The organism is Streptomyces sp. NPDC103540, assembly GCF_055584445.1.
The window spans coordinates 393938-1053327 of the sequence record NZ_JBVJMA010000001.1; the positions used below are offsets into that span (position 1 = coordinate 393938).

Annotated in this window: 564 protein-coding genes, 15 tRNA genes, 1 rRNA gene, 2 other RNA genes, 4 pseudogenes and 1 riboswitch; of the genes and pseudogenes, 264 read left to right on the plus strand and 322 right to left on the minus strand. The window is 73.2% G+C overall.

What is annotated here, in order from left to right; translation table 11 throughout:
• Window positions 1-226: 226 nt before the first annotated feature.
• Complete coding sequence (locus ACZ6ZI_RS01755; protein WP_469514438.1) at window positions 227-928, plus strand: HNH endonuclease family protein; 702 nt, start codon at window positions 227-229, stop codon at window positions 926-928.
• 81 nt (window positions 929-1009) lie between these two features.
• Here the strand turns inward: ACZ6ZI_RS01755 and ACZ6ZI_RS01760 are convergent, their stop codons facing one another.
• From ACZ6ZI_RS01760 to ACZ6ZI_RS01785, 6 genes are all read right to left on the minus strand, one after another.
• Entirely contained in the window at window positions 1010-1324 is a 315-nt protein-coding gene (locus ACZ6ZI_RS01760; protein WP_469514442.1) for a 4a-hydroxytetrahydrobiopterin dehydratase, read from the minus strand.
• A 652-nt stretch (window positions 1325-1976) separates the two neighbouring features.
• Window positions 1977-2993, minus strand: coding sequence for a LacI family DNA-binding transcriptional regulator (locus tag ACZ6ZI_RS01765; protein WP_469514445.1), 1017 nt, complete (start codon window positions 2991-2993; stop codon window positions 1977-1979).
• Window positions 2981-4645, minus strand: coding sequence for a glycoside hydrolase family 13 protein (locus ACZ6ZI_RS01770; protein ID WP_469514447.1), 1665 nt, complete (start codon window positions 4643-4645; stop codon window positions 2981-2983). Before ACZ6ZI_RS01770 ends, ACZ6ZI_RS01765 begins: the two co-directional genes overlap by 13 nt.
• A 51-nt stretch (window positions 4646-4696) precedes the next feature.
• A complete protein-coding gene (locus ACZ6ZI_RS01775; RefSeq protein ID WP_469514452.1) occupies window positions 4697-5566 on the minus strand; it encodes a sugar ABC transporter permease in 870 nt (289 codons plus the stop codon).
• Window positions 5563-6588: a carbohydrate ABC transporter permease gene (locus tag ACZ6ZI_RS01780; protein WP_469514455.1), complete on the minus strand. Its 1026-nt coding sequence runs from the start codon at window positions 6586-6588 to the stop codon at window positions 5563-5565. Before ACZ6ZI_RS01780 ends, ACZ6ZI_RS01775 begins: the two co-directional genes overlap by 4 nt.
• Window positions 6589-6594: 6 nt before the next feature.
• The gene (locus ACZ6ZI_RS01785; RefSeq protein WP_469514458.1) at window positions 6595-7869 is read right to left on the minus strand and encodes an extracellular solute-binding protein; all 1275 of its coding nucleotides are present in this window, start codon (window positions 7867-7869) and stop codon (window positions 6595-6597) included.
• Window positions 7870-8091: 222 nt separating this feature from the next.
• Between ACZ6ZI_RS01785 and ACZ6ZI_RS01790 the strand changes: the two genes are divergently transcribed.
• The 3 genes from ACZ6ZI_RS01790 (at window position 8092) to ACZ6ZI_RS01800 (ending at window position 11769) form a co-directional block, all read left to right on the plus strand.
• Window positions 8092-9714 carry a glycoside hydrolase family 13 protein gene (locus ACZ6ZI_RS01790; RefSeq protein ID WP_469514462.1) on the plus strand — a complete coding sequence of 541 codons (1623 nt, stop codon included), beginning with the start codon at window positions 8092-8094 and terminating at the stop codon, window positions 9712-9714.
• A gap of 26 nt (window positions 9715-9740) precedes the next feature.
• Window positions 9741-10772, plus strand: coding sequence for a LacI family DNA-binding transcriptional regulator (locus ACZ6ZI_RS01795; RefSeq protein ID WP_469514465.1), 1032 nt, complete (start codon window positions 9741-9743; stop codon window positions 10770-10772).
• Window positions 10773-10878: 106 nt separating this feature from the next.
• The gene (locus tag ACZ6ZI_RS01800) at window positions 10879-11769 is read left to right on the plus strand and encodes a phosphatase PAP2 family protein (RefSeq protein WP_363064214.1); all 891 of its coding nucleotides are present in this window, start codon (window positions 10879-10881) and stop codon (window positions 11767-11769) included.
• A 54-nt stretch (window positions 11770-11823) separates the two neighbouring features.
• Here ACZ6ZI_RS01800 and ACZ6ZI_RS01805 read toward each other — a convergent pair whose 3' ends face one another.
• Window positions 11824-13404: an amidohydrolase gene (locus tag ACZ6ZI_RS01805; RefSeq protein ID WP_469514468.1), complete on the minus strand. Its 1581-nt coding sequence runs from the start codon at window positions 13402-13404 to the stop codon at window positions 11824-11826.
• 135 nt (window positions 13405-13539) lie between these two features.
• Here ACZ6ZI_RS01805 and ACZ6ZI_RS01810 point away from each other — a divergent pair, with 135 nt between their 5' ends.
• Window positions 13540-14187: a TetR/AcrR family transcriptional regulator gene (locus tag ACZ6ZI_RS01810; protein ID WP_469514471.1), complete on the plus strand. Its 648-nt coding sequence runs from the start codon at window positions 13540-13542 to the stop codon at window positions 14185-14187.
• Here the strand turns inward: ACZ6ZI_RS01810 and ACZ6ZI_RS01815 are convergent.
• Window positions 14184-17183 (minus strand): bifunctional [glutamine synthetase] adenylyltransferase/[glutamine synthetase]-adenylyl-L-tyrosine phosphorylase, encoded by a 3000-nt coding sequence (locus ACZ6ZI_RS01815; protein WP_469514473.1) that lies wholly within the window; start codon window positions 17181-17183, stop codon window positions 14184-14186. The two genes, ACZ6ZI_RS01810 and ACZ6ZI_RS01815, sit on opposite strands and share 4 nt — an antisense overlap.
• Window positions 17184-17720: 537 nt before the next feature.
• On the opposite strand from ACZ6ZI_RS01815, the gene ACZ6ZI_RS01820 reads away from it, so the two are divergent.
• The 3 genes from ACZ6ZI_RS01820 (at window position 17721) to ACZ6ZI_RS01830 (ending at window position 23252) form a co-directional block, all read left to right on the plus strand.
• Window positions 17721-20171, plus strand: coding sequence for a PIG-L family deacetylase (locus tag ACZ6ZI_RS01820; protein ID WP_469514476.1), 2451 nt, complete (start codon window positions 17721-17723; stop codon window positions 20169-20171).
• Between the two features lie 260 nt (window positions 20172-20431).
• Window positions 20432-22495, plus strand: a complete 2064-nt coding sequence (locus tag ACZ6ZI_RS01825; RefSeq protein ID WP_469514479.1) for a PIG-L family deacetylase — start codon at window positions 20432-20434, stop codon at window positions 22493-22495.
• 55 nt (window positions 22496-22550) lie between these two features.
• Complete coding sequence (locus ACZ6ZI_RS01830) at window positions 22551-23252, plus strand: hypothetical protein (RefSeq protein WP_469514482.1); 702 nt, start codon at window positions 22551-22553, stop codon at window positions 23250-23252.
• A 60-nt stretch (window positions 23253-23312) separates the two neighbouring features.
• Here ACZ6ZI_RS01830 and ACZ6ZI_RS01835 read toward each other — a convergent pair whose 3' ends face one another.
• Window positions 23313-24674 (minus strand): glutamine synthetase family protein, encoded by a 1362-nt coding sequence (locus ACZ6ZI_RS01835; protein WP_363061740.1) that lies wholly within the window; start codon window positions 24672-24674, stop codon window positions 23313-23315.
• Window positions 24675-24848: 174 nt separating this feature from the next.
• On the opposite strand from ACZ6ZI_RS01835, the gene ACZ6ZI_RS01840 reads away from it, so the two are divergent.
• The 3 genes from ACZ6ZI_RS01840 to ACZ6ZI_RS01850 all read left to right on the plus strand — a co-directional run bounded on the left by ACZ6ZI_RS01840 (window position 24849) and on the right by ACZ6ZI_RS01850 (window position 26754).
• Window positions 24849-25250, plus strand: coding sequence for a hypothetical protein (locus ACZ6ZI_RS01840; RefSeq protein WP_469514485.1), 402 nt, complete (start codon window positions 24849-24851; stop codon window positions 25248-25250).
• Between the two features lie 80 nt (window positions 25251-25330).
• The gene (locus ACZ6ZI_RS01845) at window positions 25331-25993 is read left to right on the plus strand and encodes a DUF3105 domain-containing protein (protein WP_469514488.1); all 663 of its coding nucleotides are present in this window, start codon (window positions 25331-25333) and stop codon (window positions 25991-25993) included.
• Window positions 25994-26031: 38 nt separating this feature from the next.
• Window positions 26032-26754, plus strand: a complete 723-nt coding sequence (locus ACZ6ZI_RS01850) for a DUF305 domain-containing protein (protein ID WP_469514491.1) — start codon at window positions 26032-26034, stop codon at window positions 26752-26754.
• A 79-nt stretch (window positions 26755-26833) separates the two neighbouring features.
• On the opposite strand, the gene ACZ6ZI_RS01855 is transcribed toward ACZ6ZI_RS01850, so the two are convergent.
• Both ACZ6ZI_RS01855 and ACZ6ZI_RS01860 read right to left on the minus strand, forming a co-directional pair.
• Window positions 26834-27772 (minus strand): alpha/beta fold hydrolase, encoded by a 939-nt coding sequence (locus ACZ6ZI_RS01855; protein WP_469514494.1) that lies wholly within the window; start codon window positions 27770-27772, stop codon window positions 26834-26836.
• Entirely contained in the window at window positions 27769-28458 is a 690-nt protein-coding gene (locus tag ACZ6ZI_RS01860) for a DUF998 domain-containing protein (protein ID WP_469514497.1), read from the minus strand. The genes ACZ6ZI_RS01855 and ACZ6ZI_RS01860 overlap by 4 nt, the downstream gene beginning before the upstream one ends.
• A gap of 242 nt (window positions 28459-28700) precedes the next feature.
• On the opposite strand from ACZ6ZI_RS01860, the gene ACZ6ZI_RS01865 reads away from it, so the two are divergent.
• Together ACZ6ZI_RS01865 and ACZ6ZI_RS01870 are read left to right on the plus strand one after the other, a co-directional pair.
• On the plus strand, window positions 28701-30029 hold the full coding sequence (locus tag ACZ6ZI_RS01865; RefSeq protein ID WP_469514499.1) for a DUF4190 domain-containing protein: 1329 nt from the start codon (window positions 28701-28703) through the stop codon (window positions 30027-30029).
• A gap of 63 nt (window positions 30030-30092) precedes the next feature.
• Window positions 30093-31847 carry an NAD+ synthase gene (locus ACZ6ZI_RS01870; protein WP_363061726.1) on the plus strand — a complete coding sequence of 585 codons (1755 nt, stop codon included), beginning with the start codon at window positions 30093-30095 and terminating at the stop codon, window positions 31845-31847.
• A 91-nt stretch (window positions 31848-31938) separates the two neighbouring features.
• On the opposite strand, the gene ACZ6ZI_RS01875 is transcribed toward ACZ6ZI_RS01870, so the two are convergent.
• Window positions 31939-32967: an endonuclease/exonuclease/phosphatase family protein gene (locus ACZ6ZI_RS01875; protein ID WP_363061724.1), complete on the minus strand. Its 1029-nt coding sequence runs from the start codon at window positions 32965-32967 to the stop codon at window positions 31939-31941.
• Between the two features lie 306 nt (window positions 32968-33273).
• On the opposite strand from ACZ6ZI_RS01875, the gene panB reads away from it, so the two are divergent.
• The 3 genes from panB to ACZ6ZI_RS01890 all read left to right on the plus strand — a co-directional run bounded on the left by panB (window position 33274) and on the right by ACZ6ZI_RS01890 (window position 36146).
• Window positions 33274-34134, plus strand: coding sequence for a 3-methyl-2-oxobutanoate hydroxymethyltransferase (gene panB, locus ACZ6ZI_RS01880; RefSeq protein WP_469514502.1), 861 nt, complete (start codon window positions 33274-33276; stop codon window positions 34132-34134).
• Between the two features lie 159 nt (window positions 34135-34293).
• Window positions 34294-35289 (plus strand): ATP-binding cassette domain-containing protein, encoded by a 996-nt coding sequence (locus ACZ6ZI_RS01885; RefSeq protein ID WP_363061720.1) that lies wholly within the window; start codon window positions 34294-34296, stop codon window positions 35287-35289.
• Entirely contained in the window at window positions 35286-36146 is an 861-nt protein-coding gene (locus tag ACZ6ZI_RS01890) for an ABC transporter permease (protein WP_363061718.1), read from the plus strand. Before ACZ6ZI_RS01885 ends, ACZ6ZI_RS01890 begins: the two co-directional genes overlap by 4 nt.
• Window positions 36147-36169: 23 nt before the next feature.
• Here the strand turns inward: ACZ6ZI_RS01890 and ACZ6ZI_RS01895 are convergent, their stop codons facing one another.
• A complete protein-coding gene (locus tag ACZ6ZI_RS01895) occupies window positions 36170-39727 on the minus strand; it encodes an AfsR/SARP family transcriptional regulator (protein ID WP_469514508.1) in 3558 nt (1185 codons plus the stop codon).
• A gap of 73 nt (window positions 39728-39800) precedes the next feature.
• On the opposite strand from ACZ6ZI_RS01895, the gene ACZ6ZI_RS01900 reads away from it, so the two are divergent.
• On the plus strand, window positions 39801-40601 hold the full coding sequence (locus tag ACZ6ZI_RS01900) for a site-2 protease family protein (protein WP_469514511.1): 801 nt from the start codon (window positions 39801-39803) through the stop codon (window positions 40599-40601).
• A gap of 74 nt (window positions 40602-40675) precedes the next feature.
• Here ACZ6ZI_RS01900 and ACZ6ZI_RS01905 read toward each other — a convergent pair whose 3' ends face one another.
• Window positions 40676-40858: a hypothetical protein gene (locus tag ACZ6ZI_RS01905; RefSeq protein ID WP_363061712.1), complete on the minus strand. Its 183-nt coding sequence runs from the start codon at window positions 40856-40858 to the stop codon at window positions 40676-40678.
• Between the two features lie 115 nt (window positions 40859-40973).
• Window positions 40974-41678, minus strand: coding sequence for an NADPH-dependent F420 reductase (gene npdG, locus ACZ6ZI_RS01910; protein ID WP_363061710.1), 705 nt, complete (start codon window positions 41676-41678; stop codon window positions 40974-40976).
• A gap of 103 nt (window positions 41679-41781) precedes the next feature.
• On the opposite strand from npdG, the gene ACZ6ZI_RS01915 reads away from it, so the two are divergent.
• Window positions 41782-42387 carry a hypothetical protein gene (locus ACZ6ZI_RS01915; RefSeq protein WP_469514516.1) on the plus strand — a complete coding sequence of 202 codons (606 nt, stop codon included), beginning with the start codon at window positions 41782-41784 and terminating at the stop codon, window positions 42385-42387.
• Between the two features lie 38 nt (window positions 42388-42425).
• Here the strand turns inward: ACZ6ZI_RS01915 and ACZ6ZI_RS01920 are convergent, their stop codons facing one another.
• The gene (locus tag ACZ6ZI_RS01920; protein ID WP_363061762.1) at window positions 42426-42662 is read right to left on the minus strand and encodes a hypothetical protein; all 237 of its coding nucleotides are present in this window, start codon (window positions 42660-42662) and stop codon (window positions 42426-42428) included.
• 72 nt (window positions 42663-42734) lie between these two features.
• On the opposite strand from ACZ6ZI_RS01920, the gene map reads away from it, so the two are divergent.
• Together map and ACZ6ZI_RS01930 are read left to right on the plus strand one after the other, a co-directional pair.
• Window positions 42735-43592, plus strand: coding sequence for a type I methionyl aminopeptidase (gene map, locus ACZ6ZI_RS01925; RefSeq protein WP_469514519.1), 858 nt, complete (start codon window positions 42735-42737; stop codon window positions 43590-43592).
• Window positions 43593-43732: 140 nt separating this feature from the next.
• Window positions 43733-44380: a biliverdin-producing heme oxygenase gene (locus ACZ6ZI_RS01930; protein WP_469514522.1), complete on the plus strand. Its 648-nt coding sequence runs from the start codon at window positions 43733-43735 to the stop codon at window positions 44378-44380.
• Window positions 44381-44485: 105 nt separating this feature from the next.
• On the opposite strand, the gene ACZ6ZI_RS01935 is transcribed toward ACZ6ZI_RS01930, so the two are convergent.
• The 3 genes from ACZ6ZI_RS01935 to ACZ6ZI_RS01945 form a co-directional block, all read right to left on the minus strand.
• On the minus strand, window positions 44486-45136 hold the full coding sequence (locus tag ACZ6ZI_RS01935) for a PhzF family phenazine biosynthesis protein (RefSeq protein WP_469514526.1): 651 nt from the start codon (window positions 45134-45136) through the stop codon (window positions 44486-44488).
• 73 nt (window positions 45137-45209) lie between these two features.
• Complete coding sequence (locus ACZ6ZI_RS01940; protein WP_469514529.1) at window positions 45210-46736, minus strand: HtaA domain-containing protein; 1527 nt, start codon at window positions 46734-46736, stop codon at window positions 45210-45212.
• A 68-nt stretch (window positions 46737-46804) separates the two neighbouring features.
• A complete protein-coding gene (locus ACZ6ZI_RS01945; protein ID WP_469514532.1) occupies window positions 46805-48265 on the minus strand; it encodes an HtaA domain-containing protein in 1461 nt (486 codons plus the stop codon).
• Between the two features lie 138 nt (window positions 48266-48403).
• Between ACZ6ZI_RS01945 and ACZ6ZI_RS01950 the strand changes: the two genes are divergently transcribed.
• From ACZ6ZI_RS01950 to efeU, 6 genes are all read left to right on the plus strand, one after another.
• Window positions 48404-49423, plus strand: a complete 1020-nt coding sequence (locus tag ACZ6ZI_RS01950) for a heme/hemin ABC transporter substrate-binding protein (RefSeq protein WP_469514534.1) — start codon at window positions 48404-48406, stop codon at window positions 49421-49423.
• A gap of 1 nt (window position 49424) precedes the next feature.
• Complete coding sequence (locus ACZ6ZI_RS01955; protein WP_469514536.1) at window positions 49425-50678, plus strand: FecCD family ABC transporter permease; 1254 nt, start codon at window positions 49425-49427, stop codon at window positions 50676-50678.
• Window positions 50679-50791: 113 nt separating this feature from the next.
• Window positions 50792-51655, plus strand: a complete 864-nt coding sequence (locus ACZ6ZI_RS01960) for a heme ABC transporter ATP-binding protein (RefSeq protein ID WP_469515782.1) — start codon at window positions 50792-50794, stop codon at window positions 51653-51655.
• A gap of 175 nt (window positions 51656-51830) precedes the next feature.
• Entirely contained in the window at window positions 51831-52982 is a 1152-nt protein-coding gene (gene efeO / locus ACZ6ZI_RS01965; protein WP_363061692.1) for an iron uptake system protein EfeO, read from the plus strand.
• A 32-nt stretch (window positions 52983-53014) separates the two neighbouring features.
• On the plus strand, window positions 53015-54280 hold the full coding sequence (efeB, locus tag ACZ6ZI_RS01970; protein WP_469514539.1) for an iron uptake transporter deferrochelatase/peroxidase subunit: 1266 nt from the start codon (window positions 53015-53017) through the stop codon (window positions 54278-54280).
• A gap of 23 nt (window positions 54281-54303) precedes the next feature.
• Window positions 54304-55167 (plus strand): iron uptake transporter permease EfeU, encoded by an 864-nt coding sequence (gene efeU / locus ACZ6ZI_RS01975; protein WP_469514542.1) that lies wholly within the window; start codon window positions 54304-54306, stop codon window positions 55165-55167.
• 13 nt (window positions 55168-55180) lie between these two features.
• On the opposite strand, the gene ACZ6ZI_RS01980 is transcribed toward efeU, so the two are convergent.
• Complete coding sequence (locus ACZ6ZI_RS01980) at window positions 55181-55954, minus strand: SDR family oxidoreductase (RefSeq protein WP_469515784.1); 774 nt, start codon at window positions 55952-55954, stop codon at window positions 55181-55183.
• A 96-nt stretch (window positions 55955-56050) separates the two neighbouring features.
• On the opposite strand from ACZ6ZI_RS01980, the gene ACZ6ZI_RS01985 reads away from it, so the two are divergent.
• Window positions 56051-57397 carry a multidrug effflux MFS transporter gene (locus tag ACZ6ZI_RS01985; protein ID WP_469514545.1) on the plus strand — a complete coding sequence of 449 codons (1347 nt, stop codon included), beginning with the start codon at window positions 56051-56053 and terminating at the stop codon, window positions 57395-57397.
• A 9-nt stretch (window positions 57398-57406) separates the two neighbouring features.
• Window positions 57407-58426: a small ribosomal subunit Rsm22 family protein gene (locus ACZ6ZI_RS01990; RefSeq protein WP_469514548.1), complete on the plus strand. Its 1020-nt coding sequence runs from the start codon at window positions 57407-57409 to the stop codon at window positions 58424-58426.
• Between the two features lie 10 nt (window positions 58427-58436).
• Here the strand turns inward: ACZ6ZI_RS01990 and ddaH are convergent, their stop codons facing one another.
• Entirely contained in the window at window positions 58437-59384 is a 948-nt protein-coding gene (gene ddaH, locus ACZ6ZI_RS01995; RefSeq protein ID WP_469515787.1) for a dimethylargininase, read from the minus strand.
• A gap of 38 nt (window positions 59385-59422) precedes the next feature.
• Between ddaH and ACZ6ZI_RS02000 the strand changes: the two genes are divergently transcribed.
• Window positions 59423-60046, plus strand: coding sequence for a TetR/AcrR family transcriptional regulator (locus ACZ6ZI_RS02000; RefSeq protein ID WP_469514552.1), 624 nt, complete (start codon window positions 59423-59425; stop codon window positions 60044-60046).
• Window positions 60047-60219: 173 nt separating this feature from the next.
• Window positions 60220-60969, plus strand: coding sequence for a bifunctional DNA primase/polymerase (locus ACZ6ZI_RS02005; RefSeq protein WP_469514555.1), 750 nt, complete (start codon window positions 60220-60222; stop codon window positions 60967-60969).
• Window positions 60970-61062: 93 nt separating this feature from the next.
• Here ACZ6ZI_RS02005 and yaaA read toward each other — a convergent pair whose 3' ends face one another.
• Entirely contained in the window at window positions 61063-61866 is an 804-nt protein-coding gene (gene yaaA / locus ACZ6ZI_RS02010) for a peroxide stress protein YaaA (RefSeq protein ID WP_469514558.1), read from the minus strand.
• Window positions 61867-62033: 167 nt separating this feature from the next.
• Here yaaA and ACZ6ZI_RS02015 point away from each other — a divergent pair, with 167 nt between their 5' ends.
• Window positions 62034-63476, plus strand: coding sequence for an RNB domain-containing ribonuclease (locus tag ACZ6ZI_RS02015; protein WP_469514561.1), 1443 nt, complete (start codon window positions 62034-62036; stop codon window positions 63474-63476).
• 16 nt (window positions 63477-63492) lie between these two features.
• Here the strand turns inward: ACZ6ZI_RS02015 and ACZ6ZI_RS02020 are convergent, their stop codons facing one another.
• Together ACZ6ZI_RS02020 and ACZ6ZI_RS02025 are read right to left on the minus strand one after the other, a co-directional pair.
• Entirely contained in the window at window positions 63493-64329 is an 837-nt protein-coding gene (locus ACZ6ZI_RS02020; RefSeq protein ID WP_469514564.1) for a hypothetical protein, read from the minus strand.
• The gene (locus ACZ6ZI_RS02025) at window positions 64326-65069 is read right to left on the minus strand and encodes a MerR family transcriptional regulator (protein WP_469514567.1); all 744 of its coding nucleotides are present in this window, start codon (window positions 65067-65069) and stop codon (window positions 64326-64328) included. The genes ACZ6ZI_RS02020 and ACZ6ZI_RS02025 overlap by 4 nt, the downstream gene beginning before the upstream one ends.
• Window positions 65070-65146: 77 nt before the next feature.
• Here ACZ6ZI_RS02025 and rnpB point away from each other — a divergent pair.
• Window positions 65147-65548: RNase P RNA component class A (gene rnpB / locus ACZ6ZI_RS02030), an RNA gene on the plus strand.
• A gap of 71 nt (window positions 65549-65619) precedes the next feature.
• Window positions 65620-65814 carry a hypothetical protein gene (locus ACZ6ZI_RS02035; RefSeq protein ID WP_469514570.1) on the plus strand — a complete coding sequence of 65 codons (195 nt, stop codon included), beginning with the start codon at window positions 65620-65622 and terminating at the stop codon, window positions 65812-65814.
• A gap of 50 nt (window positions 65815-65864) precedes the next feature.
• Here ACZ6ZI_RS02035 and ACZ6ZI_RS02040 read toward each other — a convergent pair whose 3' ends face one another.
• From ACZ6ZI_RS02040 to ACZ6ZI_RS02050, 3 genes are read right to left on the minus strand one after another with little or no spacing between them, the layout of a single operon-like run.
• Window positions 65865-67193, minus strand: a complete 1329-nt coding sequence (locus ACZ6ZI_RS02040) for a bifunctional RNase H/acid phosphatase (protein ID WP_469514573.1) — start codon at window positions 67191-67193, stop codon at window positions 65865-65867.
• Window positions 67193-67936, minus strand: a complete 744-nt coding sequence (locus tag ACZ6ZI_RS02045; protein ID WP_469515790.1) for a zinc ribbon domain-containing protein — start codon at window positions 67934-67936, stop codon at window positions 67193-67195. Before ACZ6ZI_RS02045 ends, ACZ6ZI_RS02040 begins: the two co-directional genes overlap by 1 nt.
• A complete protein-coding gene (locus ACZ6ZI_RS02050) occupies window positions 67933-68790 on the minus strand; it encodes a Nif3-like dinuclear metal center hexameric protein (protein WP_469514576.1) in 858 nt (285 codons plus the stop codon). The genes ACZ6ZI_RS02045 and ACZ6ZI_RS02050 overlap by 4 nt, the downstream gene beginning before the upstream one ends.
• A gap of 304 nt (window positions 68791-69094) precedes the next feature.
• Between ACZ6ZI_RS02050 and ACZ6ZI_RS02055 the strand changes: the two genes are divergently transcribed.
• A complete protein-coding gene (locus ACZ6ZI_RS02055; RefSeq protein WP_469514579.1) occupies window positions 69095-70189 on the plus strand; it encodes a hypothetical protein in 1095 nt (364 codons plus the stop codon).
• A 56-nt stretch (window positions 70190-70245) separates the two neighbouring features.
• Here the strand turns inward: ACZ6ZI_RS02055 and ACZ6ZI_RS02060 are convergent, their stop codons facing one another.
• From ACZ6ZI_RS02060 to ACZ6ZI_RS02070, 3 genes are read right to left on the minus strand one after another with little or no spacing between them, the layout of a single operon-like run.
• Window positions 70246-71190, minus strand: coding sequence for a 3-oxoacyl-ACP reductase (locus tag ACZ6ZI_RS02060; protein WP_363061661.1), 945 nt, complete (start codon window positions 71188-71190; stop codon window positions 70246-70248).
• A gap of 23 nt (window positions 71191-71213) precedes the next feature.
• The gene (locus ACZ6ZI_RS02065) at window positions 71214-72290 is read right to left on the minus strand and encodes a Zn-dependent alcohol dehydrogenase (RefSeq protein WP_469514582.1); all 1077 of its coding nucleotides are present in this window, start codon (window positions 72288-72290) and stop codon (window positions 71214-71216) included.
• A 34-nt stretch (window positions 72291-72324) separates the two neighbouring features.
• On the minus strand, window positions 72325-73179 hold the full coding sequence (locus ACZ6ZI_RS02070) for a MaoC/PaaZ C-terminal domain-containing protein (protein WP_469514585.1): 855 nt from the start codon (window positions 73177-73179) through the stop codon (window positions 72325-72327).
• Between the two features lie 299 nt (window positions 73180-73478).
• Here ACZ6ZI_RS02070 and ACZ6ZI_RS02075 point away from each other — a divergent pair, with 299 nt between their 5' ends.
• The gene (locus tag ACZ6ZI_RS02075) at window positions 73479-73898 is read left to right on the plus strand and encodes a response regulator (RefSeq protein WP_469514586.1); all 420 of its coding nucleotides are present in this window, start codon (window positions 73479-73481) and stop codon (window positions 73896-73898) included.
• A gap of 30 nt (window positions 73899-73928) precedes the next feature.
• On the opposite strand, the gene ACZ6ZI_RS02080 is transcribed toward ACZ6ZI_RS02075, so the two are convergent.
• Window positions 73929-75170 (minus strand): cytochrome P450 family protein, encoded by a 1242-nt coding sequence (locus ACZ6ZI_RS02080; protein WP_469515793.1) that lies wholly within the window; start codon window positions 75168-75170, stop codon window positions 73929-73931.
• 267 nt (window positions 75171-75437) lie between these two features.
• Here ACZ6ZI_RS02080 and ACZ6ZI_RS02085 point away from each other — a divergent pair, with 267 nt between their 5' ends.
• The gene (locus ACZ6ZI_RS02085; RefSeq protein WP_469514591.1) at window positions 75438-76799 is read left to right on the plus strand and encodes an amidohydrolase family protein; all 1362 of its coding nucleotides are present in this window, start codon (window positions 75438-75440) and stop codon (window positions 76797-76799) included.
• 98 nt (window positions 76800-76897) lie between these two features.
• On the opposite strand, the gene ACZ6ZI_RS02090 is transcribed toward ACZ6ZI_RS02085, so the two are convergent.
• Both ACZ6ZI_RS02090 and ACZ6ZI_RS02095 read right to left on the minus strand, forming a co-directional pair.
• Window positions 76898-78085 (minus strand): lipid-transfer protein, encoded by a 1188-nt coding sequence (locus ACZ6ZI_RS02090; protein ID WP_469514594.1) that lies wholly within the window; start codon window positions 78083-78085, stop codon window positions 76898-76900.
• A gap of 12 nt (window positions 78086-78097) precedes the next feature.
• Window positions 78098-80230 (minus strand): acyl-CoA dehydrogenase, encoded by a 2133-nt coding sequence (locus tag ACZ6ZI_RS02095; RefSeq protein ID WP_469514597.1) that lies wholly within the window; start codon window positions 80228-80230, stop codon window positions 78098-78100.
• Between the two features lie 154 nt (window positions 80231-80384).
• Between ACZ6ZI_RS02095 and ACZ6ZI_RS02100 the strand changes: the two genes are divergently transcribed.
• The 5 genes from ACZ6ZI_RS02100 (at window position 80385) to ACZ6ZI_RS02120 (ending at window position 84814) form a co-directional block, all read left to right on the plus strand.
• Window positions 80385-80789, plus strand: a complete 405-nt coding sequence (locus ACZ6ZI_RS02100) for a hypothetical protein (protein ID WP_469514599.1) — start codon at window positions 80385-80387, stop codon at window positions 80787-80789.
• Between the two features lie 89 nt (window positions 80790-80878).
• Window positions 80879-81529: a class I SAM-dependent methyltransferase gene (locus ACZ6ZI_RS02105; protein ID WP_469515798.1), complete on the plus strand. Its 651-nt coding sequence runs from the start codon at window positions 80879-80881 to the stop codon at window positions 81527-81529.
• A gap of 141 nt (window positions 81530-81670) precedes the next feature.
• The gene (locus ACZ6ZI_RS02110; protein WP_469514601.1) at window positions 81671-82687 is read left to right on the plus strand and encodes an N-acetylmuramoyl-L-alanine amidase; all 1017 of its coding nucleotides are present in this window, start codon (window positions 81671-81673) and stop codon (window positions 82685-82687) included.
• 149 nt (window positions 82688-82836) lie between these two features.
• Window positions 82837-83637: a DUF5336 domain-containing protein gene (locus ACZ6ZI_RS02115; RefSeq protein ID WP_469514604.1), complete on the plus strand. Its 801-nt coding sequence runs from the start codon at window positions 82837-82839 to the stop codon at window positions 83635-83637.
• Between the two features lie 166 nt (window positions 83638-83803).
• Window positions 83804-84814, plus strand: coding sequence for an LLM class F420-dependent oxidoreductase (locus ACZ6ZI_RS02120; RefSeq protein WP_469514607.1), 1011 nt, complete (start codon window positions 83804-83806; stop codon window positions 84812-84814).
• Here the strand turns inward: ACZ6ZI_RS02120 and ACZ6ZI_RS02125 are convergent.
• The 5 genes from ACZ6ZI_RS02125 to ACZ6ZI_RS02145 form a co-directional block, all read right to left on the minus strand.
• Window positions 84811-85248 (minus strand): hypothetical protein, encoded by a 438-nt coding sequence (locus ACZ6ZI_RS02125; RefSeq protein WP_469514609.1) that lies wholly within the window; start codon window positions 85246-85248, stop codon window positions 84811-84813. The two genes, ACZ6ZI_RS02120 and ACZ6ZI_RS02125, sit on opposite strands and share 4 nt — an antisense overlap.
• A 26-nt stretch (window positions 85249-85274) precedes the next feature.
• Window positions 85275-85937 carry a hypothetical protein gene (locus tag ACZ6ZI_RS02130; protein ID WP_363061638.1) on the minus strand — a complete coding sequence of 221 codons (663 nt, stop codon included), beginning with the start codon at window positions 85935-85937 and terminating at the stop codon, window positions 85275-85277.
• A 217-nt stretch (window positions 85938-86154) separates the two neighbouring features.
• Window positions 86155-87246: a prenyltransferase/squalene oxidase repeat-containing protein gene (locus ACZ6ZI_RS02135; RefSeq protein WP_469514611.1), complete on the minus strand. Its 1092-nt coding sequence runs from the start codon at window positions 87244-87246 to the stop codon at window positions 86155-86157.
• Entirely contained in the window at window positions 87243-87977 is a 735-nt protein-coding gene (locus ACZ6ZI_RS02140) for a class I SAM-dependent methyltransferase (protein WP_363061634.1), read from the minus strand. Before ACZ6ZI_RS02140 ends, ACZ6ZI_RS02135 begins: the two co-directional genes overlap by 4 nt.
• Before the next feature lie 133 nt (window positions 87978-88110).
• Window positions 88111-89442 (minus strand): glycosyltransferase family 4 protein, encoded by a 1332-nt coding sequence (locus ACZ6ZI_RS02145; protein WP_469514615.1) that lies wholly within the window; start codon window positions 89440-89442, stop codon window positions 88111-88113.
• Between the two features lie 227 nt (window positions 89443-89669).
• Here ACZ6ZI_RS02145 and ACZ6ZI_RS02150 point away from each other — a divergent pair, with 227 nt between their 5' ends.
• Window positions 89670-90305: a TetR family transcriptional regulator gene (locus ACZ6ZI_RS02150; protein WP_363061630.1), complete on the plus strand. Its 636-nt coding sequence runs from the start codon at window positions 89670-89672 to the stop codon at window positions 90303-90305.
• A 135-nt stretch (window positions 90306-90440) separates the two neighbouring features.
• Here the strand turns inward: ACZ6ZI_RS02150 and ACZ6ZI_RS02155 are convergent, their stop codons facing one another.
• Window positions 90441-90656 (minus strand): hypothetical protein, encoded by a 216-nt coding sequence (locus tag ACZ6ZI_RS02155; RefSeq protein WP_469514619.1) that lies wholly within the window; start codon window positions 90654-90656, stop codon window positions 90441-90443.
• The gene (locus ACZ6ZI_RS02160; RefSeq protein ID WP_469514621.1) at window positions 90653-90841 is read right to left on the minus strand and encodes a hypothetical protein; all 189 of its coding nucleotides are present in this window, start codon (window positions 90839-90841) and stop codon (window positions 90653-90655) included. The genes ACZ6ZI_RS02155 and ACZ6ZI_RS02160 overlap by 4 nt, the downstream gene beginning before the upstream one ends.
• Window positions 90842-91033: 192 nt before the next feature.
• On the opposite strand from ACZ6ZI_RS02160, the gene ACZ6ZI_RS02165 reads away from it, so the two are divergent.
• Both ACZ6ZI_RS02165 and ACZ6ZI_RS02170 read left to right on the plus strand, forming a co-directional pair.
• Window positions 91034-91792, plus strand: coding sequence for a GntR family transcriptional regulator (locus ACZ6ZI_RS02165; RefSeq protein WP_469514624.1), 759 nt, complete (start codon window positions 91034-91036; stop codon window positions 91790-91792).
• Window positions 91793-91825: 33 nt separating this feature from the next.
• On the plus strand, window positions 91826-92407 hold the full coding sequence (locus ACZ6ZI_RS02170; protein WP_469514626.1) for an SMI1/KNR4 family protein: 582 nt from the start codon (window positions 91826-91828) through the stop codon (window positions 92405-92407).
• 18 nt (window positions 92408-92425) lie between these two features.
• Here ACZ6ZI_RS02170 and ACZ6ZI_RS02175 read toward each other — a convergent pair whose 3' ends face one another.
• From ACZ6ZI_RS02175 to ACZ6ZI_RS02190, 4 genes are all read right to left on the minus strand, one after another.
• A complete protein-coding gene (locus ACZ6ZI_RS02175) occupies window positions 92426-92959 on the minus strand; it encodes a hypothetical protein (protein ID WP_469514629.1) in 534 nt (177 codons plus the stop codon).
• 80 nt (window positions 92960-93039) lie between these two features.
• Complete coding sequence (locus ACZ6ZI_RS02180) at window positions 93040-93588, minus strand: SMI1/KNR4 family protein (RefSeq protein ID WP_469514632.1); 549 nt, start codon at window positions 93586-93588, stop codon at window positions 93040-93042.
• Between the two features lie 132 nt (window positions 93589-93720).
• Complete coding sequence (locus tag ACZ6ZI_RS02185; protein WP_363061624.1) at window positions 93721-93954, minus strand: ferredoxin; 234 nt, start codon at window positions 93952-93954, stop codon at window positions 93721-93723.
• Complete coding sequence (locus ACZ6ZI_RS02190) at window positions 93954-95405, minus strand: aldehyde dehydrogenase (RefSeq protein WP_469514637.1); 1452 nt, start codon at window positions 95403-95405, stop codon at window positions 93954-93956. The genes ACZ6ZI_RS02185 and ACZ6ZI_RS02190 overlap by 1 nt, the downstream gene beginning before the upstream one ends.
• A gap of 186 nt (window positions 95406-95591) precedes the next feature.
• Between ACZ6ZI_RS02190 and ACZ6ZI_RS02195 the strand changes: the two genes are divergently transcribed.
• The 7 genes from ACZ6ZI_RS02195 to ACZ6ZI_RS02225 all read left to right on the plus strand — a co-directional run bounded on the left by ACZ6ZI_RS02195 (window position 95592) and on the right by ACZ6ZI_RS02225 (window position 104269).
• Entirely contained in the window at window positions 95592-96737 is a 1146-nt protein-coding gene (locus tag ACZ6ZI_RS02195) for an MBL fold metallo-hydrolase (protein WP_469514640.1), read from the plus strand.
• A 521-nt stretch (window positions 96738-97258) separates the two neighbouring features.
• Complete coding sequence (locus tag ACZ6ZI_RS02200) at window positions 97259-98506, plus strand: prenyltransferase/squalene oxidase repeat-containing protein (protein WP_469514643.1); 1248 nt, start codon at window positions 97259-97261, stop codon at window positions 98504-98506.
• Complete coding sequence (locus tag ACZ6ZI_RS02205; protein WP_469514645.1) at window positions 98503-99270, plus strand: SCO2322 family protein; 768 nt, start codon at window positions 98503-98505, stop codon at window positions 99268-99270. The genes ACZ6ZI_RS02200 and ACZ6ZI_RS02205 overlap by 4 nt, the downstream gene beginning before the upstream one ends.
• Before the next feature lie 164 nt (window positions 99271-99434).
• Window positions 99435-100553 carry an energy-coupling factor transporter transmembrane component T gene (locus tag ACZ6ZI_RS02210; RefSeq protein ID WP_469514648.1) on the plus strand — a complete coding sequence of 373 codons (1119 nt, stop codon included), beginning with the start codon at window positions 99435-99437 and terminating at the stop codon, window positions 100551-100553.
• Window positions 100550-102625 carry an ABC transporter ATP-binding protein gene (locus ACZ6ZI_RS02215; protein ID WP_469514651.1) on the plus strand — a complete coding sequence of 692 codons (2076 nt, stop codon included), beginning with the start codon at window positions 100550-100552 and terminating at the stop codon, window positions 102623-102625. Before ACZ6ZI_RS02210 ends, ACZ6ZI_RS02215 begins: the two co-directional genes overlap by 4 nt.
• Window positions 102622-103527 carry an ECF transporter S component gene (locus tag ACZ6ZI_RS02220; protein ID WP_469514654.1) on the plus strand — a complete coding sequence of 302 codons (906 nt, stop codon included), beginning with the start codon at window positions 102622-102624 and terminating at the stop codon, window positions 103525-103527. Before ACZ6ZI_RS02215 ends, ACZ6ZI_RS02220 begins: the two co-directional genes overlap by 4 nt.
• Window positions 103528-103864: 337 nt before the next feature.
• Entirely contained in the window at window positions 103865-104269 is a 405-nt protein-coding gene (locus ACZ6ZI_RS02225) for an aggregation-promoting factor C-terminal-like domain-containing protein (RefSeq protein ID WP_469514657.1), read from the plus strand.
• Window positions 104270-104398: 129 nt separating this feature from the next.
• On the opposite strand, the gene ACZ6ZI_RS02230 is transcribed toward ACZ6ZI_RS02225, so the two are convergent.
• Window positions 104399-105568: a steroid 3-ketoacyl-CoA thiolase gene (locus ACZ6ZI_RS02230; RefSeq protein WP_363060789.1), complete on the minus strand. Its 1170-nt coding sequence runs from the start codon at window positions 105566-105568 to the stop codon at window positions 104399-104401.
• Between the two features lie 257 nt (window positions 105569-105825).
• Here ACZ6ZI_RS02230 and ACZ6ZI_RS02235 point away from each other — a divergent pair, with 257 nt between their 5' ends.
• Window positions 105826-107079: a cytochrome P450 gene (locus ACZ6ZI_RS02235; protein WP_469514661.1), complete on the plus strand. Its 1254-nt coding sequence runs from the start codon at window positions 105826-105828 to the stop codon at window positions 107077-107079.
• 217 nt (window positions 107080-107296) lie between these two features.
• Here the strand turns inward: ACZ6ZI_RS02235 and ACZ6ZI_RS02240 are convergent, their stop codons facing one another.
• Complete coding sequence (locus ACZ6ZI_RS02240; protein WP_469514664.1) at window positions 107297-107812, minus strand: PaaI family thioesterase; 516 nt, start codon at window positions 107810-107812, stop codon at window positions 107297-107299.
• A 107-nt stretch (window positions 107813-107919) separates the two neighbouring features.
• Between ACZ6ZI_RS02240 and ACZ6ZI_RS02245 the strand changes: the two genes are divergently transcribed.
• On the plus strand, window positions 107920-108855 hold the full coding sequence (locus ACZ6ZI_RS02245; RefSeq protein ID WP_469514667.1) for a GlxA family transcriptional regulator: 936 nt from the start codon (window positions 107920-107922) through the stop codon (window positions 108853-108855).
• A gap of 107 nt (window positions 108856-108962) precedes the next feature.
• Here ACZ6ZI_RS02245 and ACZ6ZI_RS02250 read toward each other — a convergent pair whose 3' ends face one another.
• Window positions 108963-111095 carry a bifunctional glycosyltransferase 87/phosphatase PAP2 family protein gene (locus ACZ6ZI_RS02250; RefSeq protein ID WP_469514670.1) on the minus strand — a complete coding sequence of 711 codons (2133 nt, stop codon included), beginning with the start codon at window positions 111093-111095 and terminating at the stop codon, window positions 108963-108965.
• Window positions 111096-111230: 135 nt separating this feature from the next.
• Between ACZ6ZI_RS02250 and ACZ6ZI_RS02255 the strand changes: the two genes are divergently transcribed.
• Complete coding sequence (locus tag ACZ6ZI_RS02255) at window positions 111231-111566, plus strand: antibiotic biosynthesis monooxygenase family protein (RefSeq protein ID WP_363060799.1); 336 nt, start codon at window positions 111231-111233, stop codon at window positions 111564-111566.
• A gap of 163 nt (window positions 111567-111729) precedes the next feature.
• On the opposite strand, the gene ACZ6ZI_RS02260 is transcribed toward ACZ6ZI_RS02255, so the two are convergent.
• Entirely contained in the window at window positions 111730-112125 is a 396-nt protein-coding gene (locus ACZ6ZI_RS02260; protein ID WP_469514674.1) for a nuclear transport factor 2 family protein, read from the minus strand.
• Between the two features lie 106 nt (window positions 112126-112231).
• Here ACZ6ZI_RS02260 and ACZ6ZI_RS02265 point away from each other — a divergent pair, with 106 nt between their 5' ends.
• Window positions 112232-112846 carry a GNAT family N-acetyltransferase gene (locus ACZ6ZI_RS02265; protein WP_469514677.1) on the plus strand — a complete coding sequence of 205 codons (615 nt, stop codon included), beginning with the start codon at window positions 112232-112234 and terminating at the stop codon, window positions 112844-112846.
• Between the two features lie 20 nt (window positions 112847-112866).
• Here the strand turns inward: ACZ6ZI_RS02265 and ACZ6ZI_RS02270 are convergent, their stop codons facing one another.
• Window positions 112867-114918 (minus strand): DHA2 family efflux MFS transporter permease subunit, encoded by a 2052-nt coding sequence (locus ACZ6ZI_RS02270; RefSeq protein WP_469514679.1) that lies wholly within the window; start codon window positions 114916-114918, stop codon window positions 112867-112869.
• 199 nt (window positions 114919-115117) lie between these two features.
• Here ACZ6ZI_RS02270 and ACZ6ZI_RS02275 point away from each other — a divergent pair, with 199 nt between their 5' ends.
• Entirely contained in the window at window positions 115118-116707 is a 1590-nt protein-coding gene (locus ACZ6ZI_RS02275) for a peptidoglycan-binding domain-containing protein (RefSeq protein WP_469514683.1), read from the plus strand.
• Between the two features lie 191 nt (window positions 116708-116898).
• Window positions 116899-117588 carry an HAD-IA family hydrolase gene (locus ACZ6ZI_RS02280; protein ID WP_469514686.1) on the plus strand — a complete coding sequence of 230 codons (690 nt, stop codon included), beginning with the start codon at window positions 116899-116901 and terminating at the stop codon, window positions 117586-117588.
• Between the two features lie 214 nt (window positions 117589-117802).
• On the opposite strand, the gene ACZ6ZI_RS02285 is transcribed toward ACZ6ZI_RS02280, so the two are convergent.
• Window positions 117803-118333, minus strand: a complete 531-nt coding sequence (locus tag ACZ6ZI_RS02285) for a DinB family protein (protein ID WP_469515801.1) — start codon at window positions 118331-118333, stop codon at window positions 117803-117805.
• 147 nt (window positions 118334-118480) lie between these two features.
• Complete coding sequence (locus tag ACZ6ZI_RS02290; RefSeq protein WP_469514688.1) at window positions 118481-119062, minus strand: TMEM165/GDT1 family protein; 582 nt, start codon at window positions 119060-119062, stop codon at window positions 118481-118483.
• 509 nt (window positions 119063-119571) lie between these two features.
• Here ACZ6ZI_RS02290 and ACZ6ZI_RS02295 point away from each other — a divergent pair.
• The 4 genes from ACZ6ZI_RS02295 (at window position 119572) to ACZ6ZI_RS02310 (ending at window position 123658) form a co-directional block, all read left to right on the plus strand.
• Window positions 119572-120246 carry an HNH endonuclease family protein gene (locus ACZ6ZI_RS02295; RefSeq protein WP_469514692.1) on the plus strand — a complete coding sequence of 225 codons (675 nt, stop codon included), beginning with the start codon at window positions 119572-119574 and terminating at the stop codon, window positions 120244-120246.
• Between the two features lie 106 nt (window positions 120247-120352).
• The gene (locus ACZ6ZI_RS02300) at window positions 120353-122011 is read left to right on the plus strand and encodes an alkaline phosphatase D family protein (protein ID WP_469514695.1); all 1659 of its coding nucleotides are present in this window, start codon (window positions 120353-120355) and stop codon (window positions 122009-122011) included.
• A gap of 231 nt (window positions 122012-122242) precedes the next feature.
• Window positions 122243-122860 carry a DedA family protein gene (locus ACZ6ZI_RS02305; RefSeq protein ID WP_469514698.1) on the plus strand — a complete coding sequence of 206 codons (618 nt, stop codon included), beginning with the start codon at window positions 122243-122245 and terminating at the stop codon, window positions 122858-122860.
• A 303-nt stretch (window positions 122861-123163) separates the two neighbouring features.
• Entirely contained in the window at window positions 123164-123658 is a 495-nt protein-coding gene (locus ACZ6ZI_RS02310) for a hypothetical protein (RefSeq protein ID WP_469514701.1), read from the plus strand.
• 59 nt (window positions 123659-123717) lie between these two features.
• Here the strand turns inward: ACZ6ZI_RS02310 and ACZ6ZI_RS02315 are convergent, their stop codons facing one another.
• Both ACZ6ZI_RS02315 and ACZ6ZI_RS02320 read right to left on the minus strand, forming a co-directional pair.
• Window positions 123718-123948: a DUF2277 domain-containing protein gene (locus tag ACZ6ZI_RS02315; RefSeq protein ID WP_363060819.1), complete on the minus strand. Its 231-nt coding sequence runs from the start codon at window positions 123946-123948 to the stop codon at window positions 123718-123720.
• Between the two features lie 7 nt (window positions 123949-123955).
• Window positions 123956-124633, minus strand: a complete 678-nt coding sequence (locus ACZ6ZI_RS02320) for a TRADD-N-associated membrane domain-containing protein (protein WP_469514704.1) — start codon at window positions 124631-124633, stop codon at window positions 123956-123958.
• Between the two features lie 101 nt (window positions 124634-124734).
• Between ACZ6ZI_RS02320 and ACZ6ZI_RS02325 the strand changes: the two genes are divergently transcribed.
• Window positions 124735-124809: a 50S ribosomal protein bL37 gene (locus tag ACZ6ZI_RS02325; protein ID WP_100661309.1), complete on the plus strand. Its 75-nt coding sequence runs from the start codon at window positions 124735-124737 to the stop codon at window positions 124807-124809.
• Between the two features lie 92 nt (window positions 124810-124901).
• Here ACZ6ZI_RS02325 and ACZ6ZI_RS02330 read toward each other — a convergent pair.
• Window positions 124902-124976, minus strand: a tRNA-Val gene (locus ACZ6ZI_RS02330).
• A 105-nt stretch (window positions 124977-125081) separates the two neighbouring features.
• Between ACZ6ZI_RS02330 and ACZ6ZI_RS02335 the strand changes: the two genes are divergently transcribed.
• The 3 genes from ACZ6ZI_RS02335 to ACZ6ZI_RS02345 all read left to right on the plus strand — a co-directional run bounded on the left by ACZ6ZI_RS02335 (window position 125082) and on the right by ACZ6ZI_RS02345 (window position 127462).
• On the plus strand, window positions 125082-126326 hold the full coding sequence (locus ACZ6ZI_RS02335) for a hypothetical protein (RefSeq protein WP_469514707.1): 1245 nt from the start codon (window positions 125082-125084) through the stop codon (window positions 126324-126326).
• A gap of 199 nt (window positions 126327-126525) precedes the next feature.
• Complete coding sequence (locus ACZ6ZI_RS02340; protein ID WP_469514711.1) at window positions 126526-127227, plus strand: DUF4383 domain-containing protein; 702 nt, start codon at window positions 126526-126528, stop codon at window positions 127225-127227.
• A 10-nt stretch (window positions 127228-127237) separates the two neighbouring features.
• Window positions 127238-127462 carry an FmdB family zinc ribbon protein gene (locus ACZ6ZI_RS02345; protein ID WP_469514714.1) on the plus strand — a complete coding sequence of 75 codons (225 nt, stop codon included), beginning with the start codon at window positions 127238-127240 and terminating at the stop codon, window positions 127460-127462.
• Between the two features lie 105 nt (window positions 127463-127567).
• On the opposite strand, the gene ACZ6ZI_RS02350 is transcribed toward ACZ6ZI_RS02345, so the two are convergent.
• The 4 genes from ACZ6ZI_RS02350 to ACZ6ZI_RS02365 are packed head-to-tail and all read right to left on the minus strand — an operon-like array spanning window position 127568 to window position 132895.
• Window positions 127568-128227, minus strand: coding sequence for an O-methyltransferase (locus ACZ6ZI_RS02350; RefSeq protein WP_469514716.1), 660 nt, complete (start codon window positions 128225-128227; stop codon window positions 127568-127570).
• Window positions 128224-129045 carry an HAD family hydrolase gene (locus ACZ6ZI_RS02355; RefSeq protein WP_469514720.1) on the minus strand — a complete coding sequence of 274 codons (822 nt, stop codon included), beginning with the start codon at window positions 129043-129045 and terminating at the stop codon, window positions 128224-128226. The genes ACZ6ZI_RS02350 and ACZ6ZI_RS02355 overlap by 4 nt, the downstream gene beginning before the upstream one ends.
• A complete protein-coding gene (locus ACZ6ZI_RS02360; protein WP_469514724.1) occupies window positions 129042-131660 on the minus strand; it encodes a phosphoribosyltransferase in 2619 nt (872 codons plus the stop codon). The genes ACZ6ZI_RS02355 and ACZ6ZI_RS02360 overlap by 4 nt, the downstream gene beginning before the upstream one ends.
• A 59-nt stretch (window positions 131661-131719) precedes the next feature.
• Window positions 131720-132895 (minus strand): HpcH/HpaI aldolase/citrate lyase family protein, encoded by a 1176-nt coding sequence (locus tag ACZ6ZI_RS02365; RefSeq protein ID WP_469514726.1) that lies wholly within the window; start codon window positions 132893-132895, stop codon window positions 131720-131722.
• Between the two features lie 194 nt (window positions 132896-133089).
• On the opposite strand from ACZ6ZI_RS02365, the gene ACZ6ZI_RS02370 reads away from it, so the two are divergent.
• Window positions 133090-133896, plus strand: coding sequence for a TerD family protein (locus ACZ6ZI_RS02370; protein WP_469514729.1), 807 nt, complete (start codon window positions 133090-133092; stop codon window positions 133894-133896).
• Window positions 133897-134014: 118 nt separating this feature from the next.
• On the opposite strand, the gene ACZ6ZI_RS02375 is transcribed toward ACZ6ZI_RS02370, so the two are convergent.
• The 6 genes from ACZ6ZI_RS02375 to ACZ6ZI_RS02400 all read right to left on the minus strand — a co-directional run bounded on the left by ACZ6ZI_RS02375 (window position 134015) and on the right by ACZ6ZI_RS02400 (window position 138497).
• The gene (locus tag ACZ6ZI_RS02375; RefSeq protein WP_469514733.1) at window positions 134015-134755 is read right to left on the minus strand and encodes a TerD family protein; all 741 of its coding nucleotides are present in this window, start codon (window positions 134753-134755) and stop codon (window positions 134015-134017) included.
• A gap of 129 nt (window positions 134756-134884) precedes the next feature.
• On the minus strand, window positions 134885-136000 hold the full coding sequence (locus ACZ6ZI_RS02380; RefSeq protein WP_469514735.1) for a DUF475 domain-containing protein: 1116 nt from the start codon (window positions 135998-136000) through the stop codon (window positions 134885-134887).
• Window positions 136001-136025: 25 nt separating this feature from the next.
• Window positions 136026-136601 (minus strand): TerD family protein, encoded by a 576-nt coding sequence (locus ACZ6ZI_RS02385; RefSeq protein WP_363060845.1) that lies wholly within the window; start codon window positions 136599-136601, stop codon window positions 136026-136028.
• A gap of 121 nt (window positions 136602-136722) precedes the next feature.
• The gene (locus ACZ6ZI_RS02390; RefSeq protein ID WP_266788238.1) at window positions 136723-137298 is read right to left on the minus strand and encodes a TerD family protein; all 576 of its coding nucleotides are present in this window, start codon (window positions 137296-137298) and stop codon (window positions 136723-136725) included.
• 151 nt (window positions 137299-137449) lie between these two features.
• Complete coding sequence (locus tag ACZ6ZI_RS02395) at window positions 137450-137908, minus strand: peroxiredoxin (RefSeq protein ID WP_363060847.1); 459 nt, start codon at window positions 137906-137908, stop codon at window positions 137450-137452.
• A gap of 166 nt (window positions 137909-138074) precedes the next feature.
• Complete coding sequence (locus ACZ6ZI_RS02400; RefSeq protein ID WP_363060849.1) at window positions 138075-138497, minus strand: DUF3052 domain-containing protein; 423 nt, start codon at window positions 138495-138497, stop codon at window positions 138075-138077.
• Between the two features lie 437 nt (window positions 138498-138934).
• Between ACZ6ZI_RS02400 and aceE the strand changes: the two genes are divergently transcribed.
• The gene (gene aceE, locus ACZ6ZI_RS02405) at window positions 138935-141667 is read left to right on the plus strand and encodes a pyruvate dehydrogenase (acetyl-transferring), homodimeric type (RefSeq protein WP_363060851.1); all 2733 of its coding nucleotides are present in this window, start codon (window positions 138935-138937) and stop codon (window positions 141665-141667) included.
• Between the two features lie 117 nt (window positions 141668-141784).
• Window positions 141785-142627, plus strand: coding sequence for a potassium channel family protein (locus ACZ6ZI_RS02410; protein ID WP_469514741.1), 843 nt, complete (start codon window positions 141785-141787; stop codon window positions 142625-142627).
• On the opposite strand, the gene ACZ6ZI_RS02415 is transcribed toward ACZ6ZI_RS02410, so the two are convergent.
• Both ACZ6ZI_RS02415 and ACZ6ZI_RS02420 read right to left on the minus strand, forming a co-directional pair.
• Window positions 142608-143000 carry a peptidase inhibitor family I36 protein gene (locus tag ACZ6ZI_RS02415; RefSeq protein WP_363060855.1) on the minus strand — a complete coding sequence of 131 codons (393 nt, stop codon included), beginning with the start codon at window positions 142998-143000 and terminating at the stop codon, window positions 142608-142610. The two genes, ACZ6ZI_RS02410 and ACZ6ZI_RS02415, sit on opposite strands and share 20 nt — an antisense overlap.
• A gap of 202 nt (window positions 143001-143202) precedes the next feature.
• A complete protein-coding gene (locus tag ACZ6ZI_RS02420) occupies window positions 143203-144795 on the minus strand; it encodes an MFS transporter (RefSeq protein WP_469514745.1) in 1593 nt (530 codons plus the stop codon).
• 117 nt (window positions 144796-144912) lie between these two features.
• Between ACZ6ZI_RS02420 and ACZ6ZI_RS02425 the strand changes: the two genes are divergently transcribed.
• The 3 genes from ACZ6ZI_RS02425 to ACZ6ZI_RS02435 all read left to right on the plus strand — a co-directional run bounded on the left by ACZ6ZI_RS02425 (window position 144913) and on the right by ACZ6ZI_RS02435 (window position 147764).
• Window positions 144913-145584 (plus strand): TetR/AcrR family transcriptional regulator, encoded by a 672-nt coding sequence (locus tag ACZ6ZI_RS02425; RefSeq protein ID WP_469514748.1) that lies wholly within the window; start codon window positions 144913-144915, stop codon window positions 145582-145584.
• A gap of 211 nt (window positions 145585-145795) precedes the next feature.
• Entirely contained in the window at window positions 145796-146938 is a 1143-nt protein-coding gene (locus ACZ6ZI_RS02430; RefSeq protein WP_469515805.1) for an alpha/beta hydrolase, read from the plus strand.
• 97 nt (window positions 146939-147035) lie between these two features.
• Window positions 147036-147764: a DUF4429 domain-containing protein gene (locus tag ACZ6ZI_RS02435; protein WP_469514751.1), complete on the plus strand. Its 729-nt coding sequence runs from the start codon at window positions 147036-147038 to the stop codon at window positions 147762-147764.
• Window positions 147765-147919: 155 nt separating this feature from the next.
• On the opposite strand, the gene ACZ6ZI_RS02440 is transcribed toward ACZ6ZI_RS02435, so the two are convergent.
• Together ACZ6ZI_RS02440 and ACZ6ZI_RS02445 are read right to left on the minus strand one after the other, a co-directional pair.
• A complete protein-coding gene (locus ACZ6ZI_RS02440; protein ID WP_469514753.1) occupies window positions 147920-149005 on the minus strand; it encodes an aldo/keto reductase in 1086 nt (361 codons plus the stop codon).
• Window positions 149005-149403 carry a MerR family transcriptional regulator gene (locus ACZ6ZI_RS02445; protein WP_363060865.1) on the minus strand — a complete coding sequence of 133 codons (399 nt, stop codon included), beginning with the start codon at window positions 149401-149403 and terminating at the stop codon, window positions 149005-149007. Before ACZ6ZI_RS02445 ends, ACZ6ZI_RS02440 begins: the two co-directional genes overlap by 1 nt.
• Before the next feature lie 79 nt (window positions 149404-149482).
• On the opposite strand from ACZ6ZI_RS02445, the gene ACZ6ZI_RS02450 reads away from it, so the two are divergent.
• Complete coding sequence (locus tag ACZ6ZI_RS02450; RefSeq protein WP_469515808.1) at window positions 149483-150304, plus strand: serine hydrolase domain-containing protein; 822 nt, start codon at window positions 149483-149485, stop codon at window positions 150302-150304.
• A 55-nt stretch (window positions 150305-150359) separates the two neighbouring features.
• On the opposite strand, the gene ACZ6ZI_RS02455 is transcribed toward ACZ6ZI_RS02450, so the two are convergent.
• The gene (locus tag ACZ6ZI_RS02455) at window positions 150360-151022 is read right to left on the minus strand and encodes a pirin family protein (protein WP_469514757.1); all 663 of its coding nucleotides are present in this window, start codon (window positions 151020-151022) and stop codon (window positions 150360-150362) included.
• A gap of 81 nt (window positions 151023-151103) precedes the next feature.
• Between ACZ6ZI_RS02455 and ACZ6ZI_RS02460 the strand changes: the two genes are divergently transcribed.
• The 5 genes from ACZ6ZI_RS02460 (at window position 151104) to fabF (ending at window position 156001) form a co-directional block, all read left to right on the plus strand.
• Window positions 151104-152321 (plus strand): PucR family transcriptional regulator, encoded by a 1218-nt coding sequence (locus ACZ6ZI_RS02460; protein WP_363060869.1) that lies wholly within the window; start codon window positions 151104-151106, stop codon window positions 152319-152321.
• 89 nt (window positions 152322-152410) lie between these two features.
• On the plus strand, window positions 152411-153328 hold the full coding sequence (locus tag ACZ6ZI_RS02465) for an ACP S-malonyltransferase (protein ID WP_469514760.1): 918 nt from the start codon (window positions 152411-152413) through the stop codon (window positions 153326-153328).
• Window positions 153329-153347: 19 nt separating this feature from the next.
• On the plus strand, window positions 153348-154352 hold the full coding sequence (locus ACZ6ZI_RS02470; RefSeq protein ID WP_363060872.1) for a ketoacyl-ACP synthase III: 1005 nt from the start codon (window positions 153348-153350) through the stop codon (window positions 154350-154352).
• Window positions 154353-154407: 55 nt separating this feature from the next.
• The gene (locus tag ACZ6ZI_RS02475) at window positions 154408-154656 is read left to right on the plus strand and encodes an acyl carrier protein (RefSeq protein ID WP_030227178.1); all 249 of its coding nucleotides are present in this window, start codon (window positions 154408-154410) and stop codon (window positions 154654-154656) included.
• A gap of 79 nt (window positions 154657-154735) precedes the next feature.
• Window positions 154736-156001, plus strand: coding sequence for a beta-ketoacyl-ACP synthase II (gene fabF / locus ACZ6ZI_RS02480; protein WP_469514765.1), 1266 nt, complete (start codon window positions 154736-154738; stop codon window positions 155999-156001).
• An 84-nt stretch (window positions 156002-156085) separates the two neighbouring features.
• Here fabF and ACZ6ZI_RS02485 read toward each other — a convergent pair whose 3' ends face one another.
• On the minus strand, window positions 156086-156580 hold the full coding sequence (locus ACZ6ZI_RS02485) for a DUF3145 domain-containing protein (protein WP_030160508.1): 495 nt from the start codon (window positions 156578-156580) through the stop codon (window positions 156086-156088).
• 250 nt (window positions 156581-156830) lie between these two features.
• On the opposite strand from ACZ6ZI_RS02485, the gene ACZ6ZI_RS02490 reads away from it, so the two are divergent.
• Complete coding sequence (locus tag ACZ6ZI_RS02490; RefSeq protein ID WP_363060876.1) at window positions 156831-157727, plus strand: SGNH/GDSL hydrolase family protein; 897 nt, start codon at window positions 156831-156833, stop codon at window positions 157725-157727.
• A gap of 166 nt (window positions 157728-157893) precedes the next feature.
• Here the strand turns inward: ACZ6ZI_RS02490 and ACZ6ZI_RS02495 are convergent, their stop codons facing one another.
• The gene (locus tag ACZ6ZI_RS02495) at window positions 157894-160383 is read right to left on the minus strand and encodes a beta-glucosidase (RefSeq protein ID WP_469514770.1); all 2490 of its coding nucleotides are present in this window, start codon (window positions 160381-160383) and stop codon (window positions 157894-157896) included.
• A 213-nt stretch (window positions 160384-160596) separates the two neighbouring features.
• On the opposite strand from ACZ6ZI_RS02495, the gene ACZ6ZI_RS02500 reads away from it, so the two are divergent.
• Both ACZ6ZI_RS02500 and ACZ6ZI_RS02505 read left to right on the plus strand, forming a co-directional pair.
• A complete protein-coding gene (locus tag ACZ6ZI_RS02500; protein WP_469514773.1) occupies window positions 160597-161172 on the plus strand; it encodes a TetR/AcrR family transcriptional regulator in 576 nt (191 codons plus the stop codon).
• A 68-nt stretch (window positions 161173-161240) separates the two neighbouring features.
• Entirely contained in the window at window positions 161241-161984 is a 744-nt protein-coding gene (locus ACZ6ZI_RS02505) for a carbon-nitrogen hydrolase family protein (protein WP_469514776.1), read from the plus strand.
• Between the two features lie 4 nt (window positions 161985-161988).
• Here the strand turns inward: ACZ6ZI_RS02505 and ACZ6ZI_RS02510 are convergent, their stop codons facing one another.
• On the minus strand, window positions 161989-162324 hold the full coding sequence (locus ACZ6ZI_RS02510) for a winged helix-turn-helix transcriptional regulator (protein ID WP_469514779.1): 336 nt from the start codon (window positions 162322-162324) through the stop codon (window positions 161989-161991).
• A gap of 97 nt (window positions 162325-162421) precedes the next feature.
• On the opposite strand from ACZ6ZI_RS02510, the gene ACZ6ZI_RS02515 reads away from it, so the two are divergent.
• A complete protein-coding gene (locus ACZ6ZI_RS02515) occupies window positions 162422-163318 on the plus strand; it encodes an NAD(P)-dependent oxidoreductase (protein WP_469514782.1) in 897 nt (298 codons plus the stop codon).
• A gap of 101 nt (window positions 163319-163419) precedes the next feature.
• Here the strand turns inward: ACZ6ZI_RS02515 and ACZ6ZI_RS02520 are convergent, their stop codons facing one another.
• The 3 genes from ACZ6ZI_RS02520 to ACZ6ZI_RS02530 form a co-directional block, all read right to left on the minus strand.
• Window positions 163420-164283 (minus strand): EI24 domain-containing protein, encoded by an 864-nt coding sequence (locus tag ACZ6ZI_RS02520; protein WP_469514785.1) that lies wholly within the window; start codon window positions 164281-164283, stop codon window positions 163420-163422.
• Window positions 164284-164349: 66 nt separating this feature from the next.
• Window positions 164350-164772, minus strand: a complete 423-nt coding sequence (locus tag ACZ6ZI_RS02525; protein WP_363060890.1) for an organic hydroperoxide resistance protein — start codon at window positions 164770-164772, stop codon at window positions 164350-164352.
• A 64-nt stretch (window positions 164773-164836) separates the two neighbouring features.
• A complete protein-coding gene (locus ACZ6ZI_RS02530; protein WP_469514790.1) occupies window positions 164837-165859 on the minus strand; it encodes an NADP-dependent oxidoreductase in 1023 nt (340 codons plus the stop codon).
• 94 nt (window positions 165860-165953) lie between these two features.
• Here ACZ6ZI_RS02530 and ACZ6ZI_RS02535 point away from each other — a divergent pair, with 94 nt between their 5' ends.
• Window positions 165954-166376, plus strand: coding sequence for a MarR family winged helix-turn-helix transcriptional regulator (locus tag ACZ6ZI_RS02535; protein WP_469514793.1), 423 nt, complete (start codon window positions 165954-165956; stop codon window positions 166374-166376).
• A 171-nt stretch (window positions 166377-166547) separates the two neighbouring features.
• Here ACZ6ZI_RS02535 and ACZ6ZI_RS02540 read toward each other — a convergent pair whose 3' ends face one another.
• Window positions 166548-167297 (minus strand): SCO2400 family protein, encoded by a 750-nt coding sequence (locus ACZ6ZI_RS02540; protein WP_469514796.1) that lies wholly within the window; start codon window positions 167295-167297, stop codon window positions 166548-166550.
• 78 nt (window positions 167298-167375) lie between these two features.
• On the opposite strand from ACZ6ZI_RS02540, the gene ACZ6ZI_RS02545 reads away from it, so the two are divergent.
• The gene (locus ACZ6ZI_RS02545) at window positions 167376-167981 is read left to right on the plus strand and encodes a hypothetical protein (RefSeq protein WP_469514799.1); all 606 of its coding nucleotides are present in this window, start codon (window positions 167376-167378) and stop codon (window positions 167979-167981) included.
• A 16-nt stretch (window positions 167982-167997) separates the two neighbouring features.
• On the opposite strand, the gene ACZ6ZI_RS02550 is transcribed toward ACZ6ZI_RS02545, so the two are convergent.
• Window positions 167998-168711 carry an esterase/lipase family protein gene (locus ACZ6ZI_RS02550; RefSeq protein WP_469514802.1) on the minus strand — a complete coding sequence of 238 codons (714 nt, stop codon included), beginning with the start codon at window positions 168709-168711 and terminating at the stop codon, window positions 167998-168000.
• Between the two features lie 220 nt (window positions 168712-168931).
• Here ACZ6ZI_RS02550 and ACZ6ZI_RS02555 point away from each other — a divergent pair, with 220 nt between their 5' ends.
• The 3 genes from ACZ6ZI_RS02555 to ACZ6ZI_RS02565 all read left to right on the plus strand — a co-directional run bounded on the left by ACZ6ZI_RS02555 (window position 168932) and on the right by ACZ6ZI_RS02565 (window position 173285).
• Window positions 168932-169969 carry a rod shape-determining protein gene (locus ACZ6ZI_RS02555; RefSeq protein WP_363060902.1) on the plus strand — a complete coding sequence of 346 codons (1038 nt, stop codon included), beginning with the start codon at window positions 168932-168934 and terminating at the stop codon, window positions 169967-169969.
• Window positions 169966-171612 carry a GAF domain-containing sensor histidine kinase gene (locus tag ACZ6ZI_RS02560; protein ID WP_469514805.1) on the plus strand — a complete coding sequence of 549 codons (1647 nt, stop codon included), beginning with the start codon at window positions 169966-169968 and terminating at the stop codon, window positions 171610-171612. Before ACZ6ZI_RS02555 ends, ACZ6ZI_RS02560 begins: the two co-directional genes overlap by 4 nt.
• A 305-nt stretch (window positions 171613-171917) precedes the next feature.
• Complete coding sequence (locus ACZ6ZI_RS02565; RefSeq protein WP_469514808.1) at window positions 171918-173285, plus strand: carboxyl transferase domain-containing protein; 1368 nt, start codon at window positions 171918-171920, stop codon at window positions 173283-173285.
• Here the strand turns inward: ACZ6ZI_RS02565 and ACZ6ZI_RS02570 are convergent.
• Together ACZ6ZI_RS02570 and ACZ6ZI_RS02575 are read right to left on the minus strand one after the other, a co-directional pair.
• The gene (locus ACZ6ZI_RS02570) at window positions 173282-174346 is read right to left on the minus strand and encodes an esterase-like activity of phytase family protein (RefSeq protein WP_469514812.1); all 1065 of its coding nucleotides are present in this window, start codon (window positions 174344-174346) and stop codon (window positions 173282-173284) included. The genes ACZ6ZI_RS02565 and ACZ6ZI_RS02570 overlap by 4 nt on opposite strands.
• 204 nt (window positions 174347-174550) lie before the next feature.
• The gene (locus ACZ6ZI_RS02575) at window positions 174551-175810 is read right to left on the minus strand and encodes an MFS transporter (RefSeq protein ID WP_469514815.1); all 1260 of its coding nucleotides are present in this window, start codon (window positions 175808-175810) and stop codon (window positions 174551-174553) included.
• 216 nt (window positions 175811-176026) lie between these two features.
• On the opposite strand from ACZ6ZI_RS02575, the gene ACZ6ZI_RS02580 reads away from it, so the two are divergent.
• Complete coding sequence (locus tag ACZ6ZI_RS02580) at window positions 176027-177214, plus strand: carboxylate-amine ligase (protein ID WP_469514818.1); 1188 nt, start codon at window positions 176027-176029, stop codon at window positions 177212-177214.
• Between the two features lie 148 nt (window positions 177215-177362).
• On the opposite strand, the gene ACZ6ZI_RS02585 is transcribed toward ACZ6ZI_RS02580, so the two are convergent.
• The 3 genes from ACZ6ZI_RS02585 to ACZ6ZI_RS02595 all read right to left on the minus strand — a co-directional run bounded on the left by ACZ6ZI_RS02585 (window position 177363) and on the right by ACZ6ZI_RS02595 (window position 177770).
• A tRNA-Ile gene (locus tag ACZ6ZI_RS02585) sits at window positions 177363-177436 on the minus strand.
• A 183-nt stretch (window positions 177437-177619) separates the two neighbouring features.
• Window positions 177620-177692, minus strand: a tRNA-Asn gene (locus tag ACZ6ZI_RS02590).
• A 5-nt stretch (window positions 177693-177697) separates the two neighbouring features.
• A tRNA-Asn gene (locus ACZ6ZI_RS02595) sits at window positions 177698-177770 on the minus strand.
• A 145-nt stretch (window positions 177771-177915) separates the two neighbouring features.
• On the opposite strand from ACZ6ZI_RS02595, the gene ACZ6ZI_RS02600 reads away from it, so the two are divergent.
• The 4 genes from ACZ6ZI_RS02600 to ACZ6ZI_RS02615 all read left to right on the plus strand — a co-directional run bounded on the left by ACZ6ZI_RS02600 (window position 177916) and on the right by ACZ6ZI_RS02615 (window position 183589).
• The gene (locus ACZ6ZI_RS02600) at window positions 177916-178224 is read left to right on the plus strand and encodes a YtxH domain-containing protein (protein WP_469514820.1); all 309 of its coding nucleotides are present in this window, start codon (window positions 177916-177918) and stop codon (window positions 178222-178224) included.
• Between the two features lie 53 nt (window positions 178225-178277).
• Window positions 178278-179741, plus strand: coding sequence for an FGGY family carbohydrate kinase (locus ACZ6ZI_RS02605; RefSeq protein WP_469514824.1), 1464 nt, complete (start codon window positions 178278-178280; stop codon window positions 179739-179741).
• Between the two features lie 195 nt (window positions 179742-179936).
• Window positions 179937-181670, plus strand: a complete 1734-nt coding sequence (locus tag ACZ6ZI_RS02610) for an ABC transporter ATP-binding protein (protein ID WP_469514827.1) — start codon at window positions 179937-179939, stop codon at window positions 181668-181670.
• Window positions 181667-183589 (plus strand): ABC transporter ATP-binding protein, encoded by a 1923-nt coding sequence (locus ACZ6ZI_RS02615; RefSeq protein WP_469514830.1) that lies wholly within the window; start codon window positions 181667-181669, stop codon window positions 183587-183589. The genes ACZ6ZI_RS02610 and ACZ6ZI_RS02615 overlap by 4 nt, the downstream gene beginning before the upstream one ends.
• A 196-nt stretch (window positions 183590-183785) precedes the next feature.
• Here ACZ6ZI_RS02615 and ACZ6ZI_RS02620 read toward each other — a convergent pair whose 3' ends face one another.
• Window positions 183786-184964 carry an RNA polymerase sigma factor gene (locus tag ACZ6ZI_RS02620; protein ID WP_469514832.1) on the minus strand — a complete coding sequence of 393 codons (1179 nt, stop codon included), beginning with the start codon at window positions 184962-184964 and terminating at the stop codon, window positions 183786-183788.
• A 174-nt stretch (window positions 184965-185138) separates the two neighbouring features.
• On the opposite strand from ACZ6ZI_RS02620, the gene ACZ6ZI_RS02625 reads away from it, so the two are divergent.
• The gene (locus ACZ6ZI_RS02625; RefSeq protein ID WP_469514835.1) at window positions 185139-185762 is read left to right on the plus strand and encodes a hypothetical protein; all 624 of its coding nucleotides are present in this window, start codon (window positions 185139-185141) and stop codon (window positions 185760-185762) included.
• Between the two features lie 115 nt (window positions 185763-185877).
• Here ACZ6ZI_RS02625 and ACZ6ZI_RS02630 read toward each other — a convergent pair whose 3' ends face one another.
• The 3 genes from ACZ6ZI_RS02630 to ACZ6ZI_RS02640 form a co-directional block, all read right to left on the minus strand.
• On the minus strand, window positions 185878-187971 hold the full coding sequence (locus tag ACZ6ZI_RS02630) for a molybdopterin oxidoreductase family protein (protein WP_469514838.1): 2094 nt from the start codon (window positions 187969-187971) through the stop codon (window positions 185878-185880).
• Between the two features lie 347 nt (window positions 187972-188318).
• Window positions 188319-189083 (minus strand): glucose 1-dehydrogenase, encoded by a 765-nt coding sequence (locus ACZ6ZI_RS02635; RefSeq protein WP_469515811.1) that lies wholly within the window; start codon window positions 189081-189083, stop codon window positions 188319-188321.
• A gap of 71 nt (window positions 189084-189154) precedes the next feature.
• A complete protein-coding gene (locus ACZ6ZI_RS02640; RefSeq protein WP_469514840.1) occupies window positions 189155-189862 on the minus strand; it encodes a SanA/YdcF family protein in 708 nt (235 codons plus the stop codon).
• A gap of 378 nt (window positions 189863-190240) precedes the next feature.
• On the opposite strand from ACZ6ZI_RS02640, the gene ACZ6ZI_RS02645 reads away from it, so the two are divergent.
• The 4 genes from ACZ6ZI_RS02645 (at window position 190241) to dnaG (ending at window position 195686) form a co-directional block, all read left to right on the plus strand.
• Window positions 190241-191005 carry a sirohydrochlorin chelatase gene (locus ACZ6ZI_RS02645; protein ID WP_469514842.1) on the plus strand — a complete coding sequence of 255 codons (765 nt, stop codon included), beginning with the start codon at window positions 190241-190243 and terminating at the stop codon, window positions 191003-191005.
• 57 nt (window positions 191006-191062) lie between these two features.
• The gene (locus tag ACZ6ZI_RS02650) at window positions 191063-192379 is read left to right on the plus strand and encodes a deoxyguanosinetriphosphate triphosphohydrolase (RefSeq protein WP_469514844.1); all 1317 of its coding nucleotides are present in this window, start codon (window positions 191063-191065) and stop codon (window positions 192377-192379) included.
• A gap of 93 nt (window positions 192380-192472) precedes the next feature.
• On the plus strand, window positions 192473-193747 hold the full coding sequence (locus ACZ6ZI_RS02655; protein ID WP_469514847.1) for an NAD(P)/FAD-dependent oxidoreductase: 1275 nt from the start codon (window positions 192473-192475) through the stop codon (window positions 193745-193747).
• A gap of 34 nt (window positions 193748-193781) precedes the next feature.
• Complete coding sequence (dnaG, locus tag ACZ6ZI_RS02660) at window positions 193782-195686, plus strand: DNA primase (RefSeq protein WP_469514850.1); 1905 nt, start codon at window positions 193782-193784, stop codon at window positions 195684-195686.
• A gap of 59 nt (window positions 195687-195745) precedes the next feature.
• On the opposite strand, the gene ACZ6ZI_RS02665 is transcribed toward dnaG, so the two are convergent.
• Complete coding sequence (locus tag ACZ6ZI_RS02665; protein ID WP_469514854.1) at window positions 195746-196213, minus strand: gamma-glutamylcyclotransferase family protein; 468 nt, start codon at window positions 196211-196213, stop codon at window positions 195746-195748.
• A 113-nt stretch (window positions 196214-196326) separates the two neighbouring features.
• Between ACZ6ZI_RS02665 and ACZ6ZI_RS02670 the strand changes: the two genes are divergently transcribed.
• The 4 genes from ACZ6ZI_RS02670 (at window position 196327) to ACZ6ZI_RS02685 (ending at window position 200220) form a co-directional block, all read left to right on the plus strand.
• A complete protein-coding gene (locus ACZ6ZI_RS02670) occupies window positions 196327-197037 on the plus strand; it encodes a hypothetical protein (protein WP_469514857.1) in 711 nt (236 codons plus the stop codon).
• On the plus strand, window positions 197034-198785 hold the full coding sequence (locus ACZ6ZI_RS02675; RefSeq protein ID WP_469514860.1) for an ATP-binding protein: 1752 nt from the start codon (window positions 197034-197036) through the stop codon (window positions 198783-198785). Before ACZ6ZI_RS02670 ends, ACZ6ZI_RS02675 begins: the two co-directional genes overlap by 4 nt.
• Window positions 198786-198903: 118 nt before the next feature.
• Complete coding sequence (locus tag ACZ6ZI_RS02680) at window positions 198904-199449, plus strand: hypothetical protein (RefSeq protein WP_363060942.1); 546 nt, start codon at window positions 198904-198906, stop codon at window positions 199447-199449.
• Window positions 199450-199605: 156 nt separating this feature from the next.
• Window positions 199606-200220, plus strand: a complete 615-nt coding sequence (locus tag ACZ6ZI_RS02685; protein WP_469514863.1) for a class F sortase — start codon at window positions 199606-199608, stop codon at window positions 200218-200220.
• A 28-nt stretch (window positions 200221-200248) separates the two neighbouring features.
• Here the strand turns inward: ACZ6ZI_RS02685 and ACZ6ZI_RS02690 are convergent, their stop codons facing one another.
• Window positions 200249-201025: a sulfite exporter TauE/SafE family protein gene (locus ACZ6ZI_RS02690; protein WP_469514866.1), complete on the minus strand. Its 777-nt coding sequence runs from the start codon at window positions 201023-201025 to the stop codon at window positions 200249-200251.
• Between the two features lie 430 nt (window positions 201026-201455).
• On the minus strand, window positions 201456-202751 hold the full coding sequence (locus ACZ6ZI_RS02695; RefSeq protein ID WP_469514869.1) for a ferredoxin reductase family protein: 1296 nt from the start codon (window positions 202749-202751) through the stop codon (window positions 201456-201458).
• 157 nt (window positions 202752-202908) lie between these two features.
• Here ACZ6ZI_RS02695 and ACZ6ZI_RS02700 point away from each other — a divergent pair, with 157 nt between their 5' ends.
• The 3 genes from ACZ6ZI_RS02700 to nirD are packed head-to-tail and all read left to right on the plus strand — an operon-like array spanning window position 202909 to window position 207219.
• Entirely contained in the window at window positions 202909-204354 is a 1446-nt protein-coding gene (locus ACZ6ZI_RS02700) for an NAD(P)/FAD-dependent oxidoreductase (protein WP_469514873.1), read from the plus strand.
• A gap of 1 nt (window position 204355) precedes the next feature.
• Window positions 204356-206890 carry a nitrite reductase large subunit NirB gene (nirB, locus tag ACZ6ZI_RS02705; RefSeq protein WP_469514876.1) on the plus strand — a complete coding sequence of 845 codons (2535 nt, stop codon included), beginning with the start codon at window positions 204356-204358 and terminating at the stop codon, window positions 206888-206890.
• Window positions 206887-207219, plus strand: a complete 333-nt coding sequence (nirD, locus tag ACZ6ZI_RS02710) for a nitrite reductase small subunit NirD (protein WP_363060954.1) — start codon at window positions 206887-206889, stop codon at window positions 207217-207219. Before nirB ends, nirD begins: the two co-directional genes overlap by 4 nt.
• Before the next feature lie 13 nt (window positions 207220-207232).
• Here nirD and ACZ6ZI_RS02715 read toward each other — a convergent pair whose 3' ends face one another.
• Window positions 207233-207640 (minus strand): VOC family protein, encoded by a 408-nt coding sequence (locus tag ACZ6ZI_RS02715; protein WP_469514879.1) that lies wholly within the window; start codon window positions 207638-207640, stop codon window positions 207233-207235.
• 386 nt (window positions 207641-208026) lie between these two features.
• On the opposite strand from ACZ6ZI_RS02715, the gene ACZ6ZI_RS02720 reads away from it, so the two are divergent.
• A complete protein-coding gene (locus ACZ6ZI_RS02720; protein WP_469514882.1) occupies window positions 208027-209187 on the plus strand; it encodes an alkaline phosphatase PhoX in 1161 nt (386 codons plus the stop codon).
• 104 nt (window positions 209188-209291) lie between these two features.
• Here ACZ6ZI_RS02720 and ACZ6ZI_RS02725 read toward each other — a convergent pair whose 3' ends face one another.
• From ACZ6ZI_RS02725 to dusB, 3 genes are all read right to left on the minus strand, one after another.
• Window positions 209292-210320 (minus strand): ArsR/SmtB family transcription factor, encoded by a 1029-nt coding sequence (locus tag ACZ6ZI_RS02725; protein ID WP_363061405.1) that lies wholly within the window; start codon window positions 210318-210320, stop codon window positions 209292-209294.
• A 424-nt stretch (window positions 210321-210744) separates the two neighbouring features.
• Window positions 210745-213453, minus strand: a complete 2709-nt coding sequence (gene ppdK / locus ACZ6ZI_RS02730) for a pyruvate, phosphate dikinase (RefSeq protein ID WP_363061403.1) — start codon at window positions 213451-213453, stop codon at window positions 210745-210747.
• 366 nt (window positions 213454-213819) lie between these two features.
• Window positions 213820-214962 (minus strand): tRNA dihydrouridine synthase DusB, encoded by a 1143-nt coding sequence (dusB, locus tag ACZ6ZI_RS02735; protein WP_363061402.1) that lies wholly within the window; start codon window positions 214960-214962, stop codon window positions 213820-213822.
• 52 nt (window positions 214963-215014) lie between these two features.
• Between dusB and ACZ6ZI_RS02740 the strand changes: the two genes are divergently transcribed.
• From ACZ6ZI_RS02740 to ACZ6ZI_RS02755, 4 genes are all read left to right on the plus strand, one after another.
• A complete protein-coding gene (locus ACZ6ZI_RS02740) occupies window positions 215015-216466 on the plus strand; it encodes an MFS transporter (RefSeq protein ID WP_469514887.1) in 1452 nt (483 codons plus the stop codon).
• Window positions 216467-216582: 116 nt separating this feature from the next.
• On the plus strand, window positions 216583-217671 hold the full coding sequence (locus tag ACZ6ZI_RS02745; RefSeq protein WP_469514890.1) for an aldo/keto reductase: 1089 nt from the start codon (window positions 216583-216585) through the stop codon (window positions 217669-217671).
• Between the two features lie 21 nt (window positions 217672-217692).
• Window positions 217693-218286: a TetR/AcrR family transcriptional regulator gene (locus ACZ6ZI_RS02750; protein ID WP_363061397.1), complete on the plus strand. Its 594-nt coding sequence runs from the start codon at window positions 217693-217695 to the stop codon at window positions 218284-218286.
• A gap of 134 nt (window positions 218287-218420) precedes the next feature.
• Window positions 218421-219191, plus strand: coding sequence for a VC0807 family protein (locus ACZ6ZI_RS02755; protein WP_469514894.1), 771 nt, complete (start codon window positions 218421-218423; stop codon window positions 219189-219191).
• 88 nt (window positions 219192-219279) lie between these two features.
• On the opposite strand, the gene ACZ6ZI_RS02760 is transcribed toward ACZ6ZI_RS02755, so the two are convergent.
• Window positions 219280-220659: a glycine--tRNA ligase gene (locus ACZ6ZI_RS02760; protein WP_363061393.1), complete on the minus strand. Its 1380-nt coding sequence runs from the start codon at window positions 220657-220659 to the stop codon at window positions 219280-219282.
• A 155-nt stretch (window positions 220660-220814) separates the two neighbouring features.
• Between ACZ6ZI_RS02760 and ACZ6ZI_RS02765 the strand changes: the two genes are divergently transcribed.
• From ACZ6ZI_RS02765 to ACZ6ZI_RS02780, 4 genes are read left to right on the plus strand one after another with little or no spacing between them, the layout of a single operon-like run.
• Window positions 220815-221825, plus strand: a complete 1011-nt coding sequence (locus ACZ6ZI_RS02765) for a metal ABC transporter substrate-binding protein (protein WP_363061391.1) — start codon at window positions 220815-220817, stop codon at window positions 221823-221825.
• Between the two features lie 26 nt (window positions 221826-221851).
• Window positions 221852-222652 carry a metal ABC transporter ATP-binding protein gene (locus tag ACZ6ZI_RS02770; protein ID WP_469514898.1) on the plus strand — a complete coding sequence of 267 codons (801 nt, stop codon included), beginning with the start codon at window positions 221852-221854 and terminating at the stop codon, window positions 222650-222652.
• Entirely contained in the window at window positions 222652-223518 is an 867-nt protein-coding gene (locus tag ACZ6ZI_RS02775) for a metal ABC transporter permease (protein WP_363061387.1), read from the plus strand. The genes ACZ6ZI_RS02770 and ACZ6ZI_RS02775 overlap by 1 nt, the downstream gene beginning before the upstream one ends.
• Window positions 223519-223571: 53 nt before the next feature.
• The gene (locus ACZ6ZI_RS02780; RefSeq protein ID WP_150519707.1) at window positions 223572-224000 is read left to right on the plus strand and encodes a Fur family transcriptional regulator; all 429 of its coding nucleotides are present in this window, start codon (window positions 223572-223574) and stop codon (window positions 223998-224000) included.
• A 158-nt stretch (window positions 224001-224158) separates the two neighbouring features.
• Here ACZ6ZI_RS02780 and ACZ6ZI_RS02785 read toward each other — a convergent pair whose 3' ends face one another.
• From ACZ6ZI_RS02785 to ACZ6ZI_RS02805, 5 genes are all read right to left on the minus strand, one after another.
• Window positions 224159-224683, minus strand: coding sequence for a YcxB family protein (locus tag ACZ6ZI_RS02785; RefSeq protein ID WP_469514903.1), 525 nt, complete (start codon window positions 224681-224683; stop codon window positions 224159-224161).
• Between the two features lie 23 nt (window positions 224684-224706).
• Window positions 224707-225528, minus strand: a complete 822-nt coding sequence (locus ACZ6ZI_RS02790) for an isoprenyl transferase (protein WP_363061383.1) — start codon at window positions 225526-225528, stop codon at window positions 224707-224709.
• An 11-nt stretch (window positions 225529-225539) separates the two neighbouring features.
• A complete protein-coding gene (gene recO, locus ACZ6ZI_RS02795) occupies window positions 225540-226286 on the minus strand; it encodes a DNA repair protein RecO (protein ID WP_363061381.1) in 747 nt (248 codons plus the stop codon).
• A 106-nt stretch (window positions 226287-226392) separates the two neighbouring features.
• On the minus strand, window positions 226393-227946 hold the full coding sequence (locus ACZ6ZI_RS02800; RefSeq protein ID WP_469514908.1) for a nucleobase:cation symporter-2 family protein: 1554 nt from the start codon (window positions 227944-227946) through the stop codon (window positions 226393-226395).
• A gap of 567 nt (window positions 227947-228513) precedes the next feature.
• The gene (locus tag ACZ6ZI_RS02805; protein WP_363061377.1) at window positions 228514-229209 is read right to left on the minus strand and encodes a TerB family tellurite resistance protein; all 696 of its coding nucleotides are present in this window, start codon (window positions 229207-229209) and stop codon (window positions 228514-228516) included.
• A gap of 153 nt (window positions 229210-229362) precedes the next feature.
• Between ACZ6ZI_RS02805 and ACZ6ZI_RS02810 the strand changes: the two genes are divergently transcribed.
• Window positions 229363-230121: an SDR family NAD(P)-dependent oxidoreductase gene (locus ACZ6ZI_RS02810; protein ID WP_469514911.1), complete on the plus strand. Its 759-nt coding sequence runs from the start codon at window positions 229363-229365 to the stop codon at window positions 230119-230121.
• A 104-nt stretch (window positions 230122-230225) separates the two neighbouring features.
• On the opposite strand, the gene leuA is transcribed toward ACZ6ZI_RS02810, so the two are convergent.
• Complete coding sequence (gene leuA / locus ACZ6ZI_RS02815; RefSeq protein WP_469514914.1) at window positions 230226-231989, minus strand: 2-isopropylmalate synthase; 1764 nt, start codon at window positions 231987-231989, stop codon at window positions 230226-230228.
• Window positions 231990-232354: 365 nt separating this feature from the next.
• Here leuA and ACZ6ZI_RS02820 point away from each other — a divergent pair, with 365 nt between their 5' ends.
• From ACZ6ZI_RS02820 to ACZ6ZI_RS02835, 4 genes are all read left to right on the plus strand, one after another.
• Window positions 232355-233431, plus strand: coding sequence for a M4 family metallopeptidase (locus ACZ6ZI_RS02820; RefSeq protein WP_469514917.1), 1077 nt, complete (start codon window positions 232355-232357; stop codon window positions 233429-233431).
• Between the two features lie 27 nt (window positions 233432-233458).
• Window positions 233459-233731 carry a protealysin inhibitor emfourin gene (locus ACZ6ZI_RS02825; RefSeq protein WP_363061369.1) on the plus strand — a complete coding sequence of 91 codons (273 nt, stop codon included), beginning with the start codon at window positions 233459-233461 and terminating at the stop codon, window positions 233729-233731.
• 47 nt (window positions 233732-233778) lie between these two features.
• Window positions 233779-234582 (plus strand): GNAT family N-acetyltransferase, encoded by an 804-nt coding sequence (locus ACZ6ZI_RS02830; RefSeq protein ID WP_469514922.1) that lies wholly within the window; start codon window positions 233779-233781, stop codon window positions 234580-234582.
• Between the two features lie 156 nt (window positions 234583-234738).
• The gene (locus tag ACZ6ZI_RS02835) at window positions 234739-235416 is read left to right on the plus strand and encodes an SAM-dependent methyltransferase (protein WP_469514925.1); all 678 of its coding nucleotides are present in this window, start codon (window positions 234739-234741) and stop codon (window positions 235414-235416) included.
• 57 nt (window positions 235417-235473) lie between these two features.
• Here the strand turns inward: ACZ6ZI_RS02835 and era are convergent, their stop codons facing one another.
• The 3 genes from era to ACZ6ZI_RS02850 form a co-directional block, all read right to left on the minus strand.
• The gene (gene era / locus ACZ6ZI_RS02840; protein WP_363061424.1) at window positions 235474-236424 is read right to left on the minus strand and encodes a GTPase Era; all 951 of its coding nucleotides are present in this window, start codon (window positions 236422-236424) and stop codon (window positions 235474-235476) included.
• 962 nt (window positions 236425-237386) lie between these two features.
• Complete coding sequence (locus ACZ6ZI_RS02845) at window positions 237387-238748, minus strand: WxL domain-containing protein (RefSeq protein WP_469515815.1); 1362 nt, start codon at window positions 238746-238748, stop codon at window positions 237387-237389.
• Window positions 238749-239003: 255 nt separating this feature from the next.
• Complete coding sequence (locus tag ACZ6ZI_RS02850; RefSeq protein ID WP_469514927.1) at window positions 239004-240011, minus strand: GlxA family transcriptional regulator; 1008 nt, start codon at window positions 240009-240011, stop codon at window positions 239004-239006.
• Between the two features lie 71 nt (window positions 240012-240082).
• On the opposite strand from ACZ6ZI_RS02850, the gene ACZ6ZI_RS02855 reads away from it, so the two are divergent.
• Entirely contained in the window at window positions 240083-241435 is a 1353-nt protein-coding gene (locus ACZ6ZI_RS02855) for an MFS transporter (protein WP_469514930.1), read from the plus strand.
• A gap of 193 nt (window positions 241436-241628) precedes the next feature.
• Here the strand turns inward: ACZ6ZI_RS02855 and ACZ6ZI_RS02860 are convergent, their stop codons facing one another.
• The 12 genes from ACZ6ZI_RS02860 to hrcA all read right to left on the minus strand — a co-directional run bounded on the left by ACZ6ZI_RS02860 (window position 241629) and on the right by hrcA (window position 252453).
• The gene (locus ACZ6ZI_RS02860) at window positions 241629-241991 is read right to left on the minus strand and encodes a cytidine deaminase (RefSeq protein ID WP_363061359.1); all 363 of its coding nucleotides are present in this window, start codon (window positions 241989-241991) and stop codon (window positions 241629-241631) included.
• Between the two features lie 173 nt (window positions 241992-242164).
• Window positions 242165-242518 carry an MmcQ/YjbR family DNA-binding protein gene (locus ACZ6ZI_RS02865; protein ID WP_363061357.1) on the minus strand — a complete coding sequence of 118 codons (354 nt, stop codon included), beginning with the start codon at window positions 242516-242518 and terminating at the stop codon, window positions 242165-242167.
• On the minus strand, window positions 242515-243825 hold the full coding sequence (locus tag ACZ6ZI_RS02870) for a hemolysin family protein (protein ID WP_469514934.1): 1311 nt from the start codon (window positions 243823-243825) through the stop codon (window positions 242515-242517). The genes ACZ6ZI_RS02865 and ACZ6ZI_RS02870 overlap by 4 nt, the downstream gene beginning before the upstream one ends.
• A complete protein-coding gene (gene ybeY, locus ACZ6ZI_RS02875; protein WP_363061353.1) occupies window positions 243822-244319 on the minus strand; it encodes an rRNA maturation RNase YbeY in 498 nt (165 codons plus the stop codon). The genes ACZ6ZI_RS02870 and ybeY overlap by 4 nt, the downstream gene beginning before the upstream one ends.
• A 13-nt stretch (window positions 244320-244332) precedes the next feature.
• Entirely contained in the window at window positions 244333-245370 is a 1038-nt protein-coding gene (locus tag ACZ6ZI_RS02880; protein ID WP_469514938.1) for a PhoH family protein, read from the minus strand.
• Window positions 245371-245497: 127 nt separating this feature from the next.
• Entirely contained in the window at window positions 245498-246595 is a 1098-nt protein-coding gene (locus tag ACZ6ZI_RS02885; RefSeq protein ID WP_363061350.1) for a PfkB family carbohydrate kinase, read from the minus strand.
• A gap of 199 nt (window positions 246596-246794) precedes the next feature.
• On the minus strand, window positions 246795-247697 hold the full coding sequence (locus tag ACZ6ZI_RS02890) for a ribonuclease Z (RefSeq protein WP_469514942.1): 903 nt from the start codon (window positions 247695-247697) through the stop codon (window positions 246795-246797).
• Between the two features lie 3 nt (window positions 247698-247700).
• Window positions 247701-248060 (minus strand): histidine triad nucleotide-binding protein, encoded by a 360-nt coding sequence (locus ACZ6ZI_RS02895; protein WP_363061346.1) that lies wholly within the window; start codon window positions 248058-248060, stop codon window positions 247701-247703.
• A gap of 108 nt (window positions 248061-248168) precedes the next feature.
• On the minus strand, window positions 248169-248912 hold the full coding sequence (locus tag ACZ6ZI_RS02900; RefSeq protein WP_469514945.1) for a 16S rRNA (uracil(1498)-N(3))-methyltransferase: 744 nt from the start codon (window positions 248910-248912) through the stop codon (window positions 248169-248171).
• On the minus strand, window positions 248909-250000 hold the full coding sequence (locus tag ACZ6ZI_RS02905; protein WP_363061343.1) for a nitronate monooxygenase: 1092 nt from the start codon (window positions 249998-250000) through the stop codon (window positions 248909-248911). Before ACZ6ZI_RS02905 ends, ACZ6ZI_RS02900 begins: the two co-directional genes overlap by 4 nt.
• 296 nt (window positions 250001-250296) lie before the next feature.
• Window positions 250297-251436, minus strand: coding sequence for a molecular chaperone DnaJ (dnaJ, locus tag ACZ6ZI_RS02910; RefSeq protein ID WP_363061341.1), 1140 nt, complete (start codon window positions 251434-251436; stop codon window positions 250297-250299).
• Window positions 251437-252453, minus strand: coding sequence for a heat-inducible transcriptional repressor HrcA (gene hrcA, locus ACZ6ZI_RS02915; protein WP_469514949.1), 1017 nt, complete (start codon window positions 252451-252453; stop codon window positions 251437-251439).
• 175 nt (window positions 252454-252628) lie between these two features.
• Between hrcA and ACZ6ZI_RS02920 the strand changes: the two genes are divergently transcribed.
• Window positions 252629-253360: an MBL fold metallo-hydrolase gene (locus ACZ6ZI_RS02920; RefSeq protein ID WP_469514952.1), complete on the plus strand. Its 732-nt coding sequence runs from the start codon at window positions 252629-252631 to the stop codon at window positions 253358-253360.
• Between the two features lie 28 nt (window positions 253361-253388).
• On the plus strand, window positions 253389-254186 hold the full coding sequence (locus tag ACZ6ZI_RS02925) for a DUF3097 domain-containing protein (protein ID WP_363061336.1): 798 nt from the start codon (window positions 253389-253391) through the stop codon (window positions 254184-254186).
• A 145-nt stretch (window positions 254187-254331) separates the two neighbouring features.
• On the opposite strand, the gene hemW is transcribed toward ACZ6ZI_RS02925, so the two are convergent.
• The 3 genes from hemW to lepA form a co-directional block, all read right to left on the minus strand.
• Window positions 254332-255564 carry a radical SAM family heme chaperone HemW gene (hemW, locus tag ACZ6ZI_RS02930; RefSeq protein ID WP_363061334.1) on the minus strand — a complete coding sequence of 411 codons (1233 nt, stop codon included), beginning with the start codon at window positions 255562-255564 and terminating at the stop codon, window positions 254332-254334.
• A 32-nt stretch (window positions 255565-255596) separates the two neighbouring features.
• Window positions 255597-257486 carry an AMP-dependent synthetase/ligase gene (locus tag ACZ6ZI_RS02935; protein ID WP_469514957.1) on the minus strand — a complete coding sequence of 630 codons (1890 nt, stop codon included), beginning with the start codon at window positions 257484-257486 and terminating at the stop codon, window positions 255597-255599.
• 248 nt (window positions 257487-257734) lie between these two features.
• Complete coding sequence (gene lepA, locus ACZ6ZI_RS02940; protein WP_363061331.1) at window positions 257735-259600, minus strand: translation elongation factor 4; 1866 nt, start codon at window positions 259598-259600, stop codon at window positions 257735-257737.
• A 233-nt stretch (window positions 259601-259833) separates the two neighbouring features.
• Here lepA and rpsT point away from each other — a divergent pair, with 233 nt between their 5' ends.
• A complete protein-coding gene (gene rpsT, locus ACZ6ZI_RS02945) occupies window positions 259834-260100 on the plus strand; it encodes a 30S ribosomal protein S20 (RefSeq protein ID WP_266788134.1) in 267 nt (88 codons plus the stop codon).
• Between the two features lie 386 nt (window positions 260101-260486).
• Here the strand turns inward: rpsT and holA are convergent, their stop codons facing one another.
• Window positions 260487-261479 (minus strand): DNA polymerase III subunit delta, encoded by a 993-nt coding sequence (gene holA / locus ACZ6ZI_RS02950; protein WP_363061420.1) that lies wholly within the window; start codon window positions 261477-261479, stop codon window positions 260487-260489.
• A 61-nt stretch (window positions 261480-261540) separates the two neighbouring features.
• Here holA and ACZ6ZI_RS02955 point away from each other — a divergent pair, with 61 nt between their 5' ends.
• Window positions 261541-261783, plus strand: coding sequence for a hypothetical protein (locus ACZ6ZI_RS02955; protein ID WP_363061329.1), 243 nt, complete (start codon window positions 261541-261543; stop codon window positions 261781-261783).
• Between the two features lie 49 nt (window positions 261784-261832).
• Here ACZ6ZI_RS02955 and ACZ6ZI_RS02960 read toward each other — a convergent pair whose 3' ends face one another.
• The 14 genes and pseudogenes from ACZ6ZI_RS02960 to ACZ6ZI_RS03025 all read right to left on the minus strand — a co-directional run bounded on the left by ACZ6ZI_RS02960 (window position 261833) and on the right by ACZ6ZI_RS03025 (window position 276441).
• The gene (locus ACZ6ZI_RS02960) at window positions 261833-262714 is read right to left on the minus strand and encodes a YceI family protein (protein ID WP_469514963.1); all 882 of its coding nucleotides are present in this window, start codon (window positions 262712-262714) and stop codon (window positions 261833-261835) included.
• A gap of 118 nt (window positions 262715-262832) precedes the next feature.
• Window positions 262833-265229 (minus strand): annotated as a pseudogene (locus ACZ6ZI_RS02965) (ComEC/Rec2 family competence protein); the annotation flags it as partial.
• A 308-nt stretch (window positions 265230-265537) separates the two neighbouring features.
• On the minus strand, window positions 265538-266656 hold the full coding sequence (locus ACZ6ZI_RS02970) for a ComEA family DNA-binding protein (RefSeq protein ID WP_469514967.1): 1119 nt from the start codon (window positions 266654-266656) through the stop codon (window positions 265538-265540).
• Window positions 266657-266787: 131 nt separating this feature from the next.
• Entirely contained in the window at window positions 266788-267633 is an 846-nt protein-coding gene (locus tag ACZ6ZI_RS02975) for a DegV family protein (protein WP_469514970.1), read from the minus strand.
• A gap of 87 nt (window positions 267634-267720) precedes the next feature.
• Complete coding sequence (locus tag ACZ6ZI_RS02980) at window positions 267721-268500, minus strand: hypothetical protein (protein ID WP_469515820.1); 780 nt, start codon at window positions 268498-268500, stop codon at window positions 267721-267723.
• 186 nt (window positions 268501-268686) lie between these two features.
• Window positions 268687-271560 (minus strand): leucine--tRNA ligase, encoded by a 2874-nt coding sequence (gene leuS, locus ACZ6ZI_RS02985; RefSeq protein ID WP_469514973.1) that lies wholly within the window; start codon window positions 271558-271560, stop codon window positions 268687-268689.
• A gap of 247 nt (window positions 271561-271807) precedes the next feature.
• Window positions 271808-271880 (minus strand) — tRNA-Ala (locus ACZ6ZI_RS02990).
• Between the two features lie 170 nt (window positions 271881-272050).
• Complete coding sequence (locus ACZ6ZI_RS02995; protein ID WP_363061323.1) at window positions 272051-272284, minus strand: hypothetical protein; 234 nt, start codon at window positions 272282-272284, stop codon at window positions 272051-272053.
• 142 nt (window positions 272285-272426) lie between these two features.
• A tRNA-Ala gene (locus ACZ6ZI_RS03000) sits at window positions 272427-272499 on the minus strand.
• A 124-nt stretch (window positions 272500-272623) separates the two neighbouring features.
• The gene (locus ACZ6ZI_RS03005; protein WP_363061412.1) at window positions 272624-273244 is read right to left on the minus strand and encodes a histidine phosphatase family protein; all 621 of its coding nucleotides are present in this window, start codon (window positions 273242-273244) and stop codon (window positions 272624-272626) included.
• 95 nt (window positions 273245-273339) lie between these two features.
• Entirely contained in the window at window positions 273340-273786 is a 447-nt protein-coding gene (gene rsfS, locus ACZ6ZI_RS03010) for a ribosome silencing factor (RefSeq protein WP_030008628.1), read from the minus strand.
• Between the two features lie 120 nt (window positions 273787-273906).
• Window positions 273907-275565: an LCP family protein gene (locus tag ACZ6ZI_RS03015; RefSeq protein ID WP_469514978.1), complete on the minus strand. Its 1659-nt coding sequence runs from the start codon at window positions 275563-275565 to the stop codon at window positions 273907-273909.
• A 31-nt stretch (window positions 275566-275596) separates the two neighbouring features.
• Complete coding sequence (gene nadD / locus ACZ6ZI_RS03020) at window positions 275597-276214, minus strand: nicotinate-nucleotide adenylyltransferase (RefSeq protein WP_469514981.1); 618 nt, start codon at window positions 276212-276214, stop codon at window positions 275597-275599.
• A 59-nt stretch (window positions 276215-276273) separates the two neighbouring features.
• A complete protein-coding gene (locus tag ACZ6ZI_RS03025) occupies window positions 276274-276441 on the minus strand; it encodes a hypothetical protein (RefSeq protein ID WP_363061318.1) in 168 nt (55 codons plus the stop codon).
• Between the two features lie 141 nt (window positions 276442-276582).
• On the opposite strand from ACZ6ZI_RS03025, the gene ACZ6ZI_RS03030 reads away from it, so the two are divergent.
• Window positions 276583-277677: a M48 family metallopeptidase gene (locus tag ACZ6ZI_RS03030; RefSeq protein ID WP_469514986.1), complete on the plus strand. Its 1095-nt coding sequence runs from the start codon at window positions 276583-276585 to the stop codon at window positions 277675-277677.
• On the opposite strand, the gene ACZ6ZI_RS03035 is transcribed toward ACZ6ZI_RS03030, so the two are convergent.
• The 7 genes from ACZ6ZI_RS03035 to ACZ6ZI_RS03065 all read right to left on the minus strand — a co-directional run bounded on the left by ACZ6ZI_RS03035 (window position 277661) and on the right by ACZ6ZI_RS03065 (window position 284455).
• Window positions 277661-278869 carry an SCO2583 family membrane protein gene (locus ACZ6ZI_RS03035; RefSeq protein ID WP_469514988.1) on the minus strand — a complete coding sequence of 403 codons (1209 nt, stop codon included), beginning with the start codon at window positions 278867-278869 and terminating at the stop codon, window positions 277661-277663. The genes ACZ6ZI_RS03030 and ACZ6ZI_RS03035 overlap by 17 nt on opposite strands.
• A 67-nt stretch (window positions 278870-278936) precedes the next feature.
• Window positions 278937-279476, minus strand: coding sequence for an SCO2584 family spore wall biosynthesis protein (locus tag ACZ6ZI_RS03040; RefSeq protein ID WP_363061314.1), 540 nt, complete (start codon window positions 279474-279476; stop codon window positions 278937-278939).
• A gap of 76 nt (window positions 279477-279552) precedes the next feature.
• Window positions 279553-280836: a glutamate-5-semialdehyde dehydrogenase gene (locus tag ACZ6ZI_RS03045; RefSeq protein WP_469514992.1), complete on the minus strand. Its 1284-nt coding sequence runs from the start codon at window positions 280834-280836 to the stop codon at window positions 279553-279555.
• A 405-nt stretch (window positions 280837-281241) separates the two neighbouring features.
• A complete protein-coding gene (locus tag ACZ6ZI_RS03050) occupies window positions 281242-281655 on the minus strand; it encodes a hypothetical protein (protein ID WP_469515824.1) in 414 nt (137 codons plus the stop codon).
• Window positions 281656-281736: 81 nt separating this feature from the next.
• On the minus strand, window positions 281737-282864 hold the full coding sequence (gene proB / locus ACZ6ZI_RS03055) for a glutamate 5-kinase (RefSeq protein WP_469514994.1): 1128 nt from the start codon (window positions 282862-282864) through the stop codon (window positions 281737-281739).
• 83 nt (window positions 282865-282947) lie between these two features.
• Window positions 282948-283385 carry a GtrA family protein gene (locus ACZ6ZI_RS03060; protein ID WP_469514997.1) on the minus strand — a complete coding sequence of 146 codons (438 nt, stop codon included), beginning with the start codon at window positions 283383-283385 and terminating at the stop codon, window positions 282948-282950.
• Window positions 283382-284455, minus strand: a complete 1074-nt coding sequence (locus ACZ6ZI_RS03065; RefSeq protein WP_469515001.1) for a glycosyltransferase family 2 protein — start codon at window positions 284453-284455, stop codon at window positions 283382-283384. Before ACZ6ZI_RS03065 ends, ACZ6ZI_RS03060 begins: the two co-directional genes overlap by 4 nt.
• A 158-nt stretch (window positions 284456-284613) precedes the next feature.
• On the opposite strand from ACZ6ZI_RS03065, the gene ACZ6ZI_RS03070 reads away from it, so the two are divergent.
• Together ACZ6ZI_RS03070 and ACZ6ZI_RS03075 are read left to right on the plus strand one after the other, a co-directional pair.
• Window positions 284614-287484, plus strand: coding sequence for a bifunctional glycosyltransferase/CDP-glycerol:glycerophosphate glycerophosphotransferase (locus ACZ6ZI_RS03070; protein WP_469515004.1), 2871 nt, complete (start codon window positions 284614-284616; stop codon window positions 287482-287484).
• A complete protein-coding gene (locus tag ACZ6ZI_RS03075) occupies window positions 287481-288653 on the plus strand; it encodes a glycosyltransferase (protein ID WP_469515007.1) in 1173 nt (390 codons plus the stop codon). The genes ACZ6ZI_RS03070 and ACZ6ZI_RS03075 overlap by 4 nt, the downstream gene beginning before the upstream one ends.
• Before the next feature lie 69 nt (window positions 288654-288722).
• Here ACZ6ZI_RS03075 and galE read toward each other — a convergent pair whose 3' ends face one another.
• The 18 genes from galE to folC form a co-directional block, all read right to left on the minus strand.
• Window positions 288723-289703: a UDP-glucose 4-epimerase GalE gene (gene galE / locus ACZ6ZI_RS03080; RefSeq protein ID WP_469515010.1), complete on the minus strand. Its 981-nt coding sequence runs from the start codon at window positions 289701-289703 to the stop codon at window positions 288723-288725.
• Between the two features lie 16 nt (window positions 289704-289719).
• Window positions 289720-291348, minus strand: a complete 1629-nt coding sequence (locus ACZ6ZI_RS03085; RefSeq protein WP_469515013.1) for a glycosyltransferase family 2 protein — start codon at window positions 291346-291348, stop codon at window positions 289720-289722.
• 142 nt (window positions 291349-291490) lie between these two features.
• On the minus strand, window positions 291491-292936 hold the full coding sequence (gene obgE / locus ACZ6ZI_RS03090) for a GTPase ObgE (RefSeq protein ID WP_363061298.1): 1446 nt from the start codon (window positions 292934-292936) through the stop codon (window positions 291491-291493).
• 176 nt (window positions 292937-293112) lie between these two features.
• Window positions 293113-293367: a 50S ribosomal protein L27 gene (gene rpmA / locus ACZ6ZI_RS03095; RefSeq protein ID WP_030027134.1), complete on the minus strand. Its 255-nt coding sequence runs from the start codon at window positions 293365-293367 to the stop codon at window positions 293113-293115.
• Window positions 293368-293380: 13 nt separating this feature from the next.
• Window positions 293381-293701: a 50S ribosomal protein L21 gene (gene rplU, locus ACZ6ZI_RS03100; RefSeq protein ID WP_030159347.1), complete on the minus strand. Its 321-nt coding sequence runs from the start codon at window positions 293699-293701 to the stop codon at window positions 293381-293383.
• Between the two features lie 281 nt (window positions 293702-293982).
• A complete protein-coding gene (locus ACZ6ZI_RS03105) occupies window positions 293983-298104 on the minus strand; it encodes an Rne/Rng family ribonuclease (protein WP_469515018.1) in 4122 nt (1373 codons plus the stop codon).
• A gap of 234 nt (window positions 298105-298338) precedes the next feature.
• Window positions 298339-299118 (minus strand): TIGR03936 family radical SAM-associated protein, encoded by a 780-nt coding sequence (locus ACZ6ZI_RS03110; RefSeq protein WP_469515828.1) that lies wholly within the window; start codon window positions 299116-299118, stop codon window positions 298339-298341.
• Between the two features lie 124 nt (window positions 299119-299242).
• A complete protein-coding gene (locus tag ACZ6ZI_RS03115) occupies window positions 299243-300274 on the minus strand; it encodes a hypothetical protein (protein WP_469515021.1) in 1032 nt (343 codons plus the stop codon).
• Between the two features lie 117 nt (window positions 300275-300391).
• Window positions 300392-302317, minus strand: a complete 1926-nt coding sequence (locus ACZ6ZI_RS03120; protein WP_469515024.1) for a TIGR03960 family B12-binding radical SAM protein — start codon at window positions 302315-302317, stop codon at window positions 300392-300394.
• 72 nt (window positions 302318-302389) lie between these two features.
• Window positions 302390-303910, minus strand: coding sequence for a CYTH and CHAD domain-containing protein (locus ACZ6ZI_RS03125; RefSeq protein WP_469515027.1), 1521 nt, complete (start codon window positions 303908-303910; stop codon window positions 302390-302392).
• Between the two features lie 160 nt (window positions 303911-304070).
• Entirely contained in the window at window positions 304071-305270 is a 1200-nt protein-coding gene (rodA, locus tag ACZ6ZI_RS03130; RefSeq protein WP_363063916.1) for a rod shape-determining protein RodA, read from the minus strand.
• A 9-nt stretch (window positions 305271-305279) separates the two neighbouring features.
• Entirely contained in the window at window positions 305280-307445 is a 2166-nt protein-coding gene (gene mrdA / locus ACZ6ZI_RS03135; protein ID WP_469515030.1) for a penicillin-binding protein 2, read from the minus strand.
• A 16-nt stretch (window positions 307446-307461) separates the two neighbouring features.
• Window positions 307462-308157: a rod shape-determining protein MreD gene (gene mreD, locus ACZ6ZI_RS03140; protein ID WP_363063898.1), complete on the minus strand. Its 696-nt coding sequence runs from the start codon at window positions 308155-308157 to the stop codon at window positions 307462-307464.
• Between the two features lie 12 nt (window positions 308158-308169).
• Window positions 308170-309117, minus strand: coding sequence for a rod shape-determining protein MreC (gene mreC / locus ACZ6ZI_RS03145; RefSeq protein WP_363063900.1), 948 nt, complete (start codon window positions 309115-309117; stop codon window positions 308170-308172).
• A gap of 167 nt (window positions 309118-309284) precedes the next feature.
• Window positions 309285-310304, minus strand: coding sequence for a rod shape-determining protein (locus ACZ6ZI_RS03150; RefSeq protein WP_030008578.1), 1020 nt, complete (start codon window positions 310302-310304; stop codon window positions 309285-309287).
• Between the two features lie 316 nt (window positions 310305-310620).
• Window positions 310621-311031, minus strand: coding sequence for a nucleoside-diphosphate kinase (gene ndk / locus ACZ6ZI_RS03155; RefSeq protein WP_469515035.1), 411 nt, complete (start codon window positions 311029-311031; stop codon window positions 310621-310623).
• A 206-nt stretch (window positions 311032-311237) separates the two neighbouring features.
• Entirely contained in the window at window positions 311238-311585 is a 348-nt protein-coding gene (locus ACZ6ZI_RS03160; protein WP_469515039.1) for a DUF4233 domain-containing protein, read from the minus strand.
• Window positions 311586-311592: 7 nt separating this feature from the next.
• Complete coding sequence (gene folC / locus ACZ6ZI_RS03165; RefSeq protein WP_469515042.1) at window positions 311593-313131, minus strand: bifunctional tetrahydrofolate synthase/dihydrofolate synthase; 1539 nt, start codon at window positions 313129-313131, stop codon at window positions 311593-311595.
• Between the two features lie 116 nt (window positions 313132-313247).
• Here folC and ACZ6ZI_RS03170 point away from each other — a divergent pair, with 116 nt between their 5' ends.
• A complete protein-coding gene (locus ACZ6ZI_RS03170) occupies window positions 313248-314297 on the plus strand; it encodes a rod shape-determining protein (protein WP_469515045.1) in 1050 nt (349 codons plus the stop codon).
• A 9-nt stretch (window positions 314298-314306) separates the two neighbouring features.
• Here the strand turns inward: ACZ6ZI_RS03170 and ACZ6ZI_RS03175 are convergent, their stop codons facing one another.
• Complete coding sequence (locus tag ACZ6ZI_RS03175; RefSeq protein WP_469515049.1) at window positions 314307-315455, minus strand: sensor histidine kinase; 1149 nt, start codon at window positions 315453-315455, stop codon at window positions 314307-314309.
• A gap of 173 nt (window positions 315456-315628) precedes the next feature.
• Here ACZ6ZI_RS03175 and ACZ6ZI_RS03180 point away from each other — a divergent pair, with 173 nt between their 5' ends.
• Window positions 315629-316210, plus strand: a complete 582-nt coding sequence (locus ACZ6ZI_RS03180) for a vitamin K epoxide reductase family protein (protein WP_469515052.1) — start codon at window positions 315629-315631, stop codon at window positions 316208-316210.
• Between the two features lie 85 nt (window positions 316211-316295).
• On the opposite strand, the gene ACZ6ZI_RS03185 is transcribed toward ACZ6ZI_RS03180, so the two are convergent.
• Window positions 316296-318917 (minus strand): valine--tRNA ligase, encoded by a 2622-nt coding sequence (locus ACZ6ZI_RS03185; protein WP_469515055.1) that lies wholly within the window; start codon window positions 318915-318917, stop codon window positions 316296-316298.
• Window positions 318918-319043: 126 nt separating this feature from the next.
• Between ACZ6ZI_RS03185 and ACZ6ZI_RS03190 the strand changes: the two genes are divergently transcribed.
• On the plus strand, window positions 319044-320021 hold the full coding sequence (locus tag ACZ6ZI_RS03190) for a hypothetical protein (protein WP_469515059.1): 978 nt from the start codon (window positions 319044-319046) through the stop codon (window positions 320019-320021).
• Window positions 320022-320089: 68 nt separating this feature from the next.
• On the opposite strand, the gene clpX is transcribed toward ACZ6ZI_RS03190, so the two are convergent.
• The 5 genes from clpX to ACZ6ZI_RS03215 all read right to left on the minus strand — a co-directional run bounded on the left by clpX (window position 320090) and on the right by ACZ6ZI_RS03215 (window position 324798).
• A complete protein-coding gene (gene clpX / locus ACZ6ZI_RS03195) occupies window positions 320090-321376 on the minus strand; it encodes an ATP-dependent Clp protease ATP-binding subunit ClpX (RefSeq protein ID WP_030229634.1) in 1287 nt (428 codons plus the stop codon).
• A 154-nt stretch (window positions 321377-321530) separates the two neighbouring features.
• Complete coding sequence (locus ACZ6ZI_RS03200; RefSeq protein WP_363054304.1) at window positions 321531-322199, minus strand: ATP-dependent Clp protease proteolytic subunit; 669 nt, start codon at window positions 322197-322199, stop codon at window positions 321531-321533.
• A 55-nt stretch (window positions 322200-322254) separates the two neighbouring features.
• Entirely contained in the window at window positions 322255-322872 is a 618-nt protein-coding gene (locus tag ACZ6ZI_RS03205; protein ID WP_030649990.1) for an ATP-dependent Clp protease proteolytic subunit, read from the minus strand.
• Between the two features lie 275 nt (window positions 322873-323147).
• A complete protein-coding gene (gene tig / locus ACZ6ZI_RS03210) occupies window positions 323148-324542 on the minus strand; it encodes a trigger factor (protein ID WP_469515064.1) in 1395 nt (464 codons plus the stop codon).
• A 179-nt stretch (window positions 324543-324721) separates the two neighbouring features.
• Window positions 324722-324798: transfer RNA gene (locus tag ACZ6ZI_RS03215), tRNA-Pro, on the minus strand.
• Between the two features lie 178 nt (window positions 324799-324976).
• On the opposite strand from ACZ6ZI_RS03215, the gene ACZ6ZI_RS03220 reads away from it, so the two are divergent.
• Window positions 324977-325047, plus strand: a tRNA-Gly gene (locus ACZ6ZI_RS03220).
• A gap of 123 nt (window positions 325048-325170) precedes the next feature.
• Here the strand turns inward: ACZ6ZI_RS03220 and ACZ6ZI_RS03225 are convergent.
• The 3 genes from ACZ6ZI_RS03225 to ACZ6ZI_RS03235 all read right to left on the minus strand — a co-directional run bounded on the left by ACZ6ZI_RS03225 (window position 325171) and on the right by ACZ6ZI_RS03235 (window position 327394).
• Window positions 325171-325365 carry a hypothetical protein gene (locus ACZ6ZI_RS03225; RefSeq protein WP_469515068.1) on the minus strand — a complete coding sequence of 65 codons (195 nt, stop codon included), beginning with the start codon at window positions 325363-325365 and terminating at the stop codon, window positions 325171-325173.
• A 188-nt stretch (window positions 325366-325553) separates the two neighbouring features.
• The gene (locus ACZ6ZI_RS03230; protein ID WP_469515071.1) at window positions 325554-326009 is read right to left on the minus strand and encodes an HD domain-containing protein; all 456 of its coding nucleotides are present in this window, start codon (window positions 326007-326009) and stop codon (window positions 325554-325556) included.
• Window positions 326006-327394 (minus strand): pyridoxal phosphate-dependent decarboxylase family protein, encoded by a 1389-nt coding sequence (locus ACZ6ZI_RS03235; RefSeq protein WP_469515073.1) that lies wholly within the window; start codon window positions 327392-327394, stop codon window positions 326006-326008. The genes ACZ6ZI_RS03230 and ACZ6ZI_RS03235 overlap by 4 nt, the downstream gene beginning before the upstream one ends.
• A gap of 262 nt (window positions 327395-327656) precedes the next feature.
• Here ACZ6ZI_RS03235 and ACZ6ZI_RS03240 point away from each other — a divergent pair, with 262 nt between their 5' ends.
• Window positions 327657-328043 carry a DUF4232 domain-containing protein gene (locus ACZ6ZI_RS03240; protein WP_469515077.1) on the plus strand — a complete coding sequence of 129 codons (387 nt, stop codon included), beginning with the start codon at window positions 327657-327659 and terminating at the stop codon, window positions 328041-328043.
• A 24-nt stretch (window positions 328044-328067) separates the two neighbouring features.
• On the opposite strand, the gene ACZ6ZI_RS03245 is transcribed toward ACZ6ZI_RS03240, so the two are convergent.
• Window positions 328068-328853: an ABC transporter ATP-binding protein gene (locus tag ACZ6ZI_RS03245; protein ID WP_469515079.1), complete on the minus strand. Its 786-nt coding sequence runs from the start codon at window positions 328851-328853 to the stop codon at window positions 328068-328070.
• Window positions 328854-328972: 119 nt separating this feature from the next.
• Entirely contained in the window at window positions 328973-330115 is a 1143-nt protein-coding gene (locus ACZ6ZI_RS03250) for a SpoIIE family protein phosphatase (RefSeq protein WP_469515082.1), read from the minus strand.
• A 117-nt stretch (window positions 330116-330232) separates the two neighbouring features.
• Between ACZ6ZI_RS03250 and ACZ6ZI_RS03255 the strand changes: the two genes are divergently transcribed.
• Window positions 330233-331468, plus strand: coding sequence for a GNAT family N-acetyltransferase (locus tag ACZ6ZI_RS03255; protein ID WP_469515087.1), 1236 nt, complete (start codon window positions 330233-330235; stop codon window positions 331466-331468).
• A gap of 90 nt (window positions 331469-331558) precedes the next feature.
• On the opposite strand, the gene ACZ6ZI_RS03260 is transcribed toward ACZ6ZI_RS03255, so the two are convergent.
• Both ACZ6ZI_RS03260 and ACZ6ZI_RS03265 read right to left on the minus strand, forming a co-directional pair.
• Window positions 331559-332365, minus strand: coding sequence for an Fpg/Nei family DNA glycosylase (locus ACZ6ZI_RS03260; RefSeq protein WP_363054314.1), 807 nt, complete (start codon window positions 332363-332365; stop codon window positions 331559-331561).
• Window positions 332366-332445: 80 nt separating this feature from the next.
• Complete coding sequence (locus ACZ6ZI_RS03265; RefSeq protein ID WP_363054315.1) at window positions 332446-332931, minus strand: ribose-5-phosphate isomerase; 486 nt, start codon at window positions 332929-332931, stop codon at window positions 332446-332448.
• 227 nt (window positions 332932-333158) lie between these two features.
• Here ACZ6ZI_RS03265 and ACZ6ZI_RS03270 point away from each other — a divergent pair, with 227 nt between their 5' ends.
• Window positions 333159-334601 carry an amino acid permease gene (locus tag ACZ6ZI_RS03270; protein WP_363054316.1) on the plus strand — a complete coding sequence of 481 codons (1443 nt, stop codon included), beginning with the start codon at window positions 333159-333161 and terminating at the stop codon, window positions 334599-334601.
• Window positions 334602-334697: 96 nt separating this feature from the next.
• On the opposite strand, the gene ACZ6ZI_RS03275 is transcribed toward ACZ6ZI_RS03270, so the two are convergent.
• The gene (locus ACZ6ZI_RS03275) at window positions 334698-335282 is read right to left on the minus strand and encodes a biotin transporter BioY (protein WP_469515094.1); all 585 of its coding nucleotides are present in this window, start codon (window positions 335280-335282) and stop codon (window positions 334698-334700) included.
• Between the two features lie 311 nt (window positions 335283-335593).
• Between ACZ6ZI_RS03275 and ACZ6ZI_RS03280 the strand changes: the two genes are divergently transcribed.
• Complete coding sequence (locus tag ACZ6ZI_RS03280; RefSeq protein ID WP_469515097.1) at window positions 335594-337000, plus strand: amino acid permease; 1407 nt, start codon at window positions 335594-335596, stop codon at window positions 336998-337000.
• Between the two features lie 151 nt (window positions 337001-337151).
• Here ACZ6ZI_RS03280 and ACZ6ZI_RS03285 read toward each other — a convergent pair whose 3' ends face one another.
• A complete protein-coding gene (locus ACZ6ZI_RS03285) occupies window positions 337152-337934 on the minus strand; it encodes an SDR family NAD(P)-dependent oxidoreductase (RefSeq protein ID WP_469515101.1) in 783 nt (260 codons plus the stop codon).
• Between the two features lie 191 nt (window positions 337935-338125).
• Between ACZ6ZI_RS03285 and ACZ6ZI_RS03290 the strand changes: the two genes are divergently transcribed.
• Entirely contained in the window at window positions 338126-339565 is a 1440-nt protein-coding gene (locus ACZ6ZI_RS03290; RefSeq protein WP_469515105.1) for an amino acid permease, read from the plus strand.
• Window positions 339566-339783: 218 nt separating this feature from the next.
• Window positions 339784-340440: a superoxide dismutase gene (locus tag ACZ6ZI_RS03295; RefSeq protein ID WP_363054321.1), complete on the plus strand. Its 657-nt coding sequence runs from the start codon at window positions 339784-339786 to the stop codon at window positions 340438-340440.
• 128 nt (window positions 340441-340568) lie between these two features.
• On the opposite strand, the gene ACZ6ZI_RS03300 is transcribed toward ACZ6ZI_RS03295, so the two are convergent.
• Entirely contained in the window at window positions 340569-341216 is a 648-nt protein-coding gene (locus tag ACZ6ZI_RS03300; RefSeq protein ID WP_469515109.1) for a mycothiol-dependent nitroreductase Rv2466c family protein, read from the minus strand.
• Between the two features lie 124 nt (window positions 341217-341340).
• Here ACZ6ZI_RS03300 and pepN (ACZ6ZI_RS03305) point away from each other — a divergent pair, with 124 nt between their 5' ends.
• On the plus strand, window positions 341341-343887 hold the full coding sequence (gene pepN, locus ACZ6ZI_RS03305; RefSeq protein WP_469515113.1) for an aminopeptidase N: 2547 nt from the start codon (window positions 341341-341343) through the stop codon (window positions 343885-343887).
• A gap of 265 nt (window positions 343888-344152) precedes the next feature.
• Window positions 344153-345115 carry a hypothetical protein gene (locus tag ACZ6ZI_RS03310; RefSeq protein WP_469515116.1) on the plus strand — a complete coding sequence of 321 codons (963 nt, stop codon included), beginning with the start codon at window positions 344153-344155 and terminating at the stop codon, window positions 345113-345115.
• On the opposite strand, the gene ACZ6ZI_RS03315 is transcribed toward ACZ6ZI_RS03310, so the two are convergent.
• Window positions 345091-345996 (minus strand): pyridoxamine 5'-phosphate oxidase family protein, encoded by a 906-nt coding sequence (locus ACZ6ZI_RS03315; RefSeq protein ID WP_469515119.1) that lies wholly within the window; start codon window positions 345994-345996, stop codon window positions 345091-345093. The two genes, ACZ6ZI_RS03310 and ACZ6ZI_RS03315, sit on opposite strands and share 25 nt — an antisense overlap.
• Window positions 345997-346052: 56 nt before the next feature.
• The gene (locus ACZ6ZI_RS03320; protein ID WP_469515123.1) at window positions 346053-346511 is read right to left on the minus strand and encodes a VOC family protein; all 459 of its coding nucleotides are present in this window, start codon (window positions 346509-346511) and stop codon (window positions 346053-346055) included.
• 138 nt (window positions 346512-346649) lie between these two features.
• Here ACZ6ZI_RS03320 and ACZ6ZI_RS03325 point away from each other — a divergent pair, with 138 nt between their 5' ends.
• Both ACZ6ZI_RS03325 and ACZ6ZI_RS03330 read left to right on the plus strand, forming a co-directional pair.
• Entirely contained in the window at window positions 346650-347219 is a 570-nt protein-coding gene (locus ACZ6ZI_RS03325; protein WP_469515125.1) for a CGNR zinc finger domain-containing protein, read from the plus strand.
• A 274-nt stretch (window positions 347220-347493) separates the two neighbouring features.
• On the plus strand, window positions 347494-350823 hold the full coding sequence (locus ACZ6ZI_RS03330; RefSeq protein WP_469515127.1) for a S8 family serine peptidase: 3330 nt from the start codon (window positions 347494-347496) through the stop codon (window positions 350821-350823).
• A gap of 144 nt (window positions 350824-350967) precedes the next feature.
• On the opposite strand, the gene ACZ6ZI_RS03335 is transcribed toward ACZ6ZI_RS03330, so the two are convergent.
• Window positions 350968-352464 carry a M28 family metallopeptidase gene (locus tag ACZ6ZI_RS03335; protein WP_469515131.1) on the minus strand — a complete coding sequence of 499 codons (1497 nt, stop codon included), beginning with the start codon at window positions 352462-352464 and terminating at the stop codon, window positions 350968-350970.
• Window positions 352465-352725: 261 nt separating this feature from the next.
• Here ACZ6ZI_RS03335 and ACZ6ZI_RS03340 point away from each other — a divergent pair, with 261 nt between their 5' ends.
• Complete coding sequence (locus ACZ6ZI_RS03340; RefSeq protein ID WP_469515134.1) at window positions 352726-353754, plus strand: aspartate-semialdehyde dehydrogenase; 1029 nt, start codon at window positions 352726-352728, stop codon at window positions 353752-353754.
• Window positions 353755-353824: 70 nt separating this feature from the next.
• On the opposite strand, the gene ACZ6ZI_RS03345 is transcribed toward ACZ6ZI_RS03340, so the two are convergent.
• Complete coding sequence (locus ACZ6ZI_RS03345) at window positions 353825-354322, minus strand: DUF1203 domain-containing protein (protein ID WP_469515139.1); 498 nt, start codon at window positions 354320-354322, stop codon at window positions 353825-353827.
• A gap of 139 nt (window positions 354323-354461) precedes the next feature.
• Here ACZ6ZI_RS03345 and pepN (ACZ6ZI_RS03350) point away from each other — a divergent pair, with 139 nt between their 5' ends.
• Window positions 354462-357041 carry an aminopeptidase N gene (pepN, locus tag ACZ6ZI_RS03350; protein WP_469515142.1) on the plus strand — a complete coding sequence of 860 codons (2580 nt, stop codon included), beginning with the start codon at window positions 354462-354464 and terminating at the stop codon, window positions 357039-357041.
• Between the two features lie 50 nt (window positions 357042-357091).
• Here the strand turns inward: pepN (ACZ6ZI_RS03350) and ACZ6ZI_RS03355 are convergent, their stop codons facing one another.
• The 4 genes from ACZ6ZI_RS03355 to ACZ6ZI_RS03370 form a co-directional block, all read right to left on the minus strand.
• Window positions 357092-358003, minus strand: coding sequence for a LysR family transcriptional regulator (locus ACZ6ZI_RS03355; protein WP_469515145.1), 912 nt, complete (start codon window positions 358001-358003; stop codon window positions 357092-357094).
• Between the two features lie 10 nt (window positions 358004-358013).
• Window positions 358014-359012, minus strand: a complete 999-nt coding sequence (locus ACZ6ZI_RS03360; protein ID WP_469515149.1) for a DMT family transporter — start codon at window positions 359010-359012, stop codon at window positions 358014-358016.
• Window positions 359013-359054: 42 nt separating this feature from the next.
• Entirely contained in the window at window positions 359055-359996 is a 942-nt protein-coding gene (locus tag ACZ6ZI_RS03365; protein ID WP_469515152.1) for an EamA family transporter, read from the minus strand.
• 141 nt (window positions 359997-360137) lie between these two features.
• Window positions 360138-361421 (minus strand): MFS transporter, encoded by a 1284-nt coding sequence (locus ACZ6ZI_RS03370; protein WP_469515155.1) that lies wholly within the window; start codon window positions 361419-361421, stop codon window positions 360138-360140.
• A gap of 152 nt (window positions 361422-361573) precedes the next feature.
• On the opposite strand from ACZ6ZI_RS03370, the gene ACZ6ZI_RS03375 reads away from it, so the two are divergent.
• Complete coding sequence (locus tag ACZ6ZI_RS03375) at window positions 361574-362074, plus strand: MarR family winged helix-turn-helix transcriptional regulator (RefSeq protein WP_469515159.1); 501 nt, start codon at window positions 361574-361576, stop codon at window positions 362072-362074.
• A 217-nt stretch (window positions 362075-362291) separates the two neighbouring features.
• Here ACZ6ZI_RS03375 and ACZ6ZI_RS03380 read toward each other — a convergent pair whose 3' ends face one another.
• Genes ACZ6ZI_RS03380 through ACZ6ZI_RS03390 form a run of 3 tightly spaced genes read right to left on the minus strand, consistent with a single transcriptional unit; the run spans window position 362292 to window position 364798 of the window.
• Window positions 362292-362531 carry a hypothetical protein gene (locus tag ACZ6ZI_RS03380; protein WP_363054338.1) on the minus strand — a complete coding sequence of 80 codons (240 nt, stop codon included), beginning with the start codon at window positions 362529-362531 and terminating at the stop codon, window positions 362292-362294.
• A 20-nt stretch (window positions 362532-362551) separates the two neighbouring features.
• Window positions 362552-364546 (minus strand): 4-alpha-glucanotransferase, encoded by a 1995-nt coding sequence (locus ACZ6ZI_RS03385; protein WP_469515162.1) that lies wholly within the window; start codon window positions 364544-364546, stop codon window positions 362552-362554.
• A 12-nt stretch (window positions 364547-364558) separates the two neighbouring features.
• Window positions 364559-364798: a hypothetical protein gene (locus ACZ6ZI_RS03390; RefSeq protein ID WP_469515165.1), complete on the minus strand. Its 240-nt coding sequence runs from the start codon at window positions 364796-364798 to the stop codon at window positions 364559-364561.
• A gap of 210 nt (window positions 364799-365008) precedes the next feature.
• On the opposite strand from ACZ6ZI_RS03390, the gene ACZ6ZI_RS03395 reads away from it, so the two are divergent.
• Window positions 365009-368074 carry a beta-N-acetylglucosaminidase domain-containing protein gene (locus ACZ6ZI_RS03395; protein ID WP_469515170.1) on the plus strand — a complete coding sequence of 1022 codons (3066 nt, stop codon included), beginning with the start codon at window positions 365009-365011 and terminating at the stop codon, window positions 368072-368074.
• 111 nt (window positions 368075-368185) lie between these two features.
• Here ACZ6ZI_RS03395 and ACZ6ZI_RS03400 read toward each other — a convergent pair whose 3' ends face one another.
• The gene (locus ACZ6ZI_RS03400) at window positions 368186-368722 is read right to left on the minus strand and encodes an HNH endonuclease (RefSeq protein WP_363054342.1); all 537 of its coding nucleotides are present in this window, start codon (window positions 368720-368722) and stop codon (window positions 368186-368188) included.
• 262 nt (window positions 368723-368984) lie between these two features.
• On the opposite strand from ACZ6ZI_RS03400, the gene ACZ6ZI_RS03405 reads away from it, so the two are divergent.
• The 14 genes from ACZ6ZI_RS03405 to ACZ6ZI_RS03470 all read left to right on the plus strand — a co-directional run bounded on the left by ACZ6ZI_RS03405 (window position 368985) and on the right by ACZ6ZI_RS03470 (window position 388243).
• Window positions 368985-370049: a mechanosensitive ion channel family protein gene (locus ACZ6ZI_RS03405; protein WP_469515174.1), complete on the plus strand. Its 1065-nt coding sequence runs from the start codon at window positions 368985-368987 to the stop codon at window positions 370047-370049.
• Between the two features lie 130 nt (window positions 370050-370179).
• Window positions 370180-371406 carry an ROK family transcriptional regulator gene (locus ACZ6ZI_RS03410; RefSeq protein WP_469515177.1) on the plus strand — a complete coding sequence of 409 codons (1227 nt, stop codon included), beginning with the start codon at window positions 370180-370182 and terminating at the stop codon, window positions 371404-371406.
• Between the two features lie 120 nt (window positions 371407-371526).
• Complete coding sequence (locus tag ACZ6ZI_RS03415; protein WP_469515180.1) at window positions 371527-372861, plus strand: ABC transporter substrate-binding protein; 1335 nt, start codon at window positions 371527-371529, stop codon at window positions 372859-372861.
• A 5-nt stretch (window positions 372862-372866) separates the two neighbouring features.
• Complete coding sequence (locus tag ACZ6ZI_RS03420; RefSeq protein WP_363054346.1) at window positions 372867-373811, plus strand: carbohydrate ABC transporter permease; 945 nt, start codon at window positions 372867-372869, stop codon at window positions 373809-373811.
• A gap of 1 nt (window position 373812) precedes the next feature.
• On the plus strand, window positions 373813-374715 hold the full coding sequence (locus tag ACZ6ZI_RS03425; RefSeq protein ID WP_469515184.1) for a carbohydrate ABC transporter permease: 903 nt from the start codon (window positions 373813-373815) through the stop codon (window positions 374713-374715).
• A 5-nt stretch (window positions 374716-374720) separates the two neighbouring features.
• Window positions 374721-375986 (plus strand): 6-phospho-beta-glucosidase, encoded by a 1266-nt coding sequence (locus ACZ6ZI_RS03430; protein WP_469515188.1) that lies wholly within the window; start codon window positions 374721-374723, stop codon window positions 375984-375986.
• Window positions 375977-377020 (plus strand): N-acetylglucosamine kinase, encoded by a 1044-nt coding sequence (locus tag ACZ6ZI_RS03435; protein WP_469515190.1) that lies wholly within the window; start codon window positions 375977-375979, stop codon window positions 377018-377020. Before ACZ6ZI_RS03430 ends, ACZ6ZI_RS03435 begins: the two co-directional genes overlap by 10 nt.
• A 263-nt stretch (window positions 377021-377283) precedes the next feature.
• The gene (locus tag ACZ6ZI_RS03440; RefSeq protein ID WP_469515832.1) at window positions 377284-378633 is read left to right on the plus strand and encodes a hypothetical protein; all 1350 of its coding nucleotides are present in this window, start codon (window positions 377284-377286) and stop codon (window positions 378631-378633) included.
• 212 nt (window positions 378634-378845) lie between these two features.
• A complete protein-coding gene (locus ACZ6ZI_RS03445; protein WP_469515835.1) occupies window positions 378846-379790 on the plus strand; it encodes a glutamate ABC transporter substrate-binding protein in 945 nt (314 codons plus the stop codon).
• A gap of 56 nt (window positions 379791-379846) precedes the next feature.
• Window positions 379847-381184 (plus strand): coiled-coil domain-containing protein, encoded by a 1338-nt coding sequence (locus ACZ6ZI_RS03450; protein ID WP_469515838.1) that lies wholly within the window; start codon window positions 379847-379849, stop codon window positions 381182-381184.
• A 5-nt stretch (window positions 381185-381189) separates the two neighbouring features.
• Window positions 381190-384000 (plus strand): serine/threonine-protein kinase, encoded by a 2811-nt coding sequence (locus ACZ6ZI_RS03455; RefSeq protein WP_469515841.1) that lies wholly within the window; start codon window positions 381190-381192, stop codon window positions 383998-384000.
• Between the two features lie 3 nt (window positions 384001-384003).
• Window positions 384004-385638, plus strand: coding sequence for a PP2C family serine/threonine-protein phosphatase (locus ACZ6ZI_RS03460; protein ID WP_469515193.1), 1635 nt, complete (start codon window positions 384004-384006; stop codon window positions 385636-385638).
• A 179-nt stretch (window positions 385639-385817) separates the two neighbouring features.
• Window positions 385818-387134 carry a VWA domain-containing protein gene (locus ACZ6ZI_RS03465; RefSeq protein ID WP_469515197.1) on the plus strand — a complete coding sequence of 439 codons (1317 nt, stop codon included), beginning with the start codon at window positions 385818-385820 and terminating at the stop codon, window positions 387132-387134.
• Between the two features lie 14 nt (window positions 387135-387148).
• Complete coding sequence (locus tag ACZ6ZI_RS03470) at window positions 387149-388243, plus strand: FHA domain-containing protein (RefSeq protein ID WP_469515200.1); 1095 nt, start codon at window positions 387149-387151, stop codon at window positions 388241-388243.
• Window positions 388244-388261: 18 nt separating this feature from the next.
• Here the strand turns inward: ACZ6ZI_RS03470 and ACZ6ZI_RS03475 are convergent, their stop codons facing one another.
• Window positions 388262-389251: a methyltransferase domain-containing protein gene (locus tag ACZ6ZI_RS03475; protein WP_469515203.1), complete on the minus strand. Its 990-nt coding sequence runs from the start codon at window positions 389249-389251 to the stop codon at window positions 388262-388264.
• Between the two features lie 101 nt (window positions 389252-389352).
• On the opposite strand from ACZ6ZI_RS03475, the gene ACZ6ZI_RS03480 reads away from it, so the two are divergent.
• Entirely contained in the window at window positions 389353-389754 is a 402-nt protein-coding gene (locus tag ACZ6ZI_RS03480) for a globin (protein ID WP_363054357.1), read from the plus strand.
• A gap of 24 nt (window positions 389755-389778) precedes the next feature.
• Here ACZ6ZI_RS03480 and ACZ6ZI_RS03485 read toward each other — a convergent pair whose 3' ends face one another.
• Genes ACZ6ZI_RS03485 through ettA form a run of 3 tightly spaced genes read right to left on the minus strand, consistent with a single transcriptional unit; the run spans window position 389779 to window position 392658 of the window.
• A complete protein-coding gene (locus tag ACZ6ZI_RS03485; RefSeq protein WP_469515207.1) occupies window positions 389779-390510 on the minus strand; it encodes a DUF8010 domain-containing protein in 732 nt (243 codons plus the stop codon).
• Window positions 390507-390983: an acyl-CoA thioesterase gene (locus tag ACZ6ZI_RS03490; protein WP_363054359.1), complete on the minus strand. Its 477-nt coding sequence runs from the start codon at window positions 390981-390983 to the stop codon at window positions 390507-390509. Before ACZ6ZI_RS03490 ends, ACZ6ZI_RS03485 begins: the two co-directional genes overlap by 4 nt.
• 10 nt (window positions 390984-390993) lie before the next feature.
• The gene (ettA, locus tag ACZ6ZI_RS03495) at window positions 390994-392658 is read right to left on the minus strand and encodes an energy-dependent translational throttle protein EttA (RefSeq protein ID WP_469515210.1); all 1665 of its coding nucleotides are present in this window, start codon (window positions 392656-392658) and stop codon (window positions 390994-390996) included.
• A 283-nt stretch (window positions 392659-392941) separates the two neighbouring features.
• On the opposite strand from ettA, the pseudogene ACZ6ZI_RS03500 reads away from it, so the two are divergent.
• Window positions 392942-393148, plus strand: a pseudogene (locus ACZ6ZI_RS03500) (hypothetical protein); the annotation flags it as partial.
• 109 nt (window positions 393149-393257) lie between these two features.
• The gene (locus ACZ6ZI_RS03505; protein WP_469515880.1) at window positions 393258-393833 is read left to right on the plus strand and encodes a hypothetical protein; all 576 of its coding nucleotides are present in this window, start codon (window positions 393258-393260) and stop codon (window positions 393831-393833) included.
• Window positions 393834-394047: 214 nt separating this feature from the next.
• Here ACZ6ZI_RS03505 and ACZ6ZI_RS03510 read toward each other — a convergent pair whose 3' ends face one another.
• The 5 genes from ACZ6ZI_RS03510 to ACZ6ZI_RS03530 form a co-directional block, all read right to left on the minus strand.
• Window positions 394048-395565, minus strand: a complete 1518-nt coding sequence (locus ACZ6ZI_RS03510) for a phosphatase PAP2 family protein (RefSeq protein ID WP_469515215.1) — start codon at window positions 395563-395565, stop codon at window positions 394048-394050.
• Window positions 395566-395669: 104 nt separating this feature from the next.
• Window positions 395670-396962, minus strand: coding sequence for a TQXA domain-containing protein (locus tag ACZ6ZI_RS03515; protein WP_469515217.1), 1293 nt, complete (start codon window positions 396960-396962; stop codon window positions 395670-395672).
• A 233-nt stretch (window positions 396963-397195) separates the two neighbouring features.
• A complete protein-coding gene (locus ACZ6ZI_RS03520) occupies window positions 397196-397618 on the minus strand; it encodes a single-stranded DNA-binding protein (protein ID WP_363054363.1) in 423 nt (140 codons plus the stop codon).
• A 97-nt stretch (window positions 397619-397715) separates the two neighbouring features.
• Window positions 397716-399740: a GTPase gene (locus tag ACZ6ZI_RS03525; protein ID WP_469515221.1), complete on the minus strand. Its 2025-nt coding sequence runs from the start codon at window positions 399738-399740 to the stop codon at window positions 397716-397718.
• 4 nt (window positions 399741-399744) lie between these two features.
• Window positions 399745-401358, minus strand: a complete 1614-nt coding sequence (locus ACZ6ZI_RS03530) for a dynamin family protein (protein WP_469515224.1) — start codon at window positions 401356-401358, stop codon at window positions 399745-399747.
• Between the two features lie 332 nt (window positions 401359-401690).
• On the opposite strand from ACZ6ZI_RS03530, the gene ACZ6ZI_RS03535 reads away from it, so the two are divergent.
• Window positions 401691-401763: transfer RNA gene (locus ACZ6ZI_RS03535), tRNA-Arg, on the plus strand.
• 323 nt (window positions 401764-402086) lie between these two features.
• On the opposite strand, the gene ACZ6ZI_RS03540 is transcribed toward ACZ6ZI_RS03535, so the two are convergent.
• Window positions 402087-402560, minus strand: coding sequence for a phospholipase (locus ACZ6ZI_RS03540; RefSeq protein ID WP_363054366.1), 474 nt, complete (start codon window positions 402558-402560; stop codon window positions 402087-402089).
• A 408-nt stretch (window positions 402561-402968) separates the two neighbouring features.
• Between ACZ6ZI_RS03540 and ACZ6ZI_RS03545 the strand changes: the two genes are divergently transcribed.
• On the plus strand, window positions 402969-403478 hold the full coding sequence (locus ACZ6ZI_RS03545; RefSeq protein ID WP_469515228.1) for a hypothetical protein: 510 nt from the start codon (window positions 402969-402971) through the stop codon (window positions 403476-403478).
• Here the strand turns inward: ACZ6ZI_RS03545 and ACZ6ZI_RS03550 are convergent.
• Window positions 403406-404245, minus strand: coding sequence for an alpha/beta fold hydrolase (locus ACZ6ZI_RS03550; RefSeq protein WP_469515231.1), 840 nt, complete (start codon window positions 404243-404245; stop codon window positions 403406-403408). The genes ACZ6ZI_RS03545 and ACZ6ZI_RS03550 overlap by 73 nt on opposite strands.
• A gap of 99 nt (window positions 404246-404344) precedes the next feature.
• Here ACZ6ZI_RS03550 and ACZ6ZI_RS03555 point away from each other — a divergent pair, with 99 nt between their 5' ends.
• The 5 genes from ACZ6ZI_RS03555 to ACZ6ZI_RS03575 all read left to right on the plus strand — a co-directional run bounded on the left by ACZ6ZI_RS03555 (window position 404345) and on the right by ACZ6ZI_RS03575 (window position 409741).
• Window positions 404345-405046, plus strand: a complete 702-nt coding sequence (locus tag ACZ6ZI_RS03555; protein WP_469515234.1) for a 4'-phosphopantetheinyl transferase family protein — start codon at window positions 404345-404347, stop codon at window positions 405044-405046.
• A 46-nt stretch (window positions 405047-405092) separates the two neighbouring features.
• Window positions 405093-405506 (plus strand): GNAT family N-acetyltransferase, encoded by a 414-nt coding sequence (locus ACZ6ZI_RS03560; RefSeq protein WP_469515237.1) that lies wholly within the window; start codon window positions 405093-405095, stop codon window positions 405504-405506.
• A 100-nt stretch (window positions 405507-405606) separates the two neighbouring features.
• On the plus strand, window positions 405607-406995 hold the full coding sequence (locus tag ACZ6ZI_RS03565) for a S8 family peptidase (RefSeq protein ID WP_469515240.1): 1389 nt from the start codon (window positions 405607-405609) through the stop codon (window positions 406993-406995).
• A 208-nt stretch (window positions 406996-407203) separates the two neighbouring features.
• Window positions 407204-408496 carry a hypothetical protein gene (locus ACZ6ZI_RS03570; RefSeq protein ID WP_469515243.1) on the plus strand — a complete coding sequence of 431 codons (1293 nt, stop codon included), beginning with the start codon at window positions 407204-407206 and terminating at the stop codon, window positions 408494-408496.
• 156 nt (window positions 408497-408652) lie between these two features.
• Window positions 408653-409741: a WxL protein peptidoglycan domain-containing protein gene (locus tag ACZ6ZI_RS03575; RefSeq protein WP_469515246.1), complete on the plus strand. Its 1089-nt coding sequence runs from the start codon at window positions 408653-408655 to the stop codon at window positions 409739-409741.
• A 129-nt stretch (window positions 409742-409870) separates the two neighbouring features.
• Here the strand turns inward: ACZ6ZI_RS03575 and ACZ6ZI_RS03580 are convergent, their stop codons facing one another.
• The 4 genes from ACZ6ZI_RS03580 to iolC are packed head-to-tail and all read right to left on the minus strand — an operon-like array spanning window position 409871 to window position 415165.
• A complete protein-coding gene (locus tag ACZ6ZI_RS03580) occupies window positions 409871-411370 on the minus strand; it encodes a CoA-acylating methylmalonate-semialdehyde dehydrogenase (protein WP_469515249.1) in 1500 nt (499 codons plus the stop codon).
• Between the two features lie 12 nt (window positions 411371-411382).
• Window positions 411383-413257 (minus strand): 3D-(3,5/4)-trihydroxycyclohexane-1,2-dione acylhydrolase (decyclizing), encoded by a 1875-nt coding sequence (gene iolD, locus ACZ6ZI_RS03585; RefSeq protein WP_469515252.1) that lies wholly within the window; start codon window positions 413255-413257, stop codon window positions 411383-411385.
• Window positions 413254-414219, minus strand: coding sequence for a 5-deoxy-glucuronate isomerase (gene iolB / locus ACZ6ZI_RS03590; protein WP_469515844.1), 966 nt, complete (start codon window positions 414217-414219; stop codon window positions 413254-413256). The genes iolD and iolB overlap by 4 nt, the downstream gene beginning before the upstream one ends.
• 7 nt (window positions 414220-414226) lie before the next feature.
• Window positions 414227-415165 carry a 5-dehydro-2-deoxygluconokinase gene (iolC, locus tag ACZ6ZI_RS03595; RefSeq protein WP_469515848.1) on the minus strand — a complete coding sequence of 313 codons (939 nt, stop codon included), beginning with the start codon at window positions 415163-415165 and terminating at the stop codon, window positions 414227-414229.
• A 119-nt stretch (window positions 415166-415284) separates the two neighbouring features.
• Between iolC and ACZ6ZI_RS03600 the strand changes: the two genes are divergently transcribed.
• From ACZ6ZI_RS03600 to ACZ6ZI_RS03610, 3 genes are all read left to right on the plus strand, one after another.
• Entirely contained in the window at window positions 415285-416199 is a 915-nt protein-coding gene (locus tag ACZ6ZI_RS03600) for a sugar phosphate isomerase/epimerase family protein (protein WP_363054377.1), read from the plus strand.
• 64 nt (window positions 416200-416263) lie between these two features.
• The gene (locus ACZ6ZI_RS03605; RefSeq protein ID WP_469515256.1) at window positions 416264-417280 is read left to right on the plus strand and encodes a Gfo/Idh/MocA family protein; all 1017 of its coding nucleotides are present in this window, start codon (window positions 416264-416266) and stop codon (window positions 417278-417280) included.
• Window positions 417281-417593: 313 nt separating this feature from the next.
• Window positions 417594-417794 (plus strand): helix-turn-helix transcriptional regulator, encoded by a 201-nt coding sequence (locus tag ACZ6ZI_RS03610; RefSeq protein ID WP_344156417.1) that lies wholly within the window; start codon window positions 417594-417596, stop codon window positions 417792-417794.
• 130 nt (window positions 417795-417924) lie between these two features.
• Here the strand turns inward: ACZ6ZI_RS03610 and ACZ6ZI_RS03615 are convergent, their stop codons facing one another.
• The gene (locus ACZ6ZI_RS03615; RefSeq protein WP_469515851.1) at window positions 417925-419133 is read right to left on the minus strand and encodes a cation:proton antiporter; all 1209 of its coding nucleotides are present in this window, start codon (window positions 419131-419133) and stop codon (window positions 417925-417927) included.
• A 138-nt stretch (window positions 419134-419271) separates the two neighbouring features.
• Here ACZ6ZI_RS03615 and ACZ6ZI_RS03620 point away from each other — a divergent pair, with 138 nt between their 5' ends.
• The gene (locus ACZ6ZI_RS03620) at window positions 419272-419505 is read left to right on the plus strand and encodes a heavy-metal-associated domain-containing protein (protein WP_469515855.1); all 234 of its coding nucleotides are present in this window, start codon (window positions 419272-419274) and stop codon (window positions 419503-419505) included.
• A 92-nt stretch (window positions 419506-419597) separates the two neighbouring features.
• Window positions 419598-421877, plus strand: a complete 2280-nt coding sequence (locus tag ACZ6ZI_RS03625) for a heavy metal translocating P-type ATPase (protein ID WP_469515259.1) — start codon at window positions 419598-419600, stop codon at window positions 421875-421877.
• Between the two features lie 358 nt (window positions 421878-422235).
• Here ACZ6ZI_RS03625 and ACZ6ZI_RS03630 read toward each other — a convergent pair whose 3' ends face one another.
• Both ACZ6ZI_RS03630 and recD2 read right to left on the minus strand, forming a co-directional pair.
• The gene (locus ACZ6ZI_RS03630; RefSeq protein ID WP_048479416.1) at window positions 422236-423525 is read right to left on the minus strand and encodes a citrate synthase; all 1290 of its coding nucleotides are present in this window, start codon (window positions 423523-423525) and stop codon (window positions 422236-422238) included.
• 182 nt (window positions 423526-423707) lie between these two features.
• Window positions 423708-425954, minus strand: coding sequence for an SF1B family DNA helicase RecD2 (gene recD2 / locus ACZ6ZI_RS03635; protein WP_469515265.1), 2247 nt, complete (start codon window positions 425952-425954; stop codon window positions 423708-423710).
• A 338-nt stretch (window positions 425955-426292) separates the two neighbouring features.
• On the opposite strand from recD2, the gene ACZ6ZI_RS03640 reads away from it, so the two are divergent.
• Window positions 426293-426853 (plus strand): DUF937 domain-containing protein, encoded by a 561-nt coding sequence (locus tag ACZ6ZI_RS03640; RefSeq protein ID WP_469515268.1) that lies wholly within the window; start codon window positions 426293-426295, stop codon window positions 426851-426853.
• A gap of 42 nt (window positions 426854-426895) precedes the next feature.
• Window positions 426896-427408, plus strand: a pseudogene (locus ACZ6ZI_RS03645) (GNAT family N-acetyltransferase); the annotation flags it as partial.
• On the opposite strand, the gene ACZ6ZI_RS03650 reads toward ACZ6ZI_RS03645, so the two are convergent.
• Window positions 427314-428342: an EamA family transporter gene (locus tag ACZ6ZI_RS03650; protein ID WP_469515271.1), complete on the minus strand. Its 1029-nt coding sequence runs from the start codon at window positions 428340-428342 to the stop codon at window positions 427314-427316. The pseudogene ACZ6ZI_RS03645 and the gene ACZ6ZI_RS03650 overlap by 95 nt on opposite strands.
• 108 nt (window positions 428343-428450) lie before the next feature.
• Between ACZ6ZI_RS03650 and ACZ6ZI_RS03655 the strand changes: the two genes are divergently transcribed.
• On the plus strand, window positions 428451-429416 hold the full coding sequence (locus tag ACZ6ZI_RS03655) for a LysR substrate-binding domain-containing protein (protein WP_469515276.1): 966 nt from the start codon (window positions 428451-428453) through the stop codon (window positions 429414-429416).
• Between the two features lie 10 nt (window positions 429417-429426).
• Window positions 429427-431259, plus strand: a complete 1833-nt coding sequence (locus ACZ6ZI_RS03660; RefSeq protein WP_469515278.1) for a glycoside hydrolase family 3 protein — start codon at window positions 429427-429429, stop codon at window positions 431257-431259.
• 67 nt (window positions 431260-431326) lie between these two features.
• On the opposite strand, the gene ACZ6ZI_RS03665 is transcribed toward ACZ6ZI_RS03660, so the two are convergent.
• Window positions 431327-432793 carry an aminopeptidase gene (locus ACZ6ZI_RS03665; RefSeq protein WP_469515283.1) on the minus strand — a complete coding sequence of 489 codons (1467 nt, stop codon included), beginning with the start codon at window positions 432791-432793 and terminating at the stop codon, window positions 431327-431329.
• A gap of 85 nt (window positions 432794-432878) precedes the next feature.
• Window positions 432879-433244, minus strand: coding sequence for a hypothetical protein (locus ACZ6ZI_RS03670; RefSeq protein WP_469515286.1), 366 nt, complete (start codon window positions 433242-433244; stop codon window positions 432879-432881).
• Window positions 433245-433546: 302 nt separating this feature from the next.
• Between ACZ6ZI_RS03670 and ACZ6ZI_RS03675 the strand changes: the two genes are divergently transcribed.
• Window positions 433547-434101, plus strand: coding sequence for an EF-hand domain-containing protein (locus ACZ6ZI_RS03675; protein WP_363054387.1), 555 nt, complete (start codon window positions 433547-433549; stop codon window positions 434099-434101).
• 40 nt (window positions 434102-434141) lie between these two features.
• Here the strand turns inward: ACZ6ZI_RS03675 and ACZ6ZI_RS03680 are convergent, their stop codons facing one another.
• A complete protein-coding gene (locus ACZ6ZI_RS03680; RefSeq protein WP_469515290.1) occupies window positions 434142-437927 on the minus strand; it encodes an ABC transporter ATP-binding protein in 3786 nt (1261 codons plus the stop codon).
• A gap of 325 nt (window positions 437928-438252) precedes the next feature.
• On the opposite strand from ACZ6ZI_RS03680, the gene ACZ6ZI_RS03685 reads away from it, so the two are divergent.
• On the plus strand, window positions 438253-438597 hold the full coding sequence (locus ACZ6ZI_RS03685) for a helix-turn-helix domain-containing protein (protein WP_469515293.1): 345 nt from the start codon (window positions 438253-438255) through the stop codon (window positions 438595-438597).
• 10 nt (window positions 438598-438607) lie between these two features.
• Here ACZ6ZI_RS03685 and ACZ6ZI_RS03690 read toward each other — a convergent pair whose 3' ends face one another.
• Both ACZ6ZI_RS03690 and speB read right to left on the minus strand, forming a co-directional pair.
• On the minus strand, window positions 438608-440296 hold the full coding sequence (locus ACZ6ZI_RS03690; protein ID WP_363054389.1) for a thiamine pyrophosphate-binding protein: 1689 nt from the start codon (window positions 440294-440296) through the stop codon (window positions 438608-438610).
• A 49-nt stretch (window positions 440297-440345) separates the two neighbouring features.
• Window positions 440346-441308 (minus strand): agmatinase, encoded by a 963-nt coding sequence (gene speB / locus ACZ6ZI_RS03695; protein ID WP_363054390.1) that lies wholly within the window; start codon window positions 441306-441308, stop codon window positions 440346-440348.
• 113 nt (window positions 441309-441421) lie between these two features.
• Between speB and ACZ6ZI_RS03700 the strand changes: the two genes are divergently transcribed.
• The 6 genes from ACZ6ZI_RS03700 to ACZ6ZI_RS03725 all read left to right on the plus strand — a co-directional run bounded on the left by ACZ6ZI_RS03700 (window position 441422) and on the right by ACZ6ZI_RS03725 (window position 449172).
• Window positions 441422-443131: a PucR family transcriptional regulator ligand-binding domain-containing protein gene (locus ACZ6ZI_RS03700; RefSeq protein ID WP_469515297.1), complete on the plus strand. Its 1710-nt coding sequence runs from the start codon at window positions 441422-441424 to the stop codon at window positions 443129-443131.
• Window positions 443132-443171: 40 nt separating this feature from the next.
• Entirely contained in the window at window positions 443172-444290 is a 1119-nt protein-coding gene (locus tag ACZ6ZI_RS03705; RefSeq protein ID WP_469515301.1) for an FUSC family protein, read from the plus strand.
• 129 nt (window positions 444291-444419) lie between these two features.
• Window positions 444420-445577 carry an acyl-CoA dehydrogenase family protein gene (locus ACZ6ZI_RS03710; RefSeq protein ID WP_469515304.1) on the plus strand — a complete coding sequence of 386 codons (1158 nt, stop codon included), beginning with the start codon at window positions 444420-444422 and terminating at the stop codon, window positions 445575-445577.
• A 28-nt stretch (window positions 445578-445605) separates the two neighbouring features.
• Entirely contained in the window at window positions 445606-446484 is an 879-nt protein-coding gene (gene tesB, locus ACZ6ZI_RS03715) for an acyl-CoA thioesterase II (protein ID WP_469515307.1), read from the plus strand.
• A 52-nt stretch (window positions 446485-446536) separates the two neighbouring features.
• The gene (locus ACZ6ZI_RS03720) at window positions 446537-447583 is read left to right on the plus strand and encodes a cation diffusion facilitator family transporter (protein ID WP_469515310.1); all 1047 of its coding nucleotides are present in this window, start codon (window positions 446537-446539) and stop codon (window positions 447581-447583) included.
• A 149-nt stretch (window positions 447584-447732) separates the two neighbouring features.
• Window positions 447733-449172 (plus strand): serine hydrolase domain-containing protein, encoded by a 1440-nt coding sequence (locus ACZ6ZI_RS03725; protein WP_469515313.1) that lies wholly within the window; start codon window positions 447733-447735, stop codon window positions 449170-449172.
• A gap of 16 nt (window positions 449173-449188) precedes the next feature.
• Here the strand turns inward: ACZ6ZI_RS03725 and ACZ6ZI_RS03730 are convergent, their stop codons facing one another.
• Window positions 449189-450034, minus strand: a complete 846-nt coding sequence (locus ACZ6ZI_RS03730; protein ID WP_469515316.1) for a DUF4253 domain-containing protein — start codon at window positions 450032-450034, stop codon at window positions 449189-449191.
• A gap of 78 nt (window positions 450035-450112) precedes the next feature.
• Window positions 450113-450574: a MarR family winged helix-turn-helix transcriptional regulator gene (locus ACZ6ZI_RS03735; RefSeq protein WP_469515320.1), complete on the minus strand. Its 462-nt coding sequence runs from the start codon at window positions 450572-450574 to the stop codon at window positions 450113-450115.
• A gap of 115 nt (window positions 450575-450689) precedes the next feature.
• On the opposite strand from ACZ6ZI_RS03735, the gene ACZ6ZI_RS03740 reads away from it, so the two are divergent.
• Window positions 450690-451538, plus strand: coding sequence for an SDR family NAD(P)-dependent oxidoreductase (locus tag ACZ6ZI_RS03740; RefSeq protein WP_469515323.1), 849 nt, complete (start codon window positions 450690-450692; stop codon window positions 451536-451538).
• Window positions 451539-451597: 59 nt separating this feature from the next.
• Here ACZ6ZI_RS03740 and ACZ6ZI_RS03745 read toward each other — a convergent pair whose 3' ends face one another.
• Together ACZ6ZI_RS03745 and ACZ6ZI_RS03750 are read right to left on the minus strand one after the other, a co-directional pair.
• Entirely contained in the window at window positions 451598-452395 is a 798-nt protein-coding gene (locus ACZ6ZI_RS03745) for a phosphatase (protein ID WP_469515325.1), read from the minus strand.
• Window positions 452396-452837: 442 nt separating this feature from the next.
• The gene (locus ACZ6ZI_RS03750) at window positions 452838-453416 is read right to left on the minus strand and encodes an SACE_7040 family transcriptional regulator (protein ID WP_363054401.1); all 579 of its coding nucleotides are present in this window, start codon (window positions 453414-453416) and stop codon (window positions 452838-452840) included.
• 101 nt (window positions 453417-453517) lie between these two features.
• On the opposite strand from ACZ6ZI_RS03750, the gene ACZ6ZI_RS03755 reads away from it, so the two are divergent.
• The 10 genes from ACZ6ZI_RS03755 to ACZ6ZI_RS03800 all read left to right on the plus strand — a co-directional run bounded on the left by ACZ6ZI_RS03755 (window position 453518) and on the right by ACZ6ZI_RS03800 (window position 466750).
• On the plus strand, window positions 453518-455134 hold the full coding sequence (locus ACZ6ZI_RS03755; protein WP_469515330.1) for a carboxyl transferase domain-containing protein: 1617 nt from the start codon (window positions 453518-453520) through the stop codon (window positions 455132-455134).
• Between the two features lie 23 nt (window positions 455135-455157).
• Entirely contained in the window at window positions 455158-457194 is a 2037-nt protein-coding gene (locus ACZ6ZI_RS03760; RefSeq protein WP_469515332.1) for an acetyl/propionyl/methylcrotonyl-CoA carboxylase subunit alpha, read from the plus strand.
• 11 nt (window positions 457195-457205) lie between these two features.
• On the plus strand, window positions 457206-458123 hold the full coding sequence (locus tag ACZ6ZI_RS03765; RefSeq protein WP_363054537.1) for a hydroxymethylglutaryl-CoA lyase: 918 nt from the start codon (window positions 457206-457208) through the stop codon (window positions 458121-458123).
• An 8-nt stretch (window positions 458124-458131) separates the two neighbouring features.
• Window positions 458132-459292, plus strand: coding sequence for an acyl-CoA dehydrogenase family protein (locus ACZ6ZI_RS03770; protein WP_469515335.1), 1161 nt, complete (start codon window positions 458132-458134; stop codon window positions 459290-459292).
• Between the two features lie 148 nt (window positions 459293-459440).
• The gene (locus tag ACZ6ZI_RS03775; RefSeq protein ID WP_363054405.1) at window positions 459441-460487 is read left to right on the plus strand and encodes an ABC transporter substrate-binding protein; all 1047 of its coding nucleotides are present in this window, start codon (window positions 459441-459443) and stop codon (window positions 460485-460487) included.
• Between the two features lie 61 nt (window positions 460488-460548).
• Entirely contained in the window at window positions 460549-461451 is a 903-nt protein-coding gene (locus ACZ6ZI_RS03780; protein ID WP_469515340.1) for a siderophore-interacting protein, read from the plus strand.
• A gap of 170 nt (window positions 461452-461621) precedes the next feature.
• The gene (locus tag ACZ6ZI_RS03785; protein WP_469515344.1) at window positions 461622-463112 is read left to right on the plus strand and encodes a pyridoxal phosphate-dependent decarboxylase family protein; all 1491 of its coding nucleotides are present in this window, start codon (window positions 461622-461624) and stop codon (window positions 463110-463112) included.
• Window positions 463096-464397: a lysine N(6)-hydroxylase/L-ornithine N(5)-oxygenase family protein gene (locus tag ACZ6ZI_RS03790; RefSeq protein ID WP_469515349.1), complete on the plus strand. Its 1302-nt coding sequence runs from the start codon at window positions 463096-463098 to the stop codon at window positions 464395-464397. Before ACZ6ZI_RS03785 ends, ACZ6ZI_RS03790 begins: the two co-directional genes overlap by 17 nt.
• Entirely contained in the window at window positions 464394-464972 is a 579-nt protein-coding gene (locus ACZ6ZI_RS03795; protein ID WP_363054409.1) for a GNAT family N-acetyltransferase, read from the plus strand. The genes ACZ6ZI_RS03790 and ACZ6ZI_RS03795 overlap by 4 nt, the downstream gene beginning before the upstream one ends.
• Entirely contained in the window at window positions 464969-466750 is a 1782-nt protein-coding gene (locus ACZ6ZI_RS03800) for an IucA/IucC family protein (protein ID WP_469515352.1), read from the plus strand. Before ACZ6ZI_RS03795 ends, ACZ6ZI_RS03800 begins: the two co-directional genes overlap by 4 nt.
• A gap of 147 nt (window positions 466751-466897) precedes the next feature.
• Here ACZ6ZI_RS03800 and ACZ6ZI_RS03805 read toward each other — a convergent pair whose 3' ends face one another.
• Window positions 466898-468487 carry a beta-N-acetylhexosaminidase gene (locus ACZ6ZI_RS03805; RefSeq protein WP_469515355.1) on the minus strand — a complete coding sequence of 530 codons (1590 nt, stop codon included), beginning with the start codon at window positions 468485-468487 and terminating at the stop codon, window positions 466898-466900.
• Between the two features lie 64 nt (window positions 468488-468551).
• Here ACZ6ZI_RS03805 and ACZ6ZI_RS03810 point away from each other — a divergent pair, with 64 nt between their 5' ends.
• The 3 genes from ACZ6ZI_RS03810 to glmS all read left to right on the plus strand — a co-directional run bounded on the left by ACZ6ZI_RS03810 (window position 468552) and on the right by glmS (window position 471717).
• Window positions 468552-469451, plus strand: coding sequence for a DUF4429 domain-containing protein (locus ACZ6ZI_RS03810; protein WP_469515358.1), 900 nt, complete (start codon window positions 468552-468554; stop codon window positions 469449-469451).
• A 107-nt stretch (window positions 469452-469558) separates the two neighbouring features.
• On the plus strand, window positions 469559-469834 hold the full coding sequence (locus tag ACZ6ZI_RS03815; RefSeq protein ID WP_030008735.1) for a hypothetical protein: 276 nt from the start codon (window positions 469559-469561) through the stop codon (window positions 469832-469834).
• 65 nt (window positions 469835-469899) lie between these two features.
• Complete coding sequence (glmS, locus tag ACZ6ZI_RS03820) at window positions 469900-471717, plus strand: glutamine--fructose-6-phosphate transaminase (isomerizing) (RefSeq protein WP_469515361.1); 1818 nt, start codon at window positions 469900-469902, stop codon at window positions 471715-471717.
• A gap of 123 nt (window positions 471718-471840) precedes the next feature.
• Here glmS and ACZ6ZI_RS03825 read toward each other — a convergent pair whose 3' ends face one another.
• Together ACZ6ZI_RS03825 and ACZ6ZI_RS03830 are read right to left on the minus strand one after the other, a co-directional pair.
• Window positions 471841-472410, minus strand: a complete 570-nt coding sequence (locus tag ACZ6ZI_RS03825) for an acetate uptake transporter (RefSeq protein WP_363054415.1) — start codon at window positions 472408-472410, stop codon at window positions 471841-471843.
• Window positions 472411-472507: 97 nt separating this feature from the next.
• Window positions 472508-473038 carry a universal stress protein gene (locus tag ACZ6ZI_RS03830; RefSeq protein WP_363054416.1) on the minus strand — a complete coding sequence of 177 codons (531 nt, stop codon included), beginning with the start codon at window positions 473036-473038 and terminating at the stop codon, window positions 472508-472510.
• Window positions 473039-473410: 372 nt separating this feature from the next.
• Between ACZ6ZI_RS03830 and ACZ6ZI_RS03835 the strand changes: the two genes are divergently transcribed.
• From ACZ6ZI_RS03835 to ACZ6ZI_RS03850, 4 genes are all read left to right on the plus strand, one after another.
• On the plus strand, window positions 473411-473872 hold the full coding sequence (locus ACZ6ZI_RS03835; protein WP_469515368.1) for a hypothetical protein: 462 nt from the start codon (window positions 473411-473413) through the stop codon (window positions 473870-473872).
• A gap of 376 nt (window positions 473873-474248) precedes the next feature.
• Complete coding sequence (locus ACZ6ZI_RS03840; protein ID WP_363054418.1) at window positions 474249-475421, plus strand: helix-turn-helix domain-containing protein; 1173 nt, start codon at window positions 474249-474251, stop codon at window positions 475419-475421.
• An 84-nt stretch (window positions 475422-475505) separates the two neighbouring features.
• The gene (orn, locus tag ACZ6ZI_RS03845; protein WP_363054419.1) at window positions 475506-476108 is read left to right on the plus strand and encodes an oligoribonuclease; all 603 of its coding nucleotides are present in this window, start codon (window positions 475506-475508) and stop codon (window positions 476106-476108) included.
• A gap of 95 nt (window positions 476109-476203) precedes the next feature.
• A tRNA-His gene (locus ACZ6ZI_RS03850) sits at window positions 476204-476276 on the plus strand.
• 110 nt (window positions 476277-476386) lie between these two features.
• Here the strand turns inward: ACZ6ZI_RS03850 and ACZ6ZI_RS03855 are convergent.
• Window positions 476387-477454, minus strand: a complete 1068-nt coding sequence (locus ACZ6ZI_RS03855) for a LacI family DNA-binding transcriptional regulator (RefSeq protein ID WP_469515373.1) — start codon at window positions 477452-477454, stop codon at window positions 476387-476389.
• A gap of 137 nt (window positions 477455-477591) precedes the next feature.
• Between ACZ6ZI_RS03855 and ACZ6ZI_RS03860 the strand changes: the two genes are divergently transcribed.
• Together ACZ6ZI_RS03860 and ACZ6ZI_RS03865 are read left to right on the plus strand one after the other, a co-directional pair.
• Entirely contained in the window at window positions 477592-478089 is a 498-nt protein-coding gene (locus ACZ6ZI_RS03860) for a MarR family winged helix-turn-helix transcriptional regulator (protein ID WP_469515377.1), read from the plus strand.
• 100 nt (window positions 478090-478189) lie between these two features.
• Window positions 478190-479443, plus strand: a complete 1254-nt coding sequence (locus tag ACZ6ZI_RS03865; protein ID WP_469515380.1) for an MFS transporter — start codon at window positions 478190-478192, stop codon at window positions 479441-479443.
• A gap of 22 nt (window positions 479444-479465) precedes the next feature.
• Here the strand turns inward: ACZ6ZI_RS03865 and ACZ6ZI_RS03870 are convergent, their stop codons facing one another.
• The 4 genes from ACZ6ZI_RS03870 to ACZ6ZI_RS03885 form a co-directional block, all read right to left on the minus strand.
• A complete protein-coding gene (locus ACZ6ZI_RS03870) occupies window positions 479466-480146 on the minus strand; it encodes a disulfide bond formation protein B (RefSeq protein ID WP_469515383.1) in 681 nt (226 codons plus the stop codon).
• A gap of 11 nt (window positions 480147-480157) precedes the next feature.
• Window positions 480158-480322, minus strand: coding sequence for a DUF5993 family protein (locus tag ACZ6ZI_RS03875; protein ID WP_469515386.1), 165 nt, complete (start codon window positions 480320-480322; stop codon window positions 480158-480160).
• Window positions 480323-480499: 177 nt separating this feature from the next.
• Window positions 480500-481900 (minus strand): sensor histidine kinase, encoded by a 1401-nt coding sequence (locus tag ACZ6ZI_RS03880; protein ID WP_469515389.1) that lies wholly within the window; start codon window positions 481898-481900, stop codon window positions 480500-480502.
• A 37-nt stretch (window positions 481901-481937) separates the two neighbouring features.
• On the minus strand, window positions 481938-482624 hold the full coding sequence (locus ACZ6ZI_RS03885) for a response regulator transcription factor (protein WP_469515392.1): 687 nt from the start codon (window positions 482622-482624) through the stop codon (window positions 481938-481940).
• A 78-nt stretch (window positions 482625-482702) separates the two neighbouring features.
• Here ACZ6ZI_RS03885 and ACZ6ZI_RS03890 point away from each other — a divergent pair, with 78 nt between their 5' ends.
• The gene (locus ACZ6ZI_RS03890) at window positions 482703-483266 is read left to right on the plus strand and encodes a hypothetical protein (RefSeq protein ID WP_469515395.1); all 564 of its coding nucleotides are present in this window, start codon (window positions 482703-482705) and stop codon (window positions 483264-483266) included.
• 45 nt (window positions 483267-483311) lie between these two features.
• On the opposite strand, the gene ACZ6ZI_RS03895 is transcribed toward ACZ6ZI_RS03890, so the two are convergent.
• Window positions 483312-484211 (minus strand): spermidine synthase, encoded by a 900-nt coding sequence (locus tag ACZ6ZI_RS03895; RefSeq protein WP_469515397.1) that lies wholly within the window; start codon window positions 484209-484211, stop codon window positions 483312-483314.
• Window positions 484212-484235: 24 nt separating this feature from the next.
• Window positions 484236-484652: a hypothetical protein gene (locus ACZ6ZI_RS03900; protein ID WP_363054428.1), complete on the minus strand. Its 417-nt coding sequence runs from the start codon at window positions 484650-484652 to the stop codon at window positions 484236-484238.
• A gap of 271 nt (window positions 484653-484923) precedes the next feature.
• On the opposite strand from ACZ6ZI_RS03900, the gene ACZ6ZI_RS03905 reads away from it, so the two are divergent.
• On the plus strand, window positions 484924-486273 hold the full coding sequence (locus tag ACZ6ZI_RS03905; RefSeq protein ID WP_469515400.1) for a tetratricopeptide repeat protein: 1350 nt from the start codon (window positions 484924-484926) through the stop codon (window positions 486271-486273).
• A 61-nt stretch (window positions 486274-486334) separates the two neighbouring features.
• On the opposite strand, the gene ACZ6ZI_RS03910 is transcribed toward ACZ6ZI_RS03905, so the two are convergent.
• Entirely contained in the window at window positions 486335-486931 is a 597-nt protein-coding gene (locus tag ACZ6ZI_RS03910) for a histidine phosphatase family protein (RefSeq protein ID WP_363054430.1), read from the minus strand.
• Between the two features lie 445 nt (window positions 486932-487376).
• Between ACZ6ZI_RS03910 and ACZ6ZI_RS03915 the strand changes: the two genes are divergently transcribed.
• From ACZ6ZI_RS03915 to ACZ6ZI_RS03930, 4 genes are all read left to right on the plus strand, one after another.
• Window positions 487377-488585 carry a hypothetical protein gene (locus tag ACZ6ZI_RS03915; RefSeq protein ID WP_469515404.1) on the plus strand — a complete coding sequence of 403 codons (1209 nt, stop codon included), beginning with the start codon at window positions 487377-487379 and terminating at the stop codon, window positions 488583-488585.
• Window positions 488576-490159, plus strand: coding sequence for a hypothetical protein (locus ACZ6ZI_RS03920; RefSeq protein ID WP_469515407.1), 1584 nt, complete (start codon window positions 488576-488578; stop codon window positions 490157-490159). The genes ACZ6ZI_RS03915 and ACZ6ZI_RS03920 overlap by 10 nt, the downstream gene beginning before the upstream one ends.
• On the plus strand, window positions 490156-491535 hold the full coding sequence (locus ACZ6ZI_RS03925; protein WP_469515409.1) for an AAA domain-containing protein: 1380 nt from the start codon (window positions 490156-490158) through the stop codon (window positions 491533-491535). The genes ACZ6ZI_RS03920 and ACZ6ZI_RS03925 overlap by 4 nt, the downstream gene beginning before the upstream one ends.
• 121 nt (window positions 491536-491656) lie before the next feature.
• Entirely contained in the window at window positions 491657-492205 is a 549-nt protein-coding gene (locus tag ACZ6ZI_RS03930; RefSeq protein WP_363054435.1) for a DoxX family protein, read from the plus strand.
• Window positions 492206-492290: 85 nt separating this feature from the next.
• On the opposite strand, the gene ACZ6ZI_RS03935 is transcribed toward ACZ6ZI_RS03930, so the two are convergent.
• Window positions 492291-492779 carry a MarR family winged helix-turn-helix transcriptional regulator gene (locus ACZ6ZI_RS03935; RefSeq protein ID WP_469515413.1) on the minus strand — a complete coding sequence of 163 codons (489 nt, stop codon included), beginning with the start codon at window positions 492777-492779 and terminating at the stop codon, window positions 492291-492293.
• Window positions 492780-492915: 136 nt separating this feature from the next.
• Between ACZ6ZI_RS03935 and ACZ6ZI_RS03940 the strand changes: the two genes are divergently transcribed.
• The 4 genes and pseudogenes from ACZ6ZI_RS03940 to ACZ6ZI_RS03955 all read left to right on the plus strand — a co-directional run bounded on the left by ACZ6ZI_RS03940 (window position 492916) and on the right by ACZ6ZI_RS03955 (window position 494727).
• On the plus strand, window positions 492916-493473 hold the full coding sequence (locus ACZ6ZI_RS03940; protein WP_469515414.1) for an NADPH-dependent FMN reductase: 558 nt from the start codon (window positions 492916-492918) through the stop codon (window positions 493471-493473).
• 77 nt (window positions 493474-493550) lie between these two features.
• Entirely contained in the window at window positions 493551-493898 is a 348-nt protein-coding gene (locus tag ACZ6ZI_RS03945) for a hypothetical protein (RefSeq protein WP_469515417.1), read from the plus strand.
• 175 nt (window positions 493899-494073) lie between these two features.
• Window positions 494074-494663 (plus strand): annotated as a pseudogene (locus tag ACZ6ZI_RS03950) (bifunctional DNA primase/polymerase).
• Window positions 494654-494727: transfer RNA gene (locus ACZ6ZI_RS03955), tRNA-Lys, on the plus strand. Before ACZ6ZI_RS03950 ends, ACZ6ZI_RS03955 begins: the two are co-directional and overlap by 10 nt.
• Window positions 494728-494828: 101 nt before the next feature.
• Here ACZ6ZI_RS03955 and ACZ6ZI_RS03960 read toward each other — a convergent pair.
• Window positions 494829-496064: a M6 family metalloprotease domain-containing protein gene (locus ACZ6ZI_RS03960; RefSeq protein ID WP_469515420.1), complete on the minus strand. Its 1236-nt coding sequence runs from the start codon at window positions 496062-496064 to the stop codon at window positions 494829-494831.
• 379 nt (window positions 496065-496443) lie between these two features.
• Here ACZ6ZI_RS03960 and ACZ6ZI_RS03965 point away from each other — a divergent pair, with 379 nt between their 5' ends.
• Window positions 496444-498297 carry a putative bifunctional diguanylate cyclase/phosphodiesterase gene (locus ACZ6ZI_RS03965; RefSeq protein ID WP_469515423.1) on the plus strand — a complete coding sequence of 618 codons (1854 nt, stop codon included), beginning with the start codon at window positions 496444-496446 and terminating at the stop codon, window positions 498295-498297.
• 32 nt (window positions 498298-498329) lie between these two features.
• On the opposite strand, the gene ACZ6ZI_RS03970 is transcribed toward ACZ6ZI_RS03965, so the two are convergent.
• Both ACZ6ZI_RS03970 and ACZ6ZI_RS03975 read right to left on the minus strand, forming a co-directional pair.
• On the minus strand, window positions 498330-500024 hold the full coding sequence (locus ACZ6ZI_RS03970; protein WP_363054441.1) for a glycosyl hydrolase family 18 protein: 1695 nt from the start codon (window positions 500022-500024) through the stop codon (window positions 498330-498332).
• Between the two features lie 254 nt (window positions 500025-500278).
• Window positions 500279-501415 carry an LLM class flavin-dependent oxidoreductase gene (locus ACZ6ZI_RS03975; protein ID WP_469515428.1) on the minus strand — a complete coding sequence of 379 codons (1137 nt, stop codon included), beginning with the start codon at window positions 501413-501415 and terminating at the stop codon, window positions 500279-500281.
• Window positions 501416-501654: 239 nt separating this feature from the next.
• Here ACZ6ZI_RS03975 and ACZ6ZI_RS03980 point away from each other — a divergent pair, with 239 nt between their 5' ends.
• Complete coding sequence (locus ACZ6ZI_RS03980) at window positions 501655-502413, plus strand: IclR family transcriptional regulator (RefSeq protein WP_469515430.1); 759 nt, start codon at window positions 501655-501657, stop codon at window positions 502411-502413.
• A 103-nt stretch (window positions 502414-502516) separates the two neighbouring features.
• Here the strand turns inward: ACZ6ZI_RS03980 and ACZ6ZI_RS03985 are convergent.
• The 5 genes from ACZ6ZI_RS03985 to ACZ6ZI_RS04005 form a co-directional block, all read right to left on the minus strand.
• Window positions 502517-502590, minus strand: a tRNA-Lys gene (locus tag ACZ6ZI_RS03985).
• Between the two features lie 65 nt (window positions 502591-502655).
• The gene (locus ACZ6ZI_RS03990) at window positions 502656-504410 is read right to left on the minus strand and encodes an AMP-binding protein (RefSeq protein WP_469515433.1); all 1755 of its coding nucleotides are present in this window, start codon (window positions 504408-504410) and stop codon (window positions 502656-502658) included.
• Between the two features lie 26 nt (window positions 504411-504436).
• Complete coding sequence (locus ACZ6ZI_RS03995) at window positions 504437-505069, minus strand: lytic polysaccharide monooxygenase auxiliary activity family 9 protein (protein WP_469515436.1); 633 nt, start codon at window positions 505067-505069, stop codon at window positions 504437-504439.
• A gap of 224 nt (window positions 505070-505293) precedes the next feature.
• Window positions 505294-507684, minus strand: a complete 2391-nt coding sequence (locus tag ACZ6ZI_RS04000) for an SPFH domain-containing protein (RefSeq protein ID WP_469515439.1) — start codon at window positions 507682-507684, stop codon at window positions 505294-505296.
• The gene (locus ACZ6ZI_RS04005) at window positions 507681-509081 is read right to left on the minus strand and encodes a peptidoglycan-binding protein (RefSeq protein WP_469515859.1); all 1401 of its coding nucleotides are present in this window, start codon (window positions 509079-509081) and stop codon (window positions 507681-507683) included. The genes ACZ6ZI_RS04000 and ACZ6ZI_RS04005 overlap by 4 nt, the downstream gene beginning before the upstream one ends.
• 220 nt (window positions 509082-509301) lie before the next feature.
• On the opposite strand from ACZ6ZI_RS04005, the gene ACZ6ZI_RS04010 reads away from it, so the two are divergent.
• Window positions 509302-509375, plus strand: a tRNA-Lys gene (locus ACZ6ZI_RS04010).
• A gap of 61 nt (window positions 509376-509436) precedes the next feature.
• Here ACZ6ZI_RS04010 and ACZ6ZI_RS04015 read toward each other — a convergent pair.
• The 13 genes from ACZ6ZI_RS04015 to ACZ6ZI_RS04075 all read right to left on the minus strand — a co-directional run bounded on the left by ACZ6ZI_RS04015 (window position 509437) and on the right by ACZ6ZI_RS04075 (window position 522399).
• Complete coding sequence (locus ACZ6ZI_RS04015; RefSeq protein ID WP_469515442.1) at window positions 509437-510105, minus strand: class F sortase; 669 nt, start codon at window positions 510103-510105, stop codon at window positions 509437-509439.
• Window positions 510106-510118: 13 nt separating this feature from the next.
• On the minus strand, window positions 510119-510718 hold the full coding sequence (locus ACZ6ZI_RS04020) for a hypothetical protein (RefSeq protein WP_469515446.1): 600 nt from the start codon (window positions 510716-510718) through the stop codon (window positions 510119-510121).
• 147 nt (window positions 510719-510865) lie between these two features.
• Complete coding sequence (locus tag ACZ6ZI_RS04025) at window positions 510866-511645, minus strand: HAD-IIA family hydrolase (RefSeq protein WP_363054452.1); 780 nt, start codon at window positions 511643-511645, stop codon at window positions 510866-510868.
• 121 nt (window positions 511646-511766) lie between these two features.
• Window positions 511767-513320, minus strand: coding sequence for an alkaline phosphatase family protein (locus tag ACZ6ZI_RS04030; protein ID WP_469515449.1), 1554 nt, complete (start codon window positions 513318-513320; stop codon window positions 511767-511769).
• Between the two features lie 134 nt (window positions 513321-513454).
• Entirely contained in the window at window positions 513455-514534 is a 1080-nt protein-coding gene (locus ACZ6ZI_RS04035) for a 2-aminoethylphosphonate ABC transporter substrate-binding protein (protein ID WP_469515451.1), read from the minus strand.
• 24 nt (window positions 514535-514558) lie between these two features.
• Window positions 514559-515356, minus strand: a complete 798-nt coding sequence (locus ACZ6ZI_RS04040) for an ABC transporter permease (protein ID WP_363054455.1) — start codon at window positions 515354-515356, stop codon at window positions 514559-514561.
• The gene (locus tag ACZ6ZI_RS04045) at window positions 515343-516314 is read right to left on the minus strand and encodes a 2-aminoethylphosphonate ABC transporter permease subunit (RefSeq protein WP_469515455.1); all 972 of its coding nucleotides are present in this window, start codon (window positions 516312-516314) and stop codon (window positions 515343-515345) included. The genes ACZ6ZI_RS04040 and ACZ6ZI_RS04045 overlap by 14 nt, the downstream gene beginning before the upstream one ends.
• Complete coding sequence (locus ACZ6ZI_RS04050; protein WP_469515458.1) at window positions 516307-517356, minus strand: ABC transporter ATP-binding protein; 1050 nt, start codon at window positions 517354-517356, stop codon at window positions 516307-516309. Before ACZ6ZI_RS04050 ends, ACZ6ZI_RS04045 begins: the two co-directional genes overlap by 8 nt.
• Window positions 517353-518129 carry a phosphonatase-like hydrolase gene (locus tag ACZ6ZI_RS04055; RefSeq protein WP_469515460.1) on the minus strand — a complete coding sequence of 259 codons (777 nt, stop codon included), beginning with the start codon at window positions 518127-518129 and terminating at the stop codon, window positions 517353-517355. Before ACZ6ZI_RS04055 ends, ACZ6ZI_RS04050 begins: the two co-directional genes overlap by 4 nt.
• A 5-nt stretch (window positions 518130-518134) precedes the next feature.
• The gene (locus tag ACZ6ZI_RS04060) at window positions 518135-519256 is read right to left on the minus strand and encodes a TIGR03364 family FAD-dependent oxidoreductase (protein WP_469515464.1); all 1122 of its coding nucleotides are present in this window, start codon (window positions 519254-519256) and stop codon (window positions 518135-518137) included.
• 148 nt (window positions 519257-519404) lie between these two features.
• Window positions 519405-520169: a GntR family transcriptional regulator gene (locus tag ACZ6ZI_RS04065; protein ID WP_469515467.1), complete on the minus strand. Its 765-nt coding sequence runs from the start codon at window positions 520167-520169 to the stop codon at window positions 519405-519407.
• A 102-nt stretch (window positions 520170-520271) separates the two neighbouring features.
• Window positions 520272-521006 (minus strand): hypothetical protein, encoded by a 735-nt coding sequence (locus ACZ6ZI_RS04070; RefSeq protein ID WP_469515469.1) that lies wholly within the window; start codon window positions 521004-521006, stop codon window positions 520272-520274.
• 274 nt (window positions 521007-521280) lie between these two features.
• Window positions 521281-522399 carry an ROK family transcriptional regulator gene (locus ACZ6ZI_RS04075; protein WP_469515471.1) on the minus strand — a complete coding sequence of 373 codons (1119 nt, stop codon included), beginning with the start codon at window positions 522397-522399 and terminating at the stop codon, window positions 521281-521283.
• Window positions 522400-522455: 56 nt separating this feature from the next.
• Here ACZ6ZI_RS04075 and ACZ6ZI_RS04080 point away from each other — a divergent pair, with 56 nt between their 5' ends.
• A complete protein-coding gene (locus ACZ6ZI_RS04080; RefSeq protein ID WP_469515473.1) occupies window positions 522456-523571 on the plus strand; it encodes a Gfo/Idh/MocA family oxidoreductase in 1116 nt (371 codons plus the stop codon).
• Between the two features lie 147 nt (window positions 523572-523718).
• Here ACZ6ZI_RS04080 and ACZ6ZI_RS04085 read toward each other — a convergent pair whose 3' ends face one another.
• The 4 genes from ACZ6ZI_RS04085 to ACZ6ZI_RS04100 form a co-directional block, all read right to left on the minus strand.
• The gene (locus ACZ6ZI_RS04085; protein ID WP_469515476.1) at window positions 523719-524576 is read right to left on the minus strand and encodes a fumarylacetoacetate hydrolase family protein; all 858 of its coding nucleotides are present in this window, start codon (window positions 524574-524576) and stop codon (window positions 523719-523721) included.
• 122 nt (window positions 524577-524698) lie between these two features.
• Window positions 524699-525415: a YidC/Oxa1 family membrane protein insertase gene (locus ACZ6ZI_RS04090; RefSeq protein ID WP_469515479.1), complete on the minus strand. Its 717-nt coding sequence runs from the start codon at window positions 525413-525415 to the stop codon at window positions 524699-524701.
• 182 nt (window positions 525416-525597) lie between these two features.
• Window positions 525598-525927 (minus strand): DUF6412 domain-containing protein, encoded by a 330-nt coding sequence (locus tag ACZ6ZI_RS04095; RefSeq protein ID WP_469515862.1) that lies wholly within the window; start codon window positions 525925-525927, stop codon window positions 525598-525600.
• A 160-nt stretch (window positions 525928-526087) separates the two neighbouring features.
• Window positions 526088-526978, minus strand: a complete 891-nt coding sequence (locus ACZ6ZI_RS04100; RefSeq protein WP_469515481.1) for a class E sortase — start codon at window positions 526976-526978, stop codon at window positions 526088-526090.
• A 56-nt stretch (window positions 526979-527034) separates the two neighbouring features.
• On the opposite strand from ACZ6ZI_RS04100, the gene ACZ6ZI_RS04105 reads away from it, so the two are divergent.
• From ACZ6ZI_RS04105 to ACZ6ZI_RS04125, 5 genes are all read left to right on the plus strand, one after another.
• A complete protein-coding gene (locus ACZ6ZI_RS04105) occupies window positions 527035-528042 on the plus strand; it encodes a hypothetical protein (RefSeq protein ID WP_469515486.1) in 1008 nt (335 codons plus the stop codon).
• A gap of 184 nt (window positions 528043-528226) precedes the next feature.
• Window positions 528227-529759, plus strand: a complete 1533-nt coding sequence (locus ACZ6ZI_RS04110) for an ATP-binding protein (protein WP_469515489.1) — start codon at window positions 528227-528229, stop codon at window positions 529757-529759.
• Window position 529760: 1 nt separating this feature from the next.
• Window positions 529761-530747: a PD-(D/E)XK motif protein gene (locus ACZ6ZI_RS04115; RefSeq protein ID WP_469515491.1), complete on the plus strand. Its 987-nt coding sequence runs from the start codon at window positions 529761-529763 to the stop codon at window positions 530745-530747.
• A gap of 16 nt (window positions 530748-530763) precedes the next feature.
• Window positions 530764-533721 (plus strand): Z1 domain-containing protein, encoded by a 2958-nt coding sequence (locus ACZ6ZI_RS04120; RefSeq protein WP_469515493.1) that lies wholly within the window; start codon window positions 530764-530766, stop codon window positions 533719-533721.
• A gap of 78 nt (window positions 533722-533799) precedes the next feature.
• A complete protein-coding gene (locus ACZ6ZI_RS04125; RefSeq protein ID WP_469515494.1) occupies window positions 533800-535119 on the plus strand; it encodes a DNA cytosine methyltransferase in 1320 nt (439 codons plus the stop codon).
• A gap of 72 nt (window positions 535120-535191) precedes the next feature.
• On the opposite strand, the gene ACZ6ZI_RS04130 is transcribed toward ACZ6ZI_RS04125, so the two are convergent.
• The 3 genes from ACZ6ZI_RS04130 to ACZ6ZI_RS04140 are packed head-to-tail and all read right to left on the minus strand — an operon-like array spanning window position 535192 to window position 537278.
• The gene (locus ACZ6ZI_RS04130) at window positions 535192-535626 is read right to left on the minus strand and encodes a very short patch repair endonuclease (RefSeq protein ID WP_363054472.1); all 435 of its coding nucleotides are present in this window, start codon (window positions 535624-535626) and stop codon (window positions 535192-535194) included.
• 49 nt (window positions 535627-535675) lie between these two features.
• On the minus strand, window positions 535676-536692 hold the full coding sequence (locus tag ACZ6ZI_RS04135) for a hypothetical protein (RefSeq protein WP_469515496.1): 1017 nt from the start codon (window positions 536690-536692) through the stop codon (window positions 535676-535678).
• A 37-nt stretch (window positions 536693-536729) separates the two neighbouring features.
• The gene (locus tag ACZ6ZI_RS04140) at window positions 536730-537278 is read right to left on the minus strand and encodes a GNAT family N-acetyltransferase (RefSeq protein ID WP_469515498.1); all 549 of its coding nucleotides are present in this window, start codon (window positions 537276-537278) and stop codon (window positions 536730-536732) included.
• Window positions 537279-537438: 160 nt separating this feature from the next.
• Here ACZ6ZI_RS04140 and ACZ6ZI_RS04145 point away from each other — a divergent pair, with 160 nt between their 5' ends.
• On the plus strand, window positions 537439-537615 hold the full coding sequence (locus ACZ6ZI_RS04145; protein ID WP_469515501.1) for a hypothetical protein: 177 nt from the start codon (window positions 537439-537441) through the stop codon (window positions 537613-537615).
• 70 nt (window positions 537616-537685) lie between these two features.
• Window positions 537686-537985 carry a hypothetical protein gene (locus tag ACZ6ZI_RS04150; protein WP_469515503.1) on the plus strand — a complete coding sequence of 100 codons (300 nt, stop codon included), beginning with the start codon at window positions 537686-537688 and terminating at the stop codon, window positions 537983-537985.
• Window positions 537986-538377: 392 nt separating this feature from the next.
• Here ACZ6ZI_RS04150 and ACZ6ZI_RS04155 read toward each other — a convergent pair whose 3' ends face one another.
• The 5 genes from ACZ6ZI_RS04155 to ACZ6ZI_RS04175 form a co-directional block, all read right to left on the minus strand.
• Window positions 538378-539592 carry a DUF445 domain-containing protein gene (locus ACZ6ZI_RS04155; protein WP_469515864.1) on the minus strand — a complete coding sequence of 405 codons (1215 nt, stop codon included), beginning with the start codon at window positions 539590-539592 and terminating at the stop codon, window positions 538378-538380.
• A gap of 268 nt (window positions 539593-539860) precedes the next feature.
• Window positions 539861-540628, minus strand: coding sequence for a DUF1707 SHOCT-like domain-containing protein (locus ACZ6ZI_RS04160; RefSeq protein WP_469515505.1), 768 nt, complete (start codon window positions 540626-540628; stop codon window positions 539861-539863).
• A gap of 92 nt (window positions 540629-540720) precedes the next feature.
• Window positions 540721-541680, minus strand: a complete 960-nt coding sequence (locus tag ACZ6ZI_RS04165; protein ID WP_469515508.1) for an ABC transporter ATP-binding protein — start codon at window positions 541678-541680, stop codon at window positions 540721-540723.
• 2 nt (window positions 541681-541682) lie between these two features.
• Window positions 541683-542564, minus strand: a complete 882-nt coding sequence (locus tag ACZ6ZI_RS04170) for an ABC transporter permease (RefSeq protein ID WP_363054480.1) — start codon at window positions 542562-542564, stop codon at window positions 541683-541685.
• Entirely contained in the window at window positions 542557-543372 is an 816-nt protein-coding gene (locus ACZ6ZI_RS04175; RefSeq protein ID WP_469515514.1) for an ABC transporter permease, read from the minus strand. The genes ACZ6ZI_RS04170 and ACZ6ZI_RS04175 overlap by 8 nt, the downstream gene beginning before the upstream one ends.
• 174 nt (window positions 543373-543546) lie before the next feature.
• Here ACZ6ZI_RS04175 and ACZ6ZI_RS04180 point away from each other — a divergent pair, with 174 nt between their 5' ends.
• Window positions 543547-545988 carry a transglycosylase domain-containing protein gene (locus tag ACZ6ZI_RS04180; RefSeq protein ID WP_469515516.1) on the plus strand — a complete coding sequence of 814 codons (2442 nt, stop codon included), beginning with the start codon at window positions 543547-543549 and terminating at the stop codon, window positions 545986-545988.
• 21 nt (window positions 545989-546009) lie between these two features.
• Here the strand turns inward: ACZ6ZI_RS04180 and ACZ6ZI_RS04185 are convergent, their stop codons facing one another.
• From ACZ6ZI_RS04185 to ACZ6ZI_RS04195, 3 genes are all read right to left on the minus strand, one after another.
• Window positions 546010-546330, minus strand: coding sequence for a DMT family transporter (locus ACZ6ZI_RS04185; RefSeq protein WP_030158619.1), 321 nt, complete (start codon window positions 546328-546330; stop codon window positions 546010-546012).
• Between the two features lie 31 nt (window positions 546331-546361).
• Window positions 546362-546422: riboswitch (guanidine-III (ykkC-III) riboswitch) on the minus strand.
• Window positions 546423-546482: 60 nt separating this feature from the next.
• Window positions 546483-546824 carry a GroES family chaperonin gene (locus tag ACZ6ZI_RS04190; protein WP_030239046.1) on the minus strand — a complete coding sequence of 114 codons (342 nt, stop codon included), beginning with the start codon at window positions 546822-546824 and terminating at the stop codon, window positions 546483-546485.
• A gap of 46 nt (window positions 546825-546870) precedes the next feature.
• Complete coding sequence (locus tag ACZ6ZI_RS04195; protein WP_363054483.1) at window positions 546871-547188, minus strand: DUF3618 domain-containing protein; 318 nt, start codon at window positions 547186-547188, stop codon at window positions 546871-546873.
• Between the two features lie 106 nt (window positions 547189-547294).
• Here ACZ6ZI_RS04195 and bcp point away from each other — a divergent pair, with 106 nt between their 5' ends.
• From bcp to ACZ6ZI_RS04210, 3 genes are all read left to right on the plus strand, one after another.
• Window positions 547295-547762: a thioredoxin-dependent thiol peroxidase gene (bcp, locus tag ACZ6ZI_RS04200; RefSeq protein ID WP_469515519.1), complete on the plus strand. Its 468-nt coding sequence runs from the start codon at window positions 547295-547297 to the stop codon at window positions 547760-547762.
• Between the two features lie 269 nt (window positions 547763-548031).
• Window positions 548032-548922: an HNH endonuclease signature motif containing protein gene (locus tag ACZ6ZI_RS04205; protein ID WP_469515521.1), complete on the plus strand. Its 891-nt coding sequence runs from the start codon at window positions 548032-548034 to the stop codon at window positions 548920-548922.
• A 42-nt stretch (window positions 548923-548964) separates the two neighbouring features.
• Window positions 548965-549048: transfer RNA gene (locus tag ACZ6ZI_RS04210), tRNA-Leu, on the plus strand.
• Window positions 549049-549115: 67 nt separating this feature from the next.
• On the opposite strand, the gene rdgB is transcribed toward ACZ6ZI_RS04210, so the two are convergent.
• From rdgB to ACZ6ZI_RS04230, 4 genes are all read right to left on the minus strand, one after another.
• Complete coding sequence (rdgB, locus tag ACZ6ZI_RS04215) at window positions 549116-549730, minus strand: RdgB/HAM1 family non-canonical purine NTP pyrophosphatase (protein ID WP_469515523.1); 615 nt, start codon at window positions 549728-549730, stop codon at window positions 549116-549118.
• A gap of 31 nt (window positions 549731-549761) precedes the next feature.
• Window positions 549762-550205 carry a hypothetical protein gene (locus tag ACZ6ZI_RS04220; protein WP_469515526.1) on the minus strand — a complete coding sequence of 148 codons (444 nt, stop codon included), beginning with the start codon at window positions 550203-550205 and terminating at the stop codon, window positions 549762-549764.
• 125 nt (window positions 550206-550330) lie between these two features.
• Window positions 550331-551065, minus strand: coding sequence for a ribonuclease PH (gene rph / locus ACZ6ZI_RS04225; RefSeq protein WP_363054490.1), 735 nt, complete (start codon window positions 551063-551065; stop codon window positions 550331-550333).
• Between the two features lie 118 nt (window positions 551066-551183).
• Window positions 551184-551519, minus strand: coding sequence for a PTS sugar transporter subunit IIB (locus ACZ6ZI_RS04230; protein ID WP_363054491.1), 336 nt, complete (start codon window positions 551517-551519; stop codon window positions 551184-551186).
• Window positions 551520-551641: 122 nt separating this feature from the next.
• Here ACZ6ZI_RS04230 and ACZ6ZI_RS04235 point away from each other — a divergent pair, with 122 nt between their 5' ends.
• Together ACZ6ZI_RS04235 and ACZ6ZI_RS04240 are read left to right on the plus strand one after the other, a co-directional pair.
• Window positions 551642-552943: a PTS transporter subunit EIIC gene (locus ACZ6ZI_RS04235; protein ID WP_469515531.1), complete on the plus strand. Its 1302-nt coding sequence runs from the start codon at window positions 551642-551644 to the stop codon at window positions 552941-552943.
• A gap of 320 nt (window positions 552944-553263) precedes the next feature.
• Entirely contained in the window at window positions 553264-554532 is a 1269-nt protein-coding gene (locus tag ACZ6ZI_RS04240) for a PTS transporter subunit EIIC (protein ID WP_469515534.1), read from the plus strand.
• A 167-nt stretch (window positions 554533-554699) separates the two neighbouring features.
• On the opposite strand, the gene ACZ6ZI_RS04245 is transcribed toward ACZ6ZI_RS04240, so the two are convergent.
• The gene (locus tag ACZ6ZI_RS04245) at window positions 554700-555452 is read right to left on the minus strand and encodes an MBL fold metallo-hydrolase (protein ID WP_363054494.1); all 753 of its coding nucleotides are present in this window, start codon (window positions 555450-555452) and stop codon (window positions 554700-554702) included.
• A 195-nt stretch (window positions 555453-555647) separates the two neighbouring features.
• Here ACZ6ZI_RS04245 and ACZ6ZI_RS04250 point away from each other — a divergent pair, with 195 nt between their 5' ends.
• Window positions 555648-556073: a hypothetical protein gene (locus ACZ6ZI_RS04250; RefSeq protein ID WP_469515539.1), complete on the plus strand. Its 426-nt coding sequence runs from the start codon at window positions 555648-555650 to the stop codon at window positions 556071-556073.
• Entirely contained in the window at window positions 556070-556432 is a 363-nt protein-coding gene (locus ACZ6ZI_RS04255; RefSeq protein ID WP_469515541.1) for a DUF488 domain-containing protein, read from the plus strand. The genes ACZ6ZI_RS04250 and ACZ6ZI_RS04255 overlap by 4 nt, the downstream gene beginning before the upstream one ends.
• 104 nt (window positions 556433-556536) lie before the next feature.
• On the opposite strand, the gene ACZ6ZI_RS04260 is transcribed toward ACZ6ZI_RS04255, so the two are convergent.
• The 8 genes from ACZ6ZI_RS04260 to clpS all read right to left on the minus strand — a co-directional run bounded on the left by ACZ6ZI_RS04260 (window position 556537) and on the right by clpS (window position 562070).
• Window positions 556537-556974 carry a DUF7144 family membrane protein gene (locus tag ACZ6ZI_RS04260; RefSeq protein WP_363054497.1) on the minus strand — a complete coding sequence of 146 codons (438 nt, stop codon included), beginning with the start codon at window positions 556972-556974 and terminating at the stop codon, window positions 556537-556539.
• Between the two features lie 205 nt (window positions 556975-557179).
• Window positions 557180-558130 carry a PLP-dependent cysteine synthase family protein gene (locus tag ACZ6ZI_RS04265; RefSeq protein ID WP_363054498.1) on the minus strand — a complete coding sequence of 317 codons (951 nt, stop codon included), beginning with the start codon at window positions 558128-558130 and terminating at the stop codon, window positions 557180-557182.
• Window positions 558130-558408, minus strand: a complete 279-nt coding sequence (locus ACZ6ZI_RS04270) for a MoaD/ThiS family protein (protein ID WP_363054499.1) — start codon at window positions 558406-558408, stop codon at window positions 558130-558132. The genes ACZ6ZI_RS04265 and ACZ6ZI_RS04270 overlap by 1 nt, the downstream gene beginning before the upstream one ends.
• Before the next feature lie 80 nt (window positions 558409-558488).
• On the minus strand, window positions 558489-558596 hold the full coding sequence (locus ACZ6ZI_RS04275; protein WP_311736929.1) for a putative leader peptide: 108 nt from the start codon (window positions 558594-558596) through the stop codon (window positions 558489-558491).
• 77 nt (window positions 558597-558673) lie between these two features.
• Window positions 558674-559096 (minus strand): M67 family metallopeptidase, encoded by a 423-nt coding sequence (locus ACZ6ZI_RS04280; RefSeq protein ID WP_363054500.1) that lies wholly within the window; start codon window positions 559094-559096, stop codon window positions 558674-558676.
• Between the two features lie 175 nt (window positions 559097-559271).
• A complete protein-coding gene (locus ACZ6ZI_RS04285; protein ID WP_469515546.1) occupies window positions 559272-560786 on the minus strand; it encodes an amino acid permease in 1515 nt (504 codons plus the stop codon).
• Between the two features lie 367 nt (window positions 560787-561153).
• Complete coding sequence (locus tag ACZ6ZI_RS04290) at window positions 561154-561756, minus strand: DUF2017 domain-containing protein (protein WP_469515548.1); 603 nt, start codon at window positions 561754-561756, stop codon at window positions 561154-561156.
• Window positions 561756-562070: an ATP-dependent Clp protease adapter ClpS gene (clpS, locus tag ACZ6ZI_RS04295; RefSeq protein WP_363054503.1), complete on the minus strand. Its 315-nt coding sequence runs from the start codon at window positions 562068-562070 to the stop codon at window positions 561756-561758. Before clpS ends, ACZ6ZI_RS04290 begins: the two co-directional genes overlap by 1 nt.
• Before the next feature lie 81 nt (window positions 562071-562151).
• On the opposite strand from clpS, the gene ACZ6ZI_RS04300 reads away from it, so the two are divergent.
• Both ACZ6ZI_RS04300 and ACZ6ZI_RS04305 read left to right on the plus strand, forming a co-directional pair.
• The gene (locus ACZ6ZI_RS04300) at window positions 562152-563480 is read left to right on the plus strand and encodes a nicotinate phosphoribosyltransferase (protein WP_363054504.1); all 1329 of its coding nucleotides are present in this window, start codon (window positions 562152-562154) and stop codon (window positions 563478-563480) included.
• A 175-nt stretch (window positions 563481-563655) separates the two neighbouring features.
• Window positions 563656-564249 (plus strand): nicotinamidase, encoded by a 594-nt coding sequence (locus ACZ6ZI_RS04305; RefSeq protein WP_469515553.1) that lies wholly within the window; start codon window positions 563656-563658, stop codon window positions 564247-564249.
• An 88-nt stretch (window positions 564250-564337) separates the two neighbouring features.
• Here the strand turns inward: ACZ6ZI_RS04305 and ACZ6ZI_RS04310 are convergent, their stop codons facing one another.
• Both ACZ6ZI_RS04310 and ACZ6ZI_RS04315 read right to left on the minus strand, forming a co-directional pair.
• The gene (locus ACZ6ZI_RS04310) at window positions 564338-564640 is read right to left on the minus strand and encodes a hypothetical protein (RefSeq protein ID WP_469515555.1); all 303 of its coding nucleotides are present in this window, start codon (window positions 564638-564640) and stop codon (window positions 564338-564340) included.
• Window positions 564641-564751: 111 nt separating this feature from the next.
• Window positions 564752-567103, minus strand: a complete 2352-nt coding sequence (locus ACZ6ZI_RS04315; protein WP_469515867.1) for an immune inhibitor A domain-containing protein — start codon at window positions 567101-567103, stop codon at window positions 564752-564754.
• Window positions 567104-567563: 460 nt separating this feature from the next.
• Here ACZ6ZI_RS04315 and ACZ6ZI_RS04320 point away from each other — a divergent pair, with 460 nt between their 5' ends.
• Window positions 567564-567881 carry a hypothetical protein gene (locus ACZ6ZI_RS04320; protein WP_469515558.1) on the plus strand — a complete coding sequence of 106 codons (318 nt, stop codon included), beginning with the start codon at window positions 567564-567566 and terminating at the stop codon, window positions 567879-567881.
• A 103-nt stretch (window positions 567882-567984) separates the two neighbouring features.
• Here ACZ6ZI_RS04320 and ACZ6ZI_RS04325 read toward each other — a convergent pair whose 3' ends face one another.
• A complete protein-coding gene (locus tag ACZ6ZI_RS04325) occupies window positions 567985-568695 on the minus strand; it encodes an RDD family protein (RefSeq protein ID WP_469515561.1) in 711 nt (236 codons plus the stop codon).
• Between the two features lie 76 nt (window positions 568696-568771).
• Window positions 568772-570244 carry an RDD family protein gene (locus ACZ6ZI_RS04330; protein ID WP_469515563.1) on the minus strand — a complete coding sequence of 491 codons (1473 nt, stop codon included), beginning with the start codon at window positions 570242-570244 and terminating at the stop codon, window positions 568772-568774.
• Window positions 570245-570544: 300 nt separating this feature from the next.
• Here ACZ6ZI_RS04330 and ACZ6ZI_RS04335 point away from each other — a divergent pair, with 300 nt between their 5' ends.
• The gene (locus ACZ6ZI_RS04335) at window positions 570545-571024 is read left to right on the plus strand and encodes an SsgA family sporulation/cell division regulator (protein ID WP_363054508.1); all 480 of its coding nucleotides are present in this window, start codon (window positions 570545-570547) and stop codon (window positions 571022-571024) included.
• A 179-nt stretch (window positions 571025-571203) separates the two neighbouring features.
• On the opposite strand, the gene ACZ6ZI_RS04340 is transcribed toward ACZ6ZI_RS04335, so the two are convergent.
• A complete protein-coding gene (locus ACZ6ZI_RS04340; RefSeq protein ID WP_469515870.1) occupies window positions 571204-572538 on the minus strand; it encodes an FAD-binding oxidoreductase in 1335 nt (444 codons plus the stop codon).
• A 186-nt stretch (window positions 572539-572724) separates the two neighbouring features.
• Here ACZ6ZI_RS04340 and ACZ6ZI_RS04345 point away from each other — a divergent pair, with 186 nt between their 5' ends.
• Entirely contained in the window at window positions 572725-574344 is a 1620-nt protein-coding gene (locus ACZ6ZI_RS04345) for a tetratricopeptide repeat protein (protein ID WP_469515568.1), read from the plus strand.
• A 138-nt stretch (window positions 574345-574482) separates the two neighbouring features.
• Here the strand turns inward: ACZ6ZI_RS04345 and hppD are convergent, their stop codons facing one another.
• On the minus strand, window positions 574483-575637 hold the full coding sequence (gene hppD, locus ACZ6ZI_RS04350; RefSeq protein ID WP_469515570.1) for a 4-hydroxyphenylpyruvate dioxygenase: 1155 nt from the start codon (window positions 575635-575637) through the stop codon (window positions 574483-574485).
• A 140-nt stretch (window positions 575638-575777) separates the two neighbouring features.
• On the opposite strand from hppD, the gene ACZ6ZI_RS04355 reads away from it, so the two are divergent.
• The 4 genes from ACZ6ZI_RS04355 to ACZ6ZI_RS04370 all read left to right on the plus strand — a co-directional run bounded on the left by ACZ6ZI_RS04355 (window position 575778) and on the right by ACZ6ZI_RS04370 (window position 578621).
• Window positions 575778-576248, plus strand: coding sequence for an Lrp/AsnC family transcriptional regulator (locus tag ACZ6ZI_RS04355; protein ID WP_363054512.1), 471 nt, complete (start codon window positions 575778-575780; stop codon window positions 576246-576248).
• Window positions 576249-576316: 68 nt separating this feature from the next.
• The gene (locus ACZ6ZI_RS04360) at window positions 576317-577003 is read left to right on the plus strand and encodes an ArsR/SmtB family transcription factor (protein WP_469515573.1); all 687 of its coding nucleotides are present in this window, start codon (window positions 576317-576319) and stop codon (window positions 577001-577003) included.
• A gap of 32 nt (window positions 577004-577035) precedes the next feature.
• A complete protein-coding gene (locus ACZ6ZI_RS04365; RefSeq protein WP_469515576.1) occupies window positions 577036-577272 on the plus strand; it encodes a hypothetical protein in 237 nt (78 codons plus the stop codon).
• A complete protein-coding gene (locus ACZ6ZI_RS04370) occupies window positions 577269-578621 on the plus strand; it encodes an MFS transporter (protein ID WP_469515579.1) in 1353 nt (450 codons plus the stop codon). Before ACZ6ZI_RS04365 ends, ACZ6ZI_RS04370 begins: the two co-directional genes overlap by 4 nt.
• On the opposite strand, the gene ACZ6ZI_RS04375 is transcribed toward ACZ6ZI_RS04370, so the two are convergent.
• Together ACZ6ZI_RS04375 and ACZ6ZI_RS04380 are read right to left on the minus strand one after the other, a co-directional pair.
• Complete coding sequence (locus ACZ6ZI_RS04375) at window positions 578551-579348, minus strand: YlbL family protein (protein WP_363054513.1); 798 nt, start codon at window positions 579346-579348, stop codon at window positions 578551-578553. The two genes, ACZ6ZI_RS04370 and ACZ6ZI_RS04375, sit on opposite strands and share 71 nt — an antisense overlap.
• A 36-nt stretch (window positions 579349-579384) precedes the next feature.
• Window positions 579385-580026, minus strand: coding sequence for an IclR family transcriptional regulator (locus ACZ6ZI_RS04380; protein WP_363054514.1), 642 nt, complete (start codon window positions 580024-580026; stop codon window positions 579385-579387).
• A gap of 373 nt (window positions 580027-580399) precedes the next feature.
• Between ACZ6ZI_RS04380 and ACZ6ZI_RS04385 the strand changes: the two genes are divergently transcribed.
• Window positions 580400-581557 (plus strand): hypothetical protein, encoded by a 1158-nt coding sequence (locus ACZ6ZI_RS04385; RefSeq protein ID WP_469515584.1) that lies wholly within the window; start codon window positions 580400-580402, stop codon window positions 581555-581557.
• 85 nt (window positions 581558-581642) lie between these two features.
• Here ACZ6ZI_RS04385 and ACZ6ZI_RS04390 read toward each other — a convergent pair whose 3' ends face one another.
• From ACZ6ZI_RS04390 to ACZ6ZI_RS04405, 4 genes are all read right to left on the minus strand, one after another.
• Entirely contained in the window at window positions 581643-583427 is a 1785-nt protein-coding gene (locus ACZ6ZI_RS04390; RefSeq protein ID WP_363054517.1) for a DEAD/DEAH box helicase, read from the minus strand.
• A gap of 117 nt (window positions 583428-583544) precedes the next feature.
• Window positions 583545-583943, minus strand: a complete 399-nt coding sequence (locus ACZ6ZI_RS04395; RefSeq protein ID WP_469515588.1) for a type II toxin-antitoxin system death-on-curing family toxin — start codon at window positions 583941-583943, stop codon at window positions 583545-583547.
• Window positions 583940-584140: a hypothetical protein gene (locus ACZ6ZI_RS04400; protein ID WP_469515591.1), complete on the minus strand. Its 201-nt coding sequence runs from the start codon at window positions 584138-584140 to the stop codon at window positions 583940-583942. Before ACZ6ZI_RS04400 ends, ACZ6ZI_RS04395 begins: the two co-directional genes overlap by 4 nt.
• Window positions 584141-584180: 40 nt before the next feature.
• Window positions 584181-585707 (minus strand): MFS transporter, encoded by a 1527-nt coding sequence (locus tag ACZ6ZI_RS04405; protein ID WP_469515593.1) that lies wholly within the window; start codon window positions 585705-585707, stop codon window positions 584181-584183.
• Between the two features lie 192 nt (window positions 585708-585899).
• Between ACZ6ZI_RS04405 and ACZ6ZI_RS04410 the strand changes: the two genes are divergently transcribed.
• Window positions 585900-585971, plus strand: a tRNA-Cys gene (locus ACZ6ZI_RS04410).
• A gap of 146 nt (window positions 585972-586117) precedes the next feature.
• Here the strand turns inward: ACZ6ZI_RS04410 and ACZ6ZI_RS04415 are convergent.
• The 6 genes from ACZ6ZI_RS04415 to ACZ6ZI_RS04440 all read right to left on the minus strand — a co-directional run bounded on the left by ACZ6ZI_RS04415 (window position 586118) and on the right by ACZ6ZI_RS04440 (window position 594715).
• Window positions 586118-588460, minus strand: a complete 2343-nt coding sequence (locus tag ACZ6ZI_RS04415; protein WP_469515596.1) for a xanthine dehydrogenase family protein molybdopterin-binding subunit — start codon at window positions 588458-588460, stop codon at window positions 586118-586120.
• The gene (locus ACZ6ZI_RS04420) at window positions 588457-590724 is read right to left on the minus strand and encodes a (2Fe-2S)-binding protein (RefSeq protein ID WP_469515598.1); all 2268 of its coding nucleotides are present in this window, start codon (window positions 590722-590724) and stop codon (window positions 588457-588459) included. Before ACZ6ZI_RS04420 ends, ACZ6ZI_RS04415 begins: the two co-directional genes overlap by 4 nt.
• Window positions 590721-591641 (minus strand): FAD binding domain-containing protein, encoded by a 921-nt coding sequence (locus tag ACZ6ZI_RS04425; RefSeq protein WP_469515601.1) that lies wholly within the window; start codon window positions 591639-591641, stop codon window positions 590721-590723. Before ACZ6ZI_RS04425 ends, ACZ6ZI_RS04420 begins: the two co-directional genes overlap by 4 nt.
• Before the next feature lie 331 nt (window positions 591642-591972).
• Window positions 591973-593613, minus strand: a complete 1641-nt coding sequence (locus tag ACZ6ZI_RS04430; RefSeq protein WP_469515604.1) for a beta-N-acetylhexosaminidase — start codon at window positions 593611-593613, stop codon at window positions 591973-591975.
• 228 nt (window positions 593614-593841) lie between these two features.
• On the minus strand, window positions 593842-594126 hold the full coding sequence (locus ACZ6ZI_RS04435; RefSeq protein ID WP_363054525.1) for a DUF3039 domain-containing protein: 285 nt from the start codon (window positions 594124-594126) through the stop codon (window positions 593842-593844).
• A 28-nt stretch (window positions 594127-594154) separates the two neighbouring features.
• Window positions 594155-594715: a YqgE/AlgH family protein gene (locus ACZ6ZI_RS04440; protein WP_363054527.1), complete on the minus strand. Its 561-nt coding sequence runs from the start codon at window positions 594713-594715 to the stop codon at window positions 594155-594157.
• 276 nt (window positions 594716-594991) lie between these two features.
• Here ACZ6ZI_RS04440 and murA point away from each other — a divergent pair, with 276 nt between their 5' ends.
• Window positions 594992-596329, plus strand: coding sequence for a UDP-N-acetylglucosamine 1-carboxyvinyltransferase (gene murA / locus ACZ6ZI_RS04445; protein WP_363054528.1), 1338 nt, complete (start codon window positions 594992-594994; stop codon window positions 596327-596329).
• A 150-nt stretch (window positions 596330-596479) separates the two neighbouring features.
• On the opposite strand, the gene ACZ6ZI_RS04450 is transcribed toward murA, so the two are convergent.
• The 8 genes from ACZ6ZI_RS04450 to ACZ6ZI_RS04485 all read right to left on the minus strand — a co-directional run bounded on the left by ACZ6ZI_RS04450 (window position 596480) and on the right by ACZ6ZI_RS04485 (window position 607380).
• Window positions 596480-596761, minus strand: a complete 282-nt coding sequence (locus ACZ6ZI_RS04450) for an HU family DNA-binding protein (protein WP_007264399.1) — start codon at window positions 596759-596761, stop codon at window positions 596480-596482.
• A gap of 382 nt (window positions 596762-597143) precedes the next feature.
• A complete protein-coding gene (locus tag ACZ6ZI_RS04455; RefSeq protein ID WP_469515609.1) occupies window positions 597144-598562 on the minus strand; it encodes an NAD-dependent malic enzyme in 1419 nt (472 codons plus the stop codon).
• 472 nt (window positions 598563-599034) lie between these two features.
• Window positions 599035-601341, minus strand: a complete 2307-nt coding sequence (locus ACZ6ZI_RS04460) for a HelD family protein (protein ID WP_469515613.1) — start codon at window positions 601339-601341, stop codon at window positions 599035-599037.
• A gap of 790 nt (window positions 601342-602131) precedes the next feature.
• On the minus strand, window positions 602132-602746 hold the full coding sequence (locus tag ACZ6ZI_RS04465) for a CGNR zinc finger domain-containing protein (RefSeq protein WP_469515616.1): 615 nt from the start codon (window positions 602744-602746) through the stop codon (window positions 602132-602134).
• An 84-nt stretch (window positions 602747-602830) separates the two neighbouring features.
• A complete protein-coding gene (locus ACZ6ZI_RS04470; protein WP_469515618.1) occupies window positions 602831-603382 on the minus strand; it encodes a GNAT family N-acetyltransferase in 552 nt (183 codons plus the stop codon).
• Between the two features lie 59 nt (window positions 603383-603441).
• A complete protein-coding gene (locus ACZ6ZI_RS04475) occupies window positions 603442-604764 on the minus strand; it encodes a uroporphyrinogen-III synthase (protein ID WP_469515620.1) in 1323 nt (440 codons plus the stop codon).
• Window positions 604765-604944: 180 nt separating this feature from the next.
• Window positions 604945-606315, minus strand: coding sequence for a nitrate/nitrite transporter (locus ACZ6ZI_RS04480; protein WP_469515623.1), 1371 nt, complete (start codon window positions 606313-606315; stop codon window positions 604945-604947).
• A gap of 96 nt (window positions 606316-606411) precedes the next feature.
• On the minus strand, window positions 606412-607380 hold the full coding sequence (locus ACZ6ZI_RS04485) for a LysR family transcriptional regulator (RefSeq protein ID WP_469515626.1): 969 nt from the start codon (window positions 607378-607380) through the stop codon (window positions 606412-606414).
• Between the two features lie 102 nt (window positions 607381-607482).
• On the opposite strand from ACZ6ZI_RS04485, the gene ACZ6ZI_RS04490 reads away from it, so the two are divergent.
• Window positions 607483-608859 carry an MFS transporter gene (locus ACZ6ZI_RS04490; RefSeq protein WP_469515629.1) on the plus strand — a complete coding sequence of 459 codons (1377 nt, stop codon included), beginning with the start codon at window positions 607483-607485 and terminating at the stop codon, window positions 608857-608859.
• A 91-nt stretch (window positions 608860-608950) separates the two neighbouring features.
• Window positions 608951-610315 (plus strand): SH3 domain-containing protein, encoded by a 1365-nt coding sequence (locus tag ACZ6ZI_RS04495; protein ID WP_469515632.1) that lies wholly within the window; start codon window positions 608951-608953, stop codon window positions 610313-610315.
• A 107-nt stretch (window positions 610316-610422) separates the two neighbouring features.
• On the opposite strand, the gene ssrA is transcribed toward ACZ6ZI_RS04495, so the two are convergent.
• The 5 genes from ssrA to ftsE form a co-directional block, all read right to left on the minus strand.
• Window positions 610423-610811: a transfer-messenger RNA gene (gene ssrA / locus ACZ6ZI_RS04500) on the minus strand.
• 117 nt (window positions 610812-610928) lie between these two features.
• Entirely contained in the window at window positions 610929-611414 is a 486-nt protein-coding gene (smpB, locus tag ACZ6ZI_RS04505) for an SsrA-binding protein SmpB (protein ID WP_363062200.1), read from the minus strand.
• 18 nt (window positions 611415-611432) lie between these two features.
• On the minus strand, window positions 611433-612635 hold the full coding sequence (locus tag ACZ6ZI_RS04510; RefSeq protein ID WP_469515634.1) for a S41 family peptidase: 1203 nt from the start codon (window positions 612633-612635) through the stop codon (window positions 611433-611435).
• A 67-nt stretch (window positions 612636-612702) separates the two neighbouring features.
• Window positions 612703-613677 (minus strand): permease-like cell division protein FtsX, encoded by a 975-nt coding sequence (ftsX, locus tag ACZ6ZI_RS04515; RefSeq protein WP_469515637.1) that lies wholly within the window; start codon window positions 613675-613677, stop codon window positions 612703-612705.
• A 17-nt stretch (window positions 613678-613694) separates the two neighbouring features.
• Window positions 613695-614384, minus strand: coding sequence for a cell division ATP-binding protein FtsE (ftsE, locus tag ACZ6ZI_RS04520; RefSeq protein ID WP_363062194.1), 690 nt, complete (start codon window positions 614382-614384; stop codon window positions 613695-613697).
• A 270-nt stretch (window positions 614385-614654) separates the two neighbouring features.
• Here ftsE and ACZ6ZI_RS04525 point away from each other — a divergent pair, with 270 nt between their 5' ends.
• Window positions 614655-614843, plus strand: a complete 189-nt coding sequence (locus tag ACZ6ZI_RS04525; RefSeq protein WP_469515642.1) for a hypothetical protein — start codon at window positions 614655-614657, stop codon at window positions 614841-614843.
• A 146-nt stretch (window positions 614844-614989) separates the two neighbouring features.
• On the opposite strand, the gene prfB is transcribed toward ACZ6ZI_RS04525, so the two are convergent.
• Complete coding sequence (prfB, locus tag ACZ6ZI_RS04530; protein ID WP_363062190.1) at window positions 614990-616099, minus strand: peptide chain release factor 2; 1110 nt, start codon at window positions 616097-616099, stop codon at window positions 614990-614992.
• A gap of 317 nt (window positions 616100-616416) precedes the next feature.
• On the opposite strand from prfB, the gene ACZ6ZI_RS04535 reads away from it, so the two are divergent.
• The gene (locus tag ACZ6ZI_RS04535) at window positions 616417-617472 is read left to right on the plus strand and encodes an isopenicillin N synthase family dioxygenase (protein WP_469515646.1); all 1056 of its coding nucleotides are present in this window, start codon (window positions 616417-616419) and stop codon (window positions 617470-617472) included.
• 135 nt (window positions 617473-617607) lie between these two features.
• On the opposite strand, the gene ACZ6ZI_RS04540 is transcribed toward ACZ6ZI_RS04535, so the two are convergent.
• Together ACZ6ZI_RS04540 and ACZ6ZI_RS04545 are read right to left on the minus strand one after the other, a co-directional pair.
• The gene (locus tag ACZ6ZI_RS04540; RefSeq protein ID WP_469515651.1) at window positions 617608-618879 is read right to left on the minus strand and encodes a serine/threonine-protein kinase; all 1272 of its coding nucleotides are present in this window, start codon (window positions 618877-618879) and stop codon (window positions 617608-617610) included.
• A gap of 184 nt (window positions 618880-619063) precedes the next feature.
• Window positions 619064-620851: a serine/threonine-protein kinase gene (locus ACZ6ZI_RS04545; protein ID WP_469515653.1), complete on the minus strand. Its 1788-nt coding sequence runs from the start codon at window positions 620849-620851 to the stop codon at window positions 619064-619066.
• A 476-nt stretch (window positions 620852-621327) separates the two neighbouring features.
• On the opposite strand from ACZ6ZI_RS04545, the gene ACZ6ZI_RS04550 reads away from it, so the two are divergent.
• From ACZ6ZI_RS04550 to ACZ6ZI_RS04570, 5 genes are all read left to right on the plus strand, one after another.
• Window positions 621328-624318 (plus strand): FtsK/SpoIIIE domain-containing protein, encoded by a 2991-nt coding sequence (locus ACZ6ZI_RS04550; RefSeq protein ID WP_469515656.1) that lies wholly within the window; start codon window positions 621328-621330, stop codon window positions 624316-624318.
• Window positions 624319-624426: 108 nt separating this feature from the next.
• On the plus strand, window positions 624427-625800 hold the full coding sequence (locus ACZ6ZI_RS04555) for an ABC transporter substrate-binding protein (protein ID WP_469515660.1): 1374 nt from the start codon (window positions 624427-624429) through the stop codon (window positions 625798-625800).
• Between the two features lie 208 nt (window positions 625801-626008).
• Window positions 626009-627274, plus strand: a complete 1266-nt coding sequence (locus ACZ6ZI_RS04560; RefSeq protein WP_469515874.1) for a carbohydrate ABC transporter permease — start codon at window positions 626009-626011, stop codon at window positions 627272-627274.
• Complete coding sequence (locus ACZ6ZI_RS04565) at window positions 627271-628155, plus strand: carbohydrate ABC transporter permease (protein ID WP_469515663.1); 885 nt, start codon at window positions 627271-627273, stop codon at window positions 628153-628155. The genes ACZ6ZI_RS04560 and ACZ6ZI_RS04565 overlap by 4 nt, the downstream gene beginning before the upstream one ends.
• 156 nt (window positions 628156-628311) lie before the next feature.
• Window positions 628312-630582: a bifunctional glycosyltransferase/CDP-glycerol:glycerophosphate glycerophosphotransferase gene (locus tag ACZ6ZI_RS04570; protein ID WP_469515666.1), complete on the plus strand. Its 2271-nt coding sequence runs from the start codon at window positions 628312-628314 to the stop codon at window positions 630580-630582.
• A 40-nt stretch (window positions 630583-630622) separates the two neighbouring features.
• Here the strand turns inward: ACZ6ZI_RS04570 and ACZ6ZI_RS04575 are convergent, their stop codons facing one another.
• Complete coding sequence (locus tag ACZ6ZI_RS04575; RefSeq protein WP_469515669.1) at window positions 630623-631252, minus strand: TetR/AcrR family transcriptional regulator; 630 nt, start codon at window positions 631250-631252, stop codon at window positions 630623-630625.
• A 146-nt stretch (window positions 631253-631398) separates the two neighbouring features.
• On the opposite strand from ACZ6ZI_RS04575, the gene ACZ6ZI_RS04580 reads away from it, so the two are divergent.
• Together ACZ6ZI_RS04580 and ACZ6ZI_RS04585 are read left to right on the plus strand one after the other, a co-directional pair.
• Window positions 631399-632307: an ABC transporter permease gene (locus tag ACZ6ZI_RS04580; protein ID WP_363062172.1), complete on the plus strand. Its 909-nt coding sequence runs from the start codon at window positions 631399-631401 to the stop codon at window positions 632305-632307.
• A complete protein-coding gene (locus ACZ6ZI_RS04585; protein ID WP_363062170.1) occupies window positions 632300-633106 on the plus strand; it encodes an ABC transporter ATP-binding protein in 807 nt (268 codons plus the stop codon). The genes ACZ6ZI_RS04580 and ACZ6ZI_RS04585 overlap by 8 nt, the downstream gene beginning before the upstream one ends.
• Before the next feature lie 124 nt (window positions 633107-633230).
• On the opposite strand, the gene ACZ6ZI_RS04590 is transcribed toward ACZ6ZI_RS04585, so the two are convergent.
• The 3 genes from ACZ6ZI_RS04590 to ACZ6ZI_RS04600 all read right to left on the minus strand — a co-directional run bounded on the left by ACZ6ZI_RS04590 (window position 633231) and on the right by ACZ6ZI_RS04600 (window position 639730).
• Window positions 633231-638201, minus strand: a complete 4971-nt coding sequence (locus ACZ6ZI_RS04590) for an NAD-glutamate dehydrogenase (RefSeq protein WP_469515673.1) — start codon at window positions 638199-638201, stop codon at window positions 633231-633233.
• A 366-nt stretch (window positions 638202-638567) separates the two neighbouring features.
• Window positions 638568-639233: an HAD family hydrolase gene (locus ACZ6ZI_RS04595; protein ID WP_363062166.1), complete on the minus strand. Its 666-nt coding sequence runs from the start codon at window positions 639231-639233 to the stop codon at window positions 638568-638570.
• The gene (locus ACZ6ZI_RS04600; RefSeq protein WP_469515677.1) at window positions 639230-639730 is read right to left on the minus strand and encodes a DUF6912 family protein; all 501 of its coding nucleotides are present in this window, start codon (window positions 639728-639730) and stop codon (window positions 639230-639232) included. Before ACZ6ZI_RS04600 ends, ACZ6ZI_RS04595 begins: the two co-directional genes overlap by 4 nt.
• A gap of 353 nt (window positions 639731-640083) precedes the next feature.
• On the opposite strand from ACZ6ZI_RS04600, the gene ACZ6ZI_RS04605 reads away from it, so the two are divergent.
• Entirely contained in the window at window positions 640084-640764 is a 681-nt protein-coding gene (locus ACZ6ZI_RS04605) for an Rv3235 family protein (RefSeq protein ID WP_469515681.1), read from the plus strand.
• Between the two features lie 118 nt (window positions 640765-640882).
• On the opposite strand, the gene secA is transcribed toward ACZ6ZI_RS04605, so the two are convergent.
• Window positions 640883-643672 (minus strand): preprotein translocase subunit SecA, encoded by a 2790-nt coding sequence (gene secA / locus ACZ6ZI_RS04610; protein ID WP_469515684.1) that lies wholly within the window; start codon window positions 643670-643672, stop codon window positions 640883-640885.
• A 241-nt stretch (window positions 643673-643913) separates the two neighbouring features.
• On the opposite strand from secA, the gene ACZ6ZI_RS04615 reads away from it, so the two are divergent.
• Both ACZ6ZI_RS04615 and ACZ6ZI_RS04620 read left to right on the plus strand, forming a co-directional pair.
• The gene (locus tag ACZ6ZI_RS04615; RefSeq protein WP_469515687.1) at window positions 643914-644522 is read left to right on the plus strand and encodes a GNAT family N-acetyltransferase; all 609 of its coding nucleotides are present in this window, start codon (window positions 643914-643916) and stop codon (window positions 644520-644522) included.
• A gap of 9 nt (window positions 644523-644531) precedes the next feature.
• The gene (locus tag ACZ6ZI_RS04620) at window positions 644532-645722 is read left to right on the plus strand and encodes a winged helix-turn-helix domain-containing protein (protein ID WP_469515690.1); all 1191 of its coding nucleotides are present in this window, start codon (window positions 644532-644534) and stop codon (window positions 645720-645722) included.
• Window positions 645723-645800: 78 nt separating this feature from the next.
• Here the strand turns inward: ACZ6ZI_RS04620 and ACZ6ZI_RS04625 are convergent, their stop codons facing one another.
• The 6 genes from ACZ6ZI_RS04625 to mtrA all read right to left on the minus strand — a co-directional run bounded on the left by ACZ6ZI_RS04625 (window position 645801) and on the right by mtrA (window position 653354).
• Window positions 645801-646559, minus strand: a complete 759-nt coding sequence (locus ACZ6ZI_RS04625) for a response regulator transcription factor (RefSeq protein ID WP_363062154.1) — start codon at window positions 646557-646559, stop codon at window positions 645801-645803.
• A gap of 227 nt (window positions 646560-646786) precedes the next feature.
• The gene (gene hpf / locus ACZ6ZI_RS04630; protein ID WP_363062152.1) at window positions 646787-647482 is read right to left on the minus strand and encodes a ribosome hibernation-promoting factor, HPF/YfiA family; all 696 of its coding nucleotides are present in this window, start codon (window positions 647480-647482) and stop codon (window positions 646787-646789) included.
• Between the two features lie 352 nt (window positions 647483-647834).
• Window positions 647835-648692, minus strand: coding sequence for a ComF family protein (locus ACZ6ZI_RS04635; RefSeq protein WP_469515695.1), 858 nt, complete (start codon window positions 648690-648692; stop codon window positions 647835-647837).
• Window positions 648693-648777: 85 nt separating this feature from the next.
• Entirely contained in the window at window positions 648778-650697 is a 1920-nt protein-coding gene (locus tag ACZ6ZI_RS04640) for an LpqB family beta-propeller domain-containing protein (protein WP_469515698.1), read from the minus strand.
• Window positions 650684-652576 carry an MtrAB system histidine kinase MtrB gene (gene mtrB / locus ACZ6ZI_RS04645; protein ID WP_469515877.1) on the minus strand — a complete coding sequence of 631 codons (1893 nt, stop codon included), beginning with the start codon at window positions 652574-652576 and terminating at the stop codon, window positions 650684-650686. Before mtrB ends, ACZ6ZI_RS04640 begins: the two co-directional genes overlap by 14 nt.
• A gap of 88 nt (window positions 652577-652664) precedes the next feature.
• The gene (gene mtrA, locus ACZ6ZI_RS04650) at window positions 652665-653354 is read right to left on the minus strand and encodes a two-component system response regulator MtrA (protein ID WP_189747360.1); all 690 of its coding nucleotides are present in this window, start codon (window positions 653352-653354) and stop codon (window positions 652665-652667) included.
• Between the two features lie 235 nt (window positions 653355-653589).
• On the opposite strand from mtrA, the gene ACZ6ZI_RS04655 reads away from it, so the two are divergent.
• From ACZ6ZI_RS04655 to ACZ6ZI_RS04675, 5 genes are read left to right on the plus strand one after another with little or no spacing between them, the layout of a single operon-like run.
• The gene (locus ACZ6ZI_RS04655; RefSeq protein ID WP_469515703.1) at window positions 653590-654819 is read left to right on the plus strand and encodes a hypothetical protein; all 1230 of its coding nucleotides are present in this window, start codon (window positions 653590-653592) and stop codon (window positions 654817-654819) included.
• Between the two features lie 7 nt (window positions 654820-654826).
• Window positions 654827-655507 carry a DUF4129 domain-containing protein gene (locus ACZ6ZI_RS04660; protein ID WP_469515706.1) on the plus strand — a complete coding sequence of 227 codons (681 nt, stop codon included), beginning with the start codon at window positions 654827-654829 and terminating at the stop codon, window positions 655505-655507.
• A complete protein-coding gene (locus ACZ6ZI_RS04665; RefSeq protein ID WP_469515709.1) occupies window positions 655504-656745 on the plus strand; it encodes a DUF4350 domain-containing protein in 1242 nt (413 codons plus the stop codon). Before ACZ6ZI_RS04660 ends, ACZ6ZI_RS04665 begins: the two co-directional genes overlap by 4 nt.
• Complete coding sequence (locus ACZ6ZI_RS04670; RefSeq protein WP_469515712.1) at window positions 656742-657707, plus strand: AAA family ATPase; 966 nt, start codon at window positions 656742-656744, stop codon at window positions 657705-657707. Before ACZ6ZI_RS04665 ends, ACZ6ZI_RS04670 begins: the two co-directional genes overlap by 4 nt.
• Window positions 657707-659017 carry a DUF58 domain-containing protein gene (locus ACZ6ZI_RS04675; protein ID WP_469515715.1) on the plus strand — a complete coding sequence of 437 codons (1311 nt, stop codon included), beginning with the start codon at window positions 657707-657709 and terminating at the stop codon, window positions 659015-659017. Before ACZ6ZI_RS04670 ends, ACZ6ZI_RS04675 begins: the two co-directional genes overlap by 1 nt.
• Window positions 659018-659136: 119 nt before the next feature.
• On the opposite strand, the gene rrf is transcribed toward ACZ6ZI_RS04675, so the two are convergent.
• Window positions 659137-659253 (minus strand): 5S ribosomal RNA (rrf, locus tag ACZ6ZI_RS04680).
• Between the last annotated feature and the right edge of the window lie 137 nt (window positions 659254-659390).

The following is a 659390-nucleotide window of genomic DNA, read 5'->3' on the forward strand; positions in this document are numbered from 1 at the left end:
AAGGGGTGGGGGTTGCTCGCGACCGTAGAGGGCCCCCCGAACTGTTGCAAGAGTTTGCGCAAGAGATTGCAGAATTGTTTCCGCCCCACAGGCGCGCTCCACCCGCACGCCGGCGACGGACGGCCCCGCGCAGTGCCGTTTTTGCAGGTGAACCTGACGGCCGGCCGGCCCATCCGCCGGCCGCGCCCCCACGCGGGCCCGCCCGCGAGCCGCTACACCCCACCGTGTGATCAAGAACCTTCTGGGTCGCGGCCTGCCCGCGCTCGCCCTGACCGCCCTGCCCCTCCTGGCCACCGCCCCGGCCGAAGCCGCTCCCGTCACCCCGGCCGCCCCGGCCGCCGCCGCGGCCCCCGGCTCACCGGCCCTCCGCGGCCGGGTCTTCCCCGAACCCCCGCCCGCCGACGTCGCCCGCGCCGAACTCGACCGGCTCGTGGTCGAACCCCCGCACTCCATGGCCGGCTACAGCCGCGCCATGTTCCCCCACTGGGCCCGGCAGTACGGCGAGTGCGACACCCGCGAGGTCGTCCTGTCCCGCGACGGCCAGGGCGTCACCCAGGACTCCACCTGCCGCGCCATCGAGGGCACCTGGTACAGCGAGTACGACGCCCAGGACATCGACACGGCATCGAGGATCGACATCGACCACATGGTCCCGCTGGCCAACGGCTGGCGCTCCGGCGCCGACACCTGGAGCACGGACAAGCGCAAGCGGTTCGCGAACGACCTGGACAACTCCCAGCTCATCGCGGTGTCCGCCTCGTCCAACCGCTCGAAGGGCGACCAGTCCCCCGACCAGTGGGCCCCGCCGAACCTGGACTACTGGTGCACCTACTCCAGAGCCTGGACCCACATCAAGAGCCTCTACGCACTGAGCATCACCACCCCGGAGAAGGACAGGCTCATCACGATGCTCAACACCTGCGCCTGACCCCCGATCCGGGACCCCCGGGTCCCGGACCCCCACCCCTCACTCCCGCCCCGGCACCTTCCCCCCGACGGCGCTCCTCGATCAGTCCAGGGGAAGGGCTTGGTGCGCGGCGACGATGGCATCGATGCGACGCGCCAAGTCGAAGTCGGCGGCGGTGAGTCGGTAGCCCGCGTCGTGTGTGGTGACGGACGCACGCAGGTGATCGATGCGCAGGTCGAGATCCGCGTGGTGCTGGACGCGCCGCGACCGATCGGCGATCGTCACGATCGCCGCCACCGCCGCGTGGTAACGGATCGCGTAGGTCCGCGTGATCTCGTTCCCCACCCTCTCCCAACCGGGCAGGTCGACCAGGCGATCGGCGATCTCGGCATCGGACAACGGCTCTGGTACGCCCATGTCAGCTCCCCCTACCCACCGGCGCCAGGACCTCGGCCAGGTCCCGGCCCACCGGTGCATCGTGCCACGGCCGTCACCAACGTCGAACCCGCCTACGACCAGCCCCGGACGGCCGACGGACGCCAAGCAAGGAGAAGCGCGTAGCGATCTGACGCGCCCGGGTGCTCCGCAGGACGGTCTCGTCGACTTTTCGTGCGGGTAGGCCGTGGGCTCGGCCCCCAAAGGGGCTGTGAGGGCCCGGATGCCCGGTGGGCCCGTGGGATGGCCGCTCGCTGGTCGCTGATGCGGGGTCGTCCCTGCTCCTGCCCCGTGGCCGTTCTTTCGGGGGTTTCCCGACAGTCTTCGTTCGTCCGGGGCGGGACGGGCGGTCAAGGGTGGCCGAAGGCCATCACGCAGTGACGCGAACGAAGTGAGCGCCCTTGAGGGCCCGGCCCGCACCGGAGAGACGATGAGACTGACGGGAAACCCCCAGCACCTCCCCGACCCCGCCCGGGCGGGGCAGCCACCCGCCCCACCCCACCCGCAGACGAAGCGGCGGACGGGCAACCACCGGCCCGCCCCACCGGGTCGAGGGGGAGATGGCCGGCCCGCACCGCGACGGCGTACCGCCCAAGGCCGATCGCCGGCCCGCACCGCGACGGCGTACCGCCCCCTACCCCCCCACCACCGGTCCCGTGGAGCCGCGTACGACCAGTTCCGGTTGGAAGACGTACTCCGTGCGCTCCACCGGGGTTCCCGCGACCGCTTCGAGCAGGGCGCCGACGGCCGCCGTGGCCATCGCGCGCACGGGTTGGCGGACGGTGGTCAGCGGCGGGTCGGTGAAGGCGATCAGCGGGGAGTCGTCGAAGCCGACGACCGACACGTCCTGCGGTACACGCAGGCCCCGCTCACGGGCGGCACGGATGACTCCCAGGGCCATCATGTCGCTGGCGCACACCACCCCGGTGCAGCCCCGGTCCAGGAGGGCCCCGCCCGCCGCGTGGCCGCCCTCGACGGTGAACAGCGTGCGCTGCACGAGCCCGTCGGCGTCGGCTCCGGGCAGGGCGGCGAGGAAGCCCTGCTCCTTGCGGGCGGAGGGGACGTAGCGCGTCGGGCCGATGGCCAGGCCGATGCGGCGGTGTCCCAGTTCCTCCAGGTGGCGTACGGCCATCTCCGCCGCCGCCCGGTCGTCGGGGGAGACGAACGGGGCGCTGATCGCCGGGTTGAACCCGTTGATCAGCACGAACGGCACCCCGCGCGCGGCGAGGCGCCGGTAGCGCTCGGGGTCGGCGGCGGAGTCGGCGTGCAGCCCCGACAGGAAGACGATGCCCGTGACCCCCCGTTCCTCCAACTGCTCGACGAGTTCGTCCTCGGTGGCTCCGCCCGGTGTCTGCGTGCAGAGCACGGGGGTGTACCCGTGTCCGGCCAGGGCCTGCTCGATGACCTGGGCGAACGCCGGGAAGATGGGGTTGGTCAGCTCGGGTATGAGCAGCCCGACGAGTCCGTTGCTGCGGCGTTTGAGTCGCACGGGCCGCTCGTAGCCGAGCACGTCGAGGGCGGCCAGCACCTTGTGTCGGGTGCCGGACGCCACCCCCGCTTTGCCGTTGAGCACGCGGCTGACGGTGGCCTCGCTGACCTGGGCCTGCGCGGCGATGTCCGTCAGTCGCAGCGGCGTTGTCACCCCCGCCACCACACGGTGGTGTCGGCGTCGAGGAGCACGAACCCTTCCTCGTCCGCGACCGGCGCCTCGCCGACCGGTGCCTCGCCGACCGACGCCTCGCCGACCGACGCCTCCGCGCCGCTCGCCAGCAGGACAGTGCCCGGGGCGGTGATCCGTACGGCCTCTCCGGTCGTGTTGACGGTGCAGACGAAGCCGCCGCGGCGGAAGGCCAGGGTGCCCGCGGGCGCGTCCAGCCACGCGACGGCGTCTCCGGCGCCGAGGTCGGGGTCCTGCCGCCTGATGCGCAGGGCGGCGCGGTAGAGCTCCAGAGTGGAGTGCGGGTCCCCGGTCTGCGCGGCCACGCTCAACCCCGCCCACTCCGCCGGCTGCGGCAACCAACTACCACCCTCACCGAACCCGTACGGAGCCTCCTCACCCGACCACGGAATCGGCACCCGACACCCGTCCCGCAACCCCTCCTGACCCGTCGCACGATGAAACGCCGGATCCTGACGCACCCCGTCCGGCAGATCCGTCACCTCCGGCAGACCCAACTCCTCCCCCTGATACACATACGCCGACCCCGGCAACGCCAACATCAACAACGCCGCCGCCCGCGCCCGCGCCACACCCCGCACCCCACCCCCATACCGCGTCACATGCCGCACCACATCATGATTCGACAACACCCACGTCGTCGGAGCCCCCACGGGGCGCATGGCGTCGAGGGAGTCGTCGATGGTGGCGCGCAGCGCCTCGGCGTCCCATCCGGTGCTCAGGTAGTGGAAGTTGAAGGCCTGGTGCAGTTCGTCGGGGCGCAGGTACAGCGCGGTGCGGTCGGCGCTGGGCGTCCAGGCCTCGGCGACGCCGATGCGGTCGCCGGCGTACTCGTCGAGGACGGTCCTCCAGGAGCGGTAGATCTCGTGGACGCCGTCCTGGTCGAAGAAGGGCAGGACCTGGTTGCCGAGGAGCTTGAGCTGTTCGCTGTGGCCGAGGTCGGGCAGGCCGGGGGCCTTGACGAGGCCGTGGGCGACGTCGATGCGGAAGCCGTCGACGCCCAGGTCCAGCCAGAAGCGCAGGACGGAGCGGAACTCGTCCTGGACGGCGGGGTGCTCCCAGTTGAAGTCGGGCTGTTCGGGGGCGAACAGGTGCAGGTACCACTCGCCGTCGGCGACCCGGGTCCAGGAGGGGCCACCGAAGAGGGACTCCCAGTCGTTGGGCGGCAGTTCGCCGTTCTCGCCCTGTCCGGGGCGGAAGTGGAAGCGTTCGCGCAGCGGGCTGCCGGGGCCTTCGCGCAGCGCCTGCTTGAACCATTCGTGCTGGTCGGAGCAGTGGTTGGGGACGAGGTCGACGATGATGCGCAGGCCCAGGGCGTGGGCCTCGCGGATGACGGCGTCGGCGTCGTGGAGGGTGCCGAACATGGGGTCGATGGCCCGGTAGTCGGCCACGTCGTAGCCGGCGTCGGCCTGCGGGGAGGCGTAGAAGGGGCTCAGCCAGACGGCGTCGACGCCGAGTTCCTTCAGGTAGGGCAGCCGGCCGCGGATGCCTTCGAGGTCCCCCATGCCGTCTCCGTTGGAGTCGGCGAAGCTGCGCGGATAGACCTGGTAGATCACCGCGTCTCTCCACCAGCCGGGCAGGGTGCCGGAGGTGGTGGGAAGTGCGTCGGCGAGGTGCTGGGTCATGGTGTCCTTGAAGAGATCGGGCCGGGGGTGGGAGGGGGCGGGCGCGGGTGGTCAGCCCTTGGTCGCGCCTGCCGTCATCCCGGCGACGAGGTGACGCTGGGCGAAGAGGAAGAAGACCGCCGCCGGGATCGCGATGAGTACGGAAGCCGCGCTCATGGCGCCCCAGTTGGACGTGTACTGGGTGACGAAGGTCTGGAGTCCGCCGGCGAGGGTGAGGTTCTCCTCGCCGACCATGAAGGCGGAGGCGTAGGCGACCTCGCCCCAGGCGGTGATGAAGGCGTAGAAGCCGGTGACCGCGAGGCCGGGCTTGGCGAGGGGCAGGATGAGGCGCCAGAAGGTGCCGAAGGGGTTGAGTCCGTCGACGCGACCGGATTCGTCGATCTCGACGGGGATGGTGTCGAAGAAGCCCTTCATCATCCACGCGCAGAAGGGCACGGCGATGGTGAGGTAGGTGATGATCAGGCCGACGGGCTGGTTGAGCAGTCCGAGGTCGCCCATCAGGTTGTAGAGGGGGACGATCAGGATGGCCATCGGGAACATCTGCGTGATGAGCAGGGTCCACATGAGCGGCTTCATGCCCGGGAACTTGAAGCGGCTGACGGCGTAGCCGGTGGTGGCGGCGATGAAGACGCCGAGGACGGTGGTGACGCCGGCGACGAGGACGGAGTTCGCGAACCAGCTGAGGAAGTGGCTGGACTCCAGCAGGTAGCGGTAGTTGTGGAGCGTCGGTTCCTTGACGAAGTCGGTGCCGATGGCGTGCTGCGGGGGCTTCAGCGAGGTCAGCAGGATCCACAGCACGGGGAAGACCGCGATGACGGACGCGACGACGAGCGTGGCGTGCAGTGCGAAGGAGGCGAGCGGGGAGCGGGTGCCGCGGGGGCGGGCTCCGCCGGCGGGCGTGTCGTTCGTGGTCACGGTCACCACACCTCTCCCTGCTTGCGCAGCGAGCGCCGGTAGACCAGCGCGAAGATCATGAGCAGGGCGAGGATGAGGACGCCCCACGTCGCGGAGCCGGCGAAGTCGCGGGGGCTGGCGATGAAGGCCTCGCGGAAGGCCTGGGTCACGAGGATCTCGGTGGAGTCGCCCGGTCCGCCGCGGGTCAGCAGGAAGATGACCGGGAACATGTTGAAGGTCCAGATGGTGGAGAGCAGGATCACGGTCATGCTCACCGCGCGCAGTCCGGGCAGGGTGATGTGCCGGAAGCGCTGCCAGGGGGTCGCGCCGTCCATCTCGGCGGCCTCGTAGAGCTCGGCGGGGATGGACTGGAGGCCGCCGAGGAGGGCGACCATCATGAAGGGGACGCCGAGCCAGACGTTGACGGCGATGACGGAGACCTTGGCCCAGGTCGGGTCGTCGAGCCACGGGATGGCCGCGATGCCGCCGCCGTCGAGGAGCTTGTTGAGGATGCCGTTGTCGCGGTTGAACAGGAAGCGCCAGGCGAAGACGGACACGAAGCCGGGGACGGCCCACGGCAGGATGAGCGCCATCCGGTAGGCGGCGCGGCCGCGGAGCGGGCGGTTGAGCATGGTGGCCAGGGTGAGGCCGAGGGCGAAGGTGATGGAGACGCAGCCGACGGTCCACAGCACCGTCCACACCAGCCGCTGCCAGAAGACGGGGTCGCCGAGGACGGCCGCGTAGTTGTCGAGGCCGACGAACTCGTACGTGGCCTCGATGTGGCGGACGCCGATGGTGCGGGCGACGTTGCGCTCGTTGGCGTCGGTCAGCGAGAGGTAGATCCCGCGGACGAGGGGCCAGCCGATGATCACGCCGAGTACGAGCACGACCGGGGCGATCATGGCCCAGGCGTACCAGTGCGTGGCGAGGGCCCGCTTGAGACCGCTGTCGCTTCTGGCAGTCGTGCGGCCCGGGCCGCGGGCGGCACCGGTGTCACCGGTGTCCTCGCCCGCGGCCTTGGCCGGCGACTGGCTGGTGTGAGCAGCCATCCGTCGTTACTTCCAGCCCTTGAGGATCTTGCGGAACTCGACGCCGGCCGCCTTGGCCGCGTCCTCCGGGGAGGAGGTTCCGGTGACGGCCTTGGTGTATTCGACCTTCAGCGGCTCGAAGAGGGAGCCGTTCTCCGGGATCCAGGCGCGCTCGACGGCCTTGTCGACGGCCGGCTTGAAGAACTGGACCATCTCGCTGCCCTTGACGTCGGGCTGCTCGTACGCGGCGGTGCGCGTCGGGAGCAGGCTCAGGTCCTTGGCGGACTGGACCTGCACCTCCTGGGAGGTCATGTACTCGACGAAGGCGTGGGCGGCGGCGGTGTTCTTCGAGCCGGCGTACACGGCGAGGTCGTGGCCGCCCTGCGGGGCGCCGGCCTTGGCCGAGCCGGCCGGGACGGCGGAGACCCCGAGGTTGGACTTGTCCTTGAACTGGTCGCCCGCGTAGCTGTCGGCGACGGCCCAGGGGCCGTTGATCATCATGGCGGCCTCGCCGGTCTTGAAGGCCGTCTGCATGTTGGTCCAGCCGTCGGTGGCGTTGGTGGTCGCCGCGCCGGAGGCGACCAGGTCGCGGGCGGCCTTGAAGGCCTTGACCCCGGCGGCGTTGTCGACGGTGACCGTCTTCGTCTTGGCGTCGACGAGGTCGCCGCCCTCGCCGTAGATGAAGGGCAGGAACCAATAGGAGTCGTCGCCGCGCAGGTAGAGGCCGGTCTTGCCGCTCTTGGCCTTGATGGCGGCGGCGGCGGTCTTCAGCTCCTCCAGCGTCTTGGGGGGCTGGACGCCGGCGTCGGCGAGCATCTTCTTGTTGTAGAAGAGGCCGAGGGTGTCGATGACCTGCGGGACGGCGTAGGTCTTGCCCTCGTACTTGCCGCTGGCGGCGGCCTGCGGCAGGAACTCGGCGTCGACCTTCTTGGCGGTCTCGGCGGGGACCTCGTCGAGGTAGCCGAGGGAGGCGAAGTCGGCGACCCAGCCGACGTCGGCGCGGATCACGTCAGGGGCCTCGGAGCCGCTGCTGAAGGCGTTCTTGACCTTGTTCTGGGCGTCGCCGTACGGGACGTTGACGTACTTGACGGTCACCTTGGGGTGCTTCGCGGTGAACGCCTCGGCGATCTTCTGGAAGCTCGCCTTCTCGGCGTCGTTCGACGTGTCCCACCAGGTGACGGTGCCGCTCAGCTCGCCGCCGGCCTTGGTCTCGCCACCGTCACCCTTGGTGTCACCGCCGCAGGCCGTCGTCGCGAGCGCCAGGGTCGCGACCAGCGCGGTGGCCGCTATGCCACGCCGCATATGAACTCCTTCGATGATCCCGGCCGCTCCCTCGCGGTCCCGAGTTGCCAGGAACGTAACAAGCCTGAAAGCGGTCCGAAAGACCTTGCGGCAAATTTCTGCAAGACGAGCTGATCGTTACATCCGTGTGTCCCTACGGTTGCCGCAGCTTGCTGTTGATTCGGCTCCCCTTCCCCTGCAAGAGCCCGCAACCAGGGGGTGTGTACCCGCGTTGACCCCGATATGACCCACGAGTTGACGGACGTCCGGCTTGCAAGCGCTTCCAGCAACATCACGGCGAAGGGCGGCTGGTGGCGCGATGCCGTCATCTATCAGGTGTACGTGCGCTCCTTCGCGGACAGCGACGGCGACGGCGTCGGGGACCTGCGCGGGATCCGCGAGCGCCTCCCCCACCTGGCCCGGCTCGGGGTGGACGCGGTGTGGCTCACCCCCTTCTACGTCTCCCCCCAGGCGGACGGGGGCTACGACGTGGCCGACTACCGGGCCGTCGACCCCCTCTTCGGGGACCTCGCCGACGCCGACGCCCTCGTCCGGGCCGCGCACGCGCTCGGGCTGCGGGTGGTCGTGGACGTGGTGCCGAACCACACCTCCGAGCGCCACCCCTGGTTCCTGGCGGCCCTCGCCGACGAGCCGGGCGCCCGCGCGCGCTACCTGTTCCGCCCCGGGCGCGGGGCCGCCGGGGAGCTGCCGCCCAACGACTGGGAGTCCGTCTTCGGCGGACCGGCCTGGACCCGGGTCCCGGACGGGGACTGGTACCTGCACCTGTTCGCCCCCGAACAGCCCGACCTCGACTGGGACAACCCGGAGGTGGCCGAGGAGTTCGCGTCCGTCCTGCGCTTCTGGCTGGACCTGGGCGTCGACGGCTTCCGGGTGGACGTCGCCCACGGCATGGTCAAGGCCCCCGGCCTGCCCGACATCGGGCACGGGGCGCAGGCCACCCTGATCGGCACCGAGCCGCTCCCCTTCTTCGACCAGGACGGGGTGCACGCGATCCACCGCTCCTGGCGCCGCCTCCTGGACTCCTACGAGGGCGAGCGGATCGGCGTGGCCGAGGCCTGGGCCCCGACCTCGCAGCGGCTCGCGCTGTACGTCCGGCCCGACGAACTGCACCAGGCCTTCAACTTCCGGTTCCTGAACTGCCCCTGGGACGCGACGGCGATGCGCACGGTCGTCGACGAGTCCCTGGCCGCGACCGCGACCGTGGGGGCTCCGACGACGTGGGTGTTGTCGAATCATGATGTGGTGCGGCATGTGACGCGGTATGGGGGTGGGGTGCGGGGTGTGGCGCGGGCGCGGGCGGCGGCGTTGTTGATGTTGGCGTTGCCGGGGTCGGCGTATGTGTATCAGGGGGAGGAGTTGGGTCTGCCGGAGGTGACGGATCTGCCGGACGGGGTGCGTCAGGATCCGGCGTTTCATCGTGCGACGGGTCAGGAGGGGTTGCGGGACGGGTGTCGGGTGCCGATTCCGTGGTCGGGTCGGGAGGCTCCGTACGGGTTCGGTGAGGGTGGTAGTTGGTTGCCGCAGCCGGCGGAGTGGGCGGGGTTGAGCGTGGCCGCGCAGACCGGGGACCCGCATTCCACTCTGGAGCTCTACCGCGCCGCCCTGGAACTGCGCCGGGCCACCGCCGGCCTCGGTGCCCCCGAGGCCGGCCCGCTGACCTGGCAGCCGGCGCCCGAAGGCGTCCTGCTCTTCACCCGGCCCGGCTTCGCCTGCACCCTCAACACCCGACCCGAACCGCTGGAGCTCCCCTCGCCCGGCCGGCCGGTCCTGTCCAGCGCCCCGGTCGAGACGGACGGCCGCACCGTCCGGCTTCCCGCGGATTCGTGCACGTGGTGGGCTTTGTGAGCCGGCTACCGGTACAGTCCAATCCCGTGACCGCACGGCTAGCCGACATCGCAGCCCAGGCGGGGGTCAGCGAAGCCACAGTCAGCCGCGTGCTCAACGGCAAGCCCGGTGTGGCCGCCGGCACCCGCGAATCCGTGCTGGCCGCGCTCGACGTGCTCGGCTACGAGCGGCCCGTGCGGCTGCGCCGGCGCAGCGCCGGCCTGGTCGGACTGATAACCCCCGAGCTGGACAACCCCATCTTCCCGGCGCTCGCCCAGGTCATCGGGCAGGCGCTGACCCGGCAGGGGTACACCCCCGTGCTGGCCACCCAGACGCCCGGCGGGTCCACCGAGGACGAGCTGACGGAGATGCTCGTCGACCGGGGCGTCTCCGGGATCATCTTCGTCTCGGGGCTGCACGCCGACACCACCGCCTACATGGGCCGCTACGACCAGCTGCGCGCGCAGGGCGTCCCGTACGTCCTGATCAACGGCTTCTCCGACCAGGTGCGGGCGCCCTTCGTCTCCCCCGACGACCGGGCGGCGATGCAGCTGGCGGTGACCCACCTGAGCGCGCTCGGGCACACCCGGATCGGCCTGGCGGTCGGCCCGAAGCGGTTCGTGCCCGTGCTGCGCAAGATCGAGGGCTTCCTGCTGGGGATGAGCGAACGCTTCGGGCTCGACGGGGCCGAGGCCGAGGAGCTCGTCCAGCACTCCCTCTACACCCTGGAGGGCGGTCAGGCCGCGGCGACCGCGCTCATCGCCCGGGGCTGCACCGCGATCGTGTGCGCGAGCGACATGATGGCGCTCGGCGCGATCCGCGCCGCCCGGCAGCAGGGCCTACGGGTGCCGCAGGACGTCTCGGTGGTCGGCTTCGACGACTCCCCGCTCATAGCGTTCACCGACCCGCCGCTGACCACGATCCGCCAGCCGGTCCAGGCCATGGGGCAGGCCGCCGTGCGCACGCTCCTGGAGGAGATCGGCGGTACGCCGGCCCCGCACAGCGAGTTCGTGTTCCTCCCGGAACTCGTGGTGCGCGGGTCCACGGCCTCGGGGCCGGGCCGCAGGGGTCCGACCTGAGGACTGTCAAGGTCGGTACGGGTAGTCCGCAGGGCGGACCCCGGGCGCCGAAGACCGTCCCGAGGGATGATCGAAGGCGAGGGCGCATCTGGCAAACTCTCTCCCCATGGGTGAAGCGAGCGTGAAGACACTGGAAACCCGGACGGACATCGCGTCACCCCCCGTGACCGAGAGCGAGGCCCGTCCGAGCACCGAGGGTGCCCTCCTCACGCGACTGCGCGTGCCGCGCCGGCCGCGGATCTGGTTCGAGATCCTGCTGATCGCCGTCAGCTACTGGGTCTACTCGCTCATCCGCAACGCCGTGCCCGAGCAGAAGGCCGTCGCCCTCGCGAACGCCGACTGGATCTGGAGCATCGAGCGCGGCCTGGGCATCGCGGTGGAACGGTCCGTCAACCACTCCGTGAACTCGGTGACGTGGTTGATCGTCGGCATGAACTACTACTACGCCACGCTCCACTTCATCGTCACCATCGGCGTCCTGGTGTGGATCTACCGCTTCCATCCGGGGCGTTACGCCGCCACCCGCCTCGTCCTGTTCGCCACGACGGGCGTCGCCCTCGTCGGCTACTACTTCTACCCGCTCGCGCCGCCCCGCCTGATGAACGGCGGCGGGTTCGTCGACACCGTGCTGGTCCACCACACCTGGGGCTCCATGGCCTCGGGGAACCTCAAGCAGATGTCGAACCAGTACGCAGCCATGCCGTCCATGCACATAGGGTGGTCGCTCTGGTGCGGACTGACGATCTACGCCGTCGCCTCCGCGCCCTGGGCCCGGATCCTGGGCCTGCTCTACCCGACGGCGACCCTCGTGGTCATCGTGGCCACCGCCAACCACTTCTGGCTGGACGCCGTGGGCGGCATGATCTGCCTGGCCTTCGGCTACTTCGTCTCGCGCGCCTGGTACGGCTCCCTGCCGCACCGCCTGCCCCGCCACCCCGTGCACGTGGGCCCGCACCCGGCCACCGTCGCGCTGCGCGGCCGGTTCCGCAGGGCCTGAGGCCCGGCCCCGGGGGCCCGACGGGCACCCCGAGGCGCGCTCTCCCTCCCCCGGCTACCCGGCCCGGTGGGTGATCCGGCCGCCCGACACGGTCAGGCGGATCGGTGCCTCGGCCAACTCGTCCGTCCCCGCCGTCAGCGGATCCACCGCGAAGGCCGTCAGGTCCGCCCGCCGGCCCACCGCGATCCGGCCGGCGACGTCCTCCTCCCCCGCCGCGAGCGCCGCGTGCGAGGTCATGCCCTCCAGGGCCATCAGCCCGGTCAGCGCCGGTCCCGCCGAGGCCGCCCCGAGCGGGCCGCGGGCGGCGGCCAGGACGCGGCGGGCGTCATGGTCGGCGATCGGCCAGTCGGAGCCCAGCGCGAGGACCGCGCCCGCGTCGCGCAGGTCCCGGCAGCGCCAGGCCCGCCCGGCCCGCTCCTCGCCGAGCCGGCGCGACCACTCGTCGGTGTGGTCGGCGCGGGTGTACGCGGCGTGCGGCGGCTGCATCGAGGCGATGACGCCGATCCGCGCGAACCGCTCCAGCTGGTCGTCGGGGACGGTCTCGATGTGCTCGATCCGGTGCCGCATCCGGGCGCCGGGACCCAGCCCGGCCACGGTGTCCAGGACGTGGCGGACGGCCGCGTCGCCGATGGCGTGGGTGGCCGTACGCACCCCGGCCGCGTCCAGGGTGGCGACGGCCCGCGCGTAGGCGCCGGGATCGGGCCAGAAGGCCTCGGTGCCCTGGCCGTGGCAGTCGGCGTGTTCCAGCCAGGCCGTGCCGCCCTCGACGGTGCCGTCCATGAAGAACTTGACGCCGCCGATCCGCCAGTGCCGGCCGGCGAGGCCCTGGAGTTCGATCAGCTCCTCCAGTTCGGCCGCCCCCGCTCCTGGCATGCACCACGGGGCCAGGTTCAGCCGCAGCGGCAGGTGCCCCTCGTACTCGACGGTCGACAGCAGCGCGGGCACGTCGCCGTTGCCGAGGTCCATGACGTGGGCGCCGGTCAGTCCGGTGGCGGCCATCGCGTCGAGGAGCGCGAGGAGGCGTGCGCGGCGCTCCGCGCGGGTGGGCCCCGGTACCAGGGCGCCGACGAGGTCCATCGCGGCGTGCTCGACGAGGTGGCCGGTGGGGCGGCCCGTCGCGTCGCAGACGATCTCGGAGCGCTGGGCGAAGGCGCGGGGGCCGACGATCCCGGCCGCGTCGAGGGCGGGGCCGGAGGCGAGCGCGGAGTGGCCGTCGTAGAGGCGCAGGAAGGCGGGGGCGCCGGCCAGGGCGTCCTCGACGAGGGCCCGGTCGACGGGTCGGCCGCCGAAGGCGTTGTGGTCGAGGCCGTATCCGAGGACCCAGCCCCGGGTGCGGTCGGCCGTACGCAGGGCGGCGCGCAGTCGGTCGAGGTCGCGGACGTGCGAGAGGTCGGTGCCGGAGGCCATCTCGATGCCCCAGACGGGGTGGCTGTGGGCGTCGGTGAGGCCGGGGGTGAGGGTGGCGCCGGCGAGGTCGATCCGTTCGGTGGCGGGACCGATCAGGTCGCGCACGTCGTGCTCCTCCCCGACGGCGAGGATCAGCCCGTCGAGGAGGGCCACGGCCTCGGCCGCGGGGCGGTCGGGGTCGAGGGTGTGGACGCGGGCTCCGGTGAGGACGGTGTCGGCAGCGGGCACGGCTGGTGCGCTCCTTCGGGGTGGGCGGGGGCTTCGAGCGGCGGGCTTCGGGAGCAGAAACCTAAAGGCTTTCGATTTGCGGCAATGTAGCCTCCGGTTCTGGCGTACGGGAAGACCTGACGGTGGGAGAGATCGATGGGACGGCCGCGGACACCCCTCCTGGACCGGGAGCGGATCGCCCTCACCGCCCTGCGACTGGTGTCGGACCAGGGCGAGTTCAGCGTTCCGCAGATCGCCCGGGCGCTCGGGGTGCAGACCGGGTCGGTGTACCACCACGTGGACGGCCGGGCGGGCGTGGTGGAGCTCGTACGGGAGCTCGTGTGCGACCGGATCGCCGGCGAGGCGCTCGCCCTGGAGCCGTGGGACCGGGCGTTGGAGGAGTGGGCGCGTTCCTACCGGGCCGCGTTCGCCGCCCACCCGAGGGCCATCCCGCTGTTGATGACCACGCCGGTGCGGGCCCCGCGGGTGCTCGCGCAGTACGAGCGCGCCGTCGGGGTGCTGCTCGCGGCCGGCTTCACCCGGCGTACGGTGATGCCGCTGCTCACGGCCCTGGAGAACCTGGTCCTCGGCTCCGCCCTGGACCTGGCCGCCCCCGAGGCCATGTGGGAGCCGACGCCCGACACCCCGCTGCTCGCGGACGCGCTGGCGGCCGTCGGCCCGAACCGCGCGGACGCCGCCTTCGACCTCGGCCTGGCGGCGTTCCTGACCGACGCGCGGACCCTGCTCGCCGCCGACCGCCCGGCCGACGGCGGGAGTCCGGCCGACGGCGGGAGTCCGACCTAGGCCCCGTAGAAGAGCTCGTCGACCACCGCGCGGGCGCGGCGCGTCGTGCGGCGGTAGTCGTCCAGCATCTCGCCGACGGTGCCCTCCGCGTAGCCCAGGTAGCGGCCGACGGCGGCCAGTTCGCGGACGTCGGAGGGGAAGCTGTCGCCCGCGCGCCCGCGGACCAGCATGACGGCGTTGCGGACGCGGGTGGCGAGGACCCAGGCCTCGTCGAGGATCTGGGCCTCCTCCGTCGGGATCAGCCCGGCGGCGTGGGCGGCGGCCAGGGCCTCGCGGGTGCGGGTGGTGCGCAGGCCCGGCTCGGCCCAGGCGTGCCGCATCTGCAGGAGCTGGACGGTCCACTCGACGTCGCTGAGCCCGCCCCGGCCGAGTTTGGCGTGCAGGGTCGGGTCGGCGCCGCGCGGCAGGCGTTCGGACTCCATCCGGGCCTTGAGCCGGCGGATCTCGCGCACGGCGTCGTCGCCGAGCCCCTCCATGGGGTAGCGCAGGGGGTCGATCAGCTCGATGAAGCGACGTCCGAGGTCCTCGTCTCCGGCGACCGGTTCGGCCCGCAGGAGCGCCTGGCTCTCCCAGGTCAGGGACCAGCGGCGGTAGTAGGCGGCGTAGGAGGCCAGCGTGCGCACGAGGGGGCCGGAGCGGCCTTCGGGGCGCAGGTCGGCGTCGATGAGCAGCGGCGGGTCCGCGGTGGGGAGTTGGAGGAGCCTGCGCATTTCGGCGATCACGGCCTGGGCGGCCTTGGCGGCCTCCTGTTCGTCGACGCCCTCGCGGGGTTCGTGGACGAACAGGACGTCGGCGTCGGAGCCGTAGCCGAGTTCGTGTCCGCCGAAGCGGCCGACGCCGATGACGGCGAAGCGGGTGGGGAGCGTCTCGCCCCAGTTCCCGCCGACGGCGGCGCGCAGGGCGCCGGCGACGGTGGCGGCGGTGAGGTCGGAGACGGCGCGGCCGACGCGGTCGACGAGGGCCCCGGGGTCGGTCTCGGCCGGGCTGTCCTCGGTTCCGTAGGAGCTGATGATGTCGGCGGCGGCGGTGCGGAACAGCTCGCGGCGCCGGACCCCGCGGGCGGCGGCGACGGCGGCCTCGGCGGTGTCGGCGCGGCCGACGGCGGCGAGGACCTCCTGCGCGAGGGCCTCGTGCGTACGGGGCTGGAGCCCTTCGGGGTCGCCGAGCAGGGCGACGGCCTCGGGGGCGCGCATCAGCAGGTCGGGGGCGAGGCGGCCGGCGGACAGGACGCGGGCGAGGTTCTCGGCGGCGGCCCCCTCGTCGCGCAGCAGGCGCAGGTACCAGGGGGTCTTGCCGAGGGCGTCGGAGACCTTGCGGAAGTTCAGCAGTCCGGCGTCCGGGTCTGCGGAGTCGGCGAACCAGCCGAGGAGGACGGGCAGCAGGGTGCGCTGGATCGCCGCCTTGCGGCTGACGCCGGAGGCGAGGGCCTCCAGGTGGCGCAGGGCGGAGACGGGGTCGGCGTAGCCGAGGGCTTCGAGGCGTTGGCCGGCGGCGCGCGAGGAGAGGCGGGCCTCGCCGGGGCCGAGTTGGGCGACGGCGTCCAGCAGGGGCCGGTAGAAGAGCTTCTCGTGCAGCCGGCGGACGACGGAGGCGTGCCGGCGCCAGGCCTTGCCCAGTTCGGCGACGGGTTCGGTGCGCAGGCCCATGGAGCGGCCCAGGCGGCGCAGGTCGTTCTCGTCCTCGGGGACGAGGTGGGTGCGGCGCAGCCGGTAGAGCTGGATGCGGTGCTCCATGGTGCGCAGGAAGCGGTACGCGTCGTGGAGTTGGGCGGCGTCGGCGCGGCCGACGTAGCCGCCGGCGGCGAGGGCGTGCAGGGCGTCGAGGGTGGTCCCGGAGTGCAGGGTGGCGTCACCGCGGCCGTGGACGAGTTGGAGCAGCTGGACGGCGAACTCGACGTCGCGCAGGCCGCCGGGGCCGAGTTTGAGTTCGCGGTCGACCCGGTCGGCCGGGATGTTGTCGACGACGCGGCGGCGCATCTTCTGGACGTCGGCGACGAAGTTCTCGCGTTCGGCGGCCTGCCACACGAGGGGACTTATGGCCTCGATGTACTGGGCCCCGAGTTCGGCGTCGCCGGCGACGGCCCGGGCCTTCAGGAGGGCCTGGAACTCCCAGGTCTTGGCCCAGCGTTGGTAGTAGGCGAGGTGGGAGGAGAGGGTGCGCACCAGGGGGCCGTTGCGGCCCTCGGGGCGGAGGTTGGCGTCGACGGGCCAGATGGTGCCCTCGACGGTGGTGTCGGAGCAGATCCGCATGAGGTGGGAGGCGAGGCGGGTGGCGGCCTGGAGCGCCCGGGGCTCGTCGACGTCGCCTCCGGGGCCGGCGACGGCCTCGCCGACGAAGATCACGTCGACGTCGGAGACGTAGTTGAGTTCGTTGCCGCCGCACTTGCCCATCGCGATGACGGCGAGCCGGCAGCGGGCGGCGTCCTCGGGGGCGGCGGCGCTCGCGATGCGCAGGGCGGCGCGCAGGGTGGCGGTGGCGAGGTCGGCGAGCTCCGCGGCGCTCTGGGCGATGTCGATCGTGCCGCAGACGTCGCGGGCGGCGATGGACAGCAGGCAGCGCCGGTAGGCGACGCGCAGGTGGACGGGGTCGTGGGCGTCGGCCAGCCCGCGTTCGAACTCGGCGAGGCCGGGGTGCAGGTCGGAGGCCTCGTAGGTGACCAGGGCCTGCCAGTCGAGGGGGTGGCGGGCGAGGTGGTCGGCGAGCGCCTCGGAGGCGCCGAGGACGCCGAGGAGGCGGTCGCGCAGGGGCTTGGCGCTGACCAGGGTGTCGAGGAGACGGGGGCGGTCCTCGTCGCTCTGCGCCTCGGCGAGGCGGACGAGTCCCCGCAGGGCGAGGTCCGGATCGGCGGTGGCGCCGAGGGCGTCGAGGAGCACGGGGTCGGCGCGCACGGAGGCGAGGGCGTCGGCTTCGAGGAGCCGGGCCGCGGCGGAGGGGTCGGTGAACCCGCTGCGCAGCAGCCGGGTGAAGGTACTGCTCCTGCGTCCCGGGACTGTCATCCCGCCGCCTCCCGCGTACGTCGCTGCCGTGGCCGTCTGCTTCACAGGGAGCCTATGGCCTGGGTCCCGGCCGGGCGATCTCCGGGGGTTGCCGCGGCCGGTCGCGGCGGCGGCCGCGCGGGGGCGGGCGGCGCGGGGCGCGGTGCGGCGGCCGCGCGGGGGCGGGCGGCGCGGGGCGTGGGGGCGGCGCGGGGTGTGCCGCACGGGCGCGGCGGCGCGGGGCGCGGATCCCACGCGGCGCGGGGCGCGCGGGCGCGGGGGCGGGGTGTGGTGTCGGGCACGTGCGGCGGGTGAGTCGGGGGTGCGGGGCGGCGCCCCCGGGGTGGGGTGCGGAGGGGCCGCGGGGGTCGACGGGCCGTGTGCGCGGGGTGGTTGCGGGCCGGTCCGCGGGGATCACCGGGTCGGTCGGTCCGGGCGGGTCCGGCGGGATCGGGGTGTCGTGGCGCACATCATGCGGCGCCTTGTCGGATTATCTGATTACTTATAGATCGATGTGTCAGGGGCCCGGTCCCCGCCCGACCGGCCGCGAGGAGCCCCATGTCCGACGGACCCCCCGCCCCCGGCGCCGGCACGCCCGGGACCGCCGCCCCCGAAACCGGATCCGCCGGCGCCCCCACCCGCACCGCCGGACGGTCTGCCGCGACGGACGGAGCCCCGGTGGTCCCCGGCCCCCGACGGGCCGGCGACAAGGCCGCGGGCGCGCCGCGCGTCCCCGCCGCGCGGCGGGCGTCCGACCCGCCGGCAGGTCCCCGTACCGCCGACCCGGACGGCGACGCACCCGCGCCCGCCCCCACGGACCCCGTCGCCTCCGCCCACCGGGGCGCGCACCGCCGGGCCCGTACCGTCAAGGCGGTGGCCCTCGCCGCCGCCGGCGCCGCCGCGTTCATGTTCGTACTGCGCGGCAACGAGGCCCTCGCCGCCCTCGGCACGCCCACCACCGCGGACTCGCGCGCCACCACCGCCGGAGCCGTCGACGCCCCCGACCCCGGCCGGGTGCTCCAGATCGTCGCCCACCCCGACGACGACCTGTACTTCATGAACCCGGACCTGCGCTATTCCCTGGCCACCGGCCACCCCGTCACCTCGGTCTACCTCACCTCCGGCGAGGCCGACGGCATCAACGCGGGCACCGGCCGGGAAGGCGGCGCCCGCCCCGACAAGCCGGCCTACGCCGAGGCCCGCCAGAACGGCATACGCGCGGCCTACGCCAAGATGGCCACCGGCGACCGCGGCAGCCGCTGGACCCGTACGGTCATACCGACCGCGGGCGGCGGCCACGCCGAGCTCGACGTCCTCGTGGCCAAGCCCGAGGTCAACCTCGTCTGGCTGCAGATGCGCGAGGCGGGCCACGTCTACCAGGACGTCCCCGACAGCCTGCACGGCCTGTGGGACGGCCGCGTCCCGCACCTGGAGTCGATGCTCGCGTCCGGCACCCCGGTCGGGCAGCCGTTCACGTACACCAAGGACCAGGTCGTGCGCACCCTCGCCGGGATCCTCGCGCGCTACCGGCCGACGACGATACGGATGCAGGACCCCACCCCCGGCCGCACCGCCGACACCCGCCGCTACACCGACCACCAGGACCACTTCTACGGCGCCCGCTTCGCCCAGGCGGCCGCCGCCGTCTACGCCCGCGAGGTCGAGGACCGCCCGCACTTCGCGACGCAGAACTACGTCGGCTACTTCAACGGCTCCCTTCCCAGCACCCTCGACCCGGGCGAGGCCAAGGAGAAGCTGGACATCCTGGACACCTACGCCTGGCTCGACCGCGAGAACCACTGCGGCAGCGAAGCCGGCTGCGGCGACCTCAAGGTGGCCGAGCGTCCCTCCGGCAACGGCTGGACCAGTACGGTCAACTACGCGCGCGGCACCGGCACCTCCTGGCTCACCTCCGACAAGGACCAGGGCCTGTGGGCGTTCAAGGTCCTCGACGGCCAGGTCGCGCTCTGGCACCGGACCGGCCTCCTCGGCCGCTGGAGCGGCCCCCGTCTGCTCCCCGGCACCGGCATGGACCAGGGCATCTCCACCGTCACCCTGAAGGACGGCCGCACTGCCGCCTTCGGCACCCGCACCACCCTCGGCGAACACCCCGCCGACTACCGGCGCGAGGTGGTCCACTCCGTCCAGCGCGCCCCCGGCTCCGAGGAGTTCGGCCCGTGGGAGTCGCTCGGCACCCCCGAGGCCTCCGACGAGGAGTGGACCTCCGACATCAGCGCCCCCGCCGTCTCCGTCGACGGCACCGGCCGCCCGGCCGTGTACGTGCGCGACGGCGCCAACACCCTGCGCGGACGCGTGCAGCGGGAGGACGGCGGCTGGGGCCCGTGGGAGAGCCTCGGCGGCTCCGACGTGCACGGCACCCCGACCACCGCCACCGACGGCGCCGGGCGGCGCATGGTGTTCGCGGCGACCACGAAGACGGTCCTCGGCTGGGCCCAGCCCGCGCCCGGCGCCCCGCTCGGCCCCGCCACCCCCACCGGCCTGCCGGACACCACCCTCCCGCTGACGGCCGAGGGCCGCGAGGGCGGGGTGCGGCTGTGGTTCCGCAAGCCCGGCTCGGGCAACGTCCGCACGGCCCTGATGACCATCGGGGACCGGGCGGGCCCGGACGGACAGGGCGGCGCGAACGGACAGGGCGGCCCGGACGGACAGGGCGGCGCGAACGGACAGGGCGGACCGGGGCTGACCACCCACGGCCTGACCGACCTCGGCGGCCTCCAGGGCTTCGGCGCGGTCACCGCGAGCGGGAACCTGCTGGCCGGGCGCTCCGCCGGCGGCCGACTCGGGTCGGACCTCGGACCGGGCCGCCCGTGGGAGCGTTCGCCCCTCATGTTCGTCGGGGCCCCGTCCAGCACCATGACCGGCAGGAACATGGTCAGCCTCGCCGTCGTCGGCCTCGACGCCCGGCTCTACGTGACCTCCTCGACCGACGCGCCGAACGCGCACCTGGCGCCGTGGCAGCCGGTGGGCCCGCGCAACGCGCCCCGCTAGGACGCCCCGCCCCGCCCAGCCCCTCCCCACCCCGCAACACCGCTCCCCGGAACGCGTCCTGGCGCGCGGGCCCCTCAACCACGTCCACGTACCGGGCACATGTACGCACCCACCGCCGACAGGGCATGATCACGACCGGTCGTCCTCGGAAAAGCTCGCGTCATCGACGGAAACGGTGAACCAAGTTCCCCGATTCGGCCTCTCCATGACTGCACAGCGGTTCTTCCAGCCCGTCCGGAGCGACCCCGAGGCGTGACCCGATGCCACTCACCCGCCGCCGCTTCCTCCTCGCCGCCGTGGTGCCCATGCTGACCGTGGGCGCCTCGGGTGTACTCGCCGTGGCCTCCGGCCAACAGACCGCGGCCGACGGCACGGCGCGGACGCCCGCCCGCGCGCTGCCCGCCAGCGTCACGGCCGGCACCGTCGTCCAGGTCGTCGCGCACCCCGACGACGACCTGTTCTTCATGAACCCCGACCTCAGCCGCTCCCTGCTGTCCGACACCCGCGTCACCACCGCCTACCTCACCTCCGGCGAGGCCGACGGCCGCAACGAGGCCCGCGGCGGCGAGGCCCGTGACCCCGAACAGCCCGCCGACCGCGCCCACTACGCGGAGGCCCGGCAGAACGGCATACGCGCCGCCTACGCCAAGATGGCCACCGGCGACCGCTCCAGCCCGTGGAGCCGTACGGTCATACCGACCGCCGGCGGCGGCCGGGCCGAACTCGACGTCCTCCTCGCCCGACCGCAGGTCCACCTGGTCTGGCTGCAACTGCGCGAGGCCCGCAGCCCGGCTGGCGACAACCCCGACAGCCTGCGCGGGCTGTGGAACGGCTCCATACCCGCCCTGGGGGCCCAACTGACCTCGGGCACCCCCGTCAAGGAGACCTTCTCGTACACCAGGGACCAGGTGACGGAGTCGATAGCCGGGATCCTGGAGCGCTACCGCCCGACGACGATACGGACGCAGGACCCCACGCCCGGCCGGTACGCCGACAGCGGCAAGTACACCGACCACCAGGACCACATGTACGGCGCCCGCTTCGTCCAGGCCGCCACCGCCCTCTACGCGGAACGCGTCACGGACCGGCCGCACTTCTCGGTCCAGAGCTACCTCGGCTACCACAACGGCGCCCTGCCCCACTCCCTGGACCCGCAGACCGCCGAGACCAAGACCGGCTACCTGCGCACCTACGCCTGGCAGGACCGCGACGACCACTGCGGCAGCCCCTCCGGCTGCGGCGACCGCAAGGTGGCCGGCAGCCCCACCGGCCGCAACTGGGCCCAGTCGCTGCGCTACGCCCGCGCCGACACCACCGCCTGGCTGACGGAGGGCGCCCCCGGCCGGCTCTGGGCGTTCGCCACGCTGGACGGACGGATGGCCGTCTGGAACCGCGCCCCCTCCGGGACCTGGACCGGCCCGGCCCTGCTGCCCGGCACCGGCATCGACCCGGGCGCCTGCGCCGTACGCCTCCCCGACGGCCGCGTCGCCGTCCTCGCCACCCGCACCACGCTCGGCCCCCGCCCCGCCGACTACCGGCGCGAGGTCGTCCACGCCGTCCAGACCGCGCCCGACGGCCCCTTCGGGGCGTGGACCTCGCTCGGCACCCCCGAACCGGGCGACGAGCCGGGCACCTCCGCGATCAGCGCGCCCGCCGCCGCCGTCGACGACCGCGGCCGCCTCACCGTCTACGTCCGGGACACCCGACGCACCCTGCGCGCCCGCGCCGAGCAGCCGTCGGGGGCCTTCACCGACTGGCAGCGCCTGGGCGGCGAGGACCTCCAGAGCGACCCCGTCACCGCGGTGGACGCGGCCGGTCGGCGCCACGTCTACGCCGCCACCACCGGCTCGGTCCTGGCCTGGACGCAGCCCACCCCCGGCGCCCCCCTCACCGGCCCGTTCCCGACGGGGCTGCCCGCCACCACCGTCCCGCTCACCGCCGCCCCGGACGGCGCGGGCGTACGCCTCTACTTCCGGCGCCCCGACTCGGGAGTGGTGCGCAGCGCCCTCGCCACGGCCGGCCCGGGCGCCCCGCGGCTGTCCGCGGTCACCGAGTCGGGGGGCCGGGCCGGGTACGGCGCGGTCGGCGTCGCGGGCCGCCTGCTGACCGGTCGCGCGGACACCGGCACCATCGGCGCCACCGCCCTGGGCGGCCCGCCCGCCTGGACGGAGTCGCGCATGCTCTACGCGGGCGCCCCCGCCGCCGTCCGGGACCACACCGGCGTCACCACGACGGCCGTCCTCGGCCTCGACGCCCGCCTCCACGCCACGGCCCCCGCACCCCACCCCACCTGGCACCCGGCCGTCCTCCCGCCGCCCGCCTGACCCGCCGATATCCTGGGAGGAGCCTCGGGGGCCGCCCATCCCGGAGGGCAGCACGATGAACCGGCACCGCCACCTCCCGCTCCTCGCCGCCACGCTCCTCGTCCCGGCGCTCACCCTGACCCCGGCCTTCGCCGCCCCGACGGCCCCGGCGGCCCCGGCCCTGCCGACCGCCTCGTGCGAGCTGGTGGCGACCGGAGAGGGCGGGGGCGGCCCGTACACCCTCGTCCTGGAGGGCTTCGCCCCGAACCAGTCGGTCACGATCAAGGGACCGCGCACCGACCAGCGCACCCGGGTCGGCGCGGAGGGCACCCTCGACCGGCGGGACGTCCGCCACGGCCAGTACGTCGTCACCGCGAAGGGCGACCGCGTCACCTGCCTCACCCCGCCCCGCGACCAGCAGGGCGGCGGCAAGCAGGGCAAGGTCCGGGTGACGAAGGTCGAGGTCCTCACGCTCACCAAGCCGGGCACCGTGGTCGACTGCTCCAAGCCGAGCAGGGCCGAATTCGACGGCAAGATCAGCGGTACGGGCAAGGGTGAGGTCCGCTACCACTGGACGTACGCCTCCAGCAGCGACCCCATCGACGCGGGAACGGCCACCTTCGCCCCCGGCATCGAAAGCGTCTCCCTCCTGAAGGTCGTCACCTTCCCGCCCTCGGTGAACGGCGTCTCGCCCAGCGTGTTCGTGACCCTGCACGTCCCGTCCGCGAACATGACGGCCCGCAGCGCACAGGTCACCCTCACCTGCGCCACGCCCTGAAACGCCCCCGGGCCGACGGCTGCCCGCCGTCGGCCCGGGGTACCACCTCTGACCCGCCCGCTACAGCACCGGCAGGTTCTTGCGGAGTTCGAAGGCCGTGACCTCCGAGCGGTATTCCTCCCACTCCTGCTTCTTGTTGCGCAGGAAGAAGTCGAAGACGTGCTCGCCGAGGGTCTCCGCGACCAGTTCGCTGCGTTCCATCAGGGCGATGGCCTCGCCGAGGTTCTGCGGGAGGGGTTCGATGCCCATGGCGCGGCGTTCGGCGTCGGACAGCGCCCAGACGTCGTCGTCGGCGCCGGCCGGGAGTTCGTAGCCCTCCTCGATGCCCTTGAGGCCCGCCGCCAGGAGGACCGCGTAGGTGAGGTAGGGGTTGGCGCCCGAGTCGATCGAGCGGACCTCGATGCGCGAGGAGCCCATCTTGCCCGGCTTGTACATCGGGACCCGGATCAGGGCCGAGCGGTTGTTGTGGCCCCAGCAGATGTACGAGGGGGCCTCGCCGCCCGAGCCGGCGGTGCGCGAGGAGCCGCCCCAGATCCGCTTGTAGGAGTTGACCCACTGGTTGGTCACGGCGGCCGTTTCGGCGGCGTGCTTCAGCAGGCCCGCGATGAAGGATCGACCGACCTTCGAGAGCTGGTACTCGGCGCCCGACTCGTAGAAGGCGTTGCGGTCGCCCTCGAAGAGGGAGAGGTGGGTGTGCATGCCGGAGCCCGGGTACTCGGAGAAGGGCTTGGGCATGAAGGTGGCCTGGACGCCCTGTTCGAGGGCGACCTGCTTCATGACCAGGCGGAAGGTCATGATGTTGTCGGCCGTCGAGAGGGCGTCGGCGTAGCGCAGGTCGATCTCCTGCTGGCCCGGGGCGCCCTCGTGGTGGCTGAACTCGACCGAGATGCCCATGGATTCGAGCATGGTGATCGCCTGGCGGCGGAAGTCCATGCCGACGTTCTGCGGAGTGTGGTCGAAGTAGCCGGAGTTGTCGGCGGGCACCGGGCGGGAGCCGTCGAGCGGCTTGTCCTTCAGCAGGAAGAACTCGATCTCCGGGTGGGTGTAGAAGGTGAAGCCCAGGTCGGAGGTCTTGGCCAGGATGCGCTTGAGGACGAAGCGGGGGTCCGCGAAGGACGGGGAGCCGTCCGGCATCAGGATGTCGCAGAACATCCGGGCGGTCCCGGGGGCCTCGGCGCGCCACGGCAGTATCTGGAACGTGCTCGGGTCCGGCTTGGCGATCATGTCGGACTCGTAGACCCGGGCGAAGCCCTCGATCGCGGAGCCGTCGAAGCCGATGCCCTCGTCGAAGGCCTGCTCCAGCTCGGCGGGGGCGACCGCGACGGACTTGAGGAAGCCCAGTACGTCGGTGAACCACAGGCGCACGAAGCGGATGTCGCGCTCCTCGAGCGTCCGGAGGACGAATTCCTGCTGCTTGTCCATGCCTTCATCCTCGCAGTTCAGACGGCCTGTGCACCACCGCCCCGGCGGGTCGGGGGCACAGTCGGGCCGGCCCAGTATCGCCAGTGGTGGTTTCCGCCACATTACGCACCCCCGAAAGGTGCCGGCACCCCCGCACTGACCTCCGACCCGTCATGAGCATTACCATCTGCGCCCATGGGGGGCCGGGAGCACACGCGGGACGGGGGGCGGCGCCCTTCCGCGCGTCCCGCTGCCCTCCTGCTGCTCCTCGCCTTCGCCGCGGTGGCCTGCGCGTCCGTGCTGTGCGCGCGGCCGGCGGGCCCGGTGGGGCCGGAGCGTCCCTCGGGGGCGCACGCGGCCCACGCCGCGCCGGACGGGGCGCACGCGGCCTGTGTGGCCCCGTACGACCACCCGGGCTGCCGCGGCCTCGCGCACGTGACCCCGGCGGTGCTGCCCGCCCCGCCGCCCGCCGTCGCCGTGGCGGAGCGTACGGGGCCGGCCCCCGGCGTACGTCCGGCGGGCGCGGGCCCGGTCCGGCCGCACGGCACCCTGGCGCGCGCCCCCGACCTGCACGCCCTGCAAGTGCTGCGGACCTGATGGTTCCGGCGCCCCGGCACACCGGCAGGCGCTCCACCGGCTCCACCCCACACCCCCCTCAGCAGAAGGAACCAGGGCACATGGCCAGCAGGACCCCCGACCAGCACTCCCGTCAGAGCCGCATAGCCGAGATGCGCCGCGCCGACCAGGCACGCGAACGGCGCAACAAGATCGTGGCGATCAGCGTGTCGACGGCGATCGTCGCCGGCCTCGTCGGCTTCGGCGCGTGGGTGCTGATCGACCAGAAGCAGGACGAGAAGAAGAAGGAACAGGACGCGGTCGCGGCCCGCAAGTCGCCCGTGACCGGGGAGCAGACGTGGGACGCGGCCAAGCTGGGCCGCAACCACGTGCAGACTCCCGTGAAGTACGAGATGAACCCGCCGGTCGGGGGCGACCACCACCCCCGCTGGATGAACTGCAACGGTGACGTCTACCAGAACCCGATCCCGGAGGTGAACGCCGTGCACTCGCTGGAGCACGGCGCCGTGTGGGTGACGTACAGCGACAAGGCCCCCAAGGCGGAGGTCGACAAGCTCGCCGAGAAGGTCGGCAAGACCCCGTACACGCTGATGAGCCCGGTCAAGGAGCAGACCGGGGCGATCATGCTCAGCGCGTGGGGCAAGCAGGTGACCGTCGACAGCGCGGGTGACCCGCGGGTGGCGCAGTTCTTCACCAAGTACGTGCAGGGCCCGCAGACCCCCGAACCGGGCGCGGCCTGCACCAACGGCCTGGCCGACAAGTGACCGCGCCACGGGCGGCGGAGGCGGAGGGCGGGCGGCGCGTGCCGCGTACGTACTGGGTCGCGGGCACGGCCGTGGTGCTGGCGGCGCTGTTCGCGGTGGGGGCCACGGTCGCCGCCGCGAACGGTTCCGGCGGCGCGGACGGGCCGGCCCGCACCCCGGGGACGTACTCCCCCGACGCGGGCTTCGCCCGGGACATGTCGGTCCACCACCAGCAGGCCGTGGAGATGTCCTTCGTGGTCCGCGACCGCACCCGGGACGAGGCCGTCCGCAGCCTGGCCTACGACATCGCCAACACGCAGGCCAACCAGCGCGGCATGATGCTGGGCTGGTTGGACCTGTGGGGGCTGCCGAAGGTGGTGGCGGACGAGCCGCCGATGGCGTGGATGGCCGCGCCGGAGGGGGCCGGGGCGGGCGAGGGCCACGGCGGTCACGGCGGGAGCGGTGGCGACGCGGGCGGTGGCGACGGTGGCGGTCACGGCGGTCACCCCGCCGCCAGGCCCGGCGCCCTCATGCCGGGCATGGCCACCAAGGAGGAGTTGTCACGGCTCGCGGCCGTCGAAGGCCGGGACGCCGAGGTGCTCTACCTCCAGCTGATGACCGACCACCACGAGGGCGGCGTGGCCATGGCCGAGGGGTGTGCCCGGCAGTGCCGCACCCCGGTCGAGCGGGATCTCGCCCGGGGCATGGTCGAGGCGCAGCAGTCGGAGTTGAAGCTGATGGCCGACATGTTGCGCGAGCGCGGGGCCGCCCCGCGCTCGTGATCCCCACCCGTACGGGTGCACCGGCGCGGGGTCGGCCGTCCTCCCGAGGCCTGTCGACGACGGGCCCTGACGACGGGCCCTAAGGGAGTCGGTCGCCCGCGTCGGCCGCCAGGACCGCCCGCGCCACCTGGTGCGGGCGGTCCAGCATGACGAGGTGGCCGGCCGGTTCGGCGACCTCGAAGCGGGCTCCGAGCCGGTCGGCGAGGGCGGCCTGCCGTTCGAGCCAGCGTCGCCCGGCGCGCCCGTGGCGGCCGTCGTGGGCGGCGAGGACGGTGGCGGGGGCGGTCAGCGGGTGCCGGGCGGCCAGCGCGAGCACCTCCTCGGCCGTGTCGGGGTAGCGGGCGTTCTCCAGCAGGGCCCCGCGCCAGACCCGGCCGGTGCGGTAGCAGCGGCGTACGAGGTCCCGCGCGGCCGGATCCGCGGCGCGGCCCGCCCGGCCGGCGCGTACGGTGGCCTCCCGGGCGGCGGGCCCGAGCGCGGCCGGGAGTCCGACGGCGCTCGCGGCGCGACTGAGGGCGCGGGCGACGGCGGTACGGATCCCGGTGGGCAGCGGCGTACGGGGGTTCTCCTCCACGCTGGAGTCGAGCAGCACGAGCGCGGCGGTGCGCGCGGGGTGCAGGCGGGCGAAGGCCTCGGCGTGGAACCCGGCGATGGAGTGCCCGACGACGGTGACGGGGCGGGTCGGGGGCAGGCCGAGGGCGTTCAGCAGGGCGGCGATCCGGTGGGCCTCGGCGGCGGCGCCCGGCGGCCGGACGGCGGGGGCGCTGAGGCCGTGTCCGGGGCGGTCGAAGCGGATCACCGTACGGCCCCGGGCGACGAGTTCGGCCGCGACCGCGTCCCAGTCGAACCAGGCCATGGCCAGCCCGGCGCTGAGCACCACGGGCGGCCCGGGCGGGGTGCGGGGGGCGGCGGCCTGCGGCGAGGGCCCCTCGACGAGGACGTGCAGCGGGATCCCGTCCACCGCGACGAAGCGGGGAGCGGGGGGCGCGGGGACGGCGGGGCGGGGAGGCGGGGTCACGTGCGCCGCTCCTTGTGCACGGACCAGGCGAGCAGCCCCAGCCACAGGGCCACGAGGAGCACCTGGAGCCGCTGGCCCGCGCCGAGGGCCCAGGTGCCGCGCCCGGCGGTGAACATCGCGATGGCCGTCAGGGTCCAGACGGTGGCGAGGAGTTCCAGGACGACGAGGGCGGGGCCGTAGCGGGCGAGCGGCGCGAACCAGCCGTAGCGGCGGGCGGCGACGGTCAGGGCCACTATGCCGGTGAGGGCGCCGGTCATGGCGAGGCTGCTGCTGACGGCGTGGGCCTGATGGGTGGCGGGGACGAGGCCGGCGGTCTCGCGGGCGGCGCATTCGGGGTCCACGGTGGGCGCGCAGCTGAGCGGGAGCCAGGCGTCGGCGGCGGTGGCCGCGCCGAAGAGGGCGACGCCGGCCCAGCCGATGACGGCCCAGGGCCTGCGGGATTCGGGGTGGCGGGTCAGGCGTGCCAGGGCGAGGAGCGCGCCGAGGAAGGCGAGCATGCCGGCGGTGAAGTCGGTGGCGCGGAAGAGGCCGCCCATCGGCTGGTCCTGGGCGGCCAGTTCGCTGACGTACGTCTCGATGGGGTTGAGACCGGTCGAGAGGACGACTTCGAGGACCCACGCGGTATAGGCGGCCGCACCGAGGCCGATCAGGGTGGCGACGGGCCACGCGTTCCCTTTTGTACGCATAGTGCGACTTATCCTAAAAGCTCGGGGGCGGGCCCACGCTCTGCCGCGGGCCCTACTCTCCAGTAGACGTACGAGGACCCGCAGACGTTGCCCGGGCGGTACGGGACCGGCACATACCACCCCATTCCTCCCTCGCGGCGGGGCCGACCGGGCCACGGGGTTGGACGGCCCCGGGCGCCGTGGCAGGCTGGCGCACGCCCGGACCCTCCGTACGCCGCACCACCTCAAGGACGCCGCCAGGTATGAGCACGCCCACCGACCCGCCCGGCGACCCGGCCGGCCCGCCGACCGAACCCGCCGGAACGCCGATACCCGAGGCCGGGTCGCCGACGGGACCGTCGGAGCCGACGCGACCGTCCGGGCCCTCCCTGGAGAAGGCCCCACAGGCCCCGCAGGCCCCGGCGCCGACGCCGGACCGGGCGCCGACCCAGGCCCCGACGCCGACCCCGACCTCCCTGGAGAAGACCCCGCCGCCCGCGCCCCCGGCGCCGGTCGCGCCCGCCCCGCCGGCCCCCGCCGAGGCCAACCCCTTCGCGCCGCCGGCCCCCGCGCCCTCGGGGTTCGCCCCGATCGGCTCCGCCGCCCCGACCGCCCCGGGCCCCGCCGCTCCCCCGGCCGCCGGCGCGTTCGCCGCGCCGGCCCCGTACGGGGCGCCGGCGGCGCCCGCCGCCCCTCCCGGCCCGCCCCACCCCGGTCACCCGGGACACGCCGGACACCCGGGCCATCCCGGCTACCCCGGCTACCCCGGCTACCCCGGCTATCCCGGATACCCCGGATACGCCACCGCCCCCGAGCCCGGGAACGGCCTGGCCGTCGCCGGCCTGGTCCTCGGCATCATCGGCGTGCTGCTGAGCATCGTCCCGTTCGTCTTCTGGCTCGGCACCCTCACGGGCCTCACCGGCCTCGGCATCGCCATCGCCGGCCTGGTCCGGGCCGTCCGCGGCGCCCCGCGCAAGGCGATGGCCGTCACGGGCGTGGTCCTCGGCGTACTGAGCCTCGCCGTCTCGGTCGGCGGATTCTTCCTCACCGTCAGGATCGTCGACGAGATCGAGCGGTACGACGACCCCATCAGCGGCGAGTACGACTGGCCCGAGCCCGACGCCCACGACGACGAGTACGGGGACGAGTGGGACTCCGGCCTCGACACCCCCGCCCCGAGCGCGACGGGCCCCGGGACCACCACCCCGCTCGCGTTCGGCACGGAGTACGCCTACCCGACCGGCTTCAAGGTCAGCGTCGCGCAGCCGCGCCCGTACAAGACGACCAGCGAGTACATCGAGGTGAAGAACGCCGTCCAGCTGACCTTCACCGTCACCAACAACCGGGAACGGGCCCACGCCTTCTCCTACGCGATGCCCGCCGTCACCGACGAGCAGGGCCGCCCCTGCCGGCTGGTGATCGACGGGAAGATGCCGAAGCGGATCTCCGGCAACGTCGAGCCGGGCGGCTCCGCGACCGGCACGGCCGCCTACGAGCTCCCGCCCGGCACCCGACAGATCCGCGTCGAGCTCTCCCCGAACGTCCTGCTGCACCCGGTGAAGTACGCCGGTCCCGTCGACGGGCCCCGCTGAACCGCGGGGCCCGCGACCCCGCGCCCAGGACATCGCGTCAGAAAGACGATTACACTGGGGGGCGTGCCTCAACTACGTCTGGCTCTGAATCAGATCGACTCGCACGTCGGCGACATCGCCGCCAACTCCGACTCGATCGTCCACTGGACCCGGCACTCCGCCGAGCAGGGCGCCCACCTGGTCGCCTTCCCGGAGATGGTGCTGACCGGATACCCCGTCGAGGACCTCGCCCTGCGGTCGTCCTTCGTCGAGGCCTCCCGCACGGCCCTGCGCGCCCTCGCGGCGCGCCTCGCGGCGGAGGGCCTCGGCGAGCTGCCGGTCGTCGTCGGCTACCTGGACCGCACCGAGCGGGCCACGCCCCGTCTCGGGCGTCCGGCCGGGTCCCCGGAGAACGCCGCGGCCGTCCTGCACCGCGGCGAGGTCGTCCTGCGCTTCGCCAAGCACCACCTGCCCAACTACGGGGTGTTCGACGAGTTCCGGTACTTCGTGCCGGGCGACACCCAGCCGGTGATCCGGGTGCGGGGCGTCGACGTCGCGCTCGCCGTCTGCGAGGACCTCTGGCAGGAGGGCGGGCGCGTGCCCGCCACCCGTTCGGCCGGGGCGGGCCTGCTGCTGTCGATCAACGCCTCGCCCTACGAGCGCAACAAGGACGACCTCCGCCTGGAGCTGGTCCGCAAGCGCGCCCAGGAGGCCGGCTGCACCCTCGCCTACCTGGCGATGATGGGCGGCCAGGACGAGCTCGTCTTCGACGGGGACTCGATCGTGGTGGACGCCTCCGGCGAGGTGGTCGCCCGCGCGCCGCAGTTCTCCGAGGGCTGCGTGCTGCTGGACCTCGATCTGCCCGCCGCCCGCCCGGACGCCCCCGAGGGCGTCGTGGACGACGGCCTGCGCATCGACCGCGTCGTCCTCACCGAGGAGCCGGTGGAGCCGTACGAGCCGGTCGTCACGGGCGGCTACGCCGACCGCCTCGACGACGACGAGGAGGTCTACGACGCGCTGGTCGTGGGCCTGCGCGCGTACGTCCGCAAGAACGGCTTCCGTTCCGTCCTGATCGGGCTGTCGGGCGGCATCGACTCGGCGCTCGTCGCGGCCATCGCCTGCGACGCGATCGGCGCGCAGAACGTGTACGGCGTCTCGATGCCCTCGAAGTACTCCTCGGAGCACTCCAGGGGCGACGCGGCCGACCTCGCGCGGCGCACCGGGCTCAACTTCCGGACCGTCTCCATCGAGCCGATGTTCGACGCCTACATGGGCGCCCTGGGCCTCACCGGTCTGGCGGAGGAGAACCTCCAGTCCCGCCTGCGCGGCACGATGCTGATGGCCCTGTCGAACCAGGAGGGCCACATCGTGCTGGCCCCGGGCAACAAGTCCGAGCTGGCCGTCGGCTACTCCACGCTCTACGGCGACTCGGTCGGCGCCTACGGTCCGATCAAGGACGTCTACAAGACGGACGTGTTCCGGCTCGCGCGCCACCGCAACCGGGCCGCCGTCGAACGCGGCGAGACCCCGCCGATCCCCGAGAACTCGATCGTGAAGCCCCCCAGCGCCGAGCTGCGCCCCGACCAGGTCGACACGGACTCGCTGCCGGACTACCCGGTGCTCGACGCGATCCTGGAGCTGTACGTGGACCGCGATCAAGGGTTGGAGGCGATCGTCGCGGCCGGCTACGACCGCGCCCTGGTGGCGAGGACCGTGCGGATGGTGGACACGGCGGAGTACAAGCGCCGCCAGTACCCGCCGGGCACCAAGATCTCCGCGAAGGGCTTCGGCAAGGACCGCCGCCTGCCCATCACCAACGGCTGGCGCGAGCAGGCGTAGGCCCCGCCGCGACCCGCGGGCCTACGGGCTACGGGCTACGGGCTACGGGCTACGGGCTACGGGCTACGGGCTACGGGCTACGGGCTACGGGCTACGGGCGGATCGTGACGCGGGCGGCGACCGGAAGGTGGTCGCTGCCCGTGCGCGGCAGGGTCCAGGAGGCCTCGGGCTTCACCCCGCGCACCAGGATCTGGTCGATGCGGGCCATCGGGAACTGGGCCGGCCAGCTGAAGCCGAAGCCGTCGCCCGCGGCGCCCTGCGTGGAGCGCATCTGCGAGGTGACCTCCGACAGGGCGCGGTCGTTCATGGTGCCGTTGAGGTCGCCCATCAGGACGACGTTCTTCAGCGGTTCGGAGGCCAGCGCCGCGCCCAGCGCGTCGGCGCTGTTGTCACGCTGGTTGGCGGTGAAGCCGGCGTTGAGCTTGACGCGGACCGAGGGCAGGTGGGCGACGTAGACACCGAGGTCACCGAAGGGGCCGGCCACGGTGGTGCGCATCGCGCGGGTCCAGCCCAGGCGGATGTCCACGGAGCGGCTGGAGGTCAGCGGGTACTTGCTCCACACCCCGACGGTGCCCTCGACGGCGTGGTACTTGTACGTCTCCTCCAGCGCCTTCTCGTAGATCGGGACGGCGCCGGCCTTCAGCTCGGTCAGGGCCAGCACGTCCGCCCCGGACTTGGCGACGGACTCGGCGGTCCCGCGCGGGTCGGGGTTGTCGGCGTCGACGTTGTGGGTGGCGATCATCAGGTTGCCGCCGCGGCCGGACTTGTCGGTGACCAGCCCGCCGAAGAGGTTCGCCCAGACGACGGCGGTCAGCAGTATCGCGATCAGCGCGGTCGCGGACTTGCGGACCACCGCGATGGCCAGCAGCACCGGGACGGCCAGCCCCAGCCAGGGCAGGAAGGTCTCGATGAGGCTGCCGAGGTTGCCGACGTCGTTGGGCAGTTCCGCGTGGAAGATCATGACGAGCGAGATCAGCGCCGCGATCGCGGCGGTCACGATCCCGCGCCGCCAGATGCCCGGGTCACGGCGCAGCTCGGCCAGTCGGTGCCGCAGACCGGACCCGGAGGGCTCCGGCTCGGAGCCGCCGTTCCCCGTCTCCGTCACATACGCCTGTGCCATGCCATGTCCTCGCTGCCGTGCTCGCGCTCCGTCCCCGCCCCTTGACCCTAGGCGATGTACGGAGCCTTCCGCGCCGTCCTGTGCGGCCGTACCTTCCCGAGGACGAACGGCCGTGCGGCCAAGGTTCCGCTTGTCACGAAACGCGCACATTGGGTCGCGCGCCCCCGGTGGGGGCCGGGAGTGTGACGTACGGGTCATCGTGCCGGGCCCGCGCCACTACCGTCCACGGCCGGACGGGTGCCACCATGGGGAGTGAGTCCGGGGACGCCGTGAGGGCGCCTCGAGATGACACAAGGAGCAGTTGCAATGACGCATGCCGTTTCGCCTGCCCGCGAAGCCGCCGCCCCCACCCTGTACGGAGGGGCCGGCACCCGGCGGGTCACCGTCCGCGACCTCACCCTCGCCAAGGAGCGCGGCGAGAAGTGGCCCATGCTCACGGCCTACGACGCGATGACCGCGTCGGTCTTCGACGAGGCCGGCATCCCGGTCATCCTCGTCGGCGACTCGATGGGCAACTGTCACCTCGGCTACGAGACCACCGTCCCCGTGACGATGGACGAGATGACGCTGCTGTCGGCGGCCGTCGTACGGGGCACCGGTCGGGCCCTGGTCGTCGGCGACCTGCCGTTCGGCTCGTACCAGGAAGGCCCCGTACAGGCGCTGCGCAGCGCGACGCGCCTGGTCAAGGAGGCCGGGGTGGGCGCGGTCAAGCTGGAGGGCGGGGAGCGCTCGCTCGCCCAGACCGAGCTGATCGTCCAGTCCGGCATCCCGGTCATGTCCCACCTGGGCCTGACCCCGCAGTCCGTGAACGCCATGGGCTACCGGGTGCAGGGCCGCGGCGACGAGGCCGCGCACCGGCTGCTGCGGGACGCGAAGGCCGCGCAGGACGCGGGCGCGTTCGCGGTCGTGCTGGAGCTGGTGCCGGCCGAGCTGGCCGCCGAGGTCACCCGGTCCCTGCACATCCCGACGGTCGGCATCGGCGCCGGCTCGGAGTGTGACGCCCAGGTCCTGGTGTGGACCGACATGATGGGCCTGACCGGCGGGAAGCTGCCGCGGTTCGTGAAGCAGTACGCGAACCTCCGCGCGACCATGACGGACGCCGCGAAGGCGTTCGCCGAGGACGTGGTCGGCGGAACGTTCCCGCAGGAAGAGCACGCCTTCCACTGATCCGGGAGGGGCCCGGCCGGGACCTCCCGGCCGGGCTCACCGGGCCCCTCCCGGCGCCCTCACCGGCCCTTCTCCGCGGTCCGGCGGCACGTGCGTGTCGGCGGGCCGTCGGTCGCCTGTCGGTCCGCTGTCGGTGGTTTGTCAGTGGCGGCTGGTCCCATGGTGGACATGACGCGAATCGACAAGAACCCCCACGCCGTGGAAGTACGGGGGCTGGTCAAGCACTACGGCGAGACCAAGGCCCTGGACGGGGTCGACCTGGATGTCCGTGAGGGAACGGTGCTCGGGGTCCTCGGCCCCAACGGCGCCGGCAAGACCACGCTGGTGCGCTGCCTCTCCACCCTGATCGTTCCCGACGCCGGCACGGCCACGGTCGCCGGCTTCGACGTGGTCCGCCAGCCCCGGCAGCTGCGCCGCACCATCGGCCTGACCGGCCAGTACGCCTCGGTCGACGAGAAGCTCTCCGGCTGGGAGAACCTCTACATGATCGGCCGCCTGCTGGACCTGTCCCGCAAGGAGGCCCGCTCGCGCGCCGACGAGCTGCTGGAGCGGTTCTCGCTCACCGAGGCGGCGAAGAAGGCCGCGATGCACTACTCGGGCGGCATGCGGCGCCGGCTCGACCTGGCCGCCTCGATGATCGGCCGTCCCGCCGTGCTGTACCTGGACGAGCCGACCACCGGCCTGGACCCCCGCACCCGCAACGAGGTGTGGGACGAGGTGCAGCGGATGGTCGCCGAGGGCGCCACCGTCCTGCTCACCACCCAGTACATGGAGGAGGCCGAGCAGCTCGCGAGCGAGCTGACGGTCATCGACCGGGGCAAGGTCATCGCCAAGGGCAAGGTCGACGAGCTGAAGGCCCGCGTCGGCGGCCGGACGCTGCGGATCCGTCCCGTGGAGTCGGCCGACCTGCCGGGCATGGCCCGCGCGCTGGCCGAGGCCGGTCTGGACGGCGTGTCCGGCTCCCAGGCCGTCCCGGACGAGGGCGTGCTCCTCGTACCGATCCTCAGCGACGAGCAGCTGACCGCGGTGGTCGGCCTGCTGGCCGCCCGCGGTCACGCCATCGCCGACCTCGGCACCTACCTGCCCAGCCTGGACGAGGTGTTCCTGTCGATCACCGGCCAGAAGCCCGCCATCACCGAGGAGGTCGCGGCATGAGCTCCGCAACCACGACGAGCCGCGACGACACCACGACCGCCGCGGCCGGTTCCGCCGTCCGCACCCCGGTCGCGGACGAGGGCCGGATCGGGCTGCGGGGCAACCTGCGCCACATCGGCGCCCTGGCCCGGCGCAACCTGCTCCAGATCAAGCAGGACCCGGAGTCGATGTTCGACGTCCTGTTCATGCCGATCATCTTCACGCTGCTGTTCGTGTTCGTCTTCGGCGGCGCGATCTCCGGCAAGGGCAACCAGGGCGAGTACGTCAACTACGTCGTCCCGGGCCTGATGGCGATGATGGGCATGAACATCGCGATGGGCGTCGGCACCGGCGTCAACGACGACTTCAAGAAGGGCGTGATGGACCGCTTCCGGTCCATGCCGATCGCCCGCTCCTCGGTCCTCATCGCGAAGATCGTGGTCGAGCTCGGCCGGATGATGGTCGCCATCACGATCCTCCTGGGCGTGGGCTTCATCCTGGGCCTGTCCATCAAGTCCTCGGTCCTGGACCTGTTCCTCGCCATCGGCCTGTCGGCCGTCTTCGGCGCCTCGCTGATGTGGATCTTCATCCTGCTGGGTCTGACCATGAAGACCGCGCAGGCCGTCCAGGGCATGGCGATGCTCGTGCTGATGCCGTTGCAGTTCGGCAGCTCGATCTTCGCGCCGCCGTCGACCATGCCGGGTTGGCTCCAGGCCTTCACCGACTACAACCCGCTGTCCAACCTGGCCGACGCGGCCCGCGGACTGATCAACGACGCCCCGCTCGGCAACTCCGTCTGGCTCACGCTCGGCTGGTCGCTGGCGATCACGCTGGTCACCATGCCGCTGGCGGTCCGCAAGTTCCGTCAGAAGACCTGACGCGGCCCGGCCCGAGCGCCGGATCACACGAGGGCGGCGGCCTCCCCCGGGGAGAGGCCGCCGCCCTCGGCGTAAGCGCGCGCGTAGGCGTCGGCGCCGAGGGCCGCCCGCGCGTGTTCCTCGACGAAGGCGGCGTCCTCGCGTTCGGTGCTGATCGGAGCGTGCCCGGAGGGCAGGTGGGCGCGGTAGGCGCCGAGGAGCCGCGCGGCGTCCTCCTCGCGGCGGGGGCCGTCGGGGGCGGCGAGGGCGACGGCGGCCGTCAGCAGGAACACGGCGGGCAACTGCGGCGCGACCATCAGGGCCAGGGGGTCCATGGAGGTGCCCACGGCCCCGCGGACGAGCGTCAGCGCGTCCTCGTGGCGGGCCTGCCGGTTGTCGAGCCGGCCGATGGTGGCGAGCAGGAACACGTCGAAGATCGCGTACGCCCCGAAGGAGAACTCCTCGCGCAGCGCCTTGATCTGGGCGCGGGCCTCGTCGAAGCGGCCGTCCCGGCCGAGGATGTCGGCGAGGAACATGCGGCAGGCGGGCATGGCCTCGTTGCCGTAGTGCTCGGAGTCGGCGAGGACCTCGGTGAGGATCTCCTCCGCGAGGGCCGCCCGACCGGTCTCCATCAGGGTGCCGGCCATCCGCACCCGCATCACGGCCACCTGGGCCTTGGCACCGAGGCGTTCGGCGTGTTCGATCGCGTCGAGGTAGTCCTGCGCGGCGAGGGCGTGGTCGCCGCGCCGCTCCCGGGACTCGGCGCGGGCGGCGAGGGCCTCGGCGCAGCCCCAGTCGTCGCCCATTTCGCGGAAGAGGGCCAGGCTCTCGTCGGCGTCGCGGACGGCGTCCCCCGACCAGTCGGCGCGGTTGGCGAAGACGTTGGCGCGCAGTTGCAGGGCGGAGGCCAGCTCCCACCGCAGGCCCAGCTCGCGGGCGACGGCGACGTTCCCGTCCACCGCCGTGCGGAGCAGTTCCGGATCGCCGGCGATCATGACGGCGTAGATCCACAGACCGGACGGGGCCCGGCAGGTCTGCGGCAGGCCGGGCCGGTAGGCGGCCACCATGCCCTCGACCTCGGCGCGGACGTCCGGGGAGTTCCAGCCGGAGCTGTTCTGGTCCCGGGCGGCGAGCCGGATCATCCGGATGCCGCGCCAGCCCTCGGTGAGGAGTTCGCCGTCGTAGGGCGGGGGCGCGTCGACGATCCGGGTGTGGACGGGTTCGGCGGGCACCACCGGGGGTGCGAAGGGGTCGGGGCCGAGCTCGGCGGCGGCGTTGGACCAGTGCCGGGACTCGGAGCGCAGGTCGTGCATGTGCCAGTACCAGACCAGGGAGTGGACGAGGCACAGCACCTCCTGGGCCTCGCCGGCGGCGACCGCCCGGCGCAGGGCGGTGCGCAGGTTCTCGTACTCGGTGGAGAGCCGCTCGGCGGTCTCCCGCTGGGCGCGGGAGCGCAGCAGGGGCTCGCCGGTACGGGCGAGTTCGCGGTAGTGGACGAGGTGGCGGCGTTCGGTGGCGGCGCGGTCGCCGTCGACCTCGGCGAGGCGCTCGGCGGCGTACTCGGCGACGGTCTCCAGGAGGCGGTAGCGCATGCCGTCGGGGCCCGGTTCGGCGACGACGAGGGACTTGTCGACGAGGGAGCCGAGGATGTCGGCGACCTCGTAGGCGGGGTCGGCGCAGACGTCCTCGGCGGCGGTCAGGTCGCAGCCGCCGGCGAAGACGGACAGGCGGCGCAGGACGGTGCGTTCGGGGGCGTCGAGGAGGTCCCAGGACCAGTCGACGACGGCGCGCAGGGTCTGCTGGCGCGGCAGCAGGGTGCGGGCCCCGCCGGTGAGCAGGCGGAAGCGGTCGTCGAGGCGGTCGGCGATCTGGCGCGGGGTGAGCAGCCGCAGCCGGGCGGCGGCCAGCTCGATCGCCAGCGGCAGCCCGTCCAGGCGGCGGCAGATCTCGGCGACGGCGGCCGGGTCCCGGGCGGGGTCGTAGCCGGGGCGGGCGGCGGCGGCCCGATCGGCGAAGAGGCGGTGCGCGGGGGCGGGCGGCAGGGGCTCGACGGGGCGCAGGAACTCCCCCGGCACGCCCAGGGGTTCCCGGCTGGTGGCCAGGACCTGGACGCCGGGGCACTGGGTGAGGAGGCGTTCGGCGAGCTCTGCGGCGGCGCCGATGACGTGCTCGCAGTTGTCCAGGAGCAGCAGGAGCTCACGGCGGGCGCAGTGCTCGGCGAGCCGGTCGAGCGGGTCGTCGCCGGTGCGGTCGGTGAGGGCGCGCAGTTCCTCGGCGCCGGCGCCGCGCAGTGTGGTGCGGCGGGCGCCGAGCGCGGCGAGCGCGGCCTCGGCCACGTCCTCGGGGTCGTCCACGGGCGCCAGTTCGACGAACCACACCCCGTCGGGCCAGGCGTGGCCGGCGTGGGCCTCGGCGGCCTCCTGGGACAGCCGGGTCTTGCCGGCGCCGCCGGGCCCGAGGAGGGTGACGAGGCGGGCGCGGGCGAGGTCGTCACCGATGGCCCGGATGTCGCCCTCGCGCCCGACGAAGGTCGTCAGCCGCGCCCGCAGGTTGCCTCCGGCGGGCCGCCCGGTCCCGCCGGCCTCCGCGCCGGAAACCCCACCGGGGCCCGCGGGCCCGACCGGGCCGGGAACCTCGGAGCCGGTCGGGTACGGGGCCGGGGGCGTGCCGGACCCGGAGGCGTCCGGCGTGACCGGGGCCGGGTAGGGGGCCGGGTGCGGGGCCGGGGCGGGATGCCCGCCTTCGCTCGGGCCCGCGGGCCCGACCGGGCCGGGGCGCCCGGCTCCGCCCGGGGCTCCGGGGCCGGCCGGGTACGGGACCGCGCCGGGCACGGACGGGGCCGGGGCGGCTCCGCCCCGGGTCCCGGGCGGTGCCGGGTACGGGGCGGGTTCGTCGGGGGTGAGGAGTTCGGTGTGCAGGGCGCGCAGGGCGGGGCCCGGGTCGGTGCCGAGGCGGGCCGCCAGGTCGCGGCGGACCTCCTCGTAGCCGGCCAGCGCCTCCGCCGGGCGGCCCACCGCACGCAGGGCCCGCAGGCGCAGCACCTGCAAGGACTCGTCGAGGGGGTGCCGGGCGCACAGTTCGGTCAGCTCGGGCAGGGCCGTCTCCGCCCGGCCCAGGGCCAGGGCCGCGCCGAGGCGGCCCCGGCGCGCGTCCCCGCGTACGGCCTCCCAGCGGGTGGACTCGGGCGTCGGGTCGGGGAGGGAGGCCAGCGCGGGCCCCTGCCACAGAGCCAGGGCCTCGTCGTACAGGGCCGCCGCCCCGGCCGGGTCCGGGGCGTCGGCGGCGGCCCGGACGAGGGCTTCGAAGCGGTACAGGTCGACGTCCTCGGGCCGGGCGTCCAGCAGGTAGCCGCCCTGCGCGGAACGCACCGCCGCGTGCCCCAGCGCCCGGCGCAGCCGCGCGACCAGGGCCTGGAGGGCGGCGTGGGCGTCGGCCGGCGGGTCGGCGTCCCAGACCTCGGCGACCAGCCGCGCGGCGGGGACGGGGCGGCCGGGGCGCAGCGCGAGCGCGGTCAGCAGCGCCCGCAGGCGCGCGCCGCCGACGGCGACGGCTCCGCCGTCGTCGCGGAAGGCCCGGGTGGTGCCGAGGATCGCGTAACGCACCGCCCCATTGTCCCCGGCTCCGGGCCCCGCCCCGGCCCCCCGGCGTCGGGGCGCCCGGGATAGGTTTCGCCGCATGGGTCACCAGGGGAGCCGCGGCGAGCGGCAGATCAGTTCCGTCTTCCTCGGCGTCGTCGCCGTCATGGCGGTCACCGGCTGGGCGGTGTGGACCGGCTACGCGGCGAGTCCGGGCCTGGCCGTGTTCCTGTTCGTCACGGCGGCGTGGATCGTCTCGTTGTGCCTGCACGAGTACGCGCACGCGCGGACGGCGCTGCACGGCGGTGACATCACGGTCGGGGCGAAGGGCTACCTGACGCTGAACCCGCTGAAGTACACGCACCCGCTGATGAGCATCGTGCTGCCGGTGGTCTTCGTGATCCTGGGCGGGCTGGGCCTGCCGGGCGGCGCGGTGTACATCGAGCGCGACCGGATCGACCGTCGTTGGAAGCACAGCCTGATCTCGGCGGCGGGTCCGCTGACGAACGTGGCGTTCGCGATCGTGTGCACGGCGCCGTTCTGGCTGGACGCCCTGGACGGGGTGCCGGTGCCGTTCATCTTCGCGTTGGCCTTCCTGGCGTTGCTCCAGGTCTCGGCTGCGATCTTGAACTTCCTGCCGGTGCCGGGCCTGGACGGGTACGGGGTCATCGAGCCGTGGCTGTCGCACCGGGTGCGCCGCGAGCTGGCGCCGCTGGCCCCGTTCGCGCTGATCGGGGTGTTCGCGCTGCTGTGGATCCCCGAGGTCAACGCGTTCTTCTTCGAGGCGGTGCGGGGCGTGCTGCGCGGGCTGGGCGTGTCGGACCTGGAAACGTACTGCGGACGCGACCTGTACCGCTTCTGGCAGGACTCGTACGGCTTCTGCGCCGCCCCGGCGGACTGAGCCGCCCCGGCGGACGGCCCCGGCGGACGGCCCCGTCGGGCGCGCCCGTCGGCAGGCCCCGGCGGGCGGCCCCGTCAGGCGGCGGTGCGTCGCTTGCGGGCCTTCTCCTTGCGGATGTAGTACCAGGCCATGTTGGACGTCAGTCCCGCCAGCAGCACCCACACGATCCCGAGGAAGCTCCCCTCCACGAAGGCGACCACGGCCGCGGCCACGGCGAGGGCGCAGACGACAACGGCGAACACGGCAAGGCGGGGCATCCCGAACAGCTCCTCGGCAACACAAGACGGGGTCGAGCCCCTCCAGTGTCCCCCATGCCCCGCGGCGTCCGGGCCCCGCCCGGCCCGCGGGGCTCCGAGGCCGTCTCAGGCCCGCTCAGACGTCCGTGAGGCGCAGGCCCGCGTGGGCCTTGTAGCGGCGGTTGGTGGAGATCAGGTTGGCGACCATCGCCTCGACCTGGTGGGCGTTGCGCAGCCGGCCCGAGAAGACGCCGCGCATGCCGGGGATGCGGGCGGCGAGGGCCTGGACCAGGTCGGTGTCGGCGCGGGACTCGCCGAGGACCATGACGTCGGTGTCGATCTCCTCGACGGACTCGTCCTGGAGGAGGACGGCCGAGAGGTGGTGGAAGGCGGCGGTGACGCGGGAGTCCGGGAGCAGGGCCGCGGCCTGCTGGGCGGCGCTGCCCTCCTCGACCCGCAGGGCGTAGGCGCCCTGCTTGTCGAAGCCGAGCGGGTTGACGCAGTCGACGACGAGCTTGCCGGCGAGGTCCTCGCGCAGGGCTTCGAGGGTCTTGGCGTGGCCCTCCCACGGCACGGCGATGATCACGATGTCGCTGCGCCGCGCGCACTCGGCGTTGTCGGCGCCCTCCACGCCGAGGCCGAGCTCGCCGGCGGCGGCCCGGGCCCGGTCGGCGGCGCGGGAGCCGATGATCACCTTCTGGCCGGCGCGGGCGAGTCGGTAGGCGAGGCCGCGGCCCTGGTCGCCGGTGCCGCCGAGGACGCCCACGACCAGGCCGGATACGTCGGGGAGGTCCCAGGGGTCCTTGGCCGGGGGCTTCTGCGTGCTGTCCGATGAAGTCATGGGGGCGAGGGTACTGCCGGGTAGCCCAAGGTCGAAGGGGGTTGCGGGGCCGGTGGTCCGCGCGGCGGCCTTCCCCGCGCCCGGGATGCGGCAGGATGCCGTCATGGACGCCGTGAGGGTCGCGTTGTTGCGGGAGGTGCTCGCCGGTACCGGGTGGCCGCAGGAGGCCCGGCGGTTCGCCGGGGCGCTGCGCGGTTCGGTGGTGCCGGCGGGCGGGAACCTGCTGTTGGTGGGCACCGAACGGTACGAGCCCTGGCACCTGGCGGCGCACCTGGTGGACGAGGCCGCCTGGTCGGGGCTGCCGGAGCTGGCTCCGACGCTGGTGCGCCACCGGGTGCGGCCGGGCGAGCCTCCGCACCTGTCGGTGGGGCTGGGTCGGCTGGGGGCGGCCCGGCGCGGGCACACGCTGCTGGTGGTGGCGCCCGAGCGGCCCGGGGAGGGCCTCCTGGAGCGGGTGCACGACGCCCGGCGCGCGGGGGCGACCGTCCTGTCCCTGGACGGCGGGGACCCGGATCTGGGGTCGTTGGCGCACGAGGTGCTGTCGGCGCCCGCGGACACCGCGGAGCTGGACCTGGACACGGTGCAGCACCTGGTCAGCGCGGCGGCCGGGGAGAACACCCCGCCGGCGCGGCGGGGGCGGGGAAGGTTCCGGGACCGACTGGCGCGGCTGGCGGACCGGTTGGCCGCCCCGCCGCCCAGTCCCTGGTAGGTCGCCCCGGCCCCCGCCCGCCGGGCCGGCGGGACCGGCTACGCGGTGCCGCCCCCGTCCTCCTCGCGGGACTTGTCGTTCCACTTCGGGTCGGTCTGCCATTCGAGGTTGCGCTCCTGCGCGGTCTCCATGGCGTGGGCCGCCTCCTCCGGGGTGGAGTACGGGCCGAAACGGTCCTTCGCCGGGCACTCGGGCCCTTCCTCGACCTTCTGGTGGACCAGGCAGTAGTACCACTCGCCTGCTTTGCCCACCTGGCGCTTCTTGAACAGGGCCATCGTCGTCGGGCTCCTCTCGATACCGCTCTGTGCCGCCATGCTGCCCCATCCCCGGTCGATACACTCGCTTGCATGTCCGGCCAGTCGCTGCTCGTACCAGGCGAGCTCTCTCCCGTCCGTTCCGTTCCCGGAAACATCCGCCGTCCCGAGTACGTGGGCAAGCCCGCGCCCACCCCGTACACCGGACCGGAGGTGCAGTCGGCCGAGACGATCGAGGCGATGCGCATCGCCGGCCGGATCGCCGCCCAGGCGATGGAGGAGGCCGCAAAGCACATCGCTCCGGGGGTGACCACGGACGAGTTGGACCGGGTCGCGCACGAGTACATGTGCGATCACGGCGCCTACCCCTCGACGTTGGGCTACCGGGGCTTCCCCAAGTCCCTGTGTTCCTCGCTCAACGAGGTCATCTGCCACGGCATCCCCGACTCGACCGTCCTGAAGGACGGCGACATCGTGAACCTCGACGTGACCGCGTACATCGGCGGGGTGCACGGCGACAACAACGCCACGTACCTGTGCGGTGACGTGGACGAGGAGTCGCGGCTGCTCGTCGAGCGCACCCGCGAGGCCCTGAACCGGGCCATCAAGGCGGTCAAGCCGGGCCGCCAGATCAACGTGATCGGTCGGGTCATCGAGTCGTACGCGAAGCGCTTCGGCTACGGCGTGGTCCGGGACTTCACCGGGCACGGGATCAACTCGTCCTTCCACTCCGGCCTGATCATCCCGCACTACGACAGCCCGCACGCGACCACGGTGATCGAGCCCGGGATGACGTTCACCATCGAGCCGATGCTGACCCTGGGCACCCACGAGTACGACATGTGGGAGGACGGCTGGACGGTGGTCACGAAGGACCGCAAGCGGACGGCCCAGTTCGAGCACACGCTCGTGGTGACCGACAGCGGCGCGGAGGTCCTCACCCTGCCGTGAGGCGCGGTCGCCGATCGGGCGGCACACTTTTTTTACCGACAGGACGTCGGGAACACATTGACTTAGGTATGCCTAAGTAGGAAGATCGGGCGTGGCGGCGGTGTCGCCACGCCCGATTCCCCTTCCTTCGGAGGTCCGTCTTGGACGCCTTCTCCACGGTCATCCGTGTCGCCTCGCACGAGCAGCACACCGAAGCCGAGACCTCTACCTTCATGAGCGACCTGCTCGGCGGCAGGCTCGGCGTCGAGGCCTACGCCCGCTACACCGAGCAGCTGTGGTTCGTGTACCGGGCGCTGGAGGACGGGGCCGAGGCCCTGCGCGAGGACCCGGTGGCGGGTCCCTTCATCCAGCCCGAGCTGATGCGCGTCGCCGAGATCGAGCGGGACCTGGAGCACCTGCGCGGGCCCGACTGGCGCGCGTCCGTCACCGCCCTGCCCGCGACGCGGGCGTACGCGGATCGGGTCGCCGAGTGCGCCGCGTCCTGGCCGGGCGGGTACGTCGCCCACCACTACACCCGCTACCTGGGCGACCTCTCCGGCGGGCAGATCATCCGCGACAAGGCCGAGCGGACCTGGGGCTTCAGCCGCAAGGGCGACGGCGTGCGCTTCTACGTCTTCGAGGACATCTCCAACCCGGCCGCCTTCAAGCGGACCTACCGCGAGCTGCTCGACGCCATCGCCGCGGACGACCTGGAGAAGCAGCGCATCATCGACGAGTGCAAGCGCGCCTTCGACTTCAACGGCGCGGTCTTCCGCGAGCTGGGCGAGGAGTTCCCGCTCAGCGCCTGAGGCGCCGGGGCGCGGGACCGCGCCGACGCGCGGACGCGGGAGGGACGACCGAGGGCCGGTCGGGTGCGCGTGGCACCCGACCGGCCCTCGGTCGCGTTCGCGGTCCTACGAGGCGAAGCGGACGCGGCCGCCGATCTCGACGGTGCCGTCCGGCCCCGGGGCGGTGAGGATCTGGGAGCCCGCGCCCTGGGTGATGTTGAGGGCCCGGTTCAGCTGCGCCGTCAGCAGGATCGCCGCGGAGCCGGTGGCCTCGTCCTCGGTGATGACCCCGTCGGGGCGGCGCGGGAAACCCCGGGCGCGGACGCGGCCGGCGGCCTCGTCCTCCCAGGCCCAGGCGTACAGCCAGCCCTCGCCGGGCGGCGGGGCGGGCAGCGCTTCGACCTCGGCGACGGACGCGTACCGGTGGGTGCGCTTCTCCGTGACCCACTCCGGCCGGGCCGTGATCCAGGTGAACTCCCCGTCGTCGCGGGCCCATACGGATCCGGCCGGGGGCCGGAGCTCCTCGATGTCGAGCAGCCAGGCGACCCCGACGAGCGGGTGCCCCGCGAAGGACATGCGCGTGCCGGGCGTACGGATGTCGACGACCCCGCGCTCGGGGTCGTCGACGAACACCGTCTCGCTGTAGCCGAGTTCGGCGGCCAGCGCCTGTCGGGACGCGTCGTCGGGGCAGGTCCGGCCGTCGCGGACGACTCCGAGCAGGTTGCCGTACCGGCCGTCACCCGCGCAGAAGACCTTGATCACATCGAGATCGTTCACCGGGGCATTCAAGCACGGCCCGGGTCCCGCTCCCGAAGTCCCTTGCGGGGAGCGGGCGTCCGGCCGGGTCGGGTCAGTCCTGGGCCGGGCGGCGCCGGCGGGCCGCGTACACCGCGCCCGCGCCGGCCGCCACGATCACGGCGGAGGCGCCGAGGAGGGCGCCGGCCGGGACCTCGGCACCGGTCGCGGCGAGGTTGCCGCCCGCCGAGCCGCCCGCCGAGCCACCCGCCGAACCGCCGCCGGCCGTACCGGCGCCTCCGGCGGAGCCGCCCGTACCGCCGGTGGTGCCGCTGCCGCCCGTGGTGCCGCTGCCGCCGGTCCCGGTGCCCGTGGTGGGCAGGACGACGTCCTTGTCCACGGCCACGGACAGGTCGAGCGGGTCCATCGGCTTGCCCGGCCGGTACTTGTCGAGGACCGCGTTGTCGTTGGCGAAGACGGCCGAGCCCTGCTCGGTGAAGTACGCGGGGACCGCGTTCAGCGCCAACAGGCCGTCCTTGGTCCGGTAGTCCGTCTTCGACAGGTCGAGCGTGGCGAAGGGGATGTCCTTGGTGGTGCCCTTGTCCGTCTTCACGTCGAGGGTCAGCGTGCCCGCCTTGCCGGCGCCGGCGACCCGGACGTTCTCGAAGGTCATGTCCAGGCCGTGGAGCTTGAACTCGAAGCGCAGGGAGCCCTGGAAGGAGGCCTTGAGCTTCTGGTTCTTGACGTCCAGTTCGCCCGCGCCGAACGCGAACGCGTACGTGTCGCCGCTCTTGACGGCGCCGCCGCTCGCCGTGGTGCCCTTCTCGCCGACGTACTCGCGGAAGGACTTCATGACGCCCCAGGTGAGCTTGCCGTTCAGCACCTTCTGGGGGCCGTCGGCGGGGGCCCCGGTCCCGGTGCCGGTCGGCTTGGGGGACGCGGAGGTCGACGTGGACGAGGAGGGGCGCGCCGACGGCGATCCCGAGGTGGTGGAGGGGGAGGGCGAGGCGGAGGTGGACGTCGAGGTGGAGGGGGACGGGGAGGTCCTCTCCTCCAGGGTGACGGCCGCCGTCAGCTTGTCCCCGGGCCTCCCGGCATAGGTGTCGCGGCCGAAGACCGCGGCGAACTCGGGGGTGAGGGTGGTGGCGAGGTCCCTCATCTGGGGCCCGGTGAAGGCCACGTCCGCCAGCGGCACCTTCTCCTTGAGGGTGCCGTTCTTGGTGACGTCGGCCGTCAGCTTCTTCGTGCCGGTGTCGATGCGGAAGTTCTCCATCTTGACGACGAAGCCGTGCGCGGTGCCGTCGAAGACGACCGAGCCCCGGAACGCCGCCTTCAGGACGTTGCCGCCGGCCTCGTCGTACTCGCCCGTGGCCGAGCCGAAGCGGAAGCCGCCGGGGACCTCCGTGGCGCCGTCGTGCACGGTGATCGAGCCGATGCTCTTGACGTAGGCGCGCAGGCTCTCCAGCACGCCCCAGTCGAGGGTGCCGCCGAGGACCCTGACGGGGGCCGTCGTCTGCTCCCCGGTGGCGGCCGGCGCGGAGCCGACCGCCGTGGCGGGCAGGACGAGGGCGGCACTGCCGAGGGCGGCGGCGGTGAGCACGGCGGCCGCGAGGACGGCCGGACGGCGGACGGACGAGGACATCGGGGAACTCCTGGAGGGACGGGGGAAGAGGAAGGGGGTGGGGGCGAGCCGGCGGGCGGGCCGCGGGCCTACGACGCCCCGGGGGTCGCGGTGTCGGAACCCGCCCCGGAACCGGGGGCGGCGGAACCGGCCGCGGCGGTGCGGCGCCTGCGCAGCGCCAGGAGGACGGCCCCGCCGGCGAGCAGCAGGACGGCCGCGCCCAGGGCGACGTACAGCGCGGTGTTCGAGGACTCCCCGCGCGCGGCGGCGGGCGCCGGGACGGGGGCGGTGGTCGGCGACGCGGCGGGGGCGTCGGGCGTCGGGGAGGCGGTGGAGCCGAGGTCCGGCAGGGCGGGGAGCCGCGCCGCGCCGTCCAGGGCGACGGCGAGCGAGACGGGGTCCATCTCGGTGCCGGCCTTGTACATGGAGTTGAAGGCCCGGGAACCGCCTTCGGTGAGGGTGGCCGGCGCTTCGGTGAGGGTGGCGAGCGCGCCCTCGGTCTTGATCCCCTTGGCGTCGAACTCGACGAGCGCGACCGCGCCCTTGGTCTCGGATCCGGTGGTCACGTCGGCGCTGAGCAGGCCCTTGCCGTTCTCGACCTTGACGGTGACCTTGCCGAGGGTCAGGTCCAGGTGGGCGCCGGTGAAGCGGACGGAGCCGGCGAAGGCGGCGTCGAGCGTCCCCTTCGTCGCGTCCCAGGTGCCCTTGCCCTGCGGGAAGCGGAACAGCGCGCCGCCGTCCTGGGCGCCTTCGGTCAGCGTCCACTTGCCCTGGCCGACGGAGCCGGTGACGTACTCGCGGAAGGTGCGGCGCACGCCCCAGTCGACGGCGGCGTCGGTGAAGGCGCCCTGAGCCTGCGGGGTCGCTCCCGCGGTCGGGGTGGGGGACGCGGTGGGGCCGGCGGACGCGGCCGGCGGTGCGGGCGCCGCCTCCTTGATGTCGGCGGACAGCGAGACCGGGTCGAGCTGCGCTCCGGCGGCGTAGTAGCCGGCGAAGGCCTTCGCGCCCTGTTCGGTGAGGGTCGCCGGGACGTTGGTGAGGACCAGCGGGCTGCCGGCGCCCCTCATGTCGATCCCGCCGAGCCCGAGCGTGGCGAAGGGGACCTGGGACTCGTTGCTGACCGCGCCGGTGTCCTTGGCCTTGCTGGACACGTCGAGGTAGAGGGTGCCGCGGCCGCCGGCGATCTTGACGGTCGGTCGACTGACGGTCATGTCCAGCTCGTCGACCCCGTTGGGCTTGCGGTGGCCCTGGAAGCTGACGCCACCGCTGAAGGAGGCGCTGAACTCGCCGGTGGCGGGGTCGTAGGAACCGTTCGCGGAGTGGAAGCGGAACAGGCTGCCGCCGACGGTGGCCGCGCCGTTCCTCAGCTGGAAAGAGCCTTTCGCGATCGGACCCGTGACGTAATTCTGGAAGGAGGATTTCATGCCCCAGTCCAACCGCCCGCCCTGAACGGTGCGGCCCGCCGCGTGCGCGGTGGCGGCCGGCAACAGGGCCCCGAGCAGGGCCGCCAAGAGGGCGACGGCGAGCGCGCGGGCGGGTCTTGCGGACATGAAGGTCCCCTCCAAGGTCTGGCGAGCAAGGTTAGGCTAACCTAAGCTATTCGCGGTCTGACGGGGAACCCCCGTGCCCGCAGAACCTCGCCCAGCCACCCGCCGGCTCCCGGCCGGGACGATCAGGACGGTGCCTTCGTGTCTACGCCCGCCGCGTCATATCGCCTACCGCGCTTCGCCGTTGCCCTCGCGGCACTGGCTCTCGCCGTGACCGGCTGCGGGGGCCCGACCGAGGCCGCGGGCTCCCCCGGGCACTCCCCGGCCGCCGCCGTCCCGGACCGGATCGAGCCCCTCCCGACCACACCCCGACCGGCGCTGCCCGTGACGGTGGACTCGGCCGACGGCAGCCGGGTCACCGTCGCCTCGGCGGAGCGGATCGTGCCGCTGACGGGCAGCCTGAACGAGATCGTCCAGACCCTCGGACTCGGCGGGCAGGTCGTCGCCCGCGACATCACCGCCACCTTCGAACAGGCCGCCTCCCTGCCGGTGGTGACCCGCGGACACGACGTCTCCGCCGAGAGCGTCCTGTCGCTGCGGCCGACGCTGGTGCTCGCCGAGACCACCACGGGTCCCGCCGAAGCCGTGCGGCAGATCCGCGACGCCGGCGTCCCGGTGCTGGTCGTCGCCCCCGCGAAGGCGCTGGACGACGTCCCGAGGCGGATCGACGCGGTGGCGGCCGCGCTGGGCGTCCAGGACGCCGGCGCACAGCTCAGGCAGCGCACCGCCGACCGGATCGCCGCCGCGCGCGCGAACGTTCCCGCGGCCTCGGCCGAGAAGCCCCGCGTGGCCTTCCTCTACCTGCGCGGCACGGCCTCGGTCTACCTGCTGGGCGGCTCCGACTCGGGCGCGGCCTCGCTGCTGGAGGCGGCGGGCGCGATCGACACCGGCAAGGAGTCCGGCCTCGGCAAGGACTTCACCCCGATCACGAGCGAGGCCCTGGCCGCCGCCGCCCCGGACGCGATCCTCGTCATGACCAAGGGCCTCGAATCGGTGGGCGGCGTCGACGGGTTGGTCAAGATCCCCGGTGTCGCCCAGACCCCGGCCGGCATGGACCGTCGGGTGGTCACCGTGGACGACGGGGTCCTGCTCAACTACGGGCCCCGCACCGACCAGGTGCTCTCCTCCCTCGTCGGCCAGCTCCACGGCAAGGGCGCCTGAGATGGCCCTCCCCCACGACCTCCCGGCCGCCGGAGCCGGGACACGCGGCGAAACCGGCACGACCGGCGGGGCGACCGGTGGGGCGACCGGTGGGACCGGGACCGACGCGCCCCCACCGGACCCGACCCCGCCACGGGCACCCGACCCCCTGGCGGCAGCGGCCCCGGCGGTCGTCCCCGCGCCGGCACCGCGCGGCGGCCCGGCGGACGGGCCCCGCGCGCCGGGCCGCCGCCGCACGGCGGTCCTGCTGACGGGGGGCCTGGTCGCCGCCCTGCTCCTGCTCGCCCTGCTCTCCGCCGGCATCGGCGCCTACCGGATCCCGACCGCGGACGTCCTCGCGTCCGCCCTGCACCGGGCGGGCCTCGGCGGCGCCCCCCTCGACCGGGTCGGGGAGAGCGTGCTGTGGAACGTACGCCTCCCCCGCGTCGTCCTCGCCCTGCTGGTCGGCGCCTCCCTCGGCTGCGCGGGAGCCCTGATGCAGGGGGTCTTCGGCAACCCGCTCGCCGAGCCCGGCGTGATCGGCATCTCGGCGGGCGCGGCCGTCGGCGCGGTCGCCGCCATCGGGCTGGGCCTGACCTTCCTCGGGAACTGGACGATCACCGCCTGCGCGTTCGTCGCGGGGCTGGTCACCGTCTGCTCCGTCTACCTGCTCTCGCGCAACGGCGGGAGGACCGAGGTGGTCACCCTCATCCTCACCGGCATCGCCGTCAACGCCTTCGCGGGCGCCCTGATCGGCATGTTCGTCTTCTTCGCCGACAGCGGGCAGGTCAACCAGATCACCTTCTGGCAGCTCGGCTCCCTCGCCCAGGCCACCTGGCCGAAGGTCCTCGCGGTCCTGCCGTGCGCCCTCGCCGGCCTCCTCGTCGCCCCCTTCTACGCACGCCGGCTGGACCTCCTCGCGCTCGGCGAACGCCCCGCCCGCCACCTCGGGATCGACGTGGAACGGCTGCGGCTGGCACTGATCCTGGTCGTGGCGCTGCTGACGGCGGCCGCCGTGGCCGTGGCCGGGGTCATCACCTTCGTCGGCCTGTTGGTGCCGCACCTGTTGCGGATGGCGAACGGGCCTGGGCACCGCTTCCTGGTGCCGGGCAGCGCCCTCGCCGGGGCCGTGGTCCTGATGGCGGGCGACCTCGCCGCCCGGACGCTGGCCCAGCCCGCCGAGTTGCCCCTCGGTGTGCTGACCGCCCTGATCGGCAGCCCGTTCTTCTTCTGGCTGCTGCGCCGCACCCGTCGCAGGCAAGGAGGGTGGGCGTGACCCCCCGTACGACCGGCACCGCCGACGGCGCCGACACCATCACCGCCACCGGAGCCGACACCTCCGACGTCGCCCGTACCGGGTTCCCCCCGCTGTCGGGCCTCCTGTCGGCCCTGCGGCGCCGCCGTCCGCGCCGCGCGCCCGACCGCCCCGCGCGGGGGGCCGCCCTCGCCGAGGTCGAGGGGTTGCGCGTGCGGCTCGGGGAGCGCGAGGTGCTCGCCGGCATCGACCTGGTCGCCCGCGCGGGCGAGGTGCTGGCCCTGGTCGGGCCGAACGGCGCCGGGAAGTCCACCCTGCTCGCCGCGCTCGCCGCCGACCTGCCGGCCGCCGCGGGCACCGTACGCATCGACGGGCGCCCGGTGGGCGACTGGACGGCCCCCGAACTGGCGCTGCGCCGTGCGGTCCTGCCCCAGTCGGCCGCCCTGTCGTTCCCCTTCCCCGTGGCCGACGTGGTCCGCATGGGCCGCGCGCCCTGGGCCGGCACCCCGTCGGCGGAGCGGGACGAGGAGGCGGTGGCCCGGGCGATGGCCGCCACCGAGGTCACCCGGTTCGCCGAGCGGCCCTTCTCCGCCCTCTCCGGCGGCGAGCGCGCCCGGGTGGCCCTGGCCCGGGTCCTGGCCCAGGGGGCGCCGCTGCTGTTGCTCGACGAGCCGACGGCGGCTCTGGACCTGCGCCACCAGGAGTTGGTGCTGCGGATCTGCCGGGAGCGGGCGGCGGCCGGCGACGCGGTGGTGGTGGTCCTGCACGACCTCGGGCTGGCGGCGGCGTACGCGGACCGGGCGGCCGTGCTGCACGACGGTCGGATCGCGGTGGCCGGGCCCCCGTCGGAGGTCTTCGAGGACGCCCTCCTCAGCCGGGTCTACCGCCAGCCCGTGGAGGTGTTCCCGCACCCGCGGACCGGGGCCCCGCTGGTCGTTCCGCTCCGCGTACCGACGGACGGGAAGACTTCCGCCATACGAAATCCTGACGCGGTTTGACCCGCGCTTGACCTCCGTTTGAAGGGGTCGTGGAAGGCCCGTGACGGGCTCGTGTCCGGGGCCGAGACATGAGAGTCGAATCACTGGACGACGCGGCTCCGGTGAGGTAAGCCTCGGTTAAGTTAGGTCCGCCTCACCAGCCCCCCACTCGTCTTGACCCCCGCCAGGAGCCCCCATGCGACCCGCCCGCCTCACCGTCCTCACCGCGGTCGCCGCGGTGGCCGCACTCACCGCCGTCACCGGCTGCGCGGAGAAGGGCGCCAAGGACGGTTCGGGCGCGATCCGCGTGACCGCGACGGACACCGCGTGCGAGGTCTCCCCGACCGAGTTCCCGGCCGGCAAGGTCGAGATCGACGTCGAGAACAAGGGCTCCAAGGTCACCGAGCTGTACGTCCTCTTCCCGGACGACCGCATCGTCGCCGAGCGCGAGAACATCGGCCCCGGCACCCGGGTCACCATCACCGCCGAGATCAAGGCGGGCGACTACGCCCTCGCCTGCAAGCCCGGCATGAAGGGCGACGGCATCCGCACCAAGGTGAAGGCCACCGGCGCGGGGGGCACCGAGAAGCGCTCCCCCGAGCTGGACGCGGCCGTCGCCGCCTACCGCAAGTACGTGCAGGAGCAGGCCGACGAGACGCTGCCGAAGGCCCAGGTCTTCGCCGACGCCGTCAAGGCCGGCGACCTGGAGGCCGCGCGGAAGGCGTACGCCCCCTCCCGCATCGGCTGGGAGCGCACCGAGCCCGTCGCCGAGTCCTTCGGCGACATCGACCCGAAGGTCGACGTCCGCGAGGACGGCCTGGAGGCCGGCCAGGACCCGGCGAAGGACTGGACCGGCTGGCACCGCCTGGAGAAGTCCCTGTTCCAGGACAACAGGATCGACGACAACGACAAGAAGCTCGCCGACACCCTGATGGCCGACCTCACCGACTGGCAAAAGCGGGTCGGCACCGCGGAGATCACCCCGACCTCCATGGCCAACGGCGCCAAGGAGCTGCTCGACGAGGTCGCCACCGGCAAGGTGACGGGCGAGGAGGAGCGCTACTCCCACACCGACCTGGTCGACTTCAAGGCCAACGTCGAGGGCGCCCAGAAGTCGTACGAGCTGCTGAAGCCGACCGCCGAGAAGAACGACCCGGCCCTGACCGCGCAGCTCGACGCCCGGTTCGCCGCCCTGAACGCCCTGCTCGACAAGTACCGCGCCGACAAGAACGGCTACGAGTTCACCTCCTACGACAAGGTCGGCGAGAGCGAGCGCAAGGAGCTGTCGGACGGGGTCAACTCCCTCGCCGAGCCGCTCTCGAAGCTCGCGGCGGCGGTCGCCAAGTAGTCCGGGCGACCGGCACGAGGCAGGAGAACACGATGACCGACCCACGACCCGAAGGACCGGACGGCGGCGCCCCCGCCCCGTCCCGGCGTGCCGTCCTCGGCTGGGGCGGGGCCGGGTTCGCACTCGGCGCCGCCGCGGCCGGCGGGGCCGTCGCCGCCCTCGGCGGCCGTACGCCGATGGAGTCCGCGGCCGGCGCCGGCGCCGCCGTGCCCTTCCACGGGGAGCACCAGGCCGGCATCGCCAGCGCCGTCCAGGACCGGCTGCACTTCGCGGCCTTCGACGTGACGACCAAGGACCGCGCGGAGCTGGTGCTCCTGCTGAAGGAATGGACGCAGGCGGCCCGGCGGATGACGGCCGGACTGCCCGTCGGCGAGGGCGGCTTCGGCGGCCTGCCGCAGGCTCCGCCGGACGACACGGGCGAGGCGCTGGGCCTGAAGGCCTCCCGGCTCACCCTGACCGTCGGCTTCGGCCCGGGGCTGTTCGCCAAGGACCGCTTCGGACTGGAGGGCCGGCGCCCGGAGGCGCTGGTCGACCTGGAGCTGTTCCCCGGCGACAACCTCGACCCGGCCCGCTCGGGCGGCGACCTGTGCGTCCAGGCCTGCGCCGACGACCCCCAGGTCGCGGTGCACGCCATCCGTCAGCTCGCCCGCATCGGCTTCGGCCGGGTCGCGGTGCGCTGGTCGCAGCTCGGCTTCGGCAAGACCTCCTCGACCACCCCCGAGGAGCAGACCCCGCGCAACATGATGGGCTTCAAGGACGGCACCCGGAACATCTCGGGCACCGACCGGGCGGCCCTGGACAAGCACGTGTGGGTGGGCGCGGGCGACGGCCACGACTGGCTGACCGGCGGCTCGTACCTGGTCGCCCGGCGCATCCGGATGCACATCGAGACCTGGGACCGCACCTCGCTGCGGGAGCAGGAGGACATCATCGGCCGCGACAAGGGCGAGGGCGCCCCGGTGGGCCGGTCCAAGGAGCGCGACGAGCCCTTCCTGAAGGCGATGAAGCCCGAGGCGCACGTACGGCTCGCGCACCCGGACACCAACAACGGCGCGCAGATCCTGCGCCGCGGCTACTCCTTCACCGACGGCACGGACGGCCTGGGCCGGCTCGACGCGGGCCTGTTCTTCCTGGCCTACCAGCGGGACGTCCGCACGGGCTTCGTGCCGATCCAGCGGCAGCTGGCCAAGTCCGACGTCCTCAACGAATACATCCAGCACGTGGGTTCGGCCGTCTTCGCCGTCCCGCCGGGCGTCCGCGACAAGGACGACTGGTGGGGCCGGACGCTGTTCGCGTAGTCCCCGCCGGAGAGGAAACCGCCGTGTTCGGCAACTATCTGATCGGCCTGCGCGAGGGCCTGGAAGCCAGTCTGGTCGTCTGCATCCTCGTCGCCTACCTGGTGAAGACGGACAACCGGGCCGCGCTGCGCCCGGTGTGGATCGGCGTCGGGATCGCCTGCGCGCTCTCGCTGGCCTTCGGCGCGATGCTGGAGTTCGGCACGCAGGAGCTGACCTTCCAGGCGCAGGAGCTGCTCGGCGGCACCCTGTCGATCGTCTCCGTCGCCTTGGTGACGTGGATGGTCTTCTGGATGAAGCGCACCGCCCGGAACCTGCGGGCCGAGCTGCACGGCCGGCTCGACGCCGCCCTGGCGATGGGCACCGGCGCGCTCGTGGCCACCGCCTTCCTGGCCGTGGGCCGCGAGGGGCTGGAGACCGCCCTGTTCGTGTGGGCCTCGGTCCGGGCGAGCGGCGAGGGCTCCTCGGCGCCGCTGATCGGGGTGCTGCTGGGCATCGCCACGGCGATCGTGCTGGGCTGGCTGTTCTACCGGGGCGCGCTCAGGATCAACCTGTCGAGGTTCTTCACGTGGACCGGCGCGATGCTGGTGGTCGTGGCGGCGGGCGTCCTCGCGTACGGGGTCCACGACCTCCAGGAGGCGGCGTTCCTCGGGGGCCTGAACGACAGGGCCTTCGACATCAGCGAGGTGATCCCGCCGGACAGCTGGTACGGGGTCCTGCTGAAGGGCGTCTTCAACTTCCAGCCGAACCCGACGGTCCTCCAACTGGTGGTGTGGTCGGCGTACCTGGTCGTGGTCCTGACCCTGTTCCTGCGGCCGACCGGTGCCCGCCCCGCGACGGCCGCCCCGACGGCGGCCGGGGCGGGCTCGGGTCCCGAGGGACGGGGCTGAGGACCTGCCGCGCTCAGCCGCGCCCGATGTAGGGCATCGCGGTCGCCATGACGGTGGCGAACTGGACGTTCGCCTCCAGCGGCAGCTCCGCCATGTGCAGCACGGTCCGGGCAACGTCGGCGGCGTCCATGACGGGCTCGACGGCCAGTTGCCCGTTGGCCTGGAGGATCCCGCTCTGCATGCGCTCGGTCATCTCGGTGGCGGCGTTGCCGATGTCGATCTGCCCGCAGGCGATGCGGTACGGGCGCCCGTCGAGCGACAGCGACTTGGTCAGGCCGGTCATGGCGTGTTTGGTCGCGGTGTAGGCGATGGAGTTCGGGCGCGGCACGTGCGCCGAGATGGAGCCGTTGTTGATGATGCGGCCGCCCTGGGGGTCCTGGGCCTTCATGGTCCGGAAGGCGGCCTGGGCGCAGAGGAAGGCGCCGGTCAGGTTGACGTCGACCACCTGGCGCCAGGCCTCGGGGGTGATGTCCTCCAGGGCGACCCCGGCGGGGCCGAAGGTGCCGGCGTTGTTGAAGAGCAGGTCGAGGCGTCCGTGGCGCTCCCGCACGGTGGCGAAGAGGGCGGCCACGTCGTCGGGATCGCTCACGTCGGCCCGTACGGGCAGGACGTCCGCGCCGGCGGGGGCGGCGGCGGCCGTCTCCTCCAGGGGCTCGGGGCGGCGTCCGGCGACGGCCACGGACCAGCCGGCCCCGGCCAGGGCGAGGGCCACGGAGCGGCCGATGCCGGAGCCCGCGCCGGTCACTACAGCGATCTTCTTCCGAGGTGCGTTCACGGTTCCGCACAGTACGGGACGGCGGCCGTCCGGCCCCGGACGTTCCGACAGCTGAGAACATGGGTCGGTCAGGGGTCGTGTGACCGTATGAGAAGACTGGAGTACCGCATGTCGGAGAGAGGCCCCTCGACGGCCCCCGCGCAGGGTTCGTCGCCCGAACCGCCCCCCTCCCCCACGGCCGGGCCGCGCGCGGGCGCGGACCCCGCCGGCCCCGTGAAGGCGGCACGTCGCACCGGACTGCTCGTCACGTTCGTGCTGGGCGGGCTCACCGCCCTCCCCCCGCTGTCCATGGACATGTACCTGCCGGCGCTGCCGGAGGTGACCACCGCCCTGAACAGCCCGGCCGCCACGATCCAGCTCACCCTGACCGCCTGCCTCGCCGGCATGGCGCTGGGACAGCTCGTCATCGGCCCGATGAGCGACAAGTGGGGCCGGCGCCGTCCGCTGCTGGCGGGCATGGTCGTCTACGTCCTGGCCACCGCGATCTGCGCCCTGGCCCCGACCGCCGAGCTGCTGATCGCCTTCCGCCTGCTCCAGGGCCTTGCGGGCGCCGCCGCGATCGTCATCGCCCGGGCCGTCGTCCGCGACCTGTACGACGGCGTCGAGATGGCCCGGTTCTTCTCCACCCTGATGTTGATATCCGGGGCCGCCCCGATCGTCGCCCCACTGATCGGCGGCCAGGTCCTGCGCTTCGCCGACTGGCGCGGCGTCTTCGTGGTCCTGACCGCCGTCGGCTTCGCCCTGACGCTGCTGGTGTGGCGCAGCCTCGGCGAGACGCTGCCGCCCGAGCGGCGGCACACCGGCGGCGTGGGCGCGGCCCTGCGGACCATGCGCGGCCTGCTCGGCGACCGGGTGTTCGCCGGGTACACCCTGGCGGGCGGCTTCGCCTTCGCCGTGCTCTTCTCCTACATAGCCGCCTCGCCCTTCGTGGTGCAGGAGATCTACGGGGCCTCCCCGCAGGCCTTCAGCCTGCTGTTCGGCGTCAACTCCGTCGGGCTGATCATCGTCGGGCAGATCAACGGCAAGCTGCTGGTCGGCCGCGTCAGTCTGGACAAGGCCCTGGCCACCGGTCTCGCGGTGATCCTCGTCGCCTCGGTGGCGCTGCTGCTGATGTCCACCGGCGTCTTCGGCGAGGTCGGCCTCCTCCCGGTGGCCGCGGCGCTGTTCGTGCTGATGTCCGCGATGGGCCTGGTCCTGCCGAACACCAACGCGCAGGCCCTCATGCGCACCCCGCACGCCGCCGGATCGGCGTCCGCCCTGCTCGGCACCTCCTCCTTCCTGGTCGGGGCCGTCGCCTCGCCGCTGGTCGGGATCGCGGGCGAGGACACGGCGGTGCCCATGGCGCTGGTCCAGCTGACCTGCTCGCTGCTGGCGGTGGGCTGCTTCCTGCTGATGTGCCGCCCGTGGCGGCCCCGCGAGGCCACGACCGACGTCGGGGCCGGCTCGGCGCCGTAAACTTCGCGGGTGAACGCCGCCGCCTCCCCCTCCGTCCCCACCAGCGCCGACACCCTGCGCAGCGCCCTCGCGGGGCTGCTCGAAGGGCTCCCGAAGAAGCAGGCCTCGGCCGCCGTCGAACGGCTCATCGCCAACTACCGCGGTACGACGCCCACCGACGCCCCCGTACTGCGCGACCGCTCCGACGTCGCCGCGTACGCCGCGTACCGGATGCCGGCCACCTTCGAGGCGGTGTGCCGCGCCCTGGACGGCCTGGCCGCCGCCGCGCCGGACTGGACGCCGGGCTCGCACGTGGACGTGGGCGGCGGCACCGGCGCCGCGACCTGGGCCGTGGACGCCACCTGGGACGGGCCCCGCACCACCACGGTGCTGGACTGGGCCGAGCCGGCGCTGGCCCTCGGCAGGGAGCTGGCCGGGCGCTCGTCGTCCGGGGCGCTGCGCGCGGCCGAGTGGCGGCGGGCCGTCATCGGCGCGGGGCTGAGCCTGCCCGACGCCGACCTGGTGACGGTCTCGTACGTGCTCGGCGAGCTGACCCCCGAGGCCCGCCGGGCGGTGGTCGCCGAGGCGGCCCGCGCCGGCGGCGCCGTGGTGCTGATCGAGCCGGGCACGCCCGAGGGCTACCTGCGCGTCCGGGAGGCGCGCGAACAGCTCGTGGAGGCGGGGATGCGGATCGCCGCGCCGTGCCCGCACGACGGGACGTGCCCGATCGAGGTGGGCCAGGACTGGTGCCACTTCTCGGCGCGGGTCAGCCGTTCCTCCCTGCACCGGCAGGTCAAGGGCGGTTCGCTGGCGTACGAGGACGAGAAGTTCGCCTACGTCGCCGCGAGCCGCTTCCCGGTGTCCCCGGCCGCCTCCCGGATCACGCGCAGGCCGCAGATCCGCAAGGGGCTCGTCCTGCTCGACCTGTGCGGTCCCCAGGAGGGGCCGGGCGCGGGGCTGTCCCGGGCCACCGTGACCAAGCGGCACGGCGACCTCTACAAGGCGGCCCGGGACACCGAGTGGGGCCGGGAGTGGCCCCCGGCCCCGTAGCGGGCACCCGCTAGGCCGTCTGCGCCGGGCGCAGTTCCTGGGTGCAGCACTTCACGCTGCCGCCGCCCTTGAGCAGTTCGCCCAGGTCCATGGGCACGGGCTCGAACCCGCGCTCGCGCAGGGGCGCCGCCAGTCCGGTCGCGGCCTGTGGCATCACCACGTGCAGGCCGTCGGAGACGGAGTTGAGCCCGAAGGCGGCGGCGTCGGCCGCGTCCACCAGGAGGGCGTCCGGGAAGAGGCGGCGCAGGACCGCCCGGCTGCCCGGCGAGAAGGCCTCGGGGTGGTACATGATCTCGTCGCCGTCGAGCACGCACAGCGCCGTGTCCAGGTGGTAGTAGCGAGGGTCCACCAGGTCGAGGCCGATGACGGGGCGGCCGAAGAACTCCTGCGCCTCGTCGTGGGAGAGCGGGCTGGAGCGGAAGCCGCGACCGGCCAGGATGTATCCGGCGGTGACGGCGAAGTCCCCCTCGCCCTCGTTGACGTGCGAGGGCTCGTGGATGTCGGTGAAGCCGTGGGCCCGGAACCAGTCGAGGTGGATCTCGGCCTCGGCGGTCCGTTCGGGGTAGGCGAAGCGGGCGCCGAGGACCTTGCCGTCGACGACGAGGGCGCCGTTCGCGGCGAAGACCATGTCGGGGAGTTCGGGGTCGGGCACGAGGGTCTCGACGGTGTGGCCGAGGGCCCGGTAGCGGTCCCGGAGGTCTTCCCACTGGGCGAGTGCGAGGGGCAGGTCCACCGGTTTCGTGGGGTCCATCCACGGGTTGATGGAGTACGTGACCCGGAAGTGTGCCGGTGGGCACATCAGGTAGCGCCGGGGTGTGGCGTCTCTGCGCAAAGAAGGCTCCTCACGACTTTCACGGGTGTCGCGGGCGGCGCGGCCGCGACGCCCGCGAGGGTGTGGAGAGAATCGTCTCTCCTGGGGCCTGACCGCGCAGTGAACTGATCGGGTGGTTTGGGGAATGGCTGGAAGACGATACGTCTCGCACCGATACTGGTCGCATGAACAAGTCTCCCGACGCCACCCGCCGCAGCGACCGGTCCCGCCGCGCGATCCTCGAGGCCGCCCTCGCCCTGGTCGGGGAGGTCGGCTACAACAAGCTGACCATCGAGGCGATCGCCGCCCGCGCGGGCGTGGGCAAGCAGACCATCTACCGGTGGTGGCCCTCGAAGGCGGCCGTGCTGCTCGACGCCTCGCTGGCCCTGGCCGGGGACGCCGAGACGGACGGCGGCTGGACGGGCTTCCCCGACACCGGGGACCTCGCCGCCGACCTGAAGACCGTGATGCGGGCCACCGTGGACGAGTTCGCCGACGAGAAGTACGCCGCCCCCGCGCGCGCCCTGACCGCCGCCGGGGCCACCGACCCGGAGCTCGGGGCGCGGTTCACCGAGCGGCTGCTGGAGCCGCAGCTCGCGCTCTACGAGGCCCGTCTGCGCACGGCGCGGGACGCCGGCCTCCTCACGGCGGACGCGGATCTGCGTCTGGTGGTGGAGATGCTGGTGGGCCCCCTGACGTACCGGTGGCTGCTGCGGACCGGTCCGCTGACCCACGCGTTCGCGGACGCGCTCGTGGACGGCGTCCTGGCCGGCGTGAGCGGGGTGGGAAAAGTCACCGAGTCCCGATGAGACGGCGGGAAGACGGCGGGTGGCCCCTGGGTGGCCGAGAACATATGGCCGAGTTCTTCGGTTATGTGGCGATCCGGAATCGGGTACCCCGATTGGGGGGTGCGGTCACCCGGGGCTCAGGATGGTGGGACCATGGAATGGTCTGCCGGGGCAACGGTGAGGTGAGGGGATAGATGGGGTCTGAGTCCGGCCGCGTCAAACGCGGCGAGCAGAGCAGGATTTCCCAGTGGCTGCGCCGCCGCTCGAAACCCGTCGCCGAAGACCCCGCCGGGCTGCGCGAGGCCCTCCTCCTGGAGGTGGCCGCCGCCGGCCTCCCGATCTCCCCCGCGGCCCATCCCGCCGGCTACCGATGTTCGTGCGACCGCATCGGCTGCCCCACCCCCGCGCGCCACCCCGTCTCCTTCGCCTGGCAGACGCAGTCGACCACCGACCGCGCGCAGATCGAACGCTGGGCGCGCAACCAGCCCCAGGCCAACTTCATCACCGCGACCGGCATGGTCCACGACGTCCTGGACGTCCCGCTGGAAGCCGGCCGCGCCGCGCTGGAACGCCTGCTGGCCGCCGGGATCGAAGTCGGACCCGTCGCCGAGTCCGGCGGTACGGGCGACCAGGCCCGGATGCTCTTCTTCACCGCGACCCGGGGCACCCCCGAGGACGAGGACGAGTGGTGGCCCTGCGAACTGGACTGCCACCCCGAGACGATGGACGAACACCCCGGCCTGCGCTGGCACTGCCGCGGCAGCTACGTCCTGCTCCCCCCGGCGATGCTGCCGGGCGACTTCACGGTGAGCTGGCTGCGCGACATGCGCCACGCCCTCCCGGACCCGCTGACGCTGCTGGAAACCCTCACCGACGCCTGCGCCCGGTACGCGGGCAGCACACCCCAGACCCCGGCGGCGGTCGCCTGGCCCCTGGGCCGCTGACCCGGCTGCCGGGGGCGGGGCCCCCGGCGGCCCACCCGGCCCCCGGGACCGGGAGGTCCGGGGCCGATGGAGCGGGGCCCCGGGCCCCGGGCCTCAGTGGATCTGCGACACCACCACGTCGAGGGACCACGGCTTGACGCCCCTGCCCGCCGGGGCCTCGGCCTCCACCAGGTAGCCCAGGTCCCGCAGGGCCGTGACCAGCTCCTCCGGGGTGCGCGGCGCGGCCCCGGCGAGCAGCAGGTCCCGTACCAGACGGCCCTTCGTGGCCTTGTTGAAGTGGCTCACCACCGAGCGCTTCTCCACCCCGTCCACGATCTGCGCGTGCAGCACCCGCACCGTGGCCGTCCGCCCGGCGACCTCGCCCTTCGGCTTCCACGCCGCCCCGTACGCCGAGGACCGCAGGTCCAGCACCAGCCCGTCGCCCGCCGCCTCGGGCATCACCTCGGCCATCGGACCCCGCCAGTACGCCCCCAGCGCGCCGAGCGCCGGCAGCTTGACCCCCATCGAGAGCCGGTACGAGGGGATCCGGTCCGTCACGCGCACCGCGCCCCACAGCCCGGAGAAGACCATCAGCGAGCGGTCGGCCGCGGCCCGCGCCGGCGCGGGCAGGCCCGCCAGGTCCAGGGCGTCGTACAGCACACCGGTGTAGATCTCCCCGGCGGCGCGGGCGGGAGCGGTCCGCAGCGCCGCGTTCTTCGCGACCTCCGCGCGCAGCCCCTCGCCGATGCCCAGCACCTCGCGCGCCTTCGTCTCGTCGGCCCCGCACAGCTCGACGAGTTCCGCGAGGACGGTCGCGCGCGCGTCCGTCAGACCCGGCAGGGACAGGGAGTCGAGCTCCAGCGGTGCGCCGGAGCCGCCGGCGGCCTTTCCCTCGGAGGGCGGCAGCAGCACGAGCACGGTGGTTCTCCTTCAACGCGGCGGTACACGGAGCGAGGGGTGCGGCCCCGTAGCCAGGGTAGACGGCGTGCCGCGCCCCGCCGGCCGCCCACCGCGCCCGAGCCCTCCCCACCGGGCACCGGGGGACCTTCCCGGCGAATCGCCCGGGAACGGCCTACGCTCGACCCATGCCACGCCGCCACATGCACATGACCGGCGCAGAAGGCGCTGCCCTGCGGTCCGCGCTGCGTGACCTGCGCACGCGCCTGGGCGTACCGCTCGACTTCCCGCCCGAGGTCCTCGCCGAGGCGGAGCGGGCGGCGGCCGCTCCCCGAACGCCCTCCGCGGACGCCACCGACCTGCCCCTGTTCACCATCGACCCGCCGGGCTCCGTCGACCTCGACCAGGCCATGCACCTGGCCGTGCGGCCCGGCGGCGGCTACCGCGTGCACTACGCCATCGCCGACGTCGCCGCGTTCGTCACCCCCGGCGGCCCCCTCGACCGCGAGGCGCACCGGCGGGTCACCACCCTCTACTTCCCCGACGGGAAGGTGCCCCTGCACCCGACCGTGCTCTCGGAGGACGCGGCCAGCCTGCTCCCGGACCGGACCCGTCCCGCGCTCCTGTGGCGCCTCGACCTCGACGCGGACGGCCGCGTCGAGCACACCGACGTCCGCCGGGCGCTGGTGCGCAGCCGGGCCCGGCTGGACTACGAGGGCGTCCAGAAGGCCATCGACACCGGTACCGCCGAGGAACCCCTGGCCCTCCTCAAGGACGTCGGCACCCTGCGCGAGGCCCTGGAGGCCGAACGCGGCGGCGTCTCCCTGGACGTCCCCGAGCAGGAGGTCGTCGAACGGGACGGCCACTACAGCCTGGCCTACCGGGCCCCGCTCCCCGCCGACGGCTGGAACGCGCAGATCTCCCTGATGACCGGGATGGCCGCCGCCGACCTCATGCTCGCCTCGGGCACCGGCGTGCTGCGCACCCTGCCCGCCGCCCCCGACGGCGCGGTGGGCCGGCTGCGGCGGGCGGCGAAGGCCCTGCGGATCGACTGGCCGCACCACGTCCCGTACGCGGCCCTCGTGCGCTCCCTGGACCCCCGGCTGCCGGCGCACGCCGCGTTCCTCCAGGAGTGCACCGCCCTGCTGCGCGGCGCCGGGTACACCGTGTTCACCGACGGCCGGCTCCCGGACCCGGCGCTGCACGCGGCGGTCGCGGCCCCGTACGCGCACTGCACGGCACCGCTGCGGCGGCTCGTCGACCGCCACACCGGCGAACTGTGCCTGGCGGCGGTGGCGGGGACCGCGCCCCCGTCGTGGGTGACGTCGGCGTTGGAGGCGCTGCCGCGCGAGATGGCCGAGGGCGGCCGGCTGGCCAACACGGTGGAGCGGGAGTGCGTGGACCTCGTCGAGGCGGCCCTGTTGCGGGACCACGTCGGCGAGACCTTCGAGGCGACGGTCATCGAGGTCAAGGAGCACGAGCCCCGCGTCGGCACCGTCCACCTGGAGGAGCCGGCGGTGGTCGGCCGCGTCGAGTCCGCCGGGGCCGACCTCCCGCTCGGCGACCGCGTCCGGGTCCGGCTGACCCACGCCGACCCGGGCACCGCGAAGATCCTTTTCGCCACGGTCTGAACGGCGCTGAACGGCGCTACCGCGCCGCGCTCGCGCGCAGCGCGTCGACCAGTGCGCGGGGGTCGTCGGCGTGGAAGCGGATCGTACGGGCCTCGGCGCGGGCGCCGAGCGGCCTGCGGAACTCCAGCGGCCCGGTGAGCTCCAGGGTCACCGTCGTCTGGCTTCCCACGATCAGGTCGAGCACCCCGTCCTCGGACAGGCTGACCAGGCGCCCCTCCGGGTAGCGGCGGTCCACCCGGACCGAGGCCACCGCGTCCGGCGGGACGGTCAGGTCGAACAGGGCGCCGTAGCGCACGCGCAGCGTCCCGTCGGGCCGCAGCACGTGCGGGCGGGTCACGCAGGCGGCGTGCAGGGCGAGGAGCAGCACCACCCCGTACACGTCGAGGACGAGCACCACGCGGTGGACGGCGGGCCAGGGGATCAGCACGGCCAGGGCGACCGTCTCGATCAGCGACACGAACACGAACCCGTACATCATGGCGGTCTGCGGTCCGGTGTAGGCGGCGGCGAGGTCCCCGGGCCGCACCCCGTGCGGGTGGCGGCGCAGCACCCAGCGGCCGAGGGAGGCCCCGGCCCGCAGCTCGTGCGCCAGCAGGCGGCGTGCCGCCACCGGCACCACGGCCCGTACCGCCTCGGCGCGGGCCTCGCGCGAAGGGGCGCCCCGGGCGCGGGCGGCGGCGTACAGGGAGCGCAGGGTCCAGGCCTCCAGCAGCAGCACGCCGAGCACCAGCGCCTCGGCGACGAGGACCACCCGGCCGGGCGGCTCGACCCCGGCCGCCAGGCACAGGACGAGGACCAGTTCGCCCGGGATCACGGCGGCGGCCGCCCAGCGGGCCGCGCGGAGGGCGCTCACTCCGGGCCCCCGGTCGTGAACGCCTCCATCACCAGGGCGACGACCCGCGCCTGGGCGGGGGCGTAGTCGGCGAGCAACGCCTCCTTGAACCCCTCGGCGACCATGGGCGGGCCGGTGTCGGTGCGGAGCGCGGCGATGAGTTCGGCGGGGACGGCGGCCACCAGTTCGGCCGCCAGCGGGCCGATGCGGGGGTCGTCGACGGGGGCGTCGGCCAGCGCGTCGAGCCGTTCGTAGAGCGCGAGGACGGCGGGGTCGGCGGCGAGCGGTCCAAGGAGGGCGTAGAGCTCCTCACCGGCGGCGCCGGTGGCGTCGAGGAGCGTCAGGTGCTCGCGGTCCTTCGCGGCGGACGGCGAGTCGGTGGGCGGGGCCTGGGCGAACAGGGCGGCGAGCGCGGGCGGGACGAACTCGCCGTCCCCGGGCCCGGCGGCGAGCAGCACGGCGAGCCGGCGTCGGCGTTCGGCCAGCTCGGCCTGCTGCCGGGCGAGGTCGGCGTCGAGCTCCTCCAGTACGTCGGCCAGGTCGCGCCCCGCGTCCTCGGCGAGCACGTCGCGCACCTCGTCGAGGCTCAGGCCCAGCTCGGTCAGCCGGCGCACCCGAGCCAACAGGACGGCGTCGCGCACGCCGTAGGCCCGGTATCCGTTGGGGCGCCGCTCCGGTTCCGGGAGCAGCCCGACATGGTGGTAGTGCCGGATGGCCCGGGTGGTGAGCCCGACCAGCGCGGCGATCTCTCCGATCCGCATGCGCCCAGTAGAAACCCTGCCGCTGCGTCAAGGTCAAGCCGCCTCGGAGGGCCGGGTAGCATGGTCGGCACGACAGACGAGTCGGCCGGGCGGCCGCGTCGGGGTCCCCGGATCCCGCCGAGGAACGTCCGGGCTCCACAGGGCAGGGTGGTGGGTAACGCCCACCCGGGGTGACCCGCGGGACAGTGCCACAGAAAACAGACCGCCGGGGACCTCGGTCCTCGGTAAGGGTGAAACGGTGGTGTAAGAGACCACCAGCGCCTGAGGTGACTCAGGCGGCTAGGTAAACCCCACCCGGAGCAAGGTCAAGAGGATCCGTCCCCGGACGGGTCTGCGCGGACGATCGAGGGCTGCCCGCCCGAGTTCGCGGGTAGACCGCACGAGGCCGGTGGCAACGCCGGTCCTAGATGGATGGCCGTCTCCCCGGCGACCGCGAGGTCACCGGGCGACAGAACCCGGCGTACAGGCCGGCTCGTCTGCCGTACCGCCCCGGATCGACTCGCTCGGTCCGGGGCACTCGTGCATCACGGGCCCGATACCGAGGTGGGACATGAGCGTTCTGTTGGGGTTCCTGTTGGCGCTCGCGGTCGGCGGCGCGGCGTGCGTGGTGTGGGCGGAGCGCGGGGGACCGCGCTGGGTCCGCGTCGTCGCGCGGATCACCCTGGCCGTGGGCTCCCTGGCGCGCGGCGCGGCGAAGTCGCGCCGCCGGGGCCTGGGTGGGGGCGACAGCGGCGGCGACGAGTGAGGCGTGCCCGCCGGCCCGGGGCCCGGGGCCCGGGGCCCCGGGCCGGGCGGTCAGCGCAGGTGGGACGTGTCGTTGAGGAGGCGCAGCGAGGCGTTGCCGTCGGCGTAGTAGGCCACCGCCGACAGGGAGGCGGCCGAGAGCTCCATCTTGAACAGGGACTCCGGCGGGGCGCCGAGGGCGAGGCGGACCAGGGTCTTGACCGGGGTCACGTGCGTGACCAACAGGACCGTGCGGCCCGCGTGCGCGGCGACCAGGCGGTCGCGGGTGGCGCCGACCCGGCGGGTGACGGCGGCGAAGCTCTCGCCGCCGCCCGTGGGGGCCGCCTTCGGGGAGTCCAGCCACGCCTGAAGGTCGTCGGGGAAGCGTTCCCGTACCTCGGCGAAGGTCAGTCCCTCCCAGGCGCCGAAGTCCGTCTCGCGCAGGCCCTCTTCGACGGTGACCGGCAGTCCGAGCCGGTCCGCGACGGCCTGGGCGGTCTCCCGGCAGCGGCGCAGCGGGGAGGTGACGACGGCCTGCACGGTGCCCCGCGCGGCCAGGGCCTCGGCGACGGCGGCGGCCTGGCGGCGGCCGGCCGGTGACAGCTCCGGGTCGGTGCCCCCGCTGCCGGAGAAGCGCTTCTGCGGGGTGAGGGCGGTCTCGCCGTGCCGCAGCAGCACGAACGTGGCGGGCGCCCCCGTGTCGGGGCCCCAGCCGGTGCCGCCGGCCGGGGCGGGCGCGCCGGAGGCCGCCTCGGAGACGGGCGCCGCGGCGGGCGCGGCGGTCTCCGTGAGGACGGCCGCGCCGGCGAACAGGGTGTCCGCGGCGGCCGGTTCGGCGGCGACGCCGCGGGCGGCCCGCGCGTCGGCCCCGCGACCCGCGAGGGCGGCGCGGACGGCGGCGGCCCCGGCCGCGGCGTCCCCGGGCGGTCCGGCGGGGACCGGCGGTCCGGCGGCGAGCGCGGCCGAGGAGGCCGACGGCTCCCACTGCCGGCCCTGGCGGCCCGCGTCCATCGCCTCGTTGGCGAGCCGGTCTGCGTGCTTGTTGCGCTCGCGCGGGATCCACTCGTAGGTGACCTGCGCGCGCGGGAGGATCTTCGCCGCCTCGGCCGCGAGCGGCTTCATGTCCGGGTGCTTGATCTTCCAGCGGCCCGACATCTGCTCCACGACCAGCTTGGAGTCCATGCGGACCTGGACGACGGCGTCCGGCGCCAGTTCGCGGGCGGCCTTGAGGCCGGCGATCAGGCCCTTGTACTCGGCGACGTTGTTCGTCGCGACGCCGATGAACTCGGCGCGCTCCGCGAGCGTCTCGCCCGTGGCCGGGTCGAGGACGACCGCGCCGTAGCCGGCGGGCCCCGGGTTGCCCCGGGAGCCGCCGTCCGCCTCTACGACGAAGCGGGGCATCAGATGCCCGAGTCCGCCGCGCGGACCAGGATGCGGCCGCAGTTCTCGTGGCGGACGACCTGGTTGACGGCGGCGCCCTTGATCTCGTTGACCTCGGCCATGTCGAGCTCCAGGCGGCAGCCCTCGCAGCGGCGCTGGTACAGGCGCGCGGCGCCGACGCCGCCCTGCTTGGCGCGGATCTTCTCGTACAGGCCCATCAGGTCGGCGGGCATGGACGCGACGATGACCTCGCGGTCCTTGGCGATCTTCGCGGCCTCGGCGTCGAGTTCGCCGGTCGCGGCGTCGCGGCGGGAGCCGGCGTCGGCGAGCTTGGCCTCCAGCGCGGAGACGCGCCCGGTCAGCTCGGTGACCCGCTCCTGGGCGGACTCCAGGCGCTCCATGACCTCCAGGACCACGTCCTCCAGGTCGCCCTGCCGCTTGGCGAGGGAGACGACCTCGCTCTGGAGGTTCGCCAGGTCCCGGGCCGAGATGCCCACGCCGGTGTCCAGGCGCTGCTGGTCGCGGGCCGCGCGCTGACGCACCTGGTCGACGTCCTGCTCCGCCTTGGTCTGCTCGCGGGCCGCGTCGCTGGCCTGGGTCTGGGCGGCGACGAGGAGGTCGCGCTGCTGGGAGAGGTCCTTGGTCAGGGAGTCGACCTCGGCGTGCTCCGGCAGCGACTTGCGCTTGTGGGCGAGCTGAGACAGCCGGACGTCCAGGGCCTGGACGTCGAGGAGTCGGATCTGGTCGGCGGGCTCGGCGTTCAGTTGGGGGCTCCTGAGTGAGAAGGGGGAGTGACGGACGGCGCGTGCGCCGTCCAGGGGTCGGTGACCGTGCGCGAGACGTGGGTCCGCAGACCCCAGCCGTGGCGCTCGGAGATCGCGTCGAGCTGGGCGGCGGCCTGCTCGCACCAGGGCCATTCCGTGGCCCAGTGGGCGGCGTCGACGAGGGCGAGCGGGCTCTGCTCGCGGGCCTCGGACACCGGGTGGTGGCGCAGGTCCGCGGTGAGGAACGCGTCCACGCCGGCGGCACGGACCCGCTCGAAGAGGCTGTCGCCGGAGCCGCCGCTCACCGCGACCGTACGGATCGGGGCGTCGGGGTCGCCGGCCGCGCGGATGCCCTGCGCGGTGCGCGGCAGCCGGGCGGCGGCGCGGGCGGCGAACTCGCGCAGGGTCTCGGGGTGGTCCAGCTCGCAGATCCGGCCGAGGCCCCGGCGGCCCGCCGGGTCGGTGGGGTCGGGCACGAGGGGGCCGACCACGCGCAGGTCGAGGGCGCCGGCGAGGGCGTCGGAGACACCCGGGTCGGCCGTGTCGGCGTTGGTGTGGGCGACGTGCAGCGCGATGTCGTTCTTGATCAGCGTGTGCACGACGCGGCCCTTGAAGGTGCCCGCCTCCACGGTGGTGGTGCCGCGCAGGTAGAGGGGGTGGTGGGTGACGACCAGGTCGGCGCCCAGCTTCACGGCCTCGTCGACGACGTCCTGGACCGGGTCCACGGCGAACAGCACGCGGGAGACCTCGGCGTCGGGGTCGCCGCAGACGGTGCCGACGGCGTCCCACTGCTCGGCCCGCGAGGGGGGCCAGAGGGCGTCCAGCGCTGCGATCACTTCATTGAGACGGGGCACAGGCCAAGGCTACCGTCCGTGGCGACCGCCCGGCCTGCCCCCCGGCCGGCCCCCGGTCGGCCCCGGCCGGCCACCGCGCCCCGGTCCCGCGGGCCGGATCCGGGAGCGGACGGGCGAACGACCGTGCGAGCGGGGCGGCCCCGGCCGGGACCACATCCCAAACGCCCCGATATGCAACAGCACAATCGCGCGCTCCCCCACAGCCGAACCGCCGCGTGGCCACCCTTACGTGTGAAGCCTGTGAGGTCGTGTTGTTCGGCGGGAAGGGCGAAAACTAGCTTCCTCCCCGGAGGTGACGGCCCGGATGACTGTCTGTGCCACCGAGATCGAGACGACGACCACCGCCCCGTTCACGATCGCCGCCGACGGGGCCTACGCCGCGCGGCTGGCCGGGGTCGGCGACGCGCGCTACCCCGAGCGCTGGACGCTCGGCGGGCCGGAGCCGTACGCGGTGCCGCTGCCCTCGGCGCAGCCGGAGGAGGCGGACAGCGAGGTGCTGCCGCTCGCGGACGGTCGGGTGCTGATCCACCGCCGGGTGGCCGACCGGCACGCCTTCGCCCTGCTGTACCCCTCGGGCGGCGCGGCCGGCGGCCCGCGCACCGGGGAACGCCCGCTCGGCGGGATCGGGGCGCGCGAGGGACTGCGGGTCCGCCTGCTGCCGCCGTCACCCGACGGGAGCGGGGCCCACGCCCTGACGGTGGAAGACGGGGGGAGCACCGTCTGGCGGGTCGCCGGGGGCCCCTCCGGCTCCGGCCCCGAACCGGTCGCCACCCTGCCCGGCCGCTGCTCCGGCGGGGTCTGGCTGGATCGGACGGGTCGTCTGCTGGCGCTGGACCACGAGCACGAGGGCCGCACGAAGGCCGTGGCCGTGGACCTGGACCGGGGCGGCGAGGTCACCCCGCTGCTCCAGATCGCCGAGGACAGCGACGACCGCCTGCTGCTGGCCGACCCCGACAGCGGACTGCTGATGATCCGCTCGAACGCCCCGGGTGAGGACCGGCTCGGCTGGGGCGTCCTCGGCAGCGCCCGCCCGGTGCGCTTCCCCGAGTGCCTGCGCATCGAGGACGCGCACCCCTTCGCCGTCCAGCCGGGCCAGGTGCTGATGCCGGAGACCTGCGGGGTCGCCCTGCGCGTGGGGGCGTCCGGGCTCGCCCTGTGGAGCCCCGCCGACCGGTACGTCTTCCGGCTCGGCGCGCCGGTCGGCTGGCTCGGCACCGGGCTGTGGAGCGCGGAGGGCCGCCTGCACCTGCCGTACGCCACCCCGGACGTGCCCTGCGGGCTCGTGGGCCTGAGCCGGCCCGCGGCCCCGCCCGCGGCGCCGCCCGCGGCGGTCCGTCCGGAACCCCCGGCCCCCGACCCGGTCCGCCCGGTCCCGTTGCAGCAGGCACCGCTGGGCTGAGGGTCGCGGACCGGAACGGGCCGGCCGGCGGGCCGGAGGGGCGGGCGGGGCGGGGTTCAGCCGCCGTGCCTGAGGCCCAGGACCTCGGCCGCCGCGAAGGTCTCGTTCGGGGGGCGGCCGTCGTAGTGGGCGCTGAGCACCTCGTCCAGCTCCTGGTACGAGAACGCCTCCTTCGTGGTGTCGAACTTGGCCGCCACCCTGGGACGCTCCATCACCACCACGATCCCGCCGTGGACCACGAACAGCTGCCCGTTGGCCTTGGCCGAGGCCGGCGAGGCCAGGTAGCCGACCAGCGGGGCCACGTGCTCGGGGGCGAGGGCGTCGAGCCGGCCCTCCTCGGGGACCTGGAAGCCCGCGAAGACGTCCTCGGTCATCCGGGTGCGGGCGCGCGGGCAGATCGCGTTGGCCGTGACCCCGTACTTGGCCAGGGCCAGGGCGGTCGAGGTGGTCAGGCCGACGATGCCGCCCTTGGCCGCCGCGTAGTTGGGCTGGCCCGCGGAACCGCCGAGGAAGGCCTCCGAGGAGGTGTTCACGATCCGGCCGTAGACCGGGCCGCCCGCCGCCTTGGACCGTTCCCGCCAGTGCGCGGAGGCGAAGTGCGTGGTGTTGAAGTGACCCTTGAGGTGGACCCGGATCACCGAGTCCCACTCGTCCTCCGACATCGAGAAGACCATCCGGTCGCGCAGGATCCCCGCGTTGTTCACGAGGACGTCCAGCTTCCCGAAGCGGTCCACGGCCAGGGCGACCAGTTCCCGCGCCTGCTCGAAGTCGGCCACGTCGCCCAGGTGGGCCACCGCCTGCCCGCCCGCAGCGCGGATCTCCTCGGCGACGGCCTCGGCCGGGGCGGCCGAGGCCTCCCCCGAGCCGTCACGGCCGCTCTGACCGAAGTCGTTGACGACCACGCTCGCACCCAGCCGGGCGAGTTCGATCGCCTCCGCCCGGCCGAGACCGCGGCCGGCTCCGGTCACGATGGCGCTGAGCCCCTCAAGTGGCAGTGACATGCTCGGCGTTCCTCTCGAAGCGGTCAGAGTTCGATGCAGGTGCGCAGGGCCGTGCCCGTACGCATCTGGTCGAGGGCGTCGTTGATCTCGGCGAGCGAGACCCGGTGGGTGATCAGGCCGGCGAGGTCCACCCGGCCGGCCCGCCACAGGGCGATGGTGCGCTCGTAGGAGCGGAGCACGTCCCCGCCGCCGTACATCGACGGCAGGATCTTCTTCTCGTCGAAGAACAGCGAGAACATGTTGATCGAGTAGTTGTCGTCGAGTGCGCCCGCGCCCACCACGACGACGGACCCGCCGCGTCGGGTCATCTCGTACGCGGTCTGCGTGGTCGCGGACTTCCCGACGACCTCGAAGACGTAGTCGAAGCCCTCGCCGCCGGTGATCCGGTTCTTGGCGTCGCCGAACGCGTCCGGCGCGACCGCCTCGGTGGCCCCGAAGCGCAGCGCCGCCTCGCGCCGGGAGGAGACGGGGTCGACGGCGACGATCTGGGCCGCGCCCTGCACCTTGGCGCCCTGGATGACGGAGATCCCGACGCCGCCGCAGCCGATGACCGCGACCGAGGAGCCGGCCTCCACCTTCGCGGTGTTGATGGCGGCGCCCAGTCCGGTGGTGACCCCGCAGCCGATCAGGGCGGCGATGTCGTACGGGAGGTCGTCGGGGATCGGGATGGCGCAGGACGCCGGGACGACCATCTCCTCGGCGAAGGTGCCCGTGCCCGCGAAGCCGAAGATGTCGCTCGACGCGCGACGGAAGTTGGGGGTGGCGACGTTCCCGAAGGCCTCCAGGCACAGGTGGCCCTGGCCTCGCCGGCAGGCGGGACAGTGGCCGCAGGGCGGCAGCCAGCAGACGAGGACCCGGTCGCCGATGGCGTGGCCGGTGACCCCGTCGCCCACGTCCACGATCTCCCCGGAGCCCTCGTGGCCCGGGATGAAGGGGGCGGGCTGCGGCAGTACGCCGCTCATCGCGGAGAGGTCGGAGTGGCACAGGCCGGTGGCCCTGACGCGGATCCTGACCTTGCCGGGGCCGAAGCCCACGGCCTCCATGTCCTCGACGACCTCCAGCTTGTCCTGACCTATCTCGCTCTGCAGTGCTGCGCGCACGGTGCGGCTCCTTGGGGTGGTCGGGCGGCGGGCGTTACGCGTGTTCGACGACGGTGTCGGCGAGGACCGGCGCGTCGTCGCGTTCGACGGCGGTGACCGAGACCAGGACGCGGCCGGACTCCCGCCACATCCGCATCCGGAGCGTCTCGCCGGGGAAGACGATCCCGGCGAAGCGCGTGCGGTAGGAGCGGACCCGGGAGACGTCCCCGTCCAGGACGGTGTCGACGACGGCCTTGAGGGTCATCCCGTACGAGCACAGGCCGTGCAGGATGGGCCGGTCGAAGCCGGCGAGCTTGGCGAACTCGGGATCGGCGTGCAGGGGGTTCCAGTCGCCGGAGAGCCGGTAGAGGAGGGCCTGCTCGTCGCGGATGCGCCGCTCCTCGATCCGGTCCGGGGCGCGTTCGGGCAGGTCCTCGCGGGCGGACGGTCCGCGCTCGCCGCCGAAGCCGCCCTCCCCCCGGACGAAGATCTGCGCGTCGGAGGTCCACAGCGGCCCGTCGGCGTCCGCGACCTCGGAGCGCAGCACGATCACGGCCGCCTTGCCCTTGTCGTACACGGCGGCGACCTTGGAGGTGGTGGTGGCCCGCCCCCGGACGGGGATCGGCCGGTGCAGCGCGATGGTGTGCCCGCCGTGCAGGACGGCGGCGAGGTTGACGTCGATGCCGGGGGCGGCGAGCCCGCCCATCATGGCCATGCCGGCGCCGGCGACGGTCGCGAAGCTGGGGAGCACGTGGAGCTTGGACTCCAGGGTGTAGCGCAGCTCGTCGGGGTCGGTCGCGGGCAGGCCCGCGCCGAGGCCGAGGTGGTAGAGCTGGATGTCCTTGTGGTCCCAGCCGATCTCTCCCTGGCGGGGTTCGGCGGCGAGGGCCTTGGCGGCATCGATCGGCATGAGGACGCTACTCCCTGTCTGGAACTCGGTGGAACCCGGGTCGGTGGAACCGGACCGCGTACGGAGCGGGCCCGCGGGTCGCGGGCACGGTCCTGGGGAAGACCCCGGCGCGGTCGTCCGCACCGTCGGCCGCGCCGAGGTCGTCCACGGAGTCGGTTCTAGAACGCGTTCTAGGGCCGACCGAAGGCCATGTATAACGCACCCCCCAACAGTTGGGAAGACTCCTGACTACACGTCAGATCACTGGCGACCGTGGCGCGTTGCGGGACGGACGGGCCTCTGCCGGCTAGCCTGCCGGGATGGACGAAATGCCCGTGACGCACCGGACCTCCCGATCCCTGCGCGTGCTGCTGGTGCCGCCGAACCCGGCGCTGGCGCTGCGCCTCGGGCTCCAGCCGGACATCGAGGTGATCGCGTCGACCCTGGCCAGGCCGGAGGTGGCCCTGGTGGAGGAACCGGAGGCGGTGGCGGGGCTGCTGGCCGAGGAGCCGGAGTGCCGGGTGCTGGTCATGGCCGGCTGGGCGCGGCCGGGTCTGTGGGAGGAGGCCTCGGCGGCGGGCGCCTCGGGGCTGGTGCTGCGGGACGGCCCGGTGGAGGAGCTGGCCGACTGCCTGCGGCGGGCCTCCATGGGCGAGACGGTGGTGGACCCCGCGTTGACCGGGCCCGCGCACCGTACGCACGGGAGCCCTCCGCCGGAGATCGGCGGAGGGCTCCCGTAGGACTCGGACCGGCGCGGCGACCGGGCCCGGTCAGAGCGTCCAGTCGTCCACGGTCCGCGACGGGTCCAGCACCACCGGGAGCTTCTCCAGCCCCCGGAAGGCGGGGAAGGGGCCCTTGAGCCAGTCCCCCTCCTCCGACGACGGCAGGGCCAGGACCATGTCCGGGAAGCGGTCGAGCAGGGCCGTCAGGCAGATCTCCAGCTCCAGGCGGGCCAGTGGGGCGCCCAGGCAGTAGTGGGAGCCGTAGCCGAATCCGAGGTGGGTGCTCTGGAGGTGCTCGCGCGTCACGTCCAGGGTGTCCGGGGCGGGGAACTTCTCCGGGTCCCGGTTCGCGGCGGCGATCGCGATCTGCACGAGCGCCCCCTTCGGGATGGTGGTCCCGCCGATCTCCAGGTCCTCCAGCGCGTACCGGAAGGTGGAGGTCTCCACGGAGCCCTCGAACCGCAGGAGTTCCTCGATGGCCTGCGGGAGGAGTTCCCGGTCCTCCTGGATCGCCCGGAGCTGTTCCGGGTGGGTGAGCAGGTTGTAGACGCAGTTCCCGATCTGAAGGGTGGTCGTCTTGTGGCCCGCGAAGAGCAGCACCCACATCATCGAGACGAGTTCCTCGTCGGTGAGCGGGCCGTCCTCGTGTTCCGATTCCACGAGCAGGCTCAGGAAATCGTCCGTGGGCCGCTCACGGGTGAGCTCGATGTGGCGCTTGAAGTAATCCCACAGCCAGTGCTCGGCCTCGGCGAGATCGGCCTTCAGTTCCCGGCTGAAACGGGACCGCGTCACGACGGAGAACCATTGCAGGACCTCGACGCGTTCCTGACCGACGATGCCCAGCAGCTCGCAGATGACCATGACGGGCAGCGGCAGGGCGAAGGAGCTCATCAGGTCGACGGGCTCGTCGGTCGGGCAGCGGTCCAGGAACTCCTGGGCGAGTTCCTGGATGTGCGGGCGCAGCTCCTTGACGTGGCGCGGGGTGAAGGCGTTCTTGGCGATCTGGCGCAGCCGGGTGTGCCGGGGCGGGTCCGCGAAGAGGAGGTTGTCGTCGAGGGCCTCGCACGCGTCGCCGAACAGGGCGTGGTAGAGGTCGATGGCCTCGTGCATGTCCTTGCCGATCCGCGGATCGGCGAAGGCGGCGTGGGCTTCCTCGTACCCCGTGATGAGGTACGTGTCCACGCCGTGGCCGGGGGTGAGGCGGACCACGGGGGCCTGCTCGCGCAGGGTCCGGTAGACCGGATAGGGGCACGTACGGAATTCGGGTGGGCTCGTCGTCGCCGCCGCCATCGCCTCGCGGAGCGCGGGATCGTCGCTCACCGCCACTGCCCGTTCAGTCGTCACGTGCGCGCCTCCAGGTCATGCGGAATCGAACCGTCGCCACCTTTCCCGGGGCGGGAGAGGGACGAAACCGCATTGACCCGTTCGGAGGCGAAAGCTCCCTCGGGGGAATTCCCGGACGGGTGGTGCGGCGGGCGGCCGTCCTAGGGTGGCGGGGATTCCCTCCTTTCCGCGAAGGAAATCTCCGACGGCGGCCCGACGAAAAGGAATGCGCGCATGCCGGATTACGGTGCGAGCGGTGTCACCACCGGTGGGGCGGCCCGACCGGCCTCCCCCGTCGAAGCGGCCGGGGTCGCCGGGGCGGTCGGGGGTGACGACGGCAGCGGGGCGGTGATCGACGTCCACCACCACTTCTGCGCCCCGGCCTGGCGGACGTGGGCCGAGCGGGAGGGGTTGGTCCACCCGCGGGCGCTGCCCCCGTGGGCGTCCTGGGACGCGTCGAGCGCCCTGGCGGTGATGGACGGGGCGGGGATCGCCACCGCCGTGCTCAAGCCGATGCTGCCGGCGCGGTACGCGGACCCGGCGCAGCTTCGGGAGGCGATCAGGGTCACCCTGGAGGCGGCCGCGGAGGTGGTCGAGGCGCATCCGGGGCGGTTCGCCTTCCACGCGCCGCTGTTCCTGGAGGACCCCGGGGTCTCCTCGTGGGCGCTGCGGTACGGGTTGGACGAGCTGGGCGCGGTCGGGGTGAACGTGACGGCGAACCACGGCGGCGTCTACCTCGGGGACCCCTCGTACGACGGGATCTTCGCCGAACTGGACGAGCGGTCGGCGGTGGTGGACACCCACCCCCACAACCTCCCGGCCCCACCCCCGCCGGGCGGCCCGGCCGGCCGGCCGGGAGGGGCCCCGGGGACCCCGGGCGGCCCGGGGACGCACGCCGGGTCAGGAGGGCCGGGCTCAACCGGCGGGCCCGGCAGGCCGGGCGGACCGGGCGGCCCCGGAGGACCGGGGGGTCGACCGGGAGGGGCCCCGGGCGGACCGGGAGGGCCCGGCGGACCAGGCGGGCACGGCGGCCCGGAAGGGCCGGGAAGGCCGGGTGAAGCCGGCGGGCCCGGGGGGCCGGGAGGGCCCGGAGGACCCGGCGTGCTCGGCGGGGCTCTCGGGGGGCCCGGGGCCACCGTGCCCGGGGTGCCGAACTTCCTCTGCGACTTCCTGCTGGACACGACGCGGGCCGCCGCCAACATGATCCGTACCCGGACCCTGGACCGCTTCCCGAACCTGTCCGTGATCCTCCCCCACGGCGGCGGGTTCCTGCCGCAGATCGCGACCCGGATGGAGGCCTTCGCCCACGCCTTCGACCCCCCGGTCGACCCGGCGGCCGTACGCGACCACCTGCGCCGCTTCTACTACGACACCGCCGGCCCGCTCTCCCCCGCGGGCACGCTGATGGCGGTGGTATCCCCCGACCGGATCCTGTTCGGCAGCGACTGGCCCGCCTGCCCGGCCGGCGTCGTCACGGACCTCGCGGTGCCCGCCCTGGCCGCCGACCCCGCCTTCACGGTGGAGCAGCGGCGCGGCGTCAACCGGGACAACGCCCTGCGCCTGATGCCGGGCCTCGCCCGCGTCCGAACCGCCTGAGCGACCCCGCCGCCCCGCCGCCCGCGCCCCCGCCGCCCCCGCCGCCCCCGCCGCCCCCGCCGGCTCCTCCGGCTCCGGCGGGGGCGCGGGTGGCCCCGTCAGCCGCGGCGCAGCATCGTGACCACGGCCGCGCCGCCCAGCCCGATGTTGTGGGCGAGGCCCACCCCGGCACCCGGCACCTGCCGGGGTCCGGCCTCGCCGCGCAGCTGCCACACCAGTTCCGCCGCCTGGGCCAGGCCGGTCGCGCCGAGCGGGTGGCCCTTGGAGATGAGCCCGCCGGAGGGGTTGACCACCCAGCGGCCGCCGTAGGTGGTGGCCCCGCTCTCGACGAGCGCGCCCGAGGCCCCGTCGGCGCACATGCCGAGGGCCTCGTAGGTCAGCAGTTCGTTGACGGAGAAGCAGTCGTGCAGCTCGATGACGTCGACGTCCTCGATGCCGAGTCCCGAGCGCTCGTAGACCCGGCGGGCCGCCGCGGCCGTCATGGGTTTGCCGACGACGTCGATGCAGGAGCCGCCGAAGCTCTCCCCGGTGTCGGTGGTCATGGCCTGGGCGACGATCTCGACGGCCCTGTCGTACAGCCCGTGCCGTACGAGGAACCGCTCGGAGACGACGAGGGCGGCGGCCGCCCCGTCGGAGGTGGGCGAGCACTGGAGTTTGGTCAGCGGGTCGTGGATGGACTTGGCCGCGAGGACCTCCTCGACCGTGTACACGTCCTGGAACTGCGCGTTCGGGTTGTTCGCCGAGTGCCGGTGGTTCTTGGCCCCGACCGCCGCGAGCTGCGCCGGGGTGGTCCCGTACCGCTCCATGTGCTCGCGGGCGGCGTTGCCGAAGATCTGCGCGGTGGGCGGGGACATCTCGAAGCCGTGGGCCGCGGCCATGATCCCGTAGTGGCGGGCGACGGGGGAGGTCTTGAAGTCGCCGCCGTCCGCGCCGCCCCCGAGCGCCCCGCGCTTCATCTTCTCGAAGCCGAGGGCGAGCACGCAGTCGCTGATCCCGCCCTCGACGAACTGCCGGGCCATCATCAGGGCGGTGGAGCCCGTCGCGCAGTTGTTGTTGACGTTGTAGACGGGAACGCCCGTCAGGCCCAGTTCGTACGCGGCCCGCTGGCCCGCGGTGGAGGCCTGGAAGCAGTGGCCCACGGGCACCTGCTCGACGAGCCCGTAGTCCACGCCCGCGTCGGCGAGGGCGGCCGTGCCCGCCTCCTTGACCATGTCCCAGTACTGCCAGTCCCGGGATTCCGGCTTCTCGAACCTCGTCATGCCGACGCCCACGATGTACGACTTCATGGCTGACCGCTCCTAGTCCCTGGGAAGGCCGAGCATCCGCTCGGCGACGACGTTGAGCTGGACCTGCGTGGTGCCCCCGGCGATGGTCAGGCAGCGGGACATGAGCACGCCGTGCACCGCCCGCTCCCCCGCGCCCTCCCGCACCGCGCCCCGCGGGCCCAGCAGTTCGAGGGCGAGTTCGGCGGTCCGCTGCTGGTGGGGGGTCTGCACGAGCTTGCGTACGGAGGCCCCCGCGCCGGGCTCCAGCCCGGACACCTGCTGGAGCGTGGTGCGCAGCCCGATGCAGGCCAGGGCGTGGGCCTCGGCGGCCAGTGCCCCGATCCGGGCGCGGTGGGAGCCGTCGAGGTCGGCGGAGCGGGCGAGGAGGGCCTCCAGCCCGGTGTCGAAGGTCATCTGGTCGGCCATGTGGACCCGCTCGTTGCCGAGGGTGTTGCGGGCGACCCGCCAGCCGCCGTCGGGGGCGCCGACGAGGGCGTCGGCGGGCAGGAGGACGTCGTCGAGGAACACCTCGTTGAAGAGGGCCTCGCCGGTGATCTCCTTGAGGGGGCGGACGTCGATGCCGGGGGTGTGGCGCATGTCGACCACGAAGTAGCCGAGGCCCTTGTGCTTGGGCGCGCTCGGGTCGGTGCGGGCGAGGAGGATCCCGAAGTCGGCGGTGTGGGCCGAACTCGTCCACACCTTCTGTCCGTTGACCTTCCAGGAGCCGTCCTCGGTCCGTTCCGCGCGGGTGCGCAGGGAGGCCAGGTCGGAGCCGGCGCCCGGCTCGGAGAAGAGCTGGCACCAGGTGGCGTCCCCGCGCAGCGTGGGCAGGACCCAGGCCTCGCGCTGGGCGTCGGTGCCGTAGGCGATGAGCGAGGGAAGGATCCAGGTGGCGATGCCGAGTTCGGAGATCCTGACGCCGGCCGCCTCCATCTCCCTTTGCACGACGAGCTGTTCGAGGGGGCCGGCGCCGCGCCCGTAGGGGGGCGGGAGGTGGGGGGCGGCGTAGCCGGTGGGGGCGAGTGCCTTGCGGGCGGCGGCCGGGTCGAGGCCGCGGGCGGCGTGCGCGGCGGCGCGGGCGCCCTCCCGGTGGACCTCGGCGGCCTCGGGCAGTTCGAGGCGCAGTGCGCGGCGGGCTCCGGCGGCGGCGAGGCGTACGGCGCGCACGCGGTGCTCGTCGCCGGGGCCCAGGAGCTGTCGGGCGACGAGGGCGCGGCGCAGGTGGATGTGGGCGTCGTGCTCCCAGGTGAAGCCGATGCCGCCGAGGATCTGGATGCAGTCCTTGGCGCAGGACCAGGCGGCGTCGAGGGCGGTGCCCGCGGCGAGGGCGGCGACCAGGGAGCGGGTCTCGGGGCTCTCGTGGGCGCTGCCGGCGGCGTCCCAGGCCAGCGCGCGGGCCTGTTCCAGGCGGACCAGCATGTCGGCGCACAGGTGCTTGACGCCCTGGAAGCGCCCGATCGGTCGACCGAACTGTTCACGTGTTTTCGCGTACTCGGCGGCCGTGCGCACCGCCCAGGCGGCGGTGCCGCAGGCGTCGGCGGCGAACAGGACGCAGGCGAGGTCCCGGACGAGGGCCTCGTCCAGCTCCAGCACGCGGTCGCCGCCGACGGTGACCGCGCGCGCCCGCACCTCGGCGGTGGGTCGGGTCGGGTCGGCGCTCTCGTGGGTGCGGACCTCCAGCGCGGCGGCGTCGACCGCGAACCAGCGGGTGCCGCGGGCGGTCCCGGCGGCGAGCAGGAGGAGTTCCGCCTCGCCGGCGCCGAGGACGGGGGGCGCGAGCCCGTCGAGGACGTGTCCGCCGTGCGGGGCGGTGGTGGCGGTGAGGGTTCCGGGATCCAGCGCGACGGCGCCGATCCGCCCGTCGAGGGGCTCGGCCCCCGCCCGGTCCAGGAGTACGGAGGCCAGCGCGCTCGGCAGGAACGGTCCGGGCAGCGCCCCCCGGGCGGCCTCCTCCACCACGACGGCCAGGTCCAGCAGCGTCCCGCCCTCCAGGTGGGGCTCCAGCAGCCCGGCCGCCGCCAACGCGTCCCACCAGGCGGGCCGGACGCCGTCGCGGGGCGGGCCGTCGAGGAGCCCGCGCACCTCCTCGGGCGGCACCGTGCGCGCCACCCAGCCGCGCACGGCCTCGGCCAACTCCCGCTGCTCTTGCGTGATTCCGATGCCCATGCGCGGCAGACTAGAACACGTTCCAATCTGACGGAAGGTCAGTTCGGGGTGTTTCTCCTCCCGGCCGATCCGGCTGGACACTTGCGCCGCGCGCCCGCGTGCGATGGGCTGCGCCGGGGTTCCCGGACCCCGACGGGACGAGGGGGTGACCACCGTGCGGAACACGGAGAACGCGGAAACCGCAGAAAGCGCAGAAAACACCGAGACCACCGAGAACGCGGAGGCCGTGGAGGGGCTCTCCTGCCCAGACTGCGGGCACGGGGTGCGCGAGCGGCCGGTCCACCGCACCCGCAACCGGTGGGGTGGGGCCCCGCCCGCGCCGAGGCCGGAGCGGTGGTGGACGTGCCCCGCCTGCGGCGGGGTGGGCCATCTGCGGCCGGGCGACGGCGCGATGGTGGCGATGCGGCGCCCGGACGCCGCGGGAGGCGGCTGCCCGTTCTGCGGGGAGGAGGAGTGCGAGGTCGTCACCGCGCCCCGCCCGGACACCGACGGCTTCGTGCGGGACTGGTGGGTGTGCCTGGCCTGCGGTACGAGCGCCCCGCGACGCTACCGCCCCTGAGCCGCCCGCGGGCCGCCCCGCCGTGGACGGCTACCGATGGGTAGGGCAGCATGGGGCGCCGCACCGCCCACGACGCACCCGGAGGCACCATGGCCGCCACCGCCACCCCCAAGCCGGAGACCCTCAGCGCCTTCGAGGCGGCCAAGGGGTTCATGCCCGTACGGGAGGGCCTCGCCCTGTACGCCGCCGCCGCCGAGGCCGGCGCGCTCGGCCTGCCCCTGCTGGAGGTCGGCACGTACTGCGGGCGCTCCACGATCCTGCTGGCCGACGCCGCCCGCGAGGCCGGCGTGGCCGCCCTGACCGTCGACCACCACCGGGGCAGCGAGGAGCAGCAGCCGGGTTGGGAGTACCACGACCCGACCGTGGTGGACCCGGAGGTCGGACTGATGGACACCCTGCCGACCTTCCGCCGGACCCTGCACCGGGCCGGCCTGGAGGAGCACGTCGTCGCCCTGGTGGGTCGCTCCCCGCAGGTGGCCGCGGTCTGGGGCGGCCCGCTCGGCTTCGTCTTCATCGACGGGGGCCACACCGACGAGCACGCGAACGGCGACTACGAGGGTTGGGCGCCGCACCTCGCGGTGGGCGGGACCCTGGTGATCCACGACGTGTTCCCCGACCCGGCCGACGGCGGACAGGCCCCGTACCGGATCTACCTGCGCGCCCTGGCCTCCGGCGCGTTCGAGGAGACCTCGGTGACCGATTCGCTGCGCGTCCTGCGGCGTACGGGCTCCGGCATCTGAGCGGCGTCCGCGCGCGGACGCCGCCGGGGCGGGCCGCCGGGCCGCCACCCGGACGGGCGTCATACAAGCCGACAGTCACACCACGCCCTCGAACGGCCCAGGGTCCGGACGGGCGTCGGGGGGCCGTTCTAGCATCGCGAGGTGCGCTACGACGACAGCTCCCCGCAGCCCGAGTCCGCCTCCTCGATCAGCCCGGACCGGCCCTGGTACGCGCGCCGCTCCACCCTCGTGGTGGCCGCGGCGGCCCTCGCCCCCACCTGTCTGGCGGGCTGGATGGTGAGCCAGACGCTCTCCGGGTCGGGCTCCGGCCCGGGACAGCCGCGGACCCTGCCGGTGACGGCCTCGCACGCGAGCTCCCCGGGCGCCGACGCGAAGGCCCGGACGGGCGCCCCGGGCTCCGCCTCGCCCACGACGACCGCGACGACCGCGACGGGTTCCCCCGCCGCACCGTCGGGTCCGGCGGGCGCACCGGCCCCGGCCAAGGGCCCCCTGGCCGGCCGGACCGTGGTCATCGACCCCGGGCACAACACCAACAACTTCCAGCACACCACCGAGATCAACCGCAAGGTCGACATCGGCACCACCCGCAAGGAATGCGACACCACGGGCACCACCACCGCCTCCGGGTACAAGGAGGCGGAGTTCTCCCTGGACGTCTCGCGCCGGATGAAGGCGATCCTGGAGGCGCGGGGCGTCAAGGTGGTCCTCACCCACGAGGGCGAGCGCGCCTTCGGCCCCTGCATCGACGAACGGGCCCGGATCGGCAACGCCGCGGTCGCCGACGCCGTCGTGTCCGTCCACGCCGACGGCACCTCCGCGGGCAACCGCGGCTACCACGTCATCCTGCCCGCCCGGGTCAAGGGCGGCGCCGCGGACACCGCCGCGATCGTGGCCCCCTCCCGGGAGCTCGGCGAGAAGATCGGCGCGAACTTCGCGCGCACGACCGGATCGGGACCGGCCAACTACCTCGGTTCGGGCACGGGTTTGGTCGTCCGTGACGATCTGGGAGGCCTCAATCTGTCGACTCGGCCCAAGGTGTTCGTCGAATGCGGCAACATGCGTGACGCCAAGGACGCGGAACGGCTGACGAGTCCGGAGTGGCGCCAGAAGGCCGCGCAGGGCATCGCCGACGGCATCGTCGGATTCCTGGGCGGGTAGCCCCCCGGGGGCATCGCGCCGGGGCGGCCCGCCGCCCCGGTCCTCTCGGCCGCGGGAAACCTCCGTACCATGGTGGCCCGCCACGCTCCAGCCCTGGTCTGCGACCGCGGCACCACGAGACGACCGAGACCGAGAAGGACACCTGAGACGTGAACATCCGCTCCCTCACTCGAGGCGACGGCGTGGTGATCGGAGCAGCGGTGCTGCTGTTCATCGCCTCGTTCCTCGATTACTACTCAGCCACCGGCCTGGACCTCCCGAGCGTGTGGGACACCGACGTCTACGGCCTGGCCCTGCCCACCATCTTCCTGATCGGGTTCATCGCGGCGGGCCTGCTGCTGGCCGGCCGCTTCCTGCCCGAGGGCCGCAAGCTCGCCGGCCTGCCGCTCGCGGCGTGGGGGACCGTACTGGCCGTCTCGGCGGCCTGGTCCTCCCTGTGGTCGCTGATCACCAGCCCCGCCAAGGCCGACCTGGGCGCCGGTTCGATCATCGCCTTCCTGTCCACGCTGGCCCTCGCCGGCGTGGCGATCGCCGGATCGAAGATCCCGGCGCTCGCCGGCCCGCTCGTCCCCGAGTCGCGGCCCGCCGCCGTCCCGCCCTACGGCGGCCAGCAGCAGCAGCCCGGCAGCGGGTACGGCTACCCCGGCGCCCAGCAGCAGCCGGGCTACGGCTCCACCCCGCAGCCGGTCCCGCCCTACGGCGGCACCCCCGCCCCCGGCCCGCAGGACACCCCGGCGCCCGCTCCGGCGGACTTCGCGCCGTTCTGGTTCGCCGTCCCGGTGGCCCGCCCCCTCTTCGGCGAGGACGGCTCCCCCACCCCGATCGCGGAGCTGGCCCCCGGCACCTGGTACCTGGCCGTCGACCAGCGCGGCCCGTCCACGCTGATCGCGCAGACCCAGGACGGCCGGCGCGGCGTCCTGAACGACACCTCGGGCATCCAGCGCGGCTGAACCCGCGCCCCGGCCCCACCGACGGCCCCCCGCCCTTCCGGGCGGGGGGCCGTTGCCCTACAGTCTCCTGACGCATCACCTGACGATCCGTCAGGTACCGTATCCCGTGTCCCGGGTGTCGGATCCCGCTCGCGCCGGACACCGCTGCTACCGCTGGGGGACTTCCATGAGGCTCGGACTCGCACTCGGCTACTGGGGACGCGGCCCCGCCCGGACCCACCTCGACCTCGCCACCGAGGCCGAACGGCTCGGCTACGACTCGGTGTGGACCGCCGAGGCCTGGGGCTCCGACGCCTTCACCCCGCTCACCTGGATCGCCGCCCACACCTCCCGGATCCGCCTGGGCACCGCCATCGCGCAGATGGCCGCCCGCACCCCCACCGCCACCGCCATGCACGCCCTCACCCTGGACCACCTCTCCGGCGGCCGGATGACGCTGGGCCTGGGCCTGTCGGGACCCCAGGTGGTCGAGGGCTGGTACGGGCGCCCCTTCCCCGCGAGCCCGCTCACCGCCACCCGCGAGTACGTCGACGTCATCCGCCAGGTGCTGCGCCGCGAGGCCCCCGTCGCCCTGGACGGCCGCTTCCACCAGCACCCGTACCGCGGCGCCGACGGAACCGGCATCGGCAAGGCCCTCAAGCCCATCACCCACCCGCTGCGCGCGGACCTGCCCGTCCTCCTCGGCGCGGAGGGCCCGAAGAACATCGCGCAGACCACCCGGATCGCGGACGGCTGGCTGCCGCTGTACTGGTCACCCACCCGCACGGACGTCTACCTGGCCTCGCTGAACGACCTCCCCGAGGGGTTCGTGATCGCCCCGATGGCACGGGCCAGGGTCTGCGACGACGTCGCCGAGGGACTGCTCCCGGTCAAGGCGATGCTCGGCTTCTACATCGGCGGCATGGGGCACGCGGCCCGCAACTTCCACGCCGACCTGATGGGGCGCATGGGCTGGGAGGAGGAGGCCCGGCGGATCCGGGAACTGTTCCTCGCCGGCCGCAAGGAGGAGGCGGTCCTCGCCGTCCCGGACGCCTTCGCCGACGAGATCTCCCTGGTCGGACCGCGCGAACGGATCGCGGAACGGCTGGAGCTGTGGCGCAAGGGCCCCGTCACGGACCTGCTCGTCACGGCCCCGGACCCGCACACCCTGCGGGTGCTGGCCGAACTGAACTCCTAGGCCGTCCCTTCCGGAACCGCCGGAGGCTCCGGGTCGGACCGGGGGACGACCTCCAGGAGCCCGGAGACGTCCAGCGGCATCACGGCGATCTCCATCGTGTCACCGCCTTCGAGGACGCAGGCCACGATCCGCGAGCCCGGGTTGATGCTGACGCCCTCCCGGACGGTGGGCACCCGTACGCCGGTGGCGCGGGCCCCGGCCAGGGGGACGGCGGGGCCGCGCCGGGGCTCCCACCGCGCGAGGGCGCCCCCGTCTCCGGGGGCGCCCTGGTCGCCGTGGAAGGTACCGGCGCGCCAGCGGCCCTCGCCCGCGGGCAGCCGGGCCATGCCGGGGATCCCGGCCGGTGGTCCGGCGGCCACCCTCTGACGCTGCTTGCGGCGCACCAGCAGGCCGGCGGCGGCGGCGAGGGCGGCCAGGCACAGGAACTCGATCACGCCGGTCATTCAAACAGCCCGCCGGGCTACCCGCCCAGCTGGGACAGGCTCGGGACCTTGTCGGTGACGGCGGCGCCGGCGTTCTTGCCCGCCTCCTTCACCCCGTTGATGACGTTGTTGAAGGCGTCGATGTCGGCGTCGCCCGCCTGCCCCTTGCGGAGCTTGGTCGCCAGCCCCTTGAGGGACTCGATGCCCGCCGTCAGCGGCGCCACGGCCTTCGACAGCAGCGGGTCGCCCTTGGCGTTCTCGGTGGCGGCCTTCAGCCGGTTGTAGGCGAAGGCACCCGCGAGACCGGCCTTGATGAGCGCGAACGTGCGCCCGCTCGCGCCCTTCTTGAACTTGCCCTCGCGGTAGGGCTTGACGATCCACTGGTACGTCGCCCCGGCCGCGAGTCCGGCGTTGGCGACGAAGCGCGTCTTGGCGAACTTCTGCCGTTCGGCGCTCGTACTGGGCGAGGGGGTGGCCGCGGCGACGGCGTCCTCCTCGGCGGCGGCGGGCTCGGCCGCCGCGAGCGCGGCCAGCTCCGCGACCGAGGCCGAGGAGATCTCCTCGCCGCGGGCCGCGGCGGTCGTACCGCCGCCGCCGGAGGCCGCGTCGCTGCCGCAGGCGGTGGCGCCGGCGAGCAGCGCCGTGGACACGAGAAGGGCCGTCAGGGCGCGGCGCAGTCGGGAGGTTCTGGGTGTGGACACGGTTTCCTCCGGGGACGGGGGCGTCCCCCGCAGCCTCGCCCCGCCGCACCGGGCCCGCCACCGGGCGCGGCCGTTCGGGCGGCGCGGCGTGCGGGCGGCGCGGCGTGCGGGACGCCCCGTACGCCCCGGCGCCCCGGGCCCCTGACCGGCCCGGGCCGCCGGGGCCGCGCGGGGCGGCCCCGGTCGGGGCGGTCGCGTCAACGCCGCCCGGACCCGTTCAGGGCCGGCAGCAGCCCGGCTCCAGGCCCGTCGGCAGTTCGAGGCCGCCGAAGACCTGGCCCGTGGCCTCGTCCCCGCCGAGGGCCGCCACGGCCAGCAGCAGGGAACCCGCCGTCCAGGTCGTCTGTTCCACGGGCCACACCGCCCGGTCCTCGAAGACGTAGCCCGTCCAGTACATGCCGTTGTCGGCGCGCAGGTGCCCGATCGACCGGAGGATGTCCAGTGCCCGGTCCGACTCCCCCGTCGCCCACAGCGCGAGGGCCAGTTCGCAGGACTCCCCGCCCGTCACCCACGGGTTCGGCAGCACGCACCGCACGCCGAGGTCGGCGACGACGAACTCCTCCCACCGCCCGGCGATGCGCTCCCGCGCCTCGGGTCCGGTCAGCGCGCCGGCCAGCACCGGGTAGTACCAGTCCATGGAGTAGCGGGACTTGTCCAGGAACCGTTCGGGATGCCGGCGGATGGCGTGCGCCAGCGCGCCCGTCGCCAGTTCCCAGTCCGGCTGGGGCTCGCCGCGGTGTTCGGCGATGGCCAGGGCGCAGCGCAGCGCCTGGTGGATGGAGGAGGAGCCGGTCAGCAGGGCGTCCGTGACGGGCGTGCCGTCCGCCTCCCGCTTCCAGCCGATCTCGCCGCCCGGCTGCTGGAGCGCGAGGACGAACTCGACGGCGGCCACGACCGCCGGCCACATCCGGTCCAGGAAGGGGTCGTCGCCGGTGGCCAGGTAGTGGTGCCAGACGCCGACGGCTATGTACGCGACGAAGTTCGACTCGCGGCTCGCGTCCTGCGGGGTGTCGGTGTCGACGCCCTCGGGCCGGTCGGCGTAGGCCGCGTACCAGGAGCCGTCCCGGTTCTGGTGGCGGGCCAGCCAGTCGTAGGCGCGCTCGGCCGCCTCGTGTTCGCCGGCGGCGTCGAGGGCCATGGCGGCCTCGGTGTGGTCCCACGGGTCCAGGTGGTGGCCGCGGAACCAGGGGATGGCCCCGTCGGACCGCTGGACGTCGAGGATCCCGGCGACGGTCAGGGCGGCCTGTTCGGCGGTCAGGACGCCTTCCAGGACGAGGTGTTCGGGTGCGGTGCGCCCCGGCGAGCTCACTGGGCCGCGCCGACGGGGAGGTGCGGCTTGGTCGCGTAGGCCACGAAGCTCTTGCCGATGACGGGGTTGAGGGCCTGCTCGGCGAGGCGGGTGACCAGGGGCTTCTTCATGATGTCCCAGACCAGGAGCTTGTGGTACGCCTTCACGGGCAGGGCCTGGTCGTTGTCGACGCCGAAGGCGCACTTGAGCCACCAGTACGGGGAGTGCAGTCCGTGCGCGTGGTGGGTGCCGTACGGCTTGAGGCCGGCGGCCTCCATCTTGCCGAGCAGTTCGTCGGCCTTGTAGATGCGGATGTGGCCGCCCTCGACCTCGTGGTAGGCGTCGGAGAGGGTCCAGCAGATCTTCTCCGGGCCGTAGCGCGGGACGGTGATCGCGATGCGGCCGCCGGGCTTGAGGACGCGGACCATCTCGGCGAGCACGCCCTTGTCGTCGGGGATGTGCTCCATCACCTCGGAGATGATGACGACGTCGAAGGAGTCGTCGGGGAAGGGCAGCGCGAGGGCGTCGCCCTCCATGGCCGTCGCGGTGGCGCCGGCGGGCGCCTCGCCCGCCTCCTTCATGGCGGCGAACCACTTGGCGACCTCGCGGATCTCCTCGCCGTTGCGGTCCACGGCGACCACCTGGGCGCCGCGCCGGTAGCACTCGAAGGCGTGCCGGCCTGCGCCGCAGCCCAGATCGAGCACGCGGTCGCCTGCGGCGAGCGGGAACCTGGAGAAATCGACGGTCAGCACGGGGGCCTGCCTTCGCTGTCGCGGGGGTGAAGGGTGATGCGGATGGTGCGGGAATGACGGGAGGGGCTGGAGAGGCGGGCGGGACGGAGGGGACGGTCGGGACGCGAGGGCGCCGACGTGGTCACCGCGAAGGTCACCGGGTGGATCGGCGGTCGCGCCCGGCGTCCGAGGCCCGCTGCCGCTCGATGGCGGCGCGGTAGTGCCGGACGGTGCCTTCGGCGGCCTTGGCCCAGGTGAAGCGGGCCAGGACGCGTTCGCGACCGGCCTCCCCGAGGCGGGCGCGCAGGGCGGCGTCCCCGAGCAGTCGGCCCAGGGCCCCGGCCAGGGCCCCCGCGTCGCCGGGCGGCACGGCCAGGCAGGTCTCTCCGTCGGGTCCGGTCACCTCGGGGATGGCCCCGCCGGTGGTGGCGACCAGCGGGGTGCCGGTGGCCATGGCCTCGGCGGCCGGGAGCGAGAAGCCCTCGTAGAGGGAGGGCACGCAGGCGACCTGGGCGCCGCGCACGAGGTCGACCAGTTCGGCGTCGGTGATGCCCTTGACGAAGCGGACCGCGTCCTGGAGGTCGTACTTCTCGATCGCGCGGGCGACCGGTCCGCTCTCGGCGCGTTTGCCGACGACGACGAGGTGGGCGTCGGGGCGTTCGGTGCGCAGCTTCGCGAGGGCCTCGACGAGGTGCACCAGGCCCTTGAGCGGCACGTCGGCGCTGGAGGTCGTCACGATCCGCCCGGGGACCTCGGCGACGGAGGCGTCGGGCGACCACAGGTCGGTGTCGGCGCCGATGTGCACGACGTGGATGCGCCGGTCGGGGACGCCGAGGTGTTCGGCGATCTCCTGCCGGGAGGATCCGGAGACGGTCAGCACGGAGTCCAGGCGTCGGGCGACGCGGCCCTGCATGCGGGTGAAGGCGTACCAACGGCGTACGGAGGCGCGCTTCTTGCGGTCCTTGGCGGCCGCGAGGTCGAGCCTGCGGTCCACGGTGATCGGGTGGTGGACGGTCGTCACCAGGGGGGCGCCGAGGTCGGCCAACAGGCCGTAGCCGAGGGTCTGGTTGTCGTGGATGACGTCGAACTCGCCCGCGCGGGCGCGCAGGTGGCGGCGGGCGCGCAGCGAGAACGTCAGCGGCTCGGGGAAGCCGCCGGTCCACATCGTCGCGACTTCCAGGGCGTCGATCCAGTCCCGGTACTCGTCGCGCTTGGGCGTGCGGAACGGGTCGGGGCTGCGGTACAGGTCCAGGCTCGGCAGTTCGGTGAGCGTGGCGCCGGTGTCGAGGACCGGGTAGGGCTGCGCGCCGATCACCTCGACGGAGTGGCCCAGCTTCACGAGCTCGCGCGAGAGGTGGCGGACGTAGACGCCCTGACCGCCGCAGAACGGGTTCCCCTTATAGGTGAGGAGTGCGATGCGCAACGGGCGGTCGCCGTCGGTGGCGGATCCCTCGAAAGGGCTCGTCACCATGGCCTCAGCGGTCACTCTCGGCCCCCTTCTCCCTGCACTTTCGCCGGAGCGTAACCGCTCGGATAATGTAGAACAAGTTTCAGACTTGATCCGTCGAAGACCATTGAATCTACCGGCCGGAAACCACACCGTAAGAGGCGGAGCAGGTGATTCGCGCCACGGCTCGCACGCCTGACATGCTGACCTCCGAACCATCCCGGAATCAGCCGCCGCAACGACACGGAACGCCAGGAACGGGACACATGACAGCGGAAGCGAAGGCCGTCACGAAACCGGCGACCACACCGGCGTCCCCTCCCCTGACGGAACGCCAGGAGGCACGCCGCCGCCGGATCCTGCACGCCAGCGCGCAGCTGGCCAGCCGGGGCGGCTTCGACGCCGTCCAGATGCGGGAGGTCGCGGAGGCCGCCGGCGTCGCGCTCGGCACGCTGTACCGGTACTTCCCCTCGAAGGTGCACCTGCTGGTGGCCACCATGCAGGACCAGCTCCAGCACATGCACACGACGCTGCGCAAGCGCCCCCCGGCGGCGGAGGACCCGGCGGAGCGGGTCGCGGAGACCCTGATGCGGGCCTTCCGCGCCCTGCAACGGGAACCGCACCTGGCGGACGCCATGGTCCGCGCCCTGACCTTCGCGGACCGCAGCGTGAGCCCCGAGGTGGACACGGTCTCGCGGCTGACCACGGCGATCGTCCTCGACGCGATGGGCCTGGACGCCCCGCCGACGGCGCAGCAGCTCTCGGCGGTCCGCGTCATCGAGCACACCTGGCACTCCGCCCTGATCACCTGGCTCTCGGGCCGCGCCTCGATCGCCCAGGTCAAGATCGACATCGAAACGGTCTGCCGCCTGATCGACCTGACGTCCCCGGAAAAGTCCTGATCCCACCCCCACCCCTCCCACCCGGGCCCCGCGTGGAACACCGGGTTCCGGGGACGCCCCCGACCAGGGCGCGCCGCCCCGCGCGAGAGCACGGGGCGGCGCGCCCGGACGGCATGCACCACAAGCCCTTCACGCTCACCGGTCGACCGCCTCGACGTTGCCGACCGCCGTGGTGAACTCCCGACCCGACGCGCCCCGGATGTAGGCCAGTTCCACCCACCGTTCGAAGGCCGCGGAGTCCGAGACGTTCTCGTTGACCACGGCCATCAGCACGCCTTCGACTCCGGAGGCGATGTCACGCACGCGACTGCGCAGAAGCGGGTGCGGCAGATACCCGAAGCACCCGCTCATCGAGCGCCTCCCTCGAAGCCGTCGAGGAACCGCTCCCAGCCGACCAGAGCCCGATCGAGCAGGTCCACCCCGGGCTCCACCAACCCCTCCAGCCCCGGCGGGCGAACCCCCACCCCCTCGCCGCCACCCGTGTGGCAGGCGCACCGACACGGCTCCGAGGCCGGCTCGACCGTGATCCGACGCATGGAGACCACCCCTTCCCACAAGACCTTGCAGCCTCTCTAGAGATGTGACCACTACAGCGAACCCACCCGCCCTCGTCAAGAGATCTCTAGAGAACTTCACCGAAGAGGTGGAACGGAGACGTCGATCCGATGCGTGCGAGACCCTCCTCGTGGACCTAGGGTGTCTAGAGAGGAGAAGGAGTGATCGGTTCCATGACCAGCGAGGACGGTTCCCGGCAGCCGAAGTACCGGCGGATCGCCGAAGCGTTGAAGGCATCCATCGCGTCGGGGGAGTACGGGCCCGGCGATCGGCTGCCCGGGGAGAACGAGCTCATGGCCCGGTACGAGGTCGCTCGGATGACCGCTCGCCAGGCGCTCGGGGTGCTCCAGAGCGAAGGGCTCGCGGAGGCGCGCAAGGGCGTCGGCGTCTTCGTCCGGGCCTTCAGGCCCCTGCGGCGGCGCGGAATCCAGCGGCTCGCGCGGGAGCGTTGGGGCTCGGGGCGGTCCGTTTGGTCCACCGACACCGAGGAGCGCGAGCTCCTCGTCGACCAGGTCGACGTACGGGAGGAGGACGCCGACGAGCGCGTGGCCGACGCCCTCGACGTCCCCGCCGGCGCCCGGGTCTGGGTACGCGAGCGCCGCTTCGTGCTCGACGGCAAGCCGGTGCTCCTCGCGACCTCGCACCTGCCCTCGGACATCGTCGCCGACTCCGCCGTCACCACGCCCGACACCGGCCCCGGCGGTACGTACGCACGGCTGGCCGAGCTGGGCCACGAGCCCGTCCACTTCCGTGAGGAGATCCGCTCCCGGATGCCCTCGGCGGACGAGGCCGAACGTCTGGCCCTGTCCATGGGCACGCCCGTCATCCGCATCGTCCGTACCGCCTTCACCCGCGACGGCCGGGTCGTGGAGGTCAACGAGATGACCCTGGACTCCGCTTCCTACGTGCTGGAGTACGACTTCGACGCCTAGGCGGTCCGCCGCGGGTCGGGCGGGTCTTGCATCATGGGCCGGGTGAACACCGAAACCTGCGATCCCGTCGAGTTGGCCGCCCTTCGGGCGTTGTTCGCCGCGAGGCCCGGCGCCGCGCCCGCGGCCGGGTGGGAGGCGGTGCGGGCCTTCGAGGCGGAGCACGGCGTCGTGCTGCCGGAGCCCTACCGCACGTTCGTGGCGGAGGTCTGCGACGGGCTGCCCGACGGTCCGCCCCACTACGGGCTGCTGCCCCTCGCGGACACGCCGTCGGACTGGGGCCAGGGCCGGCCCGAGCGCCGGTTGGCCGAGCCCTTCCCGCTCACGGCGGCCTGGCTGTGGGAGGCGGAGGAGGACGGGGCGACGCTGTCGGTGGAGGAGTTCGAGGCCCGGACGGACCCCGTGTTCGACCACGGCTCGCTGCTGCTGGGCACCGACGGCTGCGGCATGTACTGGCACCTGATCGTCACCGGCCCGCAGCGCGGCCACGTCTGGCAGATCGCCGGCGAGGGCGCGATGCCCTTCGGCCCCGAGTCGCCCGACGCCGTGATGCCCGGCACCCCCGGCTTCACGGGCTGGGCGACCCACTGGGCCGAGGGCCGCGACTGGTTCCCGTAGCCGCGCCGACGCCCGCGCTCAGCCGTGGTGGGGGGCGCGGGTGGCGGCGTCGCGACGGAAGGCCTCGTCGCAGGCGGGGTCGTGGCGTCGGGCCAGGAGGGAGAGGGTGTCCATCAGGCCGCCGTTGCCCAGCTCCAGGCTCCAGGGGCCGCTGTCGAGCCGGGTCGCCGGTACGGGGCCCTCGCGGCGGGCCGTGACCCGCCAGCCCCGCTGTTCCAGCGCCGCTTCGAGCGCGGCCGTCCCGGCCTCGTCGGCGGGGCCGACGCCCGTCCAGTACGCCACGCAGTCGGCCGTGGCGCCCTGCGGCGCGGGATCCGGTGCGCCGCCGCCGACCCCGGCGGCGGCCGTGGCGGCGGTCAGCTCCGCGAGGACCACGTCGCGCGCGGCGTCCTTCCCGGTACGGGCGGGGACCTCCACCCCCGACTCCACCGGGACCCAGCCCATCGGGTCCCGCGGCGTCGGGGCGGACACCAGGGTGGTCCCGAACGCCACGACGGCGCCCAGGGCCATGACCACGCCTGCGGCCGCGAGTGCCGACCTGACCACGTTCACGCCGTGCTCCCGTCCTCCGCCGCCGGGCCGCGGCGCGGCCCGCGACGGCGGAGGTCAGGGTATGCGATCACCCGAGCGCCCTAGCGGTTCCGCCAGTTGACGAAGGACACCTCTTCGGTCAGCTCCACGCTGATCTTCCTCTGCCGAAACGTCGCGTCGCTCAGGAGCCCGTACAGGAACGCCCCCATGCCGAGAGGGTGCAACTGCATCTCGGGGCTGGTGTGTCGTCCGCAGATCAGGACCGGCCATCGATCCGGGTCGTCGTCCGTGGTCACCCAGCAGTAGATGTCCGCGCCCGACGTCACGGCCCAGGCCACGACGGACTCGGGGTCCACGTCGAAGTCGGCTTCGTCGCGACACATCTCCCAGGTCTCGCGGGCGTGTTCCGTCTCCTCCCGCAAGCCCGGACCGTCCCTGTACGGGTATCCCTCGGCCCGCAGCGCCGGCAGCAGGACGCTGATTCCGTCGCTGATCACCCCCGACCCGTACACCTCCATGAAGCGGACGTAGTCCGAGGGGAACCGGGTCCCCCAGGCCGCCTCGACCTCGTCCCAGTCGACCCGCTCGTCGACCCCGTCGGTCACCGGCATGAGCCCGGCGAGTGCCGCCACCGCTTCCGTCCCGCGCACGTCCCCACCCTTCGTCCCGCCGCCCGCACCGCGCGGCGCTCGTCTCGAAGGGCCCAACCTACGAGGACCGGCTCCACGGCGGATCTCCAGGGCCCCGCCTCCGGAGCCCTGGAGATCCGTCAAGGAGACGGCCTAGTCCTCGGGCGGGAACACCGGTTCGCCGGTCGCGGCCACGGTGATGAGGATGGCCTCGACCGGGCAGCCCTCGGCCGCCGTCAGGGTGGGTTCGTTGGCGTCGGTCTGGGGGGTGCGCGGGTGGGACTGGCGGGCCGAGTCGAGACTGAAGCCGTCCGGGGCGTGGTTCACGCAGAAGCCGGAGCCGATGCAGACCCCGCGGTCCACCTCGACCTGCCAGCGGTCCCCCATCACGCACCCGCCGGCAGGTGGATCATCTTGTGCTCCAGGTACTCGCTCAGGCCCTCGGGCCCGAACTCCCTTCCCACGCCGCTGTTCTTGTAGCCGCCGAAGGGGCCGAGCATGTCCAGGCTGAAGGTGTTGACGTTGAAGGTGCCGGTGCGCACGCCCCGCGCGAAGTCGACGCCGTGCTCGACGTCGGCCGTCCAGACGCTGCCGCTGAGGCCGAACTCCGAGTCGTTGGCCACCCGCAGGGCCTCCTCCTCGTCCCCGTAGGGGATCAGGCAGACGACGGGGCCGAAGATCTCCTCGCGGGCGATCCGCATCGAGTTGTGGACCTCGCCGAAGAGGGTGGGCTCGACGTACCAGCCGCGTTCCAGGCCCTTGGGGCGGCCGCCGCCGGTGAGGACCTTGGCGCCCTCCTCCTGGCCGATGCGGATGTAGTCGAGGGAGCGCTGTTGCTGGCGCCGCGCGACGAGCGGGCCGAGCTGGGTCGCGGGGTCGAGCGGGTCGCCGACGACGAGGGCCCCGGCCGCCGCCACGAGGGCGTCGGCGATCTCCTCGTAGCGCCCGCGCGGGGCGAGGATCCGGGTCTGCGCCACGCAGGCCTGGCCGTTGTTCATCCAGGCGGCCGGGACGATGCCGGCGACGGCGGCGTCGAGGTCGGCGTCGGGCAGGATCACGGCGGCGGACTTGCCGCCCAGCTCCAGGGTGACCCGGGTCAGGTTGCGGGCGGCGACCTCCATGACGCGCCGACCGGCCGGCACCGAACCGGTGAAGGCGACCTTGTCGACGCCCGGGTGCCCGACCAGGTACTCGCTGACCTCCCGGTCGGCGGGCAGGATCGACAGCACCCCCTCGGGCAGCCCGGCCTCCCGCGCGATGTCGGCCAGGATGTAGGAGTCCAGCGGCGCCTCGGGCGAGGGCTTGAGGATCACCGAACAGCCGGTGAGCAGCGCGGGCGCGAGCTTCGCCGCGGCCACGAACTGCGGGACGTTCCACGGGATGACGGCGGCCACGACCCCGACGGGCTCGCGGCGCACCAGGATCGGGCCGAGCGCGCCCTGGCGGCGTTCCTCGTAGGGGTACGCGGCGGCGACCTTGAGGGCGGAGTCGTAGACCATCATCGCGCCGAGGGCCTGGGCGAGGACGCTCCAGGAGTACGGGGACCCGTTCTGGGAGCTGATGGAGCGGGCGATCTCCTCGTGGCGGACGGCGATGGCGTCCTTGATGCGGGAGACGACCGCGATGCGCTCCTCCAGGGTGGTGCGCGGCCAGGGGCCCTCGTCGAAGGCCTTGCGGGCGGCGGCGACGGCGCGGTCCACGTCGGCCTCGGCGGCGTGCGGGACGGAGCCGATGACCTGCTCGGTGTGGGGGGAGACGATCCGGATGGTGTCGGTGCCCAGCGGATCGGTCCATTCCCCGCCGATGAACAGTTGTCCGTGTTCCACGAGCTCGGTCATCGCCGCTGCCTCCTGGGGCCGGTTCGCGTTTCGAAAACTGATACCAGTTCTAGTTGGAGGAGTCCACGGCCAGGACGGAACAGCCCGGAAGATCTGCCGACTGGTCAGGAAGGCGGGAAGATGGTCGACTTGGGCTACCACTGGAACATGTTCTGATTGCCCGCGCAGAGGGCGGCAGGGGGTCTCATGCCCAAGGACACTTCGAACGGCACCTCGGGAGACGACACCGCGGGAGACGGCACCGCGGGAGACGGCACCGCGACGGACGGCACCGCGACGGCCGGGTCGGGCGAGGCGCCGGCCGACCCGCCCCGGGGCCTCGACCACGGGGTCATCGACCACGGCGGCGGGGTGTGGGGCATCAGGGTCCCAATCCACGTCCTCGACACCGACCTCGGGCCGGTCCTGATCGACACCGGCTGGGACGACCCCGACTCCTGGGACGCCCTCGCCTCCGGGCTCGGCGCCCTCGGCCTCGCCGTGGCCGACGTGCACGGCGTCGTCATCACCCACCACCACCCCGACCACCACGGCCTGTCCGGGCGGGTCCGGGAGGTCTCGGGCGCGTGGATCGCCATGCACGCCGCCGACACCGAGGTCGTCGTACGCACCCGATCCGCCGAGCCCGGCGTGTGGTTCGACTACATGAGCGAGAAGCTGGCCGCCGCCGGGGCCCCCGAGGAACACCTCGCCCCGCTGCGGGCCGCCCGGGCGAGCGGCCGGCTGCGGACCCTGCCCGGCCTGCGCGCGGCCGTCCCCGACCGGGAGATCGTCCCCGCCGAACTGCTGCCGCTCGCCGGCCGCCGGCTGCGCGCGATCTGGACCCCCGGCCACACCCCCGGCCACGTCTGCCTGCACTTGGAGGAGGCCCACCCCGCGAACCTCCCCGGCAACGGCCGCCTGTTCTCCGGAGACCACCTGCTGCCCGGGATCTCCCCCCACATCGGCCTCTACGAGGACCCCTCCGGCGACCGGGTCACCGATCCCCTCGGCGACTACCTCGACTCCCTCGAACGCGTCGGCCGCCTGGAACCCGCCGAGGTGCTCCCGGCGCACCAGCACGCCTTCACCGACGCTCCCGCCCGCGTGCGGGAGCTGCTGGAGCACCACGAGGAACGACTGACCGGGCTGTGGCGGCTGCTGGCCGCCACCCCGCTGACCCCCTGGGCGCTCGCGGAGCGCATGGAGTGGAACCGCCCCTGGGAGCAGATCCCCTACGGCTCCCGCACCATCGCCGTCTCGGAAGCGGAAGCCCATCTGCGGCGGCTGGTGAAGCAGGGTCGGGCCGAGGCGGTACCGGGCGGCGACCCCGTCGCCTACCGGGCGCTGTGACCGCCGCCGGTCCGCCCGCCCGGCGGACCGGCGCCGCGGACCACCACCGCGCCCGGCGACACGACGCGGACCCGGGCCGGCCCCGGGCACGGGCGCGGACCGGGCGCGTGGGCGGACCGGGCGCGTGGGCGGCGTACGACCGGGGCGCCGGCCCGGCACGGGGCGGCTGTACGACCGGGGCGCGGACCGGGCGCGTGGGCGGCGTACGGCCGCCGACCGCGCCGCCCCGGTAAGGGGCGCCGCCGACCGGCGCCACCCGGCCCGTGGGCTACGGGCCGGTAGAGTGAGGCCGTCGTCCATCCTTCCGGGCGGGGGAAAGCCGGCGCGAATCCGGCGCTGACCCGCAACCGTGACCCGGCCCGCCCCGCGCGGGACGGCAGCCGGAACGCCCCGACCGGAGGTGCGCGGCTCGTGCCGCCGGAACCGCCGGCGGCCGGCACCGTCGAGGTAAACGGAGCCGGAGCCCGGTGCCTGCGCGTGCCTGCCTCCCGTTCCCCAGCACGAGAGGCACCCGCCCCACCATGAACGTCCGCCGCAGCGCCGCCACGCTCGCCGCCTCCGCCGTGCTCTGCGTGGGTGCCGCCCCCGCAGCCCTCGCCGACACCCCGCCTCCGTCCCCGTCGGCCCCGCCCGTCGTCCCCTCGGGCCTGTTCGGCAAGGCCGACCCGACGTACGACGGCGTGTGGCGCCAGTCCATCGCGCTGCTGGCCCAGCAGACGCTCGGACTGAAGCCCGCCCCGCAGGCCGTCGACTGGCTGACCGGGCAGCAGTGCGCGAACGGCGGCTTCGCCTCGTTCCGCGCCGACGCCGCCAAGGCCTGCGAGGCGACGACGATGCTCGACACCAACGCCACCGCCATCGCCGTGCAGGCCCTCAAGGCCCTCGGCGGCAAGGACGCCGCCGTCAAGAAGGGCGTGGACTGGCTGAAGTCCGTCCAGAACGAGGACGGCGGCTGGTCCTACGTCCCCGGCTCCCCCAGCGAGGGCAACTCCACCGCGATCGTCACCAGCGCGCTCGCCGTCGCGGGCGAGAAGCCCGCCGAGGTGAAGTCGAAGGCCGGCAAGTCCGCCTACGACGGCCTGCTCTCCTTCCAGCTCGGCTGCGCCGCGGAGCCCGCCTCCGACCGCGGCGCCTTCGGCTACCAGCCGGCCGACGGCAAGCTCGCCGCCAACGCCGACGCCACGGCCGCCGCCGCGCTGGCCGGCCTCGGCAAGGGCGCGGTCGTCGTGCCCGCCGCCACCGACACCCCGGCCGCCGCCCTGACCTGCCCGGCGACCGCCGGCGACGTGGCGGGCGCGGCCCAGGGCGCGGCCGGCTACCTGGCCGAGGCCCTCAAGAAGGACGGACACCTGACGGCCGTCACCCCGGGTGCGGACCAGCCGACCGCCGACACCGGCAACACCGCCGACGCCGTGCTCGCCCTCGCGGCCGCCGGGCACCGCCAGTCCGCGGCGGGCGCGCTGGAGTGGCTCAAGGGCAACTCGGCGCAGTGGGCGCAGGGCAACCCGGCGGCGCTGGGCACCCTCGTCCTCGTCGCGCACGCGACCGGCACCGACCCCAAGGCCTTCGGCTCCACCGACCTGGTCTCCGCGCTGAACGCCACGGGCCCCGCCCCGCAGAAGGCCGACGCCGAGCCCACCGAGGTCGAGAGCGAGAAGAAGCAGGGCTCCGGCAACCAGAACGTCTGGTGGATCGTCGGCGCGGGCGCCGCCGCCGGCATGGGCATCGGCATCCTGCTGAGCGGTCGCCGGAAGAAGAACCAGCTGTGAGCAGCCGCCGCGGTGTGGCCGGGGCGGCCGCCGCCCCGGCCACACCGGCCATACCGGCCGTCCTCGCGCTCCTGTCCGTCCTGGGTCTGCTGCTGACCCTGTTCGCGGCCTCCCCCGCCCTGGCGGCGAGCTACCGCTACTGGTCGTTCTGGGACGCCAAGGACGGCCAGTGGGCGTACGCCACGCAGGGCCCGTCGACCGCCCGACCGGCCGACGGCTCCGTCCTCGGCTTCCGCTTCGCCGTGAGCAAGGACGCGGGGGCCGAGGCGGCCCGGCCGCGCGCCGCCGCCGATTTCGCGGCGGCCTGCGCGGACACCGCGCCGGTCGACGGCCGCAAGCGGGTCGGCGTCGTCATCGACTTCGGGCTGCCCGCGGACGCCCCCGGCGGGGAGAAGCCCCCGCAGGACGCCCCGCGCACCGCCTGCGCCCAGGTCGCCCCGCAGGCCACGGCCGCCGAGGCCCTGGCCGAGGTGGCGAAGCCGCTGCGGTACAACGGCGCGGCGCTGCTGTGCGGGATCACGGGTTACCCGAAGGCGGGCTGCGGCGAGCCGATCGCCGACACCGGTGACGGGGCGGCGGACGCGACCCCGCCGGCGGCCTCCGCCCCCGCGCCCGACGCCGGCTCCGCGTCCCCGTCCACGTCGACCGGGGCCGCCGACGCCGAGGACTCCTCGGGTCCGTCGGCCGGCCTGGTCGTGGGCGTCGCGGCCGTGGCCGCCCTGGCCGCGGCCGGCGTCTGGCAGTCCCGCCGCCGCCGACGGTGACGGCCCCCTCCGGCGGGCCCGCCCGCGCGGACGGCGAGCTCCCGCGCTCCGGCCGCGCGCGAACGGTCCGCACGCACGGCCCCGCACCCGACGGACCGTCCCCGGCCGGGGACGGTGCGGGCGGGGCCGGTCGGGGGGCGCGCGGGGCGACGTACGAAAGGCCCGTGCGGGAAGGGCGCCTGCGGGCCCCGGAGGCCCGGCGCGGCAACGCCCTCCACGCGGGGGCCTGGTGGCTGTGGGCCCTGGGCCTGGCCACCGCCGCCTCCCGGACCACCAATCCGCTGCTGCTCGGGCTGATCGTCGGCGTCGCCGGGTACGTGGTCGCCGCCCGCCGCACGGACGCGCCGTGGGCCCGCTCCTACGGGGCGTTCGTCAAGCTCGGCCTGTTCGTCATCGGGCTGCGGCTGCTGTTCTCCATGGTGCTCGGCTCCCCCATCCCCGGCACGCACACCCTCTTCACCCTGCCGGAGGTCCCGCTGCCCGCCTGGGCGCAGGGCATCCGCTTCGGCGGGCGGGTCACCGCCGAGCAGCTCGTCTTCGCCTTCTACGACGGCGCGAAGCTGGCCACCCTGCTGATCTGCGTGGGCGCCGCCAACGCGCTCGCCAATCCGGCGCGGCTGCTGAAGTCCCTGCCGGCCGCCCTGTACGAGGCGGGCGTGGCGGTGGTCGTCGCCATGACGTTCGCGCCGAACATGGTCGCCGACGTGGTGCGGCTGCGGACCGCGCGCCGGCTGCGCGGACGCCCCACCGGCGGGGTCAGGGCAGTCCTCCAGATCGGCCTTCCGGTGCTGGAGGGGGCCCTGGAGCGGTCGGTGGCCGTCGCGGCGTCGATGGACGCGCGCGGCTACGGGCGCACCGCGCACGTCCCTCCCGCCGTACGGCACACCACCACGGTCCTCACCCTCGGCGGGCTCCTCGGCATGTGCGCCGGCACCTACGGGCTGCTCGCCGCCGAGGGCGCCGGCTACGGGCTGCCCGTGCTCGGCATCGGCCTGGTGCTGGCCCTGGCCGGACTGCGGCTCGGGGGGCGGCGCAGCCTGCGCACCCGCTACCGGCCGGACCGGTGGGGCGTGCGGGCCTGGCTGGTCGCCGGTTCCGGGGCGGCGGTCGCCGCCCTGCTGATCCGGGCCGCGTCGGTGGACCCGGAGGGGCTGCGGCCGGGCGTGGTGCCGCTGGTCGCGCCGACGCTTCCGCTGTGGCCGGCGGCGGCGATCCTGATCGGCCTGTTGCCGGCCTTCGTGGCCCCCGTACCGCCCTCGTCTTCCAAGGAGCTTGACCGGTGATCCGCTTCGAGCAGGTGTCGGTGACCTACGACGGCGCCGCGCGCCCATCGCTGCGCGACGCGGACTTCACCCTCCCCGAGGGGGAGCTGACGTTGCTCGTCGGCCCGTCCGGGGTCGGCAAGTCGACCCTGCTCGGCGCGGTGTCGGGGCTGGTCCCGCACTTCACGGGCGGGCGGCTGAGCGGGCGGGTGACGGTCGCGGGCCGCGACACGCGCACGCACCGGCCGCGCGAGTTGGCCGATGTGGTGGGCACGGTGGGCCAGGACCCGCCGGCGCACTTCGTGACGGACGTGGTGGAGGACGAGCTGGCGTACGGCATGGAGTCCCTGGGGCTGCCGGCCGCGGTGATGCGGCGCCGGGTGGAGGAGACCCTGGACCTGCTGGGCCTGAACGAGCTCCGCGACCGCCCCATCGCCACCCTGTCCGGCGGCCAGCAGCAGCGGGTGGCGATCGGCTCGGTGCTGACCCCGCACCCGAAGGTCCTCGTCCTGGACGAGCCGACGTCCGCCCTGGACCCGGCGGCGGCGGAGGAGGTCCTCGCGGTCCTCCAACGCCTGGTCCACGACCTGGGCACGACCGTGCTGATGGCGGAGCACCGGCTGGAGCGGGTGGTGCAGTACGCCGACCGCGTGCTGCTGCTGCCCTCTCCCGGGGCCGCGCCGGTGCTCGGCACCCCGGCGGAGATCATGGCCGTCTCCCCCGTGCACCCCCCGGTGGTCTCCCTGGGCCGGCTGGCCGGCTGGTCCCCGCTGCCGCTGTCCGTCCGCGACGCCCGCCGCCGGTCCGAGCCCCTGCGCGCCCGTCTGGCGGAAGCCACCGCGGCACCGGGGCCGGTGCCCCCGGCGGGGCCCGCATCGGGTTCCGGGCACCCGGCGGGCTCCGGGCCCGCATCGGGTTCCGCACCCGGTGCGGGGGCCGACCCCGGTGCGGGGGCCGACCCCGTAGCGGGTTCCGCACCCGGTGCGGGGGCCGACCCCGCGCGGGCGTCCGCCGCGCGGGGCGCCTCCCCGGCCCCCGACCCGGCCGCTCCGGGCCCCGGCGCGGGGCCCGGGCCCGTCGCCGCGTCCGGCGCGTCCCCCGCTGTCCTCGACCTCGACCTCCCGGCTCCGGGCGCCGGGGCTCGGTCCGAGCCGCCGCCCGGCGCACCGGGACGGACGCCCCGGTCCGAGCCCGAGACCCCGCCCGGCGGCGCCCGCACCGGTCTGTCGGCCCGGCTGCTCGCCGCTCTGCCGGCCCGGCTGCGGCGCCGGGCGGAGCCCACACCGAGCCACCCCGACGAGGCCGCCGACGCCGACGACCGCTCCGCCGCCGCGGCGAGCGTCACCGCCCTCCACGTCCGGCGCGGCCGCGCCGAGGTGCTCCGGGCCGTCGACCTCGCCGTCGCCCCGGGCGAGACCGTCGCCCTGATGGGCCGCAACGGCGCCGGGAAGTCCACCCTCCTCGCCACCCTGGTCGGCACGGTCGCCCCCGCCTCCGGCCGGGTCACCGTCGGCGGGCTCGTCCCGCACCGCACCGCGCCCGCGGACATGGTGCGCCGCGTCGGCCTGGTCCCGCAGGAGCCCCGCGACCTCCTCTACGCCGACACCGTCGCCGCCGAGTGCGCCGCCGCCGACTCCGACGCGGGCGCCGCCCCCGGCACCTGCCGCGCCCTGGTCGGCGCGCTGCTGCCGGACGTCCCGGACGACACCCACCCCCGGGACCTGTCCGAGGGCCAGCGGTTGACCCTGGCCCTGGCCCTGGTCCTCACCGGTCGGCCCGCCCTGCTGTTGCTCGACGAGCCGACCCGCGGGCTGGACTACGCCGCCAAGGCCCGGCTGGTCGAGCTGCTGCGCGCGCTGGCGGCCGAGGGGCACGCCATCGTGCTGGCCACGCACGACGTGGAGCTGGCGGCCGAGCTGGCCCACCGGGTGGTCATCCTGGCGGGCGGCGAGATCGTCGCGGACGGTCCGACGGCCGAGGTCGTCGTGTCCTCGCCCGCCTTCGCCCCGCAGGTGGCCAAGATCCTCGCTCCCGGACACTGGCTCACCGTCTCCGGGGTGGCAGCGGCCCTCGCCGCGGTGGAGGCGCCGTGACCCCCGTGACCCCCGCGACCCCCGCGACCGGCTCCGGCGCGGGCCGCGCGACCCGCCCGGTACGGATCGGCCCCCGGGCCGCCGCGGCCCTGGTCCTCGTCACCCTGATCGGCGTCGCCGCCTTCGGCTGGCCCCTGCTCGCGGACCGCCAGTCGGGCCTGGCCCACTCGGCGGACGCCCCCTGGCTCTTCGCGGCCCTGCTGCCGCTCCTGGTGGCCGTGGTCGTGGCGACCATCGCCGATCAGGGCATGGACGCCAAGGCCGTGGCCATGCTGGGCGTGCTCGCGGCGGTGGGCGCGGCGCTCAGACCGCTGGGCGCGGGCACCGCCGGGCTGGAGCCCATGTTCTTCCTGATGGTGCTGAGCGGTCGTGTCCTGGGTCCGGGCTTCGGCTTCGTGCTGGGCTCCGTCACGATGTTCGCCTCCGCCCTGCTGACGGGCGGGGTGGGGCCGTGGATGCCCTTCCAGATGCTGGCCCTGGGGTGGTTCTCGCTGGGCGCCGGGCTGCTGCCCGGCCCGGAGCGGATCCGGGGGCGGGCCGAGCGGGCGATGCTCGCGGCGTACGGGTTCGTGGGCTCGTTCGCGTACGGCACGATCATGAACCTCCAGGGGTGGGTGATCCTCCAGGGCATGGGCCAGGGGATCTCCTTCCACCCCGGGGACCCGGTGGCGGAGAACCTGGCCCGCTTCGTCGCGTACTGCCTGGCGACCTCGCTGGGCTGGGACCTGGGGCGGGCCGCGCTGACCGTGGTCCTGACCCTGACGCTCGGCCCCACCCTGCTGAAGGCGCTGCGGCGCGCCACGCGGAAGGCGGCGTTCGACGCGCCCGTCTCCTTCGATTCCGGCGCGGAACCGGCGCCGGACCACCCCCGGGAGGGGGGTACGGGTGGTGACGTTCGGTGAGATTCGGGGGTGTGGCCGGTGACCCGCCCCACAGGACCCACATCACATACGAAGCGGGATCGTAGGCCCTGAAGGTCCCTTGCACCGGCCCGACGACCGGCTCCCACCTGCGGGGACGACCCTGTGGTGGGGGTGGGGTCGGCGGGCCCGGTGTGTGGGGGTGGGGTAGTAGTGGGGGTCGTTGCCGGCGGGTCGGGGGGTCGGTAGAACTGGATGAGTCGCAAGGCGGCGGGGTCGCTTTCCCCGCCTCCGACGTTCCCCTCTCCCTGGCGTGAGTGGTTCACGCATGTCCTCGGCATGCCCGCGACCGTCCTTGTTCCCTTCGGAAGGTCTCTCCGTGTCCAACGCCGTCATCCGCCGCATCGCCGCTTCGAAGAAGACCCTCGTGGGTTCGGTCCTCGCCGTGGGTGTGGCCGGTTCCCTGCTGGCCGCGGTTCCCGCGCAGGCCGCTCCGATGGGTGCGAAGTCGATCGCGCAGCAGATGATCAAGGACCCGGCCCAGTTCGCCGCCTTCGACAAGATCGTCTCGCATGAGAGCGGTTGGAACTACCAGGCGACGAACTCCTCCTCCGGCGCCTACGGCCTGGTCCAGGCCCTGCCGGCGTCGAAGATGTCCTCTGCGGGCTCGGACTGGAAGACCAACCCGGCCACCCAGATCAAGTGGGGCCTGGACTACATGAACGAGCGCTACGGCAGCCCCGTGGGCGCCTGGAACTTCTGGCAGGCCAACCACTGGTACTAGGCCGCCCCGGCACGAGCGCGGTACGCACACGAAGGCCCCGGCGGCCGACCTCCCCAGGTCGGCCCCCGGGGCCTTCCGCATCCCATCCCACGGGGTCCGGTGCGCGCGCGTGGCGTCAGACGTGCGACGTCACAGGCGCTGGATGATCGTGCCGGTCGCCAACGCGCCGCCCGCGCACATGGTGATCAGCGCGAACTCCTTGTCGCGGCGTTCCAGCTCGTGCAGCGCGGTGGTGATCAGTCGGGCGCCGGTGGCGCCGACGGGGTGGCCGAGCGCGATGCCGCCGCCGTTGACGTTGACCTTCTCCAGGTCCTGGTCGAAGACCTTGGCCCAGCTGAGGACCACGGAGGCGAAGGCCTCGTTGATCTCCACGAGGTCGATGTCCTTGAGGGACATGCCCGCCTTGCCGAGGACGGCGCGGGTCGCGTCGATCGGTCCGTCCAGGTGGAAGTGCGGGTCGGAGCCGACCAGCGCCTGGGCGACGATCCGGGCGCGCGGGCGCAGTTTGAGGGCGCGGGCCATCTTGCGGGAGGCCCACATCACCGCGGCGGCCCCGTCGGATATCTGCGAGGAGTTCCCGGCGGTGTGCACGGCGGTCGGCATGACCGGCTTGAGGCGTGCGAGGCCCTCCATGCTGGTGTCGCGCAGGCCCTCGTCGCGGTCGACCAGTCTCCACATGCCCTGCCCGGCGGCCTGCTCGGCCTCGGTGGTCGGGACCTGGACGGCGAAGGTCTCGCGCTTGAAGCGCTCCTCGGCCCAGGCGGTGGCGGCCCGCTCCTGGGAGAGGACGCCGAGCCGGTCGACGTCCTCGCGGGTCAGGCCCCGGTGGCGGGCGATCCGCTCGGCGGCCTCGAACTGGTTGGGGAGGTCGACGTTCCACTCGTCCGGGAAGGGTTTGCCCGGTCCGTGCTTGGAGCCGGAGCCCAGCGGGACGCGGCTCATGGCCTCGACGCCGCAGGCGATGCCGACGTCGATGACCCCGCCGGAGATCATGTTGGCGACCATGTGGTTGGCCTGCTGGGAGCTGCCGCACTGGCAGTCCACGGTGGTCGCGGCGGTCTCGTAGGGCAGTCCCATGGCGAGCCAGGCGTTGCGGGCCGGATTCATGGACTGCTCGCCGGCGTGGGTGACGGTGCCGCCGACGATCTGTTCGACGCAGTCGGGCTGGATGGCGGTGCGGGCGAGGAGTTCGCGGTAGGTCTCGCCGAGCAGGTAGGCGGGATGGAGGTTGGCCAGGGCGCCCCCGCGTTTCCCGATGGGGGTGCGTACGGCTTCGACGATGACGGGTTCCGCGGCCATGAGCTCGTCCTCTCCTGCACATCTCTACCGGCACAGCGCCGTCGGGGCGGGCCGTCCCGGCGCCCCGCCCGAACTAGTACGCGTTCTAGTTCCTCCCCCGCAGTCTTATGACCCGGAGCCTCGGCACGCAAGGGTCTTGCACGCGGCTTACACGGATTCCACACTCGACAGTTGGCGCGGGAGCCCTTGTCACTTGTGGAACTCGTTACTACCTTCAAGCCAACTTCTGATGGGCCGTCAGACTTTGGAGTCGCCCGATGCCCTGTCCCGCGCTGCCCGAAGGCTTCGACGCAACCGACCCCGACCTCCTGCAAGAGCGGGTCCCCTTCCCGGAGTTCGCACAGCTGAGGCAGACGGCCCCCGTGTGGTGGTGCCCCCAGCCGCGGGGCATCACCGGCTTCGACGACGACGGCTACTGGGCCGTCACCCGGCACGCGGACGTCAAGTACGTCTCCACGCACCCCGAGCTGTTCTCCTCCACCACCAACACCGCGATCATCCGCTTCAACGCGCACGTGCAGCGCGAGCAGATAGATGCCCAGCGGCTGATCATGCTGAACATGGACCCGCCGGAGCACACCCGCGTACGCCAGATCGTGCAGCGGGGCTTCACCCCCCGCGCCATCCGAGGCCTGGAACAGGCCCTGCGCGAACGGGCCCGGAAGATCGCCGAAGGGGCGCGCGAGGTCTCGGCGGACGGCGGCTTCGACTTCGTCACCCAGGTGGCGTGTGAACTCCCGCTCCAGGCCATCGCCGAGCTGATCGGCGTACCCCAGGAGGACCGCACCCGGATCTTCGACTGGTCGAACAAGATGATCGCCTACGACGACCCGGAGTACGCGATCACCGAGGAGGTCGGCTCCAACGCGGCCGTGGAGCTCATCGGCTACGCCATGAACCTGGCCGCCGAGCGCAAGCAGTGCCCGGCCAAGGACATCGTCACGCAACTGGTGGCGGCGGAGGGACAGGGCAACCTGGGCTCCGACGAGTTCGGCTTCTTCGTCCTGCTGCTGGCGGTCGCCGGCAACGAGACCACGCGCAACGCCATCAGCCACGGCATGCACGCCTTCCTCACCCACCCCGAACAGTGGGAGCTGTACAAGGCGACGCGGCCCGCCACGGCGGCCGAGGAGATCGTCCGCTGGGCCACCCCCGTCGTGTCCTTCCAGCGCACCGCCACCCGGGACACCGAGCTGGGCGGCCAGAAGATCAAGGCCGGTGACCGGGTGGGGATGTTCTACTCCTCCGCCAACCACGACCCCGAGGTCTTCGAGGACCCCGACGTCTTCGACATCACCCGCGACCCGAACCCGCACCTCGGATTCGGGGGCGGCGGCCCGCACTTCTGCCTCGGCAAGTCCCTGGCCGTCATGGAGATCGACCTGATCTTCAACGCCCTCGCCGACACCCTGCCCGACCTGCGCCTGAGCGGCGAGGCACCGAGGCGGCTGCGGGCGGCCTGGCTCAACGGCATCAAGGAACTGCGGGTCGAGCACCCCCCGACGGCCTGACCCCGGGGCGATCGGACACCTCCGGGACGTCGCCGGGACGTCGCGCCCGGACGTCGCCCGGATGTCGCCCGGATGTCGCCCGGACGTCGCCCGGATGTCGCCCGAGTGGCGGTATCCGGCCGGCGGCCCGATCCTTACAACACGCGGCGATCCACCGCGGGGGCGCCGGGGCGATGCCGCCCCGGCGCCCCCGCGGCACGCGGCGTCACCCCGAACGTCAGGCCGGGCGCAGGACGGCGCAGGTCGTGGTCCCGTGGGCGTAGAGCTTGCCGTCGTGGGTGCCGACCACACGTGCCTCGGCGGTGGCCGTGGTCCGGCCGACGTGCAGGGCGGTGCCCTCGCAGCGCAGGGTGGGGGTGTCCGCCAGGACCGGACGGATCATGTGCACGCCCAACTGCACGGTGGTGTAGGTGGTTCCGGCCGGAAGGCGGGTCATCACGGCCGAGCCGAGCGCCGAATCGAGCAGGGTGGCGAGGAAACCGCCGTGGACCGTGCCCATGGGGTTGAGCAGGTGGTCGCCCGGGTCCCCCTCGAAGACGGCGAACCCCTCCCCCGCCTCGGTCAGCCTGAAGCCCAAGGTGCTCGCCATCGAGGCGCCGGGCAGCTCCCCCTTCAGGCTCGCCCGGAGGATGTCCAGGCCGCTCATGCCGAGGATCTCGGGTCCGACCTCGGGTCGCGGCTGCCAGGTGTGCGTGCGGGTGCGAGCGGGGGAACCGCTCTCGTACGTGGTCATGCCACCGACCCTAGGCGGGCCCCGACGCGGCCGGGAGTGTCGGATCCGGCATCTTCCGAACCGATTCCGACACGCGGCGGGGGTCCGGCGAGGCTTAGGGTGGGAGCGTGAAAGTCGCCGTTCTCGCCCTCGACGGGGTGTTCGACTCCGGGATCTCGGCCGTCCTCGACGTCCTGCACACCGCCAACGTCCTGCGCGGCCGGCTCGACGGCGCCGCCCCGCCCGCCTTCGACATCCGTACGGTCGGCGTGCGCCGACGGGTCCGCAGCGGGCTCGGCCACCGCATCGACACCGAGCCCGTCACCGAGGCCGACGACGCAGCACTGCTGGTCCTGCCCGCGCTCATGGAACGCGGCCCCGCGAAGCTGCTGGAGACGGTGGCCTCCCCCGCGCACCGCACGGCGCGGCGGGTCCTGGCCGAGGCCCGCGAGCGGCGCACGCCCCTCGCCTCCGCCTGCACCGGCACGTTCCTGCTGGCCGAGTCCGGGGTGCTGGACGGGCTGAGCGCGACGACGAGCTGGTGGCTCGCGCCGGTGTTCCGCGAGCGCTACCGCCGGGTGCGCGTCGAGGAGAACCTGATGGTCACCACCTCGGACGGGGTGACCACCGCCGGCGCCGCCTTCGGCCACCTCGACCTGGCGCTCGCCATCGTCGCGGGCCGCAGCCCCGCCCTCGCCGACCTGGTCCGGCACTACCTGGTGGTGGACGACCGCGCCTCTCAGGCCGGTTACGTCATCCCCGGCGCGCTGGCCCGCCACGATCCGCTGGTCGCCGCCTTCGAGCGCTGGGTCCGGGCCCGGATCGCGCAGCCGCTGTCCGTCGCGGACGCGGCCCGTGACCTCGGCGTCAGCGAGCGCACCCTCCAACGCACCCTGGCCCGCACGCTCGGCCGGTCCCCGATCCGCCTGGTGCAGGACCTGCGGGTCGAGCAGGCCGAACACCTGCTGCGCACCACCGACCTGCCGCTGGCCGCCGTCGCGCGCCGGGTCGGCTACGAGAGCCCAGGCCCGCTGCGCGCCCTGCTGCGGCGCGTGCGCGCGTAGGCCCTGCGGGCGGGCAGGGGCCGTACGGAGGCCTGGACCCTATGGGTGCGGCGGCCCTACGGACGCGTGGACCCTAAGGACGAGTGGACCCTAAGGACGCGTGGACCCTACGGACGCGTCGGGCCCGGGCCCGCGCCGCTGGTCTGCGGCAGTCGCGCGGCGGCCTCCTCCCGCGCCGTCGCGGAGCGTTGCGCGGGCAGGTCGGCCCGCGTACGGCGCGGTCCGGACAGGACGTGGACCAGCCCGAAGCCGGCGGCGACGACCGCCGCGCCGCCGACCGCGTCCAGCACCCAGTGGTTGGCGGTGGCCACGATCGCGCACACCGTGACGGTGGGGTGGAGCACCCCGAGGAGCTTCAGCCGGCGCTTCGGCGCGAGCGCGACGATCACGATCCCGCACCACAGGGACCAGCCGAAGTGCAGCGAGGGCATCGCCGCGTACTGGTTGGAGATCGCGGTCATCGCCCCGTAGGACGGGTTCGCGAGGTCCTGCACCCCGTGCACGGTGTCGACGAAGCCGAGGCCGGGCATCAGGCGCGGCGGGGCGAGCGGGTAGAGCCAGAAGCCGGCCAGCGCGAGGACGGTCGCCAGCCCGAGCGAGGCCCGCGCCCAACGGTATTCGGCCGGGCGGCGCCAGTAGAGGACGGCGAGGATCGCGAGCGGGACGACGAAGTGGAAGGAGGTGTAGTAGAAGTCGAAGGACGCCTCCAGCCAGGGCGTGTCGACGACGGCCCGGTTCACGGCGTGCTCGATGTCGATGCCGAGCGCCCGTTCGAGGTCCAGGATCCGGGTGCCGTTGCCCTCCGCGAGGGGGCGGTTGGTGGGGGCGGCGGCGCGGATGTGGGAGTAGAGCGAGTAGCCGACCCGTATCAGCAGCAGTTCCAGCAGCAGGTTCGGTCGGGACGCGACCCGCCGCCAGAACGGCAGCAGGGGCACCCACGCCCACCGGGAGGCGGCCGGGTGCCCGTGGCGGGTGGGTTCGGGCTCGCGCCAGAGCGGGGAGGAGCGCGGCAGGAACGGCACGGCGCAGGCGGCGGCGAGGGCGGCGATGAGCGGCACGTTGTCGCGTACGGGGCCCAACGCGGCCAGGTTCGGCAGGAGTACGTGACTGGGCAGGGTCGCCGCGAGCACCACGGCGACGGGCCACACGGGCCGGTCCGCGGCCCGCCGGCCCACCTTGCCGGCCACCGCGAGCAGCACCCACACCAGGGGGTGGCCCCACCCGGTCGGGGACACGGCGACGGCCGCGCAGCCCGTGACGGCCACGGCGAGCAGCGGTTGGCCGTCGCGGGCGTAGCGGGCCGCGCGACGCAGGCCGACCACGACGACGACGGCGGCGACGGCGAGGTGGAGCGCGATCCCGGGCGGGCCGTCGAGGCCGAGGCGCGACAAGGCGCCCTGGACGGACTGGTCGCCGAGGGCGCCGGACGGGCCTCCGAGGCCGAAGCCCGCGAGGTGTTCGACCCAGTACGTCCACGCGTCGCGCGGCAGCGCGGCCCAGGACAGCGCGGTGGCGCCGGCGAAGGTCACGGCGGCGGCCCCGGCGGTGGGGCGGCGGCCGGTGCGCCACAGCAGCGGGACGAACAGCAGCAGGGCGGGCTGGAGGGCGGCGGCGAGGCCGACGAGGAAGCCGGCCGGGCGTTCGGCGGGTACCCGGAAGAGGGCGAGCAGCACCAACAGGAGGGGGAGGAAGGCGATCCGGCCCGGGAAGGCGGCCTCGCGCACCGGCAGCGAGAGCATCATCAGGGCGACCAGGGCGGGCGCGGCGAGCCGGGCGGTGCGCCGGGCGACGGGCTCGGGCAGGGCGCGGGCGGCGACGAGCCCGGACCCGACGACGAACAGCAGGCTCAGGCAGGTCCAGGCCACCTCCGGGGAGGGGACGGCGAGGCCGAAGAGCGGCTTGAGGACGAGCGCGGCGAAGGGGGGCCCGGTGAACCGTCCGGAGTCGTGGAGGGAACCGGAAGGGAGGTCGGGGAGGAAGCCGGGAACGGAGCCGGGAACGGAGCCGAGGAGGAAGTCGGGGAGGAAGTCGGGGAGGAAGTCGGTGGCGGAGCCCGGGAGGTGGGGGTCGGCCGGTCCGCCGCCCGGTGGCACGCGCAGCACGGCGGCGGCCTGTCGGACGGTCAGAACGGCCGCCACGGCCCACAACAGCAGGCGCGACGCCCCGAGTCGGCCGTCACCACCACCGCCTATGACTCCGACGTGTTCGTTCGTACCGCCGCGCTCCGCCGTCTTGGCCACGCCCCGCCGTCCTCCCGCCCTGTCGGCCCGCCCTGTCGGCCCGCCCTGCCCGCCGCGTCGACCCGCCGCGCCCCGGACCGCGGTCGATCGCCCGGGTCCCGACGATATCCCGGCGGGGGTCCCTAGGATGGCGGCATGAGCATCGTGAAGATCAACGCCCTGACCGTCCCCGCCGAGCAGCGGGAAGTGCTGGAGCAGCGTTTCGCCTCGCGCGCGGGCGCGGTGGAGGGTTCGGACGGGTTCGAGTGGTTCGAGCTGCTGCGGCCGATCGAGGGTACGGACCAGTACCTCGTGTACACGCGGTGGCGTTCCGAGGAGGACTTCCAGGCGTGGATGGAGGGTCCGATGAAGGCGGCCCACCAGGGCGGCGGTGGCGGTGCGGGCGGCGGCGAGCGTCCGAAGCCGGCGGCTTCCGGTTCCTCGGTGTGGTCGTTCGAGGTCGTGCAGCAGGCGGCGCCGAAGAAGGCCTGACGGTCAAATCCCGATGGTCGAAGGCCTGACGGTCGTCCGCACCGCGGCGCACGTGAGGTCACACCTCACCGCGGCCACGTCGCCTCACGGACGTGGCCGCGGCGGGGGCGCTGCGGGGGGGGTGTTGCGGGGAGCGCGTCGCGGGAACCCGTCGCCCGTCCGCTCAGTGCCAGAAGGCGTCGTTCTCCTCGATGTCCTCGGTGCACTCGTCGATGTCGGTGATCTTTCCGCCGACGATGGTGAAGAAGAGGCCCTGGCGGATCTCGATGCCGCGGTCGCCCCGGTCCGCGCGCTGGGTGTGGAAGGACATGGCGTGGCCCCGGCCGTCCGCCATGACGGAGTGCAGTTCGAGCCGGTGGGTGCCGTGCGTCTCCTCGCCGAGCCGGCGGTAGAGGTCGAGGACGGCCTCCCGCCCCTTGTGGTGTCCCGAGAGCGGGTTGTTGCCGGGCACGTGGTGGATGACGTCGGCCGTCATCATGGCGCCCAGTGCCTCCATGTCCCCCTTGCCGAAGGCCTCGTAGCCGCGACGGATCAGGGCACAGTCCGGATGCTGCGACATGACGGTTCACACCCTCCGATTGCCGGATTTTCGCCTTTTCTCATCATCGGCCCGTGCCTGTGGATATTCCACGCGGGGGACGTGGCGGCCGCCCCACAATGACGCCATGGACAGGAACGTGATGATCAGCGAGAACGCGGGCGACATCGACGCGGTGGGCGTCACGGTCGCCGCCTCGGTCGACGGCGTGGCCGGTACGGGAGGCACCTGGAGCGTGTCCGCCGAGGCCTTCGGCACCCCGGAGGGCACCGCGTTGCGGCGCGCGTACTACGCGGAGGTCGCCGGCCGGTACTGGAAGCGGTCCGCCACGGAGGCGGAGATCGACCAGGGGATGATCGACGACCCCGCGGACGACCTGACGCCGCCGACGGGGGCCTTCGTCGTGGGCCGGTATGCCGGCGCGGCGCTGGCCTGCGCCGGCATACGCCTGCTCGACGCGCGCACCGCCGAGCTGACGAGGGTCTACGTCGACCCCCGCGCCCGCGGCACCGGCGGCGGGGCGGCCCTGCTCGCCGCGTTGGAGGAGGCGGGCCGCGCCCTGGGCGCCGAGCGGGTGCGCCTGGACACCCGGAGCGACCTGGTGGAGGCCCGCGCCCTGTACGCGCGCCACGGGTACCGGGAGATACCGGCGTACAACGACGGCCCGTACGCGGAGCACTGGTTCGAGAAGCCGCTCGTGCCGGGTCCCGTGCCCGCGCCCGTATCCGCGCCCGCCAGGTAGGTCTCGCGGCGCCGGGGACGTCAGTGGGCGGAGTGGTCCCGTCGCGGCAGGGTGTCGTAGGGCTCCTCGGCGTCGGATCCGCAGAGCTCCCGGTTGAGTTCCTCGACGAGTTTGACCAGGTCGGTCGGGCGGTCGGGGCCCCACCAGTCGCCGAGCAGTTCGGCCAGGGACTCCTGGCGCGCGGCGGAGAGCCGCTCCGCCGCCTCCCGTCCCCGCTCGGTGAGGACCAGCGGGAGCCCGGTGCGGACGGCGAGGCCGCGTTCCTCGACCTGCCGGGCGGCGTCGGTGATGATCCGGAGCGGGACGGCGGTGCGTTCCGCGAGGAGCGCGGGCTCGGTCGATCCGTACTTCCTGATGCGCAGCAGCAGCCAGCTCGCGGCGGGGAGCAGATCGTAGCCGGCACGGGCGGTGATCTTCTCGTAGACGTGCCTGCGCCCCTCCCTGGTGCCGAGGACGGACAGCGCCCGGGCGACCTCGTCGTGCGACGAGCGTTGGACGGGGTTGGAGGCGAGGGTCTCCGTCACGTCGGGGGCGGTGACGGAGCCGCGCAGCTTGTCCTCCTTGAGGAACCAGGCGATGACGAAGGCGATCAGGACGACGGGCACGGCGTAGAGGAAGACGTCGGTGATGGCGGTGGCGTAGGCGTCGAGGACGCGGGGGCGGACCTCGGGCGGCAGGAGGGCGAGGGACCGGAAGTCCGCCTCCAGCCGTTCGGGGGTGGCTCCGGGCGGCAGGGGCAGGCCGGCGAGGGCGGTGGACAGTTCGTCGTCGAGGCGGTGGGTGAAGAGCGTGCCGAAGATGGCGACGCCGAAGGAGGCTCCGATGGAGCGGAAGAAGGTGGCGCCGGAGGTGGCGACGCCGAGGTCGGCGTAGCCGACGGAGTTCTGGACGGCCAGGACGAGCACCTGCATGACCAGGCCGAGGCCGGCGCCGAAGACGAAGAAGTAGACGCTCGTCTCCAGGTCGGAGCTGGTGCGGTCGAGTTGGTGCAGGAGCAGCAGACCGATGGCGGTGACGGCGGTGCCCAGGATGGGGAAGACCTTCCACCGTCCGGTGCGGCTGACGATCTGCCCGGAGCCGGTGGAGGCGAGCAGCAGGCCGAACACCATCGGCAGCATGTGGACGCCGGACATGGTGGGCGATACGCCCCGCACGACCTGGAGGAAGGTCGGGAGGTAGATCATCGCGCCGAACATGGCGAAGCCGACGACGAAGCTGATCACCGAGCAGAGGGTGAAGGTGCGGACGCGGAACAGGCCCAGTGGCAGGACGGGTTCCGCGGCCCGCCGTTCGACCCGCAGGAAGGCGACGAGGAGGAGCACGGCGAGCACGGCGAGCGTGATGACCTGCGGCGATCCCCAGGCCCAGGTGGTGCCGCCGAGGGAGGCGACGAGGACGAGACAGGTGGCGACGGAGGCGATGAGGAACGTGCCGAGGTAGTCGATGGTGTGGGGCTCGGAGCGGGACGGGATGCGCAGGGCGGCGGCGATGACGGCGAGCGCGATCAGACCGATGGGGAGGTTGATGTAGAAGACCCAGCGCCAGGAGAGGTGGTCGACGAACAGGCCGCCCAGCAGGGGGCCGAGGACGCTCGTCGCACCGAACACGGCGCCGAACAGGCCCTGGTAGCGGCCGCGCTCGCGGGGCGGGACGATGTCGCCGACGATCGCCATCGACAGCACCATCAGTCCGCCGCCGCCCAGGCCCTGGACGGCGCGGAAGGCGATCAGCTGCGGCATGTTCTGGGCCAGGCCGCACAGCACGGAACCGATCAGGAAGATCACGATGGCGGACTGGAAGAGCTTCTTGCGCCCGTACTGGTCGCCGAGCTTGCCCCACAGCGGGGTGGCGGCGGTGGAGGCCAGCATGTAGGCGGTGACCACCCAGGACAGGTGGGACATGCCGCCAAGTTCGCTGACGATCGTGGGCAGGGCGGTGGAGACGATCGTCTGGTCGAGGGAGGAGATGAGCAGGCCCAGCAACAGGGCCCCGATCGAGACGAGCACCTCACGGGAGGCGCGCTCGGCGCGGGGGCCGGGCTCCACGGACGAAGCGGTCACATCCTGAGCCATCGACTCCTCCTCGGGCCTCCGGCGGGATCAACATCTCCATCCTGAGCGGTGTGTCCCGTTATGGCCTCTCGGACGGGGTTGGGTGGGGCGTGAGGGGTCTGCATAATCGCAGGCATTGCCCAGGGAGGGGATTCCAGTGAGCGCTGAGCGCTGTCCAGATTGCGGTGTCGCGGACACCGACTGCGCGTGCACGCCGGGCGTGGGGTTCAACCCGCTGCGCATTCGCCCGTACGTGGCGATGCCCCACCCGGACCAGGGGACGACCCCGGAGCCCTCCCCGCAGCCGGTGCTGGGCGCGGTGGCCCCGCCCCCGGCGCAGCCCCCGGCGGGCTTCCCGGGAGGCACCGCGCCGGGCCCGTTCCCGAGCGGTCCGGCGCCCGGCACCCCGGCCGACATCCCCGCGCAGGCTCCCCCCTCCGCCTCCCTGCCCGGGTCCGTGCCCGGACCGGTGCCCGCGTTCGACTCCGTGCCGGGGCCCGGGGCGGCGCCCGTTCCCGGCTCCGTACCGCAGACCGCGCCGGGCTTCGGGCCCGGCGCCGCGCCGGCCTCCGTACCCGCTCCCGGACCCGTGCCCCCGCCCGGCTCGGCACCGGTGTCCGGGCCGTCCACGCCGGGGGCCGGGGCGGGCTCCGTGCCGGGGTCCGGCTCCGCGTCCGGCTCCGCGTCCGGCTCCCTGCCCGGGTCCGCGCCGGGGTCCGGCTCCGCGCCCGGGTCCGGGTCCGCGCCCGGCTCCCTGTCCGGGTCCGCGTCGGGGTTCGCCGTCGCGGGTGGGACCGGCCGCCCGGCGGACCTCCCCTCCGCGCCCGCCGGGGATGCCGCCGCCGCGTCGGCGGGTTTCCCGGGCGAAGCCCCGGGGGGTACGACGGGCCCGACTCCGGAAGGCTTCCCGCCCGCGCCCGGGGCCTCGCCGTATCCGGTCGACGACCGGGTGGGCGGCGGGCCGGGGGCCCCGGACGGGGCTCCTGAGGAGGCGACGACCGTCCTGCCGGTGGTGCCGGCGGCCGGTCCCGCCCCCGTCGCGGGCCCGCACCCGACGCCCGCCCACGGCGGCCCGGTGGGGCCCGGCGGGCCGGACACGCCCGCGTACGGGATACCCGTACCCGTACCGCCGGCGGCGGACCGGACGGTGCGGCTGCGGGCCGTGCCCCCGCAGGCGTACCCGGCTCCTCCGGTCGGCGCGGGCGGCGCGGGCGCGGCAGCCGGCGCGGGGAAGCGGCGGCGGGTGCCCGCGGTGGCGCTGGGCGCCGCGGCGGCGGTCGTGGTGGCCGCGGCGGCGGCCGCGTTCGGGCTGGGGCTCTTCTCCGGTTCGGGGGCGAGCGACACCGCCATGGTCGACACCAAGGCCTCCGCGCCCGCCGCCGCACCGGCGGGTTCCGAGTCCCCGTCCGAGTCGAGCGAGGCCCCCTCGCCGAGCGCGTCCACGAGCGCGACGGCGTCCGCGTCCGCCTCCGCCTCCCGTTCCGCCTCGCCGTCCGCCTCCGCGAGCGCCTCCCGCTCCTCGGCCGCGCCCTCTCCGAGCCGGTCGGCGAGTCCCAGCCGGTCGGCCTCCCCCAAGCCGCCGCCCCCGGCGCCCGCCCCGGCGCCGACGCTGCGCTACGGGGATTCCGGCGCGGAGGTCCAAAAGCTCCAGCGACTGCTGGCGGACCAGGGCCTGTACCGGGGCCGGCAGGACGGCCGGTTCGGCCGCTCCACCCAGAGCGCCGTGGAGAACTTCCAGCTCGAAAGCGGGACCTACGAGGACCCGTGGGGCGTCTACGGCCCGGCGACCCGGCGCGCCCTGGAGGGCTAGGACCGGAGGAACGGGGACGGGGACGGAGACGGGGACGGATCGGGCGGATGGAGTCACACGTCACTCGCCGCTCGGTGGCGCGAACCGCCCCGGGTTTTGTATCGTGAAGGAACAAAGTGGTTCCGTCCGCACTCCCTGACCGGTGGACGGAACCACTTGTTCTCTTTTCCCGCCCGTCTGGAGCCCCGCCGATGTCTGCCGGCACCACCGCATCCGCCCCCGTCGTCCTCACCGCCAAGGCCCTGCTCCTGGACATGGACGGCACCATCGTCAACTCCGACGCGGTGGTCGAACGCTGCTGGCGCGAGTGGGCCGTCTCCCACGGGCTGGATCCCCGGGAGGCCCTCAAGGTGGTCCACGGCCGCCAGGGCTACGCCACGATGGCGATCCTGTTGCCCGAGCGTCCGATGGAGCTCAACCACGCCGAGAACGCCGTGATGCTCGCCCGCGAGACCGCCGACACCGAGGGCGTGGTCCCCGTCGGGGGCGCACCCGCGTTCATGGCCGCCATCGCCGACCTCCCGCACGCGCTGGTCACCTCCGCCGACGCGGCGCTGGCCGCGGCCCGGATGACGGCCGCCGCGCTCCCCATGCCGGACGTGCGGGTGACCGCCGAGTCCGTCGGGGCCAGCAAGCCGGACCCGGAGGGCTTCCTCAAGGGCGCCGCCGAGCTGGGCTTCGACCCGGCCGACTGCCTGGTCTTCGAGGACTCCGGCGCGGGCATCGCCGCGGGCCTGGCCGCCGGGATGCGCGTGATCGGCATAGGGCCCCGCGCCGCCGAGCACGGCCCGACGGCGCACGTCCTCGACCTGACCTCGGTCCGCGTCGACGCCGAGGCCGACGGCACGATCCGCCTGACGCTCACCGCCCCGGCCGCGTAACCGATCGGGGCCCGCGGGCCGCCGCGCGGCGGCCGCCCCGCGTCCCGCCGTACGCGCACGCCCCGGAGCCCCCGTTCCCCCGACGCCGCCCCGCGCGCCGCGCACCCCGTACCGCCCCGTGCCCCGGTCGGCCCCCGTGCCGCCGGGGCACGGTGGCGCGTGGGGCACGGTGGCGCGTGGGGCACGGGCCGCGCGGGGGGCCCGCCGGCTGCGGCTACTGGCCCACGCGTCCGTCGACGCGCTCGCGCAGGAAGTCCGCGTGACCGTTGTGGCGGGCGTACTCCTCGATCATGTGCACCAGCACCTCCCGCGGCTCCATCGGCTCCATCGGCTCCCCGCCGGCGTTCCCGGTGATCCCGAGTTCGGGCGCCTCCTCCACCAGCCGCTCCGCGAAGGCGATCTCCGCCCGCCAGGTGGCCCAGGCATCCGCGACGACGGCCGGGTCGGGCAGGGCGCCGGTGAACTCCCCTTCCGGGTCCTCTGCCGAGCGGTAGTGGCGGGCGATCTCCTCGCCCGCCATGACCTGCCGGAACCACTTCTGCTCCACTCCCGCGAGGTGACGTACGAGGCCCAGCAGCGAGAGGTTCGACGGTGCCACGGACCGGCGGGCCATCGCTTCGGCGTCCAGGCCCTCGCACTTGAGCTCCAGCGTCAGGCGCTGGTCGCGCAGGTACCCGGCGAGGATGGCGCGCTCGCCCCGGAAGCCGCCGTCGGAGCGGGCGTCGCGCGCCGGGGCGACGAACATGTTGGACCAGCCGAAGCGCCGGTCGGAGCCGGGTTCGAGCCCGGTGTCGGAGGTGTTCACGCCCGCGAGCGTGCCCCGCGGGCCCGGGGTGCCCGCAAGGGGATTCCCGACCCGCGCGGCGGCCCGGCCCCCGTCCCGCGACCGCGGTCAGCCCGCGATGGCCTCGTAGAGCGAGAAGACGGCGAGGGCCGCCATGACGCCGGCGGCGATCTTGGTGATGAGCTTCAGCGGCACGTACTTCATGAGCGTGCGACCGCCCAGGATGCCGATGCCCGCGACCGCCCACAGGGCCAGTACGGCGCCGAGGCCGACGGAGACGGGGTCGTCGTAGCGCGCGGCGAGGTTCGCGGTCATGATCTGGGTCAGGTCGCCGAACTCGGCGACCAGGATCAGCATGAAGCCCGCCCCGGAGACCTTCCAGAAGGACTGGTCGGCGGGCGGCTTGACCTCCTCCTCGTCGTCGCTCTTCTTCAGGAGCAGCATCGCCGCGCCCGCGAGGAAGAGCAGTCCGACGACGGCCTGGACCAGCCGGTGGGGCAGGAGCGTGAGCACGCTGCCGGCGGCGATGGCGAGCGCGACGTGCACGGCGAAGGCGGCGGCGACGCCCGCGAAGACGTACGAGGCGCGGTAGCGGGTGCCGAGCATCAGACCGGCGAGGGCCGTCTTGTCGGGGAGTTCGGCGAGGAAGACGACGCCGAAGGCGATGGCCATGACGGTGAAGCTGAACACGGAGTGAAACCTCGATCGGTCGGGCAGGACGCCGTCGAACCGAGAGACCTGGGGTGTTTCAGGGGTCGCTTCGGCACGGCGGCGCCCTGGGGGTGGAAACGCGCGACGCGATCACGCGCGCCACACGGACAGGACACTGCGGCCGAAGGTCTCGCTGGCGGCCCGCTCACGCGGTTCGCCTCCGGGCGCCGGCTGGTGTGACCCAGCAGTATGTCGACGGTCCGGCGAAGAGCTACTCCCCTTCTGCTCCGTCCAGGGTACGTGACGACTCCCGCACCCCGAACCCGCCCGGTATGCGAGGTTGACCCCGACCCGCCCCCTTCGGGACGCCCAGATGTGTGGGGAATCTCAACTTCCGCTTGATTCCCGGACGTTGGACGCCTTGATGTGACGTGCCCATGTCGGCAACCTTTCACCTGGCGCCCGTCCCCCCGACATCCGGCGCCGCCACCATGGCCGCGACCCGCCAGGGGTCGAACGGCCACCACCCCCCGCACCAGGGAGCCCTCATGGCCCTCACGCCCACCCGCACGCCCCACGTCTACGCGCGTCGAACGGTCCGCGCCGGCGTCCTCGCCTCCGCCGTGGCACTCGCCTCCCTCACCACGCTCGTCAACGCCCCCTCCGCCCTCGCCTCCCCGCCCGCCCCGATCAGCGCGGCGGCCGCCCGCTCCTACCTGGCCACCGTCACGCCGACCACCGAGGGCTCCCTCAGCGGCTACAGCCGCACCCTCTTCCCGCACTGGGGCACCGTCTCCGGCACCTGCAACACCCGCGAGACCGTCCTCAAGCGGGACGGAGTGAACGTCGTCACCGACTCCGCCTGCGCCGCCACCGGCGGCAGCTGGTACTCCGAGTACGACGGCGCCACCTGGACCGCCGCCTCCGACGTCGACATCGACCACGTCGTCCCGCTCGCCGAGGCCTGGCGCTCCGGCGCCTCCTCCTGGACCACCGAACGCCGCCGGCAACTCGCCAACGACCTCACCCGGCCGCAGCTCATAGCCGTCACCGACAACGTCAACCAGGCCAAGGGCGACCTCGACCCCGGCAAGTGGCTGCCCTCGCGCACCGCCTACCGCTGCACGTACGCCCGCATGTGGGTCGAGGTGAAGCAGTACTACGGTCTGACCATGGACTCCGGTGAGAAGACGGCCCTGGTCAACGTCCTGAACGGCTGCTGACCCCGACTTCCCGCATTCACCCCTCCCTCTCCCCCGCCAGGGGGAGGCCAGGGCCCCCTCCCACCCCGTACCGTGATCGAAAGGGCTGCCGAGGAGGGGGAGTTGGATGGCCGGATTGCGGCTTGGGCCACTGCTGCGCTACGTCGACTGGAACACGGGCGACAGCGCCACCGTGTGGGTGGAGGCCGACCGCCCGTGCACGGCGGAAGTGCGCTGCGCCGACGGCGCGGGCGGCAGCGCCCGCACCTTCCAGATCGCCGGACACCACTACGCGCTGATACCGGTCACGGGCCTGACGGCGGGCACGACCACGGCCTACGAGGTGTTCCTCGACGGGCTGCCGGTCTGGCCCGCCGTCGACGGCCGCTTCCCGCCCAGCACGATCACCACCCCGGCGGTGGGCGGCCCCGGCCGGCCGACGCCCGAGCTGCGCATCACCTTCGGCTCCTGCCGGCAGGCCGCGCCCCCCGCCGACCGCCGCGGACCCCACGGCGCCGACGCCCTGGACACCCTCGCCGCACGGCTCGCCTCCGCACCGGACGCCACCCGCCCGGACGTCCTGCTGCTCCTCGGCGACCAGGTCTACGCCGACCAGCTGTCCCGCGAGACCCGGCAGTGGCTCGCGGCCCGCCGGGACCTTCGTGAGGCCCCCGGCGCACAGGTCGGGGACTACGAGGAGTACACCCGGCTCTACTACGAGTCCTGGCTCGACCCCGAGATCCGCTGGCTGCTGTCGACCGTGCCGAGCCTGCACATGTTCGACGACCACGACGTCATAGACGACTGGAACACCAGCGCCGCCTGGCTCGCCGAGATGCGGGCGACGCCGTGGTGGCCGGAGCGGATCCTCAGCGGGCTGATGACGTACTGGGTGTACCAGCACCTGGGCAACCTCTCCCCCGCCGAACTCGACCGGGACGCCCTGTACGCCTCGGTCCGCGCCACCCCGGACGGCACGGACGCGCTGCGGGCCTTCGCCGCCGCGGCGGACGCCGACCCCGGCTGCGTGCGCTGGAGCTACCGGCGCGACTTCGGGCGCTCGCGGCTGCTGATGGTGGACACCCGGGCCGCCCGGGTGCTCGACGAGGACGACCGGGCCATGCTCGACCCGGCCGAGCGGCAGTGGCTCCGGGAGAACGCGCTGGAGGGACACGGCGGATACGACCACCTGCTGATCGGGTCCTCCCTGCCGTGGCTGATGCCCCCGCTGATCCACGACGCGGAAGTGTGGAACGCCGCCCTGTGCCGGGGGGATCGGGGGCCCCGGTGGGCACGGATCGGCGAGGACCTGCGCCGACGCAGCGATCTGGAGCACTGGGCGGCGTTCCCGGCCTCGTTCGCGGCGCTCAGCGACCTGATCGAGGAGGTGGGTACGGGCCCCAGAGCGCCCGCGACGGTCTGCGTCCTGTCGGGGGACGTGCACCACGCGTACGTCGCCGAGCCTCGAATACCGAGCACGGCCCGGGTGTTCCAGCTGACCTGTTCCCCGGTGCACAACTCCATCCACCTGGCGGTCAAGTGGGGCTTCCGGCTGGGGTGGTCGCGGCTGGGCCGCTGGCTGGGGCGCGGCTTCTCACGGCACGGGCGGACGGGCCGGCCGCCCCTGAGCTGGCGGCGCTCGGGCGGCCCGTGGTTCGGCAACCAGCTGATGACGCTGGCGCTGGCGGGCCGCACCGCCCGACTGCACCTGGACCAGGCCCGCCGCCGCGGCTCGACCACCCGGCTGGTCACGGTCCTGGACCGCGACCTGACCGCCCCGGAGTAAACCGGCCCGGGCGGGAACGGCGGAGAGCCGAGCGCCGGAGCGCCGGGCCGAAACCGAATCCAGGCGGAGCGGGGGGAAGGGGAGGGCGGGGCGGGGGGACGGGACGGGGCGGGGGGGGAGGGCGGGGGCGGGGGGCCGGGGTGATGCCGCCGGGCGTACGCTGTATGGCTGTCAAGCCGCCCCTGCCGCTCCCCCGCGACCACGCGGCGCTTCGGACCGGGGAGTCCCGCCTTGCTTGAGACTCTGGGGTCGCTGACCGCGAGCCCCTGGATCTACGCCGTGGTGGCGCTGTCCATCCTGCTCGACGTCTTCCTGCCGGTGCTGCCCAGCGGCGTCCTGGTGATCACCGCCGCTGCGACGGCGGCCGCCGGCGCCGGGACGTCCGCGCCGGTGCCGGACGTCGCGACGCTGCTGCTCGTCGCCGCGACCTCCTCGGTGTTGGGCGACATGGCGGCGTACCGGCTCGCGCGGCGCGGCAGCGTCCGGCTGGACCGGGTCGTGGCCCGTTCGCGCCGTCTGACGCGGGCCCACGACCGCCTCGGTACGGCACTGGCCCGCGGCGGCGGCGCCCTCGTCGTGCTGGCCCGCTTCGCCCCGGCCGGCCGTTCGGTGGTGTCGCTGGGGGCGGGCAGGACGCGTCGGAAGGTGCGGGAGTTCCTGCCCTGGTCGGTCCTGGCCGGGATCACGTGGGCGGGCTACAGCGTGGCCCTGGGCTACTTCGGCACCCAGTGGCTGGGGGCGACCTGGCTGGGCCCGGTCGTCTCGCTGATCGCGCTGTTCGCGGCGGGCTCCCTCGCGGCCTTCGTCATCCGTCGCCCCCCTCCCCCCGCCGCCACCCCTGCGACCTGAGCCACCCCGCCGGTCGGGCCACCCGTACCCCGCGCCCGGGTGGGCGTAAGGGGGAAGCGCGGGCGCACCGGACGGCCGTCGGCGCCGAGCGGTGAGGGGGCCCCGCCCGCCCCGGATCACCGGCCGCCACGCCCGGCGGACGCCGCACGTCGCCCGGGTGGGTCATCGCCGTCACCCGTTCACCCGGCACCGATCGCCGCCCGGCGGCGTGGCTTCTAGCGTCCTAGGCACGGCGCGCAACCGAATCCGCGTCACATCCGTGCCCTGGCCGCGTCGTTTCGAGGAGCCCGAGGAGTTCTCTCCATGTCCCCCACGCGCTACCGGCACCGCCTGACGGGGATCGCCGCCGCGACACTCGTCGTCGCGGCCGTCACCCCCGCCACCCTGGCCTCCGCCGCCCCGTCCGCTTCCGTCTCCCCCGGCACCGTCGCCCCCGGAGGCCGGGTCAGCCTCAACATCGCGGGCTGCGGAACGAAGACCGGCAAGGCCTCCTCCACCCTTTTCGGCGACGTCTGGCTGACCCCGGGCAACCTGGAGGCGACCAACCTCTACGGAACCGCCACCGTCTCCCGCAACGCCACCACCGGCACGCACCCCGTCACCTTCGAGTGCGGCGTCGCCGGCGGGCAGCGGGTCACCGTCTCCCTCCAGGTGTCACCGGGCGCGGCGCGCGGCGGTCTCGGCGGCAGCGTCGACTCGATGAGCCCGGGGCAGATCGCGCTCGGCGGCGTGCTCGCGGCCGGCGCCCTCGGCACCGGCGCGTGGGTCCTGCGCCGCCGCACCGCGGCGACCCGCTGACGGCGCCGGCCCGCGGGGGGCGAGGAGACGCGTGCTCCCCGCCCCCCGCCGGGTCGCGGTCAGGAGGCGGCGGGGGCCCGCTGCCCGCGCACCTGGACCCCGTCGAGCAGGAGCCGGGTGGCCTCGGCGACGGCGTCGACCGCCGCCTCGAACACCTCCTGGTTGTGCGCGGCGGGGGCCCGGAAGCCGGACACCTTGCGTACGTACTGGAGCGCGGCCGCGCGGATCTCCTCCTCGGTGGCCTTCTCCGGGATCGCGGGCGGGCGCAGCGTCTTAATGGAACGGCACATGCCTCCACTATGGCGCGGCGGACGGCAGCTCGGCCCCGGAAAGCTTGAGAATCAGCCCGGCCTGCAAGCGGCCCCTGAGCGCCGGATCGGCGATCTCGTCCAGCAGGCCGATCGCCTGCTGGGTGTTCTCGGCAGCCCGCCGGTCCTCGCGCAGGGCGGCGGTCTGGGCCGCCATGTGCCGCAGGGCGACGTCGGCCCGCCGGTGGAACAGTTGCCCGACGAGGGTGACGACCAGGCCGACGGAGCTGGTCACGACCCCGACGTACACGTCGCCCGCGCTCTCGGCCTTCCACACGGCGAGGGCGACCCCGAAGAGCAGGATGGCCGCGCCGACCCCGGCGAAGCGTTGGCTGGTCGCGAAGCTGCTGCGGGCCTGGGCGAGTCCGTAGGCGTAGTACTCGACGAGGATCGGGGTGAACTCGTCGCGCCGGTCGCCGAGTACGGAGTCCTCGGCGCCGTGCGTGCCGGCGTCCACGAACCGGGGGTCGGCCGGTTGCGGTCCGGCCGGGGTGCCCGGGGCGGTGACGCCCTCCAGCAGCCGCGCCCGCTCCTCGTCGCGGCGCCGCTCGAACCGGTTCCCCCGCAACCACTCGGCGCCCACCAGCGCGGCGGCCGCCACTCCCGCCCCGACTCCGAAGACCCACTCCCCGACCGCGACCACCCGGACCACCCCCAGGAGGGACATCCCCGCCCCGTCACCCGAACAACCGCACTCTGATGCGGGGCCGTGGACCGGAACCTAGACTGACGAAGACCCGAATTATCCGGGATAAGGGAGTACGCACCATGGCCAAGCGAGGAAACAAGCGTCGCGCCCGCAAGAAGAAGAAGGCCAACCACGGCAAGCGCCCCAACGCCTGACCCCACCCCGACCCACCCGGTTCCACGACCCCGTTGCCGTCGGACCCGCACGCGAAAGGCCCCCAACCAAGATCGGTTGGGGGCCTTCGCACTGGTGGGCGCGGACGGTTTCGAACCGCCGACATCTGCTTTGTAAGAGCAGCGCTCTACCCCTGAGCTACGCACCCGTGGACGAGTGGACAGCCTACATGGCGTGCGCACTCCCCACGCAAACGCGTTCCCGTGGGGGAGAATGGATCGGGGCATGGCGGACACGGCACGGGAGTGGGATTGTGACGACGGCATCCCGGCGGTGGTTCGGGGGGCGGGACGAGAGTCGAAGGGCCGACGCGCAGGCGGCGAAGGATGCCGCCGCGGCGGCGTTCTACGCGTTGGACACGGCCCAGCGGGACCTGCGGATCTCCATCGAGACCATCGCCGCCGCGGACGGGTCTCCCGCCGCGCGGGAGGCGACCGAGGGGTTCGCGGCGCTCGGCCGGCGCATCGACGAGGTCAGCCACGTGTACATCGAGGCGGTCGACGCCCACGACCTGGACCGGGTCGATCTGGAGGGTTCGGCGGCCTCGCAGGCCCGGCAGCAGTTGACGCGCGCCAAGGACGAGCTGGTACGGGTCCAGGGGGAGCTGGAGCGGTTCGCGCAGGGGTTGCAGCCGTTGCTGGACAAGGCGGAGACCCAGCTGGCGCGGGTCGCGCCGGCGCGGGAGCGGGCGCGGGCGGCGCTGTTGGCGGCGAGTGACGCGTTGGACGCGGCGCGGGCGCGGGGTTTTCGGGCCGACGATCTGGCGGCGCGGCTGGCGGCGTTGGGGCCGGAGCTGACGAAGCTGAACCAGGGCGCTGCGCGGCACGGGGTGCAGGAGACGGTGCAGCGCGCGGATCGGATCCTGCGGGACGCGGAGGCCGTACGGGCCGAGGCGGCGCGGCTTCCGGAGCGGGCGGCGGAGGTCGACCGGCGGCTGGTGAGCCTGCGGACCCGGGCGCAGGCCCTGCGCAATCGGGCGGACCGGGTGGATCCGGTGCTCAGCGAGTTGCGTCGGCGGTTCAGTGCGGCGTGTTGGCAGGACCTCCAGCAGGTTCCGCAGGAGGCGGTGCGGGACGTGGCGCGGGCCGAGGAGCGGTTGCGGGAGGCGGGTCGGGCGCGTGAGGAGCAGCGCTGGGCCGATGTGGGGGCGCTCGTCGAGGAGGTGCGGGACGCGCTGGAGGCGACCGACGAGGCGGTGTCGGCGGCGCAGGACCGGCTGACGCGTCTGGAGGCGGTGGCGCGGGATCCGAAGGTGGAGGTGGAGCGGACCCGGTTCGCGATCCGGGACGCGCAGCGGCTGGCGATGGCGGGCCGCAGTGTGCCGGAGCAGCGGCACGCGCGTCCGTTGGACGAGGCGGTGGCCCGGGTGGAGCGGGCGGTGGCGGGGTTGGAGGGGCGGCATCCGGACTACTGGGCGTTCCTGCTGGAGATGGCGGACGTGCGGGATGCGGTGCACCGGGTGGTGGACGGCATCCGGGCGGAGCGCGGCCAGGGCTGATCCGGGCCGGCGCCGGTTCGGGCAGCGGCCGATCCGGGCCTGGGCCGATCCGGGCCGACGCCGATCCGGGCAGCGGTCGACCGGCGCCCGTCGGCCAGGGGCCCGTCGGCCAGGGGCCCCGGCCGGGCGCCCGTCGTGGCGTTTCGGGCGGTATGGGCGGATGCTGGAAGGTGCCGGGAACGGAGCAGAGGAGGGCACCATGGCTGCCCATACCGTCCACACGTCCCAGGGGTCCTATGCGCCTCACGCCGCGTACGGCTGCACGGAGCCCCATGAGCATTACGCGCCGTACGTGCCCCACGAGGGCGGCGCGGCGCCCGCGCCCCCGGCCCGCCAGGTCATCGCGCGGCGGGTCAATCGTGCCCTGCACCCCGTCAACGCGCGGCTCGACGAGCACCTGCCGACCGACCACAAGCTCAGCAAGGTGTATCGGGTGGGGGCGGGTCTGACGGGTCTGCTGCTGGTGGTCTTCGGGATCCTGGGGTTGGTGGACCGGATCGGTTTCTTCGACACGGGCGGCGACACGGTGCTGGCGCTGAACACCAACGGCGCGTTGAGCGTCCTGTCGATCTGCATCGGTGGGCTGCTCTTCGCCGGGATGCTGGTGGGAGGGACCTTCGCCTCGACGTTGAACATCGTGCTGGGCGTGCTGTTCATCGCGAGCGGCTTCGTGAACCTGGCGCTGTTGGACACGGGCCTGAACTTCCTGGCGTTCAGGATCCAGAACGTGCTGTTCAGTTTCGTCGTCGGCGTGATGCTGATGTGGTTCGGGATGTACGGGAGGGTCGGCAGCGCCCTGCCGCACGACAATCCGTACTGGCGTGCCCGTCACCCCGAGGAGGCGGCCCGTGAGCAGCGGGCGCGGGGTCGGGTGCTTCCTGCCGACGCCCGTTCCTCTTAGTCTTGGCGGCATGCCTCGTTACGAATTCCGCTGCCGGACCTGCGACGACACCTTCGAGGTCAGTCGTCCGATGGCCGAGTCCTCCGCTCCCGCCGACTGCCCCGCCGGGCACGCCGACACCGTCAAGCTGCTGTCGGCGGTCGCCGTCGGCGGGTCGGGCGCGGGGCCCGCGCCGGCCCGGCCGATGGGCGGGGGCGGCGGGGGCGGTTGCTGCGGCGGAGGTGCCTGCGGCTAGGCCGTCGAACAAGCGCCGGCCGGCCGGCCCGCGGCCGCGGGCCGGTACCGCCGGTCAACGGCCGGTGCCGCCGGTCAACGGCCGGTGCCGCCGGTCAACGGCCGGTCAGCGTTTGCGCGAGAGCGTGAGTCCGTCCGAGATCGCCAGGAGGACCGACTCCGTCCGCGGGTCGGCGTCGACGTGGTCGTTGAAGGCCCGCACGCTCGCGCCCCGGCTGTCGGGGGACTCGTCGAGGACCGTGCCGTGGAAGAGGGTGTTGTCGGTGACGATCAGGGCGCCCGGCCGCATCCGGGGGACCAGTTCCTCCCAGTAGAGGATCTGGCTCTCCTTGTCGGCGTCGATGTAGGCGAGGTCGATGTGGGGCTCGGCGGGCATGGCGCGCAGGGTGTCCAGGGCCCGGCCGATGCGCAGGTCGATGCGGTCGGCGACGCCGGCGGCCTTCCAGGCCTCGCGCCCGTACGCCGTCCACTCCTCCGAGACGTCGCAGGCGATGAGGCGTCCGTCCGCGGGCAGGGCCTGGGCCATGGACAGGGCGGAGAAGCCGGTGAAGGTGCCCACCTCGACGATGTGTCGGGCTCCCGTGAGGCGGACCAGGAAGGCCAGCAGGGGGCCCTGTTCGTGCGCCGACTGCATCATCGCCCGGTCGGGGAACCTCTCCCACGTCGTCTCGACCAACCCCCGCTGGAACTCGTCCAGCGGGGGGTTGTGTGCGAGCACGTAGGCGTAGAGCTCGTCAGTGATCTTGGTGCTGTTGCCCTTGGTCATGCGGCCAGTGTGGCAACCGCTTCCCCGAAAGCGCGGATGATTCGCTCGCCCGCCACGACTCCGGTCTCCTCCAGCGCGGTCACCGACGGCGCCGTCCAGCCGGCGTCCGCGAGTTCCCCGTGGCCCGGGCGCCACGCCCGGTCGGCCGCCAGCAGCAGGTCGGCGTCCAGGAGGGAGTCGCCGGCGGCCAGGGTGGTCGTGGCCCCCGTGCGTCGGGCGACCTCGCGCATGGCGGCGCTCTTGGTCAGCGGGCGGGGTACGGCGTAGATCTTGCGGCCCTGGAGGGAGACGGTCCAGCCCCGCTCCCCGGCCCACCCGTCGAGGCCCTTGAGCCATTCCTCGGGGACCAGGGGCCGCTCGACGACGAGGTACGCGAAGAGGTCCTCCGCCACGCGCGTCTTGCGCAGCCACGCCGGGTCGGACACGGCGAGCAGGTGCCGGTGCACCTCCTCCAGCGGGGCGCACTCGCGGGCGAGCCGCGCGGCGACGGTCCGGCGCCAGTCCCGGTCCGGGACCCCGTCCACGAGGAGCTGGCCGCCGTTGGCGCAGATCGCGTAGGGGGCGGGCCGGCCGGGGAAGCGGATCCGCTGGTACTGCTTGCGGGTGCGCGTCGTGGTCGGGACGAAGACCACCGACGGGTCGGCGCTCAGCTCCGCGAGCAGTCCGGCCGCCGTCTCCGTCATGTACGACAGCGGCTTGCTCTCGTGCACCTCGACGCACAGCAGGCGGGGGGCCTGTGCGTCGGGCATGGTCAGGCCGAGGGCGGCGGCCGAGTAGATGAGCGTGCGGTCGAGGTCGCTGGCTACGAGGACGGTCACTTGGCGGCCACTGCCTTTCCGTCGGCGCCCGTGGCGCCGCGCGTGTAGCGGGGGTGTATGAGTCCTACGCAGGTGTAGGGCAGCCCGTCGACCTCCTCGACCGGCACCCCGCGCTGCTCGGCGAGCAGGCGTACGTGGTCCAGGTCGGGGCCGGCTCCGCGACGGGCCAGGATCTTCCACGGTACGCGGCGCAGCAGCACGCGGGTGGTCTCGCCGACGCCGGGCTTGACGAGGTTCACGTCGTGGATGCCGTACTCCTCGCTGATGCGTTCGACGGCCGCCCATCCCACCCAGGTGGGGGTGCGGTCGGCGGCGAGGAGTTCCTTGACCTCTTCGGCGACGGCCTCGGCGACCTCCTCGAAGCGGGCGGCGACGGCGTCGACGAAGTCGGTGGAGACGTCGGCGCCGGCCAGCTCCCGATAGAACTTCGCGCCGTGGAAGTCGGCGGGCCCGACGAGGTCGGCCCGCAGGACGGTGCGCGAGACGAGGCCGGAGACGGTGGAGTTCAGGCAGGCGGAGGGGATCAGGAAGTCCTCGCGGGTGCCGTACGTCTTCACGCAGGAGCCGGGGTCGGCGAGGACCACGATCTCCGGGTCGAAGCCCTCGAACTCCGCGAGCGCCTCGCGCAGCTCGCGGGTGATGGCGCCCTTGCCGGTCCAGCCGTCGACGAAGACGATGTCGGCCGGGTCGTGGTGGGCGGCCAGCCAGCGCAGGGCGTTGGCGTCGATGCCCCGGCCGCGCACGATCGAGACGGCGTAGTGCGGCAGGTCCAGGCCGTGCCGGTCCCGTGCCCAGCGCCGCATGAGGACGCCGACGGGGGTGCCGGCGCGGGCCAGGGAGACCAGGACGGGGGCCGGGGAGCGTTCGGCGAGGACGGTCTCGGTGACGGTGCCGACGGCGCGGGCGATGCGGGCGGCGGAGGCGTCGAGGGCGCTGCGGTACAGGGCCTGGTAGGCGTCGGAGGGCTGGTACTCGACGGGCAGGGATTCGGCGTAGTGGGCGCCGCCCGCCTGGATGGCCTCCTCGCGTTCCTCGGTCGGCGCCTCCAGTTCCACCCCGGAGAGGTCCTGGAGGAGCCAGCCGACGTCCTCGGGGGCGTACGAGGAGAAGGCCGGGCCGCGCAGGGGTTCGGGGAGCGCGGTGGGCTCGGGCATGATCGGCTCCTGCCGGTCGGGGGCGTGCCCGGGGGTGCGGTCCGGGGTGTACGAGGGGACGACGGCCAGCAGGACGCGTCCCGCGTGCGGGGCGAGCGCGGCCAGGAGGCCGGTGTGCAGGGCGGGGGTGTCGCCGGTGGAGTCGACGACGGCGACGACGGCGTCGAAGCCGGCGCCGCGCACGTTGTACGCGTACCGGTCGCCGGGGCCGTCGGCCGGGTCGTCGTGGGCGGGGAAGACCAGGCGGGTGCGGATGGCGTAGCCGGGGTCGTCGACGGCCAGCACCGGCGAGCGGGTCGTGGTCGAGTACCGCACCTCGGCGGCCGTCCCGGACTCCTCCAGGGCGAGCGCGAGCCGCAGCGGCGCGTACATCAGCTCCTCGTTGCCGAGTACGAGGACCCGGCCGGGCGCCGTGCCGAGCGCGTCCGCGAGCTGTCGGGCCAGGTGCGGGAGGGCCGCCTCCAGGGCGGTGCGGTGCGCGGGGGTGAAGCCGTGCCGGCCCCCGTCGGGCACGCCGGCGGGCCAGTCGAGCGGGATCCGGGTGACGTGGGGGGACCGGCCGCCGGGGCGGTCGGCGCCCGGGCCGCCCGCGCCGGGGGCGGCGTCCCCATCCCCATCCCCATCCGCATCCGCGTCCGCGTCCGTGTCCGCATCCGCGGCGGCCTCGTACCTCTCGTACTCCTCGACCAGGGCCTGGCCCTTGGCCAGGACTCCCTCGGGGAGGGAGACCGTGCCGGAGGCCAGCGCGATCAGGTCCACGCGCGCGCCCAGCCCCTCGGCGAAGGCGGTCAGCCGGTCGCGGTCGGCCGGGCCCCGCATGTCCACGAGGGCGACCACGACGTAGTGACCGCGAGGGTGGCGCGCGTGCAGGTCGGCGATGGTGTTCAGGACGGTGTTGCCGGTGGAGAACTCGTCGTCGACCAGGACCAGCGGGCCGTCGCCCGCCAGCAGGAGCGGGTCCTGCGGCAGCAGCAGGTGCGAGGTGGCGTGCGAGTGGGACTCCTCGAAGCCGCCGGCCGCCTCCACGCCCGCCACCGGGCGGCGCGTGGAGTGCAGGTAGGGGGCGCCGCCCAGGCCGTCGGCGACGCAGTGCCCGAGGCCGGTCGCCGTCTCGGCGTAGCCCAGGACCACCGCCGAGGCGGCCCCCTCGTCCCCGAGCAGCTCCCGTACGCGCTCGCCGAGGCCGTACCCGGCGGCGTGGACGACGGCGGGCGACTGCGGGACATGCTTGCCCAGCACCCGCGAGACCAGCAGGTGGGCCCGCTTGGGGTTGCGCCGCAGGGCGAGCCCGAGGAGGGATTCCAGGCGCGGGGCCTCGGGGCCTCCACGGACATCGGGGGCCTCGGGAACGCCGGGTGCCCGGGGGTCGTCCGCGTCCCGCAGGCCGACGCCCAGCCGGTCCGCGACCCAGGCACCCGACCACACGGGGCCGGTCGTCTCGTCGTTCCGCGCCTTCTCCACTGCCGTTCCCGTCTCCTTCAGCGTTCCGGCGGGGACCCGCGGGGCCCGGTGGTCCGGGCTCACACCTGGAGTCCCGCCGTCAGGAGGTCGACGAAGCCGACCTCCTCCCTCGCCACACCGAAGACCTCGGCGCGCAGCATGGTGCGCTCGGCCCAGGCCCGGTGGGGCTTCACCTCGTTCATCTTGTTCGTGTACGCCGACCGCATCACTCCACCACCGAGCCGCTCGGGCCGCAGGATGTCCTGGGCGTCGCTGAACTCCTCGTGGGAGACCACCGACAGCGCGTGCACGGGCGTGACGTGCGCCGGGTGGATGCAGGTCTTGCCCAGCAGCCCGTTGGCCCGATCGAGTTCGATCTCGCGCAGCAGCCCGTCGAGGTCGTGCTCGATGAGGGCGGTGCGCAGCTCCTCCACGCCCTCCTCCAGGAAGGGGCTGCGGCGCAGCTGGGGCTTGAAGAGTCGCTGCTGGCTGCGGAAGTACTCCCAGACGGGGCCGGTGACGGTGAAGCCGGTGCCGTCGGCGCGGCTGAGGACGTTGACCACGTCGGCGATGACGCCGGCGACGATCTGGACGTCGTAGGCGGTCATGTCGGGGGTGCGGCGCAGGCCGTACACGGAGCAGAAGTCGGTGACGCCGAGGCGCAGGGCGAGGACGCGCTCGCGGTAGCGGTTGACGGTGCGCGAGATGCCCGCGAGGGCCTCGACGCGGGTTTCGAGGTGGAGGAGGTCGGGGGTCTCCAGGACCGGCATCGCGTACAGCCGGGACAGTCCGGCCCGGGCCTCGGCCTCCGCGACGGCGTCGAGGAAGGCCACTCCCCGACTCTCGGTGAACTTCGGAAGTACGAATCCGGCCAGATGTCGCACCGTACCTCCGAGCCGGCGCACCAGGTCGGGGATCTGTTCCGGGGTGCGGACGCGGATGAACAGGAGCGGCGGCTCGGCGCCCCGTTCGCTCTCGGCGTCGAGGATCGCGAACTGCCGGACGAGGTTCTCCTCGCCGTCCACGACGTCGGAGTCGCTGATGGAATCCTCCAGGCAGAGGACCATGGAGACGACTCCGCGGCCGGCCTGCTTGCGGATGTCGGCGGCGAGGGCGGGCCGGGTGGCGGGGCTGTAGAGGGTCGCGCCGAGGGCGGCGGCGAGCGTCCCGGCGGGGGAGGCCGAGGAGAACTCGATGGGCTCCTGGTGGAAGAGGCCCTTGCGGGCCATGGGCGTTATGTGCCCGAAGTGACGCATGTGCTTCCCCCGTACTGCCTCTGCGGCCCGACTGGCGTGGCCGGTAATAGTACGTACGAACACGAGTCAAGAGTTCCTCAAACACATGAAGTTCCGGTAACCCTCTCGCACCATGCCCAGCGGTCGCGTTCCGTACAAGGCCCTACGGGGGGCCGCATTGTCCAGGTCGGGCCCGGGAGGGCAGGATGACGGGCATGACGCACGCGATGCAGAAGGGCTCGAACATCCCGGTGGCCCCCGTGGCGGTCCGGGCGGTGCTGCGCTGGACCACGGGGCCCGAGGTGCCGGACGTGGACGCCTCGGCGCTGCTCGTGGGCGCGGACGGGCGCGTGCGCTCGGACGAGGACTTCGTGTTCTACAACCAGCCCCGTCACCCGTCCGGGGCCGTCTGGCGGCTGGGGAAGAAGCAGGTCGGCGACGCGGTCACCGACGCCGTCCAGGCCGATCTGCGTGCGGTCACCCCCGCCGTGGACCGGATCCTGGTCGTGGCCTCCGCCGAGGACGTGCCCTTCCAGCGGGTGCGCGACCTGCGGATCCTGCTCTACGACGCCACCCCGGGCGGCGGCCCCGAGCCGCTGGCCCACTTCGACGTGCGGCCCGAGACGGGCGCCGAGACGGCCCTGATGTGCGGGGAGCTGTACCGCCGGGGCGAGGGGTGGAAGTTCCGCGCGCTGGGCGAGGGCTACGTCGACGGGCTCGTGGGCCTGGCCACCGACCACGGCATCTCGGTCGACGAGAACGCCGCCGAGGGCGGTGAGGGCGCCGGCGACGCGGCCTCCGCCGCCTCCACCCCGGCGGCGGGCGGCGACGACCGGACGGCCGCGATGCGCCCGCCGGTGCTGGCTCCGCCGGTGCCGGCCGCCCCGCCCACGCAGGCCCCGCCGGCCGCGCAGCCCGCGTACGGGTACCCGCAGCCGGTCTCCCCGGCCCCGGTCCCGGCCCCGGGCGGCGACCCGGCGTTCCGGCTGCCGGTGCAGGGCCCTCAGTTCATCCGCCGCTGAACCCCGCCGCCGAACCCGCAGCCGGCCGCCCGCCGCCGAACCCGCCGGGGCCCCGACCGCGGGCCCCTGACCGGGCCCCGGGCCGGGGCTCCGTCCGGGGCTCCGTCCGGCACTCCGGTCAGGCCTTGGTGCTCTTGTAGCCCCGGCCCCACTGGAGCCCCCACCCGTAGAGGCGGTCCAGCTCGGCCTGGAACCCGTACACGAACTTCACCTCGCGCCGCACGATCAGCTCGCCCTTGACGCTCTCCAGGGAGACCACGGCGCAGGAGCGGGCCTGCGGCTGCCGCTCGTCCAGCGGGATCTCGATCCGCGGGCCGGTGACCGGGTAGAGGGTCACCAGCGCGTGCGTCCGGTCGAAGGCCGGCGTCTGGTCGTAGATGTAGACGAAGACCAGCAGGCGCTTGATCTTGTCGGCGTGGTCGAGGTTGATGTACAGCGTCTCCCCGGAGGCGGAGCCGAAGCGGTCGTCGCCGCTGAGCTTCACGTACGGGGGATCGTTCAGGTCTCCCAGCAGGTTCCCGAGCGGCTGGACGGCGCCCCGCGTGCCGTCGGTCAGCTCGTACAGGCAGCCCATGTCGAGGTCGACGTTGACCATGCCCTGGGTGTGGGCCTGCACCATGTCGGGTTTGAACAGTTTGAACGGATGCCGCAGCAGGCTGCCGCTCGGGCCCGACCTGCCGCCGATGTCGGAGGTGCGCATCCGCCAGGAGAGGTTCACGCGCAGATTGCCGTGCACCGCCTGCTGGCGCGTCAGCGACACCGTGGGCTGCCTCCTGGTCAGCTCGATCGCGTTCGACGAGGCGTGGCCCGAGTCGAACCCCATGGCTCGGGCGCCCCTGATCCCGTCGAAGAACCCCATGTCCCCACTCCCCCCAGATCCCCTCTTCCCCTCCCGCACGTGCGGGCCGCACATGCGAACGGGGCGGCCCGCAGGTCCGTGGACCACTGGGCCGCCCCGCATCCAGAGCGTTCCGCATTACCGGCGAGGTCATGCCTCGGCGGCGGAACCCTCCAGTTCCATGCGCTTGTTGCGTCGCACCGAGGACCAGAAGGACCAGGCGATGAGGATGACGCCGATGCTGCCGGTGATGACCTCGGGGATCTCGTACTGGATGGTGACCAGCAGGAGCACCGCGAGGGCGCCGATCGCGTAGTGGGCGCCGTGCTCCAGGTAGACGTAGTCGTCCAGGGTGCCCTCGCGGACGAGGTAGACCGTCAGCGAACGGACGTACATGGCACCGATGCCGAGGCCCAGGGCCATGAGCACGATGTCGTTGGTGACGGCGAAGGCGCCGATGACCCCGTCGAAGGAGAAGGAGGCGTCGAGGACTTCGAGGTAGAGGAACATGAAGAAGGCGGCCTTGCCGGCCATGGCGACGGCCGTGACGGGCTTGCCGCTCTTCTTGGCCGCTTCCTCCGCCTCGTGCTCGGCTTCCTCCTCTTCCTCCAGCTTGTTCTCGAAGTAGCCGGAGAGGCCGCCGACGATCATGTACGTGATCAGGCCGAGGACGCCGGACATCAGGACGGTCTGCGCCTTGTCGACGTGCATGCCGCCGTGCTGGTGGGCGTTGGCGCCGACGGTCATGGAGGCGACGACCAGGACGATCAGCGCGATGCACGCGGAGAGCATGTCGACCTTGCCGAGCTTGGCGAGCGGGCGCTCCAGCCAGGCGAGCCACTTGATGTCACGGTCCTCGAAGATGAAGTCGAGGAAGATCATCAGCAGGAACATGCCACCGAAGGCGGCGATGGACGGGTGGGCGTCCGTCACGAGCTGCTGGTACATCTCCTTGTCGGTCATCGCGAGATCGACGGCCTCGATGGGCCCGATCTTGGCACTGACGGCCACGATGACGACGGGGAAGACCAGGCGCATGCCGAACACGGCGATGAGCACACCGATCGTGAGGAAGATCTTCTGCCAGAAGGCATTCATCTTCTTCAGGATTCCGGCGTTGACCACCGCGTTGTCGAAGGACAGCGAGATTTCGAGGATCGACAGGATCGCCACGATCCCAAAAGCGGTCCACCCCCCGTAGAACACCGCTGCGACCAGACCGAGCGCAGTGACTGCGAACGACCAGCCGAAGGTTTTGAGAACCACTGGCACCCCATCGTCTTGTACGGCTTTACGAAACGTTGACCCCGAAGTCTAGAGCGATGCCCCTGAGGCCCGACGCGTACCCCTGTCCTACGGCACGGAACTTCCATTCGCCGCCGTAGCGGTAGACCTCGCCGAAGATCATCGCGGTCTCGCTGGAGGCGTCCTCGGTGAGGTCGTAGCGGGCCAGTTCCTGGTCGTCCGCCATGTTGACCACGCGGATGAAGGCGTTGCTCACCTGGCCGAAGCTCTGCCGGCGGGAATCCGCCTCGTGGATCGAGACCGGGAAGACGATCTTGTCCACGCGCTCGGGCACCTTGGTGAGGTCGATGATGATCGACTCGTCGTCGCCGTCACCCTCGCCGGTGAGGTTGTCCCCGGTGTGTTCGACGGAGCCCTCGGGGCTCTTGAGGTTGTTGTAGAAGATGAAGTACGCGTCCCCGAGCACACGGCCGCTGTTGCACAGCAGCGCGCTCGCGTCGAGGTCGAAGTCCGCCCCCGTGGTCGAGCGCGCGTCCCATCCGAGACCGATCAGAACCCGGGTGAGGTTCGGTGCGGCCTTGGACAGGGAGACGTTGCCCCCCTTGGCGAGTGTGACGCCCATGATGTGGTCCTCCCCGGACGACGTGGTGGTGATGGCGAAGCCACCGTGACCGTGGTGGCAAAGCCGGTCCGGCGCCGTACACACAGTGCACGGCGCCGGACGGACGGACTGCTCTTCGGACTCAGACGTTGACGCCGAAGTCCTGCGCGATGCCGCGCAGACCCGAGGCGTACCCCTGGCCGATCGCGCGGAACTTCCACTCCGCGCCGTTGCGGTACAGCTCGCCGAAGACCATGGCGGTCTCGGTCGAGGCGTCCTCGGAGAGGTCGTAGCGGGCCAGCTCGGTGTTGTCGGCCTGGTTCACGACGCGGATGTAGGCGTTGCGGACCTGGCCGAAGCTCTGCTGGCGGCTCTCGGCCTCGTAGATCGAGACGGGGAAGACGATCTTGGCGACATCGCCCGGGACGCCTGCGAGGTTGACCTTGATGGCCTCGTCGTCGCCCTCGCCCTCACCGGTGGTGTTGTCACCGGTGTGCTCGACCGAGCCGTCGGGGCTCTTCAGGTTGTTGAAGAACACGAAGTTCGCGTCGCTGGCGACCTTGCCCTGGTCGTTGGTCAGGATCGCGCTGGCGTCGAGGTCGAAGTCGACACCGGTGGTGGTGCGAGCGTCCCAGCCCAGACCGACGATGACCGCCGTCAGGTTAGGCGCGGCCTTGGTCAGCGAGACGTTGCCGCCCTTGCTGAGGCTGACTCCCACGGGTCCTCCATTGGTATGTGTGTGGGGCGGGGCCCCGTCGTGCGATTGCTACAGGATCAACGGTTCGATCCTAGTGACGGGTTCCCGCCCGCAGGCGGTTTTCGGACGGAGCGGCCCGCGCGAACGCGCCGGGCCGCTCCGTCCGGGATGATCAGAGGCTGTCGAGGGCCTTGATGTACTCGTTCAGGTCACGCGCGTCGGGCAGCCCGTTGACGACGGTCCAGCGCACGACGCCGTCCTTGTCGATGACGAAGGTGCCGCGCACCGCGCAGCCCTTCTCCTCGTCGAAGACGCCGTAGGCGCGGGAGGTCTCGCCGTGCGGCCAGAAGTCGGACAGCAGCGGGTAGTCCAGGCCCTCCTGCTCGGCGAAGACGCGCAGCGTCGGCACGGAGTCGTTGGAGACGGCGAGGAGCTGGACGTCGTCGTTCTGGAAGCGGGGGAGCTGGTCGCGCAGCTCGCACAGCTCGCCGGTGCAGACGCCGGTGAAGGCGAACGGGTAGAAGAGCAGCACGACGGCCTTCTCCCCCCGGAAGTCGGAGAGCCGCACGGTCGCGCCGTGGTTGTCCTTGAGCTCGAAGTCCGGGGCCTTGCTACCGACCTCGATCGCCATCTGTCGCGTCCCTTCGTCCTTGGATCGCCCCGCACTGGGGCCGTTCGAGTGAAGCCCAGCCTAGGGCTTCGATCCCGCTGTCGGCGGGGGTGGAACGAACACACCCCGCCGACCGCGGGGATTCCGGGTCGGCGGGGTGTGTTTCCGCTTGGCTGCGGGGCGCGGCTCAGCGCTTCTTGGCGGTCTTCGGCTTGGTCAGCTTGGTGGAGGTCCACTCCTTGCCGACCGGCAGGCCCTTCGCCAGCGAGAGGCCGGCCGTGGTGGAGGCCTCGCTGATGTCGCTGGCCTCGACGTAGCCGTCACGGCCCGTCTTGGGGGTCAGCAGCAGGATCAGTGCGCCGTCCTCGACCAGCTCGGTCGCGTCGACCAGGGCGTCCGTCAGGTCGCCGTCCTCGTCGCGGAACCACAGCAGCACCGCGTCGGCGACGTCGTCGTAGTCCTCGTCGGCAAGCTCACTGACGAGGCTCTCGACAGTTTCACGGAAATCCTGATCGACGTCCTCGTCGTAGCCGATCTCCTGGACCACCTGTTCGGACTGGAAACCCAGCCGGGCGGCCAGGCTCTCCGCGTGGTCCGCGGTCGCGCTCACGGGGTGCCTCCTGCTCATGTTCGGTGAATGTCTTTCGGCGGCGCGCGTACGCGCAGCATTGGGCGTAGTCCACACGGGCGCGGCGGATCGCGCAAGTACCCGGCCGTCGGGACCGCCGAAACGGTGACGATTACGGCCGTCTCGCCGCAACTTTCAGGCTTCCCCGGCGCACCGCTGGTGATTCATCCCACACGATTCCGACTCATTCGACATCGCATGAGGACTTTCCTACCTGTTTGAGGGACGAACGGCCTTACGAACCCCCTGATCGACTTGAGCGTAAGGTTGCGGTTTGACCAGGCGCGCGACCCGGCCCGCCGGCCGCTCCTTCTCCGCTCCAGGTGTTACCCAGTGGTAGAGGTGAAGATTTCGGCCGGGCGTAAGACCATGGGAGGCGGCGACCCAAGGCACGACTCCCCCGACAGCGAAGGAACAGCGTGGCTTCCGCATCCGATCGCAATCCGATCATCATTGGCGGCCTGCCGAGTCAGGTCCCGGACTTCGATCCGGAGGAGACGCAGGAGTGGCTCGACTCCCTGGACGCCGCCGTCGACGAGCGGGGCCGTGAACGGGCCCGCTACCTGATGCTGCGACTGATCGAGCGGGCCCGCGAGAAGCGCGTGGCCGTGCCGGAGATGCGCAGCACGGACTACGTCAACACGATCGCCACCAAGGACGAGCCGTTCTTCCCCGGCAACGAGGAGATCGAGCGCAAGGTCCTGAACGCCACCCGCTGGAACGCCGCGGTGATGGTCTCGCGGGCCCAGCGTCCGGGCATCGGCGTCGGCGGTCACATCGCGACCTTCGCCTCCTCCGCCTCCCTCTACGACGTGGGCTTCAACCACTTCTTCCGGGGCAAGGACGAGGGCGACGGCGGCGACCAGATCTTCTTCCAGGGTCACGCCTCCCCCGGCATCTACGCCCGCGCCTACCTCCTGGACCGGCTCTCCGAGCAGCAGCTCGACGCGTTCCGGCAGGAGAAGTCGAAGGCCCCGTACGGTCTGTCCAGCTACCCGCACCCGCGGTTGATGCCGGACTTCTGGGAGTTCCCGACGGTCTCGATGGGCCTGGGTCCCCTGGGGGCGATCTACCAGGCGCGGATGAACCGGTACATGGAGGCCCGCGGGATCGCGGACACCTCCAAGTCCCACGTGTGGGCCTACCTCGGCGACGGCGAGATGGACGAGCCGGAGTCGCTGGGGCAGCTGTCGATCGCCGCCCGCGAGGGGCTCGACAACCTCACCTTCGTCGTGAACTGCAACCTCCAGCGCCTCGACGGCCCGGTGCGCGGCAACGGCAAGATCATCCAGGAGCTGGAGTCGCAGTTCCGCGGCGCCGGCTGGAACGTCATCAAGCTGATCTGGGACCGTTCCTGGGACCCGCTGCTCGCGCAGGACCGCGACGGCATCCTGGTCAACCGGATGAACTCGACGCCGGACGGGCAGTTCCAGACGTACGCCACCGAGACGGGCGCGTACATCCGCGAGCACTTCTTCGGCGACGACCAGCGGCTGCGGGCGATGGTCGAGAACATGAGCGACCAGCAGCTGCTGCACCTGGGGCGCGGTGGCCACGACCACAAGAAGATCTACGCGGCCTACGCGGCGGCCAAGGCCCACAAGGGCCAGCCGACGGTGATCCTCGCGCAGACGGTCAAGGGCTGGACGCTCGGCCCGAACTTCGAGGGCCGCAACGCGACGCACCAGATGAAGAAGCTGACGGTCGACGACCTCAAGCGCTTCCGCGACCGCCTGCACATCCCGGTGACGGACGCCCAGCTGGAGAACGGCGCCCCGCCGTACTACCACCCGGGTCCGAACTCGCCCGAGATCCAGTACATGCACGACCGGCGCAGCGCGCTGGGCGGTTACGTGCCGACGCGCGTGGTGCGCGCCAAGCCGCTGCAGCTGCCGGACGACAAGGCCTACGCGTCCGCGAAGAAGGGCTCCGGGCAGCAGTCGATCGCCACGACGATGGCGTTCGTCCGCGTCCTGAAGGACCTGATGCGGGACAAGGAGATCGGCAAGCGGTTCGTGCTGATCGCGCCGGACGAGTACCGCACGTTCGGCATGGACGCGTTCTTCCCGAGCGCCAAGATCTACAACCCGTTGGGGCAGCAGTACGAGGCGGTCGACCGCGACCTCCTGCTCGCGTACAAGGAGTCCCCGACCGGCCAGATGCTGCACGACGGCATCTCGGAGGCCGGTTGCACGGCCTCGCTGATCGCGGCGGGTTCGGCGTACGCGACGCACGGCGAGCCGCTGATCCCGGTCTACGTCTTCTACTCGATGTTCGGTTTCCAGCGCACCGGTGACCAGTTCTGGCAGATGGCCGACCAGCTGGCGCGCGGTTTCGTGCTGGGCGCGACCGCGGGCCGGACCACCCTCACGGGTGAGGGCCTCCAGCACGCCGACGGTCACTCCCAGCTGCTGGCGTCGACGAACCCGGGCTGCGTGGCGTACGACCCGGCCTACGGGTACGAGATCGCGCACATCGTCAAGGACGGTCTGCGGCGGATGTACGGCCCCGACGCGGAGGACGTCTTCTACTACCTGACGGTCTACAACGAGCCGATCCAGCACCCGGCCGAGCCGGCCGACGTGGACGTGGACGGCATCCTCAAGGGCATCCACCGGGTGGCGCGGGGCGAGTCGGGAGCGATCCCGGCGCAGATCCTGGCGTCCGGTGTGGGCGTGCCGTGGGCCCTGGAGGCGCAGCGGATCCTGGCGGCCGAGTGGAACGTCCGGGCGGACGTCTGGTCGGCGACCTCCTGGAACGAGCTGCGGCGCGATGCCATCGAGGTGGAGGAGCACAACCTGCTCCACCCCGAGGAGGAGCAGCGCGTGCCGTACGTGACGCGGAAGCTGTCCGGTGCCGAGGGGCCGTTCGTGGCGGTCTCGGACTGGATGCGCGCGGTGCCGGACCAGATCTCGCGCTGGGTGCCGGGTTCGTACACCTCGCTGGGCGCGGACGGTTTCGGTTTCGCGGACACGCGGGGCGCGGCGCGGCGCTACTTCCACATCGACGCCCAGTCGGTGGTCCTGGCGACGCTGACCGAGCTGGCCCGCGAGGGCAAGGTCGACCGGTCGGTGCTCAAGCAGGCGGTGGACCGCTACCGGCTGCTGGACGTGAGCGCGGCCGACCCGGGCGCCGCCGGCGGCGACGCGTAGCGACGGCGCAGGCCGTGGCGGTGGCGAAGGCCGCCGCGACGGCGGTGGGCACGGTCGTGTGAGGGGTGTCGGGACGCGGGTCCCGGCGCCCCTCGCGCGTTCCCTACGATGCCTGGCATGAAGGAACCCTCACGTCAGGCCCGGTGGGAGCGCCGTACGCAGGTCCCGCTGCTGGTGCTCGCCGGGGCCTTCGCCCTCGCCTACGCGGTGCCCATCGTCGTACCCGACGCGGACGCGGGGGTGCTGCGGGCCTGTACGTACGCGGAGTGGGTGGTGTGGGCCGCCTTCGCCGCCGACTACCTCGTCAGGCTGGGCCTGGCGACGGACCGGCGGGTGTTCGTGCGTACGCACTGGCTGGACCTGGCCGCGGTGGTGCTGCCGCTCGTCCAGCCGCTGCGGCTGCTGCGGCTGGTGGCGACGCTGCTGCTGGTGGGCCGGCGGGCCCGGATGGCGCCGCAGATCCGGCTGACGACGTACGTGGCCGGGGCGGTGGTCGGGCTGCTGATGTTCGGCTCCCTGGCCGTGCTGAGCGTGGAACGGGACGCCCCGGACGGCAACATCAAGAACCTGGGCGACGCGGTGTGGTGGTCCTTCACCACCATGACGACGGTCGGGTACGGGGACCACTCCCCCACCACGGGACTGGGACGGGTCCTCGCGGTCGGGCTGATGCTGTCGGGGATCGCGCTGCTGGGTGTGGTGACCGCCAACATCGCCGCCTGGTTCATCGCCCGTTTCGAGCGGGACGACCAGGCGGAACGGCTCCAGTTGGCGGCCATCCGCGAGCTCCAGGGCGAGGTACGGGCGCTGCGCGCCGAGGTGGCCCGGCTCGGCGCCGGCCCCTGCGCGACGGCGGAGCCGGCGCCCGGCGCCCGGGGCGGCCCCGCCCCGGTGCCGGACCAGGGCGGCGGCGCGGCCGGCGACGGCCGCGCTCAGGCGCTCACCGCTCCCACACCTTGAAGGCCCTGACCTGGTAGGGCGACTGGGGCAGCCAGACGCCGTCGCCGGGGTAGGTCTGGAACTCGCCGGTCTCCTGGCACTCGGCGGACTGGTACGTGGTCACCGGGCGCCCGGTGCGGTTGGTGAGGGACTGCGCGCTGGTCCCGGCGGGCAGGGCGGTGCAGCTGTTGATGTCGAGGGTGCTCAGCTCGTGGGTGTGGCGGGTCCCCTTGAAGTCGGCCTTGGCCCACAGGCACAGCTGTCCGGTGGCGCAGGCCCCCAGGGGCGGCGGCCCCGCGGCGTGCGCGCCGCCGGCGGCGCCCGGGACGAGCGCGGCGGCGGCCAGGAGGACGGCGGCGAGGGTGGTGACGGGTGCGGTGCTCCACGTACGCATGACGGAATCGACTCCTCGTTGACGAACGGCCCCCGGACGGTCTCCGAAGGCTCCGTGGCACCACGCTGACCTGCGTGAACGGTCGGGCGGAAGGGAGTGCGGGCGGGTCCACCCTGATAGGCGACGGCCCCGCCGGAACCGTCCGGCGGGGCTGTCGCGGTGTGCGGGTTGACCGGGGCGTGACCCCTCGGCGGGCCGGTCGTCAGAGGTGGGCGGCGCCCGCTCCGGCGGCGGCGTTCGCGCCGCGTTTGGTGAAGCAGGCGACGACCGCGGCGAGGACGGCGACGCCGCCGGCGACGGTGAAGGCCGTGCTCATGCCGGAGACGAAGGTGTCGTGGGCGACGGTGGCGATGGCGCGGGCGACCGGCTCGGGCGTGCCGGGCGGCACGGGGGCGTAGCCGACCTGGGCCGCCTTCTCGGCGAGGTCGAGTTGTTCGGGGGCGAGCGGGGGCAGCTGCGCGGCCTGCCACTTGTCCCCGAACGTGTCACCGACCCGGGCCGCCATGACCGCTCCGAGGACGGCGGTGCCGAGGCTGCCGCCGACCTGCATGGCGGCCTGCTGGAGTCCGCCGGCGACGCCGGAGAGCTCCAGCGGGGCGTTGCCGACGATGACCTCGGTGGCGCCGACCATGACGGGGGCGAGGCCGAGGCCCATGAGGGCGAACCACAGCGACATGGTGAGGGTGCCGGTGTCGGGGGTGAGCGCGGCCATCCCGAAGCACGCGGCGGCGGTGGCGACCATGCCGGCGACGAGCGGGACGCGCGGGCCGACCTTGCTGATCGCCACGCCGGCCAGCGGCGAGCCGATGATCATCATGCCGGTGAGCGGGAGCAGGTGCAGGCCGCTGTCGACGGGGCTCATGCCGTGGACGTTCTGCAGGTAGAAGGTGACGAAGAACAGGCCGCCCATGAAGGCGAAGGCCATCAGGACCATGAGCACGGTGCCGGCGGACAGCGGCAGCGAGCGGAACATGCCCAGCGGGATGAGCGGTTCGGCGACCTTGGTCTCCCACAGGGCGAAGAGCAGGAAGCACAGGACGGAGGCCCCGAGGAAGAGCAGGGTCTTCGGGTCGCCCCAGCCCCACTCGGCGGCCTTGATGAGCGCCCAGACGACGGAGAACATCGCGGCCGACAGGAGCAGGACGCCCAGCAGGTCGAAGGAGCGCGGGGCGCCGGCGGCGCGGTGGTCGAGCAGGATGAACAGGCCGAAGAGCAGCGCGACGATGCCGACGGGCACGTTGATGAAGAAGACCGACTGCCAGCTGACGTGCTCGACGAGCAGTCCGCCGACGATGGGCCCGGCCGCGGTCGAGGCGCCGATGACCATGCCCCAGATGCCGATGGCCATGTTGAGCTTCTCGGCGGGGAAGGTGGCGCGCAGCAGGCCGAGGGCGGCCGGCATCAGCAGGGCTCCGAAGACGCCCTGGGCGACGCGGAAGCCGATGACCAGGCCGACGCCGGTGGACAGGCCGATCGCGGCGGAGGAGAGCGCGAAGCCGGCGATGCCTATGAGGAAGGTCTGTCGGTGGCCGAAGCGGTCGCCGAGCTTCCCGGCGGTGATCAGGGAGACCGCGAGGGCCAGCAGGTAGCCGTTGGTGATCCATTGCACTTCGGCGAGGCTGGCGCCGAGGTCCTGCTGGATCGCGGGGTTGGCGACGGCGACGATCGTGCCGTCGAGGGTGACCATCATGACCCCGATCGCCACGGCGAAGAGGGTCAGCCAGGGGTGACCGCGCAGTCCGGACCGCGCCGGCGGTGCGCTCGGTTCCTTGGCGAGGGTGATCTGACTCGTCATGCGATCAGGCTAGTGACAGCGACTGACACTTCACAAACGGCTCAGCGTGACAGTCGCTGTCAGGTCCGTCACAGGTACCCTGACCGCTCACTCCGTGTCAGGAAGGACCCTTCGGTGATGACCGAACCGCGGCCGGCGCCAGGCGCCCCGGCGGCCGGGCTCCGCGAACGCAAGAAGCGCCGCACCCGCGACGCCCTCCTGCGCTCCGCCCTCCTCCTCTTCGTCTCCCAGGGCTACGAACAGACCACCGTCGACGAGATCACCGACGCGGTCGAGGTCTCCCAGCGCACCTTCTTCCGCTACTTCGCGAACAAGGAGGAGGTGGCCTTCGCGGTCCAGGACCTGGTCGAGTCGCACTTCCTCGCCGCCCTGCGGGCCCGACCCGCCGCCGAGAGCCCCTTCCAGGCCATGCGCGGCGCCGTGCTCGACGCCTGGGACACCGTCGACCAGGCCATTTCCGACGTGGTGCCGGTGGATCTCTACATGCGGGCCTACCGGCTGATCGAGTCCACCCCGGCCCTCCTCGCCGTCCACCTGCGGCGCTCGGCCCAACTGGAGGAGCAGGTCTCCCGGCTGATCGCCGCCCGCGAGGGACTCGACCTGGATTCCGATCCGCGCCCCCGGGTGGCCGTCGCCGCGTTCTGCGGCGTGATGCGCGTCACGGGCCGGCTCTGGGGTCAGGGCGAGGACACCAGCGTGGCCGCGATCCGCCGGATGACCGAGACCTACCTCGACCGGATCGGCCCGGCACTGGCCGACCACTGGCGCCCCGCCCCCGACCGGAACTGAACACCCGTCACCCGGGCCGCCACGCAGCGTGACGAAAAGGGGTGCGGGTCCCACGGTCGGCCGTGAGCCCTGTCACCCCGCACGCCACGGCCTCCAGTGGTCTCCTAGGCTGGCTCCAGTGAACCTGCCCGGCCACCCCGCCCCCACCCGCCACGAGGCCCCCGCGCGCCCCGCCGCCCTGCGCGCCCTGCTGGCGCTCGCGGTCGTCTTCATGATGCTCGCGACGACCGGCTGGACGGCCGTGCACCGCCCCGAGGCCGGGCCGGCGCCCCGCGCCGCCGCGCTCGCCGCGTGGGCCACGGCGCACGTCGACGGCCGGGCCGTCCCCGCCGCCGACGCGCCCGTACGCACGGTGGCCCGCTTCTTCTCCGAGCTCGACGGCCACCAGCGCGCCCGGCTCGCCGTCACCTACCCGCTCGTCGTCGGCAACCTCGACGGAGTCCCCGCCACCACCCGCTACCGGGCCAACCGCACCTCGCTCCAGAGCGCCCGCCTGGTGGAGCTGGCCCGCGCCAAGGACGTCGCCCTCACCCCCGCCGACCGGGCCACGGCCCTGCGCCGCGCGCACCGCTTCGAGTCCCTCGCCGAGGCCGACCGCCAGATCCTCGTCTTCGACCCCACCGGCGGCGGACTCGTCGCCGAGGTCTTCGGCGACCTCGACACGGCCCGCCGCGTCTCCGTGATCGTCCCCGGCGTGGACACCGACGCCCTCACCTTCGAACGCAGCAGCCGCCGCCTGACGGCCCCCGCCGGCATGGCCGAATCCCTCTACGACGCCGAGCGCGCCGCCGCCCCCGCCGAACGCACCGCCGTCGTCGCCTGGGCCGGCTACACCGCGCCCACCGGCGTCGGCGTCGACGCCGCCACCGGCCGACTCGCCGTCCAGGGCGCCGTCCGCCTGGCCTCCATGGCCGCGGCCCTGCCCGGGGACGCGAGCGTGGCCCTCTTCTGCCACAGCTACGGATCGGTGGTGTGCGGGGTCGCCGCCGACCGCCTCCCGCGACGGGTCACCGACCTGGTCGTCGCGGGCAGCCCCGGCATGCGGGCCGACAACGTCGCCGCCCTGCACACCTCCGCACGGGTCTGGGCGATGCGGGACGAGGGCGACTGGATCGCCGACGTACCGCACCTGGAACTCGGCGGGCTCGGCCACGGCGTCGACCCGGTGTCGCGGGAGTTCGGCGCACGCCTGGCGGCCTCGACCGGGGCCAAGAGCCACACCGGCTATTTCGAGCCGGGCACCGCCTCCCTCGACAACTTCGCCCGGATCGGAACCGGCGCGTTCTCTTCCGTCACCTGCGCCGACGACACCGCGGACTGCCGACGCGAAATCTCCGCCGACGAAGACCGCTGACGGGTGCCCTCCCCGGGTGACACGCGTAGCGTCCGGAAAAATCCTGCTGCGCGAGGAGGGGGGACGCGCGGGGGCGCGTCCCTTTACGATGTGCCGCATGGGTGACGTACTGGCCGGAAACCATGCGGTCTGGGAGCTCGACTCGGACTCGGTGCTCATCCGCTTCGTACGGGGGATACGCGCGCCACGGCTGTGGAACGCGCTGGGGACACGACGCATCCCCCTCGAAGCGCTGTCCGAGGTGACCGTGAGCACGGGCGCGGGCCGCCGGGACGCGGTGGTGCTGCGCGCCGCGCCCCGTCCCGGCGCCGATCCGCTGATGGAGGCTGCCGCCGGACAGCTGAAGGAGGTCTGCGACCCCTATCGGCTGGTCCTGCCCGCGGAGCGCGCGCCTCAGGCCGCGGCCTTCGCCGACGCGCTGCGCACCCGCCTGGGGCCCGCCGCGGGCGAGCCGGCGGACCGTTTCCTCGTGGAGGTCCCCCCGCCGCCGGTGCAGCTGAAGGCCTACGACGCCCGGGTGACCTTCGACGGCACGACGATCACCTTCCACTGGTCCCGTACGGGCGCCACCGGCACCAAGTGGAAGGCCGGCGACCAGCGTTGTCCGCTGTCGGCCCTCTCCGACGTCGAGTGGGTCTCCCCCGACGGCCCCGACGGCGGCCACCTGCGCCTCCTGCTGCGGGACACCGACCCCGACCCCCGGCCCGACCACGACCTCGCCTCGGCCGTCTTCGCCACCGGCGCCGGCGCCGTCCACCAGTCCCTGCCGTTCGCCGCGTCCGTCCTGGCCGCCCTCAAGGGCTCGGTCCGCCTCCACGGGGCCTGACGCCCCACCCGGGCGGACGCCCCACCCGGCCTGACGCCCCACCCGGCCTGACGCCCCACCCGGGCGGGCGGGCAGCCGGGCGGGCGGGCAGCCGGACGGACGGGCAGCCGGACGGACGGGCAGCCGGGCGGGCGGGCAGCCGGGCGGGCGGGCCCCTACCGGGCCGTGTCCTCGCGGGCCGCCGAGGTGAACGTCATGTCCGGGTAGCGGTCCCCCGCCACCCGCGCGGCCACGGGCTCCAGCAGGGCCAGCTCCGCGTCCGTCAGGGTGATCCGCGTCGCGGCCGCGTTCTCCACGACCCGGCCCGGCCTGCGGGTGCCGGGGATCGGGACCACCGTCAGGCCGTGCACGGACGCCCGCTGCTGCACCCAGGCCAGCGCGATCTGCGCGGGCGTCGCCCCGTGCGCCGCCGCGACCTCGCGCACCGGGGCCAGCAGGGCCGCGTTCGCCCGGGCGTTGTCCCCCGTGAAGCGGGGCTGCGCCGCCCGGAAGTCACCGGGCGCCAGCTCCGCGGCCGCGTCCGCGAACGCCCCCGCGAGGAAACCCCGACCCAGCGGCGAGTACGGCACGAAGGCCACGCCCAGCTCCGCCGCCGCGCCCACCGCGCTGCGCTCCACGTCCCGGCTGAACAGCGACCACTCGGACTGGAGCGCCGCGATCGGGTGCACCGCGTGGGCCTCGCGCAGTTCGGCGCCGGTGACCTCGCTCAGCCCGAGGTGGCGCACCTTGCCCTCCCGCACCAGCTCGGCCATCGCCCCCACCGACTCGGCGAGCGGCACCGCCGGGTCGCGCCGGTGCATGTAGTAGAGGTCGATCACCTCCACCCCCAACCGGCGCAGACTGGCCTCGACGGCCCGCCGGACGTAGGCGGGGTCGTTGCGGATCCCCCGGTAGGTCGGGTCGTCCGCGCGCCGCTCCAGGGCGAACTTCGTCGCCAGGGTGATCCCGTCGCGGTGCGCGGCCACGAAGGGGGCGAGGAACTCCTCGTTCGCCCCGCTGCCGTAGGCGTCCGCCGTGTCGAAGAGGGTGACGCCCGCTTCGAGCGCCGCGTCCAGGGTGGCGCGCGCCGCCGCCTCGTCGGTCTCCCCGTAGAACTCGCTCATGCCCATGCAGCCGAGGCCCTGGACGCCCACGACCGGTCCGCCCGCGCCGAGTTCGACCCGCGCGAGGGGCGCCCCGGGGTCGTTCTCCGCGCTCCGCGCATGCTGCGCCCGCTGCGTCTCTCGCGTCTTTCGCGTCATCACTGCGCCTTCCCCGTGGCCGTCCTCCCGGATGCCCCGGAGTACGTGCCGATCTTGAAGTCCAGTACGCCGAGCGCGTCCGTCAGCTCCGCGATCCGCGCCCGCACCTCGCGGCGCGTGCGCTCCAGCAGCTCCCGACGCTCGGCGAAGGTGTGCTCGCCCTCACGGACCAGTTCCGCGTAGCGGACCATGTCCGCCACCGACATTCCGGTCGCGCGCAGCTTCCCGACGAACTCCAGCCAGCGCAGGTCCCTGTCGCTGAAGCGGCGCTGCCCCGAGTGGGAGCGGTCCACGTGCGGCATCAGGCCGATCCGCTCGTACCAGCGCAGGGTGTGCTGGGTCAGACCGGTTCGGGCCTCGACCTCGCTGATCGTGTACCGGGTGTCCGTGAGGCTCATGGGCCCCACGCTAAAACCCTTGAGTGCACTCCAAGCAAGTAGGCTCGGCCGCATGGAGAGCCTGGAACCCGTGAACAGCATGGCAAGCCTGCGGACCGTCGAGACCTGGCCGGTGCCGACCGCCGCCGTGGCCGTCGTCCGCGCGGACGGGAGCCTGGCCGGCGCGCACGGCCCCGTCGACCACCGCTTCGCGCTCGCCTCGGTCACCAAGCCGCTCGCCGCGTACGCGGTCCTCGTCGCGTACGAGGAGGGGGCCGTCGAGCTGGACGAGCCGGCCGGACCGGAGGGGTCGACGGTCCGTCACCTCCTCGCGCACACCAGTGGCCTGGCCTTCGACGAGCACCGCGTGACGGCCCCGCCCGGACAGCGCCGGCTGTACTCCAACGCCGGTTTCGAGGCCCTGGGCGACCACCTCGCCAAGGCCACCGGCATCCCCTTCGCCGAATACCTCCACCAGGCCGTCTTCGAGCCGCTGGGCATGACCTCCTCCACCCTGGACGGCTCCCCCGCCAAGGACGGCGTGTCGACCGTCTCCGACCTGGTGCGCTTCGCCGCCGAGCTCCAGGCGCCCCGCCTGCTCGACGTCCGGACCGTCGCCGAGGCCACCTCCGTGGTCCAGGGCGGCCTCAAGGGCGTCCTGCCCGGCTACGGGCACCAGTCCCCCAACGACTGGGGCCTGGGCCTGGAGATCCGCGACGGGAAGTCCCCGCACTGGACGGGCCTGACCTCCTCGCCGCGCACCTTCGGGCACTTCGGCCAGGCCGGCACCTTCCTGTGGGTCGACCCGGACGTCCGCGCCGCGTGCGTGGCCCTGACCGACCGGCCCTTCGGCCCCTGGGCGGTGGAGGCCTGGACCCCCTTCACCGACGCCGTCCTCGCGGAACTGCGCGCCGCCGCGTAGGCCCCCGGGACCCGCCGGGCCCCGCCCGCCCCGACCCGCAGCCGGCGGCGGCCGGCTACGCGGGGAGTTCCCAGATCAGCAGCTCCCCCGGGGACCCGGCGGTGATCTCCAGGCCGTCGCCCTCGCCGGTGATCCGCACCGCGTCCCCGGGCCCGAGCTCGACCCCGTCCAGCCGCAGGTCCCCGCGCACCACGTGCACGTAGACCCGCTCCGCGCGCGGTACGGGGATCCGCTCGCCCGCGCCCGGACGCCGCACCCGCAGCACCGCGCCGGCCGCCGGGACCTCGTAGGGGGAGCCGTCCGCGAGGTCCCGTACGACCTCGTACGAGGGCTCCCCGCCGGCCGTCAGGGGCGCCAGCCAGGTCTGCACGAACCGCAGGGGCACCCCGCCGTCGTTGCGCTCGACGTGCCGGGCCCCCGATCCCGAGCCGAGCCGCTGGACGTCGCCGGGGCCGACCCGGCCGGTGTGTCCCGTGGTGCTGTCGCGGTGGGTGAGCTCGCCCTCGATCACCCAGGTCACGATCTCGGTGTGGCTGTGCGGGTGCTCGTCGAAGCCGGCGCCGGGGGCGAGCAGCTCCTCGTTGCAGGCCAGCACCGGCCCGAAGCGGATGTTGTCCGGGTCGTAGAACGACCCGAAGGAGAAGGCGTGTCGGGTGGTGATCCCGGCGTCCCGGTCCCCTCCCTCGTAGCGGTCGGCGGCGCGGCGTACGTCAATCATGGTGGTCACGGTAGCCCGCGGCGACGGGGCCGGCGGGAGACCCGCGTCCGCGCCGGGGCGCCGATAAGGCAGTCTTGTCCCGTGCCCCAACCCGAACGCGAGCATTCCCACGAGACCGGCGTCCGTCCCGCGCATCCGGCCCACCCCCACGCCGCGACGCTGCGCCGGCTGGAGAAGTCCTCAGGCCGGCTCGCCGCCAACGCCATCGCGCGCATGGACGAGAACCTGTCGTGGTACCGGGCCATGCCACCGGAGAACCGGTCCTGGATCGGCCTGGTCGCCCAGGCCGGCATCGCCGCGTTCACGGAGTGGTTCCGCCACCCCGACACGCCGCAGGCGATCTCCACGGACGTCTTCGGGACGGCGCCGCGGGAACTGACCCGGGCGATCACCCTGCGCCAGACCGTCGAGATGGTGCGCACCACGATCGAGGTCATGGAGGCCGCGATCGACGAGGTGGCGGCGCCGGGCGACGAGTCGATCCTGCGCGAGGCGCTGCTGGTGTACGCCCGGGAGATCGCCTTCGCGACCGCCCAGGTGTACGCCCAGGCCGCCGAGGCGCGCGGGGCGTGGGACGCCCGTCTGGAGTCCCTCGTCGTCAACGCGGTCCTGTCGGGCGAGGCCGACGAGGGCGCCCTGTCGCGGGCCGCGGCCCTCGGCTGGAACGCGCCGGATCACGTGTGCGTGGTGCTGGGCACCGCCCCGGACGGGGACAGCGAGCTGACGGTGGAGGCGATCCGCCGCGCGGCGCGCCACCACAAGCTCCAGGTCCTGACCGGTGTGCTCGGTGACCGTCTGGTCGTCATCGCGGGCGGCAGCGACAACCCGATGCAGGTCGCGAAGTCCCTGATCGGCCCGTTCGCGGCCGGTCCGGTGGTGGCGGGCCCGGTCGTCCCCGACCTGTTGAACGCGACGAAGTCGGCGCAGGCGGCGGCGGCCGGCCTGAAGGCGTGCACGGCCTGGCAGGACGCGCCCCGGCCGGTGTTGGCGGACGATCTCCTGCCCGAACGCGCGATCGCCTCGGATCCCTCTGCCAGGGAACAGTTGGTGGAGGAGATCTACAGACCGCTGGAGGAAGCGGGCTCGGCGCTCCTGGAGACGCTGAGTGTCTATCTGGAGCAGGCGAGCAGCCTGGAGGGGGCCGCGCGGATGCTGTTCGTGCACCCCAACACGGTGCGCTACCGGCTCCGACGTGTGACCGACGTCACCGGCTGGTCACCCTCCGATGTTCGTTCGGCGTTCACGCTGCGGATCGCCCTGATCCTGGGGCGCCTGGCCGACGGAGATCCGCAGTCCTAGACTTTTGTCGGACATCAACAATTACCCCGACGGTTCTTCGTCCCTGTCGTCACGGGCGGCGGAGACCACCCACAAGAGAGAGTGTGAGGGTGCTCGTACTCGTCGCTCCAGGCCAAGGCGCTCAGACGCCCGGCTTCCTGACTCCCTGGCTCGAACTCCCCGGCGCCGCCGAACGCGTCGCGGGGTGGTCCGACGCCATCGGGCTCGACCTTGCCCACTACGGCACGAAGGCCGACGCGGACGAGATCCGCGACACGGCGGTGGCCCAGCCGCTGCTGGTCGCGGCCGGTCTGCTGTCCGCCGCCGCGCTGGGTCCGCGTACGGCCTTCGGGGCCGTCTCGGGCCACAGCGTCGGTGAGATCACCGCCGCCGCGTACGCCGGCGTGCTGACCGAGGACGAGGCGCTGTCGTTCGTCCGTACCCGCGGTCTGGGCATGGCCGAGGCCGCCGCCGTCACCGAGACGGGCATGGCCGCCGTCCTCGGTGGCGACCAGGACGTGGTGGTCGCGCACCTGGAGAAGCTGGGGCTGACCCCGGCCAACATCAACGGCGCGGGCCAGATCGTGGCCGCCGGCACCGCGGAGCAGATCGCCGCCCTGGAGGCCGACAAGCCCGAGGGCTCCATGAAGGTCGTCGCCCTCAAGGTCGCGGGCGCCTTCCACACGCACCACATGGCACCGGCCGTCGCCACCCTGGAGGAGGCCGCACGCGCCCTCTCCCCGGCCGACCCGGCGCTGAAGTACGTCTCGAACAAGGACGGTCAGGTCGTCACCTCGGGCGCCGGTGTCGTCGCCCGTCTGGTGGGTCAGGTCGCCAACCCGGTCCGTTGGGACCTGTGCATGGAGACCTTCGCCTCGTCGGGCGTCACCGGGCTGATCGAGCTCTCCCCCGGCGGGACGCTGCAGGGTCTGGCACGGCGCGCGCTCAAGGGCGTGCCCAACGTGGCTCTGAAGACCCCGGACGATCTCGACAAGGCCGCGGCGCTCATCGCCGAGCAGTCGGCCTGAGAGAAGGAGCCCACACAGCATGTCCAAGATCAAGCCGGCCAAGGGCTCCCCGTACGCCCGCATCCTCGGTGTCGGCGGTTACCGCCCGACCCGGGTGGTGCCCAACGAGGTCATCCTGGAGACGATCGACTCGTCCGACGAGTGGATCCGTTCCCGTTCCGGCATCGCCACCCGGCACTGGGCCTCGCCCCAGGAAACGGTCGCGGCGATGTCCGTGGAGGCTTCCGGCAAGGCGCTCGCCGACGCCGGGATCTCCCCCGAGCAGATCGGTGCGGTGATCGTCTCGACGGTCTCGCACTTCAAGCAGACCCCGGCCGTCGCGACGGAGATCGCGCACCGGATCGGCGCGCTCAAGCCCGCCGCGTTCGACATCTCCGCGGGCTGCGCCGGTTTCGGCTACGGCCTGACGCTCGCCAAGGGCATGGTCGTCGAGGGGTCGGCGCAGTACGTCCTCGTCATCGGTGTCGAGCGGCTGTCGGACCTGACCGACCTGGAGGACCGCGCGACGGCCTTCCTGTTCGGCGACGGCGCGGGCGCCGTCGTGGTGGGTCCCTCGGACGAGCCGGCCATCGGCCCCACGGTGTGGGGTTCGGAGGGCGACAAGTCGGAGACCATCAAGCAGACCGTGCCGTGGGACGCCTACCTCGGCAAGGACTCCGGCGAGAAGTTCCCGGCCATCACGCAGGAGGGTCAGGCGGTCTTCCGCTGGGCCGTCTTCGAGATGGCCAAGGTGGCCCAGCAGGCGCTCGACGCCGCCGGGATCACCGCGGAGGACCTGGACGTCTTCATCCCGCACCAGGCCAACATGCGGATCATCGACTCGATGGTGAAGACCCTCAAACTGCCGGAGCACGTCACGGTCGCCCGTGACGTGGAGACCACCGGCAACACGTCGGCCGCCTCGATTCCGCTCGCGATGGAGCGGCTTCTGGCGACCGGAGCGGCGAAGAGCGGCGACACCGCGCTCGTCATCGGCTTCGGGGCGGGGCTCGTCTACGCCGCGACGGTCGTTACCCTCCCCTAGGGCCGGGAGCAGTTCCCGCCCCGTTCCACCCAGTCAGCTAGAGAAGGAGCGCCACATGGCCGCCACCCAGGAAGAGATCGTCGAAGGTCTCGCGGAGATCGTCAACGAGATCGCCGGCATCCCGGTCGAGGACGTCGAGATCGGCAAGTCCTTCACCGACGACCTGGACGTCGACTCGCTGTCCATGGTCGAGGTCGTCGTCGCCGCCGAAGAGCGCTTCGACGTCAAGATCCCGGACGAGGACGTCAAGAACCTCAAGACGGTCGGCGACGCCGCGGACTACATCCTGAAGCACCAGGCCTGAGCCTGACGAGCGTTTGTCGCCACCTGGCGGTGGCGCCGTGACAATTCAGCACCCCCTGAGACGTGGAGAAAGAATTCCTGTGAGCCCGACCAATCGCACCGTGGTCGTCACCGGTATCGGCGCAACCACTCCGCTGGGTGGCGACAGCGCTTCGACCTGGGAAGGTCTGCTCGCCGGCCGGTCCGGCGTCTCGCCCCTGGAGGGCGAGCGCTTCGCCGAACTGCCGGTCCGCATCGCCGCCCAGGCCGCCGTGGACCCGAGCGAGGTACTGCCCCGCCCGCTGGCCCGCAAGCTGGACCGCTCCGCCCAGTTCGCCGTCATCGCCGCCCGTGAGGCCTGGGCCGATGCCGGTTACACCGCTCCCGCGGGCGAGGACGAGTCCGTCGTCCCCGAGCGCCTGGGCACCGTGATCGCCTCCGGCATCGGTGGCGTCACCACTCTGCTGGACCAGTACGACGTACTGAAGGAAAAGGGTGTGCGCCGGGTCTCCCCGCACACCGTCCCCATGCTCATGCCGAACGGCCCGTCGGCCAACGTCGGCCTGGAGGTCAACGCCCGCGCCGGTGTGCACACCCCGGTCAGCGCGTGCGCGTCGGGCGCCGAGGCCATCGGCTACGCGGTCGAGATGATCCGTACCGGTCGCGCCGACGTCGTCGTCGCCGGCGGCACCGAGGCGGCGATCCACCCGCTGCCGATCGCGGCGTTCGCCAACATGATGGCGATGTCCAAGAACAACGAGGCCCCCACCGAGGCCTCCCGCCCCTACGACAAGGCCCGCGACGGCTTCGTCCTCGGCGAGGGCGCCGGTGTCGTGGTCCTGGAGTCCGCCGAGCACGCCGCCGCGCGCGGCGCCCGCGTCTACTGCGAGGTGCTGGGCCAGGGCCTGTCCGCGGACAGCCACCACATCGCGCAGCCGGAGCCCACGGGCCGCGGCGTCGCCGCCGCCCTGCGCAACCTGCTGGACAACACGCAGCTCGACCCGTCCGAGCTGGTCCACGTGAACGCGCACGCCACGTCCACCCCGCAGGGTGACACGGCCGAGCTGAAGGCCCTGCGCAAGGTCCTGGGCGACGACCTCGACCACATCGCGATCTCCGCGACCAAGTCGATGACCGGTCACCTGCTGGGCGGCGCGGGCGGTATCGAGACCGTCGCGACCGTGCTGGCGCTGTACCACCGCATCGCCCCGCCGACGATCAACATCGACGACCTGGACGAGGACGTCGACGCGGACATCGTGCGCGGCGAGCCCCGCAAGCTGCCGGTCGAGGGCCCGATCTCGGCGATCAACAACTCGTTCGGCTTCGGCGGCCACAACGTCTCGCTGGCGTTCCGTACGGTCTGACCGGGTCGCCCCCGGGCACGCACGACATGAAGGAGGCCCCCACCGGCACTGCCGGTGGGGGCCTCCTTCATGTCGTGCGCCGTCTCAGACGACCTGGTGGAGCCAGCGGACCGGGGCGCCCTCGCCCGCGTAGCGGAAGGGCTCCAGTTCGTCGTCCCAGGGCTTGCCGAGGAGCTTGGCGATCTCCGCCTCCAGGTCGGTCTCGCCGCGCGCCGAGCGGGCGAGGGCGGCGCGGAGCCGGTCCTCGGGGATGAGGATGTCTCCGTGCATGCCGGTGACGGCGTGGAAGATGCCCAGTTCGGGGGTGGAGCTGTAGCGCTCGCCCTCGGCGGTCGGGCAGGGTTCGGCGGTCACCTCGAAGCGCAGCAGGTGCCAGCCGCGCAGGGCCGAGGCGAGTTTCGAGGCGGTGCCGGCCTCGGCCTGCCAGGAGAACTCGGCTCTCCAGGTGCCGGGGGAGGCGGGCTGCCGGATCCAGTCGAGGTTCACACGCACCCCGAGCACGCCCGCAACGGCCCATTCCACGTGCGGGCAGAGCGCGCGCGGCGCGGAATGCACGTACAGAACTCCACGTGTCGTCACCGGGACCTCCAGTGTGGGACGAGGTCGGGAATAATCTCCAGAAAACGGACAGTATGTGACGTGATGTAATGTAACGGAAATTATTGGACATTGCGCTGCGGCGCTTGCGGCCGAAACGCCACGGGAAAAAGCTACCGTGCGCCAGGGGTCATGGTGTGACGTACGGTCGCTCCGAACCCGGTAAACACAGAGCATTCACTCAGCAGGACGCCCCGGGAAGGACACGGGGCGACGAGGGAGGGACCACCCGATGCGCACCACCGCCCCGCGACGCCGCGTGCGTCGGACCGTCGCGGGCGTGAGCGTGGCGACGGCCCTGCTCCTGTCGACGGTCACGGCGTGTGACGACGACAGGTCGTCACCCGAGGGGGAAAGGGGCGCGCAGGCGAGGCCGCGCTGGAACACCGCGCCCGCCTCGGTCGCCGCCGTCGGGGACTCCATCACCCGCGGCTTCGACGCCTGTTCGGTGCTGGCGGACTGCCCGGAGGTCTCCTGGGCCACCGGTACCGACCCCGCCGTCCGCTCGCTCGCCGCCCGCCTCCTCGGCGACGCCGAGGCGCCCGCCCGCAGCTGGAACCTCGCGGCCACCGGCTCGCGCATGGCAGACCTCCCGGGGCAGCTCGCGCAGGCGGCCGCGCACCGTCCGGGCCTGGTCACGGTGATGGTGGGCTCGAACGACGCCTGCCGGCCGACGGCTTCGTCGATGACCCCGGTGGCCGAGTTCCGGGCGGACTTCGAGCGCTCCCTGCGGGACCTGCGCGCCGCGTCCCCCGCCTCCCAGGTCTACGTGTCCTCCGTCCCGGACCTGCAGCGGCTGTGGGAACAGGGCAAGGACAGCCCGATGATCCGGCAGGTCTGGAAGCTCGGCATCTGCCAGTCGATGCTGGCCGAGCCGCTGTCGTCGACGGCCGGGGCCACCGCCCGGCGGGAACAGGTGCGGGCGCGGGTGGTCGAGTACAACGAGGTACTGCGCGACGTGTGCGCGCGGGACGAGCTGTGCCGCTACGACGGCGGCGCGGTCTTCCAGTACCCCTTCGCGGCGGAACAGTTGAGCCGCTGGGACTGGTTCCACCCGGGCAAGGACGGGCAGGCGCGGCTCGCGGAGCTCGCGCACCGACAGGTGACGACGGCCGAACCGCCGCGTTGACGCCCGGGCGTGGCGCGGACGTGGCCCACCCGACGGAAGGACCGGGGGCGGGTGTCAGGGCCCGCCCCCGGTCCGGTTCCGAAGGCCTTGCGACGGGCGATTTCAGGCCACTTCGACCTCGTCGTCCCTTACGGCGTGTCGTACCGCCGTCGCCGGGCCGGCCGGCTCACAGGTCGAGGGTGACCGTGAGCCGGGTGTCGGCGTGCGAGTGGGCCGCGCGGACCTCGTGCGTGCCGCCGATCCGCCGCCAGGCGCCGGCCTCCTCGTCCCAGACCTCGAAGGCCCGGGCGGGCAGCGGGATCTCGACCTCGACGCTCTCCCCGGGGCCGGCCTCGACGCCCGCGAAGGCCGCCAGCCGGCTCGCCGGGCCGCCGGCGCGGTCGCCGGCGGGGTCGCTGGCGGGGTCGCCGGCGGGGTCGCCGGCGGGCTGAGCCAGGTAGACCTGGACGACCTCCCGGCCGGGTCGGGAGCCGGTGTTGACGAGGCGGACCCGCACGGATTCGGCGGTGGCCTCCAGGGACTCGTAGGCCCAGTCGGTGTAGCCGAGGCCGTGCCCGAAGGGGTAGGCGGGGGTCACGCCCCGTGCCTCGTAGGCCCGGTAGCCGATGAAGAGGCCCTCGCGGTACTCCAGTCGGCCGTCGGTCGGTACGACCTCGGTGACGGGCGCGTCGGCGAGGACGGCGGGCCAGGTGGTGGGCAGGCGCCCGCCCGGCTCCACCGCGCCGAGGAGTACGTCGGCCAGCGCCGCCCCGCCCTCCTGCCCGGGGAACCACGACAGGAGCACGGCGGCGACGTCCTCGCGCCACGGGAGCTCCACCGGGGAGCCCGCGTTGACGACGACCACGGTGTTCGGGTTCACGGCGGCGACGGCGCGCACCAGGTCGTCCTGTCGGCCGGGCAGGCGCAGGTCGACGCGGTCGAAGCCCTCGGACTCCACGCGTTCGGTGGTGGCGACGACCACGACGGCGGTGTCGGCGGCCCGCGCGGCCTCCACCGCCTCCGCGATGAGCTCGTCGGGGTCGCGCCGGGGGCCGAGGTGGAGCAGCGAGAACATGACGGCCTTGAGCGGCAGGGCGCTCATGTCGGGGACCCGGTAGGTCAGCGAGACCTCGACGGCCTCCCCCGCGGTCAGGACGGCCCGGGCGCGCTCGCTGGGGGCGCCGAAGAAGGCCTCGAAGGGGTCGGCCTCGTCGCCCATCTCCTGGACGCCCTCCCAGAGGACCTCCCCGTCGAGGGCGAGGGCGAAGGCGCCGAGGCCGCGGGTGCCGAAGGCGTGCGGGCCGCTCTCGCGCGGCACGAAGCGGCCGGTGACCTCGATGGTGGCCATCGTCTCGTACGCGGCCCCGGCCGGCAGGTCGTCGCCGATCCACTGGACCTGGCCGCTGGGCAGCGAACCCTCCCCGATGACCGCCCCGGAGGCGTCGCGGCAGACGGCGCGCAGTTCGAAGCCCTGGCCGGCGGGGGTGAGTTCCTCGCTGGGGTCGGCGCCGATCGCGTACGTGAGGGTGCCGGGCGGGAGCGCGGCGGTGAGCCCGTCGAGCGGGGAGAGCACCCGCTCGGGGAAGACGGTGGCGCTGCCGCCGCCCAGGATGCGGGCGTCGCGGGCGGCGGCGCCGATCAGGGCGACGGTGCGGCCGGAGCCGGCGTCCAGGGGCAGGACGCCGCCGGCGTTGCGTACGAGGACGCAACCGCGGGCGGCCAGCTCCCGGGCCAGGGCCTGCCCGTCGATCGCCTCCGGGGGCTCGGCCACGACGGGCGGGGCGCCCTCCAGGAGGCCCACGCGGGCGGCGAGGCGCAGCACGTTGCGCACGGCGGCGTCGACGGCGCTCTCGGGGACCTCCCCGGCGCGGACGGCGGCGGCGAGCGCGGGGCCGTAGACGGTGGTGGGGCCGGGCATGGCCACGTCGAGGCCGCCGAGGATGTCGCCGACGGTGGAGCGGGCGGCCATCCAGTCGGAGACGTTGTAGCCGTCGAAGCCCCATTCGTCGCGCAGGACCTCGTTCACCAGGTGCCGGTTCTCGGTCATGCTCGTGCCGTTGACCCGGTTGTAGGAGGTCATGACGCCCCAGGGGCGGGCCTGGGTGACGATGGCCTCGAACGGCGCCAGGTACAGCTCGCGCAGGGCGCGCGGGGCGATGACGCAATCGACGGTGAATCGTTCCGTCTCGGCGTCGTTGCCGACGAAGTGCTTGACGGTGGTCCCGACGCCGCCGTCCTGGACCCCCTTGACGTAGCCGGTGCCGACGGCTCCGGTGAGGTACGGGTCCTCCGAGTAGCACTCGAAGTGCCGGCCGCCCAGCGGGGAGCGGTGCAGGTTCACGGTGGGGGCGAGGACCACGTGGACGCCCTTGCGGCGGGCCTCCTGGGCGAGGAGCCGGCCCGCGCGGCGGGCGAGGGCGGGATCCCAGGCGGCGGCGAGCGCGGTGGGCGAGGGCAGGGCGATCGAGGGGTCGTCGGCCGTCCAGCGCACCCCCCGGACCCCGACGGGCCCGTCGGACATCACCAGGGATCCCAGCCCGATCTCGGGGATCGCGGGCAGGGACCACATGTCCTGGCCGGCCAGGAGCCGGGTCTTGGTGTCGAGGTCGAGCTTGCCCAGTGCCGTCTCCACGGCGTGTTCGCGGGCCTGGTCACGGGTCTGATCGGCGTCGGTCACGGCCGTGCCTCCTCATCGGTGCGGGTGCGGTGCGGGTGGGGTGCGGGTGTGGTTCAGCGCGGTGCTGCGTGGCGCGATCGGTGCGATGGGAGCCATCGTGGACCCGTTCCCTGTAGAGCGGTAGGGTTCGTTATCTTTATGTGATAATCGAATGCCGTACGGTCCTGCTGGCGGTGTGCCGAGTGGCAGTGCGGAAGGAAGGGGTGCCGGGCGATGGCGCGGGCGAAGAGCGAGGAACGGCGCGGCGAGATCGTCCGCGCGGCGGTCGAGGTGATCGCGGAGCGGGGCTACCGGGGCGCCTCCCTGGGCTCCGTCGCCGAGCGCGTGGGCCTGACCCAACAGGGACTGCTGCACTACTTCCCGACCAAGGAGGCGCTGCTCGTCGCCGTCCTGGAGGAGCGCGACCGCTGGGACACGGGCGGCGGCTCCCGCGCCGCCGCCGGCGCCTGGCGGCTGGACCTGCTGGCCTCCCTGGTGGAGTACAACGCCATGCGCCCCGGCATCGTGCAGACCTTCTCGGCGCTGCTCGGCGAGAGCGTCACCGACGGACACCCGGCCCGGGAGTTCTTCACCGAGCGCTACGCGCAGGTGCGCGGCGAGATGGCCGCCGTACTGCGCGCCGAGTTCGGCGAACGCCTGCCGTCCGGGCTGACCCCGGAGCAGGCGGCCCCCCTGCTGACGGCGGTGATGGACGGCCTCCAGTACCAGTGGCTGCTCGCCCCGGAATCGGTGGACATGCCCGGCGCCTTCCGGGCGTTCCTCACTCTGCTGCGCGGCCCCGGGGCCTGACCCCGCGCCCGGCAAGGCCTCCGGGCGGGGGTTCGGACGCCGTGGGCCCGGCCGGCATCCTGGACACCGTGAAGATCGCCGCGGCGCAGCTCACCTGCGCCCCCTCCGACGTCACCGCCAACGCCGGCCTCGCCGAGGCCCTCGCCGTACGGGCCCGCGACCAGGGGGCGGAGCTGGTGGTCTTCCCCGAACTCACCCTCACCGGCTACGCGTTGGAATCGATCGGCGCGGACCCCGGTCTGTGGCTGGGCGGCGCGGACGACCCCCGCCTGGACGGCCTGCGCTCCACCGGGACCGCCGTGGCCGTCAACGCCGCCCTGCGCGCCGAGGGGCCGCTGCCCTCCCTCGCGACGCTGGTCTACGACGCGGACGGCGCGCACGTGACCACGTACGCCAAGCAGCACCTCCACGGGCACGAACAGGACTTCTTCGCGGCGGGCGACACCGACGGGCGTTTCGAACTCGGCGGGATCCGCTTCTCGTTGGGGATCTGCTTCGACAACCACTTCCCGGACCTCGCCGACCGGGCGCGGGCCGACGGCTGCCGCGTCCATCTGGCCGGCTCCCTCTACGGAACCGGGGACGGCCGGGCCGAGCGGGCGAGCGTGTACCCCGGGATCGCGCGGGAGTACGGCCTCTACGTGGCCCTCGCCAACCACGTCGGCCCGGCGGGCCCGTGGTCGGGCTGCGGCGGCGCCGCCGTGTGGGCGCCGGGCGGGGAAGCGCTCGTCGAGGCCGACGACCGGACGCCGGACGTGGTCGTCGCCGACGTCCCGGTACGCACGGCCCCCGCGGACCGGCCCGCCCGGTAGCGGCTCAGGCCGAATCCGGCAGGAGGTGTTTGGCGCCCCACTCCCCCAGGGCCTCCAGGGCGGTGTTCAGGTCCTGTCCGAGCGGGGTCAGGGAGTACTCGACGCGCGGCGGGACCTCGTCGTGGACCTCGCGGTGGACGATGCCGTCGGCCTCCAACTCGCGCAGCTGCGCGGCGAGGACCTTCTCCGAGACCCCCGGGAGCCGTCTGCGCAGTTCCCCGAAACGGCGCGGGCAGCCCTCCAACACCCACAGGAGCGACACCTTCCACTTCCCGTCGATCACGGACATGGCCGCCGCGATCCCGCACTCGTCCGCCCCCGGCCTTCGCGTCAACGCCATCGCGCCACCCCTCCCACCTGCTCGCTCACCTCGGGGTAACCACCCACTCCGAAGTGCGTACTTGAGTACCTCACGGCCTGCCACCAGGCTAAACGTCATGACCGACACACACACCACGAAGCGCCCCCTGGCCCTGCTCGGACTCGGCGACATGGGCACCGTCCTCGCCCGCACCTGGCTCGCCGCCGACCATCCCCTCACCGTCTGGAACCGCACCGCCGCCAAGGCCGAGGCCCTGGCCCCCGAGGGCGCCCGCGTCGCCGCGACCCCCGCCGAGGCGGTGGCCTCCGCCGGGCTGGTCGTGCTGTGCCTGCTGGACGACTCCACCGTCGGCTCGGTGTTGGAGGGGCTCGACCTGACCGGCAAGGACGTGGTCAACCTGACCACCGGCACCCCGGCCGAGGGGCGGGCCCGGGCGGCCTGGGCGGCGGAGCGCGGCGCCCGGTTCGTGGACGCGGGGATCATGGGCACGCCGGCGATGGTCGGTGTCCCCGACGGGGGCGCCTACGTCCTCTACAGCGGCTCCCTCCCGCTGTTCGAGGAGCACCGGGCGACCCTGGAGGTGCCCGCCGCCGCCCGCTTCGTCGGCGAGGACCCGGGCCACGCGGCCCTGTACGACGTGGCTCTGCTGAGCGCGATGTACGGGCTGTTCGGGGGCATCTCGCACGCCTTCGCCCTGATCGAGGGCGAGGACGTCGCCCCGAAGGAGCTGGCGCCGCTGCTGTCGGAGTGGCTCGGGGCGATGGGCTTCTTCGTCGGGAGCACCGCCGAGCGGCTGACCTCGCGGGACTTCACGAGCGGGGTGGTGTCGAACCTGGCGATGCAGGTCGCCGCCTCCGGCACGCTGCTGCGCACCGCCGCCGACCAGGGGGTCAGCCCGGAGCTGATCTCCCCCTACCTGGACCTGATGCGCGAGCGCCTGGAGGCCGACCCGGCGGCCCACGGGGGCGAGGACACGGCGGGGGCGCTCACCCTCCTGCGCCGCGCGGGCTAGGACCCGTCGTCCCGTCGTCGCCCGGAGCGCGGGGCAGGCGGGAGTTCGACGACAGGCCCCGGGGCACGCGGCGGGGAGACCGGGGCGGCTTGGCCCCGGAGCTACTTGAACGAGGGCGGCGGAGGGTCGAACCCGGGCGCGGGATCGCCGGCCGCACGGTCGCCGGCCGCACGGTCGCCGGTCGCCCGGTCGCCGGTCGCCCGGTCCTCGTCCGGCTCCTCGGCGGCGTTCTCGCCCGTCAGCTCGCGGGCCATCAGCGTCGCCCCCGCCACGGCCCCCGGCATGAGGAAGACCGCGACCAGCGGGACGAGGAAGGCCAGCACCAGCGGCACGCCGAAGCCCAGCGCCAGCGCGCGGCGACCGCGCAGCAGCCGCAGCTGCTCGTCGAGGTCCACCCGGCGGCGCTGGAGGGCGACGGAGGTCAGTTCCTGGGCGAGGAAGAAGCCGGAGACGCAGAAGCCGAGCGCGGGGACCACCGTCTGCCCGATGACCGGGATGAACCCGAGGGCGAACAGCAGGATCCCGAAGAGGGCCACCCGCACCAGCAGGCGCAGGCTGTCCCGGGCGGAGATCCACAGGTCCTCCCACAGGGAGCGGCCCGACTCCGGCACCTCGCCGCCCTCGGTGCGGTCCACCTGCTCCGAGAGGGACTCGTAGAAGGGCTGGCCCACCAGCAGGGTCACGGCGGTGAAGGTGATCACCGCGAGGAACAGGCCGAGGGCGTAGACCAGGCCGGTCAGGAAGCCGCGGAAGAGGCCGAGCCAGGGCGAGGACCAGTCCGAGGCGAAGGGCGTCGCCCAGGCGGTGAAGTCGTCCGCGACGTGGAAGAGGCCGAACAGCGCGGCCGCGTAGAGCACCAGGGAGACCAGCCCCGGCAGCAGGCCGAAGCCCAGCCAGCGGCCGTGGCCCAACACCCATCTCTGCCCGGCCAGCAAGTACCGGAAGCCCCCCGCAAGATCACGCATGGGGGCAGTGTACGGCGAAGGCCGCACCCCCCGACGGGGGGTGCGGCCCACGAACGCGGAGCGCGATCAGCCGGCCAGCTCGACCGTGATGTTGCCGCGGGTGGCCTTGGAGTACGGGCAGACCTGGTGGGCCTTCTCGATGAGGTCCTTGGCGGTGGCGGCGTCCACGTTCGGGATGGAGGCCGAGATCTTGACGATCAGACCGAAGCCCTCGTCGTTCTTGCCGATGCCGACCTCGGCGGTGACGGTGGAGCCGGAGATGTCGGCGTTCTCGTTCTTCGCGACGACACCGAGGGCGCCCTGGAAGCAGGCGCTGTAGCCGGCGGCGAACAGCTGCTCGGGGTTGGTGCCCTCGCCGCTGCCGCCGAGCTCCTTCGGCGGGTTCACGACGACGTCGAGCTTGCCGTCGTTGGTGGCGACGCGGCCGTCGCGGCCGTTCTCGGCGGTGGCGACAGCGGTGTACGCGACGTCGGACTGCGTGATGGACATGAAGTGGATCCTCCAGGTGTATCGCCGTGACTCGCGCCCACGATCACGACGGCATGGAGTGAGCCTAGCGGGTGAACGAAACGATCATCTTTCCGGTGTTCTCTCCGCGCAGCATTCCGAGGAAGGCCTCGGTGGCGTTCTCGACGCCCTCGACGACCGTCTCGTCGTAGCGCAGCTCGCCGGAGGCGAGCCAGCCGGCCACGTCCGCGACGAACTGGTCCTGGAGGCCGGCGTGGTCCCCGACCAGCACGCCCTGCAGGCGCAGGCGCTTGCCGATGATGGCCATCATGTTGCGCGGACCGGGGGCGGCGTCCGTGTCGTTGTAGTGGGCGATGGCCCCGCACAGGGTGGCCCGGCCGTGCACCTTGAGGGAGGAGATGGCCGCCTCCAGGTGGTCGCCGCCGACGTTGTCGAAGTAGACGTCGATGCCCTCGGGGGCGGCGTCGCGCAGCTGCTCGGCGACGGGGCCGTTCTTGTAGTTGAAGGCGGCGTCGAAGCCGTACTTCTCCGTGAGGAGCGTCACCTTCTCGTCCGAGCCGGCGGAGCCGATGACCCGGGAGGCGCCCTTGATCCGCGCGAACTGGCCCACGAGGCTGCCGACCGCGCCCGCCGCGCCCGAGACGAAGACGGCGTCGCCCTCCTTGAAGGACGCGACCTCGAAGAGGCCGGCGTAGGCGGTCAGGCCCGGCATGCCGAGGACGCCGAGGTAGGTGGAGAGGGGGGCGAGCGAGGCGTCGACCTTGGTGGCGTACTGCGCGTCGAGGTCGGCGTACTCGCGCCAGCCCAGGTGGTGCAGGACGTGGTCGCCCACCGCGAAGCCCTCGGCGGCGGAGGCCACGACCTCGCCGACCGCGCCGCCCTGCATCGGCTCGTCGAGCCGGAAGGGCGGGACGTAGGACTTCACGTCGTTCATGCGACCGCGCATGTACGGGTCCACGGACATGTGGAGGTTGCGGACCAGGATCCGGCCGGGGGCGGGCTCGGCGGACACGGGGACCTCACGGAGGGCGAAGTCCTCGGCGACGGGCCAGCCCTGCGGGCGACGGACGAGGTGCCACTCGCGGCTGACGGCGGGGATCTGAGACATGCGGGGCTCCTGAACGAGGGGAAATGCTTCAGAACGTGAAACAACCATGCGCCTGGATATTTCATGTTGTCAAGTAAATGGGTACGCTGGTGTCATGCCCAGTCGCCGCACAGACCCAGTGACCGTCGAGGTCGTCGAGCTCATCGGCGACGTCGTGGCCCGCTACCACATGGAGTACGAGGACGCGGCTGCCCGCCACCAGCTCACGGGCGCCCAGGCCAGGGTGCTGACGCTGCTGGCCGTGGAGCCGCTGCCGATGCGCCGCATCGCGCGCAAGCTGCGCTGTGAACCGTCGAACGTCACCGGCATCATCGACCGGCTGGAGAGCCGCGGGCTGGTCGCGCGCCACCCGGACCCGGCGGACCGCCGGGTGAAGCTGGCCGCGCTCACGGAGGAGGGGACGCAGACCGCGGATCGACTGCGCGAGTCCCTGGACTTCGCGAGGGAACCGCTGGCCGGCCTCTCGGCGCAGGAGCGGGAGGCCCTGCGGGACCTACTCAGGCGGATGCTGGCCTGACCGCCGCGCGGGGCCGGGGCCTGCCGGGCGGGGCCGGGCCGCCGGGGCCGGGCCGGGCCGCCGGGGCCGGGCCGGGCCGGGCGGCCATCGCGGGACGTACCAGGCCTGGGCCGTACCGGCGCGCCCGTGCCGGGCGGGGCCGGGCCGCCGGGGCCGGGCCGGGGCACCGGCTCAGAGGCAGTTCCACCAGTCCCAGATGCTGCAGCTCTCCGTCTGCGTCGGCGTCGGGGTGGGCTTCGGCTTCGGCCCCTTGCCCGGCTTGGTCGCCGTCGGCGTCGGGGTCCGCCCGGGCGGCTGCGCCGAGCCGGTCGCGCCCGACGTGGGCGCCCCCGACTTCGTGGGCCGTACGACTCCCTCCGCCCCGGTGGCACCGGGCGTCGGCCCCGTCCCCGCGGAGGCGGAGGCGCTCCCGCTCGCACCCGGCTGCGCGGTGCCGCCGGTGCCGGACGCGGGACCGGGCGTCTTCGCCACCCGCCCGGAGGCCTTCGCCGAGGGCAGGGCGGAGGGCGCCGCGGGCAGACCGTCGGCGTCGGGCGGGGTCTGCGGGTCCCGTGGGCCCGCGTCGTCGGTGAGCACCACCTCGTTGGCCCGGTCCACACCCTGGTCGTCGGTCACGATGCGCCCGACCGCGATGGACCCGCCGGTCGCGAGCACGAGCCCGAGCCCGACCGTGAGCGCGGTACGGCCGCCCCACCGCCGGCCCGCGCCGCGCCGCCGGGCGCCGGCGCGGCCCCCGTCGGCGGGGCCGGACAGGACGACCAGGGAATCGGCGAAGACCTCGGCGAGCGCGGGCTGCGGGACGGGGGCGGCCGTCGGGGCGGGGCCCGGCGCCGCGGTCGTCAGGTACTCGGCCGGGGTTCCGCACCCGGCGCACGCGAGCGCGCCGTTGAGGTGTCTGCGACAGGAGGGGCAGTAGTTCATGGCGCCCGCAGGCTATGCGCTTCCCGGCAACAGCAGTATTCCGGGAACGTAAGGATCCTGTGTGGAATCGTTTCGTCCATGACCGCGACCCCGCCTGCGGGCGCCCGGGGAACCTTCGGGCCGTACGCCTTCCAGCTGGTGCTCCTGCGCAGGATGGCCGACTTCCGGCCGGACCTCGCCGAGGAGGCGCGGCTGCGGCTGGGGGCCTCGCCCGCCGAGCAGCGGGAGGCGAACCGGCGCTGGCAGGCGATGGTCCGCTCGCCCCGCTCGCGCGGGGCCCTGGCCCGCTACCGGTCGGCCCTGGGACCGCCCGAGTCGACCGAATCCCGCCGGATCGGCGACCTGCGGTGCGAGGCCCTGCTGTGGCCGGTGGGGCTCTGGCCGGACCTGCGCTTCGAGGTGCTGGCGGGTCCGGACGGGGCGGTGTGGAACGAGTGGCTGGTGCGGGCCCCGGGCGCGCGGGGCCCCGTACTGGAGTCGGCCGCGGACCTGCGGCCGTGGTCCGCGACCGTCGACGAGGTGGCCCGGGCCTTCGCGCCGGTCCGGCCGATGGAGGGCACCGCGCCGACCCGATGGCGCCTCGCCTTCACGGCCGGCGGCGAGGTGCTGGTGGCGGAGTTCACGTACGGACTGCTCCAGCGGGTGTCGCCCGCGAGCGGGCCGCTACCCGGCGGCTCGGCATGAGCCGGCCGCCGCGGGGCTAGCCGGCCAGGAAGGCGCGGACCCCGGCCGAGGTGGGTTCGTCGCCGAGGAGGTCGTTGTGCTTCAGGCAGCCGACCGGGGTGTTGAGCGCGCCGGCGAGGGGGACGCTGTCGTCCGGGTTGACCACCTCGTCGCAGTTCGACCAGAAGGTGGCGTACTTGACCGCGCCGGGGGTCTCGTCCCCGGAGGCCAGGTTCCTCACCACGTACGAGCCCGGGGTCATGTCCCGGCAGGCCTGGTCCCACAGGGCGCACGCCCACGCGGTGGAGGTGCCGCGGTTGGGGCCGGCCAGCGAGACCCAGTGGTCGACGACCCTCTCGCCGCCGCCGTACTTGACGTACCAACGGCTGACGAGGGATCCGAAGGAGTGGCTCACGATGTCCACCCGCGCGGCGCCGGTGCGCCGGCGCACCTCGTCGACGTGGGCGGCGAGGCGGCCGGAGAGCACCTCGTTGACGGACTGGTGGGTGTCGTAGCCCCAGGAGGAGATCCTGTCGTCGGCGTACCCGTCGGCCCTCAGGTCCTCGCGCAGCGACCCCCAGACCCCCGGGTCCGCGTTGTACCCGTGGACCAGGACCACGGGGTTGCGGGTCGCCCCGGCTCCCGGGGCGACCTGATCGGCCGTCCGTTCCGAGGCCTGCGCCGGCAGGGGGGCGAGGAGGGCGAGTGCGAGGGTCGGGAAGGCCAGGATCTTCTGGCGGGCCGTCAGCATCGTGTCCCCTTTACCTTGTTACGCGCGAGTAGCGCGGACGGTGCGCGCATCGTCGTGCCTGTCGGTACAGAAATCCACCCCCGTGCAGCACTTCCGGCCCGCCCGCCTCACCCCGGCCGGAGCATCTCAACGGGCGACATACCCCATTTACCCGAGAAGATATGAATTGCGACCGGCAACCGCCGGTCGCATCGCGTCAGCGCACTCGGGAGGAACTGCCGTGACCGTCAGTCTTGAGCAGCTGCGCCGCTGCCACGTCGCCGTCGACCTGGGAGCCGCCAGGACCCGTGTCTACGTCAAGGGCGCCGGACTGGTCGTCGACGAGCCCAGCGTCGCCGCGGTGAACACCCGCACCGGCGCGCTCATCGCCGTGGGCACCTTCGCCGAACGGATGACCGGCCGCACACCCGACTACATCCGCGTCGCCCGCCCCGTCTCCGGCGGCACCGTCGTCGACATCGAGATGGCCCAGCGGATGCTGCGTCACCTCCTCGGCGAGAAGCTCCGCCGCGCGCTGCGCCGCAAGCCCCGCCTGCGGGCCGCCGCCTGCACCCCGCACGACGCCGACCCGCTGGCGCAGCGCGCGACGGTGGAGACGTTGGTCGGGCTCGGGGCGCGCCGCGTCGAACTCGTCGACACCCTGATCGCGGCGGCCGTCGGCTGCGGCCTGCCCGTGGAGCAGCCGACCGCGACGATGATCATGGTGTGCGGAGCGGCGACCACCCAGGTGGCCGTCCTCTCCCTCGGATCGATCGTCACCGCGGAACGGATCCCGGTCGGCGGCGAGGCCATCGACCACGCGGTGGTCCAGCACCTGCGGCACGCGCACGAACTGATGCTGCCGAGCCAGGCCGTCCGCCCCCTCCAGCTGGCCCTGCACGGCAACGGCATCACCGCCCAGGGTCCGGCGTCCACCCTGATCCACGGACGCGACGTCGCCACCGGACTGGCCCGCTCCGTACAGGTGGACACGGCCGCCGTCCGCGACGCCATCCACACCCCCCTGACCGCCGTCCTCGACGGCATCGGCAAGGTGCTGCGGGACTGCCCGCCCGACCTGGTCGCGGACCTGACGGACCGGGGGATCATGATGGTGGGCGGCAGCGCCCGGCTGCCGGGCCTGGACCAGATGCTGCGGGACGCGACCGGAATGCCCGTGGCCATCGCGGAACGGCCGGACGTGTGCGCCGTGCAGGGGCTCGGCGCGATGCTCGAAGGGAAGATCGCACCCATGGTCCTCAACCCGCTGTCCGAATGACGCCTGATGCACGTCCGCGGACCGGGCGAACAGCCGGGCAGACGGGTCCCGAACCCGGACCCGGACCCGGACCCGGACCCGGACCCGGCCACGACGGTGACGAACCGTCGCCTTCCACCCTGCCCGTGCTGTTGGAGGCGGTCCTCAGCGTCGGCTCCGACCTGGAGCTGCGCACCACCCTCCAGCACATCGTGGAGTCGGCGACCGACCTGTGCGGCGCACGGTACGGGGCGCTCGGGGTCGTCGACCCCGAGCGCGGCCGGCTCACCCAGCTGTTCACCGCCGGGATCACCGACACCGAACGGGACGCGATCGGCCGACTGCCCGACGGGCACAGCGGCGTGCTCGGCGCGCTCATCACCGACCCGCGCCCGCTGCTGCTGGAGGACCTCACCCTCGACCCGCGCGCGACGGGCTTCCCGCCCGGGCACCCGCCGATGCGCGGGTTCCTCGGCGTCCCGATCCGGGTGCACACCGAGGTCTTCGGCAACCTCTACCTCACCGAGAAGCACGACGGGGCGCCCTTCACCGACGAGGACCTCGCGCTGGCCCGGGTGCTCGCGGCGCAGGCCGGCATAGCGATCGGCAACGCCCGGCTGTACGAGACCGCGCGCCGGCGGGAGCGGTGGATCGAGGGCGCGGCCGCCGTGACCACCACCCTGCTGGCCGGCAGCCCGGCCGCCGACGCGCTCATGTGCGTGGCCGAACGGGCCCGGCTGCTGGCCGACGCGGCGGCCGGGGTGGTGCTCCAGCCGACCCCGGAGGGCGGCATGGAGATCGTGGCCGCGTCCACCCACGGGGACCCGGGGGACCTGGTGGGCACCGCCATCGCGCCGGGCTCGCCGGTGCTGGTCCAGCTCCTGGGCGGCGAACCCGTCTTCATCGAGGACTCGGCGACGGATCCCCGGATGACCACGCACGTGAGGGAACGTTTCGGCCCGAGCATGATGCTGCCGCTCCAGAGCGGCGGGCAGCTCATCGGGACGCTCGCGCTGCCGCGCGCCCGGGGCGGCCTCCCGTACGACGCGGTGGACAGGCTGCTGGCCTCCCAGTTCGCCTCGCAGGCGGCGCTGGCGCTGGTACTGGCCGACGCCCAGCACGACCGCGAGCAGTTGGCGGTGTACGAGGACCGGGACCGCATCGCGCGGGACCTGCACGATCTGGTGGTCCAGCGGCTGTTCGCGACGGAGATGATGCTGGAGAGCACCCGACGCCGGTCCTCCAACGCGCCGGCCGGGGACACGGTGGGCGAGGAGCTGAGCCGGGCCGTGGACGAGCTGGACTCCACGATCCAGGAGGTCCGCACCGCCATCTTCGCCCTCCAACAGCCGCCCACGGACGCCCCCACGACGTTCCGGGGACGGGTGCTGCGCGAGACGGGCGGGGCGGCCGTGCTGCTGGGCTTCCAGCCGTCGGTGCACTTCGCGGGCGCGGTGGACGCACTGCTGCCGGACCCCGTGACCACGGAGCTGCTGTCGGCCCTGCGCGGCGCCCTCGCGGCGGCGCACCGGCGCAGCGGGGTTGGCTCGATCGAGGTCGAGATCGACGCGACGGCCTCCCGGGTCCGCCTCACCGTCTCCGACGACGGCGCGACGGAGTCGAGCACCCGGGGCACGACGGTGACGTGGGAGTCCCCGCTGTAACACCGGCACCGCGACCGCGACGGAATCGGAAGCGCAACCGCGACGGGACCCGGACGGGAAGCGGGAAGCGGGACCCGGACCGCCCCGGCCGGGCCGGGCCCCCGGGGCGGGGCGCCCGCACAGCCCGGCACCACTCCCCCGGGGACCCCGCCCCGCAACCCCGCCCGCCCGGGCCGGGACCGCGCCCGCGGCGCGCGGGTGGGGATCCCGGCGCGGGATCCCCGCCCGGCTCCCGGGCCCGGGGTGTCTTGTGGATCACGCCACGGCCCCGGCCCGAACCGTCCGTCACCACCTAGTGTGTGGGCGTGACGACCCGCCTCTCGGCCCGCGCGGCCATCGCCTCCTTCACCGACCCCGGCAGCTTCGTCGAACTCCCCGCGCCACCGCGGGAGTCGCCGGACGACGGCCCCCTCGGCTGGACGGGCTACGACGCCTCCCGCGCCCGGGCCACCGCGCGCACCGGTGAGACCGAGTCCGTCGTCACCGGTACCGCCCTCATCGGGGGCCGCCCGGCCGCGGTGGTCTCCTTCGAGTTCGGCTTCCTCGGCGGCTCGCTCGGCCAACGCACCGGAGACCGGCTCGAAGCCGCGTACACCCACGCTCGGGAACGCCGCCTGCCGCTCGTGTCCCTCATCGCCACCGGCGGGTCCCGGATGCAGGAGGGGATGCTCGCGCTGTCCCAGCTCCAGCGCGTCGCCCGGCAGGGCGTGCTGACCCGCGCCGCCGGGCTGCCGCAGATCGCCGTGCTGCGCGACCCCACCACCGGCGGCGGTTGGGCCACCCTCGGCGCCGGCGCCGACGTGGTGCTGGCGCTGCCCGGGGCGCAGGTCGGCTTCGCCGGATCCCGGGTGCGGCCCGCCGACGCCGACCCGGCCGCCTACACCGCCGAGGGCCAGTACGCGGCCGGGCACGTCGACGCCGTCGTGCCCGCACCGGAGCTGTCCGGCGTCCTCGCCGACTGGCTGCGGGTGTTGGCCGCGCCCCGCCCGACCGCTCCGGTCGACCCCCCGGCCGCGCCGGCCGACGTGGCGGCCCCCGCGACCGGCTGGGAGGCCGTCCTCCAGGCCCGCCACCCCGACCGGCCGCGCGCCGAGGCCTACCTGGACGCCTGGTTCGAGCTGCGCCTGCCGCTGTCCGGAGACCGCGCCGGCGGCGTCGACCCGGGCATGCTGTGCGGGTTCGGGCTGCACGAGGGGCGGGCCGTGGCGTACGCCGCCCAGTGCGGCACCGCCACCCGCCCGGCCGGCTACCGTACGGCCACCCGCGTCATCCGCCTCGCCGACCGGCTCGGGATCCCGGTGCTCACCCTGGTGGACACCCCCGGCGCGGCCAACGACGCCGCGGCCGAACACGCGGGCGCGGGCGCGGCCATCGCCGACACCTTCGCGGCGGTCGCGGCGGCCGGCGTCCCCGTGACCACCCTGCTCATCGGCGAGGGCGGCTCCGGCGGCGCCCTCGCCCTCGCCGCGCCCGGGAACACCTGGGTGACCCCGGACAGCTACTTCTCGGTCATCGCCCCGGAACTGGCGGCGGCCATCCTCAAGCGCCCCGCCGAGGAGGCCCCCGCCACCGCCGACCAGCTCCGCGTCCGCCCCCAGGACCTGGTGGCCCTGGGGGTGGCCCGCGGCATCGTGACCCCGCCGGCGGCGCGGCGGCAGGAGCGGGAGGTCTAGAAGCGGCGCGGCAGCTTCACGTCCACCGCGTACAGGCGGGTGATCTGCTGCGGGAACTCGTTGTCGTCACTGGCCAGCAGGAGCCGGATCCGCCCGGATCCCCCGTCCCGCGTCACGACCATGGCCTCGACGTTGTCGACGAGGGGGTGGTTCTGCGGCAGCTTCGAGGGGGCGCCCAGCGTCGGGCAGTCGTTCAGGTCGCCGATCGGCGTCTTGCGCGCGACCCGCAGGCGCGGGCCCTCGGTCAGGGTCTCCACCTTCGAGGTGTCGCTCGCGCCCAGCGGGTCGGCGACGTACAGCCGTACCGTGATCGCGAACTCCCGGGTGAAGCCGCGCTCCAGCACGATCAACCGGCCGTCGCGGGTCGGGGCGAGTTCGACCAGGCCGTGGCCCGGGTCCACGGGGTAGGCGTACTGCCGGCCGAGGGTGAACTCCCCGTTCGCGCGCCGCTCCCAGGTCTGGATCCGCTGGAGGGTACGGCCCCGCGCGTCCTTGCCGTCCCCGGCCAGGGGGCCCTCCACCCCGGCGACCAGGGTGCGGCCTCCGGGCAGCAGGGTCAGCGATTCGAAGGTCTGGTTCGGCGTGGCCCGCCCCGGGGCGGTCGTGGCGAACGCGGGCGGGACGGGCAGCGTGGCCAGCACCCGGCCGTCGCGGGCGTGGCGCCGGATCGCGGGGGCCGTCTCGTCGGTGACGAGGTAGGTGCCGTCGCGGTCGACGACCACGCCCTCGGAATCGAGGACCCGTCCGGCTCCGTCGCTCAACGGCAGGCGGGCCCGGGCCGTGGCCGTCGGGGTGTCCCCGCGGGCGACGTCCAGCCGGTACAGGGCCGACTTGTCGGAGACGGCGGCCACGGTGCCGTCCCGGTCGAGGGCGAGCCCGGAGACGCCCCCGACGAGCTTCCCGTCGAGCACGGCCTTGTCGAGCGCGTCGGAGTACCCGCGCACGGACAGGTGGGGCGAGCAGGCCCGGTCGTCCTCGGGGGCCGCGACGGCCGGCGGCGCGAGCGCGCCGGCGAGGGCCGCGGTGGCCACCGCGGTGCTGAGGAGCGTACGAAGACGCATGGAGGTGTTCTCCCGGAGTGTTCGGCGGGGCGCGGACGGGCGCGGACAGTACTGCCGAACTGTCATATGGCTGATCGAAACAAAACGGAAGACGCGGCAACAGGACCGCAAAGAACCCGCCGACTCCCGTTCACATCCGGGCCGCCCGCGGGATCCGCGCCCGCCCACCCGGCCGCCCGACCGGGGCCCGGGCCGCCCCCGCCCTCAGGCCTGCGGGGAGCGGGCGTCGTAACGGGCGAAGTTCCTCCAGCGCGCGGCGAGCAGGACCACCACCAGTACGCACGCCAGACCGCCGCCGGTGACGGCCACGGCCGGGGAGGTGAGGTCGGCGGCGGTCCCGGCGAGGAAGTCGCCGAGCCGGGGACCGCCCGCGACGACCACGATGAACACGCCCTGGAGCCGCCCCCGCATGCCGTCCGGGGTGGCGGTCTGGAGCATCGTCGTACGGAACACCATCGAGACGGTGTCCGCGCACCCGGCGACGGCCAGGAAGAACAGCCCGAGCCAGAGGTCGCGCGTCAGCCCGAAGACGGCGATGGCCAGACCCCAGGCGGCGACGGACAGCAGGATCGCCAGCCCGTGCCGGTGGACGCGGCCCTGCCAACCGGAGAACAGGCCGCCCAGCAGCGCCCCCACGGCGGGCGCGGCCACCAGCAGGCCGACGGTGCGCGCGTCACCGCCGTACCAGAGCACGGCGACGGCCGGGAACAGCGCCCGCGGATGGGCCAGCACCATGGCGGCCAGGTCGGAGAAGAACGTCATCCGGATGTTGGGCCGGGTCCCGAGGAAGCGCAGCCCGTCCAGCACCGAGGCCCGTCCCTGCCGCGCCCCACCCTCGGGCAGCATCGAGGGCAGCCGCCACATGGCGTACAGGGCGGCGGCGAAGGTGACCGCGTCGATCAGGTACGCCGCCTGGTAGCCCCACCAGCCGACGATCAGCCCGCCGAGGACGGGGCCCGCCATCGTCCCGGAGGTCATGGTGACGGAGTTCAACGCGTTGGCCGCGGGCAGCTGCTCGGCGGGCAGCAGGCGCGGGATCATCGCCGAGCGGGCCGGTCCGGCCAGGGCCCCGCACAGGGCCTGGAGGGCGACGACCGTGTAGAGGAGCCAGACCCGGTGGTAGTCGAGGAGGGCGGCCGCCGCCAGGGCCACGGAGAGCGCGGTGAGGCCCAGCGAGCTGTACAGGCCGAGCTTGCGCCGGTCCACGCTGTCGGCGATGGCGCCGCCGTAGAGACCGAAGGCCACGAGCGGGACCAGGGAGAACAGCCCGACGAGGCCGACCGCGAAATTGGATCCGGTGATCTCGTAGACCTGGAGCGAGATGGCGAGCGCCGTCATCGCCTGGCCCGTCCACGAGACCGTGCCGCCGATCCACAACCGCCGGTAGTCCGCGGAGGTGCGCAGGGGCGTCAGGTCGGCGAGTATGCGGCGCCGCGGGCGGGAGGGGGTCGTCGTACCGGTCACAGCGGATGATAACCACCACCCGCTCGAAGGCCCCTGGGGTCGAGGGGGGACGTTCACACACCCGCAACGTCCTCCCCACCCGAATCCACGGCCCCAGAGCCGTTTCCCCCTTGCCGCTAACCCGCCACTATCACCGGACATTTGACCGAATCGACGTACCCTTCCGGCCTCCCGTTCAGCTCATGATGAAAAGACTCGTATGTCCAGGGAGGCGTAGTGATCGAACCTGGCAACAGCACCACGAGCACCAGCGACACCGGCCGCACGGGCCACCTGAACCACGGCCTGCGCACCGCCGCCGGCGTCACCACACCCCTCACCGTCGGGGTGGAGGAGGAGTTCCTCCTCGTCGACGTCGACACCCTGCGGGTGGTCCCCGCCGCGCCCCGCGTCCTCGCCACCGCCGCCGGGCTCCCCCAACAGCTGCACGCCGAGGGCACCCGGTACCAGGTGGAGATCTCGACCCCGGTCGCCGACTCCTCGGCCACCCTCCGCGAGGAGCTGGCCGCCCTGCGGCGCACCCTCGCCGCGGCGGCCCGCGAGCACGGCTGCCGCCTGCTGGCCGCGCCCTCGCCCGTCGTGGCGGTGCAGGGGCCCCTGCACCTGACCGACGACGAACCGCGCCAGCGCGAGCAGCACCGCCGCTTCGGCGCCCTGACCGACACCCTGGTCAGCTGCGGCCGACACATCCACATCGGCACCCTCGACGTGGACACGGCGGTCGCGGTCTCCAACCGGGTCAGACCATGGCTGCCCACGCTGATCGCGCTGGCCGCCAACTCCCCCTTCTGGGGCGGCCGCGACACCGGCCACGCCAGTTGGCGGGCGATGGCCTGGTCGGGCTGGCCCTCCGCGGGCCCGCCCCCGCACTTCACGTCCACGGCGCACTTCCGGCGCTCGGTGCAGACCCTGCTCGGCTCCGGGGCGGCCCTGGACACCAAGATGGTCTACTGGGACCTCCGCCCGTCCGGGAACTGGCCCACGCTCGAGATCCGGGCCCCCGACATGTCCCCGGACATCGACACGGCCGTGCTCCAGGCGGAGCTGGCCCGCGCCCTGGTCGCGACGGCCCTGCGCGAGATCGCGGAGCAGCGCCCCGATCCGCCGGTACGGGACGACGTGCTGCGCCTCGCGCGCTGGCGGGCGGCGCACGACGGTCTGGAGGGGTTCGGGCTGGACCCGTACACGGGCGCCGAACTCCCGGCGGCCGACCTCGCGGAAGCCCTCCTCGACCTGGTCGCCCCGGCCCTGGCCGCCGCGGGCGACCTCGACCACGCGGCCAAGACCCTGGGCGGGCTGCTGCGCGACGGCTCGGGCGCCGCGCGCCAACGCGCGGCCTACGCGCGCCGCGAGGACCTGACGGACGTGCTGCGCCACCTGGTGGAGGAGACGGAGAAGTCCTAGACCGCGCGGGGTCCCCCACCGGGGCGGGCCCCGACGGGACGCCGCCGGCGGGAACCCATCGCCGACAGCCGGGGGTGAGGACCGCCACACCCGGCCCCGCAAACGTCGAAGCCGCAGGTGCAATCGTTTCTGCACCTGCGGCTTGCGGTGGGGCGGGTGGGACTCGAACCCACGGCCGACGGATTATGAGTCCGCTGCTCTAACCGGCTGAGCTACCGCCCCTTTACGGCGTGGCGCGTACATGTGTGCGCGCCGTCTGCCGCAGCATAGCCGCTCATACGATCTCCTGCCTCGGTTGCCTCGTATGATCGGCCGCGCCTGTTCAGTGAGACCGCGCCGAAGGCTGCCCGGTTCCCGGATCAGGGCAAAAAGAAAGAGGACCCTCCCGGGCCCTCTCCTCTTCTGCTCCCCCGACTGGACTCGAACCAGTAACCTGCCGGTTAACAGCCGGCTGCTCTGCCAATTGAGCTACAGGGGACCGAGCTCCCCCGACTGGACTCGAACCAGTAACCTGCCGGTTAACAGCCGGCTGCTCTGCCAATTGAGCTACAGGGGAATGCTGCGGTGCATCGAACAGCCCACCTCCGGCCTTGCCGGGGGGCGAGCGCCCGTTGCGAGTCATAGATTAGCGCAAGCAGGGGGGTGCTCCGCCAATCGGTATCGACAGCCGGCCGGGCACCACACGACGAAGGGTGGCAGGCATGCGCTACAAGGTCGCTTTCGTGGTCGGACTGGCCCTCGGCTACGTGGTCGGGACCCGGGCCGGACGCGAGCGCTACGAGCAGATGAAGAAGTCCGCCCGGCAGATCGCGCAGAACCCCGCCGTGCGCAACGCGGCCGAGACCGCGGGACAGACCGGGCTCCAGTACGCGGGCAAGGCCTTCGCCGCGGTCGGCGAGAAGGTGGGCGACGCGCTGCCCGACTCCCTGTCCGCCCGGGTGCGCGGATCGCGCTCGCGGACCGCCGGCGGCGCGGCCGGCGAGGACGAGTGGGGCACGAGCAACACCTGAGAGCCACTTCCGGACGGGTCGGATCCGGCCCGGCGTGCGGCAGAATTCTCCGCATGGGGATAGTCGCCGGGCTGGACAGCTCTTCCACCTTCACTCGCATCGTGGTCTGTGACACGGACACGGGCGCCGTGCTGCGCCAGGGCTACGCGCCCCATCCGCAGCCCGCCGGTGAGGCCGTCCCCCACGAGACCGATCCGCAGGGCTGGCTGCTCTCGCTCGGCGAGGCCGCCGGCGGCGGACTGCTGGAGGGCGTCCAGGCCATCGGCGTCTCCGCCCAGCAGCAGGGGGTGCTGCCGCTCGACACGCAGGGCGCCCTGGTCCGGCCGGCCCTCGTCGGCAACGACCGGCGCGGCCAGGTCGCCGCCGCCGACCTGATCGAGGCGCTCGGCGGCCGGCAGGCCTGGGTGCAGGCCGTGGGCTCCGTACCGCACGCCGCGCAGCCGATCGCCAAGCTCGCCTGGATGGCCCGCAACGAGCCGGAGGCCGCCCGACGCGTGGCGGTCGTGCTCTCCCCGCACGACTGGCTCGTCTGGCAGCTCCTCGGCCGTCCCGCCCGCCGCACCACCGACCGGGCCGGCGCGTCCGGCACCGGGTACTGGTCGGCGGCCACCGGCTCCTACCGCCCCGACCTGGTGGAGCTCGCGCTCGGGCACCAGGCGCTGCTGCCCGAGGTGCTCGCCCCGTGCGAGGCCGCCGGGATGACCCCCGAGGGGCTGCTGATCTCCGCCGGCACCGGCGAGACCCAGGCCGCCGCGCTCGGTCTGGGCATGGGGCCGGGGGACGCGGTGGTCTCGCTGGGCGCGTCCGGGTCGGTGATGGCCGTGCACCACGAGGCGCTGTCGGAGCCGGGCGGTCTGATCACCTCCCTCGCCGACGCGGGCGGCATGCACCTGCCGGTGGTGAACACCTCCAACGCCGTACGGGCCCTGCGCGGCACCGCCGACATGCTCGGCACCGACCTGGAGGGGCTGAGCGCGCTCGCGCTGAAGTCGACGCCGGGCGCGCACGGCCTCGTCCTGCTGCCGTACCTGGAGGGCGAGCGGACCCCGAACCTGCCGCACACCGCCGGCACCCTGTCGGGGCTGCGCCGGGACTCGATGAAGCCCGAGCACCTCGCGCGGGCCGCGTTCGAGGGCATGCTGTGCGGGCTGGTGGACGCCCTCGACGTGCTGCGGCACCGGGGCGTGCCGATCCGGCGGGTGTTCCTGCTGGGCGCGGCGGCCGAGCTGCCCGCCGTACAGGTGGCGGCTCCCGGTCTGTTCGGCACGCAGATCGTGGTGCCGGCGCCGGCGGACTACGCGGCGCTGGGCGCGGCCCGGCAGGCGGCGTGGGCGCTGGGCGTGCAGCACGGCACGCTGGCCCCGCACACCCCGCCGGTGTGGCCCGCTCCGGCGGCGCAGGTGTTCGAGCCGGGCGAGGACTTCCCGGCGTGGCAGGCCGTGCGGCAGCAGTACGTCACCACGCGCGAGCAGCTGCACCCGGGCGCGTTCGCGGGCGCGTTCTCGCCGACGTACTGAGCCGACGTACCGAGCCGTCGGCGGGGCGTCGGCCCGTCGTCGGCGGGAGCACCGGAGCCGGTAGGGCCCCTGGGACCAAGGTCTCGGGGGCCCTCCTCCTTTTGACCGGCCTTTGCGAAAACCGGTGGGGTCGGACCCCGCGGTTGGCCGAAGATGGACCGAACCCCCTCGAATCATGCCGACCGGAGCCTGCGCGTGCTCATACGACTTCTGCGGACCCACCTCGGTCCGTACCGCAAACCCATCGCTCTGCTGGTGCTGCTGCAACTGCTGCAGACCAGTGCGAGCCTCTACCTGCCGACCCTGAACGCGGACATCATCGACACCGGCGTCGTCAACGGCGACACCGGCTACATCCTGCGCTTCGGCGCCCTGATGCTGGGCGTCTCGCTCCTCCAGCTCGTGTGCAACACCGGGGCCGTGTACTACGGCGCCCGTACCGCCGCCGCCCTCGGCCGGGACGTGCGCGCCTCGGTCTTCGACCGGGTGCAGAGCTTCTCCGCGCGGGAGCTGGGCCAGTTCGGCGCCCCCTCGCTGATCACCCGTACGACGAACGACGTCCAGCAGGTCCAGATGCTGGTGCTGATGACCTTCACCATGATGGTCTCGGCGCCGATCATGTGCGTCGGCGGCATCGCGATGGCTCTGTCGCTCGACGTGAGCCTGTCGAGCGTGCTGCTGGCCGTGGTGCCCGTGCTGGGCATCGCCGTCGGCGCGATCGTGTACCGGACCCGGCCGCTGTTCCGGCAGATGCAGGAGCGGCTCGACGTCGTGAACCGGGTGCTGCGCGAGCAGATCACCGGCAACCGGGTGATCCGCGCGTTCGTCCGCGACACGTACGAGGAGGAGCGCTTCCGCACCGCCAACTCCGAGCTGACGGACGTCTCCCTGGCCTCCGGCAGGCTGCTGGCGCTGATGTTCCCGACGGTGATCGTGGTCGTGAACATCTCCAGCGTGGCCGTCATCTGGTTCGGCGCGATGCGCGTCGACAGCGGTGACATGGAGATCGGCCAGCTGACGGCCTTCCTGGCCTACCTGATGCAGATCGTGATGGCCGTGATGATGGCCACCTTCATGTTCATGATGGTGCCGCGCGCCGAGGTCTGCGCCGAGCGCATCCAGGAGGTCCTGGACACCGAGTCCAGCGTGGTTCCGCCGACCGACCCGGTCCGTGAGCTGGGCCGGCGCGGCCTGCTGGAGCTGCGCGGCGCGGACTTCCGCTACCCGGGCGCCGAGGCGCCGGTGCTGCGCGGGATCGACCTGCTGGCCCGGCCCGGCGAGACCACCGCGGTGATCGGTTCCACGGGCAGCGGAAAGTCCACGCTGCTGGGTCTGGTGCCCCGCCTGTTCGACGCGACCGACGGCGCGGTGCTGGTGGACGGGGAGGACGTGCGCCGGATCGACCCCGAGCTGTTGGCGAAGACGGTCGGTATGGTCCCGCAGAAGCCGTACCTGTTCTCCGGAACCGTCGCCTCCAATCTGCGCTACGGGCGCCCGGACGCCACGGACGAGGAGCTGTGGCAGGCCCTGGAGGTGGCGCAGGCGAAGGAGTTCGTGTCCGCGCTGGACGGCGGGCTGGAGGCGCCGATCACGCAGGGCGGTACGAACGTCTCCGGCGGCCAGCGCCAGCGGCTCGCGATCGCCCGCACGCTCGTGCAGCGGCCGGAGATCTACCTGTTCGACGACTCGTTCTCGGCCCTCGACTACGCGACGGACGCGGCGCTGCGCGCGGCGCTGGCCGAGGAGACCCGGGAGGCGACGGTGGTGATCGTGGCGCAGCGGGTGTCCACGATCCGCGACGCCGACCGGATCGTCGTGCTCGACGAGGGTCAGGTCGTGGGCGAGGGGCGCCACCACGAGCTGATGGCCGGCAATGAGACCTATCGGGAGATCGTGCTCTCCCAGCTGACGGAGGCGGAGGCCGCATGAGCGGGCCCGGAGGACGGATGATGATGGGGCCGGGTCAGCGGTCCCTGGACTTCAAGGGGTCGGGCAAGCGGCTCCTGGGTCAGCTCGCGCAGGACAAGGCGAAGCTGTGGGGCATGGTCGCGGCCGTGTTCGGCAGCGTGGCCTGTTCGGTCGTGGGCCCGAAGATCCTGGGCGAGGCCACCGACCTGGTGTTCGCGGGGATCGTCGGGCGCGAGATGCCGGCGGGGCTGACCAAGCAGCAGGCGCTGGACGGGCTGCGGGCGCGGGGCGAGGACGGCGCCGCGGACATGCTGTCGGGTACGGACTTCAGCCCGGGGCAGGGCATCGACTTCGGCGCCGTCGGTGTCGTCGCGCTGTGGGCGTTGGCGGTGTTCGTGCTGGCGGGGCTGCTGATGCTGGTGGCGACGCGGCTGTCGAACCACGTGATGAACGGCACCGTGTTCCGGATGCGCGAGGAGCTCCAGGCGAAGCTGTCGCGGCTGCCGCTGTCGTACTTCGACCAGCAGAAGCGCGGCGAGGTGCTGAGCCGGGCGACGAACGACATCGACAACATCGGGCAGACGCTCCAGCAGACGCTGGGGCAGCTGATCAACTCGCTGCTGACGATCGTCGGCGTCCTGGCGATGATGTTCTGGATCTCGCCGCTGCTGGCGCTGGTGGCGCTGGTGACCGTGCCGGTGTCGGTGGTCGTCGCGTCGAGGATCGGCAAGAAGTCGCAGCCGCACTTCGTGGCGCAGTGGAAGAGCACGGGCTCGCTGAACGCCCACATCGAGGAGATGTACTCCGGCCACACGCTGGTGAAGGTGTTCGGGCGGCAGAAGGAGTCGGCGGCGCTGTTCGCCGAGCAGAACGAGGCGCTGTACCGGTCTTCCTTCAAGGCGCAGTTGGTCAGCGGGATCATGCAGCCCGTGATGATGTTCATCTCGAACATCAACTACGTGCTGATCGCGGTGGTCGGTGGTCTGCGGGTGGCCTCGGGCACGCTGTCGATCGGTGACGTGCAGGCCTTCATCCAGTACTCGCGGCAGTTCTCGATGCCGCTGACGCAGGTGGCCTCGATGGCGAACCTGGTGCAGTCCGGTGTCGCCTCGGCGGAACGGGTCTACGAGCTGCTGGACGCGGACGAGCAGGAGCCGGACGTCGAGGTCCCGGAGCGGCCGGCCGAGCTGCGCGGGCGGGTCACCCTCGACAAGGTGGCCTTCCGCTACGAGCCCGACAAGCCGCTGATCGAGAACCTGTCGCTGGACGTGGAGCCGGGCCAGACGGTCGCGATCGTCGGCCCGACGGGCGCCGGCAAGACCACGCTGGTCAACCTGCTGATGCGGTTCTACGAGGTCACGGGCGGGGAGATAGCCCTGGACGGCGTGGACATCGCGAAGATGACCCGCGCGCAGCTGCGCGGCGGGATCGGGATGGTCCTCCAGGACACCTGGCTGTTCGGCGGGACCATCGCGGAGAACATCGCGTACGGGGCCGCGCGGGAGGTGACGCGGGCCGAGATCGAGGAGGCCGCGCGGGCGGCGCACGCGGACCGGTTCGTGCGCACCCTGCCCGACGGCTACGACACGGTGCTGGACGACGAGGGCGCCGGGGTCAGCGCGGGCGAGAAGCAGCTGATCACCATCGCGCGGGCGTTCCTGTCGGACCCGGTGATCCTCGTGCTCGACGAGGCGACCAGCTCCGTCGACACCCGCACCGAGGTGCTGATCCAGAAGGCGATGGCCCGGCTCGCGCAGGGGCGCACGTCGTTCGTGATCGCGCACCGGTTGTCGACGATCCGGGACGCCGACGTGATCCTGGTGATGGAGAGCGGATCGATCGTGGAGCAGGGGACGCACGAGGAGCTGCTGTCCTCGGGCGGTGCCTACTCCCGGCTGTACGCGGCGCAGTTCGCGCAGGCGGTGGTCGAGGTCGACTGACCGCCCGGCTCGCGGACCGGTCGGGGATCGTCCGGTCGGCTCGCGGACCGGTCGGCTCGCGGACCGGTCGGCTCGCGGACCGGTCGGGGATCGGTCCGGGAGCGGTCGTGGACGGGTCGTGACGGTCGTGGACCGGGAGAGGGGCGTCCTTCGGGGCGCCCCTCTCCCGTGTCCCGTGCCCGTCCGGTCGCGCGGGTCAGTCGAGGTAGCCGCGCAGTTGGTCGGCGAAGGCGTGGTCGCGCAGTTTGTTGAGGGTCTTGGATTCGATCTGGCGGATCCGTTCGCGGGTGACGCCGAAGATCCGGCCGATCTCCTCCAGGGTGCGCGGGCGGCCGTCGGCGAGCCCGTAGCGGAGCTGGACGACCTTGCGTTCGCGCTCGCCGAGGGTGGAGAGCACGGCCTCCAGGTGCTCGCGGAGCAGGAAGAACGCGGCGGATTCGACGGGCGAGGCGGCGTCGCCGTCCTCGATCAGGTCTCCGAGCGCCACGTCGTCCTCCTCGCCGACCGGGGCGTGCAGGGAGACCGGTTCCTGGGCGAGGCGGAGCACCTCCAGGACGCGCTCGGGGGTCAGTTCGAGGTGGACGGCGACCTCTTCGGCCGTGGGTTCGTAACCGCGTTCCTGGAGCATGCGGCGCTGGACGCGAACGACGCGGTTGATCAGTTCGACGACGTGGACGGGCACGCGGATGGTGCGGGCCTGGTCGGCGAGGGCCCGGGACATCGCCTGCCGGATCCACCAGGTGGCGTAGGTGGAGAACTTGTAGCCGCGGGCGTAGTCGAACTTCTCGACGGCTCGGATGAGTCCGAGGTTCCCCTCCTGGACCAGGTCGAGCATGGTCAGGCCGCGGCCCACGTAGCGCTTGGCGACGGAGACGACGAGGCGCAGGTTCGACTCGATGAGCCGGCGCTTGGCCATCCGACCCAGGACGACGAGCCGGTCGAGGTCGAGGGCGAGCCGGGAGTCCAGGTCGGGGGTGTTGCCGAGCTTCTCCTCGGCGAAGAGTCCCGCCTCCACGCGGCGCGCGAGGTCCACCTCCTCGGCGGCGGTGAGCAACGGGATCCTGCCTATCTCGCGCAGGTACTGGCGGAAGAGGTCGGCGGAGGGGCCCGATCCGCCGGTGTCGTCCCGGGTGCGGGAGCGGGGTCCGGGTCGCTCGGGCTCGATCAGTTCGAGGACCTCGGGTTCGTCCGGCTCGGTCTCGTCCGGTGCCGTCTCGTCCCGGACCGTCTCGTCGGGGACCGCCTCGTCCCGCACCGTCTCGTCCACCGTCTCGTCCACCGGTTCGTCCCTCGCCTCGGACTCGGGGACGCCGACCGCGGCGGGCGCGTCGGCGGCGGGGCGGCTCACGTTCACGGTCAGGGTCTGGGTCTGCACGAGGGCGACCTCCAGGGCTCCGAGGACGGGGGCACCGCACCTCAGTGTGGGGTAAGACACATCGCCGCCACGAGGGGTGTGCGAACACTTTCTGAGTCCGGTGCGTGACCGGATGGTTACCCCCCGGCGGCAACCCCGATGCGGATCGGACGCATGTCCGAGATGATCGACATCATGTCTTCGCACGGAACCTACGAAACGCACGTGACGGTCCGCTGCCCGGACGCGCGGGAGTTGGCCCGGCTCGAATCCTGGGCCGACGCGCGGGAGTTGAGGGTCACCCACCCCCGGCAGAACCGCGGTCGTCCCTCCTGCCAACCGATGCTGACGCTGCCCGACCGCACGGGGCACGAGCGGCTGGTGCCCCAGTTACGGGCGGCCGGCTTCCACCCGATCAGGGTCAAGATCGAGACGGTGCCCTGGACCACGGACCTGCCCGGCCCGGGCGGCGGGTACTACGAGCACCACCTGAGACTGCTGCTGCCGGACGCGTACGACCACGGGGCGCTGGAGGCGCTGGTGGTCCCGCACGGGGCGCACCTGTCCGCGAACTCCCGGCGGGCCCCGTCCGGGACGCCGGACGGCCAGGAACGGTTCGTCACCCAGCGCTGCCGGGGCTCCGCCTCGCGGGCGACGGCCGCCTGCGACACCCTCATCGCGGAGTTGGTGGAGGCGGGGTACGAGATCGGCTCGGAGGAGAGGGAGTTCGTGCTCTACGACAGCGACCTGTCGGTGGAGGAGCTGTGGACCGGGGGGCGGAACGGCGGGCGGGACGACGGACGGGCCCCGACCGTCTGAGCCCGACGACCGACGGGCCCGACGACCGACAGGCCCGACGACCGACAGGCCCGACGACCGACAGGCCCGACGACCGACGGGCCCGACGACCGCGCGCGGGGCGGGGCCCTCGTCCTCAGGCGGGCTCGACCCGGACCGCGCACACCTTGAACTCCGGCATCCGGGACACCGGGTCCAGGGCGTCGTTGGTGAGGCTGTTGGCGCGCCCCTCCCCCGGCCAGTGGAAGGGCATGAAGACCGTGTCGGCGCGGATCGCGTCGGTGATCCGGGCCGGCGCCACCGCGCGCCCCCGGCGGGAGGTGACGGCGAGCGGAGCTCCGTCGTCGACCCCGAGGCGGGCCGCGAGCCGGGGGTGCAGCTCCACGAACGGTCCCGGGGCCGCGGCGTTGAGCTCGTCCACCCGCCGGGTCTGCGCACCGGACTGGTACTGGGCGACGACCCGGCCGGTGGTGAGCAGCAGCGGGTAGTCGGCGTCGGGGGTCTCGGCGGCGTCGCGGTGCGAGACGGGTACGAACCGGGCCCGGCCGTCGTCGGTGGCGAAGCGGTCCAGGAAGAGGCGGGGCGTGCCCTCGGAGCCGGTCGGGCAGGGCCAGAAGACACCCTGTTCGGCCTCCACGCGGGCGTAGGAGATGCCGGAGTAGTCGGCCGGTCCGCCCGCGGAGGCGCGGCGCAGTTCCTCGAAGACCTCCTCGGGATCGGTGGGGAAACCCTTCTCCACGCCCAGGCGGGAGGCGAGCCCGTGCATCACGTCCAGGTCGCTCCGCACGCCGGGGGGCGGGGTCAGGGCGCGGCGGCGCAGCAGGACCCTGCCCTCCAGGTTGGTGGTGGTGCCGGTCTCCTCCGCCCACTGGGTGACGGGCAGGACCACGTCCGCGAGCGCGGCGGTCTCGGAGAGGACCACGTCGGCGACCGCGAGGAAGTCCAGGGAGCGGACGCGTTCCTCGACGTGGGCGGCGCGGGGGGCGGAGACCACCGGGTTGGAGCCCATGAGGAGCAGGGCCCGTACGTCGGTGCCCAGGGCGTCGAGGAGTTCGTAGGCGCTGCGGCCGGGTCCGGGCAGGCTGTCGGGGTCGACGCCCCAGACCCCGGCGACGTGGGCGCGGGCGGCGGGGTCGGTGAGCTTGCGGTAGCCGGGGAGTTGGTCGGCCTTCTGGCCGTGTTCGCGGCCGCCCTGGCCGTTGCCCTGGCCGGTGAGGCAGCCGTAGCCGGAGAGGGGGCGTCCGGCCCGGCCGGTGGCGAGGCACAGGTTGATCCACGCGCCGACGGTGTCGGTGCCCTTGGACTGCTGCTCGGGGCCGCGCGCGGTGAGGACCATCGCGGACTCGGGGGCGCAGAACAGTTCCACGGCGCGGCGCAGCCGGGGCACCGGGACGCCGGTCAGGCGCTCCACCAGCTCGGGCCAGTGCGCCATGGCGGCCGCGCGGGCTTCCTCCCAGCCGGTGGTGCGGGTGGCGATGAACTCCGGGTCGGTGCGGCCCTCGGCGACCACGAGGTGCAGCAGGCCGAGGGCGAGGGCCAGGTCGGTGCCGGGGCGGGGGGCCAGGTGCAGGTCGGCCTGTTCGGCGGTGCGGGTGCGCCGGGGGTCGACGACGATCAGGGTGCCGCCGTTCGCCTTGAGCTCGGTGAGGAAGCGCAGGGCGGGGGGCATCGTTTCGGCCAGGTTGGAGCCGACGAGGATCACGCAGCCGGTGCGCGGGACGTCCTCCAGGGGGAAGGGCAGGCCGCGGTCGAGGCCGAAGGCCCGTTGGTGCGCGGCGGCGGCCGAGGACATGCAGAAGCGGCCGTTGTAGTCGATCTGCGAGGTGCGCAGGGCGACCCGGGCGAACTTGCCGAGGGCGTACGCCTTCTCGTTGGTCAGTCCGCCGCCGCCGAACACGCCGACGGCGTCGGGCCCGTGGACGCGGGCGGTGCGGGCGAGGCCGGCGGCCACGGCGTCGAGGGCCTCCTCCCAGCCGACCGGTACGAGCGGCCCGCCGGCGTGGGCGCGCACGAGCGGCTCGGTCAGGCGCACGCGGGAGGAGAGCACGGCGGGCGCGGTGCGTCCCTTGCCGCACAGCGCGCCCCGGTTGACGGAGAACTCCGTCCGCTCCTCGACCGTGACACCCGTACCGTCCGGCGCGGGGCGCAGGTTCATCCCGCACTGGAGCGCGCAGTACGGGCAGTGCGTGGCGGTGACGCCGGGGGCGGGGGCGGAGTCCGGGGTGGGCATGCGACCAGCGTGCGACGCGGGTGTTACGCGGGCCGCGCCGGCGCGTTACGGCCAGGGATGCGCGACCTCAGCACGCCCACCCCCGCCCGGTGAGGCCCCACCCCGCGCCGGCCCGCCCGTCGGCCCGCCCGTCGGGCGGGGCACCCCCGCCGAGCGGCCGCGTCCGGCCGTCCGCCGGGGGTGGCGCCGGCCCCGGTCGGGGGGCGCGGCGCCCGCTGCCCGGGGCCCGGCGGCGCGGGCGGGCAGCACGGCCTGGCGGCGCGGGCGGGCAGCACGGCCTGGCGGCGCGGCCCGGCGGCGCGGGCGCGTGGCACGGCCCGGCGGCACGGCCCGGTGGCGCCGCCGGGTCACTGCCCCGTGAGGTGCCGTACCGTCAGGCCCGCCGTCCAGCCGCCGTCCACGGCGAGCTCGGCGCCCGTCACGTACCCGGCGGCGTCGGAGAGCAGGAAGGCGACGGCGGCGGCTATCTCCTCGGGCACCGCGACGCGACCCAGCGGGGCGCCGGGGTAGTTGCCCTCGCCGGTCCGGATCCCGACCGGGGCGGTCATCGGGGTCAGCGTCATCCCGGGGTGGACCGAGTTGACCCGGATGCCCGCCTCGGCGAGCTCGACCGCCCCGATCTTCGACAGCCCTCGCACCCCCCACTTGGAGGCGCCGTACCCGGCGGTGAGGGCGAGCCCGGTGAGACCGGCGGCGGAGGAGATGTTGACGATCGAGCCGCCGCCGTTCGCCCGCAACAGCGGGATCGCGGTCTTGATCCCGATGAAGACGCCCACCAGGTTGATCTCGACGACCCGGCGGAAGTGCTCGACGCTCTCGTCCTCCAGCAGCCGACCGGTGGCGATGCCCGCGTTGTTCACGAGGCCGTCGATCCGCCCGAACTCCGCCACGGCGCGGGCGAGGGCGGCGTCCCAGTCGGCCTCGCTCGTCACGTCGTGCCGCAGGAAGCGGGCCGCTTCCCCGAGTTCGGCGGCCGTCTTCTCGCCCTCCGCCTCCAGCACGTCGGTGATCAGCACCCGGCCGCCCCCGTCGACGACGGCCCGTGCGGCCGCCGCGCCCAGCCCGCGGGCCCCTCCGGTGACGACGACGACCTTGCCGCTCAGATCCACCACAGCCACGGTTCCACACCCCTGACGCAGACACTTCGACATATGACTAATCGGCATATGCCGATCGTCGCGCGTCAGTGTGCCAGAGCCGCCAGCACCCGCGACACCCCTTCCTCCTTCGGTCCCAGGAACCGGGGGCTCGGCTCGAAGGTCGCGTCCAACGCCGCCTTGCCCGCCGCGAAGACCTCGCGGACGCCGCCGTAGTACCAGGTCGCGTCGTGCACGTCGGCGACACCGACCCCGAACGACTCCACGCCCGCCGCCTGGCACAGCGCGACGGCCCGGCGTATGTGGAAGCCCTGGCTGATCAGGATCGCCCGGTCCACCCCGAAGATCTCCCGCGCCCGCACGCAGGAGTCCCAGGTGTCGAAGCCCGCGTGGTCACTGACGATCCGCTCCTGCGGCACCCCCCGCTCCCGGAGGTACGTCCGCATCGCGTCGGGCTCGTCGTACTCGACGCGACTGTTGTCCCCGGTGACGAGGACGACCTTCACCCGGCCCGCGCGGTACAGCTCGACGGCCGCGTCCAGCCGGTCGGCCAGGTACGGGGTCGGCCGGCCGTTCCACAGCCCCGCCCCGAAAACCACCGCGACCTCCGCCGCCGGCGCGTCGGCGGTCGTGCGCAGCCGGTCCGCCGCCACCGCGTGCGTCCAGGCCGAGGGCAGCAGGGCCAGCACGCACCCCGCCATCACCAGCCGCACCGCCCGCCGGCGGGCCCGCACGCTCCGCGGCAGCCGGGGTCGCCACCACGCGCCGCCCCGCTTCCCCTCCGACTCCCCCATGACCCGTCCCCCCTCGCTCCCCGCCACGCACACCGCGCGTCACCCGCACGCCCGACACCTCGACATCACACGCGCCCTTCGCACGGATTGACGAACCGGCCCCGACCCGCAGTTCCCCGCCCCCGGCCTTTCACCCGTACGAACGACCGAGTGAGCAGGAGGAAAAGACCCGTCACCCCACCGCAACGCCCCCGCAACCTGGCCCCCTCAGGATCGATCCATGACGGAGCCGGTGCACCCTCCCGAAGCCCCTTCCCCCGCCTTCCCCGCCCTCCCCTTCGGCAGCGCGGCCGAGCTGCTGACCCGGATAACCGACCAGCTCGGCACCCAGCTCAGCGGCCTGCGCCCGCCACGCGCCCGGCACCACGGAGCCCACCCATGCAGCCCACCCTCGTCGCCGTGGCACACGGCAGCCGCGACCCGCGCGCCCTCCCCGCCGTGCTCGCCCTCCTCGAACGCGTCCGCGAGCTGCGCCCGCGCCTCGACGTCCGCCTCGGACACGTCGAGCTGAACGCGCCCCTGCTCGCCGAGACCCTGGACGGTCTGTCCGCGGAGGCGGACGCCCGCACCGACCACCGCCCGGACCGCGCCCCCGACGCGGTGCTCGTCCCCCTCCTCCTCGGGCGCGGCACCCACGTCAAGCGGGACCTCCCCGCCGGCGCCGCCCGGGCAGCCCGCCTGCGCACCCGGGTCGCGGCCCCCCTCGGCCCCCACCCGCTGCTCGTCGAGGCCCTCTTCGAGCGCCTCCTGGAAGCCGGTTGGACCCCGGGCACCGCGGTCGTCCTGGCCGCCGCCGGATCCCGCGACCCCGACTCCGCGGCCGACACCCGGCAGGCCGCCGCCCTGCTGTCCGAACGCCTCGGCGGGGTCGCGGTGATCCCCGGCTACGCCTCCGCGGCGACGCCCGGCGTACCGGAGGCGGTGCGCGCGCTGCGCGCCGCCGGCCACCACCGGGTCGCGGTGGCCTCGTACTTCACGGCGCCCGGCCGGTTCGCCACCGCCTGCGCCGCCGCCTCACCGGGGCCCGCCTCCGCCCCGCTCGGCGCCCACCCGGCCCTGGCCCGCCTCGTCCTGCGCCGCTACGACGAGGCCCTGGCCCGGCTCCGGCACCCGCGCGAGGCGGCCGTCGCCGCCCTCGCGTAGCCGACCGGACAACTCCCGGTCGCCCTGAATGTCGGCGGCTGCGGTTACCGTCGGAGCATGGAAGGCACCCCGCACGCTCCCGCCTACGACTCCTACGATCCGGCCGCCACCGAGCGGTTCGCCGCCGAGCCCGACAAACGGCCCGGCCGCACCGCCTTCCAACGGGACCGCGCCCGCGTGCTGCACTCCGCCGCGCTGCGCCGCCTCGCCGGGAAGACCCAGGTCGTCACCCCGGGCACCCGCTCCTACGACTGGGACGCGAGCCCCCGCACCCGACTGACGCACTCCCTGGAGTGCGCCCAGGTCGGACGGGAGCTCGGCGCGGCCCTCGGCTGCGATCCCGACCTGGTCGAGGCGGCCTGCCTCTCCCACGACATGGGCCACCCGCCCTTCGGGCACAACGGCGAGGAGGCGCTCAACGAGTTCGCCGCCGACTGCGGCGGCTTCGAGGGCAACGCCCAGTCGCTGCGCCTGCTGACCCGGCTGGAGCCCAAGCGGTTCGTCCCGGACCCGGCGACCGGCTCCCTGGTCAGCGTCGGCCTCAACCTCACCCGCGCCAGTCTGGACGCCGCCACCAAGTACCCGTGGGCGCGCGGCGGACACCCCACCGACCCCGGCTCGGTGAAGTTCGGCGCCTACGAGGACGACCTGCCCGTCTTCGAGTGGCTGCGGCGGGGGGCGCCCGCCGACCGCAAGTGCTTCGAGGCCCAGGTCATGGACTGGTCGGACGACGTGGCGTACTCCGTGCACGACTTCGAGGACGGCCTGCACGCCGGGCACATCGACCCCAACCTGCTGTTCGCCGAGCCGGAGCTCAGCGCCATCTGGCAGGTCGCCATCGGCCGCTACGTACCCGCCGACACCGACCCCGAGGAGCTGCGCGAGGCGCTCGACCGGCTGATGGAGGAGGAGTGGTGGCCGCACGGCTACGACGGCTCCGCCGTGGCCCAGGCCCGCCTGAAGGACGCCACCAGCCAGCTGATCGGCCGGTTCTGCCTGGCGGCGGAGAGCGCCACCCGCGAGGCGTTCGGTTTTGGCCCCCTCACCCGGTACACCGCCGAGCTCGTGGTCCCGCGCGCGGCCCGCAACGAGTGCGCCGTCCTGAAGGCCGTCGCCGACCTGTACGTCATGCAGCGCGACGAGCAGGAGCGGTTGCGCGCCGACCAGCGCGTGGTCCTGGCCGAATTGGCCGAGGCGCTCAGCGCCCGCGCGCCCGAGGGGCTGGACCCGCAGTTCCGGGCGATCTTCGACGCCGCGCCGGACGACAGGGCCGCGAAACGCGCGGTCATCGACCAGATCGCCTCCCTCACCGACGCCTCCGCCCGCTCCCTGCACGCCCGCCTCACCCGACGCCCGCGACGCGCCGAAGGGTGAGCCGATCGGGCCACTCCCCCTTCACGCGGCAGGCTGGGTGCGGGACGCTCGCATGTGGTCGCATGTGGCGGAGAGGTTATGAGGAGGCATCAGGTGGTCGACGCACACCAGACGTTCATCATCGTCGGCGCGGGGCTGGCCGGGGCGAAGGCAGCCGAAACCCTGAGGTCCGAGGGGTTCACCGGCCGGGTCATCCTGATCGGCGACGAGCGCGACCATCCGTACGAGCGCCCGCCGCTGTCCAAGGGCTACCTGGTGGGCAAGGAGGACCGGGACAGCGTCTTCGTCCACAAGCCGTCCTGGTACGCGAGCGCCGACGTCGAACTGCACCTCGGGCAGCCGGCCGTCCACCTGGACCGTGACGCCAAGACGGTCCGGCTGGGCGACGGCACCCTGCTGCACTACGACAAGCTGCTGCTGGCCACCGGCGCCGAGCCGCGCCGGCTGGACATCCCCGGCACGGGTCTGGCCGGGGTCCACCACCTGCGCCGGCTCGCCCACGCCGAGCTGCTGCGCAAGGCCCTGACCTCGCTGGGCCGCGACAACGGCCACCTGCTGATCGCGGGGGCCGGCTGGATCGGCCTGGAGGTCGCCGCCGCAGCCCGCGGCTACGGCGCGGAGGTCACCGTCGTCGAGCCGGAGGCCGGGCCGCTGCACACGGTGCTCGGCCCGGAGATCGGCCGGCTCTTCACCGACCTGCACACCGAGCACGGGGTGCGCTTCCACTTCGGCGCCCGGCTGACGGAGATCGTCGGGCAGGACGGCATGGTGCTGGCGGCCCGGACGGACGACGGGGAGGAGCACCCGGCGCACGCGGTGCTCGCCGCGATCGGGGCGGCCCCGCGCACCGCCCTCGCCGAGACCTCCGGGCTGGCCCTGGTCGACCGGGAGCACGGCGGCGGCATCGCGGTGGACGCCTCGCTGCGCACCTCCGACCCGGACGTGTTCGCCGTCGGGGACGTGGCGGCGGCCCACCACCCGACCCTCGGGACCCGGCTGCGGGTCGAACACTGGGCCAACGCCCTGAACGGCGGACCGGCCGCCGCGCGGGCCATGCTGGGGCGGGAGGTCTCGTACGACCGGGTGCCGTATTTCTTCTCCGACCAGTACGACGTGGGCCTGGAGTACTCCGGGCACGCCCCGGCGGGCGGCTACGACCAGGTGCTGATCCGCGGTGACGTGGCCAAGCGCGAGTTCATCGCCTTCTGGCTGTCGGACGGCCGGGTCCTGGCGGGAATGAACGTGAACGTGTGGGACGTCACCGAGCAGATCCAGGCCCTGATCAGGTCGAAGACCCCGGTGGACCGGGAAAAGCTGGCGGATCCCTCCGTTCCGCTTTCGGCGTTGGTGCCGGCCGAGGGGGCCTGACGGGTTTGTCGGCGCCCGGCCGTAGAATTCACGCGTGGCAGGACGGATCAACGACGACGACGTGAAGGCGGTACGGGACGCGGTCCCGATCGACGCCGTGGTCTCGGAGTACCTCCAGCTGCGCAACGCCGGCGGCGGAAACCTCAAGGGCCTGTGCCCCTTCCACGACGAGAAGTCCCCGTCCTTCCAGGTCAGCCCCAGCAAGGGCTTCTACCACTGCTTCGGCTGCCAGGCGGGCGGGGACACCCTCGACTTCATCATGAAGATCGACCACCTCTCCTTCTCGGAGGCGGTCGAGCGCCTGGCCGGTCAGGCCGGCATCACCCTGCGGTACGAGGAGGGCGGTTACACCGCCGGCACCAGCGGCCGCGGCGAGCGGATCCGCCTGGTCGAGGCCCACAAGGCCGCCGCCCTCTTCTACGCCGACCAGCTCGGCGGCGCCGAGGCCGAGATCGCCCGCCGCTTCCTGGCCGAACGCGGCTTCGACCAGGCCGCGGCCACCCACTTCGGGGTCGGCTACAGCCCGGCCGGCTGGGACCACCTCACCCGGTTCCTGCGCGGCAAGGGCTTCTCCGACAAGGAGCTGATCCTCTCCGGCCTGGCCCAGGACAGCCGCAGCGGCAAGCCCATCGACCGCTTCCGCGGGCGGCTCATGTGGCCGATCCGGGACATCAGCGGCGAGGTCGTCGGCTTCGGCGCGCGCAAACTGCGCGACGACGACAACGGCCCGAAGTACCTGAACACGCCCGAGACGGCGATCTACAAGAAGTCCCAGGTCCTGTACGGCATCGACCTGGCGAAGAAGGAGATCGCGAAGACCTCCCGCGCCGTGGTCGTCGAGGGCTACACCGACGTCATGGCCTGTCACCTGGCCGGCGTCACCACCGCCATCGCCACCTGTGGCACCGCCTTCGGCGGCGACCACATCAAGATCCTCCGCCGGCTGCTGATGGACAACGCGACCGCCGAGGTGATCTTCACCTTCGACGGTGACGCCGCCGGACAGAAGGCCGCGCTGCGGGCGTTCGAGGACGACCAGAAGTTCGCGGCGGAGACCTCCATCGCGATCACCCCCGGCGGCATGGACCCGTGCGACCTGCGCCTGGCGCAGGGGGACGCGGCCGTGTCCGGCCTGGTGGAGTCGCGCACCCCGCTGTTCGAGTTCGCGCTGCGGCACATCGTGGCCCGGCACAACCTGGAGAACCCGGCCGGCCGCGCGGCCGCGCTGGATGAGGCGGCGCCGGTCGTCGCGAACATCAAGAACATCGCCATCCAGCACGAGTCGGCCGTCCAGCTCGCGGGGATGCTCGGCATCCGCGACGAACAGTTCGTCGTCAAGCGCGTCGCGCAGCTGGCCCGCTGGGCCCGCGAGCGGGGCCGGCAGCCCGAGCAGCAGGGCCGGGGGGCCTCCCGCACCAGCGAGGCGGCCGCCGCCCCGCAGGCCGCGCCCGCCGGAGGCCCCGCGCTGAACCTGCGCAGCCCCGCCCACCGCACCGAGCGCGAACTGCTCAAGCTGGCGCTCCAGCGACCGGCCCTGGTCTCCCCCGCCTTCGACGCGTACGGGATCGACGAGTTCACCGCCCCGCCCTACGCGGCGGTCCGCCAGGCCATCCAGGACGCGGGCGGCGCGGCCCAGGACACCGACGACTACCTGGTCCGCGTCCGCGAGGCCGCCCCGAACGACACCGTCCGCGCCCTGGTCACGGAGCTGGCGGTGGAGGCCATCCACGCCAAGACGGTGGACGAGGTGTACGCGGGGGTCCAGCTCGTCCAGGTCCGCCTGCGCGCCGTCGACCGCCGCGTCCACGAGATCCAGGGCACCATGTCCCGCCTCGGCCCCCAGGCCCCGCCCGAGCAGCACGCGGCGGTCCAGGAGGAGCTGTGGGTCCTCCAGCAGTACGGCCGCCGGCTGCGCAACCGCGGCGCCGAAGGGCTCTAGGGTCTGTCGTCACACTCCCGTCTGCCCTCCGGGCGACGGCAGGAGTGTGACGACAGACCCTAGGACCCGGCCTTCGGGCCCGGCCGGTGGCGCCAGTCGCCGCCCGGGATCTCGGTGCCCGTGCGGGCGAGGCGGTGGGCCACGGGGGCGGCCGCCACGTAGACCCAGGCCCGCACCCGACTGCCGTCGGGGCGGACGGCCTCGCGCGCGACCCGGTCGTAGACGTTGTCCGACCGTGCCGGGCCCGCGTACTCCTCCAGCAGGTCGAGGGCGACCAGCAGGTCCGCGTAGGCGCCCGGAGCGGCCGTGATCAGCTCCCCGGCTATCGCGGAGCCGGGCCGCTCGACGGCGTACGGGTAACCGGGGCCCTCGTAGAGCACCGCGTCCGGCAGCAGCGCGGGTTCCTCGACTGCCGTACGGCCCCGCAGGAACAGGTCGTGGTTGACCTCGCCGGGCCGCAGGGTGCCGTAGACGAAGAACGGCAACACCTCGAACGCGCCGGATCCTGGCCGATCGGCCGATGTCACGGGGCCCTCCCTCGACGAAGACTGGACAGTCGCAGCTCGGGCCGCGCGGCCCGTCCTGCCTGCGCACCACCACGGTACGCACCGCCGTCTCCGACCCCACGGTTGCCCGCCCCATGACGCGTCCGCCCCGCTTCCCGACCGCCGCAGCGCCGCTCTGCGCCATCGCCCTGGCCATCGGCGCCGGTGTCGCCGGCTGCGCCTCACCCGGGGGGCTCGCCGTCGGCGAACCCGCCCCACCGGTGTCCGCGCAGCCGCGACCCGAGGCCCTGTGGCCCGCCTGGGCCCAGGAGTCCCCCCACGCGCCCGGCGCCGAGACCGCGACCCGGCAACCACCCCCGACGGCCCTGAAGGACGCCCCCCGCGTGGGGCCCGGGGGCCTCGCGGCGGTGGACCCGCTGGCGGTCGTCCGAGCGGACCGGCGGATGCGGCCCTTCCTCGGCAAGGGCACCATCGACGCGCCGGGCCGGGTCGGCGTACGCCCGGCGGTCCTCCTCGACCTGACCGGCGACGGACACGAGGAGCTGGTCGTCGCCGCCGACACCGAGACCGGCCGGACGGCCCTGAGCGTGTACCGGGCCGACGGCGAGCGCGTGGTGCCGATCCTGTTCACCCTCGGCCGCCGGATGGCCGCCGACTCCATCGGCCGGGACCTGCTGGTGCGCACCGCCGCCGACGACGGCTCCGAGCAGGCCGTCCGCTTCCACTGGGACGGGCGACGGATGACGGTCGTCAGCGACGAACGGCGCTGGAACAAGGACCTGTCCCCCGCCCCGGGCGCGAGTTCGGGCGCGCGGGCGGGTGCGGCCTCGGAGAGCGAACGGTGAGACTGCCCCCGGCGCTCCGGCGCCGCCCGTTCCGGGGCTTCGGCCTGCGCGGGAAGATCGCCGTACTGCTGGCCGTCGGCTGCTCGTTGGTCGCGGTCACCATCGGCGTGCTGATCCACGAGGCCCGGGTGGGCCAGGTCGCGGACGCGGCCCGCAAGGGCGCGATCGAACAACTGGTGCGCGTACGGCAGGTCTACGAGCTGACCGGCCGACTCGACCCCGACAAGGTCGGGGAGGCCGACGCCCGCATCGACTGCCCCGGCACGCCCGAGCCCCTGCGCGAGGCGGCCCTGGCGGGTCGTCGCACCACGTACCTGGACCTGGAGGGGCCGCACCCGACGGTGTGGGCGGCGCGGCCGGTGGGCGGCGAACACGTGCTGTCGGTGCGGCAGTCGCTGGCCGCCGAGCAGGCCGAACTGGCGGAACTGGACGGCCGGCTCGTGGTGTTCGGGACCGGGGTGGTGGCCCTGGCGGCGGTCGGCGGGGCGTTGATGGCCGGCCGGCTGAGCAAGGACCTGCGGACGGCCGCCGAGACGGCCCGGCGGATCAGCGCGGGCGACCTGGACGCGCGGATCGGGCCCTCCGGGGTGCCGGGCACCCGCGACGAGGTGGCGGCGCTGTCCTCGGCGGTCGACACGATGGCGGCCAGTCTCCAGGGGCGGTTGGAGGCCGAGCAACGGTTCACGGCGGACGTGGCGCACGAGTTGCGGACCCCGCTGACGGGGCTGCACACGGCGGCGGAACTGCTGCCGGCGGGGCGGCCGACCGAGCTGGTCCGGGACCGGGTGGCCGCGCTGCGGACGCTGACGGAGGACCTGTTGGAGGTCGCCCGGCTCGACGCGAACCGGGAGGAGGCCCGGCTGGAGGCGCACCGGCTGGGGTCGCTGGTGCGGTCGGTGGTGCGGCGTTCGGGGGTGGTGGCGGAGGTGTCCGGCGGGGACGGGGCGTGGGTGCGTACGGATGTCCGGCGGCTGGAGCGGATCCTGACGAACCTGCTGGTCAACGCGCGGCGCCATGGCGGCGGCCGGGTGTCGGTGGAGGTCGGGGGAGCCTCGGTGACGGTACGGGACCACGGCCCGGGTTTCCCGGAGAGCCTGCTGCGCGACGGGCCCCGGCGGTTCGTGACGGGTGCGGCGGAGCGGGGCCAGGGCACGGGGCTGGGGCTGACCATCGCCTTCGGCCAGGCCCAGGTGATCGGCGCCGAGGTACGGCTGTCGAACGCGCCGGCGGAGTCGGCCCCGGCCCCGGGTGCGACCCCGTGGCCGCCCCCGGGCGGGGCGGATCCGGGCACCGCCGGGGCGGGTGCGGCCGGGGCCGGCGCGGGCCGGGCGGCGTACGGCGGTGCGGTGGCGACGGTGACGCTCCCCGAGGCGACGGAACCCCCGCGCGCGATTCCGTCGCTCGGGGAGGCCTCGGCGCAGACCCCCTCGCTCGGGACGGGGCCGGCGCAGACCCCGTCGCCCGGAACGGCTTCGGCCGGGGCCCCGTCGGCGGGTGCCCCGGCGGCCGGGACGGCTTCGGCGGAGGCTTTGTCGGCCCCGGCGGCGGAGACCCCGGCGGCCCCGGTCGAGGGTCGCCCCTGCGGAACGGCTCCGGGCCCGGAGTCGGGCCCGGAGTCGGAGTCGGGCCCGGAGTCGGACGGGGCGATGTCGCCCGGAGCGCCCGCGGTCGAGCCCGCGCGGGCCGCGCGGGGCGGCGGCTTCACCCGGACGGGGTGGGTGGACACGGATGCCGAATCGGGCCTCTGACGTGCGCTGACGTCGTCCCGGCGGGTGGCTCGGGGCCCGTTCCCGCGGTCGGTCGGCATGCGGAGTCGCGGCCCGCCGGTTTACCTCGGAACACGACCCCGTGTCCCCAGGAGTTCTGATGCGCCGCAGTACCGCCCACGTGCTCACCGCCACCGCGTTGACCGTCGCCGCGTTCGCCGGCCCGGTCGCCGGAGCGGTGGCCGCCGCGGACCTCGGCATGGCCGCGGGCTTCTCCCCCGGGGACTTCGCCAAGCTGGAGGTCTGGCCGAAAAACGCCGCCGGCGGGGTCACCGTCACCGTGAGCACCACCGCCTGCGGGTCGGGCTCCCTCGCGGAGGGTGACGCCACCACGGTGGGCGGCGGCCGGTTCAAGCTGACGCCCGGCGCCCACAAGGAACAGGTGACGGGGCGGTTCCAGGTCTCGCACCACGTCCGGCCCGGCACCTACGGCATCGGCGCGACCTGCGCGAACGGCAAGTTCGCCACCGGCGACCTGGTCGTCACCGAACGCGGCCCACAGGGCCCCGTTCGCACCGGGGTGGGTGGTGGGACGACCACCACCACCGACCCCGCCATGATCGCGGCGGGGGTGGCCCTGCTGGCCACCGCCGCCGCGGGCGGTACCTGGCTCATGCGTCGCCGGGCGAGCGGCACGCCGAGCTGACGGGCGCCCACCGCGGCCCGAGCCGCGGTCCGACCGGTACCGTCCCCCGTCGCCCGCCCCGCGAGGTCCCCCCCGTTCGCGGGGCCGGGCGACGGCCACGTCCCACACGAAGTACCACGCACCGAGTCCCACGCACGCGACGACGAGGGGGCACCCATGGCAACCTCCGGCCGCGCGGGGCTGGTCGCCCTCGCCGCCTGCGTCGGCGTCTGGCTCGTCAACAGCGGCTCCGGCGAGACCGTCCGGCCCCCGCTGCCCTCGCCGGCCGAGGCGCTGAGCGGGCAGGCCTCGTACGCCGCGAGCATCGATCCGCTGCCCGGCTCGCCGCCCGTCCGGATCAGGATCCCGTCCCTGCGCGTCGACGCGCCGCTGGCCGGGCTGGGGCTGGAGCGCGACGGCAGCCTCGAAGTGCCGCCGCCCGCCCGGGCCGACCTCGCGGGCTGGTACCGCGACGGCACCACGCCGGGCGCGTCGGGCACCGCCGTGGTCGCGGGCCACGTCGACGACGCCGGCGGCCCGGCCGTGTTCTACCACCTGGGGGCGCTGCGGCGCGGGGCCTCGATCGAGGTGGCGCGCGAGGACGGGCGGACGGCCGTGTTCACCGTGCACGCGGTCGAGGTCCACGACGCGCGCGCCTTCCCGGACGAGCGGGTCTACGGGCCTTCGCCGCGCGCGGAGCTGCGGGTGATCACCTGCGGCGGCGGGTTCTCCCCGCGCACCGGCTACCGGGGCAACGTGGTGGTCTTCGCGCACCTCACGGGCACGTACTGACGAACCCGCAGCCGGCGCCCGCCACCGGCTACCCCCACTGTTCGAAGCCGAGCTTCACGACGAGGGCGCCGACCACCGTGAGCAGCACGCCCCGGACGAAGCCGCTGCCCTTCTTGAGCGCCATCCGGGCGCCGATCATGCCGCCCGCCAGGTTGAAGGCCGCCATCAGGGCGGCCAACTGCCACAGCACCATGCCCTGGTAGGCGAACATCGCGAGGGCTCCGGCGTTGGTGCACACGTTGACGATCTTGGCGGTCGCGGAGGCGGTGACGAGGTCGAGGTGGAGCAGGGCGGTGAGGGCGAGGACCAGGAAGGTACCGGTGCCGGGGCCGATGAGGCCGTCGTAGAAGCCGATGCCGAGCCCCGCGAGGGCGATGGCGAGCACGACGCGCCGTCGGGAGACGGGCGAGGTGGAGGGGGCGGTACCGAATCCGGGCTTGAAGATCACCACCGCGCCGACCACCACGAGGACGGCCATGATCAGCGGGCGCAGGGCGTCCTTGCTGATCCCGCCGGCGAGCGCGGCCCCGCCCATCGAGCCGGCGAGCGCGGCCAGGCCGATCCGGACGGCGAGCTTCACGTCCACCGGGGCCTTGCGGACGTAGGTGACGGCCGCTCCGGTGGTTCCGACGATCGCCACCGCCTTGTTGGTCCCCAGTACGGCGGCGGGATGGGCGTTCGGCAGGCCGAGCAGCAGGGCGGGCAGGAGCAGCAGGCCGCCGCCGCCCACCACCGCGTCGATCCAGCCGGCCGCCGCGGCGGCCACGCACAGGACGATGATCATGGTCGTTGATATGTCAGGCACGGGCCGACCCTATGGACAAGATCCATGCAGGACCCATCAATCTCCGGAAACTTGCGCAAAGGTTGAGCTTTGCCGGGCGGGCATCCGGTCCGGGGCCGGCGGGGCGGCCGGTTCCACCAGGGCGGTCAGCGCGCTCGCCGCCACCACACTGGCCAGCCCGAGCCCCGCCGCGAGCCGCCGCGCGGGCGGTACGCGCGACAGCGCGGCGGCCCCGACCCGCCAGGCGGGCTCCCGACGGGGCTTGCGGTGCCGGGACCCGGCCGGCCCCGTCGGGGTCACGGGCACGGGGACGTGGAGCGGGTGGCGCATGGACGCGGGGCCTCTCGTGAGGGCGTGGCGGGGAGGGTGCGGCTCCGGCCCGGGGGGATCGCGGAGCGCGGGGTGCGCAAGGGCGCGGGGGCGCCCGGGGGCGGGTGGGGTGCGGCTCCGGTCAGGCGGTGAAGCACTCGGAGTGGACGTGCGCGGCCGGCACCCCGGCCCGCAGCAGCGCCGTTCGGGTCGCCTCCGCCATCCCCGGCGGCCCGCACAGGTACACGTCGTGCTCCGCCAGGTCCGGCACCAGCGCCGTCAAGGCCCGTGGTGCCAGCGGGTCCCAGGCGGCGTCGGAGGGCCCGAGGAGGTAGTGGAGGCCGGCTTGTCGCCCGGCGGCGATGGCCTCCAGCTCGGCGCGCAGGACGAGGTGCTCCTCGGCCCCGGCGCGGTAGAGCAGGGTGAGGTCCCCGGGCCCGCCGGGCAGCGTCTCGAACAGGGCCCGCAGCGGGGTGATCCCGACCCCGCCCGCGATCAGCAGCACCTTGCCGCGGGTGCGCCGGGCGGCCGTCAGCGCCCCGAACGGGCCGGTGGCCAGGACCCGCGTGCCGAGGCGCAGCCGCCGGATCCGCCGGGAGTGGCCGCCGAGCGCCTTGACGGTGATCCGCAGGCCTTCCTCGCCCACCGGGGCCGACAGCGAGAAGGGCAGGGCGGTGTACCACAGCCGCCGCTGGAGGAAGCGCCAGCGCAGGAACTGTCCGGGCTCGGCGCGCAGCTCCGCGAGGTGCCTGCCGCGGATGACGACGGAGACCACCCCGGGCCCCTCGCCGCGGACCTCGGCGACCCGCAGCCCGTGCCGCAGGGCCTGGCGTACGGGGACCACGGCGCGGTACCAGATCAGGAGCACCGTCACGACGGCGTGGGCGAGGGACCAGAACCAGGCGACGACCGCCAGGTCGGGGCCCGCGAGCTGGTGCCAGAAGCCAAGGGCGGCGGCGACGTGAACGAGGAGGTGGACCCCGCGCCAGGTCTCGTGCGGGAGCCGGCGGCGCACGGCGCGGGCGGAGGTCGCGCCGACCGCGACCAGCAGGGCCGTCGCGGCCGCGGCGGCGGCGAGCGCCGGGTAGCCGAGCAGGTCCCGGGCGGCCGAGAGCACGTCGACGCCCGCGTGGACGGCGTAACCGAGCAGGGCGAGGAGGCCGTGGGCGAAGCAGAGCGCGAGGACGTGCCGGCCGATCCGCGCGTGCAGGCGGGCGAGCCGGTCGGCGCCCACCCCGTGTTCGACGGCGGGGATCCTGGCCATGAGGAACAGCAGGACGAGGATCCCGTAGCCGGCGAGGAGGCCGGTGAGGTGGGCGGCCGTGGCGAAGAGCGCGTCGAGCCGGGCCGACGGGCGCACCTGGGCCGCCCAGAGCAGGACCACCAGCCCCGCCCCGCACACCGTCGCGCCCTCGACCCGCCCCGCCACATCTCGCATGGGGCCCACGCTAAGCGGCCCCGGACGGCTCCCGGCGGCCCTTAAGGCGGCCTTGAGGAAGGCCTCACGGACGCTTAACCACGGCGCTGAGGTCGGCGTTCCGTCCGGGTAACAGAAGCGATCCCGAGGAGAAACAGCCGGGCCGCACGCTCGTGCCATGACCTCGAACCAGCGTGTGGTGGTGATCGGCGGCGGCCTGGCCGGCCTTCGGCTCGCCGCGCGGCTGACCGGCGCCGACACGGGCGCGGGCCACGCCGCCGGCGCCCCGGCCCCGGACGTGACCGTCCTCGGCGAGGAGACGCGCGCCCCGTACAACCGGGTGCTGCTCGCCGAGGTCCTCGCGGGCCGCTACGCGCCCGAGGTGATCGCGCTCCCCCACCCCGGCCCGACGTTGCGCCGGGGTGTGCGGGCGGTGCGCGTCGACCGCGCGGAGCGGCTGGTCCACTGCGACGACGGCTCCGTGGAGCGGTACGACACCCTGGTGCTGGCCACCGGGTCGAACCCGGTGCTCCCGCCGCTGCGCGGCCTGTTCACCCCGCGGGGCCGGGAACTGCCCGAAGGGGTGCACGCGTTCCGCACCATGGACGACTGTCTGGCGTTGGCGGCGGCCGTACGTCCGGGCGTGCGCGCCGTGGTGATCGGCGGCGGGCTCCTGGGGGTGTCCGCGGCCCGCGCGCTGAGCGCCCGGGGCGCTCAGGTCGTCCTCGCGCAGCAGGCGGAGCGGCTGATGGAACGCCAGCTGGACGAGGACGCCTCGACGCTGCTGCACGCCCACCTGAGCGGCCTCGGCGTGGAGATCCACACCCGGTGCCGGGTCCGCGGCCTGATCACCACCGCCGACGCCCCCCGCACCACCACCGGCACCGCCGCCCGCACCGGCCGCGCCACCGCCGCCCCCCTCCGCACCGCCGCCCGCACCACCGCCCCGACCCGCGCCGACCCGACCCGCGCCGCCGAGGCCCCGGGCCGCCGCGAGGTCACCGGCGTGGAACTGGCCGACGGCTACCGGCTCGACGCCGACCTGGTCGTCCTCGCCTGCGGGGTGCGCCCCCGCGTCGGCCTCGCCCGGGCCGCCGGGATCGAGGTCCGCAAGGGCGTCGTGGTCGACGACCGGCTGCGCACCAGCGACCCCCGCGTCCACGCCATCGGCGACTGCGCCGAGCACGCGGGCCGGGTGTACGGACTGGCCGGCCCCGCCCTGGAACAGGCCGAGGCCCTCGCCGCCCTGCTGACCGCGGCCCCCGGCCCCGCCGACCCCACCGACCCCGCCGGCGGACCGGGCCGGTCGGGCCCGGACCGGCCCGCGTACGGCGGCACCCGCGCCCTCACCCGCCTCACCCTCACCACCCTCACCCCCGACGGCCCGGGCCACTTCGACCTCGCCGCCTTCGGCGAACCGACGCCGCTCCCCGGCGACGACGTGGTCCGCCTCGCCGACGCCACCCGCCGCACCTACCGCAAGGTCGTCGTCCGCGGCGACCGACTGGTCGGCGGGGTCCTGCTGGGCGAGCTCTCCACGGTGGGCGCGCTCGCCCGCACCTGGGAGGGCGACGAGACACCGCACGACCTGTTCCACCTGCTCACCGACGACGGAGGCCACTGAGATGACCGAGCCCCTGCCCGCGATCGTGTTGATCGGCCACGGCATGGTCGGCCAGCGCTACCTGGAGGCGCTCGCCGAGCGCGGGGCCACCGCCACGCACCGCGTCACCGTGCTCTGCGAGGAATCCCGCCCGGCCTACGACCGCGTCCACCTGACCTCGTACTTCTCGGGCAGCAGCCCCGAGGAGCTCTCCCTGACCCCGGACGGGTTCATGGAGCGCAACGGCATCGACCTGCGCCTCGGCGACCCCGCCGAGAGCATCGACCGCGACGCCCGCACCGTGACCTCCCGCTCCGGGCACGTGTTCCCGTACGACGTCCTGGTCCTGGCGACCGGCAGCCACCCCTTCGTGCCGCCCGTCCCCGGCAAGGACGCACCCGGCTGCTTCGTCTACCGCACCATCGAGGACCTCCTGGCCATCGAGGAGTACGCGAAGGGCCGCACCGGCGGCGCGGTCGTCGGCGGCGGGCTGCTCGGACTGGAGGCGGCGGGCGCGCTCCAGGGCCTCGGGCTGGCCACCCGGGTCGTGGAGTTCGCCCCGCGCCTGATGCCCGTACAGGTCGACGAGGGCGGTGGCGCAGCCCTGCTGCGCACGATCGAGTCGATGGGCCTGACCGTGCACACAGGCGTCGGCACGCAGGAGGTCCTCACCGGCGAGGACGGCCGCGTCAGCGGCATGCGGCTCTCGGACGGCTCCACCGTGGAGGCCGACCTCGTCGTCTTCTCCGCCGGGGTCCGCCCCCGCGACCAGCTGGCCCGCGACTGCGGGCTTCAGGTCGGCGAACGCGGCGGGATCGGCGTCGACTCCCGCTGCCGGACCTCCGACCCGCGCGTCTACGCCATCGGCGAGTGCGCGCTGGCCTGCGACGGCCGGGTCTACGGCCTGGTCGCGCCCGGCTACGAGATGGCCGAGACCGCAGCCGAGGACCTGCTCGGCCGCGAGAAGGAGTTCACCGGAGCCGACCTGTCCACCAAGCTGAAACTGCTCGGCGTGGACGTGGCCTCCTTCGGCGACGCGCACGGAGCCTCCCCCGACAGCCTGGACGTCGTCTGGTCCGACTCCCGCTCGGGGGTCTACAAGAAGCTCGTCGTCTCCCCCGACGGGGTCCTGCTCGGCGGCGTGCTCGTCGGCGACGCCGACTCCTACGGGCTGCTGCGCCCCCTGACGGGGAGCGTCCCGCCCGTCGCCCCCGAACAACTGGTGCTGCCGGCCGGACTCGGGCCCGCCGCGCAACTCGGCCCGTCGGCCCTGCCCGACAGCGCGGTGATCTGCTCCTGCCACAACGTCACGAAGAAGGCCGTCACCGCCTGCTCGACGCTGCCCGAGGTCAAGAAGTGCACCAAGGCCGGCACCGGCTGCGGCAGCTGCCTCAAGGTGATCGGCCAACTCCTGCCGGCCGCCGTGGACAAGGGGCTGTGCGGCTGCTTCCCGTACACCCGTGCCGAGCTCTACGAGATCGTCCGCACCCGGCGACTGACCTCCTACCGGGAGATCCTCGACGGCCACGGTCGCGAGGCGGCGCGCGGCGGCGACGGCTGCGAGGTGTGCAAGCCGACCGTCGGGTCCGTCATCGCCTCGCTCGCCCCCTCCCTGGGCGCCAGCGGCTACGTGCTCGACGGCGAGCAGGCCGCCCTCCAGGACACCAACGACCACTTCCTCGCCAACCTCCAGCGCAACGGCTCCTACTCGGTCGTCCCGCGGATCCCGGGCGGCGAGATCACCCCCGACAAGCTCATCGTGATCGGCGAGGTGGCCCGCGACTTCGGCCTCTACACGAAGATCACCGGCGGGCAGCGCATCGACCTCTTCGGCGCGAGCGTCGACCAGCTCCCCCGGATCTGGGCCCGCCTGGTCGACGCCGGGTTCGAGTCCGGGCACGCCTACGGCAAGGCCCTGCGGACGGTGAAGTCCTGCGTGGGGCAGACCTGGTGCCGCTACGGGGTCCAGGACAGCGTCCGCATGGCCATCGACCTGGAGCTGCGCTACCGGGGTCTGCGCGCCCCGCACAAGCTGAAGTCGGCGGTCTCCGGCTGCGCCCGCGAATGCGCCGAGGCGCAGAGCAAGGACTTCGGGGTCATCGCGACGGCGAGCGGCTGGAACCTCTACGTCGGCGGCAACGGCGGGGCCACCCCGCGCCACGCGGACCTCCTCGCCCAGGACCTGTCCGACGCCGAACTGATCCGGCTCATCGACCGGTTCCTGATGTTCTACATCCGCACCGCCGACCGGCTGGAGCGCACCTCGACCTGGCTGGACCGGATGGAGGGCGGCCTCGACCACCTGCGGGACGTCGTCGTGCACGACTCGCTGGGGCTGTGCTCCGAGCTGGAGGCGCTGATGGCCGACCACGTCGCCCACTACCGCGACGAGTGGGCCGAGACCCTCCGGGATCCGGAGCGGCTGAGCCGGTTCGTGTCCTTCGTCAACGCGCCGGGCGCGCCGGACCCGACGGTGCGGTTCGTGCCCGAACGCGACCAGGTCAAGCCCGACCTGGCCGTCCTGACCGTCCTGCCCGTGGGAGGTACCGTCCGATGACCGTCGAACTGAAGCTGTCCGAGGGCTGGCTGACCGTGTGCGCGCTGTCCTCCCTCACGCCCGGGCGCGGGGTCGCGGCCCTGCTGCCGGACGGGAGCCAGGCCGCGGTGTTCGTCGACCGCGCGGGGCGCCCGTACGCCATCGCCAACCAGGACCCCTTCACCGGGGCGCACGTGCTCTCCCGCGGGCTGGTGGGCTGCGCCGAGGGCCGGCCCTTCGTGGCCTCGCCGCTGCTCAAGCAGCGCTTCGACCTGGAGTCGGGGCGCTGCCTGGACGACGAGGAGGTGGCGGTCCGGACGTATCCGGTGCGGACCGCCGCCGGCTCGTAGGGGCCGGGGCCGGTCAGCCCTGGACCACGGAAGGGTCCATCCACATGATCTCCCAGGTGTGCCCGTCGAGGTCGTCGAAGGCGCGCCCGTACATGACGCCGTGGTCCTGCGCGGGACGGGGCTCCGTGGCCCCGGCGGCCAGGGCGCCGTCGACCAGGCCGTCCACGGCGGCGCGGCTCTCGGCGCTGAGACACAGGAGCACCTGGGAGGTGGTCCGGGCGTCGGCGATGGCCTTGTGGGTGAAGTCCTTGTAGCGGGCCTCGGTGAGGAACATGGCGACGATGGTGTCGCTGATCGGCATGGAGGCGCAGTTCTCGTCGCTGAACTGGGCGTTGAAGGTGTAGCCGAGCTTGCCCCAGAAGGCCTTGGTCGCCTCCAGATCCTTGACGGGCAGGTTGACGAAGATCATGGTGGCGGACATTGCGGTCCCTCTTCCCTCGGTGTGCCGTGCGCCCGTGTGTCGGGCGCTTTCGAGAGGTAGACCGGCGGCCGCGGAAGAACTCATCGGCGTTGGCGAGATTTCTTCGAAGTTTTTTCCGAGGGTCGGATCACCGCAGGTCACAGGGGTGGCCGGAGGGTCCCGGGAGCTCCGTGGGGCCGCCGGGGCCGTCGGGGGCGGGTGGGGCCTCGGCAGGCCGCGGAGGGACGCCCGTCCTGCCGAAGTCGTCGCGGGGGGATTGACCCCGTGCCGGTCGCTCCCGCGTCATGAGGAGTTGATGTGACGTCAACTCGACGCCTCTAGGTTCCTCGACGCGTGCGACCCCGCGCCCGACCGGGCGCGGGGCTCCCCCTCCCTCAGGAGTGACCGTGGAACGTCGTACCTTCCTGCGCGGTGCCGTGATCGGCTCCTCGGCGGCCGCCTTCGGCGGCACCCTCATGCACGGGGCCGCCTACGCGGCGCCCGCCCAGCCCGGAGCGGGCCCGTACGGGGCGCTGGGCGCGGCGGACGCGAACGGCGTCATGCTGCCGGCGGGCTTCACCAGCCGGGTGGTCGCGCGCTCCGGCCAGACCGTCCCGGGCACCTCCTACTCCTGGCACAGCGCCCCCGACGGCGGCGCGTGCTTCGCCGACGGCTCGGGCTGGATCTACGTGTCGAACTCGGAGATCAACCCGAGCGGCGGCGCGAGCGCGATCCGCTTCGACTCCTCCGCGAACGTCACCGGCGCCTACCGGATCCTGTCGAACACGCGGCAGAACTGCGCGGGCGGCAAGACCCCGTGGAACACCTGGCTGTCCTGCGAGGAGGTCAGTCGCGGCTTCGTCTACGAGACGGACCCGTACGGGGTGAACGCCTCCGTCCAGCGCCCGGCGATGGGCCAGTTCAAACACGAGGCGGCCGCCGCCGACCCGGTCCGCAAGGTGATCTACCTGACGGAGGACGAGAGCGACGGCTGCTTCTACCGCTTCGTGCCGACCACCTGGGGGAACCTGTCCTCGGGCACGCTCCAGGTGCTCAAGGCCTCCACCGCCACCTCGGGCTCCTTCACCTGGGCCAACGTCCCGGACCGCGACGGCTCGCCCACCGCCACCCGCAGCCAGGTGTCGGGCGCGAAGAAGTTCAACGGCGGCGAGGGCTGCCACTACGCGAACGACACCGTCTGGTTCACCACCAAGGGCGACAACCGCGTGTGGCGGCTGAACCTGGCGAACAGCACCTACGAGCTGACCTACGACGACTCCCTCGTACCCGGCGGCGCGGCCCCGCTGACCGGCGTGGACAACGTGACCGGGTCCTCGTACGGCGACCTGTACATCGCCGAGGACGGCGGCAACATGGAGATCTGCCTGATCACCCCGGACGACGTGGTGGCGCCGTTCCTGCGGATCACGGGCCAGTCCTCCTCGGAGATCTGCGGTCCGGCCTTCTCCCCCGCGGGCAACCGGCTGTACTTCAGCAGCCAGCGCGGTACGAGCGGCAGCTCCACCGGGGGGATCACCTACGAGGTCACCGGCCCGTTCCGGGTCTGAGGCCGGGCGGGGGCCGCGGGCGCGGCGGCGAGGTGCGGCCCTCGGGCGGGCCGCCACCGCCGCCCCGGACCGCCCTCGGGCGCCGCGCGGACGCCCCGCGGGTGTCAGGACACCACGGCGCCGCCCTTGAGGAGGGCGGCGCCGAGCGGCGTGACGGTGTGCAGGACCGCGTTGCCGTGGCGCAGCGTGGTCACGAGCCCGGCCTCGCGCATCACGCAGGCGTGCTGGCTCGCGGAGGCCAGGGAGACCCCGGCGCGGCGGGCCAGTTCGCTGGTGGTGGCACCGTCGCCGATGGCCCGCAGCACCACGGAGCGGGTGTGCCCGACGAGCTTGCCCAGGGTCCGCTGGCGCAGCTCCTCCGCCGGGCGGGCTGCCTCGCCGGCCGCGGCCGCCGAGACCAGCTGGGCGGCGGCCGGGTAGACCAGCACGGGCGGCAGCTCGGGGTCGTGCAGGGTCACGGCGGTGCGCCGGCAGAAGAAGGACGGCTGGAGCAGCAGCCCGCGTCCGCGCAGCCGTACGTCCCGGTCCACGGGGTACTCGCACTCCAGGACCGGCGCCCGCCAGCGCAGCATGGGCGGCAGCGAGGCCAGCAGCTCGTCGGCGCCGCCGTCGAGCAGGGCCCGGCCCCGGGCGGCGCGCTCCGCCTCTATCTGGGCCTGGATGTGCGTCCAGTAGGGCTCCACGGCGGCCCGGTGGTAGCCGCGGAGTTCGCCGAGGAGCCTGGGGAGGTGTTTGGTGCCCCCGTCCAGGAATTCCCTCAGGCGGGTGGGCGGCGGCGTCCCGAAGGCCGCTCCGAAGCCGCTGCCGGCGCCCGCGCCGACGAGGGACAGCTCGCGCCGCAGCCGCTCGGGACGCAGTCCCCGCAGGGCGTCGAGGCCCATGTCCCACCCGTACTGACCCTCGGTGGGCGTCAGAAAATCCGGGAAATAGCCGCGCGCCGGTATCAAGGCGCCGAGCAGCCTTGTTTCACTATTCAACCGGCTGCGCGTTTCCGTACGCCATTCGCCGAACAGCCGGGCGTCACGCCGGTCTCTTAAGCGATGAAAACTAAGAATCGTTTCCCACAACGCATCGGGACGCCCTGCCATCCGTACGCGTGCCAGGTCCACTCCAGTGAAATGGATACGAAGCACCGAACCCCCACCTGTGCAACCGCAATCCCCCCGCCCCATGAGTATGCATGCCGTCACACGTGGTCACCACGCCCTTTCGGCCACAGTTGAAACCCCTTTCGGCAGGGGCGTGACAAGCGAAATCCTGTACTCCGCCGGGCACACTCCGGTGCGACCGAAACGCTCCGCGAAGGCCGTGGGGGGCTTTGCGGGGCCTGGCGGTCGGTCGCATCGGGAAGCGCCGACGTGTCCGGCGGATAGGCGTCAGGCGGTGGACGGGTGGGGATCCGTCCACCGCCTGGTGCCGTAAAGACTTTGTTGAATACCCGCCCCATGTTGCTTCGAATAGAAGGATGCGCCCGCCCCCGGAGGTCAGGGACCGGGGGCGGGCGCTACCGCCGCGGGCTTCGTGGGACCGCGGCGGTGATCGGGGGCCGGGCGGGGCTCAGCGGCTGTCGGAGCCCTTGGCCTCGGCGGCGGCGCGGCCGGCCTCCAGGCGCGCCACCGGGATGCGGAACGGCGAGCAGGAGACGTAGTCGAGGCCGACCTCGTGGAAGAAGTGCACCGACTCCGGGTCGCCGCCGTGCTCGCCGCAGACGCCGAGCTTGAGGTCGGGACGGGTGGCGCGACCCTGCTCGACCGCGTGGCGCACGAGCGAGCCGACGCCGTCCTTGTCGATGGTCTCGAACGGCGAGACCCCGAAGATGCCCTTCTCCAGGTACGCGGTGAAGAAGCTGGCCTCGACGTCGTCGCGGGAGAAGCCCCACACCGTCTGGGTCAGGTCGTTCGTGCCGAAGGAGAAGAACTGCGCGGCCTCGGCGATCTGCGCGGCCGTCAGGGCGGCGCGCGGCAGCTCGATCATCGTGCCGATGGAGAGCTTGAGGGTGGTGCCGGTGGCGGCCTCGATCTCGGCGATGACCGCGTCGGCCTCCTCGCGGACGATCTCCAGCTCCTGGACGGTACCGACGAGCGGGATCATGATCTCGACGCGCGGGTCGCCCTTGGCGTTCTTGCGCTCGGCCGCGGCCTCGGCGATCGCCCGGACCTGCATGGCGAACAGCCCGGGGATGACCAGGCCGAGGCGGACGCCGCGCAGACCCAGCATCGGGTTCTGCTCGTGCAGCTTGTGCACGGCCTGGAGCAGGCGCAGGTCGTTCTCGTTGGCGTCCTTGCGGGACTCGGCGAGGGCGACGCGCACCGACAGCTCGGTGATGTCGGGCAGGAACTCGTGCAGCGGCGGGTCGAGGAGGCGGACGGTGACGGGCAGGCCGTCCATCGCCTCGAACAGCTCGACGAAGTCCTTCTTCTGGAGCGGCAGCAGGGCCGAGAGGGCGCCCTCGCGCTCCTCCTCGGTGTCCGCGAGGATCAGGCGCTCGACCATCTCGCGGCGCTCGCCGAGGAACATGTGCTCGGTGCGGCACAGGCCGATGCCCTGGGCGCCGAAGCGACGGGCGCGCAGCGCGTCCTCGGCGTTGTCGGCGTTGGCGCGCACCCGCAGGCGGCGGACGCGGTCCGCGTACGCCATGATCCGGTGCACGGCGGCGACGAGCTCGTCGGCGTCGTCGGCGCCGGCGTGCATGCGGCCCTCGAAGTACTCGACGACCGGGGACGGTACGACGGGTACCTCGCCGAGGTACACCTTGCCGGTGGAGCCGTCGATGGAGACGACGTCGCCCTCTTCGATGACGATGTCGCCGACGGTCATGCGGCGGCGCTTGGTGTCGACGTCGAGTTCCTCGGCGCCGCAGACGCAGGTCTTGCCCATGCCGCGGGCGACGACGGCGGCGTGCGAGGTCTTGCCGCCGCGCGAGGTCAGGATGCCCTCGGAGGCGATCATGCCGTCGAGGTCGTCGGGGTTGGTCTCGCGGCGGATCAGGATGACCTTCTCGCCGGAACGGGACCACTTGACGGCCGTGTACGAGTCGAAGACGGCCTTGCCGACCGCCGCGCCCGGGGAGGCGGCGATGCCGCGGCCCAGCAGCTCGGTCTTCGCGTCCTCGTCGAAGCGCGGGAACATCAGCTGCGCCAGCTGGTGGCCCGTGACGCGCTGGAGGGCCTCGGCCTCGGTGATCAGGCCCTGGTCCACGAGCTGCGTGGCGATGCGGAAGGCGGCGCCCGCGGTGCGCTTGCCGACGCGGGTCTGGAGCATCCACAGCTGGCCGCGCTCGATGGTGAACTCGATGTCGCAGAGATCCTTGTAGTGGGTCTCCAGCGTCTCCATGATCGTCATGAGCTGGTCGTACGAGGCCTTGTCGATGGCCTCCAGGTCACCCAGCGGGACGGTGTTGCGGATGCCCGCGACGACGTCCTCGCCCTGGGCGTTCTGCAGGTAGTCGCCGTACACGCCGGCGTGGCCGCTGGCCGGGTCACGGGTGAAGGCGACGCCGGTGCCCGAGTCGGGGCCGAGGTTGCCGAAGACCATGGAGCAGATGTTGACCGCAGTGCCCAGGTCGCTCGGGATGCGCTCCTGGCGGCGGTAGAGCTTCGCGCGGTCGGTGTTCCACGAGTTGAAGACGGCCTCGACGGCGAGGTCGAGCTGCTCGCGGGCGTCCTGCGGGAACTCGCGGCCGGCCTCCTTCGCGACGATCTTCTTGAAGACCTTGACCAGCTTCTTGAGGTCGGCGGCGTCGAGGTCGGTGTCGACGGTGACCTTCTTGGCGGCCTTGGCGTCGTCGAGGGCGTCCTCGAAGAGCTCGCCCTCGACGCCGAGGACGGTCTTGCCGAACATCTGGATCAGGCGGCGGTACGAGTCCCACGCGAAGCGCTCGTTGCCGGCCTGGGTGGCGAGTCCGGTGACGGACTCGTCGGAGAGGCCGATGTTGAGGACCGTGTCCATCATGCCGGGCATGGAGAACTTCGCGCCGGAGCGCACGGAGACCAGCAGCGGGTCGTCCGACTGGCCGAGCTTCTTGCCCATCTTCGCCTCGAGGGCGGCGAGGTGCGCGCTGACCTCGTCGCGCAGCTCGGCCGGCGCCGAACCGCTCTCCAGGTAGACCTTGCAGGCCTCGGTGGTGATGGTGAAGCCGGGAGGGACGGGGAGACCCAGGTTGGTCATCTCGGCGAGGTTGGCTCCCTTGCCGCCGAGAAGGTCCTTGAGGTCCCGGTTGCCCTCGGTGAAGTCGTAGACGAACTTCTGATCTTTGTTTTCCGACACGGGTCTCGACTCCTCGAGGACTCGGGTGGCTGCCCTGACGGCCAGGAACATACCCAGATCGAAGGCTTCTGGGTATGTCCACTTGGCTGTCATACGGCCGTAACCACCCGTGCGCCACCGGATCGAAAGTAACCCACGGGTAATCAGAACGTACGAACAGCCTTCACATCCCGAAGGGTGAGGTGCCCACAGGGGCCTGATTGCGCTCGGATGAGCGATCATCGATACATTTGCGTTCAAGTCTTGAACGCACAAAGGGTGGCACCCAGTGCCACCCTTTGAAAGTCTTACCCGTGACCTTTGCGCTCATCTGAGCGAAACATCAATCATGCGTGGCGTATATCACGCCCCGCCGAGGGCGATTTGTCAGCCTCCGGAGGTGTCCAGCTCGGCGTCCTCGCTCACGCCGGCGCAGTCGTAGGGATCCTTCAACCAGCCGTCGGGCAGGACAACCCGGTTGTTTCCGGACGTCCGTCCCCGCGGGCCGTCGGCACCGTCAGGCCAGGCTTGATCCAGATCGAGCTCGCTCAGATGAGCGTCCAGCTCGGCCAGGGAGGAGGTGACCGCCAGCTTGCCCCGCATCTCGGAACCGACGGCGAAGCCCTTGAGGTACCAGGCCACGTGCTTACGGAAGTCGATCACCCCGCGCGCCTCGTCGCCGATCCACTCCCCCAGCAGCTGCGCGTGGCGCAGCATGGTCGCCGCGACCTCGCGCAGGGTCGGCTTGTGGAAGTCCTCGGGACGCCCCTCGAAGGCCGCGACCAGGTCGTTGAACAGCCACGGCCGCCCCAGGCAGCCCCGCCCGACGACCACGCCGTCACAGCCGGTCTCGCGGACCATGCGCAGCGCGTCCTCGGCGCACCAGATGTCGCCGTTGCCGAGTACGGGAATCTCCGGGACGTGCTCCTTCAGGCGCGCGATGGCGTCCCAGTCGGCGGTGCCGCCGTAGTGCTGGGCGGTGGTCCGTCCGTGCAGGGCGATGGCGGTCACGCCCTCCTCGACGGCGATGCGGCCCGCGTCGAGGTAGGTGAGGTGCTCGTCGTTGATGCCCTTGCGCATCTTCATCGTCACCGGCAGGTCGCCGGCGCCCGCGACGGCCTCGCGCAGGATCGCGCGCAGCAGGTTGCGCTTGTAGGGCAGGGCCGAGCCGCCGCCCTTGCGGGTCACCTTGGGGACCGGGCAGCCGAAGTTCAGGTCGATGTGGTCGGCGCGGTCCTCTTCGACGATCATGCGGACGGCCTTGCCGACCGTCGCCGGGTCCACCCCGTACAGCTGAATCGAGCGGGGCTTTTCCGTCTCGTCGAAGTGGATCAGCTGCATGGTCTTGTCGTTGCGCTCGACCAGGGCGCGGGTCGTGATCATCTCGCTGACGAACAGCCCCTTGCCGCCCGAGAACTCGCGGCAGAGGGTACGGAACGGGGCATTGGTGATGCCCGCCATCGGTGCGAGCACCACCGGGGGCTGCACGGTGTGCGGGCCGATCGAGAGGGGCGGGGGGAGCGTGGTCATCCCCCCATTCTCCCGCACGCGGGGTTCGTTAGTTATCCGTACTATCGGCGGCATGCATCACATGAGTCGTGGACGGCGCCTGCTCGTCCTGGCGATCTGCTGCACGAGCCTGCTGATCGTCAGCCTCGACAACACCGTCCTGAACGTGGCCCTCCCGGCGATCCGGCGCGATCTGGACGCCTCCGTCTCCGGCATGCAGTGGACGATCGACGCGTACACCCTGGTCCTCGCCTCGCTGCTGATGCTGGCCGGTTCCACCGGTGACCGGATCGGGCGGCGCAGGGTCTTCGCCTGGGGCCTGGTCCTCTTCACGGCCGGCTCCCTGCTGTGCTCCCTGGCGCCGAGCCTGGAATGGCTGATCGTCTTCCGGATGATCCAGGCGGTCGGCGGCTCGATGCTCAATCCCGTCGCCATGTCGATCATCACCAACACCTTCACGGACCCCAGGGAACGTGCCCGCGCGATCGGCGTCTGGGGCGCGGTGGTCGGCATCTCCATGGCCGCCGGACCGCTGATCGGCGGCCTGCTGGTGGACACCGTGGGCTGGCGGTCCATCTTCTGGATCAACCTCCCCGTGGGTTTGCTCGCCCTCGTGCTGACCTTGCGCTACATCCCCGAGTCCCGCTCCGAGCACCCGCGCCGGCCGGACCCGGTGGGGCAGCTGCTGATCGTGGCGCTGCTCGGCTCGGTGACGTACGCGATCATCGAGGCCCCGACCCTGGGCTGGTCCTCACCCGCGATCATCGGGTGCTCGCTGGCCGCCGTGGCCGCGCTGACGGCCCTGCTGGTCTACGAGCCCCGGCGGGAGGAGCCGCTGATCGACCCGCGGTTCTTCCGCAGCGCCCCCTTCAGCGGGGCGACGGTGATCGCGGTCTGCGCCTTCGCGGCGCTGTCCGGGTTCCTCTTCCTGAACACCCTGTACCTCCAGGAGGTGCGGGAGCTGGACGCCCTGGACGCGGGGCTGTGGATGCTGCCCATGGCCACCTTCGCCTTCCTGTGCGCGCCGGTGTCGGGGCGGCTGGTCGGCACCAAGGGGCCGCGGCTGCCGCTGCTGATCGCGGGCGTGACGATGGCGGCGAGCGGGCTGCTGTTCGCCGCGTTCTCGGCGGAGGGCGACACGACGCTGATGTTCGCCGGGTACGTGTTGTTCGGCATCGGCTTCGGGCTGGTCAACGCGCCGATCACCAATACGGCGGTGTCCGGGATGCCGCGTTCCCAGGCGGGGGTCGCGGCCGCGGTGGCCTCGACGAGCCGGCAGACCGGCGGGGCGCTGGGCGTCGCGGTGATCGGCGCGGTGCTGGCGGGCGGGACGGCGGGCGGCGCGGACTTCGTGACGGCGGCCCGGCCCGCCTGGTGGATCATCACCGCGCTCGGGCTGGTGACCCTGGTCGTGGGCGCCGCGACCACCGGGCCCTGGGCGCGGGCGACGGCCGCGCGCACGGCCCGCGAGCTGGATCCGGGGCCGCCCGCCCCGGATCCGGTGGGCGCTCCCCCGCGCGTCTGACAGCGACGCTTCCCGCTCCTCCCCTTCCCCGCCCCGTGCGGGGCCGATCCGCGGCACCCTCATCCTGACGGGTGACAGATATTGAAATCTGTCACCCGTCATGCCATTCTCTTCTCATGACGACTGACGCGAACACCGCATCCGCATCCGTATCCGCTTCTGCTTCCGCCTCCGGCGCGGCTTCCGCCGCCGCCACCCGCCGGCTCGGCGCCGGCGGCCCCGAGGTCTTCCCCCTGGGTCTGGGCTGCATGGGCATGTCCGCGCTCTACGGGGACGCCGACCGCGCCGAATCCCTCGCGACGCTGCACGCCTACCTCGAAGCCGTGCCCGCGGGCGTGAGCCCCCTGCTCGACACCGGCGACTTCTACGGAATGGGACACAACGAGCTGCTCATCGCGGAGGCCCTGCGCACCGCGCCGGCGGCCTCCCGCGAGCGGGCGCTGACCAGCGTCAAGTTCGGCGCCCTGCGGACCGTCGAGGGCGGCTTCACCGGGTACGACGGCCGCCCCGAGGCCGTCAGGAACTTCCTGGCGTACTCCCTCCAGCGGCTCGGCCGCGACCACATCGACGTCTACCGGATCGCCCGGGTGGACCCGGACGTGCCGATTGAGGAGACGGTGGGGGCCATCGCCGACGCCGTCCGCGCCGGGCACGTGCGTCACATCGGCCTCTCCGAGGTCGGCGCGGACACCCTGCGCCGCGCTGCCGCCGTGGCCCCGATCTCCGACCTCCAGATCGAGTACTCCCTGATCTCCCGGGGCATCGAGGAGGAGATCCTGCCGACCGCCCGCGAGTTGGGCATAGGCGTCACGGCGTACGGGGTGCTCTCCCGAGGCCTGATCAGCGGGCACTTCGGCCGCGACCGCGCACTGGCCCCCAACGACTTCCGCGGCATGAGCCCCCGGTTCCAGGGCGACAACCTGCACCGCAACCTCGACCTGGTCGAGGCCCTGCGCAAGGTCGCCGAGGAGAAGGGGGTGACGGTGGCGCAGATCGCGATCGCCTGGGTGCTCTCCCGGGGCGAGGACATCGTGCCGCTCGTCGGCGCCCGTCGCCGGGACCGGCTGGCCGAGGCACTGGGTGCCATGCAGGTGGAGCTGACCCCGGCGGACCTCGTCGCCATCGAGGAAGCGGTCCCGCAGGGCTCCGCCGCCGGCGAGCGCTACCCGGCCGCCCAGATGGCCCACCTCGACAGCGAACACTGATCCGGCTGTACGGTCGTACCCATGCCACCCGCTGCCGCCGAGCCCCTGACCCCCGAGCGCATCCTCGAGACCACCGAGGAGGTGCTGCGCCGCTACGGCCCCACCAAGGCGACCGTGGTGGACGTGGCGCGGGCGCTGGGCGTCAGCCACGGCAGCGTCTACCGGCACTTCCCGTCGAAGGCGGCGCTGCGCGAGGCCGTCACGGACCGGTGGCTCGCCAAGAGCGTCGTGATGCTGGAGGCCATCGCCTCCACGCCCGACGCCTCGGCCCCGTCCCGGTTGGAGTCGTGGCTGGAGGCCCTCTTCGAGGCCAAGCGCCACAAGGCGGGGGACGACCCCGAGCTGTTCGCGACGTACACGGTCCTGCTCGCCGAGAACAGCGGCGTGGTCGACGCCCACCTGGGCGAGTTGATCGACCAGCTGGCGCGGATCATCGCGGAGGGCGTGGAGGCCGGCACGCTGGCCGCGCCGGACGCCCCGGCCGCCGCCCGCGCCGTCTTCGACGCCACGAGCCGCTTCCACGATCCGCAGTACGCGCCGGAGTGGGTATCACCGACGATCATCGCCGAGTTCGAGGCGGTCACGGCCCTGCTGATCCGGGGCCTGCGCGTCTGAGGCCGGGCGCCCGCGTCCGGAGCCCGCCCTCCGGACGGCTTGGCGATCATTTTGACGATTTCCGGCTTGTACATGTCATCGGGCTGTCCCTACGGTCCCCGTACCGCACCCATCAGGTACGCAACGGGGGAAGCATGTCCAGCACTTCAGCGGCACCCGATCGACCGGCACCACCCACTCGTTCCGGGGCCGCCACCGCCGCCGGTTGGATCCTGACGATCTGCCTCAACGTGGTCGCGCCGATCGTCACCTACAACGTGCTCAAGGGCCAGGGGTGGAGCGACTTCGCCGCGCTGCTGGCCGGCGGCGCCTGGCCGGTGATCGACAGCGTCATCCACGTGGCCTGGCGTCGCAAGCTCGACGAGTTCGCCGTCGTGGCCCTGGTGTTCCTGGTGATCACGGCCGTCGTCTCGCTCGTCGGCGCCCACTCGGCCCACGCCCTGCTCCTCAAGGACTCCGGCGTGACCGCCCTGTTCGGGCTGCTCTGCCTGGCGACGCTCCTCGCGCCGCGCCCGCTGATGTTCTACTTCGGCCGCAAGTTCGCCACCGACGGCACGCCCGAGAGCACCGCCTGGTGGAACGGCCTGTGGCAGTACGAGAACTTCCGCACCACCATGCGCACGATGACCCTGGTCTGGGGCGTGGCCTACGTGGCCGAGGCCCTGGTCCGGGTCGCGCTGTCCTTCGTCCTCGACATCTCCACCATGGTCACGATCAGCCCGTTCATGATCTACGCGACGCTGGGCGGCCTGGCCGTGTGGACGGCCCGCTACGGCAAGCGCTCCCAGGCCGAGGGCGAGCGCCGCTCCGCCGAGGCGGCCGCCCGGGAGACGGCGGAGCGGGAGGCGGCGGCCCGCGAGGACGTCTCCGCCGCGACTCCCCCGCACGGGGGCCCCGCGGCCTGACCCGCCGCGCGACGGCGGGCGGAACGCGAAAGACCGGTGGCCCGGTGCGCGACGCGCACCGGGCCACCGGTCTTCGTACGGCGGGTTCCTAGCAGCCGAGCAGGCGGCTGGCCAGGTAGCTCTGGATCTGGTCCAGGGAGACGCGCTCCTGCTTCATGGTGTCGCGCTCGCGCACGGTCACCGCGTTGTCGTCCAGGGTGTCGAAGTCGACGGTGACGCAGAACGGCGTACCGATCTCGTCCTGGCGACGGTAACGACGGCCGATGGCGCCCGCGTCGTCGAACTCGATGTTCCAGTTCTTGCGCAGGTCGGCCGCGAGGCCCTTGGCCTTGGGCGACAGCTGGGCGTTGCGCGACAGCGGCAGGACGGCGACCTTGACGGGCGCCAGGCGCGGGTCGAGGCGCATGACGGTGCGCTTCTCCATGACGCCCTTGGCGTTCGGGGCCTCGTCCTCGTTGTACGCGTCGAGCATGAAGGCGAGCATGGCGCGGTTGACACCGGCCGCCGGCTCGATGACGTACGGCGTGTAGCGCTCGTTCGCCTCCTGGTCGAAGTAGGTGAGGTCCTGGCCGGAGGCGGCGGAGTGGGCCTTCAGGTCGTAGTCCGTGCGGTTGGCCACGCCCTCCAGCTCGGAGAACTCGGTGCCACCGAAGTTGAAGCGGTACTCGATGTCGGCGGTGCGCTTCGAGTAGTGCGACAGCTTCTCCGCCGGGTGCTCGTACCAGCGGATGTTCTCCTCGCGGATGCCGAGGTCGCGGTACCAGTTCCACCGCTCCTGCATCCAGTACTCCTGCCACTGCTCGTCCTCGCCCGGCTTGACGAAGAACTCCATCTCCATCTGCTCGAACTCGCGCGTGCGGAAGATGAAGTTGCCCGGCGTGATCTCGTTGCGGAAGGACTTGCCCATCTGCGCGATGCCGAACGGGGGCTTCTTGCGCGAAGTGGTCTGGACCTGGGCGAAGTTGGTGAAGATGCCCTGGGCGGTCTCGGGGCGCAGGTACGCCTTCGAGCCGGTGTCCTGGGTCGGGCCGAGGTGGGTCTCCAGCATGCCGGAGAACTGCTTGGGCTCGGTGAACTGGCCCTTGACGCCACAGTTCGGGCAGTTGACGTCGGCGAGGCCGTTCGCGGGGACGCGGCCGTGCTTGGCCTCGTACGCCTCTTCCAGGTGGTCGGCACGCTGACGCTTGTGACACGAGGTGCACTCGGTGAGCGGGTCGGAGAAGGTCGCGACGTGACCGGAGGCCACCCACACCTCGGGGGCCAGGATCACGGAGGAGTCGAGGCCGACGATGTCCTCACGCCCGGTGACCATCGCCTTCCACCACTGGCGCTTGATGTTCTCCTTGAGCTCGACACCGAGCGGGCCGTAGTCCCAGGCAGCCCTGGTGCCGCCGTAGATCTCACTGCAAGGGAAAACGAAGCCACGGCGCTTGCTCAGGCTGACGATGGTTTCGATCTTGTCGGCCACGGTGCTCTCTTCATTACGAGGACGAACGGCGAATGCCTTAGGTTACCGGCGCCCAGGGCCCCGCCATCAAATCGGGCCCCCCTTCCATTGAACTCCCACGGGCCCCCGACCTGGGTTTTTGACAACCGTTTCCATCTTTGATGAAAATGGATGTCATGAACGTACGACGCCTCATACCCACCGCCGCCCTGACCGGCGCCGTCGCCCTCGCCGCGACGGCCCTCACCGCCTGCTCGGGCGGTGCCGCCGGGGCGGCCGGAGCCGCTGGCGCCAAGGACGGCAAGCTCGGCGTGACGGCGTCGTTCTACCCCCTCCAGTTCCTCGCCGAGCAGATCGGCCGGGACCACGTGAAGGTCTCCACCCTCACCAAGCCGGGCGTCGAACCGCACGACCTGGAGATCACCCCGAAGCAGACCGGGCAGCTCTCCGAGTCCGACGTGGTCCTCTACCTCAAGTCCCTGCAACCCGCCGTCGACAAGGCCGTCGCCCAGTCCGGCGTGAAGAACGTCGTCGACGCCGCCACCCTGACCCCCCTGGTCGAGCACGGCACCTCCGGCCACGCCCACGGCGAGGAGGGCCACCAGCACACCGACGGCGACGAGCACGCCCACGCCGAGGGCGACGGACACGACCACGGCGAGGCCGGCGCCGACCCGCACGTGTGGCTCGACCCCACCAAGTTCGCCGACATCGCCAAGGGCGTCGGCGCCGCGCTGGAGAAGGCCGACCCCGAGCACGCCCCGGACTACCGCAAGAACACCGACGAGCTCGTGACCAAACTGGGCGCGCTCGACACGGAGTTCAAGGAAGGCCTGAAGAACACGGCCTCGAAGACCTTCATCACCACCCACTCCGCCTTCGGCTACCTCGCCGAGCGCTACGGCCTCGACCAGGAGGGCATCTCCGGGGTCGACCCCGAGGCCGAGCCCAGCCCGGCCCGCATGAAGGAGCTCCAGAGCGTCGCGAAGAAGGACAACGTGACCACCGTGTTCTTCGAGACCCTCGCCAGCGACAAGACCGCCAACGCCCTCGCCCACGACACGGGCCTGCGCACCGACGTCCTCGACCCCCTCGAGGGAATCAGCGACAAGTCCCAGGGTGCTGACTACTTCGAGGTCATGCGGTCCAACCTGAAGAACCTGCAAAAGGCACTCGGAGCCAAGTGATGACAGCAGCAACGGAGGCACGAGCCATGCGGTCCACGACAGCCGGCGCCGCCACGGCGGCGGACCAGCCCGTCATATCCCTGCGCGGGGCCACGGCCTCGCTCGGCTCGCGCCCCGTGCTGCGCGGGATCGACCTCACCGTGCGCGCCGGTGAGGTCGTCGCCCTGCTCGGCGCCAACGGCTCCGGCAAGTCCACCGCCGTCCGCGCCCTGGTCGGTCAGGTGCCGCTCAGCGGCGGCTCCCTGTCCCTGTTCGGCACCGAGTTCAAGCGGTTCCGCCAGTGGTCGCGCATCGGCTACGTCCCCCAGCGCACGACGGCCGCCGGCGGCGTCCCCGCCACCGTCCGCGAGGTCGTCTCCTCCGGCCGGCTGGCCCGTACCCGTTTCGGGATCCTGCGCAAGGCGGACAAGGCCGCCGTGGAGCGGGCCCTGGCCCTGGTCGACATGGAGGCGTACGCGGACGCCTCGGTCAACGCCCTCTCCGGCGGGCAGCACCAGCGCGTGCTGATCGCCCGCGCCCTGGCCGTCGAACCCGAACTGCTGATCATGGACGAGCCGATGGCCGGCGTGGACCTCGGCAACCAGGAGGTCCTGGCCTCGGCCGTGCGCCGCCAGGTCGCCGAGGGCACCACCGTGCTGCTCGTCCTGCACGAGCTCGGCCCGCTGGAGCCCCTGATCGACCGCGCCGTGGTCCTGCGCGACGGCTGCGTCACGCACGACGGGCCGCCGCCGGAGGCCGTGGGCCAGCACGCCCTGCCCGGCCACGACCACGTACACCCCCACGCGGCGCACGACGCCGAACCCCTGCGGACGGGACTGCTGAGCTGATGGAGATCCTCGACTACGCCTTCATGCAGCGGGCCCTGCTCGCGGCCGTCCTGGTGGGTCTGACGGCTCCCGCGATCGGCACCTACCTGGTCCAGCGCCGGCAGGCCGTCATGGGCGACGGCATCGGGCACGTGGCCATGACGGGCGTCGCCCTCGGTTTCCTGCTCAACACCAGCCCGGTATGGATGGCCACCCTCGTCGCGGTGCTCGGCGCGGTCGGCATGGAGCTGATCCGCTCGCGCGGCAAGACCAGCGGCGACATCGCCCTCGCCATGCTCTTCTACGGCGGCCTCGCCGGCGGCGTGATGATCATCAACCTGGCGCCGGGCGGCTCCACCGCCAACCTCAGCAGCTACCTCTTCGGCTCCATCACCACCGTCTCGGCCGAGGACATCACGGCCGTGGTCGTCCTCGCCGTGTTCGTCCTCGCCGTCACGATCGGCCTGCGCCGCCAGCTGTTCGCCGTCAGCCAGGACGAGGAGTTCGCCCGGGTCACCGGCCTGCCCGTGCGCGCCCTGAACCTGCTCATGGCCGTCACGGCCGCCGTGACCGTGACCGTCGCCATGCGCATCGTCGGCCTGCTGCTGGTCAGCGCCATGATGGTGATCCCCGTGGCGGCCGCCCAGCGGGTCACCCGCGGCTTCACCGCCACCCTGACCGTGGCGATGGTCATCGGCGTCCTGGCCTCGCTGACCGGCACGACGGCGACGTACTACCTCGACGCGCCCTCGGGTGCCACGATCGTGCTGCTCGCCATCGCCGTCTTCACGGTGATGACGGCCCTGTCCACGCCGCTGGCCAGGCGGCGGGCGAAGGCCGCCCGCGCGGCCGAGGAGGTCTGCACGCACGACGACGTGAAGGTCTGAGGGAGACGGCCGCCTGGCACAATGTGGGGCGAGGCCGAAACGAGGAGGAACCGGTGGCGACTGCGCCTGGCGAGACGAATACCGCGCCAGTACGAGGGCGATCCACCCGGCAGCGGGCCGCCGTGGCGGCGGCGCTGGACGAGGTGGACGAGTTCCGCAGCGCCCAGGAGCTGCACGACATGCTCAAGCACCGCGGCGACTCCGTGGGCCTGACCACCGTCTACCGCACCCTCCAGTCCCTGGCCGACGCCGGCGAGGTGGACGTGCTGCGCACCAGCGACGGCGAGTCCGTCTACCGGCGCTGCTCCACCGGGGACCACCACCACCACCTGGTCTGCCGCAAGTGCGGCAAGGCCGTCGAGGTGGAGGGCCCGGCCGTGGAGAAGTGGGCCGAGTCCATCGCGGCCGAGCACGGCTACGTGAACGTGGCCCACACCGTCGAGATCTTCGGCACCTGCGCCGACTGCGCGGCCGCCGGCTGACCCGCCCGGGCCGCCGGGCCGCCCCTCCCGGTCGGGTTCCGGTCGAATCCCGAGCGGATCCGGCCGTTGTCGGCCCGGCCCCGGAGGACGGCCCCAGGGCGGTCGGGCGACGTCCGGGAGGCACCCGGAAGACACCGGGGAGACGTGCGGGGAAGCGTCTAGACGCGCGGCAGGTTCGCCCCGAGCAGCTCCCGCACCCGATCGAGGTCCTCGGGGGTCGCGGCGGAGCGTTTGGGCAGCCAGCCCAGTTCCCCGTTGGCGAAGACGAGGACGAACAGGCCCCGGGTCTCGGCCCAGCCCCGGTACTTCGACCACGGGTAGGCGACCGCCGTCCCGTCGGGCCGGTGGTTCTGCGTACCCCGCTCGGTGATCACGCACCGGTACTCGGGGTGTTCCGCGGCCCAGCGGTACATCCGGCGCGCCCGGCGCCACAGCTCCAGCACCGCGCAGAGCGCTCCCAGGCACACCCCCACGCCCGCCGCGAGGGCGAGGCCCGCCGGGTCGGTCCCCCGGCCGCGCTGGAGGACGATCACCGCGCACGGCACCAGGGGGAGGACCACCAGCCACAGCAGCAGTTCCCCGCGCCCGCCGGGCGTGCGCAGGGCCCGTCGGCACAGCACTTCCCACGCGTCGCGGCGCCGTGCGGCGTACCGCAGCTCCACCGCCCGTTCAGTCGTGTCCATGGCGGCGGAGCCTAGCGGACGGTTCAGGCGCCGGAGCCCTCGGGCTGGTTGGGGACGGCGCCGCCGAAGCGGCGGTCGCGCTGGGCGTACTCCAGGCACGCGCGCCACAGGTCACGGCGGTCGAAGTCGGGCCACAGCACGTCCTGGTAGACCATCTCGGCGTACGCGCTCTGCCAGATCAGGTAGTTCGAGGTGCGCTGCTCGCCGCTGGGGCGCAGGAACAGGTCCACGTCGGGCATGTCCGGGTAGTACATGTACTTCGCGAAGGTCTTCTCGTTGACCTTCGACGGGTCCAGCCGGCCGGCCGCCACGTCGCGGGCGATGGCCTGGGCGGCGTCCGCGATCTCGGCGCGACCGCCGTAGTTGACGCAGAAGTACAGGGTCATGGCGTCGTTGTCGACGGTCTGCTCCTGGGCCACCTGGAGCTCCTGGACGACCGACTTCCACATCTTCGGCATGCGGCCGGCCCAGCGGATCCGGATGCCCAGCTCGTTCATCTCGTCGCGGCGGCGGCGGATGACGTCGCGGTTGAAGTTCATGAGGAAGCGGACCTCGTCGGGCGAGCGCTTCCAGTTCTCCGTCGAGAAGGCGTACAGGGAGAGGTTCTTGACGCCCATCTCCAGGCAGCCCTTGAGCACGTCGAGGACCACGCCCTCGCCGACCTTGTGGCCCTCGGTGCGGGGCAGGCCGCGCTCCTTGGCCCAGCGGCCGTTGCCGTCCATGACGACGGCGACGTGGTTGGGGACCAGTTCGCCGGGGATCTTCGGCGGGCGCGCACCGGACGGGTGCGGCTCGGGAACCTTGTACTCCCGGCGAGAGCGTCCCAGAATCCCGCGTCGTACCATGTGCCCAGCTCCTATTTCTCGACGTATCGCAGGGAGCGTAGCCCGCGCTCCAGATGCCAGTGCAAATAGGCGGAGACCAGCCCGCTGCCCTCGCGCACGTGGCGTGCCTCGCACGCGTCGGCGTACCCCCAGTCGCCCGTCAGCAGCGCGCTGAGCAGAGCGATGGCCTCCGACGAGGGTACGACGCTGCCCGGCACCCGGCAGTCGCCGCATATGACGCCGCCGGCGGCGACGGAGAAGTGCCGGTTGGGGCCGTGGATGCCGCACTTGGCGCAGTCCTCGAAGCTGGGCGCGTAGCCGTTGACGGCGAGGGAGCGCAGCAGGAAGGCGTCCAGGATCAGGTGGGGCTCGTGTTCGCCGCGCGAGAGGGTGCGCAGGGCGCCGACGAGCAGCAGGTACTGCTGGACGGAGGGTTCGCCCTCGTTCTCCGTGAAGCGTTCGGCGGTCTCCAGCATCGCGGTGCCGGCGGTGTAGCGGGCGTAGTCGGTGACGATGCCGTTGCCGTACGGGGCGATGATCTCGGTCTGGGTGCACAGCGGAAGGCTGCGGCCGATCAGCTCGTTGCCGCGGGCGAAGAACTGCACGTCGGCGTGGGAGAAAGGTTCCAGCCGGGCGCCGAACTTGGACTTGGTGCGCCGGACCCCGCGCGCCACGGCCCGGACGCGTCCGTGGCCCCGCGTGAGGAGCGTGATGATGCGGTCCGCCTCGCCGAGCTTCTGGGTGCGCAGCACGATGCCGTCGTCGCGGAACAGACTCATGCGCCCATTGTCGCCTGTCCCGGGTGCCGTACGGGGACACCGGTCCGGGCAGCGCTCACCCCCGCCCGGACCGGTGTCCGGGCGGGGGCGGCACCCCTTGGGAGGATCAGGAGGCGGGCGTACCCGCGTCGTCGGCCTTGCTCGTCCCGCCGGTCGCGCTCGTCGCGCCGGCCGTGTCGGCCCCGCCGGTTCCGGGCGCGGGCTCCCGCTCGGCTCCGGCGGCCGGCGTCGCGGGCTCGGCGGACCGGCCGGGCTCCGTGGGCTGGGTGGGCAGGGCGACCTCGACGGCGGGTCGGGTCTCGTCCTTGCCCAGACCGTTGAAGACCAGGTTCAGGACGATGGCGGCCGTGGCGCCGAGGGTCACCCCGCTGTTGAGGAGCGAGGACAGGTCGGGGCTCATGTGCTTCTCGAAGTAGAGCGGGACCGTGGCCGGGAAGAGGGCGAGGGCGATCGAGACGCCGACGATCAGGGCGTTCTTCTCCTCCTTGAGGTCCACCTTGGCCAGGGTCTGGATGCCGGCCAGGGCGACCATGCCGAACATCACCGTGGCGGCGCCGCCGAGGACCCCGTGCGGGACGGAGGCGACGATCGCGCCGGCCTTGGGGATCAGACCGAGGACGATCATGAAGACACCGGCGGCCACGACCACGAAGCGGCTCTTGACCTTGGTCATCCGTACGAGGCCGACGTTCTCGGCGAAGGCGACGTACGGGAAGGAGTTCAGCACGCCGCCGAGGGCGGTGGCGGCGCCGTCGGCGCGCAGGGCGCGGGCGACGGTCTCGCTGCCGACCTCCTTGTCGACGATGTCGCCGACCGCGTAGGTGTCGCCGGTGGTCTCGACCATGGTGATCAGCATGACGATCAGCATGAGGAAGATCGGGAACCATTCGAACTTCGGGGCGCCGAAGTGGAAGGGCGTGGTGACGCCGATCCAGTCGGACTGGCCGACGTTGCCGAACTTGGCGTCGCCGAGGAGGAAGGCCGCCAAAGTGCCGCCGACGAGGCCGATCAGGATGCTGATGCTGCGCAGGAACGGGCCGCCGAACTTCATCAGCAGGAGGATGAAGAGCATGGTGCCGCCGGCGTAGGCCAGCTGCGTGGGGACGCCGCCGTCGCCGAGGGTGGGGACGCCGCCGGCCGCGTCCTTGAGGCCGACCGGGATCAGGACGATGCCGAGGACGGTGATGACGGTGCCGGTGACCACCGGCGGGAAGAGCCGCATGACCGCCCGGAAGGCCTTGGCGGGCAGCCAGGCGAAGGCGAAGGTGGCGATGCCCGCCGTGATGACGGCGCCGTAGATGACGAGCAGGGCGGCGGTCCCGCCGCCGGCGCCGAGGCCGATGGCGATCATCGGGGACACGGCCGTGAAGGTCACGCCCTGGATCAGCGGGAGCCGGGCGCCGACCCGGCCGATGCCCCAGGCCTGGATGATCGACGCGATGCCGCAGGTGAAGAGGTCCGCGTTGATCAGGTAGACCAGCTGTTCAGGGCTCAGCTTGAGGGCGCTGCCCACGATGATCGGGACGATCACCGCGCCGGCGTAGAAGGCGAGTACGTGCTGGAAGCCGTACAGCGCGAGCTTGGGGAGGGGGAGCACCTCGTCGACCGGGTGCGTGCTCTGCTCTCCGGTGGCGGAAAGCCGGGCGGCGACACGTGCCATCTCTGCCTTGCCCTTCGAAAGGTAGGTGACTGAGAGGAATCTGGTTGTCCCTGGTCGAAGTGGGTCGCTATCCCGTTGGTTCGCCAGGGTTGTCAGTGAGAACACGCAGATCGAAGCCCAGCGGTGTTTCCGGCGGCGTCTCGTCGTGTGACCGGAATTGAACGCCTGTGGGAGGCGTCACAGATATCGTCGACTTCCACAAACTGTTGACGTGCCAGGGCATACGATCTGGAGGTTCCTCCAGTGGCCAGGGCGCCGGATCGGGCGTATGGCCAGAGCTGCCGAAATCGCCCGTTCCGGACTGCGCGACTGTGAAGCGGGCCCGGCGAGGTGCCTCTGACCTGCCCGGAAGTCGCCAGTCGAAATTCGGCCACGCAAACAGGAACGCAAGGTTTCGGCCGTCCACATACTGGATGGCCGAAACGGGAGGGGTCGCCTCCGCCCTCCCGGAAGAGCCCCGCGACGCCGGATCGTTACGTCCCCGCGGCGCCCGGAACGCGAAAACCGGGCCCCGCGGGGTCTCCCCCGCCGGACCCGGTCACGACCTACGGCCCGGTACGGGCCTGCTCAGGGCGCCCGTACCGCCGACAACAGGCCGGCCACCTCGTCCGCCCCCATCCGAAGCGCCGCGCCGACGGTGGCCAGGACCTCGCGCTCGGCCGGGGTGTACGGACCGTCCGCGAGGGCGACCCGCGCCCCCTGGCGCAGGATCGACTCGCGCCCCGGACCGGCGAGGTGCGGGGCGAGCGGCTCCAGCGCCTCGTGGAGCTCTATCGACAGCGCCGCGCCGCAGCACTCGGGTCCGTCGTACAGCCCGAGCCGCCCCTCGTCGGTGGCGAGCGCCTCCACGAGGGACTCCAGCTGCTCCTCGGTGCAGTCCTGGAAGCCGGCCGCCCGTACGGTCGCCACGGCGGCCTCCAGCGCGCTCCGCGAGGAGGTCCCGCCGGCGGCGAGCACGGCGAGCGTCACCGTGTGCACGGCGTCGCGCAGCAGCGCCGAGAAACGGTGGGTCGTGAGGTGGTCCAGCACCTCGGTGCCGAAGCGCTCCCGGCAGGCCTGGCACTCGACGACCGGCCCGGCCTGGCCGCGCGGCAGCAGCGGCACCCCGAGCACGGTGAAGCGCCGACGCCCGGTGCGCCGGCGGTAGTTGCGGTCACCGCCGCAGTCGGGGCAGAAGAACTCCCCGTCGCCCACGGTGCTCCAGGTGGTACGGATGCCCCAGACCGTCAGCTTCCGGCCGTCCCCACCCCGAACTGGCAGCACGTCGCACCTCCGTCACCTTCCGGCAACATCGCCGGGTTGGCGTGATGTTAGCCACATCGGTGAGGATGCGTCAGTCGTGTGACAAGACAACATGGGGAGGCGTGCGGACTTGGCCGAAGTGCGCCCCCGGGTCCATCCCCTACCCTCGGCGCCGTGAACGACACGTCCTGTCTGGTCACGGGCGCGGCGAGCGGCATCGGCAGGGCCACGGCCCTGCTGTTGGCCCGCTCCGGAGCCCGGGTGACCGCGTCCGATGTCAACGCCCCCGGTCTGGGGGCCCTGCACGCGCTGCTGACCAAGGAAGGGCACGCGATCACCGTCGTCACCGGTGACGTGTCCGATCCGGCGGACAACCGCGCCATGGTCGCCGCCGCGGTGGCCGCGTACGGGCGCCTCGACGTCGCCGTGGCGAACGCCGGGGTGCTCCCCCTTTCGGATGTACGGGAGACCACCCCCGAGGACTGGGACCACGTCATGGCCGTTGACGGTCGGGGCATGTTCCTGACGTGCAAGTACGCCATCGAGGCGATGCTCGCGCAGCCGCGGCCGGGCGGGTCGGTGGTGTGCGTGTCCTCCATCTCGGGGGTGGCCGGGCAGGCGCGGCAGGCCGCGTACGGGCCGGCGAAGTTCGTGGCCTCGGGCCTGACGAAGCACCTGGCGGTCGAGTGGGCGGCGCACGGGATCCGGGTCAACGCGGTGGCCCCGGGGACGATCCGCACCGAGCGGGTGGTGGCCCTGGACGAGGAGCCGGGCGGGCCGGAGTACCTGGCGGAGGTCACCGCGGCGCACCCGATGGGCCGGCTCGGCGAACCGGAGGAGGTGGCCCGGGTCATCGCCTTCCTGGCCTCCGACGCGGCCTCGTTCGTGACCGGGGTGGTGCTGCCCGTGGACGGCGGCTACCTGGCCCGCTGAGGCCTCCCGCGACCGGCGGGGGTCGCGGGAGGGGCCGCGGGGGCGCGCACGACGGGACCCCGCCCCTCCGTCAGGAGGAGCGGGGTCCGCGGTCGGTCGGTGGATCAGCGGCCCGCGCGGTTGACGGCGGAGATGACCGCCTTCAGGGAGGCGCGGGTGGTGTTCGCGTCGATGCCGATGCCCCACAGGACGCGGCCGTCGATCGCGCACTCGATGTACGAGGCGGCGACGGCGGAGGCGCCCTCGCTCATCGTGTGCTCGGTGTAGTCCAGCAGGCGGGCGTCGACGCCGATGCCGGCCAGCGCGTCGAAGAAGGCCGAGATCGGGCCGTTGCCGGTGCCGTTCAGGACCGTCTCCACGCCGTCCACGACCGCCTCGACGGTCAGCGTGTCGGTGCCGTCCTTGTCGGTGGCGGTCGAGCCGGAGCGCAGCTGGATGCGGCCCCACGGGTTCTCCGGGTTGGGCAGGTACTCGTCGGAGAAGACGTCCCAGATCGCCTTCGGCGTGACCTCGCCGCCCTCGGCGTCGGTCTTGGCCTGGATGATCCGCGAGAACTCGATCTGCATGCGGCGCGGCAGGTCCAGCTTGTGGTCGTTCTTCAGGACGTACGCGATGCCGCCCTTGCCGGACTGCGAGTTGACGCGGATGACGGCCTCGTAGGAGCGACCGACGTCCTTCGGGTCGATCGGCAGGTAGGGCACGGCCCACTCGATGTCGTCGACAGTCTTGCCCCGGGCGGCCGCGTCGGCCTCCATGGCGTCGAAGCCCTTCTTGATGGCGTCCTGGTGGGAGCCGGAGAAGGCGGTGTAGACCAGGTCGCCCGCGTAGGGGTGGCGCGGGTGGACCTCCATCTGGTTGCAGTACTCGCTGGTGCGACGGATCTCGTCGATCTGCGAGAAGTCGATCTGCGGGTCGATGCCCTGGGAGAACAGGTTCATGCCCAGGGTGATCAGGTCGACGTTGCCGGTGCGCTCGCCCTGGCCGAACAGGCAGCCCTCGATGCGGTCGGCGCCGGCCATCAGGGCCAGCTCGGCGGCGGCGACGGCGGTGCCGCGGTCGTTGTGCGGGTGGACGGAGATGCAGACGTGCTCGCGACGGGTCAGGTTGCGGGCCATCCACTCGAAGCGGTCCGCGTGCGTGGAGGGCGTCGAGCGCTCGACGGTCGCGGGCAGGTTCAGGATGATCTCGCGGCCCTCGGCCGGCTGCCAGACGTCACAGACGGCCTCGCAGACCTCCAGGGCGAAGTCCAGCTCGGTGTCGGTGAAGATCTCCGGGCTGTACTGGTAGCCGAAGGTGGTCTCGGGGCCCAGCAGCTTGTCGGCGTACTCCATGACCAGGCGGGTGCCGTCGACGGCGATCTGCTTGATCTGCTCCTTCGAGCCGCGGAAGACGACCCGGCGGAAGGTCGGGGCGGTCGCGTTGTACAGGTGCACGGTGGCGCGCCGGGCGCCGACCAGCGATTCGACGGTCCGCTCGATCAGGTCCTCGCGGGCCTGGGTCAGGACCGAGATGGTGACGTCGTCCGGGATCGCGCCCTCTTCGATGATGGAGCGTACGAAGGCGAAGTCCGTCTCGCCGGAGGACGGGAAGCCGACCTCGATCTCCTTGTAGCCCATGCGCACCAGCAGGTCGAACATCTCGCGCTTGCGGGCGGGGGTCATCGGGTCGATCAGCGACTGGTTGCCGTCGCGCAGGTCGGTGGAGAGCCAGCGGGGGGCCTTGGTGACGCGGGCGTCCGGCCAGGTGCGGTCCGGGATGTCCACCTGCTCGTACCGGCCGTACTTGTGGATCGGCATCCCGGAGGGCTTCTGGGTGTGGGTCGCGTTCGTGATGGGCGTGGGGCGACCGACAAAAGGCTGCTGGCTCATGGCGTTGGGCTCCTCGCGTGTCCGCGTGTAGTTCGCTGAACGGCCGACGGCGGTAGTGAAAACCGCAACACCAAACTCCGCGGGGAGGGGGTCGGCCTACGACTACAGACCCTCGCCGCGGCAGCTAAGGAGAAGCAGCCCGAAACGCATGATGGGCCGAGCCTAGCCGAGCCGCGCCGTATCGCGAGGACCTGTTCCAGTATGCAAGACCGGCAGGTCCGATTTACAACCTTTGTGAGCTATAGCGCTCTTTGCCGTCACAGGTCCGGGTGATCCGTCAACACCGCGCGACCGCTTTGAGACAACCGAATGAATCATGGTCGCTTCTCGTGACAGCGGCGTGACCCGCTGCCACATTGCCGGGCATGACTGCCACCCCTTCCTCCCCCCGCCCCCACCACCCCGTCTTCTGCACCGTGGTCCCCCCGCACCTGCTCGACAAGGCCGCCCGCTCCGGCGACGCCGCCCGCGCCGACCTCGCGCAGCGCACCCTGGAACAGGACGCCTTCCTGCGCACCCGGCGCCGGATCAGCACCGTGCGCGGCATCGTCCCGACCGCCCTCGACGCCCCCGCCCCCGAGACCCCCCGGCGGACCATCCACGACGCCCAGCACCGCACCCGCCTGCCCGGGAAGAAGGTCCGCGGCGAGGGCCAGGAGGCGGTCAAGGACGCCACCGTCAACCGCGCCTACGCCGGCCTCGGGGCCACGTTCGAACTCTTCCTCCAGGGCTTCGGCCGGCGCTCGATCGACGACTCCGGGCTGCCCCTGAACGCGAGCGTCCACTACGGCGAGGACTACAACAACGCCTTCTGGGACGGCGAGCAGATGGTCTTCGGCGACGGCGACGGCGACCTCTTCCTCGACTTCACCGTGTCCGTCGACGTCATCGGGCACGAGCTGACCCACGGCGTCACCCAGTACACGGCCAACCTCGACTACCACGGGCAGTCCGGGGCGCTCAACGAGTCCATGTCCGACGTGTTCGGCTCCCTGATCAAGCAGTACTCGCTCGGTCAGAGCGCCGACCAGGCCGACTGGCTGATCGGCGCCGGCCTGCTCGGCCCGAACGTGACCGGGACCGCGCTGCGCTCCATGAAGGCCCCCGGCACCGCCTACGACGACGACGAGCTGGGCAAGGACCCGCAGCCCGCGACCATGGACGACTACGTCGTCACCTCGCGCGACAACGGCGGCGTGCACATCAACTCGGGCATCCCCAACCACGCCTTCTACATCGCGGCGACCGAACTCGGCGGCAACGCCTGGGAGCGGGCGGGGCGGATCTGGTACGACACGCTGACCGGCGGCGAGCTGGAGCCGCGGGCGGACTTCGCGGACTTCGCCCGGCTGTCGCTGGCGGCGGCCGTCGCCCGGTTCGGGGACGGCGGCGTCGAGCACCGCGCGGTCCAGAAGGCCTGGTCGACCGTCGGGCTGGGGTAGTCCGCCCCCGTGGGGTAGGAAGGCGTCATGGTGATCGAAGTGGTGCGGACGGGCGGTTTCGCGGGGATCGAGCGCCGGGCCGAGGTGGACACCTCGGGCCGGCCCGACGAGGAGGAGTGGCGGGAGCTCGCCCGGCTCGCCCTGCGGCCCGACCCGGACGGCGAGCGGGACGCGCGCGGGGTCCGGGACGGCTTCTCCTACCTCATCACGGTGGACGGACGGAGCGTGTCCTGCCGGGACCCCCATCTGACGGAGGCCCAGCGCAGCCTGATCTCGCGGGTGCTGAAGGAAGGCGCGTAGGGCGTTATCCGGGTGCCCCGGCGGGGCGGTTTTGCTTGGATGGCCGGATGACGAAGACGATCTTGGCGGACCTGGAGCAGTACTACGACGCCGTCCCCCGCCGGGGCGGTGCGCGGGGCGAGGACTTCGGGCCGCTGACCCTGTTCGTGCAGGAGGGACGGGGTTGGGGGTACTACGCGCGGCCCGCGCTCGGCGGCGCCGACGCGACGCCGGCCGACGTGGAGCGCGTACGGGCCCGCCAGCGGGAGCTGGGCGTGCCCGAGGCCTTCGAATGGGTGGCCGAAACCAGCCCTTCCCTGCGGGCGGCGGTGGAGGCCGCCGGCCTCCACGTCCACGCGCACCCGCTGATGGTCCTCGACGACGCGGCGGCGGCGCCCGCACCCCACCCCGAGGTCCGCGCGCTCGACGCGCACGACCCCCTGCTCGCGGCGGCGGTCACGGTACCGGCACTGGCCTTCGCCGCCCCGGGGACGGCCCGCGGCGAAGCGGGGCCCGACGCGCTGGCGGCGGCGCTCGCCGACCCGACGGCGGCCGAACGCCGGGACCGGGTCGCGGAGATGCTCGCGGACGGCCGCACCGCCATGGCCGCGGCCGTGCGCGACGGGGTCGTGCTGTGCTCGGGCCAGTACAACCCGGTCGGGGACGTCGCCGAGATCGTCGGGGTCGGCACGCTGCCGGCCGCCCGGCGCCAGGGCCTGGCCCTCGGGGTGACGGCGGCCCTGGTCGCCGCGGCCCGCGCGGGCGGGGCGCGGACGGTGTTCCTGTCGGCCGGCGACGAGGACGTGGCCCGGATCTACGGCCGCGCCGGCTTCCGGCGGGTCGGGACGGCCCTGATCGCGGAACCCGCGTAGCCGCACCCGGGTGGCCACACCCCGGTGGCACACGGCGCGGAACCCGGGTCGCCGGTTGCCGGATCGGCAACGATGTTTGCCCCTGCGGCGGGCCCGGCGGAGCATCGGCGGTGTCCGTGCGACCGTACGGGCGCCCCAGCCGAGGAGGCCGCCGCGATGTCCCACACCCACCAGGAGCAGGGCCCCGACCGTACCGGGCACGGCGCGCACGCCGAGCCCCCCGCGGGCGGGCGGGAGTGGTGGAACGACCGCTACCGCGAGCGCGGGCGGATCTGGAGCGGCGAGGCCAACGCCGCCCTGGTGCGCGAGGTCTCCGCGCTGCCGCCCGGCCGCGCCCTCGACCTGGGGTGCGGCGAGGGCGGCGACTCCGTCTGGCTGGCGACGCGCGGCTGGCACGTCACCGCGACCGACATCTCCGAGGTCGCCCTGCGGCGGACGGCCGAACACGCCGCGCGGGCGGGGGTGGCCGACCGGGTCGACCCGCACGCGCACGACCTGGCGCACACCTTCCCCGACGGGGAGTTCGACCTGGTCTCGGCGTGCTTCCTGCACTCCTACGGGGACTTCCCGCGCGACCGGATCCTGCGCACCGCGGCCGGCGCCGTGGCCCCGGGCGGGGTCCTGCTGGTCGTCGGGCACGGGGGGTGGGCGTCCTGGCAGGAGGACCGGCCGGAGGTGGACTTCCCGACCCCGGACGAGCTCCTCGCCCGGCTGGAACTGGACGAGGGGGCCTGGGAGGTCCTGGTCGCCGAGGAGCACGAGCGGGTCCAGAACGCCCCCGACGGCCGGCCGGGCACCCGCACGGACAACACCCTGAAGATCCGCCGGCGCTGAACACCGGCGGATCGGTGGACCGGCGGATCGACGGACCGGCCGAGCGGCCGGTCCGGATCAGAAGCCGAGCTTGCGCAGCTGCTTGGGGTCGCGCTGCCAGTCCTTGGCGACCTTCACGTGCAGGTCGAGGAAGACCGGCGTGCCGAGGAGCGCCTCGATGTGCTTGCGCGACTTCATGCCGACCTCCTTCAGGCGGGAGCCCTTGGGGCCGATGATGATGCCCTTCTGGCTCGGCCGCTCGATGTAGACGTTGGCGTGGATGTCGAGCAGCGGCCGGTCGGCGGGCCGGTTCTCGCGCGGGATCATCTCCTCGACGACCACGGCGATGGAGTGCGGGAGCTCGTCGCGCACGCCCTCCAGCGCGGCCTCGCGGATCAGCTCGGCGACCATCACCATCTCGGGCTCGTCCGTCAGGTCGCCCTCGGGGTACAGCGGCGGGCTCTCCGGCAGCAGCGGTGCGATCAGGTCGGCCAGCAGCTGGACCTGGTTGTCACCGACCGCGGAGACGGGGACGATCTCGGCCCACTCGAAGCCCAGCTCCTCGGCGAGCCGGTGGACGGCGATGAGCTGCTCGCCCACCGCCTTCGACTCGACGAGGTCGGTCTTGGTGATGATGGCGATCTTGGGGGTCTTCTTGATCCCCGCGAGCTCCTTGGCGATGAACTTGTCGCCGGGGCCGAGCTTCTGGTCCGCCGGCAGGCAGAAGCCGATGACGTCGACCTCGGCCCAGGTGGTCCGTACGACGTCGTTGAGCCGCTCGCCGAGCAGCGTGCGCGGCTTGTGCAGGCCGGGGGTGTCCACCAGGACGAGCTGCGCGTCCGGGCGGTGCACGATGCCGCGGACGGTGTGGCGGGTGGTCTGCGGCCGGTTGGAGGTGATCGCGACCTTGGTGCCCACGAGCGCGTTGGTCAGGGTCGACTTGCCCGCGTTGGGACGGCCGACGAAGCAGGCGAAGCCCGCGCGGTGCGGGGCGGTGGGCTCGGGGGAACGATCGCTCATACGGGCCATTCTCCCCGATGCGGCCCCCGGCGCCGACCAGGCCACCGCCACCAGGGCCGAGGCGAGCCCCAGGGCGGTCGCGAGGCGGGGGTGCGGGGAGTGGCCGACGTCGGCGCGCGCGCCGACCCCGGAGGCGTGCGCCTCCACCGCGACCCGGGCCCATTCCGGCGTGGCCGGCCCCTCCCAGCGGGCTTCGAGGCGGACCTCCCGGCCGGGGAGCAGCTCGGCGGGCAGCCCGTCGAGGGCGCGGGAGTGCAGGACGCGGCCCAGCGCCCCGGTGGCGGTGAGGCGGGCGCGGGGGCGCAGGGTGACGTTGCCGAGGTTGTGGAGCCTGTACGAGACCACGCGCACGCCCGCCGCCCCGTCCCGGACCCGGAGGTCCTCGACGGCCAGCGCCGGGGCCGTGGGTCCGGTCACCCGGAGGTGGACGCGGGCGGCCACGGCCTGGCGCACGGCGATGCCGGGAGCGGTCGTCGCGGTGGCCTCCGGCGCGTCCTCCACCGCGACGACCGCTCCGGGGTGGTCGCCCGGTTCCGCCCGCTCGGGCACGGTGACGGTGAGGGGGACGGTCGTCGAGGCCTTCGCCGGGACGGTGACCCGCTCCCGCGCGAGCCTCGTCCAGGCACCGGTGGCGGTCCGCGGCTCGTCGGGGCCGCGGACGGCGAAGCCGCCGTCGCGGGCGGTGGTGTAGGCGTCGGCGGCGTAGAGGCGGAAGGTGCGGGGGGTGTCGGTGTGGTTGGCGAGGGTGACGGCGTCGGTGACGGTGGTGCCGGGGGCGGCGGAGAGGTGGAAATGGGGCCGCTGTCCGATGGCGTTCGCGACCGGCAGCACCGACCACCGGCCGTTGTCCGCGGCTCCGGCCCGCCCGGCCCCGCCGAACGCGGACAGCGCCACCACGAGCCCGAGCAGCAGCAGCGCCGCCGCGACCGGCCGGCCGGCGCGGGGGGCCCGGGCACGCGGGCTCGGGCCCGTCACGAGAGCGTCAGGGTCAACACCGCCGTGTAGGCGCCGGGCGGGGTGTAGGCGGGCACGTCCAGCGTCAGGCCGGCGTCCACGGTGAAGGTGCCCCCGACCCGCGGCGCGTCCGCGGTGGAGGCCAGCACCGCGCCGTCCGGGCCGACCACGCCCGCGCTGCCCGGCACGCAGGGGCTCGGACCGCCCCGCGCCGCCGCGCAGGTCGGCGTCCAGGACAGCGCCGCACCGGGGATGCGGACCCCGCCCGGGCCCGTGAAGTCGCTCACCCTGCCGACCAGCGTCCAGCCCGTGGACCCGCCCCGGGCGTCGGTCACCGTGACCGTGCCGATCCGACCGGGGGCCGCGCCGCCGTCCCCGTACGGGACCGCGCCGAGGGTCATCGCCTCGCCCGCCTGGGTCATGGCCAGCCCGCCCGGCTCCACGGTGACCGTGACCCGTTGCGCGGCCGGCGCCTGCGGCGCGGGCCCTGCGGGCGCGGCGGGCGCGTGGGAGTCGGCGGGCGCGTCGGGCTCGACGGGCGCCGCCGGCTGCGCCGCGGGGGGCACGGGCTCGACGACCGCGTACGCCGCCGGCCCGGTCCCCCTCCGCGCCGACCAGGACCCGCCCTCGTAGGCCACCACCCCGGTCGTGGCCCGATCGGTGACCGTCAGCCACGCCGTGACCCGCCCGAGCCGGTCGGCGGTGGCCGCCACCCGGTCGGCGGTCTCGGCGGCCCCCGCCCGCCCGGCGACGGTCACGGCCTCGCCCGGCGCGAAGCCGAAGCCGGTCACCTCGACCCGGTCCCCCGGCCGGCCGTGGGCGGAGCCCAGGAGCACCGCGCGCGGGTTCGCCGTGGGCAGCGGGGTGGCGGTGAGCCGCGCCGAGACGGGGGCCGCCGGGGCCGCGCACACGGTGTCGAGGTCGAGGAGGTGCGCGGTGTGCAGGGTGTAGCCGGCCGGGGCGAGGGTGATCGCGCCGGGCGCGGTGACCGTGAAGGTTCCGGTCATGGTGACGGCGGGCAGCTCCGCGCCGGCCTCCACCGGCTCGTTGCGCTTCGGCCCGACGACGGTGACCTCACCGCCCTGCGCGCCCCCGAGCCGGACCTTCCCGGTGGGGGTCAGCACGTCAGCGGGCAGGGGGCCGCCGACGGGGTTGACCGCCGGGGTGCGGTCGATCCGGTAGGTGACGGTGACGGTGTCGCCGACGCGCGGGTTCGGGTCGTCCACGGTGAGCCGGCCGGTGGTGGCCCCGTCCGCGGGCGGCAGACCGGCTTCCTGCGGCGCGAGGCACCGGGTGGGGAACTCCACCTGCCCCGGGGGCGTTTCCCCCTCGGCGGCGGCCGGGGCGGCGAGCGCGCTCCCGGCCGCGACCACGGCCATGCCGACGGCCGCCGACCATCTCCTGCCGCGCGCGCCTGTTCGCACTGCCCGCACCCCCACGTCCGCCCTGACGTCCGCCCCGGTCCGCGGCCCTGTGTCCCGCCGTTCCGGGAGGGCCATTCACGAGCGGGCGTCGGGAGAAGTCAAGGCGCGCGGACCCCATCGACTGATGGCCCATCAGATGCCGGCGGTATGACGGTCCACCCGCCGATCACCGGCCGATCCCGCACCGCTCAGGCGCCGATCCGCCACCGCTCAGGCGCCGGCCACCGCCTCGCGGAAGGTCCGCCGGTAGGCCGTCGGGCTGACCCCCAACGCCGCCTGCACGTGTTTGCGCAGCGACTGCGCGGTACCGAAGCCCGTCTCCCGGGCCACCACCTCCATCGCCAGGTCGGTCCGCTCCAGCAACTGCCGGGCCCGCTCGACCCGCTGGGCGATGATCCACTCCCCCGGGCTGACCCCGGACTCCTCGCGGAACCGGCGCGTGAACGTCCGCACCGAGACGCACTCCTGGCGCGCCAGATCGCTCAACCGCAGCGGCTCGTGGAGCCGGTCCAGCGCCCAGGCCCGCGCCGCCGTGGTGCTCGCCAGCTGCGGCTGCGGCACCGGACGGTCGATGAACTGGGCCTGCCCGCCCTCCCGGTGGGGCGGTACGACGGTCCGCCGGGCCACGTCGTTGGCGACGGCGGCGCCGTGGTCGCGGCGCACGATGTGCAGGCACAGGTCGACACCGGCGGCCACCCCGGCGGAGGTGAGCACGTTCCCGTCGTCCGTGTAGAGCACTCCCGGGTCGACCCGTACGGCCGGGAAGAGGGCCTGGAAGTGCTCGGCCGAGGCCCAGTGGGTGGTGGCCCGACGGCCGTCCAGGTACCCGGCGGCGGCCAGGACGTAGCCGCCCGTGCAGATGGAGACGAGCCGCGTGGCGGGCCCGATGTGGGCGAGGGCGGCGGCGAGCTCGGGGGTGAGCCTGCCCTCGCTGTGCACCGGTCCCAGCTCGTACGAGGCGGGCACCACGACCGTGTCGGCGGTGGCCAGCAGCTCGGGACCGTGCGCCACGTCGACGGCGAAGTCGGCGTCCGTGGGCACCGGGCCCGGGGCGAGTCCGCAGGTGAGGATCTCGTAGAGCGGGCGGCCGGCGCCGTCCTTGGCCCGGCCGAAGATCCGGTGCGGGATGCCGAGCTCGAAGGGCAACAGGCCCGCGAGGGCGAGCACCACCACCCGGTGCGGTGCGGGCCGGCCCGCCCGCCGTGACTGCGCGTCCATGGCCCGATCGTAGCGAAGCATGACGGTCAGGCCACTGTCGTACGGGGGCCTGCCGGCCGGAAGCTGTCGGGGTGACGCAGACAGCCCCCGCCTCCCCGGACCCCGCAGTCCCGACCGCCCCGACCACCCCGGCGACGCCCGAGGCCCCTCAGGCCTCCTCGACCTCCCCGGCACCCCGCGCCCCCCGCGAGCCGGGACGCGTCCACCGCGCCTGGTTCGCCGCCGCCGTGGCCTTCGTGACGATCATCGGCGCCGCCGCCTCCGCCTCCCTCCCCGGACTGCTCATCGAGCCGCTCCACGAGGAGTTCTCCTGGTCGCGCGGCACGATCGGCTTCGCCGTCTCCGTCAACCTCGCCCTCTACGGGCTCACCGCGCCCTTCGCCGCCGCCCTGATGGATCGTTTCGGCATCCGTAGGGTCGTCGCCCTCGCCCTCACCGTCATCGCCGGCGGATCCATCGCCACCGTCTGGATGACCGCGGCCTGGCAACTGGTGCTCTTCTGGGGCGTCCTCGTCGGACTCGGCAGCGGTTCCATGGCCCTCGCCTTCGCCGCCACCGTCACCAACCGCTGGTTCACCGCCCGCCGCGGCCTCGTCACCGGCGTCCTCACCGCCGCCGGCGCCTCCGGCCAGCTGATCTTCCTCCCCCTGCTGTCCTGGCTCGTCGAACACCACGGCTGGCGCCCCGCGTCCGTCACGGTCTCCCTCGCCGCCCTGACCGTCGTGCCGTTCGTCTGGCTGCTCCTGCGCGACCACCCCGCCGACCTGGGCCTCGCCCCCTACGGAGGCACCTGGGAACCGAAACCCGCACCCGTACCGGGCGCCGCCCGCCGAGCCGTCACCGTCCTGTTCAAAGCCGCCCGCACCGGACCGTTCTGGCTCCTCGCCGGCACCTTCGCGATCTGCGGGGCCTCCACGAACGGCCTCGTACGGACCCACTTCGCCCCCGCCGCCCACGACCACGGCATGCCCATCACCACCGCGGCCGGGCTGCTCGCCGTCATCGGCGTGTTCGACGTCGTCGGCACCATCGCCTCCGGCTGGTTCACCGACCGCTTCGACGCGCGCCGCCTGCTCGCCGTCTACTACGCCCTGCGCGGGATCTCCCTGCTCTTCCTGCCCATGCTCCTGGCCCCCGCCGTCCACCCGCCGATGCTGTTCTTCATCGTCTTCTACGGGCTCGACTGGGTCGCCACCGTCCCCCCGACCATCGCACTGTGCCGGGAACAGTACGGCGAGGACAGCGCCATCGTCTTCGGCTGGGTCCTCGCCTCGCACCAGATCGGCGCGGCCCTCGTCGCCTTCCTCGGCGGAGTCGCCCGCGACGCCCTCGGCTCCTACGACCTCGTCTGGTACGCCTCGGGAGCGCTGTGCGCACTGGCGGCACTGATGGCGATGGTCATCCGCCGAGCCCGCGCGTCTTAGGGGCTCGGTTCGCCTCCGGGAGCGCCCGAGTCGGCTCCAGGAGGGCGTACGTCCTCGAAGGCGCTCGTTCCTCGCGTTTCCTCCGGGCGTTCGCCCTCCTTCACCGACTCGCCCCCTTCGCCGACGCGCCCCCTTCGGCTCACTCGCCCGTGCGGGCCGCGAAAGGGGCGCTTCCCGGGGTTCGGCGGTGTGGTCAGCCGGCCGGGGTGGTGGACTTCAGGGTGCCGTCGGGGGCGGCCAGGAGGACCGGGGTGGCGGGGCCGCCCAGGTCACGGACCGCCGCGCGGTCGGCCTCGGCGGGGGCGTCGGCCGCGCTCACCACGGCGGCCGCCTCCAGGGAACGGGCGCCGCTCGCCACGGCCATCGCGACCGCCGTCTGGAGGGCGCTCAGCTTCAGGGAGTCCAGCTCCACCGTCCCGGCGACGTACGTCCGACCGGTCTCGTCACGCACCGCCGCACCCTCCGGGACCCCGTTGCGGGCCCGGGCGCTGCGCGCCAGCGTGATGATCTTGCTGTCCTCGGGGTCGATCCCGGTGCCCACGGTGCTCTCGGTCATGGGCGACAGCATAGGGAGCGCCTCGGCCGGGCGGTGCAACGACCCCGCCGAGGCGCCCTCCCCTCCGTCCCACGAGCCCCCCGGGACGGGATAAACCTAAGCGAAAACCGAAGGACCCCTAGGATCCAAAGGTCCCGTAAGCGAATGACCTTCGTCCCTACGGTGCTGCGGTGTCAGGGGCGGTCGAGTCGCAGTCGTTCGGCCCTCGGCAGCCCCGCCACGACGAGGTCGTACGAGTCCTCCACCAGCTCCCGCACCAGCGCGTCCGGCAGTTCGCCGACCGTGACCGTGTTCCAGTGCCGCTTGTTCATGTGCCAACCGGGCACGATCGCCGCGTGCTCGGCGCGCAGCCGCACCGCGGCCTCCGGATCGCACTTGAGGTTGACCTTCAACGGCTCGCCGTCCAGCGCCGACAGCGCGAACACCTTCCCCAGCACCTTGAACACCGAGGTCTCGGGGGTGAAGGGGAACTCCTCCACCGCCGCGTTGAAGCCCAGGCAGAAGGCGCGCAGCTCGGCCGGGGTCATTCGCCCTCCTCGCCCTCGCCGGGGGACGGTTCGACCACCGGCTCGACGAGCACCGTCACGATCTTGTTCCGGCGTCCCGCCGGGGACTCGGCCGTCAGCCGCAGCGGACGCCCGTCCGGCAGGTCCACCATCGCGGAGGCACCCGCGATCGGCACCCTGCCCAGGGCCTTGGCCAGCAGTCCGCCGACCGTCTCGACGTCCTCGTCGTCGAAGGCCTCCACCCCGAACAGCTCTCCGAGGTCGGTGATGTCGAGCCGGGCCGTGACCCGGTAGCGGTCCTCGCCCAGCTCCTCGACCGGCGCGATCTCCCGGTCGTACTCGTCGGTGATCTCGCCGACGATCTCCTCCAGGATGTCCTCGATCGTGACGATGCCCGCCGTGCCGCCGTACTCGTCGATGACGACGGCCACGTGGTTGCGCACCGACTGCATCTCCCGCAGCAGGTCGCCGGCGTTCTTCGTGTCGGGCACGAACACCGCCGGCCGCATCACCGTCGAGACCAGGTCCGCTTCCGCCTCACGGTTGATGTGGGTGCGGCGCACGAGGTCCTTGAGGTAGACCATCCCGACGATGTCGTCCTCGTTCTCGCCCGTGACCGGGATCCGCGAGAATCCGGACCGCAGGGCGAGCGTGGTCGCCTGACGGATCGTCTTGTAGCGCTCGATGCACACCAGGTCGGTGCGCGGCACCATCACCTCGCGCACGAGGGTGTCGCCGAGCTCGAAGACCTGGTGCACCATGCGGCGCTCGTCGTCCTCGATCAGCGATTCCTTCTCCGCGAGGTCCACCATCGCCCGCAGTTCCGCCTCGGAGGCGAAGGGGCCCTTGCGGAAGCCCTTCCCCGGGGTCAGCGCGTTGCCGACGAGGATCAGCAACTGCGGGATGGGGCCCATCACCCGGGCGAGCGGTACGAGGGCGTACGCGGCCGCCGTCGCGGTGTTCAACGGGTGCTGGCGGCCGATGGTGCGCGGGGACACGCCCACCGCGACGAACGACACCAGCACCATCACGGCGATGGCGACGAGCAGCGCGGTCCAGTTCTCCCCGAACGCGTCGAGGCAGACGTAGGTGACGAGGACGCCCGCCGCCATCTCGCAGGTCACCCGCACCAGCAGCGCCACGTTGACGTAGCGGGTCGGGTCGCCCGCGACCTGGGCGAGCTTCGCGCTGCCGCGCCGGCCCTCCCGTACGGCCTGTTCGGCGCGGAAGCTGGAGACGCGGGCGATCCCGGACTCCGCGCAGGCCGCGAACCAGGCCACGACGACGAGCAGGACCGCCCCGGTGATCAGCTGAGGCGCGCCGGTCACGAGACGGTCGGGGCCGGGGAGGGACCGGTCAGCCCGCGCTCGGCGCGCCAGCCGTCGACGATGGCCGCCTGGAGGCCGAACATCTCGGCCTTCTCGTCGGGCTCCTCGTGGTCGTAGCCGAGCAGGTGCAGCACGCCGTGGACGGTGAGGAGCTGGAGCTCCTCGTCCATGGAGTGCCCCGTCGGCGCCTCCTCGCCCTGCTTCTTGGCCACCTCGGGGCAGAGCACGATGTCGCCGAGGAGCCCCTGCGGGGGCTCCTCGTCGTCCTTCGTCGGCGGACGCAGCTCGTCCATCGGGAAGGACATGACGTCGGTGGGTCCGGGCAGGTCCATCCACTGGATGTGGAGCTGCTCCATGGCGTCCTCGTCGATGACGATGACGGAGAGCTCGGAGAGCGGGTGGATCCGCATCCGGGTGAGCGCGTAGCGGGCGATGTCGAGGATCGCCTGCTCGTCGACCTCGGTTCCGGACTCGTTGTTGACGTCGATCGACATGGTGCGCCGGTATCTACTTCCGCTGGTGGCCGTTCGGGGCCGGATGGGCCTCGTCGTACTTCTCGTACGCGTCGACGATACGGCCGACCAGCTTGTGCCGGACGACATCCTCGGACGTGAGCCGCGAGAAGTGGATGTCCGGCACCCCTTCGAGGATCTCCTGGACCTGCCGCAGACCGCTCCGGGCCCCTCCCGGCAGGTCGACCTGGGTGATGTCACCGGTGATGACGATCTTCGAGTCGAAGCCGAGGCGGGTGAGGAACATCTTCATCTGCTCGGTGGTCGTGTTCTGCGCCTCGTCGAGCACCACGAAGGCGTCGTTGAGGGTGCGACCGCGCATGTACGCCAGGGGCGCGACCTCGATGGTTCCGGCGGCCATCAGCCGGGGGATGGAGTCCGGGTCCAGCATGTCGTGCAGGGCGTCGTAGAGCGGCCGCAGGTACGGGTCGATCTTGTCGAACAGCGTGCCCGGCAGGAAGCCGAGCCGCTCGCCCGCCTCGACGGCGGGACGGGTCAGGATGATCCGGCTGACCTGCTTGGACTGCAGGGCCTGGACCGCCTTCGCCATCGCGAGGTAGGTCTTGCCGGTACCGGCGGGGCCGATGCCGAAGACGATCGTGTTCTTGTCGATCGCGTCGACGTACCGCTTCTGGTTGAGGGTCTTGGGGCGGATGGTGCGACCGCGGCTGGAGAGGATGTTCTGGGTGAGCACCTCGGCCGGGGTCTCCGTCGGGCCCGAACCGCTGCCGTTCGCCTTGAGCATGGCGATCGAGCGTTCCACTGCGTCCTCCGTCATCGGCTGCCCGGTGCGGAGCACGAGCATCATTTCGTCGAACAGGCGCTGGACGAGGGCGACTTCCGACGCTTCGCCGACCGCGCTGACCTGGTTGCCCCGAACGTGGATGTCGGCCTTCGGGAAAGCCTTCTCGATGACGCGCAACAGGGCGTCGCCCGAGCCGAGAACCGTCACCATCGGGTGCGTCGCCGGGACGGTGAAGTGGGCTCGCGCCTGGCCCGGCGCGGGGATGTGGGCTGTGGGTGTGTGAGTCATGGGCCGGCACTGTGGCCTGCGCATACCTCCCGCTGAGGGGCCGCGCCGTTCGTCGACCTCCGGAGTACCAAGGGTACGTCCACCCCGGGGCATCCCCGAGGGGTTTTACGGCCCGGCCCCCGCCCGGCTACGCGGGGTGGCGGAAGCCGATGGTCGGTACGGCCCGCCGGCGCGGGGAGCAGGTGGCGCCGGGCGGTACGAGGTCGTCCAGGAAGGCGTAGCGGTCGCGCAGGGCGTCGGGGGCCGAGCGCCACCAGGCGGCCACCTCGGGCCAGCCGGGCGCGGAGAGGGAGCCTCCGAACTCCTGGACCGACAGGGCGGCCGTGAGCCCGGCGAAGGCCAGCCGGTCGGCCAGCGGCCAGCCGGCGAGGCTGCCGGTGACGAACCCGGCGACGTACACGTCCCCCGCCCCGGTGGGGTCCAGGGCGTCGACCGGGATCCCGGGGACCTCGGCGGTCTCGCCCGTCCGGCTGTCGACCGCGTACGAGCCCTCCGGGCCCAGCGTCACCACCGCGACGGGCACCCGCTCGGCCAGGGCCCGCGCGGCGGCCCGGGGACAGTCGGTGCGGGTGTAGCGCATCGCCTCGCCCGCGTTCGGCAGGAAGGCCTCGCAGTGCTCCAGGTCGGCCAGGGCGCCCAGGTCCCAGCGGCCGGTGTCGTCCCAGCCCACGTCCGCGAAGATCCGCGAACCGCGCCGGGCCGCCTCCGCGATCCACCCCTCGCCCTGCCCGGCGCCCAGGGAGGCCACCGCGGCGCGGGCCTTGGGAGGGCAGCGGGGGAAGGGGCCCGGGCCCGCCGGGGGCGGGGCCTCGTGTCCGTGGGAGACCATCGTGCGCTCGCCCTCGTAGGCCATGGAGACGGTGACGGGGCTGTGCCAGCCGGCGATGGTCCGCGACATGGAGAGGTCGATGCCCTCGCCCTGTTCGAGCGCGTCCCAGCAGTACTCGCCGTAGTGGTCGTCGCCGAACGCGGCGGCCAGGGAGGTGCGCAGGCCCAGCCGGGCCAGGGCGGTGGCCATGTTGGCGACGCCGCCGGGGCTGGAGCCCATGCCGCGCGCCCAGGACTCGGTGCCGCGCACGGGGGCGGATTCGAGGCCGGTGAAGATGATGTCGAGGAAGACCGTTCCGGTCAGGAAGACGTCACAGCCCGGTTCGTGCGGGTCGCGTACGGGACCCAGCGGGTCCAGTTGTCCCGGGCGGTTGATCCGGCTGTCCCGACTGCTCACGGCGTCTCCCCGTCGAAGTGTCGTTTCTGCTCGCACGGCGGCCACCGGAGCGGAACCGGTGGAAAGCTGCGAACCCTGCCCTCACGGCCAGGGCCGAAACCCAGTGTGACCCACCTCACTCAAGGAATGGTCCGATCTCCGCCTCGAACCGCTCGACGCGGACGCCCCCGCCGCAGGTCGGGGCGGGGGCACGGCAGGCTCAGCGTTTCGGCAGGGCCACCCGCGCGAGGTCCGACGCGATGGTCAGCTCGCCCTCGAACCCCGCCCGCCGGGCCTGGCGTTCGAACTCCGACGGATCCCCGTAGCGCTGCGAGAAGTGCGTCAGCACGAGGGCGCGCACGCCCGCGTCCCGCGCCACCCGTGCCGCCTGGCCGGCCGTGAGGTGCCCGTGGTCCACCGCGAGGCGCTCGTCCTCGTCCAGGAACGTCGACTCGATGACGAGCATGTCGCAGCCCCGCGCGAGGGCGTCGACCCCCTCGCACAGCCGCGTGTCCATGACGAAGGCGAACCGCTGCCCCGCCCGGTGCTCGCTGACGTCCTCCAGGGTGACGGTCCCGAGGCGTCCCTCGCGCTGGATCCGACCGACGTCGGGGCCCTTGATCCCGTGCCGCGCGAGCAGCTCCGGCACCATCCGCCGCCCGTCCGGCTCCGTCACCCGGTAGCCGAAGGACTCCACCGGGTGCGACAGCTTCCGCGCCTCCAGCGTGTACGTCGGCCCGACCGCGAGCACCCCGTCGCGCTCCACCGGCTCCTCGGCCAGGGCCACCGTCTCCCGGTAGGCGGTCGCGTACCGCAGCCGGTCGAAGAACTTCTGCCCCGAGGCCGGGTAGTGCGCGGTGACCGGGTGCGGGACCTGGTCGAGGTTGATCCGCTGGATCACCCCGGCCAGTCCCAGGCTGTGGTCGCCGTGGAAGTGCGTGACGCAGATCCGGTTGATGTCGTGCGCCGCGACGCCGGCGCGCAGCATCTGGCGCTGCGTGCCCTCGCCGGGGTCGAAGAGGATGCCCTCGCCGTCCCAGCGCAGCAGGTAGCCGTTGTGGTTGCGGTGTCGGGTGGGGACCTGGCTGGCGGTGCCGAGGACCACGAACTCGCGTACGGACACGGTCTATCCGGGGGGCCACTGGAGGCCGCGGCCCCCGAGGACGTGGGCGTGGGCGTGCCAGACGGTCTGGCCGGCTCCGGAGCCGGTGTTGAAGACGATCCGGTAGCCGTGGTCGTCGATCTTCTCGTCGGCGGCGACCGCCCCGGCCTCGCGCAGTATGTCGGCGGCGACGGCCGGCTCGGCGGCGGCCAGGGAGGCGGCGTCCTTGTAGTGCGCCTTGGGGATGACCAGGACGTGCGTCGGCGCCTGCGGGTTGATGTCCCGGAAGGCGACCGTCGTCTCGGTCTCCCGGACCACCGTCGCGGGGATGGTCCCCGCGACGATCTTGCAGAACAGGCAATCCGCCTGAGGTTCCCCGGCCATGGCCGCGCCTCCCGTGATCGTGATCGGTCCGGGCATCGTATCGGCCCGGCCCGGGGTCGCGGACGGCCCGGGAGCGGACGGCGGCGGTCCGGGAGCGGGGCTCCGGGCCTACGCCCAGCGCCCCGTGCGCGCCAGCAGCACCGCCGCGGCCGCCGTACCGGCCGTCGACGTACGCAGCACCGAGCGGCCCAGCCGGTACGGCCGGGCCCCGGCCTCCGCGAAGACGGCCAGTTCCTCGGGCGACACCCCGCCCTCCGGGCCGACCACCAGCACCACCGAGCCCTTCTCGGGAAGTTCGGCCGTCGCCAGCGCCTGCGAGGGGGTGTCCCGGTCCTCGTGCAGGACCATCGCCAGATCGGCCCCCGCGAGGAGCGCCGCCACCTGCTTCGTGGACAGCGCCTCGGCCACCTCCGGGAACCGCACCCGGCGGGACTGCTTGCCCGACTCCCTTGCCGTGGCACGCCATTTGGCCAGGGACTTCGCCCCGCGTTCGCCGCGCCACTGGGTGATGCACCGGGAGGCCTGCCAGGGCACGATCGCGTCGACGCCGGTCTCCGTCATGGTCTCGACGGCCACCTCGCCCCGGTCGCCCTTGGGCAGCGCCTGCACCACCGTGATCCGTACGGCGGGCTCCTCCTCGCGCGACACCGCGGAGACGTCGACGACCAGCCGGTCCTTGCCCTCCGCCGCCGCGACGACGGCCTCCGCCCAGGCGCCCCGCCCGTCGGTGAGCACCACCGCCTCGCCGGGCGCGAGCCGCTTCACCGACACGGCGTGCCGGCCCTCGGGGCCCTCCAACACGAACCGCGGCCCCGCGGGGACCTCTTCGACCACGAACACGGGGGCCGTCATGACTCGCTCCTCATCTGCGTGGCCTGCACCACGCGCCGCGCCTCGGCCAGTTCGGCCGCGAGCACCTCCACCAACTGTCCGGCGGGCAGCGTGCGCGCCAGCCGGTGCCCCTGCCCCGCCCACAGGGCCATGCCCTGCGCGTCCCCGGCCGCCGCGGCCGCCTTGCGCAGCCCGGAGGTCATGTGGTGGAGCTGCGGGTAGGCCGCGGGCGCGTAGGGTCCGTGCTCGCGCACGAAGCGGTTGACGAGGCCGCGCGCGGGGCGCCCCGAGAAGGCCCGGGTGAGTTCCGTGTGCGGGAACATCGGGTCGGTCAGGGCCTTCTTGTGCAGGGGGTGCGCGCCGGACTCGGGGCAGGGCAGGAAGGCCGTGCCGAGCTGCGCCGCCTCCGCGCCGGCGGCGAGGACCGCGGCGAGCTGGGCGCCGCGCATCAGTCCGCCCGCCGCGATCAGCGGGAGGGCCACGGCCTCGCGCACCTGCGGCAGCAGGGCGAGCAGGCCGACGCCGGCGGTGCCGTCCGTCTCGGGGTCGTCGCGGTGGGTGCCCTGGTGGCCGCCCGCCTCCACGCCCTGGACGCACAGGCCGTCGGCGCCCGCGGCCTGTGCGGCGCGGGCCTCGTCGACGGAGGTCACGGTGACGATGGTGCGCGTACCGGCTCTGCGCAGGCGTTCCAGTACGGCGGGGGCGGGGCAGCCGAAGGTGAAGGAGACGACGGGGACCGGGTCCTCGACGAGGATGGCGAGCTTGGCCTCGTAGCCGTCGTCGCAGGTGCCGATGATGTCCTCTTCGGCGAGGGAGACCTCGTACCAGCCGGCCTCGCCGGCGAGCTGTCCGCGGTACGCCTCGACGGCCGCCTGGTCGACGTGGCCGGTCTGCGGCATGAAGAGGTTCACGCCGAAGGGGCGGCGGGTCAGGCCCCGGGTCTGTTTGATCTCCTGGTACATGCCGTCGGCGGTCTTGTACCCGCCGGCGAGGAAGCCCAGCCCTCCGGCCTCGGACACGGCCGCCGCGAGCGGGGGGCAGGAGGCGCCGCCCGCCATGGGGGCCTGCACGATCGGGTACGGGTGGAGACCGTTCGCTGCCAAGGACATGGACTGCATCGTGCCATGTCCCGCTCACGGGGCCGAATCACGGCATTCGCCTGGCATAGTCCGCCCCGTCCGGCGTTTCCGACGCCCCTCCCCCGACGGCCCGCGACCGGCTCCCGACCGCGTTCCGACCGCTCCGCGACCCGCTCGCGACCGTCCGGGGGACCACCGGGAAGCACCCTGGGGAGCCCCCGCGCACCCGCCCGGCGCCCGCCCTCCCGGAGCCGTCCCGAACGCGCGCGAGCCCGGTCCGGGAGGTCCGGACCGGGCTCGTACGACGCAGGGCGCGGGAGTACGGCTCAGCGGCCGTTGAAGGCGTCCTTCAGGCGGCTGAACAGCCCCTGCTGGCCGGGCGCGAACTGGCCCATCGGCCGCTCCTCGCCCCGCAGCTTGGCGAGCTGGCGCAGCAGTTCCTCCTGCTGGGAGTCCAGCTTGCCGGGGGTGGTGACCTCGACGTGGACGATCAGGTCGCCGCGCCCGCCGCCGCGCAGGTGCGTGACGCCGCGGCCGTGCAGCGGGATCGCCTGGCCGGACTGGGTGCCCGGGCGGATGTCGATCTCCTCCATGCCGTCCAGCGTCTCCAGCGGGCACTTGGTGCCCAGGGCCGCCGCCGTCATCGGGATGGTGACCGTGCAGTGCAGGTCGTCCCCGCGCCGCTGGAAGGTCGGGTGCGGCAGCTCGTGGATCTCGACGTACAGGTCGCCGGCGGGACCGCCGCCGGGGCCGACCTCGCCCTCGCCCGCGAGCTGGATCCGGGTGCCGTTCTCGACGCCGGCGGGGATCTTGACCGTCAGGTTGCGGCGGGAGCGGACCCGGCCGTCGCCCGCGCACTCGGGGCACGGGGTCGGGACCACGGTGCCGAAGCCCTGGCACTGCGGGCAGGGGCGCGAGGTCATGACCTGGCCCAGGAAGGACCGGGTGACCTGCGAGACCTCACCGCGACCGCGGCACATGTCGCACGTCTGCGCCGAGGTGCCGGGAGCGGCGCCCTCACCGGAGCAGGTGGTGCAGACGACGGCCGTGTCGACCTGGATGTCCTTGGTCGTGCCGAAGGCGGCCTCGTCCAGCTCCAGGTCGAGGCGGATCATGGCGTCCTGGCCGCGGCGGGTGCGCGAGCGCGGGCCGCGCTGCGAGGCCTGGCCGAAGAAGGCGTCCATGATGTCGGAGAAGTTGCCGAAGCCGCCCTGGCCGAAGCCGCCGGCGCCACCGCCGCCGCCCGAGGAGGACAGCGGGTCGCCGCCGAGGTCGTAGACCTGCTTCTTCTGCGGGTCCGAGAGGACCTCGTAGGCCGCGTTGATCTCCTTGAAGCGCTCTTGCGTCTTGGGATCGGGGTTCACGTCCGGGTGCAGCTCGCGCGCGAGCCGCCGGAAGGCCTTCTTGATCTCGTCCTGGGATGCGTCGCGGCGCACGCCGAGAACGGCGTAGTAGTCCGTGGCCACTTACGACTCCGCCAGGATCTGTCCGACGTAACGTGCCACTGCGCGTACCGCTCCCATCGTTCCGGGGTAGTCCATGCGGGTCGGTCCGACCACGCCGAGTTTGGCGACTGCCTCGCCGCCCGAACCGTAGCCGACGGAGACGACCGACGTGGAGTTGAGCCCCTCGTAGGCGTTCTCGTGACCGATCCGTACGGCCATCCCCGACTCACCGGCCTCGCCCAGCAGCTTCAGGAGCACCACGTGCTCCTCCAGCGCTTCGAGCACGGGCCTGATGGTCAAGGGAAAATCATGTCCGAAGCGAGTGAGGTTGGCGGTGCCGCCGATCATCAGCCGCTCCTCCGCCTCCTCGGCCAGCGTTTCGAGGAGGGTCGCCAGGACGGCCTTGACGGTCGCCCGGTCGTCGATCTCGAACGACTCCGGAAGGTCCTGCACGAGCTGCGGCACATCGGTGAACCGGCGGCCGACGACCCGGGAGTTCAGCCGCGCCCGCAGGTCGGCGAGCGAGGTGTCGGCGAACGGCGTCTGGGTGTCGACGAGCCGCTGCTCGACCCGCCCGGTGTCCGTGATCAGCACGAGCATCAGCCGGGCCGGGGACAGCGACAGCAGCTCGACGTGACGGACGGTGGAGCGGGTCAGGGACGGGTACTGGACGACGGCGACCTGGCGGGTGAGCTGCGCGAGCAGGCGCACCGTGCGGCCGACCACGTCGTCGAGGTCGACGGCGCCGTCGAGGAAGTTCTGGATGGCCCGACGCTCGGGCGTCGACAGCGGCTTGACGCCCGCCAGCCTGTCGACGAAGAGGCGGTAGCCCTTGTCCGTGGGGATGCGACCGGCGCTCGTGTGGGGCTGGGCGATGTAGCCCTCCTCCTCCAGCACGGCCATGTCGTTGCGCACGGTGGCGGGCGAGACGCCGAGGCGGTGGCGCTCGGTGAGGGCCTTGGAGCCGACGGGCTCCTCCGTCCCGACGTAGTCCTGGACGATGGCGCGCAGCACTTCGAGCCTGCGTTCACTGAGCATCGCGCACACCTCCGGATGCGGGTCGGTCGTCGGTCGGGCGGCCGTGGCGAGGCGCCGCTGGGTTCTCCGGTCTTCGTTGGCACTCTGCGCGTGCGAGTGCCAGAGATCCCCCGGTCAGTGTACGGCCGGGTGGTACGCCGCGGGCAAGGGTGGCCCGCCAGGGTAGCGTCACGCCATGGACGTGCGATGGGAAGAGGCCGGCTGGGAACGGTTGACCGGACGGGTCGGCCGCAGGCGTCTGCCGGTGTGGGACTGCACCGTGGGACTGGTGGTGGGGGACGGGGCGACGCTCCTGATCGACCCCGGATCGTGTGTACGCGAGGGGGCCGGGCTACGGGCCGAGGCGGAGCGGCTGACCGGCGGGCGCGTGACCCATGTCGCATTCACCCACGGACATTTCGACCACGTGCTGGGCGCGCCCGCGTTCGCCGGCGCGGAGTCCTACGGCGCGGTCGGGCTGGACCGGCTGCTGGGGACCCCCACGGGCCGCGAGGAGCTGCGCGCGAGCGCGGTGCGCCATGGCCTGGACCCGGCGGAGGCGGCGGAGTCCGTGGAGCTCGTACGGGCGCCCCGGCACCTCGTGTCGGGCGAGTGGACGCTGGACCTGGGCGGGGTGCAGGTGCTGCTGGCCAACGTGGGTCCGGCGCACTCGTGGCACGACCTGGCCGTCTTCGTGCCGGGCGAGCGCGAGACGGTGTTCTGCGGGGACCTGGTCGAGGAGTCGGGCGAGCCCCAGGCCGGTCGGGACGCGGTCCCGGGGCAGTGGCCGGCCGCGATGGACCGGCTGTTGTCGCTCGGCGGACCGGACGCGCGGTACGTACCGGGTCACGGCGCGGTGGTCGGGGCGGACTTCGTACGTGAGCAACGCGACACTCTGGCGGCCCTGTTCGGCGTGTCGGGCCCCTGAGCGCGGCGGCTCTCCTAGGGTCGGCCGGATGCGCGAGTACTCCCCCGATCTGACCCCGCAGTGGAAGCGGCCCAAGGCCGTTCCCGAGGTTCCCGCCGACCCCGACCTGGTGGTGGAGGTGGCCGGTACGGACTTCTGCGGCGCGGTGGTGGCCTGCGAGGCGGGCACGGTGACCCTGGAGGACCGCTTCGGCAAGCGGCGGGTGTTCCCGCTGGAGCCGCGCGGCTTCCTGCTGGAGGGCGCGGTGGTGACGCTGACCCGCCCCGGGCGGGCGCCGGCCGCTCCCGCGCGCACGGCGTCGGGTTCGCTGGCGGTGCCGGGCGCCCGGGCCCGGGTGGCCCGGGCCGGGCGGATCTACGTGGAGGGCCGGCACGACGCCGAGCTGGTCGAGCGGGTCTGGGGCGACGACCTGCGGATCGAGGGCGTGGTCGTGGAGTACCTGGAGGGCGTCGACGACCTCCCGGCGGTGGTGGCGGAGTTCGGCCCGGCCCCGGACGCCCGGCTGGGGGTCCTGGTGGACCACCTGGTGCCGGGCTCGAAGGAGTCCCGCATCGCGGCGGCGGTGACCTCCCCGGACGTGCTGATCGTCGGTCACCCGTACGTGGACGTGTGGCAGGCGGTGAAGCCGTCCGCGCTCGGCATCCCGGCGTGGCCGACCGTGCCGCGCGGCCGGGACTGGAAGACGGGCGTCTGCGCGGCGCTCGGCTGGCCGGAGAACACCGGGGCCGCCTGGCAGCACATCCTGTCCCGCGTGACCTCGTACAAGGACCTGGAGCCCACCCTGCTCGGCGCGGTGGAGCACCTCATCGACCACGTCACGTCCTGAGGCCCCGCACGGGGCCCGCGCGGCCCGTCAGCGCGCCGGCCGCGCCGGGCTCGGCCGCGAGGGCGCCGAGGCCCGCACGGGGCCGCTGCCGCCCGTTGCCGGCGCCGCCCGCGCCGCGGGGCGGGCGGGCGGGCGGGCGGCCGGGTCAGTCGACCAGGTCCCGCACCACGGCGTCGGCCAGCAGTCGCCCGCGCAGGGTCAGCACCGCCCGCCCCGCGTCGTAGGGGGTGGGTTCCAGCAGCCCGTCGGCCAGGGCCTTCGCGGCGGCGCGGAGCCCGGCGGGGGCGAGCAGCGACAGCGGGACGCCGTCGACCAGCCGCAGCTCCAGCAGGATCCGCTCGACGCGCCGGTCCTCGGCGGAGAGCAGTTCGCGCCCCGCGCCCGGGGAGCGGCCCTCGGCCAGCGCGGCCGCGTAGGCGCCGGGGTGCTTGACGTTCCACCACCGCACGCCGCCGACGTGGGAGTGCGCGCCGGGCCCGGCGCCCCACCAGTCGGCGCCGCGCCAGTACAGCTCGTTGTGCAGGCACCGGCCGGCCTCGGAGGTCGCCCAGTTCGACACCTCGTACCAGTGGTAGCCGGCCTCCGCCATGACGGAGTCGGCGATCAGGTACCGGTCGGCGTGGACGTCGTCGTCGGTCATCGGGACCTCGCCGCGGCGGATCCGCCGGGCCAGCTGGGTGCCCTCCTCGACGATCAGGGCGTACGCGCTGACGTGGTCGGGCCCGGCGCCCAGCGCGGCGTCCAGGGAGGCCCGCCAGTCGTCGTCGGACTCGCCGGGGGTGCCGTAGATCAGGTCCAGGTTGACGTGCTCGAAGCCGGCGGCGCGGGCCTCGGCCACGCAGGCCTCGGGGCGGCCCGGGGTGTGGGTGCGGTCGAGGACCTTCAGCACGTGCCGTTTGGCGCTCTGCATGCCGAAGGAGACCCGGTTGAACCCGCCGGCGCGCAGTTCGGCGAGGTAGCGCGGGTCCACCGACTCCGGGTTGGCCTCGGTGGTGATCTCGGCGTCCTCGGCGAGGCCGAACTCCTCGCGGATGGCCGCGAGCATGCGGACGAGGTCGGCGGCGGGCAGCAGGGTGGGCGTGCCGCCGCCGACGAAGACCGTGCGCACGGACCTCGGGTCGTCGCCGAGCACCTTGCGGGCCAGGCGGACCTCGTCGATCAGGGTGTCGGCGTAGTTCTCGCGGGAGGCGAGGACGCCGCCGGTGCCGCGCAGCTCGGTGGCGGTGTAGGTGTTGAAGTCGCAGTACCCGCAGCGGGTGGCGCAGTACGGGACGTGCAGGTAGAACCCGAGCGGCCGGTCCGGGGCGCCGGTGAGGGCGTGCGCGGGCAGCGAGCCGTCTTCGGGCATGGGGTCACCGTCGGGCAGTGCGGAAGGCATGTGGCCATTGTCCCGCACTGCCCCATGGTCGTTTACGCCTCGCGGGAGCCCTCGTACATCTCCTCGATGAGGTGCTTGAACTCGCGCTCGACGACGGGCCGCTTCAGCTTGAGGCTGGGCGTGAGGTCGCCGTGCTCCACATCCAGGTCGCGCGGCAGGATGCGGAACTTCTTGACCGTCTGCCAACGCTGGAGGCCCTCGTTGAGGGTCTGGACGTAGGTCTCGACGAGACGGTTGGTCTCGGGGGCGGCCAGGACCTGCGCGTACGTCCTGCCCTCCAGCCCGTTCTCGGCGGCCCAGCCCAGGATCGCGGGCTCGTCGAGGGCGATGAGGGCCGAGCAGAAGTTCCGGTCGGCGCCGTGGACGACGATCGTCGACACGAACGGGCAGATCGCCTTGAACTGGCCCTCGATCTCGGCCGGGGCGACGTACTTGCCGCCCGAGGTCTTGATCAGGTCCTTCTTGCGGTCGGTGATGCGCAGGTAGCCGTCGGGCGACAGCTCCCCGATGTCGCCGGTGTGCAGCCAGCCGTCGCTCTCCAGGACCTCGGAGGTCTTGTCGGGCTGACGGTGGTAGCCCTGCATGATGCCGGGGCCGCGGAGCAGGACCTCGCCGTCGTCGGCGATGCGCACCTCGGTGCCGGGGAGCGGCTTGCCGACGGTGCCGGTGCGGTAGGCCTCGCCGGGGTTGACGAAGGAGGCGGCGCTCGACTCGGTGAGTCCGTAGCCCTCCAGGATGTGGATGCCCGCGCCGGAGAAGAAGAAGCCGATCTCGGGGGCGAGGGCGGAGGCGCCGGAGACGGCGGCGCGCAGGTTGCCGCCGAAGGCGTCGCGGAGCTTGGAGTAGACGAGCGCGTCGGCGACCTTGTGCTTGGTGCTGAGGCCGAGGGGCGCGGTGGCGCGGCCGGTGCGGCGGTAGTTGTCCTGGGTGACCTTGGCGTACTCGCGGGCGACGCCCACCGACCACTTGAAGATCTTGTACTTGGCGCCGCCGCCGGCGCGGGCCTTGGCGGCCACGCCGTTGTAGACCTTCTCGAAGATGCGCGGGACGGCCGCCATGTAGGTGGGCTGGACGACCGGCAGGTTCTCGATGATCTTGTCGATGCGGCCGTCGACGGCGGTGACGTGACCGACCTCGATCTGGCCGGAGGTGAGCACCTTGCCGAAGACGTGGGCCAGCGGCAGCCACAGGTACTGGATGTCGTCCTTGGTGATCAGGCCGGTGGCCACGGTGGCCTTGGCCATGTACGACCAGTTGTCGTGCGGCAGGCGTACGCCCTTGGGGCGGCCGGTGGTGCCGGAGGTGTAGATGAGGGTGGCGAGCTGGTCGGCGGTGATGGCCGCGATCCGCTCCCTGACGGCCTCGGGGTGCTTGGCGAGGTGCTCCTTGCCGCGCGCCTCCAGCTCGGCCAGGGTCAGCACCCAGCCCTCGGGGTCGCCGGCCTCGGGCTCGACGCCGGCCCCGTCGATGACCACGACGTGGATCAGGTTCGGCAGGTCGGCGCGCCGCTCCCGGGCCTTGGCCAGCTGGGCGGCGTCCTCGGCGATCAGCACCCGGCTCTCGGAGTCGGCGAGGATGAACGCCGACTCGTCGGCGTTGGTGCTCGGGTAGATCGTGGTGACGGCACCGCCCGCGCACATCACGCCCAGGTCGCAGAGGATCCACTCGACGCGGGTGTTGGAGGCGAGCGCGACGCGCTCCTCCGAACCCAGGCCCAGCGAGACCAGTCCGGCGGCGATCGCGAACACGCGGTCGGCGGCCTGGCCCCAGCTGAGCGACTTCCACTCCTCGGGGCCGCCCTCCGGTCCGGCCGGCACCGGGAAGCGGTAGGCCTCGCCGTTGGGGGTGGCGGCGACGCGGTCAAGGAAGAGGGCCGCCACGGTGGGCGGACGGTTCTCGATCATGGTCTGTGTGTCGCTCACGACATCCTCCGGACCGGTCCACGCGACGGGGCGTGGGCGTGGGGCGCTTGGGCAGGCAGGGTTTTCAGACGGGCGGATTTCTTAACTGGCGAGTAACCATCGAGCAGTGATCAGACTAGAGGCCGCGTGCCCGACGCGTAAGACTCCCCGAGCGGCCGGTTCATAACGAAAAGGGCCCTCGCGCGTACGCACGGGGGCCCTTCCGCGTGACACCGGACGGGGGCTGGGCCCCCTCCCCGGTGTCGGCGCTACTTCTTCTTGCCGGTCGACTCGTCGCTGGACAGGACGGCGATGAAGGCCTCCTGCGGGACCTCCACGGAGCCGACCATCTTCATCCGCTTCTTGCCCTCCTTCTGCTTCTCCAGCAGCTTCCGCTTGCGGGAGATGTCACCGCCGTAGCACTTGGCGAGGACGTCCTTGCGGATGGCGCGGATGGTCTCGCGGGCGATGACGCGGGAGCCGATCGCGGCCTGGACCGGCACCTCGAAGGCCTGCCGCGGGATGAGCTCGCGCAGCTTGGCGACCAGGCGCACGCCGTAGGCGTAGGCGGCGTCCTTGTGGCAGACGGCGGAGAAGGCGTCGACCTTGTCGCCGTGCAGCAGGATGTCGACCTTGACCAGGCTGGAGGACTGCTCGCCGGTGGGCTCGTAGTCCAGCGAGGCGTAGCCGCGCGTCTTGGACTTCAGCTGGTCGAAGAAGTCGAAGACGATCTCCGCGAGAGGCAGGGTGTAGCGGATCTCGACGCGGTCCTCGGAGAGGTAGTCCATGCCGAGCAGGGTGCCGCGACGCTGCTGGCAGAGCTCCATGATGGCGCCGATGAACTCGGTCGGGGCGAGCACGGTGGCGCGGACGACCGGCTCGAACACGTCCGAGATCTTGCCCTCGGGGAACTCGCTCGGGTTGGTGACGGTGACCTCCTTGCCGTCCTCCAGCACCACCCGGTAGACCACGTTGGGCGCGGTCGCGATGAGGTCGAGGCCGAACTCGCGCTCCAGGCGCTCGCGGACCACGTCCAGGTGCAGCAGGCCGAGGAAGCCGACGCGGAAGCCGAAGCCGAGGGCCGCGGAGGTCTCCGGCTCGTAGACGAGCGCGGCGTCGTTGAGCTGGAGCTTGTCCAGGGCCTCGCGCAGGTCCGGGTAGTCCGATCCGTCCAGCGGGTACAGGCCCGAGAAGACCATGGGCTTCGGGTCCTTGTAGCCGCCGAGGGCCTCGGTCGCGCCGTTGTGCAGGCTGGTGATCGTGTCACCGACCTTGGACTGACGGACGTCCTTCACGCCGGTGATGATGTAGCCCACCTCGCCGACGCCGATGCCGTCGGCCGGGGTCATCTCCGGGGAGGAGACGCCGATCTCCAGCAGCTCGTGCGTGGCGCCGGTGGACATCATGCGGATGCGCTCGCGCTTGTTGAGCTGGCCGTCGACCACACGGACGTAGGTGACCACGCCGCGGTAGGAGTCGTAGACCGAGTCGAAGATCATCGCGCGGGCGGGGGCGTCCTTGACGCCGACCGGGGCCGGAACGGTCGCGACGACCTTGTCGAGCAGGGCGTCGACGCCCATGCCCGTCTTGGCGGAGACGCGCAGCACGTCCTCGGGCTGGCAGCCGACCAGGTTCGCCAGCTCCTCGGCGAACTTCTCCGGCTGGGCGGCCGGCAGGTCGATCTTGTTGAGGACGGGGACGATCGCGAGGTCGTTCTCCATCGCCAGGTACAGGTTGGCGAGGGTCTGGGCCTCGATGCCCTGGGCGGCGTCGACGAGGAGGATCGTGCCCTCGCACGCCGCGAGGGAGCGCGAGACCTCGTAGGTGAAGTCGACGTGACCCGGGGTGTCGATCATGTTCAGGATGTGCGTGTTGCCCTGGCCCTCGCCCGTCGTGGGCGCCCAGGGCAGACGGACAGCCTGCGACTTGATCGTGATGCCGCGCTCACGCTCGATGTCCATGCGGTCGAGGTACTGGGCACGCATCTGCCGCTGGTCGACGACACCGGTGAGCTGGAGCATCCGGTCGGCGAGGGTCGACTTGCCGTGGTCGATGTGCGCGATGATGCAGAAGTTGCGGATCAGAGCCGGGTCGGTACGGCTCGGCTCGGGCACGTGGCTGGGGATCGCGGGCACGCAGTGTCCTGATTCTCGGTCGCAGTCGGAAGCGTCGGTCGGTCGCGTCGGTCGGTCCTGATCGGATCCTTCGGATCGATACGCAGACTCCCATGGTCCCATGGACGGGGCAGTGCGCTCGGTTTGGGCCGGTCGGAGCGCGCCTGGTAGCCTGGGCAGCTGTGTCTCGTATGCCCTCTCAGCTGTCGGGACACAATCCGAAGATCAAACTCTGAACCTGAAAAGGCTCTTTCGTGGCGAACATCAAGTCCCAGATCAAGCGGAACAAGACGAACGAGAAGGCGCGCCTGCGCAACAAGGCCGTCAAGTCCTCGCTCAAGACCGCGATCCGCAAGGCCCGCGAGGCCGTCCTCGCCGGTGACGTCGAGAAGGCCACCGTGGCTTCCCGCGCCGCCGCGCGTGCGCTCGACAAGGCTGTCTCGAAGGGTGTCATCCACAAGAACGCCGCCGCCAACAAGAAGTCGGCGCTGGCCTCCAAGGTTGCCACCCTCCAGGGCTGAGCTCCTGATGTGAATCGCCGGTAAGGACCCAGCGGGCCCTCTCTCCCGCTCCGGACCGGCCCCCGCGCCGCACGCGGCCTGCGTTCGCCACGCGGGTGCGGCGCACACCAGCAGTGGTCGAAGGCCCCGGCCCCTCCCTTCCCCAGGGAGGAGCCGGGGCCTTCGTCATGCCCGCGCCGCCCGACCGGCACCCGCGCACGGCACGGCACGGGACCGCACGGGGACGGCACGGAGCCGGGAGCGGTACGGAAGACCCGGCCACGAGGCGAGGGGCGGGGGCGGGACCGCGCCGGGCGGCGGGTCCGGGACGGGACCCTGCCGGGGGACGGGTCCGGGACGGGACCCGTGACGGGCGTACGGGCGCTACGGGGCGCTGCGGGGCCGCCTCAGCGGCGTTGGGGGCGGGCCGCGCGGGCCACCGCCACGACGGCCTTCTCCAGGGCGTACTCGGGGTCGTCGCCCCCGCCCTTGACCCCCGCGTCCGCCAGCGCCACCGCGCGCAGGGCGTCCGAGACGGCGTCCGCGGACCAGCCCCGCATCTGCTGCCGGACCCGGTCGATCTTCCACGGCGGCATGCCGAGGTCCCGGGCGAGATCACCGGGACGGGCCCCGCGCGGCGCGGAGGCGAGCTTGCCGATCGCCCGCACCGCCTGGGCCAGGGCGCTGGTGATCAGGACCGGTGCCACGCCCGTCGACAGGGACCAGCGCAACGCTTCGAGGGCCTCGGCCGCGCGCCCCTCGACGGCCCGGTCGGCGACCGTGAAGCTGGAGGCCTCGGCCCGCCCGGTGTAGTAGCGGCCCACGACGGCCTCGTCGATGGTGCCCTCGACATCCGCGCACAGCTGCGCCACCGCGCTCGCCAGCTCCCGCAGGTCGCTGCCGATGGCGTCGACCAGGTTCTGGCAGGCGTCGGGGGTCGCGGAACGACCCAGCGTCCGGAACTCGCCCCGCACGAACGACAGTCGGTCCGCGGCCTTCGTCATCTTCGGGCAGGCCACCTCGCGGGCACCCGCCTTGCGCGCGGCGTCCAGGACCGCCTTGCCCTTGACCCCACCGGCGTGCAGGAGGACCAGCGCGATCTCCTCGTACGGATCGGCGAGGTAGGCCTTGAGCTCCTTGACCGTCTCCGCGCCCAGGTCCTGCGCGCCGCGCACGATCAGGACCTTGCGCTCGGAGAACAGCGAGGGGCTCGTCAGCTCGGCCAGCGTGCCGGGCTGGAGCTGATCGGAGGTGAGGTCGCGCACATCGGTGTCGGCGTCGGCCGCGCGCGCGGCCGTCACCACCTCGCGCACCGCACGGTCGAGGAGCAGGTCCTCCTGCCCCACCGCGAGGGTGATCGGGGCGAGGAGATCGTCGGTGGAGTTCTTCCTGGTGGCCATCGCCCCCAGCATCCCACGACGCACCGACAGTCCCCCGCGCCCGGTGCCCGAGAATGGTCGGGTGAACGTGCGACATGTACTGGTCCTGCCCGACCGCGACGCCGCCGAAGAGGTGGCCCAGGAGGCCGTCGACCGCTTCGGCCTGCCCGAGGAACCCCAGCTGGTCCGCGACGCCCTCGCCGGCGAGGACGACGCCGAGGACGCCCAGTGGCTGGTCGTCGTGGAGGACCCGAGGGAACGGCTCGACACCGGCGCCCTGGACGACCTCGCCGCCGAGTACGAGGGCTGGCTGGAAGCCCCGTAGACCACCGCCCGGCCCCGACCGGGCCGGGCCCTCGCCCGCGGCCCGCGTCCTACGCCTTGTGGACGATCTGCACGTCGAGCGTCACGTCGACGCTGGAGCCGATCGCCGCGACGCCGTGGGCCAGGATCGACTGCCAGTTCAGCGTGAAGTCCTCGCGGTGCAGTTCCGCCGTGGCCCGGCAGGCCGCCCTCGGTTCGCCCTCCAGGCCCGTGCCGTGCCCCAGGTACTGGGTGTCCAGGGTGACGGAACGGCTGACGCCGTGCAGGGTGAGGGCCCCCGCGACCGCCCACCGGCTGCCGCTGCGGTGGATGAACCGCTCACTGTAGAACTCCACCGTGGGGTGGCGGGCCGCGTCCAGGAAGTCGGCGGAGCGCAGGTGGTCGTCCCGCATCCGCAGACCGGTGTCGATGCTCGCCGCGTCGATGATCACGTGCATGGAGGAGTCCTCCATCCGCTCCGCGATGCGGACCGCGCCGGCGAAGGTCGTGAACCGGCCGTGGATCCGGGCGAACCCGATGTGCCGGGCGGAGAAGGCGATCGACGAGTGCGTCGGGTCCAGCTCCCAGTGGCCGGGCGCCGGCAGCCTCGGCGGCTCCACCGCGTCCAGGATGATCTCGGCGGTCCCGGGCTGCGCCGGGTCCCCGACGAGCGTCGCCCCGTGGAACGGCGCGTAGCCCTCGGCGGTGACGGACAGCCGGTACTCCCCCTCCGGCACGGCGGCGGTGAACCCGCCGTACGGGTCCGTCTCCCCGCTGACGACCCGTCTGCCGATCGGGTCCGTCACCTCGAACTTCGCCTGTCGGACCGGCTGGTGGACCGTGTCGAGGACCCGACAGCTCAACAGCTTCGCCGTGGGCGGCAACGTCAGAGTGGCGGATGTCTGTGAACCGGCACTTCCGACCGTCTCCATCCCCCGTCGGCGACCGAACATGGCTGATGCACCCCCGTGCTGTGTGGACTTGGACCGCTCTGGCGAAGACGCATTCGATCATGCTGTCGGGTTGGGGGCAAACAGAATGGTCGCGCCCGGTATGCCCGGGCCGCCGGCGACGCCGGCCGGCCGGGAACGCACGCATCCCCGCGCCGCTCCCGGCGACCGCCACGGAACCGTCCCGGTCGGTGCGCAGCACCGTCGTCCCCCGCTCCCGCAACCGGCCGACGGTGCTCGGCGCGGGATGCCCGTAGCGGTTGCCGGCGCCGACGGGAACGATCGCGATCCGGGGTCGGATCCGGTCCTGGAGACCGGGGTCCTGGTGGGCCGATCCGTGGTGGGCGACCTTCAGGACGTCCACCGGCCCCAGCTCGGGATGGCTTTGCAGAAGGGCCTGTTGGGAAGGCGGTTCGAGGTCGCCGAGGAGCAGCAGCGTCACCCCCGACGTGCGGACCAGCAGGGCCACGCTCGCGTCGTTGGGCCCGCGCGGCGCCGGCCCGGACCCCCTCGGCCACAGCACCTCCCACCCGAGCCTGCCGACCTGCCGGCGCTCGCCCGCGAGCGCGGGTACGACGGGCACCCCGGCGGCGGCCGCCGCCCGCCGGACGGCCCGCGCGCGCTCCGGCGGCTCCTCCACCGTGGTGGTTTGAATCACACCCACCGACCGGCCCCTCAACACGCCCGCGAGTCCTCCGACGTGGTCGGCGTGGAAGTGCGTCAGCAGGAGCAGCGGCACCCGGTGGACCCCGAGGGACCGCAGGCAGGCGTCCACCGGTCGCGGGTCCGGTCCGGCGTCGACCACGACGGCCGTCCCGGGGGCGACGGCCAGCACGGCGGCGTCCCCCTGGCCGACCGCGCACTGCACGTAGCTCCAGTCCGGCGGCGGCCAGCCGGTGAGCGCCCGCGTGAGCTGCGGCGGTCGCAGTACGGCGACCAGCAGCAGGATCGCCACGGCCGCGCACACGGCACGCCGCCGGCCGAACCGCGCCGCGAGCCCCACGAGGACCACCGTGACCGCCCCGAGCAGCAGCGCGCCCCGCGGCCCGCCGGGCCAGGGCACCTCCGCCCCCGGCAGTCCGGCCCCGCCCCGCGCCACGGCGGCGATCCACCGGGCCGGCACCCCCGCGCACCAGGCGAGCACCCGCGCCGCCGGCATCCACAGCGGGGCGACGGCGAGGGTCGCGAATCCGAGCACCGTCGCCGGTCCCGCCGCGAGTTCCGCCAGCAGGTTGCACGGCACCGCGACGAGGCTGACCCGGGCGGACAGCAGCACCACCACGGGCGCGCACACCGCCTGCGCGGCGGCGGCCGCCCCCAGCGCGTCGGCCGTGCGCGCGCCCACGCCCCGCCGCCGCAGGGCCGCGCTCCACCGGGGCCCGAGGGTGAGCAGGGCCCCGGTGGCCAGGACCGACAGCAGGAATCCGTAACCGCGGGCCAGCCACGGGTCGTAGAGCACGAGCAGCAGCACCGCCCCGGCCAGTGCCGGCACGAGCGACCTCCGCCGGCCGGTACCGAGGGCCAGCAGGGTGATCGCCCCGCACGCCGCGGCCCGCAACACGCTCGGCTCGGGCCGGCACACCACGACGAAGCCCAGCGTGAGGGCTGCCCCGCACAGGGCCGTGGCCCTCAGCGACAGCCCCAGGCGGGGCGCGAGCCCCCGCCGCTCGACGAGCCGCGCGCGGGCCGGGGGCCCGATCAGCAGGCACAGCACCACGGTGAGGTTGGAGCCGGAGACGGCCAGCAGGTGCAGCAGGTCGGTGGCCCTGAACGCCTCGCGCAGGTCGTCGGGGACCCCGGAGGTGTCCCCGACCACCAGCCCGGGCAGCAGCGCCCGCGCGTCGGGCGCGAGCTCCCGAACGGCCTCTCGCAGCCCCGCGCGCAGGCTCCCGGCGAACCGCTGGGCGGCGTCGGGCCCGCCGGTCACCTCGGGCGGCGCGTCCCCGGCCGGGCGGACCAGCGCCACGGCCCGCTCCCCGCCCCGGGTCGGAGCCAGGGCGGCGACCACCTCGACCCGGGTCGACGGCAGCAGCCCGGCCCAGTCGGGATGCGCGGCCGACACCCGTACCGGGGTCACGGTCCGCGTCCGCGTCCCGTCGGGGCCCCGCACCGCCGTCACCACCGCGTCCAGCATCACCCCCGGCGGGCCGTTCCCGCCCCGGGTGGCGCGGGGGTCGGAGCCGACGGTGAGTTCCAACAGGACCCGGGCGTGCTCCCGGGCCAGCCCCGCCACGGGCCCCGCCCGCGCCTCGGCCCGCTCCAGCCCGGCCACCCCCGCGCCCGCGGCCGCGCACAGCAGGGCGGCGGCCGCGGCCGTACCGACCCGCCACAGGGGCTGCGGACGGCGCCGGCCGGCGAGCAGCAGCGCCCCCGCCGCGACCACCGCGAGCACCACCCCGACGGCGGTCCAGTGCCCCGGGGCCCCGAGGGCCAGGGCGGTGGCGGCCCAGGCGGCCCCGGCCGGCACCGCGAGCCGCAGATCGACCGGACGCCCCTCCTCCGCCCCGGCCCCTTCCAGCCCGACGGCGGTCGCCCCGCCCCCGGCGGACCCGACCGCACCGGACCCGACCGCACCGGGCCCGACCGCACCGGGCCCGACCCCGGCGGTCCCGACCCCGGCGATCCCGACCGCACCCGCCCGTCCCGCACCGAACCCGCCCCCGCGCGCACCACCCCCCTCGGACGGCACCCGCCCCGCCCCGACCCCACCCGACCCCGCACCCTCAGGCGGCACCCGCCCCGACCCGACCCCACCCGACCCCGCACCTTCAGGCCGGCGCCCGCCCGCGCGGCCCGGATCCCGCGCGCCTGCCCCCCGCGGCCCGCTCACGGCCGCACCAGCCCGCGCAGTTCGGCGAAGCGCCGCTCGCCGATCCCCTGGACCTGTCGGAGTTCCTCCACGGAGCGGAACCCGCCCCGGGCCGTACGGAACTCCACGATGTGCCGGGCGAGCACGGGGCCGACCCCGGGCAGCCCGTCCAACTGCTCGACCGTGGCCGTGGCCAGGCTCAGCGGCCCCGCCCCGGGCCCCGCACCACCGCCGGGGACCGCGCCGGTGCCTCCGGGAGGCGGCGGCTGCGCCGTGACCCCCACCAGCACCTGTTCGCCGTCCACCAGCACCCGGGCCCGGTTGAGCCCGGTGGTGTCCGTGCCGGGCCTCACTCCCCCGGCGGCGGCCAGCGCGTCCTCCACCCGCGAGCCGCCGGGCAGTCGCCGGACCCCGGGCTCCCTGACCTTGCCGCCGACGTCCACCACGACACGGGCGCCGGACGCCGGGGCGGCGCTCGCCGAGGGCGCCGACGCGACGGCGGCGGGGGCGACGACGGCCGGCGCGGTCACCGGGCCCGGCCGGGCGGCCCAGAACTGCCGGCCGGCGAACCCGACCGCGACGACCAGCACCACCGCGACGGCCGCGACCGTGCGCGGCTCGACCCCGCACCGGGCCTGCACCCACAGCGGCAACCGTTCCCGCAGGGCGGACCTCCACGCTCCCGCCCGAACCGGCGCCGAACCACCCGGGCGCCCGCCCTCCGGCCCCGGCCCCTCCGACCCCTCCGACCCCTCCGGCCCCTCCGCCCCCTCCGGCGGCCGCTCCGGCCGCTCCGGCCGTGACGCTCCCGCCCCCGCGGCCGGCGCCGCGGGCTCCGTCCCCGTCGACCCTCCGGACGCCGAAGGCTCCCCGGCCACCTCCTCCGCGGGCGGCGGAACACCCCCGGCCAACAGCGCCTCGGCCCGCCTGCGCACCGCCTCGGGGTCGGGCCTGGCCCGGGACCGCGAACGCAGCCGCCGCCGGTACCGCTCCCGGCCGTCGGAGCGCACCATCGGCCCCGCGCCACCGGGCGCGAGGGCACCGCCGGCCACCGGTCCGGCCACCGGTCCGGCCATGGCGTCGTATCGGGTCCGTGCCTCCGAGAGGCCTTGCGCGTCCTGTGTGGAAAGAGTCATGCCCCGACGCTAGGGGCCTTCCCGGATCGCCGCTCGGAACCCTCAATTCCGGTGGATGAAGGCCCCGTTGTGGATATCCCCGCCACCCGTTCCGGTGAAGCCGGCCCCGCCCGCCCCTCCAGGGTCCCCGCTCAGCGCGGCGACACCACCGCCGCCAGCAACCCCGGACCGGTGTGGGCTCCGATCACCGCACCCACCTCGCTGACGTGCATCTCGACCAGGCCCGGGATCCGTTCGCGCAGCCGCTGCGCGAGCTTCTCCGCCCGCTCGGGAGCCGCCAGGTGGTGGACGGCGACGTCCACGCTCCCCGCGCCCGCCCGCTCGACGGCCAGCTCCTCCAGGCGCGCGATGGCCTTGGAGGCCGTCCGTACCTTCTCCAGCATCTCGATGCGGCCGCCGTCCAGCGTCAGCAGCGGCTTGACGGCCAACGCCGAGCCGAGGAGGGCCTGCGCGGCGCCGATCCGCCCGCCGCGGCGGAGGTAGTCGAGGGTGTCGACGTAGAAGTACGCCGACATGTCCGCGGCCCGCTTCTCCGCGGCCGCCACGGCGTCGTCGATCGAACCGCCCGCCTCGGCGGCCTCGGCGGCGGCCAGGGCACAGAACCCGAGGGCCATCGCGACCATCCCGGTGTCGACGACCCGGACCGGGACGTCGGCCGTCTTGGCCGCGACCACGGCCGCGTCGTACGTGCCGGAGAACTCGGCGGAGAGGTGCAGGCTGACGATGCCGGTGGCCCCGGCGTCCACGGCGGCCCGGTAGGCCCGTACGAACTCCTCGGGACCCGGCCGGGAGGTGGTGACCGGGCGGCGCTTCTGGAGGGCGACGGCGAGGCTGCGCGCCGAGATCTCGGTGCCTTCCTCCAAGGCTTCGTCGCCCAGGACCACGGTCAGGGGGACGGCGGTGATCCCATGCCGCGCCATCGCCGGCTGGGGCAGATAGGCCGTGGAATCCGTGACGATCGCGACATGGCGGGACATGAGCCGGAGGTTACCGGCAGCGGGGGCGATCCGGCAGCCCGGGCCCGCCCACCGCGTCGAACACCCGGCCCCCGGCCCGGCCGTGCCTCAGGTGGTGGTCTCGGGCCGCGGTGCCTTCTGCCACGGGTACGGCGCCGCCTGCGGCGCCGGATCGAGCGCGGCGGGCCGCGTCACCCCGGTCCCCCGAGCCGGTCCGCTCCCGGCCCCATCGGGCGTCCCCTCCGGCCCGGCGGCCCCGGCCGCACCTGCGGCGGCCTCGGCCGCCTGACGCGCGTCCCACGCCTCGGCGGCGGCCGCCAGGTGGTCCACCGGCTCCCGCGACCAGTCCCGCAGCGCGCCGGATTCGAGCTTGATCTCCGCGGAGAGGGTGTCCAGGTCCTGGGCGGCGAACTGGCGGGCCCGGTCGCGGGCCGCCCACCGCAGCGAGTCAGCGGCTTCCGTGATCTTGGAGGTGCGTTCCCGCAGGTCGGGCAGGCTCGCCGCGATCCGCTGCCGGTCGGGCTCCTGCTCCAGCCGCTTCAGCTCGTCGTCCAGCTCGTGCCCGTGCGCGCTGAGCCGCTCGAACAGGACGATCGACTCCTTCAGCGAGCTGTCCGTCTGCGCTCCCTGGTAGAGGGCCTGCTGCGTGGTCCGCATCGAGGTCCGCAGGTCCAGGCGCAGCTGTGCGAGCGCGCCCGTGACACCGACCTGGCCCAGGCTCTTCGCCTTCAGCGTGGTGTCCTCGACGGTCCTGCGGGCCTGGGTGATCGTACGATCCACGCCTCGCTTGGCCGCGCCGACCACCTTCACCGTGGCCCAGGCGCCCAGCCCCAGGAAGGCGAACAGCACCAACAGGCCAAAGATGATCAAAGCGACGCCCGCCTCCATGAGGTTCCCCTTCTTCGCCTGTTGCTTCCCTCCCACCGTAAACGCCACGGGCAGGCCAGGGGTTCCAATCGAACCCCCAACCTGCCCGTACGGGATGACCCTCATACCGAGGACCCGGAGAACCCGGAGGACCTATCGGCGCCCGGCCCGCTCCGTGCACCCGCCGCCGGCGCCGGCGCCCCCGATTCAGATGACGATGTTGACCAGCTTCGGCGCGCGCACGATCACCTTGCGGATCTCGGCGCCGTCCAGCGCGGCGACGACGGCCGGGTCGGTGACCGCCAGCTGCTCCAGGTCGGCGTCGGAGATGGCGGGAGCGACCTCCAGGCGGGCCTTGACCTTGCCCTTGACCTGCACGACGCACGTCACGGTCTCGTCGACCACGTACGCCGGGTCGGCCACGGGGAAGTCCCGGTGGACCACCGAGTCGGTGTGGCCCAGCCGGTGCCACAGCTCCTCCGCGATGTGCGGGGCCAGCGGGGCGACCAGCAGCACCAGTCGCTCGGCGACGGAGCGCTCCAGCGGGCGGCCCGCCTTCGTCAGGGTGTTGTTCAGCTCGGTGATCTTGGCGATGGCGGTGTTGAACCGCAGCCCCGCCATGTCCGAGCCGGCCCCGTCGATGGCCTTGTGCAGGGCGCGCAGGGTGGCCTCGTCGGGCTCCCCGTCGACGACGGTGACGGCGCCCGTCTCCTCGTCCACGATGTTGCGCCACAGGCGCTGGAGCAGCCGGTACTGGCCGACGACGGCGCGGGTGTCCCACGGACGGGAGACGTCCAGCGGGCCCATCGCCATCTCGTACAGGCGCAGGGTGTCGGCGCCGTACTCCTCGCAGATCTCGTCGGGCGTGACGGCGTTCTTCAGGGACTTGCCCATCTTGCCGTGCTCGCGCTTGACCGGCTCGCCCTGGAAGAACCAGCCGCCGTCGCGCTCCTCGACCTCGGCCGCCGGGACGTACACGCCGCGCGCGTCGGTGTAGGCGTACGCCTGGATCATGCCCTGGTTGAACAGCTTGTGGAACGGCTCGGCCGACGAGACGTGACCCAGGTCGAACAGCACCTTCGACCAGAAGCGGGCGTACAGCAGGTGCAGCACCGCGTGCTCGGCGCCGCCGACGTACAGGTCGACACCGCCGTGCGGGGCGCCCTCGCGCGGGCCCATCCAGTACTGCTCGATCTGCGGGTCCACCAGGGCCGAGTCGTTGTTCGGGTCCAGGTAGCGCAGCTCGTACCAGCAGGAACCGGCCCAGTTCGGCATGGTGTTGGTCTCGCGGCGGTACGAGCGCACCCCGCGTCCGTCACCCAGGTCCAGCTCGACGTTGACCCAGGCCTCGTTGCGCGACAGCGGGGTCTCCGGCTTCGAGGCGGCGTCGTCCGGCTCGAAGGTGCGCGGCGAGTAGTCCTCGACCTCGGGCAGCTCCAGCGGCAGCATCGACTCGGGCAGCGGGTGCGCGGCGCCGTCCTCGTCGTAGACGATCGGGAAGGGCTCGCCCCAGTACCGCTGGCGGCTGAACAGCCAGTCGCGCAGGCGGAAGTTGACGGTGCCCTCGCCGATGCCGCGCTCGGTCAGCCAGGCGGTGATGGCGGCCTTCGCCTCGACGACGCCCAGGCCGTCCAGCGAGATGCCCTCGCCCGTGGAGTTCACGATGGTGCCGTCGTACGAGGTGAACGCGTCGGCCCACTCGGCCGGGTCCGCGTCGCGGTCGTCCGAGGGCTCCACGACGCAGCGCACCGGCAGTTCGAAGGCGCGCGCGAACTCGAAGTCGCGGCTGTCGTGCGCCGGGACGGCCATGATCGCGCCGGTGCCGTAGCCCATCAGCACGTAGTCGGCGATGAAGACGGGGACCAGGTCGCCGCTGACCGGGTTGGTCGCGTAGGCGCCGGTGAAGACGCCGGTCTTGTCCTTGGCCTCGGCCTGGCGCTCGACGTCCGACTTCGCGGCGGCCTGCTTGCGGTACGCGTCCACGGCCTCGCCGGGAGTCGCGGCGCCGCCGGTCCACACCTGGTGGGTGCCCTCGGGCCACTCGGCCGGGACGATCTTCTCGACCAGCTCGTGCTCGGGCGCCAGCACCATGTAGGTGGCGCCGAACAGGGTGTCGGGGCGGGTGGTGAAGACGGTGATCGCGCCGGCTTCGCCGACGGCGAAGTCCACGCGCGCGCCCTCGCTGCGGCCGATCCAGTTGCGCTGCTGGAGCTTGATGGCCTCGGGCCAGTCCAGGGCGTCCAGGTCGTCGATCAGGCGGTCCGCGTAGGCGGTGATCCGCATGTTCCACTGGCTCAGCTTGGCCTTGAAGACGGGGAAGTTGCCGCGCTCGGAGCGGCCGTCCGCGGTGACCTCCTCGTTGGCCAGTACGGTGCCCAGGCCGGGGCACCAGTTGACGGGCGCGTCGGAGGCGTAGGCCAGCCGGAAGCCGTTCAGCACGTCGGTGCGCTCGGCCCCGGTCAGTTCGGCCCAGGCGCGACCGCCGGGCACCTCGCGGGAGCCGTTCTCGAAGGCGGCGACCAGCTCGGTGATCGGGCGGGCCTTCTTCGCGTCCGCGTCGTAGTAGGAGTTGTAGATCTGCAGGAAGATCCACTGGGTCCACTTGTAGTACGCGGGGTCGATCGTCGCGAACGACCGGCGCTTGTCGTGGCCCAGGCCCAGCCGGCGCAGCTGGACCTTCATGTTCTCGATGTTCGCCTCGGTCGACACGCGCGGGTGGGTGCCGGTCTGCACGGCGTACTGCTCGGCCGGCAGGCCGAAGGCGTCGAAGCCCAGGGTGTGCAGGACGTTGTGGCCGGACATCCGCTGGTGGCGGGCGTAGACGTCGGTGGCGATGTACCCGAGCGGGTGGCCGACGTGCAGGCCCGCACCGGAGGGGTACGGGAACATGTCCATGATGAACTTCTTGGGCCGGGCGACGACCGCCTGGTCGCCCGCCAGGTCACCGGTGGGGTTCGGGGCCTCGTACGTGCCCTCCGCGTCCCATACGTCCTGCCAGCGTGCCTCGATGTCGGCGGCCATGGCAGCCGTGTAACGGTGCCCCTCGGCCGCCTCGGGGGCCGGGGTGTTCGTCTCGCTCATGATTCCTGAAGCTCCATCGATCGACTCTGCCGTCTCTGCCTGCCCAAACGAAAAAGCCCCTCGCACAGGAGGGGACGCCGCGCCGATGCCGACCTCACGAGGGGTCGGTGCTGATCAGCGCGGCTCGGTAAGCAGAAGGCGTACGGCACGCATGGCGCCAGGGTACCGCAGCGGCCCCGGCGGACGCCCGTTCGTTCCGCGGAACGAGAAGAGGGCCACCCGGATCGGGTGGCCCTCTTCTTCACTGTGGAGCTAAGGAGAATTGAACTCCTGACCTCCTGCATGCCATGCAGGCGCTCTACCAACTGAGCTATAGCCCCTTGTTACTTCGTTTACCGCTTGTCGCTTCGGTTTCCCTTGCCGGTTCCCCCTGGCGACATCCCAAACATTACACGGTCATGGCCCGAGACCAAAAATCGGTTTCCGCGGAGCCCGAGCCATGTCCGTTTTGATCGCCTTTGGCCAACTTCACCCGGCCGACCTCACCCGATCACGCTCTCGCGAACTGGTAGAACCGCTTGAGCGTGCAGTGCTCGTCGAGCAGCCGGCCGTAGATCGGCTCGCCCTCCAGCTCCCGGTACGTCTCGATCGGGTCGCCTTTTATGATCAGCGCCCGCGCGCATTCCTCGCACCAGTACTGGTAGTCGGGATTGACCGGGTCCATGTCCCGAACGATCGGCGTGCCGTTCTCGCACCAGTCGCACCGCCGCCGGTGTGCACCCATCCGTCAGCGACTCCCTCCCGCGTCGGGCCGTCGTGTCCCCCTCCGGCGCTGTCGATTCTGCCATGCCGGTACCGGCCGGGTCAGCAGGCCAAAGGGACAAACGGAAGGATCCCGCCCCCTGTTGGGGACGGGATCCTGATTGTGGAGCTAAGGAGAATTGAACTCCTGACCTCCTGCATGCCATGCAGGCGCTCTACCAACTGAGCTATAGCCCCGCTCTCCGCCGCGTTCCCCCCGTTTCCGGTGTTCTTCGCTGCGAACAAGAAGAACTCTAGCCTGTGACCAGCCGGAAAGTGAAATCCGGGGGTGGGGCGGTCCGCGGCGGCCTGTGGCGACCCCTCAGTCGTCGTCGCCGAGCACCGGTTCCGGCAGCGTGCCGGCGTTGTGCTCCATGAGCCGCCAACCCCGCACGCCCTCGCCGAGGACGGACCAGCAGCAGTTGGAGAGCCCGCCGAGGCCCTCCCAGTGGTACGCGTCCAGGCCCAACAGACGGCCGATCGTCGTACGGATGGTGCCGCCGTGGCTGACCACCACGAGGGTGCCGCCGTCGGGCAGCCGGTCGGCGTGCTTCAGGACGACGGGCGCGGCGCGGTCGGCGACCTCGGTCTCCAGCTCACCGCCCCCACGACGCACCGGCTCCCCGCGCTTCCACGCCGTGTACTGCTCTCCGTGCTTGGCGAGGATCTCGTCGTGCGTGAGGCCCTGCCACTCCCCGGCGTAGGTCTCGCGCAGCGCCTCGTCGTGCTCGACGGACAGGCCCGTGACCGCCGCGAGCTCGGCCGCCGTGGCGGCGGCCCGCCGCAGGTCGGAGGCGACGATGGCGTCGGGCTTCAGGGAGGCCAGCAACCGGGCGGCGCGACGCGCCTGCGCCACGCCCGTCTCGGTCAGCTCGATGTCCGTGGAGCCCTGGAAGCGCCGTTCGAGGTTCCACGACGTCTGGCCGTGCCGCCACAGGACGATCTTCCTGCCGGTCTTGCCCGCGGAGGTCGAGGCGGTCGCGGCGGTCGCGGCGGTCGCGGCGGTCGCGGCGGTCGCGGCGGTGGAAGGGGTGGTGCTCAGAACAGATCACCGTCCAGTTCGTCGTCGCCCGCCGCCTCGCGCAGCTTGGCGTGCTCCTCGGCCTTGCCGATGGTGAGCTTGGCGTCCTCGGGGAGCTCGATCTCCGGGCAGTCCTTCCACAGGCGCTCCAGCGCGTAGAACACGCGCTCCTCGCTGTGCTGGACGTGGACGACGATGTCGACGTAGTCGAGCAGGATCCAGCGGGCGTCGCGGTCGCCTTCGCGGCGCACCGGCTTGGCGCCGAGCTCCTTGAGCAGCCGCTCCTCGATCTCGTCCACGATCGACTTGACCTGGCGGTCGTTGGGCGCGGAGGCGAGCAGGAAGGCATCGGTGATCGACAGCACGTCGCTGACGTCGTACGCGATGATGTCGTGCGCGAGCCGGTCGGCCGCGGCCTGGGCGGCGGCGGTGATGAGCTCGATGGAGCGGTCCGTGGCGGTCACTGGCCATGCTTTCGGGTTGGCGGGCAGATCCTTACAAGGGTCTCATGTACCGCCGGCCCCGCCCGCGCGGAACGTCCCGCGCGGACGGAACACCTGCTCACAGCCCTGACCGGAGCCGGATCAGGAGGGCTTGTAGTCCCTGCCCAGCGTCACCACGACGTCCGCGTTGACCGCGCTCTCGGCCTTCTGCACGACCCTCTCGGGGAGCCCCAGGGTCTTGGCCACCTCGACGGCCCGGTCGCGCCGGTCGTCGTCCTGGTACGTGATCCGGGTGCCCTCGCTCGTACGGTCGGCTCTGCCGCCGTCGACGAAGCCGTAGCCGGCGTTGAGCAGGGCCGCCTTCGCCGCGATCCGCGCCCCGTCCTCCCCGCCCTGGCCGTCCTGCCCGCCGGTCCGCCCGGTGGCGTCCTTGAGCCCGACGCGCAGGGTGGCCCCGGCCCGGTCCGCCGTGAAGGAGCCGCCGAGCAGTTCCTTGACCACCTTCCTGTTGGCCTCGTCCGTCAGGCCTCCGTCCGCCTTCAGGGCGAGCACCTCGGTGCGGTACGCGCCCACCTTGGCGTGCTCGCCGATCCGCGACAGCAGCGCGCCCAGGTTCCGGGAGTCCAGGCCCGGGTCGAGGATCTGGCCCATGCTCTCGACGGTCGTGGCCGCGGCCGTCGGGTCGGAGGGGATCTTGCGCAGTACGGCGAGGAGCACCCTGCCGGTCCGCTCCAGCTGCCGGGTCTCCGGTTCGCCCTGGGCCCGGTGGGTGGCGTAGGCGATGGCCATGGCTCCGGTGAGGCTCTGTTTCGGGCCCTGTCCGACGGCCGGGGTCTTGGCCCGCTCGTCGGCGGGGACGGCGGTGTCGGTGTCGGTCTCGACGCCTCCGACGAGGTCGACGAGCCGCTCCAGGAAGGGGGTGTCCAGGCGCCAGGTCCCGCCGATGCGGGTGCCGAGCACGGTGTCGAGGGATTCGCGGGTGCCGAGGGCTCCGGCGTCCACGGCCTGGCCTAGGGGGCCCGCGGTGCCGTCCTGGCCCTGGACCCTCAGGTCGTTCGGCAGCAGGACGGTGGCGCCCTGGCGGGTGGTGACGTTGTCCACCAGCAGTGCGGTGGAGCTGGTGCCCCGCTTCGTGTCGCGCACGTGCACGACGATCACGTCGCGCTTCTGTTCCCCGGTCGCGGCGGGGGCCCGCTCGGCGCCGGGGCCGTCGAGGAAGGGCAGTCCGTCGGTGTACCAGAGGTATCCGGCGCCTCCGACGACGAACAGGGCGAGGGCGACGACGAGCGCGACGCCCCGGTTGCGGCCGCGCCGGCGGGCTTCCTCGCGGCGTTCGGTACGGCTCTCGGTGAAGGCCAGCCAGTCGATGACGTCCTCGGAGTCGGCCTCCGGCCCGTCGGCGAAGGCGAACGGCTCCGCGTGGGCGTCGGCGTCCGGTGGCTGCGGCCCGCCCCGCCCCGTGACGGGCTCCCGGCGCGGCTCGGGCACCGGGGCGGGCACGGGCCCGGGCACGGGGTGGTGCGGCTCGGGCACGGGAGCGGCCTGCTGCGGAATCCACTGCTGGGCCTGGGCCTGCTGCTGCGGCTGGGGCGGCTGGTACTGCTGTGGGTACTGCTGCTGTGGGTACTGCTGCGGGTGGCCGTGGTCGTACGCGTACGGCGGCGGCTGCTCGTACGGCTGCTGCGGCGGGAAGGCCGGGGAGGGCGCCGGGGCGTAGACCGGTCTGCCGTACGGGTCGTAGCCGACGATCAGCTGATCCGGGTCGACGTACGGGTCGTAAGGATCCTGTGGGTCGTTCACCGCGGGCCCTCCCTTTTCCGAAAGAAACGACCTAGGCGCCCCGGTACAGCTCGCGCTTGTCGATGTAGCGCACCACGCCGTCGGGCACCAGGTACCAGACGGGATCGCCCTCGGCCACGCGGGCGCGGCAGTCCGTGGAGGAGATCGCCAGCGCGGGGACCTCGACCAGGGAGACGCCGCCTTCGGGCAGGCCGTCGTCGGTGAGCACGTGACCGGGTCGGGTCACGCCGATGAAGTGGGCGAGGGAGAAGAGCTCGTCGGCGTTGCGCCAGGTGAGGATCTGGGCGAGGGCGTCGGCACCGGTGATGAAGAACAGGTCGGCGTCGTCGTTGAGCGCGCTCAGGTCCCGCAGGGTGTCGATGGTGTAGGTGGGGCCACCGCGGTCGATGTCGATGCGGCTCACCGAGAACTGGGGGTTCGAGGCCGTCGCGATGACCGTCATGAGGTAGCGGTCCTCGGCGGGCGACACGGCCCGCTGGGACTTCTGCCACGGTTCGCCCGTCGGGACGAACACCACCTCGTCGAGGTGGAAAAGGGCGGCCACTTCACTGGCGGCCACCAGGTGTCCGTGGTGGATCGGGTCGAACGTCCCGCCCATCACGCCGAGCCGGCGCTTGACCGGGCCCGTAGGCACTTCCTGCTCTCCCATGAGCGCAGAGCCTACTGGCCCGGCAGCACGTGCACGGTGGCCGGACCCGAAAGGGGGGTTTAGCGGTCGCGGTTCAGACGCGTGGTCACCCAGAGCATCAGGAGCAGGATGACCAGCGCGCCGCCACCGGTCAGGTACGGGTTCAGGCTGTCGTGGTTGCCGCCGTGCTGCTCGGCCCCCTCCGATGCGAGAAGGACCAGGTTGTGGGCGGCGGTGGGGAGGCTCATCAGGCAGGTACCTATCGAGTCGGGGAGCGAGCGGAGACTTCGCTCACATCGTATGCGGGGGCCTGGGGCACGCTCACGCCGACTCAGGCGTTGGAGAGGATAGACGCAACGGAGCACAGGTCGATCAAGGGGGAGGGTCCGATGGCGGACACCGGATTCGAGAAGACGCCGGCGCGGAGCCGCAGGAGGTTCCCCGGCATTTCCTCGCGGGCCTACGAGCACCCCGCGGACCGCTCGGCGCTGGTGGCGCTGCGCAAGCTGGCCGGGTTCGACACCGTGTTCAAGGCCCTGAGCGGGCTGCTGCCGGAGCGCAGCCTGCGGCTGCTGTTCCTGTCGGACTCGGTGCGGGTCGGGGAGACGCAGTTCGCCCATCTGCACGAGATGCTGCGGGACGCGTGTTACATCCTGGACCTGGAGAAGGTCCCGCAGATGTACGTGCAGCAGGACCCGAAGCCCAACGCCATGTGCATCGGTCTGGACGAGCCGATCATCGTGGTGACGACGGGGCTGGTGGAGCTGCTCGACGAGGAGGAGATGCGGGCGGTCGTGGGCCACGAGGTGGGCCACGCTCTGTCGGGGCACGCCGTGTACCGCACCGTCCTGCTGTTCCTGACGACGCTGGCGCTGAAGGTGGCCTGGATCCCGCTCGGCAATGTGGCGATCATGGCGATCGTCACGGCGCTGCGGGAGTGGTTCCGCAAGTCGGAGCTGTCGGCGGATCGGGCCGGGCTGCTGGTGGGGCAGGACGTCAACGCCTCGATGCGGGGTCTGATGAAGATCGCGGGCGGCAACCACCTGCACGAGATGAACGTGGACGCCTTCCTGGCCCAGGCCGAGGAGTACGAGGAGAGCGGCGACCTGCGCGACTCGGTTCTGAAGATCCTCAACGTGCTGCCCCGGACGCACCCCTTCACCACGGTGCGCGCGGCCGAGCTGAAGAAGTGGTCGCAGAACCGCGACTTCCAGCGGATCATGGACGGCCACTACCCGCGCCGCGAGGAGGACAAGGACGCCTCGGTGACGGACTCCTTCCGCCAGTCCGCCTCGCACTACGCGGAGTCGGTGCGCACCAGCAAGGACCCGCTGATGAAGCTGGTCGGCGACATCGCCGGCGGCGCCGGTGACCTGGGCGGCAAGCTGCGCGACCGGTTCACCGGGGCGGGGGCCTCGGCGAACGGCAAGGACGCGGCCGGCGACGGCGGCCCGGACGCGCCGGGGGCTACGGGCCGGGGCTGACGGAGGAGCCGCCGGTGGGCGGTGCCGGGGTCCGGGCGGTCGGGGCCGCCGGCACCGCCGAAGGCGGGGCGCCGCGGTCCGCGGCCGGGGCCAGTACGCCGCACAGCCCGGCCGTGCGGCGGGGCCGGCCGGACGCGTACGGGTCGCTCGCGGGCGGGCCCACGGTGGTGGGCTGGGCTCCGGCGAGGAGCGGCCGGAAGCCCGCCGCCGGGTCGGCGGAGCAGTCCTGCGGGCCGGCCATCACGTAGGCGGAGACCAGTTCGGCGCGGCGGGCCGTGAGGTCCTCCCGGTCGAAGCGCAGCCGCAGCTCGCGGCGGACGGTGAACAGCGAGGCCCCGTCGACGGCGGCGGGTGCGCCGGTGGCGGGGCGCACCGCGTACACGAAGGTGTGGTCGGCGGTGATCTCCAGCACCTGCGTGTCCAGTTCCTCGACGGTGAGGGTGCCGTTGACCCGTACCCGGGAGTCGGCCACGATGGCGGTCGCCGGGTCGAAGCGGACCAGCCAGCCCGTGGCGGCGTGCCGGCCGTCGCCGGAGGGCGCGGTCATGCTCTCGTCGAACTGGGTGAGCTGGCCGGGGTCGAGCAGGACCCGCACGGGGCGGGTGGCGGTGGAGGACAGGACGTCCGGGTCCAGGGAGGACTGCACCAGGTAGTCCTTGGCGATGGACAGCGCGGCGACGACCTGGCTCTCGGTGAAGTGGTGGGTGCGGCGCACGGCGGGCAGGGTGATGCCGGCCGCTCCGACGCGGTAGTCGGCCGCGGGACTGTTCGCGTAGAGGTCGACGGGGCGGCCGCCGGGCACCGTCTCGGAGGGGGCCAGGGGCAGGACGGTGCTGACGAAGGGCTCGACGGCGCCGTCGGCGGGCGGCGCGTAGGGGTTGCGCAGGCCCATGTAGACGGCGACGGCGAAGGCCGTCGCGATGAGCAGGACGAGGAGCATGCCCTGGCGGGCGCCGCGGCCGGGGGTGCCGTTGCCGCGTCCGGAGGATCCGGAGCCCGCCCACAGGGAGCGGCTGCGGACGGCCCTGGCGTGTTCGCCCATGCGTTCCTGGGCGGAGTACTCCTGGAGTCGGGCAGCGCGGACGAAGTCCTCGTCGAACACCACCGACCTGTATTCGTCGGGGCGCAGTTCGTCGTCGCCCCCGCCGATGCCGTCGGGGGTGCCGTTGGGTGGATCTCCTGGAACGGCCATCGCTTCTCCCCGCTGGTCCCGCTTCAGAGAAGCCCCCAGCTCCGCTCGGGCGCGTGGGGCCGTACCTTCAGGGTTGGCGGCCGACGGGGTACGTAAACGCTCCGACGCCGGTGACTTCCCCGAGCGGAGTACTGGCGGGGGCCGGGGCGGGGTCGTTCGCGCCCGCCGCGCTGCGGTAGACGGCGCTGAAGGCGAGGGCGACCATGCCGAGGCCCATCACGAGGGCGAGCACCCAGGCGACCGGGCGGAGCCAGGGCGAACGGCCGCGGTAGGGGCGCAGGCTGCCGCCGTAGGCGCCGTAGGGGCCTTCGGCGTATCCGTAGCCGTAGTGGCCGGCCTCCCAGCCGGGGTCGTCGAGACCGTAGCCCTCCGGGGGGCCGTAGTCGTCCTCCCCGGCCCAGCCGCCGGCGACGCGGGCGGCCTCGGCCTCCGCGCGGGCGTGGTCCGCGGCGCGCTGGCGCTCGGCCGCGCTCGGTTCATGGATCTCGGCGTTCCGGACGAAGTCCTCGTCGAACACCACGGAGGCGAAGTCCTGATCCGCGCCTCCGCGGTCGTCGTCGGGCTCCCCGTCGTCCGGGAACGGCTTGCCCCCCACGTCGTCCGGCACGGGACCAGCGTAGACCTGGGGGGCGGCTTTGGGCAGGGTTCAATCGGAATCCGGCCACACCGCGTTCGGGGTCCGGTTACCGGATGTGACCGTCGCCGGTGACGATGTACTTGGTGGAGGTGAGCTCGGGGAGGCCCATGGGGCCCCGGGCGTGCAGCTTCTGCGTGGAGATCCCGATCTCGGCGCCGAAGCCGAACTGACCACCGTCGGTGAAGCGGGTGGAGGCGTTCACGGCGACCGTGGTCGAGTCGACCAGCTGGGTGAAGCGGCGCGCGGCGGCCTGCGAGGTGGTGACGATCGCCTCGGTGTGGCCGGAGGTCCAGCGGCGGATGTGGGTGACGGCGTCGTCGAGGGAGTCCACGACGGCGGCGGCGATGTCGTAGGAGAGGTACTCGGCGGCCCAGTCCTCGTCGGTGGCGGGCAGGGCGGTGGCCTCGGTGCCCTCGGCGGCGGCCAGGACCCGCTCGTCGCCGTGGACGGTCACGCCGGCGGCGGCGAGGGCGTCGAGGGCGCGCGGCAGGAAGGCGTCGGCGATGTCGCGGTGGACGAGGAGCGTCTCGGCGGCGTTGCAGACGGAGGGGCGCTGGGCCTTGGAGTTGATGAGGATGTCGACGGCCATGTCGAGGTCGGCCTGGGCGTCGACGTAGACGTGGCAGTTGCCGGTACCGGTCTCGATCACCGGGACGGTGGACTCCTCGACCACGGTCTTGATGAGGGAGGCTCCGCCGCGCGGGATGAGGACGTCGACGAGGCCGCGTGCGCGCATCAGCTCGCGGACGGAGTCGCGGGACTCGCCGGGGACGAGCTGGATCGCGTCGGCGGGCAGACCGGCCTTCGCGATGGCGTCGCGGAGGATGCCGACGAGGGCGCTGTTGGAGGCGTAGGCGGAGGAGGAGCCGCGCAGCAGGACCGCGTTGCCGGACTTGAGGCAGAGGGCGGCGGCGTCGACGGTGACGTTGGGGCGGGCCTCGTAGATGATGCCGACGACGCCGAGCGGGACGCGGATCTGGCGGAGGTCGATGCCGTTGGGGAGGGTCGAGCCGCGGACGACCTCGCCGACGGGGTCGGGGAGGGCGGCGACGTCACGGACGTCGGAGGCGATGGCGGCGACGCGCTCGGGGGTGAGGGTGAGGCGGTCGATGACGGTCTCGCTGGTGCCGGCGGCGCGGGCCTTGTCGGTGTCGACGGCGTTGGCGGCGACGATCTCGTCCGTACGGGCCTCCAGCGCGTCCGCGATGGCCAGCAGGGCCGTGTCCTTGGCGGACCGCGGGAGTGGGGCGATGGTCGCGGCGGCGGTACGGGCCGCTGCGGCGGTGGCGAGGACGGGGGAGGTCGCGGTGGCGTCGTCGAGCGAGGTCATGCGGCCAGGGTAATCCCCGGCCGGCCCGGCCCGGCCGGGATTCCACCCCGCGAGACGCCCGGGCCCGCGGGGCGCGGGCCGCCTCCGCCGGACGGGACCGGCGCCCGTGCCGGACCGAGCCCTCGCGGCGACCCCACCCCGACCGGTACCCGGTACCCCGCCCGCCGGACGGAGTCCGGCACAGCGGCACGAAGCCCGTGAGGCCCCCCGAGGCCGAGCGGTGCGAGCGGCGCGTCGAGACGGCACCACCCGGCGCAGCGGCACGAAGCCCGTGAGGCCCCCCGGGGCCGAGCGGTGCGAGCGGCGCGTCGAGACGGCACCGCCCGGCGCAGCGGCACGAAGCCCGTGAGGCCCACCCCCGTGGGCCGAGCGGTGCGAGCGGCGCGTTCAGGAGGAGCGGCGCGTTCAGTAGGGGTGCACGCCCACCGGGTGGGCCGGGGGTGGGCCGTAGCCTTCCGCGACGCGTTGGTGATAGGTGGCGCGGCCGATGACCTCCAGGCCGACGATCTCCCACGGCGGCAGTTGCGCCGACGACCGGTGTTCGCCCCACAGCCGCAGGGCGACGGCGGCCGCGTCGTGGAGGTCGCGGGCCTCCTCCCAGTACCGGATCTCCGCGTGGTCGTCGGCGTACCGGCTGGTGAGGAGGAAGGGGTGGTCGTGGGCCAGTTGTTCCAGTCCGCGTCGGACCTCGGACAGCGGGGCCGGCTTGCCGGACACGCTGAGGGTGACGTGCCAGAGCCGGGAGACGTCGGCGACGTCCTCGCCGGGTCCCTCGTCACCGTCCCCCGTGCCGACGCTGGTCAGCGCTCGTCTCACCAGCCGCCTCCTGTCTGCGCTACGCGTGTCCGCCCCTCACAGTTGACCAGTCCCGGGCTCCGCGCGCGGTGGTTTTGCCGAACCTCAGCCTTCGAGCAGCACGAGATCGTCGCGGTGGACGACCTCGCGCTCGTACGCGGGTCCGAGCTCCCGGGCAAGCTCGCGGGTGGAGCGCCCGAGGAGCTGCGGAAGTTCCTTGGCGTCGAAGTTCACGAGCCCCCGGGCCACGGCGCGCCCGTCGCAGGAGCGCAGTTCCACGGGGTCGCCGGCGACGAAGTCGCCCCCGACGGCGGCGATGCCCGCGGCCAGCAGGGAGCTGCCGCGTTCGGTGACGGCGCGGACGGCACCGTCGTCGAGGACGAGGTGTCCCTGGGGGGTGGAGGCGTGCTGGAGCCACAGGAGCCGGTCGGCGGAGCGGCGGCCGGTGGCGTGGAAGTGCGTACCGGTCTCGCGGCCGGCGAGGGCGGCGGCGGCCTGGCCGGCGGAGGTGAGGACGACGGGGATGCCGGCGGCGGCGGCGATGCGGGCGGCCTCGACCTTGGTGACCATGCCGCCGGTGCCGACGCCCGCCTTGCCGGCGCTGCCGATGGAGACGTGGGCGATGTCCTCGGGACCGCGCACCTCCTCGATGCGGGTGGTGCCGGGCCGGGACGGGTCCCCGTCGTAGAGGCCGTCGACGTCCGAGAGGAGGACGAGGAGGTCGGCGCGGACGAGGTGGGCGACGAGGGCGGCGAGCCGGTCGTTGTCGCCGAAGCGGATCTCGTCGGTGGCGACGGTGTCGTTCTCGTTGACGACGGGCAGCGCGCCCATCTCCAGGAGCTGGTCCAGGGTGCGGTAGGCGTTGCGGTAGTGCGCGCGCCGGCTGGTGTCGTCGGTGGTGAGGAGGACCTGGCCGACGCGGATGCCGTAGCGGGCGAAGGAGGCGGTGTACCGGGCGACGAGCAGGCCCTGTCCGACGCTGGCGGCGGCCTGCTGGCGGGCGAGGTCCTTGGGGCGGCGGCGCAGGCCGAGCGGGGAGAGTCCTGCGGCGATGGCGCCGGAGGAGACCAGGACGATCTCCTTCTCCCCGCCGCTGCGGGCCTTGGCCAGGACGTCGACCAGCGCGTCCACGCGATCGGCGTCGAGGCCGCCCTCCGCTGTGGTCAAGGAGGAGGAGCCGACCTTGACCACGATCCTGCGGGCGTCCACGACACCTTGCCTAGCCGCTGACACGTCTTTCCCCTTGCCCCTCGCCCGGCGCGAAACCTCTGTCCGCCCCAATCTACGGGGTGCCCCGCGCGGGCCGCCGCCGGGTTTCAGACCGTGGACGAGGTCCGCGGGGGCTCGGCCGGGGCGGGCTCGGGTCCGGTGCCCGGGATGAGGATCCGGCGGGAGAGGAGGAAGGTGAACGGGATGGCCACGACGGCCGCGACCAGCGGTGCGATCCGGGTGTCCATGCCGACCCAGCTCACCAGGACGTAGAGGCCGGCCGACTGGATCACGTAGTTGGTGACGTTGGTCAGGGGGAAGAGGAGGAACTTCTTCCAGGTGGGCCTGGTGCGGTAGGTGAAGTAGGTGTTCATGAAGAACGACCCGATCATCGACAGCACGAACGCCAGCGTGTAGGCGGCGAAGTACGGCAGGTGGGGGTGGAGCAGCAGGTACAGGGCGAAGAAGGTGCCGGTGTTGACCCCGCCGACGAGGGCGAAGCGGAAGACCTGGCCGAGCTGGTCCCGTCTGGAGGGTGTGGTCATCGGCCGCCGCGCTCCACGATCACGGGCTGCTGCGCCTGGCCGGTGCCCCGGTTCCCGGCCGCCGTCGCGCTCGCGGCCGCCGTCGCGTCCGCCGTCACCGTCGCGTCCGCCGTCGCCGTCGCGGCCTCGGCGCCGGGCGTGCGGCGCGCCCCGTGGGCCTCCTTGACCAGGAAGTGGGGGCGGCGCTTGGTCTCGTAGTAGATACGGCCGATGTACTCGCCGATCAGCCCCAACATGATCATCTGAACGCCGCCGATGCCGGCGATCATGGCGACGAGCGTGACGTAACCGGGCGAGTCGATGCCGTTGGTGATCGCCATCACGGTGATCCACAGCGCGTACAGGCCGGTGAGGCCCACCAGCGACGCGCCGAGCCAGATGCCGATGCGCAGCGGGCGGTTGTTGAAGGAGATCAGCCCGTCCATGCCGTAGTTCAGCAGGGCGCCGAACTTCCACTTCGTCTCGCCCGCCTCGCGCTGCGCGTTGCGGTAGTCGAAGTGGACCGTGTCGAAGCCGATCCAGGAGAAGAGGCCCTTGGAGAAGCGGTTGTACTCGGGCAGCGCGAGCAGGGCGTCCACGGCCGGCCGGGACAGCAGCCGGAAGTCTCCGACGCCGTCGGTCAGCTCGACGTCGACCCAGCGGTTGACGCCCCGGTAGTAGAGGCTGCTGAGCGCGGAACGGACCTTCTTGTCGCCCTCGCGGGTGCGGCGGGCGATGACCTGGTCGTGTCCCTGGCGGTAGTGCTCCAGCATGGTGGCGATCAGCTCCGGCGGGTGCTGGAGGTCCGCGTCCATGATCACGACGGCGTCGCCGGTGCTCTCGCGCAGGCCGGCGAGCATGCCGGCCTCCTTGCCGAAGTTGCGGCTGAAGGAGACGTAGCGCGTACGGTCTCCGTGTTCGGCCGCGATCTTCCGGAGCTTTTCGAGGGTGCCGTCGCGGCTGCCGTCGTCGACGTAGCAGACCTCGTACTCGACGGGCAGGGCGTCCAGGACCCGGCGGATCTCGACGTCGAAACTGTCGATCACTGCTTCTTCGTTGTAGCAAGGGACAACTACCGACAGCTTGGTCATGAGCACTTCCTGCTGGGTCCGAACGGGTGATTGTCGGCGACCGGACCGGCCACTCACCTCTTCCTTAGAAGTATGCACGCCGGCGGTCGGCCTGCCCGAGTCGCGTGCGGCACACGGTAGCTTTGACTGGATAAGCGGAATGGAACGAAGGGATCGAGGTGCACGTGCCTGACGTCTCCGTGGTCGTCATCGTCTACAACGACGCAGAGCGTCTGCCGACAGCCGTCCGGTCGGTTTTGGACCAGACTTTGCGCGGGGTCGAAGTCGTGATCGTGGACGACTGCAGCAAGGACCGGTCCTTCGCGGTCGCCCAGGAGCTCGAAGCGGCCCATCCGGGCAGAGTGCGCGCCTTCAGGCTGCCCGAGAACAGCGGCGGTTGCGGGGCTCCCCGCAACCACGGCATCCGGCAGGCCACCGGCACCTACGTCATGTTCCTGGACAGTGACGACGTGCTGGAGCGCAACGCCTGCCGCAACATGCTGGCGACCGCCGAACGCACCGGGTCCGACCTGGTCTCCGGCATGTGCGTGCGCGTCCACCTGGACAACAGGTGGGGCAAGACGACCGAGTGGTACCCGTGGATCTACGCGCGCACCCGCACGCTGGAGTCGATCACCGAGTACCCGGACCTGCTGGTCTACGACACCCTCTCGACCAACAAGTGCTACCGCCGTGCCTTCCTCCTGGAACAGGGGCTGGAGTTCCCGGTCGGCATCCACTACGAGGACCTGCTCTTCTCGGCGCAGGCCTACGTCGCCGCCCGCCGCATCACCCTGATCCCGAACCACGTCTACTACTGGAACGTGGTCGAGAAGGCCGCCGACAAGTCGATCAGCAACCGGCGCCACGAGATCGCGAACTTCGTCCACCGGATGGAGATCCACCGCCGGGTCGACGAGCTGCTCGCGGCCAAGGGGCACACCGCGATCAAGTCCGCGAAGGACGCCAAGTTCCTCAAGCACGACCTGGTGCTGCACCTGCGTGACCTGCCGCTCCTCGGCGACGCCTACCGCCAGGAGTTCGCCCGCCTCGCCAACGGCTACCTGGCGGGCATCGACCCGGCGGCGTACGAGAACGTCAACCACCTCCAGGCGATCTGCGCCTACCTCCTGAGCAAGGAGGACTGGGACAACCTGATCCCGGCCGCCGACGCCATGACCAACCGGGGCCGGCTGTCCTCCCCCCTGGCGGAGCGCGACGGGCGCGTCTACTGGTGCGCCGCGCACCTCGACGACGCCGAGGGCCGCCGGATACTGGACGTCACCGACCAGGGCTTCCACACCACCCCGCTCGCCTCGCTGACCGTGGGCAACCGGCTGACCTCCTACGAGGACGACGGGCGCGGCACCGTCACCCTGTCCGGCGTCATCGTGAACCCCCTGGGCCGCATCCAGGAGGACACCGAGCTCAAGGCCACGCTCGAATTCCGGGCCCGCCGACAGATCGGGGTGCGTTCCTTCTCCTTCCCGGTGTCAAGCGTGCGCCACGCCGGTGACACCATCGAGTGGACCGCGACCGCCGACGTCGCGGGCACCGTACGCCCCCTCGGCATCATCGACGCCGTCTGGGACGTCCGCCTGAAGCTGACCGCCGGCGCGGACCGCGTGACGACCCGCGTCTCGGTCGGCGGCGTCGACCTGGAGAACGCCGCCCGCCTGCGCGTGCGCCCGCGCCTGACCCGGCTGGTCTCCGACCGCTTCGAGCCGGAGATGACCAAGAAGGGCAACCTCTCCTACGTCCTGGCCGCCGAGGGCTCCGCCGCCGTCCGCACCCAGACGCTCATCGGCAGCGCCATGCACGGCAAGGCGGCCGGCGTCGTCAAGCGCGGCCTGCGCCGGGCGCTGCGGGCCAAGCGCAACCTCGGCTCCGGCGAGCAGAAGGTGCAGGTCTACCACGAGGTCTTCTCGAAGCTGCCGATCAAGAAGGGCACGGTCGTCTTCGAGAGCCACATGGGCAAGCAGTACAGCGACAGCCCGAAGGCCATCCACGAGGAAATGGTGCGCCAGGGCGTGCCCTTCCAGGCGATCTGGTCCTACGCCGGCGCCAAGCCGACCGGCTTCCCCACCGACGCCACCCTCGTGCGCCGCTGGAGCTGGGCCTACCTGCGGGCGCTGGCACAGGCCGAGTACTGGGTCGACAACCAGGGCTTCCCGCTGGCGCTGACCAAGCGCCCCGGCACCACGTACATCCAGACGTGGCACGGCTCCGCCCTCAAGCGGATGGGCTTCCACGAGCCGCGCACCAAGGCGCAGGGCAAGGCCGGACAGGACCGCTTCCAGGCGGCCGTCGACCGCTTCGACCACTTCCTGATCCGCTCCGAACACGACACCCGCACCCTCGCCAAGGGCTTCCGACTGCGCGACGAGGTCCTGCTGCGCACCGGCTACCCGCGCAACGACGCCCTGGTCGCGGCGCACGCCGCCGAGGCGCAGAGCGGGGAGCGGGTGCGCGGACCGCTCGCCGCCGAGCTGGGCATCGACCCGGACAAGAAGGTGCTGCTGTACGCGCCCACCTTCCGGGCGGGCGCCGACGGCACCGTCGAGGGCTTCGAGTTCCCCTTCGACGTCGAGGAGTTCGCCGACCGGCTCGGCGACCGCTTCACCCTGCTGGTGCGCACGCACTACCTGAACAGCGTCTCGCTGCCGCCCTCGGTCGCGGGCCGGGTCCTCGACGTCTCCCGCCACCACGACATCACGCCGCTGCTGGCGCTCGCCGACGGGCTGATCACCGACTACTCGTCCGTGATGTTCGACTACGCGGTGCTGGACCGGCCGATGCTGTTCTTCGCGTACGACTACGAGAAGTACTCCACGGACATCCGCGGCACGTACTTCGACCTGAAGGAGAAGGCGCCCGGCCCGGTCGTGGCCACGGCCGACGAGCTGATGCAGGCCGTCGCGGCCTTCGACGAGGCCGACGCCAAGTACGCCGAGTCCCGTCAGCGCTTCCTCGCCGAGTTCGGCGAGTACGACCGCGGGGACGCCGCGCGTCGGATCGTCGAGAAGTTCTTCACCAGGAGCGGCAAGTGAGCCAGGAGACCGCCGGCGCGGGCGGCCGTGACATCTTCATCGTCTCCAACAGCGTGGACGAGCTCGGCGGCGTGACCACCTGGTCGCACCAGATGGCCCGGCTCTTCACCGACCGCGGCCACCGGGTGCGGCTCGTCGGCATCGCCCCCGTCGCCGACGAGCTGCGGCAGCGGCTGCCGGCCGACCTGCCGTACACGATGACCACCCTCTACGACACCCACCCGCCGAAGGCGCGCAGGCTGCACGGCATCAAGGGCCGCCTCAACGCCCCCGAGCGGCGCCGCCAGTCGGCCCGCCGGGCGCGGATGCGCGACAAGGCCGAGCAGCTCAGCGCCATACTGCGGGCGGCGGCGCCCGGCGGCGTGGTGATCGTCACCCAGGTGTGGGCGATGGAATGGGTCGCCCTCGCCGACACCAAGGGCCTGTCGGTGATCGGCATGAGCCACGAGTCCTTCGAGGCCAGCCAGAAGTCCACCCGGGGCGAGCGGGTCCGCCGCTTCTACCCCGAGGTCGACCGGCTGCTGGTGCTGACCCCGGAGGACGCCGACCTGTGGATCCGGGCCGGTATGGAGAACGTCGACAGCATGCCGAACCCGCTGCCGTTCATGCCGGACTCCCCCGCCCCGCGCACCGAGAAGGTCGTCGCGAGCATCGGCCGCCTCGCCTTCGAGAAGGGCATGGACCTGCTGCTCGACGCGTGGGCGGACGCCGTCCCGCACCACCCCGACTGGACCCTGCGGATCTACGGGGCGGGCGTCGAGGAGCCGACCCTGCGGGCCCACTGCGCCTCGCTCGGCCTGGACGAGTCCGTCGAGTGGATGGGCAGCACCGACGACGTCCTCGGCGCGCTGCGCGGGGCCTCCGTCTTCGCCCAGGCCTCCCGCGCGGAGGGCTTCCCCATCACCCTGCTGGAGGCGATGGCGGCCGGCCTGCCGGTGGCCGCGTTCGACTGCGCGCCCGGCGTGCGGGAGATCGTCCGCCACGGCGAGGACGGGCTGCTGGCCCGCCTCGGCAACACCATGGAGCTCGCCGCGCACCTGGACGCGCTCATGTCGGACGCGGACCTGCGCGACCGGCTCGGCGACACCGGCTTCGCGAGCGTGCGCCGCTACTCCAGCGCGGAGATCACCGACCGGTGGGAAGGGCTCTTCGCGTTCCTGGAGCGCTGAGGCACCACCCGTACGTGCGACCGCCCGCCCCGGAATCCGTTCCGGGGCGGGCGGTTTCGCGTACGGGGCTCAGCCGCGGCGGTTGGCCTGCCAGCCCGCCCACGCCGAGGTGATCATCTCGCGGACGTCGTGGCGCGCCTTCCAGCCCAGCTCGGAGGCGATCCGGTCGGCGGAGGCGACGACCTTCGCCGGGTCACCGGGGCGGCGCGGGGTCACGACGGGCGCGTGCGCGTGCCCGGTGCCCGCGTTCAGCAGCTCGACCATCTCCTTGACGGAGACGCCCTCGCCGCGCCCGATGTTGACGGTGAGGTCCTTGTACTCCCCGGCGGCGCCCCACTCGGCGAGCCGGCGGGCGGCCACCACGTGGGCCTCCGCCAGGTCCTCGACGTGGATGTAGTCGCGGATGCAGGTGCCGTCCGGGGTCGGGTAGTCGTCGCCGAAGATCCGGGCGCCCTCGCCGGCGTCGTAGCGCTCGAAGACCATGGGGACCAGGTTGAAGACCCCGGTGTCGGCCAGCTCGGGGGTGGCCGCGCCCGCGACGTTGAAGTAGCGCAGACAGGCGGTGGAGATGCCGTGGGCCTTCCCCGCCGCCCGCACCAGCCACTCGCCGGTGAGCTTCGTCTCCCCGTACGGGCTCAGCGGCGCGCACGGGGTCTCCTCGGTGACGAGGTCCACGTCCGGCATGCCGTACACGGAGGCGGAGGAGGAGAAGAGGAAGTTGCGCACGCCGGCCTTGGCCACCGCGCCCAGCAGGACCTGGAGGCCCTCCACGTTCTCGTGGTAGTAGTACAGCGGCTTCTCGACGGACTCGCCGACCTGCTTCTTGCCCGCGAGGTGCACCACGCCCGTGATGTGGTGGCGCTCGAAGGTCTCGTCGAGGGTCAGCCGGTCCAGGACCGAACCGATCACCAGCGGCACGCCCTCCGGAACGCGGTCCTCCCGGCCCGTGGAGAGGTCGTCCAGGACCACGACCCGCTCACCCGCCTGCAGCATCGCGCGGACGACGTGCGCGCCGATGTACCCGGCGCCACCGGTGATCAGAAATGTCATGCGTATCTCCCCAGCTCTAGCGTGACCTGCGCGTGCGGGCGCGGTCGAGACGGTTGCGTACGAAAGTCAGCGCGCCCTGGGCTCCGGGCGCGAGGCGTACCCCCAGCACGCCCGCGGCCGTCCGGTAGGGCTGCGCCAGCAGAACACCGTACCGGCTGCTGGGCAGCGCCCGTCGGCGGAGCAGTCCACCCGTGGGGCGCAGTGAGGTGAGCCGGGAGCTCCCGTCGGCGCAGCGCACCTCCACCCGGACGTCCCAGGCCTGCATGCCGCGCAGGCCCCGGCGCCGGCCCACGGCGGCCAGCGCGGCGAGCCGGAAGGGCACCTCGGCGCTCCACCCGTCCCCGTCGGCGGCGGGCGCCAGCTCGACCGGCGGCAGCACGACGGGCTCGCCGCCGGCGCGCGGGGGGAAGCTCAGGCGTACGGTGGTCGGCCCGGCCCCGGCGAGACGCCCGTAGAGGTCGCGCACCCGCAGCCGTACGGCCGCTCCCCCGGCGGGCCCGGCGTCGACGGCGACGGGCAGCTCGGCCAGGGGCAGCGCGTCGAGCCCGTCCAGCGGGACCGGCAGGGCCTCGCTCCACACGGGCCGCCCGGCGGCGTCGCGCGCGTACGGCGGCGGCAGCCGGTCGGGCTCGGCTGCGAGGGCCCGCAGCCGGTCCACGTCGGCGGGCGGCACCGGGGCGGCGAGCAGCACCCGGGCGATCCAGCGGGCCCGGGCGGGAGCGGCCTCGACGTCGGCCCCGTCGAAGCCGGCGAGGTAGTCGCGGGTCAGGGCCCACCAGGCGGCCCGCCGCTCGGGGTCGGCGGACAGCTCGCGCAGGTACATCCGCAGGTCGTAGTCGAGGAACTTGACCCGGCAGGCGCGGCCCAGCTCCGGGGAGGCCGCCTCCAGGGTCGTGGCCGCGGTGCGGTGGGCCTCGACGCGGGAGCGCCAGTTGCCGACGTCGGCGCGGGCCAGGGAGATCGACACCTGGGCGGCGCGCCGCCGCACGTGCCAGACGTAGACGAGGTCGCCGATGACCGCGATGCGGGGCGCGGCGGCCAGGACCCGGGAGGTGAAGACGAAGTCCTCGTAGACGAACCGGCCGTCGGGGAAGCGGATCGCGTGCGCGTCCAGGAAGGCCCGCTCGTACAGCTTGTTGACGCAGAGGGTGTCCCGGACCAGCTCCGGCCGGTCCAGGGGCCGCTCGATGACCTCGCCGGGCGTGTAGAGGTCGGGCAGCCACGGCACGTCGCGGCCCTCGGGCAGCTCGCGCCGTACGCACGCCCCCACGGTGACCGGGGCGCGGTGGCGTTCGGCCGCCCGCACGAGGGCGGCCACGGCGCCGGCGGGCAGGACGTCGTCGCTGTCGAGGAAGAGGACGTACGGGGCGCGGGCGGCGGCGATCCCGTCGTTGCGCGGAGTGCCGCAGCCGCCGCTGTTCGACTCCCGGCGCACGACCCTCAGGCGCGGATGGGCCGCGGCCAACGCGTCCAGCACCTCGGCCGTACCGTCCGAGGAGGCGTCGTCCACCGCGATGACCTCGGCGACGACCGGCCCCTGGGCGAGGGCCGACGCGACGGCCTCGCCCACGAGCCCGGCGTCGTTGTACGCGATCACGACCACGGAGACGGCGGGGGTGTCACTGCTGGAATCGCTGCTGCTCACCCGAAGGATCCTAGGCGAACGGGGTAAGGCCGGCTTCAACACCGGGGCCGGTCCGGCACCGGGGCCGTTCGACGCCGGGGCCCACGGCGAACGGCGCCGCCCCCGAGGGGTCGGCGCCGTTCGCGCGGGGCACGGGAGCGGATCAGAAGGGACGGAACTCGTCGTACTCCTGCTGCGCGCTGTCGCCGCGGCGCGCTTCCTTCTCCTTGCGGCGCTGCGTGGCCGGACGCGGAGCCTCCATGCGGTGGTCCTCACCGCGACGGCCCAGCATCTCGGCGCCGGCCATCATGGTCGGCTCCCAGTCGAAGACGACCGCGTTCTCGTCGGAGCCGATGGCCACGCCGTCGCCGGCGCGGGCACCGGCCTTCTTCAGCGCGTCCTCGACGCCGAGGCGGTTGAGGCGGTCGGCGAGGTAGCCCACGGCCTCGTCGTTGTTGAAGTCGGTCTGGCGCACCCAGCGCTCCGGCTTCTCGCCGCGCACCGTGTACACGTCCTCGACCTCGTCGTAGGTGACGGTGAAGCCGGCGTCGTCCACGGCCTTCGGGCGGATGACGATGCGGGTCGCCTCCTGCTTGGGCTTGCGGGAGCGGGCCTTCGCGACGACCTCCGCGAGGAAGTACGACAGCTCCTTGAGGCCCGTACGGGCGACCGCGGAGACCTCGAACACCTTGTAGCCGCGGGCCTCCAGGTCCGGGCGGACCATGTCCGCGAGGTCCTGGCCGTCGGGGATGTCGACCTTGTTGAGGACGACGAGGCGGGGGCGCTTCTCCAGACCGCCGCCGTAGATCTTGAGCTCTTCCTCGATCACGTCGAGGTCGGCCACCGGGTCGCGGTCGGTCTCCAGGGTGGCGGTGTCCAGGACGTGCACGAGGACCGAGCAGCGCTCGACGTGGCGCAGGAACTCCAGGCCGAGGCCCTTGCCCTGGCTGGCGCCGGGGATCAGGCCGGGGACGTCGGCGATCGTGTAGACGGTCGAGCCGGCGGTGACGACGCCCAGGTTCGGGACGAGGGTGGTGAAGGGGTAGTCCGCGATCTTCGGCTTGGCGGCGGACAGCACCGAGATCAGCGAGGACTTGCCGGCGCTCGGGAAGCCGACGAGCGCCACGTCGGCGACGGTCTTGAGCTCCAGGACGATGTCGCCGGTCGTACCGGGGACGCCGAGGAGCGCGAAGCCGGGGGCCTTGCGGCGGGCGGAGGCCAGCGCCGCGTTGCCGAGACCGCCGCGGCCGCCCTCGGCGGCGACGTAGGTGGTGCCCTGGCCGACGAGGTCGGCGAGGACGTTGCCCTGCTTGTCGAGGACGACGGTGCCGTCCGGCACGGGCAGGACCAGGTCCTGGCCGTCCTTGCCGGAGCGGTTGCCGCCCTCGCCGGGCTTGCCGTTGGTGGCCTTGCGGTGCGGGCTGTGGTGGTAGTCCAACAGGGTGGTGACCGCCTGCTCCACCACCAGGATGACGTCGCCGCCACGGCCGCCGTTGCCGCCGTCGGGGCCGCCGAGCGGCTTGAACTTCTCCCGGTGAACGGAGGCGCAGCCGTGGCCTCCGTTACCCGCGGCGACGTGCAGCTCGACGCGGTCCACGAAGGTGGTCATGGTTGTTCCTCCAGATACATACGGGAATGTCCCGGGCAGGCCTTGCTGCCCATTAAACGTGCCTGAGCGTGTATATGTGCCAACGCGCCGAGGGCGGACCTCTCTTCCCGGCTCGCGCCGGGAAGAGTTGAGATCCGCCCTCGGGAAGTTACGTACCGCTGTTCAGCAGGAGCTGATCAGGCGGCCGGAACGATGTTGACGACCTTGCGGCCACGGTGCGTGCCGAACTGCACGGCACCGGCCTGCAGCGCGAACAGCGTGTCGTCGCCACCACGACCGACACCCGAACCCGGGTGGAAGTGGGTGCCGCGCTGGCGGACGAGGATCTCGCCGGCGGAAACGACCTGACCGCCGAAGCGCTTCACGCCGAGCCGCTGAGCGTTGGAATCGCGCCCGTTCCGGGTGGACGATGCGCCCTTCTTGTGTGCCATGTCTCAGTCCCTCTTACTTCGCAGCCGTGGGGATACCGGTGACCTTGATCGCCGTGTACTGCTGGCGGTGACCCTGGCGACGGCGGTAGCCGGTCTTGTTCTTGTAGCGCAGGATGTCGATCTTGGCGCCCTTGTGGTGGTCCACGATCTCGGCCTGAACCTTGATCCCGGCCAGCACCCACGGGTCGCTGGTCACGGCGTCGCCGTCGACAACGAGCAGGGTCGAGAGCTCGACCGTGTCGCCAACCTTGGCAGTGGAAATCTTGTCAACCTCAACGATGTCGCCGACAGCAACCTTGTGCTGGCGACCACCGCTGCGCACGATGGCGTACACGCGGATCTCTCTCTCACTCGGGACGGATGCTCCTGAAGCCAGCCGCTCACGCGGGCCGAAGCCCACGGTGATCCGGAATTGGACGAGCGGCCTCTCCCGTGCCCGGTCCGCTTGCGCGGGCGGTGCGGGAGGAAGGTGCTCAGGAGCGCGACGCACGCTGAACGGGTAATCGTTCAAGACACGCCGACGGTCTAGGTTACGGGGCCGGTTCCGGAGGGTCAAACCGGGCCCCGCGGGGCCGTGGACCCCGCCCGGAGGCGGGGTCCACGGACACGGGACGGTCAGGCCTCGGTCGGAGCCGTGACGGACGGAGCGCTCTGCTCCGCCGCCGCGGTCTTCTTCGTGGCCCGCTTCGCCGTGGTCTTCTTGGCCGTCGCCTTCTTGGCGACGGTCTTCTTGGCGGCCGCCGCCTTCTTGGCGGGGGCCTTCTTCGCCGCGGTGGTCGCCTTCTTGGCCGGGGCCTTGCGGGCGGCCTTCTTGGCCGGGGCGGCGGGCTCCTCGGCGACGGCCTCGTCGGCCTTCGCCTCGTCCGCCTTCGCCTCGGCCTGCTCGGTCTCGACCGCGGGGGCCTCGACGACCACGACGGCGGCCTCCGCTGCGCCCGCCGGAGCGGTGGCCTTGCGGACGGCGCGACGGCGCGGACGCGCCGGGGCGGCCTCCACGACGGGCTCCGGCTCGGCGACGACCTCCGCGACGGCCTCCACGACCGGCTCGGGCTCGACAACCGCCTCGACGACCGGCTCCGGCTCGACGACGGCCGGCGCGACCGGCTCCGGCGCCGCAGTCGGCTCCACGACCGCGGCGGTGGCCTTGCGGGTCGCCCGGCGACGGGTACGGCCCTTCGGCGCGGCCTCCTCGACCGGGGCGGCCGGCTCGGCCTCCGCGACGGCCGGGGCGACCGGCTCGGCCACGGGCTCCACCACGGCGGGCGCCTCGACAGCGGCCTCGGCGACGAACTCGGCGGCCGGCTCCAGGACCGTGTCGGCCGGCTCGGTCACCGGCTCGGCCTCGGCGGGAGCCGGGGCCTCGGCCCGGGCGGCCGGCGCGGTACGGGCCGCACCGCGCGGGGCGCCCGCCGGAGCGGTGGCCTTGCGGGTGGCGCGGCGACGGTTGCGACGTCCGCTGATGCCGGCGGCGGCCTCGGCCTCGGCGGGGCTGCCGTACAGCTCCTCGCCGGGGACGAACTCCGGCTCCGGGAGGGCGCGCGGCGCGGCGATCTCCGCGGCCACCTCGGCCTCGGTCTCCGCCTCGACCTCGAACGCGTCGGTCTCGACGGTCTCGATCGCCTCGACCTCGTGCTCGTGCTCCGCGGCACGACCGCCGCGACGCTTGGCGCGCTTGCCGTTGCCGCCGCCACCGATCGCGGTCGGGGTCTCCATGTGCACGATGACACCGCGACCGTTGCAGTGGACGCAGGTCTCGGAGAAGGACTCCAGCAGGCCCTGGCCCACCCGCTTGCGGGTCATCTGGACCAGGCCCAGCGAGGTGACCTCGGCCACCTGGTGCTTGGTGCGGTCGCGGCCCAGGCACTCCAGCATCCGCCGCAGGACCAGGTCGCGGTTGGACTCCAGGACCATGTCGATGAAGTCGATGACGACGATGCCGCCCAGGTCGCGCAGCCGCAGCTGGCGCACGATCTCCTCGGCCGCCTCCAGGTTGTTCCTGGTGACGGTCTCCTCGAGGTTGCCGCCCTGACCGGTGAACTTGCCGGTGTTGACGTCGATGACGATCATCGCCTCGGTCTTGTCGATCACAAGCGAGCCGCCCGAGGGCAGCCACACCTTGCGGTCGAGCGCCTTGGCGAGCTGCTCGTCGATCCGGTACGTCGCGAAGACGTCGACCTCGGAGGTCCAGCGCGACAGCCGGTCGGCCAGGTCCGGGGCCACGTGGTTCACGTAGCCGTGGATGGTCTCCCAGGCGGTGTCACCGCTGACGATGACCTTCGAGAAGTCCTCGTTGAAGATGTCGCGCACGACGCGGACGGTCATGTCCGGCTCGCCGTACAGCAGGCTCGGCGAAGAGGTCGTGATCTGCTTCGACTTCTTCTGGATGTCCTCCCACTGGGCCTGGAGGCGCTCGACGTCGCGACGCAGCTCGTCCTCGCTCGCGCCCTCGGCGGCGGTGCGCACGATGACGCCCGCGTCCTCGGGGACGATCTTCTTGAGGATGGTCTTCAGGCGCGCGCGCTCGGTGTCGGGCAGCTTGCGGCTGATGCCGGTCATGGAGCCCTCGGGCACGTAGACCAGGTAGCGGCCGGGCAGCGAGACCTGGCTCGTCAGGCGGGCGCCCTTGTGGCCGATCGGGTCCTTGGTGACCTGCACCAGGACCGACTGGCCGGACTTGAGGGCGGACTCGATGCGGCGCGGCCCGTTGGCCATGCCGAGCGCCTCGAAGTTGACCTCACCGGCGTACAGGACCGCGTTGCGGCCCTTGCCGATGTCGATGAAGGCGGCCTCCATCGACGGCAGCACGTTCTGGACCTTGCCCAGGTAGACGTTGCCGACGTACGAGGTGGCCTCTTCCTTGTTGACGTAGTGCTCGACGAGCACGTTGTCCTCGAGGACACCGATCTGGGTGCGTTCGCCGGACTGGCGCACGACCATCACGCGCTCGACGGCCTCACGACGGGCCAGGAACTCGGCCTCGGTGATGATCGGCACACGACGACGGCCCTGCTCACGGCCCTCGCGGCGGCGCTGCTTCTTCGCCTCCAGGCGGGTGGAGCCCTTGATGGACTGCACCTCGTCGGCCGGCTCGGCCTTCTCCCGGGCCGGGCGCGGCTCGCGGACCTTGACGACGGTGCGCACACCGTCCTCGTCGCCGGCCTCGGCGTCGACACCGGTGTCACCGCTGCGGCGGCGGCGGCGACGGCGGCGACGGCTGGAGGTGGAACCGAGGGCCTCCTCGGACTCCTCCTCCTCTTCCTCGTCGGCCTCGGACTCGGTGGCCTCGGCCTCGGCCTCGGCGTCCTCGTCGGCGGACTCGTCGAGGTCGGCGGACTCACCGCGACGGCGACGACGGCCACCGCGACGGCGGCGGCGCGAGGGGCGCTCGCCCGACTCGTCGGCCTCGTCCTCGTCGAGCTCGGCCTCCTGCTCCTCTTCCACGGCCTCGACGTCGGCCAGGGACACGGGCGCGGCCGGCGCGGCGGGAGCGGCGGCCTCGACGGCGCCGCGGCGACGGCGGCGACGGCCGGCCGGGCGGTCCTCGACGACCGGGGCCTGGGCCTCGACCTCGACGTCCTGCTCGACCTCTTCCTCCTCGGCCTCCTCCGCGCGCACCGCGGCGGCGGCGGCCGCGGCGGCGAGGGCGGCGGTCTCCGGGGTCTGGAACATCGGCTCGGTGAAGACCGGGGCCTGGAAGACGGCGACGGCGGGACGCGCGGCGCGGCGGGCGCCGCGCGCCGGGGCGGCGGGCGCCTCCGCCTCGGCGGCCGGACGCTCGGCGGCGGCCGGGGCGGTGGTGGTGCGGGTGGCGCGGCGGCGGCCGCCGCGCTTCGGGGAGTCGACGGCGTCGGCGACGGTGACGGAGCGCTTGGCGGGGGCGGCGGGCGCCTCCTCCCGGACGGTCTCCTCGACGACCGGCGCGGCCTCCACGACGGGCGCGGCCTCGACCACGGCGGCCGGAGCCGCCACGGCACGGGTGGCACGACGACGGGCACGCGGAGCCGGAGCGGCGACCGGGGCCTCCTCCTCCACCTCGGCGGCGACGGGCGCGGCCTCCACGACGGGTGCGGCCTCCACGACCGGTGCGGCCTCGACCACGGCGGCCGGAGCCGCCACGGCACGGGTGGCACGACGACGCGCACGCGGAGCCGGAGCGGCGGCGGGCGCCTCCTCCTCGACGGTCTCCTCGACCACCGGAGCGGCCTCCACGACGGGCGCGGCCTCGACCACGGCGGCCGGAGCCGCCACGGCACGAGTGGCACGACGACGCGCACGCGGAGCCGGAGCGGCGACGGGCGCCTCCTCCTCCACCTCGGCGGCGGCCGGGGCGGCGGGCGTCTCGGAAGCGGTGGCGGCGCGGGTGGCGCGACGGCGGGTGCGCGGGGCGGGGGCGGCGGGCGCCTCCTCGGCCGCGGGCGCGGGCTCGGCGGCGGCCGGGGCCGGGTCCGGGGCGCTCTCCACGACGACGGCGGCGGCCGGGGCGGCGGCGGGCGCGGCGGGGGCGGTCACGGCGCGGGTGGCGCGGCGGCGGGCGCGGGGCGCGGGTGCGGCCGGGGCCTCCTCGGCCACGGGCGCGGGCTCGGCGGCGGCGGGGGCCTGCGCGGGCGCCGCCTCGGCGACGCCGCCGGGGGGTCCGGCCGGCCGGGAGGCGGCGCGGCGACGCCTGCGCGGGGGCAGGTTGTCGCTGGGGCTGCCACTGTCGGCGGCGGGGGTGTTGTCGTTTTCGGTGTTGGGCATGCGGGCGGTTCTCCCGTCACGCTCCCGGGCGCCGCGGCTGACGTCCGGTCCGGCGCGGCCCCGCGCGAGGAGCGCGGAGCCGGCCTCCGGGGCGCGTTCGCCACACGGGAGCTGTAGTCCATGGCCGCCGGTTCCGTACGTGTTGTCCGTACGGCCTGGCGGAAGTCTTCAGGTCTGTGCGCTGCCCGACCCAGGTGGCTCCCGAGTGCCAGGGCGGCGCGACGACGACGATCCCTACGCGGCGGGACCTTCCGGCGCCTTCGCGTCGGCTGTCGCGGCGGCCGTGGGTGGGGCGGCCGTGACTGCCTCGCGGTCGGGCGCGAGCGGGTCGGTCACCGTGCCGGACTCCTCGTCGAAGAGCCCCTGCGCCAGCCTGGTCACCGCTGCGGGGACCGGCGGCGCCAGGTCGGCCACAGCTTGGAGACCGGACAGGACGTCGTCGGGTCGCACGGCAGGTGTCAAATGCCGAACAACCAGCCGCAGTATCGCACAGGCATTGTCCAGGGGCCTATCAGCCTGCGCGGGAAGCGCTTCCAGGCTGACGACGGCCCCGCGGGTGTCGAAGGTCCGCATGCCGTTCTTGGTGCGGCGTTGGACCTCGACGGTCTCGGCGGCGAGGAAGGTCTCGACGGCCGCGGCGGCGTCGGCGCCCTCCACTCCCTCCAGGCGCAGTTCCCAGACGGAGGCGGTGAGGCGGTCGGCGAGGCCCGAGGTGCGGGCCTCGACGGCGTCGACGATGTCGAGGCCGAGCGGCATCGACTCGTCGAGCAGGGCGCGGAGCTTCGCGGGGTCGCGGGGCTCGGCGAGGGCGATCTCCAGGTACTCGGCCTCGCTGCCGGTGCCGGTGGGCGCGGCGTTCGCGTACGAGACCCGGGGGTGCGGGGTGAAGCCGGCCGAGTACGCCATGGGCACCTCGGCGCGGCGCAGGGCGCGCTCGAAGGCGCGCTGGAAGTCCCGGTGGCTGGTGAACCGGAGGCGGCCACGCTTGGTGTAGCGCAGTCGGATGCGCTGCACCACCGGTGCGGGAGGCGGGCCTTCGGGCTGTCGCTTGCCCAGTGGTTCTTCTCCTTGTGCGGGGCGGCGCGCTCGCGCGTCGCCCTGAGGTCTGGGGGCCGGCGGGCTCCGCCCGGCCTCCGGCTCACCCCCGCCGTGCGGGCGGGGAGATCTCGGGAGCGGGCGTGGGGCCTGCGGCTGTCGTACTACCCAGACTACGCGCCCGTGACCTCGCCGGTTCCCGGGGCGGGGTGCCGAACAGGGCCCGTCGCACCTCGGCGCGGGCGTCGCGGACGGCGGCGCGTGCCGTCCGCCACACCTCACGTACGACATGTCCGACAGGGGTGGCGACCCGCCGGTACGCCCAGGCGGCCGGCCGGGCGACGCAGCCGCGCCACAGCCATCGCAGTCCGCGCCCGAGCGCCCGGGTGAGCCGGCCGGCGAGGCGCCAGGCCCCGACGAGGAGGTGGACGAGGGGCAGGAGCACCCATCGGTACAGGAGTTCGAGCGGCGGCCCGAGGACGTACCGCCACAGGGCGGTCATCAGCCACAGCAGTCCCCTGCCGGTCGGTACGGCGACGTACCGCCACAGGCCGCTCGCCAGCCACAGCAACCCACGGCCCGTCGGCGCGACCACGTGCTTCCAGAGCGCGACCCACGGCCAGACGAACACGGCGGCGAACATCCTGGGCAGCAGCCACCTCAGCCCGTGCCCGAGCGGGGTGAGCACCTGCCGGTGGAGCCGGGCGAGGGGGCGCAGGAGGAGCAGGCGCAGCAGCCATCCGCCGCCGGATCCGAGGGGGAGGAGGACGTGGCGGCCGAAGGCGCGGATCACCCGGGAGAGTCCCCGGCCGACGGGGCGCAGCACCCGGCGGTGGAGGGCGGAGGCGGCGGGGGCGACGACGTGGCGCCACAGCGCGACCCACGGCCGGTGGAGGACGAGGAGCAGGAGGGGGCGCAGCAGCCGGTGCCACAGCCGACCCAGCAGCCAGGACAGCGCCGCGCCGGCGGGGCCCAGGACGTGGCGGTGCACGGCGCGGGCGGCTGCGACGAGGAGGTCCCAGACCACCCGTACGGGGAGGACCACCAGCACGGCGACGATCTTGATCGGCACCCGGAGCACGCCGACCAGGCACCCCTCACCACCGGGCGCGGGCCGCGCCTTCTCGATTCCCATGTGGACAAGGACACCAGAACGGCGCGTTCCGTTGCACCGCCCGGTGACGAGCCCGCGCACGCGACGAGCCCCCCGCCGCGTGCGCGGTGGGGGGCTCGTCGGGAATGCGGCGCGTCGCTACTTCACGACCGACAACGGCAGGAGCTTCTTGCCGGTGGGGCCGATCTGGATCTGCGTGTCCATCTGGGGGCAGACGCCGCAGTCGAAGCACGGGGTCCAGCGGCAGTCCTCGACCTCGGTCTCGTCGAGGGCGTCCTGCCAGTCCTCCCAGAGCCAGTCCTTGTCGAGGCCGGAGTCGAGGTGGTCCCAGGGCAGGACCTCCTCGTAGGTGCGCTCGCGGGTGGTGTACCAGGCGACGTCGACTCCGTGGCCGGGCAGCGTCTTCTCGGCGGCCTGCATCCAGCGGTCGTACGAGAAGTGCTCGCGCCAGCCGTCGAAGCGGCCGCCGGACTCGTAGACGGCGCGGATGACGTCGCCGATGCGGCGGTCGCCGCGCGAGAGGAGGCCCTCGACGATGCCGGGCTTGCCGTCGTGGTAGCGGAAGCCGATGGAGCGCCCGTACTTCTTGTCCCCGCGGATCTTGTCGCGGAGCTTGGCGAGGCGGGCGTCCGTCTCCTCGGCGCTGAGCTGCGGCGCCCACTGGAAGGGGGTGTGCGGCTTGGGGACGAATCCACCGATCGAGACCGTGCAGCGGATGTCGTTCTGGCCGGAGACCTCGCGACCCTTGGCGATGACGTTGACGGCCATGTCGCCGATCTGGAGGACGTCCTCGTCGGTCTCGGTCGGCAGGCCGCACATGAAGTACAGCTTCACCTGGCGCCAGCCGTTGCCGTAGGCGGTGGCGACGGTGCGGATCAGGTCCTCTTCCGAGACCATCTTGTTGATGACCTTGCGCATGCGCTCGGAGCCGCCCTCGGGGGCGAAGGTCAGGCCGGAGCGGCGACCGTTGCGGGTCAGCTCGTTGGCCAGGTCCACGTTGAAGGCGTCCACGCGGGTCGACGGCAGGGACAGGCCCACCTTGTCGTCGGTGTAGCGGTCCGCGAGGCCCTTGGCGATGTCGGCGATCTCGGTGTGGTCCGCGGAGGACAGCGACAGGAGGCCGACCTCCTCGAAGCCGGTCGCCTTCAGACCCTTCTCGACCATCTCGCCGATGCCGGTGATGCTTCGCTCCCGCACGGGGCGCGTGATCATGCCGGCCTGGCAGAAACGGCAGCCGCGGGTGCAGCCGCGGAAGATCTCCACGGACATCCGCTCGTGGACGGTCTCGGCGAGCGGGACCAGGGGCTGCTTGGGGTAGGGCCACTCGTCGAGGTCCATGACGGTGTGCTTGGAGACGCGCCACGGAACGCCGGAGCGGTTGGGCACGACGCGGCCGATGCGGCCGTCCTCCAGGTACTCCACGTCGTAGAAGCCCGGCACGTAGACGCCACCGGTCTTCGCGAGGCGTAGCAGGACCTCCTCGCGCCCGCCGGGGCGGCCCTCGGCCTTCCAGGCGCGGATGATCTCGGTCATGTCGAGGACGGCCTGCTCGCCGTCGCCGATGACCGCGCAGTCGATGAAGTCCGCGATCGGCTCGGGGTTGAACGCCGCGTGTCCGCCCGCGAGGACGATGGGGTGGTCGACCGTGCGGTCCTTGGACTCCAGCGGGATGCCCGCGAGGTCCAGCGCCGTGAGCATGTTCGTGTAGCCGAGCTCGGTGGAGAAGGAGAGCCCGAAGACGTCGAAGGAGCCGACCGGACGGTGCGAGTCGACGGTGAACTGGGGCACCTTGTGCTCGCGCATCAGTTCTTCGAGGTCGGGCCAGACCGAGTAGGTGCGCTCGGCCAGGACGCCCTCGCGCTCGTTGAGCACCTCGTAGAGGATCATGACGCCCTGGTTGGGGAGCCCGACCTCGTAGGCGTCCGGGTACATGAGCGCCCAGCGGACGTCACAGGACTCCCACGGCTTCACGGTGGAGTTGAGTTCACCACCGACGTACTGGATGGGCTTCTGCACATGCGGGAGCAGAGCTTCGAGCTGTGGGAAGACCGACTCGGACATCACGCGACTTTCGTGAAGCGGGCAGGGGGCGACTCTCTAGCGTACCCCGAGGGTCGCCGGCCCCCTCCCACGTGATCATTCCGGGGCCGCCCGCCCCGCCTTGGCGCGGGCCTTGGCCCAGACGTGCGGAAGTCGCCGCTCCAGGTCCGTGGTCAGGGCGGTCTCGCGGCCGTGGAGCACGCCCCAGGTGAAGCCGGACTCCCCGGCCGCTTCGGCCTCGATCGCCAGTGCGAGCAGGGCCTCCCGGGCGACGACGCCGTCGCGGTGCTCACCGAGCAGGGTCTGCACCTTCTTGGCGGCCTTGCCCAGGCGCCGGGCGGGTTTGCCGAGGGCGGGGGTGGCGGCCTCCGCCGCGTACCGGGCCCGCTTGGCGGCCTTGCGGGCCTCGTGCAGGGCCGTCTCACGGGCCTCGCCCGCCTCCATGGCCAGGGCGGCGGCGACGCGGTCGGCGAGTCGGTTCCAGTCGCGCAGCAGCGTCTTCGGCAGGACGCGCCGGGCGGGCCGGTGGGCGGCGGCGCGCAGCGGGGGGTCGGCGATGAGGGCGTCGAGGGTGTCGAGGAGTCGCAGGTGGCGGGGGTCGTCGAGGGCGGCGAGGGCCCGGGGGCGGGTCTCGGCGCGGCGGGTGGCGTTCCAGGTGCCCACCCGGGCGCGGACGGGGCCGACGCACAGGGCGCGCGGGAGTTCCCCGAGGCGGGTGCCCAGCCGTTCGAGGAGGACCTCGCGGTCCCGGTCGGCGCCGAGTTCACCGGCGAGCAGCCGCAGTTCGGCGCGGATCGGGTCGGTGGCGGCGCGGTCCAGGACCCGGCGGTGGGTGGCGAGCGCGCTGCGCAGCCGGCGGGTGGCGACGCGCATGCGGTGCACGGAGTCGGGCAGGTCGCGGCGCACGGCGGGGTCCTCGGCGACGAGGGCGTCGCGCTGTTCGCGCAGGTACGCCAACACGTGGGCGCCCGCCGTCCCGTCCGCGGGGCCGCGGCGCGGGCGCTCGGGCGCCCGCCCGCCGGTCTCGGCGAGGGCGCGGGCGAGCTTCGAGGGGGCGGCGGAGACCTTGAGCCCCGCCTTGCCGAACACCTTCTCGACGGCGTCGAGGAGGCCGGTGTCGACGCCCTCGGCGAGTTCGACCTCGACCTCGGTCCAGCCGGCGGTGGTGTCCTCGCGTTCCGCGGTGACGGCGTCGGTGCTCAGTTCGGCCAGGAGCGCGCCGTCGGCGTCGAGGAGGTGGCTGATCCGGCGGGAGGAGAGCAGCCGGACCCGGGGGCGCAGATCGGCGTCGCGGACCCGGGAGCGGACCAGGGCGGCGAGGGGGCCCGGCACGGTGTCGGAGAGGTCGGCCCGGACCTCGTCGCGGACGCCGGGGGCGACGGGGAGTTTGAGGTGCCAGCCGGCGTCCTCGCCGCCGGTGCGGCGGCGCAGGGTGATCCCGTCGGCGGCGAGTCGGTGGTCGACGGTGTCGTAGTAGACGGCGTCGAGTTCGGCGGTGCCCTGGTCCCGGACGGTCGCGACGCCGGCCGTGCCCGTCAGGTCCGGTACCCCGCGCCGCTCCGCCCCGGACTTCGTGAACTCGAATTTCCGCTCGATCTCGCGCTGCGTGTCCGCCATGGATCGAATCTAGTCCCGAACGGAGCACGTCGCCGGGCCGGACCGCGCGGACGGCCGGTTCGCGCCGGCGTGCGCGCCGGGTGGGGACGGCGACGGGGGCGGGCCGTGGCCCGCCCCCGCCCGTCCGCCCGTCGGCCCGTCGGCCCGTCGGCCCGTCGGCCTAAGCGCTTATCGGCCGTTGGACCCGGATCGACTGGAGCAGCCCGACGGCCACCCACACGGCGAACATCGACGAGCCTCCGTAGGACACGAACGGCAGCGGCAGACCGGCCACCGGCATGATCCCCAGGTTCATCCCGATGTTCTCGAAGGCCTGGAACGCGAACCAGGCGATGATCCCGGCGGCCACGATGGTGCCGTACAGCTCGGTGGTGGCGCGGGCGATCATGCAGGCGCGCCACAGGATCACCCCGAGCAGGCCGATGATCAGGATGCCGCCGGCGAAGCCGAGCTCCTCCCCCGCCACGGTGAACACGAAGTCGGTCTGCTGCTCCGGCACGAACTGTCCGGTGGTCTGCGGGCCCTTGAACAGGCCGGAGCCCATCAGGCCGCCGCCGCCGATCGCGATGCGGGCCTGGTTGGTGTTGTAGCCGGCGCCGGAGGGGTCGAGCGCGGGGTTGGCGAAGGCGGCGAAGCGGTTGATCTGGTATTGGTCGAGCACGCCCAGCTGCCAGATCAGGATCGCGCCGGCCGTCCCGGCGCCGATCAGCCCGAGCACCCAGCGGTTGGAGGCTCCGGACGCCAGCAGCACCCCGAGCACGATGACGACCATCACCATGACCGACCCGAGGTCGGGCATCAGCATGACGATGCCCATGGGCGCTGCGGCCAGGCACAGCGCCTTGACGACGGTCCGGTGCTCGGGATGCTCCAGGTCGCCCGCGTCCACCCGGGCCGCCAGCAGCATCGCCATCACCAGGATGATCGTGACCTTCACGAACTCCGAGGGCTGGAGCGAGAAGCCGCCGCCGACGACGATCCAGGCGTGGGCGCCGTTGATGGTGGCGCCGAGCGGGGTGAGCACGGCCGCGACCAGCACGAGCGAGAGTCCGTACAGGACGGGGACGGCGCCGCGCAGGTTGCGGTGGCCGAGCAGGACCGTCGCGATCATCAGGACCAGGCCGATGCCGGTGTTGAGCAGGTGGCGCCAGAGGAAGTACTGCGGGTCGCCCTGGTTGAGGTAGTCGCGGTGGCGGGTCGCGGACCACACCAGCAGGGCGCCGATGAGTGACAGTGCGAGGGCCGACAGCAGTATCGACCAGTCGAGTCGGCGCAGGACCGAGTCGCGGGCCGTCAGCCGGTTGAGCGGGCCCTTGCGGGGCGCGTACCGGGACACGGAGAACTTGTTGGCGGTCTGCATCATCACGTCTCAGTCATGCCGCAGGGGAGGCGGGCCGGCGAGCGCGGGGGGCGCCAGGTCCTCCGGGGACGGGGGCACGTACGGCTTGATCTCGGGGGCGTCGATGCTGCCGTCGGGGTGGACGGTGGGCAGCTTCGCCTCCGGCCGGGGCAGGAGGGCCTTGCCCGTGTCCTTCCCCTCCATGGTGAGGCCGTACATCGCGTTGTAGATGTTGCGCACGGCGGGACCCGAGGCGCCGGAGCCGGTGCCGCCCTGGGAGATCGTCATCACGATGGTGAAGTCGTCGGTGTAGGTCGCCAGCCAGGAGGTGGTCTGCTTGCCGTAGACCTGGGCGGTGCCGGTCTTGGCGCGCAGCGGGATCCGGTCCAGCGGCCAACCGCCGAACCGCCAGGCGGCGGTGCCGCCGGGTTCGACGACCATGCGCAGGCCCTTGTCGAGGTCCTTGACGGTCTTGGCGTCGACGGGCAGCCTGCCGTGGGCCGCGGGCTTGATCTCCTCGATCTTGCCGTCGGGGCTGACGACGGCCTTGCCGACGGTGGGGTTGTAGAGGGTGCCGCCGTTGCTGATCGCGGCGTAGGCGGTGGCCATCTGGATGGGGGTGACGAGGACGTCGCCCTGGCCGATGGCGAAGTTGATGCTGTCGTAGGCCTTCAGCTGGTTGCCTTCGAGGCAGCTCTCGTAGGCGATCTGCTCGACGTAGGTGCCGCCCTTCTTGCCCTGCTTGCACCAGGAGGCCTTGTTGGCCTCCCAGAAGCTCTGCTTCCAGTGGCGGTCGGGGATGCGGCCGGTGACCTCGTTGGGCAGGTCGATGCCGGTCTCGGAGCCGAGTCCGAACTCGCGGGCGGTGCGGTAGAACCAGTCGTGCGCGTCCTTCTTGGGCTCCAGGCCGCCGTCGTGCTGCCACTCCTTGTGGCCGAGGGCGTAGAAGACGGTGTTGCAGGAGAACTTGAGGGCCTCGCCGAGGGTGATCGGGCCGTGCCCCTGGGACTCGAAGTTCGCGAAGCTGCGGCCGCCCATGCTGTAGGAGGCGCTGCAGTTGTACTTGTCGTTGAAGGGGTAGCCGGCGCGCACGGCGGCGCTCGCGGAGACGACCTTGAAGATGGAGCCCGCGGGGGCCTGGCCCTGGATGGCGCGGTTGAGCAGCGGGTAGTTGGAGTCCTTGCTGGTGAGGCGGGCGTAGTCCTGGCCGGAGATGCCGCCGACCCAGGCGTTGGGGTCGTAGTCGGGCTGGGAGGCCATGGCGACGACGCGGCCGGTCTTGGTCTCCATGACGACGACGGCGCCGGAGTCGGCCTCGTACTTGCGTCCGGTGATGTTGTCGGTCTCGTTGCGGACGGCCTTCATGGCCTGCTGGAGCTCGTACTCGGCGACGGCCTGGACGCGGGCGTCGATGCTGGTGACGAGCGTGGATCCGGCGACGCCCGGGTCCGACTTCGTCTGGTCCATGACGCGTCCGAGGTTGTCGACCTCGTACGAGGTGACCTGCGCCTTGCCCCGCAGCTGCCGGTCGTACGTGCGCTCGATGCCGGAGCGGCCGACCTGGTCGGAGCGCAGGTGCGGCGAGTCGCTGTCCTTGGCCTTCTGGATCTCGTCGTCGGTGACGGGCGAGAGGTAGCCGAGGACCTGCGCGATGCGGGCGCCGCCGGGCGCGGGGTAGCGGCGTACGGCGGTGGGTTCGGCGGTGATGCCGGGGAAGTCCTCGGGGCGTTCGCGGATCTGGAGGGCCTGCTGGGTGGTGGCTTCCAGGGTGACCGGGATCGGCTGGTAGGGGGAGCCGTTCCAGCAGGGCTTGGGGGTCTTGGAGTCGCAGAGCCGGACCTTGTCCATGACGTCCTGCGGCTTCATGTCCAGGACGCCGGCGAGGCGGGTCAGGACCTCTTTGCCCCGGTCCTTTATCCGCATCAGTTCCGTGCGGGACGCGGAGACCACGAGACGGGTCTCGTTGTCGGCGAGCGGGACCCCGCGGGCGTCGAGGACGGCCCCGCGCACGGCGGGCTGCACCACCCGCTGGACGTGGTTGTTGCGGGCCGCGTCGGCGTACTCGTGGCCGTTGCGGATCTGGAGGTACCAGAGCCGGCCACCGAGGGTGAACAGCAGGGAGAAGACGAGGATCTGGATGATGGCGAGCCGGATCTGCACCCGGGGGGTGCGGCCGGTCTCGGGAATGTTGGTCATGCCTCGTGCTCCCCCGTCACAGCTTCCTGACGCTCTTCACGCCTTTGACGCCCTTTATGCGGCCGGCCCGGTTGGCCCGCAGCCGGCTGCTCTTCATGCGCAGGCCGCCCCGCTGGCTGCCGATCCGCAGCCCCGTGCCGCCGGCCAGCCAACCGGAGGACACGTCCTTGCCCTGGGGCGGACCGCCGCCGGCCTCCACCGCCATCGGGTCGTTCTCGGCCCGTCGGGCGAGGGCCATGATGAACGGCACCGTGAAGGGGGCCAGCAGCAGGTCGTAGAGGGTGGCGGTGAACACCAGCCCGGTCAGGCCCACGTGCCGGGCGGCGGTGTCGCCGACGAGGGCGCCCACCCCGGCGTAGAGGAGGGTGGAGCCGATCGCGGCGGCCACGACGGTCAGCATCGGGCCCCAGGCGGAGCGGAAGCGCCCGTTGTCGGGGCGGACGAGGCCGACGAGGTAGCCGATCAGGCACAGGACGAGCGCGTACCGCCCGGCGGCGTGGTCGGCGGGCGGTGCCAGGTCCGTCAGGAGGCCCGCGCCGAAGCCGATGAGGGCGCCGCCGAGGTGTCCGTAGACCAGGGCGAGCGCGACGACGGTCAGCAGGACGAGGTCGGGGACGGCGCCCGGGAGCTGGAGCCGTCCGAGGACGGCGACCTGGATGACGAGGGCGACCACGACCAGCGTGGCCGACAGCAGAATCCGGTTGAAGCGCATGATCGTCGGCCCCTACTCGTCTTCCGGCTTGGCGGGCGCGCCGGCCGACGCCGACGGGGTCACCGTGACGGTGACCGTCGGGGTCGGCTTGGGCCCTTCGGGCTTGGGCGGCAGGACGGCGTCGCGCGGGTCCTCGCGTGGGGGCATGACCACCACGCCGACGATGTCCAGGCGGGAGAACCCGACGAAGGGGCGGACCCAGACGGTGCGGGTCAGATCGCCCCGCACGGGTTCGATCTTGACGATCTCTCCGATCGGGACGCCGGGCACGAAGGGCTTGTTGCCGCGCGAACCGAAGGTCACGAGCCGGTCCCCCGGGTTGATCCGCGCCCGGCCGTTGAGCATCTGCACCGACAGGGCGCGGTCGCCCTGTCCGGTGGCGAAGCCGAGTTCGCCGGTCTTCTCCAGGCGGGTGCCGACGGTGAAGTCCGGGTCGTTGGCGAGGACCACGGTCGCGGTGTCGGGGCCGACGGTGGCGACGCGGCCGACGAGTCCGTCGCCGTTGAGGACGGTCATGTCCCGCTCGATGCCGTCCTTGCTGCCCGCGTCGATGGTGACGGTCCAGGAGAAGCCCTGGGCCGCTCCTATGGCGATGACCTCCGCGCCCTTGATGCCGTACTGGCCGGCGCCGGCGCGCTTGAGCATCTCGTCGAGCTCGCGGATGCGGTTGCGGGTCTGGTCGTCACTGCCCAGCTTGGTCTTCAGCGCCGTGTTCTCGCGCTCCAGGACCGCGATCCGGCTGTGGCGCCCGCCGGAGTCGCGTACCGCCCCTATGGCGTGGGCGACCGGGTCCACGGCCGTGGCCACGCCCTTCTCGACGGGGCCGAAGACCGCCGCGGCGGCCTGCCGGGCACCGTCCACCGGCGACTGCTCTCCCGCCCTGATGTCCACCGTGATCAACGCGAACGCGATGGCGATCAGCAGTACCAGGAGCAGCCGGCTCTCTCGTGTGTCCCTCACGTGCGGCGGCCGTGCCTTCCTCGTAGAAACCGTGCGGCGGAGCCGCTCCGACGGGAGCCGGGTTTCCGTCCGGACTGTGCCTGTATATCAACGATCCGCCGCACCGGCGCGCTAGCACCCGTACGGCGGATCCTTGTGTTCCGCATGCCCCGTTCGTGGGGTTTCGCTCACCGTCGGGGCTGGGCGTCCAGGACCTGCTGGAGGGCTTCGAACTCCTCGACGCACTTGCCGGAGCCGAGGGCCACGGAGTCCAGGGGGTCCTCCGCGATGTGGATCGGCATGCCGGTCTCCCGGCGCAGGCGTTCGTCGAGACCGCGCAGCAGGGCGCCGCCGCCGGTCAGCACGATGCCCCGGTCCATGATGTCGCCGGAGAGCTCCGGCGGGCACTTGTCGAGGGTGGTCTTGACGGCGTCGACGATGGAGTTGACCGGCTCCTCGATGGCCTTGCGCACCTCGGCGGCCGAGATGACGACGGTCTTCGGGAGGCCGGAGACGAGGTCACGGCCGCGGATCTCGGTGTGCTCGTCCTTGTCGAGGTCGTACGCCGACCCGATCGTGATCTTGATCTGCTCGGCGGTGCGTTCGCCGAGGAGGAGCGAGTACTCCTTCTTGATGTGCTGGATGATCGCGTTGTCCAGCTCGTCGCCGGCGACGCGGATGGACTGCGCCGTGACGATTCCGCCGAGGGAGATGACGGCGACCTCGGTGGTGCCGCCGCCGATGTCCACGACCATGTTGCCGGTGGCCTCGTGGACGGGCAGGCCCGAGCCGATGGCGGCGGCCATGGGCTCCTCGATGATGTGCACCTGGCGGGCGCCGGCCTGCGTGGACGCCTCGATGACGGCGCGGCGCTCCACTCCCGTGATGCCGGAGGGCACGCAGACCACCACGCGCGGGCGGGCCAGGTAGCGTCGCTTGTGGATCTTGAGGATGAAGTACCGGAGCATGCGCTCGGTGATCTCGAAGTCGGCGATCACGCCGTCCTTGAGCGGACGGACGGCGACGATGTTGCCGGGCGTTCGGCCGATCATCTTCTTCGCCTCGGATCCGACCGCGAGGATTCCACCGGTGTTCGTGTTGATGGCGACCACGGACGGCTCGTTCAGAACGATTCCCCGGCCCCTCACGTACACCAGCGTGTTGGCGGTCCCGAGGTCGATCGCCATGTCACGGCCGATGAACGACATGTTGTTCCCCTTGTTCCCCATGAGGAGCGTCTGGCCTTCCAGTTGATAGCGGCTGCTGTCAGGTCGGCGAGGTGGGTGTGTGGGTGGAGGCCCCATCGTAGTGCCGCAGGTACGGACATCGCGCGACGGGACTCCGGCAATCCCGCCGGAACGGATACCCGCCCCCTTAGTGGTGACGTCGTGTCCTGTCCTTGCGTTCCCGGTCGGCGGCCCCAATACCGAAGGGCGACCGAAATTACTTCGGTCGCCCCAGGTCATGAGCGCTATTTGGCTGATGTCTCGTCAGGAAAGAGCGCTCGGGAAGGCTCTCGGGGTACTAGAGGGCGGGGAAGAACAGCTTCAGCTCGCGCTCCGCCGACTCCTCGGAATCCGAGGCGTGGATCAGGTTCTCCCGGGTGATGGTGCCGAAGTCGCCGCGGATGGAACCGGGCGCGGCGGCGATCGGGTCGGTGGGTCCGGCGAGCTGTCGGACACCCTCGATCACGCGTTCCCCTTCCACCACCAGAGCGACGACGGGGCCGCTCGACATGAAGCCCATGAGGGGCTCGTAGAAGGGCCGACCCACGTGCTCGGCGTAGTGCTGCTCCAGGATGCTCCGGTCGAGCGTACGGAGCTCCAGCGCGGGGATGGTCCAGCCCGCCTTGCGCTCGAAGCGGCCGATGATCTCGCCCACCAGGCCACGCCTGACCGCGTCCGGCTTGAGCAGGACGAGCGTGCGCTGGGTCATGTTGTAACTCCTTGCGGCAAACGGGTGCGGTTACCCGAGGCTACAGGGGTCGGACAGGGCCGACGCGCGAACCCCTGGGCCCCGCCGCGGCGGGGAGCAGCACGCCCAATACGGCGAGCACGAGGGCAAGCCCGGGTCACCCCCGCCAAGGCGGGGAGCGCGTCGGCCGGGGCAAGTCAAGCACCCGGACGACGCGGCACACCAGGTCAGGCCTGAGCCTCGCCCTGCGCCGCCGCCCAGCGGGCCTTGATCGCGTCGATCCTGCGGCCGTAGTGCACCGAGCACCACCACAGGGCCGCGAAGACCCCGCCCAGGAAGAACATCGTGGGCACCACGAAGCCGCTGGCGATCAGACCGATCTGCAGGGCCCAGCCCAGCTGCACCGCGCCGGGGCGCGAGAGCATCCCGCACAGCAGCACCGACAGCAGCATGGTCACACCGCAGACGGTCCACACCTGGGCCTGGGTCAGGTCCGGGTTCTTCATGGCCACCAGGCCCGCGAAACCGATGACGAAGAATTCACCGATCAGCGTGCTCGCGCAGAGCGTGCGCATCGATCCCTCAGCCCCTCTTGAACAGCAGGCGGGCCTCGCCCACCGTGATCACGGAACCGGTCACCAGAACGCCGGCCCCTCCGTATTCGGCCTCTTCCTCCGCCAGGGTGATCGCCGCCTCCAGGGCGTCGTCCAGGCGCGGTTCCACCTGCACCCGGTCGGGCCCGAAGACCTCCACCGCGACGGCCGCCAGCTCGTCCGCCGACAGCGCGCGGTGGCTGGAGTTCTCCGTGACGACGACCTCCGCGAAGATCGGCTCGAAGGCCTCCAGGACGCCCTTGACGTCCTTGCCCTCGCTCGCCGCCACCACGCCGATCAGTCGGCTGAAGCCGAAGGACTCGGTCACCGCGTCGGCGGTCACCCGGGCTCCCGCCGGGTTGTGGGCGGCGTCCAGGACCACGGTCGGGCTGCGGCGCACGACCTCCATGCGGCCCGGCGAGGTCACCGAGGCGAACGCCCGGCGCACCGTCTCCACGTCCAGCTCCCGCGCGTGCTCCGCGCCGACGCCGAAGAAGGCCTCCACGGCCGCCAGCGCCACCGCCGCGTTGTGCGCCATGTGGGCCCCGTACAGCGGCAGGAAGATGCCGTCGTACTCGCCGCCGACCCCGCGCAGGGTCAGCATCTGCCCGCCGACCGCGACCTCGCGGGAGACCACGCCGAACTCCATGCCCTCACGGGCCACCGTCGCGTCCACCTCGACGGCCTTCTTCAGCAGCACCTGCGCCGCGTCCACCGGCTGCTGCGCCAGGATCACGGTGGCGTCCTGCTTGATGATGCCGCCCTTCTCCCCCGCGATCTCACCGGGCGTGGAGCCGAGCCGGTCGGTGTGGTCGAGGCTGATCGGGGTGATCACCGCGACAGAGGCGTCGATCACGTTCGTGGCGTCCCAGCTGCCGCCCATGCCGACCTCGATGACGGCCGCGTCGACGGGGGCGTCGGCGAAGGCCGCGTAGGCCATGCCGGTCAGCACCTCGAAGAACGACAGCCGGTACTCCTCGGCGGCGTCGACCATCTCCACGTACGGCTTGACGTCGTGGTACGTCTCGACGAAGCGCTCGGGGTCGATCGGCAGCCCGTCGAGGCTGATCCGCTCGGTGATCGACTGCACGTGCGGGCTCGTGTAGCGGCCGGTGCGCAGGTCGAAGGCGTTCAGCAGGGCCTCGATCATGCGGGCGGTGCTGGTCTTGCCGTTGGTGCCGGTGACGTGGATCGTCGGGTACGCGCGCTGCGGCTCGCCCAGGACGTCCATCAGGGCGGCGATGCGGCTGACCGAGGGTTCGAGCTTGGTCTCGCCCCAACGGGTCGCGAGCTCCTGCTCCACCTCCAGCAGCGCCTTGGCCACCTCCGGGTCCTCGGGGCGGGACGGCACCGGGTCGCCCGCGGGCGGTCCGGCCTGGGCGCGCAGGGTGCGGCTGCCGGCCTCGATCACCGCCAGGTCGGGGTCGCGGTCGGATTCCTCCGCCACTATCTGGTCGAACTCGTCGAAGGAGTCGGCGAGGTGGTCGACGTCGTCGCGGTCGTGGCTCTCGGGCTGCTGCTCACTCACGCACCCAGTCTACGGACGAGGACCCCAGGGACTTTCGACCCGGCCGTTTCGGGACGTTCGGCGCACACCGCGACCTGATCGTTATGCAAGCCTTGCGGCAGGAGATTGGGGAACAAATGCCGCAGGCCAGTACCACCGCGTCCGCTTCCAGCCGCGACATAGGCATCGATCTGGGGACCGCCAACACCCTCGTCTACGCCCGTGGACACGGGATCGTCCTCAATGAGCCGTCCGTGGTGGCGGTCAAGGCCGGCACCACCACCGCCCTCGCCGTCGGGACCGAGGCCAAGGAGACCATCGGCCGCACCCCCGGCTCCATCACCGCGATCCGTCCCCTGAAGGACGGGGTGATCTGCGACTACGAGGCGGCCGAGGAGATGATCCGGCACTTCGTCCGCAAGGCCGTGCCCGGCCGGCGGCCCCGCACCCGCATGGTGATCTGCGTGCCCTCCGGGGTGACCCCCGTCGAGCGGAGGGCGATCATCCACGCCTCCACCCGGGCCGGGGCCAAGACCGTCCACCTGATCGAGGAGCCCATGGCCGCGGCGATCGGCGCCGGGCTGCCGGTGGCCGAGGCCCGCGGATCGATGGTGGTCGACATCGGCGGCGGGACCTCCGAGGTGGCCGTCATCTCGCTGGGCGGCATCGTCACCTCCCAGTCGCTGCGGGTCGGCGGCGACCGCCTCGACGCGGCGATCATCGACCACGTCCGCAAGGAGCACGCGCTGCTCATCGGGGAGCGCACCGCCGAGGACGTGAAGATCGCCATCGGTTCGGCGTGGCCCGTACCCGACCGGCCCGAGTGGGAGACCCGCACCTTCACCGTGCGCGGCCGCGAGAAGGTCGGCGGCATGCCGAAGACCCTGGAGCTGACCGCGGCCGACGTCCGCAGCGCACTCGACGAGCCCGTCGAGGCCATCATCGCCGCCGTCCGCGCCACCCTGGAGGAGTGCCCGCCGGAGCTGTCCGGCGACGTGATGGAGCACGGCATCGTCCTGACCGGCGGCGGCGCGCTGCTGCCCGGCCTCGACCTGCGCATCGCCTCCGCCACCGGCATCCCCGTCTTCGTCGCGGACGCCCCGCTGGACTGCGTGGCCCTCGGCTCGGGCCGCTGCGTGGAGGACTTCGACTCCCTCACCTCCCTGCTGGCGCCGGGCCGGGTCTGAGACCCGCCCTCAGCCGCGCGGCACGACGGCGATGACCACGTACGCGTCCTGCGTACGGGTCGCCGTCAGCGTGCCGCCGAGGCTGCTCACGCGCTCCGACATGCTCGCCGTGCCCGAACCCGCCGAGACCGGGGCCAGGGCCGGCGCCCGGGCCGGGAGGGCGTTGCTGACGGCGATCCGCAGCCGGGGCCCCTCGGCGCAGATCGACACGTCGATGGTCTCCCCGTGGGCGTGCTTGGCGGCGTTCGTCAGGCACTCCTGCACCACGCGGTAGACCGCGGCCTGCCGCAGCGGCGACAGTCCGTGCGCCTCGGGGTCCATCACGAGCCGGACGGGCGAGCCGGCCCGGCCGCTCTCCTCCGCGAGGGCCGTCAGCCCCTCCACGCCGGGGGTCGAGGCACGCTCCCCGCGCTGCACGATGATCTCGTTCAGCACCAGGTGCGCCCGGCGCGCGGTGTCGGCCAGCTCCTCGAAGTCCTTCGCGTACGCCGTCTCGCGCGCGCGCATCGACAGCACCTCGGAGCGCACGGTCAGCAGGGTCAGCTCGCGCCCGACGAAGTCGTGGACGTCCCGGGCGACCGAGGTGCGCTCCTGCTCCACCGCCCCGCGCACCGCCGACTCCGCCTGCCGGGCCTCCAGCTCGCGCACCAGGTCGTGGCGGAAGGCGGCGACCCCGACGAAGGAGGCGAGGACCCCGATCGGCACGACCAGGCTGAGGAAGGAGCTGAGGCTGGCGGCCCTCGGTTCGGGCCAGCCGGGCACGCTGAAGACGCCGAGCGCGAAGGCGACGTAGCCGAGGGTGGCGACGATCGCGGCCCGGCGGCCGCGGTAGCGCCCGACGGAGTAGAGGGCGAACTGGACCAGGGTCAGCTCGTGCAGCCAGCCGATGAAGAGCAGGGCCGTGAGGAACGCGGGCCAGGGCGTGTGGCGTCGCACCAGCAGGGTCGCGCAGCCGGCCGCCAGCACCAGCGCGGCGGTCCAACCGCCGAGCGAGTTGTCGGCGGCGGCGAGCCCGGGCAGGTCCAGGGCCATCAGGCCCAGGCAGCTCAGGGCCGTGAGGACGTCCTGGGCCCGGGGCGAGTCGGCCCAGCCCTCGGCCATCCGGCGGCCGGCGGCCACCGCCCGGTGGTACGCCGACAGGACGGGCTTGACGTGCATGCCCACCATCATCCGTGGTCCGGGGCCCGGATCGGATCAGCATGTCGGACATATGAAGTGATATGCGGCACTCCGCTTGGGTCGAACGTCTCCCCCGGACCGGGTCGGACGCCCCGCGGACCCGCGACCTTCCGCCCTGGGACGGCCCGCGCCGCGCCCGTAGCGTCACGGGAATGACCCCCGCCGCGCCGCACGCCACCCCCGACACCGGCGAGGACCGGCGCACCGGCCTGCTCCTGCTCGTCGGCGGCCTCCTCGGCACCCTGGCCTCCGGCGCCCTCACGTACGAGCACCTGCGCTCCCTCGCGGACCCCGCCTTCGTCCCGGGGTGCGACGTCAACGCGGTCATCGGCTGCGGCGACGTGATGACCACCTGGCAGGGCAACCTCCTCGGCTTCCCCAACATGCTCCTCGGCCTCGCCGGCTTCGCCGCGCTCGCCGCACTCGGCGCGGCCCTCGCGGCGGGGGCGGCGCTCCCCCGCCTCCTGTGGCGCGCGCTGTGGACCGGCCTCGCGGCGGGCTTCGCGTTCACGGCGTGGCTGATCGGCCAGTGCCTGTACGAGATCGGCGCGCTGTGCCCGTGGTGCGCCCTGGTGTGGGCGGTGGTGATCCCGCTTTTCTGGTACGTCACCCGCCGGCTGTCCGCCCCCGGCTCCCCGCTGCGCGCCCTGCCCCACTGGCTGGTGCCGCTGACCCTGTACGCGGTCGTGGCCATCCTGGTCGTGACCCGCTTCGGGGGCCGGCTCCTGGCCTGAGCCCGCCGTACGGACACGCGGAAGGCCCCCGCCCCGTCGACGTGCGACGGTGCGGGGGCCTCGGCCTTCTTGGCGGACCGGTCGGTCAGGCCGCGGGGAGCGCGTCCAGCTGGGCCTGGATCCGGGCGATGTCGGCCTCGGCCTTGGCGAGCCGACCCTTGATCTTGTCCACGACGTTGTCGGGGGCCTTGGCCAGGAAGGCCTCGTTCCCCAGCTTCGCCTCGGCCTGCTGCTTCTCCTTCTCGGCGGCGCCGAGGTCCTTGGAGAGGCGCTTGCGCTCGGCGGCCACGTCGATGGTGCCGGACAGGTCCAGCGCGACCGTGGCCCCGCCGACGGGCAGGGTCGCCGTCGCGTTGAACTCCTCGCCCTCCGGCTGGAGGCGCAGCAGCTGACGGATGGCGCCCTCGTGCGCGGCCAGCGTCGTACCGGCCAGGTCCAGGCGGGCCGGGACCTTCTGGCCGGGCTGGAGGCCCTGGTCGGCGCGGAAGCGGCGGACCTCGGTGACGACGGCCTGGAGGTTCTCGATCTCGGCCTCGGCGGCCTCGTCGCGGAAGCCGCTGTCCTTCGGCCAGTCGGCGACCACCAGGGACTCGCCGCCGGTCAGCGTGGTCCACAGCGTCTCGGTGACGAAGGGGACCACCGGGTGCAGCAGGCGCAGGGTGGTGTCCAGGACCTCGCCGAGGACGCGGCCGGAGACCCGGGCGCCCTCGCCGCCCGCGAAGAAGGTGGTCTTCGACAGCTCGACGTACCAGTCGAAGACCTCGTCCCACGCGAAGTGGTAGAGGGCCTCGCTGAGCTTCGAGAACTGGAAGTCCTCGTAGTACGCGTCGACCTGCGCGACGGTCTTGTTCAACCGGGACAGGATCCAGCGGTCGGTCGCCGACATCTCCTCGGGGGCCGGCAGCTCGCCCTCGACGCTGGCGCCGTTCATCAGCGCGAAGCGGGTGGCGTTCCAGATCTTGTTGGCGAAGTTGCGGGACGCCTGGACCCAGTCCTCGCCGATCGGGACGTCGGTGCCGGGGTTGGCGCCCTTGGCCAGGGTGAAGCGGACGGCGTCGGAGCCGTACTTGTCCATCCAGTCCAGCGGGTCGACGACGTTGCCGAAGGACTTCGACATCTTCTTGCCGCGCTCGTCACGGACCAGACCGGTCAGCGCGATCGTCTTGAAGGGGACCTCGCCGTCCATGGCGTACAGGCCGAACATCATCATCCGGGCGACCCAGAAGAAGATGATGTCGTGGCCGGTGACCAGGACGTCCGTGGAGTAGAACTTCTCCAGGTCCGGGGTCTTCTCCGGCCAGCCGAGGGTGGAGAACGGCCACAGGCCGGAGGAGAACCAGGTGTCGAGGACGTCCGTGTCCTGGGTCCAGCCCTCGCCGGTGGGCGCCTCGTCGTCCGGTCCGACGCAGACGACCTCGCCGTCCGGGCCGTACCAGACCGGGATGCGGTGGCCCCACCACAGCTGGCGCGAGATGCACCAGTCGTTGAGGTTGTCGACCCAGTCGAAGTAGCGCTTCTCCATCTCCTGCGGGTGGATCGTGACCCGGCCGTCGCGGACCGCGTCACCGGCGGCCTTGGCGAGGGTCTCGACCTTGACCCACCACTGGAGGGACAGGCGCGGCTCGACGGTGGTGCTGCACCGCGAGCAGTGCCCGACGGAGTGCAGGTAGGGGCGCTTCTCCGCGACGATGCGGCCCTGCTCGCGCAGGGCGCCGACGACGGCGCTGCGGGCCTCGAAGCGGTCCAGGCCCAGGAAGGGGCCGTGGACGGTGATGACGCCGCGCTCGTCCATGATCGTCATGGACGGCAGGTCGTGGCGCTGGCCGATGGCGAAGTCGTTCGGGTCGTGGGCGGGCGTCACCTTGACGCAGCCCGTGCCGAACTCGGGGTCGACGTGCGTGTCCGCGACGACCGGGATCGAACGGTCGGTCAGCGGCAGCTTGATGAGCCGGCCGATCAGGTGCTTGTAGCGCTCGTCGTCCGGGTGGACGGCGATGGCCGTGTCACCGAGCATCGTCTCGGCGCGGGTCGTCGCGACGACCAGGGTGTCCTCGCCCTCGCCATACGTGATCGAGACCAGCTCGCCCGCGTCCTCCTGGTACTCCACCTCGATGTCCGAGATGGCCGTCAGACAGCGGGGGCACCAGTTGATGATGCGCTCGGCGCGGTAGATCAGCTCGTCGTCGTAGAGCTTCTTGAAGATCGTCTGGACGGCCTCGGAGAGACCCTCGTCCATGGTGAAGCGCTCGCGCGACCAGTCGACGCCGTCGCCGAGCCGGCGCATCTGGCCGAGGATCTTGCCGCCGTACTCTTCCTTCCACTGCCAGACGCGCTCGACGAACTCCTCGCGGCCCAGGTCGTGGCGGGACTTGCCCTCCTCGGCGAGCTGCTGCTCGACCTTGTTCTGGGTCGCGATGCCGGCGTGGTCCATGCCGGGCAGCCACAGGGCCTCGTAACCCTGCATGCGCTTGCGGCGGGTCAGGGCGTCCATCAGCGTGTGCTGGAAGGCGTGGCCCAGGTGGAGGGAACCGGTGACGTTCGGCGGCGGGATGACGATCGTGTACGGGGGCTTCTCGCTCGCCGGGTCGGCGGTGAAGTAGCCACGCTCCACCCAGCGCTCGTAGAGCTTCCCCTCTACCTCGGCCGGCGCGTACTGGGTCGGCAGTTCGGAGTCGGGGGCGCTGGGTGTCTGCGTGTTCTCGGTCACGGGCACAGTTTAGAGGCGTAACGGTCCGGTACTGAAACCGGTAAACCGGGGGCCCGGCTCCCTCGGCGCCAGGGCGTTCCGCCAGGATGTGAGGAACGAATAAGCAACCTCACAGGGGGACGCGGGATGAGTTACAACCAGCCGGGCCCGTACGGGCAGCAGCCGCAGCAGCCGGGTCCCTACGGGCAGCAGCCCCCGCCCCCGAACCCGTACGGGCAGCAGCAGCCGCAGCCCGGCTACGGATACCCCCAGCAGGCCCCGCCGGGCGTCCCGCCGCAGGGCTACCCCCAGCAGCCCCCACAGCCCGGCTACCCGCAGCAGCCCCCGCCGCCGCCCGGCTACCCCCAGCAGCCGCAGCAGCCCTCCTACGGCTACCAGCAGCCGGCCACGCCCCCGTACGGCGGCGGCGCCGTGCCCCCGCAGGACCCGCCGAAGAAGTCGAAGACCGGGCTCGTCATCGGCGCGGTCGTGGCCATCGCGGCCATCGGCGGCGGCGCCTGGTACTTCCTCGGTGCCGGGGACCCCGTCTCGGAGGACACCAAGGGCTACAAGCTGGTCGCCCCGGAGTCGGTGGGCGAGTTCCAGAAGAACCCGAAGTACCAGGAAACCCCGATGACCGACGAGGAGAAGAAGCAGACCAAGGCCGCGGGCGTCAACGACGCCGCGAAGGTGGAGATGAGCTACACCACCGGCGACCCGAAGAACCCCCTGACCACGAAGGCCATCAACCTCACGGGTTACTGGGGCTCGCTCGGCAGCCCGGAGAAGTCGGTGGACGCGTACTTCGCCGCGCTCAAGCTGAGCCTCGCGAAGAACGACAAGGTGACGGTCGAGACCGCGGGCACCCCCGCGGAGTTCACCCCCAACGGCTTCAAGGGCGCCGTGATGAAGTGCCAGGAGTTCAAGTTCATCTCCAAGGACACGGCAGCCAAGGGACCGAAGGAATCGGTCGTTCCCGTCTGTGTCTGGGCCGACTACAGCACCCTCGTCTCGGTCAGCGCCTCGGACGCGGGCGCCATCCTCACCGGCAAGCCGGGCTACACCCTGGCGCAGGCCTCGGACTTCGCCGCGAAGCTCTACAACACGGCCCGCGTCAAGAAGTAGCGGTCCCGCACACGCGAGAGGGGCGCCCCGGACATCGTCCGGGGCGCCCCTCTCGTTGCGTGCTCGGGTTACGCCGACTTCTCGTGCGGGCCCTGGTCCTTGGGGACGATGCGGGGGACGAGCGTCGGGTTGACGTTGGAGCGGACCACGTCGGCGGTGATGACCACGCGGGCCACGTCCTTGCGGGACGGGACCTCGTACATCACCGACATGAGGACCTCCTCCATGATGGCGCGCAGACCGCGCGCGCCCGTCTGGCGCAGGATCGCCTGGTCGGCGATGGCTTCGAGGGCCTCGCGCTCGAAGTCCAGCTCGACGCCGTCGAGTTCGAACAGCCGCTGGTACTGCTTCACCAGCGCGTTGCGCGGCTCGACGAGGATCTGGAGCAGGGCCTCGCGGTCCAGGTTGTGCACCGAGGTCAGGACGGGGAGGCGGCCGATGAACTCGGGGATCATCCCGAACTTCACCAGGTCCTCCGGCATGACCTCCTGGAACTGGTCGCTCGCCTCGATCTCGCGCTTCGAGCGGATCGTCGCCCCGAAGCCGATGCCCTTGGCGCCCGCACGCGACTCGATGATCTTCTCCAGGCCGGCGAAGGCGCCGCCCACGATGAAGAGCACGTTCGTCGTGTCGATCTGGATGAACTCCTGGTGCGGGTGCTTGCGTCCGCCCTGCGGGGGCACCGACGCGGTCGTGCCCTCCAGGATCTTCAACAGGGCCTGCTGGACGCCCTCGCCGCTCACGTCGCGCGTGATCGACGGGTTCTCGCTCTTGCGGGCGACCTTGTCGATCTCGTCGATGTAGATGATCCCGGTCTCGGCCTTCTTGACGTCGTAGTCGGCCGCCTGGATCAGCTTGAGCAGGATGTTCTCGACGTCCTCGCCGACGTAGCCGGCCTCCGTCAGCGCCGTCGCGTCCGCGATGGCGAACGGGACGTTCAGCATGCGCGCCAGCGTCTGCGCGAGCAGGGTCTTGCCGGAGCCCGTCGGGCCCAGCAGCAGGATGTTGGACTTCGCGAGCTCGATCGCGTCGTCACGGCCCTGCGCGCCGCCGTTCTCGCCGGCCTGGACGCGCTTGTAGTGGTTGTAGACCGCCACGGAGAGCGCCTTCTTCGCCGGCTCCTGGCCGACGACGTAGCTCTCCAGGAACTCGTAGATCTCACGGGGCTTGGGGAGTTCCTCCCACCGGACCTCGGAGGTCTCCGCGAGTTCCTCTTCGATGATCTCGTTGCAGAGGTCGATGCACTCGTCGCAGATGTACACACCGGGTCCTGCGATGAGCTTCTTCACCTGCTTCTGGCTCTTCCCGCAGAACGAGCACTTGAGCAGGTCGCCGCCGTCACCGATGCGTGCCACGAGGTGCTTCCCCTTCGCCTGGGAGACGCCTGGTTCAGCGCTCCTGGTGCCTCATATCCGACGGTACCTTGCCGGGGGCCCCGTGCGGGGCCCCCTTGACGTGGTTCACATCGCCGAAATGCGACAGCGAGCCCACGCCGACTGGTGGCAAGGATCAGAGCGCGTTGCTCTTGCGGGTGGAGATGATCTGGTCGATCAGGCCGTACGCGAGCGCGTCCTCGGCCGTGAGGATCTTGTCGCGCTCGATGTCCTCGCGGATCTTCTCGATCGGCGTGGTCGAGTGCTTGGCCAGCATGCTCTCCAGCTGGTCGCGCATGCGCAGGATCTCGTTGGCCGCGATCTCCAGGTCGGAGAGCTGCTCGCGGCCGGTGCCGCCCGAGGGCTGGTGGATCAGCACGCGGGCGTTCGGCAGGGCCATGCGCTTGCCGGGGGTGCCGGCGGCCAGCAGGACGGCGGCCGCGGAGGCGGCCTGGCCCATGCAGACCGTCTGGACGTCCGGCTTCACGAACTGCATCGTGTCGTAGATGGCCGTCAGCGCGGTGAAGGAACCACCGGGGCTGTTGATGTAGATCGAGATGTCGCGGTCCGGGTCCATCGACTCCAGGCACAGCAGCTGCGCCATGACGTCGTTGGCCGAGGCGTCGTCGATCTGGACGCCGAGGAAGATCACGCGCTCCTCGAAGAGCTTCGCGTACGGGTCGTACTCGCGCACGCCCTGCGAGGTGCGCTCGACGAAGCGCGGAATCACGTAGCGGTTGTCCACCTGCGGGCCGGAGTAGAGGCCGCTCGCGGAGAAGTTGTTCTGCATCTGGGTGTTCACCATCCTGGTGGCGTTCTGCGGGCTGTCGGCTGACGGGTACTGACGGTGGGTACCGGGATCAGGCCCCGGTGCCGCCGCCGCCCGGAACGTTGGACGCTGCCGAGATGATCTCGTCGATGAGGCCGTACTCCTTGGCCTCCTCGGAGGTGAACCAACGGTCGCGGTCACCGTCGCGGATGATCGCCTCGACGGTCTGGCCCGAGTGGAACGCGGTGATCTCGGCCATCCGCTGCTTGGTGCGCAGCAGGTACTGGGCCTGGATCTTGATGTCCGACGCGGTGCCACCGATGCCGGCGGAGCCCTGGTGCATCAGGATGTCGGTGTTCGGCAGGGCGAAGCGCTTGCCCTTGGCGCCACCGGTGAGCAGGAACTGGCCCATCGAGGCCGCCATGCCCATACCGATGGTGACGACGTCGTTGGGGATGTACTGCATGGTGTCGTAGACGGCCATGCCGGCCGTCACGGAGCCACCGGGGCTGTTGATGTACAGGTAGATGTCCTTCTCCGGCTCGGCGGCCAGGAGGAGGAGCTGCGCCGTGATCTTGTTCGCGATGTCGTCGTCGACCTGCTGGCCGAGGAAGATGATGCGCTCGCCGAGCAGCCGGTTGTAGACATGGTCGCCGAGGCCGCCACCGATGGACGGCTCACCCGCGGCGTAAGGCTTCAGATTCGTCACGTATCCACCTGCTCGTCTCCGACGGCCACATGCCGTCTCAGCGTCTCGTTCTGGGGCGCGGACCCACCGATGGTGCGAAGCACTCCGGCTTCGGGTACTCCCGTGCCCTCGTATTCATGGACCCTAACGCGCAGGTAGGACAACGCCATCCCGCTTCCCGAACTGTTCGCTCGGAGCGCAAGCTCCACCCGCCCTCCGGCGGATGTGCGGAAGGGCCCGGACGCGGTCGCGTCCGGGCCCTTCCCGGCACTGCTCAGTGGGCTTCGCCCGGGCTGTTACTTGGCCTCGTCGGCCTTGGCCTCGGCGTCACCCTCGACGGCGGCCTCGACGACCTCGGCGGCCGTCTCGGTCTCGTCCTCGTCGTCGGAGAGGTCGATGACCTCACCGTTGGTGTCGACGACCTTGGCCTTCTCCACGACGACCGCGAGGGCCTTGCCGCGGGCGACCTCGCCGACGAGCATCGGGACCTGGCCACCCTCGACGACCGCCTGGGCGAACTGGTCGGGGGACATGCCGGAGGACTGCGCGCGGCGCATGAGGTGCTCGGTGAGCTCCTCCTGGTTGACGCCCAGCTTCTCCTGGTTGACCAGCGCGTCGAGGACGAACTGGGTCTTGATGCCCTTGACGGCCTGCTCGGACGTCTCGGCGTCGAACTCCTCGACCGTCTTGCCCTGGATCTCCAGGAACTTCGCCAGGTCCAGGCCCATCTGGCCGAGCTGGTGGTGCTCCAGGTTGTGCTTGCGGGTCTGGACCTCGTCCGCGAGGAGCTTCTCGGGGATCGGGACCTCGACGAGCTCCAGGAGCTTCTCCAGGACGCGCTCCTGGGCCTGGGTGGCCTGGTCGTACTGCTTCATGTTCTCGAGGCGCTTGCGGCTGTCGGCCTTCAGCTCGTCGAGGGTGTCGAACTCGCTCGCCATCTGGGCGAACTCGTCGTCCAGCTCCGGCAGCTCACGGGCGGAGACCTTGGTGACCTTGACGGTGACCTCGGCGTCCTTGCCCTCGGCGGAGCCGCCCTTCAGCTGGGAGGTGAAGGTGGCCTCGCCACCGGCCTCCAGGCCCTTGACGGCCTCGTCGATGCCGTCGAGGAGCTCGCCCGAGCCGATGGTGTAGGAGACGTCGGAAGCGACGCCGTCCTCCAGCACCTCGCCGTCGACCTTGGCCTCCAGGTCGATGGTGACGACGTCACCGTCGGCGGCGGCGCGCTCGACGTCCTTGGTGGACGCGAAGCGGCCGCGCAGCTGCTCGACGGACTTCTCGACGTCCTCGTCCGAGACCTCGACCGCGTCGACCTCGACCTCGATGCCGGAGTAGTCCGGGATCTCGATCTCGGGGCGGACGTCGACCTCGGCGGTGAAGGAGAGCAGCTCGCCGTCCTTCAGCTCCGTGATGTCGACCTCGGGCTGGCCCAGCGGGTTCAGGTCGGCCTCGTTGACCGCCTCGGTGTAGAACTTCGGGAGGGCGTCGTTGACGGCCTCCTCCAGCACCGCACCGCGGCCGAAGCGCTGGTCGATGACGCGCGCGGGGATCTTGCCCTTGCGGAAGCCCTTCACCGTGACCTGCTGGTTGATCTTCTTGTACGCCGCGTCGAGGCTGTCCTTGAGCTCCTCGAAGGGCACCTCAACAGTGAGCCGAACCCGAGTCGGGTTCAGGGTCTCCACGGCGCTCTTCACGGTTCGGTCTCCTTGTGGCTGACTGCTTGGGGTTCTGCCGCATCGCTGCGATTCAGCGGTTCGGCGGATTCGGCCCGGTCCATCAGACACACGGGCACGCAGCTTGCATAGTAACCGCAAGCGGCAATCAGCCCACAACGCGATCTTCGTGAGGGATCCCGTGAGGGGGTACTGCTGGATGGTCGGGGTGGCCGGATTCGAACCGACGACCTTCCGCTCCCAAAGCGGACGCGCTACCAAGCTGCGCCACACCCCGTCGGTGCGACACGTAGGGTACATGCCCGGAGACCCTCCGACGCCCCCGGTTTTCCGGGCGGGCGCGGGCGGCCGGCGCGCGGAGCCCGGCGCGGCGCCGAAAGGGGTGTGCACTCCCCCGGCGCGACCCGCTAGGATGCTGTTCGTGCCGCGGTCCCCGGACCTGCGGCGCACGCGTTGCGGGTGTAGCTCAATGGTAGAGCCCTAGTCTTCCAAACTAGCTACGCGGGTTCGATTCCCGTCACCCGCTCTCGACGGCTCGGGGCCAGGTCGGAGGAGAATTCCTCCACCTGGCCCCGACGCGTTTCCCGGCGTGTTCGCGGGGCCGCGCCGCCGGGTCGCCGCGGCGTCGGACCGCCGGACCGCCGGACCGCTAGAGCTTGATGCCGGCAATGGTGTCCGCGAGGGAGTTCAGGAAGCGGTTCACGTCCGGGGCGATGGAACTGGACGCCAGGAAGAACCCGAAGAGCACCGCGACGAGGGCCGGGCCGGCCTTGATGTGCTTGCCGCGGATCAGGATCACCAGGATGATCGCCAACAGAACCACCACTGACAGCGAAATGGCCACTACTGATCACACCTTCGGTCGTCCCCTGGCCGGCCCGGGGCGTACGTCCGTGCGCATCCCCATACGCACCATCCTCCCACCAACACGCCCCCGCTATCCGTCTCGTGACGAATCACCGTCGTTTCGGGCACGTCAACCGCGCCTGAAATTGCAGCATTTCGGGCATGCGGGACGGAGCGGGGGGTGCGTCAGGGGGTGGTGATCCCCAGGAGCGCGCGGACGTGGGCGTACTTCGCGGTCAGCCGCTCGCGGGTGGGGGCGTCGAGTACGGACAGCCGTACGGGGTCCGCGTTGTGCGCGAGGTCGGCCTCCTTGACCAGGACGGCGCCCGGGGTGGCGAGGATCCGGGCCGCGTAGGCCTCCAGCGGTTCTCCGGGGCGTTTGGTCAGGGCCCCGACCATCGCCTTGACCTCCTCGGGCAGGGCCGCCGCGGCCAGCCACCCGGGGGTCAGGGCCTCGTCCTCGATGGCGTCGTGCAGCCAGGCGGCGGCCTGCTGCCCGGGGCTGCCGCCGCGCAGCCGGACGCCTTCGGCGACGGCCGCGAGGTGCTCGGCGTAGGGCCGGCCGGCCTTGTCCGTCTGGCCCTCGTGCGCCGCGCGGGCGAGGGCCTCGACCTCGGTGAGGGTCAGGGGGTGGTCCGTCATGCGAGCTCCTTCGCCGCCGTACGCAGGGCTTCGGCGACCCGGTGCGCGTCCGCCCGCGTGGTGCGCCAGTTGGAGAACGCGGCCCGCAGCGCGGGGGTTCCCCCGTACACCGTAGGGGTCAGGAAGACCTCGGGCTCGACCGCCCGGCGCAGGGCGGCCAGGCGTTCGGTGGTGGGGGCCTCGGCGAGGGTGAAGCAGACGACGTTGAGGCGGACCGGGGCGAGCAGGCGCAGGGCGGGGTCGCGGTCGAGGGCGGCGCCGAGCGCGCGGGCGCAGTCGACGTCCCGTTCGACGATCTCCCGGTGGCCCTCGCGGCCGTAGGCGCGCAGCGTGAACCAGGCGGCGAGGGCGCGCAGGCGGTGGGAGTTCTCGGGGGTGAGGTGGACCAGGTCGGGGTTGTCGCCGAGGGGGCCGAGGTAGGCGGCGGAGTTCTGGAAGACGCGGGCCTGGAGGTCGCGCCGGCGGGTGAACTGGACGGCGCTGTCGTAGGGGACGTTCAGCCACTTGTGCAGGTCGACGCAGAGGGAGTCGGAGGCGTCGAGGCCGGCGGCGAGGTGGGCGTGCTCCGGGGAGAGGGCGGCGAAGGCCCCGAAGGCGGCGTCGGTGTGGAGCCAGAAGTCGTGGCGCTCGCGCAGGGCGGCGAGGGCGGGCAGGTCGTCGAAGTCGACGGTGTTGACGGTGCCGGCGTTGGCGACGACGACGGCCGGGCCGGGCGTGTCGGCGAGCGCCCGGTCCAGGGCGGCGGGGTCGACGGCCTCGCGGCCGGGGAGGGTCGGGACGGGGACGAGGCAGGCGCGGCCGAGGCCGAGGACGGAGAGGGCCTTGGCGATGGAGGAGTGCGGGGCGCCGGACAGGACGCGGACGCGGCCGAGGGCGCCGACGCCCTCCTCGGCGACGCGGACCCCGAGGCGTTCGCCGAGCCATTCGCGGGCGATGGCGAGGCCGGTGGTGTTGGACATCGTGGCGCCGCTGACGAAGGTGCCGTCGTGGGCTTCGGAGAGGCCGAAGAGTGCGCGCAGCCAGCCGACCGTCTCGCGTTCGAGGTCCTGGCCCGCGCCGTCGAGGGCGGAGTTGGAGTTCTGGTCGTGGGCGGCGGTCAGCCAGTCCCCCGCGAGGGCGGCGGGGGTGGCTCCGCCGGTGACGAAGCCGAGGTAGCGGGGACCGGCGGAGGCCGACAGGCGCGGGGCCCAGCGGGAGGCGAAGGCGGCGAGGGCCGCCTCGGTGCCGACGCCGTGCTCGGGGAGCGGTTCGGGGTCCGGGAGCGGGGAGGCGGGCGGCACGACGGGGCGGGAGTCGAGGCCGGCGAGGGTGGCGCCGGCGGCGCGGCGGGTGGCGTCGAGGAGTTCGGGCAGGCGCGCGAGGTCGGCGGCGAGGGTGCGGTCCATGGCCGCACGGTAGAGGCGCGGCGGGGTCCGGGAACGGGCCAATCGCGTCGCAGTGGCCCGTTCGGCGTTCCAGGGCCTTCGGATGATCACAAGAGTACGGAGCCAGGTGCGCGGGGGCGGCGCGGCGGCCGGGGGCCCGCTGCCGGCGGCCCTGGTCGGGTGCGGGACGACGGTGACGCCCGGGGCCGCTGGCCGGGCCGGCCCGGCCAGCCCGGAGGGGCCGGAGGGGCCGGAGGGGCCGGAGGGGCCGGGGAACGCGGCGATGGGGCTGCGGGTGGCCGACTTCCGGCTGATCGACTGTGGGAGCGGCGACCACGTGCTGAACGGGTACCCGGAGATCCGGCTGCTGGACGGGCAGGGGCGCCCCGTGGAGGTCCATGTGGGGCACGGCACGAACGGCGTGACGATCATGGACGCCTTCGACGCACCGCCCCGGAAGGTGACGCTCCGCCCGGGGCAGGCGGCGTCGGTGGGGCTGGTGTGGCGGAACACGGTCACGGAGGTGTCGACGCCGCCCGCCGAGGGACGGGTGCTGGAGCTGACCCCGAAGCCGGGCGCCCCGCGCCTGCGCCTGCCGCTCGCGAGCCCCGTGGACCTCGGCACCACCGGCCGGCTGGGCCTGAGCGCCTGGACGGCGGTGTCCCCCTGAGCCCCACCGCGCCGGGGCCGCGGCCTACGCCGTCGTGAGCGCGGTCATGCGGGAGGCGACGGCCAGGGCCGTGCTGCGCGGGATGCGGTCGGCGATGAGGCCGTCGGCGAGGAACAGCACCTGGTCGGCGTGGGCGGCGGCGGCCGGGTCGTGGGTGACCATGACGACGGTGGCGCCGAGGGAGTCGACGGCGTCCCGCAGCAGACCGAGGACCTCGCCCGCGGTGGTGGTGTCGAGGGCGCCGGTGGGCTCGTCGGCGAAGACCACGTCGGGTCGAGTGACCAGGGCCCGGGCGATGGCGACCCGCTGCTGCTGACCGCCGGAGAGTTCGGCGGGGCGGCGCCGGCCCTTGCCGTCGAGGCCCACGCGGGCCAGCAGTTCGGCGACGCGGGCGCGGTCCTGGCGCCCGCCGCCGAGCCGTACGGGCAGCAGCACGTTCTGCTCGACGGTCAGCGAGGGCATCAGGTTGAAGGCCTGGAAGACGAAGCCGAGGCGGCTGCGGCGCAGCTCGGTGAGCTGGTTCTCGTTCATGCCGGTGAGTTCGGTGCCGCCCAGGCGCACGGAGCCCTCGGTGGGGAGGTCGAGTCCGGCGGCGCACTGGAGGAACGTGGACTTGCCGGAGCCAGAGGGGCCCATCACGGCGGTGAAGCTGCCGCGCGGGAGGGCGATGTCGATCCCGCGCAGGGCGTGGACGGCCGTGGCGCCGCGCCCGTAGACGCGTCGGACGCCGCGCAGTTCGACGGCGGGTGTGCCGTGGGGGTCCGTCGAGTGTTCGCCGTCCCGCTGTCGCCGCTCGCGCCGGAACCCCATGGTGTGCCGCCTTCCCTGCCGGAGCCGTTGTCGTGTGCGCAGACGACGCTACGGAGCCCCGGCGGCGCCGGCCATGGTGCGGACCGGCGGACCGGGGTGGGGCAAACCCCACCCCGCGGTCAGGGGGAGCGGCGGATCAGGAGCAGGGCGCGGTCGTCGTTGACGTCCTTGGCCACCTTCTCGATGAGGTGCCAGGCGGCGCCCTCCCAGCCGGCGGCGACGTAGCGGTCGGCTTCGCCGGTGAGCCGGTCGATGCCCTCGCTGATCTCGCGGTCGGCGGTCTCGACGAGGCCGTCGGTGAAGAGCATCAGGACGTCTCCGCGCCGCAGGTTGCCGCGGGCGGGCTCGAACTCGGCGCCGTCGTAGACGCCGAGGAGGGGGCCCTCGCCGGAGACCTCCTGCCAGCGGCCGGTGCCGGCGGAGAGCTGGAGGGCGGGGAGGTGACCGGCGGAGAGGAGTTCGTAGTCGCCGGTCTCCAGGTCGAGGACGAGGTGGATGGAGGTGGCGAAGCCCTCGTCCCAGTCCTGGCGCAGGAGGTAGCCGTTGGCGGCGGGCAGGAACCCGTGCGGGGGCAGGGCGCCGAGCAGGCCGCCGAAGGCCCCGGAGAGCAGCAGGGCGCGGGAGCCGGCTTCCATGCCCTTGCCGGAGACGTCGGTGAGGACGATCTCCAGGGTGCGGCCGCCGCCGGTGCGGGCGGCGACGACGAAGTCCCCGGAGAAGGACTGGCCGCCGGCGGGGCGCAGGGCCATCTCGCGGTGCCAGCCGCGCGGCAGGGCGGGGAGCTTGCTCTGGACGCGGATGCGTTCGCGGAGGTCGAAGAGCATGGTGCCGCCGCGCCGCCAGGGGACGCCGACGCGGCTGCGGAACTGGGCGATGACCAGCCCGAAGAAGCCGCAGGCGGCCACCACGAGCACGGTGCCGGGGGTGACCCGGGCGGGCCCTTGGGTGTACGGGCCGAGGACGAGGGCCTCGATGATCAGGGCGGTGGCGGAGGCGGCGTAGAGGGCGAGGAGGCTGGCGGGCCGCAACAGCAGTCCGCCCGCCACGATGGGCAGGACCAGGGCCGACGGGGAGAACCAGACGGGCAGCATCAGGGTGCCGCAGGCGAGGGCGGGCACGGTCAGGAGCAGGCCGACGAAGGCGAGCCAGTCGGAGGCGTCGCCGCGGAAGTAGTCGACGGCGGATTTGCGCAGGGCGGTGCGGGCCCGGTGCGACATCATGCGCGCCCGGGCCGTGAGCGTCTCCACGCGTGCTCCGGCCATTGCTTCGGGACCCTATCCATCCAGGCTGTGTGCGCGCAGGGGTACCCCCGGACCTCGGGGTGTTCGGGGATCGAAAACCTTTCGACCGGGACGTATTGCCCTGGTAGGTATGACCTTATGGCTCTTGATACGCGTGTATTGCAGGGTGATGAGTGGGATGCCTGGTACGACCATCTGGAACTGGCGTTCGGTGGCGTGCCCGAGAGTCCCGAGGAGCGGGCGCTCTACCGGTCGCTGACCGAGCCGGAACGTTCGCTCGGCGTCTGGGACGGGGAGACCTGCGTCGGCTCGGCCGGCGCCTTCAGCTTCCGGCTCTCGGTACCGGGCGGGGCCCTGGTGCCGGCGGCGGGCGTGACGATGGTGGGGGTCGCCCCCACCCACCGCAGGCGGGGCGTGCTGACCTCGCTGATGCGCCGCCAGTTGGACGACGTCCGCGCGGGTGGCGAACCGCTCGCCGTGCTGACGGCCTCGGAGCCGGAGATCTACGGCCGCTTCGGGTACGGGATCGGCGCGTACGGGATGTCCTTCGACGTCGACACCACCCGTGTGCGGCTGTCCGTGCCGCCGGGCACGGACGCGGTGCGGATCCGGCTGGTGGACCCGCGCAAGTCGCTGGCCGACTGCGAGCGGGTCTACGCGGCGCTGCCGGCGACCCGGCCGGGCATGACGGCCCGGCAGCCGGGCTGGGAGCAGCAGGGGCTGCTGGACCCCGAGGGGAGCCGCGGCGGCGCGTCGCCGCTGAAGTGCGTGGTGGCGGAGGGGGCGGACGGGGAGGTCGTCGGGTACGCCCGCTACCGGGTGAAGCCGGACTGGGAGCAGAGCGGTTCGGACGGCAAGGTCGTGGTGAGCGAGGTGAACGCGCTGGACCCGGTCTCGTACGCGGCTCTGTGGCGCTACCTCTTCGAGATCGACCTGACCTGGCACGTCCAGGCCTACGGGCGGCCCGTGGACGATCCGCTGCTGCACCTGGTCAGTGACGTCCGCCGGGCGGTGCCCCGCACGCGGGACGCGCTGCACGTCCGGCCGGTGGACCTGCCGGCGGCGCTCGCGGCGCGGTCCTACGCGGGCCCGCTGGACGTGGTGCTGGAGGTCGAGGACGCCTTCTGCCCGTGGAACACGGGCCGGTGGCACCTGGTCGCCGACGCCGACGGGACCGCGCGGTGCGAGCCGACGCGGGAGCGCGCGGAGCTGGAGCTCTCGGTGCGGGAGCTGGGTTCGGCGTACCTGGGCGGGATCACCCTGGCCTCCCTCGGGGCGGCCGGCCGGGTGCGGGAGTTGCGATCGGGCGCCCTGGCGCGGGCCTCGCGGGCCTTCGCCTGGGACGTGGCCCCCTGGCTGCCGCACGGGTTCTGACGGGCCCCTCGGCCGCCGGCCGGGCGGTCCGGCGGCCGGTCCGGTCGGTGGTCCGGCGGCCGGTCCGGCCGGTGGTGCGCGCCGCGCGGGTCAGCGGTGCTGGCAGGCGGGGCACCAGAAGAGGTTGCGGGCGGCGAGATCGGCGGTGCGGATCTCGCCCCCGCAGAGGTGACAGGGCAGGTTCGCCCTGCGGTAGACGTACACCTCCCCGCCGTGGTCGTCCACCCTCGGCGGGCGTCCCATGGCCTCGGGGAGGTGCTCGTCGCGGACGGTGTCGATGCGGTTGTGGCGCACGCCCTCGCGCATCAGTGCCGCCAGGTCCGCCCACATGGCGTCCCATTCGGCGCGGGTGACGTCCCTGCCGGCCCGGTAGGGGTCGATGCCGTGTCGGAAGAGGACCTCGGCGCGGTAGACGTTGCCGATGCCGGAGACGACCTTCTGGTCCATGAGGAGGGCGGCGATGGTGGTGCGGGAGCGGGAGATCCGCTTCCAGGCGCGGTCGGGGTCGTCGGCCGGGCGCAGCGGGTCGGGGCCGAGCCTGTCGTGTATCGCCTTCTTCTCGCCCTCGCCGAGCAGGGCGCAGGCGGTGGGGCCGCGCAGGTCGGCGTAGTGGTCCTCGTTCAGCAGGCGCAGGCGGACGGTGTCCGCGGCCGGCGGGGCGGGGGCCGGTCCGAAGCCGAGCTTGCCGAAGAGGCCGAGGTGGATGTGGATCCAGGCGTCGCCCAGTTCCAGGAAGAGGTGCTTGCCGTGCGCCTCGGCGCTCTCCAGCGTGCGTCCGTCGAGCAGGGCGGCGCTGTCGGCGAAGCGGCCCTGGGGGCTGGTGACGCGTACGGCCCGTCCGACGAACCGCTCGGTGTGGTCCTGGGCGAGGCGGTGGATCGTATGCCCTTCGGGCACGGCGGCGCTCCTGGTCTGTGCACGACCGTGCCGCCGGACTCGGGTCCGGCGGCACGGGTGGTGGTCCTGCGGGCCGGGTGTCAGCCCTGCGGGTGGTGGGCCGGGATCGGGGGGAGCTCGCCGGTCGTCTCGTAGGCGGAGAGCATCTCGATGCGGCGCGTGTGGCGCTCCTCGTCGGAGTACGGGGTCGCCAGGAAGGCCTCGATGAAGGCGGTGGCCTCGTCCTGGGTGTGCATCCGGCCGCCGACCGAGATGACGTTGGCGTTGTTGTGCTCGCGGCCGAGCTTCGCGGTCTCCACGCTCCAGGCGAGGATGGCGCGGACGCCCTTGACCTTGTTCGCGGCGATCTGCTCCCCGTTGCCGGAGCCGCCGATCACGATGCCGAGGCTGTCGGCGTCCGCGGCGGTCTTCTCCGCGGCGCGCAGGCAGAACGGCGGGTAGTCGTCCACCGCGTCGTAGATGTGGGGCCCGCAGTCGACGGGCTCGTGGCCGTTGTTCTTGAGCCAGTCCACGAGGTGGTTCTTCAGCTCAAAGCCTGCATGGTCGGATCCGAGGTACACGCGCATGTTCCGAGTGTGTCACGAGCGGGCCGGACGGCTCGCGGCGGGTGTCGCGTAAATCACTTCTAAACCTCAAGTAAACCCAAAGAACGCAGACAGGGCGGGCCGGGACCTTGGTCCCGGACTTCGTGCCCGAGGCAACCATCGGAGGAGGGTCTTCCGTAAAGCGGGCGAATCAGGTTTGAATGCCGGGGCTCGCAACCCGAGCCCTCCCAGAACCTAAGGAATCGTCCATGAGCACCACGACGACCCTTCAGAAGGCAGGCGACCCCACCGGTGAACCCGGTTCCGCCCAGCCCTCCGACGGTCTGAAGGCCGGTCTCAAGAACCGCCACCTGTCCATGATCGCCATCGGCGGTGTCATCGGAGCCGGCCTCTTCGTCGGCTCCGGCGGCGGTATAGCCAAGACCGGCCCCGCCATCCTGATCTCGTACGCCCTCGTCGGCGCGATGGTCGTCTTCGTGATGCGGATGCTGGGCGAGATGGCCGCCGCCAGCCCGAACTCCGGCTCCTTCTCCGCCTACGCGGACCGGGCGCTCGGCCGCTGGGCCGGCTTCTCCATCGGCTGGCTGTACTGGTTCTTCTGGGTCGTCGTCCTGGCCGTGGAGGCCACCGCCGGCGCCGTCATCCTGGAGGGCTGGATCCCGGCCGTCCCGCAGTGGGCCTGGGCCCTGATCGTGATGGTGGTCCTGACGATCACCAACCTCGGCTCCGTCGCCTCCTACGGCGAGTTCGAGTTCTGGTTCGCGGGCATCAAGGTCGTCGCCATCGGCGCGTTCGTGGTCGTCGGCATGCTGGCCGTCTTCGGCCTCCTGCCGGGCTCGGACAACCCGGGCGCGGGCTTCGCGCACCTGACCGACACCGGCGGCTTCATGCCGAACGGCGTCGGCTCCGTCCTCACCGGCGTGCTGATGGTCGTCTTCTCCTTCATGGGCAGCGAAATCGTCACGCTGGCCGCCGGCGAGTCCGAGGACCCGCGCCGCGCGGTCACCAAGGCCACGAACTCGGTGATCTGGCGCATCGGCGTCTTCTACCTCGGTTCGATCTTCGTCGTCCTGACGCTGCTGCCGTGGAACGACCCGTCGATCACCGAGAAGGGCTCCTACGTGGCCGCCCTCGACTCGATCGGCATCGCCAACGCCGGCCAGATCATGAACGTGATCGTCCTGACGGCCGTGCTGTCCTGCCTGAACTCGGGCCTCTACACCGCCTCGCGCATGGCGTTCTCGCTCGGCGAGCGCGGTGACGCCCCGAAGGCCTTCGCGAAGGTCAACAAGAAGGGCGTGCCGACGGCCGCGATCCTGGGCTCGGTCGTCTTCGGCTTCGCCGCCGTGTACTTCAACTACGCCTTCAAGGACACGGTCTTCAACTTCCTGCTGAACTCCTCGGGCGCCATCGCGCTCTTCGTGTGGCTGGTCATCTGCCTGACCCAGCTGCGCATGCGCGGGATCCTGATGCGCGAGGCCCCGGAGAAGGTCACCGTCAAGATGTGGCTCTTCCCCTACCTCACCTGGGCCACGGCCCTGATGATCACCGGTGTGCTCGTCTACATGCTCTTCGACGACGCCAACCGCGAGGTGGTCCTGCTGTCGGTGCTCGTGGCGGCCGTCACGGTGGCCATCGGCACCGTGCGAGACCTGCGACGCCGCAAGGCCTCGGCCGAGGTCTCCGCGTAGCACTCCCGCGGGGCCCTGTGCGAGGGGCCCCGCGGGAACGCGAAAGCCCCGGACCACTCCGTCGTGGTCCGGGGCTTTCGTTCGATCGGGGAGGCCTCAGCCCCGACGCCCGGCCAGCTTCCAGGCGGCCGGCAGGGCGCCCATGGCCAGCGCGGCCTTGAGCGCGTCACCGATCAGGAACGGGGTCAGGCCCGCCGCGACTGCGGCGCCCAGGGACATCCCGGTGGCGGCCATCAGGTAGGGCACGCCCACCGCGTAGATCACGGCCGAACCGAGCACCATCGTGCCCGCCGTGCGCAGCGCCGAGCGGTCGGCGCCGCGCCGCGCGAGCGCGCCGACGACGGTGGCGGCCAGCAACATGCCGAGCACGTAGCCGAAGGACGCGCCGAAGGCACCGGAGGTCCCGCCCGCGAACCAGGGCATGCCCGCCGCGCCGGCGGCGGCGTACAGGGCGAGCGCGAGGAAGCCGAGGCGGGCGCCGAAGGCGGTGCCGACCAGCAGGGCGGCGAAGGTCTGGCCGGTGACCGGGACGGGCGAGCCGGGGACCGGTACGGATATCTGCGCGGCGAGGCCGGTCAGCGCGGCGCCGCCGACGACGAGCGCGATGTCGCGGACCCTGGTCGCGGGCAGCAGGTCGGCGAGGACGGCGCCGGGCCGGAAGGAGACGGAAGCAGTGCTCATCGGGGGCTCCGCGGGGTGGTGATCGACAGGACACCGCGAGGCTAGTGCGCGCCGCGGTCCGGCGCCGCCGGCGACGGGGACAAAGCCCGACTGCCCGGTTTGGTGGAGACCGCACAAAGAGCTGACCTCACACCCGAGTTGGCGTGATCCGCGTCACGGCCTATCTTCTACGACACGTCCTTTTTGCTCCTACAGCCGTCCTCCAGCCAGACTGTAGGTTCCCGCCAACCGTTGCCCATCCCCCGCCGACCCCTGGTGCGGCCCCACAGCCCCACGGCGCCGCTTGGCCGATCGAGAGTACGAGCATCCTCATGCGCGACCGCCTGCCCGAACCACCCGACGTCGACACCGACCTGCCCCCGGAACCCCTGAGCCACAGCCTCAAGCAGCGCCACCTGACCATGCTGGGGCTCGGCGGCGTCATCGGCGCCGGTCTCTTCGTCGGCTCCGGCGCCGGCATCGGCATCGCCGGGCCGGCGATCATCTGCTCGTACCTGCTCGCGGGCGCGCTCGCGATGCTGGTGATGCGGGCGCTCGGCGAGATGTCGGCCGCGATGCCCGCCTCGGGCTCGTTCTCCGTCTACGCCGAGAAGGCGCTCGGCCGCTGGGCCGGCTTCTCGGCGGGCTGGCTGTACTGGTTCCTGCTGGTCGTGGTGCTCGCCGTGGAGGCCACCGGCGCCGCGAAGATCGCGAACGGCTGGCTGCCCTCGGTCGACCAGTGGGTCTGGGTGCTGATCTTCATGGTGGTCTTCACCGTCAGCAACCTCGCGGCCGTGAAGAACTTCGGCGAGTTCGAGTTCTGGTTCGCCGCCCTCAAGGTCGGCGCGATCGTGCTGTTCCTGATCCTGGGCACCCTGGCGATCTTCGGCCTGCTCCCCGACACGGACCCGGTCGGCTTGGCCCACCTGACCGGTGACGGCGGCTTCTTCCCGGCCGGCTTCGGCGGGGTCGTCGCCGGCATGCTCGCCGTCATCTTCGCCTTCGGCGGCCTGGAGGTCGTCACCATCGCGGCGGCCGAGTCCGACGACCCGGCCCGTTCGGTGGCCCGCGCCGTGCGCAGCGCGGTGTGGCGCATCCTCTTCTTCTACGTCGGCTCGATGCTGGTCATCGTGACCCTGCTGCCGTGGGACTCCCTGGAGCCGGGCCAGAGCCCGTACGTGGCCGTCCTCGACTCCATCGGCATCCCCGCGGCCGGTCAGATCATGAACATCGTGGTGTTCGTGGCGCTGCTGTCGGCGCTGAACGCGAACCTCTACGGCTCCTCGCGCATGATCTTCTCGCTCGCCGAGCGGGGCGAGGCGCCGAGGGCCCTGCTGAAGGTCTCCGGCGGCGGGGTGCCGCGCCGGGCGGTGTTCGCCTCGGTGGCCTTCGGGTTCGTGTCGGTGGTCTTGAACCTGCTGTGGCCGGACACGGTCTTCCTCTACATGCTGAACGCGGTCGGCGCGGTGCTGCTGTTCGTGTGGGCGCTGATCGCCGTCTCGCAGCTGCGCCTGCGGCCGAAGCTGGAGCGGGACATGCCGGAGCGCCTGACGCTGCGGATGTGGCTGTTCCCCTACCTGACGTGGACGGCGCTGCTGGGGATGGCGGCGGTGCTGGTGCTGATGCTGTTCGACGACTCGGCGCGACCGCAGCTGCTGTGGTCCACCGGCGCGGCGGCGGCCGTGCTGCTGGTGGCGTGGGTGCGGGAGATCCGCGCCCGCAAGGCCGAGGCCGCCTGACCCCGGATCCCCGTACGCCTCACCCCCGTACGCCCACCCCCGAACCCCTCACCCCGGACCCCCGCGCCGCCCGACGGCGCGGGGGTCCGGCGCGTCCGGGCGCGGGTGCGGGTGCGGGGCGGCGCACGCCGCGGCCGAGTGTGCGCGGCCGTCAGGTGCGCAGGTGGGAGGCGCCGTTGACGTCGAGGATCGCGCCCGAGCTCCACACCGCGCCGGGTGAGGCCAGGTAGAGCACGGCCGAGGCGATCTCCTCGGGCTCCGCGACCCGGCCGAAGGGGCTCTGGGCCCGGATGTCCGCCCCCTCGGCCCCCTCCAGCCGGCCGGCGACCCGTTCGGTGGCGACGAAGCCGGGGGCCACGGAGGCGACGGCGATCCCGTGCGGGGCCAGGGCCAGGGCGAGGGACTGGCCCAGTGCGTGGAGCGCGGCCTTGGTGGCCCCGTAGGCGGGGTGGTCGGGTTCGCCCCGGAAGGCCCCGCGCGAGCCGACGTTGACGATGCGGCCCGGACGGCCCCCGTCGATCATGTGGCGGGCCACGCGGTGGCTGAGGTTCGCGGCGCCGAACAGGTTCACGTCGACGGTGCGCCGCCAGGCCTCCTGCCACCGCGCGTACGAGGTCGTGGCGGGCGGGTGCGCGACCATCACGGCCGCGTTGTTGACGAGCACGTCCACCCCGCCGAGCAGTTCCTCGGCCTCGTCGGCCAGGGCCTCCACCCGCGCGGGGTCGGCCAGGTCGGCCGCGAGCAGCACGTGCCACTCCCCCTCCAGCGCGGCGAGGGTGGCCTCGGCGTCCGGGCCCGGCGCGGAGCAGTGCACCGCGACCCGGTCCCCCTGGCGCGCGAACGCCGCCGCGACCGCCCGGCCGATGCCCCGGGAGGCGCCGGTGACGAGCACGCCCCGGCCGGTGGAGCCCATGTCCCTGACGGTGTCGCCCATCGCCGTACCCCTCTCGCGCAAGGCCCGGCGCCTTCCACCGGGCCCCCGCGAGCGTACGGACGCGCTCACCATCCGTGAACCCGGAGTCCGGATAGCGGACAGAAAACGTCCGGTAATCGGACAGTCGGCAGACTGGGGCGCCTCACCACGAGAACGCGCACGACCCCCGCACACCGGACAGGTCCCCTCCCATGAGCCAGAACGGCACCCTCGCTCCCCCCGAACGGCCGCAGGCCCCGCACCCCGCGGGCACCTCCCCCCTCGGCAACGGCCTCAAGCAGCGCCACCTCTCGATGATCGCCCTCGGCGGGGTCATCGGCGCGGGCCTCTTCGTCGGCTCGGGCGCCGGCATCGCGGCCGCCGGTCCCTCGATCGTGCTGGCGTACGCCGCCTCGGGGCTGCTGGTGATGTTCGTGATGCGGATGCTGGGCGAGATGTCCGCGGCCAACCCGGCCTCCGGCTCCTTCTCCGTCCACGCCGACCGGGCCATCGGCCCCTGGGCCGGCTTCACGGCGGGCTGGATGTTCTGGACCCTGCTGTGCGTGGGCGTGGCGATCGAGGCGATCGGCGCGGCGCACATCATGACGGGCTGGTTCCCCGGCACCCCGTCGTGGATGTGGGTGCTGGTCTTCATGGCCTTCTTCTGCGGCAGCAACCTGGCGGCCGTCTCCAACTTCGGCGAGTTCGAGTTCTGGTTCGCCGCCCTCAAGATCGGCGCCATCGCCCTCTTCCTGGGCCTGGGCACCCTGGCGATCCTGGGCCTGCTGCCCGGCACCGCCTCCCCCGGCTCCGCGAACCTGCTGCACGACGGCGGCTTCCTGCCGAACGGGATCGACGGCCTGCTGGTCGGTCTGCTCGCGTCCGTCGTCGCGTACGGCGGCCTGGAGACGGTGACCATCGCCGCCGCCGAGTCCGCCGACCCGGTCAAGGGCGTGGCCAAGGCCGTGAAGACCACCATGTGGCGCATCGCGATCGTCTACGTCGGCTCGATGCTGGTCATCGTCACCCTGCTGCCGTGGAACGACCCGGCCGTCACCGGACAGGGCCCCTACGCGGCCACCCTGGACCACCTGGGCATCCCGGCCGCCGGCCAGATCATGAACGTGGTCATCCTGATCGCCCTGCTGTCCGCGATGAACGCCAACATCTACGGCTCCTCCCGCATGGCCTACTCGCTGGTCTCCCGGGGCCAGGGCCCCAAGGCGCTGGCCAAGGTCAGCGGCCGCGTGCCGCGCCGGGCCGTGCTCGCCTCCTCCGGCTTCGGCTTCGTCACCGTGCTCCTCTCCTACTGGTACCCGGACACCCTCTTCGCCTGGCTGCTGAACATGGTCGGCGGCGTCATCCTCATCGTCTGGGGCTTCATCGCCGTCTCCCAGTTCGTGCTGCGCCGCCGGCTGGAGCGCGAGGCCCCCGAGAGGCTCGTCGTGAAGATGTGGGGCTTCCCCTACCTGACGTGGGTCGCGCTGGCCGGAGTCGTCGGCGTGCTGGTCCTGATGGCGCTCGACGGGGACACCCGGGTGCAGGTGCTCTTCACCGGCGGCCTGACCGTGGCCCTCGCCGCCACCGGGTACGTGATGCAGCGTCGGGCGCAGGCCCGCGAGGAGCACGGTCGGCCGTCGCCGGCCGGATAGAGGCTTCCGTCCGGTGCGCCCCACACCCCGTCAGTACCGCACCGAACGGCAGGTCGGAGGCCGGGCCCATGCGATCGCATGGGCCCGGCCTCCGCCGTTCCGTGGGGAGCGACAAGAGAGGTGACCCTTACTCGTGGGCCGGAATAGATACTGCTAGCGTGCAGTTGCGCATTAATTGCAATTAGCGATTGGCACGCTGAGGGGACCGGAATACACGCATGGCCATCTACACGCTTCCTGAGCTTCCGTACGACTACGCGGCGCTGGAGCCGGTGATCAACCCGCAGATCATCGAGCTGCACCACGACAAGCACCACGCGGCCTACGTCACCGGCGCCAACAACACGCTGGAGCAGCTGGCGGAGGCCCGCGACAAGGAGAACTGGGGCGCTCTCAACGGCCTTGAGAAGAACCTCGCGTTCCACCTCTCCGGCCACATCCTGCACAGCATCTACTGGCACAACATGGCCAGCCCGAAGACCGGCGAGGGCGGCGGCGAGCCGACCGCGGCCGACGGTCTGGGCGACCTGGCTGACGCGATCACCGAGTCCTTCGGCTCCTTCGCGAAGTTCAAGAAGCAGCTGACCTTCGCGTCCTCCGCCACGCAGGGCTCCGGCTGGGGCGTGCTCGCCTACGAGCCGGTCAGCGGCCGTCTGGTCGTCGAGCAGGTCTACGACCACCAGGGCAACATCGGCGTGGCCAGCACCCCGATCCTGGTCTTCGACGCCTGGGAGCACGCCTTCTACCTTCAGTACAAGAACCAGAAGGTGGACTTCATCGAGGCCATGTGGAACGTCGTCAACTGGCAGGACGTGGCGAAGCGTTACACCGACGCCAAGGCGAACACCCCGCTGCTGATCCCCGTCAAGGGCTGATCTCCGGCTCGTCCACAGGCCCGTCCGCCTCGTGATCGTCTTCTCAACCTTCACCGGCGGACGTGTACAGCGAAGGCCCCCCGCGAGGACGTGACTCGCGGGGGGCCTTCGTACGCGTCGGGTACCGACTACTCGAAGCTGGGGCCCTTGTCGCGGGTCCGCTTGATCTCGAAGAAGCCGGGGGTGGAGGCGACCAGGAGGGTGCCGTCCCACAGGCGGGCGGCGTCCTCGCCGCGCGGGGTGGGCGTGACGACCGGGCCGAAGAAGGCCACGTCCTTGCCGTCCGAGCCGGGCACGGAGATCACCGGGGTGCCGACCTCCTGGCCGACGCGCTCGATGCCGTCGTTGTGCGAGGCGCGCAGCTCCGCGTCGAAGGTGTCGGTCGTGCCGAACTTCGCCAGCTCCGCGGGGAGGCCGACCTCTTCCAGGGCCTCCACGATGACCTCGTGGGTGTTGCCGCGGCCCTGGTTGTGGATGCGGGTGCCGAGCGCGGTGTAGAGCTTGCCGGTGATCTCCTTGCCGTACTTCTGCTCGGCGGCGGTCACCACGCGTACGGGGATCCAGGCCTCGGGGCCCAGCAGCTTGCGGTAGGACTCCGGCAGCTCGTCGAGCTTGTTCTCGTTGAGCACGCCCAGGCTCATCACGTGCCAGCGCACCTCGATGTCGCGGAGCTTCTCGACCTCGAGCACCCAACGCGACGTCATCCAGGCCCAGGGGCAGAGCGGGTCGAACCAGAAGTCGACCGGGGTCTTCTCGCTCACCTGAGTGTCGGCCATGTCTCTCCTCGTGTCATAAGGCGTTGCTCGTCACCATCCCCATCGCCAACCAGACCGGGCCCGCCCGCATTCCCCCGTGGGAGGATTCGAACCGAAGAACGCGATCACGCACGAAGGAGTGCACGTGCCCGGTGAGAACCTTTCCCGCGAGGAGGCCCGCGAGCGGGCCGAGCTGCTGTCCGTCGACGGGTACGAGGTGGTGCTCGACCTGACGTCGGCGGTGGACGAGGCCGAACCGTCCGAGGGTCCCCGCACCTTCCGGTCGGTGACCACCGTCCGGTTCCGGTCCGCCGCCCCGGGCGCCTCCTCCTTCGCGGACCTCATCGCCCCCTCCGTGAACTCCGTCACCCTCAACGGCCGCGCCCTGGACCCGGCCGAGGTCTTCGACGGCGCGCGCATCGCCCTGGCCGACCTCGCGTCCGAGAACACGCTGGTGGTGGACGCGAACTGCGCCTACAGCCGCACCGGCGAGGGCATGCACCGCTTCGTCGACCCGGAGGACGGCGAGGTCTACCTCTACACCCAGTACGAGCCGGCGGACGCCCGCCGCGTGTACGCCAACTTCGAGCAGCCGGACCTGAAGGCCCCGTACCGCTTCGAGGTGACCGCGCCCGAGGGCTGGCAGGTGTGGAGCAACGGCGTCGAGGAGTCCCGCGAGGGGCTCACCCGCCGCTTCGCCGAGACCGCGCCGATCTCCACGTACATCACCTGCGTGGTCGCGGGGCCGTACCACTACGTGACGGACACCTACACGCGCGGGGACCTGACGATCCCGCTCGGCGCGATGTGCCGCAAGGGGCTCGCGAAGCACTTCGACGCCGACGAGGTGTTCCTCGTCACCAAGCAGGGCTTCGACCTCTTCCACGAGATCTTCGACTACCCCTACCCCTTCGGGAAGTACGACCAGGCCTTCGTGCCGGAGTACAACCTGGGCGCGATGGAGAACCCGGGGATGGTGACCTTCCGCGAGGAGTACATCTTCCGGGGCAAGGTGACGCAGGCCTCCTACGAGCGCCGGTGCAACACGATCCTGCACGAGATGGCCCACATGTGGTTCGGCGACCTGGTCACCATGAAGTGGTGGGACGACCTGTGGCTGAAGGAGTCCTTCGCGGACTTCATGGGCTCCTTCGGGCTGGCCGAGGCCACCCGCTTCGACCAGGCCTGGGTGACCTTCGCCAACAACCGCAAGGCCTGGGCCTACCGGGCCGACCAGCTGCCCTCCACCCACCCGATCACGGCCGACATCCGTGACCTGGAGGACGCCAAGCTGAACTTCGACGGGATCACCTACGCCAAGGGCGCGGCGGTCCTCAAGCAGCTCGTCGCCTACGTGGGCCGGGAGGCCTTCCTGGAGGGCGCCCGCCGCTACTTCAAGGCGCACGCCTACGGGAACACCACCCTCCAGGACCTGCTGTCGGTGCTCGCCGAGGTCTCCGGGCGGGACATGGCGCAGTGGTCGCGGGCCTGGCTCCAGACGGCCGGGGTGAACACGCTGACCCCGGTGGCGACCTACGACGCCGCCGGCCGCCTCACCGAGCTGGCGGTCCTCCAGGAGGGCGACGAACTGCGCCCGCACCGGGTGGCGGTCGGCCTCTACCGGCTGGAGGCCGACGGGACGCTGGTGCGCTACGCGCGGGCCGAGACGGACGTGGCCGGGGCCCGGACGGTGGTGGCGGAACTGGCCGGACTGGACCGTCCCGACCTGATCCTGGTCAACGACGACGACCTCACGTACTGCAAGATCCGCTTCGACGAGGGCTCCCTGGACACGCTCCGGGCCCACCTGGGCGACCTGACCGACCCGCTGGCGCGGGCGCTGTGCTGGTCGGCGCTGTGGAACCTGACGCGGGACGCGCTGATGCCGGCGCGGGACTTCCTGTCGCTGGTACTGGCGCACGCGGGCCGGGAGAGCGACGTCGGCGTGCTCCAGATGCTGCACGCGCAGGCGCTGACGGCGGTCACGCACTACGCGGCGCCCGAGCGGCGCGAGCGCGGCGGGCGGGAGCTCGCGGCGGGCGCGCTGCACGAACTGCGGCTGGCCGAGCCCGGCTCGGAGCACCAGCTGACCTGGGCGCGCTTCTTCGCGGCGAGCGCCTCCTCCGAGGGGGACTTCCAGCTGCTGCTGGGGCTGCTGGACGGTTCGGCGCGCATCGACGGGCTCGACGTCGACCAGGAGCTGCGGTGGGACTTCCTGCTGCCGCTGACGGCGCACGGCGCCGTGGACGAGGCCGCGATCGAGGCCGAACTGGCGCGCGACGACACGGCTTCGGGCAGGCGGCACCAGGTGCGGTGCCTGGCGGCCCGGCCCTCGGCGGCGGTCAAGGACCAGGCCTGGGCGGCGGTCGTCGAGTCGGACGCGCTGTCGAACGCGCTGGTCGAGGCGACCATCGACGGGATGCAGCAGCCCTCGCGCCGGGACCTGCTGACCGGGTTCACCGACCGCTACTTCGAGGTGATCGAGGGCATCTGGGCACGGCGCTCGATCCAGATCGGCATGCACGTGGTGAAGGGGCTCTACCCCTCGCTCCAGGACTCCGCGGCCACGCTGGAGGCGACGGACGCCTGGCTCGCGGCGCACGCGGACGCGGCGCCGGCGCTGCGGCGACTGGTCCTGGAGTCCCGCGACGACCTGGCCCGCGCGCTGCGCGCCCAGTCCCGCGACGCCTGACGACGCGCACCGGCCCCCGCCCCCACCCCGCACCGGGGCGGGGCGGGGCGGGGGCGGGGGCCGTCCCGTGCCGCGCCCGAGGTGGTGGGCCCGGGGGGCAGCTCCGAGGGGGTGGGGCCCGGAGGTGCGACCGGAGAGGGTGGGGCCGAACGGGGGCACGTCATCGGCAGTCGAACGCCCGTACTTTAGCCCCGTCTTGTCCGCATTTGTCGACGAACGTGTAACAGGCGTTAGCAAGGCCATGGCCTGAGGGAATCACCGCGTCATGAACCAGAACGCACCCCTCCCCCTCGCCCACCTCACCGCCAGCCGCCCCCGCGTCCTGACGGTCGCCCAGCTCCGCGAGCACGGCGTCAGCGCCTCCGACGCGGCGGGCCGGCCCTGGCAGCAGGTGCTGCCCGGGGTGTTCCTGCTCCACTCCGGCCCCGCGACCAGCGAGGAGCGGCTCCACGCCGCCCTGCTGTACGCCGGCCGGCGCGGCAGCGGCGAGGTGATGATCACCGGGCTGGCCGCCCTCGCGCTCTACCGGTTCTCCTCCGCCCCCGCGCTGCTCGCCCTCTCGCACATCGACGTGCTCGTCCCGAACACCCGTCGGCTGCGCTCCACCGGCGACGTCCGCGTCGTCCGCGCGCACACCCCGCCCCGCCCGGTGGAGGTCACCGGACTGCCGGTGGCCCCCGTGGCGCGGGCCGTCGCCGACGCCGTGGCGCAGCTCTCCGACGCGGGCACGGTGCGCCGCGTGCTCAGCGAGGCCGTCCGGGCCGGGCACTGCGAGCCGACGGCCGTCGTCCGGGAGCTGACCGTGGCCCGGCTGCTGAACCGACCGCACGTGGTCGACGCCGTCGAGTCCCTCCTCGCCGAGGGCCGGGCCATCGCCGAGGACCGGCTGTACCAACTGGTGCGCGGCTACGAACTCCCCGAGCCCGTCTGGAACGTGGACCTGCGCCTGCCCGGCGGCCCGCACCTCGGCGGCGTGGACGCGTACTGGCCCGAGCAGGCCGTGGCCGTCGAGATCGACACCCGCGCGCCCCGCCAGGGCGAGGACGAGGACTGGGCGGAGGCGGTCCGCAAGCGCGAGACGCTGGAGCGCCTCGGGGTGACCGTCCTGTACCTGACCCCCCGCAAGCTGCGCGACTGGCCGGAGCAGCAGGCGGCCGTCGTACGCACCGCCCTGACCGCCTCCGACGACCGCGAACCCGCCGCCTACCTGGTCGTGCTGCCCCGGTGAGCCGGCGGCGGCGGATTGGCCGGGGAGTACTCCGGCCCGCTCCAGCGCAGCCGCCCCGGGTGCAGGGCCTCGACGACCGCGTCCACGGTGAAGCGCACGAGCCGCTGCCCGTCCGCGCCGAACTCGGTCCGGGCCCGCCCGCTCAGCTGGAGCACGCCCCCGCCCTCCCAGTCGGGGAACAGGAGGCCCGCCCGCTCGTCGGCGGCCAGGTTCCCCAGGGTCAGGAACATCGCGTTGCCCGGGTAGTCCGGCCAGGTCAGCTCCGTCGGCGAGAGCACCTCGACGAAGCCGGGCATGCCGCCCCGATGGCTCGCGTCGAACCCGTCGGCCCCGTCGGTGGTGGCGACGAAGAAGGTGTCGGCGGCGCGCACCGCCCGCTCCTGGTCCGGGACGAGCGCCGGCCCGCGCCGCAGCACTCCGGGCCCTTCGAGCACCCGCTCCACCGGCTGTCGCCGCTGGAGGTACTTCGGGCAGTTGGCGAAGACCCGCCGCGCCCGTACCGCGAAACCGCCCGGGGCGACGTCGAGCATCCCGTTCAGCCGCATCCGGCGGCGGGTGCGCGGGTCGAGGGCGATGGTGCCCACCGGGGCACCGGCCAGGGCGAGCGCCTCCGCGAGGGGGTCCCCGACCGGCGGACCGCCGAGGACCGCGATCCGGTCCCGCGCGGTCGCCCGGACGAACCCGGGCGCGCCGGCGATGAGCGAGGCCCACAGTCGGCCCTCCCCGTCGGCCGCGCCGACGACCAGGTGCGGCTGTTCGGTCAGGAACCGCGCCGCGACGTCCTTGATGTCCGCGCCGATCGCCCGGCCGACGTGCTCGGCCGCCTCCCGGACGCCGACCCTCTCCTGTACGTCCAGCGAACCCCGGTGGTAGCGCTCCACGGCCCTCTCCCCTCTTCGACGACGAACGGGCGGCCCCGTCGGCAGCCCGACAGGCCCTAGAAGAACCCGCAGGTGGGGGCGGACCCCGTGGGGGCAAAGGCGCCCTCGACCCCGGTGGACACGGAGATCTCCAGGCGGGTCCCGTCCGGGTCGTGGAAGAAGATCCCGCCCGAGGCGGACCCCTCCCGGTGGGCCACGACCCCCTCGTGGGCGAAGGCGACGCCCAGGCCGCGCAGCCGCTCCTCGTACGCCCGCACCTCCTCGACCGCGTCCGCGGAGAAGGCGAGGTGGTGCAGACCGGCCGCGGTGGACGCGTACGGGCCGGCGGCCTGCTGCCAGAGCGTGAGGACCAGCTCGCCGTCCCGGCCGAGGAAGGCGAAGCGCCGGTCCTCCTCCTTGCCCTCGCCGAGCAGGTCGAAGCCCAGGGCCTGCCGGTAGAAGGCGAGCGAGCGGTCCAGGTCGGTGACGTTCAGGCCCACGTGTCCGGTACGGAGCGAGCCGACGGCGGTCGTCATGACGGGTTCCCTTCCCCAGGCGGAGGAGATCCCGGAGGCCCCGGGATCCCTAACCTTTCAAATCGAGATTAAGGGTTATGGGCGGAGGCGTCAACCGGTCACGTACCCTTGAGGGGTTAGCCGAGCGAGGAGACGGACATGACGGCGCACACCACCCCCGACCCCCGCCCCCTGACGGGCGAGCCGCTCTCGCTCGACCTGCTGAACACGCGCTGGATGCACGACGGCACGGTGGCGGACCTCTTCGCCGGGGCCTTCGGGCTGACCCGCGTGGAGGGCCTGGCGGTGTGGCTGAACGGCGTCGGCCTGGCCGACCGCTTCCGCGCCGACGCCGCGACCCTCGTCCACCTGTTGACCGCGCGCGAGTCGCTCGCCCGCGCGGTGGCCGACCCGGCGGACGCGGGCGCGCGCGCCCTGGTCGACGCGGTCCTGGAGCACGGGCGCATCCGTGCCACCCTCACCGCCGAAGGTCCGGGCGAGCGGGCCGAGTTCGCCGATCCCGCCTGGGGGCCCGCCTGGCTCGCGGCCCGCGACTACCTGGAACTGCTGGGCGGTTCGCCCGACCGGATCCGCAAGTGCGCCTCCGAGAGCTGCGTCCTGCACTTCCACGACACCTCGCGCAACGGCACCCGGCGCTGGTGCTCGATGGCCGCGTGCGGCAACCGCGCGAAGGCGTCCCGGCATTACGCGCGCACGCGCGTGCGCTGAATGATCGGAATGTGTCACACCTATGGCGGGACGCGACCCCGACCCGACCGCCCACTGAGGCCGAGAAGTCGATAAATCGACTCGAATAGCCCTTCGCTTCGCCCGATCCTGCCCGGGTATCTCCCCGCCGGCGCGTTCACCGCGCCGGCGGGTTTCCGCCATGTCAGGTCTCGGTCAATAACAACACTCCCCAAACAGCTGTCACTTGCGCAAAGCTGACCGGTCATCCGGCACCGAATTCCGGACCGTATCTTTCACTTAGCCAGGGATGCTGATGACCCTCGACTCCACCGGCTCCACCACCGGGGCGATACCCGGCGCCAGGCGCGTGGCCCGCGTCGCGGCGGCCGCGGGCCTCGTGGCCGCGCTGTGCGCCACCGGCGCGATGCCCGCCTTCGCGGCGGACGGCCCCACCACCCCCGCCACCCCGCCGGTCAAGTCGGCCGACCAGAAGCTCGGTTCGGCCGACGTCGAACTGCTCCAGGAGGCCAAGGCCAAGGGTGACGCGACCGTCACCGTCATGGTCGCGACCGCCCCCGGACAGACCAAGCAGGTCGCCGACCAGCTCGGTACCGTCCAGGGCGCCTCGGTGGGCCGGACGTACGACCAGCTCGGCTACGTCCGCGCCACCCTGCCGACCGACAGGGCGGAAGCCGCGCTGAAGTCGGCCGTCAAGCTCGACTCCGTGCACGGTGTCGACCTGCGCCACGAGATCCAGCTGCCGGACCCCCGTCCGGAGTCGGACCGCGAGACCGGAACGGTCAAGAAGACCGCCTCCGAGACGTACGCGGCGCCGGACAAGAACACTCCGGCGAAGAACCCGTACAACCCGTCCTTCGAGACCGGTTCGGTGGACTTCGTCAAGAAGAACCCCACGGCCGACGGCCGGGGCGTGACCATCGGCATCATGGACTCGGGCGTCGACGTCGGCCACCCGGCGCTCCAGAAGACCACCACCGGCGAGCGCAAGATCGTCGACTGGGTCACCGCGACCGACCCGATCACGGACAACGACGCGACCTGGCGCCCCCAGGTCACCCCCGTCACCTCCGCGGGCGGCGCGTTCAGCGCCGGCGGCGCCAACTGGAAGGCCCCCGAGGGCACCTTCCAGTGGAGCCGCTTCACCGAGTCGATCACCGCCACCGGTGACATGAAGGGCGACGTCAACCGCGACGGTGACACCACCGACCGGTTCGGCATGCTCTACGACCCGGTCGCCGGGACCGTCCGCGTCGACACCGACCAGGACAACGACTTCACGAACAACGAGCCGATGAAGCCGTACAAGGACGGCTACCAGATCGGCTGGTTCGGCACGGACAACCCGGCGACCGAGGTCGCCGAGCGCATCCCGTTCGTGATCGAGATCCGCAAGGACGTCCCGATGGACCCGCTGGGCGGGGACTGGGTCGGCAAGAAGGTCGACTTCGTCAACATCGGCATCATCGAGTCCGAGCACGGCACGCACGTCGCGGGCATCACCGCCGCCAACGGCCTCTTCGGCGGCCGGATGAACGGCCAGGCCCCGGGCGCCAAGCTCGTCTCCTCCCGCGCCTGCTCCTGGTCCGGCGGCTGCACCAACATCGCGCTGACCGAGGGCATGATCGACCTCGTCGTCAACCGCGGCGTCGACATCGTCAACATGTCGATCGGTGGCCTGCCGGCGCTCAACGACGGCAACAACGCCCGCTCGGAGCTCTACAAGAACCTCATCGACACCTACGGTGTCCAGCTCGTCATCTCGGCGGGCAACGAGGGTCCCGGCGTCAACACCATCGGCGACCCCGGCCTGGCCGACAAGGTCGTCTCCGTGGGCGCGGCGGTCTCCAAGGAGACCTGGGCCGCCAACTACGGCTCCGGCGTGAGCAAGAAGTACAACATGTTCCCGTTCTCCTCGCGCGGTCCGCGTGAGGACGGCGGCTTCACGCCGACCATCACCGCCCCCGGCGCGGCCATCAACACCATCCAGACCTGGCTGCCCGGCGCCCCCGTGAAGGAGGCCGGCTACAACCTGCCGGCCGGTTACGGCATGCTCCAGGGCACCTCGATGTCCTCGCCGCAGGCCGCAGGCGCGAGCGCCCTGCTCATCTCCGCCGCCAAGCAGGCGAACATCGCCCTGAAGCCGGCGAACCTGCGCGTCGCGCTCACCAGCTCGGCGAAGAAGATCGACGACGTCCCGGCGCACGCCCAGGGCTCCGGTCTGCTCAACGTCCCCGCCGCCTGGGAGGCCATCCAGCGTGGCGCCAAGGCCGAGGAGTTCACCGTCAAGGCGCCGGTCGACACCGCGATCGACCAGTTCCTGAAGACCCCGGGCTTCGGCACCGGCATCTACGACCGCGAGGGCGGCCTGAAGGTCGGCCAGAAGAAGGTCTACGACGTCGTCGTCACCCGCACCACCGGCGTCAAGTACGGCACCCGCCACAACCTGAGCTGGCGCACCAACGACGGCTTCAAGGTCATCGGCGGCTACGACTACGTCACGCTGCCGCTGAACAAGCCCGTCACCATCAAGGTCGAGGCCAACGTCAAGTCGGCCGGCGTCCACAGCGGCATCCTCCAGCTCGACGACCCGACCACCGAGGGCATCGACAAGCAGGTCCTCGCCACGGTCGTCGCCTCCACCCCGCTGGCGAAGCCGTCCTTCAAGCTGTCGGACACCTCCTCCGTCCAGCGCAACAGCCACAAGTCGTACTTCGTCACCGTCCCCCAGGGCACCAAGACCCTCGAGGTCGCCCTCGGCGGTCTGAAGCCGGGCAGCCAGACGCGCTTCATCTCGATCCACCCGTACGGTGTGGGCGTCGAGGACAGCGCGACCACGCAGTGCTACCCGAACTACGACAACCCGGCGAACACCTGCCGCCCCGACCTGCGCTCGTACAACGAGCCGGTCCCGGGCGTCTGGGAGATCGAGGTCGAGTCGCGCCGTACGTCGCCGCTGCTCGACAACCCGTTCAAGCTGGACATCTCGGTGCTCGGCGCGAGCTTCGACCCGGCCGTGAAGGTCCTGCCCGAGGTCAAGCAGGGCACCCCGGCGCCGGTCCAGTGGACCGTCAAGAACGAGGCCGCGGCCATCTCCGGCGGCAAGCTCGCCGGTGGCCCGCTCGGCAGCGCGAAGGTCGCCAAGCCGACCATCGCCAACGGTGAGACCCACACCTCCGAGGTCACGATCGGCGAGGGCGTCTCGCGCCTCGACGTCGCGATCGGCAAGGTCTCCGACACGGGCGCCGACCTCGACCTCGAGGTCTACAAGGACGGCGTCAAGGTCGGCTCGGCCGCCGACGGCGACTCCGAGGAGGCCGTGAGCCTGGTCAAGCCGGCCGCCGGCACCTACACCGTCAAGGTGATCGGTTACGCGGTCCCGGCCGGCACCACCACGTACGACTACCGCGACGTGTTCTTCTCGGCCGGTCTGGGCTCCGTCCAGGTCGACGAGGCCGCCACGGTGAACCTCGCCACCGGCGCCTCGGCGCAGGTCTCGGCGAAGGTCCTGGTCAACAGCGCGGCCCCCGAGGGCCGTCAGTTCTTCGGCCAGGTCCAGCTGCTCAACGGCCGCGGCACCGCCGCCGGCACCGGCAGCGTGCAGATCGACAAGGTCCTCCCGTAAGGGCATGACCGCGTGAGCGCATGACGGAGGGGCGGGCGCCCGCATCGGGCGCCCGCCCCTTCGTCGTTTTCCCCCGCCCCCCGGGCCGGATTCCCCCGCCGCCGCCGACGCGTCACCGCGTCACGGCGTCACGGCGTCACCGCGTCACTTCCCGAGCGAGCTCAGGTCCTGGGCGTAGGTGCCCACCGCGTGGGCGATCACGTCGAGGTTGGTGTCGAAGGCCCCCAGGTCGATGTTCCTCAGGTCGTCGCCCGCCCCGTGGTAGTTCGGGTCGTACGGCGCCCCGGCCTTGCCGCCGTAACGCTTCGCCTGCTCCGGGGTCTTGATGCCCTCGGCGCCCGTGAAGGTGCCGCCGGCCGGGATGCCGTTCGCGATGAACGGGCCGTAGTCGGAGCGGCCGTCGAAGTCGCTGCCCTCGTGCGGCTTGCCCTTGCGGTCGAGGAAGCCGTTGATCAGCGCCTCGATCTGCGCCGAGCCGGCCGGGCCGGCGCCCGCTCCGGTGCGGTCCGAGTCGTCGCCGTCGTAGACGAACTGCGCCGGGTTCGGCGAGGCGATCATGTCGAAGTTCAGGTAGAGCGCGATGTCCTTCTTCTGCTTCTCGGACAACTGCGCCACGTAGTGCTCGGAGCCCAGCAGGCCCAGCTCCTCGGCCGACCACCAGGCGAAGCGCACCTTGTTGGCGGGCTGCTTGCCCTTGCCCTTCTTGTTCGCCCCCTCGTCGGCGAGCCTGAGGGCCACCTCCAGCAGACCGGCCGAGCCCGAGCCGTTGTCGTTGATGCCCGGTCCCTCGGCGACGGAGTCCAGGTGGGCCCCCACGGTCACCACCCGGTCGGCGCGACCGCCGCGGGTCTCGGCGATCACGTTGCGGGTGGTCTTCCTCACGTGCTCCTGGTCCAGGTCCAGGCGCACCCGGACCTCGCCCTTCGCGGCGGCGGCGGTCAGCGCCTCGCCGTCGGCCAGGGTGATGCCGGCGCTCGGGATGATCCCCTCGGCCGGGGTGGAGAACCCGCCGCGGACCGGGGTGGTGCCGCTGTGGTTGTAGACGATCACGCCGACGGCGCCGGCCGCCGCCGCGGCGTTCTGCTTCTCCACGAAGGTGCAGGAGCCCCGCTTGACCAGGGCGATCTTCCCGGCGAACGCGCCCGCCGGGTAGTCGTCGGCGGTGCAGCCGGGGGTGTCGTCCACGCGGGCGAGGGCGAGCGGGGCGGTCAGTCCACCGGTGGGGGTGGACTTGGTGTAGGTGAAGGCGGCCGTGGCGAGCTCGCGCGGTTCGGCGCCGAGGAGGGTGGTCCGCTCCGTCCTGGTGTGCGCCTCGTGGATGTCGAAGTCCTGGTAGGAGACCTGGTAGCCGGCCTTCTTCAGGGTGTCGTGGACGTAGGCGGCGGAGGCGGCGTGGCCGGGGGTGCCCGCGGCGCGGTTGCCGCCGTTGGCGTCGGCGATCTTCTGGAACCGCTCCAGGTGGCGGTAGGCGCCGCGCGCGGTGACCTCCTCGACCAGCTCCTTGGCGAGCCGGCCCTCGCGCGGGGCGCGCTCGTGGGCCGACGCCGGAGCGGCGGCGATCAGGACGGGCGCGGCGACGGCGACGGCCGCGAGGGCGGCGAGGGCCGGTATGGACCGGCGGTGGTGGCGGATGTCCCGCACGGTGGTTCTCCCCGTGGTCGGCGTTTCGACTTCTGGTACGTCGCATCCGGATAGCGGACGCGACAGAAGGGACGCTAACCGGCCCTGAACAGGCAAAACGCCTCATCGGAGGTCGTGCAACACTGCCGTCACGGACTCGTCACGCGGGTTCACACGAGGGACACCGTCCGTACCTCGGACAATGGATTGGACAAGGCTCGTGGGGTCGAACGCATGATGGCCTCACGCGCGCCCGCGTCGTACGTACCAAAAGGAGTCACCGTGAGGGTCGGAATCGTCGGAGCCACCGGACAGGTCGGCGGAGTCATGCGCGGCATTCTGGCCGAGCGGAAGTTCCCGGTGGACGAGCTGCGGCTGTTCGCCTCGGCCCGTTCGGCGGGCTCCACCGTGGAGTGGGAGGGCCGCGAGATCACCATCGAGGACGCCTCCGCGGCCGACTACTCCGGCCTGGACATCGTGCTGTTCTCGGCCGGCGGCGCCACCTCCCGGGCCCTCGCCGAGAAGGTCGCCTCCCAGGGCGCCGTCGTGATCGACAACTCCTCCGCCTGGCGCGGCGACCCCGAGGTCCCGCTCGTGGTCTCCGAGGTCAACCCGCACGCGATCAAGAACCGCCCCAAGGGCATCATCGCGAACCCGAACTGCACCACCATGGCCGCGATGCCCGTGCTGCGCCCGCTGCACGAGGAGGCCGGCCTGACCGCCCTGGTCGCCACCACCTACCAGGCCGTGTCCGGCTCCGGCCTGGCCGGCGTCGCCGAGCTCAAGGGCCAGGCCTGCGCGCTCTCCGAGGCCGCCGACCAGCTGACCTTCGACGGCGAGGCCCTCGACTTCCCCGAGCCGCAGGTCTACAAGCGGCCCATCGCGTACAACGTGGTCCCCCTCGCGGGCAACCTGGTCGACGACGGCTCCTTCGAGACCGACGAGGAGCAGAAGCTCCGCAACGAGTCCCGCAAGATCCTGGAGATCCCGGAGCTCAAGGTCTCCGGCACCTGCGTGCGCGTGCCCGTCTTCTCCGGCCACTCCCTCCAGGTCAACGCCCGTTTCGCCCGCCCGGTCTCCGTCGAGCGCGCCTACGAGCTGCTGAAGGACGCGCCCGGCGTCGAGCTGTCCGAGATCCCCACGCCCCTCCAGGCCGCCGGCAAGGACGCCTCGTACGTGGGCCGCATCCGCGTGGACGAGACCGTCGACAACGGCCTCGCACTGTTCCTGTCGAACGACAACCTGCGCAAGGGTGCGGCGCTGAACGCCGTGCAGATCGCGGAGCTCGTCGCCGAGGAGCTGCGCGGCTGATCCCGCCCCGGCCCGCGTGAGGGGGGCGGCGCCGCGCCGGCGCCGCCCCCTTCCGCGTCCCCGTCCGGGATCAGAGCCTTCGGACCTCGAAGAGGAAGCAGCCGAACTCGACCGCGCGCACGTGGACCAGGGCGGTCCGCGGGTCGGCGAAGGCCTCGGTCAGGGCGTCCTCGATCTCGGCGGCCGGTTCCTCGCCGAGGGAGAGGAACCGGCCGCCGAGGATCCGGCCCCGGGCGTCGTAGCGGCGGGCGGCGCGCAACGCGCCGGGGTGGGCGAAGGGCGGGCCGTCCGCCGCGGCCGGGCCGCCGCAGTCCTCGGCGTGGATGAACACCGGGCCCTGTTCGTCGTAGGCGCCCGGATCGACGCCGGCGCCGCGCGCCCAGCGGCGCAGGGGGGCGTAGGAGACGAGCGCGATGTGCTCTCCGGCCCGGCTCCGCCGCAGGCAGCAGCGCAGCGGAGCGTCTCCCTCCGGGTCGGTGTACGGCAGGCAGGGGCGGTCGGCGTCGTCGCGCGAGCGCAGTGCGGCGAGCGCCTCGGGGGCGATGGGGAGTGCGGCGTACGGGTTCATGCGTCCCAGGGTGGGCACGCGAACGGGGCGGAGCCGGCGGAAAACGGACGCGGCGTTCGCCCGTGGATTACTCCTGCCCGGTGACGTGGCCCGCGTGGAAGGATGGCGGGGCAACGTCACCATCAAAGGAGATGACCGCGTGCCTGGCACGAATCTCACCCGTGAAGAGGCTCAGCAGCGGGCGAAGCTGCTCACCGTCGACTCGTACGAGGTCGAACTCGATCTCAGCGGTGCGCAGGAGGGCGGCACGTACCCCTCCGTGACCACCGTGCGCTTCCGGTCCGCCGAGGCCGGCGCCGAGACCTTCATCGACCTGGTCGCGCCCGCCGTGCACGAGGTCGTCCTGAACGGCAAGTCGCTCGACGTGGCCGCCGTCTTCCGGGACTCCCGCATCGCGCTGAAGCACCTGGCCGCCGGGGACAACGAGCTCCGCGTCGTCGCGGACTGCGCGTACACGAACACCGGTGAGGGCCTGCACCGCTTCGTCGACCCGGTCGATCAGCAGGCCTACCTGTACACCCAGTTCGAGGTGCCGGACGCGCGGCGGGTCTTCGCCAGCTTCGAGCAGCCCGACCTGAAGGCGACGTTCCGGTTCACCGTGACGGCTCCCGAGGGCTGGACCGTCATCTCGAACTCCCCGACCCCGGAGCCGAAGGACCGCGTGTGGGCCTTCGAGCCGACCCCGCGGATCTCGACGTACATCACGGCGCTGATCGTGGGCCCCTACCACGCGGTGCACAGCTCTTACGAGGGCCCGGACGGGCAGTCCGTCCCGCTCGGCATCTACTGCCGCCCCTCGCTGGCCGAGTTCCTCGACGCGGACGCGATCTTCGACGTCACGCGGCAGGGCTTCGACTGGTTCCAGGAGAAGTTCGCCTACGACTACCCCTTCGCCAAGTACGACCAGCTCTTCGTCCCGGAGTTCAACGCGGGCGCGATGGAGAACGCGGGCGCGGTCACCATCCGCGACCAGTACGTCTTCCGCTCCAAGGTGACGGACGCGGCGTACGAGGTGCGCGCCGAGACCATCCTGCACGAGCTGGCGCACATGTGGTTCGGCGACCTGGTCACCATGGAGTGGTGGAACGACCTGTGGCTGAACGAGTCGTTCGCCACGTACACCTCGATCGCCTGCCAGGCCTACGCCGAGGGCTCGAAGTGGCCGCACGCGTGGACCACGTTCGCCAACTCCATGAAGACCTGGGCGTACCGGCAGGACCAGCTGCCGTCCACGCACCCGATCATGGCCGACATCCGTGACCTGGACGACGTCCTCGTCAACTTCGACGGCATCACCTACGCCAAGGGCGCCTCGGTGCTCAAGCAGCTGGTGGCCTACGTCGGCCAGGACGCCTTCTTCAAGGGCGTGCAGGCGTACTTCAAGGCGCACGCCTTCGGGAACACGCGCCTGTCCGACCTGCTGGGCGCGCTGGAGGAGACCTCCGGCCGCGACCTGACGGCCTGGTCGAAGGCGTGGCTGGAGACGGCCGGCATCAACGTCCTGCGCCCGGAGATCACGACCGACGAGAACGGCTCCGTCACCGCCTTCGCGATCCGCCAGGAGGCCCCGGCCCTGCCGGCCGGCGCCAAGGGCGAGCCGGTCCTGCGCCCGCACCGCATCGCGGTGGGCCTGTACGAGCTCCAGGACGGCAAGCTGGTCCGCACCGACCGGATCGAGCTGGACATCGACGGCGAGCTGACGGCGGTGCCGGAGCTCGTCGGGCGGGCCCGCCCGACGGTCGTGCTCCTCAACGACGACGACCTGTCGTACGCCAAGGTCCGCCTCGACGAGGTGTCGCTGGCGAACGTCACCGCGCACCTCGGCGACTTCACCGAATCGCTGCCGCGCGCGCTGTGCTGGGCCTCGGCCTGGGACATGACGCGCGACGGCGAGCTGGCGACCCGCGACTACCTGGCGCTGGTGCTGTCCGGCATCGGCAAGGAGTCGGACATCGGCGTCGTGCAGTCCCTGCACCGTCAGGTGAAGCTGGCCGTGGACCTGTACGCCGACCCGGCGTGGCGCGAGCAGGGCCTCGCGACCTGGACCGAGGCCACCCGCGAGCACCTGCTCGCGGCCGAGGCGGGCAGCGACCACCAGCTGGCGTGGGCCCGGGCCTTCGCGGCCACGGCCCGCACCGAGGAGCAGCTGACGTACCTGGCCGCGCTCCTGGACGGTTCCGCGACCGTCGAGGGCCTGGTCGTGGACACGGAGCTGCGCTGGGCGTTCCTGGAGCGCCTCGTCGCGACCGGGACCCTCGACGAGCCGGCCGTCGCGGCCGAGCTGGAGCGGGACGCCACGGCCGCCGGCGAGCGCCACGCGGCCACGGCGCGCGCCGCGCGTCCCACGCGGGAGGCCAAGGCCGAGGCGTGGGCCTCGGTGGTGGACTCCGGCGACCTGCCGAACGCGGTGCAGGAGGCGGTGATCGGCGGCTTCGTCCAGACCGACCAGCGCGACCTGCTCGCCCCGTACGCGGCCACGTACTTCGAGCGGGTCAAGGAGGTCTGGGACACCCGCAGCCACGAGATCGCGCAGCAGGTGGCGGTGGGCCTCTACCCGTCGCTCCAGGTCTCCCGCGAGACCCTGGACGCCACGGACGCCTGGCTGGCCTCGGCCGAGCCGAACGCGGGTCTGCGCCGTCTGGTGTCGGAGGCCCGCGCCGGTGTGGAGCGCGCCCTGCGCGCCCAGGCCGCCGACGCGGCGGCCGCCGACCGCGGCTGACCCTCACCGGTCAGGGGGGGCGCGGCCCGACCGCGCCCCCTTTCGCGCTCCTACGAGGTCTGCGCGAGCCTCTCGGCCGCCGTGCGCAGGGCCCGCAGGACCCGGGAGACCGCGGGCCCGCTCTCGGCGCCGCGCCGCAGCGCGGCGATGACGTGGCGGGTCGGCCGGTCGCGGTCGAGGACGCGTACGGTCACGCCCGAGGCGCGGGCGGAGACCATGCGGGGGACCAGGGCCACGCCCATCCCCGCCTCCACCATGGCCAGGATCGCCGTCCACCCGGACGCCGTGTGCGCCCGCTGCGGCACGAAGCCCGCCGCCTCGCAGGCACCGCGCGTGATCTCCGACCAGGGGCCGCTGCCCCCGTAGATCCACCGCTCCGCCGCCAGGTCGGCCAGTCGCAGGTCGGGGGCGGCGGCCAGCGGGTGGTCGGGCGGCAGGGCCACGTCGAGAGGGTCCTCCAGCAGGGTGACCCGGGTGAAGCGGGGGTCGCCGCCGACCGGCGCGTGCGGGGCCAGGGACAGCGCGAGGTCCACGTCCCGGGTGGACAGCAGCTCCCAGGACTCGGCGGCCTCGGTCTCGCGGATGCGGACCTCGATGCCCGGGTGGCTGCGCCTCAGGGCGGCCACGGCGGGGACGACCAGCACCGGGACCGCCGTGGAGAAGGCCCCGACCCGCACCTCGCCGGCCTCGCCCGCGAGGTACCCGGCGAGTTCGGCGTCGGCCCGTTCCAGCTGGGCGAACACGGTCTCGGTGTGCCGCAGTACGAGGCGGGCCGCGTCGGTGAGCCGTACCCGTCGCCCCTGGGCCTCCAGCAGCGGCACCCCCACCTGCCGGGCGAGGTTGGTCAGGGCCTGCGAGACGGCCGAGGGCGTCATGTGCAGCGCCTCGGCCGTCGCGGTCACGGTGCCCCGGTCGGCCAGGGTCCGCAGGATCCGGAGTTTCTTCAGGTCCCATTCGGTCACGGACCCGAAGCTACCGCCGGGCGACACTCGACAGTCCGACCCCGCCCAGGATCAGCGCCATGCACAGCAGTTGCGCGGGGCCGGTCTCCTCGCCGAGCAGCAGCAGGCCGAGCCCGGCGACGCACACCGGCTGGAGGTAGTAGACGACTCCGGCGCGGGCCGCCCCGATGAGGGTGATGGCCTTGTTCCAGGCGAAGAAGGCGACGGCGGAGGAGAAGACGCCGATGTAGAGGAGTTGGCCGAGGGTGGCGGGGGTGGGCGTGAAGGCGCCCTGGACGGTGACGGAGACGGCGTAGGCGGGGGCCAGCATCAGCGCGCCGAGCACGAAGGTGGTGATCAGGAAGGCGAGTCCGCCAATCTCGACGGGCTTGCGCTTGAGCAGTGCGCTGTAGGTGGCGAAGGAGAGGGCGGCGGCGAACATCCACAGGTCGCCGGCGCCGAAGTCGAAGCCGATCGAGCCGTCTCCGACCAAGAGCAGGACGCCGAGGGCCGCGAGCAGCAGGCCGAAGGTGCGGCGGGCGCCGAGCCGTTCGCCGCCGAGGCGGGCGTAGCCGGCCATGATGACCGGCGAGGCGGCCATGATCATGCCCATGTTGGCGGCGGAGGTGGTCAGTCCGGCCTGGTGGACGAGGGTGTTGTAGAGGGTGACGCCGAAGAGGGTGGCGAGGGCGACGTAGCCGATGTGGCGGCGGATCAGGGCCCGCTGCCTCCAGGCCTGGCGCGCGGCGAAGGGGGAGACGACGACGGCGGCGATGACCCAGCGCCAGAAGACGGCCTGGACGGGCGGGACGGTGTCGGCCATGCCCCGGGTGGCGACGAAGCTGCCGGACCAGACGACCGTCGCGACGAGGGCGAGCAGGACGCCGAGTCCGGCGGCCCCCGTGAACCTTCCGCCGGTCCCGCCCGTGCCGGGGCCGGCGGGGCGGCCCTCGGGCCCGCCCCGCGGCCGGTCCTGCGGCCGCTCCTGCCGCGGTTCCTGTGTGACGGTACGGGCGCCTTCGACGGCCACGGGTGGTCTCCCCCTCGGGGTGTGGTGGTGGGTGGGTCCGCCCTACCGTCGCACCTCGGCATTACCCAGGTCCATCGAATCATTTCGATCAGTTCCTTCAGCTGAGCTGAAAGGTTCCCGGGCGGGCTCCGGCTCGCGGCCCGGGAGCTGTCCCACGACGGTGGCGCCGAAGGCGATCGCCATGCCGATCAGCTGGACGGGGGTCAGCGACTGGCCGAGCGCGGCCCACCCGATGACGGCGGCGGTGAGCGGGGACAGCGGGCCGAGCAGGGTGACGGAGGTGGCGGTGAGACGGCCGAGGCCGCGGAACCAGAGCCAGTACGCGATCCCGGTGTTGATCAGCATCATGTAGCCGTAGCCGAGGAAGGCCTTGCCGTCGAGCGCGGGCGGCGCCCCCTCGACGAGGGCGGCGATCGGGATGATGACGAGCCCGCCGGCGGTGAGCTGCCAGCCGGTCACCGCCAGCGGACCGACCCCCTCGGGGCGGCCCCACCGTTTGGTCATCACGGTGCCCGCCGCCATGGAGGCGGAGGAGATCACGCCCGCGATCACGCCGAAGAGGTCGAGCGCGGCCTCGGCCTTCAGCACCACCATGCTGACGCCGAACGCCCCGACCACGGCGGCCAGTACGGTGCGCGCCCTGGCCCGCTCGCCGAGGAACAGGGCGGCGAGCCCGACGACGAACAGCGGTCCGGCGGCGCCGAGGACGGCGGCGACCCCGCCGGGCAGGCGGTAGGCGGAGAGGAACAGAAGCGGGAAGAAGGCGCCGATGTTGAGGGTGCCGAGGACGGCGGACTTCCACCACCAGTCGCCCTTGGGCAGGGTCCGGGAGAGCGCGACCAGCAGCAGTCCGGCGGGCAGGGCCCGCATGGCCCCGGTGAACAGCGGGCGGTCGGGCGGCAGGAGTTCGGTGGCGACGGCGTAGGTGGATCCCCAGGAGATCGGGGCGAGCGCGGTCAGTGCGACGGTGGCGAGGCGGTTCACGGTGACTCCTCGTACGGCTCGGGCGAAAGGGAGGTTCGGGGGCGGCCCGGCGGTCGACGGTCGGACGGTCCGGAGGTCCGGAGGTCCGGCGGTCCGGAGGTCCGGCGGTCCGGAGGTCCGGCGGTCCGGCGGTCCGGAGGCTCAGGCCGCCGGGGCGGCGGCGGGGCGCGCCGGCCGCGGGGTCACCGCGGGCGCCGTCAGCGGCGGGGCGGCGTACACGGCCCCGGCGGGCAGCCGGCGCTCCAGCCTCAGCAGGGCGTACGCGGCGCCGAGGGCGGCGACGGCGAGGACGGCCCACGGCAGCCGGCCGTCGACGGAGAGCAGCGCGGTGAACAGGGACGGCGCGAGGGCGGTGGCCAGGGAGTAGGACAGCTGGTAGGTGGCGAGGTAGCGGCCCCGGACGGCTTCGGGGGCGGCCGAGACCGACAGGGCGCCGCCGGAGGGGCTGTGGATCAGCTCCCCGAGGGTGTAGACGACCACGATGGCCAGCAGGGCGACCAGGGTGACGGTCTGGCCGGGGCGCAGGGTGCCCAGGACGATCTGGCCGATGAAGGCGGCGGCGAAGAGCAGGGAGCCGAGGGCGGCGGAGCGGGTGCGGCGGGCGCCGGAGCGGCGGACGCGGCCGGCGACCAGGACGCCGATGCCGGCGCACAGGACGGTGTTGACGGTGAAGGCGGCTCCGGTGAGGGAGTCGGGCCCGCGCAGCCAGGTGGAGATGTAGAGCGGGAAGAGGACGGAGAGGGCGGCGTAGCCCAGCGCGGTGAGGAAGTTGGCGGCGGTCAGGCCGAGGAAGGGACGGTCGCGCAGCACCATCCGGTATCCGGCGGGCGCCCGCTTCGCGGAGGGGGCGCCGGCCGCGTCGGCCTCGGCGTCGCGGACCGGGCGGACCCGACTGACGAGCAGTCCGGCGAGGGCGAAGGCGAGGGCGTTGCCCCAGGCGGTGTACTGGAAGCCGCCCGTGCCCCACAGGGCGAGCACCCCGGAGACGAGGAGGGCGCCCGCGCCCATGCCGGCGTTCTGCAGGGCCCGGAGGGAGGCCTGGAGCCGGTCGCGGGCGGCGCCGCGCGCCACTTCCCCGATCAGCGACTGCTGGACGACGGGGAAGGAGCGGTCGGCGAGCGCGGTGAACAGCGCGACGGCGGCGAAGGCCGGCAGGGAGTGCGCGAAGGGGTAGAGGGCGAAGCCGAGGGCGCGGACCGCGTAGAGGACCAGGTTGATCCGGCGGGCGCCGAACCGGTCGATCGCGGAGCCGGCCAGCGGCATGAACGCCAGTCCGGCGAGGCCGGTCACGGTGAGGACCAGTCCGACGAGGGCGAAGGAGAGGCCGGTGACGTGGTGGAAGAAGACGAGCGAGAACGGGATGTACATGCCGATCCCGATCGAGCTGATCCCGACGCCCACGAGCAGGGACCTCTCCCCCGCCACGCGCGCTTCCGGCGCCTTCCCGGACCGCGTCTTCCCGAACCGCTTCATCACTGACTCCCCCAAGTAGCTCACTTGGAAGTAGCTTACCCCTAAGCTACTTTTCGTCAAGCAACTTTCTTGCGAACGAACAAGTGGAACCGGATACTGACGCCATGACCGAGGCCAGCAAGGACGCCGTCGACGCGATCATCGCCCAGTGGTACGCGGTGCGACCCGAACTCGAAACCGCCCCTATGGCCGTCTTCGGGCGGATCTACAGGATCTCCAAAGCCATGGGCGAGGCGATGGAGCACGCCTACGGCCGCCACGGGATCTCCCGCGGGGAGTTCGACGTCATCGGCACCCTGCGCCGATCCGGAGCCCCCTACACGCTCTCGCCCCGCCAGCTGTCCGCCACGCTCATGCTCACCACCGGCGGCATGACCGGCCGCCTGGACAAGTTGGAGAAGGCCGGACTGCTCACCCGCAGCCCCGATCCGCACGACCGGCGGGCGCTCCAGGTGACGATCACCGAGCGCGGACTGGCCGTCGTCGACCAGGCGGTCACCGCGGGTCTCGAAGTGCAGCGCGCCGCGCTCACCGGCTTCGCGCCCGAGGAGGTCGAAGCGCTCTCGGACCTGCTGCGCCGGCTCCTGGCCGACGTCCCGGCCTGATCACGCCGGGGAACGGGCGGGGATGCCGGAGTGGGATCCGAACGGGATCCGCAGCGGGATCCTGAGCGTGCCCCGGAGCGCGATCCGGGGCACGCTCCGGGGCACGACAAGGCGCCGGAGGTCACGGGAGCACGCCCGAAGGCGGCTCCACGGACCTCCGGCGCCCGGAAGTCGAAAGGAGGACCGTCCGGTCGGACGGTCCCCGATCGGGCCGGTGTCAGCCCGCGTTCTGCTGCTTGCGCGACTTGTCGCCGACCATCACGAGACCCGTGATGACCAGGAACAGCACGATCGGAGCGGCCACGAACAGGCCGAGCGTCTCGCCAATGCTCAGGCCCGGACCCGGGTCGTCGCCGTCGTCGCGGGTGAGCGCGAGGGCGGGAGACGTCATCAGCAGCATCATCAGCGCGGTTCCGGCCGTGACGGCGCCGGCGCGCAGAGCGTTCTTCTTGTCCACGGTGCAAACGTAGCGAACACCTAAAGCGGGCGCGCGCCCGGGGGTGCCGTACGGGGGTGCGCCCCCTCCCGCACCGCGCTCAGCAGGGCGTTCGCCCGGGGAGAGGCCGTCAGCGCCTCCAGGGTCAGCGGCCGGCCCGCCCCGTCGGCGATCGGCAACCGCCAGTTTGGGTACTGGTCCCAGGTGCCCGGCAGGTTCTGCGGCCGCCGGTCCCCCACCGCGTCCGGCAGCCATACGCCGACCAGCCGGGCGGGCGTGCGCAGCAGGAAGGCGTACAGGGCCCGTACGGCGGCCTCCTCGGTCTTGGTCTCCAACCCGAGGCCGTCCAGCAGGCCCAGCCAGCCCGCGGTGTCCTCGGCGTCCTCGCCGCGCTCCACGTCCAGCGGGCGGGTCAGCAGGCCGAGGCGGTCGCGCAGTTCGACGTGGCCCCCGGTCAGCTTCGCGGCCGTGGGCGGCAGATCGTGGGTGGTGACCGTGGCCAGGCAGTCCCGCCGCCAGTCGGCGGGCGCGAGCGGCTCTCCGTCGCCCGACCAGTCCCGCTCGAACCACAGCACGGAGGTGCCGAGGATCCCGCGCCGGGCGAGCGCGCGCCGCACCCGCGGCTCGACGGTCCCGAGATCCTCGCCGACGACCACGGCCCCGGCCCGGTGCGCCTCCAGGACCAGGACGGCCAGCATCGCCTCGCCGTCGTAGGAGACGTACGCGCCCCGCGCGGGCGGGGTACCCTCCGGGATCCACCAGAGCCGGAACAGGCCCATCACGTGGTCGATGCGCAGCGCTCCCGCGTACCGGAACACGCCGCGCAGCAGTTCCCGGAAGGGGGCGTACGCCGCCCGCTCCAGGGCGTCGGGCCGCCAGGGCGGCAGTCCCCAGTCCTGGCCGCGGGCGTTGAAGGCGTCGGGCGGGGCGCCGACGGCGGCGCGGCGGGCGTGGAAGGGCGCCGTGAGCGCGTCCGAGCCGTCGGGGTGCACGCCGACGGCCAGGTCGTGCACGACGCCGATGGCCATCCCGGCCTCCCGCGCGGCCCGCTGGGCGGCCGTCAGCTGGTCGTCCGTCAGCCACACCAGCCAGGCGTGGAAGTCGGCCCGCTCCCGCGGGTCCTCCCCGGCCGCGGTCGCGCACCAGGCGGCGTGCCGCTCCAGGGCCTCCCCCTGTCCGGCCCGGAACGCGCGCCAGGCGGCCTCCCGTACGGGAGAACGCGGGACGGCGTACAACAGTTCCAGGGCGGCCCGCTTGAGCTCCCACACCGCGTCCCGGTCGATCAGCGCGCCCTTCTCCAGCACCTCGCGGCGCAGCCGGCCGCCCCGTTCGGCCAGGGCGGCGAGGGCTTCGCGCTCGGGGCAGGCGGCGTACTCGGGGACGTCCTCGATCCGCAGGTGCACCGGGTCCGGGAAGCGGCGCGAGGAGGGGCGGTAGGGGGAGGGGTCGCTCGGGGTGCCGGGGACGGCCGCGTGCAGCGGGTTGACCTGGACGAAGTCGGCGCCGTGGGTGCGGGCCGCCCAGCGGGCCAGCTCCGCCAGGTCGCCCAGGTCCCCCATGCCCCAGGAGCGTTCCGAGAGCAGCGAGTAGAGCTGGACGAGCAGCCCGTGGGCCCGCTCCGGGGCGGTCGGGGCCCGGTCCGGGGCCACGATCAGGGTGGCCCCGGCGGTGCGCCCGTCGGGGGTGCGGACGCTCAGGCGGTGCACCCCGAGGGGCAGTCCGGGGTCCCACGCCACCTCGCCGGCGCCGTCCTCCAGGGTCACCCGCAGCCGGGTCCCGGGCGGCAGCTCGGCCAGCGCCCGCGGGGCGTCCTCGCCGCGCCAGTGCACCACCGTCGGCGGCAGGGGCCGCTCGGCCCGCTCCCGCTCGGCGGCGTCGACCGACGCCCGGACCTCCTCCTCGGTGTCGACCGGTACGCCCATCAGGGCGAGGACCGCCCGGACGGTGGCGTCGGGCACCTCGACGGTGACCTCCTCGGCGGGCCGGTAGCTGTCGGCGACGCCGTGGTGGGCCGCGAGCCGGGCGAGGTCGTCCATCGATGTCCCTGTCTAGAAGCCCGCGGCGGTCGCGGCGGGGAGGGTGGGCTCGCTCGTCAGCGGGGCCTCGTCCGCGAGCGGGGGTTCGCTGGTCAGCGGCGCGAACGCGGAACCGGTCAGCGGGGGCTCACTGGTGAGGGGGCCCTCCGCCGGCCCGGACTGGGCGGGCAGGTGGGCGAGCGGTGCGTGGGCACGGGTGACGGTGGTGGAGGCGGGGGTGGAGGCGGGGGCGGTGGCGGTACGGGCATTCATGGGAGCACTCCTTCGTGCGCGAAGACCGGATCCACCCATGCAACACCGCCGAGGAACACCGCAGCCATACCCAGTCGGAGGCACCGCATTCCTGAAGGTTCCCGGTCAGATCACCCCACCCTCATTGACACCCCCGCCGCACGGGTGGTGGGCTCGGGATCACGCGTGCGAGGCGGCCCGCGCCGCCGCGAAGCCGAACGGGGAGGCTCCGTGCAGCTCAGGGGCAGGAAGCGGAGCGCCGCCGCGGCGGTCGCCGTGCTCGGTACGTTGTGGGGCGGATCGGTGGCCTCGGCCCCCCTCGGGTTCCTCGCGGCCTCCGGGACACCGACGGGCCCCGGCACCGGCGGGCCCGCCGGCGCACCCGGCGCCGCCTCGACCGGCGGGGCCGTCCCCGCCGGCGCGACCGCCCCCGGCCCGCCCCTCGACCCGGGCTCCGACCCCCCGCGAACCGCCTCCGAGGGCCCCGCCGTGTGGCCCCGGCCGCAGTCGGCCCACGCCGATCCGGGGCGGGAGGTCCCGGTGGGCTCCGAGGCCGTGGTGGTGGCGCCGGCCGGGGCGGACCCGTACGCCGTCGAGGTGGTCCGGGGCGCTCTGCGCGCGGCGGGCGTACGGACCCTGCACGAGCGGGCCCCCGGGCAGGCGCTGCCCGACCGGGGCCTCGTCGTACGGCTCCAGGGGTCGGACGCGGAGGTCGCGCTGCGCGCCCTGGGCGCCTCGGCCGCCGGGGACCTGCCCGACGGCGGCTACCGGCTGGCGGTGGGCCGTACCGGCGGGCGGGACACGGTCGCGCTGGCCGGCGTCGGCGCGGACGGGCTCTTCCACGCCGCGCAGACGCTGCGTCAACTGCTCGCGGCGGGGGCGCCGGCCGGCTCCGGCACGGGTACGGGCTCCGGGAAGGTGCCCGGCATGCTGGTCCGGGACTGGCCGATCGCCCCGGTCCGCGGGATCACCGAGGGCTTCTACGGGCAGCCCTGGACGGCGTCGCAGCGGCTCGCGCAGGTCGACTTCATGGGCCGCACCAAGCAGAACCGGCTGCTGCTGGCCCCCGGCGACGACCCGTACCGGACGACGTCGTGGCGCACGGAGTACCCGAGGGAGCGGCAGGAGGAGTTCCGGGCGCTGGCCCGGCGGGCCGGCGCGAACCACGTGGTGCTGGGCTGGGCCGTGTCGCCGGGGCAGGGCATGTGCCTGGCCTCGGCGGACGAACGGGCAGCCCTGGCCCGCAAGGTGGACGCCATGTGGGAGCTCGGCTTCCGGGCCTTCCAGGTGCAGTTCCAGGACGTCAGCTACACCGAGTGGGGCTGCCGCGCCGACCGCGTCCGCTACGGGACCGGCCCGGCGGCCGCCGCGAAGGCGCACGCCGAGGTCGCCGGGGAACTGGCGGCCCACCTGGCCGCCCGCCACCCGGGCGCGGCCCCGCTGTCGCTGCTGCCGACCGAGTACTTCCAGGAGGGCGCGACCGCCTACCGGACGGCGCTGGCCGGGGCCCTGGACCCGCGGGTGGAGGTGGCCTGGACGGGCGTGGGGGTGGTGCCGCGCACCATCACCGGCGCGGAGCTGGCGGGCGCCCGTTCGGCGCTCGGGCACCCGGTGGTCACCATGGACAACTACCCGGTCAACGACTGGGACCCGGGCCGGATCTTCCTCGGGCCGACCGCCGGCCGCGAGCCCGCGGTGGCGAGCGGCTCGGCGGCGGTGCTGGCCAACGCGATGCCCCAGGGCACCCTGTCGCGGGTGGCGCTGTTCACGGCCGCGGACTACGCCTGGAACCCGCGCGGCTACCGCGCCGGCGAGTCCTGGGCGGCCGCGGTGCGCGATCTCGCGGGCCCGGATCCGCGCACTCGGGCGGCGCTGGCGGCCCTGGCCGGGAACACGGCCTCGTCGGGGCTCAGGCTGGAGGAGTCGGCGTACCTGCGGCCGCTGGTCGAGGAGTTCTGGCGGGCGCGCTCCGGCGGCGACCGGGCGGCGGCCGACCGGGCCGCCGACCGGCTGCGGGAGGCCTTCACCGTGCTGCGGGAGGCCCCGTCCCGACTGCCGTCGCTGGCGGCGGAGGCGGGCCCCTGGCTGGAGCGGCTCGCGCGCTACGGGACGGCGGGCGAGCTGGCCGTGGACCTGCTGCGGGCCCAGGCGCGCGGTGACGGCGCGGCGGCCTGGCAGGCCTCCCGGGACCTGGCGGCGGCGCGACGCGCGGCGGGCGAGAAGGGCGGCGCCCGGGTGGACGTCTCGGTACTGGACCCGTTCCTGAAGCGGGCGACCCAGGAGGCGGACGCCTGGACGGGCGCGGCCCGCCCGGCCGGCGCCGTACGGGAGGAGCCCGGCGCGTGGACGGTCCGGCTGGACTCCCCGCGCGCCCTGTCGGCGGTGACGGTGATGACCGAACCGACCGCCCCCGAGGTGCGGGGCGCGGTGGTGGAGGTCCACGTGCCGGGCGAGGGCTGGCGCAAGATCGCCGACGCGGCCGGTTCCGGTTGGACCCAGGCCGACGCCGGCGGGGTGCGCGCGGACGCCGTCCGCCTGGCGTGGGCGGGGACGGCCCCGGTGGTGCACCGGGTCGTGCCGTGGTTCGCGGACGGGCCCCGGGTGGAGTTCGAGCCGGCCTCCGGGGGCCCGCTCGACGCCGAGATCGGCGGCAGTGCCCGCCGGGTGCCGGTCGAGCTGTCGGCGCTGTCGCCGGGCGAGGTGCGCGGCCCGCTGTCGGCGGCCCCGCCGGCGGGGGTGGAGGTACGGGTCCCGCAGGAGGTCGTGGTGCCCCGGGGGGCGGGGGTGACGGTGCCGGTGGAGGTGACCGTCCCGGCGGGGACGCCGGCCGGGACGTACCGGATCCCGCTGGTCTTCGACGGGCAGACGCGGGAGATCACCGTCCGGGCGGTGCCGCGCACGGGTGGCCCCGACCTGCTGCGCGCCGCGCGGGCCTCGGCCTCGGGCGAGGAGTCCGCGCGCTTCCCCGCCTCGGCGGCGGTCGACGGCCTGGACTCCACCCGCTGGTCGTCCCCGGCGAAGGACGGCGCGTGGTGGCAGGCGGAGCTGGCGGCGCCCGCCCGGGTGGGTCTGGTGACGCTGCACTGGCAGGACGCCTACCCGTCGGCGTACCGGGTGGAGACCTCCCCGGACGGGGTGAACTGGCGTCCGGGGGCCTCGGTGAGCTCGCGCGGTGGTGTGGACGCCGTCCGCCTGGACGCGCCGGACACCCGTTTCCTGCGGGTGACGTGCGAGCGCCGGGCGACCCGGTTCGGGTGCAGCCTGTGGTCCGCCTCGGCCTTCGCCGTCGTCGGCTGATCCGGTGCCCGCCCCGGGTGGCCCGGCGCCCTGCCGGTCCCCGCTCCTCGATCCGCTCCTCGGTCCCGTCCTCGATCCGGTCCTGGATCCGGTCCTCGCCCGGCCCGGCCGCTACGACGCGGCGGCCCCGATGCGCGAGAGCGCGTCGTCGGCCCCGTAGGGCTGGAGGTAGGGCATCCAGCGGGGGTCGCGGTGCCCCGTTCCGATGATCCGCCAGGCCAGGCCGGACGGCGGGGCCGGCTGGTGGCGCAGCCGCCAACCCAGCTCCAGCAGGTGCCGGTCGGCCTTCACGTGGTTGCAGCGGCGGCACGCGGCGACGACGTTGTCCCAGACGTGCTGGCCGCCCCGACTGCGCGGGATGACGTGGTCGACGCTGGTGGCGACGGCCCCGCAGTACATGCAGCGGCCGCCGTCGCGGGCGAAGAGGGCGCGGCGGGTGAGGGGAACGGGCCCCCGGTAGGGGACCCGCACGAAACGCTTGAGCCGGACCACGCTGGGCGCGGGGACCGCTCTGGTCGCGCTGTGCAGGAAGGCGCCGGATTCCTCGAGGGAGATCGCTTTGTTCTCCAGGACGAGGACGAGCGCGCGGCGGAGCGGTACGACGCCCAGGGGCTCGTACGACGCGTTGAGGACCAGGACGTGCGGCACGGACTGCCTCCTTGTACGCCGGCGGCGCGTGGCTCGCGCCGGGACGATCTGCCTTCCAGTCTCCCCTTACGGTCGGTCGAAACGCCACCACTCGCCCGTAACGGGTCCGGGGTGTTTTCAACCACACCTCCACTGTCCCCGGGTGAGCCTGGTCTCTCCCTCGAACACGACCACGAGGTCGGGGCCCGTGCCCCGTTAGTGTGGTTGGCCTGTCCGCACACCCCTTCCGGCGGACAGACCGCTATGCCTGGAGGTTCCCGCCGTGCCCTCGCCCGCCACCCTGCTCCCCTTGGCAGCGACGACGACCGACGACGCCGCCGAGAGCGTGACGAACGCCGCGAGCTTCATCGAGGAGAACTGGGCCACCTGGCTGAGCATCGGCCTGCGCATCCTGCTGATCATCGTGATCGCGGCGGCGCTGCGGTCGGTGGTCCGCAAGGCGCTGACGAAGCTGATAAGCCGGATGAACACGGGCGCCGAGGCCGTGGAGGGCACCGCCCTGGGTGGTCTGCTGGTCAACGCGGAGCGCCGCCGGCAGCGTTCGGAGGCGATCGGCTCGGTGCTGCGTTCGGTGGCCTCGTTCCTGATCCTGGGCACGGCCGCGCTGATGGTGCTGGCGGCCCTGAAGATCGACCTGGCGCCGCTGCTGGCCAGTGCCGGTGTGGCCGGCGTGGCGATCGGTTTCGGCGCGCGGAACCTGGTCACGGACTTCCTCTCCGGCGTGTTCATGATCATGGAGGACCAGTACGGCGTCGGCGACAAGATCGACGCGGGTGTGGCCTCCGGCGAGGTGATCGAGGTCGGTCTGCGCGTGACGAAGCTGCGCGGCGACAACGGCGAGATCTGGTACGTGCGCAACGGCGAGATCAAGCGCATCGGCAACCTCAGCCAGGGCTGGGCGACCGCCGGCGTGGACGTGCAGGTCAGGCCGTCGGAGAACCTGGCGCACATCCGCGAGGTGATCAAGGGCGTCGCCGACACCCTGGCCAAGGAGTCCCCGTGGGACGAGCGCCTGTGGGGCCCGGTGGAGGTGCTGGGTCTGGACGAGGTGCTGCTGGCCTCCATGACCGTGAAGGTGTCGGCCAAGACCATGCCCGGCCAGCAGTTCGCCGTCGAGCGCGAGCTGCGCTGGCGGATCAAGGAGGCCTTCGACGCGGCGGGCATCCGGATCATCGGCGGCCTGCCGGCGGGCGACGAGGACGAGGAGGCGAAGCCCGACCCGACGGCCGCCGTGGCCGCGCCCTCGGCCCTCGCCAACCCGACCTCGCCGCAGTCCCTGGCCACGGCCCCGATCCCGGCGCCGCAGGCGCCCCGGATCACCAAGTAGGCCCGCGCCGCCACGCGCCACCCGCGCCCTGCCCCGTCGGTACATCCGGCGGGGCAGTGCCATTGACAGGCTCCGGAACGCGATAGGAAACTTACCTAACAGTTCTTCTCGGTGAGGGAGAGACCGCTCCATGCCCGCAGCGACACCCGGAACGCCCAGCCTGCTGCGCGCCATGAACGACCGCGCCGCCCTGGAGCTGCTGCTCACGCACGGCCCGCTGTCCCGCACCCGGATCGGGCACCTCACCGGTCTGTCCAAGCCCACCGCCTCGCAGCTCCTGGCCCGGCTGGAGGCCGCCGGGCTGGTCCTGGCCACCGGCACCGACGAGGGCCGCCCCGGCCCCAACGCCCAGTTGTACGAGCTCAACGCCCGCGCCGCGTACGTCGGCGCCCTGGACGTCACCCCCGAACGGGTCCTCGCCGCCGTCGCCGACCTCACCGGGACGATCGTCGGCGGCTTCGCCCTCCCCTACACCGAGGGCACCGAAGCCGTCGCCCAGGTCACCGGGGCCCTCGACGGGGCGCTCGCCGCCGCCGGACTGGGCCTGACGGACCTGCGCCGGCTGGTCATCGCCACCCCGGGCGCCTTCGACCCCCGCACCGGACGGCTGCGCTACGCCAGCCACCTGCCCGGCTGGCACTCCCCCACCCTGCTCGACGAGCTGGCGACGGCCCTGCCCCTGCCGGTCGAGTACGAGAACGACGTCAACCTGGCCGCCGTCGCCGAACAGCGCCTCGGCGCCGCACGGGGCCACGAGGACTTCGTCCTGCTGTGGAACGAGGAGGGCCTCGGCGCCGCCCTGGTCCTCGGCGGCCGGCTGCACCGGGGCTGGACCGGCGGAGCCGGCGAGGTCGGCTTCCTGCCCGTGCCCGGACACCCCCTGGTCCGCCAGGTCACCCGGGCCAACAGCGGCGGCTACCAGGAGCTGGCCGGCGTACAGGTGCTGCCGGCGCTGGCCGCCGGGCTCGGCGTCGAGGCCCCGCCGGAGGATGCCGGCGAGGCGGCGGCGACCTCCGCCGGGGCGGAGGTGGCGGCCGGCGTCGCCCTGCTGCGGCGGGCCGCCGACCGGCCCGAGGGGGCGCACCTGCGCTTCCTCCACTCGTACGCCACCCTCCTCGCGACCGGTCTGGCCTCGCTGGTCTCCGTACTGGACCCGGAGATCGTGGTGCTGTCCGGGGCCGTGATCACCGCGGGCGGCGAACCGCTGCGCGCCCTGCTGGAGACCGAACTCGCCGAACTGGCGCCCTCCCGACCCCGACTGGTCACCGGCGAGGTCGTCGACCGGCCCGTGCTGCGCGGCGCCCTGGAGAGCGCCCTGGCCACCACCCGCGAGGAAGTCTTCGACACCTCCCGCTGAGCCCGCCCCGCACCTCCCCCCCTGTTTGCCCCTCCCCCCACGCCCCACCCGTACGCCCACGCCCCATCCGCGCATCGGCACCCCCACCGGAAGTTCCTCCAGCAGAGAGCGAGCACCGCCATGCCCAGAACCGGACGACCGACCCTCGCGGCGGCCCTCCTGGCCGCGATATCCGTCCTCGCCACCGCCTGTACCGGCCAGGGCGGCGCCACCGCCGCGGACGACCCCGAGGCGGACGTCACCCTCACCTTCTGGCACGGGTGGTCCGCTCCCGGCGAGACCAAGGCCATCGAGGAGAACATCGCGCGCTTCGAGAAGGCGCACCCGAACATCAAGGTCAAGGTCACCGGCAACATGACCGACGACAAGATCAACCAGGCGCTGCGGGCGGGCGGGGACAAGGCCCCCGACGTGGTCTCCTCCTTCACCACCGACAGCGTCGGCAAGTTCTGCAACTCCGGCGCCTTCGCCGACCTGAACCCCTTCCTGCGGAAGTCCGGGATCGAGAAGGAGAAGGTCTTCCCCAAGACGCTGCTGGAGTACACGCAGTTCAACGGCAACCAGTGCACGCTTCCGCTGCTGAACGACGCGTACGGTCTGGTCTACGACAAGGACGCCTTCGAGGCCGCCGGCATCACGGAACCGCCGAAGACCTGGAGCCGGTTCGTCGAGGTGGCGCAGCAGCTGACCAAGGCGAAGGGGGACTCGTACGAGCGGGTGGGCGTCATGCCGACCTTCCACGGCTACGAGACCACGCCCATGCGCCTCGCCGCGCAGTGGGGCCCGACGTACTTCACCGCCGACGGCAAGGCCAACCTGTCCAAGGACCCGGCCTTCGCGAACATGCTGACGGCGCAGAAGGACCTGGTCGCCAAGCTCGGCGGGTACGAGCGGCTGGAGCGCTTCCGCAGCACCTTCGGCGACGAGTGGAGCGCGGAACACCCCTTCCACAAGGGGCTCGTGGCCATGCAGATCGACGGCGAGTGGCGGGCGAACATGGCCAAGGAGGCCGGGGTCGCGTTCGAGATCGGCACCGCGCCGCTGCCCGTGCCCGACGACCGGATCGCCGACTACGGCAAGGGCTACCTCTCCGGCACGATCATGGGGATCTCCTCCGCGAGCAGGAAGCAGAACGCCGCCTGGGAGCTGGTCAAGTACATGACCACCGACACCGAGGCGGTCGTCGCCTTCGCCAACTCCATCCACAACGTGCCCTCCACGCTGGCCGCGCTGGACTCCCCGAACCTGCGGGTGAGCCCGGAGTTCAAGACGTTCCTCGACATCGCCCGGCACCCGAAGTCGACGACCACCCCGGCCCAGGCCGACGGCGGCACCTACCAACTGACCTTCACGGACTTCGCGTACGCGGTCGAGAAGGGGGACGTGGCCGACATCCCGGCCGGCCTCGCCGGGGTCGACCGGCAGATCGACACGGACATCGCGAAGGCGAAGTGACCCCGATGGCCGGCACGCACCCCCTGAGGGCGAAGCGCCGCAGGTCCGCCCTGCGGGCCGCGGCCTTCATGTCGCCCTGGCTGATCGGGTTCTCGTTCTTCTTCGCCTACCCGCTCCTGTCCACGGTGTACTTCTCCTTCACCAAGTACGACGGCTTCCGCCCGCCCGTCTTCAACGGCCTGGACAACTGGACGTACGTCTTCACGGACTATCCGCTGTTCTGGCCGGCCCTGTGGAACACCCTGTGGCTGGTCCTGGCGATGGTCGGCTGCCGGGTCCTGTTCGGCCTCGGCATCGGCCTGCTCATCACGCGGATCAAGACGGGCACCGGGATCTTCCGGACCCTGTTCTCCCTGCCCTACCTGGCGCCGCCCGTGGCCGGGACCCTGGCCTTCGTCTTCCTGCTGAACCCCGGCACCGGCCCGGTCAACGTCGCGCTGGAGGCGGTCGGCCTGCCCGCGCCCGGCTGGTTCACGGACGCGGACTGGGCCAAGCCCGCGCTCACCGTGCTCGCCCTGTGGGGGGTGGGCGACCTGATGGTGATCTTCATGGCCGCCCTGCTCGACGTGCCCAGGGAGCAGTACGAGGCCGCCGAGCTGGACGGGGCCGGGGCGTGGAGCCGGTTCCGGCACATCACCCTGCCGAACATCTCCCCGATCATCCTGTTCGCTGTGGTCACCGGGGTCATCCAGGTCATGCAGTACTACACGCAGCCGCTGGTGGCGGGAAAGGTGTCGGCGGGCGTCATCGGCGGCTCGGGGCAGCAGTTCGAGCCCGGCTACCCGGACAAGTCCACGCTGACGCTGCCCCAGATCATCTACAACGCCGGGTTCCAACGCTTCGACTACGGCGCCGCCTGCGTCGTCGCGCTGGTCCTGTTCGCCCTCTCCATGGCCTGCACCGCGCTCCTGATGCGCCGCCGTGGCGGACTGATCGAAGCGGGGGACTGAGATGACCGTCGTCGTGTCCGGGCCGCGGACCGCGCACGGGGCCGAGCCCGTGACTCCGCCGAGGCCCCCGGCCGCGCGCCGCGGGGCCGTGCTCCAGTGGATCGGCGTGCACGCCCTCGGGGTCGCCGCCGCCCTGTTCTTCGTCCTCCCCTTCGTCTTCGTCGTCCTCACCTCCCTGATGAGCGACCAACAGGCGCTGACCCGCGACCTGACGCCCGACACCTGGGAATGGGGCAACTACGCGAAGGTGTGGAACACCCCCGGCTTCCTCACCTGGTGGCGCAACACCCTGCTGTACGCGGGCCTGGGCACGGCGCTGACCGTGCTCTCCTCGGTGCCCGTCGCGTACGCCCTCGCGCGGTTCCGCTTCCGCGGCCGGCGGCTGTCGATGCTGCTGGTGATCGCCATGATGATGCTGCCGCCGCAGGTGGTCGTCATCCCCATGTACCTCTTCTGGGCGAAGCAGCTGGACCTGTCCGGCACCCTGTGGCCGCTGATCGTCCCGCTGCTCTTCGGCGACGCCTACTCCATCTTCCTGCTGCGCCAGTTCCTGCTGACCATCCCCGAGGAGTACCTCGACGCCGCCCGCATCGACGGCTGCGGCGAGGTCCGCACCCTGCTGCGGGTGGTGCTGCCGATGGCGAAGCCGGGGATCGCGGCCATCGCCCTGTTCCAGTTCTTCGCCCTGTGGAACGACTACTTCGGCCCGCAGATCTACGCCTCCGACAACCCGGCCGCCTGGACGCTCAGTTACGGGCTGGAGTCCTTCAAGGGCGCGCACCACACCAACTGGAACCTCACCATGGCGGCGACCGTGCTCGTCATGGCCCCGGTGATCCTCCTCTTCTTCCTCGCCCAGAAGGCGTTCGTCGAGGGCGTCACCCTGACCGGAGTGAAAGGCTAGGCCCGATGAAACTCGCAGTGGTGGGCGGCGGTTCCACCTACACCCCCGAACTGGTCGACGGGTTCGCGCGGCTGCGCGACACCCTGCCGGTGACCGAACTGGTCCTGATCGACCCGGCCGCCGACCGCCTGGAACTGATCGGCGGCCTGGCCCGGCGCATCTTCTCCCGTCAGGGCCACCCCGGACGGATCACCACCACCGCCGACCTCGACGCCGGGGTCGCCGGGGCCGACGCCGTGCTGATCCAGCTGCGCGTCGGCGGCCAGGCGGCCCGCCTCCAGGACGAGACCTGGCCGCTGGAGTGCGGCTGCGTCGGCCAGGAGACCACCGGCGCGGGGGGACTGGCGAAGGCCCTGCGCACGGTGCCCGTGGTGCTGGACATCGCCGAACGGGTCCGGCGGGCCGCCCCCGACGCCTGGATCATCGACTTCACCAACCCCGTCGGGATCGTCACCCGGGCCCTGCTCCAGGCCGGGCACAAGGCGGTCGGCCTGTGCAACGTCGCCATCGGCTTCCAGCGGAAGTTCGCCGCGCTGCTGGAGGTCACCCCGGCCGAGGTGCACCTCGACCACGTCGGCCTGAACCACCTGACCTGGGAGCTCGGCGTACGCCTGGGCGGCCCGCAGGGGCCCGACGTACTGCCGCGGCTGCTGGCGGAGCACGGGGACGCCGTCGCCGCCGACCTGCGGATGCCGCGCGCCGTACTGGACCGGCTCGGCGTGGTGCCCTCGTACTACCTGCGCTACTTCCTCGCCCACGACGAGGTGGTCCGCGAACTGGGCGAGAAGCCCTCCCGGGCCGCCGAGGTCGCCGCCATGGAGCGCGAACTCCTCGACCTGTACGCCGACCCCGCGCTCCACGAGAAGCCGGAGCTGCTCGCCCGGCGCGGCGGCGCCTTCTACTCGGAGGCGGCCGTGGACCTGGCCGCGGCCCTGCTGGGCGGCGGCGGGCCGTCCGTCCAGGTGGTCAACGCACGCAACGACGGCACGCTGCCCTTCCTGCCCGACGACGCCGTCGTCGAGGTCCAGGCCCGGGTCGACGGCTCCGGACCCGTGCCGCTGCCCGCGCCCCGGCTCGACCCGCTGTACGCCGGCCTGGTCGCGCACGTCGGCGCGTACGAGGACCTGGCCCTGGACGCGGCCCTGCGCGGCGGCCGCGACCGGGTCTTCCGGGCCCTGCTCGCCCACCCGCTGGTCGGACAGTTCGACGTGGCCGAGGGGCTCACGGACCGCCTGCTCGCGCACAACAAGGAGCACCTGCCATGGGCGTAGCGGGGGCGGCCGTACTCGCCGTCGACGCCGGCAACAGCAAGACGGACGTGGCCCTGATCGGCTACGACGGCGCCGTGCTCGGCACCGGACGCGCCGGGGGCTTCCAGCCGCCCCGGGTCGGCGTCGAGGCGGCCGTGGACGTGCTCGGGCAGGCCGTCGCCGAGGCCGTCGCGGCGGCCGGACTCCCGGCCTCCGCGCCCGGCGCCCCGTACGCGGCCCGGGTCTCGGCCTGCCTGGCCAACGCCGACCTGCCCGTGGAGGAACGCCGGCTCGCGCGGGCGCTCCAAGAGCGGGGCTGGGGCGCGACGACCGACGTGCGCAACGACACCTTCGCGATCCTGCGGGCCGGGCTGACCGAGCCCGGCCCGCCGCGCGGGGTCGCGGTGGTGTGCGGGGCGGGCATCAACTGCGTCGGCGTGCTGCCCGACGGGCGCACCGCCCGCTTCCCGGCCCTCGGGGTGATCTCCGGCGACTGGGGCGGCGGGGGCGGCCTGGCGGAGGAGTCCCTGTGGTGGGCGGCGCGGGCCGAGGACGGGCGGGGCGGGCCGACGGAGCTGGCTTCGGCGCTGCCCGCCCACTTCGGGCTGGCCTCGATGGCGGAGCTGATCGAGGCGCTGCACCTGGGGCCGGTCCCCCGGCGCCGGATCCACGAGCTGGTACCGGTGCTGTTCGCGGTGGCGGCCGCCGGTGACGCGGTGGCCTCGGCGATCGTGGAGCGGCAGGCCGAGGAGGTGGTGGCGCTGGCGTCGGTGGCGCTCGGCCGCCTGGAGCTGCTGGAGGAGGCGGTGCCGGTCCTCTTGGGCGGCAGCGTGCTCGCGGCCCGCCACCCGGGGCTGAACGGGCGGATCGAGGAGCTGCTGGCCCACCGCGCCCCCCGCGCCCGGGTGTCGGTGGTGACGGCCCCGCCCGTGCTGGGGGCGGGGTTGCTGGGGCTGGACGCCCTGGACGCGGCGGACGCCCCGGGGGGCACGGCGGGGGGCGTGCCGGGGGCGGCGCACGCGGCCGAGGCGAAACTCCGTGCCCATTTCGGGTGAACCCGGGCCGGCGGGGGGCGGGTGCGGAACCATGACGGGCGGCCCCGCGTATTGACGGTGTAGGGGTGACGGGGGTGGTCTCGGGGGAGGTACGGGGGCGGCGGCGGTGACGGTTCGGGTGGCGGTTCGCCCGGGATCCGGCACCGGGTGCTGTGGCCGACCGCCGGTACGGCCATACTGCTCCCGAACAGCAGGGGACCGAGGGGGAGGTCACGGTGGCCATCACGACACGCGCGTCCGCGCCCGGGAGCGGTTCCTCCGGGGTGCCGGCGGGGCCCGCGCCGGGTCCGCCGCAACCGCCCGGCCGGGGTACGGCCTGGGCGGAGGGGGTGGAGCGGCTGCGCGCCGCCGCGACGACCGAGCCGGGCCGGCTGCGGATCATCGGGGCGGTACTGGCCGCGCTGGTCCTGTTGTTCGGGGCCGTCGCGGTGTGGGAGGTCTCCGGCCGGACCACGGCGGCGGACGACGTGGTGGGCCGCAGCCAGCCGCTGAGCGCCGACGCGGCGAGCATCTACCGTTCCCTGGCGGACGCCGACACGGCCTCCTCCAGCGGCTTCCTCGCGGGCGCCCAGGAGCCCCGCGAGGTCCGCCTGCGCTACGAGAAGGACATCGCCAACGCCTCCCGGCTGCTGATAAGCGCGGCGGCCAACACCGGAGCGGGCGACCAGTCCCGCAAGGAGATAGCGCTCCTGGGCGAGCAACTGCCCCGCTACACCGGTCTCATCGAACAGGCCCGCGCCACGAACCGGCAGGGACTGCCGTTGGGCGGCGCCTACCTGCGCTATGCGAACGAGCAGATGAGCACCGTCCTGTTGCCCGCCGCCCAGCGGCTGTACGAGGCGGAGACCGGCCGGCTCTACGAGGACTACGACGACGCCCGGTCCTGGCCGGCGGCCTCGACGGGCGCGGGCCTGCTCGCCCTCGCCGCCCTGGTGTGGGCGCAGCGGCGCAACTACCGGCGTACGAACAGGGTCTTCAACCACGGGCTGCTCGCCGCGACGGCCGCCTCCGTGGTGGCGCTGCTGTGGCTGACGGTGGGGCAGTCCTTCGCCCGCGCCGGCCTCGGCGAGGCCCGCTCGGACGGGCAGGAGTCGCTGAAGGTGCTCAACGACGCCCGGATCGCCTCGCTCCAGGCCCGGGCCAACGAGAACCTGACGCTGATCGCGCGGGGCGCCGTACTGGCCGAGGACAAGAAGTCCGACAAGTACGACGTGGACTACGAGAAGAACATGAAGCAGCTCGACCAGGGTCTGGCCCTGGCCCTGCGGCTGGCCGACGACGGCGCCGGCCGGGAGCCCGTCTCGAAGGCCGTGGAGGGCGTGGCCCAGTGGAAGCAGCGGCACACGGCGGCCCGGGAGGCGGACATGAAGGGCGGGTACGAGGAGGCGCTGCCCCAGGTCATCGGGGACAAGAACAGCAGCGGGGCCTCCTTCGACCGGGTGGACGCCTCGCTGGAGCAGGCCGTCGCCCATGAGCAGCGGGAGTTCACCGAGGCCGCCCGGGGCGGGCGGAACGCGCTGGGCGGGCTGTTCGTCGGCGCGGCGGCGCTGGCCGTCCTCGGCGCGGCGGCGGCCGTCCTCGGCATCGGCCGCAGGCTTTCGGAGTACAGGTGAGGTCGATGCGGATACGACGGGCGGGGACGGATCGGGGCGAGGGGCCGGCGGCCGGCGCGGCGCCGGACCCCGGGGCGACGGCTCCCGGGGCGACGGCTCCCGGGGCCGGGTTCGCGGAGGCGGGCGGGGCCGGCGGGGCGTCCCGCGAGCCTCGCGCGGCCCGCGTGCGCCGCTCCGGCGGCCGGTTGCGCGGCTGGGGAGGGGTCAGCGCCATGGCCGCCGCCTGCGCGGTGACGGCCGCCGCCGTGCTGCTCCCGCTCGCCCTGTCCTCCCCCGACCCGGACCGGCCCGGTGCGGTCCGCGAGCCCGCCTCCATGGCGGCGGCGCCGGCGGCTCCGGCCGCCCCGGCCGACACCTGCCCGGACCCCGAGGCGAGCCTGCGCCCCTCCGACCTGGACGGGCCGACGATCCAGCGCATCCGCAGCGCCGGCAAACTCGTCGCGGGCGTCGACCAGAACAGCTTCAAGTGGGGCTACCGCAAGGCGGACGGCTCCCTCGCCGGTTTCGACATCGACCTCGTCAAGGCCATCGCCAAGGACATCCTCGGCAGCGAGGACAAGGTCATCTACCGGGCGATCCCCACCAACCAGCGGATCCCGGCCCTCCAGGAGGGCCGCGTCGACATCGTCGTGCGGACGATGACGATCAACTGCAAGCGCCTGGAGGACGTGGCCTTCTCCACCGCCTACTTCGAGGCCGGACAGCAGGTCCTCGCCCCCTCCGGTTCGACGATCACCGGGTACGACGCGTCGCTGAACGGCCGGCGCGTGTGCACGGCCGCCGGTTCCACGGCCGAGGCGGCCCTGAAGACGCGTTCGTACGGCGCGGTGCCGGTCTCCGTCCCGAACCAGCTGGACTGCCTGGTGCGGCTCCAGCTCGGCCAGGTCGACGGGATCATCACGGACAACGCCCTCGCCGCCGGCCAGGCGGCGCAGGACCCTTCGCTGAAGCTCGTCGGCGCCCCCTTCACCCGCGAGTTCTACGGCGTGGCGATGAACAAGGACGCCGGTGACCTGGTCCGCCGGGTCAACAAGGTGCTGGAGAACTACCGCGCGGGCGGTGAGAACGGCCCGTGGGAGAAGGCGTACAAGGACCACTTCGAGAACGTGCTGCCCAAGGGCGCCAAGCCGCCGGCGCCCAAGTACCGGGACGGGTGAGGCCGGTGACGGATGTGGAACCCCACGTGGATCGTCCCCCGACGGGAGCGGCCCTGATGGACCGGGACGACGTCGACCGCGCCCTCGCACGTCTCGGCGCGGAGCACGAGGCCGTCGAGACCTCCCTGCTCGCGCTCCAGGACCACGCGGGACGTCGGCTGCTGGAGGGCGCCGCGCTGAGCGGGGTCACCAAGGAGCGGTGGACCTCCACCGACGCGGCGATCACCCGGCTGTGGACCTACTTCGACGCCTACAGCGGGGCCTTGGCCGCCGCCCGCGAGATCCGCGAGCGCAGCCGCTGGCCCGGGGTCAAGGACCTGTCCGAACTGACCGAGCGGCTGCGCGGCCCCGGGGTGGTGATCGCGGGCGCCGGATCGGAGGGCGCCGCGCTGGTCGAGCGGTTCTCCCTGGCCGAGCTGGTGGCCCGGATGAACGAGCTGTACGCGGCCTCCCTGGACGTGGTCGTCGCGGCCGACTCCGTCTGGTCGGCGCTGCCCGCGCGCATCGACCTGCTCGCCGCCGAACTGCACCGGACGCGTTCGCTCGCGCACTCGGTGGGCGTGCGGCCCGGCGAGCACCCCTCGGGGGACGACCTGGAGGCGATCACCGCCGAGCTGGCCCTGCTGCGGCAGGAGGTCATCGCCGACCCGCTGGCCTTCTGGGTCTCCCCGACCGGCAGTTCCGCCCCCGGCGGGGGCCGGCCCGACACCGGCCGCTACGACCGCGCGGCCCTCGCGCTGGAGGACGTACGCCGCGAGGTCGAGGCGGTGCTGACCGTGCGGCAGGACGCCGAGCAGCGGCTGATCGCCCTGCGGGACGTGCTCTCGCGGGCCGATCGGACCCTCGCGGAGGCGCGCACGGCGCGCGGCGAGGTCCTCGCGAAGATCGCGGCCTCCGAGGTGCCGGCGGTCAGCGGCCCGCCGACGGCGCTCCAGGAACAGCTCGCGGCGGCGGCCGAGTACCGGCGGCGTTCGCAGTGGCACCGGCTGTCGCCGTTGCTGGACGCCTTGGAGGACCGGGCCGCCGAGGAACTGGAGCGGGCCCGCGCCTCGTTGACCGCGGTGACGGCGCCGCTCGCGGTCCGCGCGGAGCTGCGCGGCCGGCTGGACGCGTACCGGGCGAAGGTGGCCCGGCTGGGTCTGGCCGAGGATCCGCTGCTGATCGAGCGGTACGACGCGGCCCGGCGGATGCTGTGGAGCGCGCCCTGCGACCTGCGGGTCGCCGAGGAGGCGGTGCTGCGCTACCAACGGGCGACGGCCGAGGCCCTGGCCCCGGCTCCCGCACCGGCACCGGCACCGGCACCGGCACCGGCACCGGCACCGTACGGGGGGCCGGAGCAGCCGTCGGACGAGGAACCACGAGGGCCCCACGGGCCGGGAGAGGAGGACGCATGAGCCTGATCGGAACACCGTGTCTTCGCCCCGGCTGCCCCGGGGCGTACGAGGACATGGGCGGGGGCGAGGTGTACTGCGACACCTGCGGCCTCGCCCCGATCGGCGCGGTCGCGGCGGGCGCCGGGGAGCTGGTGTCCCCGCCCACCGGCATGACCAGCGCCGCCCGGCACGGTGACTCGCGGGGCTCCGCGGGCTCGCACGGCTCCGGCCGCTCCTCGGCCTCGGCCCGCTCCTCGCGCTCCTCCCGCTCCTCGTCCTCCCGCCGCTCGGTGTCGGGCCGACTGTCGCGCTCGCTGCCGGGCAGCACGTCGACCCGCTCGGTGTCGGTGCGCAGCTCTGGTTCGGCCGCCGGCGCCTCGGGGCGCAGCAGGCTGGGCGCCGGACTGGTCAACGTGCCCGAGGTGCCGCGTCCGGACCCCTCGGCGGCGGTGCTGGAGAACCCGGAGGTGCCGGAGCGCAAGCGGTTCTGCTCGCGCTCGGACTGCGGGTCCCCGGTGGGGCGCGCGCGGGGCGAGCGGCCGGGCCGTACGGAGGGCTTCTGCACCAAGTGCGGGCACCCGTACTCCTTCGTGCCGAAGCTGCGCGCCGGCGACGTGGTGCACGGCCAGTACGAGGTGGCGGGCTGCCTCGCGCACGGGGGGCTCGGCTGGGTCTACCTGGCGGTGGACCGGGCCGTCTCGAACCGGTGGGTGGTACTCAAGGGCCTGCTCGACACCGGGGACCAGGACGCGATGGAGGCGGCGATCTCCGAGCGGCGCTTCCTCGCGGAGATCGAGCACTCCAACATCGTGCGGATCTACAACTTCGTGGAGCACCTGGACCAGCGGACGGGTTCGCTCGACGGCTACATCGTCATGGAGTACGTCGGAGGCAAGTCCCTCAAGGAGATCGCGAACGAGCGGCGCCGGCCCGACGGGCGCCGCGACCCGCTGCCCGTGGAACAGGCCTGCGCGTACGGCATCGAGGCCCTGGAGGCGCTCGGGCACCTGCACAGCCGCAACCTCCTCTATTGCGACTTCAAGGTCGACAACGCGATCCAGCAGCAGGACCAGCTCAAGCTGATCGACATGGGCGCGGTGCGGCGGATGGACGACGAGGAGTCGGCCATATACGGGACGGTGGGCTACCAGGCGCCCGAGGTCGCCGAGCTCGGGCCGTCGGTGGCCTCCGACCTGTACACGGTGGCGCGCACCCTCGCGGTGCTGACCTTCGACTTCCAGGGCTACACGAACGTGTTCGTGGACTCGCTGCCCGACCCGGAGCACATCGAGGTCTTCCAGCGCTACGAGTCCTTCTACCGGCTGCTCGTACGGGCCACCGACCCGGATCCGGGGCGGCGGTTCGCCTCGGCGCAGGAGATGGCCGACCAGCTCACGGGGGTGCTGCGGGAGGTCGTCGCCCTCCAGACGGGCCGGCCGCGACCGCAGCTGTCGACGCTGTTCGGGCCGGAGGTCCGCGTTCCGGACACCCGGCTGTACGCCGACGCGGCGGGGGCGGAGGTGTCCCGGTTGGGTGCTCGGACCGTCCTTGAACGGGGAGGGGCGCTCGGAGCCCTGCGCCGGGGCCGGGGCAGGGGTCGGACGCGTCCGGCGCCGGCGGTGTCCGGGGTCTCCGGCGTGTCCGCCGTCTCGGAGATCGGCGTGACGGGCGGGGCCGACGGAACCGGTGGGACCGGCGCGGCGGGCCACGCGGGCCCGCCGGGGGCTGTCGGAGCGCCGGGCGGCGGGGTCGCCGCGCTCGGCACCACCGCCACGCACGTGGCAGCGGTCCCGGGCCCGCGAGCGGCCCCGTCGACCTCCGCCGCGTCGTCCGGGCGGTCCGCGTACGCCGGGTCCTCGTCCCCGTTCGCGGGAACCGCGACCGGGATCGCCTCCGGAAGCCCGGCGGCGGGCCTCGCCCGACTCGACGCGCGGGACACCGCGCTCGCGCTGCCGGTCCCGCTCGTGGACGCGACCGACCCCAACGCCGGATTCCTGGCCGGGCTCCTCGCCTCCGCGCCCGCCGACCTGATCGGCGCGCTCGGCTCGGCGCCGGCCGACTCCGCGGAACTGCGGCTGCGCGCGCTGCGCGCCCGGCTCGAACTCGACGAGAGGGCCGTCGCCGCCCAGGCCCTGGGCGAGTTGGAGTCCCTGTACCCGGACGACTGGCGCGTGGTGTGGGCCCGTGGCATCGCGTCGCTGGCCACCGGGGACGACGGGACGGCGGCCCTGTCCTTCGACGCCATCTACGACGCCTTCCCCGGCGAGCCCGCGCCCAAGCTGGCCCTCGGACTGTGCGCGGAGATCCTGGGCCAGTTGGACAACGCCGCCGAGTACTACCGTCTGGTGTGGATCACCGACCCGAATTTCGTCAGCGCGGCCTTCGGGCTCGCCCGGGTCCAGCTCGCCGCGGGCGACCGGGCCGGGGCGGTGCGGACCCTGGAGTCCGTACCGGAGGCCTCGATCCACTACACCGCCGCACGGGTGGCGGCGGTACGGGCACGCCTGCGCGACCGGTCCCCGCAGGAGGAGCTCCTGGCCGATCTCGTGGCGGCGTCCGACCAGGTGGAGGCACTGCGGCGGTTCGGACTCGATCCGGAACGCCAGGAACGACTGGCCACGGAGGTTCTGGGCTCGGCCCTGGACTGGGTACTGTCGGGTAGCCGGGGTGCCGACCCCGGCCGGACCTCGCTGCTCGGCTGTCAACTGGACGAGCGTGGGCTGCGCTTCGGCCTGGAGCGCTCCTACCGCGTCCTCGCCCGGCTGGCGCGGAGGGGCGAGGAGCGGATCGAACTGGTGGAGCGGGCAAACCGTTTCCGTCCCCGGACGTGGGTGTGAGTGATGTCGATGCATCGGCCGTCTGGCTGCCCCAGCTGTGCGGAGCCCCTGGAGGAGGGTGACCGTTTCTGCGGAGTGTGCGGGTACGACCTCTCCGCCGCGCACCCGTCCCCGGACGGCACCGCGCCGACCCTGCCGGTGACCCCGCGCCCGGCGGCCCCGGCCCCGCCGCCGCCCGTGCCTCCCGCACCCCCGACGGCACCCCCGGCCGCCGTACCGCCGCCCGCCGCACCCCCGGTCGCCGCGCCGCCGCTCGCCGCGCCGCCGACCGGGATGCCGCCCGCGCCTCCGATCGGGATGCCGCCCGCGCCGCCCGTCGTGCCGCCGATGCCCGCCGCCCCGCCGCAGGTCCCCGTCCCGCAGCCCGGGGCGTACGGGGAGCACCACCCGGGCGCGCCCGGGGAGCCGATCCCGGCGGGCGTGCCGGCCCCCGGCTGGGCGGAGGCCGGCGAGGAGGGCGCCACCCCGGGCGGGTACGCCGCCCCGTACGGCCAGGCCGCCCCCGTCCGCCACGACCCGCCCGGCGGCGGCGCGGGCACCCCGCCCGAGGCCCCACCGACCGGGAGCGCCCCCGAGGGTCGCCCCGAGAGCTTCCCGTGGAGCACCGACGAGCCCGGGGCCCCGTACGGCGAGGCCCCGACGGCGCCCGCGCACGAGGACCCGTACGCCGCCCACCGGGCGGACGGCGGCCCGACCTGCGTCGCCTGCCGCGCCGGGCACGTGGACCCCGACGGCTACTGCGAGCACTGCGGCCACGCCCAGCCGCGCGAGCGCGACCACCTGGAGGAGGAACTCGGCAGCGTCGCCGCCGTCAGCGACCGGGGGTTGCGCCACCACCGCAACGAGGACTCGTTCGCCGTCTCCGCGACCGCCCTGCCGGACGGTTCGGCCGCCACCGTCGCGATCGTGTGCGACGGGGTCTCCTCCGCGAGCCGTCCCGACGAGGCCTCGGCCGCGGCGGCCCGCGCCGCCAACGAGGCCCTGCTGGAGGCCCTGCCCCGGGGCGCCCACGCCCAGGAGGCCATGCACGAGGCGATCCTGGCCGCCGCGGCGGCCGTCAACGCCCTGGCCCCGCCGACCCCCGGCGCCCAGAACGCCCCGGCCTGCACGCTCGTCGGAGCGGTCGTCGGAGGTGGCCTGTTGACCATCGGCTGGGTCGGCGACAGCCGCGCCTACTGGGTGCCCGACGACCGCGCCGCCGTGCCCCGCCGGCTCACCGAGGACGACTCCTGGGCCGCGCAGATGGTCGCGGCGGGCCTGATGGGCGAGGCCGAGGCCTACGCCGACGTACGCGCCCACGCCATCACGGGTTGGCTCGGCGCGGACGCCTACGACCTCGAACCGCACACGGCCAGCTTCCGCCCCGACCACCCCGGCGTGGTCGTCGTCTGCACCGACGGGCTGTGGAACTACGCCGAGTCCGCACGGGACATGGCCCGGGTGCTGCCCCCGGACGCCGCCGAACGGCCCCTGCACAGCGCACAGGTGCTGGTGGGTCACGCACTCGACGGCGGCGGCCACGACAACATCACCGTGGCGGTCGTCCCCTTCACCGAACCGGCGGCGGCCGGGACCGAAACGGAACCCGGGGAGCCGGCCCGAGCGGAACCCGAAGCGGAACCGCACCCCGGGGTCTGAGCGGCCCCCGCGCCGCCCGCCGCCGGCCGGCCCGCCCACCGTCGCGCGCCACCGGCCCACGCCCCGCCCCGCCCGTGAACCCCGGTCGCACGCCCGGAACCGCACGCCCAGAGCCGCACGCCCAGAGCCGCACGCGCCGCCGACGCCGCCGACGCCGCCCCCGAGGAGGAGTCCCACCGATGGCGAACTTCGCCAAGCCGAGCGCCCCGAGTTTCAGCGTGGACGTGTACCAGAACGAGTTCCTCCCCGAGGGCGGGCGGGACGTGCACGCCATCGTCACGGTCACCTCCACGGGCGGCGCCACCGCCGGCCGTGCCCACGGCCAGGACGCAGCCGTCGTGATCATGGTCGACTGTTCGGGGTCCATGGAGTACCCGCCCGCCAAGATGCGCGGGGCCCGCGAGGCCACGGCCGCCGCGATCGACACCCTGCGCGACGGCACCGCGTTCGCGGTGATCGCCGGCACCCACGTGGCCAAGGAGGTCTACCCCGGCCAGGGCCGCCTGGCCGTCGCCGACCCCACCACCCGGGAACGGGCCAAGGAGGCGCTGCGCGGCCTCTCCTCCGGCGGCGGCACCGCCATCGGCACCTGGCTGCGCCTGGCCGACGGCCTGTTGCGCGCCTCCCCCGCCGGCATCCGGCACGGCATCCTGCTCACCGACGGCCGCAACGAGCACGAGGAACCGGCCGTGCTGCGCGCCACCCTGGACGCCTGCGCGGGTCGCTTCACCTGCGACGCCCGCGGGGTGGGCACCGACTGGGAGGTGAAGGAGGTCACCGGGATCGCGGGCGCGCTGCTCGGCTCCGCCGACATCGTCGCCGACCCGGCCCACCTCGCCGAGGACTTCACGCGCATGATGGAGAACGTCATGGGCAAGGAGGTCGCGGACGTGGCGCTGCGCCTGTGGACCCCGGTCGGCGCGGAGGTCCGGTACGTCAAGCAGGTCTCCCCCACCGTGCTCGACCTCACCGGCCGGCGCGTCGGGGCGGGCCCGCGCGCCGGTGACTACCCGACCGGATCGTGGGGCGACGAGTCCCGCGAGTACCACGTGTGCGTGCGGGTGCCGGGCGCGACCGTCGGGCAGGAGATGCTGGCCGCGCGCGCCTCGCTCGTCCTGCCCGGACCGGCCGGCGAGGGCGGCGCGCTCGCCCAGGGGCTCGTCCGGGCGGTGTGGACGAACGATCTGGCCTCGTCCACCGCCATCAACCCGCAGGTGGCCCACTACACGGGGCAGGCGGAGCTCGCGCAGGCCATCCAGCAGGGCCTGGAAGCACGCAAAATGGGCGATGTCGACGGTGCCACGGCCAAACTCGGGCGTGCCGTTCAGCTCGCGAGCGTTTCGGGGAACGCCGACACCGCCAGACTTCTGGCGAAGGTGGTGGATGTCGTGGACGCCGTGGCAGGTACTGTGCGGCTCAAAGCGAAGGTCGCCGATGCCGACGAGATGACCCTTGAAACGCGTTCGACGCAGACCGTCCGAGTGAAGAAGACCTGAGAAGACCTGCCGCGATGACGCAGGGAGAAGGGGGAAGCGCCGCGATGCCGACCTGCCCGAACGGGCACCAGTCCGCCTCCGACGACTGGTGCGAGGTCTGCGGTCACCGCATGGCTGCCCCTACGGGCGCCCCCGCGGCGCCCTCCTACGGATACGGCTACCCTCCCACCACCGGTGAGCCGACCGCCCAGGCGGAGCTGTGCCCGCAGTGCCGGACCCCGCGCGAGGCCATGGCGCCCTTCTGCGAGGAGTGCCGGTACAACTTCCTGACCCGTGCGGCGACCACGCCGACGGGCGGGGGCTCCGCCGTGCCGCCGCCACCGCCCGCGCCGCCGGCCCCGCTGCCCGCGCCGCCGGCCCCGCCGCAGCCCGTGTACTCCCAGGACCACTTCGACTACCAGGGCTCCCGTCCGTCGCGGGTCAACCGCCCGGCGGAGCCGTTGCAGGGCGAGGACGACTGGCTGCTGCCGCCCCCGGCCGCCGCCCCGCCGGTCACCGCGCCGCCGGTCACCGCCCCGCCCGTCGAGCCGCAGACCCCGCAGGCGGGACCCGTACGGCAGGAGTACCAGCCGGACTACCAGGCGGAGTACGGGCAGCAGTCCTACGCGCCGCAGCCGCCGGCGCCCCCGGAGTACCGGCAGCCGCAGGCCCCGGCGCAGCCGCAGGGCCTGTCGCACCCGGGCTTCCCCGCCCCGCAGGGCACCGGGTCCTGGTCGGCGACCATCGGGCCGGACCGCGCGTACTTCACGGCGATGATGCGGCGCAGCGGCCCCGAGGCCGCCGGTCTCAACCTGCCCGCGTACTCCCCCGAACTGCACCTGCCGCTCGAAGGCGGCCAGATCACCATCGGCCGCCGCCGCGCCTCCACGGGCGAGTCCCCGGACATCGACCTGTCGGTGCCGCCGGAGGACCCGGGCGTCTCCCACCAGCACGCGGTGCTCGTCCAACAGCCGGACACCAGCTGGGCCGTGGTCGACCAGAACTCCACCAACGGCACCACCATCAACGGTGGTGAGGAACCGATCCAGCCGTACGTCCCCGTCCCGCTGGGCGACGGCGACCGGGTCCACGTGGGCGCCTGGACGACGATCACCATCCGCCGCGGCTAGGACCGCCGCGGGCACGGTTCAGAGCCGTTCCTCCCCCAGGGGCCACACGTAGGGCCCCTGGGGATCGTCGAGCCAGGACCACTGGCCGTCGGCCGTGACCGTGACGCCGAACCGCTCCCGCGCCGGCCTGCCCTCGCCCCGCCACAGGTCCAACGCCTCGCGCGGGTGCAGTACGCCCGCGGTGAGGATCAACAGGAACTGGAAGCGCTCGTTCTCCACGAGCTCGTACGGGACCCCGTGCAGCGGTCCCGTCGTCCCGACGGGGTGCGGGGAGGCCGTGGCCCCGCGCAGGGGGACGAAGTAGGCGGACGTGTGGAGGAAGCGGCCCTCCGCGAAGTCGGGGTCGCGGACGGTGAGCGCGATCAGCCCGGTCGACAGCGGGGCCAGGATCCGGGCCCCCGGCCGGCACTGGCCGAGCCAGGCGTGCGGGATCAGCGGCAGCGTGCAGGTCACCAGGATCCGGTCGAAGGGGGCGCGCGAGGGACAGCCCCGCGCCCCGTCCCCGGTGACCACCGCGGGCCGGTAGCCGAGGAGCGCCAGATGGGCCCGCGCGGATTCGGTGATCTCCTCGTCCAGGTCGACGGTGGTGACGTGCTCCTCGCCGAGCCGGTGGCAGAGCAGGGCCGCGTTGTAGCCGGTCCCGGCGCCGACCTCCAGCACGTCGTCGCCGTCGCGCACCTCCAGCGCCTCCAGCATCCGCGCCATCAGGGACGGCTGGCTGCTGGACGAGACCAGCTCGCCGTCGCGCAGCCGCGTCGCGAGGGGCGCGTCCGCGTACACCCCGCGCAGCCAGCGGGCCCGCTGCTCGGGGTCGGGGTCCTCGCCCCAGAGGCGCTCGTGCCCGGCCCCACGACCGGTCCAGAAGTACGGCACGAACAGGTGGCGGGGCACCGCGGTGAACGCCGCCCGCCAGGCCGGGTCCGCCAGCGCCCCGGCGGCGGTCAGCTCCCGCACCTGGGCGGCGTGCGCGGCCCCGCGCAGGTCCCGTCCCGTACCGCCCGTACCCATGTCTCCACTGTGCTGCGGGCGGCGCGTGCGTGCGACCGCGCGGCGACGGTCCCGGTCCTAGGACCGGGGTCCTCCGTCCGGGCGTCTGAGACGATGGTCGGGTGAATGACGATCCGCAGAGCAGCGTCCAGGAGACGACCTTCTACGAGCAGGTGGGCGGCGAGGAGACGTTCCGCCGTCTGGTCCACCGCTTCTACCAGGGCGTCGCGGGGGACCCGTTGCTGCGTCCGATGTACCCGGAGGAGGACCTCGGACCCGCCGAGGAACGCTTCGCGCTGTTCCTGATGCAGTACTGGGGCGGCCCGACGACGTACGGCGACCACCGCGGCCACCCGCGCCTGCGCATGCGGCACGCGCCGTTCCGGGTGGACGCCGCCGCGCACGACGCGTGGCTGGCGCACATGCGGGTCGCGGTCGACGAGCTGGGCCTCGCGCCGGAGCACGAGGCGCAGCTGTGGCGGTACCTGACCTACGCCGCCGCCTCGATGATCAACAGCGCCTGACGCGGGGCCGCGCCGGGGCGGGGCTCAGACCGGCCGGACCTGGAGGGCGCCGAGCCCGCCGGTGCGGCCGGGGCTCCGGGTGGCGACCGACCCGTACGGGGTGCTCAGCCGCAGCCAGCCGGCCGAGGCGAACAGGGCCACGGGGGCCGGCACGCCGGCGGGGACGCCGGAGCCGGTCGAGGCGGCCGGCACGGGGGAGCGTACGGGTCGCAGGAAGCCCAGGGACTGCGCGGCGTGCACCGCGCGCAGCGGCAGCTCCGTGTCGCCCAGGGTCCGCGACCAGATCTCGCGGCCGATGCGGTCCCGCTCCGAACGGGTGCGGTGCTGCGGGGGCAGGGCCTCGTCGCGGGCCCGGAACTCGGCGACGGACGCGGCCACGGCCGCCCGTACCGCCTCCGGAGCGGGCAGGCCCGCCACCGGTCGCCAGCCGCCGCGCGGCGGCAGTACCCCGGCCCAGGGCGGGCCGGTGACCGCGGCGGGCACGCGGACGGTGGCGGCGGCCTCGTCGACCGCCTCCAGCAGTTCCCCGGCGGACACCGTCACGTCCAGCGGCGTCGTGAACGGCGCGGACAGCCGCGCCGTACGGATCGCCAGGACGTCGAAGGACGGCGGCCGGCCGAAGACGGCGAGCGCGCCGCCGCCGGTCCGCGCCTGGAGGCGTACGGCGGCGGCGCGGTCGTAGTGCACCAGCCGGCCCAGGAAGGCGGCGAGGTCCGCCGCCTCCCCGGGATCGGACAGGCACAACGTGTCGTTCATGCCGCGAGGGGCCCTTCCGCGCCCTTGGCCGCGACGCGGTCCTTCACCGGCTCGTCGAGGTACTCCTCCAGGAAGAGCCGCTCCTCGGCCGTGATGCGGCGGGGCCGCCCCTCGGCGAGGTTGTACGGGACGACCACGGTCTCGGCCCGGACGTAGACCGTCTCGGGCGTCTCCTCGGTCGCCTCGTCCTTGACCTCGTAGCGGATCGTCAGCGACGCGGCGCCTATCCGGGTCACCCAGGACTCGATGAGCACCGGCTCGTGCCGGTGCACGAGGGGCAGCTTGTAGTCGATCTCGTGGCGGGCCACGACGGAGCCGCCCGTGAAGGAGTCACTGCCCTCCCCCGGCGCCAGGCGGAACATGAAGTCGATGCGGGCCTCTTCCAGGTAGCGGAGGAAGACCACGTTGTTGACGTGCCCGAAGGCATCCATGTCCGCCCAGCGCAGCGGGCACCTGTAGTGGTGTCTGGCCATGGTCTTCGACCTAGCCTCGGGTGAGCTTCTTGTAGGTGGCGCGGTGCGGACGGGTCGCGTCCGGGCCGAGCCGCTCGATCTTGTTCTTCTCGTAGGACTCGAAGTTGCCCTCGAACCAGAACCACTTCGAGTCGCCCTCGTAGGCCAGGATGTGCGTGGCCACTCGGTCCAGGAACCAGCGGTCGTGGGAGACGACCACGGCCGCACCGGGGAACTCCAGCAGCGCGTTCTCCAGGGAGCCCAGGGTCTCGACGTCGAGGTCGTTGGTGGGCTCGTCGAGGAGCAGCAGGTTGCCGCCCTGCTTGAGGGTGAGCGCGAGGTTCAGGCGGTTGCGCTCACCGCCGGAGAGCACACCGGCCGGCTTCTGCTGGTCCGGGCCCTTGAAGCCGAAGGCGCTGACGTACGCGCGGGACGGCATCTCGACCTGGCCGACGTTGATGTAGTCCAGCTCGTCCGACACGACCGCCCAGAGGGACTTCTTGGGGTCGATGTTGGCGCGGCCCTGGTCGACGTAGGAGATCTTGACGGTCTCGCCGACCTTGATCTCGCCGGAGTCCGGCGTCTCCAGGCCCTGGATCATCTTGAAGAGCGTGGTCTTGCCGGCGCCGTTGGGGCCGATGATGCCCACGATGCCGTTGCGCGGCAGCGTGAACGACAGGTCGTCGATGAGGACCTTGTCACCGAACGCCTTGGAGAGGTTGTTGACCTCGACCACGATCGAACCCAGACGCGGGCCCGGCGGGATCTGGATCTCCTCGAAGTCCAGCTTGCGCATCTTGTCGGCCTCGGCCGCCATCTCCTCGTAGCGGGCGAGGCGGGCCTTGGACTTGGCCTGACGGCCCTTGGCGTTGGAGCGGACCCACTCCAGCTCTTCCTTGAGGCGCTTGGCGCGCTTCTCGTCCTTCTTGCCCTCGACCTTGAGGCGCTCGGCCTTCTTCTCCAGGTAGGTGGAGTAGTTGCCCTCGTAGGGGTGCGCGCGGCCGCGGTCGAGTTCGAGGATCCACTCGGCGACGTTGTCGAGGAAGTAGCGGTCGTGGGTGACCGCCACGACGGCGCCCTTGTACTGGGCCAGGTGCTGCTCCAGCCAGTTCACGGACTCGGCGTCGAGGTGGTTGGTGGGCTCGTCGAGGAGCAGCAGGTCGGGGGCCTCCAGCAGCAGCTTGCAGAGGGCCACGCGACGCTTCTCACCACCGGAGAGGTTGGTGACCGGCCAGTCGCCGGGCGGGCAGCCCAGGGCGTCCATGGCCTGCTCCAGCTGGGCGTCGAGGTCCCACGCGTTGGCGTGGTCCAGGTCGTCCTGGAGCTTGCCCATCTCCTCCATCAGCTCGTCGGTGTAGTTCGTCGCCATTTCCTCGGCGATCGCGTTGAACCGGTTGAGCTTCTGCTTGATCGGGCCGACGCCGTCCTCGACGTTCTCCAGGACCGTCTTGGACTCGTCGAGCTTCGGCTCCTGCATGAGGATGCCGACGGAGTAGCCCGGGGAAAGGAAGGCGTCGCCGTTGGACGGCTGCTCGATGCCCGCCATGATCTTGAGGACGGTGGACTTGCCGGCGCCGTTCGGGCCGACGACGCCGATCTTCGCCCCCGGCAGGAAGTTCAGGAAGACGTCGTCGAGGATCACCTTGTCACCGTGCGCCTTGCGCGTCTTGCGCATGGTGTAGATGTACTCAGCCAAGAGAAACCGTCCGGCAGATCGATGGTGGGCAGATACACCCCATACTGCCGTACGTCCATCCCCTGGGGGAAACGCGAATGGTCAGGCCCCCTGACCTGCGGCCCGCCCAGGGGGCAGATCTCACGGTCTGGTCGCCGTCGGTCGATGTCGGTGACCATGGGAGACCCTCCGACGGCCCACAGACAGCCCGGCGGTACCCGCGGTCCGCTTGTCGGCTGCCTTGTCGCTTGTCGCTTGTCGCCTCCCGTATCGCAGCCCAGACGCCACCCGGCACGCCTCGGACGGACACTCGATCGACGCGCGGATGAAGTCCCGGCCGGCCGTGACCGCCCTGGACAACGCCGTCACCCGGCGGCAGAGCATCGCCGGATGCATCCTGCACAGCGACAGAGGGTCGCAATTTCGATCAAGGAAGTTCGTCGGGGCCCTCGGCCGCCGTCAGATGGTCGGCTCGACAGGAAGAGTCGGGGCGGCCGGGGACAACGCATCAGACCCGACCACCCCGGTGCGGTGCCGGAGTTCGGCAAAGCCACCCGCCACCGCACCGACGCAAGACAGGATGCGACTGAGGTCGATGGCCCCGTCCACCCGGAGGCACATTGGGAACCGCCCTGATCACGCTGGCCGCTGCGATCGTGGGTGTGACCGGCACACTCATCGCGCCGGTTCTGTCACAGCGCCTACTCGCCCGCGTCCAGTCGGAACAGTTCGACCGCCAGCAGCAGCAGGCTGAAGCGCAATGGATACGCGAGCAGCAGTTGGCCCAGCTGGACCGGCGGCGCGCCTGCTACATGACAGCCAACGCCGCGTACCGTCGGTATCGGATCCAGCTCATGAACTACCTGTGGCTCGTACACAAGGGAGAAGTCACACCGGAAGCGCGGCAGGAGATGGAGACCGCCAGGCATACGCACCACGCCGCCTTCGCCGAGGCCCAGATGATCGCCTCGGCCTCAGTACTGGGCGAGCTGGATGACATGACGACCGCGATGTCCGAGACGTACCGGCGGATCATGCGGCTTGAAGAGGGCAACCCCGACCCGGACGGATCCTTCGACGAGCTGCACACCGAGCTCCAGCAACTCTGGGGGCGCGGGGAAGGCCTGCGCGGCGGGATGCGCACTGACCTGGGAGTGGACGCCGGTCCAAGCGGCGAACCCTCGATCCTCCCCTGAACAGCCCCCGTTTCCCCGCGCCGGCCCAGGCGGCATGAAATGGCCCCCGCTTGTGGTTCCGCCGCAGGTGGAAGCGGCTTTCCGGGTCAAGGAAGCCAGTAACACCCCCTACTGCCGTACGTCCATCCCCCCCGGGGGGGGAAACGCGCCGGCGCCCGGCCCCTGATCCGGGCCTGTGCCCCGGGGCCCGACGGGCCCCGGGGCGGTCGCGCTGTCAGTGGGGGCGGTAGACGGTGAGGGCGTCCGGGAGGGTGTCGAGGACGAGCGCCGAGGGGGCGTGGGCGTACTCGCCGTCGTAGGCGAGCGGGGTGCCGTCCGGGATGTCCGCGACGCGCAGGCTGCGCAGCCGGGTGGCCACGTGGACCGGGGACCGGCTGAGCGGGCCGGTGAAGGCGGCGGCCAGCAGGCGCGGGCCGGGGCGGCCTCCGCCGTGGACGACCCGCAGGTCGAGCAGGCCCTCGCCGAGGTTGTCGCGGCGCCGGGGGGTGGGGCCGGAGCCGTGGTAGGTGCCGTTGCCGGCGAAGAGCAGCCACGCGCTGCGGGGCCGGCCCGCCAGGGTGAGGGGGACGGGCCGCTCGGCGCGCAGCACCCGCCAGGCCGCCAGCACCGCGGCCGGCCCGCCCCCGATCCGCGGCGCCCACCGCAGCCGGTGCCGCAGCAGTTCGGGGTAGGCCCCGATGCTGAAGTTGTTCAGGAAGTAGCCGCCGCCGGCCGCGGGCGCCGGGGTGGAGCCGGGGTCGGAGGGGTGGGCGCGGGGCGGGGTCGGGGTGAAGCGGCCCACCGAGACGCGGACCGCCTGGCCCGCGGCGACGGCACGGCAGGTGTCCTCCACTCCCGCGAGGCCGAGGTCCAGGGCGAAGTGGTTCAGCGTGCCCCCGGGGAACACGGCCAACGGCACCCCTGCCCGCAGGGCGGCCGTCGCCGCGGCGTTGATCGTGCCGTCTCCGCCGCACACCCCGAGCACCGCGGCCCGGTCGGCGGCGGAGGAGAGCGCCTCCTCCAGGTCCCCGCCCGCGCACTCGACGAGCTCGGCCTTCGGCAGCCGCCGCCGTACGAGGTCCAGGCCCGCCTCGGCGGCCGTCCCCGACCCGGTGTTCACCACCACCGTCAGCCCGTCGCCGTCCGGCAGGGCGGGCGCCCCGGCGTCCCTGCGCTCGTCGCCCGGCACGACCCGCGCCTCCTGCGCGTCGCGCGCGAGGCGGCGTACGACGAAGCCCGCCGCGACCCCGAGCGCCGCGCCCGCCACCACGTCGGAGGGGTAGTGCACCCCGGTGTAGACCCGGGAGAACGCCACCGACGCGGCCACCGGCGCCACCACGGCCCCCCACCCCGGGGACTCCAGCGCGAGCCCGGCGGTGAAGGCGAAGGCCGAGGCGGAGTGTCCGGAGGGGAAAGAGGTGGTGCGGGGCGGCACGACCGGCTGCCGCACCACCGGCACCCCGTCCAGGACGGGCCGGGGCCGGCGCACGGACCACTTCCCGACGGTGTTGATCGTCGCGGAGGCCAGGGCCAGCGAGGCCGCCCCGCGCAGGGCGGCCTTGCGGGCGCGGGCCGTGCCGAGCACCGCGATCCCGGCCCCGATCCCGCCCCACAACACCCCGTGGTTCGCGGCGCGCCCGAGCCGGGGAAGCACCCGGTCGGCCCCCGGCCAGTGCCTGCGGGCCACCGCGTCGAACAGCGCGCGGTCCCATCCCGCGACCACGCCTCGCCAGGTCAACTCCTGATCAGCCATTCTGTGCCCCTACCCGGGGGTGGGCGCACAGAATCAGGCAAGATCCGAACGGGCCGGCCCGGGGCCGGGGAGCCGCGCCGGGGAGCCGCGCCGGAGGGTCCGGCCTACGCCTCCCTGGCCCCGCCCTCCCCGAACTCCTCGTCTTCCTCCCCCTCCAGGGGGCGCTTGCGCAGCAGCAGGACCACCATGCCTCCGAGCACCACCAGCCCCACGGCCAGCGCGGCGATCACGGGGGTGGCTGCCGAGCTGCCGCTGGTGGCGAGCCGCTCGTCGTCCGTGCCCTCCTCCGGTGAGGACGCCACGGGATCCACCGCGGCCTCGGCCACCCCGGCCGGCGTGGCGGCGTTCCCCGCCGTCCCGGCCGTTCCCGCCGTCCCGGTCATCGCCGTGGTCGCCTCGGTGGGCGGCTGCGGCCAGAGCGCCGTCGCGGTGGCGGTCGCCGCGGACTCGCTGGAGCCGGCCACGATCTGCGCCTCGGCCGGGATCCCGCTGGTGAAGACGCGGCCCACCGGCACCTTCGTGGAGCCGTGCACGGTGACCGAGGCCGTCCCGTCCGGGGTGCCCGGCGGCACCTCGAAGTAGAGCCGGGTGCCGTTCCCGACGGCCTCCAGCGGGCGCCCGTCGGCGTCCACCACGCGCACGCCCATCGCCACGGCCGCCGCGTCCGGGGTGATGCTCACGCTCTGCGCGCCCGTCCGTACCGTGACCGGCCCCAACCGGGTGCCGACCGGCCCCGAGACCGACCCGGACACCCGGCCCGGGTCCAGCCCGAGCGAGGCGGGCGGCTCCGGCAGGCGGCCCGCCGTCCGCTGGAGGTAGTCCGCCAGCAGCTCCGCCGCCGGGTCGGTGGCCTCCACCTGGGCGCCGTCGGCCAGCCTCCAGATCGCCACCTGCGTACCGGCGGCCGCGCTCTCCGCCGTGAGGGAGGCCGCCCCGGCCGCCTTCGCGAGGCCCGCCAGATCGTTGAGCTGCGGGTAGGAGTGCTCCAGGACCCAGCGGATGCGGCCGGCCTCGGCGTTGCCCGCGAGCGGGCTGCCTCCCCAGCCGCTCTCCGTGTACCGGGCCTGGGGCTGCGCGTATCCCGCCACCCCGACCCCGTACGTCTGGAGCATGCCGCCGCCGTCCACCCGCATCTCGTACAGACCGGCCGGGATCTGCCGGACCGAACCGTCCCCCGTCCGCAGGACGGCCTGCCCGTACGTCTTCAGGCCGTCGAGCACGGCGCTCGCACCCTCCGCACGGCCGGACGTCGGGCCGGAGTCGGCGAAGGCGCGGGCGCCCGGTGCCGCGGCGAGCGCGGCGGCGAGGAGGGCCACGGCCAGCGGGCGCCGTACGGAAGGCCGCGCGCCGCCGGGCCCCCCGTCCGCGACGGCCGCCGGAGCGGCGGCACCCGGCACGAAAACCCGGTCCGCGGTAGTCGGCCGAACACCGTCCGGAGCGGAAAGCGGAACCACCGGGCCGGCCAGGGGCCCGACATCGGGCGCGGAGGCCGATCCGCCCGTGGGCGGCGTGGGAGCGGAGGAGGTAGAGGACGCGGAGGGTGCGGGAACAGCAATCGACACAGTCTTCCCCTTCGGGCCGAAGGCCCAGGTGCCCGTGAGTACCGGGGAATCCTAGCTTCATCGAACACTCAGACCACCGCCGCGTTCTGAGGGCTCATCAGTGAGGTGTCCGCCTTGACCATCCGCCGGAACGCCGCGGTTCCGCGGTTCAGGTCGTGCCCGACGGCGATCGCGTCGATGTCGGCCGAGAACCAGCGCACCCCTTCGCCGTCGGGCGGATCCTCCCGCACCCTCAACCGGCCGTGGACCACGAGGGGTTCGCCGACCGCCACGGAACTGGCCAGGTTGAGCGCCAGCGCGCGGCGCGCCCACACGGTGTAGAAGCTGGTGGGGGCGTCCGTCCAGGTGTCCGTCCGCCGGTCGAAGTACCTCGGCGTGACCGCGAAGCGGAATCGTGCCGAGGGACTGGTGGCGGTGACGCCGGGAGAGGCGTCCTTGAAGTCGATCCGCGTCGCCACGTGCCCCACCAACGTCACCAGGGTGTCGTTCATCCCGGCCGCCCCCCTCAAGTCCCTTGCCGCGGCGGACCCTCCGCTCGCGGTGGAACCATGCTGGCCCGGGCGCCGGATCCCCGCTCGGGCCTGTGGACTACTGGCGGGTTGTGGACAACTTCGTCCCCCCTGCGGACACCGCCGCGTACTGCTCGCGCACCTCCCGGTAGCGCAGCAGCTCCGCCGCGACCGGCTCCAGCACGCGGGCCCGCCCGCAGCCCGCCGCCGCCTGGCGCAGCCTGCGTTCCGCGTCCTGCCCGTAGCGTCGCGCGGGCCCTCGGGCCGCGATCGAGCACGCCCACTCCACGAGCGGGCCGCCGATGATCCCGGACACCATGAACAGCACCGGCGGCAGCAGCCTCGGCTCCAGGACCCCGACGATCTGGCCGACCAGCCACAGCCCGCCGAAGATCTGCACCAGGGTCATGGCCGCCTGCGCCAGCACCGCCGCCGGCCACCACGTGGGCCGCGGCGGCCGGGCGGTCGGCACGGCGACGGCCGCCCCGAGGGTGACCGCGAGGTCGTCCAGCGCCTCGGGGAGTCGTTCGGCGCCGCGCACCGCGGTCTCCCGTACGGCCTGCGCCCAGGGTTCGGGCAGGCCGACGGCCGCCTCGTCGGCGACGAGGCGTACGGCCTGTTCGACCCGCTGTCGGGCCGTGACCTCCTCCTCCACCGGCGCCTCGGCGGCCACCGGGGCGCGGCCGATCGCCGCGAGGGCGGCCAGGCCCGCCAGGGTGCGCGGGGCGCGCCGGCTCTCGTACCAGCGCCACAGCCGCAGCCAGGGGGTGCCGCACGCCTTGCCGGCGTTGCGCCGCCAGGCGCGCTCGGCGGCGAGTCCGGCCGCGTACGCCCCGACCGCCTCGGCGAGGCGGTCCTCGAATTCGGCGCGCGCGGCCTCGCCGATCTCGGGGCCCGCGTGCCCGTCGGCGACGTAGAGCGGGCGCAGGCGCAGCGCGGCCTTGTCCACGTCCGCGGAGATCCGCCGGGTGGCGGCCCCCTTCTCCTGGGTGAACTGTCCGAGCAGTTCGCGAAGTTCCCCGACGCCCTCGCCGGTGAGGGCGGAGAGGCCGAGGACGGTGGCGCCCGGTTCGCCGTGCTCGCCGAGTGCGATGCCGTCGTCGTCGAGCAGTCGGCGCAGATCGTCCAGGACCAGGTCGGCCGCTTCGCCGGGGAGCCGGTCCACCTGGTTGAGGACGACGAAGGTCACCTCGGCGTGCCCGGCCAGGGGCCGCAGGTAGCGCTCGTGCAGGACGGCGTCGGCGTACTTCTCCGGGTCGACGACCCACACCACGGCGTCGACGAGGGCCAGGACCCGGTCGACGTGGTCGCGGTGGGTGCCCAGCGCGGAGTCCAGGTCGGGCAGGTCGACGAGGACCATCCCGCGCAGCGCCTCGGCCTCGGAGGTCTCGCGGGGGCGTCGGCGCAGCCGGCCCGGGATCTCCAGGCGGTCGAGCAGTCCGGCGGCTCCGTCGGACCAACTGCACGCGATCGGCGCGGCGGTGGTGGGGCGGCGCAGTCCGGTCTCGGAGATCTGCACCCCGGCGAGTGAGTTGAACAGCGTGGACTTGCCGCTTCCGGTGGCCCCGGCGATGGCGACCACCGTGTGCTGCGGGGACAGGCCCCGGCGGGCGGCCGCTTCGTCCAGCACCCGGCCGGCCTCGGCGAGCGTCTTGCCGTCGAGGCGGGTCCGGGAGAGTGCGACGAGCTGGCGCAGGGCGTCGAGGCGGATCCGCAGGGCCTGCGCCTCGGGGCTGAGCGGGGGCGCGACGGCCTTGCCCCCGTCGCTTCCGGCGCCGGAGACCGCCCGGACGAGCGCCTCGTCGCCCGCACCGAGGTCGTCGTCACGGTCGTCGAGGCCGTCGACGCCGTCGAGACCGTCGAGGCCGTCGCGGGCACGGCCCTCGCCGTCGTCCCGGCCGTCGGCGCCGTCGGCGTACGCGTCGTCCGACGCGTCGTCGAGGTCGTCCTCGTGGAGGCCGTCGATCGCGCTCCGGCCGCCGGAGCCGATCCCGGCGGCGGATCCGCGTCGGGCTCCCCTGCGGCCGACGCGGCGGCGTGAGCGTGCGATCAGTCCGTCGTCCCAGCGGTCGTCGGTGCGGTCGCGGTCGGTCAGCGCGGTCACCGCGTCACCTCTCCTTCTGCAGTACGGACAACGCGGCGATCAGTTCGGCCTGTGGTTCCGGTGTCACTTCGAGCGCTTCGAGCGGGGCGAGGCGGCGGTCCCGTTCGGCGCGCAACACCTGGTCGAGGTGTTCGCTGACGAGTTCTCCGCCGCGGTCGCGCAGGCGTACGGCGGCCTGTACGCCGATCCGCTCGGCGAGCTTCTCCCCGGCGGGGCGGGCCCGCTTGCCCCCGAGGAGGGCGGCCACGAGGAGGGCGGCGACCCCGTCGGGGTCGGGCGCGGGCTGCCGGTCGAGCCGGGCGACCTCCTCCTCGGCGAGTTCCTCCAGCACGCGCCGCCAGCGCCGTACGGCCATGCCGATACGTTCCGCCGCCTCGCGGTCGGGGGCGGGCAGGGTCAGGGCCGCGGCGGCGGGCTCCCGGCGCCAGGCCGCGGCGATGCGTTCGTCGGCGGCGGCGACGGCGCACTGGAGCAGCGCGGCGAGGGATTCGGCCAGGGAGTCGAGGAGTTCGTCGGCACTGGTGTCGAGGGGGTAGCCGCGCCAGCGGGTCAGGGCGTCGCCGGCGAGGACGGCGCCCCGGTCGAGGCGGTTGCGGACCCGCTTGCCCTCCGTGCGGTACGCGTCCTCGACGGCGGAGGTCAGCCGTACGGAGGCGGCGTACTGGGCGGCGACGGCGGAGGCGAGTTCGGGCATCCGGCGGCGCAGGGAGTCCAGCGCGCCGAGGGCGGTGCGGCCGACGGCGTACTGGCGGGCGGCGGGGTCCTGGACGTGGTGGCCGAGCCAGGCCAGGAGCGGCGCGACGGCGCTGGCGGGCAGCAGCCCGCCCCCGCCGGCCGATTCGGGCAGTTCCGGCACGGTGAAGCGGGGGACGTCGCCCAGACCGGCCCGGGTGAGCAGGGCCCCGTACTGCCGCGAGACCTCGGCGAGGACCTGGTGCGGGACGCGGTCGAGGACGGTGACCAGGGTGGCCCGGTACTGCTTCGCGGTGCGCAGGAGGTGCCAGGGGACGGCGTCGGCGTAGCGCGAGGCGGTGGTGACCATGACCCAGACGTCGGCGGCGCAGATGAGTTCGGCGGCGAGTGTCCGGTTCTCGACCACGAGGGAGTCGATGTCGGGGGCGTCGAGGATGGCCAGACCGCGCGGGAGGGTCGAGACGGTCTCGATCCTCAGTTCACGGGTGGCGGCGTGGCGCTCGGGTCCACGCGGGGCGTTCCTCTTGGGCGGGGGGAGCAGTTCGTCGTCGCCGTGGGGTGCCCATACGCGCATCAGGTCGGGCAGGATGCGCATCCCGGCGAACCAGTGATGATCATCCGGATGGCAGACGAGCACGGGCGTGCGCGTCGTGGGGCGCAGCACTCCGGCCTCGCTGACCTGCCGGCCCACCAGGGAGTTGACCAGGGTGGACTTGCCGGCTCCGGTGGAGCCGCCGACGACGGCGAGCATCGGCGCCTCGGGCGCCTTGAGCCGGGGGACCAGGTAGTCGTCGAGCTGCGCGAGCAGCTCGGCTCTGGTCTGACGGGCGCGTGGGGCGCCGGGCAGGGGCAGCGGCAGACGCACGGACGCGACCCGGTCGCGCAGGGCGGACAGGGCATCGAGCAGCTGAGGCCGAACATCCAAGGTCACCACATGCGAAGAATGCCCAATTTGGGACCATTTTTGAAGCTTATACGCCCTCTGCGCGCCGACCGCGACTCCGTCAGGACATCCTGGACACGGCGGACGAGTGGGGCGCAGGCATAACGAGTGCACAACACCCAGGGCCGCGCGGCGCAAAAGCGGTGCGAGAATCGCACCTGCCTGCGATTATCGGGACCGCTTCACCGAACCTCCACATCGTGGCACGCGAGTGAAGCAACCGGGACAAGGCAACCGGAGCCCTATCCTTGACCCGGCACGGACCGCAGTCCCACCCCCACCAAGGGGCTCCAGGCCACCACGGTCACCTTCCGGCCCCCGTAGCTCAGTGGATAGAGCAGGCGCCTTCTAAGCGCTTGGCCGCAGGTTCGAGTCCTGCCGGGGGCACTCTCTCTCCCTCACCTCCCTTCCGCGGAGGCCTCCCACGGAATCCCTTCGGGACGTTCCGGGGTCCCTGCCGGGACGCTCCCGGCATGCTCCGGGGCACTGCGTCCGTTCGGCCGACCCGCCGCTCCCTCTTGCCGCACCACGGCGTGTCGTGTCGTGTCGCCGGGGCCGTCCCGCCCGACGGGGGTGCGGGCGGGACGGCGGTCGGTGGCGATCGGAAACGGTCGGGGGTCACCGGGACGATCGGGGCGGTGGGGCGGTCGGGGCGGTCGGGGCGGTCGGGGCGGTCGGGGCGGTGGGGACGCCGGTTACGGTGCGGGCGATCAGGCGGTGCGGGTGTCCTGCGGGGAGAGGCCGAAGGCCTTGACCGCCTGGTAGTACGTCCAGGCGGTGCTGTCGCAGGAGGTCTTCTTGACGCCCGAGTACTGCGAGCAGACCCGCTTCAGGTCCGAGTAGAACGAATCGTCCAGGCGGGACTTGTTGGCCGGGAAGGTGCCGGCCTGCTTGTAGTTGCGGTAGCCGAAGTCGTGCCGGGCACAGGCCGTCTGGAAGGGGAACCCGAAGGGGTTGTCCGGGGACGAGCTGCAGTAGTCCGTCGACCAGTCGAAGCCGTACGCGGACCAGGCGCCCTGGTTGCCGCGCGCCGCGACCCAGGCGTTGTAGCTCGACGCGCTGGTCTGCGTCCAGCCGCTCAGGACCTGCGGCTTGTCGGCCGGGGCCGCCGACGCGGGGGTGGCGAGGGCCAGCAGGCCGGCGGCGGCCGCAGAGGCGAGCAGGGGTGCGAGACGGCGACGCATGGCATTTCCTCCGGGACGGTACGGCGGGCGGGTGGGCCGCCCGGCCAACTCCCGGTGCGGCGTCGGGTCTCACCCTCGGAGCACGCCATATCCCCGGGCGGTACCGCGCCTATAACGGCGCCGCCGCCGTGCGCGTCGCGGGTCGGAGCACGGCTTCCGGCGCGGGACGCGGGTCGCGGTTCGCGGTTCGCGGTTCGCGGTTCGCGGTTCGCGGGGCCGACGCGCGGGACGCGAACGGGATCCGGTCGGGGACCGGGGCGGGGTGGTCCGGCCCGGTCACCCCCTTCCGAAGGGGGCGCGGCGGCCGGCACCCCTCTCAGGTATGACTCCGTGTGCGACTTGCGGTAGAGCCGAGCTCGATACCCGGGAGGGACGCGCGCGCAGCCCCGGAGGCGAAGACTTGGATCCATGAACCGCCGTCCGCTCGTCATCGCCGCCGCCGCCCTCGGAGCCCTGATCACCGCCGCCTTCGCCCTGCCCAACCTGCCGCCGAACCCGGTCACCGACCTGCTCACCGACCGGGTCCTGAAGGAGAAGGGCACCCGCTTCGCCTCCGCCGCCGACGCGTCCGCGCGCGGCGACCGGACGTTCTCGCTGCCCCGTTGGATACCGAGGGACGCCACCGACGTCCGTATACGGGTCCGCACCCATGACGGCGCCCGGCTGATCCGGTTCACCCTCGGCAAGACCCCGCTCGACGGCCCGCAGTGCGCGGCCGGGACGCCGCGCAAGACCGGCGGCCGACACCTGGCCGCGCGTTGGTGGCCGGGCGACACCCGGTCCGAGGAACGGCCCGAGTGCCGGGACTTCTACCAGTACCAGGTCGCCGTGCGCGGCAGGAAGGTCTACGCCTGGACCGACGGCACCCCGTCCCCGGGAGCCCGAATACCGGCCGTCGCCGGGGCGTCGACACGCTGAGCGGGAAAGAGGACGTCGGCCGCGGCGCGGGCGAAGCCCTCCGGGTTGTCGAGCATGACGTTGTGCCCGCAGTCCGGGACGGCGACGAGCACGACGCCGGCCGCCTCCAGCGCCTCGGCCCCTTCGAGCGGCCCGTCGGCCCTCGGGTACAGGTAGCCGCGCGGGACCTCCAGCTCCAGCAGCAGTTCCCGCAGGGTGGGCTTCGTCCCCGCGGCGAGGTGCACCGCGCTGCGGTACAGCGCGGTGCGGCCGGTCAACCGCATCGTCGACCACCAGTGGTCGCCGACCCGGTCGCGCACCTCGGCCCAGCCCCTGGCCAGGAACTCCTCCTCGGTGTAGGCGGCGAGACCGCTGCTGCCGACGGCACCGGGGGTCGGCGGGATCGGATCCAGGTTGGCGTCGACGAGCACCAGGCGCGACACCAGGCGGGGGTGGCGGGCGGCCAGCACGATGGCCACCGATCCGCCCATGCTGTGCGCGATCACCTCCGCCCCCTCGACACGGGCGGCGGTCAACGCCCGTGCCACGGCGTCGGCGTGGGCCTCCAGGGTGTAGCCGAAGTCCTCGGGGCGGTCGCTGAGTCCGTGGCCGAGCAGGTCGACGAGGAGGGAGCGGCGGCCGGCGAGCAGCGGGTGGACGGCGCAGGCGGCGAAGTAGGCGGGCGAGGTGGCGCCGAGCCCGTGGAGGTAGACGCGGGTCGGCTCCGACCCGGGTAGTTCGACCCAGCGGATCCGGTCGCCTGTCGGTGTCACGACGGCACTGTGCACGGTTGGTGGTCCCCCTCGGTGCGGTGTGGTCGAGGCGGTGTGGAGCGCCTCCGATGGGAGGGTATGCGGGGTGCGGCCGGCCTCGTCTACCCTCATCGGATGATCGCTGACATGCGCGAACTCGACGCCGACGCCCCGCGGGTCGGCCCCCGCCCGACGGGTGGCGCCGTGACCGTGTGGACGCTGGACACCACCCTGCGCAGGGTCGGCGGTCATCGGGTCGACGAGGCCGAGGCGTTGCTGGACCCGTCGGAGCGGGAGCGGGCCGGACGGCTCGTCCGGGCGGGCGACCGGCGTACGTACCTCGCCTCCCACCTGGCGCTGCGCGTACTGCTGGGCGGCTACCTGGGGCGGGCGCCCCAGGAGGTGGAGCTGGTCCGGGAGGACTGCCCGTGCTGCGGCGCTCCGCACGGGCGGCCCGCCGTGGCCGGCGGTGCGCCGCACTTCTCGCTCTCGCACAGCGAGGACGTGGCGTACCTGGCGTTCGCCGGGGTTCCGGTGGGGGTCGACGTGGAGGGGCTGCCGAGCGCGGAGGCGGTGGTCGACGTCCTGCCCACCCTGCATCCGGCGGAGACGGCCGAGCTGACCGCGCTCGCGCCGGCGGACCGGCCCGCGGCACTGGCCCGGGTGTGGGCCCGCAAGGAGGCCTGCCTCAAGGCCACGGGCACGGGGCTGGCCCGCGGAGTGGTCGAACCGTACGTCGGCTCGGCCGCCGAACCGGCCTCCGCACCGGGCCGGCTCCTGCACGACCTCCCCGCCCCCCGGGGTTACGCCGCCGCCCTCGCCCTCCTGACCGGCTGAGCGAAGGCCCGCGCACCGGCGGCGGCATGGGCCTACGCTCGCCGTCATGGACATCCGCCCCGCCCGCACCCCCGCCGAACTCCAGGCCGCGGAAGGACTGTTCGACGGGCCCGCGCGACCGGAGTGGTCCGCGCGCTTCCTCGAATCCCCCGGCCACCTGATGCTCATCGCCTACGTGGACGGCGAGCCCGCCGGCATGGTCTCCGGCGTCGAGATGACCCACCCCGACAAGGGCACCGAGATGTGCCTCTACGAGCTGTCCGTCGACGAGGCGTACCGGCGGCGCGGCATCGGGCGCGCACTGACCCTCGCCCTGGCCGACGAGGCCGCGGCGCGCGGCTGTTACGGCATGTGGGTCGGCGTCGACACCGACAACGAAGCCGCGCTGGCCACCTACGCGGCGGCGGGCGCCCACGACGAGGGCGTCTTCACGATGCGGGGCTGGAGCCTCGCGCCGTAACCGGGCCGGGCCCCGGCGCGCCCCCTTTCGGCGGCGTGTCGTGGGGCCACTCGGCGCACCCTCCGCGCGCCCCCGTACGGCCTGACCCAGCATCGGCCGCATGACCGCACTGACCGCGCTGCTCCCGGCCGCCGCCCTCCTCGCGGCGACCGCCGTCGCGCCCCCGCACACCGGCCGGGCCGAGACCGCCGCCGACACCGAGACCGCCTCCTACGTCGTCGTCCTGAAGGACACCACCCCGCGCGCCCCGACCCGCGCCCTCGCCGCCGAGGCGGCGGAGGCCGGGGACCGGGTCGGTCCGGTCTACGACACCGCCCTCCAGGGCTTCGCCGTACGCACCACCGCGGACCGGGCCGCCGCGCTCGCCGCCGACCCCTGGGTGGCCTCGGTGGAACCGGACGGGCGCTACCGGATCTCCGACGGCGAGGTCGACGCCCCGGGCGGGTCGGTGGCCGGCACGACGACGGACCAGCGGCCCGCGCCCTGGGCCCTCGACCGGCTCGACCAGCGCGAGCTGCCGCTCGACGGCTCGTACGCGTACGCCTCGAAGGGCGAGGGCGTCACCGTCTACGTCATCGACACCGGGATCAACGCCGCCCACCGGGAGTTCGGCGGTCGTGCCCGCGCCGGCCACAACGCGGTGTTCATGGAGGGGTCGGCGGACTGCAACGGTCACGGGACGCACGTCGCGGCGACGGTGGGCGGGGCGACGTACGGGGTCGCGAAGGGCGTGTCCCTCGTCGGGGTGAAGGTCGCGGACTGTCGGGGCGACGGGAGCCTTTCGGCCATCCTGAAGGGCATCGACTGGATGGTGAAGGACGTGGCCCGCAGCGCGCGCCGGCCCGGCGGCGCCGGCCCCGTCGTCGCGAACATGAGCATGGGCGGCAGCCGCAGCCGGTCGATGGACGCGGCGGTCGTGCGCGCCGTCGCCTCGGGGATCACCTTCACCGTGGCCGCGGGGAACGAGGGCAGGGACGCCTGCGTCGGCTCCCCGTCGAACGTGCCGCAGGCCCTGACGGTGGGCGCGACCGACGCCGCCGACCACAGTCCGGCGTTCTCCAACCACGGCCGCTGCGTGGACCTTTCGGCTCCGGGCGTGTCGGTCACCTCGGCGTGGAAGGGTTCCGCCACCGCCCTGGCGCGGGCCAGCGGGACCTCGATGGCCGCGCCGCACGTGGCGGGGGCCGCCGCGCTCCTGTTGGCCGGCGGCACGGCCCGTACGCCGGACCAGGTGGCCCGGGTGCTGCTCGACTCCGCCGTCGCGGACCGGATCACCGGCCTCCCGGCGGGCACGGCGAACCGGCTCCTGCACCTCCCGAAGGCGACCCCGACACCGCAACCGGTACCGGCACCGGTTCCGGCGCCTCAACCGGTACCGGTGCCGGAACCCGCGCCACAACCGGTGACGACACCAACCCCGACAACCCCGACGCCGACGCCCACCCCGACGCCGGCGACCGCGACCCCCGCCCCGGCGCCCGCGCCCTGATCAGCACCCCCACCCCCACCGACCAGTCGGTATCCGATGTCCCATCAGACCGGTTCTGATGGGACATCAATGTGTGTGCGCTTCGGACGAAAGCAAGCCATTGACTTCTCATCACGGCGACGCGTCAATGACGGCCATCCGCACCGGCTCGGCCTCCCCGCACAGCGGGTGGGGGGAGGGGTTCGTCTGACGAAGGAGTCGCGACCCAGTGAGTACAACGTTCCGACGAAGAGTTCTGGCCGGGGCGGGCGCCCTCTCCCTGGCGTTGACGGGCGGCGTCGTGGCCCTGACGGGGACGGCGCAGGCCGCGACCAAGACCACTCCCGTCCCCGTGAAGTGCGTGGCCCCCGCGCCCCAGCCGGGCGCCAACGGCACCCAGAACTTCACGGTCACGGTGCCGGACACCGCCAAGGCCGGGCAGACCGTGCCGATCACCATCGACCCGGGCGAGACCCCCGTCGTCCCGATGTTCACCATCGACACGGTCAACACCATCAAGGCGAAGCTGCTGGTCGGCGGCGCCGCCCAGACGGTCACCAGCCCTCCCGTGGAGAGCCACCAGGAGGCGGGCAAGAAGGCCGACCCGCCCCCGTTCAGCGGCACGATCACCATCCCCGACGGCACCGAGGGCACCACCGTCCAGATCACCATCGACCAGGTGATCACGGACGCGGACCTCGGCGGGACGATCTACACGACCACCTGTACGCCGGACCCCCGGCCCAGCGCCTCCATCGGCTCCGTCGCCGTCGAGGCCCTCCCGAAGGACCCGATCACCACCCGGCTCACGCCCAACAGCGGCAAGGCGGGCACCGCCGTCGCCGTCACCGGAGCCAACTTCCCGGCCGGACCCGTCACCTGCTCCGCCGCCCTCGCGGGCACCGCGACCGGTGACGTCGGCACCGGCACGGCGGACGCCTCCGGGGCCGCCACCTGCAACATCACCATCACCAAGAAGGCCGACTCGGTCAAGATCGACGGCTCGGTGCCGCCGGCCAAGCCCTTCGTGTTCGTCGAGGAACAGGCGGGCGTGAAGAACCCGGTGGACATCGAGGTGCTGCCCGGCCCGCTGGCCCTCGGCCCGAAGGACGGCCAGCCGGCCGTCAGCTTCGGCTCGGTGACCATCAACGGCAAGGCCCAGTCGGTGTTCGGCGCGTTCAACGCCGCCACCGTCCAGGACTTCCGCGGCGGCAGCCTCGGCTGGGACGTGACGGCGACCCGTACGCCGTTCCTGAACGCCGCCACCGGTCACTCGATGGCCAAGGCGCAGCTCGGCATCCAGCCGACCTGCACCGTCACCAACCCCGACAGCCCGAGCACCTGCTCCGCGGGCACCCCGGGCGCCATCACGGACACCCCGATGAAGGTCGCCTCGCAGGCGGCCGGGGGTGAGGAGCTGACCGGCGGCGAGTTCGCCGTGGGCGGCGCGGCGATGATCCAGCTGCCGCCGTTCATGTTCGCCGACACCTACCAGTCGGTGGTGACCTTCTCGATCGCCTGACCGGTTCGCACCGGGCCGCACCGGGCCGAGATTCCAGGTCCAGGTCCAGGTCCAGGTCCCGGGTGGCGCGGCGCCCCGGCGTCGCGCCACCTTCCCGCTCCCGTCCGCCGCACCGCCCCCCCGGAGAGTCCCGGAGAACGCCGGAGAACCCCGCCCATGCGCTTCCGCACCCCGCTCCGCGCCCTGCCGACCGCCGTCCGCGCTCCCCTGCTCGCGCTCGCCGCCCTGCTCGCGCTCGTGGTCCCGCCGATCCTCGCCGGCGGCCCCGCCGCGGCCGCCGACAACGGCACCTGGGGGGTCTTCCCCACTCCCCCGGCCGGTGCGGCGATGACCGACCGCGCCTACTTCTTCCACCAGGGGGCCGCCGGGACGACCGTCGACGACAGCGTGACGATCCTGAACTCCTCCGACCGGGAACTGACGTTCCAGGTGTTCGCCACCGACGCGACGAACACGCCCTCGGGCGGCGCCTTCGCACTGCTGCCGGTCGAGACGAAGCCCAAGGACCTCGGTGCCTGGGTCACCCTGGCGCCCGAGACCGCGACGACGGTGACCGTCCCGCCCAAGGGCCGCAAGGACGTCCCCTTCACCGTGCGGGTGCCCGCGGACGCGACCCCGGGCGACCACGTCGGCGGGATCGTCGCGCTGAACACGGCCGTCGAGGGCATCCGGCAGGACGGCAAGGTCCAGGTCGGGGTGAAGCGCTCGGTGGGCGCCCGCCTCTACTTCCGGGTGCCGGGTCCGCTCACCCCGGGGCTGAGCGTGGAGGACGTACGCGTCACCCGGGGCGGTCCGCTGGTGCCGTGGACGAAGGACGCGCGGACCACCGTCACGTACGCCCTGGTCAACCGGGGCAACGTGGTCATCGAGCCCCGGGTGGCCCTGTCCGCCGAGGGCCTCTTCGGGCGGCGGGTGTGGGAGCGCCCGGCTCGCGACACGAAACTCGTGCTGCTGCCCGGGCAACGCGTCGAGCTGACCGAACCGTGGACGGACGGGCCCCAGTTCGACTGGGTCACCGTCGGCGTCACCGCGAGCGTCGCCGACCTTCCCGACCTGACGTCGACCTCCTCCGCCGACTTCCTGGCGGTGCCGTGGGCCGCTCTGGGCACGCTCCTCGTCCTCGCGGGCGCGGGACTGGCCCTGCGCGCACTGCGCCGCCGTCGACGCGATCACGAGGGGAAAGGCCCCCGGGGAAGGGACCGGGAACGGGAGCCGTCGGCCCCGGGCACGGCCCGTACGCCCTGACCCGCCGTACGCCCTGACCCACGAAACGCACGCGCCCCGCACGCCCCGCACGCCCCGCACGCGAAAACCCCCGGCCGGTGAGGGTGGGCCGGGGGTTCGCGGACAGCGGCCACGGTCGGCCGCCGACGGTCAGTGGTTGCGCGGGAAGCCGAGGTCCACGCCGGCCGGGGCGTCGGCCGGGTCGGGCCAGCGGGTGGTGACGACCTTGCCCCGGGTGTAGAAGTGGACGCCGTCGTTGCCGTAGATGTGGTGGTCCCCGAAGAGGGAGTCCTTCCAGCCGCCGAAGGAGTGGTAGCCCACCGGCACCGGGATCGGCACGTTGACGCCGACCATGCCCGCCTGGATCTCCAGCTGGAAGCGGCGGGCCGCTCCGCCGTCACGGGTGAAGATCGCGGTGCCGTTGCCGAACGGCGAGGCGTTGATGAGCGCGACGCCCTCCTCGTAGGTCTCGGTGCGCAGCACGCACAGCACCGGGCCGAAGATCTCGTCGCGGTAGGCGTCGGAGTCGGTCTTGACGTTGTCCAGGAGGGACAGGCCGATCCAGTGGCCGTTCTCGTTGCCCTCGACGGTGTAGCCGGTGCCGTCCAGGACCACGTCCGCGCCCTGTGCGGCGGCGCCCTTGACGTAGGAGGCGACCTTGTCGCGGTGGGCGGCGGTGATCAGCGGGCCCATCTCGGAGGTCGGGTCGTTGCCGGGGCCGATCTTGATCTTCTCGGCGCGCTCGCGGATCTTCTCGACGAGTTCGTCGGCGATGGAGCCGACGGCCACGACGGCGGAGATCGCCATGCAGCGCTCGCCCGCCGAGCCGTAGGCGGCGGAGACGGCCGCGTCGGCGGCGGCGTCGAGATCGGCGTCCGGGAGCACCAGCATGTGGTTCTTGGCGCCGCCGAGGGCCTGGACGCGCTTGCCGTTCGCGGAGGCGGTGGTGTGGATGTGGCGGGCGATCGGGGTGGAGCCGACGAAGGAGACGGCGGCGATGTCGGGGTGGGCGAGGAGGGCGTCGACGGCGACCTTGTCACCGTGGACGACGTTCAGCACGCCGGCCGGCAGACCCGCCTCGGTCATCAGCTCGGCCAGCTTGTTGGCGGCCGAGGGGTCCTTCTCGCTCGGCTTGAGGATGAAGGTGTTGCCGCAGGCCACGGCCAGCGGGAACATCCACATCGGGACCATCGCCGGGAAGTTGAACGGGGTGATGCCCGCGACCACGCCGAGCGGCTGGCGGATGGCGGAGACGTCCACGCGGTTGGAGACCGACGTGGACAGCTCGCCCTTGAGCTGCGTGGTGATGCCACAGGCCAGCTCGACGATCTCCAGGCCGCGCGCGACCTCGCCGAGCGCGTCCGAGTGGACCTTGCCGTGCTCGGCGACGATCAGCTCGGCGATGGCGTCGCGGTTGGCGTCCAGCAGCGCGCGGTAGGCGAAGAGCACCTTGGTGCGGGCGGCCAGCGAGGACTGGCCCCAGGACAGGAAGGCCTCCTTGGCGACCCGTACCGCCGCGTCGACCTCCTCGACCGAGGCGAGCGCCACCTGCGTGGTGACCTCACCGGTCGCCGGGTCGGTGACCGGGCCGTAGTTGCCCGACGCGCCCTCGACGGTCGTGCCACCGATCCAGTGGTTGACGGTCTTCATTGTGCTGCTCCTTCACAGATGGCGACGTCGCTGCGCGGCTTGCCGGTCGTACTCTTCACGGGCTCGGGCCGCCGACGCACGGGTCGCGGTCTCGGCCACAGGAACATCCCACCACGCCTGTGCCGGGGGTGGGCCCGACACAGTGTCGGGTGTTCGGGTCTGCGCGTAGACACATGTGGGACGGTCCGCCTCCCGCGCCTGGGCGAGGGCTTTTCGCAGGTCACCGATGGTGTGGGTGCGCAGGACGGTCATCCCGAGGGAGGCGGCGTTGGCGGCCAGGTCCACCGGAAGGGGGGCGCCCGTGTACGCGCCGTCGGCCCCCCGGAAGCGGTACGCCGTGCCGAAGCCCTCGGCGCCCACCGCGCCCGACAGGCCTCCGATGGAGGCGTAGCCGTGGTTGTCGAGGATGACGAGGCGGATCGGGACGCCCTCCTGGACGGCGGTGACGATCTCGGTCGGGTTCATCAGGTACGTCCCGTCGCCGACCAGCGCCCACACGGGCCGGTCGGGGGCGGCCAGGGCCACGCCGATGGCGGCGGGGATCTCGTAGCCCATGCAGGAGTAGCCGTACTCCAGGTGGTACTGGTCGACGGAGCGGGCCCGCCAGAGTTTGTGCAGGTCGCCGGGGAGGGAGCCGGCCGCGTTCACGAGAATGTCGGAGCCGTCGACGAGGGCGTCGAGCAGGCCGATGACCTGGGCCTGGGTGGGCGGTCGGTCCTCGTCGACGGCGGGGACGGCGCACGCCCGGTCGACGCGCGCCTCCCAGTCGGCCTTCCCGGCGGCGTACGCGGCCTCGTACGCGGGCTCCACCCGGTGTCCGGCCACGGCCTCGCGCAGCTCGGTCAGGGTCTCGCGGGCGTCGCCGACCAGCGGGCGGGCGGCGAGCTTGTGGGCGTCGTACGGGTCCAGGTTGAGGCCGACGAAGCGGACGGCCGGGTTCTGGAACAGGGTCGCGGAGGCGGTGGTGAAGTCGGTGAGCCGGGTCCCGGCGGCGATGATCAGGTCGGCGCCGCGGGCGAGCGCGTCGGCTGTGGCGGTGCCGGTGTGGCCGACGCCGCCCACCTCGGCGGGGTGGTCGTACGGAAGGACGCCCTTGCCCGCCTGCGTGGTGGCCACCGGGATGCCGGTGGCCTCGGCGAAGGCCGTGAGGGCCGGCTGCGCGGCGCTGTGCCGGATCCCGCCGCCGGCGATGATCAGCGGGCGGCGGGCGGCGCGTACCGCCTCGGCGGCGGCGGCCAGTTCGGCGCGGTCGGGGCGGGGGCGGCGTACCGTCCACACCCGGTCGGCGAAGAACTCCGCCGGCCAGTCGTACGCCTGGACCTGGACGTCCTGGGGCAGCGCGAGGGTGACGGCCCCGGTGGCCACGGGGTCGGTGAGGACCCGCATCGCCTGGAGCGCCGCGGGGACCAGGGCCTCGGGGCGGGTGATCCGGTCGAAGAAGCGGGACACGGGCCGCAGGGTGTCGTTGACGGACACGTCCCCGCCGTGGGGGACTTCGAGCTGCTGGAGCACGGGGTCGGCGGGGCGGGTCGCGAAGGTGTCGCCGGGCAGCAGGAGGACGGGGAGGCGGTTGACGGTGGCGAGGGCGGCGCCGGTCACGAGGTTGGTGGCGCCCGGGCCGATGGAGGTGGTCACGGCGTGCGCGGACAGGCGCCCGCGCTGGCGGGCGTAGCCGACGGCGGCGTGCACCATGGCCTGCTCGTTGCGTCCCTGGAGGAAGGGCATGGCCTCGGGGCCGCTCTCCAGGAGGGCCTGTCCGATGCCGGCGACGTTGCCGTGGCCGAAGATGCCCCAGGTGGCGGCGATCAGCCGGATGCGCCGGCCGTCGCGCTCGGTGTACTGGGCGGCCAGGAACCGTACGAGGGCCTGGGCGACGGTGAGCCTCACGCGTCCTCCGTCCCGGTCGCGAGCCCGCTCCCGATGCCGGACCCGGTCCCGGCCCCGGTCCCGGTGTGCGGGACCCCGGACGGGAAGGGGAGCCTCGCGTCGACGGCCTGCCCGGTCCAGCTGTCGCGGATCCAGCCGTGGTCGGGGTGGTCGCGGATCAGCCACTCGCGCGGAGTCCCCGGCGGCCCGGCCATGACGTTGAGGTAGTACATGTCGTGGCCGGGGGCGGCGATGGAGGGTCCGTGCCAGCCGTCGGGGATGAGGACGGTGTCGCCGCTGCGGACCTCGGCGAGGAGGTCGGTCCGGCCGGTCGGGGAGGGGCTGACGCGCTGGTAGCCGAGGCCGGGGACGCCCTCGTGCGGGGCGATCTCGTAGAAGTAGATCTCCTCCAGCCGGGATTCCTCGCCGGGGCGGTGCTCGTCGTGCTTGTGGGGCGGGTACGAGGACCAGTTGCCGCCGGGGGTGATCACCTCGACGGCGATGAGCCGGTCGCAGGGGAAGGCGTCGGCGGCGGCGAAGTTGTGGACCTGGCGCGAGCAGGTGCCGGCGCCGCGCAGCTCGACGGGGACCCCGGCGGCGGGCCCGTAGCGGGCGGGCAGCCGGTTCGCGCAGCGGGCGCCGGCCAGGGCGAAGCGACCGCCGGCGGCGGAGGCGACCTCGACCCGGGCGTCACGGGGCAGGTACGCGAAGTCCCCGGGACCCTCGAACACCGAGGCCCGCCCGCGCAGTTCGAACTCCACGTCGAAGTCCGCGTCGGACTCCGCGTCGGACTCCGCGTCGAGCCCCGCGTCGAACTCCGCGTCCGCCTCGGCGCGGGACCCCGGCGGGTCCCCCCGCTCCGACGCGCAGCGGACCCGACAGCCCCCCGCGAGCGGGAGCACGATCCACTCCGCCTCCCCGCACGCGAAGGCGTACGTCTCCCCCGCCGCGAGCTCCACCACCCGCAGCCGGGTGAACTCCATGCCCGTCTCAGACACCACCGGCACCGGCCAACACCTCCTCCACCTCGTCCGCGAACGGCATCGCCGTCGAACACGCCAGCCGCGAGGCCACGATGGCCCCGGCCGCGTTGGCGTGGCGCAGCGTCCGTTCCAGGTCCCAGCCCGCGAGCAGCCCGTGGCACAGCGCGCCCCCGAAGGCGTCGCCCGCGCCGAGGCCGTTGACGACCGTGACCGGCACGGGCGGCACCTCCACCGTCGTCCCGTCCCGGTGCGCGGCCAAGACGCCGAGCGGTCCGCGCTTGACGACGGCCAGCTCCACGCCGGCCGCGAGCAGGGCCCGCGCGGCGGCGTACGGCTCGCTCTCGCCGGTGGCGACGGCGCACTCCTCGACGTTCCCGACGGCCACCTTGGCCAGCGCCAACGCCCGCTCGTACCAGGGTCGCGGCTCCTGTCCGGCGTCCCACAGCATCGGGCGCCAGTCGAGGTCGAAGACGGTGATCGCGCCGCGAGCCGAGGTCGAGCGCGCCTCGAGCGCGGCCAGGGTCGCGCTGCGGCTCGGCTCGACGCTCAGGCCGGTGCCCGTCATCCAGAAGACCCGCGCGGCCCGCACCGCCTCCAGGTCGATCTCGTCGGGCCCGATCTCCAGGTCGGGAGCCTTGGGTCGCCGGTAGAAGTACAGCGGGAAGTGGTCGGGCGGGAAGACCTCGCAGAAGGTGAGGGGGGTCGGCAGGCCCGCCACCTCCCCCGCCCACCGGTCGTCGACGCCGAAGGCGCGCAGCTCGGCCCGCAGGTAGGCGCCGAACGGGTCGGCTCCGGTGCGGGTGATGACGGCCGTACGCCGTCCCAGTCGGGCCGCGGCCACGGCCACGTTCGTCGGCGATCCGCCGAGGAACTTGCCGAAGGTGTCCGCTTCCGCGAGCGGTACGCCCGTCTTCAGCGGGTAGAGATCCACCCCGATCCGCCCCATCGTGATCAGGTCGTACAGGTCGTCCCCGCCGTACGCGGGCCCGTCCGCGGTGGTCACAGCCGGTTCTCCTCCCACTCGTCCTCCCCGTCCCCTCGAACCTCGCACCCTAAGGTGGCCCCATGAGCTCCTCCCCGCCCGCGTTGACCCGTATCCGTGTCGGTTCGGCTCCGGATTCCTGGGGCGTGTGGTTCCCGGAGGATCCGTCGCAGACGCCCTGGGAGCGCTTCCTCGACGAGGTCGCCGAGGCCGGGTACGAGTGGATCGAGCTCGGTCCCTACGGCTACCTGCCCACCGATCCCGTCCGACTCGCCGACGAGACGGCCCGGCGCGGGCTGCGGGTGTCCGCCGGCACCGTCTTCACCGGACTCCATCACGGGCCCGCCGTCTGGGAGCAGACCTGGGAGCACGTGTCGCGGATCGCCGGGCTGACGCGGGCCATGGGCGCGGACCGGTTGGTGGTCATCCCGTCCTTCTGGCGGGACGACAAGACGGGCGAGGTGCTGGAGGACCGTGAGCTGACGCCCGGGCAGTGGCGCGATCTGGCCTCCCAGACGGAGCGGTTGGGGCGCGAGGTGCGGGAGCGGTTCGGGTTGCGGATCGTCGTGCACCCGCACGCCGACACCCACGTCGACACCCCGCGCAACGTGGCGCGCCTCCTGGACGCCACCGATCCGGAGCTGGTGTCGCTGTGCCTGGACACCGGCCACTACGCGTACTGCGGCGGTGACAGCGTCGAGGCCATCGAGACGTTCGGGGAACGGATCGGCTACCTGCACCTCAAGCAGGTGGACCCGCGGATCCTGGCGGAGGTGGTGGCCGAGGGGATCCCCTTCGGTCCGGCCGTGGCGCGCGGGGTGATGTGCGAGCCGCCGACCGGGGTGCCCGCGCTGGAGCCGGTGCTGGCGGCGGCGCAGCGGCTCGGGGTGGATCTGTTCGCCATCGTGGAGCAGGACATGTACCCGTGTCCGCCCGACCGGCCGCTGCCCGTCGCGCGGCGCACCCGCGCCTGGCTCCGTTCGTGCGGCGCCCGGTGAGGACCACCCTGTGAGGACAACCCTGTGAGGACGACCCTGTGAACCCCAGGACGAGGAGCGAGAGATGAGCCTGCTCGGCATCGCCGTCATCGGCACCGGGAAGATGGGCGCCGACCACGTGCGGCGGATCGGCGACACCGTCGGGGGCGCGCGGGTGGTGGCCGTGGCCGATCCGGACGGGGACCGCGTCAAGGAGGTCGCGGCGGGTCTGGACGGCGCGGGCGCCTTCACGGACCCGGCGGCGGCGATAGCGGCGCCCGGGGTGGACGCCGTACTGATCGCCTCGCCCGGCCCCGCGCACGAGGAGGCGATCCTGCACGCCCTGCGCCGGGAGCTGCCGGTGTTGTGCGAGAAGCCGCTGACCCCGGATCCGGAGGGGGCGCTGCGGATCCTGGAGGCGGAGCGCCGGCTGGGTCGACGGCTGGTGCAGGTCGGTTTCATGCGGCGGTTCGACGCGGAGTACGAGCGGCTGAAGGCGGTGCTCGACGCGGGCGCCCTCGGTCGCCCGCTGTTCCTGCACTGCCGGCACCGCAACGCCTCCTCGCCGGCGTTCTTCACCGGCGACATGTTGATCAGCGATTCCGTGGTGCACGAGGTGGACGCCGCCCGGTGGCTGCTGGGCGAGGAGATCACGGCGGTGACCGTGCTGGCGCCGCGGTCCTCCGCGGCGGCGCCCGAGGGGTTGGGCGATCCGCGCCTGGTGCTGCTGGAGACCGCCGGCGGGGTGATCGTGGACGTGGAGATCTTCGTGAACTGCGGGTTCGGCTACGAGGTGACGTGCGAGGCGGTCGGCGAGTCGGGCACCGCGCGGATCGGGGACGGCGGCGGGGGCGTGGAGGTGCGCTCCGCCGGGCGGCGCTACGGGGAGATCACCCAGGACTTCACGACGCGGTTCGCGGACGCCTACGACCGTCAGCTGCGGCGGTGGGTGGCCGCGGCGGCCCGCGGCGGGGTGGCGGGGCCGGACGCCTGGGACGGGTACGCGGCGGCGGCCGTGTCGCGGGCGGGCCTGGCGGCGGCGCGCGACGGCGTACGGACCGAGGTGCGGGCGGTGGCGCGGCCGGAGTTGTACGGGGGCTGACCGAGGGGGCGGCCCGGCCGCCCCGCCACCCGGCCGCCCCGCCGCCCGGTCGCCCCGCCACCCCCGCCACCCGGCCGCTTCGTGGCCGGGTCCCCTGGTGGACTCCTGTGCCGCGTCCGTCACAGGCATCGCCCTCGTGTCACGCATGTCCGCGTTACGCGGGCTTTCCGTCACAGGCGGTCGACAGCCCCTCCCCCACTGTCACCGAGCGTCGTTCTCCGGGCACAACCCGAGTGATCGTCAGTGTCCACGCGCCGGCTCCCCCCGACGGCCTCCCGGCCGGCCCGGCGGCGTGGACCAGGAGGTGTCGTGGATGAGCGACCGACAGCTGTGGTCGTACAAGGAGATCGCCGCCCACATCCGGGTGCAGCCGGACACGGTGCGCTCCTACCGCAAGCACGGGCTGCTGCCCGCTCCGGACCACGTGGAGGGCGGCAAGCCGTACTGGTACGCCGACACGATCCGGACCTGGGTGGCCCGCCGCCCCGGCAACCGGGGCCGCCGCGAGGAGTGACGCGTACGCCGACGGCGGGGCCCCTCCGGCCCCGCCCCGACCCCCACCACCGACACCGCCCCCACCCTCCCGCGGCACGCGCCCCGCCGGGATCACCCGCCCCGCCGGGTTCACCGCCCGATGGGCCCCCTCACCAGGACTCGGCCTCCACCGACCCGGCCGCGTCCGCCCGGGTGCGCCCCAGCAGCCGCAGGGCCACCAGCGGGAACACCAGCACCGAGATCATGCCCGCGCCGACCAGCGCCGCCGCCTCCCCCGGCTCCACCGTCCCGGCGTCCACACCGAGCGTGGTGATGGCCACGACCAGCGGCAGCGCCGTCGCACCGCAGAGCGTCAGCGCGCCCCGCTCGCCCCGCGCCAGGTCGCGCGGGGCGAGGAGCCAGATGGGCAGGCCCCTCACCAGCAGGAACAGCAGCAGGAAGACCGGCAGCAACAGCAGCACCCTGCCTCCGGCCAGCAGGGCGTCGAGGTCGAACTCGATCCCGGTGACCACGAAGAAGAGCGGGACGAGGAAGCCGAAGCCCATGGCCTCGACCTTCGAGAGCACCAGCTCGCTGCTCTCGGGCGCCGCCCCGCCCAGCACCAGTCGGGTGATCAGGCCGGCCGCGAAGGCCCCGAGCAGCACGTCCAGGCCCATCGCCTGGGCGAGGCCGAGCATCGCCACCAGCATGAGCACCACGAGCCGTACGGCGAACTGGGCGCTGCTGTGCAGGGTCTTGGCGATGACCCGGGCGAACCAGGGCGGCTTGGGCCGCATGGCCCAGTACACCGCCCCCGCCGTGATCAGGCCGAAGGCCACCAGCAGCGCGGCCGAGCGGGCCGGCGCCCGGCCGCTGAGCAGCAGCGCCATGGCGATGATCGGGCCGAACTCGCCGACGGAGCCGACGGCCATCATCACCGTGCCGAAGCGGCTCTTGAGGTCTCCGGAGTCGCGCAGCACGGGCAGGATCGTGCCCAGCGCGGTGCTGGTGAGGGCGGTGCCGACGTACACGCCCTTCTCGAAGCCGCCGCCGTGGGCGAGCAACACGCCGACGGTGAGACCGAGGACGAGGGCGATCAGCCAGGACCACGCGGCGCGCTTGAGGGTGTCGCCCCCGACCCGGTCGAAGCGGATCTCGTAGCCGGCCAGGAAGATCAACATGGCGAGGCCGAGTTCGCTGAGGACGTCGACCACCTCGGAGGAGTGCGCCCATCCGAGCACGTCGGGGCCGATCAGGATGCCCAGCAGGATCTCGAAGATCACCAGCGGCACCGAGATCCAGCGTGAGGCCCCGTAGGCGAGCAGCGGGGCGAGGACGGCGGCGGTCATGATCAGGACGAGGGTGACCGGGTGATCCATACGCGCCATTTACTTACACTTCCGACATAACGGCCAGTCCAGTGGGGCGGACGCGAAATGTCGGCGCGGAAGCTCGCATAGATACCCCCTAGGGGTATAGTCTGCGGAGAAGAGGAACCCCCGATGAAGGAGAACGACATGACCGCCGAGACGGACACCCGGACCACCGCCGTGTACAAGGTGACGGGGATGACCTGTGGGCACTGCGAAGGCGCCGTGACCGCCGAGCTGACCGCCCTGCCGGGCGTGACCTCGGTCAAGGCCGTCGCCGCCACCGGCGAGGTCACCGTGGTATCGGCCGCGCCGCTCACCGAGGCCGACGTCCGCGCCGCCGTGGACGAGGCCGGGTACGAGCTGGTCGGCCAGGTCTGAGCAGCCCCTCCTCTCCGCAGCACCCCGCCGGGTCGTACCGGCCGGCTGATACCGGTTCCCGTACGACCCGGCCCTCCCCCTGGAGCCGGAACATGACCAGCACAAGCACCGTGCACGACGGACCCATAGCGGCGGTCGAACTCTCGATCGGCGGGATGACCTGCGCCTCCTGCGCGGCCCGCATCGAGAAGAAGCTCAACCGGATGGACGGGGTCACCGCGACGGTGAACTACGCCACCGAGAAGGCCCAGGTCTCCTACGGCGGCGACGTCCGGGTGGCCGACCTGATCGCGACCGTCGTGAAGACCGGCTACACCGCCGAGGAGCCGCCGCCCCCTCGGCCGGAGGTCGCCGAGCCGGCCGACCCCGCCGCGTCCGGCGCCGGGCCCGAGGCCGGGCGCGATCCCGTGCTCGCGGCGGCGCGGGAGCGCCTGCTGGTGTCCGCCGCCCTGTCCCTGCCCGTCGTCCTGCTCGCGATGGTCCCCGCCCTCCAGTTCGACAACTGGCAGTGGCTGTCGCTGACGCTGGCGGCCCCCGTCGTGGTCTGGGGCGCCCTCCCCTTCCACAAGGCCGCCTGGACCAACGCCCGACACGGCGCCGCGACCATGGACACGCTGGTCTCCGTGGGCACGCTGGCCGCCTTCGCCTGGTCCCTGTGGGCCCTGTTCTTCGGCCACGCGGGCATGCCCGGCATGCGACACGGCTTCGACCTCACCATCAGCCGCACGGACGGCTCCTCCGCCATCTACCTGGAGGTCGCGGCGGGCGTCGTCACCTTCATCCTGCTCGGCCGCTACCTGGAGGCCCGCTCGAAGCGGAAGGCCGGGGCGGCCCTGAAGGCCCTGCTGGAGCTGGGCGCCAAGGACGTCGCCGTCCTGCGCGACGGCAAGGAGGTGCGGATCCCCGTCTCCGCGCTCGCCGTCGGCGACCGGTTCGTCATCCGCCCCGGGGAGAAGATCGCCACCGACGGCACCGTCGTCGAGGGCGGCTCCGCCGTGGACGCCTCCATGTTGACCGGCGAGTCCGTCCCGGTCGAGGTCTCCGTCGGGGACCCCGTCACCGGCGCCACGGTCAACACCTCAGGACGCCTGGTCGTCGAGGCCGGCCGGGTCGGCGCCGACACGCAACTCGCCCGCATGGCCCGGATGGTCGAGGACGCGCAGAACGGCAAGGCCGAGGTCCAGCGCCTCGCCGACCGGATCTCCGGGATCTTCGTCCCGATCGTGCTGCTGCTCGCGCTCGGCACCTGGGTCACCTGGCTGCTCGTCACCGAGGACCCCACCGCCGCCTTCACCGCCGCCGTGGCCGTCCTGATCATCGCCTGCCCCTGCGCCCTGGGCCTGGCCACCCCGACCGCGCTGATGGTCGGCACCGGCCGGGGCGCGCAGCTCGGCATCCTGATCAAGGGGCCCGAGGTGCTGGAGTCCACCCGCCGCGTGGACACCGTCGTCCTGGACAAGACCGGCACCGTCACCACCGGCCGGATGACCCTGTCGGGCGCGCACACCGCCGAGGGCGTGGACGAGAGGGAACTGCTGCGCCTGGCCGGCGCCCTGGAGCACGCCTCCGAGCACCCCATCGCCCGGGCCATCGCGACCGGGGCGACCGAGGCCGCCGGGGAACTGCCCGTCCCCGAGTCGTTCGAGAACCTCGCCGGACTCGGAGTCCAGGGCGTGGTCGAGGGACACGCGGTCCTGGTGGGCCGCGAACGGCTGCTGGCCGACTGGGAGATCGCCCTGCCCGCCGCGCTCGTCGAGGCCAAGGCCGCCGCCGAGGCCGCCGGGGCCACGGCCGTGCTCGTCGCCTGGGACGGACGGGCCCGCGGGGTGCTGACGGTGGCCGACGCCGTCAAGGAGACCAGCGCCGAGGCCGTCGCACGACTGCGCGAACTCGGCCTGACGCCGGTGCTGCTGACGGGTGACAACCGGGCCGTGGCCGAGACGGTGGCCCGCGAGGTGGGCATCGACGAGGTCATCGCCGAGGTCCTCCCCGAGGACAAGGTGGACGTGGTCCGCCGGCTCCAGGCCGAGGGCCGCACCGTCGCCATGGTCGGCGACGGGGTCAACGACGCCGCCGCTCTGGCCCAGGCCGACCTGGGCCTGGCCATGGGCACCGGCACCGACGCGGCCATCGAGGCCGGCGACCTGACCCTCGTACGGGGTGACCTGCGGGTCGCGGCCGACGCGATCCGGCTCTCCCGGCGCACCCTGGCCACCATCAAGGGCAACCTGTTCTGGGCCTTCGGATACAACCTGGCGGCCCTGCCGCTGGCCGCGGCGGGCCTGCTCAACCCCATGATCGCGGGCGCCGCGATGGCCTTCTCGTCGGTCTTCGTGGTGACGAACAGCCTGCGGTTGCGCTCGTTCCGATAGTGGCGCGCCTCCCCGGATCCTCCACACGTTCTTCACTGGAGACGCAGATCACAGTGATGACTACGTAACCATCCGGGGTCGTCATGGATCTAATAGGGCGATGCCAGAAACGTCCCGTGGATGTTTCGGGAGGTCTTGGGGGACGTCCCCGGCATCCGCCGGCCGGGACACGTGACCTCGGGAAGCCTTGAGCGGCCCTCCCGATCCGAACGGGTCCCGGCAGCACACCGACGCCCCGGCTCGGGTCCCGTGGGGGGAATCCGGCGCCGGGGAAAGGGAAGCGCCCCGACCGTCGACCCGTGGGGGGATCGACGGCGGGGCGCTTTTCCGTACGAGCGACCGGCCGCGAGGCGAGCGGTCAGCGGGCCTCGACGGGGACGAAGTCGCGCAGGACCTCGCCGGTGTAGATCTGGCGCGGACGGCCGATGCGGGAGCCGGGCTCCTTGATCATCTCGTGCCACTGGGCGATCCAGCCGGGAAGGCGGCCGAGCGCGAAGAGCACGGTGAACATCTCGGTCGGGAAGCCCATGGCCCGGTAGATCAGACCGGTGTAGAAGTCCACGTTCGGGTAGAGGTTGCGCTCGACGAAGTACTCGTCGGCCAGCGCGTGCTCCTCCAGCTTGAGCGCGATGTCCAGCAGCTCGTCGCTCTTGCCGAGCGCCGAGAGGACGTCGTGGGCCGCGGCCTTGATGATCTTCGCCCGGGGGTCGAAGCTCTTGTAGACGCGGTGCCCGAAGCCCATGAGGCGGACGCCGTCTTCCTTGTTCTTCACCTTGCGGATGAAGGCGTCGACGTCGCCGCCGTCGTTCTTGATGCCTTCCAGCATCTCCAGGACGGACTGGTTGGCGCCACCGTGCAGCGGGCCCCACAGGGCCGAGATGCCGGCGGAGATCGAGGCGAACATGTTCGCCTGCGAGGAGCCGACCAGACGCACGGTGGAGGTCGAACAGTTCTGCTCGTGGTCCGCGTGCAGGATCAGCAGCTTGTCGAGGGCCGAGACCACGACCGGGTCCAGGTCGTACTCCTGCGCCGGCACCGAGAAGGTCATGCGCAGGAAGTTCTCGACGTAGCCGAGGTCGTTGCGCGGGTAGACCACCGGGTGACCGACGGACTTCTTGTACGCGTACGCCGCGATCGTCGGGAGCTTGGCCAGCAGGCGGATCGTCGAGAGGTGGCGCTGCTTCTCGTCGAACGGGTTGTGGCTGTCCTGGTAGAAGGTCGACAGCGCGCTGACCACGGAGGACAGCATGGCCATCGGGTGCGCGTCGCGCGGGAAGCCGTCGTAGAACCGCTTGACGTCCTCGTGCAGCAGCGTGTGCTGGGTGATCTCGTTGCGGAAGGACGCGAGCTGGTCGACGGTCGGCAGCTCACCGTTGATCAGCAGGTAGGCGACCTCGATGAAGGTCGAGCGCTCCGCCAGCTGCTCGATCGGGTAACCGCGGTAGCGCAGGATGCCCTGCTCGCCGTCGAGGTAGGTAATCGCGGACTTGTACGCGGCGGTGTTGCCGTAGCCGCTGTCCAAGGTGACGAGCCCGGTCTGGGCCCGAAGCTTCGAGATGTCGAAGCCCTGGTCACCGACGGTGCTTTCGACCACCGGGTAGGTGTATTCACCGTCCGCGTACCGGAGTACTACAGAGTTGTCGCTCACGTCATCCCTCACCGACGTAGTGCCTCTTCTTCGAGGTGCCCTGACTGCCTCTACCTTCCCCCATTTGGCGCAGGAGAGTGCACTCGGGGTCGGCCTTTGGTCTTTTTGACGGCACTGAGTGCCGTCAACCTGCTCATCCTGCCCCCTCCGCACGGCGGCGGGAACCCCAAATGATCGATCATCTAGGTGATGTTTCCCACCGGTATGCGACCGGACAACCTCGGCGCGACCGCCGTGTACCTCCTGCCTGCGGAAACGGTACGCACTGCCTGCGCGAGCGCTTTTCTCGATCCGACCAGCACGACCAATTTCTTCGCCCTGGTCACGGCCGTGTAGAGCAGGTTTCGTTGGAGCATCATCCAAGCACCCGTGGTGACCGGGATCACGACGGCCGGATATTCACTCCCCTGGGAACGGTGGATGGTGACGGCGTACGCGTGGGCCAGCTCGTCGAGCTCGGAGAACTCGTAGGCGATGTCCTCGTCCTCCTCCGTACGCACCGTCAGCCGCTGTTCCTCCAGGTCGAGCCCGGTGACGACGCCGACGGTGCCGTTGAAGACCCCGCTCGCCCCCTTCTCGTAGTTGTTCCGGATCTGGGTGACCTTGTCGCCCACCCGGAAGACCCGGCCGCCGAACCGCTTCTCCGGCAGGTTCGGCCGGGCGGGGGTGATGGCCTGTTGCAGCAGCCCGTTGAGGTTCCCCGCGCCGGCGGGCCCCCGGTGCATGGGGGCGAGCACCTGGATGTCGCGGCGCGGGTCGAGGCCGAATCTGGCCGGAATCCGACGGGCGGCCACGTCCACGGCGAGCGCCCCGGCCGCCTCGGTGTCCTCCTCGGGGAAGAGGAAGAAGTCCGGCAGGCCGTCGGTCAGGGGCGTCAGACCGGTGTTGATGCGGTGCGCGTTGGTGACCACGCCCGACTGCTGCGCCTGGCGGAAGATCCGGGTCAGCCGCACGGCCGGCACCGGACCGCCCTCGGCCAACAGGTCCCGCAGCACCTCCCCGGCGCCCACCGACGGCAGCTGGTCCACATCGCCGACGAGCAGCAGGTGCGCCCCGGGGGCCACCGCCTTGACCAGCTTGTTCGCCAGCAGCAGGTCCAGCATCGACGCCTCGTCGACCACCACCAGGTCCGCGTCGAGGGGCCGGTCGCGGTCGTACGCCGCGTCCCCGCCGGGCTTGAGCTCCAGCAGGCGGTGCACGGTGGAGGCCTCGGCGCCGGTCAGCTCGGACAGGCGCTTCGCCGCGCGGCCGGTGGGGGCGGCGAGCACCACCTTGGCCCGCTTGGCGCGGGCCAGCTCCACGATGGAGCGGACGGTGAAGGACTTGCCGCAGCCGGGCCCGCCGGTGAGGACGGCCACCCGCCGGGTCAGGGCGAGGCGGACGGCCTCGCGCTGCTCGGGGGCGAGCGTGGCCCCCGTACGTGCGGCCAGCCAGCCGAGGGCCTTGTCCCAGTCGACGTCCCGGAAGCCGGGCATCCGGTCCTCCTCCGTGTTCAGGAGCCGGCGAACCTGCCCCACGAGGGACAACTCCGCCCGGTGGAAGGGCACCAGGTACACGGCGGTAAGCGGGTCCGGGCCGCCCTGGGGGTCGGGCACCGACTCCCGGACGACGCCCTCCGGGTCGGCGGCGAGTTCGGCGAGGCAGTCGATGACGAGCCCGGTGTCCACCGCCAGGAGCTTGACCCCGTCGGCGATGAGCCGCTCCTCGGGCAGGAAGCAGTGGCCCTGGTCGGTGGATTGGGACAGGGCGTACTGGAGGCCGGCCTTGACCCGCTCGGGGCTGTCGTGCGGGATCCCGACGGACTGGGCGATGCGGTCGGCCGTGAGGAAGCCGATGCCCCAGACGTCGGCCGCGAGGCGGTAGGGCTGGTTCCTGACGACGGAGATGGAGGCGTCGCCGTACTTCTTGTAGATGCGCACGGCGATGGAGGTGGAGACGCCGACGCCCTGGAGGAAGACCATGACCTCCTTGATGGCCTTCTGTTCGATCCAGGCGGCGCCGATCAGCTTCGAGCGCTTGGGTCCGAGCCCCGGCACCTCGATCAGCCGCTTCGGTTCGGTCTCGATGACGTCGAGGGTGTCGAGGCCGAAGTGCTCGACGATCCGGTCGGCGATCCGGGGGCCGATGCCCTTGATCAGGCCGGAGCCGAGGTAGCGGCGGATGCCCTGGATGGTGGCGGGCAGCAGGGTGGAGTAGTTGTCCACGCTGAACTGCCTGCCGTACTGGGGGTGGGAGCCCCAGCGGCCCTCCATGCGCAGGGATTCGCCGGGCTGGGCGCCGAGCAGGGCGCCGACCACGGTCAGCAGGTCGCCCGCGCCCCGGCCGGTGTCGACCCGGGCGACCGTGTACCCGCTCTCCTCGTTGGCGTAGGTGATGCGCTCCAGCACCCCTTCGACCACTGCCGGTTGCACCGCCCCGCTGGTTGTCATGGCACGACGCTACCGTTCGCCGCCGACACGGCACCGGGCCTGTGGACAACCGGGACGGACGACCGGCACGGACGACCGGGATCGGCGGCCCGCCGACCGGGCCCGGACGAACCGAAGGGGGCCCGGCCTCACGGCCGGGCCCCCTCACGGTTACCCCTCCCACTGTCGGACTTCCCGATCCCCCCGGATCCCCTCCCGGAAGTCCCGACGCAACCTTTGACCCGCCGTCCGCCCGGAGGGTTGCACGCACATCCGGAACTTTACTTTCCCATTACCCAACGGCCCTCCCGGTGTGGCACGAGATGCCGCGAAAACGCCGCACAAGTAGCGTTTCCGGCATGAGCGAATCTTCCTTCGAGGACGAGGTCCTGGGCGAACTCGGCGACGACCGGCTGAACGAGATCGCCGGTCTCCTCGGCACCGACGCGGGCGGCGCCCGCCAGGCGGTCACCGAGACCGTCGGGGCCATGACGGGCGACCTCCGGCAGAAGGCCGACGCGGACGACGACGACGGCGCGGAGGTGCGCCAGGCCTTCGCGGAGGTGGCCGCGACCGAGCCCCCGCTCCAGGGCGTGGCCACCCTGGGCGGCCTGGGCGGCATGCTCGGCAGCGGAATGATGGCCGGGGTGCTCGCCAAGGTGAGCAAGCCCGTCGCCAACGCCGTGTCGAAGAAGACGGGCATCCCCGCCCCGACCGTCGCCCGCGTCATCGAGATGGTCATCCCGGTGGTGCTGGCCGTCCTCGCCAAGCGCGCCTCCGCCGGCAGGGGCGCCGCGGGCGGCTCCCCCACCGCGAGCGGCGCCACCGGCGGGCCGGGCGCGGGACCGGGCACCGGCGGTACGGGCGCCGGCGGCCTCGGCGACCTGCTCGGCCAGATCCTCGGCGGCGGCAGGAAGTAGCCCGTTCGGGGGCCCGCCCGGCCGGCGGGCCCCTACAGTGACCCCATGGCTGAGGACGTGCGGCTGCGGGACCCCCTCCCCGGTGACCTGGGGTGGATCGTGCAGCGCCACGGGGCGCTGTACGCCGCCGAGTACGGGTGGAACGCCGACTTCGAGGGGCTGGTGGCCCGGATCGTCGGGGACTGGGCCCAGGACCACGACCCCCACGTGGAGCGGGTGTGGATCGCCGAACTCGACGGCAGGCCGGTCGGGTCCGTGATGTGCGTGCGCGAGGACGGCACCCCCGGGACCGCCCGGCTGCGGCTCCTGCTCGTCGACCCGGCCGGCCGGGGTCGCGGCGTCGGCACGCTGCTGGTCGACACCGTGATCGCCTTCGCCCGCTCGGTGGGCTACCGCGATCTGGTGCTGTGGACCAACGACGTCCTCGCCGAGGCCCGCGCCCTGTACCTACGGGCCGGGTTCACGCTGATCGCGCAGCGCCCGCACCGCTCGTACGGGGTGAGCCTGACGGGCCAGGACTGGCGGCTCCCGCTCCAGCCGGACTCCCCGACCTGACCTCGGGGGCGACCGGGGCACCGGAGGCGGCGGACACGTCGGAGGCGCCGGACCCCGCGGGCGCACCGGAGGCGGCGGTTCGGGACGGGGCCCACGAGGTCAACGCCACCCCGCCCACGAGCAGCACGGCCGCCACCCACCGCGCCCCGCTCACCCCCTCGCCGAGCACGAGCGCGGCCGAGGACATCCCGAAGACCGGCACCAGCAACGAGAACGGCGCCACCGCGGAGGCCGGGTAGCGGCGCAGCAGGTACCCCCAGGCGCCGAAGCCGAAGACGGTGGACACCCAGGCGACGTAGGCGATGACGGCGACCCCGGACCAGTCCAGGGCGCGCAGCGCGGCGAGGTCCCTTTCGGGCCCCTCCAGCAGCAGGGACAGCCCGAACAGGGGCAGGACCGGGACCGTGCACACCCACACCATGAAGTTCAGGGCGTCGGGCGGGGCGGCCCTGCGGGTCAGGACGTTGGACACGCCCCAGCAGGCGGCGGCCGCGACCACCAGCACGAAGCCGGTGACGGGCCCGGAGAGACCCCGGTCGACGGCGGCCACCGCGATCCCGGCCAGCGCCACGGCCATGCCCAGCAGCCGGGTCCGGCCCGGCCGTTCGCGCAGCAGCAGGGCGGCGAGGACGGCGGTGAAGACGGCCTGGACCTGGAGGACCAGGGAGGACAGTCCGGCCGGCATCCCGGCGGCCATGCCGGTGAACAGCAGCCCGAACTTGGCGATGCCGAGGGCGGCGCCGACCCCCAGGATCCACTTCCAGGCCACCTTGGGGCGGCCGACGAAGAACACGGCGGGCAGGGCGGCGACGAGGAAGCGCAGGGCGGACAGCAGCAGCGGCGGGAAGTGGTCGAGACCGATCTCGATGACGACGAAGTTGAAACCCCAGACGGCGGCGACGAGCACGGCGAGCGCGGTGTGTACGGGACGCATGCTCCGAGCATCGACGCCCCGACCATGTAGCACCAGCGCGGATCTCTTCCGGGATGGATGAAGAGATGCTTACGGATCCCGTCGGCGGACCCGGCCTACGATGGGCGCATGCTCGACCTGTCCCGGCTGCGCGCCCTGTACGCCGTCTCCGTCCACGGCTCCATCGCGGGCGCGGCGGCCGCCCTCGGCTACACCCCCTCCGCGGTCTCGCAGCAGATCGCCAAACTGGAGCGGGAGACCCGTACGACGCTGCTGGAGCGGCGCGGGCGCGGGGTCGCGCTGACCGACGAGGCCCGGGGGCTCGCCGACACCGCGCGGGAGCTGCTGGCGATCGTCGAGCGGGCCGAGACCACCCTGGAGGAGCGGCGCGGGCAGCCCGAGGGGCGGCTCACGGTGGCCGCCTTCGCCTCGGCCGCCCGGGGGCTGCTGCCGGCGGTGCTGGCCGACCTGGCCCGCCGGCACCCCGCGCTCGACGTACGGCTGACGGAGGTCGACCCCCACCTGTCGGTGGACCTGGTGGCCCGGGGCGTCACCGACCTGGCGGTGGCCCACGACTGGGACATCGCGCCGCTGCCCGCCCCCGAGGGCATGGAGCAGGCGTTGATCGGGGACGACCGGTGCGACCTGGTGGTCCCGGCCGGGCACCCCTTCGCCGCCCGGCGCACGGTGCGGCGCTCGGACCTGGGGGGCCAGCGCTGGGTGTGCCAGCCGCCCGGGCGGGTCTGCCACGACTGGCTGGTGCGGACCCTGCGCACGGCCGGGTTCGAGCCGGACATCGCGCACATGGCCGAGGAGAACCACACCCTCGTCGCGCTGGTCGCGGCCGGACTCGGGGTCGCGGTCGTGCCCCGGCTGGGGACGGGCGCGCTGCCGCCGGGAGCGGTGGCCGTCCGCCTGGAGCCGGGCCCCGTACGGCGGTTGTACGCCCTGTGGCGGACGGGCGCGGCCCGCCGCCCCGCCATCACGGAGACGGTCCGGGCCCTGCGGGAGCACTGGCCGGCGGTGGCCGATACCGGCCCCCGTCCGGAGCACGATCCGAGTGTCCCCCACCCGGCGGGCCCCGCCCCGCAGTAGGGTCCGGCGGGTGCCCTACCACGCCTCCCGCCGGGCCCTCCTCGCCGCCGCCGCAGCGGCCGCCGTGACCGCCGCCGGCGCCGCCGCCTCCGCCTCCGTGGATCCGCGCCGGGGCGCGGCCCCGGACGACCCCCGCTCCGCCGACCGGCCGCCGGGCGGGTACCCGGACCGGGCGCGGCTCCGGCGACTGGTCGCCTCGATGAGCCTGGACGAGCAGGTGGGGCAGCTGTTCGTGTCCCGGGTCTACGGGCATTCCGCGACCGATCCCGATCCCGAGGACGCCGAGCTGAACCGGAAGCACTTCGGGGTGCGCACGGCGGCCGAGGTGGTCGCCCGTCACCACCTCGGCGGGGTCGTCTACTTCGCCTGGGCCCACAACACCCGCGCCCCGGAGCAGATCGCCGCCCTGTCGGACGGTCTCCAGCGGGCGGCGGCCGATTCGGGCGGCGGCGTCCCGCTGTTGCTCTCCGTGGACCAGGAGCACGGGGCGGTGGCCCGGATCGGACGCCCCGCGACCCTGCTGCCGGGGGCGATGGCGCTGGGCGCGGGCGGTTCCGTCGCCGACGCCCGCCGGGCGGCCCGCGTCGCGGGGATCGAGCTCGCGGCGCTCGGCGTGCGGCAGGACTACGCCCCGGTGGCCGACGTCAACGTGAATCCGGCCAATCCGGTGATCGGCGTGCGGTCCTTCGGCTCGGACCCGCGCGCGGTCGCGGAGCTGGCCGCCGCCCAGGTGCGGGGCTACCAGGCGGCGGGCGTGGCGGCGACGGCGAAGCACTTCCCGGGCCACGGCGACACCGAGACCGACAGCCACGTCGGCCTGCCGGTGATGCGGCACACCCGGGAGCAGTGGGAGGAGCTGGACGAGCCGCCCTTCCGCGCGGCGGTGGAGGCGGGCGTGGACGCCGTGATGACGGCGCACATCGTCTTCCCCGCGCTCGACCCCTCGGGGGATCCCGCGACCCTCTCCCGACCGATCGTTACCGGCATCCTGCGCGAACGCCTGGGTTTCCGGGGCGTGGTGGTCACCGACGCCCTCGACATGGCCGGGGTGCGCGAGAAGTACGGGGACGACCGGATCCCGGTCCTGGCCGTCAAGGCGGGCTGCGACCAACTCCTGAACGCCCCGGACCTCGCACTCGCCCGGCGGTCGGTGCTCGCGGCGGTGGAGTCGGGCGAGCTGACGCGGGAGCGGATCGCCGAGTCGGTCCTGCGCATCCTCGAACTGAAGGCCCGGCGGGGCCTGTTCGACGACCCCTACACCTCGCCGGAGGAGGTCGCCTCGCAGGTCGGCGCGGCCGGGCACCTGAGCGCCGCCGACGAGATCGCCGCGGCCGCCACCACCCTGCTGGCCAACCCGCGCGCCCTGCTCCCGCTGGACGCGACGAAGGCGCCCCGGCTGCTGGTCACCGGCACGGATCCGGCCTCCCCGTCGGGTACCACCGGTCCCCCCACGACGGTCCTGGCCCGCGAGCTCGCGGCCCTGGGCTGCCGGGCGACGGCGCTCCCGCCGGCCCGGGCCGTCGCGGCGGCGCCGGGGCACGCGGCGGTGCTCGTGTGCACGTACAACGTGCCCGAGGGCGACAGCCCGCAGCGGACGCTGGTGGCGGACCTGGTCGCGACGGGCGTGCCGGTGGTCCTGGTGGCCGTCCGCAACCCCTACGACCCGGCCCGGCTCCCGGCGTGCGCGGCGGAACTGGCCACGTACACCTGGACGGACGTGGAGATGCGGGCGGCGGCCCGGGTCCTCACCGGGGCGCGGCGGCCGACGGGCCGGCTGCCCGTACCGGTGCCGGGCCGCTACCCGCTGGGCCACGGGCTCTCGTACGGGGCGACGACCCGGTAGCCCCCGCGGTCGACAACGGCGACGGCGCCGTCGACCGGGAGGGTCGGCGGCGCCGTCGTGGTGGGTGTTACGGCCGCAGCTGCTCCTCGCGGGGCAGGTCCAGGTCGCGCTGGTCGAGCTGCGCGTCCGGTGCGGCCAGCGGCTGCGCCTTCGGCGTGCCGAGCGGGTTGAGCGCGGGCGCGACGCCGGCCCACTGGAGGATCCGCGCGGTGGCGAGGGTCTTCTCGCCCTCCTGGAGCTTGGAGACGTTCGCCCCGTGGTTGGCGCCCGGAGCGGTCATCACGTAGCTGTCGCGCGTCGTGTAGCCGAGGCGGAACGGTTCCGCGCCCCACGGGTCGTTCTGCCCGTAGACGAAGAGCATCCGCTCGGCGTTGTTGCGCACCCAGGTGTCGACGTCCGCCATGGCCGCCGGCCGGAAGGTCATCGGGATGTCGCGGGGCACGAAGTTGCGCGGCGGCTGGTAGCCGTAGCGGCTCAGGCCCGCCAGGTGGGGCTGCTTGATGTCGGGCGAACCGAGCTGCGTGCCCGCCTGGTAGTAGTACGGGGTGTACGTCTCCAGGCCCTGGTCGGAGTAGGCCGAGAAGCCGGAGATCCCGTCGACCGTGTCCCAGATCTGCTGGTCGGTGGCGGTCTTGGCGTCCGGGATGGCGGCGCAGTCGGACAGCAGGCTGTACTGCCAGAACGCCCAGACGTAGTCCAGGACGACGGCCTCGTAGGCCTTGTCGAGGTTGCCGACGGTGTTGAACGTCCAGCCGTTCTCGGCGGCCGCGGCGGCGTACTTGGCCTCGAGCGGCTCGCGGCGCACGAGCGCCTCGCGCTGCACGGCGTTCAGCCGGTCGCGGCACTCCTTGGTGCCGACCTTGGCGAAGAACCGGTCGTAGGCCGAGTCCTCCTTGTTGACGACGTCGTTGGGGGCGACGTACGCGACGACGCCGTCCATGTCGTTCGGGTAGAAGCGCTCGTAGTAGGTCGCCGTCATGCCGCCCTTGCTGGCGCCGGTGGAGATCCAGTTCTTGGAGTAGATCTTCTTCAGGGCGGTGTGGATGCGGTGCTGGTCGCTGGCGGCCTGCCAGATGTCCAGCTTGGACCAGTCGGCCGGGTCGGGGCGCGACGGGTTGAAGAATCGATACTCCATGGACACCTGGTTGCCGTCGATGATGGTCGTCGGCTCCGAGCGGCGCGGGCTGGTGTTGACGTTGTAGCCCGAGGTGAAGAACACGGTGGGCCGCGAGACGTCCTTGTGCAGCAGGGTGATGCGCTGCTTGAAGGTGCCCTTCCACGGCTGCCGGTGGTCGATCGGCTGCTCGTAGTTCAGTACGAAGAACCGGTAGCCGGGGTACGGCTTCTCCTCGATCAGGCTCATGCCCGGGATGGCGAGGACGCGGTCCTTGATGTCCGCGGCGGCGGTCTGCCCGGTGGTGGCCGAAGCCGCGCCCGGCTCCGCGGCGGTGGCCGTCTGAGCCGTGAAGCCGACTGTGCCCATGGTGGCGATCACCACCGTGAGCGGCAGCAGCCGGCCAAGCGTCTTGCGCATTCACCCTCCCCTTCAGTTCACTGCGGTCGCACGTGAACCTAGCCGGGTCAACACATGGCTGACCAGACCCAGTTGGGACGCGCCGTCAGCACAGGATCCAGCCGGACTCCACGGATCCGGACGCCACACCGCCCCTTACATACACACACCGGTTGATCGCACCGACGGTGACGGGGCCCGCGTAGTGGGTGAATTGCCCCGCATCGCCCACGGCGATTCCGCCACGCGGCTGGACGCTCACCGACATCGGACGCCGCTCCCCGGGCCGCTCGGCCACCGCCGTCGCGCAGACCTGGGTGCGCGTCTTGTAGACCCGCACCTCACCGGTGGAGAACGGCAGCACCTTGACGAGCCGTCCGGCGCAGCCGCCGGTCGCCGCCTGGGCGGCGGGCGGCCCGAGGGGCCCTTGGCCGACGAGTCCGACGGCCGGCCAGATCACCGCCGCGAGCACGGCGAGGCGCAGGGTCCGCCCCCGGCCCCACCCCCGCCTCCCCCTGGTCCCGCCGTACCGTCCCATGCTGACCCCCCGATCGGTCGTACGTAACACGTACGGACGTACGACGCCCGGAGCCCCCGGAAGGTTGCACGGCGGGGCCGCGCGCCGGGCCCGACGGTCGGCCATAGCTCGTACGAGTGCATCGGCAACTTCCCAGCGGCACAACGGGAGTTCACGATCAACGAGGACATTACGCTAGGCGACCGAACAACCCCGCAACGTAGCCGCTCCACCCATCGCCGGGAAAGGCATCCGCCATGACGAACGACCTGCTCGACCGCAAGCTGGAGCGCGCCTTCGCGCACCTGGACGCCGACAACAGCGGTGTCATCGACGAGCACGACATCATCGCGCTCGGCGCCCGCCTCCTGGCGGCCCTCGGCGAGCCGAAGGACTCCCCGAAGGCCCTCGCGGCCATCGACGGGCTCGTCGGCTTCTGGCACGAGCTGTTCACCGAGCTGGACCTGGACCGGGACGGCAAGGTCACGCCCGAGGAGTACTCCCTGGGCATGACCCGCCTCTACAAGGACGGCGGCGCGGCCTACGACCGCTCCTTCCGGCCGATGGCGCAGGCCCTGCTCACCGTCGTCGACACCAACGGCGACGGCCGCATCAGCCTGGAGGAGTTCCACACGGCGCAGACCGCCTTCGACACCCGGCTGGAGCCCGCGGCGGCCGAGGCCCTCTTCGCGCGGATCGACAGGAACCACGACGGCTTCCTGTCGGTGGACGAGCTCTTGGACGCGGTGCGCGAGTACTACACCGGTGACGACGAGGACGCCCCGGGGAACCTGCTCTTCGGCGAGCTCTGATCCCCCGGGGCGCCCCCGCGACCGGCCGTCGCGCCGGTCGTCAGGCCGCCGCGCGCTCGTCCTCGCCGACGAAGGTGCGCCACAGGCCGGCGTAGCGCCCGCCGCGCGCCAGCAGCTCGGCGTGGCTGCCGTCCTCCACGACCCGGCCGCGGTCCATGACCACGACCCGGTCCGCCCGGGCGGCGGTCGTCAGGCGGTGCGCCACCACCAGGGTGGTGCGCTTGCCCGCGAGCCGGTCCGTCGCCCGGTTGACCTGCGCCTCGGTGGCCAGGTCCAGGGCGGCCGTCGCCTCGTCGAGCAGCAGCACGTCCGGGTCGACCAGTTCGGCCCGGGCCAGGGCGATCAGCTGGCGCTGGCCGGCGGAGAGGTTGCGGCCCCGCTCGGTGACGGCGTGCAGGTAGCCGCCGTCGAGCGTGGCGATCATGTCGTGCGCGCCGACCGCGCGGGCGGCGGCCTCGACCTCCGCGTCGCTCGCGTCGGGCCGCCCGTAGGCGATGGCGTCGCGGACCGTCCCCGGGAAGAGGTACGACTCCTGGGGGACGACGCCGAGGCGGTGGCGGTACGCCGTCAGGTCCAGCTCCCGCAGGTCCGTGCCGTCGGCGGTGACCCGGCCGGAGGTCGGGTCGTAGAACCGGGCCACCATCTTGACCAGGGTGGACTTGCCGGCGCCGGTCTCGCCGACGAAGGCGACGGTCTGCCCGGCGGGTATCCGCAGGGTGATCCCGGCCAGCGCGTCGCCCTTCTCGCCGCGCTCCTCGGCCGTCCCGTACTGGAACCGCACGTCCTCGAAGGCGATCTCGCCGCGCAGCGCGGACACCGGGCGGGGGTCGGCGGGGCGCGGGGTGGTGGTGGGCTCGCGCAGCAGCTCCTGGATCCGCCTCAGCGAGACGGTGGCCTGCTGGTAGCCGTCGAAGACCTGGGAGAGCTGCTGGACGGGGGCGAAGAAGAGGTCGATGTAGAGCAGGTACGCCACCAGCGCGCCGGTGGTGAGGGTGGCCGCCTCCACCCGTCCCGCGCCGACGATCAGCACGGCCGCGGCCGCACCGGAGGACAGCAGCTGCACGAAGGGGAAGTAGACGGATATCAGCCACTGGCCCCGGACCCGCGCCTCGCGGTAGGAGTCGCTGCGCTCGGCGAAGCGGGCGCGGCCCGCGCCCTGCCGACGGAAGGCCTGCACCAGGCGCAGGCCCGCGACGGACTCCTGGAGGTCGGCGTTGACCAGGCCGACCCGGTCGCGGGCGAGCTCGTAGGCCACCACCGACCTGCGGCGGAAGACGATCGTGCCGATCACCAGGACGGGCAGGGTCGCGAAGACGATCAGCGCGAGTTCGAGGTCGAGGACGAGGAGGGCGACGAGGATGCCGAAGAAGGTCAGGACGGAGACGACGGCGGTGACCAGGCCGGTCTGGAGGAAGGTGGACAGGGCGTCGACGTCGGTGGTCATCCGCGTCATGATCTTGCCGGTGAGCTCGCGCTCGTAGAAGTCCAGGCCCAGGCGCTGGAGCTGGGCGAAGATCTTGACGCGCAGGGAGTACAGCACGCGTTCGCCGGTGCGGCCGGTCATCCGGGTCTCGGCGAACTGCGCCACCCACTGGGACAGGACCACGGCCAGCGCCAGCCCGGTGGCGACCCAGACGGCCCCGAGGGCGGCCTGTTCGACGCCCTCGTCGATGCCGTTGCGGATCAGGATGGGCAGCAGCAGCCCGGATCCGGCGTCGAGGGCGACCAGGCCCAGGCTGATCGCGAGCGGGGCCCAGAAACCGCGCAGCAGGCGGCGGAGGTTGTAGCTGTCCTCGGCGGAGGCCGCCCGCCGCTCGTCGACGCGCGGTTCGTCGTCGGTCGGCGGCAGGGCGGCGACCTGCGCGAGGAGTTCGGGGGTGGCCCCGGGCAGGGGGGAGCTCTCGACGCGGTCCCGGCGACGCCACAGCTCGGGGGTGACTCCGTCGGCGACGCGCCGCTTGGCGTTGACCGGTTCGGCGTCGATCTCGGCCTCGACCTCGATGTCCCGCTCGATGGCGCACTCGGCGTCCCGCTTCATCTCCCGCTCGAACTCGGCCATGGCCGGGACGTCGGGGGTGCGCGGGGAGCCGGCCGCGAGGGCCTCGGGATCGGTGAGCAGCCGCCGGTAGAGCGGGGAGCGGCGTTCCAGCTCCTCGTGCGTGCCGATGTCGGCGAGGCGGCCGCGGTCGAGTACGGCGATCCGGTCGGCCAGCGCGAGCGTGGAGCGGCGGTGGGCGATCAGCAGGGTGGTGCGGCCCGCCATGACGGACCGCAGCGCCTCGTGGATCTCGTGCTCGACCCGGGCGTCGACCGCGGAGGTGGCGTCGTCGAGGAGGAGCAGCCGGGGGTCGGTGAGGATGGCGCGGGCGAGCGCGATGCGCTGGCGCTGGCCGCCGGAGAGGGTCAGGCCCTGTTCCCCGACCTTGGTGTCCCAGCCGGCGGGCAGGGCCTCGATGAAGGCCTCGGCCTGGGCGGCGCGGGCGGCGGCCCGGACCTCCTCGTCGCCGGCGTCCGGGCGCCCGAAGGCGATGTTGGCGCGGATGGTGTCGGAGAAGAGGAAGGAGTCCTCGGGGACGAGTCCGATCGCGGCGCGCAGGGAGTCGTACGTCAGCTCGCGCACATCGTGGCCGCCGACGCGGACGGTACCGGCGTCCGCGTCGTAGAACCGGGGCAGGAGCAGGGAGACGGTGGACTTGCCGCTGCCGGAGGCGCCGACGACGGCGACGGTCTCACCCTCGGCGATGGTCAGCGAGAACCCGTCGAGGACGGGGCGCTCGGGGTCGTAGCCGAAGCGGACGTCCTCGAACTCGACGGTGGCGGGCGCGTCCGCGGGCAGTTCCCGTTCGCCCTCGCGGATCGCGGGTTCGGTGTCGATGAGGTCGAAGACCCGCTCGACGCCGGCGCGGGCCTGCTGGGCGACGGTCAGGACCATGGCGAGCAGGCGGACGGGGCCGACGAGCTGGGCGAGGTAGGTGGAGAAGGCCACGAAGGTGCCGAGGGTGACCTGGCCGCGGGTGGCCATCCAGCCGCCGAGGCCGAGCATCGCCACCTGGGCGAGGGCCGGAACGGCCTGGAGGGCGGGGGTGTAGCGGGAGTTCATCCGGATGCCGCGCATCCGCCCGCCGAACAGGCGGCGGCCGGCCTCGCGGAGCTTGCCGGTCTCCTGCTCCTCCTGCCCGAAGCCCTTGACGACGCGGACGCCCGTCACGGCCCCGTCGACGACGCCGGCGACGGCGGCCGCCTGGCCCTGGGAGTACCAGGTGGCGGGGAAGAGCCTGCGGCGGCTGCGCTGGGCGATGAACCACAGGGCGGGGGCCATCAGCAGGGCGATGAGCGTCAGCAACGGCGAGAGCCACAGCATGACGCCGAGGGATATCCCGAAGAGGAGGAAGTTGCCGATGGTCATGGGCAGCATGAACAGCAGGCCCTGGATCAGCTGGAGGTCGGTGGTGGCCCGCCCGATGACCTGACCGGTCGACAGCTCGTCCTGCCGGCGCCCGTCGAGGCGGGCGATGGTGTCGTACATGTCGGTGCGCAGGTCGTGCTGCACGTCGAGGGCGAGCCGGCCGCCGTAGTAGCGGCGTATGTACGTCAGCACGTACACGAGCACGGCCGCGCCTATGAGCAGGCCCGCCCAGGGGGCCATGCTCCGGGTCTTGTCCCCGATGACGTCGTCGATGATCACCTTGGTGACCAGCGGTACGAGCGCCATGACGGCCATGCCCGCCAGCGAGGACCCGAGCGCGAGCAGCACGTTGACCTTGTACCGCCAGGTGTAGGCGGTCAGCCGCCTGCCCCAGCCCTGTTTCCCGCCGGCCGCCGTCACGTGATCGCCTCCCCGTAGGTCCTGCTCTGCCGCCTCCCCCAACGCCCCGACCGGCGGATTTCATCCCCCCGCAACAATCGCACTGCCGTCCGGGCACGGCACGCGAGCTTCCCCCGACCGGGTGTCGAGCCCCGCTCGACCCCGCCCCGGGTCCGGCTCCTCCGGGTGAACCCACCTGTTCGAGTGACTCCCCCCTGTTCAGGAAGACGAGGCAGCGCGAGCGGGCGGAAGTCGAGCGGGCGCTGCAGGCCGCCCAGGTGTGCGAAGCCGGCCACGGGACGGCCGTCGACGTGTACACCCGTGACATCTGAAACGGAGGAACGCCATGGTCGGCCACGCACAATGGAAGCTCACCCGGGACCGCGCGGCGGCGCGGGGGCTCGCGGAGTCCCCCGAGACGGCACGCAGGCGGGAGGAGATCCGGCTCGCCTTCGAGCTCGGGCAGGCGGTGTACGACCGCCGGACCGAGCTGGGGATCTCACAGACCGAACTGGCCCGGCGGGCGGGGATGACCCAACCTCAGGTCTCCAGGCTGGAGCTCGGCGGCACCGTACCCACCGTGCCGCTCCTGGCCCGGCTCGCACGCGCCATGGACGCCGAACTGAGCCTGCGCCTGGTCGGCGAGGACTCGTTCGTGGCGTTCACGGCACGTGCCGACGGAGCCGCTTGAGGGGTCCGGGTCAGGCCAGGTGGGTGGGGGCGAACATGGCGAGGGTGGTCGGGAGGACCAGGACGGAGGGGCCCGGGGTCTTCAGGGCGCGGGCGAGGTCCGTGCCGAGCGTCTCGGGGGTGGTGGCGGCGGCCGGGACGCCGAAGGAGGCCGCCAGGGCGACGAAGTCGGGCCGGGTCAGTTCCGTCCCGGCGGTGCGGCCGTCGAAGGCGTCGGTCATGTACTCGCGCAGGATGCCGTAGCCGCCGTCGTCCACGATCAGCCAGGTGACGTCCAGGTCGTGCTGGCGGGCCGTGGCCAGTTCGGCGATCGAGTACATGGCCCCGCCGTCGCCCGAGACGGCGAGGACCGGGGTGTCCGGTTCGGCGACGGCCGCGCCGAGGGCCGCCGGGAAGGCGTAGCCGAGGCCGCCCGCGCCCTGCGCGGAGTGCATCGTGTTGGGGTGCTTCGGGTCGAAGGCCGACCACGCCCAGTAGGACAGGATCGTCATGTCCCAGAAGGACGGGGAGCGGGGCGGCAGGGCCTTGCGGATGGCGGCGAGGAGGTCCTGTTCGCGCTTCAGGTCCTGGCCGGCGAGTCGCTCGGCGACGGCGGCGAGGAGCGCGCGCACCCGCTCGGGGGCCTGCTCGTCGGTGCGGGGTTCGACGGTCTCCAGGAGGGCCTGGAGGGCCAGGCGGGCGTCGGCGTGGATGCCGAGCGCCGCGTGGTTGGACTCCAGCTTGCCGAGGTCGGCCTCGATCTGGACGACCCGGCCCGTGGGGAAGAAGGTGTGGTAGTTCGAGGACAGCTCGCCGAGCCCCGAGCCGACGACCAGCAGGACGTCGGCGTCCTCCAGGAAGTCGGTGGTGTGCCGGTCCTCCAGCCAGGACTGGAGGGACAGCGGGTGGTTCCAGGGGAAGGCGCCCTTGCCGCCGAAGGTGGTGACGACGGGGGCGTCCAGGCGTTCCGCGAGCTGCTTCAGCTTGCCCGCCGCGTCGGCGCGTACGACGCCGCCGCCGGCGATGATGACCGGGCGGGAGGCGTTCGAGAGCCAGTGCGCGGCCAGCGCCGTCAGCTCGGGGCGCGGGGCGAGCTCGTGGGGGGTCGCGTCCATGCCCGTGACCTGCGGCAGGACCGTTTCCGCACGCAGTACGTCCTCGGGGATCTCCACCCAGACCGGGCCGAAGGGCGCCGTCAGCGCCGATTCCCAGGCCTCGGCGATCACCGAGGGGATCTGCGAGGGGGTGCGGGCGAGGTGGACGGACTTCACCACGTCCCGGAAGGAGGCCGCCTGGTCGCGCAGCTCGTGCAGGTGGCCCCGACGGCCCCCGCCCAGTCCCGGCGTCGGGACCTGGGAGGAGATCGCGAGGACCGGCGCGGAGCCGGCCGCCGCCTCGGCGAGCGCGGGCAGCGCCGTCAGCGCGCCCGGCCCGGTGGACAGCAGCAGCGGCACGGCCTCGCCGGTGAGGCGGCCGTACGCGTCGGCCGCGAAGCCGGCGTTGTTCTCCACCCGGAGGGTGACCAGGCGCAGGTCGGAGCGGCCGACCGCGTCGAAGAGGGCGAGGGCGTGCTGCCCCGGCAGACCGAAGGCGGTGGTCGCGCCGAGGCCGCGCAGCGTCTCCACGACCAGGTCCCCGCCCGTGCGGCCCGGTGGCGGCGCCAGGGCGGCCGCCGTCTGGGCCTCGGTGGGACGGAGTACCAGGTCGTGGTCGTGCGTCACGGGAGCTCGTTCGCCCTTCCTGCTGCGCGCTCGCGCCCTCGCGCGCTCGCTACTTCGCCTTCGCCGCCGCGATCTGACGGCTCATGATCGTGGTGAGCTCGTACGCGGTGTGCGAGGCCGCGACCGAGGTGATCTCGGCGTGATCGTACGCCGGGGCGACCTCGACGACGTCGGCCGAAACCAGGTTGCAGGAGGACAGGCCCCGGATGATCTCCAGCAGCTCGCGGGAGGTCATGCCGCCCGCCTCGGGGGTGCCGGTGCCGGGCGCGTGCGCCGGGTCGAGCACGTCGATGTCGATGGAGATGTAGAGCGGGCGGTCCCCGATGCGCTGGCGCAGCTGGTCGGCGACCTCGTCGGCGCCGCGCCGGTAGACGTCGGCGGAGGTCACGATGCCGAAGCCCATCTTGGCGTCGTCGTCGAGGTCCTGCTTGCCGTACAGCGGGCCGCGCGTGCCGACGTGGGAGAGGGCCTCGGTGTCGAGGATGCCCTCCTCGACGGCGCGGCGGAACGGCGTGCCGTGGGTGTACTCCGCGCCGAAGTAGGTGTCCCAGGTGTCGAGGTGCGCGTCGAAGTGGAGCAGGGCGACGGGGCCGTGCTTCTTGGCGACGGAGCGCAGCAGGGGCAGGGCGATGGTGTGGTCGCCGCCGAGGGTCATCAGGCGGGAGCCGGAGGACAGCAGCTCGTCGGCGGCGGCCTCGACCGTCTCGACGGCCTCGTTGATGTTGAAGGGGTTCACGGCGATGTCACCGGCGTCCGCGACCTGCGCGAGGGCGAACGGGGAGGCGTCCTGCGCCGGGTTGTACGGGCGCAGCAGGCGGGAGGCCTCGCGGATGGCGTTGCCGCCGAAGCGGGCGCCGGGGCGGTAGGAGACGCCGGAGTCGAAGGGCACGCCGACGACGGCGACGTCGGCGGAGCCGACCTCGTCCAGGCGGGGCAGCCGGGCGAAGGTCGCCGGGCCCGCGTAGCGCGGGATGCGGGAGGAGTCGACGGGGCCGCGCGGCTGCGTGCTCATGGGGTGCCCTTCTGGTGGTCCTGCGGTGCGGTCCTTCGAGCGTAAGCGGACACCTCGGGCATACGAAGTGTACGTTTCATCCATCGACCCCCTCTTTTGTGTACGGAGCATCCATGGAAGCCGCGCCCCCCACGCCGCCGGTCGCCCTCGGGGCCCTGTTGCGCGACCGGGAGCTGGGGCTGCTCCGGCTCGCCGGCCCCGCCGAGGCGGACGTGCACGGGGTGCACGCCTCGGAGATGGCGGACCCCTCGCCGTACGTGCTGGGCGGGGAGCTGCTGCTGACCGCGGGCGCCGAACCGGCCGGGGCGGGCGGGGACGCGGCCGAGGCGGAGGCGTACGTGGCGCGGCTGGCGCGGGCCGGGGTGGCGGCGGTCGGGTTCGGGGTCACGCCGGTGCACGCGACGGTGCCGCGGGCGCTGGCCGAGGCCTGCGCCCGGCACGGGCTGCCGCTCGTCGAGGTGCCGCCGCGGACGCCGTTCGCCGCGGTGGGCCGGGCGGTGTGGCGGCTGATGGCGGAGGCCCGGACCGGTGAGCTGCGCCGGGTGGCCGAGACGCAGCAGGCCCTGGCGGCGGCGGCCGCGCGCCCGGACCCGGTGGCGGCGGTCCTGTCCCGTCTGGCGGCGGCCCTGGGCGGCTGGGCGGCGCTGATCGCCCCCGGCCCGGGCCCGACCCCCGCGCCCCCCGGCGCGACCCCGTCCCCCCGGGAGACGACGGCGCCGACGGAACCCGGCGGCGGGCCCGGCCGCGGTTCCGCGGGCCCCGCCGCGGCCGCGTCGCCGGGGGCCCCGCGCACCGCCGCCGCAGTCGCGGGTCCGGCCCGGAGCGAGGCGGCGGGGGCGCCCGGCGCCGGGCCCGCACGCCCGGCCGGAGTCGCGCACCCGGCCGAAGCCGGCGCCGGGTCCCGGAGCGGGGCGGCGGGGGCGGGCCCCGCCGCGGCCGCGTCCCCGGGGGCCCCGCGCACCGCCGCCGCCTCCGCTTCGCCCTGCGCCGGGGTGGCGCCGGGGGCGGAGGCCCGGCGGGCGGTGGAGGCGCTGGCGGCCCGGGTGGCCTCGGGGGGCGCGGCCACCGCCACCGACGTGCTGGGCGGGGCGCACCTGTCGGCGTACGCCGTCGGCGGCGGCCGGGTGCTGGCGCTGGCCGCGCCGACCCGGGCGCCGGGGGACCACACCATCGCCTCGGCCGGTTCGGTGCTGCTGACCCTGCTGACCGCGCCCCGCCCGGCCGGGGACGAGGCCGCCGCCCTGACCCGGCTGCTGCTCGACGGCGACCCGGCGACGGCCCTGGGCCCGGGCCCCTGGTACGCCGTCCACGCCCGGGGCGGCGCCGATCCGCGGGAGCTCGCCGCGGCGCTGGGCACCGTACTGCTGGACCCGCGCGGGGACGGCGTACGCCTGCTCACCGACCGGGAGCCGGCCGCCCGGCCCGGCTGGCGCCTCGGGGTGAGCGCCCCGGCGGCGCCCGGGGAACTGCCCGGGGCCGACGCGCAGGCGCGGCGCGCCCTGGAGCGCGCCGAGGCGGCCCGCACCCCGCTCGCCCGCCACACCGAGCCCGGCCTCGCGGGGCTGGTCGGCGAGGCCGAGGCCCGCGCGCACGCCGAGGCCCTGCTCGCGCCCCTCTCCCCCGCCCTGCGCGCGACCCTGCGCGCCTGGCTGGCCCACCACGGCGGCTGGGACCGCGCGGCCGCCGCCCTGGAGTTGCACCGCAACACCGTGCGCCAACGGATCGCCCGCTGCGCCGGCCTCCTGGACCTCGACCTGGACGACCCCGACACCCGGATGGAGCTGTGGTTCGCCCTGCGCCACGCGGGGCCCCCGACCGGCTGACGGCGGGGCGGAGGCGGGCCGCGCCCCTACGATGTGCCGCATGTCCGGCATGTCCGTATCGGCGTGGGGGCGGGGCTCCCGCGCGAGGCGCGCGCCCGAGGGGCGGGTCCCCGGCGGGCGCCTCGCGCCGGCGGCCCGGTTGCTGGTGTGCGCCGTCCTCCCCTGGTACCTGTGCGTCTGGCTCGGCACGAGCACCGCGCCCGTGCCCGCCGCCCTGCCCGCGGTGCTGATCCTGCGCGACGACGTGTTCGCGGCGCCCCGCATGGCGCTGGACCGCCTGGTGGGGGTGGTCGTGGGCGTGCTGGTGAGCGTGGCCGTCCTGCACTGGCTGCCGGCGGGGCGGCCGCTGTCGTTCCCGGTCCTGATGGTGTGCGCCACAGCCGGGATGTACCTGTTGCGCCGCGGCGGCTCCCCCAACCAGCAGGTGCTGGTCAGCGCCCTGGTGATCTACTCCACCCCGGTGGCCGGCTACCCGCTGGCCCGCCTGGAGGAGAGCGCGGTCGGCATCGCCGTGGTGGCGCTGCTGGGGCCGCTGCTGTGGCCGCCCGACCCGTTCCGGGAGGCGGCCGCCGGGCTGGAGGCGTACCGCCTGGCGCTCGGGGCCCGGTTGGAGCGGCTCGCGGCGCACGCCGCCGCCGGGTCCGCGGCGCCCGGGCCCGCGGGACTCGTGAACCCGTCGTCGCTGTGGCACCGGGCGCACGAGGTGTCCGGCGTCCTGGACCGCAGGACGGGCCGCACCCTGCTGTTGCCCCCGCGACGACCCGCTCCCGGCCGCTCCGCCACGCTGCGCGCCCGGCTGCGTCTGGCGGCCCGGACGGCGCCCGCCCTGCTGTTCCTCGCCCGGGAGCTGGAGGCCCGTACGCCGGACCCGGCCGTCCGGGCGCTGGCCCCGGCGATCGGGGCGAGCGCGCGGGCGGTGGACCTGGCGCTGCGCGGCGAGGGTCACGCGGCCGCGCTGGAACGGGCCCTGGCGCTGGAGGCGGAGCATCGGGCGGCCCACCCGGCCCGGCGCGACGTCGTCCTGCGCGCGGGACTCGGGCTGACCCACGCGGTGTTGGCCGAGCACCCGGTCGAGGCGCCGCCCGAAGGCCCGCCCGGGCACCCGCCCGAAGGCCCGCCCGGGCACGCGCCCGAGGACCCGGCGCCGCCGACCGGCTGAGGTCCGTACCCCGATGTGGCGGGGCTCGCGTTCCGGACACCTGGACAGGATCCACAACCCGCCGGTAACTTAATCTGAGCAAGCGCTTAGCCAAGGCGGCGGACCGCCGCGACCGAAGGGAGCCCGGCCGTGCGCCGTACCGTTTTCAACGAGGACCACGAGGCGTTCCGCGAGACGATCCGCGACTTCATCGAGTCCGAGGTCGTCCCCGTCTACGACGACTGGTTCCAGGCCGGCCAGGCGCCCCGCGACTTCTACTACAAGCTCGGCGAGCTGGGCATCTTCGGCATCAACGTCCCCGAGGAGTTCGGCGGCGCGGGCCTGGACACCCACAAGTTCGAGGCCGTCCTCTACGAGGAGACCTCCCGCGCCGGCGTCAACTTCGGCGGCTCCGGCGTCCACGTGCTGCTCGCCCTGCCCTACATCAAGATGCTCGCCACCGACGAGCAGAAGAAGCGCTACCTGCCGAACTTCGTCTCCGGCGAGGAGATGTGGGCCCTGGCGATGACCGAGCCGGGCACCGGCTCCGACGTCGCGGGCATGAAGACCACCGCCAGGCTCTCCGAGGACGGCACCCACTACGTCCTCAACGGCTCCAAGACCTTCATCACCGGTGGCGTCCACGCCGACCGCGTGATCGTCTGCGCCCGCACCTCCGCCCCGAGCGAGCAGGACCGCCGCTTCGGCATCTCCCTGTTCGCCGTGGACACCAAGTCCGAGGGCTACTCCATCGGCCGCAAGCTGGACAAGCTGGGCCTGCGCACCTCGGACACCGCCGAGCTGGCGTTCGTCGACGTGAAGGTGCCGGTCGAGGACCTCCTCGGCGAGGAGAACAAGGGCTTCTACTACCTCGGCGCGAACCTGCCCTCCGAGCGCTGGGGCATCGCCTTCGGCGCCTACGCGCAGGCCAAGGCCGCCGTCCGCTTCGCCCAGCAGTACGTGACCGACCGCACCGTCTTCGGCAAGCCGGTCGCCCACTTCCAGAACACCAAGTTCGAACTGGCCTCCTGCCAGGCCGAGGTGGACGCCGCCGAGGCCGTCGCCGACCGCGCCCTGGAGGCCCTGGACGCCGGCGAGCTGACCGCCGCCGAGGCCGCCTCCGCGAAGCTGTTCTGCACCGAGGTCGCCCACCGCGTCATCGACAAGTGCCTCCAGCTGCACGGCGGCTACGGCTACATGAACGAGTACCCGATCGCCCGCCTGTACGCCGACAACCGCGTGAACCGCATCTACGGCGGCACCAGCGAGGTCATGAAGTCCATCATCGCGAAGTCCATGGGTCTGTAAGTCCCCCCGGGGCGCTTACTCCACCTCCATGAACGAGGCTTTGACGACGCTCCTCGACCTGCTCGACCTGGAGCAGATCGAGGAGAACATCTTCCGCGGTACCAGCCGTTCGGCGCTGGTACCGCGGGTCTTCGGCGGTCAGGTCGCGGCCCAGGCGCTGGTCGCGGCCGGCCGTACGGTCCCCGCGGACCGCACGGCGCACTCGCTGCACTCGTACTTCCTGCGCGCCGGGGACGCCGGCGCGCCCATCGTGTACTCGGTGGACCGGATCCGCGACGGGCGCTCCTTCACCACCCGGCGGGTCGTCGCCGTCCAGCACGGCCAGCCGATCTTCCACCTCTCCGCGTCGTTCCAGACGTACGAGGAGGGCCTCGACCACCAGAGCGCCATGCCGGGCGCCCCGGACCCCGAGACCCTGCCGACGGCCGCCGAGTCCCTGCCCGCCTACCGGGAGATCTTCCGGGACGCGGGAACGGTCGAACGCCTCCTCGACGCGCGCGCCGCCGTCGACCTGCGCTACGCCACCACCCCGCCGTGGGGCAGCGTGGGCGAGCCGGTGGAGCCGCGCACCCAGGTGTGGTTCCGCACGGCGGGCAAGCTGGAGAGCGACGACCCGCTGCTGCACACCTGCCTGGCCACCTACGTGTCCGACATGACGCTGCTGGACTCGGTGCTGCTCGCGCACGGCCGGGGCGGATGGGCCGTCGGCGACGTGGTGGGCGCCTCCCTGGACCACGCGATGTGGTTCCACCGCCCCTTCCGCGCCGACGAATGGCTCCTCTACGACCAGGAGTCGCCCTCGGCCTCCGCCGGCCGGGGCCTCGGCCAGGCCCGGATCTGGACGCAGGACGGCCGGCTGGCCGTCACCGTGATCCAGGAGGGCGTCGTGCGGGTACCGCGGGCCTGACCCGTCGCCGCGCCGCCCGCACGGGCACCCGTATCGGACATACCGTCACTTCATGACCGACAGCGGAACACCGGAGACGGGGCCGGCCGCCCGGGCGTCCGGCACGGACCCGGGCGAGAGCGTGGGCACGGTGGTCGTCGCCGTGGTCACCAACCTCGGGATCGCCGCCGCCAAGGCCCTCGGCGGGGTCGTCAGCGGATCGAGCGCGATGCTCTCCGAGGCCGCGCACTCGGTGGCCGACACGGTCACCGAGGTCCTGCTGCTCGCCTCCCTCAAACGCGGCGCGAGACCGGCGGACGAGGCGCACCCGCTGGGGTACGGACCCGAGCGCTACGTGTGGGCACTCCTGGCCGCGGTCGCCACGTTCGTGGGCGGCGCCGTCTTCGCCGTCTACGACGGCATCCACACCCTGACGCACGGGGAGGAGCCGGGCGACCCGACGCTCTCGTACGTCGTCCTGGCCGTCGCCGCCGTGCTGGAGGGCTACTCCCTGCTCGTCGCCTGGCGGCAGATGCGCGCCGAGGCGGCGCGGCTGCGGGCGCCGTTCGCCGTGTACGTGAAGCACACCCCGGACACGGCGGTGAAGGCCGTGTTGTTGGAGAACGTCGCCGCGCTGATCGGCCTCGCGCTGGCGGCGGGCGGCCTCCTGGGGGCCCAACTGACCGGTTCGGGGGTCTACGACGGGGTGGCGTCGCTGCTGATCGGACTGCTGCTGGTGGCGGTGGCCTGGGAGCTGGGGCGCTCGAACGCCGGGTACCTGATCGGGCGTCCGCTGCCGGCCGGGATGCGGGCGGCGGTCCGCGAGGAACTGCTGTCGGTGCCGCACATCGAGGGGGTGCTGGAGCTGACCACCCTCGTGCAGGGCCCCGACGAGGTGCTGATCGCCGCGAAGATCGACTTCCACGACCTGGCCTCGGCCCGCCAGGTGGAGGCGGCGTGCGAGGACGCGGAGGACCAGCTGCGGGAGGTCTTCCCGGCGATCCGCCGCGTCTACCTGGACCCGACACCGGGCCCGGGGTCCGGCTCGGGCCCCGGGCCCGGATCCGATCCCGGACCGGATCCGGGCGGGGCCGCACGGGAACGACCCGGCGTCATCTGACAAATGTAACGACATATCAAGGTGCTCCTCCTTCTGCCGGTTGACGCCCCGTTCGTCCTGGCGGAGGAGGTGGACGGCGGGGTGTCCCGGCCAGACTCGTGGTGACCCTGATCGCCGGGCCCCGACGGGGCCACCGACGAGGAGCCGCCGTGCGTCCCACCCGTCCTGCCGACCGCACCTCCGCCACCGCCCCGACCGCCGACCGGGCCGCGATCCGGCCCGCGCGCCGGCTGCGCCGTACCGTCGCGGCGGGCGCCGTGACCGTCGCCCTGCTGGCGGGTCTCGCGCCGGCCGCGACGGCCGCCGACCTCGCCGACGGGCGCAGCGCCTCGGCCACCGAGCGCCGGCTCGACCGGGACGGGCTGCGCACCGGCCTGGACAGGATCCACGAGGCGGGCATCTTCGGCGTCTACTCCTCGGTCCGTGACGGCCGCGAGCGCTTCGACGGCGCCTCCGGTGTCGCCGACGTGGACACCCGCCGCCCGGTCCGCGCCGACATGCGCCACCGCGTCGGCAGCGTCACGAAGACCTTCACCTCCGTCGCCGTGCTCCAGCAGTCGGCGAAGGGCCGCATCGGGCTGGACCGGCCCGTCGGCGACTACGTGCCCGAGCTGGTGCCGGGCGAGCGGGGCCGCAAGGTCACCGTGCGCATGCTGCTGAACCACACGAGCGGCATCTCCGACTACATACTCGACGCCTTCCCCTCCCTGGAGCAGAAGAACACCACGGAGAGCCTGGACGAGTTCCGCCACCGCACGGTCGCGCCGACCGAGCTGATCCGCTTCGGTCTGGCGCGGCCCCAGGTCAACGAGCCCGGCGCCAAGTGGTCCTACTCCAACACCAACTACATCCTGCTGGGCGAGATCCTGCGCAAGGTGACCGGTCAGGACCCCGAGCGGCTGATCACCAAGGACGTCATCCGCAGGGCGGGCCTGCGCGACACCTACTTCCCGGGCACCGACCCGCGGATCCGGGGCGCGCACTCCAGGATGTACGAGAACTTCTACGGGCTGATCGACCCGCCGCGCGACTACAGCGACTACAACATGACCTGGGCGGGCACCGCCGGCGCGCTCGTCTCCACCACGCAGGACCTCAACACCTTCTACCGGGCGCTGCTGACGGGCGATCTGCTGCCGCGCCGACAGCTGGACCAGATGCGCACCACCGTCGAGGTCAAGGACCCGGCGGGCAACGTGGTCATGCACTACGGCCTCGGCATCTACACCATGGACACGCCGTGCGGTCCGGTCTGGGGGCACGACGGGGGCGTGTGGGGCGCCGGCACCTGGAGCCTGTCGAGCCCGGACGGGGCCCGCCAGTTCAGCATCGGCTACAACCTGATGAAGTACCAGCGCGTCGACGAGACCGGCACCGTCTTCCTGCCCCACCCGGCCGACGCGGCCGTGAGGGACTACATGGGCCTCGCCCTGTGCGGCAGGACCGCGCCGACCCCTGCCCCGAAGGGGGCGGCGCCCGGGTCCCCCGAGCACCGGGCTCCCGCTCCGGCCGCTCCGGCACCGTCCGCGCCGACGCTCCCGAAGACCGGCCCGGCGCTGCCGGCGCCCCTGGCGGCTCCGCTGCGCTGAGCCCGGACGACCGGGCTCAGTCCCACCAGAACGACCAGTGCGAGGCGCCCGCCACGCCCTCCTCGGCGTAGGCCGCGACCGTGCCGGACCCCTGCCACACGTTGTCCGGGCAGAACGCGAAGTGCTCGGCGGCCACGGCCAGGACGTCGGCCGGGGTCCGGGGCGGGGCCGCCACGTACAGGTCGAGCCGGTCGAAGCCGAGGGCGAGCAGCCGGGCGCCGAAGCGGTCCTCCCAGGAGCGCAGGACGGCGCTGATCCTGGCGGTGTCGCCCTCGTGGTTCACCGGACCGGACCAGCCGAGGACGGCCGGTACGTCGGCGGGGCGGGCGGCGGGTACGAGCGCCAGGCGCGGCCGGCCGAACCAGCCCTCGGCGAGCAGCGCGCGGGCCGTCGCCCGCGCCCCGGCCTCGGGGTCGCCGTCGGGATCGGGGGCCCCGTGCGGGGCCAGGGGCGGGCGGTCGCGGCCGAAGGGGGCGATCAGCTCCTCACCCTCGGCGCCCTCCTCGGGGTCGGGGACCACCGCGTCCCAGTACTCCCCCAGCACCGCCTCGGCGTCGTGGTCGTCGGGGTCGGAGGCCCGGCCCGGGTCCAGGGCCCCGGTGCGCCACCACTCCTCCAGGTTCGGGCGGTCGTGGAGCAGGACGGCGGTGAGCCCGCGGGGCACGGGCCGTCCGCCCGCGGGGTCCTCCACCGGCGCGTCGGACAGCCACAGCAGCGGCTCCGGGCGGCGACGGCCCAGCAGCGGCCGGCGGCGCGCGGGGCGGCTGATCAGGGTGCCGGGCGGCAGGCCGGGGGCGTCGGCGCAGGCGAGCAGTGCGCGGCGGGGGTCCGGCGGGCGGGGCGGATCGGCGGCTTCGCTCATGGCGGCGACGCTAGCCGCCGCCACCGACACGGGGCCGGGTCCCGCCGGGGGCGTGCCCGGAGCGTGGCCGACGGGCGGTCACGCCGCCGGCTCGTCCTTCAGCTTGGTCCACACGGTGCGCAGGGCGGCTATGTCGGCGTCGTCGAGCCGGTCGTCGAAGACCTCGGCGAGGGCTTCGCGGCGGGTGGCGTCGGCCTCCGCGTAGGCGCGGCGGCCGGCTTCGGTGAGGGCGATGCGCACGGACCGGGCGTCGGTCGGCGAGGGGACGCGCTCGACCAGGCCGCGGGCCTGGAGGGAGTCGGCGACGCGGGAGACCTGGCTGCGGCTGAGCAGCGTCTTGGCGCCCAGTTCGGAGGAGGCGATCGGCTCGTCGTGGGCGTGCAGCCACAGCATGACCTCGAACCAGGACAGCGGCAGGTCGTGCCGCCGGGTGAGGGCCTGGTCGACCCGGGCCGTCAGGGTCGTGCCGGCCCAGACGAGACCGTAGAAGGCGTGGTCGCGCGGGGTGAGACCCGCCGAGGTCAGCTCGTTGTTCGCCATGGTCACAGGATACCGGGGTTGCGTGCACACGCACACACCACCTAATGTGTGTGTGCACGCACAGACATGCCCCTCAGGGCCTGCCCCCATGAACCACCCCGTCGGGAGACCCCTCATGACCTCCGCCAAGACCGTCCTCGTCACCGGTACCTCCACGGGCATCGGCCTCGCCGCGGCCGTCGCCGCCGCCGAGGCCGGGCTGCACGTCATCGCCACCATGCGCGACACCGGCCGGGCCGACGCCCTGCGCGCGGCCGCCGCCGAGGCCGGGGTCGCCGACCTCGTGCAGGTCGAACGCCTGGACGTGACCGACGCACGGTCCGTGGCCACGTGCGTCGCCGAGGTCGTCGCCGAACACGGGCACCTCGACGCCGTCGTGAACAACGCGGGCGCGGGCTTCGTCGGCACCATCGAGCGGCACGACATGGAGCGGGTCCGCGAGGTGATGGAGGTCAACTTCTTCGGCGTCGTCGAACTGACCCGGGCGGCCCTGCCGCACCTGCGCGCCTCGGGCGGCCGGGTCGTCACCGTGACCAGCGTCGGCGGCGTCGTCGGACAGCCGTTCAACGAGGCCTACTGCGCGGCCAAGTTCGCCGTCGAGGGGTTCATGGAGTCCCTGGCCCCGGTCGCCGCGAGCACCGGCGTACAGGTCGCCGTCGTCGAACCGGGGGCCGTCTCCAGCGAGTTCGTGGCCAACGTGGGCCTCGACGTGCCGGCCCTGCTCGCCGAGGCCGGTCCGTACGCGCCCGCCCTGCGGGGGTACATCGACCACGCCATGGAGGCCTTCGGCAGCCGCCCCCAGACCCCCCGGGAGGCGGCGGCGCCGGTCGTCGAGGCGCTCACCGCCGAGACGGTGCCCTTCCGGATCCAGACCTCCGACTGGGCACGGGACTTCCTCGCGCCCAAGCTGGCCGACCTCGACGGTTCGGCCGTCCAGGGGGTCACCCGCGGCTGGCTCGCCTGACCGTTCACCGGGGGGGGCGGGCCGGGCCCGCCCACAGCGGGTGCCCCCAGCGGACCGCCCTACAGCAGGCCGGCCGCCGAGAGCAGGTAGGCGACCATCGGGTCGTAGAAGCGCGGGTCGCGCACGTGGTCGTCCAGCGGGACCGCCACCTGGAGGGTGCCCTCCGCCTCGGCGAGGAACAGCGCCGGGTCGTTGCAGTCGGCGTACCCCACCGCGTCCACCCCGCGCTGCGCGGCGCAGCCCGCCCAGCCGTGGTCGGCGACGACGAGGTCCGGCTGCGGTCGGCCCTGCGCGGCGAGCGCGTCCAGGATCGCCGCCATCGGCGCCGGCGAGTGGGTGTGCCACAGGGTCGCGCCCCGCTCCAGCACGGCCACGTCGGCGAACTGCCACACCGAGCCCTCGTCGGCGACGAGCCCCTGCGGGATGGCCACGATCTCGCAGCCGGTGGCGCGCAGGGCGGCGGCCGTGGCCCGGTGGACGTCGAGCAGGCCCCCGGGGTGGCCGGTGGCGAACAGCACGCTGTGGCGGTCGAGGGCCGCCTTGTGGAGCCGGGCCGCGAGCCGGTCGAGGGCGTCCACGGTCAGCTCGGGGTCGATGGTGTCCTGCCCGAAACGGTAGGCGGCGTCGTCGACGACCCCGCAGCGCTCGGCCATCACGGCCAGGACGTCCTGCTCGTCGGCCCAGCGGTCGCCGAGCTCCAGGCCCAGCCAGTAGTGCCGGTCGCCGTTGGCGAGCTTGCGGTAGTGGCTCAGGTTGTTCTCGCGCGGGGTGGCGACCTGTCCCGCGATGCGCGTGCGGACCAGGTGGTCGATGAGCTCGGCGCGGCTGGGTACGGGCGTCTCTATCGGCTTCGGCATGCGGCCATTCTGCCGCCGTCCAGCCGGAATCGTCCGCTCCGTCCCGAGCGGCGGACCGAGCGGCGGACCGAGCGGCGGACCGAGCGGAGAACCGGCGAGGGACCGGGCGGCGGCGCCCGGGTCGGGCGCGCGGCGCCCCCGGGCCCGACGACCGCCCGCCGGCGGGCCCGTACGGGGCCTCCGCGCGGCTTTCCACGAGGTGACCACCCGGGGCCGCGTGCGCCCGGCGGCGCCCCCGTGCGTGCGCGCGACCGTACGGCTCGTACGGGAGCGACGGCGAGCCCGTCCGGAGCGGCGACACGGCCTCGTACGGGGCGGCCGCGGGGCTCGTGCGGGGTGATCGCCCGACGACCGCGCGGCGGAGCGCCCGCCCCGCCCCGCCCCGCCCGCGACCGCGACCGCGAGGAACCCCCGAGAGACCCTGGGTCGATCGTCCGCCGCGTCAGCGCGAGAGCGCCGCGAAGGCCCCGTCCGCGAGGCGGCGCAGCAGCGATTCCGTCGCCTCCCGGCCGAGGGAGGCCAGGTGCGGGGTGGAGTTCAGCAGCCCGAAGACGGCGTGCACGCAGACCCGCACCTCCGCTTCGCCCACCCGGGGGTGCAGCTGCCGCACGACGTCCACCCACAGCTCCACGTACTGCCGCTGGAGCTGGCGCACGAGCTTGCGGTCGGCCTCGCGCAGCCGGTCGAGCTCCCGGTCGTGGAGGATGATCAGCGCCCGGTCGTCCAGCGCGAAGTCGACGTGACCCTCGACGAGCGAGGCCAGCACCTCCTCCGGCCCACCGGCCGCCTCCTCCACCCGTCGTCGACCGCCGGTCAGCAGCCGCTCGCTGATCCCGACGAGCAGCTCGGCGAGCATCGCGTCCTTGCCCGCGAAGTGCCGGTACAGGCCGGGGCCGCTGATGCCGACCGCGGCGCCTATCTCGTCCACGCCGACGCCGTGGAATCCGCGCTCCGCGAAGAGACGAGCGGCCTCACTGAGGATCTGCTCGCGACGGGTCGGGGCGGCCGCTCTGGTGCTCATGGGAATCCATTCTAGACAGGGCGGTTAGCGCTCGTTAACCTAAGACCCGCACGCGTTAACGCTCATTAACAAAGCATGCACCGAGCAAGGGAGCTCGACCGATGCAGCAGGCACCAGTGCTGACGAGCGCCGCGGACCCGGCGTCCGAGGCCTGGCGGACCAATGAGGCCGCCCACCGCGAGCTCGCCGAGGGCCTGCGCGCCCGGCTGGACGCGGCCCGGCTCGGCGGCGGCGAGAAGGCCCGCGCCCGCCACACCGCCCGGGGGAAGCTGCTTCCCCGCGACCGGGTGGACGCCCTCCTCGACCCGGGCTCGCCCTTCCTGGAGCTGGCCCCGCTGGCCGCCGAGGGGATGTACGGGGGCGCGGCCCCCGCCGCCGGGGTGATCGCGGGGATCGGCCGGGTCAGCGGCCGCGAGTGCGTGATCGTCGCCAACGACGCCACGGTCAAGGGCGGCACGTACTACCCGATGACCGTCAAGAAGCACCTGCGGGCGCAGGAGGTGGCCCTGGAGAACCGTCTCCCCTGCCTCTACCTGGTCGACTCCGGCGGCGCCTTCCTGCCCATGCAGGACGAGGTCTTCCCCGACCGGGAGCACTTCGGCCGCATCTTCTACAACCAGGCCCGCATGTCGGGCGCCGGCATCCCGCAGATCGCCGCCGTCCTCGGCTCCTGCACGGCGGGCGGCGCGTACGTCCCGGCGATGAGCGACGAGGCCGTCATCGTGCGCGGCCAGGGCACGATCTTCCTGGGCGGCCCGCCGCTGGTGAAGGCCGCCACCGGCGAGGTGGTCACGGCCGAGGAGCTGGGCGGCGGCGAGGTCCACTCCCGTACCTCCGGGGTGACCGACCACCTCGCCGAGGACGACGCCCACGCGCTGCGCATCGTGCGCAACATCGTGGCGACCCTGCCCGGGCGCGCGGCCCTGCCGTGGTCGGTGGAGGCTCCCGAGGAGCCGAAGGTGGACCCGTACGGCCTGTACGGCGCGGTCCCGGTCGACTCCCGCACCCCCTACGACGCCCGCGAGATCATCTCCCGGATCGTGGACGGCTCCCGCTTCCAGGAGTTCAAGGCGGAGTTCGGGCAGACCCTGGTCACCGGCTTCGCCCGGATCCACGGCCACCCGGTCGGGATCATCGCCAACAACGGCATCCTCTTCTCGGAGTCCGCGCAGAAGGGCGCCCACTTCATCGAGCTGTGCGACCAGCGCGGCATCCCGCTCCTGTTCCTCCAGAACATCTCCGGCTTCATGGTCGGCCGCGACTACGAGGCGGGCGGCATCGCCAAGCACGGCGCCAAGATGGTCACGGCCGTGGCCTGCGCCCGGGTCCCGAAGCTGACCGTGGTGGTCGGCGGCAGCTACGGCGCGGGCAACTACTCGATGTGCGGCCGGGCCTACTCGCCGCGCTTCCTGTGGATGTGGCCCAACGCCAAGATCTCCGTCATGGGCGGCGAGCAGGCGGCCTCGGTGCTGGCCACGGTCAAGCGGGACCAGATCGAGGGCGCGGGCCAGGAGTGGCCCGCCGAGGACGAGGAGGCCTTCAAGGCCCCGGTCCGGGCGCAGTACGAGGAGCAGGGCAACGCCTACTACGCGACCGCGCGGCTGTGGGACGACGGGGTCATCGACCCCATGGAGACCCGGCAGGTGCTGGGACTGGCCCTGACCGCGTGCGCGAACGCCCCGTTGGGCGAGTCGGGCTTCGGCATCTTCCGTATGTGACGTGTGACGTGAGGACCTCACTGATGTTCAGCACTGTTCTGGTCGCGAACCGGGGCGAGATCGCGGTCCGGGTCATCCGCACCCTGCGGGAGCTCGGGATCCGCTCCGTGGCCGTCTTCAGCGACGCCGACGCCGACGCCCGCCACGTACGGGAGGCCGACACGGCCGTCCGGATCGGCCCGGCGGCCGCGGCGGAGAGCTACCTGTCGGTGGAGAAGTTGATCGACGCCGCCCGGCGCACGGGCGCGCAGGCCGTCCACCCGGGCTACGGCTTCCTCGCCGAGAACGCCGTCTTCGCGGCGGCCTGCGCGGAGGCCGGACTGGCCTTCATCGGTCCGCCGGCCCCGGCGATCTCCCTGATGGGCGACAAGATCCGGGCCAAGGAGACGGTCCGGGCGGCCGGCGTCCCGGTGGTCCCCGGCTCCTCCGGCAGCGGCCTGAGCGACGGCGAACTGACCGCCGCGGCCCAGGAGATCGGCATGCCGGTGCTGCTGAAGCCCTCGGCGGGCGGCGGCGGCAAGGGCATGCGCCTGGTCCGCGACGAGGCCCTGCTCGGCGAGGAGATCGCGGCGGCCCGCCGCGAGGCCCGGTCCTCCTTCGGCGACGACACCCTGCTCGTGGAGCGGTGGATCGACCGGCCGCGCCACATCGAGATCCAGGTGCTGGCGGACGGCCACGGCAACGTGGTGCACCTGGGCGAGCGCGAGTGCTCGCTCCAGCGCCGCCACCAGAAGATCATCGAGGAGGCGCCCTCGGTCCTGCTGGACGAGAAGACCCGGGCGGCGATGGGCGAGGCCGCGGTGAACGCCGCGCGTTCCTGCGGGTACGTGGGCGCGGGCACGGTCGAGTTCATCGTTCCGGGCGAGGACCCCTCCGCGTACTACTTCATGGAGATGAACACCCGCCTCCAGGTCGAGCACCCCGTCACGGAGCTGATCACCGGCCTGGACCTGGTCGAGCAGCAGCTGCGCGTCGCCGCCGGCGAGCGCCTCGGCTTCGGGCAGGCCGAGGTCACCCTGACCGGCCACGCGATCGAGGCCCGCGTCTGCGCGGAGGACCCGGCGCGCGGGTTCCTGCCCTCCGGGGGCACGGTGCTGGCCCTGTCCGAGCCCTCCTCCGGGGGCGTGCGGACCGACTCGGGGCTGCTGGCCGGCGTACCGGTCGGCAGCACGTACGACCCGATGCTGTCGAAGGTGATCGCCTACGGTCCCGACCGGGCGAGCGCGCTGCGCACGCTGCGGGCCGCGCTGGCGGACACCGTGATCCTGGGCGTGCAGACCAACGCGGGCTTCCTGCGCCGGCTGCTGGCCCACCCCGAGGTGGTCTCGGGCGACCTCGACACCGGTCTGGTCGAGCGCGACCTGCCGACGCTCCTGCCCGCGGGGGTCCCGCCGGAGGTGTACGCGGCGGCCGCGCTGCTGTCCGTACCCGCCGCGCGGACGCCCGAGGGGCCGCGCGGGTGGCTCGACCCCTTCGACGCGCCGAGCGGCTGGCGCCTCGGCGGCACCCCGGCCTGGACGGTCCGCCACTTCCGCCTCCCGGGCCAGGACCCGGTCGAGGTCCGCACCCGCCCCTCGGACGGGCTGACGGAGCTCCTGCTCACCGACGCCGGCGCGGATCCGGCGTCGCCGGCGTACGGGGCCCGGGGCCGGATCGTGGCCCGCTCCGCCGACCGCGTCACCGTCGAACTCGACGGGGTCACCCACACCTTCGCCCACGCCGCCTCCCCCGAGGGGACCTGGCTGGGTCGCGAGGGCGACTCCTGGCACGTCCAGGGCCACGACCCGGTCACCGCGAGCCTGGGCGGCGCGGGCCGCTCCGGCGCCGACACGCTGGCCGCCCCGATGCCGGGCACCGTGACCGTCGTCAAGGTGGCCGTCGGGGACGCCGTGGCCGCCGGGCAGAGCCTGCTGGTCGTCGAGGCGATGAAGATGGAGCACGTCATCGCCGCCCCGCACGCCGGCACGGTCACCGAACTCGACGTCACCCCCGGCACCACCGTGGCCATGGACCAGATCCTGGCCGTGGTCACCCCCGAGGCGAGCGAGGAGGGCGCGTGAACGGCCTGCCCATGACGGTGCCCGCCGCCGGACTGCCCGCCCGGGTGCGGATCCACGAGGTCGGCGCCCGCGACGGACTGCAGAACGAGAAGACGGCGGTGCCGACCGAGGTGAAGGCGGAGTTCGTCCACCGCCTGGCCGCCGCCGGGCTGACGACCGTGGAGGCCACCAGCTTCGTGCACCCCAAGTGGGTGCCGCAGCTGGCCGACGCCGAGCGGCTCTTCCCGCTCCTGGCCGACGTGCCGGCCGACCTGCCCGTGCTGGTGCCCAACGAGCGCGGCCTGGACCGCGCGCTCGCCCTGGGCGCCACCCGGATCGCCGTCTTCGGCTCGGCCACGGAGACCTTCGCCGCGCGCAATCTGAACCGCACCGTCGACGAGTCCCTCGCCATGTTCGAGCCCGTCGTGGCCCGCGCCCGTCAGGAGGGGGCCCACGTCCGCGGCTACCTCTCGATGTGCTTCGGTGACCCCTGGGAGGGCGCGGTCCCCGTCGGGCAGGTCGTCCGCGTGGCCAAGGCCCTCCTCGACCTCGGCTGTGACGAGCTGAGCCTCGGCGACACCATCGGCGTCGCCACGCCCGGCCACGTGCGGGAGCTGCTCTCGGCCCTGAACGGGGCGGGCGTGGGCACCGACCGCGTCGGCGTCCACTTCCACGACACCTACGGCCAGGCCCTCTCCAACACCCTCGCCGCGCTCCAGCACGGCGTGACCACCGTCGACGCCTCCGCGGGCGGCCTCGGCGGCTGCCCGTACGCCAAGAGCGCCACCGGCAACCTCGCGACCGAGGACCTGGTGTGGATGCTCGACGGCCTCGGCATCGAGACCGGGGTCGACCTGGCCGCCCTCACCGCCACGAGCGTGTGGATGGCCGAACGGCTGGGACGCCCCAGCCCCTCCCGTACCGTCCGCGCCCTCTCCCACAAGGAGTAACGAACACCATGGCCCTCGACCACCGGCTCACCCCCGAGCACGAGGAACTCCGCCGCACCGTCGAGGCGTTCGCGCACGACGTCGTCGCGCCGAAGATCGGCGACCTGTACGAGCGCCACGAGTTCCCGTACGAGATCGTCCGCGAGATGGGCCGCATGGGCCTGTTCGGCCTGCCCTTCCCCGAGGAGTACGGCGGCATGGGCGGCGACTACCTCGCGCTCGGCATCGCCCTGGAGGAGCTGGCCCGCGTCGACTCCTCGGTCGCCATCACCCTGGAGGCGGGCGTCTCGCTCGGCGCCATGCCGATCCACCTGTTCGGCACCGAGGAGCAGAAGCGGGAGTGGCTGCCGAAGATGTGCTCCGGCGAGGTCCTCGGCGCCTTCGGGCTCACCGAGCCGGACGGCGGCTCCGACGCGGGCGGCACCCGCACCACGGCCGTCAAGGACGGCGACGAGTGGGTGATCAACGGCTCGAAGTGCTTCATCACCAACTCCGGCACCGACATCACCGGGCTGGTCACCGTCACGGCCGTCACCGGCCGCAAGGCGGACGGCCGTCCGGAGATCTCCTCGATCATCGTCCCGTCGGGCACCCCCGGCTTCACGGTGGCCGCGCCGTACTCGAAGGTCGGCTGGAACTCCTCGGACACCCGCGAGCTGTCCTTCTCCGACGTGCGCGTCCCGCTGTCGAACCTGGTGGGCCGGGAGGGGCGCGGCTACGCCCAGTTCCTGCGCATCCTGGACGAGGGCCGGATCGCGATCTCGGCGCTGGCCACCGGTCTCGCGCAGGGCTGCGTCGACGAGTCGGTGAAGTACGCCAAGGAGCGCAGGGCGTTCGGCCGGCCGATCGGCGACAACCAGGCCATCCAGTTCAAGCTGGCCGACATGGAGACGCGCGCCCACATGGCGCGCATCGGGTGGCGCGACGCCGCCTCGCGGCTGGTGGCCGGCGAGCCGTTCAAGAAGGAGGCGGCCATCGCGAAGCTGTACTCCTCCACGGTGGCCGTGGACAACGCCCGTGACGCCACGCAGATCCACGGCGGCTACGGCTTCATGAACGAGTACCCGGTGGCCCGCATGTGGCGGGACTCGAAGATCCTCGAGATCGGCGAGGGCACGAGCGAGGTCCAGCGCATGCTGATCGCCCGTGAGCTGGGCTTCACCGGCTGATCGGTGGGCCGCGGAACACGCTGACGGCGAGGGGACCCGAAAATTATTAGGGTCCCCTTACTGTTTTGGGACAAGGTTAGGCTAACCTTCCCCACGAACGGCCTCGTGTCCCGTGGTCGCCCCTGCACGCACGAAAGCGGAATTCGACATGCCCAAGCCCAGAAGCTCCTTCCTCACCCGCCGCGGCCTCATCGCGACCGGCGGCGCCCTCGGGCTCGTCGCGGCCCTCGCGGCCTGCGGCGGCACCGACAAGGCGAAGGACGCCTCGGGCGACAAGGGCGCCACCGCCGCGGCGTCGGGTCCCTGGACCTTCAAGGACGACCTGGGCAAGGACGTCACCGCGAAGTCCACGCCGAAGAACATCGTCGCCTTCACCGGCACCGCCGCCGCGCTCTCCGACTACGGCGTCCAGGTCAAGGGCGTCTTCGGCCCGACCAAGCTGGCCGACGGCAAGCCGGACCCGCAGGCGGGCACGATGGACATCTCCAAGGTGGAGATCCTCGGCAACGTCTACGACGAGTTCAACGTCGAGAAGTACGCGGCCCTCCAGCCCGACCTGCTCGTCACCAACACCTGGGACGGCACGTACTGGTACGTCCCCGAGGCCTCCAAGGACAAGATCCTGAAGCTGGCCCCGGCCGCCGCCGTCGGCGTGGGCGGCAACGTGTCCATGGACACCGCCCTGGCCCGCACCGCGGAGCTCGCCAAGTCCCTGGGCGCGGACCTGAACGCCAAGAAGACCGCCGACGCCAAGGCCCGCTTCGAGGCCGCCTCCGCCAAGCTGCGCGAGGCCACCAAGGCCAACCCGGGCATCAAGGTGCTCGTCGGCTCCGGCGCGGACCAGATGTTCTACGTCTCCACCCCGAAGACCTCCGCGGACCTGAAGTACTTCGAGTCCCTCGGCGTCGAGTTCGTCGCCCCCGAGCAGGACAAGCTGGACGCGGGCGGCTTCTTCGAGAGCCTCAGCTGGGAGAACGCCGGCAAGTACAAGGCCGACGTCGTCCTCCTGGACAACCGCAGCGCCACCCTCCAGCCCGAGGCCCTGAAGTCCAAGCCCACCTGGGCCGAGCTCCCCGCCGTCAAGGCCGGTCAGGTCGCGCCGCGCGTGACCGAGCCGATCTTCTCGTACGAGAAGTGCGCCCAGATCCTGGAGGACCTCGCGAAGACCATCCAGAACGCCAAGAAGGTCGGCTGACCCTCGGCCTGATCCACGGCGCCGGCCGCGCCACACCGCAATCCCTGGGGGGACTCTCCGCATGACCGCCACCGCGTCCGACATCCCGGCCGCCCTGCACTTCCGCTTCTTCACCTTCGAAGTGCTGCGCACCCGCCGGATCGGACACTCGTTCCTGCGCGTCACGTTCGGCGGGGAGTCCCTCGCGGACTTCCGCTCGGGCGGCTTCGACCAGAGCCTGTCGCTCTTCCTGCCGCCCGCGGACCGGGAGCACACCGAACTGCCGTCCACCGACGCGGACACCTGGTTCGGCGCCTGGCGCGAGATGCCGGACGAGGAGCGCCCGGTGATGCGCTCGTACACGGTGCGCGAGCAGCGGCGTACGGACGCGGGCGTGGACGAGGTCGACATCGACTTCGTCCTGCACGGGGACTCCTCCCCGGCCTCCCGCTGGGCGGGCGGGGCGGTCACCGGCCGCCGGATCATGGCGATCGGCCCGGCCGTCGCGGAGAACAAGTCGGTGCGCTTCCAGCCGCCGGCCGCCACCGACTCCCTCCTGATGTACGCGGACGAGACGGCCCTGCCGGCCGCCGCGGCCATCCTGGAGCGGCTGGACGCGGGCACCCCGGTGAAGGCCTGGTTCGAGGTCCCGCACGAGGGCGACCGGATCGACCTGCACACCCCCGCCGACCTGGACGTCACGTGGATCGTGCGCGCGGCGGACACGGGCCGGGAGCGGGCCGGGCGCGTGGTCGAGGAGATCCGCGCCGCCGACCTGCCGGCCGGAGCGACCCCGTACGCCTGGCTCGCGGGCGAGGCCGGCACCATCCGCGCGGTACGCCGCCACCTGGTGCAGGAACGTTCCGTCGACCGGCGCGCGGTGCGCTTCACCGGTTACTGGAGGCTCGGCGCCAGCGAGGAGCAGCTCCTCGCCGAGGCGTACGCGGGCCAGGCGGCCAGCGAGGACCCGACGGCCGAGCTGTAACCGACGCCACAGCCGCAGCCGCTGTCGCACAACTCGACGCCCCATCAGGGAAGTTCACAGAAGGGCCCCGACTTCGGTCGGGGCCCTTCTGCATTTGGTTTGACGATTAGGTTAGGCTAACCTAATCGTCGCACCCCACGCCCCTTCTGCCCCTGCCCGGAGGAAAGTTGATGCGCCAGCATCTGCTGAACGAGACGACCGCGGATCTCTACCGTCGTTCTGTCACCGAGGGCGTCGACCGCGTCGCCGCCAAGCTCGCCACCACGGAACGGCCCCACACCGGGATATCCGTCGACGAACTCGCTCCGGTCATCAACGGGATCGACCTCGACGCCCCGCTGGGCGACGCCTCCGCCGCGCTCGCCGAGCTGGAGGACGTCTACCTGCGCGACGCCGTCTACTTCCACCACCCGCGCTACCTGGGCCACCTCAACTGCCCGGTGGTCATCCCCGCGGTGGTCGGCGAGGCCGTCCTGTCGGCCGTCAACTCCTCCCTCGACACCTGGGACCAGTCCATCGGCGGCACGCTCATCGAGCGCCGCCTGATCGAGTGGACCGCCGGCCGCATCGGCTTCGGCGAGGGCGCGGACGGCGTCTTCACCTCCGGTGGCAGCCAGTCCAACTTCCACGCGCTGCTGCTGGCCCGCGACGAGGCCTGCCGCATCGTCATGCAGCGGGCCCAGGAGGTCGGCATCGGCCTGACCAAGGCCGAACTGCTGCCGAAGCTGCGCATCTTCACCTCCGAGGCCAGCCACTTCAGCGTGAAGAAGTCGGCCGCCATGCTGGGCCTGGGGTACGAGGCCGTCATCTCCGTGCCCGTCGACCGCAACCGCCGCATGGACACCTCCGTCCTCGCGCTGGAGCTGGAGAACTGCGCCTCCGAGGGCCTCTTCCCGATGGCCGTCGTCGCCACCGCCGGCACCACCGACTTCGGGTCCATCGACCCACTCCCCGAGATCGCCCGCCTGACGGCCGAGCACTCCGCGTGGATGCACGTGGACGCCGCCTACGGCTGCGGCCTGCTGATCTCCCCCACCCGCCGGCACCTCCTCGACGGCATCGAGCAGGCGAACTCGGTCACGGTCGACTACCACAAGTCGTTCTTCCAGCCCGTCAGCTCCAGCGCCATGCTGGTCCGCGACCGCGACACCCTCAAGCACGCCACGTACCACGCGGACTACCTGAACCCGCGCCGCATGGCCGAGGAGCGCATCCCCAACCAGGTCGACAAGTCCATCCAGACCACGCGCCGCTTCGACGCCCTCAAGCTCTGGATGACCCTGCGCGTCATGGGCGCCGACGGCCTCGGCTCCCTCTTCGACCAGGTCGTCGACCTGGCCGCCGCCGGCTGGGAGGTCATCGACGCCGACCCGCGCTTCGAGGTCGTCGTCAAGCCGCAGATCTCCACCCTCGTCTTCCGCTACCTGCCCGGCGAGGCGGTCCCCGCCGACCACCTCGACGAGGCCCAGCTGCACGCCCGCAAGGCGCTGTTCGCCTCCGGTGAGGCCGTCGTCGCCGGCACCAAGGTGGACGGCAAGCAGTACCTGAAGTTCACCCTCCTCAACCCGCAGACCACGACGGCCGACATCGCTGCCGTCCTCGACCTCCTCGCCGCACACGCCGAGCAGTTCCTGGGAGAATCCCTTGCCGTCCACCACTGAGCCCCACGACTTCATCGGCATCGGCCTCGGTCCCTTCAACCTGGGACTCGCCTGCCTCACCGCGCCGATCGACGAGCTGAGCGGTCTGTTCATCGAGTCGAAGCCGCACTTCGAGTGGCACGCGGGGATGTTCCTGGACGGCGCGCACCTCCAGACGCCGTTCATGTCGGACCTGGTCACCCTCGCGGACCCGACCTCGCCCTTCTCCTTCCTGAACTACCTGAAGGACAAGGACCGGCTGTACTCGTTCTACATCCGCGAGAACTTCTACCCGCTGCGCGCCGAGTACAACGACTACTGCCGCTGGGCCGCCGACCGCCTCGACAACGTCCTGTACTCGACCTCCGTCACCGAGGTCACCTACGACGAGGCCGCCGGCCTGTACGAGGTCCACACCGACAAGGGCGACACCCACCGCGCCCGCCGCCTGGTCCTGGGCACCGGCACCTCGCCCCACGTCCCGGGGGCCTGCGCGGACCTGGGCGGCGACTTCCTGCACAACTCGGCCTACGTACCCAACAAGGCGGAGCTCCAGAAGAAGAAGTCGATCACCCTGATCGGATCCGGTCAGAGCGCGGCGGAGATCTACTACGACCTCCTCACCGAGATCGACGTCCACGGCTACCAGCTGAACTGGGTCACCCGCTCCCCGCGCTTCTTCCCGCTGGAGTACACCAAGCTGACGCTGGAGATGACCTCCCCGGAGTACGTGGACTACTTCCACGCCCTCCCCGAGGACACCCGCTACCGGCTGGAGACCCAGCAGAAGAACCTCTTCAAGGGCATCGACGGCGACCTGATCAACGCCATCTTCGACCTGCTCTACCAGAAGAAGATCGACATGCCGGGCCCCGTCCCGACCACCCTGCTGACCAACACCTCGCTGAACAGCACGGCGTACGACACCACCACGGGCACCTACACCCTGGGGCTGCGCCAGGAGGAGCAGGAGCGGGACTTCTCCCTCACCACCGAGGGCCTGGTCCTGGCCACCGGCTACAAGTACGTCGTCCCCGACTTCCTGGCCCCGGTGCGCGAGCGGCTCAACTTCGACGGCCGCGGCCGCCTCGACGCCGCCCGCAACTACAGCGTGGACACCACCGGTCGCGGGGTCTACCTCCAGAACGGCACGACCCACAACCACTCCCTGACCTCCCCCGACCTGGGCATGGCCGCGTACCGCAACGCGTACATCGTCGGAGAGCTGCTCGGCCGCGAGTACTACAAGGTCGAGAAGTCCATCGCGTTCCAGCAGTTCTCCGCCCCGGAAGGCACGCACGTATGAGCACCACCGCCGAAGTCCTCTTCACCCGCGTCGACGCGGTCCTGGGCAGCTTCGAGATCCGCCCGCTGGACCCCTTCTCCGACGCGGAGCTCCTCCACGGCTGGGTCACCCACCCCAAGGCCTCGTTCTGGATGATGCAGGACGCCTCGCTCACCGAGGTGGAGCGCGAGTACGTGCGCATCACCACGCACGAGCACCACCAGGCCTTCATCGGCCTGCACGAGGGCCGCCCGGCCTTCCTGATGGAGAGCTACGACCCGGCGCACCTGGAGCTGGTGGGCCTCTACGACGCCCAGCCCGGCGACGTCGGCATGCACTTCCTCGTGGCCCCCACCGAGAACCCCATCAGCGGCTTCACCCGCGCCGTGATCACGACGGTGATGGCCGCCCTGTTCGCCGACCCCGCCAACCGGCGCGTCGTCGTCGAGCCCGACGTCGGCAACAAGGCCGTCCACGCCCTGAACGAGGCCGTCGGCTTCGTCCCCGAGCGCGAGGTCCAGAAGCCCGAGAAGGTCGCCCTCCTCAGCTTCTGCACCCGCGAGCAGTTCGAGGCCACCCAGCGGGAGTCGATATGAGCCTGTCCGACGCCATCTCCCACCTCTCCCCCGAGCTGTGGGCCCGCGCCAACCGCGCCCTGGTCCGCAAGGCCCTCGCGGAGTTCTCCCACGAGCGCCTGCTGACCCCCGAGCCCCTCGGCGGGGACCGCTACCGCGTCCCGACCGACGACGGCGACGTCGAGTACCGCTTCACGGCCGTCCTGCACGCCCTGGACCACTGGGCGGTCGAGGAGTCCTCGATCACCCGGCTGCGCGCCGGCGAGGAGCTGCCGCTGGACGCCATCGACTTCCACATCGAGCTCCAGCGCGCCCTGGGCCTGAGCGCGGAGGTCCTGCCGGTCTACCTGGAGGAGATCTCCTCCACCCTGGCGGGCTCGGGCTACAAGTACACGAAGCCGCAGGTCTCCTCCGCGGTCCTCGCGAAGTCCTCCTTCCAGGACATCGAGACGGGCATGACCGAGGGCCACCCCTGCTTCGTCGCCAACAACGGCCGGCTCGGCTTCGGCGTGCACGAGTACCTCTCGTACGCCCCCGAGACGGCGAGCCCGGTGCACCTGGTGTGGGTGGCGGCCCACAAGGACGTCTCCACCTTCACCGCCGGCGCCGGCCTGGACCACGACTCGTTCATGCGCGACGAGCTGGGCGAGGCCGCCGTCGCGGGCTTCGGCGCCAAGCTGTCCGCCCTGGGCCTGGACCCGGCCGACTACCACTTCCTGCCGATCCACCCCTGGCAGTGGTGGAACAAGACCACGGTCACCTTCGCGGCCGAGATCGCCAATCGCCGTCTGGTGCTGCTCGGCGAGGGCGAGGACGCGTACCTGGCCCAGCAGTCGATCCGTACCTTCTTCAACACCACGACGCCGACGAAGCACTACGTGAAGACCGCCATCTCGGTCCTCAACATGGGCTTCATGCGCGGCCTGTCGGCGGCGTACATGGAGGCCACCCCGGCGATCAACGACTGGCTGCACCAGCTGATCGAGTCGGACGAGGTCCTGAAGTCGGTCGACTTCTCGATCATCCGCGAGCGCGCGGCGATCGGCTACCACCACCGCCAGTACGAGCGGGCCACGGACCGCTACTCGCCGTACCGCAAGATGCTGGCCGCCCTGTGGCGCGAGTCCCCGGTCAACGGGCTCGCGGAGGGCGAGCGCCTCGCCACGATGGCCTCCTTCCTGCACGTGGACTCCGAGGGCCGCTCCTTCGTGGGCGCGCTGATCGAGGAGTCCGGCCTGACGCCGGCGCAGTGGCTGAAGCCGTACCTGCGGGCGTACCTCCTGCCGCTGCTGCACTGCTTCTACCAGTACGACCTCGCGTACATGCCGCACGGCGAGAACACCATCCTGGTCATCAAGGACGGCGTCGTGCAGCGGGCGATCTTCAAGGACATCGCCGAGGAGATCGTGGTCATGGACCCGGACGCGGTCCTGCCGCCGGCCGTGGAGCGCGTGCGGGCCGACATCCCGGAGGACATGAAGCTCCTGTCCGTCTTCACGGACGTCTTCGACTGCTTCTTCCGCTTCCTGGGCTCGATCCTGGCGACGGAGGGCATCTGCGAGGAGGAGGCCTTCTGGCGCGCGGTCGCCGACTGCGCCCACGAGTACCAGGACTCCATGCCGGCCCTGGAGGAGCGCTTCGCCCGCTACGACCTCTTCGCCCAGGAGTTCCAGCTGTCCTGCCTCAACCGGCTCCAGCTGCGCAACAACAAGCAGATGGTCGACCTCGCCGACCCGGCGGCGGCCCTCCAGCTGATCGGCACCCTCAAGAACCCCGTCGCGGCCTTCGCCCGACGGTGACCGCGGGACGGGCGCGGATCCTCGAATACGGTCCCTCGGGACCGCGCCCGTCCCCACCGCGCGCCGGCGCGTCCGCGAAGCCCTGACGGCCCTCTTCGCGGACGCGCCGCGCGCGTTCGGCCCCGACCCCACCGGTCGGGGCCCTTCTCACTCCCAGGGCACGTCCGGGGCGCGGAAGTAGGCGATGTCCTGCGCGTCCAGGCGGGGGCCCTGGGCGGCCAGTCGGGCGCGGTAGGTGTCCCAGCCCAGGGCGGCGGGCGGGGACCAGCCCAGTTCGGCGAGGCCCAGGACGCGGGGGAAGGCCATCAGTTCCCAGTCGGCGCGCGTGGCGATCGTCTCCGTCCACAGCGGGGCCTCCACGCCGAGCACCGCCGATTCGGGGACGTCGGGCAGGTGGCGGCCCGGGTCCCAGGAGTAGCCGCGCCGCACCGGTACGTATCCTGCCCAGGCCAGGCCCGGCTTGGTGGTCGCGTCGTACTTCATGTCGAGGTAGGCCCGGTCGGCCGGGGACAGGATCACCGGGTGGCCCGCCTTCGCCGCCGTCGCCACGGCCGCCTTCTCGGCGGCGCCCGTCTTGTCGTGGCCCCAGTACTGGAGCACGGCGCCCGGCGCCGGGGAGGCGTTCGCGAGCTGGTGCCAGGCCACCACCGTCTTGCCGTGCCGGGCGACGATCGCCTGGGCCCGGTCCATGAAGGCCCGGTAGTCCGCCTCCGGGGTGGAGTGCGCCTCGTCGCCCCCGATGTGCAGGTACCTGCCCGGGGTGAGCTCCGCGAGTTCGCCGAGGACCTCGTCCACGAACTCGTACGTCCGCTCCTCGCCCACGCACAGCGAGCTGAAGCCGACCTTGATGCCGGTGTAGCGCTCGCGCGCCTTGCCGTCGCAGTTCAGTTCCGCGTAGGAGGCCTGGGCGGCGTTCACGTGGCCCGGCATGTCGATCTCCGGGATCACCTCCACGTAGCGCTGCGCCGCGTACGCGACGAGCTCCCGGTACTCCTCCTTGGTCCAGTGCCCGCCGGGGCCGCCGCCGACCTCGCTCGCGCCGCCGTGTTCGGCGAGCCGCGGCCAGGAGTCGATCCACAGCCGCCAGCCCTGGTCGTCGGTCAGGTGCAGGTGCAGCTTGTTGATCTTGTACTGGGCGAGTTGGTCCACGTACCGCTTGACCTGCTCGACCGGGAAGAAGTGCCGGGCCACGTCGATCATCGCGCCCCGGTACGCGAAGCGCGGCGCGTCCGTGACGGTGCCGCCGGGCACGTGCCCCGTCCCCCGCACCGGCAGCAGCTGGCGCAGCGTCTGGCCCCCGCGGAAGAGGCCGGCCGGGGTGCGGGCGGTGAGGGTGACCCCGGAGGCGGTGGTCCGCAGGCGGTAGCCCTCCTCGCCCAGCTCCCGCGCCCCCCGGTCGATCAGGAGCCGGATTCCGTCCCCGTCCTCGCCGTCGACCACGGGCAGCGGCAGTCCGCTCGGTCCGCGCAGCTGTTCCGCGAGCAGTTCGCCGACCTGGCGCACCTCCTCCGGGGCGCGCCGGCCGGTACGGATCACCGCGCCCGCGCCGAAGTCCCAGCCGGCGCCCTCGGCCCGCGCGGAGGCGGGCGCGGGCAGGATCCGTTCGTAGGGGGCGAGGGCCGCGGGCCGCCGGTCGCCCGGTCTGGCGTCGTCGCCGCGGGCGGGGGCGCAGGAGACGGAGGCGCCGAGGGCTCCGAGGGCGAGGAGGGTGCCGAGCGCGCGTCGCAGGACTCTCATGCGCTCAGGTATAGGCCAACCGGCCCTCCTGCCGCGACGGGTGGGCCGATGGGAGAATCCCGGAATGGCGGAAATCATCCAGAAGGACGGTACGTGGACCTTCGACGGGGACACGGTGCGCATCGTGCCCGGTCGCGACAAAGGGGTCGGAGTGCTGCGGCAGACCCTCGGTGAAGTGGCGGTTCCGCTGCGGGCGATCGGGGGCATCAGCCACGAACCGGGGCGCAAGGCGGGCCGGTTGCGGCTGAGGCTGCGCGACGGCGCGTGCCCGCTCCTCCAGGTGACCGCCGGGCGGCTGCCGGAGGCCTCGGACCCGTACCGGTTGACGGTGGACAACGACCGCACGGGGGTGGCGGAGTACTTCGTGGACGAGGTCCGCAACGCCCTGCTGCTCGACGGGATCGACCCGGGGCCGGCACACGGCTACCTGCTGCCCGGCCCGTCGGTGCCGCTGACGGTGAGCGCGGGGGACGGCACGGCGGAGTTCGACGGGGACCGGATCACGCTGAACTGGAGTTGGACGGCGGAGGAGGCCAAGACCGCCTCCGGTCCGCGTTCCTTCCGGGTGGCCGAGCTGGGCGGGGTGCAGTGGTTCCCCGCGCGGGGGCTGGAGAACGGTTGGCTGCGCTTCAGCCTGGCGGGGGCCCCGCAGCCCGGTCCGCCCAAGTACGACCCGTACACGGTGGAGCTCTTCGGGCTGCGCAAGGACCCGGTGATGGCGCTGGTCGCGGCGGCCGTGGCCGTACGGATGCCGCACCCGACGCCCGCCGCGCCCCTCCCGGCGCCCGTCCCCGCGTCCGCCCCGACACCCCTGGAGCGGTCGGGTCCGGCCCTGGCCGGCGAGGCGGCGGACCACGACACCCTGCTGCGGCGGCTGCGGGAGCTGGGCGAGCTGCGTCAGGGCGGGATCCTCACCGAGGCGGAGTTCAGCGCGGCGAAGGCGGCGATTCTGGGTCGTTTCTGACCCTCCCCGTCCGGAATTTCCCATTCCTCTGGTCCAGACCAGCGAGATCCTGCCCGAAATCGGGCAGGATCTTTGCGTTCCTCCTCTTCGGCCGTCACTATCTACAGGTGCTCGATCGCCGCCCGTCGCATGACGACCTCGTCGACCACCTGGTGCGCAGCACCGCGCTCCAGCGCGGGGAGGCCGCCCGGGTGGTGCTCGACGTGCTGGCGTACTTCGACGAGACGACCGAGGAGTTCGTCCGCCGTCGCCACCGCGAGCTCCAGTCCGGTGGCGCCGTCAACGCGGAGATCTTCGAACGGATCGCGGCCGAACTGCCGCACCGCGCCGTGGCTCCCCCGGAGCTCTCGCTCCGCCAGCTGCGCCGCATCGTCTACGGCTGAGCCGGTCACGGGACCCGAGCGCCCGGCCGGGCACACGAACCGAACTTCAGGAGGGGCTCAACCGTATGTGCGGAATCGTCGGTTACATCGGCAAGCGTGACGTGGCACCGCTGCTGCTCGAAGGCCTGGCACGACTGGAATACCGCGGCTACGACTCCGCGGGCATCGTCGTCAACAGCCCGAAGGCCGCCGCGCTGAAGATGGTCAAGGCGAAGGGTCGCGTCCGCGACCTGGAGACCCGCGTCCCCAAGCGCTTCGCCGGCACCACCGGCATCGCCCACACCCGCTGGGCCACCCACGGCGCCCCGAGCGACGTCAACTCGCACCCGCACCTGGACCCCGACAACAAGGTCGCCGTCGTCCACAACGGCATCGTCGACAACGCCTCCGAGCTGCGCGCCAAGCTGGAGGCCGAGGGCGTCGTCTTCGCGTCCGAGACCGACACCGAGGTGATCACCCACCTGATCGCCCGCTCGCAGGCCGACAGCCTGGAGGAGAAGGTCCGCGAGGCGCTCAAGGTCATCGAGGGCACCTACGGCATCGCCGTCATGCACGCCGACTTCGCCGACCGCATCGTCGTCGCCCGCAACGGCTCCCCGGTCATCCTCGGCATCGGCGAGAAGGAGATGCTCGTCGCCTCCGACGTCGCCGCGCTGATCGCCCACACCCGCCAGGTCGTGACCCTCAACGACGGCGAGATGGCCACCCTCAAGGCCGACGACTTCCGCACCTACACCACCAGCGGTACGACGACCACCGCCACCCCGGAGACCGTGGAGTGGGAGGCCGCCTCCTACGACATGGGCGGTCACGACACGTACATGCACAAGGAGATCTCCGAGCAGCCCGACGCGGTCGACCGCGTGCTGCGCGGCCGGATCGACGACCGCTTCAACACCGTCCACCTGGGCGGCCTGAACCTCGACCCGCGCGAGGCCCGCGGCATCCGCCGGGTCAAGATCCTGGGCTGCGGCACCTCCTACCACGCGGGCCTGATCGGCGCCGGGCTCATCGAGAGCATGGCCCGCATCCCCGCCGACGCCGAGCCGGCCTCCGAGTTCCGCTACCGCAACCCGGTCGTGGACCCGGACACCCTCTACATCGCGGTCTCCCAGTCCGGTGAGACCTACGACGTGCTCGCGGCCGTCCAGGAGCTCAAGCGCAAGGGCGCCCGCGTCCTCGGCGTGGTCAACGTGGTCGGCTCCGCCATCGCCCGCGAGGCCGACGGCGGCGTGTACGTGCACGCCGGCCCCGAGGTCTGCGTCGTGTCCACCAAGTGCTTCACCAACACGGTGGTGGCCTTCGCCCTCCTCGCCGTGCACCTCGGCCGCATCCGCGACCTGTCGGTCACCGACGGCAAGCGGATCATCGAGGGCCTGCGCAGGCTGCCGTCGCAGATCCAGGAGATCCTGGAGGGCGAGGACGAGATCAAGCGGCTCGCGGCCGAGTACGCCGAGGCCAAGTCGATGATGTTCATCGGCCGGGTGCGCGGCTACCCCGTGGCCCTGGAGGCCTCCCTCAAGCTGAAGGAGATCTCCTACATCCACGCGGAGGCCTACCCGGCCTCCGAGCTCAAGCACGGCCCGCTGGCCCTCATCGAGCCGGCGATGCCGACGGTCGCGATCGTCCCGGACGACGACCTGCTGGAGAAGAACCGCGCCGCGCTGGAGGAGATCAAGGCCCGCAGCGGCCGGATCCTCGCCGTCGCCCACCGGGAGCAGGAGAAGGCCGACCACACCATCCTCGTGCCCAAGAACGAGGACGAGCTGGACCCGATCCTGATGGGCATCCCGCTCCAGCTGCTGGCCTACCACACCGCCCTGGCCCTGGGCCGGGACATCGACAAGCCGCGCAACCTGGCGAAGTCCGTGACCGTCGAGTAGGTCGCGCCACCGCCGAGCGGGTCGCACGGTTCGAGCGCGTCCCGCGCTCCGACGCCGGTACGCGCACACGAACGTGACGAAGGCCCCCGGGGAGGATTCCCCGGGGGCCTTCGTCGTGACGCCTCACCCCGCGGCGACCGCGCCGCGCCCCGAGGCCTTGCCGAGCGCCATCGGCCAGTGGGCCAGGGCCGCGGTGGCCCCGTACCAGGCGAGCAGGCCGGACACGGCCGCCACCCAGCCGCCGACCTTGGCCAGCGCGGAGCTGTCCGCGAACGCGGCTATCGCCAGCAGCACCAGGGAGAGGGTGAGCAGGGCGTAGACGCCCTGGCCGAACAGACCGCTCGCGGCGGCGACCGTGAGGGTCAGCGCGAGCATCGCGAAGAGGACCAGAAACGTTCCGGCGGCGTCCGCGGAGGCCGCCCCGCCCGCGCCCTTGGCCCAGGTGAACCAGAAGACGCCCAGGCCCGCGAAGGCGGTGCCGTTGAATCCGTTGCCGCCGCGGTACTCGACGAGTCCGAGGAGGAAGAGGGCCGCGCCGCCGACGTACATGGCGAGTGACACGGAGTCGGCGGCGGTGACACCGTTCAGGATGCCGGTGTGGCCGATACCGAACGCGAGAAGGGTGAGACCCAGGGCGATGTTCCCGAGGGTCGAAGTCGAGGCCGTGCTTCCCGCAGAGACACCATTGTCCACGGCGGGCTCCCTTCGATCTGCAGTTGTTTGCTGCGTCCCAGCAGCACTTATTTACCCTTTACATGGGTTCACAACCACACAACCGACCTACAGAGGGTCACGGAATGACAACAACGGGTCGCTGTGCCCGCTTGGCGAGCCGACCCGCGACCGACCCGAAGATCCGGCCCACGATCCCGTGCGTGGAACCGACCACGATGGCGTCCGCCGAATACTCCCGGCCGACCTCCTCCAGCTCGTGGCAGATGTCCCCGCCCCGCTCGACGAGGATCCACGGCACCTCGGAGAGGTAGTCCGCGCACGCCAGCTCCAGCCCCAGCACCTCGGTGCGGTGGTCGGGGACGTCGACGAAGACGGGCGGCTCGCAGCCGGCCCAGACCGTGGTGGGGAGCCGGTTGGCGACATGCACGATGATCAGACCGGAACCGGAGCGCCGGGCCATCCCGATGGCATACGCGAGGGCTCTCTCACTGGACGTGGAGCCGTCGAAGCCCACCACCACACCGTGCCGGAAGGCCGGGTCGCAGGGGAGGCGTGTCTGTTCCACCGCGCGCAGGTCGCTCGATGCGGAATCGGCGAGGGGTTTGCGCTTGCGGTCCGCGGGTTCGGAGAATTCGTGACCGGCCATGGGTGTCTCGGCGAAGGATCCTCGGGGAAGCGACGGGCGATTTCGGCGGTGCGGGGCGGTGCGGGTGGGTGCTGCGGGTGGGCGACGACGCCGACTTTGGCGACGCAGCGTGACCAAGCTCTGTCCGGGAAACATCTTCCCAAGCCTTTACCCACCAGGGTACGGCGACACTCCTGTCCTGCACAGGGCATGTCGCCCTAGGAGAGCGTCCCAGGGAGCATGCCGGAGCGAGGGCTCCTTGGCAATGACGACTGTCCCCTACAGCCAGTGACGAGAGGCCTCCGCGCCACCCGTGCGCGCAGTGACCGAGCCCCTCGCCGGGGCGTTGGACATGCGTCCGACCGTCCAGGAAGAGCCCGCAGGGAGTACGCCGTGCCCGGCCATCCGGTTCACCCCGTCCAACCCGTCCAGCCCGTTCCGCCGACGCAGTCCCGCCCCTCCCCCCGCCCTCCCCACCCCTCCCCCTTCCCCTCCTCCCTCACCTCCTCGCGCCACCCGTCGGTTCACCCGTCCGGGCAGCACCCGGGACGCCCCCAGGACGACGCCGCGGACGACGTGGTCCGTTGGGCCGCCTTCAGTTGCCTGCTGGTCCCGGTGGTCCTGGTCGTCTACGGGACCTCCTACGGCGGCGCCGCCGTCGCCACCCTCGGGCTCGCCGCCGTGACGGCCGCGTGCCGGATCCTGCTGCGCCACTCCGAGAAGACGCAGCGGGCCGCGGCCCGGGTGTTCGCGGAGGACTCCCCACCGACCGGACACCGTGGCCGACACTCGCGCAGCGGTTCCGGTTCGCACCGCGGCTGCCACGGCCCCGGCGGGCTTTCCCCGCACGACTGACCGGTTCGCACGTACACACCCGGTTGTTTTCAGCCAACTTCCGGACCGGGTGCCCCCCTTGCCGGAATGTCCCCCCAACCCCCCTACCATCAGCGACGACAGGGTCAGGGGGGTGCCGCGACCCCATGGGTACAGGCCATGGCCGGAGCGCACGCTTCCCACTCGGGTAGCGGAGTGGAACGCTTCCTGATCGAATGCTTTTCGCCAAGTTGCCAAGTCGACATAGCGCTGCGTGCTGAACTTGTCACGCCGACACCACGGGACGCAGTAGATTCGATCATGTATTTACGGCGGGGGATCCACGTGCAAGGCCGAGGGGAAACGTGCAGGTGCGACCAGACCAAGGAGTCGCGACACCCAAGGGGGGCTTAGCGCCATGAGCCAGGATTCCACCGCCGTCGTCGCGGACGCGGGCCGGAAGCTCGCGGGGCGTCGCCGCAGGGAGATCGTCGCCGTGCTGCTGTTCAGCGGCGGGCCGATCTTCGAGAGTTCCATTCCGTTGTCCGTGTTCGGCATCGACCGGCAGGACGCGGGCGTTCCGCGCTATCGACTGCTCGTGTGCGCCGGGGAGGACGGTCCGCTGCGGACCACCGGCGGACTCGAACTGACCGCGCCATACGGGTTGGAGGCGATCGCCCGGGCAGGCACGGTCGTCGTGCCGGCCTGGCGCTCCATCACTTCACCGCCGCCGCCGGAGGCGCTCGACGCACTGCGTCTGGCGCACGAGGAGGGGGCCCGGATCGTCGGCCTGTGCACGGGAGCCTTCGTGCTCGCCGCCGCCGGGCTGCTCGACGGCCGGCCCGCGACGACGCACTGGATGTACGCGCCGACGCTGGCCAAGCGGTACCCGTCCGTCCACGTCGACCCGCGCGAGCTGTTCGTCGACGACGGTGACGTCCTGACGTCCGCGGGCACCGCGGCCGGAATCGACCTGTGCCTGCACATCGTGCGCACGGACCACGGCAGCGAGGCGGCCGGGGCACTGGCCCGCCGACTCGTCGTCCCGCCGCGCCGCACGGGTGGCCAGGAACGCTACCTCGACCGGTCGCTGCCCGAGGAGATCGGCGCCGACCCGCTGGCCGAGGTCGTCGCCTGGGCGCTGGAGCACCTCCACGAGCAGTTCGACGTGGAGACGCTGGCCGCCCGCGCCTACATGAGCCGACGCACCTTCGACCGGAGGTTCCGCTCGCTCACCGGCAGCGCGCCGCTCCAGTGGCTGATCACCCAGCGGGTGCTCCAGGCGCAGCGGCTGCTGGAGACCTCCGACTACTCGGTCGACGAGGTCGCCGGGCGCTGCGGGTTCCGTTCGCCCGTCGCACTGCGCGGACACTTCCGGCGGCAGCTGGGGTCCTCCCCGGCCGCCTACCGCTCCGCCTACCGGGCGCGCCGGCCGCAGGCCGACGTCTCCCCGGTGTCGGAGCTCTCGGGTACGCCGCTTCCGCACCAGCGCACCCCGCAGCCCCAGCGCGCGGCGGCGGCCCTGGCCGCCTCCGGTCCGAGCGTGACGGAGCTGTACGCCCCCAACCGGGTGCTGCGCGAGCACGCGTAGCCACCCCCGCGGGCACTGTCCCGACCGGGTCCCCCACATCGGCCGAGCACCGATGTGGGGGACCTTCGGCATAAGGTGGGGCGCATGAACGATCGCATGGTGTGGATCGACTGCGAGATGACCGGGCTCTCGTTGACGGACGACGCACTTATCGAGGTGGCCGCACTGGTCACCGACTCGGAGCTCAACGTGCTCGGCGAAGGCGTGGACATCGTGATCCGCCCGCCGGACGCGGCCCTGGAGAACATGCCGGACGTGGTGCGCGAGATGCACACCTCCTCCGGGCTGCTGGACGAACTGGCCGGCGGCACCACCCTGGCCGACGCCGAGGCGCAGGTCCTGGCGTACGTGCGGGAGCACGTGAAGGAGCCCCGGAAGGCGCCGCTGTGCGGCAACTCCGTCGGCACCGATCGCGGCTTCCTGCTGCGGGACATGGGCGCGCTGGAGAGCTACCTGCACTACCGGATCGTGGACGTGTCCTCGGTGAAGGAGCTCGCGCGCCGCTGGTACCCCCGCGCGTACTTCAACAGCCCGCCCAAGAACGGCAACCACCGGGCGCTCGCGGACATCAAGGAGTCCATCGCCGAGCTGCGCTACTACCGCGAGGCGGTCTTCGTGCCGCAGCCCGGACCGGACTCGGACACCGCCCGCGCCATCGCCGCCAAGCACGTCGTGGCCGGCGAGTAGCACCCACCGGAGAGGGGTGCCGGAAAAGGAGGGAGCGAGCACCCCTCCGGACCCTGTACCCTTTTCTTCGGCCGGTCGTTCAGCGACCGGACATGGTGGGTGTAGCTCAGCTGGTAGAGCACCTGGTTGTGGTCCAGGTGGCCGCGGGTTCAAGTCCCGTCACTCACCCTGTGGGAAGGCCCCGGTACGCGAAAGCGGACCGGGGCCTTCCGCGTTTCGTGCGCCCCTTCCCGCACCTCACCCGTACCCGCACCACGCCCACCCGCGACCGCCTCGGGCTACGAGGACTCCCGAACGATCAGTCGCGTCGACAGGAGCAGTGTCCGCTCCGGGCGGCGGTCCTCCCCCGCCGGCTCGGCGGAGACCAGCTCCAGCAGCATCCGCGTCACGGCCCGGCCCAGCTCCGCCGCGGGACGCCGGACGCTGGTCAGCGGGGGCTCCAGGAAGGGAGCCACGGGCGAATCCCCGAAGCCGACGAGCGCCACGTCACCCGGTATTCGACGCCCGGCCGCGCGCAGCTCCCGCCCGGCACCGGCCGCCATCAGATCGGACGCGGCGAAGACGGCGTCCAACCCGGGTCTGCGCTCCAACAGCTCGCGCATCGCCCGGCGGCCCCCCGCCTCGGAACACTCCGCGACGGCGATCAACCGCTCGTCCACGCCGCGCCCCGCGCCCTCCAGGGCCTGCCGGTAGCCTCCGAGCCGGCACCGGGAGGCGTACGCCTCGGGCGCCCCCGTCAGCGCGGCTATCGCCCGCCGACCCCGCCGCAGGAGGTGGCCCACCGCCGCGGCCGCGCCCCCGCGATCGTCGAAACCCACGCTCGGCAGGGTCTCCCGCTCCTGGCGGCGCCCGGCCAACACCACCGGCACCCCCAGCTCCGCCACCAGCTCCGGCAACGGGTCGCCCGCCCGCGCCGACAGCAGCAACACCCCGTCGACCCGGCGCGCGGACAGGTACCGGAGCAGCCGGGCGCGCTCCCGCTCCTCGCCCGCGAAGGTCAGCACGAGCTGGAGGTCCCGCTCGGCGAGGGTCGCGCCGACCCCGTGCAGAAGGGCGGAGAGGTCGGGGTCGAGGTCGAAGTCCGGGTCCGGGTGGGGTGCGGAGCGCGGGACGACCAGCGCTATCGCGTCCGCCCGACCACCGGCCAGCGCACGGGCCGCCCGATGGGGCACGTATCCCAACTCGGCGACCGCGGCCTCGACGGCGGCGCGGGTGCCGGAGCTGACCTTGCCCGAGCCGTTGACCACCCGGGAGACGGTGCCGCGCCCGACCCCGGCCCGTCGCGCGACCTCTTCCAGGGTCGGCGCCTTACCGCCGTGCGTGCGAACCCGCTCCTGACCCTTCATGGCTTCCTCCCGTGGCTGTGAATCTACTCCTGGATCGACCGGGTCCCTCGGCTAAGGTGCCGAGCGACTACATGACGCAGATTCCGCTCCACGCAACCTCTGCGTCACACAGATAAATCTCTGGCAGGGAGAAGCCGATGTCAAAGGATTCCACCCGTGCGGGTGAATGGAGCCGCGCCGAACTCCTCGCGCGCATCCTCATCGAGGACCGCCGCCGCCACGCCGACCAGGGTCGTCTCGACCAGGCCATGGCCGACCACGTCGGGCTGCACCCCACCGACCTCCAGTGCGTGGCCCTCCTCGACCTGGAGCCCGGCCCGGTCTCCACCGGTGACGTCGCCCGCCTGACCGGCCTGACCTCCGGCTCCGCGACCCGCCTCGTGGACCGGCTCGTCAAGGCGGGCGTCGTCACGCGGCAGGCCGACCCCGACGACCGGCGCCGCTCCCTCGTCGTCCTCGCGCCCGCCGCGCGCGAGCGGTTCACCGCCGCCTGGGAGGCCCCCGGCCGGGCCTTCGGGGCCGTGCTGGAGCGCTACGGCGACGCGGAACTCGCCGTCATCGCCGACTACCTCCACCGCAGCGCCGAGGTCGGCCGGGAGCAGGCGCGACGACTCCGCGCCGGCGAGGACGCCTGAGCACTGCCGAGGGAGGGATTCCGCCACTACCGTCCCGGGTGACGGGCAACGACGCGCGCCGGAGACACGGGAGGGTCGGCGTGCGGCTGGAGGTTGCCCCGTGTCCCGACCCACCGCCCGCGCCGCCGCGGGCTCCCCTACCGCTCCCGCCCCCGTGGGCCTGCGCGGCGTCCTCGCGCTCGGCGGCCCCTCGCTGCCCCTGCTCGGATTCCTCGCGCGCCTGCCCGCCGCCCTGTGCCCCATCGGCACCCTGCTGCTCGTCAACGCCCGCGAGGGCATCGGCCGGGCGGGAGCCGTCGCCGCCGCCCTCTGGCTCGGACAGGCCCTCGGCGGCCCGGTCATCGGCCGGCTCGCGGACCGGCGCGGACACCGGCCCGTGCTCCTGACCGCCTGCGGGGCGAACGCCGCCGCCCTGGCCGGCCTCCTCGCCGTGATCCTGGCCGGGCCGGAGCCCGCCGCCCCGGTCGTGCTCGCCGTGGTGGCCGGGCTGACCGTGCCGCAGGTGGGACCGCTGGCGCGGGCCCGATGGGCGCGGTTGGCCGGGGCGGACAAGGCCCTGCTGGGCTCCGCGCTCTCCCTGGACACCACCCTCGACGAGGTCGGGTTCGTGGTGGGGCCCGCGCTGGCCGGGATCCTCGCCGTGACCGTCCACCCCGCTTCGGCGCTGGTCCTGGCGGCGGTGCTGATCCTGACGGCCGGCACCCTGTTCGCCCTCCACCCGAGCGCGCCCGGGCCGCTCGCGCGCGGGGGTGCGCGGGGCGGCGTACGGCTGTGGTCGCCGGGGCTGGTCCTGCTGTGCGCGCTGGCCGTGCTCCAGGGCGCGGCGTGGAGCGGAGCCAACACGGGGGTCAACGCGCTGGCGGAGTCCGTGGGCGAGCCCGGCGCGGCCGGACTGGTGTGGGCGGCCATGGCGGTGACCAGCTCGGCCGCCGGGCTCGTGACAGTGGCCCGGCCGGGTCGCGCCGGCCCGGTCGTACGGTTGCGCCTGAGCATCGGGATCCAGGCGCTGCTGACGTTGTCGTTGCTCGCCGTGGGCGGGCTGTGGGGGGCGGCCGCCGCCGTCGCCGCGATCGGACTGGCCGTGGCCCCGCACCTGATCGCCCTGTTCGCCCTGGTGGAACGCACCGGTCCGGCCGAGCGGGTGGCGCAGGCCATGACCGTCGTGGGCAGCGGGCTGATCATCGGCCAGGCGTCGGCGGCGGCCGTCGCCGGGCCGCTCGCGGCGGCCCACGGCCACCGGGCCGCGTTCGCCCTCGCCTGCGCCGCGGCCGTCGCGTCGGCGGTGACGGCCGCGGTGGCGGCCCGAGAGGTCCGGTTCGAGCCCCTGCGGGACCGGGTCCCGCCGTCGCGGTGACGGCGCCGCGCGACCGTCGGCGTCAGCCGCGCGGAGCGCCGCCCGGGCGGGGGGCCGGGGGCTCGTCGAGGATCCCGACGTCGTAGAAGAACCGATAGCGCGTGGGATCGTCGGGCAGGAACCAGTGGAAGCCCTCCTGAAGGAAGACGGCCACCAGGTTGACGGCGATGACCAGCCCGAGGAAGGCGAGGGCGAAGGTCCCCACCGCGCGGTGCGGGCCCGGGGTACGGGCCGGAACGACCCGGTCGGCCGTCGTGTGGGCGAAGGCCAGGGCGATCCCGATCGCGACGACCGAGGCGGTGAAGAGGATCCACGCCCACACGTACAGGTGCAGGCCGAACACCTCGCTGCCGTACCCCTTGTTCCCGGGCAGGACGTGCAGCGTGGTCTGCCGCCACGCCGCGAAGGAGCCCGCCGTCACGGCGACCAGGGCCAGGCCCCAGCCCATCATGTAGTCCCGGCCCGTCACCACGCCCACGACGAGCGCGGAGCGGATGACGTGGGCCGCCCCGATCGCCGCCAGCAGCATGAACATGCGCTGCACGACGCACAGCGGGCAGGGGTACTCCCCCAGGCCGAACTGGTAGTACAGGCCGCCGCAGACGACGCCCGTCCAGCCGATGACGAACAGGCACGCGAACCAGTACTGGACCCGCCCCGACAGCCCGCCCTCCAGCGGGGTCTCGGGTACGAGGGTGCTCATCGCCGCCACGGTCAGTAGCTCAGGGTCAGGGCGAGGCCGCCGGTGATGTGGTGCGCCATCAGCAGGATGACGGCGGTCAGCATGACCCACCACGCGCCGAGGACCACCGTCCGGGAGGTCTCCCGGTACATGGCGATCAGCGTGGCGAGGAGCCCGCCGAAGATCAGGGTGTCCATGAGGCGGACCGTACCGACCCGCGCTCCCCCGCCCCGCGCGGCACGCCCCACGGGTACGTCGGTTGCGCCGCCCACGCGCCGCCCACGCGCCGCCGGCCCGTCGAGCGCCTGCCGAACGCCTGCCGAACGCCTGCCGAGCGCCCGTCGCCGCGCGCCGTTCGCCGCGCCGACCTGCCCTCATCCCTCGGACGCGGCCCGGTCCGTACGCCGCCGTCCGCGCCGGGTCCGCCGCCCGGCCGCCCCCCGGCCGCCGGTGCGGGCCCGGTCGTCGAGGGCGATCCACAGCCGCACCTCGGTGCCGCCGAGTACGGAGCGCCCCAGGCGGACGTCGCCGCCCGTGGACTCCGCTACCCGCCGGACGATGTCCAGGCCGAGCCCCGTGGAGCCGTCCCGGGCCCCGTCGTTGCCGCGCCGCAGGGCCGCGTCGGGGTCGGCGATGCCCGGACCCGCGTCGGAGACCAGGACGATGACGGCGTCCCCGGCGTCGTGCACGTCCACCGCGAAGGGCGTGGCCTCCGGAGTGTGCCGGAAGACGTTGCCGAGGAGCGCGTCGAGGGCGGCGGCCAGCTCGGGGCGGGCCACGGGGACGCGTACGGTGCGGTCCACGCCGGCCAGGCGCACCTCGCGGCCCTCGTCCTCCGCCAGCGCGGACCAGAAGCCCATCCGGTCGCGGATCACCTCGGAGGCGTCGCAGCCCGCGCCGGCCGCCGTGGCGGCGGGGGCGCGCTGTTCCCGCGCGGTGCGGATGATCGTGTCGACCTCCCGCTCCAGTTGTTCGACGGCCGCCCGGGTGTGTTCGGCGGCCGGGCCCTCCCCGAGGGAGGCGGCGTTGAGCCGGAGCACGGTCAGGGGCGTGCGGAGGCGGTGCGAGAGGTCGGCGGCGAGTTCCCGCTCGTTGGCGAGGAGTTCCACGACCTGGTCGGCCATGGAGTTGAACGCGACGGCCGCCGAGCGGAGTTCCTTCGGCCCGGCCTCGGGCACCCGTGCGCCGAGCCGGCCCTCCCCCAGCTGGTGCGCGGCGTCCGCGAGCCGTTCGGCGGGCCGTACGAGGCGGGCGCCGAGCCGGTCGGCGACGGCGACGGAGCCGACGACGAGGGCGATCCCGACCCCGGCGAGGACCAGCCAGGCGGTGGTGACGCCGTTGCTCACCTCGCTCTCCGGGACCAGGATCTCGATCACGGCGATGTCCCCGGAGCCGAGGGCGGTGGGCTGGAGCAGGGCCGATCCCCCGCCGGCCACCTTCGCGGTGCCGGCCCGGCCCAGGCGGCGGGTCTCCTGCACCGCGTGCGCGCCGGCCCAACCGCCGCCGATGTCCACGGGCGGGGCGTCGCCGATGGCCGGTACGTGGACGGCCATCCGGCGGGCGGCGCCCGTCTGCGTGGATTCCACGGCCTTGCGCAGTTGGACCGGGTCGGTGGTGATGGAGAGCGTCGGGCTCATGGTGGCGGCCTGTCGTTCGGCGTTGGAGAAGGCCCGGTCGCGGGCCATCTCCTGCACCACCAGCCCCAGTGGTACCGCGAACGCCAGGACCACCATGGTCGTGACCGCCAGGCACACCTTGACCAGCGCCCACCTCACGGCGTCCCCCTCCCCTTCCCCCTCCCCGGGCCGCGCGTCACAGCGGCGGCTCCAGCTTGACCCCGACCCCGCGCAGCGTGTGCAGGTAGCGGGGGTTGGCGGCGGTCTCGCCGAGCTTGCGGCGCAGCCATGACAGGTGCACGTCGATGGTCTGGTCGTCCCCGTACGACTGCTGCCAGACCTCGGCGAGCAGTTCGCGCCGGGCGACGACCACCCCGGGCCGGCCGGCGAGGAAGGTCAGCAGGTCGAACTCCCGGCGGGTCAGGTCGAGGACGGCCCCGTCCAGCTCGGCCTGGCGGCGCAGGGGGTCGATGGCGAGCCCGCCGACGCGCAGCACCCGCGAGGGGGGTTCGGCGGCCGCCGCCTGGGAGCGGCGCAGTACGGCGGCCATGCGGGCGGAGAGGTGCTCCACGGAGAAGGGTTTGGTCAGGTAGTCGTCGGCGCCGTCGTTGAGGAGGCGGACGATCTCGGCCTCGTCGTCGCGCGCGGTCGCGATGATGACGGGCACGTCGGTGATGCCGCGCAGCATCTTGAGCGCCTCGGAGCCGTCGAGGTCGGGCAGGCCGAGGTCCAGGATGACCACGTCGAAGCGGTGGTGGGCGACCTCGCGCAGGGCCTCCAGGGCCGTGCCGACGCTCCGCACGGTGTGGGAGGCCTCGGTCAGGTGCCGGATCAGGGCGGAACGTACGAACTGGTCGTCCTCGACCACGAGCACACTAGCCATGGCCGCACGGTAGTCCATTCGGGCGACCGGGCGGGGTGTCGGGCCGGGTCCGTTCCGGGTGGTGCAGTATGTCCCCTGATGCGACGAGGACTTGTACATGCCACGGCCTGGGTGCTGGCGACCGGTGCCGCCATGGCCCTGTCCTGGTGGGGCGTGCACACCGTCATGTCGGGAACGGCCTACGATCCTCCGCTCGCGAACCCGCCGCTGTCCTCCTCGACGCTGGGCTCGCGGGCTCCGTCGCCCGTTCCCTCCCCCGCCCCGCCGTCCGCGTCCGCCTCCCCCTCCGCTTCCCCCTCCGCTTCCGCGTCCGGCCCGTCGCAGGCGGCGCCGTCCGCCGGCGCCTCCGCCGCGAAGCCGTCCCCGAAGCAGGCCCCGCCGGGCCCGGGCCCCGGGTCGCGGCCGGAGGGCGGCGCCCAGGGAGAGGTGAAGGCCTACCCGGTCACGGGCGGCCGGGTGGTCTTCGACCTGGGGGCCTCCTCGGCCGAGCTGGTGTCGGCGACGCCGGACGCCGGCTGGCAGATGCAGGTGTGGAAACAGCCGTACTGGATCCGGGTGACCTTCTCCAGGGCGGGCCGGGAGATGTCGGTCTTCTGCACCTGGAACGGCCACCCGCCGCTGGTGGAGACCTACGAGGGCTGAAACCCGCACCCCGAGCGCCGCTGGAACACGGCCGGCGGAACACCGTCAGCGGAACACCGACGGCGGCGGCTCCGGGGATGCCACGGCGGAGGCGTCCGCGACGGGGGTCGCCCCGCCCGTGAAGTCCGCCAGCGCCCGGCCGTGTTCCACCCGGCCCGGGTGCGGGTCGCTCGCCACGCGGCGGGTGAACTCCGCCACCGGGAGCTCCCGGTCGGCGGCGACGAGCACCGCGTTGCCGAAACGTTTGCCCCGCCACACCACCGGATCGGCGGCGACGGCCAGTTCGGCGAAGCGGGAGGCGGCGGTGGCGATCTGGCCGCGCAGGTGCGCCAGCGGCGGACCGTCCGCGAGGTTCGCGACGTACCAGCCGGTGGGCGCCAGGGCCCGGCGTACGTCGTCCAGGAACTCGGCGCTGGTCAGGTGGGCGGGCGTGCGGGCCCCGCTGAACACGTCGGCGATGATCAGGTCGGCCCAGCCGTCGGGCACCTTGGCCAGCCCGGCGCGCGCGTCCACGGCCCGGACCCGGATCCGCGCCTGGGGGTCCAGCGGCAGGTGCTCGCGCACGAAGGCCACCAGGGCGCCGTCGATCTCCACGACCTGCTGCGTGGAGCGGGGCCGCGCGGCGGCCGTGTAGCGGGCCAGGGTGAAGGCGCCGCCGCCGAGGTGCACCACGTTCAGGGGCTGCCGGGCGGGTGCGACGAGGTCGATGAGGTGGCCGATGCGCCGCTGGTAGGCGAAGTCCAGCCGGCCGGGGTCGTCGAGGTCCACGTGCGACTGCGGGGCGCCGTCGATCAGCAGGGTCCAGGCCCGGGGCCGCTCGCGGTCCGGGGTCAACTCCGCCTGGCCACCGCCGACCTGCCCGCCGACGGGTTCCGCGCCACCGCGCGCCCCCCGGCCCTCGCCGCCGGCCCTGCCGCCCTTGCCGCCCTTGTTCTTCCCTGCCACGCCCCCATTATCGGCCGGCGCCCCTCAGCGGCAGTTGTCGGCCGCCTCGATCAGGCGGGCCGCCTCGCCGAGCGCCGCGCGCAGCACCTCCGGGTCCGTGACCGGTCCCACCGCCTCGGGCGGCAGCAGCCAGCCCGTGCAGCCGGCGGTGGGGGAGGCGAGGTCGCCGAAGCGCATGCCGCGCCCGTTGGTCTGCGTACAGGCGCTGCCGGGCAGGTCCCAGGCGTCGGCGGTGCCGGGCGGGACGAGGAAGCCGAGGGTGGCGCCGGAACCGTCGTGGAGCACCGGGCCGACGCCGGGGGCGGTGTGGCCGGCGCCCCGCCGGATGATGTCGACGGCCTCCAACCCCTGCCGGGCGGGGACGGTGACCAGGTCGGGGGCCTGAGCCGGGACCGGGGTCACGCCGGGCTCGGGCGCGGTGTTCGTTCCAATGCTGTCCATGCCGGCCTCCACCAAGGGGAACCCCTCCTCGATCCGTATCCGCATGGGTTCAACGCACGGGGGCGTCAACAGGTGCGGCGGCAAGACGCCGCAAAGGATGGCAGTTCATGGCGGATCGCGGGTGAGATATCCGTTTTGTAGCCAAACACCGTGTGGAGCCCTCTCCGGCGGCGGTACGTTCGTGCGCGCCGGCGCCCCGCGCCGGAAGCGAAGCCGAGTACGGCCGGGGCAACCCGAGATCGCCCAGAGATCGCCCAGAGAGGCCACGTCCATGGCGGCGTCCCCCCACTCACCCAACTCCTCCTTCCGGCGGCTGCGCGGTCGGCACTCGCCGGCCGAGTTCGCGGCCCTGGTGCGCAGGGCGGCCCGGGAGATCGGCGAAACGGTTTCCTGCGACGCCCGCTACATCGGCCGGGTCGAGTCGGGCGAGATCCGCTGCCCCAACTACGCCTACGAGCGGGTCTTCCTCCACATGTTCCCCGGCCGCACCCTGACCGACCTCGGCTTCGCCCCGCGCGAGGCCGTACGCGGCCGCTCCGGCCGGCGGGCGGTGTCCGCGCCGCCCGCGGCCGACGCCCCCGCCCCGTACGTCCGCTCCCTCCCCTCCCCCCACCGTTCCAAGGAGAGCGACGTGCTGCGTCGCGCGTTCATGGCGGGCGGATCCGCGACCGTGGCGGCCGCGACGCTCAGCCTCACCCTGCTCGGCGACGCCCGCCGGCTCCCGTCCCGGGCCGGCGAGGCCGAGGCCGAGGCCGTCGAGGACGCCGTCCGCCAGATCCGGCTGCTGGACGACCGGCACGGCGCCGACGCCCTCTACCGTCGGGCGGCCGGGCCGCTGCGCACCGCCTACGCACTGCTCGACGCGGGAGCCACCCGGCAGTCGACGGAGGACCGGCTGCACGCGGGGGCCGGCGAGCTGGCCGTCTCGGTGGGCTGGCTCGCGCACGATTCGGGCCGGTACGAGGACGCCCGCTCCCACTACTCCGAGGCCCTGGCCACCGCCCGGGTGGCCGGCGACGCGGGCCTGGAGGCGCACGCCTTCAGCAACATGGCCTTCCTGGCCCGGGACTGCGGGCGTCCGCGCGAGTCGGTACGGGCGGCCCAGGCGGGCCGGCGGGCGGCGCGCGCGCTGGGCTCGCCCCGGCTGCTGGCGCTGCTGGCGCTGCGGGAGGCGGGCGGCTGGGCGGGGCTGGGCGACCGCAAGGCCTGCGAGGAGGCGCTGGCGCGGGCGCACACCGAGTTCTCGCGGGGCCCCTCGACCGCCGACCCGGAGTGGATGTCCTTCTTCGGCGAGGCCGAACTGGAGTCGCTGGAGTCCCGCTGCTGGGCGGCCCTCGGGGAACACGGCCGCGCGGCCCGGCACGCCCGCCGCGCGGCCGACCTCCAGGAACCGCACTTCGCGCGGAACGTGGCGCTCTACACCGCCGAGCTGGCCGACGACCTGGCCCGGGCGGGGGCGCCCGACGAGGCCGCCTGGGCGGGGGGCCGGGTGCTGGACCTGCTCACCGAGGTCCGCTCGACGCGGATCCGGTCGATGCTGAACGAGACGGCCCGCGTCCTGGTCCCGCACCAGCGTTCCCCGCGCGTGGGCGCCTTCCTGACCCGGCACGCGCAGGCCTGACCCGGCGCCGCGGCGCGCGGGCCAGGGCGGCGGGCCAGGGCGGCGGGCGGCCGGGCGGGGTTCAGCCCTCCAGGTGGCCCGTGTCGTTCCAGCGCTCCAGCGCGGGGGCCCCGTAGGCCCATCCGAGGACCGACAGGGAGGTGGGGTCGAGGCGGATGCGCGCGCCGAAGGAGGCCTCGAAGCCGAGCCAGCGCGCGGCGAGGGTGCGCAGGATGTGACCGTGCGCGAAGACCAGCACGTCCCGCTCGGCCGAGCGCGCCCAGGCGACCACCTCGTCCGCGCGCGCCGCGACGTCGGCGACGGACTCGCCGCCGGGGACGCCGTCGCGCCAGATCAGCCAGCCGGGTCGGACGGCCTGGATCTCGGCGGGGGTCATGCCCTCGTAGTCGCCGTAGTCCCACTCCATGAGCGTGTCCCAGGCGTCGGCCTGGGCGCCGAAGCCGGCGAGGTCGCAGCTCTCGCTCGCGCGGACCAGGGGGCTGGTGCGCACCTCCAGGCCGCGCAGGCTCGCCCACGGGTCCCGGGCGAGGCGCTCGCCGAGCTGCTTGGCGCCGAGCCTGCCCTCCTCCAGCAGCGGCACGTCCGTGCGTCCGGTGTGCTTGCCGAGCTTCGACCAGGCCGTCTGGCCGTGGCGGGCGAGGAGGATGCGGGGGGCCATGGATGTTTCTCCCGGTCCGTAGGGGTTCGCGCGACTATCGGGCGATCGGCTCGTCAGACCATCATCCACGACGTGGCCGGACACCATCGTCGGACGGACGCCCGACGAGGCGACGCCCGACGATCCGGCGACCCGCCACCCCGGTGACCCGACAGGCCGACCGTCCGACCGTCCGACCGACCGACGAAGATCCACACCGTACGGGGCCCCGGCAGCGGCCCGCTCGACGCCGACCGGACCCACCGGACCCGCCCACCCCACCGGACCCGCCGAGCCCGCCCACCCCACCGGCCCCGCCCGTTCGGGACGGACCGCCCACGCGGGGACGCGACCGCCCACGTCGGGACGGACCCCGACGTGTCCGGACCCGGACCGGCGGGCGAACAGCGCGCGCGTTTCGGCCTTACGACCACGATTGTCAGTGGCGGATGGGACACTTCCGCCCGTGAGCTCCTACCCGACCGGCGGCCCGCCCCACACGACCCTGCGGCAGCGGCTCGCCGACCTGCGCGGCCCCGCCGTTCCGCCCCGTCCCCTCGACGCACGGGCGCTCGCCGCGCTCGCCGCCAACCCCGGATGCGGCAGACGCGCCCTGCTCGACGGCGCCGGCGTGGACAAAACGGCGCTCGCCACCGCCCTGGGCTCGCCCGCCTCCTTTGGACAGTCCCAGTTCGCCATCGTGCGCGGGAACTCCTTCGAGGCGAAGGTCAAGGCCGACGGCGGGGCCGAACTGCTGCGGCTGGTCCACTCCCGCCTCGACCCGGAAGCCGAACCGCCCGGCGCCGCCGACCGGGTCCCCGACCTCACCGCCGCCGGCCCCGAGGGCCGCGCCGCGCGGACGGCCCTGGCCCTGCGGGAGGCCACCGCCGCCGGCACGTGGACCCTGCTCGACCACCCCATGCTCGCCCTGGAGGTGGCGGGCACCCCCGCCTACCTGGAGCCGGACGCCGTCGTCGTGCACCCCGACGGCCGCTGGACCGTGGTGGAGATCAAGTCGTTCCCGATGATCGACGGCGCCGCCGACGCCGCGAAGGTGGGGGCCGCCGCCCGGCAGGCCGCCGTGTACGCGCTGGCCCTGGAGCGGACCGCCGCGAAGCTGGAGCGGGCGGAGGTCGACCACCGGGTGCTGCTCGTGTGCCCGAAGGACTTCTCCAACCTGCCCACCGCCGCGCTCGTCGACATCCGCCGGGAACGCGCCGTCACCCTGCGCCAGTTGGATCGGCTGACCCGGGTCGAGGACCTGGCCGCCGCCCTGCCGGCCGGACTGACCTTCGATCCGGCCCGCCCCGCCGAGGAACTGACCGCGGCCGTCTCCGCCGTCTCCGCCTCCTACGCCCCCGAGTGCCTGGCCGCCTGCGAGCTGGCCTTCCACTGCCGCGAACGGGCCCGCGCCGCCGGGGAACCGACCGCGCTGGGCCGGTCCGTACGGGGCGAGCTGGGCGGACTGACCACCGTCGAGGCGGCCCTCGCCGCGGCCTGCGGGACCCCGCCCGGAGCCCACGACCCCCACTCCCCCGAAGCCCACGAAGCCCACGACCCCGACGATCCCGCCGCCGAAGCGCTGCGCCGGGCCGCACGGCTGCGCGCCGAGGCCCTGGAGCAGGCCGCCGCGCGGTCCCCGCAGCACGTCCCGGAGCCCCCCGCATGCCCCTGATGAGCACCCTGGCCCGGCTGGAGGCGGTCCGCGCGGGGCGCGCCCGGCCGCTGGCGACCGTCCGCCACCGCCACCTGGGCGAGAACCCGCTGGTCCTCGTACCCCTGACCACGGCCGGTGAGGCCGGGGCCCCGCTCGGCGTGATGGTGGGCACCGATCCGCGCGACCCCGCGGTGCTGGTCGTCCCGCAGCCGCGCGACCGCGACCTGCGCTGGCAGTTCCTGGCCGCCCTGGCGGAGCACGTGATGCCGTACGTCGAGGCGTACGCGGACGTCGTCGAGCCCGCCGAGCGCACCGAGACGGATCCGGAGACCGGCCGGAAGGTCAAGGTCGAGGCCGAACTGTGCGTGGACGCGCCGCAGATCGTCGTGCCGAGCCGCGCGGGCGTGGAGTACGTACGCCTCCTCGGCCGCTCGATGCGTTTCCGGCGGACCGCCGAGGAGGACCCGGAGAACCCCTACCCGGTGCCGACCCGGGTCCCGCTGCTGGGGCGCTGGTTCACCCACCTCGGCGAACGCGCCCGCGTGCCCGGCTCCTCGATGCTGGTGGCCGCGACCGAACTCCTCGGCCGGCACTGGGCCACCGGCCAGAGCAACCTGGAGGACCAGCACCTCGGCGCCCTGCTGGGCTGGATAGCCCCGCCCGAGGGGGTGTCGGGGGCGCGGTGGGCGCTGCGCGCCGAACTGGAGCGGGGTCCGGACGGCCAACTGCTGGTCCCGCCGGCCGGCCCCGCCACCGATCCCGCCTTCGACAACCGGCTGCTGGCCCCGGCCATCGCCCGCTTCGACGCGGCCCGCGCCGCGGCGCAGGGCGGCGCCGATCCGACGGGCGCCGCGGTCGGGGCCGCCGAGCGGGAGGTCCGGGAGCTGGTCCGGGGCCAGATGGAGAACACCTGGCGGCAGACATGGGAGGCCGTCGCGCTGCTGCGCGGTCTGCCGGCCGGCGAGCGCACCGAGGAGCGCTGGACCCGCGACCGCTGGTCGTTCACCGGCCACCGCGACCGGGTGCGCGCGGGCGAGCCGCCGCAGCCGCGCCGAGACGACGCGGTGACGGCGGCCCAGAAGCTCGCCACCCGCGAGACCGAGCAGGTCCGTCTCGACGCCCAGGAGGCGCTCGACGACCCGTTGGTCATGGCGGGGCGGCGGCTGGCGGGCGAGGCCTTCGCCGGCGAGGTGACGGAGGTGGTCATGGAGTGGACCGAGGGCAAGCGGCCCCGTCCGCGCCCGCTGGTCACGGTGGCCACCGAGGACCGGCCGCAGCTCGCGGAGGGCGGTGGCGGGAAGGTCTACCGCTCGCTGGACGGACGCCAGCAGGCGTTCGCGTTCGTGGGCGTCGAGGAGGACGGGCGGCTGGTGCTGCGCGTCCTCGACAAGATGGGCGCGGGCCGCGAGCCCGTGCCGGGTTCGGTCCCGGAGAAGGGCGACCGGGTGTGCTGGACCCTGTTCGAGCACGACGCGCGGGGCGGCCCGAAGCTGCCCGACCCGGAGAACACCCCCTGGACGCACGGCGGCCCGCCCGGGCTGCCGGGCTCGACCGCGCTGCCCGATTCCGTCACCGACGAGGACCTCCTGTGACCGTCTCCGTCCGGGCCCTGGGCCCCGGTTCCGACCCCGCCCCCGACGCCGGCTTCGACCCGGGCGCGGCCGCCGCCCGGGCGACCGCCGCCATCCTGCGCGACACGCTGCACGGCACGGAGCGGGGTGTGGTCGTGGACTCCCCGCCCGGGGCCGGGAAGTCCACGCTGGTGGTGCGCGCGGCCCGGGAGTTGGCCGCCGCCGGGCGCCGGCTGATGGTGGTCGCGCAGACGAACGCCCAGGTCGACGACCTGGTACTGCGGCTCGCCGACAAGGATCCGGAGCTGAAGGTCGGACGGCTGCACAGCAGTGACGGCGAGGCCTACGATCCGGCGCTGCGGGAGTTGCGCTCGGTGACGCTGTCCGCGAAGCCCGCGGACCTGACGGAGCTGCCGATCACCATCTCCACCGCCGCGAAGTGGGCCTACGTCAAGGACGTCGAGCCCTGGGAGCACGCGATCGTCGACGAGGCGTACCAGATGCGCTCCGACGCGCTGTTGGCGGTGGCCGGGCTGTTCGACCGGGCGCTGTTCGTGGGCGATCCGGGGCAGTTGGACCCCTTCAGCGTGGTCGGCGCGGAGCAGTGGGCGGGGCTGTCCTACGACCCTTCGGCGTCGGCGGTGTCCACCCTGCTGGCGCACAACCCGCAGCTGCCGCAGCACCGGCTGCCGGTGTCGTGGCGGCTCCCGGCGAGCGCGGCGCCGCTGGTGTCGCGGGCGTTCTACCCGTACAGCCGTTTCCGCAGCGGTACGGGCCCGGGCGAGCGGCGGCTCTCGTACGGGGTCGCGGGGGACGGCTCGGGCCCGGACCGGGTGCTGGACGAGGCCGCCGAGTCGGGTTGGGGCCTGCTGGAGCTGCCGGCGCGGCACACCCCGCGCACGGATCCGGAGGCGGTGCGGGCGGTGGCGCTGGTCGTGCGGCGGGCGCTGGACCGGGGCGCGGTGACCTCCGACGAGCAGGCTCCGGGGCCGGTGCCGTTGACGTCGGACCGGATCGCGGTCGGCACGGCCCACCGCGACCAGGCCGCCGCCGTCCGGGCCGCGTTGGCGGCGCTGGGCGTGGCGGGGGTGACCGTGGACACCGCGAACCGCCTCCAGGGCCGCGAGTACGACCTCACGGTGGTGCTGCACCCCCTGTCCGGGCGCCCGGACGCGACGGCGTTCCATCTGGAGACGGGCCGGCTGTGCGTCCTGGCCTCGCGGCACCGCCACGCCTGCGTGGTGGTGGCCCGGGCGGGCATAGCGGAGCTCCTGGACGACCACCCCTCGACGGACCCGGTGCAGCTGGGGGTGACGGTCAAGTTCCCGGACGGCTGGGAGGCGAACCATTCCGTGCTGGCACACCTGTCCGAGCACCGCGTGGCGTGGCGGCCCTGAGGGGTGGTGCCGCTGCGGCCGAACGGGTCGACGGCATGGTCCCGCGATGTCGCGAGACGGACATTCCGGGCGGGCGTCATAGGGTGGCCGTCGCTCACCGGTGACGGAAGGACGGACGTCCATGGCGTACGAACGGCAAGGCCGCGTGGGGTACGGGTATCCCGCCGGAGCGGTCCCCACCGGCACCGTCACGCACGACGTCGGACTGCTGCTGCTGCGGATCGTCATCGGCCTCACGATGGCCGGCCACGGGTCGATGAAGCTCTTCGGCTGGTTCGGCGGTCCGGGTCTGAGCGCGACCGGCAAGGGCTTCTCGATGGCCGGGTACCCCGCCGGGGACGCCATGGCCGTCATCGCCGGGCTCTCCGAGACCCTGGGCGGTCTCGCCCTGGCGCTCGGGCTGTTCACGCCGCTCGCCGGCGCGGCGCTGATCGGCGTCTTCGTCAACATCCTCGACGTGCGCGGGCTGAGCCACTACTTCCCGCCCAAGGGCGTGGAGCTCGAAGTGGTGCTGTTCGCGGGGATCGTCGCCCTCACCCTCACCGGGCCGGGCCGGTTCGCGGTCGACCGCCTGCTGCCCGTGCTGCGCGAGTCGCGCCCCCGACTCTCCCTGCTCGGGGTGCTGGCGGGCCTGGTGGCGGGGTTCGTCGTCATGCTGATCCGCGACTGAGCCGTCGGGGCGACCCGCGACCCACGACCGACGGACGGCGACCGACGGACGGCGCGCACAGCGCCGGTGGAGAAACGCCGGAGGGTCAGTCGGCCTCCTTGCGGGCGACGCCGAGCCGGGCCCGGAGGGCCTCGCCCACCTCCGCGAGGGTGGCGAGCTGTTCGGGGGTGAGGACGTCGATGAGGTGGCGGCGTACGGATTCCACGTGCAGCGGCGCCGCCTCGGTGATGGCCCCCACCCCGGCGGGGGTGAGCACCACCTGCGCGCCGCGTCCGTCCGAGGCCACCTCCTCGCGGCGGACCAGGCCGCGCTGTTCCATCCGGGTGAGCTGGTGGGAGAGCCGGCTGCGCGACCACTGCATGAGCAGGGCGAGCGCGCTGATCCTGGTGCGGTGACCCTCGGTGGAGCCGAGCACGGACAGGACGTCGTAGTCCGCCTCGGAGAGCCCGCTGTCCTGCCCGAGATCGCGCGCGATCCCGGCGTTGACCAGGGGGAACATCCGGCGCCAGGCGTACCAGGCCCGCTGCTCGGACTCGGTGAGCCAACGCGGCGCGGGATCGGGGTCTCGGGTCATGGATCCACTCCAACCAGGTCGGTGATGCGTCAACAAGGTAGTTGACACATCATGCGGGTGTGGCTTTGCTGGGTGACACGTCAACCACCATCATGCGTCCGGAACACCACACCGGACCCTCAAGGGAGTTCACCCCATGACCCGCCTGCACGTCGTCTCCGCCGCCACCCGCCCGACCTCCTCCGGCCGCCCGCTCGCCCGCTGGGTCACCGAGCAGGCCCGCACCCACGGCGCCTTCGAGGTCACCCCCGTGGACCTCGCCGACATCGCCCTGCCGCTCCTCGACGAGCCCGAGTACGCCTCCAGCGGCATCTACACCCACCAGCACACCCGCGACTGGAGCGCGGTCGTCGAGGCCGCCGACGCCTTCGTCTTCGTGATGCCGATGTACAACGGCGGCTTCAGCGCCGCGTTCAAGAACGCCATCGACTTCCTCTACCGCGAGTGGGACGGCAAGCCGGTCGGCCTCGTCAGCTACAGCGCGGGCCCCACGGGCGGCGCCCCGGCCGCCGAGATGCTGCTCCCGGTGCTCACCCGCGTCGGCATGCTGCCCGCCGCGCGCTCCCTGGCCGTCCCCGGCGTCAACGCCCTCATCGGGCCCGAGGGCTTCGAGGCCCCGGAGGACTTCGCCGACCGCCTGACCGGCGTACTGGACGACGTCGCGGCGCTGGCCAAGGAGCCCGTCACGCTGTGACCTGCCGCACTCTTGCGCGGCGTTGGACAATGGTGGGTGGCCCGGAAGCTTTTCGCACGCCCAGCAGGAGGACACGCATGGCAGATCCCGAGCGGACCGAGCGGAGGCTGCGGCCCGCGCCGCTGCTCTTCGAGCCCTCGGAGGCCGCCACGGACCCCGAGCACTTCTTCGACCTGGAGTCGATCGAGGACCCGCGCGAGCTGCTCGCCCGGGCCACCGAGCTGGCGCTCGCCTTCCGGGCCGCGCAGGACAGAGCGGTGGAGTTCCAGGCCCTGGCCGCCGCCCAGCTCGCGGACCCCCGACGGTTCGACCGGCTTCCGCCCGACGCCATCGCCGCGGCGGCCGACTGGACCGAGGACTACGCGCGCAGGATGATCGAGTTCGGCGAGGACCTCCAGCGGGGCACCGCCCCCGACCTCGACTGACGCCCCGACCCGCCGACCCCCTCGCCCCGCCCGCACGCGGGGCACCGGGGGGCGGGCGCCCCGGCCATCGGCCCGCGGCATATGCGCGGCGCAACATACACCGCCGACCGCGGCCCTGTCCCGGTTTTCGGTAACCCCGAGGAACCGGGTCACTACGCCGGGTAGACCATGGCATATGACGACGCTGACGGCTGCCACCTGTCCCGCCCTCGAAGGCCTCGACGCGCGCACCGCGCCCGTCGGCCAGGTGACCCCGCAGGGCGCCGCCTGGCTGGCCTCCGCGTCCGCGCACCCGCGCGCCACCCTCGCCGCCTGGCAGAACCGGCCGACCTCCCCCGCGGTGCTGCCCTGCGGGACCGCCTTCGACGTCGTCAACGTCCCGCTGGTCCTCGGCCGCCGGATGCTGGACCTGCTCTGGGAGCGGGGCCCCGGCTCCGGCCCGGCCGCCGTGCACCGGGGGCGGATGCTGCTGTTCGCGACCCCGGGCACCGCCCAGCGGCTGCCGGCCCTGCTGGCCTGGGAGGAGTGGGGGCCGGGCGCCCCGACGCCGCTGTGCCACGGCCACGGGGACGCGGTGACGGTGCCGGCCCTGACGCCGCCCCCCGGTCCGTCCCGCTGGCTGGTGGCCCCGGACACCCGTCTGCCCTGGCTGCCGGGCCCGGACTCGCTGCTCTGGGCGTTCCTGCACGCAGCCCGCTGACCGGCATCGATTTTTCCTCTCGGCGGCCGGGTGCTAATGTCTACCTCGTCAGCAAGCGCCGCTAGCTCAGTTGGTTAGAGCAGCTGACTCTTAATCAGCGGGTCCGGGGTTCGAGTCCCTGGCGGCGCACAGACGGAAGAAGGCCCCCACTCCTCGGAGTGGGGGCCTTCTTCGTGTCCGCGGGACGTCGGGACCGCGGTTCCGCCGTCCAGCCGTCCCGCCTGAAGCGCCTACGTGGTGATCTTCACGGTGTACGCCCCGGACTGGGTCCGGTCCGCGACCTCGATGGTGATCCGCTCACCCGGCACCGTGAAGGTCTCCCCGACCTCCAGCGGCGCGTCCGCGAGCGGCGGGTACACCGAGCGGTCCCAGCAGGCCTCCGTGCCCGGATGCGCGTCCAGCACCTCGATCGGGCCGCCGCCCGAGGAGGCCTCGTTGCGGACCCGGTAGACGAGCACTCCCTCGGTGCAGGTGTCCCCGTCGTTGCCGGCGGAGCCCCGCGCCTCGACGGCGACGGCGCTGCCCGGACCGGTGCGGATGACCGCGAGCCGGGTCCCGCCCGTACCGCCGGCGGGCGGGGCCTGGCCGAGGGGCTGGAGGGTGTGCAGGGAGGTGCCGGACCGTACGCAGTCGACCTGCGAGGAGTCCAGCCAGCCCAGCTTCCACTTGTGCCAGGCGAACAGGTCGGGGGCCATGCCGAACTGGCTCCCCATGACGTCCCAGTCGCCCACGTAGGTGTCCCAGTCGCCCTTGCCGTCGCTCGGGCGGTGGTAGAGGTCGGGCAGGTCGAAGACGTGCCCCGTCTCGTGCGCGAGCACGTTGCGGTCGGGCGGGTGCCGTTCGAAGACGGTGACGATCCGGCGCAGGTCGGTGCCGTCGGCCCGCAGGGGGCGGTCGAAGTTGACGACCTTCGTCGCGTCGGAGTCCACCCCGGGCGCGTTCGGGTCGGCGACGAAGTAGACGACGTCGTACGCGCTGAAGTCGACCTCCGGGTCGGCGGCGGCGACCGCGTCCCGCAGGTAGGCGGCCCGGTTCTCGGGGGCCCAGTCGCGCTGTATCCCGTAGGCCGTCGACGGCTGGGGCATCGGGACCCACCGCTTCATCGGGTGGGGGGCGAGGCGGAAGCGGCCGTAGGAGGCCCGCGCGAAGAACTCGCTGGTGGCGGGGAAATAGTCGGAGGTCAGTTCCTCCGTGCCGACGGTGGGGCGGTGGTCGGGGAAGGAGAGGAAGACCATGACCGCGTCGAGGGTGCGCTCGGGCTTGGGGTAGGCGCCGTTCCAGGTGTCCACCCCGAGGGAGTGGTGCGCGGCCGTGCGGGTCAGCGCGCAGGGGGCGGCCCCGGTGTCGGCCACCGCGGGGCCGGCGACGAGCGACATGGCGGCGAGCGCGGTCATCGAGGTGAGGACGGCCGCCGTACTTCGGACGCGGGAACGGTCCACTCCCCCGGGTGTCTGCTGTCGCGGCACATCGACCTCCGGTGGTGGATTCGTACCATCTCGTCCACCTTGAGGCGATTGTCTTATTAATGTCCTGTTCCGCTGCCCCACACGAGTGAGCGATGCGGCAAGCCGGTGACCTGGCCCCTACGCGGGTTTGCCTACAGGCCGTCACTATCGGTCACCCGGGATCAGGCATCGCCGCCATGCGCTCACAGCCGCACAGAAACGATCACGCTCCCCCGGCCCGACACCCCGTCAGCAGTCGCCCGACGGAGCCCCCGTGGGGCGTCAGCACGGCGACGGACCTTGTTCCACACGGCGACGTGGCTGGATAGCGCCTCCCGCCGGCCTCTATGATCGGCACACTTTCCTGCACGGACACTCACGAGCACTGCGGGAGCCAACGGTGAGCGGAACCTCAGAGGGGACCGGTTCGGCGGCCGGCAGCATCCGATCGGCCCTTACGGAGCGTCACCAGGCGGTGCCGGCCGTGCCGGACGCCGCACACGACTACCGGGCCGCCTTCGACGCGGCCCACCTGGCGATGGCCGTCGTCGGTCGCGACGGCGAGGTCATCACCGCCAACCAGGCACTCGCCGCGCTGCTGGGCACCGGCGCGGACGAGCTCGCCGGACGCGGCGCCGCCGACCTGGTGGACCTGGCGGCGGAGGCCCGCACCTGGCAGGCGTACCAGGAGGTGCTGCGCGGACGGCAGGCCCGACTGCGCTGCACGCGCCGCCTCAAGCACCCCGACGGGCACTCCCTGTGGACCGAGGTCACCCTCGGCCCGATCCCCGGCACCGGGGACGTCCTGCTGTCGGTCGCCGACATCAGCGACCGGCGCGACCTCCAGGCCCGCCTGCGCCACCTCCAGATGCACGACCCGGTGACCCGGCTGCCCAACCGGGCCCTGTTCTTCGAGCGGCTCCAGGCGGCGCTGGAGGCCCCCGCGTACGGCCCCGGCGGCGGCACCGGCCGGATCGGCCTGTGCTACCTGGACCTGGACGGCTTCAAGGCCGTCAACGACACCCTGGGCCACCGCGTCGGCGACCGGCTGCTGACCGCCGTGGCGGCCCGGCTGACCCAGTGCGCCGACCGGTCCGGGTACGGGCGTACGGGCGGCCACCTGGTGGCCCGGCTCGGCGGCGACGAGTTCGCCCTCCTCGTGGAGGAGTCCACCGGGACCGAGCAGCTCACGGACCTGGCGCGCGGCGTGCTGGCCGCCGTGCAGGAGCCCTTCGACCTGGCCGGGCAGCGCCTGTCGGTATCCGCGTCGATCGGAGTGGTGGAACGGGACGCGGCCGGCACCTCGGCGACGGGGCTGATGCAGGCGGCCGACACGACCCTGTACTGGGCCAAGGCCGACGGCAAGGCCCGCTGGACGCTCTTCGACCCCGAGCGCAACGCGCACCGCATGACGCGCCAGGCCCTGTCGAGCACGCTGCGCCCGGCCGTGGAGCGCGGCGAGTTCGAGCTGGAGTACCAGCCGCTGGTGGACCTGGAGAGCGGCACCGTGCGCGGGGTCGAGGCCCTGGTGCGCTGGCGGCACCCGCAATTCGGCGTCCTGACGCCGAATCGGTTCATCGGCATCGCCGAAGAGGACGGCTCCATCGTGCAGTTGGGGCAGTGGGTGCTGCGCACCGCCTGCCGGCAGGCGCGCCGCTGGCAGATCGAACAGCCCAGCGACTGCCCCGTCTTCGTCTCCGTGAACGTGGCCGTGCGCCAGGTGTGGGACTCCGACCTGGTGGGCGACGTCGCGGAGATCCTCGCCGAGACCGGGCTGGCCCCGCAGCTGCTCCAGCTGGAGCTGACCGAGTCCGCGGTGATGGGCTCGGCCGGGCGGCCCCTCCAGGCGCTCCAGGCGCTGAGCGACATGGGCGTGCGGATCGCCATCGACGACTTCGGCACCGGCTACTCGAACCTGGCCTACCTGAGCCGGCTGCCCGTGTCCGTGCTGAAGCTCGACGGGTCCTTCGTGCGCGGCTTCCGCTACGAGGAGGGCGCCCACCCCAACCCGGCCGACGAGACCATCGTCGAGGCCCTGGTGCAGCTCGCGCACCGGCTCGGGCTGACCGTCACCGCCGAGTGCGTGGAGACGGCCGGCCAGGCGGCCCGGCTGCGCCGCGTCGGCTGCGACACCGGGCAGGGCTGGCTGTACTCCCGCGCCGTGGCCCCGGAACGGATCGCCGAGATGATCGCCCCGACCGGCCGCGCGCGCTTCGCGGAAACCGGAACCGCCCCACCCCCTCGGGAGGGGTAGGGCGGCTCGGCGCTCGGCGCGGGGTGGGGGGATCAGCAGGCGCCGAGGTCCTTCCAGACACCCCATTCACCGGTGGTGCCGGGCACCTCGTTCTGGGTCCACCACTGGGCCTTGTACTTGCGGCCGTTGTGGGAGACCTCGGTGCCGCCCGTGTAGACCTGGCCGGCGACGTACGCGGCGGCGGTGCAGCCCGTGGTGGGCGGCGTCGTCGGAGGCGTGGTCGGGGGCGTGGTCGGCGGGGTGGTGGGAGGCGTGGTCGGAGGCGTGGTCGGGGGCTGCGTGCCGCCGCCCATCGCGTCCGAGATCTGGTTCAGCAGGGTGGTGTTGGCGTCCAGGCCGAGCAGGGAGTACATCATCGAGCCGGCCAGGCCGCGCTGCTTGCCGTAGTCGACGCGGGCCTGGATGGACTTCTGGTTCAGGCCGGTGAAGAACTCGCCGTCCTTGTAGAAGTAGGAGGCCTTGGCCTGGTCGTCCCAGTAGGTGGTCGCCGCGTTGTCGACGATGCCGCCGAGCTCCTTGTAGTTGGCGATGCCGGCCTGCTGGCTGGTGGGACGGGCGCCGGAGGCGCCGGTCGCGCTCTGCGCGAGGCCGTTGTTCGCCCCGGCGGGGACGCCCTTCCAGCCGCGGTAGTAGAACTCGTAGCCCAGGGTCAGCTTGTTGGCGGGGAAGCCGCCCGCGATCCCGTAGGCCGGGTTGCCGTCGATCCAGGAGTCGATGGCGTTGTCGATGCTGTACTTCTGGGTGCCCGGGGCGATCGGGTCGGTCGGGTCGCCGGCCGGCGAGTACAGCGGGGACTGGTGGTACGTCGGCCCGTCGCCGTCCCAGGCGCCGTGCATGTCGTACGTCATGATGTTCGCGTAGTCGAGGTACGCGCCGATCTTGTCCGTCTCGATGTACTTGATCTTGTCCTGGCCGGCCGGGAGGGCCGCGGTCAGCATGAGCTTCTTGCCGCCGTTGGCCTGGCCGTAGGCGTCGAGCTGCTCGCGGAACTCCTTGAGCAGGAGGGTGAAGTTCTGCTTGTCCTCGGGGGCGTAGTGGTTGCCGAGGTGGCCGCCGGACGAGCCCGGGTACTCCCAGTCGATGTCGATGCCGTCGAAGATCCCGGCCGCCGTGCCCGGACCGCCGAAGCCGCCCTCGACGGGCAGGTTGCCCTTGATGTACTGGTCGATGCAGGAGGAGACCAGCTTCTTGCGGGAGGCGTCGGTCTTGGCCGCGTCACTGAAGTACTTCGAGTACGTCCAGCCGCCCAGCGAGATGTTGATCTTCAGGTGCGGGTACTTGGCCTTCAACTGCTTGAACTGGTTGAAGACGCCGACGATCGGCTGGTCCCACTTGTCGGCGACCCCGCTGACGCTGTCGGCCGCGCTGAAGGACTTCTGGTAGTCGGCGTACGAGTCGCCCGCGCCGTCACCGGCGTTGGGGTTGTTGTCGTCGCCCGCCGCCTTGTTCGCCTCGAAACAGGTGAGGTTGGTCGGGTGGATGTTGCCGAACGAGTAGTTGATCACGTCCAGCTTGCCCGCTATGCCCCGCGTGTCGAGGTGCTTGGGGTAGAAGGCGTTGCCGTAGACGCTCCACTGGTCGTAGTAGGCGATCTTCACGCCGCCGCTGCTGACCGTCGGGGAGACGGGCGCGGCCTGTGCGGTGCCGAGCCCCGCGAAGGTGGCCAGCGCTCCGGCGGCCAGCGCGGCCGTGGCGGCGGCCGCGATGAGGGGTTTACGGATGTGCATGAACTGCCTCCGGGGGGTGGGAGGTAAGGGCATCAGCTTCAGGTGAGAGAAGTGATAGCGATCACCGCAGGCCCCAGTCAATGGTTTGGACCAAAGAAGGACTAGACCACTCGACGCGCAAATTGGCTCGTCAGACGGCTGGAGGCAACACAAAAACCGCCCGCCACCCCGGGTGACGAGCGGTTTAAGGTTGCCTTAGGTCATCCCTCGGCAAGGTTTCGGCAACAAACCAGCCAAACCCCGTTGGTCTTCGCTCAAGCCGGAGTCGATCCCTCCGTCGGGAACCCGTACGCATCTGCGACGAGCCCGTACGAGCGCAACCGGGCCGCCCCGCTGTGGGCGTTGGCGGTCAGCATCAGCTCGTCGGCGCCCGTCCGCTTCACCAGGGCGTCGAGTCCCGAGCGCACCTCGTCGGGGATGCCGTGCACGATGTTGGCGATCCAGCCGTCGACGAACTCCCGCTCCAGCGGCGAGAAGGGGTACGCGGCCGCCTCCTGCGGCGTCGGCACCGGTCCGGGCCGGCCGCTGCGCAGCCGCAGCATCGACAGCGCGCCGGTGAGCACCTGGGCGCGGGCCTCCTCCTCGGTGTCGGCGGCCAGCGCCGCGACCCCGATGAGGGCGTACGGGGCGTCCAGCACGGCCGAGGGGCGGAAGCTCTGCCGGTAGAGGTCGAGGGCCGGCAGGGTCCCGGCCGCGGAGAAGTGGTGGGCGTACGCGAACGGCAGCCCCAGCTCCCCCGCGAGGCGGGCGCTGAACCCGGAGGAGCCCAGCAGCCAGATCGGCGGCCGCCCGACGGATCCCTGCACCGGCCCGGGGACCGCGTGCACGCGGGAGTACGGGTGCCCGTCGGGGAAGTCGTCGTCGAGGAAGCGGGTCAGCTCCGCGAGCTGCCGGGGGAAGTCGTCCGCCGCCTCGTCGAGCCGTCCGGGCCCGCGCAGCGCGGCGGCCGTCCGCGGATCGGTGCCGGGCGCGCGGCCGAGGCCGAGGTCGACGCGGCCGGGGGCGAACGCCTCCAGGGTGCCGAACTGCTCGGCCACGGCCAGCGGGGCGTGGTTGGGCAGCATGACCCCGCCCGAGCCGAGCCGGATCCGGGTGGTGTGGGCGGCGAGGTGGGACAGGATCACGGCCGGGGAGGAGCTGGCGACCCCGGGCATGGAGTGGTGCTCGGCCACCCAGTGACGGTGGTAGCCGCGGGATTCGGCGAGCCGGGATATCGCCACGCTGGTGCGCAGCGAGGCGGCCGCGGTGCTGCCGCTGCCGACCGTGACGAGGTCGAGCACCGACAGCGGCACCGGCGCCTCGCCCCGCACCACGCCGCGGATCGCCTCCGCGGCGCCGCCGTCCGTGCCGTTCCCGTCCGCGCGTCGGCCCGCGTCCTCGGTGTCGCTCATCGTCGCTCCCGTCCCGTTCGGCTCGTGCGCTCCTTGCGCGTCGAATGGGTGGAACCGTGCGGTTCCGTCGGGCATTCCCGACGCGGCCGCGTGTGGACGTGCCACTGGCATATGCCAGAAGGGTAGATCCAGGCAGAGGGACTTGATTAAGCCATCAATCTCTTCAACAGACGCTCCACGTGCGCCTCTTGCCGGCTATCGTGGTACGGCAGGCGGTAACAACCTGGTAGGGGGAAACCGTGGCGCTGAAGCCCGAGCCGACCGCGCCGTTCCACTCGGTGCAGTACGCCCTGCGCGTACTCGAAACGATCTCGCGGCACACCGGTGGTGTGACCGACGTGCAGATCGCGCGTGAGACCGGTCTGCCGGCGGTCCATCTCGCCCCGATGCTGCTCATGCTGCGTCGGGAGGGCTACGTCCTCCAGGTGTCCGACGGCGCCTACGCCATAGGGGACTCCCTCGTCCTGCTCGGTTCCGGCGTCGACCGGCAGCAGGCCCTCCAGGACAAGCTCCAGGACACCCTGGACCGGCTGCGCGACTCCGTCGGCGCGGCCGTCTACATCAGCCGCTACGTGGACGGCGAGGTCCGCATCACCCAGTTCGCCGACAGCCCGCGCACCCCGAAGGTCCACGAGTGGGTGGACTTCCGCTCGGCGGCCCACGCGAGCGCCGTCGGCAAGTGCCTGCTGACGCAGCTCGACCAGAACGCCAGGCGCGACCACCTGTCCCGCCACAAGATCGCCCGCCTGACCTCGAAGACGATCGTGAACGAGCGCATCCTCTTCTCGAAGCTGGACAGCCAGCCGGCGACGGTCCCGATGCTGGACCTCCAGGAGTACGCGGTGGGCACCGTCTGCGCCGCCGTACCGATCACGGCCGGTGCGGCCGTGGGCTGCCTGGCCCTGTCGATGCCCGTCGAGCACGCCCACCGCCTGCGCGCCGCGGCCGACACCCTCAACCGCAAGGCCGCCCCGCTGCTGCTGTCGCTCACGCTCTGAGACCGGGGAGCCGGGGCGGAGCCGAAAGGGCCGGAAGGGCCAGCAGGGCCGGGAAAACACTTCGGGCGGTTCCCGGTGAACCGGAAACCGCCCGAAGTACAGGTGCGCCGCCAGGGACTCGAACCCCGGACCCGCTGATTAAGAGTCAGCTGCTCTAACCAACTGAGCTAGCGGCGCCTGACAGAGAAAATACTACCTGGTCCCCGGGGGTGCTCCAAACCAATACCGCCGGGCGCCCGCGATCAGCGTTCCAGCAGGTGGCGGCGGCCCCGGTCCTCGTACCGGGCGAGCAGTCCGGCCAGCGCGGGCGGGTCGAGGGGGCGGTATCCGTCGACGGCGCGCCACCAGAGCGGATCGGGGCACAGGAAGCCGGCGCGGCGCAGGGCGACCCGGTGGACCTTGTTGGTGGCGGTGACGGGCATCGCGTCGAGGATCCGGACGTAGCGCGGGGCCATCTTGGTGCCGAGGTCGGGCTGGGCGGCGAGGAAGTCGGCGAAGGCCCCGGGGTCGAAGCGGGCTCCCCCGCGCAGCACGAGGGCGGCCATGACCTGGTCCCCGGCGGCCTCGTCGGGGACGGCGTAGACGGCGACGGCGACGGCCTCCTCCCAGCGGGCGACGATGTTCTCGATCACGGCGGCGGCCAGGTTCTCGCTGTCGACGCGCAGCCGGTCGTCGGTGCGACCGGCGAAGTAGAGGAAGCCCTCGGGGTCGCGGAAGAAGAGGTCGCCGGTCCAGTACCAGCCGTCGCGGGTGCGGTCGGCCTGGGCCTCGGGGTTGCGCCAGTAGCCCTCGAAGAGGCTGCGGCCCCGGTTGACCAGCTCCCCTATGGCCTCGTCGCCGTTGCGCAGGCGACCTTCGGCGTCGAGGAGGGCGGCGGGGCATTCGCGGCCGGTCTCCGGGTCGACGACGGCCAGGTCGTCCCCGTCGCCGGCCCGGCCGAGGGCGCCGGGCGGGGTGTCGGGGGTGAGCTGGACGGAGGCGCCGCCCTCGGTGGCCCCGTACCCCTCGACGAGGCGGACGCCGAACCGCCGCGCGAAGCGGGCGGCGTCGACGGCGCCGGCCTCGGTGCCGAAGCCCAGGCGCAGGGGGTGCGCGCGGTCGTCGGGGCGGGGCTCGGTGGCCAGGAGGTACTGCACGGCGCGGCCGACGTAGGTGAAATAGGTGGCCCCGTAGGCGCGTACGTCGTCCAGGAACGCGGAGGCGGAGAAACGCGGGCGCAGCGCGACCGAAGCGCCGGCGGCGAGGGCGGGCAGCCAGTCGGCGATGACGGCGTTGCCGTGGAAGAGCGGCATGCAGACGTAGTGGACGTCGTCCGGAGTGGTGCCGAAGCGGCGGGCCAGGGCGTGGCCGGCCGCGGCGACGCGGCCCTGGCCGCAGATGGCGGCCTTGGGGGCGCCGGTGGAGCCGGAGGTGAAGTAGAGGAGGAAGCGGGTGCCGGGCGCGGGCGGGGCGAAACGGGCCTCGCCCGGCTTGGCGGCGGCGTAGGGGGCGAGGAGGGCGGCGTACTCCTCGGTGCCGGTCACGAGGATCCGTACGCCGGGCAGGTCGAGTCCGCGCAGCAGTCGCAGGTGCTCCGGCGCGGTGATCAGGACGCGGCAGTCGGTGTGCAGGACGTCGCGGGCCAGCTCGGGGCCGCGCCGGGTGGGGTTGATCCCGGCGACGGCGGCCCCGGCCAGGGCCGCGGCGCCGAGCCAGAGGGGGAACTCGGGGGTGTTGTCGAGCAGCACCCCCACGTGCGGCTCCGCGCCCCTCGGCAGGAGGTCGACGAGGAGCGCGGCGCGGGCGGCGGCCCCGCACGCGTAGTGGTGGCGGTCGAGCACGGTGACCGCGCCCGCGGGCGCGCCCGTGACCGCGCCGGTGTCGGCCCCGGCGGCGGGCACGGCGGCGGCCCCGGGAGTGCGCACGGTGTCGGCCCCGTGCAGCAGTCCGGGCCGCGGGTCCCCCCATTGGCACGCGATGAGTTCAGCGACGGTCTCGGGCGCAGTCGTCGTCCGCATGCCGCCGGAGGTTAGCTGACGTTGCGTCAGAACTGAACGTCGGAGCAGGCGTAGAAGGCCATCGGGGTGTCGTGGACGGTCCAGACCGCCAGGATCATGTGCCGGCCGGTCTTGCCGCTCGGCAGGGCGCCCTGGTGGGTGGTGGTCATGGCGGGGCGGGCGCCGTTGTAGGCGACGGTGAGGAAGGGCTGGGGGTCGAGGGCGGAGCGGGTGAGGGGCTTGGTCGGGTCCCAGCCGGTCTTGGTGACGTAGTACTTGATGTCGGTGGTCGCGTGGTTGGCGGTGAACTGCCAACGGAAGTTGTAGCCCTGGCCGGAGGTGACGGACGTCGCGGGCCAGTTGCCTCCGCGCGGGTTGTCGAGCTGGGCGAACTCGGCGTGGCCGCCGGCGCATATCGTGCCGTCGGAGGGGCCGAGCGCGGGGAAGCCCTTGGGGCCCTCGACGCTCTGCGGCTCCCACTGGATGGGCCCGCAGTCGGAGACGGTCTTGTTGGCACAGAGCTTCTGGCGGCTGATCGGGGTGTCGGTGTAGCCGTGGCCGCTCGCGCTCGGGGCGCCGAGGAGGGCGACGCCGGCGACGAGGCCGAGACCGAGCGTGGCCGCGGCGCCGGCGCGGGCGGGACGGGACGACGGACGTGCGGGCATGCGGAACGGACGCATGGGGCTGCTCCTTGGGCGTGGGGGGCCGTCACGAGTCGGACGGGAGCGTGCGCGCGCCTGGGGATGACTCGTGCGGGAGACGACTGAGACTGAACAGGACGGTTTCAGGTCTAGACCAAGTCCCACAGTATTGACGGGAGTTGGCCATGTCTATACCAATGCGAAAACGGATGGTCCGGTGTGTACCGGCCATCCGTTTCCGCGTCGCGCCCGTGGGGCTGCCGTTACTGGTCACCACGCCCGGTGTAGAAGGCGACGGTGAGGTCCTTCACCAGGGCCTTGCGCTCGTAGTCGTCGAGCTCGACGATCCCGCGCGAGGTCAGCCGTTGGACGGTGTCGTCCACGGCGTCGACGACCGAGGTCAACACGGTGTCCCGGTGCTTGGCGTCGATCGCCGCGACCCGCCGCCGGCGCATCGCCTCGGCCACCTCGGGGGCGTACTCGATGCGCGTGGGCTGGGCGGAGAACACCTCGATGCCGACCGCCTCGGTTTCGGCCGCGAGCATCCGCGTCAACGCGTCGCCGACGGCCTCGGCGTCGCGCAGGGTCGGCGCGTCCTCGTGGAAGGCGTCGGCCGGGAGTTGGGACAGCACCCGCGCCATCGCCGACTCCACCTGCTCCGCGAGGTACTCCGTGTGGTCCTCGACGGCGAGGGTCGCGCGGGCGGTGTCCTTGACCTGCCAGACGACCTGTACGACGACCCGCAGCGCGAGCCCGCCGCAGTCGACGGCGGCCATGGGCTCGCTGCGCCAGTGCCGCAGCCGTACGTCGACCCGCCGACGCAGCAGCAGCGGACTGATCCAGGTCAGGCCCGTACGCCGGACCGTGCCCCGGTAGCGCCCGAAGAGGGTGAGCACCCAGGCGTGGCCCGCCTTGGCCCGGCCCAGGCCGCCGAGCGCGAGGAGGGTCACGATGCCGAGGAAGGCGAGCGGGGGCCAGTGCGTGGCCCGCAGCCCCTGGTAGGCGCGGGGGGTCACCCCGAAGGCGGCCACCACCGGGGCGGGCACCACCCCGGCCCGCAGCAGGACGGCCGCGCAGCCGGCCAGGGCGAGGCCCCCGACGGCCACGGCGATCCAGCCGGGCAGGACCGGACCCCGGTGCTCGCGCAGCCGGTCGTCACCCCGGGGCACCCGGCGGCCGGCGGCGGCGCGGGGCGCGCGTGCGGGGGCGGGGCGCGGGGCGGTGGGGGCGGGAGGGCTCGGGTGGGCACGGAAGGGGAGGTGGACGGGGATGTCCGTGACGGCCGTCCCCCGCGAGGGGGGCGCGTACGTCGGGATGCCCGCGGTGTCGGCGTCGCCGTCCGCGTGCCGCGGCCCCATCCCGCGCTCGACGGCCCGCGCGACGAGGTCGGCGACCCCGGGGCCGGGCACCCCGGTCCCGGGTGCGGCGGGCCACGGCTCCGCGTCGGACCGGGCGTACGGCTCTTCCGGGGCGGGCTCCGGGTCGAACCCGTCGTCGTGCCGCGCGGCGGGCTCCGGGTCCGGGGCGAGGACCGGGACGGCCGCCACGGGCCACGGCCCGGGGGCGGGGACGTCGTCGTCGGGCGCCGCCCGCGCGACCGGGGGCCAGGCCTCGACCCCGTACCGGGACGCGCCGGCGCCCGCCGCGGCCTCGGGGGCCCGCTCCCTCGGGGCCGGCCACGGCTCGGGGCGTGCGGCGGGGTCGTGTCCCGCACGGACGGGCTCGGGCACGGCGCCGACGGGGGTGCGGTCGTGGAGCGTCGCGGGCTCCGCCGGTTCGGGGAACGGCGTCCACGCGGCGCTCCGCGGGGCCGCGGCCGGCTCCGGGAACGGCACCACCACCGGCCCGGGCGGTGACTCCTGCGGGGCGAGGGTCGCGCCGCGGGCGCCGAACTCGGCGAGGGCCGGGGGCCGGTACGGGGGCGTCGGTTCCGTCACGGGCGCGGCGGGGCGGGGCCGCTCCCGGGCGGCGGGCTCCGGCAGGGCCATCCAGCGGCCGGGGCGGGGCCCCGCGACCTCCGCCACGGGTTCCGCGACCGGCGCGGGATGCCCCGGCGCCGCAACGGCGTGCCCGCCCCGCAGCGCGTGCTCGGTGTCGGGCTCCCGAACACCCCCGTGGGCCCGCGGCACCGAAGCGACGACGGCGCCCGGCGCGGTGCCCGCCGACGCGGGAGCGATCGATGCGGGGGTAGCCGGCACGGCGGCGACCGGCACGGCGGCGGTCGTCGCCGCGCCGAACGACGCGGCGGCCGACACGGGGCCGGGCGGCACGGCGGCAACCGGAGCACGGGTGACCGGGGCGGGCCCGGCCGACGCGGCGGCGGCCGACGCCGGAGCGACCGGCGCAAGGGTGACCGGCGTGGCCCCGGCCGACACGGCGGCGACCGGGTCGGAGGTGGCCGGGTAGGAGGTGGCCGGGTCTGAGGTGGCCGGGTCGGAGGTGGCCGACGCCGGAGCGACCGGCGCCGGAGCGACCGGCGCCGGAGCGACCGGCGCCGGAGCGACCGGCGCGGGAGCGGCCGGCGCAGGGGCGGCGGGCACGCGGCCGGCCGGCGCGGCGGCGGCTTGGTCGGGGGCGGCCGGCGGGCGGGTGGGCGGGTGGAAGGTGCCCGTCGTCGACGTGGTGCGGGTCGGGTACATCGTTGCCTCCGTCATGCGAACAGCCGGCGCCAGGTTTCCGGGCCCGGGTAGCCGTCGGCCGAGGCCCCGCGCCAGCCCTGCGCGCGCTGGAAGGCCTCGACGTTGCGGCGGTCGGCCTCGCTCCAGCGCGGGCCGGGACCTGACGTGTAGTGCTTGCCGAAGCCCTTCTGCAGCAGGCGGCGGCCGAGGGCGGCGACGGCCGGATGGGTCTGGCCGGGGCGGAACACCTTCAACCCCGGGTACGCGGGCACCCCGGCCGGTCCCGCCCGGCCCGGCTCGGGCGGGATGTCCTTGCCCTCCTTGCGCACCAGCAGCCGCCAGGTGTGCTCGCCGGGCATCCCGTCCGCGTCCGCGCCGGTCCAGCCCTGCGCGCGCTGGAAGGCCTGGGTGGCCAGCCGGTCCGCCTCGCTCCACACCGTGCTCGCGCCCTTGGGGTAGAAGCGCAGGGCGCCCCGGCCGATCAGCATCCTGCCAAGTTCGAGGACGTGGGCGTTGTCGGCGCCGGGGCCGAACTTCGCCGCCCCCGGGAAGGGGGTCGCGGCCACCGGCCCGGCGCCCGGCGCGGGCACCTGGGGGGTCGGGGTCTGAGGGGTCGGGGTCTGGGGAGCCGGGGTCTGGGGAGCCGGGACCTCGGGCGCGGTCACGCCCGTCACCCCGTTGAACCGGTACGGGAGGTACTTCGCCGAGTTGTTCCAGTACGCGTAGGGCGTCGCCTGCTTGCGCGTCGTCGGGCGGGTCTGCTCGTAGGCGACGTAGTGCGTGCGCGTCTCGTCGACCCAGCCGCCGAAGAGGACGACGTGCGAGCCCTTGTTGGGGTCCGCCGGATTGTGGAAGAGCAGCATGTCGCCGGGGAGCAGCTCTTCCTTGGTGATGCGGGTGGCGAAGGCGTCGAGGCTGCCGGTCCACTCGTTCGTGCCGAGGTTCCAGGCCATGGAAACGTAGCCCGAGCAGTCCTGTCGGTAGCCGTCCACCCAGTACTCGGACATGCTGTAAGGGACCTTGGCCTCCAGCCACACCTTGGCCCGGTTGATGATCGTGGTCCGGTCGATCCGCTTGACCACGGACGGCGCGCCCGGCCGTCCTCCCGGCGCCGTCCCCGGGCGCTGTCCCGTCGCCGGTCGGCCGTGCAGCGGGGCGCGGCCGCCCTGCGGGGTGTCGGGGTCGTCCAGTGCCACCGGTGCCGGGCCGGGCAGGGGCCTCGCCTCGGCGAGGGCGACCGATCCGCCGCCGCCGAGGACCACGCCGGCCGCCGTGGCCAGCACCAGGGCCCGGCGTGCCCCGCGCGCGGCCGGGTGTCCGCCGTCCCGTAGCGGTATGGCCCGCGCCCGGGAGAGGGCCCGGCGGCGCTGGGCGCACCCGAGGCACACGCAGTCGCGCGCGGGCTCGAACTCCTCGAAGGCCGGCATCGGCATCCGTACATGCATCGGAGGCTGCATCGTCATGCGGATCCGTCCACTCCTCTGCTCGTCCACCACGGCTGGGCCCGGGCACGCGTCTGGTGGGGCGTCAGATCCGCGTCCGGCCAGACATATCGTGCACGACAAAACCCCTAAACATGGGTTAATCGGACAGAACACACACTGGTGGTCACGAGCACCAGTGGAAGTGGGGTAGAGTTTTCCCTGTCACCAAGCGCCGCTAGCTCAGTTGGTTAGAGCAGCTGACTCTTAATCAGCGGGTCCGGGGTTCGAGTCCCTGGCGGCGCACAGACACGAAGAAGCCCCCCACAGCGAAAGCTGTGGGGGGCTTCTTCGTTGTCCTCTCCCGCTACGCGGCGGTGCCCGCGCGGGCACCCGCGCCCGTCAGATAGGCGGAGACCACCACGTTCGCCGAGTACCGCTTGGCCGCCTTGTCGTAACTGCCGCCGCAGGTCACCAGCCGCAACTCCGCGCGCCCCTTGACCCGGGGGCCGTACGCCGCCTGGGGATCGAAGCCGGCGCGCTCGTGGACCCGTACGTCCTCGACGGTGAACTCCGCGACCGTGCCGTCCGCCCGCGACACCCGGATCTTCTCCCCCGGCCGCAGGGCGGACAGGCCGTAGAAGACCGCCGGTTTGGACTTCGTGTCGACGTGCCCCACCATCAGCGCGGCGCCGGCCGCGCCCGGCGCGGGGCCCGCGCCCCACCAGCCGACGGTGCCCGGCAGCTCGTAGGGCGGCGGGTCGATCGCCCCCTCGGCGTCGAGCCCCCGGGCGATGACGGGCGCCTGGACGCCCATGGCCGGTACGTCGACCCGTGCCGGCATCGCCGCCGACAGCGGGACGTGCGCGACCGGCAACCCCGCCACCGGTGGGGCGGCGGCCTGCCCGGCGGGCGTCCCGGCCGGGACCCCGGTGATCTCCTTGCCCCACAGCCACAGGCCCAGCACCAACACCGACCAGGCGGCGAAGGTCAGCAACCGACCGCCGGCGCCGGCCTTCGCCTCGCCCCCGCTCACGCCGCGCCCCCGCTCATCCGCCGTTGCGGCGACGGCGCAGGGTCAGGGCCCGGCCGGCGACCGCCAGGGTGGCCGCGGCGGCGAGGACGGCGCCGATCACGGTGTGCGGCAGGCCGGGGCCGTCGGTGTCGTGGTGCTTCTTGGTCGCCGCGGCGAGCCGGGTGGTCTCGGCGATCTCGGCCGACATCCCGCCGCCACCCGCGTGGATCGGCCAGACCGGACTGCGGTGGGGGTCGGGGTGGTGGCCGCGGCGGACCTCGATGGACCCGCGCAGGCCCTCGTCACGACCGCCGCACTTCACCCGGATCTCGTGCCAACCGGGCTGGGCGTGCGCGGCGATCCGCGCCTCCCCGAACAGGGTGCGGCCGTCCCCGTGGCCGGACGAGAGCCGGGCCTCGGAGACGAAGACGGAGGAATGCGCCACCGCCCAGTCGGCATTGCAGCCGCGGACACGGATCTTGACCTCCGTCCGCGGGTCGGCCGGGTTCGGTTCCGCCGAGACGCCTCCCCGGTCCCACTCGTTGGCGGACGCGACGGGGGCGGTCACGACGGTGCAGGCCGCCAGGGCGACGGCCACCCCGACGGCACGGACGGCGAGCAGAGAACTGCGCATGGTGAACCTCCTCGACAAGGAGATTCACGCGCGACGCGCCGCTCCGCATCCGGAGCGGCGCCCTCTTGGCCCGTAAGAGTCAGCCGTACGCACCAATGCCGCAGGCGCGCGCCCCGCCCGGGCCCACCCGTACGGCCCCGGCCGACCTCAGACCAGGTCGACCAGGTCGGCGATGGAGTCGACGGTCTTGGTCGGGCGGTAGGGGAACTTCTCGGTGTCCTCGACGGAGGTCAGTCCGGTCAGGACGAGGAAGGTCTGCATGCCCGCCTCCAGCCCGGCCAGCACGTCGGTGTCCATGCGGTCGCCGATCATCGCGCTGCTCTCGGAGTGCGCGCCGATGGCGTTGAGGCCCGTGCGCATCATGAGCGGGTTCGGCTTCCCGGCGAAGTAGGGCTTCTTGCCGGTGGCCTTCGTGATCAGGGCGGCGACGGCACCCGTGGCCGGGAGCGGGCCCTCGGTGGAGGGGCCGGTCTCGTCGGGGTTGGTGCAGATGAAGCGGGCGCCGCCGTTGATCAGCCGGACGGCCTTGGTCATGGCCTCGAAGCTGTAGGTGCGGGTCTCGCCGAGGACGACGTAGTCGGGCTCGTGGTCGGTGAGGATGTAGCCGATGTCGTGCAGCGCCGTGGTCAGACCGGCCTCGCCGATCACGTAGGCGGTGCCGCCGGGGCGCTGGTCGTCGAGGAACTTCGCGGTGGCGAGCGCGGAGGTCCAGATGTTCTCGACGGGCACGTCCAGGCCCATCCGGTGGAGCCGGGCCTGGAGGTCGCGCGGGGTGTAGATGGAGTTGTTGGTCAGCACCAGGAAGGGCTTGCCGGACTCGCGCAGCCGCTTGATGAAGGCGTCGGCCCCGGGGATCGGCGTGCCCTCGTGGATGAGGACCCCGTCCATGTCGGTGAGCCAGGATTCGATCGGCTTGCGCTCTGCCACGGATTTCTCTCCGCTCTGGGGGCCTCTGACCTGTGGGTCTGTGGTCTGTACCACTACCCTAGCGGGCTCGGGCCGCGGACGCGGTGGGCGTCCACGGCCCGGACCTCCTCACCCGTACGGGCTAGCCGAGGCGGACGTCGTCGACGGCCCAGAACCAGTTGTTGTTCCCGCTGTAGCGGAAGCGGACCTGGACGTCGGTGGTGCCCGCGGGGACCTGGAGGGCGAGGGACTCCACCTTGGCGAGGGCGTCCGCGGTGTGGGTCTTCACCACGGTCGGGGCGCCGCCGTCGTAGGAGACCAGGACCTGGGCGGTCTGGCCGGCCTCGTGGCGGTAGTGCGTCCGGTAGGTCAGCGTCCTCGTCGTGCCCCCGGCGACCGCCCACCGGGGGGTGATCAGGGTGGAGTCGAAGGTGCCGGTGTGGGTCTTGTCGTCCCACTCGTCGGAGTCGGCGACGGCGAACACGTCGCGCGAGCGGACGTTCGACTCGCGCCACTGGTCGCGCTGCGCCTGGGTCCAGAACTCGTCGGTCGCGAAGGACCAGCCGGCCCATTCGGTGACGCCGCCCGTGCCCATCCTCGAATCGTCGACGGACCAGCCGGCGGGCGGGGTGCGGGTGAAGCCCTTCACCGCGGCCGGGATGCCCGTCTCGTCCACCCGCGAGCGGAGGTTCGGGCGCAGGGTGTCGAAGGGGTCGGCGTCGGGGGCGTCGAGCGGGACGCCGTCCAGGCCGGTGGTGGGGACGCCGAGGTGGGCGAGGGCGGTCGCGGCGACGTCGGCGAGCCTGACGTCCTCGCGCACGGAACCGGCGGGGATGCCGGCGCCCTTGGCGATGACGAAGGTGGCGCGTTCGGCGGGGGTGGAGCCGCCGTGGCCGCCGGCGTCGGTGTGGCCGTGGTCGGTGGTGACCAGGACCTTCCAGTTCTCCCGGGCGTACGTCGGGCGGCTCTGGACGGCGGTGAGCAGTTGGCCGACCATCGCGTCGACGCGGGCGACGGCGTCGAGGTACTGCGGGCTCGCGGCGCCGTGGGAATGGCCGGCGGAGTCGACCTGGCCGAGGTAGACGAAGGAGGCGTCGGGGTCCCGGTCGCGCAGTTCGGTGACGGCGGCGGCGGTGATCTTCGGGTCCTCGTTGCCGTAGCCGTCGCGGTCGCCCTTGAGGCTGAGCCTCTTGTCGACCTTGGCGGAGAAGATGGGGCCGCCCGCGTCGGTGGAGGTGACGGGTTCCCAGTCGGCGGCCGCGTAGGTGTTGAGCGCGGGTCGGGCGTTCTCGACGCGGGTCAGGAAGTCGGGGTGGTCCGTGAGGTTCTTGCCGACGAACGAGTTGTCCCTCACCCCGTGCTTGTCGGGCCACACGCCGGTGGCGATGGTGGACCAGCCCGGGCCGGAGGAGGTGGCGGCCATCGGGTTCGCGTACAGGCTGCTCCTCGCGGTCAGGCCCTGGGCCATCAGGCCCTTCAGGTGGGGGGCGTTAGCGGCCCTGACGCGGTCGAGGACCACCCCGTCCAGGCCGATGACGAGGACCTTGTCGGTGCCGGCGGCGGGGGCCGCCTTGGCCGTGGCGGTGGCGGGGGTGGCGGGTGCGGCTGCCGCGGTGGGGGTGGCGAGTGCGGCGGCGAGCAGGGCCGTGGCGGTGGCGGTCACGGCGAGGGCGCGTCCGGACGGGACAGTGGGCACGTACTCCTCCGGGAGTGGTCGTGGGAGAGGTGCGAGGGGGTGTGCGCCGGGTCCGGACCGAAGGTGCGGTCCTCGGTCCAGACCCGTTATGCGAGCGTCACTCTGGCGGGTGGGGGTGACCGGGAAGTGACCGGTCAGCTTCCGGTCGCCGACTTCCACGCGTCGACGTAGCCCGTCAGGTTCCCGTCGATGTCGGCCCAGTCCGGTTCGAACACCTCGACACCCGCCATGATCCTGGTGAGTTCGACGGCGTTGGCGTCGGTCGGCTTGATGTCGGAGCGGGCGGGGAATCCGCCGCCGACCTCGCTGACCAGCTTCTGGGCCTCCTCGCCGAGCATGAAGTCGAGGAGCTTCCTGCCGTTCTCGGCGTGCGGCGCCCGGTCCACGAGGCCGGCCGCGTACGGGAGGGCGAAGGTGGTGGGCTTCCCGCCCTCCCTGGCGGGGAACCAGATGCCGAGGTTCGGCATGGACTTGGACTGGGCGAAGTTCATCTGGACGTCGCCGTTGGCGACGAGCAGCTCGCCCTTGTCGGTCTTCGGCGCCAGCTTGCTGGTGGAGGAGGACGGGCCGACGTTGTTGGCCTGGAGCCTCTTCAGGTACTCCATCGCCGGCTCCTTGCCGCCGAAGTCGTGCATCGACTTGATGAGGACGGCCGTGCCGTCGCCCGCGACCCCCGGGGTGGAGTACTGGAGCTTTCCCTTGTACTTGGCGTCCAGGAGTTCCTCCCAGGTCCTGGGGGCCCGGTCGAGCTCCTTCTTGTTGTAGACGAAGCCGAAGTAGTTGTTGACGACGGAGGTCCACTTGCCGTCGGGCGCCTTGTCGCCGCCGCCGACCTTGTCGGAGCCCTGCGGGGCGTAGGCCTGGAGCAGCCCCTTGCCGTCGGCCTGCTGGATGAAGGGGGGCAGGGTGATCAGCACGTCGGCCTGGGTGTTGGTCTTCTCGCGGACGGCGCGCTGGACCATCTCACCCGAGCCGCCCTCCACGTACTTGACCTCGATGCCGGTCTTCTGGGTGAAGGCGGCGAACACCTTGTCGTACCAGCCGTCGCCCTTCTCGCTCTTGAGGCCGTCGGCGCTGTAGACGGTGACGACCTTCGCGCCGCCCGCCGCGGAGTCCGCGCCGGAGCCGGAGCCGGAGCAGGCGGTGAGTGCGGCGGCCAGGACGAGGCCGCCGGTGACGGTGGCGGCGAGGCGCGGGTGCAGGTTGGCGGTCATGGAACTTCCTTACGGGGAAGGGGGTCAGCGGTACGTGGCTCTGGTGCGGACGCGGGAGACGGCGTACAGGACCAGCAGGGTGGCGGCCATCAGGACCACGGCGACGGCGGAGCCCGCGAAGAGCGACCCCCGGTCGGTGGCGGTGAAGATCCGGACGGGCAGGGGGGTCCAGTCGGGCGGGTAGAGCATCATCGTGGCGCTCAGCTCGCCCATGGACAGGGCGAAGCAGAGGCCGGCGGCGGCCGTCAGGGAGGGCAGCAGGAGGGGGATCCTGACCCGCCACAGCACGTACGCGGGACCGGCTCCCAAGGAGGCGGCCGCCTGCTCGTAGGCGGGGTCGAGGCGGGCCGCGGCCGCCGAGACCGACTGGTAGGCGAAGGCCGTGACGAGGACGGCGTGGGCCAGGAAGACGATCGCGCTCGTGCCGTTGAGCAGCAGCGGGGGCCGGCTGAAGGCGACCAGGACGGCCAGCCCGACGACCACGGACGGCACGGCCACCGGCAGCATGAACAGGGCGTCCAGGACGCGCTTCCCGCGCGCCTTCAGCCCGGCGGCGGCCAGGGCCGCCCAGCCGCCGACGGTGAGCGCGAGCAGGCTCGCGACCAGGGCGGTGACCAGCGAGGTGGTGAGCGCGCGCAGGGATTCGCCGCGTACGGCGGAGGCGTAGTGCGCGGTGGTCGGGCCGGAGGGGAAGGCGCCGGACCAGTGCGTCGAGAAGGACGCGGCGACCACGACGAGCAGCGGCAGGGCGAAGAGGGGCAGGAAGAGGAGGCCGAACAGGGCCCAGGCGGCCCGGCGGCCGGTCTTGCTATGCACCAGCACGTTTGCCCACCACCCGGTAGAGGCCGAACAGTCCGAGGGAGATCGCGATGTTGACGACGGCGACCACGCAGGCGGCCGCGTAGTCGGATTCGAGGATCGCCTTGCCGTAGACGAGCATCGGGAGGGTGGTGACGTCCTTGGCTCCGGTGAACAGGACGATCCCGAACTCGTTGAGGCACATGACGAGGACGAGGCTGCCGCCGGCGGCGAGGGCGGGCAGGGCCTCGGGGAGGATGACCCGCCGGATGATCCGGGCCGGTCCCGCGCCGAGGGAGGAGGCCACCTCCAGCTGGGCGGTGTCCAGTTGGGAGAAGGCGGCGAGGAGCGGGCGCATCACGAAGGGCGTGAAGTACGTGATCTCCGCGAGGAGGACGCCCCAGGGGGTGGTGAGGAAGTGGAAGGGGCCGTCGGCGGCGCCGGTCAGGTCGCTCCACAGCCCGTTGGCCATGCCCACCGTCCCGTAGAGGAAGAGGAGGGCGAGGGTGATGAGGAAGGAGGGGAAGGAAAGGAAGACGTCGATGAACCTGGCGACGGCCCTCGCCCCGGGGAAGGGGACGAAGGCGATGATCAGGGCGAGGGTGAAGCCGAGGACCAGGCAGCCGACGGTGGATCCGACGGCCAGCCACACGGTGGTGCCGAGGGCCTCGTGGAAGGCGGTGGAGGCGAACACGGAGGCGTAGGCGTCGAAGGCCCCGCCGCCGCCCTCGGGGGTGAGGGACTGCCGGACCACCAGGGCCAGGGGGTAGAGGAACACCAGGGCGAGCACGGCGACGGGGGGCACCGCCCACGCGCCGCGCGGCAGGCGGAACCGGTCCGACCGGGGGGCGGGGGCGGCGGCCGTGGGAGCCGGGTCGGCCGCAGGGGTGGGGGTGGGGTCGGGGCCGGGGGTGGGGTCGGGGACGGGGGGTCGCGCGGTGGCGGCCGGCGGGGGCGCGGCCCGGTGCGAGATGTCAGGCATCCGACACCCCCGCCGCCAGCAGCACGGCGTCGCGGGGCTCGAAGTGCAGGGTCACCTCGTCGCCCAGGGCCGGGGTCTCGCGCAGCTCGGGCAGGTCCGCCTTGAGCCCGTGGCCGGCCACGTCGACGTGGAGCCGGTGCGTGGAGCCCCGCCACTGGACCTCGGTGATCCTGCCGCGCAGCGCGTTCGGGCCGGCCCCGAGGCCGATCAGGTGCGGCCGTACGCACAGGGTGGCCGCGGCGCCCGGGGCGGCGCGCCCCCGGTCGAGGGTCAGCGTCCGGCCCTCGAAGACCGCGCCGCGTTCGGCCACGGTGACGGGCAGCAGGTTGGCGTTGCCGACGAAGGAGGCGGTGAACTCCGTGCGCGGCGCCCGGTACAGCCGCTGCGGGGTGCCGCAGTCCTGGAGGCGGGCCCGGTCCATGACGGCGATCCGGTCGGCGAGGGTGAGCGCCTCCACCTGGTCGTGCGTGACGTACAGCATGGACACGTCGGGCAGTTCGCGGTGCAGGCGGGCCAGTTCGGCGAGCATCCCGGAGCGCAACTGCGCGTCGAGGGCGGACAGCGGCTCGTCGAGCAGGAGCACCCCGGGGCGGATGGCGAGCGCGCGGGCGATGGCGACGCGCTGCTGCTGCCCGCCGGACAGCTCGCGGGGGTGACGCTTGGCGTACGCCGCCATGCCCGTCATCTCCAGGGCCTCGGCGACCCGGGCCGGGATCGTGGCCCTGGGGGCCTTGTGCGCCTTGAGGCCGAAGGCGACGTTCTCCTCGACCCGCAGGTGCGGGAAGAGCGCGTACTGCTGGACGACCATCCCGATGCCGCGCTTGTGCGGCGGGAGGGCGGTCACGTCCCGGCCGCCGATCAGCACCCGGCCGGAAGCGGGCCGTACGAAACCGGCGACCGCGCGCAGGGCGGTGGTCTTGCCGGAGCCGGAGGGGCCCAGCAGTGCCATGACCTCGCCGGGCTCGACGGTCAGGTCGAGGGAGTCCAGGACGGTGTTGCCGGCGTAGGCGACGGACACGGAGTCGAAGCGGATGCCGCTCACGCCCGGGTCTCCCGCTCCAGCAGTGCGGGCAGGTCGGCGACGGAGGCCAGGACGTGGGTCGCGCCGTGCGCTTCGAGCCCCGCGCGGTCGTGGGCCCCGGTGAGGACGCCCGCGACGATCCCGGCCCCGGCGCGCCGGCCGCTCAGCATGTCGTACGCCGTGTCGCCGGCCACCACCACCTCGCGGACGTCGGCGGCGGCTCCGGTGCGCAGGAAAGCGGCCAGCACCATGTCGGGGTACGGGCGCCCCCGGCCGCCGGCGTCGGCGGGGCACAGGGTGAGGTCGGCGAGGTCCCGCCAGCCGAGGACGTCGAGGATGGCCTCCTGGGTGACGCGGGCGAAGCCGGTGGTCAGGACGACGGTGCGGCCGTCGGCGCGGAGCCTCTCGATGGCGGCGCGGGCGCCGGGGACCGGGGCGACGAGTCCGCCGTCGACGAGTTCCCCGTAGGCCTGCTCGAAGGCGGTGTTGGCCCGGCGCGCGAGGGCCTCCGTACCGAAGAGGCGGCGGAACACCGAGATCTTCGACTCGCCCATGGTGTCGCGGACGTGGCGGAGCTTGGCGGCGTGGTCGGCGCTGCCGGGTTCGACGCCGAGGTGGGCGGCGGCGCGCTCGAAGGCCCGCTCGACGAGGCCGCCGTCGGCGACGGTGGTGCCGGCCATGTCGAGGACGACGAGCCGGTGGCGGGGGGTGCTCGCGCCGTCGGTGTCGGTGTCGGTATCGATGTCGATGTCGGTCGGGTCGGTCGTGGGGGTGCGGTCGGTCGTGTCGGTCATGTGGCTCACCAGCCCAGTTCGTTCGCGGTGGTCTCGGCTATGGCGGGCGAGCAGGTCATGCCGCGTCCGCCGGGTCCGGTCACCAGCCAGACGCCGTCGGCCACCTGTTGGCGGTGGACGACGCGGGTGGTGTCGGTGCACTGCGCGTACACGCCCGCCCAGCGGTGCCTGATCTTCGGCAGCGGGCGGCCCAGGAAGGCTTCGACCACCTCGGTGAGGTGCTCGTAGGGGTCTTCGAGGGTGTCGAACGCGAAGGGGTGTTCGTACTCGTGGGTGTCGCCGATGGTCAGTCCGCCGTCCAGGCGCTGGACCATCAGGAGCTGCATCCGGTGCGCGGCGGCGATCGGCGCCTGCGCCTGTTCGGTGTCCAGGGCGTCGAGGGCGTCGCTCCGGTAGGCGGGGTAGTAGCGGAAGCTGTCGGCGTCGGCTACCGAGGTGGTGAGCGGTTCGCCGAGCGGGGCGGTCTGCATCATCTGGAGCCGTACGCGGCGTACGGGCAGTTCGGGGGCGAGTTCGCGGACCAGGCCGGACAGCCAGGCGCCGGTGGCCAGGACGACGGCGTCCCCGCGGTGGACGTCGCCGTGGTCGTCGCGGACGGCTCCGGGGCCGACGACCTCGCGGACCTCGCGTCCGGGCAGGAAGGTGTGGCGGCCGGAGGCCCGCAGGGCTTCGCGCAGGTGGAGTTGGGCGGTGCGCGGCTCGACGGCGGCGTCCCGTTCGCACCACAGGGCCGCGTCGAACGCGCCGCGCAGTGCCGGGTTGATCCGCCGCGCCTCGGCGGCGGTGATCAGCGCGTGGCCGCGGGCGGCGGCGTCGGGGTGGGCGGCGGCCGCCTCGGCGACGGCGTACTCGTGGGGGGTGCGGACGGGGGTGAGGGAGCCGATGGCGCGGAAGCCCAGGCCGGGCACCCGCGCGCCGATGCGCTCCCAGAGCTCGCGGGCGCGCAGGGCGGTGTCGAGTTCCTCTCCCCCGGCCCGCCCACTGACCCAGATCTGGCCGAAATTGCGCAGCGACGCGCCACGGGCCTCCACTTCTCGCTCGATCTGTACGACCTCGTGGCCGCGTTCCACTGCCTGCCAGGCGTGCATGGTGCCGACCACGCCGCCTCCGACGACTATGACTCTCACGCCGACCACGGTGGGCGGGGCCCGTGACCCGGGGGGATCGCGGTGGCGACGGGTCGGTGAACAGGCTCCGACGTTTGGACCAGACCCGTTATCTTCTCGTGATGTCGAGGTGCCCTTTTTGGGTGCGTACGGGTGGGATCGGGTGCCGCTATTCCGGCTTCAGGCGGGTCGTGAAACTGAACCGGTCGCCACGGTAGAGCGAACGCACCCGCTCCAGGGGGCGGCCGTCCCGGTCCCGCGAGAAGCGGTGGATCAGCAGCATCGGGAGCGCCGGCGGGGTCCCGATCAGCAGGGCCTCGCGGGGGGTGGCGAGGACGGTCTCCAGCTTCTCGTCGGCGTCGCCGAAGGCGATTCCGAGGTGGTCGTGGAGATACCCGTAGAAGGAGGAGTCCGGCTTGAAATCGACGTCGAGGTGGGGGGCGCGGGCGACGCGGACGTACGTGCTCTCCAGCCCGACGCGCTCGTCGTCGGCCAGCAGGACGCGCTCCAGGTGCCAGACGGGCTCGCCGATCTCGGCCCCGATGCCCCGGGTCAGTTCGGGCGGGCAGGGGAAACGTTCCAGGCCGATGAGGTTGCGGCCGGGGCGACGGCCCTGGCGGCGGACGCCCTCGGTGTAGCTCGCCAGCGACAGCGGTTGCTCCAGCTTCGGTCCGGCGACGACGGTGCCCCGCCCGGCGCGGCGCAACCGGCCTTCGAGGAGGAGCTCGCGCAGGGCCTGGCGGACGGTCTCGCGGGACACCCCGTAGCGCTCGGCGAGGTCGCGTTCGGTGGGGAGCGTGCCGCCTTCCCCCAGCTCGTCGAGGAGCTCCGCGACGCGGGCCTTGACGGCGTAGTACTTGGGGACGCGACCGTGCTCGGGGATGCCGGAGCGGACGGGCGAACCGGGGCGATGGGGCTGGATCCGTTCTTCCACGCTCGGACTGTACGTGGGGCGGGTGAACGGCTCGGGCGGACGCCGGTCGGGCGGCGGCCGGGCGCCGGTCGGGCGCCGGTCGGTGGGGGCGGCCGGGTGCGATCAGCGCAGCCGGCGGGCGCCGAGCAGCAGGCCGCCGCCGGCGGTGAGGGCGGCCAGCGCGGCGGTCCCGTACGCCCAGTCGCGCGGGCCGGTGTGGGCGAGGGAGGCGGCGTCGGCGGACTCCCCGTCCGGGCCCTCGACGGAGAAGCGGTAGCCACCGGCCTCCCCGACCCACTCCCCGTCGTCGCCGTGCTCCCCCTTGCGTTGGACGAGAGCGGCGTCGGCCAGGACCTCACCGTGCGGGGCGGCGCCGGAGAACGCGAGGCGGACCTTGACGGTGAGCGAGCCGCCCGCGCCGACGGAGAACCCCGGGAAGGCGTCGCCGCCGTCGAACACGGCGATGATCTCGTCGCGGTCGGTGCGTTCCAGGCTGACGGGGTACGAGCCGCCGGGGGCGTCGAACTCCATCCGGAGGTGGGCGGGGCGCAGGGCCCGGGCCTGGTCGGTGAGGACGACGACGGGGTGGATCGCGGTGCAGGTGTCGCCGGTGGTGTTCGTGAGGTCGAGCAGCCAGGTCTGCGGTTCGCCGCCGGCCCGGTAGACGGCGGGGCCGCCGCGGATGCGGGCGCCGATGGGGAAGGCCGGGCTCTTGCCGTCGCCGCAGGTGGCGTGCGCGCGGGAGGGCAGCGCGGGGGCGGGGCGGGCGCCGCCCCCGGTACCGATGTCCGCGACGGCGGTGGGCGCGGCGCAGACGAGGAGGACGGCGGTGAGGGCAAGGGCTTTGCGCACTCGCATGGAAGACCTTCGCTGCTCGCCGGACGGGAAGATGATCGGACGAGGTGACAATCGCCCCGGCCTGTCCGCACCCTGCCACGCGCGCGCGAACCCTCCGGCACGCCGCGCCTCGGACCTCCCGGTTTACGCCTGATCGGCGCACAGGGTCAAGCGGGGTCCCGTATCCGGGACCACGCCGGGGGTCGGGGGCCTCGCCCCCGGGTCGACACCGCGTCCCGCCCCTTCTGCGCTTCCGCCTCAAGCGCCCCGCAGGCAGGGCGGCCCCGGCCGGGCGTCAGGCGCGGGGGGCGAAGGGGGGCGGTGTGGCGTAGAAGGGGGACAGGGCCAGTTCGGCGGCGCCTTCCGCCACGTCACGGGCGGCACGGGTGACGGTGGTGGCGGCGTGGCCCGCGCCCCGGCCGGCCAGGGCCGCCCGCACCCCCGTCACGAACGCCTCCGGGTCGGCGTCGACCACCCGCCCCCCGAGCAGCAGCGCGTCCACGTCCAGCAGCGCGACCAGGTTGGCCGCCCCCTCCCCGAGGATCCGCGCCGCCGACGCCACGTCGCCCCGGGCCACCGCCTCCAGGCAGAGCACCTCCAGGCAGCCCCGCGCCCCGCAGCGGCAGAGCGGTCCGTCCAGGTGCAGCACCTGGTGGCCGAACTCCCCCGCCGCCGAGCGCGCGCCCCGGTGGATCGCGCCGTCGAGCCGCAGCCCGGCGCCGAGGCCGGTCCCCACGTGGAGGTAGGCCGAGGCGGCCGTCCCGGGCCCGGCGGGCGCCGCCGCGACCCCGGCGTTGGTGTCCTTGTCCAGCACCACCGGCAGCCCCAGACGCCCCTCCAGCACCTTCCGCAGCGGGTATCCCGCCCACTGGGGGAAGCCCGTCACCGGGCCCAGCACCCCGCCGCGCCAGTCGAGCGGGCCCGGGGCGGCGACGCCCACCCCGAGCGGCTCGGGCAGCGGTCCGGTATCGGATTCCGCGCGCCCCCGGACCCGTAGGACCGCCGCGCACACGGCGTCCACGACCGGGTCCGGGCCCGCCCCGAAGTCCAGCGGTCCGCCCGTCCGGGCGAGGACGCGGCCGGCGAGGTCGACCCGTACGGCCGTGAGCTCGTCGCGGTCGACGTGCACTCCGATCGCGTGCCGGGCCTCGGGCACCAGCCGCAGCAGCGTGCGCGGCTTGCCGCCGGTGGAGGCGTCGCGCCCCGCCTCGGCGACCAGCCCCTCCGCCGCGAGGCGGGCCGTGATCTTGCTGACGGCCTGCGGGGTGAGCCCCGTACGGTCGGCGAGTTCGGCGCGGCCGAGCCCCGGCGGGCCGGCCGCGCGCAGCAGGTCCAGCAGCAGCGCGTCGTTGTGCCCGCGCAGGGCGGGCAGGTTCGCCCCGCCCCGTCCACCCGATTCGTCGCCCCTGTTCACAGGCCCATTGTCCACCCTCCTTGCACTTACGCAACGCTGTTGCCAAAGTGGAATCCATGAACGCCTCCCCCACCTCCGCACCCCTGCGCGTGGCGCTCGTCGGCTACGGGCTCGCCGGCTCCGTCTTCCACGCCCCCCTCGTCCACGCCACCGAGGGCCTGGTCCTCGACACGGTCGTCACCTCCGACCCCGGCCGGCAGGAGCAGGCCCGCGACGCCTACCCGGGCGTGCGCGTCGCCGCCTCCGTCGACGAGGTGTGGGCGCGCGCGGGCACCGCGGACGCCCCCGACCTGATCGTCGTCGCCTCGCCGAACAAGACCCACGTGCCGCTCGCCACGACCGCCCTCGACGCCGGGATCCCCGTGGTCGTGGACAAGCCGCTCGCCGCGACCGCCGACGAGGCCCGCGCGCTCGCCGCCCTCGCGGAGCGCACCGGCACCTTCCTGTCCGTCTTCCAGAACCGCCGCTGGGACAACGACTTCCTGACCCTGCGCCGCCTCCTCGACGCCGGCGAGCTCGGCGAGGTCCAGCGCTTCGAGTCCCGCTTCGAGCGCTGGCGGCCCCAGCTCAAGGGCGGCTGGCGCGAGTCCGGGGCTCCCGAGGAGATCGGCGGTCTGCTCTACGACCTCGGCAGCCACGTCGTGGACCAGGCGCTGGTGCTGTTCGGCCCGGCCGTACGGGTCTACGCGGAGACCGACGTGCGCCGCCCCGGCGCGCAGACCGACGACGACACCTTCATCGCCCTCACCCACGCCGGCGGCGTCCGCTCGCACCTCTACGTCAGCGCCACCACCGCCCAGCTCGGCCCGCGCCTGCGCGTCCTCGGCTCCCGCGCCGGCTTCGTCAAGTACGGCCTCGACCCGCAGGAGGCCGCCCTGCGGGAGGGCCTGCGCCCCGGCGCCGACGGGCAGCCGTGGGGGGAGGAGCCGGAACACCTGTGGGGGCGCCTGGGGTCCGGCGAGTCCCCGCTGACCGGCGGCGGGGTACCCGTACGGACGGCGCCGGGCGACTACCCGGCCTACTACGCGGCGGTCGCGCGGGCCCTGCGCACCGGCGGCCCGGCCCCGGTCACGGCGGACGAGGCGGCGCACTGCCTCGCGGTCCTGGAGGCGGCGCGCACCTCCTCGCGGGACGGGGTCGTGGTGGAGCTGGGCGCTCCCGACCGGGGCTGATCCGCTCCCCCGCGCTCCCGACCCGGGGCCGATCCGCTCCCCCGCGCTCCCGACCGGGGCCGATCCGCTCCCCCGCGCCGGGGAAGGGGTGAAGGGCGGGCCGCCCGTGGCGGCCCGCCCCTCACCGGTGGAAGCTTCGCGCCCCGATCAGGCGCTCTTGAACTCCTGGCGCTGGCGCCCGAGGCCCTCGATCTCCACCTCGACCACGTCACCGGCCCGCAGGAACGGCTTCGGCTCCGGCTGCCCCGCGGCCACACCGGCCGGGGTGCCGGTGACGATGACGTCGCCCGGGTACAGGGTCATGAAGTGGCTCAGGTACCGGACGACCTCGCCGACGGCGAAGATCTGGTCCGAGGTGTGCCCGTCCTGCTTCCGCTCGCCGTTGACCCACAGCCGTACGTCGAGGACCTGGGGGTCGGGGATCTCGTCGGCGGTGACCAGCCAGGGGCCGAGCGGCGTGAAGGTCTCGCAGTTCTTGCCCTTGTCCCAGGTGCCGCCGCGCTCGGTCTGGAACGCGCGCTCCGTGACGTCGTTGGCCAGCACGTAGCCGCCGACGTGCGCGAGGCCCTGCTCCGCGGAGTCGAGGTAGCGGGCGGTGCTGCCGATGACGACGCCGAGTTCGGCCTCCCAGTCGGTCTTCACGCTGCCGCGCGGGATCAGCACGGTGTCGTCGGGGCCGACGACGGTGTCCGGGGACTTCAGGAAGACGATCGGCTCCGCCGGAGCCTCCGCGCCGACCTCCGCCGCGTGCCCGTGGTAGTTCAGCCCGATGCCGACGATCTTGCCGATCCGGCCGATCGGGGAGCCCGGGCGCAGCCCTTCCGCGTCCAGGGCGGGAAGCTCGCCGGCCGCCGCGGCCTCGCGCACCCGGGACAGCGCCGAGTCGTCGGCCAGCAGGGCGCCGTCCACATCCGTGACCAGGCCGGACAGGTCCCGCAGGATCCCGTCCTCGTCGAGGAGCGCGGGGCGCTCCGACCCGACGGGTCCGACACGCAGCAGCTTCATGGGCATTCTCCCGTGGTCGTGGGTGGTCGGCCCGCGGGCGTGCCCGGGGCCGGCCGATGGGTTGCGGCCATCGGAGGATTGGCTGATCCTCCAAGATGTCCGACCAATCCGCAAGACCCTGTTCACAGACTGGAACGCGCGGCTCCGTCGCCCGCCGGCCCCGCGGCGCGCTCCTTGCGGTGCTGGAGCCAGGCCCGCTCGGCCACCGACCAGGCCGTGGTGGTCAGCAGGTACAGCCCGGCGGCCAGCGGGACGACGGCCGCCGTGATCAGCGTGCCGAACGACATCAGGGGCAGTACGCCGCCCAGCTTGCGCATCGCCTCCAGCTGCTCGGGCGTCGGCGCGGGCCGCGCCCCGGCGCCTCCGGCCGCGCCCCCGCCGGCGGGACCTCGCGCGGGCACGGGCGCGGGGACCGGCGCGGCCGCGGCGGCCCGCCGGCCCCGTACCGCGCTCCAGGCGGCGACCACCCCGATCGCCGCGAACAGCCCAAGGAACACCAGCCCCCGGTCCCCGAGGAGGCCGCCGTCGGCGAGCGCCCCGGTCCAACGGGCGCCGAGGGGCGCGGCGAACAGTCGGTGCCCCAGCAGCTCGTTGGCGTGCCCGCCGACGTCGGCGGAGGAGAAGGCCTGGTACATCACGAAGAACACCGGCAGCTGGAGCAGCAGCGGAAGGCAGCCCGCCGCCGGGGTCGCGCCGCGGAAGGCGGCCCGGCTCAGCGGGTGCAGGGCGAGCCGTACGAGGACGGTGAACAGCACGATCGCGGCGGCGGTCGCGGACTCGGCGAGCAGCGGCTCCAGGAGCCGGCCCAACTGGGAGACAAGATTGACGAAAACGGACACGTGGGCCCTCCGAGGGGTCTCGTCGAACGTCGAAAGAGGTGCGTTTCGGCGTGACGACCCGCGAGGGACGACGGTGAGGGGCGACCCGGGACCGGAGCGGTGATCGTGAGCGGAGATCAGCCGTCGGTCGTGGTGGTCCGGGGTCGCGGGGGAACAGGAGGAACGGGAGGAACCGATCGCCCCTACGCGGCCGTCGGGAGGGGACGGCCGGGAGCCCGGGGCCTCGACCGGCCCGAGGCGTCGGGATCGCGCTGCGGCAGGAACGCCGTGCGCCGCTCGCGATCACGGATCGCGGTGCGTATGCGGTGCGGCGGCACGGGCCGCACGAGGCGGGCGGTCAGGGCCGCCGCGCCCGCCGCGACGGCGACGGCCAGGGTGACGACGGCGCCCGCGAGCCCGCCCTCCCCCGCCATCAGGCCGAGCGCCCCGCCGAGGAGCAGCAGGGTGAGGGACAGGGCGAGGAGCACGCGCGGGGCCCGCCGGGCCCGCGAAAGGAGCGAGAAGACGGACAAGGACACGGAGAAGGACGCGAAGGACGGGCGGTGCCCGTCGGAGGATCCGGCCACGCGGTCCACCCCCTCTCCAGTCGCCGCCCCGAACTTCCGTACGCGTCGGGGCACTCGTGATCGATGCACTCGTGATCGATGGTAACGGCACCCGCCGACAGGACGGCTACGGCCTCAGCGTTCCCCAGACCACCAGGCGGTACGCGGAGCTGTACTCGGGCGTGCAGGTCGTCAGCGTGATGTACGAGCCGGCCTCGGCGTACCCGGAATCCGGCCTCACCGTGCTGCGCGGCACGGGGGCGATCACCCCGGTGTCGCGCGGGGTGGTCCGCTCCAGCACCCTGCCCACCACGTACACGTACCGGCGCCCCCGCACGTCCACGATCAGCTCGTCGCCCGGCCGGAGCCGGTCGATGCGGCGGAACGGTTCGCCGTGGGTGTTGCGGTGTCCGGCGAGCGCGAAGTTGCCGCGTTCACCGGGCCGGGCGGTGCCGGGGTAGTGCCCGGCGTAGCCCTTGTCCAGGACGGCCCGCTTGTCGACGCCCGCGGCGACGGGCACGGACAGGCCCAGGCGCGGGATGCGCAGGACGGCGTACGTCTCCTGGCGCGCGGGGGCCCGGGTCGGCGCGGGGTCGCCGGTCGGGGCCCGGGTCGGGCTCCGGGGGCCGCTCCCGGGGGGCCGACCGGAGGGTCCCGGGGTCGGTGGCCCGGTCCCGGCCCCGGAGACTGCCGCGTCACCGGGTCCGCCGCCGGGGTCGAGCGCACCGGCTCCGACCCCGTCCGCCCCGCCAGTCCCCCCGGTTCCCCCGGCCCCGTCCGCGAGCCCGTCGGGGGCGGCGCCGGCCGCGGCCCACTCCCGTTCCAGGGCCTGGACCCGGTCCCGGGCGGCGACGGCGGCCTGCCGGTTCGTCCACCACACCTGGTGCACCACCAGCAACGCGACCACCACCCCGACGGTCGTGATCAGCTCGGCGCCCGCCCACAGCAGCCGCGCGAGCCCCGCCCGGCCCGTTTCCCGGCCGCCCCTCTGCACCACCACCCGCACCCGATCCCGCACGGCCCGCACCTTAAGACCTGCCCCCTCAACTGACCAGCGGCAGTACGGTGTGAACCATGCGCCCCGACACGCCTGCCGAGCACATCGCCGAAGCCGAGCGCCTCATCCGCACGGCGACCCGCTACCCCGAGGACCAGGAGCCCTTGCTCCTCCAGGCCGCGGCCCACCTCGAACTGGCCGACGCACGCGAGCGGGCGAGCACCCTCTACGACCAGCTCCTCGCCGGCTCTCCGGCCGACCCCCACCTGATCAAGGCCCTCCAGGCCGCGAACCTGTGGGAGTACGGCCACGAGGCCGAGGCCCGCGCCCTGATCTCCGGGATCCGAACCGCCGCCCCGGCGGATCCGGCGCCCTGGGAGGTCATCGCGGAATCCCTGGAGGCGCACGACGAGTTGGAGGCCTCGCTCGACTGCTTCAACGAGGCGGCGACCCTCCTCGTGGCCGACGCCGCCCCGCTCACCCCGGCCACCACGGCCCTCCTCACGGGCCGCCACCGGGTCCGCCGGCTGCTCGGACTCCCGCACGACGACTGGGACATGGTCGCCGACACCCGCCACATCGGCCCGATCCCCCTCGACGAACTCCACGACCCCAAGCGCATCTGGGCCCTGGGCTCCGACGACCCGGCGGAACTGCGGGCCGAGATCGCCCGGCTGCGCGCCGAGCTGGGCGACCGCCGGGCCGCGCTGTCGCGCCCGTTCCCGGTGGCGATGCTGCACTGGCCCGAGCGGGAACTGGACGAGCTGGTCACCGCCTACCCCACCCTCGCCGCCGAGTACCCCTCCCACGACGCCCACCTCGCCCACATCGAGGCCTCCCTGCGCGCCCTGGCCGCCTCGGGCACCACGAACCTCGGCATCGTCACGGGCAGCGTCCCCTCCTACGAGGCCTTCGCCGCCTCGGAGAAGACCTCCCCGGCCTCCCCCTCCCTGCTGGCCGAGTACGCGACGACCCTCGCGGCCCGGGGCAAGGCCGACAGCTGGCCCCCCACCGCCACCGGCCCCTGCTGGTGCGGCTCCACCAAGCCCTACCCGGAGTGCCACGGCGGCCCGACGGCGGCCTGAGCGGACCGGCCCCCGCCCGAACCCGCGACCCGCACGCCGGGCCCCACGCCCCGCGACCCGCACCCCGCGCGCCCCGACCCGCCGACCCGCCTCCCGGGCGGCGGGTCACCCGGGGCTGCCCACCCACGACGCCGGCCGGCCCCCGGTCTAGGCTCGTCCTCGTTTCGACGACTTTGAGGCAGGCATGACCGGCGACTGGCAGTTCGACGTACCCACCACGGGCAGCAAGCACCTCCCGCCCGACGCCCGCTACATGGAGGCGCTCAGCAGCCAGGGGTACGGGTTCGAGGTGGCCATCGCCGACCTCGTCGACAACTCCATCGACGCGGGCGCCCGGGACGTCGTGATCCACTTCCTGCGGGACGACGACCGGCTCGTCAGCCTCCTCGTCATCGACGACGGCAAGGGCATGACCGACGAGGAACTCGACGTCGCCATGACCGTCGGCGGGCGCCGTGACTACGACCCCCGGGCCCTCGGCATGTTCGGCACCGGCCTGAAGTCCGCGTCGCTCAGCCACGCCTCCTCCGTCACCGTCGTGACCAAGACCCGCCGCACGCGCGCGGTCGGCCGCCGCTGGCTCATGGAACACGCCGTCAACGGCCACCAGTGCGACATCGTCGCCCAGGACTACGCGCAGACCCTGATCGACCGCTACGCGGAACGGCCGATCACCTGGCAGGGCACCGTCATCCGCTGGGACGGGGTCAAGAACTTCCCCCGCTCCGGCGGCGGCGGCCAGACCGACCGCTACCTGCACCGCACCATCAACCGGCTCGGGCTCCAGCTCGGCCTGTACCTGCACCGCTTCCTCGCCCGCGAGGACTTCAACATCACGATCGCCGTCGAGGACGTCAACACCGGCACCGAGTACATGAACTTCGGCGTCGAACCACTCGACCCGTTCGGCTACCCGGTCCCGGGCCACGCCGACTACCCGCGCCGCTACACCGCGCACCCGCCCTCGCTGGAACCGGTCGCCCTCGACGCGCACGTCTGGCCCGCGAAGTCGACCCTCGACGGGTACAAGGCCGTCGGATCCGTCCTCGAACGCCAGGGCTTCTACTTCTACCGCCACGACCGGCTCGTCCAGGCGGGCGGCTGGAACAACTTCCGCCAGCCCGACCAGCACCTGGCCCTCGCACGGATCGCGATCGACCTCCCCACCACCCGCAACGACGTCTTCCGGCTGACCGTGAAGAAGGAGGGCGTCGAGGTCTCCCCCGAGTTCGTCACCGCCCTGGAGCAGGCCAAGGACGCGGACGGCGGACGCTTCCTCGACTACATCGGTGCCTGCGAGGGCGTCTACCGCGACGCCCGCAAGCGCGCCGGCACCACCCGCAAGCCGGTCATCGGACCCGGCAAGGGCTTCGACCCGGCCGTCCGCGAGGCCATCGAGGACGAACTGCCCCTGATCCCGGGCGAGGACCCCGTCTCGATCCACTGGCGGGAGCTGGACAACGGCGTCTTCTTCGACATCGACCGGGAGAACCGCACGATCGGCCTCAACCGGCACTACCGGTCGGCCATCCTCGGCGGCCGGCGCGGCGGCACGGACGACGCCCCCACCCTCAAGTCCCTCATGTACCTGCTCCTGCACCAGGTGTTCGAGAAGGAGTACAGCGGCAGCCGCGAGAAGGACAACCTCCAGCTGTGGCAGTCCGTCCTGGTCGCCGCCGCCCGCACCGAGATCGAACGCGTCGGCGAGGACGACTGAGGTGGCCGGGCCCCCCGAACTGCCCTGGTCCGCTGTCGAGCACTACCTCGGCGCGCGACAGGCCACCAGCTACCCGCTCTCCCCGCCCGAGGCCCCCCGCGCGGTCTGGTACGACATCGGGGACGGCGGGCGCGACATCAGCCTCCGGGTCGCGCTCGACCCGCGCGGGCGACTCCCCCGCTCCCCCCTGCCCGCCGTCACCATCGACCAGGTCCTGCGCGACGGCCGGCGCATGGCCCGCGTCCGCACCACCGACGTGGCGCTGATGCGGGACTTCCACGACCTGCTGCTCGCCATCGCCGACCGCGTCGTCACCGGCGGACGCGACCTCGGACAGGCCTTCGAGGAGACCGTGGCCGCCTGGCAGAGGCTGCTCGACCGACCGCGCGGCCTCGGCGTCGAGCGACGCGTCGGCCTGCACGGCGAACTGGCCGTGCTGGCCGCCGTGGCCCGCTCCCACGGCTGGACGCGCGCCGTCGACTCCTGGACCGGCCCCCGGGCCGAACAGCACGACTTCGCCCTGCCGACCTGCGACCTGGAGGTGAAGACCACCTCCGGCGAGGAACGCGCGCACACCGTCCACGGACTGCGCCAGCTCACCGGAAGCCGGGGCCGCCCGCTGTGGTTCGCCTCGATCCAGCTGACCCGCGGCGGCGCCGGCGGACGCTCCCTCGGCGAGTCGGCGACCGCCGCCCTGGCCGCCGCCCACGCGCAGGACCCCCGCGCCGCCGACCGCCTGCGCGAGGCCCTCGCCGCCTGCGGGTGGCGCCGGACCGCCGCCGAGGACCCGGCCGAGGACGACGAACGCTGGACCCCGCGCAGCGCACCCCTGGTCGTCCCCGCCGAGCGACTGCCCCGCCTCACCGCGGAGATGATCGCGCCCGAGGTGCGCGCGCACCTCTCGTCGATCGACTACCGCATCCACGTGGACCACCTGACCACCGCCGAGGGCTCACCCGTGGACCTCACCGACTTCCGCCTTCCGTGACCGACGAGGACCCATCGTGACGAACATCGAATCCCTGCGCCTCGCCCTGCACGGCGCGGTCCTGTCCGACCTCGACGGCAGCCGGCCCAAGAGCCTGGCGCGCGCCCTCGCCTACCAGGCGGAGGACCTCGACCCCGGGGCCGAGGCCTGCGCCGACGAGAGCGACTTCCGAAGCGCCCTGGAGGAGGCCCACTCCACGCACCGGCTCGTCGAGCTGTGGCGCAGGCAGCTCGTGCGCTGGGACTACGCCGAACAGCCGGCCTGGAGCGCGACCGCGCCGCGCACCGACGAGCGCCGCGCCGAGGTCCACGCCCTGCTGCGCCTGCAGCCCTCGACGGCGGCGCTGCTCGACGCCCTGATCCCCGTGGCGAAGACCGACGGCGCCGTCGTCATCAGCCCCGAACACAAACCCTGGTACACGCCGCAGTCGCAGCTCAGCCGACCCCACTACTGGCCCGCCTACCGCCGCCTGCTCACCGACAAGGGCTGGCCCGAGCACGCCGTGGCGGCGCTGGACGCGGCCACCGACCAGGTCGTGGAACGGCTCGCGGACCCCACCGACTCGGAGGTCTACCAGTCCAAGGGGCTGGTCGTGGGCTACGTGCAGTCCGGCAAGACCGCCAACTTCACCGGTGTCATGGCCAAGGCCGTCGACGCCGGCTACCGCCTGGTGATCGTGCTCGGCGGCACCCTGAACATGCTGCGGGCCCAGACCCAGCGCCGCCTGGACATGGAACTGGTCGGCCGGGAGAACATCCTGCGCGGCGCGGACGAGTCGGAGTCGGACTACGCCGACGACCCGGCCTGGACCGCCGGGAAGTTCGTGAGCTTCGGCGGTCCGCCCTCCGCGCTCGGCGCCTTCGACATCGTCCGGATGACCACCCGCGACGACGACTACAAGAGCCTGCTCCAGGGGATCACGGCGCTGGAGTTCGAGAAGCGCGAACCGGCCCTGCCCCTGTACGACCAGGAGAACCTGCACCGCTCCTCGGCCCGCCTGATGGTGGTGAAGAAGAACAAGACGGTCCTGTCCAAGCTCGTCAAGGACCTCGGGAAGATCAAGACGCCGCTCGCGGAGATCCCCGTCCTGATCATCGACGACGAGTCGGACGAGGCCTCCGTCAACACCTCGAAGCCCGACGTGCAGCGCAGCGCGATCAACGAGCAGATCTCCCGGCTCCTGCACATGCTGCCCCGGGCCCAGTACGTCGGCTACACGGCGACGCCCTTCGCGAACGTCTTCGTCGACCCCAGCGACACCGAGGACATCTTCCCCAAGGACTTCCTCATCTCCCTGCCCCGCCCCACCGGGTACATGGGCGCCCGCGACTTCCACGACCTGGACTCGGACCTGGAGGAGGCCGAGCGCACCTACGCCAACTCCAACGAGAAGGCACACGTCCGCGACATCGTCGACGACGACGAGGACGACACCTGCCTCCAGCGGGCCATGGACATGTTCGTGCTCACCGCCGCGATGAAGCTCTACCGCGAAGACGTGGGCAAACTGGGCGACGGCCACTTCGCGCACCACACGATGCTCATCCACGAATCGGTGCGCACCGGCGTCCACCGGGAACTGCACGACCGCGTGCTGGGCCTTTGGCACGACGCCGGATACACCGGCCCGCGCGGCCACGCTCGGCTGCGGGAGCTGTTCGACGCCGACGTCGCCCCGGTCTCGGAGGTCCGCGCCGACGGGCACGCGGTGCCGGCCTCGTACGAGGAGCTGATGCCCTACGTCGGGCCGGCGAGCGTGCGCATCGGCGGCGACGACCGTCCGATCGTCGTCGTCAACGGCGACCAGGACCTGGAGACCGGCGAGGCCGACTTCGACAAGCGCCCCATCTGGAAGATCCTGATCGGCGGCCAGAAGCTGGCCCGCGGGTTCACCGTCGAGGGCCTGACGGTGTCCTTCTTCCGCCGCCGCGCCGGGAACGCCTCCACCCTGATGCAGATGGGCCGCTGGTTCGGCTTCCGCCACGGCTACCGGGACCTGGTCCGCCTCTACCTGGGCCGCAAGGAGACCATGGGCCGCAGCGAGGTCGACCTGTACGAGGCGTTCCAGGCGATCTGCCTCGACGAGGAGGCCTTCCGCGCGGAGCTCGGGCGGTACGCGCACATGGTGGACGGCCGCCCCCAGGTGACCCCCGCCCAGATCCCCCCGCTGGTCTCGCAGCACCTGCCCTGGCTGAAGCCGACCAGCGCGAACAAGATGTACAACGCCCGACTGGAGCTGGTGCGGTCCGCCGGGCGTTGGGAGGAGCCGACCGCCTACCCGCAGAAGGGCGCGGACCTGCGGCACAACACCGGGCTGTGGCTTCCGGTCCTGGAAGGCCTCGGGCCCGAGGTGGAGACGTTCGGCTACCGCTTCCCGGAGGAGAACGTCACGCACCGCTTCCGGGCCCTGCGCGGGACGCTGGCGGCGCCGGCCCTGCTGGAGACCCTCGGGCGGCTGCGCTGGGAGCTGCCCGACCAGTTCCTCCCGCACCTGCGCTACCTGCGGGAGATCACCGACGCGGGGAAGGTGGACGACTGGATGGTCCTGGCCCCCCAGCACGCCACGACCACGGACGCGAAGAGCGTGGTCCTCGGCGAGGAGGGCCGGGCGTACGCGTGGTTCTCGCGCGACCGGCGCGCGGACCGCGGCCCGCTCTTCGGCGCGATCAGCGACCGCAAGCACCGCGGCGTCGCGCACCGGATCGCGGGGGCACTCGGCCCCTCCTCGGACCCGGCGACCGAGGCCCTGGTCGCCGAGCGGCGGGGCGCCCTGGTGCTCTACCCGATCGTGCAGAGCGCCCATCAGGGCTCCTTCGACGCCGACCGGCGGATCGGCGCGGACCGGCTGGTGATGGCGTTCACCTTCGTGGCGCCGGCGTCGGCGCACAGCGCGAACGGGCAGGTCGTCCGGTTCACCACGATCTCCTCCAAGGAGGATCCGATCATCGACGTCACGGAGCTCGACGCCCGCTGAGGGCGGGGTCCCGGGAGCGTTCACGACCCCGCGGGAAGGGCACGGCCCGCGGGGTCCCGGTGATTACACTTGACCCCCATGACCAGCACGCAGCACCGGCAGTCCCCTCCCGGGCAGATCCGCGTCATGGACCTGTTCGCCGGTGCCGGCGGCTTTTCCGCCGGGTTCCGGCGGTACGCGCCGTCGGGGGGGCCCAGTCCGTTCGTGCCCGTCGCGGCGGTCGAGTTCGACCGGGCCGCGGCGGCGACGTACGCGGCCAACTTCGGCGGCTCCCACGTCTACGCCGGCGACATCACCGACTTCGACCCCACGCCCTTCAAGGGCCAGGTCGACGTGATCATGGGCGGTCCGCCCTGCCAGGGCTTCTCGGGCCTGGGCAAGGAGGACCCGACGGACCCGCGCAACGAGCTGTGGCAGGAGTACGTGCGGGTGGTCGCCAAGGTCCACCCCAAGGTCTTCGTGATCGAGAACGTGGACCGTTTCCTGAAGTCCCCGCAGTACGCCGAACTGGTCTCGGCCTCCACCACCCCCGGCCACCCGCTGCACGACTACACCGTGGTCCCGGCCGTGCTGAACGCCGCCGACTACGGGGTGCCGCAGGCCCGCCGCCGGGTCATCGTGATCTGCACCCACAAGGACTTCGCCGAGCCGCTGCGCCACCCGGCTCCGACGCACCACAAGTACGGGATCCTGCCCGGCGAGGGGCAGGACGCCCTGTTCGGCACCGGCTCGGGTTCGGCTTCGGGTTCGGGTTCGGCTTCGGCTTCGGGTTCCGGGGGAACGTCACTGCCGCGTTGGACCCCCGTCTCGGAGGTCTTCGAGCTCTCCGCGCGGCGCCCGCTGCTGGAGCGGATGCCCGACCCGCGCGACACGGGTGAGGCCGCCGGCCCCGTCCCCGGCCACTACCTCACCTCGGACCTGCACTTCGGGCGGTCCCCCGAGGACCTCTCCCGCGCCCGGTACATGGCGATCCCCGAGAACGGCAACCGCAAGGACCTGCGCGGCCTCTTCTACCGGCTCGACCGTACGGGAGCCATCCGGCTGTCCACCGAGAAGGGCTACAACCGCCTCAAGGGCGAGCAGTTCTACCTGTCCACCGAGAGCTGGGACAACCACAACTCCGGCTCCGGCGACGTGATGGGGCGCCTGCGCAGGGCGCAGCCCTCGGTGACCATCCGCACCGAGTTCTACAAGCCGGAGAAGGGCCGCTACCTCCACCCCACGGAGGACCGCCCCATCACCCACTACGAGGCCGCCCTGATCCAGGGCTTCCCGGAGACCTTCCGCTGGTACGGGACGAAGATCGAGATCGCGCGACAGATCGGCAACGCCGTCCCCGTCGGCCTCGGCACGGCGCTGGCCCGCGCCATCCACACCTTCCTGACGCCCGGGGCGTAGGAACCGGCGCGGGAGCGCGCCCGTGCCCGGGCCGTCAGCGCGCCCGTGCCCGGGCCCTGAGCGCCCGGGCCGTCAGCGCCGGGCGGCGCGCTCCGCGAGGCGGTCGGTGACGGCCGCCAGCACGCGCGCCGCCGCCTCGTCCACCTCCTCGTGCTCCCACACGCGCAGCGCCAACCATCCCGCCTCGGCGAACCGGGCGTCGGTGTCGAGGTCCCGGCGCCGGTTCCCCTCGATCTTCGCGCGCCAGAACTCCGCGTTGTTCTTCGGCCAGGTGGCGTGCTCGGGGCAGCCGTGCCAGAAGCAGCCGTCCACGAAGACCGCGAGGCGGGCCGGGCCGAAGACGATGTCCGCCTCGCGCCGCACGCCCTTCACCGGCCGGCGGTGGATCCGGTAGCGCATCCCCGCCGCGTGCAGGGCCCTGCGCAGCGCCACCTCCACGGAGGTGTCGCGGCTCTTCTGGCGGCTCATCCGCGCCCGCACCCCGGCGGTCGTCACGAGTTTGTCCACGCCCCCATTGTGGACCGGGCCTGTGACAGCCCGCCCGGTTCCGCCCTGGTCACAGGGGGAGGGTGAGCTGCTGCCGGCCGCGGGCGACGACCGCGGGCGGTGCGGCGCGGCCGGCGGCGAGGGCGAGGAGCGCGCGCAGCGCCGCGATCACCTCGGCCGGGGTGTCGCGGATCATCGCCGGGGTGGCGCTGACCACCGCGACGCCGTGGGACTCCAGGCGCAGCCGGCGGCGGAGCGTGGCCTGCCAGGAGTCGCGGGTGTAGTGGTACTCCGCCGAGTCGACCTCCAGGGCCACGCCCTCGTCGGGCCAGTACGCGTCCGGCCCGGCCAGGAAGGCGCCGTCGGGGGTGTGCAGGCGCGCGTTCCACAGCGGTGTCGGCAGGCCGCTGCCTTCGAGGCGGTCACGGGCCCGGGCCTCGGCGATCGAGCGGACCCCGGCCAGGAGTTCCGTCGCGGCGGCCCGGATCGCGGGGCGGGCCAGGAGCCGGGCGGCCCGCAGTTCGGCGTGCAGGTCCCCCGGGTGACACCAGCCCGCCTGGACGACCTGGGCCAACACCGCGCGCACCCGGTCGGCCCGGGCCCGCGGCAGCGGGCCGGGCGGGGCCGCGCGGTCGGCGAAGTCGGCGGCGGCGCGGACGGGGCGGGCGCAGGGGATGCCCGAGACGGTCAGGGTGAGGGGCCATCGGGAGGTGGCCCGGGGGCGTACGCGCGCCGTGGCGGCGAGCCGGCGCGGGGCGCGGATCAGCACGTCGGCGGGGGCGGGCGGGGCGTCCGGGATGCCCAGGAGGGTCAGCGCGGCGCCTCCGGTGAGGGCTGCGGTGTCGCCCGTCAGCGGGTCGGCGGTGGGCTCGGCCGCGTACAGGACGGCGGCGAGGGCCCGTTGTCGCGGGTCCGGGGGGCCGGTCTGGAGCAGGTACACCCGGGGCAGCAGCCGCTGCCAGGGCCCGCCGGGCCGGGTGCGGGAGGCGAGGGTGCCGGCGGGGATCCCGGCGGCGACGGTGAGCTGGTGGCGGGTGGCGAGGCCGAGTTGGCGGCGGGCCGCCCGGACGGTTCCGTTCGTGATCATGGCCCGGGTATGCCCGGGGCCGGGGGGCGCGTACCCCTCAGCGGGCGCCGGGGCGGTCCGGGTGGCCCGGCGCCAGGAAGACGATCACACCGGTGAGGGTGCCGGGGAGCGCGGGGACCTCGTGCCAGCCGAGCCGCCGGTACGTGGCCACCGTGTCCGTGGCCAGCCGCGAGGTCAGCAGCCACGCCCGGCCCTCGGGGGCGTCGGCGGTGATCTCGGTGAGCAGGGCCCGGCCGGTGCCCTGGCCGCGCGCGTGGCCGCGTACGGCGAGCTCGTCGATCTCCAGCGCCCCGACCAGGAGTCCGCGCACCCGGTCCGCTCCGAGCTGGGCGGCGACCTGCGGGTAGGCGCGGTGCACGGGGAAGGGGTCCGGGGTCAGCCAGCCGGTGGCGAACCCGTCGATGCCGGCCGGGGACTGGGCGAAGGCCGTGCGGAACCCCGGACGCCGTACGTCCGACTGAAGCCGGGTGGAGAACTGGCGAATGGTTTCTTCGCCTTCGTTCCAAGGCGGGGCGGAGAACACCTCGGCATAGGTGTCGACCAGCTCGTCCGCGAGGTCGAGGACGGTACGTCCGTAAGAGATCACGGTGTCGACTCCAGTGGTGGGTTGCGCGGGTTTCCCCCTGGAAGACCGAATCTACGCGCCGGAGGTTCCCCGCCCCGGCCGTGCGCAGAACCGGCGAGTGTGCGACAAATCGCCCGCCCGGTGTCCGTGTCGCGGACCCGGTCGCCGCGTTGAGCAGCCCGTGGACAGACTGCTGCGGGTCGCCGGGCGGTGCGCACTCGCCTTCCTCCTCGTCCTCGGGGTGGTGGCGGCACTGCCGAGGGCGGTACGGGAGGCGGTGCCGGACGCCGCGATCGGCGGCGCGGTGCTCGCCCTCGGGGCGCTGGGCGCCCGACGGGCGGCCCGGCGACCGCGTTAGCCTGCCCGTGGACACGTGGCCGACGGACACGTGAGCGACAGACACACAGGAACGAACGAGGGAGTTCGACATGGCGCGGGTACCGAGTTCCGCGGTGGCGGCGGCCGGCCTGATCGGCGGCTACGCCGTCGCCCGCTGGACCAGGAAGCGGCCGCTCGGCGGAGTGGTGCTCGGCGCCGCCGGGCTCGTCGCCGGCCGCGAGTGGCACCGGGCGGGCGGCACCCCGGCCGCGGCCGGACTGGGGGCGCTGTACCTCGCCGGCTTCGCGGGGGCGCACCCGCTGGCCAAGAAGGTCGGCGCCTGGCCGGCCGTCATCGGCGCCGCCGCCGTGGTGGCCGCCGGCTCCTGGGCCGTCGCCGACCGGGGCTGACGGGGCCCCGCCGGGACCGAGCCGGGGTCGCCCCGACCTCGACCGGGGATGTCCGAACGTCGGCCGGGGCCGACCCGAATCGACCGGGGCCGGCCCGGCGTCGACCTCGGCGACCCGTGCCGACGGGGGACGAGCGGACTCGCCCCGGGGCGACCCGTGCCGACCCGACGTCGACCGGACTTCGGCCGGGGCCGAGCCGGGTCGACCGGGGCCGGCCCGGCGTCGATCAAGGCCGAGCCGTGCCGAGCCGGGGCCGACCGGGCTCGATCCGGGTCGCCCCCGGGGCGGGGCCGGCCGGCGGGCCCGCCGCGCAGGGCGGTGCCGCATCGCAGGGCGGTGCCGCATCGCAGGGCTGTGCCGCATCGCCGGGTCGGTCCCGCCGCGTACGCGGCTCAGGCTCCGAACGCGCGGGAGATCGTGTAGATCAGCAGGCCCGCCAGGGCGCCGACCACCGTGCCGTTGATGCGGATGAACTGGAGGTCCCGCCCGATGTGGGCCTCGATCTTCCGCGAGGTGTGCTCGGCGTCCCAGCCGGCCACCGTGTCCGTGATCAGCGAGGTGATCTCGGCCCGGTACGTGGTGACCACGTAGACCAGCGCGCCCTCGATCCACCCCTCGACCTTGCCCTGGAGGCGCCCGTCCGTCGCCAGGCGCGCGCCCAGCGACATCAGCGAGGACCGCACCCGCAGCCTCAGCTCGCTCTGCTCGTCCTCCGCCGCCGAGATCATCATCGCCCGCACCGCCGTCCACGCGGACGCGATCACGTCCTGCACCTCGCCGCGCGCCAGGATCTCCGACTTCAGCCGCTCCACCCGCGCCCGCGTCGCCGTGTCCGACTGCAGGTCGGCGGCGAAGTCCGTCAGGAACCGGTCCACCGCCCCGCGCGCCGGGTGCCCCGGCATGTCCCGCATCTCGGTGACGAAGCGCAGCAGCTCCTTGTAGACCCGGTCGCCGATCTTGCGGTCCACGAAGCGCGGCGTCCACCCCGGAGCCCCGCCCTGGACCGCCTCCATCACCGACTCGCCGTGCGTGACCAGCCAGTCGTGGGCCTTGGCGCACACCAGGTCCACCGCCCGGTGGTGACCGCCGTCGACGACGACCCGCTCCAGGGTCTTGCCCAGGCCCGGCGCGATCTCGGCGGTCTCGGCCCGCCGCGTGATCGCCTCGCCCACCACCGCCTGCACATCGGAGTCGCGCAGGACCGTCAGGGCCCCGCGCAGCGCCGTGGCCAGCTCCGCCGTGACCCGGTCCGCGTGCGCCGGCTCGGCCAGCCAGGCACCGAGGCGCCCGCCGATGCCGAGCGCGCGCAGGCGGGCCCGTACGACGTCGGAGGACAGGAAGTTCTCGCCGACGAACTCCCCGAGGGAGACGCCCAGCTGGTCCTTCTTCGTCGGAATGATCGCCGTGTGCGGGATGGGCAGCCCCAGCGGCCGCCGGAACAGGGCCGTGACGGCGAACCAGTCGGCCAGCGCGCCCACCATGCCGGCCTCCGCGGCGGCCGCGACGTACCCGGCCCAGCCGCCCGCGCCCCAGGCGTGCTGCGCGCACTTGGCCAGGACGTACACCACCGCGACCAGGACCAGCAGGCCCGTCGCCGTGGTCTTCATCCGGCGCACCCCGCGCCGGCGCTCCTCGTCGGCCGCGTTGAAGACGAAGGCGCCCCGGGCCGCGGCGGGCGCCCCGGTCGCGTCCGCGACCGCTGATCTCGTGCGGCTGTCCACGTCGTCCACGTGCTCCTGCCTTCCCCCGGTGGCCGGTTTTGTCTGCGTATCTTCCGACTCCCGACGGGCCCGGGGAGTTCCCGGCACGCCGAACGGCACCGCGGACGGCCCTACGGCTCGCCCACCGCTCGCCCGCGGCTCCCCTACCGCTGCCTCACAGCTCCTTGCGGGAACCCCCGCCGGCCCGCCCCCGCCCCTTCGGCTCCTTCACCTTGATCCCCACCCCGCCCCAGAAGGCGAACCCGGTGACGATCACCCGCGGCGCGGCCGGATCCACCGGATGATCGCTCCCCCGCTGTTCGAAACCGCCCATGACGCCGATGCCCCGCACCTCCACGTCCACGCCCGGCGGAACCGTGATCTCGATGCCGCCCATCACCGCGAAGCAGTTGATGACCACCTCCCGCTCCGCGAAGTTCGCCTGGCGCAGGTCGATCTCACCCCCGCCCCAGAACGCCACCGCGTCGAAACGGCGCGGCATCGTCCAGTGCCCCTTGCGCTGGAACGCCGACATCACCGCCACCCCCGTCGCCGAGGTGCCCCCGCCACCGATCCGCGCCGCCCAGGACCGGTCCGCGGGCGCGGGCGCCGCGCCGGGCGCGGGGACCACCGGGAAGGCGCCCGCCTCCCCCGCCGGGGCCGGCAGGTCGCGGGTCAGGGGTTCGAGCTCGGCGTACGTACGGGAGGCGTACGCCGCGTCCAGCCGCTCCTCGAACTCGTCCATGTCGAGCCGGCCCTCGGCGACGGCGTCCCGCAACCGCTCCACCACCCGCTCGCGGTCGGCGTCCGAGGCCCTCATCCCGCCCGGCTCCGGCGACCGCTCCGCGGGGGCGGGAACGGGCGCGGGGGCGGGGGCGGGCGCGGGGGCCTTCTCCAGCGATGCCTTCTCCGGCAACGGCTCCTGAGGCCGCTCGTCACTCATGTGGACCACCCTATGCACCGGGGCGCCCCCGCAGAACGGCCCGTCCCCGACCTCCACCCCGGGGCCACCCCTGATTCATCCCCCACCCACCCCTACCCCCGCCCCGCGTACATCCGCGCGATCACGTCCTCGATGTCCGGCTCCCGCAACGACAGGTCCGACAACGGATACCGCGCCGCCACCGCCGCCACCAACGGCGCCGCCGAGGAACCCGCCGGGAACGCCAACCACTGCCGCGCCCCGTCCACCCGCACCACCCGGGCCCCCTCCACCTCGATCGGCGCCAGCTCCCGCTCCAGATCCACCACCAGCGTCCGCTCGCCGCCCCCCACCGCGTGCAGCCCGGCCAACGGACCGTCGTACACCAGCCGCCCGTGGTCGATCACCATCACCCGCCCGCACAACTGCTCGATGTCCTGGAGGTCGTGCGTGGTCAGCAGCACCGTGGTGCCCGACTCCTCGTTCAACCGCCGCAGGAAGGCCCGCACCTTCGCCTTGCTGACGACGTCCAACCCGATCGTCGGCTCGTCCAGGTACAACACCTCCGGATCGTGCAGCAACGCCGCCGCGATGTCCCCGCGCATCCGCTGCCCGAGCGACAACTGACGGACCGGCACGTCGAGCAGCGCCGCCAGGTCGAGGTTCTCCACGCACCGCTCCAGGTTCTCGGCGTAGCGCGCCCGAGGGATCCGGTACATGCGCCGCATCAACCCGTACGAGTCCCTCAACGGCAGGTCCCACCACAACGTGGTGCGCTGCCCGAACACCACCCCGATCCGGTGCGCCAACCGCATCCGCTCGCGCGCCGGATCGATCCCCGCGACGCGCACCCGGCCGGCGCTCGGCGTGAGGATCCCGGTCAACATCTTGATCGTCGTCGACTTCCCCGCCCCGTTGGGCCCGATGTAGCCGACCACCTCCCCGCGCGCGATCTCGAAACCGATCCCGTCCACGGCCCTCACCCGCCGCTTCTCCCGCCGCAACGGACCCACCCGCCGCCGTACGTCGAAGACCTTCTCCACCCCGTCCAACGAGATCAACGCTTCCGACACCACTAGCTCCCGGTACTGCGGTAGGAACGAAGCCCCGCGCGCCAGGCCAGCGACGCGGGCAGGATCACCGCCGACGCCACGAGCGGACTCACGAACGCCGCCCAGTCCGGCAACCCCAACGGATCGGGCCGCCCCAGCACGTACAGCGCGGGCACCCAGTTGACGAAGGCCAGCGGCAACACGAACGTCACCCCGCGCACCAGGTCCTTCGCGAACACCGACGGCGGGTACCGGAGCATCGTGCAACCGCCGTAGGTGAAGCTGTTCTGCACCTCGGCCGCGTCCCCCGCCACGAACTGGAACGCCGCCCCGCCGATCAGCACCCCGGCGAAGATCCCCGCGCCCGCCAGCACCATCACCGGCACCAGCAGCGCCTTGGCCGGCGTCCAGTCCACGTCCACCGCCCACACCGCCCAACCCAACACCCCGAGCCCCTGCACGATCCGCCCCAGCCGGCGCAGCGCGAACCGGTCCGCCGCCACCTGCGCCAGGACCGGCACCGGCCGCACCAGCATCGTGTCGAGCGAACCGTCCCGGATCCGGACGCCCACCCGGTCGGTGTTGCCGAGCAACAGGTCCGCCAACCCGAGGGAGGCCGAGCAGGCCCCGTAGAGCAGCGCGATCTCCGGCAGCGTGAACCCACCGAGCACGTCCACGTGCGAGAACATCAGGTGGACCGCGACGAAGTCGAGCAGGGAGATCGCCCCGTTCCCCACCGTCGCCAGGACGAACGACATCCGGTACGTCATCGTGGAACGGACCCACATGGCCACGATCAGCCCGTAACCCCGCACCCCCTCCCGCCAACCGCCCCCGTCCCGCGCCGCGCCCCCGCCGCGCGGACCGTCGGCCCGGTCCTCCCGCGTCAGCGTCGCCTCAGCCACCCTGGACCACCACCCTCCGCGTCGCCGCCGCCTGCGCCCACCGGCCCGCACCCAGCAGGAGCAGCGCCCAGGCGGCCTGGAACCCCAGCGCGGGCAGGGCCGCCCCCGCCCCCTCGTGCGTACCCAACAGGACGTCCAGCGGCGTCTGGAGCATCGCCGCCCACGGCAACGACCGCACCACCTCGCCGAACCCGCCGGGGAAGAGGGTGAGCGGCAGCAACACCCCCGAGAAGAACGTCGACACGACGGCGGCCATCAGGTTGACCCCCGAGCCGTCCATCAGCCAGAACGCCGACAACCCCAGCAGGTAGCGGATCGCGAAGCTCACCACCAACCCCAGGAACACCGACACCAGGAACAGCGCCCAGCGCGTCGGATCCGACGGCAGCGCCAGCGGGAAGACCAGGGCCCCCACCAGCAAGGGCACCACGCCCCGCCCCATGAGCTGGAAGGCGGCCCGCCCCAGGTCGGCGGCCAGCCACCACAGCTGGAGGTCGGCCGGACGGTACAGGTCGACGGCGATGTCACCCGTTCGGACCCGCTCCTGGAGCTCCTCCTGGAAACCACCCCCGATCAGGGCGACCGCCGCGATCAGGGCCTGGCTGACCCACACGAAGGTGAGGGCCTGCGCCCGGTCGTAGCCGCCCAGACCGGGGCGCTCCTCCCACAGCGCGAGGTAGGCGTACGCGACGATCAACCCGAAGACGGTGTTGGTGAACACACCCGCGGCCGTCGCCGTCCCGTACGTGGCGTACCGCCGGAATCCGCCGGCCGCCACGGCCGGGTAGAGCCGGGCTCGCTGACGCACCGTATCCCTCCTTTCCCCCCGTCGTTCCCACTTCGGTCAAAGCGCGCGAGCTTAGTGCGGAGGAGCGAGCCACGCGACCGATTTCCACCCGTCCGGCACGGAATCACCTGCCATCGGGTAGACACCATGAGGTACTTGTGTGGACGTTTCGTACGGCGCCGAGGAGTTCCGGAGATGAGCGACCAGTCACCACCCCAGGGCTGGACGCCTCGCGACCCGGACACCCCCGGACGACCCCCCGCGGACAAGGCGCCCCCGTCGGGGCCGGCCGGACCCGCGCGCGGGAAGGGCCGCCGCACCGGCCCGCGCCGCCTGCTGCCCACCTGGCGCACCACCCTCGGCACGGTCCTGGCCCTGCTCCTGCTGCTCGGCGGGGCCCTCGTCGCCGGCTACCTGCTGGTCGACATCCCGCCGGCGAACGCGGCCGCCACCGCGCAGTCGAACGTCTACCTCTACGCGGACGGGTCCCCGCTCGCCCGTGACGGCGAGGTCAACCGGGTCAACGTCCCCCTCTCCCAGGTCCCCACCGGCGTCCAGGAGGCGGTGCTGGCCGCCGAGGACCGCGACTTCCACTCGGAGCGGGCGGTGGACCCCAAGGCGATGGTCCGCGCCGCCTGGAACACGCTGACCGGCAAGGGCAAGCAGTCCGGTTCGACCATCACCCAGCAGTACGTCAAGAACTACTACCTGGGCCAGGAACAGACCGTGAGCCGGAAGGTGAAGGAGTTCTTCATCGCGATCAAGCTGGGCCGCGAGAAGTCGAAGGACTACATCCTGGAGGGCTACCTGAACACCAGCTACTTCGGCCGCAACGCGTACGGGATCCAGGCAGCCGCCCAGGCCTACTACGGCAAGGACGTCAACGCCCTGACCCCCGTCGAGGGCGCCTACCTCGCCACCCTCCTCAACTCCCCCAGCGCCTTCGACGTCGTCGCCCACCCGCGCAGCCGCGACCGGGCGGTCGCCCGCTGGAACTACGTGCTCGACGGCATGGTGAAGAAGAACTGGATGACCCCCGAGGAACGCGCCGCCGCGCGCTTCCCCGAACCGGGGAGGATCCGCCCGGCCGCCGGCCTGTCCGGTCAGCGCGGCTACCTGGTCGAGGCGGTCAAGGAGTACATCGGCGAGAACAGGATCCTCGACGACAAGACCCTGGCCGAGGGCGGCTACCGCATCACCACCACCATCGACCGGCGCCGCGAGAACGCCCTCGTCTCCGCCGTCGAGAAGGAGATGGTGGAGAAGCTCGACCCGGCCGCCCGCCCCGCCGACCGCGACGTCCGCGCCGGCGCCGTCTCCATCGACCCCGCCACCGGGAAGGTCGTCGCCCTGTACGGCGGCATCGACTACACGAAGCAGTACGTGAACAACGCGACCCGGCACGACTACCAGGTGGCGTCCACCTTCAAGCCCTTCGTGTTCGCCTCGGCCGTCCAGAACGACTCCCGCACCCAGGACGGCCGCCGGATCACCCCGAACACCGTCTACAACGGCGACAACCGGCGGCCGGTGGTCGGCGGCCGGATCCGCTACAGCCCCGAGAACGAGGGGCAGGTCTCCTACGGGCCCATCACCGTCAACACCGCCACCGACCTGTCGGTCAACGCCGTGTACGCGCAGATGGTCGTCGACGTCGGCACCGTCAAGGTCAAGGACACCGCCATCGCCCTCGGCATCCCCGAGAACACCCCGAACTTCCCGCCCGTCCCCGCGATGGCCCTGGGCACCCTCCAGGCGAGCGTCCTCGACATGACGGTGGCCTACGCGACCCTCGCCGACCACGGCCGGCACACCCCCTACACCCTGCTGGAGAAGATCTCCAAGGACGGCGAGGACGTCGACCTGCCCGACCGCCCGAGCCGTGAGGCCATCAGCCGCGAAGCCGCCGACACGACCACGTCCATGCTGGTCAGCGTCGTGGACAACGGCACCGGGACAGAGGCGCTGGCCGCCGGCCGGCCGGCCGCGGGCAAGACGGGCACCGCCGAGCTGGACCGGGCCGCCTGGTTCGCCGCGTACACCCCGGACCTCGTGACGGTGGTCTCGATGATGGGCCAGGACCCCGACACGGGCACGCTCCAGTCCCTCTACGGGGCCCTGGGCGAGAACCGCATCGGGGGCGGCGGCTACCCGGCCCGGATCTGGGCGGCGTACACGAAGGCGGCCCTGGAGGGGTCGGACCCGGTGGACTTCGACCTGGAGCTCCAGCCGGGCGCGGACCGGATCGCGCCGCCCGCCCCGGTCCAGCCGAGCAGCCCGCAACAGCCGCAGGACGGCAGCCGTCCCCCCTTCCCCCCGAGCCCCTCGACGGGCGGCCAGACCACGCCCGGACAGAACACGGGGGGCCAGAACAACGGCGGACAGAACTCGGGCGGCCAGAACAACGGCGGGCAGAACTCCGGAGGCCAGAACAACGGGGGCCAGACCGACGGCGGACAGAACACGGGCGGCCAGAACAACGGGGGCCAGAACACGGGTGGCGGGGACACGACCGGCGGCGAGACCACCGGCGGGCAGGACACCGGCGGACAGAACACCGGCGGGGAGACGACGGGCGGGGAGGGCACCGGATCGCCCGACCGGGGACGCCGACCCCCGGCCGACTACCTGGAGTGACCGGGGACCCGCGCGACGGCGTCAGTGGCCGGAGGTGGCCTTCAGGCCGACCACGGCGACCAGCAGCAGACAGATGAAGAAGATCCGGGCGGCGGTCACGGGCTCCCCCAGCACCGCCATGCCGAGCACCGCCGCACCCGCCGCGCCGATGCCCACCCACACCCCGTACGCCGTACCGATCGGCAGGGTCTTGGCGGCGTAGGACAGCAACACCATGCTGGCGACGATGCCGGCGCCGGTGAAGACGGACGGCCACAGACGCGTGAAGCCCTCGGTGAACTTCATGCCGATCGACCAGCCGACCTCGAGCAGACCGGCGACGAGAAGAAGAACCCAGGCCATGACGGACACCTCCGGGACGAGAGCGGAACGGGGTGCGTCGTCTTGTCGTCAACCCGGTACGGCGCGTCTCGTCGGGGGTTCTCCCCCACCGTAGCAAAACGCACGACGAAGGGCCGGTGACCTCGGTCACCGGCCCTTCGTCCGCCGCGTCCCTACAGGTACAGGCCGGTGGAGTCCTTGGACCCCTCCAGCCGCTCCGCGGCCACGGCGTGCAGGTCCCGCTCGCGCATCAGCACGTACGTCGCCCCGCGGACCTCGACCTCGGCCCGGTCCTCGGGGTCGTAGAGCACCCGGTCGCCCGGCTCCACGCTCCGTACGTTCTGTCCGACCGCGACCACCTCGGCCCAGGCGAGCCGCTTGCCCACCGCGGCCGTCGCCGGGATCAGGATGCCGCCGCCCGAGCGCCGCTCCCCCTCGGGGAGGTCGGACTTCACGAGCACGCGGTCGTGGAGCATGCGGATGGGCAGCTTGTCGTGGGTGGTGTTCTCGCTCACGCCCCGAACCTACCTGCCCCCGCCCGCCCCGTCCGCCGGCGGGTCCTCACCGCTTGCGTCGGACGGAGACCACCAGGAGCCCCACCACACCGACCGCGACGAGCGCGACCGGCAGGATCCGCTCCACGCGCGGTGCGCCGTCCTCGTGGCGCAGGCCGCCCCTGACGTCGGTGACGAGCCGGTTCACGGCCACGATGGCCCGGCCCGCGGTGTGGTCCACGGCGCCGACGGCCTTGGCCTTCACGTCCCCGACGATCGTCTTCGGGTGCATGCGCACGCCGATCTCGTCGAGCGTCTCGGCGAGCTGCTCGCGGCGGCGGACGATGTCCGCCTCGATCTGTGCGGGGGTCCTGGCTTCCGGCACCGCGCTGCCTCCGTCGTCGTGGTCGTCTTCGGCGGATGCGGACCGCCGTGAACAGTCTGTCAGCTTAGTCTCGTGACGTACCGTTCCCCTCCCGAGGAGACCACCGATGAGCGAGCGACTCCAGCCGGGCGACACCGCCCCCGCCTTCACCCTGCCCGACGCGGACGGCAACGAGGTGTCGCTGGCCGCCCACCAGGGCCGCAAGGTGATCGTCTACTTCTACCCGGCGGCCCTGACGCCCGGCTGCACGAAGCAGGCCTGCGACTTCACCGACAACCTGGACGCCCTGGCCACGGCCGGCTACGACGTCATCGGCGTCTCGCCCGACAAGCCGGAGAAGCTCGCGAAGTTCCGCGACAAGGAGAACCTGAAGGTCACCCTGGTCGGCGACCCCGAAAAGGAGACCCTGACCGCCTACGGCGCCTTCGGCGAGAAGAAGCTCTACGGCAAGACGGTCACCGGGGTCATCCGCTCCACGATCGTCGTCGACGAGCAGGGCAAGGTCGAGCACGCCTTCTACAACGTCAAGGCGACCGGCCACGTAGCCAAGATCATCAAGGACCTGGGCATCTGACACCGCCCCACCCCTCCGAACGTCCCGCCCCACCGGTGCGGGACGTTCCGCTTATCCCACGAAATCCCCCGTGACCACCACTCCACTGCCACGTTAGTCCGTGCGAATGCCGCACAAGCGGTCGGAATGAGGGGAAGCCACCCATGCCCGCACCATGCGAACGTAAGTCACTCGCGGCCGCTGCCGCCGAAGCACACGGATGGGCCGACCTGACCCGCCGCCTCGGCTTGAAGGCAAGCGGTGGGCAGCGACGCACCCTCCAGCGCAAGGTGACCCTGTACGGCATAGACGTCGGACACTTCGCGCGGCGTGACCCGCGACAGGCCTACACGGACGAGGCCATCGCCACGGCGGCCGCCGCCTCCACCACACTGCGTGAGGTGGCCCTGACCCTCGGCGCCCGGCCCGCGTCCGGCACCCTGTCGCACCTCTCACGTCGCATCGCGGCGGCGGGCATCGACATCAGCCACTTCCCCGCGTCGGCTCGACGTCAGGTGACACAGCCCCTCAACCCGGGCGACCTGGCCGCCGCGGCGGCCGCGACCGACAGCATCCGCGGCGTCGCCCGCCTGTTGGGTGTGCCGGATGACGGCCGCTCCCGCGCCGCGATAGGCAGGGCGTTGCGGAAGCACGGTATCGATACGACCCATTTCCACGGCGGCCGCCCCCGCATCTCCGACGAGGCACTGCGCGCCGCCGTTCCCGAGGCGCAGAGTTACGCCGACGTCATGCGCGCCCTCGACCTCGACGTCAATGACGTCAATCATCGACGCGTGCGGCGTCAGATCTCGCGACTACACCTCGACACCGGCCACTTCAAGCGTCGCCCCTGGGCAACATCCCGCACCACCGCCGCAAGGCCCGCCACATCGGCACTCACCCTCCTCCCCGAAGGCGCACCCCGTACGAACCGGGAAAGGCTGCATCGGGCGCTACGGGCGGCCGGCGTCCCCGCAGCATGTGCCCACTGCGGCAATCCGGGAGAATGGCTCGGCAGGCCGTTGACACTCCACATCGATCACGTGAACGGCGACTGGCGCGACAATCGACTCCCGAACCTGCGCTACCTGTGCCCCAACTGCCATGCACTGACCGACACCTGGGGTCGAAGGTCGATCCCACGCACCGTCGCCCTCCCTGGACCAACGGTCGTAGACTAAGGGCGGCCAACCGGAAGTCATGTCCGATTTGGTCGATATGTCGCGGTTGTGGTGGAATTGGCAGTCACGCTGGGTTTAGATCCCAGTGGGGTAAAACCCGTGGGGGTTCGAGTCCCCCCAACCGCACGTGGGCCACAGGGCCCCTCACGCATACGCGTGAGGGGCCCTGCGCTTGCCATGCGTGGGAGCCGCCTCAGCCCAGGAGTTCGCGGACCACCGGGATCAGGGCGCGGAAGGCCTGGCCGCGGTGGGAGATGGCGTTCTTCTCGGCCGGGGCGAGTTCGGCGCAGGTGCGGGTGTCGTTCAGGGGCTGGAGGATCGGGTCGTAGCCGAAGCCGCCGGCGCCCGAGGGGGTGTGGCGCAGGGTGCCCAGGAGGCGGCCCTCGACGACGCGTTCGGTGCCGTCGGGCAGGGCGAGCGCGGCCGCGCAGAAGAAGTGGGCGGCGCGGTGCTCGTCGGCGATGTCGCCGAGCTGGGCGAGGAGCAGGTCGAGGTTGGCCTTGTCGTCGCCGTGGGTGCCGGCCCAGCGGGCGGAGAAGATGCCGGGGGCTCCGCCCAGGACGTCCACGCACAGGCCGGAGTCGTCGGCGACCGCCGGCAGGCCGGTGGCCCGGGCGAGGGCGTGGGCCTTCAGGAGGGCGTTCTCGGCGAAGGTGACGCCGGTCTCCTTGACGTCCGGGATCTCGGGGTACGCGTCCGCGCCGACCAGCTCGAAGGGCAGGCCGGCGGCGGACAGGATGGCGTGCAGCTCGGTGATCTTGCCCGGGTTGCGGGTGGCCAGGATCAGGCGGCGGGGCGTGGAGGTCATGCCGCCATTATTTCCGTCGCGCGGCCTCGGATCAGCCCGGGGTGCAGACCTTGGAGATCTCCTTGGCGGCGTCCGCGACGGGCTGGATGTCGGGGTTGACGTTGCCGCCCTCGACGGAGGTGCGGACGTTCTTGACGGCGGTGGCCATGGAGTCGACGGCCTTGCCGAGGTCGGCGTTGCCCGTCTGGTCCTTGATCTTCTTGAGGTTGGCGTCGATCTGGTCGAGCGCGTTCCGGGTGTCCTGGACGCTGTTGCCGGCCTGGGAGACGGACTGCTGGAGCTGGTTGGCGCTGTCGGCGATGGCGACGGCGGTGTTGGCGCAGTCCATGGCGGTGGATATCGCGTCGCAGGAGGTGAGGGCCGGGACGGCGAGCACGGCGGCGACCGCGACGGCTGCGAGGCGCGGCCCGCGGCGGCGGCCGGGGTCGGTCGCGCGCGTGGGCTGCGTGGGCTGCGTCGGGTGCGTCGGCTTCATGGGGTCCCCCGGGGTTCGGATGCCTGGACGGGGCGCACGGCTTCGACACCGTGCGCCCGTACCGGCGTAGACGCGTGGGCGGCTCCGGCGGTTGCCGGGTCCGGGGCGCGTCGGCGGCGGGGGTGTTACGGGGTCTGGAGTTCCAGGGCGCCGAGCTGGAGGGCTTCGAGGTCGGCGCAGCCGCCGGCGGCGAGGTCGAGGAGCGCGTTGAGTTCCTTGCGGTCGAAGGGCTCGCCCTCGGCGGTGCCCTGGACCTCGACGAAGCGGCCGTCGCCGGTGCAGACGACGTTCATGTCGGTTTCGGCGCGGACGTCTTCCTCGTAGCAGAGGTCGAGGAGGGGGACGCCGTCGACGATGCCGACGCTGACGGCGGCGACGGTGCCGGTGAGGGGCTTGCGGCCGGCCTTGACGAGCTTCTTCTTCTGGCCCCAGGCGATGGCGTCGGCGAGGGCGACGTAGGCGCCGGTGATGGCGGCGGTGCGGGTGCCGCCGTCGGCCTGGAGGACGTCGCAGTCCAGGACGATGGTGTTCTCGCCGAGGGCCTTGTAGTCGATGACGGCGCGCAGGGAGCGGCCGATGAGGCGGGAGATCTCGTGGGTGCGGCCGCCGATCTTGCCGCGGACGGATTCGCGGTCGCCGCGGGTGTTGGTGGAGCGGGGCAGCATCGAGTATTCGGAGGTGACCCAGCCTTCGCCGCTGCCCTTGCGCCAGCGGGGGACGCCTTCGGTGAAGGAGGCGGTGCAGAAGACCTTGGTGTCTCCGAAGGAGATGAGGACGGAGCCCTCGGCGTGCTTGCTCCATCCGCGTTCGATGGTGACCGGGCGGAGCTGTTCGGGCGTGCGGCCGTCGATGCGAGACATGGTCGTGAGCCTAGTGGGTGCGGGGTGGGGTGTGCGAAGGCGGCGGGACGCGCGCAGACCCCGTCCGGTGGGCCGGTACGGGGTCTGGGTGGGGTGGTGCGGAGCCGGTGGGCTCAGCTCACATCATGTCTTCGATGTCGGCGGCGATGGGGTCGGCGTCGGTGCCGATGACGACCTGGATCGCGGTGCCCATCTTGACGACGCCGTGGGCGCCGGCGGCCTTGAGGGCGGCCTCGTCGACCTTGCTGGGGTCGATGACCTCGGTGCGCAGGCGGGTGATGCAGCCTTCGACCTCTTCGATGTTCTCGATACCGCCGAGCCCGGCGACGATCTTCTCAGCCTTGGTGGCCATGTGTTTCTCCCTGAGTGATCTGAGTGATTCGAAGAACGAGTCTCGGCGGCCGTAGCCAGTCGCGTCCGCTTTGTCACGGTAGCTCACGGTTGGCCTATCCACGCGAGCGCAGGCCCGTTATCTGCCGAATGATGACGATCAGCAGCAACCTGCCCACAACTGGTCTACACCAGTGTGCCGCAAGTGTTGCCACGGCCAAAACGGGACGGGTCAGGGAGGACGCGATGAGCGCGAGCAGCGCGGCGGCGACGCCACAACCACAGTGGTGGAACGGCCTGTTCCAGGGGCTCCAGAAGATGGGGCGCAGCCTCCAGCTCCCGATCGCCGTCCTGCCCGCCGCGGGCATCCTCAACCGTCTCGGCCAGCCCGACGTGTTCGGGAAGGACGGCCTGAACTGGACGGCCGTGGCCAAGGTGATGGCGGGTGCGGGCGGGGCCCTGCTCGACGCGGACCTGGGGTTGCCCCTCCTGTTCTGCATCGGCGTCGCGATCGGCATGGCCAAGAAGGCGGACGGTTCGACGGCGCTGGCGGCCGTCGCGGGCTTCCTCGTCTACCGGGGGGTGCTGCACGCCTTCCCCAAGGACTGCCCGTCGGGGACGAAGGACATCGGCGGGGGCTGTCTGACGCCGACGGACACCTTCGCCGGGTACACGTACCAGAACCCGGGGGTCTTCGGCGGCATCGTCATGGGGTTGCTCGCCGCCTGGTTCTGGCAGCGCTACCACCGGGTGAAGCTGGTGGACTGGCTCGGATTCTTCAACGGGCGGCGGCTCGTCCCGATCATCATGTCGTTCGTCGCGATCGCGTTCGCCGCGCTGTGCCTGTGGATCTGGCCGCCGGTGGGCGGGGCGCTGGAGAGCTTCTCCGACTGGTTGGTGGGGCTGGGTTCGTGGGGTGCGGGAATCTTCGGCGTGGCGAACCGGGCGCTGCTGGTGATCGGCCTGCACCAGTTCCTGAACGTGCCGGTGTGGTTCCAGTTCGGCAGCTACACCAAGCCGGACGGTCAGACGGTGCACGGTGACATCAACATGTTCCTGGCGGGCGACCCGAACGCGGGCATGTTCCTCTCCGGCTTCTTCCCCATCATGATGTTCGCGCTGCCGGCGGCGGCGCTGGCGATCACCCATTGCGCGAAGCCGCTGCGGCGCAAGGAGGTGGGGGGTCTGATGCTGTCGGTGGGTCTGACGTCCTTCGTCACGGGCATCACGGAGCCGCTGGAGTACTCCTTCCTCTTCGTGGCGCCGGCGCTGTACGCGATCCACGCGTTGCTGACGGGCGTGTCGATGGCGGTGACGTGGGCACTGGGGGTGCACGACGGCTTCAGCTTCTCCGCGGGGCTGATCGACTACGTCATCAACTGGGGGCTGGCGACGAAGCCGTGGATGATCATCCCGATCGGTCTGGCGTTCGCGATCGTCTACTACGTCGTCTTCCGCTTCGCGATCACCAGGTTCGACATCCCGACCCCGGGTCGGGAGTCGGACGAGGAGATCGCCGCGATGCAGGCCGAGAACACGAAGGCGTAGCCAAGCCGTTATACGGGCGCGCGGGCGTCCGCTTTCGGGTCCTTCGACCCGTCCTCCAGGCCCTCGGATCCCAGGATTCGGGGGCCTGCGGCATGTCCGGAAGTCCGCCGGCGGGCACGGGCGGGCGGGGCGCGCGCCCGCGTCGCCGAATGCCAGAAATTGAAGGTTCCTTATCTAACCCCGACCGTGCTACAACTGGTCTACACCACCCATTGGTGTAGACCACGCAGGCCTGTTCGAGCCCGCGTACCCCCTTTCGAAGACGTCGCCTCCCCCTTCCTTGTGTCTCTGGGCGGCGCCTTGCCCCATGGAGGAACCAGATGTCCACAGCCACCGCTGCGGAAACGAAGAAGGGCGCTGGCGTGATGGCCGTCATGCAGCGCATCGGCCGGAGCCTCATGCTCCCCGTTGCCGTGCTGCCGGCCGGCGCTCTGCTGCTCCGCCTGGGCGCCGACGACATGCTCGGGAAGGACACCTTCCCGACCTTCGTCAACAAGATCGCCGGCTACATGGCCGCCGGCGGTGGCGCGATCCTCGACAACATGGCGCTCCTCTTCGCCGTCGGCATCGCCATCGGCTTCGCCAAGAAGTCGGACGGTTCGACGGCCCTGGCCGCCGTCACCGGTTACCTGGTCTTCCAGAAGGTGCTCGCCACCTTCACCGACTCGAACCTGCCGAAGGTCGCCAAGGTCGTCGGCGGCAAGATCGTGAACGTGGACGCCCCGGTCAACGCCGGTGTCCTCGGCGGCGTCGTGATGGGCATCATCACCGCGCTCCTCTACCAGAAGTTCTACCGGACCAAGCTGCCGGACTGGGCGGGCTTCTTCGGCGGTCGCCGCCTCGTCCCGATCCTCTCCGCCTTCGCGGGTCTGCTCACCGGCATCGTCTTCGGCCTCATCTGGCCGGTCCTCGGCGCGGGTCTGCACAACTTCGGTGAGTGGCTGACCGGCTCCGGCGCCGTCGGCGCGGGCATCTTCGGTGTCGCCAACCGCGCGCTGATCCCGATCGGCATGCACCACCTGCTGAACTCCTTCCCGTGGTTCCAGGCCGGCTCCTTCGACACCGCCAACGGCGCCGTCCACGGTGACATCGCCCGCTTCCTCGCCGGTGACCCCACCGCCGGACAGTTCATGACCGGCTTCTTCCCGATCATGATGTTCGCCCTCCCGGCCGCCTGCCTCGCGATCGTCCACTGCGCCCGCCCCGAGCGCCGCAAGGTCGTCGGCGGCATGATGTTCTCCCTCGCGCTCACCGCCTTCGTCACCGGTGTGACCGAGCCGATCGAGTTCACCTTCATGTTCATCGCCCCGGTGCTGTACGCGATCCACGCGGTGCTCACCGGTGTGTCCCTGGCCCTGACCTGGGCCCTGGGCATGCGCGACGGCTTCGGCTTCTCCGCCGGCGCGGTCGACTTCCTGCTCAACCTCGGCATCGCCAACAACCCGTGGGGCCTGGCCGCCGTGGGTCTGTGCTTCGCCGTCGTCTACTACTTCGTCTTCCGCTTCGCGATCACGAAGTTCAACCTCCCCACCCCCGGCCGCGAGTCCGACGAGGAACTGGCCGAGCTGCAGAAGGCCGAGGCCAAGTAGTCCGGCCCCGCTCCCGCACGCCGAAGCCCCCGCTCTCCCGGAAGGGAGGACGGGGGCTTCGCCGTGTACCGCGGGTGCGCGCCGCACGACCGGGGCGGCGGATCGGGGCCGGGCGGAAGGGCCGGGCGGAAGGTGGCCGGCGGAAGGTGCCGGGCTCGGGCTCGGGCTCAGACCTCGTAGACCGCGCCCGCGTACGCCAGGTCGACCGGGCCGTCGTAGACCGCGCGGGCGTCGGCCAGGTTCCGCTCGGCGTCCGTCCACGGCGGGATGTGCGTCAGCACCAGCCGCCCGACGCCGCCGCCGCGCGCGTACTCCCCGGCCTCGCGACCGTTGAGGTGCAGGCCCGGGATGTCCTCCTTGCCGTGGATGAAGGACGCCTCGCACAGGAAGAGGTCAACCCCCTCGGCCAGCGCCCCCAGCTCCGCGCAGACACCGGTGTCACCGGAGTACGCCAGCGAGCGACCGCCGTGCTCGACGCGGATGCCGTACGACTCCACGGGGTGGCTGACCCGCTCCGTGCGGACCGTGAACGGGCCGATCTCGAAGCTGCCGGGCTTCAGCGTGCGGAAGTCGAAGACCTCGCTCATCGAGCGCTCGTCGGGAACGTCCTCGTACGCCGTCGTCAGCCGCTGCTCGGTGCCCTCGGGTCCGTAGACGGGGATGGTGGGGCAGCGACCGCCCTCGTGCCGGTAGTAGCGGGCGACGAAGTAGGCGCACATGTCGATGCAGTGATCGGCGTGCAGATGGCTCAGGAAGATCGCGTCGAGGTCGTAGAGACCGCAGTGGCGCTGGAGGGCGCCGAGGGAGCCGTTGCCCATGTCGAGGAGCAGCCGGAAGCCGTCGGCCTCGACGAGATAGCTCGAACATGCCGAATCCGCGGACGGGAACGACCCCGAACAGCCGACGACGGTGAGCTTCATGGAGCGTGAACCTCCGTGGACGGTCCGTGGACGGAATGCGGGCCGTGCGTGGGTCGAGCGTAAGGCGCGAAACCTCCGGTCGCTCCTCCGCGGCGGGCCGTTGTGGGGGGAATCACCTGTGCTGTCACCCGGGGGAGCGACGTCTCGCCCGGGCGTTGCCGTGCCGGCGGCGGCCGGCGCGACTACGGTCGGTACATGGACACGTCCTGGTGGCCCGCCGTGCTGGCGGCGGTCGCCGTGGCCGTGGTGGTGCTGCTCCCCCGTCGGGCGGACCGCGTCCGCCCGGCGCTCGCGCGGCCCCACGGACCGGGGCCGCCGCCGCGCGTACGGGCCGGTGAGCTGTGGTGCCTGGCGGACGGGCGGCCCTGCCTGGTGCTGGCGGTGCGCACCCGCCCCGGGCGGGCGCGGATCGCCCCGATCACCGGGAAGTACGACGACCGGCGGCCCGGGGTGATCCCGCTGCCCCCGGGCACGGTGACCCGCGGGGCCCACGGGCGCGGGGGCTTCCTGGAGGCGGACCGGCCGCGGGAGGTGTCGTTGTGGGAGTTCGCCACCCGGGTGGGCACGCTGGACCCGACGGTGTGGGACGAGGTCAAGGGACTGGGAGGCGCGGGCCGATGATCCGTACGAGGCGCGTCTACGATGCCCGCGAGCCGGGGGCCGACGGCGTCCGGGTGCTCGTGGACCGGCTGTGGCCGCGCGGGCTGTCGAAGGAGGCGGCGGGCGTCGACGTGTGGCCGAAGGCGGTGACCCCGTCCCGGGAACTGCGCACCTGGTACCACTCCGGGGCCGGGTCGTGGGAGGAGTTCCGGGCCCGGTACGAGGCGGAGCTGACGGCCGGCGGGGAGGAGGTCGGGACGGAGCTGGCGCGGCTGCGGGCGCTGGCGGCGGAGGGGCCGGTGACCCTGCTGACGGCGGTCGCGGATCCGGGGCGCAGTCACGCGTCGGTCCTGGCGGAGCTGCTGGCGGGGCGGGCCTGAGACGACCGCGCCGCGCCCGCCGCGGGGGATGCGGCGGGCGCGGCGCGGTCGACGGCGCGCGGCCGGCGGGGGCCGGGGTGCGCGGGTGCGCGGGTGCGCGGAGGTCAGATTCTGGGGGCCGGTTTGTCCACGCACAGGGCCCAGATGACGAAGACGCCGATGGCGATCGCGATGAGCGCCCACAGCGGCTGGTAGGGCAGCCACAGGAAGTGGATCACCACCGAGAGGGCGGCCAGGGCGATGCCGGCGACCCGGCCCCACTCGGCGCCCTTGAGGATGCCGACGCCGGCGATGAAGACGATGACGCCGAGGATCAGGTGGATCCAACCCCACGAGGTGAGGTTGAACTTGAAGGTGTAGTCGCCGATCGGCACGTAGACGTCGTCCTTGGCCAGGGCGGCGATGCCCTCGAAGACGCTGAACACGCCGTTGACGGCCATGAGGACACCGGCGAACGTGGCACCGCCGGTGGCCCACGCGCTGGGTGAGCCCGCCCCCTGGACGGGTGCCGCGGGGGGTGTACGGCCCGGGGTGGTGGTCATGTCGCCACCTTCCTGCTGCGGGGAACCGGTCGATCCGAGCGTGCGCGCGGACGGCCGTGCGGGCGACCCGGCGGGGCCGAACGGGTGAACGCGCGAACGCCGCCGGGCCCGCGTGGTGCGGGCCCGGCGGCGTTCGCGCGCTCGGAGCGTGTCGGGGCCCGTGGACCGAGGGCCCGTGGCCACACGACCTCAGGGCCTCAGGGCCTCAGGCCCAGAGCTGGCCCTGGAGGACCTCGATGGCCTCTTCGGTCGTGGCCGCCGTGTAGACGCCGGTCGACAGGTACTTCCAGCCGCCGTCGGCCACCACGAAGGCGATGTCCGCGCTCTCCCCCGCGGCCACGGCCTTGCGGCCGACGCCGATCGCCGCGTGCAGGGCCGCGCCGGTGGAGACCCCGGCGAAGATGCCCTCCTCGCGCAGCAGGTCCCGGGTGCGGGTCACCGCGTCCGCCGAGCCCACCGAGTAGCGGGTGGTGAGCACGGAGGCGTCGTACAGCTCGGGGACGAAGCCCTCGTCGAGGTTGCGCAGGCCGTAGACGAGGTCGTCGTAGCGCGGCTCGGCGGCGACGATCTTCACGCCGGGGACGTGTTCGCGCAGGTAGCGGCCGACGCCCATCAGGGTGCCGGTCGTGCCCAGGCCCGCCACGAAGTGGGTGATCGACGGGAGGTCGGCGAGGATCTCCGGGCCGGTCGTGGCGTAGTGGGCGCCCGCGTTGTCCGGGTTGCCGTACTGGTAGAGCATCACCCAGTCCGGGTGCTGCTCCGCGAGTTCCTTGGCGACCCTGACCGCGGTGTTCGAACCGCCCGCGGCCGGTGACGAGATGATCTCGGCTCCCCACATCGCCAGGAGGTCGCGCCGCTCCTGCGAGGTGTTCTCCGGCATGACGCACACGATCCGGTAGCCCTTGAGCTTCGCGGCCATCGCGAGCGAGATGCCCGTGTTGCCGGAGGTGGGTTCCAGGATGGTGCAGCCGGGGAACAGGCGGCCGTCCTTCTCGGCCTGCTCGACCATGTGGAGCGCGGGGCGGTCCTTGATCGAGCCGGTCGGGTTGCGGTCCTCCAGCTTCGCCCAGATCCGCACGTCGGCGGAGGGCGAAAGGCGGGGCAGCCGGACGAGCGGCGTGTTGCCGACCGCCGCGAGCGGGGAGTCGTAGCGCATTACTTCGAGCCGCCGGCCACGGCCGGGAGGATGGTGACGTTGTCGCCGTCCTTGAGGGCGGTGGAGATGCCGTCGAGGAAGCGGACGTCCTCGTCGTTGAGGTAGACGTTCACGAAGCGGCGGAGCTGACCGCCGTCGACGATGCGCTCCTCGATGCCCTTGTGCCGCGTCTCCAGGTCCGCGAACAGCTCGGAGAGGGTCGCGCCCTCGCCGTTGACGGCCTTCTCGCCGTCGGTGTAGGTGCGGAGGATGGTCGGGATGCGGACCTCGATGGCCATGGCAGGCTCCTGTGTCGTGAAGGGGTGAGGAAGGGTGCGGGCGCGCGTTGGTGCAGCCCCGCGCGGAAGGGGCCTGGTGCTCAGGCGGCAGGACAGATGGCGCTGGCGAGGCGGCACAGGTCGACGTGCAGCCGCGCCACGAGCAGCAGCCTGCCGGGCGTCTCGATGCTCACGTCGTGGGAAACCATGCGGTCATGTTAACGATTCCCCGTCCCCCGTTTGGAGTGTGATCCCGCATCCTGGACGCCTACCGCTCACATACTGGTCAGTAGGACTCGACGACCTGCACTTCTTCCTCGGTGATCACGCCATCGACGATCCGGTACGAGCGGAACTGGAACTCCCCGAGCCCGTCCGCGTCGGCCGTCGAGACGAGCACGTAGTGCGCGCCGGGCTCGTTCGCGTACGTGACGTCCGTGCGCGAGGGGTAGGCCTCGGTGGCGGTGTGCGAGTGGTAGACGATCACGGGCTCCTCGTCCCGGTCGTCCATCTCGCGGTAGAGCTTGAGGAGGTCCTTCGAGTCGAACTCGTAGAACGTGGGCGAGCGGGCCGCGTTGAGCATCGGGATGAACCGCTCGGGCCGGCCGGTGCCCACCGGACCGGCCACGACGCCGCACGCCTCGTCGGGGTGGTCCTTGCGGGCGTGTTCGACGATGAGGTCGTGGATGGCCTGGGTGAGGGTCAGCATGAGCGACAGGATAAGCAGACGGGCCCTCTCGTACCGAGGAGTGGTACGAGAGGGCCCGCATGGTGGACACGGGGTCCGTGAGAGCGTGGTTCCCGGCCGTGACAGGCGGCCGGGACTCACGGTTCGGGGGCGCTTGCCCGCGTGGGACCGAGGGGCCCGACGAGGACTTCGGGTCCTACGAGGACTTCGGGGCCTTCGGGGCCGCGTCGCCGCCGTCACCCTCGCCGGCGCCGACGACCGCGGGGCTCCGGACGACCTTGTTGAAGGCGGCGCCGGACGGGTTGCGGGACTTCAGGACGAGGTAGGACACGCCGAGGATCAGACCCCACAGCGGGGCGCAGTACAGCGAGACGCGCGAGTCCTTGTCGACGCCCATCATCACGATGACCATGCCGATGAAGAACAGGGCGAACCAGCTGGTCCAGGGGGCGCCGGGGGCCCGGAAGGGCGACTGGGGCAGCTCGCCGCGGTCGGCCTTGGAGCGGTAGCGGATCTGGCAGACCAGGATCATGATCCAGGCCCACATGCCGGAGATGGTGGCGAAGGAGACGACGTAGTCGAAGGCCTTGCCCGGGGCGACGTAGTTGATCCAGACGCCCACCAGCATCAGCGCGGCGGAGAAGGTGGTGCCGACGAGCGGGGTGCCGTTCTTCGTGAGCCGGGTGAAGAACTTCGGGCCCTGGCCGTTGAGCGCGAGGTCGCGCAGCATGCGGCCGGTGGAGTACATGCCCGAGTTGCAGGAGGACAGCGCGGCGGTCAGGACGACGAAGTTGACGATCGCGGCGCCGACGCCGAGGCCCATCTTCTCGAAGGCCAGCACGAAGGGGCTCTCGCCCGCCTTGAAGTTGGACCACGGGATGACCGACATGATCATGATGAGCGCGCCGACGTAGAAGACGGCGATGCGCCACGGCACGGTGTTGATGGCCTTGGGCAGGGTCTTCGCCGGGTCCTTCGACTCGCCGGCGGTGACGCCGACCAGCTCGACCGCGAGGAAGGCGAACATGACGATCTGGAGGGTCATCAGCGTCTCGCCGATGCCGTTGGGGAAGAAGCCCCGGTCGTTCCAGAGGTTGGAGACGGAGGCCGTCGCGGCGGCGTCGGAGAAGCCGATCGTGAGGATGCCGGCGCAGATCAGGATCATGCCGACGATGGCGGTGACCTTGACCATGGAGAACCAGAACTCCAGCTCGCCGAAGAGCTTCACGGAGATCAGGTTCGCGGCGTAGAGGATGACGGTGAAGATGAGCGCGTAGGCCCATTGCGGGAAGCCGTCGTTCGTCCAGTACGACATGTACTTCGCCGCGGCGGTGACCTCGGTGATGCCGGTGACCACCCAGAACAGCCAGTACGTCCAGCCGGTCGCGTAACCCCAGAACGGGCCCAGGAACTCGCGGGCGTAGTCCGAGAAGGAACCGGAGACGGGCCGGTACATGAGCAGTTCGCCCAGGGCCCGCATGATGAAGAAGATGACCAGGCCCGCGATGGCGTAGGCCAGGATCAGGCTCGGTCCGGCCTTCGAGATCGCCTTGCCGGCGCCCAGGAAGAGACCGGTGCCGATGGCTCCGCCGATCGCGATCATCTGGATCTGGCGGGCCCCCAGTGCGCGGTGGTACCCCTCGCCGTCACCCTCGCCCGTGCCGCCCTCTCCGGGCGTCCTGTCGTGCTGCTCGACCTGCACAGAGGTCATGTCTTGGTGCGCCTTTCTCCACGCCGACCCGCGCCTTCGCATTGGCTGCGGATCGGGTCCTCGATCCCCCCGGATACGGATGGAGTTGCACGCCGGCGGTCAGCCGGTTCAAGCGGGCCGGGGAACAGGGGTGGCGTCCCGTCGGCGATCGTGAAGATTTATCACGTGCTTACGGGTGAACGAAGGCCGCCAATGCGGCGCAAGCCACCAAAAAATCGGGCGATAAGGCCAGAAAAACGATCAGATCACCGCATGGCGGTGATCTGATCGTTATGCGGATTTGAGCGTCCGCTGAGCGAACGTTCGAGAAGGGGTTCGAGATGGGGTTCGAGCGGCGCGCGGGACGCCGCGGGGGCCGAACCGGCCGCTAGAGGGTCTCGATGAGCGTCTCCTGGAGTCCGCCGAGCCACAGGTACGCCATCACCATCGGCTTGCGCGGATCGTCGTCCGGGAGCCGGAAGAGCACCGAGCTCTCGTCGTCCTCGGTGATCTCCAGGCGTGCCGCGATGGTCAGCCGCAGGTCGTTGAGGGCGCCGAGCCAGCGCATCGGCAGCTCTCCGGCCAGCTCCAGCACCGCCGCCCCGTCACCGCCCGGGGTGAGCGCGTCGAGACTGCGCACGACGGCCAGCGCGTCCTCACGCTTGCGGGTGCGCAGGTCGTTCTCGGTGAAGCGGCGGAACTCCGCCGAGCGGGCCCGCAGCTCCTCGGGGTCGTCCTTCGGGCCCGCGCCGGGGCCGCCGTAGGCGTCGGGGAACAGGCGCGCCAGCGCCGGGTCGGACGGCGGCTCGGTGGGGCCGTCCGAGGCGAAGAGGACCGCCAACGGGTCGGCGTCCTCGGCCGGCTCGGGCTCCCCCGGGCCGATCAGCTCCAGGAGCTGGACGGCGAGGGAGCGCAGGATGGAGATCTCGATCTCGTCGAGGGCGACGGCCGCGCCGCCGCCCTTCAGGGGTTCGAACAACACGCCGCCCATCAGTTGCGGTCCTGCGAGAGGGTCGCCCACAGGCCGTAGCCGTGCATCGCCTGCACGTCCCGCTCCATCTCCTCGCGGGTGCCGCTGGAGACGACGGCCCTGCCCTTGTGGTGGACGTCGAGCATGAGGCGGGTGGCCTTGTCCTTCGGGTAGCCGAAGTACGCCTGGAACACGTAGGTCACGTAGCTCATGAGGTTGACCGGGTCGTTGTGCACCAGGGTCACCCAGGGGACGTCGGGTTCGGGGACCGCGTAGGTCTCTTCGGCCGATTCGGTGCGTTCGATCTCAATGGGAGCAACACTCACTCGTCCCATGCTGCCACTGCGGAGGGGTCGTCGCACAAACGGGCCCCTACATCTCGTCACTTTGACGAAATGTGCGCTAGCATCCGTGACATGAACCCTGCGGACCTGGGCCTGCCGGTGGACGTGCCGTCGACAGCGCTCTTCACGGACCATTACGAGCTCACGATGTTGCAGGCCGCGCTGGCCAACGGCACCGCCGACCGACGCTCGGTCTTCGAGGTCTTCACCCGGCGACTGCCCGAGGGCCGGCGCTACGGCGTCGTCGCGGGCACCGGCCGCGTGCTGGACGCCGTCGAGAACTTCCGCTTCGACGCCGCCGTCCTGGAGTTCCTGCGGGAACGGGCCGTCGTCGACATGCGGACGCTGGACTGGCTGTCCTCGTACCGCTTCTCGGGTGACATCTGGGGCTACCCGGAGGGCGAGGTCTACTTCCCCGGCTCCCCGATCCTGCGCGTCGAGGGCAGCTTCGCGGAGTGCGTGCTGCTGGAGACCGTGATCCTGTCGATCCTCAACCACGACAGCGCGATCGCGGCCGCCGCCTCCCGGATGGCCTCGGCCGCCGGGAGCCGGCCGCTGATCGAGATGGGCGCGCGGCGCACCCACGAACTGGCGGCGGTGGCCGCCTCGCGGGCGGCGTACGTCGGCGGCTTCACCTCCACCTCGGACCTGGCGGCCGGCTTCCGCTACGGGATCCCGACGGTCGGCACGAGCGCGCACGCCTTCACCCTGGTCCACGACAGCGAACGGGACGCCTTCACGGCGCAGGTCGCCTCCCTGGGCGCCGGGACCACGCTGCTGGTGGACACCTACGACGTCGCCGAGGCGGTCCGCACGGCCGTGGACGTCGCCGGGACGGGGCTGGGCGCGGTCCGCATCGACTCCGGGGACCTGCTGCTCGTGGCGCACCGGGTGCGCCAGCAGCTCGACGAGCTGGGCGCGACGGACACCCGGATCGTGGTCACCTCCGACCTGGACGAGTACGCCATCGCCTCCCTGGCGGCGGCGCCGGTGGACGCCTACGGGGTGGGCACCCAGCTGGTCACGGGCAGCGGGCACCCGACGTGCTCGATGGTCTACAAGCTGGTCGCGCGGGCGACCTCGGCCGATCCGAAGGCCCCGCTGGTGCCCGTCGCGAAGAAGTCCTCGGGCGGCAAGACGTCCATCGGCGGGCGCAAGTGGGCCGCGCGACGGGCGGACGCGGAGGGCGTCGCCGAGGCGGAGGTCGTGGGCACGGGCCCGGTGCCGGCCGCGCTGGCGGACGCGCAGCTGCTCACGCAGCTGGTCAAGGCGGGCGAGGTGGTGGCCCGCGAGCCCCTGGAGGCGGCCCGCGACCGCCACCGCGAGGCCCGCGCCGGGCTGCCGCTCTCCGCGACGCAGCTGTCGCGCGGCGAGCCGGTGATCCCGACCGAGTACGTCTAGACACGATCCGGTCGTCCGGCCGCTCCCCGCGCCCGGCGGGGAGCGGCCGGGGCCGGCCGGCGGTTTCGGGGTGGGGCGGGGCGGGGCAAGAGCCCGCGCAGCGGCGGACGCGGACCCCGACGCCCACGACGCCCTCGACCGCCCGGACACCCTCGACAACGCAAGGACACCCGACATGCACCGCGCACTGATCGTCGTCGACGTACAGAACGACTTCTGCGAGGGCGGCAGCCTCGCGGTCACCGGAGGGGCCGACGTCGCCGCCGCGATCACCGAGCTGATCGGCCAGGCCACCGCCGGGTACCGGCACGTCGTCGCCACCCGCGACCACCACATCGACCCCGGTGCGCACTTCGCGCGCCCGCCGGCCGAGCCGGACTACGAGACCTCCTGGCCGGTGCACTGCGTCGCCGGCACCGAGGGCGTGGGCTTCCACCCGAACTTCGCCCCCGCCGTGGCCTCGGGCGCCGTGGCCGCCGTCTTCGACAAGGGCGCGTACGAGGCCGCGTACAGCGGGTTCGAGGGCGCGGACGAGAACGGCGAGGGGCTCACGGCGTGGTTGCGCGAGCGCCACGTGAGCGAGGTCGACGTGGTCGGCATCGCCACCGACCACTGCGTCAAGGCCACGGCCCTCGACGCCGCCCGCGCCGGTTTCGCCACCCGCGTCCTGCTGGACCTGACGGCCGCGGTGGCCCCGCACACCACCGAGAAGGCCCTCGCGGACCTCCGGGCGGCGGGCGTGACCCTGGTCGGCTCCCTGCGCCCGTAGCGGCGCCCACAGCGGCGCCACGGGCGCCCCGCGCGCCGTCGCACGCCGCCAGGCGCCGCCGGGTGCCCTTCGGGGTCGCCGGGCGCCCCTACGTCCCCAGGAGGGCCCGGATGGGGTGCCAGAGCTCGCTCGCGCGGTCGGGGGCGGCCCGCCACAGGAGGCCGTCGGGGTGGTGCAGGACGGCGGTCACCTCGTCCGGCGTGGGCGGCTGGGCGTTGCCCCGCAGGTACACGGCCCGCATCCCGAGGTTCCGCAGCCTGGTCAGGGCGCGGGCCCGGTTCGCGGCGTGCACGAGCACGCGGACATTTCCGCCCTCACCGGACGGCCTCGGCAGCGTGAGCGCGACCACCACGCTGCCGCCCGGCAATCTGACGAAACCGCCACCTGGCATGATCTTCAGCTCCCCCGTCAATAAGAAAACTCGCACCCGCATCTAAACGCGATCGGCCGCCGCCCGCTAGAGGGCGACGGCCGATCACGCTTTGACCTGCGGTTTTGAGTACTACTTGACCGAAGGACCGACCTCGATCGTCATTTCGAGACCATCGTAGGTCTCCTTGGCGATCTTGATCTTGGTGTTGGTGTCAGTGACCTTCACCGAGCCGGTCGGGTTCTCCTCGTACCAGTACTTGCCCTTGTGGTCGTCGAAGACCAGCTGCGCCGGCTTCGGCTTCAGGAAGAGCGACTCACCGTTCTTGTGCAGGGTGAAGGCGTCCGTCGAGTACGCGCTGAAGGTGGCGTCGTACGGCTGGATCTTGTTGCGCAGCAGGGTGCCGTCCGACCACTTCATCGGCTTGGCGTTCGCGTCGATCGGCAGGATCAGACCCGAACCCGGGTGCTGGCTGGTGTTGTTGTCCTTCTGGGACCGGTCCCACAGCCAGATCAGCAGACCGTCCTGGTAGGGGTAGTGCTCGACCCAGCCCGGCTTGCTGTTGGCCCAACCGAAGTTGTACGGGCCGACCTTGAGGGTGCGGTCGTAGGAGACGTAGCGACGGTTCTCCGCGATGTAGTACTGCGGGTACTCGTTGGTGAAGCCGGCGCCGATCCGGGAGAAGCCCTTGCCGGTCCAGCCGTTGTCGCCGTTCTCGGCGCCGTCGGTGAAGACGGTGGCGCCGTCCGCGGTGATGGAGAGGGCGTCACCGGTGAAGCCCTTGCCGCCCGCGCCGCCGTCGGTCTGGTAGCGGAAGCGGAGGTCGACCTTCTTGCCCGCGTAGGCGTCGAGCGGGAAGTTCAGCGACTTCCAGGCGCCGGAGACACCGGTCAGCGACGGGCTGCCGGAGGCGTCGGCCGGGATGGCCTGGCCGTCGGCGGTGCCGGCGAGCGGGGTCCAGGTGGCGCCGCCGTCGGTGGACACCTCGGTGTAGAGGTAGTCGTAGTCGGCCTCGATGTCCCACCAGCCCTTGAGCGACAGGGCGGCGGACTTCTTGCCGGTCAGGTCGACCGTGCGGGTCAGGGTGTTCTTGAGGTCGTCACCCATGTTGCTCCACCACTGCGAGGAACCCTCGGCGGGGGCGACGATGTCGGTGGTGACCTTCTTCTTGGGCAGCTCGACGACCAGCGCCTGCTTGTCCTTGGTGTTGTACTCGGCGACGCCCAGCTTGTGGGTGGACTTCGTCGCGGCCTTGGCCTTGTCGTAGTTCAGCCAGCCCAGCTGGAGCTTGTCCCAGGCGGTCATGTCGCCCGGGAGGTCGCCTATGGAGTCCTTGCCCTCGCCGAGCCAGGAGCCCGCCGACATCAGGGACCAGAAGCCGACCGAGTTGTCGCCGCCACCGGAGGTGTCGTAGAGGTCCGGCAGACCGAGGTCGTGGCCGTACTCGTGCGCGAAGACGCCGAGGCCGCCGTTCTCCGGCTGCATCGTGTAGTCGCCGACCCAGATGCCGGTGTTGCCGATCTGGGTGCCGCCGGCCTTGTTGTTCGCCGGGCCGGTCTTGCCCGCGTCGGTGCCGTAGGCGTACCAACGGTGCGCCCACAGGGCCGAGGTGCCCTGCACGCCGCCGCCGGCCGACTCGTCCTCGCCCGCGTGGACGATCTGGAAGTGGTCGATGTAGCCGTCGGGCTCGTTGAAGTTGCCGTCGTTGTCGAAGTCGTTGCGGTCCCACTGGTCGTACTGCGCCAGCGTGGCCTTGATCTGCTCGTCGGTCTTGCCGGCCTTCTTCTGGGCCTCCGTCCACGCGGTGACGCCGTCGCGGACGGTGTCCCACACGTTGGAGCAGTTGGTCTGGCCGCAGTAGTTCGAGCCGTAACGACCCTCGTTGTACGGGACCTTGACCCAGTCGGAGACCTCGCCCTCGACCGAGTAGCGACCCGAGGAGGTCTTCTCGTAGTAGGTCTTCAGCGATTCCTTGCCGTTGCCGGTACCGAAGTACAGGTCCTGGAAGTACTGGCGGCTGAAGTCCTTGCGCCAGGCGGTGCTGTTGTTCTGCGCGCGGTCCGGCTGCGCGATCTGGTTGTGCAGCGGACCGGGGGTTCCCCCGTACTTCGGGACCTCCGGCTTGGGGCCGGGGCCGTCCGGGTCGAACATGGTCGTGTTGTCGACCTGGTCGCCGAACTCGACGAGGATCGTGAAGATCTTGTCCGTCTTCTCGCGGCCGAGCTCGACGTACTTCTTGTCGTCGAGCTTGACGACCTTCGAGGCGCCGCGCTGCTCGACGTTCTTCTTGCCCGAGAGCACCTGGTCGAGGGCGGCCTCGCGCTGCTGCGCCTGCTGCTTGCTGAACGGACCTTCGAGGTCGTGCTTGACCTTCTCCTTCGAGGGAGCGGTCGGGTCCTGCCGGTCGACGGCCGGGGCGCCACCCCAACTGCTGTCGGCCTGGGCCGTGGTGATGAAGGCTCCGGAAGCAGCCGTCGCGGCCATCGTCACGCCGACGGCCGCGGTGCGCAGGGCACGCCTTCTGGCGGAGTTGCTGGTCACTTGATGTCGTTCCCCTCCCGCGGCCGCAACGTAGGTCGGAACGTCTCCATAGGAGCGGGGGGTTCCGCGCGGCGCGCGTCTCAAGTGACGACATTTGACCGGAGAGTCTAAAGAAAAGACAGACCTTGACTTCTTCCTTACAACTGCACTATGCGGTCAGGGAGTTCCGCTATTCGGACGTTCCCTCGTCTTACGGTCCCATCCGGGGCGAACGGTCCACGATCCGGGACGGCCGTCGTCCGCCGGCGGGCGCGCGCGACCCCCGTGCGCCCCCCGTGCACCGGCACCGTGGGTGAGGTCACGCTTACCTCCGGTCCCCGCCGGGCATCGAATCCCTGAGGGTCACTCGACGCGCGCCCGTCGAGCCGGCTCCCCCTCGCCGCCTCCGAGGACGGAAAACGTCATGCCGCGTCCGACTGCCGCACAGCTCGCCTACGGCTCCGCCACCGTCATCGTGTCCACCATCGCCATGCTGCTGCTCTCGCAGACCAGCACGGGGATCGGGGTCGCGGTCATCTCGGCCGCCGCGCTCGCCCTCGGCCTGCTGGTGGCGCTCACGGTGCCCCTGCCGCGCCGCCGCGGCCGCCACGCCCGCGGCGCGGCCCGCCCGGACCGGGCCCCGACCACGGCCCCCGCGACGGATCCCGCGACGGGCGCCCCCGACGCGGCCCGGGTGCCGCAGCCGCGCACGGCGGGCACCGAACACCCCGTCCACCACTGATCCCGCGGCGCCGCGACCACCGCGCCGGCGCCCCACCGCGACAACGCGGCGGGCGGCCGACCCCCGGGGGGACGGCCGCCCGCGCGTCGCGGCGTACGGGGACTCAGGTGACCTTGACCACCACGGTCTTGGCCACCTTGTCGTGCAGGGCCTGCCGGTACGGCTTGTCGACGAGCATCGACACGATCAACGCGAGCGGCCACAGGCAGAAGCAGCACACCAGCGTCGGCACCCACAGGACGGCGGCCCGCCCGAGCGCCGGGTTGGAGGGGGGCACGCTGCCGTCGTTGAGCATCGCCACGCGCAGCCCCATGGCCCGCTTGCCGACGGTCTGGCCGCTCTTCTTGGTGAACCACCAGTCGTAGCCCACGTACGCGACGATCGAGATCAGCGTCCACAGCAGACCGGTACCGCCGTACGACTTGGTGATGACCTCGGTGACGTCCTCGCCCTTGTCGGTGTCGATCACGTATCGACTGCTGTTGAACGGCAGTTGGATCAGGTACAGGGGCACGCCGACGATCAGCACGTCGATGACGCGGGCGGCCAGCCGGCGGCCGAAGTCGGCCAGCGGCGGCATCCCGGCGAGCGGGTCCGGCATCCCGTAGCCACCCCCTCCGCCGCCGTACGGGGGCGGCGGAGGGGGATAGCCACCGCCCGGGGGCGGGGGCGGCGGAGGGGGGTAACCGCCGCCGGGGGGCGGGGGCGGCGAACCGTACGGCGAACCGCCCGACGGAGGCGTCGGTTCCTGGGGCTTCTTGAGGAACGGGTCGTCCTCGGGCTGCCGGCCCGGCGGCGGCTGGTCGGTGCTCATGGCCCGAGTCGAACCCGGGCCCGCGCACCGCGCAACGGGACGCGGTCCGTTCGGGGGACCGGCCCGTCCGGCCGGTTCAGCGGGACACGTAGGTACCGGCGGCGCGGTCGTGCCAGGCCCGCCGGCGCGGCCGGTCCAGCAGGCAGGCGAGGCTCCCGGGCAGGCCGAGGAGGGCGTACGTCGCCCAGCGCAGCAGGGACCGGCCGAAGCCGGGCGGGCGCAGGGTGGCGGCGGACAGGACCCGCACCCCGAACAGCTTCTTGCCCGGGGTGCGGCCCCAGCGGGCGGTGGGCAGGACCTCGTAGCAGACCGCGAAGAGCAGCAGGACGCCGAGCAGCAGGCCGAGGTGGCCGGCGGTGGTGGCGTCGAGCAGCCACACGGTGGTGGTCCGTCCGCTCCCCCGGGCGGCCTCCACCTTGGCCCGGACGTGCTCCGTCACGCGGGGTACGAGCGGCAGCGCGGTGGCGACGGCCACCCCGGCGAGGACCGCGCAGTCCACCGTCCGGGCCAGGAGGCGGCGGCCGAGCCCGGCGGGGCGCACGGCCCGCTCCGCCATCCGTTCGAAGACGGCCCGGGTGGCCTCGGGCCGTCGCTCGGGGGCGGGATCGGGGGCGGCCTCGGCGGGCTCGGGCGCGGGAGCGCCGGCGGCGGGGCGGGGACGGGCGGGGGCGGCCGAGGCCGCCGGGGCGGCGGGCTCGGGCGCGGGGCCGCGGACCGGTGACGGGGCCGGTGCGGGGTCGGGGGCCGGACGCGGGGCCGGCGCGGGGGTCCGGACCGGGGCCGGTGCGGCCGGCGGGGCCGGGGAGGGGGTCGCCGTGGCGGCGGGGGTGGCCTCCGGCCAGGCGGCGGTGAGGCCGGTGCGGCCGCCGCCGCCCCCGGGGGCGTCGGGCCAGGCGGGCGGCCGGGCGGACAGGATGCCGATGCTCTCGACCGGGGCCGGGGTGACGGGGGTGGGGGCGACGGCGGCGGGGGCCGCGACGGCCGGAGCGGGCGCGGCCGGAGCCGGCGCGGGCGGGAAGGGCGTGACCGGAGCCGGCGCGGGCGGGAAGGGCGCGGCCGGGGCGGCCGGGGCGGGGGCGGGGGCGGCCTGCGCCGGGAGGCGCCGCGCGGCCGCGTGGGCGGGCGGGGCGGCGGCGTGGGCACCCGCGGCGGCCGTCGCGGGGCGGGCCAGGGAGATCCCGCCGGGGCGCGCCTCGGCTTCCGCCGGACCGCCCCAGGACACCCGCGCGTCGCGGGGCCCGCCGAAGCCCATCTGGTGGACGGGGTCGACCTGCCAGCCCGCCGCCCCGGCCGCCGGCTCGGCCCGGTGCTCGCGGGCCCGCTCGCGCACCCGCTCCGGCCCGTACGCGGAGCCCGGGTCGGGCAGCGGCTCGGTCACGGAGGTCTGGTCCAGGAACACCGGCCCCGTCTCGTCCGCGGGCGCGGCGGGGCGGCTCGTACCCGGAACCCACGCGGCGCCGTTCCAGTACCGGACGTACCCGGGGATGGACGGATCGGGGTAGTAGCCCTCGCGGGCCGCGTGCTCGCCGTCACCAGGGGAGGCCGTCAATGTCCCCAACTCCGATCGTGGCTTGAGGCTTGTGCAGGGGAGGACCCAAGGGGAGGACCATAGCCAAGAACCCCCTCCCGACAGGTCCGGTAACGGGAGATTCCAAGCCTTCGGGCGAACCTCACCCCGCTGCGGTCGCCCTTCACCCCATCGGTCTGCTTTCGGTCAACCGAAAGATTTCGGCCAACCTCGATCCGTTGCCCGAAGTCGCGTCATTTCCGGGCGGGACGGCGCTCTCTTCGGGTGCGGGGCGCGATCCGACCCCGCGCACGGAACCGAACGCACCGAAGTGAGGCCGTCATGCACCACCCCGTCATCGAGCGCGAGCTGGAACTGAAGCTGGTCCTGTCCCCCGAGCGCAGCGTCCCCGTCCCCGCGAAACTGCTCTACCTCACCGACGACCCGTACGCCGTGCACGTCACCTTCCACACCGGCTCCAGCACCCCGGTGAACTGGACCTTCGCCCGCGAACTGCTCGTCGAGGGGGTGTTCCGCCCGTGCGGGCACGGAGACGTCCGGATCTGGCCCACGAAGATCGACAACCAGTCGGTCCTGTGCATGGCGCTCAGCTCCCCGGACGGGGACGCGCTGCTGGAGGCCCCGGCCGGCTCGGTGTCGGCCTGGCTGGAGCGCACCTTGCGCGTGGTGCCGCCCGGGACCGAGGCCGAGCGGCTCGGCCTGGACGCGGCCCTGGCCGAACTGCTCACCCCGACCCCGGCCGACGAGCTGTGGCTGCGCGACCCGTGGCCCTCGGACGAGTCCGCGGACGGCGACCTGTGATGGGCGACACCGAGATGAACCCGACGCCTCGCCGCCCTCACCCGGACCCGGCGCCCGCGCACCCGGCCGACACCGAACGCCCGACGGACCACCCGACGTCGGGCGACCCGGCCGGGCCGCCCCCTCCCCCGCCGACCCCGCCGACCCCGACCCCGCCGCCGCCGCCGCCGACGACCGACTCAGAAGAGCTTGCCCGGGTTCAACAGTCCGAGCGGGTCGAAGGCCCGCTTGACGGCGCGCTGCATCTCCATTCCCACCGGCCCGAGTTCGCGCGCCAGCCACTCCTTCTTCAGGACCCCGACCCCGTGTTCGCCGGTGATGGTCCCGCCGAGTTCCAGACCGAGGGCCATGATGGCGTCGAAGGACTCCCGGGCCCGCCGCGTCTCGTCCTCGTCCGCGGGGTCGAAGCAGACGACCGGGTGGGTGTTCCCGTCCCCCGCGTGCGCGCAGACGCCGATGAGGAGGTCGTACTCCCGCGCGATCGCGGCCGTCCCGTCCAGCATCTCGGCCAGCCGCGACCGGGGCACGCAGACGTCGTCGATCATCGTCGCGGGGCGCAGGGCCTCCAGCGCGGTCAGGGACATCCGGCGGGCCTGGAGCAGCAGTTCGGACTCCGCCTCGTCCTCGGCGGGTACGACGGCGGTGGCCCCGGCCGCCGCGCACAGCTCCCCGACGGCGGCGAGTTCGGCGGGCGCGTGCGGGGTGTCGAACGCGGCCAGCAGCAGGGCCTCCGTGCTCTCGGGCAACCCCATCTTCCCGAGGGCGTTGACGGCGCGGACGGTCGTACGGTCCATGAGCTCCAGCAGCGAGGGCGCCAGCCCCGCCTCCATGACGGCGCACACGGCCGCGCAGGCGGCGGCGACGGAGGGGAACTCGGCGGCCAGCGCGAGCTGCCGGGGCGGGGCGGGCTTCAGCGCCAGCACGGCGCCCACGACCACGCCGAGGCTGCCCTCGGACCCCACGAACAGCCGGGTGAGGTCATATCCGGCGACGCCCTTGGCGGTACGGCGCCCCGTGCGCAGCAGCCGTCCGTCGGCCAGCACCACGTCGAGGCCGAGCACGTACTCGGCGGTGACCCCGTACTTGACGCAGCACAGGCCGCCCGAGGCCGTGCCGATGTTGCCGCCGATCGTGCACTGCTCCCAGCTGGAGGGGTCGGGCGGGTAGTACAGGCCTCGTTCGGCGACGGCGCGCGACAGCACGGCGTTGACCACGCCCGGTTCGACGACGGCGATCCGGTCGACGGTGTCGATCTCCAGGATCCGGTCCATCTTCACGAGCGAGAGGACGACGCACCCGTCGGTGGCGTTGGCGGCCCCCGACAGGCCCGTACGGGCGCCCTGGGGGACGACGGGGACGCGTAGGGCGGTCGCGGTGCGCAGGACGTGTCGGACCTGCTCCACGGTGCGGGGCAGGACGACGGCGGCCGGGGTTCCGGCGGCGCAGAAGCCGGCCATGTCGCGGGCGTAGGAGGCGGTCACCGCGGGGTCGGTGAGGACCGCCTCCGCCGGCATGCCCGCGCGCAGTCGCGCGAGGAGTTCCCCGACGGGTGCGGGGAGGGTGGGGGGTGCTTCGTCCACGGGGGTGTCCACGGAGTCATCCATGGGGCCAGGGTGGCAGCCGGGGCCATCGGTGTGAACACGGCCGCCGGCGGGTTCGGACACCTCGGCGGTCTCTTCATATTGACGCACAGTGAGCGCATGGACGGATTCGACGAGCAAGCGCAGCAGCCCGCGCCGCCCGTGACCTTCACCGGCCGCAAGACGGTCGTGGCGGCCGCGGTGGCGGTGGTCCTGATCGCCGGGGCCCTGCTGATCCGCCCGGCCCGTACGGGCGACGACGCGCGCCCGCCGGGGCCGAGCGAACGGGCCGCGTCGGCGGTGGGGCTCGGCGCCCCGGCGGCGGCGGTGGACGTGACGGCGTTGGTGGCGGACCGGGAGAAGTGGGTCGCCGGGCATCCGGACGACGACGCCTCGTGGGCGGTCCTCGGATCGGCGTACCTGGAACAGGCGCGGCGTACGGCCGATTCGGGCTGGTACCCGAAGGCGGAGAAGGCGCTGAAGCGGTCGCTGGAGGTCCGGCCCGCCGAGAAGGGCAACTTCGACGCGATGACGGGCATGGGCGCGTTGGCCAACGCCCGTCGGGACTTCGGCACCGGGAAGAAGTGGGGCGAGCTGGTACGGGCGCAGGCGCCGCGGCGCTGGACGGCGTACCCGGTCCTCGTGGACGCGTACGCGGGTCTGGGCGACTACAAGGCCGCGCAGTCCACGATGGAGCGCCTGATGGAGCTCCGGCCGGGTCTGGCGGCCCATCTGAGGGCCGCGCAGGTCTACCGGGACCGGGGGTGGCGCGAGGACGCGGTGGTCTCCCTGGAGCACGCGGCGGGCGCGGCCCGCTCGCCGGCGGAGAAGGCGTACGTGTTGTTCCGGCTCGGGGAGCTGTCCTTCGAGCGCGGGGAGACCTCGGAGGCGCTGACCCAGTACGAGGCCGCGCTGCGCACGGACCCGGCGCAGGCCGAGGCCCTGGGCGGGCGGGCCCGCGCGCTGGCCGGGCTGGGGCGCGGCGGGGAGGCCGTACGGGACTACCGGCTGGCGCTGGGCCGGGCGGCGGAGCCGCGCCTGGCGCTGGAACTGGGTGAGCTGCTGGAGTCGCTCGGGCGGGAGGCGGAGGCCCGGGCCCCGTACGAGCGGCTGGCGGTGCTGGCGGCGCGGGGCGGGCGCGACGGGGTCGACGAGTCGGTGGTGCTCGGCCTGTACGAGGCGGACCACGGGGATCCGGGCGGGGCGGTGCGCCGCCTGTCGGCGGAGTGGACGCGGCACCGGAACGTGCAGGTGGCCGACGCCCTCGGGTGGGCGCTGCACAAGGCCGGGGACGACGCCTCGGCGTTGGAGTACGCGAAGAAGGCCACGGAGCAGGGGCTGCGGAGCGCGGAGTTCTCCTACCACCGGGCGGTGATCGAGCGGAGCCTCGGCGACGAGGCGGCGGCGCGGCGCCACCTCCAGGAGACGCTGCGGACCAATCCGCGCTTCTCGCCGGTGCGCGCGCCGCTCGCGAAGGCGGCCCTGGAGGCCGTCGGGCAGCCGCCGGCGGGCGGACCGGAGCACATGAGGCCGACCACGCCGTGGACCCCGCCGGAGATGCCCCGGGCGAACCCCCGACCGAAGCCGAAGCCGGCCCCGGAACCGAAGCCGGCCCCGGAACCGAAGCGGGAGCCGGAAGCGAAGCGGGAGCCGAAGCGGGAGCCGGCCGCGCAGCCCCCGAAGGACGGCGCGACGGCCACGGCGGGCACGGCGGGCGCGAAGCCCGCGGCGACGGGCTGAGCGCGGCCACGGCACGGGGCCGGCCGGGACCGGGGGCCGTCCCCTCCGGCGGTCCCCGGTCCCGGCCGGCGCCCCGTACGCGCGCACGCCGATGCCCCCGGCACCCGTCAGGGCTCCGGGGGCGTCCGCGCCGTGCGACTAGAGGTTGCCGCGCTTGTCCTGCTCGCGCTCGATCGCCTCGAACAGGGCCTTGAAGTTGCCCTTGCCGAAGCCCATCGACCCGTGGCGCTCGATGATCTCGAAGAAGACGGTCGGCTTGTCCTGGACCGGCTTGGTGAAGATCTGGAGCAGGTAGCCGTCCTCGTCGCGGTCGGCGAGGATCTTCAGCTCGCGCAGCTCGTCGATCGGGACGCGGGTGTCGCCGACCCACTCGCCGAGGGTGTCGTAGTAGGTGTCCGGCACGGACAGGAACTGCACGCCGGCGGCGCGCATGGTGCGCACGGTCGCGACGATGTCGTTCGAGGCGAGCGCGATGTGCTGCACGCCGGGTCCGTTGTAGAACTCCAGGTACTCGTCGATCTGCGACTTCTTCTTCGCGATCGCCGGTTCGTTGATCGGGAACTTCACCTTCTTGGTGCCGTCCGCGACGACCTTCGACATCAGCGCCGAGTACTCGGTCGCGATGTCGTCGCCGACGAACTCCTTCATGTTGGTGAAGCCCATGACCTTGTTGTAGAACGCGACCCACTCGTTCATGCGGCCGAGCTCGACGTTGCCCACGCAGTGGTCGATGGCCTGGAAGGTGCGCTTGGCGGGCGGCGCCACGATCGGGTCGACGGCCACGTAGCCCGGCAGGTAGGGGCCGTCGTAGTCGCCGCGCTCGACGAGGGTGTGGCGGGTCTGGCCGTAGGTGGCGATGGCCGCCAGGACGACGGTGCCGTTCTCGTCCTTGACCTCGTACGGCTCGTCCAGGCCGCGCGCGCCCTGCTCGACGGCGTAGGCGTACGCCGCGCGGACGTCCGGGACCTCGATCGCCAGGTCGATCACGCCGTCGCCGTGTTCGGCGACGTGCTCGGCGATGAAGCGGCCGTGGTCCGTCGTCGGCTTGATGACCGAGGTGAGGACGAAGCGCGCGGAGCCGTTCGTGAGGACGTAGCTGGCCGTCTCGCGGCTGCCGTTCTCCGGTCCGGAGTAGGCGACGAGCTTCATGCCGAAGGCCGTGGAGTAGTAGTGCGCGGCCTGCTTGGCGTTGCCCACGGCGAAGACGACCGCGTCCATGCCCTTCACCGGGAAGGGGTCGGCGTCACGCGCGGTCTGCGGGGTGGTTTCGAGGTTCGCCAGAGACTCAGTCATGAGCGCAGATTCCCGCCCTTCCACAAGCTGCGCAATAGTTTCCATTTCTGCTGTACAGAATGACCAGCACTGGCGCAGGATGACTGAGAGATCTGTGCAGTATGACCAGCCATTCCAAGGAAGGTACGGGTACCCCGCGCATGGGCATCGACGAACTCGACGGCCGGCTCATCGTCCTGTTGGCGCGCGAGCCCCGGATCGGGGTCCTGGAGGCCTCGCGCCGGCTCGGGGTGGCGCGCGGCACGGTGCAGGCCCGGCTGGACCGGCTCCAGTCGAACGGGGTGATCCGCGGCTTCGGCCCGCAGGTGGACCCGACGGCCCTGGGCTATCCGGTGACGGCCTTCGCCACCCTGGAGATCAAACAGGGGCAGGGGGCGGACGTACGGGCGCACCTCGACGGGGTGCCGGAGGTGCTGGAGCTGCACACCACGACCGGGCACGGGGACATGCTCTGCCGACTCGTGGCGCGGTCCAACGCGGACCTCCAGCGGGTGATCGACCGGGTGGTCGGCTTCGAGGGGATCGTGCGCGCCTCGACGGCGATCGTCATGGAGAACCCGGTACCCCTGCGGATCATCCCCCTGGTGGAACAGGCGGCCGGAGACCGCTGAATCGACGCAAAGACTTCTATGCAAAGAAACCCTTGCATAGAAGTCTTTGCAACTCGTACGGTGGGGGCATGCCCGAGAAGAGCGAGCCCACGGCGAACGCGCCCGAGCCCGAACGCGTCCCCGAGCCCGAACGCGAGCCGGACCGCGAGCCGGACCGCGAGCCCGCGGGAACGATCGGGGAGTCGGTCCACACCCTCGACGCCCGTTCCCTGCGCGGCCTGGCGCACCCCCTGCGCATGCGCCTGCTGTCGACCCTGCGCAAGGACGGACCGGCCACCGCCTCCCAACTGGCCGCTGCGCTCGGCGAGTCCAGCGGAGCCACCAGCTACCACCTGCGCCAACTCGCCGCGCACGGGTTCGTCGAGGACGCTCCCGAACACGGCAAGGGCCGCGAGCGCTGGTGGAGGTCCAGCCACGACGGCACCGTCCTCGACGAGACCCTCCTGCACGACGACAGTCCCGAGACCCGCGGCGCGGCGGCGGCCTTCCGGCACGAGGTCGCCACGATCCACACCCAGGAGCTGAGCACCTGGCTGGGCGACTCCCACTCCTGGTCCCGGGAGTGGCGCGCCACCTCCTCCGACATGAGCGACTTCACCCTGCGCCTGACGCCCGCGCAGAGCCGCGAGTTGATCCGGCGGATGCACGAGCTGGTCAACAGCTACCGGGACGCGCCGCGGTCCGAGGACACCGAGACCGTCCGCGTCCACACGCACGCCTTCCCCCGGAGGAGCAAGACGCCCCCCGGGGCCTGACCCGCGATCCCACCCGCAGAAGGAGTCCCGCCGTGCACGCCTTCCCGCACCCCGAGACGTACGCCGCCGCGCACGCCGCCCGCGCCGCCGAACTGGCCGCCGAGGCCGCCGCCCGGCACCTGGCCCGCACCGCCGCCCCCACACCGCCCCTCCCCTCCCCCGCCCTGACCGCCCTGCGCAACCGGGTCGGCGAGGCCCTGGTCCACGCCGGGATCAGGCTGATGCGCCCCGCGCACCTCCACGCCCGCCTCCAGGGCCGCGCCGCGTGAACGGACGGCCGTTCGCGGCGCTCCTCGCCGCCAACACCATCTCCATCACGGGAAGTTCGCTCACCCTCATCGGCGTCCCGTGGTTCGTGCTCCAGACCACCGGCAGCGCCGGCCGGGCCGGGGTGGTCGCCTTCTGCGCCACCCTCCCGGTCGTCGTGGCGGCCCTGGTCGGCGGGCCGGTCATCGACCGGATCGGCCGCCGCCGGGTCTCCGCCCTCTCCGACCTCGTCTGCGCCCTGTCGGTCGGCGCGATCCCGCTGCTGTACCACGCGGGCCTGTTGGAGTTCTGGATGCTGTGCGCGCTGATGGCGGTCGGCGGGCTCGTGCACACGCCCGGCCTCACCGCGCGCCACGTGCTGCTGCCGAGTCTCGCCGAGCACGCGGGTACCACGGTCGCGCGCGCCGCGAGCCTCTACGACGCCGCCTCGCGCGGGGCCCGGATGATCGGGGCGGCGGTGTCCGGCCTGCTGATCGCCGCCTTCGGCGCGGAAACGATCCTGTTCCTGGACGCGGTCACGTTCGCGCTCTCCGCGCTGCTGGTCGCCGCGTTCGTGCGCGGCGTACCGGCCGCCGAACCCCAACGCTTCCCGCGCGAGGTCTCGTTCGCCTCCTACCGGGCCGAACTCATGGAGGGTCTGCGGTTCCTGACGCGCTCCCGGCTGCTGCTCGGCATCACCGTGATGGTGATGGTGACCAACGGCCTCGACCAGGGCTGGTCAGCCGTCCTGCTCCCCGTGCACGGGGAGCGGGCCCTCGGCGGCGCCGGCGCCTTGGGCCTGATGGTGTCCCTCTTCGGCGGCTTCGCGCTGCTGGGGGCCCTGCTCTACGGAACGTGGGGCGAGCGCTTCCCCCGGCGGGCGGTGTTCACGGGAGCGTTCCTGCTCTGCGGCACCACCCGGTACGCGGTCGCCGCCTTCACCGACACCCCGCTGCCGTTGGCGGTCACCATGGCGCTGGCGGGTCTGGGCGCGGGCGTGCTCAATCCCATCCTGACCACGGTCGTGTACGAGCACGTCCCGGAGGAGATGCGCAGCCGGGTCGCCGGCGTGAGCACGGCGGGCAGCGAGCTGGCCATGCCGATGGGCGGACTCGCCGCCGGCCTCCTGGTCGACGGGGCGGGCCTGACGGCGGCGCTGCTCCTCTTCGGCGGCGTCTACCTGGTGACGACGCTGACCCCGCTGGTCTTCCCGTCCTGGCGCGGCCTGGACGGCGGTGCGCCGGTCCGGCGTCCTGCCGTCCCCGCGCCGCCCCCGGGGCCGACCCCGGCCCCGGCGCCCGTCAGCACGTCGGGACGGTGCCGCCGCGATTCAGCGCCCGCAGGGAGTTCACGGCGTCCGTCAGGGTCGTGACGGGGATCAGCCGCAGGCCCTCGGGCAGGTCGGTGCGGGCGTCGGAGCACTCGTCCATCGGCACGAGGAAGACGGTCGCCCCGTCGCGGTGCGCGGCCTGCGTCTTCAGCGCGACCCCGCCCACCGCGCCGACCCGGCCGTCGGCGGCGATGGTCCCCGTACCGGCGATGTTGCGCCCGCCCGTGAGGTCGCCGCCGCTGCCGTCGCCGTCGAGCTTGTCGATGATGCCGAGGGAGAAGAGGAGTCCTGCGCTGGGTCCGCCGACGTCGGCGAGGTTGAGCGCGACCTTGACGTCCTTCGGGTCCTTGCGGAGGTATCCGAGCGCGGCCTCGGCGGCGTCCGACTGGGACCTGGTCATCTCCTCCAGGTTGTGTTCCTCGATCTCCCGGTCGCTCCCGCCGGAGGGGTAGACGGCCTCCTTGGGCATGACCGCCCGGCTGCCGTCGAACCAGTGGTCGAGGAGTTGCGGCAGCCGCACCGTGGAGGACGGGCCGGTGGCCTGGATGGTCGTCATCCGCAGTTGGCCCTTCGTCTCCCGGGTGGGGGCGCCCGTGACGACGATGACGGGTTTGCCGTCCTTCGCCCCGAGCACGTCGGCCGTGAGTCCGGGCTGCGCGATCACGAAGGGCAGCGGTGCGAGGGCGGCGACGGCGAACAGGCCGAGCAGGGGCGCGGCGCAGACGGCCAGGGCGGCGGGACGCGGCAGACGTGTGAGGCGAGAGAGCACCCCGCCAATCTACCGACCCGCGCCGCCCGGCCCGCCTCAGCGCAGTGCGTCGGCGACCTCGCGCGCCGCGTCGACCACGCGCGGGCCGACGCGTTCGGGCACGGCGTCGGCCAGCATGACCACGCCGACGCTGCCCTCCAGGCCGGTGATCCCGACGAGCGGGGCGGCGGCGCCGCTGGCGCCCGCTTCGAGTTCCCCGTGGGTCAGCGTGTACCCGGGGTCGATGAGCGTGCCCTGGCGGGCGGCCAGGATGGCCCGGCCGGCCGCGCCGCGGTCCAGCGGGTGACGGAAGCCGGCCCGGTAGGCGACGTGGTAGTCGGTCCAGGTGGGCTCCACGACGGCGACGGCGAGCGCCTCGGAGCCGTCCACGAGGGTCAGGTGCGCGGTGGCGCCTATGTCCTCGGCGAGCGAGCGCAGCGCGGGCAGCGCGGCTTCGCGCACCAGCGGGTGGACCTGTCGGCCCAGCCGCAGCACGCCGAGGCCGACCCGGGCCCGGCCGCCGAGGTCGCGGCGGACCAGGGCGTGCTGTTCCAGGGTGGCGAGCAACCGGTAGACGACGGTGCGGTTCACACCGAGACGGTTGGACAGCTCGGTGACGGTCAGACCGTGGTCGGTGTCGGCGAGCAGCTTGAGGACTCTGAGTCCTCGGTCGAGAGTCTGGGAGGTCTCCGCGGTCACGACGCCTCTCCCTCTGTGTATGTGGGCGGCGGTGACTCTCGCGAGGCGGAGCGCTGCCGGTCCCTCGGCGACGCACGGAGAGGCCGCCGGTAGCGGCCATGGCACCGGCTGCGCTCCCGCGGCGGCGCTGCCACGGGGCGTTCGATGCGGGGACAGTAGCGAGCGGGTCCGCTCAGCGGAAGGCCTCGTCCAGAATCCGGGCGCCAACTGCCGGTTTGTGCGCGTTTCCGCGCGCGCATGTGTCAATTCGTAATCTCCCCGGGCCGAAAATCGCTTTACACGCCCATTACTCTGATCGTGTTCAAAAAGACGTTGGGGGTGGGCGGAAGGCGGCTACAGCCGCCCGAAGCACACGTAGGGGAAAGAAGTACGAGTGAAGCTGAAGCGCATGGCCGTCGTCGCCGCCGCCGCCGTGGTGGGCCCGACGGTCCTCATGGCCACGCCCGCGATGGCGGACGAGGTACAGAACCCGGCGGTCACGACCCCGGACGCGGCTCCGAAGGAGGACGCCGCCCCGGCCGCCGAGGCGCCCGCGAAGGCCGAGACGCCCGCGAAGGCCGAGACCCCGGCGAAGGTCGAGACGCCCGCCGAGACGCCCGCCGAGCAGGCCCCGGCCGAGAAGCCGGCCGCCGAGGAACCGACCAAGGTGGAGACCCCGGGCGTGCAGACGCCGGTCGTCACCCCGCCCCTGGTGCCCCCGGTCTTCCCGGCGCCGGTCCCGGCCCCGAGCCCGGAGAAGGCCGCCTCGGACGCCAAGATCGCCGAGGAGGCCCTCGACGGCGCGGAGTGGGAGGCCAACGGCCCGAAGCTCACCCTCAAGGACGTCCCGTCCTCCTTCACGGCCGGCACCGGCTGGAAGGAGTTCACCCTGGTCGTGGACAACTCCGACGGCGAGGACCTGGAGGACTACAGCCTCGGTCTGAACCTGCTGACCCGCACGACCGAGTTCAAGTCGGGCCACATCTCCCTGGAGGTGTACCTGCCCGACGAGAACGGCAAGTGGGGCTGGTACCCGGTCGAGGCGGAGGGCGAGCAGGACGCCTTCGCGCTGGACTTCGGCCGCGGCTCCATCGAGAAGGGCGACAAGTTCGACCTCAAGCTGCGCCTGAAGTTCGCCAAGGACGCCCCCGGCACCGAGTTCGCGCTCGCCGCGGTCGGCTGGAGCAACGTCCAGGGCGAGGAGATCTTCTCCGACACCAACTTCGCCCGCGCCGTGCTGAAGAAGGCCGGCAGCGGCGGCAACAACGGCGGTGGCAACACCGGCGGCAACACCGGTAACAACGGCAACACCGGTGGCGGCAACAACAACACCAAGCCCAACGGCGGCGGCACCACCACGCCGATCGTCGACAACAACGGCGGTGGCACCACCGGCACGGGCACCGGTACCGGTACCCACACCGGCGGGGAGCTCGCCGAGACCGGTTCCGACGCCGCCACCACCTGGGCGCTCGGCGCCGGCGGTGTGGCCCTGGCCATGGGCGCCGCCCTGGTCGCCGGCACCGGCCGTCGTCGCCGCGTCACCTCCTGACCCACGCGGGACGAGAACGGGGTCCGCGCGCACCGCGCACGGACCCCGTTCCCTCCCGGCCTCGCCCACGGACGGGCCGGCGGACTCACCGCATCCGGGTGGCCCACTCCTGCACCTTCTTGATCCGCTCCTTGAGCTGGCCCGCCGTCGCCTCCGCGCTCGGCGGGCCGCCGCACACCCGGCGCAGCTCGGTGTGGATCACCCCGTGCGGCTTGCCGCTCTGGTGGACGTACGCGCCCACCATCGTGTTCAGCGACTTGCGCAGCTCCAGCAGCTCCTTGTGCGACACCACGGGCCGCCGCTCGGCCGGCAGCTCCAGCAGGTCCGCCTGCTCGTCCGGCCTGCGCCGGCTGTGCGCGATCTGCCGCGACTGCCGCTTCTGGAGCAGCATCTGCACCTGGTCCGGCTCCAGCAGCCCGGGGATGCCGAGGTAGTCCTGCTCCTCCTCGCTGCCCGGGTGCGCCTGCATGCCGAACTCGGCGCCGTCGTAGAGGACCCGGTCGAAGACGGCGTCGGACTCCAGCGCCTCGAAGGACATCTGCTCGTCCTCGCCGGTGTCCTCGTCCTCCTGCCGGTTCGCCTCGTCCATCTCCTTCTCGGACTCGGCGTAGGGGTCCTCCTCGCCCTTCTTCTTCGGCTTGTCGAGGACGTGGTCGCGCTCGACCTCCATCTCGTTCGCGAAGCCGAGGAGGTAGGGGATTGTGGGAAGGAACACGGACGCGGTCTCACCGCGCCTGCGCGATCGCACGAAGCGGCCGACGGCCTGCGCGAAGAACAGCGGGGTCGAGATCGTCGTCGCGTACACGCCCACCGCGAGGCGGGGCACGTCGACGCCCTCGGACACCATGCGGACCGCGACCATCCAGCGGTCGTTGTTCGCGCTGAAGGTGTCGATGTTCTTCGAGGCCCCGGTGTCGTCGGACAGGACGACGGTCGCCTTCGTGCCGGTGATCTCGCGGATCAGCTTGGCGTACGCGCGCGCCGCGTCCTGATCGGCGGCGATGACGAGCCCGCCCGCGTCGGGGATGCCCTTCCTGACCTCCGTGAGCCGCTGGTCGGCCGCGCGCAGCACGTTCGGCATCCAGTCGCCGCGCGGGTCGAGCGCGGTGCGCCAGGCCTGCGAGATGGCGTCCTTGGTCATCGGCTCGCCGAGACGGGCCGCGATCTCGTCGCCCGCCTTGGTGCGCCAGCGCATGTTGCCGCTGTAGGACAGGAAGATCACGGGCCGCACGACGCCGTCGCCGAGCGCGTTCCCGTAGCCGTAGGTGTAGTCGGCGGAGGACCGGCGGATCCCGTCGTTGCCCTCCTCGTACGTGACGAAGGGGATCGGGTTGGTGTCGGACCGGAAGGGGGTGCCGGTCAGGGCCAGGCGCCGGGTGGCCGGGTCGAAGGCCTCCAGGCAGGCCTCGCCCCAGGACTTCGAGTCACCGGCGTGGTGAATCTCGTCGAGGATCACCAGGGTCTTGCGCTGCTCGCACCGGTTGCGGTGCAGCATCGGGCGGACGCCGACACCCGCGTAGGTGACGGCGACCCCGTGATAGTCCTTGCTCAGCGGCCCGGCGGAGTACTCCGGATCGAGCCGGATGCCTATGCGGGCGGCGGCTTCCGCCCACTGCTTCTTCAGGTGTTCGGTCGGCGCGACGACGGTCACCTGCTGGACCACGTGGTGGTGCAGCAGCCAGGACGCGAGGGTCAGCGCGAAGGTGGTCTTGCCGGCACCGGGGGTCGCGACCGCGAGGAAATCCCGCGGCTGCGTCTCGATGTACCGGTTGAGGGCACCCTCCTGCCAGGCACGCAGCTTGCTGGCGGTGCCCCACGGCGCACGGCCGGGGAAGGCGGGTGAGAGGTGGTGGGAGGCGGTAGTAGTCACGGTCTCCGGTTCGTGCTCTCGGTGGCGGTCGTACGTAGGACAACCGGGCCACCTTACCGGCCCGGGCCCGCCCCCCGGCGAGGGACAGGCCCGTGACCTCGGCACGTGCGGCGAGCGTCACATGGAACCCAACCTCCGGGCGATCAAGGCAACATCGCCCTCGCGACCGGCCGCCACGTCGATGACCAGCGCGTACGCGGCCTCCTGGTCCACCTCGCCGAGATCCACTCCGTTCACGGCCAGGAAGGTGGCGGCGGCGAGCCAGGCGGTGCGCTTGTTGCCGTCGACGAGGGGGTGGTTCGTGGCGATGGCGTGGAGCAGCGCGGCCGCCTGTTCGTAGAGGTCCGCGTAGGCCGGCGTCCCGTACATCCGGGCCCTCGGCCGGTGCACCGCCGACTCCAGCAGACCGGGCGCGCGCAGCTCGACGCTCTGGTCCAGGGCCAGGCAGGCGTGCCGGGCCAGGTCGAGGACCTCGGCGAGGGTGAGGTGGCGCACCGGGGCCGTGGCGCGGCTCACCGGCCGAGCCTCTCCAGGAGCGGGGCGTGCCGCAGCGCGAGCCGGGCCGCCTCGGCGGCCACCCGCTCGCGCTCGGCGCGCAGCAGGGCGCGCACGGCGTCCGCGGCGAGTTCCCGCGGGGTGCGGCCGGTGGCGTCGGCGAGGTCGGCGAGCCGGGAGAGCTCGTCCTCGGTGAGCGGGAGGGCGAAGGAGGTCATGGCCGGACCCCAGGCGAGGTCGACGACGTTCTCCTCCCCTTTACGCGGGCCCCGGACCCGCGCCCCGCGGCCGCGCCGCCCCGGCGGGGACCGGGTCCAGACGGCCCGCGATCCAGGCACCGGCCAGGGCGACGGCGGACATCGGGAGGAACACGGCCAGGAAGGCCGCCGGGTGCGAGGCCCCGGCGCCGCCCTCGGCCAGGGAGTGCCCGGCGCCGACGGCCGCCCCGCCGAGCGCGGCGAAGGCGGCCCCGACGCCGGCGAGCAGCACCACGTTGGCCAGCGCGTCGGAGATCTGGAGCGCGGCGGAGTTCGTGCCCGCCGCCTCGGGCGGGGACAGCTTCAGCAGCAGCACGCTGGTCGAGCCGATGACCAGGCCCATGCCGAGGCAGCCCACCGCCCAGGCCGGCGCCAGGACCCACACCGGGACCGACTCGATCAGCACCGCCGGCGCCGCCGCGATGGCGAAGGCCACCATCACCATGCCGGCGACCATCAGCCGCTCCCGGTGGGGCGCCATCCGCCCCTGGGACTGCACCCAGGAACCGAGCGCCCAGGTCACCCCGCCGAGCGCGAGCGAGAAGCCGGCCAGCGTCGGGCTCATGCCGCGCTGGGTGACCAGCATCAGCGGTACGAAGCTCTCCGCGCCGATGAACGACCCCGCCGCCACCCCGCGCAGCAGCACCACCGACGGAAGCCCGCGCCGGGCCAGGTAGGTGCCGCGCGGCAGCAGACCCCGGACGGCGGGCACGAGCAGGGCCGCTCCGGCAAGAGCGGGCAGCAGGGACAGCCACCGCAGGTCCTGGGCGGCGTACTGGAGCAGCCCGGCGCCGGCGGAGATCCCGAGGGCGAGCCGGATGCGACGGCCGTCGAGGGCGGCGGCCGGGGCGTTCGGATCGACGGGGCCGGAGGCGGTCCGGCGTATCGCGGGCAGCGCCACGCACAGCGGCACGACGACCAGCGCCGGGATCCCGAGGAACACCCACCGCCAGCCGAGGTGCTCGGTGACCGTTCCGGCGGCGAGCGGTCCGACGATCGAGGGCACCACCCAGCTCGCGGCGAAGGCCGCCATGATCGCGGGGCGCAGCCGTTCCTCGTAGGCGCGGCTGACCACCACGTACAGGGCGACGATCACCAGGCCGCCGCCGAGGCCCTGCACCGCCCGGCCGAGGACGAAGACCCCCATCACCCCGGCGGTCCCGGAGCACACCAGTCCGGCGGCGAAGGCGGCGATCCCGACGGTGAGCGGGCGCAGCGGGCCCTGCCGGTCGGCCCACTGGCCGGACAGGACCATGCCGAAGAGGCTGGTCGTGTAGTAGGCGGAGAACCCGAAGGCGTACAGGCCGACCCCGTCGAGCTCGCGGGCCGCGACGGGCATGGCGGTGCCGACGGCGGTGGCCTCGAAGGCGATGAGGAAGACGACGGAGACGATCCCGATGCTGAGCGCCCGGTACGCCGCACCCAGGATCCCGCTCCCGCTCGGGCCGCCGGCGGCGACCGAAGGGGCGGGGAGGGGCTTCTCGGGGGTCTCGGGCCCGCTCGGCACGCGGGGTTCAAGGGCGCTCATCGCCCCAGCGTAAGGTGCGTAGCCCGGGATCGACCCTGTCCGTTCGACGGAGATCGAGGGACCGGGGGACCTAGGTCCCCACGCCGAGGACCCTCCACTGTGAACGCGGCGTGGCAGTCGCGTTGCGCCCCGCCCGCCCCCCTTCCCCACCCACCCGGGCCCCCGTACGTTCGTACTCGCACCACCCGCCACGGCCGTGTGCCCGAGTGGTTGAGGGACTCGCCTGCAAAGCGAGTTACGCCGGTTCGATTCCGGTCACGGCCTCTCCTGCCCCTGACCAGGCAGAACGACAGGGCGGCACCCTTCCCGGGGTGCCGCCCTTCTGCGTGCCCGTCTCGGTTGACCGGTACGAGCGCGCCGGCCGACCCGTCGTGCCCGACCCGACCCGCCCGGGCGGGGCCGGGGCGGGGTCAGGCCTGGGGGGTGGGGTGGGGTGGGGCCACGGCGGCCGAGGGGCGGATCGGGATCCGGTTCACCGGGCGGCCCGTGGCGGCGCGGACCGCGGAGGCCACCGCGGCCGGGGTCGTCACGACCGGCACCGCGCTCGCCGCCTTCGCCCCGAACGGGGCCACCACGTCCCGCTCCTCGACGAGCCGCACGATCCGCACCGTCGGGGCGTCCAGCGACGTCGGCAGGGCGTAGCCCGTCAGGTCGGGGTGGCGCACCAGGCCGGCGACCGAGCGGAGGTTCTCCGTGAGGGCCGCGCCGACGCCCTGGGTGACGCCCGCCTCGATGCGGGCCTCCAGCTGCCGGGGGTTGAGGACGCGGCCGACGTCTTGGGCCACGGCCAGCTCCACGACCCGTACCGAGCCCAGTTCGATGTCGACGTCGACGACCGCGCGGATCGCGCAGAAGGCGAGGCCGACGAAGGCGTCGCCCTGGCCGTCCGCGTCCAGCGGCTCCGTCGGGTGGGGGCGGCACTGGGCCGTGGCCCAGAGCTCCTTGCCCTCTATCGCCTCCGCGACGGACATGGAGAAGGCCCCGTCGTAGGAGGTGATGCGGCCGTCCGCGATCTGTAGGAGTTCCGTGGACATGCCGAGTTTGGCGGCCATCGGCGTCAGCAGTTGCGTACGGACCATCTTGGCCGCCCGCTCGACCGCGCCGCCCGACACCCAGGTGTGCCGGCCGTGCGCGGAGGGGCCGGCCGGCGGCTGGTCGGTGTCGACGGGGGCCGTCGCCACCTCGTCCACGCCCAGGACCTCCTGGACGATCTGGCGGGCGAGGGTCGCGAAGCCCTGGCCGGTGTCGACGGCCGCGCAGATGACGGTGGCGGTGCCGCCGACGACCTTCACCGTGGCCGTGGAGACCTCGTCGGCGCCCTCCGCGCCGAGCATGTGGACCATGCCGACGCCGTAGCCGACGCCGCGCCGCACCGCGCCCGGTTCGCCCGCGCCCTCGGGGCCTCCGGGCAGCAGCCACTCCTCCTCCGGGGTGTCCTTGGGCAGGGAGGGCAGCGGGAAGTCCCGGACCGCCTGGAGCAGTTCGGCCACGGGGGCCGGGCAGGTGACGGTCTGGCCGGTGGGCAGCAGGTCGCCGGTGGCGAGGACGTTGCGCAGGCGCAGCTCCGCGCCGTCGATGCCGAGCGCCGCCGCGAGCTTGTCCATCTGGCCCTCGTAGGCCGCGCAGACCTGCATCGCGCCCTCGCCGCGCACGTGCCCCGACGGGGGGTTGTTCGTGCGCACGGCCCAGCCCTCGACGAAGGCGTGGGGGACGACGTACGGGCCGCAGGCGAAGGCGACCGCCGCCGCCAGGGACTCCGCCGAGGAGTCGGCGTAGGCGCCCGCGTCCATCAGGATCTGGGCCTCGACCTTGACGAGGCGGCCCTCCGCGTCCGCGTGGTGGCGGTAGCGCAGCAGGGTGGGGTGGCGGTGGGCGTGGCCGAGGAAGGACTCCTCGCGGGTGGCGGCCAGCTTCACCGGGTGGCCGGTGCGCAGCGCGAGCAGCCCGAGCGGGAGCTGGAAGGCGGCGTCCTCGCGGTCGGCGGTGGCGCCCGGGACGCCGGTGACGACGACGCGCACCCGGTCCGGGTCGAGGCCGAAGCAGGCGGCGGCGAGGTCGCGGTCGGTGTGCGGGTCGGTGGAGGCGGTGTAGATCTCCACGCCGCCGTCGGGTCGCGGTACGGCGAGCCCGGCCTCGGCGCCGATGGGCGCGGGGTCCTGGCGGCCGATGCGGTAGAGGCCCTCGACGACGACCTCGCCGGTCGCCTCGGGGTCTCCGTAGCGCAGCGGGATGTGGCGGATGAGGTTGCCGTCGGGGTGCAGCGGGACCGCGCCGAAGGACTGTTCGGGGTCGGTGACGGCGTCGAGCAGCTCGTACTCGACGGCGATGGCGGCGGCGGCGAGGCGCGCCGTGTCGGGGTGGTCGGCGGCGACGGCGGCGATGGGCTCGCCGTGGTGGCGCACCACGTCGTGGGCGAAGACCGGCCGGTCGGCGATGCGGCGGCCGTGGGTGGTGGCGCCGGGGACGTCGGCGTGGGTGATGACGGCGCGTACGCCGGGCATCTCGGCGGCGGCCGAGGTGTCGACGGAGAGGATGCGGGCGTGGGCGTGCGGGGAGCGCAGCACGGCGGCCCACAGCAGGCCCTCGGCCCACAGGTCGGCGGCGTAGGGGAAGGTGCCCTCGGTCTTGGCGCGGGCGTCGGCCGCCGGTACGGAGGCCCCGATGCCGCGCAGCGGCGGCGGCTGGTCCCCCTCGGGGGCGGCGGCGACCGTGGTGACGCTCGTCGTCGCCGTGGCCGCGTCGTGCCCGCTCACGCCATGCCTCCGTTGTGGTGGATCCCCGTGGTGCCGCCGTCGTGCTCGCCGCCGCCGTCGTGCTCGACGCCCTGCCCGTACGCGGCGCCCGCGCCGTGCTCGACGCCCTGGCCGTACTCGGCGCCCGCGCCGTACTCGACGCCCTGGCCGTGCCCGACGCCCGCGCCGTACTCGGCCGACTGCCCGTACTCGGCCGACTGCCCGTATGCGACGCCCGCGCCGTGGCCGTGGACGCCGCCCTCGCCGGGCGGTGCCTGGTGCGGGATGCGCGGTTCGGCGCCGGTCCCGCCCGCCGCGGCGGCGTCGGCGGCCTGCCGGTCCTGTGCCTGCTGTTCCGCGGCGGCGGCCTGCGCGGCCTCCCGCTCCGCGACGACGTCACGGACGGCTTCCATGACGCCCTTGTAGCCGGAGCAGCGGCAGAGGTTGCCGCACAGCGCCTGGCGGGTCTCCAGGTCGCTGGGGGCGTGGTTGCCCTCCAGCAGGTCGTGGATCGTCATGGCCATGCCGGGCACGCAGAATCCGCACTGCACCGCGCCCGACCTGCACAACGCCTGCTGCACGTCCGACAGTTCCCCGTCGGTCGCGAGCCCCTCGACGGTGCGCACCTCGCTGCCCGCCGCCGTGGCCGCCGGGACCAGGCAGGAGGCGACGAGCCGGCCGTCGACCTGTACGGCGCAGGCGCCGCACTCCCCCTGGGAGCAGCCGTCCTTGGCGCCGGCGAGGCCGAGGCGCTCGCGCAGCACGTACAGCAGGGACTCGCCGATCCAGGCGCCGGTGACGGGCCGGTCGGCGCCGTTGACGCGCAGGACGTAGGAGGCCGCCGGGTGTTCGTGCTGGGCGACGGCGGGGGCGCCCTCGTCCAGGTCCTCGTACGTCGCCCCCCGGCCCGGGGTCCCTTCGGCGTCGCCCTCGTGCGGCACGGTCACCGCGAGGTCGGGGGCCTCCGCGTCCGGCGCCTGCGCGACCGGCGCCTCCTCGGGCACCGACGGCCCCGCCGGCGGGTCGGTCGGCGCGGCCGGGGCCGGCTCGACCGGCGCGGCCTCGGCCGCCTCGGCCGCCTCCGCGAAGGACTGCCCCTGCCCGAGGGTGTGGCCCGGCCCCTCCCCGGGGCCGTACCCCGGCTCGCGGTCCGGTTCCGCCCCCGGTCCGGGGTCGTGGGCGTGCCCGGCGGCTTCGCCCGCGTCCACCGGGCGCGGGCGCTCGCCCTCGACCGGCGTGTCCGCCGGGCCGTGGGCGGCTTCGATGTCCGGGGCCGCGTGCGGGACCGCCTCCGGCTCCGGGCCGGTCGTCCCCGCGTGGCCCTCCGGCAGCGGGGTGCCCACGCCGGGACCGCCGAGCACCCTGGGGCCGCGCACGGGCGCGGCCTCGCCGGGCAGCACTCCGGAGGTCATCAGCGTCTCGGAGCCGGTCCACGGCGCGGCGTCGCCGACCGGCGGGGCCGTCGCGTCCGGGCCGTGGCCCCAGAGGTCGGCCCGCTCCCCGGCCGACGGATCGGCCGGGGCGGGGGCGTACGCCCGGTCCGCCGGAGCGCCGGGGTGGCCGCCGTAGGGCGCGTACGCCTCGGCGGGCGGGAAGCCCGCGGCGTCCGTCGGCAACGTCCACTGCCCGGTCGCGCCGTGCCCCTCGACGTGCCCGGTGTACCCGGCGTGCGCGGTGTGCTCGACGTGCTCCGCGTGCGCGGTGTGGTCGACGTGCTCGGTGTGCTCGACGTGCTCCGCGTGCGCGGTGTGGTCGACGTGCTCGGTGTGCTCGACGTGCTCCGCGTGCTGGACCGCCTCGGGGAAGTGCCACTCGGCCGTCGCGCTCGGGTCCGGGTCGACCGCGGGAGCGGGAGCCGGAACGGCGGCGTTCGCGTAGGGATCACGGTCCTGCTCCGGGGCCGTCTCGCGACCCCGGTCGGCGAAGACCGCGGCCACCGAGGCCGGCAGCGGGATGGACGCCGGGATCGGGGTGCGGGCCGGCGCGGCCGGGGCCGCCGGGGCGGACGCCCCGCCCGCCTCGGGCCACTGCACGGGCATCGTCCAGGTACCGGTGGCGGTGGGGTCCGCGCTGCCGGAACCGAGCGGCACGATCATCGGTGGCGGCGCGTACCCGTGTCCGGGCGCGGCCAGCGGCTCCCCGGTGTCGAGCGCGTCCAGCATCTCCTGCGGCAGCTTCACGAAGGCCGTGGCCTCGTTGTCGTACTCGCCCCCGTGCGGGACCGGCTCCCAGCCCCAGCCGGCGCCGTCGCCCGTCGTTCCGCTCACGTTCTCGTTCCCGCTCATGAGGTCAGTGCCCTCCCCAGGGCCCTGCGCGCCAGCACGGCCACCGTCCGCCGCAGATGCAGTACACCGGAGGAGACGGGTTCCCCCTGGTCGGGCACGCAGGCCGCGGCGACGTACTCGCCGAAGGCCTCCAGCGCCTCGGGGGCCAGCGTCCGCTCCCCGTCCCAGTCGATCAGCGAGGCCACCCACTGCTCGGCCTCCAACGGGCGCAGCGGCATCGGGGCCACCGCGCCGATCGCGCACCGCACGCCCCGGCGCGCGGGGTCCAGCACGAGGCCCACGGACGCCACCGCGCGCCCCGGCCCCGTACGCCCGGTCGCCTTCAGGAAGACCTGCGGCGCGTGCAACAGGGGCACCCGTACGAAGCCGATGAGTTCGCCGCCGCGGAGCATCTCGCGGCCGGCCAGCAGGTGGGAGACGGGGATCTCGCGGCGCGCGCCGCCGGGGCCGACGATGACCAGGACCGCTTCGAGCGCGGCCAGCACGGGCAGCGCGTCACCGGTCGGGGCGGCCGTGGCGATGTTCCCGCCGAGGGTGCCGGCGTTGCGGATCTGCGGCGGGCCCGCGGCGCGCGCGGCGGCGGCCAGCGCCGGGATCAGGGCGGCGAAGTCGGGCCGTCCCATCCGGGCGTGGGTCAGGCCCGCGCCGAGGAGCGCGTGCCCGTCCTGGTACTGCCAGCCGCGGATCTCGCTGATCCGGCCGAGACCGACCAGCGCGGCGGGCCGCAACAGGCCCGCGTTGACGGCCGCCATGAGGTCGGTTCCGCCGGCCACGGGCACGGCGGCGGGCATGGCGGCGAGCGCCGCCACGGCCTCGTCGAGCGTGGTCGGAAGCGTCACGGCCTGCGCCGCCCGGTCCGCGTGCGGTGTGTGCGGCCCCTGAGCTGAATGCGGTGCGTGCGGTGCGTGCGTGGTCAACCCGGCTGCCCCTTCCCGATGTCCCGGTCCCGGCGCTCACGCCTGTCCGCCGTACGGTACGTGCTCACCGCCGGGACGTGGCAACTCTGGCACATCTTCGGGGCCGGCCGGCGCGAGGGTCTCCCCCGCGGCGCGCGCCGGCCCGCACGGCCGCCCGGCGCGCGCACCCGCCCCGCGACGCCGTGCGCGGGCCCCTTCCCGGGCCGCGCCGCGCTTCCACCCGAACGCCCGTTTTCCCCCGGATACGCCTCATTCGAGCGAGAGTTCCAAAGGTTTCCGAAGAGTTCCGCTTGTGGTCACGCGGGCGGGAAGGAGCCCCCGCGCCCCCGCGTCACACGATCGGAGGGACCCCTTCGAGCGGGCGGCCCGACACCCCCGGCCGGCGCTGCCACGGCAAGGGACCGGCCGCCGGCCGGTAGTCGACCCCGAGCGCGTCCAGGCGCGCGTAGTGCGAGGTCATCCGCGCCTCGAAGGCCGCGTAGTCGCGGGATTCCGGTTCGGGCAGGGGCGACCACACCACCTCGGCGAAGGCCGCGAGGCGGGGGAACGCCTGGTAGTCGACGCGGCCCTGGTTCTCCATCACCTCGGTCCACACGTTGGCCTGCGCGCCCAGCACGCGTTCGGCGGCCTCCGGCGACAGCTTGGGCGGCACGGGCTCGAAGCGGTAGACGTCCTCCAGGGTCCGCACGTACCCGATGGGCATCGGCTCGTCGGGGCCCCCCGCCTGACGGTGGTCCAGGTACACCTGCTGCTCGGGGCACATCACCACGTCGTGTCCGGCCTCGGCGGCGGCGATCCCGCCCGCGTACCCGCGCCAGGAGGAGACGGCCGCGCCGTCGGCGAGTCCGCCCTCCAGGATCTCGTCCCAGCCGATGAGCCGCCGGCCCCGCTCGGCGAGCCAGTGGTCGAAGTGCCGGATGAACCAGGACTGGAGGCCGTCCTCCCCGTCCACGCCCAGTTCGGCGATCCGGCGGCGGGCCGTCGGGGAGGCGCGCCACTGCTCCTTGGGGCATTCGTCGCCGCCGACGTGCACGAACGGGGCCACCTCGACGGGGAAGAGCTCCAGCAGCTCCTCGAAGACCCCCTCGTAGAAGCGCAGTACGGTCTCGGTCGGGGCGAGGACGTTCTCGCTGACGCCCCAGTCGTCCCACACGCCCAGCGCCGCGGTGTCGACGACGTCGGCGTTGCCCAGTTCCGGGTAGGCGGCGATGGCGGCCTGGGAGTGGCCCGGGATGTCGATCTCGGGGACGAGGCGGACGTGCCGCTCGGCGGCGTAGGCGACGATCTCGCGGATGTCGTCCTGGGTGTAGAAGCCTCCGTGCGGGGTCTCGTTCCACAGCGGGGAGGCGCGGTGCCCCCACCGGCTGCGGGGCCGCCAGGCGCCGACCTCGGTGAGGCGGGGGTGGCGCCGGATCTCGACCCGCCATCCCTGGTCGTCCGTCAGGTGCAGGTGGAGGACGTTCAGCTTGTGCGCGGCCAGCAGGTCGATCTGGCGCAGCACCCCGTCCTTGGGCGTGAAGTGCCGGGCGACGTCGAGCATCATGCCGCGCCAGCCGAAGCGCGGCGCGTCCTCGATCCGCGCGTACGGCAGGCTCCAGGCCGCCCGGCCCGCCAGCGGCGCCCTGCGGTGGGCCTCGGGCCCCAGCAGCTGACGCAGCGTCCGCGTGGCCCAGAACAGGCCTGCGGGGTCCGCCCCCACCAAGTCGACCCCGTCCGCGCCGACCTCGATCCGGTACGCCTCCGGCCCGGGCGCCGCGAGCCCGTCGGGGTCGAGCGCCAGCCGTACGTCGCCCCGCTCGCCGGCGGCGGCGTCCGGCAGGTCCCAGCCGGTGGCCGCCCCGAGTTCGCGGCGCAGCAGGCGGGCGACGTCCTCGGCGCCGGGCCCGACGGCCAGGGTCGGCCGGGTCCCGAAGACGTGGCGGCGGCCCTCCCCGTCCGGTACGACGAGGCGGGGCAGGGGGATCAGGTCCATGCGGCAACCCTTCGCGGAAGCGAGCGCGTTGCGCCCTGCGCAACGCTCGTTCCGCAGGGCGCTCGTCCTCGCCGACCCTAGCCCGCCACCGGGACACGACAAAGGCCCCCGGACGCGATCTCGCGCATCCGGGGGCCTTCGCCGACGGTTTCGGGACTTCCCTACTCGCCGTTCGGGACTTCCCGCCTCGTTCCTCGGGACGTCCCTCCCGGCCCTTTCGGGGCCCGCCTACTTGTCCTTGCCGCCCTTGTCCTTGTCGCCACCGGCGCCCATGGAGTCGTAGATCTCCTTGCACATGGGGCAGACGGGGTACTTCTTCGGGTCGCGGCCCGGAACCCACACCTTGCCGCAGAGCGCGACGACGGGGGTGCCCCCGAGCGCGCTCTCCATGATCTTGTCCTTCTGGACGTAGTGGGCGAAGCGCTCGTGGTCGCCGTCGCCGTGGGACACCTGCGGCGTCGGCTCTACGAGGGTCCCCGTACCAGTCCCGCGCTCGGGCTCAAGAGTGCTCATGAATCCAGGGTACTGAACGCCGACCGGGTCAGTTCAGCGACGGGTCGTCCAGATAGGTGGCGACCATCGCGAGGTCGCTGCGCTGACGCCGCAGCACCGCCCGCCACAGCCGTTCGGGGTCCGGGAAGGAGACGTCACCCGGCTCGGAGTCCACCACGTACCAGGCCCCCTCGCCCAGCTCCGACTCCAGCTGCCCCGGGCCCCACCCGGAGTAGCCCGCGAAGATGCGCAGCCCGCCGAGGGCCGCGGCCAGCAGTTCGGGAGGCGCCTCCAGGTCGACCAGGCCGATCGCCCCGTGCACCCGGCGCCAGCCGAGCGGCCCCTCCTCGCCCGGGATCACCGCGACCCCCAGGGCCGAGTCCAGGGCCACCGGACCTCCCTGGAAGACCACCCCCGGATCGCCGGCCAACGGCGCCCACGGCAGCAGGATGTCGCGCACGTCCACGGGGGTGGGCCGGTTGAGGACCACGCCGAGGGAGCCCTGCTCGTCGTGGTCGAGCAGCAGCACCACCGCGCGGTCGAAGTTCGGATCCGCGAGGGCGGGGGTGGCCACGAGCAGCCGCCCTGTGAGGGAGGACACCTCGGTCATGCGGACATGATCTCGCACAATCGTGCTCCGGGGGGAGCCGGCGGCCGGATTCGATCACGCGCAGCTCAGGGCGCACGGCGGCAAGGAGGAGCGCGCACCCCCAGCGCACCCCCCGAACCCTTCCGGAAGTCGACGCTCCGCTACCTGGCGCACACGCTGGGTGCTGTACCGAATTCATGACAGTCCTACGGCCACGTCACCCATACAAACAAGGGGGTGGTGGCGCTTACCCTTTTCCCTGCACCCCTGCCCATCCCTCTCCGGAACGCGAGATCCATGACCGGCAACGATGTCCTGCTTGTCCACGGCGGTACCCCGCTCGAGGGCGAGATCCGTGTCCGCGGCGCGAAGAACCTCGTGCCGAAGGCCATGGTCGCCGCGCTGCTCGGCAGCGGCCCCAGTCGGCTGCGCAACGTCCCCGACATCCGCGACGTACGCGTCGTGCGCGGGCTGCTCCAGCTGCACGGCGTGACGGTGCGCCCCGGCGAGGAGCCGGGCGAGCTGGTGCTCGACCCGACCCACGTCGAGAGCGCGAACGTCGCCGACATCGACGCGCACGCGGGTTCCTCCCGGATCCCGATCCTCTTCTGCGGCCCGCTGCTGCACCGCCTCGGCCACGCCTTCATCCCGGGCCTGGGCGGCTGCGACATCGGCGGCCGGCCGATCGACTTCCACTTCGACGTGCTCCGCCAGTTCGGCGCGACCATCGAGAAGCGCGAGGGCGGCCAGTACCTGGAGGCCCCGCAGCGCCTTCGCGGATGCAAGATCCGCCTGCCCTACCCGTCGGTCGGCTCGACCGAGCAGGTCCTGCTGACGGCCGTCCTGGCCGAGGGCGTGACCGAGCTCAGCAACGCCGCCGTGGAGCCCGAGATCGAGGACCTCATCTGCGTGCTGCAGAAGATGGGCGCGATCATCTCCATGGACACCGACCGCACCATCCGCATCACCGGTGTCGACCAGCTCGGCGGCTACAACCACAAGGCGCTCCCGGACCGCCTGGAGGCCGCCTCGTGGGCCTCCGCGGCCCTGGCGACCGGCGGCAACATCTACGTCCGCGGGGCGCAGCAGCGCTCGATGATGACCTTCCTGAACACGTACCGGAAGGTCGGTGGCGCGTTCGAGATCGACGACGAGGGCATCCGCTTCTGGCACCCGGGCGGTCCGCTCAACGCCATCGCGCTGGAGACGGACGTGCACCCCGGCTTCCAGACCGACTGGCAGCAGCCGCTGGTCGTCGCCCTCACCCAGGCCTCGGGCCTGTCGATCGTCCACGAGACGGTCTACGAGTCCCGCCTCGGCTTCACCTCGGCGCTCAACCAGATGGGCGCGCACATCCAGCTGTACCGCGAGTGCCTGGGCGGCAGCGCCTGCCGCTTCGGCCAGCGCAACTTCCTGCACTCGGCGGTCGTCTCCGGCCCCACCAAGCTGCAGGGCGCCGACCTGGTCATCCCCGACCTGCGCGGCGGGTTCTCGTACCTGATCGCGGCGCTGGCGGCCGAGGGCACCTCGCGCGTCCACGGCATCGACCTGATCAACCGCGGCTACGAGAACTTCATGGAGAAGCTCGTCGAGCTCGGCGCCAAGGTGGAGCTGCCGAACGGCGACCTCGTCTGATCGGCTCACAGCCCCTCCCGGGGCCCCACGGGGCTCCGGGAAGGCCGAAGGGCGGCCACCCCACGGGGGTGGCCGCCCTTCGGCTTTTCCTGCGTTCTACGTACCACTGCCGTCCCGAGGGCCGGTGCGGCCCTCGGCACAAGGGCGGTGTTACTTGCCCTTGGCGGCTTCCTTGAGCTTGGAGCCCGCGGAGACCTTCACGCTGTAGCCGGCCGGGATCTGGATGGGGTCGCCGGTCTGCGGGTTGCGCGCGGTGCGAGCGGCACGGTGGGTGCGCTCGAAGGTCAGGAAGCCGGGGATGGTGACCTTCTCGTCGCCCTTGGCGACGATCTCGCCGACGGTCTCGGCGAGCGCGGCCAGAACGGCGTCGGCGTCCTTGCGGGTCACCTCGGCGCGCTCGGACAGAGCGGCCACCAGCTCACTGCGGTTCATGTTGTACTCCCGTGTTCAACTTGCCTTAGAGGCGTGAGATCGAAGCCGATGCTGCCAGGGCCCTCGGACAGTCCCCGGACCCGGGTCTGAACGTCAGACCCTCTCGCCCGGTTACGCATCCTGCCCCCACCAGCGGCGGGAAAGCCAATCCGGCACCCGCCAGGGTCACACGAAAAGCGCCACAGTCACGCCGCGGTGACGCTCCGTCCACACCCGGGGCTCCGGCCGGACACCCGGTGGATGCGGACCGCGGGCCACGCGGGCATCCCCGCAACCCTAGGGCCGCCCGGGCGGACCCGCATCCCGCGACGCGCCGGGATCGAGGGTGGGGACGGTCACAGCGCCGGCCGGGAACCGGCGGGCACCGTGACCGTTCGGCCGGCTATCCGGCGGTGGGCGCGGAGGCGGTGGCGGCCTTGCGGACGGCACCGGCCACGGCGCCCGCGACCTTGTCGTTGAAGACGGACGGGATGATGTAGTTCGCGTTCAGCTCGTCCTCGCCGACGACGTCGGCGAGGGCGGTCGCGGCGGCCAGCATCATGCCGGTGTTCACGGTCCGGGACTGGGCGTCCAGCAGGCCGCGGAAGACGCCGGGGAAGACCAGCACGTTGTTGATCTGGTTCGGGAAGTCCGAGCGGCCGGTGGCCACGACGGCGGCGGTCTGGCGGGCGATCGCCGGGTCCACCTCCGGGTCCGGGTTCGCGAGCGCGAACACGATGGCGCCCTCGGCCATGGCGGCGACGTCCTCGCCGGAGAGCACGTTCGGGGCCGAGACTCCGATGAAGACGTCGGCGCCGACGACGGCCTCCTTGAGGGTGCCGGTGTAGCCCTCGGGGTTGGTGTTGTCGGCGATCCACCGCAGCGGGGAGTCGGGGGCCGCGTCGACGAGGTCGGGGCGGTCCGCGTGCACGACGCCGTGGATGTCGGCGCTGACGGCGTTCTTCACGCCCGCCGCGAGGAGCAGCTTGAGGATGGCCGTACCGGCCGCGCCGGCGCCCGACATGACGACCTTGACGTCGCCAACGGCCTTGCCCACCACGCGCAGTGCGTTGGTCAGCGCGGCCAGGACGACGATCGCGGTGCCGTGCTGGTCGTCGTGGAAGACGGGGATGTCGAGGGCCTCGCGCAGCCGCGCCTCGATCTCGAAGCAGCGCGGCGCGGAGATGTCCTCCAGGTTGATGCCGGCGAAGCCCGGGGCGATGGCCTTGACGATGGCGACGATCTCGTCGCTGTCCTGGGTGTCCAGGCAGATCGGCCAGGCGTCGATGCCGGCGAAGCGCTTGAAGAGGGCCGCCTTGCCCTCCATGACGGGCAGCGCGGCCATCGGGCCGATGTTGCCGAGGCCCAGCACGGCCGAGCCGTCGGTCACGACTGCGACGGAGTTGCGCTTGATGGTGAGGCGCCGGGCGTCCTCGGGGTTCTCGGCGATCGCGGTGCACACGCGGGCCACGCCCGGGGTGTAGATCATCGAGAGGTCGTCGCGGTTGCGGATGGGGTGCTTGGACGACATCTCGATCTTGCCGCCGAGGTGCATCAGGAAGGTTCGGTCGGAGACCTTGCCCAGGCTGACGCCCTCGATGCCGCGCAGCTTCTCGACGATCTCGTCGGCGTGCGCGGTGGAGGTCGCGGCGATGGTGACGTCGATCCGGAGCTTCTCGTGGCCGGACGCGGTCACGTCGAGACCCGTGACCGATCCCCCCGAGGACTCCACGGCGGTGGTGAGCTGGGAGACCGCGGTTCCGCTCGCGGGCACTTCCAGGCGGACCGTCATCGAATACGAGACGCTGGGCGCCGTTGCCATGGCCGTGTTCCTCTTCTGTCCCTGTTTATCGCTGTACGCGGGGGCCCGCACACGGCAGGTGTGACAGGTCCCGTTGTCCGATCGTCCCACCTACCAGCCAGTACGAGGTAACCAGCTACAAATTTCGGAAGAACTCTTCCACCATACGAGATACCGGGAGCGCGCGGAATCGTGGTTTAACACAAAACAGGTCCGCGCCCCCCACGAGTGGAGGGCGCGGACCTGGTGTTCCGACTAAGACACCGACCCGCCATGCTCGCCTCGCGGCAAGTGGTCGCTCTAGGCGACGAAGGTTGGGCCCGGGGGCTTGGATCGAGCCGGTGTCGTACCCAGGCTAACAAAGGATCGCCGAATACGGTCCCCCCTCCCGCGAGTCGGACACACCCCTCACGCGCCTGGCCGCAGGCCATCCGGCCCCACCCCCGACCCCCGCCGGGGCGGCGCGGCCCCGGCGGAGCCGCCCCGTACCCGCTCAGGGGCGCAACAGCTCCGGAACCCCGTCGGCGCCCGGGCCGTCACCCTCCGCCGAAACCACCGTCAGCTGCTGCGTCGCGCGCGTCAGCGCCACGTAGAGCACCCGCAGGCCCGCCGGGGACTCCTGCGCGATCTCCGCCGGGGAGACCACCACCGTGGCGTCGTACTCCAGCCCCTTGGCCTCCAGACTGCCCAGGGCCACCGCACGCCCACCCAGGTCCGCCAGCCACCCCGCCGCCTCGGCACGCCGCTCCATCGCCACGACCACACCGACCGTGCCGTCCACCTGCTCCAACAGCCGTACGGTCTCCTCCCGCACCGCCGCGCCCAGATCACCGGAGGCCACCGCGAAACGCGGCTCCAGCCCCGTGGAACGCACCGCCGTCGGCGGCTCCATGCCCGGCATGGCCCGCTCCAGGACCCGCGCGGCCACCTCGGCGACCTCCGCCGGGTTGCGGTAGTTCACGGTCAGCGTGAACCGCCGGCGCGGCCGGCTGCCCAACGCCTCGTCACGGGCGGCGGCGGCCTCCTCCGGATCCGTCCAGGAGGACTGCGCCGGGTCGCCGACCACCGTCCAGGTGCCCGTACGACCGCGCCGCCCCACCATCCGCCACTGCATCGGCGTCAGGTCCTGCGCCTCGTCGACGATCACGTGCGCGTACTCGGTGCGCTCGGCGGCGATCCGCTCCGCCCGCTCCCATTGGGTCTCCTCGCGGGTCGGCATCAGCTCCTCCAACCCGCTGAGCTGGTCGAGCGGATCCATCTCCCGCTTGCGCTTGGGCCGCGCCGGCGCGCCGAGCAGCTGCTGGAGCTCGTCCAGCAGGGCCACGTCGTGCACCGACAGCGGCCCCTTGCCGTCCGGACCGAGCCGGCGCAGCGAACGGGCCAGCCGGCGGGCCTCGCGCGGGTTCAGGTCCCGGCGCGACCAGCGCCCCAGGCGCCGCTCGTCGGCCATCGCCGCGAGCACCCGGCGCGGGGTCAGCTCCGGCCACCACGCGTCGAGGAAGCCGAGGAAGGCGTCCTCGGTGGAGATGTCCTCGTCGAAGGCCGACCGCAGCTCGGCGGCCAGCTCCGGGTCGGAGTGGCGACCCGACGCGCCGGTCTTCGCGTAGAGCGCGTCCAGGAGCAGCCTGCGGGCACGCGGCCGGAGCAGGTTCACCGGCGCCGTGCCGCCCAGCACCGTCTGCCGGATGCGGTTCAGCTCGGGCGCCTCCAGCTCCTGGCGGCGCCCGAAGGCCACCACGCGCAGCCGCTCGGGCGCCTCCCCCAGCTCCAACGCCCCTCGAACCGCCTTCCGCAGCACCTTGAGCATGCGGGAGGAGCCCTTGATCCGGGCCACGTCCGGTTCGTCGTACGTGCTCGCCTCGGCCCCGTCGACCAGCGAACCGAGCGCCCGGATGGCGACCTGCCCCTCCTCGCCGAGCGAGGGCAGCACCCCCTCCGTGTAGGCGACGAGCAGCGGCGTCGGGGAGACGATCAGGATCCCGCCCGAGTAACGACGACGGTCCTGGTACAGCAGGTACGCCGCCCGGTGCAGGGCCACGGCCGTCTTCCCCGTACCCGGCCCGCCGGCCACCTCGGCCACGGACGCGGCGGGCGCCCGGATCACGAGGTCCTGCTCGGCCTGGATGGAGGAGACGATGTCCCGCATGGAGTGCGTACGGGCCCGCCCCAGGGCGGCCATCAGCGCCCCGTCACCGATGGCGGGCAGCTCACGCCCGTCGAGGAACGCGGTCACCTCGGGACGCATCAGGTCGTCCTCGACGCCGAGCACCTTGCGCCCCTTGGAGCGGATCACGCGACGACGCACGACGCGGCCGGGATCCTTGGGCGTGGACCGGTAGAACGGCGCGGCGGCCGGCGCCCGCCAGTCGATGACCAGCGGCGTGTAGTCGCTGTCGAGCACCCCGATGCGCCCGATGTGGAGCGTCTCGGCGATGTCGGCGGTGAGATCGGCGCGCAGCGCGTCGTCGGCGGGCTCGACGGACGTGTACGCCCCGTCCGGGCCCCGCTCCCCGTCCTTGCCCAACACCAGGTCGATCCGTCCGAAGAGGAAGTCCTCGAACTCGTTGTTGAGCCGGTTGAGGTGGATCCCGGCACGGAACACCTGCGCGTCACGCTCGGCGAGCGCGCCGGGCGTGCCGACCTGGCCGCGCTGGGCGGCGTCGTTCATGAGGAACTCGGCCTCGTGGATCTTCTCCTCAAGGCGTCGGTACACCTGATCGAGATGCGTCTGCTCGACCGCGATCTCCCGATCGCGGACGGAATCCGCCGTGCTGTCGACAGCGGCATTCTGCGCGGCCACCAAGGCCCCCTTCTGACGTGCATGGGCGACCGTCAACCGTACGCGAATCCGCCCCCGCTCCGCACGCCGGTTCCGCGCGCCGGACGACCCACCCGCACGAAAAGTCGACATCCGGGCACCCGCGGGCTGTCCGACCCCTACCGGACGACGGGCCCCGCCCCGGCGCGCCAGTCGTCCAGGCGTTTGCGAATGCTCGCCACCATGGGAAGCGCGTCGGGATCGTCCTCGTGGTCACGCCTGCCCATCGTCGGAATCCTTCCTGATCTCACGCCCGCGACCCCACAGCTCTTCGACATGCTCCGCGAACCGATCGAACGCCTACATCCGCGCCACCTCCGGCCGTGAATTCACCACCGCCGCCACGTCGAACCCGCCTACGACCAGCCCCGGACGGCCGACGGACGCCAAGCAAGGAGAAGCGCGTAGCGATCTGGCGCGCTCGGGTGCTCCGTGGGACGGTCCCGTCGACTTCTCGTGCGGGTAAGCCGTCGGTCCGGCCCCGAAAGGGACTGTGAAGGGGCGACGCCCGCCCGGCCTCCTCGCCCGGGAAGTCGAGGGTCCCTGACGGACCCGCCCCTCCCCTCTCCTGCCCCGTGGCCGTTCCTTCGGGGGTTTCCCGACAGTCTTCGTTCGTCCGGGGCGGGACGGGCGGTCAAGGGTGGCCGAAGGCCATCACGCAGTGACGCGAACGAAGTGAGCGCCCTTGAGGGCCCGGCCCGCACCGGAGAGACGATGAGACTGACGGGAAACCCCCGCCCCTTCCCCGACCCCGCCCGGCTCGGGTTCGGCCCTACCCCGCCCCCACCCCCCGGCGGGTCCTTCTGCGGTGGCGGGCCACGCGTTCGCGGTTGCCGCACCGTTCGCTGGAGCACCAGCGGCGGCGGTGGCCCCGGGAGGTGTCGAGGTAGACGCGGGCGCAGCCCTCGCCCGCGCAGGTGCGCAGCAGCGCCAGGTCTCCGGGGTCGGTGAGGAGTTCCACCGCGTCCCGGGCCACCGACGACAGCAGGCCCGCGCATTCCACCCGGCCGCACAGCTCCCGGACGAGGTGCCCCTCCTGGTCGCGTACGGCGCACAGGCCCGGGGGCGCTCCGGCCGCCGCCTCGTTGAGTCGGGCGAGGGCGTCCCGGGCGTCGGCCGCGGGGCCGGGTCCGACGCCGCCGCTGCCGGTGCCGGTGCCGGTGCCCGCCAGTTCGGCCCGTACGAGGTGGTCGACGTCGCCGCGCAGGGCGCGGAAGGCCGTCACCCAGTCGGGGCCGAGGAGCCCGAGCGGGGTCCGGTCGGGGACGAGGCCCGCGCCGACGAGCCACAGCCGCAGTTCGTCGCCGTCTCGGATCTGTTCAGGGCCGCCCCGGGGTGGGTGGGTGGCCAGCAGGTCGAGACAGACCCGCCCGGAGTCGAACCACATGCCCGTCACCGCCTCGGTCGCCGTGGTGCGCCTCCCCCCAGAGTGCCGCCGGGGCGGTCGTTGCGGAAGCCCCCGTGCGAGGGGCTACGGGGCGGGCGGCGGGTCGTCGTGCAGGAGGCGTTGGTAGAGGCGGTGGTCGCGCCAGGCCCCGTTGACGTGGAGGTAGCGGGGGGCGAGGCCGTACGGGGTGAATCCGGCTTTGGTCAGCACGCGTTGGGAGGCCGTGTTGTCGACGAGGGTGCCGGCGTGGACGCGGTGCAGGCCGAGCTCGTCGCGGGCGGCGCGGCAGACCTCCTCGACGGCGGCGGTGGCGAGGCCGCGCCCGTGCCAGGCCCGGTCGACCCAGTAGCCGACGCCGCCGCTGCACAGCGGTCCGCGGATGATGTCGCCCAGGTTGATCGCCCCGACGGGGGTGCCGGTGGCCGTCTCGACGAGTACGTACGGGACCAGGCGTCCGGCGTCGCGTTCGTCGAGCAGGCCCCGGACCCGGGCGCGTTGGCCGTCCGCGGTGTAGAACGCGTCGGGCCGGTGGGGTTCGTAGGGCGCCAGGTGCGCGCGGTTGCGGGTCAGTACGTCGGCCAGTCCGGCGGCGTCGTCGAGCGTGACGCCGCGCATCTCCACCCCGTCGATGATCATCCGGGCACGCTAGCCGACCCCCCGGCCCCCCGGAACCCCGTGGCCCGCTCCGGCCCCCACTACGGCGCGCACTCCCCCGCGTCCAGGGACAGCCGGTAGCCGCGCTTGACCACCGTCTGGATCAGCGTCGGCACCCCCAGCGCCGCCCGCAGTCGGGCCATCGCCGTCTCCACGGCGTGCTCGTCGCGACCCGCGCCCGGCAGGGCCCGCAGCAGGTCGGCCCGCGACACCACCCACCCCGGGCGGCGTGCGAGGGACTCCAGCAGGGCCATCCCGGCCGGCGGTACGGGGCGCAGTTCGGCGTCGACGAGGACCGCCTGGCCGCGGATCTCCAGGCGGTGTCCGGCGACGGGCAACACCCGGGCCCGACCGGGCAGTTCCTGGCACAGGAGCTGGACGAGGGGTCCGAGCCGGAAGCGTTCGGGCTGGACGGTGGGCACGTCCTCGGCCTGGAGCGGGAGCGCGGTCACCGGTCCGACGCAGGCGGCGAGCACGGGCCCGCGCAACGCCTCCAGCACGGCTTCGCGCAGTCCGCGTTCGGCGGCCCGGGACAGCAGGGACGCGGCGGCGGGCGCGGAGGTGAAGGCGACGGCGTCGACGGCCCCGACGGCCACCGCGTCGAGGAGCCGGTCGAGGGGGGCGAGGTCCTCGGGCGGCATCCAGCGGTAGACGGGTACGGGCACCACCTCGGCGCCGCCGGCGCGCAGGGCCTCGATGAAGCCGGGCAGGGGTTCGCCGTGGAGCTGGAGCGCGATGCGCCGGCCTGCCACGCCGGCGGCGAGGAGGCGTTCCAGTACCTCGGCGAGGGATTCGGACGCCGGGGACCAGGCCTCGACGAGTCCGGCGGCCCGGACGGCGCCCTTGACCTTGGGGCCGCGGGCGAGGAGTTCGGTGGCCCGGAGCCGGGCGAGGAGTTCCTCGCCGATGCCCCAGCCGTCGGCGGCCTCGATCCAGCCGCGGAAGCCGATGGCGGTGGTGGCGACGACCGCGTCGGGCGGGCAGTCGACGAGGTTCTTGGTGGCGGCCATCAGCTCGCCGTCGTCGGCGAGGGGCACGATGCGCAGGGCCGGCGCGTGCACCGTGGACGCGCCGCGGCGGCGCAGCAGGGCGATCAGTTCGTCGGCCCGCCGGGCGGCGGTGACGCCGACCGTGAACCCGGCCAAGGGACCGGCCGGCGGCCCGGCCAGGGCGCCGGCCGGCGATCCGACGGCGGGTCCGGCCGCGGGTCCGGCCGCGGTGCCGGCGGCCGGACCGGTCGCCGGGCCGGTCGCCGGGCCGGTGTGCGTCGCGGGTCCGGCCGACGGTGCGGTGGCGGGGCCCGTGTGCGTCGCGGGTCCGGCCGACGGTGCGGTGGCGGGGCCCGTGTGCGTCGCGTCGTCCATGGTGGTGTCCTGCCTCGGCTGCCGTGCCCGTGGATGGTCTCGCGACGTCGGGCGGCCTCGTGCCCTCGCCCGATGTCGACTTCGTGCGTCCCGAGCCTGCCAAGGCGTCGTGTCAGGCTCGGTTCCACCGTATTTCGGGGCCGTAAAGCGGGGGGCTCGCCCCGCCCGTCCCCGGCGCCGTCACACGGACGTGAGCTGCGGGTTCGCCGGTGTCGCGGGGGTCGACGGCAGGGGCGCGACGGGCCGGCGAAGGTATACCGCCCAGGTGACGGCGCAGCACGCCGCGTAGAAGCCGAGGAAGGTGACGAAGGCGGTGGTGCCGGAGCCGGAGCCGAGGAAGGCCGCGCGGAAGACGAGGTTGATGGCGAGGCCCCCGAGGGCGCCGACGGCTCCGATGAGGCCCATGGAGGCGCCGGAGAGCCGGCGGCCCTCGGCGGCGGCGGCTTCGGGGTCGAGTCCCCGGGCCAGGGCCTTGGCCTGGAAGATGCCGGGGATCATCTTGTACGTGGAGCCGTTGCCGGCGCCGCTGAGCACGAACAGGGCGACGAATCCGGCGAGGAACACCGGCAGGGATTCCCGTACGGAGGCCAGGACGACCACGCCGGTGGCCGCGGCCATCGCCACGAAGCCGGCCAGGGTGATGCGGGCGCCGCCGAAGCGGTCGGCGAGGGCTCCGCCGACGGGCCGTACGAGGGAGCCGAGCAGCGGTCCGATGAAGGTGAGGGAGGCCGCCTGGAGGGGGGTGCGGCCGAACTGGGTCTGGAGGACCAGGCCGAAGGCGAAGCTGTAGCCGATGAAGGAGCCGAAGGTGCCGACGTAGAGGAAGGCCATGATCCAGGTGTGGCGGTCGCGCGCCGCGTCGCGGACGGCCCCGGCGTCGTTGCGTACGGGCGCCAGGTTGTCCATGCGCCACAGGGCCAGGCCGGCGGCCAGGAGGATCAGCGGCAGGTAGGCGGCGAGCAGCAGCCGCGGGTGTCCGGCGCCGGCGGTGGCGATGACCAGCAGCGCGGCGAGCTGGACGACGGGGACGCCGATGTTGCCGCCGCCGGCGTTGAGGCCGAGGGCCCAGCCCTTCTTGCGCAGGGGGAAGAAGGCGTTGATGTTCGTCATGGAGGAGGCGAAGTTGCCGCCGCCGACCCCGGTGAGGGCGGCCACGGCCAGGAAGGTGCCGTAGGAGGTGCCGGGCTCCATGACGACGAGGGCGGCGAGGGTCGGCGCGAGGAGCAGCAGCGCGCTGACGACGGTCCAGTTGCGGCCCCCGTAGCGGGCGACGGCGAAGGTGTAGGGCACGCGGACCAGGGCGCCGACGCAGGTGGCGGTGGCGATGAGGAAGAACTTCCCGGCGGGGTCGATGCCGTAGGCGGGGCCCATGAAGAGCACCATGACCGACCACAGGGACCAGATGGAGAAGCCGATGTGTTCGCTGAACACGGAGTAGAGGAGGTTGCGGCGGGCGGTCTTCTCCCCGGTCTCCTTCCAGAAGGTCTCGTCCTCGGGGTCCCACCGCTCGATCCAGCGGCCTGACCTGCGCGGTGCGGTCGTACCGGTCATCACACGCCTCCACAGCTCTCGCGTCCGTGGTCAGACCGTAGGAAGGGCGCGTTTCGGCCCCGGTCCCCGCCCGATGACCGGCGGGAAACCGTGCTCTCACCCGTCCGCGGCGCCGGATGTGAGCGCGGCGGGCAGGAGGCCGCCCGGGGGGACCTCCAGCCAGTGGTGGGCGTGCTGGAGTTCGCGGGCGGCGCGGACGAGGGCGTCGAGGCCGGGGTGGGTCAGGCCGCGCCGCCACACCATCGACAGCGGGGACAGCGGTACGGGGTCGGTCAGGGGGCGTTTGACGGTGCCGGGCATGTCGAGGAAGCCGACGGTGGCGAGGACGGGGTTGCGGGTCTTGGCCATGACCCGGCGGAACTCCTCCTTGCCGACGGCGACGGGCGCGGGCGGGGCGAGCGCGATGCCGCGTCCGGCGAACAGTTCGCGGGCCAGCCCGGTCCACTCCAGGGTGCGCGGGTTGCCGGCGCCCGCGTAGACGGTCTCCCCGGCGAGGGCGTCCAGCGGGACCTCGTCGTACGCCGCCAGCGGGTGGCCCTCGGGGAGCAGCACGGCGAGCGGTTCGTGGCGGACGGGGAGGTGGTCGAGGCGGGCGCGCAGGGTCGCGTCGAGGCCGTGGAGGTAGCCGAAGGAGACGTCGAGGCGGCCGGCGGCGATCTCGGCGGCGGCGTGGGTGAGGCCGCTTTCGAAGCGGGCCATGAGTTCTTGGCCGGGGGCGAGTTCGCGGGCGCGTTCGAGGACCCTGCGGCCGGTGCCGGGGCCGTCGGTGTTGACGTCGACGAGGAGGGGGCGGGGCGGGCCGGCGAAGGCGGCGGCGAGTTCCTCGTGGGCGCGCAGCACCTCGCGGGCGTGCGGGAGCAGGCGTTCGCCTTCGGGGGTGAGCTCGACGGCGCGGGTGGTGCGCAGGAACAGCGTGGCGTCGAGGGCCTGTTCGAGGCGGCGTACGTCCCGGCTGAGGGCCTGCTGGGCGACGTAGAGGCGGGCGGCGGCGCGGGAGAAGTGCAGCTCCTCCGCCACCGCGACGAAGCCGCGCAGCAGTCGGGGGTCGATGTGGCGGGAGTTCACCTCCGGAGACTAACGGAGCCGCCCGGATTGACAACGGGGAGCGGTGAATCGGCCCTGAACAGGTGTTGGACCGGCCGGGGGCGCGGGCCGCAGGCTCGGGGCATGCCGCAGAACCCCCCGCTCCTGGCCGTGACCGGCACCACCCTCGTCCTGGCCGCCCCGCCCCGGATCGCCCCTCCCCCGCCCTCCCGCCGGGTCCGGGACGAACGCCCCCGCCGTGTCCGGCCCGCCCCCGTCCGGCCCGCCCCCGTCCGGCCCGCCCCCGTCCGGCGCGCACGGGTCCGGCCCGCCCGCGTGTGGACCCCGTACGCCCGCCTCTTCGACCTCCCCGGCGCTCGCGGCTTCACTGCCGGGAACCTCATCGCCCGCCTGCCCATGGGCATGTTCGGGATCAGCGCGGTGATGATGATCGCCGGGCAGCGGGGTTCGTACGCCCTCGCCGGAGCGGTCACCGCGACCGGCATGGCCGCCACCGCCGTCGTCGGGCCGTGGACGGCCCGGCTCGTCGACCGCCACGGGCAGGCACGGGTCGCCGTACCGGCCACGGTGATCGCCGTCCTCGGCTCGCTGTCCCTGGTCCTGTGCGTCCGTACGCAGGCCCCCGCGTGGACCCTCTTCGCCTCGTACGCGGCCACCGCGACCACCCCGAACATCGGCGGCATGGCCCGGGCCCGCTGGAACCACCTCCTGCCCCCGGAGGCCCGGCACACCGCCCTGGCCTTCGAACAGGCCGCCGACGAACTGTGCTTCATGCTCGGCCCCGTCCTCGCGGCCCTGCTGTGCTCCGTCTGGTTCCCCGAGGCCGGCACCCTGATCGGCGCCGCGCTCCTGCTGACCGGCATGCTGGTCTTCACCGCGCACCGGGCGACGGAGCCCCCGGCCGGCGGTACGCCGACCACCCGCGGCCCCTCGCCGGTGCGGGTGCTGCTGCCCCTGCTCGGGGTGCTCCTCGCCACCGGGATCGTGTTCGGCTCGATGGAGGTGACCTCGGTCGCGCACCTCGCCGCGCAGGGGCTCGGCGCGGCCTCGGGCCCCGTGCTGGCGCTCCAGGCGGCGGGATCCTGCGCCGCCGGACTGCTCTACGGCGCCCTGCGCCCCCGCCCCCTGCCCGTCTGCCTGCTCGCCCTGGCGGTCGCGATGACCCTGCCCTGGGCGGCGGCCGGTTCGGGATCCCTCGCGCTGCTCGCGCTCGCCCTGCTCGTGGCGGGCGTCGCGACGGCCCCGGTGATGGTCACGGCGATGGCGCTGGTCCAGCGGGTCACGCCGGGGGGCCGGCTCAACGAGGGGCTGACGGTGGCCGTCACCGCCATCCTCGCCGGGATCGCGGCCGGTTCCGCGACGGCCGGTCAGGCCGTCGACCACCTCGGCACGACGACCGCGTACGCCCTGCCGGCGGCCGCCGCGCTCCTCGCCCTGTCGGTGTGCGCGGTGTGGCGGCCCGTGCACCCTGTCGGGGCGATCGCTCCGGCGGGCGAGTGAAGACGCCCGCGTGGTACGCACCCCCGGCGCACATGATCGGACATAACTGGGGGGTCTTCCCAGCGCCCTTCCCTTCGCGGAGGAACTCCCCTTGTCTGCTTCCCGTTCCGTGTCCTCGGCCCTGATCGTCGCGGCCGTCACCGCGAGTTGCCTCGTGCCGGCCGTGCCGGCCCTGGCCGACTCCTCGCACATCCGCTTCTCCCAGCCGTACGTCCCCTCGATCGCCCCCGGCAACACGGGCCGCGTGGTCATCACGGCGACGAACGGCGAGGAGGCGGCCCACAGCGGAACCTTCCGGATCACCGCCCCCGAGCGGACGACGTTCCCCGAGGCCCGGTTCTACTGGAACGGGCAGCGGTCCGGCGGCTCGTGCAGCCGTTCCTCCGACGCCCGGATGCTGACCTGCGAGGCCGGCACCCGGGCCGGGTTCGCCTTCCCCGCCCACGAGCAGACGCGTCTGGCGGTGTCCGTGAAGGTGGACGCCGGCGCCCCCGAGGGCACGACCCTGGACGGCGGCGAGTGGGCCACCGGAACCTCGGACGCCGCCCTGTTCGCGGTGTCCACGCCGGTCACCGGCCCGAAGGGCGACGACGGAAAGCCGGGTCACGACGGTCGTCCGGGCCACGACGGGAAGCCCGGCCACCACGGCAAGCCGGGCCGCCCCGGCCCGAAGGGCGACAAGGGCGACAAGGGCGACACCGGCGACCGGGGAGAGCGCGGCGAACGGGGCGAGCGCGGGGACCGCGGCGACCGCGGAGACAAGGGCGACACCGGCCGCAAGGGCGACCGCGGCCCCGCCGGACCCCGCGGCCCCCAGGGCCCCAAGGGCGACACGGGTCCGTCCGGCGGCCCGAAGGGCGACAAGGGCGACACCGGGCCGCAGGGCCCCAAGGGCGACACCGGCCGCAAGGGCGACCGCGGCCCCGCCGGACCCCGCGGCCCGCAGGGCCCCAAGGGGGAGCAGGGCCCCAAGGGCGACACCGGCACGGGCGCGGGTCCGAAGGGCGACAAGGGCGACAAGGGCGACCGCGGTCCGGTCGGCCCCCAGGGCCCCAAGGGCACCCCGGGCGCCAAGGGCCCGAAGGGCGACCGCGGCCCCGCCGGCCCGCAGGGCCCCAAGGGCGACACCGGCAAGCCCGGCACCTGCAAGAAGTGCGGCCAGCACCACGACAAGCCCGGAAAGCCCGGAAAGCCGAGCAAGCCCGGAAAGCCCGGCCACCACGACGGCCCGAAGGCCCGCATCGTCACCACCGGCAAGAGCCTCGACGTCCGCTCCGGCCCCGGCACGCACTACGCCAAGCACGGCAAGGTCCTGAAGGGCCAGACCGTCGCCCTCCAGTGCAAGACCAACGGCCAGAAGGTCGACGGCAATTCGATCTGGTACAAGCTCGCCGACGGCTCCGGCTGGATCGCCGCCCGCTACGCCCAGAACCTCAACAAGGTCCCGTTCTGCTGATCCGTCCCCGGGTCCGGGTTCGGGTCCGGACCTGACCCGGACCCGGACCCGGACATGACGAAGCCCCCGCGACCGACAGGTCGCGGGGGCTTCGCCCAACATGGGATGAGTGGAGATGGCGGGAATCGAACCCGCGTCCAACGGTGCAGAAGCAGGGCTTCTCCGAGCGCATTCCGCTGCGCTTTTCTCGGCCCCGGAGATCACGCGGACAAGTCTCCGACGGGCTCAGTCACTGTTTGATTTCCCTCCAACCCCCGTGACCGGGGCTAGAGGTTTAGATCCCTAGTTGACGCCAGGATCCGGACCGGGACCACTTCCGGGCTGACGCTCCTCACAGAGGCTTCAGCTCACTGTTATTAGGCAGCGAGGGTGAAGCGGGAGTTATCGCTCTTGGAGTTGGCGATTATTTTTTGCGACATGTGGTTAGCGAGATCATTGCCGCTTCCTCGGCTCGCTTCCCCTACATCGACAGCCGCTGTCGAAACCGATCATCCCCATGTTTCACGCTATTGAATTGTCTTCCGCACGGGCTCGTCACCCGCACGTCGCCCCTCCCGCGAGCGGAAGGTGCTGACGCCATGGTACGCGAAGGACGGCGTCGCGTGCCAGGAGATTAAACCGTGCCCCGCTGCTTGCGGCGGATCGCCGAGATGGCGCGGTTCGTCTCGCGGGTGTCCTGCTTCTCGCGCAGGGTCTGCCGCTTGTCGTACTCCTTCTTGCCCTTCGCCAGCGCGATCTCGACCTTCGCGCGGCCGTCCTTGAAGTAGAGGGACAGCGGCACCACCGTGTGGCCGGACTCGTCCGCCTTCCGCTCCAGCTTGTCGATCTCCTCCCGGTGCAGCAGCAGCTTGCGCTTGCGGCGGGCGCTGTGGTTGGTCCAGGTGCCCTGGCTGTACTCCGGCACGTGCACGTTGTACATCCAGACCTCGCGGCCCTCGACCGACACGAAACCGTCCACGAGCGAGGCACGGCCCTGGCGCAGGGACTTGACCTCGGTGCCCGTGAGCACGATCCCGCACTCGTAGGTGTCGATGATCGCGTAGTCGTGCCGCGCCTTCTTGTTCTGGGCGATCAGCTTGCGCCCTTTTTCCTTAGCCATAGTGCGGTCATTTTCGCACTACGGACCCACCCCGAGGCCACCCAATACCGCACGCGCCCGTTCCTCGGCCCCGTCCCCGGCCGCCAGGTCCGGGGTGATGCCGCCGCCGTCGAGGCTGCGGCCGGCCGGGGTGCGGTACGTGCCGACGGTCAGCTCCGCCACCGAGCCGTCCGGGAGTTCGGTCGGCATCTGCACCGTGCCCTTGCCGAAGGTGCGGGTGCCGACCGCGACGGCCCGGCCCCGGTCCTGGAGGGCGCCCGCGACCAGTTCGGCCGCGCTCATCGTGCCCCCGTCGACGAGGGCCACCAGGGGCCGCGTGGTGTCCCCGCCGGGGCGCGCGTACAGGGCCCGCTCCGAACCCCGTACGTCGTACGTCGCCACGAGCCCGCCGTCGAGGAACGCGGAGGCCGCGGTGACGGCCTCGGTGACCAGGCCGCCCCGGTTGCCGCGCAGGTCGAGCAGCACCCCGCCCCCGGGCGGGGCCCCGCGCACGGCGTCGCGCACCCGTTCGCCCGAACCCCGGGTGAAGGAGGTGACCTTGATGACGGTGATGCCGTCCGGGAGTCGGCGTACGGTCACCGGTTCGCTGCGCATCTGCTCCCGGTGGACGGTCTCGGTGAGGTCCACGCCGCCGCGGCCGATGCCGAGCACCACGCGGGTGCCGGCCCTGCCGCGCAGCAGGGCGACGACGTCGGCGACGGCGAGGCCGGTGACGGCCTGGCCGTCGACGCTGAGCAGCCGGTCCCCGGCGCGCAGTCCGGCGCGGGCGGCGGGGCTGTCGGGTTGGACCCTGTCGACCTCGATGCGGCCGTCGCGCAGCCGGTTCGCCCAGAGGCCGACGCCGGTCCAGTGGCCGTCGAGGTCCTCGGCGAAGGAGGCGTACTCGCCCTGGTCGTAGACGGTGCCCCAGCGGTCGCCGCTGCGGCTGACCACCTCCTGGGCGGCCTTCTTGCCGGACTTCCCCTCGGCGACGGCGTCGGCGGCGGCGCGGGCGACGGCCTCCCGGTCGGCGGTGGCGGCGGCGCCGGGCGGGTCGCGGTGCGGTGGGTCGTCGGGCCGGGTGGCGGCGACGGCGCCGGCGGGCGCCTCGTCGCCGGCTTCGGCGGTGTGCCAGCATCCCGTGCCGGCCGCGGTGGCGACGCAGACGAGGAAGACCATCGTCAGGACGGCCCCGCGACGCAGGTCGCGGGGCCGAAGACAGAGATCGGGCAGACCCGGCATGCGGCCGAGTCTAGGACAAGCCCCGCCGCGGCAGGCCGGGTTGACCGGACCGCCCGCGGGGCGCTCGTCACACCTTCAGGTACTTGCGCAACGCGACGAAGGCGGCGAGGGAGGGCATCAGAAGGCCGATGACGAGGACCAGCGGCAGCTTGGCGAGGACGGCGTCCCAGCCGATGAAGTTGATCAGTTCGAGCTTCTCGCGGAGCCCGATGCCGTGGTCGATCACGAAGTACTGGCCGGCGCCCAGCATGCCGCAGGCCAGTCCGGCGCCGATGAGGCCCGCGACGGCGGCCTCCATGATGAACGGCACCTGGATGTAGAAGCCGGAGGCGCCCACCAGCCGCATGATCCCGGTCTCCCGCCGACGGCTGAACGCCGAGACGCGCACCGTGTTGACGATGAGCAGCAACGCGACGATCAACATGACGAGCATGATGCCGAGGGCGGCCCAGTTGAGGGTGGACAGGAGGGCGAAGAGGTTGTCGAGCTCCTGGCTCTGGTCGGCGACGGACTGGACGCCGTCGCGGCCGGTGAAGGCGGAGGTGATCACCTCGTACTTCTCCGGGTCGGTCAGCTTGACCCGGAAGGAGTCGGGCATCTGGTCGGGGGTGACGACGGAGGCGAGCGCCGTGTGGCCGAAGCGTTCCTTGTAGTGCTTGTAGGCGTCGTCGGAGGACTCGTACATGACGGTCTGGACGAGCCGCATCTTCTTGAGCTCGGCCTCGATGCCCGTCTTCTGCTCGGGGGTCACGGCCCCCCTGGAACACGGTCGGCCCGAACCGGAGCCCGCCGCGGAACCGTCGGCGGGGCTGCCCGCGGGGACGGCCGCGGCGTCGATGGCGTCGCTCTTGGTGCAGAGGTAGACGGTGACGTTGACCTTGTCGTACCAGAACCCCTTCATGGCGCTGACCTGGTCGCGCATGAGCAGGGAACCGCCGAAGAGGGCCAGCGAGAGGGCCACCGAGATGATGACCGCGAAGGTCATGGTGAGATTGCGGCGGAGGCCGACGCCGATCTCCGACATGACGAACTGGGCGCGCATGACGTCTCAGGGACCTTTCAGTGCTGGTAGCCGTAGACGCCGCGCGACTGGTCGCGCACGAGTCGGCCCTGTTCGAGTTCGATGACGCGCTTGCGCATCTGGTCGACGATCTGCTGGTCGTGCGTGGCCATGATCACGGTGGTCCCGGTCCGGTTGATCCGGTCCAGCAGCTTCATGATCCCCACGGAGGTCTGCGGGTCGAGGTTGCCGGTCGGCTCGTCGGCGATCAGCAGGGCGGGCCGGTTGACGAAGGCGCGGGCGATGGCGACGCGCTGCTGTTCACCGCCGGACAGCTCGCCGGGCATCCGGCCTTCCTTGCCGCCCAGCCCCACCAGCTCCAGGACCTGCGGGACGGCCTTGCGGATCTCGCCGCGCGGTTTGCCGATGACCTCCTGGGCGAAGGCGACGTTCTCGGCCACCGTCTTGTTCGGCAGCAGCCGGAAGTCCTGGAAGACGGTCCCCAGCTGGCGCCGCATCTGCGGAACCTTCCAGTTGGAGAGCTTCGCGAGGTCCTTTCCCAGCACGTGCACCTGACCGTGGCTGGCCCGTTCCTCGCGCAGCACCAGGCGCAGGAAGGTGGACTTGCCGGAGCCGGAGGAGCCGACCAGGAAGACGAACTCGCCCTTGGCGATGTCGAGGGAGACATCTCTGAGTGCGGGCCGGTTCTGCTTCGGGTAGGACTTGGAGACGTTGTCGAATCGGATCACGGGAGCACCACGGTCGCCGGGAGTAGGTGACCGTGACCATACGCGACCGGGCGCGAGGTGGGGACCAGGCATTCGACAGTTGCCCGTTTTATCCTCGGGTGGCTTCGGGCGGGACCGCGAGTGCCCGAAGGGGCCGCGCCGAATGTTCGCGGAGCCGGCACAGTGGTAGGGGGAACGCACCCGTTCCCCGCGCCGTTGTCGTTTGAGGATCGCGGTCGTTCGAGGATCGCGGTCGTTTGTCGATCCGCAAGGGGACGAGAGGAGGAGCGCATGACCTATGACCGGCTCGTGTGCGCGAACTGTGCCGCACCGGTGAGTCAGGGCCGCTGCCCCGTGTGCCGGGCGAACCGGAAGCACCTCCAGCAGGAGGGCCCCTTCGGCGGCCTGAATCCGGTGACGCTCATCGCGCTTCTGGTGGTGCTGGTGGCGGCTCTGGCGCTGGTGGCTCAGACCGCCTGATCGCGCCGCGTCCCGATCGGACGGATCACACCCGGATCGCCGGGATCACATGGATCACGCAGATCACACAGAAGAAGGACGGGCCCGGACACCTGAGGGTGTCCGGGCCCGTCCTTCTGCGTTGCCGCTTCGTCGCGGGGACCGCCTTACGCGGTCTGCTCCTGCTGCTTGCGCCAGCGGATGCCGGCCTCCAGGAAGCCGTCGATCTCGCCGTCGAGGACCGCCTGCGGGTTGCCGACCTCGAACTCCGTCCGCAGGTCCTTGACCATCTGGTACGGGTGCAGGACGTAGGAGCGCATCTGGTTGCCCCAGGAGCTGCCGCCGTCCTTGAGGGCGTCCATCCTGGCCTGCTCCTCCTGGCGGCGCCGCTCCAGCAGCTTGGCCTGGAGCACGTTCATCGCGCTGGCCTTGTTCTGGATCTGCGAGCGCTCGTTCTGGCAGGAGACCACGATGCCGGTCGGGAGGTGCGTGATGCGCACGGCCGAGTCGGTCGTGTTGACGCCCTGCCCGCCGGGGCCGGAGGCGCGGTACACGTCGACGCGCAGCTCGGACTCGTCGATCTCGACGTGGTCGCTGGTCTCGACGACGGGCAGCACCTCGACGCCCGCGAAGGAGGTCTGGCGGCGGCCCTGGTTGTCGAAGGGCGAGATGCGCACCAGGCGGTGCGTGCCCTGCTCGACGGAGAGGGTGCCGTAGGCGTACGGCGCCTTGACGACGAAGGTGGTCGACTTGATGCCGGCCTCTTCCGCGTACGAGGTCTCGTAGATCTCGGTGGGGTAGCCGTGGCGCTCGGCCCAGCGCAGGTACATGCGCTGGAGGCGCTCGGCGAAGTCGGAGGCGTCCACGCCGCCGGCCTCGGCGCGGATGTTGACGAGGGCCTCGCGCTCGGCGTACTCGCCGGAGAGCAGGGTGCGGACCTCCATCTCGTCCAGCGCCTTGCGCACGGAGGTCAGCTCGGCCTCCGCCTCGGCGAGGGTGTCCGCGTCGTCCATCTCCTGGGCGAGCTCGAACAGCACGGCGAGGTCGTCGATGCGCCCCCGCAGGGTCTCGGTCTTGCGGACCTCGGCCTGGAGGTGCGAAAGCTTGCTCGTGATCTTCTGGGCGGCTTCCGGGTCGTCCCACAGGGACGGCGCGGCGGCCTGCTCCTCGAGCACGGCGATATCTGCCCTCAGCTTGTCGAGGTCCAGGACGGCCTCGATCGACCCCATGGTCGAGGAGAGGGACTTCAGCTCTTCGGAAACATCGACGACTGCCACGGGTCCAGCGTAGCCGGTCCGCGGACGGCACTCTCCGGCCAGGCTCGGTCAACCTTGTACGGAACGGCATCCGCACAGGCGTACGCTCACCATATGACTGTCCTACTCGTGAAGCGCCGCCATGTGGACCACATGCGTGTCACCACGACGAGCTGTCTGCCGACGGACCCCGCACAAGCCTGATCCACCCCGATCCGACTTCGGTCCTGCAACGCGGCCACGCCGCCCCGGCGCCATCCCTGCCGGCGGCACGCTCCATCCGCCTGCCCCCACATCCTTTGGGCACAGGACCCCGTGACATCCGAAACGGAGCCGTCATGCCGTCCGCGCACCCTTCGTCCGCTTCCCCTTCTTCTTCCTCCCTGGCCTCCGCCCCCGCCGCGGCGTCGCTGGCCGTGATCGACCTCTCGCGGGCCGACGACCCCGCCGAGCGGGCCGACTTCCTCACCCAACTGCACGCCGCCGCCCGGGACACGGGCTTCCTGTACCTGACGGGGCACGGGATCACCGAGGCCGAGACCGCCCGGATACTGGAGCTGACCAGGGCTTTCTTCGCGCTCCCGGAGGCCGACCGGCTGGCCGTGAGCAACCTGAACTCCCCGCACTTCCGCGGCTACACCCGCATCGGCCACGAGCTGACGGGCGGCGCCTCCGACTGGCGCGACCAGCTCGACGTGGGCGCGGAGCGACCGGCGCCCGAGGTGGGCCCGGGGGACCCGGCGTACCTGTGGCTGGAGGGCCCGAACCAGTGGCCGGCCGCGCTGCCGGAGCTGCGCGAGGTCGTCCTGGAGTGGCAGGCCCGCCTGGCGCGGGTGGCCCACCGGCTGCTGCGGGAACTGCTGATCTCGATCGGCGCCCCCGCGGACTTCTTCGACGCGGCCTTCGCGGACCGCCCCCACCTGCACACGAAGCTGATCCGCTACCCCGGGTCCGCCCCCTCCGGCGCGGACCAGGGTGTCGGCGCGCACAAGGACTACGGCTTCCTGACCCTGCTCCTCCAGGACTCGGTGGGCGGCCTCCAGGTGGTGCGCGACGGCGGCTACGTCGACATCCCGCCGATGCCGGGGGCCTTCGTGGTCAACCTGGGCGAGCTGCTGGAGATCGCGACGGAGGGCTACCTGCGGGCCACCGACCACCGGGTGGTCAGCCCGCCCGGGGCCGTGGAGCGGTTCTCGGTGCCGTTCTTCTACAACCCGCGCCTCGACGCCGTGGTGGAGACCGTCCCCGGCGCCTACCTGAGCGCGGCGCCCGGCATCGCGCAGGACAGCGCGAACCCGCTGCACGCGGAGTACGGCCGCAACGAGCTCAAGGGCTGGGTGCGCGCCCACCCGGCGGTGGCCCGCCGTTGGCACCCGGAGCTGATCGGCGCCTGAACCGCACGCCCGGGTGGGCGGGGCGCGCGTCCCCGCCCGGCCGGGCGTCACCGGTCACCCCCGTACGATCGCCGATCGCCGATCGCCGGTCGCCGGTCGCCGGTCGCCCCTCCGGCGCCGGAGGCCCCGGGCGGCTCAGGGCGTGAGGGGCCGCGAGTGCTTGCTGTCCCGGGGCGGGGCGTCGCCCTCGTCGCCCGACGCGGCGATCCAGCTGCCGACGCCGACCGCGGCGGCCAGTGCCACCGCGGAGGCGGACAGCACCAGCCTGCGCTTGCGCGCGGCCTCCGCCCGGTGCCGGGCCGAGCCCGGCCGGTGGCCTCCGGCGGGACGCGGCACCCGGGCCGTGCCCAGGGCCCCGCCCGCCAGTTCCTCCGGACCCGGCACCCGCATCGAGGTGTGGGTGTCCCGGTTGGAGTCGGTCGCCGACCCCGGCACCAGCGGCACCACCCCGCGCCGGCGCGGCGGGGCGCCCGCGGCGCCGGCCGCCGGTTCCCGTTCCGCCTCGGGCTCCGGCTCCGCGTCGTCGGGTTCGTCCACGTCCAGCGGCGGCATCCCGGCCAGCAGCGGCAGCAGGTCGCGCAACCGCGCCGACAGTTCCGAGGCGCGCAGCCGCGAGGCCGGGGCCTTGGCCAGGCACTGCACCATGAGCTGCCACAGCTCGTCGGGGATGCCGGGCAGCGGGACCACGGTCTCGGTGACGTGCCGGCGCAGCACGGCGCCGGGGTGGCCCCCGCCGAAGGGCGTGAACCCGGCAAGCAGCTCGTAGAGCACCGTGGCGAGGGCGTATATGTCGACGGCCGCCCTCGGCGGCAGCCCCTCCACTATCTCCGGGGCCAGGTAGTCGGGCGTCCCGATGATCCGGGTGGTGGGCGCGGTGGCCCGGGCGCCCGGCGCGGCGGCGGCCCGGCGCGGGGAGTCGATGAGCTTGGCCACGCCGAAGTCGGTCAGCAGCGCCGGGTGGGCGCCGCCCGGCCCCAGCGGGCCCTGCATGTCGAGGAGGACGTTCTCCGGCTTGACGTCGCGGTGGACGACGCCGGCCGCGTGCGCGGCGGCCAGCGCGTCGGCGACGTCCGCGACGATGGCCACGGCCGCCTCGGGGGCGAGCCGTCGTTCGCGGTCCAGGCGGGTGCGCAGGTCCGTGCCGCGGACCAGGTCCATGACCAGGGCGAGGTCGTTGCCGTCGACGACCAGGTCGCGGACGGATACGACGTGGGGGTGCTCCAGGCCGAGCAGCGCGCTGCGCTCCTGGACGAACCGTCCGACCAGTTCCTGGTCGGAGGCGAGGTCCTCGCGCAGCAGTTTGACGGCGACGGGCCCGTCCGGCCCCTCGCCCAGCCACACCGTTCCCGCGCTGCCACGCCCCAGGATCTGGTGCGCGGTGTACCGGCTGCCGATCTTCCGTGCCACGACTGCTCCCTCAGCGGCTGGCGTACGCACCCAAGCTACGCGGCCGAGTGGGGGACACGCCCTCCGGATCGCGGCGACCTTCACTTCTGCGGGCGAAATCACGTCCCGGATGTCGACAAATCCACGAAGTCGGCGCTACGGGGGCCGGTTGGGGCCCTCGGCGCCGACTTCGGGTGGCTCGGGATCAGGGGGTGGCGCCGCCGCCGCTGCCGGTGGACTCGCCGATGGAGGTGACGAAGTCGACGGCTTCGCTGCCCCAGCTCCAGACCTGGTCCCACCATCCCTTGCCGGTGCCCACCCACTCCTGGAGCGGGGTCAGCTCCCAGACGAGCCAGCCCGCCACGAACAGCATGAGCACCATGACGAGGCAGCCCTTGAGGCAGCCGAGGCCCGGGATCCGGACCGGGTTGGCGCTGCGGCGGCGGGGCTCGCGCGGCGGGCGCGGCTCGCGCGGGGGCTGCTGCTGCCGCGGCGGGCGCTGCGGCTGCTGCTGTTGCGGGGGCTGCTGGGGCTGCTGCACGGGCTGCTGCGGGGGCTGCCGGTACTGCGGGGGCTGCGGCTGGTACTGCTGCGGCGGGGGCTGCTGCTGGTACTGCTGCGGCGGCGCGTACTGCTGGGGCGGCTGCTGCGGCGGGTACCCGTACTGCGGCGGCTGCTGCTGGTACTGCTGTTGCTGCGGCGGGCGCTGCTGCTGGTGCTGCTGCGGCTGCTGGTGCTGCTGCGGCGGGCGCGGCTGGTGCTGCGGCGGCGGGGGCGCCTGGCGCTGCGGGCGGCGGCGCAGCGGGTCCTCGCTCGGGTCGAGGTAGTGCATCTGCGTCTGCTCGTTGCGGTCGCGGACGGCCCGCATCTGCGACTGCCACGGGTGCGCGGCGTCCGGCTGCTGCACGGGCGGCATGACCGAGGTCGGGTCGGGCGCCCCGGGCGCGCCGGTGGCGGGCAGCACGGTGGTCGCGTCGGCCCCGCCGATCGGCGGGAGCACGCTGGTCATGCCGTTCGGGTCGTACGCGTCCGGCGGCGCGGCGGGCGGGGCGCCGGCCGGGGTGGTCGGGACCGGAGCCGGAGAGGGGTCGGGGCCGAGCAGGGCGCCGACGCCGAGCGCGGCCTCCACCTCGTCGGGCGAGGAGTGGACCTTGACGCCGGCGGCGACCACGCGCAGCCCGCGCGCCAGGTTCTCGGCGCTGGGGCGCTCGTCGGGCTCCTTGCGCAGGCAGCGCTCTATGACGGTCCACAGCGGTTCGGGGACCGTGGAGGGGCGCTGCGGGTCCTCGCTGAGGTGGCGGTGGAGCACTTCGAGGGCGGTGCCCCCGGCGAACGGCGGGCGGCCGGTGACCAGCTCGTAGAGGAGGATGCCGGCGCCGTAGATGTCGACGGCGGAGGTCTGCGGGCGTCCTTCGGCCGACTCGGGGGCCACGTAGGCGGGGGTGCCGACGAACTCGTGCGTGCGGGTCAGGCCCGGGGAGTCGGCCAGGCGGGCGATGCCGAAGTCGGTGAGCATCGGCTTCATCTGGCCGTGGCTCTCGTCGAGCAGCACGTTGGCGGGCTTCAGGTCGCGGTGGACGACGCCGTCGGCGTGGCTGGCGGCGAGCGCGTCGGCGATCTGCGCGGTCAGCAGGCTCGCGGCGACGGGGCTGAAGGGGCCGTTCTCCCGGATGTACCTGTGCAGGTCGGGGCCGTCGACCAGGTCCATCACCAGGGCCAGCAGGTCGCCCTCGACGACGAGGTCGCGGGTGCGGACGATGTTGGGGTGGGTCAGGCGCAGCAGGACGGAGCGCTCGCGCAGGAAGCGCATGACGATGTCCGGGTCCTGGGCCAGTTCCTCCTTGAGGACCTTGATGGCCACGGTCTCGCCGGGCTGCCCGGCGACGGCTGCCTCCGCACCGGCGGTCTCCCGCTGGCGGGCACGCCAGACAGTGCCCGTGGCGCCGCGCCCGAGCGGCTCCTCGAGCAGGTACTTGCTGCCGACTGGCCGCACGTCTCGCGCTCCCTGCTGTCGTCTTTTCCGGTTTTTTCGCTGCGTTGGGTTTCGGCCCCAACTCTAGGGGGTGTCCCCGGGGAAGACGCTGGCCCGCGGAGGTTGGTTGCCGTACATGTGTACGAAGGGTGAGTTTCGTGGGGTATGCCGGGGGCCCTTTCCGCCGGTTTCCGCCCGGCGTCGCCCCCCACCTGTGAAGCTCGGACCGGCGCCCGCGGGTCGACGGAACGGCTCGCGCGCGACACCACCGAGGATCAAGATCATTTATCGGTGGGTGTCGGGCGTGTTGCGGGCGACAGGTGCGAGGATGCACCCGTACGGAACGGCCGGGACGGGAGCCCTGCCTTCCGGCAGACCTGACCGGACGACGCGTCCGCGCCGGGTGGGGGGTGATCGGGCGGGCGTGCCCCGCCGTCCCCCCTGCCCGGCGCACGCACCGCGCACTGCGCTCGGCGCAGAAGGGACCGCTGACGGCGATGCAGATCCGGCTGACCGTCCTTGGACCACGCGGCGGCCACCACGCCGCCACCGCCCCGGCGCGATGTGACGTACTCGTCACCGCGCCCGTCGGCACCGCCCTGGCCGCGGTGGCCTCCGGGCTCGCGGCCACCGTGGGCGGTCCCGACACCGGCGGCACCGTGGTGCTGTACTCGGGCGCGCGCCGCCTCGACCTCCAGCGGACCGTCCTGGGCGAACCCCCGCTCGTGGACGGGGCCGTCCTCGCGCTGAACACCCCGGCGGCGGAGACCGAGACCGGGTTCCCGCCGGAGGAGGAGCCGCAGGCGGCCCCCCAACTGCACGTGGTGGCCGGCCCCGACGCGGGCGGCGTGCACCTGCTGCACCCCGGGGCGGTCCGCGTCGGCCGCTCGGCCGACGCCGACGTCCCCCTCGACGACCCCGACGTCTCGCGGCTGCACTGCGCGGTCACCGTGTCCGCCGACGGGCGGGTCCGGGTGGCCGACCTGGGCTCCACGAACGGCACCACGCTGGACGGCGCCCCGGTCGGCGTGCGCGCCGTCCCGCTGGTACCCGGGGCGCTGCTGCGGATCGGCGAGTCCACGCTGCGGCTGGCGCCCGGGCGGGCCCGGGCCGCCCTGCCGGTGGTCCCCGACCTGGAGGGGCACCTGTGCCTGCCGCGACCGCCCGGGGCCGAGGCGGCCCCCGGCACCGGCGCCGCCCCCGAGGGCCCGGCCGGCGCCCCGTACGCCGTCGAGCGCCACCCTGACGCCCCCGGCGCGGGCGCGCACCCCGGCGCGCACCCCGGCGGCCCGACGACGAGCACGTACGCGGGCGCGCCCGCCCCGGGCGCGGGCGGCCCGTACGCCCCCCGCGCGGACTCCGAGGCGGGCCGCCCCCGCCGCCGGGGCCTCGGCGCGTGGGCCCGCAAGCTGGTGCGCGGGGAGGAGGAGGGACCCGAGGCTCCGGCGGAGCCCGAGGCGCGGACGGCTGCCGTCCCCTCCGACGACGACCCGGCCACGCTGCTGCTGACCGCCCTCGGGCCGACGGAGCGGCTGTGGTCGCGCCGGCCCGGACGGAGCGGCTTCCTGGAGGTGGGGCTCGGCGCGGGCAACCGGGTCGCGCTGCGCGACGCGGGCTCGCTCGGGATCTGCGGGCCGCGCCCCCGGCTGATCGGCGTGGCCCGTTCGGTGATCGCGCAGCTGGCCGCCCTGCACGCCCCCGGGCAGCTGGAGATCGTCCTGCTGGCCTGCGACCGCGCCCGGCCGGTACAGGAACGCCGCCGCGACTGGGGCTGGCTGGGCTGGCTGCCCCACGTACGGCCCGCGCACGGCCAGGACACCCGGCTGCTGCTCGCCTACGACCGCGACCAGGCCGCCGCCCGCACCGGCGAGTTGACCCGGCGCCTGGACGACGGCCCGCTCGGCCCGCACTGGGCCGGCGCCGATCCGGCGGCGCTGCGCGAGGCCGCGTACGCCTACGAGGGTCCGCGCACCCTCCTCGTGGTGGACGGCGACCCCGGCGCGGGTTCCCTGCGCGAGGTCACCGGCCGGCTCGCCTCGCACGGGGCGGTCGCCGGCGTCCACGTCCTGGTCCTCGCCGAGGCCCCGGCGGCCGGCGCCACCTCCCCCGTGCCCGCCACGTACGACGAGGCCTGCGCGCACACCCCCGCCTTCCGGGACTGCGGCATGGCCGCCCTGCTGAGCGGTGACGTCGCCACCGTCGTACGCACCTTCGCGGTCGGCGGCGGCACCCCCGTGCAACCCGGGGTGACGGCGGTGGCCGACGCGGTCTCCGCCGCCTGGGCGGAGCGCTTCGCGCGGGCCCTGGCCCCGCTGCGCTCCGACGGCGCGGCCCCCGAGACGACCGACTACCGGCCGGCGGCGGCGAACCTGCCCGCGACCTCGCGGCTCCTGGACGAACTGGGGCTGGCCCGCGCGACCCCGGCCTCCCTGATGGCCCGCTGGGCCGCCGCCACCGAGCGGGGCCAGGGCGTCGGCGGGCTCGCCGAGGTGGTCCTCGGCAGCGGACGGCGCGGCCCGGTCCTCGCCGAGCTGGTCGACGACGGCCCGCACCTGCACGTGGAGGGCCCCGCCGGGAGCGGCCGTACGGAGCTGCTGCGCTCCCTGGCGGCCTCGCTGGCGGCGGCGGCCCGCCCCGACCACCTGGGCCTGGTCCTGCTGGACGGGGCCGGCGGCGAGCGCGGGGAGGGGCTGGCCCCGTGCACGGAGCTCCCGCACGTCTCGGCGCACCTCGTGGCCTCGGACCCGGTGCGGATGCGGGAGTTCGCCCAGGCCCTCGGAGCGGAACTCAAGCGCCGCCACGAGCTGCTGGACGGGGTCCCCTTCGCGCAGTGGCACGCCCGGCGGGAGGTCTCGGACCGGATGGTCGCCCCGCGCCCGCCGAGCCCCGGCGAGCTGCGCGGCGACCTCGACCCCCCGCGCACCGGCACGCTGCGGCTGCGGGCCGCCGCGCCCCGTACGGATCCGGCGGCCGGGCCGAGCCCGCTGCCCCGCCTGGTGGTGCTGGTGGACGACTTCGACGCGCTGGTCGCCCCGGGCCTGGGCAGTACGGGCAGGCCGGCCGCCGGTTCGGTGGTGCGGATCCTGGAGGGGGTGGCCCGCGAGGGCGCCCGGCTCGGGGTGCACCTGATCACCGCCAGCGCCCGCCCGGAGCGGACGGCGCAGACCGAGCCGGTGCGGCTGGCGACGCTGCGGGTGGAGCTGGACGCCCCCGAACAGCCGGGTCCCGGGCGCGGTGTGCTGCGCTGGGCGGACGGGCGGAAGGTCCCCTTCCAGGCGGGTCGGGTGACCGGCCGGATCCCCCGGACGGCGACCTTGAGGCCGACCGTGGTCCCGGTGGAGTGGGACCGCATGGGCGACCCGCCGGCCCGCCGCCCGGTGCGCGAGCTGGGCAACGGGCCGACCGACCTGGCGCTGCTGGCCAGTGCCCTCGACCGGGCCTCGCACCTGGTGTCGGCCGTCCCGGTGCTGTTCCCGCCCGCCCCCTGACGGGCCGCGGGCGCCGGCCCGCGGCCCCGCGAGGCGGTATTGCGGGGGTGCGCGGGTCGGCGTAGACCTTGTGGTCCGGGACACACCACGGGCATCGGGGGCACAGCCATGCGCGAGCACGGAACGAGCCGGACGAACATCGGGTGGGCGGCCCTGGCGGTCGCGGGCGCGCTCGCCCTCTCCGCGTGCGGCGGCGACGGCGGCGGCAGCGCCGGGCCCCCGGAGGCGGGTGCCACGACGGGCGGCGCGTCGGCGCCCCGGGTGACGTTACCGAAGCTGCCCGGCGAGAAGCTGGAGGTCGCCGCGGTCTGGACGGGTCCCGAGCAGGCGAACTTCGCGAAGGTGCTGAAGGAGTTCGAGAAGCGCACGGGCGCGACCGTCACGTTCGTGCCGGCGCAGGACCCCATCGTCAACTTCCTCGGCACCAAGATCGCCGGGGGGCAGCCGCCGGACGTCGCGCTCCTCCCGCAGGTGGGGGCGCTGGCCGCGGCGGTGAAGAACAAGTGGGCGCAGCCGCTGGGTCCGGAGGCGAAGGCCCAGTCGGAGGCGAACTACTCGCCGGGCTGGCGGGCGCTGGGTTCGGTGGACGGCACCCCGTACGGCGTCTACTACAAGGCGGCCAACAAGTCGCTGGTCTGGTACAGCGCGAAGGCCTTCGAGGCGGCGGGCGTCAAGCCCCCGACGACCTGGAAGGAGCTGATCACGGCGGCGGACACCCTCTCGGCGTCGGGGACGCCCGCCGTGTCCGTGGCGGGCGCGGACGGCTGGACGCTGACCGACTGGTTCGAGAACGTCTACCTCTCGCAGGCCGGCCCGCAGAACTACGACCGTCTGGCGAAGCACGAGATCAAGTGGACGGACGAGAGCGTCCGGCAGGCGCTGACGACCCTCGGCGAGCTGTTCGGCCGCAAGGACTTCCTGGCGGGAGGCCAGAGCGGGGCGCTGGCGACGGAGTTCCCGAAGTCGGTGACGCAGACCTTCACCGGCGGGGACCGGCCGGCGGCGGCGATGGTCTTCGAGGGCGACTTCGTGGCGGTGAACATCGGGCAGACCGAGGCGAAGGTGGGGAAGGACGCGCTGGTGTTCCCCTTCCCGGCGGTCGGCGCGAAGGCACCGGTGGTCTCGGGCGGTGACGTGGCGGTGGCGCTGAAGCCCTCGAAGGGCGCGCAGGCGCTGCTGACGTTCCTGGCGTCGCCGGACGCGGCGGAGATCCAGGCCCGTGAGGGCGGTTTCATCTCCCCGAACAAGGCCGTGGACGTGGCGGTGTACCCGAACGACATCCAGCGGGGCATCGCGAAGGCACTGATCGCGGCGGGCGACGACTTCCGCTTCGACATGTCGGACCAGGCCCCGGCGGCGTTCGGCGGGACCCCGGGTGCGGGCGAGTGGAAGGCGCTCCAGGACTTCCTGGCGAACCCGTCGGACGTGGCGGGGATCCAGGCGAGGCTGGAGGCGGAAGCGTCCAAGGCCTACGGGAACTGAACCGGTGGCGGGCGACCGGAACGAACGGTCCGACCGGAACACCCGGCCCGACCGGAACGAACGGGATGAACGGAACGAACGGAACGGACGGAGCCACCGGAACGAGCGGCCCGCCCGGGGCGCCCCCCACTCCCCGGCCGGCCCCCGCTCCCCGGCCGGCCCCCAGCCCTCGACCGGCCCCCGCTCCTCGGCCGGCCGCCGCCGGCGGCTGGTCGCGGCGGCCTTCCTGCTGCCGTCGCTGGTGCTGCTGGGGGCGCTCGTCGTCCATCCCATCGGCTACTCGCTGTACCGCAGCCTCTTCGACCGCTCCGGCGACACCTTCGTGGGGGCGGCCAACTACCGCGAGATGTTGAGCGACCCGACGATCCGGACCGCGATCGGGAACACGGCGCTGTGGGTGGTCCTCGCGCCGGTCACGGCCACCGCCCTCGGTCTGATCTTCGCGGTGCTCACCGAACGGGTGCGCTGGGGGACGGCGTTCAAGCTGCTGGTGTTCATGCCGATGGCGATCTCGATGCTGGCGGCGGGCATCATCTTCCGGCTCGTCTACGACCACGACCCCGACCGGGGCGTGGCCAACGCCGTCTGGGTCGGGGTCCACGACACGTTCGCGTCCGCCTCGGCCTTCCCCAAGGCCCGGCCCGGCCGCGACTCCCCGCTCCGGGACGCCGAGGGCGGCGCCTTCGTCACCCGGGACCCGGTCCGGGTGGGCGTGCCCGCGCTGCTCCCGCTGGTCGGGGTGGCACCGGAGGCACTGCCCGCGGGGACGCGTACGGCGGGCCGGCCCGAGCCGCTGCCCGGGAAGGTGACGGGCACCGTCTGGCAGGACTTCACCCGGGGCGGGGGCGGCGCGACGAACGCGGTCGACCCCACCGAGTCGGGGCTGTCGGGGATGCGGATCGAGGCGGTCCGGGACGGTCGGGTGGTGGCGTCGACGACGGCCGGGGCGGACGGCACCTTCACCCTGCCGGCGGCGGCCGACGGCGCGCTGCTGCGGCTGCCGGCGGCGAACTTCCGGGAGGCGTACGCGGGGGTCGACTGGCTGGGTCCGGCGTTGGTGACGCCCGCGGTGATCGGGGCGTACGTGTGGATGTGGGCCGGTTTCGCGATGGTGCTGATCGGGGCGGGGCTGGCCGCCGTACCGCGCGAGCTGTTGGAGGCGGCCCGGGTGGACGGGGCGAACGAGTGGCAGGTGTTCCGGCGGATCACCGTGCCGCTGCTGGCTCCGGTGCTGGTGGTGGTGCTGGTCACCCTGGTCATCAACGTGATGAAGATCTTCGACCTGGTCTTCGTGATCGCCCCGGGCGCGGTGCAGGACGACGCGAACGTGCTCGCGCTCCAGCTGTACCGGACCTCGTTCGGGACGGACGCCGATCCGGGGCTCGGCAGCGCCATCGCCGTGCTGCTCCTGGTGTTGGTGGTGCCGGTGATGCTCGTGAACATCCGCAGGATGCGCAAGGAGGCCTCCCGATGAGCCCGGCACACGACGTCGCGAAGGGGAGCGGCCCCTCCCGCCCGGGCCGGCTCGCCGCGCTGGTGGCCGGCGGGGCCCTGCGCGTCTTCCTGGTGGTGGCCGCCCTGTTCTGGCTGCTGCCCACCCTGGGGCTGCTGGTCTCCTCCTTCCTGTCCCCCACCGATCTCGCCGAGGACGGCTGGTGGCGGGTGCTCGCCGAGCCGGCCCGCCTGACCACCTCCAACTACGCGCGGCTGCTGGCGAACGACACCATCACGGGGTCGCTGCTGAGCACGGTGGCGATCGCCGTCCCGGCGACCCTGCTGGTGATCACCCTGGGCTCGTTCGCCGGATACGCCTTCGCCTGGCTGGAGTTCCCCGGACGGGACTGGCTGTTCCTGGTGGTGGTCGGGCTGCTGGTGGTCCCCGTGCAGGTGGCACTGATCCCGGTGTCGGAACTCTTCGGCACGCTCGGCCTGTTCGAGACCACCGCCGGCGTGGTGCTCTTCCACACGGCCTTCGGCCTGCCCTTCGCCGTCTTCCTGTTGCGGAACTTCTTCGCGGAGATCCCGCGCGAGCTGCTGGAGGCGGCGCGGCTGGACGGAGCGGGCGAACTGCGGCTGTTCGCAAGGGTGGTGCTGCCGCTGGGCGGCCCGGCGATCGCCTCGCTCGGCATCTTCCAGTTCCTGTGGGTGTGGAACGACATGCTGGTGGCGCTGGTCTTCGCGGACTCGGCGCACCCGCCCGTCACGGTCGCCCTCCAGCAGCAGGTACGGCAGTTCGGGAACAACATCGACGTCCTGGCGCCGGGCGCGTTCCTGTCGATGGTCGTGCCCCTGGTCGTCTTCTTCGCCTTCCAGCGGCAGTTCGTCACGGGGGTGATGGCCGGCGCGGTCAAGTAACGGGTCGGCTGCCGGTCGCCTAGCCCCACACCCCGATGATCACGGCATTGACGTGCCGTGTTGACGCTGCGTAACCCGAATGCCACACGGTGCGTAACCCGATCGCCGCGCGCGCGGTTCCTGGGCAATATGCCCGCGCCGACCCCTGGATGTGCCGTGCCCCGGTTCAGCGTCATCGTGCCCGCGTACAAGGTTCAGGCGTACCTCCAGGAGAGTCTGGATTCCGTCCTCTCCCAGTCGTACCCGGACCTGGAACTGATCGCGGTCGACGACGCCTCCCCCGACGCGTGCGGTTCGATCATCGACGAGTACGCGGCCCGCGACCCCCGGGTGACGGCCGTGCACCTGGCGCACAACCTCGGTCTGGGCCCGGCCCGCAACGCGGGTCTGGCCCGGGCGACCGGCGACTACCTGATCTTCCTGGACGGCGACGACGTCCTGGCGCCCGGCGCCCTCCAGGCCGTCACCGACCGGCTGAAGGCCACCGGCTCCCCCGACGTCCTGGTCTACGACTACGCGCGCGTCTTCTGGACCGGCGAGGTGGTCCGCAACCGGCTCTCCCACCGCCTCCACGAGGACGGCCCGGCGAGCTTCCGCCTCGCCGACCGCCCGGCCCTGCTCGGCATGTTGATGGTGGTGTGGAACAAGGCGTACCGCCGCGAGTACGTCGAGCGCGAGGGCCTCGAATTCCCGCCCGGCTTCTACGAGGACACCCCCTGGACCTATCCGGCGCTGCTCGCCGCCGAGTCCGTGGCCGTCCTCGACCGGGTCTGCGTCCACTACCGCCAGCGCCGCACGGGCTCGATCCTGACCACCACCAGCCGGCGCCACCTCGACGTCTTCGACCAGTACGAGCGCGTCTTCGGCCTCCTCGCCGCCCGCCCCGAACTGGAGCGCTGGCGCCCCGCCGTGCACCGTCGGATGGCCGAGCACTTCTGCGCCGTGTACGCCGACCCGCGCCGCCTGCCGCGCGCCGCCCGCGCCGAGTTCTTCGCCCGGGCCTCGGCCCTGCTGCGCCGCCACCGGGCCCCGGGCGCGGGCGCCGACGCCCTGCCGCTGTCCCTGACCCGCACCGACCGGCTGCGCCAGACCCTGATGCGGACGGGGCTGCGGCGCACGTACGGGGTGCTGTCCGCGCTGCGCGCGGCGGGCCTCGCCGGCGCGGCCGGGGCCGGCGTCCTGGGGCGGGGCCTGCGCGAGTGCGCCCTGCGCCTGCACTACCGGATCCAGCGGCTGCTGCCGCTGCGCCCCGACCTCGCGGTGTTCTCCGCGTACTGGAACGGCGGCTACGCCTGCAACCCGGCCGCGATCGAGGCGAAGTTGCGGGAGCTCGCCCCGCACATGCGCACCGCCTGGATCTGCGACCCCCGCCACGCGGCGGGCCTGCCGGCGGGGCCCGCGGCGCTGAGCCCGGGGACGGCCGCGTACTGGACGGCCCTGGCCCGGGCCACGTACCTGACCACGAACGTCAACTTCGACCGGGGCCTCGTCAAGCGTCCGGGGCAGATCCTGGTGCAGACCCAGCACGGCACCCCGCTCAAGCGGGTCGGCCTCGACCTCCAGGACCGGCCGGCGGCCACCCCGACCACCGACTTCGCGGGGCTGCTGCGCGGCGCCGACCAGTGGGACTACCTGCTCTCCGCGAACCGGCACTCCACCCTCGTCTGGGAGAAGGCCCTCCCCGCCTCGTACACCACGCTGGAGTACGGCTACCCGCGCAACGACCCCTTCCACCGGGCCACCCGCGCCGACGTCCTCGCGCTGCGCGAGCGCCTGGGGATCGCACCGGGCACCACCGCGGTCCTCTACGCCCCGACGCACCGCGACTACCGGCGCAGCATGCCCCGGCACCTGGACTTCGAGCGGGTCCTGCGCGACCTCGGCCCCCGTTTCGTGATCCTGACCCGCACCCACCTGACGTACGCGGGCGAGCCGGCCGCACCGGACCCGCACCCGCGTCTGATCGACGTCTCCGCGCACCCGTCGGTGGAGGAGCTGTGCCTCGCCTCGGACGCCCTCGTCACCGACTACTCGTCCCTGATGTTCGACTACGCCGCGCTGGACCGGCCGATCGTGATCCACGCCGACGACTGGGAGGCGTACGAGGCGGCCCGCGGAACCTACTTCGACCTGCGGACCTGCCCGCCCGGGGCGATCGCCCGCACCGAGGACGAGCTCGTCGACATCTTCGCGACGGGCCACTGGCAGGGCTCCCGCTCGGCCCAGCTGCGGGCGGCGTTCCGCTCGCGGTTCTGTTCCTGCGACGACGGCCACGCGGCCGAGCGCGTCGTGCGGCGGATCTTCCTGGGCCAGTCCGCGCCGGTTCCGGCGATCGTCCCGCCGGAGGAGCGCCGCCCGGCGCCCGCGGCCCCCGGGACCGCCCCGGAGCCGACCCTGGCCCCGCTCACGGCGGGCCTGTGGCCGTGAGGGCTCCTGTGGCCGTGAGGGCTGCCGCGACCGTGCGGGCTCAGGCGGCGTCGGGGCCGGTCGCCGCCATGCCCGCCACCACCGAGCGGGCGAGGTCGTCGAGGTAGGCCGCCGGCACGGCGTCGCGCACCACCACCTGCCGCCAGTAGAGCGGGCCGATCGCAAGGTCCAGGGCCCGCTCCGGGCAGGCCGAGGCGGGCAGCTCGCCGCGCGCGACGGCCTCGGCGACGATCCCCTCGGCCAGCCGCCTCTGGCCGTCGAGCAGGGCGCCCCGGACGGCGTCGGCGATCTCGGGGTTGCGGGCGGCCTCCACCAGCAGGTCCGGGATCACCGCCGAGGCCACCGGGTGGCGCAGCACGTGTGACATGACCTCCAGCAGGGCGCGTACGTCCCCGTAGAGGGAACCGGTGGCGGGCACGGGCAGGCCGTCGGCGGCGAAGGCGCCGACCAGGTCGAGCACCAGGTGGAGCTTGGACTTCCAGCGCCGGTACACGGCCGTCTTGCCGACGCCGGCCCGCCGGGCGATGCCCTCGATGGACATCCGGGCGAAGCCCACGGCCGCGAGCTCGTCCACGACCGCCGCGCGGATCGCCTCGGTCACGTCCTCGCGCAGGACGGCCGCCCCGGCGGGGGCGCGGCGGGCGGGGGCGGGGGCGGGCTCGTTGGTCATGGACAGAGCATAGCCGCGCGGGACGGCACCCCCACGTCACGACGATACGGTTGCGTTCCGACGTGTCCCGGCCTACGCTCCACGTAACGACGATACGGACCCGTTCCGTCGTCGATGGCGCCCCGACCCCGTCGAAAGCGACCCCCGTGACCGTTACCACCACGGCCCCCGCCGCCGCCCCGACCGCCGCCCGCGCGGCGGAGCTCGCGGCGGCCCACGGCCTGACCGTCAGCGGCGCCCGGCCCTCCCTGCCCCGCTACGTGGCGCAGCTCTGGGGCCGACGCCACTTCGTGACGGCGTACGCCACCGCCCGGATGCACTCCACGTACAGCACGGCCAAGCTCGGCCAGGTCTGGCACCTGATGACCCCGCTGCTCAACGCGGCCGTCTACTACTTCATCTTCGGCATCGTCATGAAGGCCAGCCACGGCGTGCCCGACTACGTGCCCTTCCTGATCACCGGCGTCTTCGTCTGGGACTTCATCGGCAGCTCCGTCAACGCCGGTACCCGCGCCGTCCACGGCAACCTCGGCCTGGTCCGCGCCCTGCACTTCCCGCGCGCGAGCCTGCCGCTCTCCTCCGTGGTGCAGCTCTTCCAGCAGCTCCTCGTCACCATGGCCGCCCTGGTGGTGCTGCTGCTGGCCTTCGGCCAGACCCCGTCCGCCTCCTGGCTGATCGCCCTGCCGGCCCTGTTCCTGACGGCCGTCTTCTGCGCGGGCTGCGCCCTGGTCATGGCCCGCATCGGCAGCAAGAACCCCGACGTCAGCCAGCTGATGCCCTTCGTCCTGCGGACCTGGATGTACTCCTCGGGCGTCATGTGGTCCATCGACTCCATGCTCAGGACGGACCACCTGCCGCACTGGGTGACGCTCCTGCTGAAGGCCAACCCGGCCGCCGTCTACATCGACCTGATGCGCTTCGCCCTGATCGACAGCTTCAAGGCGAGCGCCCTGCCCCATCACGTGTGGCCGATCGCGATCGGGTGGGCCCTGCTCGCCGGCGTCGGCGGATTCGTCTTCTTCTGGAAGGCGGAGGAGGAGTACGGCCGTGGCTGACACCATCACCCGCAGCGCGCCCCGCCACGGGGCGGCCGCCGACACCCGCGTCCCGACCGTCATCGCCGACGAGGTCCACGTGATCTACAAGGTGCACGGCCAGGGCGCGCGCGGCGGCGCCACCGCCGCCCTCAGCCGGATCTTCTCCCGCCGGCCCGCCCCGGGCGTGCGCGAGGTGCACGCCGTCAAGGGCGTCAGCTTCACCGCGTACAAGGGCGAGGCCATCGGCCTCATCGGCTCCAACGGCTCGGGCAAGTCCACCCTCCTGAAGGCCATCGCCGGCCTCCAGCCCGTCGCCCGCGGCGCCGTCTACTCACACGGCCAGCCCTCCCTGCTGGGCGTCAACGCCGCCCTGATGAACGACCTCACCGGCGAGCGCAACGTCGTCCTCGGCGGGCTCGCCATGGGGATGACCCGCACGCAGATCCGCGAGCGCTACCAGGACATCGTCGACTTCTCCGGCATCAACGAGAAGGGCGACTTCATCTCCCTGCCGATGCGCACCTACTCCTCCGGCATGGGCGCCCGGCTGCGGTTCTCCATCGCCGCCGCCAAGGACCACGACGTCCTGATGATCGACGAGGCCCTGGCCACCGGCGACGCCGCCTTCCAGCGCCGCAGCCAGGCCCGCATCGAGGAGCTGCGCGCGAAGGCCGGCACCGTCTTCCTGGTCAGCCACGGCATCGGCACCGTACGCGAGACCTGCGACCGGGCCATCTGGCTGGAGTCCGGGGTCCTGCGCATGGACGGCCCCTCGGCCGAGGTCTGCGACGCCTACGAGGCCCACACCCGCGGCTGACCCGCGGACGCACCCGCGGACGCGGCACCGTACGCACCCGCCCGGGGGCCCTCGGACGCCGGAAGGCCCCGGCTGCCGGAACGAGTCGTTCCGACAGCCGGGGCCTTCACCGCGTGCGCCGTCGTCAGGCGCCGTGCACGCGCAGCAGGCTGCGCATCGTCCGCATCGCCACCGACAGGTTCGCCAGGTCGAAGTCGTCCGAGCCCCGGATCTCGTCCAGGGTCGTCCGGGCGCGACCGATGATCGCGGCGTTCTTGTCCTCCCAGACCTTGAAGCGCTCCTCGGGGGTCGACTCGCCGTCGCCCACCGACAGCACGTCGGCCGTCAGCGCGGCGTGCGCCGCGAAGAGGTCCTCGCGGATGGACGCGCGGGCCATCGACTGCCAACGGTCCGACCGCGGCAGCTCGATGATGCGGTCCATCAGCTGCGTGATCTCCAGCCGGTCGGCGAGGTCGTAGTACACCTCGGCGACGGCCAGCGGGTCGACACCCGTACGGTCCGCGATCGCGACGATGTCCAGCGTCGGGAAGGCCGAGGAGAACCCGGCCACCTTCGCCGCGAGCTCCTCCGGCACGCCCTCGCCGATCAGCTCGTCCATCACCGACCGGTACCAGTCCAGGTCGGCGCCGCGCACCAGCTTCGGCAGCTCGGACCAGACATGCGCCACGCGCTCGCCGAACAGCTCGACGGTCTCGGTGATCTGGAGCGGCTGCGGCCGGTTGTTGAGCAGCCAGCGCGTGCCGCGCTCGACCAGTCGGCGCGAGTGCAGCCGCACCCGGGTCAGGACGTCGGCGGCGACCTTGTTGTCGAGGGCCTCGACGGCGTCCCACACCTCGGCCAGCCCGAAGATCTCGCGGGCCGAGAGCTGCGCCCGGACGATCTCCTCCAGGGAGGCCCCGGTCTCCTCGCGCAGGCGGTGCAGGAAGGTCGAACCACCGGTGTTGACGGTGTCGTTGACCAGCAGGGTGGTGACGATCTCGCGGCGCAGCGCGTGCCCGTCGACCTGCTCGGGGAACCGCTCGCGCAGCGCGCCCGGGAAGTAGGCGTGCAGCAGACGGCGCAGGTACGGGTCGTCCGGCAGCTCGGTCGCGATCAGCTCGTCCGCCACCGTGATCTTGGTGTAGGCGAACAGGACGGCCAGCTCCGGCTGGGTCAGGCCCTTGCCGTTGTTGAGCAGCTCGCGGATCTGCCGGTCGTTGGGCAGGAACTCCAGCTGGCGGTCCAGCAGTCCGTCGCGGCCCAGGCGGCGCATGAAGCGCTGCTGGGCGTGGAGCAGGCTGGGGGCCTGGGAGGAGCCGTTGGCCAGGGCGACGTTCTGCGCGTAGTTGTTGCGCAGAACGAGGGTGCCGACCTCGTCGGTCATCTCGGCGAGCAGCTTGTTGCGCTGCTTGACGGTCATGTCGCCGTCGGCGACGACCGCGTTGAGCAGGATCTTGATGTTCACCTCGTGGTCGGAGGTGTCGACGCCCGCGCTGTTGTCGATGGCGTCGGTGTTGATCCTGCCGCCCTCGCCGCCGGCGCCGGAGCGGGCGAACTCGATGCGACCGAGCTGGGTCAGACCGAGGTTGCCGCCCTCGCCGATGACCCGGGCGCGGACGTCCGAGCCGTTGACGCGGATGGCGTCGTTGGCCTTGTCGCCGACGTCGGCGTGCGTCTCGGTGCTCGCCTTGACGTACGTGCCGATGCCGCCGTTCCACAGCAGGTCCACGGGGGCCTGGAGGACGGCCTGCATCAGCTCGGCCGGGGTCATCTTGGTGACGCCCGCCTCGATGCCGAGGGCCTCGCGCATCTGGGCGTTGACCGGGATGGCCTTGGCGCTGCGCGGGTGCACTCCGCCGCCCGCCGACAGCAGGGCGGTGTCGTAGTCGGCCCAGGAGGAGCGCGGCAGGTCGAAGAGGCGGCGGCGCTCGGCGTAGGAGACGGCCGAGTCCGGGTTCGGGTCGATGAAGATGTGCCGGTGGTCGAAGGCCGCGACCAGGCGGATGTGCTCGGAGAGCAGCATGCCGTTGCCGAAGACGTCGCCGGACATGTCGCCGACGCCGACGACCGTGAAGTCCTCGGTCTGGGTGTCGTGGCCCAGCTCGCGGAAGTGGCGCTTGACCGACTCCCAGGCGCCGCGGGCGGTGATGCCCATGCCCTTGTGGTCGTAGCCTGCGGAGCCGCCGGAGGCGAAGGCGTCGCCCAGCCAGAAGCCGTAGGACTCGGCGACGCCGTTGGCGATGTCGGAGAAGGTGGCGGTGCCCTTGTCGGCGGCGACGACGAGGTAGGTGTCGTCCTCGTCGTGCCGGACGACGCCCTGCGGCGGCACGACCTCGCCGGCCACCATGTTGTCGGTGATGTCGAGCAGCGCCGAGATGAAGATCTTGTACGAGGCGATGCCCTCGGCGAGCCACGCGTCGCGGTCCACCGACGGGTCCGGCAGGTTCTTGGCGACGAAGCCGCCCTTGGCGCCGACGGGCACGATGACGGTGTTCTTGACCATCTGCGCCTTGACCAGGCCGAGGATCTCCGTACGGAAGTCCTCGCGGCGGTCGGACCAGCGCAGGCCGCCGCGGGCGACCTTGCCGAAGCGCAGGTGGACGCCCTCGACGCGCGGGGAGTACACCCAGATCTCGAACGCGGGGCGCGGGGCCGGCAGGTCCGGGATGGCCTGCGGGTCGAACTTCATCGACACGTAGGAGTGCTGCTCGCCCGCGCTGTCCGGCTGGAAGAAGTTGGTGCGCAGGGTGGCCTTGATGAGGGTCAGGAACGACCGCAGGATGCGGTCCTCGTCGAGCGAGGCGACCTGGTCCAGGGCCCCGTCCAGCTCCTCCAGCATGGCGTCGACCAGCTCGGTGCCGGCGGTCTGGCGGACCGGCGACATCCGGGCCTCGAAGAGGGAGACCAGCAGCCGGGTGGTGTGGACGTTGTTGCGGAGGGTGTCCTCCATGTAGTCCTGGCTGAAGGTGGAGCCGGCCTGGCGCATGTACTTGGCGTACGCGCGCAGGACGACGGCCTGCCGCCAGGTGAGCCCGGCACCCAGCACCAGGGTGTTGAAGTTGTCGTTCTCGGCCGCGCCGGTCCACACGGCCGCGAAGGCCTCCTGGAACCGCTCGCGGGCATCGTCGCCGAGGTAGGCGTCCCCGTTGCCGGCGCCGGCGGGCATCCGCAGGCCGAAGTCGTAGATCCAGGCGCTGACCCGGTCGGTGCGGCGCAGCTCGTACGGCCGCTCGTCGGTGACCTCGACGCCCAGGCGCTGGAGGACCGGCAGGACGGCGGAGAGGGAGACCTGCTCGCCGGTGCGGTAGATCTTGAAGCGGCGCTCGCCGGGGCCCGCGCCGACCGGCTCGTACAGGGACAGCGCGAACTCGCTGTCGCTGGCGGAGAGCCGCTCCAGGTGGCACAGGTCGGCGACGGCCGAGCGCGGCGAGTGGTCGGCCTTGTAGCCCTCGGGGAAGGAGGTGCCGTACTTGCGCAGCAGTTCGGCGGCGCGCTCCTCGCCGAGTTCGGCGATGAGGGCCTCCTGGAAGCCGTCGGCCCAGGAGCGGGCGGCCTCGACCAGGCGGGACTCGACGCGCTCGACGTCGGCGTCGGTCAGCGCGGGCAGCTGGGTGCCCTGCGGGACGCGGACGACGAAGTGGATGCGGGAGAGGACCGACTCGGTGTTCCAGGCGGTGAAGTCGACGCTGATGCCGTCGAGCTCCTCCTTGAGGATGTCCATCAGGCGCAGCCGGACGCCGGTGGTGAACCGGTCGCGGGGCAGGTAGACCAGCGCGGAGTAGTAGCGGCCGTACTCGTCCTGGCGCAGGTACAGCCGCAGCCGGCGGCGTTCCTGGAGGTACAGGACGGAGGTGACGATCTCGCGGAGCTTGTCGACCGGGGTCTGGAACAGCTCGTCGCGCGGGTAGGTCTCCAGGATCTGGAGGAGGTCGCGGCCGTCGTGGCTGGAGGGGGCGAAACCCGCCTGCTCCAGCACGTCGGCGACCTTGCGGCGGATCACCGGGACGCGGCGCACGGACTCGGTGTACGCGGCGGAGGAGAACAGGCCGAGGAAGCGACGCTCGCCGACGACGTTGCCGTCGGCGTCGAACTTCTTGACGCCGACGTAGTCGAGGTACGAGGGGCGGTGCACGGTGGCGCGGCTGTTGGCCTTGGTCAGCACCAGGAGGCGGTGCTCGCGGGCCTTGGCCCGGGCGTCGGCCGGGAGCCGGTTGAAGGACGGCGAGACGGGGTGCGCGTCCTCCTGGCCGGTGTGCAGCGGGTCGGAGCGCAGGATGCCGAGGCCGGTGCCGGGCACGGCGGCGAGGGCGTCGTCGTCGACGAGGTTGTACTCGCGGTAGCCGATGAAGGTGAAGTGGTCGTCGGCCAGCCAGCGCAGCAGTTCGCGGGCCTCTTCGAGCTCGTACTCGCGCAGGTCGGGCGCGGTGGGCTCGTTCGGCAGCTCGTCGGCGATGCGCAGCGCGGCGTCGCGCATCTTCTCCCAGTCCTCGACGGACTCGCGGACGTCGGACAGGACGCGCAGCAGGTCGCCGGTGATCTGCTTGAGGTCGGCCTTGTCGGTCTCGCGGTCGATCTCGACGTGGATCCAGGACTCGACGAGGGAGTCGTGGGGGCGCGCGGTCTTGGGGCCGTGGGCGTCGCAGTCGGGGCCGAGGATCTCGATGAGCCGGCCGGTGACGTCGCGGCGCACGACGACCTGCGGGTGGATCACGACGTGGATGCCGCGTCCCTGGCGGGAGAGCTCGTTGGTGACGGAGTCGACGAGGAAGGGCATGTCGTCGGTGACGACCTCGACGACCGAGTGGCTGGAGGTCCAGCCGTTCTCCTCGACCGTGGGGGTGTGCACCCGGACGTTCGCGGTGCCCTGCGGACGGGTCTCGGCGAGCCGGTAGTGGGAGAGTGCCGCACCGAAGACGTCGACCGGGTCCCGGTCGAGGAGGTCTTCCGGCGCGGTGTGCAGGTAGTAGCGCTGGAGGTAGGAGAGGGTCGTGGCCCGGTCGGGGCGCTCCCCTTGCTCGGACCCAGTCGGAAGTAGCCCCCCGGCCGGGCTGTTCTCAGCTACCCGTGCCGCCCGCGCGAGCAGCTCGGCCTTTGCTTCGTCCAGCTTGGTCTGCATGTCCTCTGGCTCCTGTCGCGCGCCATTGCGTGACGTAGGTGAAGGAAGGAATGACACGGCGCCGCGATGAGGCGGGATGTCCGTCCGGATTCGGGATCGACGCTATGCCGTCGTGAGAGCCGACCGGGAGGGTTTCGGCCATGTGAGGCAGGAGGTCCCGGCGGCAGGGATCAGCGAAGGCCCGGGCACGGTCGTGCGCCGGGCGCGGGTCGGGGGCGTCAGTGTCCCCGGTGACTATCGCGCTGATCACGGGTACCAGGCTAGCCCCAGTCCTGATCTGTGTGTGTACAAATCCGGAGCCGGAACTTTGACGTTCTGGACAGCGACGCAGGTGGCCCGGCGTGCCAAGGCCGCCCGCGTCGAGTGCTATTCGGCCAGGCCTCTAGCTGTGGCGACCGCTTCCGCCAGGGTGTCGACGACGGGAACTCCGGCCGATTCCAGACTTGCGCGGCTGTGCGAACCGCCGGTGTACAGGACGGCCCGCGCGCCCACGTGGGCGGCGGCGAGGGCGTCGTCCACGGCGTCTCCGATGAGGACCGTACGGGCGGCGGTCACACCGAAGGGTTCGATGGCGGCCAAATGGCGTACGAGGTGCCCCGCCTTCGTGGTGTGCGAGGGCCCGACGCGTCCGTCGACGCGCAGGAAGTGCGTGTCGATCCCGTGCGCGGTCACGAGCGGTATGAGCCGTTCGTGGGGCGCCAGGGACAGCAGGGACTGCGTGAGCCCGTCGCCCTGCCAGTCGCGCAGCAGCTCCCGGGCCCCCTCGGTGAGCCCGGCGCCGTCGGCGGCGACCCAGTAGTGGCGGTGGAAGGCCTCGTCCATGACCAGCCACTCGGCCTCGGTGGGCAGCCGGCCCATGAGGCGCTCGTAGAACTTCGGGACCGGTACGACGTACAGGTCGCGGTACGTCTCCAGGGTGATCGGCGGGAAGCCGAGCTCGGCGAAGCTCGCGTTCGTCGCGGTGATCACCGCGTCGATGTCGTGGAGCAGGGTGCCGTTCCAGTCCCAGACCAGATGGTTCGTCGCGCTCATGCCAGCAGCCCCGGGATTTCCTGGACGCCGAACCAGAGCAGCTCGTGCTCGTCGGCGGCGTCGACGGTGGAGCGGGCGTCGTCGTCCCCGGCGTCGGAGGCGGTGACGGCTCCGGCGGCGGCCGCGACGTCCGCGCGGGCGTCGTCGGCGTCCACGTGCACGGAGGCGGCCACGGTGAGGCGTACGGGCGCGGCGAGGGCGACCCGGCCGAGGGCGGCCTCGTCGGAGCCCTCGTCGGCGGTGACGGCCTTGTCGGCCACGTCGAGGGCGACGACGACCCGCTTGCGGGGCGCGGCCGCGTCCTCGGCGAGCAGGCGCAGGGAGGCGGTGGCGGCGCGGCCCAGGGCCGCGTACTCCAGCTCCTCGATGTCGTCGGAGACGTACCACTCGCGCAGCGCGGGCGTGACCGCGTACGCGCGGAGCGGGGCGGGGCCCAGCTCGCCCGCCTTGTGCGCCTCGGCGAGCCCGGGGAGTGTCAGGGGGACGTACACGCGCATGGCCGGCTGCTTTCGGTAGTCGGAGAACGCCCTCAGGATACGACCGCGCCCCCGCGTCCCCGTGCCCCGCCCGCCGTACGTCCCACCGCGCGCCCGGACGCGGCCGTCAGGGTGACGGGCCGGTACCCCTTCGGGCCCACGGGAGCCCCTCGGGGGCCGTCCACCCCGCTCCTCGGGCCCGGCGGACGGGGCCCCGGGGGCGGGTCGGGGCCATCCGGATAGGTGAACGGGGGCGGGCGCCGGAGGCCGCCGAGCGGGCGGTTGCGGAGCGTGTTCGGCGACCGTAGAAACCCCCCATCAAGTTACCGCCCGGTACCACCGCTGCCGGGCCCGGTCCGTTCGGGGGATCCGCCATGGACACCAGCACCACCACCCGCGCCTCGGTCGGCGGCGAGGGCCGACGCGCCGGGCCCGGCGGCCCCGGCCGCACCCGCCCCGCCGGACGCCGCGACCAACGCCGACCCCCCACCGCCCCCCGCCCGACCACGGGCACGGCGCCGGGCACGAACACGGCGACGGGGACGGGGACGGCCCGACCTCCCACGGCCCCTCGCCCGACCCCGGTCACGACCCCCTTCACGGCGACGGGCACGGGCGCGGCCACAGCCACCGGCGCACGTACGGCCCCGGCCCCGGTCGCGGCCACAACCACACGTACGGCCCCGGCCACCCGCCCCGTCACCACGATCCCGGCACGGCGCCCGCCCGCCCCGCACGACTGGTTCGCCCGGCGCCTGCTGGCCGTGCTCAGCGGCCAACGGCCGGTCCACTCGCTCCTCGGCCACACCGTGGGAGAGGCGTACGAGCAACTGGCCGGGCTGGCCCCCTCCACGCCGTCGCGCGACCGCCCGCGCCCCGTGCTGCGCCACTGCGGCCGCTTCCACCCGGGGCCCGGGGTCATCGAGGCCTTCGCCCGCATCGCGACGGGCGACCGCGTCCAGGCGATGGCCTTCCGCCTCGAACAGGGCCCCGACCTGCGCTGGCGCTGCGCGGCCGTGGAGATCCGGCCCCCGCGCCCGGCCCCCCGCCCCTGATCCCGCCGGGCGCGCGGCACGCCGCACACGGCACCCGGTCCCCGGACACGACGCGGCCGGGGCCGGACACCCTCGGTGTCCGGCCCCGGCCGACGTGCTCACCCCGATCGGGTCGGGGTCACTTCTTGCGGCGACGTCCGCCCGAGGCCTTCTGCGCCTTGCGCCGCTCGGCGCGCGTCAGGCCGTCACCGCCGCCCTCGGACTCGAAGTCGCCCTCGACGACACCGCCTTCGCCGTCCACCGACGGGGCGGAGAAGTGCAGCCGGTCCCGACGCTGCGGGGCCTCCAGGCCCTTGGCCCGGATCTCCGGACGCACGGCGGCCGGCTCCTTGTTCAGCGAAGGCGCCGCGTCCTGCACCGGAAGCTCCTCGACCTGCTGCTCGACCTGGACCTCCAGGTTGAACAGGTAGCCGACGGACTCCTCCTTGATGCCCTCCATCATGGCGTTGAACATGTCGAAGCCCTCGCGCTGGTACTCGACCAGCGGGTCCTTCTGGGCCATCGCGCGCAGGCCGATGCCCTCCTGGAGGTAGTCCATCTCGTAGAGGTGCTCACGCCACTTGCGGTCGAGCACCGACAGGACCACGCGCCGCTCCAGCTCGCGCATGACCTCGGAGCCGAGCGCCGTCTCGCGCGCCTCGTACTGCTCGTGGATGTCGTCCTTGACGGACTCCGCGATGAACTCGGCGGTGATGCCCGCGCGGTCGCCGGCGGCCTCCTCCAGCTCGTCGACCGTGACCTTGATCGGGTAGAGCTGCCGGAAGGCGCTCCACAGCCGCTCCAGGTCCCACTCCTCCGCGAAGCCCTCGACCGTCTCGGCCGCGATGTACGCGTCGATCGTGTCGTCCATGAAGAAGCGCACCTGCTCGTGCAGGTCCTCGCCCTCCAGGACGCGGCGGCGCTCGCCGTAGATGACCTCGCGCTGGCTGTTGAGGACCTCGTCGTACTTCAGGACGTTCTTGCGGGTCTCGAAGTTCTGGGTCTCGACCTGCGACTGGGCCGACGCGATCGCCCGCGTCACCATCTTGTTCTCGATCGGGACGTCGTCCGGCACGTTCGCCATCGCCATGACCCGCTCGACCATCTGCGCCTTGAACAGACGCATCAGGTCGTCGCCCAGCGACAGGTAGAAACGGGACTCGCCCGGGTCGCCCTGACGGCCGCTGCGACCGCGCAGCTGGTTGTCGATACGACGCGACTCGTGCCGCTCGGTGCCCAGCACGTACAGCCCGCCGAGGTCCTTGACCTCCTCGAACTCGGCCTTCACGGCCGCCTCCGCGCGGTGCAGGGCCTCGGGCAGGGCGTGCGCCCACTCCTCGATGTGCTCCTCCGGGTCGAGGCCGCGCTGGCGCAGCTCCGCCTCGGCGAGGTCGTCCGGGTTGCCGCCGAGCTTGATGTCCGTACCGCGACCGGCCATGTTCGTGGCGACGGTGACCGCGCCGCGGCGACCGGCCTGGGCGACGATCGTGGCCTCGCGCTCGTGCTGCTTGGCGTTGAGGACCTCGTGCGGGATGCCCCGCTTGGAGAGCTGCTGCGAGAGGTACTCGGACTTCTCGACGGAGGTCGTGCCGACGAGGATCGGCTGACCCTTCTCGTGCTTCTCCGCGATGTCGTCGACGACGGCGGCGAACTTGGCGACCTCGGTGCGGTAGATGAGGTCGGGCTGGTCCTTGCGCTGCATCGAACGGTTCGTCGGGATCGGGACGACGCCGAGCTTGTAGATCTGGTGGAACTCGGCGGCCTCGGTCATGGCCGTACCGGTCATGCCGGACAGCTTCGAGTACAGGCGGAAGAAGTTCTGGAGGGTGATCGTGGCGAGGGTCTGGTTCTCGTCCTTGATGTCCACCCCCTCCTTCGCCTCGATCGCCTGGTGCATGCCCTCGTTGTAGCGGCGGCCGGCGAGGATACGACCGGTGTGCTCGTCGACGATCATGACCTCGCCGTCGATGACGACGTAGTCCTTGTCGGCCTTGAACAGTTCCTTGGCCTTGATCGCGTTGTTCAGGTAGCCGACGAGCGGGGTGTTCACCGACTCGTAGAGGTTGTCGATGCCGAGCCAGTCCTCGACCTTGGCGACACCGGCCTCGTGGATGCCGACGGTGCGCTTCTTCTCGTCGACCTCGTAGTCGCCGGTCTCCTCGATGCCCTTCAGCGGCTGGCCGGCCTCGCCCTTCGTCAGGCGGGTCACCAGCTTCGCGAAGTCGGCGTACCACTTCGTGGCCTGGTCGGCCGGGCCGGAGATGATCAGCGGGGTACGGGCCTCGTCGACGAGGATCGAGTCGACCTCGTCGACCACGGCGAAGTTGTGGCCGCGCTGGACCAGCTCCTCCTGCGACCACGCCATGTTGTCGCGCAGGTAGTCGAAGCCGAACTCGTTGTTCGTTCCGTACGTGATGTCGCAGTTGTACTGTTCGCGACGCTGCGCCGGCGACATGTTCGCCAGGATGCAGCCGATGGACAGGCCCAGGAACTTGTGGACCCGGCCCATCATCTCGGAGTCGCGCTCGGCCAGGTAGTCGTTCACCGTGATCAGGTGGACGCCCTTGCCGGACAGGGCGTTCAGGTACGCGGGCAGGGTGCCGACGAGGGTCTTGCCCTCACCGGTCTTCATCTCGGCGACGTAGCCGAGGTGCAGGGCCGCGCCACCCATCATCTGGACGTCGTAGTGCCGCTGACCCAGGACGCGCTTGGCGGCCTCGCGCACGGTGGCGAAGGCCTCGGGCATCAGGTCGTCCAGGCTCTCCCCGTCCTGGAAACGCTGCTTGTACTCGTCGGTCAGCGCACGCAACTCGGCGTCGGAGAGGTTGACGAAGTCCTCTTCGATGGAGTTGACCTGGTCCGCGATGCGGTGCAGTTTGCGCAGGATCTTGCCTTCGCCTGCACGCATGAGCTTGTTGAAGACGGACACCGAGGTTTGTCTCCTTGCCGGTCGGGCCTGGGCACTGTTTCGTAACCGGGCACGGCAGGTGGGCCCCACCGCAACGGCCATCGTAAGCGAGGACGTGGTCACGCCGGGAGGTCCGCCGTATCCGTAGGGCACGGGTGCCCTGAATGAGAACGTATGGGGGACGGCATAGGTGCCGCCCCCGTCGGACGGCTTTTGGAAAAAAGTGTTCGCCTCCCCCTGCGCGCGCCGCGAGAATCCGCCCATGGAGCCCACCGTCCTCACCACGCCCCGCCTCGACCTGCGGCCCTTCGGCCCCGCCGACGAGGACGAGGTGTACGCCGCCGCCCAAGACCCGGACATCCAGCGCTGGACCCTGGTCCCCAGCCCCTACGAACGCGTCCACGCCCGCGCCTTCGTCAACGAGATCGTCCCCACCGGTTGGCGCGAGGACACCGCCTACTCCTTCGCCGTGCGCCTCGGCGCGGGCGGCCCCCTCGTCGCCGCGATCGGGATCCACGTCCACCTCGCCTTCGGCGAGCGCGCCCACGAGATCGGCTACTGGGCCACCAAGGAGCACCGCGGCCACGGCTACATGACCGAAGCCGTCCTCGGCGTCGCCCGCTGGGCCTTCACCGAGCTGGGCTCCGTACGCCTCGAATGGCGCGCCGAAGCCGGCAACGGGGCCTCCCGCGCCGTCGCCGAGAAGGCCGGATTCCACGTCGAGGGCCTCCTGCGGGCCGGCATGCGCCACCGGGGCACCACCCGCGACTGCTGGGTGGGCGCGCTGCTCCCCTCCGACCTCGGCCTGACCCCCGCCCTCCCCCACGTCTCCGCCGACGGCGTCCCCTCCCCTGTCAGTGCCCCGGCCTAGGCTGCGCCCATGACCAGCAGCCCCGCGGGCGCGCCCCGCCCGACCGTCTCCCTGTCCGCCGACGAGGCCCGCCGGATCGCCCTGCGCGCGCAGGGCCTGCTCGGCGCCCCCGACCGCCGGGGCGGGGTCCGCGGGGTGCTGCGCCACCTGGGCGCGGTCCAGCTGGACACCATCTCCGTACTGGCCCGCTCGCACGAGCTGATCCCGTACGCGCGCCTGGGCGCCGTCGGCCGGGAGGCGGTGGAGGAGGCGTACTGGAGCGACGGCCACGCCTTCGAGTACTGGTCGCACGCGGCCTGCGTCCTGCCGATCGAGGAGTGGCCGCACTTCGCCTTCCGCCGCCGCTCGCGGCTGGCGCGCGGCCACCGCTGGCACGTCCTGGCGGACAAGGAGCGTTCGACGAGGGCGGTCCTGGACCGGCTGCGGGCGGACGGCCCGCTGACCTCCACCGAGCTCGGCGGCGCGAAGAACGGCGGCGAGTGGTTCGAGTGGTCCGAGAGCAAGATCGCGGTGGAGTGGCTCCTCGACACCGGTGAGGTGATCTGTTCGCGGCGGCGCGGCTGGAAGCGCGTCTACGACCTCCCCGAGCGGGTCGTCCCCGACGCCCTGCTCCACGACGACGTCGACGACCGCGAGTGCCTGCGCCGGCTGGTGGCGCTGGCGGGGCGCTCGCTCGGGGTGGGCACCCGCGCCGACATCGCCGACTACCACCGCCTCAAGGGCGAGCAGTTCGACGCGGTCGTCGAGGACGCCGGCCTGGTCCCGGTGGCGGTGGAGGGCTGGGGCAAGCCCGCCTGGGCCCACCCGGAGGCGCTGGCCGCGCCGCCGCGCGGGCGCCACCGCACCACCCTGCTGTCCCCGTTCGACTCCCTCGTGTGGGACCGGCCCCGCACCGAGCGGATCTTCGGCTTCACCCACCGCCTGGAGGCCTACGTCCCCAAGGCGAAGCGGATCCACGGCTACTTCGCGATGCCGCTGCTGGCCGACGGCCGGCTGCGGGGCCGCGTCGACCCGGCCCGCGAGGGCACCACGCTGGTGGCCCGGCAGCTGTCCCTGACCAACCCGAAGGCGGCCGGGGCCATGGCGGGGGCCCTGTGGGAGGCGGCGGGGTGGGTCGGCTGCGAGGACGTGCGCGTCGAGCGGGCCTCCACCCCGGCCGAGGCGGACGCCGTCACGGCCGAGCTGGCCGCGCTCCGGTGACCGGGTGACCGGGTCCCGGCCCGCGACCCTCCCCGGGCGCCGCCGCGGACCCGGCGAAGGACCCCGCCGCGGACCCCGTCAGCGGATCTCCAGGATCTTCTCCCGCATCGCGTAGACGACCGCTTCCATCCGGGAGTGGAGCTGGAGCTTCTCCAGGATGTTGCGCACGTGGTTCTTGACCGTGTTCTCGGAGATGAACAACTGCTTGGCGATGTCCCGGTTGTTCATGCCGGTCGCCACGAGCTTGAGGACCTCCAGCTCGCGGTCCGTCAGCCGCGGCGCGGGCACCAGGCGCCGCTCGTCGGTGCGTTGGATCATCGACTTGAACTCGGTCAGCAGCTTGGAGGCCATGGACGGGCTGATCTGGGACTGCCCGTCGGCCACGGCCCGGATCGCGGTGGCGACCTCGTCCGTGGAGATCTCCTTCAGCAGGTAGCCCGTCGCCCCCGCCTTGATCGCGTCGTAGAGGTCGGCCTCCTCGTCGCTGATCGTCAACATGATGATCTTCGCGGAGGGGGCCACCTCCTTGATCGAGGTGCAGGCCTCGATGCCGCCGCGCCGGGGCATCCGCACGTCCATGAGGACGATGTCCGGCAGCAGGTCCGCGGCCTTGTCGACCGCCTCCGCCCCGTCCCCCGCCTCACCGACGACCTGGATGTCCTCCTCCTGCGCGAGGACGATCTCCAGCCCGCGCCGGAACAGGGCGTGGTCGTCGACGACGAGCACCCGGATGGGCTCCCCCGCCGGATCGCCCGCGCTCTCGCCGGCCCCGGCCGAGTCCACCACACGACAGCCCGCGCCGTCGTCACCGCGCACCGGCCCGAAGCCGTCCGCCATCATTCCTCCCCCTGCATGTACCGAGCTGCCGGCCAACCCGGCGGATTGCCCCGCCGATTGACTGCCCGCCATGATTCCATGCCCGCACCATCGCACGGGGGTCCCGCGGAACCGGTCTGGCTCATACGGGCCAGTACGCGCCGGTAGGGGTGACAACCGGCCATTCTTCTCGGACAAGTGCCCCTGTGGAACGCCCGGGGCGTTCCACAGGGGCGACGGTCGAATGATCAGCCGCCGAGCGCGCCGCCCGCGCCGGCCGCGGACTCGTCCGAGCTGGAGGCTCCGTCGGAGTTCAGGTGGACGACGCCGTAGTCATAGGCGTGACGGCGGTAGACGACGCTGGGCATCTTGGTTTCGGAGTCCACGAACAGATAGAAGTCGTGGCCGACCAGTTCCATTTCGTAGAGCGCCTGGTCGAGCGACATGGGCCCGGCCGTGTGGGTCTTCTCGCGGACGATGAGCGGGCCCTCGCCCTGGACTTCCAGGGATCCGATGCGTGTGGTCGGGACCCCCTCCGCCTTCTCCTCGCCGACCGGCTCGCCGTTCGCGTTCAGCTGGGCGACGCCGGGCACCACGTCGGCGACCTCGGCCGCCGACAGCCGGCCGTTGCCGCGGCGGGTGAAACGCTTGTCGTGCTGCTTGCGCAGCCGGGCCTCCAGCTTGTCCTGAGCCAGGTCGAGCGCCGCGTACGGGTCTGCCGCGGCGGCCTCGGCACGGATCACCGGGCCCCGCGAACGCAGGGTGATCTCCACGCGGTCGGAACGGTCGGCCTGGCGCGGGTTGTGCTCCTTGGACACCTCGACGTCCAAGCTGATCACCTTGGCGTCGAGCTTCTGGATCCGCTCCGGATTCAGCTTCTCGGCCACGTGCTTGCGGAACCGCTCGGGCACCTCGGTCTTGCGGCCCTTGACGACGATGTCCACGCAGAACTCCGTTCCCGGAGAGCCCCGCCTCCAGCGGCGAAGCGTCTCCCTTTCGCACCAGGCTCCGGTGAACACCGGAGCCTCGGACTTGGCGACTTTCACCTCCTCCTCCCCCATCGGCAAGATCTACATCCCACCGACTTCGGAGTAGAGAGACACCCTCTGACACGAAGATTCCAATAACGGGCGGATCGGTGCTCCGATCCCCGGGGCCCAAGGATCGCCAGTTCCTCACAACCGAACATATCTCTCAAAGCCGGTTGTCGGCACCCGCTACCGGAACATACCTCCGATCAGGTGGCTGTTCCCTCTTACTACCTGCAACGATGCGCATTCCCCGGCAGTTCCAAATCTATTCACAAGATTTTTGCTCTGTCCGGGTATCCGGCCGGCGACCACCGCCCGGATCCGGCCGGATCCGCTCGAACGACCCGCCGGGCGCCGCCACCACGGCGGCCGCCCCCGGCGCCGCTCCGGCCGCGCGCAGGGCCCGCGCCGCCTCCGCGAGCGTGGCCCCGGTCGTGATCAGGTCGTCCACCAGCAGGATCCGTGCCCCGGCCGCCGCGCGCAGCCCTCCCGGGCGCACCCGAAGGGCCCCGGCGAGGTTCTCGAACCGCCGTGCCGCCCCCAGCCCCGCCTGGTCCTCGACCGGCCGGCACGGTTCCAGCAGGGGCACCACCCGCGCGGGCACCCCGGCCGCGCGCAGCCGCGCCGAGGCGGCCAGGGCGATCCTGCGCGTCGGATCGTGCCCGCGCGCCCGTACGGTCCGCCGCGCGGAGGGCACGGGCACCAGCGCCAGCTCCCGCCCCGCGTCCCGGCGGACACCACCACCGGCCACCCGGTCGTCACCGGCCCGGTCACCGCCCACCCGATCGGCCGCGGCACCGGCACCGGCACCGGCGCGCAGCACGGCCGCCGCGAGGGCCCCGCCCAGCGGGCCCGCCAGGGGCAGCGCCCCGCGCTCCTTGTGGGCCAGCAGGACGGTCCGTACGACCCCTTCGTACGGCGCCCCCGCGTACACCGCCGGCAGCCCCACCGGCCCCGCCCGCCGCTCGGCCGGCCGCACCCGCCCCGCCCGGGCCCCGCCCAGGGCGGCACGGCACCGCGCGCACAACCGCGGCCCGGCCCCGGCCGCGCCGCAGCCCTCGCAGCCGCCGGCCAGCACCAGCCCGCTCACCTCGCGCCACCAGCCCCGCACGCACTCCCGCATGCGTCCACCGTGCCGGGCGCGCACCGCGCCCGCCACCCCTGTGGAAAACCAGGCCGTGGAAGACCCGGCCGGGTCGGGCGGCGGCTCAGCCCGGGTAGACCGGCGCCTTGCCACCCGCCGCCACCGTGCGCCACTGCGCGCCCGGCGGCAGCCACACGATGCCGTCCTCGCCAGAGAGGGCCACCACCGGCTTGGCCTCGTCCTCGGAGGCGGCGATCGCGCTCATCCCGGTCGCCCCGGGCAGGCTCGCCGCGACCATCGACCCGTCCGCCAGCATGTAGCGGGCCTGGTCGACGCCGCCGCTCTCGCGGCCCACCACCAGCAGCCGCCCGCGCGGCGCCCAGCTCATCGCCGTGACCTCCGCCATCTGCGGGGCCGCGGGCCGCAGCTCGCGCACCGACACCGGCGCGGAGTCCCCGGCGCCCTCGGTCCGCTCGACGCGCCCCAGGAAGAGGTTCTTGCGGGCGCCCTCCCGCTCCACGAGCAGCGCGACGCGCACCCCGTCGGGCGAGGCCTTCAGCCCGGTGATCCGCGCCCCGTTCAGCCCGGAGACCTCCACCCTCTGCGGGGTCCCGGTCCCTCCCGGGACCCGCCACAGGCCCTGGGTCTGCGGGTCGCCGTCCGCGATCCACAGGTCGCCGCGGGCGTCCCAGGTGGGCGCGGTCAGCTTGCCCGACTTGCTGTTCAGCAGCGGCTGCGGCATCGGACCGGCGGTCGTCAGCGTCACCACGTACAGCCCGTGGCCGTCCTCGGAGACCACCGCCGCCCGCTTCTCGTCGTACGTGATCGCGGCCGAACCCACCTTGAAGGCCGCGGCCGTGGCCAGCGGGCCGGGCGCCGGCTCCGGCTTGTCCTGCTGCTGGTCGTCGGCGCCCACGTTCAGCACCATCCGCACCAGCCGGGCGTCCTTGTCCACGTAGTACTGGTGGTCCGGGGACGGCGGCCGGCCGGCGATGACCGCGGCGGCCGAACCGGTCACCCAGCACAGCGAGGACTTCCCGTCGGGGCGCAGCAGTTCGACCCGGTCCAGCCGGGAGGCCGTCAGGTCCCGCACGGTGTAGAGGAGTTGGGTGGCCATCTTCTGGCACTGCGGCTGCCCGACGTTGCCGCCCTTGTCGTTGAGCGGGACGCGCAGCGTGTTCTGGCCGTCGTAGGAAAGGGACTTGGTGCCCTCGCGCAGTTCGGTGCCGGTCGGGAAGGCGGTGGTGACGACCGGGCCGAGCCACTTGGAGGGACCGGCGAGCAGCGACTGCACGGTCTGCGTGGTGGGGTCCATGCGGGAGTCGGGGTCGCTGCGCTGGCGCACGTACACCGGGTCGGCGACGAGCGTGGAGCCCGCGAAGTAGTACTTGTTGACCGGCTTGTAGATCCGCTGGAAGTCGGACTCGCTCAGGACCAGGCTGCTGGGCGGGGTGGCGATCCGCCACTGCTTGTTGACCTGGACCAGCTGGAGGAACTCCTCGTAGCGCCCGCCGCCGGTCTCCGGCTGGTAGGCACTGCGTTCGTCGACCGTCGCGAGCTTCTTGCCGTACACCTTCCAGCGCGGCCCGTCGGGGTCCTTCTCCCCCTGGACGGGCACCCGGTCGAGGCCGGCGGACAGGACGGTGACGGCCGTGCCGGGCTTCCAGTTCTTCGCGGCGTCCTCGGTGAGGTACTTGCGGGCCGTCGCGAGCTGCGGGTCGTCGCTGGTCATGGCCTCCAGGAAGCCGTCGACGATGTCGGCCGGACTGGCCTTGTCGGCGGGCGGCACCCCGAAGACCCGTACCTGGGAGTCCACGCCCTGCGAGGCCTCCACCCGACGGATCTCCCCGCGGTCGGGCATGGAGGCGCAGCCGGACAGCAGCAGGCCGGCCACCGCGAGCACCGGCAGCGCCGCCGGCCCCGTCGGCGCCGCGCGCCGCGCGCCGCGACCCGCCGGGCCGCCGCGCCCGCCCGACCGGCCGAGCCCCTCCCGTACGCCGCGCCCCTCCCGTACGCCGCGCCGCGCGCGCTCAGCGTCCTCCACCGGATCCGTCCTCCTGTGCTGTTCCCTGATCGGTGGGCCGGGCCACGACCCGCGCGCCGTTGCCCGGCAGCGCCGTCGGATCGGCGGGCACCGGTACGGCGGTGGTGACCGCGGGCCTCGGCGGTATCGGCGAGCGGTCGACGCGCTCGCCCCGCCCCGCGGCCGGACCGCCCGCCCCGTCGGCGCCGCCCCGTTCGGCGGCGGCCTCCGCGGCGGCCCGCGCCCGGTTGCCGCGCGAGTCCTCCGGCTCCAGCGGGATCGGCGATCCGCGCAACGGCTCGTCGGCGGTGCGCGGCAGGGTCAGGCGGAACTGGGAGCCGCCGCCGGGCTCGCCCCAGGCCTGGAGCCAGCCGCCGTGCAGCCGCGCGTCCTCGACGGCGATGGACAGGCCCAGGCCCGTTCCGCCGGTCGTCCGGGCCCGCGCGGGGTCGGCCCGCCAGAACCGGTTGAAGACGCGGGTGGCCTCGCCGGGCTTGAGCCCGACCCCGTAGTCCCGTACGGCCACGGCGACGGCCCCGCCCGCCGAGGCCAGCCGGACCACCACGTCACGGCCCTCGCCGTGCTCCACCGCGTTGACGACCAGGTTGCGCAGCACGCGCTCGACGCGCCGCGAGTCGGCCTCGGCGATGACGGGCTGGGTGTCGCCCAGGACCCGGATGCGGGTGCCCTTGTGCTCGGCGAGCGGTTCGGCGCCGTCGATGACCCGGCGCACCACGTCCCGCAGGTCGATCGGCTCCGCCTCCAGGGCGGCCGCGCCCGCGTCGAAACGGCTGATCTCCAGCAGGTCGGCGAGCAGCGACTCGAACCGGTCGAGCTGTCCCGCGAGCAGTTCCGCCGAACGGGCGGTGACGGGATCGAAGTCGACCCGGGCGTCGTGGATGACGTCGGCGGCCATCCGCACCGTTGTCAGCGGGGTGCGCAGCTCGTGGGAGACGTCGGAGACGAAGCGGCGCTGCATCCGCGACAGCTCCTCCAGCTGCTGGATCTTGTTCTGGAGGTTCTGGGCCATCTTGTTGAAGGCCTCGCCGAGGCGGGCGATGTCGTCCTCGCCGGTGACCTTCATGCGTTCCTGGAGCCGCCCTGCGGACAGCCGCTCCGCGATCCCGGCGGCCATCCGCACGGGGGTCACCACCACGCGCACGACGAGCCAGGCGATGGCGCTGAGCAGCACCACCACGAACAGCCCGGCGGTCGCCAGGGTGCTCTTGACCAGGTTGAGGGACTCCTCCTCCTGGGTGAGCGGGAAGAGGTAGTACAGGTCGTACGGGTCCCCGTTGATGTCCGTGAGCCGCTTGCCCACGACCAGCGCGGGCTCGGGGGCCTTCTCCCCGGCCCCGGCCGTGTAGCGGATCTCGGAGAACGTCTTGAAGGTGCCGGTGGCGTGGTTGACGGCCCGGCGCAGCCCGACGGGCACGCTCGCGGTCGGGTCGACGTTGCCGGAGGCGCGGGCCCCCTTGACGCCCTGGGCGGCCGGTCCCGGCCCGCCCGGGCCCTCCTCGCCGGTGCCGGCGCCGAGCGCGACGACCTCGAAGGCCGTCTGACCACCACTGGCGAGCTGCTTGACCAGCGAGTTCATCCAGGTGCTGGCGTCCCGGCCGACCTTGTTGTCGGTGGCGTCGGGCCCGTCCACGGCCGACGGGGTGTTCGCCTTCTCCTGTGCGACCGCGAACCCTCCCGCGGCCTGGCTCTGCGCGGCCTCCTCCTTGGCGTCGAGGAGGCCCTTGCTGACCTGCGCGACGACGACCCAGCCCAGCGCGAGGACCACGGCGAGCGACATCAACAGCGTCGCCGCGACCACCCGGAGCTGGATGTTGCGCCGCCACAACCGGACAGCCGGAAGCAGCGGCCGGCGCACGAGGCGCACGAACAGCCGCAGCACGGGGTTGCCGGTCACCCCCGCGCGGGGCGACCGGGAACCCCGCGGGGCCCCCCGACGGGAGCCGTCCCGGGAACCGCCGGGCTGCACGTCAGCTGGGTCCGGCCTTGTAGCCGACACCGCGCACCGTCACGACGATCTCGGGGCGCTCCGGGTCCTTCTCGACCTTGGAGCGCAGCCGCTGCACATGCACGTTGACCAGACGGGTGTCCGCCGCGTGCCGGTAGCCCCAGACCTGCTCCAGCAGCACCTCGCGGGTGAACACCTGCCAGGGCTTGCGGGCGAGCGCGACCAGCAGGTCGAACTCCAGCGGGGTCAGGGCGATGGAGGCACCGTCGCGCTTGACCGAGTGCCCGGCCACGTCGATGACCAGGTCACCGATGGCCAGCTGCTCGGGCGCCGGCTCCTCGGAGCGCCGCAGGCGCGCCCGGATGCGGGCCACCAGCTCCTTCGGCTTGAACGGCTTGACGATGTAGTCGTCGGCCCCGGACTCCAGGCCCACCACCACGTCCACCGTGTCGCTCTTCGCCGTCAGCATGACGATCGGCACCCCGGACTCGGCGCGGATCAGCCTGCACACCTCTATGCCGTCCCGTCCGGGCAGCATGAGGTCCAGCAGCACCAGGTCCGGCTTGGCCTCCCGGAAGGCAGCCAGTGCCTTGTCGCCGTCCGCTACGAACGACGGCTCAAAACCTTCTCCACGCAGCACAATGCCGAGCATCTCGGCCAGCGCGGTGTCGTCGTCGACGACAAGGACTCGTCCCTTCATGGTTGACATCATCCCATTAGCTAATCGTTACCCGGCGGTGAGCTGTCCCACAGCCAAAAAGGCTGGAAATCGCCCTTCGGACCTGCGTGGTGATCAGGGCGACCAGTCTGCCCCGGATCCGCGCGACAATTGAAGGGACGGACGGCTCGAAGATCCAGGGGAGCGCCGGTCCGTTCTCCGGCACCCCGTGGCACGATGGCAGCCGACCAGCGCGCCCGCCACGGCGGGCGCACGTGAAGGAGCGACGATGAACGACTCGCCGGGCTGGGCCACGCCCGGATCCCCGTCCGACGGCCAGGGCTCCGACAGCGGCCGGCCCCCCGCGCAGCCCGCCGGGGACGACAAGTGGTCGGCGACCCAGCCGCCGCCCGGCCAGTGGTCCAGCCCCACCCCGGGCCCCGCTCCCGGCCCCACCCCGCCCGCGGGGCAGCAGCCCGTCGGCTGGGGCCCGTACGGGCCCGGACAGCAGCCCCAGACCCCCTACGGCGGCCCCTACGGCCACCCCGGCGGCTGGGGCGGCCCGCCGCCCGCCGCCAAGCCGGGCGTCATCCCGCTGCGCCCCCTGGGCCTCGGCGAGATCCTGGACGGCGCCGTCGCCACCCTGCGCGGCCACTGGCGCACCGTCCTGTCGATCACCCTGGTCGTCGCGGCCCTCGCCCAGCTCGCCATCCTCCTCGTCCAGCGCCTCACCCTGGACACCGCCGTCCTCGGCGACCCCCAGAACGCGACCCCGGAGCAGCTCGCCGAGAGCATGGGCGACAGCCTCGTCCTGTACGGCTTCCAGTACTACACGGAGCTCCTCGGGATGCTCCTGGTCACCGCCCTGCTGGCGCCCGTCGTCAGCAACGCGATCCTGGGCCGCCGCTCCACCCTCTCGGCCACCCTGGCCACCGTCCGCCCCCTGGCCCCGCGCGTGCTCGCCCTGACCGCCCTGCTCTTCCTGGGCGCCCTCGCCGCCGGCCTGCTGCCCGTCCTGCCCGGCATCCTGACCGGCAACATCGCCCTGACGGTGCTGGGCCCGCCCGTCGGCCTGGTCCTGCTGGCCTGGTTCTACGTGACCTTCGCGCTGGCCCCGCCCGCCCTGGTGCTCGAACGCGGCTCGGCCGTCGCCGCCATGAAGCGCTCCGCGAAGCTGGTCAAGGGCGCCTGGTGGCGCGTCTTCGGCATCAGCCTCCTGACCTGGCTGATCCGCGGCATCACCGCCGCCGTCATCGTCCTGCCCTTCGCCGCCGTCGCCGCCCTCGTCTCCCCCGGCGGCTTCGGCTCGCTCCTCGACGGCTCCGCCGCCCGCGACTGGACCTTCCTGATCATCACCGCCATCGGCGGCATCGTCGGCGCCACCGTCACCATGCCGATGCAGACCGGCGTCACCACCCTCCTCTACGTCGACCAGCGCATCCGCCGCGAGGCCCTCGACCTGGAACTCGCCCGCGCCGCCGACCGCAGCGGCCCCGACGGGACCGTCACCGGGGGCTGACACGCTGATGAGCACGGGGGGACTCATCGTCACCGCCGCCGCGGCACTGCCGTCGGGCGACGGGGCACCACCACTGACGACACCGCGCGAGGCGGCCCGCGAGGCCGCCGAACGCGAGCTGTCCAAGCCCGCCTACCACCAGAACGAGCCCGGCCTCCTGGAGAAGGCCATGGACCGCTTCTGGGAGTGGGTCGGCTCGTTCCTCGACAGCGCCGCCGGCGCCACGCCCGGCGGCGCCCTCGGGCTGCTCGCCATCGCCGTGTGCGTCGCCCTGGTCGTGGCCGCCCTGTGGTGGCGCCTGGGCACCCCCGGCCGCCTCCCCTCCACCGCCGGCACCCCCTTCGACGACCGCTCGCGCAGCGCCGCCGACCACCGCGCCGCCGCCGAGGCCCACGCCGCGGCCGGCCACTGGAACGAAGCCGTCCGCGAACGCATGCGGGCCCTCGTCCGCGCCCTGGAGGAACGCACCCTCCTCGACCCGCGCCCCGGCCGCACCGCCGACGAGGCCGCCGCGGAGGCCTCCGCCTCCCTGCCCGACCACGCCGCCGAGCTGCGCGCCGCCGCCCGCGCCTTCGACGACGTCACCTACGGCGGCCGCACCGCCGACCCGGACACCTACGCCCGCCTGCGCACCCTGGACCTCACCCTGGAGCGCGCCAAGCCGCTCCTGACGGGACCCACGGCATGACCGCCCCCCACCCCACCGGGCACCCGCTCCCGGCCGCCGCCAAGGGCCCCGCCCCCACCTCCACCGCGCTCACCCCCGGCCGGCGCTGGGCCCGCGCCCGCGGCTTCCTGATCGCCCTCGGCATCCTGATCGCCGCCGCCGTCCTCCTCGCCGGCCTCCAGGCGGGCGACCACCACGGCCGCCTCGACCCCCGCTCCGCCGACCCGACCGGCAGCCGGGCCGTCGCCCGACTGCTGGAGGAACGCGGCGTCACCACCCGCGTGGTCACCAACGCCGACGAGGCCGTCGCCGCCGCGGGCCCCGGCCGGACCCTCCTGGTCACCGACCCCGAACTGCTCGGCGAACGCCAACGACGGGCCGTCCGCTCCGCCATCGACCTCTCCGGCGGCCGCACCGTCCTCATCGCCCCGGGCCCCTCCGCCCTCGCCGACCTGGCCCCCGCCGCCCGCACCCTCCCCTCCGCCCACCGCGGCGACCTCGACCCCGACTGCGCCCTGCCCGCCGCGCGCACCGCGGGCCGCGCCGGCACCGGCGACGGCCACCGCTACTCCACCGACCTGACCGGGGCCACCGCCTGCTACCCCGACCGCGGCCACCCCACCCTCCTCGTCCTGCCCGGCACCACCAAGGGCGGCGACACCGTCCTCCTCGGCTCCCCGACGATCCTCCTCAACGAGACCCTCGCCGAAGGGGGCAACGCCTCCCTCGCCCTGCAACTCCTCGGCTCACGACCCGAGATCGTCTGGTACCTGCCCACCCTCGCCGACATGTCCGGCGACACCGACGCCGAACCGAAGAGCCTGCTCGCCCTCATCCCCTCCGGCTGGACCTGGGCCCTGCTCCAACTCTTCGTCGCCGCCGCCCTCGCCGCCCTGTGGCGCGCCCGCCGCCTCGGCCCCCTCGTCACCGAGAACCTGCCCGTCGCGATCCGCGCCTCCGAGGCCACCGAAGGCCGCGCCCGCCTCTACCGCAAGGCCGCGGCCCGCGACCGCGCCGCGACCGTGCTGCGTGCCGCCACCCGCGAACGCCTCGCCCAACTGGTCGGCGTACCGGCCCCACAGGCCCACGAACCCGCCTCCCTGATCCCGGCCGTCACCGCACGCCGCACCGGCCCCGTCCCGGCCGACGGCCCCGACCCGGCCACCCTCCTCTTCGGCACCACCCCCGCCGACGACGCGGCACTCGTCGCGCTCGCCGACCACCTCGACGCCCTCGAAAGAGAGGTCCGCACCTCATGACGGCCACCACGGACAGCAGCGCCCGTTCCTCCCTGGAGGCGCTCCGCACCGAGATCGCCAAGGCCGTGGTCGGCCAGGACTCCGCCGTCACCGGTCTCGTCGTCGCACTCCTGTGCCGCGGCCACGTCCTGCTCGAAGGCGTCCCCGGCGTCGCCAAGACCCTCCTCGTCCGCGCCCTGGCCGCCTCGCTGTCCCTCGACACCAAGCGCGTCCAGTTCACCCCGGACCTGATGCCGAGCGACGTGACCGGCTCCCTCGTCTACGACGCCCGCACCGCCGAGTTCTCCTTCCAGGACGGCCCGGTCTTCACCAACCTCCTCCTCGCCGACGAGATCAACCGCACGCCCCCCAAGACCCAGTCCTCCCTCCTCGAAGCGATGGAGGAACGCCAGGTCACCGTCGACGGCACCCCCCGACGCCTGCCCGAACCCTTCCTCGTCGCCGCCACCATGAACCCGGTCGAGTACGAGGGCACCTACCCCCTGCCCGAGGCCCAACTGGACCGCTTCCTCCTCAAGCTGACGGTCCCGCTGCCCTCCCGCGAGGACGAGATCGGGGTCCTGACCCGCCACGCCGCCGGCTTCGACCCGCGCGACCTGCACGCCGCCGGACTGCGCCCCGTCGCCGGCCCCGAGCAGCTCGAAGCCGCCCGCAAGGCCGTCGCCGAGACCACCGTCTCGGCCGAGATCACCGCGTACGTCGTCGACATCTGCCGCGCCACCCGCGAGTCCCCCTCCCTCACCCTCGGCGTCTCCCCCCGCGGCGCGACCGCCCTGCTGGCCACCGCCCGCGCCTGGGCCTGGCTCACGGGCCGCGACTACGTCACCCCCGACGACGTGAAGGCCCTCGCCCTGCCCACCCTGCGCCACCGCGTGCAGCTGCGCCCCGAGGCGGAGATGGAAGGCGTCACCCCCGACGCGGTGATCACCGCGATCCTCGCCCACGTCCCCGTCCCCCGCTGATGGCCCTCACCGGACGCGCCGCCCTCCTGGCGGCCCTCGGCAGCCTGCCCGTCGGCATCCTCGAACCGAGCCTGACGGGCCTCCTCGCCGTCAACACCCCCCTGGCCCTGGCCTGCGCGCTCGACTACGCCCTCGCGGCGCCCGTCAGCACCCTGCGCCTGACCCGCACGGGCGACACCTCGGTCCGCCTCGGCGAAGCCGCGGACGTCCACCTCACGGTCACCAACCCCGGTACGCGCCCCCTGCGCGCCGCCCTCCGCGACGCCTGGCCCCCCAGCGCCTGGCAACCCGACACGGAGCCGTCCGCCTCCCGGCACACGCTGCGCGTCCCCGCCGGCGAACGCCGCCGCCTCACCACCCGCCTGCGCCCCACCCGCCGCGGCGACCGCACCGCCGACCGCGTCACGATCCGCTCGTACGGTCCCCTCGGCCTCCTGGCCCGCCAGGGGTCCCACCGCGTCCCGTGGACCGTGCGCGTCCTGCCCCCGTTCACCAGCCGCAAGCACCTCCCCTCGCGCCTGGCCCGCCTGCGCGAACTCGACGGCCGCACCAGCGTCCTGACGCGCGGTGAGGGCACCGAGTTCGACAGCCTGCGCGACTACGTCCCGGGCGACGACACCCGCTCCATCGACTGGCGGGCCACCGCCCGCCGCCAGGAGGTCGCCGTCCGCACCTGGCGACCCGAACGCGACCGGCACATCCTGATCTGCCTCGACACCGGCCGCACCTCGGCGGGCCGCGTCGGTGACGCCCCCCGCCTGGACTCCGCGATGGACGCCGCCCTGCTCCTCACCGCCCTGGCCCTGCGCGCCGGCGACCGCGTGGACCTCCTGGCCCACGACCGCCGCCCCCGCGCCCAGGTCCAGGCCCGCTCCACGGCCGACACCCTGCCGGCGTTCGTCAATGCCATGGCCGGCCTCGAACCGGAACTCGTCGAGACCGACGCCCGCACCCTCGTCTCCACCATCCTGCGCACCGCACCGCGCCGCTCCCTGGTGGTCCTCCTGACGAGCCTGGACGCGGCCGCGATCGAGGAGGGCCTCCTCCCGCTCCTGCCGCGCCTCACCCAGCGCCACACGGTCGTCCTGGCCTCCGTGGCCGACCCGCACATCACGGACATGGCCGGCAACCGGGGTTCCGTGGACGCCGTCTACGAGGCCGCGGCCGCCACCCAGGACCGGTCCCAGCGCCGCCGCACCGCCGAACAGCTCACCCGTCACGGCGTCCACGTCGTCGACGCCACCCCGGACGCCCTCCCCCCGGCCCTGGCGGACGCCTACCTGGCCCTCAAGGCCGCCGGCCGTCTCTGACCGTCCCGATCGGGGGCAGCCCACACGGGCTGCCCCGATACCCGTCCTCTTCTCCCCTACCTGGCCGTAAACGCAGAAAAGCCCCGCACCATAAGGTGCGGGGCTTTCCCACAATGATTGTTCGGCGGCGTCCTACTCTCCCACAGGGTCCCCCCTGCAGTACCATCGGCGCTGAAAGGCTTAGCTTCCGGGTTCGAAATGTAACCGGGCGTTTCCCTAACGCTATGACCACCGAAACACTATGAAGTTGACCAACCGGGCAATGACACGGTTCGTTACTTCAGAACTAACACAGTGGACGCGAGCAACTGAGGACAAGCCCTCGGCCTATTAGTACCAGTCAGCTCCACCCGTTACCGGGCTTCCACATCTG

Excerpts from the sequence above, each read along its gene's own strand:
- ACZ6ZI_RS02170 (WP_469514626.1), top strand. The coding sequence starts at position 91,826 with ATGGGCCGGGTGAACACCGAAACCTGCGATCCCGTCGAGTTGGCCGCC.
- ACZ6ZI_RS02605 (WP_469514824.1), top strand. The coding sequence starts at position 178,278 with ATGGGGATAGTCGCCGGGCTGGACAGCTCTTCCACCTTCACTCGCATC.
- ACZ6ZI_RS01785 (WP_469514458.1), bottom strand. The coding sequence starts at position 7,869 with ATGCGGCGTGGCATAGCGGCCACCGCGCTGGTCGCGACCCTGGCGCTC.
- ACZ6ZI_RS03655 (WP_469515276.1), top strand. The coding sequence starts at position 428,451 with ATGCTCGACCTGTCCCGGCTGCGCGCCCTGTACGCCGTCTCCGTCCAC.
- ACZ6ZI_RS04435 (WP_363054525.1), bottom strand. The coding sequence starts at position 594,126 with ATGAGCACTCTTGAGCCCGAGCGCGGGACTGGTACGGGGACCCTCGTA.
- ACZ6ZI_RS02880 (WP_469514938.1), bottom strand. The coding sequence starts at position 245,370 with ATGACTCACACACCCACAGCCCACATCCCCGCGCCGGGCCAGGCGCGA.
- ACZ6ZI_RS03115 (WP_469515021.1), bottom strand. The coding sequence starts at position 300,274 with ATGGGAATCGAGAAGGCGCGGCCCGCGCCCGGTGGTGAGGGGTGCCTG.
- ACZ6ZI_RS04600 (WP_469515677.1), bottom strand. The coding sequence starts at position 639,730 with ATGCGCGTGTACGTCCCCCTGACACTCCCCGGGCTCGCCGAGGCGCAC.
- ACZ6ZI_RS03945 (WP_469515417.1), top strand. The coding sequence starts at position 493,551 with ATGGCAGATCCCGAGCGGACCGAGCGGAGGCTGCGGCCCGCGCCGCTG.
- ACZ6ZI_RS02790 (WP_363061383.1), bottom strand. The coding sequence starts at position 225,528 with ATGGTACGACGCGGGATTCTGGGACGCTCTCGCCGGGAGTACAAGGTT.
- ACZ6ZI_RS04280 (WP_363054500.1), bottom strand. The coding sequence starts at position 559,096 with ATGCTGACCCTCACCCAGGCCATCCACGACCTCATCGTCGAACACGCC.
- ACZ6ZI_RS03805 (WP_469515355.1), bottom strand. The coding sequence starts at position 468,487 with ATGAGAGTCCTGCGACGCGCGCTCGGCACCCTCCTCGCCCTCGGAGCC.
- ACZ6ZI_RS01875 (WP_363061724.1), bottom strand. The coding sequence starts at position 32,967 with ATGGCACAGGCGTATGTGACGGAGACGGGGAACGGCGGCTCCGAGCCG.
- ACZ6ZI_RS03700 (WP_469515297.1), top strand. The coding sequence starts at position 441,422 with ATGGAAGCCGCGCCCCCCACGCCGCCGGTCGCCCTCGGGGCCCTGTTG.
- ACZ6ZI_RS02230 (WP_363060789.1), bottom strand. The coding sequence starts at position 105,568 with ATGGCCGCGGAACCCGTCATCGTCGAAGCCGTACGCACCCCCATCGGG.
- ACZ6ZI_RS04550 (WP_469515656.1), top strand. The coding sequence starts at position 621,328 with ATGCAGATCCGGCTGACCGTCCTTGGACCACGCGGCGGCCACCACGCC.
- ACZ6ZI_RS01915 (WP_469514516.1), top strand. The coding sequence starts at position 41,782 with ATGGACGCCGTGAGGGTCGCGTTGTTGCGGGAGGTGCTCGCCGGTACC.
- ACZ6ZI_RS02435 (WP_469514751.1), top strand. The coding sequence starts at position 147,036 with ATGGGTGACGTACTGGCCGGAAACCATGCGGTCTGGGAGCTCGACTCG.
- ACZ6ZI_RS02895 (WP_363061346.1), bottom strand. The coding sequence starts at position 248,060 with ATGGCCGGGGAACCTCAGGCGGATTGCCTGTTCTGCAAGATCGTCGCG.
- ACZ6ZI_RS04155 (WP_469515864.1), bottom strand. The coding sequence starts at position 539,592 with ATGAAGACCACGGCGACGGGCCTGCTGGTCCTGGTCGCGGTGGTGTAC.
- ACZ6ZI_RS03975 (WP_469515428.1), bottom strand. The coding sequence starts at position 501,415 with ATGAGCGACACCGAGGACGCGGGCCGACGCGCGGACGGGAACGGCACG.
- ACZ6ZI_RS03605 (WP_469515256.1), top strand. The coding sequence starts at position 416,264 with ATGAGCCTGCTCGGCATCGCCGTCATCGGCACCGGGAAGATGGGCGCC.
- ACZ6ZI_RS02000 (WP_469514552.1), top strand. The coding sequence starts at position 59,423 with ATGAACAAGTCTCCCGACGCCACCCGCCGCAGCGACCGGTCCCGCCGC.
- ACZ6ZI_RS03920 (WP_469515407.1), top strand. The coding sequence starts at position 488,576 with ATGCCCCTGATGAGCACCCTGGCCCGGCTGGAGGCGGTCCGCGCGGGG.
- ACZ6ZI_RS04220 (WP_469515526.1), bottom strand. The coding sequence starts at position 550,205 with ATGAAGCCGACGCACCCGACGCAGCCCACGCAGCCCACGCGCGCGACC.
- ACZ6ZI_RS02845 (WP_469515815.1), bottom strand. The coding sequence starts at position 238,748 with ATGGCCGTGGTCGCGGCCGGGAGCGCGCTCGCCGCCCCGGCCGCCGCC.
- ACZ6ZI_RS04160 (WP_469515505.1), bottom strand. The coding sequence starts at position 540,628 with ATGAGTGACGAGCGGCCTCAGGAGCCGTTGCCGGAGAAGGCATCGCTG.
- ACZ6ZI_RS03765 (WP_363054537.1), top strand. The coding sequence starts at position 457,206 with ATGACGGTGCCCGCCGCCGGACTGCCCGCCCGGGTGCGGATCCACGAG.
- ACZ6ZI_RS02500 (WP_469514773.1), top strand. The coding sequence starts at position 160,597 with ATGGCGCGGGCGAAGAGCGAGGAACGGCGCGGCGAGATCGTCCGCGCG.
- ACZ6ZI_RS03800 (WP_469515352.1), top strand. The coding sequence starts at position 464,969 with ATGAGCCTGTCCGACGCCATCTCCCACCTCTCCCCCGAGCTGTGGGCC.
- ACZ6ZI_RS03105 (WP_469515018.1), bottom strand. The coding sequence starts at position 298,104 with ATGCCCAACACCGAAAACGACAACACCCCCGCCGCCGACAGTGGCAGC.
- ACZ6ZI_RS04315 (WP_469515867.1), bottom strand. The coding sequence starts at position 567,103 with ATGGCCGCGACGGCTGCTTCCGGAGCCTTCATCACCACGGCCCAGGCC.
- ACZ6ZI_RS04080 (WP_469515473.1), top strand. The coding sequence starts at position 522,456 with ATGAACGCCTCCCCCACCTCCGCACCCCTGCGCGTGGCGCTCGTCGGC.
- ACZ6ZI_RS03435 (WP_469515190.1), top strand. The coding sequence starts at position 375,977 with ATGGGCGTAGCGGGGGCGGCCGTACTCGCCGTCGACGCCGGCAACAGC.
- ACZ6ZI_RS02745 (WP_469514890.1), top strand. The coding sequence starts at position 216,583 with ATGACGACTGACGCGAACACCGCATCCGCATCCGTATCCGCTTCTGCT.
- ACZ6ZI_RS03060 (WP_469514997.1), bottom strand. The coding sequence starts at position 283,385 with ATGACCACACCCTCCAGACGGGACCAGCTCGGCCAGGTCTTCCGCTTC.
- iolC (WP_469515848.1), bottom strand. The coding sequence starts at position 415,165 with ATGGGGCGGATCGGGGTGGATCTCTACCCGCTGAAGACGGGCGTACCG.
- ACZ6ZI_RS02615 (WP_469514830.1), top strand. The coding sequence starts at position 181,667 with ATGAGCGGGCCCGGAGGACGGATGATGATGGGGCCGGGTCAGCGGTCC.
- ACZ6ZI_RS04310 (WP_469515555.1), bottom strand. The coding sequence starts at position 564,640 with ATGCCAGGTGGCGGTTTCGTCAGATTGCCGGGCGGCAGCGTGGTGGTC.
- ACZ6ZI_RS03475 (WP_469515203.1), bottom strand. The coding sequence starts at position 389,251 with ATGGGTACGGGCGGTACGGGACGGGACCTGCGCGGGGCCGCGCACGCC.
- ACZ6ZI_RS02095 (WP_469514597.1), bottom strand. The coding sequence starts at position 80,230 with ATGGGCATCGGAATCACGCAAGAGCAGCGGGAGTTGGCCGAGGCCGTG.
- ACZ6ZI_RS02340 (WP_469514711.1), top strand. The coding sequence starts at position 126,526 with ATGGCTGCCCATACCGTCCACACGTCCCAGGGGTCCTATGCGCCTCAC.
- ACZ6ZI_RS02980 (WP_469515820.1), bottom strand. The coding sequence starts at position 268,500 with ATGGAGGCGGGCGTCGCTTTGATCATCTTTGGCCTGTTGGTGCTGTTC.
- ACZ6ZI_RS02105 (WP_469515798.1), top strand. The coding sequence starts at position 80,879 with ATGGCCGCCACCGCCACCCCCAAGCCGGAGACCCTCAGCGCCTTCGAG.
- ACZ6ZI_RS01860 (WP_469514497.1), bottom strand. The coding sequence starts at position 28,458 with ATGCGTACAAAAGGGAACGCGTGGCCCGTCGCCACCCTGATCGGCCTC.
- ACZ6ZI_RS02195 (WP_469514640.1), top strand. The coding sequence starts at position 95,592 with ATGCCCAAGGACACTTCGAACGGCACCTCGGGAGACGACACCGCGGGA.
- ACZ6ZI_RS01780 (WP_469514455.1), bottom strand. The coding sequence starts at position 6,588 with ATGGCTGCTCACACCAGCCAGTCGCCGGCCAAGGCCGCGGGCGAGGAC.
- ACZ6ZI_RS04320 (WP_469515558.1), top strand. The coding sequence starts at position 567,564 with ATGCCGCGTCCGACTGCCGCACAGCTCGCCTACGGCTCCGCCACCGTC.
- ACZ6ZI_RS01900 (WP_469514511.1), top strand. The coding sequence starts at position 39,801 with ATGGGTCACCAGGGGAGCCGCGGCGAGCGGCAGATCAGTTCCGTCTTC.
- obgE (WP_363061298.1), bottom strand. The coding sequence starts at position 292,936 with ATGACCACCTTCGTGGACCGCGTCGAGCTGCACGTCGCCGCGGGTAAC.
- ACZ6ZI_RS01985 (WP_469514545.1), top strand. The coding sequence starts at position 56,051 with ATGTCGGAGAGAGGCCCCTCGACGGCCCCCGCGCAGGGTTCGTCGCCC.
- ACZ6ZI_RS02155 (WP_469514619.1), bottom strand. The coding sequence starts at position 90,656 with ATGAGCGGGTGCTTCGGGTATCTGCCGCACCCGCTTCTGCGCAGTCGC.
- ACZ6ZI_RS04275 (WP_311736929.1), bottom strand. The coding sequence starts at position 558,596 with ATGGTTTCCCACGACGTGAGCATCGAGACGCCCGGCAGGCTGCTGCTC.
- ACZ6ZI_RS03890 (WP_469515395.1), top strand. The coding sequence starts at position 482,703 with ATGCGACGAGGACTTGTACATGCCACGGCCTGGGTGCTGGCGACCGGT.
- ACZ6ZI_RS03795 (WP_363054409.1), top strand. The coding sequence starts at position 464,394 with ATGAGCACCACCGCCGAAGTCCTCTTCACCCGCGTCGACGCGGTCCTG.
- ACZ6ZI_RS03745 (WP_469515325.1), bottom strand. The coding sequence starts at position 452,395 with ATGCCGAAGCCGATAGAGACGCCCGTACCCAGCCGCGCCGAGCTCATC.
- leuS (WP_469514973.1), bottom strand. The coding sequence starts at position 271,560 with ATGAGCGAGACGAACACCCCGGCCCCCGAGGCGGCCGAGGGGCACCGT.
- ACZ6ZI_RS02410 (WP_469514741.1), top strand. The coding sequence starts at position 141,785 with ATGAAGGAACCCTCACGTCAGGCCCGGTGGGAGCGCCGTACGCAGGTC.
- ACZ6ZI_RS03385 (WP_469515162.1), bottom strand. The coding sequence starts at position 364,546 with ATGGACGACCTCGCCCGGCTCGCGGCCCACCACGGCGTCGCCGACAGC.
- ACZ6ZI_RS01845 (WP_469514488.1), top strand. The coding sequence starts at position 25,331 with ATGGCCAGCAGGACCCCCGACCAGCACTCCCGTCAGAGCCGCATAGCC.
- ACZ6ZI_RS03970 (WP_363054441.1), bottom strand. The coding sequence starts at position 500,024 with ATGCACATCCGTAAACCCCTCATCGCGGCCGCCGCCACGGCCGCGCTG.
- ACZ6ZI_RS03520 (WP_363054363.1), bottom strand. The coding sequence starts at position 397,618 with ATGAACGACACCCTGGTGACGTTGGTGGGGCACGTGGCGACGCGGATC.
- ACZ6ZI_RS04185 (WP_030158619.1), bottom strand. The coding sequence starts at position 546,330 with ATGGCCTGGGTTCTTCTTCTCGTCGCCGGTCTGCTCGAGGTCGGCTGG.
- ACZ6ZI_RS02680 (WP_363060942.1), top strand. The coding sequence starts at position 198,904 with ATGCGCCGCAGTACCGCCCACGTGCTCACCGCCACCGCGTTGACCGTC.
- ACZ6ZI_RS02040 (WP_469514573.1), bottom strand. The coding sequence starts at position 67,193 with ATGCCCCGCTTCGTCGTAGAGGCGGACGGCGGCTCCCGGGGCAACCCG.
- ACZ6ZI_RS01955 (WP_469514536.1), top strand. The coding sequence starts at position 49,425 with ATGGCCCTCCCCCACGACCTCCCGGCCGCCGGAGCCGGGACACGCGGC.
- ACZ6ZI_RS02280 (WP_469514686.1), top strand. The coding sequence starts at position 116,899 with ATGTCTGCCGGCACCACCGCATCCGCCCCCGTCGTCCTCACCGCCAAG.
- ACZ6ZI_RS04300 (WP_363054504.1), top strand. The coding sequence starts at position 562,152 with ATGAACCCTGCGGACCTGGGCCTGCCGGTGGACGTGCCGTCGACAGCG.
- ACZ6ZI_RS02455 (WP_469514757.1), bottom strand. The coding sequence starts at position 151,022 with ATGATTGACGTACGCCGCGCCGCCGACCGCTACGAGGGAGGGGACCGG.
- ACZ6ZI_RS03935 (WP_469515413.1), bottom strand. The coding sequence starts at position 492,779 with ATGACCCGAGACCCCGATCCCGCGCCGCGTTGGCTCACCGAGTCCGAG.
- ACZ6ZI_RS02755 (WP_469514894.1), top strand. The coding sequence starts at position 218,421 with ATGTCCAGCACTTCAGCGGCACCCGATCGACCGGCACCACCCACTCGT.
- ACZ6ZI_RS02770 (WP_469514898.1), top strand. The coding sequence starts at position 221,852 with ATGCGGTCCACGACAGCCGGCGCCGCCACGGCGGCGGACCAGCCCGTC.
- ACZ6ZI_RS02240 (WP_469514664.1), bottom strand. The coding sequence starts at position 107,812 with ATGACCACGTACGAGAGCGGTTCCCCCGCTCGCACCCGCACGCACACC.
- ACZ6ZI_RS03250 (WP_469515082.1), bottom strand. The coding sequence starts at position 330,115 with ATGGCCGGAGCACGCGTGGAGACGCTCACGGCCCGGGCGCGCATGATG.
- ACZ6ZI_RS02530 (WP_469514790.1), bottom strand. The coding sequence starts at position 165,859 with ATGTCTCAGATCCCCGCCGTCAGCCGCGAGTGGCACCTCGTCCGTCGC.
- ACZ6ZI_RS04440 (WP_363054527.1), bottom strand. The coding sequence starts at position 594,715 with ATGACCGAGGTGTCCTCCCTCACAGGGCGGCTGCTCGTGGCCACCCCC.
- smpB (WP_363062200.1), bottom strand. The coding sequence starts at position 611,414 with ATGGCTAAGGAAAAAGGGCGCAAGCTGATCGCCCAGAACAAGAAGGCG.
- ACZ6ZI_RS02625 (WP_469514835.1), top strand. The coding sequence starts at position 185,139 with ATGTCTTCGCACGGAACCTACGAAACGCACGTGACGGTCCGCTGCCCG.
- ACZ6ZI_RS02860 (WP_363061359.1), bottom strand. The coding sequence starts at position 241,991 with ATGACCGAGAGCACCGTGGGCACCGGGATCGACCCCGAGGACAGCAAG.
- ACZ6ZI_RS03885 (WP_469515392.1), bottom strand. The coding sequence starts at position 482,624 with ATGGCTAGTGTGCTCGTGGTCGAGGACGACCAGTTCGTACGTTCCGCC.
- ACZ6ZI_RS03025 (WP_363061318.1), bottom strand. The coding sequence starts at position 276,441 with ATGAGCCTCCCCACCGCCGCCCACAACCTGGTCCTTCTCGCATCGGAG.
- ACZ6ZI_RS03750 (WP_363054401.1), bottom strand. The coding sequence starts at position 453,416 with ATGAGCACCAGAGCGGCCGCCCCGACCCGTCGCGAGCAGATCCTCAGT.
- ACZ6ZI_RS04535 (WP_469515646.1), top strand. The coding sequence starts at position 616,417 with ATGCCGTCCGCGCACCCTTCGTCCGCTTCCCCTTCTTCTTCCTCCCTG.
- era (WP_363061424.1), bottom strand. The coding sequence starts at position 236,424 with ATGGCCCGTATGAGCGATCGTTCCCCCGAGCCCACCGCCCCGCACCGC.
- ACZ6ZI_RS02535 (WP_469514793.1), top strand. The coding sequence starts at position 165,954 with ATGCCCAGTCGCCGCACAGACCCAGTGACCGTCGAGGTCGTCGAGCTC.
- ACZ6ZI_RS01840 (WP_469514485.1), top strand. The coding sequence starts at position 24,849 with ATGGGGGGCCGGGAGCACACGCGGGACGGGGGGCGGCGCCCTTCCGCG.
- ACZ6ZI_RS02750 (WP_363061397.1), top strand. The coding sequence starts at position 217,693 with ATGCCACCCGCTGCCGCCGAGCCCCTGACCCCCGAGCGCATCCTCGAG.
- ACZ6ZI_RS02425 (WP_469514748.1), top strand. The coding sequence starts at position 144,913 with ATGACCGAACCGCGGCCGGCGCCAGGCGCCCCGGCGGCCGGGCTCCGC.
- ACZ6ZI_RS02715 (WP_469514879.1), bottom strand. The coding sequence starts at position 207,640 with ATGTCCGCCACCATGATCTTCGTCAACCTGCCCGTCAAGGATCTGGAG.
- efeO (WP_363061692.1), top strand. The coding sequence starts at position 51,831 with ATGCGACCCGCCCGCCTCACCGTCCTCACCGCGGTCGCCGCGGTGGCC.
- ACZ6ZI_RS01945 (WP_469514532.1), bottom strand. The coding sequence starts at position 48,265 with ATGTCCGCAAGACCCGCCCGCGCGCTCGCCGTCGCCCTCTTGGCGGCC.
- ACZ6ZI_RS02510 (WP_469514779.1), bottom strand. The coding sequence starts at position 162,324 with ATGGCGTTGACGCGAAGGCCGGGGGCGGACGAGTGCGGGATCGCGGCG.
- hrcA (WP_469514949.1), bottom strand. The coding sequence starts at position 252,453 with ATGCTCAGTGAACGCAGGCTCGAAGTGCTGCGCGCCATCGTCCAGGAC.
- ACZ6ZI_RS02090 (WP_469514594.1), bottom strand. The coding sequence starts at position 78,085 with ATGAAGTCGTACATCGTGGGCGTCGGCATGACGAGGTTCGAGAAGCCG.
- nadD (WP_469514981.1), bottom strand. The coding sequence starts at position 276,214 with ATGGGAGAGCAGGAAGTGCCTACGGGCCCGGTCAAGCGCCGGCTCGGC.
- ACZ6ZI_RS04675 (WP_469515715.1), top strand. The coding sequence starts at position 657,707 with ATGGCCCTCACCGGACGCGCCGCCCTCCTGGCGGCCCTCGGCAGCCTG.
- ACZ6ZI_RS03560 (WP_469515237.1), top strand. The coding sequence starts at position 405,093 with ATGGACATCCGCCCCGCCCGCACCCCCGCCGAACTCCAGGCCGCGGAA.
- ACZ6ZI_RS04255 (WP_469515541.1), top strand. The coding sequence starts at position 556,070 with ATGATCCGTACGAGGCGCGTCTACGATGCCCGCGAGCCGGGGGCCGAC.
- ftsX (WP_469515637.1), bottom strand. The coding sequence starts at position 613,677 with ATGCGCGCCCAGTTCGTCATGTCGGAGATCGGCGTCGGCCTCCGCCGC.
- ACZ6ZI_RS04465 (WP_469515616.1), bottom strand. The coding sequence starts at position 602,746 with ATGTGGTTCGACTCCGGGCGGGTCTGTCTCGACCTGCTGGCCACCCAC.
- ACZ6ZI_RS02300 (WP_469514695.1), top strand. The coding sequence starts at position 120,353 with ATGGCCGGATTGCGGCTTGGGCCACTGCTGCGCTACGTCGACTGGAAC.
- ACZ6ZI_RS02470 (WP_363060872.1), top strand. The coding sequence starts at position 153,348 with ATGTCCAAGATCAAGCCGGCCAAGGGCTCCCCGTACGCCCGCATCCTC.
- ACZ6ZI_RS04150 (WP_469515503.1), top strand. The coding sequence starts at position 537,686 with ATGGCGCGGGTACCGAGTTCCGCGGTGGCGGCGGCCGGCCTGATCGGC.
- ybeY (WP_363061353.1), bottom strand. The coding sequence starts at position 244,319 with ATGTCGATCGACGTCAACAACGAGTCCGGAACCGAGGTCGACGAGCAG.
- ACZ6ZI_RS03175 (WP_469515049.1), bottom strand. The coding sequence starts at position 315,455 with ATGCACGTCAAGCCCGTCCTGTCGGCGTACCACCGGGCGGTGGCCGCC.
- ACZ6ZI_RS03460 (WP_469515193.1), top strand. The coding sequence starts at position 384,004 with ATGTCGATGCATCGGCCGTCTGGCTGCCCCAGCTGTGCGGAGCCCCTG.
- ACZ6ZI_RS04620 (WP_469515690.1), top strand. The coding sequence starts at position 644,532 with ATGACCAGCAGCCCCGCGGGCGCGCCCCGCCCGACCGTCTCCCTGTCC.
- ACZ6ZI_RS03285 (WP_469515101.1), bottom strand. The coding sequence starts at position 337,934 with ATGGGCGACACCGTCAGGGACATGGGCTCCACCGGCCGGGGCGTGCTC.
- ACZ6ZI_RS02525 (WP_363060890.1), bottom strand. The coding sequence starts at position 164,772 with ATGTCCATCACGCAGTCCGACGTCGCGTACACCGCTGTCGCCACCGCC.
- ACZ6ZI_RS04265 (WP_363054498.1), bottom strand. The coding sequence starts at position 558,130 with ATGCGCTACGACTCCCCGCTCGCGGCGGTCGGCAACACGCCGCTCGTC.
- rph (WP_363054490.1), bottom strand. The coding sequence starts at position 551,065 with ATGTCTCGCATCGACGGCCGCACGCCCGAACAGCTCCGCCCGGTCACC.
- ACZ6ZI_RS04000 (WP_469515439.1), bottom strand. The coding sequence starts at position 507,684 with ATGACGGAGGCAACGATGTACCCGACCCGCACCACGTCGACGACGGGC.
- ACZ6ZI_RS03420 (WP_363054346.1), top strand. The coding sequence starts at position 372,867 with ATGGCCGGCACGCACCCCCTGAGGGCGAAGCGCCGCAGGTCCGCCCTG.
- ACZ6ZI_RS03780 (WP_469515340.1), top strand. The coding sequence starts at position 460,549 with ATGACCGCCACCGCGTCCGACATCCCGGCCGCCCTGCACTTCCGCTTC.
- ACZ6ZI_RS03770 (WP_469515335.1), top strand. The coding sequence starts at position 458,132 with ATGGCCCTCGACCACCGGCTCACCCCCGAGCACGAGGAACTCCGCCGC.
- ACZ6ZI_RS04035 (WP_469515451.1), bottom strand. The coding sequence starts at position 514,534 with ATGACCGCCAACCTGCACCCGCGCCTCGCCGCCACCGTCACCGGCGGC.
- ACZ6ZI_RS03785 (WP_469515344.1), top strand. The coding sequence starts at position 461,622 with ATGCGCCAGCATCTGCTGAACGAGACGACCGCGGATCTCTACCGTCGT.
- ACZ6ZI_RS02765 (WP_363061391.1), top strand. The coding sequence starts at position 220,815 with ATGAACGTACGACGCCTCATACCCACCGCCGCCCTGACCGGCGCCGTC.
- ACZ6ZI_RS03160 (WP_469515039.1), bottom strand. The coding sequence starts at position 311,585 with ATGCGCACGCTCTGCGCGAGCACGCTGATCGGTGAATTCTTCGTCATC.
- ACZ6ZI_RS02490 (WP_363060876.1), top strand. The coding sequence starts at position 156,831 with ATGCGCACCACCGCCCCGCGACGCCGCGTGCGTCGGACCGTCGCGGGC.
- ACZ6ZI_RS03625 (WP_469515259.1), top strand. The coding sequence starts at position 419,598 with ATGACCAGCACAAGCACCGTGCACGACGGACCCATAGCGGCGGTCGAA.
- ACZ6ZI_RS04655 (WP_469515703.1), top strand. The coding sequence starts at position 653,590 with ATGAACGACTCGCCGGGCTGGGCCACGCCCGGATCCCCGTCCGACGGC.
- ACZ6ZI_RS03995 (WP_469515436.1), bottom strand. The coding sequence starts at position 505,069 with ATGCGTCCGTTCCGCATGCCCGCACGTCCGTCGTCCCGTCCCGCCCGC.
- ACZ6ZI_RS03345 (WP_469515139.1), bottom strand. The coding sequence starts at position 354,322 with ATGAACCCGTACGCCGCACTCCCCATCGCCCCCGAGGCGCTCGCCGCA.
- ACZ6ZI_RS02120 (WP_469514607.1), top strand. The coding sequence starts at position 83,804 with ATGAGGCTCGGACTCGCACTCGGCTACTGGGGACGCGGCCCCGCCCGG.
- map (WP_469514519.1), top strand. The coding sequence starts at position 42,735 with ATGTCCGGCCAGTCGCTGCTCGTACCAGGCGAGCTCTCTCCCGTCCGT.
- ACZ6ZI_RS04270 (WP_363054499.1), bottom strand. The coding sequence starts at position 558,408 with ATGGCCATCGAGGTCCGCATCCCGACCATCCTCCGCACCTACACCGAC.
- ACZ6ZI_RS01820 (WP_469514476.1), top strand. The coding sequence starts at position 17,721 with ATGTCCGACGGACCCCCCGCCCCCGGCGCCGGCACGCCCGGGACCGCC.
- holA (WP_363061420.1), bottom strand. The coding sequence starts at position 261,479 with ATGGCCACCAGGAAGAACTCCACCGACGATCTCCTCGCCCCGATCACC.
- ACZ6ZI_RS02185 (WP_363061624.1), bottom strand. The coding sequence starts at position 93,954 with ATGGGGGACCGCTGGCAGGTCGAGGTGGACCGCGGGGTCTGCATCGGC.
- ACZ6ZI_RS04510 (WP_469515634.1), bottom strand. The coding sequence starts at position 612,635 with ATGCCGGGTCTGCCCGATCTCTGTCTTCGGCCCCGCGACCTGCGTCGC.
- ACZ6ZI_RS03470 (WP_469515200.1), top strand. The coding sequence starts at position 387,149 with ATGACGCAGGGAGAAGGGGGAAGCGCCGCGATGCCGACCTGCCCGAAC.
- ACZ6ZI_RS04360 (WP_469515573.1), top strand. The coding sequence starts at position 576,317 with ATGCCCGAGAAGAGCGAGCCCACGGCGAACGCGCCCGAGCCCGAACGC.
- ACZ6ZI_RS04340 (WP_469515870.1), bottom strand. The coding sequence starts at position 572,538 with ATGCCGGCGGAGGCGGTCCTCACCGACCCCGCGGTGACCGCCTCCTAC.
- ACZ6ZI_RS04635 (WP_469515695.1), bottom strand. The coding sequence starts at position 648,692 with ATGCGGGAGTGCGTGCGGGGCTGGTGGCGCGAGGTGAGCGGGCTGGTG.
- ACZ6ZI_RS02835 (WP_469514925.1), top strand. The coding sequence starts at position 234,739 with ATGTCCCACACCCACCAGGAGCAGGGCCCCGACCGTACCGGGCACGGC.
- ACZ6ZI_RS02700 (WP_469514873.1), top strand. The coding sequence starts at position 202,909 with ATGACCTCGAACCAGCGTGTGGTGGTGATCGGCGGCGGCCTGGCCGGC.
- ACZ6ZI_RS03685 (WP_469515293.1), top strand. The coding sequence starts at position 438,253 with ATGGTCGGCCACGCACAATGGAAGCTCACCCGGGACCGCGCGGCGGCG.
- ACZ6ZI_RS02420 (WP_469514745.1), bottom strand. The coding sequence starts at position 144,795 with ATGACGAGTCAGATCACCCTCGCCAAGGAACCGAGCGCACCGCCGGCG.
- ACZ6ZI_RS04005 (WP_469515859.1), bottom strand. The coding sequence starts at position 509,081 with ATGCCGATGCCGGCCTTCGAGGAGTTCGAGCCCGCGCGCGACTGCGTG.
- recD2 (WP_469515265.1), bottom strand. The coding sequence starts at position 425,954 with ATGACAACCAGCGGGGCGGTGCAACCGGCAGTGGTCGAAGGGGTGCTG.
- ACZ6ZI_RS02970 (WP_469514967.1), bottom strand. The coding sequence starts at position 266,656 with ATGACTCTTTCCACACAGGACGCGCAAGGCCTCTCGGAGGCACGGACC.
- hppD (WP_469515570.1), bottom strand. The coding sequence starts at position 575,637 with ATGACTGAGTCTCTGGCGAACCTCGAAACCACCCCGCAGACCGCGCGT.
- ACZ6ZI_RS02775 (WP_363061387.1), top strand. The coding sequence starts at position 222,652 with ATGGAGATCCTCGACTACGCCTTCATGCAGCGGGCCCTGCTCGCGGCC.
- ACZ6ZI_RS03125 (WP_469515027.1), bottom strand. The coding sequence starts at position 303,910 with ATGGCGGACACGCAGCGCGAGATCGAGCGGAAATTCGAGTTCACGAAG.
- ACZ6ZI_RS02255 (WP_363060799.1), top strand. The coding sequence starts at position 111,231 with ATGAGCATCGTGAAGATCAACGCCCTGACCGTCCCCGCCGAGCAGCGG.
- ACZ6ZI_RS02820 (WP_469514917.1), top strand. The coding sequence starts at position 232,355 with ATGACTGCCACCCCTTCCTCCCCCCGCCCCCACCACCCCGTCTTCTGC.
- leuA (WP_469514914.1), bottom strand. The coding sequence starts at position 231,989 with ATGAGCCAGCAGCCTTTTGTCGGTCGCCCCACGCCCATCACGAACGCG.
- ACZ6ZI_RS03180 (WP_469515052.1), top strand. The coding sequence starts at position 315,629 with ATGACCCCCGCCGCGCCGCACGCCACCCCCGACACCGGCGAGGACCGG.
- ACZ6ZI_RS04055 (WP_469515460.1), bottom strand. The coding sequence starts at position 518,129 with ATGACCGACACGACCGACCGCACCCCCACGACCGACCCGACCGACATC.
- ACZ6ZI_RS03245 (WP_469515079.1), bottom strand. The coding sequence starts at position 328,853 with ATGGGGTTCCGGCGCGAGCGGCGACAGCGGGACGGCGAACACTCGACG.
- ACZ6ZI_RS02375 (WP_469514733.1), bottom strand. The coding sequence starts at position 134,755 with ATGGGGTTCTTCGACGGGATCAGGGGCGCCCGAGCCATGGGGTTCGAC.
- ACZ6ZI_RS02445 (WP_363060865.1), bottom strand. The coding sequence starts at position 149,403 with ATGAGCCTCACGGACACCCGGTACACGATCAGCGAGGTCGAGGCCCGA.
- ACZ6ZI_RS01830 (WP_469514482.1), top strand. The coding sequence starts at position 22,551 with ATGAACCGGCACCGCCACCTCCCGCTCCTCGCCGCCACGCTCCTCGTC.
- ACZ6ZI_RS02200 (WP_469514643.1), top strand. The coding sequence starts at position 97,259 with ATGAACGTCCGCCGCAGCGCCGCCACGCTCGCCGCCTCCGCCGTGCTC.
- ACZ6ZI_RS03390 (WP_469515165.1), bottom strand. The coding sequence starts at position 364,798 with ATGAATGCCCGTACCGCCACCGCCCCCGCCTCCACCCCCGCCTCCACC.
- ACZ6ZI_RS02070 (WP_469514585.1), bottom strand. The coding sequence starts at position 73,179 with ATGCCGATCGATGCCGCCAAGGCCCTCGCCGCCGAACCCCGCCAGGGA.
- ACZ6ZI_RS03445 (WP_469515835.1), top strand. The coding sequence starts at position 378,846 with ATGGCCGCCGCCTGCGCGGTGACGGCCGCCGCCGTGCTGCTCCCGCTC.
- ACZ6ZI_RS02315 (WP_363060819.1), bottom strand. The coding sequence starts at position 123,948 with ATGTGCCGTTCCATTAAGACGCTGCGCCCGCCCGCGATCCCGGAGAAG.
- ACZ6ZI_RS02430 (WP_469515805.1), top strand. The coding sequence starts at position 145,796 with ATGATGCTCGCGACGACCGGCTGGACGGCCGTGCACCGCCCCGAGGCC.
- ACZ6ZI_RS04180 (WP_469515516.1), top strand. The coding sequence starts at position 543,547 with ATGAGCGACCAGTCACCACCCCAGGGCTGGACGCCTCGCGACCCGGAC.
- ACZ6ZI_RS03575 (WP_469515246.1), top strand. The coding sequence starts at position 408,653 with ATGCGCTTCCGCACCCCGCTCCGCGCCCTGCCGACCGCCGTCCGCGCT.
- ACZ6ZI_RS02685 (WP_469514863.1), top strand. The coding sequence starts at position 199,606 with ATGGCAACCTCCGGCCGCGCGGGGCTGGTCGCCCTCGCCGCCTGCGTC.
- speB (WP_363054390.1), bottom strand. The coding sequence starts at position 441,308 with ATGAGCACGCAGCCGCGCGGCCCCGTCGACTCCTCCCGCATCCCGCGC.
- ACZ6ZI_RS03565 (WP_469515240.1), top strand. The coding sequence starts at position 405,607 with ATGACCGCACTGACCGCGCTGCTCCCGGCCGCCGCCCTCCTCGCGGCG.
- ACZ6ZI_RS01815 (WP_469514473.1), bottom strand. The coding sequence starts at position 17,183 with ATGACAGTCCCGGGACGCAGGAGCAGTACCTTCACCCGGCTGCTGCGC.
- recO (WP_363061381.1), bottom strand. The coding sequence starts at position 226,286 with ATGAGTCTGTTCCGCGACGACGGCATCGTGCTGCGCACCCAGAAGCTC.
- rpmA (WP_030027134.1), bottom strand. The coding sequence starts at position 293,367 with ATGGCACACAAGAAGGGCGCATCGTCCACCCGGAACGGGCGCGATTCC.
- ACZ6ZI_RS02320 (WP_469514704.1), bottom strand. The coding sequence starts at position 124,633 with ATGTCCCTCCTGGGGGTGGTCCGGGTGGTCGCGGTCGGGGAGTGGGTC.
- ACZ6ZI_RS03415 (WP_469515180.1), top strand. The coding sequence starts at position 371,527 with ATGCCCAGAACCGGACGACCGACCCTCGCGGCGGCCCTCCTGGCCGCG.
- ACZ6ZI_RS02905 (WP_363061343.1), bottom strand. The coding sequence starts at position 250,000 with ATGTCCTTGGCAGCGAACGGTCTCCACCCGTACCCGATCGTGCAGGCC.
- ACZ6ZI_RS02270 (WP_469514679.1), bottom strand. The coding sequence starts at position 114,918 with ATGGCTCAGGATGTGACCGCTTCGTCCGTGGAGCCCGGCCCCCGCGCC.
- ACZ6ZI_RS02235 (WP_469514661.1), top strand. The coding sequence starts at position 105,826 with ATGCCCTGTCCCGCGCTGCCCGAAGGCTTCGACGCAACCGACCCCGAC.
- ACZ6ZI_RS02650 (WP_469514844.1), top strand. The coding sequence starts at position 191,063 with ATGGAAGGCACCCCGCACGCTCCCGCCTACGACTCCTACGATCCGGCC.
- mtrA (WP_189747360.1), bottom strand. The coding sequence starts at position 653,354 with ATGATGTCAACCATGAAGGGACGAGTCCTTGTCGTCGACGACGACACC.
- ACZ6ZI_RS02415 (WP_363060855.1), bottom strand. The coding sequence starts at position 143,000 with ATGCGTACGTGGAGCACCGCACCCGTCACCACCCTCGCCGCCGTCCTC.
- ACZ6ZI_RS03510 (WP_469515215.1), bottom strand. The coding sequence starts at position 395,565 with ATGGCTGATCAGGAGTTGACCTGGCGAGGCGTGGTCGCGGGATGGGAC.
- ACZ6ZI_RS04660 (WP_469515706.1), top strand. The coding sequence starts at position 654,827 with ATGAGCACGGGGGGACTCATCGTCACCGCCGCCGCGGCACTGCCGTCG.
- ACZ6ZI_RS02075 (WP_469514586.1), top strand. The coding sequence starts at position 73,479 with ATGGACGAAATGCCCGTGACGCACCGGACCTCCCGATCCCTGCGCGTG.
- ACZ6ZI_RS02385 (WP_363060845.1), bottom strand. The coding sequence starts at position 136,601 with ATGGGCGTCACACTCGCCAAGGGGGGCAACGTCTCCCTGTCCAAGGCC.
- ACZ6ZI_RS03810 (WP_469515358.1), top strand. The coding sequence starts at position 468,552 with ATGGCGGAAATCATCCAGAAGGACGGTACGTGGACCTTCGACGGGGAC.
- ACZ6ZI_RS01800 (WP_363064214.1), top strand. The coding sequence starts at position 10,879 with ATGGGTGAAGCGAGCGTGAAGACACTGGAAACCCGGACGGACATCGCG.
- ACZ6ZI_RS03545 (WP_469515228.1), top strand. The coding sequence starts at position 402,969 with ATGAACCGCCGTCCGCTCGTCATCGCCGCCGCCGCCCTCGGAGCCCTG.
- ACZ6ZI_RS03200 (WP_363054304.1), bottom strand. The coding sequence starts at position 322,199 with ATGGTGAACACCCAGATGCAGAACAACTTCTCCGCGAGCGGCCTCTAC.
- ACZ6ZI_RS03705 (WP_469515301.1), top strand. The coding sequence starts at position 443,172 with ATGTCCGGCATGTCCGTATCGGCGTGGGGGCGGGGCTCCCGCGCGAGG.
- ACZ6ZI_RS03320 (WP_469515123.1), bottom strand. The coding sequence starts at position 346,511 with ATGACGACCGCCGTCGGCTCGCTCCGTACCGGACACGTGGGCCTGAAC.
- ACZ6ZI_RS02850 (WP_469514927.1), bottom strand. The coding sequence starts at position 240,011 with ATGGACGCGCAGTCACGGCGGGCGGGCCGGCCCGCACCGCACCGGGTG.
- ACZ6ZI_RS02370 (WP_469514729.1), top strand. The coding sequence starts at position 133,090 with ATGACGCACGCGATGCAGAAGGGCTCGAACATCCCGGTGGCCCCCGTG.
- ACZ6ZI_RS04305 (WP_469515553.1), top strand. The coding sequence starts at position 563,656 with ATGCACCGCGCACTGATCGTCGTCGACGTACAGAACGACTTCTGCGAG.
- murA (WP_363054528.1), top strand. The coding sequence starts at position 594,992 with ATGACCGGCAACGATGTCCTGCTTGTCCACGGCGGTACCCCGCTCGAG.
- ACZ6ZI_RS04590 (WP_469515673.1), bottom strand. The coding sequence starts at position 638,201 with ATGCAGACCAAGCTGGACGAAGCAAAGGCCGAGCTGCTCGCGCGGGCG.
- ACZ6ZI_RS03150 (WP_030008578.1), bottom strand. The coding sequence starts at position 310,304 with ATGTCGTTCATCGGCCGTGACATGGCGATCGACCTCGGGACCGCCAAC.
- ACZ6ZI_RS04430 (WP_469515604.1), bottom strand. The coding sequence starts at position 593,613 with ATGGACCTGATCCCCCTGCCCCGCCTCGTCGTACCGGACGGGGAGGGC.
- ACZ6ZI_RS03720 (WP_469515310.1), top strand. The coding sequence starts at position 446,537 with ATGACCGACAGCGGAACACCGGAGACGGGGCCGGCCGCCCGGGCGTCC.
- ACZ6ZI_RS02740 (WP_469514887.1), top strand. The coding sequence starts at position 215,015 with ATGCATCACATGAGTCGTGGACGGCGCCTGCTCGTCCTGGCGATCTGC.
- ACZ6ZI_RS03450 (WP_469515838.1), top strand. The coding sequence starts at position 379,847 with ATGGACCGGGACGACGTCGACCGCGCCCTCGCACGTCTCGGCGCGGAG.
- ACZ6ZI_RS04455 (WP_469515609.1), bottom strand. The coding sequence starts at position 598,562 with ATGGCAACGGCGCCCAGCGTCTCGTATTCGATGACGGTCCGCCTGGAA.
- ACZ6ZI_RS02150 (WP_363061630.1), top strand. The coding sequence starts at position 89,670 with ATGACAGCGGAAGCGAAGGCCGTCACGAAACCGGCGACCACACCGGCG.
- nirB (WP_469514876.1), top strand. The coding sequence starts at position 204,356 with ATGACCGAGCCCCTGCCCGCGATCGTGTTGATCGGCCACGGCATGGTC.
- ACZ6ZI_RS01770 (WP_469514447.1), bottom strand. The coding sequence starts at position 4,645 with ATGACCCAGCACCTCGCCGACGCACTTCCCACCACCTCCGGCACCCTG.
- ACZ6ZI_RS02900 (WP_469514945.1), bottom strand. The coding sequence starts at position 248,912 with ATGACGGCCCCCGTGTTCGTGGTCGAAGAGGTCCCCGCGGGGCCGCGG.
- ACZ6ZI_RS04525 (WP_469515642.1), top strand. The coding sequence starts at position 614,655 with ATGACCTATGACCGGCTCGTGTGCGCGAACTGTGCCGCACCGGTGAGT.
- ACZ6ZI_RS02025 (WP_469514567.1), bottom strand. The coding sequence starts at position 65,069 with ATGCGGATCGGAGAGATCGCCGCGCTGGTCGGGCTCACCACCCGGGCC.
- ACZ6ZI_RS03430 (WP_469515188.1), top strand. The coding sequence starts at position 374,721 with ATGAAACTCGCAGTGGTGGGCGGCGGTTCCACCTACACCCCCGAACTG.
- ACZ6ZI_RS03755 (WP_469515330.1), top strand. The coding sequence starts at position 453,518 with ATGCAGCAGGCACCAGTGCTGACGAGCGCCGCGGACCCGGCGTCCGAG.
- ACZ6ZI_RS03425 (WP_469515184.1), top strand. The coding sequence starts at position 373,813 with ATGACCGTCGTCGTGTCCGGGCCGCGGACCGCGCACGGGGCCGAGCCC.
- ACZ6ZI_RS02515 (WP_469514782.1), top strand. The coding sequence starts at position 162,422 with ATGACCGACACACACACCACGAAGCGCCCCCTGGCCCTGCTCGGACTC.
- ACZ6ZI_RS03615 (WP_469515851.1), bottom strand. The coding sequence starts at position 419,133 with ATGGATCACCCGGTCACCCTCGTCCTGATCATGACCGCCGCCGTCCTC.
- bcp (WP_469515519.1), top strand. The coding sequence starts at position 547,295 with ATGAGCGAGCGACTCCAGCCGGGCGACACCGCCCCCGCCTTCACCCTG.
- ACZ6ZI_RS04480 (WP_469515623.1), bottom strand. The coding sequence starts at position 606,315 with ATGACCGGTACGACCGCACCGCGCAGGTCAGGCCGCTGGATCGAGCGG.
- ACZ6ZI_RS01885 (WP_363061720.1), top strand. The coding sequence starts at position 34,294 with ATGGTGGACATGACGCGAATCGACAAGAACCCCCACGCCGTGGAAGTA.
- ACZ6ZI_RS03310 (WP_469515116.1), top strand. The coding sequence starts at position 344,153 with ATGAACCAGAACGCACCCCTCCCCCTCGCCCACCTCACCGCCAGCCGC.
- ACZ6ZI_RS03870 (WP_469515383.1), bottom strand. The coding sequence starts at position 480,146 with ATGAGCACCCTCGTACCCGAGACCCCGCTGGAGGGCGGGCTGTCGGGG.
- ACZ6ZI_RS02545 (WP_469514799.1), top strand. The coding sequence starts at position 167,376 with ATGACCGCGACCCCGCCTGCGGGCGCCCGGGGAACCTTCGGGCCGTAC.
- ACZ6ZI_RS04240 (WP_469515534.1), top strand. The coding sequence starts at position 553,264 with ATGTCCACAGCCACCGCTGCGGAAACGAAGAAGGGCGCTGGCGTGATG.
- ACZ6ZI_RS02165 (WP_469514624.1), top strand. The coding sequence starts at position 91,034 with ATGACCAGCGAGGACGGTTCCCGGCAGCCGAAGTACCGGCGGATCGCC.
- ACZ6ZI_RS03275 (WP_469515094.1), bottom strand. The coding sequence starts at position 335,282 with ATGAGCACTGCTTCCGTCTCCTTCCGGCCCGGCGCCGTCCTCGCCGAC.
- ACZ6ZI_RS04450 (WP_007264399.1), bottom strand. The coding sequence starts at position 596,761 with ATGAACCGCAGTGAGCTGGTGGCCGCTCTGTCCGAGCGCGCCGAGGTG.
- ACZ6ZI_RS03875 (WP_469515386.1), bottom strand. The coding sequence starts at position 480,322 with ATGGACACCCTGATCTTCGGCGGGCTCCTCGCCACGCTGATCGCCATG.
- ACZ6ZI_RS03030 (WP_469514986.1), top strand. The coding sequence starts at position 276,583 with ATGGCGGACACCGGATTCGAGAAGACGCCGGCGCGGAGCCGCAGGAGG.
- ACZ6ZI_RS04135 (WP_469515496.1), bottom strand. The coding sequence starts at position 536,692 with ATGATCACGAACGGAACCGTCCGGGCGGCCCGCCGCCAACTCGGCCTC.
- ACZ6ZI_RS02695 (WP_469514869.1), bottom strand. The coding sequence starts at position 202,751 with ATGCGAGATGTGGCGGGGCGGGTCGAGGGCGCGACGGTGTGCGGGGCG.
- ACZ6ZI_RS04110 (WP_469515489.1), top strand. The coding sequence starts at position 528,227 with ATGACCGGCGACTGGCAGTTCGACGTACCCACCACGGGCAGCAAGCAC.
- ACZ6ZI_RS03735 (WP_469515320.1), bottom strand. The coding sequence starts at position 450,574 with ATGGCGAACAACGAGCTGACCTCGGCGGGTCTCACCCCGCGCGACCAC.
- clpS (WP_363054503.1), bottom strand. The coding sequence starts at position 562,070 with ATGGGACGAGTGAGTGTTGCTCCCATTGAGATCGAACGCACCGAATCG.
- ACZ6ZI_RS04420 (WP_469515598.1), bottom strand. The coding sequence starts at position 590,724 with ATGAGCGGGAACGAGAACGTGAGCGGAACGACGGGCGACGGCGCCGGC.
- ACZ6ZI_RS04325 (WP_469515561.1), bottom strand. The coding sequence starts at position 568,695 with ATGAGCACCGACCAGCCGCCGCCGGGCCGGCAGCCCGAGGACGACCCG.
- ACZ6ZI_RS02395 (WP_363060847.1), bottom strand. The coding sequence starts at position 137,908 with ATGGCGATCGAGGTCGGTAGCAAGGCCCCGGACTTCGAGCTCAAGGAC.
- ACZ6ZI_RS03775 (WP_363054405.1), top strand. The coding sequence starts at position 459,441 with ATGCCCAAGCCCAGAAGCTCCTTCCTCACCCGCCGCGGCCTCATCGCG.
- ndk (WP_469515035.1), bottom strand. The coding sequence starts at position 311,031 with ATGACCCAGCGCACGCTCGTCCTGCTCAAGCCGGACGCGGTCAGGCGT.
- ACZ6ZI_RS03760 (WP_469515332.1), top strand. The coding sequence starts at position 455,158 with ATGTTCAGCACTGTTCTGGTCGCGAACCGGGGCGAGATCGCGGTCCGG.
- ACZ6ZI_RS02285 (WP_469515801.1), bottom strand. The coding sequence starts at position 118,333 with ATGTTCGTCGCCCCGGCGCGCGACGCCCGCTCCGACGGCGGCTTCCGG.
- ACZ6ZI_RS02960 (WP_469514963.1), bottom strand. The coding sequence starts at position 262,714 with ATGTTCGGTCGCCGACGGGGGATGGAGACGGTCGGAAGTGCCGGTTCA.
- ACZ6ZI_RS03905 (WP_469515400.1), top strand. The coding sequence starts at position 484,924 with ATGGCGGCGTCCCCCCACTCACCCAACTCCTCCTTCCGGCGGCTGCGC.
- ACZ6ZI_RS03300 (WP_469515109.1), bottom strand. The coding sequence starts at position 341,216 with ATGGCCGACACTCAGGTGAGCGAGAAGACCCCGGTCGACTTCTGGTTC.
- ACZ6ZI_RS02450 (WP_469515808.1), top strand. The coding sequence starts at position 149,483 with ATGGCAAGCCTGCGGACCGTCGAGACCTGGCCGGTGCCGACCGCCGCC.
- ACZ6ZI_RS02310 (WP_469514701.1), top strand. The coding sequence starts at position 123,164 with ATGTCCCCCACGCGCTACCGGCACCGCCTGACGGGGATCGCCGCCGCG.
- ACZ6ZI_RS03490 (WP_363054359.1), bottom strand. The coding sequence starts at position 390,983 with ATGGCCAGACACCACTACAGGTGCCCGCTGCGCTGGGCGGACATGGAT.
- ACZ6ZI_RS03900 (WP_363054428.1), bottom strand. The coding sequence starts at position 484,652 with ATGGACAGCATTGGAACGAACACCGCGCCCGAGCCCGGCGTGACCCCG.
- ACZ6ZI_RS02975 (WP_469514970.1), bottom strand. The coding sequence starts at position 267,633 with ATGTCCCGCCATGTCGCGATCGTCACGGATTCCACGGCCTATCTGCCC.
- ACZ6ZI_RS03255 (WP_469515087.1), top strand. The coding sequence starts at position 330,233 with ATGGCTCTTGATACGCGTGTATTGCAGGGTGATGAGTGGGATGCCTGG.
- nirD (WP_363060954.1), top strand. The coding sequence starts at position 206,887 with ATGACCGTCGAACTGAAGCTGTCCGAGGGCTGGCTGACCGTGTGCGCG.
- ACZ6ZI_RS03730 (WP_469515316.1), bottom strand. The coding sequence starts at position 450,034 with ATGAGCGAAGCCGCCGATCCGCCCCGCCCGCCGGACCCCCGCCGCGCA.
- ACZ6ZI_RS02295 (WP_469514692.1), top strand. The coding sequence starts at position 119,572 with ATGGCCCTCACGCCCACCCGCACGCCCCACGTCTACGCGCGTCGAACG.
- panB (WP_469514502.1), top strand. The coding sequence starts at position 33,274 with ATGACGCATGCCGTTTCGCCTGCCCGCGAAGCCGCCGCCCCCACCCTG.
- ACZ6ZI_RS03035 (WP_469514988.1), bottom strand. The coding sequence starts at position 278,869 with ATGGCCGTTCCAGGAGATCCACCCAACGGCACCCCCGACGGCATCGGC.
- ACZ6ZI_RS03240 (WP_469515077.1), top strand. The coding sequence starts at position 327,657 with ATGGGGCTGCGGGTGGCCGACTTCCGGCTGATCGACTGTGGGAGCGGC.
- orn (WP_363054419.1), top strand. The coding sequence starts at position 475,506 with ATGAACGATCGCATGGTGTGGATCGACTGCGAGATGACCGGGCTCTCG.
- ACZ6ZI_RS03740 (WP_469515323.1), top strand. The coding sequence starts at position 450,690 with ATGACCTCCGCCAAGACCGTCCTCGTCACCGGTACCTCCACGGGCATC.
- ACZ6ZI_RS02550 (WP_469514802.1), bottom strand. The coding sequence starts at position 168,711 with ATGCTGACGGCCCGCCAGAAGATCCTGGCCTTCCCGACCCTCGCACTC.
- ACZ6ZI_RS03290 (WP_469515105.1), top strand. The coding sequence starts at position 338,126 with ATGAGCCAGAACGGCACCCTCGCTCCCCCCGAACGGCCGCAGGCCCCG.
- ACZ6ZI_RS04625 (WP_363062154.1), bottom strand. The coding sequence starts at position 646,559 with ATGGCGGACGGCTTCGGGCCGGTGCGCGGTGACGACGGCGCGGGCTGT.
- ACZ6ZI_RS03665 (WP_469515283.1), bottom strand. The coding sequence starts at position 432,793 with ATGCGCAAGACGCTTGGCCGGCTGCTGCCGCTCACGGTGGTGATCGCC.
- ACZ6ZI_RS02005 (WP_469514555.1), top strand. The coding sequence starts at position 60,220 with ATGGGGTCTGAGTCCGGCCGCGTCAAACGCGGCGAGCAGAGCAGGATT.
- ACZ6ZI_RS02080 (WP_469515793.1), bottom strand. The coding sequence starts at position 75,170 with ATGGCGGCGGCGACGACGAGCCCACCCGAATTCCGTACGTGCCCCTAT.
- ACZ6ZI_RS01865 (WP_469514499.1), top strand. The coding sequence starts at position 28,701 with ATGAGCACGCCCACCGACCCGCCCGGCGACCCGGCCGGCCCGCCGACC.
- ACZ6ZI_RS02920 (WP_469514952.1), top strand. The coding sequence starts at position 252,629 with ATGGACGTGCGATGGGAAGAGGCCGGCTGGGAACGGTTGACCGGACGG.
- ACZ6ZI_RS02350 (WP_469514716.1), bottom strand. The coding sequence starts at position 128,227 with ATGACCAAGGGCAACAGCACCAAGATCACTGACGAGCTCTACGCCTAC.
- ACZ6ZI_RS03190 (WP_469515059.1), top strand. The coding sequence starts at position 319,044 with ATGAGTTACAACCAGCCGGGCCCGTACGGGCAGCAGCCGCAGCAGCCG.
- mreD (WP_363063898.1), bottom strand. The coding sequence starts at position 308,157 with ATGCGCTTCAACCGGATTCTGCTGTCGGCCACGCTGGTCGTGGTCGCC.
- ACZ6ZI_RS04085 (WP_469515476.1), bottom strand. The coding sequence starts at position 524,576 with ATGAAGCTGCTGCGTGTCGGACCCGTCGGGTCGGAGCGCCCCGCGCTC.
- rdgB (WP_469515523.1), bottom strand. The coding sequence starts at position 549,730 with ATGACCTCCACGCCCCGCCGCCTGATCCTGGCCACCCGCAACCCGGGC.
- ACZ6ZI_RS04355 (WP_363054512.1), top strand. The coding sequence starts at position 575,778 with ATGGGCATCGACGAACTCGACGGCCGGCTCATCGTCCTGTTGGCGCGC.
- ACZ6ZI_RS03270 (WP_363054316.1), top strand. The coding sequence starts at position 333,159 with ATGAGCACCACGACGACCCTTCAGAAGGCAGGCGACCCCACCGGTGAA.
- ACZ6ZI_RS01890 (WP_363061718.1), top strand. The coding sequence starts at position 35,286 with ATGAGCTCCGCAACCACGACGAGCCGCGACGACACCACGACCGCCGCG.
- ACZ6ZI_RS03065 (WP_469515001.1), bottom strand. The coding sequence starts at position 284,455 with ATGACCAAGCTGTCGGTAGTTGTCCCTTGCTACAACGAAGAAGCAGTG.
- ACZ6ZI_RS03295 (WP_363054321.1), top strand. The coding sequence starts at position 339,784 with ATGGCCATCTACACGCTTCCTGAGCTTCCGTACGACTACGCGGCGCTG.
- ACZ6ZI_RS03840 (WP_363054418.1), top strand. The coding sequence starts at position 474,249 with ATGAGCCAGGATTCCACCGCCGTCGTCGCGGACGCGGGCCGGAAGCTC.
- ACZ6ZI_RS02540 (WP_469514796.1), bottom strand. The coding sequence starts at position 167,297 with ATGAACTACTGCCCCTCCTGTCGCAGACACCTCAACGGCGCGCTCGCG.
- tesB (WP_469515307.1), top strand. The coding sequence starts at position 445,606 with ATGAACGAGGCTTTGACGACGCTCCTCGACCTGCTCGACCTGGAGCAG.
- ACZ6ZI_RS03375 (WP_469515159.1), top strand. The coding sequence starts at position 361,574 with ATGACCGAGGCCAGCAAGGACGCCGTCGACGCGATCATCGCCCAGTGG.
- ACZ6ZI_RS04070 (WP_469515469.1), bottom strand. The coding sequence starts at position 521,006 with ATGCGAGTGCGCAAAGCCCTTGCCCTCACCGCCGTCCTCCTCGTCTGC.
- ACZ6ZI_RS02600 (WP_469514820.1), top strand. The coding sequence starts at position 177,916 with ATGCGCTACAAGGTCGCTTTCGTGGTCGGACTGGCCCTCGGCTACGTG.
- ACZ6ZI_RS03555 (WP_469515234.1), top strand. The coding sequence starts at position 404,345 with ATGATCGCTGACATGCGCGAACTCGACGCCGACGCCCCGCGGGTCGGC.
- ACZ6ZI_RS04555 (WP_469515660.1), top strand. The coding sequence starts at position 624,427 with ATGCGCGAGCACGGAACGAGCCGGACGAACATCGGGTGGGCGGCCCTG.
- ACZ6ZI_RS02060 (WP_363061661.1), bottom strand. The coding sequence starts at position 71,190 with ATGTCACTGCCACTTGAGGGGCTCAGCGCCATCGTGACCGGAGCCGGC.
- ACZ6ZI_RS03610 (WP_344156417.1), top strand. The coding sequence starts at position 417,594 with ATGAGCGACCGACAGCTGTGGTCGTACAAGGAGATCGCCGCCCACATC.
- ACZ6ZI_RS04290 (WP_469515548.1), bottom strand. The coding sequence starts at position 561,756 with ATGGGCGGCGTGTTGTTCGAACCCCTGAAGGGCGGCGGCGCGGCCGTC.
- ACZ6ZI_RS03855 (WP_469515373.1), bottom strand. The coding sequence starts at position 477,454 with ATGAAGGGTCAGGAGCGGGTTCGCACGCACGGCGGTAAGGCGCCGACC.
- ACZ6ZI_RS04670 (WP_469515712.1), top strand. The coding sequence starts at position 656,742 with ATGACGGCCACCACGGACAGCAGCGCCCGTTCCTCCCTGGAGGCGCTC.
- ACZ6ZI_RS02055 (WP_469514579.1), top strand. The coding sequence starts at position 69,095 with ATGACTGTCTGTGCCACCGAGATCGAGACGACGACCACCGCCCCGTTC.
- ACZ6ZI_RS03540 (WP_363054366.1), bottom strand. The coding sequence starts at position 402,560 with ATGCGTCGCCGTCTCGCACCCCTGCTCGCCTCTGCGGCCGCCGCCGGC.
- ACZ6ZI_RS04595 (WP_363062166.1), bottom strand. The coding sequence starts at position 639,233 with ATGAGCGCGACGAACCATCTGGTCTGGGACTGGAACGGCACCCTGCTC.
- ACZ6ZI_RS02670 (WP_469514857.1), top strand. The coding sequence starts at position 196,327 with ATGACGCGTCCGCCCCGCTTCCCGACCGCCGCAGCGCCGCTCTGCGCC.
- ACZ6ZI_RS04490 (WP_469515629.1), top strand. The coding sequence starts at position 607,483 with ATGCCGCAGAACCCCCCGCTCCTGGCCGTGACCGGCACCACCCTCGTC.
- ACZ6ZI_RS03170 (WP_469515045.1), top strand. The coding sequence starts at position 313,248 with ATGCCGCAGGCCAGTACCACCGCGTCCGCTTCCAGCCGCGACATAGGC.
- ACZ6ZI_RS03230 (WP_469515071.1), bottom strand. The coding sequence starts at position 326,009 with ATGACGGACCACCCCCTGACCCTCACCGAGGTCGAGGCCCTCGCCCGC.
- dusB (WP_363061402.1), bottom strand. The coding sequence starts at position 214,962 with ATGACCACGCTCCCCCCGCCCCTCTCGATCGGCCCGCACACCGTGCAG.
- ACZ6ZI_RS04605 (WP_469515681.1), top strand. The coding sequence starts at position 640,084 with ATGGACACCAGCACCACCACCCGCGCCTCGGTCGGCGGCGAGGGCCGA.
- ACZ6ZI_RS03860 (WP_469515377.1), top strand. The coding sequence starts at position 477,592 with ATGTCAAAGGATTCCACCCGTGCGGGTGAATGGAGCCGCGCCGAACTC.
- ACZ6ZI_RS01810 (WP_469514471.1), top strand. The coding sequence starts at position 13,540 with ATGGGACGGCCGCGGACACCCCTCCTGGACCGGGAGCGGATCGCCCTC.
- ACZ6ZI_RS02825 (WP_363061369.1), top strand. The coding sequence starts at position 233,459 with ATGGTGATCGAAGTGGTGCGGACGGGCGGTTTCGCGGGGATCGAGCGC.
- ACZ6ZI_RS04575 (WP_469515669.1), bottom strand. The coding sequence starts at position 631,252 with ATGACCAACGAGCCCGCCCCCGCCCCCGCCCGCCGCGCCCCCGCCGGG.
- ACZ6ZI_RS03830 (WP_363054416.1), bottom strand. The coding sequence starts at position 473,038 with ATGGCCGGTCACGAATTCTCCGAACCCGCGGACCGCAAGCGCAAACCC.
- galE (WP_469515010.1), bottom strand. The coding sequence starts at position 289,703 with ATGACATTTCTGATCACCGGTGGCGCCGGGTACATCGGCGCGCACGTC.
- ACZ6ZI_RS04045 (WP_469515455.1), bottom strand. The coding sequence starts at position 516,314 with ATGCCTGACATCTCGCACCGGGCCGCGCCCCCGCCGGCCGCCACCGCG.
- ACZ6ZI_RS04125 (WP_469515494.1), top strand. The coding sequence starts at position 533,800 with ATGACCAGCACGCAGCACCGGCAGTCCCCTCCCGGGCAGATCCGCGTC.
- ACZ6ZI_RS02035 (WP_469514570.1), top strand. The coding sequence starts at position 65,620 with ATGAGCGTTCTGTTGGGGTTCCTGTTGGCGCTCGCGGTCGGCGGCGCG.
- ACZ6ZI_RS02865 (WP_363061357.1), bottom strand. The coding sequence starts at position 242,518 with ATGACCCCGGCCGAGCTGCGCGCCTTCTGCCTGGGCTTCAACGCGGCG.
- ACZ6ZI_RS03675 (WP_363054387.1), top strand. The coding sequence starts at position 433,547 with ATGACGAACGACCTGCTCGACCGCAAGCTGGAGCGCGCCTTCGCGCAC.
- ACZ6ZI_RS03620 (WP_469515855.1), top strand. The coding sequence starts at position 419,272 with ATGACCGCCGAGACGGACACCCGGACCACCGCCGTGTACAAGGTGACG.
- ACZ6ZI_RS04565 (WP_469515663.1), top strand. The coding sequence starts at position 627,271 with ATGAGCCCGGCACACGACGTCGCGAAGGGGAGCGGCCCCTCCCGCCCG.
- ACZ6ZI_RS03325 (WP_469515125.1), top strand. The coding sequence starts at position 346,650 with ATGACGGCGCACACCACCCCCGACCCCCGCCCCCTGACGGGCGAGCCG.
- ACZ6ZI_RS04470 (WP_469515618.1), bottom strand. The coding sequence starts at position 603,382 with ATGATCATCGACGGGGTGGAGATGCGCGGCGTCACGCTCGACGACGCC.
- iolB (WP_469515844.1), bottom strand. The coding sequence starts at position 414,219 with ATGGAGTTCACCCGGCTGCGGGTGGTGGAGCTCGCGGCGGGGGAGACG.
- efeB (WP_469514539.1), top strand. The coding sequence starts at position 53,015 with ATGACCGACCCACGACCCGAAGGACCGGACGGCGGCGCCCCCGCCCCG.
- ACZ6ZI_RS03410 (WP_469515177.1), top strand. The coding sequence starts at position 370,180 with ATGCCCGCAGCGACACCCGGAACGCCCAGCCTGCTGCGCGCCATGAAC.
- ACZ6ZI_RS03485 (WP_469515207.1), bottom strand. The coding sequence starts at position 390,510 with ATGAACGACACGTTGTGCCTGTCCGATCCCGGGGAGGCGGCGGACCTC.
- ACZ6ZI_RS02365 (WP_469514726.1), bottom strand. The coding sequence starts at position 132,895 with ATGCGTCACTTCGGGCACATAACGCCCATGGCCCGCAAGGGCCTCTTC.
- ACZ6ZI_RS03465 (WP_469515197.1), top strand. The coding sequence starts at position 385,818 with ATGGCGAACTTCGCCAAGCCGAGCGCCCCGAGTTTCAGCGTGGACGTG.
- ACZ6ZI_RS04665 (WP_469515709.1), top strand. The coding sequence starts at position 655,504 with ATGACCGCCCCCCACCCCACCGGGCACCCGCTCCCGGCCGCCGCCAAG.
- ACZ6ZI_RS03265 (WP_363054315.1), bottom strand. The coding sequence starts at position 332,931 with ATGCGCGTGTACCTCGGATCCGACCATGCAGGCTTTGAGCTGAAGAAC.
- ACZ6ZI_RS04020 (WP_469515446.1), bottom strand. The coding sequence starts at position 510,718 with ATGCGCAGTTCTCTGCTCGCCGTCCGTGCCGTCGGGGTGGCCGTCGCC.
- ACZ6ZI_RS02640 (WP_469514840.1), bottom strand. The coding sequence starts at position 189,862 with ATGGGGGAGTCGGAGGGGAAGCGGGGCGGCGCGTGGTGGCGACCCCGG.
- mrdA (WP_469515030.1), bottom strand. The coding sequence starts at position 307,445 with ATGACCAACATTCCCGAGACCGGCCGCACCCCCCGGGTGCAGATCCGG.
- ACZ6ZI_RS04250 (WP_469515539.1), top strand. The coding sequence starts at position 555,648 with ATGGACACGTCCTGGTGGCCCGCCGTGCTGGCGGCGGTCGCCGTGGCC.
- ACZ6ZI_RS04105 (WP_469515486.1), top strand. The coding sequence starts at position 527,035 with ATGCGCCCCGACACGCCTGCCGAGCACATCGCCGAAGCCGAGCGCCTC.
- ACZ6ZI_RS01940 (WP_469514529.1), bottom strand. The coding sequence starts at position 46,736 with ATGTCCTCGTCCGTCCGCCGTCCGGCCGTCCTCGCGGCCGCCGTGCTC.
- ACZ6ZI_RS02925 (WP_363061336.1), top strand. The coding sequence starts at position 253,389 with ATGCGCGAGTACTCCCCCGATCTGACCCCGCAGTGGAAGCGGCCCAAG.
- ACZ6ZI_RS01790 (WP_469514462.1), top strand. The coding sequence starts at position 8,092 with ATGACCCACGAGTTGACGGACGTCCGGCTTGCAAGCGCTTCCAGCAAC.
- ACZ6ZI_RS02260 (WP_469514674.1), bottom strand. The coding sequence starts at position 112,125 with ATGTCGCAGCATCCGGACTGTGCCCTGATCCGTCGCGGCTACGAGGCC.
- ACZ6ZI_RS04260 (WP_363054497.1), bottom strand. The coding sequence starts at position 556,974 with ATGACCACCACCCCGGGCCGTACACCCCCCGCGGCACCCGTCCAGGGG.
- ACZ6ZI_RS04475 (WP_469515620.1), bottom strand. The coding sequence starts at position 604,764 with ATGGACGACGCGACGCACACGGGCCCCGCCACCGCACCGTCGGCCGGA.
- ACZ6ZI_RS03640 (WP_469515268.1), top strand. The coding sequence starts at position 426,293 with ATGAGCGAATCTTCCTTCGAGGACGAGGTCCTGGGCGAACTCGGCGAC.
- ACZ6ZI_RS02560 (WP_469514805.1), top strand. The coding sequence starts at position 169,966 with ATGACGCCTGATGCACGTCCGCGGACCGGGCGAACAGCCGGGCAGACG.
- ACZ6ZI_RS02190 (WP_469514637.1), bottom strand. The coding sequence starts at position 95,405 with ATGACCGAGCTCGTGGAACACGGACAACTGTTCATCGGCGGGGAATGG.
- ACZ6ZI_RS02800 (WP_469514908.1), bottom strand. The coding sequence starts at position 227,946 with ATGGCACGTGTCGCCGCCCGGCTTTCCGCCACCGGAGAGCAGAGCACG.
- ACZ6ZI_RS01835 (WP_363061740.1), bottom strand. The coding sequence starts at position 24,674 with ATGGACAAGCAGCAGGAATTCGTCCTCCGGACGCTCGAGGAGCGCGAC.
- rodA (WP_363063916.1), bottom strand. The coding sequence starts at position 305,270 with ATGCAGACCGCCAACAAGTTCTCCGTGTCCCGGTACGCGCCCCGCAAG.
- ACZ6ZI_RS02085 (WP_469514591.1), top strand. The coding sequence starts at position 75,438 with ATGCCGGATTACGGTGCGAGCGGTGTCACCACCGGTGGGGCGGCCCGA.
- ACZ6ZI_RS02645 (WP_469514842.1), top strand. The coding sequence starts at position 190,241 with ATGCAGCCCACCCTCGTCGCCGTGGCACACGGCAGCCGCGACCCGCGC.
- ACZ6ZI_RS02440 (WP_469514753.1), bottom strand. The coding sequence starts at position 149,005 with ATGACGCGAAAGACGCGAGAGACGCAGCGGGCGCAGCATGCGCGGAGC.
- ACZ6ZI_RS02830 (WP_469514922.1), top strand. The coding sequence starts at position 233,779 with ATGACGAAGACGATCTTGGCGGACCTGGAGCAGTACTACGACGCCGTC.
- ACZ6ZI_RS04400 (WP_469515591.1), bottom strand. The coding sequence starts at position 584,140 with ATGACCTCCTTCGCCCTCCCGCTCACCGAGGACGAGCTCTCCCGGCTC.
- ACZ6ZI_RS04285 (WP_469515546.1), bottom strand. The coding sequence starts at position 560,786 with ATGACCTCTGTGCAGGTCGAGCAGCACGACAGGACGCCCGGAGAGGGC.
- ACZ6ZI_RS03330 (WP_469515127.1), top strand. The coding sequence starts at position 347,494 with ATGACCCTCGACTCCACCGGCTCCACCACCGGGGCGATACCCGGCGCC.
- ACZ6ZI_RS02520 (WP_469514785.1), bottom strand. The coding sequence starts at position 164,283 with ATGCGTGATCTTGCGGGGGGCTTCCGGTACTTGCTGGCCGGGCAGAGA.
- ACZ6ZI_RS03990 (WP_469515433.1), bottom strand. The coding sequence starts at position 504,410 with ATGCGGACGACGACTGCGCCCGAGACCGTCGCTGAACTCATCGCGTGC.
- ACZ6ZI_RS03235 (WP_469515073.1), bottom strand. The coding sequence starts at position 327,394 with ATGGACCGCACCCTCGCCGCCGACCTCGCGCGCCTGCCCGAACTCCTC.
- ACZ6ZI_RS03650 (WP_469515271.1), bottom strand. The coding sequence starts at position 428,342 with ATGCGTCCCGTACACACCGCGCTCGCCGTGCTCGTCGCCGCCGTCTGG.
- ACZ6ZI_RS01920 (WP_363061762.1), bottom strand. The coding sequence starts at position 42,662 with ATGGCCCTGTTCAAGAAGCGCCAGGTGGGCAAAGCAGGCGAGTGGTAC.
- ACZ6ZI_RS02630 (WP_469514838.1), bottom strand. The coding sequence starts at position 187,971 with ATGCCCACCCCGGACTCCGCCCCCGCCCCCGGCGTCACCGCCACGCAC.
- ACZ6ZI_RS02265 (WP_469514677.1), top strand. The coding sequence starts at position 112,232 with ATGGACAGGAACGTGATGATCAGCGAGAACGCGGGCGACATCGACGCG.
- ACZ6ZI_RS04235 (WP_469515531.1), top strand. The coding sequence starts at position 551,642 with ATGAGCGCGAGCAGCGCGGCGGCGACGCCACAACCACAGTGGTGGAAC.
- glmS (WP_469515361.1), top strand. The coding sequence starts at position 469,900 with ATGTGCGGAATCGTCGGTTACATCGGCAAGCGTGACGTGGCACCGCTG.
- ACZ6ZI_RS04345 (WP_469515568.1), top strand. The coding sequence starts at position 572,725 with ATGGACGGATTCGACGAGCAAGCGCAGCAGCCCGCGCCGCCCGTGACC.
- ACZ6ZI_RS03910 (WP_363054430.1), bottom strand. The coding sequence starts at position 486,931 with ATGGCCCCCCGCATCCTCCTCGCCCGCCACGGCCAGACGGCCTGGTCG.
- ACZ6ZI_RS04405 (WP_469515593.1), bottom strand. The coding sequence starts at position 585,707 with ATGAGCGCCCTTGAACCCCGCGTGCCGAGCGGGCCCGAGACCCCCGAG.
- ACZ6ZI_RS03930 (WP_363054435.1), top strand. The coding sequence starts at position 491,657 with ATGGCGTACGAACGGCAAGGCCGCGTGGGGTACGGGTATCCCGCCGGA.
- ACZ6ZI_RS01825 (WP_469514479.1), top strand. The coding sequence starts at position 20,432 with ATGCCACTCACCCGCCGCCGCTTCCTCCTCGCCGCCGTGGTGCCCATG.
- ACZ6ZI_RS03940 (WP_469515414.1), top strand. The coding sequence starts at position 492,916 with ATGACCCGCCTGCACGTCGTCTCCGCCGCCACCCGCCCGACCTCCTCC.
- npdG (WP_363061710.1), bottom strand. The coding sequence starts at position 41,678 with ATGACTTCATCGGACAGCACGCAGAAGCCCCCGGCCAAGGACCCCTGG.
- ACZ6ZI_RS04335 (WP_363054508.1), top strand. The coding sequence starts at position 570,545 with ATGCACCACCCCGTCATCGAGCGCGAGCTGGAACTGAAGCTGGTCCTG.
- ACZ6ZI_RS03045 (WP_469514992.1), bottom strand. The coding sequence starts at position 280,836 with ATGACCTCGCTCGACGACGCCACCGCGACCTCCCCCGTCCTCGCCACC.
- ACZ6ZI_RS02570 (WP_469514812.1), bottom strand. The coding sequence starts at position 174,346 with ATGCGTCTTCGTACGCTCCTCAGCACCGCGGTGGCCACCGCGGCCCTC.
- ACZ6ZI_RS02785 (WP_469514903.1), bottom strand. The coding sequence starts at position 224,683 with ATGGACACGACTGAACGGGCGGTGGAGCTGCGGTACGCCGCACGGCGC.
- ACZ6ZI_RS02160 (WP_469514621.1), bottom strand. The coding sequence starts at position 90,841 with ATGCGTCGGATCACGGTCGAGCCGGCCTCGGAGCCGTGTCGGTGCGCC.
- hemW (WP_363061334.1), bottom strand. The coding sequence starts at position 255,564 with ATGCCTTCCGCACTGCCCGACGGTGACCCCATGCCCGAAGACGGCTCG.
- ACZ6ZI_RS02995 (WP_363061323.1), bottom strand. The coding sequence starts at position 272,284 with ATGGGTGCACACCGGCGGCGGTGCGACTGGTGCGAGAACGGCACGCCG.
- ACZ6ZI_RS03600 (WP_363054377.1), top strand. The coding sequence starts at position 415,285 with ATGAGCTCCTCCCCGCCCGCGTTGACCCGTATCCGTGTCGGTTCGGCT.
- ACZ6ZI_RS03280 (WP_469515097.1), top strand. The coding sequence starts at position 335,594 with ATGCGCGACCGCCTGCCCGAACCACCCGACGTCGACACCGACCTGCCC.
- ACZ6ZI_RS02345 (WP_469514714.1), top strand. The coding sequence starts at position 127,238 with ATGCCTCGTTACGAATTCCGCTGCCGGACCTGCGACGACACCTTCGAG.
- ACZ6ZI_RS04245 (WP_363054494.1), bottom strand. The coding sequence starts at position 555,452 with ATGAAGCTCACCGTCGTCGGCTGTTCGGGGTCGTTCCCGTCCGCGGAT.
- ACZ6ZI_RS03580 (WP_469515249.1), bottom strand. The coding sequence starts at position 411,370 with ATGAAGACCGTCAACCACTGGATCGGTGGCACGACCGTCGAGGGCGCG.
- ACZ6ZI_RS01760 (WP_469514442.1), bottom strand. The coding sequence starts at position 1,324 with ATGGGCGTACCAGAGCCGTTGTCCGATGCCGAGATCGCCGATCGCCTG.
- ACZ6ZI_RS01905 (WP_363061712.1), bottom strand. The coding sequence starts at position 40,858 with ATGCCCCGCCTTGCCGTGTTCGCCGTTGTCGTCTGCGCCCTCGCCGTG.
- ACZ6ZI_RS02475 (WP_030227178.1), top strand. The coding sequence starts at position 154,408 with ATGGCCGCCACCCAGGAAGAGATCGTCGAAGGTCTCGCGGAGATCGTC.
- ACZ6ZI_RS02015 (WP_469514561.1), top strand. The coding sequence starts at position 62,034 with ATGCCACGCCGCCACATGCACATGACCGGCGCAGAAGGCGCTGCCCTG.
- ACZ6ZI_RS04615 (WP_469515687.1), top strand. The coding sequence starts at position 643,914 with ATGGAGCCCACCGTCCTCACCACGCCCCGCCTCGACCTGCGGCCCTTC.